Annotated in this window: 710 protein-coding genes, 8 tRNA genes, 13 pseudogenes and 1 riboswitch (1 of these 732 cut by a window edge); of the genes and pseudogenes, 264 read left to right on the forward strand and 467 right to left on the reverse strand. The window is 40.2% G+C overall.

Going from position 1 to position 788,929, the window contains the following annotated elements; translation table 11 throughout:
* Together KG708_RS06320 and dnaQ are read right to left on the reverse strand one after the other, a co-directional pair.
* Positions 1–435: the start of a TIGR03503 family protein gene (locus KG708_RS06320; protein ID WP_213608602.1), read on the reverse strand. Its footprint begins 936 nt before the window's first position; only the first 435 of its 1,371 coding nucleotides appear in the window; its start codon is at positions 433–435; the stop codon falls past the left edge of the window.
* 8 nt (positions 436–443) lie between these two features.
* Positions 444–1,157, reverse strand: coding sequence for a DNA polymerase III subunit epsilon (gene dnaQ / locus KG708_RS06325; RefSeq protein WP_213608603.1), 714 nt, complete (start codon positions 1,155–1,157; stop codon positions 444–446).
* Between the two features lie 68 nt (positions 1,158–1,225).
* Here dnaQ and rnhA point away from each other — a divergent pair, with 68 nt between their 5' ends.
* A complete protein-coding gene (gene rnhA, locus KG708_RS06330; RefSeq protein ID WP_213608604.1) occupies positions 1,226–1,690 on the forward strand; it encodes a ribonuclease HI in 465 nt (154 codons plus the stop codon).
* A 15-nt stretch (positions 1,691–1,705) separates the two neighbouring features.
* On the opposite strand, the gene KG708_RS06335 is transcribed toward rnhA, so the two are convergent.
* Positions 1,706–2,467, reverse strand: coding sequence for a class I SAM-dependent methyltransferase (locus KG708_RS06335; protein ID WP_213608605.1), 762 nt, complete (start codon positions 2,465–2,467; stop codon positions 1,706–1,708).
* A 53-nt stretch (positions 2,468–2,520) separates the two neighbouring features.
* On the opposite strand from KG708_RS06335, the gene gloB reads away from it, so the two are divergent.
* Both gloB and KG708_RS06345 read left to right on the forward strand, forming a co-directional pair.
* Positions 2,521–3,294 carry a hydroxyacylglutathione hydrolase gene (gloB, locus tag KG708_RS06340; protein WP_213608606.1) on the forward strand — a complete coding sequence of 258 codons (774 nt, stop codon included), beginning with the start codon at positions 2,521–2,523 and terminating at the stop codon, positions 3,292–3,294.
* Positions 3,295–3,481: 187 nt separating this feature from the next.
* Positions 3,482–5,059 (forward strand): LysM peptidoglycan-binding domain-containing protein, encoded by a 1,578-nt coding sequence (locus KG708_RS06345; protein ID WP_213608607.1) that lies wholly within the window; start codon positions 3,482–3,484, stop codon positions 5,057–5,059.
* 53 nt (positions 5,060–5,112) lie between these two features.
* On the opposite strand, the gene KG708_RS06350 is transcribed toward KG708_RS06345, so the two are convergent.
* Positions 5,113–6,483 (reverse strand): Gfo/Idh/MocA family oxidoreductase, encoded by a 1,371-nt coding sequence (locus tag KG708_RS06350; protein ID WP_213608608.1) that lies wholly within the window; start codon positions 6,481–6,483, stop codon positions 5,113–5,115.
* A 188-nt stretch (positions 6,484–6,671) separates the two neighbouring features.
* On the opposite strand from KG708_RS06350, the gene KG708_RS06355 reads away from it, so the two are divergent.
* Positions 6,672–8,261 carry a M28 family peptidase gene (locus KG708_RS06355; RefSeq protein WP_213609315.1) on the forward strand — a complete coding sequence of 530 codons (1,590 nt, stop codon included), beginning with the start codon at positions 6,672–6,674 and terminating at the stop codon, positions 8,259–8,261.
* 31 nt (positions 8,262–8,292) lie between these two features.
* Here the strand turns inward: KG708_RS06355 and KG708_RS06360 are convergent, their stop codons facing one another.
* From KG708_RS06360 to KG708_RS06480, 25 genes are all read right to left on the reverse strand, one after another.
* On the reverse strand, positions 8,293–9,240 hold the full coding sequence (locus KG708_RS06360; RefSeq protein WP_213608609.1) for a general glycosylation pathway protein: 948 nt from the start codon (positions 9,238–9,240) through the stop codon (positions 8,293–8,295).
* A gap of 231 nt (positions 9,241–9,471) precedes the next feature.
* Positions 9,472–9,687 carry a calmodulin gene (locus KG708_RS06365; RefSeq protein ID WP_213609317.1) on the reverse strand — a complete coding sequence of 72 codons (216 nt, stop codon included), beginning with the start codon at positions 9,685–9,687 and terminating at the stop codon, positions 9,472–9,474.
* Between the two features lie 333 nt (positions 9,688–10,020).
* Positions 10,021–10,233, reverse strand: coding sequence for a calmodulin (locus KG708_RS06370; RefSeq protein WP_213608610.1), 213 nt, complete (start codon positions 10,231–10,233; stop codon positions 10,021–10,023).
* A 159-nt stretch (positions 10,234–10,392) separates the two neighbouring features.
* The gene (locus tag KG708_RS06375) at positions 10,393–10,605 is read right to left on the reverse strand and encodes a calmodulin (protein WP_008467122.1); all 213 of its coding nucleotides are present in this window, start codon (positions 10,603–10,605) and stop codon (positions 10,393–10,395) included.
* A gap of 575 nt (positions 10,606–11,180) precedes the next feature.
* A complete protein-coding gene (locus KG708_RS06380) occupies positions 11,181–11,396 on the reverse strand; it encodes a TIGR02450 family Trp-rich protein (RefSeq protein WP_008467123.1) in 216 nt (71 codons plus the stop codon).
* 69 nt (positions 11,397–11,465) lie between these two features.
* Complete coding sequence (locus KG708_RS06385) at positions 11,466–11,819, reverse strand: cupredoxin domain-containing protein (protein ID WP_013464550.1); 354 nt, start codon at positions 11,817–11,819, stop codon at positions 11,466–11,468.
* A 22-nt stretch (positions 11,820–11,841) separates the two neighbouring features.
* Entirely contained in the window at positions 11,842–14,085 is a 2,244-nt protein-coding gene (locus KG708_RS06390) for a heavy metal translocating P-type ATPase (protein ID WP_213608611.1), read from the reverse strand.
* On the reverse strand, positions 14,082–14,519 hold the full coding sequence (locus KG708_RS06395) for a MerR family transcriptional regulator (protein ID WP_213608612.1): 438 nt from the start codon (positions 14,517–14,519) through the stop codon (positions 14,082–14,084). The genes KG708_RS06390 and KG708_RS06395 overlap by 4 nt, the downstream gene beginning before the upstream one ends.
* Before the next feature lie 209 nt (positions 14,520–14,728).
* Positions 14,729–15,226, reverse strand: coding sequence for a DUF2059 domain-containing protein (locus tag KG708_RS06400; protein WP_213608613.1), 498 nt, complete (start codon positions 15,224–15,226; stop codon positions 14,729–14,731).
* Between the two features lie 114 nt (positions 15,227–15,340).
* Positions 15,341–15,673 (reverse strand): Na+/H+ antiporter subunit G, encoded by a 333-nt coding sequence (locus KG708_RS06405; RefSeq protein WP_213608614.1) that lies wholly within the window; start codon positions 15,671–15,673, stop codon positions 15,341–15,343.
* Positions 15,674–15,682: 9 nt separating this feature from the next.
* Entirely contained in the window at positions 15,683–15,952 is a 270-nt protein-coding gene (locus KG708_RS06410; RefSeq protein WP_213608615.1) for a K+/H+ antiporter subunit F, read from the reverse strand.
* Positions 15,946–16,482: a Na+/H+ antiporter subunit E gene (locus KG708_RS06415; RefSeq protein ID WP_213608616.1), complete on the reverse strand. Its 537-nt coding sequence runs from the start codon at positions 16,480–16,482 to the stop codon at positions 15,946–15,948. Before KG708_RS06415 ends, KG708_RS06410 begins: the two co-directional genes overlap by 7 nt.
* Positions 16,482–17,999 carry a monovalent cation/H+ antiporter subunit D gene (locus KG708_RS06420; protein WP_213608617.1) on the reverse strand — a complete coding sequence of 506 codons (1,518 nt, stop codon included), beginning with the start codon at positions 17,997–17,999 and terminating at the stop codon, positions 16,482–16,484. Before KG708_RS06420 ends, KG708_RS06415 begins: the two co-directional genes overlap by 1 nt.
* Entirely contained in the window at positions 17,996–18,343 is a 348-nt protein-coding gene (locus KG708_RS06425; RefSeq protein ID WP_213608618.1) for a Na+/H+ antiporter subunit C, read from the reverse strand. The genes KG708_RS06420 and KG708_RS06425 overlap by 4 nt, the downstream gene beginning before the upstream one ends.
* Positions 18,343–21,135 (reverse strand): monovalent cation/H+ antiporter subunit A, encoded by a 2,793-nt coding sequence (locus KG708_RS06430; RefSeq protein ID WP_213608619.1) that lies wholly within the window; start codon positions 21,133–21,135, stop codon positions 18,343–18,345. The genes KG708_RS06425 and KG708_RS06430 overlap by 1 nt, the downstream gene beginning before the upstream one ends.
* 279 nt (positions 21,136–21,414) lie before the next feature.
* On the reverse strand, positions 21,415–22,560 hold the full coding sequence (locus tag KG708_RS06435) for a hypothetical protein (RefSeq protein WP_213608620.1): 1,146 nt from the start codon (positions 22,558–22,560) through the stop codon (positions 21,415–21,417).
* Complete coding sequence (gene nlpI / locus KG708_RS06440) at positions 22,544–23,416, reverse strand: lipoprotein NlpI (RefSeq protein ID WP_213608621.1); 873 nt, start codon at positions 23,414–23,416, stop codon at positions 22,544–22,546. Before nlpI ends, KG708_RS06435 begins: the two co-directional genes overlap by 17 nt.
* A gap of 185 nt (positions 23,417–23,601) precedes the next feature.
* Positions 23,602–25,728 (reverse strand): polyribonucleotide nucleotidyltransferase, encoded by a 2,127-nt coding sequence (pnp, locus tag KG708_RS06445; RefSeq protein ID WP_213608622.1) that lies wholly within the window; start codon positions 25,726–25,728, stop codon positions 23,602–23,604.
* A gap of 361 nt (positions 25,729–26,089) precedes the next feature.
* On the reverse strand, positions 26,090–26,359 hold the full coding sequence (rpsO, locus tag KG708_RS06450; RefSeq protein WP_006793376.1) for a 30S ribosomal protein S15: 270 nt from the start codon (positions 26,357–26,359) through the stop codon (positions 26,090–26,092).
* A gap of 109 nt (positions 26,360–26,468) precedes the next feature.
* Positions 26,469–27,413: a tRNA pseudouridine(55) synthase TruB gene (truB, locus tag KG708_RS06455; RefSeq protein ID WP_213608623.1), complete on the reverse strand. Its 945-nt coding sequence runs from the start codon at positions 27,411–27,413 to the stop codon at positions 26,469–26,471.
* Positions 27,413–27,820 carry a 30S ribosome-binding factor RbfA gene (rbfA, locus tag KG708_RS06460; protein WP_213608624.1) on the reverse strand — a complete coding sequence of 136 codons (408 nt, stop codon included), beginning with the start codon at positions 27,818–27,820 and terminating at the stop codon, positions 27,413–27,415. The genes truB and rbfA overlap by 1 nt, the downstream gene beginning before the upstream one ends.
* Before the next feature lie 157 nt (positions 27,821–27,977).
* Positions 27,978–30,635: a translation initiation factor IF-2 gene (infB, locus tag KG708_RS06465; RefSeq protein ID WP_213608625.1), complete on the reverse strand. Its 2,658-nt coding sequence runs from the start codon at positions 30,633–30,635 to the stop codon at positions 27,978–27,980.
* A gap of 25 nt (positions 30,636–30,660) precedes the next feature.
* Positions 30,661–32,160, reverse strand: coding sequence for a transcription termination factor NusA (gene nusA, locus KG708_RS06470; RefSeq protein WP_213608626.1), 1,500 nt, complete (start codon positions 32,158–32,160; stop codon positions 30,661–30,663).
* A gap of 38 nt (positions 32,161–32,198) precedes the next feature.
* A complete protein-coding gene (gene rimP, locus KG708_RS06475) occupies positions 32,199–32,654 on the reverse strand; it encodes a ribosome maturation factor RimP (RefSeq protein WP_008114543.1) in 456 nt (151 codons plus the stop codon).
* Between the two features lie 281 nt (positions 32,655–32,935).
* Positions 32,936–33,012, reverse strand: a tRNA-Met gene (locus tag KG708_RS06480).
* A 224-nt stretch (positions 33,013–33,236) separates the two neighbouring features.
* Between KG708_RS06480 and KG708_RS06485 the strand changes: the two genes are divergently transcribed.
* Entirely contained in the window at positions 33,237–34,790 is a 1,554-nt protein-coding gene (locus KG708_RS06485) for a cryptochrome/photolyase family protein (protein ID WP_213608627.1), read from the forward strand.
* Between the two features lie 57 nt (positions 34,791–34,847).
* Here KG708_RS06485 and KG708_RS06490 read toward each other — a convergent pair whose 3' ends face one another.
* On the reverse strand, positions 34,848–35,294 hold the full coding sequence (locus KG708_RS06490) for an Hsp20 family protein (RefSeq protein WP_213608628.1): 447 nt from the start codon (positions 35,292–35,294) through the stop codon (positions 34,848–34,850).
* A gap of 289 nt (positions 35,295–35,583) precedes the next feature.
* Here KG708_RS06490 and KG708_RS06495 point away from each other — a divergent pair, with 289 nt between their 5' ends.
* Positions 35,584–35,847: a GrxA family glutaredoxin gene (locus tag KG708_RS06495; protein ID WP_213608629.1), complete on the forward strand. Its 264-nt coding sequence runs from the start codon at positions 35,584–35,586 to the stop codon at positions 35,845–35,847.
* A 158-nt stretch (positions 35,848–36,005) separates the two neighbouring features.
* The gene (locus tag KG708_RS06500) at positions 36,006–37,835 is read left to right on the forward strand and encodes a DEAD/DEAH box helicase (protein WP_213608630.1); all 1,830 of its coding nucleotides are present in this window, start codon (positions 36,006–36,008) and stop codon (positions 37,833–37,835) included.
* Between the two features lie 670 nt (positions 37,836–38,505).
* Here KG708_RS06500 and KG708_RS06505 read toward each other — a convergent pair.
* The 5 genes from KG708_RS06505 to KG708_RS06525 all read right to left on the reverse strand — a co-directional run bounded on the left by KG708_RS06505 (position 38,506) and on the right by KG708_RS06525 (position 43,362).
* Positions 38,506–39,387 carry a hypothetical protein gene (locus KG708_RS06505; RefSeq protein WP_213608631.1) on the reverse strand — a complete coding sequence of 294 codons (882 nt, stop codon included), beginning with the start codon at positions 39,385–39,387 and terminating at the stop codon, positions 38,506–38,508.
* A gap of 306 nt (positions 39,388–39,693) precedes the next feature.
* Positions 39,694–41,253 (reverse strand): AbgT family transporter, encoded by a 1,560-nt coding sequence (locus tag KG708_RS06510; RefSeq protein ID WP_213608632.1) that lies wholly within the window; start codon positions 41,251–41,253, stop codon positions 39,694–39,696.
* A 143-nt stretch (positions 41,254–41,396) separates the two neighbouring features.
* Complete coding sequence (locus KG708_RS06515; RefSeq protein ID WP_213608633.1) at positions 41,397–41,672, reverse strand: YfcL family protein; 276 nt, start codon at positions 41,670–41,672, stop codon at positions 41,397–41,399.
* 3 nt (positions 41,673–41,675) lie between these two features.
* Positions 41,676–42,818: an ATP-NAD kinase family protein gene (locus tag KG708_RS06520; RefSeq protein WP_213608634.1), complete on the reverse strand. Its 1,143-nt coding sequence runs from the start codon at positions 42,816–42,818 to the stop codon at positions 41,676–41,678.
* Entirely contained in the window at positions 42,808–43,362 is a 555-nt protein-coding gene (locus tag KG708_RS06525; protein ID WP_213608635.1) for an elongation factor P hydroxylase, read from the reverse strand. Before KG708_RS06525 ends, KG708_RS06520 begins: the two co-directional genes overlap by 11 nt.
* A 297-nt stretch (positions 43,363–43,659) precedes the next feature.
* Between KG708_RS06525 and KG708_RS06530 the strand changes: the two genes are divergently transcribed.
* Positions 43,660–44,316 (forward strand): 2'-5' RNA ligase family protein, encoded by a 657-nt coding sequence (locus KG708_RS06530; protein ID WP_301003325.1) that lies wholly within the window; start codon positions 43,660–43,662, stop codon positions 44,314–44,316.
* Positions 44,317–44,354: 38 nt separating this feature from the next.
* Here the strand turns inward: KG708_RS06530 and KG708_RS06535 are convergent, their stop codons facing one another.
* The 3 genes from KG708_RS06535 to prmB form a co-directional block, all read right to left on the reverse strand.
* A complete protein-coding gene (locus KG708_RS06535; RefSeq protein WP_213608637.1) occupies positions 44,355–44,747 on the reverse strand; it encodes a DUF4112 domain-containing protein in 393 nt (130 codons plus the stop codon).
* 126 nt (positions 44,748–44,873) lie between these two features.
* Positions 44,874–45,971 carry a chorismate synthase gene (gene aroC, locus KG708_RS06540; RefSeq protein ID WP_213608638.1) on the reverse strand — a complete coding sequence of 366 codons (1,098 nt, stop codon included), beginning with the start codon at positions 45,969–45,971 and terminating at the stop codon, positions 44,874–44,876.
* Positions 45,972–46,036: 65 nt separating this feature from the next.
* On the reverse strand, positions 46,037–46,972 hold the full coding sequence (prmB, locus tag KG708_RS06545; RefSeq protein WP_213608639.1) for a 50S ribosomal protein L3 N(5)-glutamine methyltransferase: 936 nt from the start codon (positions 46,970–46,972) through the stop codon (positions 46,037–46,039).
* Positions 46,973–47,276: 304 nt separating this feature from the next.
* Between prmB and smrB the strand changes: the two genes are divergently transcribed.
* Together smrB and KG708_RS06555 are read left to right on the forward strand one after the other, a co-directional pair.
* Positions 47,277–47,834 carry an endonuclease SmrB gene (gene smrB, locus KG708_RS06550; RefSeq protein ID WP_213608640.1) on the forward strand — a complete coding sequence of 186 codons (558 nt, stop codon included), beginning with the start codon at positions 47,277–47,279 and terminating at the stop codon, positions 47,832–47,834.
* A gap of 32 nt (positions 47,835–47,866) precedes the next feature.
* Positions 47,867–48,790, forward strand: a complete 924-nt coding sequence (locus tag KG708_RS06555; protein ID WP_213608641.1) for an AEC family transporter — start codon at positions 47,867–47,869, stop codon at positions 48,788–48,790.
* Positions 48,791–48,856: 66 nt separating this feature from the next.
* On the opposite strand, the gene sixA is transcribed toward KG708_RS06555, so the two are convergent.
* Positions 48,857–49,333: a phosphohistidine phosphatase SixA gene (gene sixA / locus KG708_RS06560; RefSeq protein WP_024602806.1), complete on the reverse strand. Its 477-nt coding sequence runs from the start codon at positions 49,331–49,333 to the stop codon at positions 48,857–48,859.
* A gap of 184 nt (positions 49,334–49,517) precedes the next feature.
* Between sixA and KG708_RS06565 the strand changes: the two genes are divergently transcribed.
* Together KG708_RS06565 and KG708_RS06570 are read left to right on the forward strand one after the other, a co-directional pair.
* Positions 49,518–52,241, forward strand: a complete 2,724-nt coding sequence (locus tag KG708_RS06565) for an insulinase family protein (protein ID WP_213608642.1) — start codon at positions 49,518–49,520, stop codon at positions 52,239–52,241.
* A gap of 51 nt (positions 52,242–52,292) precedes the next feature.
* A complete protein-coding gene (locus tag KG708_RS06570; RefSeq protein ID WP_213608643.1) occupies positions 52,293–54,533 on the forward strand; it encodes an EAL domain-containing protein in 2,241 nt (746 codons plus the stop codon).
* On the opposite strand, the gene KG708_RS06575 is transcribed toward KG708_RS06570, so the two are convergent.
* The gene (locus KG708_RS06575; RefSeq protein ID WP_213609367.1) at positions 54,530–54,724 is read right to left on the reverse strand and encodes a hypothetical protein; all 195 of its coding nucleotides are present in this window, start codon (positions 54,722–54,724) and stop codon (positions 54,530–54,532) included. The two genes, KG708_RS06570 and KG708_RS06575, sit on opposite strands and share 4 nt — an antisense overlap.
* 201 nt (positions 54,725–54,925) lie before the next feature.
* Positions 54,926–55,498: an elongation factor P-like protein YeiP gene (yeiP, locus tag KG708_RS06580; protein ID WP_213608644.1), complete on the reverse strand. Its 573-nt coding sequence runs from the start codon at positions 55,496–55,498 to the stop codon at positions 54,926–54,928.
* A gap of 193 nt (positions 55,499–55,691) precedes the next feature.
* Here yeiP and KG708_RS06585 point away from each other — a divergent pair, with 193 nt between their 5' ends.
* Positions 55,692–56,078: an MmcQ/YjbR family DNA-binding protein gene (locus KG708_RS06585; protein WP_213608645.1), complete on the forward strand. Its 387-nt coding sequence runs from the start codon at positions 55,692–55,694 to the stop codon at positions 56,076–56,078.
* Between the two features lie 110 nt (positions 56,079–56,188).
* On the opposite strand, the gene fadJ is transcribed toward KG708_RS06585, so the two are convergent.
* Together fadJ and fadI are read right to left on the reverse strand one after the other, a co-directional pair.
* Positions 56,189–58,381 carry a fatty acid oxidation complex subunit alpha FadJ gene (fadJ, locus tag KG708_RS06590; RefSeq protein ID WP_213608646.1) on the reverse strand — a complete coding sequence of 731 codons (2,193 nt, stop codon included), beginning with the start codon at positions 58,379–58,381 and terminating at the stop codon, positions 56,189–56,191.
* Positions 58,381–59,691: an acetyl-CoA C-acyltransferase FadI gene (fadI, locus tag KG708_RS06595; RefSeq protein ID WP_213608647.1), complete on the reverse strand. Its 1,311-nt coding sequence runs from the start codon at positions 59,689–59,691 to the stop codon at positions 58,381–58,383. Before fadI ends, fadJ begins: the two co-directional genes overlap by 1 nt.
* A gap of 331 nt (positions 59,692–60,022) precedes the next feature.
* Between fadI and KG708_RS06600 the strand changes: the two genes are divergently transcribed.
* From KG708_RS06600 to KG708_RS06635, 8 genes are read left to right on the forward strand one after another with little or no spacing between them, the layout of a single operon-like run.
* A complete protein-coding gene (locus KG708_RS06600) occupies positions 60,023–60,979 on the forward strand; it encodes a MoxR family ATPase (RefSeq protein WP_013464508.1) in 957 nt (318 codons plus the stop codon).
* A gap of 3 nt (positions 60,980–60,982) precedes the next feature.
* A complete protein-coding gene (locus KG708_RS06605) occupies positions 60,983–61,927 on the forward strand; it encodes a DUF58 domain-containing protein (RefSeq protein ID WP_213608648.1) in 945 nt (314 codons plus the stop codon).
* Positions 61,928–61,930: 3 nt separating this feature from the next.
* Entirely contained in the window at positions 61,931–62,365 is a 435-nt protein-coding gene (locus KG708_RS06610) for a DUF4381 domain-containing protein (protein WP_213608649.1), read from the forward strand.
* On the forward strand, positions 62,358–63,341 hold the full coding sequence (locus KG708_RS06615) for a VWA domain-containing protein (protein WP_213608650.1): 984 nt from the start codon (positions 62,358–62,360) through the stop codon (positions 63,339–63,341). Before KG708_RS06610 ends, KG708_RS06615 begins: the two co-directional genes overlap by 8 nt.
* Complete coding sequence (locus KG708_RS06620; protein WP_213608651.1) at positions 63,341–65,233, forward strand: VWA domain-containing protein; 1,893 nt, start codon at positions 63,341–63,343, stop codon at positions 65,231–65,233. The genes KG708_RS06615 and KG708_RS06620 overlap by 1 nt, the downstream gene beginning before the upstream one ends.
* The gene (locus KG708_RS06625; protein ID WP_213608652.1) at positions 65,227–66,873 is read left to right on the forward strand and encodes a BatD family protein; all 1,647 of its coding nucleotides are present in this window, start codon (positions 65,227–65,229) and stop codon (positions 66,871–66,873) included. Before KG708_RS06620 ends, KG708_RS06625 begins: the two co-directional genes overlap by 7 nt.
* 54 nt (positions 66,874–66,927) lie before the next feature.
* Positions 66,928–67,485, forward strand: a complete 558-nt coding sequence (locus KG708_RS06630; RefSeq protein WP_213608653.1) for a sigma-70 family RNA polymerase sigma factor — start codon at positions 66,928–66,930, stop codon at positions 67,483–67,485.
* A complete protein-coding gene (locus KG708_RS06635; RefSeq protein WP_213608654.1) occupies positions 67,485–68,237 on the forward strand; it encodes a DUF3379 family protein in 753 nt (250 codons plus the stop codon). Before KG708_RS06630 ends, KG708_RS06635 begins: the two co-directional genes overlap by 1 nt.
* Before the next feature lie 150 nt (positions 68,238–68,387).
* On the opposite strand, the gene KG708_RS06640 is transcribed toward KG708_RS06635, so the two are convergent.
* On the reverse strand, positions 68,388–69,578 hold the full coding sequence (locus tag KG708_RS06640; protein ID WP_008464755.1) for an amino acid aminotransferase: 1,191 nt from the start codon (positions 69,576–69,578) through the stop codon (positions 68,388–68,390).
* Positions 69,579–69,656: 78 nt separating this feature from the next.
* On the reverse strand, positions 69,657–70,316 hold the full coding sequence (locus KG708_RS06645) for a GAF domain-containing protein (RefSeq protein ID WP_213608655.1): 660 nt from the start codon (positions 70,314–70,316) through the stop codon (positions 69,657–69,659).
* Between the two features lie 160 nt (positions 70,317–70,476).
* On the opposite strand from KG708_RS06645, the gene KG708_RS06650 reads away from it, so the two are divergent.
* A complete protein-coding gene (locus KG708_RS06650) occupies positions 70,477–70,806 on the forward strand; it encodes a stress response translation initiation inhibitor YciH (RefSeq protein ID WP_213608656.1) in 330 nt (109 codons plus the stop codon).
* A 12-nt stretch (positions 70,807–70,818) separates the two neighbouring features.
* On the opposite strand, the gene KG708_RS06655 is transcribed toward KG708_RS06650, so the two are convergent.
* Positions 70,819–73,821 (reverse strand): EAL domain-containing protein, encoded by a 3,003-nt coding sequence (locus KG708_RS06655; RefSeq protein ID WP_213608657.1) that lies wholly within the window; start codon positions 73,819–73,821, stop codon positions 70,819–70,821.
* A 353-nt stretch (positions 73,822–74,174) separates the two neighbouring features.
* Here KG708_RS06655 and KG708_RS06660 point away from each other — a divergent pair, with 353 nt between their 5' ends.
* Positions 74,175–75,332 carry a chorismate mutase gene (locus KG708_RS06660; RefSeq protein WP_213608658.1) on the forward strand — a complete coding sequence of 386 codons (1,158 nt, stop codon included), beginning with the start codon at positions 74,175–74,177 and terminating at the stop codon, positions 75,330–75,332.
* A gap of 61 nt (positions 75,333–75,393) precedes the next feature.
* Here KG708_RS06660 and tyrA read toward each other — a convergent pair whose 3' ends face one another.
* The 7 genes from tyrA to ffh all read right to left on the reverse strand — a co-directional run bounded on the left by tyrA (position 75,394) and on the right by ffh (position 81,442).
* A complete protein-coding gene (gene tyrA, locus KG708_RS06665) occupies positions 75,394–76,527 on the reverse strand; it encodes a bifunctional chorismate mutase/prephenate dehydrogenase (protein ID WP_213608659.1) in 1,134 nt (377 codons plus the stop codon).
* A gap of 263 nt (positions 76,528–76,790) precedes the next feature.
* Positions 76,791–77,660 carry an MYG1 family protein gene (locus KG708_RS06670; RefSeq protein WP_213608660.1) on the reverse strand — a complete coding sequence of 290 codons (870 nt, stop codon included), beginning with the start codon at positions 77,658–77,660 and terminating at the stop codon, positions 76,791–76,793.
* Positions 77,661–77,838: 178 nt separating this feature from the next.
* On the reverse strand, positions 77,839–78,198 hold the full coding sequence (gene rplS / locus KG708_RS06675; RefSeq protein ID WP_011327636.1) for a 50S ribosomal protein L19: 360 nt from the start codon (positions 78,196–78,198) through the stop codon (positions 77,839–77,841).
* Positions 78,199–78,231: 33 nt separating this feature from the next.
* Entirely contained in the window at positions 78,232–78,999 is a 768-nt protein-coding gene (gene trmD, locus KG708_RS06680) for a tRNA (guanosine(37)-N1)-methyltransferase TrmD (RefSeq protein ID WP_213608661.1), read from the reverse strand.
* The gene (rimM, locus tag KG708_RS06685; protein WP_008114470.1) at positions 78,999–79,535 is read right to left on the reverse strand and encodes a ribosome maturation factor RimM; all 537 of its coding nucleotides are present in this window, start codon (positions 79,533–79,535) and stop codon (positions 78,999–79,001) included. The genes trmD and rimM overlap by 1 nt, the downstream gene beginning before the upstream one ends.
* 17 nt (positions 79,536–79,552) lie before the next feature.
* Entirely contained in the window at positions 79,553–79,801 is a 249-nt protein-coding gene (gene rpsP / locus KG708_RS06690; RefSeq protein ID WP_008114468.1) for a 30S ribosomal protein S16, read from the reverse strand.
* Positions 79,802–80,062: 261 nt separating this feature from the next.
* Positions 80,063–81,442, reverse strand: coding sequence for a signal recognition particle protein (gene ffh, locus KG708_RS06695; protein WP_213608662.1), 1,380 nt, complete (start codon positions 81,440–81,442; stop codon positions 80,063–80,065).
* 222 nt (positions 81,443–81,664) lie between these two features.
* On the opposite strand from ffh, the gene ccsA reads away from it, so the two are divergent.
* A complete protein-coding gene (gene ccsA, locus KG708_RS06700; protein WP_213608663.1) occupies positions 81,665–82,471 on the forward strand; it encodes a cytochrome c biogenesis protein CcsA in 807 nt (268 codons plus the stop codon).
* A gap of 61 nt (positions 82,472–82,532) precedes the next feature.
* A complete protein-coding gene (locus tag KG708_RS06705) occupies positions 82,533–83,801 on the forward strand; it encodes a CNNM domain-containing protein (protein ID WP_213608664.1) in 1,269 nt (422 codons plus the stop codon).
* Between the two features lie 29 nt (positions 83,802–83,830).
* On the opposite strand, the gene KG708_RS06710 is transcribed toward KG708_RS06705, so the two are convergent.
* Positions 83,831–84,439, reverse strand: a complete 609-nt coding sequence (locus KG708_RS06710; RefSeq protein WP_213608665.1) for a hypothetical protein — start codon at positions 84,437–84,439, stop codon at positions 83,831–83,833.
* Positions 84,440–84,564: 125 nt separating this feature from the next.
* On the reverse strand, positions 84,565–86,139 hold the full coding sequence (gshA, locus tag KG708_RS06715; RefSeq protein WP_213608666.1) for a glutamate--cysteine ligase: 1,575 nt from the start codon (positions 86,137–86,139) through the stop codon (positions 84,565–84,567).
* Positions 86,140–86,566: 427 nt separating this feature from the next.
* On the opposite strand from gshA, the gene KG708_RS06720 reads away from it, so the two are divergent.
* Complete coding sequence (locus tag KG708_RS06720; RefSeq protein WP_213608667.1) at positions 86,567–88,114, forward strand: PAS domain-containing methyl-accepting chemotaxis protein; 1,548 nt, start codon at positions 86,567–86,569, stop codon at positions 88,112–88,114.
* A gap of 55 nt (positions 88,115–88,169) precedes the next feature.
* On the opposite strand, the gene clpB is transcribed toward KG708_RS06720, so the two are convergent.
* From clpB to rluD, 3 genes are all read right to left on the reverse strand, one after another.
* Positions 88,170–90,746: an ATP-dependent chaperone ClpB gene (gene clpB / locus KG708_RS06725; protein WP_213608668.1), complete on the reverse strand. Its 2,577-nt coding sequence runs from the start codon at positions 90,744–90,746 to the stop codon at positions 88,170–88,172.
* 96 nt (positions 90,747–90,842) lie between these two features.
* Complete coding sequence (pgeF, locus tag KG708_RS06730) at positions 90,843–91,574, reverse strand: peptidoglycan editing factor PgeF (RefSeq protein ID WP_213608669.1); 732 nt, start codon at positions 91,572–91,574, stop codon at positions 90,843–90,845.
* Between the two features lie 2 nt (positions 91,575–91,576).
* Positions 91,577–92,554 carry a 23S rRNA pseudouridine(1911/1915/1917) synthase RluD gene (gene rluD, locus KG708_RS06735; RefSeq protein ID WP_213608670.1) on the reverse strand — a complete coding sequence of 326 codons (978 nt, stop codon included), beginning with the start codon at positions 92,552–92,554 and terminating at the stop codon, positions 91,577–91,579.
* A gap of 141 nt (positions 92,555–92,695) precedes the next feature.
* Here rluD and KG708_RS06740 point away from each other — a divergent pair, with 141 nt between their 5' ends.
* Positions 92,696–93,460: an outer membrane protein assembly factor BamD gene (locus tag KG708_RS06740; RefSeq protein ID WP_213608671.1), complete on the forward strand. Its 765-nt coding sequence runs from the start codon at positions 92,696–92,698 to the stop codon at positions 93,458–93,460.
* A 320-nt stretch (positions 93,461–93,780) separates the two neighbouring features.
* Here the strand turns inward: KG708_RS06740 and KG708_RS06745 are convergent, their stop codons facing one another.
* Positions 93,781–94,119 (reverse strand): P-II family nitrogen regulator, encoded by a 339-nt coding sequence (locus KG708_RS06745; RefSeq protein WP_013464483.1) that lies wholly within the window; start codon positions 94,117–94,119, stop codon positions 93,781–93,783.
* A 162-nt stretch (positions 94,120–94,281) separates the two neighbouring features.
* On the opposite strand from KG708_RS06745, the gene KG708_RS06750 reads away from it, so the two are divergent.
* Complete coding sequence (locus KG708_RS06750) at positions 94,282–94,827, forward strand: GspH/FimT family protein (RefSeq protein ID WP_213608672.1); 546 nt, start codon at positions 94,282–94,284, stop codon at positions 94,825–94,827.
* A 77-nt stretch (positions 94,828–94,904) separates the two neighbouring features.
* Entirely contained in the window at positions 94,905–95,438 is a 534-nt protein-coding gene (locus tag KG708_RS06755; RefSeq protein ID WP_213608673.1) for a GspH/FimT family protein, read from the forward strand.
* Positions 95,439–95,584: 146 nt separating this feature from the next.
* Here the strand turns inward: KG708_RS06755 and KG708_RS06760 are convergent, their stop codons facing one another.
* The 13 genes from KG708_RS06760 to murJ all read right to left on the reverse strand — a co-directional run bounded on the left by KG708_RS06760 (position 95,585) and on the right by murJ (position 110,410).
* Complete coding sequence (locus KG708_RS06760; RefSeq protein WP_213608674.1) at positions 95,585–95,998, reverse strand: type IV pilin protein; 414 nt, start codon at positions 95,996–95,998, stop codon at positions 95,585–95,587.
* Positions 95,995–99,171: a PilC/PilY family type IV pilus protein gene (locus KG708_RS06765; RefSeq protein WP_213608675.1), complete on the reverse strand. Its 3,177-nt coding sequence runs from the start codon at positions 99,169–99,171 to the stop codon at positions 95,995–95,997. Before KG708_RS06765 ends, KG708_RS06760 begins: the two co-directional genes overlap by 4 nt.
* 1 nt (position 99,172) lies before the next feature.
* A complete protein-coding gene (locus KG708_RS06770; RefSeq protein WP_213608676.1) occupies positions 99,173–99,664 on the reverse strand; it encodes a pilus assembly protein PilX in 492 nt (163 codons plus the stop codon).
* Positions 99,652–100,647, reverse strand: a complete 996-nt coding sequence (locus KG708_RS06775; RefSeq protein WP_213608677.1) for a PilW family protein — start codon at positions 100,645–100,647, stop codon at positions 99,652–99,654. Before KG708_RS06775 ends, KG708_RS06770 begins: the two co-directional genes overlap by 13 nt.
* Position 100,648: 1 nt before the next feature.
* Entirely contained in the window at positions 100,649–101,209 is a 561-nt protein-coding gene (pilV, locus tag KG708_RS06780) for a type IV pilus modification protein PilV (protein ID WP_213608678.1), read from the reverse strand.
* Positions 101,210–101,324: 115 nt separating this feature from the next.
* Positions 101,325–102,035, reverse strand: coding sequence for a LytTR family DNA-binding domain-containing protein (locus KG708_RS06785; protein ID WP_213608679.1), 711 nt, complete (start codon positions 102,033–102,035; stop codon positions 101,325–101,327).
* Positions 102,032–103,066, reverse strand: a complete 1,035-nt coding sequence (locus KG708_RS06790; RefSeq protein WP_213608680.1) for a histidine kinase — start codon at positions 103,064–103,066, stop codon at positions 102,032–102,034. The genes KG708_RS06785 and KG708_RS06790 overlap by 4 nt, the downstream gene beginning before the upstream one ends.
* 25 nt (positions 103,067–103,091) lie before the next feature.
* Positions 103,092–104,021: a 4-hydroxy-3-methylbut-2-enyl diphosphate reductase gene (gene ispH / locus KG708_RS06795; RefSeq protein WP_213608681.1), complete on the reverse strand. Its 930-nt coding sequence runs from the start codon at positions 104,019–104,021 to the stop codon at positions 103,092–103,094.
* Positions 104,021–104,461 (reverse strand): FKBP-type peptidyl-prolyl cis-trans isomerase, encoded by a 441-nt coding sequence (gene fkpB, locus KG708_RS06800; protein ID WP_213608682.1) that lies wholly within the window; start codon positions 104,459–104,461, stop codon positions 104,021–104,023. The genes ispH and fkpB overlap by 1 nt, the downstream gene beginning before the upstream one ends.
* On the reverse strand, positions 104,458–104,958 hold the full coding sequence (gene lspA / locus KG708_RS06805) for a signal peptidase II (RefSeq protein WP_213608683.1): 501 nt from the start codon (positions 104,956–104,958) through the stop codon (positions 104,458–104,460). Before lspA ends, fkpB begins: the two co-directional genes overlap by 4 nt.
* A gap of 12 nt (positions 104,959–104,970) precedes the next feature.
* On the reverse strand, positions 104,971–107,799 hold the full coding sequence (gene ileS, locus KG708_RS06810; protein ID WP_213608684.1) for an isoleucine--tRNA ligase: 2,829 nt from the start codon (positions 107,797–107,799) through the stop codon (positions 104,971–104,973).
* 29 nt (positions 107,800–107,828) lie between these two features.
* The gene (gene ribF, locus KG708_RS06815; RefSeq protein WP_213608685.1) at positions 107,829–108,755 is read right to left on the reverse strand and encodes a bifunctional riboflavin kinase/FAD synthetase; all 927 of its coding nucleotides are present in this window, start codon (positions 108,753–108,755) and stop codon (positions 107,829–107,831) included.
* A 74-nt stretch (positions 108,756–108,829) separates the two neighbouring features.
* Positions 108,830–110,410: a murein biosynthesis integral membrane protein MurJ gene (murJ, locus tag KG708_RS06820; protein WP_366513582.1), complete on the reverse strand. Its 1,581-nt coding sequence runs from the start codon at positions 110,408–110,410 to the stop codon at positions 108,830–108,832.
* A gap of 253 nt (positions 110,411–110,663) precedes the next feature.
* Between murJ and rpsT the strand changes: the two genes are divergently transcribed.
* A complete protein-coding gene (rpsT, locus tag KG708_RS06825; RefSeq protein ID WP_008114420.1) occupies positions 110,664–110,924 on the forward strand; it encodes a 30S ribosomal protein S20 in 261 nt (86 codons plus the stop codon).
* Positions 110,925–110,989: 65 nt separating this feature from the next.
* Here rpsT and KG708_RS06830 read toward each other — a convergent pair whose 3' ends face one another.
* Entirely contained in the window at positions 110,990–111,373 is a 384-nt protein-coding gene (locus KG708_RS06830) for a response regulator (protein WP_213608686.1), read from the reverse strand.
* A gap of 517 nt (positions 111,374–111,890) precedes the next feature.
* On the opposite strand from KG708_RS06830, the gene KG708_RS06835 reads away from it, so the two are divergent.
* Both KG708_RS06835 and smrA read left to right on the forward strand, forming a co-directional pair.
* Positions 111,891–112,136 carry a hypothetical protein gene (locus KG708_RS06835; protein WP_213608687.1) on the forward strand — a complete coding sequence of 82 codons (246 nt, stop codon included), beginning with the start codon at positions 111,891–111,893 and terminating at the stop codon, positions 112,134–112,136.
* Between the two features lie 395 nt (positions 112,137–112,531).
* Positions 112,532–113,113: a DNA endonuclease SmrA gene (gene smrA / locus KG708_RS06840; protein ID WP_213608688.1), complete on the forward strand. Its 582-nt coding sequence runs from the start codon at positions 112,532–112,534 to the stop codon at positions 113,111–113,113.
* A gap of 257 nt (positions 113,114–113,370) precedes the next feature.
* Here the strand turns inward: smrA and KG708_RS06845 are convergent, their stop codons facing one another.
* Positions 113,371–114,291: a glyoxylate/hydroxypyruvate reductase A gene (locus KG708_RS06845; protein WP_213608689.1), complete on the reverse strand. Its 921-nt coding sequence runs from the start codon at positions 114,289–114,291 to the stop codon at positions 113,371–113,373.
* 160 nt (positions 114,292–114,451) lie between these two features.
* On the opposite strand from KG708_RS06845, the gene KG708_RS06850 reads away from it, so the two are divergent.
* Positions 114,452–116,176 carry a lysophospholipid acyltransferase family protein gene (locus tag KG708_RS06850; protein WP_213608690.1) on the forward strand — a complete coding sequence of 575 codons (1,725 nt, stop codon included), beginning with the start codon at positions 114,452–114,454 and terminating at the stop codon, positions 116,174–116,176.
* Positions 116,177–116,218: 42 nt separating this feature from the next.
* Here KG708_RS06850 and dapE read toward each other — a convergent pair whose 3' ends face one another.
* The 3 genes from dapE to KG708_RS17545 form a co-directional block, all read right to left on the reverse strand.
* Positions 116,219–117,424: a succinyl-diaminopimelate desuccinylase gene (dapE, locus tag KG708_RS06855; protein WP_213608691.1), complete on the reverse strand. Its 1,206-nt coding sequence runs from the start codon at positions 117,422–117,424 to the stop codon at positions 116,219–116,221.
* 318 nt (positions 117,425–117,742) lie between these two features.
* On the reverse strand, positions 117,743–118,552 hold the full coding sequence (locus KG708_RS17540; RefSeq protein ID WP_301003328.1) for an MATE family efflux transporter: 810 nt from the start codon (positions 118,550–118,552) through the stop codon (positions 117,743–117,745).
* Complete coding sequence (locus KG708_RS17545; protein ID WP_301003329.1) at positions 118,539–118,841, reverse strand: MATE family efflux transporter; 303 nt, start codon at positions 118,839–118,841, stop codon at positions 118,539–118,541. Before KG708_RS17545 ends, KG708_RS17540 begins: the two co-directional genes overlap by 14 nt.
* 350 nt (positions 118,842–119,191) lie before the next feature.
* Between KG708_RS17545 and KG708_RS06865 the strand changes: the two genes are divergently transcribed.
* On the forward strand, positions 119,192–119,845 hold the full coding sequence (locus KG708_RS06865; RefSeq protein ID WP_213608692.1) for an OmpW family outer membrane protein: 654 nt from the start codon (positions 119,192–119,194) through the stop codon (positions 119,843–119,845).
* Between the two features lie 53 nt (positions 119,846–119,898).
* On the opposite strand, the pseudogene KG708_RS06870 reads toward KG708_RS06865, so the two are convergent.
* The 6 genes and pseudogenes from KG708_RS06870 to bcsE all read right to left on the reverse strand — a co-directional run.
* Positions 119,899–120,288: pseudogene (locus KG708_RS06870) on the reverse strand (acyl-CoA thioesterase); the annotation flags it as partial.
* 21 nt (positions 120,289–120,309) lie between these two features.
* Positions 120,310–121,912, reverse strand: a pseudogene (locus KG708_RS06875) (IS1634 family transposase).
* Between the two features lie 123 nt (positions 121,913–122,035).
* Positions 122,036–122,194: pseudogene (locus KG708_RS06880) on the reverse strand (thioesterase); the annotation flags it as partial.
* Positions 122,195–122,306: 112 nt separating this feature from the next.
* Positions 122,307–123,863, reverse strand: a complete 1,557-nt coding sequence (gene tyrR / locus KG708_RS06885; protein WP_213608693.1) for a transcriptional regulator TyrR — start codon at positions 123,861–123,863, stop codon at positions 122,307–122,309.
* A 168-nt stretch (positions 123,864–124,031) separates the two neighbouring features.
* Positions 124,032–125,600: a cellulose biosynthesis protein BcsG gene (gene bcsG / locus KG708_RS06890; RefSeq protein ID WP_213608694.1), complete on the reverse strand. Its 1,569-nt coding sequence runs from the start codon at positions 125,598–125,600 to the stop codon at positions 124,032–124,034.
* A 175-nt stretch (positions 125,601–125,775) separates the two neighbouring features.
* On the reverse strand, positions 125,776–127,392 hold the full coding sequence (gene bcsE, locus KG708_RS06895; protein WP_213608695.1) for a cellulose biosynthesis protein BcsE: 1,617 nt from the start codon (positions 127,390–127,392) through the stop codon (positions 125,776–125,778).
* A gap of 114 nt (positions 127,393–127,506) precedes the next feature.
* On the opposite strand from bcsE, the gene bcsR reads away from it, so the two are divergent.
* The 12 genes from bcsR to KG708_RS06955 all read left to right on the forward strand — a co-directional run bounded on the left by bcsR (position 127,507) and on the right by KG708_RS06955 (position 147,758).
* Positions 127,507–127,695: a BcsR/BcsP family cellulose biosynthesis protein gene (gene bcsR / locus KG708_RS06900; RefSeq protein ID WP_213608696.1), complete on the forward strand. Its 189-nt coding sequence runs from the start codon at positions 127,507–127,509 to the stop codon at positions 127,693–127,695.
* A gap of 19 nt (positions 127,696–127,714) precedes the next feature.
* A complete protein-coding gene (bcsQ, locus tag KG708_RS06905; RefSeq protein ID WP_213608697.1) occupies positions 127,715–128,428 on the forward strand; it encodes a cellulose biosynthesis protein BcsQ in 714 nt (237 codons plus the stop codon).
* Positions 128,429–128,430: 2 nt separating this feature from the next.
* Entirely contained in the window at positions 128,431–131,106 is a 2,676-nt protein-coding gene (gene bcsA / locus KG708_RS06910; RefSeq protein ID WP_213608698.1) for a UDP-forming cellulose synthase catalytic subunit, read from the forward strand.
* A complete protein-coding gene (bcsB, locus tag KG708_RS06915; RefSeq protein WP_213608699.1) occupies positions 131,099–133,345 on the forward strand; it encodes a cellulose biosynthesis cyclic di-GMP-binding regulatory protein BcsB in 2,247 nt (748 codons plus the stop codon). The genes bcsA and bcsB overlap by 8 nt, the downstream gene beginning before the upstream one ends.
* Positions 133,345–134,478 (forward strand): cellulose synthase complex periplasmic endoglucanase BcsZ, encoded by a 1,134-nt coding sequence (gene bcsZ, locus KG708_RS06920; protein ID WP_213608700.1) that lies wholly within the window; start codon positions 133,345–133,347, stop codon positions 134,476–134,478. The genes bcsB and bcsZ overlap by 1 nt, the downstream gene beginning before the upstream one ends.
* Positions 134,469–138,287, forward strand: a complete 3,819-nt coding sequence (locus KG708_RS06925) for a cellulose synthase subunit BcsC-related outer membrane protein (protein ID WP_213608701.1) — start codon at positions 134,469–134,471, stop codon at positions 138,285–138,287. The genes bcsZ and KG708_RS06925 overlap by 10 nt, the downstream gene beginning before the upstream one ends.
* A 248-nt stretch (positions 138,288–138,535) precedes the next feature.
* Complete coding sequence (locus KG708_RS06930) at positions 138,536–140,020, forward strand: peptide MFS transporter (RefSeq protein WP_213608702.1); 1,485 nt, start codon at positions 138,536–138,538, stop codon at positions 140,018–140,020.
* Positions 140,021–140,370: 350 nt separating this feature from the next.
* Positions 140,371–143,124, forward strand: a complete 2,754-nt coding sequence (locus KG708_RS06935; RefSeq protein WP_213608703.1) for a metallophosphoesterase — start codon at positions 140,371–140,373, stop codon at positions 143,122–143,124.
* A gap of 301 nt (positions 143,125–143,425) precedes the next feature.
* The gene (hppD, locus tag KG708_RS06940) at positions 143,426–144,472 is read left to right on the forward strand and encodes a 4-hydroxyphenylpyruvate dioxygenase (RefSeq protein ID WP_016899429.1); all 1,047 of its coding nucleotides are present in this window, start codon (positions 143,426–143,428) and stop codon (positions 144,470–144,472) included.
* Positions 144,473–144,669: 197 nt separating this feature from the next.
* The gene (gene fahA, locus KG708_RS06945; RefSeq protein WP_213608704.1) at positions 144,670–145,983 is read left to right on the forward strand and encodes a fumarylacetoacetase; all 1,314 of its coding nucleotides are present in this window, start codon (positions 144,670–144,672) and stop codon (positions 145,981–145,983) included.
* Positions 145,984–146,125: 142 nt separating this feature from the next.
* Positions 146,126–147,286, forward strand: coding sequence for a M23 family metallopeptidase (locus KG708_RS06950; protein WP_213608705.1), 1,161 nt, complete (start codon positions 146,126–146,128; stop codon positions 147,284–147,286).
* Positions 147,276–147,758, forward strand: a complete 483-nt coding sequence (locus KG708_RS06955; protein WP_213608706.1) for a polymer-forming cytoskeletal protein — start codon at positions 147,276–147,278, stop codon at positions 147,756–147,758. Before KG708_RS06950 ends, KG708_RS06955 begins: the two co-directional genes overlap by 11 nt.
* Before the next feature lie 79 nt (positions 147,759–147,837).
* Here the strand turns inward: KG708_RS06955 and KG708_RS06960 are convergent, their stop codons facing one another.
* Positions 147,838–148,311 (reverse strand): hotdog fold domain-containing protein, encoded by a 474-nt coding sequence (locus tag KG708_RS06960; protein ID WP_213608707.1) that lies wholly within the window; start codon positions 148,309–148,311, stop codon positions 147,838–147,840.
* A 184-nt stretch (positions 148,312–148,495) separates the two neighbouring features.
* On the opposite strand from KG708_RS06960, the gene KG708_RS06965 reads away from it, so the two are divergent.
* The 3 genes from KG708_RS06965 (at position 148,496) to KG708_RS06975 (ending at position 150,904) form a co-directional block, all read left to right on the forward strand.
* On the forward strand, positions 148,496–149,671 hold the full coding sequence (locus KG708_RS06965; RefSeq protein WP_213608708.1) for a multidrug effflux MFS transporter: 1,176 nt from the start codon (positions 148,496–148,498) through the stop codon (positions 149,669–149,671).
* Between the two features lie 120 nt (positions 149,672–149,791).
* On the forward strand, positions 149,792–150,424 hold the full coding sequence (locus tag KG708_RS06970; protein WP_213608709.1) for a LysE family translocator: 633 nt from the start codon (positions 149,792–149,794) through the stop codon (positions 150,422–150,424).
* Positions 150,425–150,439: 15 nt separating this feature from the next.
* Positions 150,440–150,904 (forward strand): methylglyoxal synthase, encoded by a 465-nt coding sequence (locus tag KG708_RS06975; RefSeq protein ID WP_024602847.1) that lies wholly within the window; start codon positions 150,440–150,442, stop codon positions 150,902–150,904.
* Positions 150,905–150,908: 4 nt separating this feature from the next.
* On the opposite strand, the gene yegD is transcribed toward KG708_RS06975, so the two are convergent.
* The 6 genes and pseudogenes from yegD to KG708_RS07005 form a co-directional block, all read right to left on the reverse strand.
* A complete protein-coding gene (gene yegD / locus KG708_RS06980) occupies positions 150,909–152,273 on the reverse strand; it encodes a molecular chaperone (RefSeq protein WP_213608710.1) in 1,365 nt (454 codons plus the stop codon).
* A 79-nt stretch (positions 152,274–152,352) separates the two neighbouring features.
* Entirely contained in the window at positions 152,353–153,195 is an 843-nt protein-coding gene (locus KG708_RS06985) for a DNA ligase (protein ID WP_213608711.1), read from the reverse strand.
* A gap of 40 nt (positions 153,196–153,235) precedes the next feature.
* Positions 153,236–153,480: pseudogene (locus tag KG708_RS06990) on the reverse strand (HAD-IA family hydrolase); the annotation flags it as partial.
* A gap of 98 nt (positions 153,481–153,578) precedes the next feature.
* Complete coding sequence (locus KG708_RS06995) at positions 153,579–153,878, reverse strand: hypothetical protein (protein WP_024602851.1); 300 nt, start codon at positions 153,876–153,878, stop codon at positions 153,579–153,581.
* 116 nt (positions 153,879–153,994) lie between these two features.
* Positions 153,995–156,259 (reverse strand): TonB-dependent receptor, encoded by a 2,265-nt coding sequence (locus KG708_RS07000; protein ID WP_213608712.1) that lies wholly within the window; start codon positions 156,257–156,259, stop codon positions 153,995–153,997.
* A 347-nt stretch (positions 156,260–156,606) separates the two neighbouring features.
* Entirely contained in the window at positions 156,607–157,479 is an 873-nt protein-coding gene (locus tag KG708_RS07005) for a mechanosensitive ion channel domain-containing protein (RefSeq protein WP_213608713.1), read from the reverse strand.
* Positions 157,480–157,812: 333 nt separating this feature from the next.
* Between KG708_RS07005 and KG708_RS07010 the strand changes: the two genes are divergently transcribed.
* The 3 genes from KG708_RS07010 (at position 157,813) to KG708_RS07020 (ending at position 162,253) form a co-directional block, all read left to right on the forward strand.
* A complete protein-coding gene (locus tag KG708_RS07010) occupies positions 157,813–159,948 on the forward strand; it encodes a M3 family metallopeptidase (protein ID WP_213608714.1) in 2,136 nt (711 codons plus the stop codon).
* A gap of 112 nt (positions 159,949–160,060) precedes the next feature.
* Entirely contained in the window at positions 160,061–160,909 is an 849-nt protein-coding gene (locus tag KG708_RS07015; protein WP_213608715.1) for a DMT family transporter, read from the forward strand.
* Positions 160,910–160,972: 63 nt separating this feature from the next.
* Positions 160,973–162,253 carry a glycerophosphodiester phosphodiesterase family protein gene (locus KG708_RS07020; protein ID WP_213608716.1) on the forward strand — a complete coding sequence of 427 codons (1,281 nt, stop codon included), beginning with the start codon at positions 160,973–160,975 and terminating at the stop codon, positions 162,251–162,253.
* Here KG708_RS07020 and KG708_RS07025 read toward each other — a convergent pair.
* Positions 162,250–163,173: a LysR family transcriptional regulator gene (locus tag KG708_RS07025; protein ID WP_213608717.1), complete on the reverse strand. Its 924-nt coding sequence runs from the start codon at positions 163,171–163,173 to the stop codon at positions 162,250–162,252. The genes KG708_RS07020 and KG708_RS07025 overlap by 4 nt on opposite strands.
* 156 nt (positions 163,174–163,329) lie before the next feature.
* Here KG708_RS07025 and KG708_RS07030 point away from each other — a divergent pair, with 156 nt between their 5' ends.
* The 4 genes from KG708_RS07030 (at position 163,330) to KG708_RS07045 (ending at position 167,081) form a co-directional block, all read left to right on the forward strand.
* A complete protein-coding gene (locus KG708_RS07030) occupies positions 163,330–164,013 on the forward strand; it encodes a type 1 glutamine amidotransferase domain-containing protein (protein WP_213608718.1) in 684 nt (227 codons plus the stop codon).
* Positions 164,014–164,128: 115 nt separating this feature from the next.
* A complete protein-coding gene (locus KG708_RS07035) occupies positions 164,129–164,734 on the forward strand; it encodes a rhomboid family intramembrane serine protease (RefSeq protein WP_213608719.1) in 606 nt (201 codons plus the stop codon).
* A 24-nt stretch (positions 164,735–164,758) separates the two neighbouring features.
* Positions 164,759–165,601, forward strand: a complete 843-nt coding sequence (yghU, locus tag KG708_RS07040; protein WP_213608720.1) for a glutathione-dependent disulfide-bond oxidoreductase — start codon at positions 164,759–164,761, stop codon at positions 165,599–165,601.
* A 178-nt stretch (positions 165,602–165,779) separates the two neighbouring features.
* Positions 165,780–167,081, forward strand: coding sequence for an MFS transporter (locus tag KG708_RS07045; RefSeq protein WP_213608721.1), 1,302 nt, complete (start codon positions 165,780–165,782; stop codon positions 167,079–167,081).
* A gap of 18 nt (positions 167,082–167,099) precedes the next feature.
* Here KG708_RS07045 and KG708_RS07050 read toward each other — a convergent pair whose 3' ends face one another.
* The gene (locus tag KG708_RS07050; RefSeq protein ID WP_213608722.1) at positions 167,100–167,708 is read right to left on the reverse strand and encodes a flavin reductase family protein; all 609 of its coding nucleotides are present in this window, start codon (positions 167,706–167,708) and stop codon (positions 167,100–167,102) included.
* 102 nt (positions 167,709–167,810) lie between these two features.
* Between KG708_RS07050 and KG708_RS07055 the strand changes: the two genes are divergently transcribed.
* From KG708_RS07055 to KG708_RS07080, 6 genes and pseudogenes are all read left to right on the forward strand, one after another.
* A complete protein-coding gene (locus KG708_RS07055) occupies positions 167,811–169,340 on the forward strand; it encodes a deoxyribodipyrimidine photo-lyase (protein ID WP_213608723.1) in 1,530 nt (509 codons plus the stop codon).
* A gap of 2 nt (positions 169,341–169,342) precedes the next feature.
* A complete protein-coding gene (locus KG708_RS07060; RefSeq protein WP_010391223.1) occupies positions 169,343–169,477 on the forward strand; it encodes a DUF2256 domain-containing protein in 135 nt (44 codons plus the stop codon).
* A gap of 284 nt (positions 169,478–169,761) precedes the next feature.
* Entirely contained in the window at positions 169,762–170,919 is a 1,158-nt protein-coding gene (locus tag KG708_RS07065; protein WP_213608724.1) for a N(5)-(carboxyethyl)ornithine synthase, read from the forward strand.
* 399 nt (positions 170,920–171,318) lie between these two features.
* Positions 171,319–172,476: an IS4 family transposase gene (locus tag KG708_RS07070; protein ID WP_301003355.1), complete on the forward strand. Its 1,158-nt coding sequence runs from the start codon at positions 171,319–171,321 to the stop codon at positions 172,474–172,476.
* 67 nt (positions 172,477–172,543) lie between these two features.
* Positions 172,544–172,719: pseudogene (locus tag KG708_RS07075) on the forward strand (OsmC family protein); the annotation flags it as partial.
* 254 nt (positions 172,720–172,973) lie between these two features.
* Positions 172,974–173,735: an EAL domain-containing protein gene (locus KG708_RS07080; protein ID WP_213608726.1), complete on the forward strand. Its 762-nt coding sequence runs from the start codon at positions 172,974–172,976 to the stop codon at positions 173,733–173,735.
* 68 nt (positions 173,736–173,803) lie between these two features.
* Here the strand turns inward: KG708_RS07080 and KG708_RS07085 are convergent, their stop codons facing one another.
* Positions 173,804–175,291, reverse strand: a complete 1,488-nt coding sequence (locus KG708_RS07085; protein WP_213608727.1) for a dipeptidase — start codon at positions 175,289–175,291, stop codon at positions 173,804–173,806.
* Positions 175,292–175,452: 161 nt separating this feature from the next.
* Between KG708_RS07085 and KG708_RS07090 the strand changes: the two genes are divergently transcribed.
* A complete protein-coding gene (locus KG708_RS07090) occupies positions 175,453–175,614 on the forward strand; it encodes a DUF2986 domain-containing protein (RefSeq protein WP_213608728.1) in 162 nt (53 codons plus the stop codon).
* An 11-nt stretch (positions 175,615–175,625) separates the two neighbouring features.
* On the opposite strand, the gene KG708_RS07095 is transcribed toward KG708_RS07090, so the two are convergent.
* Positions 175,626–176,600 carry a TDT family transporter gene (locus tag KG708_RS07095; RefSeq protein WP_213608729.1) on the reverse strand — a complete coding sequence of 325 codons (975 nt, stop codon included), beginning with the start codon at positions 176,598–176,600 and terminating at the stop codon, positions 175,626–175,628.
* A 111-nt stretch (positions 176,601–176,711) separates the two neighbouring features.
* On the opposite strand from KG708_RS07095, the gene KG708_RS07100 reads away from it, so the two are divergent.
* Together KG708_RS07100 and KG708_RS07105 are read left to right on the forward strand one after the other, a co-directional pair.
* Positions 176,712–177,590, forward strand: a complete 879-nt coding sequence (locus KG708_RS07100) for a LysR family transcriptional regulator (RefSeq protein ID WP_213608730.1) — start codon at positions 176,712–176,714, stop codon at positions 177,588–177,590.
* 223 nt (positions 177,591–177,813) lie between these two features.
* Positions 177,814–179,157: a Fic family protein gene (locus KG708_RS07105; protein WP_213608731.1), complete on the forward strand. Its 1,344-nt coding sequence runs from the start codon at positions 177,814–177,816 to the stop codon at positions 179,155–179,157.
* A gap of 109 nt (positions 179,158–179,266) precedes the next feature.
* On the opposite strand, the gene KG708_RS07110 is transcribed toward KG708_RS07105, so the two are convergent.
* On the reverse strand, positions 179,267–181,408 hold the full coding sequence (locus tag KG708_RS07110; protein WP_213608732.1) for a TonB-dependent receptor: 2,142 nt from the start codon (positions 181,406–181,408) through the stop codon (positions 179,267–179,269).
* Between the two features lie 576 nt (positions 181,409–181,984).
* On the opposite strand from KG708_RS07110, the gene KG708_RS07115 reads away from it, so the two are divergent.
* Positions 181,985–183,190, forward strand: coding sequence for an MFS transporter (locus KG708_RS07115; protein ID WP_213608733.1), 1,206 nt, complete (start codon positions 181,985–181,987; stop codon positions 183,188–183,190).
* Between the two features lie 54 nt (positions 183,191–183,244).
* Here KG708_RS07115 and KG708_RS07120 read toward each other — a convergent pair whose 3' ends face one another.
* Both KG708_RS07120 and KG708_RS07125 read right to left on the reverse strand, forming a co-directional pair.
* Positions 183,245–184,291: an NAD(P)-dependent alcohol dehydrogenase gene (locus tag KG708_RS07120; RefSeq protein ID WP_013464412.1), complete on the reverse strand. Its 1,047-nt coding sequence runs from the start codon at positions 184,289–184,291 to the stop codon at positions 183,245–183,247.
* A gap of 119 nt (positions 184,292–184,410) precedes the next feature.
* Positions 184,411–185,124, reverse strand: a complete 714-nt coding sequence (locus tag KG708_RS07125) for a DUF1499 domain-containing protein (RefSeq protein WP_213608734.1) — start codon at positions 185,122–185,124, stop codon at positions 184,411–184,413.
* Positions 185,125–185,316: 192 nt separating this feature from the next.
* On the opposite strand from KG708_RS07125, the gene KG708_RS07130 reads away from it, so the two are divergent.
* A complete protein-coding gene (locus KG708_RS07130) occupies positions 185,317–185,538 on the forward strand; it encodes a hypothetical protein (protein WP_008108632.1) in 222 nt (73 codons plus the stop codon).
* Between the two features lie 77 nt (positions 185,539–185,615).
* Here the strand turns inward: KG708_RS07130 and KG708_RS07135 are convergent, their stop codons facing one another.
* The 3 genes from KG708_RS07135 to hrpB form a co-directional block, all read right to left on the reverse strand.
* Entirely contained in the window at positions 185,616–186,566 is a 951-nt protein-coding gene (locus KG708_RS07135; protein WP_213608735.1) for an ATP-binding protein, read from the reverse strand.
* Positions 186,559–187,110, reverse strand: a complete 552-nt coding sequence (locus KG708_RS07140; protein WP_213608736.1) for a heme NO-binding domain-containing protein — start codon at positions 187,108–187,110, stop codon at positions 186,559–186,561. The genes KG708_RS07135 and KG708_RS07140 overlap by 8 nt, the downstream gene beginning before the upstream one ends.
* A gap of 196 nt (positions 187,111–187,306) precedes the next feature.
* Positions 187,307–189,733, reverse strand: a complete 2,427-nt coding sequence (gene hrpB / locus KG708_RS07145) for an ATP-dependent helicase HrpB (RefSeq protein WP_213608737.1) — start codon at positions 189,731–189,733, stop codon at positions 187,307–187,309.
* A 525-nt stretch (positions 189,734–190,258) separates the two neighbouring features.
* On the opposite strand from hrpB, the gene KG708_RS07150 reads away from it, so the two are divergent.
* Together KG708_RS07150 and KG708_RS07155 are read left to right on the forward strand one after the other, a co-directional pair.
* Positions 190,259–191,776, forward strand: a complete 1,518-nt coding sequence (locus tag KG708_RS07150; RefSeq protein ID WP_213608738.1) for a DUF3360 family protein — start codon at positions 190,259–190,261, stop codon at positions 191,774–191,776.
* Positions 191,777–192,069: 293 nt separating this feature from the next.
* The gene (locus KG708_RS07155) at positions 192,070–192,267 is read left to right on the forward strand and encodes a CsbD family protein (protein WP_213608739.1); all 198 of its coding nucleotides are present in this window, start codon (positions 192,070–192,072) and stop codon (positions 192,265–192,267) included.
* Between the two features lie 921 nt (positions 192,268–193,188).
* On the opposite strand, the pseudogene KG708_RS07160 reads toward KG708_RS07155, so the two are convergent.
* Positions 193,189–193,308, reverse strand: a pseudogene (locus KG708_RS07160) (N-acetyltransferase); the annotation flags it as partial.
* Positions 193,309–193,356: 48 nt separating this feature from the next.
* Between KG708_RS07160 and KG708_RS07165 the strand changes: the two are divergent.
* A complete protein-coding gene (locus tag KG708_RS07165) occupies positions 193,357–193,722 on the forward strand; it encodes a hypothetical protein (RefSeq protein WP_213608740.1) in 366 nt (121 codons plus the stop codon).
* A gap of 62 nt (positions 193,723–193,784) precedes the next feature.
* Here KG708_RS07165 and KG708_RS07170 read toward each other — a convergent pair whose 3' ends face one another.
* Complete coding sequence (locus KG708_RS07170; RefSeq protein ID WP_213608741.1) at positions 193,785–196,007, reverse strand: TonB-dependent receptor; 2,223 nt, start codon at positions 196,005–196,007, stop codon at positions 193,785–193,787.
* 371 nt (positions 196,008–196,378) lie between these two features.
* Between KG708_RS07170 and KG708_RS07175 the strand changes: the two genes are divergently transcribed.
* The 3 genes from KG708_RS07175 (at position 196,379) to KG708_RS07185 (ending at position 198,771) form a co-directional block, all read left to right on the forward strand.
* On the forward strand, positions 196,379–196,960 hold the full coding sequence (locus KG708_RS07175) for a LuxR C-terminal-related transcriptional regulator (RefSeq protein ID WP_213608742.1): 582 nt from the start codon (positions 196,379–196,381) through the stop codon (positions 196,958–196,960).
* Between the two features lie 245 nt (positions 196,961–197,205).
* The gene (locus KG708_RS07180; RefSeq protein WP_213608743.1) at positions 197,206–198,351 is read left to right on the forward strand and encodes a porin; all 1,146 of its coding nucleotides are present in this window, start codon (positions 197,206–197,208) and stop codon (positions 198,349–198,351) included.
* A gap of 12 nt (positions 198,352–198,363) precedes the next feature.
* A complete protein-coding gene (locus KG708_RS07185; protein WP_213608744.1) occupies positions 198,364–198,771 on the forward strand; it encodes a phosphate ABC transporter substrate-binding protein in 408 nt (135 codons plus the stop codon).
* 95 nt (positions 198,772–198,866) lie between these two features.
* Here the strand turns inward: KG708_RS07185 and KG708_RS07190 are convergent, their stop codons facing one another.
* The 8 genes from KG708_RS07190 to rlmE all read right to left on the reverse strand — a co-directional run bounded on the left by KG708_RS07190 (position 198,867) and on the right by rlmE (position 207,216).
* A complete protein-coding gene (locus tag KG708_RS07190; protein ID WP_213608745.1) occupies positions 198,867–200,492 on the reverse strand; it encodes a methyl-accepting chemotaxis protein in 1,626 nt (541 codons plus the stop codon).
* Positions 200,493–200,935: 443 nt separating this feature from the next.
* Positions 200,936–201,020: transfer RNA gene (locus KG708_RS07195), tRNA-Leu, on the reverse strand.
* 78 nt (positions 201,021–201,098) lie between these two features.
* The gene (gene secG / locus KG708_RS07200) at positions 201,099–201,452 is read right to left on the reverse strand and encodes a preprotein translocase subunit SecG (protein WP_213608746.1); all 354 of its coding nucleotides are present in this window, start codon (positions 201,450–201,452) and stop codon (positions 201,099–201,101) included.
* A 1-nt stretch (position 201,453) separates the two neighbouring features.
* The gene (gene tpiA / locus KG708_RS07205; protein ID WP_213608747.1) at positions 201,454–202,203 is read right to left on the reverse strand and encodes a triose-phosphate isomerase; all 750 of its coding nucleotides are present in this window, start codon (positions 202,201–202,203) and stop codon (positions 201,454–201,456) included.
* A gap of 72 nt (positions 202,204–202,275) precedes the next feature.
* Positions 202,276–203,625 (reverse strand): phosphoglucosamine mutase, encoded by a 1,350-nt coding sequence (glmM, locus tag KG708_RS07210; protein ID WP_213608748.1) that lies wholly within the window; start codon positions 203,623–203,625, stop codon positions 202,276–202,278.
* Positions 203,626–204,471, reverse strand: coding sequence for a dihydropteroate synthase (folP, locus tag KG708_RS07215; RefSeq protein ID WP_213608749.1), 846 nt, complete (start codon positions 204,469–204,471; stop codon positions 203,626–203,628).
* A 105-nt stretch (positions 204,472–204,576) separates the two neighbouring features.
* A complete protein-coding gene (ftsH, locus tag KG708_RS07220) occupies positions 204,577–206,520 on the reverse strand; it encodes an ATP-dependent zinc metalloprotease FtsH (RefSeq protein ID WP_301003331.1) in 1,944 nt (647 codons plus the stop codon).
* 66 nt (positions 206,521–206,586) lie between these two features.
* A complete protein-coding gene (gene rlmE / locus KG708_RS07225) occupies positions 206,587–207,216 on the reverse strand; it encodes a 23S rRNA (uridine(2552)-2'-O)-methyltransferase RlmE (protein WP_213608751.1) in 630 nt (209 codons plus the stop codon).
* An 88-nt stretch (positions 207,217–207,304) separates the two neighbouring features.
* Here rlmE and yhbY point away from each other — a divergent pair, with 88 nt between their 5' ends.
* Positions 207,305–207,601, forward strand: coding sequence for a ribosome assembly RNA-binding protein YhbY (gene yhbY, locus KG708_RS07230; RefSeq protein WP_008112687.1), 297 nt, complete (start codon positions 207,305–207,307; stop codon positions 207,599–207,601).
* 139 nt (positions 207,602–207,740) lie between these two features.
* On the opposite strand, the gene KG708_RS07235 is transcribed toward yhbY, so the two are convergent.
* Positions 207,741–208,895, reverse strand: a complete 1,155-nt coding sequence (locus tag KG708_RS07235; RefSeq protein ID WP_213608752.1) for a serine hydrolase domain-containing protein — start codon at positions 208,893–208,895, stop codon at positions 207,741–207,743.
* A gap of 115 nt (positions 208,896–209,010) precedes the next feature.
* Between KG708_RS07235 and KG708_RS07240 the strand changes: the two genes are divergently transcribed.
* The 6 genes from KG708_RS07240 (at position 209,011) to KG708_RS07265 (ending at position 215,000) form a co-directional block, all read left to right on the forward strand.
* Positions 209,011–209,820, forward strand: a complete 810-nt coding sequence (locus KG708_RS07240; RefSeq protein ID WP_213608753.1) for a hypothetical protein — start codon at positions 209,011–209,013, stop codon at positions 209,818–209,820.
* Positions 209,821–210,067: 247 nt separating this feature from the next.
* Complete coding sequence (locus tag KG708_RS07245) at positions 210,068–210,925, forward strand: MipA/OmpV family protein (protein WP_213608754.1); 858 nt, start codon at positions 210,068–210,070, stop codon at positions 210,923–210,925.
* Positions 210,915–211,301 (forward strand): DUF3019 domain-containing protein, encoded by a 387-nt coding sequence (locus KG708_RS07250; RefSeq protein WP_213608755.1) that lies wholly within the window; start codon positions 210,915–210,917, stop codon positions 211,299–211,301. Before KG708_RS07245 ends, KG708_RS07250 begins: the two co-directional genes overlap by 11 nt.
* A gap of 51 nt (positions 211,302–211,352) precedes the next feature.
* Positions 211,353–212,057 (forward strand): response regulator transcription factor, encoded by a 705-nt coding sequence (locus KG708_RS07255; protein WP_213608756.1) that lies wholly within the window; start codon positions 211,353–211,355, stop codon positions 212,055–212,057.
* A 94-nt stretch (positions 212,058–212,151) separates the two neighbouring features.
* Positions 212,152–213,441, forward strand: a complete 1,290-nt coding sequence (locus tag KG708_RS07260) for an ATP-binding protein (protein WP_213608757.1) — start codon at positions 212,152–212,154, stop codon at positions 213,439–213,441.
* A 203-nt stretch (positions 213,442–213,644) separates the two neighbouring features.
* Positions 213,645–215,000 carry a sodium-dependent transporter gene (locus KG708_RS07265; protein ID WP_213608758.1) on the forward strand — a complete coding sequence of 452 codons (1,356 nt, stop codon included), beginning with the start codon at positions 213,645–213,647 and terminating at the stop codon, positions 214,998–215,000.
* Between the two features lie 54 nt (positions 215,001–215,054).
* Here the strand turns inward: KG708_RS07265 and KG708_RS07270 are convergent, their stop codons facing one another.
* Positions 215,055–215,498: a GNAT family N-acetyltransferase gene (locus KG708_RS07270; RefSeq protein ID WP_213608759.1), complete on the reverse strand. Its 444-nt coding sequence runs from the start codon at positions 215,496–215,498 to the stop codon at positions 215,055–215,057.
* A gap of 46 nt (positions 215,499–215,544) precedes the next feature.
* A complete protein-coding gene (locus KG708_RS07275) occupies positions 215,545–216,288 on the reverse strand; it encodes a sporulation protein (protein WP_213608760.1) in 744 nt (247 codons plus the stop codon).
* 309 nt (positions 216,289–216,597) lie between these two features.
* On the opposite strand from KG708_RS07275, the gene KG708_RS07280 reads away from it, so the two are divergent.
* From KG708_RS07280 to KG708_RS07290, 3 genes are all read left to right on the forward strand, one after another.
* Positions 216,598–218,169, forward strand: a complete 1,572-nt coding sequence (locus tag KG708_RS07280) for a cation:proton antiporter family protein (protein ID WP_213608761.1) — start codon at positions 216,598–216,600, stop codon at positions 218,167–218,169.
* Positions 218,170–218,452: 283 nt separating this feature from the next.
* Positions 218,453–218,674, forward strand: coding sequence for a DUF3820 family protein (locus KG708_RS07285; protein WP_213608762.1), 222 nt, complete (start codon positions 218,453–218,455; stop codon positions 218,672–218,674).
* Between the two features lie 442 nt (positions 218,675–219,116).
* Complete coding sequence (locus KG708_RS07290; protein ID WP_213608763.1) at positions 219,117–220,154, forward strand: IS110 family transposase; 1,038 nt, start codon at positions 219,117–219,119, stop codon at positions 220,152–220,154.
* Between the two features lie 215 nt (positions 220,155–220,369).
* On the opposite strand, the gene KG708_RS07295 is transcribed toward KG708_RS07290, so the two are convergent.
* The 6 genes from KG708_RS07295 to ilvY form a co-directional block, all read right to left on the reverse strand.
* Positions 220,370–221,602, reverse strand: a complete 1,233-nt coding sequence (locus tag KG708_RS07295) for an ATP-binding protein (protein WP_213608764.1) — start codon at positions 221,600–221,602, stop codon at positions 220,370–220,372.
* Positions 221,603–221,628: 26 nt separating this feature from the next.
* Positions 221,629–222,321, reverse strand: a complete 693-nt coding sequence (locus tag KG708_RS07300; protein WP_213608765.1) for a response regulator transcription factor — start codon at positions 222,319–222,321, stop codon at positions 221,629–221,631.
* A gap of 14 nt (positions 222,322–222,335) precedes the next feature.
* Positions 222,336–222,701, reverse strand: coding sequence for a DUF3019 domain-containing protein (locus KG708_RS07305; RefSeq protein ID WP_213608766.1), 366 nt, complete (start codon positions 222,699–222,701; stop codon positions 222,336–222,338).
* A 13-nt stretch (positions 222,702–222,714) separates the two neighbouring features.
* A complete protein-coding gene (locus KG708_RS07310; RefSeq protein WP_213608767.1) occupies positions 222,715–223,554 on the reverse strand; it encodes a MipA/OmpV family protein in 840 nt (279 codons plus the stop codon).
* Between the two features lie 111 nt (positions 223,555–223,665).
* Entirely contained in the window at positions 223,666–224,712 is a 1,047-nt protein-coding gene (locus KG708_RS07315; protein ID WP_213608768.1) for a GGDEF domain-containing protein, read from the reverse strand.
* 89 nt (positions 224,713–224,801) lie between these two features.
* On the reverse strand, positions 224,802–225,707 hold the full coding sequence (gene ilvY, locus KG708_RS07320) for an HTH-type transcriptional activator IlvY (RefSeq protein WP_213608769.1): 906 nt from the start codon (positions 225,705–225,707) through the stop codon (positions 224,802–224,804).
* A gap of 137 nt (positions 225,708–225,844) precedes the next feature.
* Here ilvY and ilvC point away from each other — a divergent pair, with 137 nt between their 5' ends.
* Entirely contained in the window at positions 225,845–227,317 is a 1,473-nt protein-coding gene (gene ilvC / locus KG708_RS07325; RefSeq protein WP_213608770.1) for a ketol-acid reductoisomerase, read from the forward strand.
* A gap of 157 nt (positions 227,318–227,474) precedes the next feature.
* Entirely contained in the window at positions 227,475–229,394 is a 1,920-nt protein-coding gene (locus KG708_RS07330) for a methyl-accepting chemotaxis protein (RefSeq protein WP_213608771.1), read from the forward strand.
* Between the two features lie 66 nt (positions 229,395–229,460).
* On the opposite strand, the gene KG708_RS07335 is transcribed toward KG708_RS07330, so the two are convergent.
* The gene (locus KG708_RS07335) at positions 229,461–229,802 is read right to left on the reverse strand and encodes a GIY-YIG nuclease family protein (protein ID WP_301003357.1); all 342 of its coding nucleotides are present in this window, start codon (positions 229,800–229,802) and stop codon (positions 229,461–229,463) included.
* A gap of 142 nt (positions 229,803–229,944) precedes the next feature.
* Between KG708_RS07335 and bamE the strand changes: the two genes are divergently transcribed.
* Entirely contained in the window at positions 229,945–230,304 is a 360-nt protein-coding gene (gene bamE / locus KG708_RS07340; protein WP_013465523.1) for an outer membrane protein assembly factor BamE, read from the forward strand.
* 50 nt (positions 230,305–230,354) lie between these two features.
* On the opposite strand, the gene KG708_RS07345 is transcribed toward bamE, so the two are convergent.
* Positions 230,355–230,678 (reverse strand): RnfH family protein, encoded by a 324-nt coding sequence (locus tag KG708_RS07345; RefSeq protein ID WP_013465524.1) that lies wholly within the window; start codon positions 230,676–230,678, stop codon positions 230,355–230,357.
* Entirely contained in the window at positions 230,675–231,115 is a 441-nt protein-coding gene (locus tag KG708_RS07350) for a type II toxin-antitoxin system RatA family toxin (protein ID WP_213608773.1), read from the reverse strand. Before KG708_RS07350 ends, KG708_RS07345 begins: the two co-directional genes overlap by 4 nt.
* A 148-nt stretch (positions 231,116–231,263) precedes the next feature.
* On the opposite strand from KG708_RS07350, the gene smpB reads away from it, so the two are divergent.
* The gene (gene smpB, locus KG708_RS07355) at positions 231,264–231,743 is read left to right on the forward strand and encodes an SsrA-binding protein SmpB (RefSeq protein WP_013465526.1); all 480 of its coding nucleotides are present in this window, start codon (positions 231,264–231,266) and stop codon (positions 231,741–231,743) included.
* Between the two features lie 545 nt (positions 231,744–232,288).
* Positions 232,289–234,892 (forward strand): TonB-dependent receptor, encoded by a 2,604-nt coding sequence (locus tag KG708_RS07360; protein ID WP_213609321.1) that lies wholly within the window; start codon positions 232,289–232,291, stop codon positions 234,890–234,892.
* Positions 234,893–234,950: 58 nt separating this feature from the next.
* Here the strand turns inward: KG708_RS07360 and KG708_RS07365 are convergent, their stop codons facing one another.
* Positions 234,951–235,556, reverse strand: a complete 606-nt coding sequence (locus KG708_RS07365; protein ID WP_213608774.1) for a peroxiredoxin C — start codon at positions 235,554–235,556, stop codon at positions 234,951–234,953.
* Between the two features lie 236 nt (positions 235,557–235,792).
* Complete coding sequence (fadR, locus tag KG708_RS07370) at positions 235,793–236,506, reverse strand: fatty acid metabolism transcriptional regulator FadR (RefSeq protein ID WP_008109093.1); 714 nt, start codon at positions 236,504–236,506, stop codon at positions 235,793–235,795.
* Positions 236,507–237,299: 793 nt separating this feature from the next.
* Here fadR and dsbB point away from each other — a divergent pair.
* Together dsbB and KG708_RS07380 are read left to right on the forward strand one after the other, a co-directional pair.
* Positions 237,300–237,818 carry a disulfide bond formation protein DsbB gene (gene dsbB, locus KG708_RS07375; RefSeq protein WP_213608775.1) on the forward strand — a complete coding sequence of 173 codons (519 nt, stop codon included), beginning with the start codon at positions 237,300–237,302 and terminating at the stop codon, positions 237,816–237,818.
* A gap of 1 nt (position 237,819) precedes the next feature.
* Positions 237,820–238,122 (forward strand): hypothetical protein, encoded by a 303-nt coding sequence (locus tag KG708_RS07380; RefSeq protein ID WP_213608776.1) that lies wholly within the window; start codon positions 237,820–237,822, stop codon positions 238,120–238,122.
* Between the two features lie 12 nt (positions 238,123–238,134).
* Here the strand turns inward: KG708_RS07380 and KG708_RS07385 are convergent, their stop codons facing one another.
* The gene (locus KG708_RS07385; protein ID WP_213608777.1) at positions 238,135–238,428 is read right to left on the reverse strand and encodes a ComEA family DNA-binding protein; all 294 of its coding nucleotides are present in this window, start codon (positions 238,426–238,428) and stop codon (positions 238,135–238,137) included.
* Positions 238,429–238,724: 296 nt separating this feature from the next.
* Between KG708_RS07385 and KG708_RS07390 the strand changes: the two genes are divergently transcribed.
* The gene (locus KG708_RS07390) at positions 238,725–239,024 is read left to right on the forward strand and encodes a YebG family protein (RefSeq protein ID WP_213608778.1); all 300 of its coding nucleotides are present in this window, start codon (positions 238,725–238,727) and stop codon (positions 239,022–239,024) included.
* 210 nt (positions 239,025–239,234) lie between these two features.
* Here the strand turns inward: KG708_RS07390 and putP are convergent, their stop codons facing one another.
* Positions 239,235–240,746, reverse strand: a complete 1,512-nt coding sequence (gene putP / locus KG708_RS07395) for a sodium/proline symporter PutP (protein WP_213608779.1) — start codon at positions 240,744–240,746, stop codon at positions 239,235–239,237.
* 342 nt (positions 240,747–241,088) lie between these two features.
* On the opposite strand from putP, the gene KG708_RS07400 reads away from it, so the two are divergent.
* The gene (locus KG708_RS07400) at positions 241,089–242,312 is read left to right on the forward strand and encodes an HDOD domain-containing protein (RefSeq protein WP_213608780.1); all 1,224 of its coding nucleotides are present in this window, start codon (positions 241,089–241,091) and stop codon (positions 242,310–242,312) included.
* Positions 242,313–242,518: 206 nt separating this feature from the next.
* Here KG708_RS07400 and KG708_RS07405 read toward each other — a convergent pair whose 3' ends face one another.
* From KG708_RS07405 to ccmA, 11 genes are all read right to left on the reverse strand, one after another.
* The gene (locus KG708_RS07405; protein WP_213607579.1) at positions 242,519–243,934 is read right to left on the reverse strand and encodes an IS4 family transposase; all 1,416 of its coding nucleotides are present in this window, start codon (positions 243,932–243,934) and stop codon (positions 242,519–242,521) included.
* A 269-nt stretch (positions 243,935–244,203) separates the two neighbouring features.
* Positions 244,204–244,935: a VacJ family lipoprotein gene (locus KG708_RS07410; RefSeq protein ID WP_213608781.1), complete on the reverse strand. Its 732-nt coding sequence runs from the start codon at positions 244,933–244,935 to the stop codon at positions 244,204–244,206.
* Positions 244,936–244,944: 9 nt separating this feature from the next.
* Positions 244,945–246,201 carry a c-type cytochrome biogenesis protein CcmI gene (ccmI, locus tag KG708_RS07415; RefSeq protein WP_213608782.1) on the reverse strand — a complete coding sequence of 419 codons (1,257 nt, stop codon included), beginning with the start codon at positions 246,199–246,201 and terminating at the stop codon, positions 244,945–244,947.
* The gene (locus KG708_RS07420; RefSeq protein ID WP_213608783.1) at positions 246,202–246,663 is read right to left on the reverse strand and encodes a cytochrome c-type biogenesis protein; all 462 of its coding nucleotides are present in this window, start codon (positions 246,661–246,663) and stop codon (positions 246,202–246,204) included.
* Positions 246,660–247,232, reverse strand: coding sequence for a redoxin family protein (locus KG708_RS07425; protein ID WP_213608784.1), 573 nt, complete (start codon positions 247,230–247,232; stop codon positions 246,660–246,662). The genes KG708_RS07420 and KG708_RS07425 overlap by 4 nt, the downstream gene beginning before the upstream one ends.
* Positions 247,229–249,190 (reverse strand): heme lyase CcmF/NrfE family subunit, encoded by a 1,962-nt coding sequence (locus tag KG708_RS07430; protein ID WP_213608785.1) that lies wholly within the window; start codon positions 249,188–249,190, stop codon positions 247,229–247,231. Before KG708_RS07430 ends, KG708_RS07425 begins: the two co-directional genes overlap by 4 nt.
* Before the next feature lies 1 nt (position 249,191).
* Complete coding sequence (gene ccmE / locus KG708_RS07435) at positions 249,192–249,671, reverse strand: cytochrome c maturation protein CcmE (protein ID WP_213608786.1); 480 nt, start codon at positions 249,669–249,671, stop codon at positions 249,192–249,194.
* Positions 249,668–249,871 (reverse strand): heme exporter protein CcmD, encoded by a 204-nt coding sequence (gene ccmD / locus KG708_RS07440; RefSeq protein ID WP_008112240.1) that lies wholly within the window; start codon positions 249,869–249,871, stop codon positions 249,668–249,670. Before ccmD ends, ccmE begins: the two co-directional genes overlap by 4 nt.
* Positions 249,872–249,873: 2 nt before the next feature.
* Positions 249,874–250,611, reverse strand: a complete 738-nt coding sequence (locus KG708_RS07445; RefSeq protein ID WP_213608787.1) for a heme ABC transporter permease — start codon at positions 250,609–250,611, stop codon at positions 249,874–249,876.
* 1 nt (position 250,612) lies between these two features.
* Complete coding sequence (gene ccmB / locus KG708_RS07450; RefSeq protein ID WP_033104087.1) at positions 250,613–251,299, reverse strand: heme exporter protein CcmB; 687 nt, start codon at positions 251,297–251,299, stop codon at positions 250,613–250,615.
* The gene (gene ccmA / locus KG708_RS07455) at positions 251,299–251,940 is read right to left on the reverse strand and encodes a cytochrome c biogenesis heme-transporting ATPase CcmA (RefSeq protein ID WP_236613513.1); all 642 of its coding nucleotides are present in this window, start codon (positions 251,938–251,940) and stop codon (positions 251,299–251,301) included. The genes ccmB and ccmA overlap by 1 nt, the downstream gene beginning before the upstream one ends.
* A 92-nt stretch (positions 251,941–252,032) precedes the next feature.
* Between ccmA and KG708_RS07460 the strand changes: the two genes are divergently transcribed.
* Together KG708_RS07460 and KG708_RS07465 are read left to right on the forward strand one after the other, a co-directional pair.
* Complete coding sequence (locus tag KG708_RS07460; RefSeq protein ID WP_213608788.1) at positions 252,033–254,213, forward strand: flagellar hook-length control protein FliK; 2,181 nt, start codon at positions 252,033–252,035, stop codon at positions 254,211–254,213.
* Positions 254,214–254,215: 2 nt separating this feature from the next.
* Positions 254,216–254,524 (forward strand): EscU/YscU/HrcU family type III secretion system export apparatus switch protein, encoded by a 309-nt coding sequence (locus KG708_RS07465; protein WP_213608789.1) that lies wholly within the window; start codon positions 254,216–254,218, stop codon positions 254,522–254,524.
* A gap of 27 nt (positions 254,525–254,551) precedes the next feature.
* Here KG708_RS07465 and KG708_RS07470 read toward each other — a convergent pair whose 3' ends face one another.
* From KG708_RS07470 to KG708_RS07620, 31 genes are all read right to left on the reverse strand, one after another.
* Positions 254,552–254,953, reverse strand: coding sequence for a DUF2802 domain-containing protein (locus KG708_RS07470; protein ID WP_213608790.1), 402 nt, complete (start codon positions 254,951–254,953; stop codon positions 254,552–254,554).
* Positions 254,954–254,971: 18 nt separating this feature from the next.
* Positions 254,972–255,469: a chemotaxis protein CheW gene (locus tag KG708_RS07475; RefSeq protein WP_008112225.1), complete on the reverse strand. Its 498-nt coding sequence runs from the start codon at positions 255,467–255,469 to the stop codon at positions 254,972–254,974.
* A 21-nt stretch (positions 255,470–255,490) separates the two neighbouring features.
* The gene (locus KG708_RS07480; RefSeq protein ID WP_213608791.1) at positions 255,491–256,213 is read right to left on the reverse strand and encodes a chemotaxis protein CheW; all 723 of its coding nucleotides are present in this window, start codon (positions 256,211–256,213) and stop codon (positions 255,491–255,493) included.
* Positions 256,214–256,216: 3 nt separating this feature from the next.
* The gene (locus KG708_RS07485) at positions 256,217–256,987 is read right to left on the reverse strand and encodes an AAA family ATPase (RefSeq protein ID WP_213608792.1); all 771 of its coding nucleotides are present in this window, start codon (positions 256,985–256,987) and stop codon (positions 256,217–256,219) included.
* A gap of 12 nt (positions 256,988–256,999) precedes the next feature.
* The gene (locus KG708_RS07490; RefSeq protein ID WP_213608793.1) at positions 257,000–257,962 is read right to left on the reverse strand and encodes a flagellar motor protein MotB; all 963 of its coding nucleotides are present in this window, start codon (positions 257,960–257,962) and stop codon (positions 257,000–257,002) included.
* Between the two features lie 5 nt (positions 257,963–257,967).
* Complete coding sequence (locus tag KG708_RS07495) at positions 257,968–258,732, reverse strand: flagellar motor protein (protein WP_213608794.1); 765 nt, start codon at positions 258,730–258,732, stop codon at positions 257,968–257,970.
* On the reverse strand, positions 258,725–259,876 hold the full coding sequence (locus KG708_RS07500) for a chemotaxis response regulator protein-glutamate methylesterase (RefSeq protein ID WP_213608795.1): 1,152 nt from the start codon (positions 259,874–259,876) through the stop codon (positions 258,725–258,727). The genes KG708_RS07495 and KG708_RS07500 overlap by 8 nt, the downstream gene beginning before the upstream one ends.
* Positions 259,877–259,927: 51 nt before the next feature.
* A complete protein-coding gene (locus tag KG708_RS07505; RefSeq protein ID WP_213608796.1) occupies positions 259,928–262,165 on the reverse strand; it encodes a chemotaxis protein CheA in 2,238 nt (745 codons plus the stop codon).
* Between the two features lie 14 nt (positions 262,166–262,179).
* The gene (locus KG708_RS07510) at positions 262,180–262,935 is read right to left on the reverse strand and encodes a protein phosphatase CheZ (protein ID WP_213608797.1); all 756 of its coding nucleotides are present in this window, start codon (positions 262,933–262,935) and stop codon (positions 262,180–262,182) included.
* A 16-nt stretch (positions 262,936–262,951) separates the two neighbouring features.
* On the reverse strand, positions 262,952–263,335 hold the full coding sequence (gene cheY, locus KG708_RS07515; RefSeq protein WP_008112210.1) for a chemotaxis response regulator CheY: 384 nt from the start codon (positions 263,333–263,335) through the stop codon (positions 262,952–262,954).
* A 40-nt stretch (positions 263,336–263,375) separates the two neighbouring features.
* Positions 263,376–264,086 (reverse strand): RNA polymerase sigma factor FliA, encoded by a 711-nt coding sequence (locus KG708_RS07520; protein ID WP_213608798.1) that lies wholly within the window; start codon positions 264,084–264,086, stop codon positions 263,376–263,378.
* A 26-nt stretch (positions 264,087–264,112) separates the two neighbouring features.
* Positions 264,113–264,973: a MinD/ParA family protein gene (locus KG708_RS07525; RefSeq protein ID WP_213608799.1), complete on the reverse strand. Its 861-nt coding sequence runs from the start codon at positions 264,971–264,973 to the stop codon at positions 264,113–264,115.
* Positions 264,966–266,456 (reverse strand): flagellar biosynthesis protein FlhF, encoded by a 1,491-nt coding sequence (gene flhF / locus KG708_RS07530; RefSeq protein ID WP_213608800.1) that lies wholly within the window; start codon positions 266,454–266,456, stop codon positions 264,966–264,968. The genes KG708_RS07525 and flhF overlap by 8 nt, the downstream gene beginning before the upstream one ends.
* A gap of 21 nt (positions 266,457–266,477) precedes the next feature.
* The gene (gene flhA / locus KG708_RS07535) at positions 266,478–268,586 is read right to left on the reverse strand and encodes a flagellar biosynthesis protein FlhA (RefSeq protein ID WP_213608801.1); all 2,109 of its coding nucleotides are present in this window, start codon (positions 268,584–268,586) and stop codon (positions 266,478–266,480) included.
* Positions 268,587–268,657: 71 nt separating this feature from the next.
* Positions 268,658–269,788 (reverse strand): flagellar biosynthesis protein FlhB, encoded by a 1,131-nt coding sequence (flhB, locus tag KG708_RS07540; protein ID WP_213608802.1) that lies wholly within the window; start codon positions 269,786–269,788, stop codon positions 268,658–268,660.
* Between the two features lie 9 nt (positions 269,789–269,797).
* The gene (gene fliR, locus KG708_RS07545) at positions 269,798–270,577 is read right to left on the reverse strand and encodes a flagellar biosynthetic protein FliR (RefSeq protein ID WP_213608803.1); all 780 of its coding nucleotides are present in this window, start codon (positions 270,575–270,577) and stop codon (positions 269,798–269,800) included.
* A gap of 2 nt (positions 270,578–270,579) precedes the next feature.
* A complete protein-coding gene (locus tag KG708_RS07550; protein ID WP_010387922.1) occupies positions 270,580–270,849 on the reverse strand; it encodes a flagellar biosynthetic protein FliQ in 270 nt (89 codons plus the stop codon).
* 41 nt (positions 270,850–270,890) lie between these two features.
* Positions 270,891–271,631: a flagellar type III secretion system pore protein FliP gene (gene fliP / locus KG708_RS07555; protein WP_213608804.1), complete on the reverse strand. Its 741-nt coding sequence runs from the start codon at positions 271,629–271,631 to the stop codon at positions 270,891–270,893.
* Positions 271,632–271,635: 4 nt separating this feature from the next.
* Positions 271,636–272,019 (reverse strand): flagellar biosynthetic protein FliO, encoded by a 384-nt coding sequence (gene fliO, locus KG708_RS07560; protein WP_213608805.1) that lies wholly within the window; start codon positions 272,017–272,019, stop codon positions 271,636–271,638.
* On the reverse strand, positions 272,016–272,414 hold the full coding sequence (gene fliN, locus KG708_RS07565; RefSeq protein WP_213608806.1) for a flagellar motor switch protein FliN: 399 nt from the start codon (positions 272,412–272,414) through the stop codon (positions 272,016–272,018). Before fliN ends, fliO begins: the two co-directional genes overlap by 4 nt.
* Before the next feature lie 20 nt (positions 272,415–272,434).
* The gene (fliM, locus tag KG708_RS07570; protein WP_213608807.1) at positions 272,435–273,526 is read right to left on the reverse strand and encodes a flagellar motor switch protein FliM; all 1,092 of its coding nucleotides are present in this window, start codon (positions 273,524–273,526) and stop codon (positions 272,435–272,437) included.
* Positions 273,527–273,535: 9 nt separating this feature from the next.
* The gene (fliL, locus tag KG708_RS07575; protein ID WP_213608808.1) at positions 273,536–274,063 is read right to left on the reverse strand and encodes a flagellar basal body-associated protein FliL; all 528 of its coding nucleotides are present in this window, start codon (positions 274,061–274,063) and stop codon (positions 273,536–273,538) included.
* Positions 274,064–274,120: 57 nt separating this feature from the next.
* On the reverse strand, positions 274,121–276,121 hold the full coding sequence (locus KG708_RS07580; RefSeq protein ID WP_366513584.1) for a flagellar hook-length control protein FliK: 2,001 nt from the start codon (positions 276,119–276,121) through the stop codon (positions 274,121–274,123).
* 86 nt (positions 276,122–276,207) lie between these two features.
* The gene (fliJ, locus tag KG708_RS07585) at positions 276,208–276,654 is read right to left on the reverse strand and encodes a flagellar export protein FliJ (protein WP_213608810.1); all 447 of its coding nucleotides are present in this window, start codon (positions 276,652–276,654) and stop codon (positions 276,208–276,210) included.
* Positions 276,654–277,988: a flagellar protein export ATPase FliI gene (gene fliI / locus KG708_RS07590; protein WP_213609323.1), complete on the reverse strand. Its 1,335-nt coding sequence runs from the start codon at positions 277,986–277,988 to the stop codon at positions 276,654–276,656. Before fliI ends, fliJ begins: the two co-directional genes overlap by 1 nt.
* Before the next feature lie 17 nt (positions 277,989–278,005).
* Complete coding sequence (gene fliH / locus KG708_RS07595) at positions 278,006–278,809, reverse strand: flagellar assembly protein FliH (protein WP_213608811.1); 804 nt, start codon at positions 278,807–278,809, stop codon at positions 278,006–278,008.
* A gap of 3 nt (positions 278,810–278,812) precedes the next feature.
* Positions 278,813–279,853 carry a flagellar motor switch protein FliG gene (gene fliG, locus KG708_RS07600; protein ID WP_213608812.1) on the reverse strand — a complete coding sequence of 347 codons (1,041 nt, stop codon included), beginning with the start codon at positions 279,851–279,853 and terminating at the stop codon, positions 278,813–278,815.
* Positions 279,846–281,561: a flagellar basal-body MS-ring/collar protein FliF gene (gene fliF, locus KG708_RS07605; RefSeq protein WP_213608813.1), complete on the reverse strand. Its 1,716-nt coding sequence runs from the start codon at positions 281,559–281,561 to the stop codon at positions 279,846–279,848. Before fliF ends, fliG begins: the two co-directional genes overlap by 8 nt.
* Positions 281,562–281,581: 20 nt before the next feature.
* The gene (gene fliE, locus KG708_RS07610; RefSeq protein ID WP_213608814.1) at positions 281,582–281,914 is read right to left on the reverse strand and encodes a flagellar hook-basal body complex protein FliE; all 333 of its coding nucleotides are present in this window, start codon (positions 281,912–281,914) and stop codon (positions 281,582–281,584) included.
* Between the two features lie 156 nt (positions 281,915–282,070).
* A complete protein-coding gene (locus tag KG708_RS07615) occupies positions 282,071–283,495 on the reverse strand; it encodes a sigma-54 dependent transcriptional regulator (protein WP_213608815.1) in 1,425 nt (474 codons plus the stop codon).
* A complete protein-coding gene (locus tag KG708_RS07620; RefSeq protein ID WP_213608816.1) occupies positions 283,492–284,604 on the reverse strand; it encodes an ATP-binding protein in 1,113 nt (370 codons plus the stop codon). Before KG708_RS07620 ends, KG708_RS07615 begins: the two co-directional genes overlap by 4 nt.
* A gap of 129 nt (positions 284,605–284,733) precedes the next feature.
* Here KG708_RS07620 and KG708_RS07625 point away from each other — a divergent pair, with 129 nt between their 5' ends.
* Positions 284,734–285,330: a DNA-3-methyladenine glycosylase I gene (locus tag KG708_RS07625; RefSeq protein ID WP_213608817.1), complete on the forward strand. Its 597-nt coding sequence runs from the start codon at positions 284,734–284,736 to the stop codon at positions 285,328–285,330.
* Positions 285,331–285,629: 299 nt separating this feature from the next.
* Here KG708_RS07625 and KG708_RS07630 read toward each other — a convergent pair whose 3' ends face one another.
* Positions 285,630–287,066: a sigma-54-dependent Fis family transcriptional regulator gene (locus KG708_RS07630; protein ID WP_213608818.1), complete on the reverse strand. Its 1,437-nt coding sequence runs from the start codon at positions 287,064–287,066 to the stop codon at positions 285,630–285,632.
* 348 nt (positions 287,067–287,414) lie between these two features.
* On the opposite strand from KG708_RS07630, the gene fliS reads away from it, so the two are divergent.
* Complete coding sequence (gene fliS / locus KG708_RS07635; protein ID WP_213608819.1) at positions 287,415–287,816, forward strand: flagellar export chaperone FliS; 402 nt, start codon at positions 287,415–287,417, stop codon at positions 287,814–287,816.
* Between the two features lie 5 nt (positions 287,817–287,821).
* The gene (locus KG708_RS07640) at positions 287,822–288,118 is read left to right on the forward strand and encodes a hypothetical protein (RefSeq protein ID WP_213608820.1); all 297 of its coding nucleotides are present in this window, start codon (positions 287,822–287,824) and stop codon (positions 288,116–288,118) included.
* A gap of 252 nt (positions 288,119–288,370) precedes the next feature.
* Here the strand turns inward: KG708_RS07640 and fliD are convergent, their stop codons facing one another.
* The 17 genes from fliD to KG708_RS07725 form a co-directional block, all read right to left on the reverse strand.
* On the reverse strand, positions 288,371–289,807 hold the full coding sequence (fliD, locus tag KG708_RS07645; protein WP_213608821.1) for a flagellar filament capping protein FliD: 1,437 nt from the start codon (positions 289,805–289,807) through the stop codon (positions 288,371–288,373).
* 75 nt (positions 289,808–289,882) lie between these two features.
* The gene (locus KG708_RS07650; RefSeq protein ID WP_213608822.1) at positions 289,883–290,323 is read right to left on the reverse strand and encodes a flagellar protein FlaG; all 441 of its coding nucleotides are present in this window, start codon (positions 290,321–290,323) and stop codon (positions 289,883–289,885) included.
* A 151-nt stretch (positions 290,324–290,474) separates the two neighbouring features.
* Positions 290,475–292,022 (reverse strand): flagellin, encoded by a 1,548-nt coding sequence (locus KG708_RS07655; RefSeq protein ID WP_213608823.1) that lies wholly within the window; start codon positions 292,020–292,022, stop codon positions 290,475–290,477.
* A gap of 267 nt (positions 292,023–292,289) precedes the next feature.
* Entirely contained in the window at positions 292,290–293,840 is a 1,551-nt protein-coding gene (locus KG708_RS07660; RefSeq protein ID WP_213608824.1) for a flagellin, read from the reverse strand.
* 264 nt (positions 293,841–294,104) lie between these two features.
* Entirely contained in the window at positions 294,105–295,352 is a 1,248-nt protein-coding gene (gene flgL, locus KG708_RS07665; protein ID WP_213608825.1) for a flagellar hook-associated protein FlgL, read from the reverse strand.
* 2 nt (positions 295,353–295,354) lie between these two features.
* A complete protein-coding gene (gene flgK, locus KG708_RS07670) occupies positions 295,355–297,367 on the reverse strand; it encodes a flagellar hook-associated protein FlgK (protein ID WP_213608826.1) in 2,013 nt (670 codons plus the stop codon).
* 1 nt (position 297,368) lies between these two features.
* Positions 297,369–298,364 (reverse strand): flagellar assembly peptidoglycan hydrolase FlgJ, encoded by a 996-nt coding sequence (gene flgJ, locus KG708_RS07675; RefSeq protein WP_213608827.1) that lies wholly within the window; start codon positions 298,362–298,364, stop codon positions 297,369–297,371.
* Between the two features lie 235 nt (positions 298,365–298,599).
* A complete protein-coding gene (locus tag KG708_RS07680) occupies positions 298,600–299,694 on the reverse strand; it encodes a flagellar basal body P-ring protein FlgI (protein ID WP_213608828.1) in 1,095 nt (364 codons plus the stop codon).
* A 12-nt stretch (positions 299,695–299,706) separates the two neighbouring features.
* Positions 299,707–300,390 (reverse strand): flagellar basal body L-ring protein FlgH, encoded by a 684-nt coding sequence (gene flgH / locus KG708_RS07685; RefSeq protein ID WP_213608829.1) that lies wholly within the window; start codon positions 300,388–300,390, stop codon positions 299,707–299,709.
* A 16-nt stretch (positions 300,391–300,406) separates the two neighbouring features.
* Entirely contained in the window at positions 300,407–301,195 is a 789-nt protein-coding gene (gene flgG, locus KG708_RS07690; protein ID WP_213608830.1) for a flagellar basal-body rod protein FlgG, read from the reverse strand.
* Between the two features lie 21 nt (positions 301,196–301,216).
* Positions 301,217–301,960 (reverse strand): flagellar basal-body rod protein FlgF, encoded by a 744-nt coding sequence (flgF, locus tag KG708_RS07695; RefSeq protein ID WP_213608831.1) that lies wholly within the window; start codon positions 301,958–301,960, stop codon positions 301,217–301,219.
* A 130-nt stretch (positions 301,961–302,090) separates the two neighbouring features.
* Positions 302,091–303,473, reverse strand: a complete 1,383-nt coding sequence (gene flgE / locus KG708_RS07700) for a flagellar hook protein FlgE (protein ID WP_213608832.1) — start codon at positions 303,471–303,473, stop codon at positions 302,091–302,093.
* 57 nt (positions 303,474–303,530) lie between these two features.
* Complete coding sequence (locus KG708_RS07705; protein WP_213608833.1) at positions 303,531–304,208, reverse strand: flagellar hook assembly protein FlgD; 678 nt, start codon at positions 304,206–304,208, stop codon at positions 303,531–303,533.
* Positions 304,209–304,221: 13 nt separating this feature from the next.
* Positions 304,222–304,653, reverse strand: coding sequence for a flagellar basal body rod protein FlgC (gene flgC / locus KG708_RS07710; protein ID WP_213608834.1), 432 nt, complete (start codon positions 304,651–304,653; stop codon positions 304,222–304,224).
* A gap of 2 nt (positions 304,654–304,655) precedes the next feature.
* On the reverse strand, positions 304,656–305,066 hold the full coding sequence (gene flgB, locus KG708_RS07715; protein WP_213608835.1) for a flagellar basal body rod protein FlgB: 411 nt from the start codon (positions 305,064–305,066) through the stop codon (positions 304,656–304,658).
* A 127-nt stretch (positions 305,067–305,193) separates the two neighbouring features.
* A complete protein-coding gene (locus tag KG708_RS07720; protein ID WP_213608836.1) occupies positions 305,194–306,024 on the reverse strand; it encodes a protein-glutamate O-methyltransferase CheR in 831 nt (276 codons plus the stop codon).
* Between the two features lie 20 nt (positions 306,025–306,044).
* Positions 306,045–306,977: a chemotaxis protein gene (locus KG708_RS07725; RefSeq protein ID WP_213608837.1), complete on the reverse strand. Its 933-nt coding sequence runs from the start codon at positions 306,975–306,977 to the stop codon at positions 306,045–306,047.
* A 138-nt stretch (positions 306,978–307,115) separates the two neighbouring features.
* Between KG708_RS07725 and flgA the strand changes: the two genes are divergently transcribed.
* The 3 genes from flgA (at position 307,116) to flgN (ending at position 308,643) form a co-directional block, all read left to right on the forward strand.
* Positions 307,116–307,823 (forward strand): flagellar basal body P-ring formation chaperone FlgA, encoded by a 708-nt coding sequence (gene flgA / locus KG708_RS07730; RefSeq protein WP_213608838.1) that lies wholly within the window; start codon positions 307,116–307,118, stop codon positions 307,821–307,823.
* Positions 307,824–307,898: 75 nt separating this feature from the next.
* The gene (flgM, locus tag KG708_RS07735) at positions 307,899–308,219 is read left to right on the forward strand and encodes a flagellar biosynthesis anti-sigma factor FlgM (RefSeq protein WP_213608839.1); all 321 of its coding nucleotides are present in this window, start codon (positions 307,899–307,901) and stop codon (positions 308,217–308,219) included.
* The gene (gene flgN, locus KG708_RS07740; protein WP_213608840.1) at positions 308,212–308,643 is read left to right on the forward strand and encodes a flagellar export chaperone FlgN; all 432 of its coding nucleotides are present in this window, start codon (positions 308,212–308,214) and stop codon (positions 308,641–308,643) included. Before flgM ends, flgN begins: the two co-directional genes overlap by 8 nt.
* A gap of 70 nt (positions 308,644–308,713) precedes the next feature.
* Here the strand turns inward: flgN and KG708_RS07745 are convergent, their stop codons facing one another.
* On the reverse strand, positions 308,714–309,172 hold the full coding sequence (locus KG708_RS07745) for an LPP20 family lipoprotein (protein ID WP_213609325.1): 459 nt from the start codon (positions 309,170–309,172) through the stop codon (positions 308,714–308,716).
* Between the two features lie 139 nt (positions 309,173–309,311).
* On the opposite strand from KG708_RS07745, the gene KG708_RS07750 reads away from it, so the two are divergent.
* The gene (locus KG708_RS07750) at positions 309,312–310,496 is read left to right on the forward strand and encodes a flagellar assembly protein T N-terminal domain-containing protein (RefSeq protein ID WP_213608841.1); all 1,185 of its coding nucleotides are present in this window, start codon (positions 309,312–309,314) and stop codon (positions 310,494–310,496) included.
* A 17-nt stretch (positions 310,497–310,513) separates the two neighbouring features.
* Here the strand turns inward: KG708_RS07750 and KG708_RS07755 are convergent, their stop codons facing one another.
* Positions 310,514–311,413: a LysR substrate-binding domain-containing protein gene (locus KG708_RS07755; RefSeq protein WP_213608842.1), complete on the reverse strand. Its 900-nt coding sequence runs from the start codon at positions 311,411–311,413 to the stop codon at positions 310,514–310,516.
* Positions 311,414–311,526: 113 nt separating this feature from the next.
* Here KG708_RS07755 and KG708_RS07760 point away from each other — a divergent pair, with 113 nt between their 5' ends.
* The 3 genes from KG708_RS07760 to KG708_RS07770 all read left to right on the forward strand — a co-directional run bounded on the left by KG708_RS07760 (position 311,527) and on the right by KG708_RS07770 (position 314,823).
* A complete protein-coding gene (locus KG708_RS07760; RefSeq protein ID WP_213608843.1) occupies positions 311,527–312,255 on the forward strand; it encodes a glutathione peroxidase in 729 nt (242 codons plus the stop codon).
* Between the two features lie 54 nt (positions 312,256–312,309).
* Positions 312,310–313,758, forward strand: a complete 1,449-nt coding sequence (locus KG708_RS07765) for a dihydrolipoyl dehydrogenase (protein WP_213608844.1) — start codon at positions 312,310–312,312, stop codon at positions 313,756–313,758.
* Positions 313,759–313,890: 132 nt separating this feature from the next.
* Complete coding sequence (locus tag KG708_RS07770; RefSeq protein ID WP_213608845.1) at positions 313,891–314,823, forward strand: exopolyphosphatase; 933 nt, start codon at positions 313,891–313,893, stop codon at positions 314,821–314,823.
* A gap of 202 nt (positions 314,824–315,025) precedes the next feature.
* Here the strand turns inward: KG708_RS07770 and KG708_RS07775 are convergent, their stop codons facing one another.
* Together KG708_RS07775 and KG708_RS07780 are read right to left on the reverse strand one after the other, a co-directional pair.
* Positions 315,026–315,985, reverse strand: a complete 960-nt coding sequence (locus KG708_RS07775) for a universal stress protein (protein ID WP_213608846.1) — start codon at positions 315,983–315,985, stop codon at positions 315,026–315,028.
* A gap of 44 nt (positions 315,986–316,029) precedes the next feature.
* Positions 316,030–317,691, reverse strand: a complete 1,662-nt coding sequence (locus tag KG708_RS07780) for a cation:proton antiporter (protein WP_213608847.1) — start codon at positions 317,689–317,691, stop codon at positions 316,030–316,032.
* Positions 317,692–317,914: 223 nt separating this feature from the next.
* On the opposite strand from KG708_RS07780, the gene KG708_RS07785 reads away from it, so the two are divergent.
* Positions 317,915–318,736: a transporter substrate-binding domain-containing protein gene (locus KG708_RS07785; protein ID WP_301003332.1), complete on the forward strand. Its 822-nt coding sequence runs from the start codon at positions 317,915–317,917 to the stop codon at positions 318,734–318,736.
* A gap of 2 nt (positions 318,737–318,738) precedes the next feature.
* On the opposite strand, the gene KG708_RS07790 is transcribed toward KG708_RS07785, so the two are convergent.
* From KG708_RS07790 to rppH, 13 genes are all read right to left on the reverse strand, one after another.
* Positions 318,739–318,813: transfer RNA gene (locus tag KG708_RS07790), tRNA-Arg, on the reverse strand.
* Positions 318,814–318,887: 74 nt separating this feature from the next.
* Positions 318,888–319,544: a FlgO family outer membrane protein gene (locus KG708_RS07795; protein WP_213608848.1), complete on the reverse strand. Its 657-nt coding sequence runs from the start codon at positions 319,542–319,544 to the stop codon at positions 318,888–318,890.
* 8 nt (positions 319,545–319,552) lie between these two features.
* Positions 319,553–320,230 carry a FlgO family outer membrane protein gene (locus tag KG708_RS07800; protein ID WP_213608849.1) on the reverse strand — a complete coding sequence of 226 codons (678 nt, stop codon included), beginning with the start codon at positions 320,228–320,230 and terminating at the stop codon, positions 319,553–319,555.
* Positions 320,231–320,242: 12 nt separating this feature from the next.
* Positions 320,243–320,836, reverse strand: coding sequence for a FlgO family outer membrane protein (locus tag KG708_RS07805; protein ID WP_213608850.1), 594 nt, complete (start codon positions 320,834–320,836; stop codon positions 320,243–320,245).
* Positions 320,837–320,903: 67 nt separating this feature from the next.
* Positions 320,904–321,323: an SPOR domain-containing protein gene (locus KG708_RS17815; protein ID WP_366513587.1), complete on the reverse strand. Its 420-nt coding sequence runs from the start codon at positions 321,321–321,323 to the stop codon at positions 320,904–320,906.
* A 340-nt stretch (positions 321,324–321,663) separates the two neighbouring features.
* The gene (locus KG708_RS07815; RefSeq protein ID WP_213609331.1) at positions 321,664–322,401 is read right to left on the reverse strand and encodes an SPOR domain-containing protein; all 738 of its coding nucleotides are present in this window, start codon (positions 322,399–322,401) and stop codon (positions 321,664–321,666) included.
* Positions 322,402–322,640: 239 nt separating this feature from the next.
* Positions 322,641–323,075 carry an IS200/IS605 family transposase gene (gene tnpA / locus KG708_RS07820; RefSeq protein ID WP_087532237.1) on the reverse strand — a complete coding sequence of 145 codons (435 nt, stop codon included), beginning with the start codon at positions 323,073–323,075 and terminating at the stop codon, positions 322,641–322,643.
* A 162-nt stretch (positions 323,076–323,237) separates the two neighbouring features.
* Positions 323,238–324,116: a UTP--glucose-1-phosphate uridylyltransferase GalU gene (gene galU / locus KG708_RS07825; RefSeq protein ID WP_213608851.1), complete on the reverse strand. Its 879-nt coding sequence runs from the start codon at positions 324,114–324,116 to the stop codon at positions 323,238–323,240.
* A gap of 24 nt (positions 324,117–324,140) precedes the next feature.
* The gene (locus tag KG708_RS07830; RefSeq protein ID WP_213608852.1) at positions 324,141–324,992 is read right to left on the reverse strand and encodes a thymidylate synthase; all 852 of its coding nucleotides are present in this window, start codon (positions 324,990–324,992) and stop codon (positions 324,141–324,143) included.
* A 13-nt stretch (positions 324,993–325,005) separates the two neighbouring features.
* Positions 325,006–325,809: a prolipoprotein diacylglyceryl transferase gene (lgt, locus tag KG708_RS07835; protein WP_213608853.1), complete on the reverse strand. Its 804-nt coding sequence runs from the start codon at positions 325,807–325,809 to the stop codon at positions 325,006–325,008.
* Between the two features lie 12 nt (positions 325,810–325,821).
* On the reverse strand, positions 325,822–326,631 hold the full coding sequence (locus KG708_RS07840; RefSeq protein ID WP_213608854.1) for a sulfite exporter TauE/SafE family protein: 810 nt from the start codon (positions 326,629–326,631) through the stop codon (positions 325,822–325,824).
* Positions 326,632–326,696: 65 nt separating this feature from the next.
* Positions 326,697–328,961 (reverse strand): phosphoenolpyruvate--protein phosphotransferase, encoded by a 2,265-nt coding sequence (gene ptsP, locus KG708_RS07845; protein WP_213608855.1) that lies wholly within the window; start codon positions 328,959–328,961, stop codon positions 326,697–326,699.
* A gap of 30 nt (positions 328,962–328,991) precedes the next feature.
* Positions 328,992–329,510, reverse strand: coding sequence for an RNA pyrophosphohydrolase (gene rppH, locus KG708_RS07850; protein ID WP_213608856.1), 519 nt, complete (start codon positions 329,508–329,510; stop codon positions 328,992–328,994).
* A gap of 521 nt (positions 329,511–330,031) precedes the next feature.
* Here rppH and mutH point away from each other — a divergent pair.
* A complete protein-coding gene (gene mutH / locus KG708_RS07855) occupies positions 330,032–330,703 on the forward strand; it encodes a DNA mismatch repair endonuclease MutH (RefSeq protein ID WP_213608857.1) in 672 nt (223 codons plus the stop codon).
* Between the two features lie 236 nt (positions 330,704–330,939).
* Here mutH and KG708_RS07860 read toward each other — a convergent pair whose 3' ends face one another.
* The 6 genes from KG708_RS07860 to rlmD form a co-directional block, all read right to left on the reverse strand.
* Positions 330,940–331,176, reverse strand: coding sequence for a hypothetical protein (locus tag KG708_RS07860; protein WP_213608858.1), 237 nt, complete (start codon positions 331,174–331,176; stop codon positions 330,940–330,942).
* Between the two features lie 282 nt (positions 331,177–331,458).
* Entirely contained in the window at positions 331,459–332,757 is a 1,299-nt protein-coding gene (gene eno, locus KG708_RS07865; protein WP_213608859.1) for a phosphopyruvate hydratase, read from the reverse strand.
* Positions 332,758–332,858: 101 nt separating this feature from the next.
* On the reverse strand, positions 332,859–334,493 hold the full coding sequence (locus KG708_RS07870) for a CTP synthase (RefSeq protein WP_213608860.1): 1,635 nt from the start codon (positions 334,491–334,493) through the stop codon (positions 332,859–332,861).
* A gap of 161 nt (positions 334,494–334,654) precedes the next feature.
* On the reverse strand, positions 334,655–335,476 hold the full coding sequence (gene mazG, locus KG708_RS07875) for a nucleoside triphosphate pyrophosphohydrolase (protein ID WP_213608861.1): 822 nt from the start codon (positions 335,474–335,476) through the stop codon (positions 334,655–334,657).
* Positions 335,457–337,613, reverse strand: a complete 2,157-nt coding sequence (relA, locus tag KG708_RS07880) for a GTP diphosphokinase (RefSeq protein ID WP_213608862.1) — start codon at positions 337,611–337,613, stop codon at positions 335,457–335,459. Before relA ends, mazG begins: the two co-directional genes overlap by 20 nt.
* A gap of 8 nt (positions 337,614–337,621) precedes the next feature.
* Positions 337,622–338,947 (reverse strand): 23S rRNA (uracil(1939)-C(5))-methyltransferase RlmD, encoded by a 1,326-nt coding sequence (gene rlmD / locus KG708_RS07885; RefSeq protein ID WP_213608863.1) that lies wholly within the window; start codon positions 338,945–338,947, stop codon positions 337,622–337,624.
* Between the two features lie 101 nt (positions 338,948–339,048).
* On the opposite strand from rlmD, the gene barA reads away from it, so the two are divergent.
* Positions 339,049–341,835, forward strand: a complete 2,787-nt coding sequence (gene barA / locus KG708_RS07890) for a two-component sensor histidine kinase BarA (protein ID WP_213609333.1) — start codon at positions 339,049–339,051, stop codon at positions 341,833–341,835.
* 29 nt (positions 341,836–341,864) lie between these two features.
* Here the strand turns inward: barA and pdxJ are convergent, their stop codons facing one another.
* The 10 genes from pdxJ to rpoE form a co-directional block, all read right to left on the reverse strand.
* Complete coding sequence (pdxJ, locus tag KG708_RS07895; protein ID WP_213608864.1) at positions 341,865–342,596, reverse strand: pyridoxine 5'-phosphate synthase; 732 nt, start codon at positions 342,594–342,596, stop codon at positions 341,865–341,867.
* Between the two features lie 22 nt (positions 342,597–342,618).
* On the reverse strand, positions 342,619–343,311 hold the full coding sequence (gene recO, locus KG708_RS07900) for a DNA repair protein RecO (RefSeq protein ID WP_213608865.1): 693 nt from the start codon (positions 343,309–343,311) through the stop codon (positions 342,619–342,621).
* 182 nt (positions 343,312–343,493) lie between these two features.
* A complete protein-coding gene (gene era, locus KG708_RS07905; RefSeq protein ID WP_013465632.1) occupies positions 343,494–344,426 on the reverse strand; it encodes a GTPase Era in 933 nt (310 codons plus the stop codon).
* Positions 344,416–345,093 (reverse strand): ribonuclease III, encoded by a 678-nt coding sequence (rnc, locus tag KG708_RS07910; RefSeq protein WP_213608866.1) that lies wholly within the window; start codon positions 345,091–345,093, stop codon positions 344,416–344,418. Before rnc ends, era begins: the two co-directional genes overlap by 11 nt.
* A gap of 2 nt (positions 345,094–345,095) precedes the next feature.
* Positions 345,096–346,031 carry a signal peptidase I gene (gene lepB / locus KG708_RS07915; protein ID WP_213608867.1) on the reverse strand — a complete coding sequence of 312 codons (936 nt, stop codon included), beginning with the start codon at positions 346,029–346,031 and terminating at the stop codon, positions 345,096–345,098.
* 16 nt (positions 346,032–346,047) lie between these two features.
* Positions 346,048–347,835 carry a translation elongation factor 4 gene (gene lepA, locus KG708_RS07920; protein ID WP_213608868.1) on the reverse strand — a complete coding sequence of 596 codons (1,788 nt, stop codon included), beginning with the start codon at positions 347,833–347,835 and terminating at the stop codon, positions 346,048–346,050.
* A 122-nt stretch (positions 347,836–347,957) separates the two neighbouring features.
* The gene (locus KG708_RS07925) at positions 347,958–348,407 is read right to left on the reverse strand and encodes a SoxR reducing system RseC family protein (RefSeq protein WP_213608869.1); all 450 of its coding nucleotides are present in this window, start codon (positions 348,405–348,407) and stop codon (positions 347,958–347,960) included.
* A gap of 11 nt (positions 348,408–348,418) precedes the next feature.
* Positions 348,419–349,372, reverse strand: coding sequence for a MucB/RseB C-terminal domain-containing protein (locus KG708_RS07930; RefSeq protein WP_213608870.1), 954 nt, complete (start codon positions 349,370–349,372; stop codon positions 348,419–348,421).
* 4 nt (positions 349,373–349,376) lie between these two features.
* Positions 349,377–349,991 (reverse strand): RseA family anti-sigma factor, encoded by a 615-nt coding sequence (locus KG708_RS07935; RefSeq protein ID WP_213608871.1) that lies wholly within the window; start codon positions 349,989–349,991, stop codon positions 349,377–349,379.
* Position 349,992: 1 nt separating this feature from the next.
* On the reverse strand, positions 349,993–350,574 hold the full coding sequence (rpoE, locus tag KG708_RS07940; RefSeq protein WP_010387792.1) for an RNA polymerase sigma factor RpoE: 582 nt from the start codon (positions 350,572–350,574) through the stop codon (positions 349,993–349,995).
* Positions 350,575–350,819: 245 nt separating this feature from the next.
* Between rpoE and nadB the strand changes: the two genes are divergently transcribed.
* Positions 350,820–352,445, forward strand: coding sequence for an L-aspartate oxidase (gene nadB, locus KG708_RS07945; RefSeq protein ID WP_213608872.1), 1,626 nt, complete (start codon positions 350,820–350,822; stop codon positions 352,443–352,445).
* 117 nt (positions 352,446–352,562) lie between these two features.
* Here the strand turns inward: nadB and KG708_RS07950 are convergent, their stop codons facing one another.
* Positions 352,563–352,913 carry a protein YgfX gene (locus KG708_RS07950; RefSeq protein WP_213609335.1) on the reverse strand — a complete coding sequence of 117 codons (351 nt, stop codon included), beginning with the start codon at positions 352,911–352,913 and terminating at the stop codon, positions 352,563–352,565.
* Between the two features lie 55 nt (positions 352,914–352,968).
* Positions 352,969–353,220 (reverse strand): succinate dehydrogenase assembly factor 2, encoded by a 252-nt coding sequence (locus tag KG708_RS07955; RefSeq protein ID WP_213608873.1) that lies wholly within the window; start codon positions 353,218–353,220, stop codon positions 352,969–352,971.
* Between the two features lie 152 nt (positions 353,221–353,372).
* On the opposite strand from KG708_RS07955, the gene KG708_RS07960 reads away from it, so the two are divergent.
* The gene (locus KG708_RS07960) at positions 353,373–354,284 is read left to right on the forward strand and encodes a transcriptional regulator (RefSeq protein ID WP_213608874.1); all 912 of its coding nucleotides are present in this window, start codon (positions 353,373–353,375) and stop codon (positions 354,282–354,284) included.
* A gap of 11 nt (positions 354,285–354,295) precedes the next feature.
* Positions 354,296–354,781: a peptidylprolyl isomerase gene (locus KG708_RS07965; RefSeq protein ID WP_213608875.1), complete on the forward strand. Its 486-nt coding sequence runs from the start codon at positions 354,296–354,298 to the stop codon at positions 354,779–354,781.
* Between the two features lie 53 nt (positions 354,782–354,834).
* On the opposite strand, the gene KG708_RS07970 is transcribed toward KG708_RS07965, so the two are convergent.
* Genes KG708_RS07970 through KG708_RS07980 form a run of 3 tightly spaced genes read right to left on the reverse strand, consistent with a single transcriptional unit; the run spans position 354,835 to position 356,524 of the window.
* Positions 354,835–355,320: a hypothetical protein gene (locus tag KG708_RS07970; RefSeq protein ID WP_213608876.1), complete on the reverse strand. Its 486-nt coding sequence runs from the start codon at positions 355,318–355,320 to the stop codon at positions 354,835–354,837.
* 24 nt (positions 355,321–355,344) lie between these two features.
* On the reverse strand, positions 355,345–356,157 hold the full coding sequence (locus KG708_RS07975) for a DUF481 domain-containing protein (protein WP_213609337.1): 813 nt from the start codon (positions 356,155–356,157) through the stop codon (positions 355,345–355,347).
* A 46-nt stretch (positions 356,158–356,203) separates the two neighbouring features.
* Entirely contained in the window at positions 356,204–356,524 is a 321-nt protein-coding gene (locus KG708_RS07980; RefSeq protein ID WP_213608877.1) for an HI1450 family dsDNA-mimic protein, read from the reverse strand.
* Positions 356,525–356,753: 229 nt separating this feature from the next.
* On the opposite strand from KG708_RS07980, the gene KG708_RS07985 reads away from it, so the two are divergent.
* The 11 genes from KG708_RS07985 (at position 356,754) to KG708_RS17820 (ending at position 366,876) form a co-directional block, all read left to right on the forward strand.
* The gene (locus KG708_RS07985) at positions 356,754–357,545 is read left to right on the forward strand and encodes a crotonase/enoyl-CoA hydratase family protein (protein ID WP_213608878.1); all 792 of its coding nucleotides are present in this window, start codon (positions 356,754–356,756) and stop codon (positions 357,543–357,545) included.
* 83 nt (positions 357,546–357,628) lie between these two features.
* On the forward strand, positions 357,629–357,982 hold the full coding sequence (locus KG708_RS07990) for a CidA/LrgA family protein (protein ID WP_213608879.1): 354 nt from the start codon (positions 357,629–357,631) through the stop codon (positions 357,980–357,982).
* Complete coding sequence (locus KG708_RS07995) at positions 357,975–358,706, forward strand: LrgB family protein (protein WP_013465650.1); 732 nt, start codon at positions 357,975–357,977, stop codon at positions 358,704–358,706. Before KG708_RS07990 ends, KG708_RS07995 begins: the two co-directional genes overlap by 8 nt.
* 37 nt (positions 358,707–358,743) lie before the next feature.
* Entirely contained in the window at positions 358,744–359,577 is an 834-nt protein-coding gene (locus tag KG708_RS08000; protein WP_213608880.1) for a mechanosensitive ion channel family protein, read from the forward strand.
* 76 nt (positions 359,578–359,653) lie between these two features.
* Complete coding sequence (locus KG708_RS08005; protein ID WP_213608881.1) at positions 359,654–362,908, forward strand: winged helix-turn-helix domain-containing protein; 3,255 nt, start codon at positions 359,654–359,656, stop codon at positions 362,906–362,908.
* Positions 362,909–362,930: 22 nt separating this feature from the next.
* On the forward strand, positions 362,931–363,314 hold the full coding sequence (locus tag KG708_RS08010) for a DP-EP family protein (RefSeq protein ID WP_138570019.1): 384 nt from the start codon (positions 362,931–362,933) through the stop codon (positions 363,312–363,314).
* Positions 363,315–363,547: 233 nt separating this feature from the next.
* A complete protein-coding gene (locus KG708_RS17550) occupies positions 363,548–363,919 on the forward strand; it encodes a hypothetical protein (protein ID WP_301003333.1) in 372 nt (123 codons plus the stop codon).
* Positions 363,886–364,467, forward strand: coding sequence for a S8 family serine peptidase (locus KG708_RS17555; protein WP_366513596.1), 582 nt, complete (start codon positions 363,886–363,888; stop codon positions 364,465–364,467). The genes KG708_RS17550 and KG708_RS17555 overlap by 34 nt, the downstream gene beginning before the upstream one ends.
* Before the next feature lie 26 nt (positions 364,468–364,493).
* Positions 364,494–365,249, forward strand: coding sequence for a proprotein convertase P-domain-containing protein (locus KG708_RS17560; protein WP_301003334.1), 756 nt, complete (start codon positions 364,494–364,496; stop codon positions 365,247–365,249).
* Between the two features lie 13 nt (positions 365,250–365,262).
* Positions 365,263–365,703 (forward strand): hypothetical protein, encoded by a 441-nt coding sequence (locus tag KG708_RS08020; RefSeq protein WP_213608882.1) that lies wholly within the window; start codon positions 365,263–365,265, stop codon positions 365,701–365,703.
* A gap of 177 nt (positions 365,704–365,880) precedes the next feature.
* Positions 365,881–366,876 carry a diguanylate cyclase gene (locus KG708_RS17820; RefSeq protein ID WP_213608883.1) on the forward strand — a complete coding sequence of 332 codons (996 nt, stop codon included), beginning with the start codon at positions 365,881–365,883 and terminating at the stop codon, positions 366,874–366,876.
* An 80-nt stretch (positions 366,877–366,956) separates the two neighbouring features.
* On the opposite strand, the gene KG708_RS08030 is transcribed toward KG708_RS17820, so the two are convergent.
* Entirely contained in the window at positions 366,957–368,309 is a 1,353-nt protein-coding gene (locus KG708_RS08030; protein WP_213608884.1) for a magnesium transporter, read from the reverse strand.
* A gap of 300 nt (positions 368,310–368,609) precedes the next feature.
* Complete coding sequence (locus KG708_RS08035) at positions 368,610–370,277, reverse strand: methyl-accepting chemotaxis protein (protein WP_213608885.1); 1,668 nt, start codon at positions 370,275–370,277, stop codon at positions 368,610–368,612.
* A gap of 403 nt (positions 370,278–370,680) precedes the next feature.
* Here KG708_RS08035 and purU point away from each other — a divergent pair, with 403 nt between their 5' ends.
* The gene (purU, locus tag KG708_RS08040; RefSeq protein ID WP_213608886.1) at positions 370,681–371,511 is read left to right on the forward strand and encodes a formyltetrahydrofolate deformylase; all 831 of its coding nucleotides are present in this window, start codon (positions 370,681–370,683) and stop codon (positions 371,509–371,511) included.
* A gap of 68 nt (positions 371,512–371,579) precedes the next feature.
* Here the strand turns inward: purU and KG708_RS08045 are convergent, their stop codons facing one another.
* The 3 genes from KG708_RS08045 to acs all read right to left on the reverse strand — a co-directional run bounded on the left by KG708_RS08045 (position 371,580) and on the right by acs (position 376,140).
* The gene (locus KG708_RS08045; protein WP_213608887.1) at positions 371,580–373,187 is read right to left on the reverse strand and encodes an AbgT family transporter; all 1,608 of its coding nucleotides are present in this window, start codon (positions 373,185–373,187) and stop codon (positions 371,580–371,582) included.
* Positions 373,188–373,452: 265 nt separating this feature from the next.
* Positions 373,453–374,106: a response regulator transcription factor gene (locus KG708_RS08050; protein ID WP_213608888.1), complete on the reverse strand. Its 654-nt coding sequence runs from the start codon at positions 374,104–374,106 to the stop codon at positions 373,453–373,455.
* Positions 374,107–374,199: 93 nt separating this feature from the next.
* On the reverse strand, positions 374,200–376,140 hold the full coding sequence (gene acs / locus KG708_RS08055; protein WP_213608889.1) for an acetate--CoA ligase: 1,941 nt from the start codon (positions 376,138–376,140) through the stop codon (positions 374,200–374,202).
* Between the two features lie 411 nt (positions 376,141–376,551).
* On the opposite strand from acs, the gene KG708_RS08060 reads away from it, so the two are divergent.
* Positions 376,552–377,712 (forward strand): DcaP family trimeric outer membrane transporter, encoded by a 1,161-nt coding sequence (locus KG708_RS08060; RefSeq protein WP_213608890.1) that lies wholly within the window; start codon positions 376,552–376,554, stop codon positions 377,710–377,712.
* A gap of 171 nt (positions 377,713–377,883) precedes the next feature.
* On the forward strand, positions 377,884–380,004 hold the full coding sequence (locus KG708_RS08065) for a TonB-dependent siderophore receptor (protein WP_213608891.1): 2,121 nt from the start codon (positions 377,884–377,886) through the stop codon (positions 380,002–380,004).
* A 125-nt stretch (positions 380,005–380,129) separates the two neighbouring features.
* Here KG708_RS08065 and recA read toward each other — a convergent pair whose 3' ends face one another.
* The gene (recA, locus tag KG708_RS08070; protein WP_213608892.1) at positions 380,130–381,173 is read right to left on the reverse strand and encodes a recombinase RecA; all 1,044 of its coding nucleotides are present in this window, start codon (positions 381,171–381,173) and stop codon (positions 380,130–380,132) included.
* Positions 381,174–381,241: 68 nt separating this feature from the next.
* The gene (locus KG708_RS08075; protein ID WP_024602330.1) at positions 381,242–381,730 is read right to left on the reverse strand and encodes a CinA family protein; all 489 of its coding nucleotides are present in this window, start codon (positions 381,728–381,730) and stop codon (positions 381,242–381,244) included.
* A gap of 21 nt (positions 381,731–381,751) precedes the next feature.
* Between KG708_RS08075 and mutS the strand changes: the two genes are divergently transcribed.
* Complete coding sequence (gene mutS / locus KG708_RS08080; RefSeq protein WP_213608893.1) at positions 381,752–384,337, forward strand: DNA mismatch repair protein MutS; 2,586 nt, start codon at positions 381,752–381,754, stop codon at positions 384,335–384,337.
* A 61-nt stretch (positions 384,338–384,398) separates the two neighbouring features.
* Here mutS and rpoS read toward each other — a convergent pair whose 3' ends face one another.
* The 11 genes from rpoS to KG708_RS08135 form a co-directional block, all read right to left on the reverse strand.
* Positions 384,399–385,370, reverse strand: coding sequence for an RNA polymerase sigma factor RpoS (gene rpoS, locus KG708_RS08085; RefSeq protein ID WP_213609339.1), 972 nt, complete (start codon positions 385,368–385,370; stop codon positions 384,399–384,401).
* 118 nt (positions 385,371–385,488) lie between these two features.
* Positions 385,489–386,313, reverse strand: a complete 825-nt coding sequence (locus tag KG708_RS08090; RefSeq protein WP_213608894.1) for a peptidoglycan DD-metalloendopeptidase family protein — start codon at positions 386,311–386,313, stop codon at positions 385,489–385,491.
* A 41-nt stretch (positions 386,314–386,354) separates the two neighbouring features.
* Positions 386,355–386,933: a YqaA family protein gene (locus KG708_RS08095; RefSeq protein WP_213608895.1), complete on the reverse strand. Its 579-nt coding sequence runs from the start codon at positions 386,931–386,933 to the stop codon at positions 386,355–386,357.
* Between the two features lie 9 nt (positions 386,934–386,942).
* Positions 386,943–387,581 carry a protein-L-isoaspartate(D-aspartate) O-methyltransferase gene (locus KG708_RS08100; RefSeq protein WP_213608896.1) on the reverse strand — a complete coding sequence of 213 codons (639 nt, stop codon included), beginning with the start codon at positions 387,579–387,581 and terminating at the stop codon, positions 386,943–386,945.
* Positions 387,571–388,335 carry a 5'/3'-nucleotidase SurE gene (gene surE, locus KG708_RS08105; protein WP_213608897.1) on the reverse strand — a complete coding sequence of 255 codons (765 nt, stop codon included), beginning with the start codon at positions 388,333–388,335 and terminating at the stop codon, positions 387,571–387,573. Before surE ends, KG708_RS08100 begins: the two co-directional genes overlap by 11 nt.
* Complete coding sequence (locus KG708_RS08110; protein WP_213608898.1) at positions 388,316–389,368, reverse strand: tRNA pseudouridine(13) synthase TruD; 1,053 nt, start codon at positions 389,366–389,368, stop codon at positions 388,316–388,318. The genes surE and KG708_RS08110 overlap by 20 nt, the downstream gene beginning before the upstream one ends.
* Positions 389,369–389,377: 9 nt before the next feature.
* Entirely contained in the window at positions 389,378–389,863 is a 486-nt protein-coding gene (gene ispF, locus KG708_RS08115; RefSeq protein ID WP_213608899.1) for a 2-C-methyl-D-erythritol 2,4-cyclodiphosphate synthase, read from the reverse strand.
* Positions 389,860–390,561 (reverse strand): 2-C-methyl-D-erythritol 4-phosphate cytidylyltransferase, encoded by a 702-nt coding sequence (gene ispD, locus KG708_RS08120; protein WP_213608900.1) that lies wholly within the window; start codon positions 390,559–390,561, stop codon positions 389,860–389,862. The genes ispF and ispD overlap by 4 nt, the downstream gene beginning before the upstream one ends.
* Positions 390,551–390,838 (reverse strand): cell division protein FtsB, encoded by a 288-nt coding sequence (ftsB, locus tag KG708_RS08125; RefSeq protein ID WP_213608901.1) that lies wholly within the window; start codon positions 390,836–390,838, stop codon positions 390,551–390,553. Before ftsB ends, ispD begins: the two co-directional genes overlap by 11 nt.
* Before the next feature lie 35 nt (positions 390,839–390,873).
* Positions 390,874–391,461, reverse strand: coding sequence for a hypothetical protein (locus tag KG708_RS08130; protein ID WP_213609341.1), 588 nt, complete (start codon positions 391,459–391,461; stop codon positions 390,874–390,876).
* A gap of 115 nt (positions 391,462–391,576) precedes the next feature.
* Positions 391,577–392,050, reverse strand: coding sequence for a DUF2947 domain-containing protein (locus tag KG708_RS08135; RefSeq protein WP_213608902.1), 474 nt, complete (start codon positions 392,048–392,050; stop codon positions 391,577–391,579).
* Positions 392,051–392,111: 61 nt separating this feature from the next.
* Here KG708_RS08135 and KG708_RS08140 point away from each other — a divergent pair, with 61 nt between their 5' ends.
* From KG708_RS08140 to KG708_RS08150, 3 genes are all read left to right on the forward strand, one after another.
* Positions 392,112–392,342 (forward strand): DUF1653 domain-containing protein, encoded by a 231-nt coding sequence (locus KG708_RS08140; protein ID WP_213608903.1) that lies wholly within the window; start codon positions 392,112–392,114, stop codon positions 392,340–392,342.
* Positions 392,343–392,405: 63 nt separating this feature from the next.
* Positions 392,406–393,254: an AAA family ATPase gene (locus KG708_RS08145; protein ID WP_213608904.1), complete on the forward strand. Its 849-nt coding sequence runs from the start codon at positions 392,406–392,408 to the stop codon at positions 393,252–393,254.
* A 1-nt stretch (position 393,255) separates the two neighbouring features.
* Positions 393,256–394,443, forward strand: a complete 1,188-nt coding sequence (locus KG708_RS08150; RefSeq protein WP_213608905.1) for a VWA domain-containing protein — start codon at positions 393,256–393,258, stop codon at positions 394,441–394,443.
* A gap of 624 nt (positions 394,444–395,067) precedes the next feature.
* On the opposite strand, the gene KG708_RS08155 is transcribed toward KG708_RS08150, so the two are convergent.
* The 5 genes from KG708_RS08155 to tkt all read right to left on the reverse strand — a co-directional run bounded on the left by KG708_RS08155 (position 395,068) and on the right by tkt (position 400,670).
* A complete protein-coding gene (locus KG708_RS08155; RefSeq protein WP_213608906.1) occupies positions 395,068–395,475 on the reverse strand; it encodes a hypothetical protein in 408 nt (135 codons plus the stop codon).
* A 284-nt stretch (positions 395,476–395,759) separates the two neighbouring features.
* Positions 395,760–396,992, reverse strand: a complete 1,233-nt coding sequence (locus KG708_RS08160) for a divalent metal cation transporter (RefSeq protein ID WP_213608907.1) — start codon at positions 396,990–396,992, stop codon at positions 395,760–395,762.
* Between the two features lie 143 nt (positions 396,993–397,135).
* Positions 397,136–397,492: a ribosome-associated translation inhibitor RaiA gene (gene raiA, locus KG708_RS08165; RefSeq protein WP_013465684.1), complete on the reverse strand. Its 357-nt coding sequence runs from the start codon at positions 397,490–397,492 to the stop codon at positions 397,136–397,138.
* 170 nt (positions 397,493–397,662) lie between these two features.
* Entirely contained in the window at positions 397,663–397,977 is a 315-nt protein-coding gene (locus tag KG708_RS08170; protein ID WP_213608908.1) for a pyrimidine/purine nucleoside phosphorylase, read from the reverse strand.
* 701 nt (positions 397,978–398,678) lie between these two features.
* Positions 398,679–400,670 (reverse strand): transketolase, encoded by a 1,992-nt coding sequence (gene tkt, locus KG708_RS08175; RefSeq protein WP_213608909.1) that lies wholly within the window; start codon positions 400,668–400,670, stop codon positions 398,679–398,681.
* A 265-nt stretch (positions 400,671–400,935) separates the two neighbouring features.
* Here tkt and metK point away from each other — a divergent pair, with 265 nt between their 5' ends.
* The 5 genes from metK (at position 400,936) to serA (ending at position 405,333) form a co-directional block, all read left to right on the forward strand.
* Positions 400,936–402,087, forward strand: a complete 1,152-nt coding sequence (gene metK / locus KG708_RS08180) for a methionine adenosyltransferase (protein ID WP_213609342.1) — start codon at positions 400,936–400,938, stop codon at positions 402,085–402,087.
* A 140-nt stretch (positions 402,088–402,227) separates the two neighbouring features.
* Positions 402,228–402,773, forward strand: a complete 546-nt coding sequence (locus KG708_RS08185) for a hypothetical protein (protein WP_213608910.1) — start codon at positions 402,228–402,230, stop codon at positions 402,771–402,773.
* A gap of 18 nt (positions 402,774–402,791) precedes the next feature.
* On the forward strand, positions 402,792–403,388 hold the full coding sequence (locus tag KG708_RS08190) for a 5-formyltetrahydrofolate cyclo-ligase (RefSeq protein ID WP_213608911.1): 597 nt from the start codon (positions 402,792–402,794) through the stop codon (positions 403,386–403,388).
* 52 nt (positions 403,389–403,440) lie between these two features.
* On the forward strand, positions 403,441–404,094 hold the full coding sequence (gene rpiA, locus KG708_RS08195) for a ribose-5-phosphate isomerase RpiA (protein WP_213608912.1): 654 nt from the start codon (positions 403,441–403,443) through the stop codon (positions 404,092–404,094).
* A gap of 9 nt (positions 404,095–404,103) precedes the next feature.
* Positions 404,104–405,333 carry a phosphoglycerate dehydrogenase gene (serA, locus tag KG708_RS08200; protein ID WP_213608913.1) on the forward strand — a complete coding sequence of 410 codons (1,230 nt, stop codon included), beginning with the start codon at positions 404,104–404,106 and terminating at the stop codon, positions 405,331–405,333.
* A 96-nt stretch (positions 405,334–405,429) separates the two neighbouring features.
* On the opposite strand, the gene KG708_RS08205 is transcribed toward serA, so the two are convergent.
* Both KG708_RS08205 and radA read right to left on the reverse strand, forming a co-directional pair.
* The gene (locus tag KG708_RS08205; RefSeq protein WP_213608914.1) at positions 405,430–406,362 is read right to left on the reverse strand and encodes a hypothetical protein; all 933 of its coding nucleotides are present in this window, start codon (positions 406,360–406,362) and stop codon (positions 405,430–405,432) included.
* Between the two features lie 85 nt (positions 406,363–406,447).
* The gene (gene radA, locus KG708_RS08210) at positions 406,448–407,833 is read right to left on the reverse strand and encodes a DNA repair protein RadA (protein WP_213608915.1); all 1,386 of its coding nucleotides are present in this window, start codon (positions 407,831–407,833) and stop codon (positions 406,448–406,450) included.
* Between the two features lie 345 nt (positions 407,834–408,178).
* On the opposite strand from radA, the gene KG708_RS08215 reads away from it, so the two are divergent.
* The gene (locus tag KG708_RS08215; protein ID WP_213608916.1) at positions 408,179–410,656 is read left to right on the forward strand and encodes a PilZ domain-containing protein; all 2,478 of its coding nucleotides are present in this window, start codon (positions 408,179–408,181) and stop codon (positions 410,654–410,656) included.
* Here KG708_RS08215 and serB read toward each other — a convergent pair.
* Positions 410,653–411,678: a phosphoserine phosphatase SerB gene (gene serB / locus KG708_RS08220; protein WP_213608917.1), complete on the reverse strand. Its 1,026-nt coding sequence runs from the start codon at positions 411,676–411,678 to the stop codon at positions 410,653–410,655. The two genes, KG708_RS08215 and serB, sit on opposite strands and share 4 nt — an antisense overlap.
* A gap of 142 nt (positions 411,679–411,820) precedes the next feature.
* Here serB and KG708_RS08225 point away from each other — a divergent pair, with 142 nt between their 5' ends.
* Positions 411,821–412,441, forward strand: coding sequence for an AhpA/YtjB family protein (locus KG708_RS08225; RefSeq protein ID WP_213608918.1), 621 nt, complete (start codon positions 411,821–411,823; stop codon positions 412,439–412,441).
* Here the strand turns inward: KG708_RS08225 and KG708_RS08230 are convergent.
* The 4 genes from KG708_RS08230 to prfC all read right to left on the reverse strand — a co-directional run bounded on the left by KG708_RS08230 (position 412,408) and on the right by prfC (position 417,740).
* Complete coding sequence (locus KG708_RS08230; RefSeq protein ID WP_213608919.1) at positions 412,408–413,175, reverse strand: TatD family hydrolase; 768 nt, start codon at positions 413,173–413,175, stop codon at positions 412,408–412,410. The genes KG708_RS08225 and KG708_RS08230 overlap by 34 nt on opposite strands.
* 12 nt (positions 413,176–413,187) lie before the next feature.
* The gene (gene pdxH, locus KG708_RS08235; protein WP_213608920.1) at positions 413,188–413,826 is read right to left on the reverse strand and encodes a pyridoxamine 5'-phosphate oxidase; all 639 of its coding nucleotides are present in this window, start codon (positions 413,824–413,826) and stop codon (positions 413,188–413,190) included.
* A gap of 520 nt (positions 413,827–414,346) precedes the next feature.
* Complete coding sequence (argS, locus tag KG708_RS08240) at positions 414,347–416,089, reverse strand: arginine--tRNA ligase (protein WP_213608921.1); 1,743 nt, start codon at positions 416,087–416,089, stop codon at positions 414,347–414,349.
* Positions 416,090–416,150: 61 nt separating this feature from the next.
* Positions 416,151–417,740 (reverse strand): peptide chain release factor 3, encoded by a 1,590-nt coding sequence (gene prfC / locus KG708_RS08245; protein ID WP_213608922.1) that lies wholly within the window; start codon positions 417,738–417,740, stop codon positions 416,151–416,153.
* Between the two features lie 346 nt (positions 417,741–418,086).
* Between prfC and KG708_RS08250 the strand changes: the two genes are divergently transcribed.
* Entirely contained in the window at positions 418,087–420,744 is a 2,658-nt protein-coding gene (locus KG708_RS08250; protein WP_213608923.1) for an ATP-binding protein, read from the forward strand.
* Positions 420,745–420,747: 3 nt separating this feature from the next.
* Here KG708_RS08250 and rimI read toward each other — a convergent pair whose 3' ends face one another.
* The 5 genes from rimI to guaB all read right to left on the reverse strand — a co-directional run bounded on the left by rimI (position 420,748) and on the right by guaB (position 424,920).
* A complete protein-coding gene (gene rimI / locus KG708_RS08255; RefSeq protein WP_213609344.1) occupies positions 420,748–421,212 on the reverse strand; it encodes a ribosomal protein S18-alanine N-acetyltransferase in 465 nt (154 codons plus the stop codon).
* Complete coding sequence (locus KG708_RS08260) at positions 421,199–421,483, reverse strand: hypothetical protein (RefSeq protein ID WP_213608924.1); 285 nt, start codon at positions 421,481–421,483, stop codon at positions 421,199–421,201. The genes rimI and KG708_RS08260 overlap by 14 nt, the downstream gene beginning before the upstream one ends.
* A 65-nt stretch (positions 421,484–421,548) precedes the next feature.
* Positions 421,549–421,625, reverse strand: a tRNA-Trp gene (locus KG708_RS08265).
* A gap of 141 nt (positions 421,626–421,766) precedes the next feature.
* Entirely contained in the window at positions 421,767–423,344 is a 1,578-nt protein-coding gene (guaA, locus tag KG708_RS08270; RefSeq protein ID WP_213608925.1) for a glutamine-hydrolyzing GMP synthase, read from the reverse strand.
* Between the two features lie 106 nt (positions 423,345–423,450).
* Positions 423,451–424,920 (reverse strand): IMP dehydrogenase, encoded by a 1,470-nt coding sequence (guaB, locus tag KG708_RS08275; RefSeq protein WP_213608926.1) that lies wholly within the window; start codon positions 424,918–424,920, stop codon positions 423,451–423,453.
* A gap of 134 nt (positions 424,921–425,054) precedes the next feature.
* Here guaB and xseA point away from each other — a divergent pair, with 134 nt between their 5' ends.
* Positions 425,055–426,386, forward strand: coding sequence for an exodeoxyribonuclease VII large subunit (gene xseA, locus KG708_RS08280; protein ID WP_213608927.1), 1,332 nt, complete (start codon positions 425,055–425,057; stop codon positions 426,384–426,386).
* Between the two features lie 9 nt (positions 426,387–426,395).
* On the opposite strand, the gene KG708_RS08285 is transcribed toward xseA, so the two are convergent.
* The 4 genes from KG708_RS08285 to KG708_RS08300 form a co-directional block, all read right to left on the reverse strand.
* On the reverse strand, positions 426,396–427,082 hold the full coding sequence (locus tag KG708_RS08285; protein WP_213608928.1) for a hypothetical protein: 687 nt from the start codon (positions 427,080–427,082) through the stop codon (positions 426,396–426,398).
* 25 nt (positions 427,083–427,107) lie between these two features.
* Positions 427,108–427,926 (reverse strand): serine O-acetyltransferase, encoded by an 819-nt coding sequence (cysE, locus tag KG708_RS08290; protein ID WP_213608929.1) that lies wholly within the window; start codon positions 427,924–427,926, stop codon positions 427,108–427,110.
* Positions 427,927–428,012: 86 nt separating this feature from the next.
* Complete coding sequence (locus tag KG708_RS08295) at positions 428,013–428,777, reverse strand: hypothetical protein (RefSeq protein ID WP_213608930.1); 765 nt, start codon at positions 428,775–428,777, stop codon at positions 428,013–428,015.
* Positions 428,778–428,895: 118 nt separating this feature from the next.
* Positions 428,896–431,778 carry a M16 family metallopeptidase gene (locus KG708_RS08300; RefSeq protein WP_213608931.1) on the reverse strand — a complete coding sequence of 961 codons (2,883 nt, stop codon included), beginning with the start codon at positions 431,776–431,778 and terminating at the stop codon, positions 428,896–428,898.
* A gap of 239 nt (positions 431,779–432,017) precedes the next feature.
* Between KG708_RS08300 and KG708_RS08305 the strand changes: the two genes are divergently transcribed.
* Complete coding sequence (locus KG708_RS08305) at positions 432,018–432,974, forward strand: hypothetical protein (RefSeq protein WP_213608932.1); 957 nt, start codon at positions 432,018–432,020, stop codon at positions 432,972–432,974.
* A 65-nt stretch (positions 432,975–433,039) separates the two neighbouring features.
* Here the strand turns inward: KG708_RS08305 and KG708_RS08310 are convergent.
* From KG708_RS08310 to KG708_RS08335, 6 genes are all read right to left on the reverse strand, one after another.
* Positions 433,040–434,220 (reverse strand): IS3 family transposase gene (locus tag KG708_RS08310; protein WP_213607688.1). Its coding sequence is split into 2 segments (ribosomal slippage): positions 433,040–433,962 and positions 433,962–434,220, totalling 1,182 coding nucleotides; the frame shifts between segments, so codons are not numbered across the junction.
* Between the two features lie 549 nt (positions 434,221–434,769).
* Positions 434,770–435,669, reverse strand: a complete 900-nt coding sequence (locus KG708_RS08315) for a radical SAM protein (protein WP_213608933.1) — start codon at positions 435,667–435,669, stop codon at positions 434,770–434,772.
* Positions 435,670–436,392: a hypothetical protein gene (locus KG708_RS08320; protein WP_213608934.1), complete on the reverse strand. Its 723-nt coding sequence runs from the start codon at positions 436,390–436,392 to the stop codon at positions 435,670–435,672.
* 111 nt (positions 436,393–436,503) lie between these two features.
* Positions 436,504–437,091, reverse strand: a complete 588-nt coding sequence (locus tag KG708_RS08325; protein WP_213608935.1) for an SLATT domain-containing protein — start codon at positions 437,089–437,091, stop codon at positions 436,504–436,506.
* A gap of 243 nt (positions 437,092–437,334) precedes the next feature.
* Complete coding sequence (locus KG708_RS08330; RefSeq protein ID WP_138622481.1) at positions 437,335–438,582, reverse strand: DEAD/DEAH box helicase; 1,248 nt, start codon at positions 438,580–438,582, stop codon at positions 437,335–437,337.
* 91 nt (positions 438,583–438,673) lie between these two features.
* The gene (locus KG708_RS08335) at positions 438,674–439,378 is read right to left on the reverse strand and encodes a DUF3581 domain-containing protein (RefSeq protein WP_016900441.1); all 705 of its coding nucleotides are present in this window, start codon (positions 439,376–439,378) and stop codon (positions 438,674–438,676) included.
* A gap of 156 nt (positions 439,379–439,534) precedes the next feature.
* On the opposite strand from KG708_RS08335, the gene KG708_RS17575 reads away from it, so the two are divergent.
* Both KG708_RS17575 and KG708_RS08345 read left to right on the forward strand, forming a co-directional pair.
* On the forward strand, positions 439,535–439,789 hold the full coding sequence (locus tag KG708_RS17575) for a hypothetical protein (RefSeq protein ID WP_301003335.1): 255 nt from the start codon (positions 439,535–439,537) through the stop codon (positions 439,787–439,789).
* Between the two features lie 227 nt (positions 439,790–440,016).
* Entirely contained in the window at positions 440,017–440,868 is an 852-nt protein-coding gene (locus tag KG708_RS08345) for a CPBP family intramembrane glutamic endopeptidase (protein ID WP_213608936.1), read from the forward strand.
* A 57-nt stretch (positions 440,869–440,925) separates the two neighbouring features.
* Here KG708_RS08345 and gltX read toward each other — a convergent pair whose 3' ends face one another.
* From gltX to proB, 3 genes are all read right to left on the reverse strand, one after another.
* Positions 440,926–442,410 (reverse strand): glutamate--tRNA ligase, encoded by a 1,485-nt coding sequence (gene gltX / locus KG708_RS08350; RefSeq protein ID WP_036956570.1) that lies wholly within the window; start codon positions 442,408–442,410, stop codon positions 440,926–440,928.
* A gap of 50 nt (positions 442,411–442,460) precedes the next feature.
* Positions 442,461–442,820, reverse strand: coding sequence for a glutathione S-transferase N-terminal domain-containing protein (locus KG708_RS08355; RefSeq protein WP_008111110.1), 360 nt, complete (start codon positions 442,818–442,820; stop codon positions 442,461–442,463).
* Positions 442,821–442,926: 106 nt separating this feature from the next.
* Positions 442,927–444,030: a glutamate 5-kinase gene (gene proB, locus KG708_RS08360; protein ID WP_213608937.1), complete on the reverse strand. Its 1,104-nt coding sequence runs from the start codon at positions 444,028–444,030 to the stop codon at positions 442,927–442,929.
* A gap of 130 nt (positions 444,031–444,160) precedes the next feature.
* On the opposite strand from proB, the gene KG708_RS08365 reads away from it, so the two are divergent.
* Positions 444,161–445,120, forward strand: coding sequence for a DMT family transporter (locus tag KG708_RS08365; RefSeq protein WP_213608938.1), 960 nt, complete (start codon positions 444,161–444,163; stop codon positions 445,118–445,120).
* Here the strand turns inward: KG708_RS08365 and KG708_RS08370 are convergent.
* From KG708_RS08370 to pdsO, 3 genes are read right to left on the reverse strand one after another with little or no spacing between them, the layout of a single operon-like run.
* Positions 445,015–445,620 carry a class GN sortase gene (locus KG708_RS08370; RefSeq protein ID WP_213608939.1) on the reverse strand — a complete coding sequence of 202 codons (606 nt, stop codon included), beginning with the start codon at positions 445,618–445,620 and terminating at the stop codon, positions 445,015–445,017. The two genes, KG708_RS08365 and KG708_RS08370, sit on opposite strands and share 106 nt — an antisense overlap.
* On the reverse strand, positions 445,617–447,617 hold the full coding sequence (locus tag KG708_RS08375; protein WP_213608940.1) for a marine proteobacterial sortase target protein: 2,001 nt from the start codon (positions 447,615–447,617) through the stop codon (positions 445,617–445,619). Before KG708_RS08375 ends, KG708_RS08370 begins: the two co-directional genes overlap by 4 nt.
* Before the next feature lie 25 nt (positions 447,618–447,642).
* On the reverse strand, positions 447,643–448,368 hold the full coding sequence (pdsO, locus tag KG708_RS08380; RefSeq protein WP_213608941.1) for a sortase-associated OmpA-like protein PdsO: 726 nt from the start codon (positions 448,366–448,368) through the stop codon (positions 447,643–447,645).
* Positions 448,369–448,597: 229 nt separating this feature from the next.
* On the opposite strand from pdsO, the gene pdsR reads away from it, so the two are divergent.
* From pdsR to KG708_RS08395, 3 genes are all read left to right on the forward strand, one after another.
* Positions 448,598–449,293 (forward strand): proteobacterial dedicated sortase system response regulator, encoded by a 696-nt coding sequence (gene pdsR, locus KG708_RS08385; RefSeq protein ID WP_028835728.1) that lies wholly within the window; start codon positions 448,598–448,600, stop codon positions 449,291–449,293.
* Positions 449,287–451,422, forward strand: coding sequence for a proteobacterial dedicated sortase system histidine kinase (pdsS, locus tag KG708_RS08390; protein WP_213608942.1), 2,136 nt, complete (start codon positions 449,287–449,289; stop codon positions 451,420–451,422). Before pdsR ends, pdsS begins: the two co-directional genes overlap by 7 nt.
* 132 nt (positions 451,423–451,554) lie before the next feature.
* On the forward strand, positions 451,555–451,710 hold the full coding sequence (locus KG708_RS08395) for a hypothetical protein (RefSeq protein ID WP_213608943.1): 156 nt from the start codon (positions 451,555–451,557) through the stop codon (positions 451,708–451,710).
* 18 nt (positions 451,711–451,728) lie between these two features.
* On the opposite strand, the gene KG708_RS08400 is transcribed toward KG708_RS08395, so the two are convergent.
* A complete protein-coding gene (locus tag KG708_RS08400) occupies positions 451,729–452,970 on the reverse strand; it encodes a multifunctional CCA addition/repair protein (protein WP_213608944.1) in 1,242 nt (413 codons plus the stop codon).
* A gap of 155 nt (positions 452,971–453,125) precedes the next feature.
* Between KG708_RS08400 and KG708_RS08405 the strand changes: the two genes are divergently transcribed.
* Complete coding sequence (locus tag KG708_RS08405; RefSeq protein WP_213608945.1) at positions 453,126–453,344, forward strand: hypothetical protein; 219 nt, start codon at positions 453,126–453,128, stop codon at positions 453,342–453,344.
* 146 nt (positions 453,345–453,490) lie between these two features.
* Here KG708_RS08405 and KG708_RS08410 read toward each other — a convergent pair whose 3' ends face one another.
* From KG708_RS08410 to KG708_RS08425, 4 genes are read right to left on the reverse strand one after another with little or no spacing between them, the layout of a single operon-like run.
* The gene (locus KG708_RS08410; protein ID WP_213608946.1) at positions 453,491–453,991 is read right to left on the reverse strand and encodes a DUF1543 domain-containing protein; all 501 of its coding nucleotides are present in this window, start codon (positions 453,989–453,991) and stop codon (positions 453,491–453,493) included.
* Between the two features lie 24 nt (positions 453,992–454,015).
* Positions 454,016–455,365, reverse strand: coding sequence for a sigma 54-interacting transcriptional regulator (locus tag KG708_RS08415; RefSeq protein ID WP_213608947.1), 1,350 nt, complete (start codon positions 455,363–455,365; stop codon positions 454,016–454,018).
* 2 nt (positions 455,366–455,367) lie between these two features.
* Positions 455,368–455,901 (reverse strand): hypothetical protein, encoded by a 534-nt coding sequence (locus KG708_RS08420; RefSeq protein WP_213608948.1) that lies wholly within the window; start codon positions 455,899–455,901, stop codon positions 455,368–455,370.
* A gap of 1 nt (position 455,902) precedes the next feature.
* A complete protein-coding gene (locus tag KG708_RS08425; protein ID WP_213608949.1) occupies positions 455,903–457,357 on the reverse strand; it encodes a HAMP domain-containing sensor histidine kinase in 1,455 nt (484 codons plus the stop codon).
* Positions 457,358–457,653: 296 nt separating this feature from the next.
* Between KG708_RS08425 and KG708_RS08430 the strand changes: the two genes are divergently transcribed.
* The 5 genes from KG708_RS08430 (at position 457,654) to KG708_RS08450 (ending at position 460,928) form a co-directional block, all read left to right on the forward strand.
* Positions 457,654–457,887 (forward strand): cag pathogenicity island protein Cag25, encoded by a 234-nt coding sequence (locus KG708_RS08430; RefSeq protein ID WP_013465728.1) that lies wholly within the window; start codon positions 457,654–457,656, stop codon positions 457,885–457,887.
* A gap of 12 nt (positions 457,888–457,899) precedes the next feature.
* Positions 457,900–458,127: a hypothetical protein gene (locus KG708_RS08435; RefSeq protein WP_036956582.1), complete on the forward strand. Its 228-nt coding sequence runs from the start codon at positions 457,900–457,902 to the stop codon at positions 458,125–458,127.
* A 156-nt stretch (positions 458,128–458,283) separates the two neighbouring features.
* On the forward strand, positions 458,284–458,520 hold the full coding sequence (locus tag KG708_RS08440) for an EF-hand domain-containing protein (protein ID WP_016900452.1): 237 nt from the start codon (positions 458,284–458,286) through the stop codon (positions 458,518–458,520).
* Between the two features lie 8 nt (positions 458,521–458,528).
* Positions 458,529–458,765: a calcium-binding protein gene (locus KG708_RS08445; protein ID WP_033102860.1), complete on the forward strand. Its 237-nt coding sequence runs from the start codon at positions 458,529–458,531 to the stop codon at positions 458,763–458,765.
* 474 nt (positions 458,766–459,239) lie between these two features.
* Positions 459,240–460,928, forward strand: coding sequence for an amidohydrolase (locus KG708_RS08450; protein WP_213608950.1), 1,689 nt, complete (start codon positions 459,240–459,242; stop codon positions 460,926–460,928).
* Positions 460,929–460,954: 26 nt separating this feature from the next.
* Here KG708_RS08450 and KG708_RS08455 read toward each other — a convergent pair whose 3' ends face one another.
* A complete protein-coding gene (locus KG708_RS08455; protein WP_213608951.1) occupies positions 460,955–461,191 on the reverse strand; it encodes a YgjV family protein in 237 nt (78 codons plus the stop codon).
* Positions 461,192–461,467: 276 nt separating this feature from the next.
* Here KG708_RS08455 and KG708_RS08460 point away from each other — a divergent pair, with 276 nt between their 5' ends.
* Positions 461,468–462,124 (forward strand): cyclic nucleotide-binding domain-containing protein, encoded by a 657-nt coding sequence (locus tag KG708_RS08460; protein ID WP_213608952.1) that lies wholly within the window; start codon positions 461,468–461,470, stop codon positions 462,122–462,124.
* Between the two features lie 49 nt (positions 462,125–462,173).
* Here the strand turns inward: KG708_RS08460 and KG708_RS08465 are convergent, their stop codons facing one another.
* Together KG708_RS08465 and pepB are read right to left on the reverse strand one after the other, a co-directional pair.
* On the reverse strand, positions 462,174–462,740 hold the full coding sequence (locus KG708_RS08465) for a phosphoribosyltransferase family protein (RefSeq protein WP_213608953.1): 567 nt from the start codon (positions 462,738–462,740) through the stop codon (positions 462,174–462,176).
* Positions 462,741–462,914: 174 nt separating this feature from the next.
* Complete coding sequence (pepB, locus tag KG708_RS08470) at positions 462,915–464,213, reverse strand: aminopeptidase PepB (protein WP_213608954.1); 1,299 nt, start codon at positions 464,211–464,213, stop codon at positions 462,915–462,917.
* A 133-nt stretch (positions 464,214–464,346) separates the two neighbouring features.
* Between pepB and sfsA the strand changes: the two genes are divergently transcribed.
* The 8 genes from sfsA (at position 464,347) to KG708_RS08510 (ending at position 470,741) form a co-directional block, all read left to right on the forward strand.
* Positions 464,347–465,066, forward strand: coding sequence for a DNA/RNA nuclease SfsA (gene sfsA, locus KG708_RS08475; RefSeq protein ID WP_213608955.1), 720 nt, complete (start codon positions 464,347–464,349; stop codon positions 465,064–465,066).
* A 285-nt stretch (positions 465,067–465,351) separates the two neighbouring features.
* Positions 465,352–465,795 (forward strand): RNA polymerase-binding protein DksA, encoded by a 444-nt coding sequence (gene dksA / locus KG708_RS08480; protein ID WP_213608956.1) that lies wholly within the window; start codon positions 465,352–465,354, stop codon positions 465,793–465,795.
* Positions 465,796–465,808: 13 nt separating this feature from the next.
* Positions 465,809–466,705 carry a tRNA glutamyl-Q(34) synthetase GluQRS gene (gene gluQRS, locus KG708_RS08485; RefSeq protein ID WP_213608957.1) on the forward strand — a complete coding sequence of 299 codons (897 nt, stop codon included), beginning with the start codon at positions 465,809–465,811 and terminating at the stop codon, positions 466,703–466,705.
* Positions 466,706–467,010: 305 nt separating this feature from the next.
* The gene (pcnB, locus tag KG708_RS08490; RefSeq protein ID WP_213608958.1) at positions 467,011–468,309 is read left to right on the forward strand and encodes a polynucleotide adenylyltransferase PcnB; all 1,299 of its coding nucleotides are present in this window, start codon (positions 467,011–467,013) and stop codon (positions 468,307–468,309) included.
* Positions 468,310–468,312: 3 nt separating this feature from the next.
* Entirely contained in the window at positions 468,313–468,798 is a 486-nt protein-coding gene (gene folK / locus KG708_RS08495) for a 2-amino-4-hydroxy-6-hydroxymethyldihydropteridine diphosphokinase (protein WP_213608959.1), read from the forward strand.
* Between the two features lie 30 nt (positions 468,799–468,828).
* Positions 468,829–469,623, forward strand: coding sequence for a 3-methyl-2-oxobutanoate hydroxymethyltransferase (gene panB / locus KG708_RS08500; RefSeq protein WP_213608960.1), 795 nt, complete (start codon positions 468,829–468,831; stop codon positions 469,621–469,623).
* Positions 469,623–470,471, forward strand: a complete 849-nt coding sequence (gene panC / locus KG708_RS08505) for a pantoate--beta-alanine ligase (protein ID WP_213608961.1) — start codon at positions 469,623–469,625, stop codon at positions 470,469–470,471. The genes panB and panC overlap by 1 nt, the downstream gene beginning before the upstream one ends.
* A 30-nt stretch (positions 470,472–470,501) precedes the next feature.
* Positions 470,502–470,741, forward strand: coding sequence for a hypothetical protein (locus tag KG708_RS08510; protein WP_213608962.1), 240 nt, complete (start codon positions 470,502–470,504; stop codon positions 470,739–470,741).
* Between the two features lie 215 nt (positions 470,742–470,956).
* On the opposite strand, the gene KG708_RS08515 is transcribed toward KG708_RS08510, so the two are convergent.
* From KG708_RS08515 to KG708_RS08575, 14 genes are all read right to left on the reverse strand, one after another.
* Positions 470,957–471,184: a hypothetical protein gene (locus tag KG708_RS08515; protein ID WP_213608963.1), complete on the reverse strand. Its 228-nt coding sequence runs from the start codon at positions 471,182–471,184 to the stop codon at positions 470,957–470,959.
* A gap of 14 nt (positions 471,185–471,198) precedes the next feature.
* Positions 471,199–471,702: a transposase gene (locus tag KG708_RS08520; protein WP_366513597.1), complete on the reverse strand. Its 504-nt coding sequence runs from the start codon at positions 471,700–471,702 to the stop codon at positions 471,199–471,201.
* On the reverse strand, positions 471,588–471,956 hold the full coding sequence (locus KG708_RS17825; RefSeq protein ID WP_366513589.1) for a hypothetical protein: 369 nt from the start codon (positions 471,954–471,956) through the stop codon (positions 471,588–471,590). The genes KG708_RS08520 and KG708_RS17825 overlap by 115 nt, the downstream gene beginning before the upstream one ends.
* 434 nt (positions 471,957–472,390) lie before the next feature.
* On the reverse strand, positions 472,391–473,359 hold the full coding sequence (locus tag KG708_RS08525; RefSeq protein ID WP_213608964.1) for a phosphate ABC transporter substrate-binding protein PstS family protein: 969 nt from the start codon (positions 473,357–473,359) through the stop codon (positions 472,391–472,393).
* Positions 473,360–473,438: 79 nt separating this feature from the next.
* Positions 473,439–474,785 carry a phosphate regulon sensor histidine kinase PhoR gene (gene phoR, locus KG708_RS08530; protein WP_213608965.1) on the reverse strand — a complete coding sequence of 449 codons (1,347 nt, stop codon included), beginning with the start codon at positions 474,783–474,785 and terminating at the stop codon, positions 473,439–473,441.
* Between the two features lie 74 nt (positions 474,786–474,859).
* Positions 474,860–475,549, reverse strand: a complete 690-nt coding sequence (phoB, locus tag KG708_RS08535; protein ID WP_213608966.1) for a phosphate regulon transcriptional regulator PhoB — start codon at positions 475,547–475,549, stop codon at positions 474,860–474,862.
* Positions 475,550–476,179: 630 nt separating this feature from the next.
* Positions 476,180–477,244, reverse strand: a complete 1,065-nt coding sequence (fba, locus tag KG708_RS08540) for a class II fructose-bisphosphate aldolase (RefSeq protein WP_213608967.1) — start codon at positions 477,242–477,244, stop codon at positions 476,180–476,182.
* A gap of 211 nt (positions 477,245–477,455) precedes the next feature.
* Positions 477,456–478,631, reverse strand: a complete 1,176-nt coding sequence (locus KG708_RS08545) for a phosphoglycerate kinase (protein WP_213608968.1) — start codon at positions 478,629–478,631, stop codon at positions 477,456–477,458.
* 49 nt (positions 478,632–478,680) lie between these two features.
* A complete protein-coding gene (gene epd, locus KG708_RS08550) occupies positions 478,681–479,694 on the reverse strand; it encodes an erythrose-4-phosphate dehydrogenase (RefSeq protein ID WP_213608969.1) in 1,014 nt (337 codons plus the stop codon).
* A gap of 183 nt (positions 479,695–479,877) precedes the next feature.
* Positions 479,878–480,624: an SIMPL domain-containing protein gene (locus KG708_RS08555; RefSeq protein WP_213608970.1), complete on the reverse strand. Its 747-nt coding sequence runs from the start codon at positions 480,622–480,624 to the stop codon at positions 479,878–479,880.
* Between the two features lie 127 nt (positions 480,625–480,751).
* Positions 480,752–481,375 (reverse strand): 3'-5' exonuclease, encoded by a 624-nt coding sequence (locus KG708_RS08560; protein ID WP_213608971.1) that lies wholly within the window; start codon positions 481,373–481,375, stop codon positions 480,752–480,754.
* Between the two features lie 5 nt (positions 481,376–481,380).
* The gene (locus KG708_RS08565; protein ID WP_213608972.1) at positions 481,381–483,219 is read right to left on the reverse strand and encodes a DUF294 nucleotidyltransferase-like domain-containing protein; all 1,839 of its coding nucleotides are present in this window, start codon (positions 483,217–483,219) and stop codon (positions 481,381–481,383) included.
* A 107-nt stretch (positions 483,220–483,326) separates the two neighbouring features.
* Positions 483,327–485,051, reverse strand: a complete 1,725-nt coding sequence (locus KG708_RS08570; RefSeq protein ID WP_213608973.1) for a sodium:solute symporter family protein — start codon at positions 485,049–485,051, stop codon at positions 483,327–483,329.
* Between the two features lie 10 nt (positions 485,052–485,061).
* The gene (locus KG708_RS08575) at positions 485,062–485,325 is read right to left on the reverse strand and encodes a DUF4212 domain-containing protein (RefSeq protein WP_008464847.1); all 264 of its coding nucleotides are present in this window, start codon (positions 485,323–485,325) and stop codon (positions 485,062–485,064) included.
* A 461-nt stretch (positions 485,326–485,786) separates the two neighbouring features.
* Here KG708_RS08575 and KG708_RS08580 point away from each other — a divergent pair, with 461 nt between their 5' ends.
* On the forward strand, positions 485,787–489,227 hold the full coding sequence (locus KG708_RS08580; protein WP_213608974.1) for a PAS-domain containing protein: 3,441 nt from the start codon (positions 485,787–485,789) through the stop codon (positions 489,225–489,227).
* Positions 489,228–489,291: 64 nt separating this feature from the next.
* Here KG708_RS08580 and KG708_RS08585 read toward each other — a convergent pair whose 3' ends face one another.
* Positions 489,292–489,876, reverse strand: a complete 585-nt coding sequence (locus KG708_RS08585; RefSeq protein WP_213608975.1) for a VTT domain-containing protein — start codon at positions 489,874–489,876, stop codon at positions 489,292–489,294.
* A gap of 468 nt (positions 489,877–490,344) precedes the next feature.
* Positions 490,345–491,490 carry an iron-containing alcohol dehydrogenase gene (locus KG708_RS08590; RefSeq protein WP_213608976.1) on the reverse strand — a complete coding sequence of 382 codons (1,146 nt, stop codon included), beginning with the start codon at positions 491,488–491,490 and terminating at the stop codon, positions 490,345–490,347.
* Between the two features lie 183 nt (positions 491,491–491,673).
* Between KG708_RS08590 and KG708_RS08595 the strand changes: the two genes are divergently transcribed.
* Both KG708_RS08595 and KG708_RS08600 read left to right on the forward strand, forming a co-directional pair.
* Positions 491,674–492,552 carry an AraC family transcriptional regulator gene (locus KG708_RS08595; protein ID WP_213608977.1) on the forward strand — a complete coding sequence of 293 codons (879 nt, stop codon included), beginning with the start codon at positions 491,674–491,676 and terminating at the stop codon, positions 492,550–492,552.
* 210 nt (positions 492,553–492,762) lie between these two features.
* Positions 492,763–494,295, forward strand: a complete 1,533-nt coding sequence (locus KG708_RS08600) for a diguanylate cyclase (RefSeq protein ID WP_301003338.1) — start codon at positions 492,763–492,765, stop codon at positions 494,293–494,295.
* 40 nt (positions 494,296–494,335) lie between these two features.
* On the opposite strand, the gene KG708_RS08605 is transcribed toward KG708_RS08600, so the two are convergent.
* Entirely contained in the window at positions 494,336–494,755 is a 420-nt protein-coding gene (locus KG708_RS08605; protein ID WP_213608979.1) for a VOC family protein, read from the reverse strand.
* A 278-nt stretch (positions 494,756–495,033) separates the two neighbouring features.
* Between KG708_RS08605 and KG708_RS08610 the strand changes: the two genes are divergently transcribed.
* From KG708_RS08610 to KG708_RS08620, 3 genes are all read left to right on the forward strand, one after another.
* A complete protein-coding gene (locus KG708_RS08610) occupies positions 495,034–495,339 on the forward strand; it encodes a hypothetical protein (RefSeq protein ID WP_301003339.1) in 306 nt (101 codons plus the stop codon).
* The gene (locus tag KG708_RS08615) at positions 495,336–495,719 is read left to right on the forward strand and encodes a hypothetical protein (RefSeq protein WP_213608981.1); all 384 of its coding nucleotides are present in this window, start codon (positions 495,336–495,338) and stop codon (positions 495,717–495,719) included. The genes KG708_RS08610 and KG708_RS08615 overlap by 4 nt, the downstream gene beginning before the upstream one ends.
* A 142-nt stretch (positions 495,720–495,861) precedes the next feature.
* On the forward strand, positions 495,862–498,051 hold the full coding sequence (locus tag KG708_RS08620) for a fasciclin domain-containing protein (protein ID WP_213608982.1): 2,190 nt from the start codon (positions 495,862–495,864) through the stop codon (positions 498,049–498,051).
* 71 nt (positions 498,052–498,122) lie between these two features.
* Here the strand turns inward: KG708_RS08620 and KG708_RS08625 are convergent, their stop codons facing one another.
* Together KG708_RS08625 and KG708_RS08630 are read right to left on the reverse strand one after the other, a co-directional pair.
* On the reverse strand, positions 498,123–498,947 hold the full coding sequence (locus tag KG708_RS08625) for a sterol desaturase family protein (protein WP_213608983.1): 825 nt from the start codon (positions 498,945–498,947) through the stop codon (positions 498,123–498,125).
* Complete coding sequence (locus KG708_RS08630; RefSeq protein WP_213608984.1) at positions 498,937–499,386, reverse strand: SRPBCC family protein; 450 nt, start codon at positions 499,384–499,386, stop codon at positions 498,937–498,939. The genes KG708_RS08625 and KG708_RS08630 overlap by 11 nt, the downstream gene beginning before the upstream one ends.
* A 96-nt stretch (positions 499,387–499,482) precedes the next feature.
* On the opposite strand from KG708_RS08630, the gene KG708_RS08635 reads away from it, so the two are divergent.
* Both KG708_RS08635 and KG708_RS08640 read left to right on the forward strand, forming a co-directional pair.
* Positions 499,483–500,481 (forward strand): AraC family transcriptional regulator, encoded by a 999-nt coding sequence (locus KG708_RS08635; RefSeq protein WP_213608985.1) that lies wholly within the window; start codon positions 499,483–499,485, stop codon positions 500,479–500,481.
* A 93-nt stretch (positions 500,482–500,574) separates the two neighbouring features.
* A complete protein-coding gene (locus KG708_RS08640; RefSeq protein ID WP_213608986.1) occupies positions 500,575–501,336 on the forward strand; it encodes a transporter substrate-binding domain-containing protein in 762 nt (253 codons plus the stop codon).
* Here the strand turns inward: KG708_RS08640 and KG708_RS08645 are convergent.
* Entirely contained in the window at positions 501,333–501,743 is a 411-nt protein-coding gene (locus KG708_RS08645; RefSeq protein WP_213608987.1) for an NUDIX hydrolase, read from the reverse strand. The two genes, KG708_RS08640 and KG708_RS08645, sit on opposite strands and share 4 nt — an antisense overlap.
* Positions 501,744–501,938: 195 nt before the next feature.
* On the opposite strand from KG708_RS08645, the gene KG708_RS08650 reads away from it, so the two are divergent.
* Positions 501,939–503,828, forward strand: coding sequence for a propionyl-CoA synthetase (locus tag KG708_RS08650; protein WP_213608988.1), 1,890 nt, complete (start codon positions 501,939–501,941; stop codon positions 503,826–503,828).
* A 330-nt stretch (positions 503,829–504,158) separates the two neighbouring features.
* On the opposite strand, the gene KG708_RS08655 is transcribed toward KG708_RS08650, so the two are convergent.
* Entirely contained in the window at positions 504,159–504,686 is a 528-nt protein-coding gene (locus KG708_RS08655) for a hypothetical protein (protein ID WP_213608989.1), read from the reverse strand.
* Between the two features lie 292 nt (positions 504,687–504,978).
* On the opposite strand from KG708_RS08655, the gene KG708_RS08660 reads away from it, so the two are divergent.
* Together KG708_RS08660 and katG are read left to right on the forward strand one after the other, a co-directional pair.
* Positions 504,979–506,319, forward strand: a complete 1,341-nt coding sequence (locus KG708_RS08660; protein WP_213608990.1) for an L-cystine transporter — start codon at positions 504,979–504,981, stop codon at positions 506,317–506,319.
* Positions 506,320–506,645: 326 nt separating this feature from the next.
* Positions 506,646–508,913 carry a catalase/peroxidase HPI gene (gene katG, locus KG708_RS08665; RefSeq protein ID WP_213608991.1) on the forward strand — a complete coding sequence of 756 codons (2,268 nt, stop codon included), beginning with the start codon at positions 506,646–506,648 and terminating at the stop codon, positions 508,911–508,913.
* Positions 508,914–508,968: 55 nt separating this feature from the next.
* Here the strand turns inward: katG and KG708_RS08670 are convergent, their stop codons facing one another.
* Positions 508,969–510,849 carry an MFS transporter gene (locus KG708_RS08670; RefSeq protein WP_213608992.1) on the reverse strand — a complete coding sequence of 627 codons (1,881 nt, stop codon included), beginning with the start codon at positions 510,847–510,849 and terminating at the stop codon, positions 508,969–508,971.
* 209 nt (positions 510,850–511,058) lie between these two features.
* Between KG708_RS08670 and KG708_RS08675 the strand changes: the two genes are divergently transcribed.
* From KG708_RS08675 to KG708_RS08685, 3 genes are all read left to right on the forward strand, one after another.
* Positions 511,059–511,838, forward strand: coding sequence for a DUF2189 domain-containing protein (locus KG708_RS08675; RefSeq protein ID WP_213608993.1), 780 nt, complete (start codon positions 511,059–511,061; stop codon positions 511,836–511,838).
* A 176-nt stretch (positions 511,839–512,014) separates the two neighbouring features.
* Positions 512,015–512,434, forward strand: coding sequence for a CBS domain-containing protein (locus tag KG708_RS08680; protein ID WP_213608994.1), 420 nt, complete (start codon positions 512,015–512,017; stop codon positions 512,432–512,434).
* 168 nt (positions 512,435–512,602) lie between these two features.
* Positions 512,603–512,965: a DUF2237 domain-containing protein gene (locus tag KG708_RS08685; protein ID WP_016900500.1), complete on the forward strand. Its 363-nt coding sequence runs from the start codon at positions 512,603–512,605 to the stop codon at positions 512,963–512,965.
* A 33-nt stretch (positions 512,966–512,998) separates the two neighbouring features.
* Here the strand turns inward: KG708_RS08685 and corA are convergent, their stop codons facing one another.
* On the reverse strand, positions 512,999–513,955 hold the full coding sequence (gene corA / locus KG708_RS08690; RefSeq protein ID WP_213608995.1) for a magnesium/cobalt transporter CorA: 957 nt from the start codon (positions 513,953–513,955) through the stop codon (positions 512,999–513,001).
* A 331-nt stretch (positions 513,956–514,286) separates the two neighbouring features.
* Between corA and dps the strand changes: the two genes are divergently transcribed.
* On the forward strand, positions 514,287–514,811 hold the full coding sequence (gene dps, locus KG708_RS08695; protein WP_213608996.1) for a DNA starvation/stationary phase protection protein Dps: 525 nt from the start codon (positions 514,287–514,289) through the stop codon (positions 514,809–514,811).
* Positions 514,812–515,130: 319 nt separating this feature from the next.
* Here dps and KG708_RS08700 read toward each other — a convergent pair whose 3' ends face one another.
* Complete coding sequence (locus KG708_RS08700; protein WP_213608997.1) at positions 515,131–515,841, reverse strand: VC0807 family protein; 711 nt, start codon at positions 515,839–515,841, stop codon at positions 515,131–515,133.
* Between the two features lie 282 nt (positions 515,842–516,123).
* Here KG708_RS08700 and KG708_RS08705 point away from each other — a divergent pair, with 282 nt between their 5' ends.
* The 7 genes from KG708_RS08705 (at position 516,124) to KG708_RS08735 (ending at position 521,357) form a co-directional block, all read left to right on the forward strand.
* Entirely contained in the window at positions 516,124–517,455 is a 1,332-nt protein-coding gene (locus tag KG708_RS08705) for an MFS transporter (protein ID WP_213608998.1), read from the forward strand.
* 219 nt (positions 517,456–517,674) lie between these two features.
* Positions 517,675–518,358, forward strand: coding sequence for a CsgG/HfaB family protein (locus tag KG708_RS08710; RefSeq protein ID WP_213608999.1), 684 nt, complete (start codon positions 517,675–517,677; stop codon positions 518,356–518,358).
* The gene (locus tag KG708_RS08715) at positions 518,355–518,702 is read left to right on the forward strand and encodes a DUF4810 domain-containing protein (RefSeq protein WP_213609000.1); all 348 of its coding nucleotides are present in this window, start codon (positions 518,355–518,357) and stop codon (positions 518,700–518,702) included. The genes KG708_RS08710 and KG708_RS08715 overlap by 4 nt, the downstream gene beginning before the upstream one ends.
* A 1-nt stretch (position 518,703) precedes the next feature.
* Positions 518,704–519,384: a DUF799 domain-containing protein gene (locus KG708_RS08720; RefSeq protein WP_213609001.1), complete on the forward strand. Its 681-nt coding sequence runs from the start codon at positions 518,704–518,706 to the stop codon at positions 519,382–519,384.
* 137 nt (positions 519,385–519,521) lie between these two features.
* The gene (locus tag KG708_RS08725; RefSeq protein ID WP_213609002.1) at positions 519,522–520,154 is read left to right on the forward strand and encodes an energy transducer TonB; all 633 of its coding nucleotides are present in this window, start codon (positions 519,522–519,524) and stop codon (positions 520,152–520,154) included.
* 14 nt (positions 520,155–520,168) lie between these two features.
* Complete coding sequence (locus KG708_RS08730) at positions 520,169–520,753, forward strand: sigma-70 family RNA polymerase sigma factor (RefSeq protein ID WP_213609003.1); 585 nt, start codon at positions 520,169–520,171, stop codon at positions 520,751–520,753.
* The gene (locus KG708_RS08735) at positions 520,746–521,357 is read left to right on the forward strand and encodes a hypothetical protein (RefSeq protein WP_213609004.1); all 612 of its coding nucleotides are present in this window, start codon (positions 520,746–520,748) and stop codon (positions 521,355–521,357) included. The genes KG708_RS08730 and KG708_RS08735 overlap by 8 nt, the downstream gene beginning before the upstream one ends.
* 300 nt (positions 521,358–521,657) lie before the next feature.
* Here KG708_RS08735 and pbp4b read toward each other — a convergent pair whose 3' ends face one another.
* The 11 genes and pseudogenes from pbp4b to rplM all read right to left on the reverse strand — a co-directional run bounded on the left by pbp4b (position 521,658) and on the right by rplM (position 532,080).
* Positions 521,658–523,298, reverse strand: coding sequence for a penicillin binding protein PBP4B (gene pbp4b, locus KG708_RS08740; protein WP_213609005.1), 1,641 nt, complete (start codon positions 523,296–523,298; stop codon positions 521,658–521,660).
* A 15-nt stretch (positions 523,299–523,313) separates the two neighbouring features.
* Positions 523,314–524,486 (reverse strand): exo-beta-N-acetylmuramidase NamZ domain-containing protein, encoded by a 1,173-nt coding sequence (locus KG708_RS08745; protein WP_213609006.1) that lies wholly within the window; start codon positions 524,484–524,486, stop codon positions 523,314–523,316.
* A 1,096-nt stretch (positions 524,487–525,582) separates the two neighbouring features.
* Positions 525,583–526,020: a ClpXP protease specificity-enhancing factor gene (locus KG708_RS08750; RefSeq protein WP_213609007.1), complete on the reverse strand. Its 438-nt coding sequence runs from the start codon at positions 526,018–526,020 to the stop codon at positions 525,583–525,585.
* Positions 526,020–526,646: a stringent starvation protein SspA gene (gene sspA, locus KG708_RS08755; RefSeq protein ID WP_213609008.1), complete on the reverse strand. Its 627-nt coding sequence runs from the start codon at positions 526,644–526,646 to the stop codon at positions 526,020–526,022. Before sspA ends, KG708_RS08750 begins: the two co-directional genes overlap by 1 nt.
* Before the next feature lie 79 nt (positions 526,647–526,725).
* Positions 526,726–527,469, reverse strand: coding sequence for a cytochrome c1 (locus tag KG708_RS08760; protein WP_213609009.1), 744 nt, complete (start codon positions 527,467–527,469; stop codon positions 526,726–526,728).
* Positions 527,466–528,731 carry a cytochrome b N-terminal domain-containing protein gene (locus tag KG708_RS08765; protein ID WP_213609010.1) on the reverse strand — a complete coding sequence of 422 codons (1,266 nt, stop codon included), beginning with the start codon at positions 528,729–528,731 and terminating at the stop codon, positions 527,466–527,468. The genes KG708_RS08760 and KG708_RS08765 overlap by 4 nt, the downstream gene beginning before the upstream one ends.
* Entirely contained in the window at positions 528,731–529,318 is a 588-nt protein-coding gene (petA, locus tag KG708_RS08770; protein WP_213609011.1) for a ubiquinol-cytochrome c reductase iron-sulfur subunit, read from the reverse strand. The genes KG708_RS08765 and petA overlap by 1 nt, the downstream gene beginning before the upstream one ends.
* A 1,124-nt stretch (positions 529,319–530,442) precedes the next feature.
* Positions 530,443–530,583: pseudogene (locus KG708_RS17585) on the reverse strand (four helix bundle protein); the annotation flags it as partial.
* 85 nt (positions 530,584–530,668) lie between these two features.
* A complete protein-coding gene (locus tag KG708_RS17590; RefSeq protein WP_301003340.1) occupies positions 530,669–530,863 on the reverse strand; it encodes a four helix bundle protein in 195 nt (64 codons plus the stop codon).
* Between the two features lie 387 nt (positions 530,864–531,250).
* The gene (rpsI, locus tag KG708_RS08780) at positions 531,251–531,643 is read right to left on the reverse strand and encodes a 30S ribosomal protein S9 (RefSeq protein ID WP_213609347.1); all 393 of its coding nucleotides are present in this window, start codon (positions 531,641–531,643) and stop codon (positions 531,251–531,253) included.
* Between the two features lie 8 nt (positions 531,644–531,651).
* A complete protein-coding gene (rplM, locus tag KG708_RS08785) occupies positions 531,652–532,080 on the reverse strand; it encodes a 50S ribosomal protein L13 (protein WP_002957960.1) in 429 nt (142 codons plus the stop codon).
* 399 nt (positions 532,081–532,479) lie between these two features.
* Between rplM and KG708_RS08790 the strand changes: the two genes are divergently transcribed.
* Positions 532,480–532,827: a four helix bundle protein gene (locus KG708_RS08790; RefSeq protein WP_213609012.1), complete on the forward strand. Its 348-nt coding sequence runs from the start codon at positions 532,480–532,482 to the stop codon at positions 532,825–532,827.
* A 51-nt stretch (positions 532,828–532,878) separates the two neighbouring features.
* Here the strand turns inward: KG708_RS08790 and mutM are convergent, their stop codons facing one another.
* Together mutM and KG708_RS08800 are read right to left on the reverse strand one after the other, a co-directional pair.
* Positions 532,879–533,688, reverse strand: coding sequence for a bifunctional DNA-formamidopyrimidine glycosylase/DNA-(apurinic or apyrimidinic site) lyase (mutM, locus tag KG708_RS08795; RefSeq protein ID WP_213609013.1), 810 nt, complete (start codon positions 533,686–533,688; stop codon positions 532,879–532,881).
* 14 nt (positions 533,689–533,702) lie between these two features.
* Positions 533,703–534,203 carry a hypothetical protein gene (locus KG708_RS08800; RefSeq protein ID WP_213609014.1) on the reverse strand — a complete coding sequence of 167 codons (501 nt, stop codon included), beginning with the start codon at positions 534,201–534,203 and terminating at the stop codon, positions 533,703–533,705.
* A 117-nt stretch (positions 534,204–534,320) separates the two neighbouring features.
* Between KG708_RS08800 and KG708_RS08805 the strand changes: the two genes are divergently transcribed.
* The 4 genes from KG708_RS08805 (at position 534,321) to KG708_RS08820 (ending at position 538,500) form a co-directional block, all read left to right on the forward strand.
* Positions 534,321–535,244, forward strand: a complete 924-nt coding sequence (locus KG708_RS08805) for a manganese-dependent inorganic pyrophosphatase (RefSeq protein WP_213609015.1) — start codon at positions 534,321–534,323, stop codon at positions 535,242–535,244.
* A gap of 440 nt (positions 535,245–535,684) precedes the next feature.
* Entirely contained in the window at positions 535,685–536,137 is a 453-nt protein-coding gene (locus tag KG708_RS08810) for a transposase (RefSeq protein WP_213609016.1), read from the forward strand.
* A gap of 283 nt (positions 536,138–536,420) precedes the next feature.
* A complete protein-coding gene (locus KG708_RS08815; RefSeq protein ID WP_213609017.1) occupies positions 536,421–537,809 on the forward strand; it encodes an MBL fold metallo-hydrolase in 1,389 nt (462 codons plus the stop codon).
* A gap of 346 nt (positions 537,810–538,155) precedes the next feature.
* Complete coding sequence (locus KG708_RS08820; protein ID WP_013464033.1) at positions 538,156–538,500, forward strand: four helix bundle protein; 345 nt, start codon at positions 538,156–538,158, stop codon at positions 538,498–538,500.
* A gap of 999 nt (positions 538,501–539,499) precedes the next feature.
* Here the strand turns inward: KG708_RS08820 and KG708_RS08825 are convergent.
* The 23 genes and pseudogenes from KG708_RS08825 to KG708_RS08935 form a co-directional block, all read right to left on the reverse strand.
* Positions 539,500–541,071, reverse strand: a complete 1,572-nt coding sequence (locus tag KG708_RS08825) for a hypothetical protein (RefSeq protein WP_213609018.1) — start codon at positions 541,069–541,071, stop codon at positions 539,500–539,502.
* Positions 541,072–541,299: 228 nt separating this feature from the next.
* Positions 541,300–543,474, reverse strand: coding sequence for a YjbH domain-containing protein (locus KG708_RS08830; protein WP_213609019.1), 2,175 nt, complete (start codon positions 543,472–543,474; stop codon positions 541,300–541,302).
* Positions 543,475–544,508: 1,034 nt separating this feature from the next.
* Positions 544,509–545,675: a nucleotide sugar dehydrogenase gene (locus tag KG708_RS08835; protein WP_213609020.1), complete on the reverse strand. Its 1,167-nt coding sequence runs from the start codon at positions 545,673–545,675 to the stop codon at positions 544,509–544,511.
* Between the two features lie 55 nt (positions 545,676–545,730).
* Positions 545,731–546,807 carry a UDP-N-acetylglucosamine--undecaprenyl-phosphate N-acetylglucosaminephosphotransferase gene (wecA, locus tag KG708_RS08840; protein WP_213609021.1) on the reverse strand — a complete coding sequence of 359 codons (1,077 nt, stop codon included), beginning with the start codon at positions 546,805–546,807 and terminating at the stop codon, positions 545,731–545,733.
* Positions 546,808–546,910: 103 nt separating this feature from the next.
* Positions 546,911–547,318 carry a WbuC family cupin fold metalloprotein gene (locus tag KG708_RS08845; RefSeq protein WP_213609022.1) on the reverse strand — a complete coding sequence of 136 codons (408 nt, stop codon included), beginning with the start codon at positions 547,316–547,318 and terminating at the stop codon, positions 546,911–546,913.
* Positions 547,296–548,519 carry a glycosyltransferase family 4 protein gene (locus tag KG708_RS08850; RefSeq protein ID WP_213609023.1) on the reverse strand — a complete coding sequence of 408 codons (1,224 nt, stop codon included), beginning with the start codon at positions 548,517–548,519 and terminating at the stop codon, positions 547,296–547,298. The genes KG708_RS08845 and KG708_RS08850 overlap by 23 nt, the downstream gene beginning before the upstream one ends.
* Positions 548,519–549,649 carry a UDP-N-acetylglucosamine 2-epimerase (non-hydrolyzing) gene (wecB, locus tag KG708_RS08855; protein WP_213609024.1) on the reverse strand — a complete coding sequence of 377 codons (1,131 nt, stop codon included), beginning with the start codon at positions 549,647–549,649 and terminating at the stop codon, positions 548,519–548,521. The genes KG708_RS08850 and wecB overlap by 1 nt, the downstream gene beginning before the upstream one ends.
* A complete protein-coding gene (locus KG708_RS08860) occupies positions 549,646–550,518 on the reverse strand; it encodes an SDR family oxidoreductase (RefSeq protein ID WP_213609025.1) in 873 nt (290 codons plus the stop codon). Before KG708_RS08860 ends, wecB begins: the two co-directional genes overlap by 4 nt.
* Before the next feature lie 2 nt (positions 550,519–550,520).
* Positions 550,521–551,558: a polysaccharide biosynthesis protein gene (locus tag KG708_RS08865; protein ID WP_213609026.1), complete on the reverse strand. Its 1,038-nt coding sequence runs from the start codon at positions 551,556–551,558 to the stop codon at positions 550,521–550,523.
* Positions 551,559–551,573: 15 nt separating this feature from the next.
* Positions 551,574–552,512 carry a hypothetical protein gene (locus KG708_RS08870; RefSeq protein WP_213609027.1) on the reverse strand — a complete coding sequence of 313 codons (939 nt, stop codon included), beginning with the start codon at positions 552,510–552,512 and terminating at the stop codon, positions 551,574–551,576.
* A gap of 41 nt (positions 552,513–552,553) precedes the next feature.
* Positions 552,554–553,678, reverse strand: coding sequence for a glycosyltransferase (locus tag KG708_RS08875; RefSeq protein WP_213609028.1), 1,125 nt, complete (start codon positions 553,676–553,678; stop codon positions 552,554–552,556).
* A gap of 331 nt (positions 553,679–554,009) precedes the next feature.
* Positions 554,010–554,765, reverse strand: a pseudogene (locus KG708_RS08880) (ISAs1 family transposase); the annotation flags it as partial.
* A 93-nt stretch (positions 554,766–554,858) separates the two neighbouring features.
* Positions 554,859–556,127 (reverse strand): oligosaccharide repeat unit polymerase, encoded by a 1,269-nt coding sequence (locus KG708_RS08885; protein WP_213609030.1) that lies wholly within the window; start codon positions 556,125–556,127, stop codon positions 554,859–554,861.
* Positions 556,128–556,220: 93 nt separating this feature from the next.
* Positions 556,221–558,011, reverse strand: a complete 1,791-nt coding sequence (locus KG708_RS08890; RefSeq protein WP_213609031.1) for a hypothetical protein — start codon at positions 558,009–558,011, stop codon at positions 556,221–556,223.
* On the reverse strand, positions 558,004–559,155 hold the full coding sequence (locus KG708_RS08895; RefSeq protein WP_213609032.1) for a CapA family protein: 1,152 nt from the start codon (positions 559,153–559,155) through the stop codon (positions 558,004–558,006). The genes KG708_RS08890 and KG708_RS08895 overlap by 8 nt, the downstream gene beginning before the upstream one ends.
* The gene (locus KG708_RS08900) at positions 559,136–560,431 is read right to left on the reverse strand and encodes an oligosaccharide flippase family protein (RefSeq protein ID WP_213609033.1); all 1,296 of its coding nucleotides are present in this window, start codon (positions 560,429–560,431) and stop codon (positions 559,136–559,138) included. Before KG708_RS08900 ends, KG708_RS08895 begins: the two co-directional genes overlap by 20 nt.
* Positions 560,432–561,057: 626 nt before the next feature.
* The gene (locus tag KG708_RS08905) at positions 561,058–563,289 is read right to left on the reverse strand and encodes a polysaccharide biosynthesis tyrosine autokinase (RefSeq protein ID WP_213609034.1); all 2,232 of its coding nucleotides are present in this window, start codon (positions 563,287–563,289) and stop codon (positions 561,058–561,060) included.
* Between the two features lie 14 nt (positions 563,290–563,303).
* Entirely contained in the window at positions 563,304–563,738 is a 435-nt protein-coding gene (locus KG708_RS08910) for a low molecular weight protein-tyrosine-phosphatase (protein ID WP_213609035.1), read from the reverse strand.
* Positions 563,739–563,746: 8 nt separating this feature from the next.
* Complete coding sequence (locus tag KG708_RS08915) at positions 563,747–564,862, reverse strand: polysaccharide export protein (RefSeq protein WP_213609036.1); 1,116 nt, start codon at positions 564,860–564,862, stop codon at positions 563,747–563,749.
* Between the two features lie 624 nt (positions 564,863–565,486).
* On the reverse strand, positions 565,487–565,864 hold the full coding sequence (locus KG708_RS08920; protein WP_213609037.1) for a GxxExxY protein: 378 nt from the start codon (positions 565,862–565,864) through the stop codon (positions 565,487–565,489).
* Positions 565,865–566,528: 664 nt separating this feature from the next.
* Positions 566,529–567,011, reverse strand: coding sequence for a transcription/translation regulatory transformer protein RfaH (gene rfaH, locus KG708_RS08925; RefSeq protein ID WP_213609038.1), 483 nt, complete (start codon positions 567,009–567,011; stop codon positions 566,529–566,531).
* Between the two features lie 201 nt (positions 567,012–567,212).
* Positions 567,213–567,995: a DUF481 domain-containing protein gene (locus KG708_RS08930; protein ID WP_213609039.1), complete on the reverse strand. Its 783-nt coding sequence runs from the start codon at positions 567,993–567,995 to the stop codon at positions 567,213–567,215.
* A gap of 62 nt (positions 567,996–568,057) precedes the next feature.
* Entirely contained in the window at positions 568,058–568,876 is an 819-nt protein-coding gene (locus tag KG708_RS08935; RefSeq protein ID WP_213609040.1) for a mechanosensitive ion channel domain-containing protein, read from the reverse strand.
* A 497-nt stretch (positions 568,877–569,373) separates the two neighbouring features.
* Between KG708_RS08935 and KG708_RS08940 the strand changes: the two genes are divergently transcribed.
* Together KG708_RS08940 and KG708_RS08945 are read left to right on the forward strand one after the other, a co-directional pair.
* Positions 569,374–569,449, forward strand: a tRNA-His gene (locus KG708_RS08940).
* 446 nt (positions 569,450–569,895) lie between these two features.
* A complete protein-coding gene (locus KG708_RS08945) occupies positions 569,896–570,342 on the forward strand; it encodes a transposase (protein ID WP_213609041.1) in 447 nt (148 codons plus the stop codon).
* 368 nt (positions 570,343–570,710) lie between these two features.
* Here KG708_RS08945 and KG708_RS08950 read toward each other — a convergent pair whose 3' ends face one another.
* From KG708_RS08950 to trmJ, 11 genes are all read right to left on the reverse strand, one after another.
* Complete coding sequence (locus KG708_RS08950) at positions 570,711–573,260, reverse strand: EAL domain-containing protein (protein ID WP_213609042.1); 2,550 nt, start codon at positions 573,258–573,260, stop codon at positions 570,711–570,713.
* A gap of 9 nt (positions 573,261–573,269) precedes the next feature.
* Positions 573,270–574,811 carry a PAS domain-containing methyl-accepting chemotaxis protein gene (locus KG708_RS08955; protein ID WP_213609043.1) on the reverse strand — a complete coding sequence of 514 codons (1,542 nt, stop codon included), beginning with the start codon at positions 574,809–574,811 and terminating at the stop codon, positions 573,270–573,272.
* Between the two features lie 391 nt (positions 574,812–575,202).
* Positions 575,203–576,630: an NAD-dependent succinate-semialdehyde dehydrogenase gene (locus KG708_RS08960; protein ID WP_213609044.1), complete on the reverse strand. Its 1,428-nt coding sequence runs from the start codon at positions 576,628–576,630 to the stop codon at positions 575,203–575,205.
* Between the two features lie 1,106 nt (positions 576,631–577,736).
* Positions 577,737–578,075, reverse strand: a complete 339-nt coding sequence (fdx, locus tag KG708_RS08965; protein ID WP_213609045.1) for an ISC system 2Fe-2S type ferredoxin — start codon at positions 578,073–578,075, stop codon at positions 577,737–577,739.
* A gap of 11 nt (positions 578,076–578,086) precedes the next feature.
* Positions 578,087–579,949 carry a Fe-S protein assembly chaperone HscA gene (gene hscA / locus KG708_RS08970; protein ID WP_213609046.1) on the reverse strand — a complete coding sequence of 621 codons (1,863 nt, stop codon included), beginning with the start codon at positions 579,947–579,949 and terminating at the stop codon, positions 578,087–578,089.
* Between the two features lie 41 nt (positions 579,950–579,990).
* The gene (gene hscB / locus KG708_RS08975; RefSeq protein ID WP_213609047.1) at positions 579,991–580,518 is read right to left on the reverse strand and encodes a co-chaperone HscB; all 528 of its coding nucleotides are present in this window, start codon (positions 580,516–580,518) and stop codon (positions 579,991–579,993) included.
* Positions 580,519–580,593: 75 nt separating this feature from the next.
* Positions 580,594–580,917, reverse strand: a complete 324-nt coding sequence (gene iscA / locus KG708_RS08980) for an iron-sulfur cluster assembly protein IscA (RefSeq protein ID WP_008113924.1) — start codon at positions 580,915–580,917, stop codon at positions 580,594–580,596.
* Positions 580,918–580,926: 9 nt separating this feature from the next.
* Positions 580,927–581,310 (reverse strand): Fe-S cluster assembly scaffold IscU, encoded by a 384-nt coding sequence (gene iscU / locus KG708_RS08985; RefSeq protein ID WP_008113923.1) that lies wholly within the window; start codon positions 581,308–581,310, stop codon positions 580,927–580,929.
* Between the two features lie 40 nt (positions 581,311–581,350).
* Positions 581,351–582,568 (reverse strand): IscS subfamily cysteine desulfurase, encoded by a 1,218-nt coding sequence (locus tag KG708_RS08990; protein ID WP_213609048.1) that lies wholly within the window; start codon positions 582,566–582,568, stop codon positions 581,351–581,353.
* Positions 582,569–582,592: 24 nt separating this feature from the next.
* On the reverse strand, positions 582,593–583,084 hold the full coding sequence (gene iscR, locus KG708_RS08995; RefSeq protein ID WP_213609049.1) for a Fe-S cluster assembly transcriptional regulator IscR: 492 nt from the start codon (positions 583,082–583,084) through the stop codon (positions 582,593–582,595).
* 187 nt (positions 583,085–583,271) lie between these two features.
* Positions 583,272–584,000, reverse strand: a complete 729-nt coding sequence (trmJ, locus tag KG708_RS09000) for a tRNA (cytosine(32)/uridine(32)-2'-O)-methyltransferase TrmJ (RefSeq protein ID WP_213609050.1) — start codon at positions 583,998–584,000, stop codon at positions 583,272–583,274.
* Between the two features lie 45 nt (positions 584,001–584,045).
* Here trmJ and KG708_RS17830 point away from each other — a divergent pair.
* Together KG708_RS17830 and KG708_RS17835 are read left to right on the forward strand one after the other, a co-directional pair.
* Positions 584,046–584,177, forward strand: a pseudogene (locus tag KG708_RS17830) (hypothetical protein); the annotation flags it as partial.
* Positions 584,164–584,244: pseudogene (locus KG708_RS17835) on the forward strand (hypothetical protein); the annotation flags it as partial. The pseudogenes KG708_RS17830 and KG708_RS17835, both read left to right, overlap by 14 nt.
* Positions 584,245–584,749: 505 nt before the next feature.
* Here the strand turns inward: KG708_RS17835 and KG708_RS09005 are convergent.
* Both KG708_RS09005 and prlC read right to left on the reverse strand, forming a co-directional pair.
* Entirely contained in the window at positions 584,750–585,505 is a 756-nt protein-coding gene (locus KG708_RS09005) for a class I SAM-dependent methyltransferase (protein WP_213609051.1), read from the reverse strand.
* Positions 585,506–585,582: 77 nt separating this feature from the next.
* A complete protein-coding gene (gene prlC, locus KG708_RS09010) occupies positions 585,583–587,634 on the reverse strand; it encodes an oligopeptidase A (protein ID WP_213609052.1) in 2,052 nt (683 codons plus the stop codon).
* 253 nt (positions 587,635–587,887) lie between these two features.
* On the opposite strand from prlC, the gene gorA reads away from it, so the two are divergent.
* From gorA to KG708_RS09025, 3 genes are all read left to right on the forward strand, one after another.
* Complete coding sequence (gene gorA, locus KG708_RS09015; RefSeq protein WP_213609053.1) at positions 587,888–589,249, forward strand: glutathione-disulfide reductase; 1,362 nt, start codon at positions 587,888–587,890, stop codon at positions 589,247–589,249.
* A gap of 261 nt (positions 589,250–589,510) precedes the next feature.
* Positions 589,511–589,765, forward strand: coding sequence for a type II toxin-antitoxin system prevent-host-death family antitoxin (locus tag KG708_RS09020; protein ID WP_213609054.1), 255 nt, complete (start codon positions 589,511–589,513; stop codon positions 589,763–589,765).
* Entirely contained in the window at positions 589,758–590,021 is a 264-nt protein-coding gene (locus KG708_RS09025) for a Txe/YoeB family addiction module toxin (protein ID WP_213609055.1), read from the forward strand. Before KG708_RS09020 ends, KG708_RS09025 begins: the two co-directional genes overlap by 8 nt.
* A gap of 495 nt (positions 590,022–590,516) precedes the next feature.
* Here the strand turns inward: KG708_RS09025 and KG708_RS09030 are convergent, their stop codons facing one another.
* The 3 genes from KG708_RS09030 to zapE (KG708_RS09035) are packed head-to-tail and all read right to left on the reverse strand — an operon-like array spanning position 590,517 to position 592,841.
* Positions 590,517–591,548 carry an IS110 family transposase gene (locus KG708_RS09030; RefSeq protein ID WP_213609056.1) on the reverse strand — a complete coding sequence of 344 codons (1,032 nt, stop codon included), beginning with the start codon at positions 591,546–591,548 and terminating at the stop codon, positions 590,517–590,519.
* A 59-nt stretch (positions 591,549–591,607) separates the two neighbouring features.
* Positions 591,608–591,736 carry a hypothetical protein gene (locus KG708_RS17595; RefSeq protein ID WP_301003342.1) on the reverse strand — a complete coding sequence of 43 codons (129 nt, stop codon included), beginning with the start codon at positions 591,734–591,736 and terminating at the stop codon, positions 591,608–591,610.
* A 16-nt stretch (positions 591,737–591,752) separates the two neighbouring features.
* The gene (zapE, locus tag KG708_RS09035) at positions 591,753–592,841 is read right to left on the reverse strand and encodes a cell division protein ZapE (protein WP_213609057.1); all 1,089 of its coding nucleotides are present in this window, start codon (positions 592,839–592,841) and stop codon (positions 591,753–591,755) included.
* 122 nt (positions 592,842–592,963) lie between these two features.
* Between zapE (KG708_RS09035) and KG708_RS09040 the strand changes: the two genes are divergently transcribed.
* The 3 genes from KG708_RS09040 (at position 592,964) to KG708_RS09050 (ending at position 596,050) form a co-directional block, all read left to right on the forward strand.
* A complete protein-coding gene (locus KG708_RS09040) occupies positions 592,964–593,398 on the forward strand; it encodes a YhcB family protein (protein WP_213609058.1) in 435 nt (144 codons plus the stop codon).
* 119 nt (positions 593,399–593,517) lie between these two features.
* Positions 593,518–594,870: a Do family serine endopeptidase gene (locus tag KG708_RS09045; RefSeq protein WP_213609059.1), complete on the forward strand. Its 1,353-nt coding sequence runs from the start codon at positions 593,518–593,520 to the stop codon at positions 594,868–594,870.
* A gap of 97 nt (positions 594,871–594,967) precedes the next feature.
* On the forward strand, positions 594,968–596,050 hold the full coding sequence (locus KG708_RS09050) for a trypsin-like peptidase domain-containing protein (RefSeq protein WP_213609060.1): 1,083 nt from the start codon (positions 594,968–594,970) through the stop codon (positions 596,048–596,050).
* Between the two features lie 86 nt (positions 596,051–596,136).
* Here KG708_RS09050 and murA read toward each other — a convergent pair whose 3' ends face one another.
* From murA to KG708_RS09085, 7 genes are read right to left on the reverse strand one after another with little or no spacing between them, the layout of a single operon-like run.
* Entirely contained in the window at positions 596,137–597,396 is a 1,260-nt protein-coding gene (murA, locus tag KG708_RS09055) for a UDP-N-acetylglucosamine 1-carboxyvinyltransferase (RefSeq protein WP_213609061.1), read from the reverse strand.
* A gap of 14 nt (positions 597,397–597,410) precedes the next feature.
* Positions 597,411–597,668, reverse strand: coding sequence for a BolA family protein (locus tag KG708_RS09060; protein ID WP_007378312.1), 258 nt, complete (start codon positions 597,666–597,668; stop codon positions 597,411–597,413).
* A gap of 5 nt (positions 597,669–597,673) precedes the next feature.
* Complete coding sequence (locus KG708_RS09065) at positions 597,674–597,967, reverse strand: STAS domain-containing protein (protein ID WP_213609062.1); 294 nt, start codon at positions 597,965–597,967, stop codon at positions 597,674–597,676.
* The gene (locus KG708_RS09070) at positions 597,960–598,640 is read right to left on the reverse strand and encodes an ABC transporter substrate-binding protein (RefSeq protein ID WP_213609063.1); all 681 of its coding nucleotides are present in this window, start codon (positions 598,638–598,640) and stop codon (positions 597,960–597,962) included. Before KG708_RS09070 ends, KG708_RS09065 begins: the two co-directional genes overlap by 8 nt.
* 5 nt (positions 598,641–598,645) lie before the next feature.
* Positions 598,646–599,194, reverse strand: coding sequence for an outer membrane lipid asymmetry maintenance protein MlaD (gene mlaD, locus KG708_RS09075; protein WP_213609064.1), 549 nt, complete (start codon positions 599,192–599,194; stop codon positions 598,646–598,648).
* Between the two features lie 14 nt (positions 599,195–599,208).
* Positions 599,209–599,988 (reverse strand): lipid asymmetry maintenance ABC transporter permease subunit MlaE, encoded by a 780-nt coding sequence (mlaE, locus tag KG708_RS09080; protein ID WP_213609065.1) that lies wholly within the window; start codon positions 599,986–599,988, stop codon positions 599,209–599,211.
* Complete coding sequence (locus KG708_RS09085) at positions 599,988–600,803, reverse strand: ATP-binding cassette domain-containing protein (RefSeq protein ID WP_213609066.1); 816 nt, start codon at positions 600,801–600,803, stop codon at positions 599,988–599,990. Before KG708_RS09085 ends, mlaE begins: the two co-directional genes overlap by 1 nt.
* Before the next feature lie 252 nt (positions 600,804–601,055).
* Here KG708_RS09085 and KG708_RS09090 point away from each other — a divergent pair, with 252 nt between their 5' ends.
* The 12 genes from KG708_RS09090 (at position 601,056) to mgtE (ending at position 610,648) form a co-directional block, all read left to right on the forward strand.
* Positions 601,056–602,024: a calcium/sodium antiporter gene (locus KG708_RS09090; RefSeq protein WP_213609067.1), complete on the forward strand. Its 969-nt coding sequence runs from the start codon at positions 601,056–601,058 to the stop codon at positions 602,022–602,024.
* Positions 602,025–602,027: 3 nt separating this feature from the next.
* Complete coding sequence (locus KG708_RS09095; protein ID WP_213609068.1) at positions 602,028–602,999, forward strand: KpsF/GutQ family sugar-phosphate isomerase; 972 nt, start codon at positions 602,028–602,030, stop codon at positions 602,997–602,999.
* Positions 603,000–603,551, forward strand: a complete 552-nt coding sequence (gene kdsC, locus KG708_RS09100; RefSeq protein ID WP_213609069.1) for a 3-deoxy-manno-octulosonate-8-phosphatase KdsC — start codon at positions 603,000–603,002, stop codon at positions 603,549–603,551.
* Positions 603,548–604,102 carry an LPS export ABC transporter periplasmic protein LptC gene (gene lptC, locus KG708_RS09105; RefSeq protein ID WP_213609070.1) on the forward strand — a complete coding sequence of 185 codons (555 nt, stop codon included), beginning with the start codon at positions 603,548–603,550 and terminating at the stop codon, positions 604,100–604,102. Before kdsC ends, lptC begins: the two co-directional genes overlap by 4 nt.
* Positions 604,092–604,631, forward strand: a complete 540-nt coding sequence (lptA, locus tag KG708_RS09110) for a lipopolysaccharide transport periplasmic protein LptA (protein WP_213609071.1) — start codon at positions 604,092–604,094, stop codon at positions 604,629–604,631. The genes lptC and lptA overlap by 11 nt, the downstream gene beginning before the upstream one ends.
* Positions 604,628–605,353: an LPS export ABC transporter ATP-binding protein gene (lptB, locus tag KG708_RS09115; protein ID WP_213609072.1), complete on the forward strand. Its 726-nt coding sequence runs from the start codon at positions 604,628–604,630 to the stop codon at positions 605,351–605,353. Before lptA ends, lptB begins: the two co-directional genes overlap by 4 nt.
* Positions 605,354–605,734: 381 nt before the next feature.
* Entirely contained in the window at positions 605,735–607,231 is a 1,497-nt protein-coding gene (locus KG708_RS09120; RefSeq protein WP_213609073.1) for an RNA polymerase factor sigma-54, read from the forward strand.
* A gap of 26 nt (positions 607,232–607,257) precedes the next feature.
* The gene (hpf, locus tag KG708_RS09125) at positions 607,258–607,545 is read left to right on the forward strand and encodes a ribosome hibernation promoting factor (protein WP_213609074.1); all 288 of its coding nucleotides are present in this window, start codon (positions 607,258–607,260) and stop codon (positions 607,543–607,545) included.
* A gap of 4 nt (positions 607,546–607,549) precedes the next feature.
* Positions 607,550–608,002, forward strand: coding sequence for a PTS IIA-like nitrogen regulatory protein PtsN (gene ptsN / locus KG708_RS09130; RefSeq protein ID WP_213609349.1), 453 nt, complete (start codon positions 607,550–607,552; stop codon positions 608,000–608,002).
* Positions 608,003–608,021: 19 nt separating this feature from the next.
* Positions 608,022–608,864: an RNase adapter RapZ gene (gene rapZ / locus KG708_RS09135; RefSeq protein WP_213609075.1), complete on the forward strand. Its 843-nt coding sequence runs from the start codon at positions 608,022–608,024 to the stop codon at positions 608,862–608,864.
* A 23-nt stretch (positions 608,865–608,887) separates the two neighbouring features.
* Complete coding sequence (locus tag KG708_RS09140) at positions 608,888–609,160, forward strand: HPr family phosphocarrier protein (protein WP_213609076.1); 273 nt, start codon at positions 608,888–608,890, stop codon at positions 609,158–609,160.
* A gap of 129 nt (positions 609,161–609,289) precedes the next feature.
* Entirely contained in the window at positions 609,290–610,648 is a 1,359-nt protein-coding gene (mgtE, locus tag KG708_RS09145) for a magnesium transporter (RefSeq protein ID WP_213609077.1), read from the forward strand.
* Between the two features lie 296 nt (positions 610,649–610,944).
* Here mgtE and KG708_RS09150 read toward each other — a convergent pair whose 3' ends face one another.
* The 3 genes from KG708_RS09150 to KG708_RS09160 all read right to left on the reverse strand — a co-directional run bounded on the left by KG708_RS09150 (position 610,945) and on the right by KG708_RS09160 (position 617,149).
* The gene (locus KG708_RS09150) at positions 610,945–613,176 is read right to left on the reverse strand and encodes a bifunctional diguanylate cyclase/phosphodiesterase (protein ID WP_301003344.1); all 2,232 of its coding nucleotides are present in this window, start codon (positions 613,174–613,176) and stop codon (positions 610,945–610,947) included.
* Between the two features lie 441 nt (positions 613,177–613,617).
* On the reverse strand, positions 613,618–616,758 hold the full coding sequence (locus KG708_RS09155; protein WP_213609079.1) for a PAS domain-containing protein: 3,141 nt from the start codon (positions 616,756–616,758) through the stop codon (positions 613,618–613,620).
* A 4-nt stretch (positions 616,759–616,762) separates the two neighbouring features.
* A complete protein-coding gene (locus tag KG708_RS09160) occupies positions 616,763–617,149 on the reverse strand; it encodes a response regulator (protein ID WP_213609080.1) in 387 nt (128 codons plus the stop codon).
* 804 nt (positions 617,150–617,953) lie between these two features.
* On the opposite strand from KG708_RS09160, the gene KG708_RS09165 reads away from it, so the two are divergent.
* The 7 genes from KG708_RS09165 to arsJ all read left to right on the forward strand — a co-directional run bounded on the left by KG708_RS09165 (position 617,954) and on the right by arsJ (position 625,088).
* On the forward strand, positions 617,954–619,438 hold the full coding sequence (locus KG708_RS09165; protein ID WP_213609081.1) for a SulP family inorganic anion transporter: 1,485 nt from the start codon (positions 617,954–617,956) through the stop codon (positions 619,436–619,438).
* Positions 619,439–619,448: 10 nt separating this feature from the next.
* A complete protein-coding gene (locus KG708_RS09170) occupies positions 619,449–620,297 on the forward strand; it encodes a universal stress protein (protein ID WP_213609082.1) in 849 nt (282 codons plus the stop codon).
* Between the two features lie 603 nt (positions 620,298–620,900).
* Positions 620,901–621,257: a metalloregulator ArsR/SmtB family transcription factor gene (locus tag KG708_RS09175; RefSeq protein ID WP_213609351.1), complete on the forward strand. Its 357-nt coding sequence runs from the start codon at positions 620,901–620,903 to the stop codon at positions 621,255–621,257.
* A gap of 36 nt (positions 621,258–621,293) precedes the next feature.
* On the forward strand, positions 621,294–622,331 hold the full coding sequence (arsB, locus tag KG708_RS09180) for an ACR3 family arsenite efflux transporter (protein ID WP_213609083.1): 1,038 nt from the start codon (positions 621,294–621,296) through the stop codon (positions 622,329–622,331).
* Positions 622,332–622,342: 11 nt separating this feature from the next.
* Positions 622,343–622,837 carry a tyrosine-protein phosphatase gene (locus tag KG708_RS09185; protein ID WP_301003345.1) on the forward strand — a complete coding sequence of 165 codons (495 nt, stop codon included), beginning with the start codon at positions 622,343–622,345 and terminating at the stop codon, positions 622,835–622,837.
* Positions 622,838–622,844: 7 nt separating this feature from the next.
* On the forward strand, positions 622,845–623,855 hold the full coding sequence (locus tag KG708_RS09190; protein WP_213609084.1) for an ArsJ-associated glyceraldehyde-3-phosphate dehydrogenase: 1,011 nt from the start codon (positions 622,845–622,847) through the stop codon (positions 623,853–623,855).
* A gap of 6 nt (positions 623,856–623,861) precedes the next feature.
* Positions 623,862–625,088, forward strand: a complete 1,227-nt coding sequence (arsJ, locus tag KG708_RS09195; protein ID WP_213609085.1) for an organoarsenical effux MFS transporter ArsJ — start codon at positions 623,862–623,864, stop codon at positions 625,086–625,088.
* 66 nt (positions 625,089–625,154) lie between these two features.
* Here the strand turns inward: arsJ and KG708_RS09200 are convergent, their stop codons facing one another.
* Positions 625,155–625,529 (reverse strand): DUF4168 domain-containing protein, encoded by a 375-nt coding sequence (locus tag KG708_RS09200; RefSeq protein ID WP_213609086.1) that lies wholly within the window; start codon positions 625,527–625,529, stop codon positions 625,155–625,157.
* Between the two features lie 168 nt (positions 625,530–625,697).
* Here KG708_RS09200 and KG708_RS09205 point away from each other — a divergent pair, with 168 nt between their 5' ends.
* Positions 625,698–627,179 (forward strand): HAMP domain-containing sensor histidine kinase, encoded by a 1,482-nt coding sequence (locus KG708_RS09205; protein ID WP_366513591.1) that lies wholly within the window; start codon positions 625,698–625,700, stop codon positions 627,177–627,179.
* Positions 627,179–628,540, forward strand: a complete 1,362-nt coding sequence (locus tag KG708_RS09210) for a sigma-54 dependent transcriptional regulator (protein ID WP_213609087.1) — start codon at positions 627,179–627,181, stop codon at positions 628,538–628,540. Before KG708_RS09205 ends, KG708_RS09210 begins: the two co-directional genes overlap by 1 nt.
* A gap of 21 nt (positions 628,541–628,561) precedes the next feature.
* Here KG708_RS09210 and KG708_RS09215 read toward each other — a convergent pair whose 3' ends face one another.
* The 8 genes from KG708_RS09215 to KG708_RS09250 form a co-directional block, all read right to left on the reverse strand.
* Positions 628,562–629,440: a GGDEF domain-containing protein gene (locus tag KG708_RS09215; protein WP_213609088.1), complete on the reverse strand. Its 879-nt coding sequence runs from the start codon at positions 629,438–629,440 to the stop codon at positions 628,562–628,564.
* Positions 629,441–629,552: 112 nt separating this feature from the next.
* Positions 629,553–631,175 carry a methyl-accepting chemotaxis protein gene (locus tag KG708_RS09220; RefSeq protein ID WP_213609089.1) on the reverse strand — a complete coding sequence of 541 codons (1,623 nt, stop codon included), beginning with the start codon at positions 631,173–631,175 and terminating at the stop codon, positions 629,553–629,555.
* A gap of 166 nt (positions 631,176–631,341) precedes the next feature.
* Positions 631,342–631,680 (reverse strand): response regulator, encoded by a 339-nt coding sequence (locus KG708_RS09225; protein WP_213609090.1) that lies wholly within the window; start codon positions 631,678–631,680, stop codon positions 631,342–631,344.
* Positions 631,673–632,056: a hypothetical protein gene (locus KG708_RS09230; RefSeq protein WP_213609091.1), complete on the reverse strand. Its 384-nt coding sequence runs from the start codon at positions 632,054–632,056 to the stop codon at positions 631,673–631,675. Before KG708_RS09230 ends, KG708_RS09225 begins: the two co-directional genes overlap by 8 nt.
* A 5-nt stretch (positions 632,057–632,061) precedes the next feature.
* Positions 632,062–633,009, reverse strand: a complete 948-nt coding sequence (locus tag KG708_RS09235) for a response regulator (protein ID WP_213609092.1) — start codon at positions 633,007–633,009, stop codon at positions 632,062–632,064.
* 116 nt (positions 633,010–633,125) lie between these two features.
* Complete coding sequence (locus KG708_RS09240) at positions 633,126–633,953, reverse strand: ATP-binding protein (protein WP_213609093.1); 828 nt, start codon at positions 633,951–633,953, stop codon at positions 633,126–633,128.
* An 11-nt stretch (positions 633,954–633,964) separates the two neighbouring features.
* Positions 633,965–638,731 (reverse strand): EAL domain-containing protein, encoded by a 4,767-nt coding sequence (locus KG708_RS09245; RefSeq protein WP_213609094.1) that lies wholly within the window; start codon positions 638,729–638,731, stop codon positions 633,965–633,967.
* Positions 638,732–639,024: 293 nt separating this feature from the next.
* Positions 639,025–641,208, reverse strand: a complete 2,184-nt coding sequence (locus KG708_RS09250; RefSeq protein WP_213609096.1) for a YgiQ family radical SAM protein — start codon at positions 641,206–641,208, stop codon at positions 639,025–639,027.
* Between the two features lie 300 nt (positions 641,209–641,508).
* On the opposite strand from KG708_RS09250, the gene KG708_RS09255 reads away from it, so the two are divergent.
* Both KG708_RS09255 and KG708_RS09260 read left to right on the forward strand, forming a co-directional pair.
* Positions 641,509–642,057 carry an SRPBCC family protein gene (locus KG708_RS09255; protein ID WP_213609356.1) on the forward strand — a complete coding sequence of 183 codons (549 nt, stop codon included), beginning with the start codon at positions 641,509–641,511 and terminating at the stop codon, positions 642,055–642,057.
* Positions 642,026–642,907, forward strand: coding sequence for a TIGR03899 family protein (locus tag KG708_RS09260; RefSeq protein ID WP_213609098.1), 882 nt, complete (start codon positions 642,026–642,028; stop codon positions 642,905–642,907). The genes KG708_RS09255 and KG708_RS09260 overlap by 32 nt, the downstream gene beginning before the upstream one ends.
* A gap of 76 nt (positions 642,908–642,983) precedes the next feature.
* Here the strand turns inward: KG708_RS09260 and KG708_RS09265 are convergent, their stop codons facing one another.
* From KG708_RS09265 to KG708_RS09295, 8 genes and pseudogenes are all read right to left on the reverse strand, one after another.
* Entirely contained in the window at positions 642,984–643,754 is a 771-nt protein-coding gene (locus KG708_RS09265) for a TIGR04219 family outer membrane beta-barrel protein (protein ID WP_213609100.1), read from the reverse strand.
* 3 nt (positions 643,755–643,757) lie between these two features.
* Positions 643,758–644,744, reverse strand: a complete 987-nt coding sequence (locus KG708_RS09270; protein ID WP_213609102.1) for a DUF2333 family protein — start codon at positions 644,742–644,744, stop codon at positions 643,758–643,760.
* A gap of 8 nt (positions 644,745–644,752) precedes the next feature.
* Complete coding sequence (locus KG708_RS09275; RefSeq protein ID WP_213609104.1) at positions 644,753–645,262, reverse strand: copper chaperone PCu(A)C; 510 nt, start codon at positions 645,260–645,262, stop codon at positions 644,753–644,755.
* Positions 645,263–645,340: 78 nt separating this feature from the next.
* Positions 645,341–645,667, reverse strand: a pseudogene (locus tag KG708_RS17600) (hypothetical protein).
* Positions 645,668–645,677: 10 nt separating this feature from the next.
* The gene (locus KG708_RS09280) at positions 645,678–645,884 is read right to left on the reverse strand and encodes a PspC domain-containing protein (protein ID WP_013463970.1); all 207 of its coding nucleotides are present in this window, start codon (positions 645,882–645,884) and stop codon (positions 645,678–645,680) included.
* A 10-nt stretch (positions 645,885–645,894) separates the two neighbouring features.
* Positions 645,895–646,575 carry a PspA/IM30 family protein gene (locus KG708_RS09285; RefSeq protein WP_213609106.1) on the reverse strand — a complete coding sequence of 227 codons (681 nt, stop codon included), beginning with the start codon at positions 646,573–646,575 and terminating at the stop codon, positions 645,895–645,897.
* Between the two features lie 236 nt (positions 646,576–646,811).
* The gene (dusA, locus tag KG708_RS09290; RefSeq protein ID WP_301003367.1) at positions 646,812–647,744 is read right to left on the reverse strand and encodes a tRNA dihydrouridine(20/20a) synthase DusA; all 933 of its coding nucleotides are present in this window, start codon (positions 647,742–647,744) and stop codon (positions 646,812–646,814) included.
* Between the two features lie 122 nt (positions 647,745–647,866).
* The gene (locus KG708_RS09295; RefSeq protein WP_213609110.1) at positions 647,867–648,487 is read right to left on the reverse strand and encodes a MarC family protein; all 621 of its coding nucleotides are present in this window, start codon (positions 648,485–648,487) and stop codon (positions 647,867–647,869) included.
* An 83-nt stretch (positions 648,488–648,570) separates the two neighbouring features.
* Between KG708_RS09295 and KG708_RS09300 the strand changes: the two genes are divergently transcribed.
* From KG708_RS09300 to KG708_RS09310, 3 genes are all read left to right on the forward strand, one after another.
* Entirely contained in the window at positions 648,571–649,005 is a 435-nt protein-coding gene (locus KG708_RS09300) for a transcriptional repressor (protein WP_213609112.1), read from the forward strand.
* A 65-nt stretch (positions 649,006–649,070) separates the two neighbouring features.
* Positions 649,071–649,538: a chemotaxis protein CheX gene (locus tag KG708_RS09305; protein ID WP_213609114.1), complete on the forward strand. Its 468-nt coding sequence runs from the start codon at positions 649,071–649,073 to the stop codon at positions 649,536–649,538.
* On the forward strand, positions 649,535–649,963 hold the full coding sequence (locus KG708_RS09310; RefSeq protein WP_213609116.1) for a secondary thiamine-phosphate synthase enzyme YjbQ: 429 nt from the start codon (positions 649,535–649,537) through the stop codon (positions 649,961–649,963). The genes KG708_RS09305 and KG708_RS09310 overlap by 4 nt, the downstream gene beginning before the upstream one ends.
* Before the next feature lie 135 nt (positions 649,964–650,098).
* Here KG708_RS09310 and KG708_RS09315 read toward each other — a convergent pair.
* The 4 genes from KG708_RS09315 to orn form a co-directional block, all read right to left on the reverse strand.
* A tRNA-Gly gene (locus KG708_RS09315) sits at positions 650,099–650,174 on the reverse strand.
* 169 nt (positions 650,175–650,343) lie between these two features.
* A tRNA-Gly gene (locus KG708_RS09320) sits at positions 650,344–650,419 on the reverse strand.
* 165 nt (positions 650,420–650,584) lie between these two features.
* Positions 650,585–650,660: transfer RNA gene (locus tag KG708_RS09325), tRNA-Gly, on the reverse strand.
* 161 nt (positions 650,661–650,821) lie between these two features.
* Positions 650,822–651,367 (reverse strand): oligoribonuclease, encoded by a 546-nt coding sequence (gene orn / locus KG708_RS09330; protein ID WP_008115490.1) that lies wholly within the window; start codon positions 651,365–651,367, stop codon positions 650,822–650,824.
* 122 nt (positions 651,368–651,489) lie between these two features.
* Here orn and rsgA point away from each other — a divergent pair, with 122 nt between their 5' ends.
* Together rsgA and asd are read left to right on the forward strand one after the other, a co-directional pair.
* Positions 651,490–652,548, forward strand: a complete 1,059-nt coding sequence (rsgA, locus tag KG708_RS09335) for a small ribosomal subunit biogenesis GTPase RsgA (RefSeq protein WP_213609118.1) — start codon at positions 651,490–651,492, stop codon at positions 652,546–652,548.
* 14 nt (positions 652,549–652,562) lie between these two features.
* Positions 652,563–653,429: an archaetidylserine decarboxylase gene (gene asd / locus KG708_RS09340; RefSeq protein WP_213609120.1), complete on the forward strand. Its 867-nt coding sequence runs from the start codon at positions 652,563–652,565 to the stop codon at positions 653,427–653,429.
* Positions 653,430–653,539: 110 nt separating this feature from the next.
* On the opposite strand, the gene KG708_RS09345 is transcribed toward asd, so the two are convergent.
* The 8 genes from KG708_RS09345 to KG708_RS09380 form a co-directional block, all read right to left on the reverse strand.
* Positions 653,540–654,289 carry a HesA/MoeB/ThiF family protein gene (locus KG708_RS09345; RefSeq protein ID WP_213609358.1) on the reverse strand — a complete coding sequence of 250 codons (750 nt, stop codon included), beginning with the start codon at positions 654,287–654,289 and terminating at the stop codon, positions 653,540–653,542.
* A 4-nt stretch (positions 654,290–654,293) separates the two neighbouring features.
* A complete protein-coding gene (gene thiE / locus KG708_RS09350) occupies positions 654,294–655,820 on the reverse strand; it encodes a thiamine phosphate synthase (RefSeq protein WP_213609122.1) in 1,527 nt (508 codons plus the stop codon).
* A 21-nt stretch (positions 655,821–655,841) separates the two neighbouring features.
* Positions 655,842–656,633 (reverse strand): thiazole synthase, encoded by a 792-nt coding sequence (locus KG708_RS09355; RefSeq protein ID WP_213609124.1) that lies wholly within the window; start codon positions 656,631–656,633, stop codon positions 655,842–655,844.
* Positions 656,634–656,637: 4 nt separating this feature from the next.
* Positions 656,638–656,832: a sulfur carrier protein ThiS gene (gene thiS / locus KG708_RS09360; protein ID WP_213609126.1), complete on the reverse strand. Its 195-nt coding sequence runs from the start codon at positions 656,830–656,832 to the stop codon at positions 656,638–656,640.
* A gap of 7 nt (positions 656,833–656,839) precedes the next feature.
* Complete coding sequence (locus tag KG708_RS09365; protein WP_213609128.1) at positions 656,840–657,841, reverse strand: FAD-dependent oxidoreductase; 1,002 nt, start codon at positions 657,839–657,841, stop codon at positions 656,840–656,842.
* 116 nt (positions 657,842–657,957) lie between these two features.
* A complete protein-coding gene (gene thiC, locus KG708_RS09370) occupies positions 657,958–659,910 on the reverse strand; it encodes a phosphomethylpyrimidine synthase ThiC (protein WP_301003348.1) in 1,953 nt (650 codons plus the stop codon).
* Between the two features lie 142 nt (positions 659,911–660,052).
* Positions 660,053–660,159, reverse strand: a riboswitch (TPP riboswitch).
* 100 nt (positions 660,160–660,259) lie between these two features.
* Positions 660,260–660,658, reverse strand: coding sequence for an META domain-containing protein (locus KG708_RS09375; RefSeq protein WP_013463956.1), 399 nt, complete (start codon positions 660,656–660,658; stop codon positions 660,260–660,262).
* Between the two features lie 126 nt (positions 660,659–660,784).
* Entirely contained in the window at positions 660,785–661,183 is a 399-nt protein-coding gene (locus KG708_RS09380; RefSeq protein ID WP_213609130.1) for an acyl-CoA thioesterase, read from the reverse strand.
* A gap of 102 nt (positions 661,184–661,285) precedes the next feature.
* On the opposite strand from KG708_RS09380, the gene KG708_RS09385 reads away from it, so the two are divergent.
* Positions 661,286–663,385: a TonB-dependent receptor gene (locus KG708_RS09385; RefSeq protein WP_213609132.1), complete on the forward strand. Its 2,100-nt coding sequence runs from the start codon at positions 661,286–661,288 to the stop codon at positions 663,383–663,385.
* A 101-nt stretch (positions 663,386–663,486) separates the two neighbouring features.
* Here the strand turns inward: KG708_RS09385 and epmA are convergent, their stop codons facing one another.
* Together epmA and efp are read right to left on the reverse strand one after the other, a co-directional pair.
* Positions 663,487–664,461, reverse strand: a complete 975-nt coding sequence (gene epmA, locus KG708_RS09390) for an elongation factor P--(R)-beta-lysine ligase (protein ID WP_213609134.1) — start codon at positions 664,459–664,461, stop codon at positions 663,487–663,489.
* Positions 664,462–664,523: 62 nt separating this feature from the next.
* Positions 664,524–665,090, reverse strand: coding sequence for an elongation factor P (efp, locus tag KG708_RS09395; protein ID WP_010390517.1), 567 nt, complete (start codon positions 665,088–665,090; stop codon positions 664,524–664,526).
* Between the two features lie 40 nt (positions 665,091–665,130).
* Between efp and epmB the strand changes: the two genes are divergently transcribed.
* Positions 665,131–666,144 carry an EF-P beta-lysylation protein EpmB gene (epmB, locus tag KG708_RS09400; protein ID WP_213609136.1) on the forward strand — a complete coding sequence of 338 codons (1,014 nt, stop codon included), beginning with the start codon at positions 665,131–665,133 and terminating at the stop codon, positions 666,142–666,144.
* On the opposite strand, the gene KG708_RS09405 is transcribed toward epmB, so the two are convergent.
* A complete protein-coding gene (locus KG708_RS09405) occupies positions 666,141–666,350 on the reverse strand; it encodes a hypothetical protein (protein WP_213609138.1) in 210 nt (69 codons plus the stop codon). The genes epmB and KG708_RS09405 overlap by 4 nt on opposite strands.
* A gap of 116 nt (positions 666,351–666,466) precedes the next feature.
* On the opposite strand from KG708_RS09405, the gene KG708_RS09410 reads away from it, so the two are divergent.
* The gene (locus KG708_RS09410; protein ID WP_213609140.1) at positions 666,467–666,757 is read left to right on the forward strand and encodes a prephenate dehydrogenase; all 291 of its coding nucleotides are present in this window, start codon (positions 666,467–666,469) and stop codon (positions 666,755–666,757) included.
* A gap of 53 nt (positions 666,758–666,810) precedes the next feature.
* On the opposite strand, the gene KG708_RS09415 is transcribed toward KG708_RS09410, so the two are convergent.
* Entirely contained in the window at positions 666,811–667,299 is a 489-nt protein-coding gene (locus tag KG708_RS09415) for a DUF3016 domain-containing protein (protein WP_213609142.1), read from the reverse strand.
* Positions 667,300–667,550: 251 nt separating this feature from the next.
* On the opposite strand from KG708_RS09415, the gene galE reads away from it, so the two are divergent.
* Positions 667,551–668,567 (forward strand): UDP-glucose 4-epimerase GalE, encoded by a 1,017-nt coding sequence (galE, locus tag KG708_RS09420; protein WP_213609144.1) that lies wholly within the window; start codon positions 667,551–667,553, stop codon positions 668,565–668,567.
* A 62-nt stretch (positions 668,568–668,629) separates the two neighbouring features.
* On the opposite strand, the gene zapE (KG708_RS09425) is transcribed toward galE, so the two are convergent.
* On the reverse strand, positions 668,630–669,739 hold the full coding sequence (zapE, locus tag KG708_RS09425; RefSeq protein ID WP_213609146.1) for a cell division protein ZapE: 1,110 nt from the start codon (positions 669,737–669,739) through the stop codon (positions 668,630–668,632).
* Between the two features lie 58 nt (positions 669,740–669,797).
* On the opposite strand from zapE (KG708_RS09425), the gene rsuA reads away from it, so the two are divergent.
* Entirely contained in the window at positions 669,798–670,496 is a 699-nt protein-coding gene (gene rsuA, locus KG708_RS09430) for a 16S rRNA pseudouridine(516) synthase RsuA (protein ID WP_213609148.1), read from the forward strand.
* Between the two features lie 147 nt (positions 670,497–670,643).
* Here rsuA and KG708_RS09435 read toward each other — a convergent pair whose 3' ends face one another.
* Together KG708_RS09435 and KG708_RS09440 are read right to left on the reverse strand one after the other, a co-directional pair.
* Complete coding sequence (locus KG708_RS09435; RefSeq protein ID WP_213609150.1) at positions 670,644–671,417, reverse strand: YggN family protein; 774 nt, start codon at positions 671,415–671,417, stop codon at positions 670,644–670,646.
* A 139-nt stretch (positions 671,418–671,556) separates the two neighbouring features.
* On the reverse strand, positions 671,557–673,986 hold the full coding sequence (locus KG708_RS09440) for a zinc-dependent metalloprotease (RefSeq protein ID WP_213609152.1): 2,430 nt from the start codon (positions 673,984–673,986) through the stop codon (positions 671,557–671,559).
* A 154-nt stretch (positions 673,987–674,140) separates the two neighbouring features.
* Between KG708_RS09440 and KG708_RS09445 the strand changes: the two genes are divergently transcribed.
* Positions 674,141–675,109 carry a class 1 fructose-bisphosphatase gene (locus tag KG708_RS09445; protein ID WP_213609154.1) on the forward strand — a complete coding sequence of 323 codons (969 nt, stop codon included), beginning with the start codon at positions 674,141–674,143 and terminating at the stop codon, positions 675,107–675,109.
* A gap of 112 nt (positions 675,110–675,221) precedes the next feature.
* Here the strand turns inward: KG708_RS09445 and KG708_RS09450 are convergent, their stop codons facing one another.
* Positions 675,222–675,548 carry a hypothetical protein gene (locus KG708_RS09450; protein WP_213609156.1) on the reverse strand — a complete coding sequence of 109 codons (327 nt, stop codon included), beginning with the start codon at positions 675,546–675,548 and terminating at the stop codon, positions 675,222–675,224.
* Between the two features lie 43 nt (positions 675,549–675,591).
* Here KG708_RS09450 and KG708_RS09455 point away from each other — a divergent pair, with 43 nt between their 5' ends.
* Positions 675,592–675,942: a cysteine-rich CWC family protein gene (locus KG708_RS09455; protein ID WP_213609158.1), complete on the forward strand. Its 351-nt coding sequence runs from the start codon at positions 675,592–675,594 to the stop codon at positions 675,940–675,942.
* Between the two features lies 1 nt (position 675,943).
* Here KG708_RS09455 and KG708_RS09460 read toward each other — a convergent pair whose 3' ends face one another.
* The 8 genes from KG708_RS09460 to KG708_RS09495 all read right to left on the reverse strand — a co-directional run bounded on the left by KG708_RS09460 (position 675,944) and on the right by KG708_RS09495 (position 684,328).
* Positions 675,944–676,774 (reverse strand): sulfurtransferase, encoded by an 831-nt coding sequence (locus KG708_RS09460; RefSeq protein ID WP_213609160.1) that lies wholly within the window; start codon positions 676,772–676,774, stop codon positions 675,944–675,946.
* Positions 676,775–677,324: 550 nt separating this feature from the next.
* The gene (locus KG708_RS09465; protein WP_213609162.1) at positions 677,325–677,732 is read right to left on the reverse strand and encodes an adenylyltransferase/cytidyltransferase family protein; all 408 of its coding nucleotides are present in this window, start codon (positions 677,730–677,732) and stop codon (positions 677,325–677,327) included.
* Entirely contained in the window at positions 677,732–678,796 is a 1,065-nt protein-coding gene (locus tag KG708_RS09470; protein ID WP_213609164.1) for a CDP-glycerol glycerophosphotransferase family protein, read from the reverse strand. The genes KG708_RS09465 and KG708_RS09470 overlap by 1 nt, the downstream gene beginning before the upstream one ends.
* An 82-nt stretch (positions 678,797–678,878) precedes the next feature.
* A complete protein-coding gene (locus KG708_RS09475; RefSeq protein WP_213609166.1) occupies positions 678,879–679,298 on the reverse strand; it encodes a group 1 truncated hemoglobin in 420 nt (139 codons plus the stop codon).
* Entirely contained in the window at positions 679,298–680,128 is an 831-nt protein-coding gene (locus tag KG708_RS09480; protein WP_213609168.1) for a DUF3034 family protein, read from the reverse strand. The genes KG708_RS09475 and KG708_RS09480 overlap by 1 nt, the downstream gene beginning before the upstream one ends.
* Complete coding sequence (locus KG708_RS09485) at positions 680,118–682,433, reverse strand: EAL domain-containing protein (protein WP_213609170.1); 2,316 nt, start codon at positions 682,431–682,433, stop codon at positions 680,118–680,120. Before KG708_RS09485 ends, KG708_RS09480 begins: the two co-directional genes overlap by 11 nt.
* On the reverse strand, positions 682,423–683,088 hold the full coding sequence (locus KG708_RS09490) for a methylamine utilization protein (protein WP_213609172.1): 666 nt from the start codon (positions 683,086–683,088) through the stop codon (positions 682,423–682,425). Before KG708_RS09490 ends, KG708_RS09485 begins: the two co-directional genes overlap by 11 nt.
* Positions 683,089–683,224: 136 nt before the next feature.
* Entirely contained in the window at positions 683,225–684,328 is a 1,104-nt protein-coding gene (locus KG708_RS09495) for a phosphoribosylaminoimidazolesuccinocarboxamide synthase (RefSeq protein WP_213609174.1), read from the reverse strand.
* A gap of 220 nt (positions 684,329–684,548) precedes the next feature.
* On the opposite strand from KG708_RS09495, the gene KG708_RS09500 reads away from it, so the two are divergent.
* Genes KG708_RS09500 through KG708_RS09510 form a run of 3 tightly spaced genes read left to right on the forward strand, consistent with a single transcriptional unit; the run spans position 684,549 to position 686,994 of the window.
* On the forward strand, positions 684,549–685,235 hold the full coding sequence (locus KG708_RS09500; RefSeq protein ID WP_213609176.1) for an ABC transporter ATP-binding protein: 687 nt from the start codon (positions 684,549–684,551) through the stop codon (positions 685,233–685,235).
* Complete coding sequence (locus KG708_RS09505) at positions 685,232–686,479, forward strand: ABC transporter permease (protein ID WP_213609178.1); 1,248 nt, start codon at positions 685,232–685,234, stop codon at positions 686,477–686,479. Before KG708_RS09500 ends, KG708_RS09505 begins: the two co-directional genes overlap by 4 nt.
* A 47-nt stretch (positions 686,480–686,526) precedes the next feature.
* On the forward strand, positions 686,527–686,994 hold the full coding sequence (locus tag KG708_RS09510; protein WP_213609361.1) for a DUF3299 domain-containing protein: 468 nt from the start codon (positions 686,527–686,529) through the stop codon (positions 686,992–686,994).
* Positions 686,995–687,036: 42 nt separating this feature from the next.
* Here KG708_RS09510 and KG708_RS09515 read toward each other — a convergent pair whose 3' ends face one another.
* From KG708_RS09515 to KG708_RS09560, 10 genes are all read right to left on the reverse strand, one after another.
* Positions 687,037–688,371: an IS4 family transposase gene (locus KG708_RS09515; RefSeq protein ID WP_213608012.1), complete on the reverse strand. Its 1,335-nt coding sequence runs from the start codon at positions 688,369–688,371 to the stop codon at positions 687,037–687,039.
* Between the two features lie 129 nt (positions 688,372–688,500).
* On the reverse strand, positions 688,501–689,940 hold the full coding sequence (tldD, locus tag KG708_RS09520; RefSeq protein ID WP_028834503.1) for a metalloprotease TldD: 1,440 nt from the start codon (positions 689,938–689,940) through the stop codon (positions 688,501–688,503).
* A complete protein-coding gene (locus KG708_RS09525) occupies positions 689,937–690,776 on the reverse strand; it encodes a carbon-nitrogen hydrolase family protein (RefSeq protein ID WP_213609180.1) in 840 nt (279 codons plus the stop codon). Before KG708_RS09525 ends, tldD begins: the two co-directional genes overlap by 4 nt.
* On the reverse strand, positions 690,773–694,621 hold the full coding sequence (locus tag KG708_RS09530) for a YhdP family protein (RefSeq protein ID WP_213609182.1): 3,849 nt from the start codon (positions 694,619–694,621) through the stop codon (positions 690,773–690,775). Before KG708_RS09530 ends, KG708_RS09525 begins: the two co-directional genes overlap by 4 nt.
* Positions 694,621–696,093, reverse strand: coding sequence for a ribonuclease G (rng, locus tag KG708_RS09535; RefSeq protein WP_213609184.1), 1,473 nt, complete (start codon positions 696,091–696,093; stop codon positions 694,621–694,623). The genes KG708_RS09530 and rng overlap by 1 nt, the downstream gene beginning before the upstream one ends.
* 1 nt (position 696,094) lies before the next feature.
* Complete coding sequence (locus tag KG708_RS09540; RefSeq protein ID WP_213609186.1) at positions 696,095–696,664, reverse strand: Maf family protein; 570 nt, start codon at positions 696,662–696,664, stop codon at positions 696,095–696,097.
* On the reverse strand, positions 696,664–697,143 hold the full coding sequence (mreD, locus tag KG708_RS09545; protein ID WP_213609188.1) for a rod shape-determining protein MreD: 480 nt from the start codon (positions 697,141–697,143) through the stop codon (positions 696,664–696,666). Before mreD ends, KG708_RS09540 begins: the two co-directional genes overlap by 1 nt.
* Before the next feature lies 1 nt (position 697,144).
* A complete protein-coding gene (gene mreC, locus KG708_RS09550; protein ID WP_213609190.1) occupies positions 697,145–697,978 on the reverse strand; it encodes a rod shape-determining protein MreC in 834 nt (277 codons plus the stop codon).
* Positions 697,978–699,021: a rod shape-determining protein gene (locus KG708_RS09555; RefSeq protein ID WP_213609192.1), complete on the reverse strand. Its 1,044-nt coding sequence runs from the start codon at positions 699,019–699,021 to the stop codon at positions 697,978–697,980. Before KG708_RS09555 ends, mreC begins: the two co-directional genes overlap by 1 nt.
* Positions 699,022–699,154: 133 nt before the next feature.
* Positions 699,155–701,203: an SUMF1/EgtB/PvdO family nonheme iron enzyme gene (locus tag KG708_RS09560; protein WP_213609194.1), complete on the reverse strand. Its 2,049-nt coding sequence runs from the start codon at positions 701,201–701,203 to the stop codon at positions 699,155–699,157.
* A 333-nt stretch (positions 701,204–701,536) separates the two neighbouring features.
* On the opposite strand from KG708_RS09560, the gene KG708_RS09565 reads away from it, so the two are divergent.
* On the forward strand, positions 701,537–702,445 hold the full coding sequence (locus KG708_RS09565) for a pyridoxal-phosphate dependent enzyme (RefSeq protein ID WP_213609196.1): 909 nt from the start codon (positions 701,537–701,539) through the stop codon (positions 702,443–702,445).
* Between the two features lie 17 nt (positions 702,446–702,462).
* Here the strand turns inward: KG708_RS09565 and KG708_RS09570 are convergent, their stop codons facing one another.
* The 3 genes from KG708_RS09570 to KG708_RS09580 all read right to left on the reverse strand — a co-directional run bounded on the left by KG708_RS09570 (position 702,463) and on the right by KG708_RS09580 (position 706,546).
* A complete protein-coding gene (locus tag KG708_RS09570; protein ID WP_213609198.1) occupies positions 702,463–704,097 on the reverse strand; it encodes an EAL domain-containing protein in 1,635 nt (544 codons plus the stop codon).
* 368 nt (positions 704,098–704,465) lie between these two features.
* Positions 704,466–705,158: a single-stranded DNA-binding protein gene (gene ssb / locus KG708_RS09575; protein WP_213609200.1), complete on the reverse strand. Its 693-nt coding sequence runs from the start codon at positions 705,156–705,158 to the stop codon at positions 704,466–704,468.
* Positions 705,159–705,178: 20 nt separating this feature from the next.
* Positions 705,179–706,546 (reverse strand): MFS transporter, encoded by a 1,368-nt coding sequence (locus KG708_RS09580; RefSeq protein ID WP_213609202.1) that lies wholly within the window; start codon positions 706,544–706,546, stop codon positions 705,179–705,181.
* A gap of 163 nt (positions 706,547–706,709) precedes the next feature.
* On the opposite strand from KG708_RS09580, the gene uvrA reads away from it, so the two are divergent.
* Positions 706,710–709,535: an excinuclease ABC subunit UvrA gene (uvrA, locus tag KG708_RS09585; protein ID WP_213609204.1), complete on the forward strand. Its 2,826-nt coding sequence runs from the start codon at positions 706,710–706,712 to the stop codon at positions 709,533–709,535.
* Positions 709,536–709,564: 29 nt separating this feature from the next.
* A complete protein-coding gene (locus tag KG708_RS09590; RefSeq protein WP_213609206.1) occupies positions 709,565–710,626 on the forward strand; it encodes a hypothetical protein in 1,062 nt (353 codons plus the stop codon).
* Positions 710,627–710,681: 55 nt separating this feature from the next.
* Here the strand turns inward: KG708_RS09590 and trpS are convergent, their stop codons facing one another.
* The 3 genes from trpS to rpe are packed head-to-tail and all read right to left on the reverse strand — an operon-like array spanning position 710,682 to position 713,068.
* Entirely contained in the window at positions 710,682–711,686 is a 1,005-nt protein-coding gene (gene trpS, locus KG708_RS09595) for a tryptophan--tRNA ligase (RefSeq protein WP_213609208.1), read from the reverse strand.
* 33 nt (positions 711,687–711,719) lie between these two features.
* Positions 711,720–712,385: a phosphoglycolate phosphatase gene (locus tag KG708_RS09600; protein WP_213609210.1), complete on the reverse strand. Its 666-nt coding sequence runs from the start codon at positions 712,383–712,385 to the stop codon at positions 711,720–711,722.
* Entirely contained in the window at positions 712,385–713,068 is a 684-nt protein-coding gene (gene rpe / locus KG708_RS09605; RefSeq protein ID WP_213609212.1) for a ribulose-phosphate 3-epimerase, read from the reverse strand. Before rpe ends, KG708_RS09600 begins: the two co-directional genes overlap by 1 nt.
* 297 nt (positions 713,069–713,365) lie before the next feature.
* On the opposite strand from rpe, the gene KG708_RS09610 reads away from it, so the two are divergent.
* On the forward strand, positions 713,366–713,668 hold the full coding sequence (locus KG708_RS09610; RefSeq protein WP_213609214.1) for a hypothetical protein: 303 nt from the start codon (positions 713,366–713,368) through the stop codon (positions 713,666–713,668).
* A gap of 4 nt (positions 713,669–713,672) precedes the next feature.
* A complete protein-coding gene (locus KG708_RS09615; protein WP_213609216.1) occupies positions 713,673–713,858 on the forward strand; it encodes a DUF2970 domain-containing protein in 186 nt (61 codons plus the stop codon).
* Here KG708_RS09615 and KG708_RS09620 read toward each other — a convergent pair.
* From KG708_RS09620 to KG708_RS09660, 9 genes are all read right to left on the reverse strand, one after another.
* The gene (locus KG708_RS09620) at positions 713,821–714,672 is read right to left on the reverse strand and encodes a Dam family site-specific DNA-(adenine-N6)-methyltransferase (protein WP_213609218.1); all 852 of its coding nucleotides are present in this window, start codon (positions 714,670–714,672) and stop codon (positions 713,821–713,823) included. The two genes, KG708_RS09615 and KG708_RS09620, sit on opposite strands and share 38 nt — an antisense overlap.
* A gap of 53 nt (positions 714,673–714,725) precedes the next feature.
* A complete protein-coding gene (locus KG708_RS09625) occupies positions 714,726–716,030 on the reverse strand; it encodes an AAA family ATPase (RefSeq protein WP_213609219.1) in 1,305 nt (434 codons plus the stop codon).
* On the reverse strand, positions 716,031–717,101 hold the full coding sequence (gene aroB / locus KG708_RS09630) for a 3-dehydroquinate synthase (protein ID WP_213609221.1): 1,071 nt from the start codon (positions 717,099–717,101) through the stop codon (positions 716,031–716,033). It abuts the gene before it with no gap.
* A 29-nt stretch (positions 717,102–717,130) separates the two neighbouring features.
* Positions 717,131–717,649 (reverse strand): shikimate kinase AroK, encoded by a 519-nt coding sequence (gene aroK / locus KG708_RS09635; RefSeq protein ID WP_008466255.1) that lies wholly within the window; start codon positions 717,647–717,649, stop codon positions 717,131–717,133.
* A 449-nt stretch (positions 717,650–718,098) separates the two neighbouring features.
* Entirely contained in the window at positions 718,099–720,189 is a 2,091-nt protein-coding gene (locus KG708_RS09640; RefSeq protein ID WP_213609223.1) for a type IV pilus secretin PilQ family protein, read from the reverse strand.
* Positions 720,176–720,715, reverse strand: a complete 540-nt coding sequence (locus tag KG708_RS09645) for a pilus assembly protein PilP (RefSeq protein ID WP_213609225.1) — start codon at positions 720,713–720,715, stop codon at positions 720,176–720,178. The genes KG708_RS09640 and KG708_RS09645 overlap by 14 nt, the downstream gene beginning before the upstream one ends.
* Positions 720,712–721,314, reverse strand: coding sequence for a type 4a pilus biogenesis protein PilO (locus tag KG708_RS09650; protein ID WP_213609227.1), 603 nt, complete (start codon positions 721,312–721,314; stop codon positions 720,712–720,714). The genes KG708_RS09645 and KG708_RS09650 overlap by 4 nt, the downstream gene beginning before the upstream one ends.
* Entirely contained in the window at positions 721,304–721,876 is a 573-nt protein-coding gene (locus KG708_RS09655) for a PilN domain-containing protein (RefSeq protein WP_213609229.1), read from the reverse strand. Before KG708_RS09655 ends, KG708_RS09650 begins: the two co-directional genes overlap by 11 nt.
* Positions 721,864–722,943, reverse strand: a complete 1,080-nt coding sequence (locus tag KG708_RS09660; RefSeq protein ID WP_213609231.1) for a pilus assembly protein PilM — start codon at positions 722,941–722,943, stop codon at positions 721,864–721,866. Before KG708_RS09660 ends, KG708_RS09655 begins: the two co-directional genes overlap by 13 nt.
* Positions 722,944–723,074: 131 nt before the next feature.
* On the opposite strand from KG708_RS09660, the gene KG708_RS09665 reads away from it, so the two are divergent.
* A complete protein-coding gene (locus KG708_RS09665; RefSeq protein ID WP_213609233.1) occupies positions 723,075–725,549 on the forward strand; it encodes a PBP1A family penicillin-binding protein in 2,475 nt (824 codons plus the stop codon).
* A gap of 48 nt (positions 725,550–725,597) precedes the next feature.
* On the opposite strand, the gene metL is transcribed toward KG708_RS09665, so the two are convergent.
* Both metL and metB read right to left on the reverse strand, forming a co-directional pair.
* On the reverse strand, positions 725,598–727,943 hold the full coding sequence (gene metL / locus KG708_RS09670) for a bifunctional aspartate kinase/homoserine dehydrogenase II (RefSeq protein WP_213609235.1): 2,346 nt from the start codon (positions 727,941–727,943) through the stop codon (positions 725,598–725,600).
* A gap of 49 nt (positions 727,944–727,992) precedes the next feature.
* On the reverse strand, positions 727,993–729,240 hold the full coding sequence (gene metB / locus KG708_RS09675) for a cystathionine gamma-synthase (RefSeq protein ID WP_213609237.1): 1,248 nt from the start codon (positions 729,238–729,240) through the stop codon (positions 727,993–727,995).
* Positions 729,241–729,438: 198 nt separating this feature from the next.
* Between metB and metJ the strand changes: the two genes are divergently transcribed.
* Complete coding sequence (gene metJ, locus KG708_RS09680; protein WP_008115021.1) at positions 729,439–729,759, forward strand: met regulon transcriptional regulator MetJ; 321 nt, start codon at positions 729,439–729,441, stop codon at positions 729,757–729,759.
* Positions 729,760–729,826: 67 nt separating this feature from the next.
* Here metJ and KG708_RS09685 read toward each other — a convergent pair whose 3' ends face one another.
* Positions 729,827–731,068, reverse strand: coding sequence for a malic enzyme-like NAD(P)-binding protein (locus KG708_RS09685; RefSeq protein WP_013463901.1), 1,242 nt, complete (start codon positions 731,066–731,068; stop codon positions 729,827–729,829).
* 524 nt (positions 731,069–731,592) lie between these two features.
* Complete coding sequence (rpmE, locus tag KG708_RS09690) at positions 731,593–731,808, reverse strand: 50S ribosomal protein L31 (RefSeq protein ID WP_008115018.1); 216 nt, start codon at positions 731,806–731,808, stop codon at positions 731,593–731,595.
* Between the two features lie 230 nt (positions 731,809–732,038).
* Here rpmE and priA point away from each other — a divergent pair, with 230 nt between their 5' ends.
* The 5 genes from priA to KG708_RS09715 all read left to right on the forward strand — a co-directional run bounded on the left by priA (position 732,039) and on the right by KG708_RS09715 (position 737,146).
* Positions 732,039–734,222, forward strand: a complete 2,184-nt coding sequence (gene priA / locus KG708_RS09695) for a primosomal protein N' (protein WP_213609238.1) — start codon at positions 732,039–732,041, stop codon at positions 734,220–734,222.
* 20 nt (positions 734,223–734,242) lie between these two features.
* Positions 734,243–734,770, forward strand: coding sequence for an SPOR domain-containing protein (locus tag KG708_RS09700; RefSeq protein ID WP_213609240.1), 528 nt, complete (start codon positions 734,243–734,245; stop codon positions 734,768–734,770).
* A 76-nt stretch (positions 734,771–734,846) separates the two neighbouring features.
* Positions 734,847–735,365 carry an ATP-dependent protease subunit HslV gene (gene hslV, locus KG708_RS09705; protein ID WP_008115012.1) on the forward strand — a complete coding sequence of 173 codons (519 nt, stop codon included), beginning with the start codon at positions 734,847–734,849 and terminating at the stop codon, positions 735,363–735,365.
* 12 nt (positions 735,366–735,377) lie between these two features.
* Positions 735,378–736,706 carry an HslU--HslV peptidase ATPase subunit gene (gene hslU / locus KG708_RS09710; protein WP_213609242.1) on the forward strand — a complete coding sequence of 443 codons (1,329 nt, stop codon included), beginning with the start codon at positions 735,378–735,380 and terminating at the stop codon, positions 736,704–736,706.
* A 65-nt stretch (positions 736,707–736,771) separates the two neighbouring features.
* Positions 736,772–737,146 (forward strand): gamma-butyrobetaine hydroxylase-like domain-containing protein, encoded by a 375-nt coding sequence (locus tag KG708_RS09715; protein WP_213609244.1) that lies wholly within the window; start codon positions 736,772–736,774, stop codon positions 737,144–737,146.
* 70 nt (positions 737,147–737,216) lie between these two features.
* On the opposite strand, the gene KG708_RS09720 is transcribed toward KG708_RS09715, so the two are convergent.
* Positions 737,217–739,097: a methyl-accepting chemotaxis protein gene (locus KG708_RS09720; protein WP_213609246.1), complete on the reverse strand. Its 1,881-nt coding sequence runs from the start codon at positions 739,095–739,097 to the stop codon at positions 737,217–737,219.
* Between the two features lie 405 nt (positions 739,098–739,502).
* Between KG708_RS09720 and rraA the strand changes: the two genes are divergently transcribed.
* Both rraA and KG708_RS09730 read left to right on the forward strand, forming a co-directional pair.
* On the forward strand, positions 739,503–740,000 hold the full coding sequence (gene rraA / locus KG708_RS09725; RefSeq protein ID WP_213609248.1) for a ribonuclease E activity regulator RraA: 498 nt from the start codon (positions 739,503–739,505) through the stop codon (positions 739,998–740,000).
* Position 740,001: 1 nt separating this feature from the next.
* On the forward strand, positions 740,002–741,051 hold the full coding sequence (locus tag KG708_RS09730; protein ID WP_213609250.1) for an arginase family protein: 1,050 nt from the start codon (positions 740,002–740,004) through the stop codon (positions 741,049–741,051).
* Here the strand turns inward: KG708_RS09730 and KG708_RS09735 are convergent.
* Positions 741,048–742,775: a bifunctional diguanylate cyclase/phosphodiesterase gene (locus tag KG708_RS09735; RefSeq protein ID WP_213609363.1), complete on the reverse strand. Its 1,728-nt coding sequence runs from the start codon at positions 742,773–742,775 to the stop codon at positions 741,048–741,050. The two genes, KG708_RS09730 and KG708_RS09735, sit on opposite strands and share 4 nt — an antisense overlap.
* A 57-nt stretch (positions 742,776–742,832) precedes the next feature.
* On the reverse strand, positions 742,833–744,080 hold the full coding sequence (gene hutI, locus KG708_RS09740; RefSeq protein ID WP_213609252.1) for an imidazolonepropionase: 1,248 nt from the start codon (positions 744,078–744,080) through the stop codon (positions 742,833–742,835).
* Positions 744,081–744,190: 110 nt separating this feature from the next.
* Between hutI and hutC the strand changes: the two genes are divergently transcribed.
* From hutC to hutH, 3 genes are read left to right on the forward strand one after another with little or no spacing between them, the layout of a single operon-like run.
* Positions 744,191–744,919 carry a histidine utilization repressor gene (gene hutC / locus KG708_RS09745; protein ID WP_058155442.1) on the forward strand — a complete coding sequence of 243 codons (729 nt, stop codon included), beginning with the start codon at positions 744,191–744,193 and terminating at the stop codon, positions 744,917–744,919.
* A gap of 22 nt (positions 744,920–744,941) precedes the next feature.
* Positions 744,942–746,621: a urocanate hydratase gene (gene hutU / locus KG708_RS09750; RefSeq protein ID WP_213609254.1), complete on the forward strand. Its 1,680-nt coding sequence runs from the start codon at positions 744,942–744,944 to the stop codon at positions 746,619–746,621.
* Positions 746,618–748,150 (forward strand): histidine ammonia-lyase, encoded by a 1,533-nt coding sequence (gene hutH, locus KG708_RS09755; RefSeq protein ID WP_213609256.1) that lies wholly within the window; start codon positions 746,618–746,620, stop codon positions 748,148–748,150. The genes hutU and hutH overlap by 4 nt, the downstream gene beginning before the upstream one ends.
* 195 nt (positions 748,151–748,345) lie before the next feature.
* Here the strand turns inward: hutH and KG708_RS09760 are convergent, their stop codons facing one another.
* A complete protein-coding gene (locus KG708_RS09760) occupies positions 748,346–749,116 on the reverse strand; it encodes an NADP-binding protein (protein WP_213609258.1) in 771 nt (256 codons plus the stop codon).
* Between the two features lie 620 nt (positions 749,117–749,736).
* Between KG708_RS09760 and secA the strand changes: the two genes are divergently transcribed.
* A complete protein-coding gene (gene secA / locus KG708_RS09765; protein ID WP_213609260.1) occupies positions 749,737–752,445 on the forward strand; it encodes a preprotein translocase subunit SecA in 2,709 nt (902 codons plus the stop codon).
* 70 nt (positions 752,446–752,515) lie between these two features.
* Positions 752,516–752,914, forward strand: a complete 399-nt coding sequence (gene mutT, locus KG708_RS09770; protein ID WP_213609262.1) for an 8-oxo-dGTP diphosphatase MutT — start codon at positions 752,516–752,518, stop codon at positions 752,912–752,914.
* A gap of 81 nt (positions 752,915–752,995) precedes the next feature.
* On the opposite strand, the pseudogene KG708_RS09775 reads toward mutT, so the two are convergent.
* The 3 genes and pseudogenes from KG708_RS09775 to pmbA all read right to left on the reverse strand — a co-directional run.
* Positions 752,996–754,351 (reverse strand): annotated as a pseudogene (locus KG708_RS09775) (M13 family metallopeptidase); the annotation flags it as partial.
* Positions 754,352–754,597: 246 nt separating this feature from the next.
* Entirely contained in the window at positions 754,598–755,077 is a 480-nt protein-coding gene (locus KG708_RS09780) for a DUF721 domain-containing protein (RefSeq protein WP_213609264.1), read from the reverse strand.
* Positions 755,078–755,148: 71 nt separating this feature from the next.
* The gene (gene pmbA / locus KG708_RS09785; RefSeq protein WP_213609266.1) at positions 755,149–756,498 is read right to left on the reverse strand and encodes a metalloprotease PmbA; all 1,350 of its coding nucleotides are present in this window, start codon (positions 756,496–756,498) and stop codon (positions 755,149–755,151) included.
* Between the two features lie 145 nt (positions 756,499–756,643).
* On the opposite strand from pmbA, the gene yjgA reads away from it, so the two are divergent.
* Positions 756,644–757,168 carry a ribosome biogenesis factor YjgA gene (gene yjgA / locus KG708_RS09790; RefSeq protein WP_013463882.1) on the forward strand — a complete coding sequence of 175 codons (525 nt, stop codon included), beginning with the start codon at positions 756,644–756,646 and terminating at the stop codon, positions 757,166–757,168.
* Between the two features lie 116 nt (positions 757,169–757,284).
* Entirely contained in the window at positions 757,285–758,658 is a 1,374-nt protein-coding gene (gene hemN / locus KG708_RS09795) for an oxygen-independent coproporphyrinogen III oxidase (RefSeq protein WP_213609268.1), read from the forward strand.
* 70 nt (positions 758,659–758,728) lie between these two features.
* Here the strand turns inward: hemN and KG708_RS09800 are convergent, their stop codons facing one another.
* From KG708_RS09800 to KG708_RS09810, 3 genes are all read right to left on the reverse strand, one after another.
* Complete coding sequence (locus tag KG708_RS09800; RefSeq protein ID WP_024602131.1) at positions 758,729–759,244, reverse strand: DUF2489 domain-containing protein; 516 nt, start codon at positions 759,242–759,244, stop codon at positions 758,729–758,731.
* A gap of 12 nt (positions 759,245–759,256) precedes the next feature.
* The gene (gene yihI / locus KG708_RS09805) at positions 759,257–759,841 is read right to left on the reverse strand and encodes a Der GTPase-activating protein YihI (protein ID WP_213609270.1); all 585 of its coding nucleotides are present in this window, start codon (positions 759,839–759,841) and stop codon (positions 759,257–759,259) included.
* A gap of 731 nt (positions 759,842–760,572) precedes the next feature.
* Positions 760,573–761,205 (reverse strand): c-type cytochrome, encoded by a 633-nt coding sequence (locus KG708_RS09810; protein ID WP_213609272.1) that lies wholly within the window; start codon positions 761,203–761,205, stop codon positions 760,573–760,575.
* Positions 761,206–761,486: 281 nt separating this feature from the next.
* Here KG708_RS09810 and yihA point away from each other — a divergent pair, with 281 nt between their 5' ends.
* Positions 761,487–762,143, forward strand: coding sequence for a ribosome biogenesis GTP-binding protein YihA/YsxC (gene yihA / locus KG708_RS09815; protein ID WP_013463876.1), 657 nt, complete (start codon positions 761,487–761,489; stop codon positions 762,141–762,143).
* Here yihA and KG708_RS09820 read toward each other — a convergent pair whose 3' ends face one another.
* The 3 genes from KG708_RS09820 to polA form a co-directional block, all read right to left on the reverse strand.
* Complete coding sequence (locus KG708_RS09820; RefSeq protein ID WP_213609274.1) at positions 762,144–762,662, reverse strand: DUF1285 domain-containing protein; 519 nt, start codon at positions 762,660–762,662, stop codon at positions 762,144–762,146. It lies immediately after the preceding gene.
* The gene (locus tag KG708_RS09825; protein ID WP_213609276.1) at positions 762,659–763,246 is read right to left on the reverse strand and encodes a YceI family protein; all 588 of its coding nucleotides are present in this window, start codon (positions 763,244–763,246) and stop codon (positions 762,659–762,661) included. The genes KG708_RS09820 and KG708_RS09825 overlap by 4 nt, the downstream gene beginning before the upstream one ends.
* Before the next feature lie 489 nt (positions 763,247–763,735).
* Positions 763,736–766,471, reverse strand: coding sequence for a DNA polymerase I (polA, locus tag KG708_RS09830; protein ID WP_213609278.1), 2,736 nt, complete (start codon positions 766,469–766,471; stop codon positions 763,736–763,738).
* A 510-nt stretch (positions 766,472–766,981) separates the two neighbouring features.
* Between polA and elbB the strand changes: the two genes are divergently transcribed.
* The 3 genes from elbB to KG708_RS09845 all read left to right on the forward strand — a co-directional run bounded on the left by elbB (position 766,982) and on the right by KG708_RS09845 (position 770,986).
* Positions 766,982–767,629 carry an isoprenoid biosynthesis glyoxalase ElbB gene (gene elbB, locus KG708_RS09835; protein WP_213609280.1) on the forward strand — a complete coding sequence of 216 codons (648 nt, stop codon included), beginning with the start codon at positions 766,982–766,984 and terminating at the stop codon, positions 767,627–767,629.
* A 225-nt stretch (positions 767,630–767,854) separates the two neighbouring features.
* Positions 767,855–768,247: a cytochrome c5 family protein gene (locus tag KG708_RS09840; RefSeq protein ID WP_213609282.1), complete on the forward strand. Its 393-nt coding sequence runs from the start codon at positions 767,855–767,857 to the stop codon at positions 768,245–768,247.
* 174 nt (positions 768,248–768,421) lie between these two features.
* Entirely contained in the window at positions 768,422–770,986 is a 2,565-nt protein-coding gene (locus KG708_RS09845) for a diguanylate cyclase (RefSeq protein WP_213609284.1), read from the forward strand.
* Between the two features lie 13 nt (positions 770,987–770,999).
* On the opposite strand, the gene rep is transcribed toward KG708_RS09845, so the two are convergent.
* On the reverse strand, positions 771,000–773,018 hold the full coding sequence (gene rep, locus KG708_RS09850) for a DNA helicase Rep (protein WP_213609286.1): 2,019 nt from the start codon (positions 773,016–773,018) through the stop codon (positions 771,000–771,002).
* Positions 773,019–773,131: 113 nt separating this feature from the next.
* Here rep and KG708_RS09855 point away from each other — a divergent pair, with 113 nt between their 5' ends.
* Entirely contained in the window at positions 773,132–773,395 is a 264-nt protein-coding gene (locus KG708_RS09855) for an accessory factor UbiK family protein (protein WP_213609288.1), read from the forward strand.
* A gap of 37 nt (positions 773,396–773,432) precedes the next feature.
* On the opposite strand, the gene KG708_RS09860 is transcribed toward KG708_RS09855, so the two are convergent.
* From KG708_RS09860 to ilvG, 8 genes are all read right to left on the reverse strand, one after another.
* On the reverse strand, positions 773,433–774,089 hold the full coding sequence (locus KG708_RS09860) for a short chain dehydrogenase (RefSeq protein ID WP_213609290.1): 657 nt from the start codon (positions 774,087–774,089) through the stop codon (positions 773,433–773,435).
* A 1-nt stretch (position 774,090) separates the two neighbouring features.
* On the reverse strand, positions 774,091–774,756 hold the full coding sequence (gene can / locus KG708_RS09865) for a carbonate dehydratase (RefSeq protein WP_213609292.1): 666 nt from the start codon (positions 774,754–774,756) through the stop codon (positions 774,091–774,093).
* A gap of 10 nt (positions 774,757–774,766) precedes the next feature.
* Positions 774,767–775,951, reverse strand: coding sequence for a methyltransferase (locus tag KG708_RS09870; RefSeq protein ID WP_213609294.1), 1,185 nt, complete (start codon positions 775,949–775,951; stop codon positions 774,767–774,769).
* 130 nt (positions 775,952–776,081) lie between these two features.
* Positions 776,082–777,065, reverse strand: a complete 984-nt coding sequence (locus KG708_RS09875) for an ABC transporter substrate-binding protein (RefSeq protein ID WP_213609296.1) — start codon at positions 777,063–777,065, stop codon at positions 776,082–776,084.
* 144 nt (positions 777,066–777,209) lie between these two features.
* Positions 777,210–778,763 (reverse strand): threonine ammonia-lyase, biosynthetic, encoded by a 1,554-nt coding sequence (gene ilvA, locus KG708_RS09880; RefSeq protein WP_213609298.1) that lies wholly within the window; start codon positions 778,761–778,763, stop codon positions 777,210–777,212.
* Positions 778,764–778,765: 2 nt separating this feature from the next.
* The gene (gene ilvD, locus KG708_RS09885) at positions 778,766–780,622 is read right to left on the reverse strand and encodes a dihydroxy-acid dehydratase (protein WP_213609365.1); all 1,857 of its coding nucleotides are present in this window, start codon (positions 780,620–780,622) and stop codon (positions 778,766–778,768) included.
* Positions 780,623–780,724: 102 nt separating this feature from the next.
* A complete protein-coding gene (gene ilvM, locus KG708_RS09890; RefSeq protein ID WP_076918840.1) occupies positions 780,725–780,967 on the reverse strand; it encodes an acetolactate synthase 2 small subunit in 243 nt (80 codons plus the stop codon).
* Positions 780,964–782,613, reverse strand: a complete 1,650-nt coding sequence (gene ilvG, locus KG708_RS09895) for an acetolactate synthase 2 catalytic subunit (protein WP_213609300.1) — start codon at positions 782,611–782,613, stop codon at positions 780,964–780,966. The genes ilvM and ilvG overlap by 4 nt, the downstream gene beginning before the upstream one ends.
* A gap of 1,055 nt (positions 782,614–783,668) precedes the next feature.
* Here ilvG and KG708_RS09900 point away from each other — a divergent pair.
* The 4 genes and pseudogenes from KG708_RS09900 to KG708_RS17620 form a co-directional block, all read left to right on the forward strand.
* Positions 783,669–784,547: a TraB/GumN family protein gene (locus KG708_RS09900; RefSeq protein WP_213609302.1), complete on the forward strand. Its 879-nt coding sequence runs from the start codon at positions 783,669–783,671 to the stop codon at positions 784,545–784,547.
* Positions 784,548–784,726: 179 nt separating this feature from the next.
* A complete protein-coding gene (locus tag KG708_RS17610) occupies positions 784,727–785,134 on the forward strand; it encodes a helix-turn-helix domain-containing protein (protein ID WP_301003349.1) in 408 nt (135 codons plus the stop codon).
* A 51-nt stretch (positions 785,135–785,185) separates the two neighbouring features.
* The gene (locus KG708_RS17615) at positions 785,186–785,509 is read left to right on the forward strand and encodes an IS30 family transposase (protein ID WP_366513598.1); all 324 of its coding nucleotides are present in this window, start codon (positions 785,186–785,188) and stop codon (positions 785,507–785,509) included.
* Positions 785,467–785,690 (forward strand): annotated as a pseudogene (locus KG708_RS17620) (IS30 family transposase); the annotation flags it as partial. The gene KG708_RS17615 and the pseudogene KG708_RS17620, both read left to right, overlap by 43 nt.
* A 181-nt stretch (positions 785,691–785,871) precedes the next feature.
* On the opposite strand, the gene KG708_RS09910 reads toward KG708_RS17620, so the two are convergent.
* Together KG708_RS09910 and KG708_RS09915 are read right to left on the reverse strand one after the other, a co-directional pair.
* Positions 785,872–788,202 carry a fatty acid cis/trans isomerase gene (locus tag KG708_RS09910; RefSeq protein ID WP_213609304.1) on the reverse strand — a complete coding sequence of 777 codons (2,331 nt, stop codon included), beginning with the start codon at positions 788,200–788,202 and terminating at the stop codon, positions 785,872–785,874.
* Positions 788,199–788,564, reverse strand: a complete 366-nt coding sequence (locus KG708_RS09915; protein ID WP_213609306.1) for a hypothetical protein — start codon at positions 788,562–788,564, stop codon at positions 788,199–788,201. Before KG708_RS09915 ends, KG708_RS09910 begins: the two co-directional genes overlap by 4 nt.
* Between the last annotated feature and the right edge of the window lie 365 nt (positions 788,565–788,929).

Genomic DNA, 788,929 nt, shown 5'->3' on the forward strand with positions numbered 1-788,929 from the left:
CTTTATCGTTTCTCCCTGAAATAGTAGTTCAGGTAATGGCTCAACCTCAAGCGAAAGCTCACCAACAACAACTATGCGACTCTCTGGCATTATTTGGCCAATCACTTGCCATGGGCCAGGCATAGGGTTACGAATAACTACTAAATCGTAATTTAATTCGTCGTACCAATCTAGGCTGGTGTTTCTTACCGCATTCGTTGCAAAGTATTTAGTACCATCGGGTCTAACTAAAATAACGGCAGGCGAGCCTGGACGCCTAAAAAACATTAATGTTATTTCATCAATTTTATCATCAATACGAAAACGGTTATCAAGTAGCGGTATTTCATTTTGCTTACCGCTGCCTTTTAACTCTTCAACTTGTTTAATGCTGTGCGCCTCGGGAGTGAAACACACGACAATTAAATACAGTGAAACTATTAATAGCGTTTTCATAATAATGCCTATTCAGCGCGCCATAAACAATGGCCGCCCTCTTTTTGTACAATATCTAAACGCGTTTGATGTGCGCTTTGCTCTGTATCACTTGCTTTTATAACTACCAACGGGGCTCTATCACTAGTTAAGCGCCTAATTCCCCCTTTTTGATCTTCACTTGAGTCATCTTTATTTTGATTAAGATTTAGTTTTACTTGGCCCCCGGTCATTGCCAAGTAAACATCGGCTAAGATTTCTGAATCCAGTAATGCGCCGTGTAGCGTACGCTTAGTGTTATCAACATCGTAGCGACGGCACAATGCATCTAGGTTGTTCTTTTGTCCTGGGTGCAAGTCACGGGCCATTTTAAGGGTATCAAGTACCCCACAAAAACTATGGGTATTTTGATAACCCTGATTTAATAACGCAAATTCATTATCCATATGACCAATATCAAACGGCGCATTATGAATAACTAGCTCAGCTCCTTTAATATAGTCAAAAAACTCTTGGGCAATATCACGATAAAGCGGTTTGTCGCGTAAAAATTCGTTGGTAATACCGTGAACATCGATTGCTTCTTCTTCAATGCTGCGTTGTGGATTTATGTAAACGTGAAAATTATTGCCGGTTAACCGGCGATTCATTAGCTCCACACAGCCTATCTCAATGATACGATGCCCTTGTTTAGGGTCGATGCCGGTGGTTTCTGTATCTAAAACTATTTGTCTGCGTGCCATATCGAATTAAGCCTGACTCTGGTATCTTTCTATAATCACTTTATTGTACATAATATCAAGGTAAAACAGTGCAAAAAACCGTAGAGATTTACACCGATGGTTCGTGTTTAGGTAATCCAGGCCCCGGTGGTTATGGTATTTTTATGATTTATGAAGCCCATGAAAAAAAATTAAGCCAAGGTTACAAACTCACAACAAACAACCGCATGGAAATGCTCGCAGCCATTGTTGCGCTAGAATCACTTAATCGTTCATGCCCTGTTACCCTGACTACCGATAGCCAATACGTAAAACAAGGCATTGAGTCGTGGATCACCAATTGGAAAAAACGGGGTTGGCAAACTGCGGCTAAAAAACCAGTAAAAAATGTCGACTTATGGAAACGTCTCGATAAAGCCTGCGCCGAGCACGACGTTACCTGGAAATGGGTAAAAGGTCATAGTGGCCATAAATATAATGAAATTGTTGATGATTTAGCCCGTGATGCAGCCAGTAGTAACACTTTAATTGATGATGAAGGTTACCAACCGTAACCCTAAACCATCGTGCTATTTTTTATTTTGCTGATAATGTTGTTTTGAGGTCTGCCTAAGCCCTCCCCCTTTTATTGGCACAAATTGTGGTCGTGCATGCCACTTTGGTTTTATTGGCGTAAGTGGCGCAACACGCTTTCGTGCCACCAGCAAATACACACTGCCCATAGGCTTTAAATATTGCTTAGTAAAGCTGCGCCAAAACGCAAACCGCGACAACCGGTTACCACGCGCCAACGACGAGTAAATAAAGCGCTCATCGGCCACAATTTCAAATCCGAGCAAATTTAGCCAATCTTTTACCCGTGCGGGAGTAAAAAAGCGTCCTGTCCACGGTAATTTTTGACGGCTAAATGGCAATAATTGCGCTAATCCACAAAAGCTAAACGGATTAAACCCTGTAATTGCTATATAACCACCAGGAATAAGCGTGCGATGAGCCTCTCGCAATATATGATGCGGATCGGAATGATACTCTAAACAATGGCTCATAATGCAAGCATCTATACTGTGCTCATAAAAGGGAAGCTCGTCTATATCAGCCACTACGCCAGTGCAAGGGCCCGGCTCTGCAACGCACACTTGATGTTTAATGGTACTTTTACTGGTATCTAACTCGCCACTTAAATTACCCAGTTTAAGCATATGATAGCCAAACATGCGTGGTAACCACGGTGATAATTTACGCTCTATACCACAACGTAAATAATCACCATGCGGAAACTGCTGCCATGACAACGGTTTAGGACCTTCTTGGAAACTAAGGGCTGGTTTCATTATATAAGCTCGTTATAATACAAATTAAATACCACTTTATAGAGCAACGACACATGGTGCAAGTCAAAGCAATTAAAGCCTTTTCTGATAACTACATTTGGTGCTTAACCACTGAGCACAACAATCAAGCGTGGGTGGTAGACCCTGGGCAATCAGCGCCGGTTTTTGAGTATTTAGCACAACACAGTCTAACTCTTGGCGGTATTTTAATTACCCATCATCATTATGATCATACTGATGGCGTAGCAAAATTAGTAAAGCAATATCCAAATATCGCGGTTTACGGCCCTCGTAATAGTCCATTCGAAGGAATAACAGACCCTTTAAATGAAGGCCAAACAATTACCGTATTAAACACCCCATTTGAGATTATTGCTACGCCAGGCCATACCCTTGATCACATTTGTTATGTTAATGATGCACTTGCCTTTACTGGCGACACATTATTTAGCGGTGGTTGCGGACGTTTATTTGAAGGCACGCCTGAACAAATGTGGCATTCCTTTAATAAACTTAGCGCACTACCGAGTGATTGCAAAGTGTATTGCACTCATGAATACACCCAAGCGAATTTGGCGTTTGCAAAAGCGGTTGAGCCACGAAACCCTGAACTACTCGCCTACAGTGAACAGGTTGATCACTTACGTAATGAAGATGAAATAACGTTGCCAAGTACCATAGGCAATGAGCTAAAAATTAATCCTTTTATGCGTAGTAATTTGCCAAACATTACAGAATTAATACCAAAAGAATATTGTTTAGTTACAAAAAACAATGAACCTTGGGAAAACTTTGCTAGTCTGAGAAAGTTCAAAGATCATTTTTAATTAAGGCCTGTTGCTCTCTTAAGGTTAAACATGCGCTAGCAACAACAATAATAAAACGATTAGTTAACAAACAATAAGTTAACATTTTCTAATCATATTTGTTTGGAACTTTTAACGGTCATAAGTGGCAATGTTGACTCATTATGGGTAGTATTCGCCGAGTTTTTTACCCTATGTATTGGTATTTATGAATAAATCTCCTCTTTTATTGGTCTTAGCGATGACGCTAAGCGGTTGTCAAACACTGACAACGTTAAACACAGATTCACAAAATCAGGCACAAGACCAACTTGAAGGCGCAAGCCCAAACGATATTAGCACGGCGCTGATGATGAATGCGCAATATCAACAAGTGAACGATATCGAAGAGGAAGCCCCTGTGTTTGACGATGTTTGGGAGCGTATTCGTTACCAATTATCTATCGATATTCCCCAAAATCGCCCAGTGGTCGCTGAGCGTAACTATTATGCGCGCCATCAAGCATACTTAGATCGTATTTCTAAACGTGCTGAGCCGTATTTGCATTTTATTGTTGAAGAAATTGAAAAGCGTGAAATGCCAATCGAAATTGCACTATTACCCATAGTAGAAAGTGCGTTTGACCCATACGGCTACTCACACCGCACCGCATCGGGTATTTGGCAATTTATGCCAGCAACCGGCGAGCGTTTTGATTTAAAACAAAACTGGTGGTATGACGGCCGTCGCGACATTGTGCAATCAACTCGCGCAGCGCTTGATTATCTCTCATACTTACACAAAACCCTTGAGGGTGACTGGCTGAACGCAATTGCAGCTTATAACTCAGGTGAAGGCCGCTTACTGCGTGCGATTAAAAAGAATCGTAAAAAGCATTTACCTACCGATTTTTGGTCACTTGATTTACCTCGTGAAACCACTGCCTACGTGCCTAAATTATTAGCATTAGCCGATTTATTAAAGCGCGCTGATGATTTTAATGTGTCGTGGAAGCCTATTATTAACGCACAAGTGGTTGAAGTGGTTAATATTGAGTCACAAATTGATTTAGCGCTGGCAGCCGACATGGCTGACATGACTCTCACCGAGCTATACAGACTAAACCCTGGATTTAACCGCTGGGCAACAGACCCTGATGGCCCACACTTTTTATTAATACCCACCGATAAAGTAGAGCAATTTACAGAAAAACTGGCTGTAACTGACATTAAAAATCGCCTTCGCTGGCAACAATACAAAGTTAAAAAAGGTGATAGCCTGTCGGTGATTGCCAGTAAATTTACCACTAGCACCAATGCAATAAAGTCATTAAATAAGCTTGATTCAAACGTAATTCGTGTTGGCCAACAAATTTTAGTACCGCTAACTGATGGTAAAATTAACAGTGAACATTTACCTCAGCAAGTACGCGCGGCCGCTAATAAAAGTTTGCGTACTAAGCTCTCACACACTGTAAAAAGTGGCGACACATTGTGGGACATAAGCCGCGAATACGATGTCACTATGGGTGAATTAGCTAAGTGGAATAAGCTGAAGAAAAATGCAGTGCTGCGTTTAAATCAAAAATTGGTTGTTTATAAATCAGCAAATAAGCCTAAAGAGTCAGCGAATAACACCAACCGCACTATTACTTATAAAGTGCGTCGAGGTGATTCATTAGCGCGTATAGCCTCTAAGTTTAATTTAAACGTGAGCGATATAATTAAATGGAATGACTTGGCTGGACAAAAATACTTACAGCCAGGCCAAAAGCTTAAACTCAAGGTCGATGTGAGAAGTAGCTAATAAACATATCCAATAAATAAAAAAAGAGCGCATGCGCTCTTTTTTTATTTGGCTTAGCTTACAATGCCCAAAGGCTGTGCGGTTTGCCATGCTCCGCGAGTAAAATCGGGAATATCTATTGAGCGGCTACGCTCACTCACAGATTGGGCTGATAACGGCGAAATGACCGACCATGCCGCCCCATCATAAACATCTTGATCTAGCGGTTCGCCATTTCTTAAGCAGTAAATCATCCGCCAAAACATTAAAAAGTCCATGCCACCGTGGCCACCATTGCGCTGCGCCTCTTCACCCATTTTTGTCCATAAGGGATGGTCGTACTGCTCATACCATCCGCTCATATCATAATCCCACTCATGAAAACTTTTTGAGCCACCAGTTTCAAGGGCAATACGATTAGGGAAACCTGCAAACACGCCATTCGTGCCTTGTATTAAGTTATGTCGTGAGTACGGTCGAGGGGTTGTCGTATCGTGCTGCACCATAATACTACGCCCTTTGAGAGTTTTAATCAGCGTCGTGTTCATGTCACCAGCAATATAATTGAGCTGGTTACGGGGATGATCGGCAGCAAACTCACGTTGCGCATAGGCGCTTCGGCCAAGTGAAGGTGAGCTCATTGAGGTTAAAAAATCGAACCGATCGCCACGATTTATATTCATGTATTGCGATACCGGCCCTAATCCATGCGTAGGATATAAATTACCGTCACGTCTTGCATGCCACTGCGTTCGCCATGAGCCTGTTTTGTGCTCAAGCTCTTTCATTTGCCAGCGCAGTTCATGAATATACGCCGCTTCGCCATGTAACAGCTCCCCAAATACACCTTGGCGTACCATGTTTAATACCATTAACTCGTCGCGGCCGTAGTTAACATTTTCCATCATCATGCAGTTTTTTTGCGTACGCTCTGCGGTATCGACAATTTGCCACATTTCATCAACAGTCAGTGCCAGAGGCACTTCAACAAAAGCATGTTTTGCGCTGTTCATGGTATCGATAGCCATTGGCGCATGCCATGCCCATGGTGTTGAAATAATCACAATATCAATGTCTTGTCGTTCGAGCATTTGTTGATAAGCGCGCTCACTGCCACTATACAATGCAGGCTTTGCCACCCCCTTATCAACTAAATAACTAGCGGCACGTTCTAAAACCTCTGTATGAGTATCGCAAATAGCCACTATTTGAGTGCCTTCAATATGGCTCATACGCTTTACATGGCCATACCCGCGCTGACCCACACCAATAAACCCTATTCTAACCACATCCATTTTAGGTGCGACCAAACCGATAACGGAGCGCCCTTGTTGCATGGGCGCGCTAGTATGAACACTGCCACTAGATGCACAGCCACTAACTACACCCGCAGCGGCAGCCACACTGGCTGCCTTTAAAAAGTCTCGACGATTAAATTGCTTCATTTAGCTTATTCCTTTTGTTGTTGTTTTTAACTTACCTAAAGGCGATTAATGGGTAAAGAGCCAAAGAGGCAGCCTGCATGAAAATAAGTTTAAAATAGATAATAATTCACATTGTGTCGTTATTTGGCGTTATTGTTAGGGGGAAATTATTCTTTTTAAGTTATTATGTTTTATATAAAAACCATCACATTTTTTTAGTTATTGTACTAACCGGTTGCTCAGAGCCTGCAACCCCCACTTCCTCGCTTGAAAACAGCCCAGGGGTTAGTTTAAAAAATATAAAACAACATATTAAAACCCTTGCCTCTGATGACTTTGAAGGTCGCGGTCCATTAACATTGGGTGAAGTAAAAACCGTTGGCTATTTGAGTGAACAATACAAAGCCATAGGGTTAACTGGTGCCTATAACGGTGATTTTTTACATCCGGTTAAAATGGCCATGATCACCGCAGATCAAAACATGCAATTGACCATGGGTGATTTAAGCTTTAAAGCGGGTAAAGACTTTACTGCTCGTACTAAACAATTACAGCCTGTTATTGATGTTCGCAATTCTGATGTGGTCTTTGTCGGTTATGGTATAAATGCCCCTGAATATAACTGGAACGACTACGCCAATATTGATGTAACCGGTAAAACCGTTATTGTGCTGGTAAATGATCCGGGCTTTGCCACTCAAGACGATACGTTATTTACTGGTAATGCCATGACTTATTATGGTCGTTGGACTTATAAATATGAAGAAGCCGCGCGCCAAGGCGCTAAAGCGGTATTTATTGTTCACGAAACAGCTCCTGCCGCATACCCTTGGGGGGTAGTTGAAAGCTCAAATACCGGCACTAAATACAGTCTAATGGATAACAACCTCAATGCATCTGAATTGCCCGTTATGGGCTGGCTAACACTCGATGCCACCGAGCAAATATTTGCATCAGCACACTTAAATTACCAACAATTAAAGCAACAAGCACTTAGTGAGCAATTTCAAGCTAAAGCGTTGAATTTAAAAGCAACCCTTGCATTTAAAAACGAAGTGTCACATGCAAAATCACATAATGTGGTCGCAAAAATCACAGGCAGTGAAAGCCCAGATGAATACATCGTTATTAGTGCCCATTGGGATCACTTTGGCACTAAACAAACCGACAGCGGTCCTAAAATTTATAATGGCGCCGTTGATAACGCATCAGGCACCGCGGCCACCATTGAGATTGCTCGTATAATGCAAAAAATGCATCAGCAAACACCGTTTAAACGCTCGATTATTTTTGCCAACTTCACCGCCGAAGAAACCGGTTTAATTGGTTCAGCGCAGTTTGCCTCTGGTGACGTGATCCCAACAAAGGATATGGTTGCCCTACTAAATATTGATGGGATGAACGTACTCGATAGCACCGACTATATTTTACAGTACGGTAAAGACCTCTCGACTATGGAACACTATTTAGCTAAAGCCGCAAACGCGCAAGGACGTCAAGTTAAACTGGATCCTCGTGCGCAAAATGGCTTATTTTTTAGATCGGATCATTTTTCACTCGCCAAACAAGGTGTGCCAAGCTTACTGTTTATGAGCTTAGGTGATACCGATCCTGACTACATCACTCATAAATACCATAAAGAAGCTGACGATTACTCAGCTGATTGGTCATTAGGTGGGGTAAAACAAGATGTAGAACTGATTGTTGATATAGCCTCACAACTGGCGAATAACGGTGATTGGCCAAAATGGACAAGCGAGTCTGACTTTAAAGCCAAACGCACCGCTGACAAACAATAAATACAATTAAACATTACTACTTAAAATCCTCCTACTCGGAGGATTTTAGTTTTACCCGTGCCTGTGTAAGCAATGTTTCAGCTTTTGCCCCTAAATACACATATATCGCTAAAGCAATTAAAAGTCCCACCACTGCGAGCATCATCGCTATAGCTGGCATTAAATACTCTGATTGCCCCAATGCGGCTTTAAACATAGTGAGTAGTGCTTCTATTGATATAGCAATTAACACGGTAGAGATAAACCGGGTAATGGTGCGTCGTGTTGATGAGTGTCTAAAAATATCTTTATGCATGAGGATCTCTTCCTCAAGAATTGTTTTGCCAAGATCAAAGACGGCCAACGCTAACGTGATATAAATAATAATGCTAAAGGGTTCTAGGGGATCGGACGAACTATTTACGTGAGTTATTAATTCATAGATGTCGATAAATACGATGTTGAGTAAAAAAAGCACCAAACTAAATAAGCACGCCACAATAATGCCATAACCTGCTTTAAAATAAGGTGACATAGACGCGCGAGCAGTATCACCCATCACAAACTCAATAAGCTGCGTTAAACTTACATCAACAACTAAATAATGTTGATTATTGGTAGGTTTATTTAATTCTTTAATAGCAGATATACATAAATGGTTGGTCGCGATAGAAATATAAGGCGCAGTAAAACAAATAGCATTACAGGCTTTTACATTTAAAAAATAAGGCCGCTCACTTAAATCCTGATTATTGCCTCTCTGTGCCAATTTTTTATTGTATGCACGTTTAAAACAAACGTTATTGCCCTGTTGTGAGCCCTTCTCGTCCAAACAGTATTGTAATTCTAAAAAAGGATAATGCTTTGTTAAATAGCGCATATCACGATTATTAGCGATACCATCATCAATACTCATTAAAATTGATTCTAATAAGCTATGTATTATCTGCTCATATTCGTTATAGCGCTCTACACTACTGATATAACTCATTCTCGCCATAATTAGGCTCCATAAATAACCTAATCAATAGCTTAGCAAGTTTAAGACCATGAGTTAAAGTTAATGTAAATCAAGAGGTTGAATTAAACTCTTTGATGCCATTGCACTATTTTAGTGACAACTGCACACACTATTTCCCGCCACGCACAAAAAAGCAGCTGAGTATTTACTACTTAACTGCTTTTTATGTCTTGTTTATAAATTAGATAAACGCTTTCATCCGTAATGTAATTACTGAACTTTTGCGAACTCTTCTTTTGAAAGTTCACCGTTGCTATCAACATCTAAATCATCAAATAATTGAGCTAGTTGTGAGTTAGCTTGTGCTTCAGACTGGCTAATAACGCCGTCGCCATCAGTATCGAAAGAATCAAAGTCAACCGCAGCAAAAGCCGCTGAAGATGAAGCAAGAGCAATTAAAGTTAGGGCGTGGTGACCTTTTGTGATTAATTTTGCAGCAGCATGTTTGGTATTTAGGCAAGGCAGAGCCTATGTAGTGTGGTTGCTCCCCATAATTAGGCGATAACGCAGTGTAAATGCCAAACATGCACTGCCCAAAGGGTTCTTCCTAGGGACGATTAACTCTTTGTTGCTCGATTTTTACTTAGCCCACTAGGTTACAAATGTCGCGCCGCGATTAAATCGTCCCTAGATTGAACAAACTTCAATCTATAAAGGCCAGCACGCCCAAGTTTTAGTAAATGTTTTCATAATTAATCCTTAGGCTAAATGCCTTAATTAAAATGGTAAGAAGTCCTTTTCAAAGATCCTTAAGGGAAACTAGTACGCTGAAAATTCTTCTTTAGAAAGTTCACCATTACCATCTACATCTAGCTCTGCAAATTGCTCCATAAGCTGTGCAGCAACCGATGCCTCTGCTTGGCTGATGGTGCCACTGCCATCTACATCAAGCGTTTCAAAGTCTGTGCTTGCAAATACTGCAGATGAAGAAGCAAGCGCCATTAATACCAGTGTTGATTGTAACTTTTTCATAATATAATCCTTCAAAGTGTGCAATGTTCGTCAAATAAAAATAATTGGCTCAAAACTATCAACCTCATATCCTTGCGATTCTTTGTCATAGGCTCCCTTGCCTATTTAGGTTGTCTTGGGCAACTCAGAATCAGTGGTAGTATTGAGCACTAAAGCTGGTTACGCCTTAGAAAACTCTGCTTTAGATAACTCACCGTTTTGGTCAGTATCAAGCTCAGTAAACTGGCTCATAAGTGAGGCGTCAACTGATGCTTCAGCTTGGCTAATAGCGCCGTTGCCATCCACATCGAGTGTGTCAAAATCGGTTGCTGCAAAAGCCGCTGATGAAGAAGCTAAAGCCATTAATACCAGTGTTGATTTAAGTGTTTTCATAATGTAATTCCTTCATTAGGTTGTGCGATGAAGCGATGTGCTTTATCACGTTTTGCTAAATACAGCTTAGGTATTACAACTTCGATGCCATGTTTTTAAAGTTATTTAAAAACATGCAATTAGAATGATTTTGAAGCATTTTAATAAAAATAAACCATGATTTTGTTGCTTTTTAGCAACAACCACTGGGGCTGAAATAAATAAACATTTAAAATCAATAAGTTAAATTATAATAAAAAGAGACATGGGAATGAGAAAACCGGAAAAATCATGTTTAGAGCAGTTATGAGAATAAACCGACTCTGAACACATGCGCCATGCTTACTTTAACAATGTAAAATAGTACATATAACGCATTGAAATATAATAACTAAAATAATATTTAGATTATTTTTATAAAAACGTTTGAAGAATGATTTAAACACTATCGTTTTGTTGCCAAATGGCGAATTGGGATGAAAACAATCTGTATTAGAGGAGAGTCGCTAGCAATGTGTTGCTCTAAAAATCAATAAACTAGTCGCTCATACTCATAAAGGCTATGAGCATGAGCAATGTGTTTTACAAAGTCTGCTTTATTTCCAACCTTGCAGCCATTTTTGTTGATCTTTTAAATCGCGCCACTGGATTGGGTATTGGTTTTTTGACATTACCGCCTCAGTGATACATTCAATGACGTTGCCGTCTTCATCAAACTCAACCTCAACAATAATAAAATGTTTTTCCTTATTAATTGCTGGGATCGCTGTCCATTTACTATTAAGCAGTTTTTTAGGGTTTAATTTATTCATAATACGCCTTCTAAGTTTTCTGCTTGAACATACGCATCAGAGCCATTTTTAGTTTTATTAATCTAATATTCAAGACACTAATAACGTGCCTTTATACATTTGCATTTGGCAATGAAAAGCATATTCACCCACTTTAAGTGCCGGCAGCTCAACAGTGTTATTCTCACCCATAGCGAGCGTTTTACTGATATCGAGTGAAGGAAACACCACCGTTTCGGCGCATGGAGCGCTGTCTTGTCGATTAAACGTCAGCGTTACTTTTTTATCAGCAGCCACTTTAATATGGGCAGGATAATAAACGCCGTTATCAACCACTATCGTTATTTTGTTATTATTACTCTGCACTTGCTTAGGTTTGTATAGCCAAAACCAGTAAATAATAACCGCAATTAACAACGCGCCGAGTATATTGATCATCAACATAATGCTACTCCTATTTATAAAATTACGATTTACTGGGTTTAAAAAAGCGCAGGCGATTGGCGTTTGTGACCACAGTTAGTGATGACAACGCCATAGCAGCACCTGCAACAACCGGGTTGAGTAATATACCAAAGAATGGATATAACAGCCCCGCAGCAATTGGAATACCTGCCACATTGTAAATAAATGCACCAAATAAATTTTGCTTAATATTGACTATAGTGGCGCTACTAATAACAATGGCATCGCCAAGACTCTGTAATGAACCACGCATTAAGGTGATATCAGCGCTTTCTATCGCCACATCGGTGCCAGTGCCAATAGCAAACCCAACATCGGCCTGTGCCAATGCCGGCGCATCGTTTATACCATCACCCGTCATACCGACTATTTCACCTTTAGCTTGGCGTTTAGTTACTTCACTGGCTTTGTCATCAGGCATTACTTGGGCAATAAAGTCCTTAATACCGACTTTGTTAGCGACGGCTCTGGCGGTAGCTTGGTTATCACCGGTCAGCATAACAACATGGATACCTTTGTTTTGTAGACGTTTAATGGCCTCTGCTGAATCATCTTTTATCGGATCGGCTACCGCTATAATGGCTTGTAGTTGGGTATCAATGGCAAAATACATTGGCGTTTTAGCGGCGCTGGCTAATTGCTCAGCTTGCTCTTTTGCCTCTGCAATACTGATATTGTGTTGGCTCATAAGCGCTTCATTGCCAAACAATAAAGTTTGTCCATCAAATGTGCCTGTAACACCTTGCCCCGTCACAGCGTTAAAATCACTGACTTTTTCAATCGTAACATTTGCATTTTCAGCGTAATTCACAATAGCTTGCGCTAAAGGATGCTCAGAGCTACTTTCAAGACTAGCAGCAAGCTTTAGCACCTGTACTTTATCGCTGTCATTAAAATTAATGATATCGGTAACGGTGGGTTTTCCTTTGGTGATTGTACCTGTTTTATCTAAAATCATGGTGGTTATTTTAGAGGTGGTTTGCAGCGCTTCTCCATTGCGAATAAGTATTCCTGATTCAGCGGCTTTACCTATCCCAACCATAATTGACATAGGGGTTGCTAAACCCAGCGCACACGGACAGGCAATGATAAGCACCGTGGTCACGGCCACTACTGCATAAGCAATGCTCGGCTCGGGGCCAAAATTAAGCCAAGCAAGGCCCGCGAGCACGGCAATAATCATTACGGTAGGAACAAATACGCCGGATATTACATCGGCTAAACGCCCTATGGAGGGTTTTGAATTTTGTGCACGTTTAACCATATTAATAATAGTGGCAAGTGTGGTTTCACTGCCAATATGGGTGGCTTTAAATAGCAACGTGCCACTTTTATTAATGCTGCCTGCAACAACGGTATCGCTCTCACTTTTGTTAACAGGCATAGGCTCACCCGTGAGCATTGACTCATCCACTGAGCTGCTACCTTCAATGACTTCACCATCCACAGGGATTTTTTCACCGGGGCGTACACGCACAGTCTCGTTTTTTAGTACCTCACTAATAGCTATATCTTGCTCTTTGTTATCACGCACTACCCGAGCTGTTTTTGGCTGTAAACCAATTAAGCGTTTTATCGCCTCAGAAGTACGGCCACGGGCTTTTACTTCAAAGGCAAGGCCTAGGCTAATTAACCCGATGATCATCGCTGAGGCTTCAAAGTAAACATGCCTAGCCACCTCTGGTAACACGCTTGGCGCAATGACTACCACCATAGAATAAAACCACGCGGTACCTGTGCCCAAAGCAATCAGTGTATCCATATTGGCGGTGTGGTTTTTAAATGACTGCCATGCGCCGTTGTAAAATTGTTTACCCGCAATGACCATAACCACTAAAGTGACTATACCAACAATAAACCAGCCAATGCGCTGCGCGTTAGTGGTGACACTCATATCAAAAATAAGCCCATAAAGCATAAGCGGAGCGCCAACGCCTAGCGCTAATACCATATTACGCATTAGCTTTTTATAGTGTGCGTTATCGGCTTTGGCTTTTTCATCTAGCGCGTCTTGCTCCGACTCGCTATTGATTGGCTTAGCTTTGTAACCAATATTTTTGACTGCTTCAATCAGATCTGCTGATGGCGCATTGCCTTCAACTTGCACACTGCGATCAGCAAAGTTCATTTCAACACGCTGCGCACCAGATACACTTTTTAGCGCTTTTTCTATTTTTGCGACGCAGCTCCCGCAATTAGCACCTTCAATTATAAAATTTTGCACTGTGTCTTTATTGTTGCTCATTTTGCTTCCTCGGAACTAACTTGTTCGTTAAGGGGATCTACAAAGGTCTCAATTAAACTACATATATCGGCACTTACAGCACCATCGCTTGAGTTTTCCCACTGTTTTACCGCAGCTTGCATACGCGTTCTTAGTTTGAGTGTTTCTTGAAATAGTCGCTCTGTTTCTTCGAGCCGTTTAGTTATTAATTGTCGTGTCAGTGGGCATGGGCAATTGCCTTGCTCCGACTGCGCAATAATTTGCTGAATATCTTTAATAGAAAAACCAAGTTGCCGTGCACTAATAATAAATTTTAAGCGTTGTTGATCGGCAGCGGTATACACTTGATAGCCATTGCTTTGGCTACGAATGGGGTTAAGTAACTTTATACGCGTGTAGTGCCGCACTGTATCTTGGGTCACGCCCATGATTTTAGCTAGCTGTTTAACATACATAACTCACTCCATCGGGTTTTAGTAGTGACATAATAAACCTATGTGTAACACACAGGTCAACCGCTATTTTAAAACTCAGGGAATGCGTTATCGGCACATTAAATAAGTGATTACGTTTGCTTAAAGAAGAGGAAGAATACAGCAGTCACAAAATAGTGACTGCTAGAAAATGTAGACGTTATTTTGCTACGAGTTAGGTTAACTATAGTTTAATTTGCTTCGCTACGCGATTGTTTAAGTGCTTCACCTAGCTGCCCAGCAATTGCTTGGATCTCAGGCATGGCTTCTTGCACTAAAGATTGTGACATTTGCATAGACTGTTGCATCACTTGTGGCATTTTTCTCAAAATAGCTTGCCCTGACTCTGTTTTATAAAAATCGAGCATATCGCTAATCTCTTGCTCACTAAATTGCTTATCATAAAGGTTAACCATCATAGGCTGCATTTTTTGCCAGCTCATTTTGGTTTTTAGCACCTTAGTCATATCGGCATAATATTTATCAAATATTGGCTTTTCATCTGGCTTTACACCCATTTGCACCGACATATTTTGCATCATGCCCTCAACTTGCGCGTACATAGAGTCAACCATAGAGTCCATATTCATCACATTCACCAACTCATCTATCTTTTGTTGTTTAGCTGTTTGCGCTGCATATAAATTAGTTGAAAAAATAAGTAATGATAAAAGTAATACCTTACCCATATTAATATCCTTTTGTATTTGAATTAACGCCATAGTCACATGTTCAATATATGTTGTAAATGGGGCAAAGCCGAATCACATAATTCGGCTTTTAATGCTTTGTGTAGCATTGAATTAGTCTTTTTCTATATTATCGAGCCCTTTGGTTCCATCTTTGGCTTTTAACTTATGATGAATAGCGGTTTTAATCAGCATATAAGCACTAATAGGCGCAGTGATTAATAAAAAGGTAGTGATTAATATTTCTTTTACACTTAAACCACTGGCTGAGTTAGCAAAAAATACCATCGCAGCAGTCAGTACACTGGCCATACCTAATGTAGTTGCCTTGGTTGGCCCGTGTAAACGCATAAAAAAGTCGGGCAGTTTAATTAAGCCAATAGAGCCAATTAAAATAAATAACCCACCTAATAGCAGTAATATTGATACGATCCATTCACTTATCATTTTAATACCTTACTCAATTATATCGCCACGAAGTAAATACTTACACACTGCAACAGTACTAATAAAACCTAGCATGGCAATAAGTAATGCGGCCTCAAAATACATACCTGTGCCCATACTAATGCTATATAAAATAATAAGTGCAATCACATTAATGTACATTGTATCGAGCGCTAAAATACGGTCCGGTACTGAGGGGCCAATAATAAGTCGCCATAAATTGAGCATTAGCGATAACCCAACCATTGAAAAAACAATCAGCAATACTGTATCTAACATTGAAATATCTCCTTCAGCGGAGCTTCGTAGCGTACTTTAATTCGTTCAATTAGTGCTTGTTCATCGTCTAAATCTAACACATGAATTAACAAATAACGTTGCGTAGGGTTATCGTCATTATTTAGCGATTTTATAAGAGGGTACACCTCCGCACTGACTGTACCTGGTGTTAAAGACACACAACTAGCTAAAATTGTAATTGGCATTTCATGCATTAAATCTATCGGTACTTTAACAAAACCCGGGCGTAAATTTTTTGACGGGCCCATTATTAATAATGCCACCTGCAAATTAGCCACAATAATATCGTAAAGCACAATGAGTAACTGCTTAAACGCCAAGCCTGGCTTTAATATAAGCGGTTGAGGATCTCTAAATGACATGCTAAATAGAGGAATAAGTAGCGCAAGTAACGCCCCTAAAATAATATGCCCAACCGACACACTATTATTTAATAATAGCCATACTATAAATAAAAAAAGGCTACGGAACGGCGTAGGTAACCAACGAAAACGAGCTTCTAAGCGCATTACATACCTCCCTTGAGTACCGCATTGATACCACCACTAATATCGTGAAGTTGGGCTGCCGTCTCCAGTGCATATTGCGTTGCCGCATCACCAAAAACAACCAGCAAAATTGAACCAGCTAATAAACCAACAAGTGCTATAATTTGCAACGGGTGTGCATTGGCCACATCACCAGCCTCAGCACCTTTGTCTTTATTCTCCCAAAACAAGCTCGTTCCAGCACGTGATATAGCTACAATTAACGCTAAGCTCATAATTAAGTAAACAGGCCAAAATATCAATGCTTGCTCACTATTTAGGGTCGTTTTTAAAATCCAAATTTTGCCTACAAAACCCGAGAGTGGTGGCATACCAACCACAGTTAGCCCAGCAATAATAAAACACGCCCCCAATAAAAATGGTTGCTTAACTGCGCGCCCGCCTACCAACCTGTCGCCCGCTTTACCTCGCTGAATTGCAATTAAATCAGCTAACAAAAACAACGCCGCAGTAACTAAGGTTGAATGCACCAAGTAATAGAGTAGTGCTGCCGTCGCATTGATATTTTGCAGCGCGACTAATGCGACTAAAGTACCTACAGACACCAACACTAAATTCGCAGTAAGTTTTCGTAAATCTTGTGCTGCCAACACCCCTATCGCACCAATTACCATGGTTGCAATGGCCAACGCCCACAACCAAGACTGCGCCATATATTGAAGCTCACCGGCTTGCTCACCAAATATCACCGTATACACTCGCAAAGTAGTATAAACGCCGACCTTGGTCATAATTGCAAATAATGCAGCGACCACAGGTGTGGCACTTGCATAGGCATTAGGTAGCCATAAATGCAGTGGTAATAGTGCACTTTTAAGTGCAAATACCACAAGTAGTAGTAAGCCCCCCGCTTTTGCTAAATAAACGTCATCGCCGGTCAGCTGGGGGACTTTATTAGCCATATCTGCAATATTTAGAGTCCCTAGCACGCCATATAAAATTCCTAAACCAATTAAAAATACGCTTGAACCCACTAAATTTAAAATAACATAATGCAGTGAAGCGCGTGTTTTTGGTTTACCACCACCGTGCATTAGCAGTGCATATGAAGCAATTAATAGCACTTCAAAAAATACAAATACGTTAAATAAATCACCGGTTAAAAACGCACCATTCACGCCTAGTATTAAAAAGTGAACTAAAGGATGAAAAAAGCTACCTTGTTCGTCATCACCCGCACAGCTGTACGACACGACGCCTACGCCTAAAAAAGCTGCTAAAGTAACTAATAAAGTCGAGAGCATATCCGCAACAAGTACAATACCAAACGGTGCAGACCAGTTACCAATTGCATAAACGACAATACCATTGTCTTTAACTTGAATCAGCAGTAATACGGTTATTGCAAAGGTTAAAATAGCCATCAAGCTTGAGATTAATCGCCGTGCAAATAAACTTTTGCCACACGGTGGTAACAGCAAAATAATTGCCGTTAACATAGGCAGCAAAACAGGCAAAGATGCTAAATGCTGAATCATCTTCTCTCCTTGCGTTTACTTCTAGTTAAGGTACCGTCAACATGATCGTTACCTAAGTCAGCTCGTCCACGAATCGATAAAATAACCACAAACGCAGTCATGGCAAAACCTATTACAATGGCTGTTAATACCAAAGCTTGTGGCAATGGATCGGCGTAATCAGCACCAGTTCCTAGTACCACCGCTTTATTAATTGTTAAACGCCCAGATGAGAATAAAAACAAATTAACCGCGTAAGAAATCATAGTCAGCCCTAATACTACAGGGAATGTGCGGGCCCGTAGTAATAAGAACACGCCGCAGGTGACCAATACGCCAACGCATGATGCGTATAATAGTTCCATTAAATATTTACCTCTTCTTTCTCAGCATTTGCTGTCATGTTACCTAGGCTTGCAAGAATCATCAGTGTTGCACCAACAACGGTTAAATAAACGCCTAAATCAAAGACGATAGCACTGGCAAGCTCTGTTTTACCAACAAACGGAATATCAAAGTAATCAAACCACGTTGTTAAGAATGGTTTACCAAAGAACCAACTTCCCACACCAGTAAACATAGCGATAGCAATACCTGATGCGATAATTTTTCGATAGTTAACATCAAAGCGTTCATTTATCCACGCGGTACCATGTGCCATATATTGCAAAATAAAGGCAATAGAAGTTACAAGACCTGCAATAAATCCACCGCCTGGTAAGTTATGACCGCGTAAAAAGATATAAGCTGATACTAACAATGCCAATGGTAATAAGCTTTGTGAAATACAAGCCAATAAAATAGGATGACGGTCTTTAGACCACGGGCGCCCTTCACTATCTCTTGCAGGCATATAAAGCGGGATTCTTGATAGCAATTTAAATATCCCTAGCGCGGCGATACCAAGCACTATGATTTCACCAAGGGTATCAAACCCCCTAAAATCAACTAATATTACGTTAACAACATTAGTCCCTCCGCCCCCTGTTTTAGCATTAGCAACAAAGAACTCAGATATTGAATTATGTGGACGGGTTAGTAGTGCATAACAAATACTCGCAACTGTAACCCCAACAGCAGAAGCAATAGTAACATCACGTAAAATACGTAGTGAACTTGATTCTCTTGGTGTACTTTGCGGTAGGAAAAACAGCGCCAACATTAATAGTATAATAGTGGCTACTTCGACTGTAAGCTGTGTTAACGCCAAGTCTGGGGCTGAAAAACGCGTAAACGCTACCGACACCATTAACCCCACAATCGACAGCATTAATAACGACACCATGCGAATACGATGCCAAATAACAGTAGCAATAGCACCAATAATCAGTAACCCTGCACCAATAATATTTTGTATATCAACAGGTGTATTAGGGACACTACCAGCTAGCTGTTTCATTTCAAATAATGGCCAACCTGCACAAAGCAATACAACAGCCAACATTATAAAAACATAACGTTGTAATGAACCATTTTCAGTGGATTGAATTTTATTTTGACACCAATTAACCACACCCGCTAAAAAGCGCTCGAATATTTTTTTAGCATTAAAAGGTGGCAAAGATGCTTGGAACTGAAACAAATACTTACGATTAACGTAAATAAATAAACCACCAATAACCGCCATACCGCTCATGAGTAATGGTAAATTAAAACCATGCCAAATGGTTAACTTGTACTCAGGCATTGCTTGCCCAAGTACCGCCAATGAGGCTGCTGATAAAATTCCGTCAACCACAAAATGCGGAAAAATACCCACCAAAATACACAGTACCACTAAAATTTCGATAGGCACGCGCATATAGCGTGGCGCCTCATGAGGGGTGCGTGGTAAGTCTATAGGTTCACCATTAAAGAACACGTCATGAATAAAGCGCGACGAGTACGCTACAGACAATGCACCTGCTACAGTTGCCAGTACAGGAATTAACCACGACATAGAACCCAGCACTTGCTGATGCAACGTCTCAGCAAAAAACATTTCTTTAGACAAGAAACCATTTAATAACGGTACACCCGCCATGGCTGCTGCGGCTACCATCGCCAATGTAGCTGTATAAGGTAAGTAACGCCACATACCGTTAAGTTTACGCATATCACGAGTGCCCGTTTCATGGTCAATGATGCCCGTTGCCATAAATAACGATGCTTTAAATGTCGCATGATTAATAATATGGAAAATAGCTGCAACAGTTGCAAGCTCAGTGTCTAAACCTAATAAAAGAGTAATTAAACCTAAATGACTAATTGTGGAGTAAGCTAATAAACCTTTTAAGTCGTGTTTAAATAACGCAATATAAGCGCCAAATAAAAGCGTAGTCAAACCCGTTAAGCCAACCAATAAAAACCAGGTTTCAGTCCCTGCAAGTGCAGGGTAAAAGCGCGCAAGTAAAAATATACCTGCTTTTACCATAGTAGCTGAGTGTAAATACGCACTAACCGGCGTGGGCGCTGCCATAGCATGTGGCAACCAAAAATGAAATGGAAACTGTGCAGATTTAGTAAAGGCACCTAGCAACACTAGTACTAACGCAAGTTCGTATAAATCATGTGATTGAATAATCGCTTTGCTGGCCAAAATAGTGTCTAAATCGTAACTGCCTACAATATCGCCTATTAGCATTAAGCCACCGAGCAACGCTAAACCGCCTGCTCCTGTTACAGCTAATGCCATGCGCGCTCCCTTTCGCGCCTCTGATTTATGCCACCAGTAACTGATCAATAAGAACGAACTAATACTTGTTAACTCCCAAAACACCCATAACTGAATCACATTATTTGACATAACAATGCCCAGCATGGCGGTCATAAATAACATTAAGTAGCTAAATAGTTTTGGCAGTGAATCATTTTGACTCAGATAATAGCGAGCATACAAAACAACCAGCAGCCCTATACCTAAAATCATAAATAAGAACAGTAAACTCAAGCCATCTAAGCGCAGAGAGATATCAAGTCCTAAAGCAGGTATCCACTGTGCGCTAAAACGAATAGTCTCCCCCGCGAGCACCGCAGGAGCATGATAAAGTGTAATTGCAAGCGCAGCTAAAGGAGCAATGGCCGTTAGGCTCGTTGCCTTATTTCGAGAAAGTTTGCCGGTGCATGCAGAAATAACACTGCCTAATAAGGATAACAAGGGTATCCAGAGCAAAGTCATAATGAAGGGCCTTTTTGAATCATAAAGTTTATCAATTCGCTACTTGTTATTATTAAATACCAAAGTGACTTGGGTATACGTTTTACGTCTGTTTCTTAACAACATTAATACATATAGTTATACTGATAAACACTGTTTTTGTCTATAGAAAGCGCCTTTAGTGGGATGATAATTAAACAAAAAGGTCTATAAATTAATGAACTGGAAAAAATAAGCGCTAATTAGGAGCGTTTCTAACATGGTTATTTAACAATCATTTACCTCCTAAAATTACTCTATTTAATAATTAAAGCGGGGAAATAAATCAGCATGTTGCTCAATATGGGTTTGCCACAAAGCCCTATATTGTTCTGAAAGAGCGACCTGCTGATATTGCATAATAGACCACTGAGAGGAAGGCTTGTAAGCTACCCCTCCTTGCTGACAGCTTTTACTTTTATGCCACCCTTTTGGTGCCTCTTTGTGGTGAGCAATAAACAAGTTAGGGGCAACCAACCCCTCAAGCTGACATAGCCAAGCTTGCTTTTTTGCAGGTAAAGCATATTCATCTTCAAAACCGTTAAAATGCATCAATTCATGTAAAAATACTGCATAGCTTGCCCGCGAATTAATATGCATTAAACCATTACGCACATTCGCTGTACCTTGTTTGGGCATCATAATAACAAAATCGAACCCCTTGGGAAGCCTTGTCTTAAGCAATGATTTTTTCCAATCACACTGCGCAAACTTTGTTTTAGTGCTGTTACAAACGATAGCATTACCAACATAAACAGGTTTTGAAAAACAAAATGTATTATTATTGGGCTCTGGTTGTTGTGCGTATTTATTTCGAAAGCGATTAAGCCTAAATAAACCATCACGATGATCGCTCAGCATTAGCACATTAAATATGCATTGCGCTTGTATTTCAATTTGCTCGCTCGCTACTAAAAACCCTAACTTATTCATAAAAGATTGATTTAACGTTTCCAGTGGAGCTTGTTGCTGTAATTGCAGGTGATAAAAAGCATCGCCTTTAGGAAGCTTATTTTTGCGTTTTAATAGGGCTAAATCCTGCCAGCGATGTTGAGTGAGTAACATATTTGCCAGCTTTTTTTGTTGCACGAGTGATATTTTACTGAGGCTTGCCTGCCAAAATAACTTAGCGGTTTCAGTTTGTTTATTGCTTAATAATGATAACCCATATCCGTATTGTGCATGCGCAACTTTATTTCGCGCTAACCTTGCTAATGCACTGGGGGGTAATCGTAAAATATGGTCTGCAAAGTAACGAGGAAATTGCCAATAACTATCAATCACATTGGCTTTGGCGTGCAGTACTTGCCAAAAGCCAATGCTATTTTGTTTATTACTCGAGCCACTAATTAAGCTAGCACACAGTAATAAAACACTTATTTTAAAGAAATTAGCCAGCGTTTTCACTACTCATCAACTCAAGCTCCAAACGTGCGTATTTATGTTCAATAAACTCATTCACATTCGTTGATAGCGCTAATTTAAAGTAATCTGTTGCAATGTCTAATTCACCGGCAGCTTGATGCTGTTTAGCTAAATAAAAGTAAGCTTCACATAATCGCTGAGCATATTCTTGTTGTGAACTCACGCCATCGGCTATAACTGAAAAAAACTCCTTTTCAGTCACATCGCCTAAATATAAAGCAATAAGCTGATACGCCCATTCGTTTTCATCAAGAGCGGCAGCGTTAGCTTTTAACGTTGCAAGTGCTTGCGTTTTATCTTGTTCGGCATGCGCTAAATAAAGCCATAGCACACGATAAGGATCATTAGGAGAGCGCTGTAAAAATATATTAAAATCATCTTTAGCAAGCGTGGCTCTATCACCATAATATAATGCAATACCACGATTTAAATACGCATATTCATGTGCTTCGTTTAACTCTATCGCTGAATCAAAATACTCATATGCTTTTTCATATTGCTGCATTAAAGTGTGTTGAATGCCTAAAAAGTTATACACTTCGGCTAAGTCAGGTTTAAGTTGAACAGCGCGGTTAAAATCAATTCGCGATAGAGTTGTCATACCTAAACTATCAAAAAGCACTCCACGATCGTAATAAAGTTTTGCTTGTTGCTCTTCACTTAAGTCTGCCCTATTTAGTAGTTCAGAAAAACGAGCAATGGCAATTTCATTTCTAAAATCGGATGCAAGTGGCGCAGTAAATGGCACATTAATAATAGCAGCGGGTTTAGTAGTAGCCTGACAAGCGCTTAAAGACAAAATAGCAAAAGATGCCAAGGCTAAATGTTTGAGTCTCATTAAAATCCTTAATACCGAGGTAAGTAGCAAATAGATAAGACATAAGCTGTCTTGTAAGGTTCATTATTGTTATGTGTTACTTAACATCTTGAACATAATAGGTTGCTAACATTAAAACATAAAAAAAGGGGCTAAACAGCCCCTTTTTATACTATCCAGTAATTATCTGGATGAAAGATTAGCAATTACGCGTCTTTAGACTCGTCAGCTGCAGGTGCGGCTGATTCCATTGCTTCTTTAATACTTAGACGTACACGGCCTTGGCGGTCTACTTCTAGTACTTTAACTTTAACTTCTTGACCTTCACTAAGGTGATCAGCAACGTTGTTAACACGCTCTGCGCTGATTTGTGAGATATGCACTAGGCCATCTTTACCTGGAAGAATATTTACAAACGCACCGAAGTCAACGATACGTACAACTTTACCTTCGTAGATAGTCCCTACTTCAAGCTCAGCAGTTAATTGCTCGATACGGCTAATTGCATTTGCAGCACTTTCACCATCTGTAGCAGCAATCTTAATTGTGCCATCATCACCGATTTCAATCGTAGTACCTGTTTCTTCAGTAAGTTGACGGATAGTTGCGCCACCTTTACCAATTACTTCAGCAATTTTCTTCTGTGGAATTTGCATCGTGTAAATACGCGGAGCAAACATAGATAACTCTTCAGAAGGTGCAGAAATCGCTTCGTCCATTACGCCTAGAATGTGTAAACGAGCTGCTTTAGCTTGCTTAAGTGCAATCTGCATGATTTCTTGCGTGATACCTTCAATCTTGATATCCATTTGTAGGGCAGTGATACCGTTAGTTGTACCCGCTACTTTAAAGTCCATGTCACCTAAGTGATCTTCATCACCTAAGATATCTGAAAGTACTACAAAGTTTTCTTCTTCTTTAACTAAGCCCATTGCGATACCCGCAACAGAGGCCTTAATTGGTACACCTGCGTTCATAAGCGCTAGAGACGTACCACAAACAGATGCCATTGAAGATGAACCATTTGATTCAGTGATCTCAGATACAACACGAATTGAGTAAGGGAACTCAGTCAATGTTGGCATTACCGCTTGGATACCACGTTTAGCTAGGTTACCGTGGCCAATTTCACGACGCTTAGGAGAACCTACAAAACCCGTTTCACCTACACAAAATGGAGGGAAGTTGTAGTTAAGCATAAAGTGGTTTTTATGCGTACCCGTTAAATCATCGATTAACTGTGAGTCACGTTCTGTACCAAGTGTAGCTGTTACTAATGCTTGTGTTTCACCACGTGTAAAGATTGCAGAGCCGTGAGTACGTGGAAGTACGCCCGTCATTACATCTAGAGCACGGATCATATCTGGTTCACGACCATCGATACGTTTTTCGCCAGCAGCGATACGGCCACGAACGATTTTCTTCTCAAGTGAACCGAATACTTTACCAACTTCTTGCTTATCAAGCGTTTCGCCTTCAGCAAGTTCGCTTGTTAGTGCTTCAACTACGACATCTTTTGCCGCAGTTAATGCTTCTTTACGCGCTACTTTATCAGTAATGCGGTAAGCCTCGCCTACTTTGTCAGCGGCAAGAGCTGCTACTTTTTCTTCTAATGCAACGTTTTTCTCAGGTGCAGTCCAATCCCAAGTAGGCTTGCCTGCTTCTGCTTTAAATTCGTTGATTGCTTTGATGATTGACTGTGATTGCTCATGGCCGTATACAACCGCACCTAGCATGACGTCTTCAGAAAGTATGTCTGCTTCTGATTCAACCATAAGTACCGCGTTATCAGTACCTGCAACAACTAAATCAAGTTGGCTTTCTTCAAGCTCTTTTAGTGTCGGGTTAAGTACGTATTCACCATTGATGTAACCAACGCGTGATGCACCAATTGGACCGCTGAACGGGATACCAGAGATAGCAAGCGCTGCAGATGTACCAATCATCGCAACCATATCAGGTTGGATTTCAGGATTTACAGAAACAACAGTCGCAATAACTTGTACTTCGTTTACGAAACCAGCAGGGAAAAGTGGACGAATTGGACGGTCAATAAGACGTGCAATAAGTGTTTCGCCATCGTTAGGACGACCTTCACGCTTTAAGAAACCACCTGGAATACGACCTGCAGCGTACATACGCTCTTGGTAGTTAACTGTTAGTGGGAAAAAGTCTTGACCAGGTTGAGCTTCACGCTTACCAACAACCGTTACTAGTACCGACGTATCGCCAATGCTTGCTAGTACTGCGCCGTCAGCTTGACGCGCGATAGCACCTGTTTCTAGCGTCACAGTGTGTTGACCTAGTTGAAATTCTTTTATAATTGCTTGCACTTAAAATATTCCTTAAATGTATTTTTAGTATTAATTAAGTTTTCATCAAAGTACCAATTACAGTACATAATTGTATTCAGTTGGAAATCAATTAAGTACTACAATTGGCAATGATGTAAATAACCGTAAATAAACCTTTTTATCTACGCGCATAGTATATAACAAAGTTATGTAAAATTGCGAGCTTAGCACCAAGATAAAATAGTGCTTTCAGCAATGCCAAAAAAATTCCCTTTATGAAAAGCGATAGTATGGCTTTTATTCAATATTTCAAGGAGTTTACTGATAAGTACAGGAAGATGTGAGGAATTTTAGCTACAAAAAAAGGAGCTAAAAAGCTCCCCTTTTGATAATCAAGTTCTTAGCGACGTAGGCCAAGCTCTTTGATTAGCGCAGTGTAACGCGAGATATCTTTACCTTTAAGGTAATCAAGCAGTTTACGGCGAGTGCTTACTTTACGAAGCAGACCACGACGTGAGTGGAAGTCATGCTTGTGATCAGCGAAGTGACCTTGAAGCTTGTTGATATCAAAAGTAAGTAATGCTACTTGTACTTCAGGTGAACCAGTGTCGCCTTCAGCGCGTGCGAATTTAGCAATGATATCGATTTTTTCTTGATTGCTTAGTGACATAATAACTCCAAAAGTTAAATTTAATAGGTGCTTTAGCCGATCACTAATTCAGCCAAAACGATTAAGCGGGCGTATTCTACCAATTATCAGCATAACTACAAGCTAAAGTTTACTCTGGTTGTTGATTAGACAAGCCACGCTTTGATTTTAAATGGCCATCAGGATTACGTTCACCAGTGCCAATAAATACGCCATCGGCTACGACTTTAATGGCACCCTCTGGTAACACCTTGCCCAATACCAAAGCTTGGCCATGACTAAACGCAATACCTTGCTCTTTAGTAATTTCAACAACGGGTAAATCAACTAACGCGGTATCCATTGGCAATAATAATTCGTCAAGGTAAGAGGAAGGCGCAACGTCTTGTTCTTTCGCTTGATTTAATAACGCCTCTAGTTGCTCAAGCGTCACCATTTTGTCTGCAGGATAATGACCCACTGCTGAGCGATGTAACATAATTACATGTGCGCCACAGCCAAGATTCTCACCTAAGTCATCAACAATAGTACGAATATACGTACCTTTAGAGACATGCGCGGTCATTTGTATTTCGTTGTTTTGCTCATCAAACTCATCAAGCGTTAAGCTAAATACGTTAATTTTTCTGCATTTACGAGGAACTTCTATCCCTTCACGCGCATATTTATATAAAGGCTTGCCTTCATATTTCAGCGCTGAGTACATTGATGGGTATTGATCTGATTCACCTAAAAACTTAGCTATTTCTTCGCTTAGTAATTGGGAAGTGACATTAACCTCTCGCGTTTCGACCACTTCGCCATCAGAATCTGATGTAGTGGTACGTTCACCTAACTTTGCTCGCACAACATAAGTTTTATCTGTATCGAGTAAAAACTGGGTAAATTTTGTAGCCTCACCAAAACAAATAGGCAGCATACCGGTCGCAAGCGGATCAAGCGCACCTGTGTGCCCTGCTTTTTGCGCAAAATAAATACCTTTTGCCTGCTGCAGTGCTTTATTTGATGAAATGCCTTCTGGTTTGTTTAACAACAAAATACCATCAACTGGACGGCCTTTACTGCGTCTTGCCATTAGTCTTTAGTGCCTTCTTCGCTATCTGCTTCATCATTAACATGCTTAGCATTATCTTCACGAATGATAGAGTCCACTAAGTTAGAGATCCGCATCCCTTCCATTAATGAATTATCAACCACAAATTTAAGCTCAGGCATGATACGCGCACGAATACGTTTACCTAACAACGAACGGATATAACCGGTTGCTTCGTTAAGTACTTTGGCACTTTGTTTTGCTGCATTTTCATCTTCGGTGTTAAACACGGTAATGAAAACTTTGGCATAAGATAAATCGCGCGATACTTCTACCGCAGACACTGTCACCATACCTAAGCGTGGATCTTTAATTTCGCGTTGTAAAATCACTGCAATTTCTTTTTGAATTTGCTGAGCAACACGATCAGTGCGAGAAAATTCTCTCATTTCACTTTCCTATAATTATAACTTATTGAAAATTAATAATAAGCTAACTAAATAATGGATACACAAATGGGGGCTTAGCCCCCATTTAAAATCTTAGCATAGGTTATATTGGGCTATCGAGGTATCACCTTGAATGTCCAAAATAACCTAATCACAATTAAAGAGTACGTTGTACTTCAACTGTTTCAAATACTTCGATTTGGTCACCAACGCGAACGTCATTGTAGTTCTTAACGCCGATACCACACTCCATGCCGTTACGAACATCAGCAACGTCATCTTTAAAGCGACGTAATGACTCAAGTTCACCTTCGTAAATAACCACGTTATCACGAAGTACACGAATTGGTGCGCTACGCTTAATTGTACCTTCAGTAACCATACAACCGGCAATTGCACCAATTTTTGGAGACTTAAATACGTCACGTACTTCAGCAAGACCAATGATCTCTTGTTTAAACTCAGGCGCAAGCATACCAGACATGGCTTGCTTAACCTCTTCGATTAGCGAGTAAATTACGCTGTAGTAACGAAGATCTAGGTTTTCAGAATCAATCACTTTACGCGCTGATGCATCGGCACGAACGTTGAAGCCAACCACAATCGCGTTAGACGCTGCAGCAAGGGTTGCATCAGTTTCAGTGATACCACCAACACCAGAACCAACAATCTTCACTTTTACTTCATCAGTAGAAAGCTTAGTGAGTGAGTCTGAAATTGCTTCAATTGAACCTTGAACGTCTGCTTTGAGTACCACGTTAACTTCAGATACGTCGCCTTCAGTCATGTTAGTAAACATGTTTTCAAGCTTCGCTTTTTGTTGACGCGCTAATTTAACATCGCGGAATTTACCCTGGCGGTAAAGTGCCACTTCACGTGCTTTACGCTCATCTTTAACAACAGTGGCTTCGTCACCAGCAGCTGGAATACCAGACAGACCTAAAATCTCAACAGGTATAGAAGGGCCGGCAGACTTAATCTCTTTACCGTTTTCATCGCGCATTGCACGAACACGACCATATTCAAGACCACATAATACAATGTCACCTTGATTAAGCGTACCTGACTGAACAAGGATAGACGCAACTGGACCACGGCCTTTATCAAGACGTGATTCAATAACAACACCCGCAGCCATACCTTCAGTCGGCGCATTTAACTCTAAAAGCTCAGATTGCATTAATACAGCTTCAAGCAGGTCATCAATACCTAGACCTGTTTTAGCTGAGATATGCACGTACTGCGTATCGCCGCCCCACTCTTCTGGGATAACGTCTAGCTGAGCTAGCTCGTTTTTAACGCGATCAGGATCTGCGCCTTCTTTATCCATTTTGTTAACAGCAATGATTAAAGGAACGCCAGCTGCGCGAGCATGCTGTACTGCTTCTTTAGTTTGTGGCATTACGCCATCATCAGCTGCAACCACTAGGATTACGATATCAGTCGCTTTTGCACCACGAGCACGCATTGATGTAAATGCGGCGTGACCTGGAGTATCTAAGAAAGTGATCATGTTACCGTTAGTTTCAACGTGGTATGCACCAATGTGCTGTGTAATACCACCGGCTTCGCCTGATGCAACTTTAGCGGAACGAATGTAATCAAGCGTTGATGTTTTACCGTGGTCAACGTGACCCATAACAGTAACAACAGGAGCACGTGGCTCTGACTTACCATCTTCATGGCGGTCATTAAGTACTGTTTGCTCTAATTCGTTTTCTTTAACGATGATAACTTTATGGCCCATTTCTTCTGCTACAAGTTGAGCAGTTTCTTGGTCAATAACTTGGTTAATAGTAACCATGTCACCCATTTTCATCATAGTTTTTACAACTTCAGCGCCTTTAACGGCCATGCGTGATGCAAGCTCAGCAACTGTAATTGTTTCACTAATACGCACTTCGTTTTTAACATCAGCCGTTGGTTTTTGGAAACCGTGCTGTAATGACGCTGGCGCTTTTAGCTTACCTTTTTTACCTTTAGACGCTGTAAATTTATCTTTAGCTGGCGCTTTTTTCTTTTTCTTCGCACGGCGTGAGCCTTGCTCTTCGCGAGCATCAGCTACATCTTCTGCTTCACGTGCGTAAGTTGAAGTCGTAAGGTGGTGATCTGCGGTTTCTTCGCGTTTCTTACGTTCTTCTTCTTCTTTCTTCCAGCGTGCTGAGTTCTCTTCAGCTAGCTTTCTTGCCTCTTCTGCTTGACGTTTCGCTTCTTCTTCAGCTTTCTTCAATGCGGCCTCTTCTGCTTCTTTTTGCAGACGCTCAGCTTCGATGCGATCTTTCTCAGACTTAGCACTTTGCTCAGGGGTCATCTGCTGTTGTTTCGCTTTACGCTCAGCATCTGCTTTGCGTTTAGCTTCTTCTTTGGCTTTACGATCAGCGTCTTCTTTCGCTTTACGTTCTGCCTCTTGTTTTGCCTTTAATTCAGCCGCGGCTTGTTCAGCTTTTTGCTGCTCTTCAAGACGTGCTTTTTCTTCAGCGGCTAGACGTTGCTGTTCTTGTTCTTGCTCAACAGCACTTTTTTTCACGTAAGTGCGTGTTTTACGAACTTCAACTTGCACAGCTTTTGCTTTACCCGTAGAGCCCGTCACACTTAATGTGCTTTTGCTCTTACGTTGCAATGTCATGCGAGCAGGGCCTTCAGAGCCCGTGCCACCATGTTGCTTGCTTAAGTGATCAAGTAACGTCGCTTTTTCAGCTTCAGTTACGTTATCGCCTGCTTGTTTAGTGATACCGGCTTGTGAAAACTGCTGTAGTAATTTATCAACAGTTGTACCTATATCACCGGCTAGTTTTTCAACATTTACTTCTGCCATAGTCTCTAATACCTCCGTTAATAAATTACTCGTCTGCAAACCAACAAATATTACGTGCAGCCATAATTAGCTCGCCCGCTTTCTCTGAAGATAGCTCTGTAATATCTACAAGCTCATCAATGCCTTGCTCAGCTAAGTCTTCAAGTGTTACTACACCCTTACTTGCCATAACAAATGCTAAATGACGCTCTAAGCCTTCAAGCGCAAGTAAGTCTTCAGCAGGCTCTGCGCCTTCTAAGCTTTCTTCCGTTTTAAGGGCTTTCGTTGTTAATGCATCTTTTGCACGTGAACGTAATACGTCCACTATTTCTTCATCTAGACCATCAATTTCTAAAAACTCAGAAGCCGGTACATACGCAACTTCTTCAAGTGTTGAGAAACCTTCGTTGATAAGTAATGACGCAAACTCGTCATCTATATCTAAGTTTTCAGTGAATAAGTTAATCAACTTATCTGACTCGGCTTCGTTCTTAGCACGCATTTCGTCAACTGTCATTACGTTTAGTTCCCAACCAGTTAACTGGCTTGCTAAACGGACGTTTTGACCATTACGACCAATTGCTTGTGCTAGGTTATCAGCTTCAACAGCAATATCCATTGAGTGAGTATCTTCATCCATTACGATTGAAGCCACTTCTGCAGGTGCCATTGCGTTAATAACAAACTGCGCTGGGTTGTCATCGTAAAGTACGATATCAACACGCTCACCGCCAAGTTCTGACGATACCGCTTGAACACGTGCGCCACGCATACCAACACACGCACCTACAGGGTCAATACGTTTATCGTTAGATTTAACCGCGATTTTAGCGCGTGAACCGGGATCACGTGCTGCAGCACGTAATTCAATCATTTCTTCGCCAATCTCTGGCACCTCAATGCGGAATAATTCCATCAGCATTTCTGGTTTAGAGCGGGTTACAAATAATTGTGCGCCGCGTGCTTCAGGCTTAACTTCATATAAAAGGCCGCGGATACGATCACCCGGGCGGAAGTTTTCTCGTGGCAGCATATCGTCACGATAAATAACGGCTTCTGCGTTGTTACCTAAATCAAGTACGATTGCATCACGGGTTGCTTTTTTAACAACACCCGTTACTAGCTCGCCTTCTTGATCTTTATACGCTTCAACGACTAAGGCACGCTCTGCTTCACGTACTTTTTGTACGATTACTTGCTTAGCCATTTGTGTTGTTATGCGGTCAAATTTAATTGATTCAATCTGCTCTTCTACGTAGTCGCCCAATTTTAAGTCAGGCTCTTCAACCTGAGCAGCTTCTAACGTAATTTCGCTGTACGGATTCTCTAAAGAGCCGTCTTCTAATACTGCAGCAATTTGCCAGCGACGGAAGGTATCGTAATCACCGGTTTTACGGTCAATTGCAACACGCACATCAATTTCACCATCATGCTTTTTCTTTGTCGCTGTCGCTAATGCGAACTCTAGAGCTTCAAAAATTTTTTCTTTTGGAACCGCTTTCTCATTGGAAACGGCTTCAGCAACCAATAATATCTCTTTTGCCATGGGTAATGCCTCGCTTGCCCTATTCCTTCGCACTCGAATTAAAACTTTGCGATTATGTTCGCACGTTCAATGTTACTAAGCATAATTAAATGTTCAGCACCATCGCTTGATAATGTGATCATATCGCTACTAACTGCTATTAAATCGCCTTTAAAATTACGGCGACCATCTTGTGGAAGTTTGGTACGCACGCGTACTTCCTCTCCTTGCGCCTGCTCGTAGTGATCTTGTTTGAATAATGGACGATCAACACCAGGAGACGATACTTCCAAATCATATTCGTTTGTAATTGGGTCTTCGACGTCTAAAATCGCACTAATTTGACGACTTGCATCGGCACAGTTATCAACTGAAATTCCATCCTCATGAGCAATGTAAACTCTTAAGGTAGAGTGGCGACCCGCTTGCACAAACTCAAGCCCATGTAATTCAAAGCCTAACATTTCTACCGCAGGCGTTAACATGGTTACTAAATCTTGTTCAAGTTTTGTCACGAAAATCCTCCATACAAACAAAAAAAGGGCTTATAGCCCTAAAATACTGAGTTTAAATTTTGATTTAATTAGTAAAAACCTTAAATCAAACGGTGCAGATACAACAACGCCCCGAACCAAGCGGGGCGTCACACCAAAAAACGCAAAAATGTGTGGCCTAGGGCCAAGCTTGGTTGCGAGCCAGTTACCTGACCAAATTAAACTTCATTAGCTTAAACGCAAAACGCGCATTGCTTAGAATGCGCGATATAAAGTAGCAAGTGTAAACCTACTATTAAGATTGGTTGCGGGAGCCGGATTTGAACCAACGACCTTCGGGTTATGAGCCCGACGAGCTACCAGACTGCTCCATCCCGCGCCAATAGATAAAAAGTTAATAACTTAATATCGCTGTTAGTAAATTTTATAACCTACTAAACAATGGTGGCTATTATAAAGATGTACACCTAAATTAGCAACCACAATAAGTAATAAGTTGATAAAAAGGCAATGTTGTTTATTGCCTTGATCTATGATTAAAACGACATGTAGAAATCGATCGCTTTTTTAAATTTAGCGTATAAAAATAATTTTTGGCTCATTATGAAAAAATTCAACACCCTAAAACTAATCTTAGGCGATCAGCTCAATCCCGCTCATTCTTGGTTTAAAGATAAATCCGATGACACGGTGTTTGTTATTGCGGAGCTGATGCAAGAAGCGCAGTACGTAAAGCATCATGTACAAAAAATAGCAGCCTTTTTTAAAGCGATGGAAAACTTCGCTAATGCCCTGACTAAAGCAGGCTTTAACGTTTTATATTTAACGTTAGATGACACCAAAGACGATGAGGATCTCCCCGCCCTTTTATCGCGTTTAGCCAAACAGCATCAATGCACCTTTATTGAATATCAGTACCCTGATGAGTATCGCTTAAAAACACAATTGCACGAGTTTGCTACGCACAATGAATTACAGGTAAGCGCCTGCGATAGTGAACATTTTTTATTAGCCTACAGCGACATAGACAAACACTTTAAAAAAGACAAACACGTTACGATGGAGCATTTTTATCGGGCAATGCGAAAGCAGTTTGATATTTTAATGGACGATGGCAAACCTGCTGGCGGCCAATGGAACTTTGATGCGAATAACCGTAATAAGTTTTCAAAAACTGATTTAGCCGATATTCCCAAGCCTAAATTATTTAAAAATGACGTCAGTGACATTATTAATCGCTTAGATAAGCATAAAATAAACTACTTTGGGCAAATAGAAACCCAATTAAGCTGGCCAACCACTCGTAAACAAGCCATTAGTGCACTTGATCACTTTTGTGCGCATTTACTGCCCCGTTTTGGTCAATTTCAAGATGCCATGACAGATCAATGCCCTGATAAAAATACCTTTTACCACAGTCGATTATCGTTTGCGCTAAATGCTAAAATTTTACACCCTCGCTATGTTATCGACCGTGTGGTTAAAGAGTATCAACAGCGCCCCGATGAAATAACAATTTCTCAAGTTGAGGGGTTTATTCGCCAAGTTCTGGGCTGGCGCGAATATGTACGCGGCGTGTATTGGAAAAACATGCCCGATTACGCGCGTAAAAACCAACTCAATGCCCAGCGTGCATTGCCTGGTTATTTTTGGAATGGCAAAACAAAAATGAATTGCCTAAGCCATTCATTAACCCAAAGCTTAGACAGCGCGTATGCCCATCATATTCAACGTTTAATGGTAATAGGTAACTTTTGCTTATTAACCGCCATTAACCCTGATGAAGTGGATGAATGGTATTTAGGTGTTTATATCGATGCGATTGAATGGGTAGAAATGCCTAACGCCCGTGGCATGAGTCAATTTGCTGACGATGGGATTATTGCAACCAAGCCTTATGCGGCTAGCGGCAACTATATAAATAAAATGAGCGACTACTGTAAAAGCTGTCACTATAAGGTGAAAGAAAAAGTAGGGAAAGACGCTTGCCCGCTTAACAGCCTTTACTGGCAGTTTATGCAAACACACCGAGAACGGCTTGAGAAAAATCCACGTATCGGCATGGTATACCGCAATTGGGATAAACAAAATGAATCTCAACGCCAAGATACGTTAGACCAAGCTCAATACTTAATTGAGCATATTGAAACCTTGTAAACGCAAAAAGCCGTCTAATGACGGCTTTTCACAGGGAAAATAGATATGCGAGCAGAGCTATTTGCTTTCTAACATTTTATTTGAGCCAATTTCAATTTTACGTGGCTTTAATGCTTCTGGAATTTCGCGTTCAAGATCAATACTCAGTAAGCCATTGGCTAGGTCCGCGCCAAGTACTTTAACGTGGTCACCTAACTGGAACTTACGTTCAAAGTTGCGCTCGGCAATGCCTTGATGAATGAATTTGCGCTCATCGTTTTGCTCTTTACCTGCTTTAGTACCTGATACAATTAACGTGTTGTTCTCAGATTGCAAGCTTAACTCATCCTCACTAAATCCAGCTACAGCCATGGTGATGCGATATTTGTCTTTATCGAGTGCTTCGATATTATAAGGAGGAAAACTTGGCTGCTTGTCAGTTCGTGCAGCGGCATCCATTAATGAAGCTAAGTGATCAAAGCCTATGAATGAACGGTATAGGGGTGATAAATCTACTGTACGCATAATAATATCCTCATATTTAAGCGATATTTTGCTGATACTTTTCGTTTGAACAAGTAACGGCAAAGTTAAATTAATAATATAGTTTTCAAATTGTTGTACCTTATTGAAGACCCATCAGGCGTCTTCAAATAACTATTTATGGGCGGACAATTTTATTTCAAGATTTTTTTATAAAATATTTTTTATTTTCCTCTCTCCCCTAAAAAAACGAACACAATAATCGTTTTTTTGCACTGTAATAATGCATAGAATTAGTTACACTAGGACCAATTAAATTGAGGAGAGCGATATGTTAACAGTGATTTTTGGCCGTGAAGGCTGCCCTTTTTGTGTTCGTGCTAAAGATGTTGCAGAGCAACTTAGCAATGACCGCGATGATTTTAAATATCGCTACATCGACATAATCAAAGAAGGTATCAGCAAAGAAGATTTAGAAAAGTCGGCAGGCAAACCATGCCCGACAGTGCCACAAATTTTTGTAGACCAAGCTCACATTGGTGGGTTCACAGAATTTGAAGCTTACGCCAAAGAAAACCTAGGTCTGTACCAGTAATTGTGTAGATAATGTTAACCAGCTTAATTAGTGTGCAACTTAAGCTGGTTAAATTTCGACCAACATCAAACACATATAAATTAGTTGTAATTTATACAAGCATTTGCCTCGCATTTCCTATACAATGCGCGCCTCTTTAAATTCGTTGAGGCGTATTAATGTCAGAACCAGTCACGTTTGAATCTCTAAATCTTTCTCCTGCAATTTTAAAGGCAGTTGAAGAGTTGGGTTACAAGACACCATCTGAAATCCAAGCTCAATGTATACCGTTATTGCTAGAAAGAAAGGACGTACTGGGACTAGCACAAACGGGTACAGGTAAAACCGCAGCATTTGCACTGCCGTTATTAAACAATATTGACCCGTCTGTGAAACAGCCACAGATCCTTGTACTCACACCAACACGTGAGCTTGCGATCCAAGTTGCTGAGGCATTTGAACAATATGCAAAAGGTACTCGTGGTGTTGAAGTATTAGCACTGTACGGTGGCCAAAGTTACAGCATTCAATTAAGTGCACTTCGTCGTGGCGCGCAAATTATCGTTGCTACACCGGGTCGTTTAATCGATCACATAAACCGTGGCACTATCAAGTTTGATGCGCTACAAGCACTTGTACTTGATGAAGCAGATGAAATGCTACGTATGGGCTTTATTGATGATGTTGAAAGCATCATGGAAAAAACGCCGCGTGAAAAGCAAACATGTCTTTTCTCTGCGACTATGCCTAAGCAAATCCAAAACATCAGCAGCAAATATATGAATAACCCTGAACAGGTTCATATTTCTGCTCGCAATTCAACTGTTGCTTCAGTAGAGCAGGTTTTTTGGAATGCGCATGTTCATAAAAACAAAGCCATTGTTCGTTTCTTAGAAGCTGAACAATACGAAGGTGCTATTGTTTTCGTACGTACGCGTAACGATACAGTGCAACTTGCTGAGTTGTTAGAACGCGAAGGTTTCTCTGCTGCGCCACTTAACGGTGACATGAACCAGCAAGCGCGTGAGCGCACGGTTGATCGCTTAAAAAGCGGCATGCTAAATGTTGTTATTGCAACAGACGTAGCGGCACGTGGTCTTGATGTAGACCGTTTAAGCTTAGTTATCAACTACGACATTCCACAAGATTCTGAAGCCTACGTTCACCGTATTGGTCGAACAGGTCGTGCTGGCCGTACTGGTAAAGCGATTCTTTTCGTTAAGCATAACGAACGTTATTTACTTAAAAATATCATTCGTCATACTAAATCTGAAATCGCACAAGTTGAATTACCAACAGCCAAAGTTGTTGAAGAGAAACGTATTAATGCATTACAAGAAAAGCTTACGCTTGCTCTTGAAAACAAAGATATTACCTTCTTCAATGAAGTGGCTGCCAACATGGCACAAAAACTTGAGCTTGCTCCTGAAGACTTAGCCGGTGCATTACTGTGTTTAGCACAGCAACAATCACCAATTAAAGTTGAAGAAGTTAAAATTCAGCCGCGTGAACGTAACGAACGCAGCCCTCGCAATGAGCGCAGTGACCGTGGTCGTCGTAATGAACGCCCTGAACGTGGTGGTGAGCGCGCTGAGCGTAAACCGCGTGAGCGTAACAGCCGTGATGCAGGCCCTATGGATACCTACCGTATCGAAGTTGGGCGTGAGCATGGTGTTCAGGTTAAAAACATTGTTGGCGCAATTGCTAACGAAGCAGACATTTCAAGCAAGTTTATTGGTGATATTCGTCTTCACGACAGTCACAGTACGGTACAACTACCGCAAAACATGCCTAAAGATGTACTTGATCACTTCCAAAAAGTGTTTATTTGTAAACGCCCAATGGGTATGACATTAACACAAGATCAAGGCCCTTCTGAGCCACGCGGCGAGCGTGCTGAACGCCCTGCTGGTGACAAGAAGCGCAGCTTTAATAAAGATGGTCAACGCCCAGATAAGCGTAGCGGCCCTCGTAAAGAACGCCGCCCAGTTAGCTTTACCGCTAAGTAAGTAACGACTCTTTAGTAAAAAAGCCTTAGCATGAAAGTGCCAAGGCTTTTTTGTGTCTGGAATAGACTGAAAAAGTATATAAAAAAAATTTACTCAGTAACGTAAAAACGCAGTAAAAAAATAAGCAACACGATTGTCTAATTTATAACGTTATCACGTTTAAGTATCGTTAAATCTTAATTCTTTTAAAACTAATCCTTGCTACACGCTATATTAATGGAGCAATTTTGAGCGTTAGCAATGCATGATGTAGATTGAATACTTCGCCTCTATCATGGTGTAACTAACAATTCACCGTGTCAGCATTCCCAGCTACAGAGCTCACAAAAATTACCTCTACGAACACACACTGCGATTAGTGTGCCAGTGGTATCATGTATCACTAAAAATTCTGGTGATTCAGCCGCGGATAATTCCAACGTCTCATTGTTATGACACGCTTTATTTGCACTTTTATCACTGTCTAAATAAGTGTTTGCTAGTGTGGTGTTAGGTAAAAATATGTGGCGTTAGGTAAAAATATGTGGCGTTAGGTAAAAATATGTGGCGTTAGGTAAAAATATAAAGCAAACGCTAATACGTAAAATTGGTTTTCTTATCATAATCCTTGATTTAAAAATATGCGAAAAGGGGTATAAAAACCCCAAGCTTCTTAGTAGAACTTTCAGAGCTAGTGCTGGCTACAAGTTAATGTGAGACTGCATTGCCCCGTGTATTCACAATTAGAAGATGAACTACAATACATACGATTTCTGTTGTATGATTCATTTAAGAAATTATCTAACTCGCTATTAAATTCATGTCCATTATTGTGATCCAAGCTGATATCTACCATCTTATCAGTGACAGTTGCATAACCCTTGAGTTGTTCACATATTCCGTTGTTATTGAACGCACATATTATTGTCCCGCCACCTAGTGTATTAGTGATTCCAAACTTCATCGGTTGCACGTTGAGGGCTTGCATATCCATCTTAACATCTTGACCATTCGCACCACGCTTCAAGGCTCTATCTGCTATGGCTGATGCTCTATCTGCTCGCTCAAGATTTTTGTCGTTTATTCTTCTACCACTGCTTTGCATAGACTGATTATCATTATCCACTTTTTTTAAAGACCCGCTGTCTTTAGTGGCGGTATTGCTATCGTATATTTCGGGGCAACCATTTTTGTCACAACACACTTCCATTGTTGGGTCGCATTGGTAAACAACTTTTTCATAAATTCTATCTTCTACATGGGCATTACGAAATCCCCAGAAAATATCTGTGATTACTGCATCGAGGTTGCCACAGTTACTCTTACAGCTTGCTATAAAGTCATAATCAACATGCACTAACTCCCCAGTTGATTTCTCGCGCACCCGTTTTGCATGCACTTTTTGCTCTGTATTATTAGCATCTTTAAAGAACATCACTAATAGATCATAAGCATAATCTTTTTGGCAAACTTGATTTGCACTTTGACCGCTGTCTAAGCAGGCGTTGGCTAGTGTGGGGGTAGGTGTAAATAAAAAGCATACACCAATGAGTAAAAGTAGTTTTTTAATCATAATCCTTAATCCTTAATCCTTAATCATTTATTATTAATTGTAGTGACCAGTATAAATACTAGCTCAAAAAAACATCGGAAGATACAAACTAATAAATATTTTTTGTAAACGAAAGTTAATAAAATATTTCACTTTGCTTTTATAGGCTGCAACTTATTATTCAGCAACTTATTTTAAAATAATTTATTTTAAAACAATAATTTAGCGAAAATTAAGTTTATTTTCATTGATAGGTGTACTAACAACAAAAAGCCTCACCAACTTAATGATAAGGCTTTTATTTTATACTACATATTCGTTTTAAAGTTATGGCGCTACTGCAGGGTAAACATAGCTTGAATCTAAGCCTAGCGGAATACCGAGTGCCCAGTAACCTAGTAAGAAGATACTCCAGCCAATCATAAAGGCGATTGAATACGGTAGCATCATCGCAATAAGCGTACCAATACCTGTACCTTTAACATACTTTTGACAGTACACCACCACCAGCGGGAAGTAAGGCATGAGCGGGGTAATAATATTAGAGCTAGAATCGCCCACACGATACGCCGCTTGCGTTAGATCCGGTGAAATACCCAGTTGCATTAGCATAGGCACAAATACCGGGCCTAACAGCGCCCATTTAGCCGAGCTTGAACCTACAAATAAGTTTACAAAACCAGTTAAAAAGATGATACCCACAACGGTAACCGCACTCGGTAGCGCCATTGATTTTAATAATTCCGCCCCTTCGATTGCCAACAATGCCCCTAAATTCGAGTTGCTAAACGCAGCAATAAATAATGAACAAAAGAAGGCCATAACAATATAATACGCCATGCCTCCCATTGCTTTGCTCATGGCATCTATCATGTCTTTTGAACTTTTAAAGGTGCCTACGGTAAAACCATATACTGCGCCTGGGATCCAAAATAACAAAAATATCAGCGGTACTATTGATTGCATTAGTGGTGAGCTAAAGTTTGTTAAAGAGCCATCGCTGCTGCGCATAGCTGAATCAGCTGGTGCAGATACATACGCTAATAATGCAATACCTGCGATCATTACGCTACTTGCAATAAGAAAAGCGCGCTTTTCGTCGCTACGCGCATCTTCAAATGCTGGTAGGTCTTGAGTTTCGCCATCAACTGGTGAATTTTTTAAACGTGGTTCAATAATTTTATCGGTAATATACCAGCCCAACATCACAATAAATAAGCTCGATGCAGAAGCAAATCCCCAGTTATTTAATGGGTTAATGCTCATAGTGGGATTAATAATTTGTGCTGCGCTTTGCGTAAAGCTTTGCAGAAGTGGATCAATACCTGATGGAATAAAATTAGCGCCAAAACCACCACTGACCCCAGCAAACGCCGCGGCAATACCAGCAAGCGGATGACGACCGGCGGCAAAAAATATAACCCCTGCCAGAGGAATAACCAGCACATAACCTGCATCGGTTGCTGTATGGCTCACAATAGCCACTAAAATAATTGAGGGTGTAAGTAACTTTTTAGGCGTCACCTTGAGCATTAATTTAAGGCCTGTATTAATAAAGCCTGAATGCTCTGCAACACCCACACCTAACATAGCCACTAGCACCACACCTAACGGCGCAAAACCAGTAAAGGTTTTTACCATGGACGACAAAAAGGTTGCTAATGAATCGCTGGCAAGCATGTTATTTATAATAATGGCTTCGCCAGTGCGTGGGTCGATTGCATCAAATGTGACGCCTGAAAACCACCAAGACAGCAGCCAAATTAGTAACATGGCAAACAAAAAGATAATTGCTGGATCAGGAAGCTTATTACCTACCCGCTCAACAAAATTTAAAAATCGCGCAACTATGCCCGTTGGCATTGTCGCATCATTGTTATTATTCATTTCACTTGTTCCCTAGAATTTAGTCTGTGCTACTTTAGCGTATATAAGGAATGAGGTAAATTTTAACTGAATAAACAAGCTTGTTTTTAGGCACAAAAAAACGCGGTTAATTAACCGCGCGCTTATATACAAACATAAAAAGCTTATGCGAGTGCTTTTACCTCATCCCATAATCTTACTACCAGTGCTTTATCGTCTTCATTTAATTCGCCATTGCGGTAGGCTTTTACTAGACTTTTTTCAACCGTGTCGTTTAGCTCTGCAATTTCTAAATTTAACTCTTCAACCTGTGCATACCCTACAGCTAAATCAAAATGACCGCGTAAATAACCGCCAGCAAATAGCTCGTCATCGGTGGCTTTAATTACTAAATCATCAAAGTATTGCTGCGCAGCATCTATGTAATTTACTAAACTCATGTGTTATTTCTCCTCAAGGTGCAGCCCATCTTGATGACCTACTGCATACATAATGTGGTCGTTAAACCCACTGGTTACACGAATATAACCGCTTAATTCATCATCTAGCTCGCTATCGCCGGTGTCACATATAAGCGGTCGGCCATTTAAAGCCTGTAATTTTGTTTTTGTTGCCACCACAATAATATTATCGCGACCTATGGCTTTAATTAACGCAGGACTGAGTTGTTGATTACCTCGGCCAAAAATATGTCCTTGGCCGCCAATTAAGGTGATCACGAGTTTTGTATCTCGCCCAGCTGTAAGCTCAAGTAATTGTTGCGCTGTTAAGTCTTGCCCTACTAAGGCTTGGTCTTGAACTAAATCAACACCAAGCAAGGTGTTTTCTAATCCCATTTCTTCCATTACCGCGCCAACCGTAGAGCCACTGCCCATCACATAAAGTGTATCGGCATCCATTTCACCGACCACATAAGCGGCAATATCAGCAAGTACCAGTTCATCGGTTTCTTTACCGCCATTTTTAACCGCTTGAACATAACGCACTTCACTGGGTACTTGCATTTCACCATAACGTTTTGCTTTAACTGTGCCTTGGCGAAACGCGACTTCATCAATGTCCATCACATCGGCATCGCTTAACGTTACCAGCTCACCTTTAACTAACATTTCAACCACGCGCCCAGCGGCTTTTGGCGTAATTGCATATACCCCAGAGTGAATTTTACACCCCGCAGGAATGCCCAAAACAGGTACTGTGTCTTCTACCGCATGGCAAATATTGCGTGCGGTGCCATCTCCACCAGCAAATAAAATTAAATCAACACCGTGCTGCTGTAATAAACGAGCTGCAGCTTCAGTATCGTCATAGGTTGTGGGCTCGCTACTTTGGTAAACCACTTGCGTATTAAAACCCAACGCCTTTGCTGTTTGCTCTCCCATCTCATCATTAACAGTATAAATAGTAATATTGGATTGATGAGGTACAAGCACTTCAAGTGCAGCTTTAGTGCGGCTATTTGATTTTGGCTTTGCACCTAATGCAATCGCTTTAGCAGCCGTATCTTCGCCGTCACTGCCTTTTAGCGCAACGCTGCCGCCCAGTCCTGCGACCGGATTTACAATCAACCCTAATTTAAATTGCATCTATTAACTCCTTGGGAGATTGCCATAAAAACTGCGGTGCAGTTAACGGCCATGTGGTGTTATAAAATTTACACAGTGCATTTAGTAACAATGTGGTTCGCGGGTTAAATCCGTCTTGCAGCAACTGTAATAACGTTGCATGAACACGCGATTGAAATGCAAATCGACAGGTTTGCTCACCATTTAAGTTATCAACCGAGACATTAAATTCAAATCCCGCGGCCACACTCAACGCCCACTCGATTGCTTGCGGTTTTACCTCTACTGATTCAAATTCCGCCTGCTGTGAAGCATCGCGCCCATCGGGGCAATACCAATAACCATAATCTTCAACTAAGCGACGCTGCGAACCTGCTACTAACCAATGAGCTATTTCATGTAATGCACTGGCATAAAAACCATGAGCAAATACAATTTGATGATAAGGCGTTGTATCGTTTGCGGGAATGTAAATAGGCTCGTGCTCACCTTTTACCAAACGCGTATTATGGCTTTGGTAGAAAGTGTGTTCAAAAATACAAATAAGATCAGCGATTTGATGCATAAATAAGGTTATTTTGTCTCGGCTAAAGCGCCCAAAGGCACACTAAAAACGAAACGAATTGTACGGACTTTTCAGCGCAAAGTAAAAGCTAGCTTATTAAAATGTAATTCGCCCAATACGCAACGTATTTACTCATAAGTTTATAATGTTTACCTTATACACAGCTAAGACAAACTTAAACTTTATACACTTATTTACTCAACACATAATTACACTTACCATAGGCATATCAAAAACCTAAATTGATTCATCCTTATGGTTAAACTCCTTATCTCCGTGCCATGGCTATTTAGCATTATGGTCTCATTTTCGCTGTTAACAACCTCTGGCATTAGCCATGCAAAAAGTATTAGTATTAACGTGTTTGCTATTCCCTCAAAGCCTATTATTGAGCTTATGGCGAAAACGAGTGATACATTAGCAAAACAACAAATGACCACGTTTTACCAGCAAGGGTTACCTGTGCATGCCACCTTGTATTTAACGGACTATCCATTAGCGGCACAAAATAAAATTAAGCAGGTGGTGGAGCGTATTGTAAAGAAACACCAACCTTTTGAAATTAAAGCTAATGGGTTTAGTGTATCAGCCAGTAATTGGGCATTTATAAACTTAGAAAAATCATATCATTTACAACGCTTGGCCGATGAAGTAACACTTAAACTTGAGCCGCTTCGCGATCATCAAGCGCCTGTACCAAGCTGGGTAAAGCATTACCCTAATAAACTCGTGGCCTTTGAGCGTTATGGCAGCCCCAATGTGTTTCAAAATTTTCAGCCACATTTAACGCTTTTAGCAAATGAGCAAAATCCTAATCTAGCTTTAATAAATAAAGCCATGCAAACTGATCCACCACAAGCACAAGGTGAAATAATTGGCATTGGAATTGGTATTTCTGATCAGTTTGGGCAACAAAAACAGGTTATTGCTGAGTATTTTTTTGATGCCAAATAATCGTTAGTAAGGTGCTAATTGCACCTTTAAACACTCAATTAGTTTTTAGGATTTGTGGTTAGCTTAGCTGTTAAATGCTTTTTTAATAGGCGAGTATTGCGTGTATTTGCTTTAAAATAAGCATCAAAAATATCACCAAAAAAGGGGATAAGACCGCCAAAGAAATCAATCAACATATTTATTACAATACGTAATTTTATACGCTTACTCACTCCTAGTCTTTGCGCTTCAGTGAGTACATAGCCAGATAAAATAAGCCCAGCCAAATCACCTATTATCGGCAATAACCCAATCAATGACTCTGCACCAAACTTAAACCGAGTAAAAGGAATACGGAAACTGCTGTCGGTAAAGTGACTAAATTCTTCAAGTCGTTTAATAGTGGCGTTGTAATCAGCTTGTGTGACGTGAGATTGATTATTTTTTTGCATAATAACAGCTCTTTATTGTTAGATTTGCAAAGCACACAGTAATTATTGAGCGGCAATAAAAAAAGATAGCCTGTACATAATAAACGCGCTAGGGCGCGTTTATTATTAATTTATAGTAAAATGCACTTAAATAGCGCCATTTATTGGCCCATGCTCATGATGAACATGCGGGTTTTGACCGCGTTGACGCAGTAAATGATCCATTAAAGTAATGGCCATCATTGCCTCAGCAATCGGGATTGCACGAATGCCAACACAGGGATCGTGACGGCCTTTGGTGATCATCTCAACCGCTTCATTTTCAGTATTAATACTATTACCGGGAATCGTAATACTTGATGTTGGCTTAAGCGCAATTGAGGCGATTATATCTTGCCCCGTTGAAATACCGGCAAGCACGCCGCCGGCATGATTTGAGGTAAAGCCATCAGGGGTTAACTCGTCGCGGTGCTCTGAGCCTTTTTGTTCAACTACATCAAAGCCATCGCCAATTTCAACGCCTTTAACAGCATTAATACTCATTAAGGAGTGTGCAAGTTCAGCGTCAAGGCGGTCAAATACGGGCTCACCTAAGCCAACAGGTACATTTTTAGCCACTACTTTTACTTTGGCACCCACTGAGTCGCCTTGTTTTTTAAGCTCCCGCATATACTCATCGAGTGCTTCAAGCTTGCTAACGTCTGGGAAGAAAAACAAGTTATTTTCTACCTCATTCCAATCGTAATTTTCGGCCTTAATTGGCCCTAATTGGCTCAAGCACGCGCGTACTTCAATACCATGAAATTGCTTTAAATACTTTTTAGCAATAGCGCCTGCGGCAACCCGAATAGCGGTTTCGCGCGCAGATGAACGGCCACCACCGCGATAATCGCGTAGGCCATATTTGTGCCAGTAGGTATAGTCACCATGACCTGGACGAAATACGTCTTTAATTTTGCCATAATCTTGTGAGCGTTGATCGGTATTTTCAATTAATAAACCAATGCTGGTGCCAGTGGTTTTACCTTCAAAAACACCCGCTAGAATTTTGATTTGGTCGCTCTCGCGGCGCTGTGTGGTATAGCGACTTTGCCCAGGTTTGCGTCTGTCTAAATCGTGCTGTATGTCGGCCTCAGTGATTTCAAGGCCTGCGGGCGTGCCATCCACTACGCCGCCTAATGCAACGCCGTGGCTTTCGCCAAAGGTGGACACTTTAAATAACTGCCCTATGCTATTACCTGCCATTAACTTTCCTCATTCCTAATGACTACTAAGTACCGAGCCTAAGGCTCGGCTTTAATTTTTACTGTTCAACCTGCAAAATAGGCATCGAGTTGTTGCTTACTAATAACAAACACCCCTAATCCGCCTTGTTCAAACTCAATCCATTCAAATGGTGCACCTGGATACAGTGCGTCCATATGTACCATAGAGTTACCTACTTCGACAAATAACAAACCGTTATCGGTTAGATGTTCACTGGCTTGATCTAAAATAGTACGCGTCACATCAAGACCATCGTGGCCCGATGCTAATCCCAACTCCGGCTCGTGGTGGAACTCACGAGGTAAATCCGCCATATCTTCAGCATCAACGTACGGGGGATTTGCCACGATTAAGTCGTATTTCTGCCCGGGTACACCACTGAATACGTCAGATTGAATCGGTAATACGCGATCACTTAGTTGATAATCGGTAATATTAATATCAGCCACTTCAAGGGCTTCATAGGAAATATCAACCGCATCAACTTGGGCGTTTTCGAATGCGTGTGCCAAGGCAATAGCAATACAACCTGAGCCTGTGCATAAATCTAAAATACGCCCTACTGACTCTGGCTGTTCTAACCAAGGTGTAAAGCGATTATTAATAAGCTCAGCAAAAGGCGAACGAGGAATTAATACACGTTCATCCACATAAAATGGCATATTAGCAAACCATGCAATATTGGTAAGATAAGGTACTGGGGTAAAATCGTTAATGCGCTCAGCAATTAAGCCCGCTAAACGATTTTTTTCAGTACTGGTTAAACGCGCATGCATCAGCTCTTTGGGTGCATCGATAGGCAAACTAAGCGCCGGTAATAATAAACTTACTGCTTCATCCCATGCGTTATCGGTGCCATGACCAAAGAAAATACCACTACTTGCAAATTGGCTTGTTGTCCAACGTAGCCAATCGTGTAAGGTTGAAAGTTCTGCAACAGCTTCATCTAGGGTTGCTTCTTCTATTAATAATTCACTCATCAGTATTGTCTGCCTGCTACTTTCAAAAAATAAATTCAACCGGGGCGCATCATTGGCCCCATGATTGCCCTATTGTATACCCAAGCCACCGTTAGGTGCGAGTGCAGTTAGCATTAAAAGCGATTTAGGTAAGGCTTTGATTACACATAATAGTCACTCTATTGTTCAAATCAATAACGCAGTATAAATCGCTTTAAACCAAGCCTATCGGCACTTTATAAATACTAAACTATGCACTTTAAAGCTGCTTAGGTATCACACCTTTTTACTCGATTTTTACCGCTTTTTTGTTTAGACTGCCGCTATGAAAAAAGATCCCCACTCACACAGCCTAATCAGTACTGATGACATTGACTTGTTTCGTCAAAGTATCAGCGGTGCGCGTGTATTTAAACAAGACACTCACCGTTTTACCAATAAACCTAAAGTGTCACAAGCGAAGCAATTTGCCCAGCAAAAAAAGCAACAACAGTCAGAATTTTTCTTTTCTGATGAATATGTTCCCGATATAGATACGCACGGTACCGTTAATTATGTGCAGCAGGGTCAGGATCGTTTTTTAGCTAAACAACTTCGTCGAGGGGATTTTATTCCTGATTTAACCCTTGACCTACATGGCTTAAATAAAGAAGTCGCCAAAGATGAGCTCGCAGGGCTTATTCATGAGTGCAAAAAAAAGCATTACTATTGTGCCTGTGTTATACACGGAATTGGCGGCCATATCCTCAGGCATAAAGTACCGCAATATTTAGTGCAACACCCCGACGTTATTGCCATGCACCAAGCTCCGCTTGAGTATGGCGGTAAAGGTGCGGTACTCATATTAATTAACTTACCGCAAAGTGATGAGTTTAGACGCTGAGCACTAGAGCCAATCAATAAGAGCCTTTTTTAGTGCATATATTTTCGATTATATTTCCGCTTATTTTTATTGTGTTATGCGGCTACATTACAAGCCGAAGTCAGTTTTTAGAACGCATTCATATAACGGGGCTCAGTAAATTTACTTTCTACATTAGTGTACCGAGTTTTTTATTTTTAAATATGGCCCAAGCAGACCTAAAAACCAGCGTGAGTTTAAATGGCTTTTTAAGCTTTTATATTCCCGTTATTTTAGTTTATTTTTTCGCTTTGATTATTGACCGCTACATGCTCTCCAAGCAGCCTCAATACGAGCGTCACAGTGTATTTGCCCTTGGCTGCAGCTATTCAAATACCGTATTGGTGGGTTTACCTATTATTATTGCCGCCTTGGGCGAGCAAATGATGGGCATTATTTTTATGATCATCACTTTTCATAGCGCGCTATTGTTCACACTCACCTTTTTAATTAGTGCAAACAGTGCCAGTCATGTGTTTTCATGGTCAACATTTGCCAAAAATATGTTACTCAACCCTGTCGTATTGAGTATTAGCACGGGTTTATTGGTAAATTTAGCAGAGATTACTTTATTTTCTGATTTAAGTAATGGTTTAGCGCTTTTAGCTAAACCTGCCATAGCCTGTGCGTTATTTGTATTAGGTGCAAATTTAGCTTTTTATAAAATTAGCGATAACTGGCAAGCGGCAGCTATTGCCAGCCTGTTAAAGCTAGTTATATTGCCCACCTTAGTATTAGTGTTAGGCACACATGTATTTGCTATTAATGAGTCACTCTTAAAAGTACTCGTATTGTTGAGCGCATCGCCATTAGGTGTTAATGCCTATTTAATTGCATGCCAAATAAAACAACATCAAGATACGTTAGCCAGTGCGGTTGTTTTATCTACGGTATTGAGTGTGGTGAGTTTTAGTATGTGGTTAACAATTATACTGTAGACAAATACCTAAAAGTAGTGGCATTTATTTAACAGAAAGTGGCTTAGCTAAATGCTAATTTACACGCTATGCATCTACATTTGCTGGTGCATTGATGGTGATGTAATCACTTTTGTGGCGAGTTTCATCATAACTAATTTGTGCAACAGCGCCAGTATTAAAAATAGGCATGTGTCCAGCACACAACTGATCAACCAAATAGCTCACCATAGGCATATGGGCAACCACAAGCCAAGTATCGCATTCTGGATGAAGCGCGATTAACGTTTCTAAGTAATCAGCGGCAACCTGCGGGTTACCTTCAGGAATAATATCTTGGCAGGTCTCTTCAAATAAAAAAGTATTATTTTTTTTAACACCCTCAGCTGTTTGCTGCGCTCTTACATAAGGACTCACTAATAACCCCGTTGGAGCATGCTTTTTTTGTAACCACAGCCCCATTTTTTCTACCTGCTGATGGCCCAAAGGAGTCAAATTTCTACTGACATCGTCAGAGTGCATCGGTATTGCTTCACCATGACGCATTATCAAGATTGTTTTCATAAAAAATCAACCAATTAAAGAATATAAAACAGTAGCCAGTTTGCTCGAATTTCCGCTATATTAATAACTCAAACCTATTTATTTTCTTAAAATAGTTCTTTCATGATGTTCAGGTTAATAGCATTGCATTCCTGAAGTTATCATCTGTTGTTAACAATTATACGTTTAGTTTCAGGAGCATCATTTGAAAATCAGCACTAATGATAACAGAGCTTACCGCACACTAACACTGGACAATGGTCTAAAAGTACTTTTAGTGCACGATCAAGACTCAGCAAAGGCTGCGGCATCAATGGCCGTTAACGCAGGTCACTTTGATGATCCGCTTGATAGACAAGGCTTAGCGCACTTTTTAGAGCATATGTTGTTTTTAGGCACTGACCTTTCTCCTGAATCTGGCAGTTTTAATAATTTTGTGTCTCAGTCAGGTGGTAATGCTAATGCGTGGACTGGCACAGAGCATACCTGTTATTTTTTTGATATTAATAATACCTATATTGAAACAGCATTAGCGCAATTTAGCCGGTTTTTTATAGCGCCAACATTAAACCCCGCAGAAACAGAAAAAGAACGTAATGCCATTGAAGCTGAGTTTAAATTAAAAATTAAAGATGATGGTCGCCGTATTTATCAAGTGCATAAAGAAACGGTTAATCCTGAGCATCCTTTTGCCAAATTCTCGGTTGGTAATTTACAAACATTAGCCGATAGAAAACGCTGTATTAGTGATGAATTACGCGACTTTTTTAATAAGCATTACCAAGCTCAGTGGATGACATTAGTGATTTGTGCCAATGAATCACTAGATAAACAAGCGGCATGGGTAACTGAGTATTTTTCTCAAATTAAAGGGGATAAAAGTCAATTAAAACCCCCAATAAAAGCGCCGCTTTATCGCAGCCAAGACTTAGGTAAGTTGCTGCATATCGAGCCACATAAACATGTACAAAAACTAATTATTAGTTTTGCCATGCCCAATATTGACGATTTTTATCGCCATAAAACAGTCAGTTTCATTGCCCACTTACTTGGTTATGAAGGGCAAGGCTCGCTGTATTCAGTGCTTAAAGAACAAGGTTGGATTAATGCCCTCTCTGCCGGTGGTGGAATTAATGGCAGTAATTTTAAAGATTTTAATATTAGTATGGCGCTGACCGATGAAGGCATTGAATACTACGAAGACATTATTGAAATGGTGTTTGAGTATATTTGTTTAATTAATAATAATACCAGCAAACTACCTCGCCTATATCAAGACAAGCAAAAGCTATTACAAATTGCATTTGATAACCAAGAAAAGTCACGCTTAATTGATTGGGTTAGTAATTTAAGTATTAACATGCAGCATTACGATGAGGCTAATTACTTGCAGGGCGACTATTTGATGGAGGGATTTAAAGCCAGCACGCATGAAATGGCCATGCAATGGCTAACTCCCCACAACATGCGCTTAGTACTCATTCATCCGGGTGTGGAGCCTGAACATACCGCGGCATGGTATAACACACCGTATAAAATTGAAAAGCTATCACTTCACTGGCTCGAGGCGCTAGCACAAATTAGTCAGCCACAAAGTGAAATGCTATTGCCCACGGCTAATCCTTATTTAGCTAAGGATGTTGTTTTATATCCGGTTGAATCACAGCAACGCCATCCAACATTACTGGTAAAAGAAGCAGGCTTTGACTTTTGGTTTAAACAAGACGCCACATTTAGAGTCGTCAAAGGGCATTTTTATTTAGCTATGGACTCTGATTTTGCAGTAAAAGATGTTAAACACATGGCACTAACACGCTTATTTTCAGATTTATTTATGGATAGTGTTGGCGAGCAATTTTACCCTGCAGAGCTTGCAGGCTTAAGTTATCATTTAACTTCTCATCAAGGTGGCTTGACTCTTCACACGGCAGGGCTTTCTTCAAGCCAATTGGAGCTGGTCGAACAGCTAATTGATGCACTATTTAACGTTAAAATTTGCGCTAAACGCTTTGCAGAATATAAAAAACAACTCGTTAGACATTGGCGTAATAGCAATCAAAACAAACCCGTTAGTGAATTATTCAGTATTTTAGGCGCAAAAATAATGCCATGGAACCCACAGCCTTACGAGTTAGCAAATGCACTCAAAGATACCTGTTTCCATCAATTTAATGAATTTAGACAAGCATTTTTTAACGCCTTGCATGTTGAGTCTTTTTTACATGGTAATTGGCAACGAAATGATGCGCTTGAATTTCAAAAAAAGGTGTCACAACATCTTAAAAAATCAGCAATTATAGATGATTTAAAGCGTCCACTGTATGAAATTACTAACGTTACTCGCTATGAACTCGAGCTTGCCTGTAGCGATAATGCCATGCTGATTTACTATCAAGCACACACCGACGACGTTGATGAAAAAGTAAAAATGATGGCGCTAAATCACTTAATTAATCAAGATTACTTTAATGAGCTTCGTACCACACAACAACTTGGTTATTTAGTGGGGGCAGGTTATGCTCCTTTTAATACCCGTGCAGGTATTGCTTTTTACATACAATCACCAAAGTTCGAACCCAACACCTTACTGCATAGGCACAATCTATTCATTAATCAGTATTTAGCAACAATTGATTCATTAACAGAGCAAGCTTGGTTACAGCAAAAACATGGGTTAACAACCCACATTGCTGAAAAAGATAAAAACTTACGTTTGCGTTCCCAGCGTTTATGGCTTGCTATAGGCAATGGCGATCATCAATTTGACATGCAACAACGTCTTCTAAATTCTTTAAATGCGCTGACACTGAATGATTTAAAAGCATATGCCTTTGAGCTTTTTAATGCAGATCGCCCAAGATATGAGCTTTTAAGTGCTAAATCTGTAAATCAATCTGAAAATCTACCACTTTATTCGCATTCTCTTTGACTCTTGCTCGCGCTTGATTTAGATTGTCTTTTGTAAAAAAGAAGTAAGACAATGAACAAAATAAAAATAATAAAAAACAGTCTATTGTTGGCCACTTTGGCCACAGCCCACTACGCTAGTGCATTTGATTCATCGTATAGCTTGAATTTAACTGCGCTACTCGTTAGCGTGAGCGCAATAATGTCGTTAGTTGTGGTTTACTTGTTAACGATTGTTCACACGCTCAAGCGCTCACACTCTCAATTACAGCTTTCTGAAAAACGCTTAAAAAGTACCGTAGAGGGCAGTGGTGACACTCTATGGGACTGGAATATAAAAACCGGTAAGGTTATTCGTATTAACGATAAATACGTAATGAATAGTAATAATTTAGTGGAATTTCCACCGAATAAGAGCTTGATCCATCCTCACGATTTAACCCATGTTGATTACTTATTAAAAAAACACTTTGCCGAAGAAAGTACCTTTTTTGAAGCCTCATATCGCATTAAAGACAGTTTTGGTAAGTGGAATTGGGTGCTCGACCGCGGAAAAATTATTGAAAAAGACGCGAACCTAAGCCCACTGCGAATGACTGGTACTGTCAGAGATATTTCGCAGTTAAAATCAACGGAAGATCGGCTTAATTTATTTGCAAAATGTGTTGAGTCACTCACTGATGCGCTCGCTATTTATGATAAAGATTTTAGGCTTGTTGATGTTAACCCAAGCTTTTTAACTTTGTTTGGTGGCGTACGCGAACAATATCTAAAAAAAGAATTTCATTTAGCTGGCTACAACAAAAGCTACATCGAAACTATCAAAGAGACTGTTCGAAAACATGAGCACATTCAACAAGAAGTAAAACTACGTAATAGCGACCATGCTTTACTGCCTTTTGAAATTTCAATAGACGAAATCAAAAATGCGCAAAATCAAATAACCAATTATGTGGTGGTGTATTCAGATTTAACCGAACGTAAAAAGACCGAGTCTGAGCTAAATAATCTATCAAATCGCGATCGTATTACCAGCTTACCTAATCGTAATTTGTTTTTTTCTGACTTAAAGAAACTCGCAAAACAACATTCGCATCATGCCTTGTTAGTCTTCGATTTAGATAATTTTAAAAAAATAAATGACTCCTTAGGGCATCAACTAGGTGATAGTCTATTGGCGAAACTGGCTACGCGTTTAAATAAACTCACCCGTGAAAATGACGTATTTTATCGTCTCGGCGGCGATGAATTTGCGCTTGTCATGTCAAACACCAATGATATTCACATAATTACCCGCATGGCTAAACAATTTTTAGCCGCCATAGCCACCCCATTTAAAATGGCTGGCCATGAGCTTGCAATCACCTCAAGTGTAGGTATTGTTCTGTTTCCAGAAGATGGCAATACCCCTGAAATATTGTTAAAAAATGCCGATACTGCGATGTACCATGCTAAAAAGAAAGGTAACAGCTACCTATTTTTTAATGACACCATGAATCGCCAAGCAGTAAAACGATTGCAAATAGAAAACCTAATGCGCTTTGGTTTAAAAGAAGATCATTTTGAGGTGTATTACCAACCTAAAATGAATATTCGTACTGGCAAACTTGCCGGTATGGAAGCATTGGTACGTTTTATTACTCCAAAAAAAGGAGTGATTAGTCCAGGTGTATTTATTCCAATTGCTGAAGAAACCGGACAAATTATTGAAATTGGTGAAGTGGTTTTAAACAAGGCATGCCGTGATGTAAAACAATGGTTAGACGATGGTTTATTTAACGCCCGCGTTGCTGTTAACTTATCAGCAAAACAGTTTAGCCTACCTGATTTAACAACGCGTATTGATGTGATTTTGCAAAAAAATGAACTCCCTTCGTACTTTTTAGAGCTTGAGATCACTGAGGGAACCGTAATGGATGACCCACAAGAAGCGATTGCTATTATGCGCTCTTTGAGTGCCCGTGGAATACATTTAGCAATGGATGACTTTGGCACAGGGTATTCTTCACTGGCGTATTTAAAACAATTTCCGCTTAATACGCTCAAAATTGATAAAGCCTTTATTGATGATATGAAAACAGAGCGAGGTCGCAATATGGTTGACTCTATCGTCACTATTGCACATAACCTTGATTTACATGTGGTTGCTGAAGGAGTGGAACAAGCGTCGCAAATAAACACTCTTGAAGAGTTAAACTGCGAAACACTGCAGGGTTATTACTACTCTAAACCACTCTCAAAAGATGAATTTACTGCGTTTTTAAAACAACAACAAAGCCAATCAAAACTCAGTTTAATTAGAGCGACCAGTTAAGCACGCCATAGACACGCATTTACACCTATATTGCGTATCAATGCACGTCGATAATGCATATTAAACAAGCACCAAGCAACAGGACCAAACACGCCACCTAAAAATAACCAACGTTTTACAGGCATTCCTTTTTTAATCGTTTCTAAATACATAAGTGCGATAAACACACAGCTAAGTATAATAAATAACACCGCCACCTCAACCTGCACAAAAATAAGACAAGTATAATAGCCGTAAATTGACTAAATTTAAAGCAACACATTACAGTAACCCATAATTTTGAGGGAGTAAATCAAGCGCTAGCTGCGTTAAAGCTTAAACCTAAGCGCTGGTTTTTCAGATATAAAAAAGCCGAGCAACTTAAAAGCTCGGCTACATAAATTGATGTCTGATTATTTTTCAGCACGGCCCATAAACTTATGCTCTACAGTATTAATACGGATACGATCGCCCGTAGAAATATGCTCTGGCACTTGAATAGTTAAGCCGGTTGATAAACGAGCAGGCTTAGAACGCGCACTCGCTGAAGCACCTTTAATTGAAGGGTCTGTTTCTTCAACTACAAGCTCAACACTTGAAGGCAGATCAAGCCCAACTGGCGCACCATCAATCACAATAACGTGCACACCTTGGGTCTCTTCGTTAACAAACTGAATTTCTTCAGCTATCGCGTCTTTAGCCAGGTTATAAGGCGTATAATCTTCGTTATCCATAAAGACGTACTCATCGCCATCAATGTACGACAACATGGCTTCACGACGGGTTAAATCCGCAAGGTTAAGCATGTCGCTGTCTTTGAATGTCTCGTCAACTTTACTACCTGTTACCACATCGTATAAACGCATACGATATAAGCTACCACCAGCACGACCTTGCGGTACAGAGCGTACAATATCTTTTACTACTAATACACGACCATTAAACTCAATAGCCGTCCCTTTTTTAACATCACTCGCCTTTGGCATGGGTGAATTCCTATTGTTTTTTTGATTGCCAGAAACATACCACGAAACTAATTTTGTTCAACAATAAAGTGATATCATTAGCCTATAACTTCGTATTGACTTACAAATATGTCATTTAGACTAAAATACGTATTATGTTGTAGCAAAAAACTGCTATGGTTGAACTATCGATTATGACCTCAAGGAATGGCTCATGAACCAACAAAGTGTACATACCTATTTAATGAACAAGCCGTTAGTTAAACTAACGCAACCTTTTGCTAAAGATGCTGATGTGTATAAAGTAAATCATAAAATGTTTGCCACTCTTGCACCTAGCAATGAGGGCGACACTGACGAGAATGGCGAACCCATTTGGTGGCTAAATTTAAAATGTGATCCTGATGAAGCGCAATCATTACGAGATATTTTTCCCGCCATTGTCCCTGGTTATCATATGAACAAACGCCTGTGGAATACTGTGATTTTAGATGGCACTGTGCCACAGGGTGAAATTGAGCGGATGATTGATAATTCGTTTAATTTGGTGGTCGACAACATGCCTGATAAAGATAAAAAGGCCATTGAGGCACTACTATAAATAAGCGTCCAGAACGCAACTTTACTAATTCGCTTAATTAAGTATTATTGTTGATTATCGAACACAAAAAAACCGCATAATTTGCGGCTTTTTTATGTTAACTCAAAACATTAATCCTTCTGTTCAGTCGTCTCATTTGGAGCGTCAGTTGATTTATCATCACCTTGCTCTAACTCCACTTCAGCTTTATTAGCGGCTGTTGTGTAAAACTTATCGCCCTTGTCAGCCATTGTAAGTAAAGTTTCACAAGGTGTAAAAATAGCGTTGCTGTTAGCCAGAGTAGACATATCAGAGCTTATTTTACCTGCGCCTAATTTATCCATATAGCTAAACGGGCCACCTAAGAACGGTGGGAAACCAATACCAAAAATAGCACCAATATCACCATCACGCGGGCTGGCAATAATACCGTCATCTAAACAGCGAACGGCCTCATTAAGCATTTGTGAGATACAACGCTTAGCAATTTCGTTTTTATTTAAACGTGGAGCTGGGGTTACACCTAGTAGCTCATAGACTGACTCATCAACCTTTTTGCCTTTCTTGTCGTATTCATAAAAACCACGACCCGTTTTACGGCCTAAGCGTTTTGAATCAATCATGCGCGAGAAAGCATCGGGGCCTTTAAAACGCTCACCGAGTTCTTTTTCAAGAATTGGCGCGATTTTAGAACCAATATCAATACCTACTTCATCAAGCAGTGCCAACGGCCCTACTGGAAAACCAAACTCAACTAAGGCTGCGTCAATTTTTTCAATTGGCTCACCGCCAAGCATTAAGTTTGCCGCTTCATTCAGGTATGGCGCTAAAATACGGTTTACGTAAAAACCGGCCATGTCTTTTACCACAATTGGCGTTTTACCTTGCTTACGCGCAAAGTTAACTACACGAGCAATGGTTTCTTTTGAGGTGCCTTCGTGAGGAATAATTTCTACCAGTGGCATTTTCTCTACTGGTGAAAAGTAATGTAAACCAATTACATTTTCAGGACGCGCTGCTTTAGCTGCAATTTGCGAAATAGGTAATGATGAGGTATTACTGGCAAAAATGGTGTTTGCTTGGCAATGCTGCTCTATATCAGCAACCATACCTTGCTTAAGCTCTAAATCTTCAAATACGGCTTCTATTACTAAATCTATGTGTTTAAAGCCGCTGTAATCAGTGGTGCCGGTAATACGGTTCATCGTTAACTGCATATCAGCTTTAGACATAATACGGCGCTTAAGACGCTTATCTAAAATTTTGTATGTGTAGTTCATGGCATTACTTATGCCCTGCTCTGCCACATCTTTAATACGCACTGGTAATTTAGCTTTAACCGCACTCACATGGGCAATACCTGCGCCCATTAAGCCACCACCTAACACGGCAGTTTTACTAATCGCAGCAGCGTCATCATTGCGCCATTCTTTTTTCATTTCAGTGGTTGCAAAGAAAATACCGCGCAGCGCTTTAGACTCATCACTCATTACCAGTGTGGCAAACCCTTCGGCTTCGGTTTTATACGCTTTCATTTCATCAAGCTCTACGCTTGCACGAACCGCTTTAATAATCGCAAGCGGCGCAGGGTAATGACCACCGGTTTTTTTAAGAACGTTTTCTTTGGCTTTTTTAAAGATAAAGTTACGACCAAACGGATTTGACTCCAATAACTGACTGATTTTATCAAGTTTAGGCTCTTTGGCTTGTGGCTTTTTCTTCGCAGCAAACTCTTTAGCAACCTTTAACAACACACTTTGTGGCACGCAATCATCAAGTACACCGGCTTTTTTAGCTTGTTTAGGACGGATTTGCTTACCGGTTAGCATCCACTCAAGAGCTTTTTGAATGCCCACTATTTTAGTTAAGCGCTGCGTACCGCCACCACCGGGTAATAAACCTAGCTGTACTTCTGGTAGACCAATTTTAGTTATATCGCTATCGGTACCTACGCGGTAATCACAGGCTAAGGCAAACTCTAAACCGCCACCAAGCGCGGGGCCATGAATGGCACTCACGGTGGTATACGGTAGCTTTTTCATATCAAAAAATGCCTGATGGCACAATTCGCTGATAGCTAATGCATCTTCACGCTTTTGCACGCTATCAAGCATTTTAACATCGGCACCAGCAATAAAGTTATCGCTTTTGCCACTAATAAACACCATGCCCTTAACCGCATGCTCTTTCGCTTGTGCTAATAATGCTTTTAAATCATCAGCAAAGCTATCTCGCAGGGTGTTCATTTTCTCACCCGGCACATCAATGGTTACCACGGCTATTTTGTTATCATCAACCGTTAAATTAAATACTGACTTTGTCATTACGCACTCTCCAATACAAAGGCTGCACCCAAGCCACCCGCAGCACATGCTGTTGTTAATGCTAAACCACCACCGCGGCGCTTAAGCTCATACAAGCTTTGTGTAATTAAACGCGCGCCGGTTGCAGCAAATGGGTGACCATATGCAAGCGAGCCGCCGTTCACGTTAAACTTATCCATGTTAATTTCACCTATGGCCTTATTACGCCCTAGATGCTCTTGTGCAAATTTATCTGAGGCAAACATTTTCATATTCGCTAAGGCTTGCGATGCAAACGCTTCATGCATTTCAATCAGATCTAAATCTGCTAAGGTTATACCGGCTCTATCAAGCGCGATAGGCGTTGAATGCGCCGGCCCCATCAGCATGTCTTTTTCCACGCCAATGGCTGAAAACGCAAAACTGCGCACGTAACCTAAAATTTCATAACCCAGTGCTTTGGCTTTGCTTTCGCTCATCATTAACACTGCGGCTGCGCCATCGGTTAATGGGGTTGCATTGGCAGCAGTGACTGAGCCGTGTTGACGGTCAAATACCGGCTTAAGCTTGGCGTAACCTTCAACCGTTGAGTTTTTACGAATATTGTTATCTTCTTCAATAAAACTTTTATAAGGCGGTAAATGCGCCGTCATTACTTCATCTTTAAGCTTACCATCAGCCCAGGCTTGAGTTGCCAGTGAGTGAGAACGATGTGCTAAAGCATCTTGATCTTCACGGCTAATGTTATGGGTTTTAGCCATTTGCTCGGCTGTTTGCCCCATTGATAACCCCGTTGAATACTCAGCAACCGCTGGCGGCACTGGCAATAAATCTTTTAAGCGTAGTTTTGAGAATATTTTTAAACGCTGACCAAACGTACGGGCTTTGTTTAAATCAACTAAGCTACCCGCTAATTTTTTACTTACACCAATTGGCAATACAGACGATGAATCGGCACCACCGGCAATACCTACGCTTACAGAGCCTGCCATAATTGATTCGGCAACGTTTGCTATCGCTTGAAAGCTCGTTGCACAAGCACGCGATACAGAGTACGCATCAACCGATACTGGCATCCCCGTACCTAATACAATTTCACGTGCAATATTGGGCGCTTCTGGCATTTGTACTACTTGCCCAAAAACCAATTGATCGATTTCTGACTTGTCGAAATTTAATCGCTCAAGCATTTCATTAACTACTAGCTTCCCCATATCCAACGCTGGTACATGGTGGAACGCAGTCGCTTGCTTAGCAAAAGGAGTACGTAGGCCGCTTACAATGGCAATACGGTCGCCTTTTGGTGTTTTTAGTATGTTTTGCTCAGACATTTATTATTCTCTCCCGCTGACAGGTCAGACCTGTGTGTTTTCTCCGATTCTAAACAACCCGTGTGATAAAGCCAATAGATAAAGATAAATTAATACAAAAGCGCCATTGTAAATCACTACATATATTACATGAGGGTAATACAATAGGCTTTTTTAGCCGGTTTTACAAAGTTTTATGGTAGGCTAAAAAATCGTTAAAAAATAACGAACTATTTTTAAAAAATTAGTCTAACTCTTGAGTTATCCACTTATAAACCTTATAACTAGCTCAGTATTTGTTACCTACACCAATTTAGGTATTATTTAAGCTGACGAGGACAGTCCACTTATTATGGCAGCTAACGCATTTTCACAATTAAAAACGTATTTAGACACCCAAATTATTGGCCAGCCTGCGCTCACTCAAGCACTATTAATTGCTATTTTAGCCGATGGTCATTTATTAGTTGAAGGCCCACCGGGGCTTGCAAAAACACGCGCTGTTAATGCCTTAGCAAAAGGTATTGAAGGCTCGTTTCAGCGTGTTCAGTTTACCCCAGATTTATTACCAGCCGATGTGACCGGCACCGATATTTATCGCCAACAAACCAGTGAGTTTGTGTTTGAAAAAGGCCCTTTATTTCATAACCTTATTTTAGCGGACGAAATAAACCGAGCACCAGCAAAAGTACAATCGGCATTATTAGAAGCAATGGCCGAGCGCCAAGTCACGGTGGGCAAAAACACCTATCCACTCAGTGACCTGTTTTTAGTGATGGCAACACAAAATCCGCTTGAGCAAGAAGGTACTTACCCGCTACCAGAAGCGCAATTAGACCGCTTTTTAATGCACCTAAGTATTAATTACCCAGGTGCTGAGCATGAGCTTGATATTTTACGTTTGACCCGTGGTGAAGCACTTAACGATGAAGCCCCAGTGCTTGAGCAAATTTCACAACCCGATTTATTTGCTGCGCGAAAAGCAATTTTAGGTCTGTATTTGGCCGAGCCATTAGAGCAGTACCTAGTGCAACTGATCATAGCCACTCGAGAAGGTGCAAACTTAGATGAGCAACTTGGCCGCTGGATTGAATACGGCGCCAGCCCACGTGCCACGATTGCTTTGGATAAATGTGCCCGCGCTCATGCGTGGTTAAGTGGTCGTGATTTTGTATCACCTGACGATATACAAGCTGTGGTACATAATGTATTGCGCCATCGCATTATTCTAAGTTACGAAGCACAAGCCGATGGTATTACAAAAGATCAGGTTATTAGCCGTATTGTTGAACTAGTCGCAGTACCTTAAGTTATGCAAACACACTTTGATTCTCAGGCATGGTTTAAATTAAGCCATAGCCATGGTGTTAATTTATCGCTTAAAGAGCTGATGTATTATAAAGCAAAAGCGCAACTGCTTGAGCTGGCACCTAAAGTTAGAATAAAAAACACCTTGGCGGGGCAATACCTTGCGCCCCACAAAGGCCGAGGTATGGAATTTGCCGAAGTGCGTCATTATCAAAACGGTGACGATATACGCTCTATTGATTGGCGCGTTACCGCACGCACCGGCGAAACCCACACTAAACTTTTTCAAGAGGAAAAAGAGCGCCCGGTATTTGTGTTTACTGACTTTTCAAACTCAATGCTATTTGGCTCGCAATTACTGTTAAAATCGGTGCAAGCGGCACATATTAGCGCCTTAGTTGCGTGGTCAGCGTGTCAGCGTGGCGACAGAATTGGCGGTATTGTGTTTAATCAGCACTCGCATTTAGAGCTAAAACCCAGCGCTCGTGAAAAAGCGGTATTAAAACTATGCCATAATTTATGCGATGCGCATCAGCTGGCTCTTGAAAACATTGATAAGCCGGCCGCGAATAATTTTAGCGATAACCTCAAACGTTTAAATCACTTAGCTAAGCCCGGTAGTTTGGTTTATATCGTGTCTGATTTTAACGCCTTGGATGACGCCAGCTTTAAGCAACTTGAACTTTTAGCGCGTCATTGTGAACTGATTGGGTGTCATATTAGCGACCCCTTTGAACATCAATTACCTGCTTTTAAACAAACGGTAACCGTCAGTGCTAATAATCAGCAATTTGCCCTGCCCTTAATGAACAAGAGCTTTAGACAACGATTTGCCAAAAATGCTGAGCACGCATTTAGCGCCCGTGTTCATCGTTTAACAAAGTCAGGACTGAATCTATTATCATTCGATGCAGCCAAAGCCCTCGAACTGCAATTAGTGAGAAAATAAATCATGCAAACCTCTCCACTTGATGGTCTACACGATATTATTGCTCCCACCCAAGTCGACTGGTGGCCGCTAGCCCCTGCTTGGTGGGTTGTTATTGCAATTGCTGTGTGTTTATTGTGTAGCTTGATTGTCATAATTTATAAAAATTATCGCTTTAAAAAGCCAAAACGTGATGCCATTGCATTAGCCACTCAACACCAATCAGCGCAGCAATTACATATCATTTTAAAGCGTTTAGTGATCACCTATTACGAACCGCGTTTAGCCGCGCAATCAACAACGCATTGGTGCAACACATTAAACCAACTTTCAGCTATTGGCTTTACAGAAGAAGAAATTTTAAGCCTATATAACGCTAATCAAACACAGGCAGCCCTCAGTGATAAATTTCGCCAAGCCATTAAACAATTTAAACTAAAGGAGCCGCTGCATGTTTGAATTTAGCTGGCCATGGCTGTTTTTATTACTGCCACTGCCTTTAGTATTGTTACTATTAAAACCCGCTGCCAATGATGCCAACACGCGTCTGCGCATTCCAAGTTTTGCATCACATAATTTAAGCAATCAAAGCATAGAGCCAAGTGCGCGTAAATTGAATATTATCGAGTGGTTGCTGTGGTTATTATTAGTGACCGCATCAGCAAATCCAACGTGGTTAGATGAGCCCATATCGCTACCCAACGAAGGCCGCGATATAATGCTCGCTGTGGATTTGTCAGGGTCAATGACCGAACAAGACATGGCTTACAATGGCCAATATGTTGACCGTTTAACTATGGTCAAAGCAGTGCTAAGTGACTTTATAGAGCAGCGCCAAGGCGACAGACTCGGCCTTATATTATTTGGTGATACCGCTTTTTTACAAACCCCATTGACGCGTGATGTAAAAACCGTCAGTCAAATGCTCTCTGAGGCGCAAATTGGTTTAGTAGGACGCGCCACGGCGATTGGTGACGCTTTAGGTTTATCGGTTAAGCGCTTTGCCAGTAAAAAAGAAAGTAACCGTATTGTAGTGTTACTAACCGATGGACAAAACACCGCGGGAAATTTGAACCCAGAAGATGCACTGTTACTTGCCCGTGAAGAAGGTATAAAAGTGTACACCATTGGAGTCGGTTCAGATAACCCGCGCGGCTTTAGTTTATTTAATATGGGCTCTGGGGGCAGTAACCTAGACGAGGGCTTATTGAAAAAAATTGCTGAGCAAACAGGTGGTTTGTATTTTAGGGCAAAAGATGTGGCTGGCCTGCAACAGATTTACGCTGAGCTTGATAAGCTTGAACCAATTAGTGCCGATGAGCAAACCTTTCGCCCACAAACTGCCTTGTTCTATTACCCGTTATTACTGGCCATTTTACTCATAAGTGCAGTGGCATTGATAAAAACGATGCGCGCAATGAAGGAGCCAAACTAATGGATTTTGAATTTATTCGTCCTGCTATTTTATGGCTGTTACTCCCTGCCTCAGGGTTATTTTTTATTGCCTTGCTAAAACATAAAAAAACCCAGTCAGCGCCGCTTATTGCGCCGCACTTGGCACCATTTGTAATGAGTGAATCAAACAATAAAGCTCGCCAGCCGCTGTGGTTGGTTGCGTTGTTTTGTAATTTAGCGATTATATTTAGTGCAGGACCAAGCTTTGAAGAAAAACAAGTACCCGTGTTTCAAAGTAAAAGTGCCCGCGTTATTGTTATGGATATGTCTTACTCTATGTACAGCACCGACATTGCCCCTAATCGATTAATGCAATCACGTTTTAAAGCGCTTGATATGGTTGAGCTATTTAAAGAAGGTGATACTGCGTTAGTTGCGTATGCAGGTACTGCCTACACTATTTCACCACTGACCAACGACGCGAAGACTCTTGCCAACCTTATTCCTAGTTTAAGCCCTGAAATTATGCCAGATAAAGGCTCAAACGTACTCGCTGGCTTAGATATGGCACAAGAGCTACTAAGCCAAGCCGGCTACCTCGATGGCGATATTATTTTGATCACCGATGGTATTGAACAACAAGAGCAAAGTGATGTGAGCCGTTTTACTAACGCTAGCCAATATCGACTTAATATTTACGGCGTAGGCACCGCGCAAGGAGCCCCTATAAAGTTACCTGAAGGCGGATTTTTAAAAGATAATTATGGTCAAATTGTAGTGCCAACACTTAACACTTCTTTACTTGAAGGACTTGCAAAAAATAGTGGTGGTCAATATGCCAATTACCAACCAAGCAATAATGACATTGCCGTTTTTTCGCCGCAAGCAAATAGCGAAGTGCTAAAAAGTGAAAAACCCAATTTAGCGCTATGGCGCATCGACGCCGGTATTTATGGCTTGCTTATTTTACTGCCTTTAGCTTTGTATTTATTTAGACGATCTGCATTAGTTAGCGCAGTGCTATTACTAAGCTTTTTACCTCAGCAAAATGTGCATGCCGCAGAGCTGCCAACCCTGTTTAAAAATACCGATCAACGGGCATTAGATGCATACAATAACAAAGCGTATCAACAAGCAGCTCAGGCTCGCTCAAGCGCCCTCAAAGGGGCTGCTCTTTATCAGCAAGGGCAATTTGATGCTGCCTTGAATGAGTTTAGCCAAGATAAATCAGCAACCGGTTATTATAACTATGGCAACGCCTTAGCTAAAGCGGGGCAACTAGAAGCCGCCATTGACGCGTATAAACAAGCGCAAGCAAAGCAAGATAACTTTAGTGAAGCCGCTGAAAATCAAGCACTTGTTGAGCAGTTACTGAATCAACAGCAAGATCAACAAAATCAGCAAGGTAATGATTCGCAAAATCAAGATCAGCAAAGTCAAGAGGATGCAGAAAAATCAAAACAAGATCAGCAAAAAAATGGCGAGAAAAACAACGCAGATAAAAGCGAAGAGGACAGCCAAAGCACTGAGCAGCAATCGGATCAGCCCTCGGAACAATCAAAAGATCAGCAAGGCCAATCTGGTGAGCAATCAGATAAACAAAATGAGCCTGACATGCAAGCTCAGTCACAAAGCCAACAAAATGAAAATAAAGACGAGAATACACCGCAGCAAGATGAGCCGCAAAATCAACCTAATGAAATGAGTGAGCAACCGCCCTCTGATGAGCAAAAACAGCAGGCACAGCAACAAGCCATGCAGGCACAAGCCGCTGAGCTCACTAATGAAGAAAAAGAAAAAGCACAGCAACTAAATCAGTTATTAAGAAAAGTGCCCGACGATCCCGCTATTTTATTAAGAAACAAGATGCAATTAGAAGCCCAAAAAAGACAATATCAACGCCGTCCAACAGGAGTAGAAAAATCATGGTAATGCGATTATTTTGCTGTTTATTGCTATTAACTGCCATGCCATTAATGGCCGCCACCACTTTGGAGGCAAGCGTTGATAAAAACCCAGTATTAGCGGGTGAATTTTTTATGCTTAATATTAGCATTGATGATTCAATAAAAGGGCAACAACCCGACACCTCAGCGTTATTAAACGATTTTGTAGTCGGCCCGATGAGCTTAAGTAGTAGCACTAACATTATTAATGGCAGTATAAAAAAGCAAACCACTTGGTCAGTTAAACTGATGACCCGCAAGGCTGGCGAATACACCATTCCCAGTTTTAATGTCGCAGGACTGAGCACAAAACCGATTGTTCTATCAGTAAAAGAGCGCAGTAGCGATACCGATAAAAATAATGATATATTTTTAAAAACCTCGCTCTCAAATAATAGCTTATTTGTACAAGAGGCCGGTGTTTACACTATTAAACTTTACTTAGCCAAAGAGCTTCTTGATGGCAGCTTAAGTGCGCCAAGTATGGAAGATGCCCAACTTACCCAACTCGGTAAACAAAGCGAAGATTATGAACTGGTTAACGGTAAACGTTATTTAGTGATCACCCGTAATTATTTAATTCAGCCCCAAAAAAGTGGCGCCTACACTATTGCAGCGCCCGTTTTTCAGGGGCGTATTCAGCAAAACTATCGCCAATTGGAAGTGTCAGCGCTTGGCGATGAGCAGCAAATTGAAATTAAACCTATCCCTGAAAACTATCAAGGAGACTGGTTACCCAGTGAACTGGTGAGCTTAACCGAGCAATGGCAGCCAGAGGATAATACCGTTGAAGCCGGTACGCCGATAACACGTACAATTATGCTTACCGTCTTAGGGGTGACTAAAGAGCAGTTACCCGAAATTGATATGCCTACTATTAATGGTATTCGCAGCTACCCTGATGAAAAAGAAACCAATAATGCGGTACGCGATGGCCGAGTGGTATCACAGCAAACGGCCTCGTATGCGCTACTGCCACAAACATCTGGCACTTACACATTGCCTGAAATTAGCCTGCCTTGGTATAACACCAAAATGAATCGAATTAGTTACGCGACCTTACCTGAGCGCACTATTACAGTAACACCCAGTACAACAGCGCCAGTGCAAACGCTTAATCCGCCAGCTGAAAACAATCTAAATAACACTATGGCAGAGTCAACGGAGCAAGCAGTTACAGTGCAACAGCAAACTGCCACACCACTGTGGCTAATTATTGTGGCCGCACTTGGTTATGTTTTATGGATTGCGACGGTGATTTTTTACTTTATTAAACGCCCAACTAAAGAAGTGCAACAAGCGGCTCAAACAAGTAATAAAACAAATCAACAACCACATTTAAAAGCCCTGTTGCTATTCGCTAAAAGCCATGACGAAAAAGCATTTTACGATGCGCTTAATCAGTATGCGCTAACCCTTACAGGTATAAAGGTAGGGGCCTTATCCCATTTATGCGCTATGATAAACAACTCAGAGTTCACCGCGCAGGTAAACAATTTACAAGCACAGTTGTACAGTAAGCAAACGGCTAGCGCCAACTTAGACGCTATAGTTAGCATGTTAAAGGCACATCAATCGCAAACAGCTAAGCCATCATCACCTGCGTTAAAAGAGCTGTATTCTTGATCACAATTGTATTTTGCTTTTTTGGCCTATAATAATTTTAATTAAAAAATGCTTATGTTTGGAAATAAAAAATCGAATGATCAGGTCTTACTAAATATGGCTGAAAAGCAACAACGCTACGAAGCTCTGGTTCACGTTTATCATAAGGAACTCTATCGCTTCGCTTACTGGTTATGTAACGATCCGAATATTGCCGATGATTTAGTACAAGAAACTTTTTTGCGGGCTTGGCGATCACTTGATTCGTTAATAGACCAAAAAGCGGCTAAGCCATGGTTATTAACCATTTTAAGGCGTGAAAATGCAAGGCGCTTTGAGCGCAAGCAATTTGATTACAGTGATGTAGACAACGACACGCTAGTAGATCAAACCAGTCACTCTTTAGATGATGAAATGGAGCAAACCGTTATTCAACGGCAAATTTCGTTGTTGGCCGATGAGTACAAAGAGCCTCTACTTTTACAAGTGGTTATGGGCTGCTCCGGGGATGAAATTGCAAGCATACTCGATTTAAACAAAAATACCGTGATGACTCGTTTGTTTCGAGCTAAAAATCAACTTAAAGAGGCACTAAGCCGTGATGATGAACAACTTAAAGGAGCATCAAAGTAATGGATGAACTTGAGTTTCGTCGCCGCACGATTGCACAGCCAAATGAGCTAGACAAAGAACTACTGGAATTTGCAAATAGCAGTCCCGATAGGCAAGCGTTTTTAAATGAACACAAAGCATTTGATAAGCAACTAAATGATGCGCTTGATATTGCTGTGCCTGATAATCTTGCTGAACGGATTATTTTAAACACCTCGTTAAAAGAAAAAGCCAGAAAAGATGATCTTGAACAAAAAAGCAATGTAGTTGATTCACGCTCACGCTTTAAGTTTTACCGCATCTATTTAGCATTAGCAGCCTCGTTTGTAATTGCTGTGAGTGCATTTATGTTTAGCTCAGAGCAAAACTTGAATCATGCAGCTGGCGAGCATGCGTTAGCACATGTTTATCATGAACTAAACGCGTTAAATAAAACCCAGCCGATCAGCTTGCAAACTGTCAACGAAAAGCTGGCTTTACTTGGCGGTCAACTTAATGATTTACCTGGGAAAGTTACTTATGTTAACTTTTGCGATTTTCAAGGCGAGAAAGGCATCCATTTAGTGTTTGCATCGGACTTTGGGCCCATAACAGTATTTATTGTCCCTAGTGATAATAAAGTCTTTGAAATTGGCTCGGGTGAGTTTAGTGATGCACGTTATGCAGGCCATATAAGCCGAGGAAAGCAAGCAGACACCGTACTAATTGCAAACCTTGGTTCACCGGTGGATGTGTACAGCGAGCGTATTGCAGGTGCCATTCGCTGGCTGTAGTACCAATTTGCATAAATATTTGAACAATTTAACAAATTAAACTCCCCTATATCTAAGCAGATTGATATAAGGAAATGGGTATTACAAACAATAAAAAACCGCAACGAGTGTGCGGTTTTTTATTGCTATTAAGCTAAAACTTATTATTGGTTACTTACACACATCAGCAACCGCGTTAGCAAAGTAATCGATGTTTGCTTGACTAATACCCGCTACGTTTACACGGCTAGAGCCCACAATATAAATACCGTAGTCTTTTTGTAGACGCTCGATTTGCTCTTTATTAATACCCAAGAAAGAGAACATACCGTGTTGGCGGTCTATAAATGAGAAGTCTTGAGCAATGTCTTTGGCTGCAAGGCTGTCTTTAATTAAACTACGTAAACCATTAATACGGTTACGCATTTCATCTAGTTCACTGTGCCATAACTGCGTTAACTCTGTGCTGCTTAAAATGGTGTTTACAATGTCTGCACCGTGCGCTGGCGGCATAGAATAAATGCTACGTACCACACTTAATAATACCGAGTTTGAAATATCAGCGGTTGCACTGTCTTTTGCAATAATTGAACACGCACCAATACGCTCACGGTATAAGCCAAAGTTTTTAGAACATGATGAACAAATGATCAACTCTTCAACCGCATTGGCTAAAATACGTAAACCATTCGCATCTTCTTCTAAAGAAGAACCAAAACCTTGGTATGCAATATCAATCAATGGCGTAAAGCCCACATCTTTTGCAAGTTCAGCAATGGTATTCCATTGTGTTTCGTTTAAATCCATACCACTTGGGTTGTGACAACATGCATGTAATAACACAACATCGCCCTTAGGCACCTGTGTTAATGTTTCAACCATTTCATCAAACAATAAATCTTTGTTTTCGTAGTCGTAGTATGGGTATTCTTTAACAGTTAAGCCTGCAGCTTCAAATAAGCTAATGTGGTTAGCCCACGTTGGGTTAGTAACCCATACAGTAGCGCCTGGGTTACAACGTACAATAAATTCTGCTGCAACACGAAGTGCGCCTGTACCACCAGGTGCTTGTGCTGTGCGTACGCGATTAGCTAATAATGCTGGGTGCTCACCAAGAAGAAGATTTTCCATTTGTTGACAGTAATCTAAGTTACCAGCAAGACCAATGTAAGATTTGCTCATTTCATTTTCTAAACGAAACGCTTCTGCTTTTTTTACTGACTTTAATACCGGGGTATTCCCCTGCTCGTCTTTATATACACCAACCCCTAAGTCAATCTTATTAGGGTTAGTATCTTGCTTATAGGCCGCCATAAGGCCAAGAATAGGGTCTGTTGGTAATGGTTTTAATACTGAGAACATTGACTATCTCTTCGTTATTTAGGGGTTAGCTGTTGCGCTAAGCTTAACATAAAAACTCACTCGATTGACCAGTGTTATTTACACTAAAAAGTGAGGAATTTTAATACAGCATGCAATTAATAATGCGAGTGTCGCATTATCAAAAAAATCCGTGCTAAAGGCTTCACCATCGACAATGCCAATGCACTGCTTTTGCGCATTAAATAGTGGTAAACAGGCCTCTGCTTTTACTTTCGGATCGCAGGTGTAATACTCACCACCCGCGGCTAAATATTGCTCAATATTATTAATGACACGTCCTTTACCACTGAGTGCCACTTGCACATTATTACTACCGGTTGCAAATTCAGCGGTGAGCGGAAATAAAGGGCGACTCGGTGCACCAAAATAAGCGAGCTTTAATAACTGCTTACCTTCATCCGTGTCGGTATTTTGATAAATGCCATACCAATCTAACTGAGTTTTTTCAATTACATAGTCAACAATTAATTGAAGTTGTGCGAGCTTTGCTGTTGTTTGCGTATTTTGACTAACATACTCGTTTAATTTAAACGGCTCATCCTGCAAGTAACCAAATAAGCTACATGCTCCCCCCTCACCTAGCTCAGGAATTTGATACTGCCAACGTACAACCGGTGCCGCGTTACTGTTTAGATAATGTTCGAGCTTTTCTAGTTCAGTGTTAATTAACTGTTGCTCAACATTTAACTGAGCGTGTTCTAAGTAAGAATTAATCATTTGGCCATCCAAACATCTACAATGCCAAAATACTAGCATGGATATTTTTAGAGTGCTAGCAAATTTGAAGTGCTTTTTAAAAACATAAAAATTACGTCTTTGCCTCACAAATTTGTTATTATTTATTGCAACATTATATCCAATTTTAAATAGGTTAATTATGAGTGATAGTCACTTAGTGTATTCCACTGCAACGGGGCGAATTGACCAGCCAAAGCCAGAAAAAGAACTCGATATAAAATTATTTAAAGACGGCTCTATCCGTATAGAACGTCAAACCAAAGGCCGAAAAGGTAAAGGCGTTATGTTAGTTGTAGGGGTAGATCCACAACAACACGATTTAAAAAAATTAGCAAAAACAATAAAAAGTAAGATGGGCCAAGGCGGCGCAGTAAAAGAGGGCGTTATTGAAGTACAAGGTGATGATCGCGATAAATTAAAAGCGATTTTAGAAGGGTTAAAATTCAAAGTAAAAATTGCGGGTGGTTAGCCCGCAATTGGCCTATTCAATAGTTTTTAGCGACGCTAATTGGTCAAATAATGCGGGGATATCAGCTTCTGATACGGGCTTACTAAAGTAATACCCTTGCACAATAAAACAATTATTATTTTGCAAAAATTCAACCTGCTCTATCGTTTCAACCCCTTCAGCAACCACATCAAGCTTCAGCTTTTGTGCCATCGCAATAATCGCTGCTGTGATCTCCATATCATTATCATCTTCAGGAATATCTTTAACAAACGAGCGGTCAATTTTAAGAATATCAACAGGAAAACGTTTAAGGTAACTCAACGAAGAATAGCCTGTACCAAAATCGTCAATAGAAATTGAAATACCCAGCTTTTTCAATTGATGTAACTGATCAATAGCCGCCTCAACATTACCCATTAGCATGCTCTCAGTAAGTTCAAGGTGCAGGCTTTTAGCATTAATTTGCGTCTCTATGATTATTTTTTTCAGCATAGGTACTAAGCTTGCGTCTTTAAACTGCCTTGCTGACAGGTTTATCGACATGTTACTCGCTCTACCTTGTTGCTCTAGTCGTTTAGTGAACTCACACGCTTGTTGTAATACCCACTTACCAAGTTCCACAATTAAACCGGTTGCCTCAGCAATAGGAATAAACTTGGTAGGTGGAATAAACCCTTGGGTAGGATGGAACCAGCGAAGCAAAGCTTCATACCCCACTACACTATTATCGCGACAATCAACTTGTGGCTGATAATGCAGTGTGAGTTGCTTTTCTTTAATTGCGTGGCGCAACTCATTTTCAAGGAATAATCGCTCATTGGCGGCTGCATTTAGATCTTGGCTGTAAAAGTGGAACGTATTACGCCCTTTCGCTTTTGCTTCATACATGGCTAAATCGGCATGTTTTAATAACTGATCTTCTTCTAGGCTATCAAATGGCGCCAAAGTAATACCAATACTGGCACTAACAATGACTTCGTTACTGCCTAATTTTATTGGCTGGTTTAACGTTTTTTGAATCGTGTCAGCGACTTCCGATGCTTCTTTTTGATGCTCAATACCGCTCAGTAATACCGCAAACTCATCGCCCCCTAAACGGGCTATAGTATCCTCTGCTCGTAAGCGTTGCTTTAAACGTGTCGCCACTTCAACCAATAACTGATCACCTGCATCATGCCCTAAAGTATCGTTAATGCGCTTGAACTCATCAAGGTCGAAATAAAATAAAGCAAACGAGTAACGTCCTCTTTCTGCAAGTGCCATTGACTTTCTAAGTTGCATTCTGAAAAATGTACGATTGGCAAGCCCAGTTAGTGTATCGAAGTAAGCAAGCTGCTCCATTTTTCGTTGGCTTTCTTTGACGAATGAAATGTCTTGTGCTGAAGCCACATAACTGGTTATTTTACCGCCATCTTCGCGAATAGGTGACACACTTAGCGATACCCATATTGGCGGCTTGTTTTGTGCTTCAATAAGCGTATCCCCTCGCCAATAATTGCGGCTACGCAAATCACTGTCAATATCTTCTACTAGCATACTCATTTCATTAGCAATAATAGTCAGAAGTGGCTGGCGCAGAAAATCACTTTCTGTAAAGTCAGTCATTTCCAACATTTTTGGATTAACGTATTCAATCACAAAGTTTTCATCGGTGATCACCACACCAGTTCCTGAAAAGGCAACCGCTTTAGACAAACGATTAGCTGCCTTTTCTGCAGTTTCTTTTTCTACTATGCGCTGATTTAATCCATCGATGAGTTTGCGAATTTCAACGGTCATGTCTTTGAATGAACCATTAAGCGTGCCAATTTCATCTTTGTTTTCTTTAGGAAAATCAATTTCTAACTGCCCTCGACCAAAATGAGTCACTGCATAAACCAATGAATGAAGACGTCTTAATACAAGTTGATAAAGTGCTTGGTGTAGTAATAAAGCAACTAAAATGGCATAAAGAATAAACAGTCCAAAAAACTTAAGCTTTAAATCTTTAAGTGCTGACAATGTTGAAGAGCGCTTTTTATATACACCTACATACCAATTTATACCTTCAACTTTGTGGATATTTATAATGTAGTCTTCATTATTTAATGAGAATGAGTCGGCATACTCAGGCAATTTCATTTGTCCTACGTTATCAATAACTTGCTTTAATTCAGGGGAAATAAAATCCTCTGGCAGTATTTTTTTCCCCGCTTCGCCATATTTTTTATAACTATCGGCCCCTAAATTAGGATGCGCTAATAGCTGCCCTTGCTTATCAAACACCACTAAGTGCTTTTCTTTTCCGCCGATGGGTAGTTGCGATATGAGAGAGTTGAGTGAAACATCACTGCCGGTCACGCCTAAAAACTCATCGTTTCTATAAACAGGTACAATTAAACTCACTACCCACTTATTCCAGACCTTGTCGTAGTACACTCTAGACCACTGAGCTTGACGCGCAGGGTTAGTTAACGATTTGGCGTAGTTAAAACTTTCACTGTGATTAAATGTGTAATCTCCAGGTATAGTGAGTGCCCAGTTTGGTGGCGCAACACGAATAAAGTTATCTTTAGTAATAAGATAAAAATTATAGAAGTCTTGAATTAGCGTAGGAGAGAGCACTTTCCAAAGCGACTCGGAGTCTGCAATCAATTGTTTATAAAAAGGGGAATAGGCATTTTCGGGTATAAACGCGGCAGATAGCCCATCGGCAGACGCGCTGCGCACTGAACCATCATTTGTAAGTTGCATTGTGGGTGCTTTATCATTTTTAAATGACAGTTGCCCTGCAAATAATTGCTCACTAACCACAATATTAGCTTGCTCTGCAATTTTCACTTTGGTCGCTATCAGGTTATTAAATTGCTTTATTAATAGCTCATTTGATTGCTTTAATACTTCATGATCTTCAAAAACCAGCTGTTTTTCTTCTGACTTGAGCATTAAGGTAGCCGCGCAAATCCCTGCGACTAAACAAATGCAAGAGATCAATAGCGATAGCTTTACGCTAAGTGAATTTATTCCAAAGCGTGATGGAGGGCGTCGATACACAAATGTCAGCCTTATTATTTTTTATTATTTTTACTAATAACAGAAATATACCAGATATAAATTAAAGTTTATAAATTATTTGTAAACTTTTAAAAAATAGCCTTATTTTCCATAAAAAATTTTAAAACATTGAATACCGCTAAGTGATTGTTGACATTATTAGTAAGTCTCCATACATTAGGGTAATGAGCATATATATTTCACTTAACTTCCCAGCTTTTTTTCACTTCTTTATGTAGAAGAGGCTGAGCTGTTTGTGAGATAAAATCAACGAATAGTAAAGCCTCCCAACTGGGAGGCTTTTTTGTTTATGCTGTTAATCACAGCAATTATTTTGGAATGAGGAAAACCAAATGAGCAACGATGTTTTAGACACTCTTAGGCACGATATAAATGAAATCGATTCCGACCTACTGGTGTTATTAGCAAAGCGACGCCGTATTAGCCATGGTGTTGTTGAATATAAAATAGCGAATAACAAACCAATTCGTGATGAAGCACGTGAATTAGCATTACTCGAAAAATTAATCGGTTATGGTAAATCCCTCGGTTTGGATGCCTATTATGTTAATAATGTTTTTCAAACTATTTTGGAGGACTCTGTATTACATCAACAAGCCATGTTACAAAAAAACCTCAATCCTGATGCGCTAAGTGAAACGCACCGCGTTACCTACTTAGGCGGACAGGGCTCATACAGTCAACTTGCATGTCATAAGTACTTTAGCCGCAGGCCTGGTAAACTGGTTGAAATTGGCTGTAGTTCTTTTGATGAGATCACCGCTAAAGTAGAAAAGGGCCAAGCTGACTTTGGCTTGTTGCCGATTGAAAACACCAGCTCGGGCAGTATTAATGAAGTATTTGATTTACTGCAACATGCGCAGGTTTCTATTGTGGGGGAAGTCACTCACAGTGTAGAGCATTGTTTATTAGCCCCCCCTGGCACAGAGCTTAGCCAGTTAACTAAGGTATTTGCTCATCCGCAACCGTTTGCTCAATGTAGCCGTTTTTTACAAGGGCTTGGCGAGTTACAGCATGAAACCTGCGATTCAACATCGAGTGCATTAAAATCAGCACTTGAAACACCAAACAGCGGGGCTATTGGATCTGCACAAGCAGGTAAAAATGTTGGGCTGGAAGTCATTAAAGCCAATCTTGCTAATCAAAAAGAAAACCATAGTCGTTTTATTGTGGTTGCACGCAAACCACTGCATGTATCTAAACAAATCCCCACTAAAACCAGTTTAATTATGGCAACCAAGCAGCAAGCAGGCTCACTCGCTGATGCGTTGATGATTTTTAAACAGCACAATATAAACCTAGTAAAATTAGAGTCTCGTCCAGTGCCGGGTAATCCTTGGGAAGAAGTATTTTATGTAGATTTAGAAGCCAACCTAGCTGATAGCCATGTTAAGCAGGCCTTAGAAGAGCTTAAAGCGCATACCCAATACGCACGCGTATTGGGCTGTTATCAAAGCGAATCACTGCAAGCGGTTAGCGTACAAAGCTAAGCTAAAACAATATTAAAAAAGGGCCTGCGGGCCCTTGTTGGTTTTACTTAACCCGTCACGTTCAATCGAGTACTTTTGCGTCATTTGCTTTATTTAATAAACTGCGACTTTGGGTCAAAAAGTGCGCTGTGGAGTCAGAAAAATAAGCTTTTGCATCAGCAAAGGCATCGATTAAGGCAGGCTTATCCCCTGCTTTTAACTTTTTAAGCGTCTCTGAGAACAAACACTGATACTGCGCTAACAAGCTTTCGACATTATCAAATTGCGCCAACATAATATCAGTATACAGCTCTGGAGATTGCGCAAATAACCGACCGACCATCATCAGCTCTAATTGGTAAATAGGTGATGAGCAACTACGTAACTCTGCCAGTGTATGTCCTTGTTTCGCTAAAAACTGACCGTAAACAAACGTAGTTAAATGGCGCATAACCTGAATGATTTGCATCGCTTCATCGTGTTTTTTAGCATCAAGCTCGACTAACTGACAACCCCAAATTTGTAGCTGCTTTAGTAAGCCTTGCGCCACGTTATGACTGCGCCCTTCACATACCACCACAGTTTGTTTCACCCAATGAGAAATATCAGGGCCGAACATCGGATGTAAACCAACAACGGGGCCATTATGCACTTTTTTGAGCACATTTAACGGTGCTTGTTTAACCGATGTAATATCAACTAGCAAGCAATCATCATCGAGTTTAGGCAGTGCGTTAACAACGGCCTCAAGGGCATTAATTGGTACACTAATCATGACCAGTTTTGCACCTTTTAAAATTTCAGTGGCCTGTGATTGCTGGGCTTTATCTAAAATTTTAACCTCATAACCCGAGCGCTGAAATTGTTTTGCAAATAGCTGCCCCATCGCCCCTTCACCACCAACAATAACAATCGGAGAGAGTTGTGGTTCGGCACAGGCTAATTTGGCTTGTTGATTTTGATAAGCTTCACGCATCATGCGCCTGAGAATGTCTTCGACTAAATCAGGGTTTACACCTTGGTTAATTGCCTCTTGGCGTCGTGCAGCTAATAAATCAGCTTCTCTATCGGGTGCATGCAGTGGCGCGCCGATTTGTTGTTTTATTGCGCCAATCTGCTCGGTAATCCCATTGCGCTTTGCAAGCAAGGCAACCAGTTGCGCATCGCATTCATCTATACCTTTTCTTAGCTGCGCTAAATCACTTATCTCTACCACGTTCTCATTCCATCCAAAAAAGCGAAATCGTAAATAAATACTTACAAAAAAGTAAACTAATCAATACGATAAATACTAACAGGATACGTTAGGGGTTAAAAGGCTAATTAGTGAAAAGATCAGCATGATTCACTCAACTGTGACCAAGGTAGGAGAATTCAAGAATCAATAAAACACAGCTAGTACAAAAATGTAAGCCTATGCTAGGTTTAAACACTAAAAATTAAAGTGGCTTAGTAGCCACATTAATTTGCATTTTTTATCTAATATTCCAATGCCATAGTCGCAAGCGACATAACACTTTCAAATGATTCTGCACCGGCGATAAATAGGCCATTATGGCAAAACATAGCATCATCTATACCGGTCACTGCTTGGAACTCACTATCAGATAATCCAGCCCATGGCGCTGGTAATGGCTTTCGGTCTTCAAACGAGCCTAACTCTGCAGGTACCGTTTGCACTATCCACTTACCAGAATGCGAGGGATAAACTACATATAGCGCCTCTTCAGATAAGCTGTGTACAGTTTTTTTCCACGGAGTATAACGCTCTAGTACGATTAATCGTGGATCGTCTGCCTGTTTAATTGCTTGCGCAACACTTTTTTTAGCATTTAAACCACCTCGCGCTGATGCCACAAATCGAAGCAGCAAAGTGTGTGCAAATTCAACCGCTTGATCAAAAGCAGCATCAAAATTACTTTCTTCTTCCCATGTTGGATTAAACATAGAAATTGTTTGGCTTAAACTAATACCTGTGACAACACCTTCAACATGACCACAATCAATTGAATCAATGGTCGATACTAGGCCAGCGTCAACGGCATTCGCCACCTCTTGATTATCATCACATATTGCTAAGCCATATTTTTTCCACACTAAACCAAATGACGAATAAGGAATACCGTTTTCACGCGCGCCAGCACCGCCGCGTTGATGATGATCAAACCGATCGGTTTGAGGGTCATATTGGCCGCCAACATCAATAACCACATCGGCGTCATTAATAATTGCATTATCGCGTGTGCGGATCAGGGTAAAAAAAGGGAAAATAATTTTAAGCGCAGCGATACTAAAAACATCATCTGCATGAAAATTGCCGTTGTGCGTAACTATCGTTTTATCATTCATTTTTATACATCATTTTTTGCAAGAAGTGAGAAGATATTGTGCTTTGAAGTGAACCACACTTTAACGCATGCTAGTTAAGGTGTGTATTGGTTTTTAAAAACCGCTATAACATTAAAACCAAAACGGGTTGCAACCCAAAAGTTGCAACCCGTTTTTTTGCGTTGATAAACAGCGCGTATTAGTTAAGTTTTTCTCTAATACGTGCAGATTTACCAGAACGCTCACGTAGATAGTAAAGCTTAGCACGACGAACCGCACCGCGACGCTTAACTGTTACGCTATCAATAAGAGGGCTGTGCGTTTGGAATACACGCTCAACACCTTCACCGTTCGAGATTTTACGAACTGTGAATGCTGAGTGAAGACCACGATTACGCTTAGCGATTACAACACCTTCAAAGGCCTGTAGACGCTCTTTAGCACCTTCTTTTACTTTTACCTGTACAACTACTGTATCACCAGCGCCGAATGCAGGTACGTCTGTTTTAAGCTGCTCATCTTCAAGCGCTTTAATAATATTTTGGTTTACTTTTGCCATTATGTTTCTCACTTTCCTAGGTGTAACTGTCTTCTAGCCACAAGCTTTTTGGTACTCTTGCTGAAATTTCGCGAGTAATACCGCTTGCTCCTCAGTCAGAGCTAGGTTATGCAACAAGTCAGGACGGCGAAGCCAAGTTCTACCTAATGACTGCATAAGCCGCCATTTTGCTATCTCTTGGTGGTTTCCGCTGAGTAATACAGCAGGCACCTGTTTGTCGTCCAATGTTTCTGGCCGTGTATAGTGAGGACAATCTAGCAAGCCATCCGAAAATGAATCTTGCTCTGCTGACTGGTTGTGTCCTAACACCCCTGGCACTAATCGCGCTACTGCGTCAATTAATGTCATGGCAGGTAGTTCACCCCCACTCAAAATAAAATCACCAATTGACCATTCTTCGTCAACGTACGATTCTATTATTCTCTCGTCTATACCTTCATAGCGACCGGCAATTAAAATCAGTTTTTCAGAGCTTGCGAGTTCGCTAGCCCCTTGCTGATCTAATTTGCGCCCTTGTGGCGACATATAAATTACTTTTGCACCATCACCTGCAGCCTGTTTGGCTTCAAGAATGGCTTGTTTTAATGGTTCAACCATCATTAACATGCCTGGCCCGCCCCCGTAAGGACGATCATCTACAGTTCTATGCTTATCAGTTGCATAGTCACGTGGATTCCAGCAGTTAAAATCGATTAAGCCATTTTTAACAGCACGACCGGTTACACCTTGCGTTGTAATTGCATCAAACATATCCGGGAAAAGGCTGATAACCCCTACCCACAACGAACTTGTTTGACCCATTAAAAGCTTGGATCCCAATCTACAGTAATTTCTTTCGCATCATATTTAACTTCTTGAATAACTGAATCAGTTAAAAAAGGAATTAAACGTTCTGCTTGGCCAAATGCATCTTTACTGTTTGCTTTCACAACCAGTACATCATTTGAGCCTGTCTCCATAAGGTCATCAACAATACCTAAGTTATAACCTTTATCAGTTACAACCGACATGCCAATGAGATCTCGCCAATAGAATTCACCTTGCGGTAATTCTGGTAGCTGCGCTGAATCTACAGAAATTTCAACATTGGTATAAGCCATTGCTTGGTCTCTGTCGTTTACTTGCGCAAACTTAGCGATAAAGCCTTTGTTGTGGCGACGCCAGTCGACCACTTCTAAGGATTGCCATTTACCTTGCTGCCCTATCAACCACGGGCTGAAATCGAAGATCCCTTGGGGATCATCAGTAAATGAATGCACCTTAAGCCAGCCCTTTATACCATATGGGGCGCCGAGCTTTCCTACGACAATTATTGATGAGGTGTTCTCTTGACTCATGGTTACACTTACGCCTATTAAGCCGCTTTACGAGCGTCTTTAACTAATTTAGCTACACGATCTGAAAGACCTGCGCCTTGACCTAACCAGTGTTCAACACGTGGTAAATCTAAACGAAGTTTTTCTTCTTGACCTGAAGCAATTGGGTTAAAGAAACCTACTTTCTCGATGAAGCGACCGTCACGCGAGAAACGGCTATCCGCAACCACAATTTGATAGAAAGGGCGTTTTTTAGCGCCACCACGTTGCAAACGAATAGTTACCATACCGTCCTCTAAATAGATTGACTGTTTTCATTAATAAGATTTACTCCCCAGTATGGGGAGCCGGTGAATTGTACGAGTTTTTAGCAACAATGCAAGTAAGAAGTGATGCAAAAAGCCAGTTTAGTAGATTAAACCGTGATCCAAGATGAAAAAGTATATGAATAAGCTATTCTGTGCATAGTTTATTCAACAATAAAGAGGCATTTTGCCTCTTTATTGATTACTTTTTATCTCGTATTGGAGATATTAAAGGTTAAATTATTAAAACTTTGGACCACCGCCACCCATCATGCCAGGTGGTAACATCCCTTTCATGCCACGCATCATTTTTTGCATGCCACCTTTACCTTTCATCTTTTTCATCATTTTTTGCATTTGCGTAAATTGCTTAAGCAATTTATTGATCTCTTGTACTTGAGTACCAGAGCCCGCAGCAATACGTTTTTTACGAGAACCTTTTATAATCTCTGGACGAGCACGCTCTTGTTTTGTCATAGAGCTAATAATTGCTTCCATTTGTATAAAGGTCTTATCACCCATTTGTCCTTTAACTGCATCAGGAATATTTTGCATGCCAGGCAATTTATCAAGCATCGACATCATGCCCCCCATGTTTTTCATTTGCTTTAGTTGATCAGCAAAATCATCCAGCGTAAAGCCATTACCTTTAAATACTTTTTCAGCCACTTTTGCAGCTTGCTCTTTATCTACTTTCATCTCGACTTCTTCGATTAATGAAAGTACATCACCCATGCCTAAAATACGCGAAGCGATACGGTCAGGGTGAAAAGGCTCAAGTGCATCAGTACGCTCACCCACACCCATAAACTTAATTGGTTTACCGGTAATATGACGAATAGATAAAGCAGCACCACCTCGGGCATCACCATCTGTTTTAGTCAGTATCACACCGGTCAGCGGTAAGGCTTCGTCAAATGCTTTTGCAGTATTTGCCGCATCTTGACCTGTCATTGCATCAACAACAAATAGCGTTTCAATTGGATTGATTGCATGATGCAAGGCTTTAATTTCATCCATCATGTCGCTATCAACATGCAAACGACCGGCAGTATCGACTAACACAACATCAATAAATTTCTTTTTCGCATGAGAAATGGCGGCAGTTGCAATATCAACTGGTTTTTGCGAAATATCACTTGGGAAAAATTCAACATCCACTTCTGTTGCTAATGTTTCTAACTGTTTAATGGCTGCTGGACGATACACATCGGCACTGACCACTAGCACTGACTTTTTCTTGCGCTCTTTTAGAAACTTAGCCAGCTTGCCCACACTGGTGGTTTTACCCGCACCTTGAAGACCGGCCATCATCACTACCGCAGGCGGCTGTGCGTTAAGGCTTAGCTCTTCGTTGGCTTCACCCATGGCTTTTTCAAGTTCTTCACGTACAATTTTTATAAATACTTGGCCAGGACTTAAGCTTTTAGTGACTTCAACACCAACCGCACGCTCTTTAACTTGTTTTACAAACTCGCGAACAACAGGCAACGCCACGTCGGCTTCTAAAAATGCCATTCGCACTTCACGAAGTGTATCTTTAATATTGTCTTCAGTTAGGCGGCCGCGGCCACTGATATTTTTTAGGGTTTTACCTAATCGTTCTTGGAGGTTCTCAAACATGTAACGGTTCCGAAAAGACGTTGATATCAACTCTGTTATAAGGTCGATGCTATTAAAATTCAATTAGGAATAGTATACCGTAAATGGTGGCATACAATACAGTGCTCAAATGCTGCTTATTGAGTTTCTTTTTATAGGGTCTATGCATTTGCCTTGCTATAAAATACAATGACCAGATAACGAACACGAATTATTTGACTTCAATTAAGTGGCCAAAGCAAAATGCTGATTATTAGTTTAACTATTATTGCCAGTTTATTTTATGTGTTAGCAACGTCACACGTGCTTTCGCGATTGTTTCATCGTCAGGGACCAAGCCAAAAAATTACTATAATACTGAGCACTGTCGCTATTTTGGCGCATATGCTGCTTTTAGTAAACTCGGTGTTTAGAGCCGAAGGCCAAGATTTAAGTATTGTTAATGTTGCATTACTGACTTGTTGGGTAATAGTGCTTTGTGTCACCACCGTCTCTTTAAAGTTCCCTGCGACACTGCTGTTACCTGTTGTATACGGCTTTGCTGCACTATTAACTATTTCTAGCTTATTTATCCCTCATCATATTTTATTAAACAGTATTAATGTAGAGCTTGCACTAGTTACGCATATATCACTGTCATTATTGGCTTACTGTATCTTAATTATTGCCACGCTTTACGGTGTACAATTTTACTTTATTGATAAGCGCTTAAAACGAAAAGACTTAGCCATAGTGCATAGTCATTTACCACCATTAATGGTGGTAGAACGTCAACTTTATCAGTTATTAAACTTAGGTACGGTGTTACTAAGTGTGGCGCTTATTACCGGATTTGTATTTCTTGATGGCATGTTTGCCAACGAGTTTATTCATAAAACAACCTTATCTTTAGTTGCTTGGGCTATTTTTGTCACCATTGCCGTTGGCCATGTCAAACGTGGTTGGCGAGGTAAGATAGTAGTAGTTAGTATAATGATTGCCGCATTTATACTCACACTCGCTTATTTTGGCAGCCGCTTTATACAAGAAGTGGTTCTAAATAAGTTTTAACTTGACTCTCAAAGCTCACTCTAGCTTAATACGCACTGGTTTATAAAAAAAGGATCCATCGTTGGACGACATATCGACAAGTACGCTATTTATCATTTTAGGTTTATTGGTACTTTTTTCTGCTTACTTCTCCGGATCAGAAACCGGAATCATGTCAATCAACCGTATTCGACTGCGACACCTCGCTAAAGAGAATCATCGTGCTGCGAAACGCGTTAGTAAATTACTCAGTCGACCTGACAGGTTGATAGGTCTGATCCTAATTGGTAATAACCTTGTTAATATTGCAGCAGCCCAGGTTGCCACTATTATTGGTATTCGCTTGTATGGTGACTTAGGTATTGCCATAGCAACGGGTGCATTAACACTTGTGGTACTCATTTTCGCTGAGGTAACACCAAAAACACTGGCCGCACTGTATCCAGAGCGAGTCGCTTTTCCAAGTTCAGTGATCCTCAAGGGATTACTAAGGATTCTCTTTCCGCTGGTTGTGGTTGTTAACTTTTTAACTAATGGCATGTTACGCTTATTTGGCATTAGTGCAGCACAAATAGATGAGCACAGCATGAGTAAAGAAGAATTAAAAACTGTGCTCAATGAATCGGGAGCGCTTATCCCCGCACGTCACCAAAGTATGTTAACCTCTATTTTAGATTTAGAGCAAGTCACCGTTGAAGATATTATGATCCCTCGTAATGAGATTGTAGCCATAGATATTAATGACGATTGGAAAATAATCAGTAAACAACTTACTCACGCTCAACATACTCGGGTGCTTTTATACCGCGACAATATTGATGATGCTGTTGGCTTTATTCACTCTCGTGATGCGCTTCGCCTGTTAACTAAAGAGCAGTTTGATAAGCCTTCGCTGTTGCGTGCAGTACGTGAAATTTACTTTATCCCTGAGGGAACCTCGCTTAACACTCAGCTACTAAAATTTCAGTTATCGAAAGAACGTATTGGTATTGTTGTTGATGAATATGGCGACATTCAGGGCTTAGTGACTCTTGAAGATATACTTGAGGAAGTGGTAGGTGACTTTACTACCACGCAAACTCGGACACCAAGTGAAGAAGTAACCACACAAAACGATGGCTCTTATATTGTTGACGGCGGTGCTAACGTTCGCGACTTAAATAAAGAAATGGGCTGGGAATTCCCGTTAGACGGCCCTAAAACATTAAGTGGTTTGATTGTTGAATACTTAGAGGATATTCCTGATGCTAATTTAAGTATGCGTATTGCAGGCTATCCGGTTGAAGTACTTGAGGTAAAAGAAAACATGATTAAACAAGTTAAAATTCAACCCAACAAACGTAAAAAATAAACCAACATAAGGGGAGCCTATCGGCTCCCTTAAAAGAATAACCGCTCTAACCAACCTTTATCTAAATCATCTTCGCAACGTTTAAGTTGAGCGCCATAACGACTCGCACGGTACTTAACTTTATTGGCGACACTCATTAGCCATTTTTTGTTTCGATAAGTACCTCGCTTATAACCGCCCCACCCTTCGTGATAATTTAAATACTGTGCATAGGCGTCCCACTTAGACACACCATTAATTTTATGGGTTTTGTAAACAAACCACGCCATAAAATCAATTGCATCAGCAAAGTCATCTCTGTCAGCACCACTGTTTCCTGTTTCACGAATATAATCAGTCCAGGTTGGCGTTTTAGCCTGTGAATAACCATACGCTGAACTAGCGCGTCCGGTAGGGATTATCCATAAAAAGTATTCCATTGGAGGCGCAGCATCATGGCGAAAAGAACTTTCTTGATACATCATGCTCATTAACACATGCTTTGGAGATCCCCACTTATCTTGCGCATCTTTGGCATCAAAATACCAGTCTCGCTTTTCTTCAAAGATTTTACAAATATCTTCTGGTTGCTTTGGGGGAGCCGTTGCGCACCCAACTAATGTGAGCAGCAATGATAAGGTAATAATATTTTTTTTCATTTTTTAAGATCTCACTGAACTTTTTAAAAAAGTGTGGGTCTGAATCTATGAATGCAGCAGTACAGCATTGTTTCATCCCTAAAGAATATTTACGCAGCTACTATGAGCTGCGTTTTTTTTGCCTACTACTTACTAAAATATGTATCTAAAAACGCAGTAAATGATTGATTATCGGCTTGCTCAATTGCCTTTTGAGATTCGTAAGACTCTGCAGCTTGTTGCTCTAGCCACGATTTTGAGAATTCAGTATAACTTGCGATTTCATGGCTTTGTTTATATTTATGAGCAAGAGAAAGTGCAAAGTGGCCATTATCAAGTCCAGACATCTTAAGCTCATCAACGTAACGACCCGAATAGGTTAACTCAGGTTTGTGAACCCAAGTTGCCATGCGTTTAATGGTTTCTGAATAATAACTAACGCCGTAAGCAGTATCCATCCACTGAGCTACCTCACTCAACTGACTAAATATTTCATCGCCCCAAGATTCTAGGCTGCGCTGCTGATTATTAAAATTAAGCATCAAGCCTTTTTCTCGACCTTGGTTAACCACAGTATCAAGGTTTTCAGTGCTACGTGCTTGCTCTTGCCAATCCATAGGCGCTGAGTCTTTTAATAAACAATAAGTTAAAAATACATCTAAAAAGTGTATTTGCTCTAAATCAATCCCAACTTCACTGAATGGGTTAACATCCAATGCACGAATTTCAATATATTCTATACCCGCTCTTAGTAATGCATCTGTGGGTGTTTCACCATTTTTAGCATTACGCTTAGGGCGAATTGGCGAGTAAAACTCGTTCTCTATTTGTAGGATATTTTTATTTAATTGCTTTGGCTCGGCACTCGTATAGTCGTCAATACTGCCATAAATATCTGAAGGCGTATTTATGGCCTTTTTCAACCCTGCAACATACTCATCTAATGAGTTGTACATTACCCGTAATGACGATTGTGCGCTATTGGTATAGCCTAAGTTGCCTAATCGTAGCGCAGTGCCCACTTCTAAATATAAGGTACCTTTGCCTAGCTTTTTAAACGGTAAGTCGCTTTTACGCCCTTGTAAAAAAGAGCTACATAATGCGGGGGATGCGCCAAACATGTAGCTAATTAACCACAGCTCGCGTTTAAAATTACGAATTAATGCTAAGTAACTATCAGATATGAAATCTTCAAGTTTCGCCTCACTTTGCTTTAATGAATGCAGTGACTGCCATAGCGTTTGTGGAAAAGAAATATTGAAATGCACGCCAGCAATCGCTTGCATCATACTGCCGTAACGGTTCTTCAAGCCTTCGCGATATAGGGTTTTCATTTTACCGACATTAGAGTCGCCAAATTGTGCCAATACAATATCGTCTTGATGATTTATAAAGCACGGCATACTAATTGGCCACAACAATTCATCGCCTATATGCTCTAGGGTGAACTTTTGTAAATCTTTTAGCTGCTGTAAGGTTTGCGTTGATGATTCGCTAACCGGTGTAATGAACTCAAGTAAAGACTCAGAAAAATCAGTAGTAATATGCCCATTGGTAAGCGCACAGCCCACACCTTTAGGATGAGCCTGTTTAGAAATGGAACCATCGTGATTAATTCTTAATGATTCTCTCTCAATACCGCGCATAATGCCTTTAATAGCCTGTTGATTATCTGCACTAGATAGCGCGTTGAGCGTGTTCTTTAAATTATAAGTTGTCAAAAAAAAGTTTCCTCGAGCCAAGTGGCTTAATCATAAGGTTATGGGGTCTTTTTACCTTTACTCAAGATTAAACGATGAAAAAACTATATGAATTTATTAGATATAGTTTTTACTGGATTTTAAACACGCTTTGTTTCACGCTATAAAAGATAATCTTGCCATTGCCACTACGAATATACAATTTCTTTTACATATTATTTGCCATAACCCGCCGCTGACAACATGGCGTTTTAAAACACTTTGATAAGATAGAGTTAAACCCTAAAAGTTTGTCATAACTGAAAAATTCAATTACGCTTAATATTGATAAAGATCATATAAATATCAAAAAAAATGTCTTATTCCTGCTATTTTACACATATCACTAACGTACATTAGTTTTAGTAATTACAATAGCCGCCATAATAAAGAATGATAAAGAGTCACTATGCGTCGTAATCAAAGCTTAATAGATGAAGAAGTTAACTTCGAAGAACACCAAGAGTTGGTTTCAACTACTGACTTACGCGGTGTTATTACTTATGCCAATCATGAGTTTTGCAGTATCGCAGGCTATGAAGTGGATGAACTGATAAATAAAAATCACAATATCGTTCGTCATCCTGATATGCCAAAAGCTGCATTTAAAGAAATGTGGGACACCTTAAAACAAGGCCATTCGTGGCGTGGCGCGGTAAAAAACTTATGTAAAGACGGCCGCTATTATTGGGTTGATGCATTTGTAACGCCTATTTTTGAGCATGGCCAACTTATTGGTTATCAGTCTGTGCGAATAAAACTAGAGCAACGCGCAAAACGCAGAGCACAAAAGCTTTATGCTAAAATTAACGCTGATAAATCATTATTCAGCTGGCGCGAGCGCACGCCCTTGAGACAAGGTTTAAGCATTGCGGGAATTTTAATTTGGTTAGCAAGTGTCGCAATATGGGGCTCAATTTCGCTTGCCGCGATTAACTTATTAGTATGTATTGTTATTTTAGTTTTAAATTATGACGAGCTGGTAACAACACCTGCGACCCTCAAACAACAAAAAAGCCAAGCAGACTCTGTATCTCGTTATGTGTTTAGTGGCTCGCACCCACACAGCATTAGTGAATATAGAGAGCAGATGCTCAGTGCTAAATTAAGAACGGTACTAGGGCGGGTAAAAGATTCAACCTTGAGTTTTAATACGATTGCCCAAGGGTTAGATCAACAATCGACGTTGACCGAGCAAGGTATTTCTTCTCAAGGCACTCAGCTAGAACAAATTGCTTCAGCCATGTCACAAATGAGTACCACGATTGGTGAAATCTCTAACAATACCAATAACACGGCTGATAAAGTGGGCATTACTTATCAAAGCTGCTCTGATATCAAAAATCATATTGCAGATAACAGTAAAATGGTGTCTGACTTAGCTGTACAAGTTGAGCAAGCGGCCGCTACAGCAACGGGGCTTGCCTCTGAAGCGGATAAAATTGGCCAAGTAATGAGTGAAATAGAAGGGATTGCTGAACAAACTAACCTATTGGCACTTAATGCGGCTATTGAAGCGGCACGTGCCGGTGAACATGGCCGCGGCTTTGCCGTAGTTGCCGATGAAGTTCGGGCGCTGTCGTCTCGTACTCAAAACGCCACAGCACAAATTCACAGTTCAATTAAAGAAATTCAAGATACCTTGTTTAGCTGGTCTAAAATCATGCAGAGCACCAAACAACAAGCCGATGATTGTGTTAATACAACAGGTCAAACACAGCAAGAACTTGATAGTATTTTTACGCAAATTAGTGAGATTTCACAGCTTGCCACCGATATTTCAGCCGCTGCTGAGCAGCAACAGGTGGTAAGTAGAGATATAGGTAGTAATGTTGAAAAAATTAAAGACTTAGGGGATGATAATTTACAGCTTAGCTATAGCGTAGCCCATGATGCTGCAGAACTTGTAGAAGGCTCAAGAAAAGTAAATGATTTACTGCTGACCTTTAAGGTATAACAAAGGATTTAAAATAAAAAAGCCGCTGACAACAGCGGCTTTTTTATTTATTTAACTAACGACTAGTAAATACTAAGCCGTCTTCGTTAGCATCAATAACAATGATACAACCTGGTTGAAAATCATTATTAAGCAGTTTTTGTGCTAATGGATTCTCAATGGTTTGCTGTATTGCCCGTTTAAGCGGACGAGCGCCATAGACAGGATCAAAGCCACTGGCAGCAATTCGCTCAAGCGCAGCATCTGTCAACTCAAGTAAATACCCCATCTCTGTTAATCGTTGACGCAGTTTACTTAACTGAATATCTGCAATTTCTTTAATATGACTATGTGAAAGTGAGTGAAATACCACAGTTTCATCAATGCGGTTAATGAACTCGGGTCTAAATTCATTATGTAAAACACCCATGACTTTTGCTTTAAGTTCGTCATAGTCATTACTTCCCGCTTGCTCTTGAATGATATCTGAGCCCAAGTTGGAGGTCATAATGATAACTGTATTTTTAAAATCAACCGTACGCCCTTGGCCATCCGTTAAACGCCCGTCATCAAGGACTTGTAATAAAATATTAAACACATCTGGATGCGCTTTTTCTATTTCATCAAGCAAAATAACCGAATAAGGTTTACGACGAACAGCTTCGGTTAAATAACCACCTTCTTCGTAACCTACGTACCCTGGAGGCGCACCGACTAAACGTGCGACTGAGTGTTTTTCCATAAACTCAGACATATCTATACGCACCATGGCACTTTCGGTATCAAACATATAGCTTGCTAGTGCCTTGGTAAGCTCTGTTTTACCAACCCCTGTAGGCCCTAAAAATAAGAACGAGCCAATTGGACGGTTTGGATCAGCAAGCCCTGCGCGCGAGCGACGAATGGCATTAGCCACCGCAACGACGGCCTCATCTTGGCCAATGACTTTGTTATGTAGTTGCGCTTCCATTTGCAGTAGTTTTTCACGTTCACCTTGGAGCATACGCGCCACCGGAATGCCGGTCCAACGTGATAAAATTTCTGCAATTTCATCTTCGCCCACCTGATTTTTAAGCAAACTCATTTCTTGCATTTCAGCTTGTGATGCTAAATCGAGTTTGCGCTCAAGTTCAGGTATACGGCCGTATTGCAGTTCAGACATACGCTGCAAGTCACTTGCTCTGCGTGCCACTTCTAAATCAAGTCGTGCCTGCTCTAGTTCAGCTTTAATAACCTGCGTGCCTTGTAAAGAGGCTTTTTCGGCATTCCATACTTCATCAAGCTCACGGTACTGCACTTCAAGCTCATTAATCAGCTCGACCATTTCTGTGCGGCGTTTTTGGCTCGCTTCGTCTTTTTCTTTTGCAAGGGCGTTATCTTCAATTTTTAACTGAATAATACGACGCTCTAATTTATCTAAAGCTTCTGGTTTAGAATCAATTTGCAGTCGAATAGAAGAGCCCGCCTCATCAATTAAATCAATCGCTTTATCGGGTAGTTGGCGATCGCTGATATAGCGATGTGACAACTGTGCTGCGGCAACGATTGCAGGGTCGGTAATTTCCACTGAGTGATGTAATTCGTAACGCTCTTTCAAGCCACGCAAAATAGCAATGGTGTCTTCTACTGAAGGCTCTTCTATTAATACCTTTTGGAAACGGCGCTCAAGTGCGGCATCTTTTTCAATATACTTACGGTATTCATCCAGCGTTGTAGCTCCAACACAATGGAGTTCCCCACGGGCTAATGCTGGCTTTAACATGTTACCGGCATCCATTGCACCGTCGCTTTTACCCGCTCCAACAATGGTATGAATTTCATCAATAAATAAAATAACTTGGCCTTCTTCTTTAGCCAACTCATTAAGTACTGATTTTAAACGTTCTTCAAATTCACCTCGGTATTTTGCACCAGCAACTAATGCACCTAAATCAAGCGAGAGTACGCGCTTATTTTTTAAGCCTTCAGGGACTTCACCATTGATAATGCGCTGTGCAAGCCCTTCAGCAATTGCTGTTTTACCCACCCCTGGCTCACCAATTAGCACAGGATTGTTTTTGGTGCGACGTTGTAATACTTGAATGGTACGACGAATTTCATCATCGCGGCCAATAACGGGATCTAACTTACCTTGCTCTGCCCGCTCAGTTAAATCAATAGTGTACTTTTCAAGTGCTTGGCGCGTTTCTTCAGCATTGGGATCATCAACTTTTTGACCACCGCGAATTGCCTCTATGGCAGTTTCTACTTTGTTAGCGGTGATATTAAGTGCTTTAAAAACACTGCCAAGCGGGCCTTTATCTTCACACGAAACTAATACAAACAACTCACTTGAAATGTATTTATCTTTACGTTTTTGGGCGTATTTATCACATAGGTTTATCAGTGAAACCATGTTGTTTGATAGCTGTACATCGCCACCCACACCTTCCACTTTAAATAACTTTTCTATCTCTTGAGAGAGTTTGGTATTAAGTTCATCAACGCTGATGCTCATTTGTGCAAATAGTGCACGCACACTTGAACCGCTTTGTTTTAACAAAGCGTACATTAGATGCACAGGTTCAATAAATTGATGATCGCGACCTAGTGCTAGTGATTGCGCATCTGAAAGCGCAGACTGAAATTTACTCGTAAATCTATCTAAACGCATGGGGATTACCTATAAAAAAATCGAATTACCTAATAAATGGGTATGCTGATAGTTTTGTTCAAGGTATTGAGGGAAAAATAATCACCTAATAATTATTTACTTGCGCCAGATCAAACTTGCCATACGACCGGTTTGGCCATCGCGCCGATAAGAAAAAAACAAGTTAGCTTGAGAAACAGTGCAATATTCACCCCCGCTAATGTTTATAACGCCCTGTTGATTAAGTAAAATAGTTGCTATTAGATAGATATCAGCTAAATACTTTTCATTATTTTGAGCTTTGAACGCGCTGTGCATTAGTGGGTTATTTGCTGTAAATAACTCGACCACCTCTTGGCCTACTTGAAATTGATTAGCCCCTATTGCAGGACCTAACCAAGCATGTATATTCGCCGGGGAATGTTTAAAACATGCCAGCGTATTGTTGATCACCCCTTGCTCTAACCCTCGCCAACCGGCATGAATTGCGGCCACTTCTTGCCCGTCACTCGATGAGAGTAAAATAGGTAAACAATCAGCAGTCATTATGGCTAAAGGTTGATTGCGTAATTGCGTATATAACGCATCACCTGTGAGTGTTTGATTGGGGTCAAATCCCTCATCCACTGTAATTACATCAGCGCTATGAACCTGATTTAACCAAATTGCCGGTTTAGGCAAATGAGCATTTACACGCGCTCTATTGTTTAATACATCTTGGCTGTTATCACCTACATGCAACCCTAAATTCAAACTATCGAATCGAGCCTTTGATACGCCCCCTTCACGTGTAGTACTCAATGTATCTACACCATGAAGAGATTGCCATGTAGCTGATAAGCCAAACATTGTTAACTCGCTATATCAGGGTTTGCTTTTGTGTCTTCACGCAATGCTTGAGTCATCGCCACCATATCATCAGGGATAGGCGCTTGCCAGGTCATCATTTCACCGGTCATTGGATGCGCAATACTTAATTTAACGGCATGAAGCGCTTGGCGTTTAAAGCTACGCAGTAACTCAAATAACTCAGGCGTTGCCCCTTTTGGTGGACGAGGACGACCGCCATAAGATTGATCGCCAATTAATGGATGATTTAAGTACGCCATATGCACACGAATTTGGTGTGTACGCCCAGTTTCAAGACGTAAACGCAAACGAGTATGGGCGCGGAATTTTTCTGCAACACGGTAGTGCGTAATAGCTGGTTTACCCATTTCATGTACTGCCATGTGCGTACGTTGTGTTGCATGACGTCCGATTGGTTTTTCAACCATACCACCGGCTGTCATAGTGCCATTACATAACGCTTCATATTCACGTGTGAAGTTTTCGCGCTTTTGCAGTGCTTTAACTAAATGTGTTTGTGCCTGAATCGTTTTAGCAACAACCATTAAACCTGTTGTGTCTTTGTCTAAACGATGCACAATACCCGCTCGTGGCACGTTAATAATTTCTGGGTAGTAGTGCAATAAAGCATTTAACACCGTACCATCAGGGTTACCTGCGCCAGGATGAACCACTAATCCCATCGGTTTGTTGATCACTAAAATATCATCGTCTTCATAAACGATGTTTAATTTGATATCTTGTGCTTCGTATTCACGAGGTGCTTCTATTGTTGTTTCAACAGCCACAACTTCACCACCGAGTAGTTTTTCACGCGGGGTGTTGAAAATTTCGCCATCAACGGTGATTTTATCATCTAAAATCCACGTTTTTATCCGTGATCGTGAATAATCAGGGAACAATTGTGCTAATACTTGGTCTAGACGTTTACCACCTAAGTCTGTTGGGACCTCGGCTTGGAGAGATATTTGCTCTGACATTAGTAACTTTACCCAATTTACCAGTGCAAGCTGTGCTTGACTGGGTTAGAATCGCTTTTAATAAAAGCATAACATAATACGCATAGTTTACTCGGTTTTACCCACTTGGCCTAGCCGAAGACATCGAAGGTAACAAATAAAATGATAAATAAAATAGGGAAACGTGCATTCGCCATTGTTTTTTCAGTTTCAGTGCTTAGTTTAGGGGCCTGTTCGTCTGCGCCTGATCAAGAAGATATTCAACGCGTACCCAACAGATCGGCACAGGCACTATACGAAGATGCAAAACAAACGCTTGATTCTGGTTTATACGCTCGTGCAATTGAATTATTAACGGCAATTGATTCTCGCTACCCGTTTGGCCCGTTTTCAAAGCAAGTACAAATGGATTTAGTGTATGCACATTACCAATCAGGTAATACAGAGCAAGCACTTGCTACCATTGACCGTTTTATTCGCTTAAACCCAAACCACAAAGACTTAGATTACATGTACTACATGCGTGGTTTGGTTAACATTAAAGCTGATAGAAACGCATTTCAAGAATACTTTGGTGTAGATAGAGCTGACAGAGATGCTAAACGCACTCGTGTTGCCTATACCGACTTATCGACCTTAGTTAAACGCTTTCCTGAAAGTGAATATGCGCCAGAAGCTAAACGTCGTTTAGTATGGCTATTAAATAGAATGGCTCGTTATGAGTTAAAAGTCGCAACTTACTACTACGAACGTGAAGCTTATTTAGCAGCCGCTAACCGCGGTAAATTCGTAGTAGAACATTACTCACAAAGTAGCTACCTTGACGCGGCATTAGCCATGATGGAAAAAAGTTACGATAAGCTTGGATTAACTGAATTAAGTGAGAATGCAGCGCAAACGCGTAAATTCAATAGCAGAAATAAATAATAAGAAAAAGGCGCTAGTTATTAAATTAGCGCCTTTTTACGAGGATTACCAGGGTCTGTTGACCTTTGCGGATTAAAATTTGTTCAAACTAGGGGCGGTTTAATCGCGGCGCGAGGTTTGTAACCTAGTGGGCTAAGTAAAAACCGAGCAACAAAGAGTAAATCGCCCCTAGGCAGAACCCGAAGGGCAGCGCCTGTTTGGCATTGATGCTGCGTTATCGCCTATTTATGGGGAATAACCACACCACATAGGCTCTGCCTTGCCTAAATACCAAACAGACTGCTGCAAATTTAACCTTGAAAGATCAACAGACCCTAGGACTAAATTGCCTCTTCATCCTCTTCTGCAGTACGAATTCGTACAACACGCTCTACGTCAGTGACAAATATTTTACCATCACCAATTTTGCCAGTTTGTGCTGTTTTAACAATCACATCAATAGCACGCTCTACGTCTTCATCACCAAGCACAATGTCTAACTTTACTTTAGGTAAAAAATCAACCATGTACTCAGCACCACGGTATAGCTCTGTGTGACCTTTTTGGCGACCAAAGCCTTTTACTTCACTCACTGTCATGCCTGTAATGCCCACATCTGAAAGTGCTTCACGCACATCATCAAGCTTAAACGGTTTTATAATTGCTTCTATTTTTTTCATAGTCATTACTTTTTTAAAGCTTCTGTTGCCTCGATTTTAGACAATCATTGAAGTCATAGCAAACAAAGTGATTGAATTACATCTGTAATAAAGCAATCATATACTTAGGTCAGCTTAAAACACATAATTAAAATACGTTAAGTAAACATAATGAGGATTTCGATGAAGACTAAAAAAAACGGATTTACCGTGTTGGAGCTAATGGTAACTGTTGCTATTGTTGCGATTATTGCCTCTATTGCTATGTGGAATAGTGGCACAATGCTAAAAGATAATCGTGCAGAAGGCTTTTTATTAGAATTAAAACGCAATATTAGCTTCGCTCGGTCACAAGCAGCGAGTACTGACGAAATCGTCATAATCTGCCCAGCTCCCTACAACAGCGTAAAAAATTCGCCCGAAACGCTAACTTGTGGCACTGAATGGGCGGGTGATAACGTTATTATCACCTTTATTGACGCTAATAATAATGGACAATATGACAGTGCTAACGACTCGCTAATAAGAATAATGGAAAAAGCAAACACAACCGATAAAGTCACGTTTTCTGGAAGCAACCAAATTCGTTTTAATACCAGTGGTCGTATTACTACAACACCTGGCAACTTTGTTTTTTTTCCAAACGACGACAAAGACACTAGTAAAGCACTCACTCTGTCCCAATCAGGTACCGCTTTTTATATAGGTTCCACAGATAAGAGTGATTAAAAAACGAACAATTTATTTGTCATACTTTTATTTTTTACTAAACTAACAAAATGGTCGTTTAATTCGGGGCTTCAGGGATGAAGTTAACACTACGTTTATCTACACAGTGTGGAACAACTCTATTAGAGCTACTTGTTAGCATTTCAATTGTGGCTATTGTGAGCCAAATATCGTTGTCTTTTTTACCTAATTTTTTAGCCCTTAACCGTGCAGACAATCAAATAAGTTTGTTACACCGACATATTAATTATGCTCGCCTTTACGCAATAGAAAATAGCAGTTACGTTACCCTTTGCGCTTTAAAAGGTAATGAGTGTATTAACGGTAACTGGCATGACCAAATTTCTATTTTTGTCGATAAAGACAAGTCTACTTCGCTTAACAGTGACGACAACATAATTAATATTTTTGAGCACACCCATAGCGCAGACACCTTAGAGTACCCGCGCAACGCCATTACATTTAGACCCGATGGCACGCTTAATGGTTTTCAAAACGGCACTTTTGTATACTGCCCTAACAGCGCAAAAGCAGAGCTAGAAGGGGTGGCTTTGTCCGTCAGCCAAACCGGTAGGATCCGCATTCGTTCGACCGATAAATGTACTAATTAACCTGATGTAATGCTCTCCTCCCACATTAGGTTAATCAATACCTTACAGCGGTATTAGGGGCGCAATATGAAAGTAAAAACAGTGCATACAGTTAAAAGCGAGCAAGCGGCTTGGCCGTTTAATAATGATACTTAAAAACTATTAAGTTACCTCCCCCAGCAATATTTAACATCAGACTTGCCCTTTGTACCTTCAGCACTTTTTAGGCCCAGCTCATTAATTGACAGCTCAGTGCAATCTGCATCACCTTTAACTGCCCCCGCAATAGGTTTTGCTGTAATAGTAAACGTATTATTTTCAACCTCAGCAGTCAGCGCAAAATGACCGTTCTCTGTTTTACTTTGAACACCCAAGTTACTTAACTCCTTGGTATACTCGCGGTTATCTACAAAATACTGCTCTTGTTTATTGGCTGCATCAAGTAATGCAGCGGCCGCCTCTGCCCTTGATGCGCGTTTTACATACTCACTGTAATTTGGCACGGCAATGGCAGCTAAAATACCTACAATGGCCACGGCTATCATTAGCTCAATTAAGGTAAAACCCGGTTGCTTGTTCATTTAATTTCCTTAATTACTTTACTCACTTCGTCGTTTTCTTCGCGCTTATAAATGTACATTTGCTGCGTTTTAAAACCAAAGCCTATCGGCTGTGTATCGTTAACCAGTTTAATTTTCCCATCTACAACATTCAATCCTGGCCCAATAATTTCAATAGGTCGCAGTGGATTTTCTGCATTTTGACCTTTAATACCCGGCCCTATTAAATAGAATTGGCTTTTAGGTACTTTTGAAGAGTCATCATCGCACTTTCCATCTGCATTACTATCAATACACGAGCCTCCAAAATAAAGTTGCGGGGTATCGGGTACTTCAGTACTCGTTGCAAACTTTAAATTATCATAAACCTTAGTACCGTAGTGCAAATGAAAGGCATACAACGAACCGCCTCCACCCGTTAAAGAACATTGGTTTTCAGTCGAATCTGATGCCGGGGTAAATGAAGTGAAATAAGCAACGCCTCCGACAACGGTCGCCGAAGCAAGGGATTTTTCACCCGGCGACAATGCATAATGCCAGCCTTTAAATTTATTAGTAAGCTCAATCTCTAGTCTGATAAATTCGTCTACATTAGATAATGCATTACCAAATTTATCATCATTCATAGACATTAAATTGTCAGATGAAATAGTTTCCGGTGCGTTATTTAGAAACGTTTTAGTGACTGTGTGTTCATCCCTTATCACAAAAAGCTCATCAGCTGTGGTTGAGTTTATCGGATTGGTACGATCGCCACTACCAATAATAATTGCATCATAAGGTGTATCAACACGAGAAATAACTCCTTTATTTTCAGTTACTTTACTAAACATTGTTCGTGCTATTGCTGGTTTATAAAAAAAGCGTCTATCTTTTCCACCAGCAAGAGAAGCTAACTTAAAGTGACTAAACTCACTTGTTTGATTACCTGGCATATCAATACGCCAAATATCTCCTCCGGTATCTGCTGCGTAAATGCGATCAATATACCCATCATAATTAGAGTCAAGCAGTGTCACGTCTGCAGCAATACTGTGTTGACCATTAAAACGATTGTCGCTGCGTAATGACCAAAGTTTTATGCCGGTTTGCGCATCGACAATAAACACATCGCGCCCCATTGAATCTGCATCGCGTTTATTGCCTTTGTCTTTATCTTTAATTGTGTCGTATCCACCACCAAAAACCAGTACTGGATTATCACCAAAGGCTTTTATAAACGCCACTTGCGGCTTAGACCAAGACTGACCTAATTCTTTAAAATCTGCGACTCCGCCTTTAATACTCCACATTAAAGAAGGTGAGTCAGGCTTAGTAATATCTAATCCATAATAGTTTTTACCGCCACGTCGCATTCCTGCAAATGCCCACACTGTATCGCCTTTACTGGCATCTATAATGCCATCATTTTTGCCGTCAGTATCAAGACTTTCATTTTTAGAATACACAGAGATTGGGCCGTCCATGCCATACACTTTTCCTGTTTCTTTGGCTCTTAGTGGCTTTATAATATTAAATAACGCTGAAGGTATGAATGCCCAGCTTTCAGTCACTTCGTTCTTACTATCATCGTCTTTAAACATGTGTAAAAAGCCTGCGTTTGTACCAATAAGTATGCGAACATCATTATTGCCGTAATCAATCGCCACAGGTTTAGAATGCAAGGGGTCACCAAAAATATCTGCACGTTGTGTACTGCCACTATTTTCGTTGTCAACATCAACACCACGCGCCCAGTTGATTGTAGAATCAAGATCGTTCTTGGTCACAGTAAAAAAGTCCGCTGCTGCCTGTTTATTATTGTTAAATGACTTAACAATCTCTGCTGGTGTAAATACCCCCCTGTCTGAAAAAAGCAGACGTCTATTGGGGGTTGTATTTGCAAGCATAGCATTTACGCCACCATTTTTTACTGAATTACCATCCGCTATATTGCCCGTAGTCCAGAACGTTTTAGCCTCGTTACTAATAAGCCCATCACTATTTAACGCAGGCTTTGATGACGAGTCTATAAGTGTACTACCCGCTACTTTTAATTTTTTTAAATTACCGCGCCACCGCGTACCTACCTCTGGATAAAACATCGCAAAGTATACCGCATCTTTGCTACGGGTTTGATCCACGTTATTACTTGCAAAAGACGGAGAGGTAAATGTACTGTTCTCCTCGCGTATTAATGTAATAGTATTTTTAAACGCCTCAGATAGTTGATCCGCCGAATTTGCATGAAGATATTTACCCCCCCCTACTTTTGCAGCTTCTTCAAGTAGATCAAGTGCCTCTAACCTCATACTATTACCAAAACCAATGGTAAATAAGCGAGCCGTATCAATCGAATCTGTTGTAGATGGATAGAGATCAACTTGCTTATCTTCAGTACCATGTAATATTCTCGCCAAAGCGACTAAGTAACTATTATAATAACCAAACGAATTAGCATCACGATTAAACAAGCTTTTATGAGTATTATTTATATCCGTATTCGCTTCACCATCATTTTGCGGCTCGCCGTCAGTCATTAATATAACGTTTATGGAGTTATCACAGCGCAGCGAGTTTTCTTTATCTTTTCTAAAAGGTGATTTGTAATTTTGATTATTATCAACACTTTTATCTCTGTCTTGAACACCATCTGCAAACTTAATACTTTTTCCTGTAATGTATAAATATGCCTCCCACAAAGTTTCTGTTAAGGGAGTTGAACCATACGCAGGCAAGTTATTAATTTTTGTATCAAGTGTATTTTCATTTGCACCTATTCTGGCGAGTACATAACCACCACCTGGCTCATTACCAGCGTTATAATTAAAACGCATCAGACCAAAATCAATGTCGTCGTTATCTTTAACCAATTGCTTCATTGCGTTTTTTGCAACACTCAAGCGACTTTCCTCACATATAGCTTGCGCATAACCATTGACTGCTTTATAGCATTGCTGATTCATATTATATTCTGGCCGGCTTTTAAAGCATTCAGCCTGATAAAAGCGACCATTATTTCTTTTATAACACTGCCCTCCATCGGTAACATCCCACGCCATACTCCCTGATGTGTCAAAAATAAATAGTACCCGTGGCTTTTCATCTATGTTGGCATCTTTGTTTACATACAATTCTATGTCTTCCGCGGCTGCGGTCATTGTAAAAAAAAGGCACATAATATAGGTAAGTACTAAATTAGTTGCTCGTTTCATGTTAAATCCCCTTACCTATATCTGCCATTTCTTGTGCAACTGCGCTAACAACCGTTAACTGGTGTTTGCTTTTAGAACCGTATTCTATTGTTGTGGTTACTTGTAACATGTTGCACGATACACCTTGAGTTGGGTTATACCTTCGCGGGCAATTGAGCGTTAATACCCCTTTATTTAAATTTGTCATGTTACTTTTCATGCCATCGTGCTCTGCTATGGTTTGACCTTTTTCAGGAATTTCGCTTTTAGTTAAGAGGAAATGACTAGCACCGCCACTTTTTGCCTCTTGTGCAATCACCCGCTGCACTTCACCAACGAGTTTGTTCTCTGCAACCTCTCGCTCTTGCGCTGCGTTAGTAATTTTTATATCTATAGTACTGCTACTCATTAATGTAACGGCTATACCTGTTACGGCAATAACCATTATTAGGGCAGTAATAAGCACCACCCCTTTTTGTTTGTGTCGTGTAGGTGTAAATGTTAAATACGCCATAAATTTGCCCCTACATTATTTAAACGAATAGTGGTTGTAAATACAGTACGCCTGTAGTTGTCATTAAATGTGAGTTCTCGCTTACCTGAATCTTCGCCAAGTATATATTTTTGATCATTAATTTTAATGCCTGCCTCGGGTTGCAGTGTTCTTACTAATAAGAATAATTGCACAGTCAAAATGCCTTTTTGGTTGTCCCATTCTGCCGCTTGCATGCTATTAACACTGCGATAAGCGTCGACTCTGCTATTACCATTAGTATCTAAACCAAAAACAAAGCGCACATTTTCTACACCTTCCATTATTGTCTCAGTTATCATCCCGCTGCTGGTTAAGCGTTTTCGCATAAGCGCTGGCACTGTGAGGCTTTTGTTATTTACTGTGTAGGTTTGCTCGCCAATGTAATAAACATGGTGACTATACGGCCACACTGTGGCGTTTACATTGAGCGTTGCGGCATCAACCTTGCCTTTTACAAAACGTGCAAGTTCTTGCTCCGCTAAAAAGTAATAACTGTTCTCAGCTGTTTCGTTAGCTGTTGCAGACACCTCTAATTGATTACCCTGCACAAACTTTATTTGTAAAATATCGGTATTTTTAACAGGATTATTAATACAATTTAGTTCTGTTGCACTGGCAGCCGTTTTAGCATAAATAGTTTTAAAATTGCTGTTGCTGACTAAATCAGGAAAACTGCCATTATTGTCACCCTCAAAGCAATCTGGGGTAATATTTGTTAATGACGTTGTGTTTGTCGTATTAAAACTACTATTGTAGTAGTTGCCCCAAAACCCAACTTGTTCTATATCGCGTTGCATAATATTGATGGCTAAACGCCCAGACTCTTGTAACTCGCCTATGGCCATGGTGCCTTTAGTGGTTGTTTTCATGCCAAGATAAGTGAACATAACGCCACCGAGGATAAGTCCACCAATGAACAGTGAAATCATCATTTCAATAAGCGTAAAACCTGCGTGCCTCATATTATCCCCTAACATAAATATAACTAGTAAGTACCACTAAACGGCGCTTTTTATCTGCAGTCCCACACTCAACCTTTCCTGCACTGTCATTTGCCGTAAACGCTTGCCTTCCTTGCCATGACACTATCACCTCAATGTTAAATGCCTTACCACCAGAGTCTGCTACTGCCTCAGGATTAATACACACGGTGGCAGCATCAAGAGTGCCGGTATTTTCACGAGCGCGTATTGCACGCTTCCATTGTTCTTTATCAAGAGCGGCAATCTCTGCACTCGTACACGAACCTGTAAAACAGCTTGCCGAGGAGTTAACGTCTGTCTCACTGGTAAAATTACCTTCGTAACGTGTTATAAGATCACGGGTATCATTGGCACGTATGCGTTGCATAATATCATTACCAAGTGCAACCGCAGCTGCGCGCTGCATTGAATCAAAGCTTGCTTGTTTTGCTTTGGCTTGCAGCGCCACTGCACCCAATAAACCAAAGCTTAATATAATAAACGCAATCAAAACTTCAATGAGTGTAAACCCTTTTTGCAATTTAAGATGAGTTAAAGCCATTACCGCACCCAATTAAAATAATCTAACTTTAACTATATACAATAACAACGCAGGTTCAATGAGCGCTGTGCTAAACGGTATAATAACTTGATGAGCGGTAAGGTATAACGCAGTATTAGCTGGGGTATAGTTCGCTTTTTACTGTTTTTAACGCTCGGCGACTTACCGTTAAAAACACGTTGCAACCGTGCAGCTCAATAACATGCAGATTATTTTTACGGCAATGTAAGGCTACTATTTTATGTTTATTTACTAATGTATTACGATGAATACGTAATAAAAACTGCGGGTATCGCGCTTCGAGCTGCTTTAAACTTTGCTCTACAAAGGCTTCGCCGCCTGCAAACACCATTTTTGTGTATTTTTCTTCTGCACTAAAAAAAGACACTTGTTCTATTTCTATGCTTTTTAGTGTCCCCGCTAGTTGGTAGCTTACCTTTTCTGCCTGTTGTTTTTGTATATGCACTTTATGCAAGCGCCCTAGTTGCGTTAAAGCGTTATGTAAACTTTGCTCTGTAATGGGTTTAACTAAATAACCTGCTGCATTTAATTGCAGCGCATCGAGCGCATGCTCACTATGTGCCGTAACAAACACGATGGCCGGAGGCAAGGCCAAAGAGTTAAGTTGCTTTGCCACTTCAATACCGCTCATCCTGGGCATATCTACATCTAAAAAAACTAAATCTGGGGTATGCTTCTTTATTAAAGCTAATGCTTCATCGCCATTACTCGCTTCACCTTGAACGCATATTGAAGGCTCATTCATTAATAAGCGCCTAATGCGTGCTCTCGCTAAGGGTTCATCATCTACAATCAGTACATTCATAATGTTTTCTCTGCGTGTTTTGGGATGACCACTTTGACTCTAAACTGATTATTTTTATTTGTTATTGTCAGTTGCGCCCGACCTTTATAATAAATACTTAAACGAGAACGAATATTATCCAGTGCCATACCATTATGCTCTCTTGTATTTACTACTTTAATAGGGATAGGATTAGTCACAATCAAGGTTAAATAATGTGTTGTCACATGCAGCTCAATGCTAATTGTAGCACCACTGGGACTTGGCTCAATGCCATGACATACTGCATTCTCTACCAAAGGTTGTAATGTTAGATATGGAATATATAGCGCAGGGAGATGTTCTGGTAATAACCACTCAACCTTTAAGCGCTCTGCAAAGCGCCATGATTCAAGCGAAATATACTGTTTAGTTAATGTTATTTCATCACTGAGTAATACACTTTGACCTGAACGCATTGCGGCTTGTGAAAGCGCCGCCAGTGCTAAAATTGCATGTTCTGCGGCCTCAACATTATGGTGCGTTAATTCTGCCGCTGTATTCAAACTATTATATAAAAAGTGTGGCCGGATCCGGGCTTGCAATGCGTCAAGCTCGGCACGTGACAGTGCTTTAGTTTGCTGTTCTTTTTCAAAATGAATAAGTAAAAATTGCACAAAAAGCAAGGTGATCAACAGCACGATAATGCAATTACGTAGCACAAAAAAAACAAGGGGGATCTCACCTTCAATATCAAAGGCAATATCAGAAAATACTAAACTAAATACAGCAGTACTTAACACATAGGAAGTAATAAAAAAACTAAGTTGAATAAAGCGGGTCTGTTTTTCAAGAAATCGACGACAAAGGTATAAAAAAGATGAGCTAACCAACACAGTCAGATGAAGCAATAAACTGATCGCTCCTAAATGCAGCCAAATATCGCCACTAGCATTAGGGGCAAACGCTAATATAATAGCCACAACTTGTGTCACTATGAGGGCTGCAAGCACACCACGCTCATTAAAAAGTGCCGAATAAAGTAGCGCATCTGCTGACAGTGGCTTACCCATTCGACCCTCCTTTACTATCTATAAATTAACGCAGCTCTACTGGTACAGCAAAAACGATGTTTTCTTCTTCACCAGGGTTTTCTGTTACTTGTTTGCCACCAAGCTCTTTTAAGCGGCTAATCACTTGCTGAACTAATACCTCAGGTGCAGACGCGCCTGCAGTAACCCCCACACTGTTGATACCGTCAAACCATGACGCTTCAACATTGCTGGCATCATCAATTAAGTATGCACGCGTGCCCATTTTATCAGCTAGTTCTCGTAAACGATTGGAGTTAGAACTATTTTTAGCCCCTACAACCAGTAGCACATCAACTTTGTCTGCTAAATCACGTACCGCATCTTGACGGTTTTGCGTTGCATAACAAATATCATCTTTACGCGGGCCATCAATAGCAGGAAACTTGCTGCGTAAGGCATCAATCACATCTGCCGTATCATCTACCGATAAGGTTGTTTGGCTACAATAAAAAAGGTTATCTGCATTCTTTACATCAAGCTTTAGAACGTCATCCACGGTTTCTACTAAGTAAATACCGCCTTGTTCGTTATTATACTGCCCCATAGTTCCTTCAACTTCAGGGTGTCCATGGTGGCCAATTAAAATGCATTCAATGCCTTTTCTGCTAGCACGGGTTACTTCCATATGCACTTTTGTCACTAACGGACAGGTAGCATCAAATACTTTAAGCTCGCGGCGTTTAGCCTCTAAGCGAACTGCCTGAGAAACACCATGGGCACTGAAAATAACAATGCTGTCGTCTGGAACCTGATCAAGCTCTTCAACAAACACAGCGCCGCGACTTTTTAAACCATCAACCACATAACGGTTGTGCACTACTTCGTGGCGCACATAGATTGGTTTTTCAAAAATATCTAAGGCACGCTCAACAATGCTGATAGCACGATCAACACCAGCGCAGAAGCCTCGTGGGTTAGCTAATAATATTTCCATTAGCCTTGCACCTCAACAATATCGACTTCAAACGTTAAACGTTGACCCGCTAGTGGATGATTAAAGTCGATAGTAACCGACTCGCCTTGCACTTCACGCACCAGACCCGGAAGCTCGGTACCATCAGGTTGAGTAAACGCAATAATCGCACCTACTTTAGCCGGCGTTTCTACACCAAACTTACTACGATCAACATAATAAATATTATCAGGATTAGGTTGACCAAAAGCATCTTCAGGCTCAAGTTCAAATGTTTTACTTTCACCTGCACTTAGACCAAGTAAGCATTTTTCGAAGTTAGGCGTTAAACTACCGTCCCCCATTTTCAACTTAGCAGGCTTATTATGCACCTTAGTCGAATCTGCGGCAGAGCCATCCTCTAATTTAATAGAAAAATGAAAAATAACCTCTGAATTATCACCAATTACAGCTTGGCTCATGCTTTATGCTCCTTTGGTTCTTCGCCTGTAAAGGCGTCAAATAGTAATAATGCAGCACCAATACAAATAGCACAGTCAGCAATATTAAATACGGGAAAATGTGAGTCTTCGTAAAACACATGTATAAAGTCAATAACGTAACCATAAGCGATACGATCATACAGGTTACCAATAGCACCTGCTAAAACCAGCGAATAAGCACCACATAATGTTTTATTAGACGCTGGAAGGCGTTTTAACCACCACACTAATAAGCAACTAATCGCGATTGCTATTGCACTTAAAAACCAACGTTGCCAGCCCCCAGCTTCGCTTAAAAAGCTATACGCAGCACCGTAGTTATGTACATAAGTAATACTAAAAACAGGTAGTAAATTAATTGATTCACCATAGGCCATGGTGTTTACAACCAGTGTTTTACTGGCAAAGTCTATTACAAGTAGTAATAGACTTAACCAAAGCCACACTAAACCACTTTTTTGGGTTAGTTTGCTCACTAAAAACAACTCCTAAGCGAATTGACGCATCTCACCTTCGCCGTCAACGTTACTAACACAGCGACCACAAATTTCAGGATGAGCTGGTTCAATACCCACATCGTCACTGTAATGCCAACAACGTTCACACTTTTTAGCATCTGTTGCTGAAACGCTAATGTACAAACCATCAATTTCAGTAGCTTGTGAATTTTCAGGTTGACTATCTACTTCGGTAACGTTAACCGCAGAAGTTAGTAACACAAAGCGCAGCTCATCACCTAATGGGGCTAGCGTTGCTGCAAGCTCTTTGCCGGCAAACAGGTTAACGGTTGCTTGTAATGTTGCACCAATCACTTCTTCTTTACGTGCTGCCTCTAACAGGCGGTTCACTTCGTCACGCACATTTAAAATAGCTTGCCAGTCTTCATTGCTAAATTTGGTCGTAGTTGGCGCTTGTAAGCCCTCATACCATGTTGAAGTAAACACGTAGTCACTGCGCTCACCCGGCAGTGCTTCCCAAATTTCTTGAGCAGTAAAGCTCATGATTGGCGCCATCCAACGCGTCATCGCCTCAGCAATATGGTAAAGTGCTGTTTGACAAGAACGACGTGCATGGCTGTCGCTTTTTGCCGTATACTGACGGTCTTTTATAACGTCTAAGTAGAACGAACCAAGCTCACCGGTACAGAAGTTCATTAGCTTTTGCGTTACTAATAGCATTTGGTAACTATCGTACGCAGCTAAAATTTCATCCTGTAGCTGGGCTGCACGTCCTACAATCCACTTATCAAGCTCAACCATATCATCCACAGCAACTTGATCTGTTTTTGGATCAAAACCGCTCAGGTTAGCAAGCAAGTAACGGCTAGTGTTACGAATACGACGGTAACGATCCGCAGAACGTTTGAATATTTCATCTGATACCGTCATTTCTGCAGTATAATCAGTTGATGCTACCCATAAACGTAAAATATCAGCGCCCAGTTTATTCATCACATTTTGTGGTGAAATAACATTACCGAGTGACTTAGACATTTTGCGGCCATTTTCATCAACCGTAAAGCCATGTGTAAGCACTTGTTTGTAAGGAGCATGGCCATTAATAGCAACTGAAGTCATCATTGATGACATAAACCAACCACGGTGTTGATCAGACCCTTCAAGGTATAAATCAGCAGGGCCCACTAAATCTTCACGCGCATCAACAACACAAGCATGAGTTACACCTGAGTCAAACCATACATCAAGTGTATCTTGCACTTTCATATACTGCTTAGCGTCTTCTTCACCTAACAAAGTCGCGGGCTCTAGGTCATACCATGCCTGAATACCTGACTTTTCAACAAGCTTGGCTGCTTGCTCAATCAGTTCTTGCGTATTTGGGTGTAATGCACCGGTGTCTTTATCAACAAACAATGCAATAGGTACACCCCACGTACGTTGTCGCGAAATACACCAATCAGGGCGGCCTTCAACCATGTTAGCAATTCGGCTTTCGCCCCACTCAGGTAACCACTGGGTATTTTTGATTTCAGCTAATGAATCTTTGCGTAAGTTAGCCTGATCCATGCTAACAAACCATTGAGGGGTTGCACGGAAAATAATAGGTGTTTTGTGGCGCCAACAATGAGGGTAGCTGTGTGTTAATGCATGATGATGCATCAATGCATTATTTTCTTTTAATACCTCAATCACACTCGCGTTCGCTTTAAACACATGTTGGCCTGCAAATAACTCGGTGTCAGGTAAGTACACACCGTTTGCACCAACGGGATTAGCCACTTCAAGATTATACTCAAGGCCTGCCACGAAATCTTCTTGACCATGGCCTGGTGCTGTGTGTACAACACCCGTACCAGAATCTGTAGTTACATGCTCAGCAACAATAACAGGGACGTTAAAATCATAAAATGGGTGTGCAACCATTAAGTTTTCAAGTGCCGCACCTTTAACATACCCTAAAGTATGGAAATGATTAAAACCAAAACGATCCATAGCGTCTTTAACAAGCTCAGAACCTAAAATCAGACGCTGCTGAACACCTTCATCTTCTACTTGTACCAAGGCATATTCTAAATTAGCATGCACAGCAACCGCGCGATTCGCCGGTAAAGTCCACGGTGTCGTGGTCCAAATAACAGTTCCTACACTTCCCGTTCCTTGATGGCCATCAGCTAAGTTAAACGCATTTACGACGGCGTCTTGATCAGCAAAAGTAAAGCGTACATCAATCGCTGGCGATTGTTTATCTTGGTATTCAACTTCAGCCTCTGCTAATGCAGAGCCACAGTCTGTACACCAATGCACAGGTTTTGCACCTTTGTGTAGGTGGCCATTTTTTATAATGCGTCCAAGTACACGAATCGCGTTGGCTTCAAAATCAAAGTTCATGGTTAAGTATGGATTATCCCAATCACCAAAAACGCCTAAACGCTTAAAGTCGCCCTTTTGACCCTCTACTTGCTTTTTAGCGTATTGACGACATTTCTCACGAAATTCTGCCGCAGTGACCTTAACGCCCGGTTTACCGACTTTTTTCTCAACCATTAGCTCAATGGGCAAACCGTGACAGTCCCAACCTGGTACGTATGGCGCATCGAAATCTGATAAGGTTTTAGACTTAACAATAATATCTTTTAATATTTTATTTACTGAGTGGCCTAAATGGATATCGCCGTTTGCATACGGAGGACCGTCATGCAAAATGAAAGTTTTTTTACCTTTCTTAGCGCTGCGAATTTGACCATACAGGTCGTCTTCATACCATGCTTTAAGCATTTTTGGTTCACGTTGTGCCAAATTGCCACGCATTGGAAACATTGTTTCCGGTAAATTCAAAGTATGTTTGTAGTCGCTCATTAATCCTACTTTCCGTCTCTATCGGCTACCTAATTTAAACCAAAACACTGCTTAGCGGCGGCAACATCGGTTGCTATTTGTGCCGTCAGTTGTGTTAATGTCTCGAATTTTTTCTCGTTACGGAGTTTTTCAATCAACTCCACGTGCATAAATTGTCCATAAATATCTTGTGCAAAATCAAAAAGGTGTACTTCTAATAAGGCACGAGTTCCATTAAATGTGGGTTTGTTTCCAATGTTAGCTACCCCAAAAACGTGTTTTCCTGCGATCATCACTTGAACCGCAAATACGCCATTAACCGGACAAACTTGACGCTTTAATGCAATATTTGCTGTTCTAAAACCGAGTTCTCGACCTTTTTTCCAGCCATGAATAACGCGCCCAGATATTGCATAGTTATGCCCTAACATTACTTTTGCACTTGCCAAATCGCCCTCAGCAAGTGCTTCTCGTATTAAGGTACTGCTTACTCTAGCATTTAATTGCCTAAAACTGGCAGTGCTTTTAACACTCATTCCTGCTTGGGTGCCCATACTAGCCAACAGGCTAAAATTTCCTTGGCGCTGCTTACCAAACCTAAAATCATCGCCAACCGTTAATGCTTTAACCCCCAGCTTTTTAATTAAAATATCGCTCACAAACTGCTCAGCATGCATATTTGCAAAAGCTTGATTAAAGCTAATACAAATAACGCGCTCAATACCTAAATTGCTTAATAAACGCAGCTTATCACGTAATCGAGTAAGCCTTGCTGGCGCATTATTCTTTGCAAAAAACTCCTGTGGCTGAGGCTCAAATAACATCACAGTGCTGGGTAAATTGTTTATTTTGGCATCTGCTAGTAGGCCTTTTAATACGGCAGCATGACCCAAATGAACACCATCAAAATTACCAATGGTCAGTACACAACCAAAGTGTTGTGGGCGTATATTGTGTATACCTCTAATTAACTCCATGCCACCTAATGCCTTTTTCAGCGAGCGATAAAATGCGATCTTAAGTCGCAGAGTGACCGATTATAATCTTTTTTTTAATTTGATTCAGTAATTGCTACACTTTTTATCGTATTTAGTCTAACACCCATCAAAAACAACATAAAAAAGTAACTCAAAACCGCAATAATTAATAATATAACCAATAACATGACTTGCTCACTAAAGTGCCAACTAACCCAATCATAGTGTGTACTGGTGAACCACACTAATGCGCCCATGACCGCACTCGCCAACAAACACTTTAAGGTGAAGTATCCACTCATGCTCGAGAACTGATATACATTTTCTTTTTTAAGCTGTCGATACAGTAAGTAGGCATTGCAACTGGCCGACATAGAGGTCGCTAGTGCTAACCCTAAATAACCAATAAATGGCGCCAACATAATGTTAAACACCATGTTAAGTACCAAAGTGATAATACCAATACGCACCGGTGTTTTTGTATCTTGACGAGAATAAAAGCCAGGTGCCAGCACTTTAATTAACATAAAACTAACCAAACCCACCGAGTAGGCAACCACCCCTAAACTCACCGCCTTAACATGATCAGTACCTGCCTCTTTAAATGCACCGTGATCAAACAGCACCGTAATGATCAGCGGGCTAATAATCATCAACCCTATCATGGCCGGCAAACCTAAAAAAATAACAAATCTCACCCCCCAATCTAAGGTATGTTGAAAGTCGCTACTTTTGTTACTGCTGTGTAATTTCGACAGTGCTGGTAAAATAACCGTTGCTATGCCTATACCAAATAGGCCAAGCGGAAATTCGATGAGTCTATCTGAGTAATACAGCCATGCAATAGAACCTGTCATTAATAACGAGGCTATCATCGTATCAAGCAATAAATTAATTTGACTAATTGATACACCAAATAATGCTGGGAGCATTAACTTACGCACTTTTTTTACATTTTCGTCTTGCCATGCCCAACGCGGCCGTGCCAACATTTTTGCTCTGTATAAAAAAGGCAGCTGAAACAATAGCTGTATCACACCCCCCAAAAATACACCTATCGCTAAAGCATAAGCACCAACAGAGAATTGGTCATGCAATAAAATGGCACAACCAATAATAGACACATTTAGTAAAACAGGAGTAAATGCAGCAACCGCAAAACGGTTATATACATTCATTACTGCGCCACTAAGCGCCACTAAGCTTACAAAAAATAAATAAGGAAAGGTCAGCTTTAATAGCGAACTGGCAAGCTCAAACTTTTCCGCGTCAGGACCACCTTGCCACCAATCAATAAACCAACCGGTACCAAATAAAGCGGCAATAATGGGTGACGCTACAACACCAAAAAGCGTGACTAGTAGTAAAATTGTGCCGAGTGTACCGGCAGCCTGTGCAACAAATATTCTGACTCTATCATCGCCTTGCTGCTGTTTAATTTCACTTAATACCGGTACAAATGCTTGCGCAAAAGCCCCCTCTGCAAACAAGCGACGTAAAAAATTAGGAATGCGATTGGCAAATAAAAAGACATCCGCCGCGGCACCTGCCCCTAGTAAATTAGCAACCACAGCATCACGTACTAGCCCTAAAACACGCGAGATCATTGTCATTGCGCTTACAATCATCCCAGAACGAAACAAACCTTTTGACACTATAAATCCACATTAAAAAACAGCAATTAAGGTAATTATGCCATAGTCTTTTTTATAAATCGCTTTAAAGCACTAGGCTGCACTCCCTTGCTTTGTTACAATAACGCTATTAACTGCTGAAGCGGCAAATTGATGTTCGTGATAAGGAGCAGTTTTTCTTGGATTGTTAAAATTAAATTGACATTCATGATAAAAACAGGCATATTCCACGGCCTTTAATTTAAGCTTTATTTAAGATTGTTAGGAGCAAACCTTGGCTAACATCAAGTCTGCAAAAAAACGCGCTATCACAAGCGAAAAAAACCGTCAGCACAACGCAAGCCGTCGTTCAATGATGCGTACTTACTTCAAAAAAGTAATCGTAGCTATTGAAGCTGGCGATAAAGAAGCTGCACAGCAAGCTTTTTCTGTTGCTACACCTATCCTAGACCGTTACGCAACTAAGGGTCTAATTCACAAAAACAAAGCTGCTCGTCATAAGAGCCGTTTAGCTGCTAAAATTAAAGCGCTATAATTTGTTTTTGCACGATTAAAAAAACCGGCTTTAGCCGGTTTTTTTTTGTCTGAAAAACACCTTACTTAGACACTTTCAAGCTCTGGGTAAAACTTTTTCAACATCGCCGCAATTTTCTTCGGAGAGAATGGCTTAACCACAAATCCTTTCGCCCCTCTGCCTATCGCATCTTTAACATTTTCTACGCCAGAATGCGCCGACACCATCACCACATTTGTCTCAGGTGATAGCTCATTAATCTGTGCAATAAGCTCTTTACCGTCGCCGTCAGGTAGTTCTATGTCTAAAAATATAATGTTAAAGTTTGCTGCACGACACTCGCTTATGCACTGCGCCGCCGTAGACGCCTCTTTTACATTTTCTATCCCTAAATGCATCAGTGTTTGACTTAGAAAGCTTCGCACCGTGCTAACATCATCAACTATTAAAATAGATAGCTGCGTATTCATATATAATCCTTAGAGGCTAAAGCCGTGTCTGAAAAATTGATGATTTTCTTAAAATACAAATATTTACTTTATTATAAAGAGCCCTGTCAAAAAAACCAGATTTGCTTTATGTCAAAAAATACGCTGAGTGAAAAAACAAAACATGGATTAGGGCTATTATTACTTATACTTGTTTTAGCGTCAAAGCCCAGCTTAACCACTTATAAAAAACGCCCCAGAGAACAAAAAATATTTTTTGCCTAGGGTTTTTAGCTAATGAAACAAAGCGACATGACTCTATGCAGCCTCCCAACTAAGCAAACAACACATAACACGTACATCTGCGTTAATCTTCTGCAAATGCAAAGCGGCCAAACATACCCTATTATTACTAAAAAGAGATTATTTTTAATATTAACGACCCGCCTTTAGCATAAAAAAAACTAATCTGAAAATTTAAAATTACTTGGTTGAATGTTGTGCAAAAGATCACCATAATGGCGCTCCTTTTTTCAACAACTGAACTATTGAAACGACCATGCTAAACGAGCTAGATTGGCTTTTAAACACATTACTACTTGCACTGGGTTTAGGTGCATTCTTTATTAACCAACTGACACTACTTCGTATTGCAGCGATTAGTGCATGTGGTTTGTTATTTCTATCATTTAGCTTAGATCTTATGTCGTCGAGTATTATTTCAAATATGAGTTTAGTGTTGATCAACACATTTTACTTGTTCAAAATTTATACGTTTGGCCAATTTACTGTATCTCAGCATTAATCACTCCCCTTAGAATATTTTATAGCCCAGTTTTTCTGGGCTTTTTTATATCGCACTGTTAAAAATCTTGGGTCTGGGTTTGAACTAAGTTAAAATTTATCTCGTATTAGGGTCTGTTGACCTTTCAAGGTTAAATTTGCAGCAGTCAGTTTGGTATTTAGGCAAGGCAGATCCTATGTGGTGTGGTTATTCCCCATAAATAGGTGATAACGCAGCATCAATGCCAAACAGGCGCTGCCCTTTGGGTTCTGCCTAGGGGCGATTTACTCTTTGTTGCTCGGTTTTTACTTAGCCCACTAGGTTACAAACCGAGCGCCGCGATTAAACCGCCCCTAGTTTGAATAAATTTTAATCCGCAAAGGTCAACAGACCCTTGCCTATTTTGAGATAAGCCCATGCCATTGTCAGATTTTGATCTATTCTTATCTTCTATGGAAGATGTTACCCCTATTAGTCATGACACTGTGACTCTGCCAACTAAAAACCAGAAAGCGCTCATTGCACAACAAGAAAAATATAAAGCAGCACAATCAGATTTAACCAGTGAACAATTCAGTCCGTTGGATGAACCGCTTGAATTACTCGATCCACTTGCCACATTAAGCTTTAAAAGAGAGGGTGTACAAATTGCTGTTTTTAAAAATGTACGATTAGCTAAATATCAACTTGATGCGACGCTTGATTTACATGGGCAACTTTTAAAAAATGCACACACATCATTGTTAACTTTTATTCAAGAATGCCACCAGCGCAATATCAGAATGGTACTTGTTCGCCATGGTATAGGTATTAAGAATAAATCTAAGCCAGGAATATTAAAAAGCTACGTAAATCAATGGTTGCAAACAATTCCATGTGTTTTAGCATTTCATACTGCATTAAGGCAGCATGGAGGAAGTGGTGCAACTTATGTTTTATTGAAGAAAAGTGATGATAAGAAACTTCAAAACCGTGAAATTCACAGCAAGCGTTGTTAAACACTTGCTGTGTTAACTGTCGTCTAGCTAAGCATTAACAATGCAGCACTCGCTTGATTAAACCAAGCGGATATTCCTAGTATAACGATAGACATAATAACAACGCTAATTTTTACGCCCCCTTGACTGGATTTCATAATTCACCCTTTTTATTATTTTTGTTAGAACGGTTTTTAACAATAGTAAAAATTATAAATGTTAACAAGGTGTTTCTGTTAAAAATTAAACAAATTTTAATTCTTAAAGATCAACAACCCTTAATAACCCTGCTGCTTGTTTATGCAATTTATTAATGGCTCTCCCGCTTTTAAGCGCAAAATATTATCTGCTATTTGTTTAATAACACTATCAAGATCAGACAACGCTGCACAATGTGGCGTTAAAGTAATACCTGGATGCAACCAATAAGGGTGTTCGCTTGGCAGTGGTTCACTGGCAAATACATCAAGTGTTGCCCCGCGTAAACGCTGATTGTTGAGTGCATCGAGTAAATCGGCTTCAACAATATGCTCCCCTCTGGCTACATTTATAATCACCGCATGTTCAGGGAGTTGTTCAAGTAGCTGTTTATTGATAATCTCTTCAGTACTGCTGGTAAGCGGTAATAAGCAAACTAAATAATCGGTTTGTGCAAGCATGTCAGTTAAGCCCTCATCACCGTGATAAAGTGTGGCTATGGTAGATTTTTTAGGAGTTCTACTCCATGCATTTACTTTAAAACCGTTACTCACCAAACTGTGTGCAGATGCTCGGCCTAGTTCACCAAACCCTAACATACTGACTTGATTATACTTATATGCTCTTTTGGGTTTCCATTCACTTTGCTGCTGCTTTATGTAATATTCTTTTAATCGCAATTTTTGCGCTAATACATGGGTCAGTACATATTCGGCCATGTCAGTCGCTAATTGTTCATCAACAATTCGCACTATCTCAACATCCTTAGGTAATAAACTTAAATCGATACTGTCAACTCCCGCACCAAACGACGACACCGCCTTTAAGTTTGGTAATTTTTGCCACAATGATGTGGGCGCATTCCAAGCCAGTACAAATTCCACACCTGCAAAATCTTGGCAATCATCAAGCTGCTCAATTCGAATGTTGGGTAATTGTGATTGCATTTTTGCAATTAACTTGGTGTTATCTCGACCTGTTATAGCCACCAAAACTGACATGATTATTCCTTAAAAAGTAACCCTAAATAATAGTACTGGTATGGTTCAATTCAATAGTAAGTAAACGGTTTTAAAAAGTCACACAACTGACCGCGTATTGTCATATCTGCACTCTAAGCTAAACATATTAGCCTTAGCCTAGTATAAAAAAGAGGTGCGTATGATCAGTGTAGATAAAGTAATAGCAACTAATTTACCACAGTTAACTGACTCATTTAAAATAAAAAAGTTGGTAAAAAAAAGTCTTAGCTACTTATTGCATGAACAAGAGTTTACAAACTTTGCAACAACTTATCCTCATCTTCAAGGAATAGAGTTTGTAGAGCAAGTACTCGATGAGCTCGACTTTGAAACACGATACAAAGCAAAGCAAATAGAGAATATTCCCAGCGAAGGGAAAATTGTCATTGTTGCAAACCATCCTATCGGCTCCTTAGATGCACTGGCATTAATTAACGTATTATCAGCTGTGCGAACCGATTTAAAAGTCGTGGCTAACCGTATGTTAATGGCCGTTGACGCTATGCATTCATTATTATTGCCCGTTGATAACCTGTCAGGGCAAAGTAAAAAACAAGAGCTTAATAATATTCATCAACACTTAAAAAATGAGGGGGCGTTACTTATTTTCCCCGCTGGTGAAGTTTCTCGACTGAGACCAACAGGGATCAAAGACTGTCAGTGGAACAGCGGTTTTTTACGAATTGCTAAAAAGGCTAAAAGCCCTATTTTACCCATTCATATAAAAGCCAGAAATAGTCCGTTGTTTTACGGCGCATCCATGCTATATAAACCGCTTGCGAGTTTATTACTCGTAAAAGAAATGTTTAAGCAACGCCAAAAATCGCTTGAATTTGAAATTGGTGCTTCCATTGCTCCTGAGTCTTATTTGATATCCGACTTAAAAGATAAAGAAGTAGTCGAACTAATACGAAAGCAACTATACCGTTTAACCACCAAAAGACCATTGCCGTTAAAAACTCACGCACCAATTGCCTCTCCTGAATGTAAAAAAGAATTAAAAAAAGCCATAGAAAGCTGCGAACATTTAGGTAAAACCAGTGATGGCATGGTGATATATCTATACCAATACCAAGGAAGTTCATCGTTATTTCGTGAACTTGGCCGCTTACGGGAAATTGCTTTTCGTGCCGTAGGTGAGGGCAGCGGAAATCGTCGTGACATAGACAAGTATGACATGCATTATCAACACCTAGTATTATGGGATGAACAAGCACTAGAGTTAGTCGGCGCTTATCGATTAGCGTGTGCACAAAATGTTATTGAGCAGCATTCTCAAGCTGGGTTATATACTGATAGCTTATTTAATTACACCCCAGCTATGGCGCCTTATTTTAAACAAGGTATAGAGTTAGGTCGTAGCTTTGTACAACCGAAATATTGGGGCAGAAAAAGCCTCGATTATTTATGGTATGGCATTGGCGCCTTTATTAATCGCTACCCTCAGTATCGTTATTTATTTGGTGCAGTAAGTGTGTCAAATACATTGCCCGAGCAAGCAAAATCTTTATTAGTACATTACTACCAGCATTATTATGGCTGCGAAAAATTACTAGCAACGCCTAACAATGCTTTTCGTCATACTCGTGAGCAGCAGATGCAATGCACTAATTTGTTTATGGGTAACAACATCAAAGAAGACTTTGTGGAGCTTAAGCACGTATTGGCCAATATGGGCACGCATGTACCTACCCTGTTTAAACAGTATACTGAGCTATGCGAACCTAACGGAGTGAAGTTTTTAAGCTTTAGTATTGATCCGCAATTCAATAATTGTATTGATGGGCTGGTATTGGTCGACCTCGAGAAAGTAAAACCGAGTAAAGCAAAACGCTACCTAGGCACAGATAAATCAATAAACTAAAGCGTTTACTCAAGCGCCTAAGTTTAGGCGCTTTAGTATTTATCACACATGCTTACTATCGGGTTGAGTGAATATATTTACTAATAATTGTGTATATATTTTCTCAATTTTTAGTAGGTCATTAATAGGCACATGTTCATTAACTTGGTGAATGGTATTATTTCGTACTCCGCATTCAATTACTTGGGTGTAATCATTGGCAAAGAACCGTCCATCAGAAGTTCCACCACTAGTACTTAGTAAAGGGTAACTGCCTGTTACATTAAAAATAGCTTGTTCAACTTGAGTTAATAAACAGCAGTGCGTTTGGTGACTCGTATAAAAAGGCTCACACGGACGCTCCCACTGCACACTCAGTAAAGGCTGTAAATCACCTAAAGCAAGTTGAATTTCATTTTTTATATCACTGCTTTTATAACCATGGCTATAGCGAATATTAAATGTCACTTCACACCGTGCTGGCACTATGTTGTCAACAACATTAGCAATATTAATTCCAGTTACTTGCAAACTCGTCTGCGAACTTGGCTCGTCACACTGCCAAGTTATACCAGTCAAACGCTTGATTACTTCTGCACTTACATGCGCGGCATTAATGGTATTTTCAGGGTAAGCCACATGCCCTGCTTTGCCGTTGACCACTAACCGCGCAGAGAGTGCACCTCGACGGCCATTTTTAATTGTATCACCTACTTGCAAGTGGCTGGTTGGCTCGCCGACAATGCAACCGTCAAGTTGAACACCCTGTTGCGCTAAACGCTCTGCAATCAATAGTGAACCATATTCCGCTTCCCCTTCTTCATCTGAGGTGATCAACCAATATAAGGTCCCCTGCTTTTGTCGCGCACTGTTTATTAGGGTCTGCGTTGCGCTGAGCATTGCGGCAATACCTCCTTTCATATCGGCGGCACCACGCCCATAAATCGCATCGTTAATTATGTGTCCATCAAATGGATCGGCTAACCAACCATCTCGCGTTGCAGGTACTACATCAATGTGTCCTGAAAATGCCATTACAGGGCCTGCTCCAAAAAATATTTTAGCAATTAAATTAGTGACATTATGGGTACTAAACTGCTCAATGCTAAAACCTAAATCAGTTAGCTGATGTGCCAGCCACTCGATACCACCTGCTGAATTAGGCGTAATTGACTTAAATCGGATCAGCGTTTGTAAGTGACTGAGCGTTTTTAACTGTGGAATAGTTAAGTACGGCGCGGGTACTTTTTTGTTGATAGCTTTTGTCATAATAAACACACCTCGTTTTAGCAGTGTATTTATTACAACGACTTTTTATGACCGCATTATGAAAATACAGGCTAACGTGTGCCCTCTTCTATTAATGTTTCTCATGTCACCTGCACAATGTGTTTATCTTCTTTGGTTAATCTGGTTTTTTTCCATGCGCCACGCATAAACCAAGCGAACACTATCAGTGCGATGGTTATGTTCGTAATTGCAAACGAATACCATATTCCCTGATCGCCAAGCAAAGTGTGATTAGAAAGAATATAAGCGGCAGGAAACTGCACCACGCATTGTGATAATAACGCGATAATCATGGCATTAAGCATATTCCCAGAGGCACGAAAAGCAGCAACAATACAAAGCTGAACACCAATTCCCCCCCCAGCTTAAACACATCACTTGAACAAACTGCGCGCCTTTATTTATTACACTGCTATCTTCGGGAATAAAAAATGCCACCAGCGTATCAGCATACAAGTAAGCAATGCCCCCAACAAAAGAAAGGCCTATTAATCCCCACATACTGGCAAGCTTCGTTATTTGCTCAGCCCGTTTAATATTGCCGGCGCCCATATTTTGCCCCACCAAGGTTGATACCGCCATTGATAAGCCCATAGCGGGGATCATCACCATTTGCAAAATATTAGAGCCTACAGCATAAGCTGCTATAGTCGTTGTACTAAAACTGGCGACTAAAAATGACATAATGATCAAGCCAAATGCACGTGTTGATAATTCAATAGAGCCAGGCGCCCCTAAGAAAAAAGCACGTTTAATATAGTGCCAATCGGGATAGAAACTCTTCAACTGTAATTCAATACCATGGCGGCCGCGTAAAAAGATAATAATACCCGCAAGCGCCGCCAAGCTCTGGGTTACTAATGTGGCCAACGCAGCCCCCATAACGCCAAGTCCTTCAAAGTGGCCACAGCCAAAAATAAATAACGGATCAAGTATAAAATTAAGTAATACAGTGGAACTGACAATAATTAAAGGCACCTTAGTTTGCCCAATACCCCGCATCAGTGATTGAAACATAGCGTAAATAAACACAAAAATAACGCTAATAAACGACACATGCATAAACTTTAACGGATCACAATAAACAGCAGGTTCAACGCCTAACAATTTTAAAAAAGTACGGTGAAAGTATATAACCCACTATCTCTAATACTAAGGCGGTAAATGTAACCATTAACACCGTTTGCGCTGCCACGTGGTTCACTTTATGTTGCTGGCCTGCGCCCATATATTGCGCCGATAAAATTGCCCCCGCCATAGCCAAGCCAGAACCTATCGCAATAACCAAAAAGGTAACCGGCATATTAATAGAAACCGCAGCCACTTGCGCAGCCCCTAATCGCCCTACCCAAAAAGCATCAGTCAGTTGATAAGCAGATTGCAGAATATTAATCAAAATAATCGGAATGCCTAATTTTAATAGCGTTTTGGCGCTATAGATCCTTGAAGAAATAGATGACCAGAGGGATTCATGAGGTCGCTTACTTTTATTAAACTGTGGACATAGCCTTAGTTTAACAAAACTAGCTGATTATATTCTGAATACTTCGTTTATTGCGTGTGTTTACGTGAACAGTCAATAATTTTTAATTAATAACTAAGAGAAAGCTTAATCTAAATCAATAAATAGAGGCTCTTTGCTCATCCCCTTTTGAAACTTTGATCTAGAACAGGTTTTTATTTTTAGCCATACGCAATAATAGCCTCAATCAACAAATAGTCACACAGTAGTTCACGGAGAACAACATGAAAACTAAATTAAGCATCGCAATACTTACTTCTTTACTGGCTCTTTCTCCTGCAGCACACGCTAATTTCAGTGTTAATGTTGGCGCAATTAACGTTAACCCAGATAACGATGGCTCAAAAATTAATGAAGACCCCACGCTGGGTTTAAGAGGTGATTCAAATACACAGCTAGGTATTACTGTAGATTACGCATTTAACGAACAGTGGGTACTAGAGCTTATTGCAGCAACGCCGTTTTCTCATGACGTAGAAGGTACAGGCGGTTTAGCTGGAAATAAAATTGCTGATATAAAACATTTACCACCATCACTGGTTGCACAATACCACTTCTTAGATAGCAGCTACGCGCTTCGTCCTTTCGTTGGTGTTGGTATTAACTATACAACCTTCTTTGACGAACAACCTTCAGCTGCGCTTAAAGCAACCTTAGGTACTGATGATGTAGAAGTAAAACTAGATGATTCATTTGGTTTTGTTGCACAGGTGGGTGCTAACTACAAAATTGACGAGAAATGGGGCCTACACGCTATGGTATCTATTATGGATATTGATACTGATGCAACAGTTTACGCTAATGGCGCAAAAGCATTAACCTCGACCGTGTCACTTGACCCTGTTGTGGCTATGTTTGGTCTTAAATACTCGTTCTAATAACGTTTATGTGTGTGTTAAAAAGGCCGTTAGGCCTTTTTTTTTGCCTGTGTTTAGCGAGGTAAGTTATTTACTTTTTTTTGCTCTAACATTTCTTTCCAGTGAATTATTTCAGCCGGTAAAATGGGGGCAACCCCGTCAAAGCCTGCAACCTCGAGCATATGCTCAACACTGACCACCCCTTTCTTACTTTTAAACACGCCGCGCACATAAGCAATGGCATGTAAGCCCCGCTCAGAATGAAACTTTTGTTCAATGTAAAAGTATTTATGATCCCAGCCAACCAAACGCGTACTAATAGTAAAACGTTGCATTGGCTTAATATCGCGGATGTAGGTAATAGCTGTCGCATTAACAATAGGAAACCAACGACGTTTCATTATTTGCTTAAGCAAACCAACCCGTTCAGTCATCCAGGTACGCGACAAGTCCATCATCGCTAAATCCGGTATTCCGCACCCATTTTAAGAATAAATTTTCTGGTACTTTTCACCTAAGCAATCAATGATGGTCTGATTACGCGTTTCTAAATTGGCTACCAATGCCGTTTTGTCTGGTAAATATATAACCGCTATTCCTTCAAAGCATTGGAATACCCAACGCGCTGTAGGCCGCTGCTCGGGTTTGTACTTCATACTTGGGAAGTAGCAATTTTTCTCGACTAAGGTTGTACGAATTTGATGCTCTAAGCCCGCATATACCATTAAGCAGCAGGTCATCACCATCAATAGCGCTTCAATACGCTCCGGTTTTTTAAGATAAATGGCGCTCGTTAAGAAGTCGGGGCTTTTAAGAAGCGAAAGCCTTTTTCAACATTCTGTTGGGCTTTGTAACTGCTCAGCAAGCTTGCCATATCAAGCCCCTCACTGACATCATTGGTGGCAATAATGAACAGTCCAAGTTGTTCTAAAGCGCTTTGCCGCGAGGCTAGAGGTGTGTATAAATTGCCCGTGATTTGATACTCAATGCGTGTTGGTAACTCGCCTAACTTAGGTCGTCCGGCACTCGCATAAACAGCGACTTCTGTTACTTGCGCGTTGACATTACATACCGCTTGCTTGTCTTGCCATTTTATAAGGGCGGTTTGCGCATCTTGTGCGCAGGCAAAGCGTTGTTGGCCTAACAGTTTGAAGTCTTTTCGCGCTTGCTCGCCCGCTTTTAACATGCGCTTGTTCAAATTGTGTTGCTCACGCTTGTAAGCTTGTTCACTGCGAATAAGTAGCCACTTTTGTTTGACACCACCATACTCGCTGTCATAACTGACGCCTTCATAACCTTGAGAAATAGGTGTAAACATCAAGGTTGGAGCTTGTTTGATCAGTGCCTTCGCTTCTTTGAGTGTTTGCGGTACGCGAGTAATAAATAATTGGCCTTGCGCGTCTAAATCCTCAATCGTTTCTTTCACATAAAGCGCAGCATCCGCCACTAAATAACGGCTCGCTTGCGCGGCTTTTAAACTGCCAATATGCGCTTTTACAATCTGCTTGAAACCCTCCATATCATTACTGTTGCCACTGGCCGGTTTCATGTATACGGGGATCCCAGACTGATTCTCACATATAAGATTTAATATCACTTGATTAAGCTCAGGTCGATGATCGCGTGAATAACCTCTGGCTATACGAATGTGCCTCGGCTCATCGTCCTCAGTGGCTTGACCATCATAATGGAAACTTGTCGAGTCAAGATGCAAAGCTTCAGTTGCCAAACCAAGCTTAGTAACAACGGCTTCGCCTAACTGTTGATACAAGTTGGAAACACCATATTCGTACAAACTATCTAAGCATCGTCCTAGCGCATCATCGTTAATATGCTCAGGTAACACGCCTTCACCAATGAGCCGGTCGACAGGCTTGTTTCTGAAGTATTCGCTATACATATGTAAGGTTCGGCCAGTAAAGCCAAGACCATTTAAGACCATTGCAGTCACCAGTTGGCCACAACTGATTTTACGCTCGGGAGCCGCGCCCCTAAAGCCTTATCAATAATATCAGCAAAACCAAGACTATGACAAAAACCAGCGACGAGACCATGGTGGTCGAGTATTTTAGAATAAGGAACAGGCATAATATTGTGCTCTCAAAAGAGAGTAATAGATCAAAACTCGGGATCGGCGTCAAGAAGTTTTTTTAACAAAAGGCAAAATCATGCTCAGTTATTGAACGATTTTAATTCAAAAATAGAGTGCGGAATGACAGCTAAATAGCGTGAATTGGTTAAATGCAAATTAATATCGCAGTCACTTGGTAATGCTTTGTAGTCTATATCAACCGTATCTAATAACGATTGATAGTCACGATTACGTTTAATTTTAAAAAATAACAGTAGTAGTCTAAAATATAAGTTCACAGTAGAGGTCTTACCAGTTGAGTTTTTATCAGTGTATCATAGCGATTGACTCCTTTGGTTGTTTTTAAACCAAGGAATCAATCACTAAATGAGGATATTTGGGTATCTATCTTTAAACTTTAACCGTTTTACGATTAATCCCGTAATCTCGTAGTTTGTTAGCCACCGCAGTATGACTTAGTCCAAGACGTTTGGCTAACTGACGTGAGCTTGGGTAGGCTGGATAAAGCTTACGAAGTAAGGTGGCTTCAAAGCGCTTAACCGCTTGATCAAGCGAGCCTTCAAAATCAGACTCTAAATAACCCAAATCGTGGGTAAAGGTCGGTAACTGTAAATGCTCAACTCGCAATTCACTGTCTTCTAATAACGATACTGCACGGTAAATCGCATTTTCTAATTGACGAACATTACCAGGCCAAGGGTAATCTTGTAAAAACGTTAAACACTCTTCAGATAATTCAGGTACTGCATGACCATTTTGCTGCGCATATTTTTGTATAAAGTGCTCAGCAAGTGGTCCAACATCCGCCTTACGATCTCTAAGCGGCGCAATTTCCAGCGTTAAAACGTTAATCCGATAGTATAAATCTTCTCTGAATACACCTTCTTGAACCATGGCTGGTAAATCTTTTTGGGTCGCAGCAACAATACGCACATTTACTTTAACTTCGTTTTCATCACCTACCTTTCTAAATGTACCGTCTTGTAAAAAGCGCAGCAATTTAGTCTGAAGTTGAGTCGACATTTCACCCACTTCATCTAAAAATACCGTTCCGCCATCAGCTTGTTCAAGTACACCGCGTTTAGGTGCGGCGTTTTCCTCATACCCAGCATAGCCAAATAGTTCTGACTCGGCGACATCATCAGGCAATGAGGCGCACGATAAAGCAATAAATGGTTTTACTGAGCGGTTAGATGCATAGTGACAAGCACGGGCTAATAACTCCTTACCTGTACCTGTTTCGCCGGTGATAAGAATAGGCGCTTCAAGTTGCGCCATTTTTCGCGCTTCGCGGACCACACGGCGCATAGCCGTGCTAAAGTTATGAATAGTTGCAAAGCTTTCTTGGCCATAGCGTCTAAAAGCACTCACTTGCTGACCCAAACGGCTTTGCGATTTTATATTAATAACCGCTCCAGCTAATACATCACCTTCACTACCTTGAGGTACTGCAATAGGCAGAATATCAGCAATATAGTCTTCCCCTGCAACTTCAACGCGAGTTGTTTGCCCTAATACCTCTTTACCTTCTAACCAACGAGTAAAATTAAAGCCTTTAAGTAAATTATTGATATTGGCACCAATAACGTCTTTTTCTGTTAGTTGTAAGTCTTTACAGGCAGCGTCGTTACACAAGCGCACCCACCCTTTAGCATCAATAGAAATAACGCCATCTGGAAGTGCTCTTAGTAAGGTGTTTAATTCGTTATGTTCACGTTCAGAAGGTAAAAACGCTGTGGTACGCACATCATGTACACCATCAATTAAGCGAATTGATGGCATAATTTTTTGAAATTGTTCAAACTCTATTTCAGGGAAGCTCACATACATTCGACAATTAACTGAATCAACCTCAATCCCTTTTAAGTCAACATTGTAGCTAACTAAAATATTAAGAATCTCTTGAGCAATACCTATTCGGTCTGCACAGTGAATATCTAAACGCATACACCCTCAGGTCAGGAAAAACTAGTTGGCGTGAATAATACGCTAACTATGATTACGAGCATAGTCTATTGTAAAGAAATTTGCACAAACTAAACATTTAAAAAGAAAAACGAATAACAGCAGTATTGCACTGGTACATTGCTGCTGTTGTGAAATCCACCCATCTAATTAATTAACTTGCGGGTAAACAGACCAGTCACCATCATCAAGCTGAATATAAGGACGTTTATTAATATACATCATAATGGTACCCGAGTTTTCAGCAACCTTTGGCGCTTTTGGTAAGTTATCAACTAAGTTAGCAGCTGTATTATTCCCACCAAAAAAATTAGTATCAAGTGCTTTAGCAACTAATTCTGAAAGTGCAAAATAGCTTGTTGAATCGTCAATCACGATTTGAGATAAGCTTTGTATGTCTGGTCCTATAAATTTAATAGCAGCTGGAACAGAGACAATTGCAGGGCTAGGGATTTCTCGTAAACCAGCAAATTGAACTTTATCTCCTTCTAAAGCAGCACCATGCTCAGGCACCACCATCAGCATCACATTACGCTCACTGCTCTGTAAATTTTTGATAAAACTATTAATGTCTGAAAACAGCTTAGCATGCCTAACAGGGTAACTTTCCAAACTATTCATACGAGCACTATTCGCTAACTGATTACCATCATGCAAGCTTACTGTGTTGTAGTACATAGCGCATGGTTTACAGTCCTTAGCTTTTTTGTCAAACCAGTCATTTAGTACAGCTGCGTCTGAGTAAATTGGACTGTCGTCGAATCCATACTGAGCAATCGGCAAAGAATCAGTATCAAATGGTTTACTGTCTAAACCACCATACTTGCTGATCAAGCCTTTAAAGTCATCAAAATGGCCATCGTGGTTCATAACAACACTGCTTTGATACCCTAGTTTTTCAAGGTTTTTAAATAAGTAACATTGCTCAGACGCATCTTGAAACAACGCATTCTGACTAGTTTGACCACAACTTGCTCGAAGTAACCTAATTGCGGCCGGGCCACTGTAAGAAGTTGCTGAGTTGAAGTCTGAAAATACCACATCAAAATCTTCAAACATATCAGTAACCTCAACACCTATGGCGTTTAAATCAGCAATGGCCATAGAACAAACATTTAATACAATTACATCAAACAATTCACCATTAATTTCGCTGGGAAAATAACTAACTAATTGGCTTTGTTGTTCATAAAATTCTCTTAATTGTTGCTCTGGTGATTTCTTAACCTGCGTATTGCTTTGCTTGTTTAGAACTGAAATAGTGTCATCGGTAGTATTTGCAAATTCAACTGTATTTTCATTTTTACTTTGCCAGCCAATAACAAGTAAACCAACCACTGTAATTGTCGTAAACCGCACCCATTGCGAGGTGTACCAGAAGCAAACCGTAACAACAAACAGTGCCAGAAACATATCCAAATTTATAACGCGAGATAACAACTCTACAAAGTAACCAAAACTAAAGTCTTGAACATTACCAGCCTGCTTTGTTAGCCGATTAATTGGCGGTAGCCACGAATCGTCGTAGAGTAATATAACTGCAACCCAACCGCCTATAAAATGTTTTATCTTTTCTAATACGGGTTTTTGTAATTTAATAGCGAGCATCGCAGCAAACGCTGCATTAGTCAGCACATTAAAATCAATTGCACCATAATAATAAAGAGAAAACTTAACTAAAAAATAAAGATTCCAAACTCCTAAGCCAGATAATTTCACTGCTCATCCTTTTCTTTTTTTATTCGTATATATGGCTCAAGAACTTCGTGTTTAAAGGTAAGCTTAATATAGTACTCTTTGATTCTAACTAAGAGTAGAGTCGCATAAAAACACAATAAAATACCCAATATCATTGCAAGAAAAGCTGTGATTAAAAATTGATCTACACTCATGATTATCCTTTTAACCTCATCCTAAAAGACACCGCATCAGACCTAGCCTTGTTTATAAATTTAGGGGTTTCTAATCCATCAGCAATAGTTCCCATAGTATTTTTCTCGGGTTCATAACTATGATTATCAGCAAGCTGCTGTGAATAATCAACGAGATTTGTATTTACATATAACCGTCTTAATTGTTTACACTCTTGTTGAATATGAAAGTGGTCAGATAACACATTTTGCTGAACGAAAAAATCACTTATTTTTAATTTAAACAAATGTTTAATCGCATTACCTACATCATTTTCCCTGCATGCATGCAAGTATAAATATACCGTATTTTCTGCAATGCTAAACACATCACCCTCACGCTTAATTTGAAATAAATGTAAAGGGTGAATTGGTTCAATGCGCGGTAAAAGCTCTAACTTAACGAGTACCCCACTAACCCCCAAATTAACTGCCGAGTTACTGTGTATTTCAACTTGCTTTGTAAACTCAATAAACGGTAAATACCCTTTTGAAAAGGTATTTTCTGTGTATTTTAAAACATCCTCTACAGACGAGGGTAAAGGTCTTGAAAACTGGAACCCCTGAATTGATTGAATTTGGGATAATAACCTAGAGGGCTCAGAGAAGCTGTATAAAATAAGGTTAACACCTAGCGTTAAAAAAAAGCACTCATCCTGGTGGCGTATAATACCATCTACGTTTTGGATCACTAATTTTAACCAACTACCACAGCTCTTTCTAAGCTCAAAACACTGGCGGCCTAACTGCGCCAAATCTGTATAACGTGTAACCGCAAACACCAAGGTGGCAGCCTCTAGTTTAGGGCCTTTATCGAATAATTCGTTGTTGTCTTTTACAGTATGATAACGAATCGGTAATTTTGTACCTGCTGGTACCGCGTTTTGTGCTAACCAAACATCATCTTCATCATAAAATTTTACACTTTTAAATGACTTATGTTCGTTTCTCACAACTTTTTGAGTACTAAATTGACCACTATTTAATGATAACGGATATTCAACGTCAGCAATTACACCTTGACTATGGTGCCAATAATCATACTCAAGGACTCGCATAGTCGAGTCGTTATCAACAAAAATTAATCCATTAAACAATGAATTTAATCGCCTTATTAAAAAACGGTAGCGGGTAACATCCGGACCACTAATTAAAAAAAGTAAAGTAACTCCCGTTTTTTTTGCAAAAACATTATATTTCTCTACTATCATATTTAAATCGTCATCACTCGCACTATTAAGAATCTCAGTATTAAAGTGGATAAATACAAGTGAATTAGTTAATTTTTTATAAGCGCTTATCTCTTTAATTATTCCTCTACTAATACGCTCTAGACTGTACTTTTGTGCTTGTGATGAAATAAAGAATGGATAGACCCTACTGTGTTCGTATGCGTAATTTAACGATTCTGCAAATGGAGATTCAAAAAATGACTCAACTTCCTGAGAAACTATATATATATCATGGATGCTGCTTTGCTTAATTGAATGTAACGCAAGTTCAATCACAAAATTGTCTAAAGGAGCCAAAATAGCATAACTTGAAGCCGATTTTAACTCTTTCGCAGCTGACTCTAATCCTGTTATGTCAAAGTTATACACTTAAAAAGCCCTATAAAAAATACTTTTTTACTAGTTTTGCCCATTATTCTATATATAATAGACAAATATTGTCCACTTATTATAAAAATAATTAAGATACTATCTAGGGTTGCAATGAATAATTTAATTGTTAAAAACTCACAGACTCTTACGTCAAACGATATTGAAAACTTAGCAAAGCGCTTTGGTGGGAAAAGTAATGATTACATTGAGATTGTAAATACGCAAAAAAATAAGCAGACAATAAATAAATACGCATTATTAAAAGAAATAGATAATGCACTAAAATCACTCTCAAATTGATTTATTTAAGGTATCTCCATTGCAACGAATTTTTATCAAAGGAATTAAAGGCGGGATAGGTAGTACCTCTGTTGTTGCAAACCTTGCCTGTGCTTTAAGAAAATCAAATGTCGATGTTATAGCAATAGATTTAGATGCTAAGAGTGATTTAGGTTTGCACTTTGGCTTAAAGTGGACTACTACAAAGGGCTGGAGTAATGCAGATAGCTTTGAAGAAGCGTTGACTCATTTTTACAAAGATAGCGATGGCGTTATTTTTTTACCCTTTGGCGATAAAAATGCTAACCTTAATGATATAAAAACAATCGTTGAAAACTGCACCAAGCTTGACTGCAAACTAGGAACATGGATGCTTTTTGATTGCCCGTCACACATTGATATTTCTGAGCTTGCATTAGAGACAAAAGATATTCTAATTGAACTGGTAACATGTGATGCAATTTGTCATAGTTTGATATACAAGCGCCTGCAAATGCTACAAAACGTTGAATCTAATTGGAATCACTTTTTTTTAGTTAACCGTTATAATGCAGCATCCGTACTTGAATTCGATATTTATTCACTGTGGCAGTCTACCCTCCCTTTCATAGCACCTTTTTTCATTAATCTTGATGAAGTTATTAAAGAGTCTACAGCCCACCGAAACGTAGCCTTAAATTGTGCACCTTATAGTGTTGCCAATGATGACTTTGAAACACTGGCTGGGTGGCTAGTTAGTAAAGTGGCTTTTTAACAATGAGCTTTTCGTTACTTTATAAACACCCTATCCACAGTGTTTTTTATATACTACTGAGTATCCTGTTCACTGACAAACTAGTTCGCTATATTTTTTTAAAATTTTATAGCTACTTTAACCAACATAAAGTAAATGTAATTGAAGCATTTACAATGCCTTTTATTACACTTTTTAGCTCATTATTTATTGATATAAAAAATAACAAAACTAACTTTGAATTAGCCTTGAAAAATTATTACCCGCATTTGATGTTGCCTTATAGAAGCTATATCTACACGAATATAATTCGCTTCTTTATACAAAGTATATTTTTGCTATTTTATGCTAATAAGCCTAAATCTAATTCAAAGTTAATCTCAAAAAATATCGCTCACATTTTTTACAATGGCGCTAGCTATTGTTTAAGTCAACTACGTTGGTTTGACCTAAAGTTAGGCAAGCTTTTAAAACGTTTACTGTCAAAAAACAGAAAACGAACTGAAAAAAGCGCTTTAAAAACGATGGTTAATGCTCGTGTTTGGCAAAATAAACCCATAAAGTACATAATTATATCATTCATTTTGTTTTTACTAGCTGTGTTTATTACCATCCCATTTAGCCTAGAAGCACAAGCAGTATTTATTAGCTTGATTTTATTGGTTGCATACGCACTAAAAAGAGTAAAAGGCCAACTTGCAACAATTATTATGATTACACTATCTGTTACAACATCATCTCGATATTTGTGGTGGCGTTATACAGAAACGTTAAACTGGGATGATCCGTTAGCACTTTTTTTAGGTGCTGGATTATTACTTGCAGAAAGCTATGCGTGGCTAGTACTTATTTTAGGCTTTTTTCAAACTATTAATCCATTGGAACGTAAGCCAGCGCCTTTGCCGAAAAATACTGATTCGTGGCCTACTGTTGATGTATACATCCCAACCTACAACGAACCATTAAGCGTTGTAAAGACCACTACACTTGCTGCACTGAGTATAGATTGGCCAGCGGATAAATTAAATATTTACATACTTGATGATGGTAAACGTCCAGAGTTTGCTGAATTTGCAAAACAGGCCGGTGCAGGCTATCTCACTCGCCCAGACAATAATCACGCAAAAGCTGGCAACTTAAATAGTGCAATGTGTCATACAGATGGCGAATATATTGCTATTTTTGACTGTGATCACGTACCTGCTCGCTCGTTTTTACAAATGACTATGGGACAGTTTTTAAAAGACAGTAAAGTATGCTTGGTACAAACACCTCACCATTTTTTTTCTGCCGATCCGTTTGAAAGAAACTTAAACAATCACAGCAAAATCCCCAACGAAAACATGTTATTTTACGGACTAATACAAGATGGTAATGACATGTGGGACGCTACTTTCTTTTGTGGCTCGTGTGCTGTTTTAAAACGCCAAGCACTGAATGACATCGGTGGATTTGCATTCGAAACTGTGACAGAAGATGCACATACGGCTCTTCGTATGCAACGTGCGGGTTACAAAACCACTTATATCAATATACCTCAAGCGGCAGGCCTTGCTACTGATAGTTTGTCAGCGCATGTAGGACAACGCATTAGATGGGCTCGAGGTATGGCACAAATATTTAGGCTCGATAACCCCTTATTTGGTAAAGGGCTAAATATCCCACAACGTTTATGTTACTTAAATGCAATGCTGCACTTTTTATCAGGTATTCCTCGAATTGTTTTTTTAACGGCGCCTTTGGCACTCATATACTTCAATGCCTACATAATATACGCTCCCTTTTTAGCTATTTTTATTTACGTCGTACCCACGCTTATTCAAGTAAAAACAACCAACTCGCGTATTCAGGGGAAGTACCGATATTCATTTTGGGGCGAAGTTTACGAATCAGTTCTTGCTTGGTACATACTTAAACCAACCACGGTAGCATTATTTAATCCTAAAAAGGGTAAATTTAACGTGACAGAAAAAGGTGGCTTGAACAATAAAGAGCATTACGACTGGGCAATTTCGAAGCCCTATTTAGTACTATTATTAATTAACTTAATAGGTATGCTAGTCGGTATACTTCGCCTGTTGTTTGGGGACCCATCCCAACTGGGGGTGCTTTTAATAAGTATGGCATGGGCAATTTATAACATTATTATTTTAGGTGCAGCTGTTGCCGTTGCCGCAGAGGCGCGTCAAGTTAGGCATTCACACCGCATAAAAGCAAACTTTCCTGCAGCAATTCGACTCAAAAATGGTCATACATTGAAGGTTAAAATTACCGATTACTCTGATAACGGGGTAGGTGTAGAAACAGAGCATACTCATCTATGTAATGTTAACGATAAAATAGAATTATTAATGAGTCGTGGTAATAAACAATTTTCGTTTCTTACCTATGTTTGCAATACTCGTGATAAACAAATTGGCTTAACTATTAAAGACCTTTCTCTTGAAAAACAACGTGCATTTATTCAGTGTACGTTTTCAAGAGCAGACGCATGGCTAGACTGGCAGAATAATTTCAGACATGATCGTCCATCATATAGTTTCAAAGAAGTACAAAAAACGAGCTTGAGAGGATTTAATAATTTATTGTTTCATGCCCCGAGAGTTTTACAGCCTATAATTAAATTTATGACTAATTTAATTATTTACATTAACTCATTTATTCCAAAAAGACCGATAGTGCATAACATATATGATTAAAAAATTGCTTTATTTACCCCTGATATTATTACTCACTAGTACTGCAAATTATGCAAATGCTATTGAGCCAATGAACAATAAATCTATTTTTTCTAATGGCTACCCAGAAGATGCTCATATATCGGGCTTGCAGTTAAGTTTTGAGGAACTCGGTTTTACAGGCTTTAAACTCGATGGAGTGAATAATAGCTCTAGTGTCGACTTTACTAATAGAATTGACAAGTTAAGCACAGCCCTGAAACTTAACTTCTCATATACAAACTCTCCTTCACTAATTGCTAGTGTGTCACATTTAAAAGTTTTCTTTAACGAAAACTTGGTAACTGTTTTACCGATCACTAACAAACTTAGTATAGTCAAAAACACGGTTAGCCATAGCTTAGATTTAAACGCAAAATATATTCAAGATTACAATCAAATTCGTTTTGAGTTAGTTGGTTATTATGACTTAAGATGCCAAGATGACTTTAACCGCTCTATCTGGACTGAAATTAGTAGATCAAGCAGTATAACACTTAATCAAAAACAGTTAGCAATTGATAGCCGTTTGGAATATTTACCAGCACCTTTTTTTGACGCAAAAGATTACAACAAACTTAATCTTCCTTTTATATTTGAAAAAGCACCTAATACAGAGGCTATCGAAGCAGCGGCTACTTTATCCAGCTGGTTTGGTGCACAGGCGGACTGGCGTGGCGCTAACTTCCCTGTAATTTATAACAAAGCCCCAGATGAGCATAGTGTTGTATTTATGACAAATGATTCAAAGCCAGATTTTTTAAAAGATTACCCCAACGTTACAAAACCAAGAGTAGAGCTTATCTCAAGTCCAATTAATCGTTACAAAAAAATGCTGTTAATATTAGGCCGTGACGAAAAAGATCTTAAAACAGCGGTAACAGGTTTAGTATTTGGGCATAAAGTGATGACAGGCCGTAGTGCAGGTATTGAAGCAATAAATAACTTACCCCTTCGTAAAGCTTACGACGCACCACGCTGGCTTAGAGACGATCGCCCCGTTCAATTTGAAGAACTTATTGACTACCCAACGCAACTTCAAGCACAAGGCCAAAAAAATGGTCCTGTCAAACTCAATGTTCGCTTTGCCCCTGATCTATTTACATGGCGCGAAAAAGGGATACCAGTAACGCTCCAATATCGTAGTACACCAGAAAGTGAAGCAATTGATTCGCGGTTGAATTTGCTAATAAATCAAAAGTTTATTACTGGCTTTTTATTAAATGATGAAGACTCATTACTTAAAAAAACACAAACATTATTGCCATTAATCTCTAATAAAAAGATAGTTCAAAGCAAAGACTTTTCGCTTAGCGGTATAAACTTAGCTAATCGTAATGAGCTTAATTTTGACTTTAGGTTTGGCGTACTAAAAAAAGGTGAGTGTGCAGTCGTGCCTCCCGGTGGTGAGTACGGTTTAATTGAAGGTAACTCAAGCATTGATGTAAGTGAGTTTGATCACTATATTGCATTACCTGACTTAAATGTATTCGCTAATAGTGGCTTTCCATTTACCAAATATGCAGATTTACAACAAACATTAGTGTTAATAGATGAACAGTCTACCCCTAATATGCTGAATATATTATTTAATTTAACTGGTCACTTTGGTGCAATAACTGGGTATCCATCTCATAGAATGGGCGTGGCGTATTTAGACGATGACGCTGATCTAGATAATAAAGATATTTTAGTTATTGCAAAACCTAGAAGTGCTGTACATGGTTTAGAAAAAGATGCGCAAATAAATATTTTATTAAACAATAACCAGCGAGCTATTAAACAAGCTATATACAACGGCGCTTATGAAGATAAAGCTAACAATAATAAAATAGAAGTAAGTATTAAAAGTAGCGGCGATATGGCTGTTATTACTGGATTTCAATCGCCATTTGACTCTAACCGTTCAATTGTATCGTTGAGCGCAACCACACAAAACGCGTTTACTTTGCTAAACGATGCCTTGATGAACTCAGAGCAGCTCTCCCAAATTAAAGGCAGTGCCACGGTAATAAACTCACAAGGTATTAAAACGATTCAAACAGACGAACAATACTTTGTAGGACATATTCCTATTCATACACTAGTGTGGTTTCACTTATCTGATCACCCTTTTATATTGGCATTATTATCTATTCTAACGTTACTATTAATTTCATTTATTCTCTGGAAATTATTACAAACTTTAACTTACAAACGTTTAGCTGAAGGAGATAAGTAATGAAATCACTTATCAACACACTCTTTACCATGATTGTATTGTTTACTTTTAGTGCAAAAGCTCAGGTTATTCAGTGTGACCCTTGGCAGGGCTGGCAGGTATTTAAAAAACATTTCGTTACTCAAGAAGGTAGAGTAATAGATTTAGGAAGTGAGCAAAGTATTACGACCTCTGAAGGGCAATCTTATGCATTATTTTTTGCACTTGTAGCAAACGATAAAGCCGCATTTGATAACATTCTTGACTGGACCCAAGAGCACTTATCTGAAGGTGATTTAAGTACTCGCTTACCTGCGTGGAAATGGGGTATTAATAAAGACAACAACAAAGGAGGCATTTTAGACTCAAACCCAGCGTCAGACTCTGACTTATGGATTGCTTACAGCCTCTCGCAAGCCGCTATATTATGGAATGAGCGCCGTTATAGCGTCCTTGCTGCAGTACTTGCAAAGCGTATTATAAGAGAAGAGACAGCATACATTGATGGACTGGGTTTATCATTATTACCGGCCCCTATTGGCTTTGAATATGATAACAAACGCTATAAATTAAATCCAAGTTACTCACCATTATTTATTTATCAGCAATTTAAAAAACTATATCCTAACTCGCCTTGGCATGAACTTCATGAAAGCTCAGCAAAGCTTCTTTTAAATACAGCAAATAAAGGAGTTAGTCCTGATTGGGTTATGTTTGATAGCAATCGTGGATTTTACTATGACAAAAAAAATACTGACCTAGGAAGTTATAATGCTATCAGAGTTTACCTTTGGGCTAGTATGTTGGCACAAGATGCGCCCTATAAAAAAGAGCTATTAGCACAGTTTGATCCGTTTATAGAAACAATTAATGAACGAGGACATGTTCCTTTAAATACGTATGCTAAATCTGGCAAATCAGAAAAAAGAGGTCCTTTAGGGTTTAATGCTGCTCTTTTGCCTTTACTTGCTGAAAAAGGTAATGATTCATTTGTTATAGCTATACAACAAAAATTAATGGTAGATAAATCGTTCACTAAAAGTCGTTATTATGACAGCGTATTAAATTTATTCGCAGAAAGCACCCTAAACAAACGCTTTAAAATCACAGCAGATGGGACACTAAAACCAATGTGGAGCACTGAATGCCATTAAGGTTTACTCTTGTTTGCACATTACTACTTAGCTCAGGGTTAGGTGCTAAAACAATCAATGATATTGATACAGAATCAGTTAATTGGTTGTTAACCCAAATAAATATTGGTGAGGCGCAACAAAATAAAAAATTGATAGACGACAGCTTGCAAAAGTTGGTTGCTATAGCCCCTAACCGCATTGAAACTAAGTGTGCTCTTGTCCATTACAGTTTTATGAATGGTGATATACAAAAAGCAAATTTAGCTTTAAGTAAACTAGATAATAGGCTAACAAAGCAAATACCATGCGTTAAAAAACTCAAAGTATTATCGAATGTAAATGGTAAAGATAAAGCCGAAATTCAAAGAGCGAAACTATTAGCACGTGCTGGCCAGTACAAGCAAGCACAAAAAATATACAGCGTCATTTTTACTAATATCTATCCTACCTTAGATTATGAACTTGAACACCTAAGCTGGTTCGCTCAAGATGACGAACAATGGCAAGCTGTCAAAAACAGTTACGAAAAACTGCTAAAAAGCCACTCTAATTTAGGTCTAATTGAAATTGCATACGCAAGACATTTACTTAGACGTAACCCTAGTGATAATAGAGCACTGTATATCTTAGAAAAATACGGTGTTATGTCACGCTTTAGTGATGAAGTAGAAAGCATTTGGCTCGCAGCGCTAAAAGATATGCCACTAGAAGACGCCACTGACGAGCAATTTCAACATTACTTTACATTTTATCCCTTTAGCGGCAAAGGTGAATTACAATACCAAGATTTCAAAAAAAAATTAAAAACGCGACAAACTTTATTAGCCGACCCTGCTTATCAGCTATGGATTAAAGGTGATAAGTTACTTGAAAAAAATAAATTAGAAACTGCTGAACCCCTATTATTAAAAGCACTCAAGGCGCGTCCGGAAGATTCAAAAATAATGCGTAGTCTTGGAATACTTTATCTACGTTTGGGCAATAATCTGAAGTCATACAACTACTTTACTGAAGCACAGAACTATACTTCAAACTTTGAAGAACGAGAACAGCTTAGAGGCTTAGCAAAAACAGCACGGTTTTGGCTCTACATTGGTCAAGCAAGAGAAGCTATAAATAAAAATGACTTTAAAACAGCAACGTTAAAACTTAATTTAGCCGATAAACTAGAGGAAGACCCAAAAACTGTTTTGTACAATAGAGGTTTGATTAAGTTTTCTCAGGGAGAATACTCACAAGCATCAGCTATTTACCAGGTTGTTCTGAAAAATGATCCTCTAAATGAAAGTGCTTTATTTGGTCTACTCGAAATAGCAGAGCTTGAACAAAATGAAAACGCACTTAACTCTTTCTTTAACCAATTGGTCTTTGCACAAAGGGAAGTAATTCGAGAGTCTTATTTGGCATCTCTCAGTAGTATTTATCGAAAAAACGCAAATACACTGGCTGAAAAAGGTGATTTAGACAAAGCCGAAAAAATACTAAAAGACGCTATTCAGATGGCTCCAGATCAACCTTGGTTATACTACGATTTAGCATTCATATATCAACAAAAAGGGCTAGTAAAAGAAGCCCGTACCCTTTTTAATAATGTGCTTTGGCAATTTCCGCTTAATACGCAGTTGCGTTACAGCCATGCTTTATTTTTACGTGCAATTGATGATTATAATGGTGCGTTAAATACGTTACAGTTTATTCCCTTTAAAGCTCGTAATGCTGACATAATGGCCCTTGAGCAGCAACTACAGCTCAATGAATATTTAACCCAAAGCCAACAATATTTAAATAGTAATGATAGAGCTAATGCTATATACCATTTAAGTGCTTTAGAAGCACAAAATCTAACACCGGTGATGAAAGCAGAATTATCTCTTAATTGGTATCAAATAGATGAGCAAAAGTATGCTATAAAACTCATAAAGTCGGCATTAAATGACGAACCTAGCCTATCACCATATTGGCACCTGCTTTATGGTGAATGGCTTTTAGCCCAAAGCGATGATCAAAAAGTTAAGCAATGGTTTACAAACTATACACTGCCTGAAAACGCTTCAGAGAGTGACATTAATCAATATATGCAATTACAAAACACCTACCTTAGTCGATACTATAGCGGTAGTAATTTAATCGCAAAACTTAATCAGCTCGATCAAAAATACAAAAGCCCCCCAGCTATTACAACAGCGTTAATTAATGCAAACCTAGCACTTGGTCAGCACCAGGCAGCTGTTATTTTTTACGAGCAAAAAGTAAAAAATAATAAAATGGTTGAACCTCAAGCTCTTATTGCTATTGCTCAAGCATATAGAAAGATTGGTGATGATTATAAGGCGAAAGAAATCACACAACAAGCGATCAATCTGAGCAATACTCAAGAAAGCTATTTTCAACGCCAAATTATGCTCTCATTAAATGACTTTAATTATTCAGGTGATGCAGTATATTTAGCTCAAAAGCTTATTGAAAAATCGCCAAATGATGCTGAGCTTCGCTACTTAGGCGCACAAGTTGCCAGTAATTTTAACGAAGCAGAACAAGCTAAAATTTGGTACACAGAGACCATCACGTCTAATCAAACATTAGACGCTAAAGAACTCTACAGTTCACTTTCTAAAATAAATGAAAGCGACGAATGGTATATCAATAACGCTAAGCGTGAGTTGCTTCGTCAGCAAAACAAAAATCAAGCTTACGTTGCTGTTGGCATAAATTTTAGCGGCCAAACCAGTACCGAAAGCGAAGCCACTTTAGGGGCTGGTTTAGTCCCAATTGAAGCGTACTTTCCGCTTTGGCAAGGCCAAGGTTTTGTAAAAATAGATCCAACTAATATTAGCGCTCAAACTACACGTTTTGATGAGCAATTTGCAGGTAGCCGCTATGGTCAGGGCGCTTTGTGTATATTTACCTGTGGTATTGAAGAAGTAACCCCTGAGCAAAGTGGCGTGGATATTGGTATCGGCTGGCAAAATGAAAACTGGCGTATGGATATAGGAACGACGCCATTAGGCTTTTTAATTGAAGACATTGTTTGGGGCATTAATTACTCCGATGATTTTGGTGACTTTGGTTACAGCCTTGAGTTAGAAAAACGACCAATCACTAGCTCGGTGCTATCGTATGCTGGCCTTGAGGATGTCAATACGGGTAAACTTTGGGGTGGAGTTCGCTCAACCGGTTTTACTGCAAACATTTCTCATGATTTAGGAGGTGATTGGGGGTTCTGGTCCAGTGCCGACTTTACTTTATATAAGGGCCAAAACGTAAAAGATAACCAACGCTACCGTCTAATGGGCGGAACCTATTACCGTGTAATAAGTAATCAAGAACGCGTATTCACTGCTGGCGCAAGTTTATTACATTGGGCTTATAAGTTTAATCTAAGTGAGGAAACCTGGGGTCATGGTGGTTACTACAGCCCTCAAAATTATATAGGATTATCGGCACCTTTAACCTACGATGCACGTTGGGGCGATGATTTTGTGTACCGCATAAGAACGGGATTGTCGTATTCACAAACTAAAACTCAAGCAATAGACTTTTTCCCAAATGATCCCGAACTTCAAGCAGAAGCCTTTGTTCGCCAACTTGAAACCGGTGTAGACCCTGCCTTTAATTCAGATACCAGTGCGGGCGTATCGTACAATTTAGAGGGTAGCTTTGAGTACAGAATAACTCCGCATTGGTTTTTTGGTGGTTATTTAGCTATAGACCGCTCTGACTTTTACGAACCTAATTTTGGTCAACTTTATATCCGTTATTACTTTAACCCTGTTTACGGAACACTCGAATTTCCGGGTACACCTATTATTCCATATGCTGATTTCTAACTTGGCATAAGGTGATACACCGCTCAGTACTTCCCCTCGCTTTGGGGTGTATGTATACTTGTTCGCAATTGTAGCTAGGATAAGGGTGTGTCTCTTACCTTATGGTGTTATAGCCACGTAGCAAATCTTTATCTTAGACACAAATAATATACTGATGGTCGAGCAATTTAACCTTTTATACGGGCTAAATTAGCTAAAGCAAAAAATTATAAGATCATCACAACAATTCTTTAAGCTAGGAAGTAAATATGAGTTCAGCTCCAGATAGTGGCTGGTTTGGCCATCCCAAAGGACTTTCAACCCTGTTTTTCACAGAAATGTGGGAACGAATGAGTTACTACGGTATGCGAGCGATGCTCGTATTATTTATGACAGCAAGCTTACAACAGGAAGGTCTTGGCTTTACTGTTGCATCAGCTGCTGCTATTTATGGTTTATACACAGGTGCAGTATACTTTTTAGGTTTACCTGGTGGTTGGTTAGCAGATAGATTGTTTGGTGGCCAAAAAGCAGTATGGTATGGCGGTGTTATTATCATGTGTGGCCATATTATCTTGGCCGTTCCACACGAGTATTCATTTTTTATTGGTTTAATTTTTGTTGCAACAGGTACTGGCTTACTTAAACCGAACATCAGTGCAATGGTAGGCCAATTATATAGCGATGCTGATGAGCGTCGTGATGGCGGATTCGCTATATACTACATGGGTATTAACTTAGGCTCTTTAATCGGTTACTACGTGTGTGGTTACTTCATGGAAAACGTAGGCTGGCACTGGGCATTTGGTGCAGCGGCTGTGGGTATGGCGATTGGCTTAGTGCAGTACAAACGCACACTTAATAACTTACCTGAGCACAGCGCATTACCTGCCAACCCTCTGGGTCCTAAAGGCACTTCACGTGCATGGAGTGGCATCGCATTATTTGTAATTATTGTAGCAAGCGTTACTGTCAGTGCTATGACCGGTGCTATAGTCATCAATCCTACTGTGGTTGCCGGTTATACAGCTGTTGCATTCACAATTATTTTCTTTGCATATTTTGGTATTATCTACTTTAAAGGTAAATTAACCGATGCTGAAAAGCAAAGAATGTGGGCTCTATTTTTAGTCTGTGTTGCTTCTGCCTGTTTTTGGTCTGGCTTTGAGCAAGCAGGCTCATCATTAAACCTATTTGCTCGTGACTATACTGACCGCCTTATTGGTACTTTTGAAATTCCAACAACTTGGTTCCAGTCTTTAAATTCACTGTTTATTATTGCTTTGTCACCATTTTTTGCCGCACTTTGGATTAATTTATCAAAGAAAATGGTATCGCCGACTTATAGCGTAAAGTGTGCGCTGGGTTTAGTTATTATGGCTTCAGGCTTCTTAGTCATGTTTATGGCAGCACATTACGCCGCTGAAGGCTTAAAGGTAGCACCTTACTGGCTTGTTACTACTTACTTTTTACATACTGTAGGTGAGCTTTGTTTAAGCCCAGTGGCATTGAGTGCGGTAAGTAAACTTTCGCCACGTCGCTATACAGGTCAAATGATGGGTGTATTCGTACTCACTTACTCAATAGGTAATATTATCGCAGGTCTACTTGCTGGTAACTTTGATCCGAACAATGTATCTGAAATCCCTAATCTGTATTTGCAAATTGCATTATTCAGTATTGGTATCGGTATTATTTTAGTATTGATGAGTTTTAAAGCGAAGGTATGGGAGAAACAAGGACTAGAGACCTAGTTTAATTAATATATTGGCTTTAATTACCTCCTACAGCACAATGCAATTACAGTGATAAATGAAAAATGAAAAATGAAAAATGCCCCCATAGGCTGCTCTGGGGGCATTTTTATATCAATAGCATTAAGTTAGTGGCTAATTATAACGATAAAAAATAATTCACTAATGAGACGAAATGACAGTATACATTTGTTGCTCTTTATAAATAATTTTTAATTATATTTGTGAGTTATTTAACTCGTTTGGGTATATATATTTTAAGAACTGGTGCTATACGGCTATGCTCCCATACTTTTAGTTGATATTATATATTAATTAATTGTTAAGATAATTCCCAAGGACTGCTACATATGATACTGGACAAGTTATCAAAAATAGCTGTAATTACATTTTTACATCTTGTTATAAGTGGGTGTGGAGGTGTCGATGATGCAGTAACGGTTAACCCGAATGATCCTGTTGAACTAGAACCAACTCAGCTTTCTTTAATAGCCGCGAGTGGTTTAAACTCAAGCCTTGATAATGGTGGCTTTGAGTTAATTATTCCTGCCAATGTAGCTTCATCAAACAGCGATATCACCTACGAAAAAATAACGTTAAACAACGCCAATTCGCAGCTGAATATTATTTCTGATTTGCACAATCTCTCACCCAATCCAGAAATAAAATTTTCAAATCCAATTACCATCCGAATAAAAATACCTGAAGGTTATGCACTGGGTGGTCAATTGTTTATAGCAAGGCAGTCAGATCTTAACAGTTGGGAAACCATTTCTAACTCTATCGTAAGTGATAATTATGTTAGTGCAACAGTAACTAAAATGGGTACCTATGCAATTCAAATGCAGCGTAAAGAAGCATTTGCAAATATTGGCCCAACGTGTGAAGCAAACGCAACAACACAATCGGTACGTTTTATACATGTTGCGGACTTACATTCTCGCTTTGGTTACAAAGAACAATACTTTAGCCGTATTAAAGCCTATTTCAATCAAGTTGCAAATCAAACACCACACACGCTATTCACCAATGGCGGTGACGACTACGAAAAAGGTACAGTAGCAGAACAACTTTCGCAAGGAATGGCAACCGAAGAAGCTATTAAAGCAATGCAATTTAATGTTCGCGTTGTTGGTAATCATGATTACGCTTGGGGCCCCGAAAAACTACTTAGTTACTCACAAGATGATAAAGCGATTGTACTTGCAAGTAATACTCGTTACGAAGGCAAACAACTTCAAGACTTTGCAGCAGTTGGATTTGCGAAAGTTCAAGTTGGCTGTATAACGCTAGGCTTTTTCGGTATGACATCAGTTCCATGGAATGAATTAGATAGACCACTTCAAAGTGATCCCATACCTGACTTTATCAAACAATTTAAAATGAGCTGGGAGTGGCAGCAGGTCGCGCAAAGCATTATAAGCCAATATCGCGATGACGTTGATTACATGGTAATGCTAAGCCACTTAGGGGTGGGCTTAGATACCGATATAGCGACTGATATTGAAGGGATAGATTTAGTATTAGGCGGCCATACTCATGGTGGGGAAAGCTTTGATACGCTCGAAAATGGCGCAATTGTGGTTCAACCTGATTTTTATGCAAAAGGTATTACAGACTTAACGCTAGAATTTAATTTAATTGACAAAACATCACCTAGAGTAAATTACCAAACAATTGCCACAGAAACAATCACCGAAATTGATGAGGAAACTAAACAAGCAATTGATGAAATAATGGGCCGTTACGCCCCTGACGCACAAACCGAAATAGCCATTTCAGAGAACTACCCTAGTGCTATTGAATTAGCTGAAGTAACAGCATTGGCTGCACAGCACAATAGCTCAATAACTGCCGCCCTTTTAAATCCTGAATTGGTTCAAAAGCGTTGGACACCGGGGACCCTCACACAAGAAGACTTTCATGAAGCTTTTTATGTAGAAAGGCAGCCTTCAAATACACCTGGCTTTAACGCAATATATAAAGTTACAGTAACAGGAGCTAATTTATTATCGATGTTCGCAAGCCAGCCTGACTGGTTTTTACTTAAACCTGAAAACATTCAAACTACCAGTAATTATGACGTTGCCTTATTTAAAGGTGCGGCACTAAATCCCCAGTTATTTTTTAATGGCGTGACATTTTCAAATGTAGAGCTCATTGCTGAAGCATGGTGGTTGCTTGATCAATATGCCCGATTTAGAACTAGCCAATGCTTATATCTTGATACAAATAATCAACTTTTTTCTTGTACAGATGAAGAAAACATAACGATATGGAACTTTGATAATAAAACAAACCCACTAGCAGCAGATTTTGGACCTTCAGTACTCAGTTACTTTGATCCTGAAGAAAAAAACTGGGGCCCTAAAGAAACTCAATATAAAACGACTACCGAACTCGGTATCAGCGATTTAAGTGATGGCCCCTCCAGTGTAATGGCATTTTCAAGACATGCACCAACTGAAGGATTACTTATTCACTTAAATACACCTGCTAATGGTGATTATGCAAATGAGGGCATGGTCTCAGACTATACCCTTGTTATGGATTTATATTGGCCAGCGGAAGGGCAGGATATTTACCGTGCAGTAGTTCAAGCCGATACAATTAACTATTTAACCGACGACGCTGATATATTTATTGACCCAAGTGGTGGTTATGGTAAATCAACCAGGGACAGTGGTTACTTTGGCAATACACAACCAGATTCATGGCATCGCGTAGCATTGGTATTTTATACAGCTCCTACAAATGGCGTATTTGAAGTGTATATTGATGGAGAGCTAGTTGGCGTAAAAGAAGACGGTGAGATCAATAAACGTTGGGCGTTAAATAAATCAGTACTTTTATTTACTGATAACAACTATGAAACCGTTCCGGGTTACTTAAATGCATTACTTTACGCTGGCCGTGCTATGACCCGCGATGAAATAAAAAGCTTAGGTAATGCAAAACAAAAGTTAACATTTGAGCACTCCACAAGAGTGTTAAACCAAAAAATCGAGCGCCACTATCAAGCTGCACCTGATATAAAACCAAATTTATGGTTAAAACAGCGCAGAAAGTTTTTTAATAACAACATTAAAAATGTAAATAATTAATTACACTTCAAGTTGCTTTTTACAAAAAAAAAGAAAAGGGTTTCCGTGTGTAAACCCTTTTTTTTATTATTTAATATCAGCAATTTAATTTAAATTCGTCCTATTGAAAAATCTAATAAGTCTTCTTATTATTGCTCTGCTGTACTATAGAATAGAGCCATTGTATTAAGCGTCATATTAACTATACACACAACCTCCTCACTAAATAACAACACCCTCTTCCCCAAAACACTAATCTGGTTAATCATGCAGGCAATACGATAACTAATAATCGCAGTGCTTAATTGCGGGAGTAATTATAATGAGTGAAGTAAATAACCCTTTAGGTTTGGTTGGTATTGAATTTACCGAGTACGCAACACCCGATGCCGATTACATGGATAAAGTGTTTACCGATTTTGGTTTTTCAAAGTTAAAAAAATTCAAAGGTAAAGACATTGTTTATTACAACCAAAACGATATTCATTTTTTACTAAATAATGAACGCGATGGTTTTTCAGCTGAATTTGCTAAAAATCATGGCCCAGCAATTTGTTCTATGGGTTGGCGCGTAGAGAACGCTCAAGCGGCGTTTGAAGCAGCGGTTGAGCGTGGCGCTAAGCCTGCTACTGATGCAGCAAATAAAGACTTACCGTACCCTGCTATTTACGGCATTGGCGACAGCTTAATATACTTTATTGAACAGTTTGGCGATAAAGGCTCTATCTACGCAAACGACTTTGAAGATTTAGCTGAGCAAAACGTCGTTAATGATAAAGGGTTCTTACGTATAGACCACTTAACTAACAACGTTTATAAAGGCACAATGGAAACATGGGCTAACTTTTATAAAGACGTGTTTGGTTTTACCGAAGTGCGCTACTTTGATATTAAAGGCCAAAAAACAGCCTTACTCTCTTATGCATTAAAATCACCTTGTGGCACTTTCTCTATTCCAATAAATGAAGGTAAAGGTAACGACAATAACCAAATTGATGAATACCTAGGCGAATACAATGGCCCAGGTGTACAGCATTTAGCCTTTTTAACTGATGACTTAGTGAGCTCACTTGATAAGTTAGATAAATCAACTATCGCCACTTTAGATATTATCCCTGAATACTACGATACTATTTTTGACCGTGTACCATGGGTTAAAGAAGACAAAGAAAAGATTCGTGAGCATCAAATCCTGGTTGATAGCCAAAGCGAAGATTGCTACTTATTGCAAATTTTCTCTAAAAACTTATTTGGCCCTATCTTCATTGAGATGATTCAACGTGTTGACGATGGTGGCTTTGGTGAAGGTAACTTCCAAGCGCTGTTCGAATCAATCGAGCGAGATCAAGAACGCCGCGGCGTTTTATAATTAAAATTATGACTCTAAAAAGCAGCGTATTTCGCTGCTTTTTGTCGTTTAATCGTAACTAAGAGAGCTAATCTCTCTTTGCGTGTTTAAATCGCGCTTTTCATCACCATATAACTAGTAGATATTTAAAACTTGCTGGTGCTATGTTCTTATTTAATAAATTGATATGCGCGACCAACTAAACCAAAGGAAATGTAATGAGTTTAATTAACGAAACCCATGATATAAATTTAACTAGCTGGGTTGCATCAGCGAATGATGCACAATGTGACTTCCCTATCCAAAATCTACCTTTTGCCGAAGTACGTCTCAAAAACAGCAACGAAGCTTTCCGAGGCGCGGTTGCTATTGGTGATCAGGTTATTGATTTAGCAAAAGTAAATGAACTCGCTATTTTTAGTGGCGATGCCCAAGTCGCCATTGCTGCAGCAAGTAACCCTACACTAAATGAGTTTATGGGACTGGGTGAGCAATATTGGTCAGCCCTACGTTTAGCATTATCTAAAGCATTACGTGAAGGTTCTGAGCATCAAGAACAACTTACACACGCACTTATTCCGCAAAGCGAGATTGAATTTGCTCTGCCGTGTCGCATTGGTGATTACACCGACTTTTACACCTCGATTTATCATGCCACGGCCGTAGGTAGTTTATTCCGCCCTGATAACCCACTGCTACCGAATTACAAGTGGGTACCGATTGGTTATCACGGTCGTTCGTCATCTATTGGCGTATCTGGTCAGCAGTTCCATCGCCCTAAAGGACAAACTAAAGCGCCAGACGCAGAAGTACCTTCATTTGGTCCGTGTAAGCGTCTTGATTACGAGCTTGAACTGGGTATTTACTTGGGTAAGGGTAATGAGCTGGGTGATGCTATTGCCATTGAAAATGCTGAAAAACATGTGTTTGGTTTTTGTGTTTTCAACGATTGGTCAGCACGTGATTTACAAGCATGGGAATACCAACCGCTTGGTCCATTTTTAGCAAAAAACTTTGCATCAACCGTGTCACCATGGATTGTAACTACCGAAGCACTTGCACCATTCAGAACAAGCTGGACGCGTGATGAAAATGATCCGCAACCATTGGAATATTTAGAATCAACGGCTAACCGTGATCAAGGCGCATTTGATATTCAAATGGATGTTAAAATTCAAACGCAAAAAATGCGTGATGAAGGCTACAATCCAACACAAGTATCTAAATCTAGCTTTAAGCATTCATACTGGACTGTGGCACAAATGGTGACTCACCATACGGTAAACGGTTGTAACTTTATGCCAGGCGACATGCTGGGCTCTGGAACGCAATCAGGCCCAACGCATGAAGAAGCAGGTTCATTACTTGAGCTTTCTCGTGGTGGTAAAGAAAAAATCACCTTAAGCAACGGCGAACAGCGTAGCTTCTTAGAAGACGGCGACAACGTGATAATGCGTGGCTGGTGTGAAAAAGAAGGTTTTGCACGTATTGGCTTCGGCTGCGTAGAGAGTACGGTACTGCCAGCAAAATAATTGTAAAATCAATAAACTAGAAAAAAAGAGTGGCCGAATAAGCCGCTCTTTTTTATTAATTAAACCATAGTTACAATTTTTTTCTGGCTTTTTTAGTTCAAATTGCTATCTTGGGTTCGTTAATAGCCAGTATATATGTGACATGTCTGTATTCATAAAATCTTTTTTTCATAAAAACTTCCCAGCTCGTCAGCTGCTAATTCGCCAAAATGGCGAAGTTAAGCATGTAGTTTTGGCGCCATGGTTACAAGTTTCTGTACTCACTATTATTATCACCGCTATTGTGTGGATAAGTGTGTCTAGTATTCGTGTATATATGCAAACACACCAAATATCACATATCGAACAAATTCAACTTGATAAGCAAGTACAGTGGCAGCAAAAAGTAAAGCAGCAGCAACGCTACGCATTACAACAAGAACAGTTAGCTGAACTAGAACAAAAACAAGCTTTACTACAAGGTATGATTGAATCATTGCCTGCTTCTATTAGCAAAGACGCAATAAAATTAGAGGGTGAGCTTGACTCCTCCTCTATAAATGAGAGCGGGAGCGAATTCCATGAGCCGCTCGAAGACGACAAGTCACAAAACAAACATGCCCACAATAACGCCACCAGTTTTGAGCAGCGCTATACTTTACTAAATGAACAATACGATACTAATTTTACCTTATTAGCTGCGCAAATTAATCAACGCCACGACGCTATTTTAGAGATATTGCAAGACACAGGTCTCGAAAATGCACTTGCACAGCACCTCGCATTAGCGGCACAAACAACGGCGCAAGGTGGCCCGCTGGACATACTTGATGAAAGTAAAATACCCAATACATTTTTAATGATTGCCGATAAGTTGCTTGTTTTAAATCAGCTAGAAAACTTTTTAACAGCCTTGCCGAACACATTACCCTTACCTGCCACAAAATATTATATTTCGAGCAATTTTGGGCTTAGAAAAGATCCCATGAACAAAAGGCGCGCTTTTCACAAAGGCATTGATTTAGCAGGGTGGCATAATACAGAGATATCTGCCCCAGCGGATGCCACGGTGCGTCGAGCAGGACGTAATGGTGGCTATGGTAATTTTATAGAACTAGAACATAAAAATGGCGTTGTAACGCGCTTTGGTCACTTAAACAAAATTAATGTTAAAAAAGGCCAAGTTGTTGCAAAGCACGATGTCATTGGTTTAATGGGCAGTACCGGAAGAAGTACAAGTACTCATTTACACTATGAAGTATTAATAGACGACAAGCATGTCAATCCACTAAAAATAACAAAGGCGCTTTCTCGTGTTTGGTAAAAATAAACAAGCAAAAACAGACTCGTCACTTAAACGAGTGAGTCACACTCCCTCAATTATCTCTAACGATGTGCGTATTACGGGCTCTTTAGTTAGCCAGGGTGAAGTGCAACTCGATGGACGTATTGACGGTGATATTAAAGCTGAACATTTAGTTATCGGCTCCTCCGGTATTGTTGAAGGCGTTGTAGAGGCTAGCAGCGTTGTTGTTAAAGGAAAAATCATAGGCTCTTTAAATGCAAGCGAAGTGAAGATCGAAAATAATGCCCATGTACTTGGCGATATTTTTCATGACACGCTAAGCATAGAAGCCGGTTCGATTATTGAAGGAAGTTTAAAGCAGCGCTTTGAAAAAGAAGTCATTGAACATGCTAAAGATAAACCAAAACCGGTTAACGATGTAAAAGCCATTGTTGATAATGAAGACAGTGGCCTTTCGTTTGTAAACAAGCAACCTGCGGCTAAAAGCTAGTCACATTACTAAAAAATGGTTTAGTCAAAAAACTAAACCATTGTTTTTAATGCTTTTTATAAAAACTATAATTTAACTATTACTTCTTGTTTGTGATGTACATGGTTATATCTGCAGTAAACACCAACTCATTTCGGGTATTGTAAAGCTTTACCGGCACCACTAAATCTTCTTTATCTATCCATTGATGCGGTAACTCAATTTCAGCAATCGCGGTAACGTCTGTATCTACCTTAGCTAAATATTGTACTGTCATACCTTTAGGTATCCAGCGGTGTGTTTTGTGCGGTACCGTCGCATCCACCATCACTCCCGCACACAGCTCAGCCAAATTACATTGAGCAATCGCATGAATTGTTCCAATATGATTATGTACACGGCGTGTGTTTTTAACCACAGCACTACAGTGCCCTGCTTTTAAATCTAAAATAGTGGGTTTCATAGAGCCAAAATAAGGTGCCTTGAAACACACGGCTTTACTGAAAAGCCAGTTACCGCATGGCCACTTTTTAAATTTATGCCATGTTTTTATTAATGCAGACTCATTACTCATTATTATTTTTCCATTGTCTTTGCTTAAAAAGCAAATTAACACATCGGATCAGTTTAAAGAAGTGTGATACTTAAACAAAAATAATCATAATAAGGTTAAAAGTAGGTAACTTGGCTGATACATAGGCCATAAGCCCTTTCTTTTTCATCAGTCGCCACTTAAAATACCGACAAAAGGAGACCTGATGCATACACAGCCCGCTAATCCCAATTTTACTTTATTACTTATCTTAGCGTTACTCGTCATTTTTTGTCCGATGGGCATTGATATTTACCTACCTGCCTTTCCCACTATCGCAGAGCAATTCTCAGTGAGCGAAAAGCAGGTGCAGCAAACGGTGGCTATTTTTATGCTTACTGTTGGTTTGGGACAATTAATTGCAGGTCCACTCGCTGATCGTTTTGGCAGAAAGCCCGTTGCCTTAACTGGGGTCGCTTTGTATGGACTGGCGGCATTGGGTGCATATTATGCTCCTAGCTTTTTAGTACTGATGTTTGCTCGTGCTATTCAAGGGTTAGGCGCGTGCGCTACCTTTGTTGTCGCTTTTGCAATAGTAAGAGATAAGTTTGGTGGTGAACGCAGTGGCCAAATAATTACCTACCTAAACGGTATCGTTTGCTTTATTCCAGCATTAGCGCCCATTTTAGGTGCTTGGCTAACCGTACAGTTTGGTTGGCAAATGAACTTTCTATTTTTAACCGGTTTTGCCTTACTGGGTTTTATTATCACGTTATTCCTATTTAGAGAAACACGACCGGCAGACAGTCATTACCAAGGGCATATTTTAGACTTAAGACGCTTTTTCCCCATCATTTCAACCCCATTATTTTTATTTAATAGCTTGTTATGTATGGTCACTATGTCAGCCATATTGGTGTTTGTAACACTGGCTCCTGGTTGGCTCATTACTGAATTAGGTGGCAGCGTAGCCGACTTTACCTTTTGGTTCTCGCTCAATGCGGTGCTTAGTATTCTTGCTAGTTTTATTATGCCCATTTACATTAAGCGTCAACCTAGAAGAGCACTCAAAATTGGCCTTATATTATTAATAGGTGCCGGCTCACTAATGTTGTTACTAAGCCAACATAAAACACCATTAGCATTAATGATCCCTATGTTCATTGCTGCATTTGGGTTTGCTTTAACACTTGGCTCTGCGGCTGGGCGTGCTTTGAGCTTATTCCCAAAACAAGCAGGTACAGCCTCTGCTCTGTTAGGTGCAATGCAAATGAGTGGAGCAAGCCTATTGGTTTTTATTACTCAAGACTTAAACTTATCAACCCCGGAGCTTATTGGTACACACTTTTTATTATTAATTCCTTTTTCATACTTACTGTTTAAAAAAGCTAAGTATTCTTAATGAACGAGTGTGAATATAGCTATTATAAAGTTGCTATAAACCGGGCGGACACAATGTCCGCTTTTTATTTTTGTATTGCCTTGATAACATTCACTACCATCTTCTTTCGAACCCAATGTAATGATCAATCCTGATTTTTTACTTTCATTTTTACTCGCCAGTTTTCTTATGGCGGTCGCCCCAGGACCATCAAATGCGTTTTTAATGGCGCAAACATTTGCTAATGGGCGAAAAGCAGGTATGCAAAGTGCGTTTGGATTTGCTTTAGGTGGCGTTGTACATACATTTTTTGCAGTTGTCGGTTTAAGTGCATTGTTAAAAGCCTCTGAAACCGCCTATGTCAGTGTACAATATGCAGGCGCAGCCTATTTGTGTTATTTGGGTTTCATGATGCTTAAAGACACATTTATGCCACCATCTTGTGAGCAAAGCGATAAACCGCATGTTACAACCAATAAAAACAAAAATGTCATGTTTCAAGCTATGATGACCGAAGTACTTAATCCTAAGGTGGCTTTGTTTTTTATTGCTTTTATCCCGCAATTTGTTGACCCTAGCTTGTCATCTGCAACCTTTCAGCTGGCGTTTTTTGGGCTACTGTATCCAATCTTTGCTTTTCCGATTGACTGCACGTATATTTATTTCGGCGATAAAATAGCTCAATTTTTTAGAAATCACCCAAATAGCCAGCTCTGGATTGATAGGTTCACAGGCATTGTATTTATTGCCTTGGCTATCAATTTATTACTCTAACTAATAAGAATCAGCATGGATCAAAAAATACAATCTCTACCTGCGCAAAAAAATATAGCCTTAGTAGCACATGACGGCAAAAAAGCCGCGCTTAAGTTATGGTGCGAAAAACATAAGGCCATTCTAAGTAAACACACTTTATATGGCACAGGGACTACTGGGCATTTAATTGAGAAAACAACAGGGCTTGATGTTATTCAATTATTAAGTGGCCCTATGGGCGGCGATCAACAACTCGGGGCGAAAATAGCGGAGCATGAAATACATGTATTAGTCTTTTTTTGGGACCCTTTAGCCTCACAACCTCATGATCCCGATGTTAAAGCTCTGCTACGTTTAGCTGCTGTGTGGAATATTCCTGTGGCGTGTAATGAAGTGAGTGCCGATATGCTACTTAGCTCACCATTAATGGATATAGAGCTTGAGCGAACATTGCCAGATTACGAAAAATACCTCGCAACCCGACAAATATCTCTATAGCAGCTTACTTATAAAGCATGCTGGCCCATTTAGTAAGGCCAGCAGTTACACTACCAAAGTGATCACCGTTCACCATTTTTATGTTGCCTAGATGCTCACTCAACGCCGCTTTAATTAATGGAGACTGTGCACTCCCCCCAGTTAAATAAATCACATCGGGAGTGGTATTCGCATCAGTAATTGCCTGTTTAGCCAAGGTAACAATCTGACTAATGCTATCGTCAACAGCAAGCGCTAAATCAGCGACTGAAATATATTTGCTTAATGAGTTATCTAAAAAGGCTAAATCACAATTAAAACTATTTGCAGATGTTAATGCAATTTTAGCCGCTTCAGCTTGTTGAACTAATTGGTGACCTTGCTTATTTTGCTGTAAGTTAATAAGTCGTTTATAAAGTTCAGGGGCGCTGACATCGCGTAACTGCGCACTGAGTTCACGATAATGCTGAGCACTATAAAACTGGCTTTGTAAATTCACATCGTTTATTTTACACGCTTGCCAAAATGGTTGGTTAGGGAGCGGTAAACCCGATTTAAACCTACTGCCAAGCCCGAGTAACGGCATTAAACCATGGTAACTCAAAGCAATATCTAAATCGTTTCCGCCTACACGTTTACCACTGTGAGATAAAAAATCGCTATCGCGCTGGCTATTTCCTCTAAAGCTTGGTCCCATTCGAACAAATGAGCAGTCACTGGTACCACCACCAATATCAATCACCAATACTTTTTGGTCTTGCGTTAAATCACTTTCATAATCAATCCCAGCTGCAAGTGGCTCATATAAAAATTCAACATCTTTAAAACCCGCTCGGTTTGCCGCGCGTGTTAAAATGCCCACGGCTTGTTGGTTTGACTGCTCACCGCCAACCGCTTGAAAATTCACTGGGCGCCCAATAACAGTTTGGCTCAGCGTATATCCTAACGATGATTCAGCACGTTGTTTTATTTTTAAAATCATTGCAGTGGCAATATCTTCAAAAAAATTGATTTGCCCTTGCTTTAAGCCAGTAGCGCCAAAAAATGATTTAGGGGATTTTACAAAATAACCTTCTTCAGGAAATTGCACATACTCGCTAATCGCCTCACGGCCAATGAATAGGGTGACGTCGCCGGCTTGTAAGTCTAGGTCTGATTTAATTCGCGGGAGTGTATTAAGTAAGGGTTGGCGCGCGGTTTTATAGGTATGCTCATGCTCTGAGCCCTGCAAATGCTGCGCAACAAAATCAACGACTAAGGCGCTATGATGAGTGTATAAAGTTGATGGAAGATAATGTTTGCCTTGCTCTAAAGGGATGAGCTGAACACGCTCTTCGTTTAAAACACCCATAGCACAATTAGAGCTACCATAATCAAAACCAACAAACATAGATCACCAAACATTACCAAAAAGGCAGCGCAATTTAGCATAATTGCTAAAAAATATATACTGAATTGACCTACACTCTTTATTTTTCGGGTCTTTCTCTTAAAAAGCTAGCAAAACGCGGTAAACCATTTTTAGTGTACCCGTGGTATCGATAAGTGATTATTGAACCAATGGCTGGCGGACGCTTGCGTTCTTCATCACTAAAGCCCGTGCCAATAGAAAAGGTTACGCCTTGCTTGGTTTGCACTCGCAGTGCCCCGAGCATACCTGTGTATTTACCTTTACCTGGTAAATGTTCAATAACTAGCGCTTCAGCATCCAAATAAGGTTTGAGTTTTAACAATGCACTAGAGCGGCCACTGGTATGTTTAGCCTCTGCTAAATGAAGCATAACGCCCTCCCCGCCTTGTTTAGTCACCTTATTAAAATAATCGCTTAGTTGCTGATTATCACTAAATTGATATTGTTTTACCGCCTTGATGTGAGGACTATTTAGCTGAGTAATAAGTGACAGGTAATTTTGATAGCGACGATGAAAAGGCGTGCTTGTATCTGGCATATCAAACACCTGATAAGTAATTGTTTGCCACTGTTTATCATTAGGTACTTTTGTTCTTACAATACCACTGAGAACAGAGAATTGGCCTCGCTTGGTCCATAATTCACCGTCTAACCACACATCAGGCAAAGGAGTGGTAAACCACTTAGGGGAATTTATAGGATTGCCATTACGGGTAACAAATTGTTTCCCCGTCCAAATAGCTCTAACTCCATCAAACTTTTCACTGACTAAGTATTGGCGAATGTCTTCATGCTTAGTTTCATCGTAAACATGAGCGAGTTGAACTTGCGGCGATTGCGCATTTAAACAAACACTAAATAGTATTAGCAACGTAACTAAAGAGGTTTTAATTTTCACCATCTCTGCATCCATGCAAATTTAAACATAACTTAAACTATAGTTAAGATTTAAGCCATTGCCAAAATTCTTCTAGATTATGCATTTGTCATGTTGCTTGGTATGATTATTGGCAATCGCTACAACAGCTAAGGCTGCATTATTTGCTGCTGTTACGCCAGTAAAGGTATCTTCAACGGCAATCGCACTTTGTGCAGCGACCTTTATAGTTTTAAGCGCTAATAAATAAAGATCACCAGCAGGCTTTGGATTGGTTACATCGTCTTTAGTTACCACCGTATCAAATAATACCGCTTCAATAGACATACTTTCTCCTTGTTGTTTAGCTGTTTAGCCCATGCCCTGAATATTAAAAAAGGTGCCTAAGCACCTTTCATTAATTTGTGTTACTCAGTCAAGCCTGCAGGTGGCTCAGCATAAGCGTCTTCACCGGTGTCCACATCAACTAACTCGTAACCACGGGCTTTGCGCATCACTTTAAGTACGGGTTTTTCAAATGCGGTTTTTAAGCGCTCAGCATCATCTTTTAGCTCATCTAACGTGGTACCAAACGGTGCTGCACCGGTTTCTGACCAGTTAGTTACTTTACCGTTTAGGTTATATTCCACTTCATGTATTTGATATTGCGCCGCTTCATCTTTGGTTGCTTCACAAAAAATTACACGGTAATTCCAAAATCCAGCCATTACTTTTTCTCTTTAATAAACATATGAGCGCTACTTTAGCAGCTCTACAAAAATAGAAAAAGCCTACACATGGTAGGCTTTTGTCATTAAATACAATTTAACGTTAATTTAATCGATTAGAAAAAGTTAACTTTAAATTCAGCACCGATATAACGCTCTTCGTTAACCATTGCTGTGTTGTTGTTGAAATCAACACCACCAATTGCTTGTTGCTCGTCAAATAGGTTACGCACGAATGCTGATACTTCATATTCGTAGTCGCCTTGTGCCCATGCATAACCAGCACGTAGGCCTACTTCTGTTAGTGGCTTACCTTCAAACTCAACTGATTCATATAAGAAAAAGTCAATTTCACTACGATAAGACACATCAGCGTAAGTGAAGAATTCACCTTCAGCGAGTTCTTTAGTGTAACGAAGTGTGATGTTAGAGATCCACTCTGGAGCATGCGGTAAGCTGTTACCATCTAAGATTGCTTGGCCGCCGCTATTGATAGGATCTGTAACTGTACACTGAGCACACACTGCAACTGATAAGTCTTTGTCTTTTAGCTCGGTTTTATTGTAGCTTAAGTTAAAGGTGGCATTTAGCTCATCCGTTAACACCCATTCAGAATCAATTTCGAAACCGTAGCCAGTTGTTTTATCCGCATTTAATAAACGGTTAAAGTTGGCACCACCACCTACAGCTGTTAGCTGTTGGTCGTCCATGGTGTAATAAAATACTGTTGCGTTAACACGGCCTTGGCCATCTAACACGTCAGATTTAATACCTGTTTCAAACGAGGTAACAGTCTCTGAATCAGCAACGGTTACTTCATCACCAAATAAAATACGACCCTGAATACTTGGTGCACGGAAACTGTTAGCAATACGACCATACCAGTTTACGTCATCGTTGATTTTGTAGTTAGCCGATAAATCCCAGCTTACGTGATCATCGCTTACATTTTTTTCAATATAAGTCGCAGCACCACCAATTGGGCTAAGCGTACGATTTGCTGAGAACTCTTTCTCATCGTCAGAGTAACGCAGGCCTGCTGTTACTTTTAAATCATCAGTAATGGTGTAGTCAACTGAGCCGAACACAGCCCATGCTTTAGTGTCTTGCTGTTGGCTAACAAACCCATTTAATGCCCCAGCTGGTGCTGAGAAAGTATCATAGCTAAAGTTTTCGATAGTTAACGCTTCGTCAAAGTAAAAAACACCCACTTGGTAGTTTACATCACCAGCAAAGTTGCTTGATAAACGTAACTCTTGCGTATATTGGTCTTGGTCTGGAATACCATCAGCACTTTCTGAAGAGAAAGGAATAAGGCCTGGGCCCATATAATCTGGGATATAAACCGCACCGTAACCACCATCAATGTCTGCACGAGAGTAAATTTCTGCACTTTCCCAACCAGAGATTGAAGTCACTGTGTGGTTAGCTAAGTCCCACTCAAGTTTGAGGCTTGCACCTTGTGATTCCACTTGTTGCGTCGCACGCGATGCTGCATCATGGTAAACCACATCATTTTCAAAATCATCAACTAAGTCGTTAGTGCCAGGCTTGATAGTATTGGCACGAAAGGCAATTGGAGAGCCATCTAAATCACGAACATGATAGTTAAATAATCCAGTAAACTCGTCACCTTCATATAAAAATTGAATACGTGCAGCTTGTTCAGTGTAACCACCTAAGGCATCTTTTTGTTCAAAGCCCGGTGCGCGATTATCAATGTAATCGTCTTTGTCTTGCCAAAGTACTGAAACACGCGTTGATAAACGGTCTGTTAATGAACCACCAACTGCGCCTTCAAAATCAACTGCGCCACGGCTACCGTATGATACAGAGCCATAACCTTCGAATTCTTGACTTGGTTTAACGGTATCAAATTTAACTAGACCAGCTGGCGTATTACGGCCGAACAACGTACCTTGTGGGCCACGAAGCACTTCAACACGGGCTACGTCAAATACAGGGAAACCTTTTAAAATGGCATTTTCTTGTACAATTTCATCAACCACCAGTGACACAGGCTGTGAAGCATTCAAATCGAAATCAGTGTTACCTAGACCACGTACATAAAAGCGTGGGAATGAACGGCCAAATGAAGATTCAATAGATAAACTTGGGATTTTCGCATTCATAAAGCGAATATCCATACCCGCTGAGCTATAAGCATCTAAACTGTCGCCTTGCAGGGCTGAAACAGCAACAGGTACTTCTTGAGCGTTTTCTACTCGTTTACGAGCAGTTACTTGAATAACTTCTAGTTGGTTCTTCTTAGCAGTGGTTTCTTGCTCAGCAGCTACGGCTGAAATTGAAGTACCTGCTACGGCAGAGAACAACGTTGCATTGATAAGGGTTGCTAACGTAGATCTTTTCATTGCTTTCATGTCGGGGTTAACCTTTTTAGTGCACTCTTGTTCAACGGTTGATGTGTTGCGTAATTAAATGATTACGGATTCAGTCAATTTTTCGCGACTTGCTCTATGCGGCGCGGACCTTATTACCGAGAGTACAAAAACGGCATAAATAAGGCTGACTGAATGCGCGAGATTATACCATGCTGTAATTAATTTACCGCATACTGAGCGTTAAAAATATAAACTTATTTTTAACACTTAACCGCACTATCCCGACTTTTAGTGTACTTTTAGCAACAAAAACACCAAAAAGCGGACATATGTCCTTGCTATCATCTGCTAAAAAACGAATCACATAAAGCGCTACTTTTTAGATACTACTTTTTCACTAAAGAACGCGTAAATGCAATTTCACCATCAATATGAATATCTCGCTGGGGAAATGCAATAACCACATTATGCTGCTCAAACACCGCATAAATATTAAAGCGAATATCACTACGCACTTGCCTTAAACGAGCTTCAGATTCAGCGCATACCCAAAAAATAGCACTAAAAACTAATGAGCTATCAGCAAAGTCATCAAATAGCACGGTTGATTGAGGTGAAGTTAATATTGCTTTATGCTCATCTAACACTTGCTGAATTAACTTTTTAACCAGTAATACATCAGAGCCATAAGCCACCCCAACACTCACCGATGAGCGCGCATTGTTATCAATTAAGGTCCAGTTTGTAACCGTGTTTTCTAATAACTGACTATTTGGGATTAACATATGCACCCCGTCGTTTCTGCGAACTCGAGTAGAACGCGTATTAATAGTTTCAACCACTCCCTTTGCAGTGCCGACTTCTAAAAAATCACCAATACGAATTGGACGCTCCCACATTAATATCCAACCACTAATAAAGTTATTAATAATATTTTGCGCACCGAAGCCCACACCAATGGCAATGGCACCCGATACAAAGGCAAATGCGGTTAGTGGAATGTTGAGCACCTCAAGGGAGGTAAAAAGTAAAATCGCAATGCTCAAAATGAAATAAAAGCGAGTGAACAAAAGCACGGCATCAGGGCTCATTTTTTGTGCAAGTAGTGACTTTTTAATTAATTTACCAATACGTGTAACCACAAACCACATAGTAAATAAAATCAGCGGGACTTGAATAACTTTGGCAGCGGTAATATGTACGTCGTTATAACTAAACAGCACAAAACCTAGTATGTCGTTAATTTGTTCTATATTCATGATTATTCCATGTAAAAATAAGCTAGCAGTCAATAAATACTAATAATTGAGTGAGTCTAGCATGTGGTTAAATTAAATAAGTAACAGTCTGTTTAAAAATAATGACGGTAATCCAACCGTTATTGCATCGTGTCGACATGCTTACATTGACCTTGGGGTAATTTGGGCTGTTTACTGCTGTTTTTATCTACTAAAGCTGTTTTTGCAATCTAATTTTCGTTTAAATCCCACTTTAAATCGATAAACTTTGTTGTATATGTGTCAAAATTTGGTAAGTTAACTGTGTTTTCGACTCGAAAAGCCTATTTCGGCTATTTTTTCTATGGAGTTATTATGCGTAAAACACTAATTGCCACTACGATTGCGAGTGCACTTTTATTATCTGCCTGCTCTTCTGAGAGCACTAAAGAAACAACACAAGAATCCGCAACGCAAGTTCAAGACATTAACGCAAGCAATGTATTATTTAAACCAAGCCCACTTCAATACATGGCACCTGAGTTTGATAAGTTTGGTACGACTGAATACGAAGCCGCATTTGATGCCGGTATTGCACAGCACAATGCAGAAATACTGGCAATTGCCAACAACCCAGCGCCAGCCACTTTTGAAAACACGTTAGTTGAAATGGAACTGGCGGGCGAGCTATTAAATCGTGCATCAGCTGCGTTTTATAATCTATCAGGCCTTATTTCAAATGATGAATATCAACGTATTGATAAAAAAATGGCGCCGGTTTTCTCAGCTCACTCTGATGACATTTATTTAAACGGTGCATTGTTTAAACGTGTACAAACGGTATACGACAATAAAGATAAACTAAGCGCTGAAGATCAACGCCTAGTTGATTTTTATTACAAAAAATTTGTAAACGCCGGTGCAAAATTAAACGATGCTGAAAAAGTAAAAATGCGTGAAATCAACGCTGAGCTTGCAAAACTATCAACTGAGTTTTCTCAAAACGTATTAAAATCGTTTAAAGAAGATGTCATTATGGTTACTGATAAAAGCAAACTTGCTGGTTTATCTGAAGGTGAAATTGCCGGCCTTGCTGCCGCAGCTAAAAAAGCGGGTAAAGATGGTTACATGATCACGCTTGTAAATACAACGCAACAGCCAATATTAGCAAGCCTAGAGAACCGTGAACTACGCGAGCAAATTTTTAAAGCATCAACACAACGTGCAGCCGAAAATAACGGCCCTGTCATTATTAAACAAACCAACTTACGCGCTCAAAAAGCTGAATTGTTAGGCTTCAAAGATTGGGCATCTTATGTAATGACTTCGCGCATGGCGCAAACTACTGATAATGTGTACGGCATTTTAGATGATTTAGCACCAAAAGCCGTTGAAAAAGCAAAAGCAGAAGCACAAGCCATTCAAAAAGTAATTAATGATTCGGGTGAAAGCTTTGAACTTAAAGCATGGGATTGGTCTTTCTACGCTGAAAAAGTTCGCGCTGAAAAATATGACCTAGATCCAGCCTTAGTTAAGCCTTACTTTGAAATGCAATCGGTTATTCATAACGGTCTATTCTTTGCTATGGAAAAGCTCTACGGCATTACCTTCAAAGAACGTAACGACTTACCTGTATACCACGAAGATGTAACCGTATTTGAAGTATTTAACGAGGATAACAGTGCGATTGGCTTATTTTACATGGACCCTTATGCACGTGAAGGTAAGCGTGGCGGTGCATGGATGAGTGCATACGTAAGTCAGAGCGGCTTAAAAGGCACAAAACCGGTTATTTATAACGCACAAAATATTCCAAAACCTGCCGAGGGCGAACCAACGCTAATGACGTTTGATGAAGTATCAACATTATTTCATGAATTTGGTCATGCGGCGCACGGTTTATTCTCTGACGTTAAATACCCAAGCCTTGCAGGTACAGCAACCGCTCGTGATTTTGTTGAATTTCCATCACAAGCACACGAAGATTGGATGATTGAGCCAACGGTACTCGCTAACTACGCTAAACATTACAAAACAGGTGAGCCAATTCCTCAAGCATTACTTGATAAAGTACTTGAGTCACAAAAGTTCAACCAAGGTTTTGGTACCACTGAATATTTGGCAGCTGCACTACTGGATATGAAATGGCATTCTTTTGGCTCTGATAAAAAAATAGCCGATGTACAGCAGTTTGAAGCTGATGCATTAAAAGCACATGGCATTGATTACTACCCTGTGCCACCGCGTTATAAATCAAACTACTTTAGCCATACCTTTGCAGGTGGTTATTCAGCCGGTTACTACGCTTACTTATGGACTGAAGTATTTGCAGCTGACGCCTTCGCACATATGGAAAACAACGGTGGCCTAACGCGTGAAAATGGCGATAAGTTCCGTAAAGAAATTCTATCGAAAGGTAACAGCCGCGACTTAATGCAAAGCTACATTGAGTTTAGAGGTCAAAAACCAACTACCGATGCATTACTTAAGCGCCGTGGTTTAGTAGATTAATTAAAAAACACATTAATTAACTGATATAAAAGCCCGCTTGCGGGCTTTTATTGTTTATAGAACAATCTATAACAGATAAACTGACACCATTACTTAAAACAAGATAAGTGTTATGGGCTATTTATTTGCAGTTACCCTTCTTTGGGCCTTCTCGTTTAGTTTAATTGGTGTGTACTTAGCAGGCCAAGTTGACGCGTGGTTTAGTGTGTTAATTCGTGTTACCTTAGCCACTTTAGTGTTTTTGCCTTTTTTAAAGAAAACCCCTACTCCACTTGCCTGCAAACTCATGTTAATTGGTGCACTGCAACTGGGTATTATGTATGGCTTTTATTATCACTCATTTTTGTTTTTAAGTGTGCCTGAAGTACTGTTATTTACGGTAATGACACCGCTTTACATTACCTTATTAAACGATGCGTTAAATAGGCAATTTAACTGGCAATTTTTTATCGTTGCGTTTATTGCAGTGTTAGGCGCCATTACTATTCGTTACGAAAACTTAGACAGTCATTTCTTAGTTGGATTATTACTGGTTCAAGGCGCTAATATTAGTTTTGCCACGGGGCAAGTAACCTACAAACGCTTAATGGTTAACCAAAAGCTTGATGATAAAACCGTTTTTGGCTGGTTTTTTATTGGCGCACTGATTGTTGCAACGCTCTGCTTTGGTCTGTTTGGCAATATGCATAAATTACCGAGTAATTTTACCCAATGGAGCATCCTAATTTACTTAGGGAGTGTAGCATCTGGCTTGGGGTACTTTTTATGGAATAAAGGCGCTACCCTTGTTAATGTTGGCGCACTGGCAGTAATGAACAATCTACTTATTCCAGCAGGTATTATTGTTAACGTTGTTATTTGGAATAGAGATGCTGATATTTTTAGGTTGAGTACAGGTGCCGCTATTATGCTATTTGCATTAATAGTTAATCACATAATGACAAAGAAAAAATTAATATGATTGTCGTCTAAATGTCATTGAATATGTTTAAAGTAAACGCTTATTTTTTGTTAAGGACAAACAATGAAGCGATCCACCAAATTGCTGTTGAGCGGTTTATTAAGTGTACTTGCTGGCTGTAATGATGACATAAAGAAAGTTGAATTATTAAACTCTCACAGTAACGCAACTCAAAAGACACATTTTCAATTAGGAACCCGCCCTTTCTATTTAGTTGATAAAATGCCCCCAAGTCAATTAAAAACGAAACTAGCGTCGTGTAAAGAGGGGCCTTTTTATCGTACTGACTTTTCAATTGGCCACCGTGGCGCTCCACTGCAATACCCAGAGCACACTAAAGAGTCTTATGTTGCAGCTGCACGCATGGGGGCAGGCATTTTAGAATGCGATGTAACCTTTACCAAAGATAAAGAGCTCGTGTGCCGTCACTCACAATGCGACTTACATACAACCACTAATATATTAGCGGTTCCTGAACTCGCCGCTAAGTGCAGTGAGCCATTCACCCCGGCAGATCCTCACAACGGTATACCTGCCACTGCAAAATGCTGTACTAGTGATATAAGCTTGGCAGAGTTTTTAACCCTTGAGGGCAAAATGGACGCTGCAAACACCCAAGCAACCAGCGTTTCTGAATATTTAAAAGGCACACCAAGCTGGCGCACTGACTTATACGCAAGCTCAGGTACACTTATGACCCACAAACAAAGTATTGCACTTTTTAAAGAGTTGGGCGTAAAAATGACTCCAGAACTTAAATCGCCGGATGTTTCTATGCCTTTTAACGGCATGACACAAGCGCAATACGCGCAAAAAATGCTAGACGAATACACGCAAATGGGAGTCCCTGCTGAGCGTGTTTATCCACAATCGTTTATTCTAGAGGATGTAAAATACTGGATCAATTCCAACCCAGAGTTTGCCGATAAAAGTATTTATCTAGATGGCCGTGATAGCGACGCAGATTTTGACCCTAACACACCACTGACATGGCAACCGAGTATGGCGGAGCTGGTTAACGATGGTGTAAAAATTATTGCCCCACCAATGTGGATGCTTTTGACCATAGATAACGACAGTAATATTACTCCTTCGCAGTACGCCATTGATGCCAAAGCAGCAGGGCTTGATATTATTACATGGAGTCTTGAACGTTCTGGATCATTAAATAATGGGGGAGGTTATTACTATCAATCAATTAGTGATGTTATTAATAATGACGGCGATATATTTACTGTGGTTGATGTTTTAGCACAAGAAGTTGGGGTGATAGGTATATTTTCTGATTGGCCCGCCACTGTAAGCTACTACGCCAGCTGTAATAATATGCCAGCAAGTATTTAAACACTTTTATACATATTTCCAACAGCATGCTGCTTAACAAAATACGCTTTTAAATAATCAATAAATAAACGTAGCTTTTTAGATCCCGCCGCCCCAGGCGGGAATACCCCATAAAGCTCAATATCTTTGCTTTTATACTCATCGAGTATTATTTCCAACAAACCTGCTTGTACTTTGGGCAAGGCATCGTAAAGCGGAACACGACCGATTCCATGCCCTGCCTCCACAAACGCAGTACGTGCCGCCGCGTTATTGGTGCTTATACTACCGTGCATTGTAATATCAAACTTTTTACCCTCTTTTTGCAAGGTCAACGTTTTACTGCCTAATTGATAAACCACCCATTGATGCTTTGCTAACTCACCGGGTGTGGTGGGTTTACCAAAATGCACAAAATAATCGGGCGCGCCACAAATACAGGTTCCCATGGTGGCGAGTTTAGTTGCCTGTAAATTAGAATCGCGCAGTGCAACCCCTCTAATTGCAAAATCAAACCCGTGTTTAATAATATCCACAACGTCATCCGTGAGCTGTAAATCTATGTCAATTTTAGGGTATTGGCGCTTAAAAGTGTTTATTGCCGGTACAATTAACTGCATCCCCACGTTTACTGGGCAGCTTATTTTTAATAGCCCTTGGGGTTCATTTTTTATATTTTCTATTTGCTGATTAGCGGCATTAGCTTGCTCGGTAATAACACGGCAACGCTCATAATAGGCCATGCCAGCTTCGGTTAATGCCATGGTGCGGGTAGAGCGGTTAAGTAGCGTCACCTCAAGCTGGGTTTCTAATTTTTTTAAGTGATAACTCGCTACAGCACGGGTCAGCCCTAATTGTTTTGCCGCTGCAGTTAAGCTGCCCTGCTCTACAATTTGTGCAAATACCACCATACTTTTTAACTGTTCAAACGAGACTTTCATAGGTGCTCCAATGCGGTTTTAACTTCAACCCTCTCATTGTATCAATTATTGAATCAATTAAGTTAAATTTATCATCGTTGTTTAAAGCTCTCTTAGTGCATATAGTGTTTATCAAGCAAGATTAATTAATTTAAATCATCATAAGGAATACCTTACATGGCTAAAAAAATACTAATGGTTCTTACATCACATGCAGAGCTTGGTAACACAGGCGAAAAAACTGGTTTTTGGGTAGAAGAATTTGCAGCCCCTTATTACGCATTTGTTGATGCAGGTATTGAAGTAACATTGGCTTCTCCAAACGGCGGTCAGCCACCGATTGACCCAACCAGTACACTTGCTGATTTTCAAACTGATGCAACCAAACGTTACGATGCAGACAGTGCCGCACAAGCGCTTATGGCCAACACCAACGTATTAAGTGAAGTAAATTCTTCTGATTACGACGCCGTATTCTACCCAGGTGGCCACGGTCCTTTATGGGATTTAGTCGATAACACCGATTCAGTATCGCTCATTGAAAGCTTTATTAAAGAGCAAAAGCCAGTCGCTGGCGTGTGTCATGCAAGTGCGGTATTTTTAAATGTTAAAGACGCTGATGGCAATGCATTAGTCGCCGGTAAAAAAGTAACGGGCTTTACTAACAGCGAAGAAGCTGCTGTACAACTAACTGACATTGTGCCGTTTTTAGTTGAAGACGAACTCATCAAAAAAGGTGGCGATTACCAAAAAACCGACGACTGGGGCGTACTTGCTCTAGAAGATGGTTTATTGATCACCGGTCAAAACCCAGCAAGCTCAGAGCTTGCAGCTAAAAAGCTACTTACCAAGCTTGGTTAATCGTAATTAACCAACATTCAAAAGCACAGTTTAATCACTGTGCTTTTTTAATTGCTTTTCATTACCTAATACACTTCCTATACTGGCAACACTTTCGGTAAATTAGGATCACACTATGGGCACTAAGCCAAACACGCTTTCACTTATTACCAGTACCCGCTTTGCAATTTTTAGCATTATTATTATTTGTTTTGCGTTACAGCTTATTAATAGCCTACCGGGCATTAATTTAAATGGATTAGGTATTTATCCACGCAGTATTCAAGGGCTAATTGGTATTTTATGCGCTCCCTTTTTACATGCTAGCTGGTGGCATTTTGCCAGTAATATGTTGCCATTTGCAGTATTAAGCTGGTTAATTTGTCAGTACAGCGTGCAACGCTTTTATAGCGTGTTTGTATTTACCGCCTTAGTAGGTGGCTTATTAGTTTGGATGTTCGCTCGTAGCAATATTCATGTAGGTTTAAGCGGTGTTATTTATGGTTTGTGGGGTTTTATATTGTGTTATGGCATTGTAAGACGTTCCTTTAAATCGATTTTCATTGCCGTTATTGTCGCCTTTTTATACAGTGGCTTTATTTGGGGCGTATTACCACAGCGTGTACATATCTCGTTTGAAAGTCATTTGTTTGGTGCATTAAGTGGATTGTTTTTAGGGTATAAACTAGCAAAAGCAGATAAATTAAAAGATCAGCGAGCAGCGACTAAAACACGCGTTTAATTATTTATAAGACAGAGGTTATTTATGAGTGAAAACAACGAATACATCCCGCCTAAAGTATGGACATGGGACAATGAAAGTGGTGGTCAATTTGCTAATATAAACCGTCCCATTGCCGGCGCTACTCATGACAAAACATTACCTATTGGCAAACACCCTTTTCAACTTTACTCGCTGGCAACACCCAATGGCCAAAAAGTTAGCATTATGTTTGAAGAGCTTTTAGAGCTTGGTTTAACCGATGCCGAATACGATGCGTATTTAATTAATATTGGTGAAGGCGATCAATTTGGCTCTGACTTTGTTGATATAAACCCGAACTCAAAAATCCCCGCGCTAATGGATCATTCAACCACACCACCAACACGCATATTTGAGTCAGGTGCTATTTTACAATACCTAGGCGAAAAATTTGATGCCTTTATTCCTAACGATCTCAAAGCAAAAACAGAGTGTCGTAACTGGCTATTTTGGCAAATGGGCTCAGCACCTTACTTAGGTGGTGGGTTTGGCCACTTTTACAGTTATGCACCGAGTAAAATGCAATACCCGATTGACCGCTTTACCATGGAAACTAAGCGCCAGCTTGATGTACTAAACCGCCATTTAAGTGACAATGAATACATGGCAGGCAGTGAATATTCAATTGCCGACATTGCTATTTGGCCGTGGTATGGCTCACTGGTTTTAGGTGACCTATACGACGCGGCAGAGTTTTTAGATGTGGCTTCTTACACTCACGTTATGCGCTGGGCTAAACAAGTGGCTGCACGCCCTGGCGTAAAACGAGGTCGTCGCGTTAATCGTACGTGGGGTCCAGAAGAAGAGCAAATGGCAGAGCGCCACACTGCCCAAGACTTTAAATAAAAGTCAAAACAGTTCAAGAAGCCAGCTGCTTAGCTGGCTTTTTGTGTGTTTAAAAACATTTATTGTTATGCTTAAATGCAAAACGCCATGCCGTATTCATCTAGGCGCAAAAGTAGAAAAGTTAATCATATCATTTTAATATAGCTAAATATTTATACCGATAGCGCAGTCATTAATTGTGAAAAAACTGACAAAAGAACAAATTTATAAACGTTTAAACAATGAAGAAGACGCCCGTGCCTGCAAAGCCATTGACGATAACGCCTGCCAAGAAGTGCCCGGTAATTTTATTATTTTACTGCTAAGCCAGCTATTTAGTAAGTTTGCTGATGCACTTCTCAATCCTAAAATAACCCTACCTTGGTTAATGCAAAGCTTAAATGTACCAGCGAGTTTTATTGCTTGGTTAGTACCAATAAGAGAGTCTGGCTCCATGCTACCGCAATTAGCCATTGCCAGTTTTGTACGAAAACTCCCTATCCGCAAATGGGTGTGGGTGAGTGGCGCTGTTGTGCAATCTTTATGTATTTTAGCCATAGTTGGTGTCGCATTTACACTTGAGGGCAAGCTTGCGGGTTACGCCATTATTGGTTTATTAATTTTATTTAGCTTAGCTAGAGGGTTTAACTCGGTAGCCGCAAAAGATGTGCTCGGAAAAGTTATTCCTAAGCAGCAACGCGGTAATATTAGTGGCTTAGCTGCCAGTATTGCCGGTTTTGCTACTTTAACTTTTGGCCTCATAATGTGGTTTTTTTCACAGCAAAAAGATCAAGATACGGTGATCATTGCCTTATTGCTTGGTGTACTTATGTGGATCATTGCCGCATTCTTTTATTCGCAAATTAAAGAATACAGCGGGGCTACAGAAGGGGCTAACAATGGACTTTTACACGCCTTATCTAAATTGAAAATACTTTATAAAGATAAACAATTTGCCCATTTTGTTATTACCCGCGCACTACTTTTATGCTCAGCGCTAAGTGCCCCTTTTTATATAGTTCTAGCCAGTCAACAGTCGTTTGAATTCTCTCTGCTTGCTACTTTTATTGCCGTTTCTGGTTTTGCTAGTTTAGTCTCCGCGCCCATTTGGGGCAGGCTCAGTGATTTGTCCAGCCAGCGTGTTTTAGTGCTTAGCGCTATATTAGTCACATTTAATGGCTTAGCCGTATTTGTTATTGCCACTTGGTATAGCGCACTACTGCTAAATTGGTGGGTTATGCCTATATTGTATTTCTTACTCTCAGTTGCACACCAAGGCGTGCGTTTAGGGCGTAAAACTTACCTTGTTGATATGGCTGAGGGCAATAAACGCACCGATTATGTATCGGTAAGTAACACGGTAATTGGGGTGTTATTACTACTTCTAGGCAGCATTGGTTTACTCGAGGCTTTTTTATCAACTGCTGAGCTAATTTTACTTTACAGCACCCTTGGTTTTTTAGGTGCCATAAGTGCATTCTTTTTACCACAAACCGAATAATCGGTTACCAACATTGCTTTATAACTGTGGGCGCTTTAGTGCAAATTTGTCTTTCGTGGTACTAAAATAATCGCCGCCCATTTTACCTACTGCATCTAAACGCGTCGGATCTATGTAACCATTTACCAACGTAGCGTCATCGACAAAAATTCCCACAACATCTAAGAGCATCATTTTGCCACCGCTTGGCTCATCTGAAATAGTGATCACCTCTCGCAACTTACATTCGTAGCGCACTTTTGACGCAGCAACACTTGGCACACTGACTAATTGGCTGGGGGTACGCTGTATATTTGCAGCATCAAATTCACTCACATCACGTGGATAGTTAGCGCAGCTTTGGTTCATTTGATCAACAAGCGCGTGGCTAACAATATTAACCACGCACTCTTTGGTAGCGAGTAAATTATTTAACGTATCTTTATTTGCATTATCGCGAGGGTTTACCTGCATTACGCTTAAAACCGGCGGGTTACAACTAGCAACAGTAAAAAACGAATAAGGCGCAATATTAGCAACCCCCTCTTCACTTAACGTACTTACCCAAGCAATCGGTCTTGGGCTTATACCGCCTACTAAGTAGCTATAAACAGAGTGGTTGCTATTATCGGTTAAATCTAAAAACATGGTTTCTCACTTTTAATCTTAAAAAACTAAATCGGAAAATCGCTACGCTGCGTACAAGTTAAATAATTACTTCATAGCATTTTTAAATAATACATTGAATCCATGCGCATAAAAATAAACATAGTCTGGTTTAAACGTGACTTACGGCTAAGTGATCATCAGCCTTTAAAAAATGCGTTTAGTAACGGCCTGCCTACCCTCTTAATTTATAATTTCGAACCTTTACTGCTTAACGATGCGCATTACAACGAGCGGCATTGGCGCTTTGTATATCAATCTATTTGCGACTTAAACACTCAGTTAGCTCGCTTTAATAGCCGCGTGTATATATTTAATGAAGACATGCAAACCCTGCTTGAATCGCTTCACTCACAGTTTGAAATCACAAACCTCTTTAGCCACCAAGAAATAGGGCTAAACAACACCTTTGAGCGTGACATAGCAATTAAAGCCTGGTGCCAACACCATCATATTAATTGGTTAGAGTCGCCAACCGGGGCTGTGATACGTGGCAAAAGAAATCGCAGTAATTGGAACGAGCGCTGGCAACAAACCATGCAAGCACCTATTGCTATACCTAATTGGAAGCAAATAAAACCACTTACCCTTACTGGTTATCAAACACCTATACTGCCGAGCCCCTACACGCAAGATAATGAACATTTTCAGCACGGGGGCCCTCGACTTGCCCGTGAAGTAATGCAAAGCTTTTTTGCTGAACGCGGTAAGGGTTATCAAAAAGGAATATCCAGCCCAAGCTTAAGCCGTACGCATTGCTCTAGGTTATCGCCCTATTTAGCGTGGGGAAATATCAGCCTGAGGCAAGTGTACCAAATGGCGATTGACGCATACCATAGCACTTCTGCTGATAAAAAAGGGTGGAAGCGCCCGCTTGCCGCGTTTGTATCGCGCTTGCATTGGCATTGCCATTTTATGCAAAAGTTTGAAAGCGAGTGTACCATGGAGTTTAAGGCGCTAAATCCGGGGTATCATGCATTTCCATATCGTGATGACGCCCAGGTTACTAGCGATATTGAACGCTGGGCACAAGGGCAAACCGGTATTCCTATTATTGATGCCTGCATGCGCTGCTTAAAAGCCACCGGTTATATTAATTTTAGAATGCGCGCTATGCTGGTTAGCTTTGTAACGCATCATTTAAACATTAGCTGGCAACAGGCAAGTTTCCCGCTGGCTAATTACTTTTTAGACTTTGAACCGGGGATTCATTACCCGCAAATTCAAATGCAAGCCTCTGTCACCGGTATTAATACCATTCGTCATTACAACCCTATTAAGCAATCGGAGGATCAAGACCCAACCGGTGCGTTTATAAAAAAATGGTGCCCCGAACTTGAAAAGCTCCCCATTGAATATTTACATCAACCTTGGGAACAAACGCCCATGGAAGCACTATTTAACGACTTTAAACTAGGTGAAGATTACCCTGAGCCGATGCTTGATTTAACCACCGCCTCAAAAGAAGCCCGCGAACGGCTATGGCAATACCGAGAGCGGCCCGATGTAAAACGCGCCATAGGTAAAATCCTTAAAAAACACGTGGCTCCGACTCAAAAGGTTACCCGTGTAAAACGCAAAACTCGCAGTAACAGTAATAAAGAGAACACCTAATTATGGCGCACAAAAAACTTAACTTACCGCAAAAAATTTGCCCAGTATGCAATAAGCCGTTTGCGTGGCGTAAAAAGTGGCAACGAGATTGGGATAACGTTATTTATTGCTCAGAGCGCTGCAAACGCAGCAAATAGCCGCTTATAAAAACCAATACACGCATATTCGCTTTAATCTCAGTTTATATCTTACATACCTGTTATAGTGGTTAACGTTTCAACTTGTTATTCAATGCAAGTTAACACTCTACCCTCTGCCTGCTCAACATTCATTAAACCTAGCACAGCTAATTAAAAGAACATTACCAAGCCTTATTTTTTACAGCCATGGCGTGAGCTTGCCTGTAAAACCTCTCTTTGTTTGTTAGCGATGTAGCATTATTCGTTTATAAACTCAGCATACTTTAATCAAAGGAAATAGCATGAGTGAATTAACTATTGGCGTAATTGGAACATCACGTAAAACAGATGAAAGACGCTACCCTATTCATCCTGCGCATTTAATGCGCATACCTGAAAAACTCAGAAAAAAAATGATTTTTGAGCAAGGTTATGGCGCGGCATTTAATATGGGCGACGAAGACGTTGCAGCACTGACAGGCGGCATTGCTACCCGTAGTGACATTTTAACTCAACTAGGCACCGTGATTATTGCCAAACCAGTGCTTGCTGATTTACAAGAGCTTAAAAAAGGCGGCACAATTTGGGGCTATGTACATTGCGTGCAACAACAAGCCATTACCCAAGCCGCCCTTGATAGAAAACTCACTCTTATTGCTTTTGAAGACATGTTTGTGTGGTCACCACAAGGCAATGTTGGGCGCCATACTTTTTACAAAAACAATGAAATGGCAGGTTATTGTGCGGTATTACACGCACTGCAACTAAAAGGGATTGATGGGCATTATGGCAATCAACGTAAAACCATTATTTTTAGCTTTGGCGCTGTTAGTCGAGGCGCTATTTATGCATTAAAAGCCCATGGTTTTAGGGATATAACGATTTGCATACAACGCCCCGATCATGAAGTACGTGAAGAAGTACTTGATTGTCATTATGTGAAAATACGTCCAGGTATTGAAGGCGAAGCCCGTATGATGGTAGTGGAACACGATGGGTCGCAGCGCCCGCTTACTGAGCTTATTAGTGAAGCTGACATTATTGTTAATGGCACTTACCAAGAAACCGCAAACCCCGTTAATTTTGTAATTGAATCTGAAGCCGATTGCTTAAAACCTAATAGCCTTATAATAGATGTAAGTTGTGATGAAGGGATGGGGTTCTTTTTTGCAAAGCCAACAACATTTAAACACCCAATGTTTAGCTATAAAACTATTGATTATTACGCGGTTGATCATACCCCTAGTTACTTATGGGAAAGTGCAACGCGCTCTATTTCTGCCGCGCTCATTGTATACTTACCGACTGTTTTAGCCGGCCCAGCGCAATGGCAAAAAGACGACACCATTCGCCGCGCTATCAATATTGAACATGGAATTATAAAAAACAAGGCTATTTTAGCGTTTCAAAACCGTGAAAGTACGCCGCCTTACCGCCTGCAAATAGCCAATAATACCTAACTTTAAATAACACTTAAACGTAACGTAAGTATTGTTTATTAAATTATCTGGCTTCTATTTTGCACCTATCTATATAAATACGCTTTTTAGCGCGTTTTACCCTGTCGTGTTTACAACTTTTTGCAAACACGACACGGTATGGCTAATTAACCTAAAAAGCCCCTCAACAAGGAGAACGTAATGACATTCAAAAAACGGCACGTTCAACAGACTCTGGTGATATTAAAAAGGTAAAGGTTATATCCTAAAGTATCCCCAAAACTAGTTTAAATATTTCAACAGGTTATGTTTTTAAAGAAATTTACAGAGTGAGGGAACATTCATGGTGTTTTGTGATCTTATGAATCGCTAAAAACAACAGACCTAAACACCATGAATGCTTTCACTATTTTGCACAATATGCTCCGCGCTGTCACCCCTGACTCAATCCACAAAGCTAGATTTAATACTTTATTTGCTTCCGTGAAGTCTCTTTTACGCTGTCAGCAATGTACCTTGACTTCCATTGGTCGCAATTTGGATTCAAAAACAACTGAAAAGCACGATATTAAACGCATTGATCGGCTACTTAGCAATCAAGCGCTGCTACGTCAATCGACATCGATTTATGTCCATTTGAGTCGCTTTGTTGTGACTGAGAAGCACCCCATTATTCTGGTTGATTGGAGCCACGCGGATACGAAAAACAAGCATTGTATTTTGCGAGCTAGCATTGTCACTGAAGGTCGTGCTATGACTCTCTACCAGCAAAGTACGTTCAGCTTCCAGTACCATTGCCCTAAAGTACAAAAGCAATTTTTGAAAATGCTTAAGCTGATCTTGCCGGATGAATGTCGGCCTGTGATTGTGACGGACGCCGGTTTTAAAGTCCCTTGGCTCAAAGCGGTAAGAAGCAATGGCTGGCATTATATCAGCCGAGTTCGCGGCACGGCTCACTTGAAAACCGAGCATAGCGACGGCTTCACCTCATGTCAGTCTCTATTCAAACAGAATCGCCGTAAGAGCCAGGATCTTGGTGCAATTGAGCTGACTAAAAGTGCAAAGTATCAAACCCATGCGGTGTTGGTTGGTAAGGGTCATAAATTGCTCAAAAAGGACAAGAATCGTAGCTATAAAGAGCCGTGGCTGCTGGTTTCTTCGCTTCCCAAAAAACACCACTTTCTCGAGAAAGTGATAAAGCTTTACGGCATGAGAATGCAGATAGAAGCAGGGTTTTGCGACCAAAAAAGTGTTCGGTTTGGCTTAGGTTCTGATCTGCACAGAACGAGCAAGCTCAGTCGATTAAACATATTGTTGCTGATAGCGGTATTGGCTCACTGGTTCACGATGATGTTAGGTGCTGTGATAGATAAGGCGGGAAAGACAGGTGCTTTCCAAGCTAACTCAACAAAAAGTAGGCGAGTAGTTTCATGGGCGTTTGTCGGACTGCGCTACTGTACCAAGCAACCTTTCCAACTGCGACGGCGAGATTATTTTGAAGGCTTTGCTTACTTCAAGCAGGTGATAGAGCGGCTAAACTGGAAAAATATAGATGTAAGTGATGTGATTGAAATATAATGATTTATTTTGGGGATCCCTTAGGGTTATATCTCAACGCACAGTGGCGCTCTCGATAGCCGTGGGTAGTTTAGATGAAGTGGATGACGGCTTTGCTGTGACGCACATTGCGCTTGAAGTAAATGCAACCATTGCCGATATTTCAAATGAGCAATGTCAAACAGTATGCGAACAAACCAAAAAAGCTGCCCTATTTCAAAATTATTAAATACTGAAATTTCGCTTAGCGCCTCACTTAAGTAACGACCTACCCTATTAAGCTTGGCGTAAAGCACCTAAAGTCCATACATAGTAAGGTTCTGCGCATGTAAAAAAGCCATAACCTTATTGCTACTTTTTCATTAATTATAGAAATAAAGGTACTGTTTAATCGCGCTGAGTTACAAAAAGGTTAAACAAAAACAGTTAAATAGATTATGTAAAATATCAATACTTTGTTAGGATTAAGGGTAGACTTAGCCACACCTTATTGTAGGTTAAAATAAAGGGTACGATGAATGAATGATAAATCACTAGATTGCGAAAAAGTTTCTTGTAGCAATTGCGCTGATTCGAATGAGCTAGATTTTGACTTTACTATGGCATTTCAGCCTATTGTGAATTGTCAAAATAATACTATTTTTGGATATGAAGCGCTTGTCCGTGGTTTAAATAATGAATCGGCCTACTCTATTATTTCTCAAGTGAACGAAAGTAATCGTTATACCTTTGATCAGTTATGCCGAATTAAAGCGATTGCACTTGCATCAAAGCTAAATATAGACTCAATGCTTAGTATTAACTTTTTACCTAACGCCATCTACAAGCCAGAGCGTTGTATTCGTACCACTTTAGAAGCCGCTAAAAAGTATAATTTCCCTACCACAAATATTATGTTTGAATTTACCGAAGTCGAAAAAATAGAAGACAGCGCCCATGTAAAACGTGTAGTAAGCTATTACCAAGAGCTAGGTTTTAAAACAGCCACTGATGATTTTGGCTCAGGCTATTCTGGATTAAACCTACTTGCCGATTTTCAAACAGATATTATCAAGCTTGATATGGCGCTGATCAGAGATATCGACAAAGATAAAAACCGCCAAGCAATCGTCACCCATTGTTTAAACATGTTTAGCGCGCTAAATGTTACAGCACTCGCTGAAGGTATTGAAACTGTTGAAGAATATCAGTGGTTAAAACACGCAGGTATTGCGCTCATGCAAGGTTACTTATTTGCAAAACCTGGGTTTGAATGCTTGCCTGAGATAAACTTTCAATAGCACAGCCTTACTATAAAACCGCCGTTATGGCGGTTTTATAGTATTTGCTATCGGTTATATAGCCAAAATTACATATTTCCCAGCTCTATCATCATGGCGGTGTACATACGTAAATTAAGTGCTAATTGCTCAAGGGTAATAAATTCATGCTCTGAGTGCCCCGTATAACGTTTACCCGGCATTGATGGGCCAAACGACACCGCATTATCAAATAACTTAGCATTTGTACCGCCCCCTATTGATACAAAATCAGCGCTTTTATCACCGGTGTAATGCTTAAAAATATCAAGTAGCTTTTGTGCATGGGGTGCGCTATCTAAAAGCATGGGCGTACCAATGGTGGTTTTAATGTTAGCTAACGTAACCTGATTAGCCGTTTGCCAATTAGCAAGCGCAGTATCAATTTGTTGTTTAAGTAACGTCTCATCTTTACCAACCGGACGGCGAGCATTGACCGCTAAAGTAAGCGCATTACCCTCTCGTTCAATAACCGTAGGCGCTACGGTCATTGGCCCCATAAAGTCATGCTTATAAGCAATTTCGCCAAACTGTTTACCGTGAATATCTAAACCAATAAGCTGATTAACAAAATCAATGAGCTGGCCATCACTGTTGCTCTCAAGCTCAACGTCTTTAAATATTTCAGCTAAATAAGCAATGGCGTTAACGCCTGATTCCGGTTCAGATGAGTGGGCCGACATGCCTTTAACACTTATGGCCAGCGCGTTATTTTGCTCTGTAAAATTAAATTCAACTTGCTTAAGTGTGTTAGCGTTTGCTTTTAATTGATTAATTAATGTTTCGTTGGCGTTATGTAGTAATAGACTGGCATCTTCAGGGATTTGACTGGCAAATGCGCCGCCGCTTACATCACTGACATACACACCTGTTTGTGGTGATGCTGCATTAAATGTTGGCGCAATTAAGCTCCAGCCTTTTTCAGCAACCACTACAGGGTAAGAGGCATCAATGGTTACCGCATACTTTGGTTGCTGATACGTTTTCATAAACTCAGTTAACGGCCCCCAGTCAGACTCCTCCGCTAGGTAAATCATTAATTCAATACGATTATCAAGCGCTATGCCTTTATCTTTTATCGCCTTCATGGCATACATAGCCGTTGCAATCGCGCCTTTGTCATCTTCGGTACCACGGCCAACCAACTTACCCGCCTCTGAGGTGTCAATAACAAATGGGCTTTGCTTCCATTTGCTGGCATTAGCAGGTTGCACATCGCCATGAGTTACTATGGTTACCTTTTCAGTTTGTTGCCCCATACCAATAAGTACGGTGTAACCTAAATCTTGATAATCAAAGCCAAGCTCAGCCGCTTTCATTTTTAGTAGCGCTTTAAAGCCAATAAAGTCTGGGTTTTGTGGCGTTGCTATATTAGGCCTGTTTACCGTTGGAAACGATACTAAATTTGTGAGTGTATGTACTTGCGCACTTTGGTAGGTATTAACAGCGTAATCAGCCACGCTGTCATTCATTTTATTTAATTGTGCTTGTGCGTTAAAAGCCAATAAAGCGATACTAGCTAAAGCTAACTTTTTCAAAACAAATCCTATTTAATTAACAACCAAGAACCATGACTATAACGCTCTCGCTTAATAACAAACAACGCTTTGCGACAGAGCGTAAAACCGCCACTATATTTATCTAACAGCTTTACTAAAGATGCCTGTATAATGTGCACCTTAAAATTACGGAGTTAATCATGAATCGCAGAAAAAAGATCATTACAAAGTTTAATAACAAAGATAAACGCGCCAATGCTAAATTACATAAAAGTAATAAGCCCGCTTATATCTCAAAAGCTGAGCGTGCAAAGCTTGCCGAACAAGCTGATGAGCAAATTGATACACAAGAAACCGAATAACGCCTCAGATGCTACTGCGACGTAGCCAAACGCTGAAACTTGACTACATTAAAGTGAAATAAATAGCGACCAGCGACATAACACACCACTGCTGTAGCCACTAGCAATTCAAATACCGCTAAATGGTATATTTGATTTATAAACTGCATATCAATATTCATCGTTTGCATCCAATCTGCAAGTTTAAATAACGCCGTAGCACCAATAACTATGGGAAAGGTAAATGCAGCAAACCCTGGGCAAAATGTGCGGCGCAGTAATTTAAAAAAGGCTGTGTAAATAATGAGTGTCATTAGTATGGCAATACCAAATAATCCCCCTATTATTACTGGCGACGGATTGGTCACCACAGTGAAATACCCCGCTAACGATAAACTTGCTGGCGCCGCTAATATAGCCAGTGTAGGCTGTGCAGCATCAGGAATTTGCTCTGCAAATATTATCCGGTAAATCATTATTGGTAACATAACTGCGTACATTAACATGCCAAAATAAAGTGCCCCTTGTGCTAAAAATAGCAGTGCGGGATTGCCCGAAAACGCGACATCGGCAACAATAATCCCCACAGGTGGCACAAACCAACTTGGCACCATATGCTCAATTTTAAATCCACGAACACGATGAATAATAAAGCTCAGTAAAAATCCCAAATGCAATATAAATGCGCTAACCCAAAGTACATCGCCAGCTACAGAGTTAACATGCCCTAACGAATTAGATACCACCAACGTTGCCATAGCAAAAGTAGGCACCACACTGCCTGCAACAGGGTGCGCTAAATCGGCTTTTAGTAATTGCGGGTGCAGTAAAGATTTTAAGCCAAGTATTAACAATAATACGCTCGCAATTGCCGCCCCAGTGTATTGCGCTGTGCCATTTACATTAAACATATTTTCCCAGGCCCAACCAAGGCTGGCTATGCCTAATGCTAATCCACCCATTGGGGTAGGTGCGGTTATTACTTTGGCTTTTATATAATTAAACATGTTTATACTCCACACTCACTGTTTATCTTATAAAGAAGTTTAACCTTGCATTTTGTTTAGTTAAATCTAATTATATAGAACACATGTTCATAAAAACTAAACATCAAGCTCATGAATATTTCACTTAAACAACTTAAAGTGTTTGTAGGTATAACCCAGCACAACACGCTTACAGCGGCGTCTGAGTCACTGTTTTTATCTAAAGCGGCGGTTAGCATGGCTCTTAGTGAGCTTGAAAAGCAGTTAGGGCATCCACTGTTTGATCGGATAAATCATCGCTTATTTTTAAATCAAGAAGGGCAAAAATTACTGCCCCTTGCTGATGAATTACTGCACAGAGCCAATGATATTAATGCGCTTTTTTCGCCCCACGCAAAAGCCAGCGGCACGTTAAAAATAGGTGCCAGCGATACTATTGGTAATCATGTATTACCCTTTATACTCAGTGGCTTTCGCCAACAACAGCAGCATTACTCTCAGCAGGTTTTTATTTCAAATTCTGAGCTTATTTGTCAAAAACTGCGCGACTTTGAACTCGACATTGCACTTATAGAAGGCCATGCCCAGCAAAGTGACTTAGTCTCAACCGTGTTTAGCCAAGACTCTATGTGTATTATTGCGCCGCAATCCCATCCTTTAGTTAAAAAACCACAGATTAACTTTAATGACTTAGCAAACAGCGAATGGGTATTAAGAGAAGCTGGATCTGGCTCACGCTCATTCTTTTTACAAAACCTCGCAACGCATATCGATAATTGGTGCCAAAGCTTTGAGCTCAATACCACAGAGGCATTGATCAACAGCGTTGCAGAAGGATTAGGGCTGGGATGTTTATCGTCACTCGCGGCACAGTACGCTTTAAACGATGGCCGCGTTACGCAGCTTAACTTAAACCACTCCATGCAAAGACAGTTTTGGTTAGTGATGCATAAGGACAAATACAAAAATCCGCTGCTAACGCAGTTTATTGATTTTTGTGACCACAATTAATCTACTATTTACGCGTGTGTTATAGTTTTTATCTTAAATCAAATACCAATTTCTGGGAGAAAGTCTATTAATAATGGGGGTTGAAATCATCAGATAGTGCCATCCGGATAAAGGCTACATTTATCTTTTTTACCTCCTTACCTTCAAAAAGGATAAATTGACTTTCCCGCTTTAAGTGTCATTATTAAACAAACCAAACGCAAAAAAAAATATTTGAGTTAACATGGCTAAACCAAGTGTTGAAAGAGCACCCAAATTTGAACTTTCGAATGTAGACTACGAAAAAATAGGCAAATACATTAACAAATATGACGCTACAGATGAAAAAGGACATTATTTACATTGGAGTCTATTAAAATGGAGAGTCCCTCAAGCTGAAGCAAAAGATATTTGGTCTGCTATAAAGTTCAAAAGAACAATACAAATGAAGTACATACCACTAAAATGTGATAAAGATAATTTATTTTCATACTGCACACCGCATTCAATGGAAGCAAAGCTTCATAAGATTATTAAAATTGCTGGTGGTAGTGTTGGTGCTGTAGCTGATAAAGCCGCATCAGATAAAATTCAACGTAAGTTTTTGGTCTCTTCTCTAATTATGGAAGAAGCTATAACAAGTGCCCAACTGGAAGGTGCCTCGACTACAAGAGAAGTAGCAAAAAAAATGCTGGAGGATGAAAGAGAGCCTGTAGATGAAGATGAAAGAATGATTCTCAATAACTTCTTTCTTTTGAAGCTTGCCGAGAAAAAAGCTAAAGCTAATTTAACCTTAGATCTAATTCTAGAATTCCACCAAAAGGCCACTAATTTAACTACGGAAAATAATGTTATCCCTGGTGAATTTAGAGAGGATAATGATATATATGTAGAAGATAATAGAGGAGAAATTGCTCATCAACCACCTAGCTTTGAGAAAATCTCTGAACGACTTCAATGTGTTTGTGATTTTGCAAATGAAGATCACTCTGGAATGAATGGTAGTGAGTTTATTCCCCCAGTAATCAAAGCAATTATCCTTCATTTTATGATCGGTTATGAGCACCCTTTTAGAGATGGGAATGGGAGGACTGCGAGAGCACTATTTTACTGGTTTATGCTTAAAAATGACTATGAGCTTTTCAGGTATATATCAATCAGTAAATTACTTAAAGACGACCCTAAAGGCTACGGCCTTTCTTACATGTATACAGAAAAAGATCAAAACGATTTGACATATTTTATCGATTTTCAACTTGATGTAATTTTAGATGCTTTTGAAGAACTACAAGAATATCTTAAATCTAAAACCGAAGAATTTAATGAAGTACTTCAAATTTTAGAAAATTCAAAGTTCAGTAATATATTAAATTTTGTGCAAAAGGATCTTGTCAAAAAAGGCACAAAAGAGCCTGGGAGAATTTTTACAGTTAAAGAAACTGCAAATTCTTACGGTATATCTGAAAATACTTCAAGAGGATATTTAAATAAATTAGTAGATTTGAAACTGCTTTTACCCACAAAAGACGGTAGAACTATTTTGTATTTTGCTCCATCAGACTTAATGAATAGATTGAAAGTAAATTAATTATTAGTAGCCGCAATAATAAAAAAGTAACTTTCTCAACTTAAGTTGTCAAATTCGATTCAATCTGGAATCGAATCTGACAGCGTTACTTCATCTTCATTAGCTAATTTTAAAACGCATAACTCATGGCTAAATTAATAGAGCGCCCCTGCCCTGCTAACTGATTAAAGCCCTGCGACATGTCTTGTTTAAACTCAGCAATACTCACTCCACCCAATGGTAATTCATAGTACTCATCAAGCAGGTTGGTAATATCAACACTCATGGTAAGTGCATCCCAACTAGCTTTTGAGCTTAAGCTAAGTAAATGATATTGCTTAGTTTGGTTTTCTAGACGATTGCTATCTAAACGGGTTTTACTATCAACCCATTGCCATGTAAGTGCATTTTCAAAGCGGCCAATTTGCTGATTAATAGCAAATTGGGTTTGTAATGGTTTAATTTGGTATAAAGGCTGATTAGTATCGTCGCGCTTACCACGAGTATTAATAATGTTGCCTTTTAATAACCAACTCCCATACTGCTTAGACTCGTGCAGAGCTAAAACCGCGTCAAGTTTTACGCCATAAAGTGTGGCATCCACATTATTAAACATAAGTACATTACGGGCAGTGGTGGCAAGCGTGGTGCGGTTAAAGTTTCTTACTATATTGGCATCAATATAGTCATCTACATCACTCACCCAAGCGTTAGCACTTATACGCCAGCTGTCGTCTTTTGCCATACTAGTGTAAGTAGTGCTCAGCGTGTGCGTGGTTTCAGGTTTAAGGTTTATATTACCAATATAACCGTTACCATCGCCGTACCAACCAATCATTGTAGTCGCCATATTACCCACGCCCCAGCTGTAGCGCTCGTATAAATTAGGTGCACGATTTTTACGTGCTAGACCAATCTGTAGCTCATCGTTCTCGCTTAATTGATAGTTAAGCAACAGGTTTGCATCAACAAGGTTATCTGTTTGTTTTCGATCTTGGCTATTAAACTCTTTAGCCGCCATGGCATCATTTGGCATCTTGTTCATACCTGTCATGGCATGCATTGCACCCATAGAGCTCATACCTGCATTATAAGCTTTAACATCGTCGGTATTGGTCATTACATTTTCAAACCGCACACCGGCATTTAACCACCAGTGTTTGTTAAATTGGCTTTCATATTCAGCAAGCAAGGCAATACGCTGACGCCGGCCGTTATTAATATTGTTGTAGTCATTTGGCCCCATCATCATTGAGCCTTCAACCGCAGGCCACCAATCATCAATATTCATATAATGGTACTCTTGGGCGAGTAATAACTGGCTGTTGTTATCAAGCGCTAATCGCCATTTTAACTGAGTGCTTATATCTTCGGCGTCGGTTTTCATTGGCATTTTTCCGGTTTTTTCTGCGCTGAAAAAGCCCATTTCATGCTTTACGCTATGCCAATTTAACTGCGCTTCAAGCTCACTGTTTGTAAAAGCACGCTTATACTGGGCAACAGCGCCATAGCTGGTGTTATCTGTCATATCCATATACTGGTTAGCAAAGCCTTGATACGGTATTTTTTGATGGCTTAGTTTTACCACTAACTGCTGTTTATCATCGCGCATGGCAGCACTTAAACTATGGTTTTGCGCGCGATACAGGGTATCGAGCACTAAATCGCCGTTACCATCTTCATAACTGTTAGCATCGCTAAACGCACCTTGATAATTAAAACTGAATACGTCGCTGGCAATGCGCATACCTGCGCCGACCTTTTTGCCGTTATTTAGCGTATTGTATTGGGCTGATACGTAGCCAGAGTGCCAGCCAAGTTGCTTGCTTTCACTGTACTGAGGTGAAATAGAATTAACCGCGATCACCCCTGCAATATTATCGCCACCGGCGCTTACCGGAGAAATACCCGCAATTACTTTGTAGCTACTAATTTGATTGGCTGAAATATACGACAGTGGCGGGTTCATTTGGTTAGCACAGGCGGCGGTGATTTGCGCTCCATCAACCAGTACCGCCACTCTATCGCCCATTAAACCATTCAAAACAGGTAAGTTAGCCATGCCACCGGCGGCTGAAAAGTCCACACCTAAATCAGTTAATAACGATTCAGATGAACCTAACGATAGGTGTTTGTTTTGTGCTTGACCGTGCACTTCAATAATTTCAATTGAGGCGTCATCTGCAAAGGCAACAGGCGATAACACGCCACTTATAACAAGTGCCAAAGGCGATAATAAATAGGAGGTTAAAGGATTTTTTTTATCAGTCATTATTGATTTACCACAAAAATTTTGTGGGTAAATTATACGTGCTGCGGCAATATAAAAAGCGCGACATATTGTCGCACTTTGTTAGTTTTTAGCTCAACGATCATCAAAAAATCAAAATAGATATACTGCAAATCAGCAAATAATTTAAATCATGGTTTAGTCCATGACGAAAGAGAGCTTTTAATTTAAAATACACGCCTCTTTATTCCTCATTTCCACATTCAACTAAATAAGCGTGTGTGCTTTATTTTTAAACGCACTGGCGTTTAGTTTGTTATTAGGGTCTGTTGACCTTTCAAGGTTAAATTTGCAGCAGCCTGTTTGGTATTTAGGCAAGGCAGAGCCTATGTGGTGTGGTTATTCCCCATAAATAGGCGATAACGCAGCATCAATGCCAAACAGGCGCTGCCCTTCGGGTTCTGCCTAGGGGCGATTTACTCTTTGTTGCTCGGTTTTTACTTAGCCCACTAGGTTACAAACCTCGCGCCGCGATTAAACCGCCCCTAGTTTGAACAAATTTTAATCCGCAAAGGTCAACAGACCCTAAATTTTATTTATTATCTTCAAGGATTTTATATGGCAGTTGATACTACATCGCCGTCGGATCAGCCCAATAGAACCGCTATTTTAATTGTGCTGGCGTTGGGTACTTTTATTTTAGGGTTATCTGAATTTTCTATGATGCCTATGTTGCCATTAATTAGTGAGGCTTTTGGCAGTACCCCGTCACAAAGTGGTTATGCTATTAGTGCTTATGCTCTTGGGGTGGTGGTTGGCGCACCCATTTTAATGCTAGCAACGGCAAATATGCGAAAACGACGAGCGCTATTATTATTTTTAAGCTTAATGTGTATTTCCAACAGTTTAAGTGCATTAGCGACCTCGTTAGAACAACTGGTGCTGTTTAGGTTTTTAAGTGGCCTTCCCCATGGCGCTTATTTTGGTGCCGCGTTATTACTGGCCTCTGATATAGCGCCGCAAGGAAAACGCGCTAGCTTTATGTCAAAAGTGTTTATGGGCTTAACCATAGCCACTATCGTTGGTGTGCCTGTGGTGACATTGGTTGGGCAAAATCTTAGTTGGCGTTATTGCCTCGCTGCGGCTGGGGTGTTGGCGTTTATTGCCTTTATTTTTGTGTATAACGTGGTGCCTAATGTTAAAAACATCCATACCTCTAACTTACTCAACGAATTAGGGGTGCTAAAAAACAAACTAGTTTGGTCAATATTAGGGATTGTTATTATTGGTTTTGGTGGCGTATTTTGTATTTATACCTATGTGGCCGATACGATCTTAGAGGTCACTCAGAGCGCGCCCTATACAATTTCAATTGCTATGGTGATGTTTGGTATTGGCTCTACGCTCGGTAATTACGTGCTAGGTAAAGCTGCCGATAAATCAGCGATAAAAACCACCGGATTTACGCTTGCCTCTACCATTGTTTTTGCATTTGCATATGTAAGTGCCAGCTATAATATTTATCTGCTGTATGCGGTTATATTTTTTATTGGCTGCAGCTTAGGGCTATCAACCTTAGTGCAAACGCTATTAATGGATGTATCACCTGACGGCCACGCCATGATTGGGGCATTAGTGCAGTGTGCGTTTAATATTGCAAATGCTATTGGCCCTTGGGTTGGCGGCATTGCTATCGCAAAAGGGGCAGCGCCAAATCAAACAGGCTATGTTGCTGCGGCTTTATTTTTAGGTGGGCTGTTAATGTGGCTGCTTAGTTATATACAAATTAGCGGTAACAAAACTAAACAGGCACAGCCTTGTTAATAAAAACAAAAAGAGCCGCTAAGCGGCTCTTTTTACATTTTACTCTTTAGCGTATTAAACGCTAATAGATGACATATCAATAACAAAACGGTATCGCACATCAGAGCGTTCCATACGCTCATAAGCGGTGTTAATTTCGTCTATGTTGATCATTTCACACTCTGGCAGTACGTTGTGCTCACCACAAAAATCAAGCATTTGCTGTGTTTCTGCAATGCCGCCAATTAACGAACCGGCTACACGACGACGCCCCATTAAAAGAGGAACTGTGTTTAGCTCATCTACTGGGCCTACTTGGCCAACAATAACCAAGGTACCATCGATATCAAGTAGCGGTGTGTAAATTGATAAGTCATGCTTTACAGGCACGGTATCAATAATGACATCAAACGCTGACTGCGCATTTTTCATTTCATCATCATTGTTTGATACTAAATAATGCTGTGCGCCGAGCTTAATTGCATCTTCTTTTTTAGACTCTGTACGACCAATAACAGTAACGGTTGCACCCATTGCTACTGCATTTTTAACCGCCATATGACCTAATCCACCAAGGCCTACCACAGCAACTCGGCTACCTGTTTTTACACCCCATTTATGTAACGGTGAATAAGTAGTAATACCGGCGCAAAGTAACGGCGCCACGCGTGATAATTCTAAATTTTCAGGCACTGATAATACAAACTCTTCGCGCACTACAACGTGTTTAGAGTAACCACCTTGAGTCATTTCGCCGTTAACTCTATCGGTACCGCTGTAAGTACCTACCATGCCTTCACGACAGAATTGCTCTTCGTGATTATCACATTGGTCACAGCTTTGGCAGGAGTCAACCATACACCCTACAGCAACGGTATCGCCTTGTTTGTATTTTTTAACATCACTACCGACTGATATTACTTTACCTACAATTTCGTGCCCTGGAACTAATGGGTAATTACTACCACCCCAGTCGTTACGCACTGCGTGTAAGTCTGAATGACACACACCACAATATAAAATTTCTATTGCTACATCGTTATTTCGTAAATCGCGGCGCTCAAAAGAAAACTCTGTGAGTTCAGAACCTTGGCTTTTTGCTGCATATCCGACTGTTTTCATAATAACTCCATAGTTTATTAAAAATCATACACAGTATGCACTGTCAGCTATGAACATAAGCTGATCATGTGCAACTGCAAATAGCCCCGCAAAGTGCAGGGCTGTTTTTCTGTTATCAATTATTCCACAACAACGGCATTTAACTCTTCAATGAGTGTTTTAATACGCTGCGCATTTTTACCTAAATCACTTTTACCAATGCGTGATTTACTGCGTATATCGACCACACGCTTACTGCCTTTATCGTTAATACGAACCACAACATCGTCTTTAAAGCCAAACCAGGTCGTGGTGTCTGTCGCTTCAACAATTCCGTTATTAACATCGCTATTGACCAGTTCCCAGCCTAAATTTTCCATTGCTTTAGTAGTTGCTGCCACCAGCTCTGTTTGAGTTTGGTTGTACTCGAGCGGTTTTAGTTCTGGGTACGCTTTACGTTGCTGCGCTGCCGTTTCTTCACCCGCGTAAGCAACCGGATTTGGCGAATCTGCACGCAAAGGCACTACCGCAACAAATTTAGGCGGGTTAATCAAATCGGTAGAAATATCATGAATTGGCGGAACACTTTTTGCTGTATTCATCATATTAAGTGGCATTGCAATAGCAACAGCTGCAAAAATAACCGTGATCACTGCACTGACTAAGCTCAGTGTTTTACGCATGAATAGCACTTGAACTAATAATAAGGCTAATGCTGCCCCACCAACATAAACGCCTAATCTAAAACCAGCAAAGGCAGTACCTAGCTCAACCATATTAAATTTATAAAGGGGTCCCGGTAGTACCACCATTAAAAAAGCGATAAGCCCAACTAAGGTCACTAAATGTTTCATTGCCTACTCCGTTATTGTTATATGGTTATTATTTTTTAAACAAGCTTTATACTGTTAACACTCCAATTTAGATTACTATGACCGATAAGTATCTATAAAGTCATAATTTATTGCCCTTTTAAAGTAGATAACTTGACTCCTTGGTAAAAATCAACAAACTACGGGGGTAAAATTATCAGGGTATTATTATTTATGAAAACAGAGATTAGTTACCGGTTTGAGTCATCACAAGTAGCCAACCGCTTTTTACACGAATTAAAAGATTGGCCAGTCAATGACGTAAAAACACGTCTTTTTAATGGCGGCGACAGCGTTAAAGTAAGCTACGAATATGATGAAAGCGGATTTGATTATACCGTTGCCGAACTTGATGATTTAGCCGAGCAACACGGCGGACAAGAAGTATCGAGTTAAAATACTTATACCTACGCTCAATAGCCACAACACACTTTTTAGTCATGCCTACATTTTAAAACTTTAAGCTTACAAAGTTATGTAGCAATAGGTATTACACAACGTATTAAAGACCCCATACCCACTTCACTTTCAACCTCTATAGTGCCATTGTGCTCTTTAAGTACATTGTAAACTATAGCCATTCCCATACCAGTGCCTTGGCCTACGGGTTTAGTGGTAAAGAAGGGATCGAACATTTGTTTAAGTGTATCAGCGTTCATTCCACAGCCGTTATCTGCCACCTCTATGTAAATATTGTTTTCATTGGCAAACAGCTTAACTCTTATTTTTCCTTGCTGATCGCGCAAATCGTCGCAGGCGTGTTTGGCATTAATTAATAAGTTTACAAACACTTGCTTCATAGATGATATATTACACCGTGTTAGAGGTAACTTTTCAATGTGTAACTCTATAGCACACGTCCCTAGCTGGTTGTCGAGTAGTTTTAGTGTACCATTGAGTGATTCTGTAATATCTGCCATTGCAGTTACGTTGTCTTTTAGGCTTGCAAAGTCGACAAGGTTACTAACAATATGAGCTATGCGCTCTAATCCCTCTTGGGTATCATCAACTAAGTCATCAATATCGTCCACAATAAAGCTTAAATCGTTCTCTTGATTGAGCTGAACTAAAATAGACTCCAACTGCGATACTGAAATCGATTTATCTACAAATTGTTGAGCCGCCGTCATTAACGAAACCAGCACGGGTTTTATAAATTTTATACTTTCTACATTACTGGTTATATAAGCAAGCGGGTTATTGATTTCATGAGCGACCCCAGCAGAAAGCTGGCCTAAAGTAGCCATTTTTTCACTTTGCATTAGAGTTACTTGTTGATTTTTGACCATTTCGAGCTTTTTTTCTAATTCTTGATTGGCAATAAACAGTGCCCGTGTTTTGTCTTCTAGTAATATCTCTAATTGATCTCTGGCTGACTTTTCGCGCAGGTACGCTTTTTTATAATTGTAGTCGTCTTCAGCCATGGGGAGTCTCATATTTTACTTCAATTAAACATGTATCAGAGCCATCATGCATGCACTGAACATGGTTTAGTGTTACATCTATTCCATAATGAGATGCAGCACCAAAAATAAGCCCTTCGGCGCACATACAAAGCTGCCGCTTAGAGTTGTAACGCATTAAAATAAACCCGTCTTCAATAATTTGGGCGTCAATTTCAGGTAAATTAGGCTCATGATAAAGCTTAGCGACTTCAACATGAATTACTTTATCAATACCAATAATGAGATCAGCAAAACAATTAAAGTTAGCAACAATGCTTGGATGACGTGCCTTTAAGTGAGAAAATAAATACTCTCCAAAGGCCTTTAATACCTCAGGCATAGACATAGAAAGTGCTGCGGCTACATCTTGTGCTAAACCAACCATTTCTTCATCCGGGTAACTTTCTGCAGAAATATAAACACGACCCTCCGGTGCATTTTTTTCAAGTAAGTCGTCCCATGCAGCCATGCCACATTTTTCAATAACCAGTGCTTCAAGCCCTCTAAAAATAACACCTTTCATGCATGTCCCCTCTATCATCACTTTTAGATTGTTAGCCGCATCTTCAATTAGTTATAAACGCTCGCTACCTTATCGCTCATATGCACAACCGTAATATATCAGCATTAAAGTAATAGTAGTTTAGTCGTTTGTAAAACGCCCAATAATATTCGTTATACGCATGGTCAACGTCTAAAGTTAAATTAAAAAAGCGTGATCACATTTTGCTTTTTACTCTATTAGTGGCAACGCTATTGGCAGGATCGTCTGGCCAAAAGTGCTTAGGGTAACGCCCTTTCATCTCTTTTTGTACCTCACGGTAACTGCTATTCCAAAAATGGGCTAAGTCTTGAGTCAACTGTAGTGAGCGTTTGCCTGGCGATAACAACTCCATTAACAGGGCAACTTTGCCGTTGGCCAACATTGGCGTACTTGTTAAGCCATATACCTCTTGCATTCGCACACTGAGCTTGGCGGGGCCATCAAGTTGATATTCTATTTTAATGTTTGAGCCACTAGGGACCGTTAAGCGCAGCGGCAGTAACGATTTTAGCTCGCTTTGCTGTTGCCAATTAAAACAGTTTTGTAGTGCCTCAAAATAATTAAACTTTTTAAGTTGCTCAAGGGTTTTAATATCTTCAAGGTATACCCCTAACCAATCACCTGCTGTTTCAATGAGCTGCTGCTGATTAATAACAGGAAACTGTTCTGGCATCAATTTGCTGGCTAGGCACATTCTAATAAGTAACTGCTCACTTTCTTTTTGCTCGTTAAACAGTGAAAAGCCCCGCTTAGTAAACAAACTAAGCCACGCCTTTGCACGCTCAGTTTTATCAAGCGTGTGTTTACTCGGTTGGCTGCTTAGCGTAATTGCCCCAAGCTTTAATTCATCCTGATGAATAAACCGTGCGGTTTTTTCATCAAACTCGCAGCGGGTCAACTCCGTAAATAAATGCGGTAAATAGTCTTTAAGCGCTAATGGGTTTAGCGCCGTAGCCGCAAAAATACGCCCGCCTTTATGTCCGCCCATACTGGCAATCGTTAAGTATTCATCGTTATGCCAATAATCATTGTTTAGCTCGGCGCCTGCACCATTAGCAAGCAAGTAGCCATTACCGCGTTTTTTAGCGATGCGATCTGGGTAGGCAAGCGACACTAATAAGCTTAAATGCTCGGTGTTTAACTCTGTTTTGCTGTCGGTAAATTTTAAGCGTTTTAGCCAGTAGTTTAATTGTTGTTTAAAAACTGGATGTGGTCGTTGCTGTTGGCTGTGCAGCGCTAGATTGAGCTCATTGGCGCTATTAATACGGCTTTCAAGTAAAGCCACTAAATAAATAGCCAAGCGATAAATTCCACTTAACCGTGGCTCTAACATTTGCGCTTTTAATAACATGTGCGCTAAACGAATATCAGCACCAAAACTCAGCATTTTACCACCCAGTGCGGTGAGCTTACCGTGGTTATCTACCGCTTCAAGCATAGTTAATAAACCTTTAGCTTGGCTGCATTGTTGCTCACTCGGCGGGTCAAGCAAAGTGAGTTCACTAATGCTTGCTCCCCATTGCTTTGCCTCAAGCATCAGTTGGCTAATATCTGAGGTAAGTATATCGGGGTTATCGTGGCTGTTTCGTCTCTCAAAGGTTTGTTTGGAGCCAAGTCTATACACAACCCCAGGTTCAATTCGCCCTGCACGCCCTGCGCGTTGCACCGCCGATGAGCGCGATATACTTTGCGTGGTAAGCTCAGTTACACCGGTTTTTAAATTAAAGCTCGCTGCACGGCGCTTGCCGCTATCAATCACAATTCGAATGCCTTCAATGGTTAAGCTGGTTTCGGCAACATTGGTGGTCAGTACTACTTTTCGCATTCCCTCAGGCGCGGGCGCTATTGCAGCTTGTTGATTGGCTTTATCTTGCTCGCCAAATAATGTGGCAACTAGGCAGTTGCTAGGTAAGTCGCTCAATGCTTGTTGCACTCGCAGTATTTCTCGCTGGCCGGGTAAAAATACCAGTGCACTGCCTTTTTGCTCATTGAGTGCTTGTTTTATAATAGCGGGGATAGCATCAAGCCAGCGGCCTTCATCTTTTAGTGGGCAATATATTTCGTCAATCGGGTAACTTCGCCCGCTTGACTGAATCACTGGGCAATTAAAAAATGCGGTATAACGATAGCTATCGAGGGTAGCCGACATCAGCATAATGGCTAAATCTTCACGCAGCGCCGCTTGCGATTCTAAAGCAAAAGCCAGTGCGGTATCTGCTGCGATGGAGCGTTCATGAAACTCATCAAAAATCAGTAAATCAACATCACTGAGCTCGGGATCGTTTTGTAACATGCGTGTCAGCATGCCTTCGGTGACTATTTCAAGGCGAGTTTGGGCGCTGACTTTACTCTCACCTCGCACCCGTAAACCGACACTTTGCCCAAGGGATTCACTTTGGCATTGCGCTAGGTAATTGGCAATATTACGTGCGGCTAAGCGCCGCGGCTCCAACATCACTATGTGTTTGTAATGCCCATCGCGCATAAGCTGTAATGGCAACCATGTTGATTTACCAGCACCAGGCGGCGCTTGCAGCAAGGTGATTGGGTTGGCTTTTAATGCATCAATGAGTGAAGTATATATTTCTTGAACCGGCAGCACGCTATTTACCCTAAATTACTTTGCCGCCATTGTAGCAAAAAATGCCACTTTTTAGTCCGTAATTACTTTTTCGTTTTAAGTTAGTCGTCAAGTTATAACCAAAAAGTAAGCCTATCACTGAAAAGAAAACCCAACCGCTACTTATGACGTTTTACGCAACTTTGGAGTTAATTGTATTTAAAATAAGCAAAAATCGGCTAACGCCACTTTTATTAGACTAAAGAATGATTGCGGCTAAAACAGCTGATTTTATGACCTTTTTGCTATTTTTCATTGCAAAAGCACACTGCAAAAACGGCATGTTAAACCACTGAATTTAAACATCTTTTAAATTTAATAAGCTAGTTACAACATATCCCTTTGCTATTTTTATTAACATTTACAAAGCGTTAAACTGGGCTATGCACGACCTTTTGCCTAATTACAATCTGTAGCACGCTGTTTTACCCTGCGCACTCAATGTTCATTTGCTTTGTAAAAGCTGTATTTTTATTTTGAGTTAGCAACTAAGTTGCAGGAGAAGTCATGACCACCAAGCCGCTAGATGATAATTCATCTGATGCTATACAAGGAGCGAATACTCAAACCGAGTCCGATAGCTATGAAAATCTTCATAAGCCCAGCTCAGAGTTTGAAAGCCGCGACGCTTATCTAGAGCACGAACTGCAAATTATGCAGCCAAAACGCTGGCGTCCCAACTTACCGTTTAGAGATTATCGCTTTGAATTTGAAGACACTATTCCAGCTATGGCCGCGACCATAGGTAAAGTTGTGATGGTTGCTGCCATTGCTGCCACATTTGCAGGCCCTTTGGGTTTGAGTGATGACTTTGTACTTGAAAATGTTCGCTATGAGCTTTTAATTGTTTCGTTATTTATATTATTGTTTTCAGGATTTATTTTACCTACTGCTAACTTAGCCGGTACCCATGGCCCACTTATTCCGTTAATTCCGATTGTAGTTGCCGCAGGCGGCCACCCTATGGCCTTTGGTTTGCTCATAGGTGCCTTTGGATTGATATTAGCGTTTAGTAAAGGCGGCAGCCTCATGGCCAAACTTACCAGTAAAGGAGTATGTGGTGGCTTACTGCTTTATTTGGGCTTTGTTGGTACCACCTCTCAGGTTAAAAAGCTGTTTGCATGGGCCGAAGAAATTCAAATGACCCACATTGCGTTTATCGTTATTTTAGCCACTATTTTACTTTACGCTTTATTAGAGCACTACAAAAAACGTTGGTTAGCCGTACCACTGAGCTGTTTAATTGGCGGTTTTACTGCTTTTGCATTGGGCGCACCGTTTGAGTTTAATACCGCACCGGGTTTACCAAACATGAACCCTATGTATTGGTGGGGCGAAAACACCGGTTGGATGCTTGGTTTACCAACCGCTGAAAGCTTTGTAGTTGTGCTTCCTTTTGCAGTATTAGCGGTTGCTATGTGGTCACCTGACTTTTTAGGCCATCAAGTATTTCAAAAAATAAGCTACCCTGAACGTACTGAAAAAGTACAAATGAATATCGACGATACCATGCTTAGCGCATCAACAAGACAAACCTTTGGCTCACTTTTAGGCGGGGCTAACTTTGCATCATCTTGGGGGACGTACATTGTTCCTGCTGCTATTGCAAAACGCCCTATTCCTGCAGGCGCTATTTTAACTGCGTTATTTTGTATTATCGCGGGTGTTTGGGGCTACCCAATGGATTTAGCGATTTGGCAACCCGTATTATGTGTCGCCTTAATTGTAGGGGTGTTTATCCCTCTACTTGAAGCGGGTATGGAAATGACCCGCGAAGGTAAAACCACACAATCAGCCGCCATTGTGGTGTTTGCATCAAGCTTAGTGAACCCAGCATTTGGTTGGTCACTCACTATGCTACTTGATAATTTAGGCCTTATTGGGTGTAAAGAAAGAAGTGCTGATTTATCGCGTATGAGTCGCTGGATCATCCCACTTATTATGTTTGTGTTATTAACCGGTGTAATGGCACTGGTAGGTATGCTGCCAGGCATTCCTGCGCTAATGCCAAGCTTTAGACATTAATTCCTTTATTAAACAGCAAAGCGAGCTTTAAGAGCTCGCTTTTTTTGTACTTATAAAAACCAGCACAGTGTACTTGCAATAATTACAAGCCACCCTGCAGAATTTTTATAAATCTCGCCAACTGCTATAACTCTTTCATGCATCATTAAACTTAACCAACTGATATAGCTTTAAAAATAAAAACTACGTTGACTGGTATAAGCTTTGCACCTTTATAAGTGAACGTTAAAAACCATTTTATTAGTAACGCTTTTTAAAATGGACAAATCATCACATTTAATAAGGAGTTAATTATGAATAGCGATCGTATCGAAGGAAATTGGAAAGAACTGAAAGGTAAAGCGCAACAAAAATGGGGTGACCTGACCGACGGTGATTTAGACAAAATTGAAGGCAGCCGCACAGAGCTTATTGGCAAAATTCAGCAAAAGTATGGTAAATCGAAAGAAGAAGTCGAGCGCGAAGTTAATGACTTTGAGAAAGGTAATTAATAAAGCGCTTTACCTACTAATTAAAAAGGGCTAGATATAGATCTAGCCCTTTGATCAGGTTAGTTAACCCACAATGCTTAAAGACTTTTCCCGCAACAACATCAATTAAAAATAGCCATTGTTGTTTAGTTTATTCTTCGAGCGCACCTGACTTGTTTTGTAGATTGACCCCCATCAATTTTAAGTTACTCATAACAAATTACACATTTATATTGCAAATGTTAGGGTCTGTTGACCTTTGCGAATTAAAATTCATTCAAACTAGGGGCGAATAAATCGCAGTGCGAGGTTTGTAACCTAGTGGGTTGAGTAAAAACCAAGCAAAGCTTCCGCGTCCTGCTCACGCTTCTTACCTACACCCATGCAGGCAACAAAGAGTTAATTGCCCCTAGGCAAGAACCCTTCGGGCATCCCTGGTTGCCATTGATGCTGCGTTAATGCCTATTTATGGGGAATATCCACATCATACCCAAGTCACCTCAACGCTGAATTCTGCAGATTGCGGTAATTTGGGTATAGATAGGCTCTGCCTTGCCTAAACACCAAACAGACTGCTGCAAATTTAACCTTTAAAGATCAACAGCCCTAATAACCGAGTATCCATAGTGATAAATAAATTACTCAATAGTGAGGGTAAATATAGATAAATAGTTATGCTATATGAATAACTTTTAACGATGTTAGTGATTATTTTGTGTTAGGAGCTTCACGTTTTTAACAAAACGGGTATAACTTCGATATCAAGCTAAACTTTATTGGATTAGATGCGAGGTATTTAATAGTCGCAGTTCGACATAACCTAGGAACGCGATATTAGTTAACGTTAAGGGTTATAAAAGGCCAAGCACACCGGCGCTCATCGTAAATCTTTAATATTCAGGTAATACTGGCTTTTTTATCTTCTTCAACCTAAATAGAGTTACCTGATGTTAAATATTGCATAACGGTTAGGTCTTGATCGAGCCCATATAATTGCTGCCAGTCATTCTCGTCCATTAATTTAAAACTTAATCGTGTTGTTACAGCTATGTTCATTTTCATTGTTGTATAGTTATCTTGAAATATATTTTTCACTAAAGGAGATAGTCAATGAAGAAATTAGCAGGTTTAGCATTATTAGGCACTTTAATTACACTAACAGGGTGTGAAGATGCCAACGAAGTAAAACAAGATGCAAAAGAGACGAGCGCTCAAATGAAAGAAAAGCTCGATGAAACATGGGATGAAGTAAAGGAAAAAACTAACGAGCTTAAAAATGATGAGTCATTTAATGAATTGCTTGAAGAAAGTAAAGCGATGGGCTTAGATATATACGATGACGGCAAAGAAGTGGCTGTTGATGCATGGATAAAAAGTAAAGAAGCCGCTGGCGAACTGACTGAAAAAACCAAGCAAAAAGCCCGAGAACTTGCTGATGAAATTGAGCAAGCACGTAAAGAATATAAAGAAGGTTAATGATTATTAACCATAAAAAAGGTAAGCCGCGGCTTACCTTTTTTGTTTAATATGAGAGTAAATTATAGTTCAAAGTCTTTTTTGAATTTTAAACCAAACTCACTGCGGTCATTACTGCGCATAACGCCAACAAAGCCGGTTTGTTGTAAGCGGCCTACATCATAAACTTCGTTCAATACGTTCTCACCGTATAACGTTACTTCCATATCGCCGTACGGGTTAGTGTAAGAAATATTAAAACCGACGAGCTCACGCGAGTCTATGGTTTCACTTTTATTAAATACCGACTGGCCTTGCATCTCGCTTCGGTACGAGTAGTTTGCATTTAATGCAACTGTGCCACCATTGCTTAAGTCCACAAAGTAAGATGGAGCAACCATGACCGTCCAGCGCGGAGTTAATGCTGGTGAATCACCTTTACCAATACCTTGAACACCCTCGGCGACCTCTGTAATTTCAGAGTCTAAGTAACCTATAGCACTGCGAATAGTGAAATCGTCAGTAAGTGCAACGGTGGTTTCAAGTTCAATGCCTTGTGCTTTAGATTGACCTGCATTTTCAACGATAGTAACAAAGCCACCGCCTGCAGTTGGATCTGAGAATGGCAGTGCTAAATCAGTGTAGTCTGTGACAAACATCGCAAGCATCATAGACACATTTTCATGTACTTGACCTTTTAAACCAATTTCATAGTTAACTGCTTTGGTTTCGTCAAACGATACAAACTGATCCGGACCACCAAATGGACGCGGCGGGAAACCACCTGTTTGATAGCCTTTTTGTACTTGGCCATACACGTTCATATTATTACTAAGCTGGTATGAGGCATTAATATCCCATGTCACGGCATTAAAGTCTGCACTGATGTCTTTGCGCTCAGAGAAAGTTGGAAAAATCGCATTCGCGTCTTTTTTATCTTCTGAATAACGCAGACCGCCGCCGATTGTAAAATCATCCGTTAAATCGTAGCTGCCGTTAATATAAGCTGCGTATGAGTTAGTTTCTTGATTGATTTCAAAAAAACCAAGGCCACCAAATGATGGCGTGATTCCATCATTTAACAGGCTATCAGGTGTATTAAATGGACTAAATACAAAATTTTCTGAGCGAGTAAAACCATCTTCATTAAAGAAGTATAAGCCTGATACAAAATCCATTTTATTAAATGTGGCGTTTAGCTGAACTTCAAAAGAATATTGATCTGCTCCGCCCACTTCTGGGAACTCAGATAAGTTAAGTGGTGATGCATCGTCATCTAAGCCACCTTCATACTCAGAGGTGCGGTAGCTTGAAATAAACTTAGTTGTATACGTGTTATTAATTGCCCAATCAGCGGTAAATGAGGTCCCCCAACCTGAATATGAGGTTGACTCAATACCGGCAACCGTTGTACCTAAATCATCTGGATTCGATGGAATTAAGTCTTCAGTTAAAAGTGGGAAATCGCCATTAAACACATCATTTGAATCTAATGAACCTGTTAGTTCAATAGTATAAGGTGATTGACCTGATTCATTATCAACCCCATCTAGCGAGAAAGTAAACGCTAAATCACTGGTTGCTTCGTATTTAAGCGCGATACGACCACTAAACTCTTGCTCTTCGCCAATTTCTTTTTCAGGGTTAGCTAAATTTACTGCCGTACCTACCCCATTACGTTGTTTGTATGACGCACTGGCCGATATGCTTAAATCGTTCGTTAAAACATTATTAAAGTAAATATCGCCAGCAATACGCCCACGACTACCCACTTTAGCAGTTGTCGTTAAAATACCTTCATCACCAGGTTGTTTAGTTATTACGTTTACTGCACCGCCTAACGTATTACGACCATAAAGCGTCCCTTGTGGGCCACGAAGAACCTCAACACGCTCAACATTAGGAAGCGATAAGTTAGACCCCATTTGGCGACCTAAATAAACACCATCTAGGTAAACACCTACACCGGGATCTGTCGTTATAATATGATCTTGTAAACCAATACCACGAATAAACACTGAGGCGTGTGCCGCGTTACCTACACCATAACGTGTAATATTTAAGTTAGGAACGTATTTACCAATATCTTCTAAGTTGCTCATATTGGCTTTATCAATAAGGTTAGCGCCTATTGATGTAATCGCAGTTGGAGATTCGAACAAGCTCTCAGTACGTTTACGTGCTGTTACTTCAATTTTTTCAAATGCGTCTTGCTTGGCAGTCGCTTTAGCGTCTTGTGCATTTACGGACGTTGTTAGGGTTGCAATAACCGCTAAGCTTAACGATGTGAGGGGGCGTAATTTCAAGGTTATCTCCAAAGGGTATTAATTTAATTATGCGTTATGCTATGTAAAAAAACTGTAGGCATAAAAAAAGATGCTTTAGATGCATCTTTCCTCTGGGCGTGTATTGTATTACATAAAAGTGACAATATGTATTTTTACCTTTAATTTATTCGAAAAAAATTAATATTTAGATTTTTAATCTAAACTATTTAACTAAATCGTTATGCAATTTAGGTGTGAGGTTAGGTTTTTATCATTTATTATCGGCGAGATTGATTAATAATGACATCAGCTGTTTATTGTGAAAAACACACCAATACCACCTTAGGTTATAACAATACGCAAAGAACGCTCATAGTAGATATACAGTAGAATCATTTTTAGGTGAATGCATGATAAAAAAACAGACCACGCAAATAGCCAGCATGCTTTTTAATAATGAGCACTATAACTTGTTACTTTGTACAACGCCCAACAACAATATATTATTAGTTAGCTATTTAGCACTTAACACTCTTACTAATTATCAGCAGTTAAACCAGTTTATGCAAACGCATAACTACCAAGGGCTGGTTATTTTTGATATTCCTAAAAATGCGGATGCAACTTCACTTAAAGAGTGGCCAAATCTAAAAGGATTGTTTTATCAAGACACCTGTGAAGAATTATTTTCTAGAGGGTTAGAAACAATTACACAAGGGGAATTATGGTTTCCACGAACAATTAGCGATATCTGGATGCGAAAAATGCTAGACACAGAACAAAAGAGTGCCTTGCAAACAAGTAATCTAACCGATAAAGAAGTCAAAGTACTCCGGCTACTCTTTAGTGGTCTGCACTCAAGTGCTATTGCAGACAGTTTATTTATTAGTGAAGCTACGGTAAGAGTTCACTTACATAAGATTTATAAAAAAATAGCAGTCAAAAATAAACAACAAGCGATTCGTTGGTGCCAAGACAACCTAAAAACATAAATTCTCGTTAATAACTATAAAAACAATGGCGACTTAACATAGACACTATCAAACGCCTCCCCCTTAAGTAAATCAACTGCTTATAGTACCTTAAAATATAAGCCTCTTAATTTTCGATCACTACCCAGAAAAACACTTTACATAAAAGCAATAATAAATACTTAATTTATTCGTTTTAGTTAGAAAAATGCTAACACTCACCTTATACTGCAGCGGGATATACATGAAATAAAATAGGATACACAATGAAAAAACTATCTGTAGCAGTAGCTATTTGTTGCGCACTTGCCACAAGCAATGCAAGTGCTGAGGTTCGTATTAATGGGTTTGCCTCTATTGTTGGCGGTAAATCGCTCGATAATAATCAACCAATATATGGTTACGATGATGATATTTCATTTAAAAATGAAAGCGTATTTGCACTTCAGCTAACTGCAGATTTGCAAGAAAAACTGACCGCGACCGCACAAATAGTAGCTCGCGGCGAAAATGATTTTGACGCTGATTTTGAGTGGGCTTACTTAACTTATGAATTCACAGATGAGTTACAACTTAGTGCAGGTAAGATGCGCGTCCCATTTTATCGTTATTCTGACTTTTTAGACGTTGGTTACACTTATCGCTGGGTACGTCCACCTCAATCTGTGTATAACTTACCGTTTTCAACATACGAAGGCCTGAGCTTATTTCATACAACACAGCTGGGGGATTGGGATTCCACTTTGCAAGTAATTTATGGCAGTTTCGACGATAACATTGCCGTAGTATCTGTAAATGGTGATACTGAACTTAACGATATTGCGGGTCTAAACTGGACACTAAGTTATGACTGGTTTAGTGCTCGCGCTGCTTACTTTATTGCCGAAACCACAATTGATATAGAAAATGATACAGCTGAAGGTATGGCGCTTAACGGCTTAGAGCAAGCTCTTCGTAATTCAGGTTTTGTTGATCAAGCAAACAGTATTGCCATAGACGAAGACGATGGTGCATTTTTAGCGCTTGGCTTTTCAATTGATTACAACAATATCTTGTTTGACGCTGAATACACACAGTTTGAAGTGGATAACAGTGCACTCGCTAAGCAAACTCAATATTACACCTCTTTAGGTTACCGTATGGACGAATGGCTTGTTCATTTAACCTATGAGAACAACGATGATAAGCATGATAGCAATCGTTATGATGCACTCACAGCGGTTCCCGAACTCAATCTAGGTATCAATACCGTATTAGAAGGCTCTAAAGCCAAAAGTAATGTATATACCATAGGTGCGCGTTACGATTTCCACCCAATGGCTGCTTTAAAAGTCGATTTTAGTCGCTTAGAAGATGACATAACAAATACTGAAACAGATGTAGTCGCCGTTGGCGTTGATTTAGTATTTTAATTGGAGCGAATCATGAAAAAATTAATTTTAGCCAGCATGCTAACATTATGTAGCTCAGCAGTTTTTGCTGAAGTTGCAGTAATTGTTAATCCTGCAAATACCAATACAGTAAGCCAAGACGATATTAAAAAAATATATTTAGGTAAAAGCAAATCGTTTGCCGATGGTACCAAAATCACGCCTGTTAACCAAAATGCTAATGCCATTGCGGATGAGTTTAACGATAAGTTAGTGGGTAAATCGAGTAGCCAGTTAAATGCTTATTGGTCAAAGCTCGTTTTTACTGGCAAAGGTACCCCTCCTAATAAACTTGATAACGACCAAGCCGTTATTGATTTTGTGGCAACTAATGCAGATGCGATTGGCTATATAGATAGCGCTAAAGCAAGCGACAAAGTTAAAGTTGTAGGCAAGTATTAATTAAATAAATAATTGTTTAAAAAGCCCGCAATAAATTTTATTGCGGGCTTTTTTGTAAGAATAATCTTTTAAGGTCAATTAAAATAGCCTTGTGTCTATTCAATTTTAAACTTAGCCGTTGCGTCTAATAAGTTATCTGAAAGATAGTGCAGGTTTTTAGCTACATCTCTGACAGCCGCAAGTGAGGTCATCGTATCTTCAAATGAAACATGCATATTAGATACGTTATCCACAACCATAGCTGCAACTGAAGTTTGCTCTTCTGTTGCTGCTGCAATCTGCGAGTTCATACCATTAATTTCAAGTATTTGCTCTGCTATTTTTTCAATCGACACACCGGTTTGCTCTGCTGCGCTGGCATTATCTGATGCCATATCTCTTGCAGAGGTCATAGCCGTTACTGAGTCATTTGCAGCCACACTTAACGTGCTTAATAATTCACGAATTTCATTGGTTGACTGTGCGGTGCGAGAAGCTAATTCACGGACTTCATCGGCAACAACAGCAAACCCTCGGCCATGTTCGCCTGCACGTGCAGCCTCTATTGCTGCATTTAATGCTAATAAATTAGTTTGCTCAGCAATTGAAGTAATGACATTTAATATTTGTGATACATTTTTGGTGTCATCCGCTAACTTATTAATAGTATTGGCTGCTGTATTTATTTCGTCGCTAAGCGTACGTGACGCTTTAACAGACACCCTTACTTGCAAGCGGCTTTGATCCACTTCTTTTTCTGCCGTTTGCACTGCATTAGATGCACTTGCTGCTGATTGCGAAATATCGCCAACACTTTGCTTCATTTCTTCCATCGACTGTTTAACAACATCCGCATCGGTAGCTTGCTTTGTAGTTGCTCGCTCAGCTCGCTCCATTCCTTGAACAAGGCGAGTTGAATTTTCCATTAAGGGTTCACACACAGCAATTACTTCTAAAACGGTTTCTCTAAGCAGGCTAATAAATGCATTAAAATTTATTGATACTTGCCCTATTTCATCCTCAGAGTTAACGCTTAGTTTAGTACTTAAAGACCCTTTACCACTGGCTAATAAACTTAAATTATTGGCTGCATCACTTGCAGATAAACCGATATTGCGAGCAATCCAAATAGCCATAAGTAATAATAAAGCCAGCGAGACAAGGGTAACAAGCAACATAAAATTAAGTGCATCATCTGAACGTGCTTTTGTGTTAGCAACTAATTGAAAAAAGCGATCATCTGCTTTTTGTTGGGCGTTTTTAAAGCTTGATAATACAGCGTCATAAAGGCTTGTCTTTAGCTGAGCTTGTTGCTGTATTTTGCTAAAATCTGCCGTACCATCAATCATACCGTTTGCTATTGTTGACGATATTTTTTCATAATTAGCGAGTCGCGTTTTTGTTTCATCATTAATATAAGCGGCGTTAATTGCTTCTATTGCGTCTAAATTTGCGATAAGTCGTACATAAGTTTCACGCGCTTTTGTTACTAAATCTTGCTCACCAAACGTAACAGCTTGAGTGTATAACTCATCTAGCTTTTCTAAAATGCTCACGTTAGTCAAAGTTAACTTAGCAACTTTATAAGAAGACTTCTCCATTTCATCAAGTGATACGCTATTTTCATTCATCGCAGAGTAGTTAATCATCACAATGACTAAAAATGCGATAATCGCAATCGATGTAATTGCGTGTATTTTTTTAGTGATGCTGAGGTTTTTGAAAGCGAAACCTGAAGCCATATTAATTTACCCCGTTTTATTATCTATCGTTATTATCGGCTTAATACACGCAAATGTTAACTTTAATTTTAACTTTAAATGCTTTTTATACATAAAATTAAACATATGTGGGGATTATTTTATAAATACCAACAATTAAAGAGTAGAACGTTCTACTTAATGATCAACATTAATCTCAAAAGCGTTACACCTATTGCATTAAATTATAACGACAAATAAATAAGTCGATAACAAGGCGAAAATTATGATACATAGTTGGTCTATATAAATAATTTTTAACGCAGGTAGCGGATTATTTAACACGCTAGAATGATCATGTTTTTCAAAAAAATGGGTATTAATACGCTAAAATGATAATGCTTTTAATAAGATTGGGATTATTTAATATTTCAAATTTTAGACACAAAAAAACCAGTAACATTGCTATTACTGGTTTTTATATTTGGTGCGGATGGGGGGACTTGAACCCCCACGCCCGAAAGCACTACCCCCTCAAGGTAGCGTGTCTACCAATTCCACCACATCCGCATTTTTTAAGCTATTGCTTAGTGTTAAGTCAACATGTCTATTTGAGGAAAATAAACGACCTAACGATTTAAAACTAAATTAATTTGGTACGTCAGAACTTTGCTCTTTAGTTGATGTTACAGGAACATCTTCTTCTGCAGGTGTTACTGTTTCAACTGCAGGAGCTGCTTCTAGATTTTCCCATTCATCGGTCTTTTTAATTTGACCGGCGGTTAGGTTGCCTAGAACAATACTTAATACAAAGAAAATTGTTGCTAATGTTGTTGTAGTTTTTGTCATAAAGTTACCTGCTCCAGAAGAGCCGAAAACTGTAGACGATGCGCCAGCGCCAAACGATGAGCCCATATCAGCGCCTTTACCTTGTTGGATTAAAACCATGCCAACGAGTGCTATAGCTACAATTAAATACACTACTAATAAAATTTCGTACATCTTATACGGTCCCTTTTGCACTGTTGCAGATAGCAGCAAATGATTCTGCTTTTAGACTTGCGCCTCCAATTAAGCCGCCGTCTATATCTGTTTGCGCAAATAATAATTCGCTATTTTTTTCATTAACGCTACCACCATATAGGATGGTTAGCCCTTGTGCTAAATTGCCCTCTAATGAGGCAATTTTGTCACGGATAAATTTATGAACAGTTTGTGCCTGTTCAGGCGATGCAGTCTTACCTGTGCCTATGGCCCAAACGGGCTCATATGCTATCACAGAATCTTCGAGTGCTGCTACACCTAATTTATTAATTACCGCATCAATTTGAGCAGCAACTACTTGTTCTGTTTGACCGTTTTCTCGCTCTGTTTCGCTTTCGCCAACACATAAAATAGGTGTTAAACCTGCTTGTTGTGCACGAGCAAACTTGGCAGCGACTACGTCATTACTTTCTTTATATACACTGCGTCGTTCAGAGTGTCCAACCAGTACATAGTTTGCACCTAGCTGCTTAATCAGCTCAGCATCAACTTCACCAGTAAATGCGCCTGACGTGTGTTCAGAAACCGTTTGAGCTCCTGTATTTACGCCACTGGCAATCATTGCTGGAATGAGTGGAAAAGGAGGAAATAAAACAATCTTCACTTCAGAAAATTCAGCGTTGTTTATAGCATCAGACAGTTTTTCGACGAGCTCTAAAGAACCATTCATTTTCCAGTTGCCTGCGACCATCGCCTTGCGTGCTGCCATTTTTCCACTCCACATTAGAAAACGGGCGAGATATTAACTCGACTCGCCCAAAGTTACAAGCGGTTATTGTTATCAATCAGTTTGTTTGCTCATAGATTCGACAACTGCGGCTATTTTCTGGGCACTGTCTAGTACTATTTTTTCTTGTTCTGCTTCAACCATCACTCGTACAACAGGCTCGGTGCCTGATTTACGCAGTAGTACGCGGCCTTTATTTCCTAGGCTGTGTTCTACTTCTGCGACTGCAGCGAGCACATCAGGTGCTTGAGTCGGATCGGTGCCGGGTGTGTATCGTACATTAATCATTTTCATTGGGTACTTTATAAATCCAGCCCCTAAATCTTGAAGTGTACGATTTTGTGCCACCATAGCGGCAAGCACTTGTAAGCTAGAAATAATACCATCACCGGTACTGATCAAGTCTAAATTTAAAACATGGCCTGAGCTTTCACCGCCAATTTTCCAGCCTTTTTGCTGTAATAGTTCCATCACATAACGATCACCGACTTTACTGCGAGCAAAAGCAATATTTTTTGCTTTTAATGCATTTTCAAGCCCCATATTTGACATAACCGTACCAACAACTCCCCCGCCTAGATTATCATCTTGCGCAGCTTGGCAAGCAATGATGTAAACTAAATCGTCACCATCAAATACACGGCCGTTATGGTCAACCATCATTACTCTGTCACCATCACCATCATAAGCAATACCTACATCAGCTTTATGCTCAAGTACTTTACGCTTTAAAGTATCTACGTGAGTTGCACCACATTCATGATTAATGTTTACCCCATTTGGCTCACATGCATGGGTGATCACCTCAGCGCCAAGTTCTCGCATTACAGAAGGTGCTATATGGTATGTTGCGCCATTTGCGCAATCAAGCACAATTTTAATCCCTTCAAGTGATAGCCCTTGTGGAAATTGACTTTTACAAAATTCAATATAGCGGCCATCTGCGCTCGGTAATCGACTTGCTTTGCCTAGTTTATCAGAGGCAACACACGTCATAGGTTCATCAAGCATGGCTTCTATTTGTAATTCTACTTCATCATCTAATTTTAAGCCTTGGCCGTTGAAAAACTTAATGCCGTTATCATAATAAGGATTGTGTGATGCGCTGATCACAATACCCGCCTCTGCACGAAACGTTTGCGCTAAATAAGCAACAGCTGGCGTAGGCATTGGACCCAACAGAATAACATCAATCCCTGCTGCAATTAAACCGGCCTCTAAGGCAGTTTCAAGCATATACCCAGAAATACGCGTATCTTTACCAATAATTACTTTTTTTGTGCCATGTTGCGATAATACACGCCCTGCTGCCCAACCAAGCTTCATTGCAAATTCAGGATTTATAGGCCCTTGTCCTACTAAACCACGTACACCATCGGTGCCAAAATATTTTCTTTCACTCATTTAAAGTACTCCTTGTTTGCAGGCTTGATATACACCAAGTACATCTGCGGTTTCTTTTACATCATGCACGCGAATAATGTGTGCACCGTTTTGTGCAGCGATTAGTGCGCCAGCTAAACTGCCTGCTAATCTATCTTTTGTATCTCTGTTTAATAAATTACCGATCATTGATTTACGTGATAGCCCGGCCAGCAAAGGCAATCCTAACTTTGCGTAATCGCTAAATTGGGCTAGTATTTGGTAGTTATGTTTGAGCGTTTTTCCAAAACCAAAGCCAGGGTCTAAAATCAACTGGCTTTGTTTAATACCAACAGCCTCGCATGCGGCAATTCGTTGACTAAAAAAATCGTTTATCTCACCCGCTAAGTCATCATAATGAGGATCGCGCTGCATACTGCGTGGTTGCCCTTGCATATGCATTAAACATATTGCCACCTCAGGATATTGAGCAACCGTTTCTAATGCGTCAGGCTCTTGTAAAGCGCGAACATCATTGACAATATCTGCACCCGCTTCAATCGCTTGGCGCATAACCTCAGCTTTACTAGTGTCGATCGAAATAACACAGTCACTTTGCTTACGAATGGCTTTAATAAGTGGAATAACGCGCCTTAACTCATCTTCAAGGCTGACATCGGGAGCACCAGGACGTGTTGATTCGCCACCTATATCCAAAATAGTCGCGCCATCATCAAGTAATTGCATCGCATGATTTAACGCTGCGCTCGTATTTAAAAACTGACCACCATCAGAGAATGAATCTGGGGTCACATTCACTATTCCCATAATAACAGGGTTTGCAAAGTCGAGCGTTCGACCACGCGCAAGGTTAATTTTAGTATTCATTGCTAACCTTAAAATGTGCTTGTTAAATATAATTTTAATTATTTACACCAAACTGATACAAAAAAGCCCCGAACTTCGGGGCTTTTGGATAGTTTATTTTAACGATTAATCAGCTTTATCATCAAGGTTTGTTTCATCTTTTTTAGATTCATCAGCTGGTTTTTGTACTTCATCAACTGGTTTCTCTTTAGAAACATCTTCTTTTTCTGGTTTAGCTTCATGACGGTCATGCGCATCACGTGGTTCACGTACTGGCTGACGAGCCATTAAATCATCAATTTGTTTCGCATCAATGGTTTCATACTTCATTAGTGCGTCTTTCATCGCGTGCAAAATATCAATGTTTTCTTTCAATATTGATTCTGCGCGTTGATAGTTGCGGTCTGAGAATAAACGTACTTCTGCATCAATTACTTTTGCAGTTTCATCCGACATACTCATAGAACGACCACCGCCGCCACCCATGTACATTTCGCTTTGATCTTCAGCGTAAAGTAATGGACCTAGTTTTTCGCTTAAACCCCATTGGGTTACCATTTTACGTGCAATATCAGTTGCACGTTCAATGTCGTTACTTGCACCTGTAGTTACTTTATCTTCACCATAAATAAGCGCCTCAGCAATGCGGCCTCCATAAAGGCTTGAAATCATTGACTCGAGTAACGCTTTTGAATGACTAACACGATCTTGCTCTGGTAAATACATAGTCACGCCTAATGCACGACCACGCGGGATAATGGAGACCTTATAAACTGGATCATGCTCTGGCACCATACGGCCAACAATTGCGTGACCAGCTTCGTGGTAAGCGGTCATTTCTTTCTCTTGCTCACTCATCACCATGGTCTTGCGCTCAGCACCCATCATGATTTTGTCTTTTGCAGCATCAAACTCAGCCATGCTAACAACACGTTTGTTACCACGAGCAGCATACAGAGCTGCCTCATTTACAAGGTTAGCAAGATCGGCACCAGAAAACCCTGGCGTACCACGTGCAATTACTGACGCCTCTACGTTATCACCTAAAGGCACCTTACGCATATGGACTTTCAGTATTTGCTCACGACCACGAATATCAGGTAAACCTACCACTACTTGACGATCAAAGCGACCTGGACGAAGTAATGCTGGATCTAACACATCAGGGCGGTTTGTTGCAGCAATTACGATAATTCCTTCATTGCCTTCAAATCCATCCATTTCCACAAGCATTTGGTTTAAAGTTTGCTCACGCTCATCGTGACCGCCACCCATACCTGCACCACGTTTGCGCCCTACAGCATCAATTTCATCGATGAAGATAATACAAGGCGCTGCTTTTTTTGCCTGTTCGAACATGTCACGTACACGTGATGCACCCACACCGACAAACATTTCAACAAAGTCAGAACCAGAAATGGTAAAGAACGGTACTTTAGCTTCACCGGCAACAGCCTTAGCAAGTAATGTTTTACCTGTACCTGGAGGACCGACCATAAGTACGCCTTTAGGGATGCTACCGCCTAGCTTTTGAAACTTAGAAGGGTCACGTAAAAAGTCCACTAGCTCGGTTACATCGTCTTTGGCTTCGTCGCAACCTGCTACATCAGCGAAAGTCGTTTTGACCTGATCCTCACTCATTAAGCGGGCTTTACTTTTGCCAAATGACATGGCGCCTTTGCCACCGCCACCTTGCATTTGACGCATGAAGAAAATCCATACACCAATAAGCAGGATCATAGGGAACCAAGAAATGAAAATGCTTGCTAAAAACGATTGCTCTTCAGGTTTAACACCTTTTACATTCACATCGCTTTTTAACAAATCATTTAAAATATCTTTATCGTAAATAGGCATAACGGTTTGAAAACGCTCACCACTACTTTTTATGCCAGTGATGGTGCCGCTGTTACTCTCAATCGACACCTCTCGTATAGAGCCGTTTCGGGCTTCTTTAACAAATTGACTATAACTTGTTTGACGATCAACTTGATCGCCGCCATTAAAGCTCTGAAATACTGACATAAGCACAACTGCAATGACCAGCCAGAGTATTAGATTTTTCGCCATATCGCTCAAGGGGTTAACCTCTTGTATCCAATTAATTTAAATTCAACTAAACGCCTTGCAACTGTACTACAGTTTGTATCCAGTCGCTACTATATATACTTCCCGAGAACGGGGACGCGAGGCATCCGGTTTACGTATCTTCACTGTCTTAAAACTATTACGAACATCTTGCAAATATTGATCAAAGCCTTCGCCTTGGAATACTTTAACAATAAACGCGCCATTTTTCTTTAAAACTTGATGGCACATATCAAGCGCAAGCTCAACCAAATACATGCTACCTGCCTGATCAACCGAGTTATTACCACTCATGTTAGGTGCCATATCAGACAATACCACATCTACATTTTTACCATCAATACGTTTTAACAACGCATTGAGCACTGCTTCTTCACGAAAGTCACCTTGTAAAAAGTCAACACCCGCTAATGAGTCCATAGGTAAAATATCACACGCAACTACTTGGCCCTTATCACCTACTTTCTCAGCTAAGTATTGTGACCAACTTCCTGGAGCCGCGCCTAAATCAACCACCGTCATTGCTGGGCGCAATAACTTATCTCTGTTTTGTATTTCGTCTAATTTGAAAACAGCTCGAGAGCGCCAGCCTTTTTTTTGTGCTTGCTGAACATATTTATCATCAAAATGTTCTTTAAGCCAACGTTGTGAACTGGCTGACTGTTTTTTATTTGTCATAAATTAACACGCAACTAATTAGTAATATTCTCTAGATGGCGTTAGAATACCCTTAATTCAAGCCATATTCAGCAAAATTTGTAATATCATGACATTATCAAACAAACAAAAGCAGTTTTTAAAGGGTCAGGCGCATAGCCTTAAGCCTGTAGTTTTACTAGGTTCTAACGGTTTAACCGAAGGCGTAGTCGTTGAAATCCAAAGCGCACTTGAAATTCACGAATTAATTAAAGTGAAAGTGCCAACAGACGACCGTGAAACAAAAAAGCTTATTTTTGATGCCATTGTTCGCGAAACAGGGGCTACTAAACTTCAAACAATTGGGCATACTATTGTGCTTTATCGTCAAAGCCCTGAGAAAAAAATTCAATTACCTCGTGGCTAATTGATTCACTCAAACGTAAAACAAAAAAACCAGCAATTGCTGGTTTTTTTATAAGTGTTTAAAAACAATCTTTACTATGTGGATACATTTTATAGCTGCATTAACTAAATCAATTTGTTTGTATTGTTAATAAAATTTATTAACTATTTTTCCTGCGCTTATATACTAGCAGGCGGTCTATAAACTCAGTAGTAAGTTCATTTATAAGCCCTGTTTCTGCATTTAAGATTAAACTAAAACCAACATTTAAGTGCGGAAAAACAACTAGATCGCTACGATATCCTTGCACCCAACCACTATGATAATAAAGTGTTTCATCATCATAATCATACACACGCCAACCTAGCCCATAGTAGGCCTCATTCATATGCTCTCGCCATACCCGCCTGTAACGTTCTTTTTTAGTATGTGTATAAGGGCGCGTTTGCATGGCCAGAGCCTCTAATGATAATACTGATGGATATTGCCCTAGCTGTGCATTTAACCAAATAGCCATGTCAGAAGCACTCGCGTTAACACCTGCTGCAGGAGCAACTTTATAATAATTCTTTTTTAAACGGGCACTGTACCAACGCTTTTTTCCACGAACATGAGGATGTGCGTAGTTACTGTCTTGTACCATCGCATCGTAGCCTAAACTAGCATCGCGCATTTTTAAAGGGGTGAAAAATGCGTCGTTAAGCCACTGGGCATAAGTTTTGTTGGTGCTTTTAAAAATAACATCGTCAATTAAGCTAAACATGACATTTTGATAGCCGTAACAATCACCGGGGGCACAAATAGGCTTGACCGTTAATAGCTTTTCAACAATATCGGTGTATCCCATTCGCGATTCGATTAAATTATCGTATGCATTTGGTACCAGCCCGCTAGAGTGACTTAAAATATGAAAAACTTTTAACTCATCTTTGTAGCCGGTTTGTTTAAATTCAGGGATATAATGGCTAACAGGCAAATACAAATTAAGCTGTTGTTCATTTGCAAGTTTAGCCGCTAACGACCCTGCAAATGTTTTAGACACTGATGCCAAACGAAACCGGGTATGCGGATCAATTCTTTTACCGCCCCCCATTTTAGTTTGCCCCATTGCATGAATATAGTCACTCGCGTGTGTATTGACTATGGAAAGTGCCCCTCCGGGAATCTTTTTTATTTTTAGTTTTTGCTCTACGTAACGTCCATAATTTTTAACGAAAGCTTCCCAGTTAGGATCTGTATTTGCGCTTGCCTCAAAATGTCCTCCGATAAGGCATACAACAAAAGCGTAAAAGGGTAAGGTGTTAAAATACTTCATGCTTGGCTAATTTTTCTTTTTTAGTCATAATCAGCTTTTATAATACCATGAACTTTTGCTCAGACTAACGTACAATGCGTCTGATAAATGGTTTTTAAGTGGATGTAAAATATTTATGCGTTTTTTAGTTGTATCATTTTTTTTTGTATTCGTATCTGGTTGTGCCGTTGTTAAACAACCCGCAGAGCCTTTAGCAATGCCTGTAAAGCCTGTCCTTAAAAGTCAAACTTACCAGCTAAAATATGAAACTGATCATGCTTCACCAAAAGTAAAATCAGTGCAGTTACCTGCACATACCATAAAAAGAAATCAAACCGTCAAAGTCGTTGTTGACCGTGCAAGTGTCACTGACACGCTCGCCTCTCAAATTAGCCAAGCATTAAACGACAAACAGTTAAAGGTTACAACAACCGATAACAGCGATTACACGTTAACAATTCACCAAGTTGACCTTGAGTTTATAGATGATGCTAAGTACACCCTAGCACGACCAGATGAACCTAATTCACTGTTTTCAAGCGTAGCGCAGCAATTTCCTTCTCAGCAATGTGCAAATATACTGGCACAAGTTAGTATGCGCCTTACGCACAAAGCATCAGGTGACGTGGTGTGGTTTGCTAAATCATCAATAAATAGTGCTAGCTTTCATCGCGAGCCTTTAATTTATAGCTTTAATGAAGAAAAGAAGATCACTAACGAGTTAGAGGTTGTTGCGTTTATTCATAAACACAACACTGAGCAAGCTCGCCTTAAGCGTGCTGAACTTAAAAATGAAGTAACACCTCCGGAATATAAAACCATAACTAAACTTAGTAGCTTAACTAAACTACAGGGGCCTTGTACGCGAACTGAAATAAGCGCGCTAACTCCCATGATGCAATTTTACTTAAGCAGTGTGCTCGTTGATAAAATTAAAGTTCAGTGATCATGAGTAATCATTTTAAGGGACAAAGTTGATGTTAGTATGTACACTGCATGGATGCAGGAACCATTGCAGAGAATCACTAACCAACGACACTTAGCCTTACTATCGATACGATTTTCCTTTCAAAATAGCTCACTTGATTGAACGAGCTGGTGTTAGATGGACAACCACTACATTTTTTTACAGATTTAGCCACGAGTATGACAATATACTACTCTTTTTAGCAAACTCTAATTAGGTTCCAAGGATGAAGCACTCCCCAAAAACACCATTTCTGTCTTGTGTAGCCTTATTTTTTTCGCTTATTTTTAGCGCTCACAGTACAGCAAGTAATCGTTACTATGCCGATAACACATTAGAACCCACTTCAGGTTTTGCATGGGATTGGAGTGCTGGGGCAAGTTATTACGTAGAAGATTCTTATTTGGTCGGCATGAAATCCTATGATGTTGGCGCAGAGTTGGATTTGAGCCTTGCGATTTCTTTCGATAATTTTTACCTTGATTTTGATCACAATCAACTTAGCGGCGGGCTTGTTTTAGGCTACAGCTTAATTAATAAATATGATTGGGAACTTGATTTATTAGGCACTAATGCGCAAGCTGGGTTTGATGAACAAGGCCTAGGTTTTTATAACGATGGCATTATTGATTCACTTCGCGGTATAAAAAAGCGTAACTATGACTTCAATGCTGGCCTTCGACTTACACGTCGATTCGACAGTTCGCAAATTTCTCTTGAATACTTACATGATATCTCAGGGACTCATAATAGCTGGGTGGCGAACGTATTTTTTAGTCACATTCAGCCTTGGCGCAATTGGGAGTTTCGCTCTGGGATTGGCCTAAGTGCCTATTCAGCTGATTTTACAAACTATTACTTTGGTATTGATAGTGATGAAGCTAACGCAACTCGCCCTATTTATAATACCGACGCCAGTACCAGTATTATCTTTGAATTTCATGCTGAATACCCCATTAATCAAGATTGGGTCTTTTTAGCTGGCTGGTTAAGCACATGGTTTTCAAAAGAAATTGATAACAGCCCCATTATTTCCCAAGGATATCAACATAAAGCCAAGGTAGGCGTGCGCTATGTACTTTAGATTTTTTTACTGTTTATTGTTTAGTTATTCAGGCTCTTTGCTGGCGGCCCCAGTGCAAATATCCGCTCAATTGAGTGCAGTACCTGACACCTGCGTGGCTTTACGTGAAGGGCGCAACTGTTACGCCGATGTTGTTTTGTCATGGCAGCAAGTAGAAGTGGGAAATTATTGTCTACGCGATGCCACCTCAAAGTACATTATGCAGTGCTGGCTTAAACAGCGACAAGGTTCGTTTAATTATGCTTTTGACTCAACGCAAAGTATTTCGTTTGAACTGTTTAATAGTAATACATCGCAAGTCATTGCTGTTACAGAAGTAAAGCTACAGTGGGTGTATCAAAATAGGCAAAAAAAGCGACGTTGGCGTTTATTTTAAATATAAACATTTTAATAGCTTAACTATCAATTAGGTATACAAAGAAAGCTTATGGATAATTACGGTACTATTTTACTGGTTGAAGATGATATCTCTCTTGCACAGTGGGTCACTGAGTATTTAACAGAGCAAGGCTATGTTGTGCATGTATGTCATCGGGGTGATGAGGTTATAAGCCAAGTAAAACGTTTAAAACCACAACTTATTTTACTCGACATTATGCTGCCAGGGCTTGATGGTATTAGTATATGTCGTGAGCTACGTAGTTTTTATCATGCCCCAATTATAATGCTTACTGCCCGCGATGAAGAAATGGATGAAGTGATTGGGCTGGAAGTCGGTGCTACCGATTACATAATAAAACCTGTTCGTCCTCGCGCATTACTTGCACGCATTAAATCGGCCTTGCGCTACAGTAGCGACACGCCTAAAACCGATGACCAAGCAAATATGATTAATATTGGCGAGTTAAGTATTAATACCGAGTCACGCAACGTTACCCTCAACCAACAGGATGTGAACATTTCAAGTGCTGAATATTTATTACTGCATTACTTAGCCAGTAATGCAGGAGAAGTTGTATCACGCGATGCAGTGTTTAAAGCTACGAAAGGCAGAGAATATGATGGCCTAGACAGAAGCGTTGATGTGCTTATTTCTGCTTTGCGTAAAAAGTTTAATGATGACCCACAAAAACCTGAAAAAATTAAAACCATTTGGGGTCGGGGTTATTTATTGGTGACTACAGCGTGGTAACTGATAACATTTGATTTGTACAAATAACCTTCCCTGCCATATTAAAGGTTACTTTAATGTCAAAAGCCTGCGCTATTAATACGGAATAGCATCAATGAAAAAGTTTTATATTTCACTACTAGGCAGTGCGCTGCTTTCAATTATTGTTTTAGGCTGGCTTATTGATGCATTTAGCCAACAAGCACATGCGCCTTTGGATGAGTTTAGCGTACAAAGCCAGATTATTGTCGGGTTAAGTAAACAGCTCGCTGCGCTAAAAACCGATGCTCGCCCACAACAAGTAACAAAGCTCGCCGCTGACTTTAACCTTATACTTAACTACAAATTAAATCAGTCGCTGGCACTGCCTTTAGCGCTATTAGATAAAATGCAAACCCAAGGCGGGTTAATCCTCGAAGACGAGCAAGGCTTTTATATGCTCTACACTAATGATGAGTTAAGTCCTTATCATTTAACCATGCGTTTAGATAAACCCTATGAGGCCACACAACGAAACGATATTATTTTAACGCTATTATTTTACACTGGCTTATGTGTTTTTATGGGTTTTATTATTACCCCTTTAGCAAAGCGCCTTACGGTGTTAAACGAAGCAGCAAAGCAGTTTGCATCTGGTAATGTTAAAGCGCGTATTACCCCCTCTCGATTTACCTATATAAAAGATGTGGAACTGACCTTTAACCGTATGGCGAGTCAAATTGAAAAGCTAGTTGCTGAAAACAAGCTAATGGCCTCCAGCTTATCGCATGATATTAGAACCCCAATTGCTTGCTTACGCTTTGGTGTCGACGCCGCCCTTGATACTCATGATGAGAGTAAAATAAAGCATTATTTAACCCGTATGGAAACCGACTTAGACCATATGGAGTCAATGCTAAAAAGCTATCTAACGTTTGCTACTTTAGAGCAAAATGCGAATAAGCTTACTTATTCATCAGTAAACCTTAAACAATACTTAAGTGATATTGTATTGCAACTTGAGCCTAGAATAACCTCTCGCTCGCTTAATATTTCTTTAGAATGTGATGATCATACCGTTTATGCTGACTTACATTGGCTGGCAAGAGCAATCACCAACTTAATTAATAATGCCTGCGACTTTGCAAATCACAGCATTCAAGTAACCGCCTCAGTACAAGAACGTTTTCTGGTGCTGAACATCGCCGACGACGGACCAGGCATAGCCCAAGAAAATAACCATAAAGTATTTAGCCCATTTTTTCGTGAACGCAGCCACCGTAATCGCAGTGATAATAGTTATGGCTTGGGGCTAGCAATCGTCGCCAAAGTTGCAGATTGGCATCATGGCACCGTAAAAGTGAGTAAAAGTGAACGGCTCTCAGGCGCCTGTTTCACATTAACCATCGCTCAGTTTGAACATTAATCAACAATGCAATGACGCTTAATACAACTGATTAACGAAATATAATTAAAAAATTGTGCTATTTATAATCAAAATACGCACGTGTTATTTATACAGCCGAATAAAACGCAATAATTGTGCAACTGAGACAAATAAGCACTTTTTATTTAATTACAATTCCAGTAGATTGTCACGGCGTCGAAAAAATAGAGAAGCAGAATAATATGAGTGCAGTAAGAGGTGAGTTTAGCTCCCGCTTTGGTTTTATAATGGCCGCGGCAGGGTCAGCTGTTGGCTTGGGTAATATTTGGGGTTTTCCGACCCAAACAGCAAGTAATGGGGGCGCTGCATTTTTAGTCGCGTACTTAGTACTGGCTTTCTTTTTAGCCTACCCCGCTTTAATGGCAGAACTGATGATAGGTCGCCATGGGCAAGCTAATGCGGTTTCTTCATTAACTAAATTAACCACGCGACCATGGCAAAAGCAGTTTGCCTTTGCTGTCGGCTTTGGTGGTATTTTATGTGCTGGATTTATTTTAAGTTTTTATGCCATTGTTGCCGGTTGGATGTTAAGTGCCACTTTAGAACCGTTAACCACATTGGTCGGCGCTGATGCCGCCTCTTTATGGTTAAGTGAGCAATCGCTTACTCGTAATATTCTTTTCACTGTTTTATTTATTATTTTAACTGTTGCTATTATCAGCCGTGGTGTAGAAAACGGCATCGAAAAATGGTCTAAACGCTTAATGCCCGCTCTGCTCGGTATTTTGTTTGCCCTAATTGCCTACGTGATGACTCAAGAAGGCGCTGTTGAGGGTTTAAAAGCTTACTTAGTCCCTGACTTTTCTTCTATTTTTGACCCTACATTGTTAGTGAGTGCCTTAGGCCAAGCTTTCTTTTCATTGTCACTGGGCACCAGTGTGATGATTATATATGGCTCATATATCAGTAAAAAAGAAAACCTTGTGTCCCTTGGCGCGTATGTAACCTTAATTGATGTGTTTATAGCGTTTGTAGCGGGTTTATTGATCATCCCTGCTATGTACGTGGCACAAGCGCAAGGTGTTGAAATATTCTCTTCAACTACAGGTAAACTTCTCTCTGAAGATACTCTCGTATTTCAGGTATTGCCTGCCTTATTTGATGGCATGGGTGGTGTTGGTTTATTTGTTGGTTTTGCTTTTTTTGCATTGATGAGTATTGCCGCACTAACTTCATCTATTTCCATGTTAGAAGCGCCAGTGTCGTACACGGTAGAGCGCTTTGCGATGAAACGTGTTCAAGCAACGTGGTTAATAGGCGCTTTAATTGCCATAGTGAGCATTACCATAGTGTGTAACCTAGGCACTTTATTTGGCTTAGTGATCACGCTAACAACCAAAGTTGCACAACCTTTATTAGGGCTTATGTGCTGTATATTTGTAGGTTGGATCTGGTACAGATCGTCACTACTTAAAGCGATTCAACAAGGTAACCCTGAGGTGCATAATACGTTATTTTGGAAGATATGGCCTTGGTATACTAAGTTTGTATGCCCTATTGCCATTAGCTTAGTATTTTTACATTCCCTACTAAGCTAGTTAAAAGATGCATAAAAAAGGCCCACATCAGTGGGCCTTTTTAGTGGAGCAATACTACTGCTTTAAAATCATATCCTGATGGGGTATGCCATCTTCTATATATTCATCACCAACACATTCAAAACCGAATGAGCGATAAAAATTCAGTAGGTAGGTTTGTGCGCCAATATAAATATCGCGAGTCGGCCATTGCGCCTTACAGCATGCTATTGCTTCATTGACTAACTGTTTGCCTAATCCAGAACTTCGCTGTGATTGAGCAACCAATACACGCCCTATCGCACTGTACTGAGCATCTTTTTCATAACAACGGGCATAGGCATGCACCGATAGCCCATCAAGTAAATAGACATGACGTGTAGTGTCTGCGATATCGTGATCATCAAGTTCAGGGTAAGGACATGCTTGTTCTACAACGAATACATCGACACGTTCACGCATGATTGAAAATAGGGTTTGGGAGTCGAGCGCAGAGAATGGCTCACATTTAAACGCCATTTTAACCCCTTTTTTATTACAGGAATTCACTAAAAGCTCCTGTATACTAAGCAAATAACCGCTCTAACTGATCGCATAACTGAGATAAGTTAACGTGGTCATGTTCTATGGTTAAGTCAACGTAGCCGTCACTTCTAAGCGCTCTGTCTAATTCAATCAATACATGTGTTTTATGTGCTTCAGGAATAAACGACAGTTCGATTTCTTTTATACCAAATAAACTGCGACTATTTGGCTGATATTCAAGTTCTTGATAACACCCAGACACAGATTGAAAAGTAGGAGCACGCAAGTGCCCTTGCTCTACATCGGCTTTAACCAAACTAAAGCCAAGCTTTTCCATTGCTTGCATGCAGGTTTTAACTGCTTCATTAGGATAAATGTGTAAATGGTCTTTGTCTGCTGGGTCAAGTGCAAGGTCGATATCAAGGCCAGTTTCTAACCATACATAAGATTGGTTGTAACCTGCATTAATTTCGGTAATTGGTGTTTCTGAGTGTAGACGGGCTTCAAACGCAATGGTTTTCACCTCTCCAGGTTCAATGATACCAATATCAGTAATACGCCACTGGTCAATAACATGATTAGTGAAATAATCATCGTCTTCACTCGCCACTTTTACCCGGGTAACTAACATTAAGTCTAACCCGGTAATTTCTTGGCTGACATCACCTGCGGTAATGACAATTTGCGCATTAAATAATTGCCCCGGTTGAAGGTGCTCTGTTTCTAAAATAGTGTCCACCTTGGCGGCACCAATACCTACTGATGCTAAAATCTTTTTAAACATATTTTCCCCTTAAGCTAAGCAGCACTGATGCTTGCTTACACTTAAACTCCTTCGTTATAGCATCTTAACCACATTTAAAAGCACTTGTCAGCGAAAAACTGCTATTTACATGCTGTTTACCATAAAACTAGCCATATATGTGTGTTTTTTATACATTGAGGCTACTTTACCTCTGCATAAACTGACAGTAGCAATCATTTGATAAATACTCACTATCACGTAACTAACTGCGTTAAATAAGTAGATTAATTGTCAATAAGCATTATTTTTCGCTACACTACAATGCCTAGAAAAGTGATACAAATAACTATGGAACTAATTTATTTTGCAACCGCCTTCGTCTGCGGTTTTGGTATTTACCAGTTAAAATTGCCACCACTCATCGGCTTTTTAATGGCTGGTTTTATCCTTAATTTAGCGGGTTACAAAAGTACAGAACTACTTGAAACAATAGCATCTTTAGGGGTTACCCTGCTACTTTTTAGTATTGGTCTCAAACTTAAAGTTTCAAATTTAATAAAGCCGCAAGTATGGGCTCCGGCTACGTTACATATTATCTTAAGTAGCGCTTTATTTAGTGGCTTTATGTTACTTCTGGGTATTTTTGCACTGCCTTTATTTGTTGATTTGAGCTGGCAAAGTGCGCTGTTAGTTGGTTTTGCTTTGAGCTTTTCAAGCACCGTATTTGCAGTAAAAGTACTTGAAGAGCGCGGTGAAATGGCAAGCCTGCACGGTAAAATAGCCATTGGTATTTTAGTTATGCAGGATGTTTTTGCTGTTATATTTTTAGCGGTAAGTACTGGTAAAATGCCGAATATTTGGGCTTTAGGATTATTGCTTGCTCTGCCTGTATTTCGCCCTGCTATGTTCTGGATGTTAAACCGCTCTAAACATGGTGAATTACTGCCACTGTTTGGTTTTTTCTTTGCTTTAGTGGTAGGTTATAACGCCTTTGAATTTGCAGGACTAAAAGGTGATTTAGGGGCTTTGATTGTTGGTATGATGTTCGCCCCACACAAAAAAGCAGGTGAACTGTCTAAATCATTACTTAGTTTAAAAGATATATTACTGGTTGGCTTTTTCTTAAGTATTGGCTTAAGTGCAGATCTCACAGCCCACTCATTTATTGCCGCGTTAGTGCTAGTATTAGTTATTCCTATTAAAACGCTACTTTATTACGTTCTGACTAACCTGTTTAAGCTTCGTGCACGCACTTCGCTGCTAACCGCATTTAGCTTAGCTAACTTTAGTGAATTTGGTTTAATTGTATGCGCTGTTGCCGCATCCACTGGTATGGTCACTTCTGAATGGCTTGCGGTTATCGCGATTGCAGTGTCGATCACCTTTGTGATTGCCTCTCCTTTAAACAAACGCTCTAACGAACTGTACGTTAAAGTAGAGCGATTTTTATTAAAGTTTGAAAGCAAAACCCGCTTAGCTGAAGAACTTCCGGTAAACTTAAATGACACAAAAATAGTTATCTTTGGAATGGGTCGTATTGGTACAGGTGCCTATGAAACAATAAACGTAACTCACCCTGATGTTGTTGCAGGTATTGATATTAAGCCTGAGGTGGTTGAAAAACATGTAAAACGAGGTCGGCGTGTGCTGATAGCCGATGCAACCGATCCAGACTTTTGGCAACGTGTTAACCACTCTAAAGTTGAAATGGTAATGCTCGCTATGCCAAAGCATATGCAAAATATTTTTGCCTTGGAACAATTGCAAGCATCCGGTTACAAAGGGCAAGTAACTGCTATTGCTAACTACCCCGATCAACAAAAAGAATTAGAGGATATGGGAATAGACTCTACTTATAACTTTTACTTAGAAGCAGGTAGTGGTTTTGCGGAGCATGTAAAGCAAACCTTATTTCCTTAATAAAAATTAGATGCAAATAGGTTGTATTTACAATCCTTTACATCTGAGCATTTTATTGGACTAAAAATAAGGTAAAATATTTACGTTGATCTAATAAAGTTAGCACCTAAGTGTGTAACTAATAAAAATATATACAGATAGAAGCTTTGCTTTAATAGTCAATGAAATCCCCAATTAGAGGGCCTACTCCCTCTACCAATAGGCTGTTACTTGCCCGTGCAGCCTACTTTATTTTTTATTATCCCTTATAATTAACTCTCTGTATTTATAAAAGATGCCAAGAATGGATCCTCAACAACTCAAAATCGCTGTTAACACTATTATGCCGTTTGGTAAACATGCAGGCCGCCCTTTGCTTTTGCTGCCTGAGCCTTATTTAGTATGGTTTAAACAACAAGGCTTTCCTAATAGTAAGCTTGGCTCTCAACTGGCCATGATGTACGAAGTGAAGCTTAATGGTTTAGAGCAAATGTTGATGCCATTACTAGAACAAAAGAGTAAATAAAATAGAACTTTTCTATAAGTGGCCTGTCTATCTATTTGCTACTTGTTGATTTTTTGGTTTTAAACCGCAAAAAAGCGCCTTTAAGGCGCTTTTTTATTGTGTGGAATTTACTAGGGTCTGTTGACCTTTGCGGATTAAAATTTGTTCAAACTAGGGGCAATTTAATCGCGGCGCGAGATTTGTAACCTAGTGGGCTAAGTCAAAACCGAGCAATAAAGAGTTAATTGCCCCTAGGCAGAACCCTTCGGGCAGCGCCTGTTTGACATTGATGCTGCGTTATCGCCTATTTATGGGGAATAACCACACCACATAGGCTCTGCCTTGCCTAAATACCAAACAGACTGCTGCAAATTTAACCTTGAAAGAACAACAGATGTATGGACTCCCACTTCCCTCAGGAGTAACGTAATAAGCAACTAAACTTTTACCAAGGAGCCCATACATGTTTGATTGTAATGTAATCGCAATTGATTTAGCAAAAAAATTATTCCAGGTTTGTAAAACAGATAAAAATGGAAACGTTATTTATAACAAAGCAATCACAAGAGCTAAACTTAAAGAATTATTAATTAAAGAGAAGCAATCTTTAGTTGCTATGGAGTCGTGTGGCGGAACACATTATTGGGCACGCTTTGCTAAACAAGCTGGTCATCAAGTAAAAGCAGTTAATGCACGACAAGTAAAAGCGTTTCGTCAAGGACAAAAAACAGATGCTAATGATGCGCTGGCTATTTCTGTTACCGCTCGCCAGCCTCATATTAAAGAAAGCCGATTACTTTCAGTGCAGGAGCAATGCCTGCAAGGCATTGAATGTATGCGTGATTTATTGGTCAAACAAAAAGTAAGTTTAAGTAATCAACTCAGAGGTTTGCTTTTGGAGTTAGGGTACCCAATAGCTCAAGGTGATACCCCATTAATTCGCGCTATACCAGAGATACTAGAAGACGCAGAAAATAGTTTAACATCCTCATTTCGCTTTTCAATTGACCTCCTTTTTCAACGCTTTAAGGAGACAATTGAAGAAGCAAAGCAGATTGAAAAACAACTGCATGAAATAGTTAAAGAAGATAAAACCTGTAATCGCTTACAAGCCTTAGAGGGAGTCGGTCCAGTCTGTGCAGTCTTGATAAAAATAGCACTAGGTGATGCGACACATTTCAAAAGTGGTCGAGAAGCCGCCGCTTGCTTTGGTCTGACACCTGTACAACATAGCAGTGGTGGTAAAGAAAAAATAGGCTCGATATCTAAAGTGATAGGAAATAAGAAGCTGCGAAGTGCTTTGTTTAAAGGTGCATTAGCTGTTGTTTCCCAACTAGAAAAAAGAGAAAGTCGCAGCAAAAAAGATGTATGGTTAAAAGCATTAACCGAACGTCGAGGAAAAAAAGTAGCAGCAATTGCTTTAGCGAATAAAACGATAAGAACGGCTTTTGCAATGCAAAAGCATAATAAAGAATATCAGCCGAAATTACTTGCGGCTTAAAATTTGTCAAAAAAGAGCGCTTAAAATAGGTAAGACCAACCTTCAATAGACTGTTAGGGTCTGAAGTTTCATAAACTGCTCAACAGAAAAGTCATGAAGGTGCGAATACATAAGAGGCCAGAGGTAGCTCCTCAATTTGAGCCCGTATATAAGCTAGCATCTAAATTTATTTTAACTTTTTCTTTTTGACATTTTCGGGGAGTCCATATAAGACCCTAGTCTAAGCTAATAATAAACTTAACCCCACCCAGTGTTGAGTCTTCAATTGTGCACTGCCCTTTATGCCATGACACAATTTTACTCACTATCGCCAACCCTAACCCAAACCCACCGGTTTTTTTATCACGACTTTTATCTAAGCGCGTAAACGGCTTAAATACTTTTTCGCGCTCAGAGAAGGCAATACCAGGGCCATCATCTTCAACCACTAGCAGTAACTTTTCATCGGCAGTACTTAAACTAATATGTACACTTTTCGAGGCATGTTTAAGTGCATTACTAATTACGTTTTGCAGCACCCGCGACATAAAATGACTATCGCATGAGTAAATAAATTGAGTGGGGAGCGTTGTTGTTAGTTTAATACGGGTATCAAAGTTTACTTTTTCAATATTAGTTTTAATTAATGCAACGATATCACAAGGCGCTAATTGTAAACTAGGTTGCTGTGTGTCTAAACGGGCGTATTCCAACATTTCAGATACCAAAGACTCCAGTTCATGAATATCCATTTGCATGTCAGATAAATATTGCTGTGCTTTGGTATCGTGGGTTTTATCCTCGAGTATTGCAATAGCAAACTTCAACCGCGCTAATGGCGTTCTAAATTCATGAGATACAGAAGAGGTGAGCTCTTGCTGAGCACTCAGTAAAAACTCAATACGTTGCTGCATTACTTGCAATGTATCGGTGATGGGTAAGAAGAATGACTTTGAGCCATCGCTTAATTGAAAATCTTGCGAGCCACCCACTGCCTCGCATGCATGACTCAGCTTTGCAAAGTCTCGCCACAACAAAAAGCTCCACAAACCTATTGGTAAACTTATAATAAACAACACCAGTAAATACGGTAACACAGTCCCTGAGCTACTGTGTTTAACACCCACAGGGCCTACTTGTAGCAATTGTGAATTATTTAGCGTTACATACCAAACGATACGCTGCTGTTTATCATATAAATAAAGGTAATGGTTTTGAAATAGTTGTGCTTGCTGCTCTGGTGGGAGCACCAGATCTTGCTGGGCAATGACTTGGCTATCAAAATTATGTTTAAGCTGCTCAAGCCCACCTGGGGTTTGTGAAAGCAGCCATAAAGACTGCCCAAATTCGTCATCTAACAATACACTTTGCTGAGATTCATCATAGGGCCAAAACTGCTCTATAACGCCACTAACAATAAACAACGAGGCAATAATATACACGTAAAGGCTTATAAATAGCTTTCCCATTAACCTAGCCTAATACCTTGCATTTATTACATATCCCACGCATCTGATACAAATAAATAGCCTTGCCCCCACACCGTTTTAATACGGTAGGGCTTATCACTGTTATCACCGAGCTTTTTACGAATACGTGATACACGAACATCCACCGTGCGGTCTAACCCGTCGTACTCACGCCCTATCATATGTTGATGGACATGCTCTCGACTGAGAACGTCACCAGCATTTGAAGCCAATAACCACAGCAATTCAAATTCATGAGAAGTCAGGACAATTTCAACACCGCTTAGCTTTACAATGCGGCTGGTTTTATCTATTGATAAGTCACCAAATTGAAGTTCTTCAATTGCTTTAGCGCTTGGCTGTCCACGACGAAGCAATGCATTAATTCGAGCAAGTAGCACGCGCGGCTCTGCAGGTTTAATAACGTAGTCGTCAGCCCCTAATTCTAGACCTATCACTTGATCAAAGTCTTCGCCCTTTGCTGTTAGCATTAAAATAGGGAGGGTGTATTTATCACGGACTTGTCGACAAACACTAAAGCCGTCTTTTCCAGGTAACATTACATCTAAAATGATCAAGTCGACGTGATTGTCACTAAGATAAGGGAACACTTCGTCACCGCGTTCTAAAACGTCAACTTCTAAGCCATTATGCTCAAGATAGTCTTTGGTTAATTGTTGCAACCCTAAATCATCTTCAACAAGTAATATCTTTGGCATTTACTGCTCCTAAATTAAAAAAAGCTCCAAGGTGAGCGTAGCCGATGTTTTTTCTTAGCGTATGCGGTTTGCACTTCTATTTGCACACTCGCTAACGATACACCTGTATGGGGATTAATCAGGGAGTATATGGTCTCCACCTGAACACGCGCTTTATAACTAAGTTGGCCTTTTTTTGCACCTTGCCAGCATTGTAATTGTGTATCTTGTTGGTATAAACACACATCGCTAGCCGCTGACAGTTGCCACTTAAATTTTAACTCAAGATCACAAAATTCTTGTTGTTCGGAAACCACACAGACTTTGGGTGATACGTTAAGTGAAGAGGCTTTTGCAACGCAAGCGTTGCTAAAAAATGAAGCTGCAAGCACAACCAACATAAAACACTTCATATTAAAATGTATGTTCGAATCCTATAAAGGCGGTCATTGAATAGTCATGTTCAAAAAGCGGGCTGCTATCCATTGCTGAATAGTCATAATAGGCTAAATGAAAACGAAGCGCGTTGACTTCATCTACAGGCCAACGGGCATCGATTTTAGCATAAGGTTGCCAACTACTACCAACTTCTATTTCACCATAAATAGATTCAGCGCTATTTAAACCATAAAAGTAGTTATTTAGTTGGGCTGATTTGTAATTAACGCCTAACGTCGACTTTAACGTTAATTGCTTAAACTCATGATGATATTGCCATTGCAACGATCCTCTGTAGCCATTATAAACGCTGTTTACATCATGCAACAATTGCGCAGAAAATACCTGCTGCTGCTTTACAAAAAAATAGCTGATACCGACATCAAGTGCGACTCGTCTTTTTTGTATATTATTTATACTTACTTGACGAGGTGAGTCAGTGTGCAGCGATTCTAATATCTCGTTCTCAGCGGTTGCTTTAAAGGGGAAAATATTTTGTGGATGCCAATCAATAAAAAAACGTGACTCAGGGTTAATTTCTGACACAAAACTAACGTTATGCTGTTTACTTTGTAAAAAAGAATAACCAAGGCGGCCATTATCAAAAAACCAATTTTGACCATAATAAGCCACTTGCGGAATAACAACTAATGGGATGTTATCTGCACCATATAAAGGGTTTGTGATCACCCCAGCACCAACACTCACACTAAGGTTAAAATCATCGGTGGATATATATTGCTGCTTCTGAGCAATCGCATTAGTGCTTAATAGCACTAATAACAGGCATATGTTTATTCTTAGATGGAACCGCATGAAGTTAATCGCTAGTTTATAAAATGGCTTTGACCCTATAGTAGCAAGTAGTATGAACACAAGCTCTAGAGGGTTACAATCATTAACAAATTTGATACAAACAGAACACGTTTACATATCGGCCGCTATTTCGACCCGATTACGACCATGGGTTTTAGCTAAATAAAGTGCTCTATCTGCCTTTTCAACTAATAAACAGCTTTTACTAAAAGGTTCCATTAAAGCAATGCCGAAACTGGCTGAAATATTACGTTTATTATTACTGTCTTCTTTTTTACGAATCGTCAATTTGGCAATGCTCAAACGAAGCTGATTACAAAATGCCATCGCATCATTAATGCTTTCAAAGTAACCCGTAATACAAAATTCTTCACCACCAAAACGATAAGCTCTGTATTGCTCTTGTACACTATTTTGCACTTTTTGAGCTACTAGCTTGAGTACCTCATCGCCTTTTTGATGGCCAAAGTCGTCATTAAAACGTTTAAAATGATCAATATCGAACATAATCAACACCGCTAATTTACCGTGTTCATTTTGTGAAGAGGCGTGCAAACAAAACTCAACAATGTCTGTATCAAACTTACCGCGATTAAATAATCCGGTTAAGGAATCTTTATCAACCGCTTCTTGGGTCACGCTGAGCGCTTCTTTTAAATCTTTAATTTCGTTGTACGCTTGCGCTAATTTGGTTTGGAATCCACGGGCGTAATCTTGCATCGCAATTGATTCGTCAGTTAGGCGCTCAACGCAAGACAAAATCTCATTAAATGAGTTAATACTAGAGAGCGTTTTTAATTCATTTTGTGAATCAACTAACGAGGTAGTAAAGCTTTTCGAATATTGAATGGAGTCACTAAGATCAAACTGCATTTGCTCTACGGTGCCATGAAACCTTTCAGACATTTGTTGGAAAAATGCTAGCTCTTCTTCGTTAACATACTTATCAAAAATTTCCTGTGCAGTCTCAACTGAGCACGTGTTGTACTGACCTATTACCTTATCTAGCTCTTTATTAAGTTTAGGGTTATCACCCTGCACGTAACAGTACCAAATAGCATAGTTGATTGGCGTTACAGGCATTTTGTATTTAACCATTAGCGGAATAGCTTTTTTTAAACACTGGGCAGAATGAGCAAGTGAGACCGTATTATTCATAATTAAAAAACTCTTAGACATCACAACAAAGATGTTAATAAAAAACAAATACAGCTTTTATATTAACATTTTTTTATCATTCAACAAGTCTATATTATGTTTTCCCCTATATTTTGTGCGATATTCCACAATGCACCAATAGCAGGATCATTTAATTCTTTATGCAGTACCGCCAAACCAATTTTAAACCCTTTTGGTGGCTCGCCTTCATAACGCAAAACCTGTACCTTATCGTTTAGCGGACTATTATCGAGTACAATTTTTGGGATCATTGCCACGCCTAAGCCCAAACTAACCATAGATACCATAGCTTCATGCCCTGCTACTTGCGCGTACATTTTTCCTTGCACATTATTTTTTCGCCACCACTGCTCCAACCTTTGTCTTGAAAATCCTTGTTCAGCAACAATAAATTCAAGCTCAGACCAATCAATAGTTTCGCTACTAGTGGCTAATTTTTCTGTGATCGGGCATTGAATAGTCGGCGCAATTAATACCAATGGCGAGTAGCCAATATCTACAAATGCAATTTGTGCAGGTAATTTACTGGGTCTGGCTGCAATGGCCATAGATTCATGTCCATCTAACACTCGGTTAATAGCCAAGGCGGGATCACCCGTATTTAAGGTAATTTCAATATGCTGATGCTGAGCTCTCAGTTGCTCTAAAATATGATGCAAAAAACTGTATGATGCAGTAACGGAGCAATAAAGGCTCACATTGCCATAAATATGTTGTTGCGGTTCGTTTAAATTGGCCTTAAAAAGCTGCCAATTACTAAGCGTTGCACTGGCATACTCCTTAAATGCAACGCCTTCGCGGGTAAGCTTTACACTGCGATTATCACGCTGGAATAACATCACCCCTACTTCATCTTCTAACTGCTTAATATTACGACTTAAAGTGGGCGCACTTATGTGGCATAACTCACTGGCACGAGAGAAATGAAGCGTTTTTGCCAACGCCAAAAAGTAATTTAAATGCTTATGATCCATAACAACACCAGTATTTCATATTATGAAACACTTTAATTCAAATATATCATTTTACGCAAGAAAAGATTTTCCATATTGTTATTCCAAGCAAAGCAAAAGCAATGCATCTAACAAACTGAATTAATGGGAAACTTATCATGGCAAATTATTTTAATAGCTTACCTTTACGTGAACAATTAGCGCAATTGGCACAATGTGAATTTATGGGCGCAGACGAATTTAACGACGGTGTTGCTGCACTTAAAGGTAAAAAATTGGTAATTGTAGGCTGTGGCGCACAGGGTTTAAATCAAGGCTTAAATTTACGTGATTCTGGTTTAGATGTAGCCTATACACTACGTGATTCAGCAATTGCTGAGCGTCGTCAGTCATTCTTAAATGCATCGAACAATGGCTTTACTGTTGGTACTTACGAAGAATTAATCCCAACAGCCGATGTAGTACTTAACTTAACACCTGATAAACAACACACTGCGGTTGTTAATGCCATCATGCCATTAATGAAACACGGCTCAACCCTTGCCTATTCACATGGCTTTAATATTGTTGAAGAAGGCATGCAAGTTCGTGAAGACATTACCGTTATTATGGTTGCACCAAAATGCCCGGGGTCAGAAGTACGTGAAGAGTATAAACGCGGCTTTGGTGTACCTACATTAATTGCGGTTCACCCAGAGAATGACCCTCAGGGCCATGGCTTAGCACAAGCAAAAGCCTATGCAGCAGGTACGGGTGGTCATCGCGCGGGTGTACTTAAATCATCGTTTATCGCTGAAGTGAAATCTGATCTGATGGGCGAGCAAACCATTTTATGTGGCATGCTACAAACTGGCTCTATTTTATGTTTTGACAAAATGATTGAAAAAGGAATTGATGCCGGTTACGCCTCAAAACTTATTCAATATGGCTGGGAAGTGATCACAGAAGCACTTAAATATGGCGGTGTTACTAATATGCTTGACCGCCTGTCAAACCCAGCCAAAGTAAAAGCGTTTGAGCTAAGTGAAGAGCTTAAAGTCATTATGCGTCCTCTTTATAACAAACACCAAGATGACATTATCGATGGCACATTTTCTCGGGTAATGATGGAAGATTGGGCAAATGATGACGCTAACTTACTAAAATGGCGTGCTGAAACTGCAGAAACTCATTTTGAAAAAACCCCTGCAGGTGATGTAGAAATTGCTGAGCAAGAATTTTTTGACCATGGTATTTTAATGGTGGCAATGGTAAAAGCAGGCGTAGAACTGGCATTTGAAACCATGACAGCGGCCGGTATCATCGCAGAATCTGCTTATTATGAGTCACTACATGAAACGCCACTGATAGCCAATACTATTGCGCGCAAAAAGTTATTTGAAATGAACCGCACTATTTCAGATACCGCTGAGTACGGCTGCTATTTATATAACCATGCGTGTTTACCGCTTTTACAAGAGTTTATGCAAGGTATTGATACTGATGTTATTGGCAAAGGCTTAAATGTTAAAAGTAATCAAGTAGATAACCAAACTTTAATTCAAATAAATACCGCACTGCGTGAACACCCCGTTGAGAAAGTAGGCGCAAAATTACGTGGCTACATGTCGGCAATGAAAAAAATAGTGTAACTCTGTAACCCTAGAATTTTCACTTGTTAGAAACCAAGCCCACTTGCATTTTGCTGTGGGCTTTTTTTTAAGTGTAAATTAATCATCAATAGCTGAAAATAAATAATGTGCTAAAATAATCCCCCTCATTGCCTCAGTTTTAAATATAAGCACTATCATGACGATACAAAATCTCTCTATTACTCAAAAAATAACAGCGCTTGGAAGCATTATTGCTATTTGTGTTGCTGTATTAATTGGTTTGACGTCTTTGCATAACTCAAAGAATATTATTGAGCAACGCATGATCGAATCAGAACTGCCAAGTAAATTACAAACAATCAGTAATCATATTGGCGGGGAGATCAATGAACTTTTAGGCGCAGCACAGCAGCTTTCTGCTAATACCTTTATTTTAGATTGGGCAAATACTGGCAACAACAACGACACGCTATTACTTAAAGAGCTCAATCGTTTGGTTGACCAATACGATCTTGCCACTGCTTCGTGGGCGAATAAAAACACTGCACAATATTGGAATCAAGATGGCTTTTTACGTGTTTTAAAAAATGATGCCGCAGATGGCTGGTTTTTTGCTTTTACACAATCAAAGCAACCTTACTCAATTAGTATTTATCAAGAGTCTGAAAACGATGTAAAAATGTTTGTTAACCACCAACAACCTAATGGTTTAGGCTTGGCAGGCTTAGCAAAAAGCATTACAGACATGCAAAAGCTACTACAACAATTTAAAATTGAGCAATCAGGGTTTGTATTTATTGCCGATAAAAACGGATTAATACAGTTACATAAAGATGCTGCTAAAGTCGCTAAGGTTAATATAGATAGCCTTTACAGTGCCAACATTCATAACAAATTACTTGATAAAAACGGCTTCGCATTAGAGGAAGTGAATATCGACGGGCAAGCCACACTGATTGCAGCAACACCGATTAAAAACACTGACTTATTTGTATTAGCTCAAGTCCCAAAAAGCGAAGTTTTCGCAAGCGTAAACACTCTAGAGTGGCAAATATTCACCTTTACTATCATCACTGCGCTAATCGCAAGCGTCATCAGTTACTTATTAGCTCGCTCTTTAGCTTCACCGTTATCAACAATGGCGGAGTTGTTTTCTCGTTTAGGCCGTGGCGATGCTAATTTAGCTTATCGCCTACCTACATCACCTCAACCTGAACTCAATAATTTAACGTCCGGCTTTAACCAGTTTATTGAAAAAATAGAAACAGCCATTGTGCAAGTAGCTAATGAGAGCCATGGTATTCGTCAAAGCTCTGATCATGTCTTTGCGCAAGCCAAGCAAAACTCTTTAGCGCTTGATAAGCAAAAAGAGCAAACTATTTCAGTTGCAGCAGCCATTAATGAAATGGGTGCTACGGTGCAAGAAATAGCGCAAAGTGCTGCTAATGCCGCTAAGTTAACCAACGATAGCCGCGATAACACCAAGCAAAGCCATCAACAAGTGTTACAAAGCCAAACTACAATCTCTGCCTTAGCTAGCGACATTGACGGCATAACCGAGCAAGTTGCTTTGCTTTCTAAAAAGACTATTGATATCGCTAGTATTGTGGATTCAATTAGAGGTATATCTGAACAAACTAACTTACTGGCTCTCAATGCAGCTATTGAGTCTGCCCGTGCTGGTGAACATGGACGAGGCTTTGCTGTAGTTGCTGATGAAGTAAGAGCGCTGGCAAATCGTACGTCACAATCAACCACTGAAATTCAATCAATGATTGAAGAGCTAACCCATATTTCAGATGACGTTGTCAGCGATATCGGTCAATCAAAAGATAAAGCACAACAAAGTGTAAGCGCAATGCAAAACTCGGTTGAGTTACTTAATACCATTACTGAAACAGCCAATGAAATTAACGACATGGCGACCTTAATTGCCACCGCGACCGAGCAGCAAAGTAGCGTTGTGAATGATGTAGGTCGTAGTATTGAGCAAATAAGTGAGATCAGTGATAAATCAATGAGCGAACAAATCAATACAGAACAAGCAATCCGTGATTTAGCCACCAGTGCGCAGACACTTGACGCCCTTGTAGCCACCTTTAATCAGTCACGTTAATTGATAAATTCCGCCTCTGTACAAAAATAGGGGGTGCAGAGGTATATTGGGTTTGCAAAACCGAGATCATTTGCCCACATCAACAGTATCATCCCCATTTCTTAATGTTGCCCTTTTATAATTGAAGCTAACTCCTTCTTTAAAAGCGGCAACATAGGCCTCTTTTTTTGCTCGTGGAAGTTTTTTAATCGCATATTCTAATTTACTTGCGTCGCTTTTAGTCCCAACTTGTTGCTGGTGAATGAGCACCAGCGGTCCTTTCCCTTTGAGGTTTTTTGCCCCTTTACCCGCTTGGTGCGTTGCTAAACGACGCGCTACATCCACTGTAATGCCGGTATACCAATGACCAAACCGTGTTTGTACAATATACAGTGACCAAGCAACCGGTTTACTTTTACTATTGCACAACTCTTTGTTTAAACTTTTTTGATTATTAATGGTCAAAACCTCTCCTTAATACGCTAAACAAAAACAATTACTCAAAAGGGTTTTACCTTGAGTGACTAATCGGTATCATGCAGATTATAAAAAATAAGGATCACAACTAACAATGCAGTCGTTAAAAACTTTTTCTCTTTGGCTTATTGTCGCTTTAACGCTTAGTTCAGCCGCAGGTTGTTCTAGCTGGGTGTACAGAATCAACATCCCTCAAGGTAACTTTTTAGAACAATCAGACGTTGATAAGCTTCGCGTTAATATGACTCGCGAGCAAGTAATTTATGTACTAGGCAGACCGATTGCCGAAGATGCCTTCGATAAAAATACCTGGCGTTACGTTTACAGCTTTAATAAAGGGCGCGCTAATGAACAATATAAATCATTAGTATTAAACTTTGAAAATGAAAAGTTGGTAACGGTCTCTGGTGACTATGAGCAACCAGAAAACTTTACAACCCCTTTAGAGCAATAAGCCATTTGGGTTTAATTTAAAAAGGTGAGCATGGCTCACCTTTTTTGTATCTAGCGATCTAACGGTCGGCCACCAGTTACTTTATTTGCGCGGCCCTCTTCTTTGGCTTTTTCGGCGCGCTTTCTGCGGGCATCTTTAGGATCGGCAATCAAGGGGCGGTAAATTTCAACTCTATCGCCGTCTTTAAGTTCATGATTAAGCTTTACCGTTCTGTTCCATACACCTAAGGTTAATGCCGTTGCATCAATTTCAGGACATTTTTTAATAATACCTGATTGGATCACGGCTTGCTCTGCGGTGGTACCTTGGAACACTTCTATATTTAACGTGGTTGCTTTCGTTGGTAACGCAAACACAATTTCAATATTGATCATGCTCGCTCTCCATACACCGCTTTTGCACGTTGAGTAAAGGCACTCACCATATTTTTAGCCACATCATTAAAAATTTTACCAAACGCAAGTTCTATTAACTTACTAGAAAATTCAAAGTCTAGCTGTAAATGTACTTTGCACGCATGTGCATCTAATTGCTGAAAATGCCAACGACCTTGTAAGGTTTTAAAAGGCCCATCGACCAAGCGAAGCATTACCGTTTGCTCATCAATTAGCGTATTTTCAGTGGTAAACCATTTTTTTATACCGGCTTTAGATATTTCTAAGCTGGCGGTCATGTTATTATTATCTTGCTTAATAATTTTTGAGTCTGAACAATTAGGTAAAAACTGCGAATAAGCTTCTACATCATTGACTAGATCAAACATCTCTTTAGTGCTGTACATAACCAGCGCACTTTTTTCTATTTGTGGCATACTCACTCCCAACTGTGTGCAGGAATTTTAGCAAGCTTTGTGCGTTTCCCCAAACTTTCATCGCGCTTAAATGAATCCTTCGCTTTTGCATGTATAATTTAAAAAAATCGATGTAAAACATCTAGTATAACGTATATTATAGGGCACTATGGCTAAGAAAAATTCATCAAAATCGACAAGTAATACCATCGCGCTAAATAAAAAAGCGCGACACGAGTATTTTTTACACGACAAGTTTGAAGCAGGTATTGAACTCCAAGGCTGGGAAGTAAAAAGTATCCGAGCAGGTAAAGTAAATATCTCTGAAACTTATATTCATCTTAAAAACGGTGAAGCATTTTTATTAGGTAGTACCATTCAGCCTTTAAATAGTGCATCAACCCATGTTATTTGTGACCCGCTGCGTTATCGTAAGTTATTACTCAGCAGACGTGAACTTGACCGTTTGGTTGGTGCAACTGAGCGTGATGGTTATTCATTAATTGCCACAGCTATGTATTGGAAAAAATGCTGGGTAAAGCTTGAATTCCATTTAGCAAAAGGTAAGAAAATGCATGACAAGCGTGAAGACGGTAAAAATAAAGATTGGTCCCGTGAAAAAGAACGCTTAATGAAACATAAAGTTTAAATAAAAACGCCTAACATCATGTTAGGCTTTTTTTTGCTAAATTTTTAGGAAAATACAAATTATTACAAAATTAAGTCAAGTGGCGTTTTATTTTTAAACAATACCTAAAACGCCTCCAAGCACCCTATGGCGTGCCTTTCATTAATGGCGTTTATTCAAAGGGCGCAATACATAGTCGTGTCAACCACAAAATCATACTCACACCTAATTGATAACAGTTAAGTTACATGATATTAATAATTGGACTTGTAAAAACAAGTAAATTATAACATATCAACAAGGACTTAAGGATACATACCAACCCTTTATAGAAAATGGACACTCAGCGAGAATTTAAAAGTGCTTAGGCAAGGCATTTGAGTGAATTAAGAGTGGCCCTCTTTAGAATTCAAAAAACGCAGTTTAAGCACTTTTAAAACTCGCCCTATGGGAGAGCATCTGCAGAATTTTCTCTGCGTTACCACTCTTCGTAATAGAACCCACTATTACATCATCATGGTGCCTTGATAAAAGTCAGCAGAACGCTCTCTGAGCAAACATTTTCTATGATGGATTGGTATCGCTCAATTGCATTTACACCGAGCTTAATCATCGGTGCTACTATCGCATTGTCAGCAGGTTTTAGTACAACGACTTATGCTGCACAGCAAACTGCAGAAAAAGTAGAACGTATTCAAGTAACAGGCTCTCGTATCAAACGTTCGGACATCGAAGGCCCGTCTCCAGTACAATCCATTAATAAAGAAGACATCGAAAACATGGGTTATGACAACCTACAACAGCTTCTTGAAAGAATGCCTGTTGCAGGTAATGGTACTTTTTCAACCCGTGGTAATAACCAAGACTCAACCGCAAATGGCTCAGCTGCCGTCAGCCTTCGTGGCTTAGGCGCCGATGCTACCTTGGTACTTATTAATGGTCGTCGTGTTGCTATAAGCGCATTTGCTGAAGGGATCACCAATTCATTTGTTGATATAAACAGTATTCCTGTTTCAGCCATCGAACGTATTGATATTTTAAAAGATGGCGCATCTGCAATCTATGGCTCTGATGCCGTGGCAGGTGTTGTAAACGTTATCTTGAAAAAAGATATTGACGGTATTGAAGTAAACTTAGGTTACGGCGGCACAGATGGCCCTAACTATGAAGAAACTACAGCCAGTATTGTTTGGGGTACTACTAGTGCAAAAAGTAGCGCATCCGTTATTATTGATTACTTTAAAAACACCTCTTTATCATCAGATGAAATGGGAAGCCTAGGCACAGCTAATCAATCGCCATATGGCGGTATGGATTTTCGTTCATCTCGAGGCTTCCCTGGCTACTTTTATGTTGATGGCGTCAAGACAATTGATCCTGCTTGCCCCGCAGAAAATGCAACATCAAGTGGTAGTTGTTTATTTGACTATGGCCCATTTGGCTATATTGCACCGGCATCAGAACGTGTAGGTGCTATTTCACAATTTGAATACCGCTTTGATAATGGCATAACGGGCTTCTTAGAAATGGCCGTGCAACACAATACCTCTGTAGCTGCGGGTGCACCGACACCTCTTGATGAGGATGCAGGTTTAACGGTACCTGGCAGCCACCCTAATAACCCATTCGGTCAAGATATTGAAATTGGTCGATACAGAACGGTTGATGCAGGTGCCCGTCAATGGGATATCGAATCAGACACATTACGTTTTGTTGCAGGTTTAAAAGGTGAAATAAATGATTGGAGCTGGGAAACAGCGGTACAAAAAGGACGTAGTAAGTCATTACAAACTGGGGATCGCTCACAAGGTTGGGTACGTACCGACTTCTTACAACAAGAAATTGATGCTGGTAACTACAACCCATTTGGCGGCACTTACAACGATCCGGCTGTAATTGATAGAATTACTACGAGCTTGGTTCGTCAAGGCGAGTCTCATATTACGTCGTTCGATGCTAACATTTCAGGTGAAGCATTTAGCTTTGGTGATGATGTTGTCATGATGGCGGCCGGTATTGAATACCGCGAAGAGGACGTGACTGATACGCCAGATGATCAATTCCAACGAGGATTAATATTTGGTACCGAGTCAGTGTCAGCTGCGGCAGAGCGTGACCAATACGCTGCCTATGTAGAGTTTTCAATTCCACTTGCTGAGAACTTAGAGCTACAACTTGCTGGTCGTTACGATGATTACAGTGACTTTGGTACCACAACCAACCCTAAAGTTGCTTTACGCTGGGCACCTACAGATGAAATCACAGTGCGTGGTTCTTGGGCGCAAGGCTTTAGAGCTCCGTCACTTGCACAAGTAGGTTTAGGGCCATCTCAAGAGAGCCAGTTCTTTATTGATAACTACCGCTGTGATGCAACAGGTAAAGATTGTGATGCGCTAGATTACAACATTGAATTTGCTGGTAATCCTGACTTAGAGGCTGAAGAGTCAGAATCATGGAACGTCGGCTTTATTTGGGCACCTACAACTGACTTTGGTTTGAGTGTAGATGTATGGAGTATCACCCAAGACAATAAAATTGATGAGCAAGCGTTTGGTCCAATTTACAACTCAGAATGTAATAACCAAAATAGCACTGTCTGTGTTCGCTTACCACCGTCTGGTACAGACAGCTTAGGCACTATCCAAAAGATTTACAGTACTTTTGAAAACGTGTCATCACAAGAAGTTTCGGGCGTCGATATTTCAGCAAACTACAATCACTCATTGGATGATTTAGGCTTACTAAAATTCAATTTAGAATGGGCTTATCAAGATAAATTTGAAAAAGACGGCCGCGATTACACTGGTGAATATGGTTACCCAGAGCACCGTTGGATTTTCTCAACTAACTGGGAAATGGGTCAGTTCAACACCAACATGAACATTAGTTATGTAGGTGAGTTTGAAGATACGCCAGATATCGATTTCGATGGTAACTTAGACTTCGATAGTAATACATCGCGTACTGTTGATTCACAAGTACTGGTAGATTTACAAACATCATACCGTATTACTGAGTCAGCAAAAGTATCGCTAGGTGTGAACAACTTATTTGATGAAGAGCCACCGTTTGCAATTGGTGACGGTGATGCCGACCTTTATGGTTACGCATCGGGTGTACACAACCCGCGAGGTCGTTACATTTACACTAAAGTGAGCTTTTCGTTTTAATTTAAAATAATAAAAAAACCGCCATTTTGGCGGTTTTTTCTTAAACTAAAGGGCTAAATTATAGCTCGCCTTCGTTTTCAGATAAGAATTTAGCAACGCCTTCAGGGCTTGCGTCCATTCCTTTTTTACCTTCAGTCCAACCAGCAGGACATACTTCACCGTGCTCGCTGTGGAATGCTAGCGCATCTACCATACGGATCATTTCGTCGATGTTACGACCCAGTGGTAAGTCGTTCACTACTTGGTGACGTACGTTACCTTCTTCATCAATCAAGAAAGAACCACGAAATGCAACGCCCGCTTCTGGATGTTCTACATCGTATGCTTTACAGATTTCATGTTTAACGTCAGCAACTAAAGCGTATTTAACTTTACCGATACCACCGTCTGCAACAGCAGTGTTACGCCATGCGTTGTGTGAGAATTGTGAATCGATAGAAACACCAATTACTTCTACACCACGTTTTTGAAATTCTTCATAACGCTTATCAAATGCAATAAGCTCAGAAGGACATACAAATGTGAAATCTAGTGGGTAGAAAAAGATTACTGCTTTTTTACCTTTGATATTTTCATGAAGGTTATAGTTATCTACAATTTCACCGTTACCAAGAACAGCTGCAGCGTTAAAGTCTGGTGCCTGGCGGCCTACTAATACACCCATTTTATTCTCCAAATATTTTGAGTTTATTGTCAATTGCTTACGCAATACTGATACTAATATGGGCACTAACTTTTAAATTACAATAGCAACCATATTTAATTTGTCGTTATTCTATGACCATCAAAAATAAATTAACAATCGTATTTATAGATAGCACCGTTCTAAAATAACGAACGCCTAATAAAATTGCTAATTTAAATCTGATAAAAAAACCTGCTTTAAGCAGGTTCTTTTTATTAATCCATAATGTCGCTAGGCATATCACCGCGAATATGTTGCCATATTTCACCGGTTTGATGACCATATTTACGCATCATAAATATTGCACCATCATGCTCTTTATTCTCAGCAAGTTTAGTTAAGTCTTTATAAAACTGGCGTGCAAGCTCGCGAGTGCGAGGATCTGAAAAGTAATGGCAACCAATCTTAGAATAAAAACCTTTAAAGCCATTTAGAATCAAAACATAAATACGATTATTACCAGCAACAGCTAACTCGTGATGAACTTTATAGTCATAATCTGCAAACGCTTGCGCACTATCTTCTAGTTCATCACTTTGCGATAAAATTTCGATAACGCGCTCTGGTGCAAGCTTTATTGCTGCACGAGTATAAATTGCACTGATATTAGTGCGTGCTGAAAGCAGTTGATCAGTGAGCTCTGGCATTTTATCTTCATCTAAGCGTGCCAGTGTTTCAAGGATATTTAATCCTGAGGTTTCCCAAAAGTTATTAACGCGAGTAGGTTTACCATGTTGTATTGTTAACCAACCGTCTCTAGCTAATCGCTGTAATACTTCACGTAATGTGGTTCTAGTAACACCAATTAACTCTGAGAGTTCACGCTCAGCAGGCAGAATTGAACCTGGAGGAAAATCACCATTCCAGATTGACTCTACTATGTATTCCTCAGCAAATCCTGCTGGGCTTTTTGCTTTAAAAATTCTCATCCAATTCCTACTCGAATTAATTCACATTACACTGATAGCTACGATTAACTGACTGATTGTACCAGACAAGACGCAACTAACAAGTAAAGTAAGTCATATTACAAATTTGATCATACACACCTAAGGTGAGATTGTTGCACAGCGTGAGATTTTTGGTCTGATAAAAAGGCCAGAATTGGCTTTTAATTGAACACGTAGAAACTCAGTTGGGTGGCGCCTTCAGCTTAACCAACCTACATTTTGACGTAGGTCGGGATAAAGCGCGCAGCGCCGCCATCCGACAAGAATGATGAATTGACCTAAAAACAACCCAACTTACCAGGTTGTCATTCGACTCGCTGAGCCGAGGGTCACCCATTAGAAAGTGCCGGTCAAGCAGGTAGCTGTGTTTTCTTGATCTTTTATTTAAAAAATCAAGGGCGTATTAGCATTTAAACAGTGATACGATTAAATCACTTTAGCTTAAGTGGTTTTCTACTATAAAAAGTCAATACTTCTCATTATTTTGATTGCTTTGTGACTTCGGGAAAAATTAACCTTTTGGTGTCAGCTAAAATGTATTTATACCAAACACAAAATTTTAATTACATGAATGCACAAATTAAGTGGCTTTAGTCACACATTAAAAAGCTTAGCTTCCTCCTTCGTTTTATTTAGTTTATTTTAAAATTGGCTAATAAAGATTAAATTTGGTTTTTAGTAGATTATTATAACGTTTCTCCTTCCCCCTTTTACTTGCTCCACTGTTTATCCTACGTCATAATCTAAGCCCTTATTTAAATACGGATTTGTTATGAACTGGCTTGCTAATCTTAGTACACAACGTACACCTTGGTTATTATTTAGTGGGATTGTTTTTCTACTGGAAGTAACGGCACTGTTTTTCCAATACAATATGGGATTAGCGCCGTGCATTATGTGTATTTACCAACGAACAGCGGTATTAGGCTTACTTTTTGCGGGTATTATTGGAGCCAGTAAACCAAATAATCTCGCAGTACGTATTGTTGCTTACATAGTGTGGGGTATATCCAGTGTGTGGGGGCTACTGATTGCCCGTGATCACATTGACATGCAAACAACCACCGATCCATTTGCATTCAGTTGCGAGTTTGAACCGAATTTTCCAGAATTTATGCCATTACATCATTGGATACCGCAATTTTTTGAGGCAACAGGTGATTGTGGGAACATAGATTGGCAATTTGCAGGCTTAAGCATGCCAGCATGGATGGAAATTATTTTTGTACTATTTACCGCCACACTTTTTGTATTAGTGGCTAGTCGATTAATTACTAAAAAGTCACTTTAATATGTTCACTTTTTTTTCAAGCCAAGTTGATGAACTTAAACACTTAAAAGTCCGTCAACGACAAACCGTTATTGCTATCTCGTTAAGCATGCTCTCACCCAGTGATAGAGTGTTAATGAGAATAGTTAAGCTTATGTTGTTGAGCCCATTTTTTTTAATATTTACCCTCTTCGAGGGATGGTTACTTATTCCCTTTTTAATTGTAGCGGGTTTAAGCTATCCATTATTAACGGCACCGGTCGATGTCAATTTTGCGAAAAAACACCTTGAGGGTGCGTTAAAAAGGTTTGAACAGGGCGCTTAGCGCCCTAATTATTTAAAAAGATACCTTACCATCGAGCTTAGTGAGCATTTTTTTACCCACTCCTTTTACCTTTGCAATATCTTCTAGTGAGGAAAATTTACCGTTTGCCTCTCGATAATCAATAATTGCTTGTGCTTTTTTCTTGCCTACACCTGGTAATTTTGTCAATTGCTTAATGTCCGCTGTATTAATATTCACCATGGCTGCTTGCATCTGCTCTGCAGCTATATTGCTTTGCGCAAACGTTGCACCTATAGGTAATAAACATAAAGCGGCTGCAAATGAGATCATTTTAATTAATTTCATAGTATTTCCTTTTGTGTTCATACATGAACGTTAGTAGATTGTTTACATTCTGCACTTTTAATTCCTTTTGTGACTAAAAGTACGAACGATAAAAATCACTCCCTGCGAACTCCTGTACAACAACGCGTTATAAAGTGATGTAATAAATAAAGTAGAGTTAACCTTTCTTGTCAACCAAGCAGCATATAAACTAAGCCAAAGCTTGCAAAACATCTCACAAGCTTGTACTGTATATAAAAACAGTAATCTAATGATTTAAATTAATCATATTGCCACGTAAGTAAGCAGGAGAAATCATGGCTGTTGTTGTTAAATATGTTGTAGAACGAAACGGAGTCGAGCGCATGACGTTTACTACTAAAAAAGAAGCCGATGCCTATGACAAAATGCTCGATATTGCCGAGTCACTAGAGCTCATGCTTGAAAAAGTAGATGTGCCACTAAGCGAGCAACAAGTTGAGTCACTCGCACTAGAAATTGCAAAAAGTAAAGACGAGTTTATGGCTGTTCTTAAAGGTACAAAAGAAGTGTCAACAAAAGCTAAAAAACCAAAAACTGATAATGTTGCAGATATAAAAGATAAAGCGGCAAGTTAGCACTTTTTAAAAGCTCAATAGTCATTATTGATATAAAAGCTGGGTTCGGTATGCGAATTCAGCTTTTTTATGTTTTTAAATAATAATTACTAAAAGCGAGTAAGTTGTTTAAACGATAAATCGTCTCTGCTAAAAGCCAGCCAATAAAAAATGCCAACCAGTTAAACTGATTGGCATTTTTAAAAGCTAACACTACTTTAGGTTAGCTATTTACAATGACGATTCAACTTCATCAAATAAATCGGTGATTTCTTTTTTCGGTTCAGCTGTCACAAGGCTGCCGACCACAATAGCAATACTGGCTAAAATGAAGCCTGGTATGATTTCATAAATCACACTGCTTAGGCTCTCACCATTAATGGTAATAGGTGCATAAATCCATACCAACACGGTTGAGGCACCAACAACCATTCCGCTAATCGCGCCTTTTAAGTTCATTCGCTTCCAGTAAAGGCTAAACAATACAAGTGGACCAAACGCAGCACCAAAACCAGCCCATGCATTACTTACTAAATCGAGTATTGAACTATCACGGTCATACGCTAAATAAATAGCAAATAAAGCCACTAATATAACGCTAATACGACCAACTAGCACCAATTCTGTTTGCGATGCACTGCGGTTTAAGTAAATCTTATAAAAATCTTCTGTTAGTGAACTTGAACAAACTAATAATTGCGATGAAATAGTACTCATAATCGCCGCTAAAATTGCAGCCAATAAAAAACCGGCAATAAGCGGATGAAAAATTAATTCCGATAATACTAAGAAAATTGTCTCTTTATCGGCAATCGGCATTTGGTTTTCGATCATGTAGGCTGCACCAAACAAGCCGGTAAATACTGCACCAATTGCAGATAGGGTCATCCAAGACATACCAATACGACGCATAGTTGGCATTTCTTTTACTGAGCGAATAGACATAAAGCGAACAATAATATGTGGCTGACCAAAGTAACCCAACCCCCATGCCATGGCTGAAATAATCGCAACTGTAGAGCCACCTGCAAACCAATCAAGCATGCTTAAAGAATGAACTTCACTTGCTTTTGGCGAACTTAATAATTGCTGATAGCTTGCATTTGCTAAAGTATCCAAAAATGGCTGATCTAGCATCATGAAAGTAGCGATGGGCACTGCAAGTAAAGAAATAAACATGATACAGCCTTGTACAAAATCTGTAAGGCTAACTGCTAAAAATCCACCAAATAAGGTATAAACCACAACCACACCTGTGGTGATATACAAACCCATTTCATAGCTCATTTGAAATGAGTTTTCAAATAACTTACCACCTGCAACCACGCCTGATGAGGTGTATAAAGTAAAGAAAACAATAATTACAATTGCAGAAATAACACGTAGGATATTTTTGTTGTCATCAAAACGGTTTGCAAAATAATCTGGGATAGTAATGGAATCATTTGCTTTTTCAGTATAAACACGTAGTCTTGGGGCGACTAAAAAATAATTTGCCCATGCACCTAATACTAAACCAATTGCAATCCAAACTTTACTCAACCCAAATAAGTACATAGCACCTGGCAAGCCCATTAAAAGCCAACCACTCATATCTGATGCACCAGCTGACAAAGCAGCTACACTAGGGGCTAAATTTCGACCGCCTAACATATAGCCCGATATATCGCTAGTAGATTGCTTATATGCGTATAGCCCTATTCCTAGCATTACAATAAAGTACAATGCCAGTGAAATAATCATACCTGTTTCCAAATCCGCCTCCACTCAAATAAGTAATAACAGGCTTTTAATCCAAATAATGACTCTTGAAATCTTAGAATAAAGACAGTATTGGAATAAAAGCTTCTACCCAACTATAACACGGTAATTACCAATAACTCCAACCTACTTATTTTAGTACATAAAAAACTATCTACTCGCTCATTTTTAAAACAAACTATATAAAATCAGTAAATTTAGATTAGAAGTGACTGAGTTAACCAGTAAATTTTATTAATAATATTCATTTTACCAATGCTATTTTGAATGTTTTCCCATATATTATTACAATGTTAATTGTTTTTTACCCTTACGGATCCGCTTATGTATTTTTACGCCGCTCGCCAACCTATTTTAGATCGTAATAAAAAGCTGATTGGCTACGAACTATTATTTCGTGACGGAGTAGATAACGTTTTTCCTGATATAGACGGCGACGAAGCAACATCGCGACTAATTGAAGGCAGCCAATTTAACTTTGGCTTGGAAGATTTAACCGATAACAAACCTGCTTATATCAACTTTACCTTAGACACCTTGTTAAAAGGCTACCCTACGCTGTTAAATAAAGAAGGAGTGGTCATTGAAATACTGGAAACTGTTCAACCTGGTAAGCGCCTTTTAGCAATTGTTAAAGACCTAAAAAGTAAAGGTTATACACTAGCCCTTGATGACTACGTACATCAACCTGTATGGCGTCACTTTTATCCGTTTATCGATATCATTAAAATAGACTTTTTAGCTTTTAATATTGAAGACGTGAAAAAAATTATCGAGGATTTAAAGCCTTATCCACATATAAAGCTACTTGCTGAAAAAATTGAGACGTATGAGGTGTACAACCATGCACTTGAACTGGGCTTTGAGTACTTTCAAGGATTTTTCTTTTCAAAACCAGAAATGATACAAAGCAAAGCGCTGCCACCATCGAGTATGACGTTAGCAGAATTGCTCTATGAAACGTCGAGTGTAGAAATGGATCTTAAAAAAATCACTTCTATATTTGAACGCGATGTGAACTTATCCTATAAATTACTACGCTACTCAAACTCAGCAGCATTCACTCGAAGATCAGAAATAAACACTATAAAGCAAGCGCTTATCGTATTAGGTGCAAATGAAATAAAAAAACTACTCTCTTTATTATTTGCTGCCCAAGTATCAGCTGATAAACCATTAGAACTCATTAAGCTGTCGTTAACACGCGCGCGCTTTTGCGAACTATTAGCTATTTCAAATAGTAAACTTAATGATACAGGTATGGCGTTTTTAACCGGTATGATGTCGCTTATGGATGCCATACTAGATGAAGAGATGGAGAGCGTTATGCTTAAATTACCGCTTTCAAATGAGATAAAAACGGCGCTGCTGAATAATGAAGGCTTGCTTGCAGAATACTTAAACTTGGTAACGTTATATGAGCAGGGTGATTGGCAAGCAGCTAACGACAAAGCCCAACAACTAGGCTTAGATGATAAAGTAGCAGAGGCTTACCATGAAGCACTCAACTGGGTTAGCGAACAAATGCAGATAATGATTGATAATTAAAGCGCTCATCAGGATCTGTTGACTTTTCAAGGTTAATTTTGCAGCAGTCTGTTTAGTATTTAGGCAAGGCAGAGCCTATGTAGTGTGGTTATTCCCCATAAATAGGCGATAACGCAGCATCAATGCCAAACAGGCGCAGCCCTTCGGGTTCTGCCTAGGGACGGTTTACTCTTTGTTGCCTACATGGATGTAGGTCTGTCTCTTGATCACAACTTTTCTGTCTGCTGAATTGATATTAACAATTCGGCAGATTCGACCATTTCTGCTAATTTCAACCACCCCTTCCAGAGTGCTTTTACGCCAACTCGACCATTTCTTTTACTGTCATACCACCCTCCCAATTTCGCTAAACTATAGTATAGCCAATGAAGAGACGGTACTTTATCCGGCAACACATCCTTTTCAACCTTTGCCCATAGTAATTTCCACGTCATCTCTTTAACACAAGCTGTACATCTCACTTCTTTGTCTAATTCACTCCTTTGCGCCATATTTTGCAGCTGTAATAACCTGACAGCAATAAACGCTTTAATGATCGCAATTCGTAAAATATTATCACTGTGCTGCAAACGTAAATCTTCTACTTCGGTTCCATCTGTTTTCCATGTTTTATGAAACTCCTCTACACGCCAGCGAAGTTCATAGTATCTTACTAATTTCTGGGCATCTTTTGCTGTGTTTATGGGCTCTGTCGTATATAAAATCCAACATAATGGATTTTTTTGCGTGCTTTCTTTTTCCTGACAGACAATGACATTAACACTCAATGTCGGTGATTCTTGCCCTTGAACTCGCTTAGGCTTGGCTAGTGTTATAGGTTGATAGCTCAATGTAATTCGGGCCTGACGCGCTTTTCTTCCCGCACGTTGCGCTATATTAATAGTGTAACAACACTGACCCTGCGCTGTTTCTATTAACTGGTTGAGATTGCATTGAGGCTCTATTAATTTTCTATTTTCTTTTGCTCTGACTAAAAATCGATGCCCTTCATCTTTTTGGTAAGTCATGTACTCATAAATGTCAGCCTCTCTGTCGCAGATGTTAAGTATATTTGATAATTCACCTGTACGTTTTTTTATATCCATTAATGTTTGTTGCCAGCGATAGCTTTCTTTCTCTTCGTAAGGGCGTTGCTGTTGTTGATCTTTAGTCCCTTTAACCTTTGATTTCCTAAACCAATAGTATTGGTCGAGTAAACCAATAACGTGCTCCGTATCTGCATCAATTGCTAAAGTTGAATGCGCATATAGCGTTCTTGTTTTTGATGGTTTTCCTAATGTATTTGCACAGTTCACATCGCCTAATTCTTTACAAACACTGTGTTTAAATGTCAATCCTGTCGTATCTTGGATAGCGAGAACCAAAGGCAACTGCTTTACCGCTTCACTCGTTTGTGAGAACCCCGAATCGGCAATCGCTTGAGGGGATATTTTCTCATTTCTAATGAAACGATAAGCGGCTTCAATTTTTGCGGGTGTATCAGAAGCCTTAACAATTGAGCTGTCTGCATTCTCAGCCATATCGCTTGCTAGTAGAGCTAATCGTCGGGTGCGTCTCGGATCTCCTAAATTAGCATTACCAAAAATTAATTGAGCCCATTCTTCAGAAGTGTTTATGTGCATACGATAAATCTATGAGTGATGATGATCGATTAGATCACAGATTTATCGATATTCAAAGACTTGTGTATAAGAGACAGGGATGTAGGTAAGGGGCGTGAGCAGGACGCGGAAGCTTTGCTCGGTTTTTACTTAGCCCACTAGGTTGCAAACCTCTTGGGGCGATTAAACCGCTCCTAGTTTGAACAAATTGTAATCCGCAAAGGTCAACAGAGCCTAGTAACTAATAACTAAAAATGAAACGCCAGCATTTGCTGGCGTTTTTATTTTTATTAAAGACTTTCTAGGAAATCCTCATCAAAATCATCAGGCTCTTCTTTTATTGGCGGGTTGCCATCATACAGCTCGTATAACTGACGCTGAAAGTAAATGTCTTTAATAAACAAGTATGGATCTAGCGAATCATTCAATAGCCCCTCTTGAGCCATTAAAGACGCACGAGCTTCAACCGCTTTTAACGCAAACACTAAAATAGTTTGCGGTGTAGTTAAAGCGATCTCAGGTAATACAACATTATCTACAACATCACCAGTTAAATTACGAGCAGTAGAAGGCCCCATTGCTGGGAGCATTAAATAAGCGCCATCGCCCACCCCCCAAACACCTAAGGTTTGGCCAAAGTCTTCATCATTTACTTCAAGTCCTAACGAACTTGCCACGTCAAATATACCAAACACACCTACAGTAGAATTTACTAGAAAACGCGCAAAGTTAATTCCGGCACTACTTGGTTTGCCTTGCAACCCTGCATTAATGATGTTAACAGGTGCTGTAATATTATCAGTAAAATGCACAATACTGCGGCGAACAGGCTGAGGTGTCACTGTTATATAACCCACAGCGGCTGGCCTTAAAACATACGTATCGAGCACATCCATATTAAAGTCGTAAATAGGTCTATTGACGCTCTGTAATGGATCGCGCTCATCATATTTACTCTCGGGCACTTGAGCGCATCCCGATAAAATAAGTAAACACGACAAAAGTAAGCCTTGTTTTAACATCTTAAATCCTTAAGGTATTAATGTATCAATATTCAATTGCACTTGGCGTACGTCTTTAAACGTTATCACTTGAGAGTGCCCTTCAAGCTCCCCCGTGCTTGGCATAACAGAATCATCATTAGAGATCCGTGCAGAGATAACAATGTCACCTGCACTCGATAAATTAAGCCCTGCCATCATGGCATTAGCATCGCTCAGCTCCACTGTAATCGGAAAACTATAGTCTGTTAATTTAACTACAGCTAAAGGCATAGGTGAGCCCTCAGCCGCTTTAGCAAACACGAACAAAATACCGTTCTCAGGTTGTTTTTCAACAAATTGGTCATCAATATTTACTGTCACTTGAATACGTTGAGTTGAGCTGTGTTCAGTATTATTCGCTTCGCTGTGTTGGGCCATTTGTTGATTTATTTCGCTAATACGCTCAGAAATCATTGCATAGCGCGTATCAGACTCATTCATACTAGTGAGTAACACTTCAAATGCCGCTTTTGCCTGAAGCCAATCTTTTCTTTCATAAGCAATCAAGGCCAGTAACGAAATTGCATCTAAATTATCCGGTTGTGCTTGCAACACTTTAGAAAGCATACCCGCTGCGCGAGTCATGTCCTGTTCATTGCCCTCAAGTAATAGCACCTGTGAGTAACTAACCAGCGCTTGCATATTATCAGGATTCATAAGTAGTGCTTTATCAAACGACTGTTTCGCCATATCAAGCTCATTAAGCATTAAAGCAACTCGTCCCAACAGCATCCAAGCGACTTCATCATCACCGCTTTGACTTAACTTAGTACGCAGTGCCAATGCAAACGCTTGTAGCTCATTTTTAGTTAATGGCTCACCCTTTTGCATAACAGCACGCTGACCATAATCAGCCAAGTTATCCATTGCATCATGCCATGCTGCAATTTGGTGTTGGCTGCCTGTCATGGTATAAAAAATACCTGCTAATGCAATTAAAAATGCGGCTCCCGTTAAAGCAAGAATGCGATTATCGCCACGACTGTGAAGTGACTTTTCAGGCGATAGCTCATTAAGCAAACGGCGTTTTAATTCAATAATAGCTTCACTATGATTTTGCGAGTCGATACGTTGATTATCTAAATCTGTCTGTAATTCAACTAAACGCTGCTCATAAATGCTGATAAGCTCTGCGTTAGCGTTATGAGTGATAGTTACTATGCGCTCTTTCTTTAAAAAAGGCACAATAATAAACAACAATGCAATGAGTGTGAGTAAAGCAAAAGACGCCCACATTAAAATCATTTAACTTTGCTCCTGACGTTTATTTTGTTTAATCAGCTTGTTGAGCATCACTTCATCAGCGTCACTCCACGTTTGTTTTACCGACGCCTTTCGTTGGCGAATAACAATGAAGCCAAACCCAATTATTACAATCAATACCGGTAGCACCCACAGTATTAAAGTAGCCGGCGTTACAGGTGGATCGTAGTGGACAAAATAGCCATAGCGGTCAATCATGTAATCAATAACTTCATCTTTGGTTTTACCATCTTTAACCAACGCCAGTACTCGCTCACGCAAATCTTTTGCTACAACAGCATCAGAGTCTGCAATATTTTGGTTTTGACATTTAGGGCAACGTAATTCTTTTGTCAGCTCTTCAAAGCGAACTGCTTGCTCATTACTATCAAACTGATAACGGTCTTGCTGAGCGAACGCAGCAAAACTAATAAACAAGCTAAGGGTTAATAAAAAAAATCTCATGGCTGCAGCTCCTGCATTTTAGACGCAAACTTAGCGCGCCAAACTCGAGGGTTTATATCACCGGTGTGGTGCAACAAAATAGTGCCATTTTTATCGACTAAAAAAGTCTCTGGGGCACCTGATACGCCCAAATCTAAAGATAACGAACGCTCTAGATCTAAAATATTAAATTGATAAGGGTCGCCTGCGCGCGCAAGCATGTTGCTCACGTCATCGCGCAGCGCTTGCATATCAAATGGCCCGTCAAAATCGGCATCGTAACTTTGTACATAATACAAACCAATAATTTTAACCCCTTGCTCGCGTAACTCAGTCAAATAACCAAGCTCCGCTAAACACGTCGGACACCATGTGCCCCACACATTTAGCAAGTACACGTCACCCTTTAATTGCTCATCAGTCCAACGTTTATCGTCTTGCATTAAATCGGGCAAGTTAAACGCAGGCATAGTTTGACCAATTCGCCCTGTTTGTAATTCCCGCGGGTTGGCAAACAGTCCTTGGTATAAAAATACACAAATTAAAATAAAAATTAACAACGGGGCAATTGCAATTAGTTTACGATTCATAATGCCCTCTCTATTTCATCTTTTCGCGGCGCCGCTCGGTAACGCTTATCAAATAAAATCACAAAGCCAGCTAAAGATATTAAAATACCGCCTATCCACATCCAACGCACAAATGGCTTGTGATAAATACGTAATGACCATGCCCCTTCACTGAGTTGCTCACCAAGTGCAAGGTACAAATCGCGAGTAAACCCGGCATCAATTGCGGCCTCTGTCATAAATTGCATACCAATATCGTAACGACGTTTTTCAGCATATAAACGCGTCACCGTGTCATTACCTTTTAGTACTGTCACTACACCAGCATGACCACCATAATTAGCACCACGAATTTCTTTAACGCCTTCAAAGCGGTACTGATACTGGTTAAGCTGTGCAACATCACCCGGTTTCATTGACACATCACGCTCAACTGAATAAGCCGAAGTCAGTGTAATACCAGCAATAACAAATGCTAAACCAACATGCCCCAGTACCATTGCCCAATAACTTAAACCCAAACGCTTTATACCGAGTTTAAGTGAGCCATGAACCGCTGCTTTGCTATATAAATCGATAAAAGTGGCAATAAATACCCATACACCTAGTGTGGTTGCTAATAATGTTAATGGCGTTACTACCTCATAGCTACTAAATAGCCACGCACAGGTAATAACAATGCTGGCTAATGCGCCTACAACTATTTTATTTTGTAAAAATGCCCACTTATTTTGCTTCCAACGAAGAAAAGGCCCTATTCCCATTAGAATTGCAAATGGCACCAGTAAAATAGCAAACATTTTATTAAAGAAGGGTTCGCCGATGGAGATACTGCCTAATCCCATTTCCTTGTGAACCAAAGGTAATAATGTACCTAACAATACAATTAACGTGGCAACGACTAAGAAAATATTATTCAACCAAAGTGCCACTTCTCGCGATACAAATTTATAGCGTCCTTCACTTTTAACTTGTGAAACACGCAAACCATATAGCGCTAAACCACCACCAACAACAACAGCTAAAAAGCCAAGAATAAATAAGCCACGATTGGGGTCTGTTGCAAAAGCATGCACCGAAACAATAATTCCTGAGCGGACAATAAAGGTACCCAGTAAGCTTAATGAAAAAGCAGCAATGGCCAGTAACACGGTCCATGATTTAAACACACCACGTTTTTCAGTCACACTTAAAGAATGAATTAAAGCGGTTGCGACTAACCATGGCATGAGTGACGCGTTTTCAACGGGATCCCAGAACCACCAGCCACCCCAGCCAAGTTCAGCATAAGCCCACCAACTGCCAATGGTGATACCTAAAGTTAAAAAGCCCCATGCTGTCATCGTCCATGGGCGTGACCATTTTGCCCAAGTATTATCAAGTTTACCGGTTAACAGTGCGGCAATAGCGAAGGCAAACGCAACCGAGAGGCCTACATACCCCATATACAGTAGTGGTGGATGAATGATCATCCCCGGGTCTTGTAATAATGGATTTAAATCACGCCCTTCAACGGGAAAATAAGGCAGTAAACGCTCAAACGGACTTGATAGTAGCAAGGTATAGATCATAAACCCGACACCTAAAAAACCAAGCACACCTAATACTCGCGCTCTTAAAATCCATGGAAGTGCTTTTGTTCGAACTGCAACAAGAGCTGTCCAACCGGCTTGCATCAATAGCCATAGTAAAATAGCGCCTTCATGCCCCCCCCATGTTGAGGTAATTTTATAATACCAAGGTAAAGTACTACTTGAATGATACGCAACATACGATACGGTAAAATCATCGGTTAAGCTGGCATAAATAAGGGCAGCAAACGATAAAGCAACAAATGCAAACTGACCAATAGCCAGTGATGGCGCAGCGCGCATCAAACGTAAGTTTCCAGTATGCGCTCCCCAAAGTGGGAATATACATAATAAAACGCTTAACACCATGGCAAGCGTGAGAGAAAAATAACCAAGCTCAGGGATCATATTAGCTCCCACTATCTAAATTGTATTTTGGTTTCTCGTGCTTAATTCCTTTTACTGCCTCGGCAACCTCGGCTGGCATATACTCTTCATCATGTTTAGCCAGTACTTCAAACGCTTCTATTACATTAGGTTCAATGAGTATACCTTGTGCAACAATTCCCTGCCCTTCACGAAACAGATCAGGCAAAATCCCCTGATAACGCACCGTGACCAATGGACCCGTATCGATAAGATCAAAGCTTACCTTCAGGCTCTGCTCATTTCTTTGTACTGTTCCTGGGACAACCATACCGCCAATGCGAAGCTTTTGTCCTATATGCGGCTTTTCTTTATTCGGGCCTTTACCATCAATTAATTCACTGGGGGTGTAAAACAAATTAATGTTTTCTTGTAAGGCGTACAACACTAAACCAATTGATCCACCAATACCAAAAAGTACGGCGATAATAACCAAAAGGCGTTTTTTACGTCTAGGGTTCACGAGGTTTGCTCCTGCTTAGAATTTTTAATTCGAGTTTCACGCGCAATTTGCTGCTCTACCGACGCTAAAATTTGTTTCTTATCGCGTAACGAGCTAAATAAAATGCCTAATAAAATCAATGCGCATGTACCAAAAGAAAGCCATACATAAAAACCATAGCCTCCCATTGCAATAAAATCAGAAAACGAGTCAAACTGCATAATTACCCCTTAGTTAACAACTGTCGCACCCATGGGCGGTGCTTTTCACGGTGTAAAATTTCATTTTTAAGACGAATTAAAGTCACAGTACCCACAAAGGCGGCAAAGGCTAAAATATTAATCATTAACGGCCAAAACATACTTGGGTCAACCGCGTCGCGGTTAAATTTAGTGATACTGGCTCCCTGGTGTAGGGTGTTCCACCATTCCACTGAAAAATGAATAATAGGCAAGTTTATAACACCTACAATCGCCAAAATAGAGGCCGCGCGACCTGCTGCTTTTTTATCCTCAAAGGCATGGTACAAAGACAACACTCCTAAGTACAGAAATAATAAAATAAGCTCAGAGGTCAGTCGTGCATCCCATACCCACCAAGCACCCCACATAGGTTTACCCCATGCTGCACCGGTGATTAAGGCTATTGCGGTCATGCAGGCACCTACGGGTGCAATGGCTATTACAGCAAGTTCAGCGTTACGCAATTGCCATACCAGCGCAACAATGGCGGCAATCGCCATTGATGAATAAGCGCCCATAGATAAAATAGCGGAAGGCACGTGAATAAAAATAATACGGTAACTGTCTTTTTGTTGGTAATCGGCAGGGGCAAAACCTAATCCCCATACCCAACCGACAATCATACTAATAACCGTTACTACTGCAAAATATGGCAGTAGAGTATTGCATAATTGATATGCTCGCTCTGCTTTCGCATACGGATGTAACCACTTCCACATATTAACTTACACTCACTTTTAATGCTGATGATATGGCAATTGGCGCACTGATAGTCGCAACGACTAACATCGCACCAAGGATTGCAAGCTGACCACTGTAATCCAGCGACATAGTGCTGGTATCAATAGCGGAAGTTGCAAAAATTAAAACCGGAATATACAAAGGCAAAACGAGCAAACTCATTAAAATGCCGCCTTTTTGTAATCCCACAGTCAAGCCCGCCCCTATTGCGCCAATAAAGCTCAATAAAGGCGTACCCAATAATAGCGTTAATAACGTGGCCATTAGGGCCGTCGTATCTAAATTTAGTAGTAAAGCAAATAAAGGAGTCATTAACACTAGCGGTAAGCCGGTGATCACCCAGTGTGCGGCAACTTTGCCCAGTACCGTTAATGATAAGGGGTATGACGAAGCAATGAGCTGTTCCAAAGAGCCGTCGTGGTAATCATCTCTAAACAGTTTATCAAGACCAAGCATGGTCGAGAGTAAAGCCGCCACCCAAATAATGCCCGGTGCCATTCTTGATAGCAAGCCTGGCTCAGGCCCTATGGCTAATGGAAACAACGAGATAACAATTAAAAAAAACAAGATAGGATTAACTATTTCAGCGCGCTGACGAAAAGCGAGCTTAACGTCTTTGCTAAATACCGCGACAAATAACTGCCAATATGAATGCTGTCGTGTCATTAGTGGCGGTACTCCAAAGTCAACGTTTGTAAGTCACTAAAGTGGGTGGTTAAATCTTGGTGTGTTGTTAACAAAATAGCGCCCCCCTTTGATAAGTGCTCAGTAAAACGTTGCTGTAAAAAGGCAACCCCGCTTTTATCTAGCGCCGTGAAAGGTTCATCTAAAATCCATAACTTGGCTTCAGATAACCATAATCGAACGAGAGCCACTCGCCGCTGTTGACCCGCAGATAACGTTCTTACTGGCACATCTTCCAGCCCCACTAACCCTAACTTACTTAATAAAGGGTATAAGTCAGGAGTATCAACATAACCATTAATAGCCAACCAATGTGCTACATTTTCAAGTGCACTGAGTTGAACGTTAACACCTGTTTTGTGGCCTATAAATAATAAGTCTCTGGCATATTCGTCATAATATTTTTTGATAGATTGATTTAGGTATAAAATATCACCTTCATCCGGCAGCGAAAAACCAGCAATAATGCGCAATAATGATGTTTTACCAGCCCCATTAGGGCCAGCTAACTGCATGATTTGACCGCTTTTAAGGCTAAAATTAAGTTCATCAAACAAACAACGCTCTTGCTTGATACAAGTAACGGACTTAATGTGTAACAAGATGACGATTCTCTCTGCCAAAAATTAGCCGTAAGTCTACCATAATGATAGGGTAATACGAATATTGCTTTAGAATCGATTTACTTAAAATAAAGAAAACTTGATATAAAATAATGAATACACCAACGCACATCACATTGTCTAACCCACAGGTTAGTAATCAAACAACTGATTCAGGTAAGGCTGCGTTAGCAACACTGCCACCTGAAGTGCTGGCGGCAAAAAATATTCAGTTTTCTAAAGATTCAGTCATGCTTGATGTGTTTATGAATAAGCAGTGGCAAACGATTCGCCTTGGGACAACTGAGACATTCACAAACGTTGAAAAAATAGCAAGCGCTAACATACAGTTAAGTGCAGATGGTAAAAGCTTAACCATCATCCCTAACAATACAACTTTAACAATTAAACAACCGGCTCAGTTACAACGATTTTTAAATTTTATAAACACCCAAAGTGATATTCAAAACAGTCCATTATCACTTCAGGTGGTATTACAACCCACACCAAAGTTGGTCATTGAAAAATTTAATGCCAGTATTACTATTAATAAACACGTTGCACAATTACTCGCAGATGAGCCTTTAATAAAGGGGATGATTGAAACGGATAGCAAAGGTACACGACTTAATATTATTAATCGTTTTGCTGATATAGTGCATTCGCAGCCAATAAACCAAGCAAAATTAACACAATTACTTGCTAGCAATTTAAACCCTGCTCAGCTTCACGCCATGCCTAAGTTTGCTGTATTAAGTCTAGACTCAACAAAAAACGTATTAACTATCAATCTAAGTCATCGCCAATTAAGTGAACTCCCCACAGTACCAACGAAGGTACACATTACTAATCAAGCAGATAATTTACTGATTAAAACGGCTTATCAAAATACAACTGTGAGTCTTAAAAACTCGTTTAGTAAACCGTTTAATGAGATGCTGTCTTTTCAACAGTCACAACGATTAGTGCAAGGTTTAATTGATCCCTCTGTAAATAAGAGTCACCCGCTCAGTAACGTAAATAGCCCAATACAGTCATGGTTAAAAAGTAGTTTTGCTGATTTCAAAACCCGTATTTTAGATGCGGTAAAGTACTTTGAAAACAAGCCATTTTCGACCACGATAAGCACTCCCTCAAAAACAGAGTTTACTGGCAATGCACAGCAAAAATGGCTTACCCCAGTACACAAAATTGACCTAACACCAGTAAAAAACGTATCGAATGCAGTGCCGCCTTTAATACAGTTTACTCAGCAAATAAAATCAAGTGTCTCTTTATGGCAACCGCCATTATTAACAGTACCCACAAACTTATTACCTTTTATTGCTCAAACTGAACAATCGTTAAATAGTACTACAATATTAAGTGACACATTAAAGCCCCTCGAAAAGCTATTATTGACGACAGTTTTAAAACAAACTCCAGCTACCCCACTAGAACAAAAAGAAACGAGCAAGCAGGTTTTAAGCAGTCAACTCAACACTGTTTTCACTAAACTGACAGATCAGGGCACAGATTTAAACCGCTTAGTTAATCAAGCTTTTAATCGTATGTTGTCGGCTAATAACTTACACCCAACAACGATACAGCGTGAAATACTTAGCACCATAAGACCGACACAATTACCCAACGACACCTTACAAAGTTCGTTTAATAAAGGGATAGAACAGCTCTCACTGAGTATTTTAGCCGCCCCCCTCATTCATCAAAATCCAAATGTCATTAGTATCAACAAACACATCGGCTTAGACGCCTTACTACAGGTTTTATTACCAACGTTTAAAGTCGGCAATAGCACAAATAAGTTACTAGAACAATTACAGCAACCACAAGTACAAGCATTAGCAAGCGAATTAAGCCAAATTAAAAGCACCTTAAATCAAGTGCAGGCACCGGCAATAAACCAGCAACCTGACACAAACTCCTTGGTACAATTTTTATTACCCATGAAGCTGCCAAGCGAAGCGGCACAAACCGAAATCTCTTTAGGGCAATATAAAAAATCAAGCAACGATAAGCTAGCAAACAAAGACGTTTGGTTTGTTAGGTTAAACTTTGATTATGCTGAACTGGGTAAGTTACAAATAACCGCAGAGCTGATGGACAAAGCATTAGATTGCCAGCTGTTAGCCTCTACCCAAGCTGTCAGTGCTTTGGCTTATCCACATCTTGATAATTTACGCTCAAAATTAGCAAAACAAGGTTTACAAGTGGGTGCGCTTAAACTGCAGCGAGCAGATGATAACCACCAAGCATTTTATCAATCTCACGCCATTATAAATATTAAGGTTTAACCATGACAAACGCATCTAAAAGCAATTCTGCAATTGGGCTACTGTACGAAGCTGGAAGTTCACCAACCGTAAGCGCTAAAGGATTTGGTGAGCTTGCTGACGAGATTATTTCCCAAGCTAAAGAAAAAGGAATTTTAATCCATCAAGATGAGGCACTTGCAACAACATTATCGAAATTAGAACTCGGAGAAGAAATCCCTAAAGAACTTTACTTTGTTATTGCTGAGCTCATTGCTTTTTCATACGTGGTTAGAGGAAAGTTTCCGCCTGGTTGGCAAGACTTTCAGGGAAAGCTAAATATAAAAGCATAACGCAGTGTTATAAAAGCAAAAAAGGCGCTAAGCGCCTTTTTGTTTGTGTAATGAAAATAACAGTTCGGCCTCAGCGCGCGGTAATTCACATTCACGAATCACCTCATCTAAATCAGCACCTAACTCAACCATTTTTACTGCACGAGAGTATATTTTAGCATCGGGGTCATCGTATTTTTGAGCTGCTTGTTGCTGTATCAGCTCTTGGTTTTGTTGTTCTACCTCAAGCACACGCTTACCAATACTCAGTAAACCGGTTCGCAATTCAGACACTTCGCTACGTAAAATATTAATCTGCTCTGATGAATCTTTAAACTCTTGTAATTGCGCGCCAAGCTCACTCGCATAGCGCTTTTTAAACATCACAATTAAAAGCAGCGAGAATAGTCCAAAAACTAAACCCGCAATAGCAATACCAAGTAATAACATAGTTTTATTTAGAGAAGCTTATATATCGCTTAACTCATCCCATTCGTCATCACTAAGTAGTTTATTTAAATCAACCAGAATAAGTAACTCATTGTCGCGGTTACATACACCTTGAATAAATTTAGCACTTTCCTCTGTACCTACATTTGGCGCACTGTCAATTTCAGAGCTACGTAGGTAAACAACCTCAGAAACGCTATCGGCTAGAATGCCAATCACTTGCTCTTCTGCTTCAATAATTAAAATACGTGAATTATCCGTCGCTTCAATATCAGGTAAACCAAAACGAGAGCGAGTATCAATAACGGTAACAACATTACCACGTAAGTTAATAATACCAATCACATACGAAGGCGCACCTGGTACAGGAGCAATCTCGGTGTAACGCAGTATTTCTTGCACTTGCATTACATTTACGCCATAAGTTTCATCTTCTAGCTTAAACGTAACCCACTGCAAAATCTCATCATTATTATCTGCATTTTTCTTAGCTGACAGTAATTTATCTTCACTCATGCTCTTACCTCGTAATGGTCATTACTTGTGACGGCTATCTAAGCCTTTCTCTAATAGTGCGTTTAAATTATTAACATCTATTAAAGCACACATTTTTTCTTTAATTACTCCAGCAAGCCATGGGCGCTTACTGTTATTTGTACGCCATTTTACATCTTCTTTACTCAATGTAATGTTATTTATTAGTTTTTCTGCTAATAAACCCCATTGGCTATCACCTAAAGTGATGAGATATTGATAATTTAAAGATGCCTCTAACTGCTCATCGTACTTTTCAGGCATAACCCAGCGAGCGGTATCAACAACATTGAGCTTTTCTTCTCGGTTGATCATAACCCCTTTAAACCACTTAGGCTTGCCAAATAAATGATTTACTTCTCCAAGCTCATGAATGCCACCTAAGGCTTTTAGCGGCACCGCTAAAGTAAGCCCTGCCACTTCAAAAAACAGCGCTTGAAACTCACCATCAAAGTAGTCAGCTTCGCCACCTACCGCTATCTCGTGCTCAGGCACGACTTGCTGCTCTTGGTGGGTGTCAATTTCTACATTCGATACTTGCTTACTAACCTTTTCAACTTCAACAACAGGCTCAACCATTACTGGTTGTTCTTTTTGCTCTTCATAAGTTACCTGCTCAAGCAGTTTAGCAACAGGCTCAAGGTCTTTTGTTGGTTCGTCATCAGACAATAACGCCCCTAAGTACTGAGTGACTACTTTTTCATTAGCAAATAATTGCTTACTCATTTATTAACCTTGTTTTATTAAATATTCAAGTAATGCTTTATAAGCATAGACTCCACGCGCATTTGGGCAAAAATCAACCGGTACTTTTTGCGCTAAACTTGCATCTCTAAACTTAGTATCGACAGGAATAACGCCTGGCCATACTTTTTCTTTGTACGTTTCTTGTAGCGTTTTATAGGCCTCAAGCGATGCTTTGGTACGTTTATCATACATAGTAGGAATTATAGTATATTCATAGCTTTTCGCTTGCGAGGTTTGCATTAACTCCATCGTACGCATCATTCTGTCAAGCCCTTTGAGCGCTAAAAACTCAGTTTGCACCGGCACTAGCACTCTTTCACAGGCAGCAAGCGCATTGACCATCAGTACCCCTAACACTGGCGGACAGTCTAAAATAGCATAATCATAATACTCACTAATTTTAGCCAGTGTTTTTTTTAAAATCAGGCCCATTCCCGTTTTATTACCCATACTACGGTCAAGTGTCGCAATCGCCATAGTTGCAGGTAAAATATCAAGGTTTTCAATTGTTGAGGGACATAATGCTTGCAGTATTTCTTCGCTTTTCATACTCGATCCGCGAGTAAAAATATCGTAAACACTGACCTCTAAATCTTCTGAATCAATACCAAAGTAATAAGTTAGTGAAGCATGAGGATCTGTATCAATCAATAACACGCGCTTGCCTTGAAGCGCAAGGATCCCAGCAAGGCTAACCGCTGTAGTGGTTTTGCCTACTCCCCCTTTTTGATTGGCTACTGTCCAAACTTTCACATTACATCCTAATTATTGTTCGCTGCGCGTAGTAATACGAATACCACCATGAGGTAAACGAATTATTTTTATTGTATTGTCTTGGGTAGGTAGCTCAATTTCTGGCTGCCTTTGCTCTGATACTGAAATTGATGATTTCGTTTGTTCATCAGAGGGTTCTGGTGCTAAACCATATTTAGAAAGTGCAATCACAACTTTACGGTTTTCAGCACGGCCAGCTTCAGTATCGTTATCGGCAAAGGGTGAGTATTGACCATACCCTTCAATAGCCATGCGCGCGGATTCAATGCCCAAACGCTCTAATTCAACTAATATTGAGGTTGCCCGCGCCACTGATAACTCCCAATTAGAGCGAAATATTTCATTTCGTATGGTTTCGTTATCTGTATACCCGCGTACTCTTATATAGTTATCGACTGATGCGATGATTGCTTCAATCTTTTTTACAATCGCTTTGGCGTTATTATGTGCAACAGCACTGCCACTGGCAAACAACAATCCCGAGTTTAGCTCAATGACCAACCAGTCTTGGCTTAGCTCTAAGCTAGCCTCGCCACTGCGTATCTCATCAATCAGCGACGATTGTAATTTAGCCAATAAACTATCCAGCGGCTTACCTAAGTGGCGTTGACTAATATTGCTGTTGTCACTTTGACCATCGAGTAACACCGGGCCCTGCTCTTGCTCTTGAATACTTTCGCCATAGAGTATTTCAGCCTCAGGGGTCACTCTTTCAAGAAGTAAAGCATCACCATTTACCCCTTTACCTTGCACAGAGTATTGTTTTGCTGACTTATCAAAAACATGCTCAAGAGAATCAGATAAAACCTTGATATTGTCTTCTTTGTTTATTGCAATTGCATACAATACAACAAAAAATGCAAACATGATGGTCATATAATCCGCATAAGAAACCAGCCAACGCTCTGTATGCTGGTTCTTTGATTGTTGATGACGAAGGCGGCGGCGTAACATAGGCACTAATGAGTCTGTAAAATAGGACGTTCAACCCGGTAAGCTTCAAGTTTTAGCTCAATATTGATAGGGCTTTCACCTTGGCTAATAGCAATCACACCTTCCGCTAACATTTCATGATAAAGCATTTTTTGTTCAACGCGTTGCTTTAGCTTATTGGCCATAGGTAAAAACAATAAATTAGCCAAACCAACACCATATATAGTTGCAATGAACGCGGTGGCAATACCCGTTCCTAACTGCTCAGGATCGTTAATAAATGACATGGCTTGAATAAGCCCAAGTACCGCACCTAAAATACCAATAGTTGGGCTATACCCTCCCATTGCTTCATATACCCGACTAGCCTCAAGTAATCGTTCTCGTTCAAGTAATAAGTCAATTTCGAGGGTATCGCGTAGTTTTTGATCTGAACAGCCATCGACTAATAAACTCAGTCCTTTGGCGGCATAGGGATCTGAATGCGCAAGCGCTTCGTTTTCTAATGCTAAATACCCTTCTTGGCGGGCTTTATGCGACCAGTGCTTTACCTGCTCAATCGCATCTTCAATATCATGGTCATCGGTAATAAAAACCCAATGGGTAATACTCAGCATTTTTTTAAATGTATTGGCTGATGTTTGCAGCATTACCGCCCCTAATGTACCGCCTAACACAATAAGCAAAGCAGGCCCATTAAATAGCGCAGATACCACACCTCCTTCTAAAGAATAACCGACTGCTATAGCACCTAATGCAACCAATAATCCTAAAACAGAAAGCTTATCCACAGCCAACCTCTTTATTTAACCGCGCAGCCACATCATGAAGGCTTATACTTTCGCTTGCTAAACCTGCACTGGCTATTGCCTGCGGCATACCGTATACAACACAGCTTTTTTCATCCTGAGCCCAAATAGTAGCGCCAGTTTGTTTTAGCATACGAGCACCATCACGCCCATCTGCACCCATACCTGTTAAAATAATGGCAAGTACATCACCCTGATACGCTTTCGCCGCACTGGCAAAAGTAATATCAACACTTGGTTTATAGCTTACTCGTTCATTTTTATCCTCAAACACGCGTAACGTTCTGTTAGAGCCACGTCCTTCTACCATCATTTGCTGACCACCCGGTGCTAAATAAGCACAACCCGGTTGTAACCTATCGCCTTGTTGTGCTTCTTTAACTTTAATTTTGCACAAACTATCCAAGCGAGAAGCAAATGCCGGTGTGAACGCAGCAGGCATATGCTGAACGAGCAATATAGGGTGCGGAAAATTAATAGGTAACTGAGTTAATATAGTTTGTAGCGCAACCGGCCCACCTGTTGATGTACCTATGGCAACCAACTGGTACTGCTTACCACTGGCACGTACCGATGTATTGTTTCCAGAAGGTCTTGGAGTTGAATTATTAAAACTGCGATCAGGTTGAACGATTGGCTTTTTAGCAAGTGTAGAAAAGCGCTCAGAAGTACTTGAAGCTGATTTACTAGTAGCCGAAGGTAATGGCACCCTTGTAGTCCTAGTTAATCGTTGGCGACCAATTTCCTTCACCTTACTTTGTAATAACTTAATAGCGTCGTTATTATTACGAGCAATATCTTCAAACTTTTTAGGTAAAAAGTCCATTGCACCAGCATCAAGCGCATCTAAGGTAGCTGATGCTCCCGCTCGTGTTAATGATGAGAACATTAAAATAGGTGTTGGATTACTCGACATAATCTCTTTCACCGCACTAATACCATCGAGCACCGGCATTTCAACATCCATAGTGATAACGTCAGGACGTAATTGAGCTGTTTTATCAACCGCTTCACGGCCATTTACAGCAAATCCTATTACTTCAATGCCGTTGTCTTGTTCAAGAATTTCACTCACTCTACGGCGAAAAAAGCTTGAATCATCAACTACTAAAACTTTAACAGCCATTTCGCTCTCTTATTCAATGAATGGGTAGGCATAAGTTTATACCTACTTTTATTATCCAGCGTAATGCTTAAGCATACTAGGTACATCTAATATTAGTGCTATCCCCCCATCGGAGGTAATTGTCGCACCTGCCATACCCGGCGTGCCTTGTAATAATGCATCTAAAGGCTTGATCACTACTTCTTCTTGGCCTATGAGTGAGTCAACGACAAACCCCACTTTTTGGGTTCCTATTTGCACAATGACAACGTGACCTTGCGCTTTTCGTTGACCTCTATCAGCGCCTTTAATAAGCCAATGTTCAAGATAAAATAAAGGAATCGACTTTTTGCGAACAACAATAGTCAACTGACCATCAACCACATTCGTTTTTGTTAAATCTAAGTGGAATATTTCACTTACACCCGCAAGCGGTAACGCAAAAGTTTGCTCGCCAACCACCACCATTAAGGTTGGCAATATTGCCAGTGTCAGCGGTACTTTAATTTCTAAAGTAGTGCCTACACCCATCTCTGATTTTATATTTACCGAGCCATTTAGCTGAGTTATTTTTGTTTTAACCACATCCATACCAACACCACGGCCAGATATATCAGAGATCTTTTCTTTAGTTGAAAACCCAGGTGCAAATATTAGATTAAAAGCTTCAGTATCTGAGAGTCGACTCGCTTGGTCATGATCAAGAACCCCTTTACTAATCGCAATCTTTTTAAGCTTTTCTGCATCCATACCAGCACCATCATCTTCGATAGTGAGCAAAATATGATCGCCCTGTTGAGAGGCAGATAAAGTGACAGTACCCGTTCTTGGTTTACCCGCTGCTTCACGTATATCTGGCATTTCAATACCATGATCTACAGAGTTTCTCACCAAGTGAACAAGTGGATCGGCCAGTGCTTCAACCAAGTTTTTATCTAAATCTGTATCCTCGCCAACCATTTGTAAATTAATGTCTTTTTGTAATGTTCGGGCTAAGTCACGTACTACGCGAGGAAACCTGCCAAACACTTTCTTAATCGGCTGCATTCGAGTTTGCATTACTGCACCCTGGATATCCGCAGTGACCACATCTAAGTTAGATATTGCCTTACCCATAGCTTCACTTTCTGTGTTGGTAGCTAAACTAACTAGACGGTTACGTACAAGTACCAACTCGCCTACCATGTTCATAATTTGGTCTAGGCGTTTGGTATCAACTCGTACCGTTGTTTCGGCAGGAGGAGGTGGCGCTTTTTTAGCTGGCGCAGATTCAACTTTAGCTGGTTGAACATTCACAGCTGGCTTAGTTGACTCAGGCTTAGTTGGCTCAGGCTTAGTTTGTGGAGTTGGCGCAGGCTGTTTGGCCGCCACGGGCTCAGGTTTACTTTCAGGTGGTGATGTTTCTATCGCCTTCGGTGCACCTTTACCATGAAGTTCATCAAGTAATGCTTCAAACTCGTCGTCACTTATTTCATCATCGCCCGAGCTTTGCTTGCTGGCTTGTGAAGCGGGTGATACTTGCTCTGGTGTACTTACTGTAGTTTGGCTCACTTCGCCAAATCGACCTACACCATGAAGCTCATCTAACAAGCTATCAAATTCATCGTCAGTAATATCGCCACTTACATTACTTTCACTTAATGATTGCTTTTCTTGTGGCCCTTGGCCTTTCCCATGTAATTCGTCAAGTAGGTTTTCAAATTCATCTTCAGTTATTTCATCAATGTCAGAACTAGGAAGTTTATCATCAACCTGAGAGTTAATATTACTCGACTCTGCGCCACTAAATAATTCATCATAGGCAAATTGATCTTCGTCATCATTACTTAGCTGTTCGGCAATAGGTTCAGGATCTACTGATGAAGTCTCAATAGACGCTATATCTTCAACGACAGAGTTTCCAGCAAGCTCTTCCGCTGTTGGAGGCTGTCCAAGCTTATGAAGCACAGCGAGTAGATGTGGATCAGCAGGCTCTGGTTGTTCACGGCTTTTAATCGTTGTAAACATCTCATTAATAGTATCAAGTGCTTGTAAAATCACATCCATTAATTCAGAGTTAACTGTTCTTACACCTTGGCGCAGTAAATCAAACACGTTTTCAGCACCATGGCACGCATCAACAAGTTCCGTCATTGCCAAAAAGCCAGCGCCACCCTTTACAGTGTGGAAACCGCGAAATATTGCGTTTAGTAGTTCCGTATCATCTGGGTTGTTTTCCAGTTCTACTAACTGTTCAGATAAAAGCTCAAGGATTTCTCCGGCCTCTACTAAAAAGTCTTGTAAAATATCTTCATCGACTTCAAAGCTCATGCAGTACTCTCCTATTAGAAGCCCAAACTTGATAATAGATCATCAACTTCATCTTGATCAGATACAACATCATTACGCGATTCTTTATCAATAATAGGTCCTTCTGGACCTGCTAGTGTTTGTGCAACAATGGAATCTTCTGCTTGTATTGTTGTTTCAACTTCGCCTTGTGCTGCAAATGCAGTTAATAAGTGGATTAAGCTTTCTTCAACCTCACGTACAAGCTCAATAACACGACGAATTACCTGACCTGTTAAATCTTGATAATCTTGAGCCATCAGTACATTAGTCATCAAGGTTTGTAGCTCATCAGTTTTGTGATGAGAACTACTCATAAACTTATCAATGCTATGGCAAAGTGATTTAAACTCACTAAGCTCGATTTCGCGGCTCATTAAGCGATCCCACGTTGGCTTAATGTCAGCTATATCATCAGCTATCTCTTGTGCTAGCGGTAAGCTTGCTTCAACCGCATCCATTGTTTTATTGGCTGCGTTTTCTGTCATTTCCATGACATAGTTAAGGCGTTTTTTTGCATCAGGGATGGCATCGGTAGTAATATCTGCCAAACGCGTATCTAACTCAAAACTCTTTAAAGCTTCGTGTAGTTGACGCGTTAACTTACCCACTTCAGCAAATAGCTGTGATTGCTCTTGTGAAGCTGTTTCTAAAATTAACTGATTTGCTTTATCTTGCTCACCATTTTCTAAAAAAACCACTAACTGGCGGGCTTGCTCTAAAGTAATCTGAGGCGCAGCAGGTGCTGACATAAGCCTCTCCCTCTTATTAACCTAAGCGTTCGAACACTTTTTCTAATTTAGTTTTCAATGTACCTGCAGTAAATGGTTTAACAATGTAGCCATTCACACCAGCTTGGGCAGCTGCAATTATTTGTTCTTTCTTCGCTTCTGCTGTAACCATTAAAACAGGAATATGTTTTAGTTTCTCATCGGCTCGAATTGCCCTTAAAAGATCAATACCTTGCATCCCTGGCATATTCCAATCTGTTACAACAAAATCAAATGCTTGATTTTGTAGCATTGGTAAAGCAGTTGACCCGTCATCTGCTTCTTGAACATTGGTAAAACCTAAATCGCGCAACAGGTTTTTAATAATACGTCTCATCGTTGAGAAATCATCAACAACAAGAATTTTAATGTTTTTATCCAAAACATCCTCCAGTGAGGCCTGAACCTTTATTTACTTACTTCTAGTTTATCCAGTCATTGATTTTAGCTTTTAGCTTAATCATCGCCTGACCATGTATCTGACTTACACGCGATTCGCTTACATCGAGTATATGCCCAATTTCTTTTAAATTCATTTCATCGTTATAGTACAAAGAAAGCACCATTGCCTCTTTTTCCGGTAAAGACTTTATTGCACTGAGTAAAGACTCATTAAACCGTTCATTTTTAACATTATTGAACGGTTTGTCTAATGCTAAATCTTGACCATGAGGTGTAATTACATCATCATCAATGCCAAGGTCTTCAATACCTAACACTCTACTGACATTCACATCATTTAAAATATGATGGTACTCATTTAGCGAAATTTCAAGTTTTTCAGCAACTTCACTATCTTTAGGTTCACGGTTTAAACTGTTCTCAAGCGCAACTATAGTCTCTGCAACTAAACGACCTTTTCTATGAACTGAGCGTGGAACCCAATCGCCACGGCGCATTTCATCTATCATTGCACCACGAATACGAATACCAGCAAAGGTTTCAAAGCTCGCCCCTTTGCTTGCATCAAAGTTTTTTGAGGCTTCAATTAAGCCTATCATACCTGATTGAATTAAATCATCTAGTTGTACACTGGCCGGTAAACGAGCAATTAAATGGCACGCCACTTTTTTGACTAATGAGGCATGCTTTTCAACAATCATATTTAAATTCTGTGTTGACTGATATCCCATAGTTCTATTCACCGGTATTGTCATCTTTAATTACTAACTAACTTCTCAATAAAAAACTCTAAATGACCTGAAGCTTGACTAGGTGTAGGCCACTTAGTGATTTTTGTCGCCAATGTTTTAAAAGCAATTGCAGCTGGCGACCCCGGAAAAACCTCAACAATTACCTTTTGGCGGCGCGTTGATTTACGCATGTTTTCATCATAAGGAACCGTTGCAACCAGCTCCATTGATATATCTAAAAACCGATCGGTAACTTTTGATAGTTTAGCAAATAATTCCTGCCCCTCACGTAAGCTACGCACCATGTTGGCGACAATTTTAAATTTATATACGCCGTGCTCACGGCTTAGCACCTTAATTAGAGCATAGGCATCGGTAATTGATGTAGGCTCATCACATACCACCACAACCACATCCTGTGCAGCGCGAGAAAAGCTCAGCACCATATCCGAAATACCTGCGGCCGTATCAACAATTAAAATATCAAAATCGGTGTTAAGCTCACTAAATGCACGAATAAGTCCTGCATGTTCTGAAGGTGATAGCTCAACCATACTTTGCGAACCCGAAGTCGCAGGGACTATTTTGATCCCAGCGGGGCCTTCTACTAAAATATCTTCAAGCTCACATTCACCCGATAAAACATGGGATAAGTTACGCTCTACACGTAGTCCAAGCATCACATCACAGTTTGCTAATCCTAAATCAGCATCTAACACCAGTACGCGTTTGCCCTGCTGGCCTAACGCAATTGCCGTGTTAAGAGATACATTTGTTTTACCCACCCCACCTTTGCCGCCGGTGACGGCGATAACTTTTACGCCGCTATTATTATTGTTGCTCATTTTGCGAAGGCCGCTTGCTTGATCTAAAACTGTGTTAATCATACATCTCTACTGTGCTTGACGCCACTGATTGGTGTCGTGATTGTTGTGCTTTTATTCTCTTTAAATACAATTGCTCAGCTTTTTTTACTAGTTTTTCGGCATTTGCCACTCTAATATCTTCTGGTACTCGCTGACCATTAGTAAGATACCCTATTGGGAGACGATTTTGAATCGCAATACTAATAATCTCACCTAAACTCAATGACTCATCTAATTTAGTAAAAATACATCCACTTAACTGTACTTTCTTAAAGTGCCTAACGGTTTCTTGTAGTACATTGATTTGCGCCGTCGCACTTAACACTAAATAGCTGCGTATATCAACGCGCTGGTTACGCATCAGCGTATTGAGTTGCTCAGTTAAACGTAAATCACGTTGACTCATTCCCGCTGTATCAATTAAGACTAGACGTTTATTTCGTAAATGGTATAAAACTTCTGCTAATTCGTTTGCATTTTTAACTTGTTTTACGCCACAACCAATAATACGGCCATAGGTTGCTAGTTGCTCATAGGCACCAATACGATAAGTATCGGTAGTAATGAGGGCCACTTTATCGGCGCCATATTTTTGTGCACCTAGTGCAGCCAATTTTGCAACAGTGGTTGTTTTACCCACCCCTGTTGGGCCTACTAATGCAAATACACCACCTTGGCGAAGTATTTCATTGTTCGTGGTTTGCATTTGATCTTCAACCATGCTCAATAAGGCTTTCCAACCTTGTTGGCGAGATACATCGTCCGGTACAAAGCACGCCATTTGCTCAGCTACGTCTTTATCTATACCCATACCGACTAAACGGTCAATCATACATGCACGGGTCGGATCACGGCGCGCCATATCTTGCTGCATTAAACCAGATACTTGATGCTCTAATAATTGACGAATTGCATTCATTTCTTCGCGCATTGTACTCATTTCATTTGATTCGTTTTGCATACTTGGCTGGTGCGGTGCTGCAGGCGAGTCTAAATCGTCAAAATCATTGTCTAAGTCATCAAAACCTAAGCTATCGGCTTGGGTGCGAGGGCGCACTGGCGCGCTTTGTTCACGTTCAAACATATTTTTAGGTCGTGATTGCACAGGCTCTTGTTCTTGATAGTGGCCAGATGTGTCAATGCCAGAGTGTGAAAACATTGAAGCAAGCTCTGCTGAACGAGGACGTGGAGACTGACGCTCTAGTAAGGCTTGCAAGCTATCTGCGACCTTTGCTTGTGGCTGAGGTTGGGCGCGTTGTGGCTCTGGTTTGACAAAATTATGTGAACTTTGCCCAGTATGTGCAAATGAAGCGCTTGCAGCGGGTTGGCTTTGAGGCTGCTCTGGCGCTTTTGTAGCTGCTTTGTCGTAATCCACCGCGGCAACAATTTCAACGCCATTAGCTAGTTTTTTATTTGACATAATAACCGCATCAACACCGAGCTCTTCTTTTACTTCTTTTAGTGCGGTGCGCATGTCTTTAGCAAAAAAACGTTTAATTTTCATAATTCAAACCCCTTTAAAATCCTATTGTTGGCCTACAGAGCTGACAATCTTGATCTGTCTTTCATCTGGTATCTCTTGATAAGACATCACTCGCAATCCTGGAATGGTGTATTTAACAAACCGAGATAACACAGTGCGTAACATTCCTGACGTTAGCAATATTGAAGGTTCACCGGCCATTTCTTGATTTTGATGCGCTTCATTGAGTGATGTTTGAAGCCTATCAGCAAGTCCTGGTTCAATTCCTGCGCCTTCGTCACCGGCATTTTGAAGTGACTGATGCAACATCTGTTCCAACTCAGGTGCCAAGGTTATGACAGGGATTTCAGAAGACATGCCAACGGCATCTTGAACGATTAATCTGCGCAGCGATATTCGTACTGCAGCCGTTAATACATCAGGGTCTTGGCTACGAGGTCCGTACTCAACAAGGGTTTGAACAATTGAGCGCATATCTCGTATTGCCACCCCTTCATTTAATAAATTTTGTAATACTTTAACGATAGTTGTCAGCGGTAATACCTCAGGCACTAGGCCTTCAACTAAACGAGGGTGGCTTTTACCTAGCATATCTAATAAATTTTGCACTTCTTCATGACCGAGTAATAAAGCCGCGCTATTAGTGAGCAACTGACTAATATGAGTCGCTACCACAGTGGCCGAATCAACCACGGTGTAACCCAAAGATTGTGCTTCATCTTTTTGATCGGGTTTTATCCATACTGCATCTAAACCAAACGCAGGGTCTTTGGTTTCAACGCCTTTAAGCGGGCCAAAAACTTGGCCTGGATTAATCGCTAACTCATCACCATGTTTAAGCTCCCCTTCACCGCTTGATACGCCCATCATGGTGATACGGTAAGCATTAGGGTCGAGTTCCAGATTATCGCGAATATGTACAGGGGGAACTAAAAAGCCAAGCTCTTGAGATAACTTTTTACGTACTCCTTTAATACGATTTAATAGCTCGCCACCTTGCGATTGATCAACTAAAGGAATTAATCGATAGCCCACTTCTAAGCCAATAACATCAACTTGTTGTACATCATCCCAGCCAAGTTCTTTTTGTTCTTGTTTAGCAGTAAGCCCGGTTCCTGATGCCATACTTTCAGCTTCTGCTCCCTCTGCAGCGGCTAATTTAAGTTTATTTTGCTGTGTGTAATATGCAAGGTAGCCCAAAAGTGCACCCAAGCTTAAAAAAGCAAGATGCGGCATACCTGGGACTAAACCCATAGTAATAAGAATACCTGAGGCAATGAATAACGATTTTTCATTACCTAGTTGCTGTTTAAACTGATCGCCCATATTGTGTGATTCGTTTTGGCGAGTCACTACAATAGCAGTACCTACAGACAACAATAAAGAAGGTATTTGAGCAACCAAACCATCACCAATGGTGAGTAATGTATATACTTCCATAGCGCGACTAAAGCTCAAATCATGCTGGATCATGCCAATAAAAAGACCACCAACAATATTAATCACTAAAATAACAATACCCGCAATCGCATCACCTTTTACAAACTTACTCGCACCATCCATAGAGCCATAAAAATCAGCCTCACGGGTGACTTCCTCACGGCGATCTCTTGCTTGTTCTGCACTAATAAAGCCTGCATTCATATCGGCATCAATCGCCATTTGCTTACCGGGCATAGCATCTAGGGTAAAACGCGCTGATACTTCTGAAATACGCCCAGCACCTTTAGTGATTACTACAAAATTAATGATGATCAGAATTAAAAATACCACTAAACCGACGGCATAATTACCACCAATAACCACCGAGCCAAAGGCCTCAATTACTTTACCCGCAGCGTCAGCGCCGTTGTGACCTTCAAGGAGTACTACCCGCGTGCTGGCCACATTAAGTGCTAAACGCATAATCGTTGCAATTAATAAAACTGCTGGAAACATGCCAAATTCGAGTGGTTTCATGGTGTATACAGTAACGAGTAATACCACTAAAGCGAGGGCGATATTAAATGAAAATAATATATCAAGCAGGAATGGAGGCAGCGGTAAAATAACCATGCCTAGCGCAGCGACCACCAGAAGTGGGGTACCAACGCCCTTTGCATATTCTTTTTTATCTTTATTAAGTTGTTGTAATACCGCTTTAAATTCCATAACTCTACAATTTCAAAAAATTGACACTACGCTGAAATTGCAATAACTATTCCAAGTTAGTTGGTTAGCGGTTAATACTTAAATTCATCAGGGATGGGCAGTTTTTTATTAAGCGCAACAGGGCGTTTTCCACGGCCTTTTTTAAACCGTTTAAGCTGAAACACATAAGCAAGTACTTGAGCGACAGCGGTAAATAATTGATCCGGAATTTGATCGCCAACATCAGCGGTATGATAAAGTGCACGAGTCAGCATTGGGGATTCAACAATTGGAACTTCGTTACCTATTGCAATTTTACGAATTTGCATTGCAAGTTCATCAACGCCTTTTGCAAGCACTATAGGTGCGCCTGCTCGCTCTGTATCGTATTTTAACGCCACAGAATAATGAGTTGGGTTGGTAACAATAACATCAGCGTCAGGTACATCTTGCATCATTCGCTTTTGCGACATTTGTCGTTGAGTTTGCCTGATACGTGCTTTAATTTGCGGATCACCTTCAGAATTTTTATATTCGTCTTTGACCTCTTGCATCGTCATTTTTAACTCTTTATGGTGTTTATGGCTTTGAAAAGGTGCATCAATCGCGGCAATAATAATTAAGGTGCAAGACATGCCTAAAAACATCCATGCCAAAATCTCAAGTGCATGAATTATATTACCTGGTGCGCTTTCTATACTTAGGTGTAATATTTCATCAAAAAAGGTATTAATTAAAAAAATAGCAAAACTTGCGACTAAAAAAAACTTTAATAATGACTTAAGTAATTCAACCGCTGCTTGCGGGCCAAACATTCGCACAAACCCTTTCATTGGCGACATTTTGCTCGCCTTCGGTGCTGCCGCTTTCCAACTAAAGTTAAAACCTCCTAGTAAGGTATTACCAATAAACGCAGCCAATACAATAATAAGTACAAACATCGACATAGGAAACACAAGTGCACTGGCTACCTCTGCCCAGACAGAAAACATTTTAGTGGTATCATAGGTTTCATTGCGATTTAGGCTGAGCATTCGGCCCATAATATTGTACAAACCCTTACCAATTTCTGGTCCGTACATTAATAAAGAAATAGCAGAAAAAATAAGCACAAACATAGTGCCTAACTCTTTTGAACGTGCAACTTGGCCTTTCTTTTTAGCATCATCAACTTTTTTTTGGGTGGGTTCTTCGGTTTTTTCTTGTCCGGAATCTTCAGCCATCACGCTCTCCTAAGGGGAACAACCAACGAGGGTACACATCAGCTCAATCATTTTTAGCCATTGAAATTCAAATTGAGTCACAAAGTTACCGAGCGTCGCCCAAATAATAACTAAGCCTGCCACTAAGGTAAAAGGAAAACCTATCGAGAAAATATTTAACTGTGGCGCTGCACGGGTCATGATGCCAAATGCCATATTAATAACCAGCATAGCTGTTAATGGCGCTAACGATAGCACAAGTGCTGTGGTAAACATCCAACCGCCCCACGTTACAATGTCCCAATAGTGATCCACTGCCCACCAATTGCCATCAATTGGCAGTACCTGAAAACTGTGCACCACCATTTGGATCATCATTAAATGACCATTAAATACAAAAAATAATAGCGTAGCTAAAATAAGATAAAACTGCCCCACCGCAGGCACGCTCATACCATTGGAAGGGTCAACAACGGAAGCAAAACCTAAACCAGTTTGCATTGCAAGAATTTGGCCGGCTAACACAAATGTATTTAGTAATAATATGGATGCAAAACCAATGGCAACACCAATCAACATTTGTTGTAGTACCACTAAAATCATTTCAAAAGAAAATAAATTAGTGAATGTGGCAGGAGGCAGCACTGGCACCACTAAAAATGTTACAACAACAGCTAAGCCCATTTTTATACGGGCAGGTACATTTTTTGCGCCAATCCCTGCCATGATCATGATCATTGAGCTAATGCGCACCAAAGGCAGTAAAAAATCACTTAGCCATTGAATAACAACGGAAAATGGAAATTCCATTATTAACCTGCAATTTCGGGAATAAGAAGTACTAAGCGATTAAAAAAATCCATAAGTTCTTGGGTAAACCAGTGCCCTCCGACAATCAAAGCGCTGATAGTAATTAATAGCCGCGGTAAAAAGCTCAATGTTTGTTCGTTAATTGACGTTGCGGCCTGAAACACAGCCACCACCAAACCAATAATTAAACCAGGTACCACAATAGCAGACACTAACTTAATCACTAAAAACAGTGCACCACTTAAAATATCAACAAATACTTCAGGTTCCATGAACGACTCCTAGTTTGTTTGGTTTAGTGTATAAATCAAAGTTAAGTGCCCAAACCAAAGCTTTTAGCAAGCGTACCCATCACCAAGCTCCAGCCATCAACCAATACAAACAACATAATTTTAAACGGCAACGATACAATCATGGGTGAGAGCATCATCATACCCATTGCCATCAACACGGATGCAACCACCAAATCAACGATTAGAAAGGGAATAAAGAACATAAAACCAATAATAAATGCAGTTTGTAGCTCACTGGTTACAAATGCCGGAATAAGCACTATCATAGGTGTAGCTTCTGGTGAATCAAGTTGGTCGTAACCAGCTATTTTAGCAAATGTCTCTAAATCTTTGATACGCACTTGTGAAAGCATAAAGGCTTTCATTGGCTCTTTTGCTAAATCAAGCGCTTCAAGCGAGGTGACTTGCTCACTTAAATATGGCTCGATTGCTCGCTCGTTTATTTGTTCATAAATTGGCGACATAATAAATATGCTTAAAAACAGCGACATACCTAATAATACTTGATTTGAAGGCGTTTGCTGTAAACCAATGGCTTGGCGCAAAATAGCTAATACAACAATAATTCGAGTGAAAGAGGTCATCATGATAATCGCTGCTGGTATAAAACTCATTGCCGTCATGATCGCTAGCACTTGTAGCGTCACTGAGTAGTCTTGTGTACCGTCAGCATTAGTAGTTATTTTTAGCGCATCAATCCCTTCGGCATTAACGCCAGGTACAAATACCATGGCAAGAATGATAAGCAGCCATTTGGTCATAATATTAGTTCTTTTTATTTTGATTAAGTTGTGGGTTCAACATTTTACTAAAACGTTTAGCTAATGCTGGTAACTCTTTTTCTGTTAGTGGTGTTTCTAGTTTATGTAAGTAATTAATACTGTGCGGGGTAACCCCCAATAAATGCTGAGCATTATCTATTTCAACCACCATCAACCGCTCACGAGACCCTAAAGGGAGGCTGCGGACCACTTTAAATTCATCACTATTGGTTAAATTTGGGTTAAGCTTTTTAACAAAAAAAGCCAACACTAAAATTAATACAACCACTACACCTAACGACATCACCATAGAAATAATATCTGTGGTGGGTGTTGCAGCATCAGTAGCTGCAAACACAGAATTGCTTAAACCAAGTAGTGCTATCATCGTAATTTTTTGATCCGTTCAACCTGACTAATTACATCTGTTAAACGAATACCAAATTTGTCGTTTACAACAACAACTTCGCCATGCGCAATTAATGTACCGTTAACTAGTACATCCAGCGGCTCACCGGCCACTCTATCAAGCTCAACCACAGAACCTTGGTTAAGCTGTAATAAATTACGAATGTTTATTTTAGAGCGCCCTACTTCCATAGAAATAGTAACGGGAATATCTAAAATAGTATCGAGTTTACGTTTTTCTTCACCACTGAGCTCATGTTTTGAATCATCGAGTTCATCAAGTTCAGTAACTTTTACCTCGGCGCCATCATCAGTCCCTTCTGCCTCAGCAAGTGCTGCAGCCCATTCGTCCATCGTATCTTGATCATCGCTCATACTTTTAACCTTTTAATCAATTACCAGTCTAAGTCTACACCGTTTGAAAGGTGTAAATCATCTTCTAGTTCTGCTAATTCTGCATCTGAATCAATTTTTTTGCCGCCTTTAGTAAAGACGTGCAGCTCAGATTTAACTGAATCAGGGCGTTTAATTTTTTCACTAATTTGAAGCGCTACATTGTCGCGTGAGCGACCCATTTTAGCTCTAAATGTGGGCAAGTCTTCTACAAATACAGTGATATGCTCTGGCATTTCAACAGGTATGATATCTCCTGTTTTAAGTTCCATTATTTGCTTTAAGCTTAATTCCACTTCAAGTAGTTGGGTCGACAAATCGACCTCTACATCCATTATTTCGTCGCGTAGCGCTTTACTCCAACGTAAATCAGTATCCTCAGTATCAGACTGAACACCGGCATCTAATAGCTCTCTGATAGGTTCGAGCATCGAATAAGGTAGTGCAATATGAAAATCACCACCACCACCATCGAGTTCAATATGAAAAGAGCTAATAACCACCACCTCAGTTGGGCTAACAATATTAGCCATTGCGGGGTTAACCTCAGAATCAAGGTACTCAAATGACACGTCCATGACCGGGGCCCATGCTTCTTTGTAATCCTCAAAGATTATTTTAAGCAGCATTTGTACAATTCGGCGCTCTGTTGGGGTAAATTCACGTCCTTCAATTTTGGCATGATAACGACCATCGCCACCAAAAAAGTTGTCTACCAGTATGAAAACTAAGCGTGCTTCCATGGTAATAAGGCCGGTGCCTTTTAAGGGGCGAAAACGTACCATGTTCAAGCTCGTTGGGACAAACAAGGTATGTATGTACTCACCAAACTTGATCATTTGCACGCCGTTAATTGACACCTCAGCGGTGCGACGCATCATGTTAAATAGGCTTATTCGCATGTGACGAGCAAATCGCTCATTAACAATTTCAAGTGTCGGCATGCGACCACGGACGATGCGATCTTGCGACGAAAAATCATACTGTAAAGTACTTCCCTCACCGTCTTCATCGTCATGTGTATCTTCCTCATCAACTTCATCGACACCGTGTAATAACGCATCAATTTCGTCTTGGGATAATAAATCGCTCACACTAACTCCTTATTGCATCACAAAGCCAGTAAATAAAACTCGCTCCACGACTTTGCTTCCTTCAACATCCATCATAGCGGCCTGTACTTTATCCAGCGCAGTAAAACGTAGTGTTTCTTTACCAACGCTACTACTAAGCTCCTCAGCGGTAGTCATTGAAAATACGCTCAATAGTGTGCCTTCAATAAGTGGAATATGTTTTTTAGCCGTTTCTTCATTCCCACTACCACGAACTAATAACTGCACTTTGATTTGCACAACCCTATCACGAGTCGATCCTGGGACATTAAATACAAAAGGTCTTGGCATAGCCACATATAAAGCAGTTCCTATTGTTGCAGAGTTCTTACTGGTTGCTGTATCCTCACTGACCAAGGTATCCTCAGCTGAGTTCTGAGTTGATTCATCAGAGCCAGATAATAAAAAGTAACCCGCCACAGCGCCAACGATCACTAAGACAGCAGCAACAATAATTATAATTAGCTTGCTTTTGCTTTTACTTTTTTCTTCTATTTCTAAATTAGTATCTTCAGCCATTGTATTTCCTTTATCCGCAAAGGTATTTGCTTATTTTAACTATTATAATAGCAGGACTTAGGCATAGTAATCTATTGATGATGATGTTTGTTGTTCAGAACCATGATTTTGCTTATCTGGTTGATCACTCTTTGTCTCATCTGTAGATTGTTCATTGACCATTTTCTCTTGTGAATTACCCTCTTGTTGTCCTTGCTCCTTTGATGAGTCACCGTAAGAAATACTACTTTCACCTAAGTCTAAACCTTGCTGCATCAACATTTCACGTAATCTAGGTAAAGACTGTTCAAGTGCCTCTTTAGCTTGCTGGTTTTGCACGACAAAGTTTATTTGTGCTTGTTCAGCATCACTTCTAATACGAATGTGCATACTGCCCATCTCTGGCGGATCTAGGCGAATCTCAGCTTCTTTATTATTAATACTTAACATTGAGCTGACACGCTCTTGTAGCATTTTTGCCGCATCGCTTTTTATAATATTTAATGCCTGCAGCGTGACTGGATCAACACTAACCTGTTTAACATGTGCAGTACTTTGTAACTGTCCAGCTTGCAGGCTTTGTGCCTCAATAACAGCTTGTTCATATCCTAAAGTCTCGTATTTGGCCAATGTATTAAGCGACGGTTTATCAAATACATTAATGATTTGAGAGAAAACCTGTGCAGCACGCGGTGGCATTTGCTCTGCATTAGTCGCCCGTAAGCTGTCTTTTTGTAACACCCCTAATTGCTTGGCAAGCTCTTGAGTGCCGTCTGCTATTACTTTTGAATTATCAAGCTTGAGGTCTGATTTTACACTGCCAGGCTCTGTATTTGGCTGTGCTTTAGGGGTAACTTCTGCAGTTAAGGTGCTGTTGTTAAACAACGACTTACCTTTATCATTTAACAAAGCACCTGCGTTTATGGCTATCTCCAAATCACTGATAACCCCTTTTAATGAGGCAAGTTCTTTTGCTGGTAAAGGCTCATTTTTAATATACTCGCGCAACTGACTGAGTAAAGCCTGTTTTTCAGGGGTCGTTAAAACACTTATTTGCGCATTAATGAATTGTTGAGGTGATTGTGGCTTCTCATTTTGAGTAACGAACTTACTGAGTAATTGCTTTATATCGGCTAAATTGTCTTGATTTATTGGCTTGCTCATCGCATCAAGCTTAATCACTAATTCACCTTGCTGAATCGGCGTTAAATTTGTTAATAGTTTATCTGATTTAATCGCAGTATCATCTTTTGATAACAGCGCCAAAACAGAAGCATCTAGTGATGATTTAGTCATTGTGGTATCAGTCGGCTTATCTAATGGTTTAGCTGCCGCTAGCTTATTTGAAACAGCCTCATATTGGCCGGCTGTAGCAGCCATAGTTATAGGTTTCGTACCGAGCTGTACCTGTACAGTCTCAGCTGTAGCTTTGCTTGCTGATTCAGCACCCACAGTATTTAGTGGCTGCAAAATGGCTGCATCATCAACAATTTCATCACTTGGCAAATTAATAACAATAGGTGCCAGCTTATCTTCTGGCTTACCATTAATTTTCATACCTTCCATATCAAGCTTTTCAGCTGTTTCGTTAAAACTATTTTTTGCGGATATATCGGTAACATATGCAGCGTTTTTATTTGCTGGGTTTTCATTTATCGCGCTTTCATCAGTCACGGCCTTGTCTGCTTGTGGATCAATAACAATGGGAGCAAGTTTATCCTCCGGCGTACCCTCAATTTTAATACTTTTCATATCAAGTTTTTCAGCGGTGGCATTAAAATTGCTCTTTACAGAAGTGTCAATAACCTGTGCCGCATTAATTTGCGCCAGCATATCTTCACCGCTCAAAGGTTGCTCTTCACTACTTTGATCTTTTAGGTCAGCTTGTTCAACCAATGATTGTTTATTTAACGCTTTGACTTGTGCTTCTTGTGTTTCAGAGGCTTGATTAGCAAGGGCTAGTTGATCAAAAAAACCAACACTGTTACTGCTGTCTAACTTTACCTTGTCATTGTCTTTTTTAAATAAGTATGAGTCTTGCTCAGATACTACTAACATTGAAATATCATTCATCGCCATAAATCACCTAATAAAAGCGGCAACAGCCCACCGCAAAACCCAAAAATCATTGCTCTATTAACATTTAAGCAATTAGTATGCCTAATTTATAGCGCTTTATTTCTTTGGTAAAACTGGTTAGATGCAAACTCATCCAACATTTTTTGCTCATGCTTAGCCACCAGGCTGTCTGCTTTTAATTGTTGCTTTTCAATTAACTTAGCCACGGCTTTGGCTTTAACTTGTTGTTTTAACCACAAGGTTTTACGCTGGCTAACTACCTGCTTTGCGGTATTAACCGTGCTTGCTTGTTGACGAATAGCCTCTTCAATCTTAGTGATAAATGCGTGATACTGGCTAAAACCGGCGCTTGATAAACCCGACTGTCCCTTAACATGGAGTTGTTGCGTGTATTCAAGCCTAAAGTCATTTAAGCCTTGCAACTTTTGCTGATTGAGTTGCAAGTTTTGATTAGCTTGCAAATAACTCATGCGTAATGTTTCTTCTTTTTCATTTTCAAGCTTGAGCAATAAGTGCAGTTTATTTTTTGCCATTATGCTTGTCCTAATAACTGTGCGAGCCCTTGTAGGCCATCATCATAACTAATCACATCACGCATGCCTTGTTGTAAAAATGCGTTTACTCTTGGCATCATGTTTATTGCTTGGTCGAGCATTTGATCACTGCCTTTTTGATAAGCCCCAAGGGTGATCATATCTTTATTCTGCTGATACATTGAATACACTTGCTTGAGCACCCGAGCTTGCTGCATGTGTGTTTCAGATACCACCTGTGGCATAACGCGCGAAATAGACTTTTCTATATCGATCGCAGGATAATGGCCACTATCAGCTAAGTCACGCGAAAGAACAATATGGCCGTCAAGTATGGCACGGGCCGCATCAGCAATTGGGTCTTGCATGTCATCGCCTTCACTCAGTACAGTAAAAAACGCTGTAATAGAGCCTTGCCCTTCCCCGCCATTACCGGCACGTTCCACTAGCGCAGGTAACTTAGCAAAAACTGAAGGGGGATAGCCTTTGGTTGCAGGTGGCTCACCAACAGCCAGCGCTATTTCACGCTGCGCCATGGCATAACGCGTCACCGAGTCGAGCAATAACAACACACTTAACCCTTGATCGCGAAAATACTCTGCGATGGTCACAGCACTTTCGCAGCCTTTTAACCGCATTAATGGCGAAGCGTCAGCAGGCGCTGCAACAACCACTGAACGTTTTCGCCCCTCAACCCCGAGTATTTCTTCAATAAATTCTTTTACTTCTCGGCCACGCTCACCCACTAAACCAACCACAATTACATCAGCTTCGCTGCCTCGGGTCATCATGCCTAATAATACGGATTTACCCACACCAGAACCTGCAAATAATCCCATGCGCTGGCCCTGACCTACAGTAATCACCGAGTTAATAGCGCGCACGCCCACATCCATGGGCTTACTAATAGGACGTCTTGCTAGTGGGTTTATTGCGTTCTGTGCGAATTTAAGCGTGTGCTCTGCCTTTATTTTTCCAAGTCCATCTAAAGGTCGGCCTAAACCATCAACAACTCGGCCAAGTAAACTCATACCCACAGGCAGACCAGTATCATTAACTTGGGGAATAACACGCGCACCAGGTAACACACCAGAGATATGATCGTTAGGCATTAAATACAAAGTTTGATCGTTAAAACCAACAATTTCGGCGTCAACAAAGCCGTTCATGGTTTCAATTTTACACTGACTACCGACTGGCGCGCGCAGCCCTTTGGCTTCCAATGTTAAACCAACCACACGGGTTAACACTCCCGCCACAGCAGGTGCTGGAATTTTAATATGTCGTTGGTATTGAGATAAGCGTTCGCTTAATGAAGTATCGCTCACAGACAGTGCACGCCAATAAAAAGTTAGATACCACTGTTATGCAAAAAACTATCCAACGTTTCTTTGACACGAGTTTTAAGCGTCATATCTAAAGACGATAACGTGGTTTTAACTTCACACCCCCCCCGCTCTAGCGTAGGTTCTGCAATTAACTGCCAATGATTATCTTCAATAGCTTGTTCGCCATAACTGGTTTTTATTAAGATTAAGTCATCAGGATGCAAATGAATTCGAATTTTTTCTTGTTCTGCACTCAGTGCATCAATGCCTTTTTTCAAGGTATGTAAAATAATATCCGGTGAGGTTTTTATTTCTTGGTAAATAATCGCCTCACTAAGCATAGTAGCTAACTGTACTAATTGTTTTTCTGCTTGCTCATCCACTTTTTTAAGTGGTTCGCTTAAGCTATCTAATAGAGTGCGCAAACTCGTTAACTGCTCATCAATGAGTGGTTTAACCTCTTCTTGACCTTGGGTTTTACCCAGTTCAACACCTTCTTTATAACCTGCTTCTTTGCCTTCGCTCACGCCTTTATCAAAGCCATCTATATAGCCTTGTTCGTGCCCTTGTTTTAGGCCTTCTTCGTAAGCATCTTGACGAATACGCTCAAGCTCAGCCATGGTAAGAGAGGGTAACTCGGGCTCTTCAGGTTCCTCAACTTGCTCTTTTACCATTTCTTTACGGTACATCTGTGCCAGTGGCGTACCATAGGCTGTAGAGCGATTGCCAAAACTTCGCTCATCAGGAGCAACGTCAGGAATTGGCCAGTTTTTTAATAGCTCATCAGCTTCATCGGCATTTAATAGGCGGCCTTTTGGGTTACTCATAAATTACAAGAACTCCTCACCACCGCCACCACCGAGCATAATTTCACCTGAATCAGATAAACGACGTGCTGTAGATAAAATTTCTTTTTGTGCAGCTTCTACTTCGCTTATACGCACAGGAGCCATAGCCTCTAAATCATCAGCAAGCATTTCTGCGGCACGTTTAGACATATTACTTAAAATTTTCTCTTTAAGTGCATCATCAGTACCCTTAATTGCCTTCATTAATACGTCTTGTTGTACTTCACGTAAAATAGCTTGAATACCGCGGTCATCCACATCCATGAGGTTTTCAAATACAAACATTAAGTCTTGAATTTGCTGCGACAATTCTTCGTCATGCTCACGAATTGAATCCATTAACTGCCCTTCTACATTCGTATCTAGGTAGTTCATAATATCTGCCGCTGCTTTTAAGCCACCCATTTTCGCCGCTTGTGCACCTGCTTGGCCGGCAAATTGTTTTTCCATGATTTCGTTTAACTCTTGCAATGCTGCCGGTTGTACTTCTTCTAGGTTGGCAATACGCATAGTTAAATCAAGGCGTACTTTTTCAGGGAATTGCGCTAAAATCTCAGCCGATTGCTCAGGCTCTAAATAAGAGAGCACTATTGTTTGTATCTGCGGATGCTCATTACGAATAATATTGGCAACTTGTTTTGAGTCCATCCATTTTAATGAATCAAGGCCTTTGGCACCTGATCCCATAACAATTTGATCTATTAAACTAGCGGCTTTATCTTCACCTAACGCGGCTGTTAGTGCTTTTTTAATAAAGTCTTCAGATTGAAACCCTATCGTACTAAAGCTTTGTATTTGCTCAATAAATAAATTGTGGACAGCACTAATTTTAGCTTGCGACAAATCATCCAATGCCGCCATGGCCATACCCACCTTTTGTACTTGCTTAGGCTCTAAGTGCTTAAGAATTTGCGCTGCATCTTCCTCAGATAAGCTCAGTAACAATATGGCTGCTTTGTCTACACCATCGAGCTTATCAACATCAAACGCTGGTGGTAATTGTTTTTGTTCTTGATCAGTCATCTTCTGTTAACCACGCTTTTACTACTTGTGATGATAGTTCTGGTTCATTGGCTACAAGGGCACGTACTGCTTTGAGTAAGTCTTCGTCGCCATGTAGGTCTGGTAACTGTAGTTTACCATCGTTTGAGAAGCCAACAGAAGCGGAATCAAAGTCATTATTTAACATATCTAACGTATTATCACCAATGTCAACACCGGAACTAAGTGAATCTTCATCGTATTCCTCAAGCGTACTATCTGGGTATATTAGGCGTTTAAGCATAGGTTTAACCACTGCCATTATCAATACAATAATAACCAGTGCACCTAATACCAAACGCAACATTTTCATAAACCAATCTTGCTCCCATAAGGGTACTTCAAAATCAGTTTCAGTATCTGGGCGAACAAAAGGCACTGTTACTACTTCAAGAGCATCGCCACGTTGCATATCAAAGCCCACCCCTCCTTGCAACAAGCGACGAATATTTGACAAGGCTTCTACCGAACGTGGCGTCATGGTTGTTTCACCATTTTCACCAACAGTGGGTAAGTAATCGACCGCCACAGAAACACTAATTCTGCGGATCACACCGGTTTGCTGACGCTTATGTGAAATAGTGGTATCGAGTTCATAGTTACGCGTGGCTTCTTTGTGAGTACGACTCGGTGACGTTGCACTTCCCGCACCGCCCGCTATCGCGTCTTCAGGTATGGTTGAATTAATCGGCGGCTGATTAGTTAGCGCACCAGGAATTCCAACCGCTAAGCCGCCTATGTTATTTTCTTCAAAAGTTGTTTCACTTCTTACTGCCGGTAAGTCTGGGTTATAACGTTTCTGTGTTTCCTCTACCGCACTAAAGTCCATACTTAAATCCACTTGTGCAGTGTAATTACCCATTCCAACCACGGGAATTAAAATACTGTCAATTTTTTCTAAGTATTCTTGCTCACGTTTACGCTCTATGTCGTACTCTTTACGAGAGCGAGCAGCCAAAGAGGTTTGTGAGCCTGAGTTTAATAAACGACCATTTTGATCCGTTACAGTTACACGTGAAGGCTCAAGCCCTTGTACCGCTGAAGCAATCATATCGACAACTGAATCGACCTCTTCACCATCTAGCGAACGACCGCGTTTAAGCGTAAGTACAACAGTCGCAGAGGGTTTTTTCTCTCTTCGAGCAAATACATTTTCTTTTGGAATAGCGAGCAATACTTTGGCGCGGTTAACATTGTTTAACTCTTCTATGGTGCGGGCGAGTTGTTGCTCACGGCCATGTTTGAGGCGCTCGCGCTCTAAACGTTGGCTTACCCCAAACCCCATATCTTGCATAATAATGTCACTACCCGATGTTGGCCCACTTTCTAAACCTTCTCGGGTCATCAATAACTTAATATTTTGGTATTGCGTTTCATCAACCAAAACCACATTACCATCAATTTCATAGTCAATTTTTTGTGCATCTAAAAAGTCGAGTGTTTGTATTAACTCTTCAGTTTGCATTTTACCTAACGGGCGCATATCTGGCTGGCGAGCCCAAATAATAACAAAAATAGCAATAGCTAAACAAATAGCGAGTGCAACAATTAACGTAACTTGACGAAGAACATCAACACCACCAAGGCCACTAAAATAGCCTGACTTTTGTTCTTGTTGATCATCAGACTCACTTTGCTCTATCGTGCCATTAGCAAGTGCCAGATCTGTAGATTGATTAGATTGCGCCACAATAATTCTCCACTACCTAGTTAAACAGGCATGTTCATAATTTCTTTATAAGATTCAACTAGCTTATTACGAACCTGTACCGTAGCTTCAAATGCTACAGAAGACTTTTGCGAAGCAATCATTGCCTCAGCAAGTGATACACTTCTGTCACCCATTTCAACCGCTTTTCTTTTTTGACCTGTGTCCTGCTGTAGTTCATGCACGGTATTGAGTGCGTTACTAAGCATATCGCCAAATTGTGCTGAGGAGGTTGATTGCACTTGCGTTGGCAAGTTACTCACTTGATTACTACGTGTGGCCTCTGACGCCATAGCTTGCATTTCTTGAAATAAAGCACTGTTTTGAATTTTCATAATTGTCTCTGGTAATGCAATAAACTCTTAAAGTGAACAATGCACAGAACATGCCACTATTTAACCATTTAAAAACAACAGCTTAGAGTTTAACTTTAAAAGTCAGAGTTTTGACAGCCCTAAATTTAATCACATAAATTTAGGGCTTATGAGGAGTTATGCAGGGAGGGAAATACCTAAATCTCGCATTTGTGCTAATTTGTAGCGTAAAGTACGCGGACTAATGCCTAAGGTTTCAGCGACTTCTTTACGCTTTCCTTGACAGCGCGCCAACGTTTCTAAAATAATACGGTGCTCTTTATCTTTAAGCTCGTCTTTGTAGCTACCGGTATCAACGGCTAACAAATCATTTTTTTGCTCATCCTCAGGCGTAGCTTTTCCATCATAATACGCGTGACTCACATTGCTTTTTACAGGCTCAGCGGTCGCTTTAGGTTCAGCCACAAAGTGCGTTGGCACTAAATTTTCGATAAAAATCGCATGCTCGTCAATATTATTACCTGTGCGTAAAATTAGCGCACGTTGAATAACGTTATCTAATTCACGTACATTACCAGGCCAGCTATGGCTAAGTAATTTTTGCTCGGCGCTGTTGTCTAAATACGCCATTGGCTCTTTGCTTTTACTTAAGTGGCGTTCAATTAAGTGTTTGGCCAGTACAATAATATCTCCCGGACGCTCACATAGCGGTCGCCATAGCAGTGGAAAAACATTGAGTCGATAATATAAATCTTCGCGGAACTGGTTATCAGCCACCGCTTCTTTTAACTCTCGGTTACTTGTGGCAAGTACACGTACATCAAGGGCTATTGTTTTACGACCACCTAAACGCTCAACTTCTCGCTCCTGTAATACACGTAGTAATTTAGCTTGCAGACCTAAATCCATTTCGGTGATTTCATCAAGTAAAATAGTACCGCCCTGTGCTTGTTCAAACTTACCAGGGCAAGCTTGAATAGCACCGGTAAATGCGCCTTTCTCATAACCAAATAAAGTGGCTTCGAGCATATTTTCAGGAATAGCAGCGCAATTAATCGCTACAAACGGTTCGTTACAGCGTTTTGACTTGTCATGAATATAACGCGCCAGTACTTCTTTACCAGAACCACTGGGCCCAAGCACCATCACACTGGCATCTGAGCGAGCAACTTTGCTGGCAAGCTCGAGTAATTGAATACTGCTGGGATCGGCAACAATAGGTCCGTCTGTTTCTTTTTCCTTTTCAGGTAAGTAACGACTCACCATATTCAATAGCACTTCTGGTGCAAATGGCTTTGCCATATAGTCAATCGCGCCAAGGCGCATTGCTTCTACAGCATCATCAATAGTGGCATAAGCCGTCATCATTAACACGGGTAAATCAGGGTGATTTAATTTAATACTGCGTAATAAATCTAAGCCGCTCATTGCGCCCATTTGCACGTCGCTGACCACCAGCGAAAATGCCTCTTTTTTTAGTAGCACCATGGCTTGCTCAGCACTATTGGCCGCTACGCAGGCTATTCCAGACATTTCAAGTGTATCAATTAATGCTTCACGAAGTCCGGCGTCATCTTCTACAACTAAAATAGTATTACTCATTGTGACTCCCCTAATTTAGATGTGACACTAATAGGTAGCAACATGCTAAAAATTGCGCCCCCATGTGAGTTGTTGTTTGCTTCAACACGTCCTTGATGTGCACTGGCCACTGAACTTACAACGGCAAGTCCTAAACCAGTACCTTGGCTTTTAGTGGTATAAAAGGGTTCGAATATTTTTTCGCTTTGTGCTAAATCAAGCCCTGGGCCATTGTCACTTACACTAATGCGAACAAAGTCAGCGTTTTGTGTATCACGCAAAGCACTAAGGTGCACCTTAGCGCCACTGCCAATCACTTGAATACTGTTATGAATGAGATTTTGAACAGCGCTGGCCAATGCGGTTTTATTACCCATAATTTCAATATCAGGCTCAGGTAAGCTCACATTTAACTCACTTTGATTGAGCGCAACCATGGCATCGGCACCGGTTTTAACTTCACTGAGTAACTGTTGCATCGACACGTGTTCAACAACTTGTTGATCACCACTTTTAGCAAATAGCAGCATGTCGTTTACTTGGGTTTCTAAATCCTTTAAGCGAGACATTAATTTAGTGTGAAAACTCCCACGCGAGGCCTCAGGCAGTCGTTTAGAGCCTAAATTTGCAGCATATAACATGGCTGCTGATAACGGCGTGCGTACTTGATGGGCTAGAGATGCCACCATTTTACCTAATGCACTTAAACGCTGCATATGTGCAACTCGCTTTTGTAAGCGCCTGGTTTCGGTTAAGTCGGTCATTAATATAAGTTGCCCAGGCTCAGGCGCAAGTGCAGTAATATCGAGCTTTATTAACCGCCCATCTTTTAACGACACTTCATGACCATCATCTTGATGGGGGCGAAAAGAACGCTGAATAACACTAAACCACTTTTCACCTTCTAATGGCTCACCGAGCATATCTATGGCAATTTGGTTAGCTTTGGCAATCATCCCCTTACCGTCGAGTACAATTACGCCAGCAGGCATAGTATCAACTAAATGAGAGAGCCAACTTGCTTGTTGACGCAAATCGCTCAACTCACCAACATACTCCTCTTGCAGTAAACATGGGTTATACTGATTAGCAGAAATAAACTGGGGTTTTAGCACACTTGCAAGGGTCATAATCAACTCTCTAAAATAATGTAGATGTAGTGGCTAATGCACAATATGTACCAAAATTATTTACTATTAATATCAACAATTTAAACAGTTAAAACACGTGCCGTAAAAATGACGCGCTAAGGAATAAGCATGAAAGAAGAAGCTCAGTGTCGCTGTCCATGGTTAGATACCTCAAAGCCAGACTATGTTGATTACCATGACCATGAATGGGGCGTACCTGTGTATGACGATCAACTACTTTTTGAGTTTTTAACGCTAGAATCGGCACAAGCAGGGTTAAGTTGGTACACCATATTAAAAAAGCGCGCTAATTATAAATACGCCTTTGCAAACTTTGACGTAAATAAAGTAGCGGCCTTTACTGAGCAGGACCTAGAAAAATTAATGCAAAATGAGGGAATTGTTCGCAATCGCTTAAAAATAGCCGCAACAATTAACAATGCAAAGTGCTTTATTGCTATTCAAAAAGAGTTTGGTAGTTTTAGTGATTACCAGTGGCGGTTTGTAGGTAATAAACCTCAGGTAAACGATTTAGAGACGCTTGCCGACTACCCTGCAGTCACTGAAGTATCGACGTTATTTGCAAAAGATTTAAAAAAGCGCGGTTTTAAGTTTTTAGGCCCAACCACAGTGTATGCCTACATGCAGGCGTGCGGTATGGTTAACGATCATAGTAATAATTGTTTTAGGAAGGAAGAAGTTAAAAATTTAGGGGTTAAGGGTTAAGGGTTAAGGGTTAAGGGTTAAGGGTTAAGGGTTAAGGGTTAAGGGTTAAGGGTTAAGGGTTAAGGGTTAAGAAAATAGCATAAATTAAGGATTTTCAGTTGTAACCCTTTAATTATTATATTTACCAAAAAAAACAATAAGTTGGCACCAACACCGACGCGGGGTAAACCCGACAACAAGTATAGCGCCGAGTTTGCATTAAACGCGGTGTTTAGTTTTTCTAACCTAACACCTAACACCTAACACCTAACACCTAACACCTAACACCTAACACCAAAATGTAACACCTGCTCTTAACCTTAATCACGGGATAAGTTATATTTTTTCATTTTTTCGACCAGTGTGGTGCGCCTTACACCTAATATTTCAGCGGCGTGAGCTACAACGTAATCAAAGCGCTCCAGAGCTTGCGTAATTAAGTTAATTTCAAGCTCAGCTAAGTACTCTTTAAGCTTAACACCTTCATCAGGCAATAAACCCGGTGCAGCTTGAGAAAAATCATCCTCTAACTCAATTTCATCTTCGCTAAATCCGCCACTAAAAATATCATTAAAGGCATCACGCTCCATCAGTTCTTCTGGGTACTGAGGCTCATAAGCTTCAACTTCAATATAGCGGTATTTATTAGGTAAATCAGGAACATCCACCACTTTATCGGGAAACATAATAACCATGCGTTCAACAAGGTTCGCCAGCTCACGAATATTACCCGGCCAAGCATGCTCTTTTAAACTATCAATCGCACGCTCTGTAAATTTAGCGGTGGTACCGCTTTGTTCATTTACACGGCGCATAAGCTCTTTAAGTAGTAATGGTATGTCTTCTGCGCGCTGAGCAAGTGAGGGGCTCTCAATAGGAAAAACATTTAAACGATAGTATAGATCTTCTCGAAACGAACCTTTTTCTATCATGTTTTCAAGGTCACGGTGGGTTGCGGCAATCACACGCACATCGGCTTGAATCGCTTTGGTACCACCAACACGTTCATAGCTGCGCTCTTGAAGCACCCGCAATAGCTTAACCTGCATTTGCAGCGGCATATCCCCTATTTCATCTAAAAATAGCGTACCACCTTGCGCCAATTCAAACCGGCCTTTCCGTGCTGAAATGGCCCCTGTAAATGCGCCTTTTTCATGGCCAAATAGTTCGCTTTCTAATAATTCCGCCGGAATAGCCCCACAGTTCACCGGTACAAATGGGCCTTTATTACGTTTAGAAAGCAAGTGCACATTGCGTGCGACTACTTCTTTACCTGTGCCCGATTCCCCTAAAATAAGTACATTGGCATCGGTTTTCGCAACTTGGGTAATTAAAAAGCGTAAATCTTTTACCGCTTTGGTTTCACCGACAAGACCATCAAAGGTGCTTTTCTCTTTGTTATTTTTATGTTCATGAGGCAACATGCGCTGATACTGCTGACAATCATGTAGTAACTGAGTAGTAACCTCATGAGTAAATGGCTCACATATCAGCCCAACAACATTAGCCAAGCTCAGTAAAGGTTTAAGCGTTTCGCCAATCAGTAAAAAAGGAAATGTAGGATAGCGTTTAATTAAGCTTTCATGATCTAAAGACTGCAGCGCCCCTAACACCACAATGCACTCTTTATTTTGATAATGGCTACATGCCTGCTCAAAGTCTGCTTCTGTTTGTAACTGAACCGCTTCGCCAATAAAAGTAAGTGATGCATGTAAACCTACTGCGCGGTTATTATTATTATCTAAAATTAAGATCATTGTTAGCGAGCCATTTATTTCACTAATTTGTTTATTGATCAAATTGTAAGCCAGTTGGATTTGGATGCAAGCACAAAGCGGCGATTTTTTGACATTCACGCCAAAAAATAGACACACCACTTAAACCCAATACTTAGGGATTAGATATTAAGTATTACAAAAGCTAGACTGTCCTTATTATCGCGCGCAATCATAAGCACATCAACTGACTATAAAAATTTAAGTAACATTAAATTTTTGCTTAAGTTGTTAGTATAAATGCCGATAACAAGTCATACATAAAATGCTTGGCATTATAATTGCTAACATTTAGTAACTTTTATATTTAACTAAATTTAGGATTAACCCATGGCTCATGCTTCGTTAAAAAAATACTCTCAAGTTCGTACCAGCAGCATTGCCGAAATGGCACCGTACGAGCAAATAAACCTTATTTTTAGTAATATTATCGGCCGCTTAGCAGCGACTAAAGGGTTTATTGAACGTAATGATATTGCAAAAAAAGGTGAAAATATTTCCGCCTGTATTTTGCTACTTGGTGCCTTACAAGACTCTTTAAACTTAGAGGTAGAGCAAGACCCAAGCATTTCTAACAACTTATTGGCATTATATGACTACTGCCAACGCCGCTTAGTACAAGCAAATATCAACAATGATGTTGAAGCACTTACAGAGGTTTCGGGTATTGTTAAGGAAATTAAAGAGGGTTGGGAGGGTATTCCTGCCGACCAACGTATGCCGGCTATTTAATAACTATGCCAATAAAGTCAACACAAGCCGCAGAGCAAATTAAACAATTACTCTGCGAGCTTCAAGCTCAAGTTAATAGCAACAGGGCCGATGGTGCTGCTAATTCGCTTGAGTTATTAAATAAACACTTAGTAAATTGGTGCGAAAGTACCTCACCGCCAAGTGTTGATGAGTTAAGTGTACTGCAAACGCAAATTAATATGATTTTAGCAACCGCAGAAAACCAAAAAGTAGAGTCGTTTAATGCGATACTCAAACATAAAAAGTCTGATAAAGCCATAAACGCTTATAAGTCGACTTAACAGATCCCAATCATTTTGAGGTCACAAATAAGACCCTAGCTGTGTAAAAAATTTCTCACTTAGGGCAACTCAATAACAAAACTTTTACCTTGCTATCGACACTATTTTCCTTCCTCAAACAGCTCACTTAATTAAACGAATTGGTATTAAAAACCACCCTTAGCTATGCCACCATTAAACACACCCAACGCCACATAATAAAAAGGCCACTAAGTTAAAAGCTTAGCGGCCTTTTTAAATTATTATTGTATGTTATTTAGATTGCCTTACCACACCTGGCATATTGTCTAACTGCGCTTGAATATAGCTACTGGTAGAGTTTAAATTAGCCACTAACAAATCCATACTATTGTACTGCGCATACAAGCGCGACTCTAACGATTCCATTTTACGGGCAAACGACACTCGTTCATCATCAATACTGCGTAACTGCCCTTCTTTGCTGTCTATGCGATTTTGGATTAAGCCATCAGATTTAGTATAAAACCCCATTAACTCATCAAACGACTGGGCAAAACCATCATCGTCATTTTCACCTAAAAAGAATTTTTGCACTAAATCAACATCGTTTTCAACTTGTTCATTTAAGCGCGCTGAGTCTAGGCTTAGTTTTCCATAACGATCAACCTCTACACCCAACTGCGACAGCGATAAAGAGTTACCATCACCTAAATCAACACTATTGGTAATTTCTTGCCTTAATTTTGACATAACTCCGCGTAATAAAGAGTCACCGGCCATTACACCTGCGCCATCTTCACTTGATTTACCTAATTTTTTACTTAGCTCTAATAGCTCATTATAACTTTTAACAAACCCATCAAGTCCAGCTTTAATATTATTATTGTTTTCTTTTACTGTTAATGTGCTTACGTCATCATCAATACCTTGAGTTTTTTTAGCCGTAATATCTACGCCATCAATAACACTTTTAAATTCGTTCGTACTACTTGAAGCAATTAAAGTACCATCAATGGTTATTTGAGCATTTTGCGCCGCATTTACCTCAGTTAAATTAGTCGTATGGTTTGCAGGGTCCGCATCAGACACGTCATAGGCTAAGCGAGAGAGCCCGCCTACATCGGTATTGTTACCATCGCTATCTTGTACGGTAATGGTAATGGCGTTTTCTTCACCGGTTTGTTTACTGGTTAAAACCAAATGTTGACCTGCCTCACTGGTTACTATCGTTGCTACCACAGCGTCATTAGAGTCAGAGCCAGTGTATGGGCCGTTATTTATTTGGTCTCTTAAATCTTCCAGTGTATTGGTAGGCGACAGCACAGTCGAAAAACTGTTATCTCCAGAGCCAATAGTAATCACACCACCACCAATCGCCTCATCGGCAGCAAACGCAGGAGACGATAACTTATGGGCTTGTGCCAGTGCATCAACTTTTACATTATAACTGCCTGGCTCGGCGTCTTTGTTTGAGCTAAGAGATATAAAATCATCATTACCCGATGCTGTGCGCTTTTGATAGTTATCAACCTCGCCAAGTGCGCTCATCGACTCTTGAACTTTTACAAGTGCGGCTTTAAGTGCCCCAGCTGCCGAAATATCAGTGGTTAAGTTACCCTCTTTTCTATTTAAACGTGACTCAAAAGGAGCTTTTTCGGCATTTACCAATGCCCCCACAATTTCTGATACTTGTAAGCCTGAGCCTAACCCTGTAAATGAAATAGCCATATTACCCTCTTTAATACGTTTAAATAAAAACAACTACAACTACAATTATAAGTAAAAGTAGCACAAACACTGTCACTAAACGGTTTGATCTATTAATAAACCGGCGGTTTCAGAAAGTTTTGACACCATATTTAACACCTCTTCCGAAGGATATTGTTTAATAATATCGCCGGTGTTTTTATCGAGCACTTTTATTACATCACGCCCTGAATCTTCGTCTACCTGAAACTGTAAGCTGCGGTTCATTTCACCCATAAATTCCTGCAATTGTTGCGCCACTTTTTCAAGCTGTTCTCGCTCTAACGGCTGTGGTTCTGTGTTTGCAGTTGAGTTATTTTGATACAGCTTACTTTGCTTAGTGTTGTTAAACTCATTACTACTTTGCTGAGTGTCAGCGGCATTCGCTTGTGTATCATTTGCAGTTTTAGGGTTTAACTCCTTGTCGGCTTGGCTATTAGCCCGCTCTGAACTTACGGGCAACGCTAACCTTTCCGCGCCTGAAGCAATTGTATTCATAACGCCTCCTAAATAGTTTTAATTATATATACTATTTGTAAATTAGCTTAATTTAACACTTTAAATAGCAAAAGGAGATGAACAAAGCCATCTCCTTTTTTTATTACTAATACTGACTTTGTGTATTAGTTTGCCATCAAGCTAAAAGCTATTAACCTAATAAGCTAAGCGCGGCTTGTGGTAACTGATTCGCTTGCGACAAGATAGAGGTACCCGCTTGTTGCAAGATTTGGTTCTTGGTCATTTGCGCTGTTTCTGTAGCGTAATCAGTATCTTGAATACGGCTACGTGATGCCGATGCATTTTCTTGAATATTCGCCAAATTACTAATTGTTTGACTAAAACGATTTTGCACCGCACCGAGCTCAGCACGCTCGTCACCAATTTGCTGTAGTGCGGCGTCAATTACATCGATTGCCGATTGTGAGCCACCTGCTGATGAAATATCTAAATTAGCAATTGACGTAAGGCTCGTCGTCGTATCAAGCGTAGCGTTGGTTGTTCCTGGACCATTTAAAGTGCCTTCACCAGTAACACTTAATGTAGAAAAATTAGAATCCAATACTGCATCAGTAAAATCTAAACGCCCTGTTACAATAGTTGTTTTACTTGCTGTGGCACCTGTTGAAGCTGATGTTGTTACTGCACCGAGTGGTAGTGCATCTGCTCCATCATATGCAGAAACTGTGCCTGAAGCACTACCATCAGTCCCGCCTTCAGTTATTTCCATTGTTACATCTATATTTTCACCATTAGTGTTGGTAAATACCAATAAGTCACTATCAGGGTCAATACTTGCTGTTATGCCTTTCGCTGCTAATGCTTCAGATGTTGCTGTATTAATTGCAGCATTTAAATTAGCTACCTGAGCATCATTATCATCACCTGCACCCATTGTTGCTGTAATTTCAACACCTGAAACATTTAAAGTAACAACATCGCCGCCAGTAGTATCAGTTGCGAAGTTACCCACCGCAACTTGTGTGGTTGCACCTACGCCAAACACCCCTTCGGTGCTGTTGAATTGCCCAGCTAAATCTGCCGCGCTCATACCTGTGGTTAAATCTATGTTATTAGTTTTGCCACCTGCTGTGACACTTAGTGAATCTGTATCTGCAAATGTTTTAGCTGTCTCACTTGCACCTGAAAATCCTGCAATTGCAGCTAAGTCAAACCCTTTACCCCTTAAACCTATATCCTCCGCTGCTGCAGAGTTTAAGGTTACACCAATGGTTTGGTTGCTGTCTGAACCTACTTGAAACTGCTGTGTACCGTAATCACCATTTAATAATTTTTGCCCACCAAAAGTGGTCGTATCGGCTATGCGCGTTAATTCAGTTTGCAAGGCGGTTACTTCTTTTTGTAGCGCTTCGCGGTCAGAGGTTGAATTAGAGCCATTCGCTGACTGCAGGGCAAGCTCTCGCATACGTTGTAGAATATCGGTAGATGACTGCAATGCGCCTTCAGCGGTTTGCGCCATTGAAATACCATCATTGGCGTTGCGCTGCGCAACACCTAGCCCACTGATTTGCGAGGTTAAACGCGTGCTAATTTGCATGCCTGCCGCGTCATCTTTGGCGCTATTGATACGCATGCCTGACGCTAAGCGCTCCATAGAGGTGGCCAAGCCTTCACCCGATTTTGCTAAGTTACGTTGGGCGTTGAGTGAAGATACATTGGTATTTACTGAAATAGCCATAATAAAACTCCTAATTACTTTCGTAATATTATTGTTTAATTTAACCAAGCGCTTTCACAATTATCTGCTCAAGCCCTGTACTAATTAATTTAACGGCAGAGATTCATTTAACTTTAGTTTTTTTTTAAAATAATTTAATAATTTCACAATCCTTTATTTTATAATAACTTACAACTCCTAACTTGTCGCCTCTGACTTCCAAAAAACAAAAACGCACTCTAAACTAAAGTGCGTTTATATAAACCAATATTAGCGAAGCAAAAAAAACTAACCACCTAGCAAGCTAATTGCGGCTTGTGGTATTTGGTTCGCCTGCGACAAGATAGAGGTACCCGCTTGTTGCAAGATTTGGTTCTTGGTCATTTGCGCTGTTTCTGTGGCGTAATCGGTATCCATAATACGACTACGTGATGCCGATGCATTTTCTTGAACGTTAGCTAGATTACTAATCGTTTGACTAAAACGGTTTTGGGTAGCACCTAGCTCAGCACGCTCATTACCAATTTGCTTAAGTGCGGCGTCAATTACGTCAATTGCCGACTGTGAGCCACCCGCAGTTGAAATATCAAGGGTTGCTACTGAGCTAAGGGTAGTCGTCGTATCAAGCGTAGCGTTGGTTGTTCCTGGACCATTTAAAGTGCCTTCACCAGTAACACTTAATGTAGAAAAATTAGAATCCAATACTGCATCAGTAAAATCTAAACGCCCTGTTACAATAGTTGTTTTACTTGCTGTGGCACCTGTTGAAGCTGATGTTGTTACTGCACCGAGTGGTAGTGCATCTGCTCCATCATATGCAGAAACTGTGCCTGAAGCACTACCATCAGTCCCGCCTTCAGTTATTTCCATTGTTACATCTATATTTTCACCATTAGTGTTGGTAAATACCAATAAGTCACTATCAGGGTCAATACTTGCTGTTATGCCTTTCGCTGCTAATGCTTCAGATGTTGCTGTATTAATTGCAGCATTTAAATTAGCTACCTGAGCATCATTATCATCACCTGCACCCATTGTTGCTGTAATTTCAACACCTGAAACATTTAAAGTAACAACATCGCCGCCAGTAGTATCAGTTGCGAAGTTACCCACCGCAACTTGTGTGGTTGCACCTACGCCAAACACCCCTTCGGTGCTGTTGAATTGCCCAGCTAAATCTGCCGCGCTCATACCTGTGGTTAAATCTATGTTATTAGTTTTGCCACCTGCTGTGACACTTAGTGAATCTGTATCTGCAAATGTTTTAGCTGTCTCACTTGCACCTGAAAATCCTGCAATTGCAGCTAAGTCAAACCCTTTACCCCTTAAACCTATATCCTCCGCTGCTGCAGAGTTTAAGGTTACACCAATGGTTTGGTTGCTGTCTGAACCTACTTGAAACTGCTGTGTACCGTAATCACCATTTAATAATTTTTGCCCACCAAAAGTGGTCGTATCGGCTATGCGCGTTAATTCAGTTTGCAAGGCGGTTACTTCTTTTTGTAGCGCTTCGCGGTCTTCTTTCGAATTAGAGCCATTCGCTGACTGTAGCGATAGCTCGCGCATACGCTGAAGAATATCGGTAGATGACTGCAATGCGCCTTCAGCAGTTTGCGCCATAGAAATACCATCATTGGCGTTACGTTGTGCTACCGCTAAACCACTAATTTGCGAGGTTAAACGCGTGCTAATTTGCATACCTGCTGCGTCATCTTTGGCGCTATTAATACGCATACCTGACGCTAAGCGCTCCATTGATGTGGCTAAGCCTTCGCCTGATTTTGCTAAGTTACGTTGTGCGTTTAATGACGACACATTAGTATTTACTGTTAATGCCATTTTACCATCTCCTAGGTTTAAACAGAGTGTGGTTCAACACGATTTAACAGGAACCACTGCTTTAAAATTCTTACAAACAACAAAAGCATTTACTGTGCCAACTTTAAAAACACGGTTAACACTCTGTTTTAAATGATTTATTTATTTAACTTTAAGTAATGAATAACAAATTGAAATTTTTTAGAGGAAATGACAAATTTTTGCCGCAACACAAGCGCAAGTATTTGCCGCTTTAAAAGGATTAAAGCGGCACTATGTTTTTACTTAAAGATAATCAAACAGTGAAAGGTTAGTTAGGCGGCCAAACGTGGCTTGTGATGCTTGTAGCGCGGTTTCTTGTTTAGTGAGGTCGCTAATGGCTTTTGCCATGTCTACTTCAATTAAACTCGAGCGATTAGCTTTATTTTGTATATCTTGCGCTGTATTTGAGTCGGTTATGCTGCTAAGCACATTCATACGCCCCCCCAAGTTTGCTTGAGTAAACACCACCTGCTCGCTGGCATTTTGCAATTGCACCACGCCGTCGTTTAACACTTGCTGAAAGTCATTACTGTTTAGCGTACCGTCATTTAAACCATTAATTAGGCCTTGCAAGGTATTAAGTACGTTTTCTTTTTGTGGCTTTTGTAGGCTAAAGTCAAACTGGCCAGGTGTGGTACCAGCAAGCTGAATTTTCATGCCTGCAAACGCAATAGGCTCTTCGGTAACTTCACCGGTCACTGCTGGAGATAATGAGGCACCATCGCGTAATATTTCATATTCGTTAGGATCGCCTGGATTAGCGCCAGCTGTAACAACAACATTAAATGTATTAGCTGTTACAGATGCTGCCGGATCTGCGTTATAGCTAGTTTTATGAAATTGATCAAATACACCTTGCTTATCAACATACGCTGTACCTGCAAGCGTACTGGTTGCATCGCCGCTATTTGATGCAATATCGAGGCGTGCATCGACTTTTTCAAAGGTATCAAAGCCATTGTCACTGGATTTAATCGATACCCCTTGAGCAATGGTTATTTTATGCTGACCTTGGTCGCCTTGGTAAGTGTATTTTCCGCTAGCGTCTTGCTGATAAGGTTGAATGCTGTCTTGGTAACCGGCAAATATGTATTTACCATCTTCTGAGCGGGTGTTCATTAGGTTGGCTAAGCTTTTTTGTATTTCACTGAGCTCTGATGCCAACGACTTTAAATCGTCTTGACTGTATGCGCCATTACCTGCTTTTAAGGCAATATCTTTTGCAGCTTGTATATTATTATTTGCACTTTGCAATACGGCTTCTTGTGTTTCTAGCCGCCCGCTTAGTTGGTTAATATTTTTTGTAAACTGTTCATTAGCTTGTATTTTATTTGAATACAGCATAGCTTGTGAGGTATCTGCTGGCGCTTCTGATGCGGTTAAGTATTTTTTTCCTGTTGTAACGCGCTCTTGAGCACTGGCCACACCTTGTTGGTTTTCGAGCATTTTATTGATGTTATTTTGATATATTAAATTATTAGATAAACGCATAACTACCTCGCAGCATTAAGTAAGGTGTCAAAAATAGAACGCGCTGCAGAGAGGACTTGTGCCGACGCAGCATAAGATTGCTGAAAACGCAGCAAGTTTGCTGCTTCTTCATCTAGGTTTACGCCCGATAATGATTCGTACCAAGCTTCTGACTGTTGAGCGAGTGCTTCAAATGCTTCACCATTGGTTTTTGCTTGGCTAGTTACAACCCCTATTTCGCTAACTAAACCAGCATAGGCTTGGTTAAACGTTTTATGGTTATTAGCATTTGCGCCTGTTACCACGTTTTGGCGCACTAAGTCACTATTTTGTAGTTCGGCTAATTTTTGGCCATTGCGGTTATCATCAAAGCCGCCTGTATTAAATTCTAAGGTAAAGGTGTCACCTGTTGCAGGGCTGCCTTCAATATCAAAATCAAAGCCATATAATTCAAAGCCATTACCCGCTTGTTGCAACATATTTTTTGCCGGGGGTGTTACCGTAAATGTACTGCTATTTACGCCATCGGTTATAGTATATTCATTTACATTCGCGGTTTTAACAATGCTAATATCTCCATTGGTGAGTTCAGGGGGGGTGCCTGTTGTAAAACTCCCGGCTGTAACACTGTTAACACTGCCAGCTGAAATAGCGCCGGTTCCGGTATTGTTTATGTCGTCAGTTGTACGTATTGGCGATGCCAGCGCTAGATCCTCCCCACGCCCTGTAGCAAGTGATAGCGTTGATGCGGCTTCTGAGTTGAGTTTTACCTGAAATTGGTCATCGGGGTTACCTGTTCCAGTTACATTTATTTGTAAACCAAACGATTCGCCACTGGTTATAGCCGCCGAATCTATAACACCGCTTGGAGGGATAGTTGCTAACGATGCGCTGCCTAAAGGCTCACCTTTGTTATCTATTGGCTGAATGCTTACTTCGTTAGGGTTAGCGGTATAAGTAACAATAAAGTCGCTCGCAGGTAGTTCGCTGCCTTTACCAGCCTCAACAGTTGCCGTCATGCCGGCAGTGCCGGTGTTACTTTGGTAAGCGTAAGCACCAATGCTGGGAATAGTAAAAATATCTCCACCGAGTTCGCCGTTACCATCCATACCTAAACGATTTTGTTGATTAAACGAATCAGCTATTGCTAAGCCCATTTGGCCAATTTGATTTTGTGCAGGCACAAGTATGTCGTCTCTAAAGGCGAGCAAGCCTCCTATTTTACCTTTTAGCTTACTCGTATCTACTTCAAGAGGCACGGCTTTGCCGCCGTTTACATCAAGCTTGAGCTTTTTAAAGTTAGGATCTGGATCGCCGGTTGTTGAAAATAAATTAAACGAACCATTTTGCATTACCACCGCTTCGCCTGTCCCCATGAATACGAGTTTTTCGCCGTTGGGGCCATCAAGTGTTTCTATGTCTATTAGCTTTGATAAGTCGCGAATCGCTTTATCACGCTCGTTAAATGTTGAACTGGCGTCGGCGGCATTATTGGTGCCATTTACAGCAGCTATGTCTTGATTTAGTGTGCCAATTTTTTGAATCAATCCATTTGCTTCATCTGTAAAAATATCGAGCTGTTGATTAACCACATTTTTTTGATCCAATACAATCCCTGACAATCTATCCATTTGGTTTATTAAGTTTTCAGCGTCGGTCATAACTAAAGAGCGTGCAACTGTTGATGAGGGCTGATTAAGGGACTCTTGTACATTATTAAACAATGAGTTAATACTGGTTGATAAGCTATTAGACTCCTCAGAAAATAAGGTGTCAACACGGTTTGACTCAACCACAAATTGATCAAAAAATGTTTTGTTTGATGTATCTCGGTTTAGTTGTTTTTGAGCAAATTCATTCAGTAGTCGATATGTATTTCCCCGCCCTACCTGATTGTCGATCATGGTAGAATGCTCTGTGCGTTCACGCACATAACCATCTGTATTCACGTTGGCAATATTTTTACTTGTCGTTTGCAGCAATTCAGAGTTAGCTCTAACGCCTGAACTGGCAATATTTAATAAATTAAACGACATGTTATTCTACTCCTTGGCGGATCACGCTTGTGGCGATGTTCCTTATTTCGTTACTGTTAAGTACTCTTTTTATTTTGTCTGCATAATTAGGATCGGTTGCATAACCTGCTTGCTGTAGAGAGTCTAAAAATTTATGCGGCTTTGCTGTATTGTTTAATGCATCTTGATAGCGAGGGTTTTGTGTTAAAAAGTCCACAAAGTCATTTACGCTCTCTTTAATTGAGTCATACGCTCTAAAATTTGCCTGCTTTTTAACGGCTGTGCCATGTTCAAATTCAAGTGTTAGTTTACTGGCCTTTTCACCATTCCAACGATTATCAGCTTTAATATTAAATAAGTTATTGGAGCTATTGCCATCGCCCTTATTAATAATATGCTTACCCCAGCCGGTTTCTAGTGCTGCTTGGGCAACCATAACCGCAGGATTTAAGCCAATTTTTTTAGCCGCCGTTGTTGCGTGCTCCCACACTGAACTAACAAATTGTTCAGCATTTTCAAATGTGGCAGGCGCTGTGTTATGTTGTGTTTTTTCGCTCGAATCGACTAAAGAGACTTTTTCGGTAATTTTTTGCTTTTCTTGATGGGGTAAGGGGCTACCCGCACGTTGATCACTAAGAAAATCAGAGGTGGTGCGCAGTACTGATCCTGGCATAAAGTTTTTTCCATCTGGCGATAGTTGCTGCACAATTAAATCTGCTAGTCCTAAAGAGCCATTTGATGAAAGCTCAGTTGCTAGCTGTTGGTCGTGCATGTCTTCAAAAAACTTAACGCCGCTTGAGTTAAACGGGCTTTCTTTATCTTCAAACGCTTCGTTAGCTTTACGCATACTTTTAAGTAGCATTTGAGTGAAAATAGCTTCAAATTGTGCCGCTGCTTTTTTTAGCGCTGCTTTAGACGCATCAGTTGATGCATCACCGCTGTTTAAAGCATCTCGACGCAGTGAGTCTAAGTTGCCTAAATCAAAAAAGTTTTGTTTATCTAGATGATTTGTTTCCATCAGCTTTTTGACACAATAATTAATAATACCTAATGCATTGCAAAAATTGAGCCAAGCGAAGTGAAAAATTCTAGGTTCTAGGCAGAGATTAAACTAAGTGAGAAACGCGAGGTAAACTCGCTGCTACTTATTGTGTAGGGTTAAATTCAATGTTTATTGCTGTGGTAGCAGCGGCTTTATGCCGCGTCTTTTTTAGGTTAACTGTTAAAGACCCTAGGGCCAGGGTCTTATAAAACTAAATGACAACAAGCTGGCCGTTAATTGCGCCGGCTTCTTTTAATGCTTCTAAAATGGCCATTAAATCACCAGGCGCAGCCCCAACTTCATTAATAGCACGTACTAAATCGTCAAGAGTAACGCCTGGATTAAATACAAACGCTTTTGAATTTTCTCTATCTACATCTATGATGCTTTGGTTAGTGACGACGGTTTCTCCCTCTGCCAGTGCATTTGGCTGATTTACATCTTGTTGCTCTGCAATACTCACGGTTAAACTTCCGTGAGTAATTGCCGCAGGCTGCAATTTTACATTTTTACCAATAACTATAGTACCGGTACGCGAGTTAACTATAATCTTTGCTGAGGTATCTGCAGGGGTAAATTCTAAATTTTCAAGGGTTGATAAATAAGACACCCGCTGCGAGGCATCACGCGGCGCTATCACCCTCACTGATGCAGCATCGAGTGCCTGTGCGCTGTTAGGACCAATTAAATCGTTAATTGTTTTTTCTAGGCGTTTTGCAGTCGTAAAATCCGGACGATTTAAGTTAAAAGTAATATAGTCGTTTTGCATAAATGGGCTTTTAACTGCACGTTCAACCGTGGCGCCATTTGGCACGCGGCCTACGGTTGGCGTATTAATAACCACTCGGCTACCATCTAGGCCTTCAGCGCCTAAACCGCCAACAATTAAGCTTCCTTGTGCAATAGCATATACATTGCCATCAACCCCTTTTAAAAATGTTTGTAATAACGTGCCGCCGCGCAGGCTACCCGCACTACCAATTGATGAAACAGTAATATCGATGGTTTGGCCTGGTTTTCTAAATGGCGGCAACTCGGCGTGAACGGCTACCGCAGCAACATTTTTAATTTTTGGCTTTAAATTAGCAGGAAGCGTAATACCAAAACTATTAAGCATGCCTTTAAAGCTTTGCTCAGTAAAACGGCTTTGCTCACCGGTACCAGGCAAACCAACCACTAATCCATAACCGACTAGCTGGTTTGAGCGCACTCCTTCAACCATAGATACATCTTTAATTCGCTCAGCACTGGCAGTAAACTGCCACCCTAATAGCAGGATAAAACAAAAAACTTTAAAACCATTCATCTTGAATGTCCTCTAAAAAGGAAACAACGAGCTGCTAAAGAAACGCGTTAACCAACCTGGGCTTTGCGCCTCTTGATTTTGCCCCTTACCAGAATACTGAATACGAGCATTGGCAATACGATTAGACTCAACTGTATTATCTGCATTTACGTCTTGTGGACGCACTAACCCTTCTAGGCGAATAAACTCTTCGCCTGTATTGAGCGTTAGCCATTTTTCACCACGTATTACTAAATTACCATTAGGTAATACGCGCATTACATTAACTGAAATATTTCCAAACAAGCTATTTGATTGGTTAGATTTTGAATCGCCTCTAAACGAAGAGTCGTTACCAATACCAAACTCAATACTGTCACTACCAATATTGACCGGTAAACCACCTAACCCTATTACAGGGTCGAGGCTAGCTTGGCTTGATTTGTCTGTCTCATTTTTGGCAGCTTTTGTCGCTTGTGTCGACTCTTGCAATTTAACGGTGATGATATCGCCTGTTCTTAGTGCCTTTTTATCTGCATATAAGTCGTTAGATGATAAAGTGTTAAATAAAGAACCTGTTACGACTACGGGCTCTATATTTGCCTCTGGATACATAGGTGCATAGTAGGGATCGTCTTGCACTACTTCATTATTTTGTGTAGATACACAACCACTTAACAATAACGTCCCTACTGTAAATAATATGATATTACGCATACACGCCCTCACTTTGTTATAGCTGTTGATTGATGTAACTCATCATTTCGTCAACGGCCGAAATAACTTTTGAGTTCATCTCGTAAACACGCTGCGTTTCAATCAAATTAACCAACTCTTCGGTCACATTAACATTGGATGTTTCAAGTGAACCTTGCATAATGCTTCCTAATCCCTCAACTCCGGGGTTTCCTTGAACGGGCGCACCACTTACCGCCGTTTCGGTGTATAAGTTTTGTCCTATTGGCTCAAGGCCCGATGGGTTAATAAAGTCACTTATAACTAGCTGGCCAATCACCACGTTCTCGGCTTGGCCTCTCACACTTACCGATACCTCACCATCTTGAGAAACCGTAATCGATTGTGCATCGTCAGGTACGTTCATTTCTGGCTGAACAACATAACCCGCACCAGAGGTCACAATACGTCCGTCGCCGTCAGTGGTAAACTGGCCGTTACGCGAGTATGCTATATTGCCATCAGGCTGTAATACCTCAAAAAAACCAGGCCCTGAGATCATCCAATCGAGTGAATTTTCAGTGGTCAGCATATTACCTTGCGAAAAGTTTTTTTGATTCGCTACTACTTTTGTACCCGCACCTAACATTAACCCTGAAGGCATTTCGGTATCTTGCGATGAGCGACCACCAGGTTGATTAATATTTTGGTAGAGTAAATCTTCAAAAATAGCGCGGCTTTTTTTATAGCCTACGGTACTGGCGTTCGCTAAGTTATTTGATATAACGGATATATCAGTTTGCTGAGCGTCAAGCCCTGTTTTGCTTATCCATAATGCTGGATTCATAATAGTATCCTCACGTTAAAGTTAAACTATGCGCATTAGCTGGTCTTGACGTTCATCAATCTCTTCAGCTGTTTTCATTAGTTTTACTTGTAATTCAAATTGGCGTTGGTGACTGATCATATCGACCATTTCATGTACAGGGTTTACATTCGACATTTCTAACATGCCGCTCAAAACTTGTACATTGGCTGAGGTTTCAACCGTTTGCCCTGGCTTTGGTCTAAATAAACCATCGTTACCTTTTTCAAGCGTGGCATTATTTGCTTCAACGACTTTTAGTCGGTCAACCTCTTCTAAAAAGTTGGCTGGTGCGCCTTGAGGACGAACTTGGATGGTGCCATCTTTACTAAATTCTATTTTTTCAATAGGTACAGGTAAAATTACTGGCCCGCCTTCGCCAATAACTTGACGACCATGGCTGGTCATCAACATCCCCTCAGCGGTAATGCTTAGAGTACCTACTTTTGTATAGGCTTCATTACCTGAGGCATCCTGCACGCTGAGCCATGCGTTGTCACTCATTGCTATATCGAGGTCGCGGCCTGTTTCAACAATACCACCCGATGTCATATCAGCACCCGGACGCTCTTGCATAGAAAAAACACGACTAGGTAAACCTTCACCGAATGCTTGCATTGAACGAGCTTGTGCAAAATCAGATTTAAACCCAGTAGTATTTGCATTTGCCAAATTATTGGCTTTAAGAGCAAGCCCTTGCATGCTTTGTTTAGCGCCAGATGCCGCTATGTAGACCATTTTATCCATAACATCGACTCATTGATAAATCTATATATGACTAAATGCAATATAAGTGCCAGATTAAGTTTAATGATAAGTAAAGTTACAGAAAAGAAAAAAGGCTGCACATGGCAGCCTCCGTAAATCATATTTATACTTATCGGATCTGTAAAATACTCTGCTGAATGGTTGAGTTAACTTCAAGTGCTCGAGAGTTTGCTTGAAAGTTACGTTGCGCACTTATTAAATCAACTAACTCATTAGTTAAGTTAACATTTGATTGCTCAAGTGCTGAAGAATTGATTGTGCCTAAGGTTCCAGAACCAGGCTCACCAGCAATAGGTTCACCAGAGGTTAAACTTTTTTTCCATGAGGTGTCACCCACTTGCTGTAGACCTTGCGAGTTTGAAAAGCGTACCATGGCAACTTGTCCCAAAAATGTTGAATCGCCGTTACTATAAGACGCCACTACTTTGCCGTCGGTGCCAATATCAATACCCGCTAAACGTCCTACTGTCGCACCATCTTGTTCAAGTGCTTTTACTTCAAAGCGACTTGCATATTGTGTTGGTACTTTATTGGCGGTTCCAGCCTGATCTCGCCAATTTATATCTATGTTAGCAGGAAAACTAGCTCCATTTGTTAACATATCAGATAACCCTGGTGTCCCTCCTCCACCGGCTACAATAGATAACGGATTAAATGTGTTACCTACATTAGGTGTTGTTATTCCATTTGTAGTTGTAGTTGAAGGTAAACCGCTAGAGTCAAATTTTAAAGTACTAATCGGTGCAAACGGGACTGCTGTTCCATCTTGCTCAACACCATCACTGCCGAATGATTTACCATCAAGCGTTGCATGAACATCCCATTGGTTTTCATCTCCGGGGACTGATGGGTCATTTTTTACAAAGAAAAATTGTAGTACATGGGGTTCACCTAAAGAATCATAAACAGTTGTAGATGTAGATGAGTTATAGGTTGCGCTTTCTGTAGGGTTAAAAGGAAGCGATGGTGCATCTACTCGTGAGTCTAAATTAAACGAGCTATACACACTTGAGGTTGCACGTGGTGATCCCGAAGAGTCTGGGATTTGTAACGCTGATGAGGTACTTAAACTAACAGAGGTTGTATCACCTGTTGCCTCATCAACTGGAAAACCTTGTAAAAAGTTACCCTTAGCATCAACAACAAAATTATCTTTATTAAGTTTAAACGCGCCCGAACGTGTGTAGGTAAAATCTTGAGCGCCCAAATCTTGACTCATAGCAAAGTAACCTTCGCCGGTAATTGCCATATCAAGTGAGTTGTTAGTGAATTGTAACGAGCCTTGGTGAAACTGCTGGGCAACCATGGTGGTTTGCACACCATCACCATTTTTCGTTTTACCCGCACTAAATACTGATGACGCATACACATCAGCAAATTCAGCGCGAGACTCTTTAAAGCCTGTGGTGTTTACGTTAGCAATATTATTTGCGGTAACGTCTAAATCTTTTTGTGCGGCAGCAAGGCCTGTTAATGCAATATTGAAGCTCATAATTAACCTCTAACCTAAAAGTATTAGCCTAATGACTAAAAAATACATAAAATCTAATTACGCGATTTCTGCGACATCAGTCAGCTTTACCGCACCTTCTTTGGTATTAATAATAATGCCGCTTGAGCCATTAATGTTAACACTCTCAATATTTTTGAAAGTAGCAATGGGCAAGCTTGAAAACTCACCGTTAGTGCTCCCTTCGGCTTTAATTTTGTACTCACCAGGAGGCAAGCGTTCACCAGCTTCATTAGTACCATCCCATGCAAAGCGAATGGCACCTGCAGGCCGCGTGCCTAAATCTATGGTTTTCACTAGCTGACCTGAGGCATCCTCAATACGAATCATTAGGCTATCTACTGGCTTTTCAGCAACTACTGACCCTCTTGCCTCACCCGTTCCATTAAGCTCAAGTGTATTAGACTCCAATAACGCTTGCTTACCCACTAATGTGGATGCTTGCAATGCTGAATTTGATGTCATTGACGCGGCTAAAGACTCAAAATTAGAGTTTAAGTTTGAGATCCCCTCAGCCATCGTAAAATTGGTCATTTGTGCAATCATCTGATCGTTGTCCGCAGGTTTGCTTGGATCTTGATATGACAATTGCTGTGTTAACAACGAAAAGAAATCTTCTTGGGTTAACGCGTCGCTTTCTTCTTTTTTTGGCACTTGTTTATCTTGCCAACGCAAAGAGTCCATGTAGGATGAAGAAGTACTAATATCGTTACTCATGAGCTACCCTCAGTTACCGCTGACCTAACAGCAGTGTTTTACTTAACATTTGCTTAGCTGCATCAGCAACTTGAACATTTGTTTGATAAGAGCGAGAAGCAGAAATCATATTTGCCATCTCCTCAACAATATTCACGTTGGGCTTGTAAATATAGCCATTTTCATCCGCACTCGGGTGGTTTGGGTTATATTCAATTTGTAGTGGTTTATCACTCTCAACCACACCTAAAACTTTCACACCAACGGCAGAGCCCTGTGGGTTACTTGCTGACGCTGACGCTTTTGTTAGCTCCGCAGCAAACACAGGGTGTCGCGCTCGGTACGTCTCATTTTGTGAAGAACTAATTGTGTTGGCGTTAGAAATATTGCTTGCTGTGGTATTTAATCGCACATTTTGCGCGCTCATACCAGAGCCAGCAATATCAAACACATTATATAAACTCATAATTAGGCTCCTTGACTACCGAGGGCTTTTTTCAGGCCTTTAAATTTACCATTAAGAAACTGGATACTAGCCTGATACTCCATAGCATTCTGTGTATACAAGTTCCGTTCCACCTGTATATCGACAGAGTTACCATCTCCCGTATCTGTTTGATTTGGCGTACGAAATAATTCATTACCACCTACACTTCGGGTACCGCCGGCAATGTGCTTTTCATTGGTTATTACCATGGTATTGCCGCTTAGTTGGTTTGACTTTGCCGTTTTTAATGCTGAAGCAAAGTCGATATCTTTTGCTTTATAGCCGGGCGTATCAGCATTTGCGATATTAGTAGCGAGCATTTCTGCTCTTTGCGAACGGATCAACATCGCATGCGGGTGCACGCCTAATGCTTTATCAAAACTGATAGCCATAACTACCTCCAAAAAATTGACTCAATATCGGTAAAGCAATAAACAAGCCAGCAATGAAAATAGCAACGATAAAAACAAAAAAACGACGTGATTAGCGTCGTTTGAAAGAAGGGTTACCTATTGATGATTATTTCTTTTGGTAAATAATACCAGGGTTACAACGTACCATATCAAAATCGGTGCTCAAACCAGACATAGACTCCGAGGCACCTAAAAATAAATATCCCTTAGGGTTTAGCGCTTGGGAAAATTGCGCAATGATTTTGGCTTTCACTTCAGGTGAAAAATAGATTAAAACATTACGACAAAATATAATATCGAACTTACCCATTAAAGCATACGAATCGAGTAAATTTAAATGCCTAAAGCTCACTTGTTTTTTAAGTGAATCAACCACTTGCGCCATACCATTGCCACTATCTTTAAAAAACTTTTTACGTCGTTCAGCAGACAAGCCGCGGGCCAGTGCTAACGCGTCGTACTCAGCATTTTTACACATATCAAGCATGGTATTTGATATATCTGTACCAATAATTTGTGCACCCATTTTTAAAACACCCGGATTACTTGCCTGAAACTCAGCAACCGACATTGCAATTGAGTAAGGTTCTTGCCCTGAAGAGCTCGCAGCAGACCATATTTTTAATGGTCTATTTAGCGCTTTAAACTCAGGAAAAAGTTTTGTTTTGAGTAATTCAAACGGATACTGATCCCTAAACCACAGAGTTTCATTGGTTGTCATGGCATCAACCACAGCAGCGCGCAGCTGGCGCTCGTGTACAGCGAGAGTTTTAGTTACCAGCTCAGATAACGAACCAACATTAAACCGAGACATTAATGGAGCTAGGCGACTCTTTACTAAATACTGCTTATTTTCGCCTAAAACAATACCGCATTGTTGTTCTAAAAATAAACGAAATTGATCATATTCGTTTTGCTGCAAATCTTTATTAGTCAAATGAATAACACCTATGTTTATTAATCACAATGAACCCATTTATTAACGGCTGTAGCAAGCTCGTCCGGATTAAATTTTGCAATAAAGTCATCTGCCCCTACTTTTTCAATCATCGCTTGATTAAAAACACCACTCAATGACGTATGTAAAATCACATGCAACGGCGCAAGTTTGGGATCCGCTTTAATCTCAGCAGTGAGTGTATAACCATCCATTTCTGGCATTTCTACGTCAGAAATAAGTAACCCCACCCGCTCTGTAATGTCATTAACACAATCAAGCTCTGCGATTTCTTTTAGTCTTATTAGTGCTTCTTTACCGTTTTTAGCCAATTCGGTGGTAACACCCAGTGGCTCAAGCGCTCTTTTAACTTGGTTTCGGGCAACGGCGGAGTCATCAGCAATGAATACTATTCTTTCACCTAAATCTTTCTGTATATTACCTTGCGAGGCAACATCATCACTCACGGTAGTGTTAACTGGGCAAATTTCGTTTAGAATTTTTTCAACGTCGAGTATTTCAACTAGCTCATTTTCAATTTCAGTCACAGCTGTTAAGTAAGAATAACGACCCGCTCCTGATGGCGGTGGCATTATTTTTTCCCAATTCATATTAACAATACGCTCAACACCACCAACTAAAAACCCCTGCACTGTACGGTTATATTCAGCAATGATAATAAAGGCATCTTCTATATTTTTTATTGGCCGCCCGCCTACCGCCATTGATAAGTCAATCACCGAAATAGTTTGCCCGCGAATATGTGCTACACCACGAATGTAGGAGTTTGACTTTGGCATACTGGTTAATGGAGGGCATTGAAGAACCTCCCTTACTTTAAACACGTTAATACCAAAGCGCTGACGCCCGTTAAGCTTAAATAACAATAATTCTAAGCGGTTTTGCCCAACCAACTGAGTGCGTTGGTTAACTGAGTCTAAAATGCCAGCCATTTAAATCTCCTAAGAAAACAAATATAAGGAACGATAATTGCTTCCAATTAATAAAGCGTCATAACATAACGGGGGCGTCTGTAATTTGACGCTAAATATTTATACCCTGTTTGCAACCATAAGCATAGTCGAAACATTATGAGTTTGTTAAAAAAAACCAGAAGATACAGTGTTTTTTATTTTCTTGCTAGCCTCTGCTTCACTTTACCGCTTAAGGCACAAGTATTTAGCAAAGAGTTATTGCAAGAAATGGCTGTCTCTTATGTGACTGAAAAAGCAACTAATACAAATGATACAACAGTACAATTTAGCGCATTACCGCTAGATAGTCGCATTCCCGATCGTCAATGTAATTCTAAACCAGAACTACTAACACCAAGCGAGCCTCCTTTTAATCGCCAGGTAACCATTCAAATAAAGTGTAACGATACAGATAACTGGGCTCAATATGTTCATGTTAGGATCACCGAATCTGCACCGGTGGTCGTTGCTACTACTAATTTAGCACGGGGTGAAGTGATTACCCCATCCCATTTAAGTATAGAAATGAAACCAACACACTTTATAAGAGTGCAGTATCTTGATAATCCTAAACCGCTCATTGGTAGCCGAATTAAACGCAACATTCGTGAGGGAATGCCCGTTCTACTGAATCAAATTTGTATGGTATGTAAAGGTGACTCCGTCACTATTTTTGCCAATATTAAAGGGTTGAGAGTAAAAACCACAGGGATCGCATTAGAAGATGGTACTTTAGGTGAGCAGGTACGAGTAGAAAACAAAAAAACAGGTAAAGTTTTAAATGCGCGTGTAGATGGTGTAGAGTCTGTACAAATAAACATTTAATGTAAAAATATACTAAAGTATATTTAATAAATGCCGATATAAAGGCATCAGTTGGGCAATATACGGATTTTTATTATGGTAGGTCAAGTAAATAAATCAAATCAGCAATCAGGTGTTATAACTAACACACAACAGCAACAGATTGATTTAAAAAAAGATAACGCAAATACACAGGCAGCACAAACGCCTTCACCTAAAGCTGCAAGTGATTCTGTGAGCTTAACGCCACAGGCTAAGCAATTAAAATCGTTACAAGAAAAAGCACAGCAATCGTCTGGGTTTGACAGCGACAAAGTTGCTGAACTAAAAAAAGCCATTACTGAAGGTAAGTATCAGATAGACAGTGAAAAACTTGCCAAAAACTTAGCAGACTTCGAGTTCAACGTTTATGGCTGATCACAATAGTTTAATTACTATTAAATTAAATGAGCAAGTTAATTGCTTAACAACGCTAAGTGACTTACTCACTCAAGAGCTTACAGCAATTGCTTCTCGCCGAGGTGAAGGTTTAAAAGAAATTGCCCAACAAAAAATGTCTTTTTTAACCACTATAAATAACCTTGATAAAGAGCTTAGTAATCTCATTAAAAGTAACGATCAGCAATCAGACGAAAATATTGACTTAATAAAGCTTACCCGAGTTAAGCTTGAGCAGTGTCAAAAGCAAAATGAAGTTAATGCCCATGCGGCACATCAGGCGCAGCTGAGTGTAAAACAACTAAAAGATATTTTAATTGGCGCTCCGTCGTCAATGACTTACGACCAAGCCGGAAGTGTAATCAATACTGACAACAGTATTGTGCGTAACTTAAAAGCATAAACAGAATTGCAATAAAAAATGCCTAAGCGAATCATCGTTTAGGCATTTTTTATGAATAATAACTTGTCGCTTAGTAATAAGTGACTTTTTTCACTTCTCGCGGCTTTATTTCACCGATGTACAAATCGTGTACGCGCTTCATATTAAGCTCAAGCTCGGTAATATACATATCGTTAACGGCATATGTTTTTATAATTTGCGCGCCTTTTATAATACCTTGCACTTTACTTTGTAAATAATCATCTTGGGCAACAGAACCTGCAACAGTTGTGCCTGCGGTAATTTTTTGCCCGTACACTTGTTCGGTTAACTCGCGATATGCTTCTAGCTTTGAAGCCTTAATCGCCATCAGCTGTTTTTGAGTGTCACTGTTACCCGACTGCAAACTAATGGGCGCGTACCCTATTGCTTTTAATACAGGGTAATTATTTGGCTCAACATATTTATATTCAACGTGTTTATCAAATACATTACTACAACCGCTTAACGTTAAGCAGCCTAATGTGATCATCAATGGCATTACTCGCATCATAAAGGGCCTTTAAAAACTAATTAAACTCAGTTATGCACGTTTAATGCCAGTGGTACATATACTCTGCAACAATAAATAATAGTGGTACATTACTTGCTGAGACTCATTAACGCTAACGTTTAATTGGAGTAAGAGTATGAAGTCGTTTTTAAAAGCAGTATTAGCAGGATTAAGCACCGCTGCTGTATTAACGTTTTCACCTTTTTCCTACGCTCAGTGGTATGAGTCTACAGGCCATGCGGTTATTCAAAATAGTGATATTCCGGGGGCAAAAGCCGCTGCAATAAAAGATGCAATAACTCAAGCTCTTGTGTTCTCTGGTGCGCGTGTGAGCTCAGTGCAAACACTTGTTGATGGAGTATTAACCCAAGATCAGCTAAAAATAAGTAGCCAAGGCGAAATTCAAAAAATAGAGCTTGTTAGTGAGAATCGCAGTGGTAATGAATTTGCGATTACCTTACGCCTAGATATATTCGCGCAAACTGAGCAATGTCCACAAAGCCGCTTTAATAAATTTATAGCTGTAACCCAAAGCCAGTTAATAAATCGGGAACAGGCTAAAATGGGTCAAATATTTGACATTAACCAAGCAATCAGTAAAAACATCTATACCTCATTGCAAAAATCAAAAATGAGCGCGATACCCGTTGCCTATTTCAACAAAGCGATAAAAGTCGATACCTACTTTAATCAACAGCATGACTACTCCAACAGCCAGTTAGAGGAAATTTCATCGCGAAGCAACGCACAATATGTGTTGTTGAGCCAAATTAGCAGTTTATCCACCAGCGATAAACTCAATAGCGATTATGCATTTTGGCAAGATGAAAGCTATCAGCGCCACTACCAAATAGAGTTTAGTTTATTTAATGGCACTACTTTTGAGCCGTTATGGCAAAACAGCTATCAAAGTCAAGCTATTTGGCCATTTGAAAAAACAGCCATTATTGATGTAAATAGTAATCGATTTTGGCAATCGCCTTATGGCCAAAGCATTAGTGATATAAACCAAACCTTGAGCTACGATCTACAAGCTGCCATGGCGTGTTTACCTACCCAAGGTAAAATAATGCATATGGAAAATAATAAGCTAGTCATTAACTTAGGTAAGGCGCATGGCTTAGAAAAAGGGCAACAACTAAGTATTGCCCACCGTAATTATTTAACTGACGCGCAAGGCAATACTATGCCACACACAGTCACTACACTTAATCGTATACGAATTGAGCAGCTATATCAGCACAGCGCCATTGCCGTCAGTAGTACTAATCAGCCTTTAGCGGGCGTACAAATTAATGACATTGTTGAAATTGCCGAATGATCGGCGTATATAAAATGTTAAAGCGCTTCACTTAGCTTCGCCTTTAAATTAGAGTGAGCGCTTAACCATTGAGCCAGCTGCTCAACCCCAGATAAATGCGGGTAATGCTTTCTGCATGCAAACACAATATTGCGTTGCTGATTAGGAAAGATTGGCAAGTAATGAATACCTACTCGTGAGGTTGCAGCAAGTTTTGGCACAAACGTAACCCCATCATCCATCGCCACCAGCGCCAATAGCGTCTCTAGACTGTTACCTTGATACTGACTAGAAACATCTACCCCAGCCGAAAAACAAAACTGCTGAGCTTGATCTTTAAAACAATGACCATCACTTAACATTAATAAGTTGCACCCTTGTAAATCTTGCAGTGCCACTTTTTTGTACTTACACAGCGCGTTATCGCTTGATACAGCGACTAAAAAGTCTTCTTTATATAAGTTAATGGTATGATAACTTTTAAGATCAGGTACATCAGCCAAAATTGCAAAATCGACTTCACCATTTTCTAGCGCAGCTAAAATAGTCGTTGTTTGCATTTCAATAAACGAAAACTGGCTATTGATAAACGCTGCTTTCATTGATGTTAGTAGCGTAGGTAATAAATACGGCGCAATGGTTGGAATAATACCAATGGTAAGTTTACCCTGCAATGGCTCATTGGAGGTTGCTGCCAGCTCTTTTAATATTTGTGTTTGTTCTAAAACGACAGCTATTTGTGTCAATAAACGTTCACCTTGGGCTGTTAACGTAACCTGTTTAGTAGTACGGTCAAAAATTATAACGCCCAACTCTTGCTCAAGCTTTTTAATTTGCCCGCTTAAAGTTGGCTGGCTTACAAAGCACGCATCGGCCGCTTTACGAAAGTGCTTATAGTGGGCAACCGCTTTAACATACTCTAAATCTTTTAAGTTCATATTCACACTCAACCTGATAGTTTATATCTATCATTTTAATACAAACAAACGATTGGAACTATATTTAATTACTCGCCATAATGGCTATCAACAAATCAAGAGGAACTAAAAACATGCTAAACAATATTGAAGGTCAAACAATCCCAAACGTTACATTTGCAACACGTCAAAACGACGAGTGGAAATCAATTACCACCGATGACATTTTTAAAGGTAAAACGGTTGTTGTATTTTCACTACCAGGTGCATTTACACCAACGTGTTCATCAACTCACCTACCACGCTACAACGAGTTAGCTGGAGTATTTAAGCAAAATGGCGTTGACGACATTGTTTGTGTATCAGTAAACGATACTTTTGTAATGAACGCATGGGCTGAACATCAAGAAGCACAAAATATTACCTTACTACCAGACGGTAACGGTGAGTTTACTGACGGCATGGGCATGCTAGTTGATAAAAATGATTTAGGTTTTGGTAAGCGTAGCTGGAGATACTCTATGCTGGTTAAAGATGGCGTTGTAGAAAAAATGTTTATTGAGCCCGATTTACCCGGTGACCCGTTTGAAGTGTCAGACGCTGACACTATGCTTGATTACATTAATCCATCTCAAGTAAAACCAGAAGCGGTAACCCTATTTACAAAACCAGGCTGTCCGTTTTGTACAAAAGCTAAAAAGTTGCTAACAGAAAATGGCTTAGCATATGAAGAAATTGTCATGGGGGCTGGTGCATCTTTAACGAGCTTAAAAGCAGTCTCAGGGCGTGAAACCGTACCTCAAGTATTTATTGGTGGTAAGCACATTGGTGGCTCAGACGACTTAGAAAAATACTTTGCATAATTAAGTAAATAAAACAGGGGCAGTAACACCCCTGTTTACTAAAGGAAAAACACGATGAAAGAATTGCAAACCGACGTTGTTGTTATTGGTGCTGGTACTGCTGGTTTAAGTGCCTACCGTAATGCTAAACAATTTACTCAAAACGTACTGATGATTGAATCAGGCCCATACGGTACAACCTGCGCACGAGTTGGTTGCATGCCAAGTAAATTATTAATAGCCGCAGCAGAAGCCGCCCATTCAATAGAAATGGCTCCTGCCTTTGGTGTACACAGCTCAAAACCCGTTATTGACGGTAAAGCCGTTATGGCACGCGTTAAAAGTGAGCGTGACCGCTTTGCTGGGTTCGTAGTTGAAGCCGTAGATGAAATACCTAGCGAAGATAAAATTCGTGGTTATGCGCAGTTTTTAGATGCTAACCGTGTGCAAATAGATGAGCACACCATTATTAGTGCTAAACGCTTTGTTATTGCAACAGGTTCACGCCCCTCGTACCCGGGCGTATTTAATAACTTTGGCGACCGACTCATTATAAATGACGATGTATTCGACTGGGATGATTTACCAGAATCTGTAGCCGTATTTGGCCCGGGCGTTATTGGCCTTGAAATTGGCCAAGCGTTACACCGATTAGGCGTAAAGGTAAAACTATTTGGCGTAGGTGGTGCCATAGGCCCATTAACCGACCCGGTCGTTAAAGATTACGCTAACACTGTATTTGCAGAAGAGTTTTATGTTGATACCGACTCAAACGTATCAGACATGAAAAAAGTAGGTAATAAAGCAGAGCTCACCTACATCGACAAACAAGGTGTTAAACATACAGAACAATTTGACTACGTACTGGCTGCAACAGGGCGAGTACCAAATACTGATAAACTGGGTTTGGAAAACACCGGCATAAAACTGGATGAACGCGGCGTACCTCTGGCTGATCCTCACACTATGCAGTGCGGCGACTCACCTATATTTATAGCTGGCGATGCCAGTAACATGCTCCCACTGCTTCACGAAGCATCCGATCAAGGAACAATTGCCGGGCAGAACGCAGGCCGCTACCCTCACGTACGTGCAGGACTTCGTCGAGCTAAAATAGCAGCTGTGTTTAGCGACCCGCAAATAGCCATGGTTGGTGAAAGCTTTAAAGAAATCAGCCAACGATTAGGAAGTTGTGATTGCTTTGAAATTGGTGAAGTCAGTTTTGAAAACCAAGGCCGCAGCCGCGTTATGCTAAAAAACAAAGGCCACATGCGTGTGTATGCCGAGCACGGTACCGGCTTATTTTTAGGTGCTGAATTTATAGGCCCACAAGCGGAGCACATTGCACACTTATTAGCATGGGCAGTACAAAACAAAATGACTGTACCACAAATGCTTGATATGCCTTTTTATCACCCTGTTATTGAGGAAGGCCTGCGCACCGCACTGCGCGATTTAAACGCTAAATTAAAATTTGGCCCTGACATAATTAACCACTGTATGGAATGTGGCCCTGGGGCATAACACCTTACTGATACACACTTGCTACTCAAAGCCAAAACTGTTGTTTTGGCTTTTCTGTGTTAAATTTTTGTATATAAAAAACAAATTAAGCTGTTACACTGAGATTAATAAATAAAGAAAGATGGATCCACAATGAGCAATAATAAATATAGACTCGTCACTCGCAGCGATTTTGATGGCCTAGTGTGTGCCGTATTACTAAAAGATTTAGACCTAATTGATGACATTTTATTTGTGCACCCAAAAGATATGCAAGACGGTAAAATAGCCATCACCAGCAACGATATCACCACAAACCTCCCCTACGTTGCAGGGTGCCATATTGCGTTTGATCACCACTTGAGCGAAACCGTTCGTAACGCAAGCGATATTAAAAACCACATTATTAACCCTGATGCCCTCTCTGCAGCACGCGTTGTATACGACTATTATGGTGGCGCTGAAAAATTCCCTAATATTTCAACTGACATGATGGAAGCAGTTGATAAAGGGGATTCTGCACAATTTTCGAAAAACGAAATTTTAAACCCAACTGACTGGGTACTGATGAACTTTATTATGGATGCACGCACAGGGCTTGGCCGTTTTCGTGAATTCAAAATTTCTAATTACCAGTTAATGATGAAGCTGATTGACGCCTGTAAAGATCACACCATTGAACAAATACTCCAAATGGAAGACGTGGCAGAGCGCGTTGCTTTGTACCACGAGCACAACGCACAAGCTAAAGAGCAAATAGATCGCTGCTCATCAATACACGACAACTTAGTGGTACTTAATTTAACCGAAGAAGAAACCATTTACGCCACTAACCGCTTTGTTATTTACGCCATGTTCCCAGAGTGTAATATCTCAATTCATAAAATGTGGGGGCTTAAAAAGCAGAATGTGGTGTACGCCATTGGTAAATCAATCACTAACCGCAGCTCAAATACTAATGTGGGCGAGTTATGCTTAAAATACGGCGGCGGCGGTCATTTAAATGCCGGCACTTGCCAAGTAGAAACAGGCAAAGCCGAAGAAGTACTGAGTGAGCTGATTGCTACAATTACTAGTGATGGCTGAGTTGTAGGTTCGGGGTTCGGGGTTCGGGGTTCGGGGTTCGGGGTTCGGGGTTCGGGGTTCGGGGTTCGGGGTTCGGGGTTCGGCAGAGTATTTTATAAAGCGGGCTAATTGATAGCTCGCTTATAATATTAAATAAAGATGCCCATCATAATTAGCCTGAACATCATGTTAAGTACGCGTCTTAGGGCGTAATAAGTACAATTTAATTAAAAACTAAGGGAGTTACAAAGCCATCAGGCTTTACAGCTAATACAGAGCAATCAAGCTGTGATAATAAAGTTTCAACTGTATTACCTAATAAAGCACCTACAACCCCCTCTTTTGCGGTTGTACCAATAACAACCAAATCAGCCTCTACTATTTTAGCTAACTTTGCTAACTCTTGGGCAGGCTCTCCTTGTATAAGGTGAGTTTTAGCAGCTAAATAACTATATGTTTGCTCACCTAACGCTTGTTTTAAATCAGCTAACAAGGCCGTTACCTTATCGTTACTGATACTAAACTCAGCACTATAAAGTTGATTAGCTACTTCATCGGGATCCTCTGCCCACAAACCAATAAACCCTGCATTAGCTGCATCATATACATTTGCAACATGTAATGAAGCAGATTCAAGTAATGTCATTGAACTGGCAAGTTTTATAAGCGTATTATTAAGCGCGGGATAAACAGTATCATCGCCATCAAAACTTACTGCCGCTATTATGTTTTTATACTCATGTTGCGTATTTGCCTTTATTAACCACACTGGCGTTGGGCATAAACGCAATAAGTTAATATCATCACTGCTAAAAAAACGTTCAATCCAGGTAAGATTTTGCGCCTCTTTTATAACTAAATCAAATTGATGGGTTTGCACTAAACGTATTGTTTCTTCGTATGTTTTACCGATTTTTACTATACAGGTTACTGTTGTGGGTAAATCAATCGAGTCAATTAATTGCGTTAACGACTCTTCACTGCGCTCTAATACAGCGCGCTCTATATCCTCTTTACTTGCCCCTAATATTTCTGAATAAACTGAGGAGGAAAGCTTAGGCTGTATTTTTAACAACGTTAAATTTGCCTGATTATTTTTAGCAAGCAACACAGCACGCGCTAGTGAAGCTGAATCTTGTAAATCATCCTTAACAATATACACTATATTTTTAAATCGTTTCATAGTTGCTCCTTATAAGTATTAAATAAATATAGCAAAACACGCATTCAAAGCTGCTCTATAAGTAGCTCAACAGCTCTTTGCGACGCATCTTGAAAAGGCTCCAATACAAGATCAACAGCCAAATATTTAAACTCTGCCGTTTCATTGGTATTTTGCGATACAACGGCCAGTTTACCTGTAAAACCAGCGGAACGTGTTAACTGTACAACTGTTTTGCGCGTATCTTCAACCGAAAGTCCGGTATGGTGCTGAGGTATTGAACATACCACCCATTTAGCGTGGCTAAGTGGTAGCTCATTAATAAATTCGCCATCGGTTACATCACCATATGTTGCGTCTAATCCTAATGCTTGCCATTGTTTTATAGCAGCTGGATTAAAATCAACCCCTAGTACAGCCACGCCACCCTTTTTTAATTGTTGTGCAATAGCAGTGCCTAAACGCCCTAAACCAAATATTATCACTTGATACTGCTCACCTTCATGCTCTGAACTTTGCTCTCTTGGGGTGTTTTTTCTTTCAAATATTGAAATAAAGGGCTCAAAAAAAGCATACAGCTGGTGGGAATAGGTGATCATGTAAGTAGAAATGGCTATGGTAATAATACCGACTAAAGTCACTAACCCTAAAATATCTGGTTTTAAGTGCCCCAAACTTACACCCATTGCAATAAAAATTAACGAAAACTCACTGATCTGCGCAACCGTTAACCCCGCTAAAAATCCAGTTCGTTTTCTGTACCCCATTGCCCCCATTATTGCTAATACAATAAGCGGGTTACCAATGAGTACAAATACTGAAAAAATAACAGCGCCGGTTGTATGTGCGCCTAACTGAGATAAATCTAATGCCGACCCCAACGCAATAAAAAAGAATAGTAATAAAAAGTCTCGCAATGGGCCAAGCCTTGCCGCAATACTTTCCCTGTAGGGGGTAGATGCTAAAGCAACACCGGCCAATAACCCCCCCACTTCCATACCTAAACCAATAAGCTCACCAATAGCGGCAAATAAAGCGGCTTGCGCAATAGCATAAATAACCAATAATTCGGGTGTTTTGGCCAATAAATTAGTCAGTGGCGTGGCGAGATATTTTACAAAAACAACCACAAATATCAGCATACCAACACCGGATACAGCTACATTTGTAATGGACGAATCATGGCCGCTACCTTCGCCACTCATCCCTATGGCGGCAAGTGCTATCATGGCAAAAACAACCACAAGATCTTGTACAATTAAAAACCCTAGTGCAACTTGGCCATGCAGGGAGTCAATTTCTCTTTTATCAGAGAGTAATTTAACAATAATAATGGTAGAAGAAAAAGTAAGCGCAACAGCAACATACACACTAGTAACATGGTCAAGCCCAATCATAATACCAATTAAGTAACCAAATATAGAGGTAAACGTTACTTGCCCTAACCCCGTTAAAACAGACACCCCGCCAATAGACTTAATTAATTTTACATCAAGCTTTATACCCACTAAAAATAGCAGCACGGCTATTCCTAAATCAGAAAGCAGCTCAATTTTTTCTTTTGAGTATACTAAATCAAATACCGAAGGCCCAGCGAGTAAACCAACCGCAATAAAAGCAATAATTAAAGGTTGGCGTAATAATATGCCAAAAAAACCCACTAAAGCTGCTAGCACGAGTAGTACGGTTAGCTCAATAAATGGTGATTGTGTTATTAGCTCACTCAAATTAACCCCTTAGCTAAAAGTTGTTTACATACTAATAACTTATAATAATAAACAATTACCTAAATAGACACTTAAAACTTAAAAAAGTGGTGCAACCAATTAAAAGTAAGTCACATAAATACATTTAGTTAAAAAACAATGACTTTTATATAATGATGAAATATAGCCCTCGTTTTTTTAATAAAGGTAGCTAAACTACAAGCTACAATATGCGTTATAAAAGATGAAGTATGAAATAAGTATGCTAAAAATGAGTATCCCTAAACGATGTTATCTATTTTATATCTTTATATTCGCCATATTTTTACCTCTACAGCACCTACAAGCGCAACCACCTCAGCAGGTTGTTATTTTAGTTGATGATAGTCACCCCCCTTACACTTACTTACACAAAGGTGAACTGACCGGCATATATGTTGATTTAGTAAAGGAAGCCGCAAATTTATTAAAAAATGACTATACAATTAAACTACAGCCTATTCCGTGGAAACGCGGTATTGACTCGCTTAAACAAGGTAGGGAGTTTGCAATACTTCCCCCATACAAGCATAAAGTAGATAGGTATTTTATTTCCCCTTATTCCATCGCATTACAAACCGAAGTTGTGCAAGCATTTTGCAACCCAGGGTTTAGTCTAAAAAATATTGAACACAACCTATTAACAGCTCCCCCTATAAACGTAGGGCTTAATGCTGGTTTTTTGGTGTTAGATGACGCTCTAAAAAGAGCAGAAAAACAAGGCAAAATAAAACGATGGGAAAATAAAAGCACCCTATCGAACATAATCAAACTAGCAAAAAAACGAATCGACTGCTTTATAAGTGAAAAGCTATCATTTCAATATGGCGTACAAAAAATACAATACACAGACCCAGAAATAGATCTAACAGAATTGATTGATGACAAAATTATTTTTGAGCATACAGCCCATATTGGCTACCTAAAGGACGCAGATGATAACTACCCCTTCAAAGATGATTTTATTGAAAAAATGGATAAAGCTCTGCAAAGCGTTATAAACAAACGTAACAAAAATAAACACTAAATTGGTAGCCCCTACAGGAATCGAACCTGTAACTGCCCCTTAGGAGGGGGCCGTTATATCCATTTAACTAAGAGGCCACGCTAGGTGTTAAGTGTTAAGTACTTGGAAATTATAACGGCATCTGGTTTTTTATATCAAGCACCAAATTAAGTTAATTGCTTGATAAATATATATCTTCTTTATTTAGTACGTATAACGGAATAAATGTTCGGCTGCTGGCGGCTAATCGCTTGCTTTGAATATCAACAACGCGTGCGTTAATTTCTACGCCGTTTTCTCGATAAATAAGTGTACCAGATAACACATGGCTGGCTATATTCGTACCTGCAAGCTTACGAGTATCACGTGTAAATGCAAAGTCTCCTCGGTTGTTAACTGTGATTAACTCGGCTGTTTTAAAATCAACGGCGCTGTAACCAAATTTTTGCAGCTGATGTATAAATGTTTCTGATAACTGATTACCTAGCTGGCTTGCTGTATTTAAATTGGCGTCTAAATCAACGAACGAAGTAACCGCAATCGCTGCATCTTGAGGGGCTACTTGCATGGTGTCGGTTAAATCAAGTGCCATTTGCTCAACATAATTAACTAAGCTTTTGTGATGCTTGTTTGGCTTAAATTGCGTTGTATCAGCATATTGTTCTTGCTCGTCATCGCGCTGCATTTGCGCCATAATTTGGTTAAAATCAAGATTACTTACCACTGCGGGTTCAGGCTTAGCCTTAGCTGACTCACCCATTAAATTACAGCCCGGTAGTAAAAGTGTAAACAGGCCAATAAGCGCTGAGCATTTCGCTAAGTTAATCATTAATAACCTCACTTACTCGCTTGTTTTAGCATAATGCCATCGGCACTGTTACTACTATTTAACGCATCGATCACCGCTTGCGGAATAAAGCCCTGTGCAGAGCCTACAACCGCTTTACTCGCTAAACCAACAATACGTGCGTTTACTAATATGCCGCCTTGGTGATTTACTAGCGTGCCTGCTAATACGTAACTAAAGTTTTGTTCTTGGTTAAGCTCTAAATAGTCGCGGCTAAAAACAAAATCGCCACCGGGTGTTACACGCATGTAATCGGTAGTTTTAAAATCGATTACCGGTACACCAAAATTATGCAGCTCATGCATAAAGCTCTCGGCAATTTGATTGCCCACTAAGTTGGCATTGTTGTAGTCACGATCTAAAAAAACAAAGCTCGATACCGCCAATGGCGTTTTAGTATTTACATACTGTAAATTTTCAGCCATGTCTTGCATGATACCACGCACATAGTGATTAATATTTTTGCGTGTTGGCGTGTTAACTTGTTTGTTTTTGTTCATCACGGCTGCTTTGTTTTGATAAAGCAAATCAGTATTTGTTGGTGCAGCTACAGGGCGTTGCTCAAAAAACAAAGGAGCATCGTCGGTAATTTGAGTGTCACTATGGTTTGTCATTTGTGAACAACCAAAGCCCAGTGGCAAACATAAAGTTAATAGTAGGCGTTTCATGTGTGCTCCTAATTAATATTCACTGCGGTAAATATAGTCACCGCGCTGCTGTATTTTTTCATTGCCCCACATCACATTGATGGGAATTTCAGTACTGCCTGCAGAGACAACTTGGTTAGTTTGCATATTGACCATGCGTGCATTCACAATATACGCATGCTCTTGGCGGGTTAACGTCCCCGTGATCACAAAGTCAATAATCTGACGCTGCTTTAAGTTGCCAGTATTACGACTTAGTACTGAGTCTGCACTCGCTGATAAGTTAAGTTGGTTTTCAAGCCGGTATTCAACCGTGTTATAACCTAATTGGGTAAATTGGGTTATTAAGCTTTCCTGAATTTGCTGGCTAAGCCCTGCCCCTTGCCCTTGAGCAACGTGAGTGTCTAGGGCATCGGCTAAATAAAAGCTACTGACCGCAATTGACGCGGTGCTTTTTAAAGGCTCTTTAATATGGCTAAGCTGGGCACTTAAGCTACTTACGTACTGGTTGAGCGTATAAGGTGCCATCACCGCTTTAGGGGCATCTGTGCTTATACTCGGCTTTGGCTGAGGTGTTAAACTACAGCCCGCTAAATTTAATAATAGCAAGGGTAACAAAAGGCGCATAATTGCCATCCTCTAAAAACATAATACTTATAAAGCAATTATTATGCCGAATACCCTAACTGCATTTTTATTTTAAAGGCTGCTGGGTGTAATGACTCACAATGCAGTTGATTTGACGCTGTTTAAGTTTATCGCAATCGGCAGCGGCATTGGCTTGATTTTGATAAGCCCCGAGCTTTAAACGATAGTAAGTAACCTCACTTACATTAATAGTTTCTACATTCGCTACAAACTCTCCCTGAAATAACGACGAGGCGCTGGTTTTTATTTCATTTAAACTTTGGCTAAGTCGATCTTTGTCGGTAACGGCTCGTTTTTCATCAGCTGCTGCATTCGTTGCCACTTGAGCTTTTTGTGCTACTTTTGGTGATACCGTTTCAGCTGAAGCTTTAACTGTTGGTACTACAGGCGTATTTGTTGATGCGGTGTCTTGATTTGCCACTGCATTTAATTGGCTTATTAATAGCTTTAGATCTTGTTCAATCACTAATAAACGCTCAACACCTGCTTTGGCTGCTTGCCACTGCTGAGACGATATTTTTAGCCGCGCTAACTATTCCTCAGAAAGGCTTGCACAGTCTATTTAGTAATACCAACCTGCATAAATATTTGAACAGTTTAACGAATTAAATCACCCTATAACGTTGTTAAAATTTTTTTATTTAGAACAACTAGATATCAAAACTTTTGCCTAGTTATAGAGCAATTTTCTTATCGTTAAAATAGATCCCATATCCAAGCAGATTGGTATAACTACTTTTTCCAAAACTATCTTTTTAATTCATCTTTAAACTGCTATTTACCTTTAACCTAATTAGATCTGTATATCATAATATAATTGGTCCTTCAGTGTAGTTACTCACAAAACAATCAACCTTATAAAATTTAAATACTTCGCAATCGTCCTCAGCACTTTTAAAGTTATGGTATTCACCCAATTTTAGTCGATAATAGGTTTTGTTATTAATTTCGGTTTTTTCAATATTTGTAGCGATTTTATCCTTAAATAAAGGCGAAGCTTTTTGGTTAATCTGCTTCCATTGCTTTACAACACCTTCATGCGAATTTAGTGAGGCTACTTGCAGTGCAAACACCTTTTTATCTTTTGGGGCTTTCGCTATTTTTTTTACCTTCGAATTTTGTAAGCTTGTTTGGCGATTATTATATTGTCGGATAGGCCGTTCAACTTTAGTTGGTACATTTGCGTAATTATTGTTTCTAAGATTAGGTGCAGTTAATTCAATTGATGAACCATAAGGGTTTCTATAATTCTGACGAGATTGAGCCAATGCTTTGGTATTAATAATATCAATATGATCAACTAAGTAAATGAGCTCAGGTTCCAACTTTAACATTCGCTCTATACCAGAACGAGCTTTCTGCCATTGCATCGCTGCATCTTTTAATTGCGCAAGCTCAAGCGCTGTAATAGTTACATATTCTGGCGCGTCATTAACTTGTTCATCTAAAGACGTTTTATTATTCGATAGCATACAACCTGTACTTAATAGTGACAGTAACATCACAAATACATATCGGTAATACTTCGTGCTGCATTCACACATTAGTTGTTTCTCTTTCAATAGTTTAAACCGTTTAATTGAGCTAACTTACAATGAGACCAATAAAACATATTTATAACAAAAAGGCTAAGATTAACATAAATATTACAACACAAACTAGAATCTGTCTTTATAACTGCAAAAATAGTGATAATTACAAACCTAAAAAGCTATTTTATAAGTAAAAGATCCACCTTCTAAAGAAGGTGGCTTTGAATTAGCCCCCTAAAAGGGGGCGTTGTTTACTCCAGTGTTAACTGAGCTTGCTCTTGTCTCTCTTCTTTCTGCTGATGCCTGACATATCTCCGTATTACTTCTTCATTTATGCCTACCGTGTCAACAAAATACCCTCGCTGCCAAAAATGATTACCCCATAACTTATTCTTTCTTAAGTACGGATATTTACTAAACATTTTTAACGCTATTTTACCTTTCAATGCCCCCATTAATTTTGAAATTGACAGCTTTGGTGGCACTTTTACTACTAAGTGTACGTGATCTATTTGTACATTCAGCTCAACAACTTTGCACCCAAGCTGTTCACAATAGACCTGAATGCATCTGTATACATCCCTGCCTACTTTGTTTTTAAGGATCCTAAATCTATATTTCGGTGTCCAAACTATATGATATTGACATCGCCAATACACATGCGATGCTTTCTCGTATCTACTCATGTTTTTTCCTTTTGTGACTTCGCTAAAAATCAACCTAGGAATTAACATGAGTACTTTTTACAGGCAAAGCCTATTTGATGATAACCACCTACTGAAGTAGGTGGTTTAGGGGCTGAAAACAAAAAAAGCGCCATATAGGCGCTTTGAAAAATATAAATTTATTTAAATTAAGGTTTTAATAAAGGTTTTAAGCTCATCAGCAAATTCGTCACGACGAAGCGCAAATTCTATTGTTGCTTTTAAGTAGCCAATTTTACTGCCGCAGTCGTGGCTTCGGCCTTTCATTGCGTAAGCATCTACTTTTTCATTTTGCATTAGCATAGCAATTGCATCTGTTAGCTGAATTTCATCACCGGCACCTTGAGGGGTTTTAGCCAGTAATGGCCAAATATTTTTACTCAATACGTAACGACCCACAACGGCAAGGTTAGAAGGCGCTTCGTCAACAGCTGGCTTTTCGACCATGCTCTTAATTGATGCGCTTTCACCTTGATTTAGTTCAACATCGCCTAAATCTACAACACCAAACTTATCTACGTCATTTTTAGGCACAGGCTCAACCATAATTTGGCTGTGTTTAGTGTGCTCAAAGCGAGTGATCATTTCTGCTAAGTTATCTTTGGTTAAGTCGCTTTCTACATCATCAATAATAACGTCAGGTAAAATAACTACAAAAGGTTCATCGCCAATGATAGGCGCAGCACAGTTAATAGCATGGCCTAGGCCTTTTGCCTCACCTTGACGTACGTGAATAATGGTTACATCTTTAGGGCAAATAGACTGTATTTCGGCAAGTAATTGCCGCTTTACACGCTTCTCTAGCGTTGCTTCTAATTCAAAGCTGGTATCAAAATGGTTTTCAATCGAGTTTTTACTCGAATGCGTTACTAATACTATCTCTTTAATACCCGCGGCAACCGCTTCACTAACAACGTATTGAATAAGTGGGCGGTCTACAACTGGCAGCATTTCTTTTGGAATTGCTTTTGTTGCTGGCAACATGCGTGTTCCAAGGCCCGCTACAGGGATCACTGCTTTCATTATGCTCTCCTTAACTTTTTATTTTTAAACTGAAAATGGGTATTGAATAGCCTCATGGCATTGATAACCAACCACCTCAAAATCATCACGTGTTACCCATGTTTCTATGTCTTCAAGTGATTTAATCTTTGGATTAATTTTTAGCTGAGGAGATGCAAATGGTTCGCGCTTTAATTGCACATCTCGCATTAGCTCAAGCTGGTTTTCGTAAATGTGTGCATTAGTAATTTTATGATATGCCTTACCAGCCTTGTGGCCTGTAATTTGTGCAACCAACGCCAATAAAACAAAGCATTGTATTTGATTAAAATTTAGCCCAAGCGGCACATCGCAGCTTCGTTGATACGAGGTTAAATAAAGGGTATCGCCTAATAATGAAAAGGTGTGCGTATGCATACATGGGCGCAAACAGCCAAGCTCAAACTCACCGGGGTTGTAAAAGGTAATAATTTCACCGCGATCATCAATGCCATTTTTTAAATTATTGATAACTTTTGCTAACTGATCCAGTGTTGAACCATCAGGGCGTTGCCAGCCGCGTCCTTGAACGCCGTAAACACGCCCCATATCATCCTCACCTTTACGGTTGGGGTTATTTAACCAAGCACTGTTTTCATTAGCATTAGCATCCCAGGTTTTACAGCCTATACTACGAAACTGCTCTGCACTGTCATAGCCTCTTAAATATCCTAGCAGCTCTGCAATGGCGGCCTTATAATAGCTTTTTCGCGTGGTGATCATTGGGAACTGATTATTCGCCACATCGTATTCTAAATCTGCGTTTATAACGGTTAAGCAACGTGTACCGGTACGCTTATTTTCAACCCATTGCCCTTGGTCAATAATGCGCTGACATAACTCTAAATATTGTTTCATTTAACTTCTTCTTTTACGCTTTGGCTGCTGTTTGCGATTGTGGTTGTTTGTAAGCCCAAATAAGCAAACCTAATCCACCTATTATCATAGGTAACGATAAAATTTGCCCCATAGAAATAAAGTCAGCAAATAACCCCAACTGTGCATCTGGTTGGCGAAAATACTCAATACAAAATCTAAATACACCGTAACCGAGTAAAAACAACCCCGACACACTACCCGCAGGACGTGGACGCTTAATAAACCACAACAATATAACAAACAATACAAAGCCTTCAAAAAAAGCTTCGTAGAGTTGCGAAGGGTGGCGTGCAAGCGGCCCTCCCGTTGGAAATACCATGGCCCATGGGACATCGGTAGTGCGCCCCCATAATTCGCCATTAATAAAGTTACCTATACGCCCAGCAAGTAAGCCAACCGGCACTAAAGGTGCAACAAAATCACCAACCTGCAACAAGGACTTTTTACGCTTACTGGCAAAAATAGCAATCGCAGTGATCACCCCAAGTGTGCCGCCATGGAACGACATACCACCTTGGTCTATTCTAAATAAATATAAGGGGTTTTCGATAAAATAGCTAAATTGATAAAACAGAACATACCCAATACGCCCACCTAGTATAACGCCCAGCATGCTGTAAAAGAGTAAATCGCTGACTTCGTCCTTGGTCCAACCCGACCCTGACTTGTTAGCTTGACGATTAGCAAACCACATCGCAAACACAAAACCAATTAAGTACATTAACCCGTACCAACGAACGCTAAGTGGCCCAATAGAAAATATTATTGGATCAATTTGAGGAAACTCCAGTGCCATAAAAATAAACCTTTAGCTAAAAACCATTTTAATTGCGATGATAACAAGTAACACCGCGAAAACTTTCTTAATTGTCTTAACAGGTAGGTAATGTGTTGCTTTAGCGCCTATTGGCGCTATAAACCATGAGGTAACAACAATCCCAAATAATGCGGGTAAATACACAAACCCCATAAAACCATGCGCTAAGTCAGTTAGTTGCCAACCTGCGCTGACATAACCAATAGAGCCAAAAAAGGCAATTACAATACCACATGCAGCAGCGCAGCCAATTGCCTTTTTAATATCAACCGAAAAATAATGCAACATAGGCACAAGTAATGCGCCACCACCAATACCAATCAACCCAGACAATGCCCCCATAACCGCGCTAATACTGCCTAACACAGGGCCTGTAGGTAAAGGGTGTTGTGTGCTCACTTTATTACGAACAGAAAGCACCATTCTCATAGCAATAAAAACCACACAGATAGCAAACACCACTCGTAATATTTTCTCAGGAATAAAGCTAGCAGCAAAGCCGCTAATTAATGCGCCAACGGCCACGCCCGACATCACCCATGGGGCAACATTCCAAGGTACGTTATTGTTTTTATGATGCGCTAACGCTGAAGAAGTAGAGGTAAATAAAATAGAAGCTAAAGATGTTGCTATTGCAATGACGAGTACATGCTCAACATCAGTTACATTAAAAACAAGTAACAAGCTAGTGAGCACCGGTACAATAATTAACCCACCCCCTATACCTAACAAGCCTGCTAAAAAGCCAACAATACATCCTAACAGTGCGCAACTGGCAACAAATAGCCCTAGTTCATACATAGATATCTCTACTACATTTTATTATATGTATATTTTAATTGATTATATAAACAATAACAGCACTATCATTTAGGCGTATAAAATAAATTACCCAGCTGATGCTCTATCATAAAATTACGGGTTAAGCGCAGTACTTGTTTAGCATTGGGTTGTGCTAAACACTCATCAAGTAATTGTTCCATGTCACTAACATTTAAGCGCCTAAGCACCCATTTCACTTTATTTAACGACGATAAGTTCATACTTAAGCGCCTATAGCCCATGGCAATAAGTAAAATAGCACCTTCAGGATCGCCGCCAAGTTCTCCACATAAACTAAAAGGTAACTCATAGTGCTCGCACTCATTGGCAATATTGCTCAATACGCGCAAAACAGCTGGATGATAAGGATTGAACAAATCGGCTACGCGAGCATTTGATCTATCTACCGCTAATAAATACTGAGTTAAATCGTTGCTACCTACTGAGCAAAAATCGACTTTTTTAGACCACTCAGGCAGCATAAATATACTTGAAGGAACCTCAAGCATAATGCCAATATCTGGCTTTTCTATTAATTGCTCAGGAAATGCTTCACCCAATTCATAATAAGCTTGATTAAACAATCCAAGCGCCTCTTCAACTTCATCAGTGCCGCTGATCATAGGAAGCATTATCTTTAAATTGCCTAAGCCAATATTGGCTTTTAACATAGCCTTGAGCTGATCTAAAAAAAGTTCGGGGTGATCTAGGCTAATTCTAATACCGCGCCAACCTAAAAAAGGGTTTTCTTCGGTTATATTAAAATAATCTAAAACTTTGTCGCCACCAATATCTAATGTTCGCATAACCACGGGATTTGGATAGTAGCGAGTGAGTACTTCGCGGTACCACTTTTCTTGTTCTTGTTGAGACGGAAACTGCCCTTTTTGCATAAACCAGGCTTCGGTTCTGTAAAGGCCTACACCGTCACAAATATGGGCACTATTTTGTTGGGTATTGAGCTCAAGTCCAGCATTGAGTAACAAACTAATATGCTCTCCATCTAAGGTAGTGGCTGGCAGTGATTGCTCTTCTAAAAAGCGATTATTAAGTAAGTCATCTTGGTATTGTAACTGTGTATATTCTTTGATTAGCGTCTGCGAAGGGGAAATATATAAACGCCCAGCAAAAGCATCTAAAATCATTTCTTTGTCATCAAACTGCAATAGCGGTAAGTCTTCAATCCCCCAAATCGCCGGCACCCCCATCGCTCGCGTTAAAATAGAGGCATGGCTGTTAGCTGACCCCTTAATACTCACTACCCCAGCCAAACGCTCACTTGGCACCTCCGCCAACATAGAAGGCGTTAAAGTATGCGCCATTAAAATAGTGTTTTCGGGGTAATCTTTTATCGCATGCTCAGTATTGACTAAGTGATGAAGCACTCGCAAACCTATGTCTTTAACATCAACCGCGCGCTCTTTTATATAAGGGTCTTGCATTTGGTTAAACTGAGCAACTAAACGTTCAATCACAATTTTTAATGCACTTTTTGCACACCAACCTTCTTGTAACTGCGCCTCTACATTATGACCTAAGCTTTTAGCATCGAGTAATTGCTGATACACATCAAACACCGCCAACGCCTCTTGTGGTATGGTATCGCTTAATGTCATAGATAAAGTGTGAAACTCTTTGCGTGTTGCTGCAACCGCTTGTGAGAATAAGCGGCGTTGTTCATTTACATTGCTATTTTTAGTGAGCTCTATAGATTTAAAATTTAGTTTAGGAATAACAACAAAAGCTTTACCAATACTAATACCTGGTGCGCTAGAAACCCCTTTTAACACCGATGTTTGGTGAGATGACTCATCTTGACGCAATATTTCTTTTATCTCAGCATGTGCTAATTGTGAAGCCAACTGCGCAGAAAGCGTAATTAAAAACGACTCTTCATCTTGAGAAAATACCCGAGCCATTTTTTGTTGCACAACAATAACGCCCAATATTTTTTTTTGATGCACAACAGGCACCGATAAAAAGGCATTGTAGCTTTCTTCATTAACTTCGGGGGAAAGTTTAAAACGAGGATGGGCTTTAGCAAACGCAATATTAATAGGCTCTTCACGTTGAGCAACTAAGCCTACTAACCCTTCGGTAAAACCAATTCTAAATTTGCCCACCGCATCAGGGTTTAATCCTTCGGTGGCCATAAGTACAAAATTATCTTGGCTGTAATCAGCAAAATAAATAGAGCAGCACTGAGTATTCATGGCATCTTTAACCATTTTTACAAAGCACACTAACGCACTGTCTAAGTTAGCCTGTTGTGAAACAGACTCAGCTATCGCTCTGAGTGTTGCCAGCATGTGCTACTCCTTTATTATATTACAAAGTGACTACCTTTTATTTCGCCAATGATCCTTATGCTGCTCTCGTTTATTAAAGGGCATAGCAAAAGGAGCAAACTCTTTCATAACGCGTCGATAAACATCCCGTTTAAACGATACAACCTGTCTTACTGGATACCAATAGCTAACCCAACGCCAATCATCAAATTCAGGGTGATGGGTTTTGAGTAAGTTTACATCTTCATCTTTACAGCGTAGTTTCAGTAAAAACCATTTTTGTTTTTGCCCAATACACACCGGACTTGAGTCTCGGCGGATTAATCGTTTGGGTAATTTGTAGCGTAACCAATGTTTTGAGCTTGCAACTATTTCTACATCTTCTGGTCGCAAACCTACTTCTTCGTGTAATTCACGGTACATAGTCTGTTCTGGTGTTTCACCATCATCAACACCTCCTTGGGGAAATTGCCAAGAATGTTGACCATAGCGTCTGGCCCAAAACACTTGCCCCTGATTATTGCAAATTACAATTCCGACATTGGCACGAAAACCTTCGGCATCAATCACCTTAGTGCCTCATTTGTAAGTCGATTTTTTATGATTGTTCCACATTAGCCGCAATACGGCAAATACTATTACAAACAAGCTTCTGTGTTTAAAGCGAATTCACTGCTGAATCAATTGTATGTGAATAACAAACAACACGGGTGTGAGTAAATACATAAAAAACCATACTGTTTGTGCTGGTTACTCACAGCTTGTGCATAACTTTTGTAAAACACGCTCATTTAGCAAACAAATCCACAATGCAAGATCAAAAAAGCGATGTTCTCCACAGTTTCTGTGGATAAACATGTTTATACATCTGTATTTATCCTTGCAACAATTATAGACCCTAATTAAAACTGCACACTAAAATTAAAAAAAACATTGTAGTTCAGTTGTTTAGGTAAATTTATAATTTTAAAACAGTGCATAAAATTACATCAAGTACAGCAAGTATAAAAATCAACCAGCCGCTAAAGATATCCACTACTGAGCTAATTTGCTATCATGGTAGTGGTATTTATTCAACTAAAATAAAGCGTATGCAACCTTTAAAACCTAATTCAATCAATCAACTAATGCAACGTGTTAATGCTATAGCTGGGCTTACACTTGGACAACTAGCGCAACAGTATCAGTTTAAAACACCGGATGATTTATTACGCGAAAAAGGCTGGACAGGCCAACTGATTGAATATGTTTTAGGGGCAACCGCTGGGTCAAAACCACTCCCCGACTTTGAAGATTTAGGCATAGAGCTTAAAACATTGCCCATTTCATATAAAGGTAAACCGCTGGAAACCACTTTTGTGTCGGTCACCCCGCTAATGAATGTCACCGGTATGACTTGGCACACAAGTAGCGTACGTAAAAAATTAAATCATGTTTTATGGTTACCTATTTTAAGTGAGCGCGACATCGCCCCGTTTGATAGAACCATAGGCAGCGGCTTTTTGTGGCAACCAACGCCAGCGCAAGATGCTAAACTGCAGCGAGATTGGGAAGAACAAATGGAGCTGATAGCGCTTGGCAGGGTTGATGAAATATCAGGCCATTTAGGCGATGTAATGCAAATACGGCCAAAAGCCGCTAATAGCAAAGTAGTTACCGATGCCATAGGCCCTAACGGACAAATTATACAAACCCTGCCCCGTGGTTTTTACTTAAAAACCAGCTTTACTGGTGAAATTTTAAAACAGCAATTCACTTTGTAAGCGCTTTATTATCAGGAATCTCGTTGAGCACTTTGTTAATAACGTAAAAAAAATGAAATAGACCTAAAAGAATATTCACAAACGTCAAAACCAAACTTATACCTATACTACTTTTAGTATTAGAGTTTTTATTTAGAAAAAAAATAAAGCCTGAAAAAATAAGCAAAAATGGTAAAACGAGAATGTAATAAAAAGATGGGTGAAAATACATTATTTTAAACTCCTAAAAAGGGGAGTTACCCCCTCAATTCAAATTTTTGAGCGTTGCGATCCAGCTTTTTTATTGATGTATAAATACACCAAATAAAATGTGCAAACCCAGCTGGGAAAAATAACATCGTTAAAATAAAATTAAGTGTAACGTTATGTTTAACGTTTGTTTTTGATGTCGCTTTTTTTAATAGATTAACCATTATAATTGCTACAGGCAAAAGAAATAACAAGTAGCTAAAATCATTGACGGGAATATTCATTTAATTAACGCCATTAAACTGAGTAAACATGGATGGAGACAGCAAAAATATACTAATAAAAGAAAAGTAAAATAATATTTTCATCATAATTCCTTGTAAATGAGAAGTGAAATTAACAAAAAAAAACCTGAAGGCAACATAAAAGCAAGCTTAGTCAAAATTAAGGGTACAGCCACCTTCTTATATCAAAATTCACTTTTTTCATTTGAAATTACTTACACGCATAAAAAATCCCCGCACCAGCGAGGATTTTATAATCTTAAAATGTCAGATTCTAAAGAATTACTGACCTTTCACTTCTTTTAAACCATTGTACGGTGCTTTAGCGCCTAATTGCTCTTCAATGCGTAGCAATTGGTTGTACTTAGCAACACGGTCTGAACGGCTTAATGAACCTGTTTTGATCTGGCCTGCAGCTGTACCAACTGCTAAATCTGCAATAGTTGCATCTTCAGTTTCACCAGAGCGGTGAGAAATAACTGCTGTAAAGCCTGCATCTTTGGCCATTTTGATTGCTGCTAACGTTTCGGTTAGTGAACCAATTTGGTTAAATTTAATTAAGATTGAGTTAGCAATGCCATTGTCGATACCACGTTTTAAAATCTTAGTATTGGTTACGAATAAGTCATCACCCACTAATTGCACTTTATCGCCAATAAGTTGAGTTTGATGTGCAAAGCCATCCCAATCAGACTCATCTAAGCCATCTTCAATTGATACAATTGGGTATTGCTCAGTTAAGTCTTTTAAGAAGTAGTTAAACTCTTCTGATGTGAATTGCTTGCCTTCACCTTTAAGGTCATAGATATTTGCTTCTTTGTTGTAAAACTCAGATGCAGCACAGTCAAGCGCAAGCGTAATATCTTTACCAAGCTCATAACCGGCATTGGCAACAGCCACTTTAATGGCGGCAAGTGCCGCTTCGTTGGAGGCAAGGTTTGGGGCAAAACCGCCTTCATCCCCAACGGCGGTTGAATGGCCATCTGCTTTAAGCACTTTTGCAAGGCTGTGGAATACTTCAGCACCCATGCGCAGTGCTTCACGGAAGTTAGTCGCGCCAACCGGTTGGATCATAAACTCTTGAATATCGACTGAGTTATCTGCGTGCTCACCACCGTTAATAATGTTCATCATTGGCAGTGGCATAGAATAAACACCCGGCGTGCCGTTTATGTCGGCAATGTGCTCGTATAACTCTACTTTTTTAGACTGAGCAGCCGCTTTTGCGTTAGCAAGTGAAACAGCTAAAATTGCATTGGCACCTAGTTTTTCTTTGTTTTCAGTACCATCTAAATCAAGCATTACTTGGTCTACATCGCTTTGTGCTAATGCATTTTGACCTTTTAACGCTTCAGCAATTTCATTATTAATGAAGCCAACCGCTTTTAATACGCCTTTACCTAAGTAACGCGCTTTATCACCATCACGTAATTCTAATGCTTCGCGAGTTCCTGTAGATGCACCTGAAGGTGCAGCTGCGCGGCCCCATGAACCATCGGCTAAATAAACTTCAGCTTCTACAGTTGGGTTACCACGCGAGTCCATAATTTCACGACCGATTACTTTTACGATTTCTGACATCTTGATTCCTCTATATTCCCAAAATGGTGAGTGCGGCTAACCTTACTTTGGTTAGCCTTAAAAACAAAAAAGGCCGCGCAATATGCACAGCCTTTTTTAAATTACGAAGACACTTTTTGATGAGCGTGAGCTGCTGCCACAAACCCTTCAAATAGCGGATGACCATCGCGTGGTGTTGAAGTGAATTCCGGATGGAATTGCGCTGCAATAAACCAAGGGTGATCTTTATTCTCAATAATCTCTACTAGCTTTTTATCTTCAGATAAACCTGAAAAGCTTAGTCCAGCTTGCTCCAGCTGTGCTACAAAGTTGTTGTTAACTTCGTAACGGTGACGATGGCGTTCAACAATTTCGTCGCTGCCATACACTTCGTGTACTTTAGAGCCAGGCGTTAAATGGCATTTTTGTGCGCCTAAACGCATTGTGCCACCTAAATCAGACTTTTCATCACGTACTTCTACGTTACCCTCAGCGTCTAGCCACTCAGTGATTAAACCAACCACTGGAGCCTCTGAGTTTGCATTAAATTCTGTTGAGTTTGCATCAACTAGGCCAGCAACATTTCGTGCGTATTCAATTAGCGCAACCTGCATTCCTAAACAAATACCTAAGTAAGGCACTTTGTTTTCACGGGCATATTTAGCCGCTAAAATTTTACCTTCAACACCACGACCACCAAAACCACCTGGCACTAAAATAGCATCTAAACGAGAGAGAACATCCGTTCCTTTGGTTTCTAAATCTTGTGAATCAACATATTCGATGTTAATCGTTAAACGATTTTTTAACCCTGCATGTTTTAATGCTTCGTTTACTGATTTGTAGGCATCTGGTAATTCAATGTATTTACCCACCATACCAATAGTTACTTCACCCGTTGGGTTAGACTCTTGGTATAACACTTGTTCCCACTCAGCTAAATCAGCTTCAGGCGCGTCTAAGTGAAAACGACGACATACAAAGTTATCTAACTCTTGCGATTTTAATAACGCAGGAATTTTGTAAATACTGTCTACATCAGGCAGTGAAATAACCGCTTTTTCTTCAACGTTTGTGAACAATGCGATTTTTGCACGCTCGTTATTTGGCAGCTTACGATCTGAGCGACAAATAAGAATATCTGGTTGAATACCGACTGAGCGTAACTCTTTAACAGAGTGCTGAGTTGGTTTTGTTTTCACTTCACCGGCAGGGCCTAAAAATGGCACTAACGTTAAGTGAATAAATAGCGCACGTTCACGACCAATTTCTGTGCCCATTTGACGGATAGCTTCGATAAATGGTTGTGACTCAATATCACCTACCGTTCCACCAATTTCAACGATTGCTATATCATGGCCTTCTGCGCCATCATAAACACGTTGCTTAATATCATTAGTAATATGAGGAATAACCTGAATGGTTGCGCCAAGATATTCACCACGTCTTTCACGACGAAGTACATCTTCATATACGCGCCCTTGCGTAAAGTTGTTACGACTGGTCATTTTGGTGCGAATAAAACGTTCGTAGTGACCTAAATCAAGATCGGTTTCTGCGCCGTCTTCTGTAACGTAAACTTCACCATGTTGAATTGGGCTCATTGTGCCTGGGTCAACGTTGATGTAAGGATCCAGCTTTAAAATGGTAACATCTAAGCCACGGGCCTCTAAAATAGCGGCCAACGATGCTGCTGCAATACCTTTACCCAACGAAGAAACAACTCCGCCAGTAACGAAGATAAATTTTGTACTCATGCGAACCCTAGAATATCAGGAATTAAAAGGAATATAATACCCAAACAAGTGATTTTGGAATATAAACAAGACGGGGCGAAATTGTACCAAAGCACGGCTGAGCAATCCAGCTAAAAATGGTAAATCTGTGCACAAAAAACAGACATTTTTTATCCCCCTGCTTATTTAAATTTTTTTATTGCATCCCATGCTGCATCCATTTCCTCTAAAGACGCAGATTCAATACACTTGCCTTGTGCAATTAAGTAATGCTGTACCTTTTCAAATCGTGCCGAAAACTTATCGTTTGCCCTGCGCAGTAGTTGCTCGGGGTCACGTTTAACATGACGTGCCACATTAACGGTTGCAAATAGTAAGTCACCAAGTTCTTCTGCTGTATGCGCTGAGTAAGGATCATCAGCTAAGGCTTCTTTAACTTCTTCAACCTCTTCACTCACTTTATCAATAGCACCGTGATAGGTAGGCCAATCAAAACCAAGTGCAGCAACACGTTGCTGAATTTTTTTGGCTTTTGTTAAACTTGGTAAATTTGTTGGTATATCTTGCCAAAGCACTGAGCCTTCATTTTTAGGCCTAGCCGCACGCTCTTGTGCTTTTATTGCTTGCCACTGCGCCGCTAATTCGGCATCGGTTGTGGGGGTGTTTTGCGCTGAAAATACGTGCGGATGACGACGCACCAGCTTTTCATTTAATTGCGTTACGACATCGGTAAAATTAAATAATTGCTGCTCTTGCGCTAATTGTGCATAAAACACAATTTGAAATAGCAAATCGCCAAGTTCATTTTTTAGCTCCGCCAAATTGTTCGATTCAATGCAATCAGCTACTTCGTAAGCTTCTTCTAGGGTGTGAGGCACAATTGATTGAAAGGTTTGCTTAAGATCCCAAGGGCAACCGCCCTGGGGATTTCTTAGTGTTTGCATAATTTCAAGCAGTTGGCTTAAAGCCTCAGTATTGGTTTTATTACTGCCCTCGTTTTGCACTGTGCACCCCTTCTATCTGGTGTAATTTAGAAAGCACTTTATTTGTTCCCTGTAGGTCATGTACTTCTATTTGCATTATGAAAATAGCGGTTTGATTATTATCAACCGTATTCACATTCATGCTAAGTACATTGACTTTTTCATTGGCAAGTGCACTGCTAATATCACGAATTAATCCAGAACGATCACTGGCTTCAATACGAATAGTCAAAGCATAAGAGCTGTTAATTTCATCTGACCAACTGACTGAAATTACGCGCTCTGGGTGCTTATTTTTTAAATTGCTAAACGAATCGCAATCCTCACGGTGCACAGCAATGCCTCGCCCTTGCGTGATATAACCAATAATTTCATCTCCAGGTACTGGGCGACAACAACGAGCAACATGGCTCATTAAGCTGCCTACTCCATCAACGACAATGCCGTTTTTATCGCCCGTCACTTTACTGGGCGATTTAAAACGAATAACTGGCTCGTGCTCTGCTCTATCGGTAATAAAGTTGAGCATTTGGTTAAGACGAATATCGCCAGCACCAATGGCGACCATTAAGTCGTCAAGCTCTCTAAAGTTAAAGCGCTTTATAGCAGGGTCTAAATCTTTGTAATTGAGCTCTAATTTTTGTAATTCGTTATCAAGAATTTCTTTTCCCGCACTTAAATTTTTATCACGGTCGAGCTGTTTAAACCAATGGTGTATTTTCGCTCTAGCCCGAGACGATTTAATATAACCTAACGACGGATTTAACCAATCACGACTTGGATTTGGCTGCTTTTGAGTGAGTATTTCAACCTGATCGCCAGTGCTTAACTGATGAGTAAACGGCACTATTTTGCCAAATATTTTTGCACCAATACAGCGATGCCCCACATTGGAGTGAATGTAATAAGCAAAATCCAAGGGGGTTGCGCCAAGAGGTAAGTCAAAAATGTCTCCACGTGGCGTAAATACGTATACACGATCTTCAACCACTTGGTTTTTGAGCTCTTGGGCTAAATCGCTGCCATCCACCACTTCTTCTTGCCATTGCAGCAACTTACGTAACCAGCTAATTTTTTGTTCATAGCCTGAACCACGCCCTGGCAATGCCCCCTCTTTGTACATCCAATGTGCGGCAACACCTAGCTCCGCGTCTTGATGCATATCTTGGGTACGTATTTGAATTTCAACGGTTTTACCTTCGGGGCCAAATACTACGGTATGAATAGATTGATAGCCATTTTGTTTTGGGGTCGCAACGTAATCATCAAATTCTTTATTTAAATGGCGCCAATTGGTGTGCACTATGCCTAGGGCACCGTAGCAGTCTTGCAGGCGCTCAACCACAATTCGCATCGCGCGTATGTCAAACAGCTGATCAAACTCGTAGTTCTTCTTCGCCATTTTTTTATAAATACTGTAGATATGTTTTGGCCTGCCGTATACATCAGCTTTAATACCCGCTTCATGTAGGCGCTGTTTTACTTGATCAACCATATCAGCCATATACGCTTCACGGGCAAGGCGTTTATCATCAAGTTGCTTAGCGATGTTTTTATAAATATCGGGGTGTAAATACCGAAACGCTAAATCCTCTAACTCCCATTTTAATTGGCCAATACCAAGGCGATTGGCAAGTGGTGCAAAAATGTTAGCGGTTTCTTTAGCGGCTATCACTCGCTCTTCTTCGGCGGCGTCTTTTACGTTGCGTAAATGGCATACCTGTTCAGCTAATTTAATTACCACGGCACGCACATCTTCCACCATAGCAAGTAGCATACGGCGAATATTATCAACCTGTACAGTGCCATTACCTTGATGAGCCAACGTACTTATGGTGGCCATTTGTGATACACCGGTTAATAACACCGCAACATGATTTCCTAAATGCTCTTGGACAGCATCAATACTTACCACATCATTTAAATAATACGGTGTTAAGTAAGCCGTGGCTAACGAGTCAGCATCTAAATTTAGCTCAACCAAAATCTCTACCATTTCGATGGCAGTATTTTGGCGCTCGGTATTATCACACGTTTGGCAAAGTTGCTGTGCTTTATTGAGTAGGCTTATTTTTTCTTCAGACAAATCGAGGGAGTCTACCCGTGAAAAAAAGTCACCCGCTTTGTCATCTTGATGAGATTGACGTGTCGCTACCATAATGCGCTTTACCTCCGTTGAAATAACGCCATAGTTTCGATATGCCCCGTATGCGGAAACATATTCATCAGCCCTATTTTATTAAGTTCGAAGCCTGCTTGCGAAATAATAGCGCTGTCACGGGCTAAAGTAACAGGGTCACAAGAGACATATAAAATCGCTTTAAACTGTATTAATGGAAGCTGCTCTAAAACTGCCATAGCACCAGTACGAGAAGGATCGAGTACTAAAATATCTAACTCTTTATTAAACCACGGTGCTTTTTTAATACTCGTGGTTAAGTCAAAACAATGAAATTGTGTATTGGTAATAGAGTTAGTGTGCGCATTTTGCGTCGCTAATGCAACCGCCGAAGTAACGCCTTCAATTCCCGTTACTGTTTTAGCCTGTTTAGCTAGCACTAAGGAGAAGTTACCAATACCACAAAATAAATCCAGTACATTTTCATCGCCTTGCAGCGCTAACCAATTCGCAGCTTGGATTAACATGGCCTGATTTACGCTGGCATTAACTTGAATAAAGTTACTAAGCCCAAACTCAAATTTTATATTTAACTGATCAAGCTTATAAAATGGCATAGCTAAATGTGAATGATCAATTGTATCGCTATCACTTTGCCACACGAGTTGCCAATCGTGAGCTGCCACACTTTGCTCAACAAACGCTTTATCTGTGGATGAAATCGCTTTTGTATGACGAATAATAATAAAGTGTTGCTCATCTGCAGCGCATAACTGCAAATGACTAATGCTATGCAGCGCCTTGTTATGATTAATTAAGTTATCAAATACGTTAAATACATCACTAAATACGTTACTCAATATAGGGCATTGATTAATACTGACTACACTTTTAGAGCCACTTGCTCTATAACCTACTCGCATTTTTTTTGCCGATTTGTCGTACATAACAGCAATGCGGGCACTGCGCCGATAATGCGTTGCTTGGCTTAGCAGTGGAGCTTGCCAGTTTAAATCGGTTAATTTTGCAAACTTGGCAAATAATTGATTTACCGCTACTTGCTTTTCTATCACTTGTTGTATGGCATCTAAATGCTGTAACTGGCAACCACCGCATTGATTATAATGCTCACAAATGGGGGGGATACGATATTCACTGGCTTTGAGTATTTTAAGCGTATCGGCTTGACTGTAGCGCGCTTTATCATCAATTAGCTTGGCTTTAACTCGTTCACTCGGTAATGCCCCACTGACAAAACACACTTTATTGTTGTACGTTGCAATACCGCGACCATGATGATCCATTGTTGTAATATCAAGTTCAAGTGATTGCTGTTGCAGTGGTTTTTTCTTTGCTTTAAATATTTGTGCCATTAGGCATTACCTTAAAAGGTTAGTGAATCTTTCATGCTTTGAGAATAACGGTGAGTATGTATATACTCACATCCAATAAAAACGATAACAATACTCAAATTATGACCAAACTAGGCTTGCGCGATTCTGTTTTAACACTCACCCTGATCCCCACAGTGATCATCGGGCTATTACTGGGTGGCTATTTTACAATAAATCGTTACATTGAGCTTGATGAAATTTTATATCAACAAGGGATAACGATTGCTGAACCTTTAGCTATAGCTCTTGAACAACCCTTACTAGAAAAAAATAAAAAATTACTTAACCGCGTTATTCGCTATTCGCACAATAAACATTCACCTGCGGTTAAATCGATTGCCATTTTTAATGATAACAACCAACTCATTATAACCAGTAATTATCATCGCTCATTCGACACCTTAATTGAGCAAGCGCAATTAAATGACGCTAACGCCACTTATGTTCAACAAACTGATGACTTAGTGACTTTTTTTACCCCTATCATTAATCACACAACACCTGATAATGGCTGGGATAGTTCACAATTTCAAACCTCATTAGGCACCGTAGTAATTCAGCTTAACCGCGATAAAGCTGTTATTGGCCAACAACGTGCATTATTAGTCAGTGGTATTATTATTATTCTCGCCTTGGTGTTAGCGGCTATTTTAGCGCTTAGACTCAGTGGTATGTTTATGACTCCGCTTAATAAGTTAGTACTTGCTACCGACAGGCTAATAGAGGGCAAAAGACAAACCGGATTAACTGAGCCAATGAGTGGCGAATTTGAGCTATTACGCGAGGGACTCAATACTATTTCTCACTCCATGGTGATGCAAAAAGATGAGATGCAAAAAAATATTGATCAGGCAACCAGCGACTACCGCGAAACACTTGAACAATACGAAACACAAAATATTCAGCTCACTATGGCTAAAAAAGAAGCCCAGGATGCTAACCGCGTTAAGTCGGACTTTTTAGCTAAAATGAGCCATGAGTTACGCACACCACTTAACGGGGTAATTGGATTTACTCGCCAGCTTTATAAAACGCCGCTGAATAAAAACCAAAAAGATTACCTCGATACCATTGAGCTTTCAGCTAACAGTTTAATGACCATTATTAGCGACATATTAGATTTCTCCAAGTTAGAAGCAGGCGCTATGGAACTTGAATCTATTCAGTTTCAACTGCGCGATAGTGTAAACGAAGTAATGACCTTACTCGCTCCTAGCGCACACGACAAACAACTTGAGCTATCTGTTTATATTAACCCTCAGGTGCCCGATCACTTAACCGGCGATCCCACGCGGCTTAAACAAGTCCTCATAAATTTATTAAGTAATGCGATTAAATTTACCGAAAAAGGGGCCATTAAAGTAGATATTAGCCATCGCTTACTTGATGAAGAGCGCACCTCTATTTTAGTGTCGATTGCCGATACTGGCGTGGGTATTCCAGCCGATAAACAAGATGCATTATTCACCGCGTTTGGCCAAGCCGATTCTAGTATTACCCGCAAGTTTGGTGGCACAGGGTTAGGACTGATTATTACCAAACACATTGTTGAGGCAATGAATGGCCGTATTACCTTAAATTCAGCCCCTGGTAGTGGCACATGCTTTACGTTTAATGGCGTATTTAGATTACCAAATCATGTATTTACTAATGATTTACCTACTCAGTCATTAATTGGTAAACGTGTTCTTTATTTAGAGCCGCACAAGCACACTCATCATGCCGTTGCCTCATTATTACAAGAATGGCAAATTAATGTTACTCACAGCTACAGTGAGACTGAATTTTTAGAATGTATTAATAAATCAGAAATCAATTTTGATATTTGTCTTATTGGTCACATGGCATCGGTTGACGATATGCAACGCTTAAAAAGCTATGTAAAGGCTGTTAGAGAATCCACTGATTATTTATATTTAATGCTCAATACTGTGTCGCACAATATGCGTGAAGCCTTTATTGGCAGCGGTGCTGATGCGTGTTTGAGTAAGCCTCTTAATCACCGTAAGTTATGTGAGTTACTTGCTGCGCCTTATAGACTCGACCACCCTGCACATAATATTGAACAACATGAACAGACTCTACTGCCGCTAAAAGTGTTAGTAGTGGATGACAATGATGCCAATTTAAAATTAATTTATACCCTACTAAACGAACAGGTTGAGCTAATAGATACCGCTCATAATGGATCGCAAGCGTATAGTTTGAGTAAGAGCCATAAATATGATGTGATTTTTATGGATATTCAAATGCCTATAATGGATGGCATCACAGCATGTAAACTCATTAAAGAATCATCACTAAATGAAGATACTCCCATTATTGCCGTGACCGCACACGCACTCAATAGTGAAAAAGAGCAATTATTAAAAGATGGGTTTGAAGGTTATTTAACTAAGCCCATAGATGAAGATATGCTAAGCCAAATTATTTGCGATCACAGCCCGCAATTACCAGTGAGCCGAGATAAATCAAAAAGCACTTTAGCGCATGCCCCTGCCCCCTTTGAAAGTACGCGCCTTGACTGGACGCTAGCACTTCAACGTTCAGGCGGTAAAGCAGAACTGGCCAATGAAATGCTTAATATGTTACTGCTAAGTGTGCCTGAAACCCTGAACTTATTAAACCAGGCAATAAGTAACGAAGATTGCCAACAAGTACTGAGCGTTATTCATAAGTTCCATGGCGCATGCTGCTACACAGGTGTACCCAAATTAAAAGCATTGGCTGAGGTTATTGAAACCTCACTTAAAAATAAGTGCACACTTGAGAATATAGAGCCTGAGTTGTTTGAGCTGCAAGACGAGCTTGAAAACTTACTCGTTGATGCCAATATTAATAGCGATAGTAAAAAAGACGAGCAGTAGCTCGTCTTTTAATATTGTTATTTACCAATCTAAGCGCGCGCTTCAAGCATTAAACGCTTCATATCACGCACTGCTTTATCTAAACCATCAATCGCTGCACGGGCAATAATAGCGTGGCCAATGTTTAGCTCGTAAATCTCTGGCATCGCTGCAATTGGTTTTACATTGTGATAATGCAAACCATGACCCGCATTAACAATTAAGCCAATACTCGCAGCGTACTGTACACCTTGGCGAATGTGCTCAAGCTCTTTGGCGATGTCTTCATCGTTGGTGGCATCAGCATACGCCCCAGTATGAATTTCAACATAAGGCGCACCACACACCTTTGCTGCATCTAGCTGCGCTTTATCAGCATCAATAAACAGTGATACTTTAATGCCAGCTTGGGTTAATGTTTTAGTCGCAGCTGCTATTTTATCTATATTGCCTGCCACATCTAAGCCGCCTTCAGTGGTAAGCTCTTCGCGTTTTTCAGGCACTAAGCATACATATTCAGGTTTAACCTCAAGCGCAATCGCAATCATTTCATCGGTTACTGCGGTTTCAAGGTTCATGCGTGTTTGAATGGTTTTAGCCATTACATACACATCGCGGTCTTGAATGTGTCTGCGGTCTTCGCGTAAATGAATCGTAATACCATCAGCACCGGCATGCTCTGCAACACTCGCTGCATGAGCTGGATCAGGGTAAGAAGTACCGCGTGCTTGGCGAAGCGTTGCAATATGATCTACGTTCACGCCTAAAAGAATATCTTTCATTTTAATACCTGTGAAATTACGTTTATTGAGAAGCCGTAAATAACTCACGACTTTTTAGTGGCTTGTTGCCCAACAAGGGTTTTAATAAATAACGACTTAATTGCTTTGCCATATATAACACATCTGCTTGGCTAAAGTCATGATTTGCTATGGCATTGAGTTGTGAACCCGTAAATCCTGAGCGCGAGTCATGCTGCACCGCAAACCCCATTTCTGCAAAATAGCTATACGTTTGTGCATCATCAATTGGTTCACCATCCGCATCAACACTAAAATCGACACCATAACCGAGTAGCTCCAGTAATTGAAACTCATAAGAGCGCAGTACCGCTTGCATATTCGTGTCACTATTTAAGTTTTCAAGATGCGTATTATAAAGTTGAAACACTTGATCGATAGGTTCATTAATCGGCACAATCCGATTAGTTAGCTCGTTTAAATAAAAGCCACAGTAAAGCTTATCCCCGGTTAAAAATAACGGGTTACCATGAAGCTCAAATTTATTGATGTACTTTAAATCGTATTTACCATTGTAATGAACGAGTAAGGTTTGGAATGGTTGGAGTTGGGCTTTGTATTTTGTGGCCTGGCGGCCACTCACTCGTGCGAGCATTCTAAGTTGGCCAACGCCCTCTACTAGCATATCTAACATTACTTGCGAGTCGCTATATGGACGCCGATGTAATAAATAAGCTTTGTAAAAGTCGCTGTCCATGTTGTACCAATTTTATTAAAAACATGATCATTCTAGCGTATTAAATAATCCGCTACCTGCGTTAAAAATTATTTATATAGAACAATATGTATCATAATTTTCGCCTTGTTATCGACTTATTTGTTTGTCGCTATAATAGACCACTAATTTAATGCAATTGGTATTAGACGATACTATCGCTATTAATCTTCACCGTAACCTAAGCTTCTTAAGGCACGTTCATCGTCAGCCCAGCCCGATTTCACTTTCACCCATAGTTCTAAAAACACTTTATTTTCAAGCATTTCTTCTAGATCTTTACGGGCTTCACGGCCAATTACTTTCAGCTTTTCGCCTTTGTTACCGATCACCATGCGCTTTTGCGTTTCACGCTCAACTAGTATCAAGCCATTAATATGCCAAATACCGTTTTCTTGCCATTTAAACTGCTCTATTTCCACAGTCACTGAATACGGTAACTCTTCACCCATAAAGCGCATTAGCTTTTCACGGATAACTTCAGCCGCCATAAAGCGCATTGAGCGGTCAGTTACGTAGTCATCAGGAAAGTAAAATTCGCACGGTGGTAACCGCTTAGTCACTTCTTCTTTGATCAGGTTAATGTTTTTACCCTGAGTCGCAGATACGGGCATAATACCGACAAAATCAAACTTATCGCCTAAAAACTTCATATGTGGAAGTACAAGGTCGCGATCTTTCACTTGGTCAATTTTGTTAATAACTAACAATACCGGCTTGCCACTTTGGCTTACTTTGTTAAGTACCATGTCGTCATCGGCATTCCAATGAGTGCCTTCAACCACAAAAATGATCAGCTCAACATCACCAATTGAGCTAGACGCAGCACGGTTCATTAAACGGTTAATAGCACGCTTTTCTTCAACGTGCAGGCCTGGGGTATCGACGTACACCGCTTGGTGCTTACCCTCAGTATGAATACCCATAATACGGTGGCGCGTGGTTTGTGGCTTACGTGAGGTAATACTGACTTTTTGCTCAATAATTTCATTAAGCAGTGTTGACTTACCCACATTAGGACGGCCAACAATCGCAACCATGCCACAAAATGTGTCTATTTCGCCTTCATGAGGCTGTATTAAGGTATCAAGATTCATTTTTAAGTATCTTCAATGCTTTTTCGGCCGCTTTTTGTTCGGCTTTACGCCGTGAGCTGCCAACAGAAATAATGCTATCCATTCCATCAACGATACATTCAACCGTGAATGTTTGATTGTGTGCCTGACCTTTAGTATCAACTACGGTGTAGCCTGGTAATGATAGCTTACGAGCTTGCAAATACTCTTGCAGCAGGGTCTTAGGATCTTTTTGGTTAAGCCCTGGTGAAATAGCATCTAAACGTGATTCATACCACGTTAAAATAAGCTCGCCGCAGCGATCTATGTCTGAATCTAAAAATACAGCGCCAATAATAGCTTCAACTGCATCCGCTAGGGTTGACTCGCGTCTAAAACCACCACTTTTTAGCTCGCCAGGACCTAAGCGTAGGTAATCACCAAGCTCAAATTCAAGGCCAAATTCAGCTAACGTCTGACCGCGAACTAAAGTCGAACGCATTCGGCTTAAATCGCCTTCGCGTGCTTTAGGAAATTTAGCGTACAGTGCATTGGCAATGACAAAGCTCAAAATCGAGTCACCCAAAAATTCGAGTCGCTCATTATGTTGACCTTTGTGGCTGCGATGCGTCATTGCTTGCTCAAGTAACCCTTGATCAGCAAATGTGTAGCCAATTTTTTTGTATAACTCTGTTACATTTTTTTTCATTGTTACTGAATATTACCTAGGCGTTCAAAACGAACACCAGTTGGAACCCATCCTGGTAAAATGTCATCTGGGCCATTATCAAATTCAAAACTCATCCATATAAAGACAGCTTTACCCACCAAGTTTTCTTTTGGTACAAAGCCCCAAAAGCGACTATCTTGGCTGTTATCGCGATTATCACCCATCATAAAATAATGATCAGCTGGCACCACCCATTCATCCGCAGGTGTGCCCAATTGCTGGTAGTAACGCCCTTTTCTTTCAGGCGATTTTGGGTTGATTAAAATATCATGGCTCGACGTGGTTAAATCTTCATTTAAACGCGCTAAAGCCATTGGGCCTTGCTTAAATTCATCATCATTAATTAATTTAAAATCAATTTTATTGAATTCATTACAAAGAAGTGCGCCCTTTTGAACTTCACCTTCTTCGCATTTTGGTTGAATATATAAACGCTTATCACGATAAACAATTTTATCGCCAGGTAAGCCTATAGCACGTTTAATATAATCCACTCTTTCATCTAACGGGTATTTAAAAACAACAATATCGCCACGCTCTGGTTCGCTTACATCCACTAATTGGCTGCGCCATACTGGATCTTTAATCCCATAAGAATACTTTTGCACTAAAATAAAATCGCCCACTAACAAGGTTGGCATCATAGAACCCGATGGGATCTGAAATGGCTCAAAAATAAACGATCTAAAAATAGTGATAGCAGCAATCATCGGAAAAATCGACTTTGCTGTTTCGGTAATTACCGGTTCAGGGGCAATCAATGCTGCTGTTTCTTCATCAAGTTGGCCACCGGCAGAGGTTTGAGCAATTGCTAAACGTTCCTGCCTTTTTGGGGCAAACATGAAGTGATCTATTAACCATATTAGGCCTGAGCCTAAGGTTAATAGCACCAATAAAACTGAAAAGTAGCCAGCCATTTATTATCCTTTATTTTTATTTACCAACTTTCAAAATGGCTAAAAACGCTTCTTGAGGCACTTCAACATTACCAAGTTGCTTCATTCGTTTTTTACCATCTTTTTGTTTTTGAAGTAATTTCTTCTTACGACTTACATCACCACCGTAACATTTAGCGATTACGTTTTTACGCAATTGCTTAACCGTAGTACGTGCTATTACATGTTGTCCAATCGCAGCCTGAATCGCAATATCAAACATTTGACGTGGTATAAGCTCTTTGAGTGCATCAGCAAGCTGACGGCCACGAGACTGCGCACTGTCGCGGTGCACAATAATTGCCAACGCATCAACACGCTCACCATTAATAAGAATATCTACACGCACCATGTCTGAGGTTTGGAAATGCTTAAAGTTATAATCAAGCGAAGCAAAACCACGGCTTGTTGATTTTAGCTTATCAAAAAAGTCCATTACCACTTCAGCCATTGGCAGTTCATACGTTACTGCAACTTGCTTACCGTGATAACTCATTTTAGTTTGCATACCGCGCTTATCAACACATAAAGTGATTACACTGCCTAGATACTCTTGTGGTACTAAAATATTCGCTTCTACAACTGGCTCACGTATCTCTATAATATCGTTTACTGGTGGTAAGTCAGACGGGTTATCTATTTGCGTCGTACCCTCTTTAGTCACTACCTCGTAAATAACCGTCGGCGCGGTGGTGATCAAGTCAATATTGTATTCACGCTCTAAACGCTCTTGGATAATTTCCATGTGTAGCATGCCCAAGAACCCACAACGGAAACCAAACCCTAGCGCTGTTGAGTTTTCTGGTTCAAAGAATAACGACGCATCGTTTAAGCTTAATTTGTTAAGCGCATCACGGAACGACTCGTAATCATCAGAGGCAATTGGAAACATACCTGCGTACACTTGCGGCTTAATTTTTTGAAAACCAGGTAAGCGCTGTGGTGCTGCATTTTTTTGATGCGTGATAGTATCGCCCACCGGTGCACCGTGTATTTCTTTAATACCGGCAATAACAAAGCCTACTTCACCAGTGCGTAAAATACCGGTATTGGTTTGTTTAGGCGTAAAAATACCCACATTATCAGCGGTATGAATGTGTTCATTCGACATTATTTTAATTTTGTCGCCTGTGCGTAATTCACCGTGCTTTATACGCACAAGTGATACAACGCCTTGGTATGGGTCAAACCAAGAATCAATAATTAACGCTTGTAATGGCTCGTCTTTATCACCTACTGGTGGTGGTACATCTTTGACGATCATTTCAAGTACTTCAGCAATACCTACGCCTGTTTTAGCACTACACTGCACGGCGTCAAGGGCGTCAATACCAATAATGTCTTCAATTTCTTCGGCTACACGTAATGGATCAGCTTGCGGTAAATCAATTTTATTAAGTACCGGTATAACTTCTAAGTCCATTTCTATGGCGGTATAGCAGTTTGCTAGTGTTTGTGCTTCTACACCTTGGCCAGCATCAACAACCAGCAACGCCCCTTCACAGGCCGCTAACGAACGTGATACTTCATAGGTAAAGTCAACGTGTCCAGGGGTGTCGATAAAGTTAAGTTGGTAAGTTTCACCATCATTCGCTTTATAGTTTAAAGTAACACTTTGTGCCTTAATGGTAATGCCACGTTCGCGTTCAATATCCATTGAATCCAGAACTTGCTTCTGCATTTCACGGTCGGTTAAACCACCACAAACTTGGATCAAACGGTCAGAAAGGGTCGATTTACCATGGTCAATGTGGGCGATAATCGAAAAATTACGGATATGCTTCATAAACTGAATTCTAAACTTCTATTTTAAAGGACTAAGGTCGCATGCCTAAATAACTTGAAAATACTTGCTATGTATTTTCAAGTTACTGTGGCATAAAAACGCAATTTTACATTTAATTGGCGTCAATCACCATCTATTTGAGTTAAAGGGAGGCTAATTGGATGAATTTTTATCACTTTAATTTCATGTCGAAGTGATTTTACCCATGTTTTAGCAATTAAAAAGCCGATGATGCCACCCAATATCGCGGCTAAAATTTGCCAGCCTTCGGCTAACAGTATCAATTCACTGGTTATCAAAGCGAATATTAAACTCAAAAACAAAGGCAGCATGTAAACGGCAAAAGCATGTTTTACAACATGGCTGTCATCGAGTGACAATGTCACTTTTTGGCCTATTTCTAGCTGTGTTTCAAATTTATAAGGTAATGTTTTTTTGGCAGTACCAAATAGCTTACTAAACACTTGAGAGCCACAACGTCCATTACAGCCTTCACATGCCTGTTTTTGTTGGGCTTCTAAATGCGCAACGTGGCCACTAAGGGCCACGACGGTTAACGTTTGTTCAATCATAGTTTAGTTACTTATAATGCCCGCGATACAGACTCAGCAATGGCTTTGGCACTCATGGTTGGAATGTTTCCCACCACAGAGACATCAAAATTCCCGCCGTTGTGTACATAAATCGTAGTTGCCCCCGAGGTGAGAGCGCCGCTTAAACGCTTACCCGGTAGTGGTCGTTGTACAAACACAGACACTTCAACAAACCCATCAGAAAATAAATAATAGTCTGTTAATTCATTATTTAAATCGAGTTTATGTCTGTCTGATTTAAGCAATTCAAACCCAGCAGGTAGCCAGCCAATAGTCCAATTCATAGCATTCGCTTTGGTTTGTTCATCAACCGAATTGACAGGTAATGGGGTTGGGAAGTCACGATTTAGCACTTCTAATAACAGGCTTGCCGGTTTCTCGGTTACACTAATATGAGTGAGCTGAAGCTGTTCAAGCGCTTCACCTTGATGATTAACGTACGCTGCTTTTAATAACAGCGACGACTCAGTGTCAATCCATATCCAGTAGTTATACTTGTCTTCACTTTTAGATTCAATGCGAACTAATTGCGCAGGACGTCCTGCAATACGGCCTTTACCGCCAAGCACAAAATCATAATGCGCACTTAAGCGCTCAATGTCTTTAAATAACACCTCAGGAATAGGGCCTGCAATAGAATCCGTTGTTAGCGAGTAAGGCTCTGATTGTGGCTCAAAATAGGTAACTTGGTTGTCAATGCGGATCATTTCAAGGCCAGCACCATTGAGCAAACTTAAATGCTCAAGCTCAATGTCACCTTGTTTTGCATGCACCCAGCGGTAGGGCTCCATGCTTTTACCCTTTACAACAACAAAGGAGGCATCAAAATTACGAGTATGGACTGCACTGGCCATTTCAATCAGAAGATCTTTAGCAGGGTTTGTGTCATTGGCAAAAGCATTAAAACTTAGCACCAATGACATAATAAAAGTAATTACTTTCATTTAATTAGTTTTTTTCCTCTTGCGAAATATCGTCTTTTCTTGCTGTTTTTAACGAATGTGCAGCACGAGCCTGACGTTGATGCTCAAGCACTAGCGCGCCAATACGTTGCTGTTGAAGCTCTCGTAAACCTTGTTCTGCGTTTTCTAAAGCAGGTGCCGATGAGTAACTCACTGGCGACGCCATGCCAGTTAGCGGCGTGGTTTGCAATAAAGGAATTTCATTTTGAACTGAGTCTTCAGCTTGTGGCAAGGTGTTAATACCAACAATAGTAAACATAGCCACACTTGCTGCAATAGCTAACTGCGCAACGGGCTTACGCCAATTAAATGCCACAACTTTTTTATCGCCTTGCGTAGTTAGCGGCTCTGCTGTGCTTTCAGGTTGGCTAAAGTCTGCATAAACAGGCTCACTTTCAAGGGCTAACGAAATGCGTTCGCTAATATCAAAATTCGTATTATTGTTATTTTCTTTAGCTCGCATTGCATCACCAATTAACGCGTAACGACCAAACGTAGCTACATCATCTGATGCTATAGGGGCATCATTTAATGCGTGTTCACCGTCAAGTAATGCTGATAACGATTCGTTATCTAAGCGGTTAACGTGTGCTTTTGTCATACTAAGACTCGCCTATTAATGGGTTTAATTTATTATCAATTGCTTCACGGGCACGGAAAATACGCGAACGCACCGTCCCGACTGGGCAATCCATCACCACGGCTATTTCTTCATAGCTCATCCCCTCAATTTCTCTAAGGGTAATCGCGGTTTTAAGATCTTCAGGCAAACTATCAATCGTATTAAAAATAACAGCGCGTACTTCTTCGCTTAATAGTAAATTTTCAGGTGATGCGTTTGAACGCATTGAATCAGCACCTTCATAAAACTCAGCGTCGTCAGCATCTATATCGTTTGCTGGCGGTTTACGCCCTTGAGCTACTAAATAATTTTTAGCACAATTAACGGCGATACGGTAAAGCCAAGTGTAAAAGGCACTGTCACCACGAAAGTTTGGAAGTGCACGATACGCTTTAATAAACGCCTCTTGAGCTACATCAGCAATGTCACCCTGATTTGATACATAACGTGAGATCAAACCGGCAATCTTGTTCTGATACTTCTTAACTAATAGGTTAAAGGCGTTTTTATCTCCCTGCTGAACCCTTTTCACTAACGCTAAATCTAATTCCTGCTCGCTCATTCGAGCCGGTACTCCTCTGATTGATTCTTGCTTATTATTCATAGTGTCGCCATTGTTCACACCTACTCTGACCCTTAGATGAATAAAAAGTTCTGCTTCATATTCTTTTTTTATAAAATAGCTAAAAAATTACCTATTTATACGCTAAAACCACGTAGTGGAAGTGCCGCAAATATGGTACAACTGTACATATTAAAAATAAATATTGCTCTATCTGGGCATTGTAACCGCAAAGTACCTCACAGATGAACCAAAATAAACACCACATTACAGATGTTGCTATTATTGGTAGCGGCGCAGCAGGCTTATCACTTGCTTTATCTTTGGCAAATTACTGTAACGTTACCGTGATCAGTAAAGGTGAATTAACCGAAGGCTCTACTTTATATGCTCAAGGTGGCATTGCCGCCGTTTTTGATAAAAAAAATGACAGTATAGAATCTCACGTTGAAGATACCTTAGACGCCGGTGGCGGTTTATGCGATAGAGAGGCGGTGCATTACACTGCTAGCAATGCTCATGACTGCCTACAATGGCTGATTGACCAAGGCGTGCCTTTTGATATGGAATTTGATAGCAAAGGCAAAGAGCGCTTTCATTTGACCCGAGAGGGTGGCCATAGTCATAGACGCATTTTGCATGCGGCAGATGCCACAGGCAGAGCAGTGCAAACAACGTTAATTAGCCAAGTTCAAGCGCACAGTAATATCACCTTGTTAGAGCATTATAACGCGATTGATTTAATTACCGATAAAAACATTGGTAAAACAGGGTCACATGTCCATGGTATGTATGTATGGAATAAAAAAGCCAAAAAAGTAGAAACCATTGGCGCAAAATTCGTTGCTTTGGCAACCGGTGGCGCAAGTAAAGTCTATCTTTATACTTCTAACCCTGACGTTTCTAGCGGTGATGGCATTGCTATGGCGTGGCGTGCAGGGTGTCGCGTTGCCAATATGGAATTTAATCAATTTCATCCAACCAGTCTGTATCATCCTGAACTGCAAAACTTTTTAATTACCGAAGCAATGCGGGGTGAAGGGGCCTATTTAAAACGCCCAGATGGCACGCGATTCATGAAAGAGTTTGATGAACGAGAAGAACTCGCCCCACGCGATATAGTCGCACGCGCTATCGATTTTGAAATGAAACGCCTTGGCGCAAATTGCTTATATTTAGATATTAGCCACAAAGATAAAGATTTTATTATTGAGCACTTCCCCACTATTTACGCTAAATGCTTGAGTGTAGGACTTGATATCACCAAAGAAGCGATACCTGTTGTCCCTGCTGCGCATTACACCTGTGGCGGCGTCATGACCGACTTTAATGGCAAAACCGACTTAGCTAATTTATACGCTGTGGGTGAAGTGGCTTACACAGGTTTGCACGGTGCTAATCGCATGGCGAGTAACTCATTGTTGGAGTGCATTGTGTTTGCCCATGCTGCAGCAAAAGACATTTTGAGTAAAATAGAGACCGCTCCTGCACTGGTTGAGTTACCTAGTTGGGATGAAAGCCGTGTATCTAATTCAGATGAAGAAATCGTCATCACCCATAACTGGCATGAGCTACGATTATTTATGTGGGATTATGTTGGGATTGTGCGCTCAACTAAACGCCTTGAACGCGCACTTCATCGTGTTGAGTTACTACAACAAGAAATTCACGATTATTACGCAAACTTTAGAGTGAGCAATAACTTACTTGAATTACGTAACTTAGTGCAAGTAGCCGAGCTTATTATTCGAAGCGCGATGGAGCGTAAAGAAAGCCGTGGACTGCACTTTACCATTGATTACCCAGAACAAAACGACAATCCAACGCCCACTATTTTGACTCCAAAGCGCAGTACCTATTCGCTTAATTAAAAGCGCTATTTTGAGGGGAAAGAATCGTGTCGGTAGCAAGGTGAAAATATCATTATTTAGTTGTTCTAAATGAGGTATTTTTAACATAGTTGCGTGTGATTTGTCCCCTCAAAATGATTAACTATTATTGGCATTAATTGCTGCAAGTGTTGCGCGTTTTAAACGCGCATAACTTTGCTCATCAACACTGTTAGCTGCGATGATCAGCCAATCGTGTTTGCTAAAGCCGTTAATATATAGCCAAATACTGCGACCAACTAGCCGACTTTGCTTACTAATTTCACCTTGAATGTGGCGCTCTTCATTCTCAAAACGAAATTGATTTGGCTCTAACAGTATAACGCCCTGCTCTGGTTGAGCTGCGCGTATTTTACGCCACACAATAAAGCCGCTAATAATATTGAGGCTAATACAAAAGAGTACTGCCACAGCAGAAGTTAAAAATAAGCACAACACTAAAGTAAACACGCAAAAAAAGACCACAATTGGTTTGTGGTCGGTTTTATTATTTGTAACGATAAATCTATACACGAACTCGATCTAAAATTAACTGAACCATAGTGTTTAGTTCTGCGTCTTTACATGTTTCATGGCCCATAAACCAAGCAAATAAATCTGGGTCTTCTTGCGTCAATAAACGCTGAAAAGTCGCTTGCTGTTTAGCATCTAGCGAATCATAAGCTTCTTCAACAAACGGCATAAACAAAACATCTAGCTCTAACATGCCACGGCGACAAGCCCAACGGATACGTGCTTTACTATGTATTTCAACCATTTTAAACCTCATATTTAATTAGTTCGAGTTTAACAAATGCGCGTTAATTTAACAGCACTAAATTATAAAAAAACATCACCAGTTAGTGGCTGTACCATCCGCTTTAACTACGTTATTATGTGCCTTCATTTGTTATTGCAAAGAAGGTGTTTATGTCTCTGGTTTATGCATGTCCTTTATCACATCAGGTTATTAGCCTCTCAGGCACAGATAAATTATCTTACCTACACGGACAAATCACTCAAGATCTTAATAAAATCAGCAACAACAACTTTTTGTGGACAGGTCACTGCAGCGCAAAAGGTAAGCTGTGGGGTGTATTTAAGTTATTTTCTTACCAGCAAAACTATTATTTAACTGGCTCAAGTGCTGAAGTAGACCGCTCACTTGCTGAGTTAAAAAAATACGCAGTATTTGCAAAAGTTGAAATTAATAAAGCATCGGAGCGATTAATTGGCCTAATAGGTGATGACTTAACCGATTTGCTAACGAAACTTGATATTCACTTTAGTGACGATGCTACAGCATGCGACTTTGCTAACGGTAAAGCCCTTAAACTTGCACCAAACCGCGTTTTACTAATGGTTAATAGCCAATTTTGCTTGCCTGATGAAGTATCTACCCTCGACAACGACGCTCTATGGCAGCAGGCTTCCCTGCTTGCTGGTGAACCTCAGTTGAGTGCTGATGCAATTGATGAATACGTACCACAAATGGTTAACTTACAAGCGCTTAATGGTATCAGTTTTAAAAAAGGTTGCTACACCGGCCAAGAAACCGTCGCACGTATGAAATACTTAGGTAAAAATAAACGTGCCATGTATATCGTTTCTGGGCAAAGTGAAGGATTACTCGATGCACCCGATATTGAAACCCAGTTAGGTGAAAACTGGCGCCGCGCAGGCAAACTTATAGCGCAAAGCTTTAATGAACACACACACACTTTAACTGGCTTAGTTGTGTTGCCAAACGATACTGACACCGATCAGCCTCTTCGTGCAAAACATACCCCTTCGGTAGAGCTAAACATTGTTCCTCTACCTTACTCTCTTGAAGATAAATAATAGGAATGACTATGATCGTTGCAGCAAATAAAGTGGTAAAAATGCATTACTCTGTACTAGATAATGACGGCAATACCATTGATAACTCATTTGGCGGTGAGCCATTAATTTTTATCGTTGGTACAGGCTATTTGATCCCTGGACTTGAAAACGCGCTGCAAGGCAAACAGGCTGGCGATACACTAAGCGTAAAAGTAGAGCCTGAAGAAGGTTATGGTGAACGTCATGATCACCTAATGCAAGCCGTACCAAAATCAATGTTTGAAGGTATGGAAATCGAAGTGGGCATGCAATTTCGTGCAACCACCGATGACGGCGACCAATCAGTCATGATCATCGATATTCAAGACGAAGAAGTCATTGTAGATGGTAACAACCCACTTGCTGGTATTACGCTTAACTTTGATGTAGAAATTTTAGAAGTACGCGATGCAACGACTGAAGAGCTTGAGCATGGCCATGTACATGGTGAAGGCGGTTGTAGTCACGACCACTAAAACCCATTTAGTAAAATTGCTATAAAGTAAAAAAAGCGCCTCAGGCGCTTTTTTTATAGCATATTATTATGCGTACGTAATTTAACTTGAGGCTCTGCTGATGGTACTTCGCCAGGGGTTATTTTATCTTCAAGCGCAGCAACTAACCCTGCTTGGTCATTAGTACCTAAACGATATTGGCTGCCATCTTTAAGCGTTAATTGTACGGCGCTAAAGCCTGATACTGAATAAACCCAACCATCATGTGTAATGCGAATACCAATACCATGACGATACGAATTTTGTACAGCTTTTACGTTAACTATGTCCTCTAGTGCTAATTTTTGACCAGCAACACCTGGTCCAAATGCCCAGCTAACATGAGTTTCATCAACTTTAATGGTTAAACCATGAAATAAAAACCCCGCAAGCAATAAAATACCTGCAAATACCATTAACGGCACATCGGCACCCATTAAATTCCATGCAAGTGCAACAAACCCACCTATCCATGCCAATACTACAAATATAAATACCGCATACTGCTTATGCTGATACATAACACTCTCAATTAAAGTTAAAAATTAAAAACTGTATACTAACGTTGCGCTGAGCTCTGAGTCATATTTAAGCTTATCTTCTTCAGGCTTAGAGTTATAACGGTACATATAAGCAAACTTGAGCGATACAGCCCCAACCACTTGGCTAATTAAGGCGGTTTCTGACTTTAACCGTGAATTAAGCCCAGATAAAGACTGCTCTATACTAATGTCTTGATTAAATCGGGTACGCTCAGAGACTAACCGTTCCCATTGCATTGCAATACGTAACAAATAGCCCATTTTGTCTTTATCGTCCTCAAGTGCTGTTGACTCGTCATCCGCAACTGAGCGATATAAACCAGGGCCAATATCTATATCTACTTTATTTTTAGCTCCTTGAAAAACGCGGGCACCGTAGCCGGTAGCCACCGTGCTTTTAAAATCAAGTCCGCTAAATTCATCCTCTTCATAATCGCCATAAATAAAAAACGACGAGTTTTTAACCCCTACTTTATAGTTACCTTGTGCAGAGACAAATACCCGATTAGCCGTTACGTCTGACACGCCTGTTTCGTCATTTTCATCACGTTTGTATAAGGAGTCTATTTTGAATTGATTACGCCAATTTTCAAAATCTTGGTAAAGATTCCCTTTGAGCTTGAAACTGGTTGAGTTGGTATTACCTTTACTTAAAATAAAACCAAACTCGGTATCACCATACAGTACTTCGCCTTTGTGTAGCTCATGAATTTCTTCATCGGAGAGCTCCCCATATTGATGAAAATCTTCAAAGGGATCCACTGCCCAGCTGTAGCAGCTAAATAATAAAAGCAGTAATACAAGGTACTTTCGCAAAATACATTCTCTTGCAAATGGTAATAATGAAAAGGGGCCGAAAAAGTTATTCACTTTCTTTCCATAAAATATGGCAAAAAGGCGCGTCTTTATCACGGCTAATTAATATTTTCGCAAATAAAACGTCTTCACTTTCAAATTCAAGCCCCACTAATACTTGAATAAAATGCTCAGGCTCTATTTCTAGTGCAACAAAATCTTGCCACTGTTCATCTGGCTCATCTTCTTCAATAAAGCCAAGTTCTTCACGATGTAAGTTAAACGCTTCAACATCTTTGTCGCTCAAGTTGTTAGGAGCCAACTCCAAAAAAATATCATAAGCCTGATGAGTTGCTTCTTCTACCGTAAATAAACGTGGACCTGACATGAGTGGTTAACCTCTGAGCTTTTAAGTTGGCGCTATAATATCAAAAGTTGTTCGTGTTTTGATAAAAAAACACGTTAAATACTGACTTTTTTACTTTTAACTAATACTTATAGATAAAGCAAACAGTTAGATTGGTATAAAACATTCACTTTGTGTTTATTCATCTTCATCCACTTTACTTAGTGCTAATAAAAACATAAGCTCAAACAACAGGTCAGAGGAGTGCAAAATGATAAAACTAGAAAAAAAACAGGGCATTGCTACCGTCACATTAAATCGTGTAGAAAAACAAAACGCCTTAAGCTTCACTATGTTTGTTGAACTAAATAAGGTAATTAAAAATATTAAAAAAGATGCCAGTATTCGTGCGGTTGTATTAACCGGTGAAGGTGAACACTTTTGTGCAGGGCTTGATATTAACGCGGTTATGACCTCGCCATTGAATATTGTAAAACTCTTATTTAAATGGCTGCCAGGTAATCAAAATTTAGCGCAAAAAGTCGTACTCGGTTGGCAATCATTGAGTGTGCCTGTTATTGCCAAAATAAACGGTAATTGCCTTGGGGGTGGATTACAAATAGCACTGGGGGCTGATTACCGGATTGTTCATCACAACGCTAAACTCGCCATTATGGAAGCGCGCTGGGGGTTATGCCCCGATATGGGCGCTAATGTTATGCTTGCAGGCCTAGTAAAACGCGACCAAGCACTTTGGCTAGCAAGCCATGCTGACCCCATTAGTGCTCAACACGCTTTTGAACTCGGTTTAGTAACCAAAACAACCGACGATACCGACAAAGCAACTAAAGAGATGCTTGATACACTGCAAGCTCGCTCACCCGACACACTAGCTGCAATAAAGCGTGTCACCCAACAAAGTTACAAATCCTCTGAACGCAAAATATTAGCTAAAGAAACATGGAGCCAAATTCGTCTACTGAGCAACCCTAATACTAAAAAAGCCATTGCTAAAGCCAAAGGGAAAACTGATATTGAGTTTGCAAACGCCAAGCGCTGGTAACATTGATGGTAATACTAAGGCACAATGCATAAAACAGCGTTATTTGTTAAAGTTAGGCTCTTCTATTCTAGTGAGCCAAATTAATGAAATACCTACTAAGTAGCGCAATCATTTTATTGTGCTTGGCAATAAGCAAATTCATTATGCATCTTCTTGATGCAAGTTTTCCTGCTCCTCTACTCGCCATGGTTTTGCTGCTAACGTTACTGTTATTAGGCATAGTTAAAGAACATCAACTCGCTCCTTGCGCATCACCTATTTTGAATGTAATGCCTATTTTCTTTATTCCTGCAGGCGTCGGTTTTATAGAACATTTAGGGCTAATTAAATCACATTGGCCTTTCTTAACTGCGGTCATCTTATTAGTCCCACTCAGTAGTTTAATTTTAGTGGCAAGCCTAGTGGGCTATTTTAAAGGTAGAGCTAATAATGACTAACTTAACCACCAGCATAAACCCCAGCCTATGGTGGTTAACCGTGCCATTTATTATTATTCTCTTTATTGCGCTAAGAGCGGTTAATCTTAAAATAAACCAGAGTATTTTAAAGTCATTAACCAACCCTGTTTTTTTAAGCATTGGCATTATTGCCCTACTGTTAGTCAACCTTAAATTACCCTATTCACAATTTGCCTCACATAGTCAGTTACTAAGTTGGTTATTAGAGCCGGCCATAGTTGCTTTAGCCTTGCCGCTTTATCAGCAATTTATGCACGTACGTAAAAACTTACTATTAATTGTCGCTACTTGCAGTATAGGTATTGTTAACGCCACACTGGTGGCTTTTGTATTAAGTATTTTATTTGCTGTGCCCTCACAATTAAGCGCCTCTGTTGCGGCACTCAGTGTAACAACCCCTATCACACTGCTGGTTACTGACTCATTAGGAGGAATTAGCTCACTGGCCGCTGCCATGGTTATTTTTATTGGTTTATTGGGGGCTTTGTTTGGCTTTATATTGCTCAAATTAGTTAAAATTTATAACTTTGAGGCACAAGGAATTGCAATCGGTACCGCGTGCCATGCAATTGGTACGGCGGCAGCTATTGCAGAACACCCAAAAATAGGCGCGTTTTCATCTGTAGCTATGGCACTCAGTGCATTATTAACCGCAGTGATAGTACCACTATTATATCCAATTTTAGTTAACACTTTGTTATAGTAAGCAGATAACAGTATCGCTAAAAATAGAGCCCAGCATGATCAGTTCCGAAATTCAGCAATTTGAAAAGTACTACGCCCTACTTACCGAGTATTTAGTTACCTACAGTATGCAAATAGTGGGCGCTATTTTTATTCTACTCGTTGGTCTGTGGGTCGCTAAAAAGCTCGCCGAAGTTGTCGCAAACTTAATGACCCGCCACAACATTGATATCACCCTGACTAATTTTGTCAGTAATGTTGTAAAAGTATTGCTGATCATTATGGTGATCATTATTGCGTTGGGTAAAATTGGCATTAGTGTGACCCCGTTTGTAGCTGCAATAGGTGCCGCCTCATTGGGCGCAGGCTTAGCGTTACAAGGCATGCTTTCTAACTATGGTGCGGGTCTTGCTATTATTGCTACACGGCCATTTGTAGTTGGCGATACCATAGAAGTAAAAGGCGTTAGTGGCCAAGTAAAAGTAATTGAGCTGGGGCACACCGTATTAATTAATGAAGAAAAAGTAGAAATAACTATTCCTAACAAACATATTGTTGGCGAAATTATACATAACTCATTTAATTATTCACTGGTAAAAGGTGAAATAGACATAGCCTACAGTGCCTGTAGTGATACTGCGATAAACCTTATTGAAAACGTATTAGTCAATCACGAACTCGTTGCTAAACAACCCAATGCACAAATTGGCATAGAACGTTTTGCCGATAGCGGCGTCACCATTAGTTATCGTTATTGGGTGCCCACCACTAAAATCATTGAAACTAAGCTCGCTATAAATGGCGGTGTGTATAAAGCGATTAACGATGCCAATATTGAAATTCCGTTTCCACAACGCATTGTTACACTTAGTAACAGCGACCTAAAATAAATAAAAACCTTAATATGATTTTAAATCATATTAAATTAATTAAGCGTGCTTACAAATAAAATAATAACGAGTCCTTATGCATCAATCACCTTTTTATCTAGGCGACTGGCAGGTAACACCTGCCAGAAATTGTATACAATGTGCTGAAAAAGTAACGCAATTAGAACCTAAAGTAATGGATGTATTATTATATCTTTGCTTACAAAAAGGCGAAATTGTCACCAGCGACGAATTGCTCAATCAGTGCTGGCAAAACATTGAAGTAGGCGATAACCCACTGCATAAAACCATCACACAACTGCGAAAAGCACTGGGTGATAAGGCAAGCTCCCCGCAATACATAGAAACCATTCGTAAACGCGGCTACCGTATTATTGCAAAACTTGAGTTTCCATTTGCAGAAGATACATCAAGCCCTGTAAACACGTGGCAAGGCGGTTCTCCTTTTTTAGGCTTAAGTGCGTATAACCCAACCGATGCCCATTTATTTTTTGGTCGTAACCAAGCCATCACCACCTTACTCGAAAACGTATCAAACCAAGTAAAATCTGGCCGTGCTTTTTGCTTAATACTTGGCCCAAGTGGTACGGGTAAATCGTCGTTAGTCAATGCGGGTATTTTACCAAAGCTACTTGATGAGCGCGGTTATGATGGTATTGGCGTTGTTTCATACACTCAGCTCGACTTTGCAGATGTTCATCAAACTAGGCTGTATTTAGATTTAGCCTCTGCCATGCTTGATTGGGATATAAACCAACAGCCCGTATTTGAAGGATTAAGCTCACAAACACTGGCGCAGCAATTAGAGCACACAATTGACGAAGTGATAAACACGTTACAAACTGCAATCAGTAAGGCAAATACAAAGCTAAACACACCGCAGTTTTTTTTGTTTATAGACCGCTTAGAGGTGCTGCTTGCATCACCACTATTTAGTCCCAACACCCGAAGTCATTTTTTATCGATTATCGAACGTTTAGCCACCTCTAAAGCGGTGATCGTATTTAGTGCGTGTCGTAACGACTTTTACCCTTTAGTGGTAGAGCAACCCAGCCTTATGGCCGCAAAAGTGAATGGCGCCCATTATGATTTAACCCCGCCCAACCGCCAGGAACTTCAACAAATTATTCGCTTGCCGGCATTAACCGCTAATTTAACGTTCTCACACGACCCGCAAACCAAAACTCCGCTGGATGAAATACTGTGTGCCGATACCGCCAACAACCCTGATGCCCTGCCCATGTTGCAATACACACTGCAAGAGCTGTATTTACAGCGCAGTGAAAATAATGAGTTATTGCACAGCGTGTATGAAAAACTCGGCGGTATTGAAGGCGCCATTGGTAAAAAGGCAGAAGATGTTTTTATTGGGCTGAGCGCAAAACAACAACAGCAACTAAAAAGCGTATTATCGCAGTTAGTGACGCTAAACCCAGATGGTAAAACCATTACTAGCCGTGCGGCCCGCTTACAAGCATTAACCAACACCAGCCAAAAAGAGCTTGTACAAGCCATGGTCGACAGTCGCTTATTTGTATCGCACTTACAAAACCAAGAAGCCTGCTTTAGCCTTGCCCACGAGGCATTATTACGCCAATGGCCACGTGCCAAACAGTGGATAAACGATCATAAAGATGCCCTTGCTATTAAAAGCCGTTTGCACCACCACACGCAACAGTGGCTTAATGAGCACAAAAGTAACGCCTACCTGTTAGCGCCGGGTAAACCGCTGCAAGAAGCGCTCACCTTATTAAACGACAATATATTCAAACTAGACGATGACGAACGCGCCCTTATAAATAGCTCCCTCAAAAATAGTAAAACAAAAAAAATAATAAAACGCGGCACGATTGCACTGCTTTGCTTACTTACCTGTGTTGCCCTATTCATGAGCTTTACTAGTTTTCAAGCGCAGCAACTTGCACAGCAAAAGCGCCAAGAAGCCGAAAGCCTACTTGGCTTTATGGTCGGTGACTTTGCCGATAAACTGCGCAGCGTTAAGCGTATGGATTTGCTCGATGGTATTAGCAATAAAGCACTGGAGTACTTTACTGAACAAGCTGAGGAGCCAAACTCGCTATTTAACTTTAGCAGTCAACAAGCCAAGTTTAAAAGTCGCTTTCAGTACGCGCAAACCCTAGAGGCGATGGGCGAAGTGGCTTATTCGCGCGGTAAAACCATTGAGGCTAAAACCGCCTTTGAAAACGCCCGCACGCGTCTTGAGGCACTTTTAAAAATACAACCAAATAATTTAGAGCTATTAACGCTTGCCGGTGCGAATGCCTTTTGGCTCGGTCAGCTTCATTATGATAAAAGCGATTACGCCGCCACTGAGCCATTATTTAAAAAGTACCATTCATATAGCGAAACCATGTATTCGTTAGCACCGAATGATTTTAACTCGATTATGGAGCTATCGTATTCGCATAATTCGCTGGGATCTTTGTATTTAAAGCAATTTAACTACACTGGCGCGAAACAACGCTTTACAGAGTCGCTCGCCCTTAAAAATAAAGCCCTTGAGCTAAAACCCAATAACAAAAACTTATTGCGCGATAAAGCCGATACCATCAGTTGGCTGGCAAAAACAGAAGAAAGACTAGGTAACTTTAATGCAGCAGTCGATATGCTAGAAAGTGCCGTTGCCGTAGTAGAAAAAATGATTGTTTACTCACCCAATGACGCAAGCCTGTTTTACATGTCTGCAAACATACATATGCAGCAAAGTTACATTCTAAGTTATTTACCTAACAAGCAACCAGCTTATAAAAAAGCGGAGAAAGCTACTCTTACAATTAATAATGCACGATTACAAGACATTAAGAATGAAGAATTTCAACGTGCTTATTATCGATTCCTATCTCACCAGCTAGTTCTTTCAGACGACAAGCGTATTGATAAGTATGTTTTTGAAATAATTAAGTTCCAGAAAAATCAAAAACTTAAAGATAACCTATCTGTTAATACACAATTAACTCTTATACAATACTTTATTGATAGAAAGTTACCGCTAAAAGCACATGAATTATTAACTACACTTGAGAATGATATAAACTACCAACAATATATTGCTGATCAAATTAAAATTGGCGATAGCATAGTACTTATAAGAGTAAACTTACTTAAAGCACTATTAGCAACAACCAAAGAAAAGCGAGACCGCTTTTGCTTAAATATGCTTCAAGCCATTGCTAAAACAGCAGAAACAAATCAAAGCCTTCTCATAACTTACCCAAAGATGCAGGCATACACTTGCTTAAATCGAGCAAACGAGATACCCCATATAAAAGCACGCCTAGTTAAGCTGGGCATTAACAACTTTCAACTATAACCATGAATAAAAAGGAAATAATATGAATAACACTCAAGCGCAAATTCACTTTACAGTTAACATTGTACTAGGCAGTGATAACGAAGCTAACTTTACATACTCTATAGATGGCAAAAATGTGACTGGCGGCGGAGTTGTAAGAACCGAAACCGCAGGTATTTATAGTTTAGATGAAGCCACAATTCAAAATGAATTTTTATTTACTGGCGCCACTATCACCGATGTTAATAAAGAAACACCTTGCGCCCAAGATTTCAGCTATGAAGTAAGTGATAACGGCCACACAATTACCATTATCGACACCGATAAAAACCCAGGTACTGCCTGTTTGGTATTTAATGTTGAGTGCAATGGTAATCCTTATACAAGTACCGACCCTCAAGTTATAAATAAAGAAGAACATTAATTAACAACAATTAATTTCTAAATTGCACAGGGCTGATTTACTCCTGTGCAATTTTTATAAGCCAAACATCTTAACGCTAACACATACCAAGCAGCATTATTAATAACCATCCTTTATTACTAATCTATAATAAAAACCTCAATTTTCAATTGCTTAATAATTTAATATACGAAACAATCTAATAACAACTTGATTTATATATCAAAAACATAAAAATAAGGATTGTATTATTTATGTATATTAAAAAAACCCTGCTAAGTTGCTGCCTACTTGGTGCATTTAGCAGCCTCGCTGCGGATCACTTAACCAATAGCGACCCTCTTACACCTTACCAATGGCATTTAAATAACATCGGCTACAATGGTCTTACTACAAACACGGTTGCTGGCGAAGATTTAAATTTACTGAATACCGATATGCAAGGTATTAAAGGGGATGGCGTTACCGTTACCGTAATAGACAGCGGCATAGAACTAACTCACCCTGATTTAGTTAATAATGTCATTACAGGCTCACTTAATTTGTTAACCGGCACTGCAACGGTCGTGGTGTTGCACCTAATGCACACCTTATTGGGTTTAATTACCTTGATGCGCAAACAATAAGTAACTGGCTACAATCGCATGGTATGCCATTAACGGGCTCTGCAAACTCTCGCGTTTACAATCAAAGCTACAGCAGTAAACCAGCATTATTTAAAAACGTTGATGCAGAAGAGCATACTCTTAGCCTGCAATTAAAAGAGCGCGTAATGCAGCAAGTAAGCTTAAACAGTAACAACGGCTTAGGTGCATTATTTGTAAAGTCAGCGGGTAACGCATTTTACCAATACACTACTTTTTTTGGCGGTACGCCATTTCAAGTATTTCCGTATGAGCAGCAACAACCATTTAATAACGCGGGCTTGCCATTTCATAACGCTAATTTAAGTACCGATAACGCCAGTTTTTGGAATATGCTGGTGTCGGCCTACAACGCAAACGGTAAATTAGCATCGTATTCTTCTGTTGGCGCTAATGTATTTTTAACCGCACCCGGTGGTGAAAACGCTCAAAGCCAAGCAGGTATTGTTACCACAGATATGAGTGGCTGCGCTGCCGGTTTTAATACCATTAACAGCACAATAGATATCCCCTACAAAACACCGGGTTAGATAGCCACTGCGATGCCACCGCTGCCATGTATGGCACTTCTGCAGCAGCTGCCAATACATCGGGCGCAATAGCGCTTGTTATGTCGGCTAATCCGCAACTTGATGCCAGAACCATTAAACATATCCTCGCCACTACAGCACGTAAACTCGATGGTAACAATGCCGGTGTTGATATTAATTTTACAGATGCAAATGGTGATGCAGTCAGCTACAACGCCATTCCTGGTTGGCAACAAAATGCGGCAGGATACAACGTTCATCCCTTTTATGGCTTAGGCGCAATTGATGTTGACGCTGCTGTTGCAATGGCTCAACAAACTACTGCGTTATTACCCACATTACAGGTATCTGATTGGCATACCGCTAACACAGAACTAACAATACCTGATGCTAACGTAAATGGTGTACAAAATACGCTAGCAATCACTGATAATCTAACCATTGAAGCTGTACAGTTAAAGCTATCGATTGATCATACTCGTATGCGTGACCTTGCCATTGAGCTTATTTCTCCATCAGGTACTCGCAGTGTCCTATTAAGCCCACGCACAGGGTTAATAAACGCGGCCGATACCCCAGTGCAAAACGCACTATTATTAAGCCAACATTTTTATGGTGAATCGGCAGCCGGACAGTGGAAAATTCGCTTAATTGATACCGACAATGGCACTAGCCAAACCTTACTTTACAGTGAGCAAACGGGCTTACTCAGCATGAACGAAACCAATAATAGTGTAGATGGCACGCTGCTATCTTGGTCCCTGCGTTTTTACGGCCACTAATAAAGGAATTTTTATGAAAACGAATATTTTTATTACAGTACTTACCCTTGCCGTGAGCATAACCTCACTGGCACACGCACACGGTTCAACTGCAGGTATAACACCCGGCGCTTCGATACTCGCCAGCTTAGCCAATCAACCCAACAACGCAAATAGCTTACAGCTTGGCGATATTATTACTGATAGCCAAAGCGGTACTGGGCTGCAATTCACTGGCGAAGTGTTACTACAATTAACGACAGATGCCGACTTTACCAACCTGGCAACACGTTATGACTTGCAGCTAAAACACCGCGTAGGCGATATTGTTGTTGTAACAACTGCCGCTGATAATCTTCAGCAACGAGTGCAACAGTTAGCGCAAGAGCCAACAGTAAAACAAGCAAGGTTTGACCTGCGTGAGTTAGGCTTAAGCGCCGACCCGCAGGTTGAAAATAACAAAAGACCTAACTAAAACAGACTAATAACACCTGAATACTTTGCACAGGTTAACTAAAAACCTGTGCAAATTTAAAATATAAACAATAAAAATCAATACCTTAAAAACAGAAGATTACCGAAAGGTTTAATTGCACTTTTTTATGTAAATTTGTAGACATCAAAAACGTCTGTACCATGCTAAGGCTAAAACGTGTCTAAACAAATTAATAAAAAAGAGACTGCAGCGGTTAAAAACGATAAAGCACTCCCCTTCGATTGCGCTTTATCATCCCCTTTTTCTCATACCCAATTTGGCGCTTTAATTGAATTATTTAACGGCACCGCCGAAGGCATTTTTGTACTTAATGAGCATGGTGGTTTTGAGTTTGCAAACCCAAAAGCAGCACAGCTATTAGGTTACTCTCAGCAATCTCTAATAGGCGAAAACTTACTGTCGTTTCTACACGGTGCCGATCTTGATAAATATAAACAGACCTTATTAAATTGGATAGGCATTAAAGATACTCCCCTTAGCTTTGGCCCAAATGAAATAAAAATAAATAAAGCGAATGGTGATGTTATTGAAGCAGACTTATCAATATCAAGCATGCCAAAAAGTATTGCATCGGCGCAAAAATTATACGTTTGCATACTTCATGATCTCAGTACGCATAAAGCAATGTATAACCGTTTAAAAATACAAGCTTCGACCGATCACTTAACTGGGCTCGCTAATCGTTTAGCTTTAGATGAGTCACTAAAAAAATACTGGCAAGAAAGTATTCAAAGCCAACAACCTCTCACCAGCATATTGATTGATGTTGACCACTTTAAAAAATTCAACGACACCTATGGGCATATTAAAGGTGATAAATGCTTACAAAAAATTGCAAAAATGCTTTTGCATTGTATTCCGTCAAGAGAGTGTTTGGCAGCTAGATATGGCGGTGAGGAGTTTGCTATTATTTTACCGCGTTGCGATATAAAAAGTGCAACCATTGTTGCCAAGCATGTACAACAACAAATTAATGCGATGACATTTACAGATATAGGCCTACCACCAGAGGTTAAAGTTAGTGTGAGCCAAGGAATTGCTTGTGAGCATAATAGTCAGTACCGCACCTACGAGGCGCTGTTGTACGCCGCAGACACGGCTTTGTACCGCGCAAAAACCGAAGGTAGAAATAAAATAAGTACTGTTGTTTAAAGCATTCTAACGGGCTTGTAATGCTATTATTTTATATATTGCTAAACGCCACTTCGTGGAACGGGCGTTTAGCTTAAAAACTAGAGTAATAACAAACTACCTAATCCTAAAAAGGTCACAAAGCCGACAATATCAGTGACTGTGGTTAAAATTACTGAACCCGACAACGCAGGATCAATTTTCATTTTATCTAAAATAGAGGGGATCACTACGCCCGCCAACGACGCGGCCACTAAGTTAAGTAATATTGCCACAGTAATAGTTATACTAAGCATAATATCGTTAAACCATACAAAGGTTAGCAAACCAATCACTAATGCCCACACCAAGCCATTAACCGCCCCCACACGCAGCTCTTTTTTGAGCAGCGCTTTACGGTTTGAGTCGGTAACCTGACCAAGTGCAAGGCCACGTACAATAACGGTTAAGGTTTGGCTACCGGCAATACCGCCCATTGAAGCAACAATGGGCATTAATACTGCCAAAGCAACTACTTGCTCTATGGTTGCGCCAAACAAACCGATAAACCACGAGGCTAAGAATGCCGTTGCTAAGTTTATACCCAACCAAATACCACGGTTTTTAGCACTTTTTCGAACACTGGCAAATAGGTCTTCGTCTTCTCGTAAACCACCAGCCTTTGCTGTGGCTTCGTCAGCGATTTCTTGACGTAATTCATAAGCTGATGCAATGGTTAAACGCCCTATTAATTTGTTATCGGCATTCACCACGGGCATGGCCATTTTCTCGCTATGAATAACCACTTCAGCGGCTTCATATAAATCATGGTCTGCGTGCAATAAGGTAAAGTCATGATTAGCTAACGTTATTAAACTCTCGTTATCATGCGCTTTTATCAGATCATTAACCGCAACTTCACCGATTAAGCTACCTTTACGGCTCACTAAATAAATAACTTCGCTGTATTGCGGTAAGCCTTTATGTAGCAGCTTTTTAGCGCCACCCGCAGTGAGTTTGTCTGACACCTTTAAAAAATCAAACCCAATCCAGTGACCTAATTGCTCTGGCGTATATTGCTGAGCCAATTCGTATTGCTTAGTTTGTGCTTCATCGAGTTGTTTTTTAGCGTAATCAACAAAACGTTGTGGAATAACTTCTTCTAATTCAAGTAGCTCTTCAACATTTACTTCGTCTAATAATTTAAATCCGGCACTGTCATCTAGTGTTTGTAGTAACCATAAACAGCTATCTTCACTTAAATTAACAAAAATTTCGTGCTGCGTGTCTTCATCTAATAAATGCCAAATTTCAAGACGCTGCTCTTTAGGGATCGCCTCAAACAATAAAGATAAGTGCTCAGTTGATAAGGTTTGCTGAGCATCAATAAGTAATTTATTTTTACGCTCAGTGGTATCACACTGCAATAAGTCGTTTATGAGTTGTGGTAACTGATCAACCGGATACTCTATCATTTAAAAACCCTAAAATAGTCGTTTCACTATAAATTTACTGTAATAAGTAAGTACTTATTAATGAGATTAGCTTGGGTCTGTTTATCATTCGAGGTTGAACACGCTTAAATCCAAAAAAATCAACAGACTCTTATAGTGTACATTAGTCGCTAATAAAAATATTAAAAAATCGCTGTGCTGTTAAATATTTATGGTTGTAGCACGCTATAAACTATCGCGCTTTAACTAAAAATAAAGCAAAAAAAAAGCCGTAACTAAATAAGTCACGGCTTCCTAAAGCAATTAATAGCTAAGTGCTATTTAAATTTTAAACTGACCAACTAAATCACCTAAGTTTTGACCTCGTCCCGCTAAGTGTTGACTTACCGAAGAGGTCGTTTTACTCGATTGCGTTAATTCGTTCACAATTTCTTGAATTGCATACACGTTACGGTTTATCTCTTCTGTAACGCTACTTTGCTCAGTAGCCGCGGTGGCAATTTGTGTGCTCATATCGTTAATTGCTGTCACCGATGTAGTAACCGCACCTAAGCTTTCAGATATAGCGCGTGAAGACTCTACAGAGCGATTACAGCTTTGTTGACTCGCTTGCATGGCACCTACAGCCGCAGTGACTAAGTTATGTAATTCGCTAAGCATTTCATTAATTTCTAATGTGCTATCTTGAGTGCGGCTTGCTAAGCTTCTTACTTCATCAGCTACAACGGCAAAACCACGACCTTGCTCACCCGCTCGTGCAGCCTCAATAGCGGCGTTTAATGCCAGTAAGTTAGTTTGTTCAGCAATACCCCCAATGACACTCAACACGCTATTAATCTTTTTAGACTGTTCACTTAACGAGTTTACTTGCTCAGCGGCTTGGTTAATTTCGCCCATTAAATTTGACACTTCACTGAGTGATACATCTACACAATCTTGCGCATTAGCCACTTCTTTTGTTGCTGCCTGCGTTGATACCGCAACTTGTGTAGTGTTTTGTGCCACTTCATGCGAGGTTGCTGACATTTCAGTAATAGCGGTGACTACTAATTCAGTTTCATGGTTATGTTTTAATAATTTATCTTCAATTAATAGGGTTTGCGTATTGATATCTGATGAGGCCGTTTTAACATCGCTCGTCACATCGACCACGCCGGAAATAATACTATGCAGCTTACTAACAAACAGATTAAACGATTCACCCAATTGACCAATTTCATCGTGCGTATCAATTTCTAAGCGCCTAGTGAGATCCCCCTCACCTTTGGCTATGTCATCTAAACTTTGTACCATTCTATGTATTGGCTTAACCATATTATTAGCCGCATACAAAGCAGTAACGGTCGCCAGAACTAATAACAGTAATGATAACAACGTTAATGTAGTCATTTTTTCACTTAAATGCTCAGCCATTGTTTGCTGATACTCTTCAAGCTCTATCTCAATGTCATCCATATAGGTACCAGTACCAATCATCCAATTAGTGCCAGGGATCATGGCGGCATACCCTATTTTTTCAACCAAGCCAGTTGTGTTAGGTTTTTTAAAATCATAAATAAAAGAACCGCCGCCTTTTTGGGCTTGCTCAAGTAAGCCAACGATTATTTTTTTACCATTAGGGTCGGTCATGTCTATTTTATTTTGCCCTTCAATCGCATCCCCTAATAAAGCGTGAAATATACTCACGCCATCGGTGTCATAAATAAAATAATAACCATCTTCGCCAAAGGTTACGTCTCGCAGCGCATTTTTTACATCTTGCTCATTACCTTGTGCTAATTGGTATTGTACTATTTGTGAGCCAATTTCAATTTCTGTTTTTAGCAATGTTTGCTTATCTGCCATTAGCTTGGTTTTGAATTCATTAAAATTTTGCTGTTGGTTTTGCATCTCTAAATAATATGAGCTTGCCATAAAGCTAATCAGTAAAACGAATAATGGTAAAACAGCCAGTAGCAATAGTTTATTTTTTAAGCTTAAGTTTCCCATTATTTCTCCAATTAACATTACAAGCCATCAAGCTCTTTTTATTTTGTAGCCCGTTAGCTAAAAAATTTCATTGTTTGCATTACTATACAACGCATACCTGTATACAAATTAAGCACAAACGAGATCGTTTAGCAATTTAATACACTCTTGCAATAGTAAAACACACTAAAAAACACTTTATAACTAGACGATAGTATATAAGCAGTAATAAAGAACCAAAACCAATTTAGCCTTTCACATAGCCAGTACACAGCTTGTTAAACTTACTTAAAGCTAAATTAACCTAGCTAACGCTATTTTAGCGTTAATACAAATTAAACATTGTGCATCACACAAAGGCCTTGCTTTCTGAGCTAAAACGCAAATAATGAAGCATCAAATTACTTGGGTAAGAATGAGGAAAATGAGTTACATACTAACCACCCAATGCGCAGACGATATAGGTTTAATCGCCAAAATTACCGGACTGTGTCACCGACATAACTTAAATATTATTCGCAATAACGAGTTTGTAGATAAAGATGCGCAGCGCTTTTTTATGCGCACAGAACTCACAGGCGAGCCCCATCCTGAATTGTTAGCACAACTTCGTGAAGTATTACCCGCGGGCGCAAAAGTGGCGCTTCACGGTAAAGAAAAAACCAAAGTCGTACTATTAGCCACAAAAGAAGCTCACTGTTTAGGCGGTATGTTATTAAAGCAATTTGAGCAAGCCCTAAATATTGAAATACTCGCCGTGATTGCCAATTACCCTACCTTAGCGCCGTTAGTAAAAGGGTTTGATATTCCTTTTCATGTTGTTTCTCATGAAGGGCTCACACGCAGTGAGCACGACGAAAAAGTGGGTGACTTAATTGCCACCTATAACCCTGACATTATAGGATTAGCGAAATACATGCGTATTTTAAGCCCTGAGTTTGTTGGTCGATTTGAGGGTAAAATCATCAATATTCATCACTCATTTTTACCGGCTTTTATTGGTGCTAAACCGTATCATCAGGCGTTTGAGCGCGGTGTAAAAATTATTGGTGCCACGGCTCACTTTGTAAATAATGAGCTAGATGAAGGCCCTATTATTTTACAAGACGTGACCAGTGTAACCCATGCTAATACGGCTGAAATGATGGCTAAAATGGGTAAAGACGTGGAAAAAACAGTGTTTTGTAAAGCATTGCAACTAGCATCAGAACATAAGCTATTTATTAATGGCAATAAAACCGTGGTGTTTTCATAATTAGCTTTACATAGTAATTAAAAATGCCAGCTAATAAGCTGGCATTTTTATAAGTAAATAGTAAACAATTACGGTGTGTAATACGTTGGTGACCCAGGACCTACTGGCATACCTAAAACAAAGACCCATAAGTAAAACAGCACCACCCAGCCAACAAAAAAGATTAAACTGTATGGCAACATAGTCGCTACCAAGGTGCCTATTCCCATGTCTTTTTTGTATTTAGTAGCAACCGCGAGGATTAAACCAAAGTAACTCATCATCGGCGTAATTAAATTAGTCACCGAGTCACCAATACGATAAGCAGCTTGAATTGTTTCTGGTGCATAACCAATTAGCATTAGCATAGGAACAAAAATAGGCGCAGTTACTGCCCACTGCGCTGACGATGAACCTAAGGTTAAGTTCACTAAAGCACACATTAAAATAAACAGCACAAACACTTCTGGGCCAGTTAGGCTAAGCGCTTGTAATAATGCAGCGCCATTAATAGCTAAAATAGTGCCTAAGTTAGTCCATTTAAAAAAGGCCACAAACTGCGCAGCAAAAAATACTAAAACAATGTACATCCCCATAGAGCTCATACTTTTGCTCATGGCGTTAATCACATCTTTGTCATTTTTCATGGTGCCAACAACACGCCCATACACAAATCCAGGAATACCAAAGGTGACAAAAATAAAAACCACTATTCCTTTTAAAAATGGAGAGTTAGTCACTAAGCCCGTTTCTGGGTTGCGTAAAATGCCGTCAGCAGGTACAACCGTCCACGCGAGTAGTAATGAAACCAGTAGTAATGAGAATCCAGCCCATTTTAAGCCCGACTTTTCTTTGGCAGTTAAACCAGCAATATTATTTTGGGTTAAATCTTCACCAGCTTCATCTGGATTATATTTGCCTAAACGCGGTTCAACTATTTTTTCAGTGACGAGTGTGCCTAAAATCGCAATTAAAAATACTGACACTATCATAAAATACCAATTCGCCTCAGCGCCTACTTGGTAAGTTGGGTCAATCATTTGTGCCGCTGGTGTGGTAATACCGGCTAGTAATGGATCGATAGTACCGAGTAATAAATTAGCACTGTAACCGCCAGATACACCGGCAAACGCCGCAGCAAGACCTGCCAGCGGATGACGACCTAAACTATGAAAGATCATTGCAGCAAGTGGTATCAGCACTACATAACCCAACTCAGAAGCGGTATTAGATAAAATAGCAGCAAACACCACCATGAAGGTCACTAAACGTTTAGAAGCCCCCATCACCATGCCACGCATAGCGGCAGATAATAGCCCTGAATGCTCTGCCACACTCACACCTAATAAAGCAACCAACACGGTGCCCAGTGGCGCAAAGCTAGTAAAGTTAGTCACCAGTCCTGTTACAATACGTTGTAAGCCTTCTGCACTGAGTAAGCTTACCACTTCAATAACACCGCCAGGAGTCCGCCCAGCGGCCCCTTCAGGCCTAGGATCAATGGCGCTGAGTCCAAACCAATCGGCAATACCGCTAAATAAAATAATGGCAATACAGAACATTGCAAATAGCGTTATAGGATGGGGAAGCATATTCCCTAAAAATTCTACAGTGGCTAAAAAACGATTAAACCAGCCATTATTAGCGGCTTTATTTTCCCCTTGGGATATGTTTGGTGAGTCTTTTGAGTCTGACATACCATGCTCTCTTAATTACAAAATGCCCGTAACCTAGCATTATTTACCGAGTAGGTCATGTAATAAAGATGAATGACTTGTTATGCTGCAGTAACAGAGTGACTTAATACCATTACGTTACAAAATAGGCGCTTGCCTCATATACCAACTTTATTAAAAATATGATTATTTATTAGAACAACTACATGGGTAATTCTGCCTCAGTATTGAGCCATTTTTATCGTTATAATTTACCACTCATTTATAACAACGGGTATTATTTAAATCACTGCGCTTGCTCTATGGGTTCTAGTTGTAATTTTGCGGCAATTAAAACAGCTTGGGTACGATTATAAACACCGAGCTTTCTAAATATAGCTGTAATGTGTGCTTTAACTGTGGCTTCTGAAATATGCAGCTCATACGCTATTTGTTTATTCAGTAGGCCTTCGTGTAAATACTGTAATACGCGGTATTGTTGTGGAGTAAGTGATGCAACTTGTGCGGCTATTTCTCTATCTTCGCCTTCAATTTCAGCTACCTTATTTTTTAGTTCAGTTGGCAGCCAGGTGTCGCCTTCTAGTATTTGGTTTATTGCATTAGCAATATCATCCGATGAAGATGATTTGGGAATAAACCCCATAGCGCCATAACCCATGACTTTAGAAACAATATTGGCATCTTCGCTACCCGAAACCACCGCAATAGGTAGGCTCGGATAATCCTCACGTATACGGATTAATCCGTACAAGTCACCGTTACCTGGCATGTGTAAATCTAGTAGTAATATATCAAGATCTTCTTGTTCGCTTAACACCTGCAATGTGCTATCAAAATCGGCAGATTCAAACACTTCTAAATCTACAAATTTTGCACTCAAAGCGCCTTTTAATGCTTCGCGAAATAACGGATGATCGTCCGCTATTAAAAACTGACTCATTGTTCACTCCCAAAAAATTCGGCTGCTACCCAATAGACAACAGCCGATATACTACGTTTAGAATCAACTTGTAATCAAGCTTTTAACGCGAAATTAACGATTTAATCGATTTTCTACTAACTCATCAACGACTGATGGATCGGCGAGTGTCGATGTATCACCTAGCTGTTCGTGTTCATTTGCGGCGATTTTACGTAAAATACGACGCATAATTTTACCTGAACGAGTTTTTGGTAATCCTGGCGACCATTGAATCATATCGGGTGATGCAATGGGGCTAAGCTCTTTTCGTACCCAGTTACGGATCTCTTTTGTTAGCTCATCACTCACCGTTACCCCCTCGTTAGGAGTAATGTATACGTAAATACCTTGGCCTTTAATATCGTGCGGGTAACCTACAACTGCGGCTTCAGCCACGGCTTCATGAGCAACTAAGGCACTTTCAATTTCAGCAGTACCTAAACGGTGCCCAGATACATTAAGCACATCATCCACACGTCCTGTGATCCAGTAATCGCCATCTTCATCACGACGGCAACCGTCACCAGTAAAGTAAACACCCGGGTAAGCACTAAAATAAGTTTGCTCAAAGCGCTCGTGATCGCCATACACAGTGCGTGCTTGCGAAGGCCAGCTATCTAAAATAACTAGGTTTCCTTCAACAGCGCCCTCTAATGTATTACCCTCAGCATCAAATAACGCCGGTGCAATACCAAAAAATGGACGAGTTGCAGAGCCAGGTTTCATATCGGTTGCACCTGGAAGTGGCGCAATCATAATGCCGCCAGTTTCAGTTTGCCACCAGGTATCAACAATTGGACAATTCGATTTACCAATTTTTTCAAAGTACCAGGTCCACGCTTCGGGGTTAATTGGCTCACCTACTGAACCTAAAATACGCAGGCTATCTCGGTTTGAACTGGCAATTGGCTCATCACCTTTGGCCATAAGCGCACGAATAGCAGTAGGTGCGGTGTATAAAATGGTAACGTTATGCTTATCAACAACTTCACCCATACGCCCTGCTGTTGGGTAAGTTGGCACACCTTCGAATACGACTTGCGTACACCCATTAACAAGCGGCCCGTAAGCAATATAACTGTGACCTGTGATCCAGCCAACATCGGCACTACACCAAAAAATATCCTCGTCTTTTAAGTCAAAAATATATTCATGAGTCATTGATGAATACACTAAATAACCACCAGTGGTATGTACCACACCTTTAGGCTGACCTGTAGAACCTGAGGTGTATAAAATAAACAATGGGTCTTCAGCATTCATGCGCTCAGGCTCACACTCTGGCGCTTGATCCGCAACTAAATCATGCCACCAAATATCATGGCTATGCCAATCAACATCGCCTGACGTTAATTTATGCACAACTACATGCTCGACGGTAGTTACAGAGTCTTGTAGTACCGCTTCATCAACATTGGCTTTAAGCGGTACACAGTTACCCGCACGACGACCTTCATCTGAAGTGATCACCACTTTAGCACCCGAGTCATTAATACGATCGGCAATAGCTGATGGTGAAAAGCCACCGAATATAACAGAATGGATTGCACCTATACGAGCACAAGCTTGCATTGCATAAATAGCTTGTGGGCTCATTGGCATATAAATGGCGACTCTGTCACCTTTTTTTACACCTAACTTTTTTAAGCCATTGGCAAATTTAGCGACTTCATCATGCAATTGTTGATAAGTAATATTTTCGCTTTGTGAAGGATCATCACCTTCCCAAATAAGCGCTACTTTATCTGCTTTTGTCTTTAAATGACGATCAATACAATTATAAGATGCGTTTAGGTGGCCATCTTCATACCATTTGATACTGATGTGACCTTTATCAAATGAAGTATTTTTTACTTTAGAATAAGGAGTAAACCAGTCAAGGCGCTTACCATGCTCAGCCCAAAACCCTTCAGGGTCCTCTACAGACTGTTTATACATCGTATTATATTTTTCATTATCGACGAGCGCTGCGTTTTTAATATTCGCAGGAACTGGGTAGATACTTTGTGACATATTAGTCTCCAATTTATACTTTGGCTTTTCATCAAGGATTACTCAGCAGTGCACTATTAAATATTAGACATTAGTTGTATCTGGGTTTAAACCGCTATTATCTTATCTATAATCCCTTTAGTTACACTTGATTTACATAAAAAATACACATTACTTAAACAGAGAATATGAACAACTTATATTTATTAAACCTTAGTCTAATAGACTAATAGTTTATTGAGTAAATTGTGTACATATACAACAGTATCTAAAATATAGAAAAAGCTTTGATTAGTTACTAACACCCCGTATTCATAAAAAATTAAATTAAAACTATTTAAATTCAATTTGTTAGTACTATATGAATAACACACGTTAATACATATCATAAGAAAATAACATACAACAAGTAGCCTATAAAAGGACGCAACAATGAAACTTACCCCAATTAAAACACTGGCAGCGAGCGCTGTACTTTGTGCACTTTCTAGCACAGCCTATGGCGCAAAAATAGGTGATACAGAATTAACCTATGGTGGATATATTAAACTCGACGCAATGTGGAGTGACTACTCAGCGGGTGCGCCTGCAGGTACAAGCGTTGGCCGTGACTTTTATGTACCAAGTACATTAACCGTTGGCAGCGATAATAACTCAGATGCTGTATTTGACATGCACGCACGTGAATCTCGCTTTAACTTTGGTACGTCTACACTTTTAGATAATGGCAAAACGGTTAAAACTAAAATTGAGTTAGACTTTTTAGCTTCTGCTCCTGGCGGCAACGAGCGTGTGTCTAATTCATATTCTCCGCGTATTCGCCATGCCTTTATCTCTTACGATGGCTGGTTATTTGGTCAAACGTGGTCAAACTTTCAAAACGTCGGCGCATTACCTGAAGCACTTGACTTTATAGGTCCAGCAGAAGGCACTGTGTTTGTTCGTCAATCTCAAGTTAAATACACCACAGGTGCGTGGTCTTTCTCTTTAGAAAATCCTGAAAGCACCATCACTACAGCGGGTGGTAGCATGGCAGTGACGGATGATGCCTCATTACCTGATTTTACTGCACGTTATACACACAAAGCAGATTGGGGTAATTTTGTAGTTGCCGCACTTGCACGCCAACTTACCTACAAAAAAGACGGTTTAGATGCTGATGAAACCTCATTTGGTGTTAGTGCATCGGGTATGGTTAAGCTTGGTCAAGACAACCTTAAATTTATGCTGACCCAAGGTAAAGGTTTAGGTCGCTATGTTGGCGTTAATGTAGCCCATGGTGCGGTACTCAATGGTAATGATTTAGATGCGATTGATTCAACATCAGGATTTATTGCTTATCAACATAAATGGAACAGCCAATGGCGCTCTACCTTCCTATATTCATTTTTCTCAGCAGATAACAACACAGATTTACTTTCAATTTCAGGTGATCCAACAGAATCAAGCCAAAGCTACAGCGCAAATATTCTATATTCACCGGTTAAACGCCTAACCTTTGGTGCAGAATTAAAACATGCAGAACGTGAGCTTGAAAGCGGTGCAGATGGCGATATGGATCGCTTACAGTTCTCTGTTAAGTATGCATTTTAATTTCCTTACTAATTAACGTACTGATTTACTTTTTAAGCGGCTTCGGCCGCTTTTTTTATTGTTTTACGAACACGTTAACCCGTTTCGCTAAAAACGCACCAATAACGCAATTGCAAATCACTCTCATTTAGATTAAATTACACTCCTATTTTAAATCTTATGGGAAACAAGATGCTACACAAACAAAAAAACTTTGTATTTAAGCTGAGTCTGCTCACTTCACTGGTTTTATCTGGCCATGTTATTGCAAACGACACGCAAGACGACCTACCTCTAGAAAAAATTGCCGTTTATGGGCAACATCATAAAAATTATATTACCGAAGAAGCACAGTCAGCGACTAAGCTAGGTTTAACAATTAAAGAAACTCCACAGTCAATTTCTGTTGTCTCACGCGCGTTGATGGATGACTTTTCACTTGATGATATTAATGCGGTATTAGAAAGCACCCCAGGCGTAACAGTGGAACAAATAGAAACCGATCGTACTTACTTTAAAGCCCGTGGTTTTGAAATAACTAACTTTTTAATTGATGGTTTGGGCACGCCGCAAAGTTCAGGTTCAATTCAAGGTACACTTGATACGGCAATTTACGATCGCGTTGAAATAGTGCGTGGTGCCAACGGCATGATGACAGGTGCAGGCAACCCATCAGCTACTGTAAATATGGTGCTAAAAAAACCAACCTACACAACGCAAGCTCATGCATCGGCCTCTTATGGATCATGGAATAACAAACGTGTAGATATTGATGTTTCCACACCGATTAACGATGAACACGCTGTTCGTGCTGTATTTACTAAGCAAGATAAAGAGTCATACCTAGACCGTTACGAAACCGATAAAACCGTTGCCTACCTTGCCTATGAGGGTAAGCTGACTGACGATACACTACTGAGCATCAACTACGTAAACGAACAAAAAGATGCCGACAGTCCTTTATGGGGCGCGTTACCACTTTATTACACTGATGGCTCAGCGACTAACTATGATGACTCAACTAGCACAGCTGCAGATTGGTCGTATTGGGATAATAGTGCTGAACGTGTTTATGTAACACTTGAGCAAAACTTATCAGCGACTTGGGTCGCTAAAGCGCGTTATGCCCACATAAAAAATGAACAAAATTCAGAGCTGTTTTATGTGTATGGCACACCAGATAAAGAAACTGGTTTAGGTTTAACGGGCTATGCGAGTCGTTATGATTACAAAGACACCCAAGATTTGTATGATTTATATGCCAGCGGTAAGTTTGAGCTATTTTCGCTAGAGCACGACTTATCATTCGGCATCAGCCAGGCAAACATGGACTTTAATGACCAATCGCTTTATGACTACACTACAGGTAATGGTTTTCCAGGTATGCCTGATTTAGCAAGTTGGGATGGTGTTATTCCAGAAGCGACATTGGTTGATAGGCCTAATGGCAGTGATGTACAAAACACACAAAGGTCGGCTTATATTTCAACCCGCATCAAATTAGCTGAACCATTGAGCATTTTAGCTGGAGTACGCTATACCGATTGGGAAACTAAAGGTATTGCTTATGATGTAGTACAAACCCGTGATGACTCAGAATTAATTCCTTATATTGGTACAGTGTACGATTTTACCGAGTCGTTATCTGCGTATGCTAGCTATACCGAAACGTTTGTACCACAAAAAGAGTTAGACATTAACGCTGAACAACTGGCTCCTGTAATTGGCAAAAGTACTGAGGTTGGCCTAAAAGCACAGCTTTTAGGTGAGCAAGTATTTGTTACACTCGCCTACTTTGATGCCGAGCAAGATGGACTTGCTGTTGCACTTCCAAACTCTCTTCCTAGCGATACGCGTTATTATGCTGCAGATGGTATCAATAGCGATGGATTCGAAATTGAGCTAAGCGGTCGCTTAACTGACGATTTAAGTGCCAGCATTAGCTTTAGTAATTTAAGCATTGATGGTGATGAGCTGGTTAAAGATTACACACCAGAAAACCAATTAAAAATGGCAGCCACTTACCAAGTGCCATTTATTGACGGTTTAATCTTAGGTGCTAATTATCGCTGGCAAGATTCTATCAGCCGTGTGCAAGTAAAAGATCCAGCAGGCAACGCATTAGTCACTACAAAACAAGACGCTTATGGCTTATTAGATTTAATGGCTACTTACGAAATCACTCAAAATGTTGGTGTTACCTTTAATGTAAATAACACTACTGATGAAAAATACATACATAGCCTGTATTGGGCACAAGGTTACTACGGTGCGCCACGTAACTACTCACTGTCAGTTAACTGGCAGCTATAAACTTGAGTACTGGGCTCTCATGAACAGAGCTTAAGTCAATTTATAGCAAGCAATAAAAAAGCGCTAACCTAATTGGTTAGCGCTTTTTTAAGCTCGGGTCAAATCAAGCTTTAAAACTAATTTGCTTAAAGATCTGGCGCTTCACCTAATACGTCTTCACCATCTTCAGGCTCAACCGTTGCTTTTAGCAATAGCATTTCACGCAGTTTACCTTCAATTTCATCTGCAATTTCAGGGTTTTCTTTAAGGAACTTAATCGAATTAGACTTACCTTGGCCAACTTTGTTGCCATTGTAGCTATACCAAGCACCTGCTTTTTCAACAAGTTTGTGCTTAACACCTAAATCAATCAGCTCACCCTGCTTAGAAATACCTTCACCATACATAATGATAAATTCAGCTTGTTTAAACGGCGGTGCAACTTTGTTTTTCACAATTTTAACGCGCGTTTCATTACCAACAACCTCGTCGCCTTCTTTTACTGAACCAATACGACGAATATCAATACGTACTGAGGCGTAAAATTTCAGGGCGTTACCACCGGTTGTGGTTTCAGGGTTACCAAACATTACACCAATTTTCATACGGATTTGGTTAATGAAAATACATAGCGTGTTTGAGCGCTTAATGTTACCTGTAAGCTTACGTAATGCTTGCGACATTAAGCGTGCTTGTAAGCCCATATGTGAGTCACCCATGTCGCCTTCAATTTCAGCTTTTGGTGTAAGTGCTGCAACCGAATCGACAATCACCACATCAACTGCGCTTGAACGTACTAACATGTCACAAATTTCAAGTGCTTGTTCACCCGTATCTGGTTGAGATACAAGTAGCTCATCAATGTTAACGCCTAGTTTTTGTGCATATATTGGATCAAGAGCATGCTCAGCATCAACAAAGGCACACGTTTTACCTTCTTTTTGGGCTTCAGCGATAACTTGTAATGTAAGCGTTGTTTTACCTGATGACTCTGGGCCATATACTTCAACGATTCGCCCCATTGGTAAGCCGCCTATACCTAAAGCAATATCAATACCTAGCGAGCCTGTTGATACAGCGTCAATTTTTAACGCTTTATTGTCACCCAATTTCATGATTGAGCCTTTACCAAATTGACGTTCAATTTGTGATAAAGCGGCGTCCAATGCTTTTTGTTTGTTATCGTTCATTTTACTCTCCAAATCCAGCTAATGCAGACAAGTATACTGTATGAAATCACAGTATCAAGCTAATTTTATTATTTTATCTTCTCTATTATACTTTTCAATGAAAATACAATAGCTTGCAGCCTAACTTGCGCCCTATCTCCATCAAATACTTGCTCAAACGTCCAGTGTTTACCGTTAATTTGTAGGCCAAACCACACAAGCCCTACCGGTTTGCCCTCAGTGGCACCACCGGGACCTGCAATTCCTGAAATAGCAATGCCAATATCAGCATTAGCCGCCTTACATGCACCTGCTGCCATCTCAATGACTGTTTGTTCGCTCACCGCGCCAAATTCCTCGAGGGTATCACGCTTCACATTGAGTAATTCATGCTTTGCGTTATTGCTATAAGTGACAAATGCGCGGTCAATATATGCAGAGCTTCCGGGGGTATCGGTAAGCGAATAACTCACTCCACCACCAGTACATGATTCAGCGGTAGTGATCCATAAGCGTTTATCCGTTAAAATAGCGCCTAATTGCGCAGCAAGTGTCTTAATCTCTTGATGTAATTCCATATTCAGCCTTTGGGTAAATACATGTCGTTTGATCTTTATGCACCGCACACTATAAAACAACAAACCCCTATGATGCAGCAGTATCTAAAAATAAAATCAGAGCATCGCGATATTTTATTGTTTTATCGGATGGGGGATTTTTACGAACTCTTTTTTGACGACGCAAAACGCGCCGCGCAATTGCTTGATATTTCACAAACACATCGTGGCAAAGCCGGCGGCGATCCTATTCCTATGGCGGGCGTGCCTTATCATGCAGTAGAAAACTATTTAGCCCGCTTAGTACAAATGGGCGAGTCGGTGGCTATTTGTGAGCAAGTGGGCGATCCTGCCACCAGTAAAGGCCCTGTTGAGCGTAAAGTAGTACGTATTGTAACCCCAGGTACTATTTCTGACGAAGCCTTACTGCAAGAACGCCAAGACAACCTTTTAACCAGTGTTTGGCAAAATAAAAAAGGCCAATACGGTATTGCGTATCTTGATATCAACTCAGGGCGCTTTAATGTTGTTGAAGTAAACACTGATGAAGCATTTAGCTCAACGCTACAACGCTTAGCGCCTGCTGAATTACTGTATAGCGAACACTTTGAAAACACTCACTTAATTGAACACATTAAAGGCGCACGACGCCGTCCTGAATGGGAGTTTGACCTTGATACCGCGCAACACTTACTGTGCGAGCAGTTTGGGACCAAAGATTTAGTGGGGTTTGGCGTCGACAAAGCACATAGCGCCTTGGTGGCAGCAGGCTGTTTAATGCAGTACGTAAAAGATACCCAACGCATTGCATTACCGCACATCCGCGCAATCACTCTTGAGCATAACGAACACGCGGTTATTTTGGATGCGCCAACCCGTAAAAACCTTGAGTTAACGGTTAATTTATCAGGTGGTTTTGAAAACACCCTAGCCCAAGTGCTTGATAAAACAGCAACGGCGATGGGCTCGCGATTACTTAAACGTCGCATTCATACTCCTATTCGTAATAAAGATGAACTCAACTCACGACTTAATGCTATTACTGCCATTTTAGATGCACAATTATGTGGTGAACTGCATGACGCGCTCAAAGAGATTGGTGATATAGAACGTGTAATTGCTCGCTTGGCATTACATACCGCTCGCCCACGCGATTTAACACGGCTTCGCAGTGCGCTTCAAGCATTAGCACCGCTGCATAGCTTATTAAACGATGCAACTGATACACGTATTTCACATATAATTACGCATTCTAAAGAGCTTCCTGAGCTACAAGCATTACTTGAACGTGCTGTCATTGATAATCCGCCAGTGTTAATTCGTGATGGCGGTGTTATTGCGCCAGGGTATAACAGCGAACTTGATGAGTGGCGTAATTTAAGCCAAGGTGCCACCGATGTGCTTGAACAGCTAGAGCAGCGCGAACGTGAACGCACCGGTATTAGTACACTTAAGATTGGTTATAACCGAGTGCATGGCTTTTTTATTGAAGTGAGCCGCGCCAACTCGCACTTAGTGCCTGCAGATTACATTCGTCGTCAAACATTAAAAAATAACGAGCGCTATATAATTCCAGAACTAAAAGAACACGAAGACAAAGTTCTCGGCAGTCAATCAAAAGCGCTGGCCCTTGAAAAACAATTATACGAACAGTTATTTGAATTTATAGCTCCGCATATTGAGCAGCTACAAATAATGGCCTCAGTAATTGCCGATCTAGATGTACTGAACAATTTAGCAGAGCGTGCCCAAACACTTAATTATGCCAAGCCTGAGCTTTGCGATAACGATAATATCAGCATTAAACAAGGCCGCCACCCTGTGGTAGAGCAGGTAATGAAAGACCCGTTTATTGCCAATCCTGTGGAGCTCAATAACCAGCGTAAAATGTTGATTATTACCGGCCCTAACATGGGCGGTAAATCAACCTACATGCGCCAAACTGCGCTTATTGTGCTTATGGCACATATTGGCTGTTACGTTCCTGCCGATAGCGCTAAAATTGGTAATATAGATAGAATATTTACCCGCATTGGCGCCAGTGACGACTTAGCATCTGGGCGTTCAACCTTCATGGTTGAAATGACCGAAACCGCGGCTATTTTAAATAATGCCACCGCGCAATCATTGGTGCTTATGGATGAAATAGGCCGAGGAACCAGTACTTACGACGGGTTATCACTGGCGTACGCGACGGCTGATCACCTCGCTTCAAAAATAGCGGCTAAAACCCTGTTTGCAACCCATTACTTTGAACTAACAGAGCTTGCAGAGCAAACGCCTGGGCTGGTTAATGTGCACCTAGATGCCATTGAACACAACGATACCATTGCCTTTATGCATACGGTATTAGATGGCGCAGCGAGTAAGAGCTTTGGTTTGCAAGTAGCGGCACTGGCCGGGGTGCCTAAAGCAGTTATTGCCCAAGCTAAACAAAAGCTAAGCTTGCTTGAAAACCATCAAAGTGTCACCACAGTCACTACAGAGCAACAGGTTTTACCGTTTGATAGTGAACCACAAACCAGCCAGCCAAGTGAGCTTGAGCAACAAATGAGCGCAATAGACCCTGATAACCTATCACCCCGTCAGGCGCATGAACTGCTTTATAAATTGAAAGCACTGCTTTAAACGCAAACAGCCCGGCTTAAAAAGCCGGGCTGTATTCATTTCTCTGTGTGTTTAGATTAGATTAAGCGAACTGTTCAAATAAGCTTTCGGTACTTAAGCCTTCTTGTTGCAAAATATCTTTTAATCGACGTAACGCCTCAACCTGTATTTGGCGAACTCGCTCACGGGTTAAGCCTATTTCACGGCCAACATCTTCAAGGGTTGAGGGTTCGTAACCAAGTAAACCAAATCGACGTGCTAATACTTCGCGTTGTTTTGGGTTTAATTCACCTAACCAATCAATAATATGTGTATTCATATCGTTGTTTTGTACTTCCCCTTCGGGGCCTACATTTTTTTCATCGGCTATCACATCTAGTAATGCACTGTCGTTTTCACCGCCAATGGGCATATCAACAGACGCTATTTTTTCATTTAAACGTAGCATTTTGGTAACGTCTTCGACCGGTCTATCTAAGCTTTCTGCGATTTCTTCTGCGGTAGGCTCATGATCAAGCTTTTGCGTTAGCTCACGGGCGGTGCGTAAATAAACATTAAGTTCTTTAACTACATGGATAGGCAAGCGAATGGTGCGAGTTTGATTCATGATCGCCCGCTCAATGGTTTGGCGGATCCACCATGTAGCATAAGTAGAAAATCGGAAACCACGTTCTGGATCAAACTTTTCAACCGCTCTGATGAGCCCTAAATTACCTTCTTCAATTAGATCAAGTAGAGCAAGGCCACGATTATTATATCTACGTGCAATTTTTACAACTAGCCGTAGATTACTTTCAATCATGCGTTTACGTGACGCTTCGCAACCTTTTAATGATTTGCGAGCAAAAAAAACTTCCTCTTGCGCACTTAAAAGAGGGGAAAAACCAATTTCGCCAAGATATAACTGGGTGGCATCAAGGTTTTTAGTGACTTCTTCTTTTACAAATACTTCTTCATCTTCCACATCATCAAGTAGTTGCGTCGGCTCTTCAATATCAGCGTCGTCAAACTTATTATTAGTGGAGATTTTATCAGCTTTTGCTACATCAGCCATAAGACTTCTCCTGAGCAAGCTATCAATAACTTTATGACTAAGGCCTGAAGTCGCTTTGTTAGCTTTTGCTGTACTAGCCATAAGCCTTCTCCAACACCGTTAATCAACACCTTTTAGTTCAGGGTAGATATTTAGCAGGGTTAACAGCTTTTCCTCGATAACGAATTTCAAAACGAAGTGCCGTTACAGGAGACTCTGAGTTACCAATTTCTGCTATTTTTTGTCCCGCCTTTACTATATGCTTCTCTTTAACAAGTAATTTTGAGTTATGTGCATATGCACTTAGGTAATCATCATTATGTTTCAATATGATTAAATTACCGTAACCTCTTAGTGCACTACCCGCATAAACTACCGTTCCTTGTGCTGCGGCGAGTACTGCAGTACCCTCTTCATTAGCAATTTGTAGGCCCTTATAGCCGTTTTCCTTATCAGAAAAGCGCTGAATAATTTTACCTTTAGCGGGCCAAATCCAACTCAAATTTACATTTGAAACATCTTTAGAATTGCTAATTTTTTGGTTAGCTTGTTTTTGAACATACCTTCGTTTTTTCGGCTGATCAAGCTCTTTCTTTAATTTATTGTTGATTTTTTGTAAACCTGATGGTTTTTTAGCAGGCTTTTTTTGATACGTTTTTTCTGTAGCCCTTGGTTGGCTTGGTTCTAAAAGAGATACAACTTGACCGGGAACAATTATATAAGGTGATGGTATTGAATTATTTTTTGCAAGCTCTCTAAAGTCTTTTCCGGCACTAAAAGCAATTGAGTAAAGTGTATCGCCTTTTTGTACCGTGTATTTTCCACCATTAATATTAATACGCGAGGTATAATCGTTAATGTTATTATTTAAACTACTTACAGGTGCAGGAACGTGGCGAGACGAGCACGCACAAAGCAAAACACTAATAAATAAAGCAACATAACAGCGTATTTGTTTATTCAATGTGTTTTGCCCTCTGTGTTAATAACATTAATATATAGTGCTTAACGCAATAGAATGTACGCAACAGCAATTAAAGCCACAACAGCCCAACCAAGTACTTCAATATATTGGCGTAATTTTTTCTCCATTTTAACTCCCCCCCATTTCATTAGGGCAGATACTAAAAAGAAACGTGCTCCACGTCCAATTGCCGAGGCAATAATAAAAGGTAAAAATGCCATTTGTAATACCCCTGCACCAATGGTAAATACTTTATAAGGAATAGGCGAAAACCCCGCAATAAATACCACCCATACACCATAATCTTTAAACCAAGACAGCGCTGTATTAAACTTATCTTGCCATTGCATTTGCGCAATAAACGGTTCAACAACGGGTTCAAATAACCAAAAGCCAAGTAAATAACCTAAAATGCCTCCAAGCACAGAAGCGACGGTAGCAAAACTTGCAAAACGCCACGCTTTGCTCGGTTGTGCCAGCGACATAGGTGCTAGCATTACATCCGGTGGTACAGGAAAAAAAACCGATTCGGCAAAGCTCATGCCAGCTAAATAACGCTCTGCGTGGCGATGCTTTGCCCACACTAGTGCCATATCGTATAACTTAGTAAACAACTTCAAAGTGAATTCCTATTCAATATCACCAGGGACTAAAGGTACAAATCTTACTGGCGCAATTACATGCTCTGTAAAGCTATCGCCTTGGCGAATAACCATGGTTAATTTTTGTTCGACCTCACCAATGGGGGCAAGTAAGACACCGCCATCAGCAAGCTGTGCGAGTAGTTCTGCAGGAATAGTGTTTGCTGCGGCCGTCACTATAATGCCATTAAATGGCGCTTGCGATTGCCACCCTTGCCAACCATCACCGTGTTTCATAGTGACATTATATAAATCGAGTTGATGTAATCGGCGTTTCGCTTGCCATTGCAATGCTTTAATACGCTCGACCGAATACACTTTATCAAACGTTTTAGCAAGTACCGCTGTTTGATAGCCGGATCCGGTGCCAATTTCTAATATCTTATGTTGCACACCTGCCAAGCGCATTAGTTCGGTCATACGAGCAACAATATAAGGCTGCGAAATAGTTTGCCCCTGCCCTATGGGTAGCGCTGTATTTTGATACGCTTTATGTTGCAACACATCGTCAATAAAAATGTGCCGAGGAATTTGCGCAATCGCCTTTAAAACCTCAACGTCTTCTACACCTTCTCGCTGTAACAGATCTGAAAGTGCTTGTGCACTGCGGGTATAATTAGCCAGCACGATTGATCTCCAACTCGGCTAACCACTCTCCTACGGCTTTAATACTATCTTTTGCTGTCATATCAACGCTTAATGGAGTCACTGATGCATAGCCATTATTAACGGCATAAAAATCAGTACCTTCTCCAGCGTCGCTTTCTGTTCCAAGCGAGCCGTACCAAAAAATATCACGCCCCCAAGGATCAGTTTGTTTAGTCATGGTTTCTGCTTTGTGACGCGCGCCCAAACGAGTTACTTTAACCCCTTTGAGTTCACTTAGCGGAATATCGGGCACATTAAGATTAATGATTTGATCTTTAGGCAGCGGATGCGATGCAAGCCCTTTAATAATATTCACCGTAACTGCTGCAGCTGTTTCAAAGTGTTCACCATAATGAGAACACAAAGAGACCGCAATCGCTGGCAAACCTAAATGACGGCCCTCTGTTGCGGCTGCTACAGTTCCAGAATAAAGCGTATCGTCACCTAAATTTCCGCCATGATTAATACCTGCAACCACTAAGTCAGGTTTTTCATCCATCAATTGGTTTACACCTAAATGTACGCAATCGGTAGGTGTACCATTTACTGACATAAATCCATTGTCGAGTGTAGAAGCACGCAGTGGATTCATTAACGTTAATGAATTACTTGCACCACTGCAATTTCTGTCAGGGGCAACCAAGGTAACGTCTGCAATTTGTGTTAATGCTTGATATAAAACAGCAATACCTTTTGCGTTTACGCCATCATCGTTACTTAATAATATCTTCATGTATATTGTTATCCTTTTCTTTTCGCTCGCGAGGGCTGGCATCAGTGTAATCAACCAGTTCACGCAGTAAAGCCGTTGCAAAGCAGCCTTTGGGTAAGCCAAAGCTGAGTTTTAATGTACGTTCATCAAGTGTTTCTACACTTAGATCTTGGGGGATTAAACGCAGCATTCTGCGCTCGTTTTTAAGCCCTAACTCACCTAAACCATCACACCATGCTTGATACGGTGCCAACCATGTTTTTTCTTGTTCGGTAAGGCCTTTTTCGCTTTTACCCACCATTGGCGCCGACATCATAATGTCGCCAGAGGCAAGACGTGCAATATTTTCATCGCTTATCGCATCTTCAAAAAACGCATTGCTACCGCTGAGCATAAATACTTCACGGTGCATGGTTTTAGCAAGGCCATGTTCTGCCACGCGTAAACTAACAATTTGATTAAACACATGCGAACGCGCTGCTGAAATAATAATACCCCGTAGTTTTTTATCGCGTATGCGCTCACCGGCAAACATTTTTTCAGCCATCACCAAATTATGCCCATCGCGGCCAAAGCGCTGCTCACCAAAGTAATTAGGGACTCCAGCGCGTACTGCGTTTATGCGACATAAAATATCTAAAGGCTCGGTTACATTACGCAAGGTAATGGTAAATTTATTGCCTTTGTGACAACCAGTACGCAACTTTCGCTCGTGCCGCTGTTGCGATATTACAAATACACTTTCGCTATTAAGCTCTGTAAAATCAATGTGCTTTTTAATCGGTACTTTTACGCTAAACCATTGCGAGCATACGCCATGGCGATCTTTCATACCGGCATAACTTACATCTCTTGGCGACACACCCGCTTTTTGCGCAATAAGCTTGGCCACATATTGAGTGTTTTCGCCTTTTTTAACCACTTGCAAACACACATGTTCACCACTGCCAGTAAACTCAATGCCTAAGTCTTCATCGACCATAAAGTCTTCAGCAGTGGTTTTAAAGTCGGCTTTAGAAAGCGGCGCGCCGTATAAATAATTTAATTCGCTCATGTGGTTTCTTTACTCGTTAACTCTTTTTTGCATAATAACCACAGCATGGCTGGAAATACCTTCTTTACGTCCCTCAAAACCCAATTTTTCTGTGGTAGTAGCCTTAACATTCACTTGAGAAAGTTCAGCATTTAAATCACTGGCAAGGTTGGCCCGCATCGCTTGAATGTGCGGCAGCATTTTTGGTGCTTGTGCCACAATGGTGATATCGGCATTGCCTAGTACATAGCCCCGCTGTTTGGCCAAGCTCATCACATGTCGTAATAAAATACGGCTATCAATATTTTCATATTCACTGGCTGTATCAGGAAAGTGCTTGCCAATATCACCTAATGCCAATGCGCCTAAAATAGCGTCACATAAGGCATGAATAGCTACATCACCATCTGAGTGTGCTAAAAAGCCTTGTGGGTAGTCAATTTTTTCGCCGCAGATAATTAAGGGCCCTTGGCCACCAAACTTATGCACGTCAAAACCATGGCCTATTCGTATCATATTGCACTCTCATTGTTTTGTTTTTGCAGTAAAAAGCCTGCTAAGTCTAAATCTTCTGGGGTGGTAATCTTAATATTATCACTGCGCCCTGCTACCAGCTTTACTGGCTTATTTGCCCATTCCATGGCACTGGCTTCATCAGTAATAGTTACGCCGCTGTTAAGCGCATTTTGCAATGCCATTTTTAGCTCATCATATTTAAAAAGCTGTGGCGTTAAGGCTTGCCATAAATCATCACGTGGTACGGTTTGCTGTGCATATGTTTGTCCACGTTTTATGGTGTCTTTTACCTTACTGGCTAAAATGCCACCTTCATCAGCTTGAATGCATTGTGCTATTAAGCATTCTATATCTGCAATATCGACCAAGGGCCTTGCTGCGTCGTGCACCAATACCCATTTAGGTGGGTGTGTACCTAAAAAAAGTAAACTATTTAATACTGAATCTGCACGCTCTTTGCCACCACTGGCACGTACAATTCGGGAGTCTGTTAGTGTGAGGTCGTCAAAGTAAGGATCGTTGTCGCTCAGTGCGACCACAATAGAACTCAGTTGTGGTAGCTGCGATAACTTAGCAAGGGTATGCTCTAAAATTGTCTTACCCGCTAATTGTATATATTGTTTAGGTGTTGCGTGTTGCATTCTGCTGCCAACACCTGCAGCAGGGACAATAGCAGCAATTGTGTATTTATTTGTCATAGTGTTGAGCCGGTAAAACACGAATAAAGGTTTCGTCCGGTTTAATCATTCCTAATTCATTGCGGGCACGCTCTTCAATACCTTCTAGGCCGAGCTTTAAATCTTCTATATCTGCTTTTAATACTTTATTGCGTTTGATCAGCTTTGCATTTGTTTGCTGGTGCGATGCTACGGCGCTTTTTAACCGCGTGTAGTCTTGCATGCCATTATGACCAAACCAAAGTCGATACTGAATAAAAAGTGCTAAGCACAATAAGCCAAGTTGAAAAAATCGCATTAAACACTCCTTATTTTAATTTTTAATTGTAAGCCTTACGCTAACGGCCGCTTAACATTACGCCAATTAATATGAGCAGCCAATAACATTTCCCGTAACGATAATACCCGTGGCGAACTGCGCTTAGAAAACTGCCACTGGTGGCCACAACACGCTGCAGCAAGCGTTGCTTTATTAGGTTTGAGTAACAGTGCACTTTGTAGTTCAAGCCCTTGACCTAAAAAATTAAACCAACCAAGCTCATTACAATGCAATTGCGTTTTAGTTACTTGATCAATACTGTCTATTCTAATCCGAATTTGACCGTGATTTTGTAATAATACAGGAATAATCAGCCCAACTTTGGCATGTGCTTGGTAAAAAAGTTCATTTGCTGAAAAATCAACCTCAGGCGGAGTTGGTTTTTGCTTTTCAAGCCAGCCGCCATTTTGCGGATCAAGTACAAAAGGCGATGTTGCATTAGCCACTCGCGTTGCAGCCCGTTCTATATAATAAGGTAAGCTCTTTAGTTGCCTTCGCAAGCGTTCGCTATTCGGCTCAGCAACTAAACGTTGCACCTCTCGCTGGTAAAAAGCATTACATAGTTGTGCATAAAGCACTTTCTGTGCATCAGTTTGCCACATTTCAACTTGTTGACCTGTGTCAAACTGCTTATTTTTAGTGACCAATCGCTGTACTCAAAAACACCTTAATAGATGTTTTATAACACAGTAACGAGCAGTTTTTAAGCACTGCTTGTTATGGTTTTTCACCTAGCTTTGCAATACCTGACTCTAAAAATTGCACCATAGTGCTGCGCTTTTTACCTATTAATAAACTGCCATCGGCTAAAAACATAAAGTTTTTCCAGTTGCGTTTAAACACATCAAAGCTAGTTTCAATAATATTATCGCGCGCCATACAAAAATAAACGGTAGTGTTAGCCTGCCAGTCTAAGTGACTCAAAATTGCATCAGGAAATTGGGGGTCTTCGCCTTCCCACGCATTCTCCCAATTTACTTCTTGGCTAAAATTTTGCTCTTGCGCGCACCAATCTGTTTTATCGAAAAAGTCTGGATGATCATGCTCGCGGCTCACCATGGTTGTCCATAACACCGCGGCGCGCTCGCTAGTCATGGGTTTAATATTGGTTGCATCAATATCTGAAACCGGAATATCTTTATGGCGAAATACCCAGGCTTTTTTGTAATCATCAAGAGAAATATAATTCATAGTATTGCTGTATTCTTTGGCATAATAAAAAGCGAAGGCAAATTATACAAGAGATCAAAACATGACTACAGCACTAAAACCACATATCCTTAAATCAGGTATATACCAACATTACAAGGGTCCACAATATAAAGTATTGTATGTGGCCACCCACAGCGAAACCAACGAGCAATTGGTGATCTATCAAGCGCTGTATGGTGAGTTCGGTATTTGGGCGCGCCCACTGAGTATGTTTACTGAAACCGTTGAAAAAGACGGTAAAACGATTGCTCGTTTTACCTACCTTGGTTAAGCCAATTAACTATGGCATTATAAAGCATAATAATTACTGCTCAGACCAGATAAAGGATAACCCGTGCAATTTAATTCAACCGACAATTATATCGCAAGTTCAGCATTAAAACAGGCGGTAAACGCCGCCATTATGCTGCAAAAACCGCTTTTAATTAAAGGCGAGCCAGGCACAGGTAAAACCATGCTAGCCGAAGAGTTGGCTAAAAGTTTAAATACAGAGCTTATTCAGTGGCATATAAAATCAACCACCAAAGCGCAGCAAGGTTTGTACGAGTACGATGCAGTATCGCGTTTGCGCGACAGCCAGCTAGGTGATGAGCGCGTTCACAATATTAGTAACTACATAGTTAAAGGTAAGCTGTGGCAGGCCTTCATGTACGCTGAACTAAACGGCAAACGCCCAGTACTGCTTATTGACGAAATAGACAAAGCCGATATTGAGTTTCCAAACGACTTACTCCTTGAGCTCGATAAAATGGAGTTTCATGTTTACGAAACCGGTGAGCGCATTGTGGCTAAAGAGCGCCCTATCGTGATCATCACCTCAAACAATGAAAAAGAGCTGCCAGATGCGTTTTTACGCCGCTGTTTTTTTCACTATATTGATTTTCCTAGTAGCGACGAAATGCAGCAAATTATTGATGTGCACTACCCGCATGTTAAACAAGATTTAGTTCGCCAAGCACTTGAAGTGTTTTTTAACTTACGCGAAGCCAACGGCCTTAAAAAGAAGCCATCCACCAGCGAATTACTCGATTGGTTAAAACTGTTAATGGCAGAAGACATAGACGCAAAAACGCTGCACGACAAAACGCAAAAAGGTGGTTTAATGCCGATGTTTGGCGCATTACTTAAAAACGAGCAAGACATAAGCCTAATCGAAAAGCTCGCGTTTATGAGCCGCCGTTAATATGTTGATTGCATTTTTCTTCAAATTGCGTGAATACCGCTTGCCTGTGAGCCTGCGCGAGTTACTCGATTTAATTAACGCTTTAAAACAAGGTGTTATATTTGCTGATGTGGACGCGTTTTATCATTTAGCGCGTACTATTATGGTAAAGGACGAAACACATTTTGATCGGTTCGATAAAGCCTTTGCCGATTACTTTAGTGGTATTGCCGACTTAGACCTGCTCGAGCGCTTAAAACAGCAACACAACTTACCTGATGATTGGTTGCGTAAAGAGTTTGAAAAGCACCTAAGCGATGAAGAAAAAGCCCAACTAAAAGCCATGGGTGGGCTCGACGAGCTAATGAAAACCCTCAAAGAGCGCCTAGAAGAGCAACAAAAACGCCACGCTGGCGGCAATAAATGGGTAGGTACTGGCGGTACATCACCCTTTGGGGCGTATGGTTATAACCCTGAAGGCGTACGCATTGGTCAAGACGGCAACCGCAATCGCCAAGCAGTAAAAGTATGGGATAAGCGCGAATACCGTAATCTAGATTCCGACCGCGAAATTGGCTCACGCACTATAAAACTCGCCCTCAAAAAGCTACGCAAATTTGCCCGCACCGGCGCAAGCGACACCCTTGATTTAAACGAGACTATTCGCGCGACCGCCAAGCAAGGCGGCATGCTCGATGTAAAAATGGCACCCGAGCGCCACAACGCGGTAAAAGTATTGATGCTGTTTGATATTGGCGGTTCAATGGATGACTACATTCATACCTGTGAAGAGTTATTTAGCGCCGCCCACAGTGAGTTTAAACATTTAGAGTTTTACTACTTTCATAACTGTTTATACGAACACGTGTGGCAAGATAACCAACGCCGCCACTCAAACATCATCGACACCATGACACTCATTAACAAGTTTACCAGCGACTACAAGGTTATATTTGTTGGTGATGCCACTATGGGCCCGTATGAAATTGCCTACCCTGGCGGCTCAGTAGAGCATTGGAATGAAGAACCCGGCAGTGCGTGGTTAAACCGAATCACAAATCACTTTGATAAAGTCGCGTGGCTCAATCCACAACCAGTAGAACACTGGCCGTACTACCAATCAATTGATTTTATAAAACAGCTGATGGATAACCGTATGTACCCGCTGAGTTTAGATGGGATAAGTAAAGCAATAAAAGAGCTGAGTTAGAAACTCTGTTGGATGGCGCCTTCGGCTTAACCAACCTACTTTGACAATATTATGCCATGTACCACATATGTACTTTGTTGGCTGGCGCCTTCGGCTTAACCAACCTACCTTTGACAATATTATGCCATGTACCACATATGTACTTTGTTGGCTGGCGCCTTCGGCTTAACCAACCTACCTTTGACAATATTATGCCATATACCACATATATACTTTATTGGCTGGCGCCTTCGGCTTAACCAACCTACCTTTTGACGATATCATGCCATGTACCGCATATGTACTGTGTTGGGTGGCGCCTTCGGCTTAACCAACCTACCTTTGACGATATCATGCCATGTACCACATATGTACTTTGTTGGCTGGCGCCTTCGGCTTAACCAACCTACATTTGACAATATCATGCCATGTACCACATATGTACTTTGTTGGCTGGCGCCTTCGGCTTAACCAACCTACATTTGACAATATTATGCCATATACCTCATATATACTTTATTGGCTGGCGCCTTCGGCTTAACCAACCTACCTTTTTACGTAGGTCGGATAAGTGGCGAAGCCACGCCATCCGAAAAAATGATAAATTTAACAGAAACAATCCAACTTACAGTGTTATTTGTATAATCACTTTTTTTGTTCTATATGCTTTGCTTCAAGTACTAAAAAAGTTAACCCTATAATCGCAAAAAGTGCGAAACCTGATAATAAAAACGGATCAATAAAAATATTTTTATTAAAAACAAATTCACCGGCTGATATCTTTTTCCATCCCATAAAATGTTGGCTTGACGCAACAACAGCACCAAAAAAACCAATAACTAATGCGATGTATTTTATTACCCAGTTGTACACAAAAGGTAATATTAATAAAAAACCCAGCAAACCTATTACCGTTCTCTGAACACGACAATATGGGCATATATAAACAACGCCGGCAAGCTCACTAAACCATGCTAATGCACAAATAAGGATTGCTAAAACCCCAAGTAAACGACGATTTACGATAAGTTTATTTAATTCTAAAAACTTCATTACAAACCTAAATATTAATAATAATTACATTTTTGATGCTATTTTTTAAATTATTAAATAATAATTTTATAGCACCTCGAATTTGATACACTATAACATACCAAGCCGCGCCATAAGTCACGCTTTTATTATATTTAATACTGGGGTGTGTTGACCTTTTTAAATTGAAGTTTTTTTAAACAAAGGCAAGCTAATTGTAACCTTTCACCTCGAACCTTTCACCTCGAACCTTTCACCTTTCACCTCGAACCTCGAACCTCGAACCTCGAACCTCGAAAATAAAATCACATCAACTTCCACACTACAAACGCCACAGCAAAGCCAACTAAGTACATTAAGCCTAACCAGGTTAAGCTACGCAAAAGTAGGCTGTGTTTAATCGCGGATTCTGAGCGCACTAGGCTAAAATTAAGCCATGCAAAAACAGGGGTAGTAACAAACGCAAGTGTCATGGCAAAGGTAAGCATGGGGCCAAGGGCTGATTTAAAAAATAAAATAACCGCCATACCGGCCAATGCTTGTAATATAAGCCACGTATTTAAGCTGTGTTTTGATTGCTTAAAACCCAGTAATTTATGTGATTCGTTAAGTGTGCGGGCGTAACCGTCAAGTACGGTGAGTGTGGTGCCAAACATACACAAAAACGCGATGGCTGATACCAAAGGCCTTGCCCACTCGCCAATAGTAAGTGCATACATATCAATCAGCTGTTTAGCAAACGCTACACCACCGAGCTCTATATTACTGTTTTGCCCATATTGCACTAACGCACCTAAACTAAAAAATACCAGCGCAAGCCCGGCGGTTAACCAATAACCTAGATTAAAATCGAATAAGCCTTGGTTTTTAGTCACACTTTGCTGAGCTTGTTTTTCTTTAAGCCACAACGAGCTCAGAGCAGATATTTCAATAGGCGCTGGCATCCAGCCCATTAAGGCAACCATAAAGCCCAACATGGCAAGTTCATACGGTGAGGGGCCAACATAGTTTACAGACGCTACTGGGCCGTTATTTATAGCAATAACCAATGCAGTGATGGTTGCTATAGTAAGTAGCCCCATAATTACTTTTGCTACGTTATCAAGCGCTTTAAAATGCCCCAGTAATAATATAATTAAACACACGGCCAATATTAACCAACACAATAAGGTAACAGGAATGCTGATAGGTAATGCGTAGTGTAATAAGCTCGCCGTAAGCAACAATACACCGGCGGTGTTTACCACTGCGGCAATAATATTCAGGGCAATAAAACTGTAAAAATAGCCGGGGCCTTGGTTTTTATACCCTTCAACTAAACTATTTTTGGTGGCGAGCGTGTATTCCATACCAAAACGAAAAAATGGATACTTTAAAACGTTAACCACCACAATAAGCCAAAATAGCTGCCAGCCAAATAATGCACCTGCTTGAGTAGAGGCCACCAAGTGTGAGCCACCAATGGCAGCGGTTGCCATTAAAATACCCGGGCCGAGCGCCCCTAAACGAGACTTCCATGTGTTTTGTATGTACTGCATTAACTTCTCAAATTTGGTGTGTTATATGCTTTTATTATTAATTTTCATCATTAATAAACCGTATAAATGCATAACTTACCTAATTTATGGGCAATAAAAAAGAGCCCTTAGGCTCTTTTTAAAAAATAACACACTGTTAGTTATTAATTTAAATCCATCTCTTGGATAATTTCGTGCGCTATTTCAGGAGTGGTACTTACAGGCTTTTCGTGTAAGTTTGCTTTAATTTGCCCTTTACGATGCTTTAATGCGGCATCGAGTTTTTTAGCTGCGCTGGAAATAGCAGGATACATAACTTCGTTTTCCCCTTTTACCGATATACGCGCACCTTCATAATTTGTGCTAATTTCTGCTTGGAACTTATGATGCTCTTTTGAAAGAATAATATCCAGAGATATCAATGATGGAAAATGGCTCGCAACTTTTGAGAACTTTTCGTTAATGTGTTCTTTAATAGAATCAGTAACGTCAACATGGTGACCAGAAAGATTAATTTTCATAGGGTATCCTTTTATTTGTTACCTCATAACTAGTATTGGGGGCTAAACGAATTAACACAAGATAAAAAAGAGATATTTAAGGTTTATTTGCTATTTTAGGTGATTCAAATCATGCGTTGTGCAAAGTTTATGCAAAGCCCATTAGCCATGGGCTTTTAAATAGCTAACTATTAATCTGTATAAGAACAACAATAATCTGCAAAGTCATTTACTTTAACCTGAAAGCTCACATTAGCATCAACATTAAACGACTCATCCGCGTTAAATGTTTTCCACTCGCTTTCACCTGGTAGTAATACATCCCACTGCCCTGCTAACAACTCCATGCACTCTTTTTGGTTAGTATTAAACTCAAACTCACCGGGTTGCATAAAACCCAAGGTTTTTGCTTCACCGTTACCTAAAAGCACAGTACGGCTTGATACTTTGCCATCAAAATACACATTGGCTTTTTTAACCACACTAACGTTATCGAACTTTGGCATGTTAACTCCTGTTGTTAATTTATAATTTTGTTACCCCCACAGTGCCTGATACACAAAAACCTTGCAAGTTAAGTGCTGTGAAAATTACTCATCTAAAATCCAAAAGGTTAAAAATGAACAACTTTATAGGAAAATATGCTTCGGGCTGCGAGTTTCGAACAGAGCCTTTAGCAATTTATGCATAAAGAAGGCTATGAAACGCTACACTTTAGAGGCAGTAATCAAACAACAAAATTGATTTTTTAATTTGGTTTTTGTATTGCCTCATTTTCTTCTCATTCGCTTCTCTGTGTTCAAATAAACTTTTAATGATTTATGCACAAAGAGGGCTATGAGGCGCTTCGCTTTAGAGGAAGTAATCAAACAACAAAATTGATTTTGTAATTTGGATTTTGTATTGCCTCATTTTCTTCTCATTCGCTTCTCTGTGTTCAAATAAGTTTTTAATGATTTATGCACAAAGAGGGCTATGTGACGCTTTGCTTTAGAGAAGTAATCAAACAGCTAAACTAATTTTTTAATTTGGTTTTTGTATTGCCTCATTTTCTTCTCATTCGCTTCTCTTTGTCCAAATAAACCTTTTAGTGATTATGCACAAAGAGGGCGATGAGACACTACGCTTTAGAGAAGTGATAAAAGTACAGCTCATAAAAAAGCCCGCCCTGTTTTACACAGGGCGGGCTTTTAAAACACGAAAGCAATTAAAACAATGCGTTTGCTTTGTTAACTACATTTTCTACGGTAAAGCCGAAGAATTCAAACAGCTCGTTTGCCGGTGCCGACTCACCAAAGGTGGTCATACCAACTACGGCGCCATTTAGGCCTACGTACTTGTACCAGTAATCAGCAATACCCGCTTCAATCGCTACGCGACGTGAGACGCTTGCTGGTAATACGCTTTCTTTGTACTCAGGCGATTGGTCTTCAAACGCATCAGTACACGGCATAGATACCACACGTACCTTTTTACCCTGTGCACGTAGTTCTTTCGCAGAGTCTTGCGCTAGCTGTACTTCAGAACCGGTTGCAATAATAATAAGCTCTGGGTTGCCGTCACAACTTAGGATGTAACCACCCTTTTTAACGTCGCTTAATTGCTGGGTATCACGAGCTTGCTGCTCTAAGCCTTGGCGAGTAAAGATTAAAGATGTAGGACCGTCTTTACGTTCAATAGCTTGTTGCCATGCAATTGCTGACTCAACTTGGTCACATGGACGCCAGTTGTATAGGTTAGGCGTTAAACGCATGCTGGCAATTTGCTCAACTGGTTGGTGAGTTGGACCATCTTCACCTAAACCAATTGAATCGTGCGTGTATACAAAAATGCTTGGTTGCTTCATTAATGCAGCCATACGTACCGCGTTGCGTGCGTATTCCATAAACATTAAGAACGTTGCACCGTAAGGAATAAAGCCTTTATGAAGTGCAATACCGTTCATAATGGCCGACATACCAAATTCACGTACACCGTAGTAAATGTAGTTACCACTTGCATCATCAGCAGTTAAGCCTTTAGAGCCATCCCAAATTGTTAAGTTTGAACCCGCTAAATCGGCAGAGCCGCCCATAAACTCAGGGAGTAATGGACCAAATGCGTTTAATGCATTTTGCGACGCTTTACGTGATGCAGGATTTGCAGGGTTTGCTTGTAGCTCTTCAATGTACGCTTGTGATTTTTCAGCCCAGTCAGCGGGTAATTCTGACTGTGTACGGCGTTTGTATTCTGCTGCTAATTCTGGGTATGCTTTTTCGTATGCGGCAAATTTTTCGTCCCAGCTAGCTTCTAGCTGTTGGCCTTTTTCTTTAGCATTCCACTGTGCGTAAATATCTTCAGGGATTTCAAATGCCTCGCCCGTCCAACCTAAAAACTCGCGAGACGCTTTAATTTCGTCATCACCTAGTGGTGCACCGTGACAGTCGTGGCTACCTGATTTATTCGGTGAGCCGTAACCAATAATAGTTTTACAACAAATGAGTGTTGGTTTGTCCGTCACGCTTTTTGCTTTTGCAATTGCAGCACTTACTGCATCGCTATCATGGCCATCAACATCACTAATTACATGCCAGCCGTATGCTTTAAAGCGTGCTGGAGTGTCATCGCTAAACCAACCTTCTACTTCACCGTCGATTGAAATACCGTTGTCATCCCAAAACGCCACTAACTTGCCCAGGCCTAATGTGCCAGCAAGCGAACACGCTTCATGAGAAATACCTTCCATTAAACAACCATCACCCATAAACGCATACGTGTGATGATCAACAATATCATGGCCTTCACGGTTAAACTGCGCGGCTAATGCTTTTTCAGCAATCGCCATACCTACCGCATTTGTGATCCCTTGACCTAATGGGCCCGTAGTGGTCTCAATGCCTGGTGCGTATCCATATTCTGGATGGCCTGGTGTTTTAGAATGCATTTGGCGGAAGTTTTTAATTTCGTCCAGTGGCAAGTCATAACCACTTAAATGCAATAGAGAATAAATAAGCATTGAACCGTGACCGTTTGAGAGTATAAATCGATCTCGGTCGGCCCACTCTGGATTGGTTGGGTTATGTTTTAGATAATCGCGCCATAATACTTCTGCGATATCAGCCATGCCCATAGGGGCTCCAGGGTGACCAGATTTGGCCTTTTGTACTGCGTCCATTGACAAGACGCGAATAGCATTTGCAAGTTCTTTGCGAGATGGCATGAATTCTCCTACCTTTATATGTATTTGCGCGGGTATTTATATTCCCCCATTCTTACTTATTGTGGGGGCTGTGTGCAATTAAAAACCCATAAAAATAGGGCATTATGAATATTTTTTAAGAACCAATTACTATTAAATACTTTATTTAGACGTCTAGGCGTAAAAACACTATGCAAGTTAACTTGTTTTAGATAAAATACGCGCCTTAATTTTTTAGCGCTAATACCGACGTTTGTGAAGCGCAATATTTGTGAGCATAATTACAATGGCAAAACATTTATTTACTTCTGAATCTGTTTCTGAAGGTCATCCGGATAAAATCGCCGATCAAATTTCTGATGCGGTACTTGATGCTATCCTAGAGCAAGACTCTCATGCCCGTGTAGCGTGTGAAACTTACGTTAAAACCGGTATGGTTATGGTTGGTGGTGAAATCACCACTAGCGCATGGGTTGATATCGAAGAAATTACACGTAAAACAGTCCGTGAAATTGGCTACACTCACTCAGATATGGGTTTTGATGCCGATTCATGTGCAATTTTAAACACCATAGGTAAACAATCTCCTGATATCAACCAAGGTGTTGACCGTACAAGCCCAGAAGAGCAAGGTGCTGGCGACCAAGGCTTAATGTTTGGTTACGCGTGTAACGAAACTGAAGTACTTATGCCTGCGCCAATCACTTATTCTCACCGTTTAGTTCAGCGCCAAGCTGAGGTTCGTAAAAGTGGCGAGCTTAACTGGTTACGTCCAGATGCAAAATCACAAGTTACATTTGCATACGAAAATGGCAAGCCAGTAGGCATAGATGCCGTTGTACTTTCTACTCAACACAGTGAAGACATTTCACAAAGTGATTTAGTAGAAGCAGTAATGGAAACTATCATCAAGCCAGTACTTCCTGCAGAGCTTATCACCAGTGCAACCAAGTTTTTCATCAACCCAACTGGCCGTTTTGTTATTGGTGGTCCAATGGGTGACTGTGGTTTAACCGGTCGTAAAATTATTGTAGATACTTACGGTGGTATGGCTCGTCATGGTGGTGGGGCTTTCTCTGGTAAAGATCCATCAAAAGTTGACCGTTCTGCTGCTTACGCTGCTCGTTATGTTGCTAAAAACATCGTTGCTGCAGGCCTTGCTGACAAGTGTGAACTTCAAGTGTCTTACGCTATTGGTGTTGCAGAGCCAACATCAATCAGTGTTGAAACATTTGGCACAGGTAAATTAGAAGAAGCGCGTTTAATCGAACTTATTCGTGAACACTTTGACTTACGCCCATACGGTCTAATTCAAATGCTTGACCTTGAGCGCCCAATTTACCTTCCGACAGCGGCCTACGGTCACTTTGGGCGTGACGAATTCCCATGGGAACGCACAGACAAAGCAGACGCACTGCGCGCAGCAGCTGGCTTATAAGTCACAATCAGCTAATATTAAAACGGCCCTTTTTAGGGCCGTTTTGCTACCTAAGCTACGTTAGTCATAAAACAGCCTCGAACTGTTTAACATTTTAGGTATATACTCTGCATATAACAAAAGCGTATTAGGAATAAAAAATGGCCGATAATTTTCGTGTTATATTTGTAGGACTTGCAGAGGGTATGACGAACCAAGCAGTCACCACAGCTTTGACTGAAAAACTAAAAACCTCACCTGAAAAGGTGGCGGCATTTTTTAATGGCAAGCCATTGTTTGCTCCTTGCCCTAAAGAAAAAGCACTCAAACAAGCCAAATTACTTTCAACTCTTGGCGTTAAAAGTAAACTTCAACAGGCTACAACTGTTCAAGCCACTTCACAAACGACTGAAGAAAGTCAGCGCGATCAGCGTTTATTTGACGCCCTTGATTACATGACTAGTAGCTTAATTCGCCTTGAAGAAAAATTAGAAGATCTTGAACAACGCCTCCCTGAAGTTGAGTTATCGCTACCAGATGAAAATGACGAACCATGGCAAGATGACGATTTAATGCTCGATGAGCCAATCATAACCACACCAAAAAAGCACAGTAACGCTATTTTATATTCACTGATTGCCACAGTTGTAATATTACTTATTGTGCTTGCTGTGTACTTATTATTTCCTAATTTATTCTCTTTTTAATCATGGTTTAGTTATTTAATGAGTAATAATCGCGCACAAATAAGACACGATATTCGTAAAGCACGTAATAACCTATCAAAAAACCAGCAACAATTAGCCGCCGAATCGCTTAAAGTGAATTTTATTCAATATTTAAAAAGCATGAACTCGGCCAAAAAAAGCCATATCGCGCTTTATTTAAGCAATGATGGCGAATTAGATACCTCATTGTTAATTAATGAATTATGGAGCATTGAACACGCTGTTTACCTGCCCGTAATTCATCCATTCAATGGGGCTAATTTACTATTCCAACGCTATGAAAAAAACTCACCCATGAGAGCAAATCGCTATGGTATCTTGGAGCCTAAGCTGAACTGCTCTCAAATATGCCCATTGCCAGCGCTTGATTATCTACTTATGCCACTTGTTGCATTTGATAAATACGGTAATCGCTTAGGAATGGGAGGTGGGTTTTACGATAGAACCTTGGCACGTTTACACGAAGAAAACTGGCAGCAACCACAACTTATTGGCCTAGCACACGAATGCCAACAAGTGGATAAGCTCCCAATTGAATCGTGGGATGTGCCTCTTAAAACTATTATTACACCCAATAAAACCTACTGTTGGTAACAATTAATCTTGTACACTAACAGTTACTTTTGACATAAATGAGCACATAGCAATGACACAAGATGAATTAAAAAAAGCAGCTGCGTGGGCTGCACTGGAGTTTGTAAAAGAAAACACCATAGTGGGTGTTGGTACAGGCTCAACCGTTAATCATTTTATTGATGCTTTAGGCACAGTAAAAGACACCATCGTTGGTGCAGTATCTAGTTCAGAAGCGTCTACAGCACGTTTAAAAGAACTTAGTATAGAAGTATTTGAGCTAAATGATGTTGATGCTCTGGATGTATACGTTGATGGCGCAGATGAAATTAACGCCCTAAACGAAATGATTAAAGGGGGCGGCGCGGCGCTTACCCGTGAAAAAATAGTAGCAGCAGTAGCGAAACAGTTTGTGTGTATTGTTGATGACACCAAACTAGTCGATACCTTAGGGGATTTCCCACTGCCAGTTGAAGTTATTCCGATGGCGCGCAGCTATGTTGCCCGCGAATTATTAAAACTTGGCGGTGATCCTGTGTATCGCCAAGGTGTTGTAACCGATAACGGCAACGTTATTTTAGATGTACATAATTTAAAAATTACCCATGCTAAACAGCTTGAAACACAAATAAATCAAATTGTTGGCGTAGTCACCAACGGCCTATTTGCAGAGCGCGGTGCTGATAAAGTGATTATCGGCACAAAAAATGGGCCACAAATTAAATAGGATATGGTTATGAGTAAGGTATCGTTAGCAAAAGACAAAATTAAAATTCTCTTGCTTGAAGGTGTTCACCAAAGCGCTGTTGAAACGCTAAAACGTAACGGTTATAGCAATATCGACTACGTTAAAACATCGCTACCTGAGGACGAGCTTATTGAGCGCATTAAAGATGTGCACTTTGTGGGGCTGCGTTCTCGTACTCATATTAATGAATCGGTATTAAATGCAGCTGAAAAACTGGTTGCTATCGGTTGTTTTTGTATTGGTACCAACCAAGTAGATTTAAATGCAGCACGTGAACGCGGTATTGCAGTATTTAATGCCCCGTTTTCAAATACTCGCTCTGTGGCTGAACTTGTACTAGGTGAAATACTGCTTTTATTACGTGGTATTCCACAGCGAAATGCCGCTGCGCACCGTGGTGGCTGGTTAAAAACAGCCAATGGCTCTTTTGAAGCGCGCGGTAAAACCTTAGGTATTATTGGCTACGGTCACATTGGTACTCAGTTGGGCATTATGGCTGAAAATATTGGTATGAACGTGGAGTATTACGATATTGAGGACAAACTGTCTTTAGGTAATGCAACGCAAGTACATAACTTAACGCAGTTACTACAACGCGCTGATATTATTAGCTTGCACGTACCAGAAACACCGCAAACTAAAAACCTGATTGGTACAGCTGAACTGGCTGTGATGAAGCAAGGCGCTATTTTAATTAATGCCTCACGCGGCACAGTAGTTGATATAGACGCTCTAGCGGAAGCATTAACAGAGAAAAAACTCAGCGGCGCAGCCATTGACGTATTCCCTGTTGAGCCTAAATCTAACGATGAAGAATTTATCTCGCCACTGCGTGAATTCGACAACGTCATTTTAACGCCGCATATTGGTGGTTCAACTCAAGAAGCACAGGAGAACATTGGTATTGAAGTAGCGGGTAAACTGGCTAAGTATTCAGATAACGGATCGACTATTACCGCAGTTAACTTCCCTGAAGTGTCACTGCCAGAGCTTGCTAACCGCAGCCGCTTGCTACACGTGCATCACAACCGCCCAGGCGTGCTAACGCAAATTAACCAAGCCTTTGCTCAGCACGGTATTAACATTGCCGCGCAGTACTTACAAACTGACGAATCGATTGGTTACGTGGTTATTGATGTAGATACTGATCACTCTGAAGTGGCATTAAAAGAACTCAGTGCGGTAGAGGGTACAATTAGAGCGCGAATTCTTCACTAACTATAAGCTGACAGCTAAAATAAAAAGCCGTGTTTGATGAATTAATTACGGCTTTTTTGTTTTAAACTGACGGCTTACGGCAAATATTTACCGCTATTATTTGCCCTTAACTTCTAAATTTATAAACTTAACCAGTTCTTCGGGTTGACCTGCTAACATCATAATTTGCTGATTCACTTCCATCATAGTTTTACCTTCAGGCAGTTTTGCTGACACACTAAACGAATTTAGTCCTTTAGCAAAATCAGTTAACGCCTTGGCTATTTCTTCGGTCACAGGTGCTTGTTGAAGTTGCTGTTCAAGCATTGTTTGCATTTGCTCTAACGTCATACCTTGCTTTGCCAGCTCGCTTTCTAATAAGCCTTTAAGATCACCTTGATTATTAACAACAAAGCTAACATTACGAGGTTCTAGCTGACTCATTGCTTGCATAATCATCGTTTGTTGTTGCAGCTCTTGCTCATAAGTCAGTGGCGTACTGCCTGTGGCTTGTTGAGCCTTACTGATTTCAAGTGAAGCGTCCATAAGCGCTTTAGAATTAGCCAGCCCCATGTCCATATCAATACTAGCAATATCATTAGCTTGCAGCTTAACAACAATATCACTGTTACCTGACTGCTCATCGTAATCTAATGAAGAGAGTAAATCATAACTGGCTGAGGCAAGTTGTGTATTTGTATCTGCAGGCAGTGTATCGACAAAGCTTTTATCAAATTGAAAGTTTTTTAACGTAAAAGCAGTATGTGGCGATATTTTATCGGTTTCGTAGCCTGTCACTTCAACATGCTCAACCGTGGCAATTTTATCGCCCTCAGGGCTAGTAACTTCAATATCGCTAATGGCCACACTGTTTGAAATAACACTCGCCGATAGCTTTGCATAGTTAAAACTGGCACCTGTTTGTTCGCTCACTAAGGCCAACTGTTTATCAACCTCAGCGCGTACTTCTTGTGTCGCTAAATAGTTTGCATAGCTTACGCCACCCACACCTGCAGCAATAACCGCGGCTGCAATTACTAATTTTTTCATGCTATTTCCTTATTAAATTATTTATGTATATGGCTTAAAGTAAGACTAACATTGAGAGCATGAGTCGTTAAACTCTTTTTGTTTGCTAATTAATTAAACTAAGTAGCTCGTGCACGGTTTTAACTGGCGTAATTTTAGCGCCTAGCCCTTCCATGGATTTATGATAATTACGAAATGGGATAAATATTTCAGTAAACCCGTGTTGCGCCGCTTCTTTAACACGAGGCACCCCACTGTCAATTGGGCGCACATCACCGTTTAAACTTAGCTCCCCCATTATACAGGTGGTACGAGGAACAACGAATTCATTCAAACTGCTTAGTAAGGCGGTAACTAGCGCTAAATCAATACAGGTTTCTGATTCATCAATTTTTAAGCCACCGACAATATTAAAAAATGTATCATGGAATATTTTAGTTTTAGTGTGTTTACGTAAAATACCGGTGAGCATTTTAATCCGGTTCATATTTAAACCAACACAGACGCGCTGTGGAAATTCTGCTTCTGTTTCAGTGGTTAAACATTGAATTTCGAGTAGTAAATTGCGATTGCCTTTACGGATACAGGTAATAGTCGACCCCGGTGATTCCGTGGTTGAACCGGATAAGAAAATTTCGCTGGGGTTATCAACGCTGAGCATACCGCGTTCACACATTTTAAAAATGCCCACAGTATCGATATCACCAAAACGATTTTTATTAGCGCGTAGAGTACGCACTTGGCCATCGTTGGTATCAATATGTAACAGCGCATCAACTATATGTACTAAGGTTTGTGGGCCCGCTATTTCATTATTTTTATTTACATGCGCAATAATAAACATAGTCACATCGTTTTGCTTACAATACTGAGTAAGCGCTTGAGCGGCGCTTTTTACCTGCGACGGTGAACCAGGGCTGCCATTCGCGCTGTCGGTAACAACGGCTTGAATGGAGTCGATAACGGCAAACTTAATTTTATTTTTATCCAGCTCTTCAATAATAATCTCAACACTGGTTTCTGAGAGCAAGTAAAGCTCGTTTTCGTTATAGTTAAGCTTTAAACGGTTTACCCGGTTTTTAAACTGCGATAAAGACTCTTCCGCGGTACAGTAAAGAGACGGCATACGTTGTGACATTCTTGCCACTAAATCCGATAGCAAGGTCGTTTTACCAGCACCCGGATCGCCAGAAATAATATTAACCGAGCCGGTGGTTACCCCGCCGCTCAAAACACGGTCAAGCTCGCCAATTTCAGTCAGCTGCTTTTCGGCTTCGGCGGTGGCCACATCATTAATTTTTTTTGAGCCACCGCCAATACCACCAGCATACCCCCCCACACTGGCGCGAGCGGCTACTTTTTTGCTTTGCCCTGCAGAGGGCTTAAACTCTGCTAACGTATTCCACGCGCCGCAGCGGCATTGCCCTTGCCAGCGTTGGTAGTTCATGCCACATTCTGTACAAACAAACTCTACTTTTACCGCTTTAGCCATTTGAAACCTTATCTACTATTCATTAATTTGAAATATTGACTGTGAGGTGCTTATCTTGCCACTGCTCGCTTTATTTTAGCAATAACGTCTTGTGGTGTTTAGTATTGCACTCACAATGTACTAATCTCTTTTATTTCAACTTACTTTAGGGCATGCTTATTGCTTTTAAAGCTAATAATAATTAGTCAATTTATTGACTCATAAGAAATAACAATAAATATAAAGTGATGTTATTCAACACATCGCAAAACAATTAACTGCTTTGCGATACTAGATTTATTATATTTTCTGATAAATAGTTGTAACAGTATACCTACTTTTAAATTAAACAGTGATGATTTATAAATGGCTGAAGACGTACTGCTCAAGCATGAAGCACTTGTAAATGAGTTAAAAAAATATTTGGGAAATACTAAATTTAATCTCATTTTCAAGTCAAAAACCGCCGAGTTAAGCAAACCCGAGCAGTTTTTAATCAAAATGGAAATGTCACGTTTATCTCAACCGATAGACCGCTTTATTGATCTACGAGGTTCAGTAACAGGCCAAGTAAAACCTTATGAGTATAAAGGTAAACAACACTTTATGGATGACACTGCAATTGAGGTGTTCGAGGCTGCAATAAAACAACATAAAGGTTACACTCTTGGCGTATACGAAGCCGTGATGAATACTGAAAATAACCACCGTATACTACAAAAAAAATCTTTAGAAAAACCTAAAATAACTGAAGAAGATAAAAACCTAACGACTACTGTTATTAAATTTGCTGCGTACGAGACTCGCCGCGAAGAGCGGATGAATTACTCAATTAAAGTAAAAATAGAATATAACTCACAAAATAAAATAGCTGCTACTACTTCCGATATTTCACTTAGTGGTTGTAAAGTTAAGCTTGCATCACAATACAAACTGAAAAAAGGAGAGTTGCTTACTCTTCATTTGGCTGGTTTAGAGCAAGAGTTTGAATTAGGTTTAAAACACGGTATTGAGTATGAAGTAGTTGCAATAGAAAACACCTCAAATGAATTTAATCATATCCGCTTAAAACGCACATTTAGAGAAAACAATACTGCATTTGACCATTTTTTAGAAAGCTTTATCCATGGTAATAAACGTCGTTATAAAGTGAACTTAGATAACACGCTTGATGCGGTTATTTCTAAAGGATACGAGCAATATTATATTCCTAGGGTTAATTCTTTATACGTTTTTATTAGCCAAAAAAACGGGGTTTATTATCCAAATCTGAGTTTAACTACTGAAAACAACTTATTTATTCAGCGCTACTTTACTGATGAGAGCAAAATACCTTGTTTATATAGCGTGTTAAACCATAAACGTATTCGTACCTTGGCCTTGAAACCCGTTGCAGTAAAAGAGGAGTATTTATACACCTTTACCCATGTCAATGCAGGGAAAGTTTACTACTATTCAGCTATGCGCTCAGAACTTGAGCAACAACCACAGTTAAAAAACCTCTTTTTAGGCTTTGGCAGCCAAAGAGATAGCTGGCGCTGCTTTAAAATACAATTGATGCCGAGCCACAGTGAAGATGCGTACATTCCTTTATCTTTGCCCAAATCGCTAGGTAAAAATATTGAGAAATTAAATAAGCCCCCTTCTCCACGCGTTGAAGGTGCTATAAAAGATGTAAAATATTTAATACTGCTGACTCAGGTTAGTAACAAACATGAGCAACAGCATTATCAGCAATATACGTTTAATAAAGCCTTGGTTAACAAGATAAAATATTTTGGTCACAGTAAGCATCAGTCTCCACCTGAGTTAAATACGGTCCCATTAGAATATGTGAATCTTCGCTCTAATAAACGTTATCTTTATAAAACCAGCGTTGTAATAAATACACAAGACGCAGTGTTACATGGACATACGCGTGATTTTTCAGTATTTGGTTTGCAACTAGAGTGTAATCAAGAAGTTAAGCTTAAAAAAGGTGATATCGTTTCACTCTCTTTTCCCGATTTGCAAAAAATTACTAAAAGTTATTCACTGAATCTTATTCAATATGAAGTGATGGCGGTAAGTAAATCGTTAACGACTATTAATTTAAAAGCACATACAGAAAAAGACGTACCTCATACTGGGGTCGAGTTTTTTACTCTTTTAATCAACAGCAATAAACAAAAATTAAAAGTAGCAGAAGAGTCCCCTAAAGTACCAGGGCTTTCTACAGCGCTTAGAAACATGGTGACTAAGACACTGTGTCAGTTCCCTATTTATTTAAATAAATCAATGGCACACTTTGAAATTGGCGCAATGGGGTTTGGTTTATATTCAAGCCCGCTGCATATTATTTTGCAAAATTTTGCACTGTTAAATGCTAAAACGGATTTATCGAATATTATTACTAAAGCGCATATTACTGATGTAATTACCCCTAATATAAAAGATCGCTCTCGCCAAGATCCGCCTTTAGAATTTAGTTTAATAATTAACTTTGATCCTAAAAAAGAAAATATAGCCGATGCAATTACCAGCCAATGTGTTTTAGGTACCGATTGTAGCGAGTTTAAACGGCAAGTAAGCCAAGGACTTAAATCTGAACTGGTTTTTATCATGCGTTTATATATTTCACGCACAGGACGCCTTGATACCGACTACTTAGCAAATGAACTGCAATACGTTAGTCAGTACGCATTGCATAAAGCTAAAGATTTAGAAGATACTTTATGGTCTGTATCGGGTGTTGGCGATATTATTGATGTAAGTGATGAGGCGCTTGAGCATTTATCGCTCAACCAACAACAGGTTGAGCAAATGTCTAGGCGAAAACTAATTTGGTTAAACCGTTTACGTTAAACCTTTGATGAATCAAGTGGAATAGCCAACATATATAGTAATTGTAATAATGAGCCTTGGCAAATGGCGGCTTGGGCTTGTTCAACTACTTTAGGTTTACCATGTACGGCAACCCCTAAGCCTGCTTGAGACAGCATTTTTAAATCATTTGCACCATCGCCAATGGCGACTGTTTGTGCTTTTTCAAGGCATAATTTTTGTTGAAGCGATTCTAAAATAATGGCTTTTTGCTCAGCATCAACAATGCCCCCTAGCACTTTACCTGTAAGCTTATCGTCTTTAAATTCCAGCACATTGGCATGCACTTCATCTACATTAATCAACTCCTGAACACGCTCTGCAAACGGCACAAAGCCACCCGATGCAATAGCTAAATACCACTGATGACGCTTTAAAATTTGGCATAACGCTTTAATACCTGGCATTAAAGGCAGTGTACTTTTAAGCTCATCAATTAAGCTTTTTTCTATACCTTCTAATTTAGCAACACGCTGGTGTAAACTTTCACTAAAATCAAGTTTACCTGCCATAGCTTTTGCAGTCACACTAGCAACTTCGTCATATACGTTAGCTAAACGCGCAATTTCATCAATACATTCAATAGTAATAGCGGTTGAGTCCATATCCATTACTAATAACCCTGGTTTTTTTAAATCAGGAGGGGTACTTACTTGTACTAATTGACACGCTAACGTATCTGCGAAAGCTTGGAGTTGAAGTGGATTTATTGCGCTCTGTGCACCTTCTATGTAAAAACACAGCGCCGGAGATAGCCCTAAATCTGGCTGGTATTGGCAAAGTGCTGTCACGCTTTGTTGGTGCGAGGCAAAAAAGTCAATAATACTATTAATATGCTGAGTATTAAAATTACCTGCAAATGCAATACTAAAAAGACCATGACTTCTGCTTGGGAGTGTATTTAAAGGTATAAAAACGCCCTTTTGATAGCTAAACCATTTATTTAGGATAAGTGGTGACAATGGTTGCTCAGCGCTGTGCTGTGCCATGTTCGCGTCCGACATGGGATCTCCGTTTATATTTCCTGACATTTAGCGCATTGATAATAGAGATGTAAAATACAAAATTCGCCATCAGGGTGGATTTAAGGTTATAGTGTAGTTGTAACATCAAAACAAAATGCTGTCAGCAGCATATACGGTGACTATGAAAAATAACCATCTTAAAAATCCACTTACAGCCTCACAAAAAAAGCGTTTGATCCGCTTACTATTGGCGGCTAGCTGCTTTGTATTATTAAGCTGGGTAGGTATAAATAGTAGCTTTCAAAGTCATCAACTACTTTATGATAATGCTAATAGCACGGCCAAATCACTCACCCAATTTATGGCACTGAATGCAAAAAAGCCGCTGATAGAAAAAAACAAATCACAACTAACCACTTTATGTAACAACATCAGTAATGATGAATTTGTGCTCTCAGCCACCATTTATGACAAACAAGGAGTGATACTTGCGAGCAGTGATAATTGGCAATCGCATCATATATATGGCCTGTTACCTGATTCATCTCCGGGTATTAGTAAGTTAAAAACACCTTTTGTTGAGCAAGTTATCTCTGACGATGATCGCCCGATAGGCTTTGTATCTATTACTTATTTAACTCGCGCTGCGGTGTCTGCAAGCCATAATCATTTTCATGATTTAGGTCGCCAAGTATTACTTATGCTAGTGATTGCCTGTATTTTCACTTGGCAATTAGGCCGTGGTTTAAAGCGCTGGCAAGTCAATCGTTATATACAAAAAACGTCAGAGCAAGAATCATAAAGCTGCTTTGCTAATCGACGCTGATCGCTATTTGGCTTTAAATCACATAGCGCATTAAATACTTTTGGAATATGCAATGGGGTGTTTATGTGACCTTGATAACCATTTAGTGGCATTGAAGGTGAATCGGTTTCAAGGACTATGTATTTAGGGTCTATTTGCGCGATAACTGTACGTGTTTTTACTGCGCGATCATAGGTTATTGTTCCCCCCACTCCGAGTTTAAAACCCATTTTTATGTAATACTGTGCTTGTTGCATTGAGCCTGAAAAAGCATGAATAACGCCACCATATTTTGGCCTACAGCGCTTAAACGACTGCGCAATTAAATCATGGCTTTGCCTGTGATGAACAATCAGTGGTAAACAAAGTTCATTCGCAATCACTATTTGCTGCTCAAACAACAACGTTTGTTTTTCAAGCTTTTCAATACTACGATCTAGGCCACACTCACCAATTGCCACCAGCTGTGTTTTATTTGCTTTAGCAAAGTCATATAGTAATGCTAAGTGTGATTCTTCATGTTGGTTTAAAAAATAAGGATGCAGCCCTGCAGCTATGATTACTTGTGGGTAGGTTACTTTAAACTCTAGTAGTTTTTGGGATTGTGCCAAGCTAACACCTGGCACAAGAAACTGATCAATCCCCTGCACCACACAGGCGTTGATAAGTGATTCGCGGTTTGCATCAAACTCACTAAAATCAAGATGACAATGCGAATCTATAAACTTCACAAAGCTGGCTTACTACGGGTTTAAGCGCGTTATTTGCCAGCTATTATCAGCCTGGCGCTGATACATAAAGCGGTCATGCAGACGATGAGCTCCCCCTTGCCAAAACTCGATTTTTTGCGGGACGACACAGTAGCCACCCCAAAAATCAGGGAGTGGTATTTCACCTTTGGCAAACTTGTTTTTCATGTTGGCAAAGGTTTCCATTAACACCTTACGTGACGAAATTGGGCGGCTTTGTTGCGATGCCCATGCTGCTAATTGACTTTCTTTAGGGCGAGATAAAAAGTATTTAGCTACCGCTGAAGTCGGTAACGGCTGCGCCTCACCATAGACAATAACTTGGCGTTCCATATGATGCCACGGAAAATGCAAGGAAATTTTATTATTGCCTTTAAGCTCTTGTGCTTTACGTGAACCGGTGTTGGTAAAAAATACAAAGCCGTTATCATCTAAATGCTTTAGCAGTACGATACGCTGAGAAGGTTGACCTGTATCATCAACTGTCGCCACGACCATTGCCGTGGGATCGGGCAGATTACTGCCAACCGCATGTTCAAGCCAGGTTTCAAACTGTTTGAACGGATCATCCAGCAAGTTGTCTTCACTAAGCGCATCTTGCAGGTATTCACGACGAATATCTTCGAGTTTCATAACAAATCCTTCTAGAGAGCTATCAGCTATCAGCTATCAGCTATCAGCTATCAGCTATCAGCTATCAGCTATCAGCTATCAGCTATCAGCTATCAGCTATCAGCTACAAAATTGGTAAACATACCTAACAGTGTCAATATAAATCTAACACCTAAACCTAAAATTATCTGCAAGTGTAGGAGTGCTAGCAAGGCAATGAGTTTATTTATACCAAGGAGCATACGTTTTTGTATGTGACTTAGGCTAAATAAACTCATTAACGCAGCTAAAGCGAACTACACGCAGCAGACGTTCACCTAAGTAGTTTAGTCTAGGATAAGGCGGACACTCGACTTATCCCCATGAGCATACGTAGTTGTATGTGATTAAGGTCAACTATTTAGTGCCAAGCTTCGCATCTGCAAGTGTAGAAGTGCTGACAAGGCGAAGTGCTTTTTTATGCCAAGGAGCATACGTTTTTGTATGTGACTTAGGCTAAAAAAGCACGACAACGCAGTCAAAGCGAACTACACGCAGCAGATTACATTTGCTCCATGACTTCGATGCCTAACAGATCTAAACCCGTTTTTAACGTATCTGCCACTAAATTACTTAACACTAAACGACTATCACGAACACTTGGCTCTACGCCCTCTTTAAGTACTGGGCAAGCTTCGTAGAATGTCATGTATAGGCTGGCTAGTTCGTATAAGTAACCACACAATACGTGCGGTGTGGCTTCATTGATCATCAGATCAAGGACTTCTTCTAACTGCAGTAATTTAAGCGCGAGGGTTTTCTCTTGCGGCTCAATAATACTTACATCAGCTTTTAAGCTTGCAGCATCAACGCCAGACTTACGGAAAATACTACGAACGCGGGTATACGCATATTGTAAGTAAGGGGCTGTTGCGCCTTCAAAGCTTAGCATGCTGTCCCAGTTGAAAATATAATCGCTGGTACGGTGCTTAGAAAGATCAGCGTATTTAACCGCGCCAATACCTACTTTACGGGCAATTTCACTGCGATCTTCATCAGATAAATCTGATTCACGCTCAGCTAATTTAGCTGCTGCGCGAGTAATTGACTCTTCAAGTAAATCAGCTAATTTAACCGTGCCACCTGTACGGGTTTTAAATGGTTTGCCATCAGCGCCCATCATGGTGCCAAATGGGCAAAACTCGTAACTCGTTTCATCACGTAATAAACCGGCTTTACGCGCAGTTAGCTCTACTTGGTTAAAGTGCAGACTTTGGCGCGCATCAACAAAGATTAAAATACGCTCAGCGCCCAACTTGTTTGAACGGTAATCACACGCTGCTAAATCTGTGGTTGCATATAAAAAGCCGCCACCTGATTTTTGTACGATAAACGCTGAAGGCTCACCGTCTTTATTTGCCAGCTCATCTAAAAATACCACTTGTGCGCCTTGCGACTCTACTGCAATATTTTTATCTTTTAACAGGCTAATAATATCGTTAAGTTCACTGTTATAAGCACTTTCAGCCATAATATCGGCAGGCGTAAGGGTTACGTTTAAACGTTTATATACTTCTTCAGAGTGTTTCACTGAAGTGGCAATAAATAGTTTCCACAGTTTTTCACAGTGTGCGTCGCCACCTTGCAGCTTAACCACGTAGTTACGCGCTTTATCGGCAAAGCCTTCTTCGTCGTCAAAACGTTTTTTCGCATCGCGGTAAAAGGTTTCTAAATCAGCAAGCGCCACAGTATCTAAATCAACACCTTGGTTAATTTGATCTTCTAAATGCGCGATTAGCATACCAAACTGTGTGCCCCAATCCCCCATGTGATTTTGGCGAACAACAGTATCGCCTCTAAATTCAAGCGCACGTACTACGGCATCGCCAATAATCGTTGAGCGTAAATGACCGACGTGCATTTCTTTTGCAAGATTAGGGGATGAGTAATCCACCACTACTTTTTGTGGTTTGGCGTGCTCGTTTACTGCAAGTTTTTCATGGTTATTAGCAGCTTGTACACTTTGTGCTAAAAATTCCGGCTTTAAGTGAATATTAATAAAACCAGGGCCAGCAATTTCCGTTTTGTCGGTGATGTCGCTCACATCTAACTGATCGATAATTTTTTGCGCCAATTCACGCGGGTTACTTTTCATCTTTTTAGCTGCGCCCATTGCACCATTAATTTGGTAATCACCAAACTGTGGGCGTGTGCTTTGGGTAACCGCGGGGTTAGTATCTTCTGGTAAGCCTGCGGCAGTCATAGCGGCAATGGCTTTTTCTACTAAAATAGTACGAATATTCATTATATTATTACCTTTGTAAGCCCACCAAAGCAGGCTTTGTATTAATGCGAGTGGCTAAATGTTAGTTTTCACGGGTGTGATTAAATGTCACTTCAGGATAACGCTCTGTCGACAAGTTAAGGTTTACACGACTTGCCGCTATATAAGTTAAATTATCGCCTCCATCGAGTGCTAAATTGCTTTCGCACTTACGTTTAAACTCTTCAAACTTTTTAACATCATCACAGCTTACCCAACGGGCTGTATTTACATTCACGCTTTCGTAAATTGCATCAACGTTATATTCTGCTTTTAAACGCGCTACAACCACATCAAACTGCAACACCCCCACCGCACCTACAATTAAGTCATTATTAATTAATGGTCTAAATACTTGTACTGCGCCCTCTTCTGAAAGCTGTACCAACCCTTTTAATAACTGCTTTTGTTTTAATGGATCGCGCAAACGAATACGGCGGAACAATTCAGGGGCGAAGTTTGGAATACCGCTAAACTTAATTTTTTCACCTTGGGTAAAGGTATCACCAATTTGAATCGTCCCGTGGTTGTGTAAACCAATAATATCACCAGCGTAAGCATCAGCCGCACGCTCACGATCGCCCGCCATAAAGGTTACCGCATCAGAAATACTGACTTGTTTACCAATACGTACATGATTCATTTTCATGCCTTGGCTATATTTACCTGACACAATACGCATAAAGGCAATACGGTCACGGTGTTTCGGATCCATGTTGGCCTGAATTTTAAATACAAATCCCGTGAAGTTTTCTTCTGTGGCTACAACTTGGCGGTCTTCTGTTTCGCGTGGCAAAGGTGTTGGCGCCCACTCTGTAAGACCATCTAAAACGTGATCCACACCAAAGTTACCAAGTGCAGTACCAAAGTATACAGGTGATAACTCACCGGCTAAAAACAAATCTAAATCAAACTCGTGTGATGCACCAATAACCAGCTCTAGTTCATCACGTAACTGCGCTGCAAGTTCATCACCAATTGCTTGGTCAAGCTCTGGGTTATCAAGCCCTTTAATGCTGCGCACTTCTTGAATAGTGTGGCCTTGGCCGGTTTTATATAAAATAGTTTCTTGGTTATGAATATGGTAAACACCTTTAAATTCTTTACCACAGCCAATAGGCCACGTAATTGGAGCACAGGCAATATTCAGCTCTGTTTCTACTTCGTCAAGTAGTTCCATTGGGTCACGAATATCACGATCGCATTTGTTCATAAAGGTAACAATGGGCGTAGTGCGCAGGCGTGTTACTTCCATCAGCTTACGCGTACGTTCTTCAACACCTTTGGCGGCATCAATCACCATCAAACACGAATCCACCGCAGTTAAAGTTCGGTAAGTATCTTCAGAGAAGTCTTCGTGTCCTGGGGTATCAAGTAAGTTAACTAACGCCTTGTTATATGGAAATTGCATTACAGAGGTCGTTACAGAAATACCACGTTCTTTTTCCATTTCCATCCAATCAGATTTTGCATGCTGATTAGAGCCACGACCTTTTACAGTACCTGCTTTTTGAATTGCTTGTCCGAATAACAATACTTTTTCAGTGATAGTGGTTTTACCCGCATCCGGGTGCGAGATGATCGCAAAGGTGCGGCGTTTATTAATTTCGCTAAGGAGATTTTGGTCTGCCATTAAAAAGGTTCTTTTAGTTGATATACGGATGTATTTATAGTTCAGTATGCAGGGCTTTTAAGGCTAAAATGAGCCAACCTCTAAAGCTCAACATACCCAAACAAGAACCCAAATCAGCTCTTGCGATGCTATCCGTTAAGTTAATCGTAATTAAAGACTATTTTCGCTGATCTTGGCACTATAAACAATCAATGGTTGGCTATTAACGGATCTTTTTTAACTTTGGTATTTTCAGCGATAATTAACAATAACGCTATAAATTGCTCGGTAACTTAACACCAAGCTTGAGTAATAGCGCTGTAAATCATATTATTGTCCGATTACATGGAGGATTTGATGTTGGGTAATGAAAACCAGTAAACTGAGTATTCGATTATTATGGTATATAACTCCATTGGTTATACTGCCTTTGCTGTTTTTAGGTGGGTTTACGCTTACTAATGTAACAAACTCTACACAAAAACAAGCCGACCTGATCATGAGTCGCTTTGTAGAGCAACAACAACAAAAAGTATTTAACTACATCGACTCATTCCACGCAACCGCCAAGTTACTATCAGCATCCCCTGTACTGAGTGACTTTTTAGCCAAAGACCTATTCGAAGAAGCCAGTTACACTTATCGTCTTGGGGCGCTAATGGATGTATTTGCCAGTTACAGTGAAGCCTACCCCGATATAATTAGTATTAATTTGGTCTCAACAATGGGTAGAAGTGATGCCTACTACTCCAGTAACTTAACGGTAGCGCCCAAATCTTATCCATTTTTTGACCACGTTAAAAAAAGTAATTTAAGCCAGCAACAATTTATGGTGCAAAAAGAAGACGGTACTACCAACTTATATTTTGTACAACGCATATACAGTGTTGACTATTATTTAAAACGCCCGCAACAACTTGGTTTTATTATACTTAAGGTCGATCCTTCTATTTTAAACACCAGTATTTTAGAAGCGCCTTACAACAATACATTGAATTTACTTTTGGCCAATGATGGTAAAATTTTATTCAGCTCAGATTATAAAATGCGCGGACACTACGTTAGTGAGTATGAGCTAAATAAAATTAATGAGCTAGCTGATATAGGTAGTCTGTCAACCATTGAGCTTTCGAGTGTTGATAAAATAGAACGACTAATTTTTGCAGCCCAAATGAGTGGTGGTTACTATTATGTATCGACCATTCCTAAAGCCGTACTGTATCAATCAGGTAAAGCGATTAGTGTGATCACAGGTTTAATTGTAATAATTTCTGTGATTACTTTGCCCATCTTAATATTTATTGTGGTGCGTAATTTACTGCTCAATCCTATTGAGCAACTAGGGGAAGCGAGTCACCGGGTTGGTGATGGAGATTTATCTGTTAAGCTTACAGCCTATACTACCGATGAGGTAGGCATACTGTTTAACGATTTTAATCATATGATTAATCAAATAAAGCACTATCAAGAAGAGCTGGAAGATTACAAACACCACTTAGAGGATAAAGTAGAAAGCCGCACCAAAGCGCTAGAATCTATGAATAGCAAACTTGAAAGTGCAATAGCGCAAGCAAAGCAAGCAAACCAATTAAAAAGTCGCTTTTTAGCTAATATGAGTCATGAAATTCGCACTCCCCTAACCGCAATTATGGGGTTTACCGAACAACTACTGCATAACGAAAAAACCACCAATGACAAGCAGCATCTAGGTACTATTTTACGCAACTCAAAACACTTATTAGAGCTTATTAATAATATTCTCGATTTATCAAAAATTGAAGCTGAAAAACTGGCTGTAGAGCAGACGCCGTTAAATGTTATCCAACTTATTCATGATGTTGAATCAATAATTAAGCCTTTAGCACAAGAGAAGCAGCTGTCATTTACGATTAATTATGCACTTCCGCTACCGCATACTATTAATAGTGATATTACCCGCTTAAAACAAATACTGATTAATATTGCCAGTAATGCGGTTAAATTTACTGAACAAGGCCAGGTAATTATCACCGCTAAGTACCAAGCACCTAAAACCCTCACTTTTGTAATAGAAGATACTGGCATAGGCATGTCGGCAAACCAAATTAGTAGGCTGTTCACTCCTTTTGAGCAAGCCGATGCAACAACCACACGTCGATTTGGTGGTACGGGATTAGGCCTATGTATTTCAAAAAATTTAGCTCAGCTGCTCGGTGGCGATGTCAGCGTAACCAGTGAAGTGGGTGTGGGAAGTTGCTTTACCATCGATATAGATTGCCATCTAGGTAATGAGCTTAGTAGTAACCTGCTTTTGACTGAACACTCTCAACTCTCACCAGAAAAAGATCCGCAACTGTCTTTTGCAACCAATAACTTTGATGCGCATATTTTAGTGGCAGAAGATAACCCCGATAATCAGTTACTAATTAAATTACTCTTACAAACGTGGGGGTTGGAGCCAGATATTGCCAACAATGGCGCACAAGCAGTTGAAATGGCATTATTAAACGACTATCAGCTTATTATAATGGACATGCAAATGCCGGTAATGGGTGGATTAGAAGCAACTAAAATGCTCAGAGATGCCGCCTACGATGGCCCAATTATCGCTCTGACCGCGAATGTAATGAATCATGATATTGATACTTATCTGCAAGCAGGCTGTAACAAAGCATTGGGTAAACCCATTGATAAAGACGCACTGGAAAATGTATTAGTCAGCTATTTACACCTTGAGCGTGATAACCAAAACAAGTGGGATAGTTTATTAAAAAGTGAGAAGTTTCAGCAAATAAATGCCAACTATTTAACGAGTTTGCCTGATTACTTAAAGCAAATAAAAACCCTGTATAACAACCGCGATTGTGAGACATTACGCGCTCTAGCCCACAGCATTAAAGGCAGTGCTGGTTGTTTTGGATTTGATAATATTTACCATAGTGCATCAGCGCTTGAGCAAAGCCTAAAAAGCAACAACAAACCACAAAGGAAAAAGCACCTTACAGAGCTAATTGCGGCAATAGAAATAGCCATTGCTAATAAGTAATCATTAAAAACTTAAACTCAGTGCCATGCCCATTAAAATAGCGTCTTCAAAGCCGTTTTTATTTGGCGCATTGCTGGGGTAATAGTTTTTACGAACTGACATTTCAATAAAGCCAGCGCGTTCATACAAAGCAATCGCCCGCGTATTAGACTCTCGCACTTCTAAAAATAAGTTTTCGGCACTGTGTTGCTCACCGTACGCTATAAACTGTGTTAATAACTGCTTAGCAAGCCCTTGTCCCTGAAAGCTCGGGGCGACACAAATATCCATTAAGGTAAAATCAGGCCCTGCTTTTTCACCAATATAAAAACCTATCATTTGCTCGTCATTGAACACGGCCAAATTAAAATAGCGCCCCTGCAAACACGACTGCATGGTTTTTAACGACCAAGGGTGTGTATGGCAGGCATTTTCAATCGCCATAAGCTCATTGATATAATTATCGGTAATCGACTTAAAGTGTATCAAGGTGTTCACTCATTAATGCCCATAAAGCACGTTTTTGCGCAGAGGTTAGGTTTGAATCAGGAAGACCTAATTGTTGTTCACTAAACTCAATAGTGGATGATTTAACTATGGCATTTATTGCTATAGGTGCAAACGCACGCTCAATATCATCTTTTAATGTATCACAGAGTATTAACGATGAAGTCGCTGACAGCTCAGCTTGAGCTGGGCGAAAGTATTGATTAAGTTCAAGCTTTTCTATACCAAAAACAGATGCGTAACGTGAATGCATAACGACTCGATGAAATTAGTAAGTTGGATAATATATGAAGTAATCAAAATGATGTAAAGAAGAAATGGCAGGGGCGGAGAGATTCGAACTCCCAACCGTCGGTTTTGGAGACCGCTGTTCTACCAATTGGAACTACGCCCCTGCAATGACGATGAATTATAAAGACCTTTTGACAAAGGTAAAGTAAAAAATCAACTTTTTGGTTTGTTTGCTTTTTAAATAAACAAAACGGCGAATTAGCATGCTAATTCGCCGTTAGTTATTTCTTAATTAAACAGGCGTATTATTCCCATTCAATAGTCGCAGGTGGTTTACCTGAAATATCGTAAACAACGCGTGAGATACCATCGATTTCATTAATGATACGGTTTGAAACCACACCTAAAAACTCATACGGTAAATGTGACCAACGTGCAGTCATAAAGTCGATGGTTTCAACACAACGAAGTGAAACAACCCAATCGTACTTACGTGCATCACCCATCACCCCTACCGACTTAACCGGTAAAAATACAGTAAACGCTTGGCTTACTTTATGGTAAAGCTCTGCTTTGTGTAGCTCTTCAATGAAGATAGCATCAGCGCGGCGAAGCAAGTCACAGTACTCTTTTTTGATTTCACCAAGTACACGTACACCTAAACCAGGCCCTGGAAATGGGTGGCGATAAAGCATGTCGTACGGTAAACCTAGCTCTAAACCAATTTTACGTACTTCGTCTTTAAATAACTCACGTAGTGGCTCTACTAAGCCCATTTTCATGTCATCTGGTAAACCGCCCACATTATGGTGCGATTTAATTACATGCGCTTTACCCGTTGCCGATGCCGCTGATTCGATTACATCAGGGTAAATAGTACCTTGACCTAACCATTTTGCGTTTTTAAGCTTTTTAGCTTGCTCGTCAAATACGTTTATGAAGGTATGGCCAATGGCTTTACGTTTCTCTTCTGGGTCTGACTTACCCGCTAAGTCATTTAAGAATTGATCTTCGGCATCTACTTTTACAATGTTTAGACCAAACTTATTACCAAACATATCCATAACTTGCTGGCCTTCGTTTAAACGAAGTAGCCCGTTATCAACAAATACACAGGTTAGTCGCTCACCAATTGCACGGTGAATAAGCATAGCGACAACCGATGAATCTACACCACCTGATAAACCTAAAATAACTTCGTCGTCGCCGACGGTTTCTTTAATACGCTCAATGGCGTCATCTATGATTTTTGCAGGCGTCCAGAGTTTTTCACAGCCACAAATATCAATCACAAAACGCTCTAATAAACGTTGACCTTGATGAGTGTGTGTTACTTCTGGGTGAAATTGTACACCGTAAAAGCGCTTTTCTTCGTTAGACATAGCCGCATGCGGACACGTTGACGTTTTCGCTGTGGTTTTAAATGTATCTGGAATATCCATTACTTTATCACCGTGGCTCATCCACACATCCAGTACGCCATTGCCGCCATCGGTGATATGATCTTCAATAGCATCAAATAATGCACAGTTACCTACTTTTTCAACCTGTGCATAACCAAATTCTTTTTTATCTGAGCTATGTACACGGCCGCCAAGCTGGGTTGCCATGGTTTGCATACCATAACAAATACCAAGTACAGGAACCCCAGCATTAAATACATACTCAGGAGCACGTGGGCTATTTTCAAGTGTGGTTGATTCTGGGCCACCAGAGAGGATAATACCTTGCGGGTTAAACTCGCGAATTTGCTCTTCGGTTACATCCCAAGCCCAAAGTTCACAGTAAACACCAATCTCGCGCACACGACGGGCGATTAACTGTGTGTATTGTGAACCAAAATCTAAAATGAGGATTCGTGAATCGTGAATGTCTTTGCTCATGAAGTATCTCGTAAAGTCAGGTGCTAAACGCCACCAGCTCAAGCTGTGTGACTATATATTAGGGCTAGTAAACACTAGCCCACTTATTTCAAGTTGTTAAGACTGATTAGCCTAAACGGTAGTTTGGTGCTTCTTTAGTGATTTGCACATCATGAACATGCGATTCACCCATACCAGCAGACGTTACACGAACAAACTGTGGTTTAGTGTTTAACTCTTCAATGGTAGCACAGCCCGTTAAGCCCATTGCACTGCGAAGACCACCAACTTGCTGATGAATAATCGTCGCGATTGGGCCTTTATAAGCAATGCGTCCTTCAATACCTTCAGGCACTAGCTTGTCTGCTTCGTTTGATTTTTGGAAGTAACGATCCGATGAGCCTTCTTTTTGATTCATCGCCCCTAAGCTACCCATACCACGGTAAGATTTATAGTAACGGCCTTGATAAAGTTCAACTTCACCCGGCGCCTCTTCAGTACCCGCCAATAAAGAACCAACCATTACACACGATGCACCCGCAACAAGTGCTTTTACAATGTCACCTGAAAAACGAATACCACCATCGGCAATGACCGGAATATCACGACCTTTTAAACCTTCAACTGCATCAGAAATCGCCGTAATTTGTGGTACACCACACCCTGTAACAATACGTGTAGTACAAATAGAACCAGGACCGATACCCACTTTAACAGCATCAGCACCGGCATCTGCAAGCGCTACCGCACCTTCAGCCGTTGCTACGTTGCCTGCAACAATTTGTAAATCTGGGTAAGCTTTACGCGTTGCAGCAACACGGTCAATAACACCTTGTGAATGGCCATGTGAAGTATCAATAAGCAGTACATCAACACCCGCTTCAACTAATGCAGCAATACGCTCATCAGTGCCAGCGCCAACACCAACTGCAGCACCAACACGTAAACGCCCCTGCTCATCTTTACAAGCATTAGGCTTGTCTTGTGCTTTTTGATAATCTTTTACGGTGATCATACCTTTGAGTTTAAATGCATCATCAACCACAAGAATTTTTTCAATGCGGTGTTCGTGCATTAAACCTAAAATTTCTTCACGGGCGGCGCCCTCTTTAACCGTTACTAGGTTTTCTTTTTTAGTCATTACTGTAGAAACAGGCTGTTCAAGCTTAGTTTCAAAGCGCATATCGCGACTAGTTACAATCCCTTTTAAGTTATTTTCGCTATCCGTTACAGGAAAACCTGAAAACCCTTTTTCCTGGGACAGCTCCACCGCATCAGCAATGGTCAGATCGGCAGTAACTGTAACAGGGTATGAAACAATACCTGCTTCATAGGTTTTAACTTTACGAACATTTTTCGCTTGTTCTGCAATGGTCATGTTTTTATGAATAAAACCAAGACCACCTTCCTGCGCGAGTGCAATAGCTAAACGAGCTTCTGTAACAGTATCCATAGATGCTGAAATGAGCGGCAAGTTAAGTTTGATACCACGCGTTAAGCGAGTTGAAATATTTGCCGTATGTGGCAAAACAGTAGAATGACCAGGTACTAAAAGTACGTCATCAAAGGTAAGAGCTTCTTTAGCGATTCTAAGCATTTTGGCAACTTCTCACATGTGGATCTAAGATAAGGAATTGCGGCCAAATTTTAACAGCGTTGTAAGCACTAGTAAATAATATTTTGTATTTATTTATGATAAACTCGCTGAATATTTAGTTTATGGTCATTTTTATGTTTTCTAAGCCCTCGCAAGCTATTTACACCGTATCTCGTCTCAATCGAGAAATACGTACACTTCTTGAACAAGGTTTTGCCTCTTTGGTGTTAACCGGTGAAATTTCTAATTTTATTGCGCCTGCGTCTGGGCATTGGTATTTTTCGTTAAAAGACGACAAAGCACAAATTAAAGCCGCTATGTGGCGAGGCAATAATCGTAACCAAAGTTACCGCCCCATTAATGGTGCACAAGTAACGGTGAGGGCTCGCGTTTCTTTGTATGAACCTCGTGGCGATTATCAGCTGATTGTAGAAAACATGGAGCCTGCAGGCGAAGGGCAGCTAAAACTTGAGTTTGACGCACTAAAAATGCGCTTAGCCGCCGAAGGGTTATTTAGCTCAGCTTATAAAAAACCTTTACCCCAAAATATAAACCGTATTGGGGTCATCACCTCGCCATCAGGCGCGGCAATTAAAGATATTTTAACCGTGCTAAAACGTCGAGCGCCACAATTAGAAGTGGTTATTTATCCTGCTATGGTGCAAGGTAAAGAAGCTCACAGCCACTTAATTAAGCAAATAGAACTGGCAAATCGTCGTAATGAAGTTGAGGTACTCATACTCGGGCGCGGCGGTGGCTCGCTAGAGGATTTATGGTGTTTTAATCATGAACAACTTGCTCGTGCTATTTATCAAAGCGCATTACCCATTGTGAGCGCTGTCGGCCATGAAATAGATACTACAATTAGCGATTATGTTGCAGATGTGCGCGCTGCAACCCCCTCAGCCGCAGCTGAGCTAGTAAGTCCAAATACGCAAGAGCTACATAATAGGGTTCATCAGCTAATTAATCGCTTATCTCATGCATTTAAGCACAGCATAGCCGACAAACGTGCGCAGGCTATACAATTACAGCATCGGCTTAATTTATGCCATCCACGCAATCAACTTAATCAAAAATCACAACGCTTAGATGAACTTAGCATTGCACTGCAACAGGCAATGCGTCAGCGTTTATACCAGCAAGAGCGCGTGTTAGCTAATTTAACACCCAGACTAATGCGTCAATCTCCTGATAGAAAGCTCGCTCAAGCACGTCATCAACTAGACCAACTTCATGCACGGTTGCACCAAGCGATACAACAGCAACTGCAGCAAGCAAATAGTACACTTGCCTTACAAGCAAGTCGGCTTGATTCGGTTAGTCCACTTAACGTATTGGCACGTGGTTACAGCATAACGAAAACGCCACAAGGCAAAGTGGTTAAATCGGTGGTTCAAATTAACACAGGCGATGTGCTAATTACAGAGCTTGGCGATGGCACAATAAAGTCAACAGCGTTGTAAACATTTTAGCTAAAGCTCTGTTGTCATTAATATGGTTAATTCAGTGTCGCTAGAGGTTGAGGCAGTTCTTTTAAACTGCAGCCAAAACGCTTGTTTCATTAGTTTATCATTGAGTTCTCGCCAGTGGGTATGGTCGAACGAATCTTTATCTGTTGGTGCCGCTAATTTAAATTTACAAACCGATGTTTTACACTCTGCGCTTACAATATCAGGCATTGAGGCTAAATCTGCAGTAAGTAAAAAGTCTTGCAGTGCTGTTTCAGTTTGATAAGCCCACTCCTCATTGCGTATTTGTTCATCGAACTGTGCTTGTAAAGCGGCTTCGACATCACTAGGGGGGCGCAGCTCTTTTAGAACACGATTCATGGTTGTTTTTTGCTCAGCAAGCTGTTTTTTTAATTCAACGACTTGTGCTTCAAGAGATAACTCATCGACAGATGAAGCTGCTGATATATTTGAGTCCACATCGTCCACTTTTTTTGAAGCTGCAACATTATTTGCAACTACACTATGTGTGTTATCTGTCGCTTTGGCCGCATCGTTTTTTTTGTGTTGCACAATACTCGGCTGTTGATGTTCAACATCTGTAATAACAAATTTTTCAGGTGCAGCAGCAAAAAAATTTAAATAACCCCACGTCAAGCTAACACCTGACACAAAACCACCAAGAAGCATTAAAAAACTATGTTTGTTCACTTTAATTCCCTTTAATATTTATTTTTTAGAGCATGGCACTGGTATGCGATTCGTTTTCTGGCTCGGGGTACTCTAAAAAGTTTTGGTTCATACTTTCTGCCGGGCACTCACAATCTGGGCGACCAATAATTTTTGCAGGTACGCCGACAGCTGTAGTATGCGCTGGCACCGGACTTAACACCACTGAGCCTGCGCCAATACGTGCGCCCTCGCCTACTTCAATGTTACCCAATACTTTGGCGCCTGCACCAATCAGTACGCCTGCTCTAATTTTAGGATGGCGATCGCCTTGCTCGTTCCCCGTACCACCTAATGTAACCGATTGTAATATTGATACATTATCTTCAATCACAGCAGTTTCACCAATAACAATACCGGTGGCATGGTCAAACATGATGCCTTGGCCTACTTTACAAGCAGGGTGAATATCAACCCCAAACACCTCTGAGGTACGGCTTTGAATAAAGCGAGCAAGCTCTTTACGGTTTTGCTGCCATAAACAGTTTGCTAAGCGGTGCGCTTGAATAGCATGAAAGCCTTTTAAATTTAAAATCACAGTAAGGTAGGTTTCGGCCGCAGGATCACGGTCTTTTACCGCTTTTATATCGTGAGCAACATGTGTCAACATGCGGTCACACTTAACAAAGGCCTGATCAAATAGTTCGCGTATTGTAAAAGCCGATACCACAGCATCAGCTAGCTTATTAGCAACAATAAAACTCAATGCCGACCCTAAACACTCATGATTTAAGATACATGAGTACACATGGCTCGCTAAAAGGGGTTCTCGAGTTACTACTTCATTTGCTTCGCTACGAAGCTGTTGCCAAATTTCATGACGCATAATAATGCCTTACGTTAATACAAAGAGCCTATTGCTTAATTCTAACGGATTTAGCCGCCTAGGTGTTAATCACTTTGTTATTTGTTCTAGTTATTAGATATGCCTTCAATGGCATTTATTTTATCTTTTAACCTTCTTGGACTCTCAAATGAAGGAATTTTTCTCATATCTTTTTGAAGATATTTATAATTTTCACAAAATTGTTCAGCATAAATATTTATCCAAAAAGATTGCTCTTTAGTTAAATATCCTTTTAAGCGATAAAAATACTTTTCTGTAATTTCTTGAGGGTGCCTACTTTTTCCTGCAAGATCGATCACTTCCTCAAATAAAAGGGCAAATAATTCACTCTCTTTTTCAAATACACCTCGATACTTCTCGCTTTTAATTATTTCATTTGCTTGCTCCGAATAGAACTCATCAATATCAAGTACTGTTCCAGTAAATGGTATGTTACATAATTCATCTGTAATCTTAGTAAAGTAACTTGAATCACTCTCTAGTTTTTTCTCTACACTTTTCTCTAAGTCGCCAGCTAATTGAACAAAAAGACTATTAAATAATTGCTGTTCTGCTTGTGAAACAACCTGTTGATGATGCCTTGCATTTTGACGAAGAACACTTCTATGTGATCTTTGGTTTTTCCCGTTTGTTTGAATCAAAATGATAACTGTAAAAAACGCTAGAACAGGGCTTAACATTCCACCGAAGTACGTAGCCATTACCCCCCATTCAGATTGCGTATTCCAAAAACCAAAGCCAAATTTCATAATATATGGCACACCAATTATTAGAAAAAAAATGACTAAAAAAGTATAAACATTGCGGAGTTTATTTAAAAATTTACACATACTAATTCCTTTTAACCCTATCAAATAATACATATTACTAAAAAAATATTCATAATATAAAAATGCCCCAATATATGGGGCACTTTAATTATCTTAACTTATATAACCATTTAAACCTTTATTGAAATACTTTATCTACGTTCACTACTTCAATATTTTTCGCTGGAATTGCCAATTTATAATCAGCAATTATTTTATCTTCAGCAACAAGCTCTGCTGGTTTATCTGTGTTATACACCATAGGCGAGGTTTGCTCTGAGGCTAAACGCTTTTGCATATCGGCACCGTCACCGGTAACAAACACATAATGAATATCATCAGTTTGTAGATTGTCTTTAATCACCCGATTTACATCATCAACAGTGAGTGTTTTAAGCTTACTTGTTACATAGTTTACAAAGCTATCGGTGTTATAAAACTCGCTATCGAGCGCATAACCTAGTTGACGATTTTGACTAGCGACCATTTGTGGCACAAAGTTAATTAAAAAGTTACGCGTGGCTTCAAAATCAGCTTCAGTCATGCCATTTTTAATTAATTTATCTAGCTCAAATAAGGCGGTACGGGTTGCAAAATGCGCATCGTTGTTTGAGCGCAGTGGGCGTAACCACACTTGGAAAATTTGCTCCGAGCGCCCTAAGTTTGCATCAGGCTTAGTTTGGAACATACCACGTGGGAAGTATTCGATGTAGGCGTAATCGCCGTAATTCATACCACGGGTTTGACGAATACGTTCGTACAAGTAACTGTTAGAACTACGATGCTCACCAAAGTACGAACGCACTAACCACAGTGCGGTCCAGTCTTCGCTACTACGAATGGTATCAATAGGGAAACCAAACGATACAGCCGTTGATTGCGCTGACTTTTCAACAATCGTTGCATGATGACCTTTAAGTACTGGCGCATCAGGGATTGTTAAGCGACTTTGCTCGCCTTTAGGAAGTGTCGCTAGGTCAGTTAACATCTGCGCTTTAAGTTTTGCAGGCACGGCACCAATTAAACCCACAGTAAGTTTAGCTTGCGTAAGCTCAGCATTATAAAACGCTTTAACGTCATCAAGAGTCAGCGCTTCTAAATCCGATAAGTCACCGTAGTTATAACTTTCATAAGGGTGGCCTTTATAAAGCACACTGTAGAGGACTTCTTTACCCAACTCTTCATCATTAGAGGCTCTTAAACCCGATTTAATGCCATCGATCATTTCTTTTTTCAGACGCTTAAAGTCATCTTCTCTAAAACCTGGGTTTAGCAGCTGCTCACTCACTAAGGCATACCACTGAGCTGCATTATCTTTATGAATACGCCCTTGGAACGACAGCATTTCTTTATCTATTTGATAACCAAAGCTACCCGCCAGCGGGTACATTGCCTTTTTAATATCTTTGTAACTCATTGAGGTTGAGCCACCTTGCGCCAGCATTGCGGCAGTGAGTGCAGCAACCCCTTTTTTACCTTGCGGATCGGCAGCCGCACCGGTATTAAATAATAAGTTAATATCGATTAACGGCGAGTTATTAGTTTTATCAAGTATTTTAAATGACGGCTTACTCGGTGCTTGCTGATATTTAGCTACCAAGGCATTTAAATCGCTTTCTTGCTCAAAACCAGGGGCTTTATCAAGTGCCGACATAGTGACTGTGGTGCGGGCATTATCAACAAAATACTTATTGGCAACGGCTTTAATATCTGCTGCGCTAATATTATCTGCCGATTTATACAGCTGATTGATTACCTCAGGGTCGCGCTCAAAATGCATATAGCTGGCAAGTGTAGAGGCAATCGACTGCGACGAATCAAGGCCATTAATAAAGCTGTATTTTAAGTTAGATTTCAAATCAGCTAGCTTCTGGCTATCAACCAACTCAGTGCGTGCTTTAGCATACGTGCGGTTAATGGCATCACGCGCTGTGGCTAAATCATCGGCATTTTCTACTTTTACAAATACATGCAGTAACCCCGGATCTTTGGTCTCAGGGTTATAGGTAAACATTTGACTCGCTATTTGCTTTTCAACTACCAGCTCTTGATAAAGTTCTGAATTGCTCGAAAAATAAAGCTGTGACAGTAAATCTAATGCGGCTCTGTCTTTTTTCTGTGGCTCCCATGCAGCCCCTTTGTATGAAACAAGTAACCAATGGCCAGGTAACCCTTCGTTTTGCTCATGCACATATTTTGGCGCTTGCTGAGCTGGCTCTTTTGGAATATCAGCAACATAGTTACCCTTTTGCCAGTTACCCCAGTGCTCTTTAACCATCGCCATGGTCGCTTTTGGATCAACATCACCAACAATCACCAGTGATACATATTCAGGCTTATAAAACTTAGCAAAAAATTCTTTACCATAAGCCAGCTGATCTGGCATGGCTTCAATGTCTTCAAAAAAGCCCATAGTGGTATGTTTATAGGTGTGTTTATCAAATGCCTCTTTACGAACGGCACTTAATAATTTACGAATTGGACTGGCGTTATTTTTTAAGTACTCGCCTTTAACAGTAAGCGCCTCAGTTCTAAATTGCTCCTCGGTGTAGCTCAGATTTTGAAAAATATCCGCTTGAATTTCAAGTACTTTATTAAGGTGCTGTTTTGAAAAGTTTAAATGATAGTTAGTGTAATCGTTAGTTGTGTAGGCGCGGTTATCAACCCCTGAATTTTTTAAAATATCTGAATACACATCTTGCGGAAACTTTTCAGAGCCTTTAAACATCATGTGTTCAAAAAAGTGGGCAAAGCCTGTTTTACCGGCTTCAACCTCATTACGCGAACCAACAGATACCGGTATTTGTAGCGATACTACATCTGGGTAATCGGTTTTAGCTACCATCACACGTAGGCCATTATCTAGCTCTTCTATTAGGTAATCTTGTGAAAAAACACGCTCATCTGCTTTATTAACTTGTTCTTGTTGAGCTGCTGTTTGCGTGTTTTGACTTTGCTGCATAGCACAACCTGTTAAGGCCAGCGATACCGCTAGGCTAGTTGCCAATAATTTAAATTTCATTGTTATCCCTTTTTAAATTGAGCAATTTTTAAAACATTTACCAAACTAAGTATGCCGTAAAGTAATTAAATATAAGAGCCCTAAGCCTATTAATTATGTAAACAACTGTGTCAGTTATTTAATTTAACTATGAAAATAATTCACGTTAGTTGAGAAACTTTCAATAAATAAATCTATCTAGACGTCTAAATGGCTGCTATATTAAATCCATCATCACAAATTAAGCTGGAATGAGGATTATGGCTTTATCACTTCAAGAAAAAATACAGGACACCAACCAAGGTATTTACCTAATTGGCACAACACCGCCAAAAATTGGGACTGATAAAGCGCAATTAAAAGTCATTGCCGAAAAGTTATTAGGCCGTTTACACGAAATTGAATATGACGGTTTGATTATTTATGACATTCAAGATGAAAGCAGCCGTACAGAGCAAGCGCGTCCATTTGCATTTAAGCAAACAGTTGATCCGCGCGAGTACAGTCAACTCTTACGAGGCTTATCTGATCTTGATGTAATTACTTATAAAAGTGTAGCTCAGCGCGGTGTGGATGAGTTTAAAGCGTGGTTAGATGAAACTAAAAATGACTACGATTTAAAAAACGTGGTGCTAGTGGGTAGCCCATCATCAGCGGGTGATATAAAGCTTAGCTTACCGAATGCCTATAAAACACTGGCAGAGCAGTCTGAAGACTTCTTTTTAGGTGGTGTAACCATTGCAGAGCGCCATGCCAATAAGCGCAACGAGCACCAACGCTTAATAGAAAAAACAGCTCAAGGATGCCAGTTTTTTATCTCTCAAGCCGTTTACAATGCACAAGCAACCATAGATTTAATAACTAGTTATGCGCGCACATGTAAAGCACAAGGCCTAACACCTAATCGGATTATATTGACCTTTACGCCTTGTGGTGGTGAAAAAACATTGGAGTTTATGCAGTGGCTAGGTATCTCAGTGCCAGAGGCAACTAAATGGCGCATGCTTGATTCGGAAAATACATTAAGCGAATCGGTGCGTATTTGTCGCGAAAACCTCGACTCAATTTTAAAAAGCTGTGCCCACTTAGATGTGCCGCTGGGCTTAAATATTGAAAGCTTAACCAACCGTAAAGAAGAAATTGACGCGTCAATTAACTTATACCGTTTACTAAAAGCAATAATGGAACTCAACCTTGCGGAGAAACTAATAGCTTAATTGCGGGGTTCGGGGTTCGGGATTCGGGATTCGGGATTCGGGATTCGGGATTCGGGGTGTAGTGGTCAACTAATTTTGGCCACAATTTTAGAATCTTGGTATCTAACCTCAGATTCATTTGGCGCTAAACCAGCATTATAATGATGCGGCCTAACATTATTGTAATATCCATTTATGTAATCGCTTACACTATATTTAGCTTCTTTAAAGTTTTCATATCCAACCTTTGGCATCCATTCCGTTTTAAAGCTTCTAAAAAATCGCTCCATAGGCGCATTATCCCAACAATTTCCACGTCGACTCATACTTTGTGTAATTTTATAGCGCCATAAACGTTGGCGGTACTTCAAGCTTGTATAATGGCTTCCTTGGTCTGAATGAAACATCAATCCACTTGGCTTACCTCTACTTTCATACGCGAGTTCAAGCGCCTTTAGTGTTAAATTAGTATCTGGCGACAACGACATTGCCCAACCAACCACTTTACGCGCAAATAAATCAATAACGACCGCTAAATAAGCCCAGCGATTGCCTGTCCAAATATACGTTACATCACCGCACCACACAGTATTCGGTTCAATAACATCAAACTGCCTATCAAGCAGGTTTGGAATTTCAAGGTGTTCATTACCACCGCGCTTATATGAATGTTGAGGAACTTGGCAACTTTCAAGCTTTAACTTAACCATTAGCTTAGCGGCGCGATAACGGCTCAATTCAAAATCATTGTTTGTCGCTATTGTAGCAATTGTCCTTGCACCTGCTGAGCCTCCACTCATTCTATGTATTGCTTTAACTTCAGCCTCTAACCTTACTTGCTCAGGTGTCGGCGTTGTATCGCGTATAGCCCAATATTTATAGCTGCTGCGATGCACATCGAATACGCTACACAGCACGCTAATTGGATAATGCTCTCGTTGATTTAACTTCTCGATTAACGAGAATTGTTCAGGGAGTCGGACATCAAGAGAGCGGTAGCCTTTTTTAATATGTCCTTTTCTAATTCAATGCGTTGGATTTGCTTTTTAAGTTCACGAATTTCAATTTGTTCGGGCGTCATTGGTGAAGCCGATGGTGACTGACCATTACGCTCTTGTTTTAATTGAGTAACCCACTTACTTACGGTTGATTTACCAACACCCATAGCCTTGGCTGCATCTTCTTGCGTATAACCTTGGTCGACTACAAGCTGAGCTGTTTCTAATTTGATTGCCGCAGAATACGTTGCGCGTTTTAATTTCGTCATTTTTTCACCCAAATTTGTATGCTTATTAGCATAACATTTCTTTCTTAATGGGTGGCCAAAATCACTGTACCACTACAGGGTTCGGGGTTCGGGGTTCGGGGTTCGGGGTTCGGGCAACAATAATAAGCGACATAAAATAAGCCAGTTCAATTAGTTAGCTACGTTTATTTTAATAAGTACTAACTTAATCTGTCAGGTTTAAACTGTAGAACTTTATCAAATCTAACAGTCGCATTTGTGCCATTAGCGGATAAAAAGTGAATTTGAAAGCCTGTTGGGTGGCGCCTTCGGCTTAACCAACCTACATTTTGACGTAGGTCGGATAAGTGGCGGAGCCACGCCATCCGACAAAAATGATGAATTTACCAGAAACAATCTAAATTACCACGTTAGCGATATATATAACTGCTTTATACTGTAAGTTAAACCACTCTATACCGACTATCGGCTGAGTGCCAGAAGCGGTCATTGGTAATACCTCAATAATAAGTTGTTAGTAAAGGTTGGCTAGAATGGGTTACGCCTTGCCAACCACAACTTATTTCTTTGCTATTTTTTTTCGCATACACCACACTTAATACAGTAGCCATGTGGGTCTTCATTTATATAATCAGCAGGATTTGGGATATTAAGGATGTATGAATTAACACAACTAGACTTTTTAAATGCCTTGATGCCAGACTTTTCAAGTAGAGAAGAAAACTCTAGCATCTTACGTGAAATATTAATTTCGTAAGATTCACCAGAAGTACAATCTAAAACCTGTTTATCACCACTAATCTCAATTTCCAAAGAGGCATCAGGCAACTTAAAAAGCTGAGCTTTAATTCTTTCATCAACGAATAAATCACCAACCACACAATGCTCTACGCCAAATTTATTAAAAACCTTAATAAAACTATTAATCTCAAGATCAGTAATACCTGATAAGAATGGTTTGACCATTACATTTGTTGATACTCCGTTATCCCTTAATTTTTTTATACTCTTGAGCCTTAATTCAGGCTTATCAGCATAAGGCTCAATTTCCCTGCTTCTACTAAGAGTGCTAACAGACGTTGAATAAAGTATTTGCCCAGTATAAGCATTACATCTCACAATACCCTCGACAACATCATCACTCAGCTCATATCGACTCATTATTTGTATTGGATTTTTTAGCTTTGCTAGCTCGCTTAGCCATTGCAACGTATGACTACACGAATGTTTACTATAACGAGGGAAAGGATCTCCCCATGCTCCAATCGATATGATTGAACCATTAACTCCTGTTTTAAACTTTTCATGAGAATGTAAGAAAATAATTGTCTTTTCTAGACCAAATTCATTTCTAGAAACTTTAGTCTTATACCCTTTTGAATAAATATAACAAAATGAACATCTAGCATTGCACCCTAAGATAGGACTTATGAAAAAGCGCCCATTTTCATAATCCGGTTTTCTTAGCATTTACGAATTCCACTGAGTATTAAAATAATTTACCCAGTACTTATAGCCCTCACCTAGTGTAAATTCATAAGAAATGGTTTGTTGACTAGATATTCCCTTAAGATAAGGACCAACATATACATGATCATCAATTCTGAAGTAAAAATCTAGCGGTAAACAATCATAAAATTTTATTTCAATACAAGGTTTTTTTATGGCTTTGTTTAAGTCTTCACACCACTTTACCAAATCTTGTATAGTTTTTTTTGTAGCACCTTTGAGTTGTCCTTCACGCTCATCAACTAATTCTAAGTTTTTTGATTCAGGGTTCAATGTTAAAATTTTAATTGTTACTTTTTTATTAATCAGCCTTTTAATTTCTTCCGTTTGTGTTTCACGAAATCCTTTTAGACCGAATGCAATAATTTCAATTTCATCCTTGCACTTTGACAATGCAACATTGGTCGATGAATTCATTTCGGCCCTAGTTTTATAAATAGCCTCAACACCCCACTTATCGATAATATCAGTTCGCCTTTTACTTCTTAGCATAAATTCAGATGTTAAATACATAATTAAATTACTGGCTAATATTGAACATGCCACACTAATTTGAATGTTCTTCCAATCATCATATTCTGCTGGAAAAAACATTGAACTGACTATCAAAACAACTGATACAAGAAATGTAATAGTCATTATTGTTTTGGTATTCCAACGTTCACGTGTTGTAGGACTTATCATGGGTATATTCCAATAAAATATTACGCCCAGATAATCGGCGTAAAATGTTGACTAAAATTAGTGAGGAATGAAACTTAGCTATTATTTGCACCACTTGAGTAGGTTGTATACCTAAACTACGCCGAATAAAACAGCGACCCAACTCGCACCAGCTAGCAGTATAATAATGTATAACCAAAACTCAGATAAGTAGCGAAGGAAGAAAACTGGGCGATACCAAAATGGTGGTTGGTAATATTGAGACATATCTAGTTTAGTTCTCATAAAATCGACTTTGGTATGATTTTCATAACGACGAATAATTTCATCGTATTCTTTATTTATATCTTTATAATCAGCATCTTCTGACGCTGAAGTTATTTTAGGATAAATACGTCTGGCTAACCCGTTAAGTTCCATTCCGCAGTTATGAATTCTTTCACCACGAACAGCAAAATTTGCAGTACTTAATATAATCGAAACAGCTAAAATAACGACCGTAAGAAGAATTTGAACAAAATCAATTAAAGTTACATCTTGAGTGAGAGTCAGTCCAAAACCTTGCGCTAGAGGAGTTATTAACAAAAAAATTGAGGATAAAGTTATAGTCCACAAAACAGCTTTATTATGGTGTTCCAATCTTCTTTGAGCAGCAAATCTATTTTTTGTTGTTTTATTCACTCGATCGTAGAGCTCTAGATAAGGCTTACTTTCCGTCATAAAAACTTCCATTTAAATTATTATAATTAAAAACGAGCAACAGATTTGTTTTTTCTAACTCAAATCGTTTCCTTGTTTATAGTACACTTTTATCATTTATCTTAACTAATTGCTATTACTGTACATTACGTCAATTTAAAGAGTTTATCTTAAAAAAGCGAGAGCGAATCGCTCCAATAGCGAGAAGCTAGTAAATAGTTAGCTTAAACTCAACAGCTGCCTGTTAGGTGAGGTCCTAATCCTTTACTTGCGTCTTCTATTCGGCGCTCTTTGACCTGTAATACGTTTTTTATCACGATCTTTACGCGCTTTGTTAGTGTTTTTGCGGTTATCTTTAGGTGGCTTATTTAAATCGGGCTCGTAGCCTTCAAGCCATTGTGGTGTTAAGCGGGTATCAAGCAGTACTTCAATTTCTTCAAGCAGCCACTGCTCATCTAAACTCACTAATGACATCGCTAAACCTTGCTCGCCAGCTCGTCCTGTACGACCAATACGATGCACATAATCTTCAGCTATGTATGGCAATTCAAAGTTAATTACGTATTTAAGTGCCGGTATGTCTAAACCGCGCGCCGCTACATCGGTGGCTACTAATACACGCGTACTACCTTCTTTGAAGTTATGAAGAGCGCGGTCGCGAGCTCCTTGCGATTTATCACCATGAATAGATTCGGTTTTTAAACCATCTTTACACATTTCTTTGGCAAGCTTATCGGCCATTTGTTTAGTGCGGGTGAAAATGAGTACTTGGCGCCAGTTTTTCATGCCAATCATGTGCGATACCAGTTCGCGCTTTCTGTCTTCATCTACTGCGTAAATAACTTGTTCAACCTCTACAGCAGCAGAGTTGCGCTTATCAACTTCAATAAGCTCAGGGTCTTTGAGTAATTTTTTACTCAGCTCAAATACACTGTCATCAAAAGTGGCGGAAAACAGTAAGGTTTGACGATCGCCTGGGATATGACGCAGTATTCGTCTAATTTCGTCAATAAAGCCCATATCAAGCATACGGTCAGCTTCATCAAATACTAAAGAGTCCACGCTTGAAAGCACCACACTGCCCTTCACTATGTGATCAAGCAAGCGCCCTGGCGTTGCCACTATTACTTGCGCTGTTTTAAGTGCTTTGATTTGTGGGCCAATGCTTGCGCCACCATAAGCAAGTGCACCTTTAATATCTGTACCTTGTGCGTATTTTTCAAAGCTTGCAAATACTTGCTGAGCAAGCTCCCTAGTGGGCGTTAAAATAACCACACGGGCAATGCCTGGTTCGTCTTTTTTAGCGGTATTTAAAAGCTTATGTAATAGCGGCAAAACAAAAGCGGCTGTTTTACCGGTGCCAGTTTGAGCGCTGCCCATCACGTCTTTGCCCGCTAAAATTGGCGGTATCGTTTTGTGCTGAATAGCGGTAGGTGTGGTGTAATTATTTTGCTCTATTGCCGTTAATAGTAACGGGTCTAGGGCTAGTGATGAGAACGATGTGGCAGACATAGGCTTAGCTTTAAAATAACAAAGAACGCTATTATACCTGAGCTTAAGTAATAAAAAAGGCGCTAAATAGCGCCTAAGTAAAATGAAGTATTTAAGCCGGTTTTAATGTGGCTTTACGCTCATTATAAAATGCAATTAAATCATCTACGGTGCTTTGACAGTATTCACGAATACCCGATACCACCATGTGTTTTTCACCAAAACCCACCTTTTCGCCGTTTTCTAGTAAATTAAAGCGCAAGGTTATTTTGCCGCGTTTACCAGCGTATTCAAAGCTAGGCTCTGCAAACTCAAGGGTGGGTGATTTAATATCAATGTTATTAAGGTTAATTATCATTGATTCATAAATAATCATAGGGCGCGCAGGGTTTATCATTACCTCTTGCTTGCCCATTAAAGGAATAATTACATGCGGGAACGCAGCACCTGAGAACTCAACATAATTTTTTATTAAACTGTTTGTAAGTGTTGGACATTTACTGGTTTTACCGTCGCGTTTAACCTTTAAAATTACTTTTTCGCCATGGTTTACATCAAACTCTTCTCCAGGTTGTTCTGGAAAATTTAGCTTGGTGTTTTCATCAACCATACCGGCAAAGGTAAACTCCATTCGCTCACTAATGCCATAGCGGTCTAACACTAGAGAAAAAAGTAAGTCTCCTGGTGCGCAAAACTTTTTAGCGTCTTTATCATGAAGCGGGTTGTAGTCGTCGGCTACACATTTAGCAAAGCGACAACCTTGCTCACGAGAAATTGAAACATAATCAGCATGCTGCTGATAGTAAGGACTTAACATAGTATGTTCACTGCTTAAACTGCTTATAACCTAGCTATACTACCAGAAAAAAAATCTTGAGAGGTCGAATCTGTTTAATAAAGGCGAAAAATGATAATTTGCAACTCGCTAATTAACTAAGTAAATTAGGCAAATACGAGTTTAAGGGATTAACTAATGAAGTATTTTTCTTTATTAATATGCGCGGTTTCATTATTAACTGGCTGTAATAACATTACTTACACAACCAATATCGACGACGAGGTTTTATCAGAACACGTTTCAAGCCACACTAAAAAACGTGGTCTAGAGCAGTTTTACAGTGTTCAGGACGCTCTCGATAGAGGTGCAAGCCCTCTTGGTGGAATAAAAGGCGAAAGCTGCGATGTATCAGATGATACGCGAACATCCTCAATTAGCTATACCGTTTGAAATCACAAGCTATAGAATCCCTTAAAAACGATGTGCTTTATTTAGGTGGCAATGCATTTACACTGGAGCAATGCCAATCAGTATCCCGCTACAATTGTGATTTAGCCGTTACTTGTACCGGACAAGACTATAATTATTAATAGCTCAAAATTATCTAATTGAGACTATAACGCTATGTGATTCGTTTTCTCTCATTTCCCCTATCAAACAACAAGCAGTATTTGCCAATGACTTTTTACTTTTTAGCTGCCGCTATTTTATGTGTTTTCCCGCAGTGTAAACTCTCTGTATTTCGCCAACCATTATGGCGATACTTATTGCTGCTAAGTGTTATTACTGCCTATTATCAAGAATATATAAATTTAAACGCGGTTGCTGTTATAGCTGTTTATGTGGGGTTGTTTCACTTTACGCTATTGGCAACCTCAGCGTTAAAACGTAATGTTCTAACGTCTTTATTTATAACAGCCTCACTCGGGTTGGCCTTACATTGGTTTGCGGGTTTTAATAACCTGCCTATTGTTGTTAATGAACAAATCACCAGTAACGCAATTGCATTTACCTTGTATGCTAATTTTGATAAAGCATTAGCGGGTTTAATGCTGGCCGCTTATGTTTTTGAAAAAAATAAAACGGCAAAGCCAGTGACTATCGGCTACCCTGCTTTAATTATAGTTATTACTATTTTAGCGGCGCTAATAACTGCTTTAACGTTAAACCTTGTTGAATTTGCCCCAAAAGTACCTGAATTTTGGTTGTTATTTATAGCCATCAACCTACTTTTTACCTGCGTTGCAGAAGAGGCATTATTTAGGGGAGTGATACAAACTAAGCTTTCAAAACTAATAACCCCGAGCAGGTTTGCACTGCTCGCACCGGCTATCAGTACTTGTGTATTCTCACTGGCACACTTTTCAGCGGGTACTCATTATATGCTCGTGGCGGCCGTTGCAGGTTTTGGTTATGGCTATATTTACTATAAAACTAGCCGATTAGAATGGGCCATTTTATGTCATTGGCTCGTTAATGTGTTTCACTTTTTCTTATTTACTTACCCTATGCTGGCAACTCCATCTTAGAATTACAGGCACAAAAAAGCCGCTTAAATTAAGCGGCTTTTGAATCTGTATACGCGATTACGCACTTGGGTAATCGCGGTATGCGCGCTCAATCTTTTTAGCCTGCTTTTTAGAAATACCTAAATGGGCAAGCGCAACACGTAAACGTGCACGCGATAGGTCAGACCCTAAAATCTCCATTGCATCTAATACCGAGGTAGATGATGTTTTGCCGGTAATAGCCACAAATATAGGCTCTAAGAAGTCTTTAATTTTAAGCTCATGGAAGGTGGCGACTTCTTTTGCAATTGCAAAAATAGCTGGTTTTTCAAAGCTACGTAAGCCTTCTAACTGCCATACAAAAAACTGTAGTGCTTGGCGAATAACATCTTCATCAGCTTTACCGGCTGTTAATAGCGCTGGATCGTAAGTCGGGATACCGCCTACAAAGTGCCCTGCTAAATCAACCATGTCAGAGAGCGTATTTATACGCGTTTTAGCTTCCGGTAAGACTTTAGCAAGCATGTCGCCATTAAATTTCCAATCAACAAAACGCTGCATTAGCTCTGCATCAGTTAGGTTTTCGCGGATCCACATACCATTTAACCAGCTTAACTTGTCTACGTCGAATACTGGGCCACCAAGCGATACACGCTTCATGTCAAAATGTTCAATCATTTCATTAAGGGTGAACTTTTCACGCTCATCAGGCATTGACCAACCCATACGGCCTAAGTAGTTTAGTACCGCTTCTGGTAAGTAACCCATTTCTTTGTAGTAATTAATAGACGTTGGGTTTTTACGCTTAGACAGTTTTGATTTATCTGGATTACGCAATAATGGTAAGTGACCTAGTACCGGTGCTTCCCAACCAAAATCTTCATACAGTTTTAATAGCTTAGGCGCTGAGTTTATCCATTCTTCACCACGGAAAATGTGGCTAATTTGCATATGGTGATCATCCACCACGTTAGCTAAAAAGTAAGTTGGAAAACCATCCGCTTTTAATAGCACTTGCATGTCAACGTTTTCCCACGGGATCTCAATTTCACCGCGTAGGTAGTCGTTAAATTTAAACGTGCCTTCGCTTGGGATTTTCATACGAATAACGTAAGGCTTACCCGCTGCTAAGTTTGCTTTAATTTCGTCTTCTGTATGGTTTAAGCCACGACCATCGTATTTAGGACGCAGACCTTCGGCCATTTGCTCTTCACGCATTTGGTCCAGCTCTTCGCTGGTTGCGAAACAATAAAATGCTTTGCCGTCTTCAACTAACTGATGGGCGTATTTTTTATATAAATCACTGCGCTCAGATTGACGGTATGGACCAAACTCACCACCTACATCAGGACCATGATCCCACTCAAGGCCTAACCAGCGTAAGCTATCCATGATGGCTTGTTCAGATTCAGGTGTGCTGCGAACTTGGTCAGTATCTTCAATACGAAGTACAAATTCACCGCCTTGCTGTTTAGCAAAACAGTAATTAAATAAGGCAATGTAAGCGGTGCCAAGATGCGGGTCACCAGTTGGCGACGGAGCAACACGGGTACGAATTGTCATGGTAATGTCTCTTTTAATAAGTGAGATGGTATGAAATACCAATAAATATTTTAAGCGGCTACTTTGTTTAAGTAAGCAATAATATCGTTTGATTCATAAAGCCATTTTACTTGGCCATCTTGCTCAATACGTAAACAAGGTACTTTAACTTTTCCGCCTTGCTCTAATAGCTCTTGGCGGTATTGCTCATCATTTTTTGCATCGCGTGTTTCAATTTTTAAGCCTTCACGCTTAATTGAACGGCGCACTTTTACACAAAAAGGGCATGCTTTGAATTGATAGAGCTTAAATTGTGCGGTTTGCTGATCAAGCTTAGTTTGCTCTTGCGGATCACGTTTTTTGCTACGCGGCGTAAAAACAAAATTAAAAAATAAGATGATACAACCTAAAACCCAGCGAACTAATTTCATCTTCAATACTCTTTACAACAAATTTAAGGTGCAAGATTTTAACACAAAAAAACGCAACACTATAAGCGGATTATACGTTGCGCTATATCGTTAAAAAAGTGCTTAATTACAACACCACCATATCATCTCTGTGTAGTACTTCGGCACTGCTGTCGTAATCAAGTAATTGGCTGATTTGATTAGAGTGTGCGCCTTTTATTTTATCGATTTCAAGATGGCTAAAGCGCGTTAACCCGCGTGCAATAATTTGCTGGTTTACATCAATTAAGTTAATTAAATCTCCACGTTCAAATTCACCTATTGCACGCGTAATGCCTTTAGCAAGTAAACTGGCGCCCTTAGATTGCAATGCATGCACCGCACCGGCATCAATTAAAATTTGGCCGCTACTTTTAGGCCCTGCTAATAACCATTTTTTTCGGCCATCTTTAGGGGCGGTAAGTTTTAAAAAACGGGTGCCTGGCAATTGCTCGCTCATGCATTTTAAAATCACATTTTCATCCGCGCCTTTGGCAATAATCACCTCAACCCCAGCTCTTCTGGCAATATCGGCTGCCTGTAGCTTGGTTGCCATACCCCCTGTGCCTAGGTTTGTACCGCTGCCACCCGCAAGTTGGCGTAACTCATCATTAATATGCGTAACTTCGTCAATCAAGGTGGCGTTAATGTCAGTGCGCGGATCGCTGGTAAATAACCCTTGTTGATCGGTCAGCAGCAGTAATTTATCGGCATTGGCCAAAATAGCCACTAATGCCGATAAGTTATCGTTGTCACCTACTTTTATTTCACTGGTAGCAACCGCGTCGTTTTCATTGATGATCGGCACAACATCATAATTTAATAAGGCATTGAGAGTATCGCGGGCATTTAAATAACGCTCTCTGTCGTCAACATCGGCGCGCGTTAGTAGCATTTGTCCCACGTTAACACCATACAACGCAAATAAACTTTGCCAAATATGAATGAGCTGCCCTTGCCCAATAGCAGCTAACATTTGCTTATCTATTAATGTGCGTCCACAGGGTTTTAATAGCTGTTCACGACCAGCCGCTACCGCCCCACTTGAAACCAGCACAACGTGATGACCTTGCTTTTTTAGCTCACAGCATTGGCGAACGAGTTCTACCATGTGTGCTTTGTCTAACTTATCGGTACCGCCAGTGAGCACACTCGTACCTAACTTAACAACAACTACTTGTTCCCTTTGCATGTTTTTTACTTTGCGCAATAAATGATGAATTTATTTATACCAGTTCGGGACTTTTGAACAAGTAAAAAATATTCAACCTTCTTACTGCATGTTAGGATCAGGAGATATTAAATCGTTTAAATGACACTTTATGCCAGCCAGTTTATGCTTAATTATTGCCACTTTTTTGTGGGGTAGCTCTTTTATTGCGCTCAAATACGCGATTGCTATTTACGATCCCGCTTTAGTGATATTTTTACGTATGCTCACCACTTTACTGATTTCGTTATGTTTATGGCGTTACGTAATTCGTTTTGAATATTTAAAAGGCGATTGGAAATATTTATTAGGTATGTCGCTGGCAGAACCTTGTTTGTACTTTTTATTTGAAGGCCATGCCATGGAGTACACCTCAGCATCGCAAGCGGGAGTTATTGTCTCTTGCTTACCAATTATTGTGGCGTTGTTAGCCTTTTTTATGCTTAAAGAGCATATCAGTAAAGCGATTATAGTGGGTTTTACGCTGTGTATTGGCGGTAGTATTTTATTGACCTTGCTCTCACCCAGCTCAAGCCAAGCCCCAAACCCATTACTGGGTAACTTTTTAGAATTAATGGCCATGGTGTGCGCGGCATTTTATACCGTGTGTATAAAACATTTAGCTAACCGCTATTCCCCACTCACATTAATTGCTCTGCAAGGCGTGAGTGGTAGTTTGTTTTTTGCTCCGTTTTTATTGTTTATTGACCTTCCCAGCGAAAACCAACATGATTTAACCGCACTAATGAGCATTTTGTACTTAGGCTCTTGTGTTACTTTGGGTGGGTACGGCATGTACAACTACGCGATTAGTAAAGTATCGGTGTTAACCGCGGCAGCTTACTCTAATTTGATCCCAATTTTTACTTTAATTTTATCAGCAATTATCCTTAATGAAGTCCTGACACTTGGCCAGTGGGCAAGCATATTTGTGGTGTTTATTGGTGTCATGATCAGCCAACGCCATCAAGAACTGGTGGTCGATATCCCTAATTCAACATCGGGCGAGGCTATTTCTGCCGATACTAACCATCTTAAATCGGTTCCCGAGGCCAATGAATCAAAAGGGTAGCAGGTAAGTAAATACAGCCCTGATTGGTTTAAAAAATCAGTGTCGTACTGGTGAATTACCTCCACTTTAGTCACTGAATAATGCTGTACTTGGCCATTTTTTAGCTGAAGAGAAAATTGCTCACCCACCTTAGCGTTTTTTAAAAACGCAAAGTGGGTGTCGTTGTGTCCAGCAATCAGTGCTCCTTGCGAATGACTAAAATCAACCTCTCCAAGTTTTCCTGCAGCTAAAAAATGACTGGGAGCAAAGGCTAAATTTCTACCACTTGCCCCACTAAGTACCGTTAGTTGTTTACTGTATTTAGGCCAAATTATTTGTGCCACTGGGTAACTATCAGCATAAAACCATGGCTTAATTTTTTTATTAGGCGATTTAAGGGTTGCCTGCCAAGCTTGCTCTATCAATACTTGTGCAAGCCATGCCTTAGCTTGCATGTATACACCATGGCCAAACAAGCTCAGTCCCAAGGCTAGTAACCCTATGCTTAGCCACTTATTCATTTGCAACGCCTCATTAGCAATGAGCCTGCCAGAAGTAATATCACTCCAAACATAATATGCATTTTGCTTTGCCCATCAGTTTGCGGCAAGCGCATGGTCATTCCTTGTGGCATTGTATTAGTTACTTGTGTGCTTTGTTTAGCAACCTCTTTAACAGCGGTCTCTTCTATGGCAATAAACGCAGTAAATGGGCTAAGTAATTGATGCTCAAGTGCCAGTTGTTGCACTTGTTGTTTTACCACACTTTGCTGGTTATATAACAATAACGACTTTATTTTTTGGCGTGCCCAAAGTTTATCAATCCCAGTGGCTTTTGAGCTTACTTGCGGGTTAAGCTTAACCTTAAATTGCCCATGGGCTGTTTGCCCTGTAAAAGTGATAGGCTCGTCATTACTCAATTTAATAGCCACCATCATAGGTTCAGCAAAATACAGATCCGGTAATGGGGAGGGCCAAAAATTTAAACTATTCCCTTGCTTATCATTTAGCGCCAAATTAGTCATGGCTGGGTGAGCAAGCTTATCAAACAGTTGTTGCATTTTTGGCTGCACATCATGAACGCTGCCGATAAAGGTATAGGTTCCCTTACCTATATCAGCGGCGCGGCGCATAAAATAACGGTTAGGGGCACTACCAATGCCTACGGTAAATAAACGGCTGTCACCTAAAGTGCGCGTAATGCTTTTAAATAACTGATCTTCGTTACTCACGCTACCATCTGTTAAAAATACCACTTGGCGTACAAAACCTTCAAACTGCGTACCATTAAGTACGGCATCAAGGGCGCCTTGTATTTCAGTTCCACCATGGGCTTGTAAATTATAAATAAAGCGTTCGGCACGGCGTATATTAAAATCACTGGCAATTAATGGCGTGTCGCTCATTGCAGCAACCGCATTATTAAAGCTGATAATATTAAAGCTATCATCACTATCTAGTAATGATAATGCGTAAAACAGTGCTTTTTTAGCTTGCTCGATAGACTGCCCATGCATAGAGCCTGAGGTATCAACCACAAACACCATTTCACGCGGTAAACGCTGAGATTGAGTAAAGCTATCGCTTGGCGGCATTAACATCGCTAACGCATACTGCTCACCATTTTGAGCTTGCTGAGTAAATAATGCAGCTTGAGCTTGCACTGTTTGTAATGGTTTAAATTCTAGAACAAAGTCTCTATTTATGGCTTGGTGCGGTGTTAGCTCGATATTGTATTGCCCAAACGCAAGGTTTTCGATATTAACCTGATGATATTTAGCATTTATATCAACTAACTCTAAGCCTATATCCATGTTAATTGTTAAGTTTAAATCGCTAGCGCTTGTCGCCTCATTGGTTTGTTTTGTATAAACAGGGCTTAACCATCCCTGTGGAGTAAACGAGGGTGCATTAGCGCTTTTTACCGCATGTTTATCTTGATCATCGTTAACTTCTCCTGATATTGCATGATAGCGTGGCGTAATTGTGGTTGGAAAATGAATCGCAAAAGTGCCATGTTGATAATCAATAATCTCTTGATATGCAAGTGTAATAACTATTTCTTCACCAGGCCCTATATTCGCCACATCGGTGATAAACATATTCGCACGCTGCTGTTGCAGCAATGAAGCTTGTTTACCTGCTTTTTTGGCCGCTTGGTATTGTTTTTCAGCTTGGCGTTTTTTAGCTATTTTACCATTGATAACTCGCTCGCCTATGCGCATGGTCATTGCATGCACGGCACTTTCATCGGGCAAAGGAAAAACATAACGTGCATTTACTGCAAAAGGATTTTCATTTATGTAGTGCTGCGTTACTACAACATGATTAATTAGTCCTGTTAGGGTCATTTTCGCATCGCTTTTTAAAATCACCCCAGGATTAACCGCCACTCCTTGGCTATCAAACAAGGATAGTTTTGGCGACTGCGCATGGCTTTTAAAGCTGGCCAAAAGCACGATAATAATAAAAATAAAAAGGCTTACCTTGGTAAGCACTTTGGTGGGTTTACTCAACATAAATCACTCCCTCGAACGCACGCTGTTAATTGCTTGCTGTTTGGTCAGTCGTTTGATTTAGCGCACGGGTAGTGAGAGTAACGCGTCTGTCAAAAAAGTTATCTTCAAGGGTGTTACTGCTTGCTATGCTTTGCTGCTCGCCAAATGCTTGTGCGCTTAAGCGTGTATGGCTAACCCCCTGTTTAATTAAGTAACTTTGTACGGCGTTTACTCTGGCTTTTGAAAGTAATAAGTTTGCTTGCTCTTCACCACGCTGATCGGCAAAGCCACTTAAATCAAGCGCGAGTTGCGGTTGGCTTTTTAATAACGCAACTAATTGATCAAGCTGCTTGGCAAAATGAGGAGCAATATCGCTAGAGCCTGTTTTAAATTGCACTGTCATCGCCAATAAATTATTAAGCTGTGATTGCGTTAATTGCTCATTTTGCTGAGCCAGTAGCTCAAGTTGCGCTTCTAAGTGGCTGTTATGATTAAGAACATGTTGGTAGTCGTTGGTTTTCTCTGCCATAACTGTTAAAGCTTGTTGCTGCTCGGCAATAGTTTGCTCAGCCACCTTGGCATCGCCAATTAAGCCACCAGCAAATGCACCTACAAACGCGCCAATAGGCCCACCAACAACACCACCAATAATGGCACCTGTGCTTAGGCCAACTATGGTTTCCTTTTTTGCTTCTTTCGATGGAGTATCCGCGGCAAAAGCAGGAGCGCAAAAAGTACTAACGAGTGTGAGTGCGATTAATGTTTTCTTCATGATTTATTCCTTACTATTGGTAATGGGTTGGCAAGCTATTGGTTGGCACTTGCGTTGTATCTGTAATTTCAATAGTTGTATTAAAACACCATGAAGTGGCAACAAAGGGGATCAAAAATGGCAAACTGCTGAGCAATTGTGGCAAAAAAATAGCAATTGTGTTTTTAACCGTACTTAGCGCAAAAACTTCGCTATAGTGCGCCTAAGTCAATATGAGTAATTAATAAAAATGAAGAAAATAGCCATCATTGAAGATGAAACCGCAATCCGCGAAAACTACATAGAAATGCTGAGCGCTCAAGGCTATCAGGTGAGTGGGTATGAAAACCGCCCTCAAGCAGAAGCGGCCTTTAAAGAAGCGCTTCCCGATTTAGCCATTGTTGATATTGGTTTAGGCCATGAAATAGATGGCGGCTTTTTACTGTGCCAAACACTGCGTTCACTTTCTAAAACCTTACCAATTATTTTTTTAACTGCTCGCGACAGCGAAATAGACACCGTATGTGGCCTGCGCATGGGCGCCGACGACTACTTAACCAAAGATATTAGCTTAGCCCATTTAGCTGCGCGTATTGGCGCACTATTTCGCCGTATGGAAGCATTAGAGCAACCCGCCGATGCTAACGCACTGATAACACGTGGCCAACTAACGCTCGATACGCAACGTATGCAGGTGCTTTGGCAACACCAGTTAGTTGATTTAACCGTAACTGAGTTTTGGATGCTACACTCACTCGCCCAACGACCTGGGCACGTCAAAAGCCGTAACGATTTAATGAGTGATGCTAAAATTTATGTAGACGACAGCACCATTACCTCGCATGTAAAACGCATTCGTAAAAAGTTTATAGCACTCGATAGCCAGTTTGACTGTATAGATACCGTGTATGGCATGGGCTATAGGTGGGAGCAACCCACATGCTGAGATTTGGCCTACGCAGTAAATTTATCTTACTTTCATGCTTTTTGTTTTTGTTACCGTGGCTTGGCTACGAATATGTATGGGAAATGGAAAAGTTTTTACGCCAAGGCCAAGAAAAAACGTTGGTAGGCACTACACGCGCACTGGCCACGGCCCTGCATGAACGCCCCGCTTTATTTGACGAACAAACCAACTTTTTAGATCAGGTGGTAAAAGGTCGCGATCTCTATGCTTATAATTTAAAAAGCCCGATTCAGCTCGATGGCAAACTCAACGACTGGGACGCTTATCAATCGCTGTTTTGGCTTTACGATAAACGCTACTTACAAACAGCCAATGATAACCATCAACTGAGCAACTTATCATTTGAGCACATGGTAGGTAAGTTTGATAATTACTTATATGCTGTATTTAAAGTCACAGATGACACTGTAATTTACCGTGCTAAAAACAGCCTCAGCATTACCAATAATGACTATGTAAAAATTGGCCTAAAAACCCCTGATGGGCTATTTAATACTTATATTATTGCTCCGCGCCAAGATGGCTGGGTCAACGCATTTGATGCCAACAGTAAAATGCCTTTTACTAAAATTCAGGGCTTTTTTAAACAAACTGAAACAGGTTACAACCTTGAGCTGCGCTTTCCTTTGAGTATGCTTGGCAATAAACTGGGGTTTGCCATTGTTGATGTTGATAGTAAACAACCAAACCAAACACCTAATATCATGTCTACATCCAACTTAAATAACCCAAATGATTTAGGTTCGGTACTGGTGCCCTCCCCTGAAATTAACCGTATATTAAAAGGCATGGGCCACAGCGGCAGTCGCATATGGGTGGTCGATAATCATCACCGTGTACTGGCGCAATCGGGCAGTATTCAAAATGCCGATGGCGTATGGGCCGATGGGCTAAAAAATCAAGCGCCAAAAACTGCGTGGCAGCGCTTTGAACAGGCCTATTTACATCCTTTGTATTATAAAATTTTAACGCGTCCTGAAGATGAATTTATAGATACCTTACACGATGTCGCCTCAATGCAAGGGACTCATTTAGCCAAAGCACTGAAAGGCCAACCGGCCTCGTCTTGGCGACTCACCCCCGACAATAAAGCGGTAATATTATCGGCCGCGTATCCTATTTGGATTGAGGATAAAGTTATCGGTGCAGTTATAGCCGAAGAAACCACCAATGGCGTGCGTACACTGCGTAATAAATCGCTGGAAAAACTGTTTAATGTGATTTTAGCGGTTATGCTGATTGGCACAGTCACTTTGTTCTTTTTTGCCTCACGTATATCAAGTCGTATTAGGCGACTACGCGATACCGCAGAGCAAGCCATTGATGCACAAGGGCGGGTAACGGGTAATATAAATTACTGCGATGCCAATGACGAAATTGGCGATTTATCGCGTAGCTTTTCAAATATAGTGAGTCGCCTTGGAGGGTATACCGATTATTTAGAAAATATGTCGTCGCGCTTATCTCACGAGCTGCGCACACCGGTTGCGGTTGTCCGTTCATCTCTTGAAAACTTACAAAGCTTGCAGCAAAGTGAACTGAGTCAAAAATACCTTGAGCGTGCTAGCGAAGGGGTTGAGCGCTTAGGGAAAATAATTACCACCATGAGCGAGGCAACCCGCCTTGAGCAAAGTATTCAAAGCAATGAACCGGAGCCGTTTGATTTACAAAAAGTAATTAGTGGCTGTATGCAGGGCTACCAACTTACTTATCCTAACCAGTTATTTACACTCAACATTTGCCAAAGCACACTGCCAATGCAAGGTACCCCTGAATTTATAGCGCAACTGCTCGATAAACTAATTAATAATGCCTTGGAATTTAGTGAAGCCAACACCGCGATTGAAGTCAGCCTGAAAAAAAATGAAAACAAAGCAACATTAACAGTTAGTAATACCGGTACTTTATTGCCTGAGGGACTTACTGAACATATTTTTGATTCTATGGTATCGGTGCGCAGCCAACAAATGCAGCAACAGCCGCATTTGGGTTTAGGGCTATATATTGTCAGGCTGGTGTGTGATTACCATAAAGGCACAGTAACGGCAAACAATAATAAGCAAGGCAACGGTGTGGTGTTTACCGTGAACCTGCCTTTAAATAATTAAACAAAAAGCGGTTTAATTATAAACCGCTTTATTTTAAAGCTTTGCAGTTACAATTTAATTCACACTCAAGTGTAACGATTCACTTTTAATTCATTCGCTCAGTCTTAGTCTACTCACCTAGGAGGAGTCAAAATGAAAGAGTTACTAGAACCCGAAGAAATAGAGTTTATTCTCGATTTATATCGTCCTAATGCAGCCAATAACCATGCTCAACAGGGCGCGACTAAAAAGCCCAAGGTAAGTAATAAACAAGCCATGCAAGCTGAGGTTTTAGTTCGTAGTGCTTAACGACATAAACCTTACAAGTTAGCCATTAAGCTGTAAAAACGCTTTAATACAGTCTATTTCTGCCTGCTTAACCGTTTCGCCTATTTCAGGGCCTTTTTTGCCACTTTTGAGCGCATGTTGCACAATTTGTTTTTTATCCATTTGTTGTAGCTCATTATGAATAGCGCGTAATTTAGCGGCTTGTGGATAAAGCTTATCTACCAGCGTTTCGCCTCGTCCTTGTGCATCACACTGACAGGCTTGAGTAAAGGCAATAAAACGCTCTGGGTGCACTAGTGCATTTAAATTAGTGACAATTAATTTATGAATGGTTTGCGGCCTTAATTGTTCAAGCGTGTGGCAAAGCGTATGGTTATCACTGGTAAGCACACCGATATCACGAAAGCGATTAGGTACTTTTAAACGTTCACAAAAGGCCTCAACCACCGCAACCCCTTCACGTTCATGGCCGCGTAAATTACCGCGTTTTTTATAGCTTAGCGCTTTACCAAAGTCATGGGTTAAAGCAGCAAAACGTGTTTCTAGGTTAAAGCCTAAATCGGCTGCTCGCCGAAGCACTAGCATAGTATGGACAAACACATCGCCCTCGGGATGATGATTTGCCGGCTGTGGGGTGTTTTTCATTTGTTCGATTTCAGGAAAAATACCTAAGCCATCTAATGCTTGAAAATAAAGCTCTGGGTATTTTTCACCAAGCGCTTTTTCTGTTTCAAGCCATACTCGCTCTGGCACTAAATGCGCCAGCTCGCCTTTATTTTTAAGCTCATGCATTAATGCAGTGGTACTTGGGTGAATAGACCATTCACTGCCATAACGGGCTAAAAAACGGGCAATACGTAATACCCGAACCGGGTCTTCTACAAATGCGTGTGTGGTGTGGCGCAGCACTTTATTTTTTAAATCATCTTGACCATTAAAAGGGTCAATAATAGTGCCGTTTTCGTCTAGCGCCATAGAGTTTATGGTTAAATCTCGGCGTGCTAAGTCTTCTTCAAGCGTAACATTGGGGCTCGCATCCACTACAAAGCCAGTATAACCTTTACCACTTTTACGCTCAGTGCGCCCTAGTGCATATTCTTCTTTGGTTTTTGGGTGCAAGTAAACGGGAAAATCGCTGCCAATGGGTAAAAAGCCAAGCGCTTCCATAACCTCTGGCGTTTCACCTATCACCACATAATCGTTATCTTTTGATTGTATGTTAAGCAGCTTATCTCGCACTGCTCCACCTACTAGGTAAACTTGCTTTAAGGTCTTTTCCACTTTATTTCCAACTTATTTTATTGCTAGGTAATAATCGTTCTATTTATTGATATCAATCATACCCAAAACACATTAAAAAAGCTGTGCTGTTTGACCAACACCCTGTTAGATCATTACAATACTAATATGATTTTTATATAAAACGTTAAATATTAATGAAAAACCACTCAGCAAAAAAAGAAATAATGCTACTGCCTATCTTATTCGTGGTTATTATTATGTGTGTTGCGGGGCATTTTTTGCTACAAGCTAATTATCAGGATAGCCGTTTAGTAGAGTACCTACTTGCAGCTATTCCATTTGCTATGTTTGGTCTGGTTGTCATAGCGTTTAAAATGGCTGCTAAAAGTGAACAACAAGAAAGTAACGAGTAATATTTTTATTACTCAACATACGTTATTGATAGGTTTTTCTGCTTTAGTGACTTTTCTAGATAACATAGGATCTGTTGGTAAATATACAGCCAAATAAGTCAACCAGCAAAAGTATAAACCATATTTTTACATAAACCTTCCAATATCTACAATACATAATAGCCAAACCAGTCGGGTTTAATTGTTTGTGCTTTGCCACTTGGGGTCAACTTTATATTTAATTGGCTATCGAGCAAGTCAATCGCAAAGCAGTCATCAACATCATATAAATCATCTTTATGAAGATGACTCAGCCCTGCTAATAAGTCATTTTTAGCGCGTTGTTTCGCTTCTTCACTACTACTGGCAACATACAAAGCAAAGTCGTGTTGCTCTGCCATTGAGTCGCTTCTGTAAGCACCTAAGTTAACAAAATAAAGTTGCTTATTTTGCTCTACATAACTATCAACTACCTCGATTTTATAACCATCAATGTGATTAACCGCCATGTAGCTATCCATGTGTACACTGTTTTTATCACCCACCCATTGGCTTTTTAGTTTGGTATAGGTTTGCTCAATATTTTGGCCTACCACAAAACGTACGTCGTGCATTTCTATGTGACAACCTTGAATGCGTCCACCTAAATACACCATGAATAACTGCATGCTCACTTCCTTTTAAAAACCAAATTAAATTAAACTATCTACGTCAATCTCATGCTTTTTAATCAGCTTATAAAAATCAGAACGATTACGCTTGGCAAGTTTGGCGCCTTCTGCCACATTGCCTCCTGCCATTTTCAGGGTATTAATTACATAGTCTCGTTCAAACTCTTTTTTAGCTTCATTAAGTGATAATGGCTCAACGTTACTTTCATTACTGTTTAGGGCACTAAGCACTAAATGTTCAGATATAACCTCACTAGGAGTCAACGCAACCACTTGCTCCACTACATTTTGTAATTGACGTATATTACCTGGCCAATCATACCTTACTAGGGCATGCATGGCATCGTTTGCAAAGCGCTTTTCTTTTTGCTCCATACGCTTTGCGATGTTGGCACTAAAAAAGTTGGCTAATAAGCTAATATCTTCACGGCGTTCACACAGCGGGGGCAGCTTTAAGTTTACGACGTTTAACCGGTAGTATAAATCTTCTCTAAACTGTTGATTACTAATCGCTTCAGGCAGGTTTTTGTGGGTTGCAGAAACAATTCGCACATTAATAGGAATTTCTTCTTGAAAGCCCACTGGGCGAATGGTTTTTTCTTGCAGCACACGCAATAACTTAACTTGTAAATTAAGCGGCATATCACCAATTTCGTCTAAAAATAAGGTACCGCCTTGCGCTTGCTGAAATAACCCTTGGTGGTCTTTTACAGCTCCTGTAAATGCCCCTTTTTTGTGACCAAATAGCTCTGATTCTAATAGCTCACCAGGCACGGCCCCACAGTTTATTGCCACAAATGGACCATCACTAACATGGCTATGCTGATGAATCGCCTGCGCAAGCAACTCTTTACCGGTACCGCTGGCACCAGAAATAAGCACGTTAACTTGTGTAGGCCCTAATAGTTTCACTTGCTCCAACAAATGCAGCATAGCGCCACTGCGGGTGACAATATTACTTTGCGGGGCGACTTCATCATTATTAACCCCATGTATCTCAATGGCTTTAGCTAGGCTGTCAAACAGCTCATCTTTATCAACGGGTTTTGTGATAAAGGCAAAAATACCTTGCTTGGTGGCCTCTACCGCATCAGGGATAGATCCATGAGCCGTCATCATAATAACAGGCAACGCAGGGTAGCGGTTTTGCAGCTGTCGGTGAAGCGCCATGCCGTCCATTTCATCCATTCTTAAATCGGTGATCACCGCATCAAACACTTGGTTTTTAAGTAGTTGCAATGCGTTCATACCACTATCACAGATCGTTACTTCATAACCCTTTGATTGAATTCGAATCGCCAGTAATTGCAGCAAGCTGGCATCATCATCAACGAGTAAAACTTTAGCACTTGATGGAAGTGTGACTGACATAGTTACTGCTCCTTGGTTTCTTCACGTAGTAAAAGTTGCTGTTCAATTGCGGCTAATGACGACAAGGTTTTTTGCATTTTGGCGTTCAATGCTTGCTGTTGTTTTTGTGCATTTATTTGCCTTAATACCTGCTGTTTTTGCAGCCATAAATAGTGCTTTATATCATCGGTCCAATAGTACGCCTGATCCAGCTTAAGTAATTGACTCATCACAGTATTGGGGTCACTACTAAGCTTTAAACATGCTGTACTAAAAAACGCTTTCAGTGCTTGCTCCCCTAAGTAGGTTTCATTGCTAGGCGCTAATTTAAAACCACCGCACTGATTGGCATGCCAAGCAATAACTTGCGCTGCAGGCGGATATATTGGCTCTGCTTTTGGCCGAGGTTTGGGGTTTGGCTGATTCGTTTTGCTATCTGGCTGAGAGGATACATTTAATGCTGATTCACCCTGTGTTTGAGTGTTTGTTATTTCACACCCAGATAAAAAAACAAGACTGCTGGTTAGCCATACAATAGCCATTAAACGCGCAGACATATTATTTAACTCCTTTATTTTTATAGGGGATGACAATGTTAAATCGACAGCCTTGCGGCTCATTATGCTCAATTTTTAGTTGCCCATGTAACTGTTCAACTGACTCTTTGACTATAGTAAGGCCTAAACCACTGCCTTGTAAGCTAATCTCTTTGGTATGTTTACCTTGATAAAACGCCCCAAAAACATGTTCTCTTTCATGCTCTTTAATGCCACAGCCCTCATCTGCTACCTGCATATTTAGGCCGTTATTTTCTAGACTCAAGCTAATAGTAACGACTTGGTTTGGCTGAGAAAACTTTAAGCCATTGGAAATTAACTGAATTAAAATCATTTCAATTAACTCCCGTGGCAAGCTAAGAGAAATATTAGGTAAACTATTGTGCCAAATAAGCGATTGTTCTCGCGCATTTAAGCGGTGCTCAAAGTGGTTATTTACCTTTTTTATTAGCTGATTAAATTCCACTTCACTGACGTTGTCTTTACTGGTGCGAATGGCGTTATAACTCAATAAACTGTCTATCATGGTACGTAGCCTCACCATCGATTGACTGATCAGCCCAAGTACCGCTTTTTGCTCGTTATTGATGGGGCCAACGATTTCATCGGCTAGTAATTCAGTGCCCTCAACCATAGAAGCCAAAGGGGTTTTTAATTCGTGAGTAACGTGGCGTAAAAATGTATCTTTTTGTTGTTCTAACATATGCAGCTGCGCTTGCACCCACTGCAACTTGTTACCTAACTCTATGAGTTCAGCTGATCCCTGCACCGATATTTTTTGCTGCCAATCTCCTTGGCCTAATTTATCAATCACTGAGGTTAAGCTTTTTAAGCGCCCGCTTATGCGCCACAAAAAACCGCCGCCAACAAGCAGCGTTAAAGGCGTAAGTGCAATCAACCAGTTTATAAAGGAAGCTTGTAAATTTGTGAGCTTAATTTGGTTTTGAGTGATTTTGGCTTCATTTTCCTCACGTAACCACAATGTTAGCTCCGCTAGTATTTCGCTGATTGGCACAAATAATTCAGCTTGTTGGCGCGCTTCAAGTACAAGTTGAGTATGCGCCGTTTGCAAAGTATCCGTTAGCCGTTGCCATTGCTGTGTATTTGCTTGGTTATTTGAAAGCTGTTTTAGCTCATTGATGTTTTGCAATGATGATTGCCATTTATCTACGATTAGCTTATCGAGTGAGTCGCTCTTTAATACCCAGTTTTGCCTTGTTGCTCTTTCTAAACTATTAAGCTCTTGTTTAAGCAAATTAAATGACTTAGTAACTTGATAGTTATTATCTACAATTTGCCGGGTAACTGCTAATTGCTTATTTAATACATTTAAAAACACAATTACCACAATCGATAAGGGTAGCAGCGACAACAGCATGCTCATTACAAATTGGCTGATTAAATTGGGACGCCAATTTACCAATACTCTGTACTTTTTAGCTATTAATAAAGGCATATAAAAATCCTTTGCCATATTTATCGCTCCATTATTGAGCCATCAACTTATACACTCGCTGAACTTCAAGAATAAAAACGCCCTACAGCCTCTAAACGGCAACAAGTTAAACCATTGATTTAAAAAATTTTAAACACTTTTAACTGCAAAATTGTTGCATAAAACACACAGTTACTTGTAAAAATTACGCACCAACCATCACAAAAAAAACATAACTCACTGATTATTAATAAAAATAAATATTGGCATCATTTTTGTTACGAGAACATTAATATTAATCTAAAAAGAGCCAAGGAATGTTCAAAAACAATTTACAGAACGCTGCACTTATCGGTTTGTGCCTAACCAGTACTCATTTATTCGCTCTTGATGTAGATGCTGAATTTAATCGTTTAGACAAAGACAGTAATGGCACATTAAGTGAAGCTGAAGCAGGTGAAGATGCTTTATTACATGAGAACTTTGCACAGATAGACACCGATGAAAACGGGCTCATATCTCTAAACGAATTTAAGCTGTTTATAAAATAAAGGAGTACATTCATGAAACAACTAATTGGTGCTTTTTCGCTCCTATTTTTAGCCATTAGTGCCACCGCACTGGCATCGCCATTAAATGTACGTTTTATGCATTTAGATAAAAATATGGATAACCAAATATCGCTTGTTGAGGCAAAGCAAGATAAACAATTACTTAAGCAGTTTGCCGATTTAGACAAAGATAATAACGAGATGATTTCTAAAAAAGAATTCCAAAACTTTAAACCTTAAGTTTAGATTCAAGTTTAATCTATTAGTATAGAGTTAAAAGCACTTGCCATAATCCCTGAGGGAGTGTGTAAACGGATTTAATGTTGGGATTTAAATTATGGCAAGTGCTTTATTTCATTACTGCCAGCAATTAAAATATGCCTTGGAACGCCAACCATGAAAATACAGCTTCTCCTTATCGGTGCTTTACTATTTGTTAGCCATAGTGCATGTGCACTTGATGTAAAGCAACGCTTTGAACATCTAGACACCAACAACGACGGGTATTTAACCCATAGCGAGCTTGCTGCTCAGCCTCAGCTATTAAACTCATTTTCAAATTGGGATGAAAATCAAGACAACAGAATTTCTTTAACTGAGTTTAAAAACTATCTAACCACCAATTTGTACTGAGTATTTAGATGAAACCTATCCGCCATATTATTTTACTAACGCTTACTGTTGTTAGCTGCATGAGCTTTGCGACAAGCAGTTATATTGCCTCAGAATTTGAAAAACTTGACCGTAATCAAGATGGCTTTTTAACTCGTTCGGAAACTGCCAGTGATCCTGCTTTATGGTCACGCTTTGGCAGCTACGACCGTGACAAAGATGCACAATTGTCATTAAGCGAATATAGTTTGTACGCCAGTAAATAAATAGCTCCCTGAAATAAAGCCTAGGGTCTGTTGACCTTTGCGGATTAAAATTTGTTCAAACTAGGGGCGGTTTAATCGCGGCGCGAGGTTTGTAACCTAGTGGGCTAAGTAAAAACCGAGCAACAAAGAGTAAATCGCCCCTAGGCAGAACCCGAAGGGCAGCGCCTGTTTGGCATTGATGCTGCGTTATCACCTATTTATGGGGAATAACCACACCACATAGGCTCTGCCTTGCCTAAATACCAAACAGACTGCTGCAAATTTAACCTTGAAAGGTCAACAGACCCTAGTTAATTAGGCTTTATTTGAGAAGATTAAATAAATTCTTTCCTGTTAACACGCACCCTATCCCACCCTGAATTTGCTTGCTCAAGCTAAAAGCTGGGCTTATTCGACTATTAATAAATTATGCTATTGGTATTCTAAATTTGAGTTTGCTACTGTGATAGTACAAATAATAACAACATACCTCTTATGCAACTCAATAAATTAATTAAACCGGTATTACTAGCAAGCCTCTGCGCCTTATCTAGTGTGGCAATTGCACAAACGAAAGTAATATATAATGCCAATGGCTACACCCCTTTATACAAAGGAAAAATGCGCCACGGCGAAGTAAATACATTTACAACCTTAGTCATAAAAGATGGCAAAGTAGTAAAAACAGGTCCTGACAGCTTAAAAAATAGCTTCCCGGGCGCAACCCTAATTGACGCCAATGGAAAAACCTTATTACCAGGGCTCATTGATGCCCACGGACACGTAATTGGCCTGGGTGAAAACTTGTCACAACTGGATGTGCGCGGCGCAAAATCGGTAGATGAAATAACCGATAAGCTCAACGAATTTGCCAAAGGCAAAGAAGGTTGGATCATTGGTCGGGGCTGGAACCAAGAGCTATGGTCCGACACCCGCTTCCCTACCGCTGCTGATTTAGACAAAGTCGTCAGCGACCGCCCTGTTGTTTTATCGCGAGTAGATAGCCATGCTATTTGGGTTAATTCAAAAGCACTGGAACTTGCCAATATTAATGCAGACACATTATCTCCTAGTGGTGGAGAAATTATAAAAGATGAGTTTGGTAAACCCACCGGTATTTTTATCGATAAAGCAGAAACCTTAGTTACTCAGCATATGCCTGCAACGTCTGCGCAATCAGTTAGCAATGCATTAGATGCCGCAGGTAAACATTTATTAAGTTTAGGCATTACCTCAACCCACGATGCAGGTATTGATAAAACCACCTGGCAAGTTTATAAACAGCGCGCCGAGTTAGGTACATTACCGCTGAGGATTGTAGCGATGTTAAGTGCAGCAAGTCCTGACTTAAGCGCTATGCTTAAAGCTGGTCGTTATCAAGATGCGCAGGACTTTTTATCTATCCGCAGTGTAAAAATTTACGCTGATGGTGCCTTAGGGTCACGCGGTGCCGCGCTTATTGAAGAATACGCAGACAGAGCAAATCACTTTGGTCTAATGCTTGAAACCCAACAAAAGCTAGAACAATTATTTACACTCACTTTTAAAAGCGGGTTTAGTGCAAATACCCACGCCATTGGCGATAGAGCCAATAAAATTGTGCTCGATGCTTATCAAAATGTATTTAAACAAACCGGTGGCATACTATTGCGTAATCGTATGGAGCATGCACAAATCGTCTCGCCAAAGGATATACCGCGCTTTAAAACCCTGAAAATAATTCCATCAATGCAACCTGTGCATGCTACATCTGACATGCATATGGCAGAGCAGCGTTTAACCGATAAGCAACTCCAAGGCGCTTATGCTTGGCAAACCTTCTTAGATCAGGGATCGATCATTGCCGCGGGTTCTGATTACCCAGTGGAGCTGGCAAACCCGTTTGATGGCTTATATTCAGCCATAACACGCATGGATCATAACCAACGCCCTGAAAACGGCTGGCGCGCCAGTGAAGTATTAAGCAGAGAAGATGCATTACGTGCATTTACACTCGGTGGCGCATATGCAGCCCATCAAGAGTTTAAATTAGGGAGCTTAGAGCAAGGTAAATGGGCTGACTTTATACTGGTTGATCAAGACTACTTTAAAGTCCCCATTGAGCAGCTTTACAAAACTCAGGTACTGCAAACGTGGATTGCGGGTAAGTTACGCTACGAAAAAGACGTCACAAAAGCTGAGTAATAAAAACAAAAAAGGGTTAACTCATGTTAACCCTTTTTTGTATTAATTTTAGACTGACGATATAGCTTAATAATGTGATAAACATTGACCAAAGCCAACAAGCCATTGGTAAAAGCCACCGGCACTGAGCCTATAGCCGCGCCGTAAAAAGTAAACGCAATACAGCCAAATAAATTAAACCAACGTAGTTTGGTTACATCAGTCATGGTCAAGGATATAACTAATAAGGCGGATGCTAAATAACCTAAATATTCCCAACTCAATTGTTCTCTCCTAGGCTTTAGGTTAGTATTACGCGTTAAATTTTAGTACATTATTAAGCTACGCTAAGCAGTAGTTAAAATAAAAAAGCTAACTTACCAAAAAACCTTAAAATATACGGTTAATACCACAATTTTTAGTCATTACACGGAAGAATGAAGGCCATTTAACGCCATTAATTATATTAAGGGCGTGGGCAAGTTAGCATAAACTTATAATCTTAATGCTATCGTCATTAAGATGTAATAAATAGGACAATTGTCCGAAGAGCATAATTGATGTTTCAATACCATTTTTCCAGTTATCTTGTTGAACAACTGCTGACGTTTGCCGGTAGTCGTTTTCAGCAATCAAAAAAAGAAATATTAATACAGCAAGACCAGCCGTTAACTAAGTTGGTGTTGGTGCGCAGTGGTACTGTATCGTTTAGTTACGATGTAGGTAATGGCCGGCGCCTGCTACTTGGCCAACTTGACTGTAACAATACCTTAATTGGCGAAATCGAAGCGCTCAATAATAACCCCTGCATATACACGGTTACCTGTTTTAGCGATGTTACCTATAACCTGATTGAACTAAAGCATTGGCGTACATTATTACTCGATAAACCAGAACTTAGCTTATACACAGCACAAACCATTGCGGCTAAGTTTCAAGAAAATCAAAAAATTAATTTAGATAAGCTGTTATTACCACTGAGTTATAATATTGCCAAAGATTGCTTATTACGTGCAGAGAATAACAATCCCACCTTGTTACGTGCTTACCCTACGGTAAATGCAGAAGCAGAGCGCTTTGCAACCACTGAGCGTGCATACAGGCGTGTAGTGAGTGAGTTAGTAGAGAAAAACTTAGTGCAAAGAAGCACGCAAGGACTGCAAGCTGTCGATATACCAAAATTAAGTGACTATGTAGATAGCTTTGCACAGCTTTAAAGACAATAAAAAAGGCCATTAAGGCCTTTTTTATTGTTTAAAGTAATACTTACTTTTCAAGTAAAAGATCGTGAATATTAGCTAGATCTGATTTACCCTCAATGATTTCATCCGGTGTTAATCCTGATAATTCATGTGGGAATACAAGCCATTCTTCAGATTCATGAATGTAGTAATCTGGCACAATATCTACTTTTGAATTTTTTGGCTTGTAATATGGGCAAGCAATGCGAATATCACGGGGTAAATTTAAACGCATCAGTTCAGAAAGCTTCTCTTTAAGCGCTACAATGCTGCGGCCAGAGTCAAACACATCATCAACAATCAGTAATGAGTCACCTGCATTCGCGTTTTCAACAATGTAGTGTAAACCATGTACTTTTATTTCTTTTGATTGCTTGCCAATACCATAATAAGACGAAGTACGAACCGCAATATGATCGGTTTCTATACCTTTGTAATCATAATATTCTTGAACCGCAATCCCGATTGGAGCACCACCGCGCCAAATACCTATAATAAAATCTGGACGAAAGCCATCTTTATACACTTGTGCCGCTACGCGGAATGAATCTTCAAGTAATTGTTGAGCCGTGATATAGCACTTTTCTGACATAGTAAGGATCCCAGTGATATGTATAATATTTGAGCAGAATTAAATAAAGGCAGATGCCCAAACACCTAGTGGCGGAGGATTTTACCGTAAATAAAACAAAATTGCTTGTTTGGCGCATAAAAAAATAGGCACCCGAAGGTACCTATTTTTTAACTAATGCGTAATCTCAGTAGATTATGCCTTTTCAAGAAGGGTACGTGCTACGGTACGCATACCTTGTGTAGTTGCACCTGAAGCCCATTGACTTGTGCTACCACCCATATTAAATGCAGCAGCTAAATCGATGTGTACCCAGCCTTTGCCATCGTTTGGCACAAAGCGAGATAAGAAACCAGCTGCGTTAGATGCACCACCGAAACCACCGCCTTTTTGGGCGCGGCTATTTGCTGTATCCGCATACGGCGATGGGCAGTTTTGTTGATGCCATTTTTCAAGTGGTAATGGCCATGCTGCTTCCATTTCTTGTGACGCAAAGTCTTCCACTTCACGCACTAGCTCTTTATCAAGGGCAAACAATGCGTTGTACTCTTGACCAACAGCAACAAGGGCTGCACCAGTAAGGGTTGCTGCATCAATAATAAGCGGAGCGCCTGTCTCGCCTGCGGCCATTAAGCCATCAGCCAATACTAAACGCCCTTCAGCATCGGTGTTTACAATTTCAACGGTTGTGCCATTTTTGTAAGTAAGAATGTCACCTAGTTTGTATGCATTACCCGAAATTAAGTTCTCTGCACAACATAAAAACAACTTAATACGCTTTTCTACACCACGGCTAATTGCCAGTGCTAAACCTGCGGTTACGGTTGCTGCACCACCCATGTCGCACTTCATACCCAACATACCTTCACTTGGTTTAATTGAGTAACCACCTGAGTCAAACGTAATACCTTTACCAACAAGTGCTGCGCTTACCGGTGCGTTCTCATCGCCAGTTGGGTTGTAATCAAGCTCAAGTAATACTGGCGGACGCTCACTACCACGACCTACGGCATGAATACCAATCCACTGCTGTTCTAATAGCGCATCGCCTTTTATTATTTGATAGCTAACATGCTCTGGTGCAAGTGATTGAATAAATTCAGCCGCTTTTTCAGCTAGGCTTTCTGGATAAATGTCATCAGCAGTGCCATTAATCATTTCACGTGCCCATGTTGCTGACGCTTTTAAATCAGCGAGTTCTTTAAGATCAGATTGTGCGTTATCAACAAACTCAACACCGTTTAGTACTTTTGGTGAAACAAAGCCTTGATAAAATGCCCATTGGCTCTCTGTACACCATACATCACCTGCAAGTACGACGTTTTTAATGCCTTGGCTTGCAATAGTACGACCCGCTTTTTGCACATTTTTTAATGTTTCTTGCTCAGATAAATGAACCGTTGCACCGTGTTCGTTAAAAGATAATGATGCACTTTCGCCCCAATGCCTTGGTGCCAACTGCTCGCTTAATTGAACAACAAATTTTTCACTCATGTTAGAATATCCTTGCACTTAAATGTGCGGTTGAGTTTACTATAGAGCGCTTAAGTTCCCAACTGCTTGCGGTAAATAACCTCAATCCGCCTGTAAACCTTTATTTTAGTTAACCTAAGTTCTGGAAGTCATGATGAAGTACCTCCCACCATTGCAATCTGCCACTTTATTAAAGCGTTACAAACGCTTTTTAGCTGATTTAGAGCTCAGTGATGGCACTACTTTTACCGCTCATTGTGCTAATACAGGTAAAATGACGGGCTGTGCCGACTCAGGCTTTAATGCGCTTTACTCCACTAGCAATAACACCAAACGAAAATACCCACATTCATTAGAGCTGACGCAAAATAATTTATCACAGCTTATTTGTGTAAATACCGCTATCGCCAATAAAGTGGTCGAAGAAGCACTTAATAATGGGGTTATTGATGAGCTTACAGGCTATCAACAAATACAAAGTGAAGTGAAGTATGGCAGTGAAAACAGCCGCATTGACTTTTTACTTACCCACAACTGCAAAGCCAATTGCTATGTTGAAGTTAAATCTGTCACGCTGTTAAGTGAAGAGCATCCACAAAGCGGCCAAGGTTACTTCCCTGATGCGCAAACAGTTCGCGGGCAAAAGCATATTCGCGAATTAATCGCCATGGTAAAACAAGGGCACCGTGCGGTATTACTATTTGCGGTGCTGCATCAAGGCATCACCCAAGTGAGCGCCGCGGCGCATATTGACTCAACCTATGCACAACTACTTAGCGACGCCATTGAGCAAGGCGTAGAAGTATTAGCTTATAAAGCAGACATTTCAGCCAGCGAAGTTACCTTAATTAAAAAAGTAGCGTTTATAGGGTGAATAAGTTGAGCATTTAAACGCTGGTATTGTGCTACACCTAAAAAATACTTAACTAAAAAGTAAAAGATAAGTTGTTTTTACTATTTTAGCCCATATAACAACGCCAGTTTATAAACCAATACTGTAATAAAAAAGTATAAACACTGCTTGGGCTACTTTTATATAGCTAAACAGGGTTGAAGCTAATTCGATTATTTAAAAATAAATTTGCCTAGGGTATGAGTTTCTGTTATTTATACCGCCGGCTAATGCTGAGGCATTAAATTAAGGATTTAGGAGAGAGTTATGCCAGACCAAAAAAGACATGGTTTATTGGCTCAAGCCGGTTTAGAACCATACCAAGAAAAACCGGGTGAAGAGTACATGAATGAAGCACAACGTGCTCATTTTAAAACAATTTTAGAAACTTGGCGTAATGATTTACGGAACGAAGTTGATCGTACTAAGTCACACATGCAAGACGAAGCAGCTAACTTTCCTGATCCCGTTGACCGCGCAGCACAAGAAGAGGAGTTCTCATTAGAGCTTCGTACTCGTGACCGCGAACGCAAATTAATTAAAAAAATTGAAAAAACAATCGCTTTAATTAAAGAAGATGAGTTTGGATTTTGTGAGTCTTGTGGTATTGAAATTGGCATTCGTCGTTTAGAAGCACGTCCTACTGCTGATTTATGTGTAGACTGTAAAACACTTGCTGAAATTAAAGAAAAGCAAGCTGGACGTGGCTAATTAAGTTATAGCCATGTCTTCTACAGCCGTTATCGCGCAAGTACCTGACTATCGCGGCCGATTTGCACCGTCTCCTTCGGGGCCGTTACATTTTGGTTCACTTGTGGCGGCTGTAGGAAGCTACCTAGATGCAAAAGTTAACCAAGGGAAATGGTTAGTACGCATTGAAGATATAGACACAACTCGCGTTGTTAAAGGCGCAGCCACCGATATCCTAAATACCTTAGACGCCTACTGCCTTAATTGGGATGAAAACGTTGTGTATCAAACACAGCGTCTTAATATTTATCAAGATGCAGTCAATTCACTGTCAAAACAACACCTTATTTATGCCTGCCAATGTTCACGTAAGCAAATAAAAGCACAAGGCGGAATTTATCAAGGGCAATGTAAACATAGCCAACTCAGTGAACAGGGCCATGCCCTTCGCTTAACTCAATACCATGCAACCGTCACTTATAACGACCTTATTCAAGGGCGTATTGACGTTGACTCTGCTCTCGCCCATGAAGATTACATAATAAAACGCAGCGACGGTTTATTTGCCTATCAACTGGTGGTGGTTATTGATGACATTGAGCAAGGGATCAATCGAATTGTAAGAGGCGCTGATCTACTTGAACCTACCGCCCGTCAAATAAGTCTGTTTAAGCAACTTGATCACCCTATTCCAGAATTTGCTCATTTACCTTTAGCGGTAGCAAAACCTGGATTTAAACTCTCTAAACAAAATTACGCCCCCGCTGTTTGCAAACAAAACCCCAAACCGACTTTGATAGCGGTATTTAACTTTTTAGGTTTACCAACCCATAACCAACTTATGGATTTAACCACAGAGCAATTACTTGCTTGGGCCGTGGCACATTTTAACTTAAGCCGCGTTCCCACTACGCGTGAAATACAGATTTAACGCTCTTTCGCGGATTGGGTGTAACAAATTCAAATAAAATCGTTAAAAATGGCTTAATTTCAGCACTGCAACTTAATTTTTCCACCTTGCTGGTATATGATAGCCGCCTAAATATATGCTAATGACATAAAACAGTAAGTACAGCTCTATGAGAAGGTACTTGTTGTCATTTTGATTGCAATGGCGAGTCAATCAACCGCTTCTCTAGGAGACAGACTATTATTTCCAAGCTTTTTCAATTTTGTCGACAAATTATCGGCCCGAATGCCAGTGCCGAAGATGTCGCAATCAGCAGTGAACCGTTGGTGATCCCTCGAGGTGAGCATGGTATTTCTCGCAAACAATTTAGCCCAAATGCAATCAAAGTACTCTATCGCCTAAAAGATGGTGGCTATGATGCCTACTTAGTTGGTGGTTGCATTCGCGATGTATTGTTAGGTCAACAACCCAAAGATTTTGATGTTGTAACCAATGCAACCCCTGAGCAAGTTAAAAAACTGTTTCGTAACTGCCGTTTAATTGGCCGCCGCTTTCGTTTAGCGCACATTGTTTTTGGTCGTGAGATTATTGAAGTGGCCACCATGCGCGGCCATCACGAAGCACAAGAAGACAAAAATCAAATTAGCCAATCAAGCGAACATGGGCAGCTACTTCGCGACAACGTATTTGGCAGCATTGAAGAAGATGCCGAGCGTCGTGATTTCTCAATCAATGCCTTATATTACTCAATCAATGATTTTTGTATTTATGATTACGCCAATGGTTTAGCGGCCATAAAGGCAAAACAAATTGAGTTAATTGGCGATCCTGAAACGCGCTACCGTGAAGACCCAGTACGTATGCTTCGCGCGGTGCGCTTTGCCACTAAACTCGATATGCAAATAGCACCTGCAAGCGAAAAGCCAATAACCGCTTTAGCTAGTTTGCTTGATAACATTCCACCGGCACGTTTGTTTGAAGAAATACTTAAGTTATTTTTAAATGGTAAAGCACAGCAAAACTTTTTAATGTTGCGTCAGTACGGTTTATTTAAATCGTTATTCCCAGAGCTTGACCGCATTTTAGATAAAAATCCAGGCGGACTCGAAGAAACCTTCATCAAACAAATGTTTGCAAACACAGATATTCGTATTAATGCAGAGAAAAAAGTCACCCCTGCGTTTGTATTTGCAGCGTTACTGTGGTTTCCATTGGTTGAACGTACTGAAAAAATTAGACGTCAAGAACAACTGCCTGAATACGATGCCTTTGCCCAAGCAATGAATAAAGTACTGAGTGAAAATGCTCAGCACATCGCTGTACCAAAACGCTTTACGTTAGGCGCCCGTGATATTTGGCATATTCAACAACGTTTAGACAAACGTGCAGGCCAACGTGCTTATCGCTTAACACAGCAGCCTCGTTTTAAAGCCGCTTACGACTTTTTATTACTACGTGTTGATGCTGGTGAAACTGAGCATACGGCACTTGCACAGTGGTGGACACAGTACTTAGGCCAAGATATTAATGGTCAAAAAGAAATGGTGCGGGAGCTCGGTCATCAAGGTGGACCAAAACCACGTAAACGACCTCGTCGCCGTACCACTAAAAAACCAACTGAGTAAATAATGCAACGTGTCTATTTAGGCTTAGGTGCCAACCTTAATACACCTAAAAAACAACTTGATAATGCCATTATTGCGCTTAAGAGTTTGCCAAACAGCGAATTTTTAGCTTGTTCGCATTATTATGCGAGCAAGCCTATGGGGCCACAAGATCAACCCGATTATGTGAACGCAGTTGCCTGTATCAATACCTTCCTACAGCCAGAGCAGTTACTTGATTTAACGCAAGCCATAGAGCTGGAGCATGGTAGAGTCAGAAAGGCTGAGCGCTGGGGTGCACGCACACTAGATATTGATATTTTATTATTTGGTGAGCAGGTTATAAATACTAAACGTTTAACGGTGCCTCATTACGGGTTAAACGAGAGAGAATTTGTTGTTTACCCGCTGCAAGAAATTGCACCCGAACTTATTTTACCAAGCGGCGCATCTATCAAACAGATAGCAAATAACCTACCGCTTAACGACTTACAACAATTACCGCTGTAATTAACTAAGACCACTGTCTGCGAGAATATTATGTCTAAAATAACCGTTTCAACTTTGAATAAAATGAAGGCTGAAAGTAATAAAATCACTGCGTTAACAGCTTATGATGCCAGTTTTGCTAAGTTATTTCATGATAATGGCGTTGAAGTTGTTTTAGTCGGTGATTCTTTGGGTATGGTATTACAAGGTGGCGATGACACACTCGCTGTGACAAACCAAGAAATTGCGTACCATACTCGCTGTGTTCGCGCTGGAAGCCGTGACCTATTTGTTATTGCCGACCTACCGTTTATGACCTATGCAAATCCAAATGATGCCTGTAAAAATGCCGCAGAGCTGATGCGCGCAGGTGCTAATATGATCAAGCTTGAAGGGGGTGAATGGCTGCATGACAGCATTAAGTCACTCACTCAACAAGGCATTCCGGTGTGTGGTCATTTAGGGCTTACGCCACAATCTGTGCACGTATTCGGTGGCTTTAAAATCCAAGGCCGTGAAGAAGCACAAGCGCAAAAAATTATTGCCGATGCAAAAGCGCTAGAAGCAGCGGGTGCTCAACTACTCGTGCTTGAGTGTATTCCAAGTGCCTTAGCAAAACGTGTGACTGAGTCACTCAGTATTCCAACTATCGGGATTGGTGCAGGTAATGCGACCGATGGTCAAATTTTGGTTATGCACGATTTAGTCGGCATTTCTGCAGGCTATATACCTAAATTCTCAAAAAACTTTTTACTCGAAACAGGCAACATGCCTGCCGCTGTTAAAAAGTATTGTAACGATGTTAAAAGTGGCGTATTCCCAAGCGCTGAACACGAGTTTAAATAATGCAGTCAATCACTGAAATTAAATCATTACGCAGTCAAATAAGAGCCTGGCGCCAAGCAGGATTAAGTGTGGCACTAGTACCGACAATGGGCAATTTGCACCGCGGTCATTTTTCATTGGTCGAAAAAGCAAAAACACTGGCCGACAAAGTCGTTGTTAGTATTTTTGTTAACCCGATGCAATTTGGCGCTAACGAAGATTTAGACAGTTATCCGCGTACTTTAAATGCCGATAAACAAGGTTTAGCTGATATTGAAACGGATATTTTGTTTATTCCTAGTGTAGAGGCTATTTACCCTAATGGCTTAGGCGCACAAAGTTTTGTTGATGTACCAGGTATTTCCATGGGCTATTGCGGTGGCTCACGTCCTGGTCATTTTAAAGGTGTTGCGACTATTGTTACTAAGCTGTTTAATTTGGTACAACCTGATTACGCCTGCTTTGGTGAAAAAGACTTTCAGCAGCTGCAAGTTGTAAAAACAATGGCCAAAGATTTATCAATACCAGTGGAGATTATTGGTGTGCCCACCATGCGTGAAGTTAACGGCCTTGCCATGAGCTCACGTAATGGGTATTTATCAAGTGATGAAAAGCAAACCGCCACTATTTTATTTAACACATTAAAGCACTGCGCGCAGCAACTGAAAAGTGGCAACAAAAATTTTAGTTCACTTGAAGCCGATGCTAAAGCTAGATTAGAAAGCGCAGGTTTAACACCAGATTATTTTTCGATAGCTCAACGAGATACATTAAAAGCTGCTACACTCGAAGACACACGATTTGTTATTTTAGCTGCCGCCTTTTTAGGTAGTGTTAGATTAATCGACAATATACAAGTTGAAGTTTAATACTGGTGTAGCTCTATTTTAAGGATAAGCATGAAAACCTTTATAAAAACTGCTCTTGTGGCTTTTTCGTTTGCAGCACTTGCAGGATGTCAAAGCCAGCCAGGTAACCCAGAGCTCAACCAATGTGCTCAACAAAACTATCAGTGCGAAACCAGTTGTGAACAACAAACAACCACAGATAGTCTTAAATCACAGGTTTGCTCATCTAAATGCACAGAAGCTTATAATCAATGTAAAGTACAAGCTGAAAACTTAGGTAAGGCTGATTAGGGTCTTATATGGACTCCCCGAAAATGTCAAAAAGAAAAAGTTAAAATAAATTTAGATGCTAGCTTATATACGGGCTCAAATTGAGGAGCTACCTCTGGCCTCTTATGTATTCGCACCTTCATGACTTTTCTGTTGAGCAGTTTATGAAACTTCAGACCCTAACAGTCTATTGAAGGTTGGTCTTACCTATTTTAAGCGCTCTTTTTTGACAAATTTTAAGCCGCAAGTAATTTCGGCTGATATTCTTTATTATGCTTTTGCATTGCAAAAGCCGTTCTTATCGTTTTATTCGCTAAAGCAATCGCTGCTACTTTTTTCCTCGACGTTCGGTTAATGCTTTTAACCATACATCTTTTCACTGCGACTTTCTCTTTTTCTAGTTGGGAAACAACAGCTAATGCACCTTTAAACAAAGCACTTCGCAGCTTCTTATTTCCTATCACTTTAGATATCGAGCCTATTTTTCTTTACCACCACTGCTATGTTGTACAGGTGTCAAACCAAAGCAAGCGGCGGCTTCTCGACCACTTTTGAAATGTGTCGCATCACCTAGTGCTATTTTTATCAAGACTGCACAGACTGGACCGACTCCCTCCAAGGCTTGTAAGCGATTACAGGTTTTATCTTCTTTAACTATTTCATGCAGTTGTTTTTCAATCTGCTTTGCTTCTTCAATTGTCTCTTTAAAGCGTTGAAAAAGGAGGTCAATTGAAAAGCGAAATGAGGATGTTAAACTATTTTCTGCGTCTTCTAGTATCTCTGGTATAGCGCGAATTAATGGGGTATCACCTTGAGCTATTGGGTACCCTAACTCCAAAAGCAAACCTCTGAGTTGGTTACTTAAACTTACTTTTTGTTTGACCAATAAATCACGCATACATTCAATGCCTTGCAGGCATTGCTCCTGCACTGAAAGTAATCGGCTTTCTTTAATATGAGGCTGGCGAGCGGTAACAGAAATAGCCAGCGCATCATTAGCATCTGTTTTTTGTCCTTGACGAAACGCTGACCAGCTTGTTTAGCAAAGCGTGCCCAATAATGTGTTCCGCCACACGACTCCATAGCAACTAAAGATTGCTTCTCTTTAATTAATAATTCTTTAAGTTTAGCTCTTGTGATTGCTTTGTTATAAATAACGTTTCCATTTTTATCTGTTTTACAAACCTGGAATAAATTTTTTGCTAAATCAATTGCGATTACATTACAATCAAACATGTATGGGCTCCTTGGTAAAAGTTTAGTTGCTTATTACGTTACTCCTGAGGGAAGTGGGAGTCCATACATCTGTTGACCTTTCAAGGTTAAATTTGCAGCAGTTTGTTTGGTATTTAGGCAAGGCAGAGCCTATGTGGTGTGGTTATTCCCCATAAATAGGCGATAACGCAGCATCAATGCCAAACAGGCGCTGCCCTTCGGGTTCTGCCTAGGAGCGATTTACTCTTTGTTGCGGGGCGTGAGCAGGACGCGGAAGCTTTGCTCGGTTTTTACTTAGCCCACTAGGTTACAAACCTCTTGGGGCGATTAAACCGCTCCTAGTTTGAACAAATTTTAATCCGAAAAGGTCAACAGACTCTAATACCAATCGGCATAAATTATAAAAACAAAAAAACCGCTTAATAAGCGGTTTTTTTATTATTTGCTTTTGCTATTTATTTTAAGCCTAGCTTTTTCAACTCAAACTCAACTAACTTTGCAGATAGTGGTACATAGCCATCTTTTTCTACAATTTTTTGGCCAACATTAGAAAGTATCATTTTTAAAAATTCAGCTTCAACTGGACCCAGTGGTTTATTTGGGTGCTTGTTAACATAAACATATAAAAAGCGTGATAGCGGGTATTTACCTTGCGCTACGTTTTCAAGTGTCGCATCAACAAAATTAGTGCCTTTATTAGCCAATGGTACTGTACGTACACCTGAAGTTGTGTAACCAATGCCTGAATAACCGATTGCATTTAACGATGATGAGATTGACTGAACAACAGAAGCTGATCCCGGTTGCTCATTCACGTTGTTACGAAAATCACCTTTACATAGTGCTTTCTTTTTAAAGTAACCATAAGTACCAGATACCGAGTTACGTCCGTATAGTTGTACATCTTTATTGGCCCAGTCGCCTTCTAGACCCAAATCGCTCCAACGATTTACTTGCTCTGGTGCGCCACATTTACGTGTTGATGAGAAAATAGCATCAACTTGGTCAATACGAAGACCTTCAATCGGGTTATCTTTATGAACAAACACTGCTAATGCGTCAATCGCTACACGCACTTCTGTTGGTTTGTAACCAAAACGCTTTTCAAATGCCTCAATCTCTTTTGATTTCATGGCGCGGCTCATTGGACCTAAATTTGCCGTACCTTCTGTTAGTGCCGGGGGTGCAGTAGAGGAACCTGCAGCTTGAATTTGAATATTTACATTTGGGTAAATACGCTTATATTCTTCAGCCCAAAAGGTCATCATGTTAGCTAAAGTATCAGACCCTACCGATGAAAAATTACCTGATACACCGCTAATTTTTTGATACTCAGGCATACCGTCTTCTAATGCGACTGCTTGCGCAGAAACAAATGTTGTAACAGCCACACCCATTGCGGCAACTAAGTTTTTAAATTTCATTGTGGGGTTCTCCAGTTTGTTCGTCCCATTTCCTAACTGCGGTTCACTCTAAAGTGAGTGCATGACAATCATATGACTATTAAGTTACACTTTTATGACTACCTATTTTATGCGACTCTAGAGGTAAGGTAGTGATGATCTTATCGCTTGAAAATACAAAAGAAAAACAAGACCCTTTGCCAAGTTCACTGTGAATTTTTAATTGACTACCATGGCGAGTAAGCACATGTTTGGTAATTGCTAAACCTAAGCCTGAGCCTCCTGTGGTTCGACTTCTGGCTTTATCAACTCGATAAAAGCGCTCAGTTAAACGATTAATATGCTCTGGCGCAATCCCATCACCATTGTCGATGACACTAAAGCAGGCCTGTTCATTTTCATGTTGCCAGTTCACCTCTATTCTACCGCCTGGTTTAGTGTAATGAATGGCATTAAACACTAGATTCGAAAACGCACTTCTTAACTCATCTTCTGCGCCAGCAATATCAAGTGATGCATCAACGTTAAAAATAAGGTGATGAGCTTTATCTTGATTTATAGACTGAGCTTCAGTTTCAATCAGTTTAAGTAACTGCGGAACATTTACAGGCTTATCTTTACTATGACGTTTCGCGCCTTCTATGCGCGATAACGATAATAACTGATTAACCAAGCTATCCATACGTTTACATTGTTCTAGCATGGTATTTTGTGCTTTATTCCACATTGCAGGCGGAGGGAGTGAATCGCTATCGAGCATTTCAAGGTAACCGGTAACAACCGTTAAAGGGGTTCTGAGCTCATGAGATACATTAGCAACAAAGTCTTTACGCATCTGCTCAAGTTGTTTTAAACGAGTCACATCACGCACTACAACTAATAATTGAGTCTTCGCGTAAGGCATCACTCTAAACTCAAGAATTTGCTCAACACTGTGGCCACTTTCGAGCTCCAATGCATCACTAAACTCTTTACGGCGCATATATTTAGCAAATTTAGGATCGCGAATTAAGTTATCTAGACGCTGACCATGATCAACAGGCCATTGTAACCCCAGCACCTTTAATGCAAGTTGATTACACCACACTATTGATAAATCGTTTTGCAGTACAACAACGGCATCGGGCACTGCTTCTGCACCATCACGAAAGCGGCGTATTAGCTCTGCCAATTCGTTACGCTTTTTACGATTACGATGTTGTAGCTGATAGATACCTTCAAACACTTGCTCCCACGACCCTTCACCTTCAGGCGGATTAAAGCTGCGCTGGTTGTGTAACCAGTCACTTAAGCGATAAAGTTGATGGTAATGCCATATCAATAACGAAAAAGCGCCCAAAAACAACATCAAAAATGGAGCACCTATAAGCACCCCAATTAAAAGTAAAGGTATAAAATAGACAAACAGCCGCTTTGTTAGCGCCCGCTTGTTAATAACTCGATACATACACGCTCTTTACCTTATAAACTAGCAGTTAGTTTGACTGAGCTAGGCTAATAGATTACGACTTACTTAGCACACTATAATTTACTCGAAAAGCGATAGCCTGCCCCGCGTACCGTTTGTACTAAGCGATCATGTCCAAGCGTAGCAATCGCTTTACGCAAACGACGAATATGCACATCGACGGTTCTATCCTCAACATACACATTAGTGCCCCATACATGATCAAGTAATTGCTCACGGCTGTAAACACGCTCTGGGTGAGTCATAAAAAAGTGTAACAGTCTAAATTCAGTTGGCCCCATATCAAGTTCGTTGCCTCCTGAGGTAACACGATGCGAAATAGGATCTAAGCGTAAGCCATGCACTTCAATGGCTTCCTCTAGTGAGGTAGGAGCAACACGGCGAATTACCGCTTTAATACGCGCCATTAGTTCTTTAGGTGAAAACGGCTTGGTAACATAATCATCAGCACCGACTTCTAAACCGCGAATTTTATCTTCTTCTTCACCGCGGGCCGTCAGCATAATAATAGGGATTTGGCGTGTATGTTCATTTTGTTTGAATTTTTTAGCGATTTGAATCCCGCTACCACCCGGTAGCATCCAATCAAGTAACACCATATCTGGGTAAGGCTCAACCATTGCGGCTATTGCAGAGTCATAATCTTCTGCTTCAATGGCTTGAAAGCCATTTTGTTCTAAAACAAAAACCAACATTTCCCTGATAGGTGCTTCATCATCAACGACTAATACTTTACGTGACATTCCAATTTATCTCTTAGGCTATTGAGTAGGTTTCATTATTATGACTAAGTATGACATTTTTATTAAAGTGTAACGTCTAAATTAAAATGAATGTAAAAAAAGCACAAAAAAATGAAAAAAAATTGAATATGTCATATTTTTATCATCTTGAGCAGTTCATAAAAAAGTGGTTTGCAGAAAAGTGGGTCATCATTAAAGGCACTATTTATGATATTAACTTGGGATCATCAAATTACTAACTAGCAGCTATTTTGAGGCTTAATAATAAAAAGTCGGCACCTGCTAAGCACTATTTAGATCAGGTTTATTATGATCTTAAATACAAGGATCAGAGTTTTATCAAGCAGATCCCTTTTCGGATCACTATCTTACCTACTAACATAGCTAAACCAATGATTTACTGTGTGATTTTTATCCATTCATTATGATATTCGACACTTAAAAGTACAAAATGCGTCACTTTAAACCCTTCACTTAGTAAAGTAATGATCCCAGATAAGGTTAGTTAGTAATCGAGTGATCCCAGATTTATCTGGTAAGTAAAATACTGATCCCCTCAGATCAAAAAAGCCAGTGCGTAAGCAACTGGCTTTTTATAATGAGTGCGAGAGTATCGCAGTTATTGGCTCATTATTTTATTTTTGGGTTTAACTCACCACTTAAGTATTTAAGATGCATTTCATCGAGTGAAATTGGCTTAATTTTACTTGCTTGACCTGCAGTACCAAACGCTTCATAACGGGCAATACAAATATCAGTCATGGCGTGTGTTGCAGCGGCTAAAAACTTACGTGGGTCGAAATTAGATGGGTTCATTGCTAAGTGACGGCGAATTGCACCAGTAGAGGCTAAGCGTAAGTCAGTATCAATGTTTACTTTACGCACACCGTACTTGATCCCCTCAACGATTTGCTCAACTGGGACACCGTAAGTTTCAGGAATTTCGCCACCGTATTGGTTAATCACTTCTAACCACTCTTGTGGAACAGAAGATGAACCATGCATAACTAAGTGGGTGTTTGGAATACGCGCATGAATTTCTTTGATACGATCAATGGCTAAAATATCATCGGTTGGTGGGCGGGTAAATTTGTAAGCACCGTGTGATGTACCACAAGCAATCGCCAGTGCATCAACGTGGGTTTTATTTACAAAATCAGCCGCTTCTTCTGGATTTGTTAGCATTTGCTCTGTGGTTAATTTACCTTCAGCGCCAACACCGTCTTCTTCACCTGCTTCACCGGTTTCAAGTGAACCTAATACACCTAGCTCACCCTCAACTGATACACCACATGCGTGTGCCATTTCAACAGTTTTACGTGTCACATCAACGTTGTAATCGTAGCTTGACGGAGTTTTACCATCGCTCATTAATGAGCCATCCATCATCACAGATGAAAAACCTAACTGAATTGAACGTTGACATACACCCGGTGATGTACCGTGATCCTGATGCATAACCACAGGGATATGTGGCCACTCTTCAACTGCCGCTAAAATCATATGACGAATAAAAGGTGCACCGGCATACGCACGTGCGCCCGCAGAACCTTGTACAATAACAGGGCTGTTTGTTTTATCAGCCGCTTCCATGATTGCACGCATTTGCTCTTGGTTATTTACATTAAACGCGGGTACACCGTAACCATGCTCAGCGGCATGATCCAGAAGTTGTCGCATACTGATTAAAGCCATTGGGTATTCTCCAATTTATCGATAGTCATTTGACTACCTAGTTTGAACGGATTTGTTAGTTTGGTGCAATAACTGCACCTCGAACCTTAAAGCTCAACGCCTAAAATTCGAATTAAATAACTAATAAATAAAAGTGAGAGGTATTTATCAGTTAAGTGTAGCAGATGCAGACACGCCACATCTGCCTAACGGCTAGCTAATACTTAACGTATTACTTAGCACGTGATTCTAGCATAGCTACTGCTGGTAGCTTTTTACCTTCTAAAAACTCTAAGAAAGCACCACCACCGGTAGAAATATACGATACTTTGTCACTAATGCCGTATTTATCAATTGCGGCTAAAGTATCACCACCGCCTGCAATTGAAAACGCTTTTGAATCAGCAATCGCTTGTGCAATAGCACGTGTGCCATTACCGAACTGATCAAATTCAAAAACACCGACTGGGCCATTCCATACAACGGTGCCCGCATTAGCAATAATTTTTGCAAGTGTGTTTGCTGTATCAGGACCAATATCAAAAATCATATCGTCGCTGGTGACTTCGCTTACATCTTTAAGTGTTGCCACGGCTGATTCTGAAAACTCATTACCCACAACAACATCAGTCGGTACCGGAATTTCACCATTGTTAGCTTTTGCTGCTGCACATAAGCGATTGGCTTCGTCCATTAAATCAGCCTCATAAAGCGACTTACCAACAGGGTGACCTGCAGCAGCAATAAAGGTATTCGCAATACCACCACCGGTAACAAGTTGGTCAACAATTTTAGATAACGAATCGAGCACCGTTAATTTAGTTGACACTTTAGAGCCACCTACAATCGCCACTAGCGGGCGTGCTGGGTTATCAAGCGCTTTTCCTAGTGCTTCAAGCTCCGCCGATAATAATGGACCGGCACACGCCACATCAGCAAATAAACCCACACCATGGGTCGATGCTTGCGCACGATGCGCAGTACCAAAGGCATCCATTACGTAAACGTCACATAATGCAGCTAATTGCTTTGATAATGCTTCGTCGTCATTTTTCTCGCCTTTATTAAAACGCACGTTTTCAAAAACAACCACTTCATTATCTGCAACATCAACGCCGTTTAGGTAATCTTTTTCTAGGCGTACTGTTTGCTCAAGTGCATCATTTAAGTAATCAACAACCGGAGCCAATGAAAACTCGTCTTCGTATTGTCCTTCCGTTGGGCGGCCAAGGTGTGACATCACCATCACTTTTGCGCCTTTTTCTAGTGCAAGTTTGATAGTAGGTAACGCAGCACGAATACGTGCATCTGACGTCACTTTACCTGCTTTAACGGGTACATTTAAATCTTCACGAATTAATACACGCTTGCCGTTTAAATCTAAATCTGCCATTTTTATGACCGACATGAATATCTCCTTAGTTAACGATACTAAACCTAAAAATACGTTTTAAATATTACTTAAATGCCATCATAGCACGTGCGGTATCGAGCATGCGATTTGCAAACCCCCACTCATTGTCGCACCAGACTAATAACTTTATCAGTCGTTTATGACTAACACGTGTCTGGGTGCCATCTATAATACAAGAATGTGGGTCATGGTTAAAATCAACCGATACCAATGGCTCTTCGGTGTAACTTAAAATACCTTCAAGACGATCTTTGGCTTGTGCTTTAAGTGCATTATTAACCGCACTTAAATCAACATCTGCATTCACCGTGACACTTAAATCCATCGCCGTCACATTAATAGTCGGTACACGCACAGCAATGGCCTCAAAGCGGCCTTTAAATTTAGGTAAAATACGGTCAATACCCCGAGCTAATTTTGTATCTACAGGAATAATAGACTGGCTAGCAGCACGGGTACGACGTAAATCATGATGATACGCATCAATCACTTGCTGATCGTTCATTGACGCATGAATAGTAGTAATAGCGCCTGACTCAATACCAAACGCATCATCAAGTACCTTGATAACAGGGACGATACAGTTAGTTGTACACGAGCCATTAGAAACTATTGTGTGATCGCGCTTAAGCTCATCGTCATTAATACCGTAAACAATAGTGGCATCAACATCATTATCCGCAGGATGTGAAAACAGCACCTTTTTTGCGCCCGCAGTCAAATGTAATTGCGCGTGTTCACGCGAGTGATAAACACCCGTACATTCAAGCACCACATCAACATCTAAAGTTTGCCAAGGCAGTTCAACGGGGTTTTGTTCACAAAATAACGCAATAGTATCATTTGCAACACGAATAGTGTCTTCGCCCAATGTGACAGGAAAAGCAAAACGACCATGAGAGGTGTCGTATTTTAATAAATGGGCAATAGCATCAGGATCGGCTAGTTCATTAATTGCCACAATTTTGATCTCGTCGCTTAAGCCTGATTCGTATAGTGCACGGACAATATTTCGACCAATACGACCAAAACCATTAATTGCAAGTTTGATTGCCATGAAATATAAAATCCACTCTAGTTACGTACAGAGAAAGGCAGCGTCGCCTTTTAGATGGCGGTATTGTAATCGACCTTGCTTGTGATTATAAGAGCCAAGCATTAGAAACTTTAAATTAACGCCATAATCAACACGCAATGCGCTTTTACTTTTAGCTCGGCTAATAGGTATTTGCGGTATTTGCTATTTTAGTTTTAAATCGAACACCACGTTTATTGATGCTTTAACGCTTATTTTTGCGCCTAAATATTGCTGCTGCGTAAATGGGCTCTCGTTATTTCTAGCAGCCATGCTATTTCTGTGGCTAGATAAAATAATGTGCTTAACACCGCCCGCGTCATAATCGTAATCAGCACTGCTGGAATATGAACTAACACTGTAAACCTTGCCAAGTTCAGCACCAAAAGCCTGAGCGAGCTTATTTCCCTTCGCTTTTGCGTTATCGATTGCTAATTGTGTCGCCTCTGCCTCTAACTGCGTGGCCTTGGAGGATAAACCATTAATTTTTTTGATATTGTCTATTTTTAAACTTTGAGCAAAATCAATAAATTCATCGACTTTTTTAATATCTTTTAATGTGACTTTAACTGTTTTCAGGGCTAAATACTTATCGCCTGAAACAGTCCCAGATTCTGTACCAATCATAGTGTATACCTTGCTTTTTAAACCAGATATATAAACGTCGTCTTGGCCAAAACCGTATTTGTCTGATTGTTCAAGTAGCAAGCTAATCCGGCCATCAAGCTCACGTTTAGCCTCAAGTAATGTATCTTCAGTGCTTTTTACTTCAAATATAATTTGAGCCATATCTGGCTCAACAAATACCTCAGCTGACCCCTGCACTGCAATATGACGATTAGCTGGCACGCTTGAATTAGCGAAAGAAATAAGTGGAAATAAGATTAGAAAAATACTGGTGATGAGTTTCATGTTCGTTCCTTGAATTGATAATTAGACACGCGTTCCCATAATTATACAATTGAGCATAAAAGTAAACTGCATACAACTAAGCCATTGTGCATACTTTATAGTTGGGTTTCGCTTCGCTCTGCCCAACCTACGTTAAATCACCGACTTTAAGTTCTTTACCAGCGCTTATTTGGTGGCACTGGGCTAACAACAACTCGGCAGTGGCTTGCGCATCGGTGAGGGCATGATGGCAATGGTAGCTCGGTAAATCGTAGCGTTTACGGCATTCATTTAGGATTAAATCATCTAATTTTATATCGCTACCTTGTTGTAGTAGGCGCTTTTTTTCTATTTGTAATGTGTCGATGATCAATTTTGGCCGTTGTGTGATCCCTGTATTTTTTAGTGCTAATTTTAAAAACCCCCAGTCGAGCATAGCATTATGAAATACTAAAATGCTGTCACTAAAATGAGTACTTAACATCGTTAAAATACTTTGTAAACTTTGCCCATGTGCGAGCGATTCACTACTAATACCATGGAAAATAGGGCTCTGCGCTAAGCTTATTACCTCTTTATTAACCAAATGCTGCGCCTGACTATTTTTAATGCATTCATTATCAATCAGTACCCAAGCAACCGAGACAATTTCATGTAGCTTAGGATCAAGCCCTGTTAACTCTAAATCAATCACTAAGTAACGTTGCTTTAAGGCGCTTTGCGCAAGCAAATGGCGGCGCTTTAAATAACGAGTAATAAGCTGCTTAACCATTATTATTACAAGCTCCCGCGCGCAAATTTAAACGCTGCGCCCTGCTGTGCTTGCTTTACTAAGTAAAACGCTTCTTTAAGCTGATGACGCTCTAATGAGTTGAGTTTGTCTGGGTTAATACAATTACTGGGTAACCCTTCTTCATTTATTTGCGTGCGCAACCTAAGCTGAGTTAAGAACCGCCAACAATCTTTTAAATTGTAAATATCTTCTTTGCTTAATAAAGAATACTTTAATAAGGCATCTAATCGCTCTTGTGTATTAGCACGCCGAATACCCACTTTTAACGCATAAAGCCGCGCCAGATCGTTTATGATCACCACACCGCGTTTTTTAAGATCAATGTACTTATGATGCTGCTGTGTTTTCTCAGTTTTAAAGTTATTAAATAAACCAATCGGCGCACTGTTTGCGTTTACATCGCTGGCCATGGCTGCATAAAAAAGATCGTTGCGAGAAATATGGGTTAACTCTTCACAAAACTGGCTATAGAGCGTGGTTGATCCTTCAATAAAGCGCAAATCAAAAAATATTTTACAGTTGAGCATTGCCTGGGGTGTGGGGCTGGTGATCCACTTTAAAAACTTCGCCCGCCAATCACTAACACTCATTCGACACGCATCACTGCTGGCCATAATGTTACCGGGGCAACGACGAATACCGCACTCAACTAAGTTTTCACAAACAAATTCACCCATTTGTTTAAAGTAGGCATGCTGATCATCGTTTAGGCCATCAGGTAACAACAAGCCGTTATCTTGATCAGAATGAAGTGTTTGTTCTTCGCGCGCTTGAGAGCCAAAACAAATAAAACTAAAGCTCGAAGGTGCAGTCCCATGCTGTTGTTGAAATAAAAATATTAGCCGCGAGGTTAGCGCATCGGTTAAACCGCTGAGTAATTTTCCAATCAGTGAAATATCATCAATATTATTAGAAAACCCCTTTAATAATTCAGGGATTTCGTTAGCGTAACGCTTTAAATCAGCCACATTATGCGCTTTGTAAATACGACCAATGAGCTGTACAGGATCGCTTTTTTGTTGGCGTAACAAATCGGTACTAGTGATCATACCCAGTGGTTTATGATTTTCGTCAAGCACAGGTAAATGGTGAATATTATGCTTTAGCATTAAATGCAGCGCTGAAAATACGCGATTATTTTCAAATATAAACTTAGGTTTGCAGGTCATAATGCTATTAATGGCTTGGCTGGGGTCGACATCATCTGCAAGTACCCGATTACGTAGGTCACGATCTGTAACTACACCGATAAGATGATCATGTTCAGTGATCATTATTGACGACACTCCCTGCTCTTGCATTTTTTTAGCGCCATGACGAATGCTTTCATCGGGTGGCAATGTAATCGCTTTACGCGTCATGATCTCAGATATTTTGCGCTCTGACCAACTATCGTTATTATTTTTATAGTGCGATGATAGTAATCGGTTAGCATGAGCGCGAACAAAGTACTGCTCAAACGCTTTATATTCTCGGCGTAAATAATCGAAATGAGCTTGGTCGAGCATATACACTATGCCTTCTTTTTTAACTGCTAAGCTATTTTGTATTGCGTCCCCTGTCAGTAACGAAGGGTAACCAAAATAATCGCCTTGCGTTAAATGTGTTATTGTATTGCCTTTAGGATCGACTAAATCATATGCCCCAGAGCGAATTAAAAATAATTTAGGGGATTCACTTTTAAGCCATTGCGTTTGGTTTTCTCGTGTTAAGTAAATACTATCGAGATGGTTTACAAAATAACTACTGGCACTGTCTTGTAACATAGCAAACGGCGCTTGCTTGCAAATAAACTGCCAGACTTCCTGTTGCTCATTATTCATAAATCATCCTCGAAAAAATACCTATTAAACAATGTAGTCATTTTTTAAACAAATAAAAAGCCCGACTTAAGTCGGGCTTTGATGCGTTATATCATTAGATATATGGATTAGTGAGCATGTGCTTCACTAGACCCTTTAGGATTACGAATACCTTCTACCATTTCTTGAATTTCAACTGGCGTCGGTTGAGTCATTTTCATTACAACTGCTGCTACTGCGAAGTTAATGATCATCCCAATTAGGCCAATACCTTCTGGAGAAATACCTAAGAACCAATTTTCAGGGCTATTCAGCTCAGGGCTCACAAACTTGAAATAGATGATATAAGCCGCGGTAAAGGTAATACCCGTTACCATGCCTGCAATCGCACCAAATTTGTTCATTGATTTAGAGAAAATACCCATAATAATCGCAGGGAAGAAGCTCGCTGCCGCTAAGCCGAAGGCAAAGGCTACAACCGAGGCCACAAATCCTGGCGGGTTAATCCCAAAGTAGGCGGATATTACAATAGCAATCATCGCTGCTAACCTCGCTGCAAGCAACTCTTGCTTATCAGTAATGTCAGGCTTGAGTGTCCGTTTGAGTAAATCGTGCGATACCGAGGTTGAAATAACGAGTAATAAACCTGCGGTTGTAGACAAGGCTGCGGCAATACCACCCGCGGCAACCAGTGCAATGACCCATGCTGGTAAGTCAGCAATTTCAGGGTTCGCTAGTACCATAATGTCGCGATCGACATTAACCTCATTTGCGCTATTAGGATCATCTATTGACCCTGAGGTGTAGAACATTTTGCCATCACCATTTTTATCATTAAAAGTGATTAGCCCCGTACGTTCCCAATTTTTAACCCATGTAGGGGCATCAGCATACGCTGTACCGCTTCCGTCTTTACCGTTAATTGTGTCAATCATGTTTACCCGTGCAAACGAAGCAACAGCTGGTGCTGTAGTGTATACAATAGCAATAAACACCAGTGTCCACGCCGCTGAAATACGTGTGTCCTTTACGCGAGGTACAGTGAAAAAGCGAACAATTACGTGAGGTAAACCGGCTGTACCCACCATGAGAGCACCTGTGATTGCAAATACATCAATCATGCTCTTCGAGCCTTCAGTGTATTGACCAAAGCCCAACTCAGTACTTAAACCATCTAATTTATCCAATACATACATGCCTGAACCATCACTTAGCGTGGCACCAAAACCTGTTTGTGGGAAAAAGTGACCGGTTGCCATCATCGAAATGAAAATAGCCGGTACTAAATAAGCAAATACCAGTACACAGTACTGCGCAACTTGCGTGTAAGTAATGCCTTTCATGCCACCAAGTACAGCATAAAAGAAAACAATGACCATACCGATGTAAACGCCGGTTTCAATTTCAACTTCTAAGAAACGAGAGAACACCACACCCACACCACGCATTTGACCAGCAATGTAAGTAAAACAAATAAAGATGGCACATAAAATAGCCACTAAGCGCGCAGTACGTGAGTAGTAACGATCCCCGATAAAGTCTGGCACGGTAAACTTGCCGAATTTACGTAAGTAAGGCGCTAAACACATGGCCAGTAGTACATAACCACCTGTCCACCCCATTAAGTAAACACTACCGTCATAGCCAGCAAACGAAATAATACCTGCCATTGAAATAAATGACGCAGCACTCATCCAATCCGCAGCAGTAGCCATACCATTAGCAAGTGGAGGTACACCACCACCGGCAACATAGAATTCATTTGTTGACCCTGCACGCGCCCATATTGCAATACCAATATAAAGTGCAAAAGTTAAACCGACGATTATAAAAGTGAGTATTTGAACATCCATAGATTAGCTCCTATTCGTCTACGCCATATTTTTTATCTAACGTATTCATTTTGAAAACGTAAACAAAAATCAAAGCTACAAAGGTATAAATCGCGCCTTGCTGGGCGAACCAGAAGCCAAGTTTAAACCCAAAAAAACGTACTTCGTTAAGTACATCAACCAGTAATATGCCAAAGCCAAAAGAGACAACAAACCATACTGCTAATAACTTAAACAATAATGAAATGTTTTCTGCCCAATAAGCTTTTGCTTGTTCTTCATTTTTAAAAGCCATTTTATTTTCCCCTTTAAGTATCGCAAGATTACGATGGGTGGTTTTTTTACATTCGTTAATTAATTTAGCAACGCAATGCAAATATTGAATTGCGACAATAGTCGTAACAAGCTGTTAACGTTTTCGTAAACTGTAGGCGCTTAATGAGTAAACAGCCAGTGAACTACTTTAATTTCAGTAAGTTAATTAATTAGTTTGTGAAATGATCACGTCATTTTTTTAGTAAAGCGTGGGAATAAGACATTAGTCTAACTACATAAGTAAAAACATATTACTCCTTTAAAATTATGTAGTTAATTTATTTATAGATAACATAAATAAAAAATATACCCCCAACTTAATCCACTACAAGGTAGTGTAAATAGCCAAATCACCTCAAATGCCAACTGAGACTCGCATCTTGAAATAGTTTGGGTATAGTTATGGCAAATTATAAAAATATTCTTGAAGGTTAAATAAGCATGACGGCTGTATTACTGATTGTTGCTTTTGGCTACATAGGCGTGTTGTTTTGGCTGGCAAATTGGGGTGATAAAACCACGCCTCTTGCTAAGCGCATTAGTCATCACCCGTTTGTGTATTCATTTGCATTAGGGATTTATTGTACGTCGTGGACTTACTACGGCTCAGTAGGTACCGCAGCCACCAGCAGCTGGAGTTTTTTACCTATTTTATTGGGCCCCGCTTTACTGTTTTTTTTCGGCCAAGGCTTTTTACGTAAGCTGATACTGGTGAGTAAAAAACAAAACATCACCACGATTGCCGACTTTATTTCAGCCCGCTATGGCAAGCGCCAAACCACCGCCATCATGGTGACGATAATTGCCTTGTTAGCCACCATTCCTTATATCGCATTGCAATTAAAAGCGCTCAGCTCTAGCTTTCTGCTCCTGCAAAGTAGTAATCAAATATCGGGTGATATCTTAGCGTTATCGGCCACGTTAATGATGGCGCTATTTGCTATATTTTTTGGTACGCGCAAAGTTGATGTGACTGAATACCGCTCCGGTTTAATGCTTGCTGTGGCGTTTGAGTCGTTGATAAAACTCCTTGCTTTAGGCGCTGTAGCAGGACTTGCAATATATAGCTTATTTAATTTACCTGCAGAAAGTGCTAAAAAAATTACCGATTCAATCTGGTTACATTGGTCACAGTTCGACTTTTTTAGCTTTAACTTTGTAGGCCAATCACTTATGGCAGCCGCAGCTATTATTTGTTTGCCACGCCAATTTCATGTAACCGTGGTCGACAACCAAGATAAACGCCATTTATTTACTGCCCGTTGGGCGTTTCCGCTGTATTTGTTATTAACCGCAGCCATGATTTTACCCATTGCCACTGCTGCCATTCATCCAGAAATAGGCCAAAGCTTGTCACCCGACAGCTTTGTATTAGCTTTGCCTATGTTGCATGATAATGCCTTTTTAACCACCTTTGTATTTATTGGCGGACTTTCAGCTGCCACCGCTATGATAGTTGTTGCCACATTAACGTTAAGTACCATGATCTCAAATGATGTAGTTTTGCCCTTAATGCTACGTCGTAAATTTAAACGTAATTTAATTACCAGCAGCTATAAATCCCGTATTTTATTAGTGCGTCGATTTACCATTGCTGGGTTGTTGACTTTAGCTTACTTCTACCAGCAGTGGTTTGGCCATGGCAGTGCCCTTGCTAGTATGGGACTGGTTGCTTTCTCACTGGTATCACAACTATTACCTGCGATTGTTGGTGGCTTATACTGGCGAAAAGGTCACGCTTATGGTGTTTATGCAGGGTTACTAGCGGGCATAATTTGTTGGGTGCTGTTTTTATTGCTGCCAATTTTAGATGCCCCAAACCCATTAGACAGTGAGTTACAACAAACTCTAATTACTCGCGGTACACTTATCGCTTTGTTCGCTAATATTGGCTGCTATATTAGTTTTTCACTAGGGGCTGAAGAGCGATTAATTGATAAAATTCAAGCAGCTGCCTTTGTTAACCCAAAAGATCAGGCTATTTTATCGCGTCGCTTAAATAAAAATGTAAAAGCCACGGTATACGACTTTAAAATACTGCTACAAACCTTCTTAGGTATTCAACGCAGCCAACAAGTATTATCACACTATGCACTTCATCACGATTTAAACGACAATAATGTATACCCTCAACCGGAATTTATCGCTTATTGCGAGCGGGCACTTACAGGCGTATTAGGTGCCTCTTCGGCGCAAGCACTTATTCACACCGTATCGTCGGGTAAACGCATGGCGTTTGAAGAGGTAGTCAACTTTTTTGATGAAACCACACAAGCATTGCAGTTTAATCAAAATTTACTGTTTACCTCGCTAGAAAATTTAAGCCATGGGCTATCTGTTGTTGATAAAGACCTAAACCTCGTGGCGTGGAATAAGCGCTACAGTGAAATGTTTAACTACCCCGAGGGCTTTCTACAAGTTGGCCAACCTATTGAGGAAATAATCCGTTATAACGCTGAGCGCGGTGAATGCGGCCCAGGTGAAATTGACCGCCATGTAGATAAACGTGTTCAGCATTTAAAAAATGGCAGTTCACATCATTTTATTCGCCATCGTCGAAACGGCCAAGTATATGAAATGATAGGTAATCCTCTTCCTGATGGCGGATTTGTGACTAGTTTTTCTGATATTACCACTCACATCAGTACGCAAAATGCGCTAGAAGAAATTAATATGGACTTAGAAAACCGTATTGAAGCGCGTACCCAAGAAGTGCAAACCATAAATAGTAACTTGCAAGCACAAATAGATAGCCGCGTACAAACAGAGCAAGCACTTACTTTAGCTAAACGCGAAGCAGAAAAAGCAAATGACAGTAAAACGCGCTTTTTAGCACTTGCCAGTCATGATATTTTACAGCCATTAAATGCAGCGCGTTTGTACCTTGCCGCCATTGATGAAACACAACTCGATAGTACCAATAAAAATAATTTTAATAAGCTTGGCGATAGCTTAGATTCAACGGTGCATTTAATGTCGGCTTTATTAGAAATTGCTAAGTTAGAACAAGGGGCAATGACCCCAAGTCCACGCCACTTTTGCATTGACGATATTTTAGAGCCACTTAAAAGTGAATATGCCATTTTATCGAGTGATAAAGGACTTTCGTTTAAAGTACGTTCTAACAAGCAAATAGTGCATAGCGACATTACTTACTTACGCCGAATACTGCAAAATTTACTGTCTAATGCGATTAAATACACCGAAAGTGGTCGAGTATTAATTGCCTGCAGAAATCGTAAACACAGCCTACGCATAGAGGTATGGGATACCGGCCCTGGCATTAGCGATATTGAACAAGCAAAAATATTTAACGACTTTTACCGTATTGAAGCAGGCGACAATAAAGGCGTTGGCCTAGGTTTAGGGGTAGTTAAACGGATGGCTGATTTACTTAGCCTGCCGATTGATGTGGTTTCTTTACCTAATAAAGGCAGTCGATTTAGCATAGAAGTGCCTTATGGTGATGCACAATTAATACAACAAAAACAAACAAGCAAAAATATAGTCGACAACCGCGCCGCGATTAATATTATCGCCATTGATGACGATCCTGAAAACTTAGCCGCGATGGCCAGCTTATTGAAAAAATGGCAAGCAAATTACACTCTATTCGACAAAGTGGAGGCGGTGTTAACCCATGCTAAAACACATCCCGCACCCGATGTAATCTTAATGGATTATCAATTAGGTAATGATTGGGATGGCATTACCTTAATTAAAACGCTGCGAGAAATTTGGCAAAGCGACATTGCGGCCATCTTAATTACCGCCGTACGTGACACTGAGCTAAAGCAAATCACCAAGGCTGAAAATATTCATTACCTGAGTAAGCCAGTAAAACCAGGTAAACTTAAAGCCCTGCTTAATCATAGTACTTAACCACCAATAAACGTTTAAGCCCAGTAAAATACTGGGCTTAAACCTTAGCTTAACACCAATTGCATTAAATTAGTGTGCTAATAACCCAGCCAACAGCAACTAAAATAGTTAACCCAATCATGGTCTTAGTTTTATGCTTGCTAATAATACGTTCAGCTTGGTTGCCAGCATAGTATACCAGCAACGCTAAACCAAAATAGCGTATTGAACGAGCAATAGCGCTTGCTAATAAAAACAGCATGAGCGAGTACTGAGTAGCGCCAGCTGCCAACATCGCAATTTGAAACGGAACAGGCACAATACCTAAGCTCAACACAAACCAAAAACCCTGTGCTTGCATTTTTTGCTTAACGTTTTCAAATTGCTCAGGGCTTGAAAACGTATTGATAGCCCAATCGCCAATAACATCAAATAAGTAATACCCCAAGGCATAGCCAAACAAAGCTCCAATAACGCACCCTATGGTGGCCATAAGAGCAATTTGCCAGAGCTTCTCTCGCCTTGCTTGCATTAATGGTACAAGTACTGCTTCAAGTGGAATTGGCACTATAGTGGATTCTAAAAATGAGGCAAACGTAATTCCGCCTAACATATTTTTAGACCCAATAAACTGACGCGTTTTTTGCTTTAGTTTTTTTTGTATAGCCATTAAACATCCTGTTTTAGGGAGTAGCTAAATTATCTCATGAAAAGATTAACGCAGTATGAAGTATTCAGTCCTGCTAGGGTCTGTTGACCTTTGCGGATTACAATTTATTCAAACTAGGGGCGGTTTAATCGCCCCAAGAGGCTTGTAACCTAGTGGGCTCGATAACTGCTCCTGCGTTATTCTACTAGCTTACATCCATGTAAGAATAAGTCAAAACCGAGCAAAGCTTCCGTGCCCTACTCACGCCCCTTACCACCATCCACAGTGGCAACAAAGAGTAAATCGCCCCTAGGCAGAATCCGAAGGGCAGCACCTGTTTAGCATTGATGCTGCGTTATCGCCTATTTATGGGGAATAACCACATAGGCTCTGCCTTGCCTAACTACCAAACAGACTGCTGCAAATTCAACCTTGAAAGGTCAACAGACCCTAAATGTCAGCGGCGCTATATAAAAACCCTATTCGTTATTAAGCAACCGCTTGCTCTAAAATTTCACGGCTTTCTTTTAACGTAATCGCTTGGTTTTCACCAAGGGCGACCATGCCATGCGCTTCAAGCTTGCCAATAATATTATCAATCGCAGCCGCTTTATCATCGCCATGTTCAGTTAGCTGTGTTGCCACCTCAAGGCTGTGGTAAAACGCTTCAATAGCTTGAATTGTTTGCTCTGCTAAATCGTCTGTTTGCTCAAGGCCAAATACGTTTTTACCCATTTGCTCTAGTTTCGCTTTTTTAACTGCAAATTGGTTGCGCAGTAAAGAAGGCTGAACAATAGCAAGCGAACGCGCATGGTCAACACCATAGGCGGCAGTAAGCTCATGGCCAATCATGTGGGTTGCCCAATCTTGCGATACGCCAGAACCAATTAAGCCATTAAGTGCTTGGTTAGCTGCCCACATAAGGTTTGCACGCCATGCATCGTCTTGGTTTTCAAAGTTATCGCCCAATGTTTTAAGCGCTTTTAACAGTGCCTCTGCGTAACCTTCTTGTACCAATGCGCCTTCAGGGAAGGTAAGGTATTGCTCACAAGTATGCACCCAGGCATCAACTAAACCATTTACAAGCTGGCGCTGCGGTAATGTTTTCATTACGTCAGGGTCCATAATTGCAAATTTAGGTAATACTTTAGGTGAGGCAAACGGTAATTTTTCTTTAGTAGATTCTTTGCTTACCACTGAGTTTTGGTTAGATTCAGAACCTGTCGCTGGCAGCGTTAATACGGCACCAATTGGTAATGCACTGGTAATTGTATGCTTACCAGTAGGAATATCCCAACCTTCGCCGTCGTATACTGCACAAGCCGCAATGTATTTAACGCCATCTATTACAGAGCCGCCGCCTACCCCTAGTACAAAATCGATGCTTTGTTCTTTACACATTTTAACCGCCTGGTCGAGCACTTCAATTGTTGGGTTAGCACCCACACCCGAGAATTCGACCCAATCAAAACCTTCAAGTGCAGCAACAACTTGATCATACACGCCGTTCTTTTTAATTGAGCCGCCGCCATAAACAACCAATACTTTTTGATCTTTTGCGATCAAGTCGCTAAGTGCGGCAATTTGCTGTTGGCCAAATTGGATGAGAGTGGGATTTACGTAGCTAAATTTCATTATTTTGCTCCTAGGTGACGGTTAATTTCATAATGCTTTACTTAGTCACATATCAAGTAAAGCTTTGATGGATGCATATTAGTAGCAAAGTTAATATATAAAAAGCCCAATAACTGCCTAAAGCTTGCCTAAAACTACCAGCACTGTTATTTTACGCAAAATATTTTAATTACAGATACTTTTATGCCCATCATAGCCAAAATGTTGCAACAATACGCCGAGCACAATAATTTACTAAGCTTTGAGGGCACCATGGAAACAATTATTCCTGGAGTGTATTTTCATCGCGCTACCAAAAGTTCACCGCGCCAGCCGCTTATTTATAATTCAGGCATAATCGTGGTTGGCCAAGGCCATAAAATAATTCATTTCCCAGAACATCAAATAAAATACGGCGAAGGTGATTACTTGGTACTAGGTGTACCGGTCCCATTAGAGTGTGAAGCGTTTACCGATAACAACTTACCGGTTATGGGCATAGCTATAGATATAAACCCTGCCATGTTGCACAAACTGGTTAATCAGATGATGCAGTACCAGCCTTTATCTGTCTCCAGCGCGAACATTGGCGCAGTACAATCAGCCAAGCTAGACTGCGCAATGGAGCAGGTGACATGTAGGTTACTAAGGGTTTTAAATAATCCACTTGAAGCTGAGGTATTTGGCGAAGATATAGTAAAAGAGCTAGTGTATCGTGTTCTTTGCGGCCCCCAAGGGCATACTTTAATAGGCCTAGCTATGCATGATGGTCATTATGCGCGTATAGCTCGCACACTAGCAACGATGCACCAGGACTATGCTAATCCTATTACTGTTGAAGGTTTAGCTGAAGCGGTTAATATGAGCGTTTCCTCTTTTCATCGTGCATTTAGACAGGTAACGTTTGAATCTCCCTTACAATACTTAAAAAAAGTACGTTTAGCTAAAGCAAAAGAGTTAATTACCACAGCGGGAAGCAAAGCAAATGAAGCTGCTTTTAAGGTAGGTTACACCAGTGCATCACAGTTTAGCCGTGAGTTTAAACGCCACTTTAATAAAACCCCGAGTGAAATACAGTTATAAAAATAAGATTTATCCATTCATGCGCTATATCAAACTTTATCATTAACTTTTACTAGTAAAGAAAATAAGCTTTGTTAATATAAGGTAACTACCCTTTTTTATAATCCTATTATGCTCAATATCACCGTAACAATAAGGAAGCACTTACATACAACCACCTCCTTATGTATTAAATTTTGCGGTGTTTTATTAACCCTGTTTATTTTTTTTATGAGCAATGTGGTTGCTGCAAAGGATAGTTGCCATTTAAGACCTATCGAAAATCATGTATCAACTCCCTTGTCGCAAGGTATTGCAGCCAATATAAAGCTGAAAAAGGGCATCAACCAATTTGAGTTGGCATGCACGCTAAGCAAAAGCGGTGTTTTTACGTTTACCCGCCCAGCACTTGAAAGCTTTTCGTGGCAACAAAATAACCAATTAAAAGTGCCTTTAAAAACAAATCAGATGGCCATTTTAATGGAGCAAGGCAGCTTTAATGCAAAGCTCACTTTAACCACTACCGCTGGCTATAACCCTCGTTTTACCTGGCTAGATTCACAGCAATTTATTGAAAAAATTCAATTATATAATCTAATTTTTTGGGTGTTTTACGGATTATGTGCCACGCTTATTTTTTATGCCTTAATCATAGGTTATGGCATTAAAGACGCTATTTTTAAATTGTATGGCATCTATCTTTTTTGCATCGCTAGCTTTATCTTTTTACAAGAAGGTCAAGCCTATTTGTTTACCAAGGGTTACTTTTACGAAAATATCACCCACCTTTATATATTGAGTATTGGCTTAACGATAGTAAGCGCCACTTGGTTTATGAGCGCCATATTAGAACTTCCTGAATATTGGCCAAAATTAAACTATATGTTAAAAGTCAGCGCGTTATGCGTACTGACTCTATGCTTACAAAAAATAGCCCTAGACTTACCATTAATAACCAATATAACCTCAGCCATAACAGGCTATTTATCATTATTTATTGTCATGACTATTTTTATACTTGCTGCACTTCAAGCTAAGCAAGGTGTAAATGAAGCTAACTTGGTATTTATTGCTTTGAGCTGTGTATTTATCAGTATGATTTTTAGGGTGTTACTAACCGACTATAGCCCGTTTATTCAACGTTATGGATTCGTTATTGCGTTTACTATTGAGTCATTACTGCTTGCGATTGCAGTTGGTTGGAGAGTGCAAAGGTTAAGCTATGCAAAAAAACAGGCTGAGCAACATGCTAACGTTGATCATTTATGCAATATATACAACCGTCGTGGTTGGAGCCTAAAAGCAAACGAGTTACTGACAGCGCATAAAAAGCGAGGGGGTATTTTATGCTTTTTATACATAGATTTAGATCGTTTTAAAGCGATTAATGATACTTACGGGCACGATGTGGGCGACAAAGTACTGTGCACGGTTGCAGAATCAATTAGTCAGCATATGCGTAGTGAAGACGCCGTTGGGCGTTTAGGCGGGGATGAGTTTGTGGCAATGGCATTATTTACTGGCAAAGATAACATTAAGCAACGGATTAATGGCCTTGAACAAAAGTTAAATACGCTTAGTTTGGATCACCAAGGCAACACCATTGCCATTTATGCAAGCGTAGGGCAAATAAGCTATAACGAGACGCCTAAAAACCTAGATGAGGTTTTAAAAGCGGGTGATGCAGCAATGTACCAGAAAAAGTCTCAAAGAAAGGCAAAACAAGCTGAGAAAACAGCGATAACTAAGATAAAAATCGCTTAAAAACACGAGCTAGTCAGCCAGACTAGCTCAGCGAGAGCGTCTAATCCTTTTTAAATAGTACTTCAGGATTAACCATGGTTTTCATTTCAAGTACATTGCCGTTTGGATCTTCAATAAAAAACGTTTCTTGCTCAAATTCATCACCAACAAAACGGCGGTAAGGCTTATCTAAGTAACCAAGGCCGGCGTCTGCAATACGCTGCTTTAATCCTTGAAACTCACTTTCTGATAAGTGAATACCAAAGTGCGGTACAGCCACTGCGCCCATATCAACATCATGGCGAACCGTTGGTAAGCGCTCCTCGCTTTGATGCAAGGTTAACTCGTTACCCCAAAAATCAATATCTACCCATCGTCCAGCTTCACTATTACCCGTTTTACAACCGAGCACGTCACAATAAAACGCTTTCGCTTTTTCAAGATCTCCAGCTGGAATAGCCAAATGCAAACAGTTAGACATAAATTACCTTTAGTTATAACTTTTAATATATGAAATATGCTGCATTATACATAACTTGTAATTTATAGAACATTCACGGCATTATTTTTAGTAAATTATTGCGTATAATAGAAGAGCTACCATCGTTTTTCTTTTGCAGTCTATAATCGCTTTTACTCTTAAATCGTCGATTTTCACTATTAAAGCTAAAACTGAACCTTTAAAATACGCTTGCTATGACTAAATTCATATTTTTAAAATTCATCACCTTTTTTATCGGCTGCTTGTCGTGCTTTATAATGCATACTACATTGGCATTACCTATTGTTGTGTCTGCTGCTTTAACAGGCCTTATCGGTTCATTCATTCCATTTCCTGCACGTTATCAAAACCATCCTTATGCCTCCATTTATGCAGGTAGTTTTGCCGGTATGTGTTCCACCAGCTTAATTAGTAACTATTGGGAAATCGCTATTGTTTCTGCCATTGGCGCTGTTTTATATACACTCACACTTAACCTATTTGCGGGGTTTGGCGGACGATTAGGCAGTATTGCATTTGCCAGTGTAGCCCTGTTTGTTTTAGCTAAAGGATTGCTGATATGACTATTACATACCCAATATTAGCCTTGACTGGTGCTTTTTTAACCTTTTATTTAGCTAAACATAATCGCTTTGATGCTATAAGAGCCTCAGCTGCACTCTCAATTATTGCCTATTTAATATTGTCACAATTTAGCCTCAATGCAGAACTATACAGTATTGTCTTTTTTGGCGGCACCTTTATTGGTATGAGTGCCCCTCACCGCTTTGGGGTATATACGCTTGCCAGTTCAGCAATTATATTTTCACTGTTTTTTGCCTATTTGGTTCCCAATCTTGATGGTTTTGGTGGTGCGTTAGGGGTGAGTGCATTTTTATCTGTGTGTATTTGCCACGTCTTTATTTTACTGGGTGCACCGCGCAGTAAAAAAACTAAAATTTAAGACTTACTTGAATAAAAATTCAATTAAATCTTACACCTATTAAATCGTACAAAAATAACGCTTCTTTTTTGATCAACACAGCGCCTAGCTACGTAACATTCACAAAGCTGTAACACTGTAACATTCAATTAAAGGAAAAAATATGAATAAAGTATTTAAGCTCGGTGCTATCATACTTCCCTTGTTACTCATTCAAGGTTGTAGTAGCGACGATGATAACAACGCCCCTGTCACTGTAGATCCACAACCAGCCGTTTCTGTTTTTGATGCCGCTCAAGGTTCTGGAGAATTCACTACCCTTGTTGCAGCTTTAGAAGCAACAGGTCTAGATGAAACACTCGATGATTTAACTAATAGCTATACCGTTTTTGCTCCTACCGATGAGGCGTTTGCATTATTAGGTGAAGAAACTATCAATAATTTATTAGCTGATCCTGATACTCTAAGCTCAATTTTAACTTATCATGTGATCTCTGGCAGAGTAGATGCACAAGCAGCAATTGGTTTAGCAGGCACAACCGTTGAAACGGTAAATGGACAAAGCATTGCATTGTCTTTAAATGGTGAAAGCTTATTAGTTAATACCAGCACGGTAACAATGACCGACATTAAAACCGACAACGGTATTATTCATGTTATTGACGCAGTACTCACACCAAAAACAGTGTCAGAGACAGCACCAACCAACAATATTATTGAAACAGCCCAGCAAGCCGGCGACTTTAGCACCTTACTGGCAGCGCTTGATGCAGCAAATCTTACCTCAGCACTGGCTGATGAATCATCAGAGTTTACCGTATTTGCACCAACTGATGCTGCTTTTGAGGCAGTAGGTAGCAAAATGATTAACACCTTGCTCGCTAACCCTGGTGTATTAGGTGATATTTTAAAGCAGCATGTTATATCTGGATCTGTAGATTCTGTCACTGCAATGTCTCTTAACGGCCAATCAGCTGAAACCTTGCTTGGAAATACTTTACCTATTGCGATTAACGCAGACACTAACATGTTAATGTTTGGCGGTGCGAACGTGGTGGTGACTGATATAGAAACCACCAATGGTATTATTCATGTCATTGATTCTGTGATCGTTGGCGATGTTGCCCTACCCGAGAGCTTTGGCACAATCGCAGATGTTGCAAGTGAAAATGGCAACTTTACTACATTACTTGCTGCACTTTCAGCAACGGGTTTAGACACTGTAGTGAGCGACCCTACCAACACCTTTACTGTATTTGCACCAACTGATGCAGCATTCTCGGCACTTGGTCAAGACACCATTGACGCGTTACTAGCAGATACCGACACGCTTCGTGATATTTTACTCTATCACGTAGTTTCTGACGCAAGTGTATTGTCTGATGCAGCAGTGACCATTGCTAACAGTGAAGACAATAAAGTTGAAATGGCTAATGGAGATATGGCTGCGCTATCGTATGTAGACAGCTCGCTATTTATTAATGATGCGGCGGTAACTACAGCGAATGTAACGGCTGACAACGGTGTTATTCATGTATTAAATAAAGTGATGATGCCCCCCGCTGAAATAGGCACACCAACTAAAACGATTGCAACCGTTGCCACAGAAACACCTGCATTATCTACACTAGTAGCTGCACTGCAAGCAGCAGGGTTAGTGGATACATTTAACGATACCACACAATCATTTACGGTATTTGCACCAACAAATTCGGCATTTAGTAAAATTCCTACCGCTGATTTAAATGCGTTATTAGCTGACACGACAGCACTTACTGGCGTACTTACTCAACATGTATTAGCTGCCCAAGTAGGTAGTACTGATGCATTTGCTGCTAACGGTAAAATGGTCACTACACTTGCGGAAAATATGCTAAGCGTAAACGTGGTAGATTTTACCAGTACCGAAAATACAGCAACAGACAGCGTAGCTTATGATGTAACTAATAATCGTTTAGTAACGGGTATGGCTGATACAATGCCTGGTAAAACGCTCTACGTATTTGATAACGACTTAGGGGAAGCAATGAGCGTATGTGAAGCCGCTTGTGCAACAACGTGGCCACCCGTGCTAGGCACTGCGGCATCTATTGAAAATATTCCAGGTTTATCATTAATTGCTCGCTCAGATGACAGCATGCAAGTCGCTTACCTTGGCCGTCCTTTATATACCTTCTCAGGTGATACGGCAGCCGGTCAAAACAACGGTCAAGCTGTGAACGATATTTGGTGGCAAGTAAGCTTACCGGCTACATCACTGCAAGTCGCTGGCAGCAACGTAACAACCACTGATATTTACACTAGCAATGGCGTTGTGCACTTAATTGATACAGTGATCACAACGGCCAAATAGTTAAATTTTACTGTGAGATAAGCCGGGAGTAGTGCTATTTGCTCCTGGCTTTTTTTATATAAAAAATAGGCTTACTTATTACTACTTTGAGAGCTAGTAGGGTAACCAAATAATACTTTTAATTTAGCTTTTAACCCTATAGCTTGGTAAGTAGTTTTAAATAAATACTGCCATTGATGAAAGGTAATTTTGATTGGGTTATTACTGTTTAGCTGACCAATAATGCCGTATTTACACGGTTTATTTTCATCTTCTTCGACGTAAGTGCCAAATAATTTATCCCAAACAATTAAAACACCTGCAAAGTTTTTATCTAAATAGCCATTATTTATAGCGTGATGCACCCGATGATGCGAAGGGGTATTAAATACGTTTTCAAACCAACCTAGCTTTTTTACCACTTGCGTGTGCACAAAAAATTGATACGCTAAATTTATCGCCACCACAGCAAAAACAATCACAGGCTCAAAGCCTATTAATATCATTGGCATCCAAAACACCCACATACCCGCCAGCGGATACGTTAAACTTTGCCTAAATGCCGTGGTAAAGTTCATTTTAGTAGAGCTATGATGCACTACATGAGCGGCCCATAACCAATGAATATGGTGTGATGCACGATGAAACCAATAGTATAAAAAATCTTGCAGTACAAAAGCACCTAATACAGTAAATAGCGTCAATTCAATTTCAAATAGTCGAAACTGATACAGCCAATAAAAAAACGGCATTAATAATATTAATGCAATGGCATCAGCGCCTTGATGTAATAAGGCCAGCACAGCGTTGGCTAAACTATCTTTTATGTCGTAGTAACGTCTAAATTTTATAAATTCAATACCAACAAACAGCAAAAAAACAGGGCTCAGCGCCAATAAAATAATTTCAATGCTCATGGCGTTTCTCCTGAAAATAACGGGCTATTTTTTTAAGTGCTTGGCTAACATCTTTTTTTATAAAAAAAGCCAGTATAAAATCGGGTAGCCATAAAGGCGCAATGCAACTAATATGATAGCTTATGTCGGTGAGTGATTGCTGAGCATTATTGGCTTTTAAGTAAATATCACCACGGTGCTGTGCAACGGGTTTATCGCCTAAAATACGATAACTTATATGGCTGTTATCGGCCGTTATTATTTGCTCTTTAAATGTTGTACCTTGCATTTTTATTTGTCTAATAGTGCCTTTTCCACCACTTATTTCACCCGAGTCTTGCGGTGTTAACACTTCAAACTGCGCATTAAAAAAGCGCCCCAAATCAGCATGCGCTAATAATAAGGTGCATAATTGTTCAGGTGTTGCTGCCACACTATGTTTAACGTTTATCTCAATCATTGTGTGCCCCCTATTATTTTTATAGATCTCTAGCATATAAAAATATTGCATGGCAAACTTGCGATTAGATGACTATTTTTTAGCTTTAGGCGACAAATGAAAACCTTAGCCGATCATTACTTTTCTAGCTGTTTGGATTATCTGCAAAGCAAAGGGTTAGATAGCCAAGAGATACTAACTGCCATTGAATTTGCTGAATATACAAATAAGCAAACACAACAATTAGCGCCACGTATTAGCTTAAAAAGCTATAATGCGCTGCTTAGTTATGCACAGCAAACGCTAAACGACTCCTTATTTGGCTTTGAGTTAGGAAAACAAATACGTACCGCTGATTTTGGTGTACTTGGGTATTTAATTGAATCCAGTACAAATTTAGCCAGTGCCATTACTGCACTACTGAGTTACGACAGCCTAGTGGCTAACATAGGGCGTGCTGAGTTTGCACAGCAACAAACACTTTGCAAGGTAACCTGGTTAGCAGACCCACAGTGCAGCCCACAGGCCGTATTACGAAATATGACCGCGTGGGTAAGTGTTATACGCCAACTGCTTAATCCTCAGCTTTCGCCTAGTTGCGTTTATTTTACAGCACGTTTTTCGGACAGTGAGTTACAACAATTAGCGCAATGGTTTAATTGCCCAATAAAAGCTGGCGCTAACTTTAATCAAGTAGAGTTTCCAAGTAGTTACTTAACCCTGCCTTTTAAAACCGATAACTCCCAGATTAACGCTGTGCTTAAGCAAATGTCAGAGCAACAGCTATCCCAGTTTAAAAGTCAGCAATTATTAACAGAAAAAATTAATCATATTTTAATGGCTAAATACGATTTGCAGGACTGTTCACTGATCAGAACGGCTAGTGCTTTAAATATGACCCCGCGCACAGTGCAACGTCATCTAAAGCAAGAAAACACCAATTTTGCAGCTCTTCTTGAGCAAGAGCAAAAACGCCGTTTGTTAACATATATTCCTCATTATTCGCTAAGCAGTATTGCAACTATGTTGGGGTTTAATGATCAAAGTTCCTTTAACCGTGCTTTTAAGCGCTGGTATCATTGCTCACCTCGCCAATTTATAAAAAACAATAATTAAACACCTTGATTACTTAAAATATACATTTACCGTGTACCTTTTTATTAATTTTATTTACACTAGCCTCATGTGTTGCTTTAAAGACAATTATTTATGCGTTTGCGTATGGTGTTAACTGTTTTTGTATTGGTTTTTTATAGTGCGGTCTGTCACGCAAACCCGGTTACCTTCATCGCTGAAGATTTGCCCCCTTATCATTTTAAAAACCCTCAAGGTGACGCGCAGGGCGCCTTAGTAGATATCGCTAAAGCAGTATTAAAAGGCACAGCTTTAACAGCAAAGTTTGAAATAATGCCGATGGCGCGTATGTTTCAGCAGCAACAAGCCAACCCGAATGCTATTATGCTATCGCTGCTCAAAACACCAAACAGACATCATCTATATAAGTGGCTGGGGAAAGTGTATTTTGCAGATGCATACCTAGTAAGTTTACGCAGTCATAACGATGAAGTGATTCACTTAAACTTTGCCAAAGAATACAAAGTAGCCACTATTCGCGGTTATTCTGCTCAGGCTTATTTAGAAGCCCAAGGCTTTACTGAAAGTGAGAATCTAGTCTTAGTGAGTTACTACCAGCAGCTATGGAAAATGCTGTATAAAAATCGTATCGATTTTGTGGTAACTAACACCCTCACACTTGAAAACGAGTTAAAGCGCACAGGGCTCGACCCAAGCTTAATTACTAAACGCATCCACTTAGATGAACTACCTTCTTCTCTTCACTTTGCAGCCAGTAATCAGCTTGACTCACACACAGCAAAAATTATTAGCGATAGGTTAAATGCCATCAAGGAAAGTGGTGAATATCAGCAAATTTTACATAAATGGCAACTCCCTATGCCAAAAAACCTTTAATACTCAGCGGACAAGGTATTCTGTGCTAAATAATTTTTTAATGAGGTAAACAAAGGTGAGGGCAAGTCATTAATATCGCACCAACGCCACTGTAAACATTTGTTAGGTTCTTTATTTACAGGCTCGCCACCTTTATACGTTGCCTGCACGTATAAGGTAATATAGTGCTTGTTCTCGACGCTAAAAATATCGTTGGTAAAATCGAGTTTACGAATATTAGTAACATTAAGCCCTGTCTCTTCTGCTACTTCACGCACTGCACATTGCTCTAGCGTTTCACCAAATTCTAAATGTCCACCGGGTGTTGCCCAAGTATTTGCACCATGTGCGCCTATCCGTTCACCAAGTAAAATTTTATTATCATGCATTACTATCACTGCAACGCCTACTCTGACCATTTGATTCATTCTTACATCCATTTACTCTCATTAATTACTGATACATTTTACATTAGTTGGAACTTTTTAGTTCCATACAATCATTACGTTGAACAAACATCAGAACCAGAGCTTATTATTTGACCGACTATGGTCGAATATCGCTATTAATAAAAAGCGCTTAATTTTAAATAAAGTTATATTTAATTTTGTTCAGGAGCCTTTATGTCAGGTGAATACAAACAACACTACAACGAGTTTAAACAAAACCCGGCAGCGTTTTGGTTATCGCAAAGTAAACGCCTCCATTGGTACCAGGCTCCAGAAACAGCTTACACACAAGATGAAAACGGTTTATATCACTGGTATGCCGACGGCCAACTTAACAGCTGTTTTTTAGCTCTTGATCAGCATGTTATTGCCGGCCATGGCGATGAAACAGCGTTAATATATGACTCACCCGTAACCAATACCGCGCGCACCTACAGCTACGTTGAACTGCAACAAGAAGTCGCTAAATTCGCAGGAGTAATGCAGTCTTTAGGCGTAACAAAAGGCGACCGCGTGGTTATTTACATGCCCATGATCCCCGAGGCCGTAATTGGTATGTTAGCCTGCGCCCGCATCGGCGCTATTCATTCGGTCGTTTTTGGCGGGTTTGCAGCACATGAGCTTGCCGTAAGAATTGATGACGCCAAGCCTAAGTTAGTACTCAGTGCCTCTTGCGGTGTAGAAGTGAATACCGTAATTGAATACAAAGAGTTACTTGATAACGCCCTCGCATCAGCCTCGTATAAAGTAGAACATTGTATTATTTATCAGCGTGAGCAAGTAACTGCACCACTTATGCCTGAGCGTGATATTGACTGGGCTGTTGCAATGCAAACAGCTACTGGCGTTGATCCCGTTCCGGTAAGTGGCGATCACCCGCTTTATATTTTATACACGTCAGGCACAACGGGTACTCCCAAAGGGGTTGTTCGTGAAAATGGCGGCCATGCCGTGGCCATGCATTACAGCATGGAAACCGTATACGGCATGAAACCGGGTGACGTGTTTTGGGCCGCTTCGGATATTGGTTGGGTTGTAGGCCATTCGTACATAGTGTATGCCCCGCTTATGTACCGCTGCGCCACTATTTTATTTGAAGGTAAACCCATTAGAACCCCAGATGCCAGCGCATTTTGGCGAGTGGTTGAACAGTACAAAGTAACGGCTTTATTTAGCGCGCCAACGGCCTTTAGAGCGATAAAAAAAGAAGACCCCAATGCCGATGGGTTTAAACAATACGATACTTCAAGCCTAAAACGCTTGTTTTTAGCAGGCGAGCGTTTAGATCCCCCCACCTACGATTGGCTCAAAGAAAAAACAGGCCTACCTGTGCTTGATCATTGGTGGCAAACAGAAACCGGTTGGGCGATAGCCTGTAATCCTGTCGGCATTGAACACCTACCTACAAAAGCAGGCAGTTCAACGGTTGCGACTCCTGGGTTTGACGTACGTATTTTAGATATGAATGGTGACCAATGCGCCCCCAATGAACAAGGTGCGGTCGTTATTAAACTGCCTTTACCACCAGGATGTTTACCCACTATTTGGCAAAATACCGAACGCTTTAAAGCCGGTTATTTAAGTGAATATGAAGGCTATTATCTTTCTGGCGACGGCGGTTATATTGATGATGATGGCTACCTATTTATTATGGGCCGCACCGATGATGTAATTAATGTCGCGGGGCATCGTTTATCAACCGGTGAAATGGAAGAAATTGTCGCCGCTCATCCCGCGGTTGCTGAATGTGCCGTATTTGGTGTTAATGATGCGCTCAAGGGTCAAAACCCCATGGCCATGGTGGTGTTAAAAAATGATTTTCAGGGCTCGTATAAAGAAGTAGAGCAGCAATTGGTGCAAACCGTGCGTAATCAAATTGGTGCTATTGCGTGTCTTAAAAATATTATGTGTGTACAGCGCTTACCAAAAACACGCTCAGGTAAAATTTTACGCAAAAACTTACGTCAACTTATTGATGGTGAAGAACTACAAATTCCATCAACCATTGACGACCCGAGTATTTTTGAAGAGCTTACCCAGCAACTCGTACAAAGCAAAGTGTAAAAATATGAAATAAAGCCTATTTATAAAAATCTAACCTAAGGTTAAGAGTTTTACAGTGAAAACAAGGCGAGTTTTCGCGTCAATAGCAGGCCTATTGCAAGTAAATTCAGCGCAACTAGCGTTAAAAATAGCTGCGCGAAATAAATTTATTAACCAGAGTTCATCAGGTTAAATAGGCTTTAGTTTTTGCTATTTTTACATAAACAAATACTTATTTAGCGCTTTATAGAACTAAATAAAAAGACAGAAGCAACGTAAGCGAATAATGCTTTTATAACATGGCACGCTAAGGTTTAGCCGAAGCGCCCAAAGGCAACTTTTTAGGACAACCTATTGTTTTTCAATGACTGCTTTTAGATTGTTTAATGCTGAAACAGAAAAACCACGATCATAAAAGTAAATAATTTTGCCATTTTCATCAAGCAGTATTACGCGGCTGTTATTCGGGTTTTCGTTACCAGTAAATGCCTGAACCTTATCGCCATCTTTATAAATTGTGATCACCCCGCCCCACAACTCTTTTGGGATCCCTTTACGCATACCGCTATCGATTAAGGTACTGAACATACGAGGAACCATACCTTGAATAGTTGGCAACTCATAAGCCGTCACATCAACTGCGCTCATATCTAAACCGATAAGCCAACGATCAATATCGAACTGACTATCTTGCTTATAACCAATTAATAGCAACGTATTGGGGTTGTTAAAATCATCAGGAATAGTAAATGACGTTTGCTCTAAGCTTTCTCCTGTCACCGTAGGAAACTGTTTACCAAGTAGTGCTTGATTGGGATACTGAGTTGAGCAACCACTTACCACTACAACTATCACCAGTGCCATTATTGCCTTTAACATACCTTTACTTCCTTTTTTAAATAAAAAGCTAAAGTGAACAAATTAACTTAATGCCTCGTATTAAATTTACGATTTTAACAGCAGTTACGATCTTACTTTTATGTAGTAAACCCCATAAATTAAAGAAAATACAATAATGTAAGCTAAATTTTTCAACAGGTTGCTTATTCGTTATATTCTAATATTATTACTATATTCATTTTAATTCTAACCCATAGCGAAAGTGTATTTTGTTAACGTCTTACAAAGCGTTAAAGTGCCGCGCTAATTCACAGCTATAAAAGAGGGTACCATGTCGCTTGCTGTATTATTAATGTTGGCATTATTTGTCGGTTTGCTATTCGCGATTTATCTTTTTTCGCAAAAAAACAGCTCTTTATCTCGTACCGTTTTATTTGGCTTAGTGCTTGGTAGCGCCTTTGGTCTAGCCCTACAATTTTTGTTTGCCCACTCTCCAGAGACGATTAAAGAAATACTCAGCTGGGTAAGCATAGTAGGTAAAGGCTATGTCGGTTTATTAAAAATGATCATCATGCCACTGGTATTGGTATTTATGATTGCCGCCGTAGTCAAACTCGAAAACCAAGGCTCACTAGGAAAAATATCTTTCATAAGCATCAGCGTGTTGCTTTTTACCACCGCTATTTCGGCTTTGGTAGGCATTGCTGTCACTTACGGGTTTGATTTAAGTATTGAAGGACTGGTTTCAGGCACTCGCGAAGCCGCCCGAATGGACGTCCTGCAAAGCAAAGCCGGCAATGTAGCTGATTTAAGTGTGCCACAAATGCTGCTTAGCTTTATTCCTGAAAATCCTTTTGCTGATTTAAGCAATCAACGTTCAACTTCAATTATTGCCATTGTTATATTTGGTGTACTTGTTGGTATAGCTGCACGCAAAGTGATGCTTGAAAAAACGGAGCTGGCAGGCCCTATTCGCAATGGCGTCAATGCCTTACAAGCTACAGTAATGAGCCTAGTACGCATGATTATCGCCCTAACACCCTACGGTGTTGCAGGGCTCATGGCAAGCGTAGTGGCAAATTCTAGCAGTAACGACATTTTAAATTTACTCGCCTTTATTGTCGCCTCTTACGTGGCTATTTTGTTAATGTTTGTTGTGCATGGCTTATTACTTAGCTTTGTAGGGGTTAATCCAAAGCATTATTTTGAAAAAATCTGGCCAGTACTGACCTTTGCATTTAGCTCGCGCAGTTCAGCAGCCTCCATTCCGATGAATGTCGATGTGCAAATTAATCAGTTAAAAGTACCACCAGCAATTGCTAACTTATCGGCTTCTTTTGGTGCCACTATTGGTCAAAATGGCTGTGCCGGTATTTATCCTGCAATGCTCGCAATGATGGTCGCGCCAAGTGTGGGAATAGACCCACTTACATTTGAGTTTATTTTACCGTTAATTGGTATTGTGGTTATTAGCTCGTTTGGTATTGCAGGCGTTGGCGGTGGTGCGACATTTGCCGCATTAGTTGTATTACCAACCATGGGATTACCTATAGAAGTGGTGGCTTTACTTATTTCTATTGAGCCATTAATTGATATGGCGCGTACTGCGCTCAACGTATCAGGTTCTATGACCTCAGGTGTGATCACCAGTAGGTTAATGAAAACTCAATAGCACTCATCTCTTATTTAATAGCCCAGCAATTGCTGGGCTTTTTTATGCGTGGCGCTTTGCAAAGCCTTCTCTGTATATTTTTTTGATTTGTTTATTTAATTAATAAACTTCTAAAAATCGCTTTTATCGATTACATCAATCGCTTTATTTCTCACACGGTTTTTAGCCCCTTTACTATACTATCTCCACCACTTAGTTATTCGAGCTAAGTTAGCAATAGCTTGAATGAAGTACTAGCCCACTAATTTTTAAATTATTAGATTCTATTTTTAATAATAGTAATACGCTTTATATAACGAAATTCGTTAACTTTAAGGAAGCTGACAATGAAAAACCGATCATTTACTAAAAAAGCACTTGTTGGATTTATAAGTATGGCGCTTATGTCTGGCGCTGCTTTTGCTCAAGAAAAGCCACAAATGTCTAAGCCTCAAGGCGCAGTTGGCATGGGTGAGGCTAAAATGGGTGCAACGAGAACAAACCAGTTTTGGTGGCCAAATCAACTTGATCTAGCCCCTCTTCGTGATCATGATGAACGCTCAAACCCTTATGGCGGCGACTTTAATTATGCCGAGGCATTCAATAGCCTAGATTTAGACGCTGTAAAAAGTGATATAGACGCCCTACTTACGCAGTCTCAAGACTGGTGGCCAGCAGATTTTGGTAACTATGGCCCATTTTTTATTCGTATGACTTGGCACAGCGCAGGGACCTACCGTACGCTTGATGGGCGTGGTGGCGCAGGGGGTGGCCAACAACGTTTTGAACCGCTTAATAGCTGGCCAGACAACGTAAGCCTAGATAAAGCACGCCGTTTACTTTGGCCAATTAAACAAAAATACGGTGAAGCACTTTCATGGTCAGACTTAATCGTATTAGCGGGTAATGTCGCCCTAGAAAACATGGGATTTGAAACTTATGGGTTTGCCGGTGGCCGACCTGATGACTGGGAACCAGACATGGTTTACTGGGGGCCTGAAGTCGAAATGCTTGCCAGCGACCGTGAAGATGCCAGTGGTAAATTAGAACGCCCATTAGGTGCAACTCACATGGGTTTAATTTACGTAAATCCTGAGGGCCCTAAAGGGGTGCCTGATCCAATCGGTTCAGCTAAAAATATTCGTGTTGCATTCGAGCGCATGGCCATGAACGACGAAGAAACACTGGCACTTATTGCTGGTGGCCACACCTTTGGTAAAATGCATGGTGCCCATAAACCTAAAGATTGTGTGGGTGCAGAGCCCGCAGCAGCAGGCATTGAAGAGCAAGGTTTAGGGTGGAAAAACAAATGTGGTAAAGGCCATTCTGAAGATACCGTATCAAGCGGTTTAGAGGGCGCATGGACACAAGCACCTACTCGCTGGTCATCACTGTATTTAAGCAATCTACTTAACTTTGAGTGGAAGCAAACACGCAGCCCTGCAGGTGCTATTCAGTGGATCCCAACGGATGAATCATTACATAGTGCTGTCCCTGATGCTCACGTTAAGGGTAAGTTTAATCCACCAGTAATGACCACCGCCGATTTAGCATTAAAGTTTGATCCAGAGTATCGTAAAATTGCTGAACGCTTTTTAAATGACCCTAAAGAATATCAGCTTGCCTTTGCTAAAGCTTGGTATAAATTAACTCACAGAGATATGGGGCCTGCTCGTAACTTTTTAGGTAAAGAAGTGCCTAAAGAAGAGTTAATTTGGCAAGATCCTATTTCAGCAGAGACTAAATCAAACATTGACGCTGATGCTGTGAAAGAGCTTAAAGCCGCTATTTTAGACTCTAACCTAAGTGTACCTGAGTTAGTACGTGTTGCCTGGGCCTCGGCTGCTAGTTATCGTGATTCTGATATGCGAGGCGGTGCTAATGGTGCACGCATTGCGCTTGCTCCACAAAAGGATTGGGCAGTAAATAACCCAACCGAAACCGCAAAAGTGATTAAAGAATTAAAAGCGATACAAGCTAACTTTAATGGTAGTTTCTTTAGTAAAAGTCACGTATCACTGGCTGATTTGATTGTATTAGGTGGTAACGCCGCAATTGAAAAAGCAGCAAAAGATGCAGGTTACACAATAAACGTTCCGTTTAATGCCGGCCGTGGCGATGCTACGCAAGCACAAACAGACGTAAATGCATTTAGCTTATTAGAGCTGCATGCCGATGGCTTTAGAAACTACTTTGATGCTGAACAAAGTTATAAATCGCCAACTGAAATGCTAATAGATAAAGCCGATCAGCTTGACCTAACCGTACCAGAAATGACCGTGTTAGTAGGCGGCTTGCGTTCACTTAATGCGAACTATAAAGGCACTGACTACGGCGTATTTACCGATAAGCCAGGTACACTAAATAACGATTTCTTTGTTAATTTGTTAGATATGTCGACGGTATGGAAAAAATCGTCAGATGCGGGCATTTACCATGGTTTTGATCGTCAATCGGGCGAGCAAAAATACAGCGCCACTTCTGTTGACCTTATCTTTGGTTCAAATTCAGAACTGCGTGCCGTTGCCGAAGTATATGCCTTTGATACCTCTAAGCAAAAGTTTGTAGAAGACTTTGTTGCAGCATGGACTAAAGTAATGAACCTAGACCGTTAATAACCAGTCAATAATACAACCATAGCGCTGCAACTAATTGCAGCGCTTTTTTATTCTACTTTAGAGCAACCACGCGTTCGCGCAAATCATCAGCATTAACTTCCTGCGCAGCAACCTTCTCACCAATGCTCACACTAACCAATGACCATTTGGGTCTAGGTAATCGCCACTTTGTTTTTCGGCTAAACATACTGCCCCATAATCCATCTAGATGAACAGGAATAACAGGTACTGGGGTGCGCTGAATTATTTTTTCAATACCACGGCGAAATACATCAACCTCGCCATCACCACTGAGCTTGCCCTCAGGAAAAATTCCCACCAACTCTCCACGCTCTAGTGCCTGAGCAATGTCGTCAAAGGCTTTATTAAACGCCTTAGGGTTTGCTTTTTGACTGTCAATTGGAATGGCTTTAGCCATTTTAAATAACCAATTGAGTGCAGGTGAATAATAAATAGGAGCAAACACGACAAATCGAATTGGCCTAGGCGAGGCGGCTAAAATAAACATCCAATCAACAAAGCTAACATGGTTACTTACCACCACAGCCGCTCCATCATCGGGTATATTAAGCTCACCTTTAGTGCGCACTCGGTACATACAAATCGCTAAAATATAAATAATAAACCGTAAGAAAAATTCCGGTACTTTGGTGTATATATAAAGCGATATCAATAAATTAAGGCCTGCCAATAACAATAATAATTGTGAAATTTGCCAATGTAACAGCGTTAAAGTAACAATACTTAAAATGGCGCTACCCACCATAAATAAAGCGTTTAATACATTATTAGCTGCAATTACCCGTGAACGGCTATCTGGATGAGTACGCTGCTGAATTAACGCATACAGTGGCACAGTATAAAACCCCGCCGCTATGCCAATACCGGCCATCCAAATAAAGTGCCAGAGCATATCGCCGGTATTAATCACTTGCTCTAGAGTCAGTTGCGGTTCGTTAGTTTGGCGGTAAAACTCGATGTTTGGCTCTTGGCTTAATAAATATAAAAATAAGGTAATTAACAATGCACCAAAAGGCACAATGCCCAGCTCAATACGTGAGCGCGATAATTTTTCACAAAGCAAAGACCCCAATGCAATACTCAACGAGAACACCACTAAAGCAGAGGTAACCACTAGCTCATCGCCTCCCATTACATGCTTTACGTAATTAGGAAGTGTGGTTAATATCACCGCACCAATAAGCCAAAACCAACTGATCCCCAATACCGATTTACCCACCGACTCGGTTTGTGCGTTAAGTGCATTAAATACACTTTTGGTCGAAGAAATAGGGTTAAGTGATACCTTTAAATTAGCATCATTGGCTTCACTTTTTGGTATAAAACGACTACTCAAATAACCAATAACCGCAAGGCTCACTATTGCAATACTGATATAAATAGGACCTGAAGACTGGGTTATATAATAAGTACCAAATACGGTACCTAACAAAATAGCCACAAAAGTGGCAGATTCGACTAACCCGTTGGCTTTAGTTAACTCATTTGGAGCTACATGCTGGGGTAATATAGAGTATTTTAATGGTCCAAAAAAAGTACTTTGTAAACCCATTAAAAAAACCGTGGCGAGCATAAGCCAAATCTGTTCAGTTAAAATCGATACCACGCCTACCAGCATAATTGGAATTTCGCAAAACTTAACAATTCTGATCAGCGCTGATTTCTCCATTTTTTCTGCTGTTTGCCCAGCCATCCCTGAAAATAAAAAAAACGGCAAAATAAATAATCCCGCAGCCACATTAGAATAAAAGGCACCATCGGCTAACGTCGCGGCCTGAAAAATTAAAATAAGCAGGATTGATTGCTTGTAAACATTGTCATTTAAAGCGGAGAAAAACTGTGTCACAAACAGAGGCAAAAACCGCTTGCTGCTCAGTAAAGCTCCTTGATATTGTTGTTTGTTTTCCTTCATTACGGCCTCTTAAAATTAGCTCCAGTGTTTAGATTACCACTGTGTAAAACAAATACGAACCCACTTTTTAATTACTTGTGCACGCATAACCCCAAATAAAACGAACAATAATTAAACAAATCAGCCAAGTCTTGCGTATAGTTGTTTATGGGTTGTAAATAAAACATCTATGTTCTAAACCTAAAAGATGACTAAAAAGGAGCATCTTTATGCCAACTACAAACACAATAGAAAAAGACATCAAATTTGCACGTTGTTTAGAGTGCAACAAAGTAAATACATTCGCTGCTTTTCATTGGCTCTCGTTAGCGCTTAAGGATATGGCGCGTGCGCCCATGTTGAGCTTAATTTACGGTTTAATCTTTACACTTATTCCCGTGGCGATTGTTTATTCTGCCGTACTTACCGACAGCCATCTTGTTATATTGCCAGCAACCGTTGCATTTGCCTTAATAGGTCCAGTATTTGCGGTTGGCTTATACGATGTAGCATGGGAGCTTGAAAAAGGCCACAAACCTACGCTTGGTCACTCACTAAAATCAATGTTTCGTAATCCTGTAGGTGAATGGGGATTTGCAATTTTACTTCTGGTAATTATGATTATTTGGATGAGGCTGGCTGCTATAGTACATGCATTATACCCAAGTCATGCTAACCCAACATTTGAAGAGCTTTCTGCGTTTTTAACCATAGGCAGTATTATTGGCGGCATTTTATTAGTGAGTGTGTTTGCCATTTCAGCGTTTACACCACAAATAATGATGGAAAGACGTGTTGATATAATGACTGCGGTGGTTTCTTCAATCCATGCTGTTAAGGAAAACTTTGCAGCTATGGTTGTGTGGTCTATTTGTATATTTGTACTAGTGGCACTTGGTTTTGCAGCAGGGGCAGCTGGATTTATAATTATTATGCCATTACTTAGTTACGCCAGCTGGCACGGGTACATTGCAGTTATTAAAACTAAAAAAGAACGCGGTTACGAATAAAATTTACCCATAATCAATTTTAATCACTTAATTAAACGCTTTAGGGCGTTTTATTAAGTGATGACTGTTTCTCCCCTGTGAATTAAATCTGCAACAACCTTGATCTCAATAAGGTGCAAAGCCTAAAAATCGCGCTAATATAATGTGATATACCCTACGCTTTATAAGGAATTAACATGATTCATAACGTGACAGATCTGATGACAGCTAACCCATTTTCGGTTGATATAAAAAGCACCCTACATGATGCGCATAACTTAATGAAAGAAAAAAATATTCGACATATTCCCGTTATAGACGAAGACGGTGCGTTTGTAGGCATGTTGACACAAAAAATAATGGTCGCAAAAGTAATGGGGATCATGGCTACATTTGGCGCAAATGCGTTACAACGAAAAGAAAAACTCACAAAAGTAGAAGACATTATGGTGAGTGATTTTATCACCGTTACCCCTGCACAACCTTTATCTGATGTTGTGAAGTTTTTTGTTGAGAATCGACATGGCTGTATGCCTGTTGTTAACGAACAAGGTCAACTAGTCGGTATTTTAACGTCTTCTGACTTTGTGCGTCTCGCTGCGGCGTTATTATCTTAACTTAACAGCACAATAAAAAAACCTGCGTTTTGAATTTACCCAAAACGCAGCCATTTTTATTGACGAATACCTGCCCAGAAGCCTCTTCGTATATAGCTAAGTCACTAACAGACTGTTATGGTAAACAGCGCTACTTTCAGCAGTTATTACTAAAAGGTAATTTGTCATATGGCTAATCAATTAAATGTATTGGGAACTCGCCTACAACTATGTTGTGGCAATGGCGGCTATACTCGCGAAGGGTTTTGCTATGTACCAGATTCAGACTTTGGTAATCACAGTGTGTGCGCCATTATGACCGACGAATTTTTGCAGTTTTCTAAAGCGCAAGGTAACGATTTAATTAGCCCTAATCCTTTGTATGATTTTGCAGGCTTAAAAGCTGGCGATAAATGGTGCTTATGTGCGATTCGTTGGTATCATGCCATTGCTGCAAATGTTGCTCCCCCTGTTGTACTTGAAGCAACAAACCAAAAAGCGCTAGACATTATTCCCCTTGAAGTATTAAAAGCCCATCAGTATACCGGGTAATGATTTGAGCGCTCAGCTTGCAATATTAAAGTATTACAACCACCCTTTATGTTTAAAAAATAAATAAGGGGCAAAGCCCGACAGCAACATAATGCCAATTGCAAATGGATAACCCCATTGCCATTGCAGCTCTGGCATTATATTAAAGTTCATCCCGTAAACACTGGCCACAACAGTGGGCGGTAAAAAAACCACTGAGGCAATAGAGAAGGTTTTAATAATCTGATTTTGTTCAATATTAATAAAACCTTGTGTTGAATCCATCAAAAAGTTTACTTTATCAAACAAAAAAGCACAGTGTGACATCAAAGTCTCTATATCAAGTACAATTTCTCGAAGTGTTTCGCGGTCGTCGTTTTGCGCACCTAAGCGTCGTATTAAAAACGAAATATTGCGCCGAGTGTCCATTAAACATAAACGTACCTTCCCATTCGCATCTTCTAAGCGAGCGATACGACTAACCGCCTCTTCTAAATCTGAGTCGTCTTCTTCAAGTACATAAGCGCTGAGTTTCTCTAATTGATGATGCATATCTTCGAGCATATCAGCATGGTTTTCGACTTTTTGATCGAATAAAGTAATTAATAATTGTTTTGGTGTATCACATATTACTTGACCTTTACGCGCCCTTAAACGTAATAGCCTAAAGTCAGCCAATTCCTCATCACGAATAGTAAGTAAGCAATTACTTTGCAGCAAGCAAGCAACCGTGACTGTATTAAATCGCCCATCATTTGGTGACATAAACAATGCATGCACATGCAAGCCTTCGTTATCAATAAAACATCTCGCCGAAGTTTCAATCTCTTCTACGTCGACCGATTCAGGAAAGGTTATATTGAGTGTTTTTGCAAGAATGCTTCGCTCCTGCGGCGTTGGATTAATTGTATCAATCCAGTGTGCATTTTTAATTGATACCTCAAGGGGGGTATTTGGCGCGTGTTCCTGCTCTTTAATAACCCCTTGCTCAATAGAAAAAAACCTCAGCATGCACTTCTCCTTCTATTACAAATTAGGCTCAGTATATGTAACAGATCATTAATCAACAATGATAATACATCAATTATGGCTACTATTAAGGTCAGGTATCCGCTAACACAATCCAGCACTGCTGTTTGCAGAATTTACAAAAAATGTATATTTTTCATAGTCTTTAAGTTAAACACGTCTTAAACCTCCGCAAAATAAAAATTAAAACCTTATATTACAATAGGTTAAACAAAAAGCCACTGACGGCATAGTCATTGCTTTGTATAAACTAACGCATGTTCATAAGCACGACTAAGCGCTGTGAACATTCCTTATAAAAACAGGAGGAATAATGAGTCACAATAACGAAGCAAACAAAATCGCTGAATTTACTGCCCCAGGTATGAATGAGGAATCTGCAAAAAACACCATAGCTATACTCGATAATCGTATGGTTGCCCTCATTGACTTACAGCTTACTCTTAAACATATTCATTGGAATGTAGTCGGTCCAAACTTTATTGGTGTGCATGAAATGTTAGACCCTCAAGTTGAGACTGTTCGTGAAATGACTGATACTATCGCCGAGCGTATTGCTACTTTAGGTGGCGTACCAGTAGGTACCCCTAAATCGATTGTTGATCGTCGTACATGGCAAGATTATTCAATTGGTAAAGGGCTCGTTACAGATCATTTAAGTGCCCTAGATAAAGTTTATAACGGAGTGAATGGCGATCACCGAACAGCGATTGGCAAGCTCTCAGAGCTCGACCCTGTATCTGAGGATATGCTGGTTAGCCAGCTTGCTGATTTAGAGCAATTTCAATGGTTTGTACGCGCACACATAGAATCATCAACAGGTCAATTGAACAGCTAATTCTTAAAGCGGCCATTTATCTTACAAAGCCCAGCAAATATGCTGGGCTTTTTGTAAAATTATTTTAAGTCTTATCTTATGTGTTTGGCTCCATGCACAATATCTCCCCTGCCTCTCTTTTACATTCGCTATTTACCAAAAGCTAAAGCTGTTTTTATAAAGTATAAATGCTTAACATGCCGCACTCTTGAAAAGGTAGAAGATAATCATATAAAAAAAGCGCAGCCGATAAAACATCAAAAATTATAACTTACGCCGAGTTAGTAACCTTTTACAACCAAACTACAAACTCATTCCCTATCGCGAAACTAATTATCACCTACTCAGCATTTACCATATCTTCAAACTTCATACCGGTTAATTTAGTCAGTACTTTAATCACATAAATAAAAATACCAATAAGCATTACCATAGAAGGAATAGCAATAACGGGATAACTTAATAAAGTCATTTCACCAAGTTGTTCGTTAAATTCAACACTGCCTGCAGGGCTTGTAACAATCCATTTAGCTAAAATGTAATTCATGGTCGATGAAAAAACAAAAGTAAGCGCTAATAGGTAATTAGCCTTCGTTATTTTTTGTTTGAACAGTTGCGTGTTACCACGCACATCTAAGGCATCGTAAATAGTATCTAATTTAAATAAGAGTGAGTTTAATAGCAGCTTAGCAAGTAAAGGTTTGCCAAAAAAACCAGACATTAATACGGTAAAGCCGATAATGGCAGGAATAGCTGCTTCTTTAATGGCTAACCACTCTACATCCATTTCAAATAATGCTATTCCCCCTGTTAGTAGGGTACTTAAAAAGCCTAAAAGTGAAATAAAGTTTAATGCACCCGCTTTTATAAAATCATAAACCCCATAACTAATAGGGAATATAAGCGCGACAATTAAGCCAACCACACTGCCTAAATATTCAGGACCAGTAAACTTCATTAAAATGACTGAAGGGATGATGATATTAAATACGATTTCAATAAGTGGATTATTTTTTTTACGCTTATTTGTAGCTTGATTATTACTGGTCATTTTTAGTTCCAAAAAATATTACTGCTGCCATCAATTTCCCCTTTGTAGAGTAAATAACGCTAAACATTACTTCATTGCATAATACCCGTAATGCCCTTGCTATTCTAGCTCGAGCTAAGGGCATCTATTTTTTAGCTCATTGGTCACCAAAAAACATACTAACATTTGTTTTATGTTGTTCAATTAAGGGAGTTATTTTATGGGGTTCTCATTTTTACAACTTGGAAAACCACCGCGCTTGCTCTAGTATCTAGTTTTTCTTAGTTCATAACTTGCATTTTAATGAAATCATTTCCGTCACTGTACTTTGCCAATTTATTTTTAATTATTGGTACCGGTTTACTCACTACCTATTTAGCGCTTTATTTAGGTAAACAAGGCACGTCTACGTTTTGGATAGGCTTAATGACTTCGTGTTATTACCTTGGCTTATTACTGGGTTCAAAGCTTGGCTATCACCTTATCAAATCGGTAGGTCATATCAGAACCTTTGCTGCAAGCACCGCTGCAGTAACTGCTTGTGTAGCCGCCCATGGGGTGAGTGACAATTTATATATTTGGCTAGCTCTTAGGTTTTTTGTTGGCTTAGGTATGATGTGTAATTACATGGTGCTAGAAAGCTGGCTAAATGAACAATCGGCGCCCGAATCACGTGGCCGAGTATTCTCGTTTTACATGATCACTTCATACTTGGGGATGATTTTAGGGCAATTAGCGCTGGCACAATTTCCTGAGCTAGGTTATGCGCCGCTATTTTTAGTCTGCATGGCGTTAGCAATAGGCATTATTCCTATTTCTATCACCCGTAGAATTCACCCAAAGCCTTTAAAACCGATAAAAATGAGCCTGTTTGATTACGCTAAAAAAGTACCGCAGTCACTTACCGCAGTGCACTTTGCAGGCATTATAAACGGTAGTTTTTATGGCCTTGCACCCATTTTTGCCAAATTATCAGGCTTTGACGCCGCTGACATTGCTATTTTTATGTCACTCACTATTTTAGCGGGCTTATTAGCGCAATGGCCAATGGGGATGCTCTCTGATCGCGTCCGCCGTAGTGTATTAATTCGCACCAATGCCGTCACTATCGGTGTGGTCAGCTTAGCATTGTGTTTATTGCCCACTTCACAACTTACAGCTTATATACTCACCTTTATTTTTGGTTTATTTGCATTTACCTTGTATCCGCTTTGTTCGGCACTGGCCAATTCACGGGTTGAAGACGAGGAACGCGTAGGCGTGTCATCGGCGTTATTAGTTGCTTTTGGCGCTGGGGCGGCAATCGGCTCTACGGTTAACGCACAGCTAATGAGTTACTTTGGGCACCAAGCATTGTATGGCTCTATTTCGCTACTAACCGTAGTCATGTATTTATTACTTACATTTATAAATTCTAAACAAAAATTAGAACAACCCGAACCGAGTGATTATGTAGTCGGTACTTCCGATGTAACTAATTCGCCATTGGCAGCAACGATGGATCCGCGTATTGAAGAAACCACCGCGCAAGAACAAATGCTCGTTGTAGACGACGAAGAAATAAATGATGAGTTTTTTGAACACCCCCAAGGTGAGCTGTTTAAAGACCTAGAAAACGAGCAAAAAAAAGAATAGCACTTCACACAAATCAAATAGTTAATTGGTTTTAAATGCGTATGTACCCTAACTGTTACATTCATTAACAGTTAGGCGTAATAATTATTGTATATTACTGTCTTTTTGTTTATAAATGCGTATCAGAACGGATTCTTGAATAATGTCATAAGCCTATCAGCGTAAAGCAGCGTCTCAAGTATTCGTTTTAAATAATCCCTTACGAATATTGGAAAGCCCATGCTAAAAAATAAAAAATACTTAACAACAGCCCTAATTGCTGCACTTGCAGCAGGTACTTTATCGGGCTGTGCCACAACGTCCTCTAAAGCATTAGAAACCCCCAAGGTAGACACCTACAACACAACTTACTCAGGGGCTAAAAGCAAATTAGTTGTGGGCCAGTTTGTTAACCGCTCTAGCTTTCAAAATGGTATTTTTTCATCAGGCCAAGACCGCTTAGGCAGCCAAGCAAAAACAACCTTAATGAGTCACTTACAGCAAACGAATCGTTTTAGTGTGCTTGATCGCGACAACATGCAAATGCTTGCAGAAGAAGCCAAAAGAACCGGTGCAAACCAAGTTATTAGCGGCGCAAAGTTTGTTGTAACCGGTGATGTAACAGAATTTGGTCGCAAAGCCATTGGCGATCGCCAGTTATTTGGACTGCTAGGAAAAGGTAAATCACAAATAGCATACGCCAAAGTTACACTTAATGTTGTTGATGTAACCACCTCAGAAGTTATTTACTCAGTACAAGGGGCTGGCGAATACAGCCTATCAGAACGTGAAGTTGTAGGCTTTGGTAGCACCGCCTCTTACGATGCAACACTAAATGGTAAAGTACTCGATTTAGCCATTCGAGAAGTTGTAAATAAACTCGTTACAGGTCTTGAAGCAGGCCAATGGGGTAACAAAGCATGAAAAAGTTAATCGCCTGCGCCTTAGTATGCGCTGCGCTTACTGGGTGTAATAACACCAAAGAACCGCTTTATTATTATGGTGACTACAACAGTGCCGTTTACGCCTACTTAAAAGCCGATGACGTTTCGGTTGAAGAACAAATCACCATACTAGAACAAGTTATTGCTGATGCAGCTAATAACGGTAAAGCTATCGCACCTGGTCTGCATGCACATTTAGGTATGTTGTATTTTGATACCGGTAACGCTGCACAAGGTATGACCCACTTTGAAACAGAAAAACAACTGTTTCCTGAGTCAATTCAATATATCGACTTTCTTCTAAAATCGGCAAAGGGTGCCTAATATGCGCTATTTAAAGTTTATCACTATCGCAACATTATTAACGGCGCTTGCTGGGTGTGTATCACCGCCACCAAGTCACGACTACAGTGCATTTAGACAAGCTGACCCTCACTCAATCCTTGTACTACCTCCTTTAAACAACACACCAGAAGTTATCGCGCCATATAGTGTAATGACGCAAATGATGACCCCGATTGCAGAATCTGGTTTTTATGTATTCCCGGTCGCTGTTGTTGATCAAACGTTTAAAGGCAATGGTTTAACGGTTGCAAACGACATACATCAAGTGCCTGTTGACAAGCTACATGAAATTTTTGGAGCCGACTCAGCTCTTTATATAACTATTGAAGAGTACGGTACTAGCTATGTTGTGATTTCAAGCGAAACAGCGGTTACTGTATCAGCACAGTTGGTCGACTTACGAAGCGGTGATGTTTTGTGGCAACATAAAGCCAGAGCCTCATCTGCAGAGCAACAAAACAATAACACCGGTGGTGGTTTAGTCGGCATGTTAGTTGTAGCTGCAATTAATCAAATAGCTGAAACGGTAACTGATAAAGGTTTTGAAATTGCCGCTATTACCTCTAACCGTTTACTTTCATCTGATACATACAATGGTTTATTGTATGGACCGCGCTCACCAAATTATGGTCAGCCGGCCACAAGTGAAAAGAAAAAGTAATAATAAAGCACACTGTTATAAAAAGGCCGAGTTAAATATTCACTCAGCCTTTTTAATTTTAAAATTATTTCACCCCTTTTCTGTTTGCCAGCCGTTATAGCTCTGAAACAACCTAATAAGTTAATTTGGAGCGGCTTATGCACACACTAACATTCCCTAAAAACCCCATGTTTAAAACATCCACCGCCGTGATTGGCGGTGCTGCGATGACCTTTATTGCATTTGCCTTTATGCAATACTTAATTAGTGGCGAGCAAAGAGCACCTATTAAATTGGGTGATGATATGACTGTTGAGATTTTTCAAGCGCCAGAAGATAAACAAACCACGCACATTAAAAGAATACCGCCACCACCTACACCTAAAATACCGCCTAAAGCACCACCACGTGTAACACCAAGTAATGAGCCAATAACAGCAATAAGCACAGCTCCCCCCATAGTTATTGACGGATTTGATGACGATATGAAGCAAACAATTACCCGCCCCACAGGAGATGCTTCACCCATTGTGCGCATAAATCCTAAATACCCAACTACCGCAGCACGTGATGGGATAGAAGGCTGGGTGCAACTTAGCTTTAATATTTCGCCCACAGGTGAAGTGATTGACGCCACAGTAATAAATGCCGAGCCTAAACGCATATTTGACCGCGAAGCGCTACGCGCCATCAAACGCTGGAAATATCGTCCAAAAGTGATTGAAGGTGTGGCACAATTACAAACAGGTCAAACCGTACAGCTTGATTTTAAATTAGACAGTTCGCAGTAAAGGAATAAGCGCCTATGCTATTGAGTATTAAGTCATGGTTATTTGAAGCGCCAAGCAAAGATTGCATGGCGCGGTATGCAAAAAGTGGCGACAACCGTCACTTAGAGCAGCTTATTGCATTATACAGTAACGATTTATACCATTACTTAGTGACGCAATCTAACGCTCAGTTAGCCTACGATATAAGCCAACAAACATGGCTAAAGGTTATTGAAAAGCGCCACCTTTACCAAGCACAAACCACGCCCAAAGCCTGGTTATTTAAACTAGCGCGCAACACCCTGATAGACGAATACCGTAAACAAAAATACTTTGTAGAGCTTGACGAAAAAAGCCAACTACCTGCGCAAAGTGGTAATCAAAGCGAATTAACAAGTAGTGATTCGCATATAGGCGACACACACATAAGTTACGAAGCATTTAACACTGCGCTCAAGCAACTTAGCTTTGTGCAGCGCGAAGCCATCACCTTACAACAAGAAGGTTTTAGCCTTGCCGACATAGAGCTTATAACGCAAAGCAACGCCCAAACCATAAAAACAAGGCTACGCTACGCCAAACAAAACCTAAAACAATTATTAGGAGACTGTAATGAATAAGCCTGATGAGCAGTTTGACCAATCACTCTCAAACCACTTTAAAGCGCGTAAAGCACGCACCAGCCTTTCGCATGCTCAACAACAGGCGTTAAAACACTCCGTAATCAAAAAACAACCTAAAAAGCTTGGCTTTGCCCTGCAACTCACAAGTCTTACCTGCGCACTGGGATTACTGGCCTTTATAGTGTTCGATAGCAACAACGTGATAAATACAGCCCCTAAAACCGTACTTAATACCATCAATATTTATGATTATTCCGTTATACAAACCCACGAAATAGATCAAACAGGTAGCTACGCAAGCGCTATAACACAACAAAAACGCGCCCTCGAAACCCAATTAGCAAACGATTTACGCCGCCATCAACAACGCATCACCGAGTACGGTAAACTTATTAAAGTAGATAGCGACTGGTACATAGCCAGCTGTAATAAAGAAGTGCTAGTGCAAATTAAGCAGTCACTGCTCAGTGATTTAAAAGGAAAGCACGCAGTTGAAAGTGGTATCAACACCGGCGACATGCTCGCTATGGCACATAATGGCAAAGGGCAAATTATTGCACTGAAGCATATGGGTACTGGGGTGAGGCAGTGCGGAGCTTAAGTTGGAACAGGCATTCAATTATTAAGCGATCCGTTGGGTTTCGTGTCACTCAACCCAACCTACATGTAAACAAAAACCCTACAAATTTACAGGCTTTGAATTCACTCACTTTGTTGGGTTTCGCTACGCTCTACCCAACCTACAAAACAGTTAAGCTCGTTACTAAGTAAGCCATATAAACGTTAAGCGCCGCCTAAAATAGCGCCTACCACCAGCAATGGCGGTAAAATAGAATACCAATGCATAACGCAACCTTATTTATTTTTACAATAGCAACGCTTTAAAGTCACTTACTAACACTTATTGATTTAACAATGCCTCATAAACAAGCGACACAACAGAGCCATATTGCGCTGTTTCATAGGTTTTACCCACAAATTGATAGCGCTTTTCAGAGCCTTTAATTGGAGTATGCCGTGCATTGGTGAGTAAAATAATGGCTAAATCGTAAGCCGGATCAATCACAGTCACTGTACCAGTCCAACCTGTGTGGCCATATGCTTGCGGGCTAGCATACGGGCCAAAGTGCCAGCGCCGTGCTTGGTTATTACCGGCAAGACGAAAACCTAAACCGTAGGTTTCATCGCTGCTTTGTGGCGTTAAAAATTGCGCTAAGCTACTGGCATTAAAAATTTGCGTATCACCGTAACCGCCTTTATTAAGTAACACTTGGCATAAAATGGCTAAATCAGGAGCGTTACTAAATAATCCCGCATGGCCTGCAACACCATCGAGTGAATAAAAAGCCCGCTCGTCATGCACTTGTCCTTGCAGTACATGAGTGCGAATATTATCAAAGTAAACACGGCCGTCGCGGGTATTACCATTTAGCTCAGTGGCAGCAAATTGTTGCGGGTTAAAGCCTTTTTTAAGGGGGTTAAATACAGTGTTACTAAGCTTTAAAGGCGCGTAAATATGTTGCTCTAGGTATTCATCGAGTGGCTGGCCGCTAATGCGTTCAATTAAAACACCTAAAATCATGTAATCAATATCAGAGTAAACATGCGGCGCTGTAGGTTCAGAGGTTAATGGCACGCTAGTAAGCAGTAACTGTTTAGTGGTGTCGCTGGCTTGTGAAAAAAATGCATCGCCATAAGCGGTATCTTTACGATGAAAATCGAACACCGGCGGATAACCTGCTTTATGAGTGAGTAGGTCTTTAACTTGGCGGTACTCTCGGCCGTCTCCCTGATACTCTTTTAGGTATGAATGCACCGTATGATTTATGTTTAACAGCCCTTCGCTCACAAGCTTCATTAGTGCAAAGTTTGTGGCAAATATTTTAGTGTTTGAGGCTAAATCAAATAAGGTATTTGTTTGCATGGGCTCAGGGCGCATTAGCATTAAATCACCTTGATCATATCGCTTTGCATCGCCATACGCGGTTAACTTTAATACCTTACCCGCTTTAACAACCGCTAATACCGCACCGGGAAAGCCTGCTTTTATATCGTTTTCAATAAGCGTATCAACTTGGCTAAAGTCGATTTCTTTTGTGGCGGTATTTTCTAAGGTAGCAAAAGCAAAGCGCAGGGTTAAACTGCCGCCAGCAGGTTGAATATTCTCCACCTTAAAGGTGTTCACGCCATTATGAGTATAGCGCCCTAAATTAAAGTTGTACTCGGTGTTAGCAAGTAATGGCTCATTAACTGAGAGCTTTTTATTATTGATGTATATATCGGCACTCAGTGCATTTTTGTTTTGTAGCAATAATTGCCCGCGCCCTTGGTAGGCCTTAAAGGTACCACGGTTATTTACATACTCTCTATTGCTGGGGTTTTGCTCAGGAAAGGTTGCAATTACTTGCGCATTAGCGAGGGTTTGAACCTGACTAGGCACATATGGGCGCTGTGATTTAATCGCAGTAGAGCGACTACAACCTGCAATAATAATGCTAAGCAGTAATACAACTACTTTATAGTACGTTTTATTGTTTACCATTTTTAAAACCCACTGTTAATAAAGCAAATAAGGCGCTCTTTGCTGTTTAAACTGCTCAAGAGCGGCTTGCCAACTTTGTTTAATTTCCTCAGCTGATTGCCCTGCTTCTATGGCAAGTCTTAATTTATCAGTTCCTGCGAGCTTATCCATAAAATCAGCGCGCTCAAAAAACACCAGCTTAGCTTGAGTGAGCTGCCGATAAGCATTTATTAAATAATTTAAATTTAAACCTGTGGTATCACTCTCGCGCAAATCAATCCCTTTCACCATTTGGTTTTTAAACTTTGGATTAAGCGCTGCGCCTTTTATTGAACGCGGGGTAAAACTAAAGTCCCCAAGAGCTACGGGTGAATAACCCATAACCTGAAAGGCAAAGTCAGTTCCTCTACCTATACTAATAGGAGTGGCTTCAAAAAAGCAAAGTGATGGATAAAGCGCAATTGATTGATCGTTAGGTAAATTAGGGCTTGGCTTTACCGGTAAACTGTATGGCGTTGTGCGGGTGTAGCCTGCAATTGGGATCACGTTTAGCTTTAAATCATGAGCTTGATTGATCCATCCCTCGCCTTTGATCATGTTAGCAAGCTCGCCTACCGTCATACCATGCAATACAGGAATGGGGTGCATACCTACAAACGATTTAAATTCTGGTTCTAAAATTGGCCCATCAATATGGCTAATATTTGGGTTTGGCCTATCTAGTACAATAAACTCAACACCCTGCTCTGCCGCGGCCTCCATCATGTAATGCATGGAGCTAATATAAGTATAAAAACGTACGCCCACATCCTGAATATCAAAAATAATCACATCAACATCGCTAAGTACCTTGGCGCTCGGCTTTTTATTTTTACCGTAAATAGAAATGAGCGCAATGCCGGTTTTACTATCTACGGCGTTTTTAACATGCGCACCGGCATCGTGATCGCCCCGAAAGCCATGCTCAGGTGCAAAAATTTTACTAATGTTGATGTTTTTAGCCAATAAGCTATCAACTAAATGCGTTTGCTCCACAAGCGAGGTTTGGTTAACCACCAACCCAACACGTTTATTTTTTAATTGCGGTAAGTACAAAGTAAACTGCTCCGCCCCTACAGCAATAGCACGTTTAGCATCATTCGCGTACGCGCTTAGCGTAAACACTGTGCTAACTATAAACAAAAAAGTGAAAAACACGGTTTTAAACATACAGCAAGTTCCTTTTAAACAAGGCATTTAAAATAACACAGCCGAGCGAAAAGAGCAGCTTAGATACGGGGTTCGTTACCCGTAACCCGTCGCCCGCTGCCCGCAACCTTTCACCTTTGTATTTAATCACTTCCTCTGTGCACTCTGTGACCTCTGTGGTAAATAAAATCATTAACCGACGCGGGGCAAACCCGCTGCTACATGTGCGCGGCGTAAAGCCCCGCCTACAAAATATTTTTTACCACAGAGAGCACCGAGGCGCTGCGCGCTACACAGAGAAGAGCCACGGGTAACGGGCTGTAAATCCTAGCACCTAGTCACTTCCCTAACACCTAGTCACTTTAATCACTTACTCTGTGACCTCTGTGGTAAATAAAATAACTAAAAATATAACAACAAGCCGCCCTGCGGCTAACGTGAGCAAGCTCTATATTGGAGATGAAATTGGCTATTTACCAAAAGGTATAAGCCAAGTATGGGTTTTAGAAACAAAAGAGTTAGCAGCTATGCTAACTAGCTTAAAAAATAGGTTCGACTCTGCTTGATTTCTGATTTCTACTATCTGATTTCTAAAACCTGCTCTTTAACCTTTAACTATTCGCCTTTAACCTTCTTTTTGCACCACAGAGAACAACGAGGCGCTTCGCGCTACACAGAGAAGACAAAATAATTAAAACACGGTGCTTAACCGTAGGCGGGAGTTTACCTCGCGCATGTTTAAGTAAAGTGCGCGGCATAAAGCCCCGCCTACAAAACAATTAAAACACGGTGGTTTCCCCGCAACCCGAAGCCCGTCGCCCTTAACCTTTCGCCTTTAACCTTTAACCCTTAACCTTCACCCTTTAACCTTTATATTTAATCACTTACTCTGTGCACTCTGTGACCTCTGTGGTAAATAAAATCATTAACCGACGCGGGGTAAACCCGCTGCTACATGTGCTAACTAGCTTAAAAAATAGGTTCGACTCTGCTTGATTTCTGATTTCTACTATCTGATTTCTAAAACCTGCTCTTTAACCTTTAACCTTTAACCTTTCACCTTATAACAGACATAAAAAAACCGCTTATTAAGCGGTTTTTATCTAACATTTACCAGTTATTTTATAACACGCAAATGTGAGCCTTTTTTCTTTTCAGGCTTAGGATCAGGTGTTTCATCAACACTTTCAGGTGATGAATCAACACTTTCAAGCTCTGGAGCAAAATCGTCTTCGTCCTCTAAAAACTCATCTGCAGTAAAGACTGTGCCTTCGCCATTTTCGCGTGCATATATTGCAAGTACAGCCCCTAAAGGCACATACACTTGCATTGGCTGGCCGCCAAAGCGTGCGTTAAAGCTAAGCTGAGAATTATCTAACGAAAACTGCGTGACCGCTGAAGGGCTTATGTTTAATACAATTTGGCCGTCTTGGACAAACTGTGTAGGCACTTGCACTGCAGGAAAATCAGCATTAACCACTAAATGTGGCGTGCAATCGTTATCAACAATCCAATCAAAAAAAGCGCGTAGTAAATAAGGACGATTAGAGGTCATTATAAACGGATCTCACGCTCTGCTTCAGTTAAAGAAGCTTGGAATGAATCACGTTCAAATAAACGGATCATATACTCTTTAAGTTCTTTAGAGCCTGCACCACTTAGCTCAATACCAAACTCAGGTAAACGCCATAATAGTGGAGCTAAATAACAATCCACTAAGCTAAACTCTTCACTCATAAAGTAAGGGGCTTCACTAAAAATGGGGGCTATTGCAAGCAATGCTTCGGTAAGCTCTTTACGAGCCTGCGCTGCACCAGAGGTGTTGTTAATGATTTTTTCAGCTAGGCTGTACCAATCAGTATCAATACGATGCATCATTAAACGGCTACGACCACGCATGACCGGATATACAGGCATTAGTGGAGGATGAGGAAAACGTTCATCAAGGTATTCCATGATGATGTTTGCCTGATATAAACCAAGCTCACGGTCGATCAGTGTGGGGACTGTACCGTAAGGGTTAATTTCGTGAAGTGCTTCTGGCAGATTATCCTTTTCAGCCATATGAATATCTACACTTACACCTTTTTCTGCAAGTACAATGCGTACTTGGTGGCTATACATACAGTTAGCACCAGAAAAAAGGGTCATTACAGGGCGCTTATTGGCAGCTACGGCCATGCCTACCTCCATTAAATAACTAAAACAGCAATAGGGGCTTAAGCCCCTATTGCAAAATTACCTTTAAATATGTTCAAACTTAATGAACATCTCTCCAGTATTCTTTCTTCAGCATAAATGCCAAGATAAATAAAATCACTAAGAATCCAAGTACCTTAATACCAAGCGCTTCCGACTCAAGACGTGTAGGTTCACCTACATACTCTAGGAAATTCGTTAAATCACGAACTGCTTGGTCGTATTCATCTACACTTAATTCACCCGTACCGTCTGTTTCAGTACCAACAATTTTAGTAACTGTTTTACCATTCACTGTTACTTCTTCAGTGATTGCAGTAGGCACACCTTGCAGCTCTTGAAGAACATGCGGCATACCCACTAATGGAAACACACTATTGTTAACACCAAACGGACGAGACTCATCTTTATAAAACGATTTTAAATAAGTATAAATCCAATCACTGCCACGCACGCGTGCAACATTGGTTAAATCAGGTACTGCCGCACCAAACCATTTTGCAGCATCGTCTTTATCCATAGCATTAAGGATATGACCACCTACTTTTGAACCATCAAAAATAAGCGTCTCTTGGCCTACCTCTGTTGGAATACCAATATCACGGAAAGTACGTTCATAACGTTGATACTGCATTTGGTGACAACCTAAACAGTAGTTCATGAACAACTTAGCACCGCGCTGCAAAGATGGCTGATCAGATATATCGTTACCCGCTTCCATTAAAGGAACCGACGGACCCGCCGCCATTGCTGGTAACACGTTTACTGATAAAGCAAATAAACCGATTAGTAGCTTTTTCATCATTTCGTTAACCTCTCAGGCAATGGCTTAGTTTTTTCATTCTTACTGTAAACAAATAACAGCACGAAGAACATAAAGTAAGTCACAGTACAGATTTGCGAAACCAGCGTTTTAAAATCAGTTTGTGGTGTAGCACCAACCCAACCTAAAAGAACGAAAGTCACAACAAAACCTGCAATGTTCCATTTGTGGAAACCACAACGGTAACGAACTGAACGAACCGAACCACGGTCAATCCAAGGCAGTAACGCCAATACAACAATGGATGCACCCATTGCAGCAACACCCATCAGTTTATCAGGGATTGCACGTAAAATTGCATAAAATGGCGTAAAGTACCAAACAGGGAAAATATGCTCTGGTGTTTTAAGCGGGTTAGCTGCTTCAAAGTTTGGCGCTTCAAGGAAGAAACCACCCATAGCAGGCATAAAGAACACAACCCAACAGAACAAGATTAAGAAACCTACCACACCCACAATATCTTTTACTGTGTAATAAGGGTGGAACGGAATCGCATCTATAATATCTTTTTTATCAGTATAGTATTCATGAAACTTAAATTTAGGCTTGTCTTCTTCTGGTACAGTGCCTTTTTTACGTTTGTTATCAATACCGTCTGGGTTGTTAGAACCCACTTCGTGTAATGCAACAATATGTAAAAATACCAAAATAACAATTACTAATGGTAATGCAATGACATGTAGCGCAAAGAAGCGGTTAAGCGTTGCACCTGAAATTACATAATCACCACGGATCCACAGTGTTAAATCATCACCAATAACCGGAATCGCCCCGAATAGTGAAATAATTACCTGTGCACCCCAAAACGACATTTGCCCCCATGGTAATAAGTAACCCATGAACGCTTCAGCCATTAGCGCTAAGAAAATAAGCATACCAAATACCCACAATAGCTCACGTGGTTTTTGATAAGAGCCGTAGATCATGCCACGGAACATATGTAAATAAACAACAACAAAAAATGCAGAGGCACCCGTAGAGTGCAAATAACGTAAAAGCCAGCCGTATTCTACATCACGCATAATGTATTCAATTGATGCAAACGCACCCTCGGCTGATGGTACATAATTCATTGTTAACCAAATACCCGTAAGTATTTGGTTTACTAGTACTAACATGGCTAAAGAGCCAAAAAAGTACCAAAAGTTAAAGTTTTTTGGTGCTGGATACTGTGCAATGTGCATGTTCCAAACACGTGTCATTGGGATACGGTCGTCTATCCAACCGATAATTTTACCAAACATTATGCTACCCCTTCTTCACCCACTAAAATAGTGGTCTCATCAAGAAAAGTATAAGGCGGTATTTCTAAGTTTAACGGCGCAGGCACCGACTGGAATACACGACCAGCCATATCAAACCGAGAACCATGACACGGACAGAAGAAACCATCATCAGTGCCTTCTACTAACTCACCAAAGCCACCTTGTAAAAAGCTAGGTGAACACCCCAAATGCGTACAAATACCCACAGCGACAAAAATCTCTGGGCGTATTGAACGATAATCATTGGTTGATGACTCTAATTGTTGTGGCTCTTGCGATTGCGGATCACGAAGTTGATCTTCATGCCCTTTCAATTGCTCAAGCATTTTTGGGGTACGCGATATAACCCATACAGGTTTACCACGCCACTCGACACGTATTAATTGTCCTGGTTCAAGTTTGCTGATATCTACTTCTACAGGCGCACCCGCAGATTTAGCTCGCTCACTTGGATTCCAAGACGCAATAAAAGGAACAGCAGCCCCAGCCGCACCAACACCACCAACAACAGAGGTAGCTATGGTTAAAAAGCGACGTCGGCCATTGTCTACAGGCGCATTGCTCATCCACTTATCTCCACTATGATTCTCAACACTTGCTATATTGAGAACATCAGTTACAGCAGGTTAATTTTTCGAATTTTAAAAAAGAAACGATCATAATTAAAACCCTTGCTTAAAACAAGGTTATTTACAGACTCTCACTCGAATAATACCAGCTTATCCAAATACATGAATAAGCAAGCTCAAGAAAAAACCAAATGACTAATACCGCTTCAGTAAAAAATAATATGAAAGTAAAAACAAACCCACCATAACAAACAGTCACAACTGTATTAGGTGGCTTTATACTCACTTACTTTATTTGCCCGCCAATTGTAGCAAAAAAATTCACCAATTAACTGATGGATTTAAACTAATTGCGATAATTATTTAACTTTTTTTGCGTTAGTAGGCTATTTTTAAGCTTTCGCTCAATAAATACGCACGCTACGCCAATTTTGATCAAGCTAATATCGACATTAGTCGTAAGGGGTTCGAGGTTCGGGGTTCGGTGTTCGGGGTTCGGTGTTAGGTGTTAGGTGTTAGGTGTTAGGTGTTAGGTTAAAGGTTGCGGGTGACGGGCTTCGGGTTGCGGGGGAACCACCGCGTTTTAATTGTTTTGTAGGCGGGGCTTTACGCCGCGCACATGTAGCAGCGGGTTTACCCCGCGTCGGTTAATGATTTTATTTACCACAGAGGTCACAGAGTGCACAGAGTAAGTGATTAAATATAAAGGTTAAAGGCGAAAGGTGAAAGGTTAATGGCGACGGGTTACGGGCGACGAGGCGCGGGTAGACATTAAACCTCGAACATGCGCGAGGTAAACTCCCGCCTACGGTTAAGCACCGTGTTTTAATTGTTTTGTAGGCGGGGCTTTATGCCACGCACTTTACTTAAACATGCGCGAGGTAAACTCCCGCCTACGATTAACCACCGCGTTTTAATTGTTTTGTAGGCGGGGCTTTATGCCGCGCACTTTACTTAAACATGCGCGAGGTAAACTCCCGCCTACGGTTAAGCACCGTGTTTTAATTATTTTGTCTTCTCTGTGTAGTGCGCAGCGCCTCGGTGCACTCTATGGTGCAAAAAGAAGGTTAAAGGTGAAACTATGCTCAAATATTTTTGAATGGATATAATTTTTGAAAAAATTACTCCCAAGCATCGATTGATTTCATCAATGCCGAAATCATACGGGAAAGTTCACGAGTCTCCTCAATCCATTCACTGGCCTTTGTCGTATCAACCTCACCTATTTTTAATGCAATGTAAATTTGAGAGCGTAATTCTCCACAACTCCCCTTAGAATATGATAAAAATCGAGCATAATCTTTAGGTGTTACTCGTTCATAACGTTATTCGATAAGTCCGTTTATCTCACCTCTTCGAGGCCGCGCAAGCGCGTTCAAAATTTGCTCCTGCAATTTTGTCTGCTATATTTGAAGAAATTGAAAGTGCAGATCGTGTTATTTGATCTTTTAAACCAAACTCTTTGCTCTGCTTAAAATGTAAATAAATCTCGCAGGCTAAATCGGCTGAACGTTGCCATACCCTTAAATCTTCAAACCTCATAACATAACCAGTCAGCTAAAACATGCTTAACTTATAACTGTAAAATAAGAAAGACACAAAGCTTAGATCAAACTTATAGCTTGAACCTTGAGTCTTGAACCTTGAACCTTGAACCTTGAACCTTGAGTCTTGAACCTTGAACCTTGAACCTTGAGTCTTGAACCTTGAGTCTTGAACCTTGAACCTTGAACCTTGAGTCTTGAACCTTGAACCTTGAACCTTGAGTCTTGAACCTTGAACCTTGAACCTTGAACCTTGAACCTTGAACCTTGAACCTTGAGTCTTGAACCTTGAACCTTGAACCTTGAACCTTGAACCAAAATCTTATAGCTACAAAACAAAAAACCCAGCATAAGCTGGGTTTTTGAATTCTTGATAACGTAAAAATTAACGTTTTGAGAATTGTGGACGCTTACGCGCTTTCTTAAGACCCACTTTCTTACGTTCAACTTTACGTGCATCACGAGTAACGAAACCTGCTTTACGAAGTTGTGGACGTAGTGACTCGTCAAACTCCATAAGTGCACGAGTGATACCGTGACGGATAGCACCAGCTTGACCAGTAGTACCACCACCAGAAACGGTGATGTGTAAGTCAAACTTCTCTTTCATGTCAACAAGCTCAAGAGCTTGGTTAACAACCATACGTGCTGTTTCGCGACCAAAGTACTCTTCTAAAGAGCGCTTGTTGATTACGATATTACCAGTGCCTGGGCGTAAGAATACGCGAGCACTTGAACTTTTACGACGACCTGTACCGTAGTATTGATTTGCCATGATAGTGCTCCTTAAATGTCTAGAACCTGAGGCTGTTGTGCAGCATGGTTGTGCTCAGTACCTGCGTAAACTTTAAGTTTACGGTACATAGCGCGGCCTAAAGGACCACGTGGCAACATGCCTTTTACAGCTTTCTCGATGATCATTTCAGGCTTTGCAGCTTGAAGTTTATCAAAAGTAGTAGACTTAAGACCACCTGGGAAACCAGAGTGAGCATAGTACACTTTGTCTTTGAATTTATTACCAGTAACAGTAACTTTTTCAGCGTTGATAACGATGATGTAATCACCAGTATCTACGTGCGGTGTGTACTCAGCTTTATGCTTACCGCGTAGGCGATGAGCGATTTCAGTAGCGATGCGACCTAAAGTTTTACCTTCAGCGTCAACTACGTACCAGTCACGTTTTACTGTTTCTGGTTTAGCAACAAACGTTTTCATTTATAAAAATCCAATGTTTTTCAATTAAAACCACAGGTAGTTATGATTAACTACCGCTCTAAGTATGCTACAACCCCTTCGAGTTTTAGACTTTTGCGCCGCTCACAAGTGGCTAAACTATATGAGGGCATAGAACGCAACGTGGCAGACGCGAGAGTATACCAGCACTTAAAACACATTACTACCAGCCGGTTGTTTTTTCCGCAAGAAAGTTATTACTCAGCGGTCAGCGGTCAGCGGTCAGCGGTCAGCGGTCAGCGGTCAGCGGTCAGCGGTCAGCGGTCAGAAAAGCTAATTATAACTTTAGAGTCAACAGAAAATACTTCCTTGCTGAAAATAGATATTTGTAGTTAATAAAATATCAACTAGGATAAAAACTGAGTATAAGGATTTGGTATTATGAACTTTGAAAACTTAGAAGTATGGAAGCGCTCAGCCCGCCTTAGCGCTGATATTTACAAAAATACACAACTAATTAAAGACTTTAGCTTTAGAGATCAATTAACACGCTCTGGTTTATCTGTTCCTAGTAATATAGCTGAGGGCATGACAAGAGAGAGTGATAAAGAAAAAACACGCTTTTTAGATATCGCTCGCTCTTCGCTTGCAGAGGCAAGAACCCAAATATATATTGGCATCGATATTAACTATATTGATACCGACATAGGTAAGTCTTGGCTAAATGAAACAGTCCAGCTGTCAAAAATGCTAACAAGTTTGATAGCAAAAATAAAAACAAGTGAGTAACCATTCTTACTGACAGCTGAAAACTTACAGCTGACAGCTGACAGCTATTCTCTACTTCTGACACACCTCACAAAAAACGGTGCTGCGTTGCCCTAGGCGGATTTCGGTTAATTCGGTATCGCAATTTACACAAGGCAGGCCTTTTCGGCCATACACTAATAGCTGCTGAGCAAAGTAACCCGGCTTACCATCACTTTGAGCAAAGTCTTTTAACGTAGTGCCACCTTGGGTAATGGCAGCGGCTAAGGTGTCTTTTATAATTGGGATCAACGCTTGGTAGCGTTTAAGGCTTACTTTACCGGCCTCTTTACGAGGATCAATACCCGCCTTAAATAACGACTCGTTAGCGTAAATATTACCGACCCCCACCACCACCGCGTTATTCATAATAAACTGCTTAACGGGCACTTTTTTATTGCGAGACTGCTCATAAACACGCTTAGCAAAAAAATCATCAGTAAGTGGCTCAGGGCCTAATTTAGCAAGTAGCGTATGCTCCTCATTGGGGGCTTGCCATAAACAACAACCAAAGCGGCGTGAATCGTTTAAACGCAGCGCCTTATTATTAGCAAAAATAAACTCAACATGGTCATGCTTTTTAAGCGGCTCAGTTTTATTAACAACGCGTAAATTACCCGACATCCCTAAATGTAAAATGGTAGCGCCTAGCTCACAATGCAAAAGTAAATATTTAGCGCGGCGCTCAATACTCGTAACAACTAACCCCTCAAGTTGGTACACCTCATCTGGCACAGGCCAGCGCATACTGGCATTATAAATATTTACCTTAGTAACAACTTGGTTTAACACATGGGGAGTAATGCCCATACGGCTTACTTCTACCTCGGGTAATTCGGGCATTTTAAAACGCTCACTTATAAAAAATTAAAACTAGGAAATAATTGCTCAGCCACGGCTAAATCAAGCATAAATACGCGCTGACTACTTTTATCGAATAAATAATATTGCCCTTGTACTTTATATAATAAATACACCCAAGCCAAAGGCTCACCAGCAAGTTCGAACGTAGCGGCCGTTAAAGATCTATTTAAATCAACAGATTCAGGCAAAGTGGTGGTCATCAACGCGGTATTTTGCCATAAATAGACCAGCTCACTCAGTTGCTGCTCAGTACCTTGCCAATAAAGCGGCACTTCATTTTGTAAGGCAGTAGTACGCCAGCTTGTACCTATACGCTCAATTTTTTGGTCGCTAAAAGTAAGCGTTAATACAAAACTTTGCACAGGAAGTAGTGGCTGCAATTGCGCCTGCGTTTCATCGTTGCCAATTTTTTTATGCAAACCATTTAAAAAGAAGATCATGATCAACATAGAAAAAATAATAACGTTATTCCAACCTTTGCGGCTTAATCGCATATGCAGTTCCTAATTTGTATAAGGTTTTCAAGTTTAGCTAAAACTTAATTGCACTGTCTATATGTTAAAACCTAAAGACTTTGCTAAAATACCAACAAATTTTAAGGAGTTTAGTCAATGTCAATGTATGTAGTAGGCCATAAAATCCCAGATTCTGATTCAATTTGCGGTGCAATTGCGCTCGCTTATTTAAAAAATCAAATTGATGAACCAGCAATCCCAACCCGCCTTGGTGAAGTATCGCCAGAAACACAATTTATTTTAGATAGATTTGGCTTTGAAGCACCCGAGCTAAAACTAAGCTACGCAGGCGAAGACGTTTATATTGTAGATCACACCGAAAAAACCCAAGCGCCTGACGACATAGACCAAGCTCGCGTTGTTGGCGTGGTAGATCACCACAAACTAGGTGATTTAACCTCATCAACACCGCTTGAGTGTTGGATCCGCCCTGTTGGTTGTTCTAACACCATTATTAAAATGATGTACGATTTTTACAACGTAGAAATCCCCAAAGATATCGCTGGCATTATGCTTTGCGCTATTTTAAGTGACACCGTTATTTTTAAATCGCCAACCTGCACCACTGCCGATATAAAATGTGTTGAAGCCCTTGCTGAAATTGCCGGCATTGAAGACTTTAAAGAACTAGGCATGGACATGTTCCGCGTTAAATCAGCCGTTGAAGACACACCCGTACGTGACTTAGTAATGCGCGACTTTAAAGACTTTAACATGAACGGCAACCTCGTTGGTATAGGCCAATTAGAAGTTATAGACCTTGCGGTATTTGACGACATAAAAGCCGACCTTGAAGCCGACATTGCCAAACTTAAAGAAGAAGGCGGCCGCCACTCAGTATTTTTACTGCTAACCGACATAATGAAAGAAGGCTCACAAATGCTAATTGCATCAGACGACGCAAGCCTAGTTGAGCAAGCCTACGGTGAAAAACCACAAGACGGTAAAGTATGGCTAAACGGCGTATTAAGCCGCAAAAAACAAGTAGTCCCCCCACTACAAGACGCTTTTAAAAGCTAGGTTCGAGGTTCGAGGTTCGAGGAGTGGGCTTCGAGAAATTTAAAAACCTTGCGGTAAACATCGCAAGGTTTTTTTATACCTGTAGCAGCGAGTTCACCTCGCGTCGGTTTTAGATTTAATGTCTACCCGCGCCCCGAAGCCCGCAACCCGCAACCCGTAACATAAAGTGCGCGGCATAAAGCCCCGCCTACAACACAATTAAAACGCGGTGCTTAACCGTAGGCGGGAGTTTACCTCGCGTCGGTTTTAGGTTTAATGTCTACCCGCGCCCCGAAGCCCGCAACCCGTAACATAAAGTGCGCGGCATAAAGCCCCGCCTACAAAACAATTAAAACGCGGTGCTTAACCGTAAGCGGGAGTTTACCTCGCGCAGAGTTTAGATATTGTGCAACCCAATTAATTACCTGCTATGTTTATCTATAAAACCACAAGATATAAAAATGAAAAAATCACAAAACCTAAGGACGGGTCGTATTTCAATTCCCAATCACTTTTACAGCGTAACCCTAGTTATTAATAACAGACAAAGGTTATTAAGCGACTTGAGCCTCAACAGAAAAATAATTTATGAAATTAAGCAACTTGAAGAAGAAGGTGCCTGTAAAAGTATTGCTTTTGTCTTCATGCCAGACCATATACATTGGCTTTTTCAGCTAAAAGTAAGCATGCATTTAAGCGCTTTAATTAGGCTATTTAAAGGCCGTTGCACCAAACTTGCTAGGGAGCACTACAAAATTAATAAGCTTTGGCAAAATGATTATTACGATCATATGATACGGGACGAAAAAGATCTAATTAATTATGCGCGCTATATAATTGCAAACCCGCTTAGAGCTAATATCGTTAATAACGTTGGCGATTACCCATTTTGGGATTGTATTTATTTAAAATGAAATATAAAAACCTTGTAGGCGGGAGTTTACCTCGCGCATGTTTAAATAAAGTGCGCGGCATAAAGCCCCGCCTACAAAACAATTAAAACGCGGTGCTTAACCGTAGGCGGGAGTTTACCTCGCGCATGTTTAAGTAAAGTGCGCGGCATAAAGCCCCGCCTACAACACAATTAAAACGCGGTGGTTAACCGCGTCTCGTCGCCCGTAACCCGTCACCCGTCACCCGTAACCCGTGGCCCGTGGCCCGCAGGCCGCCGACAAAACAACAAATAAGGAGCACACAATGAACATACTTCACCACGGAGCGGTTAATGGCGTAACAGGCTCGTGCCACCAGCTGGTTATAAACAACCACTCATCAATACTTATAGATTGTGGGTTATTTCAAGGCGAAGACAGCAAAGCCGACCTATCAATCGAATTTAATATAAACACCATAAACGCATTAATAGTGACCCATTGCCATATTGATCACGTAGGCCGCATTCCTTACCTACTTATGGCAGGATTTAAAGGGCCCATATTTACCTCAGTGGCATCGGCCAGCTTACTGCCACTCGTTATTGAAGACGCATTAAAAGTAGGCGTTACCCGCGATCAAAAAATAATAAATGCCTGCTTAAAATTACTTAAACAGCAAGTTGTAGCGGTTGATTTTAAAACCTGGTTTGAGCTGCCCTGCAACGGCGAACATACAGCCAAAGCGCGATTACAACGAGCAGGGCATATTTTAGGCTCAGCCTATGTAGAAATAGACATAATCCCAGCAGTGCATAAAACCAAAAACAGCCACCGCGTAGTGTTTTCTGGCGATTTAGGCGCGCCTTACACACCTTTATTACCCGCCCCCAAAGCCCCCTACAAAGCCGATACCTTAGTGATAGAATCAACCTATGGTGATAAAAACCACCAAGGCCGTAAGCAACGCACGCAAACATTAAAAGCCGTGATTGAACGCGCCGTAGCCGATAACGGCGTAGTGCTTGTACCCGCGTTTAGCATAGGGCGCACGCAAGAGCTGTTATACGAGCTTGAACAGCTTATTCATGCATCAGCCAAACACTCACCGTGGCGCACAATAAACGTAATACTCGACTCACCCATGGCCGCAAACTTTACCCAGCAGTACCGCAAGTTTAAATATTTATGGGATGAAGAAGCCAAACAAAAAGTAGCCAAAGGCCGCCACCCGCTCGACTTTGAAAACCTGACCACCATAAACACCCACAGCGAGCACTTAGCAATAATAAATTACTTATCCACCCGACAAACACCCGCCATTATTTTAGCTGCAAGCGGTATGTGCAGCGGTGGGCGAATTGTTAACTACCTAGAACGCTTTTTAACCGACAAAACCACCGACGTACTCTTTGTAGGTTACCAAGGGCGCGGCACCCTAGGGCGCGATATACAAAAATACGGCCCACGTAACGGCTATGTATTTATAAATAATACGCGCATTAATATAAACGCCCAAATACACACCATAAGCGGCTACAGCGCCCACGCCGATCAAACCGGGTTAATTAAATTTGTAACCGGCATGCGTAAAAAACCCAGCCACATAAAAATAGTCCACGGCGACAACGACGCCAAAAACGCACTCGCAGCAAAATACAAAGAAATATTAGGAAACGATGTAAATGTTGAAATTGGAAAGGGTAAAGAATAGAAGAAATTAGAAATTAGAAGTTAAAAGTTAAAAGTTAGAAGTTAGAAATTAGAAATCAGAAATCAGAAGTTAGAAGTTAGAAGTCAGAAGTCAGAAGTCAGAAGTCAGAAGTCAGATATTAGAAATTAGAAATTAGAAATTAGAAATTAGAAATTAGAAATTAGAAATTAGAAATTAGAAATTAGAAGTCAGAAGTCAGAAGTCAGAAGTTAGAAGTTAGAAGTTAGAAGTTAGAAGTTAGAAGTTAGAAGTTAGAAGTTAGAAGTTAGAAGTTAGAAATTAGAAGTTAGAAATTAGAAGTTAGAAGTCAGATATCAGAAGTCTTATTTTAATCTAGGAGATCGTAATGAACTTTGAGCATTTAGATGTATGGAAAAGATCTGTAAAACTCAGTTGTGAAATTTATAAATCTACCGCTAATTTAAAAGATTATGGGTTTAGAGATCAGTTAACTCGGTCTGCGCTATCGGTTCCCAGCAATATAGCTGAGGGGGTTTGCAGAGAAAGCTTTAAAGAAAAAAGCCGCTTTATTGATATTGCACGCGCCTCACTAGGTGAAGCGCGCACCCAAATCTATATTGGAGATGAAATTGGCTATTTACCAAAAGGTATAAGCCAAGTATGGGTTTTAGAAACAAAAGAGTTAGCAGCTATGCTAACTAGCTTAAAAAATAGGTTCGACTCTGCTTGATTTCTGATTTCTGCTATCTGATTTCTAAAACCTGCTCTTTAACCTTTAACTATTCGCCTTTAACCTTCTTTTTGCACCACAGAGAACACCGAGGCGCTTCGCGCTACACAGAGAAAACAAAACAATTAAAACACGGTGCTTAACCGTAGGCGGGAGTTTACCTCGCGCATGTTTAAGTAAAGTGCGCGGCATAAAGCCCCGCCTACAAAACAATTAAAACACGGTGCTTAACCGTAGGCGGGAGTTTACCTCGCGCATGTTTAAGTAAAGTGCGCGGCATAAAGCCCCGCCTACAAAATAATTAAAACGCGGTGGTTTCCCCGCAACCCGAAGCCCGTCGCCCGCAACCCTTCACCTTTAACCCTTCCCCTTTCACCTTTAACCTTTATATTTAATCACTTCCTCTGTGCACTCTGTGACCTCTGTGGTAAATAAAATAACTTAAAAAATAGGTTCGACTCTGCTTGATTTCTGATTTCTACTATCTGATTTCTAAAACCTGCTCTTTAACCTTCACCCTTTAACCTTTATATTTAATCACTTCCTCTGTGACCTCTGTGGTAAATAAAATAGCTTAAAAAATAGGTTCGACTCTGCTTGATTTCTGATTTCTGCTATCTGATTTCTAAAACCTGCTCTTTTACCTTCACCCTTTAACCTTTATATTTAATCACTTCCTCTGTGCACTCTGTGACCTCTGTGGTAAATAAAATAACTTAAAAAATAGGTTCGACTCTGCTTGATTTCTGATTTCTACTATCTGATTTCTAAAACCTGCTCTTTCACCCTTAACCTTTCACCTTTAACCTTTATATTTAATCACTTACTCTGTGACCTCTGTGGTAAATAAAATAACTTAAAAAATAGGTTCGACTCTGCTTGATTTCTGATTTCTACTATCTGATTTCTAAAACCTGCTCTTTCCCCTTTCCCCAAAACGAAAAAAAGCCGCATAAATGCGGCTTTTAGGCTTAATCCCCAATAGGAACTAACAAAATATTAGTTACCGCCAGTACCACCGGTACCGCCAGTAGTTGTATCACACTCTAAAGATTCAGTGCGAGTTTCGTTCTCACCGTCAGCTGTTACAGTAAATGTTGCATCAGCAATTGACTCTAAAGTACCTGTGTACTTAACATTTACAGTGTAAGTTTCGCCGTCAACCATGTTGTCTAATGCATAGTTACCAGCGCCATCGCCTTTAGCGATACGAGATGACTTACCAGCACGGTTGTATTTAACTAACGCGCCAGATGCACCAACAGAAACATCAGTATCGTTACTACACTGAGCAACAATAGCTAAAGACTCTGATTGGTAAGTAACTTCAGGTGCTGATAGAGCAACATTTACGTCACCACAAATTGCAACTTCACTTTCTGAATCAAACCAAACGTTACCTTCAAGGTCACGCATACGAACACGAGTTTGAGCTGTATCACTAATACCAATAAACGAAACTAAAGCAGTAGGTAAAGTTAGGTTTTCTTTTACGCCTGAAAGTGTACGGTCAACATCACTTGAGCTAATACGTAGGTTTAAACCAGACGCAGGTATTGCATCGGTGTCACCAGATAGTAAAAAGCGAACTGGCGTACTACATACGTCCGACTCAGTCGTGGCAGCAAAAAACGTTAAGTGGTCAGTTGTAAAGCTACCAGTAGTACCAGTAACTGTTACGTTTTGATCTTCAGCAGTCCAAACACCTGTGTCTTCATTTTGTGAAGAAAGGCCTAAAGAAGCAGGAGAACCCGCTTTAACAGCCATTTCTACATTAATAGGGCTAGAGAATTTCTTAACTTTAACACCATTTTCGTTAACCATTTCAACACTTGCTACACCTGATGGTGAAAGCACTTTTGTTGAATCAGCACTATTTAAACCTTGTGGCACAATAGAAGCTGCAGCAGCAGAACCAGGCTTAGCTGTAACTACTTTAACGCTAACAGAACCCGTTACCGGCGCGCCGTTTGCATCTTGTAATACTGTGTTTGCAGGGATCACAACTTTAGAAGTTGCACCGTCGTTGTTATCAACGTCAACTTCAATTGGAGTGTCGCTTGTACCGTCTTCGCCAATAGTAGCTTCAACTGGGTCAGCTACAGCTAAATCAGCAGTGCTTGCAGAAGTTAAGCCTAGCTCAACCGATACATCACCGTCTTCAATACCTGCTAAGTCAACAACAAAAGATTTTGATACATAGCCTTCAGATGTAACAACAGCTGTTACTTGGCTTAGGTCTGCACCGTCTTTCAGTTGAAAAACAAAGCTACCGTCTTCAGAATCGATTGTTGCAGTTACATTACCATCAATGTCAACAATATTTTCAGACGCTACGCCGGCTTCAAAAAATGTAACCGTTGCAGAAAGCGCATCTGCATTTTCTAAATCGACTACGTTACCGTAAACTACAGCGCTAATTTCTGCAGGTGCTTCAGGTGGAACTACTACAACCGGTGGCGGCGGCGGTGGTGGTGTTACTTTATTATCGTCGTCATCGCTTAAACAGCCAGTAAGAACGAACGTTGATGCTACAGACAGGGCTAATAGCGATTTTTTGTTAGTTAACATAGGGAGTCCTTTTATTCCTTTATATAAACAATCAATAAACAAGGTTTTTTACTCGTTAATATAGTAGCGCATACTTTAAAAAAGTATAGTTATAACGCAACAAAAAGGGCAAAAAACCAACATTTTTTAATTAGGCGCATAAAGCGCCAAACAGTTAATTTGTTATTATCATATAGACTAACTGGTAACTTGTACAATAGTTAGGCTAAAAAATTGTTACCGAAATTGTTATCGGTAAGTTAAGTACACTTCTTTTAGTCGGGCTAAGTTAGCGTAAATATAATCGCTAGACGCACGCCCCTGATTTAACAGTAAATTATCTAAATTTACCGCTGTACCTGGGGTATACCCTTGGTTAAATACCAAACGATTATGCGACTCACCAATTTGCGAGCTTATGCTATGCCTGTACTCGCTAGTACCGGTTACTTGCCCGTAGCGAGTAACCGCCATATCTTTACGCGGCGTTAGCGGAATACTAATACTGGCACCAGCTTTTTGGGCGTCGGTATTTTCATAAAATAACCCAATGTAGCTGTCGCCAAACCAAAAACGGCTTTCTAACTTAACGCCGCTGTCGCCGTAAAAGTAGTTACCCACTTGGGCGTGCAGGGTCATATTTTGTTCAACCCAATTATATTGATACGAAAGGGCTTGGTATTCTTCGCTGCCTAGGTAGTCTTGGTATTCAAAATAACCTAACTTGGCACTTACTTTATGGCGGCCTTGCTTGCTTAACCACGCGGTTTCGTTGGTTATGCCCTCAAAGTCGTAATATTCTTTAAAAAAGCCCACTTGTGTTTGGTTATAAAAACCAAACGGCAATTTAAAGGTTTGATGCACAGCCGCGCGTGTTATGCCGGTTTCTTTTCTGTAGTTATGATACGGTTTGTTTTTGTCGTAATCGTCGCTATTGGCCAGGTGCACTTGGCCGCTTACTATAACCCCGCCGCCTTGCCATAAAGGCACCTCTAAATCGGCTTTTAGCGCTAACGAGTAATCGTATACACCTATTTCTGTAGCATAGGTATTACTAATAGTGGGGCTTAAAGTTAAACGCGGTTTAAAATAAGGTGAGTTAGCATAGGTTGCGCCAATCCAGGTAAGCCCACCGGGTGGGGTTACTGCATTTTGTGTTATGGCTAAATCGGGGGTAATACCATTAACAATAAATTCGCGGTAGTTATCTACCTCGCCCTGTAAGGTAAACAGCGCAATATTGTATTTATTTAACTGAATATGAAACCCAGCCTGTTGCTCGGTAATTATTTCGCTTACTCGGCCTAATACTAACCCTAACGCGTCTATGTCGTTACGGTTAAAGGTGGCGTTTTCAAATTCAATGTATATTTGCTTGTCAACGCTGTAAGCCACGGCTATGTTTTCAAAGCCGTCTTTAGCTAGTTGTGTTTTTAATGCTAAGGCTTGTTTGTTAAGCGTAGGCTCGCTATAGGTAACACCTAAAGGCGCTGAATGTACACCGCTGCGCGAAACATCGGCTTGCGTGGTGGTGTGTTTGTTAGCCGTATTATTAGCACGCTTTACCGCTGCGTTTGCCGTACTAGGCGTTGGCGCATTAGCTGTTGCGTGCTGTTTTAAACTGGTTTTAGCCGGTAACGCCGCGGTAGTGTGTGTTGGCGCGGGAGCCGGTTGTGGGTAATTAACTTGGTTACTTAAAGGCAGGGTAAAATTAACCCCCCAATAATTGCTTTCATCCTCAGAAAAATCAGTACTACTATAAAAACGGCTGGTAAAGGTAAGCTCACCAATATCGTAAAGCCACTTTTTAGGCACTGTAATACGCGCAGCGGCGTTTACAGCCTCGGCGTCGTACTCGGTTAATAGGCTAAACCACTCAAGTGGCTGCCACTCTACCCCTGCAAACACCCCATCCATTTGCCCCATGCGGCGGTCGGTTGAGCCCACCCCGCCACTAAACCTAAAATCCCATAACTCTTTTGATGCAACCGCATAAAAAGTTTTATAGTTATTGGCCGCGCCTTCAAAGTCTCTTGCACCTATGGCAAAACTAAACCAGTCTTGAGGGATATACGGTACTTGGTACTTAATATTAAACGATAAATCTCGAGTTTGCCCACGGCCCGCAGAGTGAAACATATTGTCGTGCATGGTGTTAGATGCCACAAACCCACCTACCTCAAGCCCTTTTAACAACCCCGCCGAAAAAGCAAAGTTGTGGCCATCCATGTATTTTTGCCCACGAAAATCAAGCTGGTTATTGTAACCAATATCAATGGTGCCTTTATTTAAAACATGTGCATTAGGGGTATTAATTAAGCCAGTGTAACCAGTAAACGATTGATACGTTTTAATATCGCTGGCAACAACAGGTAAGCTCAATGCCGCAGCACAGCTTAAAAACAAAGTATTAAATTTAGGCATAGGTGAGTCCGGGTTAAAATTATAAAATCCATCAATTTCTGGGTTCTAGGTTCTAGGTTCTAGGTTCTAGGTTCTAGGTTCTAGGTTCTAGGTTCTAGGTTCTAGGTTCTAGGTTCTAGGTTCTAGGTTCTAGCGCAAAGTTTAAAGGGGAAAGGTCAAAGTTACAAGAATTTAGAATTTAGGTTTGTAGCAGCGGGTTTACCCCGCGTCAAAATTACCCGTAGGCGGGAGTTTACCTCGCGTATGTTTTAGAATTCAGGTTCGTAGCAGGTTTACCCCGCGTCAAAATTAACCGTAGGCGGGAGTTTACCTCGCGCATGTTTTAGAATTCAGGTTCGTAGCGGGTTTACCCCGCGTCAAAATTACCCGTAGGCGGGAGTTTACCTCGCGCATGTTTTAGAATTTAGGTTCGTAGCGGGTTTACCCCGCGTCAAAATTACCCGTAGGCGGGAGTTTACCCCGCGCATGTTTTAGGTTTAATGTCTACCCACGCCCCGAAACCCGACGCCCGTAACCTTTGTATTTAATCACTTCCTCTGTGCACTCTGTGACCTCTGTGGTAAATAGTGTTTAATATTTTTTCACCACAGAGAACACCGAGGCGCTTCGCGCTACACAGAGCAGAAAAGTTTTAGGTTTAATGTCTACCCGCGCCCCGAAACCCACCGCTCGTAACCTTTGCATTTAATCACTTCCTCTGTGCACTCTGTGACCTCTGTGGTAAATAGTGTTTAATATTTTTCACCACAGAGAACACCGAGGCGCTTCGCGCTACACAGAGCAGAAAAGTTTTAGGTTTAATATCTACCCGCGCCCCGAAACCCGACGCCCGTAACCTTTGTACTTAATCACTTCCTCTGTGCACTCTGTGACCTCTGTGGTAAATAGTGTTTAATATTTTTTTCACCACAGAAAACACCGAGGCGCTTCGCGCTACACAGAGCAGAAAAGCTTACGCGGCGTAAAACCCCGCCTACGATTAACCCAAACACTATGCTTGGCTTAATCTCTACCTAGTACCTAAAGCCTATTTTTCAATCACTACCAAACAAATCGCGGGTGTATACTTTATCTGCTACGTCGCTTAGTTCGTCTGCCATACGGTTAGACACAATAACATCTGCTAACTGTTTAAACTCGGCAAAATCTTTCATTACGCGTGAGTTAAAAAATGCCTCGTCGGCTAAGGCCGGTTCATAAATAACAACCTCAATGCCTTTGGCTTTAATGCGCTTCATAATTCCTTGAATTGACGAAGCTCTAAAATTATCTGAGCCGGTTTTCATTACTAAGCGGTATATACCAACCACTTTAGGGTTGCGCTTTAAAATAGAGGCGGCAATAAAGTCTTTACGTGTAGTATTTGCCTCTACAATGGCACCAATCATATTATTGGGTACATCTTTGTAGTTTGCTAATAGCTGCTTGGTGTCTTTTGGAAGGCAGTAACCGCCATAACCAAACGAAGGGTTGTTATAATGGCTACCAATTCGAGGATCTAACCCTACGCCTTGTATAATTTGTTTGGCATTTAAGCCATGGCTTTCTGCGTAGCTATCTAGCTCGTTAAAGTAGGCAACCCGCATGGCAAGGTAAGTGTTTGAGAATAACTTAATTGCCTCAGCTTCTGTAGAATCTGTAAACAAAATATCAATATTTTCTTTTATAGCACCTTGCGCCAATAAGTTAGCAAAGGTTGATGCGCGCTCGCTTTGCTCACCCACAATAATCCGCGATGGGTATAAGTTATCGTGCAATGCTTTACCCTCGCGTAAAAACTCTGGCGAGAATAGTATGTTACTCGTAGCAAACTTCTCTTTTACTGATTGTGTGTAACCCACAGGCACTGTTGATTTAATAACCATAGTAGCCATTGGGTTTATTTTAATTACATCGGCAATAACCGATTCAACCGAGCTGGTATTAAAATAGTTAGTTACTGGGTCGTAATCGGTAGGGGTGGCAATAATTACAAACTCAGCATTAACCAAAGCCGACTCTTTATTAGTAGTGGCGGTAAAATTTAATGGCTTATTATGTAAAAAATCACTTATTTCAACGTCAACAATAGGTGACTGCTTGTTTTTTAATAGGGCTACTTTATTATCGTCAATATCTAACGCAACCACCTTATTGTGTTGCGCAAGCAACATAGCGTTCGACAAGCCAACATAGCCTGTACCAACTACTGTAATTTTCATGTTAATCCTTTAAGATTAGTCAGTATTTTAATAAAACAAATTTAATTTGCGGCATTTACTTTCCTGCTGAGTATTCTTTTTCAGGCAGTGCTAATTTTCGTCTAAAAAAGTTCATTACTGTGCAGTAATTTATAAGTATAAGTAAGTACACACCAAACAAAGTAATAAAACCATAAAACATTAAAAACTCGGGTATTAAAAATACTTCGCCAATTATACCTACGCTAGCAAACAATGTAGCAACAAAGCATATTAAAATAAGGGTTTGTGTTGAGCTACAGCCTAGGCGCTGGCATATGTGGTGCAAGTGCTCGCGGTCTGGCTTAAAGGGCGATTTACCTTGTTTAATACGGCGTATCATAATTGCAACCATATCCATTAAAGGCACAGCAATTAACCATAGGGCAGTCACTGGGCGAATCATTGCATTACCGGGGTTTTGGCTTGCGCCAATAAGCAACCAAATAACAGTAAAACCAATCATCATACTGCCGGCATCGCCCATAAAAACTTTACGCTCGCGTCCTGTTAGGCCAAGGTTCATAATAATATATGGCACCATACAAACTACTAACAATAAACATAAATAACTTAGGCTTTGTTCATTACGCATGCTTAATAAAATACCAATAGCACCAAAGGTAACAACCGAAAGCCCACCTAACAGCCCGTCAATACCGTCAACCATGTTAAATGCGTTAATACAGCCAATAACAGCAAATACTGTTATTACTACGCCAAACAGCCCTAGCTCTATAACACCAAACCCAAACAGGTTGCCTAGCGTGTGTAGTTCAGCATTTGCAAAGTAAATCATAGCAACAGAAATTAACGCCTGAACTAACATGCGTATTTTTACGCTTAAATCAAAGCGATCGTCCAAAGCACCAACAGCTGTTAACCCACAAATACAGAGCATGTATAAATTAGCATGGTTAATCATGTTAGGGTGCGTATAAATATAATTAACTATAGTTATACAAATTGCCACACCACCTACTAATGGCACATTACCCGTATGCATTTTTCGGCCCGACGGCTTATCTACAAGGCCCACCCTACGAGCAACCTTACGCATTAAGAATAAAATTGCAAAGGCTATAAAAAAGGTGAGGAATAAATCTATAAACATAGTAGTTCCATTAGTAAATTTAATATTTTAATCCATAAGAGCGTTGTTAAAAAATAGCTATTTCTAGCACTAAATAAGTAACACTAAAATAAAGAATAATAGTTTAATCGTTTTTTAATAGCGTTTTTGCATACTCTTCAATAAAAGGGCCTTCTTTTATTTCTAACATTAGCGCCTTATCTGATATACATTCTACACTGTGTATATCACCCGGTTTAAATTCAATACATTGTGTATCTTGTGCATCTCCAACTAAAAAAGACCTTATTACAGAGCCATCTTTATTATGTAGTGCTACTTTTAATACTCCACTTTGTACAATAAACATTTCCCATTGATGCGCTAATGCATGGTAATGTGGCTCTACATAACTGTCTTTCAGTAGGGCTATGTATAATCTTTGTACTTTATCATCAAAGCTAGTATGTAAGTTTAAGTGAGCTCTTTTTCTTGATGATTTGCTGGCCTCGTTAAACAAAAGCCCTAAATCACGCTGAGTGATTTTCCTCATTAACATCCTTTAACTTTTTAATAATGTTAGCGGCAATAGACGTAACTGCAAACTCATTCTTTAGCAAATTATAAGCTCCGTGACCAAGCTGTTTTCGTAAGCTGGGATTTTCGTATAGCGCTAATGCATTTTTTAGTAGCTTTTCATCATCACCATTTTCGCTAATAAATCCAGCTTTATTTGAGTTAACTAACGCTTGTAGATCGTTGCCACTGTTTACACTACCTAAAATAGGCAACGACTGCACCATGTAGCCTAACAGTTTACCGGGAAAGTTATGAGCTGTATGTTTAGCAGATAAAGAAAACAAGCCTACATCAATACTGGCTAATATATGCTTAAACTCATTTTGATTAACCGAGGGTAAGTAAGTGTAATTTGTTAATTGCCACTGTTTTGCCAGCTTATTAATTAATTCAACTTCGTCACCTTGACCAATAAATAAAAAATGCGCTTGGCCACAATGCTGCATATTTTTAGCTAAGCGCATTAAGTTTGCCATATCTTGCGCATGGCCAATGTTGCCGCCATAAAAGTAAATAACTTTATTTTCTAGCTTTAGCTGCGTACGAATAGAGTTAAGGTTGGTACTAATATTAATAGGTGTTGTATCTGCCCAGTTACGCAAAATTTCTGTGGGGTATTGATAACCATTACTTTGTTTAAATACCTCTAAATTTTTTTCTGACATCAAACCAATAGTGTTTGCTGCTTGGTAAGAGCGCTGTTCAAAAAACTTAAAGTAGCGTGCTATTAAAGAGTCTTGTTTGATCATACCGGCATCTATAACCCATTGCGGAAACAGGTCACGCAACACTAAATAAGATTTGCAGTTACAGCGCTGCTTAATATTATTGACCAAACCACCAAAAAATATTGATGGTGAGTAGTAAATTACGCCATCAAAGGTATGCTCACTTACATAGGGCTTAATAGCCGACCAAGCTCTAAATGAGAGTAACGTTTCATTTAGTGCTCGCGTTACTTTGTTTACATCTTTAATGGGGCCAGAGTTAAAACGCCAAACCTTTACACCATCTAAGCTTTGTTCAGTAAATTGTTCTGCCTGCCCTACAACAGGTGTAATCACAGTGACATTATGCCCACTTGCCATGAGCTCAAGTGCGAGCTCATGAAACATTTTAGCACCCACACGAGTACTATCTGGCAAGTAGTCATCAATAATTAAAGCAAGTTTCATTAATATTTTTTCCACACCACTCTATTTACATAGTCGGTATAACTAATAATGGTTCGTAATACCTTGTCTGAAACATTGGGAGCAATGTAGTTTTGCACTTGATTAATGAGTCTGTGCTCACCACGAGGTTGTTTATCGAGTATTTCGATAGCTTGTAGTATCCGCTCTACATTCATGCCAGTAAACATAACCGCACCTTCTTCAAAGCCTTCGGGGCGCTCTTGTGCATCCCTAATATTTACTGCTGGAAAGTTTAAAATAGATGACTCTTCTGTGATAGTACCGCTGTCGCTCAATACGACTTTCGCCTTCATTTGCAATTTTACGTAATCACTAAAGCCAAGTGGTTTCAATAACTTAACTAAGGGATGAAACTCTAAGTTAAGTAAGTCAATTTTCTTTCTGGTACGAGGGTGTGTCGATACAATAATAGGGTGCTGGTATTTTTCGGCAATAGCATTTAGTGCTTGTACGTAACTGTGAATATTTTTTTCGGAATCGACATTTTCTTCTCTGTGAACACTAACCACAAAATACTCACCTGATTTTAAACCAAGTGTTGTTAATATTTCAGCATTCGAAATTTTATCTTTATAACAATTTAACACTTCATCCATTGGGCTGCCCGTTCTAACAATTAGATCGGGCTTTAAGCCTTCGGCTAATAAATATTCACGCGCTATATCAGTATAAGGCATGTTAACATCAGAAATATGATCCACTATTTTACGGTTAATTTCTTCGGGTACGCGCATATCAAAACAGCGGTTACCTGCTTCCATATGAAAAATTGGAATTTTTTTACGTTTTGCAGGAATAGCCGCCATTGCGCTGTTGGTGTCGCCTAAAATTAAAATAGCATCCGGCTGTACATTGGCAAACATAGCATCAGCTTTACTAATTACTTGCGCCATAGTTTCTGCGGCAGTAGCGCCTGCACATTCTAAAAATATATCTGGGGCGCGAATACCTAAGTCTTCAAAAAATATTTGATTAAGTTCATAGTCATAGTTTTGCCCAGTATGCACTAGCACATGCTCACAAAACTCATCTAACTTTGCAATGGTGCATGACAACCTAATAATCTCTGGGCGAGTACCTACAACTGTAACAACTTTTAACTTTTTCATGCTTTATACCTTTTAACGTAATCTGAGTGCATATACTCGACAAGCTTATTCCACGCCGGCGGGCTAAACTGAGTTAATTGCCTAAATTTATCTGAATTTAGTGAGCGATCAATCACCAACTCTTGCGACTCAGCAATAGTGATTTGCTTTTGGTACTGCTCTGCAATTAACTTTAATAGCGTGTATTTATCAATCGGATCTACCGATAAATGCAACAAGCCTGTAACACCTTGATTTGGTAAGACATATTCCGCCAACAGCGTGGCTATATAACAGGTAGGCAAGCCTGAGAAAACAGCTTTAGAAAAACCTTTAGTGCTTTCGCCTTGTGATAAAAACCAATCTACTAAGCTTACGGCAGATGTAAGCTCATGCCCTATAATCGAGGTTCTTAACGTTAGATGTTTGCCGTAGCTCACTTCACCTAAACACTTTGATTTACCGTACAAGTCACGCGCATCAGGTAATGAATTTTCGTTATATAAACCTTCATTACCGGTAAATACACAGTCAGTTGAGAAGTGAATCAATTTTGCATTAACCTGGTCACAAATATTGGCCAACTCATGTGGAAGTAATGCATTAATTTTAACAGCATCTATGTGCTGCTTTGAAATACCATGCTGTTTAATTAAACCCACACAGTTAATTACTACATCAGGTGCCACGGTTTCGATAGCATGCTGCAATGAGCTAATGTCGTATACGTCAACACCAGTAATCAGTTGCTGTTGCATATTGCTAAAAAATTGTTCTTTGCCATCAATACTACGCACCGTGCCAAATACTGACAAGTGGCTGTGTTCATTTAAGTTGCTAAACAGGCTGTAACCAAGCATCCCTGTAGCACCTATAATTAATATTTTCATCCTTAAACACCTTCAGGAACAATAATATTTCCAGACTCAATTTCACGTATAAAATCAAGCTTACGTAGAAGTTGCTTCATGCCTTCAACGTCTAAACGCTCAGTATTATGCGAGTTATAATCTTCAACTTTTGAGAGGTCTGAATCACCCTCTTCAAAAAACTTTGAGTAGTTTAAGTCTCTGTTATCTGCAGGTACCCTAAAGTATTCACCTTGCTCTTGTGCAACAAACATTTCTTCGCGGCTGCATAAGGCTTCAAACAATTTTTCGCCATGGCGAGTACCAATCACATTCACAACATGCTCAGGCTTTTTAAGCATTTCGAGCAACGCTGTTACTAATACTTCAATGGTTGCTGCTGGCGCTTTCTGTACAAAAATATCACCATTTTGGCCATTTTCGAAAGCATGTAATACTAAATCAACAGCATCATCTAACGTCATCATAAAGCGGGTCATGGTTGGGTCAGTAATAGTAATTGGCTCGTTGTTAACCACTTGTCGAATAAATAAAGGAATAACCGAGCCACGGGATGCCATTACATTACCATAGCGAGTACAACAAATAGTGGTGTTGGTATGCTCTAGGTTACGGCTTTTAGCCACAATTACTTTTTCCATCATAGCTTTAGAAATACCCATCGCATTAATTGGGTACACTGCTTTGTCGGTACTCAAGCACACTACACGCTCAACATTATTAGCGATAGCAGCTTCAAGTACATTTTCTGTTCCAAGCACGTTAGTTTTAACAGCTTCTAGCGGATAAAACTCACATGACGGAACTTGTTTTAACGCAGCAGCATGGTAAACATAATCAACACCGCGCATAGCTGAATTAATACTTTGGCTATCGCGAACATCACCAATATAAAACTTTAACTTATTTGATTGAAAATGCTTTCGCATATCATCTTGTTTTTTTTCATCACGTGAAAAAATGCGAATTTCTTTAATGTCGGTATTTAGAAAGCGACGTAATACTGCATTACCAAATGAGCCTGTACCGCCAGTTATTAATAGTGTTTTTTCTTTAAACATTGTAAGCACTCTTTTTTAAAAATCCCAGTTAGCAGGGCTATAAACGTCCCCTTCAAAGTCAATATCTACCTTTGAAAAGTTACTTAACTTTAATTTCAAATTTTCTTCATTATTAAATCTAATTAATCCAGGGATTGTTCCAAAGTCATCAAATAAGCCATCTACGTATGGTGCATCATATACATATACGGGCTTATTTTTCACTAGTGATTCAAATATGGGTAAGCATAGAGTTTCAAAAGTAGACGTAATTAAGGTTGCATCTACTGCGTCAAGTAAAGCTAGGTAGGAGTCCCTGCTTTGCATTCCGATAAAGTTAATATTACTTAGTTTCAAGTTAGAATCTGCGGTAACAATTAATACGATGTTATTTCCAGCTAAAAAATCAGCTAGACTCTGCACCAACTCAAAATTTTTATGTACTAAGTGGATATTAGTAATAGGAACCAGTATTTTTAGTTTCCCATCATCTATTTTATTTATATAACTATTACTACTAGCTTTGCTTTTTGGAGCATGTATAGATATACCTGGCCAACATATTTTAATGTTATACCCATAGCCTGCTGCTTCTATAAATATTTTTTTTACATATGAGGTTTGTACAATATATACACAGGACTTTTTACCAAAATACTTAATTATATTTCTAAGGATAAAATATTTAACCCCCTTTCCTTCAAATATCAAGATATTATGAAAATAAGAAACTTTATACTTCAATGGAAATAAGGTGTTTATATTAGAAAAGCTCACGATTTTTTCACATTTATAAAATTTACAATAAAACCATGAAGTAAAAAGAGTAAATAACAAAGTAGCAATGCCTGACGTTTCTTTCTTAATCCAAGTTACATTTTTATATTTCTTTTTTGGTTCAATTGGCGACATAACAATATAATGATTAGATTTGTCCCTTTCTTTACTTTCAATAAAACCATTTAATATAGTCAAGGCCCCTCCATTTTTAGCGGCCGTGGCATTAATTAGAACTATCATTCTTCTTTTAAATCCGCAATTAACTTAGTTTCAAAGTTTTTTTCATACGAAAAATCTGCATTAATGCCTTTTAAATTCACTTTGTACTCTTTATTTTTAATAACTTTTATAGCTTTCAACATGGAGCTTGGATCATCTTCGTGAACTTGGATGACATTGGAGTATTCATTTAAAAATTCATATGTAGCATTCTGAGGCCCTATATAAATGATAGGTTTTCCTGCTTTTGCATAGCCATAAGCTTTTAATAATATTCTAGCAGATCCTTTCTCTTCTTTTGGTAGATATAAAACTAAAACTGCAGCACTATACAGGTAATTAGGTACATCTTTTGATGGTACTTTACCTAGACTATAACAACTTCCAATATTTCTAAACTTATCGCCAAGAAAAGCTACTTTAATCTCAGAATCAGATTTTGAAAGCAGTTGATTAATGATACCCACAGCTTTAAAACCGTAATGTGACCCGCTGTACAGGTAGTCATATTTAGTACTTACAACCCTAGTTGAATAATAATCTCTGGGGTAGCCATTAGGTACAGTTCTAACTTCAGTATCTATTCCATGCTTTAAAATTTCATCTTTTAGTTTTTGTGTATTGGCTATAACTAAATCGCAACGATTTAGATAAGCCTTATATGTTAGATTTGAGATGAACTCATGGAAATGAGTGCCATATTTATGGAGCCTATTACCTTGCCAAGCATCTCTTAAATCAATAATCCATTTAGCATTAGACTTGCTGACAATTGATGCTGCTAAAAAGTTTATTGAATGAGGTGGAGTTGAGCTAATTACAACATCCCAATTAGTACCTAGTTCTTTTAAAATTTTTTTCTTACTTTTCCAAAGCCTTAAAAATGAACTATCAGGGAAAGGAGATAATACTCGATTTAGAAACTTACTTTTGAATATAGGAGTAATACTTAAGCATTGATAAACTTTAACTTTTCCATCGAAATCCTCAATGTCATCATCGGCAACGGTTAAAACAGTAACGTTAATTCCATTATTTACAAGTGTTTTAGTCAAGTAAATCGCTCTCTCAGAAGAGGCTAATGAAGTTTTAGATAAGCTAGATACAATTACAAGAGCTCTGCTATCTTTTTCTAGAAACATAATGTTCGTCCTTAAAGGCGATGAAATAAATGAAACACACAAAAAGGTGTACAGTTAAACTAAGTTGTCGCTGTTGTGGTCAATTTGTCCTGGGTAGTGAATTAAACTTTTCTTCGGTCGCTTTAGGGGAGCCTTTTATAATAACTCATCAAGGTAAGTACTAATTACTTTTATCAACTTCTTAATAATTAGAGTACGTCAGTGAAGAAGACTACTCAGTTTTTAACTTTCAAAATAAACGCTCATATATCAACAGCGATTCACATTATATAAGTCTGCTACAATAATTGAATGTGACTCCTTTGTAATATAGCACTTTAGCAGGGCAAGATTACGAAGCCCCTTGCCCTGCAAGGACTTGCGAAAGGTAGCTATTGCTACGGTTTGCTTTTTTCTGCTTTCTTTTGATCCCTGCTTTGAAGCTAGCTTCTTCCGTCAGCAGGTTTAAAGCTATATGCCTTATAACTGCTAAGTTCTCACCCGCTTGCTCTCGACGTATCCGACATTCATCTTCTTTAAAACCTACGTCTAATCGCCAGTGCATCTGATTTTCGATGCTCCAATGTGATCGCGTGCTCTCTAGTAAAGCTTTAGCCGTCAGTTCTGCTGAGCTTATGTAGTGCTTGATTTGCATTGTTTCTGCTGGCTTATCACCTTCTTGACGAATTGAAACGACCATACCAATTGTGGAGAGTCCAGCCCAATCAAGCGCTATATCGCCTAAGAAATCTGTATCGTGAACAACCATACTCAAACGTGTTTCTGTACGACCATGCCCTTTCTCTTGAGTGACGTATTTATCCCCTTCAAAACTATTAAGCATACTAGAATTAAACACTTGGCTAATCGCTTGCTCCAATCGTTTTTGATTACCTTTTCCCGCTAAGAGGTAATCTGCATCTTGGGCGACTATCTTTTCTGCTATATCCTTCTGGCATCCCATAGCATCAATCGTCACTAAACAGCCTCGCAAGGAAAGCATTTCAAGCAGTTCGGGGATCGCTTTTATTTCATTGCTTTTATCCGCAGTCTTAACTTGTCCTAGTACAACTTGGTTTGCCGCACTAAAGGCACTAACCATATTTAATATTATTTTAACCTTTTCAGAGTAGATATCCATTTATATAAACTATGCAAACCCTACTTTTGGTTGTTATTATTTTCAGGGTAATTACCAAATCTAATATTCAGCTCTGATTTTTTCACTACTTAAACAAGTAGGCAACTTTATTCTTCCTAATATACCAATCAATAGAATAATTATTATATATAAATTGCCTACATTATTATATTGCCTGAAATAAAAGTATCCTTGAATTAAAATTTGACAATAGCCAACATAAAATAATAGTGAAAAGAAATTGATATTACTAAACCCCCTCCTTAACAATAAAACAAAAGTCATAGACATCAATGAAACAATAAAAAAGACACCCCACAGCGAAAAATCTTGATAGAAATCTAAAAGTAATGTCCCCCAAGACCATGAAATATACTCAAAGCCATTATTATAAAGCTGAGAAGAATACTGTTGCCTTAATAAGCTAGAGTTTTCTGAATTACTAAAAAGCTCATAAAAAAGAGGAAAAGAACGTGAGCCGTTTCGGAACTCTGTATCTAAATCTACAGAAGTAGAGAAGTTGATAAATTGCTGCCCTAAGTAATCTAGTATTGACAGAAGCACAGAACCGAGATCCCCAAATCGATGATATGAAATAAAGATAAATACAACGATGAATACAAATATTAACACTAATAACAATCGCTTTATTTTTAACAATTTAATTGGAGGGATAAACTTTCGAAATAATATTAAATTAAAAACAACAGCAAGCCCCCAAAAAACCACGCCATCACGGCCAAAATAAGAGAAAACAAAAACGGGATATGATAATGATGAAATGAGCAATAAAATTGATAATAACGGCCTATAATTAATACAAATATAAACAAACGATAATGTAAGAGGTATGATAAAAAAAGTTGCCACAACTCCAGCTAACGTATTGATTAAACCTTCATTTATGTACGGGTGTCCTTCAGCTGTTAGTAAATACCTAAACTGACTCAAGTTTTCAGTATTTAATACTTGATATATAACAGGGATAAAATTAAAAAATGAAAAAAATGAAAGTAAAATAAGTATTATAGAAATTTTATCCAATATATTTCTATCTGGTATAACCAAGGTGCTAAAGTTTTCACTATTCACGATTATAAAAGGGGATAAAAGTATCAATATAGCTAACGTAAAAAAAACACTTCCAAGATAATAAACATCTAAAAAGTAGGCATATTTATCGTTAAGAAAAGATAAAGCAACAGAAGATAGTAATCCAATAAAATAAATACTAATTAAAAATACGGAGTTAGAGTAAAACTTATCTTTCGCTATAACCAATACAAGTAGAGTCAAAAACACTATAAATGGGAAAAAGAACTGTAACATAATATATAGTACCTATAAAAAGCAAACCTATCGCAAGTAAGGTGAATATTCTTTTTTATTTTATCAACAACCTAAATAGGTACTGCGTCGTAATTATTGAGTATCTTTACTACAACTACTAATAAAATTTCTATTATTAAATATCACTTGTAATAAATTAACTTTCTTTAGTACAAATAAATTTTCAGACATCAATATTTCATGAATTTTTTCATTTTTCAGTTCAAAGCCTATACACTCCACTTGTTCACAATGCTTATTAACTATTTTTTCCCATTCAGTACTTTTAGACATTTCCACCCAGTCCCCCCAGGGGCCTTGATTTCCTTTGACTATACCGATTCGCTTAGCTAAATGACGATATAGCCAGATACAAAACTGTATAGGACTGTTAACCCACCAAGGAAAATAAGGTAAGCGGCCATCTGCATGCAATAGCCATTTACTTTCTTTTAAGTAAGGTTTCATTGCAGAATTAAACAAACGGCGATTTTTTTTCCATTGAGTGGGTACAGATGCACTAATTTTTACAGACTCCTTGCACATAAATGGCTCGTAGCTTCTAAATAGTCGGCGAGTAGTATAAAGATTAGGTATAGCAGTTCTCATAGTTGCAGGGTAAAGAACAAACCACTCATGAGCAGATATAGGCCTCAATTTTTTGATAACTTTAAAGCGAGCTAAACGTCTTTTATTAATTGCACATAAAATATCTTCGCTAATTAATGTGCTAGTTATTTTTTTAGTTTGAGTTTCACCTTTTTTAAAAACATCAGGGATAAAAGGGTATCTACCAGTGTTGGTATAACTCAAAGCATAAGGTGATTTCAAAAGTGAATCTGATAAATACCCACCAAATACAGCGGTATACTCAGCCAGCTTAAACTTTTTATCAAACCCCAAACTGTGGGCATGATGATACTGGTGACCCATTCCAACAAGTTTACTAGCTTCAGGTAAAATATCTAAATAATGTGTTTTCTCTCTGAACCCCACAGTAAAGTTTGCCCCGTATATGTCTGCAACTTTTTTTGCTATCTTCCCTTCAACATTCATAGAGTCTAAAAAAACATATGCTTCCCTTTGTAAATGGGAAGGTAATATTCCCGAAAGTACTCGGGAGTCTTCCCCACCTGAAATGAACTGAGCGACCTTGCTCATTTTATTAGTTACGCGATTAACGTACCCATCCAGCCCTTCCCTTAGCGCTGTAGACGCTTCTTTTATATTGGTGTATGAATTGCTTTCTTTGGGTTCCCAGTAACTTTTAACTTTAGAAGTATAAGACTCACGGCTAAATATAATTTGACTCGCTGGAGCTAACTGGTAAATATTCTTATAGGCAGTATATGGATATGTAATTACATCATTTAAGACAAAATCAGCTAATGAAACAAGATCTAAATTCACGTTTTTCTTGGGCACACTCGCTAGCGCATCAACATGCGTGCCAATAAATAAGCTCTGATTGCTTTGATGAGCATAAACTGGGATGAATGCCATTAAATCAGTAACAACTTTAAGTGTCTTATTTTTTTTATCTATTAATAGTATAGTGAATGGTCCGCTTAAATCTTCATCCCACTGCATTTTATTTTCAATAATCCATCGTTCATAAATGGCTTTACTTGCAATATAAGAGTCATTTTCAACCAGAAAGTCATTATCTCGAAAATAAAGAACAGGGCCACCTATAACAATAAAGATATGTTGCTCCGTCACGTAAGGTTTAAACCCATTATAATAGCCTTGACTAACGGCTAACGTTCCCCAGTTACCATGAAACTCTTGCGTCTCTGGAGGTTCAACGTCATAGATATTTTCAATTATTTGAGCCAGCTTACCTTCTGTTTGTTGCAAGCTACTAAAAAGATAATCACTCATTGTTTAACTCTTGTTTTGCTTCTAACTCTAATCCATGGCGTAGGACATAGTAATAAGCCTCATTACGTGTAAAGTGCATTCCCTTAAGTACTTTATTCGTATTCTTCCTTCGACCTAGTAAAGTTGCGGCTAACTCTTTCGTCCAACTTTTAAAAGAAAAAGCTATAGGAATAGAGAAGAATGAAGATATTAAGTGTTTCTTCACATCCGGGTATGCGCTTATAACCATTTCATCATGTGCCTGATCATACCCTTCACCAAGAAGCGAGCATAGATTGTGTAGATCTATTCTTTGGTCTACTTGTGTTATTTCAACTTTACCTTGATCCATATGATGGTACACAGGCTCGAAATTTATAGCATTATTTTTTTTCATAGTAAGGATAACAGAGAATGAACTATTTTTTCTATGGGCCCATTTACCTGGGTCAAAATAAAAATTACCTAAACTATAGAAAATCAAGCTTTTTCCATATTGTTCATATCCTTGAGGAACATGAGGATGTGAAGCAATAACAGCATCTGCACCTAAGTCACACAAGTGCTTATATCTTTCACGCCACTCTTTCTGAGGTATTGAATAATTCTCTAATCCTGCATGCGGAAAAATTAAAACAAAATCACATTCTTCTTTTAATTTTAGAACCGTTTTATCAATTAAAGTGTGATTAATCCATGCATATCCTGCACTTTCACTCCGCTTAAAGTAATCAATGACCCCGAATTGAGCTTCACACGCATTAATAATACCAATTGTGATATCACCTATTTTTTTTATTAAAGGTTTATATGCTTCTCTTTCATCTATTCCCGCACCAACGGTGTCAAGCCCTACCCTTTGTGCTTCATCAATTGTTGCTTGCAAACCATCTTTACCAAAATCCAACATATGGTTATTTGCAAGTAACGCAAGATCAAAGCCCTGTTTTTTCAGGCCTGACAATGTTTCAGCCCTTTGACTATGGTGAATACCAGATTTAGGTTCTGGTGCACCTTTCCCCTGTATCGGAGCTTCAAAATTACAAACAGAATAATCCATACTTTGAATAATTTGAGCTAAATCATCGGAGAGTAATTCACCTTTAGCATTGTTATAGTTAACAATATCACCACATGCAAAAAGCTTAACCATTTGATTTTCCATTATTGAACCTGTAACTCTTAAATAAAACAATAGTGATGATTAGAGCATTTATAATTGCACTTGTAGTACAAAAAAATGCCAAACTAATAACATCGCTTTCATAAAGGTAATATCCAGTGACTAAAGCTGCTGCCCGAAGAGAAATAGAAAAAACAGTAAAAAATAAATAAAATCTTTGAATAGCTAAAATAGGGATTGCCATATTACTAGGAGGATTCAGGAACATAAAGAACAGCCATACAGACAACCATCTAGCATAATCGCCTGCGACAACCCACTCGGTACCAAAAACAAAACTAAACAACTCAGGCCCAAAGATAATAATAATTCCAAATGGTACAATACCTGCTGCGGCTAACATAATTGTTGCTTTACGTATTAGGTTAAATAAATTTTCTTTGTTGTGTGCTGCTTCAGTAATACGTGGATAAAATACATCACCGACTGCTTTACCAATTAAAGTCGAAGGTACCCCCAATGCTGTTTTTCCTAAAGTATAAAAACCAGCCGATGCTGGCCCAAATAAACTTGCTAATAAAAGTACTGGTAAACTTTGCGACAAAGCATTTATAAACTGTTGCGGTGCTCGGTATAAAGGAAAGTCTCTGTGTTTATGTGCAAGTATTTTCAAGTTACTTTTAGAACTATTTTCAGAGTTAATTCTATCTGTTTCAATAGACCATTTTTGAGCACCAAACCATAATTGCATTGTATATAACGCATTACCCAGTGTTGCAGTAAAAATCAATATCGCACCAATAGGGTTGAATGCCCCCCCCGCTGCTTTCAGACTATTCATTATCAATGACTGGCTAACTGCTACTCGGGCAGTAACTTTAAACTGTTTCTTGCGAATTAACCATTGCTGCATTATTTGTTGTGTTGCTGCAAAAAATAAAGCGATGGGAAGAAGCAGCAAATAACTACTAATTGCCTGTAGGTTAAACAAAGTTATTAATGGTTCTTTTGTTAAAAAGATTACAATAAAAGTAATAATTGAGACGACAGAAGCGATTAGTAAACTTAGCTTGGCAATGCTTCTTGCATCATCATCAACTTTGGGTAAAACAATAGCTATTGGGTATGCAAGCGCTGCAACGGGTGATATTACAGCTAACACAGCGGTAAACACACCTAACAAACCAAAAGCTTCAGCACCGTAAAGGCGAGTAATTAGGGGCATGAACAACATTGTAATCATTTGTGCTCCAGCAGCGCCTGAGGCAACAACAACTACGTTACGGATAAACTGACTGGTATTTAATTTTTTAAGCATGCTGACTTATATTTAGCATTAGAAACAATGCACTTAATAAAAAATAGATAAATAGCATTTTTAGCTACGCTATACGTTATCTAGCACCTAGGTTCTAGGTTCTAGGTTCTAGGTTCTAGGTTCTAGGTTCTAGGTTCTAGGTTCTAGGTTCTAGGTTCTAGGTTAATCAGCTTAAAAACAGCTACGGGCTTTTTGCAACGGGCGACGGGCCTCTAGCTACGGGTTTCGGGCTTCGAACCTAAAACATACGCGGGGTAAACCCGCTGCTACATGTGCGCGTCGTAAAGCCCCGCCTACAAATATTTTATATTTACCTGCGCGGCGTAAAGCCCCGCCTACAAATATTTTAATTTACCTGCGCGGCGTAAAGCCCCGCCTACAAGATATTTTAATTTACCTGCGCGGCGTAAAGCCCCGCCTACAAAATATTTTGCACCACCGAGGCGCTGTGCTACACAGAGAAAAGCTACGGGTTTCGGGTTTCGAACCTAAAACATACGCGGGGTAAACCCGCTGCTACTAACCGACGCGGGGTAAACCCGCTGCTACATGTGCTTGGCTTAATCTTTACCTAGTACCTAAAACCTTTGTTTTCCTAAAGCCTTTGTCTTCCTAGCGCCTTTTACTTATTTATCCGATTTATACTCGTAATTGTAATAACCGTAATAGCCATAGGCGTTGCTGGCTTTTTTAAGTATGCCGTTAAATACTACGCCTTTTACGTCTATGCCGTTTTGCTCAAAGCGGTTGCGGGTGAGTTCTATTTCACGCAAGTGGTTTTGGCCAAAGCGGGTTACCAGTAAGGTAGTGCCGGTGTGGGCGCTTACAATGGCTGGGTCGGTTACTGCTAGTATAGGTGGCGTATCTATTATTACTAGGTCGTATTGGCTGCTTACTTCCTCTACCAGTTTACTAAAGTTACTGTGCATTAGTAGCTCTGATGGGTTTGGTGGTATTTGCCCGCGGGTAATTACATTTAAACCCTCAACCTTGGTTGGTTTAGTAATTTGCTGCAGCGTTAAACGCCCTGATAGGTAATCGCTTAGGCCGTCGTCCCATTTTAAGCCAAACTGGGTTTGTAGGTAACCTTTGCGCATATCGGCATCTATTATGAGTACTTTTTTACCGCTTTGCGCTAATACCGCGGCTAAGTTAACCGATATAAACGACTTACCTACCCCTGGGCTTGGGCCCGATATAGCAATTAGGTTGTTTTTAGCTTCCATCATCGCAAAGTGTAAGCTGGTACGTAAGCTGCGCAGTGCCTCTATTGATAAGTCGGCGGGGTTGTCGAGCGCTAATATCGATTTAGCCTTTGCCTTTTTGCGGGCTTTACCAAAACCGGTGAGTTTTTCTTGGTAGTCTGAATACGGTACGCTGGCGTATACAGGTAGGCCAATAGCTTCAATTTCGTTGGCGTCTTCTACGCCTTTGTGCATGGCTTTTTGTACCAGCACAATGGCCACTGCTAACATGCCGCCCAGCATTGTCGCCATCACCACTATTAGGGCTTTTTTAGGCTTAACCGGTTTTGAGGTGTTTACCTCGGCGTAGTCTATAATGCGTACGTTACCTACGGTGCCGGCGCGTACTATGTCGAGCTCTTGGGTTTTAGCAAGCAGCAGGGTGTAAATTTCATTACTTACTTCTACATCGCGTTTTAAACGTAGTAGCTCTTGCTGGGTTTCGGGTAAGTTACCTACCTCACCCACAAAGCGTTGCTTTTGTTTTTCTACTGTTTTTATTTGCTCTAAAATGCCTTGGTAAGTGGGGTGGTCTTTTTTAAACTTACGGCTTAGCTCTAGGCGTTTTAGCTCTAGCTCTTGTAATTTTGTTTCTAGCTCTACTACTTGCTCGAGCACGCCTTGGGTTTCGAGTGTTATGTTAATTGACTGGCGCTGTATTTGGTAGTCGTTAAAGCGTTGCTCGGCAAATTCTAGTTGCTTTTTAATTTCGGGTAGTTGTACTTCTAAAAACTCGAGTGATTTTTGCGCCTCGGCGCTGTTACGCTCTACGTTACGGCGTACATAAATACCGGCTACTTTGTCGAGTACTTTTTCGGCGTAGCGTGGTTTAGTGCTTTGTAGGCTTAGGTTAATTATGCCTGAGTCTTTGCCTTTTTCGCTGGCGCCAATAGCGGCTTGTAGGTCGAGTATGGTGTTTAGGCGGTCTTGGCGTGTAATTATAAACTCGGTACCTGGGCGGGCGTTAAGCTCGCGTACGGTTAGGTTAAATTGGCCACTGCTTAGCTCTTGCCCTACTTTGCCTTTTAGTATTACCTCGTCTTCGCTGTTAAGTAGGCTTAGGGTGTTTGCCTCACCGGCCACCAGTACAAAGCCTTTACCAATGGCAGAGCGCGGTACGTCAAACCTAAATACGTTAATGTACTCGCCGCCCCATGCATAGCTGCTTGCACCAAAGCTTGGCTCGGCCAATTCGCCTTGAGTGCTTGGGGTAAAGGTGCGGTAGGCACGGTTACCAATAAACGGGAATAATTTTGGCTCGGCTGTTATATCAAGCTTTAGGGTATCGACCGCTTCGCCAATTACGCTGCGCGATTTAAGTAGCTCTATTTCGGTCACCGCAGCCGAGGTACTTTCAAACATGCCTGCCATGTCGTCAAACCCGGGTACTGAGCTGCCGCCATCTTCTACTTGGATCATGGCGGTTGCTTGGTATACCGGGGTAGAAAGCACCGCATACACTACACCTACCAACATAAATACGGTGGTTAACGCAATAATAAAATATTTACGATCAATTAATGCACCTAATAGGGCCATTAGGTCTATTTCTTGGCTTGCTTGTTCAAACTTATTTTGCTTATTTGCTGCTACTGCAGTGGGCTGAGCATTCATGTACTAGCCTATCCTTATAAATACTTTTGCCAAGCGCTACACGCGCTATCGATTAATGCGAAAACATGCTCAAAGGCCTCTTGGCTTTGGCGGTAGGGGTCGGGTATTTCTGCGTCGTTAATCCACTTACCTAATAAAAAGGTTTTGCCACGCGCCTGCGGGTAACGTGTGCATAGGTCGGTTAAGTGGCGTTGCTCCATGACTAAAATTACACTGTTTTGTGCAACTAAACTTGAGCTAATTTGCCTACCTTGGTGTTTGCTCATATCTATGCCGTGCACGCTTGCTATTTGTTGTGCTTGGCTGTCGGCTGGTTTGCCTTCAAGGGCGGTTAACCCGGCCGACGATACGGTAATATTTTTAGCTGTTAGTTTACTTTTTAATAGGTATTCGGCTGTTGGGCTGCGGCATATATTACCGGCACATACCACCAAAATAGAATCGAACATCGTTATCCTTAGTTTGCTGTTATGTCGTCAATTGAGTCAACAGTTGCAATAGACGGTAATAATAAGCTTATTACGCGGTTCCAACGGGCAAGTGGTGCCGATGTTACATACACTATGTCGTGCGGTTGCAGTTCAAATTGCTCGGCCAGTACCAGCGCGGCTACATTTTTAGCGTGTAGTTGGTATACATCGGCAATAACCCCATCGGTTTTTAGGTTGCGTTTACGCAGTACAAATATGCCGTTTGCGTCGGCGGTGTTTTCGTTTAAGCCGCCCGAGTTAGTGAGTGCCTCGGCTAGGTTTAAACCGTAGCGATTTACATCTACTGTGCCTGCGCGTTTAACGTCGCCTAGTACAAACACGCGTTGTAGGTCGTCACGGTTTACGTGCACTATATCACCATGTTGTAATAAACGGTTTTGCGAAATGTCGCCATTTGCGTAAAAGTCATCTAGCTTAATTACTTCGGTTTTGTCGCCTCGGGTAAAGGTGACTGTGCGCCAGTCGGCGGCTTCTGTTAACCCGCCTGCTTGGTTAAGCGCGTCAATTAGGGTAAGTGGTATTTCGGTTACTGGTAACACGCCAGGTTTGTTTACTTCGCCGGTTACGTAGGCTTTTTGGCTACGAAAGCCCACTACTTTTATGTCAACTTGTGGGTCTTCTATTACTCGGCTTAGGCGTTTAACTAGCTCGCTGTGTACTTGTTGTACTGTTTTACCCGCGGCCTGAATATTTGGTGCGTAGGCATAGGTTATTGTGCCATCGGCTTGTACTCTAAAGCCGTCAAACTCGGCGGTACGTTGTACAGCTGCGGGTATGGTTAGCTCGGGGTGATCCCATACACCTATGGTTAGTACATCGCCTACACCTAATTTGTATTGGTAATTTGTGGTGTCTATGCCTGCTAGGCTAGAAATTGGCTTTGCCTGTTTACGCTGCTGTTTTTGATGAGAAATAAGCGATGAATCTATGATTTTAATGTTTATTTTTTCTAGATCTTGCTCGAGATTTTTAGTTTGATCACCCGACTCAATCCCTTCAAAATGGCTACCGGGTATAATTGTACACCCTGTCATTGTTAATAACGTGAGTGATGCTACAAGTGTTTTACAGCTTAGCGCCATGGTGTGTTCCCAAATAATATTAGTACCAATTTTTGTTAAAACCTGATTATTTTAGTGTTTTAAGTTTATGGCTGTTATTTTTTGCCGACTAATTAAACCACGGCTCTGTTTTCTGTGCAAGGCTGCTTGCGCGTTTACTGTACAAGCAGTTAAATTTTTGTTGATTTAGTGTTTTAGGTTCTAGGTTTTAGGTTCTAGGTTCTAGGTTCTAGGTTCTAGGTTCTAGGTTCTAGGTTCTAGGTTCTAGGTTCTGCAAAATTATAAACCCCATTTGCACAAAGAGAAGTGAATGAGGGTAAATGAGAAAACACACCTATTTATACCTTTCTCTTAAGCGCAGCGCCTCTTGACCTATTTGTGAACCAAGTCACTTAAAAACATCTGCACAAAGAGAAAACAATGAGCGTAAATGAGAGAACAAAACCCTTATTATTTTCCTCTAAAGCGCAGCGTCTCTTAACCTCTTTGTGAATAAATCACTAAAAACCTTTCGCGACATAATCCCGCTAACAAGACCATTTTACACAAAGAGAAGACAATGAGAGTAAATGAGAATGCATAACAATTAGTACTTACTACACCTTTGAAACATAGATCGCCCATTCTCTTTATGTATAAATTCACTTAAAACTTTAAGTTTAGTCGCTTTATTCCATTGATAAGTTTAGTTGTATTAAAGTTTATCAACAAACCAGTGCTTACATTCGATAGCTTCATATAAGTCAATAATTGCGCTGAATGGATTGGTAATAACTTCTCTACAGACTTTAATTCAACAATCAATTCATTTGTAATTAATATGTCTAGTCTATAACCCGCGTAAATGTTTGTATTTTTATATAAAATAGGTAATTCAACTTGATACTTGGCATCTATTCCAGCTTGCTTCAATTCAAGTAAAAGGCAAGTTTCATAAGTTGATTCTAATAACCCTGGACCCAATTGTTTATGTACTTCAATAGCGCATCCAATAACTTTTTGTGTGAGAAGATCAGTATCCATACTTGTCCTAAAACTATTATTTATCTCTAAAGCGCAGCGCTCTCTTAACCTCTTTGTGAATAAATCACTTAAAGATCTTTTTGCACAAAGAGAAGTGAATGAGGGTAAATGAGAAGACACAAATCTTATTTTCCTCCTCTTAAGCGCAGCGCCTCTTGACCTATTTGTGAACCAAGTCACTTAAAAACATTTGCACAAAGAGAAAACAATGAGCGTAAATGAGAGAACAAAACCCTTATTCTTTTCCTCTTAAGCGCAGCGCCTATTAACCTCTTTGTAAATAAATCACTTAAAGATCTTTTTGCACAAAGAGAAGTGAATGAGGGTAAATGAGAGAACAAAACCCTTATTATTTTCCTCTTAAGCGCAGCGCCTCTTGACCTATTTGTGAATAAATCACTTAAAATCTTTTGCTTGTCTAGCCCTTCGGGCACGCTTCCGCCCCTAGGTTGCAGTTCCTACGTTCTGATTTATTTCTAGTTTTAGTTTTAGACGCGGGGTAAACCCGCTGCTACATGTGCGCGGCGTGAAGCCCCGCCTACAGGCTATTTTAATTTACCCGCGCCTCGCAGCCCGCCGCTCGTAACCTTTCGCCTTTAACCTTTCGCCTTTAACCTTTCGCCTTTAACCTTTCGCCTTTCGCCTTTCGCCTTTAACCTTCAACCTAACACTCTATATCTTTGTTCTCTACGCTCATTTCTACTTGTTTATTAAGCATGTTTACTAACAATATGCTGCGCATGTCGCCGTCGGGTTCTTTGTATATTGCTTGTACGTCTTTAAATGAGCCGTTGTTAAGGTACACTAAATCGCCGGACTGGGGGAGGTTGCCGTTGTGTTGAGTTTGCTCAACGTTTTTTAATTCGTTAATAAGTTGTTCGGGTACTAATTGATAAGATGCGCCATACGACACAAAACCGCTTACGCCGCGGGTATTTTTAACCGCAGCAAAGTTGCCGGTGTGTGGATTTAGTTTAACGAATAAGTAATTTGGAAATAAAGCTGATTCTTTAAGGGTGCGACGACCCCTAATTATTTTTTCAACTTTTAATTGGGCAAAAAAGGATTCAATCCCTTGGTTTTGTAAATTAACCTGCGCGCGGGCCTCTTGCCCAGATTTACAAAATAATAAGTACCAACTATCCATAGTCACCCTAATACACTTGTGCTTATATTTAAAACTTTTACAGGCTGTAAGTAGCTTAGGTAGTTAAACTGTAAGTGCTTAGTTACGCTTACATGCAGGTGTTACCTAACCCTTCACCTAAATTAGGCGTGCATAATACATTAATTTGCAGAAAATAAAAAAGGGTTTTAACCCTTTTTTATTTTATTACAAAAAAAGGGTTTAAAAGCTGTAAACCAAGGTGAGTGAGGTCTCGGTGTCGGTGGCTTCTTTATCGTCGGCAACGTCTGAGTTGTTGGTGATATTGTAAGCAACCTTCATTTGCAACGAACCGTTTATTTTAGTGAGTAATGCAGTTTCTGAGCGCGTTTTGGTGTTGGTGTCACCGTACTCTACCGATACTAACTGGGTAAAACGGGCGTTGTCTGAAATTTTCCAGCTGTAATCTAATTTACCTAAGGCAATTACTTCGCCTTCGTACTCGCCGGCAAGTGAGTTGCCGTTTTCATCTACTTCTGTGCTTACATCTGGGTATTTAAAATATTTATAACCCGGACCAATTTCGGCGTTTAGTTTCATGTTTGACTCGTCGAGTAAACGTAAACCATAACCCGCTGAAACAACCGACTCACTGCGGTATGCACCAAAGTAGTCAGAAACGTGTGAGCCGTATAAAAATAAGTGCGAGTGTTTTTCGTTTATTTTGTAATTACCCTGCGCTGAAATAGAATATTTTTCGTTGGTGCGCTGCGATTCTTTATTGCCATTGCTGTTTTCTACTTCGTCTTCTTTGTAGATGCCGTCTAGCTTGTATTCGTTATTCCAGCTTTCTAGGCTGTGTAACACTTTAATGCCGCCTTTTAGGGTGGTGGTTTCGGTGTTACCGCTGGTGATAATGGCGCCTACTTCGCTGGTTACTTCCCAGGTTTTTTGGTCTTGCTCTGCTGCAAATGCGTTAGTTGTAGCAACACTGGCTACTAAAATTGATAAAAGCTTACGTTTCATTAAAAATTAACCCTGTAAATATGTTTATGCTTTGTTTAAAACAGCGCTAAGCGCTGCTTTAATTAATTTTGCTTGTGTAAATGTACATCCATTTGCGGAAATGGAATGGTAATGTCGGCGTCGTCTAACGCTATTTTAATGTTTTCCATTAACGACCAGTAGGTTGGCCAGTAATCTGCTGAGTTAACCCATGGGCGCACAATAAAGTTAACGCTTGAGTCGGCAAGTTCAGATACCGATACGTTGTATGCTGGGTCTTTTAAAATACGCGGTTCGTTGTCGAGCACAGATTTAAGTACTTCTTTGGCTTTACGTAGGTCGGCGTCGTAGCCTACGCCAATCACTAGGTCTATGCGGCGTGTTGCTTCGCGAGAGTAGTTAATTATGGCGTCTGACATTATTTTTGAGTTGGGCATTACAATAACTTTGTTATCGGGGGTGCGCATTTCTGTTGAGAATATTTCAATTTTTTTAATTGTGCCGGCTTTGCCGCCTGCTTCTACGTAGTCGCCTGATCTAAATGGGCGAAGTAAAATAATTAACACGCCAGAGGCAAAGTTAGATAGTGACCCTTGTAGCGCTAAACCAACCGCTAAACCGGCCGCACCTAAAATGGCAATAAATGAGGTTGTTTCAATACCAATTTGCGACAGCGCCATTAAAATAGTGGCTGCAAATACAATGGCATACACAATACTAGAGACAAACGATGAAACCGCTTTATCTACTTTTTTCTTGTCGAATGCTTTTTCGGTTAGTTTTGCACAAAACTTGGCAATGCGGCCGCCAAGTAAAAATATAACAAGCGCTATAACTGCTTGAATACCGTAGTGTAAGATTAAGCTTGAATTTTCATTCAGCCAATTGAGTATTGAATCCATATTAACTCCTGAGTGTTTTTAAGCAGTTTAGTTTGTTGTTTATTGTATTGTAAATCTTTAATAGGTGTTTGCAACAGCGTTTTATGAGGTTTTAGGTGCGTAACCCGTCGCCCGAAGCCCTCCGCCTTTAACCTTTAACCTTTCGCCTTTCACCTTTCGCCTTTCGCCTTTAAAAAAAGACGTGGGGTAAACCCGCTACATGTGCGCGGCATAAAGCCCCGCCTACAAAACAATTAAAACGCGGTGATTAAACGTAGGCGGGAGTTTACCTCGCGCATGTTTTAGGTTTAATGTCTACCCGCGCCCCATTGCCCGTTGCCCGTTGCCTGTTGCCCGTTGCCCGTTGCCCGTTGCCCGTTGCCCGTTGCCCGTTGCCCGTTGCCAATAGCTTAAATATAGAATAATTATAATAAGTTTAATTTTTTTTGATTTTTTGCTTCACAAGCATAGGGATATTATGTATTATGCGCGCCACACCAAACAAGGTGTTTGTAGTGGCGGTTGTAGCTCAGTTGGTAGAGCCCCGGATTGTGATTCCGGTTGTCGCGGGTTCGAGCCCCGTCAATCGCCCCACTCTTTTATAAGTCTCCTCAGTAATATCTAAAGTTAATCTCTAAATTATATTTACCCGATCCAAAGCCAAGTCAAAAATAAAGAAACTACGCCAACTGTCTGTAGGCATGAGTTTACCTTATGCATTAATTAGATCTTAACCCTGACGCGACATAAAGTCGCTGCTACCATAGCTCTACAAACATCACCTGTAGCAGCGGGTTTACCCCGCGTTTAATTATGTCATTATTTTATGCTTTTTATAAAACCCTGACGCGACATGAAGTCGCTGCTACTTATAAAACCCTGACGCGACATAAAGTCGCTGCTACCAATGATTAAAAAACAACCCTGTAGCAGCGGGTTTACCCCGCGTTTAATTATGTCATTATTTTATGCTTTTTATAAAACCCTGACGCGATGTGAAATCGCTGCTACACTTTATTCTTTATGCGCAAGGAATCGCTATGAAGAAGGCTTATCGACTCAGGAAAGGAAGGGTCTCATTAACTAATCATTACTATATTGTCACTATGGTATCCCATAATCGTAATAAGCTTTTTACTAAACTTAATATGAATCGTTGTTTAATAAAACATATGCAAGAGCTAGAACGAGAACAACGAATAAAATCAATCGCATTTGTTATTATGCCAGACCACTTACATTGGCAATTTCAAATACTTTCAAACAATACGCTTTCAAATATAGTTCGTCTTTTTAAAGGTAGAACTGCCGCGAGTTTTTATCAGTTTGAGGTTTATAGATTGTGGCAAAAAGGATATTACGATCATTTAATTCGTAATGAAGAAGATCTTATAGCAAGCGCTCGTTATATTATTGCCAATCCTTTGAGGGCAAAGTTAATAGCCAATGTTGCAGATTACCCTTATTGGGATTGCGTTTATGTTTAATATTACAGCCGACGTGTAGCAGCGGGTTTACCCCGCGTCACCGAGTTTTTAAAAGACGCGGGATACCTCCGCCTTCGTTCAATAAAAACACTGTGCTTGGCTTAATCTCTGCCTTTAACCTTTTGTCTTTAACCTTTAAAAAGACGCGGAATAAATCCGCTGCTACATGTGCGCGGAATATCTCCGCCTTCGTTCAATAAAAACACTGTGCTTGGCTTAATCTCTGCCTTTAACCTTTTGCCTTTAACCTTTAAAAAGACGCGGAATAAATCCGCTGCTACATATGCGCGGAATATCTCCGCCTTCGTTCAATTAAAACGCGGTGGTTTCCCGCAACTCGTCGCCCTTTGCCCGCGCTCCGTTGCCGTTTATTTAAGGCGTTCTTTCCATTGTTCAATGGGTAGTGGTTTTGAAAATAAATAGCCTTGAAATAAGTTACAACCGCGTTGTTTTAAATAATCAAATTGTGCGGGGTCTTCAACGCCTTCGGCTACGCTGTTTACGCCGAGTGCTTTTGCCATATCAATGATCATATTTACAATTGTTCTACTGGAGTTATCTTCAACATCCGTAATGCCATCTACAAAGTATTTATCTATTTTAAGCTCTGAAATAGGCAGCTCTTTTAAATAACTTAAGCTTGAGTAGCCGGTGCCAAAGTCGTCAATCGAAAATCTAAACCCCATTTTATTGAGCCCAAGCATAGTGTGTTTTACTTGCTCTATGTCTGACACTAGGGTGGTTTCGGTTAGCTCAATCATTAAATTACCCGGTGGTATTTGCCATTTGTATACGCTAGCTAATAGCTTTTCTTGAAAGTCGGGTGCGACTATTTGCTTAGCACTTATATTAACGGCTATACAGGTGTTTTTGCCTGACTGACCTACTTGGTGTAATAACTTACAAACCTGATTAATCACCCAGTCGCCTATTTTTATAATGGCTTCACTTTCTTCTGCTATGGGTATAAATTCAGCGGGGCTAATAATACCCAGCTCCTCAGAGTGCCAACGCAGTAATGCCTCTGATGAGCCAAAGGTGTGCTCGTTACTATATTGGGGTTGAAGGACTAGCTTTAATTCCTCACTTTGATCAATATTTATTAGTAAATAACGAATTTTATTGGTTCGCTCATAGCGTTTTAATGCATCTAAATCAGCAAAATAATAACCAAATGGCGCCAGCTTTTTAGCTTGTTTTAATGAATACTCTAATTTATTAAACATGGATTCGTAAGAGTCTTTACTGGCTTCAATAATGGTACTGCCTAAAGAGGCTGTTAACATTACGTCGAGATCGCTGATTTTATGCGTGTAGTTTTCAAGTGCTAAAATTTTTGAATCTATTTGTTTTTGCTTTTGCTCTAAATCTAGCAAACTACTATTTGGGTAAGCACTTACAAATAAAAATGAATCAACGCCGCTTTTATAAATTTTGTACTCTCCTTCTACTGCTAAAGAGAGCTTTTTGGCGGTGTGTATGAGCGCTTCGTTACCTGCTTCAATACCGTACTTAAAGTTAAACTGTGCTAATTTATCCATATCTAATAAAGAGGCATAAATATAGCTATTATTTAAGCTAGCAATTTGCAGCAAACTTCTGCATTCGCGTTCAAACCAGCGTCTATTTTTTAGCCCTGTAATGGGGTCTGAATAGGCTAAGTTATATATGGTGTCTTGCGCTTTGAGTTTTTCGCTTATGTCTCTTACTACACCAATGTATTCTATTGAAGCATCGTTTTGCGCTTTAGTTAGCGACAATTCAATTTGAAAAATAGTGCCATCTTTTTTTTGTGCGGGTAACTGCCTGCCTACGCCAATTATTTTGCCTTCGCCTGTTTGCTCGTAATGTTGCATATACGAGTGGTGCTTAGAGGCGTAAGGTTCTGGCATTAAATTATTTATGCATAGCCCTAACATTTCAGTGTGCTTATAACCAAACATGCTAAGCGCTGTTTTATTACAGTGAACAATAACCCCTTTTTGATTAATGGTAATAACTGCATCATTAAGGTTATCTAAAATGGTTTCAAGGCGGTTGTTTTTGTTTTCTACTTTGGCTTTTAGTTCGTACTCTAGCGTAACATCTTCAAAAGCGCCCTGAACGGCACTTAACCCATCATTATTAAATACGGGATGGCCGCTAGTACGAACCCACTTTTTTTGCCCTTGCGCATCTATAAATTTAAAATCTTCGCAATACGGAAGGCCCAATGTTTGTAGTCGTTCAAACAAATAGCGTATTCGTGCTTGTTCTGTTTCCCCGGCATAGTGCTCTATTGCTTGAGCAGAGGTCATTTTTGTATTGCTAGCAAGCCCATAAATTTTATAAACCTCGGGTGAGTAAAGTAATTCATCCGTTGAAATTTTATATTCCCAAGTACCTATTTTTGCCATGCTTTCAACCGCATTGAATAATAACGCTTGATTGGTTGATTTATTGTCTAAAAAGCACGTTTGTAGGTAAACACTTGCATAGTTTGCAAAGCTTAATAAGGTTGATTTATGCTGCTCTAACGATTGACTGTTATTAACGTATAGCCCCACTAACACGCCGGTTAGTAACCCATCTTCATTTAAAATAGCGGCGCCAATATAGGCACTGGCATCTATGTTTTGTAATAATTTACTTTTAGGGTAGCTCAGCTGTAAGTTGTGGGTAATAAAACACACTTTTTGCGTTAAAAGTGGTTCACAGGGTGAGCCTTTTAACGGGTAGCTAAAGTTTTCAACTATATGTGAGTTGTTTAAAACCAGTTGCGTAGTTGCTAATTTATGCTCATCAACAGAGGCAATAAATAGGTAATCTGCTTTTATTTCTTGTTGTAATGCTTTTAACTGCACACTTAAGTTTGCGCACTGTGAATACGATGCATCGTGAACTGTGCCTATATCAGCGCGTTTAATATGTTTACTCACTTTATTTTACTACTCAACTTTAAAAGAAAGACCAAGCGATGCTAGTGCTTTAGAGCGCTTTTCAATGGCATCAGACTCGGCACCTACGCAGTGCGCTTGGGCTAAGTTATCTGCAGACGCACTACTGATATTAGTAATATTACGGCTAATTTCTTGCGAGACCATACTTTGCTCTTCTGCCGCGGTTGAAATTTGCGTTGCTAAGTCAGAAATATCCGTTATGGCAGCATACACCTTTGAAACAAAATCTTGGGTGTTACGTGTTTCTTTAACACATGTTTCAGCAACCTTTTTGCCTGTTTCCATGGTTTTTGACAAATTAAGTAACTTTGATTGCATTTGTGATATAGAGACTTGAATTTGCTCTGTTGCCGAGTGGGTTCTGCTCGATAGTGCTCGCACTTCATCGGCAACCACAGAAAACCCTCTACCATGCTCACCTGCGCGGGCTGCCTCAATGGCGGCATTAAGGGCAAGTAAATTGGTTTGATCGGCTATGCCTTGAATTTCTTGCATTATATCACTAATTTTTTCAGCTTCTGTGGCAAGCTCAACCGCTGAACTGGCTGATTTATCAACCTCACAAGCTAAAAGTGAAACCTCTTGCATTGTACCAGACATAGCCTGTGTTGCTGCTTCGCAATCTTTGTGAGCATGCTGAACTCGCTGATTGGTTACTAAGGTGTTTTTAGCTACCTCATCTATTGAGTGCACCATTTCTTCAACCGCCGATGACACTTGGTGTAATTCAGACGCTTCTTTTTCGACCCCAGCTTGCGCTGCTTCGGCGCACATTTTTAGTGAATCGGCGCCTTTTTTCAGGCTGATTGTCCCATCCATAACACGGCCAATAATAGTGGTTACTTTGCCCTCAAGCAGTTTAATTTTAAAATCTGTAAAGCTAAAACTGTCGCTGCCCGAATAAACATGCCGAGAGATACTGTCGGGGCCTTTTTTGGCTTTTTTAAAAACACCTTGCGAGCGGATTAATTCTTCATAAAAAATAATAAAAGGCAAAGGAATAAACAATAAACATAACCAGAACATGTAACTTGTTAACCAAGCAATTAACGCTGCACAGCCAATAAATAGCGGCAATTTAAATGCAGCTAATTGTTCACTTAAAGGCGTAATTGATTGACCGTTGTTTAAACGTTGGTAAAGCTTTTCTGCACGGCTTTTATATTCAGGAAGAAGTTGTTGGCGAACCGATTGATAACCGACTTTTTTACCATTTTCATAAATAGGGGAAACAAAAGCATCAACCCAATAATAACGCCCGTCTTTACATCTATTTTTTACTGCCCCTCGCCATGCGGTGTCGTTTTTTAAATTAGACCACATATCGGCAAATGCCGCTGATGGCATGTCTGGGTGGCGAACCATATTGTGGTTTTTTCCCGTTAGCTCATTAATGGTATACCCTGACACTTTACAAAAGCTATCGTTTGCATAGGTGATAACTCCCCGTAAATCTGTTGTAGAAACGAGTTCTTCGTCAATGCCGAACGAAACTTCCTGGTCTACCGTTGCTTGATTTCTTCTACTCATAATGGCTTTACTTTACTCTAGGGCGATTGGGGGCGGATATTAGTTTATAGATGTTTAAAATACAATTGCACCTTATTACTAGATTACGCCGTTATAAAAATAAATAAAAAACATAAAGTTACAAACGTTAATAATTAGACTCAATGACTCACATATTGCTCAAAAATAACCTTGTACTTTATTTTATATTTATAACAGCGTAGACGTTACAGGCATAATTGGCCAAAAAAACGACCAAAAAAAATGCCACCAAAATGGTGGCATTTACACACGGGGGTATTTCTACTCATAGAAATTTGTTACGTTTTCTTAACTTCAAAAGGTAGCATTTAGGCTGGTTTCTCGCAACTTAAAACGCATAACCTAAAGCTCATCGGAACAGTTTAAGCAATTAGATCCTAATACATACGTATTTTTCTTCTAGGTATTCATTTAATCCTTGGTGCCCGCCTTCTCGCCCTAGGCCTGATTGTTTTACACCGCCAAACGGGGCAACTGGGTTTGATATAACACCTTCATTTATACCAATCATGCCAAACTCAAGCGCTTCACTCACACGATGAATTTGCTTAATATTTTGACTGTAAAAATACGCAGCTAATCCATAGGGAACGTCGTTAGAAAGCGCTAGCACTTCGGCCTCATTATCAAATGGGATCACGGTTAATACTGGGCCAAATACTTCTTGATGGTAAATATCCATGTGTGTAGTGACATTGGTAATAATAACGGGATTTTGAAAACTCCCCCCTAAATCTCGTTGGTCGCCAATTAGCGTGGCGCCTTTATTTAATGCATCTTGAATAAGTTGTTGTACTTTCTCTTTTGCTTTGGGATAAATAAGCGGCCCTATATCTACACCCTCTTCAAAGCCGTTTGCCACTTTAAGGGCAGCTATTTTGGGTGTTATTTTTTCAAGCACCTCATTTAATACATTACGCTGGATAAAAATACGATTTGCCGCAACACACGCTTGCCCTGAGTTTCTAAATTTGGCCGCCATTAGTCCGTCAATGGCATCGTTAATATCAGCATTATCAAAAATAATAAACGGTGCATTACCGCCTAATTCCATTGAGGTACGTTTTATTGTAGATGCACATTGCGATAGTAACTGCTTACCTACACCGGTAGAGCCAGTAAAAGTAAACTTACGTACTACCTCTGAGTCAGTGAGCATTTCACCTACTTTTTTAGCGTTTTGCGACACCAACACATTAAATGCGCCTTTTACAAAACCCGCCTGATCGGCTAAATAGGCTAATGCAATTGCACATAAAGGGGTGTGCTCTGAAGGTTTTAAAATAAAGCTGCAACCGGCGGCATAAGCTGGCGCGACTTTTCGAGTCACCATGGCCACAGGAAAGTTCCACGGGGTAATACCCGCTACTACGCCAATAGGTTGCTTGAAGCTAGTTAAACGATGGTTATTATCGGTTGCGGGGATCACATCGCCGTAGCTACGCTTGGCCTCTTCTGCGTACCATTTTATAAAGCCAGCGCCGTAATCTATTTCGCCAAGCGATTCTTTAAGCGGTTTACCTTGCTCTTTGGTCATGAGCTCTGCAAGTGTTTGCTTGTGCTTTATTACTAACTCATACCAGCGCATTAGGGTTTCGCTTCGCTCGGTTGCATTAGTGGCTTTTAGTTTTGAAAATGCGCCCTGCGCCGCTGTTATTGCCTTATTTACACCTTGCTCGTCAATATCGCTTACGTTTACGATACTTTTTTCGGTGGCTGGATCATCCACGCTAAAACGCGTGTCGGTTTTATAAAATTCGCCGTTAATAAACGAGTCTGAAAAAATAAGATTGCTCAAAATATACCTCCAAAATAAGTTTCGGGCTACGGGTTACGGGCTTCGGGTTTCGGGTTTCGGGCTTCGATATATTAAAAAGCCTTGTGGTTAACGCTACAAGGTTTTTTAATTTTAATTTACCCGCGTCTCGCAGCCCGTCGCTCGCAACCTTTGGCCTTTGTATTTATTCACTTCCTCTGCGTACTCTGTAATCTCTGTGGTAAATAAAATCACTAACAAACGCGGGATAATACCGCTTTAAAAAAGCATATGCACAAAGAGAAGTGAATGAGGAGAAAATGAGAAAACACTAACCATTAGCCTGAGTGATTAATTGTTTTGTCACTTCCTCTAAAAGCGCAGCGTCTCTTAACCTCTTTGTGCATAATTTTATTACCTTTAACCACATTTGCGCGGCGTAAAGCACCGCCTACAAAATATTTTTTACCACAGAGTGCACCGAGGCGCTGCGCGCTACACAGAGAAAAGCTGCGGGCTACGGGCTATAAATCCTAGCACCTAGTCACTTTAATCTCTTACTCTGTGTTCTCTTTACCTCTGTGGTAAATAAAATAACTAAAAAATATAACAATAAGCCGCCCTGCGGCTAACGTGAGCAAGCTCTACGTCTACAAAATATTTTAACTTACCCGCGCCTCGCGCCCCGTAACCTTTCACCTTTAACCTTTAACCTTTCGCCTTTAAAAAGACGCGGGGTAAACTCGCTGCTACATGTGCGCGGCGTAAAGCCCCGCCTACAAAATATTTTTTACCACAGAGTGCACCGAAGCGCTGCGCGCTACACAGAGAAAAAAATTTGCGCAGGTACTAGGTTCGAGGCCCGTCACCCGAAGCTCGTAACCCTTTAACCTTTCGCCTTTAACCTTTAAAAAGACGCGGGGTAAACCCGCTGCTACAAAATATTTTTTACCACAGAGTGCGCCGAGGCGCTGCGCGCTACACAGAGAAAAAAGCTTGCGCAGGTACTAGGTTCGAGGCCCGTCACCCGAAGCTCGTAAACCTTTCGCCTTTAAAAAGACGCGGGGTAAACCCGCTGCTACAAAATACAAACAAAAAAGCCGCGGTGTTAAACAGCGGCTTTTAATATTATTGTCATCAATTAAAAACTAGTGTTCTTCATTAACGATGTTGAGATTGTACTTTGGTATTTCAACCACTAAGTCTTCATCTCTAATAATTGCTTGGCAGCCTAAGCGCGACTCTGGCTCTAAACCCCATGCTTTGTCGAGCATGTCATCTTCTAGCTCGTCACTTTCATCTAGTGAGTCAAAGCCTTCACGGATCACTAAGTGACACGTGGTGCATGCACATGATTTTTCGCAGGCATGAGGAATGCTAATGCCGTTTTTAAGCGCGACATCAAGTACTGTTTCGCCAGCGGGCGCTTCAATTGCAGCGCCGTCAGGACACAACTCCGGATGGGGAAGAAAAACAATTTGTGGCATTCTAATCTCTCTTATATATTGTCGACTGACTGACCCGTTAAGGCTTTTTTAATTGATGCGTCCATTCTGCGCGCGGCAAAATCACTACTCGCGTTATCCATTTTTTCAATGGCTGCTTTAATTTCACTTGGCTCCTGCGCGCTTTCGCGTACTTTTGCAAGCTCACTTATTTCAACTTTTAACACCGCTAATTGCTCAGGCTCTAGTAAATCACCATCTGCTGCTAATGAGGCTTCCATGGCTTCTATTACACGAAGTGCTTCTACTTGCTGCTCTTTTAGCATGCGCGCTTGCATGTCGCCTTTAGCATTACTCATTGACTCTTTAAGCATATTCGCTACTTGATCGTCAGATAAACCAAACGAGGGTTTTACTTGTATTTGCGCTTGCACACCGGTTGATTTTTCCATTGCCGAGACGCTTAACAAACCATCGGCATCTACTTTAAAGGTGACACGAATATGCGCAGCACCCGCCGCCATAGGTGGAATACCTTTTAAGCTAAATTTAGCAAGCGATCGGCAGTCGTCAACTAATTCACGCTCACCTTGTAGTACATGCAACGACATGGCCGTTTGGCCATCTTTAAACGTAGTAAACTCTTGAGCGCGCGCAACCGGAATGGTGGTATTACGTGGAATGATTTTTTCAACCAAGCCCCCCATGGTTTCAAGGCCTAGCGATAACGGTAACACATCCAGCAATAACATGTCTGAATCTGGCTTATTACCAATGAGTACATCTGCTTGCAGCGCAGCACCGAGTGCAACAACGCGATCAGGGTCAATGGAAGTAAGCGGCTGTTTATCAAAAAACTCGCCAACTTGAGTACGCACTATTGGCATACGGGTTGAGCCACCCACCATCACAACTTGCAGTACTTCTTGGTTTTCAATACCGGCATCTTTTACTGCGCGACGGCATGAACGGAGCGTTTTTTTAACCAGCGGCATAGCCAGCTCGTTAAATGTTTCTCGCGTTACTTCAACCATGTATTTTTCATCGTCAAACTCAAGGCCAACATTCACTTTTTCGTATTGGCTTAGTGCTTCTTTACAGGCTTTGGCTTTATTAATGAATAAGCGTAATACCGAAGGCGATAACCCCGTTACACCGGTTTGTTGTTTTAGGTAATCTACTAATAATGAGTCAAAGTCGTCGCCGCCTAGGCTTGAGTCGCCACCGGTGGCCAATACTTCAAACACGCCTTTATTTAAGCGCAGTATAGAAATATCAAATGTTCCGCCCCCTAAGTCATAAACGGCAATAATGCCTTCTTGACCTGAGTCTAAACCATAAGCAACGGCAGCGGCAGTCGGCTCGTTTAATAAACGCAGTACATTAATTCCGGCAAGCTCTGCCGCGTCTTTGGTGCTTTGGCGTTGTGCATCATCAAAATACGCCGGTACAGTAATCACTGCCCCTAAAATATCTTGATTACCAAAGCTTTGCTCGGCTCGCACTTTTAAAGCATTTAAAATATGACTTGAGGCTTTTACTGGGCTGATTTTTCCGGCTTCAGTTGCAATGGCAAGTGCGCCGTTATCATCACAAAATTGATAAGGCAGTTGGCCGTAGCTTTGTTCTATTTCGGTTTGCGTTTTACCTAAAAAGCGCTTCACTGAAATAAGCGTATTAACCGGATCGAGAGTCGCTGCTTGCATTGCATCATTACCCACGGTAATGCCGCCAGCTTGATAACGAACCACCGAGGGTAGCATGGCTTCGCCTGACTCATCGGTAATAGTGCGTGCTTCGCCGCTTTGTACGGTTGCCACTAATGAATTTGTAGTGCCTAAATCAATGCCAATGGCTAATTTGTGTTCATGTGGTGCCGCGCTCTGCCCCGGCTCAGCAATTTGCAATAATGCCATAATGCTCTTTAAACTCGTGTTGCTCGCTTTGCAGCAAGTAATTAATCGTCAAATAAACTGTCTTCGATGCGTTCAAGTTCGTCTTGTAACTTATATACAAATTTTAATTTGCGAATGTTGTCGGCTGCGTGTTGATATTGTTGCTCATCGTTGCTTGCAAGCTGCTCAGCAAGTTGGTTGCTGTACTGGGCTTTTAATTGCTTTATTTGCGACTCAAAATTAGCAATAGCGATATCCGGATCACTTGCAGAGGGAAGTTCTTCAAGCTCTTCGCGCAGTTCCATTTGTTGCATCAGAAACATGGGATCTTGCAGTGTTTGCTGCTCAGCGCGAATATCAACCCCCAGTTCACTCAACATATATTCTGCACGTTTAACCGGATGCTTAAGTGTTTGTAATGCGTCGTTAATTTCAGCGGTACTTTGTACGGCCATTAGTTTATCACGACTGCTGGCGTTAGCATGGCGATCGGGGTGTACAGCACGTTGTAATTCTAAGTAGTGCTTGTTGATCATTGCTAGGTCTATGTTGTAGTCAACGGGTATTGCAAATAACTCAAAATAACGCATCATCAAACCATATAAATTTCAGATAGAACAAAGCCCTACAGGTGCAGGGCTTAACAATACAATTGCTTTGCGACGTTAAACGGTAAAGCTTTCGCCACAACCACATTCATCAGCTTGGTTAGGGTTATTAAACTTAAACCCTTCGTTTAAACCTTCTTTGGTGTAGTCGAGCTCGGTGCCGTCGATATAAACTAAGCTTTTAGCGTCAACAATTAAGGTAACGCCCTTGGCTGCAAATGTTTCATCGTCATCGTTTAGCTCATCAACAAACTCTAGTACATAAGCAAGACCTGAACAGCCCGTCGTTTTAATGCCAACCCGTAGGCCTATGCCTTTACCACGGTTTGCTAAAAATGATTGTACGCGGTTTGCTGCCGCATCTGTCAATGTCACTGCCATGAATATCTCTTAGTTTGTATGTTTGCTTTTGTAATCTGCAATTGCTGCTTGAATTGCATCTTCGGCTAAAATTGAGCAGTGAATTTTCACTGGTGGTAATTCTAGCTCTGCGCTGATATCGGTATTTTTGATAGTTGCTGCTTCGTCTAATGTTTTACCTTTAACCCACTCTGTAACCAGTGAAGATGAAGCAATTGCACTACCACAGCCATATGTTTTGAATTTTGCGTCTTCAATTACGCCTTCTGCCGATACTTTAATTTGTAGCTTCATTACGTCACCACATGCGGGTGCGCCTACCATACCCGTTGCCACCGACGGATCGTTTTTATCAAGAGCACCTACGTTACGTGGGTTTTCTACGTGGTCGATTACTTTATCACTGTAAGCCATAATTCTATCCTCATTACCTGCTAGGGTAGGGCTGCACTTATTAGTGGTGAGCCCATTCAACTGAATCTAAATCAATACCTTCTTGGTGCATTTCCCAAAGAGGTGACATTTCACGTAAACGACCGATAGAGTTTTTGATTAATTCGACGGTGTAATCAATCTCTTCTTCGGTTGTAAAACGGCCAATACTAAAACGAATTGAACTGTGCGCTAGCTCGTCGTTACGACCTAATGCGCGCAATACGTAAGAAGGCTCTAAACTTGCCGATGTACAGGCTGAACCTGATGACACTGCAATATCTTTAACCGCCATTAATAATGACTCACCTTCAACAAAGTTAAAGCTGATATTGACAATACCTGGCACTGACTGATCTTGCGTACCATTAAAATATACTTCGTCCATGTCAGTTAAAATGCCGTCGATTAGGCGTTTGCGCAGTGCACTGATGTGTGCATAGTCTTTTTCGAAATCTTGTTTTGCAATTCTAAATGCTGCACCCATGCCTACTAGCTGATGAGTTGCTAATGTACCTGAGCGCATGCCGCGTTCATGGCCGCCACCGTGCATTTGTGCTTCTAAACGTGCACGTGGTTTACGACGAACATACAAAGCACCCACACCCTTAGGGCCATATGCTTTGTGTGCTGAAAATGACATAAAATCAACTTTAAGTTGTTGTACGTCAATTAATACTTTGCCCGCGCTTTGTGCTGCATCTACGTGGAACATAATTTTACGTTCACGACACATTTCGCCAATTGTAGCGATATCTTGGATTACACCTAGCTCGTTATTTACGTGCATGATGCTCACTAGTACCGTGTCGTCACGCATGGTGTCTGCTAACTTTTGCAGATCAAGTAGGCCGTTTTCTTCAACGTCCATGTAGGTTACTTCAAACCCTTGACGCTCAAGTTCACGACAGGTATCGATAACGGCTTTGTGCTCTGTTTTAGCGGTAATAACGTGCTTACCTTTTTTCTTATAAAACTGAGCTGCCCCTTTAATGGCTAGGTTGTTTGATTCAGTTGCACCCGAGGTAAATACAATTTCACGTGGGTCTGCATTAATTAAATCCGCAATGTCGGTGCGTGCTTGGTCAACGACTTCCTCTGCTTGCCAACCAAAACGGTGTGAGCGCGATGCTGGATTTCCAAAATTACCGTCCATAGTCAGGCACTGCATCATTTCTTTGGCAACTCGTTCGTCAACGGGCGTAGTTGCTGCGTAATCTAAATAAATCGGTAACTTCATTTCTCTCTCCGCTGCAGGTCAACCTTAAAGTTGACAGCTTACTTGAATATTTTCCAACTGCTTAATTGCATCATTAACGCTGTTTTCTTGGCGAAGAGCGACTGCTTTAACGTCTGACTTTTCGACCAATTCAGCTAGGGTAATATTATTTAAAAATTCTTCAATTCGTGTGCTTAAGTCTGACCACAATGTATGGGTTAAACAACGCATGCCACTTTGGCAACCGGTGTTGCTACGTTGACATCGAGTAGCATCAACAGATTCATCTACTGCATTGATAACATCGCCGACCGAAATCACATCGGCTCCACGCCCTAGTAAATAGCCCCCACCAGGACCTCTGACTGAGCTTACCAGTCCATTTTTACGTAAACGGGCAAATAACTGTTCAAGGTAAGACAAAGAAATTTCTTGGCGCTGCGAAATATCAGCAAGCGCTACAGGGCCTATGTTTGCATGCAGTGCAACATCCAGCATGGCTGTAACGGCATATCTGCCTTTTGATGTTAACTTCATAAACGCCCTCCGCACAAAAGAGTGCAAATTTTAATTACCAGAGTAGATTAGTCAAGTATTTTAAATGCTAGGTTCTAGGTTCTAGGTTTTAAAAACTTGTAATACTTGACTGTTTTGGTCAAGTATTACGCTCATTGTAATTAGTTGAGTAATTTAGTCAAGTATAAGTGTGGGGTTTTATCACTAATCACTCTTTTATAGACTTGTTTATTGAAGTAAGAATTCCTCTTAAAATATTCATTTCTGCATCTTCTGGTCGAGCTCGGTTAAACAAGCGACGTAACTTGGTCATTACCATGCCTGGGTGTTGCTTAATAATGAACCCTGTTTTATACAAGGTTTCCTCAAGGTGCTCGTAAAATAGCTCAGTTTGTTTAGATGATGGATATTGGGTGTCGTCGTCTTCTTGTGCAGCTTTAGGCTGTTGATTTAAAAATGCCATCCGTGTTTCATAGCATAAAGTTTGCACGGCCATGGCTAAATTAAGTGAGCTGTATTCTGGGTTAGCAGGGATACACACATGGTAATTACACAGCTGTAACTCTTCATTAGTTAAGCCACTGTTTTCACGGCCAAACACAAGCGCCACCGGGCCATTAACGGCTTCGCCAACAAGCTTTTCACCACATTCACGCGGCTCTACCATAGGCCAAGATAATGTACGCGAGCGAGCGCTGGTGCCAATAGTTAATGCACAATCGGCAATGGCATCGGCAACGGTATCAACAATAACAGCATTACCTAGTACATCGGTAGCACCGGCAGCCAGTGCGCTTGCATGACTGTCTATTTCACAAGCAGGATCAACAAGATATAACTTTGATAATCCCATGGTTTTCATGGCGCGTGCCGCTGAACCAATATTACCAGAATGTGAGGTATTAACTAAAACGATGCGAATATCATCTAAGATCATTACAGTGCTACTTATCGTGTACAAAAAAATTGCGCAAATTCTAACATGAAAACGTGCACAGATCCTATATTCAATAGTCGCGATCTAAAAGATCAGTTCGAGGTCAGCGGTCAGCGGTCAGCGGTCAGCGGTCAGCGGTCAGCGGTCAGCGGTCAGCGGTCAGCGGTCAGCGGTCAGCGGTCAGCGGTCAGCGGTCAGCGGTCAGCGGTCAGCGGTCAGCGGTCAGCGGTCAGCGGTCAGGTAGTAAAATAAAACACCGAGCCTTATGCAAGCCCAGTTTTTATATCATAGGCGAGAGTTTACCTCGCGCACTTTCACAACATGTCAAACTACCTGCGCGGCGTAAAGCCCCGCCTACTCTTAACCCTAACACTGTGCTTGGCTTAATCTCTACCTAAAACCTAACACCTAGTCACTTCCCTAGGGCCTAATCACTTTAATCTCTTACTCTGTGTTCTCTTTACCTCTGTGGTAAATAAAATCATTAACAAATATAACAACAAGCCGCCATGCGGCTAATGTGAGCAAGCTCTACGTCTACAAAATATTTTAACTTACCCGCGCCCCGTCGCTCGTAACCTTTCGCCTTTAACCTTTAATCTTTAACCTTTCGCCTTTAAAAAGACGCGGGGTAAACCCGCTGCTACATGTGCGCGGCGTAAAGCCCCGCCTTGTTTAACCCAAACACCGTACTTGGCTTAATCTTTTGCTGACAACTGACAGCTGAAGACTAAAAACTGTTCTTTAACCTAAACCATCGCGGCTTTTACATACACATCAAACCGGTTCTTTTTGGTTTTGATCTGCATGCTTGGGGTTTTATCATTTAAAAATGGCGCGTAGTCGGGGCGTTTAACCACCACACGTTTACTGGCAAGGGGGTAAGCAAAGGTGAGTAAGTCGTCTGCGTCATCATCGCCACCGACTAACTCTTGAAATACGCGCATTTCTTTTTTAACTAATGCTGACTTTTCACGGTGCGGAAACATCGGATCTAAGTAAACAACATCAGGGATGCTGTTACATTGTGCTAATAAGGTATGGCTTGAACCAAAAATTAAGCTCATATTTTGCTTCATCCATGGCCCAATGTCGCTATCAGTATAGGCACGCTGCAGACCATCATATAATAGTGCAGCCACAACAGGATGGCGCTCGTGTAAAATGACTTTGCATCCAAGCGAGGCTAGCACAAAACCATCACGTCCAAGGCCTGCAGTGGCGTCAAGCACAACCGGTGTCGCTCCTTTGTTTAATCCCACTGCTTTGGCAATTGACTGCCCTTTACCACCGCCAAACTTTCGGCGGTGAGCGGCTGCGCCACTTACAAAGTCAACATTAATCGCCCCTAGTTTAGGCTCATCAGATTTGTAGAGACTAAGCCCTTTATCATCGTAATGTAAACTAAAAGCACTACTTTGTTCTGCCCATTGAGCTAACCCAAAGCGTGTTTCTAGCTCATTTAAATAGGGCCGACACTCTTTAAACTCACACTGTATAACCACTTAATACTCCGATAGTAAATTACTGCTATTATACCCAAGCAGCAGCAATTTACTAAGATTGAACAGGGCCCTAAAGATTAAGCGGCAATGCCACTGTGCCTTAGTAAGGCGTCAACTTTTGGCTCACGACCACGGAAGTTTTTAAACAAAGTCATAGGCTCTTCGCTGCCGCCTTTTTCAAGAATATGCTGTAAAAATGCTTGGCCTGTTTGAGGATTAAAAATCCCCTCTTCTTCAAATTTAGAATAAGCATCTGCCGAGAGTACTTCTGCCCATTTATACGAGTAATAACCAGCGCTGTAGCCACCAGCAAAAATATGACTAAAGCTATGCTGAAAACGGTTAAACGCTGGCGGTTTAATGACTGAGGTACGACTGCGAACATCATCAAGCACAGCTTGAATGTTACATGGTTTGCCTGCCACATAATCGTGATGAATTTTAAAATCAAATAATGAAAACTCAAGCTGTCTTAGCATTTGCATCCCTGAGTTGTAATTTTTAGCCGCAAGTAGTTTATCAAGTAACTCTTTAGGGAGTGGTTCACCGGTTTCATAATGACCAGAGATAAAGCTCAGCGCCTCTTCTTCGTAACACCAGTTTTCTAAAAACTGACTTGGCAGCTCTACAGCATCCCATGCTACCCCATTAATACCGGCAACAGGTGCTGCGTCTACTTGCGTTAGCATATGATGAATACCGTGGCCAAACTCATGGAATAAAGTTGTTACTTCATTATGGGTAAACAATGCGGGTTTATCGCCAATTGCTTTATTGAAGTTACACACTAAGTAAGCAACCGGTGTTTGTAGCTCACCATTCGCGCGCACTTTACGACCCATACAGTCATCCATCCACGCGCCACCACGTTTATGATCGCGCGCATATAAATCTAAATAAAAGCGACCACGTAAGCTATTATTACTGTCGTAAATTTCAAAAAAACGTACATCTTTATGATAACTATCAAACTCAGCGACTTCTTTTACGGTAATGCCAAATAGGCGATTAACCGTTTCAAACAAACCACTGAGTACTTTATTTGCAGGAAAGTATGGGCGTAATACTTCATCCGAAATGGCGTATTTTTCTTGTTTTAGTTTTTCACTGTAATAACCAAAATCCCACGCTTTTAGCTCACTAATACCGTGCTTTTGCTCGGCATAGTGTTGCAACTCTTTAAGTTCTTGCTCAGCCTGCGGTTTAGATTTAGCGGCTAGGTCTTCTAAAAATGAGAATACTTGCGCAGGTGACTCAGCCATTTTTGTGGCTAATGATTTTTCTGCATAGTTATTAAAGCCCAGTAATTGTGCAAGTTCATGACGCAGTGCCAGTTCTTCGCTCATAATGGCTGAGTTATCAAACTCTCCTGCATTAGGACCTTGCTCAGAAGCACGGGTAGAAAACGCGGTGTATGTTTCTTCACGTAGTTCTCGATCGTCCGCATAAGTCATAATTGGCAAATATGAAGGGAAGTCTAAGGTAAATACCCAGCCGTCTAAGTCTTTACTTTTTGCCGTATCGGCTGCTAATGCCAATGCTGATTCTGGTAAACCAGCCAACTGGCTTTCATCGGTAATATGTTTGTGCCATGCAAGCGTGGCGTCCATTACATTATTACCAAATTTTGAGGCAAGCTCAGATAAACGCGCACTAATTTCGCCATAACGCTTTTGCTGTTCAGGGTTTAATGCAATGCCTGAAAGTTTAAAATCTCGCAATGCATTAGTAATGGTTTTTTGCTGGGCAGTAGTCAGTGTTTTAAATTCATCACCGTTATAAAGCGCGCTATAAGCTTCGTATAAGCCTTGATGCTGGCCAACAAAAGTTGAATATTCAGAAATAAGCGGTAAACACTGCTCGTAAGCTTCGCGAAGCTCGTCGTTGTTCATCACAGAATTTAAATGCGATACCGGCGAGAATAATCGAGATAATTTGTCGTCAGCTTCTTCAAGAGGTAACACTAAATCATTCCAAGTGAAAGACTGCTTCGCTAATACATTAGCTATGGTACTGCGGCAGTGCTCAATACCTTCTTTTAGTGCCGGCACTACATGCGCTGGCTTTATTTTTGAAAAAGGCGGTAAACCTTCAAGCCCGATTAGGGGGTTTGTTTGTGCATTGCTCATAAATAGTTCTCGGTTTGTGCAAATATAAAAATTTAAGTTGGGGCAAAATACGTAAATACAAGGGCAAACCTGCTTTACATGGTTAACGAGTATGTATAGGTAAATGATCACCGAGCGGCTTGATCTGAAATAGTCTATCTTTCGTTTGATGGGGGGGATTTGAAAGATTTTAGCAGCCCTGAACAAGTGACTTGCTCATTGCATATGCTATCATCGGCACAGAAAAGTTAAATTAATATTTAGAGGATTAAACATGGCTCAGCATTTTGATTACATTGCAATTGGTGGCGGTAGTGGTGGTATTGCATCAGCTAACCGTGCAGCAATGCGTGGCGCAAAAGTAGCATTAATTGAAGCTAAACACATGGGTGGCACCTGCGTAAACGTAGGCTGTGTGCCTAAAAAAGTAATGTGGCATGGCGCTCAAGTTGCTGAAGCAATTAATCTTTATGCTCCTGATTACGGCTTTGATGTTGAAGTAAAAGGCTTTGACTGGGCTAAACTTGTAGAAAGCCGCGAAGCATACATTGGCCGTATTCACAAAGGTTATGATAACGGTTTAGCTAAAAATGGCGTTACCGTTATTAAAGGTTTTGCAAAATTTGTAGATAGTAAAACTGTTGAAGTAGATGGCGAGCATTACACCGCCGATCACATTTTAGTTGCTGTAGGTGGCCGCCCTACTATTCCTAACATTCCAGGTGCTGAACACGGTATTGATTCAAACGGCTTTTTTGAGCTGAATGAGCAACCTAAACGTGTTGCTGTGGTGGGTGCTGGCTATATTGCAGTTGAAATTGCAGGTGTTTTACATAGCCTAGGTACACAAACTCATTTATTTGTGCGTAAAAGCAAACCGCTGCGTACCTTTGACCCATACATCATCGACACCCTGGTTGATATTATGGCTAAAGAAGGCCCAACATTGCATACAGAATGCTCACCAAAAGAAGTGGTAAAAGAGGCTGATGGCAGTTTAACCATTCATTTTGAAAACGGTTATAGCGAAAATGTTGATCAGGTTATTTGGGCGATTGGCCGCACACCCACAACAGACAAAATTAACCTAGCTGCAGCGGGTGTTGAAGTTAACGAAAGCGGCTATGTAAAAGTAGATGAATATCAAAACACCACGGCTAAAAATGTTTACGCAGTGGGTGATATCATCGAAAATGGCATTGAGCTTACACCGGTTGCAGTAAAAGCAGGGCGTACTTTGTCGGAGCGTTTGTTCAATAAAGATCTACCAAACGATTTAAAAATGGATTACAGCCTAGTACCTACCGTGGTATTTAGCCACCCGCCAATTGGCACCATTGGTTTAACTGAGCAAGAAGCAATTTCTCAATACGGCGCAGAAAATGTAAAAGTATACAAATCAACGTTTGCTGCTATGTACACCGCGGTTACTCAGCACCGCCAAGCATGTAACATGATGCTAGTATGTGCGGGCCCTGACGAGAAAGTAGTAGGCTTACACGGCTTAGGTTTTGCTGTTGATGAAATGATTCAAGGTTTTGCAGTCGCCATGAAAATGGGTGCGACTAAGGCCGATTTTGATGCGGTTGTTGCGCTGCACCCGACTGGGTCTGAAGAGTTTGTTACCATGAGATAGGTTCGAGGTTCGAGGTTCGAGGTTCGAGGTTCGAGGTTCGAGGTTCGAGGTTCGATAAATTAAAAAGCCTTACGGTTAACGCTGCAAGGTTTTTTATTTGGGCTTTATGTGTATCTGTTAATTCTAACTACTAAATTTAGAGTACAACTTACAATCAACGGTGAACGCACTAAAATGTTAGCCGCCTACATGTTCAACTAACTGTACAAGTTGATTTTTTAGTCATATACTTGTCTTATTAAACGTACATGTGGAGATTTTATGAAAATTGTATCTTTTACCGAAGCTAGAAATAACTTGAAGCGCATTTTGGATGCTGTTGTTAATGATGCAGATACCACAGTGATCACGCGTCGTGATTCTGAAGATGCCGTTGTTATGTCACAGGATTATTACAATAGCTTAATGGAAACGGTTCATTTACTTCGTTCTCCGGCAAATGCTGAGCACTTACATCGTTCAATTACTCAATTTAAAGCGGGTAAGGTGAGCCAACGAGATTTAATCGATGAGTAGTCGTTTATTGTCATGGACTGATGAATCTTGGAATGATTATGTTTATTGGCAGACGCAAGACAAGAAAACACTTAAACGTATAAATAAACTCATCACGGATGTTAAGCGTTCTCCTTTTGAGGGCATAGGTAAACCTGAGCCATTAAAAGAAAATTTATCTGGTTTTTGGTCGCGGCGAATAGATAATACAAATAGATTAGTCTATGCGGTTGATGATAATGCTATCGCGATCATTTCTTGCCGTTACCACTATTAATATATCATAGTGTTAGGTTAGCAAAATGAAGCATCATGTTTTTCATACTTGTAGCAGCGGGTTTACCCCGCGTCGTTTTTAGGTTCTAGGGTTTAAGCCAGTTGTTCGCCTACGTTTAAACCAAACACATATACACAAAGAGAAGTGAATGAGGGTAAATGAGAAGAAAAAAGCCACGGGCTACATTGTCATTTACCTAAAACCTAATACCTGCTCTTTACCTTCAACCAGACGCGGGGTAAACCCGCTTATATGGACTCCTCCAATTGTACAAGCCTTTTTTACATTAAGATGATGTGATTGCGTGCTTATATACGGGCTCTAACGAGGCGCTACCTCGGCCACTTTGATGTTTTCGCGCCCTTGTGCCTTATCTGCTACACGGTATCTTCGTACGCTAGCGAGTTTACAGGCTCTCAAAGGTGGGTCTCACCGCTTAATGCTCTATCTTGGCTTGTTCAATTCTTCTGCTTACTGATTTTTTATTCTTTTATTTTATGCTGTCAGTAATGTTGGCTCATAATTCGTTCCATTTTTGAGTAAGGCGTAGGCGGTTCGCATTGTTTTGTTTGCTAATGCAATGGCGGCGCACTTGACACCTTTTCTTATTAGAAGGTTTTTTATCCATCGTTCTTTTTCTGTCGTGGCTTCTCTGTTTTTTAATTTACTCACTATCGAGCGAGCGCCTAAAAATAGATTTCGCCTTAATGCACCCCCTCGTCTTTTGGGTATACGGCCTATCTTTGCTTTACCGCCTGTCGAATGCTGTAATGGTGTCACTCCTGCACACGCCGCAGCACTTCTCCCATCGCTAAACTGTGTTGTGTTGCCTAAAAAAGACAGGAGCTCGATAGCCGTGATTGGGCCGACTCCTTCGAGTGCCATTAAGCGTTGACAGCCATCATTTTGTTTTGCAATACGTTCTATTTGTTTTTGCAACTCTACCTTGTTTTCACACTGTTGTTTATAAAGTGAATAGCTCAGCGCAAGTGCATGCTTTAGTTCTAGCGGCAGCGTGTTTTCTGCATCTTCTAAAATATCGGGTATGGCTGCTTTAAATGCGGCCTCACTTTGGTTAATCACAATACCAAACTCAAGAAGCAAACCACGTATTTGGTTTGATAATTGAATTTTTTGTTTATCTGCTAGCGCCCGAACCTTACTAAGGGACTGCAATGCTTGCTCTTCAATAGAGAGAATTTTACAGGTACGAACATTAGGAACTTTGCTAGCAATGGCTATCGCAATAGCATCGTTTGCATCTGTTTTTTGGCCTTGTCTAAATGCTTTAACAAATAAAGGGTCAAGCAACATGACTTCATGACCAAAGGATTGCGCAGTACGTGCAAAATATTGAGCGCTTGCGCATGCTTCCATAGCAACAACAGACGGTTTTGCTTTAACTAATAACTCAAGCAATGCTTTGCGGTTAACTTGCTTATTAAATTTCAGTTTACTGCCTTGAAACTGCGCTACTTGGAAAGTATTTTTTGCTAAATCAATAGCAATTAAATTAGACTGTGCCATGTATGGACTCCTTAATTGGTAAAAGATTTTCTGCAATTTCTTTATACCGTACTCTCACTTTAATGGGGAGGAGTCCATACATCTGCTACACGAATCAAGCCTAACCCGCCGCCTTTAATCTTTAAACCAAGCACCGTGCTTGGCTTAATCTTTTGCTGATAACTGACAGCTGATAGCTGCTCTTTCACCTTTAACCTTCGTATTTTAAGCTAAATGCTCCCTTGCTAAATATTCTAACGATTGCATTTCTTGCAAGCGGCTAATACAACGCTTAAATTCAAAGTTTAAGTTACCTTGTGTGTAAAGCTCGGTAATGGGTTTTTCTGCGGAAATAATTAAGGTGACATTGCGTTCATAAAATTCATCTACCAAGGCAATAAAGCGCCTTGCTGCATCGTCGTTATTTTGCCCTAGCTGTTTTACGTTAGATAAAATTACCGTGTTGTATAATCGGCTTATTTCCATGTAATCTACTTGGCTACGCGCGGTTTCACATAGTTCGCTAAATTCAAACATAACGATGCAATCAGACACCTTGCGGGTTTTGATCATCCGCCCTTCTATTTCAATTGGGGTGTCTATTTTACCGACCTCTGGGGAGAGCTTATCAAAGTATTCAAAGAGGTTTTTATCGGCTTGTTCATCAAGCGGGCTATGAAATATTTCTGCTTGTTCTAGTGTACGTAACCGGTAATCAACACCGGAATCTACATTAACTATTTCAGTATGCTTATTCACTAAGGCAATAGCTGGTAAAAAACGAGCTCGCTGTAAACCATTACGATATAAATCATCAGGTACAATATTAGAGGTCGCTACTAACACAATACCGCGAGCAAATAGCGCTTCCATTAAACCACCGAGTAACATGGCATCGGTAATGTCTTGAACAAAAAATTCATCAAAACAGATAATGTCTGTCTCTGCTTTGAAAATATCGGCAACTGTTTCAAGTGGATTGGCGGTGTTATTTAATTTTTTAAGCTCGTCGTGTACGCGGTGCATAAAGCGATGAAAATGCACTCGCATTTTTCTATCACCCGGCAAAGCCTCATAAAAAGTATCAACTAGGTAAGTTTTACCACGGCCTACGCCACCCCAAAAGTACAATCCTTTTATAGGGGCAGGTTCAGCTTTATTAAATAGCTTTGCAAAAAAGCCTTTAGGTTGCGGTTTTGCTTGTGTTAAATCGTCGTATAAACGCTGTAAATGACGAACTGCATTTTCTTGTGCTGCGTCATGTACAAAGTCATCGCGTTGAAGGTCTTGCTGGTATGTTTGCCAAGGAGTCATATCTATTTACAGTTAAAACACAGTTTAATTTGTAAAGCATATTAACACGCATCAATACTCAGGGTATATTAGACTTAGTATGAAATTATTATTGAACTAAATTTTCGCATAGAGGTGAATTTATGGGTACTTTTACATGGCTAGGTTTAGTGATAGTGGTTGCTATTGCTGCATTTTTTATTGGTGCCTTCGTCACTAAAAAACAATTTAAACAAGATGAGTTAGAACAAGAAGTAGAGCAAGCTAAGCATACTTTAGAGCAGTATCGCCAAGATGTAGCTGACCATTTGGCGAACACGGGTAAGTTAGTAAACAAAATGAAAGAAAACTACGATCAGTTATTAAGTCATGTTGAAGAAACCAATCAACTGTTACTTGAAGATAGAAATAAAGTGCCTGCTGAACCGTTTTTTTCTAAAGAAACCACTGAGCAGTTACAAGCATCATTAAAAGAGCGGTCACCTGATAGATCTACCGCACACGCTCAGCCTACTGATTATGTGTCAGGTAAATCTGGGTTATTTGCAGGTGATGTAGATACTTCAAAAGCTCCTTGATGAACTTTTTTTTGACCCCATAGTCTTTAGGTATACAGCTTTGTTGTTTTATCTTATCGATATTTTTTTGAGGCTGCTTATTGCAGCCTTTTGCTTTTTAAGTGGAGTAAACCCTGACTATGAAAATGAAATTATCACTCATCAGTGCTGCTATTTTATCTACTAGCTTATTATTAAGTCCAAGCGCTTCGTTTGCAAAGTTACCCGTTGCTGTTAATGGCCAACAATTACCAACACTTGCGCCTATGTTGGAAAAAATCACACCTGGGGTAGTAAGTATTCAGGTTTCAGGTTCTAAAGAGGTGCGCCGACGCGGTGACCCATTGGACTTCTTTTTTGGTAATCCTCAACCTCGCAATCAAAAGCGTCAGTTTAGTGGTTTAGGCTCAGGGGTTATTATCGATGCCGATAAAGGGTATGTCGTTACTAATAACCATGTAGTACAAGACGCTGAAAAAATGATCGTAACCCTTGAAGATGGTCGCGAGTATGAGGCAACAAAAATCGGTAGCGATAAAGAGTCTGATATTGCCCTTTTGCAAATAGACGCCGAGGAATTAACCGCGGTTAAACTCGCCAATTCAGATAACTTACGTGTTGGTGATTTTGCTGTCGCTATTGGTAATCCCTTTGGTTTAAGCCATACCGTGACTTCAGGTATTGTTAGTGCATTAGGGCGTAGCGGTTTAAATATTGAAGGCTATGAAGACTTTATTCAAACCGATGCCGCTATTAACCAAGGTAACTCGGGAGGGGCTTTAGTTAATTTAAACGGTGAACTGATTGGTATTAATACCGCTATTTTAGGTGCATCAGGCGGTAATGTAGGGATTGGCTTTGCTATTCCGTCAAATATGATGAAAAACTTGGTTGATCAAATTGTAGAGCACGGTGAAGTACGTCGTGGTTCGCTAGGTATTTCAGGTCGCCCTCTTGATGCCGGCCTTGCTAAGGCGCAGCAGCTTGATGTTAAACAGGGTGCCTATGTTATGCAGGTAATGGATGACACCGCAGCTAGCAAAGCGGGCATTAAAGCAGGCGATGTAATTATTAGTATTAACGGTAGTGAAATTAGTGGCTTCCATGAGCTTCGCAGTAAAATTGCTACCTTAGGTGAGGGCCGCGAAGTAAAACTAGGGATTTACCGTGATGGTAAAGTTAAAATCTTAAAGGTTACCCTAGATGGTGCATCGGGCATTACTGCTGCTGGTGAAGAATTACACCCAGCATTTCAAGGTGCGACACTTGAAAACGTGAAGAAAAATAATATAAAAGGGATTGAGGTGACCTCTGTCGATCCGCGTTCACCATCGGCACGGGTCGGTCTTGAAGAGGGTGATGTGATAGTACAGGTTAATCGCCAACGAGTAGAAAACATTCGTGATATGAATAAAATTATCGAAAATATTCAAGGTAATATCGTGTTAGGTGTAAAACGAGGACGCGAATCTATTTTTGTATTAATTCAGTAATAAACGTAATAAACCTAATAAAAGTAACAGCGGTACTTGCCGCTGTTATTTTTTTTGTGCCATCATAAAGGGATTGCTCACTAACAATAAGAATACCGTGCTTAAACTTCTAAAATTTGTTTTTCCTCCTCTACTTGCCGGTCTGGGCATTGCTTTTTTAGTGGTTTTTTTCAGCCCTAACATGCGCACTGCATTATTACCTAATGTGCCGCTACCTAGTGCAATGACTGCCAGCCATTTGAGTTTTGCTGATGCGGTTAAACGCGCAGCGCCATCAGTTGTGACTATTTTTTCAGAAAGTATTTCTAAAGAGCCGCGTTACAAACGCCAAAATACAGTGCAAGAGCTCGGATCTGGGGTGATCATGTCATCTGATGGTTATATTTTGACTAATTACCATGTCATTAATAATGCCGACCAAATTCTGGTTATTTTGACCGACGGCAGACGATTCTTTGATGTGCAACTCATTGGCTTTGATACCATTACCGATTTAGCGTTATTAAAAATTAACGCAAACCATTTACCTGTTATTCCAATAAACGATGACTACACAACAAGTGTTGGCGACTTAGTGCTGGCGATTGGTAACCCTCTTAATTTAGGGCAAACCATTACCCAAGGGATCATTAGCGCCACCGGTAAGCAAAAAATTACCGACAGCCCCTACAACAACTTATTACAAATGGATGCAGCTATTAACGTAGGTAACTCAGGGGGAGCGCTGGTAAATTCTAATGGCGACTTAGTGGGGATCACCTCTGCCCAATTTAAAACGCGAGAAAACTTAAATATACAAGGGATCTTTTTTGCTGTGCCTTACACATTAGTAAAAGAGGTGATGGGTAAACTTATTCGCCATGGTCGTGTAGTACGTGGCTATTTGGGCTTTGAAGGCACTGCAGTAGACAGTACTGGTAAAGAGGTTAACGATAGTTTAACGCCTGTGGCAGGGCTGCGTATTACTAATATAGACCCTTTAGGCCCTGCTTGGCAGGCTGGCATACAAGAGCAAGATATTGTGATTAAAATTGCTGGGCTTTCGGTGGCTAATCCACAAAATGTATTGAAAAAAATAGGCAGTACCGAACCGGGGAAAGAAATTGAGTTTGAGCTCTACCGTAACGGTGAAATACAAAAAATAATGGTGGAAGTAGCGGAGCTTGAAACTAAGAAATAAAGCGCTTATACCAATACATAATGAAGTGAATTGACATTAGACATAAAAAACGCGATATATCATCGCGTTTTTTATGTCTTAAATGACTAACTACTTTTGCGCTTGATGTTAGCACCTAACGCACTGAGCTTATTTTCAATACGTTGATAACCTCTATCTACATGATAAATACGATCAACAATGGTTTCGCCTTGAGCCACAATCCCTGTAAGAATAAGACTCGCTGATGCGCGTAAATCAGTTGCCATTACCTGTGCACCCGATAAGCTTTGTGTTTCACCACAAAAGGCCGTATTGCCTTCTAAGCGAATATTAGCGCCCATACGTTGTAGCTCAGGCACATGCATAAAACGATTTTCAAAAATAGTTTCAGTAATCGTCGCACTACCATTAGCCACCACATTTAAGGCGGTAAACTGCGCTTGCATATCGGTTGGGAAACCTGGATGAGGCATGGTTTTAATGTTAACCGCTTTAAGCTCTCGGCCTCGCATATCTAGGTAAATACTGTCATTGTGCACCTCTAACAACGCATTGGTTGCACGTAGCTTTTCTATTACTGGTTCTAAGGAATGAAAATCGGTCATTTTACACAGTACTTCGCCTCCAGCCATCGCTGCAGCCACTAAAAAAGTACCCGTTTCAATGCGATCCGGTAAGATGCGGTGTTCACACCCCGATAAACGCTCCACCCCTTCAATTTCAATACGGCTAGAACCCGCACCAGTAATTTTAGCGCCCATCGCAATTAAGCAATTAGCTAAGTCGATAATTTCTGGCTCGCGTGCTGCATTTTCTAGCACTGTTTTACCCTCAGCAAGCGTTGCCGCCATGAGTAAGTTTTCGGTTGCTCCCACACTGACCATTTCCATGAAAACGTCAGCGCCTTTTAAGCGACCCTCTACTTTGGCATTAATATAACCATTTTCCACGGTTATTTGCGCGCCCATGCGCTCTAAGCCTTGAATATGAATATCAACGGGTCTTGCGCCAATAGCACAGCCACCAGGTAACGACACTTGCGCTTGTCCAAAACGAGCCACTAGTGGCCCTAGTGCAAGCACTGAGGCGCGCATTTGCTTTACTAACTCATAAGGCGCCAAGGTGCTATTTACCGTTGCACCATCAATAATGAGTGCATCGCCCTGCCACTGAACATCAGCGCCTAACGTTTTCAGTAAGGCTTCTGTCGTAATAATATCGCGAAGATGCGGTACGTTAGTAAAAGTACTTTTGCCATCAGCTAATAAAGCGGCAAATAAAATCGGAAGAGCTGCGTTTTTAGCGCCAGAAATAGTTACTTCACCAGCCAGTGAAGTGCCACCTTGAATTACAAATTGATCCATTTAAGGGGCCTTATTTATTGCGGTAAAATGAATTTTTGCTCACGTTTCCACTCTGTTGGAGTAAATGCGCGGATAGAAACAGCATGAATAGTACCGTCTGAAATAGTGTTCATTAACGGGCCATATACAAGTTGTTGCTTTTTAACCCGACTTAATCCGTCAAAGCATTCACCCACCGCGATGACTTCATAATGACTGCCATTGGCTTTTACATGTACTTCAGCTAATTGAAGTTCGTCGCGTAATAATGTTTCGACTTGACTCGTTTCCATAACTCTCACTCAAATAGGGTTGTAACCTGACCCAACTGCATAAGATTTTGCAGTTGTTCAGGCGGGTTTTGCAATTCAAGGCGAATGCCTTGCTGCTTAAATTCTGTAAAAGAGTGAATTAACCAAGCTAAGCCGGCTGTGTCAACCCTTGTGACCTCACTTAGGTCAAAATAAAGGGTTTTATGCTCAGTTTGTCGCTTGGTATTCAGAAGCCGTTCATTGCCAATTGAATTATGAGTCAATTCACCAGTGACTCGTAAATGCTGATCATCGACTTGGCTAATTGCCAATTTAGTCATTTATTTCACTGCCTCTGAACTGAACTGGTAACTGACTTTTTTGCTCTAATAGGTCGCTAACACGGTTAATACCTTGTTGGCGTAAAATACCTTGGAGTTCGCTTTGTTTTGCATCAAGTAAACTAATACCCTCAGCAATCATATCGTAAGCGCGCCATTCGCCGCTTCTGTCTTCACGTACTTTAAAATCAATTTTAATATCAGGTTTGCCAGGCTCAACAATTTTAGTTTTTACTACCACCACATCTTTACCTTTAAATGGTTGCTCGGCAGCAAACTCAACATGTTGATTAGTATATTGAGTAAATACACCGGCATAAGTGGCAACAAGGTATTCTCTAAACGCGCCAATAAAGCGCTGAATATCTTTTATCGCTTGTGCCTTTTCTGCTTTATCAGTAATGGCGCGTACTTTTGAAACCTCGCCCCCTAATACGCGAAGTGCGGCATATTTATAATCAATGTACGGCATTAACTCTTCTTCAACGATTACGCGTAAGTGCTCTTTGTTGGTAGTAATTAATGATTGGTCTTGGGTGATACGCTCAAATGTATTATCTGCGACCTGACGCACCATTTTATTGGGATCAACTAATTTCACTTCGTCGGCGTATACACTTTGCACTAATGTTGCACTTATCAATGCGATACTTGCTAAAAATGTTTTCAACATAATAACTACTCACTACCTTGGTTGAATAAAAACTGGCCTATTAATTCTTCAAGCACTAAAGCCGACTTAGTGTCCGTAATTGAATCACCGTTTGCTAATGCTTTACTTTGCACCCCAAATAAGTCGTCGATCGCTTGATCTGCTTCGGTATTCTCTACATCATTACCTAGGCAACGTTGCTCCGCTGAGCCAGATGCAATAACGGGATTAATTCCTAGATATTGCTCACCTAAAATACCCGAGGTTAAAATAGAGATTGAGCTGGTATCTGAGAAACGACATAAATATTGCGCATCAATACTCATATTAACCACAGGTAAAAACTCTTGTGGATGCACATAAATTGACTCTACACGGCCAATAACAACGCCACCGACCTTGATAGGCGCACGCGTTTTTAACGACCCTATATTTTCAAACTTGGCGTTTAATGTGTAGGTTTCACCTGAGCCGCTAATACCCGAATTAGCCACTTTGAGCGCCAGCATTGAAAATGCCAAAATGCCCAGTGCTACAAAAAAACCAACTAAAATTTCTAATTTCCGTGAATTCATTATTTAATACCCTATTAGCTGGTAAACATTACCGCTGTCAAAATAAAGTCAAAACCTAATACCGCCAGTGATGAGTGTACCACTGTTTCTGTTGTTGCCTTGCTGATCCCCTCTGATGTAGGAACGCAGTCATACCCTTTGTAAAGCGCAATCCAGGTGACAACAATCGCAAATACGATACTTTTAATTAAACCGTTTAATATATCTTTATCAAACGATACTTGAGATTGCATAATTGACCAGAAACTTCCGGTGTCAACCCCTAGCCAGTCAACCCCAACTAAGTGAGCACCAATAATGGCTACGGCTGAAAAAATAAGTGCCAACAACGGCATACTGATCAAACCGGCCCAAAAACGCGGCGCTATAATTCGCCGAAGCGGGTCGATAGCCATCATTTCAAGTGACGACAACTGCTCGGTGGCTTTCATTAAGCCAATTTCTGCCGTCAGTGCACTGCCTGCCCTACCTGCAAATAATAATGCAGTTACTACAGGCCCAAGCTCACGTAATAAACTAAGTGCCACTAAAGGCCCTAGGCTGTCTTCAGCGCCATAATCAACCAATACGGTATAGCCTTGCAGAGCTAATACCATGCCAATAAACAACCCTGAAACAACAATGATCAATAATGACTGTGAGCCAACCATATATAATTGGCGCACCAGTAACGGCGTACCTTTTTTAAAATTGGGTACATGCCACAGCGCACTGACAAGCATGTGGGTTGAGCGCCCTAATGCAGCAAAACGCCCCAGCGTTTTATGGCCTATTTTTTGTAGTAAATCCAACATTACTGCTGCTCTCCTAACAGTTCATCTGCATAGGTTTGTGCTGGATAATGAAATGGCACTGGACCATCTGATAACCCTTTTAAAAATTGCTGAACAAGGGGTGATTGGTGTTCACGCATTTGCTCAGGTGTGCCACTACCAATAACGCCTTGATCAGCAATAATAATAACGTGATCAGCAATACTCATTACTTCCGTTACATCGTGTGTGACAATTAAAGAAGATAAGCCAAGTACTTCGTTTAAAGATTTGATCAGCTTAACCAGCACCCCCATTGATATAGGGTCTTGCCCCGCAAATGGTTCATCATACATGATAAGCTCAGGATCGAGCGCAATAGCACGCGCAAGCGCAGCACGACGTGCCATACCGCCAGATAACTCTGAAGGCATTAAATCTTTAGCACCGCGTAGGCCAACGGCTTGAAGCTTCATTAATACCACTAAACGAATTAAATCTTCACTTAGTTGCGTGTGCTCACGTATAGGAAACGCGATATTGTCGTATACCGACATATCGGTGAATAACGCGCCGCTTTGAAATAACATACTCATACGGGTGCGGGCTGCATAGAGTTCTTTACGTGACATAGCGACAATGCTGTCGTTTTTAAATAAAATATCACCGGAGTCTGGTTTAAGCTGACCGCCGATTAAACGCAGCATAGTGGTTTTGCCAATTCCGCTTGGCCCCATAATGGCAGTAATTTTACCTTCGGGTACATCAAAGCTCATATTTTTATATATGACCCTATCACCTCTAGAAAAGGTAACGTCCTTTACTTGTACTATTGATTGCGACAAGTCGCTCTCCATAACAATATTCTCTCGTATTTCTATTTTAAGGGTTTTTTAGTCAAGATGGAAAAAACAATTCGTAAGATTTTGTAATATTTTGGTAAAAACGCTCATAAGGTTGATTCAAATAACCTTAACCTTGGCTTAAATTTTCCCACAAAATCACTCAAGTTTCTCACTTAATACCTACATCACTCTTTTATTTATACTTTTAAAGAGGCTTTTGTTACTATTCGCGCTATCTGAATTTACTCTAACTGGCTTATCATAATGATTACCTCGTTTGTCATTTTAGTTCTTGGTTTTGCAGCTCTCGTATGGAGCGCAGACAGGTTTGTTTATGGTGCAGCCGCACTGGCTAAAAACTTTGGCGTGCCAACGCTAATTGTAGGTTTAACCGTGGTAGCTATGGGCTCTTCTGCGCCTGAAATGATGGTATCGGCCTCAGCCGCCTTGGCTAATAAAACCGATACGGCCGTGGGTAATGCAGTTGGTTCAAATATCACTAACATCTTACTGGTGCTAGGCGTTACAGCTCTTTTAAGGCCGTTATCAGTATCTTCAAGTACGTTAAAACGTGAAATACCATTAGTACTGCTGGTCTCTATTGCAACTTGGTATATTTTTTCAGATAACTATTTTTCATTTTTTGAAGGTGCAGCCTTACTATTTGGTTTTGTGGTTTTTATTGGTGGGCTTATTTTTATTTCGCTGCGAGCTAAAAATCAAAACGATCCATTTGTGAGCGAAGCCTGTGACGAAGTACCTGACAACGTACCAACCAAAAAAGCTATTTTTTGGCTGGTAGTGGGTATGATTTTACTGCCGGTTAGTTCACACTTTTTAGTCGGCTCAGCCGTTGATATTGCAAAACATTTTGGCCTAAGTGACTTGGTGATTGGTTTAACTATCATAGCCATAGGCACCAGCTTACCTGAACTTGCAGCTTCTATTGCGGGTGTACTTAAAAATGAAGATGACTTAGCACTGGGTAATATTGTTGGTTCAAATATTTTTAATATTTTAGCGGTTCTCCCGCTGGCAGGTTTAATTAATCCTTCAGTTATTGATGCTTCGGTAGCTAGCCGCGATGTCATTATTATGATTGGCGCAACCTTGGCACTCATTGCGATGTCATTGAACTTTAGAGGGCAAAGACGTATCAATAGACTAGAAGGTGGCTTGCTCCTGATCGCGTTTGTTATTTATCAAGGTTATATTTTTAGTCAAGTAGGGTAACCCATGGCAATGTTAAACTTTATTCAACAAGGACTTCGTGTTCTTGATATTGAGCGCCAAGCACTGAGCGATATTGCACAATACGTTAATGAAAGCTTTAACCAAGCGTGTCAATTAATGTATGACTGCTCAGGTCGTATTATTGTGATTGGTATGGGTAAGTCAGGTCATATTGGTAACAAAATAGCCGCCACGCTTGCCAGTACCGGCAGCCCTGCATTTTTTGTACATCCGGGTGAAGCAAGCCATGGTGATTTAGGCATGATCACCAAAAGTGATGTGGTGATCCTTATTTCTAATTCTGGCGAAACCAGTGAAGTACTTAATATTATTCCGGTATTAAAGCGCATTGGTGCCAAAATGATCGCCATGACAGGCAACCAAAGCTCAACCATGGCAACATTGGCAAATGTGCATGTGTGCATTAAAGTTGAGCAAGAAGCCTGCTTATTAGGCTTGGCACCGACAGCAAGCACCACTGCAACACTGGCTATGGGTGACGCTATGGCAGTGGCATTATTAGAAGCTCGCGGCTTTACTGCCGACGATTTCGCGCTATCACACCCTGGTGGTAGCTTAGGCAAGCGCTTACTTTTAACCTTAAAAGATGTTATGCATTGCGGTGCTGACACACCTATTATTAACGAAACGCAAACGATTAAAGACGCCTTAATCGAAATGTCGGCCAAAGGGCTCGGCATGACCGCGATTGTAAATAGCAACCAGCAATTATCAGGCCTGTTTACCGATGGCGATTTACGCCGCATTTTAGAGCAACGTGTTGATATACATGGCACTGAAATTAATGTTGTAATGACCAAATCATGTACTACAGCCACGCAAGATATGCTGGCAGCTGAGGCGTTAAATATTATGGAACAAAAACGCATTAATGGCTTAATTGTTATTAATGAGTGTAATCAACCCATTGGCGCACTAAATATGCAAGACTTACTTAAAGCCGGAGTGCTATAAATGCAATTTGAAGATCTCTATCAACCGCTAAGTGATGACGCAAAAAGGCGCGCAAAAAAAATAAAGTTATTAATTTGTGATATTGATGGCGTGTTCTCAGATGGCCGTATTTATCTTGGCAACCAAGGTGAAGAGCTCAAAGCATTTAATACCAAAGATGGATTTGGTATTAAAGCCCTGATTAACAGTGGCTTTGAAGTGGCTGTGATCACCGGCCGTCACTCTCAGATAGTTCAACAGCGAATGACTAGCTTAACCGTACAACATATATACCAAGGCCAAGAAGACAAGCTCATTGCCTATCAGCAATTAAAACAAAAATTAGCACTAAGCGATGAGCAAATTGCCTACATAGGTGATGATGGCCCTGATATGCCAGTAATGGAAAAAGTCGGGTTTGCCGTTGCCGTAAACGACGCGCACCCACTTATTAAACGCTTATCACATTATGTAACCCAACTGCCCGGCGGTTTTGGTGCCGTAAGAGAGTTGACAGATTTACTTATGCTTGAAAATAACAAACCACTTACCAGTGAAGGAACCAGTTCATGAATGTAGCGCGCCTTATACTGAGCGTTTTATTCATTAGCTGTATGGTTTGGCTTTGGTATCCTTATTTTATTCAAGAGGATGCTGTTGCAGATGAGCAAGCTCAAATAATTGCTGAGCCCGATTATACCGCCATCAAACTAAAGCAAACGGCTTATAATGAGCAAGGTAAAGTGAGCCATAAAGTGACTGCGGTAAGAATGGAGCTGTACCAGCAACTCGGTTTTACCTTTTTTGAAAAGCCTATATTCACTTTATACAATGAACAGCAAACATGGCGCATTAACGCAGACGAAGCGACTCTCTATGACGGCCGTCAACTGATTTTAGAGGGCAATGTAACGGCTCAAAACTTAGTAAATAATGCCATGATTGATACGATCACCGCCGATAACATTAATGTTGATATAAAACTATTAACCATGCAATCGCAGCAGCCTGTTGTTATTACAGGGCCTAATTTAAAGATCATGGGTAAAGGCCTTGAGGCCAATTTAAAAACTGAAGTTATTAAACTTATTAACCATACGCGAACCCTATATTATGACCAATAACCTATTTAAAATTTTAATTGTTCCTTCACTACTCATTGCTTTTCAAAGCCATGCAAATGACACAATTGAAACGCCTGTCACTAATCAAATTTCAATTAGAGCTGATAAACAAGAGGGTCAACTAAAAGAGAGCGTAGGCATTTTTGAGAAAAATGTTGAAATTATTCATGGCAATCGTCGTATTAATGCAGATCGTTTAGAAGTGCATAAACGTGGCGACCTAGGTGAAAATAAGCAACTTTTGATTGCCACGGGCAGCCCTGCTTATTTTGAGGAAAAACAGGCAGATGGAACTATAATGAGCGCCAGCGCCAATGAAGTACGCTATGATGTGTCACAGCGTTTTTTAACCTTAATTGGCGATGCAAGCATAGCCCAAGCAGGTCAAAAAATAACGGCTAAAAGTATCACTTACGATATAGATCAGCAGTTAATTAGTGCAGAAAAAGACGAAAATTCAACAGACCGTGTACACACTATTTTAGTCCCCGTTGAAAATAATAAAGAAGATAACAAAGGCCAGCCATGAGCATTTTAAAAGCAGAGCTATTAGCTAAAAGCTATAAAGGTCGTGAAGTTGTAAAGAACGTTGGCCTTGAGGTTGAAGCTGGCAGTATTGTGGGCTTACTTGGCCCCAATGGTGCGGGCAAAACCACTACGTTTTATATGATTGTAGGCCTTGTACCAAGCGATAAAGGCAAGATATCGATTGACGATAAAGATATTACTTTATTGCCTATGCACAGCCGTGCTCGTTTGGGAATTGGTTATTTACCGCAAGAGTCATCTATTTTTAGAAAGCTGACTGTTTATCAAAACTTAATGGCTATTTTAGAAACACGTAAAGAATTAAATAAGCAGCAACGTGAAGATAGCTTAAATAATTTACTTGATGAATTTAGTATTCAACACATTCGCAGCAGCCAAGGTATGGCTTTATCTGGAGGTGAGCGTAGGCGTGTTGAAATTGCGCGTGCTTTAGCGGCAAACCCTAAATTTATTTTGTTAGACGAACCCTTTGCAGGTGTCGACCCTATCTCAGTGTTAGATATTAAAAAGATTATAGAGCACCTTAAAAATCGAGGAATTGGTGTGCTTATTACAGACCATAATGTGCGTGAAACACTTGATGTTTGTGAAAAAGCCTACATAGTTTCTCATGGGGAGTTAATTGCATCAGGCACTCCTGATTACGTATTAAACGATAAAACAGTACGCGATGTTTATTTGGGCGAGCAGTTCAAGCTCTAATATGTGTGTTATTCCACTAAGCATCTGCTAAGATTAATCATACTTAGGTCTGTTGACCTTTCAAGGTTGAATTTGCAGCAGTCTGTTTGGTATTTAGGCAAGGCAGAGCCTATGTGATGTGGTATTCCCCATAAATAGGCGATAACGCAGCATCAATGCCAAACAGGCGCTGCTCAAAGGGTTCTGCCTAGGGGCAACTTACTCTTTGTTGCCTACATGGATGTAGGTAAGGAGCGTGAGCAGGACGCGGAAGCTTTGCTCGGTTTTGACTTAGCCCACTAGGTTACAAACCTCGCGCCGCAATTAAACCGCCCCTAGTTTGAACAAATTTTAATCCGTAAAGGTCAACAGACCATAATTTAAAAGGATTGTTAGAGATAAATGAGGCAATCATTACAGCTGCGCATGGGCCAGCAACTTACAATGACCCCACAGTTGCAACAAGCAATTCGCTTATTGCAACTCAGTACATTGGATCTCCAGCAAGAAATTCAAGAAGCGCTCGATAGCAACCCCTTGCTTGAAGTTGAAGAACAAGATTACAGCGAAGACACGGCAGGTAAAAACGAACAAAAAGCCGATAACGATGATTTAACGCTAAGTGCTTCCGCTGACGAAAAACCCAGCGAGTATGAGCAAGATAGCGGCGAAGCCATGACCAAAGACACCATTAGCGAAGATATGGCTATGGATGTGACTTGGGATGAATACATGAGTGCAGCACCAGCGTCTTCATCGGGACCAATGCCAGAAGATGAATCGATTTATCAAGGCTCTTCAACCGAAACGCTGCATGAATATTTAATGTGGCAACTTCAACTAACGCCGTTTAGCCCAACCGATGAGGCTATAGCCATTGCTATTGTTGAAGCCGTGGACGATTCGGGTATTTTAACTCTAAGCTGTGAAGAAATATTAGAAAGCTTTAACCAAGAAAACGACGAAGATGAAGTTGAACTTGACGAAATAGAAGCGGTATTAAAGCGTATTCAATTATTTGATCCGGTAGGAATAGCCGCACGCAGTTTACAAGAGTGCTTGTGTATTCAGTTAAATCAATTTGATAAAAACACGCCCTTTTTAAACGAAACCAAAATGATCTTAACTGATCATATTGACTTACTCGCTGCTCGTGATTATCGCACGTTAATGAAAAAAACTAAGCTAAAGGAAGATGAGCTTAAAGAGGTGATGACGTTAATCCACACGCTTAACCCAAAACCAGCAGACACGATTGTTAGAGAAGAGTCTGAGTATGTTATTCCTGATGTATCAGTTAAAAAAATAAAAGGGCGTTGGGTCGTTGAATTAAACCCAGATAGCATGCCTAAGATCAGAGTAAACAGCCAATATGCCGCTATGTCGCGTACGGTAAAATCAAGCGGTGATAGCCAGTTTATTCGCTCGCACTTACAAGAGGCTAAATGGTTTATAAAAAGCTTAGAAAGTAGAAACGATACACTACTGAAAGTAACTAACTGTATTGTGCAACAACAACAGGCCTTTTTTGAACACGGTCCTGAAGCAATGAAGCCTATGGTGCTTAACGATGTCGCTGAAATGGTAGAAATGCACGAGTCGACTATATCGCGTGTTACTACGCAAAAATACATGCATACACCACGTGGCATTTTTGAGCTTAAATATTTCTTTTCAAGCCATGTAAGTACTGAAAATGGTGGTGAATGCTCATCAACTGCAATACGTGCGTTAATTAAAAAATTAATCGCTGCAGAAAACTCAGCTAAACCATTGAGTGATAGCAAAATTGCAGATATATTGGCAGAGCAAGGAATTAAAGTAGCAAGGAGAACTATTGCAAAATACCGCGAATCTCTGGCTATTCCCCCGTCGAATCAACGTAAAAGTTTGATTTAAGGCGTACAATAAAGAGGAAAATGTTTATGCAACTGAACTTAACTGGTCGCCATGTAGATATTACTGACTCACTTAGAGACTACGTAAATACTAAATTTGCTAAGCTACAAAGGCACACTGATCACATAACGAATGTGCACGTTATTCTCGATGTAGAAAAACTAAACCAAAAAGCGGAAGCAACCGTTCATGTTAGTGGGGCTGAAATTTTTGCCTCAACTGAACACCAAGATATGTATGCTGCTATAGACTCGCTTATTGACAAGCTAGATCGTCAAGTAATTAAACACAAAGAGAAACTTGCTCGACACTAACACTATGAAACTAAGCTCACTTATCTGTCAGGACTGCAGTAAAGCTGCGGTCCTTTTTAATAGTAAAAAAAGAATTTTAGAATTTATCAGTGAATTGGCCCACAATAAGCTGCCCTATTTAACACAACAAGATATTCTTAATGCATTAACCGCAAGAGAAAAACTAGGTAGTACCGGTATAGGTCGAGGTATTGCCATTCCACATGGTCGAATGGAAGGCGCTCAAGATCCTCTAGCTTTAATATTGGTGAGCGAAACAGCTATTAATTTTGATGCTATAGATAATCAACCAGTTGATATTTTTGTCGCATTAATTGTACCTGATGGCGATAATCAGCAGCACTTGAAGACCTTAGCCACAATTGCTGATAAGCTCAATGATAAAGAGTTTTGTAGGCAATTACGCGCCGCTAAATCGGATAGCGAGCTCTACCAGGTAATAGTAAACCAATCGTAGTAACAAAGAGGAGTGATTAATGGAGTTAATAATTATAAGTGGTCGCTCAGGTTCTGGAAAATCTGTGGCGTTACGCGTTGTGGAAGACTTAGGTTATTATTGCGTAGACAATATTCCTCTGAATTTATTACCTTCATTAGTGCGAAGTGTTTCCGACAGTTATAACAAAATTGCTGTGAGTGTTGATGTACGTAATTTACCTAAGGAACAGCAGCAGTTTAATGAAATCCTTGAATATTTACCTGGTTTCACTAAACCAACAGTATTTTATTTAGACAGTAACGACCAAACATTAATAAAACGTTTTTCAGAAACACGTCGTCTTCATCCTTTATCTATTGACTCTTTGCCGCTTGATTTAGCCATAAAAAAAGAAAAACAGTTATTGGATGTGCTAATTAACCATGCTGATCACATAATTGATACTACAGATTTAAGTGTTCATCAGCTTGCAGAGTCTATTAGGGAAAAAATACTCGGTAAAAAAGATAAACAATTGATCATTACTTTTGAATCATTTGGTTTTAAACATGGTATTCCTAAAGAAGCCGATTACGTCTTTGATGCCCGCTTTTTACCAAACCCGCATTGGGAGCCTGAACTTAAGCCACTCACAGGGCTAGATCAACCAGTAAAAGACTATTTAGCCAGCCACAGCATAGTGCAAAAATTTACGTGGCAAATTCAAACCTTTGTACAAACATGGTTACCTCATTTAGAGCGAAATAACCGCAGCTATTTGACTATAGCCATTGGCTGTACTGGTGGGCAACATCGCTCAGTTTACTTAGCGCAAACTATAGGCGAAAGTTTTTCAATGAGTCATCCTAATGTAAAAATTCGCCACCGAGAACAAGAGTAAACACCATTTTATGAGAACATGTCATGCGGTTAGAAAATACATTTTTAATAAAAAACAAGTTAGGACTACACGCTAGGGCTGCAACGGTACTCGCTCAACTTTCTGTGCAATTTGATGCCACAATTACCTTATTTCAAGATGACAAACAAGCCGCGGGTGACAGTGTATTAGCGCTTATGCTGTTAGAAAGCAGTCAAGGAAAAGAAGTTAAGGTAGTATGCGAAGGCCCTGACGCAGAGCCTGCACTTAATGCGATAGGTGAGCTTATCGATCAACGATTTAATGAGCAAGAGTAACTCATTTTCTATTATGAGGGGTCAATACTGGTTGAGTTAGTTTGGTTTGGTGGTATAAAGTAAGACAAGCCAAAGTAGCATAATATTTATGCCCTGCCATCGTGTAATGAAATTTAATTAAGGACGCCAATGCCAGAAGCTGTAGAACAAGATATCCCACTGCAACAACTAAAACAGGTGACTAAGTCACTTAATAGTGGTCAATTTGTTCAAGTTAGGCGTATGCTGGCAAAAACAGCGCCTTGTGATACTGCACTTCTTTTAGAGTCATCCCCCCATAAAATTAGACGAATGCTTTGGCAGCTTGTTGACCCTGATGTACAAGGCGATGTGCTTGAAGAGCTTTCTGAAGATGTGCGCTTGGGCATTATTGCGCAAATGGCACCGGAGCATATTGCTGCGGCTACAGAGGACATGGGACATGATGACTTAGGGGAAGTGCTTCGTAGCCTACCAGACACCGTTTATAAAGACGTTGTTAGTGCTATGGATATTCGAGATAGAGAACGTGCAACAAGGGCTTTATCTTACCAAGAGCGCTCTGCTGGCGCATTGATGAATATAGATACCGTTACTATTCGTCCTGATGTAACTTTAGATGTTGTGCTGCGTTATATTCGTCTTCGTGGCGAATTACCAGAAGGTACAGATGACTTATACGTGGTTGATAAACATAATTGCTTTTTAGGTGCCCTATCGTTGAGCACGTTATTAACCAACCCACCTGAAAAAATTGTTCAGGACTTAATGGATGAAGACTGTGAATCTATCCCTATTTCAATGGATGAAAGTGAAGTAGCGCAATTATTTGAGCGTCATAACTGGATATCTGCACCGGTTGTTGATGACAACGCACATTTACTCGGGCGTATCACTATTGATGATATTGTTGATGTTATCCGCGAAGATGCAGAGCATAGTTTACTTGGTTTAGCCGGTTTAGATGATGAAGAAGATACCTTTGCACCGGTATTAAAAAGCTCTAAAAAACGCTCAGTATGGTTAGGGGTTAACTTACTTACCGCACTCGCTGCCGCATTTGTAGCCAGCTTTTTTGAAAATACATTGGCTATTTTACCTATTCTTGCTGTACTCAATGGTATTGTGCCTTCAATGGGTGGGGTCGCAGGTAGCCAGTCATTAACTCTGGTGATCCGCGGTATCGCTGTCGGCCATATAAACCAAACTAACCAACGCTTTTTAATGATGAAAGAACTGGCTATTGGTGCATTGAACGGCGTGTTATGGTCTTTGCTTATTGCCAGTGTGATTGCGATATGGCAATGGGATTTAATGCTTGGCGCTGTATTGGCATTTGCTATGTTTATGAACTTAGTTGTTGCCGGCGTGGCCGGTGCTTGCATACCTATTTTGCTTAAAAAAATGAACATAGACCCCGCTTTAGCCGGTAGTGTGGTACTGACAACTGTGACCGATATTGTTGGTATATTTGCCTTTTTAGGGACCGCTACTTGGCTACTAATTTAATACCTGCTATTTTGAGGGAGAAAAACCAAGCCAATAACCAAGCAAACGTTTTTTAGTTGGTTATTTTCGGTAATTGATCCTGCATTCATACAGTTGTAAATAATACCAATTCGCTTAATTAAGTGGTCTATTTTGTGGCTGGAAAAACGAGTTGATAGCTAGGCAAAAAATTCGCTATTTAGTTGTTCTAAATGAGAATTTTTTAAAACAGGTAGCGACACGTTTAGCCCCGCAAAATGATTAAGTATTATTGCGGACTGGTATAAGAAGCTCTTAGCGTAGCAAGCAGATTGGTATTAATGATTTTTTATATATTCTAAGAGCCTGTTAATAGGCAATGGTTTTGAAAAAACATACCCTTGGATTCTCACCCCTTCAAACTGAGATAGGTGTTTAACCAATGCTTCATTTTCAATACCTTCTACTATTACTTTTTTGTCTAGATCAAAACACGCTTTAATTATGGTATCTAATAGCTTTTGTTCTTTGGTATTTAAGTGAGCGCCTATTGTAAATTCACGATCTATTTTTATGATATTCGCAGGCTGATGAGCAAGATAGGACAAGCTCGAGTAACCCGTACCAAAATCATCTATCGCCACATTGATCCCTGAATCCACTAATTCAATTAACTTTTTCTCTATTGATGCCTTTTCTTGAAAAGAAGACTCGGTGACCTCTACCGTAAAATTTTTGTATACGATGTTATTTTGAGCCAATAAAGCAAGTAAATTACGCGAAAAGTTATCTTTAATAATTTGCTTAGTTGAAAAATTTACTGCAACTGTAAGATTTTGCAGTTGAGGGTATTTTTTAATATCTTCAATTACCCTGTTTAAAACCTGCTCACCGACTTGGATTATTTGACCAGTTGTTTCGGCAATCGGTATAAATTTAGCGGGTGAAATCCATTCACCGCCGTGCCGCCACCTAACTAATGCCTCTACGCCTGTAATCACATTGTTAGTTAAACAATGTACCGGTTGGTAGAAAACGTCTAATTCGTTACTTTTAAGCGCACTTTGTAAGTTATTTCTTATCGTAACTGTTTCATTGTGTTTATCTTCCATAGCCTGTTGATAAAACTGAACTTGATTGCCACCTAGTTGTTTGGCTTTTTCAAGCGCAATATTTGCCTGCTGAATATTTAGCTGAACATTAAATAAGTCTAGCTGTTTATAACTTGCAGCTCCACCACTTACAGTCAGGTTAAACTCTTGATTGTCAATAACATGCACTTCTGAGAGCGCAAGTATCAAGGACTCAATTTTTTGTTCCAATAATTTAGGGGGCATGTCAAAAAAGTATAAAACAAAGCTATCATTTGCCCCTTTGGCAATAAGCGCTATATCATTAGTACTTTTTTGTATTCTTGCTGATACACTATTTATCAGTTCATCACTTATTTTATAACCTAGAGAGTTATGAATAACTTCAAAAAAATCCAATCTCAACATAACCGTCGAAAAATAACTGCTGCGCTTTGCAGCGCTTACGTTTAAAAACTCAGCCTCTAAAGCCGTTAATTTTAGCAAGCCTGTTAGCTCGTCATGCTTTGCTCCAAATTGAATGATTCGTGATGAATCCGCAACCTGAACAAATATAAATATAAATATAAAGGTGAGCCAAAGTATTGATTGATCAATTATTGTATCAATTTGCAGGGCTTTATAATCATTGATAAAGCTGTAAACATTATGATCAACCAAATCCATAATATTTATTTTTTGAGTGATAAAGTGGTTATAATTTTTACTTAATTCAATAAAACTAGTTTTATTTTCATTGGTATCATCTACCGAAAAATAAATATTGGGTGTTAACTCTAAATAGGTATCGTATTGGCTTAAATATTCTAGGTAGCTTTTCTCTAGTAAAAGGTTGATATTTAATAAGTTTAAAATATAAAACCTCTGTTTATCAACCAATTCTATCGAGGCTAAAAGCATAATAATGGGTGTGTTTGAGTTTAACGTTAATGAGTTTGCCGCAAACTGAATGTCATGCTTATTTTGCTTTAGCCAGGTTTGTATTGCGGGTTTTTCTAGCATACCTTGTAAGTAAAAATTCTTTGAAAAGGCATTACCTGCCACATAACTAAGTTCATCATCAAGAACCAAAACCCCCTTTATTATATTATAGTCATTCGTGTAAGTTCTTTTATCTATGTTGATAAGACGCCTAAATTCATCAAACGTCACGTTATCAACTCGTGCTTTAATTCTAGAGAGCGCCTTCTGGTGTGCTTCAATGGATTTATTGATCATTGTTTCTATTAGTGAAACTTTAGATCTGGCATTGGCCTCTTGGTTTTTTACGACGCTCAATGAGGCTTGATGCCAAACAATAGCGCCAATAAAGACCGCAATAAACGCGACTATCTTTATTTTTTTCATGTCTATTATTTGGATATTCTTATAAGACAACTTAACGAAAACAGCGGCAAAAAAAGTAAACAAGAAAACAGGAGATAAAGCTAAGGTAAAAGGATTCGAGTCAATCAGCCCAATATGAAAGCTATGCTGCATATGAAACCAAAATGACAGTTGTAACACTAAAAAGCACAGTAGGCTTACTACGGCCAGTGACACTCTATATTTTTTTGAACTTGTCTTTAAATTGAACTTTTGTAACGCTAATAGCGCAATAGTGATTAATAATGAGTTTATGGCTGTTAGAGGGCTAATAACTTTCATTAACTCATAGTTATAAAAAGCAAGCTCAACCATGCCCAATATAAAAATAGTGAAATGAAAAAAAATAATTGCACTATAAAAAATACTGGCTGCGCTCTTTGTTACCCTAAATTGCATATTTAATAATCATCTATTTCATTAAGCCAACCTCTTACCAGTGTAAAAGGATTGATATGTCATTACAATGAAGTAGTAAAAGTAAATAAAAACCCTTTTATCACAAGTACACACTCACACATTGAACGAGCTGATCACTTTAGGATCTGTTGACCTTTAATATAAAGGAAAACGAACATAAAATGTTGCTCCAAGTGTGCTTGATTCATCAAAGCCAATACTACCATTCATCGCTTCTGTAAGCTCTTTACACAAGGCTAATCCTAAGCCTGTCCCCCCTTTTTCTTTTGCACTGCTCGCATCCGCTTGAGAAAAACGCTGGAAAAGCTTGTTTTTAAAATGATCCGCAATACCTACACCTTCGTCTTTAACCGCTATTTCTATGGTTTGCTCAACTTCAGAAACAATAAGCTGAATTTTTCCACCAGCGGGTGAGTATTTAATCGCGTTTGACAGTAAATTAGCGAGAATTTGCTGGAATCTATGTTCATCAATCAAAATTTGAGCTTGTTTTAAGGTATCGGGTATGACTAATTCAAGTACCAATTGAGATTTTGTTGCGTAGGTTGAGTGATCTACCACCGCCCTTTCAAGCAGTGGCTTGATCAGATTCACCTGCAACTCAAAACTCATTTTACCTGCTATTAATTTTTCTATATCGAGTAAATCATTAATTAAATGCTGTAAGCGCTCAGCATTACTACACGCAACGTTGAGTAATTTAACTCCTTTTTCATTAAGCTGACTTATTTGAGTAGCCTGTATTAGCTTTAATGCACCGTTGATTGAGGTCAGTGGTGTTCTAAGTTCATGACTTATTGTGGAGATGAAATCGTTTTTCATTTGCTGCAAACGCATACGCTCGGTCACATCTTGCACAGAGCCAATCATTAGCATGTCTGGGTTATTTTCCTCTGGTAACATTTGTGCCAGCTCATGTACCCAGCGTATTTCACCGTCTGGACGAATAATGCGGTGGACAACATCATGTAGCCCTGTATGCTTTGCTCGTTCTTCACTTTCAAAAACAAGATGTGCATCATCAGGGTGTAAGGTGCTTTTAAATAAAGGCACACTGGGCTGTGTTGTCGCCTCATCAAAACCAAATACATCGTATATCATAGATGACCACCATAGCTCACCCGTTTTTAATGATGCTTGCCAATAACCAATTTGCGCCTGCTGAGATGATAGCTCGAGCCGTTGCTGCGCTAAGTTTAAGTTGTCATTTGCTTGTTCAAGTGCGATATAATGCTGCTTTGTATCTGTAATATCATAAAGATAGCCATGCCAAAGTACACTTTTATCTGGCATCAGTTCTGGCATCGCCCGACCAGATACCCACGCTATGCTACCATTGCTTTTTTTCACTCGATATTCGTGCTGCCACAAGGTTAAAGTTTCTGCTGAATGCTCAATACTACTGACTAGATCGGGTAAATCTTGCTCTAAAATCATATCAAAGATTTGATTTGCACTTTGTTTTATCTGCTCAGGTGTTACCTCATAGATTTTTTTAATATTTGGGCTTGCATAAGGAAAGGCTATACGGCCATCCGGCCATTGCTGAAATTGATAAACAGCTCCAGGTAATTGCGCGGTTAAATTAAGTAACTGTCTTTTTAATTGCCTTTCATTGGTAACATCTAAAATAAAACCATCTAAATAGCGTACGCTACCATCTTCGTTATATTCAGCCATCCCTCGCTCTTCCACATAACGGATAGAACCATCTTTGTGGAACACTCTGTAAAGTAACAACCAGCTCGTTTGATTTTGAATTGCTTTACCCATTTCCTCATCAAGATAAGGTGCATCTTCAGGATGAATTACACTGGCGTAACTTCTTACCTTATTGTTTATAAAATCATCGGCTGGATAGCCTGAAAGGGGGTCAATACTGCCACTCATATAGAGCATAGTCCAACTGTCGTCGGCTAAACATCTGTATGTAATCCCCGGAATATTAGACACCAATGCTTGAAATTGATCTCGACTTTGCTGAAGCTCCTCTTTGATGCACATTTCATCCGTTACGTTTAAGTGACTACCTATCATTCGGATTGGTTTGTTATCTGCTGTCCACTCAATGACTTTACCGATACAACGCACCCACACTGTTGAGCCATTTTTATGATAATAACGAATAATATTATCAAATGCGGCTTCACCAAGGCTTGTTACATGTTTATCAAATGAGGCAATAACCTTTGGTAAATCTTCTGGGTATATAATTGCCTGCCATGCAGTGGGGGTATTAGGCATTTCATCCTCTGTATAGCCAAACATTTCTTTGAATGCCGGACTTAAATACTCAACATCATCTTGTATATACCAATCCCAATAGCCCGCCATCGTTTGTTCTAAAATTTGCTCGTATAACCATTTTTGTTTTTGTAGCTGCTGTTTATTTAATTTTTCTTCCGTGATATCTGCATGAGTACCATACATCATGCTTGGCTCACCTGTATCAGTCCAACTCACAACACGACCGCGATCATGTACCCAAATCCAGTGACCCTGCTTATGCTTCATCCGACATTGGTAATCATAAAAATCGAGTTCACCGTTAAAATGACTTTTAAGTAAAGCACTCGACTGCGCTAAGTCATCAGGGTGGGCGAGTGACTGCCATGTTTCAATACTTACAGGCGCAAGCTCATCAAGCGTGTAGCCTAGCATTTGTGCCCAACGCTCATTAAACACCGTTTCACCTGTTTGTACGTTCCATTCCCACGTGCCAATACGGGTACCCTCTAACACAGAGCGATAACGTAACTCACGCTCAGCAAGTTGTTGATGTGCCTCCTCTTGTAATCTGTCTTTGATTTCAAGCTCTACTGCATCTGCAAACTCTCTCAACACGTGTTGCTCTTTTTCAGTCAATGAGCGGGGGTGAGAGTCAATAACACACAAAGTACCAATAGCTTGTTGGTTATAAAACAAAGTAGCGCCTGCATAAAAACGAATATTTGGCGCTCCCGTCACAAGGGGGTTATCTGCAAATCGGGGGTCTTGATGGGCATCAGAAATCTGAAAAATACCCTCATTGAAAATAGCGTGGCCACAAAAAGAAATGTCACGAGGTGTTTCGCAAGCACTTAAACCTTGTTTCGACTTAAACCATTGCCTATGTTTATCCACGAGTGAAATAAGTACTATTTCTGTACCTAAACACAACTTAACTAAACGCGTTAATCTATCAAAACGTTCTTCAACCTCAGTATCAAGTAATTGAGTTTGTTCAAGAGATATTAACCGATGTTTTTCATCTGGCAAATGTTTAGGTGCTTGCATTTATTTAGCCTTTTTGTGCCTTTAAAAATAATTGTTTTAATGTGTCGCCTAATACCATTGGATCAAATGGTTTTTCGATAACGCCTATCGCACCCGCATCAATATATATTTTCTTTTCAATGGGTTGAATTTTAGCGGTCATAAATACAACCGGTGTGGCGGCTAATGATGAAATTTTTTTCAATTCAATCAAGGTTTGTAAGCCATCCATTTTTGGCATCATCACATCAAGTAAGATTAAATCCGGCGAAAATGCAACAACCCGCTCTAAAGCAGCTTCGCCACCATCACAGCTCAAAACCTCAAAACCTGCAACATCAGATAGCGCCATTTCAGCAACAATACGAATACACTCATCATCTTCTACATGCATCACTTTATTAAGATTCATATTACTTTTACCTTATTTGGCCACTTATTACGCATATGTTTTAAATTTAAAGCAACAGCTTTATACCCATCTGCTTAGATATGGGGTCTATTTTATCGTTCAGGAAATGGCTCTATAACTCACCTAAATTCTAGATAATAAATCTCTTAAGCAGAGTCCCGGTTAACTAAACAGCGTTTTTAAGTTCTCGTTGTCCTAAATAAACACACTTTGACAATGTTACACTAAAATTTAATGGGTTAAATTGTTCAAATATATGCAAATTGGTACCGCCTGATGGTTTTTTAGGCACTCTACTACACTTTAGCATAGCAATTATATCAACATACTAGTTGTAGAAGACTTTTTGTTAAAAAGCTTTCTTTTTAATCGTGCGGCAGATCACCACAACGTTGTCGTATTACTTTAGACCCTCTACTAATCCACACCATTTTAAGGGGCTAAATCAGACGCTAGCGGCGTTAATAATGATTCATTTAAAACAATCAAAAATTAGTAAGTTTTGATAAACTAAGTTGCTCTGTGTAACGGCTTGTAAATAAGCTTGATCAGTGTCAAAATATATCCTTTGTTTTTTAACTTAGTGAAAAGGAAGAACGTGTTGCGTATTACGCCGCCCTAAGTACTGTCCCCCCCCCTATAAAGTCACATAAATAGCGTGACGCACTCTATGCCGTTAAACGGTAGGCTTTATGCCGAAAAAAATATTACTTACTATTAACTGACAATACTTAAAAGGTATGGCGATCAGGATGATCAAGCTACCTGTCTGTGTTGCCATTAACTCTATTTAAAAGGTTATCTATGCTTGAAAAAATGAAACTTGAGTGGTTTTCCAATATTAGGGGAGACTTATTAGCCGGTATTGTTGTTGCACTGGCGCTTATACCGGAAGCAATTGCTTTTTCTATTATTGCGGGTGTTGATCCTAAAGTCGGCTTATATGCCTCATTTTGTATTGCGGTTGTGATTGCCTTTGTTGGCGGCAGACCGGGTATGATCTCTGCTGCAACAGGCGCGATGGCACTGTTAATGGTGACGCTAGTAAAAGAGCATGGTTTAGAATACTTACTGGCCGCCACTTTACTTACCGGTGTATTGCAAATTATTGCCGGTTATTTAAAGCTTGGCAGCTTGATGCGTTTTGTCTCACGCTCTGTGGTTACTGGCTTTGTTAACGCTTTAGCCATACTCATTTTTATGGCGCAACTCCCTGAGCTTACCAATGTCACTTGGCATGTCTATGCAATGACCGCCGCTGGTTTAGGTATTATTTATTTGTTTCCTTACTTGCCAGTTATTGGTAAGAGTATCCCCTCACCATTGGTGTGTATTGTTGTCTTAACTGCTATTGCTGTGGCTATGGGTATAGATATTCGTACTGTAGGTGATATGGGTGAACTACCCGATACCTTGCCTATATTTTTATGGCCTGATGTTCCGCTAAACCTAGACACCTTGTTAATTATTTTACCTTATTCAATAGGCCTTGCCATTGTTGGTTTATTAGAGTCAATGATGACGGCCACCATCGTTGATGATTTAACCGACACCTCAAGCGATAAAAACCGTGAGTGTAAAGGCCAAGGTGTTGCCAATATTGGCGCGGGTTTATTAGGTGGTATGGCTGGTTGTGCAATGATAGGCCAGTCAATTATTAATGTTAAATCAGGTGGTCGTGGCCGCTTATCTACCTTTGTCGCCGGTACTTTTTTGTTAATTATGGTGGTCTTTCTAGATGAATGGTTAAAACTTATTCCTATGGCGGCATTGGTTGCGGTAATGATCATGGTGTCAATTGGTACCTTTTCTTGGAGTTCTATTCGTGATCTTAAAACGCACCCACTTTCAACCAATATTGTTATGATTGCTACGGTTGCGGTTGTTGTTGCAACCCATAACTTAGCAATGGGTGTGTTTGTTGGTGTATTACTATCTGCACTGTTTTTTGCAAATAAAATTAGTCGTTTTATGGTGGTACAGTCACAAACATCTAATGGCAATAAACTCTATACAGTAACAGGCCAAGTGTTCTTTGCCACAGCCGATAAATTTGTTGATTCGTTTGATTTTAAAGACGCTGCCGACAATGTCACAATAGATTTAAGCCATGCGCATTTTTGGGATATCAGTGGTGTAGGCGCACTCGATAAAGTAGTAATTAAATTACGCAGAGAAGGTGCCGAAGTTACTATTAAAGGCATGAACAGTGCAACTCAAACCGTGGTTGATAAATTTGCAATTCATGATGATCCCGCTGCCGTAGAAAAAATGATGGCTGGCCACTAAGGAGAATACAATGAAAAAAATAATAGCATGCGTTGACGGCTCACCTTTGGCATCGTCTGTATGCCAAGCGGGAGCTTGGTTATCTGAGCGTTTAGCGGCGCCTTTAGTCCTATTACATAGTATTGAAAAAGACCGCTCAGCTAATGTTAATTTAGCCGGTAATATTGGCTTAGGTGCCAATGAAACTTTATTACAAGAGTTAGCCGAACACGATGCCCAAAAAAGTAAACTGCTAAAAGCGCATAGCAAAGCTTTGCTGGAACAATTACAACAGTCATTACCTGAACTTAACCACCCAGTAGAAACGCTTGAGCGCTTTGGCGATGTAAACCATACACTTAGTGATATTAAATCACTAATTCGTTGCTATGTAATGGGCCGCAGCGGTGAAGATCATATTAATGAAACACACCTTGTTGGCTCTCATATTGAAAGCGCCTTGAGAGTTATTGATCGTTCATTATTACTGACTGTGGGTAAATTTAAGCAACCACACTCGTTTTTATTAGCTTACGATGGCACAGAGCAAGCTAACCTGGCCATTGAGCGGTTACTCGAAACCAAATTGCTGGCTAATTGCGACTGTCATTTGGTGATGATAGGTAACACTAGCCATGCCACTAAAGACGCGTTTGATAAAGAGCTAAGCCGTTTAGAGTCACAATTTGCATCCATCACTGCACACTTTGTTGATGGCGGTAATATCGCTGAAACATTGTTAGCTAAACAGCTTGAACTCAATGTTGACTTAACTGTTATGGGGGCGTTTTCGCATTCAAAAGTAAGGCAGTTCTTTGTAGGTAGTAATACGCTTAAACTAATAGCTAATAGTAGCACGTCACTATTAGTTATTAAGTAATACCAATCTGCTTGGATATGGGATCTATTTTAACGATAAGAAAATTGCTCTATAACTAGGCAAAATTTTTGATATCTAGTTGTTCTAAATGAAAAAATCTTAACAACGTTATAGAGGAATTTAATTCGTTAAATTGTTCAAATATTTATGCAGGTTGGTATGTTCTTACTATTGATCAGTTAAGCTTAGCCTACTCGGCTAAGCTTAACTTTATTGTATAGAAAAACAGATAATTTAATGTGTTTGCTGTTTGCAAGCACTAACACCTTAACACCCGTCATTCTAGTAGTGTACGATTCAATGACATTACAAATGTTTTCTCAGTCACGTTCGATAAAAGCAAAAAGCTATACCTAAAAACTATACTAAGAAAACTATCTTCACAAACTAATACGACCGTTGTTACATTCTTTTTTCCATATATATGGTTGACCATATATATATTAGGGCATATGATTATTCATATATCTTTACAATACCGTATATTTTAAAAATTATTTTATCTGTGTCATTTAGTGCGTGTTTGAGCTTTTATTTAACTGACATATAAAAACAGTAAATTAAAGCGAAAATAAATACAGATAAAATAATGAGAAAACAGGAATAAATTTAGTGAACCCTTTACAGTTTTATAAATGCTTGGCTGACGAAACACGACTCAAATGTTTATTACTCATTGTTGATCAAGATGAGCTCTGTGTATGCGAACTCATGGAAGCACTTGGCGAGCATCAACCTAAAGTATCACGTCACTTAGCGCAACTGCGTAATTGCGGATTACTGACCGACAGACGCCAAGGCCAGTGGGTTTTTTATAGCATTAACCAAGCATTACCAACGTGGGTGCATACTGTATTATCTGACACACTGCAGCATAACGCTGATTTAATTTCAGATAATCTGACCATACTTGAAAAAATGGGTAATCGCCCAGAACGGGCGCAATCTTGCTGCGAGTAACACCGCAAATCAAAGAATGATCAAAGGTTAAATAAAATGGGAATATTTGAACGTTACTTGAATATTTGGGTTGGCTTAGCCATTATCACTGGGGTTTTTTTGGGTAATATAATGCCTGACCTGTTTGCTACTATCGCTACCTTTGAGTTTGCGCATGTAAACCTAGTTGTGGCGGTATTAATTTGGCTGATGATTTACCCAATGATGATACAAATAGACTTTTCATCGTTAAAAAATGTGAGTGCTAAACCTAAGGCGCTTATTCTTACACTTGTTGTCAATTGGTTGATCAAACCTTTCACTATGGCATTTTTAGGGTGGTTATTTTTTAAAGGCATTTTTGCTGATTGGGTTGACCCACAAACAGCCACCGAATACATAGCAGGTATGATTTTACTGGGTGTTGCCCCTTGTACCGCCATGGTTTTTGTGTGGAGTCAATTAACGAAAGGCGATGCAAACTACACGCTGGTTCAGGTGTCGGTAAACGATATTATTATGATATTCGCTTTTGCGCCTATTGCTGGGTTTTTATTGGGGATCACCGATATTACCGTGCCATGGGACACGCTGCTGTTATCTGTAGGTTTATATGTAGTACTCCCCTTAGTCGCTGGTGTAATCACCCGTAAACAAGTGGATAAAAAATCAGATCATCAAGCACTTAAAGGTATTCTTAGCACCCTTAAGCCTTGGTCGATTATTGGCTTGCTGGCAACCGTTATTTTGCTATTTGGCTTTCAAGCGCAAACGATTATTACCAACCCGCAAGCAATTGTGCTCATTGCAATCCCTTTGTTAATTCAGACCTATGCTATTTTTGCTATTACTTATTTTATCGCCATAAAAATGCGCTTGCCTCATAATCTAGCTGCTCCGGCCAGTATGATAGGCTCATCTAATTTCTTTGAGCTCGCTGTTGCTGTGGCAATTTCACTATTTGGACTTCACTCAGGTGCTGCATTAGCCACTGTTGTGGGGGTTTTGGTTGAAGTTCCCGTTATGCTGAGCTTAGTGTGGTTTGCAAACCGAACCCGTCATTGGTTTAGCACTGCCAATAAAACAACTAATTAAAGAGACCAATTATGAGCCATCCTTTTGATGTACTTAAATTAAAAAATGACGCTGCTTTTATTTTTACCCCCTGCCCTGGAACAAAGGGAGTTGATTTAACAACCTCTTTAGCAAACCTAAAATCAGCCGGCGCTAATGCGGTGATCAGTTTACTACCTAATGATGAAATAGAAAGGTTAGCGGTAACCACACTAGGTGAGCAAGTTACTCAACATAATATGACGTGGTATCAGCTACCTATTGAAGATGATCAGGCGCCAGAGCAGCCTTTTTTTATTGCATTTGAAAACGTTAAAAATGAACTGTTAGCACGTATTCAAGCACAACAAACACTGGCTATCCACTGTCGTGGCGGCACTGGTCGCACCGGATTAGTAGCAGCTATATTATTACTTGAATTAGGGTATTGTTGGCAACATGTACATTCCTCAATTCAACATATTCGGCCTAAGGCATTAACCTTAGCGCCTCATATCCACTTTTTAAAATCACATTATTCTATTTGAGGTAACTATGACTATTAAAGTAGGCATTAATGGCTTTGGCCGCATGGGACGCTTATCACTGCGTGCAGCATTTGACTGGGACGATGTTGAGTTTGTGCAAATAAACGACCCAGCAGGTGATGCAACCACACTCGCTCACCTACTCACTTTTGACTCTGTTCATGGTCGTTGGCACCATGAAGCAACCGCAGAAGGGTCAAATATCCTTATTAATGGTCAACACATTAAGTGCACACAAAATAAAAACATTACAGAAACTGACTGGTCTGGCTGTGATGTTGTTATTGAAGCCAGTGGTAAAATGAAATCTAAAAGCGCACTGCAAGCCTACCTAGATCAAGGCGTAAAGCGCGTTGTGGTTACCGCCCCAGTAAAAGAAGAAGGTGTGCTTAACGTGGTGCTGGGTGTAAATCATCATTTGTATGACAAAACATCACACCCAATTGTTACAGCAGCTTCATGTACTACTAACTGTCTAGCGCCAGTAGTAAAAGTCATTCATGAAAAATTAGGCATTGTTCACGGTTCAATGACCACAATTCACGATATTACCAATACACAAACGATTTTGGATGCGCCACACAAAGACTTGCGTCGAGCACGCGCCTGTGGAATGAGTTTAATTCCCACCACCACTGGTTCTGCAAGCGCAATTACTCATATATTTCCAGAGTTAAAAGGTAAGCTTAACGGCCATGCTGTGCGTATCCCACTTGCTAACGCGTCATTAACCGACTGTGTGTTTGAGGTGAGTCGTGCAACAAATGAGACAGAAGTTAACCAGCTTCTTAAAGAGGCAGCAGAAAATGAACTTAAAGATATTCTTGGCTATGAAGAGCGCCCACTGGTTTCAATTGATTATAAAACCGATCCACGCTCAAGTATTATTGATGCGTTATCCACTATGGTCGTTAATGGTACACAAGTAAAATTGTATGCTTGGTATGATAATGAGTGGGGTTACGCTAACCGTACCGCAGAGCTGATGCGTTTAGTGGGCCGTTTAGATAAGGAATAAACTGTTATGCAGTGGCTAGCACAACTCACTCCCCCGATACGACAATACATGATAGTAACGGGTAATTACTGGGCATTCACCTTAACCGATGGCGCATTGAGAATGTTAGTTGTGCTGTATTTTTATGGTTTAGGTTACAGCCCACTTAGCATTGCTATGCTATTTATTTTTTATGAGCTGTTTGGTGTTATTACTAACCTAGTTGGCGGCTGGTTAGGCGCAAAACTTGGCTTAAATAAGACAATGAATATTGGCTTATTTTTGCAAATTGTTGCGTTGAGTATGCTGCTAGTCCCTGCCGATATGCTGTTAGTCCCTTGGGTTATGGCAGCACAAGCAATGTCGGGAGTAGCTAAAGATCTTAATAAAATGAGTGCTAAAAGTGCGATTAAACTACTCGTACCTGATGATGCTCAAGGGCAATTATACAAGTGGGTCGCTATTTTAACGGGCTCTAAAAATGCGTTAAAAGGCGTTGGGTTTTTCTTAGGGGGCGGGTTGCTCAGTTTATTGGGCTTTCAAGGCGCGGTTGTTAGTATGGCGTGTATGCTAACGGTTGTTTGGATAATAAGTCTAATACTGCTTAACAAAGAACTAGGAAAGGCCAAACATAAACCCAAATTCACCGATATTCTCTCCAAAAGTAGAACAATCAACACCCTTTCTGCAGCAAGAATGTTTTTATTTGGTGCCAGAGATGTGTGGTTTGTGGTTGCCTTACCTGTGTATCTTGCCACCGTTTTTAACTGGGAACACTGGTATGTCGGTGGTTTTATGGCTACTTGGGTAATTGGTTATGGTATAGTTCAAGGTTTTGCACCCAAGCTGACAGGAAATAGTAACACCGCCTCTCCAGATGGGCGTCATGCTATGTTGTGGGCGATGGCACTGGCAGTAACGCCGGCTGTTATTGCACTATCACTTTATTATCAATGGCATATACAAATTACGCTGATTGCTGGTTTGTTAGTGTTTGGCGCGTTATTTGCGATAAATTCCTCATTGCATAGTTTTTTAATTGTAAGCTATGCAGACAAAAATGACGTTTCTCTTGATGTTGGTTTTTACTACATGGCTAATGCTATGGGACGGCTTATTGGAACCGTGTTGTCAGGGTGGGTATATCAGGAACATGGCCTGCTTGCTTGCCTAGTAATATCTACAGTGTTTATTATTATCACAGCTGTAATATCAATTAGCTTACCACGAGCGCAAAAAATACATCCTAAGTAAAAATGCCAACTTGCAGCTGCAAGTTGGCAATCATGTGTTTATCAGGCTGTAATAGTAAAAATCATGTTACTCAGCGTTAGACATATCCATAATACGCTCACGTAATTGTGGGTCTTGTTGAGCTTGTTGAGCGATTTCACTGTATTCTGCAACAGTTAATCCAGATTTCTCAACCGCTTTCACCATTTCTTCTTGCGCTCTTTGCTGAATCGCTTGTGCTTGCTCTGTATCTTCAGCGCTTTGAAACTCAGCTTCATACTGCGAGCTTATTTTATCAATTGAATCCATAGCAATGCTAAACTTTAGTAGCTTTGCATCTTTGATACTTGAAGTTTGTTGCTGTGCCGAGGGTACTGCCACTCCAGTATTAGCGTTAGCAAATCCTGCAGTAGCCGATAAAGATAGTGCGGCGATACATAGTGCGATAGCATTTTTTTTCATAAGTATTACTCCTAAAATTTGAGTTCGATTTACTTATAGCGAAGAGCGTGCCAACATTTAAATAAAAATTAACTAATTGAATAATAATAATTTTTTAAAAGTTATGGCTTTTCGGTTTTTTTCTTAACACTATAAAGTGTATACTAATGACACACATAAGGAGGGCTCGTGACAAAATTACTCAGTTTTCGCTATTGGCATCTAGCAAGTTTGCAGCGCAGTTTATTGTTTTATGTTGTCTTACCCATGCTGCTACTAACCGGGCTAGCTATCCGCTTTGGCTTGGTTTACACCCATGAGCTTGTAACCAGCAGTATGCGTACTGATCTGGAGTTGATCGGTCGTGCAATACGCATACCTATTAGCGACGCCTTATTAATACAAGATACCAACGCTATAAACACACATTTAGAATCGGTATTTACAATTGGACGAGTTTATGGCGCTTCAATTTATGATGTTGATGGTACATTAGTGGCAGCAACAGGCGTTATTGAGCGCGATCTCACAAATAGTGAATTGGCATCAGAGGTAGTGAGTACCGGGCAACAACAAGACGGTTATCGATCGGTATCTGGAGAATCATTGTTTTCTCACTTTCTGCCGATTGTTAATCGTAGTGGCCAAATTCATGGCTTATTACAAATTAGCCGCAAAGCGAGTGACTTTGAACAGTCATTGGCGAAGTTATCAAATAAAGCCTGGTTAAGCTGGTTTGCACTGGCCTTATTAAGCTTATTGATTATGTGGCGAGGCCATAAACGCGCAATTGGTCAACCAATCAACGAATTAGTCAGTAGTATGCGCCGAGTTGCCAGTGGTGACAGGCGTTATCGTGCGCGCTTGCAAGGCCCGCTAGAGCTACGAGAAGTGGCTAAAGGGTTGAACCATATGCTAGATGAAATCAATGAAGCCGAACAGCAACTACTGGCGCAACAAGCACAACAGCGAAAAATAGAACAACAGCTTAAAGAGCAGGAAACCATGGCGGCAATTGGCCAAGTAGTGAGTGGCGTTGCCCATGAATTAGGTGCACCATTGAGCGTAATTGATGGCCGTGCGCAGCGGTTATTACGCCAGCACTGCGATGCAGATAGTCAACGCCAACTGCAGGCAATTCGTGGTCAAGTATTACGTCTTAATCGTATGGTAAAACAGCTACAAGCATTTGCTCATACGCCGGTAACAAGTTGGCAACGCATTGCTTTATTACCGCTTTTACAGCAAGCCGTGCAGAGTATTAGTTATGAGTTACAAGATGATGAAAAACGACCCGAAATTAAGCTACCTTGCCCCGATGTCCAGTTACATGTTGATATTGCACGCCTAGAGTTGGCAATTGTTAATGTAGTAAGAAACGCCATACAAGCAGCGTCCAGTCACGTAGTAATTGAGTCGCACCAACAACAAGAACAGCTGCTAATTAAGGTTCAAGATGATGGTAAAGGGTTAACGAGCAACCTCACTAACGAACAAATAATGACCCCTTTTGTATCCACAAAACCACAAGGCCAAGGAACTGGTTTAGGGCTTGCTATCGTGCAGCAAATTATGCAGGAACACCGAGGTACGGTGAGCTTAAAAAACAACCCCAAAGGGGGATGTGAAGTGACCTTAACCTTACCGTTGACCAAACAGGATATATATTAATGAGCAGCTTATCCCCTTACCGATTAGCCATAGTTGAAGACGACCCTGCTTTATTAGAGCTATTACAAGAAGAGTTAGCCAGTCAAGGCTATCAAGTAACCGCTTATGGTTGCGCTGAAGATTTACTAGGTTGTATTAACGAGCAACAATTTGATTTAGTGATCAGTGATATTAGACTGCCAGGCATTGATGGTATGCAATTATTACAGCGCTTAAAGCAACAGTCTGAGCCACCAGCGCTATTACTCATTACCGCTTTTGGAACCGTGCGCCAAGCAGTAAATGCTTTAAAAAAAGGGGCTGATGACTTTTTAACCAAGCCACTTGATTTAGAGCATTTAGCATTATCGGTACAACGTTTATTGGCACATAAAGCGCTACGCAATGAAGTGCAGCAACTTAGGCTGCGCGAACAAGATGGTCCTGCGGGTTTAGTGGGTAAAAGTCGTGCTATGCGCCGTTTGTATCAACAAATAGCCCAAGTTGCCTCAGCGCAAGGGGCTGTGCTTATTTTAGGAGAAAGTGGCACCGGCAAAGAGTTAATTGCGCGGGCAATCCATGAGCAAAGCACCCGTAGTGAGCAACCTTTTATTGCTGTTAATTGTGCGGGGATCCCCGCAGAGTTAATGGAAAGTGAGTTTTTTGGCCATGCTGCAGGGGCATTTACCGGTGCGCGACAACAGCGCTCTGGCTTATTTAAAGAAGCCGATGGCGGTACCCTATTGCTTGATGAAATAGCAGAAATGCCATTAGTGTTACAAGCTAAATTATTACGCGTATTGCAAGAAGGCACGATCCGGCCTGTTGGGAGCGACCAAGAAATTAACATTAACGTACGTATTGTCGCCGCAACCCATCAAAACTTAGAACAAGGTGTAGCCGCGGGCACATTCCGTGAAGATTTATTTTACCGTTTAGAAACGTTTAGTTTAGCCGTACCACCGCTGCGCGACAGAGGCGATGATCTTGAATCACTGGCTTTGTTTTATTTACAGCAACTGCAACAAAAACAATTGCGTGATGTGCATGGCCTGAGTCAAGATGCACTTGATTGCTTATACCGTTACCCGTTTCCTGGTAACGTGCGCGAACTACAAAACGCAATAGAGCGCGCTTATACGTTTGCCAGTGGGAGCAATATTGAACCTCAGGACTTTCCAGCACGCATCCATAACTACCAGCCAGAGGTAGGGCAAAGTAACCAAAAAGCCACCACTCGCTGGCCAACCTTGCAACAGCTACAACAAAGCTACGTACAACAAGTGTTAGAGCACACAAAAGGCAACAAACAACAAGCCGCAGAGTTATTAGGCATCACCCGACGTACCTTATACCGCTGGCTAGAACAGGATGAAGATTAAACGATTACATGATTGACAAAACTATATTTTATAGGCCACTTGGTTTCGTCCGTTATCTTTAGCTTTATATAAATACTCATCTGCTCTTGTTAGTGCGTCTCGAGGTAGTTCATCGTTTTGGAAGAGAGTTGTAACTCCAATTGAAACAGTAACGGAAAGTTCTAGTTCATCAGAAATAAAAATGTAATCATCTATATCTACTTTGAGCCTTTCCATCGCAACTACAGCCTCATCGAGAGATGAGTTTTTTAAAATAATTAATATTTCTTCGCCGCCGTACCTGTACGCAGTGTCTGTTTCTCGTAATGATGATTGAATAATATCCGCTATGGACTCAATAATATCATCCCCAACAGTGTGGCCATACTCATCATTAATTTTTTTAAAATGATCTATATCAATAAGTGCTAAGCTTGTTGTAGCCTGCTTATGTTTGAGATCAACAAGCTCGGTTAGATCTTTTTCCATTGCTGAGCGATTAAGCAAGCCTGTTAATTCATCTAAATATGTTAGATTGTTAGAGATCTCTTTTCTAAAGCCTTCAATACTTCTATCTAGTTTTTTCATCAATGATATTAAGTGGCGATAATTATTCTTTTTAATATCATTACGATGTAACTCATCCAAAATGTATTTGACATAATCAACTAAATTAGAAAGGTTGATCTGAATATTTACTAACCTTTGATAGTTGTCTATTTGACTATCCGCTAACGCCAATGCGCTGCTAAAATCAAGTTTGTGCAATATAAGATGATAATCATTTTTAATTCGGCAGCGGGAATCATTATATTGCAACATATAAAATAAACTAAGCCTACCATCATGATGTTTTACTAGAGCTTGGCCTAAGCTAACATAAAAAACTTGTAAATCGTGTGTGTTTAATTCATCAAACATTGTTTTCAATTTTATACTCGTAAATTAAGCCCTAATCTTGTAGCGCTTATGGTGAAATAAAAGTTACTTATATTTAGAAAAAATGATGAGTACGCTTTTTAAAAACCTTTAATTAAAATTTAAACCTAAGTACTAACTCATTTAAATGCTCTGCAAGTCTTGCAAGTTCAGCACTTGAAGCCGTTGTTTGATCTGCCCCCACGGAAGTTTGCACTGACAAGTCTCTTATCTGGACTAAATTATTATCTACCTCTTTAGCCACCGTTGCCTGCTCTTCTGCAGCACTTGCTATTGTTGCACTTTGATTATTAATTTCGATAATTAACATTAAAATTTCTTCGAATGCCTTACCTGTATCATTCGCGACTGCTAACGTAGATGTTGCAAGTTGATTACTCTTACTCATACTGTTAACTGTTTTTTGAGTTTCATCACTAACTGATGAAATCATGGATTCAATATCTTTAGTCGACTCTTGCGTTCTGTGTGCTAAAGCTCTTACTTCATCTGCTACAACTGCAAAACCTCGCCCGTTCTCTCCAGCCCGTGCAGCTTCAATTGCAGCATTAAGAGCAAGTAAATTTGTTTGCTCTGCAATTGCCCTAATAACATCTAAAACGGCGGTTATATTTTTTATTTTTTCTGCAAGCTCGATTACGCTTGATTCTGAATTTTGAATGTCAGATTTCAACAATTCGATAGTTTGTATTGTTTCGGTTACTTTTATCTTACCTACTTGAGTTTTTTCATTCACAACACCTGAGCTACTACTAGTTGCAGATGCTGTTCTAGCAACTTCTTCAATTGCCGCTGTTAATTGACTTACTGCCGTTGCTGCTAAGCCAATCTGGTCATTTTGTTGCACCACAATTTCTGATGATTGATTAGTTACAGCGTTGAGCTCCTCAGATGTTGATGCTAACTGATTAGATGAGTCAGCTATTCGAGATAACGCCTCGCGCAGCTTATTCTGCATAAGAAACAATGCATTTAGCATCTCTGCAGCTTCGTCTTTATGATGATCTGAAATGTCTTGTGTTAAATCTCCACTTGCAATTTTTTTTGCTATATCAACCGACTTTCTTAAAGGCACAATCAAACTTTTACTGTATAAATAGGTCAACAAAGTTGCAACTATTAGTCCAATTACTATTGATGTTATAACAAGCTGTTTAGAAATATTGTAAGTTTTGGTTGCATCATCATTATTTTGTGCAGCCCGCATACTTTGAAAGTCAGAAAACTCATCTAACGCTCTTCTAAGATCTCTTGCAACTGGCATTACAAACTGTTCTCTGTAAGTTATCGAGCGATCCATTGCACCAATGCTTAGGTATGAATAAAGCGTTGGTAATGTTTCCATTAAGTTATCATGCAGACCTTTGACTTGATTAAATATTTCTATTGATTCTTTGCTGTCAGACAAGGTCGACATTTTTTTTTCTGACTCATAATAAGACGCAGTTAAATCACTGATCCTCTTTTTCAGCCTATCTAGCTGTTCGATTGATTTAGCATCAGATAACTCATTAATGACAACCTGTGTTAACAAAACATCCCGTCGTAAGTCACCTACTGCCATAATTGCAGGCATACGGTGTAGTGTTAATACATCTGTAGTTGCATTTAAATTTGACAACTGAATTATGGAAAATCCCCCTATCAGTAAGGTAATAAGCGCTGAAATACCAAAAGCAAGTAGCGTTCTAAGTCCAATACGGATATTTCTAATCATTATTTATATGCCTTACTTAAAATATTATCTTATAAATACAAAATACTTATTTTGATAGAATAATTCAGATAGCTATCTAAAAATAGTACAAATCTCATCTTCTAATGTTGCAGATATAAAGTAAACAATTATTACAATAAACAGATTAAAAAAACGGCATGAGCTGCTATTTGAGTGACGATAAACATTTTATTAACTCTAATTTCATTAGAGGTTTTTGTAAGACAAGATCAGTGTAAGAACCCTCCAGTTTAAATATATCGGCACTGACTAGTACTCTTTTTATATTAGGGAATTGCTGCTTCATTTTTAATAAGAGCTCACTGCCTGTTATTTTTGGCATTTGCTGATCAACGACTATAATATCGACATATTTCAAATTAGGTAACTCAAAAAGCTGAGTGCTATCAGATAACACGCTACACTCAAATTTTGAACCTCTTAGCATTCTTAAGTATGTGTCTAATATGTAGGGCTCATCATCAACAAATAAGACTTTAGTCATCTATAGCCCTATAGTTTTTTACTACATATTTAATTTGTTTTTCAAGCATCGGCCAATGGGCGTGGATTGCAGCTATTAACTTTGATACTTTAAGTTTGTCGTTATTTTTAGCCGCCAAGCTCAACTGATCACTTAACCTTCCAAGTTTAGTTACAGCACAAAAGCGACATAAGCCACTTAAACTGTGTGCAATTAATGAAACGTCAACTAAATCATCAACCATATAAGCAATTTCAAGCTTCGTTATCTTTTTAACCGAAGCTTGAACAAAGCCTAATAGAGCGTCATTAACTATTTCAACACTATTATCATCGTAGATTTCAATTAACGTTTCGAGATTAAATATATCTTTGTCATAGATTAATTTATTATTCATCTAAATTAATCACCTATATTTTGTAACAATGGTCTACTGCATGTATGCGACCACCATGATGCTAGTTTTCTCAATAAAGCTAGCATTTGATTCCTATTTTTTAAATTAACTGAAGCTATTTGAGTTATTAATATTTCAAGTTTGTCCAAACAAATTGTAAATGCTTTTAAAAAATCAGGTGGATATTGATATTGTTGAATATTCTTTCCAATGTAAAGTAGGTAGTCAACTGATTCAATCGCACGCTTACGCGCACTATCAATTGCTACATGTTTGCGGTTTTCAATAAAAGCATCATAAAAGTAGCTAATTGTATATGCGACATTTTTTAACCTTCGATCTAATTGATAATGTCCTGTTGTTGCACCTTCTGGCCAATCTAGAAAAACGCGTTTACTTACACCATCTTTTACTACTTTTTCATCTATTTCATTATCTTCAACTAATGGCTGCTTAGTATCTAAAACTATTGAGACTCCTCGATTACTATATTCTTTTTGCACTTCCCTCGTTTTGAAGCTTTCCATAATACTAAAGTAATGGTTTGTATCTTTGATTATTTTTTTTGCTTGCAAATGCTCATGTATTTTTTCAGTTAACTTTGCAGAAGAAATAGGTTTAACTAAAAAATCATTCACATCAAGCTTTACACATTGTTCAATTAACTCTTTATAAGAGTTAACAGACAGCACAATTATTGGAATATCATGAGTCGTTGCACTAAAACCACCGCTCCTGATCTCAGATATTAAATCGACCCCGTTCGCATTTTTTAACTCTAAATCTGTAATTAATAAATTGATGCATTCAGACTCTAATATATCCGAAGCCGTTTTATAATCGAACGCCTTAAAAGCATTACAGCCTTGAACCTTATTGGCTACTCCATATAAAAAATTGCAAATTAAAGCAACATCATCAAGAACTAGAATATTTAAGACTTTAGAGACCATTGTATTGCCTTAACATATTATCAACTTTGCCATTTACTGCGCTCAAAATGTATAACAATTTAATTACCTTGTTGTGATTAATATTAATAAAGCAGCTCAAAGCAAGAGGGATTACTTTATGAACAGCTTGGATGGTTTATTGGTAACTTTACTGTAAAACAGCTGCCTTTACCTAAACTACTTTTAACCTCAATTATCCCTGCGTGCTTCTCTAGAATACTACGAGAAAGTGCTAAACCTAAACCTGTACCTGTATCTTTGGTTGTATAGAAAGGTTGAAAAATGGTTTCTAGCTTCTCTTGTTCAATCCCTGGTCCATTGTCGTCGACACAGATCCAAACCCAAGAATCATTACAACCTGTACTAATAGTTATCGTTCCAAAAGATGTGAATGCCTGAGCTGCATTTAATATCAAATTCAGTACAACTTGATTTACTTGAGAGGCCACACATTTGATTTTAGGAATATTCCCTAACACTTTCTTAACCTCGGCCTTATACTTTAGCTCATTAGCTAAAATATTTAATGTACTGTGAATGCCTAAATGAATATCTACCTCAGTGAATTCAACATCATCTATATGAGAAAAGTCTTTTAATTCACGAATTATTTCAATAACTCTCTGTAATCCAGATTCTGACTGAGACATCAATATCGGTAAATCTTTACTTATATAATCGTGATCATACAACTGTTTTAATCTATTGGTTTGCTCAACAGGTAATTGATTACATAGTTGGGTAATTAGCATCATAAGACTATCTATATACTCTTTTAATGAGACTAAATTTGAAGCTACATAGCCAATTGGATTATTAATCTCATGGGCAACACCTGCAGCAAGCTGCCCCAACGATGCCAGCTTTTCTGAGTGCAACAACTGTTCATTTAATTGATCAATTTTTTTAGTAAGTTTTTCAAGTTCTAATCTATCTTCTGACATTAATGCTCCACTCAATCACTTTTATTAACTCTTTGTTTATATAGGTTAAATGCTGATTTCAGCTCTTTTTTAAGCTCTTCATCTTGCCAAGGTTTTGTAATAAATTTATAAATAGAGCCATGATTAATTGCATCTGTAACTGTTCGAAGGTCTGTATACCCAGATAAAACTAACCTAACTGTATCTGGATACATGTCTTTTACACGACTTAAAAACTCAGTTCCGTTCATTTGAGGCATCCTTTGGTCTGATAAAACCACCTGTACATCATTGGATGCTAATAATTCAAATGCTTCCACAGCACTTTTGCATGTAAAAACTTTATATGGCTGTTTCCTCAATACTCGCTGTAAGGAATATAATATATTTTCCTCATCATCAACGAGTAATAATGTTGGTAAATCATTATGGGTCTGTGTATCACTGTTAGGTAGATACTCCTCAATAAAAATCTCAAGCAACTCTATGGGTAACGGTTTTGCAAAAAGATATCCTTGTAACTCGTCACATAACATTTTATGTAACAACGTTGCTTGAGACGTTGTTTCAACGCCTTCGGCAATAACTTTCAGACCTAATTGATGAGACATCGCAATAATTGCACGAATAATTGCTCCATCTTTATGATCAGTTACTAGCTCACGGGTAAATGATTTGTCAATTTTTATTCGGTCAATAGGTAGCCGTTTTAAGTAGTTTAAGCTCGAAAAACCAGTACCAAAATCATCAATTGCAATACTGACACCTAATTGTTTTATTTCCTGTAACTTTTGCACTACTTGATCAATATTTTCAAACAGTAATGATTCTGTAAGTTCTAGTTCTAACCACTTGGGTGCCAATTTAGATTCACTTATAGCAATTTTCAACTGCTGAACAAAGTCTTCTCGTTGAAATTGTAAAGAAGATAAATTTACTGCCATTACTATTTTAGCTAAGCCACGTTTTTGGAGAGAGTAATTATACAACATGGCTTTTTTAAGAACCCATTGACCTATTTCAGCTATTAACCCCATCTCTTCAGCAATAGGAATAAACTCATCAGGGCCTATCATCCCTAATTTAGGATGCTTCCAACGAAGTAAAGCTTCCAAACCAATTAAACGTCCACTTCCAGCTTCAACTTGTGGCTGGTAATATAATTCAAACTCATGGTTAGCTAATGCTTTTTTCAACATGCCCCTTAAGTCTAGTCGTTTATTAAACTTATCTTCCATACTTACGTTGTACCACTGAGCGTTATTACGACCCTGCTGCTTTGCCTCATACATGGCTAAATCCGCCTGCCTTATTAGAGCCGTTGCCTCTTTCAATAAATCATCAGAGATACTTACACCTATACTCGCTGATATTTGTACTTTATGTCCGTCGACCTCAAATGGCATTGATATCATGTTTAATAATTTTTTTATAACCTTGGTTAATTCAGCTTCATTTTTAACATCAGGTAGTAATAAAATAAATTCGTCGCCTTCCATTCTAGCCAACGTATCGCCTACACGAACTTTATCTTTTATGCGAATAGTCATTTGTCGAATAACTTCATCGCCAATTAAATGTCCTAAATTATCGTTTACTAAATGAAAATGGTCTAAGTCAATAAGAAGGATAGCCACTCTTTCTTTATGCCTTGAGCTGATGTTAATACTTTGTGATAGTCTATCAAGCAAAAGACTTCTATTTGGTAAACCGGTTAATAAGTCGTGTGAGGTATTATAAGCGAGCTCTTGTTCATATTTTTTTTGCTCTGTTATATCTTTTTGAATTCCAATGTAGTGAGTTATTATTCCTGACTCATCAGGTACAGGAGATAAAAATAAACTATTCCAAAACGCACTCCCATCTTTTCGATAATTTTTTAATATAATATTCAACTCTCGCTTTTCTTTTATTGCAGAGCGAATTTGTTCACAAGCCAACTCATCACGTTCCTTTCCTTGTAAAAATCTACAATTATTTCCCGTGACTTCAACTGTGTTGTATCCCGTTATATTTTCAAAACCACTGTTTACATAGCATATCGGCATATCCGGCTGAGTGATATCAGTTATAACAATGCCATTTGAACTAGCATCAACAGCTCTTTTAAACAATCTTAACTGTTTTTCCGTATATAAACTTTGCGTTATATTTTTAGCGATACCTATAACACCTGTGATCTGACCGTCTATCCAAGTCGGTATGATTACAACGTGTAATTCATGCTGTTCTCCAGCTTTATTGATTATGCTTGTTTCAAAACTTGTAGCTTCCCCTTTTAACGCATTTGCAAAAAATGCAGATACCTCAGTAAGCCTCTGACTAAGAATAACTTGACTAAAATGCATCTTAACTAAATCTGATAAAGGCCAGCCTAATAAATTACAACCCGGTTCATTTACACTTTTAAAATAACCTTGCTCATCAAGAACATAAACGGGTTCGGGATTAAACTGATAAAGTGATTTAAATCTCTGTTCACTTTGCATTAGTAAATATTTTTGTTGAGAGCGTTCAATAGCGTTTGCCGCCAAGCGACAACAGTTAGTTAATAGTTGTTCTTCTTCTGAGCTCGGTGACCTTCTTTCGTTACAAAAGAATGTCAAAGTGCCAAGTACTTCATTTCCTCTAATTAATATAGACTTTGACCAACTAGCGAATAGCTTTTCATTTAATAACAAGTGTTTATAGTCAAGCCATAAAGGAGAAATTTCTGTGTTATCACATATTACAGTCCTGTTTGAGTGGGTAGCAAAACCTGCGGGGCTTGTTAATTTTATGCTAGAAAAAGATGTGTGATATTGTCTACCCAAAGAAGGAGCCGCGGCAAGTTTTAGCTTATTATCTGTTTTTGTCATTGCACAGGCTTTAACGCATGGACTATGTTCTTCAGCCATTAAACAAATTTTATGCAATATTTCATGCAATGGTTTTTCAAGCGCTATCAGCTTTAAAACCTCTTGCTGAGCACTTTGGTAGCGCTCTACGCTTACGAGTTCTGTAATATTTCTAGCAACCGCATATAATGTGTTTGTGCTTTGAATATATTTAGCTGACCACATTAAATGTATTTTATGACCTTGCTTATGGATATAAGTATTGCGAAAATACTGCGTAGCACTTCCACTAAATAACTTTTTAACTTCATCACTTGTTATACTTTTATCATCAGGGTGCACAAAATCCATAAAGGGCTTGTTTTTTAACTCACAGGATTCATAACCGAGTATATTTAGACTAGATTTACTAACCTCTAAAAACTTTCCATTATTATCTACAACACATAAGATATCCGCTGAATTTTCCATAAATTGAACGTGCTGTGTTTGTAATCTTTTTTGTAATGCAAGGCTTGACAATAACTTTTCATTTTTTCTACTAAGCCTTTGTCTTTGTTTTTTAATTTGCATTTGATATTGCTGTGAAAGCAGTAAAAGTACGCATACAAGCCAACCTGCAATAAAAGTAATGCTAGAGGATAAAATTAGGTAACTGCCCTCATGTTCTGGACTTTGGTAAACTCTCAGTTTCCAATTTATCGAGTTTAATGAAGTCAAGTGATGCTCACTCACTAGGTAATAATTAACTTTTGAGTCAAGTTGATTAATCATCGCCTCAGGTCTATTTTTATAGCCAAATTCTAAAAAATAACCTTTAGGAGTAATTAAAGGAATAATTGACTCCATTACGGATTTAATATCAATAACGGTGATTATGCCTAGCAGTTCTGGCTTTTCACTATGAGCTAATGGAACCACAATAAATGTATGGTCTATCTGATTGTTATAATAAAATACAGTCCCTGTATCTTTATGAGTAATGATATTTTTAGATAAAGAGGAGAAGTTTTTAGTGAGATAATTATCATACCATTGCTGGGTAAAAATATTTTTACTACTGGAAGAGTAAATTCTTCCCTGCGCATCTAATACGCCAATATAATCTAAGTAATTAAAATCACGGATATAGGTTCCAGAATCAAGTAAAAAATCACCTGGTTGTTGAGTCATATTAGATAGTTCAAAACGCTCAGCAAGTCTTGCAATAAGTTCGTTATGCCTGTTTAGTAATTGTTCAGTTTGATTTTGAAACTTAACTATGGTTTTTTGTACCACTTTTTGGTTTCCCGACTCTAACTGATACATAAAGCTAAACCAAAGCAGCATAGTTATAATAGTTATCAATGTAGCTAGCCAAGCTAGAGGTTCGCTAAAATATTTTTTTAAGTCTAAGTTTAGACTTGGAGAAACAGTTATTCCTGCAAAAGTAACAAATAATAAAAAAAACTTTATATTATTTGTTACTGAAAGAGAGGTTGAAAACTCTTTGCCTAGCCAACCTATGTCAATAGGTGATAGTGAAACAAGTAATCCTCCACTTAAAAAAACAAAACAAATTAAGCTAATTTTATTATAAATTCCGCTCTCTTTTCTTAATTTACAAATGCATCCTACCAATACTAAGGACCAACAAGCGGATTGTTGCCAAGGCATACTATCAATGAAATTTAAGTGAACGGGTGTAAATGAAGAGCTAAATAGTAATAAGACTATTATCGCCGATAAACTAGCTTTAATAGTTAAATGAGATTTTTGAGTGATAGCAATAAGTAGAACGGTTGTTAAAAATATTAAAACAGCAGTATTTAAAGAGAAAATAACTCCGTAGGTATTATTAGTAACTACAAATAACTTATCAAAAATAAAAAAAATCACACCACTAATAAGAAGTAATATGCTACTGAAAAAAACACTTAATCTTATATTTTTTATATGATGCTTATTTTTTATATTTATCAATTTTAAATAGCCTTTTTTAACATGGAAGATATGCGTAATATAACTGGAATTGACTAAAGATATGCGTGATATGGTTGGAATTGAAAAAACTAATACTCGTAATTAAGGTTAATTTAATCATCAATACAAGGGCATTCAAGATTCTATGCTTACTCTATAATCTATACACCACGGATAGCAGCTAATGGTATTTTGTGCAACTGAAATTTCCCATAGCTTTTGCTGTAGTTGCAAAAACACCGCGTAAATACACGGCGTTTTAATGTATGCTAATTACTTAATCTAAGTTCAGCTTATTTAGCGCGCTGGCGATTACCGCCCACCTTAGGTTTAGTGTTGGCTTTTTTAAACTGACTAAATCCTGTATGGCGAGTCAGCGCAGGACGACCGCCCTTGTTACCTTTGCCGCCCTGAGTTTGCCTTTCATCTCGACCTTCTTCAGGGACTAAACAGTTAGGCCCTTTACCAATAAGCTTGGCTTTGCCCATGTTACGCAGGGCTTCGCGGATCATAGGCCAACCTGCAGGATCGTGGTAACGCAAAATCGCTTTATGCAATCGACGTTGACGCGCTCCCTTAGGCACAGGTACTTGCTCAGTATTATTTTTAATATTACGTAGTGAGTTCATTTCAGTATGGTAAATAGTGGTCGCGTTCGCCATAGGTGATGGGTAAAAATTTTGTACCTGATCAAGCTTAAAGTCATTCGACTTAAGCCACAAAGCCATGTTTACCATGTCTTCATCTTTAGTCCCTGGGTGAGCAGAAATAAAGTATGGAATTAAATACTGCTTTTTACCCGCTTCTTTTGAGTACTTATCAAATAGCGCTTTAAATTCATCATAGGCACCCATACCCGGCTTCATCATTTTAGATAATGGGCCGTCTTCTGTGTGCTCGGGTGCTATTTTTAAATATCCACCAACATGATGGGTTACTAGCTCTTTAACGTAACGAGGATCACGCACTGCAAGGTCATAACGCACGCCTGAAGCAATGAGGATCTTTTTGATCCCTTTCACCTCACGCGCTTTTTTATATAAGTCGATAGTGGGTGTGTGGTCGGTATCCATATGCTTACAAATATCAGGATAAACACACGACAAGCGACGGCACGTACTCTCTGCCTTTTTGCTGGTACAACGCAGTTTATACATATTTGCAGTTGGCCCGCCTAAATCAGAAATAACCCCAGTAAAGCCCGGCACTTTATCTCTAATTTGTTCTATCTCTTCAATAATTGATTCTTGAGAACGGCTTTGTATTATGCGTCCTTCATGCTCGGTAATAGAGCAAAACGAACAACCACCAAAACAGCCGCGCATAATATTTACCGAGGTTTTAATCATATCGTAAGCGGGAATTTTATTATCGCCATAACTTGGGTGTGGTATACGCTGATAAGGTAAACCAAACACATCATCCATTTCTTGGGTTTCAAGTGGATATGCGGGCGGATTTACCCAAATAGAACGATCCCCATGACGCTGAAATAACGCCCTTGCACAACCTGGGTTGGTTTCTTGGTGCAAAATACGTGATGCATGGGCATACAAAGGCTTATTAACACTAACCTGCTCAAATGCGGGCAGTTTAACATAGGTTTTTTCCCATGGCTTAGGACGCGCAGGCTGGATAGTAATTGGTTTTGCAGCTTCAGCTTGTAAATCAATGCCGGCTTGCTTAAATTCTGATTTAGCACAGCCAACATCATCCGCCCCATAAGGATTAGGAATAGGGTCTATTTTACCAATTTTATCAATCGCTGTTGAGTCACTGCCACGCCAACCAGGCAAAGGCTCTTTACGAATAACTGCCGTGCCTCTCACATCCTGTATGGTATCTATGGTTTCACCGGCAGCGATACGATGCGCTACTTCAACTAACGGGCGTTCGGCATTACCATAAATTAAAATATCACCTTTAGCGTCAAATAATACGCTACGACGGACTTTTTCTTGCCAGTAATCGTAATGGGCAATTCGACGTAAGCTAGCCTCAATACCACCTAAAACCAATGGCACTTCTTTATAGGCTTCACGACAACGTTGTGAGTATATAATCACTGCGCGATCAGGGCGTTTTCCGCCGACATTTCCTGGTGTGTATGCATCATCATGGCGCATTCGTTTTTCAGCGGTGTAACGATTAATCATCGAGTCCATATTACCGGCTGTAATACCAAAAAATAAGTTAGGCTTACCCAATGCCATAAACGCATCTTTAGAGTGCCAATCTGGTTGAGCAATAATGCCCACTCTAAAACCTTGCGCTTCTAGCACTCGGCCAATTACGGCCATCCCAAAACTAGGATGGTCTACATAAGCATCACCGCTGATAATAATAATATCGCAGCTATCCCAGCCGAGTGCATCCATTTCTTCACGTGTTGTTGGTAAAAATGGCGCTGTGCCATAGCATTCAGCCCAGTACTTAGGGTATGAAAATAAGGCGCGATCAGCTTTTAATGTGCTCATAAAATTGGCCGTTCAATAACAAAAGGCGCGAATTATACCCTATCGACATCCACGTTGATATAGCTCAAAATGTAAGGTGGTGATTAAAAACCGCCTACTTTTATAGCAATACTAAAACAAAAATATCATCTAAACTAATTACTGCTAATGTCTGCTTTTAGAATTGTTTTAAGCAGATAAAATAAACAAAAATGCGCAGCTCTAAGCTAAACTATTAAATAAGCTGTGATTATTAACAATTCATAGACGCTGTAATATTAAAACCAATGAGGCATACCTATTAAACTTCTTAAAAAATTAATCCAGTTTTCTGCCATTTTCCTATTGGTTTTTATTGTTGTGGGATTACTGTTACCGCAAAGTTATCACGTGCAAAAAAGTATAAAAATTAATGCACGCCCTCCTGTTATAAAGTCATTAGTGGAGGACTTTACCCAGTGGTACAAATGGTCGCCGTGGCAGCAAATAGACCCTAATATTAAGTTTAATATTGGCGAACCGAGCTCTGGCGTAGGAGCCTATCAATCTTGGCAAGGCAAATGGGGCTATGGAGAAATGACTATATCGTCACTCAGCGCTAATGAAGTTGCATTTAATGTGCTATTTAATCAAGAATATATTATCACTAGCACATTACTATTTAGCCCAAATACAAAAACCGTCACTTGGCATATTGAAGGGCAAGCAACAGTGCCGCTTATTTCTGGCTATGTTGCTATATTGGCAGAAAGTATATTAGGCAATATAACCACTTTAGGGCTAAATAATTTAAAAACGGTCGCTCAACTCAGTGACGCACAAACAATAATGGAAAGCCATGACAACCAAAACCGCACAAGCCAGAATTAAACTTGCTAATATTATTGAGACACTGCTTGGCTACTCGGTAACAAAAGTAAGTAATACACCTGCCACTGATGAAAAACTCTATAACCCTCAAGGTAAGGCTAAATCGCTCTATCGTATCAATAGCGATCATTCAATTTTAGCGCGTGCACAAAAAAGACAAGATCTACTACTGATCAAACAACAACAAAATATCGAAACGATTTTAGCCTTAGCAATGGAATTTTGCCCGGATGTTGCTTGCGCAAAACAACCTGATGCCGATTGGGTGGAGCACTTTATTGCCTTATGTGAAGATACATCAAATCAATCAATGCAGGTGTTATGGGCAAAAATTTTTACTGGCGAAACTATTAACCCAGGTACATTTTCTATTAAAAGCCTACATACACTCAAACATATGACCCAACGCGAAGCCGATTCATTAAGAAAATGTGTGTCTATTTCAGGGTATAACGAAAAAGATAATAGCCATTTAATATTTTTAGGCTATTACAAAAAACCCTCGTTATTTGATTTATTAGGTAAGGGTAATAAAGTGTCATTAAGCATAGGCAAAAGCGGCGTGAGTTTTCCAGATATATTAACTTTAATGGATTTAAACTTACTGTATCGTAAAGAAATAGAGTCTGCTGCGCTAAAAGCAGGACAAGAAATAACTCTCTCTTTTTTGTCGCAAAAGTTAACCTTAAAAGCAAAAAGTAACGACTTAGTGCTTAGCTATTATAAGTATACACAAACAGGTGATGAGCTTTTTAGATTAATGAACTACCCAATTAACAAAGTATATAAACAGTTAATTGGTTCCGCATTTGAGGGGGAGTTTGAGTTAGTGTGGCATTCTTTAAAATAGCAGAAAGGGATGGCTAAAACGTGTGTTAGCTTTTAAAAATAAGAGCCACACAAGGTGGCTCAAAATAATACTTTAATTAAAAGTGAACCTGAATACCGGCAAACGGCCCCGATGCATCAATATTAGTGTTAATATCATCAACATCATCAAGCTCTAAGGTCATTGAGCGGTAACCCGCTTTAACTGCAACATCAACGGCTAAATTGTCAATAAACTCCCATGCAATACCCATTTGATAGTCTTGTACTTTGCTATCATCAATAGCTAAAAAGCTGCCTTCGGCAAATACACTTAGACCAGTGAATGGTAAACCCGCTTCAAAGCGTCCATATGCTAAGGGTACAATGCCAGAAAACTCTTTTAGCTCAGTATGATTAGTACCGTCTTGTTGCGAAGTACCTGTTACAACCACCTCGCCATCAAACTGCTTAGCATTTATACCTAAATCAATAGAAATTAAGTCGTTATCAAAAATTTCATAGTAAAAAATATAATCAATATGCGATAAGTCAGTCACTGAATTGACATCAGTCCCCACAACATAATCAGTGCCATTGAAAGTAAATGTACTTTCAAGCGAAGTTAAACCGTTTAATTCAAGCTCAGTGTATTTTAACTTTAAGTTTGGCACTAATGGCACTGGGTGCTCAAGCGCAGCGTAATAACTTACAAAAGTTTCGTCGTCAAAGTTGAAGTTTTGTAGGGCGTTATTGTTATCAGAAAAGCTACCTTCATTATCGGCTTTCCAACCATCAACCCCTACATACAGGCCTAATATTGTGTCGGCTTGTGCTACAGGTGCTAAACATGCCATTGATAAGGCTGCTGCTATACAATACTTTTTCATTTTTTATCCTTGCGCTAATAATTCGCTCAGTTCAATAAGAGCCGCATTGGCTCTAGAGATATAATTTGCCATAACGAGTGAATGGTTGGCGACATAACCAAACCCATTACCATTTAATATCATTGGGCTCCAAACCGTTTCTTGAGTTGCTTCAAGCTCTCGTATGATTTGCTGCAAGCTAACGCGGGCATTTTTCTTTTCAAGTACATCATTGAAGTCGTACTCTACTGCTTGTAAAAAATGCAGTAAGGCCCAAGTGGCACCTCGCGATTCGTAAAAAACATTATCTATTTCTAACCAAGGTGTTCTTACTTGTTGTTGTAAAGGCGCGAGTGTTGCTTGCTTATTTGATGAATTACCAGCTAAGTCTGTATTCACCTTTTTTTGACCTACACTTGCACTTAACCTTTGGCTTAGGCTACCTAAACGCTTTTCGGCCTCTTTTAACCAACTGCGTAAGTTATCAGCTCGGGCATAAAATTGGCTCTCACGCGACTCATCGTTAGCTATTTGAGTTCGATAAACAATAAGGTGTTCAATGCCTTTTTGATACTCACCTTCTGCACTGGGGAATGCCCAAGCTTGAGCACTAATGTTAAATTGTGGCTGTGCTTTTTTAAGTGCTTCATGTTCTGTAGATTGTGACTGAGAACGGCTAAAATCTTTTCGCATAGATAACGATAAGTCGCGAACCATTTCTAATGCCCCATATTCCCATGACGGCATATTATCCATTATTACGCTTGGCGGTAAAACGTCATTTGAAAGGTAACCACCAGATTTATTTAATAGCGTATCGGCAACGGTAATGAGTGCTGACGTTGTTATGTAACCTGTAACCAGTTGCTCATTACGCTGCTGTGCTTGTTCTTTAGCGTTTTCTAAAACGTCAAATTGTGCAGGCTCTATACTCCAATACACAGCAATGACATAAAATATAATCAATACTGCAGCTATTGCGGCGGTTATTTTGCTTTTAATATATGACATTTATCCCCCTAATGATGACTATGATCTTTCGATGCTTTTACCGGCTCTGCTTGTGAGGCTAATGAAACGACTTTTGCATTGGTAAATACTCGGTTCCCGTCTTCAAAATATAGCGTGAGTTTACGTTGTTGACCTACTTTTAACGGTTCTTGCGGATCAAACACCATTAGGTGATAGCCTCCAGGTTTAAACTCAAGTTGTTGATGGGCTTTAATAAGCAATGAGTCTATTTTTTGCATTTTCATCATGCCATCAGCGTGAACGTGCTCATGAATCTCAACACGCCCTAAGCCATCAATTGTCGCTTTAGTTAACGTTGCCGGTACATCACTGTGGTTCTTAATACTAAAATAACCCACACTGGCTTTAGTTGCAGGTAAAAACTCCCTTACTTGAGCATGTGTTACTTGTAATTGCGCCACAGCATTGTCGTGCTCATGTCCTTCGTGCGCCATTAACGAAGACGAAAAAACACCCATCATTAATGCACTTGCTATCGAAATACATTGTTTAATCATCAGTAAAATCCTTGTTAAAACAAAAAAATATAATTTAAATTTATCATAGTTCCTTTATGTAAGGCAGCTAATTTAAGCTCAAGAGACTACTTTTTTGTTATCTGCGATTAACCAGCACAGCCCTGCTACAAACAATAATGGCCAAGCAATCATCAGAGATCCGAATAAAAAAGCTAAAATAGTACCAGCCAGTGCCACTATCGCCGCGCCAACTAATCCCATCGTCACTAAAGCAACAATCGCAATAACAACGATAATAGCAACTAATGCACCAATGAGCTCTAAACCTGTCCAACTAATATCTGAGATCCATAGCGGAAACTGCTACACATCAAAGTGAATAATTGAACCGCTATTGATCAAAAACAATACAACAACAAGTAGGCATACGGCGAATGTTTTCATGCTGCTCTCCTTACACTGCTTTTTCTTCAAGACAACAATGCGCAATTAAATACCCTAGCGCCACTGCAAACGGAAAACTTAAAAATAATAAAACAGTCACTAAGCGAGTAGACCATACCGGAAAGTCTAGTCGGTAAGCTAACCCACTACAGACGCCTGATATTTTTTTGTTAAGCGTGTTTTTGTACCAACGACGGTGTGTATTAAAACTATTCATAACAATCTCCTTAAGCTGTTTGTTTGTTCGCAGTATTTAAACTTACTTTTAAACTAGCCAGTTCTGCATCAATTTTTTCGTTTTTAACCAGTGACTCAATTTGCATAGCTGTATTGCTCGCCGTGTCTGTGAGCTCATACGCTTCAACTTGCGACTCCACACTCTCAACACGACGCTCTATTTGCTCAAATCGTGATAAGGCAAAAGCCACTTTATCGCTTTGTAGTTGCGTATTTATTTTTGCCCTTGCCTCAACTACGTTTTCACGCTTTGAAAGTTGTGCTTGTTTTGCTTTTGCCTGCGTCATTTTTTGCTGTAAGCGCTCACAGTCTTCTGTGATTTTAGTAATCGATTGTTGTAATGCCTCAAGCTGCGTTTGCAAGCACTCTATGCTTTGTTCAACTGTGTGTTTTTCGGCTAATGCTGATTTAGCTAAATCGTCACGATTTTTTGCCACAGCATGCTCCGCTTTTAATTGCCAATTTGCGAGTGCTTGCTGTTTGTTACTTATTTGACGTTTAATGCTCTTTTCTTCACATAAAAGTGCAGCTGCCGTACTACGACACTCATTAAGCGCTTCTTGCATTTCAGTAAGCATTAAATTGAGTAACTTTTCTGGGTCTTCTGCTTTATCAAGCATAGCTACGATATTTGCTTGAATGACATCGTTTACGCGATTAAATATGCCCATGTTATTCTCCTGATGATTTTTATTTATACATCAACAGGATTCCAAGAGTTATGCCAACAACTTAAAATGGTTTTATTTTCATTTAATATCATATGGTTAAATGATTATTGGCGGGTAAATTAATGACTCACCACTGAATAAAATTAAGTCGAATTGGCTAATAAATTAAACTTTTGACCAAAATTTGGGTTTAAAAAAAGCCACCTGAGGTGACTTTTTTCTATACAGAGGATCTGTTATTCGGGTACGTAACTTAGTGCTTTATCCATAACACTCAAATCAGCTTGCTTGCCATGGCCATGTTCAGATAAATGGCGTCTAAAACCACGCGCACCGGGTTGCCCCTGAAAAATACCTAACATATGGCGGGCAACATGCCAAAAGTTAGCGCCTAAACGCATCTCTTCTTCAATGTAATCATACATAGCGCGCACAACATCATGACGTGACTGAGTATTAGCAGCGTCACCATATATTTTTTCGTCCACTTCATTTAGCATAAAGGGGTTGCTGTAAGCCTCGCGGCCAACCATTACTCCATCTATGTACTGTAAGTGCTCAAGACTTTGCTCAATGGTTTTAACACCGCCATTAATGCTTAAATCAAGTTGTGGGTAATCTTTTTTAAGCTGGTAAACACGGGGGTAGTTAAGCTCAGGAACTTCGCGATTTTCTTTTGGACTCAACCCTTTTAACCATGCTTTACGGGCATGAATAATAAAATCATCACAGCCTACTTTATGTGATGCTTCAATGAGGGCACATAAAAATTCATAGGAGTCTTGCTCATCAATACCAATGCGCGTTTTAACCGTAACCGGAATATTAACTTCACTTTTCATTGCAGCAACACATTCAGCTACAAGTTCAGGCTCTGCCATTAAACAGGCACCAAAACGCCCATTTTGCACACGATCTGACGGACACCCTACATTGAGGTTTATTTCATCATAACCACGTTCACCGGCAAGTTTGGCACACTGTGCAAGCGCGTGCGGATCTGAGCCTCCAAGCTGCAGCGCCACTGGCCCTTCGTGCTGATTAAAATGCAAGTAGTCACCACGACCAAATAAAATAGCACCTGTGGTAATCATTTCAGTGTAGAGCACGGTATGTTTTGTCATTTTACGATGAAACGTACGACAATGGCGATCAGTCCAATCGAGCATGGGGGCAACGGAAAAGCGTCGATTTAAAGTACGTTTATCCAAAATGTAGTCCTCAAAAATTATAATTTAAGCACAGCTTAAAAGGCGCTGCATTTTACACAAAAGCCCCATGCGCAGCAATGTTAAGCAAACACCTGCAAGCCAAAGTATTGCGCAATACCGTTTAAAATATTGGTTACCGCGACTGAGCTTAAAATTAGCCCCATAATTCGACTAATAATACTTGCCCCACTATCACCTATTATTTTATGTACATGCGTAGCAAGTAATAACAAAATAAGTACCACCACTAAAACGGCGAGCATCATTGATGAGGTAATTATTTGCTCAACCCAAGTGTATTCTTCATTACGCGTCATTAAAACAGCACCTAACATAGCACCAGGACTGGCGATTGAGGGGATTGCTAATGGAAAAATAGCTGTTTCTGTGCTGTCACGAACGCTTTTAATTTCAGCCTCAGGCTTACTCTCACCAAATGTCATGGAGAGTGCAAAAATCAGAAGAATGAGACCACCTGCAATCTGAAATGCAGGAAGCGGAATATTTATAACATTGAGTAACTGCTCACCGGCAACCACAAAAAATAATAACACTAAAGCAGATACACCGACCGCTTTAAATATCACTTTACGCTTAAATTTGTCGTCATCACCCCGAGTTACGGCGATAAAAACCGGGATCGTGCCGATAGGGTCAATGACCGCAAAAAAGAAAATAAATATCGCTAATAGTTCATGCATTAATGAATACCTTTTTATTAATAAAACGCTGCAACTACAAAACAGTATGTTAGTATATCATGGCAGCGTAAGGATGAGAGAAGATGAATATAGAATCACTCGTGAGTAAAGCAAAACAAATATGTGGCAACCGTGGTGCGCGTTTTACGCCAATCCGTGAAAAGGTTTTTCGTTTATTAGCCAGCGCCCAAGGCGGCGTCGGGGCATATGACCTATTAGAACAATTAAAAGTTACAGAGGCAGGGGCAAAACCAGCCACCATATACAGAGCTTTAGATTTTTTAGCTGAACTCGGTTTTATTCATAAAATCGAAAGCACTAACGCATTTATGCTGTGTCACCACTTTGATCATATTCATCCCGTCCAATTGCTAATTTGTGATACGTGTGGGTTTGTTAAAGAGCTGCACTCAACGGTCATTTCACATGAACTCAACAACTTAGCAGCAGAAAGTGGCTTTGTGGTATCAGGACAAACAATAGAAGCGCATGGTAAATGTAAATCTTGTCGAGCATAATCAAGTGGCAGTAGCTATACTTTGAGTAGTGGCTTTTTTTTAGAATAAACTTAAGGATACCGAATATGAATGTAGAGTTCATTAATCCATTTTTATCTTCTTTGATTAATGTATTAAACACCATGGCGCAAACTCAGTTAAAACCAGGTAAACCTCGTATTAAAACCGATGAAGTAGCGTGTGGTGACGTATCGGGATTAATTGGTATGGTTGGCCCTCAAACTCGTGGCTCATTTTCAATTACTTTTGACGAAAGTTTAGCGCTGACGATTATGGAGCGTATGCTAGGCGAGCGACCTGATAGCGTAAATGAAGAAGTCACAGACATGGTTGGCGAAATAACCAATATGGTTACCGGTGGCGCTAAAAATTTATTAGGGGAAAAAGGCTACGACTTTGCTATGGCAACACCCATTGTTGTATCGGGTAAAAATCACACGATAACCCATAAAAGTGACGGCAAAAAAATTATTATGCCATTTACCAGCGATGCAGGTAATGCATACATTGAAGTGAGCTTTGACAAGCTATGAGCTGGTCGCAGACTACGATAACCTTAAAGCCTCGCTCGCGAGGTTTTCATTTAATTGATAACGACATACTCACTAAACTTCCGCAGCTGAGCCAACTAAAAATAGGGTTACTACACTTATTTATTCAACATACCTCTGCCAGCTTAACCATTAACGAAAATGCCGATCCTACCGTACGCATGGATATGGAAAGCCACTTCAATCAGTTTGTGCCAGAGCGCCAGCCTTATTATCGTCATGACTACGAAGGCGATGATGATATGCCTGCTCATATTAAAACCAGCACTTTAGGTTGCGAGTTAACGATACCTATTAATCATGGTCAGTTAACGCTGGGGACTTGGCAAGGAATTTATTTAGGTGAACACCGGGATCATGGTGGAGCTAGACGTATTATTGCAACTTTGCAAGGCGAAGCGTTTTAGGTTTTACAACACAGATCGTTCGCATCCATTGAGCACTTTAAATCTAATAAAAATTATATAAATTAAATTTATAATGATTCACGTGTGGATTATTGTTTGCTATTTGAAAATGAATATCTGGAAAGTAAATAAGATTGGAGCGGTACACGAGGCTCGAACTCGTGACCTCGACCTTGGCAAGGTCGCGCTCTACCAACTGAGCTAGTACCGCATTCAAAAGAGTCAGTAATTCGTCCGTTGGTGCGCGACAGGTCGCGTTCAACATTCTGGCAACTGAGCTAGTACCGCATTATATGAAGGTTCTAGGTTTTGTCAAAATTAAACCTTGTTCCTTTCATCTTGAATCTTTATTTCTACTACAATTTCTTTTGGTGAGAAATTGGAGCGGCACACGAGGCTCGAACTCGTGACCTCGACCTTGGCAAGGTCGCGCTCTACCAACTGAGCTAGTGCCGCATTCAAAATAGTCAGTAATTTGTCCGTTGGTGCGCGACAGGTCGCGTCCTACATTCTGGCAACTGAGCTAGTGCCGCATTCTAAGTTCTAGGTTCTTACAATTTTGAACCTTTTTGCCTTTCATTTTGAATCTTTATTTCTACTACAATTTCTTTGGTGAGAAATTGGAGCGGCACACGAGGCTCGAACTCGTGACCTCGACCTTGGCAAGGTCGCGCTCTACCAACTGAGCTAGTGCCGCTTTCTAGGTTCTAGGTTCTAGGTTCTATCAATATTAAACCTTGTTCTTTTAACCTTTCATCTTGAATCTTTAACTTAAGCTCAAACACACTAACCCCGCGGGGGTTATCGTCTTGAGCGGGGCAGGATTCTACAATAATTAGGGTGCTTTGCAAGTATTTTTTATAAATTAAAAAATTTTTCTCGGTAAACCTTTAATTCCATAATCGAATCTTTAATGTCGTCTAACGCTAAATGTGACCCTTTTTTATTCACTTGAGCCAATACATCTGGTTTCCAACGACGAGCAAGTTCTTTAATGGTACTTACATCTAAATTACGGTAATGAAAAAAGTCTTCAAGCTCACGCATATACTTATTCATAAAACGACGGTCTTGGCCAATCGAGTTACCACACATAGGTGAAGCACCCGCTGGCACCCATTGCTTTAAAAACGCGAGGGTTTGCTCAACGGCATAAGCTTCATCGAAAGTACTTGCCTTACACCGCGCTGTAAGCCCTGATTTGCCATGCTGAGTTGTACACCACTCATCCATACCATCAAGTAGTTCATCACTTTGATGAATGGCAATGGTTGGGCCTTCGGCTAATATATTCAGATCAGCGTCAGTGACAACAGTTGCAATTTCAAGTATTTTGTCAGTCTCTGGTTCAAGTCCGGTCATTTCCAGATCGAGCCAAATTAAATTTGATTTATTAATAGTCATAATTACCTTAAACGGTGCTTTTCTTTAGATCCAACGCATTTCGATATATCATATTAGCATCAACCGTCGAGCTAAAGCTTTTTTTGGCAAACTCGGCATTTAACTCAGGTTATAGGCCTCAAGTGGCAAAACAGAAAAAATTAAGTAAAGGCCAATCCCGTAGGATCAAGGCCAATCATCAAAAGCGCTTATCGAATGCCGATACAAAACCGGCAAAAGTCGGCGCGCAAGAATGGCAAACAGATAATTTAGGTCAAGTGGAAAATGCGATTGTTATTAGCCGCTTTGGACAACATGCCGATGTAGAAACACAAAACGGTGATGTATTACGTTGTAATATTCGTCGTACCGTATCTAATTTAGTGTGTGGCGATGAAGTGTTATTTCGCCGTGCAAAAGTAAGTGCAGGTGATTTAGCAGGTGTTATTGAAGCAACGCAAGAGCGCCGCTCACAACTCACGCGCCCCGACTTTTACGATGGAGTTAAAGTGATTGCCGCTAATATTGATCAAATTTTAATGGTTTCAGCGGTATTGCCAGAATTTACGCCAAGTATTATTGACCGCTATTTAATTGCCTGTGAAGACATGGGTATAGAGCCCATTTTAGTACTGAATAAAATTGATTTAATTGATGAAGCTGGCCTAAACGAAATACAACAAACACTTGATATTTACCGTAAGCTTAATTACCAAGTATTGCTAGTCAGTAATTTAACTGGCGAAGGCATTAATGAGTTAAAAGAGGTGCTTGCGGGCAAAAATAATATTTTTGTTGGTCAAAGTGGCGTGGGTAAATCTACCTTAGTTAACACTGTACTGCCGGATGCTGAAATTTTGACTAAAGAAGTGTCTGAAAACAGTGGGCTTGGCCAGCACACCACCACGGTATCACGCCTTCATCATTTACCGAGCGGGGGTAATTTAATTGACTCACCGGGAATTCGTGAATTTGGCCTATGGCATTTAGATGTTGAACGCGTCACTTGGTGCTTTAAAGAATTTAGAGAGTTTATAGGTGGATGCCGTTTTAGAGACTGTAAACACTTAAATGATCCAGGCTGTATAATTAAACAAGCGGTAGCCGATGGCGATATTTCAAAATTACGCTTTGAAAGCTACCACCGTATTTTAGAAACCATGGCCGATGGCCGTGCCGGCGCTCGTGCGCCCCGCATATAATAAGGGAATAACCTGTGAGTTTAGATAAATTTAAAATCGCCATGCAGTATGCCATGCCAAAACACTTTATTTCTCGTGTGGTAGGTAAACTTGCTGCAGCAAAAGCCGGTGCGTTAACAACTACATTAATTAAATTATTTATTAAACAATATAAAATAGATATGAGCGAAGCTAAATATTCAGATCCGGCTCATTACAAAAGCTTTAATGAATTTTTTACCCGTCCGTTAAAAGACGGTGTGCGTCCTATGGTTGAAGATGACGATATTATTATTCATCCAGTAGACGGCGCAATTAGCCAACTAGGCGACATTGTTGATGGTCAACTTATTCAAGCTAAAGGCCACGATTACAGCTTACAAGCATTGTTAGGTGGATCACAAGACGACACAACCCCGTTTTTAGGCGGTAAATTTGCAACTATTTACTTAGCCCCAAAAGATTACCACCGTATTCATATGCCAATTGATGGCACACTAAGCAAAATGATTTATGTACCGGGCGATTTATTTTCGGTAAACCCACTTACTGCGCAAAACGTGCCAAATTTATTTGCGCGTAACGAACGGGTAGTGGCTATTTTTGAAACTGACATTGGCCCGCTTGCCATGGTATTAGTAGGTGCAACCATTGTTGCCAGCATAGAAACCATTTGGGCAGGTACTGTTACACCACCAGCAGGCAGTGACGTATTTAGCTGGAATTATCCCACTAAAGGCGAAAACGCGATCACCCTTAAGAAAGGGGAAGAAATGGGTCGCTTTAAACTAGGCTCAACGGTTGTGCTCGCATGGGGTGCGAACAAAGCAGAAATATTAGACGATCAACTCCCAGAGGTGGTTACTCGTTTAGGCACTGCCTTTGCAAAAATTGATGATTAATAGGTAGTGTCAGTTCGAGCTTAAAAAAACACCGCGTTTATTTTCAATAACCGCGGTGTTTTCTTGTAAACGTAGAGCTTACTCACGTTAAAAGCCAAGCTTTTCATTACTCATACCCCACACTCTTTACACGCTAAATCCTTAGTCATCTTAAAATGCTGTTGCTTTAAGCTTAATGCGTCAAACGTTATAAACACATTCCCCTTAAAATGACCTAACAACATATTGAGGGTTAATTGTGCCTGCATTGACCCAACAATCCCAAGTAAAGGGCTAATTACCCCGGCATTACTACAATTTATAACCGGTGCATCGCTACTTTGAGGGAAAACACAGCCGTAACATGGGCTGTCACTTTGTCTAAAATCAAACCCCATTAATTGCCCTTGAGTTGCCAGCGCAGCCCCTGTAATTAAGCGAGTGTTATTAGCAATGCAATAGCGATTAAGCGCATAACGGGTACTAAAGTTATCAGAGCAATCAAGCACTATATCGGCGTTTTTTAAGAGCAACGCACTGTTGGTATCATCCAGCTTTTGAGTGTGGGTTATTATATTTATTTGATTGTTAAGGCTCGCAAGCACTTTTCCAGCCGCGCGAACTTTGTTTTGCCCCAAATGATTTACTTTATAGAGCACTTGGCGCTGCAAGTTAGACAGCTCAACTACATCATCATCAATTAAAATAAGCGACCCAATGCCAGCTGCCGCTAAATACAGCAGCGCAGGACTACCTAAGCCACCTGCACCAACTACGGCAACCGTTGAACGTTTCAGCGTTAACTGCCCGTCAAGCCCCACTTCATCAAGTAATATGTGGCGGCTATAACGCAGCGTTTCTTTGTCATTTAACGTTTGCAACGTATCAGTCATGTTTCGTATTAATCGCGGTTTGCAGTGAACTAATTGCTGAAACATGATCAGGCGCTTCAGTAATGGCACGTACCACAGCTACGCTACCAACCCCCGTATTTGCCACTTCAGTTGCGCGGCTTAAATCAATACCGCCAATAGCCACTGTAGGGTAGCGTTGCATAAGCGGTACAAATTTATTGAGCTTTTCAAGCCCTTGTATTTGCCCTGTCATGTCTTTAGTCGTCGTTGGGTAAATAGCACCAAACGCCATATAACTCGGTCGATAATTGTGCGCACGTAGCATTTCATAAAACCCATGGGTAGAAAGCCCAAGCCGCAGGCCTGCTTCTTTTATAGCAACTAAGTTTGCACTCTCTAAGTCTTCTTGCCCTAAATGCACCCCATAGGCGCCATATTTGATGGCAAGTTGCCAGTAATCATTTATAAATACCTGCGCATTATACTGCTCACCCAAGGTGACCGCTTTGGCAATCAGTTCATCTAGCTCATTCTGCGTTTTATTTTTAACACGAAGCTGAGCTGTTTTAATTCCTTGCTGTAAGCACTTTTCTAGCCATTCAATGCTATCAACCACGCCATAAAGGCCAAGCTTTTTACTTTCACAGGCTGCAAAATCAGCAGCCATATTAAAATCAAGCGGGACATCAAAATCCAACTCATCACCTAACCAGCTACCCGGTTCAATCACCTGAGGGTAATGCGCTAAATCGGTAGGAAACGACGTTTGTGCGACCGGCCCTATGCCCTCGCCATAGCGAACTGATTGCTTTAAACCTTGGTTTATATAGGCTTTAGCTAAAATAAACGCATCTTTTAACGGGTAGTCTTTTGCAAGGCATGCAGCAATAACAGACGCCATACTGCACCCTGTACCATGGCTATGAGGAACCTGAATTTTTTCATTACCCAACCAGTACTCTTCACCGTTTTGTGCGCAGTAATCAATGCAATACCCGCTTGGGTAATCCCAATGTCCACCTTTGATCACTACGGCTTTTGCGCCCCATGCCATCAATTTACTCGCCGCCTCTTTAATTGCTGCAGGGCCAATTAAATACACACCTGTTAATAACTGTGTTTCATGGGTATTAGGGGTAATTACATCCACCAGCGGTAATAGGCATTCTTTAATCGCGCTTACAGTGTCTTCTTCTTTAAGCAAATCGCCGCTTGAAGCAATGGCCACAGGATCATAAACAATCACCGGCGGCGTTGGCCATTTGGCTTTGTAGTGGCTTATGTGCTCACTGATCAATTGAATTTGCTGTACATTAGCAAGCATGCCAATTTTAATTACTTTGGCTTTCATGTCTTTTTCAAGCGCAAGCAACTGGGATTCAATAATATCGGTAGATACTGCATTAATAGCCTCTACACCTAAGCTATTTTGAGCGGTGAGCGCAGTGATAGTCGTGCAACCATGTACACCAAAGCTTTGCATTGCTTTAATATCAGCTTGAATACCTGCGCCACCGCCGGAGTCTGAGCCCGCAATCGTCCATACTACATTGTTCATAATGACCTACTTCCTAATTTTTTACGTTTGATGCCAAAATGGCATACCCATTGTGGGGGTTGATGGGGCCGCAACGTCTTTTTCTGGCATTGCTTTGGCGTTATAAGCAAAGCGACCTGCCTCTACCGCAGCTTTAAATGCACGGCTCATAGTCACTGGGCAACCCGCGCCCGCTATGGCTGAATTTAATAATACCGCATCATACCCTAATTCAAGTGCTTGGCAGGCATGCGATGGTAAACCTAACCCGGCATCAACAATTAATGTTGTATTAGGCAGACGCTCTCTAATGGTTTTTAAATTATAACTATTTAACAATCCTTTACCGGTACCAATAGGCGCGCCCCACGGCATTAGCACCTCACAGCCTAATTCATTCAAGCGCTGACACAGCACTAAATCATCAGTGCAATAAGGCAGCACTTTAAACCCATCATTTATCAATATTTTTGTGGCTTCAAGTAATGCAAAAGGATCGGGCTGTAAATTATAGTCATCGCCTATTAATTCCAGCTTTATCCAATCGGTAGCAAATACTTCTCGACACATTTTAGCTAGGTTAATAGCCTCTTTGACGCTGTGGCATCCGGCGGTATTAGGCAGTATTTTTAAACCGGTGCTTTTAATTAATTGCCAAAAATCATTTCCTGCCGCCGCGTTTTGTTGTCGCCTAAGTGACACGGTGACTATCTCAGCACCTGAGGCTTTAATTGATTGCGTCATTATATCTGGTGACGGATATAACGCAGATCCAATTAACAAGCGACTATTGATTGGCTCACCATAAATTGTTAAACAGTCTTTGCTTTGCATAGCACTATCCACCTTGGATCGGTGACAATAACTCAATACTGTCACCTTCATTTATAACAACGTGGCTATGGCGACTCTGAGGAATAAACTCTCCATTTACAGCCACGGCATAAGGCGTCATTGCATCCACGTTTTTTACTATTTCCAACAGCGCATGGCTAGTCACATTTAAAAGCTCACCATTAATTGTAATGTTCATTTAATACTCACTCTATTTGCGATAATGCTTGTGCCACAAGCGCAGGTGCCAACATATAGCCGTGGCGATACAAGCCATTGATACTGATAACCTTGCTCGTTTTTTTTACCTGTGGGCGATTATCGCTAAACGCTGGGCGTAAGCCTGTTTGAATATTTAATAATCGCGCTTCGGCAAAGCCACTATGAACAGTGTACGCCGCCGATAATAGTTCAAGGGTTGAGCGAACAGTTGCAGGACCTGTATCTTGCGATTCGATCTCCGTTGCCCCTATGACATATTCATGATTAGGTTTAGGAGCAATATAAATAGGGTAACGCGGATGCATTAATCGCACAGGCCGCGTTAAGTTAACCTCAGGGGCGTATAACCTTGCCACCTCCCCACGCACACCTCTCAGTGGCCGCTCTTTTTTTGCGCCAAGCCCTCTGCAATCAATAATATAATCAAACGGACGATTATTGACTTTGTCATCAAAAATACTGACGCGTTGATTAAATACAAACTTTACTTTACGTTTATTGAGGGCTCTAAAACTGGCTTTATAAAAAGCCTGATTATCAATTTGTCCTTCACCGGGTAAAAATAGCCCTTGATTAAAACGCCCTGTAAGCTCAGGTTCTAAATCCGCTATTTGCTGCGCATTAACCGCTTCAACGCTAAAATTTAGTAACGGCTTTATTCGCTGAGAAAAGCTTTGTAAGTCGCCTTTATCTTGCGTATGAGCCACTACTAAGGTGCCCTGCTGCTGAAAAAACACCTCACTGTTTAATTGCTCTAAAATAGCAGGCCAGCGAGCAATAGAATCTACTCCAATGAGCGCTAAATCATGTTCACACATAACCGATTCAGCTAGTGGTGCCAGCATAGCCGCCGCCACTTTACCCGCACTATTTTGTGTATGCTCATCATCAGCTTCAAATACAGTAATACGGTGCTGCTTACTTAATTCAAGCGCCGCCAAACGCCCCGCTAAACCAAAGCCCACCACCGCAATGTCATAAAACATAAACACTCCTACATTTAGCTCATAGCCACCAGCTTTCAGCTGTCAGTAAAGCAACTCTTGCCTCTATGCTGCTTACTTTGTCGCTGATAGCTGATAGCTAATAACTGAAAGCTGCGCTACAGCGCTTTATGGTAAATCTCTGAGCCTGTTTGTTTAAACTCTTCAGATTTAGCTTTCATCTGCGCTTCTACATCTACCATTTTGATTTCAATGGCATCGCCCACGTTATTAGGATCAATACCGCGAGCTTCTAGATCTTTGGCGTAGTCACGTACTTCTTGGGTTATTTTCATCGAACAAAATTTAGGACCACACATGGAGCAAAAGTGGGCTACTTTTCCTGATTCTTGCGGCAGTGTTTCATCATGGTATTCACGAGCGCGAACAGGGTCTAAACCAATGTTGAATTGGTCGTGCCATCTAAATTCAAAGCGTGCTTTTGATAAAGCATTGTCTCGCTCTTGTGCACCGGGGTGACCTTTGGCTAAATCGGCGGCATGAGCGGCAATTTTGTAGGTGATAAGGCCTTCTTTAACGTCTTCTTTATTTGGCAAGCCTAAATGTTCTTTCGGTGTTACATAACACAGCATGGCACAGCCATACCAAGCTATTTGCGCAGCCCCAATCCCTGAGGTGATATGGTCATACCCAGGGGCAATATCTGTGGTGAGTGGGCCTAAGGTATAAAAGGGCGCTTCGTCACAATGTTTAAGTTGCTCTTCCATATTGGCTTTGATCATATGCATAGGCACATGCCCAGGGCCTTCTATGAACACTTGTACATCATGCTTCCAAGCTATTTTAGTCAGTTCGCCTAAGGTACGAAGCTCACTAAATTGCGCTTCATCGTTAGCATCAGCAATAGAGCCTGGGCGAAGGCCATCGCCTAGTGAAAAACACACATCGTATTGTTTTAAAATTTCACAAATGTCTTCAAAATGCGTGTATAAAAAGTTTTCTTTGTGATGCGCTAGGCACCATTTAGCCATAATAGAGCCACCGCGCGACACAATACCGGTTACGCGTTTTGCTGTCATAGGCACATAGCGCAGCAGTACGCCAGCATGAATAGTAAAGTAGTCAACCCCCTGCTCTGCTTGTTCTATTAAGGTGTCGCGAAAGATTTCCCACGTTAAGTCTTCAGCTACACCGTTTACTTTTTCAAGGGCCTGATAAATGGGTACGGTCCCAATAGGGACTGGCGAATTACGCACTAGCCATTCACGGGTTTCGTGAATGTAGCGCCCAGTTGATAAATCCATTACGGTGTCGGCACCCCAGCGGGTTGACCACACCATTTTTTCAACTTCTTCCTCAATGGATGAACCGACTGATGAATTACCAATATTGGCATTTACTTTAACTAAAAAGTTGCGACCAACAATCATAGGCTCGGTTTCTGGATGATTAATATTGTTAGGTAAAATAGCGCGACCACGCGCTATTTCAGCACGCACAAATTCAGGAGTAATAAACTCAGGGATACTCGCCCCAAACGATTCCCCTTTATGTTGTGCCGCGAGAAGTTCTTCTCGTATTTGTGCACGCCCCATGTTTTCACGTATGGCAACGTATTCCATTTCAGGTGTAATAATTCCTTGGCGAGCATAGTGCATTTGCGTTACGTTTTTACCCGCTTTTGCACGGCGAATTTTTGGTAAATGCTCAAAGCGAATATGATCAAGCCCATCGTCAGCCATACGCTGCTGCGCAAACTGTGAGGTAACTGACTCAAGTACTTCGGTATCACCGCGGCTTTCAATCCACTGCTCACGGTATTTATCAAGCCCTTTACGAACATCTAATTCAAAACTAGGATCGGTATACGGGCCAGATGTATCGTAAACACGCAGCGGCTCATTTGGCTCATACACGGGGTTTTCATCTGTGCCACCTATGAATGTATCGCTTAATGTTATTTCGCGCATACCCACACGCACGCCTTGCAGGCTTCCTTCAACATACACTTTATGAGAGCTTGGAAATGGTTGACCCGTTAGGTTATAAATATAGTCAGATGCAGCAGCACGAGTTTCTCGGCGCGACGATTTTTTTGTAGTGTTTGACATGACTTACCTCATTGCTTAAGGGTTGTCTTGCCAGATATTCCGATGGAATAGAGAAAGATCGTAAAGTAGCTTTATGCCACTTTGCAGCCTAAATTGACGGGTTTGATGTTGTTGTACGCATAAAAAAAGACGCACAAGCGTCCCGTTTAGGCAGCTTGTTCCCTACGCAGGTATTAACCTGATCAGGTTCACGGATCCCGCTTTCGCGATCTCAGCCTAAATAAAACTTAGGCACTCCGACAAGTAGTTAAATTGTTCGTTGATTTGATAATGTTTTAATCAAATCTGCTATGAGTGTACGCCAGTTGAAAATTCCCCGCAAGGGGCTGTTTTTCAAAATGTGTAAAATTTACTTAGGGATAAACACAAATTTTTGCTCGCCTTGCATCACCAATTTTTGGTCTTGCAAGTTAAGCTCGGCACCTTGCTTAAGCGCTTGTAAAAACTGCTGTTCAAACTCATCCAGTTCAGGGCCGCATGATTTGCGTGTCATACCTAATTTACTTACGCTCAAGCTGCTATCTTCAAGCGAACCTTCACCAAAAAACTTATTGCATCCGGCAAAGCCATTTATTTGTAGCGCTTCTATAAAGCTCATTGATGCTTTAAAAGATGCGGGAATGGCCAAACCATCAACCTTTGATAATTGCCATTGTGTATATTTTAGCTGCTCAGTGGTAACTGTCCCTGTTGATGCGCAACCAACACATAAACCGATTACAAGCATCGGTATTGCTGCTAATTTCATGTTACTACTAACTTATTGTCTAATTAGTGTAATAGTATCAATATTTGTCAGGTTTATCCGTTAAAAATGCATGTTTTAAATGTAAATTTTTGTTCTATGCAAGTTGGAAAAATGTGCTATTTAGAATTAAGCAATTGCTTGGAATAAGTTATCTATCTGTGGTGGTAAAAATGGACGACCTTTCTCGTTAACCGACGTACCTATTACTAAGGCATTGAGCATCACTTTTTCGTCTGATTTGCGCACTACCGTTTGTTTAAATGCAAATTTAAGACGACTAATACGCACAGGCTCTACTGCTACATAAAATTCATCCGCTGGCTTTAAAGACTGCTTGTAATCCATCTCACTGCGTACCACCACTAAGTTAATTTTATCTTTAGCAAGTTGTGCAAAATCAACACCCTGTGCGTATAAAAACTCATGGCGAGCGTGCTCAAGATAATTAAAATAAACACTATTATTTACAATGCCTTGTAGGTCACACTCGTAGTCACGCACTTTAAAGTCTACTTTAAAGGTCATATTAGTAATCCAAATTATTTAACGTATAATTGCCGCGTTTATAGCACAAGTGTTGAAATAATTGCTACCATACAAGTCCCTAAAATGGAGTTAAGTAACCTAATGAATTTACGTTTGTCTTTAATTACAGCCACGTTATTGCCGCTATTCGGTGCCCCAATCTATGCCAATGCAGATGACACCGACCTCGAAAAAATCATTGTTACTGGTGACTTTCAAAAAGAAAGTATTCAAACGTTAAGTGCCAGCGCAAGTTTATTTTCTGAAGATGAAGTAAACCTCAGAGGGGCTACTTATTTAGATGAAATGCTAGCAAGCGCTGCCAATGTAAATTTTGCTTCGGGCGCCTCGCGCGGACGTTATATTCAAATTCGAGGGGTGGGACTTCGTTCACAATTCGTCGACCCAATTAACCCATCTGTCGGTTTAGTGATTGACGGTATAAATTATTCTGGCCTTGGTGGCAGCTCATTATTATTTGATATTGACCAAGTAGAAATTTACCGTGGCCCACAAGGTACACGTTTTGGCGCCGATGGCATGGCGGGTATGATTCAAATGCAGTCAGCATCCGCTACTAGCAATCCAAGCTTAAAATTACATTTAGGTGCAGGCACTTATAACAGCCATGAAGCAGGCGTTGCTGCTAGTACAGGTTTAACCGATGACACCCGTGCGCGGGTTAGTTACTTTCGCAGAAAATCTGATGGTTACGTAGACAACCTTTATTTAGATAACCCCACTCAAAATCAAGATGAACAAGTTGCCCGCTTTAAATTAAATAGCCAGCTTACAGCTCACTTAAATTCAGAGCTGAACCTGCACTATATTGATATTAATAACGGTTACGATGCATTTACCCTTGATAATTCTCGCAACAGTATTGCTGATGAACCAGGTGAAGATAACCAACAAAGCTATGCTATAGGCCTTAAAAACACCTATACCGGTTTTGACGCGTTTGATGTGAGCTTAAACCTTTCAGCCATTGATACTGAGCTTTTTTATAGTTTTGATGAAGACTGGGTGTGTAACGATGCAACTAAGCCGCAATTATGCGCCGCCGGTTTACACCCAGATGGTTATAGCTCAACAGATATTTATAGCCGCGATCGTGATGATCAAGCCCTCGATCTGCAGTTTACTGGTAAAGCAGGTAACTGGGTGGCGGGTATTTACTATCAAAACCGAGATGTAGATTTAGCGCGCCAATATACGTGGCTAGCAAACCTATTTGCTTCAACTTACGAAACCAAAAATATCGCAGCTTATGGTCAACTAGCAACGGAAATTGGTCCAAAAACTACACTTATTACTGGTTTACGTGTTGAGCAATACCAAGGTGATTACACCGACAGTAACGGCTTTATTGAAGAGACTGATGACGTAATGGTTGGCGCTAAATTAGCACTTGAATACCAAGTTATTGACCGCACCATGATTTACACCAGTATTACCCGCGGTTACAAAGCCGGTGGGATTAATTCTGAAGCGTTGGCAAAAGCAAAAGATGAAGGGTTAAGTTTAGATGCTGATTTTTTCAAACAGCATACTAGCTTTGATCCAGAGTACTTATGGAGTGGTGAGTTTGGTGTTAAAGGCAGCTCATTGGATAATAAGTTTACACTGCGTTTAGCTGCATTTTATATGCACCGTGACAATATTCAATTAAAGTCGTGGCAAGTATCAGACCAACAATTTACCGGTTATGTCGCCAATGCCAGCTCTGGCAGTAACTATGGCCTTGAAATTGAAGGCAGCTATCAACTAACACCAAACTTATTTATTACCGGAAGTGCCGGATACTTAGACACTAAAATTAATGACTTTGTTACTAAATCTGGTTTAAATCAAGACGGTCGTGAGCAAGCACAATCCCCTAAGTATCAATATGCGTTTAGTGCACGCTATAACTTAACCAATGCGTTGTACGCGATGGTGGGTGTTGAAGGTAAAGATGATTATTACTTCTCCGATAGCCATAATGCACAAGCTCCAAACACAAACTTAGTGAATGTAAGCCTTGGTTACGAAGCCGATATGTGGGCTGTACGCGCATGGGCACGTAATGTGTTTGATGAAACCGTTCCAACTCGCGGTTTTGAATTTGGCAACAACCCGTTAGATGGTTACGCAACCCAAACTTACACACAATTAGGCGAGCCTCGCGTAGCCGGTGTTACGTTTACGCTTAATTTGTAATACTGCGACCAGTTGTCAGTTCGAGAATAAAAAACACCGCGTTTAATGCAAACGTGGTGTTTTCTAATCTGATAGCTGACCGCTTAAAGCTATTAGCTGCTTTAAGCCCTTGCCACATCAAACGCGATCACCTCTTTTATTTTTTGCTTGTTGGTTGCCAACATAACCAATCTATCAATCCCTAAAGCCACACCCGCACATTGTGGTAAACCATGCTCAAGAGCGGCAATTAAACGCGTATCCATAGGCACTTGTTTTAAGCCACTGGCAGCGCGGTAGGCGTTATCTTGGTGAAAACGTTTAGCTTGCTCTTGCGCATTAGTAAGCTCATTAAAGCCGTTTGCCAGCTCCATATTTTTATAATAAAGCTCAAAGCGCCCTGCAACTCGCTGATCGTGCTCACAGATTTGTGCAAGTGCCGCTTGCGATGCGGGAAAGTGATACACAAAACATGGCTTATCTTGGCCAATCATAGGCTCTACTTTCATACAAAATAACAATTGCAGCAAGGTGTCTTTGTGAGTCTCGTGTTTAGCGATATCAGCAAACCCGTGCTCGCAGGCAAGTTGTTGTAGTTGTTCAACAGATGCGATTAGCGGATCGAGTCCTAACACCTTCTTAAATGCGTCTTGATAAGTAACACGTGTTGCAGGCTCTACAGTTAAAACGAGCTGCATGAGCTCATCTATTTCGTCCATTAGCGCAAACTCGTCAAAACCTGGACGATACCATTCAAGCATTGTAAATTCAGGATTGTGATGACTGCCCGCTTCTTCATTTCTGAATGCCTTGCAAAGCTGGAAAATAGCGCCTGAGCCGGCCGCTAACAAGCGTTTCATCGCAAACTCTGGTGATGTTTGTAAAAACAGTGGCAGCCCCCCAGCGTGGCCTGGGCCCACAAATGTAGTATTAAAGCTGGCCAAATGCACATCGGTTACACTGGCAGCACTCAAACTTGGTGTTTCGACTTCCATTACATTACGAGCATAAAAGAATTCACGAATGCTGCGCATAATCGCTGCTCGTTGCTTGAGTGTATCTATGCTGGCACTCGGCGCCCAAAGATCTGCTGACATATTTTCTCCAAAAAAAAAATCCCAGCTTAAGCCGGGATTTAATTAATAAGGCGTGTTACTGCTTACTTAACACGGCTTACGTATTCACCATTGCGAGTGTCTACTTTAATTACTTCGCCAATTTGTACGAATAATGGAACACGTACTACAGCACCTGTGCTCAGCGTTGCTGGTTTACCACCTGTGCCTGCTGTATCACCTTTAAGACCCGGATCGGTTTCAGTGATCTCAAGCTCAACAAAGTTTGGTGGAGTAACAGCAATTGGGCTGCCGTTCCATAATGTAATAGTACATACATCGTTTTCAACTAACCATTTGCCAGCATCGCCCAGTGCTTTTTCGTCAGCAGCGATTTGTTCAAATGTTTCGTTGTTCATGAAATGCCAAAATTCACCGTCTGTGTATAGGTACGCTAAATCGGTATCCATTACATCAGCACCTTCAACCGATTCACCCGATTTAAAGGTTTTTTCAAGTACCTTGCCAGAGATAAGCTTACGGATACGAACACGGTTAAACGCTTGGCCTTTACCCGGTTTTACCATTTCATTTTCTAAGATACTGCAAGGCTCGCCGTCCATCATAATTTTTAGGCCGCCCTTGAACTCGTTGGTGCTATAATTCGCCATCGTTTCCTCTATTTATATTTTTCGAGTAATCTACGTGCCAATGATACAAAGAAATGAAGCAAATTTGCATAAAAACTGGCAAAAAGAATTAGCAAATGTAGTTACCTGCCCAAAAGTGTTGTTAGAAATGGTTGGTTTATCGAGCCAAGTCCATGAAAACGACATAAAAGCGCGTAGCTTGTTCCCTGTTCGTGTGCCATTGCCTTTTATAAAAAAAATTCGTCACGGCGATGCAAATGACCCTTTATTGCTGCAAGTTATGCCCCGCCATCAAGAGTTTTTAACTAAATCAGGGTTTAATAAAGATCCGTTACTTGAGCAAGATAACAATCAACCGGGTCTGTTACATAAATATAAATCGCGTGTTTTAGTCATGTTTAAAACCGGTTGTGCAGTAAATTGCCGCTACTGCTTTAGACGCCATTTTCCTTATCAAGAAAACCAACTGAATAAACGTAGCCTTATTGATGCATTGAGTTATATAAAATCTGATAAAAATATTAACGAAGTGATTTTAAGTGGTGGCGATCCACTAATGGCCAAAGACGATGCTATTAGCTGGTTTTTAGATGAACTTGAGCAAATACCACAAATTAAACGCATGCGCATACACAGCCGCTTGCCCGTGGTTATTCCTGCACGTATTACTGAACAATTATGTGAAAGATTAGCAAAGTCACCATTAAAAATTATATTCGTTAATCATATTAACCATGCAAACGAAATAGATAATGACTTTAAAAACGCCATGAACATGCTCAAAAAAGCCAATGTGCTGCTGTTAAATCAGGCGGTTATTTTAAAAGATGTGAACGATACAGTTGATGCGCAAATAAACTTAAGTGAAGCGTTATTTGATGCGGACGTACTGCCTTATTATTTACACTTACTGGATAAGGTCGAAGGCGCAAGTCATTTTGATATTGACGAACAACACGCAATAAAAATTCAGGCCGAGCTACTAAAAGCCCTGCCTGGATTTTTGGTGCCTAAACTAGTTCGAGAAATAGGAGGTCAAAAAAGTAAAACCCCTATCGACCTCAAATTAGTTTAAACATAAACGTTTACATTATTGCCAAGTGTTGCAGTGACCGACTTAGCCGGTGTTTGCGCACTTGTTGATTGTGCAGCACCTTCAATAAGTGCCAGTGCAGCGGCACCATCAGCTTGCTGTTGCTTTTTAGATAAAGCAGCAGTTAATACTTCTGCGCCCTGGCCTGCACCAGGCATTGTAGGTAGATTTCCACCTGATATATTCATAACTCACACCTGACTTTTAACTGTAATACACGTATTATAGTCGCTGAATTGGTAAATTACTTTACCAACCCACTTAAGTATTTATCGGCAACATTGCACTAAGCTTTAGGAAAACCATGGATTCTATCATTGAACAACTCAACGCCAACTTAAAAATTGTTTACCGTCAGGCACTTGACGCTGACAAAAAACTCGATGAGTTACAACAGCAAGGTCACGGAAAATTTAAAGCCTTATTTGCCGAGGACGCTGGATTTAGTTTTGAAGCTAAACGTTTTAAGCCTTACGTGTTAGACGTTGCCGCTGATGTAGAAAGCTTATCGAGCGAAGGCTTTGATGAAGAAAAACTAAAACAAGCGGTTATTAAACTACAAAATTTACTAACGCTGTTGGCGACCTTTAAATAAAAATTAGCGACTTACTTGCAAAGCGTCTACCAAAGTAGATGCTTTGCATTATTCTAAATACGCGGTAAAATTTGCTCACCAAACCATTCAGTTAATAAGCGTTTTTCATAGTAAAATGCCTCATCGCGACCCATTTTAATTTTATCCATGAAGCTCATATCTTTGAGTTTTACATCAGTTGCTTCATTAATTATATTCCCTTTGTCATCTTTTAATTCATAGTTAAATTCAATCCGTGGAAAGTGAATGGGTTTAACCACCCGAATTTCGTTAACTCCACCAAAGCGCACATCACCTGCTAAATCAATATCTGTTACTTCAATACTAAGCGTATAGTCTTTTGGTAGCTGCTCGGCAAGTTTTGCCATGTGCTTTTCAATACTATTAGCAATATGCTTATGGTATGAGCCTTTAGTTTGATTTGATGGGCGTACATCGCGATAATCATTAAAGTCATGCCATTTAACTTGTGCCTCGCCCGCGCAAACAACACTCGGTAGTGCAATAAATAGTAGCATTGCTATTTTTTTAATTGAGTTCATACGTTTCTCCAACGAGTATGCTGATCATTATAATCAACTAAATATTTTACAAATTGCTATACCTTACTTTAGCAATTACATATGAACTATAACTTAATCTTCACGCTAAGGTGTTATTAAAACTGCACAAAATGTAATCAAAAGTACAGCTTGCGATGTTACGATTGCAAAACAAATAAAATAACACATGTAAAATCTCATTATTTATGGTGAAATTAGCGTAATTGAACAGAGGTTTCCAAGGAGTATTCATGGCAATTTTAGTAACCGGTGGCGCAGGCTACATTGGCTCACACACCGTTTTAGAACTTTTACAGCAAGGCAGCGACGTTATCGTTATCGATAACTTGAGTAACTCCTCTGAAGAGTCACTTAAGAGAGTAAAAGAAATTACTGGTAAAGCAATTATTTTTTATCAAGGTGATATTTTAGATAAATCCTTTTTAAACTCAGTATTTGCAAAACATACCATCGATAGTGTAATTCATTTTGCTGGCCTAAAAGCCGTGGGAGAATCGGTCGTAAAACCCATTGAGTATTATCAAAATAATGTACAAGGTACACTAACACTAGTTGATGCTATGCGTGATGCGGGTGTATTCAAACTGGTATTTAGCTCTTCAGCTACCGTATACGGCGACCCAGCAAGCTTACCAATACGCGAAGACTTCCCCGTTGGCGGTACAACCAACCCATATGGCACGTCTAAACTCATGGTTGAAATGATGCTACAAGATATCGCTAAATCAGATGAGCGCTTTGCGTTTGCTATTTTGCGCTACTTTAACCCTGTCGGTGCACATGAGTCAGGCTTAATTGGTGAAGATCCTAATGGCATCCCTAATAATTTACTGCCTTTCATTTCACAAGTTGCGGTTGGCAAATTAAAGCAACTTGCTGTATTTGGTGACGATTATGATACGGTTGATGGGACTGGCGTTCGTGATTACATTCACGTTGTAGATTTAGCCCTAGGGCATTTAAAAGCACTTGATAAAATAGCCGCAGAAACCGGTGCGCTTGTTTATAACCTTGGTACAGGTAACGGCTATTCAGTATTACAAATGGTCAACGCGTTTATTAAGGCTAGCGATCAAGCTATCCCGTATGCGGTGTCACCTCGTCGCCCAGGTGATATTGCAGCTTGTTATGCCGCACCAGAAAAAGCGCTTAATGAATTAGGCTGGCAAGCTGAGCGTGGCATTGATGTCATGATGCAAGATACTTGGCGCTGGCAATCAAATAATCCAAATGGATACAGTAAATAAAGGTTTTAGGTTTTAGGTTTTAGGTTAGTTTGAGCCTAAAACCTAACATCTCTTTTTTACCCCTACCAATTTTGCATTTCTACAATCCGTGACTGGGTTCGCGCATATTCAAAACTTAACTTTTTACCTTGGTATAACTCGTTTATGTCGGCCTGGGCATTAATTACCAGTAACTTGTGGCAATCGTAAAACTCATCGACTAAGGCAATAAAACGCCGCGCTTCATCATCGAGCGTATGCTCATCCAATTGCTGCTTTTCTCGCTGATAGCTATCTTCTATACCATGCACAATAACCTTACCGGTTGCTTCTTTGCCCATTATTGGCACGTTAGCGATGTAAACCACCGAAAATTGTTCCGCTAAAAACATGTAATCATTAGCGCTGCGAGGACCTGAGCACAATGCCATAAAATCAATCAGCAGTGCATCGTTAGCTTTTAATAAATAGGGAAGTGCTCGGCCATGCACAATTATTGTATTATCACGCGTTGCTTGAGGGTATGCGGATAAAAACCCAGCCTCAAACTCCGTGTGGGGCAAGTTAATAAAATAATGACGACTGCTTCTACCGTACCTGAAGCGATGGTCTTCCTCCCCCGCTACGTTAATTACATGGCAATGAGCATTTATTAAATCGATAGTTGGTAAAAATCGCGCGCGTTGCAAACCGTTATAATAAAGTTGCTCAGGTTTTGCGTTAGAGGTTGCGACTAGTACCACGCCTTGTTGAAACAAAGCGTTAAATAACCGAGCCAAGATCATGGCATCACCAATATCACTCACAAAAAACTCATCAAAGCACAGTATCTTTATCTCTTTGGCCCACTGTTTAGCTATTATTTGTAGCGGATTTTTATCCCCTTGTAACTTGGCCAATTGAGCATGAATTTTTTCAATAAAGTGATGAAAATGCAGGCGCTGCTTTTTTTCTGTGGGTAAGTTTTTATAAAATAAATCCATCAGCATAGATTTACCTCGGCCAACGGGACCGTATAAATATACCCCTTTGATTAACGGTGCTTTTTGCCACCAGCTTGTTGGCTGATTTAATTGCTCACTCAAAGACTGTAACGCACTCACGGCTTGGTGCTGCGCCACATCAAAATCAAGCTCTCCTGATGAAACTTTGCGGTGGTACAGGCTTAAAATTTCTGTGTTGGGCTCTGTCATGGTATTTCACTATCCGCTATACTCGCGGCCATTGTAGCCGACTAAAAATGTGAACAACATGAAATTTCCTTGCCGTTTAGATAAATTTATTAGCCATTTAGCAGAGTTACCACGCTCAAAAGCCCGCGCAGCAATAAAAAGCCAAGCGGCTTGCGTTAATGGCGAGTTGATCACTGCATTCGACTTTCAAGTTACTCAACAAGATGACGTGCTATTTTATGACGAGCCATTAGTTTTTTTAGGTAAACGCTACTTTATGCTCAATAAGCCGGTAGGTTATGTGTGCGCTAATTCGGATGAGTTACACAAAACCGTATTTGATTTACTTGATGAGCCAAATTTGAGCGATTTCCATGTTGCTGGGCGTTTAGACATAAACACGACAGGCCTAGTGCTTATTACTAACGATGGCGATTGGTCACACAAAATTACCTCGCCTAAAAAGAATAAATTTAAAACCTATTTGGTTGAAACCCAAGAGCCGATTACCGATGATGCACTGCAGCAATTGCGCGACGGTGTGCAGCTTCACAATGAAAAAGATTTAACTCGCCCGGCTATTGCTGAGCGCTTAGGGAATTATGGTTTACGCTTGTCTATTTCTGAGGGTAAGTATCACCAAGTAAAACGTATGCTAGCAGCGGTAGATAACAAAGTAGTTGAATTACATCGTGAACAAATTGCGGGTATAAAGCTAGGTGAAGATTTGGCTGCAGGTGAATACCGCCCACTAACCGCCGCAGAGATAAAACTGTAAGGTTGTTTAAGTACTAGGTGTTAGGTGTTAGGTGTTAGGTGGCAGGAAAACATAAAAACTTAAACGCCATGTTTTATTTCTTACTGACGATTGCCCTTTCCTAGCTTGCTTAATTCCTGTCTGAAACCTGACGCCTAAAATCTGCCCTTACGATTTAATCTGTACTAAATCAAAGTCTGTCATCCCGGGTACAATGGCTTGCAGACGAGACTCAGTAATATCTAGAGAGTTTAAGCATTCACAATATTCAGAGGCTTTAAGTTCTAATTGGTGGGCTTTTTTCTGTAACGACTTATCGATTTCTTTGGTGATGATATCCATGCGTTGCCCCATGTCGTTCATGCGGTCTTCGATGTTTCCCTCTCGAGATTTAAACGCATCCCCGAGCGACATTAAAATAGCACCCAAAGAGCCATGTACAGCAGAGTGTATTTTTTGGCTAATTTCTTTAGTAAAAAAATCATCAATTTGGGAAAGTGATTGAGGCGCTATAAAAAAGAAGTCGTCGCCGCGTTTAAATTTATCCATAAGCGCACGTTCAACATATTGCAACTGCGTTTTAAGTACTTCAGGCTCTTTATCTGACATGCCCTCAACAACATGCTCAATGGCGCTGAGCCCTAGATTAACCCCATCAGTGGCTAAATCGACCAGCTCTGGCACTGTTTGACGAATACCAATACTAAATTGCTCTAGTACTTTGCTTTCCTCAGTACTTAAGTCGACCCAGTAACCTCGGATAAATAATTGAGTATTATTGTTTATTTGCACCCTTGTTTGGCCTTTATCTACAATCCGAATCACATCATCAGTAATAATTAAACCATGACGAAGTTCAACATCACATAATTTTTGTGCGATTGCATTGTTGCTTAAAAGTGCCAGTGTTAACGCCAATATCGAACGAGATAAAAACGCCATAAACACCTCAAAAAAGACTAAAATAGGGGTGGCTAGGTTAACAAAAAACCAACTTTATGCAAGCAAAAGTAACACCCTAAAAACAAGGCACTATGAAACGTAACGTTTACACAGCGCCTCTTTAGTCTCGCTTTTAAGCTTAAATAGGAGAGCCTGGAGGTATGGGTAACGCTTTAAAGTTATCAGGCCATTGGCCTGTTGTTAAAAACTGATTAATTTGCGCTGCTAAATAGTTTTTAAATGCGCTATCACCCACCTGCGGATGGCCCAGTAAAGTGTGTTGATTAAACTCATCCGCTAGTTTACTTAAATAAAAATGCAGTTGTGCTTGCACTTCAGGACTAAGTGCATCATTAACAACAAGATCAGCCATGGTTTTTGCCGTCAAGTATTGTACTCGTTGCGTAACTTTCCCTGTCATAGTGGCAGGCGCAGATACATCAAATACCTGCTTATTTAATTGTTTAAGCAGCCCATCTAAACTATAAAAGCGGTTATCTCGTGCTTGCTGCTGTGCTAATCGGTTTAAGCGCTGAGCATTAAGTAATAGCGATAAACTATGCTGCGCGGCAACCTCAGGCAATGCAAGTGCATCCATAGTTAAGCCGGTACGCCCCATTATACTTTCTCGTGATTTAGATTCACCATAGGCTTTAGGTACAATCAACGAAAGTATCGACTCTGGCAGCATTAAATTAGCTGCTTTTAAGGTAAATAAAATCGCATTAACCGCCTGTTGTTGAGTCTCTTTAGCTACAACTTGGGCGCCTTTAACAGGGGCATCACTGCGAATTTCATAGTCATAATCAACGCCTGCGATAAGCTTAGCGACCGCTTCAACTTGATAACGATGCAATAGGTAAAGCGGCACTAACTTTTCTTCTAACTGCGACAGCGCAACACCCGTTTTTATGGTGTTAATACCAAATTGCCCAAGTGCCTGTTTTCGCACATCAAGCACTCTAAGTAGCTCCTCACTTGGGTTACTGCCGTTATCCCAAAGATGTGCCATAGGATGTGCACCGCCTTTTGCACGTGCATCACTGTCAGAAATAAACGCTAAACCTTGGGCTTTATTTTGCTGTAGGATAGCCGCAAGTTCTTCGCTCTCATCTAGGCCGGTAAAGTCGCTGTAGCCGTACTTGATCACTTGGGTATCCCATGCACCTATGCCTTTAGCGTAACCTTGAGATACATCTAACTGGCCATTATCTGCAAAACTTAACAACGGATGCGGGTAATCCATCACCGAGGCGCGATTATTTACCGATGCAGCAAAGTTATGTGCAATTCCTAGTGTATGGCCAATTTCGTGAGCACTAAGTTGGCGAATACGATCAAGTGCCATTGTATGTAAAGTACTTGCCACTTCATTGCCTTTTAAATAAGGCGATGCAAGTGATTCAGCAATGAGAATATCCTGGCGCACTCGAAGCGACCCCAGTGTGACATGCCCTTTAATAATTTCGCCAGTACGTGGATCTATAATTGAACTACCATAAGACCAGCCTCGGGTAGCACGGTGTACCCACTGAATAACGTTGTAGCGCACATCCATAGGATCAGCATTATTTGGTAGCACTTTAATTATAAATGCATTTTTATAGCCCGCCGCATTAAAAGCGTCATTCCACCATTGTCCGCCTTCTAGTAAAGCCGTTTTTATTGGCTCAGGTACACCAGGATCTAAGTAATACACAATGGGTTTTACTGGCTCACTAACTGCTAGGTTTGGATCTTTTTTTACTAAACGATGGCGCGGAATATAACGCACGTACATAGACTCATCGAGCCCCGCCGCGTAATTTTTATGCTCCACACTCCAAAAGCCTGATTGCGGGCTAAATTGACGTGGTGTGTAATTATCATCAGGTAATTGAATGAGTGAATGGTGCATATGAACAGTCAGTGCATAAGGATCTGCACTCACTTGACGAACAAAGTTACCCGGCTTAGCCCCTTTAAACGTGAGAATAGCCTCAAGTTCTGTATTTTTTACAAAGGCTTTAGAGCGATTCATGTACACCGCGCTTCGTGATTCATCGAGGCTAAACTGCCCTTGTTTACGAGCCGCTAAAGTACGGCTTACGCCATGTACATCGCTCAGTAAATAAGGCGTGTAGTCTATTAATGCGGCATTATCATCTTGCGCTACAACCTTAAAACCCGCCAAAATACTCGACGCAAACGCTTCTTTAACGCTTTGCTGCTCTGCTATATTGCTTGTGTTAGCACGATAGTAAGTGTTCACAGCGCGTAACATCACCTTATTGCCAAAGCGTTCAAACTGAACCAAATAGGTACTACCCAACTGGCCTCTATCTAAACCAATATCGTTAGACCCTACTCCATAAGGTAAGCTGTGCTGTAATAAAAATTGTTGCTCTAGTTTATCAACCTTTAAATACACATTGCCATTTTGCGTGTCGTAAAAGAAAGAAAAATAACCCGGAAAATGGTTCATTTTTTCAGTAAATTCGTCAATAGACTTAATTGCTGCGTGCGCTTGGGTTATCATACAGAGCAGCACAGTAAAGAGTATGTAACTTAGTCGTGATATTTTTTGCATAATCTTATCTTTGTTATTAGCGTTTTAAATGCGATGTAGGTAACCCATTATAGGGGGTTATATATACAATACCGTTATTTAAGACGAATTTCAGCGCTCTAAACTAATCTCTCTCACATTATGATTGGTTTTAACACGTTATCAGGAAAAAAGAATGCGTAGACTCCCACCAGTATTACTAGAAGATGGCTGTTCAAGAGAACTTTTGTCGTTAATTCGTACCATTTTAGCAGCATGTAAAGAAATATCATTTCGTGTCGGTCAAGGTGAATTATCGGGCGTATTAGGCTCAACCCTTGATGAAAATATTCAAGGCGAAACACAAAAGAAACTCGATGTCCTGTCTAATCAGTTATTAAAAGATATATTACTGGAGTCGGGAACGGTTAAAGCGATTGCCTCTGAAGAAGAAGATTACACCGTAGCGGGTAACCCAGATGCTGAGTTTATTGTGGCCTTTGACCCGCTTGATGGTTCGTCAAATACCGATATTAACTCGCTGGTAGGCACTATTTTTTCTATCATGAAAGCGCCGGTAGGCTCTGATGCTGCAGATGAAAAGATTTTTATGCAGCCAGGTCGCCAACAAGTAGCTGCGGGCTATGTACTGTATGGCCCATCAACCATGCTTGCGCTAACCACAGGTAAAGGGACTCGCATGTTTACCTTAGATAAAACTCAAGGTAGCTTTTTACTTACCCAAGATTTTGCAAAAATTCCAGCACAAACCAATGAGTTTGCAATTAACGCTTCTAATCAGCGTCATTGGCAGCCAGCGATGCAAAACTACATTAACGATTTACTGGCCGGTGATACAGGCCCCCGCGGTCAAAACTTTAATATGCGCTGGATTGCCGCTATGGTCGGTGATGTTCATCGTGTACTTAGCCGTGGTGGTTTATTTACTTACCCAACCGATACCAAAGATCCTAATAAGCCTAATAAACTGCGTTTACTTTACGAAGCAAACCCAATGGCAATGTTAGTAGAGCAAGCCGGTGGTATTGCTTCAACAGGCACTGAGCGTATTATGGATATTCAGCCTGATGCCATTCATCAGCGTGTGGCAGTTATTTTAGGCTCTAAGGACGAAGTAGAAACTTGCTTGAGCTACCATAAGTAGCCAGTTGTCAGAAAATACAAGCCGCATTTAACTTAAATGCGGCTTAGTATTATTTATTCGTTACATAAAACCGCAGTAAGCTCGCATCTAAAAGAGTTGAGTTAGCCTAAATCTAGTCCTTTAATAATGCTAATAGTTGTTCAAGCTTTTTGTGGCTAAGCTCTCCCATTTGCTCGCTATTACTTAGCGCGTAAATAACGCCTTCATGCTCGGCGCAATTTATGTCATCTCGCGACTCAATTACATTTGCCCACAGCTCCAAATCGTCAATATCAATTTCTTTATTCAAACAACGCGTAAGTACATTAATTAGTACAGGTTTTGTGAGTGTGTACAGGTAGGTTTTATTGTTTGCTGCGGTTGAAACAATCACACTAATGGCACTATCTCTTTGCTCGCCAAATGTAATAAATTCAGCCAATGCTTTTTGTATATTCATAATGTTTGTTATTCTTGCTGCTCTACTGTTAATAAGACCTAAAATGACCCAGATAAACTGCAGCCAATGTAATACAACGCTTAACTGTAATGTAGAGAATATATCAGCATGCTGGTGCAGTGAGCTACCTGCTATTTTACCGCTCGATGATACAACAACCAGTTGCTTATGCCGAACATGTGCCCTTGCTAAAATTAATCGCTATTTAGAAGCCATATACACTCAACCAATTAAAGCCCAAATAGCTTTTGCTAAACAATTTAGCAGCAACGATAATTTAATTGAAGGGTTAGATTACACCATGCAAAATAGTTACATGGTGTTTAGTAAGTGGTATTTTTTAAAGCGTGGCACCTGCTGCAAAAACGGGTGTAAGAACTGTCCCTATCGTTAAATTAGTCACCCTCTGCAATGGGCAATGAATCATCGGCTCCCCACTCACTCCAAGAACCGTCGTAAACACTTAAATTTTTATAGCCGCATTCATCGGCGAACAGCGCTAACGCACAGGCTGTAACGCCAGAGCCGCAGCTAAATTGCAACTGCGTAGCATGACCAACTAATTCGCGAAATCTTGCCTGTATATTCACCAGAGGCTTTGGCTCGCCATTGTCTAATAAACTAGTTAAAGGTAGCGAATAGCTGTTAATAATATGGCCGCTACGCATTCCGGCTCTTGGCTCACTACTTTTGCCGGTAAAGCGCTCATAAGCGCGTGCATCTAAAATAACTGTATTGGCATCTTCTGTCGCGCTGAGCACTTCATGCTTACTAATAAAATAGCCAGGCTGGTATTGAGCTATAAAATTGCCTGTCGCTGAAGGCTGTGTATAACCAGATTGAACAGGGTAACCGTGTTCCAACCACTTAGTTAAACCGCCACTGAGCACTTTAACATTATCAAATCCCATGGCTTTGAACATCCACCAGGCTCTAGGTGCACTAAATAACCCTGCATCTTCATAAATCACCACCAGTGAATCGTGATTAACACCTGCTTTTTGCATCACCTGAGTAAATTGTTCAGCGCGACACAAAGTATTTGGTAACGGGTTTGAAGTGTCTGCGAGTTCTTTTTTGATATCAAATCGTTGTGCTTTAGGTAGCATAGCGACTGGCGAGTATTCACCGACTGCGGAAGGGCGTAACATCCCCGCATCAAAAATAACTAAATTACTTTGTTCTAAGTGAGCATATAACCATTGTGCACTAACCATGTTTTTCATTGTTCTCGATCCAATAAAGTTTTTACTCGTACCTTCGTTTTTAACTTATTACACAATAAATCTATTCACTTATAAAATATCATAAACTTATAATTGTAATAGGTTCATTAAATAATAAGTGATTATCCATCTCCAAAAATTATTTTTCTTATATTAAATAGCCCTATAGCTTTGTTATTTTGAAGCAAGAAAACCCTGTCGACAGCAAGACAAAAGCTTCATTATTTAGTTGTTCTAAATGATTAAGTATTACTGCGAGTTGGTATGAAAGACTACATTAAACAGACCTCCCTTTCAAAGAAGGTAAGAGCGTATATTAGCAACAATTGAAGTTGTAATTAAGAAAATGTAAAAGCAAGCCCAATTAATTTGTTGTATCAATATAAGATCTATAACTTACTAGGTTATATGAAGTCAAAGTAAACGACCTTATGTCTGATGTAAAATTTAAGCAACTAAAAGGTAACACCTACAAGACATATATTGATAATTTTAGCTGCTGAAGTAATTTAAATTAAGATAATGCCATAATAAATATAGTATTACCTTTTTAAGTATTACTGTTTTGGGGGTTACGAACGACCTCAATGATTTCAGTAGTCGATATAGAAGGTGTACGCGCTAAATATTTAACTTCACATAATGCTTTATATTCATCAAACTTACCGAACCAGTCGTCACCCATTACTAATAAGTTAGCCTTATGCTGCTTTATGTATTCTCCTTTGAGCTCTAAAGAATGCTCTATAAAAACCTCATCGACGCAGCGCAACGAACTAATGATTTTTATTCGTTCAACTTCACTATAAATTGGCGCCCTACCTTTTTTTTGCATATTAAGCATATCGGATGAAATCCCGACTATTAAATAGTCACCAAGCTCTTTAGCTCGCTCTAAAATATTAATATGACCAATATGGAAAATATCAAAAGTACCAAATGTTATAACTCGCTTCATTAGTAATTCTCTAAATAATTAGCTATTCGTTTAGCACATAAACCATCAACTTTACCTGCTAACTGCTCAATAATCTTTTTACGATTACGTTTAAATTCGCTCGTCTCAGTTGTACATGTTTTTATAGCATTAGGTAATTCACTGTATTGATTTGCTCTATGACAAATTTCATGAAAATATTTAATATCTTCATCTAAACGTGCCTTGAAGCGATAAGAAAATAAGCCTCGATAACTCCACCTCAATTTATAAAAGTCGCACCATACCACTGGCTTATCTAATGCAGCAAATTCAAAAATTGCTGATGATGCGTCCGACAACATTATATCTGCAATAGCTAAAAAAGGTGTTAAGTTAAACTCACTCTCATTTGCTACATATACATTCTTGTATTTTTGCCAATTCAATATTTTTTGTTTTTGCTTTCTGTAGCGTGATTTTGCAAGGCTAAAGAAATGCGGCTTTATTATTATATTATAATCTGAGAATTGGCTGGGGAAATCATCATTCATACATTCTATAGAGCTCGGATAAAATGTTGGCGCGTACAACAAAGTAAGTTTATTTTCGTCTAATCCTAATTGCTGTTTGTCTAGTCCTTTAATTGTTTTGTTTAATATAGGGTCTAATTTTGCGTACCCTGTATCAATGAAGTTTCCATTTGGGTATAGCGTTTCTAAACGCTTCAATCGATGTTCACCTTCTACAAACCGAACTGTAGTGGTTATGTTTGATACATCGTAATAGCAACTTTTCGGGCCAATGCCATGCTGCATCAAAGCACTTTTTTTATTTAGTGCCGCTGTATCTAAAAATGCATTACCAAAAATAACCCAATCACACTCATGGGTATTATAAAATGCTAACGCTTGCTCTGTACTTTCTAACCATACTGACTTTAAAGCCAGTTCCGCAACAAAGTTTTCACATATAGTAATAAACTGCGAGTCTTGTGACTTATAAAATACCAGCGAACACTGATGGCCTTTTATTGATAACTCTTCAATTACAGGTAGGTACTGTGGTAAATAGTAAATGTGTTGAACATCAAAATATACAAGCATTAATAATACATAATTAAAAAACAATATTTCTATTATACATATGTGAATGCCACTATAGAACTCAAAAAAGGAACCGTGTATTTTAAATTTTTATAATTTCACCACGCAGGGGCGCCATTTTAGCTAAAATTTTATTTTGCACTGTATGTGGGATATTTTGTTCATTCATCGCATTTATTAATAAATCGACAACGTGATTAAAGTCTTTTTCATTTATATTCATCCCGGTATGAATTGCGACCATAGAGTCGCCTTTATATTCACAAGGGCCTTCTGCCAGAGAGCATAAGTGACTAATAAATCCTTGTCGAAAATGGCTAATATTGCTGTGCTCAAAATAATGAAATACTTGATTATCGTTGCCTATTTGCGCAATAAAACTATCGGTTAGCTTCTCAAGCCCAGCTCGTTCGCCAAGCTGCTGATACAAAGAGGTGTTGGGTTGGGTTGTACACCCTGCAAGTAAGTTTAAACAACAAAAAATAAATACACTCAGTTTCATTACCAATACCCCGTAACCGATAAATACCAGCCAGTTTGATTATTAACACCAGCAATCCGCCCTAAGTCTAAATAAGCCGCAGTGACACTCATGTGTTTATTAGGGATCCACGCTATAAATAAATCGCGCCAATCTTGCTCGCCCAACCCTAAATTATTGGCTTTTTGCCGATACTCAATGCCAACGGCTAATTCGCGACTTAAAAACACCGCACTACTTGCTTCTAGTAAAATATGACTGCCTTCATTAGCGCCACCATATCCTAACAACCCTAACTGATTGGCTTTACTGTAGCGGGTGGTTACATTCCAAAACCAGTTGTATCCAGCAAGTGCTCCCAAATGCAATTTACTGGCAGCAAGGTACACATCGGTACCGCTTGTGTTTTTAGCCCCCACTAACTTTGCTACTGTGCCATCCTCTAGTGATTTATGCTGTACGCCCACACTTAGCTGTGGCCACTGACTATAAACAATATCACCGTATAAACGTACTTTTGCTCCAGTAATTGACTGCTCTATTTCGGTATTGAGTGCAGGCACATCAAACTGCTGCACTGCATAACTGAGCTCAACACGATTGAATAGGTTTAGTTGCATGCCGCAGGCATCAAGACGATAGTCAGTAACATCAGCACGACTACAAAAACCATTAACAGCCCATTCGTCTTCACTGGCATACCCTGCCAATTGTGCCCAAGGAACTAATCCGCCCCCTGCACTACCTTCAATTTGAGACACCCCAGGTGTTGCTAATAACTTGCCCGTTGCAGCCACACTTAACGTACTGCAAAGTAACAGTGACATACTCAATAAAAATTTAATGTACACGCTGATATTCCTCTAACCATTGTTCTAATTGCTGCGCTTTTAAAGGGCGACTTAAATAGTAACCTTGCGCATGATCGCATTGCATTTCGTGAAGCATTGATAAAGACTCAGCGGTTTCCACACCCTCAGCCACAACAGAAAACCCCAATTGGTGACCCAGCGTGATTGAAGAGCGCACTATGTATTGATCTTTTTGTGATTCGTGCAGAGTTAAAATAAAGCATTTATCTAACTTAAGCTCATCAATAGGTAACATTTTTAAGCGCCCCAATGATGTTTGTCCGACACCGTAATCGTCCAATGAAATTTTAACACCAATACCTTTTAAGTCTTGTAACGCTTTAATACCTTGGGCTTCATTTTCAATCATATCGCGCTCTGTAAGCTCAATAGTGACAACGCTTGGGTTTACTTGGTATTTATTTAAGGTGGCTACCAAAGAAGCGTGAAAACCTGAATGAGCAATATCTTGGGCAGAAACATTAATAGCGGCTTGTAAATGAATATCCTTTTTTGACCAATCGGCTATTTGTGCAATCACAGTCTCGACAACCCAAGCGGTCAGCTCGACGATTAACCCTGATTGCTCAGCTAAATCAATAAAGACCTCGGGCGACACCCAACGACCGTCTTGACGTTGCCAACGGATAAGAGACTCTACTTTGTCAATTTTCTGACTTTTAATATTCAACTTAGGCTGATAGGTCATAAATAATTGTCCATTATCATCATCAATTGCTTGTTTGAGTTCATCAAGCATAATTAAACGCTCCAAATGCGCCTCATCTTCACCGTCTTGATAATAATGTAAGCTTTGCTGACTCGTTGTAGCTGCATCTACAGCAATGAGTACACGTCGCATTAAATCGTCTGCTTTAGTCCCTTGCTCTGGGTATTGCACAATACCAGCATTAAAACGTAAGCTTATTTTTAAATTTTTAACCTTGTAAGCTAGCTGTAATTGCTTGAGTAAATCAGCCACAGCACATTTTACCTGCTCAACCTCTGCACAAGGGTAAACCGTTAAAAATTCATCGCCACCAATACGGGCATGAAAACCACCTAGCTCATCAGAAAATTGACGAATACGGTTTGCCACTGCAATTAAACATCCATCCCCTACTTGTGGACCAAGCTTATCGTTTATATGCCTTAAGCCTTTTATATCAATAGCAACAAGCGTGTACCGCGCATCATTAGTGAGCCGCTTAGCTAATAAATCTAACATAGCAGAACGGTTATAAAACCCTGTTAAAGTATCGTGATGTGCTTGAAAACTTATTTGCTGCTCACGTTTGTTAATATCATTACCCATGTTATTAAACGCGCTGACGAGGGTTTCTATTTCACTACTTTGTTTTTTACCTTCAAATTTAAAGCGGTAGTCGCCTTTAGCAAACTGCCTTGCAATAACAACGAGCTGTGAAAGCCCTGAGGTTAAATTATTGGCTAATAAACTACTGGTAATCACACCAAATAGCATAGTTAAAACAGCGAGTGTGATCAGCGTTAATAATAATTGCTCAATATCGCGATAACTCGAGGTTAAATCTGCGCTAAGCAGTAAGTTTATCGGATGCGATTGTAAAGAGGGTAAAGCTATTTGTTCGTTTTCATAGGCCAAGTATTCTGCAAAAAAACGAGCCGTAGTTTTATTGGTAAAGTAAGTTATTGGTTGAAAGTTATCTGGTTGGGATACTAGCGAGCTTGTTGCAAAATCATCTAATTGCGCAACAAAACTCACCTCCATACCGGTTAAGCTTTTTAGCTCAGTGGCCACAGCAGATGTTATTTTAAATCCGACCAAACTGTAAGCTATGGTTCTGGGAGTTTTAACTGGCAATAAAATCACTTGGTACAGCTGGTTATTTAACACCACAAAGCTCGATTGCTCAGCGTTATTTAATAACTCATCCATCAAGGGTTGTAGATTATCGGCAAAATTTTGTGCATTAACATTAGCTGATACTAACCGCCCTGATAAATCGAGCAACAGCATAAGATCCGCATTGATCCGTTGACTGTGGTTGTATAACACACTGCTAATAGTGGCGGCATCTCGCGTAGCAACCGCTTGCTTAAAACCAAAATCAGCGGTTAACACCTTTGCGGCTGTTAATAATAAGCTCTCTTTTGATTTTAAATATTGTTTATAAACACTTTGCGCAACCGTTATATTTTGCTGGACTTTTTCTGCCTGAAACTTACTAGTAGACCACCAAAAACTCACTAAACTGAGTAAAGTTGTAAGTAACACCAAGCCAACGCATAGCGTTGTTATACGGCTGCGTAAATTATTGCCCATTACCTTCCCTAAATTTACTACCAAAGGTATTTCGTGGTGCAGGCGTAGACGTATTTATAGTGATTGATAACGGGTTGGTTGATTCTATATCAAATAGCTTTTTATTATCCAAAGGAGCTGTTTGCAGTGAATGCCAAACACTGGCTTGCACAGGAAAAGTGTCTGTTTGAAGTTCAATACGCCCTTGCTCGTCGCTGGTATATACCTGATCACTGTTAGCAACATAAATATAGCCCACCATAGAATCGTGGATATTGCAGCCTAGAACAACAACGCCTTGATTATCAAACTTAATAGGTTCTTCTGGCTGACCTGAATATAATTTTAACTGAAAAGGCTTAGCCTTTGAAAAAGAATAAACATGATGGCGAATATCATCACTATTTGGAAAATTAACGTACTGACCTTGGCGCACAATAAGCAGCTGTGGTGAAAACTGTTTATCAACTTGATCCATCACCGCTGTGGGTAAATTACTTTGTACTTTTGAGGAAGGTAAATGCTTTATTTCGACTACAGCATTAGGCAATACTTGACCATGCTGATCTTTAATAACCAAATTAATAGAATTACCAAACGCCGATACACTAAACAATGCACCCACAATTAATAAAAAACGACGTTTTGCAATAAGTTGCGATGCTCGCTCTAACATAACCACACCCAAAAATTCACTATAGGGTAAGTTAATTAGAGACGAGCACTAATTGCAAGAATTATAGCTCAGTTACTTAAAATAAATACTTTTTCACTAGTTGAGTTCAGCTTTATCATTAAGATTAACTTGCTCGTTAGTGATTAATTAAACCGTAATCAGCATCTAAAATAGCAATCACTTCTTGGCGCGGATCATTGGGTATAACGATCTCTTTACCAATTATTTTACTGGCTATACCCACATAAGTGTCAGACACTTCAAGCATCACTGACTCAGGTAGAATATAATCTTTTGCTAACTGCTCACGCTCAGCCATACGATCTTTATTTAGTAACACGTCACTCTCTGGCACATTATTAATTAACAGCTGGCGAAAACCTTCTTTTGAGTTTTCAACAATGTTGCCATCTTTATAAGATGCTTCATCCCAAATACGTGATGAATCGGGTGTCCCTACTTCATCAATATAAATAAGTTGCTGCACGCCATTGATATCGTCGACATATCCAAATTCAAATTTAGTATCAACGAAAATTTGCCCAAGCTTAGCTAGCTCATTACTGATAAGGCCGAACCCTTCTACCAACAATTTTTCGTATTTTGTGACATCGTCTGCCGATTTAAAGTTAAATACATCTAAGTTGTTTGTAATATTCTCACGCGTGATATTCACATCGTCAACAGCAGGAATATCAGCCACCCCTTCAATAATACCTTTAGTAGAAGGAGTAATAAGTACTTGCTCAAGCTTTTGATTGGCAATTAAGCCATCTGGTAAATTAATACCACAAAAATGTCGTTCGCCTTTAGCATAGTCGCGCCACATACTGCCGGTAATATATTGACGAGCAATCGCTTCAACTTTAACCGTACTGGCTTTACGTACAATCCATACATAAGGATGAGGAATATCAACAATGTGATTGCCAGCCAAACCAGCTTCATTAAACATGTTAAACCAATGAGCAGCCACTGAGTTCAATGCAATGCCTTTACCAGGTACGCCATTTAAGCCATTTTCACCTTGCCATATGCAATCAAATGCAGAAATCCTGTCTGAAATAACCATAATAGCTAATTCAGTATCGGCAGGGACGTTATAGCCTTTTTCATTTATTAAGCGTTTACTGTCTGCATCGGTTAACCAATAAACTGAACGCACTTTACCACTGTGCACTTTACCTTTGGTACGTATGGGTAAGTCATCGTTTACGTCTAAAACTTTATAGCTAGTCATGCTATCTCCGGGGTTTGGCATGCTCAAAGAGCAAAGTATGGAATTGGGGTTAGGCGCTCTATAATAATCTAGGCAACCATAAAGCTCAATCACTGCCCAAAGTATTATTATTTATCCGAAAGAGATAATCTTTCCCTTCATATACTTATGCGTAATAATCAATTAACATAATACGATAAATTCATTCAAACGTCCCCTATAGGTTGCGAAGTAACGCGTTATGATTAACCTTGAGAATGTGTCTTTTAAATGGCAAAAAAACGCAGCTATCCCGACTCTTGTGATTAAACAGCTCATTATTAATAACGGTGAGCATGTTTTTTTACATGGTCCAAGCGGCAGTGGTAAATCCACCTTATTGGCGTTATTGGCAGGTATTAATATAACCACCAGTGGCCAGCTATGTGTTTTAAACCAAGACCTAAATGCACTCACCAACGCACAGCGCGATGCATTTAGAGCGGATCATATTGGCATTATTTTCCAAAACTTTAATTTACTACCTTATTTAACCCCATTAGAAAACGTCTGTTTGGGGTGCCAATTTTCAAAAAAGCGTCAGCAGCATGTATTCAGCCAAGCTAATGATTTAGTGAGTGAGGCTGCTCGATTACTCAATGCACTGGGCTTAGAGTCGCACCTTCATAATCAAAATGTTGCTACTTTGAGTATTGGCCAACAACAGCGAGTTGCTGCAGCAAGAGCATTTATAGGCAGCCCTGAACTTATTATTGCCGATGAGCCCACTTCAGCGCTTGATACGCAAAATCGTGAAAGCTTTATCAAGCTGTTGTTTGAACAAGCCAAAAAAAATAACAGCACGCTTGTTTTTGTCAGCCACGATGAAACATTAAAGCCACTATTTAGCCGCACAATCGACTTAGTAAATTTGCAAGGTGATGTATGATTTTATTTAAACTTGCCTATAAAAGTTTGCTCAATAGGCGGGCTAGCGTATTACTGACATTGCTCACTATTGCGATTAGCGTCATGTTATTACTCAGTATTGAGCGCGTTCGCGTGGATGCCAAAAGTAGTTTTAGTAATACCATTTCGGGTACCGATTTAATTGTTGGCGCACGTACTGGCGATATTCAATTACTCCTCTCCTCGGTATTTAGAATTGGCCATACTAACAATGGGGTGAGTTGGCAAAGCTATCAATACATAACAAAACAGCGCGGGGTTAAGTGGAGCATTCCTATCAGCCTTGGAGATAGCCATAAAGGTCAAGCTGTCTTAGGCACCACACTCGATTATTTTAAGCACTATCGATTTGCTAAAAAACAGCCCTTAGCATTTGAACAAGGACTGGCTTTTGCTAGCATCAATGAAGTTGTTATAGGGAGTGAGGTTGCAAAAAAATTAGCCTATAAAATTGGTGATGAAATTGTGATTTCTCATGGTATGGGCAATACTAGCTTTCATCATCATGACGATAATCCCTTTAAAGTGGTTGGTATTTTAAAGCCCACTGGCACGCCTGTGGATAAAACCTTGCATGTGCCACTGGCGGCAATTGAACTGATCCATGGTGGCGCAGACAATGCACATGATGATCATCATGACCACTCAAACCACGCATTAGTTGGCCATCCACAACAAATTACTGCTTTTTTAATGGGCTTTGACTCCCCGCTTTATACACTGCAAGTAAGGCGCAACATTAACCAATATAAAAAAGAGCCCCTTTTAGCGATTATGCCCACTGTTACTCTAAAAGAGCTTTGGGAAATGCTGGCAATTGTAGAAAAAATACTGCTGTTATTTTCATTTGTGGTGGTCATTATTAGCTTGCTCGGTATGTTAACCACATTACTTGCTAACCTTAATCAACGCCGCAGAGAACTGGCAATACTGCGTTCTGTGGGTGCCCGCCCTTGGCAATTATTTTCGCTGATCAGTATGGAGTCACTGCTCACCACCTTTTTAGGCTGCTTGGTAGGCTGTATTTTATTTTATGCGCTTATGGGCACGACGGCGGGTTACTTACAAAGCCAAGCAGGGGTAAGTATTAATATCAGTGTACTCTCTGACTATGAACTCACTTTGATTGGCGTTATTATGGCTGCGGGGTTCGTTATTGGCTTGATCCCCGCTACACGCGCTTACTTTTATTCTCTTAGTGATGGTATGAGTATAAAAATATAAATTTTAGGAAGATCATAACGTTGTTTAAATTAACTACACACTTTTTAATGCTCTTAAGCGCAGTGCTAATTAGCTTTGCTAGCATTGCAAATCCCCCCAAAGAAATTTTTTGGGAAGATTTAATTCCAGAGGGTCATGTGCAAATAGACACCCAAGCACAAGCTAATCACGAAGGCAGTGAGCAAAACTGGGTGCAACCTGATTTGGACGCGCCAGTTGTTAAAGCGCTTGATGGGCAGTCTGTTAGCTTACCTGGGTTTGTTGTGCCACTTGAAGGCGACAGTGAACTTATTACCGAGTTTTTATTAGTCCCTTATTTTGGCGCCTGTATTCATGTTCCTCCTCCGCCGCCAAATCAACTGGTTCATGTAACCATTAAGGGCGGTGTGCCTATCGATAGTTTATACGATGCGATTGTTGTAACGGGCGTTATTAAAACACAAACTTGGTCGGGCGAAATAGCCCAAGTAGGTTACACAATGCAAGCAGTCGGTGTCGCTCCCTTTGAGCTTTAAACCATATTAAAATTAAAAAACCGCGTAAAACGCTAATGCCAGTCAGTTAAGCTGACTGGTATTTTTTCTCTTGTTAGATGGGTATTTAGATGGCTTGGGTTTGACCCACCGTTTATAGCACCTATCTTCGCGCCGCCTTGGCAATTTAAAGTAACCTAACTGCTCTATTAATAGCGCGTAGTGCTTTGGAATATTCCCCGCTGATGTCAGTGGTATCGTTGCAAAATATTGGGTGACTGCCATTGAGCAACTCGCAAAACTAAGTTGATTTGGTATTACACTATCAAGCTTACTCGCAGCTTCTGTCATCGCTTGTCTTATGAGGTTATATGCGAGTAATATCCCCCACAATTCTTGCTCTATCATATCGGGCCGCTTGCTTCTCAAGGTATATTTACTGTTCAATAGTGTTTGTTTCATTTCTCTAAAGCCCAGCTCTATTTCCCAGCGATAACAATATAATTCAACCATTTCCTCATTTGGAAAGCGCATTGGGTCAATCATAGACGTCAAAATGCGATAGGTTTTTCCTCTAATTGTTTTTGTAACTAAGCGAGCCTCAACATGAGTAGGTAAGTCACTGAATTTCTTTCTAGATTGCGGGGTAGACGTCAGTCGTATCTGTAAGTCATTAGGGCTTATTTTCTTTATCACTTCAAATTGAAGGTCTTTGCGGGCGGGTATCATCCAGTGCCTTTGTTTTCCTGCTTGTTGCCAGCGACTCAGTAGCCCAAGGGAATAATACCCTTTATCAAATATCGTTAACGAGTTATCTGGCGTTTGCTCAATGAGCTGCTCAGCTAATCGCATTTCACTCGTTCTATAATCAGAAAATGCACTGTTGATGAGTTGGTGGCTGGTGACTTCCATATGGCAGACCATACGTATTTTAGGAAAGATATTTTCACTGTGCCCATTGCTTTGGGCTTTAAATGTTTCATGATTTTCAGGTGTGTCTGTTGTCCGCCAAACAACACCATCGACAGCGAGTAAATTGAGCCCCGCCCATGTTTCAAATTTATCGCTCTGGTAACTTTGCTTTGCCATTGCTAAGAATACTTGCTTAACAGCTTCTGAGCCTAGACGTTGCCTAGCTTGCACGATTGCACTGGGTGCTAATAAAGGTTTTTTATCAGGTAACATAATGTCCATTTGAGTTGCTATATCCCAAACCGAACGTTGCCTAAATAAGCTCATGCCAATGATTGACCATAATACAGCTTCTAAGGGGAGGCGGCGCTTTCTAACAGTTGCTACGCCAGCTTGTTGAAAAGCGTGTTCAATTAATTCTGGGGAGAGTATTTCGGCATACTTTTCAAATGTGTTAAACGTGTTGCATGCATCGAGAGTGGAAGCTAATTCATGAGCAAGTTGCATAAAAAAATCCTATGACCTGTGATCATAGGATTTTGATCTCATTTTACCGATCGTCAAGCTTTTTCTTCCTTAACTGATCGGCATTACGCGTAAAACGCGGTTTTTTTTAATCACAATTACTCACTAAATCTAAGCGGTACCGCCTACCGTTAGCTGATCAATTTTCAAGCTTGGTTGGCCAACACCCACAGGGACACTTTGGCCGTCTTTACCACATACCCCTACGCCTTTATCCAGCGCTAAGTCGTTACCTACCATAGAAATTTGTTGCATAACCTCAGGGCCATTACCAATTAATGTTGCCCCTTTAATTGGCTGGGTGATTTTACCATTTTCAATTAAATACGCTTCTGAGGCACTAAATACAAACTTACCTGAGGTGATATCCACTTGGCCACCACCAAAGTTTGGTGCAAACACGCCTTTTTTAACCGTGCTGATAATATCAGCTTGGCTGTGCTCGCCGCCTAACATATAAGTATTGGTCATACGTGGCATAGGTAAATGCGCGTATGACTCACGACGTGCGTTACCTGTTGGGTTTACCCCCATCAAACGCGCGTTCATTTTATCTTGCATATAGCCTTTTAAAATACCGTTTTCGATAAGTACGTTATAAGCGGCAGGCGTGCCCTCGTCATCTACATTAAGTGAACCACGGCGATCGGCCATAGTACCATCATCAACCACAGTACATAGCTCTGAAGCAACTTTTTGCCCTACTTTACCGCTAAAAGCAGATGCGCCTTTACGGTTAAAGTCACCCTCAAGGCCATGACCTACCGCTTCGTGTAACAACACGCCTGGCCAGCCATTACCTAATACCACTTCCATAGTACCTGCCGGGGCATCGATAGCTTCTAAGTTTACTTTAGCTTGACGAACGGCTTCTTCTGCAAAACCCATCCAACGCGGCTTACCATCTACCAGCTCTTTAAAGTAACCATAATCTAGGCGCGCACCGCCACCAGCACCGCCACGTTCACGGCGACCATTCTTCTCTAGTAATACAGAGCAGTTTAAACGGATCAGTGGGCGTATATCGGTAGCAAAGGTGCCATCGCTGGCTGCAATTAATACTTCTTCGTATACCGCAGACATTGAGCTAATAACTTGCTCAGCATCAGGGGCTAATTCGCGAATATAATTTTCAAGCTCACGTAACAAATTAACTTTATCGGTATCGCTCATGCTAGAAATAGGTTGATGCGGTGCAAACTGCTGCTTTGCAGCCACGTCACTAAATACTTTAACCGCTTTATCTTCACCGGCATCGGCAATACTTCGTGCTGCCGTGGCTGCTTTGTTTAACGCTTCAAGATTGATTGCGTCTGAATATGAAAAACCGGTTTTTTCACCGCTTACAGCCCGCACCCCCACGCCACGCTCAACGTTATAAGAGCCTTCTTTAACAAGGCCATCTTCTAATACCCAAGACTCATGATGACTCGATTGAAAATAAAGATCGGCATAATCAACTTTGTGCTGGTGAATATAAGCTAATGTTTTTTCGAGTTCTTCTCGATTTAGCTGGCTGTCGTGTAATAAATGCTGTTCAACCGAATTCATAATAATGGCTCTCTAAATCGTTGGTGAGATTGCAGCGGCATATCTCGTCTAATTTTGTGTAACTGGTTTAAATCTACGGTGCAACTAATAAAACCAAGCCCTGTTGATTTTTCACTTAATGTTTCACCCCAAGGCGATAACATGAGGCTGTGACCATAAGTTTGCCTACCGTTTTCATGCGTTCCATATTGCGCTGCAGCAATAACGTAACATTGCGTTTCTATAGCTCGCGCTGCAAGTAGCGGCTGCCAATGCGCTTTACCTGTTGGCACAGTAAACGCACTGGGTACTAATATAATTTCAGCGCCTTTGCGAACTAAGGCATTAAATAAACCAGCAAAACGCAAATCATAACACACTGTTAAACCAATTTTACCAAAGGGCGAATCAACAAGAACAACCTCATCGCCCGCTTGAGTAAAATCGGATTCTCGATAGCTGCCGGTCTGGTCATCTACCTCAACATCAAATAAATGTATTTTGTTATAGCTTGCAACAATATCGCCTTGGTTATTAAACAAGTGTGAGGTAGCGTAATACTTATGCTGGCTATACGGCTCTGGTAACGTGCCAGCATTTAACCAAATATTGTGCTTACGGCACAATTCACTGAGTTGCTGTTTGTACTGTTCAATACGCTGTGACACTAAAAGCGTATCACCTGCGTGTTTACTAAACACTAAAAACGCTTCTGGTAGACACACTAGCAGCGGGCGAGCTGTCGGTAAGTTTTGTACTGCCTGTTTTAATTTTGCAATATTATCATCTGGGTTTAAGCCCGAGCACATTTGCAATGCAATAATCATAGGCGCTGTATTGACGCATTCTGTATTCATTGTGTGGCGCTCACCTCGGCATCTTTGAGCTTTAACTTTGAAGGTGCTTGAGGCTGATTTTGTGCAGCTTGCGGCAAAGTCACTTCTCGGCTCTTACGATCTAACTCTTGCACCTGTGGATCATTCATTGTACCTGTCACTTTAAAGTTGATCTCTGAGATCACTCGCGCAGAATGAATTACTTTATCAATAGCTAAAGCAGCAAGCCCCGTTACCGGGTTAACCATCCAAGCCACAATCACAGGAATACTTGAGGTTACTTGCGGTGCAACGGCTAAGTCGTAATCTATTTCAAGGGTGTTTAAATTGGCATACCCTTTTATAGAGAGATCGGCTGGCACTCCATCCATTTTAGTATCTTGGGTATAGGCAATGCCTTTATCTATCTGCATGGTGCCTTTCATACTGTTATAGAAAAAACCTTTAGAAAATACATCTCTAAAATCAAGCTTTAACTTACGCACTAATGAATCAAGGCTCAGTAATGAGAATACCCGTGCGCCCCCATCACTGATTTCAGTTAAATGGCCTTCGCCTAAATCCCAGCTAATTTCGCCATTTAAACTAGCAATGTCTAAATCATAAGGTGCCGCTTGCCAATTTAGCTGATAGTTTAAGTTTGCCTTTGAATCTTTAATAGTGGTGGTAATATCAAACTCATTAAATAACGCGCCAATATCATCACTTTTAAGTTCACCGCTCATCGCTGTTAGGCCATTCTGCCATTGCCCTTTAGTCCGTAATATATGGTCGCCTTTATCTACCACTAGTTCAGAAATAAGCAGCTTTTTACCATCGCCTAACAATGAGGCGCTTACTTTATCAAGTTGATAATGACTCACTTTACAATCGGCACATTCAAATTCAATAGCCGGTAATTTTGTAAGCCATGCAAGTTGTTCAGGGGTTGATTTTTCGCTCGGTTGCTCTGATTCTGTATCTAAAAAGTTAAGCCTTAAATAATCGCTAATAATTCGAATCGGCTGACTTAATTGCCCGCTAGGTATAAATACTTCGGCTCTTAACTCTTTGGCATTGAGCTTTAATTGCAAATTATTATTTAGGGGCGATAAACGCATATCAAAATCATTAAACTGCATGCCACTAACATTAAAAGAGTTAATATTCGCAACGACCTCATGCAATGGCGGCATCACGCCCGGCGATGCACTCTCAGGCTGCATTTTAGCCACATTAATAATTTGATCAATTAAATCAACCCAAGGTAATAACTCACTCTGCGCTAAATTAATACTCACCGCTAAATCTTGTGAGTTAAGCCCTAAGTCTTTTTCACCGATGATAAAATGAGCGTTGGTAAACTGCGATTGAGTATTGTCTAGAATGGCATTGAAATAAAATAACTCATTAATATTTGCGGTAATTAAATTAGAAATATCGTCACCTTGAATAACCGCACTCAGAGGCCAAATTTGCTCACTGCTTTTTGTATATACTCTCGGCAAGGAACTACTTAAGCCAATAAGTGGCGATTCAACTTCGGCACGATAGTTAAACCCTTGCTCGGTAAAATTAAGCTCTAAAGCAATATCAACGTCACTTTTCCCGTTTAAGTAACCATCCAAAATGCCTTGGCCATGGTTTATGAGTGTTTGCGCATCAAGCTGAGCATTTATATTTATATTAGCGCGATAATCCTCTGCGTTTGCGTCACTATTGTAGTTAATAGTTAATGGCATACCAAGCCAAGTAGCAGTGGCGTTTGTTAGATTTACTTGCTGATTTTTAAAATTTAGCTCACCCTTTAAATGCTCAAGAGAAATACCAGGCGCAGAAATATAAAGAGGTGAGTCGAGTAAATTAACCTTACCAGTTACACTCGCTCCGCCCTCAAATTGTGAACCTATTAGCAATTCAATATTTGCACTTGCAAGCCCCTGCCCTTGCACAATATTAAAAATATCAGCCAAAGGATTTGCTAAAGGCGTGGCGGCAAAAAAGTCATGCATTTTTTCAAGCTCAGCTTGCTTATCAATACTAACCACCAATGGCGCATCGTCCATTAAGTCATCAATACTCACATGTACACTACTGCCAACGTCAAGGTTTACCAATTGACCTTGCTGACTATAAATATCCATTCGCTCATTTGAAAAATGCAACGCTACACTCGCATTAGTGACAGCAGGCCAAGCCGGATCGAATTGATAGGTAGCATTATCTATTTGCGCTAAAACATCAAACTGCCCAGAACCATCGTCAAATGGAAAGCCTGATAATGGACCAGAAAATAACACCTGGGCATTTGTTACTTCGCCTGATTTTATTGCGCCATTTAAATAACTAACTAACTCAGGGCTCATTAACGTTAAGGGAAAATAATGACCGGCAATACTGGCATCGGGCGCAAATGCTTCAGCATATAAATCTAAGCGTGGCGTGTCTCCTAAGCTTAATTGCATCTGTGCGCTTAAGGTCACTTCATTGTTATCAAACCACAGGTTATCACTGCTAATATGCCAATCACCTGAGCGCTTAGCTAAATCTAATTCAATGTTTAGCTGGTTATAGTCAATATTATTACTAAAACTAGCACCTGTAATTAAGTGGCTGTTTTGGCCAAAAATAGTGATCCGGCCATATTGCTGATTAACCAATCCATCAACCCTTAAGGATTGAGCGGCGGGTACGGCGTTTTTCTCTTGCCAGCTAATTTCATCGGCTTCAAACCACAACTGCCACTGCTTTGCATCTGCAAACTCTAGGTACGCGTTTTTTATTTCACCACTGGGTTGGCGAGCTAAGAAAGGGGTTAAGTCAGTAAAATTAGTTAATTCTGCTAAATCATTTAATAGGGCTAAATCGAGTTGCTGTAGCCATATTTTATTTTGCTTGCCTAATAAAGCTTCAAATTCGAGGCTAGGCCACGTTATTTCATTTGTACTAAACGCTAAGCCGGTACTTTTCAACCGCCAGCTATTTTGCTCAGGGTATAAATGAAATCCCCCTTCACTTAGGCTGACCTTTTGTGTTTGTTCATTGAGTTGCCAATTTACCGCACTCGGTAACCACTGTACTTTTACGTCACTTACTAAGCCTTGTTCTAGCCTAAGCCATGCTTGTAAATTTAAATCGCTGTGCAGTTGCTGCTTTTGAGTATTAATATACTGGGCTAGCCAATTTGACACATCCACTTGATTAGCTTGCACATACAAATCACCTATCATTTGCTCTAAGGTTTCACCTTTGAGTGCAATACGGGCATCAAAATTCCCCACTGAAATACCCGGTAATGCCAGGCTACCACTGCCAAGATGCTGTTTATCCTGGTTTTGCCATACAATGTTTTCTAATAACAATTTACGTTCTTTGTTATCTTCTAGTACAAAGCTGATGCTGGAGTTTTCTATTGCAAAGTGACCGGTTTCGCCTAAAAACAGTCCTTCTATTAATTCTTTTTGCTCAAATGAAACTTCATCTTGATCACCTGCAAATAAATTGGCGACATTAACCTTGGTATGAAAACCATTGATCACAAAGTAATTTGATTTAAGCTGCAGCGACTTTAAACTTTCCCAAAGGTTTAGCTCTAAACTGGTTTTAGCTATGGTTAAAGAGATAGGGGCTGTTTGGTTGTCTTTAAATGATAATTCTTCGAGTACTAAAGCGGGACCACTGCCTTGCCAACTTGCTGATATAGCGCCTATGGATAAACTAATATCAAACTTATCATCAAGGTAGCTTTCAATATCTCCTTTATAATCGTTCGCGTAGGGTAAGGTGTATTTTAAAATAGAAACAATCACGGCCAGTAGTACTAAAATTACTGCACTTATTTGCCATAATTTTCGTACACAATAAAAACAAGCCGCTTTAAATTTCATTACATCATTACCACATCAAACTGCTCTTGGCTGTATAAACTTTCTGTTTGGATATTGACCTGCTTTCCAATAAATAGTTCTAACTCAGCTAAATTGTGATACTCATCATTTAATAGCGCCTCACAAACTGCAGGCGAAGCATACACTACAAACTTATCTGCATCGTAAGCGCGATTGACACGTACTATTTCACGAAGAATTTCATAACAAACTGTCTCGACTGTTTTTTGTGAGCCTCGTCCTGAACAGGCAGGACATACATCACACAGTACATGCTCTAGACTTTCGCGAGTGCGTTTGCGAGTCATTTCAACTAAGCCTAATGCCGACAAACCATTGATATTAGATTTGGCACGATCTTTAGATAGTGCAGATTCTAACGAGTGCATTACGCGACGTTTATGCTCATTGCTTACCATATCAATAAAATCAATAATAATGATACCGCCTAAATTACGCAGCCTTAATTGGCGCGCAATAGCAGACGTTGCTTCTACATTAGTATTAAAAATAGTTTCTTCAAGATTACGGTGGCCAACAAAAGCACCGGTATTTACATCAACAGTGGTCATTGCTTCAGTTTGATCTATGATCAAATAACCACCCGATTTTAAAGTCACTTTACGATGCAGTGCTTTTTGAATTTCACTTTCTACATCAAATAAATCAAAAATAGGGCGTTCACCTGGGTAATACTCAAGCACTTGTGATAATAAAGGCACAAACTCTTCAGTAAACAGCTTAAGCTCTTGGTAGGTAAGCTTAGAGTCAACACGAATGCGCTCCATATCTTCACCTACATAATCACGTAACGTTCTAAAAGCAAGTGTTAGATCTTCATGCAAGATACTGGCTTTGCTGGTTTTTCTGCGTCTGGAAACTATTTTATCCCACAGTTTTTTTAAAAACGCAGCATCGTGTCTCAGCTCCGCTTCACTTGCACCTTCGGCGGCTGTTCTAACAATGAAGCTACCGTTTTCATCGCCGTATTCGGCCACAATTTTTTTAAGCCTTACACGCTCATCTTCCGTTTCGATACGCTGACTAACGCCGACATGGGTCGCATCTGGCATAAACACCAAATACCGTGACGGTATCGTGATATCAGTGGTTAAACGTGCCCCCTTGCTACCTAAAGGATCTTTAACCACTTGCACCATAATGTACTGGCCTTGACGCACGAGTTCACGAATATCTTGAACTTTTTTAATCGGCTCGTCGTCAACCCCTTCCACAATAGAAGCACTATTGACTATATCTGAAGCATGTAAAAAGGCGGCTTTTTCTAGGCCTATATCAACAAAAGCAGCTTGCATACCGGGTAACACTCGACTTATTTTGCCTAAATAAATATTGCCCACTATGCCTAAGTTACCAATCCGCTCTAGCTGAATTTCTTGTAATACACCGTTTTCGATTAGGGCAACGCGACTTTCACTTGGCGTGACATTGATCAGTAGTTCTGTACTCATGCTACCCTCTTAAGAATGTATGTAATAGTTGTTCGGTCTCATGTAAAGGTAAGCCTACAACGGCAAAATAGCTACCTGAAATATGTGTAACAAAACGCCCACCCAACCCTTGGATACCATAACCGCCAGCTTTATCTTGTGGCTCGCCTGTTAACCAATAGGCTTGTATTTCTTGATCATTGAGTGTTTTAAAGGTGACATCAGTACTGACCACACAACTGAGCACTTTATCTGGTGAAGCAAAAGCGATAGCAGTTAATACTTGATGCGTATTGCCTGATAAGCGCTTTAAGATTTGCGTAAAGTCGTCTTCATCTCGTGGTTTGCATAAGGATTGATTATCTATCACCACAACGGTATCACTGCCTAAAACAGGGCGATCAGTATAACCTTGCTCTACACCCATTTGCGCCTTCAAACGCGCCAAGCGCTCTACATAATCATACGGAGATTCATGTGCAAGCTGGCTTTCATCGGCATCAACACTAAATTGTGAAAACTCAATACCCAATTGAGTTAAAAGCTCTTTACGACGAGGAGAGGCGGAGGCTAAATATACTGCGCAAGTCATTATCTGATCCTAAAGTGTCTACGGTATTTTCTAAGTAATAAAAATACCCATATCCAACTCAACATACCTGTTAATACAGGCCATAAGTAATGTGGGCTAAAATAAACCCCAAGTAAAAAGTGATTCAACCAAAACTGCATTAAATGGTAAAGCGTTAAGAACAAGCCTATAAGTAGGCTTTGTTGCCATAGAGAAAAATTGCGAATTTTTTGAAAGTTACTCGCAGTCACAAAAATACACACTGAATAAGTTAATGAATTAACACCCAATGAAGAGCCTGTTGCTAAGTCAATTAGTAACCCAACAACCCAAGCAGTCCCTATATTTAATCGATGCGGTAAAGCCAAAGACCAGTACATAAGTACCAACAGCACCCAGTCTGGACGAAATGGTTCAAGTGAAAAGGGTAGTGGCATTAACGCCATTACAAGTGCAAAGAAAATGCTTACAGCGATTAGGAGCATCTGACGGTTAATCATCTCATATCAACTCCAGCTGATTTAGCCACAATACAACTAGCAACCGAATACGATCTAATTGAGCAATCGGCTCAGCAAATACTTGCGAAAAAGGTTGACCTTCATCCCGTGTAATCTCAGTGATCACCGCCACCGGGTAACCTTCAGGAAAAGTCCCCCCCAGCCCTGAGGTAACCAGTACATCACCAATACGTACATCTAAACTATGCGGCACATGTGATAACTTCAACACATCAATTTTGCCAATACCTTCAACCACTGTGCGTACATCATTACGCAATATACGAACAGGTGTGGCATGAGTATTATCTGTAATTAACAAAACCCGTGAAGTTGTAGAACCGACTTTTGTAAGTTGACCAACCACCCCCATATCATCAATTACCGCTTGATTTTCACTTAAACCATCGTTAGCGCCTCGATTAATCACTACTTGATGGCTATAAGGATTTGAATGAACAGAGAGTACTTGAGCAATAATTTTACGATTCGGGTGCTTTGCAGAAGAGCCAAGTAATGCGCGTAGCTTTTTATTTTCTTTTACTAAAAATTCATATTGCTGTATTTGCTCGCTTTGCAATGCCTGCTTTTTTTTGAGTGCTTCATTTTCGGAAAGTAATTGCTCGCGAGTATGCAAGCTTTTAGCGCTTAAACTAAATATTTCGTAAGGTAAGTTAGCTACGTAAATTAATGGACTGACCAACGTGTTCAAACTAGTGCGAATATTCTCACCACCTTGCGTGTACTTGTCTCCAAAGATCAATACGATACTCAAAAGCACTGCGACAAAAAGTCGCAGTTGCAAAGAAACCGTTTTTTCAAACATTAATTTCATTAATCGTAACTAAAAACATCACCACCGTGCACATCTATCATCTCAAGGGCCTTACCGCCGCCACGTGCAACACAGGTTAATGGATCATCAGCAACAACCACTGGAATCCCCGTTTCTTCCATTAGTAGACGATCTAAATCTTTTAGCAAGGCGCCCCCGCCAGTTAACACCATACCATGCGCTGAAATATCAGATGCTAGTTCAGGAGGTGACTGTTCAAGCGCAACCATAACAGCACTTACAATCCCCATTAGCGGCTCTTGTAGTGCTTCTAAAATTTCATGCGAGTTAAGTGTAAACGAACGCGGAACACCTTCTGCAAGATTACGACCACGCACTTCAATTTCTACAGGCTCATCTGTTTTAAATGCCGAGCCGATTTGGTGTTTTATATTTTCAGCTGTCGCTTCACCAATCAAGCTGCCAAAGTTACGACGGACATAATTAATAATTGCTTCATCAAATTTATCACCACCAATACGTACCGAAGAAGAATATACAATACCGTTGAGTGAAATAATGGCGACTTCTGTTGTACCGCCACCAATATCGACAACCATAGAGCCCGTTGCTTCAGATACCGGTAAGCCAGCACCAATAGCCGCAGCCATGGGCTCTTCGATTAAATAAACTTCGCGAGCACCTGCCCCCATTGCTGATTCTCGAATTGCACGTTTTTCAACTTGCGTAGCGCCACACGGCACACAAATAAGCACGCGTGGGCTTGGTCGCATGAAGTTATTGTTGTGCACTTGCTTGATAAAGTGCTGCAACATTTTCTCGGTCACATAAAAATCAGCAATCACACCGTCTTTCATTGGACGAATCGCTTTAATATTACCTGGCGTGCGCCCAAGCATCTGTTTAGCTTCAGCTCCTACAGATGCAACACTTTTAGGTCCACCAGCACGCTCTTGACGAATAGCAACAACTGAAGGCTCATTAAGAACAATGCCTTCTTCTTTTACATAAATTAAGGTATTAGCTGTACCTAAGTCGATCGATAGATCGTTTGAAAAAATACCACGGAGTTTTTTAAACATGGGGCTGGATGACCTTTGTAATTCGTTCTTATTGTGGTTGCGCCTATTTTTACATTCTCAACACAATGAGCAATGGAAAGCGCAGCCGTCTTTATAATCATTTAAAGAGGAAGTACTGCTTCCTAATCGAATGCTATTGCTCTCTTACTAAGCGAAAGCCAATATAATTAGATCTAAAATCTGGTGTTAAAATCAAACGCGTTGATACGCGAGCAAGACTCGGTGCAAAATTCCAAGCGCCGCCGCGAACAATCGCATCTTTGTTATTCCCTATACTGCTAGTCCATTCCCATACATTGCCTACGGTATCGTATAAGCCAAATGCATTTGCAGAAAACGATCCTACAGGTGCGGTGCGTTTATTTGACCACTCACTACCACACCAGCCACAGTTTGCTAGATTTCTACCTACTTCATCGCCCCATGGATAATCTGTTTCAGTATTTGCACGTGCCGCATATTCCCACTCCACTTCATTAGGTAGGCGATATGTTTGGCCTGTTTTATCAGAAAGCCAATGTGCATAAGCCTTAGCATCTGAATGAGTCAAACATACAGCCGGGAAATTATTGCTCTGCTCAAAGCCTGGATTACGCCAGTTCAAACTTACTTCCCAGACCGGCTCACCATTGAGGTAATAAGCACACCCTTTATCTTTTTCAGCTTCAGTTTTATAGCCCGTGTTATTTACAAAGTTTTCATACTCGCCTACGGTAACTTCTTTGCTCTGTATCATAAAGGAGTCTTTAATAGTATGCTCTGTAATAGGGCGCTCATTGGCTAGTCCACTCCCATTCAAATCACCCATTTTGAACTTGCCAGCAGGAATAACTATTAAATTTGAGGCTATATCAGTTGTTACTTTTTTAGATATAATCTTGTCGCCACTGATGTCGTCTTTACTTTTCTCTGGCATATTTGCCGATGCATCAGTCAGCTGAAGTTTTTTTTTCAATGTCACGCGCAGTGTTCTTGCTTTAGTTAGATTTAATCGCTCCTTGTAAGGTTCAAACCCTGACTTGCGAACTTCTATATCGTGAAAACCAGCTGGTAAGTTTGTTACTAATCGAGTTGAACCATAGCTCACCCCATTAATATACACTTCATCATCATATACGTTAGAGCGTAACGTTAACTGTACCTGTGGTTTGTATTCTTTAGAATTAACCAAACTGGCGTTCTTATCAGTCTTTGATGGATTATAGTTTCTGCTCTTCACTTCAGATAGCTGGCTAATATTTGCTTCAGAAATAGTGCTATTATCCATCTCACTACTGAATGTTAACTGACTATCTGAGAAAGTAGTACCGTAAGGTGACTGGTAAGTATTCGCTAAAGGCGTACCGTACTCTACACAAAAACTATTGCTAACCCCCAGTAAGTTACATAAACGGCTACTATTTACATCACCACGCATTGTAACGCTTAGCTTTACGTTGTAATTACCTTGCCCACTAAACGCACTATTAACTACATGGCTACTTAGTATTTGCACTTGTGCTCCAGCCATTTTACGCTTTGGCTCTACGAGACTTTCTTCCGTTAAATTGGCAAAAATTTGATCAATAAAGCGCTTAGTGGCTTTTTGTAATCCCATTTGCTGACCGCGCTGTTCACAGGTAGCAAGTGTTTCAGTCCGTTTACAATTAACTATATGTTCGAGCTCTAGCGTACCCTCTCGGGTAAATTCATTGCGTAAACGCTCTACCCGAGCTGTAGTCAATTGTTCATTTAAGTTTTCAATCGTGTTTTGAAGCGTATGTTTTGCTGCACGAATTTGCTCAATATCTTTACGATGAGATGCAATTGCCGCCAATTGCATAGAGATATCATCTTTATTTTGTTTATGCTCTACAACCGCTTTTTGATATCGAGATTGTGCAGGGCTTATATTCAGAGAAGGGTTATCAACTAAACGCCGATACATTTCATTCATTGCATTTAATGCTTGGTTTTTTTCTTTCTCAAGCTCTGTTGAGCGTTTATTAAGAAGCTCTAACTGAGTTTGAAGTTGACTCTCTTCCTTTAAGTATTTTTCAAGCATTGTCGTTGAACGAACATGTTCAGTTTGTTTTGTATTAATCTCAGATTCAATTCTATTTACAGTCGTTGTATCTTGTGCAAATACTGAGCTTACAAAAAAGCTAGCAGAAATTAACAGAGATAAAGGAGCAATTCGCATATATTCCAGTCCCAAAAAAGCGGCAATTATTTGGTTATTATTATTTTTATAATAAAACCTTATGCTATGTACTTGCAGCACAAAACACAAGCTTTGTTGATTTATTATCTCAGTTTACAACTATTCGCCCGTTTCATGCCAGTAAATAACCATTTCATTTGTACTAAATAGCTAATTTATTTAACAACAACGAGATTTATCTACATTTTACACTATTAAAATATCAATTTAGTCGACTATTTATATTATTAAATTTGCCTTAGCAGTAAAGCATGAGCCAAAATAACTTTATTACGCCCTTCGTAAATAAAAAACCAACAATAAAGAGTGATAATGCCAACACCATTCAGTATTAATGAAAATACTTATTTACAAACAATTACCAGTCAACTGCTAACAGACAAAAAATTAGTCTTAAACATCAAGCGTGATGATTTATTACACCCACTTATCAGTGGAAATAAATGGCGAAAACTCAAGTATAATTTAGTCCATATGCAGCAGCAGGGAAAAACAGAGCTACTTACTTTTGGCGGAGCTTTCTCAAACCATATTCATGCGTGTGCAGCAGCGGGAAAAGAGTTTAATTTAACAACCCACGCAATAGTGCGCGGCCCAGAGCTAGATCTAAATAATCCAACGCTAAAATTTGCACAGCAATGTGGTATGCAGTTACATGCGGTCAATCGTTTAGAGTACAAACAACGACATGATAAAGCATATTTAGCAGAATTGCAGACGCGCTTCCCAAACGCGTATATTCTACCTGAAGGAGGCACTAACGAGTTTGCTATTGAGGGATGTAAAGAGCTCGCTCAGAGCTTACCTGAGCACGACTACTTAATCTGCCCTACTGGCAGCGGCGGTACTTTAGCTGGATTAATCGAGGGCAGCTCAAATAAAACTAACTTACTCGGCATTGCTGTTTTAAAGCAAGCAGAGTATCTGCGAGACGAGATACAAATTCTTAGCCCTAAAGCAAAATCACAAAAAAACTGGCAACTGCTTACTCAATTTCACGATGGTGGATATGGCCGTTTTTCTACTGAACTATGGCGATTTTGCCAACATATGCAGCAGCAACACCATTTACCCTTAGAGCCTATTTATAGTGGCAAAATGATGTATGCACTATGGCAACTCATTCATGATGATTACTTTACTGCCAATAGCAGAATCATTGCAATCCATACAGGTGGGCTACAGGGTTTAGAAGGTTTAAAATACCGTGGATTGATATAACTTTTTAATCTCTTCTACTAGTGAAATGCAACCTGGGTGTAATTGGGCAATAACTTAGAAAAATAGCCCCCTTGCGCCCCACTAATCCCTATCTCTTTTAAAAACTGTAATTCTTGAGGCGTCTCTACATCAAGCGAAAACACTGATAAACTCAACAATTTACTTCTGTGCATAATATCTTTAACGTATTTTTGTTGTAAATTATTCCCCTCTATTGCGTGAACAAGTTCAGCGGCTAAGTTAACCCCAGATATCTGTTTATTGGGGGTAAACTTAAAAATACTTTTACTATTTCTAACATCATCAATAATAATACTAAAATTCAGTGCTGCTATGACTGAAAACGCCTCTTGCAAACGTAACTGATTGTTTAAAAAATCTAATTCATTAATCGAAAACTGCAGTGTTTGTTGCTTTTTTAAGCCTCCAACGTGGGAACTTAACCAGCTCCAAAACTCACTATTAAACCAGTTTCTAGGATGTAATTTAATACTAATAACCGACGATGAATTATCTATAAGTAATAGTTTTTTTACTTGCATAACTACCGCTTTATCGTGCATTAGCGCCTCATCTTGGTTATAAAACTCACAGAGACTTCCTTGACTATTGGCCTTGTTATTACTTTTAATTAGCACATGATGCTTAATAATAGCGCCGCTGTATAGCTCATATACAGGTTGAAATAAAATAGCTAACTTTTGCTTTTCAATTCGTTGTGGAATTGAATATCTATCTAGCTTTTGAACATGACCATAATTTAACGCTAATTGGTGATAATGCTTAACTCGATTTTGCTGCGAAAGAGTAAGTGCCGACTTTGCCAACTGATACACCATAACCTGATCAGCCTCGGAATAATAAGTACATAAACCTACTTTTACATGCCTCTGTGCAGTTCTTGGCGCCAATACATAAGCGGCACTTACAATGCATTGATGTAAATATTTAGCGCAATTGAGTTTATCAATTACATCAATCCCTTTGAGAGTAAAAGCGAAATTGCCTGCAGTTAATAACTTAACGGATATTTCAGTCGTATTAATAAAGTCTTTTGCCAATAAGACTTTAAGAGTCGCTTGTAAGTCAGTGTTTGCATCAAAATGGCATTCACACTGAATAAGTGCAAATACATTATATTTAATTGCTTCCTGCACATTAGTTGTCGCTATTGGAGCGAGCTGTAAAGAACTCACTTTGGGTGCATAACGCACTTTCTTATTATTAAAGTGCTGCTGACGTTTAGAGGTTATTGTGCTGTTTTTTATTGTTTTAGGCTTTTTAAAACGTCGAATACAAAGCATAGCGAGCAAAAGAACCGCGTTTATTATTAAAAACAAATAGCTATAGCTATACCAAACTGGCCATGAGTAGAGCAAAATTCCTTTTGAGTTAGCGCTAAAATAATGTTTTTGTTTTTCTATATAAATAGAGTTTTTATTAGGGGCGAGCGTAAAAGGCGTATTTGCAATAAGTTGATTTTCATTGGCCAATGGCTGTTGCAATTGCTTTGCTAGCTTTAAACCAACTTGCTCGTTTTGATGCTGTAAAACCAAACTTAAACCGCTATTAATAATCACTAGCAAGGCGATACACAGAGCATAAAACAAAGCATTTGAATAATTGGTAAAGTGAAATTTACTGGCTTTCATAACCCACCGGCACATCAAATAAGTTATTAAAGTGTTGTCTACTATTTGCAATTGTACAAGCCAACAATAAAAGTTTAGCGGAGGTTTAAAAGTTAGTACTTAATGTTTATAAACATTATATTTAGCCTTCAATTAGTTAACTAAACAGTAGTCATTATTTATATATTAGTTTGAACAAAGGAGGGCTTGGCTTAAAAAATAAAAAGACCAGTATCACAGTGCTTTTTACACATTCATATGTTTACTTTAGGAGGTGTTTATTCAGATTTAAAAACTGTAAAAATGGAATACGGTCATTTTTTTAATAAAAAAAGCCGCTTAATAGCGGCTTTCTAGAAAATTTTCAACATTTCTAACTTTGTCTTTGTCTAAAACGGGATATCGTCATCAAAGTCGATTGTTGGTTCCATTGGGTTTGATGCGCCACCTTGCGGTGCATTTTGTGGCTTAGGTGCAAACCCGCCTTGCTGTTGTGGTGCACTATTTTGCTGTGGTGCAAAACCACCTTGCTGCTGTGACTGGTATTGATTGTTTTGCTGCGGCGCTGGCTGCTGAGCAGGTGCAGATTGTTGCTGTGGAGCATAACTGCCTTGCTGACTATTTTGGCCTTGGTTATTTTGACCATAACCACCGCTTTGTTGCCCGCCTTGATAGCCACTGCTTTGTTGACCACCTTGGTTACCTTGATAACCACCACTTTGTTGGTCGCCACCGCGTGCACCTAGCATTTGCATTTGACCCGTAAAGCCATCAACAACGATTTCTGTGGTATATTTTTCTTGGCCTTGTTGATCAGTCCATTTACGGGTTTGAAGTTTACCTTCTACGTAAATTTGTGATCCCTTACGACAGTATTCACCCACAATTTCAGCTAACTTGCCAAAAAATACCACACGGTGCCACTCAGTTTTATCAACCATTTGGCCAGTGTTTTTATCTTTATAGCTATCTGAAGTTGCTAAGGTAATATTTGCTACACCATTACCATTAGGCATGTAACGAACCTCAGGATCTTGCCCTAAATTACCAACCAAAATTACTTTGTTCACACCGCGTGCCATGGAACCATCTCCTATAAACGTTAGATTAAACCAGCCACTCTTCGGGCTTGGTCTAGGTCAAATTCTTTATCATTAATCTTTAAGTAGCTACGACTTTCATCGCGAACTACGGTTGCTTCTATTACGCCGGGTAAAGCAACTAACTGAGAAGCCAGTGTTTGTGCCTGCTCTTCAGAATCTAATTGGGTCATTAAACTAATAACTTTGCTTTTCGGTGGGACTTGCATTTTCCACGCAATAATAAGCCATATTACCCCAACAAGTGCCGCCGCCGCAAACACAGCTTGCGTACTAGTTGTTTGTGCTACATACCCGCCAAGCATGCCGCCTAAAAAAGCGCCTAAAAACTGGCTCGATGAATACCCCCCCATGGCTGAGCCTTTTTGGCTTGCTGGAGCAATACGCGACACAAGAGCCGGCATAGTGGCTTCTAAAAAGTTAAACGCAACAAAATATAACAGCATACAAACCGCAATACCAACAACGCTGTTTGCCCACATAGACATACTTAACATGCTGACTATTAAAACCATAACAGAACCAATAAAGGCTTGTTTTTCTTTCTCTTTTTTAATCGCCACTATCATTACTGGCACCATTAAAAAAAACGCCAAAAATAAAACCGGAATATAAAGCTGCCAATGGTTTTCGGCCACTAAGCCATCTTTAATTAATTGGCTTGGTAATACTACAAAAATAGTCGTTAATGTTAGATGCAGCAATAATACGCCTGCATTTAAACGTGCCAGCTGTGGGTGTTTAATCAATTTTTTGATGTCACTAAAACTGGCAAGCGTATCGCCTTTAGGGGCTTTATTTATTGCACTGGGAACGAGCATAGTGACTATAAAAATACCACACACAGCCAAAATAGCCGTTAACCAAAATACGCCTGCAATGCCCCACGAAGCTGCCACTATCGGCCCTAATAACATCGCAAACGCAAAGCTCATGCCGATGCTCATGCCAATCACCGCCATAACTTTGGGGCGCTGTTCATCACGGCTTAAATCTGATGCAAACGCTAATAATGCGCTGGCGATAGCTCCCATGCCTTGTAATGCACGCCCTACCGTCACCATTTGAATAGACTCTGCCAAAGCAGCAATAACCGAGCCTAGTGCAAATACAAGCAAGCCACCTACAATCACTTTTTTGCGTCCAATTTTATCAGACAGTCGCCCCATTGGGATTTGTAATACGGCCTGTGTTAAACCATATGCACCAATTGCAAAACCCACCCATATAGGTGAAAACCCTTCCAGCGATTGGCCATAAATAGCTAAAACTGGCATCAGCATAAACAAGCCGAGCATTCTAAATGCAAACACACTCGCTAACGATACGGCGGCGCGTTTTTCTCGTGAATTAAGTGAAGATGCGGTCATTATTTGCGTGATCTTACTGTGTTAAAAAATTAGGCAAGGATTCTATCACAAGCTTGGCAATAATTAATCGTCTATAATTAAGGATTTTTTCAATGATCAAGGATTAATATTGCAGCGTATTATGCGATACTGAACAAATAATTTTGGCAATAAACGAGATAGCATGGAAAACATTGAAGTCCGAGGCGCCCGCACGCATAATTTAAAAGACATCAGCCTAACCATCCCACGTGACAAACTAATTGTTATTACTGGTTTATCTGGTTCAGGAAAGTCATCGCTTGCATTTGATACGCTGTATGCAGAAGGGCAACGCCGGTATGTTGAATCGCTTTCTGCTTATGCAAGGCAGTTTTTGTCATTGATGGAAAAGCCTGATGTAGATCATATTGAAGGCCTTTCTCCTGCTATTTCCATAGAACAAAAATCAACCTCGCATAACCCACGTTCAACCGTGGGAACCATTACTGAAATCTACGATTATTTACGCTTGATGTTTGCACGAGTGGGCGAGCCTCGCTGCCCAACTCATGATTTACCGCTCGCAGCACAAACCATTAGCCAAATGGTCGATACGGCATTAGCGTTGCCCGAAGGCACTAAGTTAATGTTACTTGCCCCTGTTGTTAAAGATCGCAAAGGCGAGCATGTAAAACTATTAGAGCAGCTTGCAAGCCAAGGCTACATTCGCGCACGTATTGATGGCGAAGTGTGCGACTTATCCGATCCACCACCATTAGATTTACATAAAAAGCATACTATTGAAGTAGTGGTAGATCGCTTTAAGGTCAAAGACGGCCAGCAACAACGCCTCGCGGAATCATTCGAAACGGCGCTTGAAATGTCAGGTGGTGTTGCCAATATTGCGTTTATGGATGACAGCAGTAAAGAAGAAATGCTGTTTTCAGCTAATTTTGCCTGCCCAACCTGTGGCTATGCGATGACCGAACTTGAACCGCGTTTATTTTCGTTCAACAATCCTGCAGGGGCTTGTCAAAGCTGTGACGGTTTAGGTGTAAGGCAATACTTTGACCCTAATCGCGTGGTTCATAACCCTGAAATAAGTTTAGCTGGGGGTGCAATTAAAGGTTGGGACAAACGCAGCTTTTACTACTATCAAATGTTGCAAGCAGTTGCACAACATTACGACTTTGATTTAGATGTGCCTTATCAGGAACTAGCTAAAGAACATAAGAAAATTATTCTAGATGGCTCGGGTGATACTAAAATTGCGTTTAATTACCGTAATGACCGCGGTGATTTAATTACACGTAATCATGTATTTGAAGGCGTGTTAAATAATATGAACCGCCGCTACCGCGAAACTGAATCAAACTCTGTGCGTGAAGAGCTAGCTAAGTATCAAACCAGCCAAGCATGCCCTAGTTGTAAAGGCTCACGCTTGCGCCAAGAAGCACGAAACGTATTTATTGGACAAACTAACTTACCGACCATCACCCATATGAGTATTGGTGAGGCTATGAGCTTTTTTGAAGGCTTGCACCTGACTGGGCAAAAAGGTCAAATTGCCGAAAAAATTCTAAAAGAAATTCGCGATCGTTTATCGTTTTTAATAAATGTTGGCCTAAATTACTTATCACTTGAGCGCAGCGCCGACACACTCTCAGGCGGTGAAGCACAGCGTATTCGTTTAGCGAGTCAAATTGGCGCAGGGTTAGTCGGTGTTATGTATGTATTGGATGAACCCTCTATTGGTTTACACCAACGTGATAACGACCGTTTATTAAAAACCTTAGTGCATTTACGCGACTTGGGTAACACCGTTATTGTTGTAGAACACGATGAAGATGCTATTCGCGCCGCTGATCATATTATTGATATTGGTCCAGGCGCTGGCGTGCATGGCGGCCATGTTATTGCCCAAGGTACACGTGATGATATTTTGGCGAGCAAAGACTCTGTGACGGGTCAGTTTTTATCGGGCGTGCGTAAAATTGAAGTACCAAAAGAGCGTCACGCAACGAACGATAAATGGTTAGAGCTGTTTGGAGCAACGGGTAATAATTTAAAAAATGTTGATTTAAAAATACCCTTTGGATTAATGACCTGTATTACCGGTGTATCTGGCTCGGGTAAATCAACACTTATTAACGACACCTTATTTAAACTCGCTCACACTGAGCTTAATGGTGCCACAACCGCGGAAGCAGCACCTTATAAGTCAATTGCAGGTCTTGAACACTTTGATAAAGTGATTGATATTGACCAAAGCCCTATTGGTCGCACACCGCGTTCAAACCCTGCAACGTATACCGGTATTTTTACCGGTATTCGTGAGTTATTTGCGGGCACACAAGAAGCCCGTTCACGTGGTTATAAGGTTGGTCGCTTTAGCTTTAATGTTAAAGGGGGACGTTGTGAAGCGTGCCAAGGCGATGGCGTAATTAAAGTAGAAATGCACTTTTTACCAGACGTTTATGTTCCGTGTGATGTATGTAAAGGTAAACGCTATAACCGCGAAACCTTAGAAGTACAATATAAAGGCAAAAACATCAACCAAGTGCTCGATATGACCGTTGAAGATGCCCATGACTACTTTGATAAAATACCAGCCATAGCACGCAAACTTAAAACGCTAATGGATGTCGGGCTTTCTTATATTCGTTTAGGCCAAGCCGCTACAACACTCTCTGGTGGTGAGGCACAGCGAATTAAGTTAGCACGTGAGCTTTCTAAGCGTGATACAGGTAAAACCCTGTACATTCTTGATGAGCCAACCACAGGCTTGCACTTTGCCGATATTGAACAGTTACTAGTAGTACTGCATCGTCTGCGCGATCATGGTAATACCATTGTGGTGATTGAGCATAATTTAGATGTAATCAAAACAGCTGACTGGATCGTTGATTTAGGCCCAGAAGGCGGTGCAGGCGGTGGGGAAATACTGATTGCCGGCACACCAGAGGAAGTAGCTGAATGTCAGCGTTCGCATACTGGTCACTACTTAAAACCGCTATTAAATAAATAGCGGTAATGCGCTTTAGATAAGGAAAGTCGGTGTTAAGGTATTTAAAAATTGCAAAATGGCGTGCTAATAAGCAGTTTAAGCAACAGCAGAAAAGTTGGCAACCACACCAAGTTAAACTGCTTAGCCATATAAAAAGCATATGGTTTAACCTTAACACCGCGCAAAAGCTTTACCTTCTTGCACTTATAAGTTTAGCTATTTTTAAGTTAACCTGGCTGTGTGCCACCATTACTATTATTGCGCTGATCATAGAATTTTGGCCTAAGTTTAATCAACTGTGGAATTCACTCGCTGGTAAAGCACTTATTTTGGTATTTTATGCCAGTATTGCTAACTTTGTTTTAGCAAGTGCTAGCGGCATTGTAAATGAAGTTACTCAGGTATCAGCTAATCACTTTAATTACACCCATAACTTTGCCACTTTATTATATTTACCGCCTTGGACACTAGGAATAACCCTAGCAACACTGCTCGGGTTACAACTTATTTTGCCGTTTTACATTATAGTGTTATTACTAATCAAGCCTTTTGGATCTGATCGTATAAAGTTTATTAGCCAAAGCTACTCACCACTTCTCACTGCATTAATCCGCTTTTTTTTAGCGACGGTAGTGTTTGTAAGTCTGATTGCATTTATTGATGAAAAACCGCCTGAAAAAGCATTAAACGATATAGTAAATAGCTTTGAAAATAGCCAATCGCTCGCAAATAAATCACCCGCTGAACAAGAGCAAGCTATAGAAAAGTTAAGTAAACAAATAGAGAAAAAACTCCCCTCTTCAGACAAAGACGAGGCTAAGACAAATACATTTGGTATTCACTTAGAAGGCGAAGATGAGAATACTCAAACGGTTAGGCAATTTTTAGATACTAAAGGCTACTTTGAGCGCAGTAAACGATTAATCGCTATATTTGCCTATAGTTATGAAGCAGATAGCTACTCTCGTTGTAAAAAATCAAAAGAGAGTAAGTCAATTGAGCTCAATGATTACGAAATTATTGAAATAACGCCTGATCAAAGCATGCCTTACGGCTATCAATTTATAGTTAGAGCCTGTGAGTCTGCTGGTATTTCTGCTATAAAACATTAAAATACAAAAATGCCGCTAAATTAGCGGCATTTTTTATATCTGCAAACAAGCAAGACTATGGGCGGCGAATAAACCCAACCGCATCATAAACTGCTTTTAATGTAGTCTCTGCGCGAGCACTGGCTTTTTCAGCCCCTTTTCTCATGATGTCATTAAGAAGAGTTTGATCTTCACGAATTTCTTTAAAACGTGCTTGAATTGGCTCGATCATACTTACTACCGCGGCGGCCGTGTCTTTTTTCAAATGACCATACATTTTATCTTCGTATTCAGGTACTAATTCTGTAATTGGGCGTTTGGTCGCCACACTCAGTAGCGTAAGCAAATTAGAAACACCTGGCTTTTCTTTACGATCAAAGTAAATACGTGCTTGTTCGTCTGAGTCGGTGACTGCTTTTTTTAGCTTTTTCTCAATCTTTTTTGGCTCGTCTAACATCATAATAAAGCCATTTGGATTTTCATCCGATTTAGACATTTTCTTCAGTGGATCTTGCAGGCTCATTACTCGCGCACCAAATTCTGGAATATACGGTTCTGGCAGCGTAAAAATGTCGCCGTATACATTATTAAAGCGAGTTGCAATATCACGCGTTAATTCAAGGTGCTGTTTTTGATCTTCGCCAACAGGTACTTTGTCTGCTTGGTATAATAAAATGTCAGCGGCTTGCAAAGCTGGATAAGCAAATAAACCCACATTAATGTTATTGGCATGCGTTGCCGATTTATCTTTAAACTGGGTCATGCGGTTAAGCTCACCCATTTGCGCATAACAGTTTAATACCCAACCAAGCTGCGCATGTTCAGGCACTTGCGACTGCACAAATAGAGCCGCTTTTTCTGGGTTAATGCCGCATGCCGTGTATAAAGCAACACCATCTAAAACGCGGCCACGTAATAATTCTGGATCTTGGCGTACGGTAATTGCATGCAAGTCTGCAAGCATAAAGTAGCTATCATATTCTTCCTGTAGCTTAACCCACTGGTTAATAGCGCCAACATAGTTGCCTATAGTCATACCACCGGTTGGCTGCATGCCACTTAATACTACTGGTTTACTCATGATTTTCCTTTATTTTTACTTAATTAAAAATGCTTAACGCTGTGTTAGTGTCGGTATTATAGCTAAGAAGTTATCGCATAGGTACTGCGGATTATAATCCCCTAACCGCTCTCCCTGATGATACCCGTAAGTAAGCGCTATCACATCAATATTAGCAGCTTGTGCTGCGAGTATGTCACTCTTTGAATCACCAATCATAATCGCTTTATCAGGTGAAATATTTAACGCATCGCAAGCAAATAATAACGGCTCGGGTGATGGTTTTTTTGCCATATCGTCACCACATACTATCACCTCAAAATGACTGGCAATAGCAAGCTTATCTAAAAGTGCCTCTGTAAAACGGCGTGCTTTATTGGTGATCAAAGCTTTACGCATACCACTTAATGCAGCAAGCCCAGTTTCAACATGCTGATACAGTACACTGTACTCACCGACCTGCTCACTATAATGTTGATAAAACAAATTAATAGCGCGCTCGCTTAACGCTTCATCAAGATGCTCACTAATTTGCATATCACCGCAAAGGGCTCGCTTGACTAACATCTCAATGCCATTACCGACCCAACTCTCTACCAAACGCTGACTAACAATTGGGAACGCTAAATCACTCAGTGTTAGATTTAAAGCCATATACAAGTCGTACACACTATCAACGAGCGTACCGTCTAAATCAAATAATGCCGCATCATATTTCATTATTTAACACTGTCTAATTGTTGGCGCATTTCATCAATCACCGTTTTATAATCAGGCTGATTAAAAATAGCAGAGCCTGCAACAAACATATCTGCACCCGCTTCAGCTGCTGCTGCAATGTTATCTACTTTAATACCGCCATCTACTTCTAAACGAATATTACGCCCAGATTTAACAATACGCTGTTTTGCCTCTCGCAGTTTCTCCAGTGTTTGTGGAATAAAGCTTTGCCCACCAAACCCAGGGTTTACCGACATTAATAAAATCACATCTATTTTATCCATAACGTGATCAAGATAGCTCAAGCTAGTTGCAGGGTTAAACACTAAGCCTGCTTGGCAACCTTCATCTTTTATTAATTGCAAAGTACGGTCAATATGCTCACTCGCCTCAGGGTGAAAGGTAATAATTGACGCGCCAGCCTGTGCAAACTGAGGAATTAAACTGTCTACCGGTTTTACCATTAAATGCACATCAATCGGCGCTTTAATTCCGTAATCGCGAAGCGCTTTACATACCATAGGGCCGATTGTTAAGTTGGGTACATAATGGTTATCCATTACGTCAAAATGAACGACATCAGCTCCTGCAGCCAACACTTTGTCGACATCTTCGCCTAATCGTGCAAAGTCTGCAGATAATATAGAAGGCGCTATTAAGTATTTTTGTTCACCGTTGAGCATCGCTAATCCGTTAATGAATAATTTATGGCGTTAATGTAACTTAATTAGCGAAGTTACCCAAGTAGCATCACTAAAAAATAGCGTTAAATAAGTAACGTTGAAGCCTTATTGTAGCTATTCATGAAAAGGATAACCTGTTGAGGATGTAAGCTTTTATAATTAAAAAAGAGTCTGTTTTTAAGCGGGTGCCACTCAGTATTTAAAACACAATACAAATAAACAATAACAAAAATAAAGTGTATTATTTAAGCAGTTTTTGTTATGCTGCGCGCAGGACTAAATTATTAGGTTTATACTATGCGTGCTTTTAAAATTGGATTATTAATCACGTCGGTAAGTTTTATTATTTGGGCAACATTGTTTTGTTCAAATAACGGGCAAGATCTAAGCTCAGTTAATACTTGTCTTCATAAAGAACAAACCACCACGATTGACAATAACAGTGTAAATCGTTGTATCCAAATTGAAGAAGATTCGTCATGGGGATCTTGGTTAACAGGCGATAGCCGTAGCGCGCAATTTCATTACTTGGACTTGCTAGAGCTGTTAACGGGTACCGATGACAAACACAAGCCCTCTTCAGTCAAACCGTTATTTTAATTAAATGCAGCATTTTTTTAGCGCGTTACAAAGTGTGCTTGCTGCATTTTTTGGTGTTCAATCTGAAAATAAACGCCAAACAGATTTTAAGCACCACTCTCCTATTACCTTAATAGCTATTGCCGTAGTGCTTTTTATATTATTGCTACTGGCTATTTATGCAACCGTGACTTCGGTGCTAAATACATAGCCATCAGCTCATCCACTTTATTACGTGAACCGCCTTTTGGACTAATCGTACGTTTAACCTGAATTTTATCCAGTGATGCTTGACTGTAAATTTTGCGTGTCCACACGGTATCGTGGTTTGAAATTAGGACTGGCGTGCTATGTTCAAATGCAGCTCGCTCAGCCAAATTAGCTAAATTAGCCTGATCATCTAAGTTAAACCCGCCTTTAGCGTAAGAGGTAAAGGACGCGGTTTTACTTAATGGCACATAAGGCGGATCACAATAAATCACCGCATTTTTCGGTACTAATTTAAATACATCACCGTAACCTAAGCAGGTAAATGTTGCTCGTTGCGCTTTGCTAGCAAAAAAGTACATTTCTTTTTCAGGAAAATAAGGTTTTTTATATTTACCAAAAGGCACATTAAAAGTGCCCTTTAAGTTATAACGACATAATCCGTTATAGCCATGGCGGTTCATATATAAAAATAAAATAGCTCGTTCATACACATCGCTGCTTTGGTTAAACTGCACACGATAATCATAATAAGCATCTGAGTGGTTGTTTAAATCAACAAATAGTTTTTTAGCATCGCTAATAAACTCATCTGGCGAACGTTTGAGTTCTTTGTATAAATTGATTAAATCAGCATTTATATCGTTAAGTACATAGTGTTTGAAATTGCTATTTAAAAACACTGAGCCCGCACCAACAAAAGGTTCAACTAAGGTATCTGCATGTTTACTTGCTTGCTTTAGTCGCGCGTTAATATCTTCAACGAGGCTGTATTTTCCGCCAGCCCATTTAAGGAAGGCTCTACTCTTTTGCTGCATTGGCTCTTTACTTCAATTCGATGTTGCGCGATTTTACACTAAAGTCACTGAGTTTACTGATCAACTCGTGCAATTTCTTGTTTTATTTTGCTAATTTTTTTGTAGAAAGGTTTATTTTTTCTTACCCCTGCAGGAAGTGCTTGCAGTGCTTGTTTTGCCTCATTTAAGGTTGAAAAACTACCTGTTGTCACCACCCACCACATTTTACCATTTCGTTTAGTTTGGTATGTATTAACGATGCTTTCTAGCTTATTTTCAACAATAAACTTATTACCTACTTGCTGCTGAGTTACTGCTAATAACTGTATAACAAAGTGATCTTCAGGTTGCTCTAAATACCAATTACTCGCTACTTTTACTACTTGGCTTTGTTGCTTTGTTAGTGCAGGTTCAGTAATAGGTTTTTCTTCAATAGCCGTCAAGGGTCGTTTTTCTTGTTCAACGATAATGGCAGATTCCGTTAAGCTGCCAACAATAGCTGGAACGTCATTATTAGCACTCTCTTTAGTTACAAGCTGTGGTTCAGTAACAAGAGATGGTGCTTTAATCGGTTGCTCTTTGCTTTGAGTAACTTGCTCGGTTGTAATTGCAGTGGTAAGTACTTGTTCATTACTTTGACGATTAGAGTCTTTCCACCATTGGGTCATATCAGCTTTGTAAACCAGCCCGATGATCAGTAGCATAATTATCAGCAATAATGTAAGTAACTGTAAACGCCAAGATACCTTATCTTTAACAATAACATCAGCAACCTGTTCGTTAGGTTGCCAAGCAAGTAAAAGACTCGGATTACCTTGAGCCTCAACTAAAAAGGTTTTAAATACAGGGTCTTCATCATAAGGTAACGCCGTGAAGTACCATGCCATTAGCTGCTTACTTTCAACCAAGTTTAATGGCTCTAAATGAATATTAACTGCATCTTTAAACGGCAATTTAGATTGTGATGCAATCATAATATAAAGTACATTAGGGGCGCTTTTTGATAATAGCTCAAGTTCAGTTATTAGCTCATCCGATAGGTGTCTGCCACCATCTATAACCCATAAACATGCACCGCATTGTTGTTGCCGCGCTAATTGGTAATAGTTTTGCGATAAGCTTAGGTTGTGATCAATTAAAGGGGCGTTAAAACTTTGCTCTAATAGCTGAGTCATTAATTGCACATCAGTCATCTGTGCGCTAACTTGCACAAACGCTTTATTAAAATCGTTATATTTATCAGTGATGAAGGTTTCAAGCAAATAGCTTTTACCTAGACCAGAAGTGCCCAACAAAACAATTAGGTTTTGACCATATTCAAATTGCAATGCGATTCTATCCACCAAAGCCGCACGGCTTGGTAAAATTTGTGACTGCATTTATTGCTCGATCAATGCTCTGACTTGATCATCAGACACATCATCAACTAATGCACATTGACCAAATTCGGTGGGTAAAATGAATCGAATAGTCCCTTTTTTATTCTTTTTATCTTTGCGCATGTGCAGTAAAAAGTGCTCACCGGTCATATCGCTAGGTATCTCGATTGGTAAGCTATATTGCGCTATTAATGTAGTAATACGCTCTACATCTTCTTGTGTTAAATCTTGGCGAGTATAAGCAAGCTTTGCAGCAAGCACCATACCTGTTGCGACTGCCTCACCGTGCAGCCACACACCGTAACCCATTTGTGCTTCAATAGCATGCGCAAATGTATGCCCTAAATTTAATAGCGCACGAAGGCCTTGTTCCTTTTCATCCTCTGCAACAATAAGTGCTTTAATTTCACAGCACCTAAAGATAATGTGCTGTAAACACGCCTCATCTAACTGTTTTAATTCATTAATATGCTGCTCTAAATAAGAGAATAACTGAGTATCGTAAATCAGCCCATACTTAATAACTTCCGCCATGCCCGCAGCAAACTCGCGTGTTGGTAAAGTATGCAATGAACGCGTATCGATAAAGACAGCTTGAGGCTGATAAAAAGCCCCAATCATATTTTTACCTAGTGGATGATTGACCGCAGTTTTACCGCCAACAGAAGAATCAACTTGAGATAATAACGTGGTTGGTATTTGGATAAAAGGCACGCCCCGCTGATAGCAGGCAGCTACAAATCCGGTTAAATCACCTATAACGCCGCCACCTAGCGCAATTAAACAGGTGTCACGGCCGCAATTGTTCTCAAGTAGAAATGCTGAAATTTTTTCAAACCAAGTAAGTGATTTATATTGCTCACCATCTGGAATAATAAAATGCAGTGGGTTTAGCTGTGCTAATGAATCAAGCAACTGCTGAAGATACAAAGGCGCAATGGTTTCATTGGTAATGATGATAGGCCGACAATCACCAATGTGATGAATTAGACGGCCTGTATCTTGAAGTGCAGATTGGCCAATATAAATAGGATAACTTCGCTCGTCTAAATTAACAGTTAATTCAAGCATGCTGGGTTAGTCCTTTTTAATACTGGCTTTTAAAAATCCAATTTCTCGATTATTTGGTTAGCAACAACTTTAGCACTCTGCTCATCAGTGCGTACAACAAAATCGGCTACTTCTTTATATAATGGTTCACGCTCTTCTGCTAAGCGCTCAAGTACATCACGAGGTGCTTCTTCTGTTTGCAGTAATGGGCGACGCTTGTCGCGTTGCGTACGTGCAACTTGTTTTTCGATCGGTGTCTCTAGGTATACAACAATACCGCGAGCCGAAAGCTTGTTTCTAACTTCTTTACTCATTACTGAGCCACCACCGGTTGCAAGTACAATACCTTGCATTTCGGTTAGGTCACCAATAACAGATTCTTCACGAAGTCGAAAGCCTTCTTCACCTTCAAGATCGAATACCCAGGCAATATCTGCGCCCGTGCGACGTTCGATTTCTTGATCCGAATCAACAAATTCAAGGTGTAATTGGTCAGCGATGTGACGACCAATCGTGCTTTTGCCAGCCCCCATGGGGCCAACTAGAAATATATTACGTTTCTCAGCCATATCTTTTAGTACAAACGAACTCTAAAATTTGAAATAAAACCCCGCCTAACGACCTGGCCCCAAAATTAAGAAGGGGATTATCTCAGTAATCGGTCGGGTATTTCAAGTCAATTAGGATAAAAAGCCATATAACGAGCAATTAAACTAAATAATTACCCATTGGTTAACAAAAAAGCATCTTATTATAGGCTAGTTTATCTTCTAGGGTTAAAATTTATGCAATTAAGGTTACTACATTGTTGCTTCATGAAAGCTTTTGCATGGTAATTCTACAAAAGCCTAGATTACAAACAACATAAACGCAGCCTCAAAATGCATCCGCAGTACAGCACATAATTAGAATTATATACTGCCTAATTGTACATTTATAGGGACTATTCACACTAAGATAACTAAATCACATGCCAATAGCTATCTAGGCTGTTGTTCAACCTAGATAGATTAGATATTTAGTCTATTTGAATTTTAGGTGTGACAAAAATCAGCAGTTCACGCTTTTCATTGAACTCGCTAGTGCTTTTAAATAGTCTTCCAACGTAAGGAAGGTCGCCCAATAAAGGTACTTTTTTGGTCGAATTAATAATTTGCTGTTGGAAAATACCACCCAACACTACCGTTTGTCCATTCTCAACGAGTACTTGAGTCTCAATTTGTTGCGTATCAATCGCAACAGCTGGGCCTGTACCTGTTTGGACTGTATCCCCTCGGGTATCTTGAGTAATAATTAAATTTAAAATAACCTTATTGTCTGGCGTGATATGGGGTGTAACCTCTAGACTTAGTACCGCCTTTTTAAAGCTTACAGTTGTTGCACCACTTGATGCAGACTCCACATAAGGGATCTCAGTACCTTGCTCAATACGCGCTTTTTGCTGATTAGCAGCAGTAATGCGTGGGCTTGCAATGATCTCACCTTTATTTTCTTCTTCAAGTGCAGTTAATTCTAAATCAATTAATGTTCCGTTAGCTAATTTAGCAATATGCATACCGATACTAGCCGATGGATTCGCCACGGGTAAATTTACGTTGAGTCGATCTGAAAGATTAGGAATATTACCATTGGAAATCGTTTCAGCGCCCTCTAAGGTACCCGAAACACCATCAGAACCTTGTTGATCACTAAACCCCCAACGAACACCCAAGTCTTCGGCTACGTTGTCACGTACAGTTACCATACGCGCCTCAATAACCACTTGTTTAACGGGAATATCTAATGTTTCAACCATACGGCGAACACTCTCGATACTTTTTGCTGTGTCCTTCATTAATAATGTATTGGTACGTTGATCAACAGAAACGCTACCTCTGGCGGTAATAATACTATTGGCGTCTGTTTTTAATAAGTCGGCAAAATTTTCTGCTTTAGCATAATTTAAGCGAATATATTCACTATAAAGTGGTTCTAAATCCTCAACTTGCTGCTTCGCTTTTAACTCCCTTGCCTCACGGGCAGCAAGCTCTTCAGATGGCGCAACCATTAAAATAGAGCCATCCATGCGCTTATCTAAACCTTTTATTCTGAGCACGACATCCAAAGCCTGATCCCACGGAACCCCATCTAGGCGAAGAGTAATATTACCCGTTACGGAATCACTTGTGACTAAGTTAAAATCATTGTAACCAGCAATAATTTGTAACACAGCTCGCACAGGGATATCTTGAAAGTTAAGTGTCATCGGGCGACCTAAGTACTCTTTACCACCATCTAAGTAGGCATTTTGCGTTTCATCTTTCTCAACCGTTAAGGTAAAAATATTCTCAATTTGCTGATAGGTATAAGCAAAAGCAGTATTTGGTTCAATTACTAAACGTGTAAGATTATCTTCTTTAAACGTTTCAATATTGCTCACCACAGTGCCAAAATCAAGTACATCTAATTCATATAATAAGTCATCTAAAATATCAGTATGATGAAACTCTGCAATAATTTTTCCACCGCTCTCATGAACCTCTACAGCAGCCTGAGTATCTTGCAGATAAACCAGTACTCTCGCCTCACCTTTTTCTCCACGGCGAAAATCAATTGCTTGAATACCATTAATGTAGTCAGAAGAATAGGCTGATTTATCTTCGGTAGTCGTTAAGGTTTGCTCTGTGAGTGGATTATCGGAAACTCTTATTGAAACTAAGTTATTGTTTACTTGCATTTCATAAATTTTTAATCGCTCCAGATTAATAGTCACTTTTAAACCCGCACTGGTCATAGTACTCGCTATATCACTTATACCAGCTTGATTGATAGTAATACTCGTTAAACCCTCATCTAATTCTACTCCATCAAATAATAGTTCTATTCTTGCAGGACTATTAAAAATCTGTGTTGCTGGTTGCTGCTGTAGCTTTTCATCAAAGACAAGCTGTAATTCGGTTTCACCTTTAAGTAATGGGTTATATCGAACATCATAAAGTAAAGGAGTGGCACTAACCGCTTTTGGTGTGAGTAGTAAAAAAATAAACAACAAAGCAGATAGGATATGATGATGCGAACACTCACCTTTGTGCATATAGGAAATACCTTTTTTCTTATTAATTTGCGCCATTGGTTGCCGCCTCTAACATTTCTAATTTGGTCAAACGTTCTTTCCAACAACCTGACCCATCAGGGATTAATTCAACTAATTCAATATAGTCACTATTAACATTGGTTACTTTTCCATCATACGTTCCTAAATAGCTGCCTATTGATACGCGATGTAAGGTGTCATCAGCAGCTGTAATGAGTGCCCATGTTTTGCCATTCGATCCTATTGTGCCCTTCATTGCTAAGTTATCTAGTGGGTACTTCTCCAGTGGCTGACGAACACGCTCTGGATCTGGGTGAAGACAGTTTTTAATTTGTGTTAGTTTATTTTGTATAATTTCTGGCTCTGGTGCTACAAAAGGGCTACGTAAGTCTTTGGCGTTATATTCAAAGTGTTCAAACTTAACTAATTCTGGTATTTTTTCGATACGCGCACTTGTATTTGCTTTAACCTGATCAATAAACTCCTTTTGCTCTGATGTATCTTCATTGCAGCCACTGAGTAACAACATTGCGGTGATTAAAAAGAGAAGTTGCTTTATCATCTTGCCCCCTCTTCATAACGATATGTTTTTGCTATTACACTGAATGTTAACTGTTTTTCGCCGGATGATAAAATAGAGAAATCATGTAAACTTACTATTCTTGGTAGCTGCGCTACTTTCCCTACAAATTCACCAAACTCATGATAAGTTCCTACCACTTCAATTTTAATAGGCAACTCTGTATAAAACTCTTTTTCAACTTCAGGCAGCCAACCAATTTTCAAGAACGTTAACCCGCTGCTAGTACCCACATAAGAAAGGTCATCTAACAACCCTGGCGTCTCGTTAGAGGTAGGTAGGCGTTTTAATAATTGAGAGAACTTATCTTCCATCTCAACCATTTGCTCCCGGTAAATATCAAGTTTACTAGCAACCGCATACTTAGTTCGATAAGTTGTACGTAACTCAACTTCTTTGGCAACCGCATTATGGTAGCTCTCTATTTCATCCGACACTAGTAAACTATAACTGAAAAACAAGACAAGGCAGGCAACAAAAGTGCCACATATTACTTTTACAATAACAGGCCATTCACCGATGTTATCGAGCTCTATCTCATGCCAATCTATCTCGGTAAACGATTTAAGATCAAGGTTCATTACGTACCTCACCTATTTGGCCAAATGGTTTTACGTAAAACTCCATGTTAAAATCACTGAGTAAACGGGAAGATTGATCGCCAGCAACAATACCTTGCATTGTTGGGCGCTCTAATAAGTAAGAGCTTTGTACTTGTCGCAGCATAGTAGATAAACGATTATTAGATTCGCTTTTACCTAGCACCTGAATTTGGCTACCTTTGCGCTCAAGCTTAGTTAAATAGACCCCTGCAGGGACTATTTTTGCCACTTCATCCATTATTTGGGTGCCTAAATTACGGCTACTTTGTAACTCTTCAATTAAACGCATACGCTGTTGTAAGTTTTCTTTTTTCTTGTCTAGATCACGTATGTCGCGAATTTTATTGTCGAGCGTGGTAATTTCTGAGCTAAGGAAATTATTTTTTAACGTTTGCCCCTCTTTTAAAGCACTATAAAACACACTCAACATATACATGCTCATAAAACAGGCGATAACAACAACCAAAAGAAGTGTTATAAATTTCTTTTTTGATTGCTCACGTTTTAGCTCACGCCAAGGCAATAAATTTATATGTGGCATGATGAAAAGCTCCTCAATGCCAGCCCAGTTGCAATTGCAAATTGAGTACGATGACGCTGTATTATATGACGATCAACGCGAGGTGATATTTCCATCTTTTCAAACGGCTCAACAATAACTGTGTGTATTCCTAATTCTTCAATCAACAATCTATCAATACCTTTAATCATCGCGGTTCCGCCTGTCAGTACAATATAGTCCAGTTGTTCTTTACCTGTGGTGGTTAAAAACATTTGCACTGCACGACGAACCTGTTGTAGTAATGATGTTTGAAAAGGGGCTAATACTTCAAATGTATAATTAGGTGGTAAGTCACCGGTTGTTTTACCAATTTCAGCCTCATCAAAACCTTTATTATAGTAAGCAACAATACTATTTGTGTATTGATCACCTCCAAATACCTGATCGCGAGTATAAATTGTTTCACCCGACTGCACTACACTTACCAAAGTGAGCACGGCGCCAATATCCACTACTGCAACGGTTTTATCAAAAGCATCTGATGGTAACTGTTGGTAGTAAACATCCATAGCGCGGCTTAACGCGTAGCTTTCAACGTCCACTACTTTTGCTGTTAAATTAGCAGCACTTAGCGCACCGACTCTTGCTTCGACACTTTCTGTTCTAGCGGCAGAGAGCAGTACATTTATCTTGCTCGGATCAGCGCTATTTATAGAGAGCTTTTCAAAATCGAGACTTACTTCATCTAATGGGTAAGGAATTAAGCTGTCAGCTTCAATTTCAATCTGCGACTCTAATTCAGCATCGCTTAAGGAAACATCCATGAAAATGACTTTGGTGATCACTGTTTGTCCAGAGACTGCAACAGCAGCAAATTTTAACGACTTAGGTAACTTTCGTTTTAGCTTAATTATAACATTACCAATGGCTTCAATATCTTGAATGTTACGCTCGCTCATAGCGCCTTTTGGCATAGGTTCAATTGCAAGTGCTTCTAGTCGAAGCCCAGTTTCTGTTTCACTTAAAAGTACGGCCTTGATAGAGTGCGATCCAATATCAATACCTACCATCATTGGTGATGGTTTTTTTATTAGTTGACTTAGCATGTTTGCAACTTTGCCTTTGTTTTAATAATAAACAAGTTATAATTTATATCTTAAAAAATATTATTCAATTTTTAATCAATATATACTAGCAGTCTCAACCTGTAATTGGGAGTCCGTTTAGGGAAATATCAGTGATTTTATTAAAAAGAACTTTACAATTTTTGATCATTTGTGCATTACTTGCACTAATTACATTGCTCAGCCTTTATTACTACGTTAAATCCGATATTCCCAGCGTGCAAGTTTTAAAAAATGTGCAATTACAAACGCCTATGCAAGTATTTACTAAAGATGGGCTTTTAATCAACCAATTTGGTGAAAAAAGACGGATCCCTGTAACTATAGACCAAATTCCCCAGCCTTTATTACAGGCTTTTTTAGCGACTGAAGATAGTCGCTTTTATGATCATATCGGTATTGACCCAATAGGTATAGTGCGCTCAGCGTTAGTACTTATTTCTACTGGTGAGAAAAAACAAGGTGCCAGTACTATTACCATGCAATTAGCTCGTAACTTCTTTTTAACCAGAGAAAAAGCCTATATTCGTAAAGTAAAAGAAATATTTATCGCTGTGCACATAGAAAATCTACTAACCAAGGATGAAATTCTTGAGTTGTACCTAAACAAAATTGAGTTAGGTAATCGTGCTTTTGGCATTGGTGCTGCGGCTCAGGTTTATTATGGTAAAGATCTAAAAGAGTTAACGCTTGCGCAAATGGCCATGATTGCAGGACTACCAAAAGCGCCTTCGGCACTTAATCCAATTCGTAATCCAGCACGTGCTAAAGCACGAAGAAATGTGGTTTTAGGGAGAATGCTTGATGAGAAGTATATTTCAAGCACCCAATATGACGAAGCCATTAACCAACCGATTACTGCCTCATTTCATGGTGCTGAAATTGACTTATATGCGCCGTACATTTCAGAAATGGTACGAGCAGAAATGGTGTCACGCTACGGTATAGATAAAGCCTATAACTCAGGGTTTAAAGTGTACACCTCTGTTGAATCGGATGTGCAAAAAGCAGCGCAAACCGCCTTAGTTAATAACCTGCATGCCTACGATATGCGTCACGGGTTTAGAGGCCCTGAAGCAATATTATGGGATCCGCAAACAGAGCCACCATTAGCGCAGTCGACATTATTAGAAACTTTAAAAGCGGTTGAAGAGCTTGGACCTTTAAAAACGGCTGCGGTGTTAAGCGTGAGCGATAGAAGCGCTGAAGTCATACTTAAAAGCGGCGAGCGCACAACCCTTACTTGGGATAACCTAAAGTGGGCACGTAAGTTTATTACACGCTATCGGCAAAGCTTTGCGCCTGAAACAGCAAGCGATATATTAACGCCAGGCATGCAAATATGGCTGCGCAAAAATGACGATAATAGCTATATTTTAAGTCAAATACCTGAAGCGGCGAGCGCCATTGTTTCTTTAGACCCACAAGACGGGCGCATAAAAGCCATTGTTGGTGGATATAGTTTTGAACAAAGCCAATATAACCGAGCTGTACAAGCTAAACGCCAAGTAGGCTCAAATATTAAGCCGTTTATATATTCAGCTGCGCTTGAAAAAGGCTATACACTAGCGTCAATTTTAAATGATGCTCCTATAAATCAATGGGATAAGAGCCAAGGCGTTGCATGGCGACCAAAAAACAGCCCAGCTATTTATAATGGCCCAATAAGAATTCGTCGTGCTTTAGCCCAATCTAAGAATGTAATTTCCGTACGTTTATTAAGGGGCGTTGGACTGCAAAGTACAGCCGATCATTTATTAAAATTTGGTTTTGACGATAAAGATATAAATCGTAGTGAGTCACTGGCATTAGGCAGTGCATCCATTACGCCGCTTGAATTAGCACGCGGGATGAGTGCGTTTGCTAATGGTGGCCACTTAATTGAGCCATATTTTATTTCTGAGATCCAAGATGCGATGGGCAATACTTTATTTAGAACTAATCCCACCATTATTTGTGATGATGAAACGACAACACCTAGCTCGCTAATGCTAGGTGAGCAAGTAGCACCAAATTGTGCGCCGCAGATCATCTCTAAGCAAAATGCATTTTTAATTGCCAGCGCAATGAATAGTGCAATTTGGGGTGGCGGTAGCTGGTCACATAAAACCGGTTGGAGTGGAACAGGCTGGCGCGCACAAGCGTTAAAACGTCGTGACCTTTCCGGTAAAACAGGAACAACTAATGACTCTGTAGATACTTGGTTTAGTGGCTTTAACCGCGATGTGATGACATCAGTTTGGGTTGGCTTTGATAATCCAGGTAATGCCTTGGGGCGCTCAACCTATAATAATAACTTAGGGAGTGGTCAAATATCTGGTGCAGAGTCGGGTGCAAAAACAGCATTACCTGCCTGGGTTGAATTTATGAGTGTGGCGCTCGATGGTAAACCTGACGCACCAATCGAGCCACCTGAAGGATTAGTGTCAATTCGTATTGATTTAGAAACTGGGTTATTAAGCCACAAAAACGATTACACTAGCCGCTTTGAATACTTTGAAAAAGGCACTGCTCCTACCAAATATGTGTTATCACAACCAAATGACATATTTGAAGAAAACACTAAAACTGAAGAAGAGCTATTTTAATTATAGCGAACATCAAAAAGGCCGCTAATTAGCGGCCTTTTTGATGTTCTAACTAATATTTTGTACCAACCAGTATAAGTCAGAGTGAACGCCAGCAGCAGTCACTTCTTTACCCGCACCGGGGCCTTGTATCACTAATGCATTTTGGTTATACCATTGGGTATTGATCACAAAAATATTATCGCCTGGGGTCAAATTAGCTACCGCTTCGCTTTTTGGTACATAGGCAATCCCTACCTTAGCGTTTAGCGTGTTGTTTTCAAACTCTAATAACCCGGTGTAGCACAGTGCAGCATTTTGTTGCTGAGCCGCTTGCGCATGCTGCTCAATAAACGCATCTAAACGAGTCTTATTATCAATAAAGTCATTCCAGCTGCCTACAGTTAGCTCATCGGGCATCAATGCGGATAAAGAAATATCATCAAGTTCCAATTCAATACCTAATTCACGCGCCAAAATAAGCAACTTACGTTGCATATCTCGTCCAGATAAGTCTTCTCGAGGATCAGGCTCTGTAAACCCCAAAGCTTGGGCTTCAAGGACTAAATCTGAAAACGCTTTACTGCCATCATACATACTGCATAACCATGACAGCGTGCCTGAAAACACACCTTCTATTCGCGTTATTTTATCGCCACTATTTTGTAAATCAGCCAAGGCAAAATTAATCGGTAGTCCGGCCCCTACACTTGCATTATAACGCCAATGTAAGCCACGTTGAGCTAGGCTTTCACGTAGTGTTTGATACCACGAAAGCGATGCGGTTCCCGCGTATTTATTAGCACTAATTAGATGGCAGTTTAATTCAACTAACTTACTATAAAGCTGACTAAAATGTTCACTTGCGGTAATGTCGATCACTATTTTATGTTCATACTCAAGAGTATCTATGTATGACAATAAACCGGCTTGTTTATAGGAGCTTGCATGGTTTTTCCATTGAAGTTGCCAGTTTTCACTGTCTAATCCATTAGCATTCACCAGCATCTGCTCTGAGCGTAAAAGCGCTACTAACTTGACGTTAAAATCAGTTGATAAACGTGCTAGTTGAGCGGGTAATTGGCGCATAAACTCAGCACCTACATTACCAAGTCCTGCAATAATTAAAGCTATTTCTTGTGCTTTATTAATGAGCTTGTCATGTAACAGGCTCAGCGCATCACTTTCAAGTACTTGATCGGTTAACAGTAACGTATATCCCTCACCATAATGGATAAACCGAGGGTGGATAGATTGTGTTTGTAATAAGGCTTCACTTTGCTTACCAAGCGGCGCTACCTCTTGATCAGGTGCAATAATCGCCACCCCATTTAAGTTTGACTCACTAATATTGGCGCGGCCAGCAAAATAATTAGCCACCTGATGTGTCGCTGACGCAGGGACTAGTAAGTAGATTTCGCCTTCGTGTTCAAAGTGATGCAAACTATGCTGAATAAGTTGGCTAACATGTGCTACTTCGCCTTCACTCAGATCATCAACAATGAGTAAATCCACATTATTTACTGTGGTTAAAAAGCGTTTTTGTTTACTCATTCCTAGTTTAACTATTTCGGTATGACTGCCTTGAGGATCGTAACTACTGAGAACAACTAATTCTATATCGGTATCTTTTAATGGCGATAATGTTTTAGCGTGTAATACTGGATTACCTAATCTCGCTAATAAATTCGCTTGATCACGGCACACTCGCGCATACTTAACCGCATTAGCAACCTTACGCGGATCAGTACTAAAAACACCTTGAGTGTCAGTCCAAATAGAGACTTTTTTAGCATTGCAATACCGCGCTAATAAAGTGGCACTGTAATCACTGCCATTTCGCCCTAAGGTCACTGTTTCACCATGTAAATCAGCCGCAATAAACCCAGTAACTACATTAATTTTACTCGTCTGTATGGCTTTTAAGCACTGCTGCTGATTATTAGCATGCTGCAGCTGTCCAGCATCTAACGTAAATAACTGCCTAGCGTCATGGGCACAAGCGCTAACGTTAAGCTGTTCTAAGTAAGCGCTTAGTAACCTTGCAGACCACAATTCACCATGCGCTAATAACGCAGCCTCAGCTAATGTCCCTTGCTTAGCCTGCTTGGTAATAATACTGAGCTCAGTTTCAAGTAAATCAAGCGCATGGTGCTTAGCGTTAGCTATTAATAATTGCTCAATCAGAGCTATTTGATGATTACTCAATAGCAATACAATATCAGCAATAGCTTGAGTGTCTTGCTGTTGATAGCTTTGCCACAGTTTAACTAAGGTATCTGTGGTTTTACCGGCAGCCGATACCACCACACAATCCCCAGCTTGAGCATGAGTTAAAATAATATTTGCGACACTTTTAAAGCGATCCGCTGAGCTTAAACTCGAACCACCAAATTTATGAACCTGATTTACCATATTAATACCGACTCGCATTTATGTTTTGTATTTTGAAGATTGGTATGCACTACCATAACGCCGGATGCGCCGCGTTTAACTTTGCTGAACCAAATGATTCACTAGCACCACTTTTTGCCGATAGGCCGGGATTGGCTTGCCCTGGGCGTACCAAATTAAATACCCTGTCTAAGTCAGCGAGTAAATCATTTACATCTTCAATACCCACCGAGATACGAATAAGCGTGTCGCCTACTCCGGCTTCTGCACGCGCGGTTGCGTCCATGCCGGCGTGGGTCATAGTCGCAGGGTGACAAATTAAACTTTCTACTCCACCTAATGATTCCGCTAAGCTAAATTCATTTAAGCGCGTTAAAAACGCTGCAGCATCGTTTATATCGCCTTTTATATCAAAACTAACCATAGCACCAAAGCCAAGCTGCTGCGCCTTAGCTAGCGCATGTTGAGGGTGTGATTCAAGACCTGGGTAGTAAACTTGGGCAACAAACTGGGAGCGTTCTAAATACTGTGCAATGGCGAGTGCATTTTCTTGGTGTTGCCTTAAACGCACGTTTAACGTACGTAAGCCTCTGAGCGTTAAATAGCTATCAAATGGCGCGCCAGTGATGCCAATGTTATTTGCCCACCACGCTAACTCTTCACCTAACTCAGCAGTCGCTGCGATAACCGCGCCACCAACAACGTCTGAATGGCCATTGATATATTTTGTTGTTGAGTGCACCACAATATCAGCGCCAAACTTAATCGGGTTTTGTAATGCTGGCGATAAAAACGTGTTGTCGGCGGCAACCAGTGCACCACACTGTTTAGCTGTATCAGTTACCGCTTTAATATCTGTTAAGCGTAAAATAGGATTGCTAGGTGTTTCAATCCAAATCAGCTTAGGTTTAATAGCAAGGATGCGTGTCAAACTGTCACTTTTGGTAAAATCGACCACTTCTAGTTTTAATAAGCCGCGCTTTTCTAGCGAAGTAAATAAGCGATAGCTGCCCCCATAACAGTCATGAGGGATCACTAACGTATCGTCACTATTAAGTAATTGTGTTGTTAGGTGAACGGCTGCCATGCCTGTTGCGGTAATAATGCCTTTAGCGCCACCTTCAAGCTCCGTGAGCGCTTCAGCCAAAATGTCACGATTAGGGTTACCACTGCGTCCATAATCATACTGACGCTTGGTATCAAAGTCAGAAAATGAGTAAGTTGTTGATAAGTAAAGCGGTGGAACAACCGCGCCATGCTGTTTGTCGGCTTCTATTCCACTACGAACAGCAATTGTTGCCTTATTTTTTTCACTCATTTTCGCTACCTTTACTAATTTGGATGTTTAGACGTCTAAAAGGTAGCGCATGCAATTTAAGATGTCAAAACATTTAAATGTCTAGATAGCTAAATAACTAGTATTTGACTATCTTTTTTAAACCGATAGAATTTCACGCATATTTACACGCTTTGATGCTGTGTGAGCAATTTATAATCTGAGGCAATGATACATCTTATGGCTAAATGGAATGGTGAATATATTCACCCATACGCAGAACACGGGAAAAAATCCGAACAAGTAAAGAAGATCACCGTTTCGATCCCGCTAAATGTATTAAAAGTATTAACTGATGAACGTACTCGTCGTCAAATAAACAACTTACGTCATGCAACAAATAGCGAGCTTTTATGCGAAGCGTTTTTGCATGCGTTTACCGGGCAACCGCTGCCTAATGATGATGATTTGCGTAAAGATAACGCAGAAAAAGTACCTGAAGAAGTGAAGAAAATAATGCAAGAAATGGGACTAGAAGTGCCTATTTTAAATGAAGACTAGAAGGGTCTTTATACAAAAAAACCTCAGCAAATGCTGAGGTTTTTTTGTGCTAATTTACACTTAACAATTACGCCATGTAGTTTTCTGGCATATCAATTTGTGCAACGCCAGAGTCTACCGCCGCCTGTGCAACCGCTTTAGCTATACGTGGTAACAAACGTGGATCCATTGGTTTTGGTATAATATATTTAGCACCAAACTCTAATTTGTCGATGCCTGCGGCAGTAAGCACTTCAGTCGGCACGGGCTCTTTAGCAATACTGCGAATTGCTTCTACAGCAGCAATTTTCATCTCGTCGTTTATTTCACTGGCACGTACATCTAACGCACCACGGAAAATAAACGGAAAACACAATACGTTATTAACTTGATTCGGATAATCAGAGCGACCTGTAGCCATAATTAAATCGTTACGTGCCGCGTGTGCTAATTGCGGATCGATTTCAGGATCGGGGTTTGAACAAGCAAATACCACGGGTCTATCAGCCATTAATTTTAAATCTTCAGGGGCTAATAAATTAGGGCCCGATACACCCACAAACACATCGGCATCTTCAATTACATCTTGTAAAGTACGTTTATCGGTATTGTTTGCAAATAATTGCTTATATTCATTCAAGTCATCACGACGCGTATGAATAACTCCTTTGCGATCTAACATATAAATATGTTCACGCAACGCGCCACACTTAATTAAAAGCTCCATACAGGCAACAGCTGCAGCGCCGGCACCTAAACACACAATAATTGCATCTTCAATTGCTTTGCCCTGTACTTCCAGCGCGTTTAGCATACCCGCAGCCGTTACAATAGCCGTACCATGCTGATCATCATGAAAAACAGGAATACTACAACGCTCTATAAGCGCTTTTTCTATTTCAAAACACTCGGGCGCTTTAATATCTTCTAAATTAATTCCACCAAAGGTGTCGGCAATATTAGCCACTGTGTTAATAAAGTCTTCGGTAGTACGGTGCTTAACTTCAATATCTATAGAGTCTAACCCAGCAAAACGCTTAAATAGTAGCGCTTTACCTTCCATAACGGGTTTTGAAGCGAGTGGACCTAAATTACCTAAGCCTAAAATTGCGGTGCCGTTAGTAATAACCGCAACCATATTTCCTTTACCAGTATATTTGTAGGCATTTGCTGGATCAGCGGCAATTTCACGAACAGGTTCTGCGACACCGGGGCTGTATGCGAGCGCGAGGTCTTTAACCGTCTCAGCGGGCTTGGTCAGCTCAATACTGATTTTACCTGGAACGGGATGGGCATGGTAATGTAGTGCTTGTTCACGAAAGTCTGACATAACGCGATTATATCCTGCAATTAAAGTTAAAGTGAGAGGTAGTTTTAATCTACGATACCTTTATTATTTTTAAATTCCAAGCAATATCAGGTCTATCCTGTTATATGCTAGAACTGTTAATTTTAAGTGATTTATCAGCAACTTCCCTAGATTATCCTGACATATTTAAAATATAAATTCGTCATAAAAATGAAAAATACAGGTACTTTTTGCCCTTGTTCTATTTTTATAAAGCGTATTTTTTAGTCTTAAATTAAAATAGTGAAATACCGAATTTTATTTAACTTTAAACACAAATAACCTCACGTTACCTGCATTTGAGTATCATCTTTAAAGTTTAACAAATAAAAATATAGAGAATATTGGCTGTTTTGTCTGCAAATGTTTATGCATACTCAGAATAAGAACAGGAAATAGTTATGCAAAAAAAATAAATACAAAATTGCTAAGAAAGCAGGTAGGAAAGTAAATTTTGGCCACAAAAAAAGCACCCTAAGATGCTTTTTTTACATAGAAACAAAAAATTATTTTTTGCTGCTAAGTGCACCGAAGCGCTTGTTGAAGCGATCAACACGGCCGCCAGTGTCTAAAATCTTTTGCTTACCAGTGTAAAACGGGTGACACGCAGAACATACGTCTAAGTGAATGTCTTTACACAGAGTAGAACGAGTTTCGAATTTGTTTCCGCATGAACAAGTTGCAGAAATTACTTCGTACTTAGGGTGAATACCTTCTTTCATAGGAACCTCTAGTTAAGGCCGCATCGCTCTCCAAACCCGAAGTCTGGCACCATACGTCGTTAAAACAAATTTATTGGTCGCGAATTTTATCCAACAACCCGTACGCACACAAGCTTTAATTACCCTTTTTGCTAAAAAGTCGGCAAACACCTATTCATTACTGATTTGTCGGTAGGCTTTTAATGCTATTTTTAGTACATTAAACCATTACGTTAATTGGTTGAGTTGTTATGCGTTTTGCTGAAGTTGCAATAAAAGTCCCCTTGCCTCGCACCTTTGATTATAAAGTGGATGAGCAATTAGTACCGCTGACTCAATTACAGCCTGGTATGCGCGTGTTAGTCCCTTTTGGCAATCAACGTAAAGTAGCGGTTATTCTTAGCTTAAAAGCGGAAACAGCAGTCCCGGAAGGCAAAATAAAATCTATTATTGAAGTTATTGACGACTCACCGGTGTTATCTGCGCAGCATTTAGAGCTACTGAAGTTTACAGCGCGTTATTATTGCTATCCACTCGGTGAAACTATTCATATTGCATTGCCCAGTGCACTGCGCCAAGGTGAGTGCCCTGATAAAACCAGTATAAACATGGTGACATTAAGCGAAAAGGGGGCACTTTTACCGTCTTTAAAAGCTAAAACACAGCTTAATTTGCTTAAGCAATTATCAGCATCCGGTAAATCATCATTAACCGAACTCAAAGCCCTCGGGTTTAATAAAAAAACCATTGATACCCTTTTAGATAAAGAGCTAATAGTTCAAACCATTGAGCACGACAATCAATGGCAACATACCTCGCCAACGGTTGGCAGCAAACCTCGTTTAAATAAAGAGCAAGCCATTGCCTGCACTGCAATTAATCAAAGTACGGGGTTTAATAGCTTTTTGCTAGAAGGTGTCACTGGCAGCGGAAAAACCGAAGTTTACCTGCAATGCCTAGAAGAAGTTTTAAAACGTGGCGAACAGGCGTTAGTGCTCGTTCCTGAAATAGGACTAACACCACAAACGGTCAATCGTTTTAGACGTCGCTTTCCTGACACCCCTATTATGTTATGGCACTCGGCATTAACCGATAACGAGCGTCTGCAAACATGGCGCTTTTGTGAAAAAGGCAGTTGCGCCATTGTTATAGGTACCCGTTCGAGTATTTTTCTGCCATTTTTAAAGCTTGGGATGATTGTTGTTGATGAGGAGCATGATGCCTCATTCAAACAACAAGACACCTTACGCTATCATGCCCGTGATTTAGCTGCGTATCGTGCCTATCAGCATCAAATTCCGCTTATTTTAGGTAGCGCCACGCCGGCATTAGAAACACTGCATAAAGCAATTAATAACAAATACCAGTTACTCACATTAAGTGAGCGCGCACAAACCGCCACCGATAATCAGTTTAAGCTGCTCGACATGAAAGGTCAGCCTGATCGAGCCGGTATTGCGCATGCCAGTCTTGCAATAATGCGCCAGCACCTGAATAGAGGAAAGCAGGTGATGGTATTTTTAAATCGCCGTGGATTTTCTCCTACCTTGATTTGTCATGAATGTGGTTGGTTGAGTGAATGTAACCGCTGCAGCACCAGTGCGACTTTTCATAAGGCAATAGGCCAAATGATTTGCCACCATTGTGGCGATCAATATCATGTACCACATCAATGCCCTGACTGTGGTAGTACGCAAATTTTTCCTAACGGCAAAGGCACCGAGCAAATAGAAGAGTTTTTAAGTAGTGAATTTACAGACACCCCGATCAGCCGTATCGACCGTGACTCAACTCGGCGTAAAGGCAGCCTTGAAAAAGCACTGGATGAAATAAACCAAGGCGGCGCACGTATTTTAGTTGGTACGCAAATGCTGGCAAAAGGTCACCATTTTGCTGATGTTAGCCTAGTACTTATTTTAGATGTCGATAGTGGTTTGTATTCGTGTGACTTTAGGGCTACTGAGCACTTAGCACAATTAATAACTCAAGTTGCAGGACGCGCAGGACGTTCTGGCGAACCCGGTGAAGTATTATTACAAACGCACTTTCCTGAGCACCCGTTATTACAAGATTTAGTTAATAATGGCTATCAAGATTTTGCCCGCTTTGCACTCACTGAACGAAGCGATGCGCAGCTGCCACCTATTACGAGTATGGCAATTGTTCGCGCACAAGGGCATAACATAAAGCAAGTCGTCGACTTTCTAACTGATTTGGTTCCTGTCAATGGGGTATCTGGTATACAATTGCTCGGACCGATCCCCGCGCCTTTAGAAAAAATAGCGGGCATGTATCGTTTTCAATTACATATTCAAGCGCAAGATCGACGCATACTACATCAGTATCTTGCACAAATGGTTGATTATCTTAGCACTAGCAAGCTTGCTCAAAAAGTTCGCTGGAGTTTAGACGTAGACCCTACAGACATGATTTAGGTAAGGCCACATTTAATACCATGGCACAACATGATTATATTAATAAAAAACCAACAAATAGAAAAAATAGCAAACAACAACCGGCAAAAAAGCCCTTCCCAATTTTATTGACCATTATTGCACTACTGTTAGTCGGTGGTTTTGCGTACGGACTCTGGTTTGTTAAAAATAATGCCGACCCAGAGCTGGTTGAAAAACAAGTAAACCCACTGCCAGAAAAGAAAATTGAAATAGCCAAACCACGGCCGCCAGAGTTTATCAGAGAAATTAAGGAGCATGAGATTCAGGTTGAAGTGAAAGAACTTGAACAAAAAGGCCCTTATGTTATGCAATGTGGCTCGTTTAGAACACACGAACAAGCAGAAACATTAAAAGCTAAAATAGCGTTTGCAGGATTAATTTCAGAAATCAAAAAAACCACAGGCAGCAATGGTATTTGGTACAAAGTGCGTTTAGGGCCTTATGAAACCAAACGCCAAGCCGAAAGTGATAAGAACAAACTTAAACGAATTAGCATTGTTGGCTGCGGAATTTGGGGCTGGACTTGAATTTAAACCATTTACCCATATAACCTCTTCATTAGCGTTTTTTACGCGTTAATTTAGCGCGATAATAAGGAATAACATGACTACAATTGTAAGTGTACGCCGTGATGACAAAGTTGTTATTGGTGGTGACGGCCAAGTGTCCCTTGGTAACACAGTAATGAAGGGCAATGCCCGAAAAGTTCGACGCCTTTATAATGGCAAAGTTATCGCTGGGTTTGCTGGCGGTACTGCTGATGCCTTTACCCTTTTCGAACGTTTTGAAAGCAAACTAGAAATGCACCAAGGTAACCTCACTAAAGCTGCTGTAGAAATGGCTAAAGATTGGCGTAGCGATCGTGCCCTGCGTAAACTTGAAGCTTTACTTGCTGTTGCTGATGAAACAGCTTCGCTAATTATCACCGGCAACGGTGACGTGGTGCAACCAGAAAACGACCTAATCGCAATTGGCAGCGGCGGTAACTTTGCGCAATCAGCTGCAACCGCCTTATTAGAAAATACCGACTTAAGTGCGCGTGAAATTGTAGAAAAAAGTCTAACAATTGCTGGCAACATCTGTGTATTTACGAATAACTTCCAAACTATCGAAGAATTGTAATAGGAACTCGCTATGTCTGATATGACCCCAAGAGAAATTGTTCATGAGCTAGACCAGCATATTATTGGCCAAGCTAAAGCGAAAAAAGCGGTTGCTATTGCCCTTCGTAATCGCTGGCGCCGTATGCAGTTAAACGAAGACTTACGCGCAGAAGTAACGCCAAAAAACATCTTAATGATTGGCCCTACGGGTGTAGGTAAAACTGAGATTGCTCGTCGTTTAGCAAAGCTTGCCAACGCACCTTTTATTAAAGTTGAAGCCACTAAATTTACAGAAGTAGGTTATGTCGGCAAAGAAGTTGAAACTATCATCCGTGATTTAGTTGATGTTTCAATTAAAATGACAAGAGAGCAACAAACTAAAAAGTTCAAACATCGCGCAGAAGAAGCGGCTGAAGAACGTATCTTAGATGTATTACTGCCTCCAGCGAAAGATCAGTACGGTGAAGTTCAGCGTGATGAAAATTCATCGACACGCCAATCGTTTCGTAAAAAGTTACGCGAAGGCCAATTAGATGACAAAGAAATTGATATTGATTTAGCCCAAGCTCAACCTAATATTGAAATTATGGCTCCTCCTGGTATGGAAGAAATGACCAACCAGTTACAGGGAATGTTTCAAAACATGGGTGGTGATAAACGCACTAAGCGTAAGCTTAAAATTAAAGAAGCGTTTAAACTACTTACTGAAGAAGAAGCCGGTAAACTGGTTAATCCTGAAGAATTAAAAGAACAGGCCATTTTTGCAGTAGAGCAAAACGGCATTGTGTTTATTGATGAAATAGACAAAATTTGTAAACGCGGTGAAGCCTCAGGCCCAGATGTAAGTCGTGAAGGTGTACAACGTGATTTACTTCCGCTTATTGAAGGCTCTACCGTTAATACCAAGCACGGCATGGTAAAAACTGACCACATGTTGTTTATTGCCTCAGGCGCATTCCAAATGTCTAAACCATCAGACATGATCCCAGAGTTACAAGGCCGTTTACCTATTCGTGTTGAACTTGAAGCACTCACAGCCGATGACTTTAAACGTATATTAACTGAGCCACACGCATCACTTACTGAGCAACAACGCGAGCTACTCAAAACAGAACAAGTGACCATTGAGTTTAGCGATGATGCGATTGAGCGTATTGCTAAAGCCGCGTGGCAAGTGAACGAAAAAACCGAAAATATCGGTGCGCGTCGCCTTCATACAGTGATGGAAAGGCTAATGGAAGAGATTTCATATGACGCTTCTGAAAAAGCGGGTTCAAGTCTTGTTATTGATGCCGCCTACGTTGAAAAACACTTAGGTGCGCTAGTTGAAGATGAAGACTTAAGTCGTTTTATTCTTTAATTGAAAACACAAACAGTTATACTAAAAGCCTCCAATATGGAGGCTTTTTTGTAAGCGAGATGACGATGAAACAAGTTACAAAAGTGCACTATCATAGTGTGAGTAAAAATTTAGATGTTTATTTTGATGATCACTCTGAAGTTATATTTAGCGCTGAGTTTTTACGGGTACACTCTCCCTCAGCAGAGGTTCAAGGCCATGGTTCTGAGTCTATGAAGTTAGTACTAAATAAACAAGCAGTGGGAATTAAAACCATTACGCCGGTAGGGCATTACGCGTTACGTTTAGAGTTTGACGATGGCCATAACAGTGGGCTGTTCAGCTGGCAATATTTTGCTAAGTTACAAGCTGAGCAAACAAGCTTGTGGGATACGTATTTAGAGCGCGTTAAACAACATGAAAACAACAAAGACAGCGTACCCATAAAGTTTGTTCCCTAGTATTTGGTCTGAACTTATACTCTGTGAGTGAGAAAAAAGCGGCAATTAAGCCACTTTTTTCTCTTAGTAGTTAAACTTTATATTTTGAAATTGCTTGATGAAGTACCCTTGCTTGCTCAGATACCTCTTCACTGGTTTGCGCATTAGTTTGTGAGTGAGCCGCAGCCCCCTCTGCAATATCTCGAATTCGGACCACGTTTTTATTTACCTCAGAAGCTACCTGACTTTGCTCATCAATAGCAGTAGCAATATGTGTACTCATTTCCATAATAGTTTGCACATCAATGGTAATTGAACCTAACAGCTCACCCGCTTTTGTTGCTTGTGTAGCACTTTCGCCACCTTGAGTACGACATTGATGCATGATACTCACAACTTCTTGAGTACGCTGTTGTAGGGTGTTAATAATGCCTTCTATTTCGCTGGTTGACTCCTGCGTACGCTGCGCAAGTGAGCGCACTTCATCTGCAACAACCGCAAAGCCACGACCTTGTTCACCCGCTCTCGCCGCTTCAATGGCAGCATTTAAAGCAAGTAAATTAGTTTGCTCTGCAATGGCACGTATCACATCAAGCACAGAACCTATGGTTTCACCGTCTTTTTCAAGCTGAGATACCACACCTGATGCATTAACTAAAGAATCCGATAAGGCATTAATGTGCTTAATGGTTGACTCGACTTCAACCTGACCTTGCTGGGCGCTTACATTGGTTGATTCAGCTTTTTTTGCTGCAGCTTCAGTATTGTGTGAAATATCTTGAATTGTTGCCTGCATTTCTGTGGCAGCGGTTGCTACCATATCCGCTTCATGTAATTGCTCTTGCATACCAGAGCTCGTCGCTGAGGTTGTTTCAGATAGGTTCCCTGTTGCTATATTAAGCGTTGTTAGAGCCGTATTTACTTCGTAGATGAGATCTTTAAAGTCGCTAATTAAACTATTAAAGTCTATGGTCATTCTGGTAACTTCATCTTTTCCTTTATGCTCTATAAACAAACTTAAATCATTGTTTTGTCTTATCTTATCTATTGCTTGATAAACTTTTTCAATAGGTTGGATAATTGAACGACTGGTTAAATACACAAGTACCATAACGATGATCCCTGCAATAACAAATATAACTATTGCAAATACTTGCGCTTGTTGAGCCGTATGGCTTACCTGTTTCTCAGTAGCCTTTGTAATCAAGGTAACCACTTCATCACTCTTTTTAACACTCGCTCTCATTTTACCTAGTGCGCCTGAACTTAAGTCGAGCCCCAAAGCAACTTGCGCTTCAACGAGTGCTGTAAATTTAGCTTGATAATTGTCAGATAACGTCATCACCTGAGAACGTACATTATTAGGAAGTTCTGCAATGCTAACCTGTTGCTTTAGCTCACTTGATAATTTATTAAATCGATCTAGATATTTCGTATCCTGACGCAACATAAAGTCTTTTTCTGCGCGACGAAGCTGTAACATGATTGTAAGTAGTTGGTAATTATTTTGCTCATTGAGCAGTGTTTCTATTTGATGAACCGCTTCTCTGAGCTCACCATAAAGTGCATCCTTTGGGTGCAACCCAATTGTTCGTTGCAACTTTACAACAGTTTTAAAGTCATCATGATAGCGCTTGGCAAGCGAAGACATTTGATTTACCTGTTCGGTTGCAATCGCAAGCTCAGTAGATAATACCGATAACTTTTTTAGTTTTATTAATAACTGTTCGTATTCTTGCTCAAACAAAGCAAGTCTTGATTCATCTTTGTAAAATAAAAAGTCTTTTTCGTACTTTCGCATCGTCAACTCATGAACACTCAGCTCTTGTGAATATTGCACTGTCTGATTCAATTTAAGCATAATCCGCGATTGATAAATGACGATAAAAAGCATCACAATCATTGCTAAACCAACGACTAATGCGTTCAGTTGTAAGCGGCGTTTGATGGTCAGATTTTGTAAAAAACTCATTGTAAATACCTATTTTAAGTTTGCCAGCGCGTAAAACTATTATTTTTATTTAAATCGTTTAAAAATAAAAAAGGAAAAGGGTCACCAGTAAAACCTAACCATCAGAAACTCCTTTTTATAACGGGCAATATAAAACTTTCGACTGTCCAATAGTATTACCTAATTTTATAACTCTCGCCAATGATAAGTTAAATACCTCACTTTTTTACTCATCAACCTAAGGTCTGTTGACCTTTCAACTTTATTATATTGTTATACGTTGATGATCAATTCATTAAAGTTATTTTTAATATTATTGACTTAGTTCTATCGCTGGCTAAATTTACTGCAATTAAGTCGTTGTTATTGCATATAAGGCGGGTATACTAAGTCACATAACTTATGTATCTTGTTGAGGGTAAAATAATGGATTACAGCACTTCTGATTTATGTGATCATTTTGCAGATGTGGTTGATGTGCTTGAACCTATGTTCATCAACTTTGGTGGTCGACACAGCTTTGGTGGCCGCATTAAAACGGTAAAATGTTTTGAAAATAATGAACTGATCCGCCAATTACTTTCTCAAGATGGTACAGATCAGATTTTACTTATTGATGGCGGCGGTTCAACTCGCAGAGCATTAATTGATATTGAATTGGCTGAGTTGGCACTTGAAAACAATTGGCAAGGTATTATCGTGTATGGAGCGGTTCGTCATGTTGATGAACTTGAAGAGCTTGATATAGGAATTCAAGCCATTGCGTCAATCCCTGTTGCTGCCGACAGTGAAGGCGCTGGCGAAAGCGGTATAGGCGTTAACTTTGCTGGCGTATCATTTTTTGATGATGATTTTGTTTATGCTGACAGTACTGGCATTGTACTTTCTGCTGAAGAATTAGAGCTAGAAATAATAGAACTGTAGCGTGACTGTTCACCTTAAAGTATATAACGAAAGCACGCTCAAGCGCATTTGCTCTAACCGTGCTGGCGAGCTAAAAGCATGGCAGTCAATGGCATTACTTGACGCAAACGTTAATATACAACAAGCGCTTACTGATGCTGCACAATTTGGTATGCGCTTTGTTTTATTGGGCGTTTGCGAAGACATTGGACCTAGAGCCAATTTAGGTAAAGGCGGAGCACAGCATGCTTGGCTTGCTTTTTTACAGCACTTTTTAAATCAACCTCACACTGATTCTATCGCCATGCAAAAAGTTCTGCTGCTTGGTGAAGTAAATCTCGACGACTTAATGGAACAAGCACATCCGCTTGATAACCAAAATCCTGACGATTTAGATCAATTACGCCAGTTGTGCGCTGAGATTGATCTGCGCGTTGAAACTGTTTTAAGCATGATTTTTAAAGCAGGCCTTGAGCCTATCATTATTGGCGGTGGACACAACAACTGCCTAGGCATTATTCGCTCGCTTGCAAAATATAAAAATTGCGCAATTAATGCCATTAATTTAGACCCTCATGCCGATTTTAGAGAGTGTGAAGGCAGACACAGTGGCAATGGTTTTCATTATGCCTACCAAGAGCAACATCTAAATAATTACCATGTGATTGGCTTGCATGAGCTTAAAAATAATCAACAAATTTTTAATGCAATGCAAAATGCAAAATTTAGTTTTACCAGCTATCAAGCGATTAATGTTAGGCGAAAAATAAGTTTAACGGAGGCAACTAACAATGCACTAAACGCATTTGATAACGCACCGTTAGGAATAGAAGTTGATTTAGATAGCCTAACCAACATGCCTGCAAGCGCATTTAATTATTGCGGTTTTGATGTTAGCGATGGCGAGCATTATGTTTATTTAGCTGCAAGTAATCATCACAGTGCTTATTTACATTTATGCGAAGCAGCACCGTCGCAACATCCTCACTCTCTTGCTGCGGGTAAATTGCAATGTGGTCAAGTTATTAGCGCCTTAGTAAATACCTACCTACAAACCAAGCAAAATATTTAATCTTCCTCTTGCGCCTGTAACCACTGCTTAAACCAACTCATTAATCCTAAACTACTTAAAGGGTGTCCGTAATAGTAGCCTTGTGAGGCATAAGCTTTTAAACTTTTCACAAACTTCAACTGGTCTAGTGTTTCAACACCTTCAAAGATCACTTTTGTTTGTTGTTGATTATGCATTTCCACCATACCACTGACTAAGCTGCGTATATTATTTTGATTGCTAAAATCAGCAGTTAAGGCTGGAGATACTTTAATGTACTCTACCGCTAAACTTGGTAATTTAGACAGTAATACGGGGTTATCTCCCAAGCCATCAACGCATACTTTTAAACCTAAATTATTGAGCCTTGCGATCATCGCTCTGCCTTTATCATCAAGGCTGGTGAAAACATCAAGTGGGCATTCAATTATTAAATCGCCGGGTCTTAGTTGATGCTCACCAATCACTGCGTAAACAAAATCAACAAACTCTTCATTGAGCATCTCCGAACCAAATAAATTAACACTCAAAGGGACTGGCATTCCTTCCATACGAAGTGCCATAGCTAATTCGCCAGCACGCTCAATAACAAAAGTAGCCAGTGAATACTCAAGCCCTGCAATTCTAATATCCTTGATAAATCGACTTGCTGATAAAATACCTTGCGTTGGGTGTTGCCAACGTAATAACAATTCTAAAAATTCAATTTGCCCATCATCATTTCGAATAACAGGTTGAAAAAACAACTCAAATTCATCGACAAAGCTAATGTTTGCAAGCTCTGCTAATCGGGCTTGTTGCTCTAGATGCTCAGTCATCATTTGTTGATGATAGGCCACTATTTGTTTACTTGGATGACTATCAAGCGCTAAAAAAGCACGGCTAATTAACTCATCAAACGGCGTAGTTTGTTGTTCACAATGAACGTAACTGGCTCTTACTTTTACCTCAATGGTGCAATTAGCTACATTAAATGGCTTTAATGTAGCACCAATAATTTTTTCTATAAGCTGTTGATGTAAATGGTTATGACCTTGTAAATTACAAATAAACGCAAAATTTAACCCGCCTAAATGGGCCAATTTAGCATGCAGCTCAAGGTAAAATACCTCATCGCTTTCCAATAAATCTTTAATACGACTTGCCGACTGCGACAGCAGTAAATCACCAAAATCACGTCCAATATGTTGATTAACTTGCGCAAACCCCTCTAGCCTTAACACGATCAGAGCCGCTCTAAATGAATCTTCATTGCTTAGTTCATTATACTTTTGGCGTAACTGTTGTTTATTAGGAAAACTAGCTAAAGGTGACTTTTCAACATACACCTCGGTCTCGGTTTCTGGCTTTGAGGACGCAGTAACGCTTGACTCATTATCAATTAAAAAACCACTAATTGAGAGTATTAAAATAGCCACGATCAGCCACGATATATGCAACGTGAAAAAAAGATGCCCTATGAATAATAAAACAAGTAATCCTGTTGCACAGGTACTTATAAGCCACGGTATTTTTTGTTTTTGCAAACTTACTTGATGAAAGTTAAAAACAAAACCTACTAATAACAAAAAAGCAAGCCAAGGTATTTCGCTACTGACCATCGCTAAGCCAATGAACCCAGTACATAATAAGCTTAGCCTCATGACGTTATTTTTAACGGTGAATAGCGTTGCAACCATCGCCATTAAAAGCGCACCACTTAAAAAAGTAGCGACATTGTTATAACTTAATAACGCGCCACCCATAGCCGGCGCACTCACTGACATTAAATAGAGCATAGGTTTGGGAATTAAATCTTATAATCAGCTAAGTTTACCTAATATCCATAGGTTTAACAGTTTATTTACTCCAAACTGATAACTTAATTGCGCCGGGTGGTCAATTTGCCAATGTGCTATATCTGCGCGAGCACCGACTTTTAATACGCCTCTATCAGTAAGACCTAAAGCACGAGCAGCGTTTGTTGTTACACCTTTCAATGCTTGCTCTGGCGTTAAATTAAATAAAGTGCAAGCCATATTCATCATTAATTGCAACGAACATAATGGTGATGTGCCGGGATTAAAGTCACTGGCGATCGCAATGGGTACTTTGTATTTATTTAACAGCTCAATTGGTGGGTATTTAGTTTCTTTTAAAAAATAAAAAGCCCCAGGCAACAATACCGCCACAGTGCCTGCGTTTGCCATAGCTTTAACGCCAGCTTCATCAAGGTATTCTAAATGATCTGCTGATAAACCATTGTATTGTGCCACCAGCGCTGCACCGTGTTGATTTGATAATTGCTCGGCATGACACTTGATTGCCAAACCGTGTTTTTTAGCTGCATCAAATACGCGTTGAGTTTGTGCGTAGCTAAAGCCAATGTCTTCACAAAATACGTCAACTGCATCCACTAGGTCATGTTCAACAAGCGTGCTTAGCATTTCATTACATACCAAATCTATGTAATCATCACTGCGGTTTTTAAACGCCAAAGGTAGCGCATGCGCCCCTAAAAAGGTGTTAACCACTTCAATGGGGTGATGTTGATTTAACAGCCTAGCCACCTCCAATATTTTTTTCTCATTGTCTATATCAAGCCCATACCCTGACTTAATTTCAACCGTCGTCACCCCTTCAGCTAACAATGCATTTAAACGCTCTTTTGCTGCTACAAATAACTGTTCGTGGTCAGCCTCTCGGGTTGCTTTAACTGTACTTGCTATTCCCCCTCCCTGCGCGGCTATTTGCTGATAGCTCACGCCATGCAAACGCTGCTCAAACTCTTGCGCACGAGAACCGGCAAACACTAAATGTGTATGGCAATCAATTAAGCCTGGGGTTAACCATTGCCCTTTAACACTTAATATCGGGGTGGCTAACACATCAAAATTAGGTAAATCAGCTTGCTTACCTAGCCACACTATTTTGCCATTTTTAATAGCTAACGCCGCATTTTCTATCGCCCCATAAGGCGCATCAATATTGCTATCCATAGTGGCAATGTTGGCATCTGTGAGCAATAAATCGATATCATTTAACTGTTCTGTAGATTCTGTGGCTTGCATAAGCTTCTCCGCGATAATGTTCAAACGAGTTTAACAACACATCTTGTATATACAAGGTAATTATGCCATCTTATTAAGTATTGTTTATTTTTAATACACCAAAAGCGTCTATGCCAACACCTAAATTTACACAAATAAAACAGTTTATTGTGGACAAAATACGCAGTGGGCTTTGGCTTGAAAACCAACGCGTGCCCTCAGAAAATGAACTGGCAAAGCAGTTTGCGGTAAGCAGAATGACCGCACGTCGAGCGCTAAGTGAGCTAACTGATACAGGCATTTTAACCCGTAGCCAAGGGCTAGGTACTTTTGTCGCAAGCTTTAAGTCGCAGTCATCACTACTGGAAATAAAAAACATTGCGCATGAAGTCAAAGAGCGAAACGGAAACTACAGCTGCACAGTACAGGTGTTGGAATCAATCAATGCCGTGGCGCCAATTGCTATTGCTTTAGGTGTTGAGGTAGATAGTGTGGTGTACCGAAGTGTCATTATTCATAACGAAAACGACAGCCCCTTGCAAGTTGAAGAGCGCTTTGTAAACCCGTTACTTGCGAAGGATTATTTACAACAAGATTTTACCGCTCTCACCCCACACGAATACCTATCAACAGTTGCCCCATTAACACAAGCAAGGCACACCGTAGAGGCTATAACGCCAAATAATGAAATGTGTCAATGGCTTAACCTATATAACGAAGAGCCATGCTTACAAGTAATACGCCGCACTTGGTCGGTTAACGGGATTGTTAGCTTTGCACGACTTATATCGCCGGGCAGTAAGTACCGCTTGGGCGGACAATTAACATTTAAAAATAATAATAAAGCGCATAACGCATAACACTATTTAACAGGAGTGAACAATGAATCATCGACTGGACACACAACGCGAAATACGCGCGCAACATGGCAATCAAATAACCACCAAAAGCTGGCAAACCGAAGCGGCTAAACGCATGCTAATGAATAATTTAGACCCTGATGTTGCAGAGCACCCTCAAGCTCTGGTGGTTTATGGTGGTATTGGCCGTGCTGCACGTGATTGGCCAAGTTATGACAAAATAATTGCCACACTTGAACGCCTAGAAAATGACGAAACCTTATTAGTGCAATCAGGCAAACCTGTGGGTGTATTTAAAACTCATAGCAATGCACCACGCGTGTTAATTGCCAATTCAAACCTAGTACCGCACTGGGCAAATTGGGAACACTTTAACGAGCTAGATAAAAAAGGCTTGATGATGTACGGCCAAATGACCGCAGGGTCTTGGATTTACATTGGCTCTCAAGGCATAGTGCAAGGCACTTACGAAACGTTTGTAGCTATGGCAAAACAGCATTTTGCTGGTAATGCTAAAGGTAAGTGGGTATTAACGGGTGGCCTTGGAGGTATGGGGGGGGCGCAACCATTAGCGGCTACCATGGCAGGCTTTAGTGCCTTGGTGGTGGAATGTGATGAAAGCCGTATCGATTTTCGGATAAAAACAGGATATGTCGATGTAAAAGCCACAGATCTTGAGCATGCACTAAAATTAATAACAGATGCTTGCATAAAAGGTGAAGCGCTTTCTGTGGGTTTACTAGGTAACGCCGCCGATGTGTTTAGTACCTTGGTAAAAAGTGGGGTGACCCCCGATATAGTTACCGATCAAACCTCAGCTCATGATCCACTTAACGGTTACCTGCCACAAGATTGGAGTATGGAATACGCAGCTAAAATGCGAATCGATAACCCAAAAGCGGTTGTAAAAGCGGCTAAACAGTCAATGGCAGTCCAAGTAAAGGCGATGCTGGCACTACAAAAAGCGGGCGCAGCAACAACCGACTATGGTAATAATATTCGTCAAATGGCCCTAGAAGAAGGCGTGAGTAATGCATTTGATTTCCCTGGGTTTGTGCCTGCGTATATTCGTCCATTATTTTGTGAAGGTATTGGTCCGTTTAGGTGGGTAGCGCTATCTGGCGATCCTGAAGATATTTATAAAACCGATGCAAAAGTAAAAGAACTCATTCCAGATGATAAACACCTACATAATTGGCTTGATATGGCGCGTGAGCGAATTCAATTTCAAGGCTTGCCTGCACGTATTTGTTGGGTCGGTTTAAAAGATAGAGCGCGCCTTGCTGTTGCCTTTAACGATATGGTTAAAAGCGGTGAGCTTAAAGCGCCGGTAGTTATTGGACGAGATCATCTCGACTCAGGCTCAGTTGCCAGTCCTAACCGTGAAACTGAAAGTATGAAAGATGGCTCCGACGCGGTCTCCGATTGGCCACTATTAAATGCTCTGCTTAATACCGCAGGCGGTGCTACTTGGGTATCGCTTCACCATGGCGGCGGTGTAGGTATGGGTTTTAGCCAGCACTCAGGCGTAGTGATTGTTGCCGATGGTACCGATGAAGCAGAGCAGCGTCTTGCTCGAGTATTATGGAACGATCCCGCCACCGGTGTAATGCGCCATGCTGATGCGGGTTATGAAATTGCAAAAAACTGTGCGCAACAGCAGCAGCTAGACTTACCAATGCTTAATGAGGACAAGTCATGATTTCATATACACTCAAACCGGGTCAGCTTGACTTAAACACGCTAAGAAAAATTAACAAATCAGCCATACACTTAACTCTGGCCAATAATGCACAGGCGCAAATAGCTGCCAGTGCTCAAACAGTCCAAAACGTGATAAACGAACATCGCACTGTATATGGCATTAATACTGGCTTTGGGTTATTGGCCAATACTAAAATCGCTGACGATGAACTCGAACTATTACAACGTAGTATCGTGCTTTCACACGCCGCAGGTATTGGTGAATTAATGGATGACAGCACCGTTAGGTTGATGATCACGCTAAAAATAAACTCTTTATCGCGCGGTTATTCTGGTATTCGCTTAGCTGTGCTTGAGTTTTTTATGCAGCTGCTTAAAAGTGAAGTTTACCCTTGCGTGCCTAAAAAGGGCTCAGTGGGCGCATCGGGCGATTTAGCACCGCTTGCGCATATGTGTTTGCCTTTATTGGGTGAGGGCCAAATGCGTTACCAAGGTGAGCTGATAAGTGCTGCACAAGGACTCAAGATTGCAGGCCTAGAACCTCTTACATTAGCCGCTAAAGAAGGCTTGGCATTATTAAATGGCACGCAAGCATCCACTGCATTTGCACTTCAGGGATTATTTAGAGCCGAAGACTTGTATGCACAAAGCTGTGTTATTGGCTCTATAAGTATAGAAGCGGCCATGGGCAGTCGCGCGCCATTTGATGCACGTATTCATGACATTCGTGGTCAGCGTGGGCAAATAGATACGGCTCACGTATTTAGAGAATTACTCGATACCCACTCACAAATTAGTGACTCACATATTAATTGTGAAAAAGTACAAGACCCATATTGTCTGCGTTGCCAACCGCAAGTACTTGGTGCATGCTTAACCCAAATACGCCAAGCCGCCGAAGTACTACTGTGTGAATCAAACGGAGTAACCGATAACCCTCTCGTATTTGCCGATGTAGGGGATATTATTTCAGGCGGAAACTTTCATGCTGAGCCCGTTGCTATGGCCGCTGATAACCTGGCGATTGCTATTGCTGAAATTGGCGCCTTAGCTGAGCGACGTATTGCCCTACTGATTGACTCTAATTTATCTAAATTACCGCCATTTTTAGTAAAAAACGGTGGGGTAAATTCAGGATTTATGATTGCTCAAGTCACCGCAGCTGCGCTCGCCTCTGAGAACAAGTCACTAGCACACCCAGCCTCGGTAGATAGCTTACCAACTTCAGCTAATCAGGAAGACCATGTTTCCATGGCAACGTTTGCAGCACGACGACTGGTTGATATGGCTAATAATACGCAAGGCGTACTGGCCATAGAATGGCTCAGTGCTGCCCAAGGGCTTGAATTTAGAGCACCACTTCGCGCGTGTGATAAAGTAGAAAGTGCCAAAGCACTGCTACGCCAACATGTTAGTTATTATGACAAAGACCGGTATTTTGCTCCCGATATTGAAGCGGCTAACACGCTACTAAGTGAAGGTAAGTTGTGTGACTTTATAAAAAACTCGCCCTTACCTTCTTATTAAATAGCCTGAACTCTGGTTAAGAGATTTACAAACGTATTAAATCAATATGATATTTATGTTTATTTTCTCTAGCCAGAGATTTCCAGTGAAAACAAGGCGAAATTACGCGTCAATAGCTCGCCTATTGCAAGTAAATTCAACGCAGTTAGGACTGAAAATAGCTGCTTGAGATAGATTTATTATTCAGAGTTCAGGTTAAATACCATACTGATAACTAAAACCCAGCGCTTCTATCGCTGAGCCAATAACTTTGCGCTCAGCGACTTCATCACTACTAAAGCTTGGCATTTGTGTGCCATACAGCTCACACTTTTTTGCATAATAATCTGCTTTGGTCGGGTGCGCGGGGTTCACCACGTTATAAATGCTTTGTCCTTGCGACCAGTTATTAAGGACCACGTAAATCGCATTGATTACATCTTGTTGATGCACCATATTCACTACTTGCTGACTAGAGGTATTAAGTTCTTTACCCGCCACAAAACGACCAGGCTCTCTATTTGGCCCCAACAATCCGGCTAAGCGAAGCACTTTACCTTGCTGTTCAAGCACTTGCTCTTCAGCGTCATACAGCTTTATTTGTCGCTCGTTAGTGCCTGATATATCGCTGCTTTCACTATAAACGCCAGGTTCTTGGTCATATACCCCAGTCGATGAGCACAATAAAAAGCCTTTGCAATTAAGCTCAGTTGCCAGCTTTAACGCCTGCTCAAGCACTTGCGGATAATCACTTTCGCTATCTCGACTGCGAGGCGGGATTGCACAGACCCAATACGCATTTTGTAAATCCACTTGGTGCTGCAGCTCGCCGTTTTGTAAAACAAACTGACGTTCAAAATCAAATTGATGAGTGTCACTTCGATGAGTTCCCTGCACTTGCCAACCTTGCTTTTGTGCATCAATACATAAGGCTTGGCCAAGCCAGCCAGCGCCAAGAACGACTAAATTATCTTTGTTGGTTTGCACTTTATTTACCCTTATTAAAACTCAATCAACGCGTTTTATAGCGATAAAAAATATAATTAACTTTATGCGACTAAAAATAATATTAGCAAACGCTGATTGCAGAAGATATTAACACACGCTTTTTTTCGATTAGTAATCTCTTTAATGATACCGCAACCATTCATTACATACCTGCAGATAAAGCGTATGACTTAAGTGACTTACCGAGAGTAATATATAAAACGATTGCTCAATTTAAGCTTTAAAAAACGATGGCTGCTAACAAGGCGTTTAAGGGTGAAATTTAAGCGCTTTGCTCTTGTTTTTAATTTATTCAGCACCATATCTTTAGGGTCTGTTTATCTGCAGTTTTAATCAAGTTTCGTTATATAACGCTATTTTTATGAGCGAGATCTCATTTTTCTGTTTTAAATGAAGATCTTTTTATTGAGGTAGTTTGATGTTTAGCAGAGTCTGGTATAGTAGCGCAGGTAATAAACAGTGCTTTTTAAGCAGCTTAATACAAAATTGCTAATTAATGTGTCCTAAAGGTTAATTTAAAGAATACATTAATTATCAATTGTAAAAAATGGGTTAGCCGATGCACGGCTAGCAAAAAAACACATTGTAACGGTTTTATCATGATATCTAATTTATTTACCAAGATTTTTGGTAGTCGCAATGACCGCACTATTAAAAACCTAAGAAAGACGGTCGCACTGATCAATGCACTTGAAACGCAACTAGAAGCGCTTTCAGATGAAGATTTAAAAGCTAAAACAGCCGAGTTTAGAGAGCGTTACGATAACGGACAAAGCTTAGGCGATATTCTACCAGAAGCATTTGCAGTGGTACGTGAAGCATCAAAGCGTGTAAACGGTATGCGTCACTTCGACGTGCAGTTATTAGGTGGTATGGTTTTACACCAAGGTCGTATCGCAGAAATGCGTACCGGTGAAGGTAAAACACTCACAGCGACACTGCCGGCTTATTTAAATGGTTTAACAGGTAAAGGTGTTCATGTCATTACCGTGAATGACTACTTGGCCAAACGTGATGCTGAAACCAACCGCCCATTATTTGAATTTTTAGGGTTAACCGTAGGCTGTAATGTTCCGGGCATGATGCCGCAACAGAAAAAACAAGCCTATGAAGCTGACATCACTTACGGTACCAATAACGAATTTGGTTTTGATTACCTGCGTGACAACATGGCATTTAGCATTGATGAGCGCGTACAACGCCCATTATTTTATGCCGTAGTGGATGAAGTGGATTCAATCCTTATTGATGAAGCACGTACGCCACTGATTATTTCTGGTCCTGCTGAAGATAGCTCTGAGCTATACACTGAAATTAATACCATTGTTCCTCTACTTGAATTACAAGAAAAAGAAGACGAGGAAGGGATTGAAGGCGATGGCGATTTCACAATCGATGAGAAATCTAAGCAAGTTCATCTTACTGAGCGTGGGCAAATAAAAGTTGAAGAGTTACTTACAGAGCGCGGCTTAATTGAAGAAGGTGATTCACTGTACTCAGCAGCGAGCATCACGCTACTTAGTCACGTTTATGCCGCTCTTCGTGCGCACAAGCTTTACCAAAAAGATGTTGATTACGTTATCAAAGAAAACGAAGTCATCATTATTGATGAGCACACAGGTCGTTCAATGGAAGGACGTCGTTGGTCAGAAGGTTTACACCAAGCTGTAGAGGCAAAAGAAGGTGTGAAAATTCAAAACGAGAACCAAACATTAGCCTCTATTACGTTCCAAAATTACTTCCGCTTGTACGAAACGCTAGCAGGTATGACAGGCACAGCCGACACAGAAGCGTTTGAGTTTCAGTCTATCTACGGTTTAGACACTGTGGTTATGCCAACCAATAAACCAATGATCCGCGATGATCGCGCTGATTTAGTTTACTTAACGCAAGAAGAAAAGTACGAAGCGATTTTAGCAGACATTAAAGACTGTCAAGAACGTGGTCAGCCTGTACTTGTAGGTACTATCTCAATTGAAAGCTCTGAGTACTTATCGCAGTTTTTACGCAAAGAAAAAATTAAGCACAACGTACTTAATGCTAAATTCCACGCACAAGAAGCAGACATTGTTTCTGATGCGGGCTTACCAGGCACAGTCACGATTGCCACTAACATGGCCGGTCGTGGTACCGATATTGTACTTGGTGGTAATTGGAACAGCGAAGTTGAAAAACTTGAGAACCCAACTGACGAACAAATTGCTGAAATAAAAGCAGCATGGAAAATTCGCCATGATGCGGTAATTGATGCTGGCGGCTTACACATTATTGGTACTGAGCGTCATGAATCACGTCGTATTGATAACCAGTTACGTGGTCGTTCTGGCCGTCAAGGTGATGCCGGTTCAAGCCGTTTCTACCTATCGATGGATGATGCGTTAATGCGTATTTTTGCCGGTGAGCGCATGACTAACATGATGCGTAAACTAGGTATGCAACGTGGTGAAGCCATTGAACACCCATGGGTAAACCGCGCAATCGAAAACGCCCAGCGTAAAGTAGAAGCACGTAACTTTGATGTGCGTAAACAGCTACTTGAGTACGATGATGTAGCAAACGACCAACGTCGTGTTGTTTACTCTCAACGTAACGAATTGCTTGAAGAAGGTGATATTTCAGAAACGATTACCGCTATCCGTGGTGATGTGCTCGCCGGTGTGATTGATCAATACATTGCCCCACAAAGCTTGGCTGAAATGTGGGATATCCCAGGGCTTGAAGAACGCTTAAAACAAGACTTCTTGATTGAGTTACCACTTTCGCAGTGGTTAGCTGATGACAATAAACTGTATGAAGAAAAACTGCGTGAGCGTATTGAAGAAGCGGTTGAACAAGCTTACAAGCAAAAAGAACAAATGGTTGGCGATTCTGTACTGCGCCAGTTTGAAAAAGCCATTATGCTTCAAAGTCTTGACCAACATTGGAAAGACCATCTTGCTGCAATGGATCACTTACGCCAAGGTATTCACTTACGTGGTTATGCACAAAAGAATCCTAAGCAAGAGTACAAACGTGAGTCGTTTGAATTGTTCTCTGAAATGCTAGAAAACTTAAAAGTCGATGTCGTCGGTATTTTAAGTAAAGTACAAGTTCGCGCTGAAGAAGATGTTGAAAAAGTAGAAGAGCAACACCGTAAAAGTGAAAATGCCCCTCGCGAATATCAACATGAAGAAGCAGAGCACGTAGGTGGTGAAGCACCACAAAGCGCTCAGGTTATGGCGCGTAGCGAGCCAAAAGTGGGTCGTAACGATCCATGTCCATGTGGTTCAGGTCAAAAATACAAACAATGTTGTGGTAAATTAAAATAACACCACTTTGTTACGTTAGATAAAAAGCGACGCTTGCGTCGCTTTTTTTATGCTATTTAAGGGAGAGGTAATGACTAAAGTAATCATCAATGTTGCTGTGGGTGTAATTAAAAAAAATAACAATGTGTTTATTTGTAAACGTGCAGATGAACAGCACCAAGGTGGCTTATGGGAATTTCCAGGCGGAAAAGTAGAGGCTGGGGAAAGTGTTTTTCAAGCACTGAAGCGCGAATTATTTGAAGAAGTAGGACTTACTATTCATAGCTCAAGCGAACTTGTCACTATAGAGCATGACTATGGCGATAAATGCGTACGACTTAATGTGCATGTGGTCAGTAACTTTAATGGTCAAGCTCATGGCGCAGAAGGGCAACCAAGCGAATGGGTAAGTATAGACGAACTTGATAACTATGATTTTCCTGCGGCCAATGTCGAGATTATCAGCGCCATAAAAGCAAAATACAGCTAATCCTACCTATACGTTTTGATTAAGCAACAAAAAAGCCAGTAAGTTTAACTTTCACTGGCTTTTTTATTATGCGAATTGCTATTACCAAATTTTGACGCGATTTTCAAGCTTGATATACATTTTATCACCCTCTTTAACATCAAACACTTGGTAAAATTCTGGCCTGTTCGACAAAATACCAATCACGCGATAATGACTTGGTGAATGTGAATCGCTCATTAAACGATTACGCAGAGCTTCATCGCGGTATTTACGACGCCAAACTTGCGACCAGCCCATAAAGAAGCGTTGGTCGCCCGTATAGCCTTCAATAATTGGTGCTTTCGAATTACCCAGCGATAGCTGATACGCTTTATAAGCGACGGTTAAGCCGCCTAAATCACCAATGTTTTCACCCAGTATCAGCTCACCATTAACGCTGGCATCTTCAAACGGTTTATATTGATTATACTGCACAACTAAGGCAGCACTTCGCTGTTCAAACTGCTTAAGGTCTGACTCGCTCCACCAATTACGCAAATTGCCATCACCGTCGTATTTTGCACCTTGATCATCAAAGCCATGGCCTAACTCATGGCCAATAACCGCACCAATAGCACCATAGTTAACCGCATCATCTGCTTCTAAATAAAAGAAAGGAGGCTGTAAAATCGCCGCAGGAGATACTGTTTCGTTATTCACTGGGTTGTAGTAAGCATTCCCTGTTTAATGCATCAACGGCTTACTTCCAAAGTGGCGCTTGTTCTTCAACACCGCGCAACGTGATGCTGTAAAAATTAAACTTCAAATCTACTAAATCTTTAGGGTAATTACTAACGAAATGGAATTTTAAGTAGTTTTGCCAAACCGTTAAGCCTGTATTTTTGAAAATGTCTGCAAATTTTTCAAAGTAACTTGGTTGGCGCACAATCAACTCTTGAGCATCAACACCAACTGCTTCAAAGTAAGCACTTAAATCAAAATCTCCCATTAACGTGTTAGCTTCAGCTACTGACATTTTATTATATGATTTTGTTGCATCACGGCTTTGCACTCGGCTCCACTGTGCATCAGCAAGTGTCGTTTCAAAGGCAAGTATCGCTTTGGCTGCATCAGTGGCATTATTAACGCCAGCTTTAGCTAAAATATCGGTAATATAGGTTTGATAAGCCGCGCGAATTTTTGTGAATTTTTCATCATCTTTTAAATAATAATCACGGTCAGGTAAACCAAGTCCCGCTTGATAGGCATAGAGCGCATTTTCACTTGAGTTTTTAGCGTCATTATTAACATACCAGCCAAAAGGAAGATCTCCGCCTTTAATTGTAGCCGTGCCACTAATGTGACCAACGCAGCTTTATCTTTCACTGTATCAATGCTTTTAATAGCTGGCTCAAGTGGTAACATCCCTAACTCTTCACGTGTATTTTCAACCATATAACTGTGAGAACGACCCATAGTTTGACTTAGCGGCAGTCATGGTTATTTTTTTCATAAGAACTCCGTATGCTGATCGACATAAATACGTATTTCATTAAGCCTTAACGCATGCATGTAGCTTAATAAAATACACATTGCTAGCACCGAATATGAAGTACTGATCCGGCCTCATAAACCTGATCGATATAACAACAAAATCAAATATGTAACAAAGTATTTTAAAGCTAATAAAACAAACCGAGGAAGGAGCTAAGTGGTATTTAACTAAGGTTTATTTTTGCCATGTAAAGCTAAGCGCTGAAGCTTTTCTTTTAATGACGGTGGAGCAGAGTCGGCGATCGCATTTAAATAATCAGCCGTTTGTGCACTCATTTTAAGCGAGTTAGTTGTTTTATCATCAGCAATTTTAGGGCGGGCATTTAATCGTTGCGTTGCCTGTGGATTGGCGGTAATTTTTATTTGCCCAAGCTCAGCCATACCTGCTGCTCTAAAATGAGATTGCATATCCATTTTCAAATAATTAAGCCTTAGCGCAATAGGGGCTGAGACGGCTTCTATCATTAAGGTGCCATCGCGGTAATTACTCACTCGGCATTTATCACCTAGTTTAGGGCCTAAAAAATCTCGCAACAATTGTTGTTGTGTATCCAGAGCTTGGCTTTTTCCCGCATAGGCCGCTAAACGGTTGTTAAGCCCCGCCATAATGTCGGTTAACGGTTTTGGCGCATATCTATCTTTAGCCATATCACACCTTAAAGACATCGTTTAGATCTGCTTAAATTCAGCGTGGCTGAATTTAAGCAAACAAAAATGGGCTAAGCCCCTGCTACTTGCATTTGTTCAATCAGCACTGAGCCCGTTTGAATACCGCCGCGTCGCTCAATATCACCACCAATGGCTGTAATACCTTTGAACATATCTTTTAAATTACCAGCAATCGTAATTTCACTTACTGGGTATTGTATTTCACCATTTTCAATCCAAAAACCAGCCGCACCGCGAGAGTAGTCACCCGTTACAGTATTCACACCCTGCCCCATAAGTTCCGTAACCAATAAGCCCGTACCCATGGTTTTTAATAATGCGGCTAAATCTTGATGCGTTTGTTCTACTAACCAATTATGGATACCGCCAGCATGTCCTGTTGGCGTCATATTCATTTTACGCGCTGCATAGCTTGCTAGTAAATACGTTTGCAGCTCACCACCGAGTATTATCTCTCTGTCGAGCGTTTTAACCCCCTCGCTATCAAATGGCGATGATGCTAAGCCTTTAAGTAAGTGCGGACGCTCTGAAATATTAACCGTTTTGCTAAATACCTGCGTGCCTAAGCTATCCAATAAAAAGCTGGATTTACGATACAGTGCACCACCACCAATTGCTGATACCAAATGGCCAAACAATGAATTAGCAATATCAGCTCTAAAAATAACCGGCACTTTCATGGTGCCTAGTTTTTGGCTGTTTAGTTTTGCTAGGGTTTCTGCTGCGGCTTCAAGTCCAACACTTGCAGCATCTTTTAACCCCGCTTGATCGCGAGAAATCGTGTAGGCTGAATCGCGCTGCATATGCTCGCCCTCTTTACCTATCACCATAGTGCTTATGCTGTGGCGAGTACGTGGAAAGCCTGCAATTAAACCATGGCTGTTACCATATACTCGCAGCCCTTGATGCGATGAAAAGCTAGCACCATCAGAGTTCACAATTCGCTCATCGGCGTTTAATGCGGCTTGCTCTGCGGCGTGACATAAATCAATCCCTTGCTCTGGGCTTACATCCCAAGGGTGAAATAAGTCTAAATCTTTAGGGGAAAACTCAAGCAGTTCTTTATCAGCAATGCCATTACATGGATCGTCTGAGGTGAATTTAGCAATATCGATGGCTTTTTCGACCACAGCACGTAATGTTTTAGGATTTAAATCAGCCGTTGATGCCGAGCCTTTGTTATTGCCAACATACACGCTAATACCTAAACCACCGTCTTGATTAAACTCAATGGTTTCTACCTCCCCCATGCGCGTACTTACCGACAGCCCCGAAGTGCTAGACATAGCCGCTTCTGCAGCGGTAGCACCTAGTTTTTTAGCATGTTCAAGTACTTCTGATACAGCGTCTTTTACTTGAGAGATTTGCGAATAAATTGGATCTTGGTGTTGGCTTTTCATAAATTCTGTCCTGAGCCCTAAAGGCCATATTGCACACATTTTTTATATTTAAATGCTAACACACTCACTGCACCACATCAGCTAATATTAATCACTAAAAGAATCGCGTATAATAGATGAAGTTATTTTTATTTAAGAGCACCCCATGGCGAAGAAAAAAGGCAAGCCTGCTGAAATTGAAGAAGAAATTATATATGTATCAAAAAGTGAACTTAAGCGCGAAGCGCAAGAGTTTCATCAGTTAGGATCTGAAATTGCCAAAATGGGTAAAAAGCAGCGTGAACGCCTGCCGCTCAATGATGACTTAAAAGAAGCAATGGTGGTTGCTGATAAAATAAGTAATAAAAGTGATGCCTACCGCCGACATTTAAATTACATCGCAAAAACCCTTCGTACGGTAGAAAATATTGAAGAAATTAAAGCGATCATTGATGTCATGCTTAATAAAAATAACCAAGCTGAGGTTATGATCAAAAAAATTGAGCAACTGCGCAGTGATTTAATTGAACAAGGCGATGACTTAATCAACGAAACAATTGAACAATATCCAGCTCTTGAGCGCCAAAAAATGCGCCAAATGGTGCGTAATGCTGCCAAAGAAGTAAAAGCTGAAAAACCAGCGAGAAGCTACAAAGAGTTATTTCAGTACTTAAAAGACGCCATAATGTAACGCAGCCGCGTTATATATTAAAAAGGTGCTGCGGCACCTTTTTTTGTTGTAGATCAAAACCTCCTCCCCTTTGCTTTTTTACAATACGCAGCAACTTAAAAGATAAGGTGCGCGTGATGATTAAACTTCCTCAATGGGATCAAACTTTAATAAACAAATACAATGTATCGGGCCCGCGTTACACGTCTTACCCGACCGCGCTTTCGTTAGCTGATGGTTATCAGCAACAAGATTTGATTAGCGCTATTGAATCATCGCAAACCCGTTCGTTGTCTTTATATATTCATATTCCTTTTTGTAGTCAGCTTTGTTATTACTGTGGCTGTAATAAAGTCATTACTCGCCACCAATCTAAAGCCGATACCTACCTAGACTTTTTAGCTAAAGAAATTGCAGCACAAGCACCGCTGTTTCAAGATTATCGGGTTGAGCAATTACATTTGGGGGGCGGCACACCAACTTTTTTAACCGCAGCGCAAATGACGCGCTTAGTAAAACTGCTAGAGCAACACTTTAACTTTAGCGATACCTGCGAGCGCGGTATCGAAATCGACCCTCGCTCACTGGCTGACAATATGCTGGTTGATTTAAGCGAGTTGGGGTTTAATCGTGTGTCATTTGGTATTCAAGATTTTAATGATCAGGTTCAGCTGGCTGTTAATCGCCCTCAGCATGTTGATGAGGTAAAGCAATTAATTACCCAAGCAAAACAGTTGGGCTTTAAATCAATTAATGCTGATATGATTTATGGCCTGCCACTACAAACACCTGAGAGCTTTACGCAAACGATTGAGCAACTTATTGCCTTAGGCCCTGATCGCGTTTCAGTGTTTAACTATGCTCATTTACCTGATCGTTTTGCCGCCCAACGTAAAATTAAAGACGCCGATTTACCCAGTGCGCATAATAAGCTCACCATGTTTAAAAATACCCTAGAGCAAATGACGCAGGCGGGCTATCAATTTATAGGTATGGATCACTTTGCAAAAGTTGATAATGAGCTAGCCATTGCACAAAATACGGATCAGCTGCATCGTAATTTTCAAGGCTACACCACTCATGGCGAGTGCGACTTATTGGGCTTAGGTGTCTCGTCTATTTCGCAAATAGGCACAGCGATATTACAAAATAAAAAAGAGTTAAAACATTATTATCAAGCAGTTGATGAGCAAGCAGGCAGTGCCATTAATAAAGGCATGCATTTAACCCAAGATGATCTTATTCGCGCCGATGCGATTAAGCAGCTTATTTGCCAGTTTGAGCTTGATATGAGCGTATTCGCTAACAGACATAAAATCAGCTTTAATGACTACTTTCAAGATGCTTTAGAGGCACTCGCACCATTAATTGCCGATGAAATGGTAACAATAGAAAACAACCTAATTAGCGTAACACCAAAAGGGAATTTATTTATTCGTATTATTTGTATGTGCTTTGATGCGCATTTACAAAAACAGATAAATGCCACTCGCTTCTCACGCGTTATATAATTTAAAACTAGCACGTATAAAAAAAGCAGACCAAGGTCTGCTTTTTTATATATGCCGTAAAATCTAAGCGCTAGTTAAAAACCACGTTTTCGCTGCCTTGGGCTGCTTTAAACTCAACAATAATTTTTTTACAGTCAGCTTCAATTTCATCACTCAGTGATTCTTCTGCACGCCAGCGCGCCGTGTCTTGCTTAAAAATTTCTTTTTTAGCGTACTTTTTGCGCGAATCATGGGTTGGCATTTCTTTTACCACGTCGTACATTTTATAAATACCCGGGTATGCACTCGTTAGGTCGCGCTCAGTATCAAAACTATATTGCGACATAAGCACCCAAATACGTAAGCACCCCTCAGAATAATCACATTGCTTTTCATTCATAGCACGTGCAATTAAATGAATACTATCGGCTAACTTCGCATTACGCTTTAAACGCGACTGTTTTAGCTTTTGCTGTTGCTCTGCCTGTTTTTTGCTAATTAGCTTTTTTTGCACATTTAGCTTGTAGAGCAACTGACCCGCATAAAATGCCAAGCCCGCTATAATAGCAGCACCTACAACTAAGGCTAAGATCACTGCTGTACTCATTGCGTGTCCTTATTACTTATCTTCGTCGTCATCTAGCCATTCATTTGCTAGATCGTTTGATAGGTATTGATCAAAGTCTGAATTACTGTCTTCATCGCTGAAGTCATCTTCAAACTCTTCTTCATCTTCAATGCCTAATAATTTACAAAGCACTTGGTGACGCGCTATGCGGCTATTGAAGTATTTTGCATCTTTACCCGTTAGCATTTCACCTTGCTCATGACGCTCAACTAATTTAAGTAAGCGCTCATCATTTTCAAGGGCTTCTAACTCTTGTTCAGGCGTTAATTCTGGTTCAACGGCCTTTTTAAGCTCTGCTACAGGTTTAAGGTTACGTTTCATTTCGATTTTTGGTTCAGCAGCAGGTGCAACTAATGGCACTGCTTTTTTACTACCAACGCGTTTATCTTTAGCAGCCGAACCTGCTTTTTGAGTTTCATTACTCACTGCATCCGGTGCATTACGTGAACCAGGCTTAGCGCCCTTAGTTTTTTTAACACGTTGCTCTTTCAATGCGCGCATTTCTTTAAGCTTATCTTGGCTTAAACGAACGGGACCATTTGATGGAATTTTACGTGACTTTTTCTTTCTACTCATATCTTGATCGTCTCACTTAAGAGGTTTTGAGCGAGGCGCAACTCAATGGGCATCGCGGTGCTGGCCTAGCCAGGAGAATTCAGTTTGGGCGTTTTGCGCGCCAAAGCACAGTTAAGGTACTTTTTTTAAACGGGGGGTATTGTAACAGGACAAATAAAAAGGCGGTAGAGAAAACATCTCTACCGCCTACTAATCTGAGCGCCATTATATGGACACTTCTCCCTTCGACTTTTTAGTCTTTATTGTTTTTATTATTATTTTCTATCCGTATTTTTATTATTTATCTTCCGTGTAGCATTCCATTTTGTTTTTATTATTAAACTTCCATGAGTATTTTATTATTTTCGGTCTTCCTAACACTTTTTTGATATTTCCTTTGGTAGCACACTCTATGTGCTATTCAGTCGTGCCGCGCTACTATCCTTATAACGTTTTCCTATTTGTTATTGTTTTTGCGACAGGGGTTAATTTACTCGTTAATAATTTTGTTACAACTAATTTATATCTTTTTTCTTGTACTACATATTACAAAAAACACTAAAAAATATAAATTACAATAAGTTACATTAAAAAATAAAAATAAAATGAGACTTTTCTTACATTAAAGCATGGTCAATGTCTTACAAGGGGAGGAGCTTTATCGGTCACGGCAAGCACAAAAAAAGCAGCCAAGGCTGCTTTTTATCTATTTAACATTGTATTATGTTAACAACATCTAAATAAATACGACTTTAGTGTAGTCCACCAAGGTATTTAGAGAGTGTTTCAATGTCTTTATCTGTTAGTTTCTTTGCAATGTCTTGCATAACACCGTTTAGGTCGTTATTACGAACACCATCTCTGAACTGTTCAAGTTGTGACTTGATGTATTCTGGATGTTGAAAAGAAATTTTTGGAAATTTAGCAAGTGAAGAGCCATTACCACGCGGACCATGACAAGCCGCACATGACGGAATACCGCGTTCAGCGTCACCCGCTTTATACAGCATGGCACCTGTTTCTTGAACATCTTTCGGTGTAGCACCTTCAGACATGTTCAAAGAAGCAAAGTAAGCAGCCAAGTCTTTCATATCCTGATCGCTCAATGGCATTGCCATGCCGCTCATTACTGCATTCATACGACCTTCTTTACCGCCCGAAGTCATACCTAATTTAAATTCAGTAAGTTGCTTATAGGTGTAATCTGCGTGTTGACCTGCAATTTTTGGGTAGATGTTAACCGGCGCATTACCGTCTGGGCCGTGACAAGCCGCACACGTTGCTGATTTTTCTTTACCTGCGTTTACATCGCCATCAAATGCTGTTGCGTTGCTTGCTGACAACGCACCAAGCAATATAGTTAAAGATAGTGCTATTTTTTTCATGGTGAATTCTCTGTTTCCGACCCTGTATCATCTACAATATGGATGTTGTGATTTTTATATTCTACACGATATTAAATTCTCTGGCACGTTTTCTACACACATTAAACCTATAAATTATAGGGTTTTGAGTAAAATTAAACGCTAAGCCAGTTAAAATGTACTGTCAGCAATGATCTTACATGCTCAAATACACTTTTTAATAGCTACTTTATAGTATAAAATACGCGCCACGGGTGAATTTGGTTTACCCAATGTTATTTTTTTAAGTTTTAGGAGAGCCTGTGCTCAAATCTCGTATCAAGTATAACACTGCGTCTTTTGTTACAAGCGCGCCAGACATCACTAAATTACCTGCTGATACGGGAATTGAAGTCGCGTTTGCCGGTCGCTCTAATGCAGGTAAATCAAGTGCGCTAAATGCCCTAACCGATCAAAAGTTAGCACGAACCAGTAAAACACCCGGCCGTACTCAGCTGATCAACACCTTTGAACTTGCCGATGTAGATAATATGCGCCTAATTGACCTACCTGGCTATGGGTTTGCAAAAGTGCCGATTGAAATGAAAAAGAAATGGCAAAAATCGCTAGGCGAATACCTGCAAAAACGTCAAAGTTTAAAAGGTATTGTGGTATTAATGGATATTCGTCATCCATTAAAAGATTTAGACCGCGACTTAATTAATTGGGCTGTAGGCAGTGAAATTCCGGTATTGGCACTATTAACTAAAGCCGATAAGCTAAAGCAAGGTCCGCGTAAATCACAAGTTCTTAGCGTACGTCGTGAGTTAAGTGAATTAGATGGCGATATTACGGTTCATGCATTTTCATCACTTAAAGGCACCGGCTTACCAGAAGTCGCTAAAAAGCTAGATGAGTGGTATTTAGGCCCAATCGTGGCCGTTCCACCTGCTGATTTAGTAGCGCCAGATAGCGAATAATTACTGTAAGTAAAATTTCTGCTGTGCGGAAGTAATAAAATAGCCGAGCTCATCTGTTTCGGCTATTTCAGCCCACTGATAAAACACATTTCGCGCAACTCGCGCAAAGCAGCCGTAGGGTAACTGCATATAAGGCACGGCAGCGCCTTTGTAGTCATTGATATAAAGTGAATCAGGACGACTTAATAACCATGTACGGTTTAAGTTATCAATACAACAAATAACACTTCCCTCTGATGTCTTTTCACTATGCCAATTTACAATAATAAAAGGCGCATCCTTCACCTCAATCGCGATTTTTTCTACGGGTGTTTTTAAGTAAAACTGCCCATCTTCGTTGCATAATACACTCGCAAAAAGTTTCACCATTGATTGACGAGTAATTTCACTACCTGCGTAAAACCATTTACCTTGCTCATCAATCAATAATGGTAACTGCCCGCAATGAGCGGGCTGCCATTGTTCAAAAGGTTTGCTTGGCTCGCTGAGTTGCTTACTAAGCTCGTTAAGTGAAATCACTGTTTTTTAAATGTCAGTGCAAAAGTAACTGGCACGGCAGTAGCAATTGAAGGTAATCCGGCTAATTTTTGTAACTGCATTATTCCATCAGTGACTTTAAAGTCATCGCTATTGATAATGATAGGGGTAAATGATGCCACACTTAAATCACCATTTTCTGCACTACTGACAAGTACATCAATAGTCAGAGGCTGTTTATGGCCGTGAAAGTCTAATTCTGCATTGATACCTTTTAATAAATGCTGACCAGGTTGTTTAATAAGTGACAATTTTTTAGATAAATCAGTTGTTAATGTAGCATGTGTAAATGTATCAGATTCAAACAATATTTTACTTAGACGCTCGTTACGAATAGGGATAAAGGTTTCAGCTGATGTTAAATCAACTTTCACATTAAACTGACCTTTTTCGCTCAGTTGCCCTTTTAGTTGAGTAAAGTGATTAGCTTCAGCAATGCTGTTACTTTTAATAGAGACAAAACTTAACTGGCTTTTATCATTAAGTAATTGCCAGTTTGCCGATGCAAAACCTGAAACCATTAAACATGATATTGATAAACCCGTTACAAATAACTTCTTAAACATGACGTACTCCTAAAATAAAAAGAATTATACCTTGGTAAATAATACTTTGATCAGCCTGACTGAAAATCATTAATGACTGCGTGATAAAACGCAAAGTAGAGTGATGGTATCACTTGAAACACTAAGTGCAATTAGAGAATAAAGTTAACAAATGTAAGGCTATAAAAAACGACCCATCAAATATATGATGGGCCGATATAGCAAACTGGGGAGAAGCTATCAATACGTTGCATCTTTCGATGCATCATCAACAGGATGTCCTACAGGATGAGGACGGGCGGCACTTTACCAAAAGCAAGTGTAAAAATACAAGCATATTATTGATAATCGTAGCGAATTGACGAACCTCTAACGATTTAATACAAACTGCTGTTTAATTTAACTTTTTTTTAACCTGCAAGATAAAGAAAAAGCGCCTAGCGGCGCTTTATGATTCTCTTTTTGAACTCTGTATTTGGCCTATATTAAAACCAGTACAGTAGCGCTAAATTAGTGTGCTTGTTCCCAGTTATCACCTTCGTCAGCTTCAACAATAAGTGGTACATCTAACTGCGCCGCTTGTGACATCAGCTCACAAATCTGTTTGGTATATTGCTCAGTACATTCTGTTTTAATCTCAAATACCAATTCATCATGTACTTGCATGAGCAACTTAACTGTATTAGGTGCTTGCTGATTAACCCAAGCATGCACGCTTAACATCGCTTTTTTAATAATATCAGCCGCAGTGCCTTGCATCGGTGCATTAATTGCTGCGCGCTCAGCGCCTTTGCGACGAGCGCCATTGCGCGCATTTATTTCTGGTAAATGTAAGCGACGGCCAAAAATTGTTTCTACATAGCCATTTTCGGCCGCTTTCTCACGCGTTGTTTCCATGTATTCTAAAACACCTGGAAAACGCTCAAAATATTTATCAATATAATGCTGCGCTTCATGGCGAGGTACATCAAGTTGACGTGCTAAGCCAAATGCCGACATACCATAAATTAAGCCAAAGTTTACCGCTTTAGCTTTACGGCGCATATCTGATGTTACTTCCTCTAGCTCAACCCCAAATACTTCAGCGGCCGTTGCACTATGGACATCTAAACCATTGGCAAATGCACTCAACAATCCTTTATCTTGTGAAAGATGCGCCATAATACGTAGCTCTATTTGGCTGTAATCGGCAGCCATAATTTTATATCCATCGGCGGCAATAAAAGCTTCACGAATACGACGCCCTTCCTCTGAACGAATAGGGATATTTTGTAAATTAGGATCACTTGAACTTAATCGACCCGTTGCTGTTACCGCTTGGTGATAAGAAGTATGCACTCGTCCAGTTTGTTCATTTACTATCAAGGGTAATTTATCGGTGTAAGTTGATTTTAATTTTGATAATCCACGGTGCTCAATAATCACTTTAGGCAGCGGGTAATCATGCGCTAACTCTTGCAGTACTTCTTCTGCCGTAGAAGGCGCGCCTTTAGGTGTTTTTTTGATAACGGGCAATTCGAGCTTTTCAAATAACAGCACCTGTAGTTGCTTTGGTGAGCTTAAGTTAAACGGTTCGCCCGCTATTTCAAACGCTTCTTTTTCAAGCTCAAGTAATCGCTCACCTAAACGTTGGCTATGTGCCGCTAACATGTTGCTGTCGATAGCAACACCGGTGCGCTCTATATCAGAAATAACACTTACTAGTGGCATTTCTATATCTTCAAACACCGATTTTAGTTTTTCATCCGCTTCAAGTTTCGGCCATAACACTTGGTGCAAACGCAAAGTAATATCGGCATCTTCAGCGGCATAAGGCGCTGCTTTTTCAAGTTCTATTTGATTAAATGTAAGCTGCTTTTTACCTTTACCAGCAATATCTTCAAAGCTAATATTTTTGTGGCCTAAGTATTTAAGCGCCAACGAGTCCATATCATGACGGGTGCCTACGCTATTAAATACATAAGACTCCAACATAGTGTCGAACTTAATACCATTTAATTCATAACCGGCATTGGCAAGCACGCTTTTATCGTATTTTAGATTTTGACCTACTTTAGCTTTATTTTCATCTGCTAATATCGGCCCCAACTTTTGCATCACAAATTCAAGGCTTAGCTGCTCAGGCGCACCGGGATAATCATGTGCTATTGGTAAGTAAGCCGCTTCGCCTGCTTTAACCGCAAAGCTCATACCGACCAATTGCGCTTTCATATACTCTAAACTGGTTGTTTCTGTATCAAAAGCAAATAGCTCAGCTTCATTAAGCTGCGCTATTAACGCGTCAAACTGGGCTTGCGTTAAAATCGTTTCATAGTGCGCATCTTCAACTTTTGGCAGCTCATTCTCTTGCGTTGGTACTGCTAAATGTGTGTCGGCATCTTTTGGGTTGTCTAGCAATTCAGCTAGCCAACGACGAAACTCACATTCACCGTATAAGGCAATTAATTCGTCTTTATTCGGTGTTTGTAATTTAAAAGTATCAAGATCAGATTCAACCTCAACATCACATTTAATAGTGGCAAGCTCATAGCTTAACGGTAAATGATCAATCGCTTTTGCCAGTTTCTCGCCTATTTTACCTTTTATATCAGAAGCATTATCAATTACGCCCTGAAGCGATCCGTACTTTTGTAACCATTTAACTGCTGTTTTAGGCCCGCACCCCTCAACGCCAGGAATATTATCTACTTTGTCGCCCATTAAAGCTAAATAATCGATAATAAGTTCAGGTCCAACACCAAACTTTTCAACCACAGTTTCGGGATCTGAAATACTGTCGGTCATGGTATTAATCAAGGTTACATGCTCATTGACCAACTGCGCCATATCTTTATCACCAGTCGATACCAGCACATGACGTTGTTGCTCAGAGGCGATGCGTGCAAAAGTACCGATTACGTCATCGGCTTCCACGCCCTCAATACTAATTAACGGAAAACCCATTGCTTTGATAATACTGTGCAGCGGCGCTATTTGAGTACGCAGATCATCAGGCATTGGCGGACGGTTAGCTTTATACTCACTGTACATATCATTTCTGAAGGTTTTACCTTTGGCGTCAAATACCACCACCATATGTGAGGGATCATATTGTTTGATCAAACTTTTAAGCATGTTTACCACGCCATAAATGGCACCGGTGGCCTCACCCTTAGAGTTCGTTAGATGTGGTGGTGAATGATAAGCACGAAACAAATATGAAGAGCCATCAACTAAAATAAGCGGGTTTTCGGGGATCTGAGCCATGGTAAAATTGGATCCTAAATACAAAAAAGTAATATGAGTGTAAGCATGCCATAAGGCAGTAAATAAAACGACTGTGAATTAATGTGAGTAATCGCGCTACATTTTTAGTAAGTTGTGGATAACTATGTAGATAACACCCACAAACTACCCATCCGAAGCATCTTGAAATGCCTAGATTAATTTGTAATTTATTGTTTTGTTTAAAAAAAGATAATTCGAGGTTCTTTTTTATTATTTTTCTATTAATGTGGAAAAAGCATTTATACCGTCACTGTTTTTATAACCCACCTTAATTATTTACGTCCATTTAAACAACAGGATGAGCATTCTAGCATAATGGATCAAAGATCATAGCGATCCTTTATAATTTTTTTCATGCCTACCAATCACTAAATGGCATATAGCGCATAACAACGTGCTTTACGCCTAAAAAACCAGCAAATAAATTTTTAAATCGGCTGATTCATCGTGTTAAACTTTATTTAAGAGACTTTAATGGAGCGAAATGATATGAAAAATATAGCTGTAATTTTAGCAGGTTGTGGTGTGTTTGATGGTAGTGAAATTAATGAGGTGGTACTGACTTTATTACACATTGAAAAAAATAATGCTCAGTATCAGTGCTTTGCACCTGATATAGAGCAGTACCACACCATTAATCACATCACTGGTGAAGAAATAGCACAGCCGCGAAATGTATTAGTTGAATCAGCTCGCATCACCCGTGGCAATATAAAGTCACTCGCTGAATTAGACGTTACACAATTTGATGCACTCATTGTCCCTGGGGGCTTCGGGGTCGCTAAAAATCTATCTGACTTTGCTATTAATGGCACTAACGCTAAAGTAAACGAGGCAGTACTTAGCGCTTGTAAAGCGTTTGCGGATGCAAAAAAAACCACTGGTTACATGTGTATTGCACCGGCTCTATTGCCTTTTATTTATCATAAACCTCAGCTTACTATTGGTAATGATAGCGACACAGCCGAGGCTCTTAGCACATTAGGCGCTGAACACGTAGAGTGTAAAGTGGATGATATTGTTATTGATAAAAGCAATAAACTCGTTACGACACCGGCCTATATGTTGGCACAGTCTATTATGGATGCAAATGCAGGAATCGATAAGTTAGTGCGTAACGTATTAGCTATGAGTTAGTCGTAACGGGTCTGATCGCATTTAAAATACGACATACTCCCGTTTTATAATTTAACTACGCGCCAAACCATGTAATTTTATTGAGTTAAGACAATCAATAGTCGTATTTCTAAATAAAATCGGCTCTGAGCATTTTATAAATGACTTAGTGGAGTTATAATTGGTTTGAATTCCGTCATTTAAAATCGTGATTGATCACGTTCAAATTGAAGTGGGCAAGGCAAAATGAAAAAACTATCAGCTGCAGCATTACTTGTGCTAGCAACCACAGCATACGCACAGCCATATGATAACTCTATGACTGAAGATGCTATTAAAAAACGTTTAGCGCCTATTGGCGCTGTTTACCTTGAAGGTGAAAAAGCAGCGGCTGCTGAACCAACAGGGCCTCGTTCAGGCGAGCAAGTATACCAAGCAGCCTGTTTTGCTTGTCACGGAACGGGAGCTCTCGGTGCACCAAAATCTGCTGATGATTGGGCTCCTCGTATCGCCAAAGGCAAAGATGTATTACTTGAACATTCAATCAATGGCTTCAATGCAATGCCGCCACGTGGTACATGTATGGATTGTTCAGATGATGAAATAAGCGCAGCAATTGATTTTATGACTGCTAAATAAAATTAGTCAGGCTAAAACTATAAATGAAAGGCTTACTCACAGTAAGCCTTTTTTGTTTCTAATTATCGACTTTTCGCAGCATAATTAAGATAAATATCTACTTGACGCAAAATGTTAAAAGTGGAACTATAATGATTAATAACTATACAAAAAATTATAACTGGTTAAACATCATTGGAAGATAAACTCATTGTACCGAGTAGCGTAGTGCGCCAAAATAAACGACTAAAAGCACTATTGAAAAAGTACAAACATGCCTACCACCTCCACAATGCCCTGATACAGCTATCAGAGCAAGCAAGTACTGTTGCCGAATTAACCTTACTTTACCCAGCTATTCATGACATTTTACAAAAGTATGTCCCGAGTAAAAGCTTTTATGTGGTGCTTGTTGAGCCGCAATCACAACAGTTGGAACTGTCTTATTTTTCTGATGAAAAAGATGGAATTTCTGTACCACTTAATCGGGAGAATAATTTTGAAGAAGGCGCAACGGGTTATGTGTTTAAGCAAGGAAAGACCACTTATTTCACTAAGCAACAAATGCATGATGCTGCACAGCAAGGCTTATTCAAAGCATTAGGTACACCTGCAGAACACTGGGTAGGCGTTCCAGTTTATCAAGAAAAAAATATTATTGGCGTATTAGCAGCGCAAAGTTACGACACTGAGCAAGGTTATAGTTCGCAACAAATAAACCTACTTGAAGCAATGTCACTCTATTTAGCGACAGCTATTGAACGCGTTAAGAAACGAGAGCTACTCGAATCAGAAGTAAAACTAAGAACCCGTGCATTAACGCAAAGCAATGATACTTTAAATGTTGAAATACAACAACGAAAAAATGCCCTGCAACGCCAGCAAATATTATTCAAAATTTCAGAGCTGACAACTCAAGCTAAAAACTTAGATGATGCTTATTTTCAAATACACAAAATAATAAAAACCATCACTTACGCAAAAAATCTTTATATTGCCTTATATGATAAAGAATCGGGTTGGATTAGTTTTCCTTACAGTGTTGACGAATTTCAAGGCAGCACCCAACCAAGGCGCTTTGCAAAAGGGTACAGTGAGCTGGTGATCAGTACCGAAGAAACACAAATAATTCACCCGCAAAGAGCACAAGAATTATTAAATAGTGGCATTGTAGAGCGTGAAACACCAATTGATGAGTCGAAAAGAGCCACCAGCTGGCTTGGCGCTCCGCTAAAAACCTCACAAGGGGTTATTGGTCTAATTGTTTGCCAAGCTTATAATAATGAACACCTTTTCACACAAGATGATGCAGAACTCATAACCTTTGTATCGCATCAAATTGCCACGGTATTACAAACAAAATTAGCCTCACAGGCGCTGAAAAAGAGTCACCAAGAGCTCGCTTCTCGTGTAAACGAAAAAACCAAAGAGTTAAGCCAAGCAAATTTGCATTTACAGATGCAAATTGATGAGCGTAAAAAAATAGAACAGCAGCTGTATCACGATGCGCACCATGACTCATTAACAAGCTTGCCTAATCGTAATTTATTTTTAACTCAGCTAGAAAAAACGCTACAGTTTTATCAACGTCATCCTGATGAGCACTTTGCGGTACTGTTTATTGATCTTGATAAGTTTAAAGATATAAACGACCAGCTTGGGCACCATGCCGGAGACGAATTTTTAATTAGCGTGGGTCAGTTGTTCTCTCAATGTATCCGTGAGCATGATTTATTAGCACGCTTAGGGGGAGATGAATTTGTAATTTTACTCACTCATTTAACCGAGCCAAACCAAGCTGAGGATGTTGCAAATCGAATCATCAACATCATGCGAAAACCTTTCTGTACAAAAGGTATTTGTGTGCAAAGCGGCGCGAGTATTGGTATCACTTATTCAAAGCAAAGCTATAAACATACAGATGAAATTATTAGAGATGCTGATGCCGCAATGTATTACGCTAAAAACTCCGGTAAAAATCGCTTCGAATTATTTCACCCGTTACTCACAGAGCCAATGCTGCAACATGAGTCACAAACATTGCACCATCTTGATGTATTACCTATGACGTTTCGTAGCTCAGATATTATTTCTACGGATGAGCATTATCAATATGCCTCATTATTTGAAGCGTTTGGTGAACACCCTGTACTTGGCTTTACTAGTTTTGATATTTTAAAGAAATTTGCGAGTGATAAAGAACAGCATATAAAAGTAGAACTCCAACTGATTTTACAGGCGTATCAACAGGCGAAAGACGCTGAAATAAGCGTTGCTCTTCTGCCTTGCTCAAGTCTGCTTTTAGAAAAGCATGAATTCTCTTTATTAACAGCTGCACTAAAGCAGTCGGTAAACAGTGACCAGCTTTGCTTATTGTTTGATGAGCAAGAGTTGCGTTATGCCAGTTCGCTGCAATTAGAAAACTTAAAACAACTTAAAAAGAACGGTTACTCGATTGGCTTGAACAATTTCGCAAAAGACAAATGCGAGCTTAATTTGTTGACTGAAATAGAGTGTGATTATTTACTGCTTAGCTCCACCTTTAGTAAGCGAATATTACAGCAAGAATGCTACGATTTGCAGTTGCAGGGGGTGCTTGCTATTACTAAGCTTAAACGTATCAAAGTAATAGCTAAAGGCCCGTCAATCTTAAACCTCAGAGCCCTTTTAGATAAACATGGCTTGAACTTGTTTGTTGCCAAACAGCACCCACTTAAAAGCGCGATACGTTCAACACTTATAAGCTCAGAATCAAAATAACGCTAAACGCATCCTATTGTGGTTTTTTTAGCATAGCTCTTAAATTTGCAACCCGAGCTTGGCCTTTTTCCATGCGTTCAGCTTGGGTGTTAGGCGCTTTTTTGTTTTCAAAAGCGAGATCATCTTGGGGTAGCTCTTGCACAAATCGACTCAACTCCGTTTGCGATGTTTCACCAAATTGACGACGAATTTTAGCATACGTTAAGGTTAGCTCTTGCTGCGCACGGGTAATACCCACATACGCAAGGCGGCGCTCTTCATCTACATTATCCTCATCAATACTCACTTGGTGTGGTAACAGCCCCTCTTCCATGCCTACCATAAATACATAAGGGTACTCGAGTCCCTTTGAAGCATGCAGCGTAAGTAATTGTACTGCATCTGCTTCATCTTCCTCTTCGTTACGCTCAAGCATATCGCGTAGGGTCAATTTACTAACCACTTCAGCCAATGTCATTGGTGGATTATCAGCATCACCTGTTAACATATCGGTGATCCAACGGTATAACTCGGATACATTTTTCATGCGCATTTCGGCGGCTTTGGCACTCGGTGATGATTCGTATAAGTAAGCTTCGTAATTAATATTTCGCACTAAATCTTTTACCGCTTCTAAGGTATCGCTGCGAACTGCGTTATCCGAAAGCTCAACCACCCAGCGGGCAAATCCAGCTAACGCATTATAACCACGGCCTTTTAGTCTATACCCTAAGTCGTTATCGAAACACGTAGCAAACAAGCTTTGATGTTTTTCATTGGCTAAGGTGCCTAGTTTTTCAAGCGTCACCGTGCCTATTTCACGCCGTGGTGTATTCACAATTCTTAAAAAGGCATTGTCATCATCTTGATTTACTAATAAGCGTAAGTAAGCCATGATATCTTTAATTTCAGAGCGGGAAAAAAACGACATCCCGCCGCTAATTTTATAGGGTATACGGTTACTCATTAAAGACTTTTCAAAGCCGCGTGCTTGGTGGTTACCTCGATATAAAATCGCATAATCTTTATAACTAGTACGTTTCATAAATTTATGAGAAATAATTTCTGCAACCACGCGTTCTGACTCATGTTCTTCATCACGACAGCCAATGACTTTAATCTGTTCGCCATAACCTAGCTCACTAAAAAGCTTTTTTTCAAACTCATGAGGATTATTCGCAATTAATATATTAGCCGCTTTTAGAATACGCCCAGCACTACGGTAGTTTTGTTCTAGTTTTATTAATCGAAGTCCAGGGTAATCTTTACTTAATAGCACCAAGTTTTGTGGGCGAGCCCCCCGCCAAGAGTAAATTGACTGATCGTCATCTCCCACCACAGTAAAACGTGCACGCTCACCCACCAGCAATTTTACTAATTGATATTGGCTGGTATTAGTATCTTGATATTCATCCACCAGTAAATAGCGAAAACGCTGCTGCCAACGTTCACGTGAAGTGGCGTTACTGCTTAAAAGCAGCGTGGGGATCATAATTAAATCATCAAAATCCAGTGCGTTATACGCTCTTAATTGATTTTGGTAACGCGCATAAAGCTGCGCAAATAAAGACTTTTGTGCATCGCGTGCTTCACCAATAGCTTGCTCTGGTAAAATGAGTTCATTCTTCCAGCTACCAATTTGCATTTTTAGCAGGTTCAGTAAGTCTTTGTCTTTTTTAAGCTCGTCTTCGGTTAAATCACCGAGTAATTGATTGGTATCTTGGTCGTCAAACAGCGAAAAACCGGGTTTAAACCCAAGTGTTTTTAACTCTTTTTTGATGATTTCGAGCCCAAGCGTATGAAATGTAGAGACCCATAAACCTTTAGATTCTTGCTTGCCTAAGGTTTGCATAACCCGCTCGCGCATTTCTTTAGCTGCTTTGTTAGTAAAAGTAACGGCAGCAATATTACGCGCTTGATACTCACACTTTTGCACTAAATAAGCGATTTTATTAGTAATAACTCGCGTTTTACCTGAACCTGCGCCAGCTAATACCAAGCAAGGACCACTAATGTACTTTACCGCTTCATCTTGTTTAGGATTGAGTTTCATAATGACCAGGTGATTGCAAAAAGACGGGCAATTTTAACGTAATCACTACAATACGCCTAGCCAATAAGGTAATATTAGTTATTATCATTTTAGGCAACAGGCAAGGGACGACTATGATTAACCCAGCAAAACTTGAAGAAATTGCGAAACAGATCACTAATAACATGCCACAAGGTGTAAAAAATCTGGCTGATACACTTGAATGTAAAACCAAGCAAGTGTTACAAAATAAGCTTGCCGAAATGGATTTTGTAAGCCGTGAAGAGTTTGATATTCAAAGCCAAGTGCTGATCCGCACCCGTGAAAAGCTGACTGAATTAGAAGCGAAAGTAGCGCTACTTGAACAGCAATTATCGGCAAAAACAGACGCTGAATAATAACTATAACGCCATAAAACAAACACCACTTATGGCGTTATTTACATTCACTCTCAAACAGTTCATCTAGCGTATAATATGCGATTGATTGCTGCTGCTTTAAACTAACCATTAGCATTTTCTCAGCAACCTGTTCACCGGTGATAGGTTTATAGCGCTTTAACCTACCACATTGAGTTATCCACGGAAGTACTAACGCGGCTATTTTTTCTGCTACACGCAACTCTGAACGTTCGCCCAATAATAAAGACGGTTGCAACACGCTTAGTCGCGAGAAGCCAAGCTGCTTTACCTGCTGCTCAAGTTCACCTTTGATTTTTAGGTAACGGCTCATACTATGCGCATTTGCGCCACTTGATGACACCAAACAATAATGAGGAACACCGTTATTGGCCGCCATTTGAGCACAAATAAATTGGTAGTCAAAATCAACTTTACGTTGTGCTGTTAGGCTTCCAGCTTGCTTTAGCGTAGTGCCTAAGCAAGAAAAAAACACGTCACCATTAAATAATTCAACGTAATGCGTCAGGTTTTCAAAATCAATAACATGGCTAGTTAATTTAGGGTGAGAAAGGTCTAAATGACGGCGCGATAAGCTCACTACTTTCGAATAGCGAGGACTTACTAAAAGCTGTTGTAATAACTGGCTGCCCACTAAGCCCGTACTACCGATAATCACTGCCGTTTTAGCCATACTAAGCGTGACTACCCACTGACTTATTTAGCACATGCTGTATTGCTTTTTTATAACTAGTGCATTCTTCTTCGGCGCAGCTCACTACTGATTCTAGATCGTGTAAGTGGCCATTTTCCAATCCATACACCCATCCATGAACTGTTAGATCTTGACCTCGCAACCACGCATCTTGAACAATACTGGTACGCGATACATTACGCACTTGCTCAATCACATTTAGTTCAATTAAACGGTCTAAGCGCTGCTTTTCTGGCATTGCATTAAGTTGCTCTAAATGCTTTTCTTTAACATCACCAACGTGGCGTAACCAGTTATCAATAAAACCAAAGCGATCTTCATTTAATACCGCTTGAACACCACCGCAACCATAGTGACCAACAACCATAATGTGTTTTACTTTTAATACTTCGACTGCATACTGCATAACCGATAAACAATTATGATCTGTGTGCACTACCACGTTGGCAACATTACGGTGAACAAACAACTCACCTGGAAGTAAGTCAACTATTTGATTGGCTGGTACCCGAGAGTCAGAACAACCGATCCATAAATATTCTGGATTTTGTTGCATCGATAAAATCTTAAAAAATTCAGGGTTCGCTTCGCTCGTTCTCGATGCCCAGCGTTTGTTGTTTTCTAGTAAGTTATTTAAATTTCTCATTACATCTCTTTTAGGTCGAGGGCGTTAAACTGGCTAAAATTAAAATATTACGGGGAGTTAATTGCTTTTCACAAAATGTACCAACACCAACGTCATAGCCTTGCTGTTGCAAATATAAAGCACGATCGAGCACAAGCCAAACTTCTATTGCCCTTCTAAACACATGTCGAACCAGTTCAACTCGTTCCGTTATCTTTTTTCGTGCCTGCCCAACCAATAAAAACTTTTCATAATCAATACCTTGAGGTAATGGCAAGGCTTTTTTATCAGCAGCCCAGTTACAAAATGATGCAAACGAATCTGAAAATATCGCCTTATTCACTGATGGCACACTAACATACGCTGTCTCACCGGTGAGAGACTTTCTTAATGCATCAAACCCGAGTCGCCACTCAACTTCTGTTTTTCGCACTTTGCTAACTCGCGATGGAGCCGTGACGGTTTCTTGTAAGGCGAGTTTTAAATCTCTATGAGTTAAATTAAGCTCACTTCGCTTCGCCTGTTCGCTCATTGCTTGATAATTATTCTCGGTAAATAAATGATAACAACAAGGTGAAAAGCTAATTTGCGCTACTTTTGCCGCACTGGCTTGATACATAAAAGTTTGATGTAACGCACCGCAGGCATGTAAAGCAACGGCATGAGTTTGCGGGTTAAAAAAGTCCTGAGTGTTATCTGTAAGTACATCAGCTTGGCTAAATTGCATAGCAAGGCCTTGTTGCTGTGCACTTGTTTGCCCTTGCTCACATAAATGAGGTTGAAGCTCAACACTGTGCACACTCGGTGCTCCATTAAACGCCAACATACGCCCTAAATGCCCCTTGCCTGCACACCATTCTAAAATAGGCTGATTATTAGCAGGTAGGGCACCGACAAAGTCTTGAAGCTGAGTAAACTTTCGTCCTTTTATACCATTACTGATCCAAAATGGATAATCCGCTCGACGGCTTGTTATAGTCGGCAGTGAAGCCAATTGACTTAATTGCCCTACACCGGGTATGAAAGGTGAAAAAAATTGATAAAGCTTCGCTTGATCCGTATCTAACTCAGCAACCGCCTCATCAGATAACTCGGTTAAGCAAACATGCAACTCAGGCCACGGTAATGAGTCAAAATCAAATGCGGTGCACTGCCAATAAGAACGTGTGCTCATCAGTAACGAATCGAGGGCAGAAAATTGCTCAGTTAAGGTCATAACAGCTTAAAATATAAAAAAGAAGATAAATTATACCAGTACACTAGCGTCTAATTAAGCGGTTATTTTTTTAAACTCATAGAGCAAGACTAGCACTTAGCTTTATATACACTTATGTTTTTAGCTGAATTTAGCGTGATTTAAAAATTAGCCGTAAATAAAGCGGGATAGAAATAATACTAATAATAATGGCAGCAATCAGCATCCAAGAAAACTGCAGGGTTTCTTGCTTTTTATATTTATAAATAAAATCAGCTTTTACTGCATCAAACTTTGTTTGATCAATCTCATATAAATCAGCAATTAAGCGCCATTTTGCCATCGACATATTACCCACATTGGTGCTAGGTGGAGCAACATACTCTTTTAACACTTCCGCTTCATACGCTAATTGATGAAAACTACGTTCAGAGGCATAAAACTGCTGAGTAATCGCAATAGCTTCATCCATATTCATTAAAGCATAACGCCATCCTTTTAAACTCGCTTGATAAAATTTTTCTACCGTATCAGGATGATACTTAAGCATATCGTCACTGGTAAATAAAATATCTGCGTATACGTCCATACCATAACGTTGAGGGCATATGAGTCGATGAGCAATGCCTTGCTGCTCCATATAATAAGGTAAGTCGGTAACATAAACTTCTATGGCATCTAGCTTATTTTCCATCCATGCTTTTTGTAATTGATTACCTTTGTATATAGCTAACTTTTCGGTATCAATGCCGCTACGCTTGAGCATAGTCAATAGCTCAGAGCTGCTCTCTTTACTCACTTGACTAACACGTTTATTGACAAAATCACGGGCATGAAAAATATCAGAGCTTTCTTTGACCATCCAGCAATAAGGAGAAAACTGTAATATGGCAGCCATGGCTACAAAGGGTTTACCTGCAATACGCTGCTGTAAAATACCAGAATGCGCAACCCCAAACTGGGCTTCACCACGCTGTACCGCGCCAAAACTATTTGGTCGTTTTTGATCTGCAGGCACAATAGTGACGTCTAAACCAGCCTCATCATAATACCCTTTTTGCTGAGCCATATAATAACCCGCAAATTGAAATTGATGTGTCCACTTTAATTGTAGTGTGACTGATTCCTGCGCCATTAACTGGTTACAAAAAAGGCAGGCGCTAATTATCATTCCTTTAAGTAACAAAGAGAGTTTCCAAAAAACGTAGTGATTAACGTAACTATATGTAAAGCAGCTGATAAAGCAAGCATCCACAGAAGATGCCTGCTTAAAATAGGATTATGCTAAGGCGAGCTTTTCAAGCTTTTCTGCTTGAGGTTGTGTGGTTAAAAACTGGGTAAAACACGGGTTATGGGTTTCGTCTTGAACACTGTAACCTAGGCGGTTTAAGTGCTCATTAAACATCTCATATTGACTTGGCTCAATAGCAAAACCTGCCAATACATTACCCGTAGAACCGCCATGATTACGGTAGTGAAATAAAGTGATATTCCAATTACTACCCAGTGTATCTAAAAAGCGCGCTAATGCACCTGGGTACTCTGGAAACTCAAACCGCAGTAAGCGTTCATGTAGCTGCTCTGGCGCTTTACCACCAACCATATACCGTACATGAAGTTTTGCTAATTCGTTATCTGACAAGTCGCAAAACGAATAGCCATTATCGGTTAGACTTAGTTTAAGCTCCTCAAGTTCTGCTAATCCTTGGCGCAGTGCAATACCAACAAAAATTTGCGCCTCGCCAGGCCCTGCATATCGGTAGTTAAATTCGGTAATAGCGCGCCCACCGAGTGAGGCACAGAATTGTTTAAAGCTACCGCGTTTTTCATCAATTGTTACCGCTAATAATGCTTCGTTCTTCTCACCTAATGCAGTTCGTTCAGCTACATAGCGTAAGCGATCAAAATTTAAATTAGCACCAGACAAAATGGCCGCTAAGTTTAACCCCTTTAAACCCGACTGCTGAGACCATTTTTTAAGCCCTGCAGTTGCAAGTGCGCCTGAAGGTTCGGCAATAGCACGGGTTGATACAAAAATATCTTGCATGGCAGCACATATTTCATCATCTGATACGGTCACCACTTCATCGCAAAACTTTTGCGCCAGTCTAAATGTTTCGCTACCAATTATTTTTACGGCAACACCATCGGCAAAGCTTCCTACTCTTTCTAGCTCTACAGGCTCTCCCGCTTCCATGGCAGCTTTTAAACAAGCACTTTCATTAGCCTCGACTCCAATCACTTTGATATCTGGGCGCAGCGATTTAATGTACACCGCCATACCCGCCAGCAATCCGCCGCCGCCAACAGGAATAAATACCACGTCTAAGTCGTTCAGCTGTTGCATTAGTTCACGGGCAACTGTGCCTTGACCAACAATGACATCGGGGTCATCAAATGGAGGGACAAATACGCCGTTTCGCTGCTCAGTTAATTCAAGCGCATAAGCCTTTGCGGCATCAAACTGATGACCATGTAACACGACTTCCCCGCCCAATGCCCTTACCGCATTAACCTTAATTTCAGGTGTCGTTACGGGCATAACAATGGTGGCTTTATGCCCTAGGTGCGAAGCACTCAGCGCCACCCCTTGAGCATGATTGCCTGCCGATGCGGTGATCACGACCGAGCCCTTTGGCAGCTTATTTAATTTATTAAAAGCACCGCGTAATTTAAACGAATACACCGGTTGCTGATCTTCACGCTTTAACCAAACATGATTACCTAATCGTGCACTCAATTCGGCCATTTCACTCACCTCAGTCACCTTAGCTAAAGGCTCCATATTGGCTTGGATAATAGCGCGAAAATAATCGAGTTCTTGAGAAACCATAACTAGCTGAGCTCCTCCAGTTTGGCTAAATCACGCACCGCACCTTTATCGGCACTGGTTGCAAGTAGCGCATACGCTTTAAGCGCAGATGACACATAACGATCGCGGTTAAGCGGCTTATACGCTTGTTTACCACGAGCCAACTGTTTTTGCCTGCGAGCTTCGAGTTCCTCATCGCTTAATGCTAAAGTGATTTCTCGAGTAGCGATATCGATGATAATTTTATCGCCATTTTCAACATAAGCTATCGCGCCACCGCTGGCTGCCTCGGGAGACACATGGCCAATTGATAAACCTGATGTGCCCCCTGAAAAACGCCCATCAGTAATTAATGCACACTTCTCTGCCAAACCTTTTGATTTTAAATAACTGGTTGGATACAACATTTCTTGCATGCCTGGCCCACCTTTCGGGCCTTCGTAGCGAATAACCACCACATCACCGGCTTTTACTTCACCATTTAAAATCCCTTCTACTGAATCATCTTGGGATTCATACACAACCGCAGTGCCTTCAAAATGCAGCATTTCATCAACCACCCCTGCACTTTTAACAATACAGCCATCTATCGCCAAGTTACCTGAAAGTACCGCAAGGCCACCATCTTGACGAAATGCATGCTCTACACTGCGAATACAGCCGTTCTCACGGTCATTATCCCCTTCGTCCCAACGGCAATCTTGGCTCATCGCTTTGGTGGTACGAATGCCAGCAGGACCCGCGCGGTAAAACTTTCGCGCCACTTCGTTATTAGGATCCGTTGCATCCCATTTTTTTACCAACTCACCCATCGTCATACCAGCAACATGATTAACCGATAAATCAACCAAGCCAGCTTTACCAAGCTCGCGTACTATGGCCATCATGCCACCAGCGCGGTGTACGTCTTCAATGTGGTATTGCGCGGTAGCTGGGGCAACTTTACATAAAAACGGGGTTTTACGTGAAAGTTCATCGATGTGCGACATATCAAAATCTACACCGGCTTCTTGTGCCGCTGCTAATAAGTGCAATACCGTATTTGATGAGCCGCCCATGGCAATATCAACCACCATAGAGTTCATAAATGCGGTTTTATTAGCGATGGCACGAGGCAGTACGTCTTGGTTATCTTTTTGGTAATACTCGCGGCATAGATCAACGATACGCGCACCCGCTTCAACATACAGTTGCTTACGATCTTTGTGGGTCGCAAGCGTTGTACCGTTACCCGGCAGCGCAAGGCCTATTGCTTCTAATAAACAGTTCATTGAGTTGGCAGTAAACATCCCTGAACACGAACCACAGGTAGGACATGCTGAACGTTCAACCTGCTCTGAGTCGGCATCACTTACCGATTCATCGGCGCCTTTAACCATGGCATCTACTAAATCGAGTTTAATATCGATATTGGCTAATTTAGTTTTACCCGCTTCCATTGGGCCACCCGATACAAAAATAACCGGTATATTTAAACGCAGTGCCGCTAACATCATCCCAGGGGTGATTTTGTCGCAGTTTGAGATACAAATCATCGCATCAGCACAATGGCCATTGACCATGTACTCTACCGAGTCGGCTATTAAATCGCGCGATGGCAATGAATAAAGCATACCGCCGTGCCCCATGGCAATACCGTCATCTATGGCGATGGTATTAAACTCCTTTGGTACACCGCCCGCTTGGGTGATGGTTTCAGCCATTAGTTCACTGAGCTGATTAAGATGCACATGCCCCGGCACAAATTGTGTAAATGAGTTAACCACAGCAATAATGGGTTTACCAAAGTCGGTGTCGGTCATGCCTGTTGCACGCCATAATGCTCTTGCGCCTGCGCGTTTACGTCCTTCAGTAGTCGTTGCACTTCTTAATTTAGCCATAGTTACCTCAGTATTTGCCGCAATAAATGCGGGCATTCCTCATTCTAAAAATTGATGAGTAACCACGTGAACAGTTACTCGTAAAATCTGTTAAATTTGTTGTTATACAGCTTGTTGCTGTAAGTTTTGCAGCGTGACGTGCTTCACATCAACCAGTTTATTTAGTTGACTGGTAAGCAAATAAATTGGTTTATCGCTATCAACCGTCATGGCCATATTATATTGGCCATCGTCCATATTGAGCTGTAAGTGAGTTAAATCAAAACCACGATGACGCACGACACGTAAAAAGCGCTCGATTGCGACACTTTGGCTTTTTAAGGCAATAGTTAAGTTATGTTTCATTGTGCTTTCTCCGTCATCATTTCATCGTTAGCAGCCCCAGGTGGAACAAGTGGCCATACGTTTTCTTTATCATCAATACAAGCATGAACAATGTAAGGCCCATCGCTATTTAATAAGGCTGTGATTGCATCATCCACTTGGTTGGCATGGGTAATCGTTTGCCCCGCAATACCAAAAACAGCCGCTAGCTGCACAAAGTCAGGGTTATCTGACAAGTTAGTTTCGCTATAGCGCCCTTCAAAAAATAACTCCTGCCATTGGCGCACCATGCCTAAGCGCTGGTTATCAAGTATCAGTATTTTTACTGGTAAATTATTACGACGAATAGTGGCAAGCTCTTGGATATTCATCATGATTGAGCCATCACCTGATACGGTGATCACAAAGTCATCTTTTCTCGCTATTTGTGCGCCGATTGCCGCAGGTAAACCAAATCCCATGGTGCCTGCACCACCACTGCTTAAGTGGTTGCATGGATGGTTAAATTTCATATGCTGCGCAACCCACATTTGGTGCTGACCCACATCGCAGCAAACAACACTGGTGCTTGGCATACGCTGGCTTAGCTGATTAAGTAAATAAGGGGCAAATACTTTTTCACCCGGATAATCGTAGCGCCATGCATGCTTAACCATCATTTGTTTATTATGATCGCACCACGCTTTTGGCGTAACGACGCATTCAAGAGCGGGAAGTGAGGTTTTTAAATCAGCAATTAAAGAAGCCTTTGCGGGTTTACGTTTACCGACCTCGGCTGCATCTATGTCTAAATGAATCACGTTTGCTTTTGCAGCAAACTTAGCTAAGTTGCCTGTTACACGGTCATCAAAGCGAGCACCAATACACACTAATACATCACATTCTTGCACCGCTAAATTAGCCGCTTGACCGCCATGCATACCTAGCATGCCCAAATCATATTCGTAATCAGGTAATACACTACCCAATGCTTTAAGAGTTGAAACCGCTGGCATTTGCGTTTTATTTAAAAATTGCATTAATTCATTTTGCGCATCAGCAGCATGAACGCCTCCCCCCACATACGCCACGGGTTGCTTGGCTTCACTAAGTAATTGATTGGCGATAGCAACTTGGTTTAAATCCAGTTTAGGTAAGTATTCATCAGCCGCTAACCAAGGTTTAAAAGGCACTTGCGCCATTTGAATGTCTTTGGGGATATCAACTAAAACCGGGCCTGGTCGGCCGCTTTGTGCTAAATGCATCGCCTCTTGTAATATTTCGGCTAAATCTTCTGCTCGCTCAACCATATAACTGTGTTTAGTACACGAAAGCGACATTCCCAACACGTCAATTTCCTGAAAAGCATCAGAGCCAATAGCGGCGGTTGGTACTTGCCCCGTAATAGCAAGTAAAGGCACTGAGTCCATCATGGCATCTGCCAATGCGGTAATTAAATTAGTAGCTCCAGGGCCTGATGTTGCCAAGCACACACCTAAACGTCCAGTACTGCGTGCATAGCCCACGGCGGCAAACCCAGCACCTTGCTCATGACGAGTAAGATAATGTTTTACAGGCGCACCATACAAGGCATCGTAAATGGGCATAATAGCACCACCTGGGTAGCCAAATACTTCATCTACGCCGTGTTTGGCGAGTAAATCGATTGTTAGTTCTGCGCCTGTCATTAGTAAATCCTCATTCCTGTGTGACAACCCATTAAAAATTTAACTCTAAAACTAAAAAGCCCCCCGGACGGTTAAGTGCGGAGGGCTTTTCAATGCTTAGTTTTTTAAAGCACTACGAAGCCCTCGCGGTAATAATCACCACGATGATAATCAGGACTAGGTTAAGTGCATTTTTAAGCATAAAATTCAGTACCATTTAAGATTTAGTCATTGCGAACATAGTGTTTCGCTGTCTTTTTATATTAGTACCGCGCTCAGGGCGGTAAGTCAACACCAAATTCAATTCAAAATAATTATAAAAATACGCTTGCTCAGGTTTTAAAATTCAATTGAGCCAAGTTAAATAGATTTTTTATCCCTTCATTTCAACTCAGGAAATTCACTATTCTTATAACACTGAATTCTGGTTTGATTAATTTTTAGTAAACCGCCTCACTTTTATCTAACAAAATTAAAATAAACCGCTCCCTTAAGAGTTTCTTAAGCGTGGCAGCCTAGCATAACAACGTTCACTAAAAAGAGGCGTGTTATGAACTCAACTTTCAAACTCAGTAAGCAACCGCAAGAAAATACTAAAAAACACCCGAGTAAACTTTAGGGTCTGTTGATCTTTCAAGGTTAAATTTACAGCAGTCTGTTTGGTATTTAGGCAAGGCAGAGCCTATGTAGTGTGGTTATTCCCCATAAATAGGCAATAACGCAGCATCAATGCCAAACAGGCGCTGCCCGAAGGGTTCTGTCTAGGTGCAATTTCCTTTTTGTTGCCACCATAGATGGTGGTATGGGGCGTGAGCAGGACGCACACGCTTTGCTCGATTTTTTACTTATTCTTACTTGGATATAAGCCAGTAGAATAACGCAGGAGCAGTTATCGAGCCCACTAGGTTACAAACCTCTTGGGGCGATTAAATCGCCCCTATTTTGAACAAATTTTAATCCGTAAAGGTCAATAGACCCTAATTGGCCTAACACTTATTAATCAGGCATTTTTACGTTACCTATAAAGTAAACTAAGTTAGTATTTATAAAACAATTTAAACTTGATTAGGATTTTTATGAAAATGTTACTGCGTATTAGTCATTTATTTGTGGTGTTATTACTTTTAGCCTATAGCGTTAATGGCTATACAGCTCCAGCTTTATTCAAAATAGAAAAACAAGGCGCAAGCTCGTATTTATTTGGCACCGTACACGTTGGTGATGCCAGCATGAAAGGGCTACCACAAAAAGTAACACATGCATTAGATAACAGTAATCAAGTTGTTGTTGAAGTGGATATTAGTAAATTATCACCATTACAAATGCAGCAACGCTCAATGCCGTTTATGTTGCTTACCAACGGGCGCACCCTGCAAAGCGAGCTTTCAGAGAAAAATTATCAACAACTCAAAGACTACTTTGCTAAAAAATCGATTGATATAGCTATGTTCAGCAACTTTAAGCCTTGGGCTGTCATGTTGACCATAATGCAAATCGAGTTTCAAAACGCAGGCTATTCAGATAAAAATGGTATCGATAAGCAAATACTTGAGTACGCTCAAAAGCATAATATTGACATTGCAGAACTTGAAACTGTAGAGCAACAATTACAAATGTTCGATGGCTTAGAGTCGCTAAGCAATGCCATGATGACAGACACTTTTGAGCAACTAAGCGATATAAACACCTACTTTATTACCCTAGTCGATGCGTGGAAAGAGGGGGATATGCAAACTCTTACTAATTATTATCATACCAGCTTTGATAACAGTCAATATGGCCAACAAAGCAAACACGTCATGCTGATAGAGCGTAATAATAACTGGATTACACAGCTCACTCCCAAACTTGAGCAAGGTAATGTATTTATTGCGGTAGGTGCCCTGCACTTAGTTGAGCAACATGGTTTAATTAAAAAACTGCAAAACAAAGGCTTCAATATTACTCGCCTGTAATACTTGGTATGTTGAAATTTGCTAAAGCTCGCCTCTAAATTACGCCATTTCACTAATTTAGGTAAGCGATTTTGAGGTAAGAAAATTACATCCTAAATTCGGATAATAAGTGCAATTTCTCAGATTAGATGGCCAGCTGTTATAATTCGGCCATTTTCTCGCCAAAGGAAATTGCTTTAATGAAATATAAACAGCTGACACAAGAAGAAAGATACCAGATTTACGCGTTAATAAAAGCAGGAAACAACCAAAAACAAATTGCTGATGAACTAACTCGTTCACCGTCGTCTATTTCCAGAGAGTTAAAACGCAATAAAGGGCTTAAAGGCTATCGGCCTAACCAAGCCAATAATTTTGCAGAGCAAAGTCGCAAATCATCTTTCAAAGCAAGTAAGTTAACAGATGAAGTTACTGAATGGATTAATAAATTGTTGCTTAACGGACTTTCTCCAGAGCAGGTGGCAGGTCGCTTAGCTTTAGAGAAAAAGGTCGTTTTACATCATGAAACGATTTATCAATATATTTACAGGGACAAGGCGCGTGGTGGTGAACTACATAAGACACTCACTGTGCATGTAAAAGTATAAAAACGCTATGGAAGCTACGATAAACGTGGGCAGATAGTTAATCGAGTCAGTATTGATGAACGCCCAAGCATTGTGGATGCAAAGTCTAGGATTGGTGATTGGGAGGGTGACACAGTGATAGGCAAAGGGCGTAAAAATGCCTTTGTCACAATGGTTGAACGTAAAACGTTATATACAATCGTTCACAGAATTGAAAGCAAACATGCGCAAATAACAGCCGATGCGCTGATAAAGTGTATGACACCATATAAAGATAAGGTTATTACCGTGACTTTAGATAATGGAAAAGAGTTTGCTTACCATGAGCATATTGCACAAAAATTGAAGCGGATGTGTATTTCGCTCACCCATATTCATCATGGGAGAGGGGCATAAATGAGAATACCAACGGCTTACTCAGGCGCTTCTTCCCAAGGGAACTGACTTTATGGCGCTAAGTGAGTCAGAAATACAGGCGGCAGTTGATAAGCTCAACCATCGGCCAAGAAAGACAAGAGGGTATAAAACTCCTCATGAATTATTTACCGGGCAATCAGAAGTTCTGGTGGCTGCATAATGATTGCACTTAATACTTGAATTCAAGCATCGATAGCAAGGCCAAAATTCGTTTTTTAGTTGCGCTAAGTGAAGGGTTTTTAACATAGCTAGCGTCATATTTATTCCTTTAAAATGATTAAGTATCATTGCAAATTAGTATAAAAAAGCCCAGCTATATAAACTGGGCTATAAATATAATACTAACGGTTCTCTAACCGATTATAATCAAATACTCCAAACTCAACGCCTCGATATTGGCGGGCAACCTGATGTAATATATCGCTGTATTGCCAAAATTGCGGGTGAGTTCGGCGAATCGCGAACTGAGACTTCAAAGCGCGATAATCAGCTTCCTCTTGCATTAGTGGTAACTGCTCTGCAAAAGCCGTCATCTGTTGCGGATTATTCAAATACCAAATTGCCGAAGGATAATCACCAATAAAACCCGGTACTATTGTCACCGTGTCTTCTTCGTAAGCCCGTTGTCCATCTTCGTTTAATAAACTGGAAATATTGTAATGCGCATTATGGTGGATAATTGTATACCCTTTGTGGCTATCTTGCTCTTTAACCAGCACAAATGAGAGTTGCGGCAATAAATTAATTGCTTTAGCAGGCATGGAATTAATCGCATTTAATGGCGCTGGTACCTTTTTGTAATCATAACGTTGGCTTAATACCGGCTCTAATGCTTCTTTAATTAAGCCGTATAGCTCTGACTGTGGGTTATTTGTTTGATAGCTAATACCACTTGGTTGACTAAACTCTCGGTTATTCTCAAAGAATGTCGATAAACTTGGCGGAGATTTACGGTACCAACTTTGCTTAATAGCTTCGCGCTTCGACTCAGGTAACAGTGCAAGAAAATTTTGCTCACCTTCAAGGCGTAAAAAGTCCATATACAAACGAGTTATTAGCTGATGACCAACGTTGCCATACACATCAAAACCCGCCACTAACAAGTAATGAATACGTTCAAACAATGCGTAATCCAAAATCCACATAGTTTTGGGCTCTTGACCAACAAACCCTTTAACCACTGTAGCACTATCAAAATGTCTAAAAATAGTTAATGCCGCATTTTGGTTATGTCCATCCCCTTTCCATAATAGATCGGTAGTCAAATGCTCGCCATTTTCAAATAATTTATTAGCAAGCTCTACTTTAGCTTTTAAGTAACGTTTCTCACGCACTGAATACTTCACCCAATTAGAAATAGGTAAAGCATTACTTTCCTGAGCTGCGGGTAGCTCTAATGCATCTTCATGCTGCATTAGCATTTGGCCAACAGCAGGTGTTGCTGCTTTTTTTGGATCAGCAAATGCCACCCAAAAATGATCATTAATTACATTAAGTGCAATTTGGCCACGACAGACCGGCCCTTTAATAAAGCCCATAATAATTAATTCAGCTTCATCAAGCATAAATTGATACTTCGCGTCTATTGGTAGCGCTTCAAACGTTTTAAATGGATTTGAAGCAAGCGCAGGTTTATAACTTGGTAACTGCTCTACACTATAATCTGGCGCAATAAATTGAGTATATAAACGTGCTAACTTTTCGTCATTTAACTTAAGAGGAAGGTGAGTCTTAGATAATATAGTTGAACGTTCATGCATTAAGCGATAATAAACACGATCTATTTTTGGATCGTCATAAGGGCGACGAGTACTAATAAGTTGAATGTCTTCACCAGGCGGTGTACTTGAACGAACTAGCTTAAAAAAGCTAGGTTTGTCAGTATCAATAAAATAAATATTTGCTAAAAACCAATGCTCATAAATATAACGCGCTGAAAGTTGATATTTTAAGCTATCTTGATTTAAAAATTCCTCCCAGCTTTTCACTTGCGCTAACTCAGCAGCTGATGGCGGCTTAATATGCGCCATTTTAGCGCCTTTTTTCATCCAGCTTTGTAAGTGCTGAAACTCTTTAACCGATACCCCAGGCAGACCATAAGGCATTCCTGCATGAGGTTGATCATTGGCAAACTGGTCAAATTCACCCATAGTGGCACAGGTTTGAGCGCGATTAAGTGAAAAGTCAAAGCGTTTATCTAGTACTTCATCTTTAGGCAATGGCGAGCTTTGCTTTAACACTAGAGTATTAAACAACACACTACCGGCTAAATTAGCCTCTTCAGTTTGCTCTCGCTCGTTTAGCACTGGACTAAACTCTTTATCGCGCCATTGCTCAGTACGGGTTGCATCAAATAATAAACGGCTGGGGGTCGAGGCTAACAATCGAGTGCCATCGTATACAAGTTCCTTGCTAAGCCCCCTGTCGATCCCTTCGGGTGAGGAGAGTTTTAATTGACAAGGCGCATCATAACAGCCATGACAAACCACACAGCGAGTATCGAGTACAGGCTTTACATGTTGTAAAAATTCAGCTCCCTGAGCGCTATTGTATTCAACAATACGGTGTTGTGTTTGCTCAGGGCCAAATAATTCATTGTAATGTGCATTCCCTAAATAAGCACAGCCACTGAGAATAATAAGTATAAAAGTACCAATTAATACTCTTTTCATTGTTCAGCCTCATCCCCTAAATCAAATGTAGGCATCATATCAATTTGAGGTGATACAAACGTCAGGTTATCAGCCGTAATAACCGCAGCGCTCAATAGAGGCCCTTGAATGAGAGTTAACTGAGCGTCGTGCTCAGATTGCACTATGCTAGCAAAGCTTGAATTGAGAATATGCAACTCATAGCCCGCAATACTAATACCTATACTGCTGTCGGCATTCGGATTCTGGCATAGTTGAGTAAGTAACTCATCACTTAAAGTAACTGAAATTTCCATGTCAGGCTGCGCTAAGTCACGTGTACTTAGTGTTTCATCTAGAATAAATAAAGGAAGGGTTAAACTACTATCTTGTTCTAGTTCCATTGGACTCTCTGCGCTACTGACTATTTAATTTAATCGTTATTATAACAACGTTCCACCTTAAATAACGATAAACAAGCCTCAAATAGCCTAGTTATTTTTTATAACGATGTAATCAAAGCCGCTAATTTTTCTAAGTCAAACCAAGCGACTGAAAGCTGCCCGCTTTTCTTCAGACATTAAAAAAGCCACCGATGCGACCTTTTTATAATAATAACTCTACGATAGTTGCTACAAAGTGCCTTCGCCCAAGGTAAAAGTGCCATGGTGCCCACAGCGGTAAAAAGCCACATAGCAAATGCGACACTCTCTATGCGTTGGGAGTCGCTTCGCTCGCCCAACCTACGCGATAAATGCTGGGTGAGTGT

Origin of the sequence: Pseudoalteromonas sp. (genome assembly GCF_018402495.1) — a bacterium.
Classification (GTDB): domain Bacteria; phylum Pseudomonadota; class Gammaproteobacteria; order Enterobacterales; family Alteromonadaceae; genus Pseudoalteromonas.

Coding starts and splice junctions, on each gene's coding strand:
- KG708_RS07985 (WP_213608878.1), top strand. CDS start 356,754: ATGATAAAACTAGAAAAAAAACAGGGCATTGCTACCGTCACATTAAAT.
- KG708_RS06935 (WP_213608703.1), top strand. CDS start 140,371: ATGATACTGGACAAGTTATCAAAAATAGCTGTAATTACATTTTTACAT.
- rpmE (WP_008115018.1), bottom strand. CDS start 731,808: ATGAAAGAAGGTATTCACCCTAAGTACGAAGTAATTTCTGCAACTTGT.
- flhF (WP_213608800.1), bottom strand. CDS start 266,456: ATGAAAATTAAACGTTTTTTTGCTAAAGACATGCGCACCGCACTAAAA.
- KG708_RS08140 (WP_213608903.1), top strand. CDS start 392,112: ATGACTACAGCACTAAAACCACATATCCTTAAATCAGGTATATACCAA.
- ptsP (WP_213608855.1), bottom strand. CDS start 328,961: ATGCTGGCAACACTCAGAGCGATAGCTGAGTCTGTTTCACAACAGGCT.
- KG708_RS09435 (WP_213609150.1), bottom strand. CDS start 671,417: ATGGCGTTTTTATCTCGTTCGATATTGGCGTTAACACTGGCACTTTTA.
- KG708_RS08300 (WP_213608931.1), bottom strand. CDS start 431,778: ATGAAATTTAAATTATTGGCAACTAGCCTAGCGGTATCGCTGGCCTTA.
- recA (WP_213608892.1), bottom strand. CDS start 381,173: ATGAACGATAACAAACAAAAAGCATTGGACGCCGCTTTATCACAAATT.
- iscA (WP_008113924.1), bottom strand. CDS start 580,917: ATGGCAGTGACATTGACAGATGCGGCAGCAAACCGCGTACAATCATTT.
- KG708_RS08565 (WP_213608972.1), bottom strand. CDS start 483,219: ATGAATAATGAGCAACAGGAAGTCTGGCAGTTTATTTGCAAGCAAGCG.
- KG708_RS07035 (WP_213608719.1), top strand. CDS start 164,129: ATGGGCACTAAGCCAAACACGCTTTCACTTATTACCAGTACCCGCTTT.
- KG708_RS08035 (WP_213608885.1), bottom strand. CDS start 370,277: ATGGGAAACTTAAGCTTAAAAAATAAACTATTGCTACTGGCTGTTTTA.
- rpsO (WP_006793376.1), bottom strand. CDS start 26,359: ATGTCACTAAGCAATCAAGAAAAAATCGATATCATTGCTAAATTCGCA.
- ffh (WP_213608662.1), bottom strand. CDS start 81,442: ATGTTTGAGAACCTCCAAGAACGATTAGGTAAAACCCTAAAAAATATC.
- bcsB (WP_213608699.1), top strand. CDS start 131,099: ATGATTAAAAAATTGCTTTATTTACCCCTGATATTATTACTCACTAGT.
- KG708_RS07095 (WP_213608729.1), bottom strand. CDS start 176,600: ATGTTTAATTATATAAAAGCCAAAGTAATAACCGCACCTACCCCAATG.
- KG708_RS08545 (WP_213608968.1), bottom strand. CDS start 478,631: ATGTCGGTCATAAAAATGGCAGATTTAGATTTAAACGGCAAGCGTGTA.
- thiC (WP_301003348.1), bottom strand. CDS start 659,910: ATGTCAAACACTACAAAAAAATCGTCGCGCCGAGAAACTCGTGCTGCT.
- KG708_RS17575 (WP_301003335.1), top strand. CDS start 439,535: ATGAAGTATTTTTCTTTATTAATATGCGCGGTTTCATTATTAACTGGC.
- KG708_RS07955 (WP_213608873.1), bottom strand. CDS start 353,220: ATGGTTGAAATACATAGTAAAGCACGTATCCGTTGGGCTTGTCGCCGT.
- KG708_RS06420 (WP_213608617.1), bottom strand. CDS start 17,999: ATGATTCAGCATTTAGCATCTTTGCCTGTTTTGCTGCCTATGTTAACG.
- KG708_RS06645 (WP_213608655.1), bottom strand. CDS start 70,316: ATGATTAATTCTTACTTAGAACACGCTCAGTTAAATGTTGAGCAACAG.
- ispH (WP_213608681.1), bottom strand. CDS start 104,021: ATGGAAATATTATTAGCTAACCCACGAGGCTTCTGCGCTGGTGTTGAT.
- KG708_RS09650 (WP_213609227.1), bottom strand. CDS start 721,314: ATGAACCTTGATCTTAAATCGTTTACCGAGATAGATTGGCATGAGATA.
- KG708_RS06535 (WP_213608637.1), bottom strand. CDS start 44,747: ATGCAAAAAAATAATCAATCTCACGTCACACAAGCTGATTACAACGCC.
- KG708_RS09625 (WP_213609219.1), bottom strand. CDS start 716,030: ATGCAGTCACAAATTTTACCAAGCCGTGCGGCTTTGGTGGATAGAATC.
- KG708_RS08700 (WP_213608997.1), bottom strand. CDS start 515,841: ATGACCAGTAATAATCAAGCTACAAATAAGCGTAAAAAAAATAATCCA.
- KG708_RS08715 (WP_213609000.1), top strand. CDS start 518,355: ATGAAAAAGTTAATCGCCTGCGCCTTAGTATGCGCTGCGCTTACTGGG.
- panC (WP_213608961.1), top strand. CDS start 469,623: ATGCAGTCAATCACTGAAATTAAATCATTACGCAGTCAAATAAGAGCC.
- KG708_RS09060 (WP_007378312.1), bottom strand. CDS start 597,668: ATGGAAACGAGTCAAGTCGAAACATTATTACGCGACGAACTTCAATTA.
- KG708_RS08450 (WP_213608950.1), top strand. CDS start 459,240: ATGCAACTCAATAAATTAATTAAACCGGTATTACTAGCAAGCCTCTGC.
- iscU (WP_008113923.1), bottom strand. CDS start 581,310: ATGGCTTACAGTGATAAAGTAATCGACCACGTAGAAAACCCACGTAAC.
- guaA (WP_213608925.1), bottom strand. CDS start 423,344: ATGAGCAAAGACATTCACGATTCACGAATCCTCATTTTAGATTTTGGT.
- KG708_RS09510 (WP_213609361.1), top strand. CDS start 686,527: ATGCTCTTAAGCGCAGTGCTAATTAGCTTTGCTAGCATTGCAAATCCC.
- KG708_RS07065 (WP_213608724.1), top strand. CDS start 169,762: ATGAGTGAATTAACTATTGGCGTAATTGGAACATCACGTAAAACAGAT.
- KG708_RS09495 (WP_213609174.1), bottom strand. CDS start 684,328: ATGACTAGCTATAAAGTTTTAGACGTAAACGATGACTTACCCATACGT.
- KG708_RS07005 (WP_213608713.1), bottom strand. CDS start 157,479: ATGAATATAGAACAAATTAACGACATACTAGGTTTTGTGCTGTTTAGT.
- KG708_RS08650 (WP_213608988.1), top strand. CDS start 501,939: ATGTCAGGTGAATACAAACAACACTACAACGAGTTTAAACAAAACCCG.
- tpiA (WP_213608747.1), bottom strand. CDS start 202,203: ATGGCAGCACGCAAGGCGATGGTCGCAGGCAACTGGAAAATGAATGGT.
- KG708_RS09460 (WP_213609160.1), bottom strand. CDS start 676,774: ATGAAAAACATGGTTAGTGCACAATGGTTATATGCTCACTTAGAACAA.
- KG708_RS07380 (WP_213608776.1), top strand. CDS start 237,820: ATGTTCACTTTTTTTTCAAGCCAAGTTGATGAACTTAAACACTTAAAA.
- bcsZ (WP_213608700.1), top strand. CDS start 133,345: ATGAAATCACTTATCAACACACTCTTTACCATGATTGTATTGTTTACT.
- raiA (WP_013465684.1), bottom strand. CDS start 397,492: ATGAAAATTAATCTTTCTGGTCACCATGTTGACGTTACTGATTCTATT.
- flgE (WP_213608832.1), bottom strand. CDS start 303,473: ATGAGCTTCAATATTGCATTAACAGGCCTTGCTGCCGCACAAAAAGAT.
- KG708_RS06770 (WP_213608676.1), bottom strand. CDS start 99,664: ATGGCGTATTTAACATTTACACCTACACGACACAAACAAAAAGGGGTG.
- hppD (WP_016899429.1), top strand. CDS start 143,426: ATGAGTGAAGTAAATAACCCTTTAGGTTTGGTTGGTATTGAATTTACC.
- fdx (WP_213609045.1), bottom strand. CDS start 578,075: ATGCCACAAATTGTTTTTCTTCCCCATCCGGAGTTGTGTCCTGACGGC.
- KG708_RS09715 (WP_213609244.1), top strand. CDS start 736,772: ATGAAACAAGTTACAAAAGTGCACTATCATAGTGTGAGTAAAAATTTA.
- KG708_RS07090 (WP_213608728.1), top strand. CDS start 175,453: ATGAATCGCAGAAAAAAGATCATTACAAAGTTTAATAACAAAGATAAA.
- KG708_RS07410 (WP_213608781.1), bottom strand. CDS start 244,935: ATGTTAAAACAAGGCTTACTTTTGTCGTGTTTACTTATTTTATCGGGA.
- KG708_RS06760 (WP_213608674.1), bottom strand. CDS start 95,998: ATGAACAAGCAACCGGGTTTTACCTTAATTGAGCTAATGATAGCCGTG.
- KG708_RS08020 (WP_213608882.1), top strand. CDS start 365,263: ATGAAAACGAATATTTTTATTACAGTACTTACCCTTGCCGTGAGCATA.
- fliE (WP_213608814.1), bottom strand. CDS start 281,914: ATGAAAATTCAAAACAGTGCTTTATTTCAAGAAATGCAAGCTATGGCG.
- KG708_RS07785 (WP_301003332.1), top strand. CDS start 317,915: ATGAAGTATGAAATAAGTATGCTAAAAATGAGTATCCCTAAACGATGT.
- sixA (WP_024602806.1), bottom strand. CDS start 49,333: ATGAAAACAATCTTGATAATGCGTCATGGTGAAGCAATACCGATGCAC.
- KG708_RS07015 (WP_213608715.1), top strand. CDS start 160,061: ATGGGCTATTTATTTGCAGTTACCCTTCTTTGGGCCTTCTCGTTTAGT.
- KG708_RS06605 (WP_213608648.1), top strand. CDS start 60,983: ATGCAAACACACTTTGATTCTCAGGCATGGTTTAAATTAAGCCATAGC.
- KG708_RS17590 (WP_301003340.1), bottom strand. CDS start 530,863: ATGAGGTTTGAAGATTTAAGGGTATGGCAACGTTCAGCCGATTTAGCC.
- iscR (WP_213609049.1), bottom strand. CDS start 583,084: ATGAAGTTAACATCAAAAGGCAGATATGCCGTTACAGCCATGCTGGAT.
- KG708_RS07105 (WP_213608731.1), top strand. CDS start 177,814: ATGGCTAAACCAAGTGTTGAAAGAGCACCCAAATTTGAACTTTCGAAT.
- KG708_RS08865 (WP_213609026.1), bottom strand. CDS start 551,558: ATGTTTAAAGAAAAAACACTATTAATAACTGGCGGTACAGGCTCATTT.
- KG708_RS07935 (WP_213608871.1), bottom strand. CDS start 349,991: ATGACAAAAGCACACGTTAACCGCTTAGATAACGAATCGTTATCAGCA.
- KG708_RS06425 (WP_213608618.1), bottom strand. CDS start 18,343: ATGGAACTATTATACGCATCATGCGTTGGCGTATTGGTCACCTGCGGC.
- KG708_RS07275 (WP_213608760.1), bottom strand. CDS start 216,288: ATGTTTAAAAAGATTTTAGCATCAGTAGGTATTGGTGCCGCCAAGGTG.
- KG708_RS06970 (WP_213608709.1), top strand. CDS start 149,792: ATGATCAATCCTGATTTTTTACTTTCATTTTTACTCGCCAGTTTTCTT.
- KG708_RS08675 (WP_213608993.1), top strand. CDS start 511,059: ATGCCAACTACAAACACAATAGAAAAAGACATCAAATTTGCACGTTGT.
- KG708_RS07405 (WP_213607579.1), bottom strand. CDS start 243,934: ATGCACATAAACACTTCTGAAGAATGGGCTCAATTAATTTTTGGTAAT.
- thiS (WP_213609126.1), bottom strand. CDS start 656,832: ATGAACATTACAATTAATGGTGAGCTTTTAAATGTGACTAGCCATGCG.
- lepB (WP_213608867.1), bottom strand. CDS start 346,031: ATGGCTGGCTACTTTTCAGTTTTATTGGTGCTATTAACCTTAGGCTCA.
- KG708_RS17550 (WP_301003333.1), top strand. CDS start 363,548: ATGTATATTAAAAAAACCCTGCTAAGTTGCTGCCTACTTGGTGCATTT.
- KG708_RS09220 (WP_213609089.1), bottom strand. CDS start 631,175: ATGATTAGAAATATCCGTATTGGACTTAGAACGCTACTTGCTTTTGGT.
- ssb (WP_213609200.1), bottom strand. CDS start 705,158: ATGGCACGCGGTGTGAACAAAGTAATTTTGGTTGGTAATTTAGGGCAA.
- prfC (WP_213608922.1), bottom strand. CDS start 417,740: ATGGCAGACCAAAATCTCCTTAGCGAAATTAATAAACGCCGCACCTTT.
- KG708_RS07800 (WP_213608849.1), bottom strand. CDS start 320,230: ATGAAACGCCTACTATTAACTTTATGTTTGCCACTGGGCTTTGGTTGT.
- KG708_RS09800 (WP_024602131.1), bottom strand. CDS start 759,244: ATGAGTACAGCAGTGATCTTAGCCTTAGTTGTAGGTGCTGCTATTATA.
- recO (WP_213608865.1), bottom strand. CDS start 343,311: ATGGACAGCGACTTTTACAAAGCTTATTTATTACATCGGCGTCCATAT.
- KG708_RS07130 (WP_008108632.1), top strand. CDS start 185,317: ATGAAAACAGAGATTAGTTACCGGTTTGAGTCATCACAAGTAGCCAAC.
- KG708_RS07240 (WP_213608753.1), top strand. CDS start 209,011: ATGCGTTTTTTAGTTGTATCATTTTTTTTTGTATTCGTATCTGGTTGT.
- clpB (WP_213608668.1), bottom strand. CDS start 90,746: ATGCGTTTAGATAGATTTACGAGTAAATTTCAGTCTGCGCTTTCAGAT.
- KG708_RS08325 (WP_213608935.1), bottom strand. CDS start 437,091: ATGACGGAAAGTAAGCCTTATCTAGAGCTCTACGATCGAGTGAATAAA.
- fliD (WP_213608821.1), bottom strand. CDS start 289,807: ATGGCTATTTCATTTACAGGGTTAGGCTCAGGCTTACAAGTATCAGAA.
- KG708_RS09295 (WP_213609110.1), bottom strand. CDS start 648,487: ATGCATGAACTATTAGCGATATTTATTTTCTTTTTTGCGGTCATTGAC.
- KG708_RS06345 (WP_213608607.1), top strand. CDS start 3,482: ATGAATAAATCTCCTCTTTTATTGGTCTTAGCGATGACGCTAAGCGGT.
- thiE (WP_213609122.1), bottom strand. CDS start 655,820: ATGAACAATGTAGTATGGACGATTGCGGGCTCAGACTCCGGCGGTGGC.
- KG708_RS07060 (WP_010391223.1), top strand. CDS start 169,343: ATGGCGCACAAAAAACTTAACTTACCGCAAAAAATTTGCCCAGTATGC.
- relA (WP_213608862.1), bottom strand. CDS start 337,613: ATGGTAGCGACACGTCAATCTCATCAAGATGACAAAGCGGGTGACTTT.
- KG708_RS08170 (WP_213608908.1), bottom strand. CDS start 397,977: ATGCCAAAGTTCGATAACGTTAGTGTGGTTAAAAAAGCCAATGTGTAT.
- pdsS (WP_213608942.1), top strand. CDS start 449,287: ATGCTGAGATTTGGCCTACGCAGTAAATTTATCTTACTTTCATGCTTT.
- aroB (WP_213609221.1), bottom strand. CDS start 717,101: ATGCTTGAATTAACTGTTAATTTAGACGAGCGAAGTTATCCTATTTAT.
- KG708_RS08555 (WP_213608970.1), bottom strand. CDS start 480,624: ATGAAACTCATCACCAGTATTTTTCTAATCTTATTTCCACTTATTTCT.
- KG708_RS08990 (WP_213609048.1), bottom strand. CDS start 582,568: ATGAAGTTACCGATTTATTTAGATTACGCAGCAACTACGCCCGTTGAC.
- KG708_RS09410 (WP_213609140.1), top strand. CDS start 666,467: ATGGATTCTATCATTGAACAACTCAACGCCAACTTAAAAATTGTTTAC.
- KG708_RS09305 (WP_213609114.1), top strand. CDS start 649,071: ATGAATGTAGAGTTCATTAATCCATTTTTATCTTCTTTGATTAATGTA.
- KG708_RS06640 (WP_008464755.1), bottom strand. CDS start 69,578: ATGTTCTCAGTATTAAAACCATTACCAACAGACCCTATTCTTGGCCTT.
- KG708_RS07815 (WP_213609331.1), bottom strand. CDS start 322,401: ATGTGTGAATGCAGCACGAAGTATTACCGATATGTATTTGTGATGTTA.
- ccsA (WP_213608663.1), top strand. CDS start 81,665: ATGCTGATTATTAGTTTAACTATTATTGCCAGTTTATTTTATGTGTTA.
- flgG (WP_213608830.1), bottom strand. CDS start 301,195: ATGAATCCAGCATTATGGATAAGCAAAACAGGGCTTGACGCTCAGCAA.
- KG708_RS09265 (WP_213609100.1), bottom strand. CDS start 643,754: ATGAAAAAGTATTGTATAGCAGCAGCCTTATCAATGGCATGTTTAGCA.
- KG708_RS08620 (WP_213608982.1), top strand. CDS start 495,862: ATGAATAAAGTATTTAAGCTCGGTGCTATCATACTTCCCTTGTTACTC.
- KG708_RS08355 (WP_008111110.1), bottom strand. CDS start 442,820: ATGAAATTAGTTCGCTGGGTTTTAGGTTGTATCATCTTATTTTTTAAT.
- KG708_RS08860 (WP_213609025.1), bottom strand. CDS start 550,518: ATGAAAATATTAATTATAGGTGCTACAGGGATGCTTGGTTACAGCCTG.
- KG708_RS07070 (WP_301003355.1), top strand. CDS start 171,319: ATGCTCCGCGCTGTCACCCCTGACTCAATCCACAAAGCTAGATTTAAT.
- KG708_RS08800 (WP_213609014.1), bottom strand. CDS start 534,203: ATGCGATTAAGCCGCAAAGGTTGGAATAACGTTATTATTTTTTCTATG.
- KG708_RS07255 (WP_213608756.1), top strand. CDS start 211,353: ATGGATAATTACGGTACTATTTTACTGGTTGAAGATGATATCTCTCTT.
- KG708_RS06785 (WP_213608679.1), bottom strand. CDS start 102,035: ATGAATGTACTGATTGTAGATGATGAACCCTTAGCGAGAGCACGCATT.
- KG708_RS07655 (WP_213608823.1), bottom strand. CDS start 292,022: ATGGCTATTTCAGTAAATACCAATGTATCTTCACTCAACGCCCAACGT.
- pdxH (WP_213608920.1), bottom strand. CDS start 413,826: ATGAAACTCGAAGATATTCGTCGTGAATACCTGCAAGATGCGCTTAGT.
- KG708_RS07640 (WP_213608820.1), top strand. CDS start 287,822: ATGCCAATAAAGTCAACACAAGCCGCAGAGCAAATTAAACAATTACTC.
- KG708_RS07650 (WP_213608822.1), bottom strand. CDS start 290,323: ATGAATACAATTGCTTCAGGCGCGGAAAGGTTAGCGTTGCCCGTAAGT.
- KG708_RS07770 (WP_213608845.1), top strand. CDS start 313,891: ATGAGCAATAATAAATATAGACTCGTCACTCGCAGCGATTTTGATGGC.
- KG708_RS08425 (WP_213608949.1), bottom strand. CDS start 457,357: ATGCCTTTATTAATAGCTAAAAAGTACAGAGTATTGGTAAATTGGCGT.
- KG708_RS07925 (WP_213608869.1), bottom strand. CDS start 348,407: ATGATTGAACAAACGTTAACCGTCGTGGCCCTTAGTGGCCACGTTGCG.
- rpoE (WP_010387792.1), bottom strand. CDS start 350,574: ATGAGCGAGCAGGAATTAGATTTAGCGTTAGTGAAAAGGGTTCAGCAG.
- KG708_RS08345 (WP_213608936.1), top strand. CDS start 440,017: ATGACTTTTTACTTTTTAGCTGCCGCTATTTTATGTGTTTTCCCGCAG.
- rlmE (WP_213608751.1), bottom strand. CDS start 207,216: ATGACAAATAAAAAACAGTCAGCCAGTTCACAACGTTGGCTTAAAGAA.
- fliP (WP_213608804.1), bottom strand. CDS start 271,631: ATGACCAAATGGCTGCTTATCATTCTTGCCATGGTATTTGTACCTGGC.
- KG708_RS06490 (WP_213608628.1), bottom strand. CDS start 35,294: ATGCGTACAGTAGATTTATCACCCCTATACCGTTCATTCATAGGCTTT.
- KG708_RS06350 (WP_213608608.1), bottom strand. CDS start 6,483: ATGAAGCAATTTAATCGTCGAGACTTTTTAAAGGCAGCCAGTGTGGCT.
- KG708_RS08030 (WP_213608884.1), bottom strand. CDS start 368,309: ATGATAGAGTATCCGGTTGATCAGTTACCACAACTCATAAACGACTTA.
- KG708_RS08605 (WP_213608979.1), bottom strand. CDS start 494,755: ATGTCTAACTGTTTGCATTTGGCTATTCCAGCTGGAGATCTTGAAAAA.
- KG708_RS09825 (WP_213609276.1), bottom strand. CDS start 763,246: ATGTTTAAGAAGTTATTTGTAACGGGTTTATCAATATCATGTTTAATG.
- KG708_RS08660 (WP_213608990.1), top strand. CDS start 504,979: ATGTCGCTTGCTGTATTATTAATGTTGGCATTATTTGTCGGTTTGCTA.
- KG708_RS07365 (WP_213608774.1), bottom strand. CDS start 235,556: ATGGGTGTATTAGTAGGCCGCCAGGCACCAGACTTTAACGCTGCAGCT.
- mutH (WP_213608857.1), top strand. CDS start 330,032: ATGCAACCTTTAAAACCTAATTCAATCAATCAACTAATGCAACGTGTT.
- folP (WP_213608749.1), bottom strand. CDS start 204,471: ATGAATACTAAAATTAACCTTGCGCGTGGTCGAACGCTCGACTTTGCA.
- kdsC (WP_213609069.1), top strand. CDS start 603,000: ATGCAATTTGAAGATCTCTATCAACCGCTAAGTGATGACGCAAAAAGG.
- KG708_RS07165 (WP_213608740.1), top strand. CDS start 193,357: ATGAAGAAATTAGCAGGTTTAGCATTATTAGGCACTTTAATTACACTA.
- KG708_RS08065 (WP_213608891.1), top strand. CDS start 377,884: ATGCTACACAAACAAAAAAACTTTGTATTTAAGCTGAGTCTGCTCACT.
- KG708_RS08330 (WP_138622481.1), bottom strand. CDS start 438,582: ATGTCTGCCACATCGTTCTCATCACTAGCCCTAGACCCGTTACTATTA.
- KG708_RS08920 (WP_213609037.1), bottom strand. CDS start 565,864: ATGGATACTGATCTTCTCACACAAAAAGTTATTGGATGCGCTATTGAA.
- KG708_RS08375 (WP_213608940.1), bottom strand. CDS start 447,617: ATGTTGAGTAAACCCACCAAAGTGCTTACCAAGGTAAGCCTTTTTATT.
- pilV (WP_213608678.1), bottom strand. CDS start 101,209: ATGGCTTTAACTCATCTTAAATTGCAAAAAGGGTTTACACTCATTGAA.
- KG708_RS09470 (WP_213609164.1), bottom strand. CDS start 678,796: ATGCTTGTATATTTTGATGTTCAACACATTTACTATTTACCACAGTAC.
- KG708_RS06845 (WP_213608689.1), bottom strand. CDS start 114,291: ATGTCAGTTTTGGTGGCTATAACAGGTCGAGATAACACCAAGTTAATT.
- KG708_RS08705 (WP_213608998.1), top strand. CDS start 516,124: ATGAAATCATTTCCGTCACTGTACTTTGCCAATTTATTTTTAATTATT.
- KG708_RS06830 (WP_213608686.1), bottom strand. CDS start 111,373: ATGAATACGCAGCTATCTATTTTAATAGTTGATGATGTTAGCACGGTG.
- KG708_RS07260 (WP_213608757.1), top strand. CDS start 212,152: ATGAAAAAGTTTTATATTTCACTACTAGGCAGTGCGCTGCTTTCAATT.
- KG708_RS09140 (WP_213609076.1), top strand. CDS start 608,888: ATGCGGTTAGAAAATACATTTTTAATAAAAAACAAGTTAGGACTACAC.
- ilvC (WP_213608770.1), top strand. CDS start 225,845: ATGGCAAATTATTTTAATAGCTTACCTTTACGTGAACAATTAGCGCAA.
- glmM (WP_213608748.1), bottom strand. CDS start 203,625: ATGAGTGAAAGAAAATATTTTGGCACCGATGGTGTACGTGGTTTAGTA.
- KG708_RS08510 (WP_213608962.1), top strand. CDS start 470,502: ATGAAAACCTTTATAAAAACTGCTCTTGTGGCTTTTTCGTTTGCAGCA.
- KG708_RS06750 (WP_213608672.1), top strand. CDS start 94,282: ATGAAGACTAAAAAAAACGGATTTACCGTGTTGGAGCTAATGGTAACT.
- tldD (WP_028834503.1), bottom strand. CDS start 689,940: ATGAATTCGGTTGAACAGCATTTATTACACGACAGCCAGCTAAATCGA.
- hpf (WP_213609074.1), top strand. CDS start 607,258: ATGCAACTGAACTTAACTGGTCGCCATGTAGATATTACTGACTCACTT.
- KG708_RS07290 (WP_213608763.1), top strand. CDS start 219,117: ATGTTTGATTGTAATGTAATCGCAATTGATTTAGCAAAAAAATTATTC.
- KG708_RS09445 (WP_213609154.1), top strand. CDS start 674,141: ATGCGTAGACTCCCACCAGTATTACTAGAAGATGGCTGTTCAAGAGAA.
- ilvA (WP_213609298.1), bottom strand. CDS start 778,763: ATGGTTTCTCAAGAACTCGATTATTTTCGCGCTATTATCCAAGCCAAT.
- KG708_RS06775 (WP_213608677.1), bottom strand. CDS start 100,647: ATGAGGCACGCAGGTTTTACGCTTATTGAAATGATGATTTCACTGTTC.
- orn (WP_008115490.1), bottom strand. CDS start 651,367: ATGACTATTAATAAATCAAATTTAATTTGGCTCGATCTGGAAATGACC.
- yjgA (WP_013463882.1), top strand. CDS start 756,644: ATGGCGAAGAAAAAAGGCAAGCCTGCTGAAATTGAAGAAGAAATTATA.
- panB (WP_213608960.1), top strand. CDS start 468,829: ATGTCTAAAATAACCGTTTCAACTTTGAATAAAATGAAGGCTGAAAGT.
- rplS (WP_011327636.1), bottom strand. CDS start 78,198: ATGGCAAAAGTAAACCAAAATATTATTAAAGCGCTTGAAGATGAGCAG.
- KG708_RS07615 (WP_213608815.1), bottom strand. CDS start 283,495: ATGAGTAATACTATTTTAGTTGTAGAAGATGACGCCGGACTTCGTGAA.
- KG708_RS09085 (WP_213609066.1), bottom strand. CDS start 600,803: ATGGAGAGCGACTTGTCGCAATCAATAGTACAAGTAAAGGACGTTACC.
- fadR (WP_008109093.1), bottom strand. CDS start 236,506: ATGAGAATTTTTAAAGCAAAAAGCCCAGCAGGATTTGCTGAGGAATAC.
- KG708_RS08440 (WP_016900452.1), top strand. CDS start 458,284: ATGAAAATACAGCTTCTCCTTATCGGTGCTTTACTATTTGTTAGCCAT.
- KG708_RS09600 (WP_213609210.1), bottom strand. CDS start 712,385: ATGAAATATGATGCGGCATTATTTGATTTAGACGGTACGCTCGTTGAT.
- KG708_RS08725 (WP_213609002.1), top strand. CDS start 519,522: ATGCACACACTAACATTCCCTAAAAACCCCATGTTTAAAACATCCACC.
- KG708_RS07030 (WP_213608718.1), top strand. CDS start 163,330: ATGGCTAAAAAAATACTAATGGTTCTTACATCACATGCAGAGCTTGGT.
- KG708_RS08680 (WP_213608994.1), top strand. CDS start 512,015: ATGATTCATAACGTGACAGATCTGATGACAGCTAACCCATTTTCGGTT.
- KG708_RS09095 (WP_213609068.1), top strand. CDS start 602,028: ATGGCAATGTTAAACTTTATTCAACAAGGACTTCGTGTTCTTGATATT.
- KG708_RS08320 (WP_213608934.1), bottom strand. CDS start 436,392: ATGATAAGTCCTACAACACGTGAACGTTGGAATACCAAAACAATAATG.
- KG708_RS08635 (WP_213608985.1), top strand. CDS start 499,483: ATGAAAACCTTAGCCGATCATTACTTTTCTAGCTGTTTGGATTATCTG.
- rplM (WP_002957960.1), bottom strand. CDS start 532,080: ATGAAAACGTTTGTTGCTAAACCAGAAACAGTAAAACGTGACTGGTAC.
- fliL (WP_213608808.1), bottom strand. CDS start 274,063: ATGGCTGAAGATACTAATTTAGAAATAGAAGAAAAAAGTAAAAGCAAA.
- purU (WP_213608886.1), top strand. CDS start 370,681: ATGAGTTACATACTAACCACCCAATGCGCAGACGATATAGGTTTAATC.
- smrA (WP_213608688.1), top strand. CDS start 112,532: ATGCCATTGTCAGATTTTGATCTATTCTTATCTTCTATGGAAGATGTT.
- fliN (WP_213608806.1), bottom strand. CDS start 272,414: ATGAGCGATGATCAAGATACGATGGACGAATGGGCTGCAGCACTTGCT.
- KG708_RS09405 (WP_213609138.1), bottom strand. CDS start 666,350: ATGAATATATCAGGTGGAAATCTACCTACAATGCCTGGTGCAGGCCAG.
- hscB (WP_213609047.1), bottom strand. CDS start 580,518: ATGCGTTATTTTGAGTTATTTGCAATACCCGTTGACTACAACATAGAC.
- KG708_RS09250 (WP_213609096.1), bottom strand. CDS start 641,208: ATGAGCACATTAAAAGCTGATCGCGCCTTATTTTCATACCCTAAGTAC.
- lepA (WP_213608868.1), bottom strand. CDS start 347,835: ATGAAGCATATCCGTAATTTTTCGATTATCGCCCACATTGACCATGGT.
- KG708_RS07980 (WP_213608877.1), bottom strand. CDS start 356,524: ATGTCAGGTCCACGTTTATTTACGGTAGAAGAAGCAACTCATCAGGCT.
- KG708_RS07360 (WP_213609321.1), top strand. CDS start 232,289: ATGATGGATTGGTATCGCTCAATTGCATTTACACCGAGCTTAATCATC.
- KG708_RS06930 (WP_213608702.1), top strand. CDS start 138,536: ATGAGTTCAGCTCCAGATAGTGGCTGGTTTGGCCATCCCAAAGGACTT.
- rapZ (WP_213609075.1), top strand. CDS start 608,022: ATGGAGTTAATAATTATAAGTGGTCGCTCAGGTTCTGGAAAATCTGTG.
- KG708_RS07295 (WP_213608764.1), bottom strand. CDS start 221,602: ATGGGAAAGCTATTTATAAGCCTTTACGTGTATATTATTGCCTCGTTG.
- KG708_RS09560 (WP_213609194.1), bottom strand. CDS start 701,203: ATGCGAATTGCTCCTTTATCTCTGTTAATTTCTGCTAGCTTTTTTGTA.
- KG708_RS07750 (WP_213608841.1), top strand. CDS start 309,312: ATGAAGTCGTTTTTAAAAGCAGTATTAGCAGGATTAAGCACCGCTGCT.
- uvrA (WP_213609204.1), top strand. CDS start 706,710: ATGGAAAACATTGAAGTCCGAGGCGCCCGCACGCATAATTTAAAAGAC.
- KG708_RS08790 (WP_213609012.1), top strand. CDS start 532,480: ATGAACTTTGAAAACTTAGAAGTATGGAAGCGCTCAGCCCGCCTTAGC.
- KG708_RS08225 (WP_213608918.1), top strand. CDS start 411,821: ATGAAAAATAACCATCTTAAAAATCCACTTACAGCCTCACAAAAAAAG.
- KG708_RS08630 (WP_213608984.1), bottom strand. CDS start 499,386: ATGATTGAGATAAACGTTAAACATAGTGTGGCAGCAACACCTGAACAA.
- KG708_RS07580 (WP_366513584.1), bottom strand. CDS start 276,121: ATGGCGATGAATGATATTTCAATGTTAGTAGTATCTGAGCAAGACTCA.
- KG708_RS06485 (WP_213608627.1), top strand. CDS start 33,237: ATGAAAAAATTCAACACCCTAAAACTAATCTTAGGCGATCAGCTCAAT.
- metB (WP_213609237.1), bottom strand. CDS start 729,240: ATGAGTGAAAAAAATAAGGCAACAATTGCTGTTCGTAGTGGAATAGAA.
- KG708_RS08580 (WP_213608974.1), top strand. CDS start 485,787: ATGACGGCTGTATTACTGATTGTTGCTTTTGGCTACATAGGCGTGTTG.
- flgB (WP_213608835.1), bottom strand. CDS start 305,066: ATGGCTATCAGTTTTGATAAAGCATTAGGCGTGCACCCGCATGCGATG.
- KG708_RS08415 (WP_213608947.1), bottom strand. CDS start 455,365: ATGTCAGTCACACTTCCATCAAGTGCTAAAGTTTTACTCGTTGATGAT.
- KG708_RS07470 (WP_213608790.1), bottom strand. CDS start 254,953: ATGTTATTACTTGGTATTGCTATTGCGGGTTTAGTTTTTGGACTATTC.
- radA (WP_213608915.1), bottom strand. CDS start 407,833: ATGGCTAAAGCGGTAAAAGTAGAGTTTGTTTGTACAGAATGTGGCATG.
- KG708_RS08765 (WP_213609010.1), bottom strand. CDS start 528,731: ATGTTTGGTAAAATTATCGGTTGGATAGACGACCGTATCCCAATGACA.
- guaB (WP_213608926.1), bottom strand. CDS start 424,920: ATGCTTAGAATCGCTAAAGAAGCTCTTACCTTTGATGACGTACTTTTA.
- KG708_RS07795 (WP_213608848.1), bottom strand. CDS start 319,544: ATGATTAACTTAGCGAAATGCTCAGCGCTTATTGGCCTGTTTACACTT.
- KG708_RS09615 (WP_213609216.1), top strand. CDS start 713,673: ATGCAGCATTTTTTTAGCGCGTTACAAAGTGTGCTTGCTGCATTTTTT.
- KG708_RS06360 (WP_213608609.1), bottom strand. CDS start 9,240: ATGGCGAGAATGAGTTATATCAGTAGTGTAGAGCGCTATAACGAATAT.
- KG708_RS06650 (WP_213608656.1), top strand. CDS start 70,477: ATGAGTGATAGTCACTTAGTGTATTCCACTGCAACGGGGCGAATTGAC.
- secG (WP_213608746.1), bottom strand. CDS start 201,452: ATGTACGAAATTTTATTAGTAGTGTATTTAATTGTAGCTATAGCACTC.
- KG708_RS07970 (WP_213608876.1), bottom strand. CDS start 355,320: ATGTATCAGCATAAGCAGTATGCGGTATTTATATTTGTAGTATTGGCA.
- KG708_RS08205 (WP_213608914.1), bottom strand. CDS start 406,362: ATGAAAAAATTAGTAATTGCAGCCGCGGTTATTGCTGCAGGTGTGGGT.
- rep (WP_213609286.1), bottom strand. CDS start 773,018: ATGAAACTCAATCCTAAACAAGATGAAGCGGTAAAGTACATTAGTGGT.
- KG708_RS06765 (WP_213608675.1), bottom strand. CDS start 99,171: ATGAAACGAGCAACTAATTTAGTACTTACCTATATTATGTGCCTTTTT.
- KG708_RS06335 (WP_213608605.1), bottom strand. CDS start 2,467: ATGAAACCAGCCCTTAGTTTCCAAGAAGGTCCTAAACCGTTGTCATGG.
- KG708_RS07000 (WP_213608712.1), bottom strand. CDS start 156,259: ATGAAAGCAATGAAAAGATCTACGTTAGCAACCCTTATCAATGCAACG.
- aroC (WP_213608638.1), bottom strand. CDS start 45,971: ATGGCAGGTAATAGCATAGGGCAGTTATTTAAAGTGTCCACCTTTGGC.
- bcsR (WP_213608696.1), top strand. CDS start 127,507: ATGAATAATTTAATTGTTAAAAACTCACAGACTCTTACGTCAAACGAT.
- KG708_RS09235 (WP_213609092.1), bottom strand. CDS start 633,009: ATGGTCTCTAAAGTCTTAAATATTCTAGTTCTTGATGATGTTGCTTTA.
- flhA (WP_213608801.1), bottom strand. CDS start 268,586: ATGGAATTTAAAGCGGTATTACAACAACTTAATAAAGATAAAAAAGAA.
- KG708_RS08060 (WP_213608890.1), top strand. CDS start 376,552: ATGAAACTTACCCCAATTAAAACACTGGCAGCGAGCGCTGTACTTTGT.
- arsB (WP_213609083.1), top strand. CDS start 621,294: ATGGGAATATTTGAACGTTACTTGAATATTTGGGTTGGCTTAGCCATT.
- flgM (WP_213608839.1), top strand. CDS start 307,899: ATGGTAGGTCAAGTAAATAAATCAAATCAGCAATCAGGTGTTATAACT.
- KG708_RS09165 (WP_213609081.1), top strand. CDS start 617,954: ATGCTTGAAAAAATGAAACTTGAGTGGTTTTCCAATATTAGGGGAGAC.
- KG708_RS06370 (WP_213608610.1), bottom strand. CDS start 10,233: ATGAAAAAGTTACAATCAACACTGGTATTAATGGCGCTTGCTTCTTCA.
- KG708_RS06985 (WP_213608711.1), bottom strand. CDS start 153,195: ATGGTGAAAATTAAAACCTCTTTAGTTACGTTGCTAATACTATTTAGT.
- KG708_RS07860 (WP_213608858.1), bottom strand. CDS start 331,176: ATGAATATTCCCGTCAATGATTTTAGCTACTTGTTATTTCTTTTGCCT.
- hutC (WP_058155442.1), top strand. CDS start 744,191: ATGCCAACACCTAAATTTACACAAATAAAACAGTTTATTGTGGACAAA.
- KG708_RS06630 (WP_213608653.1), top strand. CDS start 66,928: ATGTTTGGAAATAAAAAATCGAATGATCAGGTCTTACTAAATATGGCT.
- KG708_RS07055 (WP_213608723.1), top strand. CDS start 167,811: ATGCGCATAAAAATAAACATAGTCTGGTTTAAACGTGACTTACGGCTA.
- KG708_RS08900 (WP_213609033.1), bottom strand. CDS start 560,431: ATGCTTAAAAAATTAAATACCAGTCAGTTTATCCGTAACGTAGTTGTT.
- KG708_RS08625 (WP_213608983.1), bottom strand. CDS start 498,947: ATGAGCATTGAAATTATTTTATTGGCGCTGAGCCCTGTTTTTTTGCTG.
- KG708_RS09780 (WP_213609264.1), bottom strand. CDS start 755,077: ATGGCTAAAGATAGATATGCGCCAAAACCGTTAACCGACATTATGGCG.
- ispD (WP_213608900.1), bottom strand. CDS start 390,561: ATGACAAATAAATACACAATTGCTGCTATTGTCCCTGCTGCAGGTGTT.
- fadJ (WP_213608646.1), bottom strand. CDS start 58,381: ATGACAAAGTCAGTATTTAATTTAACGGTTGATGATAACAAAATAGCC.
- KG708_RS07400 (WP_213608780.1), top strand. CDS start 241,089: ATGTATTTTTACGCCGCTCGCCAACCTATTTTAGATCGTAATAAAAAG.
- prlC (WP_213609052.1), bottom strand. CDS start 587,634: ATGAGCAATGCACAAACAAACCCCCTAATCGGGCTTGAAGGTTTACCG.
- KG708_RS08395 (WP_213608943.1), top strand. CDS start 451,555: ATGAAAGAGTTACTAGAACCCGAAGAAATAGAGTTTATTCTCGATTTA.
- KG708_RS09385 (WP_213609132.1), top strand. CDS start 661,286: ATGAATTTACGTTTGTCTTTAATTACAGCCACGTTATTGCCGCTATTC.
- KG708_RS08045 (WP_213608887.1), bottom strand. CDS start 373,187: ATGTCAGACTCAAAAGACTCACCAAACATATCCCAAGGGGAAAATAAA.
- KG708_RS09240 (WP_213609093.1), bottom strand. CDS start 633,953: ATGTCAGAAGATAGATTAGAACTTGAAAAACTTACTAAAAAAATTGAT.
- KG708_RS08645 (WP_213608987.1), bottom strand. CDS start 501,743: ATGAATCAAATGGTCAGAGTAGGCGTTGCAGTGATAGTAATGCATGAT.
- KG708_RS09875 (WP_213609296.1), bottom strand. CDS start 777,065: ATGGCGCAGGAATCAGTCACACTACAATTAAAGTGGACACATCAATTT.
- KG708_RS08885 (WP_213609030.1), bottom strand. CDS start 556,127: ATGTTACAGTTCTTTTTCCCATTTATAGTGTTTTTGACTCTACTTGTA.
- KG708_RS07680 (WP_213608828.1), bottom strand. CDS start 299,694: ATGAATGGTTTTAAAGTTTTTTGTTTTATCCTGCTATTAGGGTGGCAG.
- rsuA (WP_213609148.1), top strand. CDS start 669,798: ATGAAATTTCCTTGCCGTTTAGATAAATTTATTAGCCATTTAGCAGAG.
- KG708_RS08215 (WP_213608916.1), top strand. CDS start 408,179: ATGGCTGAAGACGTACTGCTCAAGCATGAAGCACTTGTAAATGAGTTA.
- KG708_RS07390 (WP_213608778.1), top strand. CDS start 238,725: ATGGCTGTTGTTGTTAAATATGTTGTAGAACGAAACGGAGTCGAGCGC.
- KG708_RS08730 (WP_213609003.1), top strand. CDS start 520,169: ATGCTATTGAGTATTAAGTCATGGTTATTTGAAGCGCCAAGCAAAGAT.
- KG708_RS06410 (WP_213608615.1), bottom strand. CDS start 15,952: ATGTTAGATACAGTATTGCTGATTGTTTTTTCAATGGTTGGGTTATCG.
- KG708_RS07550 (WP_010387922.1), bottom strand. CDS start 270,849: ATGGAACCTGAAGTATTTGTTGATATTTTAAGTGGTGCACTGTTTTTA.
- KG708_RS07190 (WP_213608745.1), bottom strand. CDS start 200,492: ATGGCTTCAGGTTTCGCTTTCAAAAACCTCAGCATCACTAAAAAAATA.
- KG708_RS09230 (WP_213609091.1), bottom strand. CDS start 632,056: ATGAATAATAAATTAATCTATGACAAAGATATATTTAATCTCGAAACG.
- nlpI (WP_213608621.1), bottom strand. CDS start 23,416: ATGAGACTCAAACATTTAGCCTTGGCATCTTTTGCTATTTTGTCTTTA.
- KG708_RS07285 (WP_213608762.1), top strand. CDS start 218,453: ATGGATCCTCAACAACTCAAAATCGCTGTTAACACTATTATGCCGTTT.
- KG708_RS07425 (WP_213608784.1), bottom strand. CDS start 247,232: ATGAATCGTAAACTAATTGCAATTGCCCCGTTGTTAATTTTTATTTTA.
- KG708_RS06720 (WP_213608667.1), top strand. CDS start 86,567: ATGCGTCGTAATCAAAGCTTAATAGATGAAGAAGTTAACTTCGAAGAA.
- KG708_RS09170 (WP_213609082.1), top strand. CDS start 619,449: ATGAAAAAAATAATAGCATGCGTTGACGGCTCACCTTTGGCATCGTCT.
- KG708_RS08640 (WP_213608986.1), top strand. CDS start 500,575: ATGCGTTTGCGTATGGTGTTAACTGTTTTTGTATTGGTTTTTTATAGT.
- KG708_RS08075 (WP_024602330.1), bottom strand. CDS start 381,730: ATGGAATTACATCAAGAGATTAAGACACTTGCTGCGCAATTAGGCGCT.
- KG708_RS06625 (WP_213608652.1), top strand. CDS start 65,227: ATGGTAATGCGATTATTTTGCTGTTTATTGCTATTAACTGCCATGCCA.
- KG708_RS07520 (WP_213608798.1), bottom strand. CDS start 264,086: ATGGGATATCAGTCAACACAGAATTTAAATATGATTGTTGAAAAGCAT.
- pmbA (WP_213609266.1), bottom strand. CDS start 756,498: ATGAAAAGCCAACACCAAGATCCAATTTATTCGCAAATCTCTCAAGTA.
- KG708_RS08915 (WP_213609036.1), bottom strand. CDS start 564,862: ATGGCGCTAAGCTGTAAAACACTTGTAGCATCACTCACGTTATTAACA.
- KG708_RS07300 (WP_213608765.1), bottom strand. CDS start 222,321: ATGCCAAAGATATTACTTGTTGAAGATGATTTAGGGTTGCAACAATTA.
- KG708_RS07760 (WP_213608843.1), top strand. CDS start 311,527: ATGCTAAACAATATTGAAGGTCAAACAATCCCAAACGTTACATTTGCA.
- galE (WP_213609144.1), top strand. CDS start 667,551: ATGGCAATTTTAGTAACCGGTGGCGCAGGCTACATTGGCTCACACACC.
- KG708_RS09030 (WP_213609056.1), bottom strand. CDS start 591,548: ATGGCACAGTCTAATTTAATTGCTATTGATTTAGCAAAAAATACTTTC.
- KG708_RS08460 (WP_213608952.1), top strand. CDS start 461,468: ATGTTTCAATACCATTTTTCCAGTTATCTTGTTGAACAACTGCTGACG.
- KG708_RS09660 (WP_213609231.1), bottom strand. CDS start 722,943: ATGCTAAGTCAACTAATAAAAAAACCATCACCAATGATGGTAGGTATT.
- polA (WP_213609278.1), bottom strand. CDS start 766,471: ATGGCTCAGATCCCCGAAAACCCGCTTATTTTAGTTGATGGCTCTTCA.
- KG708_RS17560 (WP_301003334.1), top strand. CDS start 364,494: ATGTATGGCACTTCTGCAGCAGCTGCCAATACATCGGGCGCAATAGCG.
- KG708_RS07115 (WP_213608733.1), top strand. CDS start 181,985: ATGGCAGTTGATACTACATCGCCGTCGGATCAGCCCAATAGAACCGCT.
- KG708_RS06515 (WP_213608633.1), bottom strand. CDS start 41,672: ATGAGTTTAGTAAATTACATAGATGCTGCGCAGCAATACTTTGATGAT.
- KG708_RS09720 (WP_213609246.1), bottom strand. CDS start 739,097: ATGAGTTTTTTACAAAATCTGACCATCAAACGCCGCTTACAACTGAAC.
- KG708_RS08905 (WP_213609034.1), bottom strand. CDS start 563,289: ATGAATGCTCAGCCCACTGCAGTAGCAGCAAATAAGCAAAATAAGTTT.
- KG708_RS07625 (WP_213608817.1), top strand. CDS start 284,734: ATGAAAGAAGAAGCTCAGTGTCGCTGTCCATGGTTAGATACCTCAAAG.
- KG708_RS07050 (WP_213608722.1), bottom strand. CDS start 167,708: ATGTTTTTAGATTTAACCGATAATAGCAACCACTCTGTTTATAGCTAC.
- tnpA (WP_087532237.1), bottom strand. CDS start 323,075: ATGAGTAGATACGAGAAAGCATCGCATGTGTATTGGCGATGTCAATAT.
- lptA (WP_213609071.1), top strand. CDS start 604,092: ATGACCAATAACCTATTTAAAATTTTAATTGTTCCTTCACTACTCATT.
- KG708_RS07430 (WP_213608785.1), bottom strand. CDS start 249,190: ATGATCCCTGAGCTTGGTTATTTTTCTCTCACGCTTGCCATGGTGTTA.
- KG708_RS09380 (WP_213609130.1), bottom strand. CDS start 661,183: ATGACCTTTAAAGTAGACTTTAAAGTGCGTGACTACGAGTGTGACCTA.
- KG708_RS08610 (WP_301003339.1), top strand. CDS start 495,034: ATGCATACTACATTGGCATTACCTATTGTTGTGTCTGCTGCTTTAACA.
- KG708_RS08335 (WP_016900441.1), bottom strand. CDS start 439,378: ATGTTAAGTCCTTACTATCAGCAGCATGCTGATTATGTTTCAATTTCT.
- KG708_RS06585 (WP_213608645.1), top strand. CDS start 55,692: ATGAACCAACAAAGTGTACATACCTATTTAATGAACAAGCCGTTAGTT.
- metJ (WP_008115021.1), top strand. CDS start 729,439: ATGGCTAAATGGAATGGTGAATATATTCACCCATACGCAGAACACGGG.
- KG708_RS06755 (WP_213608673.1), top strand. CDS start 94,905: ATGAAGTTAACACTACGTTTATCTACACAGTGTGGAACAACTCTATTA.
- KG708_RS08000 (WP_213608880.1), top strand. CDS start 358,744: ATGATCAGTTCCGAAATTCAGCAATTTGAAAAGTACTACGCCCTACTT.
- KG708_RS07505 (WP_213608796.1), bottom strand. CDS start 262,165: ATGAGCTTTGAAGTCGATGAAGATATTTTACAAGACTTTTTAGTAGAG.
- KG708_RS09870 (WP_213609294.1), bottom strand. CDS start 775,951: ATGACCTTAACTGAGCAATTTTCTGCCCTCGATTCGTTACTGATGAGC.
- KG708_RS06495 (WP_213608629.1), top strand. CDS start 35,584: ATGTTAACAGTGATTTTTGGCCGTGAAGGCTGCCCTTTTTGTGTTCGT.
- KG708_RS07965 (WP_213608875.1), top strand. CDS start 354,296: ATGATCGTTGCAGCAAATAAAGTGGTAAAAATGCATTACTCTGTACTA.
- ilvM (WP_076918840.1), bottom strand. CDS start 780,967: ATGAAACATAACTTAACTATTGCCTTAAAAAGCCAAAGTGTCGCAATC.
- KG708_RS09020 (WP_213609054.1), top strand. CDS start 589,511: ATGAAAATTGTATCTTTTACCGAAGCTAGAAATAACTTGAAGCGCATT.
- KG708_RS06960 (WP_213608707.1), bottom strand. CDS start 148,311: ATGAGTAATGAGTCTGCATTAATAAAAACATGGCATAAATTTAAAAAG.
- smpB (WP_013465526.1), top strand. CDS start 231,264: ATGGCTAAGAAAAATTCATCAAAATCGACAAGTAATACCATCGCGCTA.
- KG708_RS09190 (WP_213609084.1), top strand. CDS start 622,845: ATGACTATTAAAGTAGGCATTAATGGCTTTGGCCGCATGGGACGCTTA.
- KG708_RS07805 (WP_213608850.1), bottom strand. CDS start 320,836: ATGCGCCTTTTGTTACCCTTGCTATTATTAAATTTAGCGGGCTGTAGT.
- KG708_RS08720 (WP_213609001.1), top strand. CDS start 518,704: ATGCGCTATTTAAAGTTTATCACTATCGCAACATTATTAACGGCGCTT.
- lptB (WP_213609072.1), top strand. CDS start 604,628: ATGAGCATTTTAAAAGCAGAGCTATTAGCTAAAAGCTATAAAGGTCGT.
- KG708_RS08185 (WP_213608910.1), top strand. CDS start 402,228: ATGGCCGATAATTTTCGTGTTATATTTGTAGGACTTGCAGAGGGTATG.
- KG708_RS09530 (WP_213609182.1), bottom strand. CDS start 694,621: ATGAAATTTAAAGCGGCTTGTTTTTATTGTGTACGAAAATTATGGCAA.
- KG708_RS08525 (WP_213608964.1), bottom strand. CDS start 473,359: ATGAAATTTAAAAACTTAGTTGCCGCAATGGGTGTGGCTGTTACAACA.
- murA (WP_213609061.1), bottom strand. CDS start 597,396: ATGGATCAATTTGTAATTCAAGGTGGCACTTCACTGGCTGGTGAAGTA.
- KG708_RS07350 (WP_213608773.1), bottom strand. CDS start 231,115: ATGCCACAAATAGAAAAAAGTGCGCTGGTTATGTACAGCACTAAAGAG.
- ccmI (WP_213608782.1), bottom strand. CDS start 246,201: ATGATTTTAATGTGGGCGTCTTTTGCTTTACTCACACTCATTGCATTG.
- KG708_RS08850 (WP_213609023.1), bottom strand. CDS start 548,519: ATGAAACTTGCTTTAATTATTGATGACTACTTGCCAGATAGTACTCGT.
- KG708_RS08735 (WP_213609004.1), top strand. CDS start 520,746: ATGAATAAGCCTGATGAGCAGTTTGACCAATCACTCTCAAACCACTTT.
- KG708_RS06520 (WP_213608634.1), bottom strand. CDS start 42,818: ATGCAATTTAAATTAGGGTTGATTGTAAATCCGGTCGCAGGACTGGGC.
- pgeF (WP_213608669.1), bottom strand. CDS start 91,574: ATGTTTGGCTTATCAGCTACATGGCAATCTCTTCATGGTGTAGATACA.
- KG708_RS08570 (WP_213608973.1), bottom strand. CDS start 485,051: ATGGATGTTCAAATACTCACTTTTATAATCGTCGGTTTAACTTTTGCA.
- KG708_RS07775 (WP_213608846.1), bottom strand. CDS start 315,985: ATGAAACGATTTAAAAATATAGTGTATATTGTTAAGGATGATTTACAA.
- mlaE (WP_213609065.1), bottom strand. CDS start 599,988: ATGTTGGATTTACTACAAAAAATAGGCCATAAAACGCTGGGGCGTTTT.
- KG708_RS09840 (WP_213609282.1), top strand. CDS start 767,855: ATGAAAAAACTATCAGCTGCAGCATTACTTGTGCTAGCAACCACAGCA.
- KG708_RS07445 (WP_213608787.1), bottom strand. CDS start 250,611: ATGTGGAAGTGGTTACATCCGTATGCGAAAGCAGAGCGAGCATATCAA.
- bcsA (WP_213608698.1), top strand. CDS start 128,431: ATGAGCTTTTCGTTACTTTATAAACACCCTATCCACAGTGTTTTTTAT.
- KG708_RS08410 (WP_213608946.1), bottom strand. CDS start 453,991: ATGCAGTTATTCATGGTGTATTTAGGTGGACGCATTCAAGGTTGTCAC.
- fliO (WP_213608805.1), bottom strand. CDS start 272,019: ATGATAGCACTACTTGGTTTAAGCAATTCTGTGTTTGCAGCTACTGAT.
- dnaQ (WP_213608603.1), bottom strand. CDS start 1,157: ATGGCACGCAGACAAATAGTTTTAGATACAGAAACCACCGGCATCGAC.
- KG708_RS07480 (WP_213608791.1), bottom strand. CDS start 256,213: ATGAGTAAGCAATTATTTGCTAATGAAAAAGTAGTCACTCAGTACTTA.
- yegD (WP_213608710.1), bottom strand. CDS start 152,273: ATGTTTGTTGGTTTTGATTATGGTAGCTCTAATTGTGCTATGGGTGTT.
- KG708_RS07150 (WP_213608738.1), top strand. CDS start 190,259: ATGACCACCAAGCCGCTAGATGATAATTCATCTGATGCTATACAAGGA.
- mutM (WP_213609013.1), bottom strand. CDS start 533,688: ATGCCCGAATTACCCGAGGTAGAAGTAAGCCGTATGGGCATTACTCCC.
- KG708_RS08295 (WP_213608930.1), bottom strand. CDS start 428,777: ATGTGTAAATTTTTAAATAAACTCCGCAATGTTTATACTTTTTTAGTC.
- KG708_RS09860 (WP_213609290.1), bottom strand. CDS start 774,089: ATGGCTAAAACGGCAGTGATTATCGGTAGTACGGGCTTAGTGGGCAGC.
- tyrR (WP_213608693.1), bottom strand. CDS start 123,863: ATGCGTTTAGATATTCACTGTGCAGACCGAATAGGTATTGCTCAAGAG.
- KG708_RS08595 (WP_213608977.1), top strand. CDS start 491,674: ATGCCCATCATAGCCAAAATGTTGCAACAATACGCCGAGCACAATAAT.
- katG (WP_213608991.1), top strand. CDS start 506,646: ATGAAAAACCGATCATTTACTAAAAAAGCACTTGTTGGATTTATAAGT.
- gloB (WP_213608606.1), top strand. CDS start 2,521: ATGGTGCAAGTCAAAGCAATTAAAGCCTTTTCTGATAACTACATTTGG.
- rraA (WP_213609248.1), top strand. CDS start 739,503: ATGGATTACAGCACTTCTGATTTATGTGATCATTTTGCAGATGTGGTT.
- KG708_RS07185 (WP_213608744.1), top strand. CDS start 198,364: ATGAAAAAATTAATTTTAGCCAGCATGCTAACATTATGTAGCTCAGCA.
- KG708_RS09855 (WP_213609288.1), top strand. CDS start 773,132: ATGATTAACCCAGCAAAACTTGAAGAAATTGCGAAACAGATCACTAAT.
- mreD (WP_213609188.1), bottom strand. CDS start 697,143: ATGATTAACCGTCAGATGCTCCTAATCGCTGTAAGCATTTTCTTTGCA.
- KG708_RS08575 (WP_008464847.1), bottom strand. CDS start 485,325: ATGGCTTTTAAAAATGAAGAACAAGCAAAAGCTTATTGGGCAGAAAAC.
- KG708_RS07755 (WP_213608842.1), bottom strand. CDS start 311,413: ATGAACTTAAAAGATTTAGAGTATGTTAAAGCGGTTGCCCACTATAAG.
- KG708_RS06570 (WP_213608643.1), top strand. CDS start 52,293: ATGAACAAAATAAAAATAATAAAAAACAGTCTATTGTTGGCCACTTTG.
- aroK (WP_008466255.1), bottom strand. CDS start 717,649: ATGGCTGAGAAACGTAATATATTTCTAGTTGGCCCCATGGGGGCTGGC.
- KG708_RS08585 (WP_213608975.1), bottom strand. CDS start 489,876: ATGGCTATACAAAAAAAACTAAAGCAAAAAACGCGTCAGTTTATTGGG.
- KG708_RS08465 (WP_213608953.1), bottom strand. CDS start 462,740: ATGTCAGAAAAGTGCTATATCACGGCTCAACAATTACTTGAAGATTCA.
- KG708_RS07315 (WP_213608768.1), bottom strand. CDS start 224,712: ATGAATAATACGGTCTCACTTGCTCATTCTGCCCAGTGTTTAAAAAAA.
- KG708_RS06620 (WP_213608651.1), top strand. CDS start 63,341: ATGGATTTTGAATTTATTCGTCCTGCTATTTTATGGCTGTTACTCCCT.
- dsbB (WP_213608775.1), top strand. CDS start 237,300: ATGAACTGGCTTGCTAATCTTAGTACACAACGTACACCTTGGTTATTA.
- pdsO (WP_213608941.1), bottom strand. CDS start 448,368: ATGAAGAAAACATTAATCGCACTCACACTCGTTAGTACTTTTTGCGCT.
- KG708_RS09500 (WP_213609176.1), top strand. CDS start 684,549: ATGATTAACCTTGAGAATGTGTCTTTTAAATGGCAAAAAAACGCAGCT.
- KG708_RS09505 (WP_213609178.1), top strand. CDS start 685,232: ATGATTTTATTTAAACTTGCCTATAAAAGTTTGCTCAATAGGCGGGCT.
- KG708_RS07310 (WP_213608767.1), bottom strand. CDS start 223,554: ATGCGGTTCCATCTAAGAATAAACATATGCCTGTTATTAGTGCTATTA.
- KG708_RS08815 (WP_213609017.1), top strand. CDS start 536,421: ATGAACATACTTCACCACGGAGCGGTTAATGGCGTAACAGGCTCGTGC.
- KG708_RS09485 (WP_213609170.1), bottom strand. CDS start 682,433: ATGGGCAATAATTTACGCAGCCGTATAACAACGCTATGCGTTGGCTTG.
- trmJ (WP_213609050.1), bottom strand. CDS start 584,000: ATGATCTTAGATGATATTCGCATCGTTTTAGTTAATACCTCACATTCT.
- KG708_RS08130 (WP_213609341.1), bottom strand. CDS start 391,461: ATGTGGCAAACTGATGCACAGAAAGTGCTTTATGCACAACTATGTAAT.
- gltX (WP_036956570.1), bottom strand. CDS start 442,410: ATGACAATTCGTACCCGTGTTGCTCCGTCGCCAACTGGTGACCCGCAT.
- KG708_RS08825 (WP_213609018.1), bottom strand. CDS start 541,071: ATGTTAACTAACAAAAAATCGCTATTAGCCCTGTCTGTAGCATCAACG.
- KG708_RS08260 (WP_213608924.1), bottom strand. CDS start 421,483: ATGCATTCACGTTACGCATCTGTTTTTGGTATAGAAAAGCTTGAACTT.
- KG708_RS09540 (WP_213609186.1), bottom strand. CDS start 696,664: ATGACTTGCGCAGTATATTTAGCCTCCGCCTCTCCTCGTCGTAAAGAG.
- KG708_RS07725 (WP_213608837.1), bottom strand. CDS start 306,977: ATGGCTGGCATTTTAGACTCAGTTAACCAACGCACTCAGTTGGTTGGG.
- metL (WP_213609235.1), bottom strand. CDS start 727,943: ATGGTAAATCAGGTTCATAAATTTGGTGGTTCGAGTTTAAGCTCAGCG.
- yihI (WP_213609270.1), bottom strand. CDS start 759,841: ATGAGTAGAAAGAAAAAGTCACGTAAAATTCCATCAAATGGTCCCGTT.
- KG708_RS07010 (WP_213608714.1), top strand. CDS start 157,813: ATGCGTAAAACACTAATTGCCACTACGATTGCGAGTGCACTTTTATTA.
- KG708_RS09655 (WP_213609229.1), bottom strand. CDS start 721,876: ATGCCACATATAAATTTATTGCCTTGGCGTGAGCTAAAACGTGAGCAA.
- KG708_RS07745 (WP_213609325.1), bottom strand. CDS start 309,172: ATGCGAGTAATGCCATTGATGATCACATTAGGCTGCTTAACGTTAAGC.
- barA (WP_213609333.1), top strand. CDS start 339,049: ATGACCAAACTAGGCTTGCGCGATTCTGTTTTAACACTCACCCTGATC.
- ileS (WP_213608684.1), bottom strand. CDS start 107,799: ATGAGCGACTACAAACATACTTTGAATTTACCGGAAACAATGTTTCCA.
- trpS (WP_213609208.1), bottom strand. CDS start 711,686: ATGAGTAAACCAGTAGTATTAAGTGGCATGCAGCCAACCGGTGGTATG.
- eno (WP_213608859.1), bottom strand. CDS start 332,757: ATGTCAGAAATCGTAAAAGTAATCGGTCGTGAAATTATGGACTCGCGT.
- ccmD (WP_008112240.1), bottom strand. CDS start 249,871: ATGCAGTTTGACTCGTTTTCTGATTTTATTGCAATGGGAGGCTATGGT.
- KG708_RS07345 (WP_013465524.1), bottom strand. CDS start 230,678: ATGATCAATATTGAAATTGTGTTTGCGTTACCAACGAAAGCAACCACG.
- ptsN (WP_213609349.1), top strand. CDS start 607,550: ATGAAACTAAGCTCACTTATCTGTCAGGACTGCAGTAAAGCTGCGGTC.
- nusA (WP_213608626.1), bottom strand. CDS start 32,160: ATGGCAAAAGAGATATTATTGGTTGCTGAAGCCGTTTCCAATGAGAAA.
- KG708_RS08420 (WP_213608948.1), bottom strand. CDS start 455,901: ATGTCTGCGCGTTTAATGGCTATTGTATGGCTAACCAGCAGTCTTGTT.
- KG708_RS06505 (WP_213608631.1), bottom strand. CDS start 39,387: ATGATTAAAAAACTACTTTTACTCATTGGTGTATGCTTTTTATTTACA.
- KG708_RS07475 (WP_008112225.1), bottom strand. CDS start 255,469: ATGAGTGAAGATAAATTACTGTCAGCTAAGAAAAATGCAGATAATAAT.
- KG708_RS07140 (WP_213608736.1), bottom strand. CDS start 187,110: ATGAAAGGTGTTATTTTTAGAGGGCTTGAAGCACTGGTTATTGAAAAA.
- era (WP_013465632.1), bottom strand. CDS start 344,426: ATGAATCTTGATACCTTAATACAGCCTCATGAAGGCGAAATAGACACA.
- KG708_RS09090 (WP_213609067.1), top strand. CDS start 601,056: ATGATTACCTCGTTTGTCATTTTAGTTCTTGGTTTTGCAGCTCTCGTA.
- KG708_RS09275 (WP_213609104.1), bottom strand. CDS start 645,262: ATGATTAAACAATGTATTTCGATAGCAAGTGCATTAATGATGGGTGTT.
- mlaD (WP_213609064.1), bottom strand. CDS start 599,194: ATGAATTCACGGAAATTAGAAATTTTAGTTGGTTTTTTTGTAGCACTG.
- KG708_RS08010 (WP_138570019.1), top strand. CDS start 362,931: ATGAATAACACTCAAGCGCAAATTCACTTTACAGTTAACATTGTACTA.
- flgH (WP_213608829.1), bottom strand. CDS start 300,390: ATGCGTAATATCATATTATTTACAGTAGGGACGTTATTGTTAAGTGGT.
- yhbY (WP_008112687.1), top strand. CDS start 207,305: ATGACATTATCAAACAAACAAAAGCAGTTTTTAAAGGGTCAGGCGCAT.
- KG708_RS08835 (WP_213609020.1), bottom strand. CDS start 545,675: ATGAAAATTACAGTAGTTGGTACAGGCTATGTTGGCTTGTCGAACGCT.
- hscA (WP_213609046.1), bottom strand. CDS start 579,949: ATGGCATTATTGCAAATTGCTGAGCCGGGGCAGAGCGCGGCACCACAT.
- KG708_RS07120 (WP_013464412.1), bottom strand. CDS start 184,291: ATGAAAACAGTCGGATATGCAGCAAAAAGCCAAGGTTCTGAACTCACA.
- KG708_RS06530 (WP_301003325.1), top strand. CDS start 43,660: ATGGTCTCATTTTCGCTGTTAACAACCTCTGGCATTAGCCATGCAAAA.
- gorA (WP_213609053.1), top strand. CDS start 587,888: ATGGCTCAGCATTTTGATTACATTGCAATTGGTGGCGGTAGTGGTGGT.
- rfaH (WP_213609038.1), bottom strand. CDS start 567,011: ATGGATAGTTGGTACTTATTATTTTGTAAATCTGGGCAAGAGGCCCGC.
- epmB (WP_213609136.1), top strand. CDS start 665,131: ATGATACAAAGAAATGAAGCAAATTTGCATAAAAACTGGCAAAAAGAA.
- KG708_RS07270 (WP_213608759.1), bottom strand. CDS start 215,498: ATGGCGTTTAAATGTGAGCCATTCTCTGCGCTCGACTCCCAAACCCTA.
- KG708_RS06615 (WP_213608650.1), top strand. CDS start 62,358: ATGTTTGAATTTAGCTGGCCATGGCTGTTTTTATTACTGCCACTGCCT.
- KG708_RS08435 (WP_036956582.1), top strand. CDS start 457,900: ATGAAACAACTAATTGGTGCTTTTTCGCTCCTATTTTTAGCCATTAGT.
- hslU (WP_213609242.1), top strand. CDS start 735,378: ATGTCTGATATGACCCCAAGAGAAATTGTTCATGAGCTAGACCAGCAT.
- KG708_RS08875 (WP_213609028.1), bottom strand. CDS start 553,678: ATGTTTCTAGAAAAAGATAGCAGAGCTCTTGTAATTGTATCTAGCTTA.
- KG708_RS09620 (WP_213609218.1), bottom strand. CDS start 714,672: ATGCAGCAAAAGAGTAGAGCCTTCCTTAAATGGGCTGGCGGAAAATAC.
- KG708_RS07265 (WP_213608758.1), top strand. CDS start 213,645: ATGAGTGCAGTAAGAGGTGAGTTTAGCTCCCGCTTTGGTTTTATAATG.
- KG708_RS06390 (WP_213608611.1), bottom strand. CDS start 14,085: ATGAGCAACAATAAAGACACAGTGCAAAATTTTATAATTGAAGGTGCT.
- rpsP (WP_008114468.1), bottom strand. CDS start 79,801: ATGGTAACTATTCGTTTGCAACGTGGTGGCGCTAAAAAACGCCCTTTC.
- KG708_RS09580 (WP_213609202.1), bottom strand. CDS start 706,546: ATGACCGCATCTTCACTTAATTCACGAGAAAAACGCGCCGCCGTATCG.
- KG708_RS09455 (WP_213609158.1), top strand. CDS start 675,592: ATGACCCAGATAAACTGCAGCCAATGTAATACAACGCTTAACTGTAAT.
- rpiA (WP_213608912.1), top strand. CDS start 403,441: ATGACACAAGATGAATTAAAAAAAGCAGCTGCGTGGGCTGCACTGGAG.
- KG708_RS07135 (WP_213608735.1), bottom strand. CDS start 186,566: ATGGCTGAAGACGACTACAATTATAAAAAAGCGTACCTGCGCGAAAAG.
- KG708_RS07110 (WP_213608732.1), bottom strand. CDS start 181,408: ATGACTGATAAAAAAAATCCTTTAACCTCCTATTTATTATCGCCTTTG.
- KG708_RS07235 (WP_213608752.1), bottom strand. CDS start 208,895: ATGAAGTATTTTAACACCTTACCCTTTTACGCTTTTGTTGTATGCCTT.
- KG708_RS09735 (WP_213609363.1), bottom strand. CDS start 742,775: ATGGGTGGCGCGTTATTAAGTTATAACAATGTCGCTACTTTTTTAAGT.
- bamE (WP_013465523.1), top strand. CDS start 229,945: ATGCAGTCGTTAAAAACTTTTTCTCTTTGGCTTATTGTCGCTTTAACG.
- KG708_RS08150 (WP_213608905.1), top strand. CDS start 393,256: ATGTTGATTGCATTTTTCTTCAAATTGCGTGAATACCGCTTGCCTGTG.
- ftsB (WP_213608901.1), bottom strand. CDS start 390,838: ATGCGATTTTTTCAACTTGGCTTATTGTGCTTAGCACTTTTTATTCAG.
- ilvG (WP_213609300.1), bottom strand. CDS start 782,613: ATGACAGGCGCAGAACTAACAATCGATTTACTCGCCAAACACGGCGTA.
- dapE (WP_213608691.1), bottom strand. CDS start 117,424: ATGACAAAAGCTATCAACAAAAAAGTACCCGCGCCGTACTTAACTATT.
- dps (WP_213608996.1), top strand. CDS start 514,287: ATGAGTCACAATAACGAAGCAAACAAAATCGCTGAATTTACTGCCCCA.
- fahA (WP_213608704.1), top strand. CDS start 144,670: ATGAGTTTAATTAACGAAACCCATGATATAAATTTAACTAGCTGGGTT.
- flgJ (WP_213608827.1), bottom strand. CDS start 298,364: ATGGAAACAAATCATCTAGATAAACAAAACTTTTTTGATTTAGGCAAC.
- KG708_RS09185 (WP_301003345.1), top strand. CDS start 622,343: ATGAGCCATCCTTTTGATGTACTTAAATTAAAAAATGACGCTGCTTTT.
- dusA (WP_301003367.1), bottom strand. CDS start 647,744: ATGCTCGATTGGACTGATCGCCATTGTCGTACGTTTCATCGTAAAATG.
- KG708_RS06635 (WP_213608654.1), top strand. CDS start 67,485: ATGGATGAACTTGAGTTTCGTCGCCGCACGATTGCACAGCCAAATGAG.
- pdsR (WP_028835728.1), top strand. CDS start 448,598: ATGAAGAAAATAGCCATCATTGAAGATGAAACCGCAATCCGCGAAAAC.
- KG708_RS07280 (WP_213608761.1), top strand. CDS start 216,598: ATGGAACTAATTTATTTTGCAACCGCCTTCGTCTGCGGTTTTGGTATT.
- KG708_RS06865 (WP_213608692.1), top strand. CDS start 119,192: ATGAAAACTAAATTAAGCATCGCAATACTTACTTCTTTACTGGCTCTT.
- flgA (WP_213608838.1), top strand. CDS start 307,116: ATGAGTTTGTTAAAAAAAACCAGAAGATACAGTGTTTTTTATTTTCTT.
- mutS (WP_213608893.1), top strand. CDS start 381,752: ATGTCGTTTGATCTTTATGCACCGCACACTATAAAACAACAAACCCCT.
- KG708_RS08160 (WP_213608907.1), bottom strand. CDS start 396,992: ATGCAGTACATACAAAACACATGGAAGTCTCGTTTAGGGGCGCTCGGC.
- KG708_RS09565 (WP_213609196.1), top strand. CDS start 701,537: ATGCCAACACCATTCAGTATTAATGAAAATACTTATTTACAAACAATT.
- KG708_RS09475 (WP_213609166.1), bottom strand. CDS start 679,298: ATGAAACTGAGTGTATTTATTTTTTGTTGTTTAAACTTACTTGCAGGG.
- mreC (WP_213609190.1), bottom strand. CDS start 697,978: ATGAAATTAATGTTTGAAAAAACGGTTTCTTTGCAACTGCGACTTTTT.
- nadB (WP_213608872.1), top strand. CDS start 350,820: ATGAACCAAAATAAACACCACATTACAGATGTTGCTATTATTGGTAGC.
- KG708_RS08405 (WP_213608945.1), top strand. CDS start 453,126: ATGAAAAACCACTCAGCAAAAAAAGAAATAATGCTACTGCCTATCTTA.
- proB (WP_213608937.1), bottom strand. CDS start 444,030: ATGCAAAGGGAACAAGTAGTTGTTGTTAAGTTAGGTACGAGTGTGCTC.
- KG708_RS08955 (WP_213609043.1), bottom strand. CDS start 574,811: ATGAGTAGAAGAAATCAAGCAACGGTAGACCAGGAAGTTTCGTTCGGC.
- priA (WP_213609238.1), top strand. CDS start 732,039: ATGCGTTTTGCTGAAGTTGCAATAAAAGTCCCCTTGCCTCGCACCTTT.
- smrB (WP_213608640.1), top strand. CDS start 47,277: ATGAAAAAAGATCCCCACTCACACAGCCTAATCAGTACTGATGACATT.
- KG708_RS08365 (WP_213608938.1), top strand. CDS start 444,161: ATGCCAGCCAGTTTATGCTTAATTATTGCCACTTTTTTGTGGGGTAGC.
- KG708_RS09640 (WP_213609223.1), bottom strand. CDS start 720,189: ATGGCGCAAATTAATAAGAAAAAAGGTATTTCCTATATGCACAAAGGT.
- putP (WP_213608779.1), bottom strand. CDS start 240,746: ATGATTATTTCACTGGCATTGTACTTTATTGTAATGCTAGGAATAGGG.
- secA (WP_213609260.1), top strand. CDS start 749,737: ATGATATCTAATTTATTTACCAAGATTTTTGGTAGTCGCAATGACCGC.
- KG708_RS06740 (WP_213608671.1), top strand. CDS start 92,696: ATGATAAATAAAATAGGGAAACGTGCATTCGCCATTGTTTTTTCAGTT.
- KG708_RS07180 (WP_213608743.1), top strand. CDS start 197,206: ATGAAAAAACTATCTGTAGCAGTAGCTATTTGTTGCGCACTTGCCACA.
- KG708_RS07305 (WP_213608766.1), bottom strand. CDS start 222,701: ATGTTGGTTGTGCTTGCAGCTTCATTTTTTAGCAACGCTTGCGTTGCA.
- KG708_RS06610 (WP_213608649.1), top strand. CDS start 61,931: ATGCAAACCTCTCCACTTGATGGTCTACACGATATTATTGCTCCCACC.
- KG708_RS09155 (WP_213609079.1), bottom strand. CDS start 616,758: ATGCAAGCACCTAAACATTTGCCAGATGAAAAACATCGGTTAATATCT.
- fkpB (WP_213608682.1), bottom strand. CDS start 104,461: ATGAGCCAAGCTGTAATTGGTGATAATTCAGAGGTTATTTTTCATTTT.
- sspA (WP_213609008.1), bottom strand. CDS start 526,646: ATGGCCGTAGCTGCCAATAAGCGCCCTGTAATGACCCTTTTTTCTGGT.
- yeiP (WP_213608644.1), bottom strand. CDS start 55,498: ATGCCAAAGGCGAGTGATGTTAAAAAAGGGACGGCTATTGAGTTTAAT.
- KG708_RS09700 (WP_213609240.1), top strand. CDS start 734,243: ATGGCACAACATGATTATATTAATAAAAAACCAACAAATAGAAAAAAT.
- hutI (WP_213609252.1), bottom strand. CDS start 744,080: ATGCAAGCCACAGAATCTACAGAACAGTTAAATGATATCGATTTATTG.
- KG708_RS06510 (WP_213608632.1), bottom strand. CDS start 41,253: ATGAATAATAACAATGATGCGACAATGCCAACGGGCATAGTTGCGCGA.
- tkt (WP_213608909.1), bottom strand. CDS start 400,670: ATGCCATCTCGCAAAGAACTTGCAAATGCTATTCGCGTCTTGTCAATG.
- KG708_RS06925 (WP_213608701.1), top strand. CDS start 134,469: ATGCCATTAAGGTTTACTCTTGTTTGCACATTACTACTTAGCTCAGGG.
- KG708_RS09070 (WP_213609063.1), bottom strand. CDS start 598,640: ATGTTGAAAACATTTTTAGCAAGTATCGCATTGATAAGTGCAACATTA.
- wecB (WP_213609024.1), bottom strand. CDS start 549,649: ATGAAAAAGTTAAAAGTTGTTACAGTTGTAGGTACTCGCCCAGAGATT.
- KG708_RS09555 (WP_213609192.1), bottom strand. CDS start 699,021: ATGTTTAAAAAACTCCGTGGTATTTTTTCAAACGATCTATCGATCGAC.
- ftsH (WP_301003331.1), bottom strand. CDS start 206,520: ATGGCGAAAAATCTAATACTCTGGCTGGTCATTGCAGTTGTGCTTATG.
- mutT (WP_213609262.1), top strand. CDS start 752,516: ATGACTAAAGTAATCATCAATGTTGCTGTGGGTGTAATTAAAAAAAAT.
- KG708_RS06430 (WP_213608619.1), bottom strand. CDS start 21,135: ATGACTTTGCTCTGGATACCCTTGTTATCCTTATTAGGCAGTGTTATT.
- yghU (WP_213608720.1), top strand. CDS start 164,759: ATGAGTGAAAACAACGAATACATCCCGCCTAAAGTATGGACATGGGAC.
- infB (WP_213608625.1), bottom strand. CDS start 30,635: ATGGCAGAAGTAAATGTTGAAAAACTAGCCGGTGATATAGGTACAACT.
- elbB (WP_213609280.1), top strand. CDS start 766,982: ATGAAAAATATAGCTGTAATTTTAGCAGGTTGTGGTGTGTTTGATGGT.
- corA (WP_213608995.1), bottom strand. CDS start 513,955: ATGCTGAGGTTTTTTTCTATTGAGCAAGGGGTTATTAAAGAGCAGGAA.
- KG708_RS08820 (WP_013464033.1), top strand. CDS start 538,156: ATGAACTTTGAGCATTTAGATGTATGGAAAAGATCTGTAAAACTCAGT.
- KG708_RS06745 (WP_013464483.1), bottom strand. CDS start 94,119: ATGAAAAAAATAGAAGCAATTATAAAACCGTTTAAGCTTGATGATGTG.
- KG708_RS06375 (WP_008467122.1), bottom strand. CDS start 10,605: ATGAAAACACTTAAATCAACACTGGTATTAATGGCTTTAGCTTCTTCA.
- zapE (WP_213609146.1), bottom strand. CDS start 669,739: ATGACAGAGCCCAACACAGAAATTTTAAGCCTGTACCACCGCAAAGTT.
- KG708_RS09150 (WP_301003344.1), bottom strand. CDS start 613,176: ATGCAGCATAGCTTTCATATTGGGCTGATTGACTCGAATCCTTTTACC.
- rpe (WP_213609212.1), bottom strand. CDS start 713,068: ATGCTCAACGGTGAACAAAAATACTTAATAGCGCCTTCTATATTATCT.
- flgC (WP_213608834.1), bottom strand. CDS start 304,653: ATGAGTTTATATAATGTGTTTGATATTGCTGGCTCTGGTATGAGCGCG.
- KG708_RS07250 (WP_213608755.1), top strand. CDS start 210,915: ATGTACTTTAGATTTTTTTACTGTTTATTGTTTAGTTATTCAGGCTCT.
- KG708_RS07080 (WP_213608726.1), top strand. CDS start 172,974: ATGAATGATAAATCACTAGATTGCGAAAAAGTTTCTTGTAGCAATTGC.
- wecA (WP_213609021.1), bottom strand. CDS start 546,807: ATGTTTATAGATTTATTCCTCACCTTTTTTATAGCCTTTGCAATTTTA.
- petA (WP_213609011.1), bottom strand. CDS start 529,318: ATGAGCAATGCGCCTGTAGACAATGGCCGACGTCGCTTTTTAACCATA.
- KG708_RS07465 (WP_213608789.1), top strand. CDS start 254,216: ATGACAAACGCATCTAAAAGCAATTCTGCAATTGGGCTACTGTACGAA.
- KG708_RS08600 (WP_301003338.1), top strand. CDS start 492,763: ATGAGCAATGTGGTTGCTGCAAAGGATAGTTGCCATTTAAGACCTATC.
- KG708_RS08050 (WP_213608888.1), bottom strand. CDS start 374,106: ATGAGTCAGTTTTTAATAGCGGACGATCATCCGTTATTTCGCGAAGCA.
- KG708_RS08315 (WP_213608933.1), bottom strand. CDS start 435,669: ATGCTAAGAAAACCGGATTATGAAAATGGGCGCTTTTTCATAAGTCCT.
- KG708_RS09040 (WP_213609058.1), top strand. CDS start 592,964: ATGGGTACTTTTACATGGCTAGGTTTAGTGATAGTGGTTGCTATTGCT.
- efp (WP_010390517.1), bottom strand. CDS start 665,090: ATGGCGAATTATAGCACCAACGAGTTCAAGGGCGGCCTAAAAATTATG.
- zapE (WP_213609057.1), bottom strand. CDS start 592,841: ATGACTCCTTGGCAAACATACCAGCAAGACCTTCAACGCGATGACTTT.
- flgL (WP_213608825.1), bottom strand. CDS start 295,352: ATGCGTTTATCTAATAATTTAATATATCAAAATAACATCAATAAAATG.
- KG708_RS06500 (WP_213608630.1), top strand. CDS start 36,006: ATGTCAGAACCAGTCACGTTTGAATCTCTAAATCTTTCTCCTGCAATT.
- surE (WP_213608897.1), bottom strand. CDS start 388,335: ATGAAGATATTATTAAGTAACGATGATGGCGTAAACGCAAAAGGTATT.
- KG708_RS09570 (WP_213609198.1), bottom strand. CDS start 704,097: ATGAAAGCCAGTAAATTTCACTTTACCAATTATTCAAATGCTTTGTTT.
- KG708_RS07330 (WP_213608771.1), top strand. CDS start 227,475: ATGACGATACAAAATCTCTCTATTACTCAAAAAATAACAGCGCTTGGA.
- rnc (WP_213608866.1), bottom strand. CDS start 345,093: ATGAAAAAAAATGTAACAGAGTTATACAAAAAAATTGGCTACACATTT.
- KG708_RS17610 (WP_301003349.1), top strand. CDS start 784,727: ATGAAATATAAACAGCTGACACAAGAAGAAAGATACCAGATTTACGCG.
- fadI (WP_213608647.1), bottom strand. CDS start 59,691: ATGTCTGAGCAAAACATACTAAAAACACCAAAAGGCGACCGTATTGCC.
- KG708_RS07990 (WP_213608879.1), top strand. CDS start 357,629: ATGAAATACCTACTAAGTAGCGCAATCATTTTATTGTGCTTGGCAATA.
- KG708_RS06405 (WP_213608614.1), bottom strand. CDS start 15,673: ATGATAAGTGAATGGATCGTATCAATATTACTGCTATTAGGTGGGTTA.
- fliH (WP_213608811.1), bottom strand. CDS start 278,809: ATGAGTAACCCAAAAGGCCGCCTATTAAATGCCGATGAAGCTGATGAG.
- KG708_RS09355 (WP_213609124.1), bottom strand. CDS start 656,633: ATGCAAAGCAAAGACTGTTTAACAATTTATGGTGAGCCAATCAATAGT.
- KG708_RS17825 (WP_366513589.1), bottom strand. CDS start 471,956: ATGTTTGATTGTAATGTAATCGCAATTGATTTAGCAAAAAATTTATTC.
- KG708_RS07705 (WP_213608833.1), bottom strand. CDS start 304,208: ATGAGTAACGATATTAGTACTTCTTCATCCTACATGGACTCTTTGCGT.
- KG708_RS08560 (WP_213608971.1), bottom strand. CDS start 481,375: ATGGTTAAGCAGCTTATTACTCGTTATTTAAAGCGCCGCCATTTGCTT.
- KG708_RS07175 (WP_213608742.1), top strand. CDS start 196,379: ATGATAAAAAAACAGACCACGCAAATAGCCAGCATGCTTTTTAATAAT.
- KG708_RS09025 (WP_213609055.1), top strand. CDS start 589,758: ATGAGTAGTCGTTTATTGTCATGGACTGATGAATCTTGGAATGATTAT.
- hemN (WP_213609268.1), top strand. CDS start 757,285: ATGATTAAACTTCCTCAATGGGATCAAACTTTAATAAACAAATACAAT.
- KG708_RS09225 (WP_213609090.1), bottom strand. CDS start 631,680: ATGACTAAAGTCTTATTTGTTGATGATGAGCCCTACATATTAGACACA.
- KG708_RS09210 (WP_213609087.1), top strand. CDS start 627,179: ATGAGCAGCTTATCCCCTTACCGATTAGCCATAGTTGAAGACGACCCT.
- KG708_RS06395 (WP_213608612.1), bottom strand. CDS start 14,519: ATGTATGTTAAACAGCTAGCTAAAATCATGGGCGTGACCCAAGATACA.
- KG708_RS08945 (WP_213609041.1), top strand. CDS start 569,896: ATGAAGAAGGCTTATCGACTCAGGAAAGGAAGGGTCTCATTAACTAAT.
- KG708_RS09685 (WP_013463901.1), bottom strand. CDS start 731,068: ATGTCAGACTTTCGTGAACAAGCACTACATTACCATGCCCATCCCGTT.
- KG708_RS09900 (WP_213609302.1), top strand. CDS start 783,669: ATGAAAATGTTACTGCGTATTAGTCATTTATTTGTGGTGTTATTACTT.
- KG708_RS07630 (WP_213608818.1), bottom strand. CDS start 287,066: ATGATCTTAATTTTAGATAATAATAATAACCGCGCAGTAGGTTTACAT.
- truB (WP_213608623.1), bottom strand. CDS start 27,413: ATGGCAAGACGCAGTAAAGGCCGTCCAGTTGATGGTATTTTGTTGTTA.
- KG708_RS07100 (WP_213608730.1), top strand. CDS start 176,712: ATGAATATTTCACTTAAACAACTTAAAGTGTTTGTAGGTATAACCCAG.
- KG708_RS07620 (WP_213608816.1), bottom strand. CDS start 284,604: ATGACCCTTGCAAGTGTGCTAAAACCCCAGTTTATTTCTGCTAATCAG.
- xseA (WP_213608927.1), top strand. CDS start 425,055: ATGTTTTCTAAGCCCTCGCAAGCTATTTACACCGTATCTCGTCTCAAT.
- KG708_RS08805 (WP_213609015.1), top strand. CDS start 534,321: ATGTCAATGTATGTAGTAGGCCATAAAATCCCAGATTCTGATTCAATT.
- hutH (WP_213609256.1), top strand. CDS start 746,618: ATGATTTCATATACACTCAAACCGGGTCAGCTTGACTTAAACACGCTA.
- KG708_RS07125 (WP_213608734.1), bottom strand. CDS start 185,124: ATGAAACATTTAGTGACCTTAGTTGGGCTTATCGCTTTTTTAATGGTG.
- KG708_RS09440 (WP_213609152.1), bottom strand. CDS start 673,986: ATGCAAAAAATATCACGACTAAGTTACATACTCTTTACTGTGCTGCTC.
- ispF (WP_213608899.1), bottom strand. CDS start 389,863: ATGATACGAATAGGCCATGGTTTTGACGTGCATAAGTTTGGTGGCCAA.
- cysE (WP_213608929.1), bottom strand. CDS start 427,926: ATGCGTCATGAAATTTGGCAACAGCTTCGTAGCGAAGCAAATGAAGTA.
- lptC (WP_213609070.1), top strand. CDS start 603,548: ATGAATGTAGCGCGCCTTATACTGAGCGTTTTATTCATTAGCTGTATG.
- KG708_RS06660 (WP_213608658.1), top strand. CDS start 74,175: ATGAGCAACGATGTTTTAGACACTCTTAGGCACGATATAAATGAAATC.
- KG708_RS08910 (WP_213609035.1), bottom strand. CDS start 563,738: ATGTTCGATTCTATTTTGGTGGTATGTGCCGGTAATATATGCCGCAGC.
- KG708_RS06600 (WP_013464508.1), top strand. CDS start 60,023: ATGGCAGCTAACGCATTTTCACAATTAAAAACGTATTTAGACACCCAA.
- KG708_RS06710 (WP_213608665.1), bottom strand. CDS start 84,439: ATGAAAAAAAATATTATTACCTTATCATTGCTGCTCACATTAGTTGGG.
- KG708_RS09065 (WP_213609062.1), bottom strand. CDS start 597,967: ATGACTAAATTGGCAATTAGCCAAGTCGATGATCAGCATTTACGAGTC.
- KG708_RS08750 (WP_213609007.1), bottom strand. CDS start 526,020: ATGACCTCTAATCGTCCTTATTTACTACGCGCTTTTTTTGATTGGATT.
- KG708_RS08810 (WP_213609016.1), top strand. CDS start 535,685: ATGAAAAAATCACAAAACCTAAGGACGGGTCGTATTTCAATTCCCAAT.
- KG708_RS07930 (WP_213608870.1), bottom strand. CDS start 349,372: ATGAAAGTAATTACTTTTATTATGTCATTGGTGCTAAGTTTTAATGCT.
- KG708_RS06525 (WP_213608635.1), bottom strand. CDS start 43,362: ATGCATCAAATCGCTGATCTTATTTGTATTTTTGAACACACTTTCTAC.
- KG708_RS08430 (WP_013465728.1), top strand. CDS start 457,654: ATGTTCAAAAACAATTTACAGAACGCTGCACTTATCGGTTTGTGCCTA.
- KG708_RS07995 (WP_013465650.1), top strand. CDS start 357,975: ATGACTAACTTAACCACCAGCATAAACCCCAGCCTATGGTGGTTAACC.
- KG708_RS06670 (WP_213608660.1), bottom strand. CDS start 77,660: ATGAATGATAAAACGATAGTTACGCACAACGGCAATTTTCATGCAGAT.
- rpoS (WP_213609339.1), bottom strand. CDS start 385,370: ATGGCTGATGTAGCAAAAGCTGATAAAATCTCCACTAATAATAAGTTT.
- flgK (WP_213608826.1), bottom strand. CDS start 297,367: ATGTCGTTTAATTTATTAAATATTGCCAGTTCAGGCGTTAGAGCTAAC.
- KG708_RS09450 (WP_213609156.1), bottom strand. CDS start 675,548: ATGAATATACAAAAAGCATTGGCTGAATTTATTACATTTGGCGAGCAA.
- KG708_RS07525 (WP_213608799.1), bottom strand. CDS start 264,973: ATGATTAACACAGTTTTAGATCAAGCAAGCGGCCTTCGCAAAATGAGC.
- KG708_RS06965 (WP_213608708.1), top strand. CDS start 148,496: ATGCATACACAGCCCGCTAATCCCAATTTTACTTTATTACTTATCTTA.
- KG708_RS08135 (WP_213608902.1), bottom strand. CDS start 392,050: ATGAATTATATTTCTCTTGATGATTACAAAAAAGCCTGGGTATTTCGC.
- KG708_RS09490 (WP_213609172.1), bottom strand. CDS start 683,088: ATGTTAGAGCGAGCATCGCAACTTATTGCAAAACGTCGTTTTTTATTA.
- KG708_RS07460 (WP_213608788.1), top strand. CDS start 252,033: ATGAATACACCAACGCACATCACATTGTCTAACCCACAGGTTAGTAAT.
- ilvD (WP_213609365.1), bottom strand. CDS start 780,622: ATGGCTAAATTAAGAAGTGCAACGACTACTGAAGGACGTAAACGCGCA.
- KG708_RS08745 (WP_213609006.1), bottom strand. CDS start 524,486: ATGTTTAAAACCGTGTTTTTCACTTTTTTGTTTATAGTTAGCACAGTG.
- trmD (WP_213608661.1), bottom strand. CDS start 78,999: ATGGGTCAAACAAGTTCGTTGTGGGTAGGGGTTATCAGCCTTTTCCCG.
- rng (WP_213609184.1), bottom strand. CDS start 696,093: ATGAGTACAGAACTACTGATCAATGTCACGCCAAGTGAAAGTCGCGTT.
- KG708_RS08305 (WP_213608932.1), top strand. CDS start 432,018: ATGGCTTTATCACTTCAAGAAAAAATACAGGACACCAACCAAGGTATT.
- fba (WP_213608967.1), bottom strand. CDS start 477,244: ATGGCTTTAATCAGTATGCGACAACTTCTGGATCATGCCGCTGAGCAT.
- KG708_RS09465 (WP_213609162.1), bottom strand. CDS start 677,732: ATGAAGCGAGTTATAACATTTGGTACTTTTGATATTTTCCATATTGGT.
- KG708_RS07420 (WP_213608783.1), bottom strand. CDS start 246,663: ATGAGATTTTTTTTATTAACCCTTAGCTTGTTTATTAGTTTTGCTGCG.
- dksA (WP_213608956.1), top strand. CDS start 465,352: ATGCCAGACCAAAAAAGACATGGTTTATTGGCTCAAGCCGGTTTAGAA.
- KG708_RS08190 (WP_213608911.1), top strand. CDS start 402,792: ATGAGTAATAATCGCGCACAAATAAGACACGATATTCGTAAAGCACGT.
- KG708_RS07490 (WP_213608793.1), bottom strand. CDS start 257,962: ATGTTACGCCGCCGCCTTCGTCATCAACAATCAAAGAACCAGCATACA.
- pbp4b (WP_213609005.1), bottom strand. CDS start 523,298: ATGGTAAACAATAAAACGTACTATAAAGTAGTTGTATTACTGCTTAGC.
- KG708_RS09915 (WP_213609306.1), bottom strand. CDS start 788,564: ATGGAACTAGAACAAGATAGTAGTTTAACCCTTCCTTTATTTATTCTA.
- rimM (WP_008114470.1), bottom strand. CDS start 79,535: ATGAGTCAAGAGAACACCTCATCAATAATTGTCGTAGGAAAGCTCGGC.
- epd (WP_213608969.1), bottom strand. CDS start 479,694: ATGGCAATCAAACTTGCAATTAATGGTTTTGGTCGTATTGGTCGAAAT.
- ilvY (WP_213608769.1), bottom strand. CDS start 225,707: ATGGATCATAAGCATTTAAATTACTTTTTGGCGTTGGCAAAAACGCTT.
- KG708_RS09415 (WP_213609142.1), bottom strand. CDS start 667,299: ATGAACTCAATTAAAAAAATAGCAATGCTACTATTTATTGCACTACCG.
- KG708_RS07385 (WP_213608777.1), bottom strand. CDS start 238,428: ATGAAATTAATTAAAATGATCTCATTTGCAGCCGCTTTATGTTTATTA.
- KG708_RS06790 (WP_213608680.1), bottom strand. CDS start 103,066: ATGGGTAAGCCACTGTCAGCAGATGCGCTACTTTATTCGGCACTTTTT.
- KG708_RS06975 (WP_024602847.1), top strand. CDS start 150,440: ATGGATCAAAAAATACAATCTCTACCTGCGCAAAAAAATATAGCCTTA.
- can (WP_213609292.1), bottom strand. CDS start 774,756: ATGAGAAATTTAAATAACTTACTAGAAAACAACAAACGCTGGGCATCG.
- epmA (WP_213609134.1), bottom strand. CDS start 664,461: ATGTCAGCAGATCTTTGGGCGCCGAGTGCCAGCATAGATACACTCAAG.
- pdxJ (WP_213608864.1), bottom strand. CDS start 342,596: ATGAAAGATATTCTTTTAGGCGTGAACGTAGATCATATTGCAACGCTT.
- fliR (WP_213608803.1), bottom strand. CDS start 270,577: ATGGAATTTCCATTTTCCGTTGTTATTCAATGGCTAAGTGATTTTTTA.
- KG708_RS09910 (WP_213609304.1), bottom strand. CDS start 788,202: ATGAAAAGAGTATTAATTGGTACTTTTATACTTATTATTCTCAGTGGC.
- flgF (WP_213608831.1), bottom strand. CDS start 301,960: ATGGATAAAATGGTCTACATAGCGGCATCTGGCGCTAAACAAAGCATG.
- KG708_RS07155 (WP_213608739.1), top strand. CDS start 192,070: ATGAATAGCGATCGTATCGAAGGAAATTGGAAAGAACTGAAAGGTAAA.
- KG708_RS06400 (WP_213608613.1), bottom strand. CDS start 15,226: ATGGGTAAGGTATTACTTTTATCATTACTTATTTTTTCAACTAATTTA.
- lgt (WP_213608853.1), bottom strand. CDS start 325,809: ATGGCACTGGAGTTTCCTCAAATTGATCCAATAATATTTTCTATTGGG.
- KG708_RS06995 (WP_024602851.1), bottom strand. CDS start 153,878: ATGGCTGGATTTTGGAATTACCGTGTAATTTTTTGTGAAGCAACCAAA.
- KG708_RS07660 (WP_213608824.1), bottom strand. CDS start 293,840: ATGGCATTAACAGTAAATACTAATGTGTCGTCATTAAACGCACAACGT.
- KG708_RS08110 (WP_213608898.1), bottom strand. CDS start 389,368: ATGAGCGAATTAAATTATTTATACGGCGCGCCGCTTTCTAAAGCCGAC.
- serB (WP_213608917.1), bottom strand. CDS start 411,678: ATGTCGGACGCGAACATGGCACAGCACAGCGCTGAGCAACCATTGTCA.
- KG708_RS09270 (WP_213609102.1), bottom strand. CDS start 644,744: ATGTCATATATTAAAAGCAAAATAACCGCCGCAATAGCTGCAGTATTG.
- KG708_RS06835 (WP_213608687.1), top strand. CDS start 111,891: ATGCTAAACGAGCTAGATTGGCTTTTAAACACATTACTACTTGCACTG.
- flhB (WP_213608802.1), bottom strand. CDS start 269,788: ATGGCTGAAGATTCCGGACAAGAAAAAACCGAAGAACCCACCCAAAAA.
- KG708_RS09280 (WP_013463970.1), bottom strand. CDS start 645,884: ATGAATAGTTTTAATACACACCGTCGTTGGTACAAAAACACGCTTAAC.
- KG708_RS09045 (WP_213609059.1), top strand. CDS start 593,518: ATGAAAATGAAATTATCACTCATCAGTGCTGCTATTTTATCTACTAGC.
- KG708_RS08710 (WP_213608999.1), top strand. CDS start 517,675: ATGCTAAAAAATAAAAAATACTTAACAACAGCCCTAATTGCTGCACTT.
- arsJ (WP_213609085.1), top strand. CDS start 623,862: ATGCAGTGGCTAGCACAACTCACTCCCCCGATACGACAATACATGATA.
- KG708_RS06950 (WP_213608705.1), top strand. CDS start 146,126: ATGTCTGTATTCATAAAATCTTTTTTTCATAAAAACTTCCCAGCTCGT.
- KG708_RS09310 (WP_213609116.1), top strand. CDS start 649,535: ATGAGCTGGTCGCAGACTACGATAACCTTAAAGCCTCGCTCGCGAGGT.
- KG708_RS09285 (WP_213609106.1), bottom strand. CDS start 646,575: ATGGGCATATTTAATCGCGTAAACGATGTCATTCAAGCAAATATCGTA.
- KG708_RS09365 (WP_213609128.1), bottom strand. CDS start 657,841: ATGTTTTATGACATTGCGGTGGTGGGCTTTGGTTTAGCGGGGCGTTTG.
- KG708_RS08760 (WP_213609009.1), bottom strand. CDS start 527,469: ATGATGAAAAAGCTACTAATCGGTTTATTTGCTTTATCAGTAAACGTG.
- galU (WP_213608851.1), bottom strand. CDS start 324,116: ATGAAAGCAGTGATCCCTGTAGCGGGCCTTGGAACACGCATGTTGCCA.
- KG708_RS09260 (WP_213609098.1), top strand. CDS start 642,026: ATGACAACCAAAACCGCACAAGCCAGAATTAAACTTGCTAATATTATT.
- KG708_RS08370 (WP_213608939.1), bottom strand. CDS start 445,620: ATGAATAAGTGGCTAAGCATAGGGTTACTAGCCTTGGGACTGAGCTTG.
- KG708_RS06385 (WP_013464550.1), bottom strand. CDS start 11,819: ATGTTGATGATCAATATACTCGGCGCGTTGTTAATTGCGGTTATTATT.
- argS (WP_213608921.1), bottom strand. CDS start 416,089: ATGAATATTCGTACTATTTTAGTAGAAAAAGCCATTGCCGCTATGACT.
- folK (WP_213608959.1), top strand. CDS start 468,313: ATGCAACGTGTCTATTTAGGCTTAGGTGCCAACCTTAATACACCTAAA.
- KG708_RS09120 (WP_213609073.1), top strand. CDS start 605,735: ATGAGGCAATCATTACAGCTGCGCATGGGCCAGCAACTTACAATGACC.
- gluQRS (WP_213608957.1), top strand. CDS start 465,809: ATGTCTTCTACAGCCGTTATCGCGCAAGTACCTGACTATCGCGGCCGA.
- fliS (WP_213608819.1), top strand. CDS start 287,415: ATGGCTCATGCTTCGTTAAAAAAATACTCTCAAGTTCGTACCAGCAGC.
- phoR (WP_213608965.1), bottom strand. CDS start 474,785: ATGTATCGAGTTATTAACAAGCGGGCGCTAACAAAGCGGCTGTTTGTC.
- KG708_RS07960 (WP_213608874.1), top strand. CDS start 353,373: ATGTCTCTGGTTTATGCATGTCCTTTATCACATCAGGTTATTAGCCTC.
- KG708_RS08685 (WP_016900500.1), top strand. CDS start 512,603: ATGGCTAATCAATTAAATGTATTGGGAACTCGCCTACAACTATGTTGT.
- KG708_RS09810 (WP_213609272.1), bottom strand. CDS start 761,205: ATGAAAAAAATAGCACTATCTTTAACTATATTGCTTGGTGCGTTGTCA.
- hslV (WP_008115012.1), top strand. CDS start 734,847: ATGACTACAATTGTAAGTGTACGCCGTGATGACAAAGTTGTTATTGGT.
- KG708_RS09515 (WP_213608012.1), bottom strand. CDS start 688,371: ATGCAACTTGCTCATGAATTAGCTTCCACTCTCGATGCATGCAACACG.
- KG708_RS08845 (WP_213609022.1), bottom strand. CDS start 547,318: ATGAGGAAAATCACTCAGCGTGATTTAGGGCTTTTGTTTAACGAGGCC.
- KG708_RS09200 (WP_213609086.1), bottom strand. CDS start 625,529: ATGAAAAAAAATGCTATCGCACTATGTATCGCCGCACTATCTTTATCG.
- KG708_RS09160 (WP_213609080.1), bottom strand. CDS start 617,149: ATGAATCTTAATAAAGTGATGCATGTAGAAGATGATGAGTGTATTCGT.
- KG708_RS07245 (WP_213608754.1), top strand. CDS start 210,068: ATGAAGCACTCCCCAAAAACACCATTTCTGTCTTGTGTAGCCTTATTT.
- KG708_RS07025 (WP_213608717.1), bottom strand. CDS start 163,173: ATGAAAGTCTCGTTTGAACAGTTAAAAAGTATGGTGGTATTTGCACAA.
- KG708_RS06380 (WP_008467123.1), bottom strand. CDS start 11,396: ATGAATAAATTAAACCCTAAAAAACTGCTTAATAGTAAATGGACAGCG.
- rluD (WP_213608670.1), bottom strand. CDS start 92,554: ATGTCAGAGCAAATATCTCTCCAAGCCGAGGTCCCAACAGACTTAGGT.
- KG708_RS09610 (WP_213609214.1), top strand. CDS start 713,366: ATGCGTGCTTTTAAAATTGGATTATTAATCACGTCGGTAAGTTTTATT.
- rbfA (WP_213608624.1), bottom strand. CDS start 27,820: ATGAGAGAATTTTCTCGCACTGATCGTGTTGCTCAGCAAATTCAAAAA.
- KG708_RS08445 (WP_033102860.1), top strand. CDS start 458,529: ATGAAACCTATCCGCCATATTATTTTACTAACGCTTACTGTTGTTAGC.
- phoB (WP_213608966.1), bottom strand. CDS start 475,549: ATGTCACGTAAAGTATTAGTCGTTGATGATGAAGCACCTATCAGGGAA.
- KG708_RS06850 (WP_213608690.1), top strand. CDS start 114,452: ATGATCAGTGTAGATAAAGTAATAGCAACTAATTTACCACAGTTAACT.
- KG708_RS08615 (WP_213608981.1), top strand. CDS start 495,336: ATGACTATTACATACCCAATATTAGCCTTGACTGGTGCTTTTTTAACC.
- fliJ (WP_213608810.1), bottom strand. CDS start 276,654: ATGGCAAAAAATAAACTGCACTTATTGCTCAAGCTTGAAAATGAAAAA.
- KG708_RS08590 (WP_213608976.1), bottom strand. CDS start 491,490: ATGAAATTTAGCTACGTAAATCCCACTCTCATCCAATTTGGCCAACAG.
- serA (WP_213608913.1), top strand. CDS start 404,104: ATGAGTAAGGTATCGTTAGCAAAAGACAAAATTAAAATTCTCTTGCTT.
- KG708_RS06415 (WP_213608616.1), bottom strand. CDS start 16,482: ATGCGCTTAGAAGCTCGTTTTCGTTGGTTACCTACGCCGTTCCGTAGC.
- KG708_RS08895 (WP_213609032.1), bottom strand. CDS start 559,155: ATGGAAAATCAAATGGTTAAGCTTTTTGCATGTGGTGATATTGTTAAC.
- flgN (WP_213608840.1), top strand. CDS start 308,212: ATGGCTGATCACAATAGTTTAATTACTATTAAATTAAATGAGCAAGTT.
- KG708_RS09300 (WP_213609112.1), top strand. CDS start 648,571: ATGAATATAGAATCACTCGTGAGTAAAGCAAAACAAATATGTGGCAAC.
- rlmD (WP_213608863.1), bottom strand. CDS start 338,947: ATGGCACAAATATTTAAAGCAAAGAAAAAACCACTGCAACAGCAATCA.
- KG708_RS07765 (WP_213608844.1), top strand. CDS start 312,310: ATGAAAGAATTGCAAACCGACGTTGTTGTTATTGGTGCTGGTACTGCT.
- KG708_RS08930 (WP_213609039.1), bottom strand. CDS start 567,995: ATGAAACGTAAGCTTTTATCAATTTTAGTAGCCAGTGTTGCTACAACT.
- acs (WP_213608889.1), bottom strand. CDS start 376,140: ATGTCACAAAGTATCTACCCAGTTCCTGCGAATATTAAAAACGCAGCG.
- prmB (WP_213608639.1), bottom strand. CDS start 46,972: ATGAGTGAATTATTAATAGAAGAAGCAACCCTAGATGAAGCTGTTGCA.
- KG708_RS08005 (WP_213608881.1), top strand. CDS start 359,654: ATGCATCAATCACCTTTTTATCTAGGCGACTGGCAGGTAACACCTGCC.
- KG708_RS08155 (WP_213608906.1), bottom strand. CDS start 395,475: ATGAAGTTTTTAGAATTAAATAAACTTATCGTAAATCGTCGTTTACTT.
- fliG (WP_213608812.1), bottom strand. CDS start 279,853: ATGACTGATCAAGAACAAAAACAATTACCACCAGCGTTTGATGTTGAT.
- KG708_RS07510 (WP_213608797.1), bottom strand. CDS start 262,935: ATGTCAGCACCTGCTGCGCCTCAGATTACTTTAGAGCAAGCCCGCCAG.
- ribF (WP_213608685.1), bottom strand. CDS start 108,755: ATGGAGTTAATTAGAGGTATACACAATATACGCCCACAACACTTTGGT.
- KG708_RS08655 (WP_213608989.1), bottom strand. CDS start 504,686: ATGTTAAAGGCAATAATGGCACTGGTGATAGTTGTAGTGGTAAGTGGT.
- KG708_RS07500 (WP_213608795.1), bottom strand. CDS start 259,876: ATGGCTGTTAAAGTTTTAGTAGTTGATGATTCAAGCTTTTTTCGCCGT.
- KG708_RS08830 (WP_213609019.1), bottom strand. CDS start 543,474: ATGCCTAAATTTAATACTTTGTTTTTAAGCTGTGCTGCGGCATTGAGC.
- metK (WP_213609342.1), top strand. CDS start 400,936: ATGGCAAAACATTTATTTACTTCTGAATCTGTTTCTGAAGGTCATCCG.
- KG708_RS08250 (WP_213608923.1), top strand. CDS start 418,087: ATGAAAACCAGTAAACTGAGTATTCGATTATTATGGTATATAACTCCA.
- hutU (WP_213609254.1), top strand. CDS start 744,942: ATGAATCATCGACTGGACACACAACGCGAAATACGCGCGCAACATGGC.
- KG708_RS09525 (WP_213609180.1), bottom strand. CDS start 690,776: ATGAATACAGAATGCGTCAATACAGCGCCTATGATTATTGCATTGCAA.
- KG708_RS09375 (WP_013463956.1), bottom strand. CDS start 660,658: ATGAAATTAGCAGCAATACCGATGCTTGTAATCGGTTTATGTGTTGGT.
- KG708_RS07020 (WP_213608716.1), top strand. CDS start 160,973: ATGAAGCGATCCACCAAATTGCTGTTGAGCGGTTTATTAAGTGTACTT.
- KG708_RS08890 (WP_213609031.1), bottom strand. CDS start 558,011: ATGAGTGATTATCTTTTTAGTAGCTTGCAACAAACAGAAGGTAAGCTG.
- KG708_RS07840 (WP_213608854.1), bottom strand. CDS start 326,631: ATGTATGAACTAGGGCTATTTGTTGCCAGTTGCGCACTGTTAGGATGT.
- KG708_RS07870 (WP_213608860.1), bottom strand. CDS start 334,493: ATGAGTACAAAATTTATCTTCGTTACTGGCGGAGTTGTTTCTTCGTTG.
- KG708_RS09215 (WP_213609088.1), bottom strand. CDS start 629,440: ATGTTTGATGAATTAAACACACACGATTTACAAGTTTTTTATGTTAGC.
- sfsA (WP_213608955.1), top strand. CDS start 464,347: ATGAAGTACCTCCCACCATTGCAATCTGCCACTTTATTAAAGCGTTAC.
- KG708_RS08670 (WP_213608992.1), bottom strand. CDS start 510,849: ATGAAGGAAAACAAACAACAATATCAAGGAGCTTTACTGAGCAGCAAG.
- KG708_RS07830 (WP_213608852.1), bottom strand. CDS start 324,992: ATGAAACAATATTTAGAGTTATGTCAGCGCATTATTGACCAAGGGCAA.
- KG708_RS08935 (WP_213609040.1), bottom strand. CDS start 568,876: ATGGATTCAATACTCAATTGGCTGAATGAAAATTCAAGCTTAATCTTA.
- mgtE (WP_213609077.1), top strand. CDS start 609,290: ATGCCAGAAGCTGTAGAACAAGATATCCCACTGCAACAACTAAAACAG.
- KG708_RS09645 (WP_213609225.1), bottom strand. CDS start 720,715: ATGATAAAGCAACTTCTCTTTTTAATCACCGCAATGTTGTTACTCAGT.
- pepB (WP_213608954.1), bottom strand. CDS start 464,213: ATGAGTGAAAAATTTGTTGTTCAATTAAGCGAGCAGTTGGCACCAAGG.
- ccmB (WP_033104087.1), bottom strand. CDS start 251,299: ATGACACGACAGCATTCATATTGGCAGTTATTTGTCGCGGTATTTAGC.